Here is a 922,746-nt window from a genome sequence, read left to right as displayed (position 1 = left end):
AAACTTCAATTGAAGAGCTTGGTACATAATCATCGTCTTGAAGCAGAGTTTTGCGAGAAGAGATAAAAACATAGCGTTGCAGTGATTTGCCGTTGATTTCAAGCTTGCTTAATGGATCAGGTAGACCTAATTCAAGTGCATGTTTTTGCAATGTAAGAATGTCGACACTTGAGCGAAACGGTAAGGCGTATACAATCGGTTTGCTCAAATCAATGTTCAAATCCTCAACAGGGTTTGAAGGAATTGATGTGCCCTTTACCAATACGGATAAAGGTAGCTTCATTAATGAACGTGAAAAAGATTGTCCAGAAGACATATAGGTTCACTGCCTCAATAGTTATTTCAATGTGCTCAAGCGTATCTCTATTTCTATGATGAAAAAGGATAAATCCTATGAGTGAAATAGGGATAAGCCTAGGCGTAAATTTAATCGATGCAAGAATACCAGAAACTGGTCTAACCTTTTAATGGAAATAGTCATATTGCCGTTAAGTTTGTGGAAAATCATTCATCAACTGATTGAGTATAGAGTTAAAAATGACCAAAAAATCAAACACCGGATTAAAACGCATCATAAAAGCAGCAGGCTTTTCATGGCAAGGCCTCACAAGTTCGTTTAAAAGTGAGGCTGCATTTCGGCAAGAAGTGTTCATGGCAGCAATACTGATTCCACTAGCATTCTATTTGGATGTAAGCCAAGTTGAGCGAATCTTGATGATCTCAGCTGTTGTGTTAGTGATGGTTGTCGAGTTAATCAATACCGCGATTGAAGCAGTTGTTGATCGAATCGGTAGTGAGCATCATGAGCTTTCTGGGATGGCGAAAGATGTCGGCTCAGCGGCTGTTTTCATCTGTTTGGCGCTCGCGGGTTATGTGTGGTTAGAGATCTTGTTTTTGTAATTCGCTAAAAATGAACTAAAAACAACCAATTGCTTTGCTTTTGTTCAGTTACTGGATATACTCACAGTCAACTGTATAAAAAGACAGGTGAATCATGAAGCCGTTAACGCCCCGCCAGCAACAAGTCTTTGACCTTATCAAAGGTAAGATCGAAGATTCCGGTATGCCACCGACACGTGCAGAAATCGCGCGTGAACTAGGCTTCCGTTCTGCTAATGCTGCAGAAGAACATTTGAAAGCTCTTGCTCGTAAAGAAGCGATTGAGATTATCCCGGGTGCGTCTCGCGGTATTCGTATTTTGCTTGAAGATGCAGCAAACGAAGAGCAAGGTTTACCATTAATCGGTCAGGTTGCCGCTGGTGAGCCTATTCTGGCTCAAGAGCATGTAGAAATGCATTACCAAGTTGACCCTGGCATGTTTAAACCACAGGCTGACTTCCTACTTCGCGTAAATGGCGAAAGTATGAAAGACATCGGTATTATGGATGGTGATTTACTGGCTGTTCATAAAACTCAAGATGTTCGCGATGGTCAGGTTGTCGTAGCGCGTGTCGATGATGATGTAACGGTAAAACGCCTAGAACGTAAAGGTTCAACAGTGCTGTTACATGCTGAAAATGAAGAGTTTTCTCCAATCCATGTCGATCTTGAATCTCAACACTTGTCTATTGAAGGCCTTGCTGTTGGTATCATTCGTAACACCGACTGGATGTAGTCATTACAAACAGCTTATTGATATTTATTCTCAATAACTTGTTATTGTAATTGATATTCATTATCATCTTCTTTGTCGAGATACAAGGAAGATGATGATGCCAAACCCAACCAAACCTCAAATAAAGCCGCTTACTCGTAAGCCGCGCGCCTCTGATCAAAGGGCTTCTTCTGATCAAGGGTCTGCTCATCAAGAATTTCAAGTTCCGACGAATCTCGTTCAACATCTTTGGTTTCGTAGCCGCGAAAGCCTTGCCGATGATGGCTTAGTTTATGACCCTATTGCAGCACAAGCCTGCAAGCGTTGCCAACTTGCACCAGAATGCCTTACCGGTGAACTCGACCAACAACAACTCCTTTATGCGACTCTGACTCAACTTTGTGATTCTCAAGTTCAACAGTTTTTATCTCATAACCCAGATGCTTGGATTATTAACGTGGGAGCAGGGCTTGATACCCGTTTCTACCGTTTAGATAATGGTCGCTGTCATTGGGTTGAGCTAGATGTCACCGAGAATCTGCTTTGGCGACAACGCTTGTTCCACAAAAATGAACGCTATCGTTTAGAGTGCGGCTCTGTTGATGACCTAACTTGGTTAGATGAACTTAACATCCCAGAGCAAGCATCGGTGATGGTGGTATGTGAACATGCTCTGCTTGATTGCAATGAGCAGCAGACCGCGCACTTTATTCAGTCTCTGAGCCGCTACTTTACTCATGCACATGCGTGTTTAGTATTAGCAGGAGACAAAAGCTCAAGCACTCTAGGTAAAAAGCTTGGTTCTGGTGATTATGCTCATGGCTTGTCCTCTCCAGTCGACAGCATTCTAAATTGGTTGCCATGGACGCAATGGGTAAAAGCCTTTTCTCCACTAGATCAGCAATGTAATCGTTGGAAATTATGGCAGCGATTATTGTGCAAGATCTCTCAGGTCAAAAAGCGTTTAACGCCACAATTGGTGTTAGTTAAATGGTAGTGCCAGCGATTTAACTTACCCACCACCAAAGCCCGCCTTGCTATAAGCAAAACCTCGCAACATAGTGAAAGCCCACTCACTAGGTTAAACTATCGCCTCTAATCGAAGAGGTGATCGTGAAGCTATTTAATCCCCAAACTATTTTCCAAACGCTATCTAATCAAGCAATGCACAAACAAGTGCTGTTGCTCGCGATCCCGATGGTTCTTTCTAATATAACTGTTCCACTACTGGGTTTAGTCGATGCCGCGGTTATCGGTCATTTAGAACATTCTTGGTATCTTGGTGGTGTCGCATTAGGTGGCACTATGATCAGCGTGACCTTTTGGCTGCTCGGTTTCTTGCGCATGTCGACAACTGGGCTCGCAGCACAATCTTATGGTGCAGATGATGGCAAGCAGCTCGGTTTGGTGTTCGTGCAGGGGGTTACCATGGCTTTAGGATTTGCTGGTGTCTTCTTACTTTTGCATAGCTTGGTTGCGGATCTGGTTTTCTCTTTGAGTAGTGCTAGTGAGCAAGTGAAACACTATGGTCAGCAGTATTTCTCTATTCGAGCGTGGAGTGCACCTGCTGCGCTCACTAATTTCGTGATTTTGGGTTGGCTACTTGGAACCCAAAATGCCAAAGCGCCAATGTGGATGGTGATTATCACTAATATCACTAACATCGTTTTGGATATTGTATTTGTTATTGGTCTTGGGTGGCAGGTTGAAGGTGCCGCGTTGGCATCAGTAATGGCTGATTATGCAGGATTAACGTTTGGTTTAATCTGCGTTTATCGAATCTGGATTAAGAGACAACTGCCTTCGCCATGGGATTTGCTTAAGAAAACAAGTCAAGGTTTGAGCCGTTTCGTAAAATTGAATCGCGATATCTTTCTCCGTTCATTATGTCTACAAGCGACTTTTACTTTTATGACTTTCCAAGGTGCAAGCTTTGGTGATGATGTCGTGGCAGCAAATGCAGTGTTGATGAGCTTCTTGATGATTATCTCTTATGGGATGGATGGCTTCGCCTACGCGATGGAAGCTATGGTGGGTAAAGCGATTGGCGCGAAAGATAAAGACGAATTAAACCAATCATTGATTGGCACCTTTTTCTGGAGCTTCAATATTTGTTTGGTACTCACTATCGTGTTCGCGATTTCAGGGGCTAGCTTGATTAATATGATCACCACAATCCCTGACGTTAAGAGCCAAGCGGAAGTGTATTTACCGTGGTTAATCGCAATGCCGCTGGTTTCTATGTGGTGCTTCTTATTGGATGGTATTTTTGTTGGAGCAACAAAGGGCAAAGATATGCGTAATAGCATGTTTGTGGCGACCTGCAGCTTCTTTGCGATTTTCTACTTGGCCTCAGGTTTGGAAAACCATGCGTTGTGGCTAGCAATGTTGAGCTTTATGGCGATGCGTGGGGTTGGCTTGGGTGTTTTATTCATTTCTCAGTGGAAGAAGGGAGAGTTCCTCGCTTAGCTTACTTAGATAGCTCAGTCCAGGGAGCAACAAATAGAGGCTGTACAGGTAAAGGGGTATTTAGAACATCATGATCTAATTACTACCATATACTATATTATTCAGTACTTTAAATAAAAACAGCAAGCTTATGGCTTGCTGTTTATGTATTTGGCCTATGGGTGGTCAAATACTCCTGTTGGTTCTTTATTTAGAACAAACGGTTAAGTCCGTTAAGTGCTGCAACACGATAAGCCTCTGCCATCGTTGGGTAGTTAAAGGTGGTATTCACAAAGTACTCGATGGTATTTGCTTCACCTTTCTGCTCCATAATCGCTTGGCCGATATGGATGATTTCAGCCGCACGCTCACCAAATACGTGGATACCCAAAATCTCTTTGGTTTCACGGTGGAATAGGATCTTCAAGCTACCAATATCTTTACCGGCGATTTGAGCGCGAGCTAAGTGTTTGAATGAAGAACGTCCCACTTCGTACGGTACTTTCGCAGTCGTTAGTTCTTGCTCGGTTTTACCTACAGAACTGATCTCAGGGATGGTGTAGATACCAGTTGGGATGTCTTCAATAAGGTGGCGTTCAGCTTCACCTTTGATAATCGCTTGTGCAACGAATCGACCTTGGTCATAAGCCGCACTCGCTAGGCTAGGGTAGCCAATCACATCACCTACCGCGTAAACATGGTCCACATTGGTTTGGTAATTGGTGTTTACTGATACTTGTCCACGAGAATCCGCCTCTAAGCCAACCGCACCAAGGTTAAGTTTATCGGTGTTACCGGTTCGGCCATTGGCATACAGTAGGCAGTCGGCACGCATTTTCTTGCCGGATTCTAAGTGAATGATCACGCCATCGTCCGTCCCTTCGATTTTCTCAAAAGTTTCGTCGTTACGAATCACTACACCGCTGTTCCAGAAGTGGTAAGAAAGCGCATCAGAGGTTTCATTGTCTAAGAATGATAGTAGGCGGTCTCGAGTATTGATGAGATCGGTTTTAACACCTAAACCGCGGAAGATAGACGCGTACTCACAACCAATAACACCGGCACCATAAATGATGATGTGTTGAGGGTCGTGTTTAAGAGAAAGAATCGAGTCACTGTCGTAAACACGCTCGTGCAGGAAGTCCACGTTGTCTGGTTGATATGGGCGAGAGCCTGTCGCGATAACAAATTTGTCGGCACTGTAATGTTCTTCAGTGCCATCGCTTTGCATTACTGAGACAGTGTTGGTATCAATAAAGCGTGCAGTACCAAATACTAGTGTGCATTGGTTGCGATCATAAAAGCCTTGTCGTAGTCGAGTCTGTTTATCGATGACTGATTTCGCGTGCCCCAAGATGTTAGAGAACGTCGAGTGAATACTTTTGTTGTTCTGACAAAATAGTGGGTTGTTATTGAATTCAATAATACGGCTTACGGCATGACGCAGTGCTTTGGAAGGAATGGTTCCCCAGTGGGTACAACCACCACCAACGCTGCTCTCTTTTTCAATGATTGCAACGTTCAACCCGGCTTTGGTTAATCCCATCGCTGCCCCTTCGCCTCCGGGGCCACTACCAATTACGATTACATCAAAGTGGTTGGAGTGTGGCATAGATATCTTCCTTGTTATATTTGATTAACATTGCTTTAGCGAGATTTTAACTGATTCTGTTCTTGGGTACATGAAAAGGGCATCAGAGAGTCGGTGAGATCACGCAGTGTTATCGAAAAAATAATATTTGGTATGTCGTATGTCTCCAAATGACAGTGTGGATATTGAAATTTTTTCTTCGAACGTATTTACTTCGGTACGTGAACAAAGAGGCGTGTTGAGTGTCTTATATAACCAGAGTGCCTTATATAAATAAGTGATTCGCGTTATATTGAAGAGAGTATTAGACATGCCTGTTTAGGCTGTAAAAGAAGAAATTGATAAAGTATGAAACCAATGGGCATTCGCGCACAGCAAAAAGAAAAAACTCGTCGCAGCTTAATCGATGCAGCATTTAGCCAACTCAGTGCCGATCGTAGTTTTTCCAACCTAAGCTTGAGAGAAGTCGCTCGTGAGGCTGGAATAGCACCGACTTCCTTTTATCGTCACTTTAAAGACATGGATGAGCTTGGCTTAACCATGGTTGATGAAGGTGGCCTACTACTGCGCCAGCTCATGCGACAAGCTAGGCAACGCATAGTAAAAGAAGGCAGTGTGATTCGCACATCGGTTGAAACCTTTATGGAATTCATTGAAAGCAGTCCAAACGTATTCAGACTGTTATTACGAGAGCGCTCGGGAACCTCGTTTGAGTTTCGTGCGGCGGTAGCTCGTGAGATACAGCACTTCTCTGCTGAGTTAACCGAATATTTGATAACGACGGGTATGACACGAGATGAAGCTTTTACTCAAGCTGAAGCCTCCGTTATCTTGGTTTTCAACTCAGGGGCAGAAGCATTAGATTTAGATCGACGTCAGCGAGATGAACTGGCTGAACGCTTGATCATGCAATTGCGAATGATGGCCAAAGGGGCTTTTTGGTATCGTAAAGAACGTGAACGTAACCGATTAAAAGGCGGGATTGAATAATGTCGAATGAAAATAATACTGTAAACCGTGGTTCAGAAAGAAAGACACTCGTACTTGCTGTTATTGCCGGTGTGTGTGGTGATGCTCTGTTATCTTGGGTAACAATGAGCGAAGTGGGCTTCTCTATCTTCCCACTGATTGCTTTAGTCTTGGCTGTACAAGCACTTTACCAAGAGTACCTAACTAACCCAGTATCTGAAGATATTCCATTAGTAGGTTTAGCTTGTTTCTTTGTTGGCGCATTTGGCCACTCGGCTTTTGTGAAGGCACAGCACCCTGATGCTGGCTCAAACTTCTTTGCGATTATTGTCGCGATGTTGCTTCTTGCATGGGTAGGTAAGAAACTCGGCTTTATCGGCAAAACTGCTTAAGTTGATTTAGAAATTAAAAAAACGAGCCAATGGGCTCGTTTTTTTGTATCTGCTGTTTGGCTTAGACCTGAAAGCGAGACTTAAGCTTTACGCTCTAGGAATACGCCAGCTTCCATATGGTGCGTGTAAGGGAACTGGTCAAACAGAGCAAAACGAGTGATGTCGTGTGTTTCGCTTAGGATCTCTAGGTTCTCTTTCAACGTTTCAGGGTTACAAGAGATGTACATGATGCGCTCGTAACCTTGAACCATCTTACAAGTATCAACATCCATACCTGAGCGTGGTGGATCAACAAAGATAGTGTTGCAGTTGTAGCTCTTAAGATCGATGTTTGCTTGCTGTAGACGGCGGAATTCACGCTTGCCTTCCATTGCTACGGTAAAGTCTTCCGCAGACATACGAATAATCTGAACATTATCAATCTTGTTCGCCGCAATGTTGTATTGTGCTGATTCAACTGATGGCTTCGCTAGTTCTGTTGCCAGTACACGTTCGAAGTTCTGTGCTAATGCTAATGAGAAGTTACCGTTACCACAGTAAAGCTCTAGCAAGTCGCCTTTGCTGTCTTGAGTACAGTCAACAGCCCATTCCAACATTTTCTCTGCTACTGTGCTGTTTGGTTGAGTAAAGCTGTTCTCTACTTGTTGGTAGATGTAGCTGTCACCATTCACGTCTAGCTTTTCAATGACGTAGTCGCGGTCCAGTACGATTTTCATCTTACGCGCACGGCCAATCAGGTTTAGATTGAAACCTTCATCGTTCAGTTGCTGTTTTAGCGCTTTAGCATCTTGAATCCATTGCTCACCCAACTGACGGTGATAAAGCAGTGACACCAAAATCTCACCGCTTAGCGTAGAAAGGAAATCTACTTGGAATAGCTTGTGGCGTAGAGAATGGTTGTTCTTCATTGCATCTGTTAATAGAGGCATCAAGTCATTGATAAGACGACTAGCAGCGGGGAACTGGTCTACACGATATTTTTCTTTGGTCTCTTGATTGAACATGACGTAATACATATCGTCACCTTCATGCCACACGCGGAACTCAGCACGCATGCGGTAGTGTTGTTCTGGAGATTCATACACTTCCAGCTCAGGCACATTATATTCTGAGAACATTTCAGTAAGACGCTCAGTCTTTTCTGTCAGTTGTTCTTGGTAGCGTTGCGGGTTTACATCTAAATTCGCCATTGTTATGCCTTTTGCTGTCGTGCTTTTAAATCAAGAGCGCAGATTTTATTCAATCACAGGCGCTTGTCCAGTGTTGAGAGCCAATCAGTGTAAATAGGCCATGAAAACTATAGCTTATAACTATCTTAGACTAGACAAATGATTCAGAGGTCAATACTATCTTCGGCAAGCTGGTGCCATTTAGATGTATAGATGGCTGAAGAGGGAATCTGGTGTGAATCCAGAACTGACGCGCAGCGGTAAAAGAGAACAAGTATTCATAAGACACTGCAAATAGCTTTTTGTGGGAAGTCGAATACAAGGTAACCATAAGGTTGTGCTCTTGAGTCCGAATACCTGCCAGTAGCTAAACCATAAGATGTGGTTTGGTAGGAATTTACGCGATTTAGGATAACAACATGAACAAATCCCTTTTAGCGATTGCTGTAGCATCGCTGCTTTCACCTATCTCCAATTTATACGCCCAAGAAGCCTCTGCCGACGAAACCATGGTGGTTACGGCTAACCGTTTTGAGCAGCCTTTAAGTGATGTGATTGCATCAACAACGGTTGTTTCTAAACAAGAAATAGAAGAAACCCAAGCTAAATCCCTAGTCGATGTCTTAAAACGAGTGCCTGGTGTCGAAGTATCGCAAAGTGGCGGACGTGGGCACAGCGCATCTGTTTTCATGCGTGGCTACAATAGCGATCAAGTATTGTTTCTTGTCGATGGTGTTCGTATTGATTCTGCGGCCGGCGGTATTAACTTCAACCATATTCCAGTCGGTATTATTGAAAGAGTTGAAGTGATTCGTGGCTCTGGCGGGGCTCTCTACGGTTCTGACGCTGTAGCGGGTGTAATTAATGTTATTACCGCGTCTGGTAGTTCGGCGGAATCAACAATGATTTCTGTTGGAGCAGGTAGTGACGCTCAAAAGGAAGCAAACTTTTCAACGACCCGTAAACTATCTAATGGCGGAACAGTGAAGCTTGCTGGTGGTTTTGATGAGACTGAAGGGTACGACATCAAAGACCCTGCGACTGGCCTTAACTATGGATATGAAAGCCAGAATCTTTTCGCGTCCTATTCTCAGCCTATTAATGAAGCCTTTACTGGTAGTGCATCCGTTCGTTGGTTCGATAGTTTAACTGAGTACGATTCTGGTGGTAAGAACTATGGGTATTCAGAGAACCTGAGTGTGACAGCTGCTCTTGATTATAAAGGTGATAACTTAAGCTCTACCTTTAGAGCTAATCAGCAAGCGATCGAGAACCTAGACTATTCACAAGCTCAAGGTAAAGACAATGCTGGTACCCAAAAGAAAATAGACCTAACGAATCTCCAGTTCTTGAATCAGTATTACATCAACGAGAACGTATCTGTGGGTGCTGGTGCGGATTGGCGTAGAGAAAAACTTGATGATGATGCTTTGTCATATGGCTTTCCAGATACACTAGCAGGGGAATCTCGCGATACGACGGGTGTTTACGCTTCTTCTGAACTTCGTTTCGGTGATGTTCAAATCGTAGGTAGCGTGCGTAACGATAAACATGATACATACGACAATCATACCACATGGTCTTTAGGTACTCGTTATTACCTAACCGAAAAGCACTCACTTAGAGCGGCTGCCGGCACATCATTTAAAGCGCCGAGCTATTCTGATCTAACAACCAATCCTGACCTAGAGCCGGAAGAAGCCGAAAACCGCGAAATCGGATATACCGGTGAATTCGATTTATTCAAGCTGGATGTGACCGCATACGATAATGAAGTCGATAACTTGATCATTTGGTATGAGGGTAGTCCGTCTTGGTATCCTCAAAACGTAGATGCAAAATTAAAAGGGCTAGAAATTACAGGTAATTTCGACACGTGGTTTATCCATCACACGGTTGTTGCTGAATTTAAAGATCATAAAGATTCAGCAGGCAACAAGTTAGCGAAGCGAGCAGATGAAAACTACAAGTGGTTGATGGATGCTTCATATGCAGATTTCGATGTAAACCTTACTTATACATATACAGGTGATAGAGCGGGTAATCCAAAAGAAACCACCGATCCAGATAATATCTTGCCATCAGTAAGCTTGTGGGATGTTTCTGTAGGGTATTGGATTTCACCTGAGTTGGTTGTTCGTGGTCGAGTTGATAACCTGACGAATGAAAAATACCAAACAACGCTAGGATATAATGCGCCTGAGCGTAGGTACTTTGCGAATCTAGCTTACCAATTCTAATTAACACCTAAACCGCCTTCGGGCGGTTTTTTCTTATTGGGTATATCAATGAAAAAGAAAGTCGTCATAAGTTGGTCATCAGGCAAAGACTCCACCTTAACCCTAGAGCGTTTGCTTGAGAGTGCCGAGTATGAAGTTGTTGCTCTCTATACTACGTATGTTGGAGATGAAGTCCCGTTTCAGGTAACTCCGATTGATGTGGTCGCCATGCAGGCACAATTAATCGGTTTGCCACTCATCACCATAGAGCTTCCTGAAGTGTTCCCAAGCAATGAGATTTACCAAAGTACGATTGTCTCAGCATTGAAAGGGTCTGGCTTATCAATTGATGCGGTCGCATTTGGCGATATGTTTTGTAACGGTATAGCCGACTACCGCAAAAGCTATATAGAACCGGTTGGTTGGGAGTGTGTGTTTCCTCTTCTGGGGGAGAACAGTCAGGCGCTAGCCCAAGAGATAATAGATAGAGGAATCGAAACCTTTCTCGTCACGGTTGATAGCAACGCATTGGACAAGAGTTACTGTGGGCAGAAATACACGTCAGAACTAATAGACAGTTTACCGAGTCATGTCGATCCATGTGGTGAAGACGGTGAGTTCCATACCCTAGTGACGTCAGCGCCGTGTTTTAAAGGAAAGCTTAAGATAGATCTAGAAAATGTAGAACAAGGTGAGCGTTTTGTTCATCAACGCTATCAAGCTTGCATTATATAGAGTGAGGATTGGCGAAAACTAAGCGAAGGAGTATCATTGCAGCGAAACTTATTATAGGTAATCGCTGTGTCGGATAGTCTACAAAAAAATATATTGGTCTTTGATTCTGGAGTGGGTGGTCTATCTGTATATAAAGAGATAAGTCAGTTACTACCGAATCATAACTATATCTATGTATTCGACAACGAGGCTTATCCTTATGGTGAACTCGATCAGCAAGTGCTCATTCGTAGAGTTCAAAGCATAGTAGCCAGTTTTGTGGCTAGTCACGCGATTGATATCGTAGTGATAGCTTGCAATACAGCGAGCACGATTGTCTTACCGACACTCAGAGCTAATAATCTTATCCCTATCGTCGGTGTTGTACCGGCAATTAAGCCTGCATCCCTGCTTGCTAATAAAGCGGTCGGTCTTATTGCTACTCCCGCAACGATCACTCGTCAATACACACACGACTTAATCAAAAACTTCTCGATTAATAAAAGAGTCGAGCTTTTAGGTTCTACTCGGCTGGTGGATATGGCTGAAGATAAGCTCAGAGGGGAGGTGATTAATCTTCAAGAGTTACAGCAAATCCTTCAACCGATGCTCAATATTATTGATGTGGCCGTTTTAGGGTGCACACATTTCCCATTGATAAAGTCTGAGATTCAACGAGTCTTAGGAAGCAATGTTTTATTGGTTGATTCTGGTAAAGCGATCGCTAAGCGAGTGCAAGATTTATTGGATTTGGAAAGTGACAATAAAGAGGGGGGAGTGCGTGAGGTTTTTTGTAGTACACTTCCTAAAAAAGAAAGTGCACTAAATAGCATGTTAAAGCAGTTAGGGTTTAGCTCAGTTCAGATTCGTCCGCTTCAGGATGTTTAGGATCATTTGCAACACGTACTTTTAAAGTTCGTTGCATGTAATCTTTATCATTAAGTGCAGAGATTGCATGATTCACATCATTACTTGCCATAACAACAAATCCAAAGCCTCTTCTTTTACCAGTGCGTTTGTCTTTCATTAAACGCACCGCAAAGACTTCACCATGTTCTGAGAATAATTCACGCACATGTGATTCGTTTGCTTTGTATGGAAGGTTACCCACATAAAGTGTTTTTGTTGAAGCCTTAGGTTCTGAATCTGATTTTGAGTCGGTGCTTGAAAAGTTAACAACAAAAGCGGAAGCCAAGACACCAAGGATAAAGGTAATTGCAGGCGATATATCTACCTGAGAGAAAACAATGCCGCCTAATACAGCCAGTGCGACAATTAACAACATCGATTTTTTTGAGTTCATATCGGAATACTACATATTAATAAACGAAATAGACGCATCTACCATTAACAAAATAGACACATGAATCTTACGTTCATGGCTTCCATTTTTCCAATGTATTGCTGTGATACGTCTCAAATGTTTAGTTTTTATTCGAAAAATACGGATCTGGTGGCTTTTTAGGCGAACAAAACTTTTATTTCAAAAAGCCCTTGTGCTCCCCTTCAATCTCTCTATAATGCCGCCTCACCGACACGGAGTGAGACGAAAGTCACACAGCGAAATCGGTAGAGAAAAAGAGTTTGAAAATAACCCTTGACTCTCAAAGTGGTGCAGGTATAGTACGCACCCCTAGCGACTGAGGTGTGAATCACAAAACGCTAGAGCTCTTTAACAATTTAAACCTATCAATCTGTGTGGGCACTCGTTGATGAATATCAAAACGTTTTATCGTTAGATAAAACAGATTCTTCGGAATCAAAATTGATTTCAATGAACTGAGTGACCAATACAAATAACCTCGGTTATTTGGCACAGTCAATTCATTACCATTCTGTTGGAATGGTAATAGCTTTAGAATTACATGTTTCTGTTCTTTTTCGAAAGAGCGGTAAATATTAGTTTTGAAGTCAGTATTCGTTGAGTCACAAAATCTTAAATTGAAGAGTTTGATCATGGCTCAGATTGAACGCTGGCGGCAGGCCTAACACATGCAAGTCGAGCGGAAACGACATTAACAATCCTTCGGGTGCGTTAATGGGCGTCGAGCGGCGGACGGGTGAGTAATGCCTAGGAAATTGCCTTGATGTGGGGGATAACCATTGGAAACGATGGCTAATACCGCATAATGCCTACGGCCAAAGAGGGGACCTTCGGGCCTCTCGCGTCAAGATATGCCTAGGTGGGATTAGCTAGTTGGTGAGGTAATGGCTCACCAAGGCGACGATCCCTAGCTGGTCTGAGAGGATGATCAGCCACACTGGAACTGAGACACGGTCCAGACTCCTACGGGAGGCAGCAGTGGGGAATATTGCACAATGGGCGAAAGCCTGATGCAGCCATGCCGCGTGTATGAAGAAGGCCTTCGGGTTGTAAAGTACTTTCAGTTGTGAGGAAGGGGTAGCGTTAATAGCGCTATCTCTTGACGTTAGCAACAGAAGAAGCACCGGCTAACTCCGTGCCAGCAGCCGCGGTAATACGGAGGGTGCGAGCGTTAATCGGAATTACTGGGCGTAAAGCGCATGCAGGTGGTTCATTAAGTCAGATGTGAAAGCCCGGGGCTCAACCTCGGAACTGCATTTGAAACTGGTGAACTAGAGTACTGTAGAGGGGGTAGAATTTCAGGTGTAGCGGTGAAATGCGTAGAGATCTGAAGGAATACCAGTGGCGAAGGCGGCCCCTGGACAGATACTGACACTCAGATGCGAAAGCGTGGGGAGCAAACAGGATTAGATACCCTGGTAGTCCACGCCGTAAACGATGTCTACTTGGAGGTTGTGGCCTTGAGCCGTGGCTTTCGGAGCTAACGCGTTAAGTAGACCGCCTGGGGAGTACGGTCGCAAGATTAAAACTCAAATGAATTGACGGGGCCCCGCACAAGCGGTGGAGCATGTGGTTTAATTCGATGCAACGCGAAGAACCTTACCTACTCTTGACATCCAGAGAAGCCAGCGGAGACGCAGGTGTGCCTTCGGGAGCTCTGAGACAGGTGCTGCATGGCTGTCGTCAGCTCGTGTTGTGAAATGTTGGGTTAAGTCCCGCAACGAGCGCAACCCTTATCCTTGTTTGCCAGCGAGTAATGTCGGGAACTCCAGGGAGACTGCCGGTGATAAACCGGAGGAAGGTGGGGACGACGTCAAGTCATCATGGCCCTTACGAGTAGGGCTACACACGTGCTACAATGGCGCATACAGAGGGCAGCAAGCCAGCGATGGTGAGCGAATCCCAAAAAGTGCGTCGTAGTCCGGATTGGAGTCTGCAACTCGACTCCATGAAGTCGGAATCGCTAGTAATCGTAGATCAGAATGCTACGGTGAATACGTTCCCGGGCCTTGTACACACCGCCCGTCACACCATGGGAGTGGGCTGCAAAAGAAGTGGGTAGTTTAACCTTTCGGGGAGGACGTTCACCACTTTGTGGTTCATGACTGGGGTGAAGTCGTAACAAGGTAGCCCTAGGGGAACCTGGGGCTGGATCACCTCCTTATACGAAGATATTCACGATAAGTGTCCACACAGATTGATGGTTTAGATTTAGTTAAAGCCAGAGCTTTAATTAATAACGCAAGTTATTGATTAAAGCTTTTTGCTTTATGCTCTTTAACAATTTGGAAAGCTGACTGATTGATTTACTTACGAGTAATTCAATCAAATTTAAAAGTTCTCAATGTTTATCTGCTCTTATTTAATAAGAACGGTATAAACACAACAAACACATTCAAGTGTCTTGTATTCGAATCAAATTTATTTGATTCACAATTGAGTCCGGCAAACAGTTATCAAGAATTAACCCTTCTTGATGACAACCAAAAACCTTGGTTAGTTGCCATACGCTTATTTGTCTTCACTTTTTAAAGTGAAAGCAAATAGAAACCCTTTCGGGTTGTATGGTTAAGTGACTAAGCGTACACGGTGGATGCCTTGGCAGTCAGAGGCGATGAAAGGCGTAATAACTTGCGATAAGCCCAGATTAGGTAGTAATAACCTTTTGAGTCTGGGATTCCTGAATGGGGAAACCCACGTGCATAAGCACGTATCCTGTTGTGAATACATAGCAACAGGAGGCAAACCGGGGGAACTGAAACATCTAAGTACCCCGAGGAAGAGAAATCAACCGAGATTCCGAAAGTAGCGGCGAGCGAAATTGGATTAGCCCTTAAGCTTTTAATGAGACAGATGAAGGCTCTGGAAAGTGCCGCAATAAAGGGTGATAGCCCCGTAATCGACATCTCATCATCAGTGAAAACGAGTAGGGCGGGACACGTGATATCCTGTCTGAATATGGGGGGACCATCCTCCAAGGCTAAATACTACTGACTGACCGATAGTGAACCAGTACCGTGAGGGAAAGGCGAAAAGAACCCCTGTGAGGGGAGTGAAATAGAACCTGAAACCGTGTACGTACAAGCAGTAGGAGCACCTTCGTGGTGTGACTGCGTACCTTTTGTATAATGGGTCAGCGACTTAATTTTAGTAGCAAGGTTAACCGTTTAGGGGAGCCGTAGGGAAACCGAGTCTTAACTGGGCGTACAGTTGCTAGGATTAGACCCGAAACCAGGTGATCTAGCCATGGGCAGGTTGAAGGTTGAGTAACATCAACTGGAGGACCGAACCGACTAATGTTGAAAAATTAGCGGATGACTTGTGGCTAGGGGTGAAAGGCCAATCAAACCTGGAGATAGCTGGTTCTCCCCGAAAGCTATTTAGGTAGCGCCTCGGACGAATACTACTGGGGGTAGAGCACTGTTAAGGCTAGGGGTCATCCCGACTTACCAACCCTTTGCAAACTCCGAATACCAGTAAGTACTATCCGGGAGACACACGGCGGGTGCTAACGTCCGTCGTGGAGAGGGAAACAACCCAGACCGCCAGCTAAGGTCCCAAAGTATAGCTAAGTGGGAAACGATGTGGGAAGGCTCAGACAGCCAGGATGTTGGCTTAGAAGCAGCCATCATTTAAAGAAAGCGTAATAGCTCACTGGTCGAGTCGGCCTGCGCGGAAGATGTAACGGGGCTAAGCTATACACCGAAGCTGCGGCTACATACCTTAGGGTATGTGGGGTAGGGGAGCGTTCTGTAAGCCGTTGAAGGTGGTCTGTAAGGGCTGCTGGAGGTATCAGAAGTGCGAATGCTGACATGAGTAACGATAAAGGGAGTGAAAAACTCCCTCGCCGGAAGACCAAGGGTTCCTGTCCAACGTTAATCGGGGCAGGGTAAGTCGACTCCTAAGGCGAGGCCGAAAGGCGTAGTCGATGGGAAACGGGTTAATATTCCCGTACTTCTTACAATTGCGATGGGGGGACGGAGAAGGCTAGGTGGGCCTGGCGACGGTTGTCCAGGTTCAAGTACGTAGGCGGGTGGTTTAGGTAAATCCGGACCGCTACTAACGCTGAGATACGATGTCGAGCTACTACGGTAGTGAAGTCATTGATGCCATGCTTCCAGGAAAAGCCTCTAAGCTTCAGATTGTAAGGAATCGTACCCCAAACCGACACAGGTGGTCGGGTAGAGAATACCAAGGCGCTTGAGAGAACTCGGGTGAAGGAACTAGGCAAAATGGTACCGTAACTTCGGGAGAAGGTACGCTCTTATCAGTGAAGTCCCTTGCGGATGGAGCAGACGAGAGTCGCAGATACCAGGTGGCTGCAACTGTTTATTAAAAACACAGCACTGTGCAAAATCGTAAGATGACGTATACGGTGTGACGCCTGCCCGGTGCCGGAAGGTTAATTGATGGGGTTAGACTTCGGTCGAAGCTCTTGATCGAAGCCCCGGTAAACGGCGGCCGTAACTATAACGGTCCTAAGGTAGCGAAATTCCTTGTCGGGTAAGTTCCGACCTGCACGAATGGCGTAATGATGGCCACGCTGTCTCCACCCGAGACTCAGTGAAATTGAAATCGCTGTGAAGATGCAGTGTACCCGCGGCTAGACGGAAAGACCCCGTGAACCTTTACTACAGCTTGGCACTGAACATTGAACCTACATGTGTAGGATAGGTGGGAGACTATGAAACCGCGTCGCTAGATGTGGTGGAGTCGTCCTTGAAATACCACCCTTGTAGTTTTGATGTTCTAACGTTGGTCCCTGAATCGGGATTACGGACAGTGCCTGGTGGGTAGTTTGACTGGGGCGGTCTCCTCCCAAAGAGTAACGGAGGAGCACGAAGGTGGGCTAAACACGGTTGGACATCGTGTGGTTAGTGCAATGGCATAAGCCCGCTTGACTGCGAGAATGACAATTCGAGCAGGTGCGAAAGCAGGTCATAGTGATCCGGTGGTTCTGAATGGAAGGGCCATCGCTCAACGGATAAAAGGTACTCCGGGGATAACAGGCTGATACCGCCCAAGAGTTCATATCGACGGCGGTGTTTGGCACCTCGATGTCGGCTCATCACATCCTGGGGCTGAAGTCGGTCCCAAGGGTATGGCTGTTCGCCATTTAAAGTGGTACGCGAGCTGGGTTTAGAACGTCGTGAGACAGTTCGGTCCCTATCTGCCGTGGGCGTTGGAAAATTGAAGGGGGCTGCTCCTAGTACGAGAGGACCGGAGTGGACGAACCTCTGGTGTTCGGGTTGTCATGCCAATGGCATTGCCCGGTAGCTAAGTTCGGAATCGATAACCGCTGAAAGCATCTAAGCGGGAAGCGAGCCCTGAGATGAGTTTTCCCTGACGCTATAAGCGTCCTTAAGGGTTGTTCAAGACTAGAACGTTGATAGGCAGGGTGTGTAAGTGCTGCGAGGCATTGAGCTAACCTGTACTAATTGCCCGTGAGGCTTAACCATACAACACCCAAGGGGTTTTGTGGACTCAAAGACAGACCTTGAATGAGTTTGAAGAGTTACTTTTAAATTACAGTTTTCCGAATTTTAAAATTTGCTTGGCGACCATAGCATTGTGGACCCACCTGATTCCATGCCGAACTCAGAAGTGAAACACAATAGCGCCGATGGTAGTGTGGGGCTTCCCCATGTGAGAGTAGGACATCGCCAGGCTTTAAATTATGAACGACTTGTCAGCGACGACAAGTAGTCCACTGCGGAGTGGTAGTTCAGTTGGTTAGAATACCGGCCTGTCACGCCGGGGGTCGCGGGTTCGAGTCCCGTCCACTCCGCCACTTATTAGAAAAGCCCTGCTAGAAATAGCAGGGCTCTTTTACATTTGAATTATTGTATATTCCCTTCAGTTGAAAGAGCTTTTCTCTTGCGCGAGTCCGATGGAATACCAGACACTCTGATACTGATTAGAAAGCCTAGTCTTACGACTAGGCTTTCGTCGTTTCTGGGTATAGATAATTTAGTCTTCGACCAATGAGTTCCGGTTGCCAAAGACCTCAGCCACAAAGCCACTTATGAAGAACACTTCTTCGAATTTCCGAAGCTTGTTTATACTTTAAGAATATACGATTATCTTTACTCTGATCGTTATTGAAGGTGCGAAAATCCAATTATTCGGTTACCTATTAGAAAAGCTACTCCTGTCAGAATACTCGCAAGCTTTATATGCCTTCTATCTGCACATGTCGTCGTAAGAGTTTCGTGATACTTAGATTAACTATTAAGACTATTCTGATATTGATTAAGACTATTCTGATATTGATTGAGGCTACTTAGTGTTATTTAGGAGGGGGAGGAAATGGTTGATTCGGTGTGTTTGATTGGAGTTTGGATCATTAGATGTGTTGGATGAACTTATGTCCGATCTAGTCATTCCCGAGACCGATGAAGGAAAGTGTGGGGAGTTTCTATAGGTTAGTTGATATTCGAGCCTTAGCTAACGTTTAATAGTTTGTACCAGTTCAGAAAATATATTTCGTACTCTCGTATAACTGATAAAAAAACGCCTAGCGTTTGCTAGGCGTTGATTAACTGTATGAGCAGCTATTCGCTATAGAATCTGTTTAAGCACTCTGTCTGCTTTGACACGAGTGATCTTACGAATTAGCTTCTGAACTTCCGTTGGATAGCTATCTACTTTATCTAACTGCTTATAAGTACAGATAAGCTGAGTGTGTTGAAGAATGTTGTCTACTTCAGCTTGGAACTTATCAGTTAGGTGATGGTAGTGATCTTGGATAAAGATACCGTTTTCTAGATCGAGTTTCCATGCACGAGGGTTTAGATTATTGCCTGTTAGGAGCATATAACGCTTATCAACCCAGATACCCTTCAGGTGGAAGCTATTAGAATCGTGTTGCCAAAGTCGAATCGATAGATTGCGGCTAGCAATGTGAGCTTCATTGGCTTTAGCGAAACGGCGTAAGTTCAATTCGTAAAGATATGGCAAGCCACCAATCGTTTTAAACTCTTCTTCTGGTGAGATAAAGAAATCGTTCGCAGTTTTATCACCAACAACAATACTGACCTTTACGCCACGCTTAAGCGCTTTCTTCACTTCCTTCGCTAGGCTAGGTGGGAAGTTGAAGTAAGGTGTGCAGATAAAGATCTCATCTTTAGCTTGAGCGACAAGTTGATTGATGCCTTGATTCAGACGGTTACGTCGTTTACCAATACCAACTAATGGCGTTACGGCGACTTGCTCTGGCGAAACATCCTGACCATCGAATTGGTATTGAGATCGAGCTAGTGAAGCTCGGAACTGGCGAATCGCTGGTTTCAGTTCTTTAGTTACTGGCTTGTTCTTATCTGCCAAGTCGTAAACGGCACTGTCTGAGATCATCTGCTCGTGCACGTAAGTAAACATCGAATCAGCAAGTGCTGCGTTGTTTAAAACATGGTAGCGATCAAAGCGATAGCGATCATGGTAATTCAGATAGATATTGTTAAGGCTTGCACCGCTGTATATCACGCTGTCATCGACAATAAAGCCTTTTAGGTGCAATACGCCAAAGACTTCTTTACCGCGAACAGGGATGCCATAGACAGGAACAGAGTGCTGATACTTTTCAGAAAACTCTTTATACATTGCCGCGTTGCCTTCAGAGGACTCTGCGCCAATCAATCCACGTTGAGCTCTGTGCCAATCGACACATACACTCACGTCTAGTTCTGGATTCTTTTGCTTTGCTTCATATAAGGCAGTTAGGATCTCACGGCCAGCCTCATCATCTTCAAGGTACAAAGCGACTAAACTAATACGAGTCGTTGCGCGAGATATCTCATCAAGTAAGCGAGTTCGAAACTCTTGCGCTGATAGTAGTACTTCAAACTTGTCAGGATTCTGCGCTATGGTTGGCAACTGTATGAATGGATTCCTACTGGCAATCATATTGACTGTTTTACCTTAAAAATATGCAAAATTGCGAACCTTTAATTTTACCAAAGGGATAGACCCAAATACTAGATAATCGAGGCATTCTCTAACAATTTTGCTGATAATGCATAGGAATGAGATCTTTTCCGCTATTCGAATAGCGCTCGTATAAAACTCTTAAGCCATTGGGTAGCTGTTCTGGAGCGATCTGTACGAACTGATGTCGTGAGTAAAAGCTGGTGAGGTGAGCGTATGCAAAGCAGTAGTCGTTTTCCGTCAGTGTATGCTGAGCACAATAATCCATAAGCTGAGAGCCTAATTGCTTACCACGATGTTCTTTTGATATAGCCATTCCGGTAAGTAAGCGAACATTTTCTATCGTCCGAAAACGCACGACACCACAAAGCTCGTTATCCATGAGTAATGAATAGATAAGCTCACTCTTATTGGCTTTCCCTGTTGGATAATGTTCCTTGTAGAAACGTTTTACGAGGGGAACCTTTACTGGGTCTAATTGGGTAATGATGACATTGTTCATTCAGTCACTGCGCCACTGGTTTATCTGCTGTAGAATGGCTGCAGTGTAAGTTAATTGAATATCGTCATGCAATTCCATCTCAATGCTAGTTTAAAAAACGTTCATACTTTTTCCATCGATCAGACATGTGATGCGTTGGTTGAAGTCACGACTATCGAAGAACTGATTACAGTTTATCAAGACCCTAAATGGTCAACTTTGCCTAAGTTAATACTGGGTAAGGGCAGTAATATGCTTTTTACTGAGCACTTTGCAGGCTTGATTATTGTGAACCAGTTAGCTGGAATTACGCTAACAGAGACAGAGAGTCATCACCATCTACATGTTAATGGTGGTGAGGATTGGCCTAGCTTGGTTAAGTGGAGTGTTGATAGAGGGCTTGGTGGCTTAGAAAACCTTGCAATGATACCGGGTTGTTCTGGCTCTGCACCTATTCAGAATATTGGTGCGTACGGCGTTGAGCTGCAAGATGTCTGTGAATACGTCGATATTCTCTGTCTGGATACTTATACAGTTAAGCGATTAAGCAAAGAGGAATGCCTCTTTGGTTACCGAGATTCTATTTTTAAACATGCGCTTTATGGCAAAGCGATTGTTGTCGCGATTGGTTTAACACTGCCGAAAGAGTGGAAGCCATGTAACCATTACGGCCCACTTAAAAGCCTGCCAGCAGAAACACTTTCCCCTAGTACGATATTCGATGAAGTATGTGCTATTCGTTCGAGCAAACTGCCAGACCCTTCGAAACAGGGCAATGCTGGAAGCTTTTTCAAAAACCCCGTGATCACTAAAGATCATTTTGATCGCCTGTCAGAGCTGTACCCAAACATCGTTGGTTACGAGAGTAACGACATGATCAAAGTTGCCGCAGGATGGCTGATTGATCAATGCCAGTTTAAAGGTGTAACTGAAGGCGGCGCTCAAGTTCACCCGAATCAAGCACTGGTTCTCATCAATTATGATCAAGCTTCTGCTATCGACATTCTTAAGCTTGCAGACCGAGTTCGTCAAGCTGTCCTGAACAAGTTCGATATTCAGTTGGAACACGAAGTCCGCTTTATGGGTAGAGATAGCGAGACAAACCTAGATAGAGCTTTGGAGGCATTAGTGTGAGGGAGCACAGTACTAAGTTAGCACTACTAAAATGCCTTTCCGGTGGCGAGTTTCATTCCGGAGAAGACCTCGGCGAGATGATAGGCGTCTCAAGAGCGGCTATCAGTAAGCACATTAAAGGGATTCAAGGGTGGGGATTGGATATCTATCGAGTGCAAGGCAAGGGCTACAAGTTAGCTAACCAGTTGGACATGCTTGACCAAGAGAAATTGTCAGCTCCGAGCCCTGACGCTTCGCTTGATCTGATCCCAATCATTGGTTCTACTAATCAACACTTGTTAGAGCGTACGAATACTCTTGAGTCCGGTTCGGTTTGTATTGCTGAATATCAAGCTGCTGGCCGCGGGCGTCGTGGAAGAGAGTGGGTATCGCCATTTGGTGCAAACCTGTACCTTTCAATGTACTGGAGACTTGACGCTGGTATGGCTGCTGCAATGGGCTTAAGCCTTGTGGTTGGCGTAGCCGTTGTTGAGGCTTTAAAAGAGATGGGCGTTGAAGGCATCAAGCTTAAGTGGCCGAATGATCTATACCACAATGACAAGAAGCTCGCGGGTATCTTGGTCGAGCTCTCTGGACAGTCAGGTGGCGCAGCTCATATTGTGATTGGTTTAGGACTAAATCTATCTATGGACCCAACAACATCAGGTATTGGTCAACCGTGGACTTCTCTTAAAGAAGTGTGTGACGGGAAGGTGCCAGATCGTAACCAATTAGCACAGGCTCTGATCAATGCTTGGGATAAGTCTCTTGTGGATTATGAATTGAAAGGTATGTCTAACTTCGTAGAACGTTGGAATCGCTTAGATAATTTCTTAGGTCGCAATGTTAGGTTGATTATTGGACCTAGAGAAATTGAAGGTGTTGTTCAAGGCATCGATGAACAGGGGGCTGTGTTACTCAAAACCGAGAATGGCATCGAGAGTTATATTGGTGGCGAAATATCACTACGAAAAGGGGATTAAGGCGTTACTATTTTCTGAGTAACACTTCTTCAACCATGTGATCTGCGCCTTTTCGCAAAATCAGGTGCGCTCTTTCTCTTGTCGGAAGGATATTTTGTTCAAGGTTTAAGCCATTGATTGAACTCCAGATTCCTTCCGCTTTGTCTAGTGCAGCTTGATTCGACAGCTTAGTGTAATGACTAAAGTACGAACCAGGCTTGGTAAACGGCCCGTCGCGAAACTTCATAAAACGATTGATGTACCACTCTTTGATCTGCTGGCTGTCAGCATCAACATAGAGTGAGAAATCAAGGAAGTCTGAAATAAACACACGATGCGGTTCGTGTGGGTAGTTCATGCCACTCTGTAAGACATTAAGCCCTTCAATAATAAGCACATCAGGTAGGTCGACACACTTAACATCATCAGTAATGTTGTAAGTTAGGTGCGAGTATACCGGTGCGGTGACATTTCTTTTGCACGCCTTCACATCAGAGACAAAGTTCACTAGACGCTTGATGTCGTAAGACTCAGGGAAGCCTTTTTTACTCATCAAACCTTTCTCTTCCAACACTTCATTTGGGTACAAGAAACCGTCCGTTGTGACTAGCTCAACTTTTGGGTGGTTTTCCCAACGAGAGAGTAGGGCTTTAAGCAGTCGCGCAGTCGTACTTTTACCAACCGCAACACTACCTGCAATCCCGATGATAAAAGGTGGCGCTTTCTCTTTCTTATCTAGGAACTCATGAAGTACCGAGTTTCTGTTTTGTCTGGCTGCCACATAGAGATTCAATAGGCGAGAAAGCGGTAGGTAGATCTCCACAGCCTCTTCCATTGTGAGTTTTTCATTGATGCCTTGAAGCTCTTTTAAGTCGCTTTCAGAAAGTGTCATCGGAACTAAATTCCTTAGCTCAGACCAGCGTTCGCGGTCAAATGACATAAATGGGCTCATACAAAACTCTATAGTGGATAACAAAACAAGTGCATGGAAAATACATCAAGCGATAGATAAATAAAATATCTTCCTGTGCTAGATGCGGGTTAAAGATAGAAACCTTGAGCTAAATAGCCGTATGTTGGAGTTTGGTAAGAGAATTTTGCACTTTTTTTCAATTTACTATTGCAAGGTGGAAAATCATTCAATAAAATGCGCCCCACTTGTGCCGACTTAGCTCAGTAGGTAGAGCAACTGACTTGTAATCAGTAGGTCACCAGTTCGATTCCGGTAGTCGGCACCACTTTCTCCCTTCCTTTAAGGAAAGCGAGAGAAAGCTCAAAATTTGGAGAGGTTCCCGAGTGGCCAAAGGGAGCAGACTGTAAATCTGTTGGCACTGCCTTCGATGGTTCGAATCCGTCCCTCTCCACCATATTCTAAAGGTTAAATAGCTCAAACAGAGTTACGTGTTGCGTGCATCGTATAATGGCTATTACCTCAGCCTTCCAAGCTGATGATGCGGGTTCGATTCCCGCTGCACGCTCCAACTCATTTTGTGTGCTGATATAGCTCAGTCGGTAGAGCGCACCCTTGGTAAGGGTGAGGTCCCCAGTTCGACTCTGGGTATTAGCACCAGTCTAAAGCTTCTTCTCCTTTAATAAAGAAAACCATTTTTTTGGTTGCGTGGTCTTATTTTAAGCCACCTAATCCGTACCTAGAGGGACACCCCATGTCTAAAGAAAAATTTGAACGTACGAAACCGCACGTAAACGTTGGTACTATCGGCCACGTTGACCACGGTAAAACAACTCTAACAGCTGCTATCTGTACTACGCTTGCAAAAGTGTACGGCGGTGTTGCTAAAGATTTCGCATCTATCGATAACGCTCCAGAAGAGCGTGAGCGTGGTATCACAATCGCAACTTCTCACGTTGAGTACGATACTCCAGCACGTCACTACGCACACGTAGACTGTCCAGGACACGCGGATTATGTTAAAAACATGATCACTGGTGCTGCACAAATGGACGGCGGTATCCTAGTTGTTGCTGCGACTGACGGCCCTATGCCTCAAACTCGTGAGCACATCCTACTTGGTCGTCAAGTTGGTATCCCTTACATCATCGTATTCATGAACAAATGTGACATGGTTGATGACGAAGAGCTACTTGAGCTAGTAGAAATGGAAGTTCGTGAACTTCTTTCTGAGTACGACTTCCCAGGTGATGACCTACCAGTTATCCAAGGTTCTGCACTTGGCGCACTAAACGGCGAGAAGCAGTGGGAAGACAAGATCGTTGAGCTTGCAGAAGCACTAGATTCTTACATCCCAGAGCCAGAGCGTGCAGTAGACCAACCGTTCCTACTACCAATTGAAGATGTATTCTCAATTCAAGGTCGTGGTACTGTTGTAACTGGTCGTATCGAGCGCGGTATCCTACGTGTAGGTGACGAAGTAGAAATCGTTGGTATCAAAGAGACTACTCTTACTACTTGTACTGGTGTTGAAATGTTCCGTAAACTGCTTGACGAAGGTCGTGCAGGTGAGAACGTTGGTGCACTTCTACGTGGTACTAAGCGTGATGACGTTGAACGTGGTCAAGTACTTTCTGCGAAAGGTTCTATCAACCCACACACTAAGTTTGAGTCTGAAGTATACGTACTTTCTAAAGACGAAGGCGGCCGTCACACTCCTTTCTTCAAAGGTTACCGTCCACAGTTCTACTTCCGTACAACTGACGTAACAGGCGACATCACTCTACCAGAAGGCGTAGAAATGGTAATGCCAGGTGACAACGTTCAAATGACTGTTGAGCTAATCGCTCCAATCGCAATGGACGAAGGTCTACGTTTCGCAATCCGCGAAGGTGGCCGTACAGTTGGTGCTGGTGTTGTAGCTAAAATCTTTGCATAAGATTTGACGAACCACTAGTAAAAAGGGCATCATTTGATGCCCTTTTTCTGCGCTGAAAAAAGAGTTGAGTGATTTGACATCAATTTCGGCTCTTAGCAAAGAATTAAACGGTCTTTTTGACTAAAATGACTGTTAGATGTGTTGTTTTGCAACGCAAAGGAATGTGCCCTGCAACAGCGGGGTTATTGTCGTCTATATTTAAGACTTATCACAGGTTGGTTTTATGAAAGCAAACGCTGAAACTCCTGATAGCTCAAGTGCAGCAGATACAATGAAGTGGATTGTCGCTTTTGTTCTGTTGGCTGCTGCTGTTGTGGGTAATTACCTGTATGGTGAATTGTCTGTTGTAATTCGCGCTGCAGGTGTAGTTGTGCTGATTGCTGCCGCACTAGGCGTTGCAGCAACAACAACTAAAGGTAAAGCTGCGATCGATTTTGCAAAAGAATCTCGTATGGAGATTCGTAAAGTTGTTTGGCCTACTCGCCAAGAAACTATGCAAACTACATTGATCGTTTTAGCTGTATGTATTGTTATGTCTCTAGTGCTTTGGGGAATTGACGGCATTATGGTCCGTCTAGTTTCTCTAGCAACTGGGGTGTAGAGGGTTCTGATTCATGAGTGAAGCTCCAAAAAAACGTTGGTATGTAGTTCAAGCTTTTTCTGGCTTTGAAGGTCGTGTTGCACAGTCGCTACGCGAGCATATTAAAATGCACAACATGGAAGAACTATTTGGCGATGTGCTAGTACCTACTGAAGAAGTAGTGGAAATGCGTGCAGGCCAACGTCGTAAAAGTGAACGTAAATTCTTCCCTGGCTACGTATTAGTTCAAATGATCATGAATGATGAATCATGGCACTTAGTACGCAGCATTCCGCGTGTTATGGGCTTCATTGGTGGTACCTCTGATCGTCCTGCACCAATCACTGACAAAGAAGCTGATGCTATCTTGAACCGTCTAGAGAAAGCGAGCGAGTCTCCACGTCCTAAGACAATGTTCGAAGCGGGTGAAGTGGTTCGTGTGAACGATGGTCCATTTGCTGACTTCAACGGTACTGTTGAAGAAGTAGATTACGAGAAAAGCCGCATTAAGGTATCTGTATCGATCTTTGGTCGTGCAACACCGGTTGAGCTTGAATTTGGTCAGGTTGAAAAACTGGACTAATACTCTTACCTTTTGAGCAAGTTGTGGATAAATAGTTCATAAGCTGTTCAAAATTAAAGAGTATAAAAAATCACCTTTTTAGGGTTGTTAAAGGCGCGAATTATGATTATAATTTCGCGCCTTTTTGCTTCTGCGGAAGTAAAAAAGAGTTAATTGAAATTATGGGGAGCTCGCCTTACGGCTGGCGCATGTACCCAAATATTAGGAAATATCATGGCTAAGAAAGTTGAAGCTTATATCAAACTGCAAGTTGCAGCTGGTATGGCAAACCCAAGTCCACCGGTTGGTCCTGCTCTAGGTCAACACGGCGTGAACATCATGGAATTCTGTAAAGCGTTTAACGCAAAAACAGAATCTGTTGAGAAAGGTCTACCTACTCCAGTAGTTATTACTGTTTACAACGACCGTTCTTTCACGTTCGTAACTAAGACTCCACCTGCTGCTGTTCTTCTTAAGAAAGCTGCTGGCGTTAAGTCTGGTTCTGGTCGTCCAAACACTGAAAAAGTGGGCACAGTAACTGACGCTCAAATCCAAGAAATCGCAGAAACTAAAGCTGCTGATATGACTGGTGCTGACATCGAAGCAATGAAGCGTTCTATTGCTGGTACTGCTCGTTCAATGGGCCTAGTGGTAGAGGGATAAGATCATGGCAAAACTTACTAAGCGTATGCGCGTAATCCGCGACAAAGTTGACTCAACTAAAGAATACGAAATCAACGAAGCTGTTGCTCTTCTTAAAGAACTAGCGACTGCTAAATTCGTTGAGTCTGTAGACGTTGCTGTTAACCTAGGCATCGATGCTCGTAAATCTGACCAAAACGTTCGTGGCGCAACTGTGCTACCTCACGGTACTGGCCGTGACATCCGCGTTGCTGTTTTCACTCAAGGTGCAAACGCAGAAGCTGCTAAAGCTGCTGGCGCAGATATCGTTGGTATGGAAGATCTTGCTGAGCAAGTGAAAAAAGGCGAAATGAACTTCGACGTAGTTGTTGCTTCTCCAGATGCAATGCGTGTTGTTGGTCAACTAGGTACAATCCTAGGTCCACGCGGCCTTATGCCAAACCCTAAAGTTGGTACTGTAACTCCTAACGTTGCTGAAGCGGTTAAGAACGCTAAAGCTGGTCAGGTTCGTTACCGTAACGACAAGAACGGCATCATCCACACTACTATCGGTAAAGCATCTTTCGAAGCTAACCAGCTTCAAGAGAACCTAGAAGCACTTCTAGTTGCTCTTAAGAAAGCTAAGCCTTCTTCAGCTAAGGGTACTTACCTGAAGAAAGTAAGCATCTCTACTACGATGGGTGCTGGTGTTGCTGTTGATCAAGCTAGTCTTGACACTCAAGCAAACTAATTTGCTTAGGCGCAGATTTAGTGTATACTTCTGCGCCTAATATTTGTGGTTGGGTGGTTTTAAAGCAATTTGAAATCATCTATCCCAAGACCGTAGGCGCTGTCGATTTTCATTAGATTATTGATAGCTTAATAAAACCTACGTAGGCGATGTTGTGGTTTGAAGTGAATTTATTCATTTTTAAATAACATCGTAAACGCTCATTACATTTTGTATTGAGTGCTGTAATCACAACCAGAGGTTAATCCAAATGGCTTTAAATCTTCAAGACAAAAAAGCAATTGTTGCTGAAGTCAACGAAGCTGCCAGTGGTGCACTTTCTGCAGTTGTAGCTGATTCTCGTGGCGTTGAAGTTGGCGCAATGACTTCTCTACGTAAACAAGCTCGCGAAGCGGGTGTTTACATGAAAGTTGTTCGTAACACACTAGCACGCCGTGCGGTTCAGGGTACAGACTACGAGTGTCTAGTAGACACTTTCACTGGTCCAACTCTGATCGCATTCTCTAATGAGCACCCAGGTGCTGCAGCGCGTCTTTTCAAAGACTTCGCTAAAGAGAATAAAGATTTCGAGATCAAAGCTGCTGCATTTGAAGGCGCAGTTACTGATGCTGAAGTACTAGCGACACTACCAACTTACGACGAAGCTATCGCACGCCTAATGATGTGCATGAAAGAAGCTTCTGCTGGCAAGCTGGTTCGTACTATCGCTGCTGTTCGCGACCAAAAAGAAGAAGCTGCGGCATAAGCCTTGCTTTTCACTGGTTGCTATTTAAACTTATTGTTGACTTAAAAGAGAATTGTTATGTCTATTACTAACGAGCAAATCCTAGACGCAGTTGCAGAAATGTCTGTAATGCAAGTTGTTGAGCTTATCGAAGCTATGGAAGAGAAATTCGGCGTTACTGCAGCTGCTGCTGTTGTAGCTGGCGGCGCAGCTGGCGGCGACGCTGCTGCTGAGCAAACTGAATTCGACGTTATCCTAACTGCTGCTGGCGCTAACAAAGTACAAGTTATCAAAGCTGTACGTGGCGCAACTGGCCTAGGTCTTAAAGAAGCTAAAGGTCTTGTAGACTCAGCTCCTGCAGCGCTTAAAGAAGGCGTTGACAAAGCTGAAGCTGAAGCTCTTAAAGCACAGCTAGAAGAAGCTGGCGCTTCTGTTGAAATCAAGTAATTATTACTTAATTTCATAGCCGCAAGGCTAATGGCTGGTGGTTTATTAACCACCGGCCTTTTTGCGCTGTAGGGCTATGACGAAATTTCCGCTGTTTAACCGTCATAATCCGAGCAAAAAAACAGTCATTTTTTCGAAATGATTGTTCACTACCACTAAACAGCTGTTTGTCACCACCCCCTCTGAAGAGTGTTTTGGGTGGTTTGGGTCACTTATCAGCGAGCTGAGGAACCCCATGGTTTACTCTTATACCGAGAAAAAGCGCATCCGTAAGGATTTTGGTACTCGTCCACAAGTTTTGGACATTCCATACCTGTTATCGATCCAGCTTGATTCTTTCGACAAATTCATCGAACAGGATCCAGAAGGTCAATACGGTCTTGAAGCTGCTTTCCGTTCTGTATTTCCAATTCAGAGCTACAACGGCAATTCTGAGCTGCAATACGTTAGCTACCGTCTTGGTGAGCCAGTTTTTGACGTTAAAGAATGTCAAATCCGCGGTGTTACTTACTCAAAGCCACTACGCGTAAAACTACGTCTAGTTATCTTTGATCGAGATGCACCAGCAGGTACTGTAAAAGACATTAAAGAACAAGAAGTCTACATGGGCGAAATTCCGCTTATGACAGACAATGGTACTTTCGTAATTAATGGTACCGAGAGGGTTATCGTATCCCAGCTGCACCGAAGCCCAGGCGTGTTCTTCGACAGTGATAAGGGTAAGACCCACTCATCAGGTAAAGTTCTTTATAACGCACGTGTAATTCCTTACCGTGGCTCATGGTTAGACTTTGAGTTCGACCCTAAGGATAACTTATTCGTACGTATCGACCGTCGTCGTAAGCTACCAGCATCGATTATTCTTCGTGCACTTGGTAAATCGACTGAAGAGATCCTAGATCTGTTCTTCGACAAAGTGAACTTCGAAGTTAAAGACCAAACTCTTCTTATGGAGTTGGTTCCTGATCGTCTACGTGGTGAAACTGCGTCATTCGACATCGAAGCAAACGGCAAAACTTACGTTGAGACTGGTCGTCGTGTTACTGCTCGCCATATCCGTCAACTTGAAAAAGATGGCGTTGAGCACATCGAAGTACCAGTAGAGTACATCGTTGGTAAAGTTGCATCTAAAGATTACATCAACGAAGCAACTGGCGAGATCATCGTTGGCGCGAACCAAGAGATTAGCCTAGAAGCACTTGCTAACCTGTCTCAAGCAGGCCACAAGGCTCTACAAACTCTGTTCACGAATGACCTAGATCACGGTCCATTCATGTCAGATACTCTACGTGCAGATAGCACAGTAGATCGCATCTCTGCATTGGTAGAAATCTACCGCATGATGCGTCCTGGCGAGCCACCAACGAAAGAAGCTGCAGAATCTCTATTCGAAAGCCTATTCTTCTCTGAAGAACGTTACGACCTATCAACTGTAGGCCGTATGAAGTTCAACAGCTCTATCGAGCGTGAAGAAGAAGAAGAGCGCGGTACTCTGGATGAATCAGACATCATCGAAGTGATGAAGAAACTGATTGGTATCCGTAACGGTATTGGTGAAGTGGACGATATCGACCACCTTGGCAACCGTCGTATCCGTTCGGTAGGTGAAATGGCAGAAAACCAATTCCGTGTTGGTCTAGTTCGTGTAGAACGTGCCGTTAAAGAGCGCCTAAGCCTTGGTGACCTTGATGCAATCATGCCTCAAGATCTTATCAACGCTAAGCCGATCTCTGCTGCAGTTAAAGAATTCTTTGGCTCTTCACAGCTTTCACAGTTTATGGACCAAAACAACCCATTGTCAGAAGTTACGCACAAGCGTCGTATCTCTGCTTTAGGTCCTGGTGGTCTTACTCGTGAGCGCGCAGGCTTCGAAGTACGTGACGTTCACGTAACTCACTACGGTCGTCTATGTCCGATCGAAACGCCTGAAGGTCCAAACATCGGTCTAATTAACTCGCTATCTGCGTTTGCACGTTGTAACGATTACGGTTTCCTAGAAACTCCGTACCGTCGTGTAGTAGATGGTGTAGTAACAGAAGAAGTTGATTACCTGTCTGCAATCCAGGAAGGTCAATTCGTAATCGCGCAGGCAAACACTGTTCTTACAGAAGAAGGTACGTTTGCAGATGAGCTAATCACAGCTCGTCAAAAAGGTGAATCTGGTCTTCACCCTCGTGATCACGTTGACTACATGGACGTTGCGACAAACCAAGTAGTATCTATCGCTGCTTCGCTTATCCCGTTCCTAGAACACGATGATGCGAACCGTGCATTGATGGGTGCGAACATGCAACGTCAAGCTGTACCAACACTTAAGGCTGATAAGCCTCTAGTAGGTACTGGTATTGAACGTAACATCGCAGTTGACTCTGGTGTTACAGCGGTTGCTAAACGTGGTGGTCAAGTTCAGTCTGTAGACGCTTCTCGTATCGTAGTTAAGGTTAACGAAGATGAGTTGGTACCTGGCGAAGCTGGTATCGATATCTACAACCTAACTAAGTACACGCGTTCGAACCAAAACACATGTATCAACCAACGTCCAACTGTACTTCCTGGCGAACCAGTTGCACGCGGCGATGTTCTTGCTGACGGTCCTTCAACAGACCTTGGTGAACTAGCTCTTGGCCAAAACATGCGTATCGCGTTCATGCCTTGGAACGGTTACAACTTCGAAGACTCGATCTTAGTATCTGAGCGCGTAGTTCAAGAAGACCGTTTCACGACTATCCACATTCAAGAACTATCTTGTGTGGCTCGTGATACTAAGCTGGGCTCTGAAGAGATCACAGCTGATATTCCAAACGTAGGTGAGTCTGCTCTGTCTAAACTAGACGAGTCAGGTATCGTTTATATTGGTGCTGAAGTTAAGGGTGGCGACATCCTAGTTGGTAAAGTAACACCTAAAGGTGAAACTCAACTGACTCCTGAAGAGAAGCTACTACGTGCTATCTTCGGTGAGAAAGCATCTGATGTTAAAGATACTTCTCTACGTGTACCAAACTCTGTTTCGGGCACTATCATCGATGTACAAGTCTTCACTCGCGATGGCGTAGAGAAAGACAAGCGTGCACTTGAAATCGAACAGATGCAGCTTAAAGAAGCTAAGAAAGACCTAACTGAAGAGTTCCAAATTCTTGAGGGTGGCCTTCTTAACCGTGTTAAAGCTGTACTTCTGTCTGGTGGTTACTCTGAAGCTAAGCTTGATACTATCGGTCGTAAGCAATGGCTAGAGCAAGTTCTAGAAGACGATGCGCTACAAACACAGCTTGAGCAACTTGCTGAGCAGTGGGATGAGCTAAAAGCAGACTTCGATAAGAAGTTTGAAACTAAGCGTCGTAAAATCACTCAAGGTGATGATCTCGCGCCTGGCGTTCTTAAGATTGTTAAAGTTTACCTAGCGGTTAAACGTCGTATCCAGCCTGGTGATAAGATGGCCGGTCGTCACGGTAACAAAGGTGTAATCTCTAAGATTAACCCTGTTGAAGACATGCCATACGATGAGAAAGGTCAACCTGTAGACATCGTACTTAACCCGCTGGGTGTACCATCGCGTATGAACATCGGTCAGATCCTAGAAGTTCACTTAGGTTTGGCTGCGAAAGGTATCGGTGACAAGATCAACCAAATGGTTAAGGAACAACAAGAACTGCATAAGTTCCGTGAGTTCCTACAGAAGGTTTATGATCTTGGTGATACTCGTCAGAAAGTTGATATTGCTGAACTGTCTGATGATCAAGTTCGTACACTGATCAAGAACCTACGTGGCGGTCTACCGATTGCTACTCCTGTGTTCGACGGTGCTTCTGAGACATTAATCAAAGAACTACTTAAACTGGGTGATCTGCCAGAATCTGGTCAGCTTAAACTGTTTGATGGTCGTACTGGTGATTCGTTTGAGCGTCCTGTAACTGTAGGTTACATGTACATGCTGAAACTGAACCACTTGGTTGATGACAAGATGCACGCTCGTTCTACTGGTTCTTACAGCCTAGTAACTCAGCAACCACTTGGTGGTAAAGCTCAGTTCGGTGGTCAGCGTTTCGGTGAGATGGAAGTATGGGCACTAGAAGCATACGGTGCTGCATATACTCTACAAGAAATGCTAACAGTTAAGTCGGATGACGTTAACGGCCGTACTAAGATGTATAAGAACATCGTAGACGGTAACCATAGCATGGAACCTGGTATGCCTGAGTCGTTCAACGTACTGTTGAAAGAGATTCGCTCGCTAGGTATCAACATCGAGCTAGAAGACGAAGAGTAATCCCTCCTCTTTTTAAAAGAAGATAGGATTATTTGGTAAAAGGGAGCCCGCTGCAGTAGCGAGCTCCTTTAACTCCTTACAGGAGCTGAATGTGAAAGACTTATTAAACTTTCTAAAAGCACAGCATAAGACCGAAGAATTTGATGCAATCAAAATCGGTCTATCTTCACCAGACATGATCCGTTCATGGTCTTTTGGTGAAGTTAAGAAACCGGAAACAATTAACTATCGTACGTTCAAGCCTGAACGTGATGGTCTGTTCTGTGCGCGTATTTTTGGTCCAGTTAAAGACTACGAATGTCTTTGTGGTAAATACAAGCGCCTGAAGCACCGTGGTGTTATCTGTGAGAAGTGTGGCGTTGAAGTTACACAGACTAAAGTTCGTCGTGACCGTATGGGCCACATCGAGCTAGCTTCTCCAGTTGCTCACATCTGGTTCCTAAAATCACTGCCGTCTCGTATCGGTCTACTAATGGATATCCCTCTACGTGATATCGAACGTGTTCTTTACTTCGAAATGTACGTAGTAACTGAACCAGGTATGACTGATCTAGAAAAATCTCAGATGCTTACTGAAGAAGAGTATCTGGATCGTCTAGAAGAGTGGGGTGACGAATTCACTGCTAAGATGGGTGCGGAAGCGATCAAAGATCTGCTTGCAACAATGGACCTTCATCAAGAAGTGGAAGAAATGCGCGAAGAGTTGGAAACAACTAACTCTGAAACTAAGCGTAAAAAAGTTACTAAGCGTTTGAAGCTAGTTGAAGCGTTCATCCAATCGGGCAACGACCCACAATGGATGATCCTGACTGTACTTCCAGTGCTACCGCCAGATCTGCGTCCTCTAGTACCACTAGATGGCGGTCGTTTTGCGACTTCTGATCTGAACGACCTTTACCGTCGTGTTATTAACCGTAACAACCGTTTGAAGCGTCTTCTAGAGCTAGCTGCTCCGGACATCATCGTACGTAACGAAAAGCGTATGCTGCAAGAGTCTGTTGATGCACTTCTAGATAACGGTCGTCGCGGTCGTGCGATTACAGGTTCGAACAAGCGTCCTCTGAAATCTCTTGCTGATATGATCAAGGGTAAACAAGGTCGTTTCCGTCAAAACCTTCTAGGTAAACGTGTAGACTACTCTGGCCGTTCTGTAATCACAGTAGGTCCATACCTTCGTCTACATCAGTGTGGTCTTCCTAAGAAGATGGCACTTGAGCTATTTAAGCCGTTCATCTACAGCAAGCTAGAAACTCGTGGCATGGCTACGACAATCAAAGCTGCTAAGAAGATGGTAGAGCGCGAAGAAGCTATCGTTTGGGATATCCTAGACGAAGTTATCCGTGAACACCCAGTACTGCTTAACCGTGCACCTACACTTCACCGTCTAGGTATCCAAGCGTTTGAACCAGTACTAATCGAAGGTAAAGCGATTCAGCTTCACCCACTAGTGTGTGCGGCATACAACGCCGACTTCGATGGTGACCAAATGGCGGTACACGTGCCTCTAACTCTAGAAGCACAGCTTGAAGCACGTACACTGATGATGTCGACGAATAACATTCTGTCGCCAGCATCAGGTGATCCGATCATCGTACCTTCTCAGGACGTTGTATTGGGTCTTTACTACATGACTCGTGAAAAGATCAACGTGAAAGGCGAAGGTATGTACCTTGCTGGCCCTGAAGAGGCTGAGAAGGCATACCGTACTAAGACTGCTGAGCTTCACGCTCGCGTTAAAGTTCGTATCACTGAGACCGTAGTAGACGAAGATGGTAACAGCACTACTGAAACGAAGATGGTTGATACAACTGTCGGCCGTGCAATGCTATGGCAAATCGTTCCAGCTGGCCTACCGTACAGCATCGTTAACCAGAAGTTAGGTAAGAAGCAAATTTCTACCCTTCTTAACGAAGCGTACCGTAAGCTTGGTCTTAAGGACACAGTAGTATTCGCTGACCAAATCATGTACGCAGGTTTTGCATACGCGGCACTTTCTGGTGTTTCTGTAGGTATCGACGATATGGTTGTACCTCAAGCGAAATACGATGAAATTGAATCTGCTGAAGAAGAAGTTCGTGAAATCCAAGAACAATTCCAATCTGGTCTTGTTACTGCGGGTGAGCGTTACAACAAAGTTATCGATATCTGGGCATCTACGAATGACCGCGTTGCGAAAGCAATGATGGATAACCTATCTTCTGAAACAGTTATCAACCGTGACGGTGAAGAAGAACAGCAAGAATCGTTCAACAGCATCTACATGATGGCCGACTCGGGCGCACGTGGTTCTGCAGCTCAGATTCGTCAGCTAGCGGGTATGCGTGGTCTGATGGCGCGTCCAGATGGTTCAATCATCGAAACGCCGATCACTGCGAACTTTAAAGAAGGTCTAAACGTCCTTCAGTACTTTATCTCAACGCACGGTGCTCGTAAGGGTCTTGCGGATACAGCACTGAAAACAGCAAACTCGGGTTACCTAACTCGTCGTCTAGTAGACGTTGCTCAAGACGTTGTAGTTCACGAACATGACTGTGGCACGCACGAAGGTATCGACATGATGCCTCACATCGAAGGTGGTGACGTTAAAGTTGCACTTTCTGAGCTTGCTCTAGGTCGTGTAGTAGCTGAAGACGTTCTTAAGCCTGGTACTGAAGATGTACTGATTCCACGTAATACTCTGATTGATGAGAAGTGGTGTCAAATCATGGAAGACAACTCAGTAGATAGCATGAAAGTGCGCTCTGTTGTTACCTGTGATGCAGACTTCGGTTGTTGTGCACAGTGTTACGGTCGTGACCTAGCACGTGGTCACCTAGTGAACCAAGGTGAAGCAGTTGGTGTTATCGCTGCACAATCTATCGGTGAACCGGGTACACAGCTAACGATGCGTACGTTCCACATCGGTGGTGCGGCATCTACTGCAGCAGCAGAGAACAGCATCCAAGCTAAGACAACTGGTACTGTGAAACTTCACAACGCTAAGTTCGTAATCAACAAAGACAAGAAGCTAGTTATCACTTCTCGTGCATCTGAGATGACGATTATTGATGAGTTCGGTCGTACTAAAGAGAAGCACAAACTTCCTTACGGTTCTGTACTGAGCAAAGCGGACAACGACGCAGTGGAAGCTGGTGAAGTTGTAGCTAACTGGGAAGCGCACACTATGCCAATCATCACTGAAGTGGCAGGTCGCATCCAGTTCGTTGATATGATCGATGGCGTAACTGTTTCTCGTCAAACGGATGATCTAACTGGTCTTTCTTCTTCTGAAGTTACAGATGCAGCAGCTCGTCCAGCAGCAGGTAAAGATATGCGTCCAGCTATCAAACTTGTTGACGAGCAAGGTAACGATGTAATGATCCCTGGTACTGAAATGCCAGCTCACTACTTCCTACCTGGTAAAGCGATTGTAAACATTGAAGATGGCGCTGAAGTTGGCATTGGTGACACACTATCTCGTATCCCTCAAAAATCGAGCGGAAACAAAGATATCACCGGTGGTCTTCCACGCGTAGCTGACCTATTCGAAGCTCGTAAGCCTAAAGAGCCTGCGATCCTTGCTGAGCACACAGGTACTGTGTCTTTCGGTAAAGAAACGAAAGGTAAGCGTCGTCTAGTAATCACTCGTGAAGGCGGTGACGCTTACGAAGAGATGATTCCTAAGCATCGTCAATTGAACGTGTTCGAAGGTGAGAAGATTGAACGTGGTGATGTAATCGCCGACGGTCCTGAAACTCCACACGATATCCTGCGTCTACGTGGTATCCACGCAGTAACTCAGTACATCGCGAACGAAGTTCAAGAAGTTTACCGCTTACAAGGCGTTAAGATTAACGATAAGCACATTGAGACTATCGTTCGTCAAATGCTACGTAAGTGTACAATCACTCATTCTGGTGACTCTCAGTTCCTACCTGGCGAACAAGTTGAGTACCACAATGTTAAGATTGCTAACCGTAAGCTAGAAGCTGAAGGTAAAGAACTAGTACGTTTCGAACGTGATCTACTAGGTATTACTAAAGCATCTCTTGCAACTGAGTCATTCATCTCAGCTGCATCGTTCCAAGAAACGACTCGCGTACTAACAGAAGCTGCGGTTTCTGGTAAGCGTGATGACCTTCGCGGTCTGAAAGAGAACGTAATTGTTGGTCGTCTGATCCCAGCTGGTACTGGTTTCGCATACCACCAAGAGCGTCAAGCTAAGCGTGAAGAAGAGCAAGAAGGTCCTTCAGCTGAACAAGCTACTGACAATCTAGCAGCACTTCTAAATGCTGGTTTCTCTTCAGAAGAGTAAGCTCTACGAGTAGTCTCTAAGAGATAACAAAAAGGCACCTACGGGTGCCTTTTTTGTATCTGGCGTTTGGGTTATTGGTATGTGAGCTTAGGCGTGTTTTTACTGACGCTAGCCGGTGAATCACGACCATTGATGGAAAGAGGGTAATCGTGGGTGAGTCTAGGGGGCGGATTAGCAGTTTGCTGGTGGTACTTAGGCTTTAATAGAGTTGAGTGGTTAGGGGAGTTATAGGCAAAACAAAAAGCTTGCACAGAGGCAAGCTTATTAAGGGTTCAGCTAACTAAGCGCCTGGTGGGATCGCTAAACTGTCTGCAATAAGCTGGATAAGATTATCTTCTACTTCAAAACGTACTTCGAGTAGTTCACCTACTTTTGACATATCTCCTTCGAAGTTAGGCAACTCATCGTCTGCATTTACTTTAACGTACTTATCATTGAACTCTAGAAGCGGCTCGGTTGTGAGTACAATCTTCGCGTAAGTTGTATCAATCTCGTCATTGGTTTTAAAGCCTGTTGCTTGCCATTTTTTCATGACCATATCGTAGATCTTAAAATGACCCTCTGAGATATAATCGACAACATGATCGCAGAATGAGCTTATTTCTTTAGGAGAAGGGAGTTCAACAACGTTTGATTGCCCGTTGCTAGCTGGCTGCAAGGCACCTAGCTTACAATACTCAACGATTAGAGACTGTCGAGTTTCGAGCCAATGATCGATGACCTCATTAGAGCCACCCCATTGTTCTTGTATTTGTTTGAATTTATTTAGCATGACCATGTCCTCATGATCTGATCACAACCTTGTGATCAAGTAATTGCCTAAGCAGGGTCCGTTTATTGATAACTACTAAAAGTAATAGCTTGAATTATTCTCTGCTACAACTCTAGTATGAAATTAGATTGCCAGTAAAATGAACGAACTGCAAGCAATGAGGCATAGGGATGTTAAAAAAAAGTGATAAGAAAATGACAGAGCAAGCTTATTGGTGCGTCGTTTCAGGTAGTGATATTTGGGTCAATAATGATCAGTTTCCTTACGGCTCTGCGGACGATCTAGGGCTGAGTGTTGAACATGCGATTTGTATTGGCCAACATCAAGGTCGCAAGGTTTATTGGCTTAACGATTGTGATGTCGAGAGTGAACTGAGCATGGTTAACCTACGCGAGTTACTGCACTGGCCTGAATCGAACTTTCTCATGGCAAGTAAAGCTATCCAGTATGGGCACATGACCCAAAGTATGCGTTTCTGCCCGCAATGTGGCGGTCGTAATCACCTGAATCACAATCAAGTGGCGATGCAGTGTGGTGACTGTCGAACTCTTCATTATCCACGCATTTTCCCGTGCATCATTGTCGCTGTACGAAACGACAACAAGATATTGCTGGCACAACACCCAAGACATAAAACGGGCATGTATACCGTGATAGCGGGCTTTCTAGAAGTAGGAGAGACCTTAGAGCAGTGTGTGGCGCGCGAAGTCAAAGAAGAAACGGGTATCGATGTGGGGAATATTCGTTACTTTGGCAGTCAGCCATGGGCTTTCCCATCGAGCATGATGATGGCCTTTCTGGCTGATTATGCGGGTGGTACTCTCAAGCCTGATTACAGTGAGCTATCTGATGCCCAGTGGTTTAACGTGACGGCTCTACCTGACGTGGCTCCGGTTGGTACCATTGCGAGACAATTGATTGAGAAAACAGTCGATGACGTGATGAAAGGCGAAGTGACAGAGCAGGTGCTCGAGCACTAAATGGCCTGCAATAGTATTTGGCCTATGGGTGGTCAAAAGGTAAAAAAAACCCTCCACAAGTGGAGGGGGTAAGTAAGATGTCGTTATGAGATGCTGAGTAGTGACTACTCAGGTGTTATAATTGTAATTTTCGCTAGCGAACAAATTTTTAACATGCTCCCTTAATTGGGTGCAAATTAAGCATTGATTTAAAAGTTAATAACTTGATCTAGGTTGCAAAGCACACAGCTTTTACCCCTCAATCAGTGTTAGAATACTTGCCATCAAAACTAGACAAGATTGAATTGGAATTTAACGGAATGACCGAATTAAAAAACGATCGCTATTTACGCGCACTTTTAAAACAGCCTGTTGATTACACACCGGTATGGATGATGCGCCAAGCTGGCCGCTATCTTCCAGAGTACAAAGCAACGCGTGCAGAAGCAGGCGACTTCATGTCTTTGTGCAAAAACGCGGAACTTGCATCAGAAGTAACCCTTCAACCTTTACGTCGTTTCCCGCTTGATGCGGCAATCTTGTTCTCAGACATCCTAACGATCCCTGATGCTATGGGCTTAGGTTTGTACTTTGAAACAGGTGAAGGTCCTAAGTTTGAGCGTCCAATCACATGTAAAGCTGACGTAGATAAGATTGGCCTACCTGATCCAGAAGGTGAGCTTCAATACGTAATGAACGCTGTTCGTCAGATCCGTAAAGATCTGAAAGGCGAAGTACCACTGATTGGTTTCTCTGGCAGCCCATGGACACTAGCGACATACATGGTTGAAGGTGGAAGCTCTAAAGCGTTCACTAAGATCAAGAAGATGATGTACGCAGAACCACAAACACTGCACCTGCTTCTAGATAAGCTGGCTGACAGTGTAATTGAATACCTAAACGCGCAAATTAAAGCGGGTGCTCAATCAGTAATGGTATTTGATACATGGGGTGGTGTACTTACTCCTCGTGATTACAACCTGTTCTCACTGCAGTACATGCACAAAATCGTTGATGGCCTAATCCGTGAAAACGAAGGTCGTCGTGTTCCTGTTACTCTGTTTACTAAGAACGGCGGCATGTGGCTAGAGTCTATCGCAGCAACAGGCTGTGATGCTGTAGGTCTAGACTGGACAATCAATATCGCAGACGCGAAAGCTCGCATCGGCGACAAAGTGGCACTGCAAGGTAACATGGATCCTTCTATGCTTTACGCTCAACCAGAACGTATTCGTGAAGAAGTAGGTAGCATTCTTGAAGGCTTTGGCGACGGTGGTACAGGTCATGTATTTAACCTAGGTCACGGTATTCACTTAGATGTGCCGCCAGAAAACGCTGGTGTATTCGTTGACGCTGTTCACGAACTGTCTAAGCCTTACCATAAGTAATTCTGAGTAAGATGATTTCAAGCGCTGCTGGGCAACCCGCAGCGCTTTTTTATGGTTCATCGCGGATTAGCGGGAACTAAAAACAAAAAAACGGTAGTAAGTGATATGGTTTAGTCGCCAAACAAAAATCATACACAAACTACCGTTTTCATGCCGAATCATACTTTCCTATCTTCATTCTGGGAAGGCTTTAAAATAGTAAAGTCTCACCAGACAGCATCACTTGTTACACTAACTCTTAAACCTAATTCTGAGGCTAAATGCCTTTGCGGTCTTGAAGCTGAGGCTATCCATGAGTATCAATGGCGTCATGTGAAAGAGGCCATGTTGTTCAATGTTCCTGTTGAGCTTTCCGTTCAAACTCGAAGGATCAAGTGTCGTGACTGCGGCATAAAAACAGAGTTTCTATCTTGGTTAGAGCCTTATGCTCGTATAACGACGCGTCTAAAAGCTATATAGAACAACTACTGCCTCTTCTTCCCATTAAGCATATCTCCCAGTTAACGAGCGTTCATTGGCACACCATTAAAGAGATAGATAAACGTCGACTTCGCCAAGTGGTACCGTCAGTGAAATGGGAAGGGCTAAGGCAGCTCGTCATGGACGAGTTCGCCATCTTTAAAGGGCACTGATATGCCACAGTCATCGCTGATGCTAAGACTCACCAAGTCATTTGGATAGGGTTAGGTCGTAGCCGCAAGGACATACGACCGTTTTTCGAGCAGTTAGGCAAGCATGGTAACAATATCGAAGCGGTCGCAATGGACATGAATACGGCTTTTGACCTTGAAGTTCAAGCGCACTGCCCGAATGCAAAAATCGTTTACGACTTATTCCATGTTGTTGCTAAGTTCGGTCGTGAGGTGATGGATAGAGTCAGAGTCGACCAAGCTAACAAACTCAAGCAGGATAAAAAAGCGAGGCAATGTGTGAAGCGCTCACGCTGGGTACTGCTGAAAAACAGAGATAATTTAAATGCACGACAAGATAGCTATCTTACTGAAATATTGAATATCAATAAGGACTTGATGGCCACTTATATACTCGGCTCACAACTCAAAGAGCTTTGGTACTGTAAATCAGAAGCACATGCTAAGGGGCTCTGGGAGGTATGGTGGGCACAAGTGCAAGAGAGTGGAATTAAGCCATTGAAAGAGTTTGCACGAAAACTGAGGCCTTATCTTCACGGTATTATTGCATCGGCAACTTATCCGCTCAACACCTGCACATTGGAAGGGATAAACAACAAAATAAAGTTAATCAAGCGAATGGGGTATGGATATCGAGATACAGACTACTTCTTCTTGAAGATAAAAGCGGCTTTCCCCGGAAAGCCGCGATGAACCTTTTTTATTGCCTTCATATCAGCATTCAATATTCGTTGAATTTCGACAGTGTGCAGTAAATTAAGCATTTGGATCATGGTAGGCCAAATGCTCTGAGATGTGCATTCGGATATAAGGAATGACGTCTCTCTCAAACCAAGGGTTCTTCTTGAGCCAGATATTATTGCGTGGTGAAGGGTGGGGAAGTGGTAAAAACTCCGGTGCCCAAGCCTGCCAGTTCTTGACTGTCTCAGTCAGTGTTTTGGTTGTTCTTTCCTTCAAATAATAATTTTGCGCGTACTGACCAATCAATAGTGTCATTTGGATATTGGGTAGTGATTGCAGTACTTTCTGATGCCACAACTCAGCACATTCTGGTCTTGGAGGGAGGTCGCCACTTTTTCCTTTCCCCGGGTAACAAAAACTCATAGGCACAATCGCGACTTTTTTTTCGTCATAAAAAGTATCGCTGTCTATCCCTAGCCATTCTCTCAAGCGTTCACCACTGGCATCGTTCCAAGGGATGGATGACTCATGCACCTTGATACCCGGCGCTTGACCTATGATCAGCAAGCGCGCGTTTGGATGTGCTTGAATGACAGGGTTGGCACCATGCGAGAGGTGAGGCTCACATGCAGTGCATTGTCGTATCTCTTTAAGTAGCGAAGAAGACATCAGTAGCCTTTATCAAAATCAATGACATGGTTCAGTGTAAAACCATCTCGCCATTGTTGGTAATTCTCTGCAAAGATCTCGACCACTTGTCTTGGCTCACTGAGTGCAGCAATGTGTGGCGTAATCGTCACTTGCGGGAGTTTCCAGAAAGGGTGATCTTGCGAAAGGGGTTCGCTTTCAAATACATCTAAAAATGCGTGTTCTACCCATCGGTTTTTAATCGCTAACAGCAAGGCTTTGTTGTCGATGCTTTCCCCTCTGCCGACATTAAACAGCAGTACATTAGAACAGTAACCGAGAGTGGCTTGATTAAGTAGTTGATTGGTTTCAGGTGTTGATGGCAGGGTATTGACCACAATATCCGCTTGCTTGAGGGCGGCTTTTAACTCATTGATGTGGAATGTGTCTTTGAAGGTCTCTTGCTTTGATGGAATGCCTGTGCGGTTGACGCCAATGGTATGAATGCCAAACGCTTCAGCGGTTTTTGCTAAATGACTACCAATAGACCCCGTTCCTAAAATCACCATGGTCTTGTCAGTTAGGCTAGAATAAAGCTGAGGCTGCCAGCTTCGTTGCTGTTGTTGCTGGTGGTAATGAGGAAAGTGTCTAAAGTGGCTGATGGCGTAACCTAAAACGTACTCCGCGATAGCAGGACCGAAGATACCTTTGACGTTGGTCAGCGTGTAATCCTGACGAAGCTCTGGTTGAGTGAGCTTATTGATGCCAGCGTAGGTGCTTTGTACCCAATCAAGCGTTTTAAACTCGTTAAGACGCTCGGCTATGAGGGGAGGCGAGGCTAATACAATCTCAGCTAACTCGGGGTTTTGAGTGATTTCTAAGTCGGGTAAATCCTGGTTTAGAATCAGTTGCGTATAGGTATCGTCATGCTCAGTAAGAATATAGAGCTTATTCGTAAAATTGTTCATCGGCTTACCTTTTCCCCCCAGGGTTTATCAAGTACACTTTCGCTGTCTTTTTCTGCAATTATTGAGTGACTATGCTTCAGAATCCACTGCAGGTTCGTCTTGAAAAGTTAGAACCTTGGCAACAAATTACCTTTATGGCGTGTCTATGTGAGCGTATGTACCCTAACTATGCCATGTTTTGTGAGAATACAGAATTTGCGGAAGCTCGAATCTATCGTGATGTTTTGGATAGCATTTGGGAAATCCTAACGGTTAAAACGGCAAAGGTGAACTTTGAACGTCAACTAGAGAAAGTAGAAGAACTATTCCCTAGCGCAGATGATTTTGACTTCTATGGTGTCTACCCTGCAATGGACGCGTGCCAAGGTTTAGCAACGTTGATCCATGGTCTGCTTGACCGTGAGCACATGTTTGAAGCTGTGATTAAAGTGAGTCAACAATCGGTGAAGACGGTTGCTGAGCTTGAGTTTGCTCAAGGCGCAGATGAAGTGACAAACGAAAACCAGAAAGAAAACGAAGCGGTGTGTGAAGAGTGGGATGTTCAGTGGGCCATCTTCCGACCTCTACGCGAAACGACTGAGCGTGACCTAGAGCTTATTAAAGACCTACGCCACGAACTGCGTGAAGACCCAGTCAGTAACATTGGTGTCGCGTTATAATTCGTTATCGCATCAAAGTACGAATAAAAATAAAGGCTCCCTTGGGAGCCTTTATTGTATCTGACGATATCAAATCGAGATTAAGCGTTTTTTTTCTCTTCTTTTGGCGCTTGCTCTTCATCCGCATTTTTTGAATCAGAGGTTTCGTTGTCTGCTGGAGTTTCTTCCTCTAGCTCGTCCTCTTCATCGCGGTTTTCGATAACACCGTGTGTTTCTTTCCACTTTTCCCAGCGTTGAAACGCCAGCTCTTGCATGTCGGTGGTTTTATCCGCTTCGTCGACGATCTCTTCACCGACAAGGTGCTCAAAGATATCTTCTAGGGTGATGATGCCCTGAATGGTGCCGTACTCATCAACAACCAAAGACAGTTGCAGGCGGTTCGCCATCATTTGGTCAAAAGCTTTTGCTAAGCCCATGTTGTTCAGCAACACGTGAATAGGACGCATCACTTCACCTAGCGCTTTTTCGCCACAACCGGCTTGCTGCAATCTAAACAGCTCCAAGCGATGGACAAAGCCGATGATGTTATCGCTCTGCTCGCTGTAAACCAGCGGGCGAGAGAATGGCGTGTCTTTGTGTTGCTCAAGGAAAGTATTCACACTCATTTCCGCATCAACACGGAATACAACCGGGCGTGGTGTCATTACTTGAGTCACAGGCACGTCTTGAATGCCAAGTAGGTTGCTCAGGATTTTTGATTCGCCTTCTGCAAACTCACCGCTCTCTTTAGCCAAAATTGCCATTGCAGATAGCTCATCACGCATTTTTGGTGCTTGGTGGCCACGAGCCAGACGCTTTGTAATTTGCTCTGAGAACCAAACAAACGGAGTTAGGAAGAACACCATCCAACGAAGTACGGTTGATGATGCAGGAGCAAGTTGACGCCAGTAGGTTGCACCAATCGTTTTTGGAACAATCTCAGACAAGACCAAAATACCCAGAGTTAGCACAGCTGAGAATACACCCAACCATTGGCTACCAAATACAACCGCTGCTTGTGCACCCGCTGTCGCAGCACCGATCGTGTGCGCGATGGTGTTGAGCGTTAAAATTGATGCCAGTGGACGGTCAATATCTGTTTTCAGTTTGTCTAATGATTCTGCTGCAGGGTGCCCATTTTGTTTTAGTTGAGCAATGTAGCTCGGACTAATACTCAAAAGTACAGCTTCCAAAACAGAACAAATGAAAGAAACTCCAATAGCAATGGAGACGTAAATAGTTAGCAGCAGCATGTTTGCCCTTAAATTAAATTGTACGCTTTATCAGCGATTCAGCGTGGATTATAGAGAAAAAGTAGTGGCTAGGTCATCATTAATTTTGCGCTGAGCCCCTTTTAAACAAGGGCTTGCTCAATAAAATCAGTAACAAATTGTGAGTTATTACTCATATTATGGCTAAAACTACGGCATTAGAGCTAAAGATCGACGACAAACCTTTGCCAGATGGGGCATTTATGTTTTAGAGTGAATTGAATTCAAAAATACAAAGAAGGGAAACCTAAAATGAACAAGACTCAATTAATCGACTTTATTGCTGAAAAAGCGGACCTTTCTAAAGCACAAGCTAAAGCTGCTCTAGAAGCGACTCTTGGCGGTGTTACAGATGCTCTTAAAGATGGCGATCAAGTTCAGCTAATTGGTTTTGGTACTTTTAAAGTAAACCACCGTGCAGCTCGCACTGGTCGTAACCCAAAAACTGGTGACGAGATCCAAATCGCTGCTGCAAATGTTCCAGCATTTGTTGCAGGTAAAGCGCTGAAAGATTCAGTGAAATAATCTAAACTGTACCGAGGTAGTCGTATTCCACCTTGGTACAGGTTTTTATGAAAAAAGCATTTCTTCTCGTTTCACTGTTATCTACATTTCTCATTGGCTGTTCTTCAACAAGCCCTCGCAAAAACCTAGAGCAATTTGAAACTCATACCGGCGGCCAAGTCATGGGCGACGCGACAAGTTTCTACTGGGTCACCAACAAGCTAACACAACCTCATACTTCAGCTGACTACGTCACTGTGGGCGATTACGGCTGGTACCAAACTGACTATGCTTGGTCGGAAGGTGTACTGCGTGAATTCATTCGTGAAGGCGAACAGCGCAATTCATCGAATGAGCTAGTCCCTTATCGTGTCCACGTGCGTTTCAATAAGTCAGGCGAAGCTGTGTATCAACAGTATCGTCTTAACAACAAGATCTTACCTATCCAAGCTAAACAACTTGAGAACTACCAGAAAGAAGCTAAATCGGTTCTAGAAACCACAATGAAGCAGTATGACGAAGGTTTTCGACTGATTCAGGGGTACTGGAATGGCAGTTCTTTCGAAACATGCTCTGGCGGCGAATTTGATAGCTTTGAGTTTAATCAAACCTTACCAAGCTTCGTGATTGACCGATTGGCGTCTGTGGAAAGCTATGCAGCGTTTCTAGGCAGCGATTCACTTGGTAAAATGTCGGTTGAAGAGTTACTGATGTTAGCTGATGACAGCCATGACTGTGTGACAAGGCCTTCATTACTGAAAGAGTAGTGGGTAATCAAAGAATTAAGGGTATTTGGCCTATGGTAGGTCAAGTGCTGATTTGTCTGTACAGCTACAGATTAAGTAGTAAAAAAGGCGCCTTAGAGGCGCCTTTTTTTATTTTGTTGCGAACAGTCTTTTGTGGTCACTCACTTACCGTATTCGTATTAAGCGAGTGATGACATTGATTACTGCTCTTGCTCGCGCGCAATCGCACGGTAACCAATGTCATTGCGGTGGAACATACCATTCCAGCTAACTTGCTTCGTTAACGCGTAAGCACGCTCCTGAGCCTCAGAAACTGTGTTACCTAGCGCTGTTGCACACAGTACACGGCCGCCGTTTGTCACAACGTCGCCAGCTTCGTTATTTGTAGTACCTGCGTGGAAAACCTTTTGGCCTTCAACATCGCTTGTTGGTAGTGAAATAACGTCACCTTTTGCGTAGTCAGCAGGGTAGCCGCCAGCCGCAAGAACAACACCGATCGAAGCGCGTGGATCCCACTTAGACTCTGCTTCGTCCAGCTTCTCGTCGATAGCCATTAGGCAAAGTTCAACAAGGTCTGACTCCATACGCATCATGATAGGTTGCGTTTCAGGGTCGCCGAAGCGGCAGTTGTATTCGATAACCTTAGGCGTACCATCAGCATCGATCATTAGGCCAGCGTAAAGGAAACCAGTGTAAGGCGCGCCTTCAGCATCCATACCACGTACCGTTGGGTAGATAACTTCCTCAAGGATACGGTTGTGGATTTCTGGCGTCACAACTGGAGCTGGAGAGTAAGCACCCATGCCGCCAGTATTCGGACCAGTGTCTTTGTCGCCAACACGTTTGTGATCTTGGCTGGTGGCCATAGGCAGAACGCTAGAACCGTCAACCATGACGATGAAGCTCGCTTCTTCGCCTTCAAGGAACTCTTCAATCACCACGCGGCTGCCTGCTTCGCCAAATGCGTTGCCAGCAAGCATGTCTTTGATTGCATCTTCAGCTTCTTCAAGTGTCATCGCAACGATAACGCCTTTACCAGCGGCAAGACCATCTGCTTTCACTACGATTGGTGCGCCTTGCTCACGTACGTAAGCGATAGCTGGGTCAATCTCAGTGAAGTTTGCGTAGTAACCCGTTGGGATGTCATGACGAGCTAGGAAGTCTTTAGTGAATGCTTTAGAACCTTCAAGCTGCGCTGCTGCTTGAGTCGGACCAAAGATAGGCAGACCGACTTCGCGGAATGCGTCAACCACACCAATAACCAATGGCGCTTCAGGGCCAACGATAGTCAGTTCGATTTTTTTCTCTTGAGCAAACGCGACTAAACCTGCGATGTCTTCAACACCGATGTTTACGTTCTCAAGTTTCGGCTCAAGTGCAGTACCTGCGTTACCTGGAGCGATGAATACTGTTTCAACGTTTGGGTTTTGTGCTGCTTTCCAACCTAGTGCGTGCTCACGACCGCCGGCACCAATAATAAGTACATTCATGTTTTAAAATCCTTATAGCTGCTTCAGAGCCTTTATTTCTGTGTCAAACATGCTCACTTATGGTCATAAGCTCCGCGTGTTTTCCTTGAACTAAAGTCACTGACTTGCTCTACGTATTTCAAATATCGGAATATTTAAAAAAAAACAAAATCATAAGTCTTGCTCAAAGTAGTTGGTGATGTGGCTAGGCAGCAATTGAGCCCATCCCCGGGAGCATAGCTCGGTATGTGACCGGGGTGGGCGAAAGCAGCTAACGACGCCACAGTGCCAAATACGAAGAGGAGATTAGTGGCGGAAGTGACGCATGCCAGTAAAGATCATCGCCATGCCGTGCTCGTCTGCTGCTGCGATCACTTCGTCATCACGCATAGAGCCGCCTGGTTGGATAACACACTTGATACCCGCTTCTGCTGCCGCGTCGATACCGTCACGGAATGGGAAGAATGCATCAGATGCCATCACACAACCTTCAACCTGTAGACCTTCGTCTGCAGCTTTGATGCCTGCGATTTTCGCAGAGTAAACGCGGCTCATCTGGCCTGCGCCTACACCGATAGTCATGTCGCCTTTCGAGTAAACGATAGCGTTAGATTTAACGTACTTCGCTACTTTCCAGCAGAATAGTGCGTCTTTTAGCTCTTCAGCTGTAGGTTGGCGTTTAGAAACCACTTTAAGGTCATCTTCAGACACCATGCCTTGGTCACGGTCTTGAACTAGCAAGCCACCGTTAACGCGTTTCACGTCAAAGCCAGTTGTCTTAGTTGTCCACTCACCACACTCAAGTAGGCGAAGGTTTTTCTTAGCCGCTACGATTTCTACTGCTTCAGCAGAAACAGAAGGTGCAATGATAACTTCAACGAATTGACGCTCAGTGATAGCCGTTGCTGTTGCTGCGTCTAGTTCACGGTTGAAAGCGATGATGCCGCCAAATGCAGACGTTGGGTCTGTTTTGAATGCACGGTCGTAAGCTTCTAGGATGTCTTCACCTAGTGCCACACCACATGGGTTAGCGTGCTTAACGATCACACATGCTGGCTGGTCGAACTCTTTCACACACTCAAGTGCTGCGTCAGTGTCAGCGATGTTGTTGTAAGAAAGCGCTTTACCTTGAATTTGGCGAGCAGTAGACACTGATGCTTCTTCTGGGTTTGCTTCAACGTAGAATGCTGCTGCTTGGTGGCTGTTCTCACCGTAGCGCATGTCTTGTTTTTTCTCGAACTGTTGGTTGAACGTGCGAGGGAATTTGCTTTCTTCGTCAGCCTTCTTTCCTTCTTCATCAAGTAGAGAGGCACCGTAAGATGGAACCATAGTGCCGAAGTAGTTTGCGATCATGCCGTCGTAAGAAGCTGTGTGCTCGAATGCTGCGATAGCGAGGTCGAAACGAGTCTCTAGTGTTAGAGATTTCTCGTTAGCGTCTATTTCAGCTACAACGCGCTCGTAGTCGTGTGCGTTTACAACGATAGTCACGTCTTTGTGGTTTTTCGCTGCAGAGCGAACCATTGTAGGACCGCCGATGTCGATGTTCTCAACAGCATCAGCAAGGGTACAACCTTCTTTAGCAACGGTTTCTGCGAATGGGTATAGGTTTACAACAACCATATCGATAGGGTTGATACCGTGAGTTTCCATCACGTCATCGTCTTGACCACGACGGCCTAGAACACCACCATGAACTTTTGGGTGCAGAGTCTTAACACGGCCGTCCATCATTTCTGGGAAACCAGTGTAGTCAGATACTTCTGTAACAGAGATGCCTTTTTCAGCAAGCAGGCGAGCAGTGCCACCGGTAGATAGGATATCTACACCACGGTTAGCAAGAGCTTGTGCAAATTCAACGATACCAGTTTTGTCTGATACGCTGATTAGAGCGCGGCGAATTGGACGAGCGTTATTCATGCTTCCATCTTCCTCAAATTCATGGGGTTAAAATAAAGATATTTGCCAAAAAAGAACTTGTTTCTATCTTCTTAGCGTGGATTATCTTAGATACCAGTAAGAGATAAAATATTGGCCAGTTTTGGTAAAGACCTTTTGGGTTTGTCTTATGATCTAGCTATAAGATAACCAACTCCAAATTTGATGGCGCAGATTCTAACTAATTTATTACACAAAAGCTCGCGCAATCGTTTGGCATCTCAAAATTAATTATGAAAAGTGCCATTTCAGCCTGAAAAGTAACGATAAGGTTAATTGTGGAATGGACGAAAGAGTAGGAAAAAACATGTTCCAGATTGGTGAATTAGCGAAACGATGCGGTGTGACGGCCGATACCTTGCGATTTTATGAGAAGAATAATCTGATTGCGCCAGCCAGTCGCAGTGAGTCGGGTTATCGTCTCTATGATGAAAATAACCAGAAACAGGTGACCTTTATTCTCAAATCCAAAGAGTTGGGGCTGAGTTTGGATGAGATTAAAGAATTGCTTGAGATTCGCTTGGAAGCGACGCAGCACAGTTGCGCTGAAGTGAAGTCGATTACCACTGCCAAGCTGGAGATGATTGATGAGAAGATTACCGAGCTCACCAAGATTCGCACAGCACTCAAGAAGATTAATGATGCGTGTTGTGGCCACATAGACGACGATGCGAGCCATTGTTCTATTCTGGCTGCCTTGGACTCAGCAAACCTTGATAAGGGGCGTTGCTGTAGCTAACAGCGCCTTTAATAACCCGTTCCGCTATTAGATTCTCTTCAATGCTTAACCGACAAGCCAAAAAAAAGCCAAACTAAATCAATGAGCTTGGCTTTCAATTCAATTAATTACGAAAGAACGATTAGTTCATGCCGTATTTTTTAAGTTTCTTGCGAAGAGTACCGCGGTTGATACCCATCATAGTTGCTGCGCGAGTTTGGTTACCGCGAGTGTACTGCATGATGGTGTCTAGTAGTGGCTGTTCAACTTCAGCTAATACTAGTTCGTATAACTCGCTGACTTCTTGACCGTTTAATTGAGCAAGGTAGTTTTTCAATGATGCTTTCACTGAATCACGTAGTGGTTTCTGCGTGATTTGGTCTTGTGATGTTACTGTAGTCACTGTCAATGCTTCTGAAGTCAGATTTTGTTCGAACATATTCGGTCTAGCTCTTCTCGTAATTATGGTGCAACGTTATCAAAATAACCTTCTAGCGCCTCAAGCTGCAGATCACCTGCTTCGAGTGCGTTGAAGGTACGGCGAAACTCACTCGCTTGTTCATGCTCTTTTAGATACCAACCCACATGCTTACGAGCGATGCGAGGGCCTAAAAACTCTCCATAGAATTCATGCAGAGCGTTAACATGACCAAGCATGATGTCCTTCACTTCCAAGATTGGGAGTGGGTCCATCGTGGTGCCGTTTTCCAAATAGTGTAGGATTTCGTTAAAAATCCATGGACGACCTTGGGCAGGACGACCAATCATCAAAGCGTCAGCGCCGGTGTACTCCAGCACAAACTTAGCTTTTTCCGGGCTATCGATATCACCGTTAGCAATAACCGGAATAGATACAGCTTGTTTCGCCGCTTTAATGTGTTTGTATTCTGCCTCACCTTTGTACATACAAGCGCGAGTTCTCCCGTGAAGGGCAAGTGCCTGTATGCCGCAGTCTTCAGCTATTTTAGCGATTTGGACACAGTTTCTGTTATCTGTATCCCAGCCTGTACGAGTCTTTAACGTTACTGGAACGTCGACGGCGTTTACGACAGCCTTCAAGATCTCTTCTATGAGTTCTGGATGCTGAAGTAGGGCAGAGCCCGCAAGCTTCTTATTCACTTTTTTGGCTGGACAACCCATATTGATATCGATGATTTGCGCACCGTTATCGACATTGAATTGAGCAGCCTCGGCCATAAGCTGTGGATCTGCACCAGCGATTTGTACTGAACGAATGCCCGATTCGCCTTCATGTACCATACGCTGCTGAGACTTCGACGTTTTCCAAACCTTAGGATTGGAGGACATCATTTCACTGACTGCCATCCCCGCACCATAGCGAAGACACAACTCACGGAATGGTCTATCCGTTACGCCAGCCATTGGAGCGACGATTAGATTGTTCTTAAGTTGATAATTTCCGATTTTCAAAACGTCATCACAGTTCTGTACCAGCAAGGGCGCGCATTTTACGCATTTTTTCGCTGCGTGAAAAGACTAATATTTGAGCATTTACAAATTGTTTTTGTAATTTGCATAAAATTCAATCAATTAGCGCCCAAAGTCTTGTCTAGCCTTGCTTGCGACCAGAGATACGACACCACTCTTGTTGCTCGATGATCGGATCAATGTGAAGCTCATCACGATAATAAGTCGCAACATCTTCCGCTTGTGTATCTAAAACACCCGACATCGCCAGCACACCATTTGGCTTAACTAGGCCTTTAATGATGCCTGACAGGTCGCGTAATGGACCCGCAAGAATGTTGGCAACAACAACGTCAGCCAGCAAACCTTCAGGTTGATCTTGTGGCAAGAACACCTCTAGTTGCTCAGCAACGCCATTGCGTTGTGCGTTGTCTTTTGATGCAAGCAGAGCTTGAGGATCAATGTCGATCCCGATAACTTTTGCTGCGCCAAGTTTGATCGCTGCGATCGCTAGGATGCCTGAGCCACAACCGAAGTCGATCACGGTTTTGCCTGTCAGGTCTAGGCCTTCAAGCCACTCAAGACACAATGCCGTTGTTGGGTGAGTACCTGTACCGAATGCAAGACCTGGGTCCAGCATTACGTTTACAGCGTCAGGTTCAGGGATATCGCGCCAGCTAGGGCAGATCCATAAACGCTCACCAAACTTCATTGGGTGGAAGTTGTCCATCCATTCACGTTCCCAATCCTTGTCTTCAATTTGCTCTACTTTATGAGCAAAGTCTGCAGGGAACATGTTGCTTGCTTTAATCTGCGCTAGAACGACACCAGTATCAGTCTCAGCGTCGTAAAGCGCGAGAATGTCAGTATCACCCCAAAGGCGAGTTTCACCCGGCAGAGGCTCAAATACAGGGGTATCTTGTGCATCCAGGAAAGTTACAGAAAGAGCACCAGTCTCTTCCATTAACATGTCGCCGATTTGTTCGGCATTTTCATTGGTAGCATTAAGCTTGATTTGAATCCAAGGCATGGCTGCATCTTCTATATGAGAAAAATTGGATGGCGAGTCTAGCAGAAAATATGAGCAAATTCACCAAAACCCCACGGAATAAAATGGGGATTAAAGATTGAGTTTTTTGGGGCTCTAAAAACAAAAATGCTCACCGAAGTGAGCATTTTAAATGTTCTTAAAAGAACCGATTACTTAGGGCTAGTTTTATTGCAGACCAAGCTTCTTCTCAAGGTAATGGATGTTCGCACCACCGTGTTGGAAGTTTTCGTCGTTCATAATAGACAGTTGAAGTTCAGTATTAACGTTAATACCTTCAACGATCATTTCACCCAGTGCGTTCTTCATACGAGCGATAGCAACATCACGGTTCTCACCGTAAGTGATCAGCTTACCAATCATTGAATCGTAGTGTGGTGGCACTGTGTAACCTGTGTAGATATGAGATTCCCAACGTACGCCCATGCCGCCTGGTGCGTGGAAACGTTCAATCTTACCTGGAGAAGGTAGGAAACGAACTGGATCTTCCGCATTGATACGACATTCGATTGAGTGGCCACGCAGCTTAATATCATCTTGAGTGAATGATAGAGGCTGACCAGCAGCAATACGCAGTTGCTCTTTCACTAGGTCGATACCCGTTACCATTTCAGTAATCGTGTGCTCAACCTGGATACGAGTGTTCATTTCGATGAAGTAGAACTCACCGTTCTCGTATAGGAATTCAAATGTACCTGCACCGCGGTAACCAATCTCAAGACAAGCACGAGTACAGCGTTCGCCGATGTACTTACGCATCTCTTCAGTGATACCTGGAGCTGGTGCTTCTTCCACAACTTTCTGGTGACGACGCTGCATTGAACAGTCACGCTCACCTAGGTGGATAGCATTACCTTGGCCATCTGCAAGCACTTGTACTTCAATGTGACGTGGGTTTTCTAGGAATTTCTCCATGTAAACCATGTCGTTGTTGAAACATGCTTTTGCTTCAGCACGAGTCATCGCGATAGCTTCTGTTAGTTCTGCTTCAGAACGAACAACACGCATACCACGACCGCCGCCGCCGCCAGATGCTTTGATGATTACTGGGAAACCAATGCGCTTAGCGTGCGCTTTGTTTTTCGCGTCGTCGTCATCAAGAGGACCGTCAGAACCTGGTACACAAGGTACGCCAGCTTTCTTCATCGACGTGATAGCTGACACTTTGTCACCCATCATGCGAATAGTTTCAGCTTTAGGGCCAACAAAGATAAAGCCACTGCGCTCTACCTGTTCTGCAAAGTCTGCATTTTCAGATAGGAAGCCGTAGCCAGGGTGAACGGCTACTGCACCTGTAACTTCAGCAGCGCTGATGATACGAGGGATGTTTAGGTAGCTATCGATACCACGAGCTGGACCGATACAAATGGTTTCGTCTGCAAGCAGTACGTGCTTAAGATCGCGGTCAGCTGTTGAGTGAACAGCTACCGTTTTAATGCCAAGCTCTTTACATGCACGCAGAATACGTAGTGCAATCTCACCACGGTTCGCGATTACTAATTTATCTAACATAATGAGTGCTCTCTATTATTCGATAATTACTAGAGCTTGGTCGAATTCTACTGGTTGACCGTCTTCAACTAGGATAGCGGTAACAACACCAGACTTATCAGCTTCGATTTGGTTCATCATTTTCATTGCTTCAACGATACATAGAGTTTCGCCAGCTGTTACTGATTGACCAACTTTAACGAATGGTTTTGCGTCTGGGCTTGGAGCGCCGTAGAAAGTACCAACCATTGGAGAAAGAACTTGGTGGCCCGCTGGAACTGCTGGAGCCGCAGCTTCTGCTGCTACAGGAACCGCTGCCGCAGGAGCTGCTGCCGCTGCTGCCGCTGCTGCCGCTGCTACAGGTGCTGGAGCTGCTGCATATTGAACAGGTGCTACAGGTGCAGTGCTGTTACGACTGATTCGTACTGACTCTTCACCTTCAGAGATTTCTAGCTCAGAAATACCAGACTCTTCAACCAATTCGATTAGCTTTTTGATTTTGCGAATATCCATTGTTTCTTTCTCTTTATCTGTTAATTGAACTTACTCTATGACTGAGTAGGTTAGTAATAGTTCGTTGTTTATGTTTACTTTGAGTTGAGCTTGCTGAGCGCAGCGGTCAAAGCAAATTGATAACCTTGGGCACCTAAGCCACAAATCACACCTTCTGCTTTATCAGATAGGTAAGAGTGGTGGCGGAATGGTTCACGTGCGTGAACATTCGATAGATGGACCTCAATAAATGGGATTGCAACGCCAAGTAGTGCATCACGCAGTGCCACACTGGTATGTGTAAAGGCTGCTGGGTTGATAATGATAAAATCAACATTTTGATAAGCACTATGGATCGCTTCAATCAGTTCATATTCGCGATTTGACTGTAAGTGAGATAGCTCAACATCGTGTGCTTTCGCTTGCTCGGTCAATGAGCTAATAATCTGGTCAAGTGTTTGAGAACCGTAGTGTGCCGGCTCTCTTAGGCCTAACAGGTTAAGGTTTGGGCCATTTAAAACTAGAATGCGAAACTTTGTAGACATCGTGGGGCTATCTTCCTTTATCGTGTTTACGAACGTGAATGTTGCCATTTTATTGAAAATTTGCGGTTAATTTCTAGTGAGAAAAACCCAAATTTAAAAATTAGAACCAGATTATAGCTAATTCAGCGCAAATCGCAGCAATTTACTGGTCTAATCTCCTATTGATACAGCGTGGAGTTGTTACCAACTTAACAAAAAAGCGCCTTAGTCTTAATTTGGGGCGGGATATTTGAGATCAAGATCAGCCATAAAAAAAGGTTCATCGCGGATTAGCGGGAACTAAAAACAAAAAAAACGGTAGTAAGTGATATGGTTTAGTCGCCAAACAAAAATCATACACAAACTACCGTTTTCATGCCGAATCATACTTTCCTATCTTCATTCTGGGAAGGCTTTAAAATAGTAAAGTCTCACCAGACAGCATCACTTGTTACACTAACTCTTAAACCTAATTCTGAGGCTAAATGCCTTTGCGGTCTTGAAGCTGAGGCTATCCATGAGTATCAATGGCGTCATGTGAAAGAGGCCATGTTGTTCAATGTTCCTGTTGAGCTTTCCGTTCAAACTCGAAGGATCAAGTGTCGTGACTGCGGCATAAAAACAGAGTTTCTATCTTGGTTAGAGCCTTATGCTCGTATAACGACGCGTCTAAAAAGCTATATAGAACAACTACTGCCTCTTCTTCCCATTAAGCATATCTCCCAGTTAACGAGCGTTCATTGGCACACCATTAAAGAGATAGATAAACGTCGACTTCGCCAAGTGGTACCGTCAGTGAAATGGGAAGGGCTAAGGCAGCTCGTCATGGACGAGGTTCGCCATCTTTAAAGGGCACTGATATGCCACAGTCATCGCTGATGCTAAGACTCACCAAGTCATTTGGATAGGGTTAGGTCGTAGCCGCAAGGACATACGACCGTTTTCGAGCAGTTAGGCAAGCATGGTAACAATATCGAAGCGGTCGCAATGGACATGAATACGGCTTTTGACCTTGAAGTTCAAGCGCACAGCCCGAATGCAAAAATCGTTTACGACTTATTCCATGTTGTTGCTAAGTTCGGTCGTGAGGTGATGGATAGAGTCAGAGTCGACCAAGCTAACAAACTCAAGCAGGATAAAAAAGCGAGGCAATGGGTGAAGCGCTCACGCTGGGTACTGCTGAAAAACAGAGGTAATTTAAATGCACGACAAGATAGCTATCTTACTGAAATATTGAATATCAATAAGGACTTGATGGCCACTTATATACTCGGCTCACAACTCAAAGAGCTTTGGTACTGTAAATCAGAAGCACATGCTAAGGGGCTCTGGGAGGTATGGTGGGCACAAGTGCAAGAGAGTGGAATTAAGCCATTGAAAGAGTTTGCACGAAAACTGAGGCCTTATCTTCACGGTATTATTGCATCGGCAACTTATCCGCTCAACACCTGCACATTGGAAGGGATAAACAACAAAATAAAGTTAATCAAGCGAATGGGGTATGGATATCGAGATACAGACTACTTCTTCTTGAAGATAAAAGCGGCTTTCCCCGGAAAGCCGCGATGAACCTAAAAAAACCGCCACATAGGTGACGGTTTAGGTAAGGTCTGTTTTAAACAGTAATTCAGGATGTGACTGGTTGCTTATGCCAGTTCTGCTTTCTCGGCAATCAGCTTATCAACCACACTTGGGTCTGCCAAAGTAGATGTATCACCTAGGTTACCTGTATCACCGGTAGCAATCTTACGCAGGATACGACGCATGATTTTACCTGAACGAGTTTTCGGTAATGAGTCGGTCCAGTGCAGTACATCTGGCGTTGCGATTGGGCCAATCTCTTTACGTACCCAGTCTTTCACTTCTTTATGAAGTTCAGCGGTTGGGAACTCGCCATCATTCAGCGTGATGTAAGCGTAAATGGCTTGGCCTTTAATATCGTGAGGGATACCCACAATCGCTGCCTCTGCAATCTTATCAAACGCTACTAGAGCCGATTCAATCTCTGCGGTACCCATACGGTGGCCAGACACGTTAAGTACGTCATCAACACGACCAGTAATCCAGTAGTAGCCATCTTCATCACGACGAGCACCATCACTGGTGAAGTACATGCCTTTAAAGGTAGAGAAGTAAGTCTGTTCGAAGCGGTCATGGTCGCCATGAACGGTACGCATTTGGCCCGGCCAAGAGTCAAGAATCACAAGGTTGCCGTCAGTTGCGCCCTCAATGATGTTACCCATGTTATCAACCAGTGCAGGTTGTACACCGAAGAATGGACGCGTCGCTGAGCCAGGTTTTAGGTCGGTTGCTCCCGGTAGTGGTGCGATTAAGATGCCGCCCGTTTCTGTTTGCCACCAAGTATCAACAATTGGAGACTGCTCATTACCAATTGTTGTGTAGTACCACTCCCACGCTTCTGGGTTAATAGGTTCGCCCACTGAGCCCATGATTCTTAAGCTGTCACGAGATGTGCCTTCAACGGCTTCGTTGCCTTTCGCCATTAGTGCACGAATAGCCGTTGGTGCAGTATAAAGAATATTCACTTGGTGCTTATCGACTACTTCACTCATGCGGCTTGTGTTCGGGTAGTTCGGCACGCCTTCAAACAGAATGGTTTTTGCACCATTAGCGAGTGGCCCGTATACAAGGTATGTGTGACCCGTAATCCAACCCACATCGGCTGTACACCAGAAGGTTTCGCCTTCTTGGTAGTCGAATACATATTTGAATGTCATCGCTGCATAAACAAGGTAACCACCAGTGGTGTGCATAACACCTTTAGGTTTACCCGTTGAGCCTGACGTATAAAGGATGAAGAGTGGATCTTCTGCGTTCATCTCTTCTGGTGGGCAATCTGCAGATACATTAGCAATAGCATCGTGCCACCACACATCACGGTGTTCATGCCAAGCAACATCACCGCCAGTACGCTTGAATACCACAACCTTTTCGATGTTCTTCACTTCAGGGTTAGTTAAAGCTTCATCAACGTTTTTCTTAAGTGGAACAGCACGGCCGCCACGCACGCCTTCATCGGCAGTGATCACGACTTTAGAGTTTGAATCGATAATACGACCAGACAGAGCTTCTGGTGAGAAACCACCGAATACCACTGTATGAACCGCACCAATACGGGTACACGCCAGCATTGCTACTGCCGCTTCTGGCACCATTGGCATGTATAAACAAACCACATCACCTTTGCGTACGCCTTGCTCTTTCAGAGCATTTGAAAACAGGCACACTTCTTTGTGTAGTTCATTAAAAGTTAGGGTCTTATCATCGGCAGGGTCATCGCCTTCCCAGATGATTGCGACTTCATCACCGCGTTCAGCAAGGTGACGGTCGATACAGTTAGCCGATACGTTAAGCGTGCCATCTTCAAACCAGCGGATGTCGATGTGGCCAGGGTCGAAAGAGGTGTTTTTTACCTGTGTGAAAGGCTTAATCCAATCAACGATTTTTCCGTGTTCACCCCAAAAGCCTTCAGGGTCAGAAACAGATTGCTGGTACATGGCTAGGTAAGTGTCATTATCCGCGTGTGTGGTTGATTTAATATTTTCTTTTACCGGATAAACGTGGGCTTCACTCATTGCATCTCTCCTTGTGCCTACATTCCTAATGAACTGGCAACTTCCTTTGTGTTCAGTTTCTAGGTCTATTACAGAACCGTCTTTGTGTTATCACTCTCGGCTAGGACGGCGACTTCCACAATTAGACTTTAGGATGAGACGCCGCTTTTCACTTACAAAATAGCGAGTTAAGTTCATTTTTGAGATGTTGCTCTCTATGTAGAAAGCCCGTGGTTGAATTAAGAATAAGAAGAGTTGAAGCGGGGCAAGTCGCCGTGCTTAAGGCGAACAAAGATCAGCGCGGCGGAGATAGCGTCTTGTAATGCATCATGTTTATTGACTGGAATAGGCAAGTCGAGCTGGCGACAGATGGCATCCATACTGAGGTCGAAGTAGGCGTTGGGCAGCTGTCTCTCGAGTTTGTCTTGATAGAGTTGGCTCACTTCGACTAATCGGTTAGGCAGCGGAAATCCGAGCTGTTTTAAACAGGCGCGGTCGAGAATTTTCTTGTCATAGCGGATGTGATAACCGACTAAAGGACGATTACCAATGAAACTCAGTAGCTCTATTAGGGCTTGTTTCTCTTCGATGCCATGCTTGAGATCTTGATGGCGAATGCGGTGGATTTTTATCGAATTGCAATCGAGTGATTGAGGCGCCCGCAGCCGCACTTCAAAAGGTTGGCTGGTAATGATTCGGTTACCGATGATCTTTGTCGCGGCAATGGTCACCAGTTCGGCTTGATTGGGATCGAGGCTGGTGGTTTCACAATCGAGTGAGACATATTCTTGATGAGCAGGCGCAGTAAATAGAGGCTGATACGCAGAGCCTTTGAGCTTGTGGTGCCAGTAATAGCGAACCAGTCTATTCATCGTTCAATCGCCTAGTCCCTTATCTGATAGTGGTAGCCAAGCCATTGCTTGAATTCCTTAACCACGTGCAAGCTATGACGAAGCAGATCTCGGTCAGCTCGTTCCATTAGTTTGACGTCGATTTTATTGCTGCTGTGCTGTTGCGATAGGCGTTGTGATAAGCGCCACTTAAAGAACTGCTTGAGCGCTTCATTGAGGTTATCCGCGGTGCTTTGCTCTAGTACCTTCTTACTCACGAGATGCTCAATGCGTTCGAAGGTGTTATTGACCGTGACACCATGTTCAAGGCTCAGTGCTCTCACACCGTGCACGAGAGGGAAAATACCGCCTTGTTTGATGTCGAGTCCTGACTTGGACTGTTTCACGTTACCAAACAGGGTCAGTGGAACCGAGAAATTCAGGGCAGGGCGGCAGAATTCGGTCAGAATCAACTCTTGTCCGAGCATCAAATCACTCAAGTGCTGTTTGACCGGTTTTAATAATTCCCTGTTACCCGCCACTGCGTGTGCGTCCGCCATGATGGCGATATCCATCACTGTCTCTGGCGTTGCTTTTCTTACCCAACTAGTGAGGGTTTGTTTCCACTCTTGCTCTGAATGCACCCATTTCGGGTTGTTGACCATCACGTTGCCCGGGCATAACGGATAACCCAATTGCTGCAGTGTGTGGGTGAGGTCGTTCATGGCACTTTGACATTGATGCCACTCCAAACCATCTTGAATTATTAACGCGTTGTCTTGATCGGTTTTGAGGATTTGTTCTCCACGCCCCTCAGAACCCAACACGATCAGGCAGCAATGGTTGTGCAGCGCTGGCGGGATAACCAACTCAAACGCCTTCTCTATAATCTGTTCATTTACCGCTGAAATTAGCTCCATGATAAAGCGTGTACGAATGCCATTACTGAGTAAGCTTTCGACCAATTGACGCTGCTTGTTGGAAGCCATGGCCAACTCTTCAATGCTGGTGGCTCGCGCAATTCGCAAAGTAAGTACATGCGAGTGAGTGGAGAACGCGCTGAGTATTTGCGTCATATCGACCATGCCCACTGCGTTTTGACCATCACAAACCATCAGCCTTTTTACGCGATTTCGGGTCATGGTGATCATGGCGTTAAACAGAAAATCGCCGTGATTAACATGCAAAACAGGGAAAGTTGCTATCTCGCCAACCGCGGTCTCGAGAGGGCGATTATCGAGCATCACCGCGTGCAGTAAATTGGTTCGTGTGACGATCCCATATGGAAAGGTACATGATGATCCAAAAGCTTTTAGATCATCATGATCTAAATGAACCAGAGCCGAGTCCAACCCTTGTTCTTTCAGGGTTTGAGTGACTTGATTAATCGGTTGTTCGGGTTCGAGTATCAGTGGTGGGTGATAAATAGAGTCGTCGACTTTGGTCAGTATGAACTCGGCAAGATTCTGTTGCTGCTGAGCGGCTTCAATCAGTGCTTTTCGGGTCGATAGGTTACTATCAAAGTAAGCCGCGAACTGGCCATTGGCGTGGTAAAGCTCAAGGAATATATCGGTTGGTAATAGATAACTTAAGGTATCTTCTAGCGCGATATATTGGTGCTTGGTGTGAGGCTCAAACTGGCTGCGCACATCGAAAATATCGTCATTGGCATAGTGCGCGTAGATCTCTCCATCGCTACTGGCACGCTCTTCGACGGCCCCTTTAATCAGAATATGCAGATGGCGACTTGGGCGGTCGGCCTCCAGTATCACCTCGTGCGCTCGGTAATAAACCACATCTAATGAGGAACGCAGCGTTAACTGTTCCGCGTCGGACAGGCTATCGAAGGGCGGGTGCTGCATATTAAATTTATCAGGCATAAGCATCGAAAGAGTTAGGAGTCTCTTTTCAGTCTGACAAATTACCAGCGAAGCTCCAGACGACTTTAGTCTAAATGCGATCGTAAGGGCTGGTGAACACTGGATACTTTAGCCAAATGGGATGTCGATATTCATTGAATACAGGAATGCTATCTCTTCAATAATTCCCTTTTTCATCCTATGCGACGTAGGCATAATTGGTGCTGCTTCTTTCTGCACATTTTATAGGTCGCCTATGTTTAGTCCTTCTCCCTATGGCTGGATCTCCCAGTACTTTCTCGGTTTCTTTTTTGCCTATGGTGTTTATTTGCCATTTTGGGCGCTGTGGTTTGAAGACCAAGGCGTTTCTGCGGGTGACATTGGTGTCTTAATTGGTATCGGTTTTGCGACGCGTTGTGTGGCAAACCTAGTGATTACGCCTCGTATCCATAAAGTTGAACACTTAATGCCGGCTCTGCGTTGGTTGAGTTTTGCGGCCCTGCTGTTTGTTGGCTTCCACTTTTTCACTGGCGGCAGCTTTATATTGATGCTGTTGGCAACGGTGCTGTTTAACCTCTGTTATGGGCCGATCATCCCGCTCTCGGATGCGATGGCTAACCACTACAGTCGTCTGAATATGCTCGACTACGGACGCACTCGTTTATGGGGTTCGATTGCCTTTATCGCAGGTTCGACTGTGGTGGGTTACTTGGTGGCGAAATTTGGCACGGACATGATCTTGTACACGGCGTTTGCTGGTGTGCTGGTGTCATTAGTGCTGGCGATGAGAAATCCGAACGTGATGCCGGTGACGCATTCTCAACAACAGGCTGTTCGCCCTAAGCTGGGTGAACTGCTGCGAGAATCTTCTGTTGTGAAGTTCTTGGCCTTAATGGCGTTGTTGCAAGGTAGCCATGCCGCTTATTACAGCTTTAGTGCGATTTACTGGAAAGAAGCGGGTCACTCTGAAGCCATCATTGGTTACTTATGGAGCTTGGGTGTGGTTGCCGAAGTGGCGGTGTTTGCTCTGAGCAAGCGACTGTTCTCTGGGTTAACGTTACGTACTTTATTTGTCGTGGCGGCATTAGGTGTGATGGCTCGTTGGGGCATCACAGCATCAACTACCGCCATTGCGGCTCTGATTTTGGTGCAACTACTGCACGGTGTGACCTTCGCGATGGCACATATCGCTGCGATTCAATACATTCAGTCTGAAGAACAAAACAAGATGGTGGCGTTACAAGCTCTGTACAACGCAATCCCGCTGGGCGCATTCATTGCTCTAATGACAACACTGAGTGGTTGGGGCTATGAGCTATGGGGTGCCAATATCTTCTGGGCGATGGCTGCGATGGGTGGACTGGCACTGTTCATTAAACTGGATGAAAGAAGCTCTGTGGTTGAAGTGAATCAACCAGAGTCAGAAGTTCATAGCTGATAACCAATCGTGATTATTAGAGTCTAAAGCACAGAATTTAAGCGATGCGATTGAGTTAATCCCACATCCTTAGTTAAATGAAACCTCTCCCTTATGGAGAGGTTTTTTTATGGATGAAGAAAGGGTTTTCAATGCAAGGATGGGTAGTAATTCCAGTCTCTTTAGCCTACTTGGGCGTGTTATTTCTGATCGCTTGGTATGGAGACAGGCAGGTTCGTTGGCTATCGCGTTGGCGACCGTGGATCTATAGCCTTTCCATTGCGGTGTATTGTACTTCGTGGACCTTCTATGGAACGGTGGGTCAGGCGAGCAATAACCCTTGGTCTTTCTTACCCATCTATCTCGCACCGATTCTGGTATTCACTCTTGGGTGGCGGATCTTAGCGCGGCTGATCTTGATAGCGAAGCGTGAACACATTACCTCTATTGCCGACTTTATCGCGGCTCGCTACGGAAAATCCCAAGGCTTGGCGGTGGCCGTCACCGTGATTGCTGTGGTCGGCATTCTTCCTTACATCGCGCTGCAATTGCGTGGTATCACCATGGGGTTGGATATTGTTGCTCCGAGTCTGGCGCAAGATTTTGGCTATCAGGATTATCACGTCTCTTGGTTTGTGGTTGGCGCACTGGCCATCTTCACCATGTTGTTTGGTACCAGGCACATTGACAACACGGAACATCACCGTGGCATGATGATGGCGGTGGCGTTTGAGTCTATCGTTAAGTTGGTGGCATTCCTGATTGTTGGCCTGTTTATCATGTATTTGGCGATGAGCAGCGATAAAATCGACCTGCTTGATGTGGCGGCTTCCACCTACGAATCACCGAATATTCCGACCTTAATTATTCATACGGTCTTAACCATGTTGGCGATTGTCTGTTTGCCACGCCAATTCCATACCATGGTGGTTGAGAACGAACGCCCTCAAGATCTGCACACCGCTCGCTGGTTATTTCCGCTTTATCTGATTTTGATGGGATTGTTTGTTCTGCCGATTGCGTGGGCAGGTCAGGGATTATTGACTGACATGCCAGCCGATACTTACGTGATCAGTGTGCCAATGGCAGAGGGTGCTAATCATATTGCCTTGTTGGCTTTCTTAGGTGGTACTTCTGCTGCGAGTGGCATGGTGATTGTCTCGACCATCGCGTTAGCAATCATGGTGTCGAATGATTTAGTGATGCCTTTGCTTCTGCGTCGCATGCGCTTAACTCAAAGAACCCATCGTCATTTTTCGGGACTGTTACTCGTTATTCGTCGCGGGTTGATCCTGTTGCTACTTCTTGGTGCTTGGTTGTTTTATCAGGCGCTCGATACTATTCATTCGTTGTCTGCGATCGGCTTTCTTTCGTTTGCGGCAATTGCTCAATTTGCTCCGGCACTGATTGGCGGTTTGTACTGGCGTCCGGGTAACAGAAAAGGTGTCTATGTTGGCTTAATGGTCGGTTCGGTGATTTGGCTGATTACTCTGATGAGTCAAACCAGCATGTTGGCAGGCGATAGCGAAAGTAACCTTTTGTTGTGGATTATCACGCCGCCAGAATTGCTCAGTAGCTGGAATATCAGCAGTTCGAACTGGGGAATCGTGCTGAGTATTGTGCTCAATACCCTGTGCTATGCCGTGGTTTCGATGTCGACAAGACCAAGCCTAAGTGAGCGCTTACAATCAGCAGCATTTGTTGGTACGCCGCTGCCTGAGAATGAAAATATCAGCCTTTATCAGAACCGTGTGACGGTCGCTGAATTAGAGATGTTGGCGTCGCGTTTTGTCGGTCGAAAGCGAGCGAAAAGTGCCTTACACAGCTATTGGCAACAACACGGGCAGCCGCTGCTTCCCAATCAGCAAGCGCCCGCAAGTTTAATTCGTCATGCAGAGCGCGTACTTGCGGGTGTATTCGGCGCATCTTCCGCTAAGTTAGTACTTACTTCTGCTTTACAAGGCAGAAACATGCAGCTTGAAGAGGTCGCGACCATTGTTGATGAGGCCTCTGAACTCTATGATTTTAGCCGTGGTTTACTACAAGGTGCGATTGAACACATAGGCCAAGGCATCGCAGTAATAGACAAACAAATGAGGCTGGTGGCGTGGAATCAACGTTACTTAGAGCTGTTTGAATTCCCCGCTGGCTTAATTCAGGTTGGGCGACCCATTTCAGATGTGATTCGCCACAATGCCGAACAAGGTTTGTGTGGTCCGGGTGACCCAGAAGATCACGTTCGCCGCCGTGTTTATCACCTTGAACAAGGCACGCGACACACCTCTTCTCGTATTCGTCCTGATGGTCGAGTGATTGAGGTACAAGGTAACCCGATGCCAAGTGGCGGTTTCGTAATGAGCTTTACTGACATCACGGTATTCAGACAAGCAGAGCAAGCGCTAAAAGATGCTAATGAAACCTTGGAATCGAGAGTTCACGAACGAACTCAAGAGCTCGAAAAGCTGAACCATCGCTTGGTAAAAGCGACACAAATCTCTGACCAAGAATCGCAATCTAAGAGTCGTTTCTTGGCGGCAGTAAGTCACGATTTGATGCAGCCACTCAATGCCGCGCGTTTGTTTGCTTCATCACTTTCTGAAGTAGCAAAGGAGCAAGAGGTGAAACAGCTTTCGTCTCATATCGAGAGTGCGCTTGGTGCTGCTGAAGATCTGATTGGTGACTTACTGGATATCTCTCGATTGGAATCTGGCAAGCTAGAGACCAACATTCACGCGATTGCTGTGCACGATGTGCTAACCAACTTAAATGCGGAATTTAGTGCCTTAGCGAGACAACAAAAAATTGAGTTCAAAATGATTCCATCGTCACTGTTCATTCACTCTGACCCTAAGTTATTAAGGCGTGTGATTCAGAACTTTTTGACCAACGCTTTTCGTTATAACCCAGAAGGGAAAGTGGTACTCGGTGCGAGACGAGTGAATGGTCAGGTGCGAATTGATGTTTGGGATAACGGAACCGGTATTGATGAAGACAAGCAACAAGAGATCTTCGAAGAGTTCACTCGTGGCAGCCAAGTGCGCGCTGACCAAGGCTTGGGGCTAGGGCTAGCTATCTCTAAAGGTATTGCTCACGTGCTTGGTCATCAAATTTCGATGCGTTCATGGCCGGGGCAAGGCAGTGTTTTCTCTATCACCTTAGCGAGAGCGGAGCAGGTCGCTCCGGTTGTGCAAGCTTCAGCGCCAATGGCGACTAGCGACATCGAACACCTGAAGATACTGTGTGTCGATAATGAGCGCGAGATTTTGGTCGGAATGGAGAACCTGATTGGACGTTGGGGGTGTGAGGTTAAGACCGCCGTCGACTTAGTCGAAAGCTTGAAGTGTCTCGATGACGACTGGCAGCCGGATGTGATCTTCTCTGATTATCGTCTCGATAATGGTCGAACAGGGCTTGAGGTGTTGCAGCAGTGTCGCTTGCGCCTTGGGGATTCCTTTGAGGGGGTTATCATCAGTGCCGATAGAACCGATGACATGTTGGCAGCGATAAAGGCCAACAGCTTTAGCTTTATCGCCAAGCCTGTGAAGCCGCTAAAACTTAGGGCAGTATTGAATCGCGTGAGTTAATTCAATTCACCATTAGATCTTAAAAAGGCCTCGTATGAGGCCTTTTTTGTCTCTGCTATTTCAGCGAGTCTTAGCAAATGCTTGTCAGCTTGCTAACTAACCCGCAATACCACCTTGAGTAAGGGCGGTTGGATCAAGCAATTTGCTGAGTTCTTCTCGGCTGAGATCGGTTTCTCTTTCTGCCACATCAAGGATTGGCAAACCCTCTTTGTAGGCTTTCTTGGCAATATCCGCAGCTTTCAAGTAACCAATTACAGGGTTGAGTGCCGTCACTAGAATTGGATTCTTCGAAAGTGCTAAATCAAGATTGTCTTGGCGCACCGTGAAGGTCGCAACCGCTTTATCTGCTAGCGCGACAGAGCTGTTAGCTAAAAGCTCAATACTTTCTAATACGTTATGAGCAATCACTGGCAGCATCACATTCAGCTGGAAGTTGCCTGATTGGCCTGCGACAGTAATAGTGGTGTCGTTACCAATCACTTGCGCTGCCGCCATTGCTGCGGCTTCTGGAATCACAGGGTTTACTTTGCCCGGCATGATCGATGAGCCTGGCTGTAGCGCCTGCAATTCAATTTCACCTAAGCCTGCTAATGGGCCAGAGTTCATCCAGCGAAGATCGTTTGAGATCTTCATGATCGCAACTGCTGCAGTTTTGAGCTGTCCCGAGAATGCAACGATCGCATCTTGGCTGCTGAGGTTGAAAAAGAAGTTCTCACTTGAGTTAAAGCTGATCTTTGTCGACTGAGATAGGTTACTTGCAAACTTATCGGCAAAGCGTGGGTCGGCATTGATGCCTGTGCCCACCGCCGTTCCACCTTGAGCTAGCGCCTTGATAGCGGGCAGGGTGCTTTCAATCGCTTGCTTAGCGTGTTCAATCTGGAACTTCCAACCACCAAGCTCTTGAGCAAAGGTAATTGGCATCGCATCCATTAGATGAGTACGGCCTGTTTTTACTACCTCGGCCAGCTCTTGCTGTTTGACGGTAAGTGCTTCAGAAAGGTGGGCTAATGCAGGTAGCAGTTTGTTTTCAGCCATAAGAGCGACACTGACTTGAATTGCGGTTGGTACCACATCGTTGCTGCTTTGGCCCATATTGACGTGATCATTTGGATTCACGTCACCCTGCAAACTTCTTGAAGCGAGTGTTGCAATCACTTCGTTGGCATTCATGTTGGAGCTAGTACCAGAGCCAGTTTGGTAAACATCGATCGGGAATTGTTCGAGGTATTTACCATCGATGATCTCTTGGCTCGCTTCGGCGATCGCGTTGGCAATATCACCTTCCAATAAACCCAACTGAGCGTTGGTGTCAGCGGCCGCCTGTTTAATGAATGCCAGTGCTTGAATGAAACTGGTGGGCATCTTGTGTGAACTAAAAGCAAAGTTATCTGCAGCACGTTGAGTTTGTGCTTGGTATAGCGCATCGGCAGGGACCTTCACTTCCCCCATGCTGTCTTTCTCAATTCGATATTGTAGGGTCATCTTCTATCCTTGTTAGCCAAGTGGGGCTTGGACTTGTTGTAGTGTTTGGCTGAGATTCAAAAAACGCGCTTGGCCTTGAGGCTGCTGGCAATAGTGGCGTTTCAAATAAAATAGTGGTGAGTGAATAGAGTCTAGGCAGATATGTCGAAAGGCGAAACTGCGCTCTGGAGACTCAATCGCTTCAATCAAATGGAAGAAAACTTGGCGCAGGTACAGCTCGCACAACAAGATGTTTTCTTGGGCAGCGTGCTTTTCATAGTAGGCGGAAAGCGTTAGTGCGCACTCGATGTAGTCTCGAATTACAAACGGCTCATGGCCTTGTACTTGCTCTAATGAAGCAAAGCGATCTTGTGCTTTGTAAAACCTCGAATAGAGACCCTGCTGTTCTTTCATCATCATTTGCATCTCTTTAATGGATGTTAATGATAATTATTATCAAATGAAAATTTAAAAACAACCCTTTGTTTGTCTTTTTATAAAATGAAACGGGAAAAGAAAAAGCCGATACATAACGTATCGGCTTTCTGAGATTCAGTACCTAATCCCTACAATGTAAGTACTGATTCATTTTTTGCTAAACATCTTTGTTTCGTGGTCGTGCTTAGTGGTCGTGAGCTTCACCAGCACCTTTCGGGTAACGGATGTTCTCAACCATATCTTGTACATCTTGTGGTACTTCAGCAGTTACTTTGTTTACAGCAATCGATACTACGAAGTTTAGACACATACCTAGCGTACCGATGCCTTCTGGGCTGATACCAAACCACCAGTTTTCAGGTGTGCTTGCTGCTGGGTTAATGAACTTGAAGTAGATGATGTAGCTTGCTGTAAAGGCAATACCCGACAACATACCTGCAATTGCGCCTTCCTTGTTCATCTTCTTGTAGAAGATACCTAGGATAATCGCAGGGAAGAAGGATGCTGCGGCTAAGCCGAAGGCAAACGCTACTACCTGTGCTACGAAGCCTGGTGGGTTAATCCCCAAGTAACCAGCACCGACAATCGCGATCATGGCTGCCAAACGAGCGGCTAGCAGCTCCTGCTTGTCGGTCATGTTTGGTCTGAAGCCTTTCTTCAACAAGTCATGTGAAATCGACGTCGAGATTACCAGTAGTAGACCTGCGGCTGTTGATAGTGCGGCTGCTAGGCCACCTGCTGCCAGTAGTGCAACAACCCAGTTCGGTAGTTTCGCTAGCTCCGGAGAAGCCAGTACGATGATGTCACGGTTAATCTTCATCTCGTTACGCTCATCGCCCGAGTAGAACATTTTGCCATCGCCGTTTTTATCTTCCCAACCTACTAGGCCAGTGCTTTCCCAGTTTTTGTACCAGCTTGGTGCGTCTGCTGCTGCGACACCTTGCATGTCAGGGCCGTTGATTGTTTCGATCATGTTTACACGAGCGAATGCTGCAACGCCTGGTGCTGTTGTGTATAGCAATGAGATGAACAGTAGAGCCCAACCCGCTGAGATACGAGCATCACGTACTTTTGGTACAGTGAAGAAACGAATGATTACGTGTGGAAGACCCGCAGTACCAACCATTAGAGCCGCACAGATGAAGAATACATCCACCATGCTCTTGTTACCTTCGGTATAGGCGGTGAATCCGAGTTCTTCGGTAAGTCCATCCAGTTTATCAAGTAAGTAAACATCTGTGCCTGATAGTGTAGAGCCCATACCAACTTGTGGAAGTGGGTTACCTGTCATCATGATTGACGTAAAGATTGCTGGAACAAGGAAGGCGAAAATGAGGACACAGAATTGAGCTACCTGCGTATAAGTGATGCCTTTCATGCCACCAAGTACTGCGTAGAAGAACACAATACCCATACCAATGATGATACCTAGGTTAATGTCGACTTCTAGGAAACGAGAGAATACAACGCCTACACCACGCATCTGACCTGCAACGTACGTGAATGATACGAAGATTGCACAGAATACCGCTACCATACGTGCTGTTTTCGAGTAGTAACGCTCACCGATGAAATCAGGAACCGTAAACTGACCGAACTTACGTAGGTAAGGTGCTAAACATAGCGCAAGTAGTACGTAACCACCTGTCCAGCCCATCAGGTAAACCGCACCGTCGTAACCAACGAATGAGATGATACCTGCCATTGAGATGAATGATGCTGCCGACATCCAGTCAGCGGCGGTCGCCATGCCGTTTGCTACTGGGTGTACACCACCGCCAGCAACGTAGAACTCACTCGTAGACCCTGCACGAGCCCAGATTGCGATGCCGATATATACTGCGAAAGTAATACCGACGAGAATAAACGTCCAAGTTTGAATATCCATGTTCTAGCCTCTAGTCTTCCTGTACGTTGTATTTTTTGTCGAGCGCATTCATGCGAACAACGTAAATAAATATCAGCGCCACGAAGGTGTATATCGAACCTTGCTGAGCGAACCAAAATCCTAGCTTGAACCCGCCAAACTGAACGGTATTGAGGGCATCCACAAATAAGATGCCAGCGCCGTAAGACACTGCAAACCAGACCGCGAGCAGTGTTCCCATAATTCCCAAGTTTTCCTTCCAGTAGGCTTGAGCATGTTCCGTAGATTCGAACGCCATTGCCTTCTCCTTTATTCCGTTTTCGTAGAAACCGTTTTTGTAAAATATCGTGTTAACGTAATGTTACGATTTAGAATGTAGCAAGGATGAGTCAAGGGATCTGTGCAACTTTAGTCGGGATAGTATTGGCGCTAATGTACTGAAATATGGGAGTTGGAAGACAGAACCATAGAAAAATGTGATGTTACAAGGTTGTTAAATTAGCCAAAGGTCTAACAAAAGTGGATGAATTAGAGTGCGAGTCATAAAATTTAACAACTAAATGACTGAGAAACGGTATTTAGTCCTGCGTATGACACGAAGGGAAACATAAGTTTGTTATAGTAACTAAAGCACTTTCATCGACCGTGCCATGCTTAGCGGCAGAAGATCAACATGCCTATATCTTGAGTTTTATTCTTTGGGGGAACGAATTGGACGCAATAACTATCAACCACTTATTTTTAACTGGTGCGGTGCTCATCGCCATCAGTGTGCTTTTCTCACAAGTGTCCTCACGATTGGGCGTTCCGATTCTTTTGATCTTTTTGTTCGTTGGTATGTTGGCGGGTGAAGATGGTCCGGGTGGTATTAATTTTGATGATTACTCACTGACTTATTTGGTGAGTAACCTCGCGCTTGCCGTGATCTTGCTTGATGGCGGTATGCGAACCAAGGTCGCAAGCTTTAAGGTCGCGTTTTGGCCGTCACTCTCACTGGCGACAATAGGTGTAGCCTGTACTGCGACTCTAACCGGTTTGATGGCCGCGTGGCTGTTTGACCTGTCACTGATGCAAGGTATTTTGGTCGGCGCAATTGTCGGTTCAACCGATGCGGCAGCAGTATTCTCTTTGTTGAAAGGACAGAGTCTCAACGAGCGTGTTGGCTCAACCCTAGAGATCGAATCGGGTACCAACGACCCAATGGCGGTCTTCCTGACGGTGACCTTAATTGCGCTACTTGGCACCCCAGATGCCGAGATGGGAATGAACTTCCTATTGAAAAGCTTCGCGATGCAGTTTGGTGTTGGCACGCTTATCGGGCTTGGTGGTGGTTGGGTTCTATGGAGTCTAATCAACCGAGTACAGCTGGCTGATGGTCTGTATTCGATTCTGGTGCTCAGTGGCGGTGTGGCTCTGTTTGCCTTCTCTAACATGCTTGGCGGCAGTGGCATCTTATCGATTTACCTAGTGGGCTTGTTCATTGGTAATCGTCCGACGCGCTCTCGACACTCGATTCTTAATGTTCTTGATGGCATGACGTGGCTCAGCCAAATCGTGATGTTCTTAGTGTTGGGTCTATTGGTGACGCCATCGACATTGATGGACATTGCACTTCCAGCGTTAGCATTGGCTTTCGGTATGATCTTATTTGCTCGTCCGCTGTCGGTTTGGTTGGGCTTACTGCCGTTCAGAAGCTTTACCACCAAAGAGCGTTGGTTTGTTTCTTGGGTCGGTTTACGTGGCGCGGTGCCGATCATTTTGGCAGTGTTCCCGATGATGGCTGGCCTGCCTAATGCTCAGCTTTACTTCAATATCGCCTTCTTCGTGGTTATGGTGTCGCTGGTTGTTCAAGGCGGTAGCTTGATGAAAGTCGCGAGATTGACTCAAGTGACACTACCTCCAACGCCGACACCGATTTTGCGTACTGGTATTGAAATCTACCCTGCCAGTGAGTGGGAGATGTTTGTCTACAAGCTGAAAGAAGAGAAGTGGTGTGTGGGCGAACCACTGAAGCGCCTGTCTATGCCAGAAGGAACGCGAATTACTGCACTGTTTAGAAAGGATGCCTTGCTTCACCCATCGGGCAGTACCGTGTTAGAGGCGAATGATATTCTCTGTGTACTCGGTCAGGACAAAGACTTAGACAGCTTAAGTGAGCTATTCAGTGAGGCACCTTTAGCTGAAGACGCAGCTCGATTCTTTGGTGATTTCTTCCTTGAGGTTGGGTTATCGATTGCCGCGGTGAGTGACTGCTATGGCATTGAACTTGGCTCGGAAGAAGAGCGCGACATGACGCTAAAACAGTTGGCTGAACGTGAGCTTGGCGCGCACCCAGTATTGGGCGATAGCTTCGAGTGGCATGACATCAATTGGGTGGTTGCAGAGATAGATGATCATAAAGTCGTCAAGCTGGGTCTGTGTTTGCCTAAGACGACTTTAGAAGAGGATATAAGCGAAGCCTAGTTATGGACTTCTTGTAGCAAGATAACTGCTTGAGTTCGGTTTTTCACATCCAGTTTACGGAAGATGGCTGTCATATGAGCCTTGATGGTCGCTTCCGAAACATTCAATTCATAGGCGATTTGCTTGTTCAGCAGACCGTCAGAAAGCATCCCTAATACCTTGTATTGCTGAGGCGTCAGTGTGGAAATCTTTTCCGCAAGGTCGCTACAAGCAGCATTATTGGTAATTAGCCCTTCAGGGAAGAACGGGTCACCATTCAGCACTTGATTCAGTGCGCTCACCAATTCACGCATATCACTCGACTTAGGAATGAAGCCAAACGCACCGTGGCTCTTCACTTGAGTCACCACGCTGGCATCTTCACTGGCAGAAATCACCACAATCGGTAGATCTGGGTATTCAGCACGAAGTTGAATGAGGCCAGACATACCATTTGCTCCCGGCATTTTCAGGTCGAGTAGCAGCAGGTCGGGTTCATCTTCTTTCTTAAGCAGAGTCAGTAAGGCGTCGAGAGAATCAGTCTCAAGCAGGTTCGCACCGCTGATCGCCATATGAACTGACTGAAACAGGGCGTTGCGGAAGAGAGGGTGGTCATCAGCAATGATGATGGTATAGGTCGAGTCCATGACGTTCATACTTTTAACAATTTAGTTAATATTTATTATCATCCTGATTGAGTATGTGGACAATATCTATGCATTAAAAGTCTGAACCATATCGACTTTTATCCCTGTTCTTGGAAAGCGTTTCCTATAATCACAAAAAAGCCGCACTGCCATCTCGTTATGAGGAGCAGTGCGGCTTTCGTTAGAGCTTATATTTAGACGAATGTCGTCGTTATAGCTGGTGGCCTTGCATGTGTTTTAAGAATACATCGGCAGGCATAAAACCAGTCACACGAGCATTTGGAACATGGTTACCCTCGCCATCCCAGAACTCAATTGTTGGTAAGCCAAGTACCTGCAATTGTTTAAGCAGTTCAATGTCTTGAGGCATGTTTCTTGTTACGTCAGCCTGTAGCAGTACGAAGTCAGAAAGCTTGTTCTCAACATCAGCTTGATGAAAGGTGTACTTCTCGAACTCTTTACACGCCACACACCAATCGGCGTAGAAGTCGAGCATCACAGGTTTTCCCAGTTTCTTCGCTTCGATGAGTTGTATTTCGAGCTCTTCAACGGTGTTGATGCGTGCAAATTGGATGTGTTGCTGTTCTACCGTTACGCTCTTCTCCGCAAACCAATAGTTCAACGCAGGCTGTGCCGAAGCAAACAAGCCAAGCATTGCGATGATGCCTACCGCGCTCTGTTTCCAACCGCCGAATGGCAGTGCATTCTTGCTATGGTAAAGCCAACCAAAGGCGATGAAGCCAAGACCAGACCAAAGTACGGTTGCCCATAGTTCAGGGATAATACGCTCTAGCAGGAAGATTGGTGCTGCTAGCAAGATAAAGCCGAATACGATCTTTACCTTGTCCATCCAGCTGCCCGCTTTCGGTAGCAGTTTATTACCAAACACGGCCACCAAAATCAGTGGGATACCCATACCCATCGCCAACGCGTACAGAGCGATTGCGCCAGTAAACAGGTCACCACTTTGAGCAACATACAGTAGCGCACCGGATAGTGGGGCTGTAGTACAAGGCGAACACACCAAGCCAGAGATAGCACCCATCGCGAACACGCCCAAGGTATTGCCACCTTGCTGCTTGTTACTTTGGTTGTTGAGCCATGTTTGGATACTGCTTGGCAGTTGCAGGTTATAAACGCCAAACATCGACATCGCTAACGCCACGAACAGAACGCTCAATGCAATTAACACGTAAGGATGTTGCATCGCCGCTTGGAACTGCATACCCGCAGAGGCAACCACTAAACCTAATAGGGTGTAGGTCAGTGCCATACCTTGCACGTAGATGAAGGACAACATCAGCGCACGACCTTGGCTGAGCTTGCCGCCACCTAATACGATACCCGTTAGAATTGGGTACATCGGCAGAACACACGGTGTAAAGGCTAAGCCAACACCAAGTGCTAAGAATAATAATGGCGTCCACCAACTGTCACCGAGCTTATCGGCTAGGCTCGCTTCTTTTGAAACGGGTGCAGTTGATTGTGGAGTGGTGTTACTTGCAACATCTGCTTTTGGAGAAGCTTGCTGTGTTGAAACATTAGTCTCAATGTTTGCAGACGATGACTCTGGCGACACTACATTGGCTTGAGAGTCGCCTGAATCTGTAGCTGTAAATGGCTCAATGTCGATGATTCGAGTTTCTGGTGGGTAGCAGAAACCCGCATCCGCACAGCCTTGATATTTAACGATCAGCTGTGAACCATCTTGGTAACCCTGTAGAGGGACTTGCACGAATAACGGCTGGGTATAAATGCTCACCTCACCAAAGAATTCATCTTGGTGTGGTTTACCATCTTCTAATTCAACGTTACCGATCGCGAGATTTTGCCCAGTGAAAGAGAGACTATGTTGGTAGAGGTAGTAGCCTTCTTTTACCTGCCAGTCGAGAAGCACTTTGCCATCTTGCTGGTAGTAATTGAAAGGGAAAGCTTGGTCTACAGGGACAAAACCGTTGTTATTGCCTCCGAAGCTTGGCTCGGCGTTGTCATTTCCAAAAAGCGCCCACGCAGGCTGGGTGAATAGGGAAATACAAACAAAAAGTAATGTGGCAAGTCGTCGCATACTATTTAGTCATCAAAATGGAGTTGAAGGTATCTTAACTCAATCAGACCGTAATAGTTTGTGATTAGTTTCATCGACCAGCAAATATCCGCTAGGGCGGGTGAGCCACCTTCGTAGGCAGTCGAGAGAGAGTCAGCAGCGCAACTGCAGTGAACAGACCTTGCCAATAAGACATTTAGGCAACGCCCAAGCGTGCTTTGACCACTTGTTCACAAGCATCAATGTTGGTTGTGTCTTTCGGAATAATTAACACGGTGTCGTTGCCGCCAACGGTGCCGATAATCTCAGTATGTGGGTCGATATCTACTAATCTTGCCACTAACTGTGCACAACCAGGGTGGGTTTTTACTATCACCATCGCTTGGTTATGAGTAATTAATTCAATTTGCGATGAGATGGATGCATCGACACGAACCGGTGCGCTTTCAACAGTGATGCAGTACACCTTTTTGCCACAGGCGTTCTGGATTTTCACCACGCCAAGTTGTGACAAAATGCGAGATACGGTTGATTGGCTAATGCCGGTATAACCGATCTCGACCAGTTTCTCGCGCAGCTGATTTTGGGTCGAGAAGCTTTGTTGTTGTAGTAAGCGTTTGCACGCTGCAGTCAGTGTTTTATCTTCAGCTGAATACAAGCAACCGTGCTCAGTGATTTCGTTCATGAACAACTCCTTAAGGTCAACGTGTGGATATCGCTTGTCCATAGCGCCGAACGCACTCCCAAAGCCGTAGAGTACGATTGTTAATAGGGCTTACCGATGAATCCCGAAGTAAAGAGGGGAGGGTATGCGAGATGTATGATCATCTATGCATTGAGTCTACCACTAAAGGATAGTTATCTTTTTGAAGGCGATCACCAAATAATATTCTGGTTTATTGCTTTTATTTTGGGGTTTTATTCTTTGTTTAATGGATATTTATTCCGGCGTGGGAATAAATATCCATGTTATCTAAGTGGTTTTTGTTGCGAAGGTAATGCCGCTAAGGGTTAGCGAATCTCATTCATGATCTCGCGAGAGAATACTTTTTCACAGTAGTGACATTTTAGCTGCACTTTTTCCTGTTTTAGCTGCACTTTAAAGTGACTTTCGACAGGTTCACCGTGTGAAATACAGTTGCTATTTGGGCAAGAGAACACACTGTGGATTTGCTCTGGCAGCACAAGGGTTAGCTTGTTAACCACTTTGTACTCTTCAATCTGATTCACCGTTGCCTGCGGAGCATAAAGAGCCAATTGGTTGGCTTGTTCCTTGGTCAGGAAGATGTTCTCAATCTTGATTAGGTCTTTATGGCCAAGTGCCGATGATGGCAGGTTTAAACCCATAGTGATGCGTTGTTCTGTCTTGTGCAGCTTAAACAGTTTAAGGATTTTGATACCAAGGTGAGCAGGGATGTGGTCAATCACGCTGCCGTTACGGATCGCTTCTACTTGTAGCTGAGTTTGTTTAACCATGACTGTTTCTCCTGCTTATAAAGTGTCGTTAAGAACTAGAGCTAATAGGGCTTCGCGAGCGTATACACCGTTTTCAGCTTGCTCGAAGTAGTAAGCGTGTGGCGTTTTATCGACGTCGGTGGTGATTTCGTCGACACGTGGTAGTGGGTGAAGTACCTTCATGTTTTGGCGTGCGTCTTTCAATGTATCGGCGGTTAGGATGTAAGCCGATTTCATGTGTGCGTATTCCGACGCATCAAAGCGCTCTTTCTGTACGCGAGTCATGTACAAAACATCCAGTTCCGGCACGACTTCTTCAATGCTGCTGTGAGTGCTGTATTGGATACCCATCTCTTCTAATTCTTCACAGATGTAATCTGGCATCTCTAACACTTCTGGCGCGATAAAGAAGAAACGCACGTTATTGAACTTTGATAGTGCTTGTGTCAATGAGTGGACAGTACGGCCATATTTTAGGTCGCCGACGAATGCCACATTGAGGTTATCAAGCGTGCCCTGCGTTTCGTAAATCGAGAATAGATCCAACAAGGTTTGCGTCGGGTGTTGGTTAGCACCGTCGCCGCCGTTTACCACCGGAACACCGTTAGAAAATTCAGAGGCTAAACGTGCTGCCCCTTCTTGTGGGTGACGCATGACAAAGGCATCGACGTAAGATGAAATAACCTGCACTGAATCGGCAAGTGTTTCGCCTTTCTTCGCCAGTGAGGTGTTACCGCCATTATCAAAGCCAATGACCGTGCCACCAAGGCGCTGAACGGCGGTCTCAAATGAAAGACGAGTTCGAGTTGAAGGCTCAAAGAAGCAGCTCGCAACGACTTTATTTTTCAGCAACTCTGGGTTTGGCTCAGCCTTGAGTCTTGCTGCTGTGTCGACGATAAGCTCCAGTTCATTACGAGTGAGCTCAGGTATGGAGATGATGTGCTTGTTAAATAACGAATGCGCCATAACGGGTCTTCCTTCTATGCATACAGTCAAATTGCGGACAAAAAAAAGCCCCCTAAAAATAGGAGGCTTCGAAACGATCAATAGAGCAAAATAAAAATGACACCACCGCCACTCTTTGGCGTGCAGTTTGACAATCATGTGCGACAGAATTGCAGTTCATTTTTTGCTCTCTTAAGACAAATTGCGGAGGATTATACTCAGATAAAAACGCCATGCAATACTTTCTGTAAAGTATTCATTTAATGGATTTTTATGTGAAATAACGTCTGCATTTGGCTTTGATTTAAGCCCTTGTTGAAACAGAAAATCTCAGGCTTTTTGGGGTGATTATCCCTTCCAGTTCATGAAAAAAAATGCGGGCTTTATCCAAGGGCTAAGTCCCAAGTACGCCACCCGCATTTCCCTGTCATTGCACTTAACTTGTCAATGTCTTGCGAACAAGTGAGTGTTTAGCTGTTTAGGTAATTAACTGCCTAGTGTTGCAACCATTACTGCTTTGATGGTGTGCATGCGGTTTTCAGCTTCATCGAACACGATAGAGTATTCAGACTCAACCACTTCATCTGTTACTTCAACTCCGTCTTTTAGTTGTGGGTATTCCGCAGCAAGCTGTTTGCCAACAGTGGTGTCTTCGCCGTGGAAAGCAGGTAGGCAGTGCATGAATTTCACATGTGGGTTGCCCGTTGCTTTCAGCATTTCCATGTTCACTTGGTAAGGCATCATTAGGTTGATACGCTCAGCCCATGCTTCTTTCGCTTCGCCCATCGATACCCAAACGTCGGTGTATAGGAAGTCACAACCTTGCACGCCTTCTTGAACATCTTCAGTCAGTGTAATTTTGCCACCTGTGTGCTCTGCGATTTCACGACACTGAGCCAATAGTTCTTCTTGTGGCCAGAACTGTTTTGGAGCAACAAGGCGAATGTCCATGCCCATTTTCGCTGCGCCAACCATCAGAGAGTTACCCATGTTGTTACGAGCATCACCTAGGTAAGCAAAGCTGATTTCATGCAGTTGCTTGCCACGGCCGTATTCGGTCATGGTTAGGAAGTCAGCAAGGATTTGAGTTGGGTGGAATTCGTCAGTTAGACCATTCCATACTGGCACGCCAGCGTATGCGCCTAGCTCTTCAACGATCTCTTGACCGAAGCCGCGGTATTCGATGCCATCGTACATACGACCAAGAACGCGAGCCGTGTCTTTCATTGATTCTTTGTGGCCAATTTGAGAGCCAGATGGGCCTAAGTAAGAGACGCGAGCACCTTGGTCGAATGCTGCGACTTCGAATGCACAACGAGTACGAGTTGAGGTTTTCTCAAAGATAAGCGCAATGTTTTTGCCAGTCAGTTTTGGCTGTTCGTAACCGTTGTACTTCGCTTTTTTAAGCTCCATAGAAAGATCTAACAAGTGTTGAATTTCGCGTGGAGTGAAATCTAGTAGTTTTAGGAAGTTACGATTGCGTAGGTTAAAAGCCATGATGTATTCCTTTTTAGATTTAGGCGCTTCCTTGTTACAGGGAAAGAAAATTCAAGAAAGCGCGATTCAATATTTAGTTAAATTTGTTCGGTTCTGTTTGTTCGTTTAATGCTTTGTTCTACAAGGTTTAAAAGCTATCAAGGTTTAAAAGATCTCAAACTTTAAGCTCGTTAACCCTTGGTGATATTGGTGCCCGCTTGGCCTTGCAGGATTTGCAAACCATCTTCGAGTGCGCCGATACCTACAACCTTGCCGCCTTGCTGAATGAATTCGCACGATGCTTCAATTTTTGGTCCCATAGAGCCTGCATCAAATTCGAATTGCGCCAGTTCACTTGGTGTGGTGCTGCGCAGTGCGTGTTGAGTCGGTTTGCCCCAATCAAGGTAAACAGCGTCCGCGTCGGTCAAAATAAGCAGTGCATCCGCATCCAGTTGTTTCGCTAAGAAAGCCGCTGACATGTCTTTGTCGATAACTGCTTCTACACCAACTAATTTGCCATTCTCTTTTTTCACTGGAATGCCGCCGCCACCAGTACAAATTACGAGGTGACCCGCATCGATAAGCTGAGTGATCGCTTCGTGCTCAACAATGCCGGTAGGGCGTGGGCTTGGTACTACGCGACGGAAATGTTGGCCGTCGGGTTTGACGATCCAATGGAATTTCTCTGCCAATTCACGCGCTTCAGCTTCTTCGTAGATCGGACCAATCGGTTTGGTTGGATCGGCAAATGCAGGATCATTTGGATCAACCGTCATTTGGGTCAACATGCACGAGATGTTGCGGTTAGGCAGGTAGTTTTTGAACTCTTGCATCAACATGTAGCCGATCATGCCTTGAGTTTCGCTGCCCAATACATCCAGCGGGTATGGGTTTACTTTCTTGTATTCCAAACCTTGTAGAGCAAGTAAGCCAACTTGTGGGCCATTACCGTGCACTAACACCACGTTGTACACTTTTGCGATTTCAGAGATGGTTTTCACCGCCGTTTCAATATTGCGGCGTTGAACATCGGCTTCTAACGGCTCACCGCGACGAAGTAGGGCGTTACCACCGAGTGCAACAACAACAGTTTGCTTAGTCATAATTGTGTTCTCTCATTTTGGCCAAGCTGAGATGATTTTAGATTGTTCAACTTGGCCGTTTCGTCTTAGTGATTAGATACCATCACGCTCAATTGGGCAGCTCATGCAGCGTGCGCCACCGCGACCGCGGCCAAGTTCATCGCCTGGAATCGGAAGAACTGTGATGCCTGCTTTGTCGTATTTTTCGTTGGTGTAGGTGTTGCCTTCGTAGCCAATCACGACACCAGGTTTAACGGTTAGAACGTTGTTTGCATCGTTCCACTGTTCACGTTCTGCATGGAAGTTGTCACCACCTGTTGTGATGAGGTTCAGTTTGTCTACGCCCAGTGCTTTTTCGATAGCCGTTACGAAGTAGCCTTCTTCTTTCACTTTCACTGCGCCAGACTCATCGCCAGTTAGGTTCCAGCACTGAACGTCTTTACTCACCACTTCAGGGTAAACAGAGAAGGTATCTTCGTTCATGTGCGTCATCACGGTGTCTAAGTGCATGCAAGAGCGGTGTTTTGGTAGCTGCATTGCGATAACTTGTTTCGCTTGACCGTGTTTGAATAGGCTCGATGCTAAGTGCTCAACACCTTGTGCTGTTGTTCGCTCAGACATACCAATCAGCACCGTGCCGCGACCGATAACAAGAACGTCACCACCTTCAATGGTTGAGTTGTCGTAACTAATGCTTTCTTCATCGCCGAAGTATTTAATGAAGTCTTGGCCAGCGAATGTTGGGTGCCAGCGGTAAATAGCGCGAACGTGGTTAGTTTCACGTTGACGAGCTGGTTTCGCCATTGGGTTGATTGATACACCACCGTATACCCAGCAAGAGGTGTCGCGAGTAAATAGATGGTTTGGTAGAGGCTCGATAATGAAGTCAGTTGGTGCGTGCATGCCTTGCATCATTGAAGATGACTTCATTGGCATTTCAGCGTAAGACAGACCACCCGTTAGGATTTTCGCTAGCTCTAGGTTTGGTAAGTCGCCCAAGTAGCAGCGCACATCGTTAGCAAAGGTTTTGCCTAAGCGGTAATCAGAAACTTGATGACTCAAAAGCCAATCTTTCGCTTCTGGCACGGCTAGCGTGTCTGCTAGTAGGTCAGTAAGAAGAAGAACCTCAACACCTTGATCACGTAGCGTTTGAGTAAATGCGTCATGCTCTTTACCTGCACGCTCAACAGCCAGTACGTCATCAAACAGCAAATCGTGACAGTTAGAGGGTGTTAAGTGAGTCAGTGCGCGTCTTGGGCGGTGAACTAGAACGCGGCGTAATTGACCTATTTCAGAACCTACATAGAACTTACTCATGATCGTCTCTCTCTTATATATTTGAATTACTTTTATCGCTAAGAGTAATTATTTATTTTCAGTTGAGAAGAATGAATTATTTATTCACATCTCTTGTCTGGAATTAATATTACGCCTGCTAGTCAGGTATTCTTAGAGATCTATCACAAATCGTTTTTTATCCCGCAGCCCTTTAAAATTAAGGGTTTTAACAAATTTTATGCACTTTTAACTATTGGTTGTCCCTTCTAAATAGTTAACTCTTTGGGAACATTATGCATGCTTTTTTCACTCGTATTACTAGAATGGAAATTCTAGGGCTTTATATGCAAATTAAATTTATTGATAAGAATGAGCTTAAGGTGGAAGTATGCAATGTTAGTATTTATATATTTAATTTTGAATGTGAAATTAATTATTCCTTAACAATTTAAATGCGAATTAAGCTATTGCGGTCACACTTTATAATCGAGTGTTTTAATCCGGTTTTCTCTGAAAATAGCTAATACTCGTCCTTTGGTTATTACAGCGTAAATTACTTTAAATATAATTAACGCTAATAAGTGACTAAGTATTTCTCTAAATATAGTAGCGATGAATATTTACTTTTTAATTAACCTTAGCATCGATGTTTAAAGGTTAGATTTGCTTTCTAGCAAGTGTCTCAGCTCGTTTAAGTTTTGCTGCTTTGATAGGTAGGCAGATAGGGTGGTAGAGAGGCTTTAAATGATGCGTGTGCAGCTTGTGAGGGTGTTTCGATGGAAGGGGCTTGTTGGTGAACGATAGTGATAAAAAAGCCGCTAGAAAGCGGCTTTGAGTGAGAAAGTGAGGTGTGTTGGTTTTAGATAAGCGCACCAATACTCAGAACAATGATGCAGAACACCATCAGGATACCGATTAATGGCATTACCCACTTAACCCAGCGTACGTAAGGGACACGAGCAATTGCCAAGCCACCCATTACGACCGCAGAGGTTGGTGTGATTAAGTTCACCAAGCCAGAGGCTGATTGGTAAGCGGTGATAACAAGGTCACGACCTACGCCAGCAAAGTCGGCCAATGGCGCCATGATTGGCATGGTGAGTACCGCTAAACCAGAGGTTGAAGGCACTAGGAATGATAATAGAATCTCTAAGAAGAACATCACGTTAATAAAGATAACCGAAGACAAGCCGGTGACCATTTGCTCTGCAGAGAAGAGGATAGTGTCGGTGATCATACCGCGGTCCATCACCACCACAATACCACGTGCGATACCTATGATAAGTGCTACGCCCAGTAGGTCACGAGCACCATCAATGAAGCTTGATGTAAACTTTTCTTCGCTCATGCGAGACACAATACCAACGATGATGGTCGCAGCTAAGAACATTGCAGAGATCTCAGCCATCCACCACCCAGCAACGGATACACCGTAAATCATTACTGCGAATGAGCCACCAAAAATGGTCAGAATCAGTTTACGAGTTGTGGTGAATTCAAGTTTTTCACCACTTGCGTTGCCAAGGAAGTGCGCTTTGTTCTCTTCGTATTTGTCGTACACAATCGATTTGCTTGGATCGGCTTGAACCATTCTTGCGTAACGCATCACGTAAGCAACACAGATACCCCAACCAACAATCAACATACCAACACGCAGCACAATACCGTCGGTAAATGGAATACCAGAGGCGTTGGCAGCGATAACCGTTGCGAATGGGTTAATGGTTGAGCCTAGCACCCCAATACCCGCGCCGAGCAGTACCGTTGCAGCAGCGACTAGAGGGTCGAAGCGCGCTGCCATCATCACTGGTACTAGTAAGGTATAGAATGGCAGTGATTCTTCCGCCATGCCGTAGACAGTACCGCCCGCGGCAAACAGTGCCATCAGTATTGGTATCATCAACTCTTCTCGCCCTTCTAAGCGGGCGGTAACGCGTTCGATACCGGCATCAATCGCGCCAGTTTTAGTTACTAGCCCTAAGAAGCCACCAATGATTAGGATGAACAGCGAAACGTCGATGGCCGCAGCTTCATAACTATTGTGGTCGTAGAAGCCGTCAATAGGCGCTAGCAGTACGTCAATCACACCTTGAGGGTTACCCTCTACTGCTTGATAAGTACCCGTTACAGGTACTTCTCGGCCGAGTTCTTCATTCATTGCTCGGTCGTATTGTCCCGCAGGAACAATCCAGGTAAGCAGAGCAACGAACGCAATTAGAATAAATAAAATGGTATAAGCAGAAGGGAATTTAAAATTGGCAAAGAAGCCGCCCTTTTTTGTCTCGCTTGGTATCGTTTGAGTTGTCATGGCTATCTCCTTACATCATCTTAAATAGAAGTGATGTGAATTAGCGACTAATGATTTATAGATTGTAAATACATTGACTCTTATAAAAGTACCCAACGATAAAAGTTGCTGACTTTAAATTAAGGTTATTTTTATATTTACCAATCCAAATGAATTTAGATTTATTTTAGCTGCGGTTATTTTATTCCTTACGTCGGTGTTTAAGTTTGGTGCTGTTCACAAAAATAATCGCCAATGAATGGGCTAGAAAATGGCAAAAAAACGGCAAGGTTTTTTGGTTAGTTAGCTTGGATTAATATTCGATGTAGATTAACGAGATGCGAGGGGAGATTGATTTGATAGGTGTTGTTTCTAGTGAGGTTGAATAACCTTGGAATTTTATTCAAACTTTATTTTTAGTCGGTTTTTAAAGTTTATAATGGTTATTTGACGTGTATCAAATATCACATTGAGTAGAAAACAAAAAAGGAAGCCGAAGCTTCCTTTTAAATGTTTAATCATCAGCGAATATTAGATAAACAGACCGCCGAATGCGAAGCCTAGTGCTACGGCAGTACTGATTGTTACCACACCTGGAATGAAGAATGGGTGGTTGAATACGTAGTTACCGATACGCGTTGAGCCTGTGTCATCCATCTCAACCGCCGCTAGTAGCGTTGGGTAAGTTGGCAGTACGAACAGCGCACTTACCGCAGCGAAAGAAGCAACCGCTGTTAGTGGTGCTACGCCAATCGCTAGAGCTGCAGGCATAAGAGCAACGGTTGTTGCGCCTTGAGAGTAAAGCAGCATAGAAGCGAAGAACAGAACAAGCGCTAGCATCCATGGGTAGTCAGCCAGTAGAGCGCCTGCTACGTCTTTGATCTCAGCAACGTGTGCGTTTACAAACGTTGAACCTAACCAAGCCACACCAAGTACACATACACACGCCGTCATACCAGAGCGGAATGTTGGAGCTGAAGAAATCTTAGCTGCATCAATCTTAGTGAACATAACGATTGCTGCCGCTGCTGCTAGCATCACAGACATGATTGCTTCGTTACGACCTAGTGCTGGGTTTTCAATTAGGCCAACAGAGCTAGAGATAGCTGCTGCGTAACAAACCACGAAACCAATCGCAGCTAGGAAGATGTAAGTCGCTTTCTTCGCTGTAGGAAGGATCTCGCGTTTCTCTTCTGTTGCCAGTTTGATTAGACCTTTCTCTAGACGTTCTTGGTAAACAGGATCGTCTTTTAGCTCGCTACCCATGTAGTTCGCGACAACTGCGCCAACCATACAAGCGATGAAGGTTGTTGGGATACAAACCATCAGTAGCGTTAGGTAATCAACACCGAATGGTGCAAGCATTGCTGCGAAAGCCACAACCGCTGCCGAGATTGGCGAAGCTGTGATTGCGATTTGAGAGGCTACAACTGCGATAGACAGTGGACGAGAAGGACGCACGCCTTGGCCTTTTGCTACTTCTGCGATAACAGGAAGTGTTGAGAATGCTGTGTGGCCAGTACCCGCCATTAGCGTCATTACAAAGGTCACGATTGGCGCATAAAAGGTGATGCGTTCAGGGTGCTTACGCAAAAAGTTTTCTGCAATTTGCACCAACCAGTCCATACCGCCAGCAACCTGCATTGCAGCAATTGCGGTGATAACAGACATGATGATCAAGATTACGTCGATCGGGATGAAAGACTGGCTTGTTGGAACACCAAGAATAAGTGATAGGGCAATAACACCAGCACCACCGGCAAAACCGATACCGATACCGCCAATTCTGGCCCCCAAAAAGATAAAGAGCAGGACGATAAATAGTTCTACTGCAATCATAAGTAACACCTCATTTAGATTTTATTATGTGAACATTCGCCGCTGGAATGTTCACATAATAGTTCTATGGTTTAGGTTCAATTAAGCAAAAGTACAACATACAGAAATCCACAAAATAAACAGGGTTAACCGTATTGGAGCCTAAAAAAGGGCTCCCTTTGGAGCCCTTTCTCGCTAACTTTATTCGTAGCGCTTCGCTTTATACTGAGGATGCATCAAATTTTCAACAGAGAAAATGTCATCAAGTTCTTCTTCGGTCAATAAACCGCGCTCTAGAACCACATCACGCACGCTCTTACCTGTTTCTGCACAGATCTTACCAACAATGTCACCTTCGTGGTGGCCAATGTATGGGTTTAGGTAAGTAACGATACCGATAGAGTTAAATACGTGAGATTCACACACTTCTTTGTTTACAGTAATGCCGTCTACACACTTGTCGCGTAGGTTCACACAAGCGTTGGTTAGGATGTCTAGAGACTCAAACATGCTTTGTGCAATAACGGGTTCCATTACGTTCAGCTGAAGTTGACCGCCTTCCGCAGCGAAAGAAACCGTGTTGTCGTTACCTAGAACTTTGAAGCAAACTTGGTTTACTACTTCAGGAACAACTGGGTTTACTTTAGCAGGCATGATTGAAGAACCCGCTTGCAGTTCAGGTAGGTTTAGCTCGTTCAAGCCAGTACGTGGACCTGAAGAAAGCAGACGCAAATCGTTACAAATTTTAGACAGTTTAACGGCTAGACGCTTAAGTGCGCCGTGCGTCATTACGTATGCGCCACAGTCTGACGTTGCTTCGATTAGGTCTTCAGCAGGAACACACTCTAGGCCAGTTACTTCAGCTAGGTGTTTAACTGCAAGGCCTTGGTAACCCGGTGCTGCGTTCAGACCAGTACCGATTGCCGTTGCGCCTAGGTTAACTTCAAGCAGTAGCTTTGATGTGTATTCTAGGTTTTTGATTTCTTCGTTGATGGTTACAGCCCAAGCGTGGAATTCTTGGCCAACCGTCATTGGAACTGCATCTTGAAGTTGAGTACGACCCATCTTCAAAATTGTGTTGAATTCTTGGCTCTTAAGCTCGAATGCACCTTTTAGGTATTCAATCGCGTCGATCAGTTTTAGTACGCTGTTGTAAACAGAGATACGGAAGCCAGTTGGGTAAGCACAGTTTGTAGATTGGCTGCGGTTTACATGGTCGTTCGGGTTGATGAACTCATATTGGCCTTTTTCTTTGCCCATAAGCTCAAGTGCCACGTTCGCAACTACTTCGTTCGCGTTCATGTTTACAGAAGTACCAGCACCACCTTGGAAAACGTCTGATGGGAACTGATCCATGCACTTACCCGTGTCTAGAATGAGGTCACAAGCTTGGATGATGTATTTAGCCACTTCGCTAGGAATTACACCTAACTCTTTGTTTGCTAAAGCCGCCGCTTTCTTTGTCATCACCATACCGCGAACGAATTCAGGTACATCTGAGATCGTTACATTTGAGATGTTGAAGTTTTCAACTGCGCGTAGAGTGTGGATGCCGTAGTAAGCATCAGCCGGAACATGACGTTGACCTAAAAGATCTTCTTCGAGACGAGTAGCTTGAGGAGCATCAACTTGTGCTTCTGATAGAGTAGCCATAACAGGATCCTTAGAGAATTATTCTGATTATATAGTTAGTTATTAGCCTATTCTGTGTGCAAATACTCCGTTCGCTAGAATATTGGGCTGATAAATCCGTCCTGACTTATGTGGCACATGATACTGTACCTAGCGCATAAAAATAGTAAGTTGATCACCTTTTTCGCTTTTGTTTCGTCAATATTTTGCAAAGTTATTCTTGGTCAATAAACACGCTTATTTACAGGATAAATTTGAGATTGATAGAGCTTTCAGCGTAAACTGCAAGTAACAAAGGAGGGCGTGTGTTTCCTATCTTATTATTACTATTTATCTTCGTACCCATCATTGAGATTGGGCTATTTATTCAAGTTGGTGGCTTCTTAGGATTGTGGCCAACTATTGCGTTGGTTTTGATTACTGCATTTGTTGGTGCATCGCTTGTTCGTAGCCAAGGCATTCAGACACTTATGTCTGTGCAAGGTCGATTACAACAAGGTGAAATGCCAGCACAACAGATTCTTGAAGGCGTAATGCTTGCGGTTGCAGGTGTATTGCTGCTGACTCCGGGCTTTATGACAGACGCACTCGGTATGTTGGTATTGCTGCCAGCACCAAGAGCGATGATCGCCAAGAAAATGATGGAAAAAATGGTGGTTAAAAATATGTCTGGCGGCTTCCATGCTGGTGGACAGGCGGGCTTTGGTCAGGGACCATTTGGACAAGACCCGTTTAACTCAGGTTCGTTTAAGCAAGACCCATTTGATCAATCAAAAGATGGCAACACCTTTGAAGGTGAGTTTGAGAAGAAAGACGACGATAACGATCGTAACCGCTTAAACTAATTCCGTCGCTTTTTGCTTTCTCTTATATAGAAAGACAAAAGACTACAAACAGAAAAGGCTCTTACCTTTATCCTTCGCAAGAAAGAGATAACGGTAAGAGCCTTTTTTATTGCGTGTCATCTGCTACTTACTATTGCTAGCAGGAACAGGTAACAGGCCGTGTGAGCGGTTATTGACTGAGTTCGGTATTATACCGCGCCTTCAAAGCCCATTTGGCGCCACGCTTCAAATGCGATGATAGCAACCGCGTTAGACAGGTTTAGGCTGCGTGCGTCTGGCATCATTGGAATACGAATACGTTGCTCCATTGGCATGCTTTCAATGAACTCAGCTGGCAGGCCGCGTGTTTCTGGGCCAAACATCAACACATCACCTTGTTGGAATTTCGCATCCACGTGGTGACCTGTCGTTTTAGTGGTACAGGCAAAGATGCGGAAGTCGCCTTCGCGTTCATTTTCTAGATACTCAAGGAAGGCTTCTAGGTTCTTGTGACGCTTTACTCGTGCTAGGTCGTGGTAATCCAAGCCAGCGCGACGAACTTTTTTCTCTTCAAAATCAAAGCCAAGCGGTTCAATCAGGTGCAGGTTTGCGCCGCAGTTAGCACATAGGCGGATGATGTTACCCGTATTGGGTGCAATTTCAGGTTCGTATAGAGCGATATCAAACATGTTGGTTCACAAGAATAATCAAAGATAGCCAGAGTATACGGTGGCAAGCTGAGTGAGTACAGTTCACCACCATTCGCTTACGCTTTATTCGCGAGTGCCTGTGCGTAGTTTTCAGCAACCGCATTCCAATTCACCACATTCCACCATGCGTTGATGTAATCAGGGCGGCGGTTTTGGTAGCTGATGTAGTAAGCGTGTTCCCAAACATCCAGCGCAAGAATTGGCTCACCGTTGCTGGCGATGGTATCCATCCACGGATTGTCTTGGTTTGAGGTCGAGATGATTTTCAGTTGTCCTTCTTCTACCACCAACCACGCAAAACCAGAACCGAAGGTATTGATTGCTGCTTGAGCGAACTGATCTTGGAACGTCTCGAAATTTCCGAATGTGCTCTTGATAGCATCACCAAGTTCGCCACTTGGTTCACCACCGCCGTCTTGAGACATACAGTTCCAATACAAGATGTGGTTGTAGTAGCCGCCACCATTGTTGCGCACGGCAGGGCTATGCTGCGAGATATTAGCGAAGATCTCGGTCAGAGATTGCTGTTCTAGTTCGCTACCAGACACCGCCGCAACAAACTTATCGTAGTAGGTTCTATGGTGCTTGCTGTAATGCACTTCCATCGTTTTAGCATCAATGTAAGGTTCTAGGGCATCGTAAGCGTAGGGTAGATCAGGGAAAGTGTGCGACATGGTAAATCCTCCATAATTAGAGGATTTACCATAATGATAATAACAATCATTATCAACTGCGATCTTTGTAAGGGTATTACACCGGTAAGATAGGTAGGGTGATTTCGAGTTGTAATCCACCTAACTGGCTGCGGGTTGCTGTGATGGTTCCGCTGTGTTGGCGAATCGCACTCTCCGTAATGGTTAACCCAAGCCCTGTGCCACCGGTATTGCGATCACGGGCAGTAGAAACGCGATAGAAAGGTCTGAAGATAGAATCTAATTCATCATCAGGCACACCATCACCGTTATCGTTCACGCAAATCGTCAGCTGATCTTGCACCACGTGGAACTGCACATCGACTTGGTCTTTGCCGTAGTAGATGGCGTTACGCGTAATGTTGTCTAGCGCACTCATCAACAGCTTAGGATTACCCGAAATAGAACGCTCAGGGATCTCAGAGAACGTCAGTTGTTTGCCCATCTGTTCGGCTTCAAACTGTGCGTCTTTCAAGATCTCTTCCCACAGGCTTGAGATAGGCTGAACCTCACGAGTAATGTGGCTGTCGACCTGCATGCGCGATAGCGTCAGTAGCTCGCTGATCATCTGTTCCAGACGTTGTGCTTCAGTATCGATACGCTCAAGTTCTTGGCTCTCACCCTGCTTACGAATTGCCAGCGCATTCGCCATACGCAGGCGAGTCAGTGGTGAGCGCAGCTCGTGTGAAATATCAGAGAGTAGGCGTTGCTGACCGGAGATCATCTGGTTTACCGCTTCGACCATCTGGTTAAAGCTCTCACCCGCTTGTCTGAATTCAGATGTGCCTTTTTCAAGTGTTGGATCAACCTCAAACTGACCTTTCGCCACACGTTGCGCAGCGCGCTCAAGCCTACGAGCAGGTTGGCTCAGTGCCCAAGCTAACCAAAGCAATAGCGGGGTACTCGCCAACATCACAGCAAGTAATAGCTGCAGAGGCCTATCAAACAGGCGCAGTAAGAATGGCGGTGGTTGATTCCACTTCACTCCGGCATACATCAGTAGTTCTTCGCCAGCGAGAGTAATCGGTACTGGCCCTGCAACCATGTAGTGCCCGTAGAGTTTTTGCTTCGGCATCTCAGGGTTATCAATCGAGGTAACAAAGTTACGAATCGCCTTGAGCTTATAGTCTGAATGCCTTTTCGAGGTGAGAACCGCACCCTCAAGATCGGTTAAATAGATACGAGCACGAGAATCCTTGCGGCTGCGTGGCGCTTCAAGTTGGAAAACAATTTTGCCGAGATTCGGTTCTCTGGCGTAGCGTTTTTCAGCGGCCTTGGCGATACGCTCTAATTTACCGAGGTGATCAGCAGGCACATCGCGCGCGACTCGCGGGTCTAAATGAGGAAGTGACAGTACCGACAAAAGCACCAGTAACATGGTGAACCAAAAGATAGCAAAGATGCGTCCATATAAGCTGGTGATTTTAGGGATACGCATTAATCCTCCTCTACCAATAAGTAGCCACGACCGCGTAAGGTCTTGATGCGAGATTTACCGTCGCTGCGCTCTGGAATCTTTTTACGCAGATTAGATATGTGCATATCAATTGCGCGGTCAAACGCTGCAAGCCTTTTGCCCAATACATCTAGGCTCAATGCTTCTTTGGTGATCACTTGCCCCGGGTTTTGGATAAGGTGGCTCAACAGAGCGAACTCAGTGGTGGTGAGATCGATAATCTCGCCATTACAGTAAGCTTCTTGTTTGCCAGGGAAGACTTCAATATCTTGGTATTGAACCCGATCACTGGCCGCCTTAGGTGCCGTGGTGGTTTGCGTTCGACGCAAGATGGCACGAATACGTGCTAGCAGCTCTCGGTCACTGAAAGGCTTAGGTAAATAGTCATCTGCGCCAAGCTCTAGGCCGATCACACGGTCGATCTCTTCACCTTTTGCGGTCAGCATCAGTACGGGTGTTTCCCAATTTTCTCTTAGCTTCTTGAGAGTTTCCATGCCATTCAGGCGCGGCATCATCACATCCAAAAGAATAAGGTCAATCTCATCATTGATCGCCTCGAGCCCCGCGTAGCCGTCATTGGCTTCGGAAACAGTGAAGCCCTCAAAGCTCAGAATGTCTTTAAGTAAGCTGGTTAACTCGGTGTCGTCATCAATAAGAAGAATGTTCGCCATAGGGAAGCCTTAATCGGTTATTTACACGTTAATAATACTGCTAATTATTGGTCAGCTTTCACTCTTTACGATTCTTTACGCTTTCTAAACGTCACTTTACGAGGGAAAGACTAATCTATATTCAAGCGCTGAGAAACAGACGCAACACATGACTTATTATACCGAATTGAGGCAACAATTATGAAAATGACTAAGAAACTTGTACTAGCAGCTGCGGCACTTCCACTAATGTTAGGTACAGCAAGCGCGTACGCATTTGGCGGCGGCGATAAGGGCGACCACAAAGGCATGCACGGTAAATGTGGTGGCTTCGATAAGAAAGTGATGCGTCAACTAGACCTAACTGACGCACAAAAAACAGAATTGAAAGAGATGCGCGAAGCGAATCGTGCAGAGATGAAAGAAAAACACGCTGGTAATAAAGCCGATAAAATGGCGAAAATGAAAGCGCACCAAGAGAAAGTTCAAGCATTGGTGCTGGCTGACAACTTCGATGAAGCAGCAGCAAACGACCTAGCAAGCGAAATGGTTGAGAAACAAACTGAGCGTCGCGTGGCAATGCTGAAGAAGCAACACGAAATGATGAGCGTACTAACGGCTGAGCAAAAGACTCAACTGAAAGAAATCCAACAAGAGCGCATGACTAAGTGTGCTGAAAAAATGGAAAAACGCATGAACAAAGACAAGTAATTCAAGCTTGATAAAGCAGCTTTGAATGAAAGTATTTAGAAAGAAGCGGCCGTGTGCCGCTTTTTTTGATCCCTAAAAATGAATGTCTTACACCCTAGCTGTCATATTCAATTGGTTGTTTGCAGGTTATACTTTGTGCTATCAGTCACTTTATAGCCAAGTTATGAAACAAGAATACGCACGTTTAGTTACGCTCGCTGCTTGGGCAGCCACCACCATCGCCACTATTTTATTGATAGTGAAAGTCGCAGCATGGTGGGTGACAGGTTCTGTGAGTCTGTTGGCTTCTGTGGTGGATTCAATGCTGGATATCGCGGCCTCTGTCGTTAACCTCATCGTCGTTCGCTACTCTCTGCAGCCTGCCGACAAAGAACACACCTTTGGTCATGGTAAGGCCGAATCTCTTGCCGCATTAGCACAGGCGATGTTTATCTCAGGCTCGGCTTGTTTCCTCATTCTTAATGGTATTGAGCGCTTCTTCAGACCTCATGAACTCAACTCGCCTGAAATCGGTATCTACGTCAGCTTATTCGCGATGATGATGACCTTCGGCTTGGTGCGCTTCCAAAAACACGTGGTGAAGAAAACGGGTAGCCAAGCGATTGCCGCTGATTCACTGCACTATCAATCTGACCTTTATATGAATGCCGCGATCATGCTAGCCCTAGCATTGAGCTGGTTTGGTATTGGCCAAGCGGACTCTGTATTCGCGGTCGGTATCGGTATCTACATTCTTTACAGCGCTTATCAAATGGCGATGGAAGCTATTCAATCTCTGCTTGATCATAAGCTGCCGGATGAAGAGCTAAAACAGATAAAAGAGACATCGTTGAGCATCGAAGGCGTGTTGGGTGTGCATCAATTACGAACGCGTCGTTCGGGGCCAATTCGCTTTATTCAATTGCACTTAGAACTTGAAGATGAGATGCCACTTATTGAAGCGCATCGCATTTCTGACGAAGTTGAGGCCAAGCTTATCTCCGTATTCCCTGATGCTGATGTATTAATTCACCAGGATCCGTATTCGGTCGTATTTGGACCAGAGAAGCAGCAGAAATTCCACTCGTGGTAATGCGTGCTAAAAATTAGCTGGCAAATGGTAAGTGGGCGGCTTTTGAACTAGAGTGAGTAAAAATTACTAGTTCTTTGGTGATTCAAAAATCACCTTAGTAACAATTAATGTTGATTCTGATGTGAATCAACAAAGTTATTGAGTAAAACTGTAATACTCTTACAGAAGTAGAAATGTTACATAATTTTACGCGATTTAAGTGCTATTCCTGTTGAGGAAATGTAACATAACGCACAAATATAGATTTAAAATCTTGTTGATATACAATCAGCAAGAACAAGAATTGAATAATAGATTCCCAAAAATCGAGGGTGAGCATGATTAAGAAGATCGGTGTTTTGACCAGTGGTGGTGACGCTCCAGGTATGAACGCAGCAGTTCGCGGCGTTGTTCGTACTGCGTTATCAGTTGGCATTGAAGTTTACGGTATTTACGATGGCTACCAAGGCCTTGTTGAAGACCGTATCGAAAAGCTTGACCGTTCAAGCGTATCTGACGTAATCAACCGTGGTGGTACCTTCTTAGGTTCTGCACGTTTCCCTGAATTCAAAGACGTTGCTGTTCGTGAGAAAGGCATCGAGAACCTTAAGAAACACGGCATCGAAGCACTTGTTGTTATCGGTGGTGACGGTTCTTACATGGGTGCTAAGAAGCTAACTGAGATGGGTTACCCATGTATCGGTCTTCCAGGCACAATCGATAACGATATCGCAGGTACTGACTACACAATCGGTTACCTAACGGCGCTTAACACAGTTATCGATTCAATCGACCGTCTACGTGACACGTCTTCTTCTCACCAACGTATTTCTATTGTTGAAATCATGGGCCGTCACTGTGGTGACCTTACGCTTATGTCAGCAATCGCGGGTGGTTGTGAGTACATCATTACTCCAGAGACTGGCCTAGATAAAGAGCAGCTTATCGGCAACATCCAAGATGGCATTGCTAAAGGTAAGAAGCACGCAATCATCGCTCTAACTGAGCTTATGATGGACGCAAACGAGCTTGCTAAAGAGATCGAAACAGCAACAGGTCGTGAGACTCGTGCTACGGTTCTTGGTCACATCCAACGTGGTGGTCGTCCTACTGCATTTGACCGTGTACTGGCTTCTCGCATGGGTAACTACGCTGTTCACCTTCTTCAAGAAGGTCACGGTGGTCGTTGTGTTGGTATCGAGAAAGAAGAACTTGTTCACCACGACATCATCGATTGTATCGAGAACATGCAGAACCCAGACCGTTCTGAGCTGTTCCGCGTTGCAGAAGAGTTGTTCTAAGCTACGCTTAGCGTTCGCTTAAAGAATTTAAAAACCGCTGATCTATCAGCGGTTTTTTTGTGCCTATTATTTGAGGTTTCAGGAATGACAGGCAATAAAAAAGGCCAACCTGAGTTGACCTTTCATTCAATTTAAACGGTGAAGTTTAAATTAAGCTTTTGCTTCAGCTGCTGCTTTAGCGATAGCTGCGAAGCTTTTCGCGTCAAGAGCTGCGCCGCCAACTAGAGCACCGTCGATGTCTGGTTGTGCGAAGTAAGCTGCTGCGTTTTCTGGCTTAACAGAACCGCCGTATTGGATAACAACTTTCTTAGCAACTTCTTCAGATTTCTCTGCGATGTGCGCACGGATTTGAGCGTGGATGCGTTGTGCATCTTCAGCTGTCGCTGCTTTACCAGTACCGATAGCCCAGATTGGTTCGTAAGCGATGATAGCGCCTTCAAGAGCTTCAACACCTTGAGTGTTGATAACAGCGTCAAGTTGACGAGCACATACTGCAACAGTTTCGCCTGCTTCGTTTTGTGCTTCAGATTCGCCGATACAAAGAACTGGAGTTAGACCGTTCTCTTTTAGGAATGCGAATTTCTTAGCTACGAACTCGTCTGATTCGTTGTGGTATTCACGACGCTCAGAGTGACCGATGATGATGTGAGATGCGCCGAACTCTTTAAGCATTGCTGGAGACATGTCGCCAGTGAATGCACCGCTGTTGTTTAGGTCAGAGTTTTGAGCACCTAGGATGATCGCGCTGCCCGCTTCAGTAAGCGTACGCTCTGCTAGATCAACGAAAAGTGCTGGTGGAGCAACTGCTACGTCTACGCCTGTTACGCCTTCAAGTTCAGCGTTAAGACCGTTTAGTAGATCAACAACCATTTCTTTGCTGCCGTTTAGTTTCCAGTTACCCATAACTACAGGATGACGCATAGGAATATCTCCAAAGTATTTAAATAAATCGAATGTAAAAAAGTAAACTTTATTACGAAATAATATAACAGATTAATATCAACAGATCATGACTGTGGTCATGACTTTCTAGGATCTTACTCAATGGTCAGAGTAGATTTTGAGCATATATCAGTGATCCGGCAGACAGAATAATAGCTAACTTCTCGGATTTTTCATCGTTAGTTGGTATTAAGGGACAAACGATTGCGTTAACAATAGGAAGTAATAATGCCGAATCTAGTTCTAGAGTACTCAAATTCAGTGGACGAGCGAGTGAATATCCAAGGTTTACTAGAAGATCTTCATAAAGTTGCATTAAACTGTGGCTTGTTTGATGTGCCTTCTGTGAAGTCGCGTTCACTGCGTTGTCATAACTGGCTAGTCGGTGATGAAGAAGACAGTGTGGATTTTATTCACATCAGCTTCGAGTTACTTTCAGGACGTACCGAAGAACAGAAAAGAGAACTGTCGCGTTCGTTAATGCAAACCTTACAAGAACAGGCGAGCCATATCCGCAGCCTAACGGTGAACATAAGAGATATGGACAAAAGCAGCTTTCAGAAAGTGATTAACTGATTTTATTAATAAAAGTGATTAGCTTAATAAAAGTGATTAACGAGCAATTTGCTGCTAACTTTTTTGGTAGCGTATTAATTTTTGAGTATTTTTAGATGTCGATGAAAGATTTACTGCTCTCTTTCAAAGGGAGAATTGGTCGTAAGACTTACTGGATGTGGAACATTTTCTACTACATTGCGATTACTGGTTTTGCTTCTGGTATCTCGGTTTTGTTCCCTGCGTACTCTTACATTCTACTACCAATCTTCCTACTGATGCTGGTTATCCCAGATCTTGCGGTAACCGCCAAGCGTTGGCACGACCGTAACAAATCGAACTACTGGTTACTGCTGAATGTACCGCTGGTACTTGGTCGTTTGGCTTCACCAATGGCTGCGACGACAACAGAGTCGGTATCGCCAGTTCATATGGTGGCAACCGTTGCAGCATTAGTGTGTGGTTTATGGATTCTGATTGAATGTGGCTTGATGAAAGGCACTGAAGGTCGCAATGATTACGGCGAAGATCCGGTGTAATTGCGGAATGATGAATGAACAAAAGGGAGCATTACGCTCCCTTTTTTGTTTTATAACAGTCTGATATTCATGTGTGTCTGCTGTTAATTTATATTCGCTTTAATACATTTTCGGCTCTGTATTGGGTCTAAAAGGCACCACATTTTCTGGCAGAGTTTCTTCAAAACCACAGCGGCCTTCGAGTGCGTCTTGGAATTTACAAACCTGACAGCGCAACTCCTGCATAAGCACGACATTAGCATGGTGCGGATTCTTACAACGGCTAACCACTAAGTCGATGTGGCTTTGCTGAGCGCGGAGTCTGTCTTGCATGGTTTCAGAAGCCGAACAAATCATCTGTTCGCACATCTCGTGTTTGAATTGATTGAATGCTTTAGGATCGCTTTTCGCAAGTTGGACAAGTTCATCAAAGGGTGGCAGTTTTTGATTGGGTTGTGGATGTGCCATCATTCCTTCCTTAGCGTTAAGCATGTTTCATATGCTTTAAGCTTAAGAAAGAATTCTGTACAAATTTTGTTCTATTGGCGTTTTCTCAATATTGAGACGAGATCAGTGGCTTAGCGCGAAGCTTTAGCGCTTGGTATTACGATGAAGGCGTCGGTGTTAACGTGTAAGTGCAACGTCGCTCGCCAGCAATAATGTGCTCAGTGCGGCTTACGTGGCATTCGTCTTTGAGCAGTTCGGTGAAAACATTGAGCTCTGACTGGCATAGGCTAGGGCAGCGAGTCGCCGCCTTGCAGATAGGGCAGTGGTTTTCGATCAAGATGTAATGGTCATCATGCTCCTGAAGTTCTGCCATGTAGCCCTCTTCTTCACGAAGTTGAGTGAGCTTTTCAAGCTTACTGATCAGGTCATTGCAGCCAGATAGGGCTGATTGATATTGCTTGAGAGTGTGCTGTTCACGTTCGGCAGCGACCTTAGCCAGTCCTTCTTTACCAAACAGGTTCTCGACCGCATCAATGACTTGAATGGTCAGTTCACCGTGTCGGTCTGAAAACTGACCGTGACCGTGTTGAGTAAGGGACCAGTGACGAGTCGGGCGACCGACTTTCACTTTCACGTCATGAAACGCAAGAATGCCATCATCTTCCAGACTTTGCAGATGCTGCCTTGCACCCATTGTCGTCATGCCAAATTCTTCTGACAGTTGTTTCGCAGTTACTGCGCCTTGACGCTTAATGGTCTGTAAGATTTTGTCGCTTGTTTTCATACTATCCCTACCTCATGAACCTTACTATTATGAGGCAAGGTGTTTATAAAGCAAACCATTTACTATATTGACCGTAATTTACGCTCTGGACAGAAAGCAGGGGGGGGGATTGTCATAGGTCAATAAAACAAAAGGCCGATACCTAGTATCAGCCTTTGTCTGTTCTGATTAACCTAGTTTAGGTTTACAGGATGTGACCCACTACTTCAGGATCTTTACGCTCTAGGTAGTGGATTGATTTGATGCGGCGAATCGTACGGCAGCGGCCACGGATAAGTAGCGTTTCTGTTGTAGCAATATTGCCTTGACGAGAAATGCCTTCTAGCAAGTCACCCTTAGTGATACCTGTTGCTGAGAATACAACGTTGTCGCTGCGAGCCATGTCTTCCATCTTCAACACGATACCAGCGGTTACGCCCATTTCGGCACAACGCTCTAGTTCAAGTTCACCGTGTTTGCGGTTCTCTTCTGTGTCGCCTTTTACTTCGTGACGAGGAAGAAGACGACCGTGCATGTCACCGTCAAGTGCACGAATAACAGCAGCAGAAACCACACCTTCAGGTGCGCCGCCGATGCAGTACATGACGTCTACTTCGCTGTCAGGCATACAAGTTAGGATAGAAGCTGCAACATCACCGTCTGGCACTGCGAATACACGAACGCCCATTGCTTGCATGTCGGCGATAACTTGATCGTGACGTGGCTTAGCCAGTGTCGTTACAACCAGTGTATCCAGTGTTTTGCCCAGAGCCTTAGCAATGTTTTCTAGGTTTTCTTTCAGTGGCAGTTCCAGGTCGATAACGCCTTTAGCGCCCGGGCCTACAACTAGCTTTTCCATGTACATATCAGGCGCTTTAAGGAAGCTGCCTTTTTCGCCTGCAGCCAATACTGCCAATGCATTTGATTGGCCCATTGCTGTCATGCGTGTCCCTTCAATTGGGTCAACGGCGATATCGACAGCATCGCCGCCCACACCTACGTTTTCGCCGATGTATAGCATAGGTGCATCATCGATTTCACCTTCGCCAATAACAATCTCACCGCTGATTTCGGTTTTGTTAAGTAGGCTACGCATTACTTCTACAGCAGCGCCATCTGCAGCGTTTTTGTCGCCACGGCCAAGCCACTTGTAACCAGCTAGTGCTGCACCTTCTGTGACACGAGAGAATGACATTGCTAAATCGCGTTTCATGCGGACTCCAAAATTTTCAAAGGGGGAATAGAAATTTCGCGGCGGATTTTACCATATCCAAAAGGAAACGTTTGCCTTTTTGTTTTTTGGGGATTGCTCTCGATCAATTTGCAGTGGAAAAGCGCTAACATTCATCAAAATAATTGGTTTGCCGTTGTGGCAGTAATCGTTCACGTCAATATTCGGTAAAAAGCGCTGTTTTTTTCATCGAATGGCGCAAAATATCGAATATATAGAGTGTTTATCCTTGCTCTGCTGAGTAGAATGGGGAAATAAGTGGAGTGAACCTTCACCATCAAACGGATAACTTAAAGGTAGGCCAGAATGTCTTTTGAAGTACTAGAGCAGCTAGAAGCAAAAATTCAAACAGCAGTAGATACAATTGCACTTCTTCAAATGGAAGTGGAAGAGCTTAAAGAAGAGAAACAAGCACTAGCAACAGAAGCTGGTGAGCTTAAAGCAAGCCGTCACGAGCTAGAGCAAAAAACTCAGCAAATGCAGGAAGAGCATTCTGCATGGCAAGATCGCATCCGTAACCTTCTTGGTAAAATGGATGACGTAGAGTAATCGACTCTTCAGATTTAAAAAACGCCCGCTACTGAGTAGCGGGCGTTTTTGTTTGCGTTCTAATGCTTCGTACTCTTATGCTTTGTTTTATTATTCAAAGCTGAGCTACTCGACCTCTTCTTCTTCGACATCCAGATCAAGTTCTACATCTAAAGGTTCGGCAGAAAGAATGATGCCGGTGTTGTCGGCGTAGAGGTAATCTTCGGGTAAGAAGGTCACGCTACCAAAGTTCACGGGAACATCTACCTCACCGACACCTTCTTGGCTCGCGCCAACAGGGATAGAAGCCAAGGCTTGAATACCTAGATTCATGTCTTCAAGTTCATCGACTTCACGAACGCAACCGTAAACCACAATACCTTCCCACTCATTGTCTTCGGCCAGTAGGGCAATCTCAGCATCGATCAGCGCCTTGCGCAGTGAGCCTCCACCATCGATTAACAACACACGCCCCAGACCGTCTTGCTCTAGTACAGAGCGAATCAAAGCGTTGTCTTCAAAACACTTTAATGTCGTGATCTGTCCTGCGAAGGATGCACGTCCACCGAAGTTGCTGAACATTGGCTCCACGACATCAACTTGATCCAAATATATGTCGCACAGTGCTGAAGTGTTGTATTCCATTAGTATACCTTTTGAACAATGAGCTTACTTTGAGTATATCGGTGCTTGATCCCTTTGCAATGATTAGTCTCATTTAACTCAATAGAGTTTGAGCTACGACAACCCCTGCAAACAATAGGTTAGTGACCAGTGAGCATTTCACAATCACGGGCATCATCGGTGCAATCTGCGCTGGCTTTTCGGTTTCCCAAACGGCCTTGCCATGCTTGTACACAATAATAATGCTCAGTAAAAACGGCAGGCTAATCCAGACCGGTTTTTCTTGAATCAGTAGGTAGATGGCGAAAGACGCAAGCGCCAAACTAAGCAGGGCGAAATGGTATTGCTTGGCTTTGCGCTGCCCCAGACGAACCGCCATGGTGCGCTTACCACATTCGCTGTCGTTTTCGATATCACGCATGTTGTTGATATTGAGTACCGCAACCGCCATCAGTCCACAGCCTAATGCTGGCAGAAACAGGCTTGGTTCAACATGGCCAGTGTGTAAGAAGTAAGTCCCTGAAACACCTAACAAACCGAAGAAGATAAACACCGATAAGTCGCCAAGGCCAATATAGCCATAAGGTTTATTACCGACGGTATAAGCGATGGCTGCAACAATGGCTAATACGCCTAACGCAATGAAAGATAAGATACTTTCAATCGAGGTTAAGGCATGAAAAATAAGAATCAGCCCAGCGACCATGGTAAACAGGATGTTGAGGATGATCGCTTGCTTCATGGTTTTCGCGGTTACCGCGCCAGATTGCATGGCACGTGTTGGCCCCAGACGATTTTCGTTGTCTGTGCCTTTTACGGCGTCGCCATAGTCATTGGCTAGGTTCGATAAAATCTGTAATAGGGTGGCGGTTAGAAAAGCCAGTAGTGCTATCGATAAAGAAAACTGACCCCCAGCGAACGCTAAACTACTTCCTGTAAGAATAGAGACAAGTGCGAGAGGCAGAGTTTTTGGTCGTGCGGCATCAAGCCAAATCAGTAGAGATTGTTTCATCGTAGGTCTAATTCTTTGTAAGTCTTCGTTTCATACTGTGATTTGAGTATACGCCCATTTTTCGGGTAATAAAAAGCCCACTCGAAAGTGGGCCTTGAATTCGCTTATTAGCTGCTATTTCTTTGAGATAGAGCAATAAGTTGGAGTTTCCTGTGCTACAGGATGAAGCGACTTAGGTCTTCGTCTTCTACGAGCTCGCCAAGCTTAGATATTACGTAAGCTTCATCAATCACCAATTTGCTGCCGGCTCTGTCTGTTGCGTCGAATGAAATCTCATCCATTAGGCGCTCCATGACGGTATGTAGACGACGCGCACCGATGTTTTCAGTAGTTTCGTTCACACGCCATGCTGCGTCTGCGATTTGGTTGATACCATCTTCAGTGAACTCAATGCCGACATCTTCTGTTTTCATCAGGGCAATGTACTGCTCTGTCAGTGATGCCTTTGGCTCAGTCAGGATGCGTTTGAAGTCATGTGCTGATAGTGCTTCAAGTTCTACGCGAATTGGTAGACGACCTTGCAGTTCAGGGATCAGGTCAGATGGCTTAGCCACTTGGAATGCACCTGATGTGATAAACAAGATGTGGTCAGTTTTAACCATACCGTGTTTAGTTGATACTGTGCTGCCTTCGATAAGAGGAAGCAGGTCACGTTGAACACCTTCACGAGATACGTCTGGGCCTGAGCTGTCGCCACGCTTACAGATTTTGTCGATCTCATCGATGAATACGATACCGTTGTTTTCAGCGTTGAAGATCGCGCTCTCCTTTAGCTCTTCTTGGTTCACAAGCTTCGCAGCTTCTTCTTCCGTCAGTGCTTTGAATGCATCTTTGATTTTCATTTTACGCTTTTTCTTGGTGTCGCCAGCGAGGTTTTGGAACATGCCTTGTAGTTGGTTTGTCATCTCTTCCATGCCTGGAGGTGACATGATTTCAACGCCCATTTGCGGTGCGGCCACATCAACTTCGATCTCTTTGTCGTCTAGCTTACCTTCACGCAGTTTCTTACGGAAAATCTGACGAGTGTTTGAAGAGGTTGTGTCTTCCGTTGATTGCTCGTTCTGACCCCAAGCATCACGTGCTGGTGGCAGTAGGGCATCAAGAATTCGTTCTTCAGCCTGTTCTTCAGCGCGGTATTGTACTTTTTCCATCGCTTGCTGGTGCGTCATCTTGATCGCAACGTCCGTTAGGTCACGGATGATGGTTTCAACTTCTTTACCCACGTAGCCCACTTCGGTGAACTTAGTCGCTTCTACCTTGATGAACGGCGCGTTTGCTAGTTTCGCTAGGCGGCGAGCAATTTCTGTTTTACCAACACCGGTTGGACCGATCATCAGGATGTTCTTTGGTGATACTTCAACACGCAGGCTTTCTTCAAGCTGCATACGACGCCAGCGGTTACGCAGTGCGATAGCCACTGAACGCTTAGCGTTGTCTTGGCCGATAATGTGGCGATTGAGTTCGTGAACGATTTCGCGAGGAGTCATCTCAGACATGGTTTTTCCTTAATTCTTTAATCACTGTTGATACAAGGTCTTGGGTAGAAGCGTTTGTTATTCTGGCTTTGGCAGCTCAACAGTGCTTTCTAGTTCTTCAACAGTGTGGTGATGGTTGGTGAACACACAGATATCGCCAGCAATATTCAGCGACTTCTCTGCGATTTCACGCGCATCTAAATCAGTATTTTCTAGTAACGCGATAGCAGCGGCTTGTGCATAGTTACCACCCGAACCGATAGCAATCAGGTCGTTCTCTGGTTGAACTACGTCACCGTTACCAGTAATGATCAGTGAAGCGGTTTCATCCGCTACCGCAAGCAGTGCTTCTAACTTACGTAGAGCACGGTCGCTACGCCAATCCTTCGCCAGCTCAACGGCAGCTTTGGTCAGGTGGCCTTGGTGCATTTGTAGCTTGCTCTCAAATTTTTCGAATAGCGTGAAAGCATCAGCGGTACCGCCAGCAAAACCTGCCAGTACTTTGTTGTTGTATAGGCGACGTACTTTGCGGGCATTGCCCTTCATTACAGTATTGCCTAGAGATACTTGTCCATCACCCGCGATGACGACTTTATTATTACGACGTACAGATACTATGGTAGTCACGAGTAGGGCCTCTTAATATTCTTATCTTTGGGTATAAAAAGTATATGAGGATGGCACTCGGATAATTCAAGGAACCACGAGTGATGTCGCGCAACTTATCGGTGGAAGTTGTAAGGAAATTTGGCGAAAGGGACTAAATAAAAGAAAACCTCCACAATGGGAGGCTTTCGGTGTTTGCTGCGACTCTAGCGGTTACACAACTGCGCTATCGCTTATCACTACTCGGTATCTTTCCAAATAGCACAAGGTTCGATTTTCGCGCGTTGTAGCTTGTGGCGATCTCGCTCGGCATCACGCTTCAACTTGTAGGGTCCTAGAACCACGCGGTACCAGCTACTGCCGTCTTTCTTACGGATTTCACTCGAAATACCTTGGAAGGCAATATCCAGTTTACGTGCTTCTGCCTGTGCTGAGGTTTTGTAAGCGCCACACTGCATGATGTAAGGGATCTTAGAGATCTCTTGCTCTTTGGCTTTTACTTCAATCTCGCGGCTCGGCAGTGTTTCAACGTAGTCCCACTTCTCTTCTGGAGGTGGCGGAATCACTTTCGCTGGTTTTGGCTTAGGCTTGGGTTTGCTCACTACTGGAGCCGGCGCTGGTGGCTCAGGATCATTACTCAATAAGTAAAGTCCGTAACCAAATCCACCAACAAGGAGGATCGCCAAAAGACCACTACGCCATGGTTTACGGCGAGGGGCTTGCTTCTTGGTCGGTCTCTTCGTGCCACGACCGCGCTTTACATAATCTCTATTAGCCACAAGACAATTCAGTAGTTGGTAATTCTGCTCTCATGGTAATCCAGATTGCGCGAGGATAATAGTGCAGAAATGGAAGCGGCACATCAAAATGTGCCGCAGATTTATATCGGTATTTCTATGGCTTACATTCGAGGTGGAGCAGTACTGCCACGAACCACTAATTTGGCTTCTAGCAGACGCGAACCTGCTTGCACATCGTTGCCTTTCAGTAGATCAAGCATCATCAGCATCGCTTGGCGTCCAATCTCATAACGAGGTTGAGAAATGGTGGTTAGCGGTGGATCGCAGTATTGAGCGAATTGAATGTCATCGAAGCCAACAATCGATAGGTCTTGAGGAACACGTAAACCTAACTTCTTCGCTTCTTGAATCGCACCTATGGCCATCGCATCGTTGTGACAGAAGATAGCAGTAGGCTGTTCAGGCAGTGCCAGTAATTGACGAACGGCTTGAGCACCGGCTTCAAAAGTGAAGTCACCGACTGTGCTGTAGGCTGGGTTCATTGCTACACCTGCACGACGCAGTGCTTGTTGGTAACCTTGTTGGCGGAACTTACACAGGGTTGCTGATACTGGACCAGAGATTTGAGCGATACGTTTATGGCCTAACTGAGCTAGGTAGTTCACGGCTTCAAATGCAGAGGTCAGGTTATCGATGTGTACCGTTGGGAGTTCAAGCTCAGGAGCGAACTCACAGGCCATTACCATCGGTGGTAAGTTCTTTTGTTCTGGTTTGCTGACATCAAATGGGTGGTCGGTGCCAAGCAATAACATGCCGTCCGCTTGCTTAGTGAAGACAAGGTTAACAAAGGAAGACTCACGCTTCTTTTGTTGACCGCTGTCACCCAATAGAACAAGGTAGTCATTTTCTACTGCGGCATCTTCGATACCACGAATGATCTCAGCGAAATATGGGTCACAGATATCAGGAACGATAGTGATGATGGTTTTTGATTCGTTGCGACGTAAGTTTCTAGCTAATGTGTTGGGTGAGTATCCAGCTTCAAGTACTGCTGTTTCCACTCGCTTACGAGTTGAAACTGAGACTTTCTCAGGGTTCATCAATGCACGTGATACAGTGGCTGTTGAGACGCCTGCTAGCTGGGCAACATCCTTCATTGTCGCCATAAATTAAACCCTCTTTTAAGTTCCTTTGTCGCCTAAGTATCTAAGGCGTGAATAATAAATGTAATCGGATAGATATTGTGAAAGTGTTGCTAACACTTTTTTTATTGCAATATTTTATTCGTTTAATCCGTGTAAAGTTACGGCTAGATTAACAAAAATCACATGACTAGTGTGAAGTTGCTCACGAGAAATATGAAATATTTGTGAACAAACTTATCATTAGTTTTAACCCGCGTGAGTTTAGCTTAAATCTTGCGGCTCGATATCGAGTGACCAACGGACTTTTTTCGCAGCGGGTAACATATTGATTGCCGGTTTCGCGCTCATTAATAGCTTCTGCATCAATGAACGAGTTTGGGTTTGCAAGATCAGCTGCCAGCGAGATTTGCCTGCTCGTTTGGCTAATGGCGCAGGGGTTGGCCCCAACACCATGCAATATTGGTCGAACAGTGGATGTGATTCCAATGTATGGCGAACCTGACGTAAGAACTCTTCCACCAAGCGCGTATCATTTGCTTCAGCTCTGAACAGCGTCATGAACGTATAAGGAGGTAACATCGCTTGTTTACGTTCTGCCAAAGCCGTCTGAGCAAAGTGGTTGTAGTCTTTGTGTAGCAGCGCCTGCAGTAACCCATGTTCAGGATGATGTGTTTGTAAAATCACCTCACCGGGTTTGCTTGCACGACCTGCACGGCCAGCGACTTGAATAAACAACTGAGCAAGGCGTTCAGACGCTCGGAAATCACTGCTATATAAAGAGCCATCGACATCCAATAACGCCACAAGTGTCACGCCAGGGAAGTGGTGACCCTTAGCCAGCATCTGTGTACCAATCAGGATTTGGTATTCACCTTTACGAATCGATTCTAATGCGCTTTCTAAGCTGCCTTTACGGCGGGTGCTGTCACGGTCAATACGTATGGTTTTGTATTCAGGGAATAGCTGACCAAGCTGCGCTTCAAGCTGTTCAGTACCCACACCTACTGTCACCAAATTAGCAGAACCACAGCCTTGGCAGTTGTGCACGATATGCTGCTGTGAGCCACAGTGGTGGCAACGCATTTCATTACTGTATTGGTGATAGGTGTAGTAGGCATCGCAGCGCTTACATTCAGCTGTCCAACCACAGTCGTGACACATCAATGCCGGAGAGAACCCACGACGGTTGAGGAACAACATCACTTGGTTGCCGGCTTTCAGGTGTCGTTGCATCTCGGCAATTAATGATGCCGATAAACCACTTTCCAGATATTCGCCTTTCACATCCAACACTTTGTTGGTGGTCGGCAGTGCAACCCCCGCACGTGAAGTAAGGGTGAGGTAACTGTATTTGCCTATCTGAGCATTGTGCAGCGTTTCAAAAGCGGGTGTAGCTGAACCTAACACAACCGGAATCTGTGCTTTGTGAGCACGCATGATCGCGACATCACGAGCATGGTAGCGCAGACTGTCTTGCTGTTTATAAGAGGCATCGTGCTCTTCATCAACAATGATGATGCCCAAGTCTGCAAATGGCGTGAATAGAGCGGAACGGGTACCAATCACAATGCCCGCTATTTTATCGCGAGCTGATAACCACGCATTCAGTCGCTCAGAATCGTTTAAACCAGAGTGGATAACCTCAACAGGCACATTGAAGCGTCGTTTAAAGCGATTAATCGTTTGTGGAGTGAGGCCGATCTCAGGTACCAAGACCAATGCCTGTTTACCCTTATCGAGTATCGGCTTGATCATATTCAGGTAGACCTCTGTCTTACCTGAGCCGGTAACGCCCTCTAATAAGAAGCAGCCAAAATCAGTCTGACTATTGACTGTGGCAATCGCGATGGCTTGTTCTGCATTAAGCTTGGGTTTGTCTTGGTCGTTCTCAAGATCTTCAGGCCAAGGTTGGCGTTTCGGCTTTTTCTCTACCGATTCAATCCAGCCTTTTTCTTCCAACGTCTTAAGTACTGCACTGCCCACTTCTTCATCAATAAACTCTTGATGAGGAACGGGACCGTGCTCAAGCATGTGCATCACTTTGGCTTGTTTGACAGCGCGACCAAAGCCTTGCATCAGTTGGTCTCGGCCTGATGGCGTTAACTGCCATTCGACCAGTGTCGCGAAGTCGGCCGTTTTGCCTTTACGTAACGCACTCGGTAGGGCATTGGCAAAGGTCTCACCTAATGGGTATTGATAGAACTGACTGCACCACGTTAACAGTGAGTAGACAGATTCCGGCCAAACAGGTTGGTTATCTAAAAGCGCTTTAATTGACTTGAGCTTGTCTAGCTCGAATTCAGATTCGTTAACCAGAGCCGTAACTATTCCGGTTAAGGTTTGTCGTCCAAAAGGCACAGAGACTCGTCCACCAATTATCGGAAATAGGTGGTTTGGAATCTTGTAATCGAACTGCTTGTCGAGTGGAATAGGCAGTGCCACACGGGCAATCATTGGACGCATAAAGGGACGGCTTTATCTGAATTGACGAGAGCGAACAGTCTAAAGGATAAGGCGGTTAAATTCGAGGAGCAGTTTGAATAAGAGAGGGCAAGCTAACGCATGAAGACATCTATCATCCCCAAATTTCAATCAACGCTTCTTCTGAAAAAGGAAATAAAGACACAATTGGTGAAAAATGTATCAAATCAGTTGATCCTGCCTTATAGATTCATTACTATACTGCGCCTTAAAGGTATGGCTTCGTCACTCTATTGTGCGAATGCGGTGTCTTTATTTCTTTTTTAAACTACGTGTGGTGTGCGGCTTAGAATCGTATAGCGACACGGCCTACTTGAGGTTATCCCATGAAAGCTGGAATCCACCCAGAATACAAAGCAGTTACTGCTACTTGTTCTTGCGGCAACACATTTGAGTTCAACTCAACGCTAGCAAAAGAATCAATCCACCTAGACGTATGTGACAAATGTCACCCGTTCTACACTGGTAAGCAACGTATCGTAGATACTGGCGGCCGTGTTGATCGCTTCAACAAGCGTTTCGGTGCTCTTTCTAGCAAGAAGTAATTCTCGCTATTTAGACATAAAAAGGACACTTCGGTGTCCTTTTTTGTTGCCAGCAATTTGTAAAATCACTGACTCCCATTAAAGTATCCATCTCTCGTAACGATCAGTTGCCTCTTTATTCTATTGCACGGCAATTCCTTGCTTATCACTCGTCACCAAAATTCTGCACGAAAGTTCAACAAGCGATAGTAATTTCAACTGCTCACTGGTCTTATTAGTAGTGAAATTTCGTTTTTTAATGAGACAGAGGCTTCAACCACCTAGGAACTTTGAAGTACATCCATTAACATGAACAAGATCCCCCAAATAATAATATCCTAGGAACCTACACCTATGTCTGAAGACAGCAGCCAAGCTCAATCCTCTCAAGAATTATCGCCTCAAGAACAATTCCGTCAGCAAGCTCTTGATTATCATGAGTTCCCGATTCCAGGCAAAATTGCCGTAGAACTGACGAAGCCTGCAAACTCTGCAGAAGACCTAGCACTTGCATACAGCCCAGGCGTGGCTGAGCCTGTTCGCGAGATCGCACAGAACGTTGATAACGTCTATAAGTACACAGGTAAAGGCAACATGGTTGCTGTTATCTCTAACGGTACAGCGATTCTTGGCCTAGGTAACCTTGGTCCTATTGCTTCTAAACCAGTAATGGAAGGCAAAGCGCTACTGTTTAAGCGTTTTGCTGGTTTAGATTCTATCGATATTGAAGTAAAACACCGCACAATCGATGAGTTCGTTGATACAGTTGCGAACATTGCAGATACATTCGGCGGTATTAACCTAGAAGACATCAAAGCACCAGACTGTTTTGAGATTGAACGTCGTCTGATTGAGCGTTGTGATGTACCAGTATTCCACGATGACCAACACGGTACTGCGATTGTAACAGCAGCAGGTATGCTGAACGCGATCGAGCTTCAAGGTAAGAAGCTAGAAGAGTGTAAGATCGTTTGTCTAGGTGCTGGCGCAGCAGCGGTTGCGTGTATGGAGCTACTGATTAAGTGTGGCGCTCAGCGTGAGAAGATCTACATGCTTGACCGTAAAGGTGTGATCCACACTCGTCGTGACGACCTAAACGAATACAAAGAGCTGTTCGCAAACAACACTGACAAGCGCACGCTTGAAGATGTTATCGAAGGCGCTGACCTATTCTTGGGTGTATCAGGTCCTAACCTGCTTCCAGCTGAAGCACTAACGCTAATGGCTGATAAGCCAGTTGTGTTTGCATGTTCAAACCCAGATCCAGAGATCAAGCCAGAGCTTGCTCATGAAGTTCGTTCTGACCTTATCATGGGTACAGGCCGCAGTGATTACCCTAACCAAGTAAACAACGTACTTTGTTTCCCATTCATTTTCCGTGGTGCGCTAGATGTGCGTGCAAGCGAAATCAATGATGAAATGAAGCTGGCAGCGGTTAAAGCGATTCGTGAATTGGCGAAAGAAGAAGTTCCGGCTGAAGTACTGGTAGCGGCGGGTGAAACTGCACTGGAATTTGGTAAAGGCTACATCATTCCTAAGCCAATGGACCCACGTCTACTTCCTCGCGTAGCAAAAGCAGTAGCAGAAGCGGCTGTTGAGTCTGGCGTTGCTCGTATCGAGATGCCTGCTAACTATATGGCGTAATAGCTTTTTATAGCTGCTGCTCAATTGAGCGCAAAAGAATAATAAAAAACCGACTCATCTGGAGTCGGTTTTTTTATGTCTATCATTCACAGCGCAGTCATAAAAACAATGCACGATGTGATCAATAGGGTTCAGCTAGAGCGAATCAATAATGAAGGCAGTGACTGAGTTGTTTTTATTCTTCGTCAAACGCTTCAAACTCGATACCCATCTCTGTCATCAGTTTTTTCACTTCAGCAGGAATATCGTCTGGGCGGTCTTTACGAAGGTCTTCATCCGTTGGTAGTGGTTGGCCTGTGTACGCATGTAGAAAGGCTTCGCACAGTAGCTCACTGTTTGTTGCATGGCGTAGGTTGTTAATCTGGCGGCGAGTACGCTCGTCAGTTAGAACCTTTAACACTTTTAGAGGGATAGAAACTGTAATTTTCTTTACTTGTTCGCTTTTCTTTCCATGCTCAGCATATGGGCTTATGTATTCACCATTCCAGTCGGCCATTGCGTACCTTCATCACTTTAGTTGTTAGAATAAATTAATAGTGGTGATTTTAGCGGGATTTACCGCTATAAGCAAAGACATATAGACGTCTAGAAGTGTTGACGTCTCACGTTTATGAAAGTAAAGTGAATAACATATATCTAACACAGCCGCAAAATGCCGACAAGCAGCTGTGATTCTCAGACGCAAAACTTGTAAGGAAGCACCTATGAGCAGCCGGAAGCCAGCAACAATCGCAGTACGTACTGGTATCGAGTCAGACACGCAACACCATGCCGTTGTCCCACCAATTTATCTTTCGACTAACTATGGGTTTCCCGCTTTTGGTGAAGTGCCAAAGTACGATTACACCCGTTCTGGTAACCCAAACCGAGGTTTATTAGAAACGGCACTGTTTGAACTTGAATCGGGCAAAGGTGCGGTGGTCACTAACTGTGGTACCTCGGCGCTAAACTTATGGGTTTCTGCTTTCTTAGGTGGCGATGATCTTATTATCGCGCCACACGACTGCTACGGTGGTACTTACCGTCTGTTTAACACTCGCTCACTGAAAGGTGACTTCAAAGTTCTATTCGTTGATCAATCGGATCAAGCGGCACTGGATGCGGCGATCGCGCTTAAGCCAAAGTTGATCTTAATTGAAACACCATCGAATCCTTTGGTTCGTGTGGTTGATATTGCAGAAACTTGTCGTAAAGCGAAAGAGGTTGGTGCTCTGGTTGCTGTCGACAACACGTTTTTGACTCCTGTGTTCCAAAAGCCTTTAGAGTTAGGTGCAGATTTTGTTATTCACTCAACCACTAAGTATATCAACGGACACTCAGACGTTATTGGTGGTGTTGTCGTCACGAAAACGGAAGAGCACGCTGAAGAGCTAGCATGGTGGGGCAACTGTATTGGTGCGACCGGCACACCATTTGATAGCTACATGACTCTACGTGGTATTCGTACGCTAGGTGCGCGTATGCGAGTTCACGAAGAGAGCTCACGTGAAATCCTCGCGTCTCTGCAGCAACAAGATCTCGTCGGCACTATTTACCACCCAAGCCTTCCTGAACATCCAGGTCATGATATCGCGAAGAAACAGCAGTCTGGCTTTGGCTCAATGCTGAGCTTTGAGTTTGCAGGTTCATTCGAAGCGCTTAAGTACTTTGTTGATAAGTTAGAGCTATTCTCTTTGGCGGAATCGCTGGGTGGTGTGGAAAGCTTAATCTGCCACCCAGCGTCGATGACTCACCGTGCGATGGGCGAAGAAGCGCTGGCAGAAGCGGGCGTTTCTCAACAGTTACTGCGCCTTTCTGTTGGCCTTGAAGATGCTGAAGACTTGATTGATGACCTTAAGCAAGCGTTTGAAAAGACACAAGGCTTTATCGCTGAAGGGGAGGGTTAATAATGGCAACCTTTCGCCAGCTACATAAATTTGGTGGCAGCAGCTTAGCGAATCCTGAGTGTTACCAACGCGTGGTCAATATTCTTAGAGAATACTCATCAGCCACTGACTTGGTCGTGGTATCGGCAGCGGGTAAAACCACTAACCGCTTGATTGAGTTTGTTGAAGCGCTCGACAAAGATGGTCGTATCGCCCACGAATGTTTGCAAGCACTTCGTCAGTTCCAACTTGAGCTGATTGAAGCGCTGCTTGAAGGTGAGTCTGCGGCTCAGCTAACGGCCACCATTCAACAAGAATTCACCGCTTTGGGTGAGCTAACTGCTCCTCTAAGCGAAGCGCAAAAAGCACAAGTTCTAGGACACGGTGAGGTTTGGTCTTCACGTCTATTAGCTGCTTTGTTGTGCCAACATGATTTACAAGCGGTAGCTCAAGATGCTCGTGCCTTTTTGCGTGCAGAAGTGGGTGCTCAACCTGAAGTTGACCGCGCACGTTCTTATCCTCTGATTAAAGAAGCCTTGGCGCAGCATGCACATTGCCGTGTCGTGATTACTGGCTTTATGGCTCAAAATACTGAAGGTGAAACGGTTCTACTCGGCCGTAACGGCTCGGATTACTCTGCAACTGTGATTGGTGCATTGGCTGAGGTTGAACGCGTAACGATTTGGAGTGACGTCGCTGGTGTATACAGCGCAGACCCTCGTTTGGTTTCGGATGCGTGTTTATTGCCTCTGCTTCGCCTTGATGAAGCGAGTGAACTTGCTCGTCTAGCGGCTCCAGTGCTTCACAGCCGAACGCTACAGCCTGTGGCTCAAAGTGCCATGGACTTAAGCTTACGTTGCAGCTACCAGCCAGAGGCGGGCTCTACACAGATAGAGCGTGTACTGGCATCGGGTCGTGGTGCAAAAATCATTACCTCCTTGGATGAAGTGCTTATCGTTCAGCTGACGTTTGGTCACGGGCATGACTTCGACCGTCTAGAGAGCGAAGTGCTTGAAGGGCTTAAGCGCGCTCAACTTGAGCCTCTTGCTTATGAGCTTGAACCGGATCAGCACTGTTTGCGTCTTGCTTACACTGAAGAGATCGCTGGTGGCGCTTTAGAATATCTACAAGATCACGCGATTGAAGCTGAGATTAAGCTTAAAGAGGGTTTCTCTTTGATTGCTGCCGTGGGAGCTGGCGTAACTAAGAACCCGAACCATTGTTACGGTTTCTACCAGCAGCTCAAGAGCTCGCCGGTTGAGTTCATCTCAGAAGCTAACTCTGGCTTGAGCTTAGTGGCAGTGATTCGTAAGAGTGAAACCTCAAGCCTAGTGAAAGGCATTCACTCTCAACTATTCCAAGCGCAGAAGCGTGTTGCAATTGCTTTATGTGGTAAGGGCAACATTGGTTCAAGCTGGTTAAGCCTGTTTGCTGAGCAGAAAGCGGAACTTGAAAAGCGTCGTGGAATGAACTTTGAATTGGTTGCGGTGGTTGATAGCCAAACCTATTGGTTCGATGACCAAGGCATAGATGCGACTTCGGTAGGTAAGCGCTTTGACGACGAAGCGATTGCCAACAATGGTAACGATTGGTTAGAGCGTTTAGGCTCTATTCAAGGTTATGACGAAGCAGTGGTTCTGGATGTGACTGCGAGCCCTGTACTTGCAGCAAAATACCTGCAAATCGCCCAACAAGGTATTCACTTGATCTCGGCCAACAAGGTGGCAGGCTCTGCATCAAGCGAGTACTACCATCAGGTGCAAGATGCCTTCGCGAAGATCAGCCGTCATTGGTTGTACAACGCGACAGTGGGTGCTGGATTGCCGATTAACCACACGGTACGTGACCTACGTGAAAGTGGCGATGACATCATTGCGTTGTCTGGTATTTTTTCGGGCACGTTATCTTGGTTGTTCCAACAGTTTGATGGCACAGTGCCGTTCAGCGAGTTGGTTGACTTAGCATGGCAACAAGGCCTGACTGAACCTGATCCTCGTGCTGACCTCGATGGTTCAGACGTAATGCGTAAGCTGGTGATTCTGGCTCGTGAATCGGGTTTAGACATCGAGCCTGAAAACGTAAAAGTGGAATCATTGGTCCCTGAAGAGTTGCAAGATCTGTCGGTGGATGACTTCTTTGATAAGGCTTCTGTACTGAGTGAAGAGTTGGCAGAGCGCTTAGAGAAAGCGCACTCTCAACAGAAGGTTCTGCGTTACGTAGCGCGTTTAGAGAAGAATGGTAAGGCAACGGTAGGCGTTGAAGCCCTATCTAAAGAACACGCCCTAGCGAACTTGCTGCCTTGCGATAATATCTTTGCGATTGAGAGCAAATGGTACAAAGATAATCCATTGGTTATTCGTGGCCCGGGTGCCGGTCGTGAAGTAACGGCAGGTGCAATTCAATCAGACCTAAACAGAATGTCTAGTCTGTTCTGATACTCAGATCGGTTGGTTTAATACTTAGATCAATTGTTTTAGTGTCTAAATGGCATACTATTCACTAAGATAAATAAGGCTGAAAGCACGATGTGTTTTTCAGCCTTTTTTCTACATTATTTCTGCTTTGCGAGCCATCTAACTACTTGAGTTTTACTCACGATCTACTTGAGAAAAATTCATAATGGATCTGTTGACATTAAATCGTATTCAATACATCCTACAGACATATAGACGTCTAAACGTCGTTTGAGGATTTGAGATTTTAGTGGTCGCTTTTGCCACAGGGAGAGTAAGATGGGATACACACACGCTAGTCATATCGACGCTTTAAATCAGAATATCGCTGAGCTTTCTGACAACATCAATGTGTCATTTGAGTTTTTTCCACCAAGCAGTGAGAAGATGGAAGAGACCCTGTGGAATTCTGTTCACCGTCTTAAAACACTTCAGCCAAAATTTGTATCAGTAACCTACGGTGCAAACTCGGGTGAACGTGATCGTACCCACTCAATCATTAAAGAAATCAAAAACCAAACAGGTCTAGTCGCAGCGCCACACCTAACGTGTATTGATGCTAGCCGCGAAGAGCTGATTCAAATCGCCGACGATTACTGGGCTAATGGTATCGAGAGCATTGTTGCTCTACGTGGTGATATTCCAGCAGGCGGCGGCGCGCCAGAGATGTACGCATCTGATCTAGTTGAACTACTTAAGTCTCGTCACGACTTTGATATTTCAGTAGCGGCATTCCCAGAAGTTCACCCTGAAGCAAAAAGCGCTCAATCGGATCTTATTAACCTAAAACGTAAAGTAGATGCCGGTGCTAACCGTGCCATCACTCAGTTCTTCTTCGATGTAGAGAGCTACCTACGTTTTCGTGACCGTTGTGTGGCGGCGGGTGTTGATGTTGAGATTGTACCGGGCATCCTACCGGTTTCTAACTTCAAGCAAGCGTCTCGCTTTGCTGCGATGAATAACGTAAAAGTACCAGGCTGGATGGCGAAGCAGTTTGAAGGTTTGGATGATGATCCAACGACTCGTCAGCTTGTTGGTGCGAGCCAAGCAATTGATATGGTTCGTACACTGAGCCGTGAAGGTGTGAAAGACTTCCACTTCTACACGCTAAACCGTGCAGAAATGACTTACGCACTTTGCCACACATTAGGTGTTCGTCCGCAAGTCGCTGCGCTTTAAGCAAAGTCTAGAAGTAAAGCCTAAGCACTTGTAAAAAGCTTCTGGCTGTAAAATTTCAAATCCTATAGATACAAAAAAGGCTTGGACTCTAAGAGTTCAAGCCTTTTGCTTTTCTAGCTTCTAGCTTCTAGCTTCTAGCTTCTAGCTTCTAGCTTCTAGCTTCTAGCTTAACTTAAGCAAGAGCGCCAAGTTCAAGCAGTACTTCTTCAGCCCATACAATCCATGCTTCACGGATAAGTAGGTTACGACGAAGAGTAAGACGCTCAAGGCGTGCTTGCTTGTCTAGTGTTGATGGCGTTGCGTAGTAAGCCGCTTCGATTTCACGGTAGTGAGAAACTAGTTTGCGAGACTCTTCTACTAGCTCAGCAAGTTGTACACGGTAAGCGTCAGAAGGTTGTACAGCACAAGCCATTAGCTTAGCTGAGAACTCGTCACGAACGGTTGGGTGTGCAGTTGGTTGTTCAAACCATTCACCTAGCGCGCCACGGCCAGCATCAGTGATAGAGTAAACTTTACGATCAGGTTTGCCTTCTTGAGGCTCAAGCACGCAAGTTACCTGGTCGTTCTGAGCCATTTTATTTAGCTCGCGGTAAACTTGTTGGTGGCTAGCTTTCCAGAAGTAACCAATGCTTGCGGAGAATTCTTTTGTGATATCGTAACCAGTAGCATCGCGTGTACTTAAAACGGTTAGAATTACGTGTGGTAATGACATGTCTGAAATCCAAATGGTAAACAGTAAACAAATACTTAAACAACAAGTGTGCTTCTAATGGCACGTTATATTGGTTATGTCTAAGTAGCACCAACTCATCGGTTGGTTATGTCACCTTACAAAGCCGTTTATCACCTAGGTTGACCAGTTTATTGGTCAAAAAGCTGCAGATTATTTTTTTGGAGTGTTTCCGCAGCGGAGCAGTAGTATATCTAAATAATAAGCATAAAGTAGAATACATGGACAAAATAACCCAAAAAACTGACAAAAAACTCAGTATTGCTTATTTTGTGAAATAAAAAGGTCGCACTAGGCGACCTTTTGTCTATTGTATAGTAGTAATCACTAATTAACCAGTGTTTCGCATGCCTGCTGCAATGCCTGCAATCGTCACCATTAGCGCTTCTTCAAGCTCTGCTGGTGGTGTTTCACACTTACGAGTACGGTAAAGCAACTCAGCTTGAAGCATGTTTAGTGGCTCAACGTAGATGTTACGTAGGCGGATTGACTCAAGTCCCCAAGGGTCGCTCTGCATTAGGTTCTCGTTGTTCTCAACATTTAGCACGGCTTTGATGTCTTTTTGCAGCTGTTCACGCAGCAATTCACCTAACGGTAATAGCTCTTCGTCAACAAGACGTTGGTCGTAGTACTTAGCGATTTCCATGTTGCACTTCGAGTACACCATTTCCAACATACCTAGACGGGTAGAGAAGAACGGCCACTCACGACACATCTCTTCAAGTAGGGCTTGATGGCCTTGATCTACTGAGTACTGAATCGCTTCACCCGCGCCTAGCCATGCAGGAAGTACCAAACGGTTTTGGCTCCAAGAGAAGATCCATGGAATCGCACGTAGGCTTTCTACGCCGCCGTTCGGATTACGTTTCGCAGGACGAGAACCAAGAGGTAGTTTGCCTAGCTCCAGTTCAGGTGTCGCTTGACGGAAGTAAGGTACGAATTTTTCTTCGCCACGAACCACGTTACGGTAAGCCTCACAAGAGACTTGAGACAGCACTTCCATTAGGTCGCGCCACTCTTGTTTTGGCTCCGGTGGCGGCAGAAGGTTTGCTTCTAGAATCGCACTTGCGTAAAGGTTGAAGCTGTTTACAGCAACGTCTGGTAAGCCAAGCTTAAAGCGGATCATTTCGCCTTGCTCAGTTACACGTAAGCCGCCTTTCAAGCTCTTAGGTGGCTGAGAAAGAAGAGCAGCGTGCGCTGGCGCACCACCACGACCAACCGTACCGCCACGACCGTGGAATAGAGTCAGTTCAATGCCTTCTTCATCACAAACCTTAACCAGCTTATCCATTGCATCGTATTGAGCCCAACCTGCAGACATTACGCCGGCATCTTTCGCTGAGTCAGAGTACCCAATCATCACCATTTGGTGATTCTGGATAAAGCCACGATACAAGTCGATGCTCATTAGCTGCTTCATTACTGCTTCTGAGTTGTTCAAGTCGTCTAGCGTTTCGAACAGCGGACACACGTCCATGCGGTAAGGGCAACCACATTCTTGCAGTAGTAAGTGAACAGCCAGTACATCTGATGCAGTACGAGCCATAGAAATCACGTAAGCACCGAAGGCTTCACGAGGTTGATCAGCAATGACCTTACAGGTGTCTAAAACCTCTTTAACCTGTTCAGATGGCTCCCAATCGCGAGGAAGTAATGGGCGCTTAGAGCTTAATTCATTGGTTAAGAAAGCAATCTTGTCTTGTTCGCTCCATTGGTCGTAATCGCCAATGCCTAGGTAGCGAGTCAGTTCAGACAGCACATCTGAGTGACGGGTACTTTCTTGACGAACATCGAGACGAACTAGGTGTACACCGAATGCTTTTAGGCGGCGTAGAGTATCAAGCAGAGAACCGTCTGCGATTACGCCCATGCCACATTCGTGCAACGATTGGTAACACGCGTAAAGCGGTGTCCAAAGTTGCTCGATGTTCTGTAGTGTTTCTTTCTTAGGAACCTCAGTGTCATGCAGTTTTGCATCCAGCACTTCTAGCGTGTTGTTCAGTAGAGTACGTAGGTTCTTCAGGATTGCACGGTAAGCTTCGTGTTCATCACCTGCAAGTTCACGAACCGCATCATTACACTTAGTCATCGACAGTTCGGTAATTAGCTCGTTAACGTCGCCTAGGTAAAGGTCTGCAGCTTTCCAGCGAGATAGGCGCAGCACTTCTTTAGTGATGGTGTGCGTTACGAATGGGTTACCATCGCGGTCACCGCCCATCCAAGATGAGAAGTGTACTGGGCGAGCATCGATCGGCAGGCCTTCACCAAGATAACCTTTAAGTCGGCCATCCATTTCACGTAGGAAGTCAGGCACGGCTTCCCATAGAGAGTTTTCTACAACTGCAAAGCCCCATTTCGCTTCATCAAGTGGTGTTGGGCGTTGCTGACGAATCACATCAGAGTGCCAACCTTGAGCGATAAGTTGCTCTAGGCGGCGTTCGGTTTTCACGCGCTCTTTGTGTGATAGGTCGCTTAATTCTAATTTAGACAGACACTCGTTGATCTTAACTAGCTTGTTGATCATGGTGCGACGAGTGATTTCTGTTGGGTGTGCAGTCAGAACGAGTTCAATGTTCAGGTCGCGAACGGCTTGAGCCGCATCTAGCTTGCTGATGTCATTCTGGTTTAATTTGGAAAATAGAGATTGCAGCACGTCTGGTTCGCAAACATGCTCCTCACAGTGGCGAGAGATGGTGTGGTACTGCTCTGCCATGTTGGTGAGATTGAGAAATTGGTTAAATGCACGAGCAACAGGAGTGAGTTGTTCGTTCGGCAGGTTTTTGATTTCTTCAACTAGGCTGTCACGGTCAGCTTTGTTGCCTGCGCGGGCGGATTTGGAAAGTTTACGGATAGTTTCCACTTTCTCTAAGATAACGTCACCATGTGCATCTTGGATTGTGTTACCTAGCAAGCGTCCCAGCATGCTTACGTTACTCTTGAGAGCGGCGTATTTCTCGTTCATTGTCATCCTGCCTCGTAAAAAAATTACATCCATTGTTCCTTGTTAAGTACACAATCTAGCGAAAACTGCTGTATATAGTCAAATAAAGCATTCTAAGTTTGCAATTATTAGTTTTCGAAATGCGAGAGAAGTAAATTTTCCAAGACTTCGGAATAAAGTGAAATTTAATTACAAGATCAGGCTTTGACATAGATAACAGAATAAAAGCCACCTTTTTGGGCGGCTTTTATAAAAAAATATCGAAAGGGTAGCAATAACTAGAAACAATATTTACGGATGGATTTACTCAGAACATCAATCGTTGGATCGATAAAATCGAAGCTTAAGAACTCATCCGGTTGGTGAGCTTGGTCGATTGAGCCCGGACCCAGAACTAAGGTTGGGCAAAGTTCTTGAAGGAAAGGTGCTTCTGTACAGTAGTTCACGGTTTGCGATTCAGTTTCGCAAACGGATTCCATGCCACCGATAAATGGATGGTCGTGTTGGCATTCGTAACCCGGGATGGGTTCGTGCAGTGGCGTAATTTCAATTCTGCCCGGCCATTTTGCTTCCACTTCTTTGAGTGCGCTGCGCAGCATGTTATCCAAACCATCTAAGCTGATACCCGGTAAAGGACGCACATCGTAGTGTAGCTCACAGCAACCACAGATACGGTTAGCGCTGTCGCCACCATGAATATGACCAAGGTTTAGAGTAGGGCTTGGAATTGCAAACCCCGGGTGATGGTACTCTTTGACTAACTTGTCACGCAGCTGCATTAACGCAAACAACACTTCATGCATTATCTCGATGGCGTTGACGCCTAACGCAGGATCAGAAGAGTGACCTGATTTACCGGTTACTCGCACTGCATTTGCCACGTGGCCTTTGTGTCCACGAATCGGCACTAGGCTAGTCGGCTCACCAATGATGCAGTAGTCCGGTTTAAACGGTGCATTCTCTGTGAAGTGACGTGCACCTAGCATGGTGGTCTCTTCATCACAGGTTGCCAATACATAAAGTGGCTTCGCCTGTTTGCTCCAATCCATTTTCTTTGCCGCTTCATAGACGAAAGCGAAGAAGCCTTTCATGTCAGCTGTGCCTAATCCGTAGAAGCGATTATTGTGCTCTGTCAGTGCATGAGGGTTGAAGTTCCAACGCCCTTCATCAAATGGCACGGTGTCGCTGTGTCCTGCTAATAGTAAGCCACCTTCACCAGAACCCATCTTTGCGACCATATTATGTTTGCCGGGCTCGACTTCCACGACCTCTACGCTAAAGCCCAAGTCTTTAAACCATTGAGCCATTTTTTCGATCACTTTTTCGTTGCCATGATCCCAGCTTGGATCGGTAGAACTAATAGAGTCGGTGGAAATTAGGCCTTTGTAGACCTCAAGAAAACTCGGTAATTGCATAATATCTTCACTTCTACTATTGACAGGAAAACTATAAGTCGGTAAAACACATATTAAATCACATTTAATGCATAAGAAATCAAATGAAGCTAAAAATTAAGTATGAATAGTCAAATTTTGAAATGTAACTTACCTCAGAAATGGATGTGTTGAGATGTTGAAAACCACGATCATTGGCGCAAGCGGCTACACAGGAGCAGAACTGGCTCTAATGATAAACAGACACCCTGAGCTCACGCTATCAGGTTTATATGTCTCAGCCAATAGTGTAGACGCAGGTAAACCTATTGCGGCATTGCACGGTAAGTTAGCTGGCTTGATTGATATGCCAGTACAACCATTAACGAATCCAGAAGAAGTGGCAAGGCAGTCTGATGTGATTTTCTTAGCCACCGCACACGAAGTAAGTCACGACCTAGCGCCAATCTTTCTAGAGAACGATTGCCAAGTATTCGACCTATCGGGTGCCTTCAGAGTGAAAGGCGAGAACTTCTACCAAGAGTTCTACGGTTTTGAACACCAACACGAACAATGGCTAGATAAAGCCGCTTACGGTTTAGCGGAATGGAATGAGCAAGCGATTAAAGAGGCTCAACTTGTCGCAGTCGCGGGTTGTTATCCAACTGCATCACAATTGGCGATTAAGCCTTTGGTTGAAGCGAAGTTGCTGGATGAGAACCAATGGCCGGTGATTAACGCAACGAGTGGTGTTACAGGTGCGGGTCGTAAGGCGACTATGGTTAACAGCTTCTGCGAAGTGAGTCTGCAAGCTTACGGCGTATTCAATCACCGTCATCAACCTGAAATGGCTGCACATTTAGGATGTGATGTGATTTTTACTCCGCACCTCGGCAACTTCAAGCGCGGTATTTTAGCGACCATCACCATGAAATTGGCTGAAGGCGTGACAGAACAACAGGTACAAGATGCCTTTGAGCAAGCTTACCAAGGTAAACCTGCGGTGAGATTACTCGAAGAGACATTGCCAAGAATTCAAGACGTAGAACAAACACCTTTCTGTGATTTAGGTTGGAAGGTTCAAGGTCAACACATCATCGTTGTTTCAGCGATTGATAACTTGTTAAAGGGTGCATCTAGCCAAGCGATGCAGTGTTTAAATTTACGTTATGGTTTTGCGCCATTAACTGCGTTAGTGTAAGGGAATCTAGATATGAGCCTTAATAATCAACCATTAATCATAAAGTTAGGTGGCGCTGCGCTATCTTGTGGTGAAACACTTAGCAAGTTATTTGGTGCTATCTCTGCTTACCAACAACAGGCACAACGACCAATCGTGATTGTTCACGGTGGTGGTTACCTTGTTGATGATTTGATGAATAAGTTGAACCTCGAAACCGTTAAGAAAGAAGGTCTACGTGTTACTCCTTATGATCAGATTCCTGTTATTGCCGGGGCATTAGCGGGTACGGCGAATAAATTACTTCAAGGTCAGGCGATTAAAGACGGTATCAATGCCGTTGGTTTGAGCCTAGCTGATGGTGGTTTATGCAAAGTGAGCGAACTGAACCCTGAACTGGGTGCGGTAGGAAAAGCGGAGCCGGGCGACTCAACCGTCCTGCAGGCGATTCTTAATGCTGGCGCACTGCCAATCATTAGCTCAATTGGTTTAACTGAACAAGGCCAACTGATGAACGTCAATGCAGACCAAGCTGCGGTTGCCGTTGCTGGCGCACTTGATGCTGAACTGGTTCTTCTTTCTGATGTAAGTGGTGTGTTGGATGGTAAAGGCCACCTCATTCCAAGCCTTAATCAACAACAAGCCGATGATCTTATTGTAGGCAAAGTGATTACTGACGGCATGATCGTTAAGGTTCAAGCCGCACTAGAAGCTGCCAACGACCTCGGACGATCAATCGAAGTCGCTACTTGGCGATACCCAGAAAAGCTAACACAACTGTTTTCAGGTAAAAGCATAGGAACACAGTTTTTACCTCAGTAGTTCTCACAACGAGTCACTACTTAAAGAATTTAGACAAACTAAATAAACATATAATTATGAAGTCATTTCCAACGCTGACCGCCATGTGCAGTATGGAAACTAGGAGAAAGAAAATGAGCAAAGTTAACGTAAAGAAAGTTGTAGTAGCCTACTCTGGCGGTCTAGACACATCAGTAATCATCCCATGGTTGAAAGAGAACTATGACTGTGAAGTGGTTGCGTTTGTCGCGGATGTTGGTCAAGGCGACGAAGAGTTGATTGGTATCGAAGAGAAAGCAAAAGCTTCTGGTGCTTCTGAGTGTTACATCGCTGATCTTAAAGAAGAGATGGTGGCAGATTACATTTACCCAACACTAAAAACAGGCGCTTACTACGAAGGCAAATACCTACTAGGTACTTCTATGGCTCGTCCAATCATCGCGAAAGCGCAGGTTGAAGTTGCACGTAAAGTCGGTGCAGACGCACTGTGTCACGGTTGTACAGGTAAAGGTAATGACCAAGTTCGTTTTGAAGGTGCATTCGCAGCACTAGCACCAGACCTACACGTAATTGCACCATGGCGTGAGTGGGATCTAGTGAGCCGTGAGGAGTGTCTAGATTACCTAGCAGAACGTAACATTCCTTGTACTGCTTCTCTTACTAAGATTTACTCGCGTGATGCAAACGCATGGCACATCTCTACAGAAGGTGGCGTTTTAGAAGATACATGGAATGCGCCAAATGAAGATTGCTGGGCTTGGACTGTAGACCCAGAGCAAGCGCCAAACGAATCTGAAACAGTGACGCTTAAAGTTGAAAAAGGCGAAGTGGTTGCGGTTGATGGTGAAACAATGACGCCATACAACGCACTGGTTTACCTAAATGAGAAGGGTGCTAAGCACGGTGTTGGTCGTATCGATATCGTAGAAAACCGTCTTGTAGGCATGAAGTCTCGTGGTTGTTACGAAACTCCGGGTGGCACCATCATGATGGAAGCACTGCGTGCAGTAGAGCAACTGGTTCTTGATAAAGCGGCATTCGAATTCCGTGAAGAGCTGGGTGTTAAAGCTTCTCACCTTGTATACGACGGTCGTTGGTTCACTCCGCTATGTAAGTCAATCCTTGCAGCGACAGAAGAGCTAGCACAAGACGTGAATGGTGAAGTCGTTATCAAGCTTTACAAAGGCCATGCAACGGTAACTCAGAAGCGTTCTGACAACAGCCTATACTCTGAAGAGTTTGCTACTTTTGGTGAAGATGAAGTTTACGACCAAAGCCACGCTGAAGGCTTCATCCGTCTTTACTCGCTATCAAGCCGTATCCGTGCCCTGAATAGCCAAAAGTAATCCTAACAATGAGTTAGTAAACTAGCCTTTGATGAAAAATTAAAGGTCAGTAAACAGACATTATTATGCAAAGCCCATTCACTATTGATTAGTGAGTGGGCTTTTTAGTTTCTATTCGCCTAATAAATCAGCTTCGGTTTTTACTATCGAATGGCATATAATTCGCGCTCCACGCTGAAAATAATCAATGGATTCAACTTTTGGTGAATAAATATGTTAAAATAATGAATTAATACTTTATTTTCATTTTGAATTGCCGTAAGTTTAAACCATCAGAAAAATACTGAATCTTAATCAGAATTATCATTTGCAAAAACAGTGAGCACTGTGCAATTAGGAGATACACAATGGCATTATGGGGCGGTAGATTTACCCAAGCAGCAGACACCCGGTTCAAAGATTTTAACGATTCTCTTCGTTTTGATTACCGATTGGCTGAGCAAGACATTGTGGGCTCAATTGCCTGGTCTAAAGCTCTACTGTCGGTCAACGTATTAACAGAAGAAGAGCAACAGAAGCTTGAGTTAGCGCTGAATGAGCTAAAACTTGAGGTGATGGAAGATCCTGAACAGATTCTACGTTCTGATGCAGAAGATATTCACAGTTGGGTTGAGCAACAACTTATCGGCAAAGTCGGTGACTTGGGCAAAAAGCTTCACACTGGCCGTTCTCGTAATGACCAAGTGGCGACAGACCTGAAACTATGGTGTCGTCAGCAAGGCAACCAACTGCTATTGGCATTGGATCGCCTACAGAGCCAAATGGTAAATGTTGCTGCTCAGCATCAAGAAACCGTGCTTCCTGGCTACACTCACTTACAACGTGCTCAGCCGGTAACTTTTGCTCACTGGTGCTTGGCTTACGTTGAAATGCTTGAGCGTGATTATTCTCGTTTGAATGATGCGATTAAGCGTCTAGATACATGTCCGCTGGGTTCTGGTGCCCTTGCAGGAACTGCTTACCCGATGGACCGTGAAGAGTTAGCTCACAACTTAGGTTTCCGTCGTGCAACGCGCAACTCTCTAGATTCAGTATCTGACCGTGACCATGTGATGGAGCTGATGTCGATCGCTTCTATCTCTATGCTTCACCTTTCGCGTCTTGCAGAAGATATGATTTTCTACAACTCTGGTGAATCAAACTTCATCGAGTTAGCGGATACCGTGACGTCAGGTTCATCTCTGATGCCACAGAAGAAAAATCCTGATGCGCTAGAACTTATCCGTGGCAAAACTGGCCGTGTATATGGTTCATTAGCAGCAATGATGATGACAGTGAAAGCTCTGCCTTTGGCGTACAACAAAGACATGCAAGAAGATAAAGAAGGTCTGTTCGACGCTTTAGATACTTGGAATGATTGTATGGAAATGGCTGCGCTTTGTTTTGACGGCATTAAAGTGAACGGCGAACGTACACTGGAAGCAGCAAAGCAAGGTTATGCAAATTCTACGGAACTGGCTGATTATCTAGTAGCGAAAGGCATTCCTTTCCGTGAAGCTCACCATATTGTGGGTGTAACTGTAGTAGCGGCGATTGCTAAAGGCTGTGCACTGGAAGAATTAACTATCGCAGAGATGAAAGAGTTCTCTGAGGTGATTGAAGAGGATGTGTATGACATCCTGACCATTGAATCGTGTCTTGAAAAACGTAGCGCGCTAGGTGGTGTATCACCACAACAAGTGGCTTACGCAGTAGACCAAGCTGAGAAACGTTTGGCACAGCGTGATACTTCCATCGTGAAGGTTCGTCCTGCTCGTTTGACTGACATCGAAGCATTGGAAGGCATGGTGGCTTACTGGGCGAACATGGGTGAAAACCTACCACGTTCTCGTAATGAGTTAGTGCGTGATATTGGTTCGTTTGCGGTCGCAGAGCATCATGGTGAGGTGACAGGTTGTGCATCGCTCTATGTGTATGACTCCGGCTTAGCGGAAATACGTTCACTGGGCGTTGAAGCCGGTTGGCAAGGTCAAGGGCAGGGGACGGCAATTGTTCAGCACTTGGTTGAGAAAGCACGTCAAATGGCCATCAAGAAGGTGTTTGTACTGACTCGTACCCCCGAGTTCTTTATGAAGCATGACTTCTTACCAACATCGAAATCTCTGCTACCTGAGAAGGTACTGAAAGATTGCGACCAGTGTCCTCGTCAACATGCGTGTGATGAAGTGGCTTTAGAAGTGAACTTGGTCGAGCAGATTATCGCTAAGGTGAATGTTGCATAAGGCATTGATTTTATAGTCCCTAAAAAAAAGATCAAAAATCTGATCTTTTTTGGGAACAAATTAAGAAAAGCCCGGTCTATTAAAGTACCACTGCTTTTTCTTAGAATTTTCTAAGAAAGCCCTAGAATCGATTGGTTCTGGGGCTTTTTTCTATCTGCTGTTTGGCAAATTATACTCGTACGATGGTTGTGACCAATTATCTGAGTATTGAACCTATCATCTAACCATTATTGCCAATCCAACAAACACCTCAGCTAACGCTTTTTGTTCTTTAAAGGCAGCACCAAAAACTTCATTACCCAATGCAGCGACAGTAAACCACTGAACGCGAAAGCCGCCATCATCAAAGCGATAGCATTGATGGTTTTCGGGTCTTCCCTGAAAAATAACCACCATGCTCCCCAACTCAAGAGCGACAGCACCATGAGTTGATTCATGCAACGTTGGCAGCGACCGAGTTTATTGAAGATTTTTTCATTTTTATTGCAATGAAGACATGTCATCTTGGGCTTGATTCGCGTTATGCTTGTTGACCTGATAATACCACGTCACAAGATATTGGATCACGGTGACATAGAGAGAGAAGATCGATGATTGAGCGCCAAGAAACCAAGCAACGCATGAGCCGTATTGTTAAACACAACGGTACTATCTACCTATGTGGCCAAGTTTGTGCTGATGCAACTAAAGACATCACTGAACAAACACAGACCATGCTAGATAAAGTAGAAGCGCTACTTGAGCAGGCTGGCAGCGACAAAGAGCACATGCTGTCAGCAACGATTTACTTGAAAGACATGAAAGACTTCCAAGAAATGAACGCAGTTTGGGATGCGTGGGTTCCAGAAGGTCACGCTCCAGCTCGTGCATGTGTTACTGGCGATATGGCTCGTGAAGCGTTATTAGTTGAGATCTCTGTGATTGCAGCTGAGAAGTAATTCTCTGAGTTTTAGCGATAAGTAACGACTTCAAGAGATTCCAGATACCTCGTCCCTCAGTTCTGGAATGACGGGCTGAGTTTTGTTTTAGTTGCTTAAATAAATCAACGTCATTCCCGAAAGCGACGAAGGAGCGTAATCGGGAATCTGTTATTTTCTCGTTGCCAAAAAACAAAAAGGAAAGCCAATGGCTTTCCTTTTTAGTATCTAATCTATGTTATTAGAGCAAATGGTTACCTGTCTCAATCAACAGAGATTAACAACCAGGACCACAATCTAGACAGTGTTTCACCATCTCTGGACCTAGGTGCAGTTTAGCATTCAGGTCACGCAGCGCTGTTCGTACACCCTCTTCGATTACTGGGTGGTAGAACGGCATGTCTAGCATTTCAGAAACCGTCATCTTGTTCTGGTGTGCCCATGCTAGTAAGTGAGCCAAGTGTTCTGCGTTTGGTCCCATCATCTCAGCACCAAGGAAGCGACCTGTACCTTGCTCGCCGTATACGTGCAGAATACCTTTGTTGCGTAGCATCACTCGTGAACGACCTTGGTTCTCGAACGACACTTCACCTGTTGCGAAACAGCCACATGTGCCTAAGCGTGTGGTGATCTCTGTGTAGGTTTCACCAACCATCGCGATTTGCGGGTCCGAGAATACCGCTGAGATTTTAGAGCGGCGTAAACCAGCACGAATCTCAGGGAAGCGACCTGCGTTATCACCCGCAATGCGTGCTTGGTCTGCAGCTTCATGTAAAAGAGGCAGTTGGTTGCTTGCATCACCCGCAATGAATACTGATGGCAATGATGTTTGTAGCGTGTAGTGGTCTGCGATTGGAACACCACGCTCATCAAGCTCAAGAGAGGTATTCTCTAGGCCAAGTTTATCTGTATTAGGACGACGACCTGTTGCTGCCAGTACGTACTCAACGACGTTGGTTTCTAGCTCACCTTGCTTATTGATGAACTGGATTTCGACACGTGGTTCACCCGATTCAGTGGTAATACGCTTCATGCTTTCGATTTTTACGTCGGCATCTAGGTAGAACTCTTCATTGAAGGCTTTGTCTGCGTAAGCCATGATCTCTGGGTCAGTTACTGGGCCAACTTGACCACCTAAACCGAACAGTTTGGTCTTCACACCTAAGCGGTGCAGTGACTGACCAAGCTCAAGGCCAATAACGCCAGGGCCAAATACAGCAACTGATTCTGGTAAATCATCCCAGCTGAACACGTCATCGTTAATGATTAGGCGGTCGCCAAGTTCATTCCAAACTGCAGGGTATGCAGGGCGAGAACCTGTCGCGATAACAATACGCTTAGCCGTCACAACCGTGTGGTCATCAATTTGCAGCGTGTTGTCGTCTAAGAATTTTGCGTAACCAGAGATCTTGTCTTGCTCTGGGATTTCATCAACGCCTTCTAAAACAAAACCAACAAAACGGTCACGTTCAAACTTCACTCGATCCATCACTTCACGGCCGTTAATCACGATATCGCCTTGTGGGTGAACGCCAAAAGCCGGAGCTTTCTCGATTTGGTGTACGCTTTCCGCAGCAGCAATAAGCAGTTTAGATGGCATACAACCAACACGAGCACAGGTAGTACCGTAAGGGCCGCCTTCAATCATCACGACACTGTCAGTGTGTGCTTTTGCAGCGCGGTAAGAACCTAGACCTGCCGTACCGCCCCCGATAACTGCTACATCTACATTGACTTGTTTCATAATAATTTTCTCGCAATGGCTGAATTTAGTTTGAACGAACCCCTCCAACTCTGGTGACTTTTTTGAGAGTCAGGATAACGGGTTTGTTTTGTGATTCTGTTTTATTAGGTTTAGCTTGTGACTGTGGTTAATGCGAGCCACAAGCTTGATTCAACCCGATAGGGTTAGCCAACCCACAAGTGAGTGGGTTAGCCTTTTGGCAGTTATTAGCCTAGGAAAGCTTCTAGTTCTTCGCTACCACCGATGTGTTTACCACCGATGAATACTTGAGGAACCGTTGTACGACCAGAGATTGCACGTAGGCTTACTGTTGTAGCGTCTTTACCTAGAACCACTTCTTCGTAGTTTAGACCTTTGTCGATTAGGTTCTGTTTCGCTTTCATACAGAAAGGACAGCCTGGCTTAGTGAATACTGTGATTGACTCTTGCTCTTTGTGCTCAGGAGCAAGGTAGTTAAGCATAGTATCTGCATCAGAAACCTTGAACGGGTCGCCTGGTACGCCTTCTTCGATGAACATTTTTTCTACCACGCCGTTTTTAACCAGCATGCTGTAGCGCCATGAACGTTTGCCGAAGCCGATGTCGTTTTTCTCAACTAGCATACCCATGCCGTCTGTAAAATCACCGTTACCATCTGGGATGAATGTGATGTTTTCCGCTTCTTGGTCTGCTTTCCATGCGTTCATTACGAACGTGTCGTTTACAGAAACACAAAGGATGTCATCAACGCCGTTTTCTTTGAACACTGAATGTAGTTCGTTGTAACGAGGTAGGTGGCTTGAAGAACATGTTGGAGTAAACGCGCCTGGTAGGCTGAATACGATAACTGTCTTGTCTTTGAAAAGCTCTTCTGTCGTTACGTTAACCCATGCATCGCCTTGGCGAGTTGGGAATGTTACTTGAGGGATTGATTGACCTTCTTTAGATGCAAACATATTGATTTCCTTAAATAGTATTTTTAATTTTGTTCTATTAGAGCTTAACGTTTTTCGTTGCTCTGTTTCGTTTTGTTGAGCCCATTATTAGATAAATTCTTTGATAGCTCTAATCGTTTGATGTTATGGTTTTGATAGGTAAATTCTATCAAGAGCATTTTTCTTTTAAATGTTGCTATGAAAACCCTTGTTCTTATTAAAACCTGAGGTAAGAGACTGATCATGAACATTCGTGACTTTGAATACTTGGTGGCGCTCGCAGAGCACAAACACTTCCGAAAAGCGGCAGAAGCGTGCTTTGTAAGTCAGCCCACACTGAGCGGTCAAATACGCAAACTCGAAGATGAAATTGGACTTCAGTTAACCGAGCGTAGCCCAAGGAAGGTGATATTTACAGAATCAGGGTTACAACTTGTTGAGCAAGCCAAGCGCATTCTCAACGAGGTGAAGACCTTTAAAGATATGGCGAGTGGACACGGCGAAGCAATGACGGGGCCAATGCACATTGGTTTTATTCCGACGGTTGGCCCTTACATCTTGCCTAAGATTGTTCCTCATCTGAAAGAGAGCTTTCCTGAGCTAGAGCTCTACCTGCATGAAGCACAGACTCATCAACTGGTGAGCCAGTTAGAAGATGGCAAGCTTGATTGCTTGGTACTGGCTGCGGTCGATGAAACCGCGGTGTTTAAAGAGATTGATGTGTATGACGAGCCATTAAGTGTTGCCGTGCCGTGTGATCATGAGTGGGCTCAACAAGACAGTGTCGATATGCTTCAGCTAAATGGGCAAACAGTACTGGCACTAGGTGATGGCCACTGTTTAAGAGACCAAGCCTTAGGCTTCTGTTTTGCTGCAGGGGCAAAAGATGACGAGCGCTTTAAAGCGACCAGTTTAGAAACGCTACGCAACATGGTGGCTGCTGGGGCGGGTATTACTTTGCTTCCACAGTTATCAGTACCGAAAGAGAAGCAGAAAGACGGTGTGTGTTACGTGCCAGCGGTAAATCCAACACCTTCACGTCGCATTGTTGTTGCTTACCGTCCGGGTTCTCCATTGAAGGGACGTTTCGAGCAACTGGCTGAAACTATCCGAACGCAATTAGAAAAATCGCTTTAATGTTCGAACTCAGGATCTAGACAGCTCATGTTGTCGAAATAAAAAAGGGTTGATATGAATTCATATCAACCCTTTTTGTTGGTTCATGTTACTGGTTTCAACTAACTCTAGTTAGAAGAGCTCTTCTACTGCTTCACCTGATGATGTTGAGTAGATGTCATCATTGAAACGTTCGGTAATGTACTCGGTAGGCTCGGTGCCTTTCTCGAAGTACTCGAACATTGATGAGCTATCGAACTTGTTAGTCAGTAAGCCAGTATCACGGTCTATACGAACGCGGACGATGTTTTCCGGAATCTCTTTACGTTGAGCCGGAACGCCTGCGAGTGCTGTACCCATGAAATCAACCCATGCAGGTTCTGCTGTTTTTGCACCAGCTTCTGCACCAGTAATCTGGTTCTTACCAAGGTTCGAGTTCGCTTTAGTGCGACCTAGGTTGCGGTTGTGGTTATCAAAGCCAACCCATACCGTTGCAACCATGCCAGGGCCGTAACCGCTGTACCAAGTATCTTTCGAGTCGTTGGTCGTACCGGTTTTGCCACCAATGTCACGACGCTTCAATGGTTGAGCACGCCAGCCTGTACCATTCCAACCCGTACCTTGGCTCCAGTCACCGCCACCCCAGATGTTGCTGTACATCATTTCACGAACAAGGAAAGCGTTTTGCTCAGAGATAACTTGAGGTGCGTATTGCACTTCAGCGTCAACGTCTTGTTCGGCAAACTCATCCGCCATTGGATCGGCAGTAATAGTCTGTTTGCAATCTTCTTTACACACGACTTTTGGTGTTGCTTCAAACTCAGTCTCGCCAAATGGAGTCTCAACGCGGCTGATGTAGAAAGGTTCAACGTAGTAACCGCCATTCGCGAATACTGAGTAACCTTGCGCTACTTTCATTGGTGTTAAGCTGCCTGCCCCCAGAGCAATAGTCTCAGAACGAGGCACTTCATCAATATCAAAGCCGAAACGAGTTAGGTAGTTACGAGTATCATCCAAGCCCACTTCACGCAGTACACGTACCGCCATTACGTTTTTCGATTGAGCTAAGCCAATACGTAAACGAGTAGGGCCCACGTAGGTTGGTGGTGAGTTCTTTGGTCGCCATGCCGTACCTTGACTCTTATCCCATTGGTTAATCGGTGCATCGTTGATCAATGAAGCCAGTGTTAAGCCTTTCTCAATCGCTGCTGAGTAGATAAATGGTTTGATACCAGAACCAACCTGACGAATAGATTGCGTCGCACGGTTGAACTTGTTGTGTACGAAGTTAAAGCCACCGACCATCGACAATACTGCGCCGTTGTTCGGGTTCATTGCCACAAATGCCGTATTTGCATTTGGCACTTGGCTTAGACGCCAAACAACAGGTGTTTCCGATTCTGCTGTCGCTGACTCTTCTGTCGGCTCTTCAGAGACTTCGTCGCCTGTTACGGCTTCATGGCGAACCCAAACTTGCTCACCAACAGCAAGAATCTCTTTTGCTTGAGATGGAGCTGGGCCTTGGCGATTGTCTGTTAGGAACTTACGAGCCCAGTTCATGCCTTGCCATTCGATAGTGCCCTCGCCTTGATTCTTCACCCAAACCTGAGCGCTTTTTGAATCAACTGAAGTCACAACCGCAGGGACTAGGTCACCATAGGTTGGCTGAGACTTAAGGTGTTTAACGATCTTTTCATGCTCCCAAGCAGATTGCTCGGTTTGCCATAAGACTTTTTCAGCACCACGGTAGCCGTGACGCTCATCGTAGCCAAGCAGGTTCTTAATCGCGGCTTGGTTCGCTGCTTTCTGTAGCTTCGAATCAACGGTCGTGTAGACCTTCATGCCTGATGTGTAAGCGGCTTCGCCATAGCGTTCCACCATCCAAGCACGTGCAACTTCTGCAACATAAGGCGCGCTGAGTTCAATCTCTGCACCGTGGTACTTCGAGATAAGCTCTTCACTGCGAGCTTCATCAAACTCTGCTTGAGTGATGTATTTCTCGTCCAACATGCGACGTAATACAACGTTACGACGGTTGGTCGCACGTTCAACAGAGTAGATAGGATTCATTGTCGATGGTGCTTTTGGCATACCAGCAAGTGTAGCTAACTCACTCAGGGTTAGATCTGGAAGATCTTTACCGAAGTAAACACGCGCTGCTGCGCCGAAACCATATGAGCGGTGACCAAGGAAGATCTTGTTTACGTACAGCTCCATGATCTCTTCTTTGCTAAGCAGTTGCTCAATGTGGATCGCAATGAAGATCTCTTTAATCTTACGCATGATCTTTTTCTCATTAGATAAGAAGAAGTTACGCGCAAGCTGCTGAGTAATGGTACTCGCCCCTTGTTTTGCAGAACCCGACATAGCAACAACGATCGCAGCACGAGTAATACCGATTGGGTCAATACCTGGGTGTTCGTAGAAACGGCTATCTTCGGTAGCAATCAAAGCCTCAACTAAGTGGCGAGGAATCTCGTCATAAGTGACTGGATTACGACGCTTTTCACCAAATTGAGAGATCAACTTACCGTCTTGACTGAAGACTTGCATCGGCGTTTGGAGTTCTACGTCGCGCAAAGTGGCAACATCAGGCAACTCTGGTTTTACGTAATAATAAAACCCGAAAATTGTACTGACTCCAAGAATCATGCAAATCAATGTAAATATGAATAATCGCTTTATGAACTTCACCGGATAATCCCTGATTAGTTAAGGCTGATAAGCAGCAAACCCTTGTACTCTAGGCTAAAAACTTAGCTTTCGTTTATTAACGCTTATTTAACTAATAATCACAACCCCTAGATAATCAACGAAATGCTTGGCACTTCAGGAGCTAGGTCACATGGGTTCATCATTAATTACAGGTATAGATATAAATCATCACAGCATCAAAGCCGTGGTACTAAAACCCGTGGGGGAGTTGTATGCCCTAGTGGGATACAAAGAGCTGCCGATTTCGGACGACATTTTTACAGCTAACCATACTTTGGAGTATCAGAAAACTGTTAAGAAACTCAAAGAACTTAGGAAAGGACTGCCTTTTGGCTGTCGCAACGTCGCCATTTCGGTACCTGATAACACAGTGATCAGCAAAGTACTGCAAATAGAGAGTGAGTTAGAAGACAGAGAAAAAGAGTTTTCGATCTATCAAACCTTCGCTCACCAGTCTCCCTTTCCTATCGAGGAGTTGAGTTTAGATTTTGTAAAGCTGGAAGACAAACGATTTGGCAAAGGATCGACAAGCAGTTATCAGGTGTATGCCACTCGCAAGGAAGTGGTTGATAGCCGAGCAGATACGCTCACTAAAGCAGGTTTTAAACCTGTGGTCGTGGATACGCAGGCGCATGGGCTACTCAATATCTGGCAATTGGCATCACGCTTGTATCCCGATAAGAAGAACTGGTTGCTGGTGGATGTTGGAATCGACCAAACCTCGCTAGGGGTTATCCCGCTGAGTTCAGCACCTTTCTATAAAGACATCGCCTTTGGTACGCAAGATCTTCGCAGCTCGGATAACCCGAGTGATATAGAAGGCGTATTCGGCACGGCTGAAGATACCCACCGATTTATTGTCAATTTGATCGAAAAGCTCAAGCGTCAGTTGCAGCTCTATTCTTCAGTCAATGCACTTCAGCCTATTTCAGGGATCTGGCTAATGGGCGAGGGCGCGAGCATCCCGATGGTCACTGAAGAGCTTGAGCGCCATTTTCAGCTGAGCTGTGAGTCGCTTAATCCTTTATCTCTGTTTGAGAACAAAGTAGCGAAGCGACGTCGACTGCCCATGGACTGGCAACACTTTGGCATTGCCGCGGGTATGGCGATGAGTGGGCTCAAGTGGCAGGGAGAAAAGCATGTTGCATCAAATTAACCTGCTGCCTTGGCGCGATGAGATTCGTGCTCAACATAAGAAGCGTTTCGTTCATTTGGTTATTCTTGGCGTCATCATTGCGCTTGGTGGGCAATGGGCGGTCGGTAACTATTTTCACGACCAACAAGCCAAGCAGCAAGCGCGCCTCAACTATCTCAATCAATACATCGCTGAGCTCGACCGACAGATTCAGTCATTAAAAGTCGCCGAGCAAGAGCACAAAGCCATTCTCACTCGACTGGATGTGGTGGAGTCTCTGCAGCTTGGCCGCAATAAGACCACCGACTTCATGAACCTGATGCCGGAGCTGATTCCTGAAGGCGTGTATGTCGACAAGATAAAGATGAATGGTCAGGAGATTGAAATGTCGGGCATCAGCGACAGTACGGCTCGTCTCGCCACTATGTTGGACAACCTAGAACGATCTGATTCTCTGGAAGGGGTTGAGATGCACTCTATCGTTCATAACCGCAAGCGCTTCAATAAAGAGTTCCAGACCTTCAAGGTCTCTTTTGTGTTCAGTCCCGTTTCTTTAGAAAGCACCACGGCGAACCGTAAAGGGAAGGAGGCGAATCATGGCTAACCTTCAAAATTGGATGAGTTTTCAGGATCTTGATGTTGATGAGATCACTGAGTGGCCGTTGCTGCCCCAGCTCTTAGTCATTCTGGTATTGATGGTGTTAATTCAAGGTGTCGGCACTTGGCTTTATGTGTTGCCACTCGACGATGAACTGCAACAAATGAAGCAACAAGAACAAACCTTAAAGACGACCTTGCGAATAAAGGCCAACAAGGTTGCGGCCTTACCTAAATTGCAGAGCCAGTTGGATGAACTAACCAGTCGCTACGATTATCTGTTGGAGCAGCTGCCCGTTCAAAAAGAACTGGCCAGTATGTTGGCGTCCGTGAATGAACTCGGCTTGGATAATTCGCTGACTTTCACTCGAATCGATTGGGGACAAAAGCAGAACAAGGAGTTCCTCTATCGTTTACCGCTCAATATCGAACTGACGGGTGACTACCATGAGATTGGCGACTTCTCTGCGGCCATCGCCAAGCTGCCGCGCATCATTAGCTTTGATGATGTGAACTGGCAGCGAGTTAGCCAAGAAAGCAGTACGCTGCACTTTAGGGTTCGAGCTTATACCTACCAGTTTAAATCGGAGGTCAATGATGAAACCCAATAGCGCGCTTTACTCAATCGTGTTGCTGCTTGCGTTGTCAGGCTGTAAAGCCAATCAAGACTCACTTGAAGACTTTGTTGTGCAGGTTGAAGCCAAGGCGAGAAAGGACGTCGAGCAACTTGTCCCAGCGACTGAGTTCTTGGCCGCAACTTATCAGCGCCGAGCCTTTCGCCCTCCCTTTGAACTCCCTAAAGAAGCCATTGTGCAAAACCAGCCTTTGGTTAAGAAAGACTGTTGGCAACCTAGCGCTCGCTCTCGTAACGGAAAGTTAGAGAAGTACCCGCTGAGTAAGCTTCGTTTAAGAGGCGTGATGGGCAGTGGGTCAAGTGTGTTTGGGTTAGTGCAAACACCGAAAGGCAACGTGGTAAACGTCAAGAAAGGCCAGTTTATCGGCCTAAACAATGGCCGAGTTACTAAGGTGACGAGCCAGTACGTTCAGATTAATGAAACTCTTCCAGATGGCTTAGGTTGTTGGCATAAGCGCAACGTTAGGCTGGCTCTGAAGTAAACCAATGTCACATGATGTGGATATGAGATGTAAATATGAATAAAGGAATAAGTGGATTAGTGAGCAAGGCTCTACAGGGTTTTGCTGTGTCTGTGATGTTGGTTTTTAGCGTGCTCAGCCACGCAGAGAGCTTGCCTAATAAATTAGAGAATATTGATTTTAGGGTTAATAAGGATAAAGACGCCGTCATCATTATTGAACTGGCCACCAGTACCGCGGTGGTCGATGTTCAGCGTGCTCAGGAAGGCTTGAGTATAGAGTTACTTAATACTCAGGTTGATGACGATAAACTCTACCTTCTGGATGTGAAAGATTTCGCTACCTTAGTTGAAGGGATTGAAGTCTACAAAGAGACACCGAGCACTCGGCTTCTCGCGACCATCAATAATGACTACCAGTATGAATACAACTTAAAAGGTCGCTTCATTGAGGTAGTGATCAGCAAGCCGGTTATCGATGAAACGACAGCTGAGAAAAGCATCCTAGAGAAAGAGGGCAAGCTGATCTCAATTAACTTCCAAGATATCCCAGTACGAAACGTCCTTCAGTTGATCGCTGACTATAACGACTTCAACCTTGTCGTGTCTGATTCGGTCGCGGGTAACCTGACTTTACGTTTAGATGGCGTACCTTGGCAGCAAGTTCTCGACATTATCTTGCAAGTTAAAGGGTTGGATAAGCGCGTGGATGGCAATGTCATCTTGGTTGCACCGAAAGCTGAGTTGGATCTTCGAGAGCAGCAAGCGCTCGAGAAATCTCGTTTGGAAGAGGAACTAGGAGAGCTCAAGTCGGAAATCATCAAGATCAACTTTGCTAAAGCCACCGACATCGCTGACATGATTGGTGGTGAGGGTGCGGTGAGTATGTTGTCTGATCGCGGCTCTATTACCATTGATGAGCGCACTAACTCTTTGTTGATTCGTGAGTTGGAAGAGAACATTGCCGTGATACGAGGCATCATTGAATCCTTGGATATCCCAGTAAAGCAGGTGCAAATAGAGGCGCGTATCGTGACTGTCACTGAGGGTAATCTTGATGAGCTTGGCGTGCGCTGGGGTGTATCCTCGACCAACGGAAGCTTCACCGTTGGTGGTTCAATAGAAGGTAATCATCCATCACAAATAACACCTTATGACGATGATGGCGGCAACAGTGTGATTGATGACTACCTCAACGTTAACTTGGGTGCGACATCGCCGAATGCATCGAGCATTGCCTTTCAGGTGGCCAAGCTTGGCTCGGATACGTTGCTCGACCTTGAACTGTCGGCACTGCAACAAGAGTCGAAAGCTGAGATCATTTCTAGCCCACGCTTAATCACCACCAATAAAAAGCCCGCTTATATTGAGCAAGGTACTGAAATTCCTTACTTAGAGTCCTCTTCAAGTGGTGCTACATCGGTCGCATTTAAGAAAGCGGTATTGAGTCTGAAAGTGACGCCGCAGATAACGCCCGACAATCGCTTGGTGTTGGATTTGAGTGTGACTCAAGATAGGCCCGGCCAAGTGGTAAAAACCGGAACTGGGGAAGCGGTCGCGATAGATACCCAAAGAATAGGTACGCAAGTGCTTGTTAATAATGGTGAAACGGTCGTTCTTGGTGGAATATTTCAACACAGCGTGAGCAGCACAGTCGATAAAGTTCCTGTGTTAGGAGACCTACCTTTGTTAGGTGCATTGTTCCGTCGCAGCTATGAAAATGTGGGCAAAAGTGAACTGCTTATTTTTGTCACGCCTAAAGTTGTGATTCAGTAATGAACAATTAGATTAAAAATAAAGTTGCATTAGTGGCACCTAACCTTGATAATTTCGGGTCTTATCACGAATTATCTGTGAGGAATCGGTGCCACGGGCCTTTTAATTTCAGTACTTGTACTGACCTACCTTGTGGCGATGTCATTGAATTAACGTTGTAAATTACTGCTAAAAACATGGCTGAGAAACGCAATATTTTTCTTGTTGGCCCAATGGGCGCCGGCAAAAGTACAATTGGTAGACACCTAGCTTCCCAACTTCATATGGAGTTTTTAGACTCTGACACTGTGATCGAAGAGCGCACTGGCGCAGACATCGCATGGGTTTTTGATGTTGAGGGCGAAGATGGTTTCCGTAAGCGCGAAGAATCTGTAATCAACGATCTGACAGAAGAACAAGGTATTGTTCTTGCGACAGGCGGTGGTTCAGTGCTGAGCAAAGAAAACCGTAACCGTCTATCTGCACGAGGCATTGTTGTATACCTAGAGACAACAATTGAAAAGCAACTTGCTCGCACTAACCGCGACAAGAAACGCCCTCTACTTCAAACAGACAACCCGCGTGATGTGCTAGAAGATCTAGCTGTATCTCGCAACGCACTATACGAAGAAGTGGCGGACTACACAGTTCGTACTGACGACCAAAGTGCAAAAGTGGTAGCCAACCAGATCGTAAAAATGCTAGAAGAACGTTAAGTTCATTTTTTCGGAGAGCAAACCCATGGAACGGATTACGGTCAATCTAGCTGAGCGTAGCTACCCAATCTCTATTGGCGCCGGGTTATTTGAAGACCCGGCGTACCTTTCTTTTTTATCAGGCAAACAGAAAGTTGTTGTTATCAGTAATGTGACAGTAGCGCCTCTTTATGCTGATAAAATTTTATCGCTATTGGATCAAGTCGGCTGTCAGACTTCTCTTTTAGAGTTGCCAGACGGTGAACAGTACAAAACCCTTGAAACGTTCAATTCAGTGATGAGCTACATGCTTGAAGGAAATTACAGCCGCGATGTGGTGGTGATTGCTTTAGGTGGTGGTGTTATCGGTGACTTGGTCGGTTTTGCTGCTTCTTGTTACCAGCGCGGTATTGATTTCATTCAAATCCCAACGACACTTCTTTCTCAAGTGGACTCTTCTGTAGGTGGTAAAACCGCAGTAAACCATCCCCTTGGTAAGAATATGATCGGCGCTTTTTACCAACCGAAATCTGTCATCATCGATACTAACTGTTTATCAACGCTTCCAGAGCGTGAGTTTGCAGCGGGTATTGCTGAGGTGATCAAATACGGCATCATTTACGATGAAGCCTTCTTTGATTGGTTGGAACAGAATCTAGAGAAACTTTATCAACTTGATGAAGAGGCACTGATTACCGCAATTGCTCGTTGTTGTGCAATTAAGGCAGAAGTGGTGGCTCTAGATGAAAAAGAGTCAGGAATCAGAGCGTTATTGAACCTAGGTCATACATTTGGTCATGCGATCGAAGCAGAACTAGGCTATGGTAATTGGCTACATGGTGAAGCTGTGTCGTCAGGCACTGTAATGGCAGCGAAAACTGCGCAATTACAGGGACTGATCTCTCAGCAGCAACTTGAGCGAATTATTTCTATACTCAAGAATGCGAAACTGCCAATCCATACGCCAGAAAGTATGTCTTTTGAAGACTTTATGAAGCACATGATGCGCGATAAAAAAGTACTGTCTGGTCAGTTACGTTTGGTATTGCCAACAAGTATTGGTACTGCTGAAGTGGTCGCTGATGTGCCTCAAGACATCATAAAACAAGCGATCGATTTCTGCCGTACTCTTTAAATTTGGTTGTGAGGTTGCCTAGTTAAACTCTAGGCAACTGAAGCGTTTTACTGATCGATCTTATCAGTAGGGATCCCCAATGAGTTTGGCTCATGAATTAAGAGTATTAGAGTTAGAATCTCAAGTTGAGCTGCTAGAGCGCTTACAGCTTTTGACTAACTTTGGCTCAAACCTAGTAACGGTGGCTGGTAAAACTGGCTCAGGCCGCTCTTGGTTAGCGCAGCGTTATCTTGAAGCGTGGTCGACAGAAAAAAATCAGTGTCTACTGCTTTGTCACCCAAGCCAAGACGATCAACAACGCCGTGCGCTTATTCTTAGCCAAATTGTTTCCGATCCACTCTTTAATCAACATGACTCTTTATCAGATAGCCTCACTCGGTTACTGGATGGAGATGCGTGTAATGTGGTTATCGTTGTTGATGATGCCCACCGACTCTCTGAGCTATTGGTATCCGAATTATGGATGTTGGTACTGGAAGCTCAATCAAACCCTCATTGGACGATCAATATCGTTCTCTTCTCGGATACGGGTCACTTAGACACGCTATTAACACGTCTGAGTTACGGCCAACAACACAAGCCTATCGATCTTGAAGTCGATGATCTTTCGCAACCAGAAGCTGAACATTTCTTTGAATCACTGGTGATTCGATATGTTGATGATGAGTCTGAAACTCGCGTGCGACGTGCGTTTAGTAAAGCGCAACCTCTGCCTGGCGAGTTAATGGCTTTAGGAGAATTGAAAGTGGAAAAAAGGATTATTATTCGCTCAATCATTGGCTCACCAATCAATATCGCGATTGTGGTGGCCCTGTTGCTGTTGTTAATTGGTGGTGGTTATTGGTGGATGTTCAGTCAACCTACACCAGACGATAAAGCGCAGTCGCTTATCGCACCGATTGAACAGACGGCTATCCCAACCTTTGAAGTGGAAAGCGGCACTGAGCAAACTGGTGTCGATGGAGCTGTTGATTCTGAAGCTGAAACCGACATGAGTTACCAAGGTGCGGATGATGACAGTTCGTCTCTGCCACCGACTGTCGTTGAAGATACCGCGAGTGTTGGAGAAGTCGAACAGGATCAGCAACGCGTTGTGATCACCTCTGACGTGGTTGATGCTCTGCTTGATGATAAACCTGAGAGTGCCGATACCAGCGCGATTGATGCGGCAGTTGAGGAAAACACAGGGGCAGCGGTTAGCGCACAACCTGATGCAGCACAAGCCGAGCCACAACTAATAGTCGATGAAGAATCAGATCTAACTGATTCAACGCCACCGACCAAAAAGATTACCTTCTCATTTGCTCGTGAAGAGTTACAAGCTATCTCGCCACGCGCGTATACCTTGCAGTTGAGTGCGATGACCTCATTGGAGGATGTACAATCTTTCATAGAAGAGTATGACCTTGAGAACAAGGTTCGTATCTACCCAACACTTCGTAACGACACCAAGTGGTTTATCATCACTTATCAAGATTACCCAACGATTCAAGTGGCGAGAGACGCGGTAAGTGCGTTATCAAAACCCCTTCAACAGTTGGAACCTTGGGCAAAATCGATGAATCAAGTGCATCGAGAGATAGAACGTGCGAAATAACCCTGAGCTTAGCCTCAAAATATGTTACATTCCGCAGCCTTATTTTTGAGTTGATAGATAGAGCAGTAAATGAAAAAGCAGCGTGCCTTTCTAAAATGGGCTGGTGGTAAATATGGCCTAGTTGAAGACATCCAACGTCACCTGCCACCTGCTCGTAAATTGGTAGAACCGTTTGTCGGTGCCGGCTCAGTATTCCTGAATACTGACTTTGAACAGTACCTACTAGCTGATATCAATCCCGATCTTATCAACCTGTACAATCTACTTAAAACCGATCCTGAAACCTATATCACGGAAGCGAAGCGTTGGTTCTGTCCTGAGAACAATCGCAAAGAAGCCTTTCTAGATATTCGCGCTCAGTTCAACGATACCGACAACGTCATGTATCGTTCGCTTGCCTTCTTGTACATGAACCGTTTTGGCTTCAATGGCCTGTGTCGTTACAACAAGAAGGGCGGTTTTAACGTTCCGTTTGGTTCTTACAAAAAACCTTACTTCCCAGAAGCCGAGCTGGAGTTTTTTGCTGAGAAAGCGAAAAAGGCCACTTTCGTTTGTGAGGGATACCATGAAACCTTTAGCCGTGCTCGCAAAGGCTGCGTGGTTTACTGTGATCCTCCGTACGCACCGTTATCGAATACCGCTAACTTTACCTCTTACGCAGGTAATGGCTTCAGCTTAGATGATCAGGCAGCCTTGGCTGATGTCGCTGAAAAAGCCGCAATGGAACGTGGTATTCCTGTTTTGATTTCAAACCACGATACGACACTAACGCGTCGCTTATATCATGGTGCGGAACTGAACGTGGTGAAGGTGAAGCGCACCATCAGTCGTAACGGCGCTGGGCGTAATAAAGTTGATGAGTTACTGGCGCTTTTCCATAAAGAGAAAAACCAGCAACACGTATCAGCGGAATAGCTCTGGTCAGAATCGCCGCCAAACTCATTAAATTGAGTGACCAACGGATACTTTCTTAAACTAATCTTTCGAACTGCTAGGATCTGCTTAGGTGCTTAGGTAGAATTGCACACCAAATAGTCTTGGGCTTGAGTCTTGTATTTGTGTATGAGAGAGCACCAAGGCGGTGACATTCGCAATTTACTCACTCTTAAGAGGTTTGGTATGAAAGATTTTCTAATCGCTCCATCGATTTTGTCTGCAGATTTTGCTCGTCTTGGTGAAGACGTAGAAAAAGTGTTGGCAGCTGGTGCTGATGTTGTGCACTTCGATGTGATGGACAACCACTACGTACCTAACCTGACTTTTGGCGCACCTATCTGTAAAGCACTGCGCGACTACGGCATTACTGCTCCTATCGATGTTCACCTAATGGTTAAGCCAGTCGACAGCATTGTGCCTGAGTTTGCGAAAGCGGGCGCATCAATGATTACCTTCCACGTTGAAGCATCAGAGCACATCGATCGCACTCTACAGCTCATCAAAGAACACGGCTGTAAAGCGGGTGTGGTTCTTAACCCTGCAACGCCTCTGTCTTGCCTAGATTACATCATGGATAAAGTAGACATGATTCTACTGATGTCTGTGAACCCTGGCTTCGGCGGTCAATCTTTCATTCCTCACACGCTAGATAAGCTACGTGCAGTTCGTAAGCTAATTGATGAGTCAGGCCGTGACATTCGCCTTGAGATTGATGGTGGCGTGAAGGTTGATAACATCCGTGAAATCGCAGAAGCGGGCGCGGATATGTTCGTTGCAGGTTCAGCTATCTTCAATCAACCAGATTACAAAGAAGTGATTGATGAGATGCGTGCAGAGCTTGCAAAAGTAAACGCATAATCGTAAAACTACAGATAGATTGAATATTAAGGGGCTAATTTGCCCCTTTTTTACGTCTTATAGCTCAACTCATAAGACGAACATAATAAATAGGAAAGTAAGATGTCATTAAGCTCAATAAAACTGATCGCCTTTGATTTGGATGGAACCTTGTTAGATAGCGTGCCTGATTTGGCCGTTGCTGCTGACCAAGCTTGTCAGGAGTTGGGCTTCCCTTCAGTGAGCGAAGAACAAGTTCGCGACTACGTAGGTAATGGTGCTGATGTTCTTATCGGACGTTCACTCAGCCGTAACCTGACGGTTGACCCAAGCCTAGAGCCAGAGCTACTGAAAAAAGCACGCATCCTGTTTGATGATTTCTACGAGCAGGGCGGTCACAAGCTGAGTCACCTTTACCCATCGGTTAAAGAGACGTTGGCTGAGCTGGATAAAGCAGGCTTCACCATGGCGCTGGTCACCAACAAGCCTTCGAAGTTTGTACCCGACGTACTGGCGCAACACGGTATCGATAAGTACTTTGTTGATGTGTTGGGCGGCGACTCTTTCCCAGAGAAAAAACCGAACCCAATCGCGCTGAACTGGTTGCTAGAAAAGCACAATGTTAAAGCGGAAGATATGCTGATGGTTGGCGATTCAAGCAACGACATTAAAGCGGCTAAGAATGCAGGCTGTCACTCGTTTGGTCTGACTTACGGTTATAACCACGGCGAGCCGATTTCAGCATCAAACCCTGACTATGTGGCGGATAACGTTGCTCAATTACTAGATGTCGTTCTAGTTTCAGCATAAAGCGTACAAAAGTTAGCTAACCCACTAGCAAAATACTTATCAATGAGTACACTGGATGAGCCGCGCAGAAAGAGCTGTGCGGCTTTTCTATATTTAAGTTAAGAAGCTAAGCGTTCAATAAACTTAGCGAATAAGCAAAGGAATTAAAACCATGAGCAAGCCCATCGTATTGAGTGGTGTTCAACCATCTGGTGAACTAAGTATCGGTAACTACTTGGGTGCTCTACGTCAATGGCAACAGATGCAAGATGATTACGATTGCCAATACTGTGTTGTAGACCTTCACGCAATTACGGTTCGCCAAGACCCGAAAGCACTGCATGAAGCGACTCTAGACGCACTAGCAATCTGTCTTGCTGTCGGTGTTGATCCAAAGAAGAGCACGCTATTTGTTCAGTCACACGTACCAGAGCATGCTCAACTTGGTTGGCTTCTTAACTGTTACACGCAAATGGGTGAACTGAGCCGTATGACTCAGTTTAAAGATAAGTCTGCACGTCACTCAAATGACGTAAACGTAGGCCTATACGACTACCCAGTGTTGATGGCTGCAGACATCCTGCTTTACGGTGCTCACCAAGTGCCAGTAGGTAGCGACCAGAAACAGCACCTAGAGCTAGCGCGTGATATCGCCACTCGTTTCAACAACATCTACGGCCCTGAAGCGCCAATCTTCCAAGTGCCAGAACCTTACATTCCAACAGTGAATGCACGTGTAATGAGCCTGCAAGATGCGACTAAGAAGATGTCTAAGTCGGATGATAACCGTAAGAACGTGATTACTCTGCTAGAAGAGCCTAAGTCGATCATCAAGAAGATCAACAAAGCGCAAACTGATGCAGAAACGCCACCACGCATTGCTCACGATTGGGAAAACAAAGCGGGTATCTCTAACCTGATGGGTCTTTACTCAGCAGCGACGGGTAAAACGTTTGAAGAGATCGAAGCGCAATACCAAGGCGTTGAGATGTACGGTCCATTCAAGAAAGATGTAGGCGCAGCATTGGTTGAGATGCTTGAGCCGATTCAAGCTGAATACCACCGTATCCGTGCTGACCGTGCTTACATGGACGCAGTAATGAAAGCGGGTGCTGAAAAAGCGTCTGAGCGTGCTGCAGTAACATTGAAAAAAGCATATGAAGCAGTAGGTTTTGTTACTCGCCCATAGGGTGAACTAACACAACTCGCTTGAGAATTTGAGCCCAAAGTAGCTTCTGTTTACTTTGGGCTTTTTAATGCCCATTCCATTTGCCCTCCTAGAAATCCCCTTGTTTGAATTGATAATTTACGCAGTATCTGACTAGCATATCCATAATGTTAATGCTGTGCCGATGATCTTATTCAGCACTTCTGGACTTTATAAATTCATGCTCATTTCTATATTTGTTGGAAATATATAACGTGCCAAACAATTGATGATTCCAAAGTGATAAGTTCCTCATTTTCTTGCCAACTGACTTATTCCTTTCATAAATAAACCTGATAGTTACCACAAAATACATGACTGCCCATAGATGGCAGTGACTATAAATCAATGAACTCAGGTGAAACGGATGGCTCTTTTACACAAACCTTCATTGCTAGCAGTGGCAATTGGTAGCTTGTTAACCACAAGCGCACACGCTGATTTGTTTATTTCACAATATGTGGAAGGCGGCAGCTACAACAAAGCGGTTGAGATCGCCAATAACGGCGATAGCAGCATTAACTTAGATGGTTACTCACTGGCTAAGTCAGCCAATGGCAACGGATCATGGGGCGCCACTTTACCTTTAGATGGCCACGTTTTAGCGCCCGGTGAGGTGCTTGTTGTTGCTCATACCAGTGCCAGTGATGAGATTAAGGCAGTCGCTGACATTCTCAACGCTTCATTGGCTAATCATAATGGCGACGATCCACTGGCGATCCTAAATTCAGACTCAAGCGTGCTGGATATGATTGGTGTGATGGGCGATGTAGACTGGGGCAAAGACGTCACCTTGGTTCGTGCTGAACAAACACCATCGGCGACGTTTGACGCTTCACAGTGGGTATCGCTACCAAAAGACAGCATTGAAGGCCTAGGTTCACTAGACAATGTTGAGTTGCCAGAAGCCTTCGCTTGTACGCAAGATGGCTCTGAGCCAGTATTCACCACCATTCAAGAAATCCAAGGTGAGGGCGCTACATCGCCATTCATCGATGGCTACCCGTACATCACCGACGATGAGTACTTCGTAAAAGGCGTGGTTAGCGCGGTGACAACGGGCCTAACCAAAGGCTTCTACCTGCAAGCACTTGAGGATGACTTCAATTCAAGCACCTCTGAAGGTCTATTTATTCACACCAACCAGTCAAGCTCAGACTTAGCTGCGGGCGATGTGGTGTGTGTGAAAGGCAAGGTTCAAGAATACTACAGCCACACTCAGCTTAAAGTTGAAAACAACCAATGGCTAAAACAGGGCGAGCAACAAGCCCCTGAAGCGACGACGATTGAAGCGCTGGACAGTGATGAGAACTTTGCTGCAACGCTTGAACGCTACGAAGGCATGTTGGTTAAAACAACCGAAGCGCTTGATATGCGTGTGACGCGTACCTTTGGTTATGACTACGCAGGTCGTCGTAACAACATGGTTCTGGCGCATGAGCGTATCAACATGCAACCGAACCAGCTTTTCGCCGCAGGTTCTGATGAAGCGAAACAGCAAACAGAAGACAACGCTGATCGTCGTCTTTTCGTAGAAACGGATCAAAAAGCGGGTGATGGCCAAGTTCCTTTCTACCCAGATTTTGGCCGTATCGACATCGACCAAGATGGTTCGACTGAAGACTACATCCGTATCGATGACACCATTGTCGGCCTAGAAGGTGTATTGACTTACAGCTACGGTGAATACCGCTTAATTGCGACTAACCAGATCTCGGCTGAAAACTTTGTTCGTAACGACCCACGTACTGATAAGCCAGACATGGATGAAGGTGACCTACGTATCGCGACCTTCAATGTCTTGAACTACTTCAACTCTCCATTTGGCGGTGATGCGAACCAGCACGGCAACAACCGTGGCGCGAACACCATCACTGAGTTTGAAATGCAGCAAGAGAAGATTGTGAACGCGATTCTTCGTCTAGACGCTGACATCATTGGTTTGATGGAAATTGAGAACAACGGCTTTGGTGAAGGTTCTGCTATTCAACAGCTTGTGAATCAGTTGAATGACCGCATTGAGCGTAAGAAAGATCGTTATACGTTTGTCGCTGTTGATTCAAATGAAGATGGCGTAACCGACGAGATGGACTCGATTGGTACTGACGTAATCACTACGGGTGTTATCTACCGTAAGAAGGTAGTGAAGCTTAAAGATAGCCGTGTTATCGCGATGCCAAGCCAACAAGCACCAGAAGTGTTAGACGATTCAGGTAAGGTGATTGAAGACGGTAAGAACTACCAGCGTGACTCATTAGCGCCAACCTTCAAAGTTAAAGGTACCAAAGAGAAACTGACCGTAGCGATTAACCACTTTAAATCGAAAGGCTCTAAGTGTTGGGAAGATGCAGCACCGGTTGAGCAGGGTGGTCAAGGTGGTGTTGATGCCGATAAGCAAGGCTCATGTGAGAACTTCCGTGTGGCTGCGGCAGTCGCACTGGGTGAAGCGCTTGATGGTATCAAAGGTCATAAAGTGATTCTGGGTGATATGAACTCGTACGGCATGGAAGATCCAATGCTGGTGCTAACTGATTACTCTGAAGAGAAATACGGTAAGCAAATCAAAGCGGCACGTAACACTTACATTGATGGTGTTGAACAGTTTGGTGATATCGGTGCGGTGATTACTAAGAACTACGGTTATATTAATGCTGTAGCTCAAAAGCACCCAGACAGCTGGAGCTACTCATACAATGACGAAGTGGGCGCACTGGATCACCTGTTGATCAGCGCCAGCCTGAAAGACATGGTGGTGGATGCAACGGACTGGCACATTAACGGTGGCGAATCTACGTTATTTGACTACAACGAAGAGTACAAAGGCGATCTGCCTAAGTACCAAGATCACTTCCGTTCATCGGATCATGATCCTGCGGTTCTTGAGCTCAGAGTCGGCGGTTCATTCGGCTTGGGTGCATTGATGTCATTGTTTGGTCTAGCAATGTGGCGTCGTCGCAAGTAGCTAAATCGTAAGTAGATTAGCAAGCCATACAAGCAAGCCAATTCAGATAACTTAAGGCTATCTGTAAACAATTAAGGTCAACCTAGGTTGGCCTTAATTATTGGCGAAATGCAGTTTCCACTTGCCTTTCGCTATGGGTATTGCACAATACCGCCCCTATATCTCCCAATCCTTTAGTATTTAGCAAACGATTTCGACCCATGTTACTTATCATCGATAACTACGACTCCTTTACCTATAACTTATATCAGTATTTCTGTGAGTTAGGGGTAACTGTAAAAGTTGTACGCAACGATGAGATTGATATCGCAGGGATCGAAGCGCTGAATCCTAGCCACCTTGTTATCTCGCCGGGTCCTTGTACACCGGATGATGCGGGAATCTCTCTGCAAGTCATTGAACACTTCATTGGCAAGCTGCCGATCTTAGGTGTGTGTCTTGGTCACCAAGCCATTGCTCAAGTGTTTGGTGGTGAAGTAGTGAGAGCCAGACAAGTGATGCACGGTAAAACTTCTCCGATACGCCACAATGGTAAGAGTGTTTTTCACGGATTGAACAACCCGTTGACCGTGACACGTTACCACTCACTCGTGGTGAAAAATGGCACGCTACCAGACTGCTTTGAACTGACGTCTTGGACGGAATTTGAAGATGGCAGCATGGATGAGATCATGGGTTATCAACACAAAACCTTGCCGATTGATGCGGTGCAATTTCACCCTGAATCGATTAAAACAGAGCAAGGACACCAGCTTCTCGCTAACTTCCTAGCACGCTGAGTGTTTAAATTTGACCCTTTCTCCGTCTAAATAAGCCAGCTAAACCTGTCAGTCCATTCGTTAAGCGTTTAAATTCGGGCTTTACGCGCCTCTCTCCCTCTGACGCCGATCACTTTTTATAACATTTCTCTCTCGCTTCGCTAAGTTTTTAGCCTATGCAAAATTATTCGCCTTATTTCCTCTCGAACCCTATATACCGCTGTGCCAGTAAGGCTTTGCTATTGCTGGTTATACGTTTAGGTAAAAAAAGCTTCATAAAACAGATTAATTGATGCATAAATAGTCATAGGTAGTGACGTTTAGCTGGTTGTTAGGGATGGCTAAAGAATAATCTACTATTGAAAAGGTTAATTAAATGTAAATATAATGCTGCAGCGGGATTATGGCGAGACAAAATATCTTTGTCTCACTTATGAACCATTACGCTTATTTGCGAAGCTTGCGGTATCGAGAAGGAATGTACGATGACAGTGGAAAATAAAGTAGAACGTAGTCTGTTTAATGAGGTGATGGTGCCTTGTTATAACCCAATGGAAATGATCCCGGTAAAAGGGGAAGGCGCACGCGTTTGGGACCAACAAGGCCGAGAGTATATCGACTTTGCTGGTGGTATCGCTGTGAGCTGTTTGGGTCACTGTCACCCGGCAATGGTTAACGCAGTTACTGAGCAAGCAAACAAGATTTGGCACCTAAGTAACGTGATGACCAACGAACCTGCACTGCGTCTAGCGAAAAAGCTAACAGACGTATGTTTTGCAGAAAAAGTATTCTTTGCAAACTCTGGCGCAGAAGCGAATGAAGCAGCACTTAAGCTAGCTCGTCGTTGGGCGGCGGATGTTCACGGTCCTGAGAAATCTGAAATCATTGCATTCAAACAAGGTTTCCACGGTCGTACTTTCTTTACTGTAACGGTTGGTGGTCAAGAGGCTTACTCTGATGGCTTCGGTCCAAAACCTGGCGATGTGACTCACCTGCCTTACAATGATATTGCAGCGCTAGAAGCGCACATCTCTGATCGTACTTGTGCCATCATGATGGAACCTCTGCAAGGCGAGGGCGGTATCATTTCTCCAACGTCTGAATTCGTGAACACAGTTCGTGAACTGTGTGACAAACACAATGCACTGCTTATCTTTGATGAAGTGCAAACAGGTAATGGCCGTACTGGTAATTTCTATGCTTACCAAGGTCTAGGTGTAACACCAGACATCTTGAGCACAGCAAAATCTCTAGGTGGTGGTTTCCCTATCGGCGCAATGCTCACAACTTCTGAACTTGCGACACACCTAAAAGTCGGCACGCATGGCTCTACTTACGGTGGTAATCCACTGGCGTGTGCAGTGGCAGAAGCGGTGGTTGATGTCGTTAGCCAACCTGAAACTCTGGCCGGCGTGAAAGAGCGCGAAGCTCTGTTCCGCGATGGCCTAGCGAAGATTAACGATAAGTACCAAATTTTCAGTGAAGTTCGTGGTAAAGGCCTATTGCTAGGTGCTGCACTCAACGACGAATGGCAAGGACGTGCACGTGACGTATTAGTAGCAGCAGGCGAACAAGGCTTGATGGTACTGGTTGCGGGTACAAACGTGGTTCGTTTTACTCCATCGCTGGTTATCACTACACAAGAAATTGAAGAAGGCTTATCAAAACTAGACAAAGCAATCGCTACGCTAGTTTAGCCTGAGCGGCGTCATAGGAATGATCGCCACTAGAGCGATCCCATGACGTTCTGCTAAAGGCCCAAGCTTCTGGTTTTGGGCCTATTTTGCATCTGGAGGGAATATTGATGCTAGTTGTTCGCCCAATAAAACTATCTGATTACGATGCGCTGCATACCTGCGCCGTTGAGTCAGGACATGGATTCACATCTCTTCCGGTTAACGAAGAACTGTTAACTAACCGTATTACTCACTCTGAATACAGCTTTGCCAAACAAGACGTGACTGAACCCGGTGACGAAGGCTACCTAATGGTTGGCTTCGACACTGAAACCGGTGAAGTTGCGGGTACCACAGGCATTGAAGCTTCAATTGGTTGGGATGTTCCATTTTACTCTTACCATATCAGTAAAGTGGTTCACTCATCGCAAAAGCTTGGCGTGAATAACGTCGTGAAGCTGCTGACTTTCGGTAACAACTACACGGGATGCAGTGAGATTTGTACGCTGTTCTTGCGTCCGGCTTTCCGTGGTGGATTGAATGGCCGTTTGATGTCGAAGTGTCGCTTCTTGATCATGTCTGAGCACCCTGAGCGTTTCTCGAAAACGATTTTTGCTGAGATGCGTGGTGTATCGGATGCAGAAGGCAATTCTCCTTTCTGGCAATGGCTGCAAGAGCATTTCTTCTCGATTGATTTCACGCTTGCCGATTACCTAACCGGTATTGGCAAGAAAGGCTTCATTGCTGACCTAATGCCAAAGCTACCTATCTACGTGAACCTACTGAGCAAAGAAGCTCAGGCGGTGATTGGAGAGGTACATGACAATACACGTCCTGCACTTAAGTTGCTGGAGCGTGAAGGTTTCACTAACCGTGGTTATGTCGACATCTTTGATGCGGGCCCGACGGTTGAGTGTGATCTTAGAAACATCGAATCGGTGCGTCACTCAATTCGAGCACAGGTTCAAATTGCAGAGCACTCTAGCTCTAAAGACTTCCTAATTGGTAATACCTCGTTTGAGAACTTCCGCGCAGTAGCCGCGAAAGGTGCGTATGACCAAGCAAGCGACACAGTGATTTTATCACCTGAAGTAGCAAGCGCTCTTGAAGTAAAAGAAGGCGAATACGTTCGCATGTTGGCTCAATAAGAGCGGCGATTATCTGTCGAAGATTTTAAGGATAGAAGTATGACTCAGTGGATAGCAGGACAATGGGTGGCAGGTCAAGGTGACGCCATGACATCAGTAAGCCCATACAACAACGAAGTAGTGTGGCAAGGTGATAGTGCAACACCAGCACAGGTTGAATCTGCAGTAGCAGCGGCTCGTGAAGCGTTTCTAGTTTGGAAAAAGCTGAGCTTTGCTGAGCGCGAAGCGATCGTGTTGAAGTTCGCAGAAAAAGTGAAAGAGAACAGCGAAGAGATCGCGCAAATTATCGCAAAAGAGACGGGTAAGCCTATTTGGGAAACTCGCACTGAAGCGGGCGCGATGGCAGGTAAGATCGCTATCTCTATCCGTGCTTACCACGAGCGTACTGGTGAAGCTTCACGTGAAGCGGCAGGCAACCAAATCGTACTTCGTCACCGTCCATTGGGCGTGATGGCGGTATTTGGTCCTTACAACTTCCCAGGTCACCTACCTAACGGTCATATTGTTCCAGCTCTGCTATCGGGCAACACCGTAGTATTCAAACCTTCAGAGCAGACGCCTTGGACGGGTGAGTTCGCAATGAAGCTATGGCAAGAAGCGGGTCTTCCTGCTGGCGTAATCAACCTAGTGCAAGGCGCTAAAGAGACTGGCATCGCACTGGCTGACGCTAAAGGTCTTGATGGCGTGCTATTTACGGGTAGTGCCAATACGGGTCATATCCTGCACCGCCAATTCGCGGGTCAACCGGGCAAGATGCTGGCACTAGAAATGGGCGGCAACAACCCTATGGTGATCAGTGACCAATACGGTGATGCGGACGCAACGGTATACACCATTATCCAATCGGCGTTCATCAGTGCAGGTCAACGTTGTACATGTGCTCGTCGCCTGTATGTTCCTGTTGGTGAGAAGGGCGACCTACTGATCGATAAGCTGGTCGCGGCTACGCAAAAGATTCGTGTTGATCAGCCTTTTGCTGAGCCTGCACCATTCATGGGCCCACAGATCTCAGAAGCCGCTGCTAAGTTTATTTTAGATGCACAAGCGAATCTGCAATCGCTAGGTGGTGTAAGCCTAGTAGAAGCAAAAGCGGGTGAAGCGGCGTTTGTTTCTCCGGGTATTATTGATGCCACCAACATTGCTGAACTACCAGATGAAGAGTACTTCGGTCCATTGCTACAAGTGGTTCGTTACCAGTCACTTGAGCAAGCGGTTAAACTAGCTAATGACACACGCTTTGGTTTGTCTGCTGGTCTAGTATCGACAGACGATTCTGAATGGGAATACTTCGTTGACCATATCCGCGCGGGTATTGTTAACCGTAACCGCCAACTCACAGGCGCAAGTGGTGATGCACCATTTGGTGGTCCGGGTGCTTCTGGCAACCTACGCCCAAGTGCTTACTATGCGGCGGACTACTGTGCTTACCCAATGGCTTCAATGGAAGGTGGTGAAACTCAACTGCCAGCTACGTTTAGCCCAGGTATCGAGCTGTAGTTTAGATTGATATTGAGCTAAGGCTCATTCATTAGTTATGAGATAAGGAAGCGGCGTATCGCTTCCTTATTTTAACCACGCTCAGCATCAAGATTGGGCGGTAGATAATAATAGAACAAGTATGTCACAGGCTGATGGCTGCTGACTCTATGTCCAGCCTCTCCCTTTCTAATCCATATTACTAGCTTGCTAGAACCTCTGACAAGGAGTCACCATGACGCCCGATCTACTCTTTAAATCACTATGGGATGATTACATTCATAGGCTTTGTCCATCGGCTGAGAAAGTACACCACTTGCTGAAGGAAGATGAAGCGCTGATTAACGATCATATTGCACTGCGTACTTTCAATGTAGCTCCGCTGGGTATTGAAACACTGGCTAAGCCTTTTCTTGAGCTAGGTTATAAAGCGTGTGGCGATTACTTATTTGAGAGCAAGAAGCTAGTCGCGAAGCATTACGAGCATCCAGATCTAAAACAGCCGAAAGTGTTCATCAGTGAGTTGAAGGTAGAAGAGTGCTCAAGTGAGCTACAACAGATCGTTGCTAAGCTCGTTGAGCAAGTCGATGCAAGCAAGCTGCAAGGTCATGAATTCCTGTTTGGCGGACGCCTTTGGGATTTAAGCTTCGCAGATTTCCAAGTGCTGGCAAAAGAGAGTGAATACGCGTCTTGGTTAGCGGCCCATGGTTACGGTGCCAACCACTTTACGGTGAGCGTAAATCAACTTAACGCCTTTGATGAAGTTCAGGCCGTGAATGACTATCTGATCGAATCGGGTTTCACTATCAATGCATCTGGTGGTGAGGTTAAAGGCTCTCCAGAGGTCTTATTAGAGCAATCATCAACAATGGCAGACAAAGTCCCAGTTTCATTTGTTGAAGGCAATGAGATGATTCCTGGAGGCTTCTATGAGTTCGCTAAGCGTTATGCGATGGCGAATGGTGAGCTTTACACCGGCTTTGTTGCGGCATCGGCGGACAAGATCTTCGAAAGCACTAACGGTTAAAGAAAGATTCGAGCACGAGCTTTGCCCTAAAGATGCGGGTACGCTTCGCTTCGAGAGTGTTTGCGTTTGGAAGTTGTAATTGTTCCATTCGCATCTCGCATCTGCTCTGTAAATCTTATAGATAATAAAAAAGCCACCAAATTTGCATTTGGTGGCTTTCAAATTTTTGGCTCAGTTAATCGAGATTAACGAGTGCCGTATACCACGATAGTTTTACCGTGTGCAGAAATTAGGTTCTGCTCTTCTAGCATCTTCAAGATACGACCTACTGTCTCACGAGAACAACCAACGATCTGGCCAATCTCTTGACGAGTGATCTTGATTTGCATGCCGTCAGGGTGAGTCATTGCATCTGGCTGTTTCGCTAGGTTTAGTAGCGTTTGAGCGATACGACCTGTTACGTCAAGGAACGCTAAGTCACCAACCTTTTGGCTAGTTACTTGTAGGCGGCTTGCCATTTGCGCTGAAAGGCGCATCAGGATGTCTGGGTTCACTTGGATAAGTTGACGGAATTTCTTGAAAGAAATTTCAGCTACTTCACAAGGAGATTTAGCACGAACCCAAGCAGTACGCTCTTGGTCTTCTTCGAACAAGCCTAGCTCACCGATGAAGTCGCCTTGGTTTAGGTAAGAAAGAATCATTTCCTTACCTTCTTCGTCTTTGATAAGAACTGCCACAGAACCTTTAACGATGTAGTACAAGGTTTCTGCCTTTTCACCAGCATGAATCAAAGTACTTTTTGAAGGGTACTTATGAATATGACAGTGTGAAAGGAACCACTCTAATGTTGGATCGGTTTGAGGTTTACCTAGAACCATAATATCTCACTTCCTCTGCAGGGTATGCTTGCCGCTTTCCGTATTTTAGCTAAGCCTGGATTGACTTGTAGGATAAGAGCACTCGTTGAGCGCTGCAAGCTATCTTGTGTTTCGTTTAAGAATAGTATCCTTTTTCAGGTACTATTTCTTGATTTTAATCGTGACCAAGCTACGATTTTTTACGCAAAATTGTGCACATGATCACGGTATGAAAAGTAATCAACCAGAATGTCGTTTTGTTAACCTATTTTTCCGGTTTCGATGAGTTGTTGTAGGATTGGCCTTACAATGAGCTCCATAGCAAAACTCATCTTGCCCCCTGGCACCACTAGCGTGTTATGACGAGACATAAATGAGCCGTCAATCATTGCCAAAAGGTAAGGGAAATCGACGTTTTTGATGCCACGCAAACGTATAACTACGAAGCTTTCGTCTAAACTTGGAATCCCTTTGGCGTTGAGTGGGTTCGATGTATCTACGGTTGGAACACGCTGAAAGTTGATATGCGTACGTGAAAACTGCGGGGTAATATAGTTAAGGTAATCATCCATTGAACGTACAATAGAGTCCATTACCGCTTCGCGAGAGTGGCCACGATCGCGTGTGTCACGAACGAATTTCTGAATCCATTCTAGGTTTACGATAGGCACCATGCCAATCAGCAGATCGACGTGTTGAGAGACATTGATATCGCCATCAACGACACCGCCGTGCAGGCCCTCGTAAAACATCACATCGGAATTTTCAGGGATATCTTGCCATGGCGTGAAGGTGCCCGGCATTTGATTATAAGGAACAGCTTCATCGAAGGTGTGTAGGTAACTACGTACTTTACCGGTGCCTTCGTTCCCGTATTGACGGAAGAACTCTTCTAATGCACCAAAGTCGTTGGCTTGTGGACCAAAGTAGCTAATGTGCTTACCTTGCTCGCGCGCCTTGCGGATCTCGACATCCATTTCTGGTCGAGTGAATCGGTGGAAACTATCCCCTTCTACCCAAGCAGCCTTCACGTCCATCATATTGAACATTTTGCGGAAGGCTTCTGAGGTAGTGGTGGTGCCGGCTCCAGATGAACCCGTCACCGCAATAATTGGATGTTTAGCGGACATGACAACCCTTGTCGTTTGAGTAACTTACTTGTTAGCAATCGTTTTCCACTATAACACGGCTCCTTTCTAAGCGCAGCCTAGAAGCGTTTTGTCACCTGGATATCAACGGTCTCGTGCAGTTCGGAAAACACGATGCTCACGTCACCAGAAGCTAATTGATGTTTCACCTGATCAATCTTGCTTTGCAGTGAGATCTCAACGTCGCCATAGTCTGTGCCTTCACGCAGCACGAATTCTTTGATGAGGTTTTCCAGTGTCTCTGGCGCGATGTCTTGCCATGGGATGATCATAAATACTTCTCTCTTTTATGTTCATTGATATGTTGATGAGTGTGTCTAGTGATGTTTTTAGTACAATCCCAATTTGGGGCTGCGCTATCTTACCAAGGTTTCGCGTTTATATTTAGCAAGGCTTCGTCGTTATGCTGAACCTTGGATACTCTCATAATACGCAGGTAAGGCTTCCTCTAACCAGAATCGTGGTTTGAGTGTGCTACCAGTGATAAATCCTACATGGCCGCCTTTCTGAAATAGGCGATAATCGATGTTATCCGGTAGAACGAATTTTGGAATCACATCATCGGTCATGAAAGGATCGTCTTTGGCGTGAATGATCTGTGTCGGTAGTTTGATTTTATTGAGCTTAGGAAGAGCGGAGCACTGTGCGTAGTAGTCTTGCGCGTTTTTGAAGCCGTGCAGGGGCGCAGTAATTCGTTCATCAAACTCATACAGCTTGTCGATCTTCTTGATGGATTCAGCCGTGATGCCGAGTTTCTCTTGCAACAGCTTCACCTTTTTCAACGCATTCGATTTGAGTGAATTAAGCAGGTACTTCTTATAGAGCTTCGAGAATCCGCGTTCTATGCGACTTGAACAACAGGCCAAGTCAAAGGGGGCGGAGACTATTGTTGCTGCTGACAACAGTGGGTCATCTGCGTATTCCGCCAAATAGTTTGCCAACATGTTTCCTCCCAAGGAGATGCCAACCGCCACCTTTGGGTTATTGGGAAACTGAGCGTGTAGATGCCTGAGGAAGAAGCGAGCGTCTTCAACTTCACCGGAGTGATATGCGCGAGCCAAGCGATTCGGTTTTCCGCTACAGCCTCTAAAGTGCATCATCACCGACAGCCAACCATCTTTAGCAAACGCATTCATTAGTCCATTGGCATAAGGGCTCTCAAAACTGCCTTCCAAACCGTGGAACAGCACGAATATCGGTTTGTTCTTTATATCGTCACTATTTGGATTGTCGCCATCTGGCGATTCGCTCCAAGCAAGGTCTAGAAAGTCACCATCGGGTGTTTCTAAGGTTTGCCATTGCGGGTTGAACAACGCCTGCTTTCTAATAAATCGTGGCACTAAGGTTTGTAAGTGCGGATTAGATAGACCAGCTGCTGCGGTAAATATTGTCATAAAACAGTCCATGCTTCTTTTATGGGCTTTGGTAAAGTGTTGAGCTTTTAGCAGAACGCCCACGTTTTTATTTGAGCTTGGTTGATTCTCGGCATAAGCGCAAGGGTTTCACTGATACGGGCAACAAAAATATGTCATGGGTAACTGATTGAATAATATCGGAGTTAGGCTTGTTACTTACTATATAAGTGGCGTGTTCTACCAATAGTATGTACCCGTTATGCTGTAAACATCGATAACGATAGAGCTCAGACAAGCTTTGATCTTGATTGAATAAAAGGGAAAGGAAACGGGTTAGGGCTGAGGTGCTGGTTCAGAAAATGCGTCATAGAGGTTTTCAGCCCCAAGTAAACGGCAGTATTGAAATGCGAGAGGCGATTGCTGATTGGTGTACAACTCTAGGGAGTTAATACAATCGACGAGATCGGACTGCTGTTGTTTCTCAAGCTGCAATTCAAACTGTAAGGCTTCACGGTAGAGTGAATCCACAACGTGTGCCTTGAGGTGCTTGCGCAGCTCTCGATAACTATGGAGCAAGGTTTCAGAGCGGCTTAAGCACTGTTGTACTTTGTGCCACTCTTCTTCCGCAAAGGAGAGTTGCTGCTCATCAAGCCATTTTAGAAGCAGCAGTAGATTGACGTTGCCGTGGAACTGGTTTTGCAAAGCTAAGCACGCATCCTTTACACCGCGCACACTGTAATACTGAAGGCTAAATTGCCATAGTCGTTCCAGTGTTAGTGATATTGGGGCGTGCTCTGGGCTCATAAGCTATCCATATCCTGTTCCATCTGCTCAAGCTCTTCTTGAGTGGACATCCAATCCATTTCAACTTCTTCTAGCTGTGATTTACTGCTCGCTTGTAGAGCGAGTACTTTATTCAGTTTAGCCTTATTTTCAGCTTCATACAGTGAAGTGTCTGATAATTCTTGCTCGGCTTCTTCAAGAGCCTGCGTCAGCTTATCCATCTGCTTTTCAAATTGAGTCAGCTTTTTACGCAGTGGCGCAGTCAGTTTTCGGAACTCGGCTTCTTTGCGTTTCTGCTCTTTTTTCGCTGCTGCACTGTTGGCGCCATCTTTCGCTGGTGCCAATGCTTGTGCTTCTTTGCGCTCAACTTTTTGTTGTTCGGTTAACCACTTGTAGTAATCGCTTAGGTCGCCATCAAACGGTGCCACTTGGCGATCATGTACTAAGTACAGGTCATCTGTGGTTGCACGCAGTAGGTAACGGTCGTGCGATACGATAACCATCGCGCCTTCAAACGTCTGCAATGCAAAAGTCAGCGCCTGACGCATGTCGAGATCCAAGTGGTTGGTTGGTTCATCGAGTAGCAATAGGTTAGGTTTTTGCCATACCAGTAGTGCCAATACCAAACGCGCTTTTTCACCACCTGAGAATGGCGCCACTTTATCCAGTGCTTTTTCACCTTGGAAGCCAAAGCTACCTAGGTAATCACGCAGTTGTTGCTCTGTATGCTTAGGTGCAATCTGCATCATGTGTTGCAGCGGTGTTTCTTCTGGGTGCAGCGTTTCTAATTGGTGCTGTGCGAAGTAGCCAATTTTAACGCCTTGCGAATAGCTAAGCTCACCACCTTGCTGTTTCAGCTCACCTGAAAGCAGTTTGATCAGTGTTGATTTACCTGCGCCATTTCGACCAAGCAGACCAATGCGGCTGCCCGGTACTAGGTTTAAGCGAATCTTTTCTAGAATCAGATTGTCATCGTAGCCTGCAGATACCTCGTCCATCATCATGATTGGGTTTGGTAGGGCGTCTGGCTCTCTGAACTCAAAGCTGAATGGGTTATCAAACTGAGCGGGTAGCACTTGCTCCATTTTCTCTAGCGCTTTAATACGGCTTTGTGCTTGGCGAGCTTTTGAAGCTTTGTAGCGGAAACGGTCAATGTAGCTCTGCATGTGCGCCATTTGTTTCTGCTGCTTCTGGAACATCGCTTGTTGCAGGATCAGCTTTTGCGCTCGTTGAGTTTCAAACGATGAGTAGTTACCCGTGTATTCGTTAAGCTGTTGGTTTTCAACATGGACAATACGGTTGACGATAGGGTCTAGGAAGTCTCTATCGTGCGAGATAAGCACTAGCGTGCCCGGGTAGGTTTGTAACCAACGCTCTAGCCACATTACTGCGTCTAAATCCAAGTGGTTGGTCGGCTCATCGAGCAGCAATAAGTCACTGCGACACAGTAGGGCTTGCGCTAGGTTCAAACGCATACGCCAACCACCTGAGAACTGAGTCAGGTTCCATGTCATTTGTTCTTGGCTAAAGCCTAGGCCGTCCAACAACTCGGCAGCACGTGCCTTGATGCTGTAACCACCAATGGTTTCGATCTTGCCGTGGATCTCTGCGACCAATGTGCCGTTGTCGGCTTGTTCCGCTTTCTCTAGTTGATCTTCAAGGCCGCGGTATTCCCGGTCGCCATCAATCACGTATTCAATTGCTGTTCTTTCTAATGCAGGCGTTTCTTGAGCAACCCAAGCCATTTCCCAATGCGCTGGTTTGCTGAATGAGCCGGCATCAATAGACAGTTCGTCCTTAATTAAGGCGAACAGCGTAGATTTACCACAGCCGTTTTTACCAACCAAACCGATCTTGTCGCCAGGGTGAAGAGTGGCAGATGCTTGGTCAAGGAGTGGCTTACCGCCGCGTAGCAATTGAATATCAGAGAAAGTAATCATATAGAGATAGCATAGAAATTAGAGGTGAACAGACGCCTGCATAGTAGGCTGAAACCAGATAAAAGTCGATCACAATGCAATTTGCGTTATGATGCCAATAACATATTAATAACTTTTGCTTAAATTCTTGTGGCCTTGCCACCGTTTAGCCCTCAAAGGAATGTTTCAAAGGAATGAGTAATACTCCCTCGACAGACAAAGTCGTGCCAAAGGTGTTGATCATCTACGCGCACCCAGAGCCGCAAACTTCTATTGCCAATCAGATGATGATTAAAAAGATAGAGTCGCTCGGTCATGTCAAAATTCATGATCTCTACGCCATTTACCCAGACTTCTTCATCGATGTCCCTTATGAGCATGAATTACTTCTCGAGTACGATGTGATTGTGTTTCAGCATCCTCTGTTTATGTATTCCTGTCCCTCATTATTAAAAGAGTGGTTTGACCGCGTATTGGGCAAAGGTTTTGCGTTCGGTGAACAAAGCGCGCTTAAGGGTAAACACTGGCGTAGCGTTATCACAACCGGTGGTAAAGAAGAGGCGTTTGGTGCCGCAGGCTATAATAAATATCCATTACAAGAGATCTTGCAACCATTCGAACTCACCGCTGCTTTGTGTCAGATGAACTGGATATCACCATTGGTTTTACATTGGGCACGAAATGTCTCGGATATGACGCGTTACCAACACGCTGAAGCTTATCGAAACTGGTTACGAGACCCGCTACAAGAGATAGGAGCGAATGATGGCTCTGACTAATGATTTTTTGCAAAGTAGCGTTATATTTCTAGCGGCTGCTGTAGTCGCGGTTCCTATCGCGCAGCGAGCTGGCTTGGGCTCAGTATTGGGTTACCTTCTGGCAGGTGTTGCTATTGGCCCATGGGGGCTTGGTTTAATCAGTGATGTAGAGGCAATTCTGCACTTCTCCGAATTCGGGGTAGTACTGCTGCTCTTCCTGATTGGCTTAGAGCTAAACCCTAAAAAATTGTGGCAGATGCGGGCACCAATTCTCGGATTGGGTGGCGCGCAGGTGCTAATTACCACTCTGATTATTACCGCCATCGCCTGCATGTTTGGTTTAACTTGGCAAACGAGCTTGGTCATAGGTATGGGTTTAGCCCTATCTTCGACCGCGATTGCCTTGCGTGTCATTGAAGAGCGAGAGCTCGGTGGTAAAGAAGCGGGGCAGTCTGGCTTTGCGGTGTTACTTTTCCAAGATATTGCAGTAATCCCTATGTTAGCGATGTTGCCTCTGCTTGCGGGTAATACCGGCGGTAGTTGGGCGGACATGTTATGGATGCTAGGCGGAGTAATTGGTTTGCTTGTCGGTGGTCACTTCTTGTTGAGACCGTTATTCCGATACGTAGTCATGAGTGGCGTGCGTGAATTGTTCACCGTTGCAGCGCTGTTATTGGTAATTGGTATTGCTGTCATCATGCAGCAGATCGGTTTATCGATGGCACTCGGTACATTCTTAGCGGGCGTACTTCTGGCGGAAAGTGAATATCGACACGAGCTTGAGATCGCGATTGACCCATTCAAAGGGCTATTGCTTGGTCTGTTCTTCATCTCGGTGGGGATGGCGGTGAACTTAGGTTTACTTGCTGAAAGCCCATTCGCGATACTGATTGCTGTTTCTGCATTGGTCGTATTGAAAGGCTTAGTGCTGTATGCGCTGGCTCGTATCTTTGGTACTCAAGCAAAAGCGCGTAGCCGAATGGCGATGATTCTCAGCCAAGGTGGTGAGTTTGCTTTCGTTATTTTTACCGCAGCGAGTGCTCAAGGCATCTTAAGTGGCGAACAAGTATCGTTCTTACTGGTGGTTGTGAGTTTGTCTATGGTGACCACGCCATTGATGCTCAAGCTGCAAGACCGATTCTTTGCTCGTCAACTGAATCAAATCAGTGAGAATGCGATGTCTTCGGATGTGGTCGATCGCAGCCCTCGAGTGATCATTGCAGGCTTTGGTCGTTTCGGTCAGATCATTGGCCGATTGATGTATGCCAACAAGATTCGAATTACCGTCCTTGAGAGTGATGCCAGCCAAATACACATCCTGAGAAAGTTCGGCTACAAGGTATTTTACGGTGATTCAACACACCTAGAACTGTTACGCGCAGCAGGTGCTGACAAAGCGGAAGCCATTGTGTTGTGTACTGACTCTCCTGATGAAATCATGAAAACCGTCGATTTGTGTAAGCAGCACTTCCCACGCTTAAAAATCTTAGCGCGTGCACGAAGCCGTGTTGAAGCGTATCAATTACTTAACCACGGTGTGAGCAACTATTCCCGTGAAACCTTCCTTGGAGCTCTCGATTTAGGTCGTCAAACATTGACCGAACTTGGCATGCACCCATATAAAGCGAAGCGAGCAGAAGCACATTTTAGGAAGTTGGATAATGGTATGCTGAAAGAGTTGCTTCCTCAGCATAACGAGGATGCCGAGTTAGCCCAAAGAGCAAAAGAGGCTCGTAAAGAGCTTGAAGAGATCTTTGGACATGAGATGGAAAACGATCACCAATCTCGAAACTATTGGCAGTAGCTAGAGTGAATAGCTAATAGCTTGAGCATAGAAATAACAGTCTATAGAACCAATCTAATAATAAACGCGGTCTCTGCTTAGCCTTTAATAAAGCTAGAGCGGAAGAACCGCGAATCCAGAGTAGTAAAGGATATCAACGTGAAACAGAAAAAACGCTTTATCGCAGGGGCGAGCTGCCCAAGCTGCAACACTCAAGACACGCTTCGCTGGTGGGTTGAGAATAATATCGAGCTGGTGGAATGTGTCGATTGTGACTTCACAGAGCAACGTAAACCGAAAACTGTAGAGAAATCTGAACACGCAAATCAAGAAATGATCGGTATTTTTAAGCCAGAATGATTGAGTTTCGTTAATTGATCCCCATAATATCCCGGTACAGAATTTTTCCTAAGCTCAACTGTTCGAGCTTAGTCCAAACCTCCTTGGAGCTCTCATGAAAATTGAAAAGAACGTAGTAGTTAGTGTTGCATATCAAGTGAAACTTGAAGATGGCGTAGTAGTTGACCAATCAACTGCAGAAGCTCCACTAGATTACCTTCACGGTCACAACAACCTAATTACAGGTCTTGAAAAAGAGCTTGAAGGAAAAGTTGCTGGTGACAAGTTCTCTGCAACTGTTACTCCAGAAGACGCTTACGGCGAGCACAACGACGCTCTAGTTCAACGTGTTCCTGCTGACGTATTCCAAGGTGTTGAGCAAATCGAAGTTGGTATGCGTTTCCTAGCGGATACTGACCAAGGTCCAATCCCAGTAGAAGTAACTGAAGTAGACGGCGACGAAGTTGTTGTTGATGGTAACCACATGCTAGCTGGCCAAACTCTAACGTTTGACGTTGAAGTGGTAGCGGTTCGTGAAGCGACTGAAGAAGAAGTTCAACACGGTCACGTACACCAAGAAGGCGGCTGTGGCAGCCACGGTCACGATCATGACCACGAAGGCGGTTGCTGTGGTGGCGAAGGCCACGACCACGGTGAAGAGAAAAAAGACGGCTGCTGCGGCGGCGGTAGCTGTGGTTCTCACTAAAACCGATTAGCGGTTTAGATTAAGAATCTTGAAAGCCTCCCTTGTGGAGGCTTTTTTCGTATTAGCGCCGAGCTTTTTGCGCTTGGCTTTTAATCTACTGAACTAAGTATCCGTAAAAAGTTTAGTTTTCGCTATCAGACATCGAACCGTGGATGTGATATTGATAGGCACAACATTATAAGACGACATCAGTGGAGAGTTCGCATGTCACAACCTTTTTCAATTGCCATTCATGGTGGTGCGGGAACCATCTTGCGAGAGCAAATGAGCGATGAATTAAAAACGGGTATTACTGAAGCTTTAGAGAAATCGGTTCTGGCTGGTTATCAAGTACTGCAATCGGGCGGTGATGCTCTGGATGCGGTAGTGGCATCCGTTAAGGTGATGGAAGACAGCCCTCATTTCAATGCTGGTAAGGGCTCTGTTCTGACTCATGATGAATTTGTTGAGATGGATGCGTCTGTGATGCACGGCCGTGAAATGGATGCAGGTGCGATTGCTGGTGTCCGTCATATCAAAAACCCGATTGAACTTGCACGTGATGTGATGCTGAAAAGCGACCACGTACTATTGATTGGTGAAGGGGCAGAGAAGTTTGCCTTTGAACATGAGTACACCTTCACTGAGCAAGATTACTTCTTTACTGAGCGTCGCTACGACCAACTTCAATCAATGAAAGAGAAAGGTATCTTTGCTTTGTCGGAAGCGAAGTACGACGAGCAACATGCCGAAAAATACCCAGACGACAAAAAGTACGGCACGGTTGGCGCGGTGGCGTTAGACCAAGCGGGTAACCTAGCCGCTGCGACAAGCACTGGCGGCGTGACCAATAAGAAGTATGGTCGCGTTGGTGACTCTCCAATCATTGGCGCAGGTACTATTGCCGAGAATGGTAACGTTGCGGTTTCTACTACCGGAATGGGCGAGTTCTTCTTAAGAAAGATGGTTGCCAGTGATGTAGCGGCACGAATGCGTTATCTCAAAGAAGATGTGCATATCGCTTGTGAACACATCATCCAGGGTGAGCTGAAAACCATGGGTGGCGAAGGTGGCTTGATAGCGATTGATGGCCAAGGTGATATCCACTTCGGCATGAACAGTTCAGGGATGTATCGTGCTAGTGTTGATACTGACGGGCGTGTAGAAGTGAAGATTTACGCCGATGACTAAACCTTTGATGGCTTGGTTCTAAATAGCAAAGATAAAGAAAGGGCGACAGAGAATATCTGTCGCCCTTTCTTTTTATTCGTCATCAACAAGCATTTGGATAGCTAACACATTCAATGGTTAGCGGGCTTTGGTTGATTTGAAACGCGTTTAGTAGTGTGGCGGTGGCGTTTCTTCTGATGCGTCAGCCAAGTTTGAACCATCAATGTTCTTCACTTTGCCGACTACATACTTCATTTGGTCTTTCATCTTAGTGATCAACATCTGTTGCTGGCTAAGCGCTTCATTGAGTTCTTCAATGGTTTGTTCTTGGAAAGCTAGCTGACATTCTAAGTCATTCACGCGGCTTTCTAGTTGTTCAACTCGCTTTTCTGTCATCGTTCTTAATCCACATTCCAAGCTTGGGCTATGCCCGCAGAGGTGCCCGATATCACACGGTTCTTATCATCAAAGGCTGCATCATACACTACCGCACGGGGAGGGCGAGCATCTTTTAGTGGCTCGGCATCGTGACGAGAAATTCGTTTGCCGTCTTGGGTATTCCAAACGCTGACTTGGCTCGACGGTGTCCCCGTGACCAACATACTGCCATCATCAGAAAAACGTGCGCTAGAGAAGATCAGCTGACGCGACCAACTCTGCAGCTGTGCTTGAGGTTCGCCAGTTTCAAGATCCCAAATCATCGCTTGGTTACCGCCATCAGAGGTAAAAGCCAGTTCACCATCGCGCTGTAGCGCAACTCGTACTACTCTTTGTTCATGCTCAAAGGTACGTAATACCAAGCCTGACTCGGTATCCCACAGGTACGCTTTATAGTCGTTACCGCCTGATAATGCGTAGCGACCATTGGAAGAAAGGGAAACAGAATTAACTTTTTCTCGGTGAGCAAGGAACTCAAGACGGCGTCCGGTGACTAAGTCCACATAGATCGCTTTGCCATTAGACAGGCCAAGCAATACTTTTTCACCATTGCTAGAGATATCGACATCGCGAATTAAGCCATCGGAGATAGACCATAGCCCTTCAGCTTGTGTCCAAGATAGGTCCCAAACGGCGAAGTTCATCTGGCTTGCGGTAATGGCAAAGCGGCCATTGTCCGAGATACGGATACGCGATACTTGGTTTTCTAATTGATCTTGTGGACCGAGTTGAGCTAACTCTTTGTTTTCGGCAAGGTCCCAAAGCAGCAGTTGTTTTTGCTGAGAGTAGAGCAGGGCGAAGCGTCCATCTCTGCTAAGGGCAAAGCTGGTGGCACCATTGGGTTCAATTTCCCAACGTTGCTCATCATCTTGGAAGAAAAAACATCCATTTAACAAGGTGATGACAATTGTACATAGCAATGAGTGGAAAAATATTCGCATCACATCTAATAATCCGGTTTGTGTCGAAAGACATATGACTAGTATATTGTTATAACTAACGTATTCACACCAATCTAATCATTAGATTTGTGCACAATAACCAATGGCTTGGCCATTAATTGGAGAATTCAATGAAATCAGTTTTAAAAGTATCACTGCTTGCCGCAACGGTTATGCTAGCAGTTGGTTGTCAGAAAGAAGAACCAAAGGCAGAAGCTCCACAGGTTGAAGAAGTTAAAGTTGAAGCAGTAAACTTTAAAACAGAAGACGACAAAGCGGCATACGCAATCGGCGTATCTTTCGCTAACTACCTAAGCACAAGCATTGATAAGCCAAGCGAGCTAGGCATTAACCTAGACAAAGATATGGTTCTTCAAGGTATCGAAGACGTATTCGCAGAGAAAACTGCACTGAACGAAGAAGAAACTCGCGCAGCTCTAGAAGCTCTAGACAAGCGTGTTGCTGAAACTATGCAAGCACAAGCAGCAGAGAAGTCAGCTGAAACTAAGAAAGCAGGTGATGACTTCCGCGCTGAGTTCGCAAAGACTGAAGGCGTAGAGCAAACTGAATCTGGCCTACTTTACCAAGTAATGACAGCTGGCGAAGGCGCTTCTCCAAAAGACACTGATACTGTTCAAGTACACTACAAAGGTACGCTAACAGACGGTACTCAGTTCGACAGCTCTTACGACCGTGGCGAACCAGCAACATTCCCACTTAACCGCGTAATCCCAGGCTGGACTGAAGGCGTACAACTAATGAAAGTTGGTTCTAAGTACAAGTTCGTAATCCCGCCAGAGCTAGCATACGGTGAGCAAGACACACCGACGATCCCAGCTAACTCAACGCTAGTATTCGAAGTTGAACTACTAAAAATTGATAACGCTGAAGCAGCTCCTGCACAGTAATATCGATTAAAAACCTCGTACTAAAATACGTTGATTGAATAAAAAGCCTAACTTTGAGTTAGGCTTTTTTTATGATTTGAGGCTGAGTATTTGATTTTTAAACTTGTTCTAAATCACTAGTTGCAATGTTAGCTAGGTGTGCAATTAAAATTTTCTGATAAACTTACATAAATTTGTTGATTTTTCACACGAAGGTAAGGAATAAGTGACTACTACAGAAACAGTCAATGCAGATGTGTTACTTGAAATGGAATCAGTCCACGTTATGCCATTCAGTGAACACGATAAAATCATTCTAAGATCTTATGAGGCCGTTGTTGACGGTATTGCGAGTCTTATTGGTCCGTTTTGTGAAATCGTTTTGCACTCATTAGAAGACCTCAATACTTCTGCGATTAAAATTGCCAACGGCGAGAATACGGGTCGTCAGGTTGGTTCGCCGATCACCGATCTTGCATTGAAGATGCTGAAAGATATTGAAGGTTCTAAGCGTAACTTCTCACGTTCATACTTCACTCGCGCGAAAGGCGGTGTGTTGATGAAGTCGATCACGGTTGCTATCCGCAATGGTGAAGACCGAGTGATTGGCCTGCTGTGTATTAACGTCAACCTAGACGCGCCATTCTCACAAGTGCTGCAATCATTCATGCCTACGCAAGATGCAGACGAAGCCGCATCATCGGTTAACTTCGCAAGCGACGTTGAAGAGCTTGTCGACCAAACGGTTGAGCGCACTATTGAAGAGATCAATGCCGATAAATCAGTATCGAACAATACTAAGAACCGTCAGATCGTGATGGAGCTATACGACAAAGGTATTTTCGATATCAAAGACGCGATTAACCGTGTTGCTGAACGCTTGAATATCTCTAAGCACACCGTGTACCTATACATCCGCCAACGTAAAACAGAGGATGAAGAGGGTTGTTAAGCTATACACTCTTAGTCAATGGATCTGTCTATGGTTCACAGTCAGCAAGAAGTGCTTACCAGTTTGCCGTGGCTCTGATTAAACAGGGCCACAAACTTCACAGTGTATTCTTCTATCAAGATGGCGTCAGTAATGGCTCCGATCTCACCGTACCTGCTAACGATGAATTCGATTTAGCTTCTGCTTGGCAAAAGCTAGCGGATGAGCACGATGTTAGCTTGGAAACGTGTGTGGCAGCCGCGTTAAGACGTGGTGTGGTTAGCTCAGACGAAGCAGAGCAACACCAATTAAGCGCATCTAACTTAGCGTCAGGGTTTACTCAGGCCGGGTTAGGGAGCTTATCGGAAGCGCTACTCACGCAAGATAGGGTGGTACAGTTTTGAGAAAATTAGCCTTTATATTTAATAGTTTTCCTCATTCTACCGCTGCAGGTAGGGAAGGGTTAGACGCATTACTTGCCGCTTCTGCTTACAGCGAAGATATCGCCGTGTTCTTTGTTGGCGATGGCGTGACACAGCTTATCAAAGCTCAGCAGCCCGACGAAGTCCTATCACGCGACTACATCTCAGCATTCAAGCTTATGGACCTGTACGATATCGAACAGGTGTATGTTTGTCAGCGTAGCCTGAGTCAGTTTGGTCTTTCGACAGATAACCTGTTGATTGATGCAACCGCCGTTGAAGCCGATGAGTTAACGCAGAAGTTAGCTCAGTGCCAACAGATACTGACTTTCTAGGGGACGCTATGCTTCATATCGTAAAATCAGTCGACAAACTTAAACTCGCATTAACCTATTCGCAACTGCAGGATCAGTTCTTGTTAGTTGAAGATGCAGTGTACGTTTGCCTTCCAAATCATGAGTTATTCACTCAAATCATTGCAGTTGAGCGAGTGTCGGTATTAAAACCGGATCTTGCAGCTCGAGGTCTCCAAGAACTTGCCTCCGATATCGTTCCGCAAGTGGACTTCGACGGGTTCGTTAAACTGACGGTTTTAAACGACAAATCAGTCACTTGGTAGCTGTGTTTTATCAGTTTGGTTAAAACTAGACCATCCTGAGCTCTAGACGGCTAAAAAAGATCTGTATATTTCTTGACACACCTCCCACTGCTGAATAGAATTTTGCGTCCCTAATTACGACTTGTGATTAGGGATAGATTTTTCACAAAGCTTACTTTCAAGTAAATTTCAGGAGCTAGTTAATGGCAACTATTAACCAGTTGGTTCGCAAGCCTCGTGTAAAGCAAGTTGTTAAAAGCAACGTGCCTGCACTAGAAGCGTGCCCACAAAAACGTGGTGTATGTACTCGTGTTTACACTACTACACCTAAAAAACCTAACTCGGCACTACGTAAAGTATGTCGTGTACGTCTAACTAACGGTTTCGAAGTAACTTCGTACATCGGCGGTGAAGGCCACAACCTACAAGAGCACAGTGTTGTACTAATCCGTGGCGGTCGTGTAAAAGACCTTCCGGGTGTTCGTTACCACACTGTTCGCGGCGCACTTGACTGTGCTGGCGTTAACGACCGTAAACAAGGTCGTTCTAAGTACGGTGTGAAACGTCCTAAGTCTTAATGCATTTTCTTTTTTAAAAGAAAGCGTTAAGTAAGGCCAAACACTATTTTATTTATTATTCTGAAAAGTTTTGGAAAAAACCTGAAGAAGACAACGGAGAATATCCATGCCACGTCGTCGCGTAATAGGTCAGCGTAAGATCCTTCCAGATCCTAAGTTCAAATCTGAATTGCTGGCAAAATTCGTTAACATCCTTATGGTTGACGGAAAGAAATCTACTGCAGAAAAAATTGTTTACACTGCACTAGATGCAATGGCTGAGAAGTCTGGTAAAGACCACTTAGCTGTATTTGAAGAAGCTCTTGAAAATGTTCGCCCAGCGGTAGAAGTTAAATCTCGCCGTGTAGGTGGTTCAACTTACCAAGTACCTGTAGAAGTTCGTCCGGTTCGCCGTAACGCTCTTGCTATGCGTTGGGTAGTTGAAGCTGCGCGTAAGCGTGGTGAAAAATCTATGGCTCAACGCCTAGCTGCTGAAATGCTAGACGCGTCTGAGAACAAAGGTACTGCGGTTAAGAAACGTGAAGACGTTCACCGCATGGCTGACGCAAACAAAGCGTTCGCACATTACCGTTGGTAATACCTTTTTAGTGCTGCAAGGTTCCTTGCAGCACTTCTTTAGTTCCTATGCTTATGCTAGGAACTATTGCTATTTCTAGGGCATGCACTTTTTAGCGAAGCATCGCTTTTAACGCATAATCTAGGCATAGCAATAGTCCCTAAGTCTCTAATAAGAGGATTCAACCGTGGCTCGTAAAACTCCTATAGAGCAATACCGTAATATCGGTATCGTTGCTCACGTAGATGCAGGTAAAACAACCACAAGTGAACGTATTCTGTTCTATACCGGTCTTTCTCACAAAATCGGCGAAGTTCACGATGGTGCAGCAACCATGGACTGGATGGAGCAAGAGCAAGAGCGCGGTATTACGATCACTTCAGCAGCAACTACTACGTTTTGGCGTGGTATGGAAGCGCAGTACTCAGACCACCGTATCAACATCATCGACACTCCTGGACACGTTGACTTCACTATCGAAGTAGAACGTTCTCTACGTGTACTTGATGGTGCAGTCGTTGTGTTCTGTGGCTCATCTGGTGTTGAACCTCAGTCAGAGACAGTATGGCGTCAAGCTGATAAGTACCAAGTTCCACGTATGGTTTTCGTTAACAAAATGGACCGTACAGGCGCAGACTTCTTGCGCGTAGTTGAACAGATCAAGGATCGCCTAGGCGCAACTCCTGTTCCAATTCAACTGAACATTGGTGCTGAAGAAAACTTCCAAGGTGTTGTCGATCTTATCAAGATGAAGGCAATCAACTGGAACGAAGCTGACCAAGGCATGACTTTCACGTACGAAGATATTCCTGCAGACATGCAAGAAATGGCTGAAGAATATCGTACAGAACTTGTTGAAGCTGCTGCAGAAGCAAATGAAGAGCTGATGGATAAGTACCTTGAAGAAGGTGAACTAACAGAAGCTGAAATCAAACAAGGTCTTCGTACTCGTACCCTTAACAATGAAATCGTACTAGCAACCTGTGGTAGTGCATTCAAAAACAAAGGCGTACAAGCTGTTCTAGATGCAGTAGTTGATTTCCTTCCTTCTCCAGTCGATGTACCTGCAATTAAAGGTATCGATGAAGACGAGAACGAAGCAGAGCGTCACGCGGACGACAAAGAACCGTTCTCAGCGCTAGCATTTAAGATCGCAACAGACCCATTTGTTGGTACTCTAACCTTCATCCGTGTTTACTCTGGTGTTGTAGAAAGCGGTAAAACGGCTTACAACTCTGTGAAGAAACAACGTGAGCGTTTAGGTCGCATTGTTCAAATGCACTCAAACAAACGTGAAGAAGTAAAAGAAGTACGAGCAGGTGACATCGCAGCCATCATTGGCCTGAAAGATGTAACCACTGGTGAAACGCTATGTGACCAGAACCATAAGATTGTTCTTGAGCGCATGGAGTTCCCAGACCCAGTTATTCAGATCGTTGTAGAGCCAAGCTCTCAAGCTGATCAAGACAAAATGACTATCGCTCTAGGTAAACTAGCAGCGGAAGACCCATCGTTCCGCGTTGATATGGATGCGGAAACTGGCCAGACACTGATTTCTGGTATGGGTGAACTACACTTAGATATCATCGTTGACCGTATGAAGCGCGAATTTAGCGTGAACTGCAACGTTGGTAACCCGCAAGTGGCTTACCGTGAAACGATTCGTGGTACAGCGAAAGCGGAAGGTAAATTTATCCGTGAACATGGTGGTAAAGGTCAGTACGGTCACGTATGGCTGAAACTAGAACCATCAGAAGCTGGCGAAGGCTTTGTCTTCGTGGATGAAATTGCCAATGGTATTGTACCGAAAGAGTTTATCGCTTCAGTTGCTAAAGGCGTTGAAGAACAGATGAACAATGGTGTACTTGCTGGCTATCCAGTTCTGGATATCAAAGCTACACTATATGATGGTTCTTACCATGAAACAGATTCAAGTGAGATGGCGTTTACAATCGCTGCCTCTATGGCTTTCAGATCAGGTGCACTTGAAGCGCAACCAGTTCTGCTTGAGCCTATGATGAAAGTTGAAGTAACTACTCCAGAAGACTGGATGGGTGACGTTGTTGGCGATATTAACCGTCGTCGCGGCATCATCGAAGGTATGGACGAGGGGACAGCTGGCCTGAAGATAATTCGTGCACAAGTTCCGTTGTCTGTCATGTTCGGTTACGCAACTGATTTACGTTCTGCGACACAAGGCCGTGCTTCTTACTCTATGGAGTTTAGTGAGTACGCTGAAGTGCCTAACAATGTTGCAAAAGCAATCATTGCAGAGCGTGGTTAAAAAAAAGGAAGGCATTTTTTTTCATTTTTTGAAAGAACAATGCGTCCAAATATTGCGCTAACGAGAGTTGGCGCATAAAATAGCAATTTCTGGCGCGTCTCGCTCAATAATGAACGTGGCGAATCATAACTAGGAAGGAACACGATTGTGTCTAAAGAAAAATTTGAACGTACGAAACCGCACGTAAACGTTGGTACTATCGGCCACGTTGACCACGGTAAAACAACTCTAACTGCTGCTATCTGTACTACTCTTGCAAAAGTATACGGCGGTGTTGCTAAAGATTTCGCATCTATCGATAACGCTCCAGAAGAGCGTGAGCGCGGTATCACAATCGCAACTTCTCACGTTGAGTACGACACTCCAGCACGTCACTACGCACACGTAGACTGTCCAGGACACGCGGATTATGTTAAAAACATGATCACTGGTGCTGCACAAATGGACGGCGGTATCCTAGTTGTTGCTGCGACTGACGGCCCTATGCCTCAAACTCGTGAGCACATCCTACTTGGTCGTCAAGTTGGTATCCCTTACATCATCGTATTCATGAACAAATGTGACATGGTTGATGACGAAGAGCTACTTGAGCTAGTAGAAATGGAAGTTCGTGAACTTCTTTCTGAGTACGACTTCCCAGGTGATGACCTACCAGTTATCCAAGGTTCTGCACTTGGCGCACTAAACGGCGAGAAGCAGTGGGAAGACAAGATCGTTGAGCTTGCAGAAGCACTAGATTCTTACATCCCTGAGCCAGAGCGTGCAGTAGACCAACCGTTCCTACTACCAATTGAAGACGTATTCTCAATTCAAGGTCGTGGTACAGTTGTAACTGGTCGTATCGAGCGCGGTATCCTACGTGTAGGTGACGAAGTAGAAATCGTTGGTATCAAAGAGACTACTCTTACTACTTGTACTGGTGTTGAAATGTTCCGTAAACTGCTTGACGAAGGTCGTGCAGGTGAGAACGTTGGTGCACTTCTACGTGGTACTAAGCGTGATGACGTTGAACGTGGTCAAGTACTTTCTGCGAAAGGTTCTATCAACCCACACACTAAGTTTGAGTCTGAAGTATACGTACTTTCTAAAGACGAAGGCGGCCGTCACACTCCTTTCTTCAAAGGTTACCGTCCACAGTTCTACTTCCGTACAACTGACGTAACAGGCGACATCACTCTACCAGAAGGCGTAGAAATGGTAATGCCAGGTGACAACGTTCAAATGACTGTTGAGCTAATCGCTCCAATCGCAATGGACGAAGGTCTACGTTTCGCAATCCGCGAAGGTGGCCGTACAGTTGGTGCTGGTGTTGTAGCTAAAATCTTCGCTTAATAGCATATAGATTTTTGCACTCTCTTCATTAGAAGAGCACGCATCTGAAAAAGGGGAGCTTCGGCTTCCCTTTTTATTTTGGTTATAAGGGAAATTCATCACACTTAATAACCGCAAACTATATTCCATTTTAAATACAGTTATTTACTGACCCGCCTTAATAACCCCCCTTCTGTAATACAACCTTCAAAGCCATTTTTACCAATTACTCGCAAAACACTATAACCAATCGATATAACCAAACCTTAAATATGACTGGTAATAAGAATGATTCCTTTTTATATTTAACCCCAAGTTAAAGGTTTAGGTTTTAGTATGTACATTTGTTTATGCCATGGGGTTTCGGATAAAAAAATCCGCAAGCTCGTAATAGAAGAGGGCATTACTGACATCAAAGGAATTAAAAAGTGTACAGCACTTGGCAGTCAATGCGGTAAGTGTGTACGTTCAGCAAAAGAAGTCATTAACGACACTGCGAAAGACCTGTTCAAACAGGCAAGCTAGTTTTGCCCCAAGGGCATTAGCTTTTTGACACTTCTCGATTTGGTTCTACAGTTAGAAGAGCCAAAGAGGAGGGCTATGTCATGAAAGGCGATCCAATCATCATTCAACATCTCAATAAAATTCTTGGTAATGAACTCGTCGCAATAAACCAATACTTCTTGCATGCTCGCATGTACAAAGATTGGGGCTTAAAGCATCTTGCTGATAAGGAATACCATGAATCTATCGACGAAATGAAACATGCTGACCATCTAATAGAACGCATACTATTTTTAGAAGGCCTCCCAAACCTTCAAGATCTCGGTAAGCTCAAAATTGGTGAAGATACTGAAGAGATGCTTCAGTGTGATTTATCTCTTGAGATGGAAGCGATACCTGATTTGAAAAATGCCATCGCGTACGCAGAAGATATTCACGACTATGTGTCGCGAGATCTGTTTCAAGACATCCTAGAAGACGAAGAAGATCATGTCGATTGGTTAGAAACCCAGCTCGGTTTAATCAAAATGACCGGGATCCAAAATTATCTACAAGCTCAATATGTGGATGAAGACGAAGGCTAAAACTTTGCAATTAAAAGAGGTACAGCTGAGGCTTAAACTGAGCTGTTACCTTGCTTACAATTTTCAACGGTAGGGCACTACCGCGCAATTAAAACTCCTCACTTATCTCCTTAAATCGATTCTGCGATTATTTTTCAAACACAGCTTGCAAGTTAAAGTGTGATCTGTATAATGCATCGAACTGGCTAACGCTGGTTGTGAACCAATGAGCACTGAGGAGTAGGTCTTACCTAGTAATGTATACTCAGCTTATGTTCGCGGTTAATAAAAATAGTGAACTTCTTGTTTGCTTCAAAAGTTAACTGACAATGCGTCCTAATTTTGGATGCTACGGTTTCACATAAATCAATCGGCATTCTCTCGTTTTATCGGGTTTGAGTGGCGATATTGTTTGTGTAATTTTTAATAATTGGAGCTCTGTCTCATGCAGAACCAACGTATTCGTATCCGCCTTAAAGCGTTTGATTACAAGCTAATCGATGCTTCAACTGCGGAAATCGTTGAAACAGCAAAACGTACTGGCGCACAGGTTCGTGGTCCTATTCCACTACCTACTCGTAAAGAGCGTTTCACTGTTCTTACCTCTCCACACGTCAACAAAGATGCACGTGACCAGTACGAAATTCGTACTCACAAGCGTTTGATCGACATCGTTGAGCCAACAGATAAAACTGTTGATGCTCTAATGCGTCTTGATCTTGCAGCTGGCGTTGATGTTCAAATCAGCCTAGGTTAAGGGAGATAAGAATAATGATTGGTCTAGTCGGACGTAAAGTGGGTATGACCCGCGTATTTACTGAAGAAGGCGTTTCTATCCCAGTAACTGTTGTTGAGGTTGAAGCGAACCGTATTTCTCAAGTTAAAACTCTTGAGACAGACGGCTACGCAGCAATCCAAGTAACTACTGGTGCTAAGAAAGCTAACCGTGTAACTAAACCTGAAGCTGGTCACTTCGCGAAAGCGGGTGTAGAAGCAGGTCGCGGTCTTTGGGAATTCCGTTTAGAAAACGGCGAAGAGTTTGAAGTTGGCGCTGAGCTAAACGTAGAACTTTTCAACGAAATTAAAAAAGTAGACGTTACTGGTACATCTAAAGGTAAAGGCTTCCAAGGCGCTATCAAGCGTTGGAACTTCTCTACTCAAGATATGACTCACGGTAACTCTTTGTCTCACCGCGCACCGGGTTCAATTGGCCAATGTCAAACTCCAGGCCGCGTGTTTAAAGGCAAGAAAATGGCAGGTCACATGGGTGCTGAGCGTGTAACGACTCAAAACCTAGAGATCGTACGTGTTGACGCTGAGCGCAATCTACTCCTTATTAAAGGTGCAGTACCGGGCTCAACAGGCGGAAACGTGATCGTAAAACCTGCTGTTAAAGCATAACGTCTAGGAGTAAGTAATGGAATTGATGGTTAAAGGTGCTGATGCACTAACTGTTTCCGAGACTACTTTCGGACGTGACTTCAACGAAGCTCTTGTACACCAAGTAGTTGTTGCATATGCAGCAGGTGCTCGTCAAGGTACTCGTGCTCAAAAGACTCGTTCTGAAGTATCTGGCGGTGGCGCTAAGCCATGGCGTCAAAAAGGTACTGGCCGCGCACGTGCTGGTACAATTCGTAGCCCAATCTGGCGTACAGGTGGTGTTACTTTTGCTGCGAAACCACAAGATCACAGCCAAAAAGTAAACAAAAAAATGTACCGCGGTGCTATGAAGAGCATTCTTTCTGAGCTAGTTCGTCAAGAGCGTTTAATCGTTGTTGATAACTTCTCTGTAGAAGCACCAAAAACAAAAGAACTTGTAGCTAAGCTTAAAGAGCTTGAGCTAAGCGACGTTCTGATTGTGACTGGCGAAGTAGATGAAAATCTATTCTTAGCTGCTCGTAACCTATACAAAGTAGACGCACGTGATGTTGCTGGTGTTGATCCAGTATCACTAATCGCTTTCGACAAGGTTCTAATGACTGCTGACGCAGTTAAGCAAGTTGAGGAGATGCTAGCATGATCACTGAAGAGCGTATCTTAAAAGTTCTACGTGCTCCGCACATCTCTGAAAAAGCAACTATGGCAGCTGAGAAAGCGAACACTATCGTTTTCAAAGTAGCTAAAGATGCAACTAAGAAAGAGATCAAAGCAGCTGTAGAAAAGCTATTTGAAGTTGAAGTTAAGTCTGTAAATACTCTTGTATTAAAGGGTAAGACCAAACGTCAAGGTATGCGTGAAGGCCGTCGTTCAGACGTTAAGAAAGCCTACGTTACTTTGAAAGAAGGTCAAGATCTTGACTTCGTTGGCGGCGCGGAATAACAGGAGTAGTAAAAATGGCTATTGTTAAATGTAAGCCGACTTCCCCTGGTCGTCGTCACGTCGTTAAAGTTGTTAACGCTGACCTGCACAAGGGTAAGCCATACGCACCACTTCTAGAGAAAAACTCTAAGAACGGTGGTCGTAACAACAACGGTCGTATTACAGTACGTCACATCGGTGGTGGTCACAAGCACCATTACCGTCTGATTGACTTCAAACGTACTAAAGATGGCATCCCAGCGAAAGTTGAGCGTCTAGAATACGATCCAAACCGTAGTGCTAACATCGCTCTAGTTCTGTACGCAGACGGTGAGCGTCGTTACATCATTGCACCTAAAGGTGTTAACGCAGGTGACCAGATTCAATCTGGTGTAGATGCGCCAATCAAAGCAGGTAACACTCTGCCGATGCGCAACATCCCAGTAGGTTCTACTGTACACTGTGTTGAACTTAAGCCTGGTAAAGGTGCTCAACTAGCTCGTTCGGCTGGTGCTTATGCTCAAATCATCGCTCGCGATGGTGCATACGTAACTATCCGTCTACGTTCTGGTGAGATGCGCAAAGTACTTTCTGAAGGTCGTGCAACGATCGGTGAAGTTGGTAACTCTGAGCATATGCTACGTGAACTTGGTAAAGCTGGTGCTTCACGCTGGCGCGGCGTACGTCCAACCGTACGTGGTGTAGTAATGAACCCGGTGGATCACCCACATGGTGGTGGTGAAGGCCGCACATCTGGTGGTCGTCACCCAGTTTCTCCTTGGGGCGTTCCTACTAAGGGCTTCAAGACTCGTAAGAACAAGCGCACTGACAAGTACATCGTACGTCGTCGCACTAAATAATTTATAAAGAGGAATCGCCATGCCACGTTCTCTCAAGAAAGGTCCTTTTATTGACCTACACTTGCTGAAGAAGGTAGAGAAAGCGGTGGAAAGCGGAGACAAAAAGCCTATTAAGACTTGGTCCCGTCGCTCAATGATCATCCCAACAATGATTGGTTTGACCATCGCTGTCCATAATGGTCGTCAGCACGTTCCAGTTTTCGTTACCGAAGAAATGATCGGTCACAAACTGGGCGAATTTGCACCAACTCGTACTTATCGCGGTCATGCTGCAGATAAGAAAGCTAAGAAGAAATAAGGAGTAGATGATGGAAGCTTTAGCTAAACATAACTTTGCTCGTATTTCTCCACAGAAAGCTCGCTTAGTTGCAGACCAAATTCGCGGTAAGTCGGTAGACCAAGCTCTAGAAATTCTAACTTTCAGCAACAAAAAAGCTGCTGTATTGGTTAAGAAGGTTCTTGAGTCAGCTATCGCTAACGCGGAACATAACGAAGGTGCAGATATCGACGATCTAAATGTCGCTAAAATCTTCGTAGATGAGGGCCCTATCATGAAGCGTATTATGCCTCGTGCTAAAGGTCGTGCGGATCGTATCTTGAAGCGTTCAAGCCACATCACTATTGTTGTAGCAGATCGCTAAAGACTAGGAGAGTAAGCAATGGGTCAGAAAGTACATCCTAATGGTATTCGTCTTGGCATCGTTAAGCCTTGGAATGCTACATGGTTTGCTAATACCAACGAATTCGCTGACAACCTAGACGGCGACTTCAAGGTACGTCAGTTCCTTACCAAGGAACTACAAAAAGCATCATTATCTCGTATCGTTATCGAGCGTCCAGCTAAGAGCATCCGTGTGACTATTCACACTGCTCGTCCTGGCGTTGTTATCGGTAAGAAAGGTGAAGACGTAGAGAAGCTACGCGCAGCTGTAGCTAAAATCGCAGGTGTACCAGCGCAAATTAACATCGCTGAAGTACGTAAGCCTGAGCTAGATGGTCAGCTTGTAGCTGATAGCATCGCGTCTCAACTAGAGCGTCGTGTTATGTTCCGTCGTGCAATGAAGCGTGCGGTACAAAATGCTATGCGTCTAGGCGCTAAAGGCATCAAAGTACAAGTAGGCGGCCGTCTTGGCGGTGCTGAAATCGCACGTTCTGAGTGGTACCGTGAAGGCCGTGTGCCTCTACACACTCTACGTGCAGACATTGATTACGCAACTTCTTCGGCTCACACTCAATACGGTGTGATCGGCATTAAAGTTTGGATCTTCAAAGGTGAGATTCTAGGCGGTATGCCAGCTGCTAACGCAGTAGAGCCTAAAGGCGATAAGCCTAAGAAGCAGCGTAAAGGCCGTAAGTAAGGAGTCGAACGATGCTACAACCAAAACGTACTAAGTTCCGCAAGGTTATGACTGGTCGTAACCGTGGTCTAGCTAAAGGTACTGAAGTAAGCTTCGGCGAATTCGGTCTTAAAGCTGTTGGCCGTGGTCGTCTGACTGCACGTCAAATCGAAGCGGCACGTCGTGCTATGACACGTCACATTAAGCGTCAAGGTCAAATCTGGATTCGTGTATTCCCAGACAAGCCAATTACTGAAAAGCCTCTTGAAGTTCGTCAAGGTAAAGGTAAAGGTTCAGTTGCGTACTGGGTTGCTCAAATCCAACCAGGCAAAGTTATGTACGAGATGAATGGCGTACCTGAAGAGTTGGCACGTGAAGCGTTCCGCCTAGCGGCACGTAAACTGCCTGTTAAAACTACTTTTGTAACTAAGCAGGTGATGTGATGAAAGCACAAGATCTACGCGAAAAGAACGTTGAAGAGCTTAACGCTGAGCTATTGAATTTGCTACGTGAACAGTTCAACTTGCGCATGCAAGCTGCAACTGGTCAGCTTCAGCAAACTCATACTCTAAAAGCTGTACGCCGTGACATCGCACGTGTGAAAACTGTTTTGACTGAAAAGGCAGGCGCATAATGAGCGAAACTAACCGCATCCAGCAAGGCCGTGTAGTAAGCGACAAGATGGACAAGTCTATCGTTGTTGCTATTGAACGCACTGTAAAACACCCAATTTACGGTAAGTTCATCAAACGCACGACTAAAGTACACGCACACGACGAAGACAACACTTGTGGCCTAGGCGACAAAGTTGAAATCGCTGAGTGTCGTCCTCTGTCTAAGACTAAGTCTTGGACATTGGTTAAAGTTCTAGAAAAAGCGAAGATTTAATCTTTGTAATTCTATAACTTATAAGCGGCTCCAAATTATTTTTTGGAGCCGCTTGTTTTTTGTCTACCCAATTTAAAAAAAGGGTGGTACAATTCGCGTCCCTTTTAAAGAGGCAGCCCGACCCGAGAGGGTCTAGTTTTAATATTTAGCGGAGCACTAACAATGATCCAGATGCAAAGTACACTTGACGCAGCAGATAACTCTGGCGCGCGCAAGGTAATGTGTATTAAGGTTCTGGGTGGCTCTCACCGCCGTTATGCACATATCGGTGACGTCATCAAGGTTACAGTGAAGGAAGCGATTCCTCGCGGTAAAGTAAAGAAAGGTGATGTTCTGAAGGCGGTAGTAGTGCGCACCCGTAAAGGCGTTCGTCGCCCAGACGGTTCTGTCATTCGCTTCGACAGTAATGCTTGTGTATTGTTAAACGACACTACTGAGCAACCAGTCGGCACACGTATCTTTGGTCCTGTGACTCGTGAACTTCGTAACGCGAAATTCATGAAGATTGTATCACTAGCACCTGAAGTTCTGTAAGGAGCGGCAACATGGCAGCTAAAATCCGTCGTAATGACGAAGTAATCATTCTTGCTGGTAAAGATAAAGGCAAGAAAGGTAAAGTAACTAAGGTTCTGACAACTGGTAAAGTTATCGTTGAAGGCATCAACCTTGTTAAGAAACACCAAAAGCCGGTTCCGGCTCTAGGTCAACAAGGTGGCATCGTTGAACAAGAAGCAGCTATTGACGCTTCTAACGTTGCAGTTTTTAACGCGGCTACTGGTAAAGCAGACCGTATCGGTTTCCGTATCGAAGATGGCAAGAAAGTTCGTTTCTTCAAATCTAACGGCGAAACTGTTTCTAACTAATTAGAAGTAATTTGGAGTTCTACTATGGCGAAACTGCATGATTACTACAAGTCGTCTGTAGTCGCTGAGCTTACCAAAGAGTTCAGCTACACAAGCGTCATGCAAGTCCCTAGGATTGAGAAAATCACCCTAAACATGGGCGTTGGTGAAGCAATCAACGATAAGAAACTGCTAGAAAACGCAGCAGCTGATATGGCAACGATCTCTGGTCAAAAGCCACTTATCACTAAAGCGCGTAAATCTGTAGCTGGTTTCAAAATTCGTGAAGGCTACCCAATTGGTTGTAAAGTAACCTTGCGTGGTGAGCGCATGTGGGAATTTTTAGAGCGTTTAATCTCTATCGCACTTCCACGTGTACGTGATTTCCGTGGTGTTAGCGCTAAGTCTTTTGACGGTCGCGGTAACTACAGCATGGGCGTTCGCGAGCAAATCATCTTTCCGGAAATCGACTACGATAAAGTCGATCGTGTCCGCGGTCTTGATATCACTATCACGACTTCTGCGGGTTCCGATGAGGAAGGCCGAGCTCTGCTGGCTGCCTTTAACTTCCCATTCCGTAAGTAAGGGTAGGGTTACTGTTATGGCTAAACAATCAATGAAAGCACGTGAAGCTAAACGTGCAAAACTAGTAGCTAAGTTCGCTGAAAAGCGTTCTGCGCTAAAAGTTATCATTAGCGATGTAAACGCATCTGAAGAAGATCGTTGGAATGCGGTTCTTAAACTGCAATCTCTTCCACGTGATTCAAGTGCATCACGTCAGCGCAACCGTTGCAACCAAACTGGTCGTCCACACGGTTACCTACGTAAATTCGGTCTAAGCCGCATTAAGGTTCGTGAAGCTTGCATGAAAGGCGAGATTCCGGGTCTTCGTAAGGCTAGCTGGTAATTGCCACTTAATCATTTGGAGTAAATCTTATGAGCATGCAAGATCCGATTTCGGATATGCTGACCCGCGTTCGTAACGGTCAGGCAGCAAACAAAGTTGCTGTAAAAATGCCTTCTTCAAAGCTTAAAGTTGCAATTGCTGCATTACTTAAAGCTGAAGGTTACATCGTAGACTTCGCTGTAAACAGCGAAGCAAAACCTGAGCTAGAAGTTACTCTTAAGTACTTCCAAGCTAAACCTGTAATCGAGCAAATCAAGCGCGTATCACGTCCTGGTCTAAGAGTTTATAAAAATAAAGACTCTTTACCTACAGTGATGGGTGGTCTTGGTATTGCAGTTGTTTCTACTTCCAAGGGTCTGATGTCTGACCGTGCTGCTCGTAAAGCAGGTCTTGGCGGTGAAATCATCTGTTACGTAGCTTAATAAGGAGTAGATTATGTCTCGTGTTGCTAAAGCACCTGTCGCTATTCCAGCTGGCGTAGAGGTGAAACTAAACGGCCAAGAAGTTACTGTAAAAGGTAGCAAAGGTGAGCTTACTCGCGTTCTTAACAGCGCCGTAGTTATTGCACAGGAAGAAACCAAGCTAACTTTCGGTCCGAAAGAAGGCGTTACTAACGCATGGGCACAAGCTGGTACAGCTCGCGCTCTAGTTAATAACATGGTTGTGGGTGTTACTGAGGGCTTCACTAAGAAGCTAACTCTTAAGGGTGTTGGTTACCGTGCTGCTATGAAAGGCAACTCTGTAGCTCTAACTCTTGGTTTTTCTCACCCAGTAGAGCACGCTCTACCTGAAGGTATTAAAGCTGAGTGCCCTAGCCAAACTGAGATCATCATTACTGGTTGCGATAAGCAAGTAGTAGGTCAAGTTGCGGCTGACATTCGTTCTTACCGTGCTCCTGAGCCTTACAAAGGTAAAGGTGTTCGTTACGCAGATGAAAATGTGCGTACTAAAGAAGCTAAGAAGAAGTAAGGTATCACTATGGATAAGAAAGCATCTCGCATCCGTCGTGCTACACGTGCACGTCGTAAGATTGCAGAACTTGGTGCAACTCGCCTGGTAGTACACCGTACTCCTCGCCATGTTTACGCACAAGTTATCGCGGCAAACGGCTCTGAGGTTATCGCAGCTGCTTCTACTGTAGAAAAAGCGATCCGTGAGCAAGTTAAGAACACTGGTAACGTTGATGCAGCTAAAGCAGTTGGTAAAGCTGTTGCTGAGCGCGCTCTTGAAAAAGGCGTAGCTTCAGTTGCATTTGATCGTTCTGGTTTCCAATACCACGGTCGAGTAGCGGCGCTAGCAGAATCTGCTCGCGAAGCTGGTCTGAAATTCTAAGGTAGGGTTGGAAGATGGCTAAAGAACAACAACAAGCTAATGATTTGCAAGAAAAGCTGATCGCTGTTAACCGTGTGTCTAAGACGGTTAAAGGTGGTCGAATCATGAGCTTTACTGCACTAACAGTAGTTGGTGACGGTAACGGTCGCGTAGGTTTCGGTTACGGCAAAGCTCGTGAAGTACCTGCTGCGATTCAAAAAGCAATGGAAAAAGCGCGCCGTAACATGGTTACAGTATCGCTAAACGAAGGCACTCTTCACCACCCGGTGAAAGGTCGTCATTCGGGCTCTAAAGTTTACATGCAGCCAGCTGCAGAAGGTACAGGTGTTATTGCCGGTGGTGCAATGCGTGCTGTACTTGAAGTTGCGGGCGTACATAACGTACTTTCTAAAGCATACGGTTCAACGAACCCGATCAACATCGTTCGTGCAACGATTGGTGCTCTAGTAGACGTTAAGTCACCAGAAATGGTTGCTGCTAAACGTGGTCTAACTGTTGAATCTATTTCGGAGTAAGCACACGATGGCAACTATTAAAGTAACTCAAACTAAAAGCTCAATTGGTCGCCTACCTAAGCACAAAGCGTGTCTTAAAGGTCTAGGTCTTCGTCGCATCAACCATACAGTAGAACTTGAAGATACTCCGTGCGTACGCGGTATGATCAACAAGGTTTACTACATGGTTAAGATTGAGGAGTAATCAGAATGCGTTTGAATACTCTATCACCGGCTGCTGGCTCTAAACCTTCTAAGAAGCGTGTAGGTCGTGGTATCGGTTCTGGCCTTGGTAAAACAGGTGGCCGCGGTCACAAAGGTCAAAAGTCACGTTCTGGCGGCTCTGTTCGTCCAGGTTTTGAAGGCGGTCAAATGCCTCTAAAACAACGTCTACCTAAATTCGGTTTCACTTCTCGTAAGAGCCTAGTGTCTGCTGAAGTTCGTCTAGCTGAGCTAGCGAAAGTAACAGGTGACGTAGTTGATCTTAACAGCCTTAAAGCTGCTAACGTTATCACTAAGAACATCGAATTCGTTAAGATTGTTCTTTCTGGTGACCTAAGCAAAGCTGTGACTGTTAAAGGTCTACGCGTGACTAAAGGCGCTAAAGCTGCAATCGAAGCTGCAGGCGGTAAAATCGAGGAATAATCTCGAGGAACGAGGTACAGATGGCTAAGAAACCAGGACAAGATTTTCGTAGTGCTCAGAGCGGCTTAAGTGAACTAAAGTCGCGCTTATTATTCGTAATTGGTGCACTTTTAGTATTCCGAGCCGGCTCTTTTGTGCCGATCCCTGGTATTGACGCAGCTGTACTTGCCGATTTGTTCGATCAGCAAAAAGGTACCATCGTTGAAATGTTTAACATGTTCTCCGGTGGTGCTCTTGAGCGTGCATCTATATTAGCATTGGGTATCATGCCGTACATTTCGGCATCGATCGTAGTCCAATTGTTAACTGTAGTTCATCCAGCGTTAGCGGAACTCAAGAAAGAGGGTGAAGCAGGCCGTCGTAAGATAAGCCAATATACACGCTACGGCACGCTTGTACTTGCAACATTCCAAGCTATTGGTATCGCAACAGGCTTACCAAACATGGTCGACAATCTGGTTGTTATCAACCAAACCATGTTTACGCTTATTGCTACCGTGAGTTTAGTAACTGGTACCATGTTCTTAATGTGGTTAGGTGAACAAATCACCGAGCGAGGAATCGGTAATGGTATTTCCATTCTGATTTTTGCAGGTATTGTTGCTGGATTGCCTTCTGCAATCGGTCAAACAATCGAGCAAGCGCGTCAAGGTGAATTGCATGTGCTTCTTCTGCTGTTGATTGCTGTATTGTCTTTTGCTGTTATCTACTTCGTAGTTTTCATGGAACGTGGTCAACGTCGTATCGTCGTTAACTATGCGAAACGTCAACAAGGTCGTAAGGTTTTTGCAGCACAAAGCTCTCACTTGCCTCTTAAGATTAATATGGCAGGTGTTATTCCAGCGATTTTCGCATCAAGTATTATTTTGTTCCCAGGAACATTAGCACAGTGGTTTGGTCAAAATGGTGAAAGCAGCGCGTTCGGTTGGTTAACTGACGTGTCATTAGCTCTTAGCCCAGGTCAGCCTCTGTATGTAATGCTTTATGCAGCAGCTATAATCTTCTTCTGTTTCTTCTATACAGCGTTGGTGTTTAACCCACGTGAAACAGCTGATAACTTGAAGAAGTCTGGTGCATTCGTACCCGGTATCCGCCCAGGTGAGCAGACAGCGAAATATATCGATAAAGTGATGACTAGACTAACCCTTGCGGGTGCTCTATACATTACTTTTATATGTCTGATTCCTGAGTTCATGATGGTCGCGTGGAACGTTCGTTTCTACTTCGGCGGCACATCACTACTAATCGTAGTGGTAGTTATCATGGATTTCATGGCACAGGTACAGACTCATCTGATGTCACAACAGTATGATTCTGTGTTAAAGAAAGCGAATCTGAAGGGTTACGGCCGTTAATTCGGTGGTAACAATTTCGATTCCATTTACGGAGTTTAGCAATGAAAGTTCGTGCTTCCGTTAAAAAAATCTGCCGTAACTGTAAAGTTATCAAGCGTAACGGTGTCGTTCGCGTGATTTGCAGTGAGCCAAAGCATAAGCAACGCCAAGGCTAATTAGCAGAAATTTTTACTTGAAATACAAGGTAGAGTCGAGTATATTTCTCGGCCTACCTTTTGCGTGCAAAAGAAGTAGTATGCCGCAGCGTATCCATAACGGGCTTTGCTGCGGATAATTCTTTTATGAACCCCTTAGGAGTGAATAATGGCCCGTATAGCCGGCATTAACATTCCTGATCATAAGCATTCTGTAATTGCACTTACTGCAATCTACGGTATCGGTAAAACTCGCTCTCAAGCTATTCTAGCTGAAGTGGGTATTGCTGAAGATGCTAAGATCAGTGAACTAACTGAAGAGCAGATCGATCAACTGCGTGATGGTGTAGCTAAGTACACTGTAGAAGGTGATCTACGTCGTGAAGTATCGATGAACATCAAGCGTCTTATGGACCTTGGCTGTTACCGCGGTCTTCGTCATCGTCGCAGTCTACCACTACGTGGACAGCGTACTAAAACCAACGCTCGCACCCGTAAGGGTCCGCGCAAGCCGATCAAGAAATAGTCGGATAAGGTAGAGTACAATGGCAAAACAACCAACTCGCGCGCGTAAGCGCGTACGCAAGCAAGTAGCTGATGGCGTAGCGCACATTCATGCTTCTTTCAACAACACAATCGTAACTATCACTGACCGTCAAGGCAACGCTCTTGCATGGGCTACAGCAGGTGGTTCAGGTTTCCGTGGTTCTCGTAAATCTACTCCGTTCGCAGCACAAGTTGCAGCTGAGCGTTGTGGTGAAATGGCTAAAGAATATGGCCTAAAGAACTTGGAAGTTATGGTTAAGGGTCCAGGTCCAGGTCGTGAATCTACTGTTCGCGCACTGAACGCTGCTGGTTTCCGTATCACTAACATTGTTGATGCGACACCAATCCCTCATAACGGTTGTCGTCCACCTAAGAAACGTCGCGTTTAAGTTTCGTTTCTAGGAATATTGGAGAAAGATCATGGCAAGATATTTGGGTCCTAAGCTGAAGCTTAGCCGTCGCGAAGGTACTGACTTATTCCTTAAGTCTGGTGTCCGTGCGATCGATACCAAGTGTAAAATTGATAACGCACCAGGTGTACACGGCGCTCGTCGCGGTCGTCTATCTGAGTATGGCGTTCAGCTTCGTGAGAAGCAAAAAGTTCGTCGTATCTACGGCGTTCTAGAAAAACAATTCCGCAACTACTACAAAGAAGCTGCACGTCTTAAAGGCAACACGGGTGCAAACCTGCTTCAGCTTCTTGAAGGTCGTCTTGATAACGTAGTTTACCGTATGGGCTTTGGCGCTACTCGTGCTGAATCTCGTCAACTAGTTAGCCACAAGTCTATCCTAGTTAACGGTAAAGTTGTAAACGTTCCTTCTTTCAAAGTAGCGGCAAACGACGTTGTTTCTATCCGCGAGAAAGCTAAACAGCAATCTCGTATTAAAGCGGCTCTAGAAGTTGCTGAACAACGTGAAAAGCCAACTTGGATTGAAGTAGATGCTGGCAAAATGGAAGGTACATTCAAGCGTATGCCTGAGCGTTCTGACCTATCAGCTGACATCAATGAACACTTGATCGTCGAACTTTACTCTAAGTAAGGTTAAAAAAAGAGAGGACACAATGCAGGGTTCTGTAACAGAATTTCTTAAGCCGCGTCTTGTTGACATTGAACAGATCAATACGACACACGCGAAAGTAACTCTTGAGCCATTAGAGCGCGGTTTCGGCCACACTCTAGGTAATGCTCTTCGCCGCATTCTTCTATCTTCTATGCCGGGTTGTGCCGTAACAGAAGTTGAAATTGAAGGTGTGCTACACGAATACAGCACTAAAGAAGGCGTTCAGGAAGATATCCTGGAAATCCTTCTAAACCTTAAAGGTTTGGCTGTACGCGTTGCTGAAGGCAAAGATGAAGTGTTTATTACACTGAACAAATCAGGCTCAGGCCCTGTTGTTGCAGGTGACATCACCCACGATGGTGATGTAGAGATCGCTAACCCTGAGCACGTAATTTGTCACCTAACGGATGACAACGCTGAGATCGCTATGCGTATCAAAGTAGAACGTGGTCGTGGTTACGTTCCAGCTTCAGCTCGTATCCATACTGAAGAAGATGAGCGTCCAATCGGTCGTCTGCTAGTTGACGCTACTTACAGCCCGGTTGATAAAATCGCTTACGCTGTAGAAGCGGCACGTGTAGAACAACGTACTGATTTAGACAAGCTTGTTATCGATATGGAAACGAACGGTACTCTAGAACCTGAGGAAGCAATCCGTCGTGCAGCTACTATTCTAGCTGAACAACTGGATGCGTTCGTAGATCTTCGTGATGTACGTGTACCTGAGGAGAAGGAAGAGAAGCCAGAATTCGATCCTATCCTACTACGTCCTGTAGACGATCTTGAACTAACAGTTCGCTCTGCTAACTGTTTGAAAGCAGAAGCGATTCACTACATCGGTGATCTTGTACAGCGCACTGAGGTTGAGCTACTTAAAACGCCAAACCTTGGTAAGAAATCTCTTACAGAGATTAAAGATGTGCTTGCTTCACGTGGTCTTTCTCTAGGCATGCGTCTAGAAAACTGGCCACCAGCGTCAATCGCTGAAGATTAATCGAAAAGTTAGAAGGATTAGGTCATGCGCCATCGTAAAAGTGGTCGTCAACTCAACCGCAACAGCAGTCATCGCAAAGCGATGTTCAGCAACATGGCTAGCTCTCTTGTTCGTCACGAAGTTATCAAAACTACCGTGCCAAAAGCAAAAGAACTACGTCGCGTAATTGAGCCATTGATTACCCTAGCTAAGACAGACAGTGTTGCTAACCGTCGTCTTGCATTTGCTCGCACTCGTGATAACGAAGTTGTAGCAAAACTATTTAATGAACTAGGCCCGCGTTTTGCGGCTCGCCAAGGTGGTTACACTCGCATTCTTAAATGTGGTTTCCGTACTGGTGATAAAGCTCCAATGGCTTACATTGAGCTTGTAGACCGCCCAGCTGCTGAAGAAGCTGCTGAGTAATCTATACTAGATTCTTAATACAAAAAGCCGAGCATTAGCTCGGCTTTTTTGTATCTATCTGTCCCGTCCTGAAATGTGTTTACACATTAAGGACGAATTATGACTACTTCAAATAATACCTACGTTAAGCGCACTCAGCGTGATTACACACTAGGCTTTAAATTACAGGTCGTCGCCGCTGTAGAAAGAGGCGATATGACATATAAACAAGCCCAAACCATTTATGGTATCCAAGGTCGCTCAACTGTTTTAACTTGGCTTCGAAAGCACGGTAAGATGAATTGGGCGCAAACTCCAAGGATGAACACCATGCACCAATCAACTAATCCTAAAGAGTCACCAGCACAAAAAATAAAACGCCTTGAAAAAGAGTTAGAAGATGAAAAATAAAGAATCTCTTTTTAAATAGAGTGGTTGATATTCTTGATGCTGAACACGGAACTAGCCTCAGAAAAAATTATCTCGCCAAGGAGCAAGAAGCCTTCAAAAACAGGAAGGTATAAGTTTAGTTCGAGTATGTAAGTTATGCGGGATAACGAGACAAAGCGTTTATCAACGAGAAAAACGAGCTGTTCATCGCCAGTTGGAACTTAAACCCATCAAACAAATGGTGTTGGATATTAGACGTTATATGCCTCGGGTTAGTACTAGAAAACTCTACATTTTGCTTAAACCAAAGTTTCAAGCACAAGGTATCAAGCTAGGTCGAGATGCTCTTTTCAACTACTTACGTGATGAACAATTATTGGTAAGACCTAAACGTAGTTTTACAAAAACGACAAACAGTAAGCATTGGATGAAAAAACATCCGAACTTATTAAAGAACTACAAACCATGCAATCCAGAAGGTGTGTTAGTCAGTGACATTACCTATATCCATTCAGATGAAGGGGTTCACTATCTCTCATTGGTAACGGATGCGTTTAGTCGGAAAATTATGGGCTACGAGCTGAGCAACGAGATGAAGTCGACGGATGTTGTGGAAGCGCTAGATATGGCTATCAAGGGACGTCAATATGATCGTTCGTGTATCCATCACTCTGATCGTGGTCTCCAGTATTGCTCGGGTGTTTATCAAGATAAGTTGAAAAGTAGCGGCATAATCCCCTCGATGACAGACGGTTATGACTGCTACCAAAATGCATTAGCAGAGAGAGTAAATGGAATACTGAAACAAGAGTTCTTTCTTGATAAATGTAAAAACCTCAGAGAGCTTGAACAACTAGTAAAAGAGTCTATAAGTACCTATAACAACATGAGGCCGCACCTTAGTCTCAGGATGAAAACTCCAAGTGAAGTGCATGAAAAAAGCCACAGCTGACGCTGTTGGCTTAGTCGAAATACTGTCAACGTATTTTAGGACGAGACAATCGAATCTGATAACACGATGAAAATTGCACCACGATGTTTGGCACTTTCGCTTGCCCTTTCTAGCATAATTCTCAAAAATATCTCGTATCTCGTATCTCGTATCTCGTATCTCGTATCTCGTATCTCGTATCTCGTATCTCGTATCTCGTATCTCGTATCTCGTATCTCGTATCTCCCCTCACTTTTCTTTCGCGTACAAAAAAGAGCACCGAAGTGCCCTTATCAAATTCTTAAACTAGCTATTAATAACTAACGGTTATTGCCATATAGCTGCAAGTGAGTCCATCAGGCCGCTCGTTGCACCTTGTGACTGCAATGCCTGAAGAATGATTGGTGCAAATGTCGTAACCATTGATGGATCCATACCTAATCCAGAAAATGCACTTTCAACAGCACCTTGTGAACTCAGCAGAGATGATAGACCAGTAGACTCAAGGCTCGACATGCCAGGAATCAGTGTAGCGAGTTCTTTGTTGTCGGTAGAACCAAGTGAGTTTTGTGCAAGAGCTAACATTGAACCAATACCGCCGATAGCTTGATCGTTAGTGACAGACGCTTGGTCGGCAACAGTATCAGCAAGAGGTGTTGTTTCATTTTGTTGAGACCACATATTCACCGCTGCCATTAGTGCAGTTTGTGATAGTTGGGAATAGTTGGTATCTGATGATGAACTGGTTTGTTCAGAGTCGCTAGTGCTAGCGCAAGAGAAAACAGCAAGGCTGCTTAAAACTGTGATGAGTACTTTCTTCATTATTCGTCCTTAAGTAATAAAGTAATTTACTCTTTCACTATAAACGAAAAACGGCGATGTAGTCACATCGCCGTTGCATTATTTTAATTTTATTTGCCTATAGTATTTTGTTTTACTAAAGGTTTTTATAAAAATTAAAGAATAGCTAGAAGTTCAACTTCAAATACTAGAGCAGCAAATGGTGGGATTGCAGCACCTGCGCCACGCTCACCGTATGCTAGATCTTGAGGGATGTATAGCTTCCACTTTGAACCAACAGGCATCATTTGTAGAGCTTGTACCCAACCTTGAATTACGCCAGTTACTGGGAATTCAGCTGGTTGACCGCGAGATACAGAGCTGTCGAAAACAGTACCGTCAGTTAGTTCGCCGTGGTAGTGAACACGTACTTGCTTGTCTGCAGTTGGGATTTCGCCAGTACCTTCAGTTAGTACTTCGTACTGAAGACCAGACTCAAGAACTGTTACTTCTGAACGAAGAGCGTTGTCAGCTAGGAAAGCTTCGCCGTCAGCAGCAGCAGCTTTAGCTAGTTCTTGACGTGCAGCTTCACCGCGAGTGTGTAGCTCTTGTAGTGCGTTGTTGATTTCGTCAACTTCGATAGCTGGCATATCACCAACTAGAGCTGTTGCGATACCAGCAGCGATTGCGTCAACGTTTAGGCCTTCAAGACCAGAACCAGCAAGTTGTTGGCCCATTTGTAGACCGATACCGTAGCTAGCTTTTTGCTCTACAGTTTCAAATTTTACTTCAGACATGAAAAGTCACTCTTTTTGTCAGTACTAAAAGGGTAAGAATACCAGTATTAGCAGCGTGAAGAAACGGCTAGTCCCTGATCACTTGTGCTTTACCGCGTCCAAATCACAGGGATGTCAATTTTCTCCCTTTGAGCCTTGTTGTGACGGAAAGATCTATACTGTTGGTACTTTGGTTTTTATACTGTAGTTATTCAATGTATAGGACGCAGTGGCATGAATCGTCGTCAAAAGAAAAAACAGAAAGTTGACCACTTAGCAGAATTCAAGGATCGACTGAATCAGGTCAAAGAGAAATTGAGTTCGATCGATGTAAATAAAATGAAAGCCTCGACGGTACAAACTTGGGGTTCGTTACCGAAATTACACCAAAGACTGTTGATGGTGATTTCGCCGATCGTACTAATATTACTTTTTGTGCCGCTACCAGAACCAAAAGTAGATGCTACCCCAACCACATCGCGCGTTGCGCTTGAGATCAACACGGTTGGGTTAAGCGAGCAGCAAAATACCAAGAGCAGTTCATCTGAACCGAGCAACAATAATTGGCAAGAGTACCTCGTCAAGCAAGGCGATACGCTAGCGCAGGTTTTTCGAAATAACGATCTACCCTTGTCTGACTTGAATGCGTTAGTGCGTATTGAAGGAGCAGACAAGCCACTTAGTCAGATTCGTAAAGGTCAGCTCGTTCGTTTTAAACTTGCTGAAACTGGGCAGTTGGACATTCTTCAGCTAGAGAAAGGTGACACTTCGGTGATGTTCTTCCGATTATCAGATGGTGGTTTTGGCCGCAGTAAATAAAAGAACAAAGAACCTGAGTTAAAGTACTTTACCAGATACAGGTAGACGATAAGAAAGAGCTAAGCACTAGCTCTTTTTTTTGGTCGCTTAAAAGGGGCCAGTGGCAAGATGATAAGCATAATTCCTATAAAGGTTAATGTATCTGGAATCTCATCGAACCATATTGCGCCTATTAGCGCGACAAACACTAATCCTGAATACTCAGCCAAGGCAATTTGGCTAGAATGTGCTTTTTGGTAGGCAGCAACAGCAAGACCGTTGTAGCTCAATATGAGTGTAGCACTCAGGGCTATGTATCCTAGGTGCTCTATAGAAACGGGTTGCCAGTATAAGAAGCACAATAACAATGATGCAGGAATAGAGAATAAGGTTGTCCACCACAGCGTCGTGACGACGGTCTGCTCGCTAGGAAGTTTTCTTACCAGTACATTAAATAGTGCGAGGGTAAGTGCTGTACCCAAAGCGAACAGTGCTGCCCAATGAAATTGAGATGGCCTCAAGACAATTAATGCACCAACAAAACCTATGGTCGTGGCGATAACCTTGCCGAGTGCCGGTTGCTCTTTGAGTAGAAGCATAGAGAGTGGCAACATCAGTAAAGGCGCGACATAAAATACTGCGTTGGCGGTTGCCAAAGACAAATGCGTGATGGCGACGACCATACATCCACTACCAATTAAGATCAGCTGACCGCGGATAAAGGTGATTTTAGCTTGTTGTAAGCGGCGTTGCTCTTTGCTTTGCTGTAGCCACAATGGCGTAATGAGCAACAGAGATATCAACTGTCGGAAAAAAATGTACTGAAGCGGCGGTACTTCTCCATTCAATAACTTCACTGCTACGTCAGAGAGCGAGGCAAACAAGTTACCTGCAACCAACAATAGAATACCGGCAGTGATATTCGTCATTATTTTTCTAATCTCATGTCTATATGAGGAATGTCATCTTCGAGGTACATATCTGAGATCGTCTTGAAGCCGTGGCTAGCATAGAAGCTTTCTAGGTGCTGCTGTGCACCAATGTCGATGGTCGTGTTTGGCCAAAGATCTTCACAACGAGTTAGCGCTTCTTTTATCAATTGATGCCCTAAACCGCCACCTCTCGCTGATTGTTTGGTTGCTACTCGGCCGATGCTTGTATTGTCGTAAGATGTGCCAGGTGGTAATAAGCGTGCACACGCTATCAACTCGTCACCCACATAGCCAAGCAGGTGTTCAACACCTGCGAGTGTGTCTTTACCGTCAAGCTCCGGATAAGGGCAGGTTTGCTCAACCACAAAGACATCGACTCGCAATTTAAGTAGTTGATAAAGCTGATGTGTTGAAAGTTCAGAAAAGGGAATTGAGTGCCAAGTGATCATGTTTACATCCAGAGGTTATCGATATTCTGAATGTACTATGTGCGATGAATATTGGCATTAACTATTGTTAATTCGACCTTTAATTCTGCTCAGGCTAATCGCGGTTATTCCTAAATAAGCGGCAATTTGATTGTCGTTTAGGCGCAGTTCAAGGTCTGGATAGTGTTCGCAGAAAAGCTGGTAACGTTGCTCAGGGGTGTAGAGCAGCATGAAGCGCTCTTTGTTTTCCTTATGCATCAGTTGTGTTTCTAACAGCTTTAAATACAAAGGATTATTTGATGCTCGCCACTCGATAACGGCATTCATCGGAAGCTCTAACATGGTGATGGGTGTTAGCGTTTCTAATAGGTAAGGGGAAGCTTGGTTTTTTATCAAACTCTCAAAGCCGATGATCCAATCTTGTTCCCAGTAGAACTCTTTGCTGTACTGTTTGCCTTCATCGGTGAGGTAACAGGCATGGCACAAGCCCTCCAGCACAAAGTAGATTGAACTCGCCATCTCTCCTTGATTGATAAGGATGTGTCTTGTTGGCAGCTCAAGCGGCTTTGCGACGGCGAGTAGAGAATCAATCTGACTTTCTGAGAAGTCGAAGCTTTGAAGTTGTTCGATAAAAGAGGTGTGCATGGAAATAACCTAACCCAAATAAGTGTCGAAATCATCGCACTTATTTGGGTGTAGGTACAGAGCGGGCGAAATCAGCGTTGGGCGTGCTGCTCTAGGTAATCTTGAGCAAGCTCTCGCCCCATGTACTTACCTAAGGTTTTCAATGGCACCTTCTTAAGGTTCACCACAATCAAGCCATCTAAGGCGTCATTAAATGATGGGTCGACGTTAAAGCAAACCAGCTTCCCGTTCATTCCTAGGTATTGGCGCAATAACACAGGTAGGCCTTTACCTTGCTCCATACGAGCTAGCACTTTAGAAAGCAGAGGCACACTCGCCAAAGAAGAGAGTAAGTGATTCTGCCAGAACACATGACTACTGGTACTGAGTGGTGAAGAAGGAGAAACCAGATTGGCCTTTTCCTCATCGTAGTGGTGAATCGATAAGGTCGTCGCGATCAACAGGCGCGCATTGTGGCTGTAATCATTACTGATGCTGACCGGACCAAATAGATGAGTGTATTGAGGGTGACGAGACACAAAGGTCGCAATGCCTTTCCACAATAGTAACAGTGAGTTCAGGCTCTTTTGATATGGCTTACTCACTACGGAACGGCCAAGCTCAATACTGTTTTCTAACGTATCGATAAACTCTTGGTTGTAGTTGAACAGGCTGCGGGAATAGAGCTGATCAAGTCCGTGTTCTGCGATCAGTTTGTCGACCATACCGAGTCGATACGCGCCGACCAGTTCTGCCTTGGCTTTATTCCATACAAACAGTTGATGGTAATAAAGATCATACTCGTCCAAATCACAGGCAAGCCCGCTGCCTTCACCAACTTCTCTAAAGCTTTCTTCTCTGACTCGACCAATTTCACGCATTAAGTTTGGAATAGATTGGCTTGGTGTGCAGTAGACCTCGAAGTCCCCTTGCTCAAGTAGCCTCATCTCTTCAGGCAGAGAATCGACCTCTATTGCCAATACTTCTGGTGATATTGGCGCAATCACTTGGGTATCAAAAGAGGGCGCGTGGATTGGCGTACTCGGACTATCTTGTTGACTCATTAGGTAGGTATTGAGCCGCAGGTAGTTGACGATATCCATCTCTTTCTCAAAAGATTTTATCTCTGAATACGGAATCGATGCTCCAATCGAGATAGAGATAGTCGTTGCCTGTTTATTAAGAAGTTCACGACCGAGTAGAGCGGTTCTTAATAGTGGATGAACTCGCCCAGCTTGGTAGAAAAGCTCGCTGTTTTTGCCATTGATAAAGATAGGCACCGTGGTTGCTTGGTGACGTTTGACGAACTTCGCGACTGATTTGCTCCATTCGATGTCTGTTAGTGTTTTTGCCCCTTTACGGTAACTTGATACTTCACCTGCTGGAAACACAATTAATAACCCGCCAGCGGCCAAGTGACTATTGGCATCTCTAATGGCTCTGGCATTGGTACGTTTCGACTCCTTACCATTAAACACATCAACGCCAATGAAAAGATCATCCAGTTCAGGCAGTCGCTTGAGCAACTCATTCGCTAACACCTTCACATCCTTCCTCACTGATCCTACGAGATCAGCAAGGATCACACCTTCAATTGCTCCAAGTGGATGGTTGGCCACAATCACTACTGGCCCTTCTTCTGGGATATTTTCTGTGGTGCCCGATGCAACCGAGTAGTCGATATTGAGCGCCGATAGCGTGTAATTCATGAATTCGAAGCTAGATAACTCGTTTTGTCGTTCTTGATAGAGTCGGTCTAGCTTAGATAGCCCAGTTGCCCACTCGACAACAGACTCACCTAAACCAAAAGGCGTGTAACGTGGTAAACGAAAAGGACTATCAATCATAATGAAGCTACCTTATTGACTAAAGTTGTGTAGGAAACCGTCTTGATTCTTGAAATCTTTCACACTTAAAAACGCACCGCATAACCAGACTAGGCATGCCATGCCAAACAGCAATCCGCCGTCGTAACCAACAATTTCACCCGCCGCATTGAACTCCGGCATTTGAATACCGAGCGGTGTAAACAGGTGGAAAAATATTGCGCCACTCATTATCCCCACACTCATAATGGCGCCTAGGCCGTGCCAACGAGTAAACAACAAAATGGCCGCAATCAATTCAGCGAATCCAATCAAGTAGCCGCCAAATGAGCCGAACCAGCTTAAGCCAGACCATGTCGCTAGCGTCCCAAAGATATGCTCTGTCTCGTACGAGCCGGTGAACTTGAAGAACAAAGACTGAATAAACACAAACGCGATAAATGCTGCCGGGAGATGTTTAGCAGGAGTGAGTGTCATGGTTATTCCCTTACTTAATCAACTGCGGCCAAGCTTTATCGGCTTGTTGAATATGTTTTGCTCGGTCTTTCTCCCAGGTCTCCTGAATATCTCGGTCATAGTTCAGGTAAAGTTTGTCATCAACAATCGTCCAGTATTGTGGATCACCTGGTGCGAAGTCGTTTTTGGCAGAAACGGCCCATGCGCAATAACCACCATATTGAGGGGCATATTTTTCAGGATTATTAACAAATAAAGTCAGATTCTTTTCAGAAGAGAAATACCAGTCCGCACCTTTGTACTCTGTGCTGAACTTCTTGCTCCCTTCAACTGGCTTCCCTGAAGTGAAATAGGCAACGGTATCGTAGCCATCGAGTGCCTTACTGCTAAAGAAGCCGGTATAGATTTCATCGGCAGCAAATACGTATGGGCTAACAAGTAGCATGACCATGGTGATTAGTTTTCTCATGATGGACTCCATCTATAGATTGATTGCGGGTGATAAATCGAAGGTAAAACGCTGCTGATTTATCTGGCATGGTTTGATTGGTTCGCAAGGTGAGCCGGGTGCATAAAACATCGAGGCTTGACCATGCAGATTACGTAAATGGGTAAAGCTGACTGTGTGTGCGTCTTCACGATGCATACAAGTTGCTAAATGGGGCTGTTCACCGTGATGGTGAGAATGAAACTGCAGTAAATTCTGTTGATTCTTACCTGTTGCCATTAGCTGATCGTATTTGGCTTGTCGGTAGGCTTGCACTCGCTCTAAATCAACACCGGATGAGAATAGTGGTGAGTCGGTTTCCACTATTTTCTGTTGAATGCCATCCCACATGTAGGCAATAACCAAACCATTGTATTGAGTTAGGTTTGGTGCAAAAGCCAGCAAGGTAAACGGGGCAAAAGAGTGCAGGTCTAGCTTATGAAATGCTTCAGAGAGCTGACTGATATTACGACTTGATGATAGGTTCTTAAGTAACAAACCACGGCTGACCAAAGGACCGACTGGAACGATGCCTTGATAGTTATTGAGTAAGCATAGCGAAAGCCCAAACTCGTTAATGCTTATCCAGCTACCACCGCCCGTTGGGTCGAGTGGCATGATGATATCGACACCGCTGACTCGATATTGCTTCGGTGGCATCGCCAATGCTCGGGTCTTTTGTTCATCACGATTAAAAAAGATCTGATAACCATTTTCTTCAAGTAGCCAAGATACTGAACACATGATTATTGCTCCCTCAGATAGCTACTGGTGGTTGGGGCATAACCAAAAGTGTTGCAGGTTTCAATGTCTAGGAAGGTAGTGATCACCTTGATCATCGCATAATGATGATTGGCATGCAGGGCGGCAAAGGTGACCTCTCTTTCAAGCGTAGAAGGTAGGCTTGCAAATACCTGAGCATCCATCGAAACCTCGGTTTGGATCATGATAGGCGCTTCGAGATCGTTACGGTCTAATCGTTCAAGCCAGTTGATCACATAGTGGATCTCTTTGACTGCAATAGAGCGGTCGTACTCGACAGGGTGACCACGGCGACGAGTGTTGTAATCAACGGTCGCGTTCTCTTTTAAAATCAGCGCATGAAAAAGATCGAGCGTGTGGCGAGTATGTTCACCAATAGAGCTTGTGACGTGCGGCTTCGCTCGTGTCAGGTAGTCGCTGTCAGAAATTGCTAATAGAAACTCTAAACCCTGATTCAATATCTCTACCGCTCCCTTGATACTAGGAGAGAAAGACGTGAGGGCGCTCGGTTGGGCTATGGGGTTCATTCATGATCCTCGTACAAAATTAATCGGTGGTCGGATATTGTTGAACAAGACGTCGCTCTTCTTGCCACGCGTTAAATAAGCTCTTAAAAGAAGGAGGTTGATGGCCTCTTTGTTTCTGTTGAGCGCCAATATCAAAAAGAATGCGGTATTGTAGAAGTAGCGTAGAAAATATTTCTCGCAGTGGTGTGTTGCGATCCCAGATATGTCCGGCCTCGCTGCTTGCGCCATTGACCTCAAGAATCGTGAAATCCTCGCCGTTCATTAGGCTGCGCATGTCCTTAAACTTGACGTCGAGTCGACCAAAGTGGAAACCATCGAAGTCGTCGAATATCTCATCTAAACGTTCGGTTAAAGCTTGAGTAATGTATTGATTGCCGTCTCGGAAGATACAGCCACGGCTATGGCTGCCTGCAAATGCAAGTTGGAACTCTTCGCCCTCTGCGAGCACGTGATCCAATTTATCTTCATGCCTTGGTAGATACAGGTGACTGAGCTGCCCAGCGCGTGGGCTGTTCTCGATTAACTGTTTGAGCGTCGAGGTACCATCTCCAATCACCATTGGCGAATATTTAAGAGTGATCGAGATGATCTCACCTTGTTTGCTATTCGGGTAACGAACATAAAAAACGCCAGCCTCGGCTTGATAAGGCGCCTTTTCTTGCAGAAGAAAGCGAGCATGATTTGGGAAAGATTCAATATATTGCTCAAGTTGGTCTTGGTTGTTGATCAGCTTTACCCCAACACCTCGGCAGCCAAGATCCGGTTTCGCCACAATAGGGAAATTAAGATCTGATTGGATGAGTGCACTGCGTGCATCTTCAGCTTGTTTCTTACTGCTGAGATCGGTTTTGGTTAGAGTGATAAATGGAGAGATCCAACGTTTACTTGATGATCCAGCAAGGCTCAATATCTCGTGTTTCGATTCGCCGACCATGCCACTGAGTTTAATGCTCGGGTTGGCGATGAGTGGTAGCGCCCAATCAAAGTGCCGTAACCCTTGCATCAGACTTTGAATCACTACTGGAGTGTAGAAGAACCACGTCGGAAGAAACTCGTAAGGAGAGACACTGCGCACGGTATCTTTTTCAAGCAGGGGCATGCCTGCATTTATTTTATGTGCTGGAATGATGTGAATATCTTGCGGTGAACTCATGATAATCCTCTAGAGTAGGTTTTATTCATTATTCGATTGCCGACTAGCAGCAAAGCGATGGCACACGGGATGACGATCCATTGATATTTAGAGGCTTGCAGCCACGCTGATGTCCCTAAATAGTAGATGGTAGAGAAGACAACGCCAGTCCAGATCGCGGTCGCGCTAATAACGGCAAACAAGAAAGTAGGCAGGGGTATGGCGAAAAAACCACTTAAGGTAAAACCAACGGTACGAAGCCCCGGTATAAAGCGGATGACAAAAAGACAGCTGAATGCGTTTTGACGCAACTTGGTACGAAGCGCTCGAAAGTAGCGATTGGTGAGGGCTCTGTAACGTACGCCTCTGAAATAACGTCCTGACTTCCCAAGGTAATAAAGGCCAAGATCCCCGGTGGCAATGCCGACAAAAATCGCAAGTAACGCATATTGAGGTGGGATGAGCCCTTGGGTGGCTATACCTGCAGCCGTAACGATTGCCAGATCTTCAAGCAGGTAAGAAAGCGCGATAATGCCAAGCATCAGCCATAGCAGCGACTCCTCCCCTGAATTTAACCATGCTTGAATACTCTCGACGGTGCCCATCAAATGTCCTTATCTATCCTATAGATGAATGGCCTATCGGCCATTCATTGAGTGTAGTAAATTAAATAGACAGGAGGAGCTGAGAAAAACTTACAGCGAATTGCTGCTTTTTTACGTTGATTGGATTCAATAGATGATTTGACATGTGCGATTTAGATGAAGAAGGAGCAGGTGTTTAAGGTTCGAAAGCTAAGGTTTTAAACTGATAATTTAGATAAGAAAAGAAAAAGGTTCATCGCGGCTTTCCGGGGAAAGCCGCTTTTATCTTCAAGAAGAAGTAGTCTGTATCTCGATATCCATACCCCATTCGCTTGATTAACTTTATTTTGTTGTTTATCCCTTCCAATGTGCAGGTGTTGAGCGGATAAGTTGCCGATGCAATAATACCGTGAAGATAAGGCCTCAGTTTTCGTGCAAACTCTTTCAATGGCTTAATTCCACTCTCTTGCACTTGTGCCCACCATACCTCCCAGAGCCCCTTAGCATGTGCTTCTGATTTACAGTACCAAAGCTCTTTGAGTTGTGAGCCGAGTATATAAGTGGCCATCAAGTCCTTATTGATATTCAATATTTCAGTAAGATAGCTATCTTGTCGTGCATTTAAATTACCTCTGTTTTTCAGCAGTACCCAGCGTGAGCGCTTCACCCATTGCCTCGCTTTTTTATCCTGCTTGAGTTTGTTAGCTTGGTCGACTCTGACTCTATCCATCACCTCACGACCGAACTTAGCAACAACATGGAATAAGTCGTAAACGATTTTTGCATTCGGGCAGTGCGCTTGAACTTCAAGGTCAAAAGCCGTATTCATGTCCATTGCGACCGCTTCGATATTGTTACCATGCTTGCCTAACTGCTCGAAAACGGTCGTATGTCCTTGCGGCTACGACCTAACCCTATCCAAATGACTTGGTGAGTCTTAGCATCAGCGATGACTGTGGCATATCGGTGCCCTTTAAAGATGGCGAAACTCGTCCATGACGAGTTGCCTTAGCCCTTCCCATTTCACTGACGGTACCACTTGGCGAAGTCGACGTTTATCTATCTCTTTAATGGTGTGCCAATGAACGCTCGTTAACTGGGAGATATGCTTAATGGGAAGAAGAGGCAGTAGTTGTTCTATATAGCTTTTTAGACGCGTCGTTATACGAGCATAAGGCTCTAACCAAGATAGAAACTCTGTTTTTATGCCGCAGTCACGACACTTGATCCTTCGAGTTTGAACGGAAAGCTCAACAGGAACATTGAACAACATGGCCTCTTTCACATGACGCCATTGATACTCATGGATAGCCTCAGCTTCAAGACCGCAAAGGCATTTAGCCTCAGAATTAGGTTTAAGAGTTAGTGTAACAAGTGATGCTGTCTGGTGAGACTTTACTATTTTAAAGCCTTCCCAGAATGAAGATAGGAAAGTATGATTCGGCATGAAAACGGTAGTTTGTGTATGATTTTTGTTTGGCGACTAAACCATATCACTTACTACCGTTTTTTTTGTTTTTAGTTCCCGCTAATCCGCGATGAACCAAGAAAAAGGCTGAGTCGTTAAACTCAGCCTTTTAGAAGGTTAACTATTGATTACTAGAGTAATCTATTTAGTTAGGTCAATTTGGTAAACGCCGAAACCCACATCGTCAGTCGCAACACGTTTCATTGGGTATTGACCCTTTTCTTTGATGAACTGTGCCGCTTTCTCACTTGGTGACGTTTCAAAGCGGATATCTAGCTTTTTATCCGTTTTGATTGGTGCGAATGACCAGTTGTTGTCAGCTGTTGGGCTCACTTGACCTTGCTCTTTGCTTACGCGAGAGATGTAGTTTGCAAGTACAGTACGGTTCTCATCTGGTGCATCAAATGCGATGAAGTCTTCACCTGTACCTGGGAATTTAGCACTGTATGCACGGTAGTTGTTGGTCGCGATCAGGAAGTCTTGCTTCATGTCGATTGGCTTACCTTGGTAAGTTAGACCAACAATACGCTGTGAGTCAGGGTTAACCACTTTACAGTTTGCATCGTATTTCGCAGGCTGAGTTACGTCGATTTGGTAATCAACACCGTCGATAACATCGAAGTTGTAAGTACGGAAGTTATCCCACTCGATCAGCTGTTGTGGTGCAGTTGAGTTCACGTCGATCTGGTTGAATTGACCAGCAGAACACTCTAGCCACTCTTTTACTTCGTGACCTGTTACCTTCATCGCAACTAGCGTGTTCGGGTATAGGTACAAGTCAGCTGCGTTACGGAATGTCAGTTGACCAGATTCAACTTCAGTGAAGTTTGCAGGGTCATTCTTACGACCGCCCGCTTTGAATGGTGCAGCTGCTGAAAGTACTGGCGTACCATCTAGGTCTGGGTCACCTTGGATGAATTGCTCAACGTAATCTTTCTGTGCAAGGTTAACAATCTGTACTGTTGGATCGTCTTGTACTAGAGACAGGAAGCTGTACATCACATCGTCTGCTTTACCAATTGGCTGGTTAACAAACTCACGAGTACCTGCGTGGTCTTTTTCTAGTGCAGTTACGATGCCTTCATCAGCTGCAGCAAGCGACTTCTTCTCGATCTTGTCGTAGATAGGGCGAGCTTCAGATTGGCCTTTAACCACTTCCCACTTACCGTCTTTTTGTGCAAGTGTTAGGTCCATAACACCTACGTGGCTACCCCAACGACCTGGCATGACTGCCGCAACACCGTTCATGGTGCCGTTTTCGTTGTCAACGCCTTGGATATTGTCGAAGCCTTTACCTGGGAATACTGCGTGAGAGTGACCGAATGCGATAGCATCAATGCCTTCTACTTCAGAAAGGTAAAGCGTAGAGTTTTCTTCGCCAGCTTTGTATGGGTCTTGAGATACGCCAGAGTGAGGGATTGCAACGATAACGTCTGCACCTTCAGCCTTCATTTGAGGCACTAACTCGTTCGCAGTTTCAATGATGTCGCGAGCAGTAACTTTGCCTTCAAGGTTCTTCTTATCCCACGTCATGATTTGTGGTGGAACGAAACCGATGTAACCCACTTTGATCTCATGCTCTACGCCTGCTGTATCCTCAAAAGTGTGCGTCTTGATGATGTAAGGCGTGAAGTAATGTTCTTTCGTTTTTGCGTCGTAAACGTTAGCACTGATGTATGGGAAATCAGCGTCGTTGATAGACTCTTCTAGGAACTCAAGACCGTAGTTGAATTCGTGGTTACCGATGTTTGCTGCATCGTAACTTAGTTGGTTCATTGCTTTGTATGCAGGGTGAACTTCACCTGCAACGATGCCTTTGTCTGCCATGTAGTCACCCATTGGGCTACCCTGTAGCAAGTCACCGTTATCAACTAATACGCTGTTTGTTACTTCGTTTTGAGCTTCTTTTACTAAAGTTGCAGTACGTGCTAAGCCGATTTTTTTCGATGGCTTGTCTTTGTAGTAGTCGTAATCCATTAGGTTGGTATGGATGTCCGTTGTCTCTACGACACGCAGTTTAATCACTTCATCGGTATCTGGTGTTGTTGTGCAGCCTGCTAGAGTCAGACCAAGACCTGCAAGTACAGCCAATGATAAAGGTTTCATTGCAACTTTCATTTTGTAGCTCCAAAGTGGATAGTAGAAAATTCGTTGCGTAATGTAACAAAATGGAATGAAACAATGATTACAACGAATGTTAATTCGTGACTTAGATCGATTACTTTATGGTGTTCTGCAAGACGCCTCCCAAACCTGCTCAATCAATGCACAATTGAAATCGATAAGATTAGTCCATTCATTTCACCTGCTTATCTATAAATTTAATCCCTTATCAGCTTTTCGAATAAAAAATGAAATTTTAGAATTTCCAGTAATATGAGAGGCTCGTCATAATGCCTATATCAAGGACGTATCAGGCAGATGAATAGCAAGGATAGCTCAAAACGAAGCTTCTGTTTTCTTCTAGTGCCAATACTCCCATTCACTTAAGTGGATGAGTTAAATCCCTTGCTTGGCAAGACCAAGTAATGAATTGCTCGTAACGCGAGCCTTAAAGGAAGCACTGAAATGGACCAAGAACGTTTAACCCACCTAAAACAGCTAGAAGCGGAAAGTATTCATATTATCCGTGAAGTAGCGGCTGAGTTTGATAACCCAGTAATGATGTACTCCATCGGTAAAGATTCTTCTGTGATGCTTCATTTAGCTCGCAAAGCGTTTTACCCAGGCAAGATTCCATTTCCACTGCTACACGTTGATACGGATTGGAAATTCCGCGAGATGATTGAGTTCCGTGACCGCACAGCCAAGAAGTATGGTTTTGACCTTTTGGTACATAAGAACCCTGAAGGTCTAGCGATGGGTTGTAGCCCATTTGTGCACGGTTCTTCTAAGCACACAGACATCATGAAAACTCAGGGTCTTAAGCAGGCGTTAAATAAGTATGGGTTCGATGCAGCCTTTGGTGGCGCCCGTCGTGATGAAGAAAAATCTCGAGCGAAAGAGCGCGTTTACTCTTTCCGTGATAAGAACCACACGTGGGATCCAAAGAACCAGCGTCCAGAGCTTTGGCACACTTATAACGGTCAGGTTAACAAGGGCGAAAGCATCCGTGTATTCCCTTTATCAAACTGGACTGAGCTGGATATTTGGCAATACATCTATCTAGAGAGCATCGATATTGTTCCACTTTACCTTTCAGACAAGCGTCCAGTTGTTGAGCGTGATGGCATGCTGATCATGGTTGATGATGACCGTATGGAACTGCAAGAAGGTGAAGTGATTGAAGAGAAAAGCGTTCGTTTTCGTACTTTAGGCTGTTACCCACTAACCGGAGCGGTTGAATCTGAGGCGAATACGCTAACAGGCATTATTGAAGAGATGCTGGTGGCGACGTCTAGTGAGCGTCAAGGTCGAGCGATTGACCATGACCAGTCGGGCTCAATGGAGCTGAAAAAGCGCCAAGGTTATTTCTAAGAATCTAAGGAAAGAAAAATGAATAGTGCAGTAGAAGCCGAATTGGCTGAACTAGGGATTGAAGGTTATCTAAGTCAGCATCAGCATAAATCTATGCTTAGATTTTTAACTTGTGGCTCAGTAGATGACGGTAAAAGTACGTTAATCGGTCGCTTACTCCATGATACAAAACAGATTTATGAAGATCAGCTAGCAGCAGTTCACTCGGATAGCCAACGAGTAGGTACGACAGGTGAGAAGCCTGACTTGGCACTGCTTGTTGATGGCTTGCAGGCTGAGCGTGAGCAAGGCATCACGATCGATGTAGCTTACCGCTACTTCTCGACGCAAAAACGTAAATTCATTATTGCTGATACCCCAGGACATGAGCAGTACACGCGCAACATGGCAACAGGCGCTTCAACGTGTGATCTGGCAGTGATCTTGATTGATGCTCGTAAGGGCGTTCTGGATCAAACGCGTCGTCACTCGTTTATTTCTAACCTACTTGGTTTGAAGCATTTCATCGTTGCAGTTAACAAGATGGATCTCGTGGAATATTCACAAGATCGTTTTGAAGAGATTCGTGATGAATACCTAGAGTTTGCTGAAAACCTAGAAGGCGAAACTAACATTCAGATCTTGCCGGTTTCGGCACTTGAAGGCATTAACGTTGCTGCACCAAGTAAAGAGCTTGCATGGTTCGAAGGCCCATCTCTACTAGAAGTGTTAGAGAACGTCGACATTGACCAAAAACGTTCTGCGGGTGAATTCCGTTTCCCAGTGCAGTATGTGAATCGCCCAAACTTAGATTTCCGTGGCTTTGCAGGCACAGTCGCTTCTGGCCGTGTGAGTGTTGGTGATGAAATCAAGGCTCTGCCATCAGGAAAAACGTCTAAGGTTGCACGCATCGTGACCTTTGATGGTGATTTGGAATCTGCGCAAGCGGGCTTGGCGGTAACACTGACCCTTGAAGATGAGATCGACATCAGTCGTGGTGATTTGATTGTGTTGGAGAACGCTCAGATTGAATCGACTAACCACGTATTGGCTGACATCGTGTGGATGACCGAGCAACCACTGCAACCGGGTAAAGCTTACGACATCAAGATCGCAGGCAAGAAAACCGTCGGTCAGGTTGAAACCGTTCGTCACCAGTACGACATCAACAACCTGTCGACTCACGCTGTTGATGAGTTGCCACTGAATGGCATTGGCTTGTGTGAATGGTCATTGAACGAGACTGTCGCGCTGGATAAATACCGTGAAAGTGCCGATACCGGTGGCTTCATCGTGATCGACCGTCTAACTAATGTAACGGTTGGCGCGGGTTTGATTCGAGACCGTTTGGACTCTGTTGAACAGCAAGTCGGTAACTTCTCTGCATTTGAACTTGAGTTCAACGCATTGGTTCGTAAGCACTTCCCTCATTGGGATGCCAAAGATTTAAGCCAACTACTGAAGTCATAAACGACCAAGTAACAGCTTATTGAATTAGGCGGAAACCGACCGTTTCCGCCATAAAGGACGGGTATATGTGGCAACAAGGATTTGTATTAGCGATTTTGCTCGGCATCATTACTTGCCTGCTCGTTACCCGTATTAAGCCAAGCTTTATCTTTGCTGGCGCGGCGTTCATTGCTTTTATGGGCGGGATGATCGATCTGTCGAGCCTAGCTAATAACTTCACTAACTCCTCGTTACTGACTTTAATTCTTCTGATCCTCGCATCAAGTGCGTTGGAGAAAACTCGTTTAATCAGCTGGGTTAGCCGCAATATCTCTGAAGGCAGGCTAGGCACAGTGGTTGCTAAGTTGGGTATTTCCACAGCGCTACTTTCTTCTTTTACTAATAATACGGCGGTGGTTGTCTCTTTGATCGGGGCGATCAAACGTAATCAACAACACGCGCCATCTAAGTTACTTATTCCTTTGTCATACGCCGCAATTCTTGGTGGAACACTGACATTGATCGGCACCTCAACCAACTTGATCATCAATAGTTTTGTTGAAGATGCTGGACTGCCGAGCTTAAACTTTTTCACACCCACTTTGATCGGTTTAGCGGTTTTGGTCGGCGGTGTGTTGATCCTTATTCCTCTTAGCTACTTTCTACCCAGCTACGATGATGGATCTCAAGACGATTTGCCTTACTTCTTAGAAGCCAGAGTTGAGCCAGGTTCGCCGTTAGTTGGCCGCAGTGTCAGTGAGAACAACCTAAGAGCTTTGAGAAAATTGTTCTTAGCGGAAGTAATTCGCGACGGTAAAACAACCGCGTCGATTGACCCTGACTTTATACTGCAAGCTCGTGACCGACTGTTGTTTTGTGGTGATGTAGAGAGTGTTGCAACACTGCAAGAAATCCAAGGATTAACCCTGTTCGGCCAGCACCATTTGAACGGTCAGAGCTTTGTTGAAGTGGTGGTGAGTTCGTCAGCAAGCTTCTGTAATAAAACATTGAAAACCAGCCAGTTTAGAGACCGTTTTGATGCCGTTGTGGTTGCGATTCGTCGTGGTCATGAACGCCTTGAAGGTGGTCTTGGAAATATCACACTGACTGCTGGTGACACCTTGATTTTGGTACCCGGTAAACGTTTTGAAGAGCAGCGCCAGCAACACAATAAAGAGTTCGTGTTGATGAATGACTTGGATTCTAGTGCCAAGCTTGATGCTGACAAATCGACATTAGTGTTATTGGGTTTTGCTAGCGTGATTGGTTTAGCGCTTGTTGATGTCGTACCTATTATCAAAGGGCTCGCAGGCTTCTTACTATTGCTGGTGGCATTTGGTGTGGTGCAGCTTGGTGAGCTTCGTCGCCGTTTTCCGGTTGATATTGTGGTGATTGTTGGTTCAGCCCTGTCTATTGCTCAACTGATGATTTCATCGGGCTTGTCTGAGCGCATGGGACTGATGTTCATGGAAGCCTTTAATGGTTGGGGTGTGTTCGGGGCATTAGTCGCGACTTATTTCATGACCTTGGTTCTGACTGAACTGGTTACCAATAATGCGGCTGCAGCGCTGTCATTTCCTATCGGCTACAGCATGGCGGTAGGTTATGGCGTTGATCCAATGCCGTTCATCATGGCGGTTTTGTTTGGTGCGAGTGCTAGCTTCATTTCGCCATACGGCTACCAAACCAACTTACTTGTTTATAGCGTAGGTAATTACCATCTCACGGATTATCTACGTATCGGTATCCCAATCTCGATTGTTTACTCGGGCTTGGTGCTGACCCTAATTCCTTACTTTTTCCCATTTTAATGCTGTTTATTTAAAGGACTAATTATGACCGCAGTACTCAAACCAAAAGATGAGAATGTTGTGTGGCATCAACACTCGATTGATAAAGCATTTCGCTCTAATCTGAAATCACAAAAACCAGCTGTGCTCTGGTTCACGGGGTTGTCTGGTTCTGGGAAGTCGACAGTCGCTGGAGCATTAGAAAATCGCTTGGCACAGCTTGGTTACCATACTTACTTATTGGATGGTGACAATGTGCGTCATGGCTTATGTAGCGACCTTGGCTTTTCAGAGCAAGACCGTAGAGAGAATATTCGTCGTATCGGTGAGCTCGCTAAATTGATGGCGGATGCAGGCTTGATCGTGTTGTCAGCGTTTATTTCTCCGCACCAAGCAGAAAGACAGTTGGTACGTGATTTAATGCCGGAAGGTGAGTTTCTTGAGGTGTTTGTGAATACGCCATTAGAAGTGTGCGAACAGCGTGACCCTAAAGGTTTGTATAAGAAAGCACGTGCTGGAGAAATCCCGAATTTCACTGGTATTAGCTCAGCTTACGAGGCGCCGCAGAATCCAGAGATAGATCTACCGGCGGGTGAGAAGACACTCGATGAGTTGGTTGAACTGTGTATTGATGCTTTAGAGAAGCGTAATATTTTAGCCAATTGAGATCGTTGGTATGACTAAGGCTGCTCAGTTATTTATCTGTTTATTGCCAACGGATAAATAGGGCAACCTTGGATTACCGAGACAAGAAACCTATCTTCTAGATTCTCTTTATTTCACTCAATACTCTTCACTTTTTACACCGTCTATTTACTAGGCTCTATTATCTAGACGGTGTAGTTCACACTGCTTTTCACTTCTGTCTGAACCGTGAATTTCTGGCTCAATAGTGCAATCAATTGGTCGTAATACTGCATGTTGGGTTTGTTGCCAAGTAAGGTACACAGTTCGTTGCCTGTTGGACTGAATCGGTAATAAACCAGCTTAACCCCTTTGGATATTGGCGCCAGTGACATGCTTTTACCTTGATAGGTTAGGTGCAGTGCTGGGTCGAAATCAATCTCACCAGACTCTAACTCTGTGCCAAGGATAATCCCAAGTTCAATTAAATGAAGCAGGCTAGAGTAGGGCAGGTTATGCCCACCAAGGTTGATAGTGTTGGTGGTGTCTCTTTTACCAAAGCTGAATAGCCCTGCGTGAGATTTAAAACCAAGTAATAGTTTCCTGCTGTTATCACTACCAAAACTGCAGCCCAATGAAGCCGCTCTTTGTAAAGTCAGTGCTTCCTTTGGCGTCATATCTTTCAAGATTTGCAGTGCCTTCATCGAAGTCGAGCCTGGATTGGTGACTTCTCTTTTCAGCACTTGAGCCCATAGTCTTTGCATCGAGGTATTATGGATCTCTTGCGCCATATCGAAAAAGCGGTACAGCCAGTCCTGATCTGGATCTCCAGCCGCTTCATCTTTACATGAAGAGTGCGCCAGTTTCAGAATCTGCTCTAAGTTCTTTTGGCGTAATTCCTTGCGTTTGTTCTCTCGCAATAACGCTCTCTCAATCAGTGTGCTAGCGGCTTTATCGTTCGCTTCCTCGCTGTGACTGATTAAGGAATCTAAACCGAAGCTTTGGGCAATGTGCAGCATTCGACTTGCACTGTCGGCAATATGAGGCTTTTTCTCATGCTTGTGCTGTGTGTCGCTAGCATGCTCAATGATCACTGGCTGTTTGGTTTCTGACATAAGAGTACCGTTAGGATGTGGCTCAATACCAATCGTAGTTATTCATTGCTCGCCCTAGCTTGTTGAAACGCCATTTCTGAATTCTTAAATACTGTGATTGATATAACTGTCTAAAATGTAACTCTTTATCTGATTGGTGGCTAGATTTTGCGTGCAGAGTTGAAGACTTCAACAAAATTTTACTTTTGCTAATGATAATAAAATGTTAAATTTGTTGTAATTCTCAAGGAGGAGTTATGAATCAAGTCAATGATAACAAGCTGAAGAAACAGCTTAGCATAGGGTTATTACTCGCTACTTACGTAGCTGTTCTAGCTTATTTGTCTAATTACATCGCGTAATCTAGTCAAACAATATCGTTATTAAACTGTTATTGAATAATATCTTTTATTCAGTGACGGCAGCTCATCCTTGAGCCCCCCCTCTAATGACTACATGTCGTCATATTCTTCTATCGCAGTACCTTCAATAAGATAACCAGTCTGAGCTAAGTCGTGACTGATCGATTCTGTTTTCAGCGTACCGACCAAATAGATCACATCCCATAGTTGCTGAATGGGTGCACCTTGCGGGAACTTCACGTAGATAATCTGGTTTGGTGGCGGTGGCGGCACGTGGATACATGCGCCAAAGTATGGCACCAACAGAAACTCAGTGATCATGTTCTCATCGCCTTCCAATGGAATCACAAAGCCTGGGATCTTAACCTTGCTGCCGTTTAACTCTGGGCGAACCGCACCAAGTGTCGATTGCTGAGGTTTTTCCATGCTGTTGTGGTCTACCATCGGCATACCAAACGAATCTAATTGAGCGCGCTCTGATTCTGGAATTAAATCAATCCATTCGAGTGTTAATACCGATTCCTCATTCTGAGTGGTGTCAGCGTGAGCTGTGCTGATAAATGGGAACATAAGTAGCCCAAGTATCAGTAGGAATTTGCGTTGCATCGTAGGTTCCTGTTTTAGATTCGAATAGTCATGCCATCAGATAATGACTGACGGTAAGCCCTGAAAGCGGGAATAAAGCCGATAATGATTCCGGCAACTTGTACCAACATAAGCAGTTTCCACTCATGCGGTGTGATTGCGGATATCGATATGTTGATACCATAACTTTGTTGCACAATAGGAGCAACTGCTGCGATCAGAGCAAACAACACGGCAACGCCCAATGTGATGCCTAAGAAGGTCAGGGCACTGGCTTCACTAATCAATAGACCAAACACATGACGAGGTCTTGCCCCCATCGCACGCAGGATAGCCATCTCGCGACGTCTTTCTTGCAAGCTCGTTAATAGACTACTTAACATCCCCAGTAAACCGGCGACCACAACAAACCCTGAAACAATCAACAATGCTTGTTCTGCCACGGCCATCATGCCCCATAATTCATGCAGAGCAATGCCCGGCATAATTGCGCTCAACGGTTCTTGACGGTAGTTATTGATTTCTCTCTGCAGTGCGAAGGTTTGAATCTTCGAGTTCAGCCCAAGCATCATTGCGGTGATTTGCTGAGGTTGGAAATCGTAGGTCTTTAAGGTTTCGGCATCTGGCGTGTGGCCTAGGTTAGCACCCGACTCCCAACCCACGTGAATCGCTTCGATTGCTTCTAGTGATACGTGTACGGTTTTGTCTACCGGCGTTCCGGTTGGTGCCAGTATTCCAACGATCTTGAAGGGCAGATTATCGTGACGGCTGAACGCTACATCACTGATACCGTGTGCAAGAATGATTTGGTCACCTATCGTGTAATCCAGTTTCTTCGCGACATCGGCACCAATCACTACATCAAACAACTCTTCAAACTCTTTACCTTGTTGGAAAGTAAGTAATTGCTTACTTCCATAGCGATAGTTTTCAAAGTAGCTATGGTTGGTACCCATCACGCGGAAGCCTTTGTGAGAGTCGCCTAGTGAGATAGGGATCGCCCACTTTACTGCATTATGTTGGCTAAATTCTTGATAGCTTTTCCAGTCGATATTGTTGGTCGCATTACCGATTCGAAATACAGAGTAGAGCAGAAGGTTTACCTGGCCAGAACGGCCACCGACGATCAGGTCAGTACCTGAAATGGTATTCGCAAAGCTGCTCTTAGCTTCGGTTCTCACGCGCTCAACACCGAGCAATAGAATGACAGACACCGCCACGGTAAGAATGGTTAGAATAGCGGTGGCTTTACGATTGAGTACGCTTTTTAAGGCTAAGTGAGTAATTACTTTCATACGACAACCTTAGCTTGGTTAACGGTTTTTAAATCTATGGTTCGAGTGAACAATTTTTCGAGTGTTGGATCGTGACTTACAAAGATAAGAGTAGAACCAGCTTGATTGGCTTGTTCTAGCAACAGTTCGATAAAGGCTTCTCGGTTGTCATGATCCAATGCGGATGTTGGTTCATCTGCAATGATAATTTTAGGCTGGCCGATGAGGGCTCGGGCTGCGGCGACACGTTGTTGTTGGCCAATACTTAGCTCAGTAACAGGTTTATCCATTAGGGCTTGAGGCAGCTTTAGTCGTAACAATAAATCTTGAGCAGTGGCTTGCAGGCTGTTCTTACTCTCTGTGACTTGTTGCTTGCGAATAGTTGAGAACTGGCAAGGTAGCGTCACGTTGTCGATGACTGATAGGTAAGGAAGCAGGTTAAATTGTTGGAAGATATAACCTATATGGTCGGCTCTGAATTTGTCTCTTTGACGAGGTGTAAGCTGAGTCAGGTCTTGGCCTAAGATAGAGACTTCACCTTGCTCGGCTTGGTTGATTCCAGTCAGCAGCCCTAGCAATGTAGATTTGCCACAACCACTTGGCCCTTTTATGAAAAGGTGCTCTTGAGCTTGGATATGCAGAGAAGGGATCTCTAGTGTTGGTGGTAATTCAGGCTTCCAACGAAAGCTAATATTTTCGAGTTTGACCACAAGTGATGAACTGTCAGAAGACATGCGAGCTCCAATAATTAAAGCGGTGTATCTACTGGACAGCAATTAGAAGCATAAATTCCCTAGAGCACACCGATTTGAACAGCCAAGTAAGTAGGTACTTACTTGGCTGCTTATTTACGTTTAATCCGATCTAGGAGTGATTAGAATCGGAAACTAATACGCTCTGCGTTAAGTACTTCTTGCACTTGAGCTGTGTCTGTTAGTAGGTTCACCGTCATTTTTTCAGTGTTGCTGAACTTAGAGAACCACTGAGTGCTAACTGTGTCTAGCTTAGCAACATCTGAACATTCATAGTGGTACTCAACAGTGAACTCACCGTGGCCACCTTCTGAGTGATCATGGCCTTCATGGTCGTGGTGATCGTGACCTTCGTGGTCGTCATGATCGTGTTCAGCGTGGTCATGGTCTTTGTGGTCATCATGAGCATGCTCAGCATGGTCATGGTCTTTGTGGTCGTCATGATCGTGCTCAGCGTGGTCATGGCCTTCGTGGTCGTCATGATCGTGTTCAGCATGGTCATGGTCTTTGTGGTCGTCATGATCGTGTTCAGCATGGTCATGGCCTTCGTGGTCATCATGACCGTGTTCAGCGTGGTCATGGCCTTCATGATCATGGCCTTCATGATCATCATGATCGCCTTCTAGCGTGTTAGTTACTGATTTAAATTTCAGAGTACAGCTCGCATTGTTAAAGCTAAACAGTTCGTCTGGCTTGTTCAGTTGTGCGATAGCTTGCTCAAACACTTTCTTTTGCTCAGCAGTTTCTGGAGCATGTTCAAAGCCAACCACATCGGCACCTGGTGCTGTTACTTCAACAAGCAGTTCTTGTCCATCTTGAGCGATGTTTACTTCAACTTGACCATGTACGTGCGCACCATGAGAGCGGAATTCTTCGTTTGCTAGAACATTAGTAGAGACAGTCATGCCGATAACAACGGCTAAAATAGAAGGTTTCATGTTTTGTTTCCTGAATAAAGGTTAATTAAAAAGTAGTGGTAATTAAGTGTTTTTGACAGGAGGAGAGCGCGCTAGATAGGCGAAATAGAGGCGCTGTAGTGAGGTTACTGACTCTGTGATAACGACAGTAAACTCTGAATGAAACTCTGGAACTTGTGGTAGTGAGTGTGCCGTAATGAACTGATTTATTGAAAACAGCTCACAGTGATGCGAAGTATGGTGCTCTGGGTCAATGTCCACCATGTGTGTTGCAGCTAACACGCTTAACATGAGCATCAGCCCAAGCAAGAAGCCTGTTTTGCGTTTCACATTGTTGGGTGTGTCTTGCCACATGAGGATGATTAACCACAGAATTAAAAAAGGATACTGTTACAATATAACAATATCCTTTGATAAGGTCTCGAAAAAGAGGTGAATATCTGATTAAAGACTCGCTTTAATCAATTCAATGACTTGCGTGACCTCGGATTCGTTAAGCGCACCTTCTTTAACAAACAAGATTTTTCCTTGTTTGTCCTGAACGATGATCGCCGAGCTCTCTTCTTTCAGAGCCCAAGATGAAGCAACGGTGCCATCTTCGTCTAACACCATAGAAGACCATGGAAATTCTTCTTTGCTGCTTTCTGCTGACGATTTAACAAAAGAACCCGTACCCCAGATAGCATCATCTTGGTTGATGATAGTGGTGGTTTGGTAGCTGTCTTCTGAGAACTTCGATGCTGTAATGGCTGCCATCAGTGGTGCGTTTAGCTCTTTAGAGCTGCTACGACCGGCGATAGCTTGAACGACGCGCACTTTACCTAGGAGATTGCTGGTTGCCCAAGCTTGATATCCGGTATTGCCGTCGTTTAGAACGATTTCACCATAGTTGCTAACATCGACAGCAGGCAGAGTTGAACCTACAGATAGATTGTGAGCATTGGCGAAGAGTGGAGAGGCTGCGGCTAGAAAAGCCAGTAGAGTTTTGTTTTTCATTATATTTTTGTTCCGCTTATTGGTTTGCACTGGAAGTATAATATGAAATTTGAAAAATGCCTCTTTAACTTTTTTATCGTACGATGTAGAAATAAGTTGCAGACTTGTTATCAAAAGGTATAATGCATCAATATCGAGATGAACAATAGATTATCTTGCTGTTTGCTAAAGGAATTAGCGATTAAATGTGCTTTGAATACGGTGGTGTTCAGGTGCGTGACTGTAGTACTCAAATGGAATTGAGGTTGTATTATGTTAAGAAAATTTTCTACTTACCGCCCACATCAGGTGGCGCGTTTCGTTAAAGTCCTGTTCAAGGGCCAGTTTGCCATCGAAGGTGTTGGAGAGTTTCGCTTCGACCACGGCAAGGTGCTTCTTCCTGAAGTGTCTGACAAACAAAAGCTTACTATTTTTAAAGAAGTGAACGGCACGATTGCTGCTCTGCCGATGTAACTGAGCTTTATTGATTGGTCCTGCTTCAAATAGATTAACAACGAAAAGGGCTTCCTAATGGAAGCCCTTTTTTAAGGTTCATCGCGGATTAGCGGGAACTAAAAACAAAAAAAACGGTAGTAAGTGATATGGTTTAGTCGCCAAACAAAAATCATACACAAACTACCGTTTTCATGCCGAATCATACTTTCCTATCTTCATTCTGGGAAGGCTTTAAAATAGTAAAGTCTCACCAGACAGCATCACTTGTTACACTAACTCTTAAACCTAATTCTGAGGCTAAATGCCTTTGCGGTCTTGAAGCTGAGGCTATCCATGAGTATCAATGGCGTCATGTGAAAGAGGCCATGTTGTTCAATGTTCCTGTTGAGCTTTCCGTTCAAACTCGAAGGATCAAGTGTCGTGACTGCGGCATAAAAACAGAGTTTCTATCTTGGTTAGAGCCTTATGCTCGTATAACGACGCGTCTAAAAAGCTATATAGAACAACTACTGCCTCTTCTTCCCATTAAGCATATCTCCCAGTTAACGAGCGTTCATTGGCACACCATTAAAGAGATAGATAAACGTCGACTTCGCCAAGTGGTACCGTCAGTGAAATGGGAAGGGCTAAGGCAACTCGTCATGGACGAGTTCGCCATCTTTAAAGGGCACCGATATGCCACAGTCATCGCTGATGCTAAGACTCACCAAGTCATTTGGATAGGGTTAGGTCGTAGCCGCAAGGACATACGACCGTTTTTCGAGCAGTTAGGCAAGCATGGTAACAATATCGAAGCGGTCGCAATGGACATGAATACGGCTTTTGACCTTGAAGTTCAAGCGCACTGCCCGAATGCAAAAATCGTTTACGACTTATTCCATGTTGTTGCTAAGTTCGGTCGTGAGGTGATGGATAGAGTCAGAGTCGACCAAGCTAACAAACTCAAGCAGGATAAAAAGCGAGGCAATGGGTGAAGCGCTCACGCTGGGTACTGCTGAAAAACAGAGGTAATTTAAATGCACGACAAGATAGCTATCTTACTGAAATATTGAATATCAATAAGGACTTGATGGCCACTTATATACTCGGCTCACAACTCAAAGAGCTTTGGTACTGTAAATCAGAAGCACATGCTAAGGGGCTCTGGGAGGTATGGTGGGCACAAGTGCAAGAGAGTGGAATTAAGCCATTGAAAGAGTTTGCACGAAAACTGAGGCCTTATCTTCACGGTATTATTGCATCGGCAACTTATCCGCTCAACACCTGCACATTGGAAGGGATAAACAACAAAATAAAGTTAATCAAGCGAATGGGGTATGGATATCGAGATACAGACTACTTCTTCTTGAAGATAAAAGCGGCTTTCCCCGGAAAGCCGCGATGAACCTTTTTTAATGGTATTTATTTGAGAATGAAGCGAGAGGGTTACTCTGGGTTCAGCTCAAGAAACTCTTCTACTTTGCGAACCATGTTTGTTGAACCAACGAAGAAAGGTACACGTTGGTGCAGCTCAGTTGGTTTGATGTCCATGATACGTTGAGCACCGTCTGAAGCGATACCGCCCGCTTGCTCCATAAGGAAAGCAATAGGGTTGCATTCGTAAAGCAGACGCAGTTTACCTTGCGGGTGGCTTTGTGTGCTTGGGTACAAGTAGATGCCTCCTTTCAGCAGGTTACGGTGGAAATCTGATACTAGAGAACCGATGTAACGTGATGTGTAAGGACGGTTGTCGCTTGGCTCATTCTCTTGGCAGTACTTGATGTACTTTTTCACACCCGTAGGGAAGCGGATGTAGTTGCCTTCGTTGATTGAGTAAATCTTGCCTTCATCTGGAATCATCATGTTTTCATGAGATAGGCAGAAGGTACCCAGTGATGGGTCGTAGGTGAAGCCGTTTACGCCAGCACCTGTTGTGTATACAAGCATGGTTGAAGAACCGTAAATCACGTAACCCGCGGCTACTTGCTTGTGTCCTGGCTGTAGGAAATCTTCTTGTGTCGGTGGCGTTCCGATAGGAGACACACGACGGTAGATAGAGAAAATTGTACCAACAGATACATTCACATCGATGTTTGAAGAACCATCAAGTGGATCCATCAGAACAACGTATTTTGCGTTTTTGTTGAGCTCTTTGTTGAACGCGACTGCTTCGTCTTCCTCTTCACTTGCTACACCACAAACTTGGTCACGAGCTTCAAGAGCCGCTTTAAATTTGTCGTTCGCGTAAAGGTCTAGCTTTTGCTGTTCTTCACCTTGCACGTTGTCTGTACCAACAGCGCCAGTGATGTCGACTAGGCCGGCCTTGTTGATCTCACGGTTAACAATTTTTGCAGCAAGTCGAATAGACGACAAAAGGGATGATAGATCACCGCTTGCATGGGGGAAGTCACTCTGTTTCTCAACAATGAACTCACCAAGGGTGCGCATCTCAGACATGTTATTTCCTTAAACTTCTCTCAATATTAGGGGGGATTTGAGCACTGTAGATTCGGCCTCTTGAGTGGGCTTTATTCATCTAGACGCTTACCTAAATTCTAAAGGTTAGATCTTTTTAATGGTAATGAACTAAGCGACACAGATCTCACTTACTATGTCGACTCAATTTGTTTTGCATTGCCGCTCGCTTTTAATCGTCATTTAATGATAATGAGTGCAAGTAGTTTGATTTAGACATGGTTCATTTAGCCAAGCGTTTGGAAGCAATTTATGCATATTCATATCTTAGGAATTTGTGGCACCTTCATGGGTGGTGCTGCGGTATTGGCTCGTCAATTAGGTCACAAGGTTACCGGTAGTGACGCGAATGTTTACCCGCCAATGAGCACCTTATTGGAGTCTCAAGGGATTGAAATTATTGAAGGGTTCGACCCTAGCCAATTAGAACCAAGGCCAGACCTTGTGGTCATCGGTAATGCGATGAGCCGTGGTAATCCGTGTGTTGAGTATGTATTGGATAACAACCTTAGATACACATCTGGCCCGCAGTGGTTGCAAGAGTTCTTATTACATGATCGTTGGGTTTTGGCGGTATCGGGCACGCATGGCAAGACAACAACATCGAGCATGCTGGCATGGGTCCTTGAAGATTGCGGTTACGCACCAGGCTTCCTTGTAGGTGGTGTATTGGGTAACTTTGGTATCTCAGCTCGTCTGGGCGAAAGCATGTTCTTCGTTGTGGAAGCTGACGAATACGACAGTGCTTTTTTCGATAAACGCTCTAAGTTCGTTCATTACCATCCAAGAACCTTGGTCATGAATAACCTTGAATTCGATCATGCTGACATCTTCGATGATCTTGAAGCGATCAAGCGTCAGTTCCATCATTTAGTGCGTACCGTGCCAAGCAATGGTCGCATTTTCTCACCGAAGCAAGACACGGCTATTCAAGATGTTCTATCTCGCGGTTGCTGGAGTGAGACTGAGTCGAGCGGTGAACTCGGTGATTGGGATGCCAAGAAGCTAGTTAAAGACGGCTCTAAGTTTGAGGTTTACTTCCAAGGCGAATGTGTTGGTACGGTAGATTGGGATTTAGTCGGCGACCACAACGTTAACAACGCCTTAATGGCGATTGCGGCGGCAAGACATGTGGGTGTAACACCGGATTTAGCGTGTGAATCGCTGGCGACTTTCATCAACACCAAGCGCCGTTTGGAGTTTAAAGGTGAGGTGGCTAGTGTATCTGTTTATGATGATTTTGCACATCACCCAACCGCGATTGAACTTACGCTCGGTGGTTTACGTAATAAGGTCGACACGAAAAAAATCATTGCCGTTTTAGAGCCTCGTTCAGCCACCATGAAACGCGGTGTGCACAAAGAAACCTTGGCTGATTCGCTCAAGCAAGCGGATTCTACCTACTTATTCCAACCAGATAACATTGATTGGTCTGTACAGGATGTCGCGGATGCTTGTCATCAACCTGCACACGTCAGTGATGACATGGATGCATTCGTTGCTAAAATTGTCTCAGAGGCACAAGCGGGTGACCAAATTTTGGTAATGAGTAATGGTGGCTTTGGTGGTATTCACCAGAAATTGTTGGATGCGTTAGCCCTTAAAGGTTAACCCAAGACCTTATAATTTGAAGTAACTGAGAACATGACAAAACACGATAAAGCGATAACTCTTGCTTTCACTGGCGCATCTGGTGCGCCTTATGGACTGCGTTTACTCGAATGCTTATTAGCAGCCGATTATCAGGTGTATTTACTGATATCGTCGGCTGCGCGAGTAGTCTTAGCGACAGAGCATGAACTTAAGTTACCTGCTGGACCGGAAGCGGCGAAACAAGCTTTGGTTAAGCATCTTGGCTGTGATCCAGAAAAGCTGGTGGTGTGTGGCAAGGATGACTGGTTCTCACCAGTTGCCTCTGGTTCAGCTGCACCGAAGCAGATGGTGGTGTGTCCGTGTTCTGCGGGTAGCTTGGCTTCAATTGCTCATGGCTTATCGGATAACTTGATAGAGCGAGCAGCAGACGTAGTTATGAAAGAGCGAGGTCAGCTGTTATTGGTGGTTCGTGAGACGCCATTTTCTACGTTGCACCTAGAGAACATGCATAAACTCTCAACCATGGGCGTGACGATCATGCCTGCAGCTCCGGGTTTTTATCATCAACCTAAATCGATCGAAGACTTGGTTGATTTTATGGTGGCGCGCATTCTAGACCATCTTGGTATCGAGCAAGGTTTAGTGCCACGTTGGGGGTACGATCAACGTAATTGATCCAAACTTGATAGCTTATTGTTAAAATTCGAATTACAATTCTGAACACTCATCGGGGAGCGAACCATTCAAATAATGAATGCGAGCTGAGATCAAGCACACGCTTGGGACCCGTAAACCTGAACCAGATAATGCTGGCGTAGGAATTGAGTTAGGAACAACCTCTACCGTTCTCCTCCCTCAAACCTGTGCCGCTCAGACCATGGAGAGCGTCCAGTGAAATTCACATTAACTACCCTTGCTGTTACTACAGCGATCTCTTTTTCTGCCTTCGCTGCAGACAACACTTTGAGTGTATACACCTATGACTCTTTTGCTGCGGATTGGGGCCCTCGTCCTGCCGTTGAAAAAGCATTTGAAGAGAAGTGTGGTTGTGATGTGAATTTTGTCGCGCTTGAAGATGGCGTGTCTATTCTTAACCGCTTGCGTCTTGAGGGCGGTAACAGCAAGGCTGACATCGTATTAGGTCTAGATAACAACCTAATGGCTGAAGCGAAAGCGACGGGTTTATTGGCTGAGCACAAGGTTGATACTTCATCAGTAACACTGCCTAATGGTTGGGATGACAATACCTTTGTACCTTATGACTTTGGTTACTTTGCCTTTGTATATAACACCGATAAACTAACAAACCCGCCTAAGAGTTTGAAAGAGCTGGTTGAGCAGCGTGATGATCTGAAGGTTATCTACCAAGATCCACGTACTTCAACACCTGGACAAGGCATGATGTTATGGATGAAATCGGTTTATGGTGATGAAGCAACGGCAGCTTGGAAGAAGCTAGCTCAGAAAACCGTTACGGTAACCAAAGGTTGGTCTGAAGCTTACTCTATGTTTCTAGAAGGTGAGTCTGACTTGGTTCTGTCTTACACAACTTCTCCGGCTTATCACATCATTGCAGAGAGTGATTCTAAGTACGCAGCAGCGAGCTTCGAAGAAGGACATTACACTCAGGTGGAAGTGGCTGCTAAGGTTAAAGGCAGTAAGAACGAAAAGCTCGCTGATGAGTTTATGGCGTTTATCCTAAGTGATGAGTTCCAATCGGCGATGCCGACAGGTAACTGGATGTACCCAGTAACAGATGTTGAGTTACCAAAAGGCTTTGAGCAGTTAACAGTACCGCAGACAGCGTTGAGCTTTAGCTCTGAAGAGATCGCCGAGAAGCGTAAGCCTTGGATTCGTGAATGGCAGAGTGCACTTACTTTTTAACTTATTTTCAAAAAACTAGCTTTCTGTATTTAAAGGTTCATTTGTGATGTTTGGAGTGAACCATTTACGGTAAAAAATCAATTTATGATAAAGAAAACACCTAAGGTCGGGATCTGGGTTGCGATACTCATTACCGCCTTCGTGGTTTCAGCAGTTGGGGCATTGCTTAGCAATGCCCCTTCTCTTGATATCAGCCAAGTATGGTCAGATCCTTACTATTGGCATGTAACGAAATTCAGCTTTTATCAGGCGACACTCTCAACAGTGCTGAGTGTTGGCTTTGCTATACCTATTGCACACGCTCTGTGCCGCAGACAGTTTTTTGGACGAGCCTTGTTATTAAGATTGTTCGCGTCGACCTTGGTTCTGCCTGTGTTAGTCGGCGTGTTTGGTTTGCTAGCGATTTACGGCAACAGTGGTTGGTTAGCTAAGTTCTTGGCGAACTTCGACATTGAGCTACCATTCTCGATTTATGGCTTGAATGGTATTTTGTTGGCGCACGTTTTCTTTAATCTGCCTTATGCCAGCCGTTTACTTTTGCAAGCGTTAGATACTGTGCCTGCCGAGCAGCATAAACTCTGTGCTCACTTAGGCATGAGTCATTGGAATAAATTTAAATGGGTTGAATGGCCGAGGCTAAGACAGCAATTACCGCATGTGTGTGGCTTGGTCTTCATGTTGTGCTTCACCAGCTTTGCTACCGTGATGGCGTTGGGTGGTGGTCCAAAATCAACTACCATTGAGCTAGCCATCTATCAAGCAATCAAATTCGACTTTGATCTGCAGGCTGGCGCGTTACTCGCGATATGGCAAATGCTACTGTGTGGCGTATTAGCGGTGAGTATTCAGCGTTTGTCTAAGCCTATATCTGTGACGGCTAGCCAGCTGTCGGAAGAGAAGTATTTGGTTAAGGACAGCTGGTGGTCAAAAGCTTGGGATAGCTTTTGGATCATCATAGTCTCAATACTGGTATTGCCGCCATTAGCCATGGTTATTCTAAGTGGTATTAACTCTCAGGCGCTCACTGTACTGAGCAGTGAGCCGTTTTGGGCAGCATTAATGACCTCGGTTCGAGTTGCTTCCCTTGCAAGTATTATCGCCGTTGGTATTGGTATCGCGATCCTTCTAACCAGTCGCGCATGGCGTTTGCAGAACAAGAACTTTAGAGCGGACAAGATTGAGCTGATTGGCACTATTATTTTGGTGACGCCGGGCTTGGTGATAAGTACAGGTCTGTTCTTATTACTGCGTTCGTTTACCGATGTGTTTAGCTTGGCTTTCTTTATCGTGATTGCCGTAAACAGTTTGATGGCGCTGCCTTACGTGATTAAAACCTTGGCTCAGCCTATGCTGCATCTTTCTCAGCAGTATCAGTATGTGTGTGCAAGCTTAGGAATGACAGGATTCACTCGCTTTAGGCTGGTGGAGTGGCGTGCATTACGTAAACCTATGGCGCAGGCTTTCTCAATCAGTTTTATGTTGGCGATGGGCGACTTAAGTGCAATTGCCTTATTTGGTAGCCAAGACTTTAGAACTCTGCCTTTGTATCTATTCCAATTGTTAGGCAGCTATCAAATGGAAGCGGCGGCAGTGGTGTCAGTGAGTTTGCTGTTACTGAGTGTGGGCAGCTTTAGTTTGATTGAATTTTTGTTTACTCGAAGCTCAAAGCTAAAGAGTTAAGGAACCGATGATGTTAGTGATGAAAGATGTGGATTACCACTATCACCAAGAGTTGTTTAGTTTTGATTTCCAAGCAGAGCAGGGTGATATTGTTGCTCTAATGGGGCCGAGTGGTGCGGGTAAATCAACGCTACTTGCATTGGTTGCTGGGTTTATTGAGCCGACATCGGGAGAGATCTCGGTGGCAGGACAATCATTGATTGGCAAAGAAGCGCACCAACGCCCGCTGGCGATGTTGTTCCAAGAACACAATCTATTTGCTCACCTCACGGTGCGTGAAAATATTGGATTAGGTTTGCATCCGGGGTTAAAGCTTACCGCAACCCAAAAGCTCGATGTTGAGCAAGCGGCTGCGCAGGTGGGTGTAGCGGAGTACTTAGATAGGCTGCCTGAACAACTATCTGGTGGGCAACGTCAGCGTGTCGCACTGGCGCGTTGTTTTGTTCAACCACACGATATTTGGTTACTTGATGAACCTTTCTCTGCGCTTGACCCTTTGCTACGCGAAGAGATGCTGAGTTTGGTAAAACGATTAGCAGCAGAGCGCAACATTACCGTCTTGATGGTGACTCACCATTTGGGAGATGCGCGCAGCATTGCGAATAAATTTGTGTTTGTGGCATTAGGTAAGGTGTTGGTTGAAGACTCGATCGCCATGCTTACCGCTGACCACCCGCAACCTGAACTCAGTTCGTTTGTGAAAGCAGGTGAGTGATGGCTTAGTTTTAATATTGAATATGATTTGATATTGAGTACAGCGAAAACAAAAAGACCTAGCATGCGCTAGGTCTTTTATTATCTTACAGATTAAAGCGACAAAGATTAGTCTTCTAGCTTTAGCTCTTTTAAGATTTGGAAGATTTCACGAGAAGCCTTTGCTGGCTTGTTCGCTGATTTCTCTTTGTTAGCTTGGCGAGCTAGCTGACGAAGACGCTGACGGTCTGCTTCAGGGTACATGTCCATGACCTCTGAAATGGCAGCATCGCCTTCAGCAACAACACGATCACGCAGTTGCTCAAGCTTGTGCAGTTCAGCGGTTGCTTGCGAGTGCTTGTTACGTACTTTATCCAAAGCCGCTTGAATTGGCTCAGGATCAACATTGCGCATTACTTTGCCAATGTATTGAAGTTGACGGCGCTTCGCTTCATTTTTAAAGCGTTGTGCATCTTTAATCGCTTGTGCCAAATCTTCAGACAGAGGAAACTTGTCTAATACAGAAGGCTTTAGGGAAACAAGTTCTTCCCCCAGTTTTTGTAGCGCTTCCATGTCGGTTTTCATTTCTGTCTTACTTACCCAGATGATTTCTTCTTCTGGTTCCCATGGGGCTTTTTGGTTTTTGCGAGCCATCTTTTCTGCCTATGTCACTATCTCAAACGAATATATTGCCTATTTTAGCAAGAATCTTGGGGAGAAAGCGAAATTCTTGTTATCCTACGTAATATTGACCTACAAAATTAGAATAGATATGGATGTAAAACAGCAAGTCGCCCAGCAAAGAGTTGAGCTAGAAGCCGCAGTAGCAAAAGCGTTGGACATGGCCTCTGTGAGTGCCGACGCCGCTGAAGTTGCTATTACTAAGTCAACGGGTTTAAGTGTTTCAACACGCATGTGTGAAGTGGAAAACGTTGAATTTAATAGTGATGGTGCACTTGGTATTACTGTTTATCGCGGCCAGAAAAAAGGCAGCGCATCTACATCTGATCTGAGTGAGAAGGCGATTGCTCAAACGGTAGCAGCCGCACTTGATATCGCTCAATATACATCTGAAGACCCGTTTGCAGGTCCTGCAGCAAAAGAATACATGGTAAAAGAAATTCCAGACTTGGATCTTTTCCACCCTGATGAACCCAATCCTGACTATGCCGCTGAGATTGCGATTGCGGCTGAGAAGCAAGCGTTAGCTTACAGCGACAAGATCAAACAGAGTGATGGCGCAAGCTACGACAGCCACTATGGCGTTAAGGTTTACGGTAACAGTCATGGCTTACTAGCAAGCTACGCTTCAAGCCGCCACAGCACGAGCTGCTGCGTGATTGGACAAGGCGCTAATGGTGAAATGGAACGTGACTACAGCTACACCGTTGCACGTCACCGTGATGAGCTGTGGACGCCTGAGCGTGTAGGTCAGGAAGCTGCAGAAAAGACGATTAGCCGTTTGGATGCGAAAAAGCTACCAACAGGCCAATACCCAATCATGTTCGCAAATGATGTTGCGACAGGTCTTATCGGTCACCTAGTGATGGCGATCAGTGGTGGTAATCTTTACCGCAAGTCGTCGTTCTTATTAGATCATTTAGGTCAGAAAATCCTACCTGATTGGTTCAATATCTCTGAGCGTCCTCATATCCTACGTGGTTTGGCTTCAAGCCCATTTGATAGCGAAGGTGTGTTCACTCAAGATCGTGAAATCATCACTGACGGTGTGTTAACAACTTACCTACTAACGAGCTATGCCGCACGTAAGATGGATATGACGCCAACCGGTCATGCTGGTGGTATTCATAACTGGTTCGTTAAATCGACCGGTCAAAACTTCGCGCAGATGCTAAAAGAGTTGGGCACTGGCTTCCTAGTCACTGAAGTGATGGGGCAAGGCGTAAACACAGTAACGGGTGATTACTCTCGTGGCGCTGCAGGCTTCTGGGTTGAGAACGGAGAGATCCAATACCCAGTATCAGAAGTGACGATTGCGGGTAACCTAAAAGATATGTTTAATCAGATCGTTGCAGTCGGTAACGATGTTGAAACGCGCTCTCAAATTCAAACAGGTTCTATCTTGCTTGAGTCGATGAAAGTCGCGGGCGAGTAATTCAATTAAAGCGAATCTGATGAATTAAAAAAGGTTCATCGCGGCTTTCCGGGGAAAGCCGCTTTTATCTTCAAGAAGAAGTAGTCTGTATCTCGATATCCATACCCCATTCGCTTGATTAACTTTATTTTGTTGTTTATCCCTTCCAATGTGCAGGTGTTGAGCGGATAAGTTGCCGATGCAATAATACCGTGAAGATAAGGCCTCAGTTTTCGTGCAAACTCTTTCAATGGCTTAATTCCACTCTCTTGCACTTGTGCCCACCATACCTCCCAGAGCCCCTTAGCATGTGCTTCTGATTTACAGTACCAAAGCTCTTTGAGTTGTGAGCCGAGTATATAAGTGGCCATCAAGTCCTTATTGATATTCAATATTTCAGTAAGATAGCTATCTTGTCGTGCATTTAAATTACCTCTGTTTTTCAGCAGTACCCAGCGTGAGCGCTTCACCCATTGCCTCGCTTTTTTATCCTGCTTGAGTTTGTTAGCTTGGTCGACTCTGACTCTATCCATCACCTCACGACCGAACTTAGCAACAACATGGAATAAGTCGTAAACGATTTTTGCATTCGGGCAGTGCGCTTGAACTTCAAGGTCAAAAGCCGTATTCATGTCCATTGCGACCGCTTCGATATTGTTACCATGCTTGCCTAACTGCTCGAAAAACGGTCGTATGTCCTTGCGGCTACGACCTAACCCTATCCAAATGACTTGGTGAGTCTTAGCATCAGCGATGACTGTGGCATATCGGTGCCCTTTAAAGATGGCGAACCGTCCATGACGAGTTGCCTTAGCCCTTCCCATTTCACTGACGGTACCACTTGGCGAAGTCGACGTTTATCTATCTCTTTAATGGTGTGCCAATGAACGCTCGTTAACTGGGAGATATGCTTAATGGGAAGAAGAGGCAGTAGTTGTTCTATATAGCTTTTTAGACGCGTCGTTATACGAGCATAAGGCTCTAACCAAGATAGAAACTCTGTTTTTATGCCGCAGTCACGACACTTGATCCTTCGAGTTTGAACGGAAAGCTCAACAGGAACATTGAACAACATGGCCTCTTTCACATGACGCCATTGATACTCATGGATAGCCTCAGCTTCAAGACCGCAAAGGCATTTAGCCTCAGAATTAGGTTTAAGAGTTAGTGTAACAAGTGATGCTGTCTGGTGAGACTTTACTATTTTAAAGCCTTCCCAGAATGAAGATAGGAAAGTATGATTCGGCATGAAAACGGTAGTTTGTGTATGATTTTTGTTTGGCGACTAAACCATATCACTTACTACCGTTTTTTTGTTTTTAGTTCCCGCTAATCCGCGATGAACCTTAAAAAAGCCAGCATCTACATGCTGGCTTTTATTATTCAATTAACTGTTCGTTCGATTATCGAATATCAAACTTCGATTCTGCGCCTCTTTCATAGTTGAAGCGGAACCATTTATCGACATCGTCACAAATCCCAAGGTAAGTCTCACCACGGCGACCTAGCGCTCTCGGGTTTTGAGAACAATATTGAGTTTTACCCACTTCATAACCTTGGCCATAAGCGGCATATAAGTCTGCATCAATTGATGGTGAAGACGCGGCTTCAGCCAAACTTGCTTCAGTCTGTTTGGTTTTTCCTTTTAGCGCCATTTCTTCGCCAAAGCTCTGCCAATCGGTTGTGTTCATTGACGTTGGTGGCGGAGTTTGCGCACAACCAAATAACATTACTGATAGCACCAATAATAGATATTTCATAATTTCCTCCTGATGGAAAAGACTAGCCTGTACATTGAGACTTTTAGCTATTACGTCAGAATGCTTCCAGTAGTTCATTCACTATAGCGGGTTGCTCCGCTTACACCAGTTACCCGAAAGTATTTCTTTATTAGCTGTTAGATCAAGCTGATACAAATATACCCATGCTAATCCAAATATAGTCTCTATTTGCTCGCGACGATACTCAACAGGTACATCTTCTAGCCGATCGAGCGACTCCAAAATTTCGTCGTTAATGATATAGACCTCGCCAGCGACACTTTTCTTTCCAGAAATCATCGCCGGATAAGCACCTAAATCAAAAAGGGCAAACGACTCAGGTGTATCGAAGCGTCCCAACAACTCACCATTCTGCAAATAGTGGTGATTGGATTGACCTTGTCTCAAGGTGCCATAGACGAACACAAGATGCTGCATAAACCCTCCATAAGCCATTCATCTCTGCTATTCGTCTCTGCTATTCAATGAATGGCTAAACACTCTCGACCTAAACCGCTCTATTCGGAATCAAACTGTTCTACTCGAACTCAAACTGATAGAGGAGGTCTACCGCACTGTCTAAGCCAGAAACAGCTTCAACGTAGAGATCCTGCATCAATCGGTAACGAACAGTAAACTCACCCAACGAGTTGAAGATACCCACACCATATTTCACCTGTAAGCCTGGCAGAATATAACCACTTACCGTTACTTGTGAGTCATCGCCAGAGCCTGCGGTGTCCAGTTGTAGATCTTGTACACCAAATGCTTCACCGATTTCGCCAACAACCTTACCACTCTTCGCTAAGCTCAAACCAATTAAGGTCGTCGTCATCGAACCGTTCGACTCGCCATCAATATCTTGGCCACGCAAGATATAAGACAGCGCGTTGGCTTGCGGCATTGCAGGGTCAGAATAAATCTCAATCGTCGGCTCTGTCGCTGGGCCAGTCACTCGAATACCTGCTGTCACGTCATCCTGAGTGTTGTCAGGGTTACGTATCGCATTAATCGCTACGTATGGCTGATCCGGAGGACCATTCATTAGAATTTTACCTTCTTCGATCAACAGGTCTTGTCCGAATGATTGGTAAGTACCATCGACGATGTTTACCTCACCGGTGATAAATGGACCTTGGTCTTTTTGAGCGACATTAAGCTTACCCACCAGCTCACCTTCAAGGCCGAAGGCTGACAGTTTAAAGTCATCGCCAATGGAAATATTAATATTGGTCATCACATTGAATGGAATCGTATCTTCATTCTCTGGCTCAAGATCTTTATTCAAGATAACTTGATCAGAAGAGACGCCGACCGCTGACGGTGGTAAATCTTCGACAACGATACGTCCCCACGGCAATGCAATATCACCAGTGATTTTTGCAAGCTCAGGCGTAACATCAATGGTCATATCAGGAACCACCTTAACCTTGACCATCGGCGGTATATCAACCATCAACTCATCAGCAAATACTCTCACGTTCGAGTGCCATGCTTGAAGGTCCTGCCAATCCCCAGAGCCTTCAATATCAAGATGACCATCAGGCGTTTCTACATTGGCATCCAGCTTCGCGCTGTAACCATCAAAATCGAGATCAATACGGCCGTCTTTAACATCAACAGGCGTGACATCACCTTTAACTTGAATGCCATCAACAGAGAACTGACCAAAGACTTGAGGATGCATCAAAGAACCTTTTACCTGTAGGTTACTTTCAAGATCGGCCTTCAACAGGCTATATTCGCCAAGGATTGGCTGTAAAAAGTCCAAATGGAAAGTTGTCAGCTTTATTGCGGCATCGACCATTTTGTCTTCTGCGAGAATGTCAGGTAACGACACAGTGCCAGACAAGTCACCGTTGTCGGCAACATCGAGTTTAAAGTCGGCGTTCAGTTGGTTGTCTTTTAGCTGTGCATTCAATGCAACACTTTCCCAACCGAGTGTAATTGGCTCGCCAACTTGTTGAACAACCTGACCTTTAGGCATATCGACACTTACCGTCACCTCAGGTTCACCTTGTTCCGACCATTTGGCATGAGCGGTCGCATTCACTAAGCCCTGCAATTGCGTCTCTTTAGGTACAAACGCTTTAACTTGTTCGAAGTCGAATTGGTTAATCGCGAGCTTAGCCTCACCCGATTTCCCGGCTCGGATATCTTCATCCAGACACACGCTCGAACCCGACTGCTTCCAACAGTGTGCTTGAACGTCGGCATACTGCTTATCGACATCCGCCTTAATCGCAACAGGTTGGTCTAATACCCAAGGTCCCTGCTGAGTGGTGATTTTGACTCTGTCTAACGAGCCATCCCAAATCAGAGAAGGTTTCTGAATTAGCTGACCAGAAATTGCCAAACTTGTCGACACGATGTCGGATATCACATCAAGTGTTACGGTATGCTTCTTCTCACCGCCATTCACCGTTAAATCAATGCTTTCAACACTTTGATCTTGGTAGGTTAGGTTCTTCGCTTTCAATACAAGGTCGGCTTGAGCTTCGGGTAATGGCAGTGGAACTACAGAGCCATTAAGCGATAACGACTCAAGCGTTGCCTCGCTATTCCAATCAATCTTATCGACATTTAAAGCAAGGTCGACTTCAGGCTCGTTCGTTGGGCCGCTAAGTTGGATGTTACCAATCACTCTGCCTTTCAACTCAGGAACACTTTTTGCGAGCTCAGGGAAGAAGATATCAACTCCCATATCCCATTGTTTATCAAGCTCACCCTGCGCCTTAATCGAGTTCACCCCGTGAGCCAAGCTCAAACCGCTGGTTTTCAATTTAGGTTCACCGCTCGCGCTGAGATCTGACGCTGACAACTGGCCTTCGATATCCAGAGGGTATTCTCGCAAGATCCCTTCAATATCCAACTTAGGCAGCTCAATCGCCCAACCGCCTGCTTCGGTCAACTCACCCGAAGTAACGATGCTTCCGCTAATGTTACCTTCAGCATCTGGCCATTGCAGGCCCGGCTGAATATCCTTCAGCGTCACATCGGCTTGCCAGTTAACGAGCTTCTTCCAGTTCGCTTTCACCACACCATTGAGTTCACCACCCAGCGTGTTCAGTTTTAAGCGTTCGAGTTCAATCTGTTCTGTGGTGCCCTTGCCTTCTAGGTCGATGGTTAAGGCAGGTATCTCCTTACCATCTGCTTCACCTTTCAGCTGTACATTGAAACCATCTAATGAGCCATCAGCCTTAAAGCGCTCAATTTCAGCTTGGTAATCACTTTTACCTGTTAGGGGCCATTGCGCTTGGCCATCTTCTAAAAGAAGGTCAAATGGCAGAGTCGGCTCTAAAGGTTGAATGTCCCCAGACAGTTTTGCCTCAATCAATTCAGAAAACTGCGAGTCGAGCTGTAGCTTAGCCACACTGCCTTGTGCTTTCAGTGATAACTTTTGACCCGCAAGATCGGTTTCTTTCACTAATGCATCTAAAGAAAGATCTAGCGGGTAGCCGTCTTTAAGCTCAACTTTAGCCGCAAGGTTCGCGCTTGCTTGTGGCATATCGAGTTCAAGAGTGGAAACTTCGACCGTATTTTTGCCCGCTCGAGCTTCAAGCCCAAGGTGGTTCACCACAATCGGAGTTTCTTGTTCTAAGGTGAAACGGTTGAGGTCAAAACGCTCTAGCACAACCTGTAACGGAATCCAGACCTCAGGCAGCTCAATTGCTGTTTTCACCGCAGGCTCTGGTTCAACTACTTCTGGTTTTGGCTCTTCAGTTGATTCTGCGAGTTTAACTTTCAGATCATTGAATAAGGTTGGCGATACCGTCAGCTTCTCACCCTGCATACTCAACGCCGTTGAAAACAAACCCCACTCGATTTCATGCCCTAGAATATTCAGTTTGATATCAGACAAAGCGATGCGATTGATCACGATTGGTAGCGGCGTTTTCACCGATGTCACTGGCGGAGTCGGTTCAGTTTCTTCTTCAGAGGCTGGAGGTAATTCCGTAAATGCGAAGTCCAAACCTTGAATCGCTAAGCGGTCGACACACAACTTAGGGTCGAGTAAACAGCGAGGATTAATAGCCAAGTTCAGCTTTTGAACCTTGGTATCGATATGTAGGCTATCATCTTTAAACTGAACGTTATTAAGCGTAAAGCTTGGGAACAGAGCCCCTTTAGTGCTCTCCACTTTAAGTTGTGGCAATGCTTTTTCAGCGCCCCATAGCACTGTGTTCAACCCCGGGTTAGTAAACAACACAAAACCGAGCAGGGCTATCAACAACAGCAAAATAGACGTCAATGAAATCGACGTCCACTTAATGCATTTGCCCATCACTTTGATCATAATTCTGGCCCTAAACTAAAGTGCAGTTGGAACTCATCGCCTTTCTTCGCATCTAGACCCCAAGCAAAATCTAAACTCACAGGACCGACAGGCGATGCCCAGCGAACCCCGACGCCAGTACCGCGTTTCCATTCTGGCTTATCATTAAATGCATCACCAATATCGTAGAAAGCAGCGCCCCACCAATTTCCAACTAAGCGGTATTGGTATTCAAATGAGCTGGTAGCAAGGAATTTTGCACCTGTTAATGCGTCACTTTCATCTCGGGGAGATATGGATTCATAACCATAACCACGAATACTGTTATCACCACCGGCAAAGAACCTCAGAGAGGGTGACAGCTTCTCAAACTCATCGGCAAAGTTACCGCCGAACTGAAGTCGAGTTAAGCCACGATGATTGTTACCAATGCTTCGAATCCAGGCCGTTTGTCCTTGAAAACGCACCACCTTGGTTTCAGACAACAAGGTATCATCACCCGCTTCAAGCATGATGGTTTGTTTGTCACCCCACATTGGCATTGAGCCACCACGAGTTCGAGTTCGTGAGAAAGAGATACCCGGCAATACGAATTGCGCCAAGTCATCTTGCAAACCTTGCTCATAGTTCTCGACCAAGTATCGAATGAACACAGTACGTTGCCAGCCATTATCCAAACGCCAATATCTTTCTAAGGCTAAGTTCGACTCCAAACTTTTGGTATCACGGTTGTCTAGATTCTTCATTCCGTACTTAATTTGATAATAGTCATTAAGCACGTCGTCCAACGGGATTTTGTAGGCTGCGGTAATCGTCTGTTCTGGTTTGGAGATCGATAAGCTGCTATTGAAGCTATGACCTTGAGCATTAACCCAAGGTTTCTTCCATTTGAGGGTACCTTTTACACCAAGGTCGGTTGATACACCGATACCCGTTTCGATTTGGTTACGCGCTTGCGGAGCCAGGCTCACCTTCATCGGAATTTCACGGCCTTCACCCAACTGGCTTAAGTCAGGTTCAACAAACACCGAAGAGAACCAATCCGTATTAGACAGGTTTTGGTTATACTCACCGACTTTGGTGATGGAGTAAGGTTCGCCATCTTCAAAAGGTTTAAGCGATTGCACTCTATCGTCTTCGATTTGGCTGCCCGTCACCTGTGTAGTGCCAAAGTGATAGCGGATACCACTGTTATAATGAAGGCGCACATAAGCACGGTTTAATTCAGGGGCAACTTCGAGTTTGCTGACCTCATACGAGCCATCAAAATAGCCTTTCGCTAATCCAAGGTTACGTATCGACGATTTTAAGGAGTCATAGTTACCGTGATTCAGGATTGAACCTTTAGACAAGTTGCTCTTAGCGATCAACGCCAGAAAGTCGGGATCGTCTTCGGCTTCACCACTCAGCACAATATCTGAAGTGTAAATAAGAACAGGCTCACCCTTATCAACCGTAACGGTCAATTCGGTGTCGTCTTCAGAGTGAGTGAAAGTGATCGTCGGTTGGTAGTAGCCTAACGCATTCAACGCTTCTTTTATCATAGATTCCACGCGAGATTGGAACCTTAGCGAAACTGCATACTCTTCTTCAGGGACTGCACTCAGATAAGCATCAACATTATCCTCAAGCGCTCCATCTAGCCCTTTAATCTCAAGGGAAACGTCAGCGAAAGCGAGCGTCGATGACAGTAGAGTGCCAATCAGAACTGGTAAAGTTTTTCTTATCATGTTTAATTGGTGAAGAAGTTATCAATACGTTAATAAGTGAAAAGAAATAATACCGCTAAAAAGGCATTGAGTCTGTAATAAATCTGGTAATAACGCGGTCTAATTTAAAGACTTAATCAATATAAACCAACAGTTAATATGAGCCTACAGTTCATAAAGCCAACGCGGTAAACGTATGCGAAAAGGAATATAACATGCTAAACAAACAACAACTGGTTTCTGCAGCAACCGCATTACCGGGAAATGCTGACCCAATCCGAATTACTGAGCGCCACTTCGTCAATCAAACTGACTTACTCGATGCTCCTACAGGTTCCCAACAAGAAGTCCTGCTTGGTATGGGGTGCTTCTGGGGAGCTGAGCGTTTGTTTTGGCAATTAGATGGCGTGATTTCAACATCCGTTGGCTACGCAGGTGGATATACAGTCAACCCAACTTATGAGCAAGTGTGTACTGGGCAAACGGGACACACTGAAGTCGTTCGTGTCATTTTCGATAGTGAACAAACCTCTTTAGCTCGAATACTAGAGACTTTCTGGGAGCGTCATGACCCGACTCAAGGCATGCGCCAAGGCAACGACTTAGGAACTCAGTACCGCTCCGCTATCTACACTTTCAGCGAAGAGCAACAGTCTATTGCCGAGCACTCTAAACAAGAGTATCAAAGAGCAATGACTGAATCTTTAGGCAACGAGATCACAACGGAAGTTCTACCTGCGGGAAAATATTTTTTTGCTGAAACCTACCACCAGCAATACTTAGCTAAAAACCCTAACGGTTACTGCGGACTAGGTGGAACAGGGGTTTGCTTCCCACCACAATAGAGGGCAGTTAGGCACCCTATCTCAAACGATATCCATTAAAAAAGGTTCATCGCGGCTTTCCGGGGAAAGCCGCTTTTATCTTCAAGAAGAAGTAGTCTGTATCTCGATATCCATACCCCATTCGCTTGATTAACTTTATTTTGTTGTTTATCCCTTCCAATGTGCAGGTGTTGAGCGGATAAGTTGCCGATGCAATAATACCGTGAAGATAAGGCCTCAGTTTTCGTGCAAACTCTTTCAATGGCTTAATTCCACTCTCTTGCACTTGTGCCCACCATACCTCCCAGAGCCCCTTAGCATGTGCTTCTGATTTACAGTACCAAAGCTCTTTGAGTTGTGAGCCGAGTATATAAGTGGCCATCAAGTCCTTATTGATATTCAATATTTCAGTAAGATAGCTATCTTGTCGTGCATTTAAATTACCTCTGTTTTTCAGCAGTACCCAGCGTGAGCGCTTCACCCATTGCCTCGCTTTTTATCCTGCTTGAGTTTGTTAGCTTGGTCGACTCTGACTCTATCCATCACCTCACGACCGAAACTAGCAACAACATGGAATAAGTCGTAAACGATTTTTGCATTCGGGCAGTGCGCTTGAACTTCAAGGTCAAAAGCCGTATTCATGTCCATTGCGACCGCTTCGATATTGTTACCATGCTTGCCTAACTGCTCGAAAAACGGTCGTATGTCCTTGCGGCTACGACCTAACCCTATCAAATGACTTGGTGAGTCTTAGCATCAGCGATGACTGTGGCATATCGGTGCCCTTTAAAGATGGCGAACTCGTCCATGACGAGTTGCCTTAGCCCTTCCCATTTCACTGACGGTACCACTTGGCGAAGTCGACGTTTATCTATCTCTTTAATGGTGTGCCAATGAACGCTCGTTAACTGGGAGATATGCTTAATGGGAAGAAGAGGCAGTAGTTGTTCTATATAGCTTTTAGACGCGTCGTTATACGAGCATAAGGCTCTAACCAAGATAGAAACTCTGTTTTTATGCCGCAGTCACGACACTTGATCCTTCGAGTTTGAACGGAAAGCTCAACAGGAACATTGAACAACATGGCCTCTTTCACATGACGCCATTGATACTCATGGATAGCCTCAGCTTCAAGACCGCAAAGGCATTTAGCCTCAGAATTAGGTTTAAGAGTTAGTGTAACAAGTGATGCTGTCTGGTGAGACTTTACTATTTTAAAGCCTTCCCAGAATGAAGATAGGAAAGTATGATTCGGCATGAAAACGGTAGTTTGTGTATGATTTTTGTTTGGCGACTAAACCATATCACTTACTACCGTTTTTTTGTTTTTAGTTCCCGCTAATCCGCGATGAACCTTAAAAAAGGAAGCGATGGCTCCCTTTTTGTTTTCTATATTTCGCCAAAGATTGGCTAGCTACTTCTGCTAACTAGATCAGTATGGTCGCTAAGCCTAAGAACACCGATAGGCCAATAACATCAGTAACGGTTGTGAGTGCCATACCACCTGCCAATGCCGGGTCGATATTCATCTTCTTCAGCATCACAGGGATGGTTACACCAGCGATACCAGCGACAATCAAGTTGGTCATCATCGCTGCTGAGATGATGCCGCCCAGTATCCAGTTACCTTTCCAAGCTACCACGATACCACCAATGATAACGGCCCATAGAACGCCGTTGAGGAAGCCGATCGCTGCTTCTTTGAGTAGTAGTTCGCGTTTGTTACTGTCACCGATATGACCGAGAGCTAAACCACGAATCACCAGTGCAACGGTTTGGTTACCAGCAACCCCACCCATAGAAGGCACGATAGTCATCAGAACTGCAATCGCAGCCATTTGGTCGAGCGTTGCTTCAAACATGTTTGATACAGATGCTGCCGCCAGTGCCGCGAGTACGTTAGCACCAAGCCAGACACTACGACGACGAGCGGATTTTACGACCGGAGCGAAGGTATCTTCGTCATCGTCCATACCCGCCATACTCATCATTGAGTGCTCGGCATCTTCACGGATAACATCAACCACGTCATCGATGGTGATACGACCCACAAGGTGCTGGTTACTATCGACGACAGGTGCAGAAACCCAGTTACGACGTTCAAATAGGCTCGCGATATCTGAAGCACTGGTTTCAACCGCGATCGCTTCGTCGGCATCATCCATCACTTCTGATACTGGAACATCAGGCTGAGTTGTGACTAGCGTAGTAAGCGATAGGTTACCGATAAGACGTTCTTCTTCATCGATAACATACAGCGCATCGGTTGCATCGGGCAGTTCGCCACGCATTCGCATATAGCGTAATACAACATCGACATCGACATCACCACGAATCGTGATTACGTCGGTATTCATGATCGCACCCGCTGAATCTTCAGGGTACGATAGGGCGGTTTCAACTAGAGCACGATCCACGGAGTCCATTTGAGAAAGGACTTCACGAGAAACATCGTCGGGTAGGCTTCGAAGTACGTACGCGACGTCATCGGTTTCCATGCCTTCTGTTGCTTCTGCCAAGGTCTCGGGTGCCATTTTCGACACAAGAGCATCTTTGACGTCTTCGTTTAGTTCATCAAGAATTTCACCGTAGTCTTCTGGATCGGTGAGTTGCCAGAGTACGTCACGACTTTTGCGAGGGGAGGCTTCTAAAAGGTGTGCAATATCCTCAGGTTCCATGTCCTGAAGTTGTCGGCGTACGTGAACAAATCGGCCGTTTTCTAGGGCTTCGCTGACTTCTTGGAGGGTTTGGTGAGCTTGGTCGAATTCTAATTGCTCTGCCATATTTTCCTCCTATCTCATTATTCTAACAATGCTTGGAATAGTAACTTAATTCTGGGGCTTATTTAAATCATAAACTTAGGTAGAACTAAGATTTAATATTGGTTGGTTCGCTGTTTGAGTTTTGGGTGTTGCAAATGAAGCGCTTTCGCTACTCACCTTCATCAAATTTGTCTTCAATTAGATGACAGACAGCATCTAGAGCTTGCTGTGAATCGGTGCCAGCAGCTTGAATGGTAATGTGTTGCCCTTGTGCTGATTCCAGCATCAGCAGGCCCATCACGCTGTCTGCTGTCGCGCTTTTATCTTCTTCGCTATGGATAGTGATGGTCGCATCAAAGCTTTGTGCAAGCTCAACCAACTTTACTGCTGCTCTAGCGTGAAGACCCAAGCGGTTTTGGATCAGTACAGTTCGAGTTAATTCCATGGTTAGCCCTGTTGGTGCTTCTCTAGGGAGGCGTGTCTGATTTGAACTTGATGACCAAGTTGTTCGAAGTACTCACCAATTTTCTGAGTTAGATAAACCGAGCGATGCTTACCGCCAGTACAACCAATCGCGACAGTTAAGTAGCTGCGATTATTCTTTTCTAACATTGGTAGCCACTGCTCAACAAAGCCTTGGATCTGTTGCTTGAGTTCAATTACTTCTGGGTGTTTTTCTAGGAAAGAGTGAATCGGGGCATCGAGGCCCGTTAATGGTCGTAAATCTGGTTCCCAATGAGGGTTAGGCAAGAAGCGAACATCAAACACATAGTCAGCGTCACTTGGTAGGCCATATTTAAAACCGAATGATTGAAAGACAATGATTAGCTCTTGCTTCTCTTTACCTTCAACTTTAAAGCGAACCTTTTCACTCAATTCGTAGAGGTTGCAGTCACTACTGTCAATCACAATGCTGGCTTGTTCAGCAAGAGGTGTCAGGAGTCTCTTTTCTAAATCAATCGCTTGCTCAAGAGATAGCTTTTCTTGGCCGATTGATAGAGGGTGGATTCTGCGTGTTTCGCTGTAGCGCTTGAGTAACGTCTGCTTGCTTGCATCGAGGAACAAGACGTTCACGTCAATATCAGTGGCAGCTTCAAGTTGCTCTAGCGTGTCTGTGACTAACTGAGGCTCTTTCGGTAGGTTACGAATATCAATGCTCACGGCTACGTTTTGATTGATCTCTCGTACCGATTCGACGAAGTCGTTGAGCAGGTTTACGGGTAGGTTATCAACACAGTAATACCCCAAGTCTTCAAGGACTCGTAGTGCAACACTTTTACCGGCCCCAGATTGGCCACTCACCACGATTAATCGCATGTTATTGCTCGCAAGTTGGCACTTGAATCATGATGTCGTAAAGCTCTTGATCGCTTTGAGCATTACGCAACTGTTTAAGAGTCTGCTTGTCGTTAAGTCGTTCTGCCATACATGAAAGGGTTTTTAGATGCTCCTTACACTGTTCACTTGGAACAAGCAGAGCAAATAGTAGGTCGACAGGACGATTATCAATAGCATCAAATTCGATTGGATCTTGGCATTGCAGTAATACAGCAATCGCTTTATCACTGACATTCATACGAGCATGGGGAATAGCAATGCCATTACCAATACCTGTACTGCCCATTTTCTCACGGCTCAACATGCACTCAAACAGTTCTGTTGAATCTTGACCACAGCTTTCTGCTGCGATCTGACTGATGAGCTCAAGGGCTCTTTTTTTGCTTGTGCATTGGACTGCACTTTTGGTGCAGTCCAATGAAAGTACTTCGCTTAATTGCATGTTAGTGACTACTTAGCTTTTCTTTGTGCTTGTTGAGTTGGCGAACGAGTTTATCAACCAATGAATCAATCGCGGCATACATGCTTTCATCTGTTGCTGTCGCATGAATTTCCCCCTGATTTATATGCAGGGTAGCTTCTGCGATTTGATTGATTTTCTCAACTTTTAAAACAACCTGAACGCTATTGATATGATCAAAGAAGCGCTCAAGTTTGTCGAATTTGGTGTGAACATAGTCTTGCATTGAATCGGTAAGATCAACGTGATGGCCTTGAATATTGATTTGCATAGACTTTCCTTTTCAGTTGGTTACCTAGTTATAAATAGCTTAACGAAACTGCGGGCTAAATTATTTATAACAGGCGTTTACGCTGACTCGATGGGGCAATACCCAGAGACTCACGGTATTTCGCTATCGTACGTCTAGCTACCTGAATTCCTTGGTCAGCCAGTAAAGCAGCAATCTTGCTATCACTTAGAGGTTTCGCGGTATTTTCTGCCGCGACGAGCTTCTTAATGAGCGCGCGAATTGCTGTAGATGAACATTCACCGCCATTGTCAGTACTGACATGGCTTGAGAAAAAGTATTTCAGTTCGAAGATGCCACGAGGCGTATGCATGAATTTTTGAGTCGTCACACGAGAGATTGTGGATTCATGCATATCAACGGCTAATGCAACGTCGTTAAGCACCATTGGCTTCATCGCTTCTTCGCCATGTTCGAAGAAATCACGCTGATGTTCAACAATGCATCGCGCAACTTTGAGTAGCGTCTCATTTCGGCTTTCTAAGCTTTTGATTAGCCACTTTGCTTCTTGCAAGTTTGAACGGATGTATTGGTTGTCAGCGCTGTTGCCTTTGCTACCCAGATCGGCGTACTGCTGATTCACTTTCAGCTTAGGCACGCTGTCAGGGTTAATGGTCACTAACCATTTGCCAAGGTCTTTGAATACAGAAACATCCGGAACCACGTATTCGGTTTCATCTGGCGTAATCTTACTGCCAGGTCGTGGGTCCAGTTGTTGAATCAGCTGCAGAACCTCACGCAGTTCTGCTTCTTTCAGTTTGGTCTCTTTGATGACGAGTTTATAATCACGATTACCGAGTTGGTCGATATGGCTAGTAAGCACTAACTTAGCTTCTTCAAGCCAAGGTGTGTCTTGTGGGAAGGTGGCCAGTTGCAGTAATAAGCAATCTTGCAGGTTCACTGAACCAACGCCTAATGGATCAAATTGCTGAATTCGTTTGCGAACGGCTTCAATCTCATCAAGCTCGATCTCTTCGTTATCGAAGTTTTCAAGGATGTCTTCACAAGACACTGTGAGGTAGCCATAGTCGTCGATGGCGTCAATGAGCGCGAAAGCAATGCTTCGGTCAGTATCAGTGAAGGGTGTTAGATCGAGTTGCCAAAGTAGGTAATCGTGCAGGCTTTGTGTGGTCTCGCCTTGATAAACAGGCATGTCATCATCAATCGCAATACCGGTATTACCAGTATTTGCGCTGTAGACATCTTCCCAAGTTGTGTCGATTTCGAGTTCGTTGCCAATCTCTGATTTTTCGATTAAGTCTGAGCTATCAGGTAAGTCTTGCTCTGTGGCTTCAACTGTTTCTTTCTCGTCACTGCTAGGTTTTTCTTCCGATGTTGGCGTATCTTCATTGCCTTCTTCGACATCGAGTAGTGGGTTAGATTCAAGTGCTTCTTGGATCTCTTGTTGCAAATCTAAAGTAGACAATTGCAACAAACGAATCGCTTGCTGCAATTGAGGAGTCATTGCTAACTGTTGGCCTAGCTTAAGTTGTAATGAGGGTTTCATTCAGTGTTACTTACCTAGTTATTATTCTTAGAACTCTCGATACTCTCTATATAATCATAGACGGAATTGTTCGCCTAGATAAACTTGTTTAACTTGTTCGTTATTGAGAACATCTTCAGGAGTACCCTCAGCGATCAGGTGTCCTTGGCTTACGATGTAAGCTTTTTCACACACGTCTAAAGTTTCACGAACGTTGTGGTCGGTAATCAAAACGCCCAAGCCGCGATCGCGCAGGTGAACAATGATTTTCTTGATATCGATAACTGAGATCGGGTCAACACCGGCAAACGGTTCATCCAGCAGGATAAACTGAGGGTTTGCTGCTAGTGCGCGGGCAATCTCAACACGACGACGCTCACCACCCGACAGAGCCATACCATTACTGGTGCGGATATGTTGGATGTGGAATTCTTCTAAAAGGTCTTCTAGCTTATCTTGACGCTGTTCGTTGGTCATCTCATCACGGGTTTGTAAAACCGCCATGATATTGTTCTCAACAGATAGCTTACGGAAGATAGACGCTTCTTGAGGTAGGTAACCGATACCAAGACGTGAACGACTGTGCATTGGTAAGATACTGATGTCTCGGTCATCAATGCTGATGGTACCTTCATCACGCGCAACCAGACCAACAATCATGTAGAACGACGTGGTTTTACCTGCACCGTTTGGTCCAAGCAGGCCAACAATCTGACCTGACTCCACCTGCAAGCTAACGTCGGTTACTACCTTACGCTTGCTGTATGTTTTCGCTAGGTTTTTTGCTTTTAAGACAGCCATCGTTACTTATTCACTTCCGTTGGTTGTAAAACCGTTGACACACGTTTGTTCTCACCACTGTCAGCGACTAATTTCTGAGAGCCGATCTGGTAAGTGATCTTAGAACCACGAATGATGCTGCCATCTTGAGATAGCATCGCATTCTTGGTCATGATCAATCGGTCAGCAACAAGCTGGTAATGTAAGTCATCAGCTTCACCGTAGAGTGTTTTCCCGTCGTCAGTAAGCTGAGAGAAGGTTGCTGGCTTACCGAAGCCTTGAATTTCTTCAATCTCACCATTTACGGCGTTACGAGTAACAATAACCTTATCGGCATTGATGTTGATGCTACCTTGCTTAAGGTTTACATCACCAAGGAAAGTCACTTGGTTACTTTTCATATCCAATTGCTGGCTGTCAGAGTCAATGTAGACAGGTTGCTCGCTATCCGAAGAAAGGGCATAGACATTAGGCGCCGCAAGGGTCAAAGCGAATAAACTAAGGTGTAAGAGTTTCATATCTACCTTGAACAGAATTAAAGAGGGTTGCATTGTTGGTACCGAAGTTACCCTTCATTGCTTGCCCCTCAGTTTCAAAAAATGTACCGATCATATGGACCGGAGTCTCTGAATAAAAATCTCGGCTAGTTAGCTCAACAACCATTTTATCTGTGGTCATCGTATCGAAGCTCGCTTCTGGCAGCAGGTTCTTTGCCACTACGTTGTCATAAAAAGTGACAACTTGATTCTCATCCATAATCGCGCGATCAGCGGTGACTTGCCATTCAATAGTGTGTCCTTCACGGAATACCGAAAGGACAGGGTTTTGAAAGTGCGTGTCGCCAACCACTGAGTAGTGTTCTAAATAGGTCGATTCAACTTGATAACTACGGATACCAGATTGGTCATAGCTAATGTTGTTCAGACTTTTGCCACTAAACGCGGGCAGCTCCAAATTTGGAGCCACTTGTATCGTCGATGTTTGCTCTTTGTCGTACAGATAATAGGTCGACCAAGAGGCAATAAATATTAGTATTAAATAGATAATACGAGTAAAACTCATATGCTTAAACCTTTATGCACGTCGAGTTCATTTCTTGCTTGTAAAATAAGGTCGCAGACTTCACGTACCGCACCATGACCACCGTTAATGGTTGTCACGTAGTTTGCACGCTTTGCAAGTAGCGGGTGACCATCTGCCACACATACCTTCAAGCCGACTTTTTCCATTACAGGCCAGTCGATCAGATCGTCTCCGATGTAACCTGTATTTTCAGGGCTTACAGAAAGCTTATCGCAAATATCTTGGTATGCCTTAACTTTATCGTCTTGGCCTTGATAAATAAGTTTGATACCCAAAGCCGTCATTCGATTTTCAACAATCTGAGATTTACGACCAGTGATGATCGCGATTTCAATGCCAGCGTTCATCAGTGACTTGATGCCGTAACCGTCACGAGTGTGGAAGGTTTTCAGCTCTTCACCATTGTTGCCCATGTAGATGCGACCATCTGAGAAGACACCGTCTACATCGCAAATTAGAAGTTTGATCTCTTTGGCTACTGCAAATACATCAGCATCGACTGTGCCATAGAGAGTTTCGACTGTCTGTGTCATTACATTACTCCTGCTTTCAGTAAGTCATGCATGTTTAGCGCTCCAACCAGTTTGCCTTCTTGGCACAACATCAGGCCATTGATGCTCTTCGCTTGCATCAAGTTTAGGCCTTCAACCGCAAGCATGTTGGGTTCTGCTACCGTCGGATTCAGTGTCATTACATCGCCGATCTGAGTGTTATGAATATCAACGCGTTTGTCTAAGATACGACGTAAATCACCATCGGTAAAAATACCGGCCATTTGACCATCTTCACCAACGATGGCTGTCATGCCCAAGCCTTTCTGAGATATCTCTAGTAGAGCGTCCCTTACTAATGCGTCGGGTGCTACAACAGGAAGAGCATCACCGGTGTGCATGATGTCGTCGAGTTTCAACAACAGTTGACGACCTAAAGCGCCACCTGGGTGAGACAGTGCAAAATCTTGAGCGGTGAAGCCTCGCGCTTGTAAAAGTGCAACGGCTAATGCATCACCCATCACCAAAGTAGCAGTGGTACTAGTCGTTGGTGCTAAGCCCAGAGGACACGCTTCTTCTGGTACTGAAATTTGTAAATGGATATCAGATAAGGTCGCCATGTTCGATGCTGGCTTACCTGTCATGCTGATAATCTTGATGTTGAGGCGCTTTAGTACTGGGAACAGGCTGAGGATCTCTCCCGATTCACCTGAGTTGGATATCGCAATTACAATATCGCCAGGTTCAATCATGCCCAAGTCGCCATGCGCTGCTTCGCCTGGGTGTACAAAGAAAGCCGATGTCCCAGTACTTGCCAGCGTTGCCGCAATTTTGTTGCCAATGTGGCCTGATTTGCCCATACCCATCACAACAACTTTGCCTTTGTTGTTCAAGATAAGGTCACAAGCCTTGCAGAAATCATCATTAAAATATTGGTCTAATTGAGTAAGACCTGCAACTTCGGTTTCCAAAACTTGTTTGGCAACACTGCGATAATCAAATGGCTGAGACATCAAATACTCCAAGTACGGGAAGTTAAATCAACAATTAAGCCGACATGTTCATTAGTAGGTAACTTTGGTAGGCCACGAACGTCACGATTAACACGCCGCCTTCAATACGATTCACACTGCGTGATTTTCCTAATGCCATCACAACAAGCAATAGTGAAACACCTAGCATTACCCAGAAGTCACGGCCCATTGCAAACTCGCTCAAGATTGAAGGGTTCAAGATGCCCGGGATACCCATAACAGCAAGGATGTTGAATACGTTTGAACCGATGATGTTACCCACGGCCATGTCGTCTTCACCCTTCATTACACCAGCCAGTGATGCTGCAAGTTCAGGAAGGCTAGTACCAACGGCAATGATGGTTAAACCAATCACAAGGTCGCTCATGCCGAAGAATTTCGCGATGATCACAGCGTTATCTACCAGCATATCAGCAGCTAAAGGTAGGACGATTAGACCAATCACCACCCACATTGCGGCTTTAGGGTTACTTACGCCTTCAGGGATCTCTGATTCTTGTTCATCAAGGAAAGCATCGCCGTTCTTTTTCTCGCTGCGACTGATTTGCAACATAGCAAACAGAAACGCGGCAAAAAGAACAAACAACAACACGCCTTCATAGAAGCCTAGGTGGTTGTCCCACAATAGGGCGCCGGCTAGTAGAGTGACACCGATCATTAATGGGAGTTCACGACGAATCACGCCTGAGCTAATAGATAATGGCTTAATCAGCGCTGTAATACCTAAAATCAGTGCGATGTTGGCGATGTTTGAACCTAAAACGTTACCAACGGCCGTATCTGTTTTGCCATCAAGGGCTGCAGTTGCAGAAACCATCATTTCAGGAGCCGAAGACCCCATTGCTAAGATCGTCATACCGATAACTAGTGGTGAAATACCGAAGTTTCGAGCAAGAGCAGCGGCACCGTAAACCAGCTTATCTGCACTCCACACCAAAAAACCTAGACCGATAATAAGAAACGCAATCGCTTCAAGCATGATGATTCCTAAAAATTAATAAAAAACGGAGAATTAACCGCTAATTTTGACTTGTTGCTAGTTAAAAGGGAAGTCACTCGACAAATTAATTACCAGTTAGTAGTAAAGAAATAGAATCGAATGGATAATTTCTCAATGCTTTCAAATCCCTGCCATACTTTTCTGTTTAATATGAATTAATCGAACAGTGCTTTTAATTCTAAAGTAGACTCATTATTATTGCAGCCATAAATGGCGTTTTTTAAAGCAAGGAAACAACAAGAATATGTTGAACACTGAGCTTGTGAAAGTTAAGAACCTCAGCTTTTCACGCGGTGATCGCGTTATCTTTGATGATATAAGTTTAGAGGTACCTCAAGGCATGATAACCGCAATCATGGGGCCGTCAGGGATCGGTAAAACGACCTTACTGCGTTTGATTGGTGGTCAATTGCCGCCAGATGAAGGCGAAGTCTGGTTTGATGGCGACAATATCCCTGCATTATCACGTCGAAAGCTATATCAAGCACGAAAAAAAATGAGCATGCTTTTCCAGTCGGGTGCACTTTTTACGGATCTCAATGTCTTTGATAATGTGGCGTTTCCATTACGTGAACACACTGAACTGAATGAAAAATTCATTCGTACCATCGTATTACTTAAGCTTGAGGCGGTAGGGTTACGAGGGGCGGCACAGTTAATGCCGAGTGAGTTGTCTGGTGGTATGGCGAGAAGAGCGGCGTTGGCACGTGCGATTGCCTTGGATCCAGAGCTCATCATGTACGATGAACCGTTTGTTGGCCAAGATCCTATCACCATGGGCGTTTTGGTTGAGCTTATCCGTAACCTCAATCAAGCGTTGGGCTTAACCTCGATTGTTGTTTCTCACGATGTTCCAGAGGTGATGAGTATTGCGGATTGGGTTTATCTCATGGCTGATAGCAAAATCATTGCTGCGGGAACGCCTGAGGAGTTGTACAACAATGACGACCCGAGAGTGCAGCAATTCTTGCAAGGTGAAGCTGATGGCCCGGTGCCGTTTAGATTCCCTGCACAAAGTCTAGAAAAGGATTTGTTTTAATATGATTGCTAAAACTATTGCGGGTGTCGGTAGACGCACACTTGCGATTTGCGAGTCATTTGGTCGAGCAAGCCTGATGTTATTCGGGGCTTTGTTTGGCATCCCGCGACTAAAAAACTTCCCTTTATTAGTAAAACAACTTTATAGCGTTGGCGTTCAGTCATTGGCTATTATTTTAGTTTCGGGTCTGTTCATTGGCATGGTACTTAGCCTGCAAGGTTATGTTGTGCTCATCGACTACGGCGCAGAGGGTAACCTTGGTCAAATGGTCGCGCTCTCATTACTACGTGAGCTTGGCCCTGTGGTGACTGCACTGCTGTTTGCAGGTCGCGCAGGTTCGGCTTTAACGGCTGAGATTGGCCTAATGAAGGCTACGGAGCAGATCTCAAGTCTTGAGATGATGGCCGTTGATCCTCTAAAACGCATTATTGCACCACGACTTTGGGCTGGGCTTATCTCTATGCCATTGCTTGCTATGATCTTTATGGCGGTAGGTATTTGGGGCGGTCAGTTAGTGGGTGTTGATTGGAAAGGCATTGACCACGGTAGTTTCTGGTCTGCGATGCAATCTTCTGTTGAGCTAGGCCGAGATATTGGTAACAGCATGATCAAGTGTATGGTCTTCGCTATCACCGTTACTTGGATCGCACTTTTCAATGGTTATGATGCGGTACCGACCTCTGAAGGTATCAGTCAGGCAACCACACGCACAGTAGTGCACTCTTCTCTAGCGGTATTAGGGCTAGATTTTGTTCTTACCGCATTGATGTTTGGGAATTAATCATGCAACAAACTCGAAAATTAGAATTATGGGTCGGCACCTTTGTTATTGCCGGAATTTGCGCAATCTTAATCATGATCTTTCAAGTCGCTGACGTAAAAGGTATAGGTTCGAACCATACTTACAACCTAAAAGCGACCTTTGACAACATTGGTAGCCTAAAGGTTCGTTCTCCTGTGAAAGTGGGTGGTGTGGTTGTTGGCCGAGTTCAAAGCATTGAACTTGATACCGAGAGCTACCTTCCAGTGGTTCAACTGTCTATAGATTCGAAGTACTCACAATTTCCAGATACCTCTAGTGCTCAAATCTTAACGTCTGGCTTAATCGGTGAGCAGTACATCAGCTTGGTGCCGGGTTTCATTTTTGATGATGAAGAGATGTTGGTTGATGGTGACTCGATTGAAGATACCAAGTCAGCATTAGTATTAGAAGATTTGATTGGCCAAGTGCTGTATAGCGTTGGTGGTTCTGATGATAGCGAAGCTAAGGAGTAGGCACATGTTAAAGACGAATAACTTATTCAAAGTATGGTTTCTGACTGCCGTCGCTTTTCTTATGTCAGCTCAAGCTTTTGCTGCAGAAGCGATTGATCGTACTCAGCCATACCAGATGATGACTCAAGTAGCAGAAGTTGCATTTGATCGTTTGAAGAGTGAACAAGACAATATCCACCAAGACCCAGAACTATTGAAGGTCATTGTGGAAGAAGAGTTGATGCCTTATGTGAATGCGCAATATGCAGCACTTAAGTTACTTGGGCCAAACTTGAAAGGCGCGGATAGAAAAGACGTGCGTGTATTTATTGACTCATTCCGTAAATACTTGGTTTCTTCTTATGCTCAAGTACTGACTCAATATACCGATCAGACAATTGAATTTGGTCCTGAACCAAAAATCAAAGCGGATAGCCGTATTACCAGTATCAAAGTAGACATCATCGATTCGCCGCGACCTAATATCAAGCTTGAGTTCAAGCTTCGTAAAGACAAGAAGTCGGGCGAGTGGAAGGCTTTTGATATGGTTGCAGAAGGCATTAGCCTGTTATCGAGCAAGCAGTCAGAGTGGAATACTAAGATTCGTCAGGAAGGCATCTTACAAGTTGCCGACGAACTAGAGAAACTGGCCGCACAACCGATTCGTTTTGAGAGTAATAAATAATGAGCCATTCTCAATGGCAAGCACTAAGCTCTAAAGAGTATCAGCTGCTCGGTGATATCGACCGAGACAGTGTCCCTGCAATCTGGCGTATATTGGAAAAGTGGCAAACAACGGAATCGAGCGTTGAAATTGACCTTAGCCATATAAATCGAGTCGATTCAGCAGGAATGGTGATGCTAATTCACTTATTAGAGCATGCAAAAAATCAAAACTGTCATATAATGCTCAGTTTCGTGCCAGAACAATTACGAACGTTGTTCCAATTGAGCAATATCCAGCCAATGATGGCAGAACACATAAAAAATTAGGCAGGAGCTATTTGTGGACAGCACAAAAGTACAAGAATTATTAGCAGAGGCACTGAACCTTCAAGAGATTTTCGTGAAGGGTGAAGGCAGTCATTACGAAGTTGTTGCAGTTGATCCATGTTTTGACGGCATGAATCGAGTTAAGAAACAGCAACTAATCTACGGCCCACTAATGGAATACATTCAACGCAATGACATCCATGCTCTTTCTATTAAGGCTTTCACGCCAGAAGAGTGGGAACGTGATAAGAAACTGATGTCACTTTAAGGTTTATGATGGAAAAGTTTCGAGTTATTGGATCGGACAAGCCGCTAAGCGGTGAAGTGACGATCTCAGGCGCAAAAAATGCAGCGCTACCTATCTTATTTGCTTCAATTCTTGCTGAAGAGCCAGTGGAAGTGAGTAATGTTCCTCACCTACGTGACATCGATACTACGATGGAACTACTAAAGCGTCTTGGCGCCAAAGTATCACGTAACGGTAGTGTTCATGTTGATGGCAGCGAAATTAATGAGTTTTGTGCGCCTTACGATTTAGTAAAAACAATGCGTGCTTCTATCTGGGCTTTAGGTCCACTAGTGGCTCGTTTTGGTGAAGGCCAAGTGTCACTTCCTGGTGGTTGTGCGATTGGTGCTCGTCCAGTTGATCTGCATATCCATGGCCTAGAGCAGCTAGGTGTAACGATTACGTTGGAAGATGGTTATGTTAAAGCAAGCGTTGATGGCCGTCTGAAAGGCGCGCACATCGTGATGGATAAAGTAAGCGTTGGCGCTACGATTACTATCATGTGTGCAGCAACACTAGCGGAAGGTACAACAGTATTAGATAACTCTGCGCGTGAGCCTGAGATTGTTGATACTGCAGACTTCCTAAATAAGCTGGGTGCTAAGATTTCTGGCGCAGGTACAGACACGATTACTATCGAAGGTGTTGAACGCCTTGGTGGTGGCCAACACTCTGTGGTTGCAGACCGTATTGAAACGGGTACGTTCCTTGTTGCTGCGGCAGTGTCTGGCGGTAAAGTTGTTTGTCGTAACACTAACGCTCATCTTCTTGAAGCTGCATTAGCGAAGCTTGAAGAAGCGGGTGCGAAGGTTGAAACGGGCGAAGACTGGATCAGCCTTGATATGACAGGTCGTGAGCTGAAAGCGGTGAAAATCGTAACAGCACCTCACCCAGGTTTCCCAACCGACATGCAAGCTCAGTTTACTCTGCTTAACATGATGGCGAAGGGAAGTGGTGTTATCACTGAGACTATCTTTGAAAACCGCTTCATGCACATTCCTGAATTACAGCGAATGGGTGCAAAAGCGGAAATCGAAGGCAACACGGCTATCTGTGGTGAAACGGAAAAACTGAGCGGCGCTCAAGTAATGGCAACGGATCTTCGTGCATCTGCGAGCCTTGTTATTGCTGGCTGTATCGCTCAAGGTGAAACCATCGTTGACCGTATCTATCACATCGATCGTGGCTACGATAAGATTGAAGATAAACTGTCAGCCCTAGGCGCAAACATTACACGATTTAGTGATTCGAACTAACTTCGGTTAGTGGGTTCTTGAATTAGTGACATGAAAGCATAAAAGTCGGAACCTTGGTTTCGGCTTTTTTATAGTTGTATTTACCGCAAGTGAATCTGATGCCAATTTTGTGCGAATAGGTGAAAAACTTGACGGTTGAGAGGAACAAAATGATAGCAATATTACGTATTTTCGCAGTGGCGATATTTGCGATTCTTATGTTTGTATTTGGGTGTGGTTACTGTTTGCTGAGCCCACGTAACCCGAAACACGTATTTACCTTTGGTCGTTACTTCGGTCGTATGTCTAAAATATTCGGCATGAAGTTAGAACTTCGTATCCCGGAAGATGCTTACTCTCGTGGCCAACATGTTTATGTGGCGAACCACCAAAACAGCTGGGATCTATTCACTATCTCATCAGCAGTGACACCTAAGGTTGTGACGGTTGGTAAGAAAAGCTTAGTGTGGATGCCTCTATTTGGTCAGCTTTACTGGCTGACGGGTAATATCCTAATTGACCGTGCCAATCGCAGCAAAGCGGTAGGTACGATCGACCAAGTAGTGACGAGCTTAAAAGAGAGCGATGTTTCAGTATGGATGTTCCCTGAAGGGACTCGTTCTCGTGGTCGTGGTCTGTTGCCATTCAAAACGGGTGCTTTCCATGCCGCAATTGGCGCTGGCTTGCCTATTATCCCTATCGTGTGTAGCTCAACAGGTGGCGTGAAGCTAAACCGTTGGAACAATGGTCACGTGATAGTTGAAATGTTGCCGCCTATCAGCACTGAAGGTTACGACAAGTCGAACGTTCGTCAACTTGCTAACCTAGCCCGAGAGCAAATGGCCGCTAAGCTTGAAGAGTTAGACAAAGAAGTGGTTGAGCTTAATAAGAAGTAATTTAAGCTAAGCGAAACGATGAATAATAAAAAAGGTTGCCAATAGGGCAACCTTTTTTGTCTCTGATAAACATTCAGCTTTATGCCAACTCGTTTACTAGAAACCGTTTATTCTAGATATTAAAATCTATTTGCGAACTGCAATCGCTTCGATCTCGATGCCTACATCTTTTGGCAGACGAGCAACTTCAACACATGAACGTGCAGGGTAGTTTGCAACGCCGTGCTCATCGAAGAATTTGCCGTAAACTTCGTTTACTGTGCCGAAGTCGTTTAGGTCTTTAACGAATACCGTTAGTTTTACGATGTCTTTTACAGTCAGGCCTGAAGCTTCAACAACCGCTTGAACGTTATCTAGAGATTGGCGAGCTTGCACTGCGATATCCGCAGATACTTCACCAGTTGCTGGGTTTACTGGGATTTGACCAGAAGTCAGTACCATGTTGCCAAGGTCAACACCTTGTACGTATGGGCCGATTGCAGCTGGAGCAGATTCTGTGTGAAGTACTTTAGTCATTGGTTTATTCCATCAGTTATTAGATAAAAATCGTTTTTCAGTGTGCCTTCAAACTTAGGCTAGGTAAAGCGCAAAATACCCCGCACAGGCGAGGTATTTGATAGTTTTTGCGTTCAAACGGGTTGCCGTATGAGGTTATCTTTCTGTCACGATTTCGCGAGAGAAAACTTTTTCGCAGTACTTACACTTCAATCGAATATCTTCTTTCTTTTCAAAGATCTTAAAGCTGCTTTCAACAGGCTCGTTGTGTGTAATACAGTTAGTGTTTGGACACTCGAACACATCGTTGATTTGCTCTGGAAGTTCTAAGGCTAACTTCTTAACCACTTCGTAATCTTCGATTTGGTTCACTGTTGCGTGAGGTGCGTAAAGCGCCAGCTTGCTTGCCTGTTCTTCTGTGATAAACACATTCTCAATCTTGAGCAGGTCTTTGCCACCGAGTGCCGATGACGGCAGATTTAGGCCAATGGTCACACGCTGGTGAGAGTTGTGCATATCGAACAGTTTTAGCACCTTGATCCCGATGTTCGCCGGGATATGGTCGATAACAGTACCGTTTCTGATTGCTTCAACTTTTAATTGAGTCTCTTTAGACATGATCTCTCTCCTCTACAGCGTTTCGTTAAGAACAAGGGCCAGTAATGCTTCACGCGCGTAAACACCGTTCTCGGCTTGCTGGAAGTAGTAAGCGTAAGGTGTTTTATCGACATCGATAGTAATTTCGTCAACACGAGGAAGAGGGTGTAGAACCTTCAGGTTATCGCGTGCGTTTTCTAGAAGTGCAGCCGTTAGGATGTACGCTGATTTGATGTGCGCGTATTCCGACTCATCAAAGCGCTCCTTTTGAACTCGAGTCATGTACAGAACATCCAGTTCAGGAATCACATCTTCCATGTCGGTCAGTAGTTGGTACTTGATACCCGCTTCGTCAAGTTCTTCACAAATGTAGTCTGGCATCGCCAACGCTTCTGGTGCCACAAAGTAGAAACAGATGTTGTTGAATTTCGCGAGTGCTTGAGTCAGAGAGTGAACCGTACGGCCGTACTTAAGGTCACCAACGAATGCCACGTTAAGGTTATCTAGGCGGCCTTGTGTTTCAGCGATAGAGAACAAGTCTAATAATGTTTGTGTCGGGTGTTGGTTTGCACCGTCACCTGCATTAATCACAGGTACGCCGTTAGAGAATTCAGAAGCTAGGCGTGCTGCACCTTCTTGAGGGTGGCGCATTACGTAAGCATCAACGTACGAGGAGATAACTTGCACTGAGTCTGCAAGCGTTTCACCTTTCTTCGCCAGTGAAGTGTTACCACCGCTGTCGAAGCCAATCACATCACCACCGATGCGTTGAATCGCAGTTTCAAAAGAGAGACGAGTTCGTGTTGAAGGTTCGAAGAAGCAGCTGGCAACAACTTTGTTCTTGATGAGTTCTGGGTTTGGTTCAGCTTTAAGTTGACCTGCCGTTTGAACAATTAATTCTAGCTCTTCACGAGAAAGCTCTGGAATTGAGATGATGTGCTTTTGATAGAGCGAATTCGCCATGATCTTCTTCCCCACAATAATGTATTGGCCATAAAAAAGCCCCCCATAATGGGAGGCTTTAAAAAAGTGCTGAAAAGCAGAATAGACGGCCTGGCAAGCATGCTAGCTTGCGAGCAATATTAGGTGTTTTCACAATTTTATTATGTGTTATCACAATATCATTATGTGTTATCACAATATCATTATGTTTTATCACAACATTGCTTGGCGTCATTTTCACTACTCTCAGACAAATTGCCGAGAATTATACGCTTTCAATTTGTGAGCGCAAGCGATTACATCAAGCTTTTGTTTACTTTCATTATTGTCTATTGACCAAGTGTCGCGACCATAACCGCCTTGATGGTATGCATGCGATTTTCTGCTTCATCAAATACAATCGAGTAGTCAGATTCAAACACTTCGTCAGTCACTTCCAAGCCGTTCATTCCATACTTGTCTGCGACTTGCTGACCAATCACGGTCTCATTGTTATGGAAAGCGGGTAGGCAGTGCATGAACTTCACTTGAGGATTGCCAGTTAGCTTAATGACATCCATATTCACCTGGTATGGCTTCATTAACGCTACACGTTCGTCCCAAGCTTCAGGGGCTTCACCCATTGAAACCCAAACGTCGGTGTATAGGAAATCACAGCCTTTCACGCCTTCAGCAACGTCTTCGGTTAGCGTGATTTTTGCACCAGTGTTTTGTGCAATGGCTTGGCACTCTTCGACAAGTTGTTCTTCCGGCCAAAAGGCTTTTGGTGCGACAAGGCGAATATCCATGCCCATTTTCGCAGCACCGACTAACAGTGAGTTACCCATGTTGTTACGCGCATCGCCTAGGTAAGCAAAGCTGATCTGGTGTAGGTGTTTACCGCGACCATGTTCGATCATGGTGAGGAAGTCAGCCAAGATCTGAGTTGGATGGAATTCATCGGTTAGGCCGCTCCAAACTGGCACACCAGCGTATGCGCCAAGATCTTCGACAATGCTTTGGCCAAAACCACGGTATTCAATGCCGTCGTACATACGACCTAATACACGAGCCGTATCTTTCATTGATTCTTTCTGACCAATCTGAGAACCAGAAGGACCTAAATAAGAGACTTGAGCACCTTGATCAAAGGCCGCTACCTCAAAAGCACATCGAGTTCGTGTTGATGCTTTTTCAAAGATCAAAGCGATGTTTTTACCGTTAAGCTTTTTCTGCTCTGTACCTGCATACTTAGCCTTTTTCAGGTCAGCAGACAGATCGAGTAAAAACTGAATCTCTTTAGGAGTAAAGTCGAGAAGTTTTAGAAAGTTACGATTGCGAAGATTAAAGGCCATCTCTCGCTCCTTGTGTATATAGAATCAATGAAGAACTCAGTTAAACATAAAAATGCTATATTTGTGAATATTTATTTTATTAATTTGATAAAAAAGGCCAGTACGATGGTACTGGCCTAGATCAGTTATTGTGTTTGTTCTATTGAATTATCAGCTTAGATACCGTCTCTTTCGATAGGACAACTCATACAACGAGCGCCACCACGACCACGACCTAACTCGTTGCCCGGAATCGTCAGAACTTCGATGCCCGCTTTGTCGTACTTCTCGTTGGTGTAAACATTGCGTTCATAGCCGATAACAGTACCCGGTTTCACTGTCAGTACGTTGTTAGCGTCATTCCACTGCTCGCGTTCAGCTTCATAGTTGTCACCGCCAGTTGTGATGATCTTCAGCTGATCAAGACCTAGAGCCCCTTCAATTGCTGACAGGTAGTTTTCCGCTTTCTCTACACGCATCTCACCATTTTCTTTAGGTGTCAGGCGCCAAGTATCTAGATCTTTGCGAACAATCTCTGGGTAGACAGAGAAAGTGTCGATATCCATGTGTGTCATCACCGTATCAAGGTGCATACAAGAGCGGTGTTTTGGTAAATCGATAGCAATCACTTCGGTTGCTTGACCCGAACGGAACAAGCTCGCCGCTAGGTTTTCGACACCTTGTGGCTTGGTACGCTCAGAGATACCAACCAGTACCGCGCCTTTACCGATAACCAGTACGTCACCGCCTTCAATATTGGCGTTGTCGTAGTGCAGATCTTCATCACCGAAGTACTTGATGAAGTCTTGTCCGGCAAACACAGGGTGCCAGCGGTAGATAGCACGTAAGTGGTTTGTTTCGCGTTGACGAGCCGGTTTCATCATAGGGTTCAGCGACACACCGCCATAAACCCAACATGAAGTATCACGCGTAAATAGGTGGTTCGGCAGCGGTTCGATAACGAAATCAAGTGGGCGATGCATCTTAGGTAGCATCGACGACGATTTGATTGGGAGCTCAGAATAAGCCAAGCCGCCGAGTAAGATCGTTGCTAGATGCTCATTATCCATTTGAGCAAGATAGCTTCTTAAGTCACGGGCAAAAGTTGGCCCATAACGAAAATCTGAGATTTGAGTATTCAGCAGCCATTCACGAGCCTGAGGTACGGCAAGCGTTTCGACAAGCAAGTCGTGTAGCAGTAGTACTTCTACGTCTTGACTACGCAGTGTCTCTGCAAAAGCATCATGTTCTTCACCAGCAGCTTCAACAGCAAGCACATCATCAAATAGAAGATCATGACAGTTTGAAGGGGTGAGGTGGGTGAGTGCTCTTTCAGGTCTATTTAGGAGAACTCGTCTTAATTGACCGACTTCGGAGCCAACGTACAGCTTACTCATTTTGCATCCTTACTATTAATCCAGCGTCTATTTATGACAAGCTTGGCCGTAATATGCAAGTTTTGGAGGTTGCGTAAATACAAAGTATTTTTTGAATTTACGGTATTAAAAACCGGATTAATTTGGTTTATTGGGCTTAAATACTAATTGAGCGTATATCTCATGGAACAACTGTTTTGAGGATCTATGCTCGATTTAGTGTGTGCGAGAAATCTATTTTGCTTATTATTCGTGACTTTTTATTCACTATTATTCACTTTTTGATAGCTAGCTGGGATTTTATGCACCTTGAAACGGGTTGAACGTATGCATCTGTGGTGACTAAGCACGCAATTTCTATTCAAATACGCATGAAGTTACAATAAAGATGAAATGCTAAAACAAACGCCAGTTAATAAAATGTTGAAAATTTGTTTCTGTGATTTTGATTTCACTTTTGAATTGATATTGCCCCCGCTATCTAGCGATAAACTTACCTTTCTAAGCCTGATCTGGGTGGCTTTTCTGGACGATCCGTGCCATATTTCGTGGCAATCAAATTTGATCTTTTCATAGTCAACACTCTGGAGCAGACACATGTCTCACGAAGATGAATATCTATCAGTAGCGGAATTAATTGAATTTCAAAAGGAAGAGACTCGCGACATCATTGCAGCACTAATTGAAGATGGTAGCGATCCTGAAGCTCTATACGATATCGAGCATCACCTATTTGCTGAAGATTTCGAAGTGCTTGAGAAAGCAGTTGTTGAAGCATTCAAAATGGGCTTTGAAGTGCTTGAAGCTGAAGAGACAGAAGACGAAGATGGCAACAAGCTACTTTGCTGTGATGCAACCATGCAGTCAGCTCTAGATGCTGAAGCGATCGATGCGCAAGTTGAGAAGCTTGTGAACCTTGCAGAGAAATTCGACATTATCTACGACGGTTGGGGCACTTACTACGAAGGTGAAGATGCTATCTACCCTGACGAAGATGATGAAGGCGAAGAGTAATTTCTTGCCAGTTTGAAAGAATGCCAGCCTAGAGCTGGCATTTTTTTATCCTCAGAAAAATAAATGTCTTTAAATGCATTCATTCATTATAATGCGGTCAAAATTGATCTGGCTCAAGGAATGATATGCGGTTACTTCTCGATGGTCTTTGGCAAATTTCGCCACTGACGGATCTCTCTATCCCACAAGATGACATTACCTTTCCTGCTCCATTAAGCTCAAAGCTCCCTGATAGCTTAAGTGAAGATGAAATCGCAGAGCAAGAGTGGCACCTGATGCATGACATCGAAGTTGATGATGCTATGTTGGCGTGCCCATTCGTTGAGTTAGTCGTAGCGGGTGTCGATTACTTTGCTGAAGTGCGACTGAATGGTGTGGCTGTGTTTGATTGCGATGGTAGCCAAGCTGAATATCGCAAAGATATCCGCCCTTATATGCAGTCTGGTCGAAACCGTTTTGAGATCCTGTTCCTTGAAGAAGAGGAGAGCCTGTTACTCGAGGAAGATATGGATGAGTCTATATCTTCACAGGCTATCACTAAATCTGATTCACGCATCGGGATTTGGCAAGCACCGTACCTGCAGTTCGTTCGAAACGTCAAACTAGAACAAGTTGTCACAGAGCAGATCTGGCACCACGGTGGTGGCTGTGAGTTTAAAGTGGATGTTATCTATCAAACGCTAAAAGCGGGGTTAGTATCGGCATCCATCAAGTTTAATGGTATGACACTCGTGATGCCGATTGATGTACGCGCAGAACATACTGGCGTCGTGTTCCAGGTTGAGGCGCCTATCATTTTTGATATTGAGAATCCTAACCCTAAGCATCTATACCCATTAGAAGTGGTACTTGATGGGCAAGAAGAGAGTTCTTTTGTTGCCTTGACCCCAACCTCTTGCGTCAGTAACTTTCTACGTTAACTCCGTATATTTTAGCGCTATCTTCTTTCGCTATAGCGGCGCATTCTGCTTATAACGATTTGGCCATGACAACCTCACAAGCGTCGTGGCCTGTCTCTCCCCAAGCTGAGTCAAGATGCTCAAACCCAAGCTTCTGATAGAGTTTGACCGCAGCACCTAAGCATTCCGTCGTTTCTAAATACATGTGTTGATACCCAAGTTGCTTGGCTTGCTTTAAGCTCAAAGCAACAATTCGCTTGGCTAGGCCATGCCCTCGAGTTTGCGGTAAGAAGTACATCTTTTGTAGCTCACACACATTGGGTTTACCTGCTAAAGGGGCAAAGCCACCGCCTCCGACGATCTTTCCGTTGTGTTCGATAACCCAGTACATTGCATTCGCTTGGCTATAGACAGAGTACATATCATCGAGTGTTGGATCGGCCACGCCATAGCCTTTATCTTCTGTGAGCCCATGCTCTGCCGAAACTTGGCGAATGACTTCGGCTAATTGTTGGTTGTCTGACTCTGTGAGTGGGCGTAATACAAACTCATCGGCTTGGCATACTTTCGTTAGCCCTTTTAAGTAGCTCTCAAGTCCTTGCTTAAGCAGTTGTTGTTCGTTGTCATTGAGTGCCGAAAGTACTTTTTCAAAGAAGACGCTTTGCTGCTGGTCGAGTTGAGATAACGCATCAACACCTTGAGCGGTCAGGGCGACTAATTGGCTACGCTTGTCTGTTGGATTCTCTAGGCTTTCAACTAAGCCAAGCTTGATCAGCCCTGTGACAGTGCGGCTAGCATTGGATTTATCTACGTTGAGTTGCTGCGCCAATTGGTTGATGGTGATTGGCTGCAACTGGATTTCACCTAGAGTATGAGCCTGGACTGGAGTGAGGTCGACATCACCACACTGCTTATCAAGCATGCCAAGTAAACGAACCGTTTGACGAGAATAGTCTCTTAACTGTTGAGAATTCATAACTACCTACCTTTGGATTAAGAAATAAAGTTGCGCACCGCAATTAATTTAATTGCGGTGCGCAACTTTGTCAATGGTAAGCTGAATTTTGTTGTTCGAAGCAGGTTACTTCAATCGTTCAGTGAGCTTTAGATTAAGCGTGTTGATGTAAACAAAACTGAGCTTTTACTGTTTGGCTTTCATCTTTTCGTATCCAGACTTTCTCGTGGAAGTAGTAAGCAACGGTATTTAAAGTTGGCTCTAACAAAGCCATCACACCGCCGATGAAAGCATCTCCAGTCAACAAGTAGACAACGGTAAAGGCAACACTAAAGTGAATGGTCGCAAAGCTTGCTGTTTTTAACTTGGTCATCCACTGACGAGCTTTAAGCGCTGGAACTTGAGCCCACGCCTTTTCATGAAAATAGAAGGCGACCGTATTCACAGAAGGCTCAATCATAGCGATTAAGCTACCAATTAAGATGTCGCCTGTTAGTACATAAGCGACACTAAATGCGATAGTAAAATGTAATGCAGCAAAGGTTAGTGTCTTTTTCATGATAATTACTCAATCGTTGTGTTTTTTCGATAGGTCTATTATTGAGAATTATTATCATTAAGTATAATGGGAAGTGGAGATTAATTTGATAGATGAAACCTATCAATAAGTGAGGCTAGAGTGAGAAGCATTGGAATATTGGAATATTGGAATATTGGAATCAGGGACATAAAAAAAGGTTGGTCACCAAGACCAACCTTTCTATTTAGAGCGAGAAGTTCGAAGCCTTCTCCGTCACTCGGTTTTAAAGCGCAGCGATTGTCGCTTTTTGCTCTTCAAGCTTCACAAGAGTCTCTTGGTAGCCTTCAAGCTTTTCACGCTCTTTCGCGATAACCGCTTCTGGTGCTTTAGCAACAAAGCCTTCGTTACCTAGCTTACCTTCGATACGCTTAATCTCACCGTGAGTCTTCGCTACTTCTTTGTCTAGGCGAGCAAGCTCAGCATCTTTGTCGATAAGACCCGCCATTGGGATCATTAGCTCAGATTTGCCAACCAGTTTAGTTGCACAAGCTGGAGTCTCTTCGCCGTCCGCAAGAACTTTAATGTCGTCTAGCTTAGCTAGAGAAGTCAGGACGATCTTGTTTGCTTCGATACGAGCTGCATCTTTCTCATCAGCAACCTTGATCATTACTTCTAAGCCTTGGCTTGGTGCTATGTCGTATTCCGCACGTAGGTTACGGATAGCAGTGATGAAAGTCTTAACCCATTCGATGTCGTCAACGATCTCAGCATTGAAGTTAGCTTCATTAAACTGAGGAAGCGCTTGAGTCATGATTGTCTCGCCTTCAACGCCGTCTACTAGCGGCTTAACACTCTGCCAGATAGATTCAGTGATGTAAGGAAGAACAGGGTGAGCAAGACGCAGAGTCTTCTCTAGAACCGTGATAAGCGTGTAACGAGTCGCTTGTTGCTGAGCTTCAGTACCTTTCCAAAGAACAGGTTTTGTGAGCTCTAGGTACCAGTCACAGAATTGGTTCCAGATGAATTCGTAAAGCGTGTTTGCTGCCATGTCTAGACGGTAGTTGTCTAGGTGAGCGTTAAACTCTTTCGCTGCAACTTCAAACTGAGATTCAATCCACTTATCCGCTAGAGAGAATTCCATGTTTGCACGGTCTTCAACAGACGGTGACATGCCACAATCGTGCTCTTCTGTGTTCATCAGTACGTAACGGCTTGCGTTCCATAGCTTGTTACAGAAGTTACGGTAACCTTCAAGACGCTTCATGTCCCAGTTGATGTCACGGCCCGTGGAAGCCATAGCAGCAAGAGTGAAACGCAGTGCGTCAGTACCGTATGGTTCGATACCGTTTTCGAAAGTTTTACGTGTTGCTTTTTCGATCTTAGCAGCCAGTTTAGGTTGCATCATGTTGCCACAACGCTTCTCTACTAGCTCTTCAAGGCCGATGCCGTCAATCATGTCGATTGGGTCAAGTACGTTACCTTTCGACTTAGACATCTTGTCGCCGTTTTCATCACGGATAAGGCCCGTCATGTAAACCGTTTTGAAAGGTACTTGAGCCTTGCCATCTTCGTCTTTCACGAAGTGCATGGTCATCATGATCATACGAGCAACCCAGAAGAAGATAATATCAAAACCAGATACTAGTACTTCAGATGGGTGGAATGTTTTCAGTGCTTCAGTATTTTCAGGCCAGCCTTGTGTGCCGAACGTCCAAAGTGCAGAAGAGAACCAAGTGTCTAGTACGTCGTCGTCTTGCTTAAGTACAACAACAGGCGCTAGGTTGTTCTTTTCACGAACTTCTTCTTCAGTACGACCTACGTAAACTTTACCATCGTTGTCGTACCATGCTGGGATGCGGTGGCCCCACCAAAGTTGACGAGAGATACACCAGTCTTGAACGTCACGCATCCACGCGAAGTACATGTTTTCGTACTGTTTAGGCACGAACTGGATTTGACCATCTTCAACGGCTTTAACTGCAGGCTCAGCAAGAGGTGCTGTGCGTACGTACCATTGGTCAGTCAGCATTGGTTCGATAACTACACCACCACGGTCGCCGTAAGGTACGGTTAGGTCGTGATCTTTGATCTCTTCAAGAAGACCAAGTTTTTCAAATTCAGCAACAATAGCTTTACGAGCAGCAAAGCGCTCCATGCCTTGGTATTTCGCAGGGATGTCTGTTGAGTAAACATCGCTTTCTTCGCCGTTGGTTGTGAATACTTCAGCAGCATCACGGATATCAGCGTTGAACGTTAGGATGTTGATCATTGGTAGGTTGTTGCGCTTACCAACTTCGTAATCGTTAAAGTCGTGAGCAGGTGTGATCTTCACACAACCAGTACCTTTTTCCATGTCTGCGTGCTCATCGCCTACGATAGGGATAAGACGGTTAACAACAGGAAGCAGGATTTCTTTACCGATAAGATCTTTGTAACGTGGATCTTCTGGGTTTACGGCTACGCCAGTATCACCAAGCATGGTTTCTGGACGAGTAGTAGCAACAACAATGTAGTCTTTGCCATCCGCCGTTTTAACACCGTTCGCTAGGGGGTAGCGGAAGTGCCACATGAAGCCTTTTTTGTCTTTGTTTTCAACTTCAAGATCAGAAATCGCAGTGTGCAGTTTAGGATCCCAGTTTACTAGACGCTTACCACGGTAGATTAGGTCTTCTTCATATAGACGAACAAACACTTCTTGAGTCGCAGCCGATAGGCCGTCATCCATAGTGAATCGCTCGCGATCCCAGTCTACAGATGCACCAAGACGACGAAGTTGTTGAGTGATCGTGCCACCTGATTCGCCTTTCCATTCCCAGATCTTGTCGATGAAAGCTTCACGGCCGTAGTCGTGTTTTGTTTTGCCTTCTTCAGCAGCAATCTTACGTTCAACAACCATTTGAGTTGCGATACCAGCGTGGTCAGTACCTACTTGCCAAAGCGTGTTTTTACCTTTCATACGTTGAGCACGGATAAGTGTATCCATGATCGTATCTTGGAACGCGTGACCCATGTGTAGGCTGCCAGTGACGTTCGGTGGCGGGATCATGATGCTGTAAGCTTCTTTTGATGTGTCACCGTGTGGCTTAAAGTAGCCTTTCTCTTCCCAAGTCTGATACAGAGCTTGTTCGATTGATGTTGGGTTGTATGTCTTTTCCATAGTGCTCTTAAACGGATACTGTGAATGGTTAATCGTGGTCAAACTTCATAAGTGAAGCTTCTTGAATCTAAATCCAAAGATAGCTTTAACTATGAGGTTTGACTATGGATGTTGAATCTCGATAGTTTGTAGCTGATATCCAGCCTGACGGTAAATTTTATACCTTTCTCGAGCGAGTTGCTTAGCTTTTTCTTCGCAAGGAACGAAGTCTATCACCTGAGCAAAGGCGTTCGCAAAGGTTGTATGATTATCGGCCAGATTAATTACCAGCTGACGATTCCAATTGTGTTTTACACCTTGGTAGCCGATTTCAATGTTGGTTGAATATTTCGGACCTTCGCCAACTAAGTTGTGCGCAATAAATTCACCGGGCTCGACTTGCCAGAAAATCTCTGCGATACGCTCGGCATGTTCTTTGTCATTACAGTTGAGGTAAAGTTTAGCGCCTTGTTTCGCAAAGTGCTGAGCAAGAAACAGCACATAGTGAGCAAAACCTTCTTCACTGGCTTGCGGGCTATCTGATGACACTATGTAAAACGTAGCTGTCTGCATGCTGAATACTCGAACTGGAAATCGTGACTATTCATCTTACTGGGTCAATCGACTCTAACAAATAGCGCTTATTAAAAAAGGGCCCGTAGGCCCTTTTTATTATTTTGAAGATTGCTCTTCAGTCTCATGGCCGCTGCGGTTCAATAAGAATTGGACTAGCATTGAGACAGGACGACCTGTCGAGCCTTTCGCTGCACCAGATTTCCAAGCTGTACCTGCGATATCCAGGTGAGCCCAGTGGTACTTCTTAGTGAACTTAGATAGGAAGCAACCAGCAGTGATAGTACCGCCAGGACGGCCGCCGATGTTCGCCATATCTGCGAACGGACTGTTTAGCTGCTCATGGTACTCATCTGCCATTGGTAGACGCCATGCACGGTCACTTGCTTGCTCAGAAGCATTCACAAGTTCGTGAGACAGTGGGTTGTGGTTTGATAGAACGCCACTGATGTGGTGACCTAGAGCAATAACACACGCGCCTGTTAGCGTTGCAACGTCAACTACGCAATCTGGTTCGAAACGCTCAACATAAGTTAGCGCATCACAAAGAACCAAGCGACCTTCAGCATCAGTGTTTAGAACTTCAACTGTTTGGCCTGACATGGTCGTTAGGATGTCACCTGGGCGGTAAGCATTGCTACCAGGCATGTTTTCACAACCCGCTAGAATACCGACAACGTTGATTGGCAAGTTAAGTTTCGCCAATGCTTTCATTGTACCGAATACAGACGCCGCACCACACATGTCGTACTTCATCTCATCCATACCTTCGCCAGGCTTAAGTGAGATGCCGCCTGAATCGAACGTTAGGCCTTTACCAACAAGTACAATTGGTTTTGCATCTGAATCAGGTGCGCCTTTGTACTCCATGATAGACATCATAGATTCGTTCTTAGAGCCACGACCTACCGCTAGGTAAGAAGTCATACCCAGTTTTTCCATCTCTTCTTCACCGATAATCTTAGTCGTTACGGTTTCGAAGTCGTCAGCTAGGCGACGAGCTTGAGAGGCAAGGTATGCTGGGTTAGCAATGTTTGGTGGCATGTTGCCAAGATCTTTAGACGCTTTCACACCAGAAGCAATTGCAAGACCGTGAGAGATCGCTTTTTCACCAAGGCTTAGCTCGCGACGTGTTGGTACGTTGAATACCAATTTACGCAGTGGGCGACGAGTCTCTGGTTTGTTGCTCTTAAATTGGTCGAATGTGTAAAGACCATCTTTAGTCGCTTCTACCGCTTGGCGAACTTTCCAGTAAGTGTCGCGGCCTTTAACGTGAAGTTCTGTAAGGAAACATACTGCTTCCATAGAACCTGTTTCGTTTAGTGTGCTGATGGTTTTTTGAATAATTTCTTTGTATTGACGCTCGCCTAGCTCACGTTCTTTACCACAGCCTACTAGTAGAACACGTTCTGAAAGTACACCAGGTACTTGATGCAGTAGTAGCATCTGGCCAGGTTTACCCTCTAGATCACCGCGACGAAGCAGTGAACTAATGTAGCCATCGCTAATCTTATCTAATTGCTCGGCTACTGGAGAAAGGCGGCGCGGTTCGAATACACCGACAACGATACATGCGCTGCGCTGTTTCTCTGGGCTGCCACTTTTTACACTGAACTCCATGCGTACTCCTACATCCTGAAGACAAATCGAACTAAATGTTAGATAATGGGTTCTTACTTGTTGGATCCTATAATGGAACTAACCTTAAAGAAGAACGCTAACACTTAGCTAAAAATTTAAAAAAATAAAAGGTTCAACGGGAAATTATAGTGATTCAATCAAAAAAACAAGTTTTGTATAGGTAATTTGAGCGTGATTATTGTTAGATATTTGATCCGCGAGACAATCAAGAGCCAATTTGCGATCTTTTTTGTTCTCTTTCTCGTGTTTCTCAGCCAAAAATTCATCAGTGTTTTAGCGGACGCCTCTGATGGTGATATCCCTGCGAGTCTCATATTGTCGATTGTTGGTCTAAATATGCCAGCAATGGGTTTGTTGATGCTGCCACTCAGTATCTATATTGGTATTTTGCTCACTTTTGGTCGCCTTTACGCTGAAAGTGAAATTGTAGTGATGAACGCTACGGGTATCGGCAATAAATTCCTGATCCAATCTGCGCTTTACTTAGCTTTGATTACTGCATCGGTTGCAGCCTTTAACTCATTTTGGTTATCTCCTTGGTCGCAAGACAAAGTTGAACAAATGTATGAAGAAGTCGCCGCAGAGAACAGTGTCGATTTGCTACCTAAGGGTAAGTTTGAAGGCACGCCGGATGGCTCATCTGTGGTATTCATCGATGATATCGACGGTAATAAGTTAGAAAATGTGTTCGTTGCTCAAATGCGACCACGTGATTCTGTTCTGCCGAGCGTGATGTTCTCTAAGTCAGGGGATGTAAAAGAGCTTAGTGATGGTCGCCAAGTCATCGTTATGTACGATGGCACGCGTCATGAGGGTGTGCCTACACGCCTTGATTATATGGTGACGCACTTTGAAGAGTACGAAGGCCTGATTGGTCAGCGTGAAGTGGAGAAGAAAGGTCGAGATTGGGAGGCGATTTCAACTCTTGAACTGATTGGTAATCCAAATAATAGCGCGAAAGCGGAATTACAGTGGCGTATCTCATTGGTACTTTGTATTCCATTGTTGACCATGCTTGTTGTGCCACTATCTGCGGTAAACCCAAGACAGGGGCGTTTTGCAAAGATTGGCCCGGCGATTCTCATTTACCTGACTTACTTCTTGGCAATCAGTGCGACTAAATCTTCTATTGAAGAGGGCAGTATCCCGGCGGTAATCGGCATGTGGCCAATCAATGCGTTATTGTTATTTGTCGCGATTGGTGCAAACTTTATGGATAGCGTGCCAGTAAGGCGTTTGAAAGAAAAATTCAAGAATAAGAGGTTGGCTTAAGCCGTGTTTAAGATTCTCGATTTATATATAGGCAGAACCATCATCGCAACGACGTCACTGGTTTTGGTGACGTTTGTTGGTCTTTCTGGGATCATCAAGTATGTAGAGCAACTGAGAAAGGTTGGTCGTGGTACATACGATCTACTGCAAGCCCTGTATTTCGTTTTACTGAGTATTCCTCGTGATATTGAAATGTTCTTCCCAATGGCGGCATTGCTTGGTGCATTGATTGGTTTGGGGATGTTGGCTGCGAGCTCTGAGCTGGTAGTTATGCAGGCGGCAGGTTTCTCTAAGCTAGATATTGGCCTATCGGTACTCAAAACCGCTATCCCACTCATGATCGTCGTGACTCTTCTTGGTCAATGGGGCGCGCCTCAAGCACAAAAGATGGCTCGTGACTTAAGAACCATCTCGATCGCTGGTGGTAATATTATCTCGACTCAAAGCGGTGTCTGGGCTCGTGACGCCAATGACTTTATCTTTATTGTCAAAATCGATGATGAGAAGCTTTACGGTATGAACATGTGGCGCTTTGATGAGAACAAAGCACTCAAAACGGCTATCTACTCTGAAGAAGTGGATTACGTAGGAGACAATGTTTGGACGATGAACGATGTGGAAATTACGTCGTTCGAAAATGAAATTCAGATTACTAAAGAAAGTCTGCCTACTTACCGTTGGGAGACATCGTTAGCTCCGGATAAGCTTGCAATAGTAACGGTTAAACCGGAAGAACTGTCTTTGAGTGGGTTGTATGATTATGTGTCATACCTGAAAGCATCAGAGCAAGATGCGTCACGCTATGAATTGGCATTGTGGAGAAAGATAACCCAACCTATATCGATAGCAGTAATGATGTTGATGGCGCTGTCGTTTATCTTTGGTCCCCTACGAAGTGTGACTATGGGTGCTAGGATTTTGTCTGGTGTTATCGCTGGCTTTACCTTCTATATATCCAGTGAGTTCTTTGGCCCAGTCAGTTTGGTTTATCAAATACCACCGGCCTTTGGTGCGATAGCCCCGAGCGTGGTGTTCCTCGGAATTGCCATCATGCTCTTGAGGCGAAAACTCTAGATAGAAAAAAAGGAAGGCATAACGCCTTCCTTTTTTGATCTTGTTTGGATGTCGAATAATGGTGTTATCGAGCTTTCGGTAACACGACCACTTGCGTCTTCGCCCAGATATCGTGGAAGCCACGTTTTTGAGGGTCGAATGGAACACACAAGTTTGCTAGTCCAAAACCTGAGGTGCCTAAGCGAATTAGTGCTTGAGTGATTGTAATCGCAGAGCCATCTTTGTTTTGAACTCGTAGTTTCCAAGCTCGCATCCCCAGTGTTTGGCCTGCTCTTGTCCAGAAGAACACAAAGAAGTACACCCAAACCACTACTAGGTAAAAAGTGTAAGCAGGGCTCCAAATAGGGTGGTTAGTTAAGAAGTCACTAACATCGGCATATCCACTATGATTGAAAACGCCAAGAGCCATGAGTGCGTGTAGCAGAGCAACAATGACGCCAGCCGCCATCATCTCAATAGCGATTACGATAAGAGCGTCATAGAACAAGGCACCAAATCGGCGCATTACCCCAGCTGGTGGCAGAGTGTTTGTTGATGTCATGGTGTTATTACTTCTTTAAAAATTGAGGCGTCAGAATATAGTTTAAGGCTTGGCCTGAAAAGAGACATGACGCACAGCTTATGACTTAGTGGCGAAATTATCGGCAAACACACATGAATTCAAGTTTTTATACTTGCCACATCAGTTCGCATACGTATAATGCCAAACATCGACAGGGCAATGCCCAAGATAATGCCGGTATGGTGAAATTGGTATACACGACGGATTCAAAATCCGTTGCCTTCGGGCGTGGCGGTTCAAGTCCGCCTACCGGTACCATATTTAAATGACAAAGCCTCGACTCAGTCGGGGCTTTGTTGTATCTGGAGTATGGAAAGCGTTGCCTTCGAGGTAGCGGCAGGAATGCCTGTCCAATCAGTCCGCCTAAACCGGTACCATATATAGAAAGGTCGCTTTTATAGCGGCCTTTCGTCGTTTTGGGCGTTTGTGAATTTGAAACCCAGCGTGTCGGCTTGGATGCAAGCCCAGTCAAGTCAAGTCGCCTACCGGTACCATATTTTAAGACAGAGCCTCAACGAAAGTTGGGGCTTTGTTGTATCTAGAGTATAGAGAACAGTGCCTTCGTGGTTACGAGATCAGTACCTGTCTAATCAGTCAGATCTTATTGTTTCATTCCTAAATCTCGCAGTTTCCCTTCGTAATTTCATTTCCTAATAAATTAATCATCTTAAATCATACTGTTACCTGTCATTCCTTCTTCTATTGTCTATGTTTAAATAAATAACAGAGGAGAGAGATATGCTGACAGTAACCCCTTACTTGTTTTTTGATGGTCGTTGTAATGAAGCGTTGGATTTTTATCATAAGTGTTTTGGCGGTGTGGTTTTATCGAAGCAACTCTTTAGTGATGCACCACAGGTAATAGAGGGAGCTCAACCTGATTGGGTTATGCATGCTGAGTTCGAAGCATTTGGTATGAAGCTCATGATGTCTGATGGTGTAAAGGCAAAAGAATTAGAAGGGAACAACCTTGCGCTCTCTCTTGTTACTGAAGATACCGCAACTCAAGAGCAAATCTTTGAAAAGCTAAAGCAAGATGGTCGCGTAATGACGCCGTTAGCGGATACTTTTTGGGGGGCTAGGTTTGGTAAGGTCGAAGATAAGTTTGGGATACGCTGGATGGTGCATTGCGATTCTTTAAATTGAACCTGTGAAATTGGATAGTGAAATTGCTGCTTGGTTTTATTAGAATTATAAATAGAGATTATTAATCAATATTATATATAAAAATGGGCAGCATAAAGATTACCGTAGATCGCATTCAGCCCGGTCTGCATATACGACTCCCCGTAAAATGGAATGAACACCCATTTTTATTCAACAGTTTTAAAATCAAAGATGACGCCCAAGTAAAGGTAATTCGACATCTTGGGATTAAGCACGTCTATATAAACTTGAATCAAAGCGATACATCTCCTCTACCTGCTAACCATGTGATTGAGCAAGAAGGCGATACTGATTTACAAGTAAGCCTTGAAGCAGAAAGAATGTGGAAAGATAAGCATGAACGTATCGAAACTCTAAGCTCTTATCGTCGCAGAGTGAGTCATTGCGAGAAAGAGTTCGAACGTTCGCTTGCTCGCATGCGTTCTGTGATGACCAAGATCCGTAACCGACCTTTAGATGCAGTAGGGGAGGTAAAAGCTCTGGTTGATGACATTGTAGAAACATTAGTAAGCGATGATAACGTCACATTGCACCTTATGAATGCTAAAGCTGATTTTGAAGACATCTACTTTCATACACTGAATGTTTCAGTTGTCGCGCTGATGATAGGTAAAGCGAAAGGTTACAATACGCAGCAATTGAAAGATCTTTCCTTCGCAGCGTTGTTCCACGATATAGGTAAAATCAAAATACCAGTCGCCATATTAAGAAAGCAGAGTGCGCTTACGGTACCAGAAGAGAACTACTTAAAGCTCCATACTAAGTATGGTGCAGATATTGTCTCAACAATTGATGACTTTCCTGAAAGGGCCAAAAAGGTGATTGCTCAACATCATGAGATGAATGATGGTTCTGGTTATCCCGAAGGCTTAAAAGAAGATGAGATAGATGAATTTGCCAAGATAGTCGCAGTGGCTAATGCATTTGATAACCTTTGCCATGGTAAAACGCAATCTCAACAAATGATCCCGTATCTGGCATTGTCTCACTTATATAAGAGTTGCAAGCATCTATATAGTCAGGACAATTTGAGTTTGCTGGTCAAGTTTATGGGAGCGTACCCGCCGGGAACGGTAGTACAACTTTCAAATGATTCGATTGGGATTGTGATATCCGTTAATGCCAAGCATATGCTTTATCCGAATGTTCTTATCTATGATCCTAGCGTACCAAGAACCCAAGCTCCGATTATTGACCTCTTTATTAAAGAGATAAAAATCGTCAATGCAGTTCATCCAAGTAAATTACCTGAACAAGTGAGAGAATATCTAAACCCAAGAGCTCGTTTATCTTATTTTTTTGATAACGGAGAGTAGTTATCCACAAGGTGTTGTGGGTAATTTGTTCGAAACTTGGGGTGAAAATGGTATAAATGAGCCCTTGGTTGAAATGTCTTCACTTAACCTCTTTTTTCAATAAAAACGCATTTAATGCTTGCCAATAATAGCGGCGTCTCTATAATGCCGCCTCACTGACACGGCAGACGCCACAAGGCTTCAGCGCAGAATGTTAGTGAAGGCAACTAGCTTTGAGTGATTATTCGCTCCTACTTTTAGAAAGTAGAAATTAATTCCAAATAAGTGTTTGACACTGAGGATTAAGTCGCTAGAATGGCCGCCTCTTCCGAAGTGATGTAAGTCACAACGAAGAGAAGCTCTTTAACAATTTAAACCTATCAATCTGTGTGGGCACTCGTTGATGAATATCAAAACGTTTTATCATTAGATAAAACAGATTCTTCGGAATCAAAATTGATTTCAATGAACTGAGTGACCAATACGAATAACTTCGGTTATTTGGCACAGTCAATTCATTACCATTCTGTTGGAATGGTAATAGCTTTAAAATTACATGTTTACTTCGGTAAATATTAGTTTTGAAGTCAGTATTCGTTGAGTCACAAAATCTTAAATTGAAGAGTTTGATCATGGCTCAGATTGAACGCTGGCGGCAGGCCTAACACATGCAAGTCGAGCGGAAACGACACTAACAATCCTTCGGGTGCGTTAATGGGCGTCGAGCGGCGGACGGGTGAGTAATGCCTAGGAAATTGCCTTGATGTGGGGATAACCATTGGAAACGATGGCTAATACCGCATAATGCCTACGGGCCAAAGAGGGGGACCTTCGGGCCTCTCGCGTCAAGATATGCCTAGGTGGGATTAGCTAGTTGGTGAGGTAATGGCTCACCAAGGCGACGATCCCTAGCTGGTCTGAGGATGATCAGCCACACTGGAACTGAGACACGGTCCAGACTCCTACGGGAGGCAGCAGTGGGGAATATTGCACAATGGGCGAAAGCCTGATGCAGCCATGCCGCGTGTATGAAGAAGGCCTTCGGGTTGTAAAGTACTTTCAGTTGTGAGGAAGGGGGTAGTGTTAATAGCGCTATCTCTTGACGTTAGCAACAGAAGAAGCACCGGCTAACTCCGTGCCAGCAGCCGCGGTAATACGGAGGGTGCGAGCGTTAATCGGAATTACTGGGCGTAAAGCGCATGCAGGTGGTTCATTAAGTCAGATGTGAAAGCCCGGGGCTCAACCTCGGAACTGCATTTGAAACTGGTGAACTAGAGTACTGTAGAGGGGGGTAGAATTTCAGGTGTAGCGGTGAAATGCGTAGAGATCTGAAGGAATACCAGTGGCGAAGGCGGCCCCCTGGACAGATACTGACACTCAGATGCGAAAGCGTGGGGAGCAAACAGGATTAGATACCCTGGTAGTCCACGCCGTAAACGATGTCTACTTGGAGGTTGTGGCCTTGAGCCGTGGCTTTCGGAGCTAACGCGTTAAGTAGACCGCCTGGGGAGTACGGTCGCAAGATTAAAACTCAAATGAATTGACGGGGGCCCGCACAAGCGGTGGAGCATGTGGTTTAATTCGATGCAACGCGAAGAACCTTACCTACTCTTGACATCCAGAGAAGCCAGCGGAGACGCAGGTGTGCCTTCGGGAGCTCTGAGACAGGTGCTGCATGGCTGTCGTCAGCTCGTGTTGTGAAATGTTGGGTTAAGTCCCGCAACGAGCGCAACCCTTATCCTTGTTTGCCAGCGAGTAATGTCGGGAACTCCAGGGAGACTGCCGGTGATAAACCGGAGGAAGGTGGGGACGACGTCAAGTCATCATGGCCCTTACGAGTAGGGCTACACGTGCTACAATGGCGCATACAGAGGGCAGCAAGCTAGCGATAGTGAGCGAATCCCAAAAAGTGCGTCGTAGTCCGGATTGGAGTCTGCAACTCGACTCCATGAAGTCGGAATCGCTAGTAATCGTAGATCAGAATGCTACGGTGAATACGTTCCCGGGCCTTGTACACACCGCCCGTCACACCATGGGAGTGGGCTGCAAAAGAAGTGGGTAGTTTAACCTTTCGGGGAGGACGCTCACCACTTTGTGGTTCATGACTGGGGTGAAGTCGTAACAAGGTAGCCCTAGGGGAACCTGGGGCTGGATCACCTCCTTATACGAAGATATTCACGATAAGTGTCCACACAGATTGATATGTTTAAACAGTTAAGAGTAACCTATGTCCCGTTCGTCTAGAGGCCTAGGACACCGCCCTTTCACGGCGGTAACAGGGGTTCGACTCCCCTACGGGATACCATCTTTAAGCGCATTTATTTAAGTGTCTTTAAAAATGGTTTCGAAAGAAATCTAGCTCTTTAACAATTTGGAAAGCTGACTGATTGATTACTTACGAGTAATTCAATCAAATTTAAAAGTTCTCAATGTTTATCTGCTCTTATTTAATAAGAACGGTATAAACACAACAAACACATTCAAGTGTCTTGTATTCGATTCAAACAAGTTTGAATCACAATTGAGTCCGGCAAACAGTCATTGAGAATTAACCCTTCTTGATGACAACCAAAAACCTTGGTTAGTTGCCATACATTAAGACCCTTTCGGGTTGTATGGTTAAGTGACTAAGCGTACACGGTGGATGCCTTGGCAGTCAGAGGCGATGAAAGGCGTAATAACTTGCGATAAGCCCAGATTAGGTAGTAATAACCTTTAAGTCTGGGATTCCTGAATGGGGAAACCCACTTACATAGTAAGTATCCTGTTGTGAATACATAGCAACAGGAGGCAAACCGGGGAACTGAAACATCTAAGTACCCCGAGGAAGAGAAATCAACCGAGATTCCGAAAGTAGCGGCGAGCGAAATTGATTAGCCCTTAAGCTTTTAATGAGACAGATGAAGGCTCTGAAAGTGCCGCAATAGCGGTGATAGCCCCGTAATCGACATCTCATCATCAGTGAAAACGAGTAGGGCGGGACACGTGATATCCTGTCTGAATATGGGGGGACCATCCTCCAAGGCTAAATACTACTGACTGACCGATAGTGAACCAGTACCGTGAGGGAAAGGCGAAAAGAACCCCTGTGAGGGGAGTGAAATAGAACCTGAAACCGTGTACGTACAAGCAGTAGGAGCACCTTCGTGGTGTGACTGCGTACCTTTTGTATAATGGGTCAGCGACTTAATTTTAGTAGCAAGGTTAACCGTTTAGGGGAGCCGTAGGGAAACCGAGTCTTAACTGGGCGTACAGTTGCTAGGATTAGACCCGAAACCAGGTGATCTAGCCATGGGCAGGTTGAAGGTTGAGTAACATCAACTGGAGGACCGAACCGACTAATGTTGAAAAATTAGCGGATGACTTGTGGCTAGGGGTGAAAGGCCAATCAAACCTGGAGATAGCTGGTTCTCCCCGAAAGCTATTTAGGTAGCGCCTCGGACGAATACTACTGGGGTAGAGCACTGTTAAGGCTAGGGGGTCATCCCGACTTACCAACCCTTTGCAAACCCGAATACCAGTAAGTACTATCCGGGAGACACACGGCGGGTGCTAACGTCCGTCGTGGAGAGAGGGAAACAACCCAGACCGCCAGCTAAGGTCCCAAAGTATAGCTAAGTGGGAAACGATGTGGGAAGGCTCAGACAGCCAGGATGTTGGCTTAGAAGCAGCCATCATTTAAAGAAAGCGTAATAGCTCACTGGTCGAGTCGGCCTGCGCGGAAGATGTAACGGGGCTAAGCTATACACCGAAGCTGCGGCTACGTACCTTAGGGTGCGTGGGGTAGGGGAGCGTTCTGTAAGCCGTTGAAGGTGGTCTGTAAGGGCTGCTGGAGGTATCAGAAGTGCGAATGCTGACATGAGTAACGATAAAGGGAGTGAAAAACTCCCTCGCCGGAAGACCAAGGGTTCCTGTCCAACGTTAATCGGGGCAGGGTAAGTCGACTCCTAAGGCGAGGCCGAAAGGCGTAGTCGATGGGAAACGGGTTAATATTCCCGTACTTCTTACAATTGCGATGGGGGACGGAGAAGGCTAGGTGGGCCTGGCGACGGTTGTCCAGGTTCAAGTACGTAGGCGGGTGGTTTAGGTAAATCCGGACCGCTACTAACGCTGAGATACGATGTCGAGCTACTACGGTAGTGAAGTCATTGATGCCATGCTTCCAGGAAAAGCCTCTAAGCTTCAGATTGTAAGGAATCGTACCCCAAACCGACACAGGTGGTCGGGTAGAGAATACCAAGGCGCTTGAGAGAACTCGGGTGAAGGAACTAGGCAAAATGGTACCGTAACTTCGGGAGAAGGTACGCTCTTATCAGTGAAGTCCCTTGCGGATGGAGCAGACGAGAGTCGCAGATACCAGGTGGCTGCAACTGTTTATTAAAAACACAGCACTGTGCAAAATCGTAAGATGACGTATACGGTGTGACGCCTGCCCGGTGCCGGAAGGTTAATTGATGGGGTTAGACTTCGGTCGAAGCTCTTGATCGAAGCCCCGGTAAACGGCGGCCGTAACTATAACGGTCCTAAGGTAGCGAAATTCCTTGTCGGGTAAGTTCCGACCTGCACGAATGGCGTAATGATGGCCACGCTGTCTCCACCCGAGACTCAGTGAAATTGAAATCGCTGTGAAGATGCAGTGTACCCGCGGCTAGACGGAAAGACCCCGTGAACCTTACTACAGCTTGGCACTGAACATTGAACCTACATGTGTAGGATAGGTGGGAGACTATGAAACCGCGTCGCTAGATGTGGTGGAGTCGTCCTTGAAATACCACCCTTGTAGTTTTGATGTTCTAACGTTGGTCCCTGAATCGGGATTACGGACAGTGCCTGGTGGGTAGTTTGACTGGGGCGGTCTCCTCCCAAAGAGTAACGGAGGAGCACGAAGGTGGGCTAAACACGGTTGGACATCGTGGGTTAGTGCAATGGCATAAGCCCGCTTGACTGCGAGAATGACAATTCGAGCAGGTGCGAAAGCAGGTCATAGTGATCCGGTGGTTCTGAATGGAAGGGCCATCGCTCAACGGATAAAAGGTACCCGGGGATAACAGGCTGATACCGCCCAAGAGTTCATATCGACGGCGGTGTTTGGCACCTCGATGTCGGCTCATCACATCCTGGGGCTGAAGTCGGTCCCAAGGGTATGGCTGTTCGCCATTTAAAGTGGTACGCGAGCTGGGTTTAGAACGTCGTGAGACAGTTCGGTCCCTATCTGCCGTGGGCGTTGGAAAATTGAAAGGGGCTGCTCCTAGTACGAGAGGACCGGAGTGGACGAACCTCTGGTGTTCGGGTTGTCATGCCAATGGCATTGCCCGGTAGCTAAGTTCGGAATCGATAACCGCTGAAAGCATCTAAGCGGGAAGCGAGCCTTGAGATGAGTTTTCCCTGGCGCTATAAGCGTCCTAAAGGGTTGTCGTAGACTACGACGTTGATAGGCAGGGTGTGTAAGTGCTGTGAGGCATTGAGCTAACTTGTACTAATTGCCCGTGAGGCTTAACCATACAACACCCAAGGGGTTTTGTGGACTCAAAGACAGACCTTGAATGAGTTTGAAAGAGACTTTTAAATCAGTTTTCCGAATTTTAAAATTTGCTTGGCGACCATAGCATTGTGGACCCACCTGATTCCATGCCGAACTCAGAAGTGAAACACAATAGCGCCGATGGTAGTGTGGGGTTTCCCCATGTGAGAGTAGGACATCGCCAGGCTTTAATTTCGACTTTGTCTATTTAATAGACAAGTCACCATAGAGTTCTAAGTTTTCTTAGAGTTTTATGTTGACTTTCAAAGTGGAAAGCGTATTATACGCGTCCTGCTTACGTGCTAAGGCACTGAAAGCAAAGCTCTTTAACAATTTAAACCTATCAATCTGTGTGGGCACTCGTTGATGAATATCAAAACGTTTTATCGTTAGATAAAACAGATTCTTCGGAATCAAAATTGATTTCAATGAACTGAGTGACCAATACGTTTAACTACTTGTAGTTATTCGGCACAGTCAATTCATTATCATTCTGTTGGAATGGTAATAGCTTTAGAATTACATGTTTACTTCGGTAAATATTAGTTTTGAAGTCAGTATTCGTTGAGTCACAAAATCTTAAATTGAAGAGTTTGATCATGGCTCAGATTGAACGCTGGCGGCAGGCCTAACACATGCAAGTCGAGCGGAAACGACACTAACAATCCTTCGGGTGCGTTAATGGGCGTCGAGCGGCGGACGGGTGAGTAATGCCTAGGAAATTGCCTTGATGTGGGGATAACCATTGGAAACGATGGCTAATACCGCATAATGCCTACGGGCCAAAGAGGGGGACCTTCGGGCCTCTCGCGTCAAGATATGCCTAGGTGGGATTAGCTAGTTGGTGAGGTAATGGCTCACCAAGGCGACGATCCCTAGCTGGTCTGAGAGGATGATCAGCCACACTGGAACTGAGACACGGTCCAGACTCCTACGGGAGGCAGCAGTGGGGAATATTGCACAATGGGCGAAAGCCTGATGCAGCCATGCCGCGTGTATGAAGAAGGCCTTCGGGTTGTAAAGTACTTTCAGTTGTGAGGAAGGGTGTGTAGTTAATAGCTGCGCATCTTGACGTTAGCAACAGAAGAAGCACCGGCTAACTCCGTGCCAGCAGCCGCGGTAATACGGAGGGTGCGAGCGTTAATCGGAATTACTGGGCGTAAAGCGCATGCAGGTGGTTCATTAAGTCAGATGTGAAAGCCCGGGGCTCAACCTCGGAACTGCATTTGAAACTGGTGAACTAGAGTGCTGTAGAGGGGGGTAGAATTTCAGGTGTAGCGGTGAAATGCGTAGAGATCTGAAGGAATACCAGTGGCGAAGGCGGCCCCCTGGACAGACACTGACACTCAGATGCGAAAGCGTGGGGAGCAAACAGGATTAGATACCCTGGTAGTCCACGCCGTAAACGATGTCTACTTGGAGGTTGTGGCCTTGAGCCGTGGCTTTCGGAGCTAACGCGTTAAGTAGACCGCCTGGGGGAGTACGGTCGCAAGATTAAAACTCAAATGAATTGACGGGGGCCCGCACAAGCGGTGGAGCATGTGGTTTAATTCGATGCAACGCGAAGAACCTTACCTACTCTTGACATCCAGAGAAGCCAGCGGAGACGCAGGTGTGCCTTCGGGAGCTCTGAGACAGGTGCTGCATGGCTGTCGTCAGCTCGTGTTGTGAAATGTTGGGTTAAGTCCCGCAACGAGCGCAACCCTTATCCTTGTTTGCCAGCGAGTAATGTCGGGAACTCCAGGGAGACTGCCGGTGATAAACCGGAGGAAGGTGGGGACGACGTCAAGTCATCATGGCCCTTACGAGTAGGGCTACACACGTGCTACAATGGCGCATACAGAGGGCAGCAAGCTAGCGATAGTGAGCGAATCCCAAAAAGTGCGTCGTAGTCCGGATTGGAGTCTGCAACTCGACTCCATGAAGTCGGAATCGCTAGTAATCGTGAATCAGAATGTCACGGTGAATACGTTCCCGGGCCTTGTACACACCGCCCGTCACACCATGGGAGTGGGCTGCAAAAGAAGTGGGTAGTTTAACCTTTCGGGGAGGACGCTCACCACTTTGTGGTTCATGACTGGGGTGAAGTCGTAACAAGGTAGCCCTAGGGGAACCTGGGGCTGGATCACCTCCTTATACGAAGATACTCACGATAAGTGTCCACACAGATTGATTAGGTTTAGAAAAGTTAAGAGACGATATTGGGTCTGTAGCTCAGCTGGTTAGAGCGCTCGCCTGATAAGCGGGAGGTCGGTGGTTCAAGTCCACTCAGACCCACCAATATCGACCTAGATGGGGCTATAGCTCAGCTGGGAGAGCGCCTGCCTTGCACGCAGGAGGTCTGCGGTTCGATCCCGCATAGCTCCACCATCTTTAAGGGTTTTTCCCTAAGAATCTTTAAAAATGGTTTCGAAAGAAATCTAGCTCTTTAACAATTTGGAAAGCTGACTGATTGATTACTTACGAGTAATTCAATCAAATTTAAAAGTTCTCAATGTTTATCTGCTCTTATTTAATAAGAACGGTATAAACACAACAAACACATTCAAGTGTCTTGTATTCGATTCAAACAAGTTTGAATCACAATTGAGTCCGGCAAACAGTCATTGAGAATTAACCCTTCTTGATGACAACCAAAAACCTTGGTTAGTTGCCATACGCTAAGACCCTTTCGGGTTGTATGGTTAAGTGACTAAGCGTACACGGTGGATGCCTTGGCAGTCAGAGGCGATGAAAGGCGTAATAACTTGCGATAAGCCCAGATTAGGTAGTAATAACCTTTAAGTCTGGGATTCCTGAATGGGGAAACCCACTTACATAAGTAAGTATCCTGTTGTGAATACATAGCAACAGGAGGCAAAACCGGGGAACTGAAACATCTAAGTACCCCGAGGAAGAGAAATCAACCGAGATTCCGAAAGTAGCGGCGAGCGAAATTGATTAGCCCTTAAGCTTTAATGAGACAGATGAAGGCTCTGGAAAGTGCCGCAATAAAGGTGATAGCCCCGTAATCGACATCTCATCATCAGTGAAAACGAGTAGGGCGGGACACGTGATATCCTGTCTGAATATGGGGGACCATCCTCCAAGGCTAAATACTACTGACTGACCGATAGTGAACCAGTACCGTGAGGGAAAGGCGAAAAGAACCCCTGTGAGGGGAGTGAAATAGAACCTGAAACCGTGTACGTACAAGCAGTAGGAGCACCTTCGTGGTGTGACTGCGTACCTTTGTATAATGGGTCAGCGACTTAATTTTAGTAGCAAGGTTAACCGTTTAGGGGAGCCGTAGGGAAACCGAGTCTTAACTGGGCGTACAGTTGCTAGGATTAGACCCGAAACCAGGTGATCTAGCCATGGGCAGGTTGAAGGTTGAGTAACATCAACTGGAGGACCGAACCGACTAATGTTGAAAAATTAGCGGATGACTTGTGGCTAGGGTGAAAGGCCAATCAAACCTGGAGATAGCTGGTTCTCCCCGAAAGCTATTTAGGTAGCGCCTCGGACGAATACTACTGGGGGTAGAGCACTGTTAAGGCTAGGGGGTCATCCCGACTTACCAACCCTTTGCAAACCCGAATACCAGTAAGTACTATCCGGGAGACACACGGCGGGTGCTAACGTCCGTCGTGGAGAGGGAAACAACCCAGACCGCCAGCTAAGGTCCCAAAGTATAGCTAAGTGGGAAACGATGTGGGAAGGCTCAGACAGCCAGGATGTTGGCTTAGAAGCAGCCATCATTTAAAGAAAGCGTAATAGCTCACTGGTCGAGTCGGCCTGCGCGGAAGATGTAACGGGGCTAAGCTATACACCGAAGCTGCGGCTACGTACCTTAGGGTGCGGGGTAGGGGAGCGTTCTGTAAGCCGTTGAAGGTGGTCTGTAAGGGCTGCTGGAGGTATCAGAAGTGCGAATGCTGACATGAGTAACGATAAAGGGAGTGAAAACTCCCTCGCCGGAAGACCAAGGGTTCCTGTCCAACGTTAATCGGGGCAGGGTAAGTCGACTCCTAAGGCGAGGCCGAAAGGCGTAGTCGATGGGAAACGGGTTAATATTCCCGTACTTTTACAATTGCGATGGGGGACGGAGAAGGCTAGGTGGGCCTGGCGACGGTTGCCCAGGTTCAAGTACGTAGGCGGGTGGTTTAGGTAAATCCGGACCGCTACTAACGCTGAGATACGATGTCGAGCTACTACGGTAGTGAAGTCATTGATGCCATGCTTCCAGGAAAAGCCTCTAAGCTTCAGATTGTAAGGAATCGTACCCCAAACCGACACAGGTGGTCGGGTAGAGAATACCAAGGCGCTTGAGAGAACTCGTGAAGGAACCAGGGCAAAATGGTACCGTAACTTCGGGAGAAGGTACGCTCTTATCAGTGAAGTCCCTTGCGGATGGAGCAGACGAGAGTCGCAGATACCAGGTGGCTGCAACTGTTTATTAAAACACAGCACTGTGCAAAATCGTAAGATGACGTATACGGTGTGACGCCTGCCCGGTGCCGGAAGGTTAATTGATGGGGTTAGACTTCGGTCGAAGCTCTTGATCGAAGCCCCGGTAAACGGCGGCCGTAACTATAACGGTCCTAAGGTAGCGAAATTCCTTGTCGGGTAAGTTCCGACCTGCACGAATGGCGTAATGATGGCCACGCTGTCTCCACCCGAGACTCAGTGAAATTGAAATCGCTGTGAAGATGCAGTGTACCCGCGGCTAGACGGAAAGACCCCGTGAACCTTTACTACAGCTTGGCACTGAACATTGAACCTACATGTGTAGGATAGGTGGGAGACTATGAAACCGCGTCGCTAGATGTGGTGGAGTCGTCCTTGAAATACCACCCTTGTAGTTTTGATGTTCTAACGTTGGTCCCTGAATCGGGATTACGGACAGTGCCTGGTGGGTAGTTTGACTGGGGCGGTCTCCTCCCAAAGAGTAACGGAGGAGCACGAAGGTGGGCTAAACACGGTTGGACATCGTGTGGTTAGTGCAATGGCATAAGCCCGCTTGACTGCGAGAATGACAATTCGAGCAGGTGCGAAAGCAGGTCATAGTGATCCGGTGGTTCTGAATGGAAGGGCCATCGCTCAACGGATAAAAGGTACTCCGGGGATAACAGGCTGATACCGCCCAAGAGTTCATATCGACGGCGGTGTTTGGCACCTCGATGTCGGCTCATCACATCCTGGGGCTGAAGTCGGTCCCAAGGGTATGGCTGTTCGCCATTTAAAGTGGTACGCGAGCTGGGTTTAGAACGTCGTGAGACAGTTCGGTCCCTATCTGCCGTGGGCGTTGGAAAATTGAAGGGGGCTGCTCCTAGTACGAGAGGACCGGAGTGGACGAACCTCTGGTGTTCGGGTTGTCATGCCAATGGCATTGCCCGGTAGCTAAGTTCGGAATCGATAACCGCTGAAAGCATCTAAGCGGGAAGCGAGCCCTGAGATGAGTTTTCCCTGACGCTTTAAGCGTCCTTAAGGGTTGTTCAAGACTAGAACGTTGATAGGCAGGGTGTGTAAGTGCTGCGAGGCATTGAGCTAACCTGTACTAATTGCCCGTGAGGCTTAACCATACAACACCCAAGGGGTTTTGTGGACTCAAAGACAGACCTTGAATGAGTTTGAAGAGACACTTTTAAATTACAGTTTTCCGAATTTTAAAATTTGCTTGGCGACCATAGCATTGTGGACCCACCTGATTCCATGCCGAACTCAGAAGTGAAACACAATAGCGCCGATGGTAGTGTGGGGCTTCCCCATGTGAGAGTAGGACATCGCCAGGCTTTAAATCTTTAGAATCGTTTTAAACGGTTCTGAATTGCTGATATAGCTCAGCCCGGTAGAGCGCACCCTTGGTAAGGGTGAGGTCCCCAGTTCGAGTCTGGGTATCAGCACCATATTTGGTTGATTTGGTTATTCAAGTTAACAACAGAATTTGTTTGACGACCATAGCATTGTGGACCCACCTGATTCCATGCCGAACTCAGAAGTGAAACATAATAGCGCCGATGGTAGTGTGGGGCTTCCCCATGTGAGAGTAGGACATCGTCAGGCTCAAATTGCTTTAAGCTGAATAGACACTGCGGAGTGGTAGTTCAGTTGGTTAGAATACCGGCCTGTCACGCCGGGGGTCGCGGGTTCGAGTCCCGTCCACTCCGCCACTCATTAGAGAGCCTAGTCTTATGACTAGGCTTTCGTCGTTTTGGGAATAGATATTTTGGTCTTCGACCAATGAATCCCGGTCGCCTGAGACCCCAACCACTTCGTCACTTATAGAGAAGCTCTGCTAGAAATAGCAGGGCTTTTTTTAGGTTCATCGCGGATTAGCGGGAACTAAAAACAAAAAAACGGTAGTAAGTGATATGGTTTAGTCGCCAAACAAAAATCATACACAAACTACCGTTTTCATGCCGAATCATACTTTCCTATCTTCATTCTGGGAAGGCTTTAAAATAGTAAAGTCTCACCAGACAGCATCACTTGTTACACTAACTCTTAAACCTAATTCTGAGGCTAAATGCCTTTGCGGTCTTGAAGCTGAGGCTATCCATGAGTATCAATGGCGTCATGTGAAAGAGGCCATGTTGTTCAATGTTCCTGTTGAGCTTTCCGTTCAAACTCGAAGGATCAAGTGTCGTGACTGCGGCATAAAAACAGAGTTTCTATCTTGGTTAGAGCCTTATGCTCGTATAACGACGCGTCTAAAAAGCTATATAGAACAACTACTGCCTCTTCTTCCCATTAAGCATATCTCCCAGTTAACGAGCGTTCATTGGCACACCATTAAAGAGATAGATAAACGTCGACTTCGCCAAGTGGTACCGTCAGTGAAATGGGAAGGGCTAAGGCAACTCGTCATGGACGAGTTCGCCATCTTTAAAGGGCACCGATATGCCACAGTCATCGCTGATGCTAAGACTCACCAAGTCATTTGGGTAGGGTTAGGTCGTAGCCGCAAGGACATACGACCGTTTTTCGAGCAGTTAGGCAAGCATGGTAACAATATCGAAGCGGTCGCAATGGACATGAATACGGCTTTTGACCTTGAAGTTCAAGCGCACTGCCCGAATGCAAAAATCGTTTACGACTTATTCCATGTTGTTGCTAAGTTCGGTCGTGAGGTGATGGATAGAGTCAGAGTCGACCAAGCTAACAAACTCAAGCAGGATAAAAAAGCGAGGCAATGGGTGAAGCGCTCACGCTGGGTACTGCTGAAAAACAGAGGTAATTTAAATGCACGACAAGATAGCTATCTTACTGAAATATTGAATATCAATAAGGACTTGATGGCCACTTATATACTCGGCTCACAACTCAAAGAGCTTTGGTACTGTAAATCAGAAGCACATGCTAAGGGGCTCTGGGAGGTATGGTGGGCACAAGTGCAAGAGAGTGGAATTAAGCCATTGAAAGAGTTTGCACGAAAACTGAGGCCTTATCTTCACGGTATTATTGCATCGGCAACTTATCCGCTCAACACCTGCACATTGGAAGGGATAAACAACAAAATAAAGTTAATCAAGCGAATGGGGTATGGATATCGAGATACAGACTACTTCTTCTTGAAGATAAAAGCGGCTTTCCCCGGAAAGCCGCGATGAACCTTTTTTTACATTTGAATCATTGTATGTACACTCTTTGGTCGAAATAGCCCCGCTAGTGCGCAAGTCCGATAGAATACCAGCCTAGTCTTGTGACTTGGCTTTCGTCGTTTTTGCGCGTAGATATTTGAGCTTTACCAACTAGCCCCAGCCTCCTGATACCCTACTTACAACTCCGCTTATAAGTATGCCTATTTGAGTAATGATTTCTTGCTGCATGAGTCGTTAGCTATTTACTCATCATAAAAAACCTTCGTTGAGAGTCATTAGGCTTTTTGCACTTAATCTAATTATTTGGGCTCCGTTGTTATTTTGAGGCTCGATTATTTAGTCACGGTTCTGAAAGCTCATTCGTAGAATTAGATTTAGGACGATTTTTACATACAGTTTTGTCATCCGACCAAAGACTTGCCACGCAATTACAAAGCTCTGCTGTGAGTATAGAGAGCTCCTTATAGAGGGTACTCACATAGTTCGACTTAACTCTTTGCACACCGAACAGAGTGGCTTAAGAGGTTTATGTGGAGTAGTTCTCGGAAGGTTTACTATCAGGGCGGTCTTAATACTCACACAGGAGTCTTGCGAGCAACAATAGTGCTATTAGAAAGCGCGAGACTATAGATACTTGTAAACAAAGCTTCTATTTTGCTTCCTTTCCCCTCAGGATCTAGTCTGCTTGCCGCTCTTTTTAATGCCTAGCTTAGCCAGAGGCTTACCTAGAAATATCACAATCTATAAGCTGGCGCTGAGTGTAGAAAGAGTTTCGCTATGCAGTCATACAAGCTAGTACTTAATACCTTTTATTCAAGCGCTAGAGGCTAGCGTATCTACTACTCAATAGTCTTTAACCACTAATCAAGCTTACAGTATTCTAAAAGCCTTTAGGCGCCTCACAAATGGACCTTAAAGATGAATATCAACGTTATTACTTTGCTTAGTATTCATGTAGTAGTTAGTCGTTGAATAAGGGGGATATTCAAGATTTGAAGAACACAATTAATGTGGAATTAAGCAGACATAATATCTCTAACACTGACGTATGTAGAGTTGTCTTAAATCTATTGATTACAGTGACTTAAGAGGCGTTTTTTGGCTTGTCGGTGGAGATGTATTTTTCCTCAACACTAGCAGTGGATATGTGAGGTTGGTGACCAGTATCTGTGAGTTATTCATTTTACTGCTTGCTAGTTCAAGCTATGTTCTGGCTAATGCGACTAATATTAGATGGCAATTAACATCCCCCTAAGATCATGAATTGATAGTTTTGGTAACTAGACATATTCCTAAAGCCTTGAAGGTAACTCGATGAAATTAAGTTTTAACTTTGAAGATGCTAGCCAGATCTTTGTTGGATCTTTTGCTTTGGCCGTGCCGATTTCTTTTTCTGAAGAGGCCTGGAGACTAGGGGAGACTTTACCCACAGCTAACTTATTATTGCTGTTCCTTTTGTCTGCGGTGTTCCTTGGCTTTTATACCTATGAGAGCGTATTTCAGAAAGATATTGTTGCTCGCCTGCCGGTCTTTATTTTTCGAATAGTTATTGCTTATGTGATGACAGCATTGGTTGTTGCTTTGGTGCTGACTTGTTTGGATAAGCTCCCCTTGTTAAGCGACCCTATTGTGTCGATCAAAAGGGTGATTGTAATTTCCATGCCTGCATCTATGGGAGCGATTGTAGTGGATAGTTTTGACAAAGAGTGACTCTGATGCCATTTCAATTTGAACAACCGACAGAGCCTTTCTAGAGCCTAATTGATTCGCTCTAAAGCTCGTTCATTCCTCTAGAACCAATCAACAGTAACGTAACTAATGAGCCCGTTATAACTGACTCTCTGTACAAATTGACAGTCTGTTGTTGCAGGAGTTAAAACGGAACTAGAGAATAAAGTGTGATTAGCGCTGAAGGGTGTTTAAAACTGTTGGTTTCTGGATTGAATGAGGCATTAGAAAGATGAAGGGGAGTTATGGAAAAGTTAGGATCTTCAGATGCAAAAAAGCCGCATCGGTGATGCGGCTTTCTTTAATTGGCTCCCCTTGCAAGACTTGAACTTGCGACATACGGATTAACAGTCCGCCGTTCTACCAACTGAACTAAAGGGGAATTGATTGTTTAGTCTCTAATCAAGAGAATGGTGCCGACTACCGGAATCGAACTGGTGACCTACTGATTACAAGTCAGTTGCTCTACCTACTGAGCTAAGTCGGCATCATGAATCAAAAAGCTTATACTTGATGATTAACTTGGCTCCCCTTGCAAGACTTGAACTTGCGACATACGGATTAACAGTCCGCCGTTCTACCAACTGAACTAAAGGGGAATTATTCTTAAAGCTTTAAAGAAATGGTGCCGACTACCGGAATCGAACTGGTGACCTACTGATTACAAGTCAGTTGCTCTACCTACTGAGCTAAGTCGGCACATAATATTTCTTTGTGCTTTACTGTTGTTGTCTAGGACACCAACAAATAAATTGTGGTGCCCGGAGGCGGAATCGAACCACCGACACGAGGATTTTCAATCCTCTGCTCTACCGACTGAGCTATCCGGGCGACGAGGTGTATTAAACGTGTTTTCGCGTTCTGGGTCAACATTAAATTGCAAAAAAAGTGTTGTTTGATGTTTTTCTATACTTAGTGGGTTGTTTTTGTTCATTTGGCACGAAAAACCTAGGTCTAGCATGCCTTAAAAGAGAGCAAAACTTAGGTTAACTACACTGAATGGGTGCCGAAATAAAAAAAGCACGTATGAAAACGTGCTTTTTTACTTAAGAATTTTATCGAGAGTTTAGTGTTTTACTTCAAACCTATTAACCCAAGCTTCTAATTCGTTAGAAAGAGAGGCGAGGGTTTGGGTACTGTTGTGACTTTCTGTAACGACATTACTCAGTTGGTTGCCACTTTCTTCGATCATATTGATGCGCTTTGAAATGTCATCGCTCACCTGGGTCTGCTCAGCAGCAGCTGTCGCGATTTGATGACTCATCGAGGAAATAGACTCCAGAGCGATAACAATCTGTTGTAGCGCTTCAGAGGCATTTTGAGACTCGGTTACGGTGCTCTCACTGGTTGCTGCACACACTTCCATGGTTTGAATAGCGTTACGAGAGCCTTCTTGAAGATTATTAATCATTAACTGGATTTCTTTGGTACTTGACTGTGTTCTACCTGCAAGGTTACGAACTTCGTCAGCAACAACCGCAAACCCACGACCTTGTTCGCCAGCTCGAGCGGCCTCAATAGCGGCATTCAGTGCCAATAGGTTAGTCTGTTCTGCAATGTCACCGATAACGTCGAGTACTTTGACAATGTTGTTTACATCGTTGTCTAGGTTAGCGACAGCTTCACTTGCCGTGCCTAATTGGCCTGCTAGCCCTTGAATGTTGTCTACTGTGTTGTGAATAAGACGTTGGGTATGTTGGCTCTGTTTGTCTGCTTCATCAGTATTACGCGCTGTATCGCCTGCTGAATCAGCAACATTGTTAGCCGAAGAAGCCATTTCGGTCATTGCTGTCGCGATCATCTCAGTTGATTGTTGCTGAGTTTCGGTTAGTTGAGCGATAGAACCTGCACGATCTTCTACGCGCTGTAATTCGCCTCTTAATGCCAACATAGAAGCATTTAGGTTTGAGACTAGTTCAGCTAACGACTTACTCATTTGCTGAACAGCGTGATAGATACTGCCGTTTATCGCTTGAGTTTCGAAAGAGGTTTGAATACGGCCTTCAGCAACGGCTTGTACGGCTTCTCTTACATCTTTAGGCTCGCCACCAAGAAGCGCTAGCATGCGTTTAATGGATACGATTAAGCTCGATAGAATAAGGCCTGCAATCACGACACAAAGGAATAGCTGCCATTGAGCGGTAGACCAGAAACGTGCGTTAACTTCGTTGAAGCCGATACCAGTGCCGACAACCCAACCCCAGTGTGGTGTTTTCTCTGCAATAGACAGTTTTTCTTCAATGGTTCCGTCTGGAAGTTTTTGCGTCCAGGTGTATTCAACGATCTGTCCAGTACGATTGCCAAGCACTCTTTGTATAAGCTGGCCAACGCTATTTCCATCACCGTCTTTAAAGTCATTGAAGCTTGTTCCATGCAGCTGTGGATCTAGCGGTGTCGCGACAAATGTCATGTTTTCATCTGCAACGTAGACGTATTCATTGTCTTTATAGATATTGTTACGCAGTAGGCGAGTTGCAAGTTGTTTCGCTTGTTGTTCTTCTAGAGTGCCATCAATAGCCATTTTCTCGACTTCAGTAAGAATGCTGTATGCACTCTTAAATAGCTCTGTAACGCGAGCTTTGTTGTCCATGTTGCTAGCGACTCTCAAGGTCCATAAACCAGTAGCAGTCAGCGCTAGCAGGGCGATCAAGATGATGCCTGATAATAAGTAAGCTTGCGTTTTTAATTTCATATTTCCCCGCGCAGCGATTCAATAATAAGTATTAGGTATATTTCATCGAATCTTAATCTAAGTCGTGTAGAGCAGATATCAGAAAGATATCAAAACATGATGAAGATTAAATTTACGAAGAAAAAAAAGTAACAGAACGATGGGTTGTTTATTTTTGTGTGACTATGAACGAGTTTTAAAAGTGTTGGTTTGGTGAATTGACGGAGTTTGGCGCGCGAGTTCGTGGGAAGTTAAATAAGAAGAAGATATTGTCGTGAGTGTGAAGAGCTGCTTTATAGGGATTATCAAGGTTAGATGTTGTGATCGAATAGATTTAGCTTTCGTTCAAACGAAAAAAAGCCAAGTCTTTCGACTTGGCTTTCTTGAATGTGGCTCCCCTTGCAAGACTTGAACTTGCGACATACGGATTAACAGTCCGCCGTTCTACCAACTGAACTAAAGGGGAATTACTTGTCTCAACATCAGGTCTGTTAAGACCATCATTTGTTAAGTATCAAATAATGGTGCCTCGAGGCGGAATCGAACCACCGACACGCGGATTTTCAATCCGCTGCTCTACCGACTGAGCTATCGAGGCAAAAGAATGGTGCCGACTACCGGAGTCGAACTGGTGACCTACTGATTACAAGTCAGTTGCTCTACCTACTGAGCTAAGTCGGCACACTAAATTCTTTGCTTGAAGAGTAAACTCTTCGTAGAACCTCATTTAAATGAAGCCCTTTAAAATGGCTCCCCCTGCGGGACTCGAACCTGCGACATACGGATTAACAGTCCGCCGTTCTACCAACTGAACTAAGGGGGAATTACTTGTCTCAACATCAGGTCTATTAAGACCATTATTTGTTAAGTATCAAATAATGGTGCCTCGAGGCGGAATCGAACCACCGACACGCGGATTTTCAATCCGCTGCTCTACCGACTGAGCTATCGAGGCAAAAGAATGGTGCCGACTACCGGAGTCGAACTGGTGACCTACTGATTACAAGTCAGTTGCTCTACCTACTGAGCTAAGTCGGCACACTAAATTCTTTATGCTTTTGTCCGTGTTGCTACTCCCTGTTAAAGAGTGTTGACACCAACAAATCAAATTGTGGTGCCCGGAGGCGGAATCGAACCACCGACACGAGGATTTTCAATCCTCTGCTCTACCGACTGAGCTATCCGGGCAACGGAGCGCTATTAAACGGATTTTCTGCATAACCGTCAACACCTTTTTTGAAAATAATTAAAAAAAACGTTCGTTAGTTGTTTTTTTATTCAAAAGTGAGGCTTACGTTTTACCTTGGTTAAAATCTTTCTTGAATTTTGTTACTTTTTCTAAGTATCGGCGCGACTCTTTATTTGGGTGCTTCTTGGTAAGTGCCCAGTACGCTTGGCTAGGTTGCAACGAGTTTAGGTCTCGCATTGCTCGCTTTCTGTCCTTACTGAAGGTATTGAGTACGCCACCAGTACCGCCGTTGTATGCAGAAATCATACTGTACTCAAGCGTTGTTGGGTGTTGCACGTCTTTCAGATAGCGATTCTTGAGGATATAAAAGTAAGCCGTGCCAGCATCAATGTTGTTTTCTGGATTGAATAAATACTCAGGAGTCGGCTCTCCTGGCTTGTTCTTTACCAGTTTAAATACGTCTCGACCTGCCGTTTTGGGTACGACTTGCATAAGACCATACGCATTCGCCCAGCTCACTGCATATGGGTTAAAACTACTTTCTGTTTTGATGATCGCGTAAATCAAGTCTTCAGGAATGTCATAACGCTGAGAGGCTCGTCGGACGATATCTGCATATTGATAACTACGCTGACTCGCGTGATCGGCCACCATCGGGATCTCAACGTAGTAGGCTTTTTTGAAGTCGACTTCTTTGGTTTTGAGGTTATTAGCGATCAAGTAATCTGCGAATTGGTTAGCGCGCCATGTCCATTGAATAGGCTTTTTCTCTTGGTCGACGACCTGATTGTAGAGGAAAGGTTTACCTTCTAACTTGATGCTTTTTGAAGAGAATAGGTCGACATGCGCCGGATCATCTGGCGTCAAAAGCGTCGTCATTATAGCGTTCTTGAGGTGTTTTTTAGGCTCAGTTGAGGACACAGTTTCTACTGTTATCAGGCCTTCGCTAAAGTTTACTTCTGAGCGGCTCAAGTAATTATCTATGTATTTCACATAGTTACTCTTACCTGCCATTTTTACTTCACTGCTGCCCCAGCGCTTTTGGATATTGCCAGAAAAGCTATTGATCAAAGCATCCAGTGCACCGGTGTCTTTTTCAAATTGACCAGGTAGCTCTGCCAAGTTGCTTACAAATCGGTTGGTCGGTTCGTAATTCACATCATAAATGCTTTCGACAAATTCACGGCTGCAGCCTGTTAATAACATGGCTGTTAGGAAGTAACTTAGCTTTTTCATAGTTCCTCATACAAAAATGACATCGCAGCGTTAACCATGATGTCATTAAAATTTGCTTAAATAAATGTCTTATTCGCTTGGTGGAGTATAGCCATCAATTACGACATCTTTACCTTCGAAAAGGAAGTTAACCATCTCAGTTTCAAGAAGTTTACGATGCTCAGGATCCATCATATTTAGCTTCTTTTCATTGATCAGCATTGTTTGCTTGCTTTGCCATTGTCCCCAAGCTTCTTTAGAGATGTTGTCAAAGATACGCTTACCTAAGTCACCTGGGTAAAGTTGAAAATCTAAGCCTTCAGCGTCTTTCTGGAGGCGAGCACAAAATACAGTGCGGCTCATAGTGGTTCCTCTTATCGCGTTCGTTGATTCAAACGTCGTCGTTCAGTTCAAAGGGTAGGCTCTCAATAAGCTGCTTCACAGGAGCGGCTAGGCCAATTTCTTCCGGTTTTGATAAGTTATACCAGAGACCTTTGGTCCCTTCCATTATCAAATCTGGTTGTTTATCTAATTTTACTAATACTGGTGTGATATCTAAGTGGTAGTGGCTGAAAGTGTGTCTAAACGCAATCATGGTCTTCATTGAATCAGTGTCAGTATCTTTGATCGAGCGAAGATCTAACTGATGTTCGATCTCTGCGTTTTCATTTTGAGGGAAACAGAATAAGCCTCCCCAGATACCAGACTGAGGACGTTGTTCAAGCCACACTTGATTGTCGTGATAAAGAATCACAAACCATGTTTCTTTTACTGGTTTTTCTTTCTTAGGTTTCTTGCCCGGGAAGTCGAGTTGTCTATCAAGCTTCTTGGCTTCACACATGGTTTCAATTGGGCACAGAGTACATTTAGGTTTGCTACGAGTACAAACCATTGCACCCATGTCCATCATCGCTTGATTGTACTTATCGACATCTTTCTTCGGGGTATGAGCTTCTGCATGTTCCCAAAGTTGGTTTTCAACCTTCTTTTGCCCTGGCCAACCTTCAACGGCAAAGCTTCTTGCAAGCGTTCGCTTCACATTGCCATCAAGAATTGCATGAGGAAGCTTATGAACCGAAGACAGCACTGCAGCTGCAGTCGAGCGACCGATTCCCGGTAACGCGTTCATCTCTTCGATAGACAGCGGAAACTCACCACCATATTGTTCAGCGACGATTTTGGCAGCTTTGTGCAGGTTGCGAGCTCGAGCGTAATAACCAAGCCCCGTCCATAAGTGGAGAACCTCATCTTGTTCGGCGTTCGCTAGGTCAATAACCGTAGGAAAGCGTTCTAAGAAGCGCTGGTAGTATGGAATCACCGTAGCAACCTGAGTCTGCTGAAGCATGATTTCAGATAGCCAAACGGTGTAGGCGGTTTTGTTTTGTTGCCAAGGTAATTCTTTACGCCCGTAGGCGTCATACCACTTTAATATGGCGGTTGCGAAAGGAGTCACGACATGCTCTATGCTTTGCTATTATTAGAGGCGAAATTGCACCACACTTAACGTTGGATGTAAAACAGACAAATTGTGTGGGAATTTATCCACGGAAAGACTTGCACCGAAGGCAATTCTTTGGATAATCCCCGCTTTGATTAATCAATGTGCAGGCAAAAATCAATGAGTGAAGTGACCACTAACGAATATACTGAAGACGGCAAACTGGTTCGTAAGATCCGTAGTTTTGTTCGCCGCGAAGGCCGCTTAACAAAAGGCCAAGAAAACGCGATGAATGAATGTTGGCCAACAATGGGTATCGACTACAACCCAGAGCTTCTTAACTGGAAAGAAGTATTTGGCAACGATAACCCAGTTGTACTAGAGATTGGCTTCGGTATGGGTGCATCACTGGTTGAAATGGCAAAGAACGCACCTGAGAAAAACTTCTTAGGTATTGAAGTTCACAGCCCAGGTGTTGGTGCTTGTTTAGGTACAGCGCGTGATGCTGGCGTAACTAACTTGCGTGTAATGTGTCACGATGCAGTAGAAGTATTTGAACACATGATTCCAGATAGCAGCCTGCATACACTGCAACTGTTCTTCCCTGACCCATGGCACAAAGCTCGTCACCACAAACGTCGTATTGTTAAGGCTGAGTTTGCAGAAATGGTTCGCGGTAAGCTTCAACTTGATACTGGTATTTTCCACATGGCAACAGACTGGGAAAACTACGCAGAGCACATGATTGAAGTGATGAACGTTGCTCCAGGCTTCGAGAACATCGCTGAAGATGGTGATTATATTCCTCGCCCAGATGAGCGCCCGCTAACGAAGTTTGAAGCTCGTGGCCACCGTCTAGGTCATGGTGTTTGGGATATTAAGTACAAGCGTACTAAGTAATTCTCGAGCACAACAAGTGAAGGTAAACCTGCTTTAGGTTAAACCTTACACTTTGTGGGATTGATTAAAGCCAACATTATTGTAATGTTGGCTTTTTTGTCCTTAGGCTTTTATTGCGATAAAGGTTTAAGGACAGAAAGTAATGTTAGAACCCTACAAAAATAACAATATAGAAGTAAGCACACATGAAACCAACTCAAGCTATTTTGGCCGAGATTTTAGACGAAGTTCGTCCCCTAATTGGTCAGGGAAAGGTTGCTGATTATATCCCTGCATTGGCTCGCGTATCGAACCAGAAACTGGCGATTGCGGTATACACAAACGAAGGTGAGGTGATTCAAGCGGGTGATGCAGAGGAAGCCTTTTCCGTGCAATCTATTTCTAAAGCCTTGAGCCTTACGTTAGCTATGGTGTTATACAAGCCTGAAGAAATTTGGCAACGCGTAGGCAAAGAGCCTTCTGGCCAAGCCTTTAACTCTATGATTCAGCTTGAGATGGAGCATGGGATCCCCCGTAACCCGTTCATCAATGCGGGGGCAATTGTCGTTGCAGACCTACTACAAAGCCGCTTGTCTGCACCTAGGCACCGCTTATTAGAGTTTGTGCGTCAGTTATCGGGTGATACTCATATTGTGTATGACAAGGTGGTAGCGGCTTCAGAAATGATGCACAGCGATCGTAATGCTGCCATTGCTTACTTGATGCGTTCATTTGGTAACTTTGAGAATGATGTTATCCCAGTTCTGAATAACTACTTCCATGCTTGTGCGCTTAAAATGACATGTGTGGATTTGGCGAAAACCTTTAGCTATTTAGCGAACAAAGGTGTGTCGGTTCAAACCAAAAAAGAGATCATCACACCTGTTCAAACTAAGCAGTTGAATGCTTTGCTTGCGACATGTGGTTTGTACGATGGGGCTGGTGAGTTTGCTTACCGTGTTGGGATGCCGGGTAAGTCGGGTGTGGGTGGCGGTATTATCGCTATCGTTCCGGGTGAGATGACAATCGCCGTGTGGTCTCCAGAGCTTGATCCTTCTGGGAACTCTCTTGCAGGTACTAAGGCGCTAGAGTTGCTTTCAGAGCGAATTGGTCGTTCTATTTTTTAAAAGCGCTTTTAAGTTGGGGTTCTACATTTGCAAGAGATCCCCAACTCACTCGTCCCTCGTTCTTGAGGATGACGGTGTTGTTGGTAACTTTCGATGCACTCGCCTCTAACTTTTGCGGGATAAGACTTGTTTGATGTCCGTCATTCCCGATAGCGACGAAGGAGCGTAATCGGGAATCTATTATTTTTCGGCGCGCAAATTAGAAAAGGGTTGACTCTAAAGCCAACCCTTACGCAATACTTTCCGAATCTCGAATTATTCGTCTTCTTCTGCCATAAAGGCTTCCAGCAAATCGTTGAGGAATAGTTTTCCTTTTTCTGTGATCTGCCAGTGAGTGTCGGTTTCGTTCAAGTAACCTAGCTCTTTTGCCCACTCAATCGTTGACTGAACAGCGTCAAAACCAAGCCCAGTTGTATTGATGAAATCTTGTTTTGGACACGCTTCCATTAACCTAAAACGGTTCATAAAGAACTCAAAAGGGCGGTCTTCATTTGGCACTTCAAACTCATCGGATAGGTACGGTTTCACCATGTTCTGGTAAGCCGCTAAATAGCCTCTAGGGTGTTTAACCTTAGTCGTGCGAATGATACGTCCATCAGCAAAGCTTAGCTTGCCATGAGAGCCACAGCCGATACCTAGGTAGTCACCGAAGCGCCAGTAGTTGAGGTTATGCTGGCACTGATAGCCGGGCTTGCTGTAGCCTGAAATTTCGTACTGCACATAGCCTGCGTCTGCGAGCTTCTTATGACCCAAGTCGAAAATATCCCAAAGATCATCATCGTCAGGTAGCTTTGGCGTTTTATAATAGAACATGGTGTTAGGTTCTATTGTTAGCTGATACCAAGATAAGTGTGGAGGGTTAAGCTCAATCGCTTTATCTAGATCCGCCAATGCTTGATCTATGCTTTGATCTGGCAAGCCGTGCATAAGATCTAAGTTGAAACTATTCAGTCCGATCTTATGTGCTAAATGAGCGGCATTCACTGCTTCATCTTGGCCATGAATACGCCCAAGTCTTTCCAGTTTCTCTTGCTCAAAGCTTTGTACACCCACTGAGATTCGAGTAATCCCCGCTTTTTGATAACCTGCAAAACGTTCAGCCTCAATGGTGCCAGGGTTGGCTTCCATGGTGATTTCGATTTCAGGTTTGAACAGGATGCGTTGTTCAATACCTTGGAGTAATCGACCTATCCCTTCTGGAGAGAATAGGCTCGGAGTACCACCACCAATAAAGATTGAGTGCAATGGACGAGGTGCGCTATTGAGTTGGTACTTTTCGATATCAGTATCGAGATCCTCAAGCAGTGCATCGATGTACTCTTTTTCAGGAATCTCGGCTTTCAGAGCGTGTGAGTTGAAATCACAATACGGACACTTTTGTACACACCATGGGATGTGTACATAGAGACTAAGTGCTGGTGGTATAAGCGCTGTATCGTGCATTACAGAGCTTGCTCCTTGATTGCTTCGAATAGAGAAGCAAGGGCTTTACCGCGGTGTGAAAGCTGCTTTTTACGTGTAGATTCAAGTTCAGCAGATGCGCAGTTATCTTCTGGGACAAAGAATACAGGATCGTAGCCAAAGCCATTATCACCGTACTCTTCCGTCAGGATGCGACCTTCCCATTTACCGTGACACACCAATGGTGTTGGATCGTTTTCGTGACGCATTAACACCAATACACAGTGGAAACGAGCGGTACGCTTTTCAGTTTCCACACCTTGCATGGCATCAAGCAGCTTTTCAATGTTTTGCTTATCCGTCGCCCCTTCACCTGAGTAACGCGCAGAGTAGATGCCCGGAGCACCCTTAAGAAAATCAACCTCTAAACCTGAGTCGTCAGCGATTGCTGGCAGACCTGTCTCTTTCGCAGCATGGCGAGCCTTGATGATGGCATTTTCAATGAAAGTGGTTCCTGTTTCAGCGACTTCTGAAACGTTAAACTCACTTTGTGCGACAACGTCAAAACCAAACTCAGACAGAATATCTGCCATCTCGCGAACTTTACCTTGGTTGCCTGTGGCTAAAACAATCTTACTCATGGGGATGTGGCTCTAATAAGTTAATGAACAGAAAAGTGGTGGTTGAAGCTACTCTTCTATATAGAATTTTTGTGTGAATCGCAGTGGGCCAGTGCCTTTCAAACCTGCGTTAACATCGATATTGAAAGTGATGTTTTCTTCGTGTGTTACAGGGAATTCAGCTAGGTAATAAATCGCATCACCTTCCTTTATCTCGCGGAAGTTAAGCGTGCGAGTGTTACCTACAAGGTTCTTCGCTGTTCCCGTGATTTTAGCCGTTGTTGCAGGCTTGCCAAGGGAAGCTTTGTCTAACACGCTGATGTTTAGAATCGCTGAGTAGCCATTTCGCTTAAGCTTGTATTGCTTAGCGACTTGAGCTGTTAAAAATGTCGAGTTAAAAGCCGAGTAGTGAACCTCGACATCCTTAATGTTTTTAAATTGTCCTGCTGAACTTGGTAGGGCAACAAGAGCGGTGAGTAGTGCTGTAATCCATAGACGCATAGTGACTCCAATAAATAGCAAAAAGCCATCATAGGATGGCTTTGACTTCAGTTGGGATTTGGCTTGGTGAGCATATTCGAACTTGTTTATGCCGACCGAGTTCTCCCTTTTCTATCTTAATTTGCCCTTTAGCGACCTTAAATTGTTTCGCTAGGTATTTCGCTAAGTGGGCATTGGCTTTGCCATCTACTGGTGGAGCAGTAATGGCAATTTTGAGTTCCTCACCATGCAAGCCAACAATCTTGTCTCGGCTTGCTTTGGGTTGGATATAGAGCCTAAGAAGAATATCGTCTTCCTCGGCCCAAACCGCTTTTGGCATCGTCAAAGTACCTGATGTTCGTACTTGAATTATAGCTGATACCAAATAGGACCAATCATGTCGCCCATTAGGAAGTTCGCAAATTGCAGAACAATGAACAGAACCAGCACGCTTAGGTCGAAGCCACCCATATCCGGTAGAATACGGCGGATAGGCATTAGCATTGGCTCAGTCAGTTGATGGAACACGTACTCGATTGGGCTACGGCCTTGGCTAACCCAGCTAAGGATTGCACGGATTAGCAGAACCCAGAAGATCAAACCACCCGCCGCTTTTAGCAAAGATAGCGCACCAAAGATCAGGAAGCTGATATCGAATACAGCCGCACCGCCAGAGATAATCAGGTTGAGAGCAACGAACTTAAGTACACATAGCACATAAGCAAATACAACCGTCGCAAGATCAAGGCTGCCGATAGATGGGATAACTCGGCGTAGTGGGGCAACAACCGGTTGTGTCGCTTTTACGATGAATTGTGAGAATGGGTTGTAGAAATCTGCACGTGATGCTTGTAGCCAGATACGCAAGATCACAACCATGATGTAAAGATCAAAAACGGTCGAGATCAGAAAGCTCATCGAGTTCATATTGTTTCCTTTTTCGGATTTACTTGCCGCTTAGATATAACCCGAGCGACAAAATGCTTAAAACAGTTTTTCCATCTCTTCAGCTCGAGCGACCGCCGCTTGCATGGCTTTGGCTACGATGTCTGATAGTTGATGTTCATTGAACGTGCGCAATGCATCTGCGGTGGTTCCGCCTTTTGAAGTCACTTGCTCACGCAGTGTCGATAATTCAGTGTTTGGATTCGCTACCACCATCTCTGCCGCGCCTAATGCAGACTGCTGCACTAATTTACGAGCGGTTTCTTGGTCGAAACCTTGGTTGATTGCTTCTGCTTGCATCGCTTCCATAAACAGGAAGAAGTAAGCCGGAGCACTTCCCGCTGCCGCAATGATGTTATTGATACCAGACTCTTGCTTAACCCAGCTAACTTCACCTACAGCTTGCATCAGCTGAGATGCGAAGTCTTTATCATTTTGGCTGACCGTTGAATCGGCATAAAGACCGCTCATCCCTTTACCAAGCAGTGATGGCGTGTTTGGCATCACACGCACAAGGTTCAGTTGGCAGTTTAACATCTCATTGAGTCGATTCGCATTAATACCCGCAGCAATTGAGATAACCAGTTTGTTGCTAAAGTCGATGCTTTGTAAGGGTTTACATACATCTGCCATCATTTGTGGTTTCACTGATAACACAACAACGTCTGCTTGCTCTGCTGCGGCAATATTATCGCTGGTGGTATTGATGCCATATTCTTGCTCTAACGGCAGCCTTCTGGTGTCTGAAGGCGCTGTCGCAGTAATCTTTTGCGCTGGGTAACCACTTGCTACTAAGCCCGCTACAATTGAGCGAACCATGTTTCCCGCCCCAATAAAGGCGATGTTCTTATGTTCCATATATAAAATCCTGAGCGTGTCGCTGCGCGGTTCAAGCGAAGCGGTATCAATACTTATCGTCGATTTCTGGTTGCTAACTATTTGCTACTTTGCGTAATCACGAGCACCAAAGATGGCCGTTCCAATACGAACCATGGTACTTCCAGCCTCAACTGCTGCGTCCATATCACCACTCATGCCCATAGACAAGGTATCGATATCTGGATACTTCGCGGTGAGCTTATCTTTAAGCTCTGCCAGTTGAGAGAATGCATTAAGCTGAGATTGATAGTCAGAGACGTTTGCAGGAATCGACATCAATCCTCTTAAAGTGAGGTTAGGGAGCGACGAAATCAACTCCGCAAGTGCAAAAACTGTCTCTTCAGATGTACCAGACTTGGACTCTTCGCCACTGGTGTTCACCTGGATAAGCACCTGCAGAGGAGAAAGTTCGCTTGGGCGCTGATCGTTAAGCCTTTGCGCAATTTTATCGCGATCGACGGAATGTACCCATTGGAAGCTTTCCGCAATTGGACGAGTTTTATTGGACTGGATTGGACCAATAAAGTGCCACTCTAAATTTAGGTTAGAATGTTGTTCTGAAAAGTGTTTTACTTTATCGACACCTTCTTGAACATAGTTTTCACCAAAGGCAACTTGGCCTCCGAGTGCGGCTTCTAGAATCGCATCAATAGGTTTAGTTTTGCTGACGGCTAAAAGTTGCACGGACTCTGGAGCTCGTCCGCACTTTTGCTCAGCACTACGAATCTGTGAGGTGATTTGTTCGATATTTTGTTGAATACTACTCATAGCTGACTTTACTTAAGGGAAAATAAATGGATATCACTGAGTTACTAGATTTTAGTGTAAAGCATAACGCGTCAGATCTACATCTTTCTGCGGGTGTATCTCCAATGGTACGTATAGATGGTGAAGTAAGGAAGCTTGGAATACCAGCTTTGAGTCATGCTGATGTGCATCGTTTAGTTTTTGAGATCATGAGCGATTCGCAGCGTGGTGAGTTTGAAGAAAAATTGGAAGTCGACTTCTCTTTTGAATTACCCAATGTTGGTCGTTTCCGTGTGAATGCTTTTAACCAAGCTCGTGGTTGCTCAGCTGTCTTTCGAACAATCCCTGTAGAGATTCCAACTTTAGATCAGCTTGGTGCGCCAGAAATCTTCGAAAAGATTGCCAACTACGAAAAAGGTTTAGTGCTTGTCACAGGCCCTACTGGTTCTGGTAAATCGACGACCCTTGCGGCGATGGTAGATTACGTAAACCGTAACCACAATAAGCATATCCTGACGATCGAAGACCCGATTGAATTCGTTCATACCAACAATAAATGCCTTGTTAACCAGCGTGAAGTTCATCGTGATACTCACAGCTTTAAAGCGGCGCTGCGCAGTGCGTTACGTGAAGACCCAGACGTGATTCTTGTTGGTGAGCTTCGTGATCAAGAAACCATTAGCTTGGCGCTAACCGCAGCGGAAACCGGCCACTTGGTTTTTGGTACTTTGCATACCAGTTCTGCTGCTAAAACCATCGACCGCATTATCGATGTATTCCCGGGTAGCGACAAAGACATGGTGCGTTCAATGCTGTCTGAATCGTTACGTTCGGTCATTGCTCAGAAGTTGTTGAAGCGTGTTGGTGGCGGTCGTGTGGCTTGTCATGAAATCATGATGGCGACACCTGCTATTAGAAACTTGATTCGTGAAGACAAGGTCGCGCAGATGTATTCGATCATTCAAACGGGCGCAGCACATGGTATGCAGACCATGGAGCAAAATGCGAAGCAGCTAATGGCTCAAGGCTTGGTTGACTCGGAAGAGGTCGAGAGAAAGATCGAAATTGAAACCTCAATGTTTTAATCAAGGTGAACAAAATGGAATTGAATCAAATCCTTGAAGGGATGCTGTCTCAAAAGGCATCGGATCTTTATATAACCGTTGACGCGCCTATCCTGTTTCGTGTTGATGGTGAATTACGACCTCAAGGCGATAAGCTGAATGCGGCTCAGGTTGCTCAATTGCTTGATGCGATGATGGATCAAGACCGACGTGATGAATATCAGCAAACACGTGAGGCAAACTTTGCCATTGTGCGTGAGTTTGGTCGTTTTCGTGTCAGTGCATTCTTCCAACGAGAGCTACCTGGAGCGGTAATTCGACGCATCGAGACTAACATCCCAACCTTTGAGCAATTAAAGCTTCCTGATGTATTACAAGACCTGTCAATCGCTAAGCGTGGGCTTGTGCTGGTGGTTGGTGCGACTGGCTCTGGTAAATCGACCTCGATGGCTGCAATGACAGGTTATCGCAATACCAATCGTTCAGGGCACATCTTAACGGTTGAAGACCCAATTGAGTTCGTCCACGAGCATAAAAAATGTATCGTGACTCAGCGTGAGGTAGGGCTCGACACTGAGAGCTATGAAGTCGCACTTAAGAACTCTTTGCGTCAAGCGCCAGACATGATCTTGATTGGCGAAATCCGTAGCCGTGAAACTATGGAATACGCGATGACCTTTGCTGAAACGGGTCACTTGTGTATGGCTACACTGCATGCGAATAACGCCAACCAAGCGCTAGAACGTATTCTTCACTTGGTGCCGAAAGAACAGAAAGAGCAGTTCCTGTTTGACCTGTCGATGAATCTGCGTGGTGTGGTCGCTCAACAGTTAATTCGAGATAAGAATGGCAGCGGTCGTCATGGTGTGTTTGAGATTTTACTCAACAGCCCCCGAGTGTCTGACTTAATTCGTCGCGGTGAGCTGCACGAGCTAAAAGCAACAATGGCGAAATCGAAAGAGGTTGGTATGCAGACCTTTGACCAAGCTTTGTATGATTTAGTTGAAGCAGGCAAGATCAGCGAAGAGGATGCGTTCCACAGTGCTGACTCTGCTAATGACTTGCGCTTGATGCTGAAAACCAGACGAGGCGATGATGACTATGGGACTGGTGCTTTGGCTGGTGTGAAGATAGATATGGGCTAGATTCAAGCAAAAAAAGCCAGAGCTCTTTTATGTAGAGCTCTGGCGTTGTTTGATACTTGCTTAATTGCTGCTCAAAGAACCATGACTTCTTCGACTATCGTCGTAGTAAATTTTACCATCATTCATGTAACCAGCGCTGCTAGACCCAGTTGAACTACATGCTGAAATAGTTAGAGCGGCGAAGATTGCTAGAAAAATTTTCATGTGAACTCCCACGTTCTTATTTTGAATTGCATCGACATTACGATATGAAATTCGAGTGGGATCACAGGTTAGTTCACATTTCGCTCACTTATTTTTCGTTATGAATATTGTGCTTCAAACCAGCTCTCTAAAATAACTACAGCTGATTGGTTATCAACATTGCCTTTGCTTAGTGCTTTATAGCCACCCATGTCAAAAAGATCGGCTCTTGCTTCTGTGGTCGATAGCCTCTCATCATGCAGTTCAACATCAACACCAAAGCGTCCTTTCAGGCGGTTAGCGAACTTCTTCGCTCTAGGGGTGATAGTTGCTAGATCTTTGCCATGAAGGTCGGTAGGAAGGCCAACCACAATCAGATTTGGTTGCCATTCCTTAATTTGTTTTTCGATATCGTCCCAGTTTGGGATGCCATCTTTGGCTTTAAAGGCTTTCAGAGGGCTTGCTGTGCCTGTGATTTCTTGTCCAATCGCACTGCCGATACTTTTTGTACCGTAGTCAAATGCCATAATTGTTCGTGACATGGGGCTTCCAAATTAATCTGTGTTTGAGTGTATATTTTTTTGAACTGAGTAGGGCTAGGCGTGGCCTGCATCTGCTGAAAGCTGAGCGGCATTTATACCTAACATTTGTACCGCAACTTTCCAGCGGTCCGAGATTGGAGTGTCGAAGATGACCTTTGGATCGGCTTCAACGGTTAGCCATGAGTTCTCGGTCAGTTCGATCTCCAACTGGCCAGGCTCCCACCCAGAATAACCAAGTGCAACCAGATAATTGATCGGTTCATCTTCAGTCCCTAACACCATCAAGATATCTTTTGAGGTTGTTACCGAGATTTGGTCCGTCATGTTGATGCTGGATTGATAGCTGCCTTTGGGCTTGTGTAAAATAAACCCGCGGTCTTCTGCTACAGGTCCACCATTTAATACGGGCTTATCAAGGCTTGCCTGGTTGGATTTTGGTTGTTCAGAATCAACCTCAACTTGTTTAAGCATGCTGCCGACAGTGACATCGATAGGGGCGTTGATCATCAGACCCATTGCACCTTCGTCATTGTGCTCACAAAGGTAGATCACCGAATTTTGAAAGTATGGATCTTTCATTCCGGGCATTGCGACCAGAAAGTGGTTCGTTAAATTCATAGAGCCTCCTGCCAGTGTGTTCCCAGTAAAGGAAGAAGAGCGGCGTAAAGCCGCTCATTGATTCTGTGTCTAAATGTTTGCGAATAGCTAAGACTTTCTTAAGTTTAGGCTATTTAGCGTTAACGCGGCGCTCGATTGCATCCATTAATTTACCCGTAACTGAAATATCAAAAGCAGCTTCAATTTCACGGATACACGTTGGGCTGGTCACGTTAATCTCAGTTAGCTTGTCACCGATAACGTCAAGTCCTACGAAGATTAAGCCTTTCTCTTTTAGTGCTGGAGCAACCGCTCGTGCGATAGCCCAATCGGTTTCACTTAGAGGGCGAGCTTCACCAGTACCACCAGCAGCTAAATTGCCTCGAGTTTCCCCTTTAGCCGGAATACGCGCTAGGCAGTAAGGCATTGGCTCACCATCAACCACAAGAATACGCTTGTCACCGTTGCTGATGTCCGGAACAAAGGTCTGTGCCATTGCGTAGTTCTGACCGTGGTTAGTCAAGGTCTCAATGATCACTGATACGTTTGGATCGCCTTCCTTAACACGGAAGATAGATGCGCCACCCATGCCATCAAGTGGCTTAAGGATGACGTCACCGTGCTTCTCGCGGAACTCTTTAATCTTTTCTGCTTTACGAGTCACGATAGTGGTTGGTGTTAGCTCTGGGAACCAAGCTGTGAACAATTTTTCGTTACAGTCACGTAGGCTTTGAGGTTTGTTTACGATCAGTGCACCGTTCTCTTCAGCACGCTCAAGAATGTAAGTCGCATAGATGTACTCAGTGTCAAATGGAGGATCTTTACGCATCAGCACTGCATCTAAATCAGATAGCGCGATAGTCTGTTCTGACTTGAACTCGTACCAACCATTTGGATCTTCTTTGAGTTCTACAACTTTTGTGTCAGCAATGGCTACGCCTTGATCTAAGTGTAGATCATCCATCTCCATGTAATGGATTTCGTAACCACGACGCTGAGCTTCAAGCATCATGGCAAAGCTAGAGTCTTTTTTGATGTTAATGGATGAAATTGGATCCATTACGATGCCAAGTTTGATCATTTTTTTCTCCTAGCCTAGATCGCCAAAACGGACTTGTAAGGCAGTAATTGCGGTTAGAGCTGCTGTCTCGGTACGAAGTACACGTGGGCCGAGTAGCGTCTCTTCAAATTTGTATTGTTCTGTCATGCCGATTTCTTCAGCTGACAAGCCACCTTCAGGGCCGATCAATAGGCGTACCTTGCTGATAGGTTCTGGAAGGGTATTAATTGAGTATTTTGCGCGAGGGTGCAGGTTCAGCTTTAATGCTTCACTTGGTTCGCTACACCACTCTTCAAGTTGCATGATTGGGCGAATGACTGGAACCGTGTTACGGCCACACTGTTCACACGCCGCGATAGCAATCTTTTGCCACTGCGCGAGTTTTTTCTCGAAGCGCTTAGTATCGAGTTTAACGCCACAGCGCTCTGAAATCAGAGGGGTAATGGTGTTCACACCAAGCTCAACCGATTTCTGAATCGTGAATTCCATTTTGTCGCCACGTGAAATCACTTGGCCTAAATGTAAGTCTAACGGAGATTCACTGCTGCGTTCGATTCGCTCAGTAACATTAACTGTCACATTCTTCTTTGATACCTCAGTAATTGTCGCAGGGAATTCAGCGCCACTGCCATCAAATAAAAGAACCTCTTGACCTTCTTTCATGCGAAGGACACGACCAACATGACCCGCGGCATCTTCGCCTAAAGCGAGAGAACCTAACTGGTGAATGCGTTCTGGGTGATGGATACGAGGGATTCTCATGCTGGTAAACCTATAAATATGATCATTTGGGTATTTTGTCTCTGCCTAACATGGATGCTTTTAGTTGAAAAAACAAGGGTAGAGCAAGAGTTTCAGGGGCAATTCTGAAACTCTTGTTTGAGACGGTTAGGAATGTGGGTTATACGAGTGGCGTTATTTACAAGCTGGGTAAACAAATGGGTTGTGATTACCTTGGATGGCATAGATACGCTCATCACGAGTACATTCCCACTCATCGACAGGGAATTGCTTATTCCACGCCATCATCAGGTTGGTTTGCTGCTTAGATAGCTTGAAACCATACTCTTGGCTCATGTAAAGATAAGTACGAGCGATAGAACCTTTTGCTCTGTCTGGCGGCATCACCTTACGTTGCTTGAAGTTGACCTGCATTTCACACTGACCATAGCTAACTCCATCCATGCCATTCCACTGACTGAAATTGTAGTTGGAGCGATCACCGTTAACCTCGCCGATGGCCGGAGTCAGGTTGTGAAGATCGGCTTCCATGGATTTGAATACTTTGTCATTACGAGTGCAATTCTTGCGCCCACCGTCTTGCCAGCACTGACGCTGGTGGCCAAATTGCCAAGCGGGAACTACGTGTTCCCACTCAATTCGACTCGCCCGTTTTTGCTGTTTTCGTACTTGATAACCACAGCCATCAAGGTCTGGAATGCCTTTCTTTTTGTCTTTCCAAGTAATGTCACAGCCACAATAGAATGAAGTCGGGTGATCAAGGTAAATCTTCACCGCTTCTTTTTTTGCTTTGGAGAATGAACTTGGTGGAGCGGCGAAAACGCTTTGGGTTACCAGTAGGCCAAATACTATCGATAAGTAAAAAGACACCGATAAGCCAAATACTTTTGGAGTGGTTTTATGCATAGAAAAAGACTGATAAAAGTATGATAAATATCAGTCTAGCACTCAAGTGATAGATTTCTCCATTACATTTCAATCATCTACTTGATGGAGTGCTATTTCCTGAAGAAAAACGAGCAGGCTACTGAATCTAACGTGTGCCGAGTATTGGGTGTTAGCTAAGTTGCGTGCCTGTAAAGGCCAAGGTTTGATTGCACTGTTGGCAGCGATAGCTTGATTGGTTGCGCAATACCTTGTTGTGACGTCTAATCGAAAGTGGGTAAACCGTGCAGTCGCAGCGGTATTCAAAGGTCTTGCCTTGCACGGAGGTAATCTCAAAACTGTGGGTTGTTTTGGCTGGTACGTTGAATACCTTTTCCATCACGTATTTCCACTCATTACCGTGAGGTCTCACTCGTCCAAATACTTGATGTGTGATCAGATGTGCCAGTTCATGAGGCACCACCTCGTTAATGAAGGCATCCTCATTTTCGGCGAAGAGTACATGGTTGAGCTTAATTTCATTGAGCTGAAGGTAGGCCTTTCCCGCTGCTTTGCCTCTTAACTTGTAAGTGATTGTTGGACATGGGAATTCACGAGAGAAATGTTGATTAGCGATAGCTAGGCACTCGGCCAATTTCTTATTTACTCGATGTTGTTGCGGGGTGTAAGACAAACGTTGTTAACTCCAAAAAAAGGCCTCAGCGTTTAAGCTAAGGCCTCATCATAACATTGCTCGTTATTCTGGCGATAATTTATAGGTGGTGATTCTTCTTGATGATTTCGTGATAGGCATGCCATGTACCATAACCAAGCAGCGGCATGGTGACGATCATACCAATGCCGTAGGTTGCAAAGCCCACCAGAATACCGGCACAAATAATACTTGCCCACACCACCATTGCTGGGATATTGGATTTCACGGCATTGAAGCTAGTGAAGATTGCGCTCATTACATCCACGCGTCTCTCCATCATCAATGGGATAGAAAATGCTGAGATGCTGAAGATTAAGCTGGCGATAACAAATCCAATCACAGAACCCGTGATCAAGAAGGGCGCAAACTCTGCCAATGGAGCGCCTTGGACTGATGGGTACAAAGCATGCAACAGAGCGGCGATACGCATCCAGAATATCATCGCGACCATTAATACAATCGCAAAGGCCCATTGATGAGTCGAGTTGCGAGTAATGGCTTTCATTGAATGGAATAGGCTGGCGTTGTGTCCTTTTTCTCTTTCCCAGGCTGCGTCATACAAGCCCAGAGCAAGAAAAGGTCCTATCAGCATGTACACGATCAGGCTTGGCATTACGACCAAATGTGTTCCTTGCCATTGGACAAGCTGAACAATGGCGATTGCCGCTCCCATAAAGCACAAACCGTAAAATGCGCTGATTAATGGCATTCTTACTAAGTCATGCAGAGCAAGTGACAACCAATGAAAGGGTGCGGAAATACTGATTTGGTTGCAAGGAATGGTACGAGCGTAATCCTTATCGCTGACCTTGTGTTTTTTATCGTTCAGTTCGGATGGGTGCGCGGTACGAGGCATAGATCCCCCTAGTTAAATAACGTCCTAGTTATAATTCCATAAGGCTCATCGATGTGGCGTGTGTGAGAGTTATGGTGCTGAGCTAAATTGCTCTTTGTCATCCCAGTTTTTGTTCTAGCGTGCATTTAACGAGCGTTATCAGACTGAATTAATTTAAGTTAAATGTGAGCTTGATCGCCTAGGAGTTACCTTAACTATTGTCAGTAGTGTTAGAAAACACAAATTATCGGCGGCTTTTTATACTTAGTGGTTAACGGTAAAGAAGGGCGTGAAAGAAGGGTGTTGCGAGTAAAAGTTTGGTAAGTACATAAAAATAAAGCCCTTACTAAGCAGTAAGGGCTTTAAAGAAACAAATCGCAGTGGCTAAATTATTTTAGGCCAGCGAAGTCTGCAAGGATTGCTGCTTTGTCAGTCGCTTCCCAAGGGAACTCTTCACGACCGAAGTGACCGTATGCTGCAGTCTGCTTGTAGATAGGCTGAAGAAGGTTCAGCATTTCTTGAAGACCGTATGGACGTAGGTCGAAGTTTTGACGAACAGCTTCAATGATGATTTCGTGAGCTACTTTCTCAGTACCAAACGTTTCAACCATGATAGATGTTGGATCTGCAACACCGATAGCGTAAGACAGTTGAATCTCACAACGGTCAGCCATGCCAGCAGCAACGATGTTTTTCGCAACGTAACGTGCTGCGTAAGCTGCAGAACGATCAACTTTTGATGGATCTTTACCAGAGAAAGCACCGCCACCGTGACGAGCTGCGCCGCCGTAGGTATCAACGATGATCTTACGACCTGTTAGACCACAGTCACCCATTGGTCCACCGATTACGAAACGGCCTGTTGGGTTGATGAAGAAGTTAGTGTCTTTGTTGATCCACTCTGATGGTAGTACTGGCTTGATGATCTCTTCCATTACTGCTTCACGTAGATCCGGAGTTGTTACTGAATCACAGTGTTGAGTAGAAAGAACAACAGCATCGATACCAACGATTTTACCTTGGTCGTACTGGAATGTTACTTGAGATTTCGCATCTGGGCGAAGGAAGTCAAGTTTGCCGCTCTTACGTACTTCAGCTTGCTTCTTAACAAGAAGGTGAGAGTAAGTAATTGGAGCAGGCATTAGAATTGGTGTTTCGTTAGTCGCGTAACCAAACATGATGCCTTGGTCACCAGCGCCTTGCTCTTTAGGATCAGCTTTATCAACACCTTGGTTGATGTCTGGAGACTGCTTACCAATTGTGTTTAGAACGGCACAAGAGTCAGCGTCAAAGCCCATATCAGAATGAACGTAACCAATTTCACGTACTGTTTCACGAGTGATTTCTTCGATATCAACCCATGCAGACGTTGTTACTTCACCGCCAACCATAACCATGCCGGTTTTTACGTAAGTCTCACAAGCAACACGTGCTTTTGGATCTTGTTCCAAGATGGCATCAAGAACAGCATCAGAGATTTGGTCTGCAATTTTATCTGGATGGCCTTCTGAAACAGATTCAGAAGTGAATAGGTGCTTAGCCATGAGAGCTCCACTTTTAGGTTTTGGTGTAAATAGTTTTATGGCGTCGCAAGCTAGGAAGCGCCGCCATTAAATACAGTATATTTTGTAGGTGTTTCTACATCTAGACGGCTATTCTAAATTCCAGCGGTCGAATTACAAGCTCTTTTTTATGATATGTCATAACTAAACGTTTGCGTATCGTTTGAGATAAGCCGTTGCTAAGTGATGTAAATGATCGAAAATTGCGAAAAATGACCGTTAAAATGCCAGTAAAACGTTTGCAGTCGCTATAGTCGTTTGAGAGAATACCCGCGCTAATAAAAATGAAAACTTTAGCATCAATCTCTTTTTTAAATCGCTTATGTATCCAGGAGCAGACATGCCTTCTCGTAAAGATCTAGCCAATGCAATCCGCGCACTTAGCATGGACGGTGTTCAACAAGCAAATTCAGGCCACCCAGGCGCACCTATGGGCATGGCTGACATCGCTGAAGTTCTTTGGCGTGGCCACTTGAACCACAACCCAGCAAACCCAGAGTGGGCTGACCGCGACCGTTTTATCCTGTCTAACGGCCATGGTTCAATGCTGATTTACTCTCTGCTTCACCTTGCAGGTTACGAGCTTTCAATTGAAGACCTTAAAAACTTCCGTCAACTGCACTCTAAGACTCCAGGTCACCCAGAGTACGGTTACGCTCCTGGTATCGAGACAACGACGGGTCCTCTAGGTCAAGGCATCACTAACGCTGTTGGTATGGCAATGGCTGAGAAAGCACTGGCTGCACAGTTCAACAAAGAAGGCCACGACATCGTAGACCACTACACTTATGCATTCATGGGTGATGGCTGTCTGATGGAAGGTATCTCTCACGAAGCATGTTCTCTAGCAGGTACGCTAGGTCTTGGTAAGCTGGTTGCTTTCTGGGATGACAACGGCATCTCTATCGATGGTGAAGTTGAAGGTTGGTTCTCTGACGATACACCTAAGCGTTTTGAAGCATATGGCTGGCACGTAATCCCAGCGGTAGATGGTCACGATTCTGATGCTATCAATGCTGCGATTGAAGCGGCTAAAGCGGATCCTCGTCCAACGCTTATCTGTACTAAAACTATCATCGGTTTTGGTTCTCCAAACAAAGCGGGTACGCACGACTGTCACGGTGCTCCGCTAGGCGCTGATGAAATCACAGCAACTAAAGCAGCATTGGGTTGGGAACACGGTCCTTTCGAAATTCCAGCTGATATCGCAGCTGAATGGAATGCGAAAGAAGCAGGTGCAGCGAAAGAAGCAGCGTGGAATGCTAAGTTTGACGCATACGCAGCGGCTTACCCAGAGCTAGCAGCAGAATTCAAACGTCGTACTAACGGTGAACTTCCAGCTGAGTGGGAAGAAAAAGCAAACGCAATCATTGCTGATCTTCAAGCTAACCCAGCAAACATCGCTTCACGTAAAGCATCTCAAAACGCACTAGAAGCGTTTGGTCAAATGCTTCCAGAATTCATGGGCGGCTCTGCTGACCTTGCGCCTTCTAACCTAACTATGTGGTCGGGTTCTAAGTCTCTTGAAGCAACTGACTTCTCTGGTAACTACATCCACTACGGTGTACGTGAATTCGGTATGACGGCTATCATGAACGGTATCGCTCTGCACGGTGGTTTCGTACCATACGGTGCAACATTCCTAATGTTCATGGAATACGCGCGTAACGCAATGCGTATGGCTGCTCTGATGAAAGTTCAGAACATCCAAGTTTACACGCACGACTCTATCGGCCTAGGCGAAGATGGTCCTACTCACCAACCGGTTGAGCAGATCGCTTCTCTACGTCTGACTCCAAACATGAGCACATGGCGTCCATGTGACCAAGTTGAATCTGCAGTGGCTTGGAAACTGGCTATTGAGCGTAAAGATGGTCCTTCATCTCTAATCTTCTCTCGTCAAAACCTTGCACAACAAGATCGTAACGCTGAGCAAGTCGCTAACATCGCTAAGGGTGGTTACATCCTGAAAGATTGTGAAGGCAAGCCTGAGCTAATCATCATTGCAACAGGTTCTGAAGTTGAGCTAGCGGTTAGCGCTGCGGCTGAACTAACGGCTGAAGGTAAAGCAGTACGCGTAGTATCTATGCCTGCAACTGACGCGTTCGACAAACAAGACGCTGAATACCGTGAGTCTGTACTTCCATCTGACGTTACTGCTCGTATCGCAGTAGAAGCTGGCATCGCTGACTTCTGGTACAAGTACGTTGGTTTCGGTGGCAAGATCATCGGTATGACAACGTTCGGCGAATCTGCACCAGCTGGCGAGCTATTCAAGATGTTCGGTTTCACTACTGAAAACGTAGTAAACACAGCGAAAGAGCTTCTTGCTTAATCATTGACTGATGGCCTTGTGCTAACAGTTAAATGCAGGAAAAAACCGAGCGCTGAGCTCGGTTTTTTGTATCTGGGATTTGTTTTCTCCTAGACTAATCCCTACAAGCAGCAGATCAAACTGTCCTAGGTAGACCGAGTTATTCAAGTAATGCCTTTTGGGTAGGATTCAGTTATCATCTGTTGCACGAAATTTTGGTTAGATGTACGGAACTATGCTAAAAGTCGCGATAAACGGATTTGGAAGAATAGGGCGTAATGTATTACGCGCTGTTTATGAAAGTGGCAAAAGCCAACAAATCAAAGTAGTAGCTGTCAATGAGCTTGCTCAGCCTGATGCTATGGCTCACCTATTGCAGTACGACACCAGTCACGGCCGCTTCGGTAAGAAGATCTCCAACGACCAAGAGCACATCTATGTCCATCACGGCATTGGTGCGGAAGATAAAGGTGAGTTTGATACGATTCGTATCTTGCACCTCGCTGATATTGAGTTGTTGCCTTGGCGTGATCTTGAGGTGGACATTGTACTCGACTGTACCGGTGTTTACGGTTGCCGAGCTGACGGCCTAGCGCATATTGCTGCTGGGGCGAAAAAGGTACTGTTTTCACATCCTGGTGCGAACGACCTTGATAACACCATTATCTATGGCGTGAATCACGATACCATCGAGGCCGACCATCGAATCGTTTCCAACGGTTCATGCACCACCAACTGTATTGTTCCTATCATTAAGGTTCTTGATGACGCCTTTGGCATCGAGTCCGGTACCATCACAACGATTCACTCTTCAATGAATGATCAACAAGTGATTGATGCGTACCACAGCGACCTTCGCCGTACTCGAGCTGCGAGCCAATCCATCATTCCTGTCGATACCAAATTGCATAAAGGTATTGAAAGAATCTTCCCGAAATTTTCTAACAAGTTCGAAGCGATATCTGTGCGTGTACCAACGGTAAACGTAACAGCGATGGATTTAAGTGTCACAATTAATACAAATGTGAAAGTTAATGACGTAAATCAAACCATTGTTAATGCGTCCCAGTGTACATTACACAATATAGTTGACTATACTGAAGCGCCGCTCGTTTCCATCGACTTTAATCACGATCCCCATAGCGCAATCGTTGATGGTTCACAAACTCGAGTGAGCAACGGCCACTTAGTAAAAATGCTAGTGTGGTGTGACAATGAATGGGGCTTTGCGAACCGAATGCTGGATACGGTTCTCGCAATGCAAGCTTCTGAAGGCAAGAAGTAAGACCTAGAAGCAAATGTGCGGATTATTTATTTTTTAGCTTGAAATAAATACTAAGTGTCCACATATTACTAGTAGTTAAAGAATTACCAGTTGAATAATTTATAGGCTTAGCAGGGTTGCTGAGTTTCCAAAACTTTATTTTTATTTAAATTTGAGAGGACAAATCATGTCTGTGATCAAGATGACTGACCTGGAACTTGCAGGTAAACGCGTATTTATCCGTGCTGACCTAAACGTACCAGTAAAAGACGGTAAAGTAACTTCAGATGCACGTATCCTAGCATCTCTACCAACTATCAAGCTTTGCCTAGAAGCTGGTGCAAAAGTAATGGTTACTTCTCACCTTGGTCGTCCTACTGAAGGCGAATACAACGAAGAGTTCTCTCTAGCTCCTGTAGTTAACTACCTAAACGACGCACTAGACTGCGAAGTTAAACTAGCTAAAGATTACCTAAACGGCCTAGAGCTAAACGCTGGTGAGCTAGTTGTTCTTGAAAACGTTCGTTTCAACGAAGGTGAGAAGAAGAACGAAGAAGCACTTTCTAAGCAGTACGCTGCACTATGTGACATCTTCGTGATGGACGCATTCGGTACAGCTCACCGTGCACAAGCATCTACTCACGGTGTTGGTACTCACGCTCCTGTAGCATGTGCTGGTCCTCTTCTTGCTGCTGAGCTTGAAGCTCTTGGCAAAGCAATGGACAACCCAGAGCGTCCGCTAGTTGCTATCGTTGGTGGTTCTAAAGTATCGACTAAGCTAACAGTTCTTGAGTCTCTATCTAAAATCGCTGACCAACTTGTTGTTGGTGGTGGTATCGCGAACACATTCATCGCTGCTGAAGGCCACAACGTAGGTAAGTCTCTATACGAAGCTGACCTAGTTGAAACTGCTCAGAAGCTAATGAAAGAGTGTGCTATTCCAGTAGCGACTGACGTTGCATGTGCTAAGGCATTCGACGAAAACGCAGAAGCTGAAATTAAGCACGTTTCTGAAGTTCAAGACGACGACATGATCTTCGACCTTGGCCCAGATTCAACTGCAGCACTAGCTGAAATCATCGGCAACGCAAAAACTATCCTTTGGAACGGCCCTGTAGGCGTATTCGAATTCAAAAACTTCGAAGCGGGTACAGCTGGTATCTCTAAAGCAATCGCTGAGTCTGCAGGTTTCTCTGTAGCAGGTGGTGGTGACACGCTAGCAGCTATCGACAAGTTCGGTATCAAAGCTGACGTTTCTTACATCTCTACTGGCGGCGGCGCTTTCCTTGAGTTCGTTGAAGGTAAAGTACTTCCTGCAGTAGCAATGCTTGAAGAGCGTGCTAAAGCATAATTGATTTAGAAAGGCGAGATGCGAATCTCGCCTTTTAACGTTTGCTGCATATCACACTTTTTTGCTAGAATGGCATAAGTTGTGAGCAAACGATTGCAAGTTTTTGAACTTAAGTTTTTTAATCTTAAAACGATAGAATAAATAGGACTATTTCCATGTCTAAGATCTTCGATTTTGTAAAACCTGGTGTGATTTCTGGCGATGACGTACAGAAAGTATTTGAAGTAGCAAAAGAAAACAAATTTGCTCTTCCTGCTGTAAACGTTGTTGGTACTGACTCTGTAAATGCAGTACTAGAAGCAGCTGCTAAAGTTAAAGCTCCAGTAGTTGTTCAGTTCTCTAACGGTGGCGCTGCATTCTTCGCAGGTAAAGGCGTTAAACTTGAAGGTCAAGGCGCACAAGTTCTTGGCGCTGTAGCTGGTGCAAAATACGTACACGCTGTAGCTGAAGCTTACGGTGTTCCAGTTATTCTACATACTGACCACGCTGCTAAGAAACTTCTTCCATGGATCGACGGTCTACTAGACGCTGGTGAAGAGTTCTTCGCACAAACTGGTAAGCCTCTATTCTCTTCTCACATGCTAGACCTTTCTGAAGAGTCTCTAGAAGAGAACATCGAAACATGTGCTAAGTACCTAGAGCGCATGGCTAAAATGAACATGACAATCGAGATCGAACTTGGTTGTACTGGTGGTGAAGAAGACGGCGTAGATAACTCTGATATGGACGCATCTGAGCTTTACACTTCTCCAGAAGACGTAGCATACGCATACGAGAAACTAATGGCTGTAAGCCCACGTTTCACTATCGCTGCTTCTTTCGGTAACGTACACGGTGTTTACCAAGCTGGTAACGTTGTACTTACTCCAACTATCCTACGTGATTCTCAAGCATACTGTGCAGAGAAGTTCGGTATCGCACCTAACGCTCTAAACTTCGTATTCCACGGTGGTTCTGGTTCTTCTGAAGCTGAAATCCAAGAGTCTATCGGCTACGGTGTTATCAAAATGAACATCGATACTGATACACAGTGGGCAACTTGGGACGGTATCCGTCAGTACTCTGCTGATAACTTCGATTTCCTACAAGGTCAAATCGGCAACCCAACTGGCGAAGCTGCTCCAAACAAGAAGTACTACGATCCACGCGTATGGCTACGTGCTGGTCAAGCTTCAATGGTTGCTCGTCTAGAGAAAGCATTTGCTGACCTTAACGCTGTAGACGTACTATAATTCTTTGAATTAAGTACTCTTTAAGTTTTAAAAACCCGCTCATTGAGCGGGTTTTTTTATGTCTGATAAAAACTTGTATTAATTATGTGAAAAACCTAGCGTGCGGTGAATAAATTTCGTAGTCTTTTAGTTATCGGTATTTGTGTTTATCAGTAAGTTTTATTATTTCAAAAGCTTACATAAATATGACTTTGCAATCTGTCAAAGATAGGATATCGTGCCGAAAAACTGGACTTGGTTCAGTTTATAAAAAAGGACTTGGCTTGAATTTACTTTTAACACAATGACTTAACAGAAATTAAACTGTTTGCTTTGTTGTTTGGTAGGTTTGGCTTAAGGCAGTTTAGCTCATAGCATATTACATAGAGGATGCACATTATGGCTGAGAGTTCTACAACGATTGAGACCCCGCTTGTGGATGGTCTTTCAAATGCAGAACAATGGTTAACGGATAACTCAGATTTGTTTATTCAATACGGTGTAAACATTATTTCTGCGCTCGTTATTCTATTTATTGGTAACTTAATCGTTAAAGCAGTAGCGAATAGCGTGTCTAAGGTTCTTCAGAAGAAGAAAATGGACCGAGCGGTTGTCGAGTTTATCCATGGCTTAGTTCGTTACTTGTTATTTGTTATTGTTCTAATTGCAGCTCTTGGTCGCTTAGGTGTTCAAACAGCATCTGTCGTTGCTGTAATTGGTGCGGCTGGTTTAGCTATCGGTCTGGCTCTACAAGGCTCACTATCTAACTTTGCTGCTGGTGTACTTATTGTTGCATTCCGTCCATTCAAGTCTGGTGACTACGTGGAAATCGGTGGTGTAGCAGGTTCAGTTGACTCAATTCAAATCTTCCAAACTGTTCTAACAACACCTGACAACAAAATGGTTGTGGTACCAAACGGCAGCGTTATCGGTAGCCCAATCACGAACTACTCTCGTCATGACACACGTCGTATCGACCTAATGATCGGTGTTTCTTACGGTGCTGATCTACAAAAGACCAAAGAACTTCTGACTAAGATCTGTGAATCTGATGAGCGCGTATTGAAAGAACCAGGCGTTCAAGTGGGTGTTCACACACTTGCTGACTCTTCAGTTAACTTCGTGGTTCGCCCATGGGTTAGCACTGCAGAGTACTGGAATGTTTACTTCGACCTGATGCAAGCAATCAAAGAAGGCTTGGATAAAGAAGGTATCGAAATTCCATTCCCACAAATGGATGTGCACATGAATAAAGTAGAAGCTTAATTCTTTAATCGGCTTTTACAGCGGTGAGCTTTTATAACGAAAGGCGGATAACTTAGGTTGTCCGCCTTTTTTGTTGTCTTCAATATCATTCCTCTTACTCGTTAGCTCTTGTTACTGCTTAGCTTCTTTTCTTTGTATATCCCTATTTTGCGTTCTACTTGGCGTTGGCCATAACGATGTTTTCAGCATCGCATATAAGGGTTTTCTGACTTCTTGTCCTCCCAAGATAGCCAATAAACATAAACCTCCAGGAATCAAAATCATCATCAGTAGTGGTCGAAGTAGGTAAGAGAAGCAAAAGATCGTGGGCAGAAAAATCAGCACTTGTCCCAGTCGGTTTAATATATTCATCATCTCCGTATCTCCAAAGTTAAATTGAGCGTGCTCATTTTTATAATTGAGCGCGCTCAATTTGTCAAATTAGAGCACTAAGAGTATGATCAAGCTTGATTTGAGAAGGGTGTATTTTCGTGAGTAAGAGAGAGATAACGAAACAGAAGATCCTAGCATCTGCTTGGGAGCTGTTTGGGGAAAATGGTTATGACAACACCACAACTCGACAGATCGCTCGTCACGCGGGTGTGGCTGATGGCACGGTATTTAGTCATTTTGAAACCAAGCTGACGATTCTTCGAGATGGAATGCTATCGCAGTTGGAAAAGATAGGTCAGGAGGTGTTAGCTGTTGAGCAAGATAAACGTGCTGTGGATGTCGGTATCTCGCTGATTGAACATTACTATCGCTATTATTTTGATAATGTTGAGTTAAGTCGAGCGTTACTCAAAGAGGTCATTTGGGATTTAGACTACTATCGCACCTTTGATCAGGCACTCTTTCAGACGGTTAATGTCGATGCATCTATTTCTGAAAAAATGCCACTGATAATGGATAGCTATTTCATGACCTTGATAAATCATTTGAGCCAACTGGAACCAAGCCTTGAAGCTGCGCTGAGTGAACTGAACAGTAAAATTCGAGTCATTCTAGCGTAACTCATTATATTAATGAGTTACTGATATCTTCTCTGGCTTGGTCGGTAGTCTTTGTTCTTTAATTGGTTACCAGTATTGCTCAATCAGTCCATTGGTAAGCACAGCAGCAATGGCGAACATCATGGTCGCGACTGCGATATCAATGCCTTTCTTAACATTCGGTTTAGATAGCGTTGGACCAAGCTTTGCTGCGCCCAGTGACAAAGAGTAAAACCAAACGAATGAAGCCAAAATGGTTCCCATAGCAAAAGCAATTCTGTCGTTACCTTCAAACTGTCCGCCAATCGAACCAAGAATCACCACCGTATCCAAATAGAGGTGTGGGTTTAATACTGTCACCGCCAAGGCGCCCAAAATAACGGTGCGCTTACCACGAGCCAGGATCTCTCCTTTTGATTCCTCGCTTGAGGGCGCTTTAAAGGCGCTGCGCAGTGATAACAAACCATACACGGTTAGAAAAGCGATGCCGCCTAACGTCACCGAGGTGAGTAGCAATTCATTTTGTGACAAAATTGCACCGCCACCAAAGATACCCAATGAGATAAACAGAGTGTCGAGCAGGCTACAGATTGTCGCTGTGGTTAAATGGTGGTTGCGCTTTATCCCTTGATTTAGGACGTACGCATTCTGAGCGCCAATAGGGATAATCATGCTTGCCCCTAGACCAAAACCTTGTAATAAAACCCAAAAACTCATTTTAACCTCCACTTATTTAACGATATTTACGTGCTATATGGCGAAGATACTCCGACCCTTTAAATAAGTATAATTAATGATTTTAATCTATTATTAGAGTTGCTAATGTGGTGTGGAGTTAGCTTAAAAAGGAAGCAAATTGATGCGTGGATTGGATTATAAATGGATAGAAGCACTGGATGCGGTGGTGAAACAACGTAGCTTCGAAAGGGCTGCCGAGCAGTTATATATCTCGCAGTCTGCGGTGTCTCAACGTATCAAACAGCTAGAAAAATGGTTAGCTCAGCCTGCTTTGGTGAGAGAAAACCCGCCTAGGCCAACCCCGGCAGGTAAAAAATTATTGGGTTTGTATCGCCGGGTTCGTTTACTAGAACATGAGCTGGTGCCTGAGTTGATGAATGAAGAAAGTGCGCAACCTTTATCAATATCTATTGCCACCAATGCCGATAGTTTAGCGACATGGCTGTTACCTGCATTATCAGATGTGATGAAGTCTCGCCAAGTAGAGCTGAACCTCGCGATTCATGGCGAGGCGAGAACCATTGATAAGATAAAAAGTGGTGAGGTTGCTGGCGCGATCAGTCTAGAGTCTCAAGCGATTCCTGGTTGCAGTGCTGACTATCTTGGCAGGATGGATTATGTGTGTGTGGCGAGTCCTGACTTCCATCAGCGTTATTTTTCTGAAGGCGTAAATTACGCCACATTAAGCAAAGCACCGGCGGTTTCTTATGACCAATACGATGACCTGCATAAGAAGTTTCTGCATGACCATTTTAATGTACCAAGGGACAGTGTGATTAATCATACGGTCGGCAGCTCAGAAGCATTTGTACGCTTGGCGTTGTCAGGTGTTGCTTATTGTTTGATCCCTCGATTGCAGATCATTGATGAGCTAGAGTCCGGTGTATTGATCGATATTACACCCGGTTTTTTGTTGTCTTATCGTATCTATTGGCACCACTGGCAGCTAGAAAGTGGGGTACTCAAAGAGATATCTCAAGCGATATTAGGTTTTGCTCACAACCACTTACCTCAGTAAATTGTTGGTTTTTTCAGCGTCAAAGTTCTGTTAGAAGTTCGGCATCAGGATTGGCTAAACGGCAAATTGCTCTATGATGAAAGTACATTTGTTTAGCACAGGTCTACCTAATGAAGTTTGCACCAAAGATGTTAGCAACGTCTCTTACTCTTACTGCAGCGTTGAGTGCTGTGAGTTTTCCATCATTGGCTGACTCTCCATCCTTCCCGCATATTTCAACGACGGGCTACGGTGAAGTGATCGCAACACCAGATATGGCGACATTCTCTGTGAGAGTCGTGGAATCGACGATGACTGCTGAACAAGCTAAAAATACCGTTGATAAAGTAGTGACTGGTTTCCTCAATAAACTGCATCAAGCGGGTGTAGAAGAGGCGAGCGTACACAGCTCTAACCTGTACCTATCTCCTCAATACCATTACCCGAAAGACGGCAAACCAGAATTGGTCGGCTACCGAGCTTCACGTAATGTGACCGTTCAAGTGAACGAGCTAGCTAATCTCAATGAGTACATGGATATTGCGATTGGAGAGGGTATTAATCAGATCGACAACATTCAGCTTCAAGTTCGCGACCAAGCTAAGTATCAAGAACAAGCGCGCTTAGAAGCCATCAAGGATGCGCGATCGAAAGCGAAATCATTAGCGAGTGGTTTTGAGCGTGAGCTAGGTGATGTTTGGCGTGTTGATTACAACGCACAATCTTCTCAGCCTGTGCTAATGCGTTCAATGGCGATAGATGCGAGAACAGAGTCGAACTCTTATGAAGACTCAACGATCACCATTCGCGATCGCGTTAATGTGATCTACCAGATCGAAGAGTAACAATAGCGCTATAGAGGCTTTTGGATCATGGTGATCTAATTGCCTACGATAGGCCAAATACTAAAAAGGCTCTCATAATGAGAGCCTTTTTGTTTTTACTAATATCGAGTTCGATGATTAGTGAAGTAGACGAGCACGGATTGTGCCTTCGATCTCTTTCAGTTTAAGCAGTGCTTCCTCTGAACGATCCGCTTCTACATCGATAACTACATAACCCATATCAGCCGCAGTCTGTAGGTACTGACCCGCGATGTTGATGCCTTCTTCAGCGAAGATGGTGTTGAGCTGAGTTAGGATACCTGGACGGTTTTCGTGAATGTGCAGCAAACGAGACGTGCCCGTGTGCAACGGTAGTGATACCTCTGGGAAGTTAACACTTGATAGCGTAGAACCGTTATCTGAGTATTTCGCTAGCTTGCCAGCCACTTCAACACCGATGTTCTCTTGCGCTTCTTGAGTTGAACCGCCTACGTGAGGTGTAAGAATCACGTTGTCGAACTGCATCAATGGCGACTCAAATGGGTCAGCATTGGTTTTTGGTTCGGTTGGGAATACGTCGATCGCTGCACCTGCAAGGTGACCAGAATCTAGAGCGCCACACAGAGCTGGAATGTCTACCACTGTGCCACGCGCTGCGTTGATAAAGATAGAACCAGGCTTCATGCGCTCGAACTCTTCTTTACCCATCATGTTCTTAGTTTCGTTGGTTTCAGGGACGTGCAAAGAGATCACATCACACTTGTTCAACAGTTCAGTCATGGTATGAACTTGCGTTGCGTTACCCAAAGACAGCTTGTTTTCGATGTCGTAGAAGTAAACGCGCATACCAAGGTTTTCCGCAATAATACCCAGCTGGGTACCAATGTGACCGTAACCAATAATACCTAAACGCTTACCACGAGCTTCGTAAGAGTTGTCTGCACTCTTTTTCCAAATACCACGGTGCGCAAGAGCGTTCTTTTCTGGAATGCCACGTAGTAGCAATAGAACCTGACCAAGAACTAGCTCAGCAACACTTCGAGTATTTGAGAACGGTGCGTTGAACACAGGGATGCCGCGCTTTGCTGCTGCTTGAAGGTTGACTTGGTTAGTACCAATACAGAAACAACCAACCGCAACCAGCTTTTCAGCCGCATCAATCACTTCTTGGGAGATGTTTGTGCGAGAACGGATACCAATGAAGTGAGCATCTTTAACTGCTTCAAGAAGTTCATCTTCCGGTAGCGAGCCTTTGTGGTACTCAATATTTGTGTAACCAGCGGCTTGCAGTACTTCTACAGAAGAAGGGTGAAGACCTTCTAGAAGTAGAATTTTTATTTTTTCTTTTTCCAGTGAAACTTTGGCCATTGTTCTCGTCCTTAAAATGGAAAGGTTGGGCAAATGCGGCGCACGTGCTACAAAATGGCTGAAAGGGGAACAAATTCACCACTTTGTTAGGAGACAAACGTTTTCCCTGTGCGTCTTCTGAACAATAAAGTAACAAAAAAAAAATGTTTTGGGTAAGAAAATTACGGAATAAGACATAATTTTACAGGTATAAAGCAAAAAAAACGGCGCCCTTGGGCACCGTATGTAATGAAGTAACAGAAAAACTCAATCTTCTATTATTTATTCTTCGATTTTTGCACCTTCTGGCGTGCCAGTGATAACCACATCAGCACCACGGTGAGCGAATAGACCAACCGTTACCACACCAGCGATACCATTGATGATATCTTCTAGTTGTTTCGGGTTTTCGATCGCCATGCCGTACACGTCTAGGATCATGTTGCCGTTATCGGTTGTGCAACCTTCGCGGTAAACTGGGTCACCACCAAGCTTTACTAGTTCACGTGCAACGTATGAGCGCGCCATTGGAATCACTTCAACAGGTAGTGGGAATTTACCCAACACATCAACTGCTTTAGTGCCGTCAACAATACACACAAACTTATCAGAGATAGCCGCTACGATTTTTTCACGAGTCAGAGCAGCACCGCCGCCTTTGATCATGTCGCGAGTTGGGTTGATTTCATCTGCGCCATCAACGTAGATGTCTAGCTTAGCGACATCGTTACACTCATACACTTTGATCTCTAGCTCTTCTAGTCGTTGCGTTGAAGCAACAGAGCTTGAAACCGCACCTTTGATTTTGTCTTTCATTGTGCCTAGCGCGTCGATGAAGTGATTTACTGTAGAGCCAGTACCTACACCTACAATGCTGCCTTCTTCAACATATTGAAGTGCTGCCCAGCCAGCTGCTTTTTTCATTTCATCTTGAGTCATGCCATTCTCCTGAATAAGGTCTTGCGCTTTGAATTGATCGTTTGCGTAATGATGAAGTTAACGTTTAGATATTGAGTTAACGTTTCTATATCGAGGTTAACGTTTGCGGCGCGATTATAGCGCTTTAATGGTCATTTTCCCATTGCCAAGTTTTACTCGGAGTCACGATTTTAGGTAAGGGAATGTCCCATTCTTCAATCGGTAAGGTATCGACATGTTGGCAATCGTGAGCCAAACCTATTGGGGTTGCGCCTTCGCCTGTCTCGAACCATTTCGCTAAGGTGCGATCGTAATATCCGCCACCCATGCCTAAGCGGTGACCATGAGAGTCAAAGCCGACAAGAGGCGTCAGGATGAGGTCGAGTTGCTGACAAGGTTTCACCAACATTTGATTAAGTTGGGGTTCTACAATGCCGTACTTATTTAAAACTGTGGGAGTTATTGGAGAGTAGTGCAGAAACAGCAGGTGTCCGGCAGAGAAGGGGTGCAATACTGGTAAATAAGTTTGCTTACCTTGCGACCATAACCATTCAATTAAAGGCTGGGTATCGAGCTCGCCATCAATCGAAATATAAAGAGCAATATGCTGAGCAGACTGAATCTCATCAAGCTGCATGCACTGCTTAACTAGGTCTAAACCGGATTGAGTTTGTTGTTCGCTAGATAGGGAGTTGCGTTTGATGCGGATCTGTTTGCGAAATTCGCTGCGTGTGAGCGTCTTCATAAGAAGGGATACCCCAAAGTGCCGTTGAGAATAGATGGCCCTTGAACCAGCGAGTTCAAGGCGGATCAGCAATGATTACCGTAGGCTTCTCGGCGGACCGAGCATGCTCAATAGCACTCAAGTACTAACCCTTAGGGATTGCTTATCGGCTCGGGGACGTGAATCCTCTGACAAACACTCCAGGGTAAATTTTGTGTACGCTATTGCTGTCCGTGCTTAACTTTACTGAGGACATCTGAAAGTGATGTCGTGAGCTGTTCCATTCGCTCGGTCAGTGCGTTTTGTTCATCATTTGCTTCAAACTTCTTGGTTTGTAATTCGTAGCAAATATTCAGAGCTGCGATAGTCAGCAGCTTCACTTCATTGGTTACCTTAGTACGTTCAGCCATCTCTTTCAATCGATTATCAAGATCGGCCGCCGCTGCAATCAATGACTCTTCTTGCCCTGGTGGACAATTCACTCGAGTCAGTTTTCCTAATATTTCAACGTCTACCGCTTGATTACTCATGATGGATGAACTCTTTAACGCGCTATTTTAAGGCTGTTGCCCTTCGCCATTTTTTGAGAAAGAAAAAGTGCAAGTACCGATGAGGAAGCAATCTCCTCTGAGGGAGAAACTATAGGTAAACCGCTATTAAGATTCAAGCTTTTCAGAGTGACTGTTTGTAAATGAGAGCTTGAGCACACAGTAATTCAGCAAATTGAACAATTGGTAGTCAGTCATCCTTCAATTGCTAGGGATCGATGCTTACCAGAATTGGGGTGAAGTGGTACGATTATACTATCGATATAAAGAATAACTGAGCGAGCTATCTGATGAGCGAAACTACTTTACCTGACTACCTAACGGTTGCGACTGAACTTCAATCGGCAAGTCTAGCCGTAACCCCTGCTGAGATGCATGGTTTATTAACGGGTATGTTAAGCGGAGGCTTAAACCTTGCAGATAAAAGCTGGCAACCACTTATCTTCGATTACACCAATGAAGGTATGGGCTGGCCAGATCGCGCGCTAATCCTAGCGGAAGCAACACTGAAAGTCACAACCAGTGAAATCACAGGCTCAGGCATGGAACTGTCTATGTTACTGCCTGATGAAGATGCAAGCGCGAGCGTGTTTGATCTTGCTGATGGTGTGTCTGATTGGATTAACCATTTCATTTCTGGTTTGGGCCTTGTTGGCGCTCAATTGAACAAAGCGTCTGAAGGCACGAAAGAAGCATTGGCGGATCTTGAAGAGATGGCGAAGCTAGGCATTGACGAAGAAGATGATCTGGAAGAGCAAGCACAACTTCTAGAACACGTTATTGAGCACGTAAAAGCGTGTGCATTAACGATTCATGCTGAATTTGGTGCACGCCCATCTGAAGATGCGGCACCAACCATTCACTAATCGTTTGTCGGTTTGAGGTTATGATGGCTCAATATGATGTTGTAATTGCTGGTGGCGCAATGGCGGGGGCAACTCTGGCCCTTGCTCTGAATCACCTAAGCCAAGGTTCGTTGTCGATTGCGGTCGTTGAGCCTTATCAGGTTGATCATCAAGCTCACCCTGGGTTTGATTCTCGTTCGATCGCTTTGTCTTACGGCACAGTACAGATCCTAGATTCATTGCACCTGTGGCAATCTATCGCTCCTGTGGCTACCCCGATTAAAGATATTCATGTGTCGGATCGTGGGCATGCTGGGATGACGGATATCTACAGTGAAGAATTGGCTGTGGATGCACTTGGCTATGTGGTCGAGTTAGCGGATGTAGGCCGAATCTATCAGCAGAAGCTGGAATCAGAAGCGGCAATTACGATGCTGTGTCCGGACTCGGTAGCGAAAGTCGAGCGAAGTGAGTCACTGACGACTATTGACCTCAACAGTGGGCAAACCATAACGACTAAGTTACTGGTCGCGGCTGACGGTGCAATCTCTACCTGTTGTCAGCAACTCAATATCCCATTGAGTGAACATGACTTTGAACAGGTTGCTGTGATTGCCAATATCGTGGCGAGCGAACCCCATCAAGGCCGAGCCTTTGAGCGTTTTACTCATCATGGGCCTGTTGCTCTACTACCGATGACCGATAACCGTTTGTCTCTGGTTTGGTGTTTGCCGCCGGAGCAAGCCGATAAAGTTATGGCTTTTAACGACGACGAATTCCTTGAACAGCTTCAGAGCGATTTTGGTTGGCGATTGGGTCGACTAGAAAAGGTTGGTAAGCGTGCAAACTACCCACTGATTTTTCGTCATCGTAAACAAAATATCTCTCATCGATTCGCGATTGTAGGCAATGCCGCTCAAACCCTTCACCCAATTGCAGGGCAAGGGTTTAACCTCGGTATTCGTGATGTGGCCTCTTTAGCGGAAGAATTGTGTACTCAGTTGGATGATGTCGGTCGTTACGCTGGTCTTGTTAACTTTAGAAAACGTAGAGAACAAGACAGAGGCGCGACGATTACACTGACATCAAGTCTTGTTCATCTGTTCTCAAACGATTTTTTGACTGCTCGAATCGGTCGTAATCTTGGGTTAGCCGTAATTGATAACCTTCCACCACTTAAAGGTCCACTTTTGCGTCATACGCTTGGCCTAGTAGAAAGATAAGGTAGATAAATAATGATGCAAAGTGTTGATATCGCGATAGTTGGTGGTGGCATGGTTGGCCTAGCGCTCGCGGCTGCATTGAAAGATAGCGATCTAAGAATTGCCGTGATAGAGGGCAAAGCACCTAGCGAAGGTCTGAATGAATTACCAGATGTTCGTGTGTCGGCATTGAGTCGCTCTAGCGAGGTGATTCTGCGTAATCTAGATGCATGGCAAGGTATTGAGCAAAGACGTGCAGCTCCGTATCAAGCGATGGAAGTGTGGGAGCAAGATAGCTTTGCTCGTATTGAGTTTGACTCAACACGTTTGGCGCAGCCTAATCTAGGCCATATTGTTGAGAATCGAGTGATTCAATTAGCGCTGCTTGATCAGGTTAAGAAGCAAGATAATGTCAGCCTCTACATGCCTGCGACATGTAAAACAATGGCAATTGGAGAGAGCGAAGCGTGGCTAACCCTAGACAATGGCCAAGCACTGACAGCCAAGTTAGTCGTGGGTGCGGATGGCGCAAATTCTTGGGTTCGTAAGCAGCAAGATATCCCATTAACACATTGGGATTACGGACACAGCGCAATTGTCGCGAACATCAAAACCACAGAACCGCACCACAGCGTTGCACGTCAAATATTCACACCGCAAGGCCCACTGGCATTCTTACCAATGCAACCGAGCAACATGAGCTCGATTGTTTGGTCTACTGAGCCTAATCGTGCCGAGAATCTCGTATCCATGTCGGATGCTGAATTCAATAAACAGTTAACGGCAGAGTTCGATTCAAAGCTTGGTTTGTGTGAAGTCGTCGGTGACCGTTTTGCCTTCCCACTGCGCATGCGATACGCGCGAGATTTCGCTGTTGATCGTGTCGCTCTGGTCGGTGATGCTGCCCATACCATTCACCCGCTAGCAGGGCAGGGCGTGAACCTTGGCCTATTAGATGCTGCAAGTTTAGCGCAAGAGCTGTTAAAGCTGTGGGCTGCTGGTGAAGACATTGGTACCAAGCGTAACCTACGCGGTTATGAGCGCTGGAGAAAAGCAGAAGCGGCGAAGATGATTGCTTCGATGCAGGGCTTTAAAGATCTGTTTGAAGGCGACAACCCAGCTAAGAAGCTGATTCGTGGCATCGGTATGAAGCTTGCGGGTCAACTACCTGGTGCGAAAGATGAAATTATGAAGCGAGCACTTGGCCTTGCCGGTAACCTGCCTGATTTAGCAAAGCGCCCTGTGACTCATCGTTAGTCGTTTAATTTTCAGGTGCTTAGACACCTGAACTCATGGCCTGAGCGCAGTTTCTAGCGTTACGGGAACGAAAAAAGGGTTGGCACATGCCAACCCTTTTTGTTTTGAATTCTTTAGATAATCAGATTATGCGTAAGCACAGCGCAGCTTCATTATTTCACTATTTATTTCTTTCACTGTTTGAAAGTGGCGCTTCTCTGCTCGATCTGGCAGGACTAGCTTGCCGTTATCAAACTCAAATTTCCCTACGCCGTAAATGTAGATTCGTCCTTTGAAAAGTCGACTTACATGTTTAGCAATCATACTCGGTGTATAGCGCTTAAACAGTCTCATTCTTAATTATCCTTATATTTACCTAGCCTGCACATTATAGAAAAACTCCGAGATAATAATTGTGATAAGCATGGAGTAATATGCAGTAGCGATGACGTTAATTAGATATTTGTGCTGTTCTAAGCACTTTCTACAGTAAATATCTATTTTTACGTGAGCTCCTCCCCAAAATAATACTGAGTCGTGAACTGCTGTGAACTTTCCTGTCCGGTATTAAGCAGTGGTAATGTTACAAGTATAAGAATAGGCGGGATTTTTTTGTTTGTGTAATCAAATTGTAAATTTTAGACATAAAAAAAGCCCGTCTAAAACGGGCGAATAGTCACAGATGCATTACACAAAAGTGGATACTGATGTTACTCAGTGGATTCACTTGTACTGATTTGCCTAAAGGCTAGTCAGTAAATTCACAATAACGCAGATTTTTCCTGATGACTACTTATGCTTTAATTTTGATTAACTATTTAATGTTGGCGTGTTTTTCTTATGACGAGCTTCACACTAAATATGTATCTAATGAAAACTTTAAAGAAGGTTTGCGATCAATTACGTCTTAGAATGGATCATCGACTGATCTCTGCAACGATTGGCGCGCATAACGCCATAAGATCCTCGAGATCAAGTGCAACACCTGCCATTCGATCACCAGAACTAATAGTCACGGTTGAGTTATTCTGAATGGAAGGATCAAAAATGATCGGCATGTGCCTTTTTAGAGCAAGCGGGCCGACACAACCAACTTTAAAACCGGTGATGGCTTCTACATCGGTGAGTGATACGCAGGTCATTCTGCGGCAATTCAACACCGAGCGCACTTTCTTGGGGTCGACAGAGCGATCACCAGCTGTACAGGCCAACGCATATTGGTTGCCCATATCCTTGAGCAGGATGCACTTGACCATTTGAGTGGCGTCGATACCTCGTTCTTGCGCGGTTTCTTCTATGCTGGTGGTAGGCTTGCTTTGCATCAGCAGGCGATAGTCCACCTGCTGTTGATCCAGCCATTGTGTAATCAGTGTTTCCACGTGATTACTCGTCTTCGAGGCTGTAAGGCAGTGGCAGGATATTCCATGTTTGATCAGGCTGCGCAGTCAATCGAAGTTGAACATCGTCATCAAGGTTGTTTGGCAACACCATCAAACCAATCGCTTGGTTATCAGCAAATTGATAGACGTTTAATAGTCGACCTGCACCACGCCAGTTCTCACCCACGCTACGTTCTAGTTCAATAGGATTCTCTAGAGACAGTACGTCCGAAGTTGTGCCCGACACAATGCGCATCTCACGCTTGTTCATGCCGCGGTACTTAGCACGAGCAACCGTTTCTTGACCTGTGTAACAACCTTTTGAAAAGCTGATACCGCCGATCGCTTGCAGGTTAAGTGCTTGAGGGATGTGTTCGTTTTGTTCTGCTTTCGATAGGTTAGGCTGAGCATCAAGGATTTCATGATACTGCCATAACGTTTCTGATACTTTCTCCGCAGCGCTGTTTGATACCAAGGCTTCAGCGGCTTCTTCTGTTACAAGTAGAGCCCAGCGGTTATCTGCAACTTGAACCGCCGTACCGCCAGAGATAGCACGTACATTACCTTGGCTTTCTGAAATAGAATCAATGTATTGATTCGCAGATGCACCCATCACACCGATAACAACGTCCGACGTTTGCTCGATATCGACCTTAGAGAACACTGCGTATTTCTTGATTTCAACGAGCTCGACTTCAATCGCAGATTTAGGTTGCATTAGTGCGTAGCCACCGTTGTGGTGGAACAAACGGAAGATACTCCATACCTTTCCTTTTGCATCACAGTGTGCGCCTAATGTGGATTCATCATTAGGAAGAGTCACGACGTCGCACGTTACTTGACCTTGCAGGTACGATTTTTTGTCATCGCCTACCATGGTAATTGCACTCCAATTTGACACGTGTGTCATCATCAGTTCTGGAAGCGAGTCATTTTGCGTATGAGCGTGCGGCTGAAATGTGTTTTTCCAATCCATTTTATCTTTCCTAAGAATTTTATTTGGCTCTATGTTAATCCTGTTCTGTTTCTTTGTCAGCCTAGGTTTTTTTGTGAGCTTAGATAGGGACTGTGACTCACATAGTAGTTGCAGAGCGTATGACTTGTTACACTCCGAGAAAGAAAAATTATAGGTGAGGATAGCCAATGTACACTGCAGAGCAGAAAGCACGAATTAAATGGGGTTGCCGTCGCGGCATGTTAGAACTTGATGTAGTCATCATGCCATTTTTCGAAGAGTGTTTTGATTCATTGCAAGAGCAGGAACAGCGCGAGTTTGTTTCTCTACTAGAGTGTGATGACCCAGATTTGTTTACTTGGGTGATGGGACACGGACGCAGTGAAAACCTAGGCCATGCATCAATGGTTGATAAAATTGTCGCACACAACCTCAGCAAGGTTCGTTAAGCTCCAGCTTAACCCTTCATATTCCGCATTATTTGCAAAAGGCACTGTTTTCGGGTGCCTTTTGTTTTTCATCGTCCTGTCTTCTATTCCACTTGTTGTCAGTCTTTATTGCTTGGCACTGCTGATCCATCTGTTTAAAACCAACCACCTTATTTTGAATAGTGCTCATGGCCGTTTTGACTATAAAGAAGATGGTGAGATTCGATTGAATGACCGACGCTATATTTTAAAATCCGTGGATAAGATCTGGGCGCAATTCTTTATTAAATTGCAGTTTGAGTGTGGACACTCAGTCTTGTTGTGGCGGGATAGCTGTTGTGATCGTGAATATCGAAATTTCTTGGCGAACCTACAACGAACAGGTTAGAGAAATCAAAATATCAGGCTGAAAGCAATAATTACAGATGAAAGAAAGGGAGCACTAGGCTCCCTTTCTTCGCATTTTATCTATCAATCTATCAATCTATCAATCTATCAAGATTAAGACTGGCTTCAGAATCGTTGGGCCGCTGTCTTCAGCAAGTTCTGGGTAATCCAACGTGTAGTGAAGGCCGCGGCTCTCTTTACGTTGCATTGCACAGCGAACCATCAGCTCAGCGACTTGTAGCAAGTTACGCAGTTCTAACAGGTTGTTTGAAACCTTAAAGTTGCTGTAATACTCGTGAGTCTCTTGCTGCAACATCTGGATACGACGCATTGCGCGCTCAAGGCGTTTATCAGTACGTACGATACCCATGTAATCCCACATGAATAGACGCAGCTCATGCCAGTTGTGCTGAATGATAACTTCTTCATCACTGTTGGTGACTTGGCTTTCATCCCATGCTGGCAGTTCAGCACACAGCTGTGATTGGTCGATGTTCTCGACGATGTCTTTGGCTGCAGCCCATGCGTAAACCACACATTCAAGCAGTGAATTTGAAGCCATACGGTTCGCACCGTGCAGGCCGGTGTAGCTCACTTCACCAATCGCATACAGATTCGCTAGGTCGGTTTGACCTTGTTTATTCACCATAACACCACCACAGGTGTAGTGGGCTGCGGGTACGATAGGAATCGGCTCTTTGGTCATGTCGATACCCAAGTCCATCAAACGAGTGTGGATCATTGGGAAGTGCGCAGTGATGAATTCTTCAGGCTTGTGGCTGATGTCAACGTACATGCAGTCAGCACCTAAGCGCTTCATTTCAAAGTCAATTGCGCGAGCTACCACATCACGAGGAGCCAGTTCACCGCGCTCATCGAAGTCCTTCATGAAGCGAGAACCGTCTGGACGGCGCAGGTACGCACCTTCACCACGCAGTGCTTCCGTTAATAGGAAGTTACGCGCTTCTGGGTGGAACAAGCAAGTCGGGTGGAATTGGTTGAACTCAAGGTTCGCCACACGACAACCTGCACGCCAAGCAATAGCAATACCATCACCTGAAGAGACATCTGGGTTAGATGTGTATTGATAAACCTTTGAAGCGCCGCCGGTTGCTAACACTACAAATTTAGCGCGCACGGTTTCGACGTGTTCTTGGTTACGGTTCCAAATGTAGGCACCGATAACCTTGTCTTTCGAACCACCAACCTTATCTTCAGTGATCAAATCCAACGCATTGTGGCGTTCGAAGATCTCGATGTTTGGGTGATTCTTTACATTATCTTGCAGTGAGGTTTGCATCGCCATGCCAGTTGCATCGGCAGCGTGCAGAATTCTGCGGTGGCTGTGTCCACCTTCACGAGTAAGGTGATACTTTGGCTGGCCTTCGGTGCTGTTCTCATCTTTATCAAATGGAACACCGCCATCAATTAGCCATTGCACACACTCTTTAGCATTTTCAGCAATGAATTGAACTGTATCTTCTTCACATAACCCAGCCCCAGCAATTTGAGTATCTTCTACATGAGACTCAATACTGTCCGACTCATCGAACACCGCGGCGATACCACCTTGTGCGTAATACGTCGATCCTTCGCTGCGTGGTCCTTTGCTTAATACAATTACTTTTGCATGTTCTGCTACGCGTAAGGCTAATGACAAGCCTGCCGCACCACTTCCTACCACTAATACATCACACTGATGTTCACGGTTTGCGTTCATAAAACTTATTAAATCCCGGGCTATAGTCGAGTTGTCCACTCTCAATTGACTTTGTCTTGTTTTAGGACTTGCGGTAAGACTGTTATAATCTCCCCAGAGTCATCCTAAAACGCTACGCAAAATCAATATATAGACAGCTATCTAGAAATATTTAATTGCTCAATACCATTGCTTTTGCTCAAGGTTTCCCCAAATTGATAGGGATAACTATTTTTATTACATCACATTGTGAAACAATAATGGCAAATAATTTTAAGAAAGTTGGAACTTTCGGTATTTGGCTTAGTCACAATAGTGCTCTTGTAGACGGTGGTGTCAATACTACATTTCGCATAATTAGTACCCATATCTGTGAAGGTGAGGGTTATAACAATAGGAGTACCCGCTCGAATGAACGAGCAGCTAACCGATCAAGTGTTGATTGAGCGAGTTCAGAGTGGAGATAAGCAGGCATTTAACTTACTAGTGGTTAAGTATCAAAACAAAGTTTGTAATCTTATCTCTCGATACGTGAATAATTCCGGTGATGTACCTGATGTAGCACAAGAAGCTTTTATCAAAGCTTACCGCGCGATACCTAACTTTCGCGGCGAGAGTGCCTTCTATACATGGTTATACCGAATTGCCGTGAACACCGCTAAAAATCATATTGTTGCCCAGAGCCGTAGGCCGCCAGCAACAGATGTAGATGCAGAAGATGCTGAATATTACGAAACAGGCAGCGCGTTAAAAGAAATATCGAACCCTGAGAACTTAACGCTGTCAAAAGAATTGAAACAAGTCGTTTTTGGAGCGATTGAAGCGCTGCCAGAAGACTTAAAAACTGCAATGACGCTGCGTGAGCTTGAAGGTTTGAGCTACGAAGAGATTGCAGAAGTAATGGATTGCCCTGTAGGAACCGTACGTTCGCGTATTTTCCGAGCTCGTGAAGCAGTGGAAAAGAAAATCAAACCTCTTTTGCAACGCTAGAACTTGTAATAATTATGGTGAAAATAATGGCTGATAAAGAAAAGCTTTCGGCACTCATGGATGGTGAAACGATCGATAAAGCTCTCATTGTAGACCTTGAATCTGATCAAGAAAGCATGAATACCTGGCAGAGTTACCATTTGATTGGTGACGTAATGCGTGGGGATGCGCCAGAAACTCAAGATTGGAACATTGCTGACAGTGTGGCAGCGGCGCTTGAAGCCGAGCCTGCACATAGTGCAATGCCGAACCTGCACCAAGTGAATGTTGAACCTACTGTTGCTCCAATTGAAGAGCAGCCGAAACCTCAGCAAGCGAAGCGTCAGCTTCCTGCGTGGTTACAACAGTTTGGACAAGTTGCCGTGGCAGCGTGTGTATCGTTAGCCGTTGTACTCGGTGTTCAGCAATATGGTGGCAGCGACCCTGCAGCACCTGAGCAATTGCCTGTACTACAGACGATTCCATTTGCGGGTTCTGCGGAACCAGTAAGCTTAACGCGCGACTCTGTTGAGAAGCCGGCATCTGAAGCTAACTTGCAAGAACAACGCAAACGCGTTCATGCAATGTTAGAAGATTATGAGCTACAACTAAGATTAAACAGTGATGCATCGCCAATGCAAGATGCACATCTAGAATCGGACATTGAATGAAGAAAATCCTGGTCAGTGCACTGACACTGTTCAGCTTGATGTCTCCAGCAGCCTTTGCAGAGGAACCCACTGCAAAGGCCTTGTTGCATCAAATGAACGAGGCCAGTCAGCATCTAAATTACGAACTCTCCTACATATTGATAAAGAAGAGCAGTATTGAACCTCTACTTTATCGTCATGCAGTTAACGACGACCAACAACTCGCACACCTTGTTTACCTAAGCGGCCCTGTTCGTGAGGTCATTCGACGTGGCAATGAAGTTAGCTACATAGAACCGGGTACAGAGCCATTTACCATTCAATCGGGCAGCATGGTTGCACCTGTTATTCCGATGATTAACCGAGATATCGACTCTCTGAACCAATACTACGACTTCGTCAAAGTGGGGCGCTCTCGTGAAGCGGGCAGCACAACACAAGTATTGCGCGTCGTGCCGAAAGATGGCCTTCGTTACTCATACGTAGTTTGGGTAGACGAGAAAACGAATCTTCCTTTGCGTGCCGATCTTTTAGATCGTGACGGTGAAGTGCTTGAACAGTACCGCACTATCTCTTACGTGGTGAATGACAAGATCGCAGAAGCTATGGGGGGGTTAAACCAAGCGAAATTGCCGAAGGTTTTATCACTACCAGAAGGCTTGGTAAGTGATACCAACTGGCAAGCGTCTTGGGTGCCTGAAGGGTTTAAGTCGAAAGAGCTTAGCCGCTACCAAATGGCAGCGACCGAAAAAATGGTCGAGAGTCAGTTGTTCAGTGACGGGTTGTTTAGCTTTTCGGTGTACATCGCCGATAAAGATGAACATTCATTGAAAGGACAATTGGTACGCCAAGGACGCAGAACCTTACACAGCTTAGTGATTGGCGACCGAGAAATCTCAGTAGTTGGTGATATTCCGCCAGCAACGGCTAAGCGTATTGCTCAGTCAGTCACGTTCAATAATCCGGTACCAGCGCAATGATGACCGCGCTGGCGACCGTTAGCTCAGTCGAACAAAAAGGTAAGCAATATTTTGTTCAACTGAGCTGCGAACAACAAACCAGTTGCAGCAGCTGCTCTTCTCAAAAAAGCTGTGGAACCGGTATCGTTACCAAGGCTGTAGGCAATAAATCATTGTTTTGGCAGCTTAAAACTAAAAGCCTTGTTAAAGCCGGACAAATCGTAGAGATCGGCTTCCCAGAGAAAAGTCTGCTTCAGTCGGCAGCTATCGTTTACCTCATCCCACTTTTCATGTTGATGATTGGTGCTGGCGTTGGACAACTCTTGTTACAACCCTTACTCCAAGTGGGCGAGGGGATTGTTATACTCTGTGCTGCACTATTTACTGCTGGTGGTATTGCCTTGGCGAAGCGGCTAGCCAAACCTATGGAAGACAAATCCAAGCAAGAAGTCGTCTTGATTCGAATCCTAGGTGAGTCTCTCGTCTAATTTATGATGCTTATTGCCCTTAAATTGGGTAGAATCTGCCAACTTGATTGAAATGCCGCCACCAATGCTGATGCTAGATTGGAAGCGTAGCGGCTTTCTTATTATCCCTATTCAAAGAGTTTAGTCACACCAAGCCTATGAAGCACATTCGTAATTTTTCGATTATCGCCCACATCGACCACGGTAAGTCGACCCTTTCTGACCGCTTAATCCAAGTTTGTGGAGGATTAAGTGAACGTGAGATGGCAGCTCAAGTCCTCGATTCTATGGATATAGAACGCGAGCGTGGTATTACAATTAAAGCGCAGAGTGTGACTTTAGATTACAAAGCTAAAGATGGTGAAACTTACCAACTTAACTTTATCGACACTCCTGGACACGTAGACTTCTCGTACGAAGTATCTCGTTCTCTAGCGGCTTGTGAAGGCGCACTACTTGTAGTGGATGCTGGCCAAGGTGTTGAAGCTCAAACTCTAGCAAACTGTTACACAGCAATCGAAATGGAACTGGAAGTGGTGCCAATCTTGAACAAGATTGACTTACCAGCTGCTGAACCAGAGCGCGTTGCTGAAGAGATCGAAGAGATCGTTGGCATCGATGCGATGGAAGCGACTCGCTGTTCTGCGAAAACAGGTTTAGGTGTTGATGATGTTCTAGAAAACATCGTAACGGCTATCCCACCACCGGAAGGTGATCCTGAAGCGCCTCTTCAAGCGTTGATCATTGACTCTTGGTTCGATAACTACCTTGGCGTTGTTTCTTTGGTTCGTATTAAGAACGGTACACTGAAGAAGAACGATAAGATTCGAGTAATGTCGACAGACCAAGTTTGGGGTGTTGACCGTCTAGGTATCTTCACACCTAAGCAAATCGACACCACTGAGCTAAATACTGGCGAAGTAGGTTGGGTTGTTTGTGGTATTAAAGACATCCTAGGTGCACCGGTTGGTGATACGTTGACGCTTGCTAAAGGCGGCAGCACTGAACGTCTACCTGGTTTCCAAAAAGTGAAGCCTCAAGTATACGCAGGCCTGTTCCCTGTTTCATCTGATGACTACGAAAACTTCCGTGATGCACTAGGCAAACTAAGCCTGAACGATGCGTCACTGTTCTTCGAACCAGAAAGTTCGGCAGCACTTGGTTTTGGTTTCCGTTGTGGCTTCTTAGGAATGCTTCACATGGAGATCATCCAGGAGCGTCTAGAGCGTGAATACGACCTAGACTTAATCACAACTGCTCCAACAGTAGTGTATGAAGTTGTTAAAACAGATAAAACGGTTCTTTACGTTGATAGCCCGGCTAAACTGCCAGCGGTTAATGACCTAGAAGAAATTCGTGAGCCAATTGCACGCTGTAATATTTTGGTACCTTCGGACTACCTAGGTAACGTAATCACACTGTGTGTTGAGAAGCGTGGCGTACAGGTAGACATGGTTTACCACGGTAACCAGGTTGCTGTGACATACGATCTTCCTATGGCAGAAGTCGTTCTAGACTTCTTCGACCGTCTGAAGTCGACGTCTCGCGGTTACGCATCATTGGATTACAACTTCCAACGTTACGAGCCATCAAACATGGTACGTGTAGACGTATTGTTGAATGGCGAAACGGTTGATGCATTGGCTATCATCACGCACAAAGATATTGCTCAGTCTCGTGGTCGTCTACTGGTTGAGAAGATGAAAGAATTCATCCCTCGTCAGATGTTCGATATCGCGATTCAAGCAGCGATTGGTAACCACATCATTGCTCGTTCTACAGTGAAACAGCTGCGTAAGAACGTAATCGCAAAATGTTACGGTGGTGATATCAGTCGTAAGAAGAAACTTCTTAAGAAACAAAAAGAAGGTAAGAAGCGTATGAAGCAGATCGGTAACGTTGAACTGCCTCAAGAAGCATTCTTAGCGATTCTTCATGTTGGTAAAGACTAGGTATCAATCGCACTAACTACCTGCTGAACATTACTGGTTAAAATCGTTTATTTCTTTGTTGCAAAGATTGCAATTAGGCCCACTAGTCACTGCACTTTGCGCCTAGAACTAAACGATTTTTCCTGCGTAATCTCCCCAGCATTTAGTCAGCATGATTGATACAGATTAGAAATATTAAGCAGAGTGAAAGGGTTATACTCTTTCACTTTCGTTATTTTTAAAGAAATGAAATTTAAGGGATATCAATGGCTAATACATTTTCGCTTATCTTAGTGATCGTAACTCTAGTGACTGGCATTGTATGGGCGTTGGAAAAGTTTGTGTGGGCGAAGAAGCGCCAACAAAAACTGGCTGACGTTGAAGCACAATCGAATGGCCTAGACGCTAAAACCAGCGCAAAAGTTACGGCTCAGCCTTGGTGGGTTGAGAACAGTGTTTCCATTTTCCCGGTAATTGCATTTGTTTTGGTTCTGCGTTCATTTATTTATGAACCGTTTCAAATCCCTTCAGGCTCGATGATGCCAACCCTTTTGGTTGGTGACTTCATCTTGGTAGAGAAGTACGCGTACGGTCTAAAAGATCCTGTATGGCGCACTCAACTGGTAGAAACGGGCAAGCCAGAGCGTGGTGATTCAATTGTATTTAAGTACCCGCCTCAGCCTAATATCGACTACATCAAGCGTGTTGTTGGTATGCCAGGTGACACAATTCACTATAGCAGTCGTAAAGAGATCTGTATTCAAGCGAAGGGTACAAGTAGCTGTGAACCAGTGAAATTAAGTAACGTTGAAGAAAGCCAATTTGTTCAAGATGGTGTGCCTCTGATTCAGCTGAATGAACAGCTTGGAGACGTAGAGCACCAAATTTTAGTTAACCCATTACGCCGCGACCGTGTGCAAGCATACCAGCCTCGCAATGGTGTTAACGAGTGGGTCGTTCCAGAAGGCCAGTACTTTGTGATGGGTGATAACCGTGACAACAGTGCCGATAGCCGTTACTGGGGCTTTGTCCCTGAAGCAAACCTTGTTGGTAAGGCCGTTGCTATTTGGATCAGCTTCGAGTTCGAGCGTGGTTCAGACAGTGTACTTCCAACATGGATTCCTACTGGTGTGCGTTTTAATCGCATCGGTGGGATTCATTAATCGATCAATTAACACATCGAGAGAGCATGAATTCTCCAATTGATAAACTAGAGAGAAAGATTGGCTATCAGTTTAATGATGCCGATCTTATCCACTTGGCGCTGACTCACCGCAGCGCCGCAGGTAAACATAACGAACGTCTTGAGTTTCTGGGCGATTCAATTTTAAGTTTTGTTATCGCTGATGATCTTTACCACCGTTTCCCTAAGGTAAACGAAGGTGATATGAGCCGCATGCGCGCAACATTAGTACGTGGTCATACATTGGCAGAACTAGGTCGTGAATTCGAACTAGGAGATTACTTAAAATTAGGTCCAGGTGAGTTGAAGAGTGGCGGTTTCCGTCGTGATTCTATTCTAGCGGATGCTGTTGAAGCGATCATCGGCGCTGTCTATTTAGATAGTGATACCGAGACGGTTCGCGGCATTATTTTAAGCTGGTACCAATCTCGCCTAGAAGCAATTCAGCCTGGAGTATCTCAAAAAGATCCGAAAACTCGTCTTCAAGAGTTTTTGCAAGGTCGAAGAAATCCTCTACCTGTCTACACAGTGACTAATATTAAAGGTGAAGCACACAACCAAGAGTTTACGGTTGAGTGTGAAGTGGCAGGTGTGGATAAACCTGTTATCGGTAAAGGCACTAGCCGCCGCAAGGCAGAACAAGCGGCTGCTGAAACAGCATTAGAGCAACTAAGCAATGTCTGATAACAACCAAGATTTCGATATCGATGCATTCTTTTCATCTGATAGCAAACAAACAGGCCTACCGGAAAACCAACACTGTGGCTTCATCGCTATTGTCGGTCGCCCAAATGTAGGTAAGTCGACGCTTCTGAACCATATTCTGGGTCAGAAGATCTCTATTACATCACGTAAACCACAGACCACACGTCACCGTATTATGGGTGTGGAAACTGAGGGTGATTACCAAGCGATCTTCGTTGATACTCCTGGACTTCATATTGAAGAAAAGCGTGCAATCAACCGTTTGATGAACCGTGCGGCGAACAGCTCACTGAGTGATGTAAACCTAGTATTCTTCCTTGTCGACGGTACTCACTGGACTGACGACGATGAAATGGTTCTGAACAAACTGAAGAAGACCGACTTCCCAGTTGTACTTTGCATCAACAAAGTAGATAACGTTCAAGACCGTACGAACGTCATGCAACACATGATGGAAGTTTCTAAGAAGATGGACTTCATTGATGTTGTGCCAATCTCGGCGAAGCAAGGTAAAAACATTGATGTACTGCGTAAGCACGTACGTGAACATTTACCAAAAGCGACTCACCACTTCCCAGAAGAATACGTGACAGATCGCTCGCAACGCTTTATGGCATCTGAAATTATCCGTGAAAAGCTAATGCGCTTTACGGGTGACGAGCTACCTTACTCGGTAACGGTTGAAATTGAACGCTTCGATTACAACCCAGATAACGATGGTTTCCACATCAATGCTCTGATTCTTGTTGAACGTACAGGTCAGAAGAAGATGGTGATTGGTAAAGCGGGCGAGAAGATCAAAACGATTGGTCGTGAAGCGCGTATCGATATGGAAGAGCTATTCGGTCGTAAGGTTTACCTAGAGACTTGGGTCAAGGTTAAATCTGGCTGGGCTGATGATGAGCGTGCACTTCGCTCGTTAGGCTACATCGACGATCTATAATATATTGAACGTCACTTTCTAATAGTAAAAATTGACAAGTAAGAAAGTTGAACTGAAGATAGATCCAAGAGAGAGTGCGAACTCTCTCTTTTTGTATCTGTAATAAGGGTAAGTGATTGAGCGAAGGGTTACAGCGATGCTTTGTGTTGCACCGTCGACCATACAGTGAGTCGAGTCTGATATTGGACGTCTTCAGTGAAGAGTTCGGTCGGATGACGTTGATGTCTAAAGGCGCACGCAGCAAGCGTTCCAATTTGAAAGGTGCATTGCAGCCTTTTACGCCGCTACTGCTTAAGTGGTCTGGTAATGGTTCGATGAAAACCTTACGCCAAGCTGAGCCAATCAGCTTGGGGCTTCCTCTCGCAGGTATAAACCTGTATTCAGCCATGTATGTGAATGAGCTAATCGGCCGCGTATTGATGGCAGAAGTACCCATGCCTGCACTTTTTCACGACTATCTTCATGCTTTAACAGAGCTCGCGCATAATGAGAACCCTGAGCCAGCACTGCGTCGTTTTGAGTTGGCTCTGTTATCCGCAATGGGCTATGGGGTCGACTTTTTACACTGCGCAGGCACAGGTGAAGCCATCGATCCAACCATGACTTATCGTTACCGAGAGCAGAAAGGTTTCATCGCTTCAGTGCGTCGAGATAACCTGACTTTTATGGGCGATGAACTTATTGCAATCAGCGAACGTAGGTTTATCACTAAAGAGCAGTTAAAAGCGGCAAAACGCTTTACACGCATAGCCTTAAAGCCGTATCTTGGCGGCAAACCATTAAAAAGTAGAGAGCTATTTATGCCAACAATAGCCCTCTCTAGAGCACGGAGTATTGGAAAATGAGCTCAATCCTTTTAGGCGTTAATATCGACCATATTGCAACACTACGTAATGCACGTGGTACTAAATACCCAGATCCAGTACACGCAGCTGAAATCGCTGAACGTGCTGGTGCAGACGGCATTACTATTCACCTGCGTGAAGACCGTCGTCATATCGTTGATCGCGATGTACGTATTCTGGCTGAAACACTTCAAACTCGTATGAACTTGGAGATGGCAGTAACGGACGAGATGGTTCAAATTGCACTCGATACTAATCCTGAGTTTGTTTGTCTGGTTCCTGAAAAGCGTGAAGAGCTAACCACTGAAGGCGGCTTGGACGTTGTTGGTCAACTAGAGAAGATCAAAGCGGCGACACAAAAACTGTCTGCAGCTGGTATCAAGGTATCTCTGTTTATCGATGCTGACCGTGAGCAAATCGACGCAGCAAAAGCGTGTGGCGCACCGTTCATTGAACTGCACACGGGTCACTATGCTGATGCTAAAACAGAAGAAGACCAACAAGACGAGCTCAAGAAGATCGCAGCGGGCGCAAGCTATGCAGATGATCTTGGTATCACAGTCAATGCGGGCCACGGTCTGACTTACCACAACGTTGCGCCAATTGCGGCACTTCCAGAGATCTACGAGCTGAACATCGGTCACTCGATCATGGGACGCGCAGTGTTTGATGGCTTAAACAAAGCCGTTGCAGACATGAAAGCAATTATGGAAACAGCACGTAACAACGCTTAGTTTTGTAAGTAGTAAGCGATACGTTGTGAATTATTAGATAGAAGTAAAGTAGTAGAGGAAACATGGCAGTTGTTGGATTAGGTACAGATATCGCAGAAATCGAACGTATCGAGAAGGCGCTGTCGCGAAGTGGCGACGCCTTTGCTCAACGTATTTTGACGGATTCTGAGTTTGAAGTATTCCAACAGTTGAAGCAAAAAGGCCGTTACCTTGCAAAACGCTTTGCCGCTAAAGAAGCTGCATCTAAGGCGTTAGGTACAGGTATCGCGCTGGGAGTTACCTTCCACGACTTTGAGATTTCAAACGATGAGCATGGTAAGCCAGTATTGAGCCTGCACAAGAAAGCGCGTGAAATCGCAGAGGCGAGTGGCACAACATCGATTCACCTGACGATCTCAGATGAACGCCACTACGCTGTGGCAACCGTGTTACTTGAATCGTAATTGATTACTACCAACCTGAATCTAATGTTTGATTAGCGACTCGCTACAAGACAAAAAAAGCAGAGCTTATGGGCTCTGCTTTTTTATTGGTTGAAAACCGTTTAACGAGTATTTTTTAGAACAGCTACTCGTTAAGTCTTCGCGGGTTTTAAATAGTGAATTGCAGTGGCTTGAACTTTTTCTAACTCATCCTGAAGTTCAAAAAGCTCCGGCTCAATATCTTCAACAGAAGTGCCTGAACGCAGTTCTTTTTCTATCGTTGCACATACCGATTTGAGCCTTGGAACGCCACTGTACGAGCTGCTGCCATGCATCTTATGGATTATGTGTATCAGCTGCTCAACAGGGTAGTCGCTGTCTTCAATGGCTTTCTCTGCGGCTTCATAAACCTCAGGAATGAAATCCACTAGCATCTGCAGCATATCGCGTGCGAGGTCTTCTTTATTAGCGGCTTGTTTCATCGCAGCTTGCCAATCAATGATGATGTTCTTGTGCACACTTGCTTCAGTTTCTGACACTTGGCTGTTGTCGATTTCAGTCGAAACGGCAGGGTGGTCTGGGTTTATCTTCTCGATGTGTTCAACTTCAGAGGTCGGACTCCAGTGAATCAGTACCTGTTGTAAGACATGCTCTTCAATTGGCTTGGTTAGGTAATCATCCATACCGGCTTCAAGCAGTCGGTCACGCTCACCAATCATCGCATGAGCGGTCACGGCAATCACTGGCGTATTAGCATTGTTCGCCAGCTTCTTAATATTCTCGCAAGCCGTCACACCATCCATTTGTGGCATTTGAATATCCATAAAGATGATATCAAACGGTGTTTCTGTCGCTTTGTCGATCGCTTGTTGTCCGCTAGTACAACTGATAACGGTTTCTACACGCTCTTTCAGCAGTGCGGTAATCAACTTAAGGTTGGCTGGGTTGTCGTCCACGGCCATCACAGTAAGCGGCAGCTTCTCTTCAGAATGGGTTTCAATCGCTGGCGCTATCCAGGTTGGCGCTTGGTTAGATACCAAGGTTTGCAGCAGCTTCTTACGAGAAAGAGGCTTGGTGATGCACTGAACATCAACCTCTTTCATTAGCTGCTCACCCAATGCTAGCTCGGTACTCGGTGTACCAATAATCACGTTCTGAGCAATCTTCTTAGCACCAATTGCCCAGCCGCTTACCGTATCAAACTGGTAATCTTGGTTAGCCGCAAGGTTAAGTAGAACGTAGTCGTATGAGGTCGACTCGTCCGGCATCACTGAACGGTAGGTAACGACTAAGCCTTCCTGAGTCAGAATTTGCTGAGTAATCGAAGCCGCTTGCATGTTTGGTTCGATGAGCAGTAGTTGTTTGTCTTGCAGACATTGAGTTTCAATCAGCTCTGTCATCGGCATATCAGTCGTTGATAGTCTCAAGGTGAACCAGAAAGTGGAACCTTGGTGTAGACGACTGGTTAGGCTGATCTCTCCGCCCATTTGGTTGACCAGTTTTTGGGTGATAACCAGACCTAAGCCTGTACCGCCATAACGACGAGAGATACTTGCATCAGCTTGACTGAAGGCTTGGAACAGCTGCGCTTGTTGACGCTCAGAGATACCAATACCGGTATCGCGAACCATGAATTGCAGCTCGATGTTGTCTTCGCTTTGTGAACGAAGCTCTACGCTGATATCAATGTTGCCGCGCTCGGTAAACTTGATTGAGTTGCCGACTAGGTTAGTCAGGATCTGTTGAATACGAAGTGGATCGCCTACCACGCCCGGCGGCACTTTTGGATCGATCTTAAGCGTCAGTTCTAAGCCTTTTTCATGAGCGTTGGTTGCTTGAAGGTTTACCACCTCTTCAAGGCTAGCTTGGAACTCAAATGGAATGTTCTCTAGGGCTAATTTACCCGCTTCGAGTTTCGAGAAGTCCAGGATATCGTTGATGATGCTAAGCAGATTGTTTGCCGAGCGTTCAATAGTTTGCAGATAATCGGTTTGACTGTTCGATAGGTGAGTCTTGAGCATTTGACGAGTAAAGCCAATTACACCGTTCAGAGGTGTTCTCAATTCGTGAGACATATTCGCTAAGAATTCAGATTTAACACGAGCCGCTTCTTGAGCTCGTTTCTTCGCGATGTCTAACTCAACGTTTTGAATTTCTAATTGCTCTAGAGTTTCTCGCAAGTCTGATGTGGCTTGGTCAATACTGTGCTGCATCTCGACGTGATATTCTGACAACGATACCGCCATCGCATTGATACCGTTTTTCAGTGAATCTAGCTCACCATGCATTTTACCTTCGATACGCACATCTAAGTGACCACGACGAATTCGGTCTACCATATTTTTCATGTGTGTGATCGGCTGGGTTACATCGTGCATTAAGCGGAACGCAAACACGCCCGATAAACCAAGCCCGAGAATCAATACTAAGAAGGCAGAGAACACTTCTTGATATTGCTGCAATCGAAGTGAAGATAGGTCTAACTCAATAGCAATATAGCCAATCGCTTGGTTGGCTTGCGATTGACCATTGGCTGAGTTGATGTATTGGCCTTCAGCGATGATAGGCGTCCGCAGGATCAGTGTGTTATCGAGCAGATTCGATGAGCTTAAATGCGGGATCGGTTTATCTTTGGGATAGGTCAGGCTTTCAAAATCGGGATGGAAGTTTGAGGTTACAAACAACTCATGGCGTTCATCAAACACCGCGATACTGCGCACCAGCTTAGAATTCTTTCGATGTGCATAGCTAATTAGCTGGCGAACAGACTCTCGACTTTCGAGCTTCATGCCTGACTCACTCGCAATCGCCAGTGGCTCAATGATGCTAGTACCAGTGTTAACCACTTGCCCCTCAAGGTCTTGATAGCGGTTAAATGAGAAAAATGCACTCAATAGCAACCCAATAATTAGGGTTGGAGCTAGAGTTAAGGTAATTACACGGGCTCTTAAGCCATATCTGGTCATGTTCTTTAATTACATCGAGGTCTGGATATGGGAAAATAACGCACACAATGGCGGTTAAGTGAACGGTAAGCTTAATCAAAGCCGTGACGTTCGACAATGATTCCAAGACAGAATAGTGAGTCCTGGATACCAATTACTTATTAAAAGATACATTAGGCACAAGCAATGGCACGTTTTTTCCAACCAAAAAAGAAAACTCAACTAGAGACCAAGCATCAATCGGTTTTGGTTGAACGAATGGATCACAATGGCGCTGGCATCGCTTATCAGAAAAACAAACCTGTTTTCATTGATGGCGCATTGCCCGGTGAGCAGGTGGTTATTCAACTTACTGAGAGTAAGAGTAAATTTGCACGCGCGAAACTCATCAAATTATTGAAGCCGAGCGAGCAACGTTTAAAGCCTTTTTGTAAACACTTTAATCAGTGTGGTGGCTGCCATCTTCAGCATCTTGGTTATGATTCTCAGATTGAGCACAAGGCGCAATCTCTCACGCACTTAATGAACCAATATAAGACGGATAAGACCGAAGTTGCCCAACCGATTGTGGGTGATGAAACCGGTTATCGCCGTCGCGCGCGCATCAGCCTGTTTGTTGATAAGAAAACACAGAAGCTTCAGTTCGGTTTCCGTAAGAAGCAAAGTAAGCAGATTGAAAACATCACTGACTGTGCCGTGCTTGAGCCTCGTCTTAATGTATTGCTGCCAAAGCTGAAAAATTTACTCAACACTTTCAGCAACCTTACCTCTTTAGGACACGCTGAATTGGTATTGGGCTATACTGGCCCTGTTATGGTTCTGCGTCACCTTAAGCCTTTGGTAGAAAAAGATGAGCAAGCTCTGATTGCGTTAGCGAAAGAAGAAGGCGTGACGCTGTACTCGATGCCAGAAACCGACAAATTACTTCGCTTGGTTGGTGATGCGCCAGCTTATAAAGAAACGGGTGTGACATTGCCGTTTGAACCAAACCACTTTATTCAGGTTAACCAGAAGGTAAACCAACAGATGGTGGCTCAAGCGATTGAATGGTTAGAACCTAAAGCGGATGAGCGAGTACTGGATCTGTTTTGTGGGCTAGGTAACTTCAGTCTGCCTATCGCACAACAATCGGCGTTTGTGGTTGGTGTGGAAGGTGTTGATGAAATGGTACAGCAGGCCACGTCGAATGCAGAATTAAACCAGTTGAGTAATACCGAGTTTTACCAAGCTAACCTTGAAGAAGACTTATCTTCACAGCCTTGGGCAAAAGAGAAATTCGATAAAGTACTGCTCGACCCTGCAAGGGCTGGAGCGAGTGGGATCGTTGATCAAATTTCAGCGTTAGGAGCGAAGCGTGTGGTTTATGTTTCGTGTAATCCTGCTACTCTAGCTAGAGATTCTGAGAGCTTAGAAAAACAAGGCTACCAATTAGCCAAACTTGGTATGTTGGACATGTTCCCACACACCAGTCATCTAGAATCAATGGCTCTCTTTATCAAGGCTTAGAGGCCCTTAAACAAGGCTTCAAAATGAATCACAAAGGCGCAGGGAAACTTGCGCTGATATCAATATGGTCGAACTAACTTGGAACCAGTTAGTCATATTGAATTGGGTATAAACAGAATAACTAGGAAGGCATGATGGTTGCGGTACGAAGCGCACATTTAAACCCAAGCGAACAGTTTGAGCTAGAAAGTTGGATTGCGTCATTGAATCAAGACGCAAAAACCTCGAATAAACTGATTAAAGTTTATCGTCACTGTGAAGAACTTTTAAAAGATCACGAGCAAGCATCGCTCTTGCTTTGGCGTGGCCGCGAGATGATCGAAATCTTGGTCACCTTGTCCATGGACCGTGCCACTTTAATTGCTGCACAACTTTTCCCCGTCGTCTCTAGCGGCGTTTTTGAGCGCGAAGCGTTTGAAGAAAGCTACGGCAAAGAAACCGTAAAGTTGATTGATGGCGTTGAAGAAATGGCGGCCTTGGGCCAGCTTAACGTGACCCTTGAAGGCAGTGCAGCCTCGGGTCAAGTCGATAACGTTCGTCGCATGTTATTAGCAATGGTTGACGACTTCCGCTGCGTAGTCATCAAGCTAGCGGAGCGAATCTGTAACCTCATTGAGGTGAAAAAAGCGCCTGATGCTGTGCGCCGCGCGGCAGCAAAAGAGTGTTCTAACATCTACGCACCACTAGCGAACCGTTTAGGTATTGGTCAGCTTAAGTGGGAAATCGAAGATTACGCATTCCGTTACCAGCAGCCAGACACCTACAAGCAGATCGCAAAACAGTTGTCTGAGCGTCGTATCGTACGTGAACAATACATTACAGATTTCGTTGACGATTTAACGGCAGAAATGAACCGTTCAAGCATCAATGCTGAAGTCAGTGGCCGACCAAAACACATCTACAGCATCTGGCGTAAAATGCAGAAGAAAGGCTTGGCCTTCGATGAACTTTTTGACGTTCGAGCTGTGCGTATCATCGCCGACCAACTTCAAGACTGTTATGCCGGCCTAGGTGTCGTTCATACCAAATACAAACATCTACCAAGCGAGTTTGATGACTATGTGGCGAATCCTAAGCCAAATGGTTACCAGTCGATTCACACGGTTGTTCTTGGCCCTGAAGGCAAGACCATTGAGATTCAGATCCGTACCAAGCAGATGCACGAAGACTCAGAGCTTGGTGTTGCGGCGCACTGGAAGTACAAAGAAGGTGCTTCAAGTGGCCGCAGTGGTTACGACGAGAAAATCACTTGGTTGCGTAAGCTTATCGATTGGCAGGAAGAGATGTCGGATTCTGGCGAGATGCTGGATGAAGTTCGTAGCCAAGTATTCGATGACCGCGTATACGCGTTTACACCGCGTGGTGATGTGGTTGACTTGCCAATGGGTGCAACTCCGTTGGACTTTGCTTATCACATCCACTCGATGGTTGGTCACCGTTGTATCGGTGCCAAAGTGGCAGGGCGTATCGTACCGTTCACCCATAAGCTATCAATGGGCGACCAAGTAGAGATCATCACCCAGAAAGAACCGAACCCATCTCGCGATTGGCTGAACCCAACCACAGGCTTCGTTCACTCTGGACGTGCTCGTGCGAAAATCAACGCATGGTTCCGCGCGCAAAGTCGTGAGAAGAACCTAGAAGCGGGCCGTGACATCCTTGAGGTTGAATTAGCGAAGGTTGGTGCAACTCTAAAAGATGCCGACCAATACGCGCTAAGACGCTTTAACGTGAACACGCCAGATGAGCTTTATGCTGGCATCGGTAGTGGCGACTTGCGTATTAACCAAGTGGTTAATCACATCAATGCGCTAGTGAATAAGCCTACAGCCGAAGAAGAAGACAAAAAAGCGCTAGAGAAACTGCTTGAGTCGGAAAACAAGCCAGCACAACAGAGTCGCCCCAAGAAAGACGCCGTAGTCGTGGAAGGTGTTGATAACCTAATGACGCACCTTGCTCGTTGTTGTCAGCCAATCCCTGGCGACACCATAAAAGGTTACATCACTCAAGGTCGTGGTATCTCGGTTCACCGTAGTGACTGTGAACAACTGAGTGAGCTAAGCCTACATGCGCCAGAACGTATCATTGATACCGTTTGGGGTAATGGCTTTGTTGGTTCTTACATCCTAACGCTGCGTGTTGAAGCGCTAGAGCGTAATGGCTTGTTGAAAGACATCACCTCACTGTTCTCGAACGAGAAGATCAGCGTGACCACAATGAAGAGCCGCATCGACTACAAACGTCAGTTATCGGTAATGGATTTCGATTTAGAGGTCACCAATATTGAGATTCTGAGTCGAGTGACAAGTCGAGTCGAACAGATCAAAGATGTTATGTCAGTAAAAAGGTTGGGATAGTCTAAAATACGATCCTCGTCATTCCCTACAGTGAGGGACGAAGGTGATAGGGAATCTCGCCAAACGGTTTGAGATCCCCAACTCGCTCATTCTTCACTCTTGGGGATGACGGAAAGAATAGAAAGGTGAGTGGTTTTGGCTGCTCACCTTTTTTAGTTTTAGAAGACGTTATAAATTTAAAAATCAAAGACAGTAATAGGAAGAAAACGATGAATCACCCGATTGAACAACTTGAACAGATCATGACTAAGCTGCGCGATCCTGAAGGTGGCTGTCCTTGGGATTTAAAACAAAATTTTGAAACAATTGTGCCGCATACTATCGAAGAGACGTACGAAGTGGTGGATGCGATTCACAACAAAGATTGGCCGAACCTACAAGAAGAGTTGGGTGATTTGTTGTTTCAGGTGATCTTCTATAGCCAGTTAGCGAAAGAACAGGGGTTGTTTGAGTTCTCTGATGTGGTTGATGGCATCAATGAGAAGCTAACACGACGTCACCCGCATGTGTTCTCTGATACCGAGTTTGCCAGTGATGAAGAAATCAATGCCAACTGGGAAGCGGAAAAAGCGAAAGAAAAAGCACAAGCAGGCAAAACTCAAGAAAGTATTCTAGACTCAATACCAAACTCTCTACCTGCGCTTTCGCGTGCTACAAAGATTCAAAAGCAGGTCGCGAAATTTGGCTTTGATTGGGACTCAATTGGGCCAGTCGCCGATAAGGTTTTAGAGGAAGTTGACGAGGTGCTGGAAGAGGCGCTTCAAGTCACACCTAACGAAGATTTGGTTGAAGAAGAGTTAGGTGATTTGCTGTTTGCGACGGTCAATTTGGTGCGACATTTAGGTAAAAATCCAGAAACGGCGCTGAACAAAGCCAATCTGAAGTTTTCACGTCGCTTTAAAGGGGTGGAACAAAAAGTTCGTCAGCAAGATAAAAATTTGACCGATTTTTCACTACAACAGCTTGATTCCATGTGGGATGAAGTCAAAGTGGCGGAGAAAAGATAACCAAAGCTTTTATCATGAATTGATTTGAAGCAAAAAATAAAAAATAGCAGTGTGATAGATTTCACGTTGTGGCGATAAGGGGCTTCTGGTATATTTTCATCCCGTCCAGAAGTAGTCCATTTCCCTCATTCAACCAATTTCAGGTTAAACATGACGACAAATTACATTTTTGTTACTGGCGGGGTTGTATCCTCTCTAGGTAAAGGTATTGCTGCAGCATCTCTTGCGGCTATTTTAGAAGCTCGTGGTCTTAAAGTGACTATGATGAAGCTTGACCCTTACATCAACGTTGATCCAGGCACTATGAGCCCGACTCAGCACGGTGAAGTGTTCGTTACGGAAGATGGCGCTGAAACAGACCTTGACCTTGGTCACTATGAGCGATTCATTCGCACCAAGATGACTAAGCGTAACAACTTCACTGCAGGTCGTGTTTACTCAGACGTACTAGCAAAAGAGCGTCGCGGTGATTACCTAGGTGCAACAATTCAGGTTATCCCACACATCACTAACTCTATCAAAGAGCGTGTTATTTCTGGCGCAGCTGGCCACGATATCGCGATCGTTGAAGTTGGTGGTACGGTTGGTGATATCGAATCTCTACCATTCATGGAAGCGATTCGTCAGCTAGCAGTAGAACTAGGCCGTGAACGTGCAATGTTCATGCACCTTACTCTAGTGCCATACCTAGCAGCAGCGGGTGAAGTGAAAACTAAGCCAACGCAACACTCTGTAAAAGAGCTACTGTCTATTGGTATTCAGCCAGACATCCTAGTTTGTCGTTCAGACCGCAACATTCCTTCGAACGAGCGTAAGAAAATTGCTCTGTTCTGTAATGTGCAAGAAAATGCAGTTATTTCTATGCGCGATGTTGACTCTATCTACAAGATCCCTCAGCTTATTAAAGCTCAAGGCACTGATGAACTTGTATGTAAGCGTTTCGGCATCACAGCTCCAGAAGCAGACCTGTCTGAATGGGAACAAGTAATTTACGAAGAAGCTAACCCAACGGGTGAAGTGACGATTGGTATGGTTGGTAAGTACATTGAACTACCAGACGCATACAAATCAGTAAATGAAGCGCTAAAACACGCAGGCTTGAAAAACCGCCTAAGCGTTAATATTAAATACGTAGATTCACAAGACGTTGAGTCTCGTGGCGTAGAAGTTTTAGAAGGCCTAGATGCAATCCTAGTTCCAGGTGGCTTTGGTGACCGTGGTGTTGAAGGTAAGATTCTTGCTGCTCAATACGCTCGTGAAAACAAAGTACCTTACTTAGGTATCTGTCTAGGTATGCAAGTAGCGCTTATCGAGTACGCTCGTAACGTTGCTAAAATGGAAGGGGCGCACTCTTCTGAATTCTGTACTGAAACTAAGTACCCAGTAGTTGGTCTTATCACTGAGTGGACTGATGGCGAAGGTAAAGTTGAAGAGCGTACAGAATCATCTGACCTAGGCGGTACAATGCGTCTTGGTTCACAGCTTTGTCACCTAGCGAAAGGTACGAAAGCTTACGAATTATACGGTAGCGCGACGATCCATGAACGTCACCGTCACCGTTACGAAGTGAACAACAATCTTCGTCCACAAATCGAAAAAGCGGGCCTAAAAGTATCGGGTCTATCTGCGGACAAGAAACTGGTTGAAGTTATTGAGAACCCGAACCATCCATGGTTCGTTGCTGCTCAATTCCACCCAGAGTTCACTTCAACACCTCGCGATGGTCACCCATTGTTTGCAGGTTTCGTTAAAGCGGCTGGTGAGTTCCAGCGCGGCGAGTTAGAAAAGTAAAAAGGAATACAGGTAGCTGCGTAAGTTGTGCTGCTACCTTTAAATTTGACATTTATATATTCAACGAGAAGGAAACATTCAATGTCTAAGATCGTTAAAGTTCTAGGTCGTGAAATCATCGATTCACGTGGTAACCCAACTGTAGAAGCTGAAGTACACCTAGAAGGCGGTTTCGTAGGTATGGCTGCTGCTCCATCTGGCGCATCTACTGGTTCTCGCGAAGCTCTTGAGCTACGTGACGGCGACAAATCACGTTTCCTAGGTAAAGGTGTTCTTAAAGCTATTGAAGCTGTAAACGGCCCAATCGCTGAAGCTCTAGTTGGTACTGACGCTAAAGCACAAGCTGACGTTGACCAAATCATGCTTGACCTAGACGGTACTGATAACAAGTCTAAGTTCGGCGCGAACGCTATCCTAGCTGTATCTCTAGCTAACGCAAAAGCTGCTGCTGCTGCGAAAGGCATGCCTCTATACGAGCACATCGCTGAGCTAAACGGTACTGCTGGTCAGTTCTCTATGCCTCTACCAATGATGAACATCATCAACGGTGGTGAGCACGCAGATAACAACGTTGACATCCAAGAGTTCATGATCCAACCAGTTGGCGCTAAAACTCTTAAAGAAGGTCTACGTATCGGCGCTGAAGTATTCCACAACCTAGCTAAAGTTCTTAAGTCTAAAGGCTACAGCACTGCAGTTGGTGATGAAGGTGGTTTCGCTCCTAACCTTAAGTCTAACGCTGAAGCTCTAGAAGTTATCGCAGAAGCTGTTGCAGCTGCTGGTTACGAACTAGGTAAAGACGTTACTCTTGCTATGGACTGTGCAGCATCTGAGTTCTTCGACAAAGAAGCTGGCATCTACAACATGAAGGGCGAAGGTAAAACTTTCACTTCTGAAGAGTTCAACCACTACCTAGCTGAGCTAGCGAACAACTTCCCAATCGTTTCTATCGAAGACGGTCTTGACGAGTCAGATTGGGATGGCTTCAAGCACCAAACTGAACTTCTAGGCGACAAGCTTCAAATCGTTGGTGACGATCTGTTCGTTACAAACACTAAGATTCTTGCTGAAGGTATCGAGAAAGGCGTAGCTAACTCTATCCTTATCAAGTTCAACCAAATCGGTTCTCTAACAGAGACTCTAGCTGCTATCAAGATGGCTAAAGACGCTGGCTACACTGCAGTAATCTCTCACCGTTCTGGCGAAACTGAAGATGCAACTATCGCTGATCTAGCGGTAGGTACAGCTGCAGGTCAAATCAAAACAGGTTCTATGAGCCGTTCTGACCGTGTTGCTAAGTACAACCAACTAATCCGTATCGAAGAAGCTCTAGGTTCTAAAGCTCCTTACAACGGTCTTAAAGAAGTTAAAGGTCAATAATTCCTAGTGAATTGTTAATCTAAGCTTTTTAAATGCCTCGCTTGTGCGGGGCATTTTTTTGTCTGTAAAAAATGACGGGAAGAAGCTCTAGGTTTTAAAGCTCCTCCTTGTTACATCTAAAGTTCGTTATTCCCTAGACTGACGAAGGAAGGAATCGGGGGATCTCTTATTTGCGTTTGCCTCGATAGATGCCCAACTCAGTCGTTCCTCCTTCTTGGGAATGACGGGGCACGTGCCTTAGGAAAGGCACGCTGTCTTTGGTTCTTTCGGCTGCAGTCGTTTGTTCGTCATTATCGAGACCGATGGAGGAGGGCGTTGAGAATCTTATTACAGGTTTCGAACAACAATAATTCTCCTACTTATTGATTCCCTTACACCACATATCTCGCACCAATAAGCTCATTATGGTATATATGTGCCTTATTCTAGTTCCTTCTTTTTCAACCGGCGAAAGGTGTTATGCGAATTTTTGCTTTAGTACTGCTCATAGTGTTTGGCTGGCTACAACACACACTGTGGCTCGGTAAAAATGGTATCTCTGATTACTACGGTGTGAACAACGAAATCCAAGTTCAGCAACAAGTAAACGAAAAGCTACATGTTCGTAATGCCGAGATGTTTGCTGAAATCGACGATCTACGCCAAGGCTTAGACGCGATAGAAGAGCGTGCACGTCATGAACTTGGAATGGTAAAAGAAGGCGAAACGTTTTATCGCATCATTGGTGAGGAATCCCATTAATGTCGACTCAACTTCAAAGCGTGATTGCCGTTGTACCTGCGGCGGGCGTGGGTAGCCGAATGCAGGCCGGCCGTCCTAAGCAATATCTCAAGATTAACGGTACAACGATTTTAGAGCACACCATTGAGAAATTATTGTCTCATTCACAAGTCTCTCAAATTGTCGTCGCGATTAGCGAAGATGACCCATACTACCCAGAGCTTGCCCTAAATCAGAACCCACAAGTGATCAGAGTGTCTGGTGGAAGCGAAAGAGCGGACTCCGTGCTCTCTGCTTTAGATTACATTGCAGAGCAACAGCTTGGTGAATGGGTGATGGTTCACGATGCTGCAAGGCCTTGTGTTCAGTTGGGTGATATCGATAAGTTGATCTCAGGCGCGATGAGCCATGATGTCGGGGCTATTTTGGCCGCGCCCGTTCGTGACACGATGAAGCGAGGTGTCCAAGGGCAGATTGAGCATACCGTTGAACGAGCTGATCTATGGCACGCACTGACGCCGCAAATGTTTAAAGCAGAACCCCTCTGGAATGCATTAAGTGAGGCGCTTCAACAAGGTGTTTCTATTACCGATGAAGCTTCAGCTTTTGAGTGGAAAGGTTTATCGCCCGCTTTAATCGCTGGGCGTTCAGATAATTTTAAGATTACTCAGCCAGAAGATTTAGCGCTTGCTGAGTTCTATTTAAGTCAGAATAAGGAATAATGATGATTCGTATTGGCCATGGCTTTGATGTACATAAGTTTGGTGGTGAAGGCCCGGTAATTATTGGTGGCGTGAGCGTCCCTTATGAACAAGGTCTTATTGCACACTCAGACGGTGATGTTGCCCTACATGCGTTATGTGACGCTCTATTAGGTGCGATTGTTGCGGGTGATATTGGTCGTCATTTCCCAGATACTGATGATGAGTGGAAGGGTGCAGACAGCCGTGAGCTATTGAAAGATGTTTATCGTCGAGTAAAAGAACAAGGCTACGTGATTGGTAATGCCGATATTACTATCATGGCGCAAGCACCAAAAATGGCGCCTCATATAGAATCTATGTGCCAAGCGATTGCACAAGACTTAGAAACCAGCATCAGTAATGTGAATGTAAAAGCCACGACTACAGAGCGTTTAGGTTTTACAGGTCGCAAAGAGGGCATCGCATGTGAAGCGGTGGTCCTAATTACCAAAAGTGCGTAAGCACCAACACGAAAAGAACAGCATGTCAGATATTTTATCTTCATTGGCTTATCTAAACGGTAAACCAACTGCGAAAGCAAAACTAAAAGCAAAAGCCGAACACTTTGTCGTTAATGAAGACTTGGGTTTTGAATTTACCGGTGAAGGCGAGCATCTAATGGTTCGCATCCGTAAAACGGGTGAGAATACAAGCTTCGTGGCGAATGAGTTGGCTAAGGCTTGCGGTGTTAAGTCGAAAGACGTGAGCTGGGCGGGTTTGAAAGACCGTCACGCTGTGACAGAGCAGTGGTTGAGCGTCCACCTACCGAAAGGTGAGCCTGACTTTTCAGCGTTCTTAGCACAATACCCAAGCATCGAAATCCTAGCGACAGCGCGACACAACAAAAAGTTACGTCCGGGCGATTTAGTTGGCAACCAATTTGAGTTGACCTTGTCTGAAGTAACGGATTGCGAAGATGTGGTCAAGCGTTTGGAAAAAGTCGCTCAAGTGGGCGTGCCAAACTACTTTGGTGCTCAGCGTTTTGGCAATGAAGGTAACAACCTATCTGAAGCTCGTCGTTGGGGCCGTGATAACGTTCGTACTCGTAACCAAAATAAGCGCAGCTTGTACCTTTCTGCAGCTCGCTCGTGGATTTACAACCTGATCCTTTCAGACCGTATTGAGCAAGGTGCGTTTGCATCAGCATTGGTTGGCGATATCGTGTTGAAAGACGGCGCTCAACTAACGGTAACGGCTGACAACATTGAAGCTGTAAACCAAGACATCGCGAACGGCTCTGCTTTGATGACTGTTGCTTTGGCTGGCGATAATGCCTTACCAACGACTGATGAGTCTCAAGCTCTAGAACAGAAACACCTTGATGCTGAACCGGATCTAATGGCTTTGATTCGTGGTAACCGTATGCGCCATGATCGCCGTGAAGCGTCACTGAAACCAACGGATTTAACTTGGGAAGTGAACGAAGATAATGTCACGCTTAAGTTTTCTCTTGATGCGGGCTGTTTCGCAACAGCGATCGTTCGCGAATTGGTTGAAGAAGTACACGTAGAAAGAAGCTACGAGCAATAACGATTATGCTTGGAGCTAAGTCACTTGATATTGGAATTTAGTCACTTGGCATTGGAACAAAAGAAAGGATACAAGATGAAGATTTTACTCAGCAACGATGATGGTGTGCATGCTCAAGGTATTCATGAGCTAGCAAATGAATTACGTGATCTTGCTGAAGTTATCATTGTTGCACCTGACCGTAATCGCTCAGGTGCTTCAAATTCATTAACTTTAGAGCAACCTTTGCGTGTTCAAGAAATTGCAGAAAATACCTACTCGGTACAAGGCACGCCGACAGATTGTGTGCATTTTGCGTTAAATGAACTGCTTAAAAATGATATGCCCGATCTGGTTTTAACGGGCATTAATCACGGTGCAAACCTCGGTGACGATGTGCTTTATTCAGGCACAGTCGCAGCCGCAATGGAAGGGCACTTCTTAGGTGTCCAATCGGTGGCGTTTTCATTGGTGGGTAAAAAACATTTTAAGACAGCGGCAGCGATTGCTCGTCGTATCGTCGAACAACATTTAGTAAACCCAATCCCAACTAATCGCCTGTTAAACGTCAATGTGCCTGATCTAGCTTTAGAACAGCTCTCTGGTACTCAAGTAACGCGCCTAGGTGCTCGTCACCATGCTGAAGATATGATTAAGCAAAAGGACCCTCGTGGTCATGATATCTACTGGCTTGGTCCTCCGGGTAAAGAGCAAGATGCTGGCGAAGGTACCGATTTTTATGCAATCGAACATGGCTTTGTATCGGTAACACCGTTACAAGTTGATCTGACGGCGCACGAGTCGTTAGGTGCGATGACAACATGGTTAGGGGAGAAGTAAGTGAGCAATCCACAAGCCGAGCGCTTAGTTACTTTTCTGATTGAAAATGGCATCCGAGACCAAAAGGTTCTTGATGCTATTTACCAACTGCCGAGGGAGAGCTTTTTATCACAAGCGATGTACCATCAAGCTTATGATAATAATGCGCTGCCGATCGGACAGGGGCAAACCATCTCGCAACCATACATTGTTGCTAAAATGACAGAGTTACTTGAGTTACAACAAGATAGCCGCGTTTTGGAGATCGGAACAGGTTCTGGCTACCAAACCGCAGTATTGGCTCAGCTTGTTGATCATGTCTATTCGGTTGAAAGAATAAAGTCGCTACAATGGGATGCTAAACGTAGGTTGAAGCAACTCGATTTCTACAATATTTCAACTAAGCATGGTGATGGTTGGCAAGGGTGGTCTTCAAAGGCGCCTTTTGATGCGATTATTGTTACCGCTGCTGCAGAGTCGATTCCTCAAGCGCTTCTGCAACAGCTGAAAGATGGCGGTCGTTTACTGATTCCTGTTGGGGATGATGAACAACAACTGTTGAAGATCGTTCGTCACGGCGATGAATTTTTGTCGAGTGTTATCGAAATGGTGAGATTTGTACCTCTTGTTCCTGGTGAACTAGCTTAATAACAAGACCAATGGTGTAGGTGGATAGAGAGTCGATGCGTTCGAAGTTGTTTAAAGGAAGTACTTTACTGCTTAGCTGTGCCCTTGTTGGGTGTGCAGCGAATTCGCCTGCGCCGGTTTCAAGCCTTAACAAGAAATACTCATCGATTGATCGTGGTAGTTATCGCGGCAGTTACTATGAAGTGAAAAAAGGCGACACGCTTTATTTCATCGCTTATGTGACCAATAAAGATGTGAATGACCTCGTCAGTTACAACAAATTGTCTGCCCCTTATACTATCCACCCAGGACAGAAGCTTAAGTTGTGGCGTCCTAGCTACAACGCGCCTGCGTATGGTAAATCTACGGTAGCGGCAGCAGCAGTTGCTGCGCCTGTCGCGGCATCGACAACGTCATCTGCGGCAAGTAAACCTAAAACCAAACCACAATCGAGCAAAAACTCTAAACCAGCTCCAGCTCAAACTACCACCAAAGTGGTAAAAAAAGATCCACCAAAGAAGGTTGAACAATCTAAATCAAAGGAGTATGTTGGTTCTAAAGGTAAACAGAATGTTACACCGTCCACCAAACCAACAAGTGATAAAGTATCCAAATGGTTATGGCCAACTAAAGGGAGAGTAATTAAGAATTTCTCTGTAGGCGAACAAGGAAATAAAGGCATAGACATAGCAGGACAGCGAGGTCAGCCAATAGTATCTACTGCAGGGGGAACGGTTGTTTATTCGGGTAATGCACTACGAGGCTACGGCAATCTAGTGATTGTGAAGCACAATGATAATTACTTAAGTGCATACGCGCATAACGACCGACTATTAGTATCTGAAGGGCAAAGTGTGAAACCAGGGCAGAAGATTGCAACAATGGGAAGCTCTGGAGCCAGCAGTGTTAGGCTGCACTTTGAGATTCGTTACCAAGGTAAATCCGTTAATCCAAAACGATATTTGCCTTAAATACAATATGAATGATTAACGTATTGTATTGAGTGACATAGTCATTTAGCGACATATGAAGTTGTAATGTCATGCTAATTTCGCCAGGGGGAGGCGTTATGAGTATAAGCAATGCAGTAACCAAAGAAGAGTTCGATCTTGACCAAGCAACCACGGAACCGGAAGCTCTTGGAAAAGTAAAACGAACAGTCACTAAGAAAACCGAAGCGAAAGAAGAAGTTGAAGTTACGTCTAAAAGCTTAGATGCCACTCAACTGTATCTAGGCGAAATCGGTTTCTCACCACTACTAACCGCAGAAGAAGAAGTGCTTTACGCACGTCGAGCTCTACGCGGTGATGAAGCAGCACGTAAACGCATGATCGAAAGTAACCTGCGTTTAGTGGTAAAAATTTCTCGTCGTTATAGCAACCGTGGCTTGGCACTTCTCGATCTAATCGAAGAAGGCAACCTAGGCTTGATTCGCGCCGTAGAGAAGTTTGACCCAGAGCGTGGCTTCCGCTTTTCAACTTACGCAACATGGTGGATTCGTCAAACTATTGAACGTGCGTTGATGAATCAGACTCGCACCATCCGTTTGCCAATCCATGTTGTGAAAGAGCTGAACATCTACCTACGTACGGCAAGAGAGCTATCACAAAAGCTTGACCACGAACCAACAGCTGAAGAGATCGCTTCTAAGCTAGATAAGCCAGTTGGTGATGTGAGCAAGATGCTTCGTCTAAACGAAAGAGTGAGCTCTGTAGATACGCCAATTGGTGGTGACGGTGAGAAAGCGCTGTTGGATATTATTCCAGACATCAACAATTCAGATCCTGAGGTTTCAACTCAAGATAGCGATATCAAGAACTCACTGATTTTCTGGCTTGATGAACTGAATCCGAAGCAGAAAGAAGTGCTTGCACGTCGATTTGGACTGTTAGGTTATGAACCGTCAACGTTAGAAGAAGTTGGCCGTGAAATCAGCCTGACTCGTGAGCGAGTTCGTCAAATCCAAGTTGAAGGTCTTCGTCGTTTACGTGAGATTCTGATCAAGCAAGGTCTGAACATGGAAAACTTGTTCAACGTTGAAAACGACTAAACGATATTCCACGATATCGAAATAAAAAAACGCTGACCTAATGTCAGCGTTTTTTAGTTTTAGCTTCTGGTTTAGCTTTTTACTTCAGTTAGAAACCACAGCGCTTAGCTATTTAAACTAGAGTGCTTCTTAAGTTAGAGAAGCTTCTTCAAGCGGTAGAGTTCTTCTAATGCTTGGCGAGGTGTTAGATCATCAGGATCAACATTCGCTAGTGCTTGTTCCACTTCACTCGGTTCAGGGATCAGGCTCAGTTGGTTCGCGATATCAACACCACTTGGCTTCGATGTCGGAGACTCAATACTCAATGCCTCAAGCTGTGTTAGCTTCGCGCGAGCGTTCTTGATCACTGCTTTTGGTACACCAGCCAGCCCTGCAACTGCTAGGCCGTAAGATTTACTTGCCGCACCTTCTTGAACCGCGTGCATAAAGGCAATGCTATCGCCGTGTTCAACCGCGTCCAAGTGCACATTTGCCAATGTTGGCAGTTGGTTCGGCAGTTCGGTTAGCTCAAAGTAGTGCGTTGCAAACAGCGTCATCGCATTGATTTGATTCGCTAGCCATTCTGCGCTCGCCCATGCCAATGACAAACCATCGTAAGTACTGGTACCACGGCCAATTTCGTCCATTAGCACAAGGCTATTTGGTGTCGCGTTGTGCAGAATATTAGCGGTCTCTGTCATCTCAACCATGAAGGTTGAACGACCAGAAGCCAGATCATCCGATGCACCGATACGAGTAAAGATACGGTCGATAGAGCCAATAGTCGCGCTTTCAGCTGGAACATAACAACCGATATGAGCCATCAATGCGATGAGTGCAGTTTGGCGCATGTAGGTCGACTTACCACCCATATTCGGACCTGTGATGATTAGCATTTTTCGCTTATCGTTTAGGTCGATAGGGTTGGCGATGAAAGGTTCGTCCATCACTTGCTCTACTACTGGGTGACGACCCGCTTGGATCTGTACACCTGCCGCTTCTGTCATAGTTGGGCGACAGTAATCCAGCGTATCTGCGCGCTCAGCTAAGTTCTGTAGTACATCAAGTTGCGATACTGAAGAAGCGATGTTTTGCAGTCGTTCTAGATATGGCAGTAGCAAATCAAACAACTCTTCCCACAACTGCTTCTCGATAGCCAGTGCCTTCGATTTAGAGTTAAGCACTTTGTCTTCGTGCTCTTTCAGCTCAGGAATAATGTAACGTTCAGCATTCTTCAGCGTTTGGCGACGAACATAATGTGGCGGTACAAGGTGGCTTTGTCCGCGGCTTACTTGAATGAAGAAACCGTGTACGTTGTTGTAACCAACTTTTAGCGTGTCGATACCGTGACGTTCACGCTCTTCTTGCTCAAGCTTATCCAGAAACTCGGTTGCGCCCGCAGCAAGGTCACGCCATTCATCTAGCTCGGCGTTATAGCCTTCTGCGATCACACCGCCGTCGCGGATAACCACGGGTGGGTTCTCTTTTATTGCACGTTCAAGCAGTTCTGAAACCTCATCCACAGGAGACGCGTACTGAGCAAGTTGAGTCAGGTATGGGTGCTTAAGTTGGGTCAGTGTTTCAGCAAGCTCTGGCAAATATTCCATTGCTTGGCGAAGGCGCGCCATATCACGTGGGCGAGCAGAACGAAGTGCAAGACGAGCCAGAATACGTTCGATATCACCAATCTGTTTTAAGGTCGGCTGTAGCTCTGTGAATAGAGCCAAATCTTTCATTTCACCAATCGCATCTAGGCGTTGATCAAGTGCCGAGATATTGCGCATCGGTTGATGTAACCAACGCTTAAGCATACGACTACCCATTGCCGTAGCGGTGTGATCAAGCACTTCAGCAAGCGTGTTATCTGTGCCACCACCAAGATTTTGCGTGATTTCTAGATTGCGGCGAGTCGCAGCATCGAGGATCACGGAGTGATCTTGCTTGTCCATAGTGAGTGAACGGATGTGCGGAAGCGCTGTACGTTGCGTGTCTTTTACATATTGAATAAGACAGCCGGCTGCACACAGGCCAAGCTTGGCACCTTCCACGCCAAAACCGACAAGGTCGCGAGTACCAAATTGTTGGTTCAGTTGCTGCTTGGCGGTGTCTAATTCAAATTCCCAGACAGGGCGACGACGATTGCCGTTACGGCTTGCCATTAAATCGACAGGTTCGAAATCTTCAGGGAACAACAGCTCACGCGGAGAGGTTCTCTGTAGCTCAGCGGCCATTGCTTCTTCAGTTTCAGGCTCGCAGAGTTGGAATCTACCGGAAGTAATATCGAGCGTCGCATAGCCGAACTTACCGTTGTGGTGATAAATGGCTGCAATCAGGTTATCAATGCGTTCAGAAAGCAATGCTTCGTCGGTTACTGTACCCGGTGTCACGATACGCACGACCGCGCGCTCAACAGGGCCTTTTGAAAGTGCTGGATTACCAATCTGTTCACAAATTGCTACGGACTCACCAAGTTGCACTAACTTTGCAAGGTATCCTTCAACCGCATGGTATGGAACACCTGCCATCGGAATCGGCTCACCATTTGATGAACCACGCTTAGTCAGTGAAATATCGAGGAGTTGAGAAGCTTTTTTAGCGTCATCGTAGAAAAGCTCGTAGAAATCGCCCATGCGGTAGAACAGCAGAATTTCTGGATTTTCTGCTTTTAGTTTTAGGTACTGCTGCATCATGGGAGTATGTTTTTGATCGGCTTTCACAGTTAACTTCTTTCGTTTATTTCTATTGCGGCTTAGGATACGTGAAAGCGTTTCGTGCGAAAAGCGGCTGATGCGAAAAGATGCGAATCCAAATGATATGACAGTAAATAAAGGGAAGTTGATAATGCAGATGACTCAAGCTCTTAGTGAAAAACTTGGACCATTACTGGCAAAACATAAACAAGTGCTAGTGACCGCTGAATCTTGTACTGGCGGCGGTGTAGCAACGGCGGTCACCGATGTGGCAGGTAGCTCTGGATGGTTTGATCGTGCTTTTGTCACATACAGTAATGAAGCTAAGCAAGAGATGATTGGTGTTCAGCTTGAAACCTTGGTTGAGTTCGGTGCGGTAAGTGAACCTGTGGTGATAGAAATGGCCAAGGGTGCGCTACAACATTCAAATGGCACTATTTCTGTGTCGATCAGTGGTATTGCTGGCCCTGGCGGCGGCACAGAAGAGAAGCCCGTTGGTACCGTCTGTTTTGCTTGGAAGGCATTAAACGGCTGGGATAAAGTGGAAACGAATGTATTTACAGGCGATAGATCACAAGTACGCCAACAAGCCACGCACCATGCCCTGCAAGTTATTTATGATTACCTATCAATGGAAGGTAAGTAACATTTGTACAAATTATTTTCATACAGGTATAGACACTGTATGAATCAACAGTATAATGAAAGCCAATTAGTCACCCCTATGTGGGTTAGAAATAGATTCTAGATCGCTTGTTGAGACAACCGATTATGTGGAGATAGAAATGGACGAGAATAAACAAAAAGCGTTAGCCGCAGCCCTTGGTCAGATTGAAAAGCAATTTGGTAAAGGTTCTATCATGCGTCTTGGTGATAACCGCACAATGGACGTAGAAACTATTTCTACTGGTTCTCTATCTCTAGATATCGCACTAGGTGCTGGTGGCCTACCGATGGGACGTATCGTAGAAGTTTACGGTCCAGAATCATCAGGTAAAACAACGTTAACTCTTGAGCTTATTGCTGCAGCACAAAAAGTGGGCAAGACGTGTGCTTTCGTTGATGCGGAACACGCACTAGACCCTATCTACGCTCAAAAGCTTGGTGTTGATATCGATGCGCTTCTTGTTTCTCAACCAGATACGGGTGAGCAAGCGTTAGAAATCTGTGATGCACTTGCTCGTTCAGGTGCAATCGATGTACTTGTTATTGACTCAGTAGCAGCATTAACACCAAAAGCAGAAATCGAAGGCGAAATGGGTGATAGCCACATGGGGCTTCAGGCTCGTATGCTTTCTCAAGCGATGCGTAAGCTAACTGGTAACCTTAAGCAGTCTAACTGTATGGCTATCTTCATCAACCAAATCCGTATGAAGATTGGTGTGATGTTTGGTAACCCAGAAACAACAACGGGTGGTAACGCTCTTAAGTTCTACGCATCTGTTCGTCTTGATATCCGCCGTACTGGTGCGATCAAAGATGGTGATGAGGTTGTTGGTAACGAAACGCGTATCAAGGTTGTTAAGAACAAGATTGCTGCACCGTTTAAACAAGCTGAAACTCAAATCCTATACGGCAAAGGCTTTAACCGTGAAGGTGAGCTTATCGATTTAGGTGTTAAGAACAAGCTAGTAGAAAAAGCGGGCGCTTGGTACAGCTACAAGGGTGATAAGATCGGCCAAGGTAAAGCTAACGCTGGTAAATACTTACGTGAAAACCCAGAAGTTGCTCTAGAGATCGACACTAAACTTCGTGAGTTGCTACTAACTCCTGCTACTCTTGAAGAGAAAGACGTAGAACAAGAAGAAGAAAACGAAGAGCTATAAGCTAACGTTTTATCGAGTGGATGTTTGAAATAACATTCGCTTTGAAAAATTTAAAGCCTCGCATTTTTATGCGGAGCTTTTTTGTTGGGGCAGTTTCGCTCTGTGTGTTATTTAGCTAGAGCTTCTTAGTTTACGGACTTTCTTCAGTCATTAGGTAGTCAATTTAGTTAGGCTTTTCCACTATCTTAGCTAGTGAAATATTCTCCATTTTATCGATTTACAACTAAAATCCTGCCCAAGGGTGTCTTTTCTACAAGAAAACTAGTCGAAGCCTTAACCATGATCTACAATACGGCAAAATTCTAACTCGACTATTTTCAGGAAGAGCTGCATGTACATGAGCACTGATGAGGTTCGCAACGCGTTCCTTAAGTTCTTTGAGAGCAAAGAACACCAAATCGTAGACAGTTCATCGTTAGTTCCACACAACGATCCAACCTTGCTATTTACTAACGCAGGTATGAACCAATTCAAAGATTGCTTCCTAGGCGCCGAAAAGCGTGCCTACACACGAGCAACTACGGCTCAGCGTTGTGTACGTGCGGGTGGTAAACACAATGACCTTGAAAACGTAGGTTTCACGGCTCGTCACCACACATTCTTCGAAATGCTAGGTAACTTCAGCTTTGGTGATTACTTCAAAGAAGAAGCGATTGCGTTTGCTTGGGAATTCCTGACTGAAACTCTTCAACTGCCAAAAGATCGTCTGCTGGTAACGGTATACGAGACAGATGATGAAGCATTCGATATCTGGAACAAGAAAGTAGGTGTACCTGCTGACCGTATCGTTCGCATCGGCGACAAAGAAGGCGGTAAACAGTTCGAGTCTGATAACTTCTGGACAATGGGTGACACAGGTCCTTGTGGTCCATGTACTGAAATCTTCTACGATCATGGTGAGCACATCTGGGGTGGCCGTCCTGGTACACCTGAAGAAGATGGTGACCGTTTCATCGAGATCTGGAACAACGTATTCATGCAGTTCAACCGTCATGCTGACGGTACAATGGAACCGCTACCTAAGCCTGCTGTTGATACAGGTATGGGTATTGAGCGTATCTCTGCAATCATGCAGGGCGTTCACTCTAACTACGAAATCGATGTATTCCAAAAGCTAATCAAAGCGACAGCTGAAGTTGTGGGCCATGACGACCTATCTAACCAATCGCTACGCGTTATTGCTGACCACATCCGTTCTTGTTCATTCCTAATCGCTGATGGCGTTATGCCTTCAAACGAAGGTCGTGGCTACGTTCTACGTCGTATTATTCGTCGTGCAGTTCGTCACGGTAACAAGCTTGGCGCACAAGGCGTGTTCTTCCACAAACTTGTGGGTGTACTAGCTGAAGTGATGGGCTCTGCGGCAGATGAACTTAAGAAACAGCAGGAGCTTGTTGAAAAAGTACTTCGCATTGAAGAAGAGAACTTCGGTCGTACTCTAGAGCGCGGCATGGTTATTCTTAATGACGCACTAGATGCACTTGAAGGCAAAGAGCTTGACGGTGAAACAGTATTCAAACTTTACGATACATACGGCTTCCCAGCTGACCTTACTAACGATGTAGCTCGTGAACGCGACTTTACTATCGATGAAGAAGGCTTTGAGAAGGCGATGGAAGCACAGCGTCAGCGTGCTCGTGAAGCTGGCCAATTCGGCACGGATTACAACGCGACGATCAAAGTAGACACCAACACTGAGTTCTGTGGTTACACAGGTACTGAAGGTTCAGGTGAAATCTCTGCGCTATTCGTTGACGGCGAAGAAGTATCTTCACTATCAGCGGGCGACAAAGCCATCATTATCCTTGAAGAGACACCATTCTACGCTGAGTCAGGCGGTCAATGTGGTGATGCTGGTACGCTAAAAACAGCATCGGGTCTGTTCAAAGTACAAGACACTCAGAAACTAGGTAACGCATTTGCGCACCACGGTGAGCTAGTTGAAGGTGTATTTGCTAAAGGCGACAAAGTAGAAGCAACAGTTGATGCTGAGCGTCGTGCTGCTATCTCGCTAAACCACTCTGCAACGCACTTACTTCACTCTGCACTGCGTGAAGTTCTAGGTGAGCATGTTGCTCAGAAAGGTTCTTTGGTTAAGCCTGATAACCTACGTTTTGACTTCTCTAACCTTGAAGCGGTAACACCGGCACAGATTAAAGAAGTAGAGCGCTTGGTTAACGCACAAGTTCGTAAGAACCACGTGATTGAAACCAACATCATGGACATCGAGTCAGCGAAACAAAAAGGTGCAATGGCACTGTTTGGCGAGAAGTACGATGATGAAGTTCGCGTTCTGTCTATGGGCGACTTCTCTACTGAGCTTTGTGGTGGTATCCACGCGAGCAACACGGGTGATATCGGTCTGTTCAAGATCACTTCTGAAGGTGGTATCGCTGCTGGTATCCGTCGTATCGAAGCGGTAACAGGCGAAGCGGCTCTAGATGCTGTAGAAGCTCAAGCTAACGCTTACGAAGAGAAACTGGCTGAGTCAGCTAAGAAAGCGAAATCTCTAGAGAAAGAAATCCAACTGCTTAAAGAAAAGATGGCTGCAGCTGAAGGCGCAAACATCATGGGCAAAGTGGAAGAAATCTCAGGTACTAAAGTACTGGTTGCTGCAATTGAAGGTGCAGACAACAAGAACCTACGTACTATGGTTGATAACGCTAAAAACCAAGTGGGTAGCGGCATTATCCTGATTGCTAACGTAGCAGACGGTAAAGTTGGCCTGATTGCTGGCGTAACCAAAGACCTTATCGGCAAAGTTAAAGCGGGTGACCTAGTTAAAATGGTTGCTGAGCAAGTTGGCGGTAAAGGCGGCGGTCGTCCAGATATGGCTCAAGCGGGTGGTACTGACGTTGAAGCACTACCTGAAGCGCTTAAATCTGTACGCACTTGGTTAGAAGAACGTCTTTAAGCTTAAGTAATTGATACAAAGATGCCCAATCAGATGATTGGGCATCTTTTATTTTGTCTATTGGAAGTGTGTAAATCAGGTTTGATTGAGATTAACCACGAAGTCTAATGGTTACGTTAGACTCCTTGGTTCATTTTTTATTGCTTCGCCATGACGCGGAGTATGTGTTTTTTTGTCATATATAGACATTGGTCTTGGGAAGGTGAGGACGGGTGAAAATGCCTCTTATCGTGCAGAAATTTGGTGGAACGTCGGTGGGTTCAATAGAACGAATCCATCATGTAGCAGAAAAAATCATTGAAGCGAAAAATGAAGGTAACCAGATCGTGGTTGTCGTTTCTGCTATGTCAGGTGAAACAGATCGGTTGGTTAACTTAGCCACACAAGTTGATAGCGTCCCCAACGCTAGAGAATTGGATGTGCTGTTAACGGCTGGAGAGCAAGTTTCCATGGCTTTGTTAGCAATGACGTTGCACAAGTTAGGTTATGAAGCGACATCGATGACTGGCTATCAAGCCAAGATACACACCGATTCTAATCATAATAATGCGACGATTGAGCGTATTGATACTGCTCCTATTCAAGCCTTGTTAGACGATAATCAGATTGTGATTGTGGCTGGCTTTCAAGGCATAAATGCTAAAGGTGACATTACCACTCTAGGCCGAGGCGGCTCAGATACCACGGCGGTTGCGTTAGCTAGCGCACTGCAGGCGAAAGAGTGCCAGATTTATACCGATGTGGATGGTGTGTACTCTTGTGACCCGAGGGTTGTAAAACATTCAAAGAAACTCGATACCTTAGACTTTCCGTCGATGGAAGAGATGGCTCGCCGAGGTGCTAAGGTTCTGCATTTACCGTGTGTTCAGTATGCATGGCAACATAATGTGCCATTAAGAGTACTTTCCAGCTTTGAAGCAGGTGAGGGCACATTGATAGCGGGTAGCCAGTGTTTGAATGATATTGCCGGCATCGCCATTCAAAGAGACATGGTACGTATCGAGTGTTTGAATGAAGACTTACCGTCTTTCATATCGCATTGCCAACTGTTAGGGATCGAAGTCTGTAGTGTGATCGAGGAAACAGAACGGGCAGCACTCATTATTAAACAAGACATAAGTGTCAAATTAAAACTAGTTTTTGACGAGAAAATCCGTAATAGTGAACAGGTTAGTTTGTTAACTGTGGTAGGAAGCCGAACACAAGAAATTGTGGTCAGTTCACATGGATTGTTGTCTGAAGGCGAAATTGATGTACAGCATCACTTATTGCAGCAGCAGTCTTTAACTTTGGTGATATCACCAACGCAAGTCGATATGGCTGCTAACATATTACACAATGCATACATCGTAGCGCGTGAAACACAGGGTTATCCTAAAAAAGAAGTGCATTTTGGTTAAATAAACTCAATCGATAGTTTACGAAAATATAACTTTTGTTGGATAATGCTCTCGTAGCTAGATAAATTTAGAGATTACTCAAGGAGCAAAGAATGCTAATTTTGACTCGCCGCGTTGGCGAAACACTGATGATTGGTGATGAAGTAACAGTTACTGTACTAGGCGTTAAAGGTAACCAAGTACGTATCGGTGTTAACGCACCTAAAGAAGTATCTGTTCACCGTGAAGAGATCTACATGCGCATTCAAGCTGAAAAAGGTAATGGTAACGTTGCATCTGGCAACTACTAATACTTTTGCGTAGAGAAGGGGCTAGCATTGTTGCTAGCCTTTTTTGATCTTGGAGAACAGAAGTGTTCATTGAGATATAGATGGCTTAGATAACTGGCCAGTATTCACTCGGTGAAATGAATGCTCCATAACACTGTGAAATACCGTTGCGGTTGTTCAATGTTGCTTCTTTCTATTTTGTTTGGCAAAGCTCAAGATTTGTTAGCTTCTCCTATAGCGTAAAAACGCATCCCGTAGTAAGGTGCAAACAGCGGTAGCACTTGCTGCTGAAGAAATTAGATAATTGTTTTCGGCTGTTTATTCTTGCCAATCTTTCGTCTTAATTTTTAAGGGAAAAAGCGCGATTTGAATCTTATAAGTTCAATTTGCAAGCGCTTTGATTAAATAGCAAACGGTTGAGTGTTTTTGTCCAATTTTTTTCAATAAAGTGTTTGACATATTTTCGGTAAAACGTAATATGTGCCTCCGCAAGACGGTGAGGTGGCCGAGAGGCCGAAGGCGCTCCCCTGCTAAGGGAGTATGTGGTTTGTAGCTGCATCGAGGGTTCGAATCCCTCCCTCACCGCCATTTCTTGCGAGTCTAAAATTAGCAATTTAGACAATGTAAATGTGCGTCCTTAGCTCAGCTGGATAGAGTACCTGGCTACGAACCAGGCGGTCGGAGGTTCGAATCCTCCAGGACGCGCCATTCTCTCTTCTCTTACTTGTAAGTGATGTGAGAATAATGAATTAGGTGAGGTGGCCGAGTGGCCGAAGGCGCTCCCCTGCTAAGGGAGTATGTGGTTTGTAGCTGCATCGAGGGTTCGAATCCCTCCCTCACCGCCATTCATTACAGGCCGATGGCCTTTTTTTTTCTTCGTAGCAAGAAGAATGTGATATATTTCACAACTTCATTCTTAATGAATGAACACCGTGCGTCCTTAGCTCAGCTGGATAGAGTACCTGGCTACGAACCAGGCGGTCGGAGGTTCGAATCCTCCAGGACGCGCCACTATTTAAGGGTTTCCTCTCTATGAGAATGAAAATCCTCGTATTGGCTACAAGTTGATACTAAAACCGTGCGCTCTTAGCTCAGCTGGATAGAGTACCTGGCTACGAACCAGGCGGTCGGAGGTTCGAATCCTCCAGAGCGCGCCACTATTTAGGGTTTAGTTCTTATATGAATTTGAATCCTGATATTGATAAATCGTTTATCGAGAATTAATATCAAAAGCGTGCGTCCTTAGCTCAGCTGGATAGAGTACCTGGCTACGAACCAGGCGGTCGGAGGTTCGAATCCTCCAGGACGCGCCACTATTTAGGGCTTCTCTCTTATGAGAGTGAAATCCTTGTATTGATTGTGAAATAGCAAATTGATACTAAAACCGTGCGTCCTTAGCTCAGCTGGATAGAGTACCTGGCTACGAACCAGGCGGTCGGAGGTTCGAATCCTCCAGGACGCGCCACTATTTAGGGCTTCTCTCTTACGGGAATAGAAATCCTTGTATTGGCTTAAGTTGATACAAAAACCGTGCGCTCTTAGCTCAGCTGGATAGAGTACCTGGCTACGAACCAGGCGGTCGGAGGTTCGAATCCTCCAGAGCGCGCCACTATTTAGGGCTTCTTTCTTATGAGAATGAAACCCTGGTATTGAACCGTTGTTTACAACGAATTGATACTAAAGCCGTGCGTCCTTAGCTCAGCTGGATAGAGTACCTGGCTACGAACCAGGCGGTCGGAGGTTCGAATCCTCCAGGACGCGCCACTATTTAGGGCTTCTTTCTTATGAGAATGAAATCCTTATATTGATACGTTGTTAGTAACAATGAATTGATATTAAAACTGTGCGCTCTTAGCTCAGCTGGATAGAGTACCTGGCTACGAACCAGGCGGTCGGAGGTTCGAATCCTCCAGAGCGCGCCACATTATTAAAAAAAGCCTCGTTTATACGAGGCTTTTTTTATGCCCGCTATATAAATGTTGATTAAATGTTAAATTTACTTAACATTTAACTTGTTGTATTTTAAGTACTTCTTGAATGCTTCTTTGTTATTCCACCTTTTTCATATCATTTCACAGAAAAGCCCCGTTTAAGTCACAGTTTAAATATCTAAAAATGACTCATTTGACAGATTTATGTGATCTGATAGGCGAATAATTAACCTTATGTGTGCGTTATCCGTAACAGAACCTTAAACAAAATTGACAAAGTTTTACCAATCGAGATAATCCATGGGTCGGGATCACTATTCGCTGAAATCCTGTACATATGTCAGGATGACGAAGAAAGGAAGCAACATGACTAATATTGGAAGCCTGCTAGGAGATGCGGCGACTCTAATGATAACGGGAATGTCCGTTGTCTTTATTTTTCTAACTATTCTAGTTTACCTCGTTCGGTTGATGTCAAAACTGGTACCAGAAGAAGTACCTGAGCCGATCGCAGCACCTAAAAAAATTCAAAAATCACAATCAAACCCTTCAGCTGTTAGTCCACAGGTAGTGGCAGCAATTTCGGTCGCGGTTCATCAATACCGTGCGTCTACTGCTAAGTAGCATTTAAAGGATTAAAAAGGAGTTTATGAGCATGTCTAAACCACTAGCTATCACAGATGTGGTACTTCGTGACGCGCACCAGTCACTATTTGCTACTCGTATGCGTATCGAAGATATGCTGCCAATTGCGGCAGAACTGGATAAAGTCGGTTACTGGTCTCTAGAGACTTGGGGCGGCGCGACGTTTGATTCGTGTATCCGTTTTCTTGGAGAGGATCCATGGGAGCGTTTGCGTGAACTTAAAAAAGCGATGCCAAACACACCAATGCAGATGCTACTGCGTGGTCAAAACCTGTTGGGTTACCGTCACTACGCGGATGATGTAGTAGAAAAATTTGTTGAACGTGCCCACAAGAATGGCATGGACGTATTCCGTATTTTTGATGCGATGAATGACGTACGTAACTTTGAAAAAGCGGTGAAAGCAACGATTGATGTTGGCGGCCACGCTCAAGGTACCTTGTCTTACACAACCAGTCCGGTTCATAACTCTGATACTTGGGTTGATCTGGCTAAGCGTCTAGAAGACCTAGGTTGTCATTCACTATGTATCAAAGATATGTCAGGTTTATTAAAGCCTTATGAAGCCGAAGAGTTAATTACACGCATCAAAGCATCATGTGATGTTCCTCTAGCGCTACATAGCCACGCGACAACGGGTCTATCGACAGCAACAGCGGTTAAAGCCGTTGAGGCGGGTATCGACATTCTAGACACGGCTATCTCTTCAATGAGCTGTACTTACGGTCACACACCAACTGAAACGGTTGTGGCGATGTTAGAAGGCACAGAGCGCGACACGAATCTTAAGCTTGACCAAATTGAACCAATCGCATCTTACTTCCGCGATGTACGTAAAAAGTACGCGAAATGGGAAGGCCAGCTAAAAGGCGTCGATTCTCGCATTTTGATTGCTCAGGTTCCTGGCGGCATGTTGACTAACATGGAAGGTCAGCTGAAAGAACAAGGCGCAGCCGATCGTATGGACGAGGTTCTTGAAGAGATCCCACGCGTACGTAAAGAGCTTGGTTACATTCCTTTGGTAACACCAACTTCTCAAATTGTCGGTACTCAAGCGGTTATTAACGTGCTAACGGGTGAGCGCTATAAGAGCATCACTAAAGAGACTGCTGGTCTACTGAAAGGCGAATACGGCCAAGCACCTGCGGAAGTAGACGCTGAACTGCAAGCGAAAGTTCTGGATGGTGCAGAGCCAATCACTTGTCGCCCTGCTGACTTGCTTAAGTCAGAAATGGATACGCTGACTACGGACCTTTTAGAGAAAGCGAAATCAGAAGGCATTTCTCTAGCTGAAGATACCGTTGATGATGTCCTGACTTATGCACTTTTCCCACAAGTGGGTCTTAAGTTCCTTAAGAACCGTCGTAACCCTGAAGCATTTGAACCAGCACCAACGGCAGAAGTTGCGACTCCAGTTGCTGCAGCTCCGGCTCCTGTGTCTGGTGGCATCGAAAGCTACAGCGTGAAGGTGGATGGCCAAGTTTACGATGTCGAGGTTGGCCCACAAGGTGAACTAACATCTGTTGCGCCATCAGCAAAGCCTGCTCAAGCGGCTCAGGCTGCACCTGTAGCTGCTTCTGACGCTGAAGCGGTTCCTGCTCCATTGGCGGGTAACATCTTTAAAGTTAACGTTCAGGCGGGTGCTGAGGTTGCTGAAGGCGATGTTCTGCTTATCCTAGAAGCGATGAAGATGGAAACGGAAGTTCGTGCTGCTCGTGGTGGTATCGTTCAAGAGCTGAATGTTAAAGAAGGCGATGCAGTTACTGTAGGCGCTCCACTACTAAGCTTAGCGTAAGGGAGCACCATGGAAGGATTGATGACCTTATGGTCTGAAACAGGGATTGCGAACTTTGAGTTCGGCCAGATCTGTATGATGTTGGTTGGTTGCTTATTGTTGTTTTTGGCAATTCGCAAAGGATTTGAACCGTTACTTCTACTACCGATTGGTTTTGGTGCCGTATTAGCAAATATTCCAAATGCTGGGTTTACTGATCCAGGCGGTTTGCTTTACTACGTTTACTACATTGGTATTGAAACGGGTATTTTCCCACTGCTGATCTTTATGGGTGTAGGTGCAATGACGGACTTCGGTGCGTTGATTGCTAACCCTAAAACGTTATGGCTAGGGGCTGCAGCTCAGTTTGGTATCTTCGCAACGCTATTTGGTGCGATCTTGCTGAACTATGTTCCAGGAATGGAATTTTCAATGGCCGATGCTTCGTCAATTGCGATCATTGGTGGTGCCGATGGCCCGACCGCGATCTTCTTAGCAAGTAAACTATCTCCTGATCTTTTAGGTGCCATTGCGGTAGCAGCGTATAGCTACATGGCATTGGTTCCTATTATTCAACCGCCAATCATGAAGGCGTTAACGTCTCCTGAAGAACGTAAGATTAAGATGGCTCAACTTCGTCACGTTAGTAAAGCAGAGAAGATCCTCTTCCCGCTTGCTGTACTACTGATGACGATTTTGTTCCTACCTTCAGCAACACCTCTGGTGGGTATGTTCTGTCTGGGTAACTTGATGCGTGAAGCGGGTGTGGTTGATCGCCTATCGAAAACAGCGCAAAACGAACTGATTAACGTTGTGACTATTTTCCTTGGCCTTGGTGTTGGTTCTAAGCTTCAAGCGGGTACTTTCTTGAACTTAGAGACTCTGGGTATTCTTGGCTTAGGTGCAGTTGCGTTTAGTATTGGTACTGCGGGTGGTGTATTGATGGCGAAGGTTCTAAACCGCTTCTCGAAAGAAGACATCAACCCATTGATTGGTGCCGCTGGCGTATCAGCGGTTCCAATGGCGGCACGTGTTGTGAATAAGGTCGGTCTTGAGGCAAACCCTCAGAACTTCTTGTTGATGCATGCGATGGGCCCGAACGTAGCAGGTGTACTTGGTAGTGCGGTTGCGGCGGGTATTCTATTAGCGCTAGTCGGTTAATGGATTACTGGTCATGTATCGTTACGTTAATTGGTCGTCAATTTACGAATGAGCGGTTAACTTAGCCTTATTAAATGGTTTATAGTCAAAGGGATGCTTTCGCATCCCTTTCTTTTTATTAATTAGGGTGCTTGCTCTCTAGGGCTTTTATCAATCAAGGAAATGTGGAAATGGAAAATAAACAGATTGCGATTACTCAATTCGGCGGCGTCGAAAACCTAAGTATTCAAACCAGTGCTATTCCTGAGCCTAAGGCTGGAGAAGTGGTGGTTAAAGTTTCCTTTTCGGGCATTAATCCGATTGATGTGAAAACCCGTGCCGGCCTTGGTTGGGCCGCAGCACAGAACAAAGATAACCTTCCTTGGGTTCCTGGTTACGACATTTCAGGGCAAATTGTCACGCTAGGCGAACAGGCAGAGCGTTTTACTGTTGGTGATAACGTAGCCGGCTTTATTGGCTTCCCATTGCAAGGTGGCGGTTACAGCCAATATGTGAGTGTTCCAGAGGCTGCATTAAGCATGGTTCCTGATTCGGTTACTCTAGAAGCGGCAGCTGCATTACCACTAGCCAGCCAAACAGCAGCACAGGCACTCAACAAAGCTGAAGTGAAAGAAGGTGACCGCGTACTCATCTTAGCGGGCGCAAGCGGTGTTGGTCATCTAGCGGTTCAAATCGCGGTGGCAGCGAAGGCTGAGGTTTACACAACCTGCAGCGAAGCCAATCTTGATTACCTTGCGACGTTAGGTGCTCACGCGATTAACTATAAGTTTGCACCAGCATCAGAAAGAGTATCTGATGTCGATGTACTGATTGATTTGGTCGGTGGCGATACCGCTCTCGATGCGTTGAAGTGCTTGAAAGATGACGCAAGAGTCGTGACAGTCCCCACTCTATCTGCAGAATTGATCTGTGAAAAAGCAACACTATTGGGTTTTACGGCATCAGGCATGTTGGTTGAACCAAATCCTCAGCAAATGGACACTATGCTGTATATGGTCAGTGTCGGATTACTCAAAACAGAAATTCAAGGTATCTACCAATTAGACGAAGCGCAATCAGCTCATCTACAGGTAGAAACTGGGCATACCAGAGGCAAGGTACTACTTAAAATGCAAGAAGGTTGATATGCAGTGCTAGAGTTTTTTAATTCTCTGTTTGAAAACATAGCGCTGTGGTTCTCTGACTCGGCGCTGTGGGTACTCTTCATTAGTGGCTTCTTGAGTGCCACATTATTGCCCGGCGGTTCAGAAGCAAGCCTGGTTGCAGCATTGAGCTTAGATCAGTTCTCAACATCATCGATCATTCTGCTGGCGACACTTGGTAATACCTTAGGCGGCCTGACCAACTATTGGATTGGTTTGTGGTTGCCTAATCGAACTCAATCTGAAAAGCATGGTCATAAGGCTATGGCTTGGCTGAGCCGTTATGGTTACTGGACACTGTTATTCAGTTGGTTACCCATCATTGGTGATCCTTTGTGTCTGGCTGCCGGTTGGCTGAGAATGAAATTTATCCCTAGCGTTATTTTGATAGCGATTGGCAAAGCCGTTCGCTACAGCTTACTTGCTGCTATTTACTTCGGTTTTTTCTAAGGAGAACCTATGAAAAAGGTTTTACTTGGTACATTTTCTCTTATCGCCATCGCTGGCTGTTCTTACAATGTACCTAGCTCAACACCCTTCTTTTCTTCGTTACCTGAAGGTGTCACCTTATTAGAAGAAGTTAAGCCTTCTAAAGATAAAGTCGTGATTCCGTATGCGAAATATCAGCTTGAAAATGGCTTGACCGTGATTCTTTCTCCTGATGATTCCGATCCACTGGTACATGTTGATGTCACTTATCACGTAGGTTCTGCTCGTGAACAGATTGGTAAGTCAGGCTTTGCTCACTTCTTTGAGCACATGATGTTCCAAGGTTCTGAAAACGTCGGTGACCAACAGCACTTTAAGATCATTACCGAGGCTGGTGGCTCGTTAAACGGCACCACCAACCGTGACCGCACCAACTACTTTGAAACTGTTCCATCTAACCAACTTGAGAAAATGCTGTGGCTGGAATCAGACCGCATGGGCTTCTTGTTGGATGCGGTTTCTCAGAAGAAATTTGAAGTTCAAAGAGGCACGGTTAAGAACGAGCGAGCTCAAAGCTACGAAAATCGCCCTTATGGCTTAATGTGGGAACGCATGGGTGAAGCGCTTTACCCTGAAGGGCACCCGTATTCGTGGCAACCAATCGGTTATGTTGAAGACTTAGACCGTGTCGATGTTAATGACCTTAAAGCCTTCTTCCTACGCTGGTATGGTCCAAATAATGCTGTGTTGACTATCGGTGGTGATATCGATGTTAATGACACGCTAGAATGGGTTAACAAGTACTTTGGTCCTATCCCTCAAGGTCCAGAAGTTAAGGCTGCTGAGAAACAACCTGCAGTGCTGACTGAAGATAAGTACATCACCTTAAAAGATAATATTCGTCAGCCGATGGTGCTTGTGGGGTGGCCAACCACTTATCGTGGTGAAGAAACACAAGCTTCGCTAAATGCACTGTCTAATGTTTTAGGTTCTGGTACCAACAGTTACCTATATCAAAACTTGGTTAAGACGCAAAAAGCGGTGAGTGCAGGTTCTTTCCATGACTGTGCTGAATTGGCTTGTACCATGTATGTTTATGCGATGGGCGATTCTGGTAAAAAAGGGGATTTGACGGTTCTTAATAAAGAATTGATGGATACCTTAGAGCAGTTCTCGAAAGAGGGTGTTGAACAAGAGCGCTTAGACCAAATTACCGGTATGGCTGAAGCGGATGCGGTTTTCGCTCTGCAAAGTGTCAAAGGCAAGGTTTCACAGCTGGCTTCGAATCAGACCTTCTATGGCCAACCGGATCGCATTGAGTCACAGTTGGATCAAATCCGCGCGGTGACTCCTGAAAGCGTAAGTAAAGCCTACCAAGATTTCATCGAAGGTAAGCACAAGGTGACCTTGAGTGTGGTTCCTAAGAAACAACTCGATCTTGCGGTTCGTGAAGCTACATTCACCACTCCAGCTCGCACGTTACCTGAATATGTCAAGGTCACTGAAGATCAGCTTGATTTCAGAAAAGCACCGAACACCTTTGATCGCAGCGTTATGCCAGAAGTTAACTTTGGCGTTGAAGCGACTATGCCTGAGCTGTATCGCATGCACTTTACGAACGGTACTGACTTGATTGGTACAGTGACCAGTGAAACGCCGACAGTACAGCTACAAATTCAATTGCCTGCAGGCGAACGCTATGTTCGTAAAGGGCAAGAAGGCTTAGCGAACTTAACGGCTTCGATGATGGAAGAAGGTTCAACTAAGCGAGCGGTTGAAGAGTTACAGGCGACCTTAGATAAGCTAGGTAGCAGTGTGAGCATTAGTGCGGGCAGTTACACCACAGATATTTCAGTCTCGACGCTAGAGAAAAATCTGCCTCAAACCTTAGCTATTGTGCAAGAGGTTCTATTCGAGCCTAAGTTTGATGAGCAAGACTTCGAACGTGTGAAGAAGCAGATGCTTGAAGGCGTCGTGTATCAGCACCAACAACCAAGCTGGATGGCTTCCCAAGCAACCCGTGAAGTGCTGTTTGGTGACAGTATCTTTGCTCGCGCCAGTGATGGCACTAAGGAATCTCTATCGAAATTGACCTTAGACGATGTGAAAAAATTCTATGCGCAACATTACACACCAGAAGGTGCCAATATTGTTGTTGTGGGAGACATCTCGAAGAAAGAGGTAGGGAAACAGCTACAATTCTTTGAACAGTGGCAAGGTGATGCGGCACCACTAACGCGTCCGCAGATCGTCAAAGAGCTTTCAGGGCAACATCTGTACTTAGTTGATAAACCGGGTGCGCCGCAAAGTATTGTTCGTTTGGTGCGTAAAGGTTTACCTTTTGATGCGACCGGTGAGTTGTATTTGAGCCAGCTAGCTAACTTCAACTTAGCAGGCAACTTCAATAGCCGCATCAACCAGAATCTACGTGAGGACAAAGCCTACACTTACGGTGCGAGCGGTTACTTCTCCAGTACGCGTGAAACTGGTGCGGTAGTATTCAGTGCTCAAGTGAGAGCCAATGCGACGGTTCCATCGATTCAAGAGTTTATCTCTGAGCTGAATGAATTTAGTCAAAGTGGATTAACTGACGAAGAGGTGAAATTTATGCGCCTTGCCGTCGGTCAACAAGATGCACTTAAATACGAAACACCAAGTCAAAAGGCTGGGTTGTTGAGTAATATTGTTGCGCTGAGCCTTGACGAAGATTACCTGCAGCAACGTAATCAGATAGTTGAAACTGTCTCAAAAGAGACCTTAAACGAGCTATCTAAGAAATGGTTTGACCCGAATGATTATCAAATAATTGTTGTTGGCGACGCGGCTTCGCTTCGTCCTCAACTAGAAAAGTTAGATATTCCAATAGAAGAGCTTGAAATCATTCGTTAGAGTACACATTAAAGGGGGAGGAAAAAGACTCTATTTTTCTCCTCCGACCTAATTTATGATAGTTCTAATCAGAACGATATAAGATAAGTGAACTGAATTTTGACTGATTTTGCTGCGCGACTAAAGCAAGTTGCAACCAACCCTAAGACCTTCTCTCAATTTGGTCGTGGTGTTGAAAGGGAAACGTTACGCTACACGGAAGATGGGCATCTTGCGACTGGGCCGCACCCAAAGGCTTTGGGATCTGCGTTGATGAACGGATGGGTAACGACCGATTTTTCTGAGTCGCTACTGGAGTTTATTACGCCTGTTTCTAACGACGTTCCGACGCTTTTGAATCAGTTGTCTGATATCCACCATTTCACACAAACCAAGTTAGATGGCGAAAAGATGTGGCCGCTTTCTATGCCTTGTTATGTAGGCAGTGAAGATTACATTCAGCTAGCGCAATACGGCACCTCTAACAATGGCAAGATGAAGACTCTATATCGTGAAGGCCTTAAGCGCCGTTACGGTAGCCTGATGCAGATTATCTCGGGTGTTCACTTCAACTTCTCTTTCCCAGATAGTTTTTGGGATAGCCTTTTTGGAGAGCAAACCGAAGAAGCGCGTTGTGAATCTAAGTCCGATGCTTACTTTGGTTTGATTCGTAATTACTACCGTTTTGGTTGGTTAATTCCTTATTTCTTCGGTGCTTCACCTGCACTATGTCCTTCTTTCATCAAAGGCCGAGAGACAAAGCTACCTTTTGAAAAGATTGGCGAGACGCTGTATCTACCAAAAGCAACGGCACTACGTCTGAGCGATCTTGGCTACACCAACAGTGCTCAAAGTGTATTGAAAATTGGCTTTAATAGCCTAGACCAGTACCTTGAAGGATTGAACCAAGCGATTCGCACACCATCGGAAGAGTTTGCCGAAATTGGTACCAAAGTTGATGGTGAATACCGTCAGTTGAATAGCAACGTTCTTCAAATCGAGAACGAGCTTTATGCGCCAATTCGTCCTAAGCGTGTGGCTAAAAGTGGTGAGAAGCCATCAGAAGCACTAGCTCGTGCTGGTGTCGAGTACATCGAGGTTCGCTCTTTAGACGTAAACCCATTCAGCTCAATTGGTATCAATGAGCAACAAGTTCGCTTCTTAGATTTATTCCTAACTTGGAGTGTGTTAACCGACTCTGCTGAGATGGATAACTGCGAACTTGAATGCTGGCGTGATAACTGGAACAAGGTGATCTTAGAAGGTCGTCAAGTTGGTCTAGAATTGCAAATCGGTTGTCACGGTGAGCGACTGTCTCTGCAAGATTGGGCGAAGCGTGTCTTCAAAGATCTGCGCTCTATTGCCGAGATGATGGACGCTGAACAAGGTGGTCGTGCATACCAAGAAACGTGCGATACGCTTGAAGCTTGGATTGATAACCCAGAGCTGACCATTTCTGGCCAGTTGCTAGAAGAGACCAAGAAACTGGGTGGTTTGGGTAAAGTGGGCTGCGCGCTTGGTAAAACATACGCTCAGCAACACAAAGCACACCAATACAAGGTGTATTCAGCAGAGTTGATGGAAGCAGAAGTTCAACGCTCTGTGACAGCTCAGCAACAAAGTGAAGAAGCAAGCACTCAAGATTTTGATAGCTTCTTAGCGGATTATTTTTCGTATTTAAAAGCATAGCGAGACGTTGGTGGAAAGGAAGCAAGCCTTATTAGGTCAGCCTACTCGTGTGAGTAGTAAATGGTTACCTGTAGTGACTGTTGGTGTTGTCTCTAGCCTATTGGTTGGATGTGCAACGCCACCGCCAAAGCAGCAAGATAATTTGTGTAGCATCTTTAGAGAACACCCTTCGTGGTATGAAGATGCACTCGATATGCAAGAAGAGTGGGGCACACCGATCAACGTAGCGATGGCTTTTGTGAAACAAGAGAGTAGCTATCGTCATGATGCGCGCCCGCCTAAAGATTACATTCTTGGCTTTATTCCGTGGGGTCGTGTGAGTAGTGCCTACGGTTATGCGCAAGCTCAAGACCCTGCTTGGGAAGATTTCCAAAAGGCGACCAATAACGGTGGCTCAAGAACCAACTTTGATGATGCATTGATGTTTATTGGTTGGTATACCAGTGAGACACGTCGTCAGCTTGGTATCTCGCTATGGGATCCTTATAACCAATACCTGGCTTATCATGAAGGCCGTGGTGGTTATAAGCGTAAGTCATACAACAGTAAGCCATCGCTGATTAAGGTGGCTCGCAAAGTCGAACAGCAAGCAAAAGATTATGGATGGCAGCTGAAACAGTGCCGCAAAGAACTAGAAGACAATCGAAGCTGGTTTTTCTAAAGCCAGCCGTCACGGAGAAGAGCAATGCCTTTATTAGATAGTTTCACTGTTGATCACACTCGCATGAACGCACCTGCAGTTCGTGTTGCTAAAACAATGCAAACCCCAAAAGGGGATACCATCACGGTATTTGACCTGCGTTTCACTGCGCCAAACAAAGACATCCTATCTGAGAAAGGTATCCATACTCTTGAGCATTTATACGCTGGTTTCATGCGTAATCAATTGAACGGTTCAGATGTAGAGATCATCGATATTTCACCTATGGGTTGTCGTACTGGTTTCTATATGAGCCTAATTGGTACGCCTACAGAGCAACAAGTGGCTGACGGTTGGTTAGCTGCGATGAAAGACGTACTGAAAGTTGAGAACCAGAATAAGATCCCTGAGCTGAACGAATACCAATGTGGTACAGCGGCAATGCACTCTTTGGATGAAGCGAAAGAGATCGCGAATGCAATCATCGCTGCAGGTATCTCTGTAAACAAGAATGACGAACTGGCACTGCCAGAGTCGATGCTCCAAGAGCTTAAAATCGACTAATCATTTTTGGTTCACCTAGAATACGCTTCACTCTAGATACATTTCGCTCTAGAGACTGAGTGAGCTAGATACTAAAAGGCCCGATTCAATGAATCGGGCCTTTTGTTTATGTCTCACGTGAGCTTGTGTCCTCATTTAGCTATTACAACAAGCCACATTTATCCATTAACGATCTGTGGGAACACGCGCACCAGCTTGATACGGTTCTCTTCGAGTTCTACGATCTCCATTGGGTGGCTAGCAACCTGCACGCTGAGGTGACTCTCTGGAATATCTTCAAGGTGTTCAAGTATCAAACCATTCAATGTTCTTGGACCGTCGGTAGGCAATGCCCACTGTAAGCCTTTGTTGATGTCTCGGATATTGGCGCTGCCTTCAATTAAGAAGCTGCCATCGCTTTGTGGCGTGATCTCTTCAGACAAGCTTGGTGCAATTGAAGTAGTAAACTCACCAACAATTTCTTCCAGAATATCTTCTAATGTAACCAAGCCATTGATGTCGCCATACTCATCAACAATCAAACCGATGCGCTGTTTATTGCGCTGAAACTTAAGTAGCTGAATGTTTAGCGGTGTCGCTTCAGGAATAAAGTAGATCTCATCTGCCGCGCGCAGCAGGGTCTCTTTATTGAACTCGTTCTTTTCCAGCATTAAACGGTAAGCTTCACGCAGCCTAAGCATACCTACCACTTCATCTATCTGGTCACGGTATAGAACCACACGACCATGAGGAGAGTGAGTCAGTTGGCGAACAATCGATTTCCAATCATCATTGATGTCGATGCCGGTGATTTCATTACGAGGCACCATGATGTCGTTCACGGTCACGTGCTCTAAATCTAGAATCGACACCAACATATCTTGGTGACGCTGGGGAATAAGGCTGCCCGCTTCATTTACCACGGTTCTGAGCTCTTCTGAGCTTAAGTGGTCGGTTGCATCATGGCTGGCTTTGACACCTAAGATACGAATGAAGCCGTTGGTAATGAAGTTAACTAAAATCACCAATGGTGACAGTACCTTCATCAGCACCATCAAAAGGATGCTACTGGCGTAAGAGACACGTTCAGGAAATAGAGAAGCGATAGTCTTTGGGGTTACCTCGGCGAATACGAGGATCACGAGAGTCAGGGTACCAGTAGCGATAGCCACACCGATATCCCCGTAGATGCGCATACCAAGAATAGTAGCGATCGCAGATGCAAGAATGTTGACGAGATTGTTGCCGATGAGAATGAGGCCAATCAATCTGTCTGGGCGGTTCAGAAGTTTTTCTACGCGTTTGGCACCTTTATGACCCGTATTGGCCAAGTGCTTTAAACGGTAGCGGTTCAAGGACATCATGCCCGTTTCAGAACCAGAGAAATAACCAGAAATTACAATGAGACACGCGAGTAGCGCAAATAAGATACCCGTTGATATGTCGTCCAAAACTATTCTTTTCCTATTTGTGTATCTTGATTAATTTATGACCGAACATGGTCGAGATGTCAATTGAATCTAACGGACTCAATATTTTAAAGGCAAGGTGTGTGAGACCTTGCCTTTATTTTACAGACTAGTTCAGGATGATTTCCTGAACGAAGCGGCTACCGAAGTAGGCTAATGTGAGCATGCTGGCGCCCGCAAGTGCGAACCAAGTGACTTTCTGTCCACGCCAACCTTTTTGATAATGACCCCATAAAAGAATGGAGTAGATAACCCAAGCGATAAAAGACAATACCGCTTTGTGCGCCTTTCCTTGAGCAAACATATCTTGTACGAAGATAAGGCCAGTCAACAAAGTACCCGTTAATAAGCCATTACCAATAAGAATGATCTTGAAAAGCTGCCTTTCCACCATCATTAAAGGAGGGAGGTTAGGGTTTATCACTAAGGCTTTTTTCTTTTTAAGCTTGTGATCAAGCCACGCGAGTTGCAGGGCGTATAACGCACCGATAGTCAGCGTCGCGTATGAGAACAATGCCAAAGAGATGTGTACGAGCAGCTTCGGGTCATTCTCTAGATGTTTGATGAAGGTACTTGGAAGAAACGTTGCTGCCATGAGGTTAAGCGCTGCGAAGCTATAAACAACAGGCAAGATGAACCACAAGCGGGTTCTGAGCATCGCGCCGCTCATCACCAAAGAAATGATTAAACTGATTAATGAAGCAACGTTCAAGATACTGAGGTTTTGGCCACTAGCATTAAAGATTAAATCGCCAAGCAACCAAGCATGGAAAGCTAAAGCAAGTAATGCGCTGATAAACACCGTTTTTACACGGATTCCTGTTTGGTGCACGAGACCTGGAATGATCGTGGAAATCGCCATTGTATAAAGAAAGGCTGCTGCGATCGCAATAAGACTGTCCATGGTATCCATTTAAATGATTACTAATTGACGAATTATACCTTGCATCGCTCTTTGGGGCTACGGTGAACCTCACTCAATTCCAAGTGAACAATGTCTCACATCACAAGCGTGGATGATTAACGCTCCACAACGGGTATGACTCTAATCAACGCTAATGTATACTCACAGTAATAGTCGCAGGATTGAGCGAAGAGAAAACTATGTTTGATAATTTAACGGATCGTCTATCCAAAACGCTGAAGAACATCAGCGGTAAAGGTCGTCTGACCGAAGACAATATAAAAGAGACGCTGCGTGAAGTACGTATGGCGCTACTTGAAGCCGACGTTGCACTGCCAGTTGTCCGCGATTTTGTTAAGCGCGTAAAAGAAGGCGCTGTGGGTGTTGAGGTTTCTAAATCTCTAACACCTGGTCAAGAATTCATTAAGATCGTTCAAGCTGAACTTGAAGCGGTGATGGGTGAGTCTAACGAGGCTCTTAACCTAGCAGCGCAACCGCCAGCTGTTATCTTAATGGCAGGTCTACAAGGTGCGGGTAAAACCACATCGGTAGGTAAGCTATCTAAGCTTCTAACTGAGCGTGACAAGAAAAAAGTTCTGGTTGTATCTGCCGACGTTTACCGTCCAGCGGCGATCAAACAGCTTGAAACGTTAGCAAGCGATGTTGGCGTCGACTTCTTCCCATCTTCAGCTGATCAAAAGCCTCTTGATATTGCAAACGCTGCAATCGACCACGCGAAGAAGAAATTCTACGACGTACTATTAGTCGATACTGCCGGTCGTTTGGCTATCGATGAAGAGATGATGGGCGAGATCAAAGAGCTTCATACTGCAATTAAACCAGTAGAGACGCTGTTCGTTGTTGATGCAATGACAGGTCAAGATGCTGCGAACACTGCAAAAGCCTTTGGCGATGCGCTACCACTAACCGGTGTTATCTTAACGAAAGTAGATGGTGATGCGCGTGGTGGTGCTGCACTGTCTGTTCGTCATATCACAGGTAAACCAATCAAGTTCTTAGGCGTTGGTGAAAAAACTGACGCACTAGAACCGTTCCACCCAGATCGTGTTGCTTCTCGTATCCTTGGTATGGGCGATGTACTGTCTCTTATTGAAGACCTACAGAAAAACGTTGATACCGAGAAAGCAGAGAAACTGGCTAAGAAGTTCAAAGAGAAGAAAGGCTTTGACCTTGAAGACTTTCGTGAACAGCTTGGTCAGATGCAAAACATGGGCGGCATGATGGGCATGATGGATAAGCTTCCAGGCATGTCTCAGCTACCAGACAACGTTAAAGATAAAGTTGATGACAAGATGTTCAAGCAAATGGAAGCGATCATCAACTCTATGACTATGAAAGAGCGTCAACGCCCTGACCTAATCAAAGGCTCACGCAAAAAGCGCATTGCTGCTGGTTCTGGTACACAGGTACAAGATGTAAACCGTATGCTTAAGCAGTTCACCCAAATGCAGAAGATGATGAAGAAGATGCAGAAAGGTGGCATGAAAGGCATGATGCGCAACATGCAAGGCATGATGGGCGGCGGTGGAGGTATGGGCGGAATGGGTGGTGGCTTTAACCCGTTCGGTCGATAACCTACAAATGTAAGCTTTAGCTACGTTACTTTTCATAGTGTTAGCCGTGTCACAGAAAGTGTACGGCAGCTATGTTGGTGAAAAAATAGCTAAAGCCCTTGCATTGCACCGGAATAAGAGTAAAATTCCGGGGCTTTAATTTGGCACGAGACCCCAAGCTATTACTTAGACTTGGGGTTAATTATTTTATTAAGAAAGCAAAGAGGACGACATGGTAACCATTCGTTTGGCACGTCACGGTGCAAAGAAGCGCCCATTCTATCAAATCGTAGTTGCGGATAGCCGTAACGCTGCAACTGGCCGTTTCATCGAGAAAGTAGGTTTCTTTAACCCTACAGCTCAAGGTCAAGAAGAAGGTCTTCGTCTAGACCTAGATCGTGTTAACCACTGGGTTGGTCAAGGCGCATCTCTATCTGATCGTGTAGCTAAGCTAGTTAAAGACGCTCAAAAAGCGGCTTAATTCTTTTTTAAAGAGAAATAGCTTATGTCGATGAAGGGTAAAGAAACAATGAGCAAGCAAGACGAAAAAATTGTTATGGGCAAGTTTGGTGCTACCTATGGCATTCGTGGCTGGCTTAAAGTTTTTTCCTACACAGACAATGCTGAAAGCATATTTGATTACTCCCCTTGGTACGTTAACCAAAAGGGGAAGTGGGTTGAATTCAAAGTAGAAAGCTGGAAACGTCATAACAAAGGTATGGTGTGTAAGCTGGAAGGTTTTGAGATCCGCGAGGACGCTCATGTACTGACCAACTTTGAAATTGCAGTAGACCCTGCTTCGTTACCAGAATTGTCAGAAGAGGAATTCTACTGGCGTGAATTGTTTGGTATGCAAGTTGTAACCACTAAAGGTTACGATCTAGGTGTTGTTACAGACATGCTAGAAACTGGCTCAAACGATGTTCTAGTAATCAAAGCAAATCTTAAAGATGCTTTCGGACAAAAGGAACGGTTAGTACCGTACCTTGAAGAGCAAGTGATCAAGAAAGTTGATCGCGAAGCTCAACGGATCGAAGTTGACTGGGATCCTGGATTCTAACTTTAAAATCATAGAGCGAGAGAACACATGTGGGTTGGCGTAATTAGCCTATTTCCTGAAATGTTCCGTTCAGTTACTGATTTTGGAGTAACGGGTCAAGCGGTAAAGAAAGGTCTTTTATCTATTGAGACATGGAATCCTCGCGATTTCACTCATGATAAACATCGCACTGTTGATGACAGACCTTACGGTGGTGGTCCTGGCATGTTAATGATGGTTCAGCCTTTGCGCGACGCTATCCAAACTGCCAAGCAAGCATCACCGGGAAAGACGAAAGTTATCTATCTTTCACCTCAAGGTCGTAAACTCGACCAGAAAGGTGTTGAAGAGCTGGCAACAAACGAGAATTTACTTCTTATTTGTGGTCGCTATGAAGGGGTAGATGAGCGCATCATTCAATCTGAAGTTGACGAAGAATGGTCGATTGGAGATTTTGTGATGACGGGTGGCGAACTACCAGCCATGACGTTGATTGATTCAGTATCTCGGTTTGTTCCGGGTGTACTTGGGGATTTCGCGTCAGCAGAAGAAGACTCTTTTGCAAATGGCTTGCTAGATTGTCCCCATTATACGCGCCCTGAGGTGCTAGACGATAAAGATGTGCCATCGGTACTCAAGTCTGGAAACCATAAGGACATTCGTCGCTGGCGATTAAAACAATCGTTGGGCCGAACTTGGCTAAGAAGACCAGAACTCCTGGAAAACCTAGCTCTGACTGACGAACAGGAACAATTACTGGCTGAATTCATTAAAGAGCAACGCTCTTAACGAAAAGCAAGCAGTAACCTATTAAATTTAGTATCAGTTTATTCTAGGAATTTATACAAATGAGCAACATCATTAAGGCTCTTGAAGAAGAGCAACTAAAATCAGACCTTCCTAAATTCGCACCAGGTGACACTGTTGTAGTTCAGGTTAAGGTAAAAGAAGGTGACCGTGAGCGTCTACAGGCTTTCGAAGGCGTTGTAATCGCTATTCGTAACCGTGGTCTACACTCTGCATTCACAGTTCGTAAGATCTCGAACGGTGAAGGTGTAGAGCGTGCGTTCCAAACTCACTCTCCAATGGTTGATAGCATCGAAGTTAAACGCCGTGGTGCAGTACGTCGTGCCAAGTTGTACTACCTACGTGAGCGTTCTGGTAAGTCAGCTCGTATTAAAGAGAAACTTGCTAAGAAGTAATTCTTTTTGCATTCTATCGATAAAAGCGGAGCCATTTGGCTCCGCTTTTTTGTTTGCCCAGCGAAGCTGGCAAACCCGTTAGGTTGAAAGAAACCTGAATCACCCCGACTGAGGGGAAGATAATCCGAATCGCAAGGGCGTTGCTGGCTAACGGCAGGGTCTGAAGGAAGCGATAGGAAGTTAACAGTACACAACGCAAGTAAACCTGCTTCGGCAATATAGGTGGGTAAGCGTCCGAAATAGCGCGAAGCCCTATACTCAGTCAGACCTATGCTGTGCTTGAGGGTGGCATTGTTAACAGGGAGCCAGTGCAGTAACTGGGGAAGCCTGACACCACAGCCAAAAGTCTGGAAGCACAAACTCGAAGCGAAAGCTAAGAGCTGTGTTGGTGCGAGGTGGCAGATGAATCCGTAGTAGTGAGTAAGGCTAAGCCCGAGAAGCCCAGTAATGGTGTGGAGGAGAAAACTTAGCTGACCATCAGCATCAAGTCTGATGGAGCACTGAAATGCCAAAAGCACTCAGTGCTGCGAAGGGAGGAAGTACACTTTAAGTCTGTGATGAACAGATGTTTTTTTCAGTGATACCCAAACCGAATCGCTATCGGGGTATTGATTGTGGAAGCAAGATACTGAGCTAAGAAACCGTATAGGGGAGTAACTCTGACACACTTCAGTAAATTGCCATTGAGCTAGAAGGCTGAATAGCAGAGAGAAATAACACCCACACTGGACATGAAACACTTGTCCCCACACAGCACACAACCCAAGGAGAGAAAGTGCGAGTTTATTACAGTTTATATGGTCATCTGCTCAACAAAGAGAGGCTGTATAAAGGGTTTAAAAAGGTAAAGAAAGCGAAAGGCGCGGCTGGAATAGATGAGCAGAGCCTGAGCGACTACGCCGAAAATCTGAGTGATAACCTCGATCAACTCCTCTCTGAACTCAAAACCAAGCAATACAAACCTCAGCCAGTCAAACGAGTAGAGATACCCAAAGAAGACGGAGGGGTACGATTGCTTGGGATCCCAACCGTTAGGGACAGAGTTGTCCAACAAGCACTCAATGATATCCTCACCCCCATCTTCGAAGAGCAATTTCACCCATCAAGTTTTGGGTATAGACCGAATCGAAGTTGTCACGATGCAATCAACAAATCCACGATGTTTATCCGCCGATACGGATTACAGCACGTCGTAGATATGGACTTGTCGAAGTGCTTTGACAAACTCGACCATGAGTTGATCCTCAAGAGCATCAGAAGGCGAGTCACAGATAGCAGCGTGTTAGAGCTGATAAAACAGTTTCTGAAAAGTGGCGTGATGATAGACGGTAGTTGGCAGGAGACAGAGCTAGGAAGTCCACAAGGTGGTGTTATCAGTCCTTTGATTGCCAATATCTACCTTGATGCGTTCGATCAGGAAATGCGAAAGCGTGACCATAGGCTCGTTCGTTATGCGGATGACATACTCATCTTCTGTCGTAGCAAGGCAGGAGCAGAGAATGCCCTTGCACAAGCGACGAAGATCCTAGAAGGAGAGCTTAAACTCACAGTGAATCAGACGAAATCACATATAGCGCACAGCCGTGATGGCGTGAAGTTCTTAGGTGTAGAAATCGGGAGTCAATTTACCCGCATTCAAACTAAGAAACTGAAAGGGTTCAAAAGTAAGTTAAAGCGACTGACAAAGCGAGGTGCGGTAAGCCACTTGAGCAAGTCATAAAAGCTTTAAACCCAGTGTTAAGAGGGTTCAGTCAATACTTCAGGATCACCAATAACAGCAGAGAGTTCTCAAGGTTAGCAGGGTGGCTACGAAGAAGACTTCGTAGTATCCAGTTGAAACTTTGGAAGAAGCCTCAACGGTTACACCGAAGGTTAAAACAGTTAGGGTATAAGCCGCCGTTCCAACATATCTCAATGACAAGTTGGGTCAGTGCAGCGAGTCCCCTATCAAGCTATGCGATGCCAAATCAATGGTTTAATGACCAAGGATTGGTAAATCTTGGAACAATAAGGACAGGGCATGTGTTCAGCCAATATGCTGAATGGAAGTGTGCATGAGCCGTATACGAGGTCCGTACGTACGGTTCTGTGAGAGGGATGAGGCGGTAACGCCTCACCCTACTCGATGTGCCTGCTATTTAGAGTTTTGAAAACCAGAGATCCCCAACTCCCTCAATGGTATGGACTCCCCACCTTAACTGACAGTGTCAGCTAAAGTTACAGGTGCGAACCAAAACAGGAGCCCATACTATGAATAAATTTAACACAATCTCGATTGATTTAGCCAAATCCGTCTTTCAAGTCGCGGTATTTAACCGCCATGGAAAGCGTAAGTTGAACCAAGCTATGTCTAAAAGAAAATGCTAACGGTCATCAGCCAACACCTGGCGCGACCATTTGCATAGAGGCCTGTGCGGCATCTCATTATTGGGGACGAAACGTTTCAAAGCCGTGGTCATACCGTCAAAATGATACCTCCCAAAAGTGAAGCCATATCGCTGTGGTAATAAGAACGATGCTAATGATGCTATCGCGATTTACGAAGCTTCCTTACGCTCCGATATTCATGCGGTACCAGTAAAAACACCTGAGCAGCAAGATATCGCTATGCTGCTGAGTTTAAGACAAAGCTATATAAAACAACGCACAGCAGTAAGTCTACGGATCCGTGGCTATGCAGCGGAATGTGGAATTACCTTCCCACAAGGAGCCAATAAACTGCGAGAACTGCTCCCTCTCGTTATCGAAGATGCAGAGAATGAATTAACACTGACAACTCGATTCGTTCTCCGAGAATTACATGCTCAGCTACTAAGTCTTGATGAGCCTATCGAGAGAGTTGAATCGCAACTTATAGACTTTGCAAAGCAAATACCCGCTTGCCAGTTATTAATCACTTTACGAGGTGTACGTTGGGTGATTGCAAGTGCCATTTTTCCCGCCTAGGTGACGCTTCGGCCTATAGAAATGGGCGAGGGGCTAGTGCGAGCTTAGGTTTAGTTCCGGCTCATACTGGCAGTGGTGGTAAGAACAAAAACCACGGAATAAGTAAATCAGGTGATAAAACCTTACGCTCTCTTGTCGTTCATGGAGCAAGAGCAGTGGTAGCGAATATACGAGATAAAGAAGATCGCTTAAGTTGCTGGATACGAAACTTGTTAGAAAGAAAGTCGTTTAACCAAGTAGTTGTCGCCCTTGCTAACAAAACGATCAGAATGGCTTGTGCCATGCTGAAGAGCAATCGATCTTATAATGAAACGTTACTCGCTTAACAATTGATTTTATAAGGTTAAGGGAGACATCAATCCCCCATGTAAGCAAGTAAATTATGGTAAAGAGTGAGCATAGCAAGCAAGAGAAACTCTGAGAGGGACGAAGGTGATAATACACCACACGCTCGATAAGAACTTTTGCTGAGTGGATTAAGCCATAGAGGTTCGGGGTAGCTCCCCATAAAGAAACCGAATATACGTGCACTTGCGTACCTTTACTCGTTTCCTTGCAATACTAGGGGAGTCCATATACGTTCCTCACTCTTGGGGATGACGGTTAGGTTTCAGTTACCGAGTTATGACACTAAATGATCTGACAATGGGACAACCATGGCCGTTATTTCAGATAGCGACGAAGGAGCTTGGCCAGAAATCTAATCTTGCGAGACAATTTGGAACAAGCTTGCGTATAACCGTCATATATGGACCCACCCAGTTTGCAAGTGATTTTACACGTTTGGTAATAGAGTCATTGCCTTCATATATTCGGCCTATTTATTGAGCACATTATTATTGTGTTCATGGCTCTGATGTAATCAGCACCCGAAGCTCTTTATCATTCCCACGGCTTCTTAATGAGCCTATGACGGTGCCAGAGTTTCTTCGGGGCGGTTTGACCGCATACCATCGTTGTAAAATTTATCGCAACTGTTGATGAGTATTCTTAATTTACTTGTGTGGTTAGTTGTTCGAGCTTTTCATGGTTATGCGCCTCTTAACTCGTAAGCTTTGTCATGATTGATAACCGACCAGACAATACGAGCCAGTTTATTGGCCAAAGCCACACAAGCAATATTAAACGACTTGGTCGATTTAAGCTTAATTGCCCACTGACTAAGCTTGTCTTCTTTCTTATTCATCCGAGATAACACACTTCGGGCTCCCGCAACCAATAATGTGCGTAGCTGTATATTGCCTTTCTTAGTGATACCTAGCATTGTCTGATTACCACCTGTTGAATGCTGACGAGAAACAAGGCCACACCAAGCGGCAAAATGCCGACCATTTTGAAAGTGCTTCCCTTGACCAATAGCAGCATAAAGCGCAATGGCTGTAATAGGGCCGATTCCGACAACAGTTTGGGCTTGCTGGCAAACTTCATTTGTTCCTGTAAAGCTTTTTATTCTCTGCTCTACTCGCTCGATTCGTTCACACAATGCTTTAAATTCTTCGTATAAATCATTAAAGAGTTCTCTAGATATAGCGGTTAAGTCATTATTGGCATTCTCTAAAACTTCAGGTAACACCTTTCTAAAAGCTGACCAACCTCGATTTATACTAATACCTTGTTCAAGTAACATTCCGCGTGCCTGGTTGCTGAGCTGAGTACGTTGTCTAATTAATCGTTCTCTAATTCGTAAAACAATTTGAGCATCTTGCTGCTCTCTTGTTTTGATCGGCACAAAAGTCATGCTATCTCGTTGGAGGCTTCAGCTATCGCTTCCGCATCATTGTAGTCATTCTTATTTTTTCGACAGTAAGCCACAACGTACTGAGGGGCGATAAGCTTTACCTTGTGACCTAAGCTAACCAACTCTCTTGCCCAATAGTTCGAGCTGCCACATGACTCCATAACGATACAACTCAGCTCTATCTGAGAAAAATAAGAAAGAACTGCAGTACGATTGAGTTTCTTTTTTCTAAGGATCTTTCCATGTGATGTCATATGCACAGCATGGAAAATATTCTTGGCTATATCTAATCCGATCGTTATAGTTTTCATATGGACCTGCCCTTGTTTAGATGACTTATTACAATATTCATCTTGGCGCATTGCGACGCCGTTTAGAAGGGTGGGTCCATTTCATTATTCCCTAGACTGACGAAGGAAGGAGTAGGGAATCTCTTTCAATAAACACCAAACTATCGGCAATAAAAAAGGATTGACGCAAAACGCCAACCCTTCAATCATTTTTCCGAATCTCGAATCTCGAATCTCGAATCTCGAATCTCGAATCTCGAATCTCGAATCTTAGTACGGATCTTCTGACCAACCGTCGCTATCAGACATGTCTGGTGCGCCTGCGATGCTGTTCTCTTCGTCTGCCCACTCACCAAAATCAATCATCTGACATTGCTTGCTGCAAAACGGGCGATGTGGGCTTTGTTCACCCCATTCAACGTCAGTATTACATTGAGGGCATTTAACGATGGTGATTTTCTTCGACATAGTGATTCTTAAATTGAGGGGTAATAATAGTGATTGTAGGCTCGAGTGAGCACTCAAGCCAAACGATAAAAGGAAATTAATTAGGTGCAGATGGCCAATTCAAATTCGATATCTTGAGTACAAGCTTGCCCTGTTTCAAAACTCATGAATTTAACAGCAAAACGATTCTTATGACCCGAGATCATCGGGTAAGCGCCGTATTGCATTGGAATTGAAAGGCGAAGGATATTCGCTTCTTCAGCATCGCTCTGGAAGAAGCCTGCACGAGCAATTTGCTCTTTAAAGTGACCAGTCTCTCTGGTTAGCTTTAACCATAGCGTTAGCGCTTCATACAGAGGCTGTAGGCTATCCATCCATGCCTTGGCATCTCTCATTCTCTTATCGAGAGGAAGGTGCAGCCAATAATGCAGAGCCGGTAAATCAAAGCAGCATGAACCACCAGGTAGATTAAAGCGTTGGCGAATCGCACTCAGGAAACGGTCTTCCTTAAGTGATTGTCCAAAACGCTCCGCTTGCATCAGCTCGCGATAGATGTTGCCAATATCGGTGAGCAGTGATGTAAGCATCTCTTGATCGACACCTTCAACATCTAACCAACTTTTGTAGGTTACACGTTGCTTCTCAATGTCTTTTGCGAGTTCGCTCTTGAGTTGGATCTGTTCGAAGATTTCAATCAGATCAAAGATAGAACGGAAAAAGAGTTGATACTGTTGAGCATCGGAAAATGTAGAAGACAAGTGTAGCTGCCTCAAGAGTGATTCAACTCTTAAGTAGATGCGTGTTTTCTCATTTAGAGGATGTTCAAATTTGTGGGTGATCATCGAGCAAACCTTCATTCAACATTGTTCTATTCTGACCCATCTACTGTACTGATTGCCAGATACTTTTGATGTAAATCTGTGATTTGAGGCAAAAGTTCTTGGTTTTTAGTATGGTTTTTAATCACGTCATCTGCAACTGCTAAGCGCTGTTCTCTTGAAGCCTGTGATTTTAAAATTGACGCTACTTGTTCCCTAGAAACATTATCTCGACTCATCGTACGCTCTATTTGTACTTCAGCAGGAACATCAACGATTAACACGCGATCGGCCATGCCTTGCATTTGGTTTTCAACCAAGAGCGGTGCGACTAATAAAGCATAAGGAGAGGTGACTTTAGACAAGTCACTGTCAATTTTGTCGCGGATCATTGGGTGGAGAAGATCATTGAGCCACTGTTTTTCTGTTGGGTCAGAGAAGATTACTTCACGCAGTTTAGCTCGGTTTAGCGTTCCATCTTCTAGCAAGATATCTTCACCAAAATGAGCTGTAATCTGATTTAGGCCTTCACTGCCAAGTGCGACGACTTCACGTGCCACGATATCAGCATCGACAACATCAATGCCAAAGTGTTCGTTGAACAGGTTCGCAATGGTCGTTTTACCACTGGCGATACCGCCACTTAATCCGATAATGATTGCCATGGTTACATTCCTAGTACAGAAGTTAAATACCAACCCATGATGTCGTTACCCCACATCAAGCTAACCCAACCTGCAATGGCAAGATAAGGCCCAAATGGGAAGGCTTTATCTATGCCTTGCTGTTTCAAGCGCAGCTGAATCAAACCGAAAACCAAACCAACAAGTGACGATAAAAGGATGATCATCGGTAGATGCTGCCAACCCAGCCATGCACCAAGTGCCGCCAGTAACTTGAAGTCGCCGTAACCCATGCCTTCTTTGCCTGTCAGCAGCTTAAACAACCAGTAAACTGACCATAAAGCTAGGTAGCCTGCCATAGCGCCAACCACAGAGTCTTGAAGCGATACTGGGCTGATATTAAACAGTGCTAAAGCGATACCGGACCAAACCAAAGGTAAGGTGATTTGATCAGGCAGTAGCATGGTGTCGAGATCGATAAAGGTCGCTGTAATCAGTGCGAAGGTGAAAAAGATCAGCGCAATAGCGTAGAAACCAAAACCAAAGTGGCTAGCGACTACAGTACAAAGGATTGCAGTAAGCAGTTCAACCAAAGGGTAGCGAGCACTGATAGGATTCGCGCAACTGTGGCATTTGCCCTTTAAGAACAACCAGCTTAGCACTGGAATATTGTCGATGATTCTTAATTGGGTTTCACATTTCGGACAAGTCGAACGTGGAATGTTCAGGTTAAACTTCCCTTCAGGTGCCGGGATTTTGTATTGAGAGAAATACTCTGAGCACTCTTGTTGCCATTCACGTTCCATCATAATCGGTAAGCGGTGTATGACGACGTTGAGGAAGCTGCCAATAAGAAGGCTAAAAATGAAAGCTAATACGGGGAATAGCCAAGGATAGTAGTGAAATACTTCCATAGTGTCCTTTACCACTTGATCTATATGAGCAGAAGTTTGCTACTCATGGGTGTTTAGTTGCTTTTGGCTATCCTAACACACTCATAAGATTAAAGATCGGTAAGTACATCGCAACCACAAGCCCGCCAACAACCGTTCCTAAAAACACGATGATCAATGGCTCTAAGATCTTGCCCAGATTATCGACGGTGTTGTCGACTTCAAACTCGTAAATCGAGGCCACTTTATTAAGCATATCGTCAAGGTTGCCTGACTCCTCCCCAATCATCACCATCTGCAACACCATCTCGGGGAAGGCATTGGTATTACGCATCGCGATATACATAGGCATTCCAGCTGCCGTTTCGCGGTGAACCTCAATGATCGCCGATTCATAATGCAAATTGCCTGCGGTTTTGGCGGTGGTTTTAAGGCTCATGAGAATCGGAATACCAGAACTAAAACTGGTTGATAAGGTGCGGCTGAATTTCGCAATAGAGGCTTTGGCCATCACACCACCAAGCACCGGAAATCGTAACCCTAAGCGGCTGGCTGACAAGCGAATCGAGTAAGAGCGCTGGCACAATTGATGGACTAATAGTGCCAGCAAGCCAATGCCCACAGCGGCATAAAAACTGTAAGCCTGCATCCAATGAGAAAGATGAAGAACTTGTTGGGTAAACCAAGGGAGATCGGCGCCAAACCCTGAAAACATCGATTCAAATTCGGGAATAACCATGGTCAGCATTAGGTAAGAGACAGTCAGTGCAACAATGACCACCATCGCTGGGTAAATAAGTGCTTTTATAACCTTAGATTTTAACTGTTCACTCTTTTCTCTATAGGTTGCTAGGCGTTCGAATACTTGCGCTAGGTTTCCTGAGAGTTCTCCTGTCGCAACTAAGTCGGTATACAGATCATCAAAGTGACGACTTGCGGTGCGCATGGCTTTTGAAATCGGAGTGCCTGCTTCCACGCCTTTACAGATATGCGACAAGATAGATTTCATCTCAGCTTTGCGATGGTTGTCTGATACTAACTTGATAGCCTGTACGATAGGGACACCAGTAGCCAACATAGTCGCAAGTTGTCGAGTCAAAATAGTGATGTCTTTAGGTTTTACACGGTGCGTTAAACGAGTCAGCGCTGAGATGCTTTTCTTTTTGATTTTCTTGATTTGAATGTGCTGATCTTTGAGCTTTTCTCGCACCTCTAATTCGGTGAGCGCTAAGGTTTGACCAGACACTTTCTTGCCTGAGCTATTAATGCCTTTCCAATGATAGCTTTTTAGTTGTGATTGCTTGGACTTACTGCTCATTGGTGCTCCATTGAATTATATGTACAGAACACGTTGTAGCTCTTGATAGCTGGTGGTGCCTTCAAGCAGTTTGTCTAAACCAGACTCTTGCAGTGTTCTCATGCCTTCTCGGCGGGCGAGATCTTCAATCGCTAACGCATTAGGTTTGTTAATTAGGCTGTTTTTAAGTTTGTCGGTGAATGGCATTACTTCGTAGATACCAACGCGACCGGAGTATCCTTGATTGCACTCATTACAGCCTTGAGTGTTGGCTTTGTAGATGATTTGGCTATTTGGGATAGAGTGACGCAGGTAAATATCTTGTGAATCGTCTTCAGCTTTACAATGGTTACATAAGCGTCTCGCAAGACGTTGAGCAATAATCAAGCTCAATGACGAAGCAAGATTAAAGGGTTCAATCCCCATGTGAGCGAGTCGAGTCACCGTTTCTGCTGCGGAGTTGGTGTGCAACGTAGATAGCACCAAGTGCCCTGTTTGTGATGCTTTAATCGCGATCTCTGCCGTTTCTAAATCCCGGATCTCACCGACCATCACTACATCTGGGTCTTGTCGTAAAAACGAGCGAAGTGCTTCCGCGAATCCAAAGCCGATCTTTGGTGTCACTTGTACCTGATTGATGCCACACAGGTTAATCTCTACCGGATCTTCAGCGGTGGAAATATTGCGTTCAGTGGTATTTAGTACTCGAAGCCCAGTATAAAGAGACACGGTTTTGCCACTGCCGGTTGGCCCTGTCATTAGGATCATTCCTTGCGGGCGTTTCAAGGCATTAAGGTATAGGGCTTTCTGATCTTCACTGTAGCCAAGCTTGTCGATATCGAGATTGGCCGCACTGCTATCAAGCAGTCGCAGTACTATCTTCTCTCCCCATAAGGTCGGAAGTGTAGATACACGCATATCGATCGCGAGCTCATCATTCAGGCGCAGCTTGATGCGTCCATCTTGTGGCAAGCGACGTTCTGCGATATCAAGCTTGGCGAGTATTTTCAGACGAGCAGATAAACGGCGACTTAAATGGGAAGCGGGTTGCTGTATTTCAACCAGAATACCATCACAACGCAGTCGTACACGATAGTGCTCTTCGTAAGGTTCAAAGTGGATATCCGATGCACCTTTGCGCACCGCATCAACCAGTATCTGATTGATAAATCGGCTAACGGGGGAGTCGTCTTGGCTGAGGTCTTCAATTGAAGTTATCTCATCGTCGGAGACTTCGACCAGGTTGGCGAGTTCATCTTGGGTGATCTCTTTACGCTTAGGGCCTTGCCCTGAAATAGAGCGGCCATACAACTTTCGTATTGCGCCTTCTAATTCAGAGTAGTTAGCAACAACAAGTTCTATCTGCAATCCAGTCGCGAATCGGAAATCATCTTCCGCTTGTAAATCGGTCGGGTCGGCTGAAGCTAATGTGAGAGTCGAACTAGACACTGAAATCGGGATAGCGTGATACTTGGTGATCAGCTCGCGAAGCCCTAATTGGTCGCACAAGACTTCGTAGTCAGTATTGGCGAGTTGCACCGATGGCAGACCGAAGATGGCCTGAATGTTATGTGCGAGACTCTCGCTAGTGAAGAAATCAAGAACGAGTAAGGCTTCAGGTGTTGATACACCTGAAGTATGTATGTGTTCCGCAACGGTTTGTTCTTGAGTCAGGCTAAGTAAGTCAGCCTGACGTAGAACGGTCGGGAGGTTGGTGAGCATTATTTGACAGGACACCAGTCAGAGGCATTAACATTATTATCTGTACCTGAACATTCGACAGTCCAACTAATGCCGCTAGTATCCTTATTTGAAGTCAAGGTCACTTTTGCAGAAGTAGGTAGTGATCCTTTACTACCTGAGACTGCAGATTCAACTATAGCGGCTCCACCACTTAATTTTGCTAGAACTTCAAAACCTGTAAAAATTTGTTTTGCTGGAACGCCATTGTTACCGGAAGTACAACTGGCTGCTGATATGCTATCAGATAGACAAAGTCCAACAGCTGTTTTCATGGCTGATGACGCGTTTAACATATCACTCGCATGAGCTCTCATCGTATAGTTTTGATAAGCAGGCACTGCAAAAGCCGACAAAATCCCAATAATCGCTACCACAATCATCAATTCAATCAGCGTGAAGCCTTTCTGGTTCGTTCTTTTGTTCTTGTTATTCATTGTCTAATTCCATTCTTTAGTTTGTTTCAGCGCAAGCACTGGTTGGTAGAGAGAATAGAAGTCGAGGTGGGGAAGTGGAATGGTGTTCAGGTGTGGTCGCGAGTGGTTTTGTATTTATTAGTGTGATGTTTCATATAGCGCGCAAATTTATGCGATCAACTTAAATAACTGCTTGAAATACTGACAATTAAGGTAATAAAAAAGGCACTGTCATTAACAGTGCCTTTAGCGATAACTTATTAATTATTCAGTAGATTACGCTTTGAATCTCATTGATAGATCCATTGCTTTCAGGTGCTTAGTTAATGCACCTACCGAGATGTAATCAACACCTGTTTCCGCAAACTCTGCAATCGTATCTAATGTCACGTTGCCAGAGTTCTCTAGTGCAGCACGACCCGCGTTAATCTTAACTGCTTCACGCATCATGTCCGTAGTGAAGTTGTCTAGCATGATGATGTCTGCGCCAGCGTTGATCGCTTGCTCTAGCTCTTCTAGGCTCTCTGTTTCCACTTCTACAGGCTTACCTGGGTTCAGCTCTTTTGCCGCAGAGATTGCTTTTTCAATGCCACCACAAGCGATGATGTGGTTCTCTTTGATTAGGTAAGCATCGAAAACGCCAATACGGTGGTTGAAACCGCCGCCACAAGCGACTGCGTATTTTAGTGCGCTGCGTAGGCCTGGAATCGTTTTACGAGTATCTAACAGACGGCACTCTGTGTGTTTAATTTTGTCTGCGTAGATAGCTGTTGCTGTCGCACAACCAGACAGTGTTTGAATGAAGTTCATTGCGTTACGCTCGCCCGTTAGTAGCGCACGTGCTGGGCCAGTTAAAGTACAAAGCGTTTGGTTTGGCTCAACCTTATCACCATCTTCTACATTCCACTCGATCGTTACTTCACCGCCCAATTGCTTAAACACTTCATCAGCCCAAGCTTTACCACAGAACACACCGTGCTCACGAGTAATGATGGTTGCGCTGTTGATTGCGTCTGCTGGGATTAGACTTGCTGTGATGTCAGCCGCTGGATCTAACGTACCACCTAGATCTTCTTTGATAGTCTCGGCTACTGCACGAGTGATCTCTAGAGGTAGTTGCTCTTTTAAGTAGTCAAGGCGTTGGTGGCTGTTATGTGTGTTTTTCATCGCAAATCTAATCTTGAAAGGGAGTGGGAATGGAATGATACTCTTGCTTAACTTCAAATTAAAGAGGCTAGCGCGACTGCTCTATGGGTAAGGTCACATCTTATTGTGCTAGCAGAAAAGAAAGTGAGACCAAGATGACGATCAGCTTCAACGGATGGTACGACAACGCTCGGCATGTTCCTTCCCCGTATTTTGATGTAAGGCCTAGTGTTGATGATATCTCTCTGCTGGTGGTTCACAACATTAGCCTGCCACCGGGCCAATTCGGTGGCTCTTATATTGAGCAGTTTTTTACGGGCAAGCTAGACCCCGCTGAGCATCCATTTTTTAAGGTGATTCATCAAATGGGTGTGTCTGCACACTGCTTGATTCGTCGCGATGGTGAAGTGGTGCAGTTCGTTTCTTTCCTTGATCGAGCTTGGCATGCCGGCCAGTCGAGCTTTGCTGGGCGAGAAAGGTGCAATGATTATTCGATTGGTATTGAACTGGAAGGTAGTGACTTTGTGGCCTACACCGAACAGCAGTATCAAGCACTGACCCAGTTAACGGAATCATTGATATCAAGCTTTCCTCAGATCACCAATGAACGCATTACTGGCCATCAATACATTGCACCTCTGCGCAAAACTGACCCAGGTTTGGTTTTCGATTGGCAGAAGTTTAAAGGTAAGCTGAACTTCTAGGCTTTCATTTTCTTTATGGCTCTGTTGATTACAGAGCCTTAGATAGTCAACGCTGAGCATAATTACTTGTGAATTTTTGTTGTTGCGATGTAAAGAAAGTGGTTGAAGGAAGGGCATCAATAAATCGAGAGTGTGACGAGCTTATCAAACACTCATATATTAAAACTTATGAACAGAATTTCCCTCCCAAATGTGCGCTTGGTTCGATTTTTAACCGAGTTAGGCTAATCTTTCTGAAACAATTCATTTTTATCCTGAAACTTTCTAGCACGAATCCTCCCCAAAAGTATTACCCCTGTAAATGGTAAGACCAATTTGGTTGCTGTTTTAAATTTCATTTGTTAAATCACGGTTAATTCACACTGCATTCTATGATGCAGGTCAATTTTACGCTGGACAGTGGCGTTTTAATTATGTTAATTTCTGCCCAACTTAAAATTGGTATTACCAATTGTCAGCGAAGAAAAAGAAGAACAACAAACTATGGCTTATCAAAGGATTCGTCAGCCAAAACTCTCCGATGTTATCGAACAAGAGTTAGAAAGGTTGATAGTGGAAGGAACACTGGCTCCAGGGCAGCAGTTGCCGCCTGAGCGTGAACTGGCGAAACAGTTCGATGTGTCTCGTCCTTCAATCCGAGAAGCGATACAACGTTTAGAAGCAAAACGCTTGCTTACTCGTCGTCAAGGCGGAGGTACGTTTGTTAGCGAAAATATCTGGAAAAGCTTTTCAGATCCTTTGCTTAATTTGTTGTCCTCCCATTCTGAAACCCAACTAGACTTGTTGGAATCGCGTCATGCGATGGAAGGGATTTCGGCTTACTTCGCGGCATTGCGTGGCACTGATGAAGACTTTGCTCGAATTCAAGCATGCCAAGATAAAATTCACGGCGCGCAAGATAAGGGTGATATTGAAGCCGAATCTGCAGCGGTGATGGCTTTTCTTATTGCTTTAACAGAGGCAGCGCACAATGTGGTGTTATTACACATTGTTCGTAGTTTGGCTCCGTTACTCGAACAAAATGTCTTAGAGAATTTAAAGCTGTTGCATCGTCGTAAAGACGTTGTGGAGAAAGTGAGTATACATCGAGCTAACATTGTAGATGCGATTGTTTCAGGGCAGCCAGAACAGGCACGTGAAATGTCACACTCTCATTTAGCTTACATCGAAGAAACATTGCTGGATTTGACGAAGGAAGAGTCGCGCCGCGAACGTTCTCTACGTCGAATTCAACAGGGTAAATAGTCGTAATACTTCGACTTTTTACGTGTTTAGTAGAATCCAACTAACAAAAAGGATAGATCGCCATGTCTGACATGAAGCATGACGTTGATGCTCTGGAAACTCAAGATTGGTTAGAAGCTCTTGAGTCAGTAGTACGTGAAGAAGGTGTAGAACGTGCACAGTTTTTACTAGAACAAGTTCTAGATAAAGCGCGTTTAGATGGTGTTGATATGGCTACAGGCATCAACACAAACTACATCAACACAATTCCAGCAGCACAAGAGCCAGCTTACCCTGGTGACGTAACTCTTGAGCGTCGTATTCGTTCGATTATTCGCTGGAACGCAATCATGATCGTATTGCGTGCTTCTAAGAAAGACCTAGACCTTGGTGGTCACATGGCTTCTTACCAGTCAGCTGCAGCGTTCTACGAAGTATGTTTCAACCACTTCTTCCGTGCTCCAAACGAGACTGACGGTGGCGATCTAGTTTACTACCAAGGTCACATCTCTCCAGGTATCTACTCTCGTGCATTCGTTGAAGGTCGTCTAACTGAAGAGCAGCTAGATAACTTCCGTCAAGAAGTTGATGGTAAAGGTATCCCTTCTTACCCGCACCCTAAACTGATGCCTGAGTTCTGGCAGTTCCCTACAGTATCTATGGGTCTAGGTCCGATCTCTGCGATCTACCAAGCTCGTTTCCTTAAGTACCTAGAAGGCCGTGGTCTTAAAGATACTTCTGCTCAACGTGTATACGCTTTCCTAGGCGACGGTGAGATGGATGAGCCAGAATCACGTGGTGCTATCTCTTTCGCTGCGCGTGAGAAGCTAGACAACCTATGTTTCCTAATCAACTGTAACCTACAGCGTCTAGACGGCCCTGTAATGGGTAACGGTAGCATCATCCAAGAACTTGAAGGCCTATTCAAAGGTGCAGGTTGGAACGTTGTTAAAGTTATCTGGGGTAGCAACTGGGATTCTCTACTAGCTAAAGACACTACTGGTAAGCTTCTTCAACTAATGAACGAAACTATCGATGGTGACTACCAGACATTCAAATCTAAAGATGGCGCATACGTACGTGAGCACTTCTTTGGTAAGTACCCAGAAACAGCTGCACTAGTTGCAGACATGACTGACGACCAAATCTTCGAACTGAAGCGTGGTGGTCACGATTCTTCTAAACTGTTCGCTGCATTCAACAATGCAAAAGAGACAGGTGGCAAGCCAACAGTAATCCTAGCTAAGACAGTTAAAGGTTACGGCATGGGTGAAGCTGCAGAAGGTAAGAACATCGCTCACGGTGTTAAGAAGATGGACATGACTCACGTACAATACCTACGTGACCGTCTAGGCCTACAAGATATCCTTTCTGATGAGAAAGTATCTGAGCTTCCTTACCTGACTCTTGAAGAAGGTTCTGCTGAATACGAATACCTGCATGCTCGTCGTAAAGCCCTACAAGGTTACACGCCAGCACGTCTGCCAAAATTCACTCAAGAATTCAAAGTTCCTGAGCTAGACGCATTCGCACCTCTACTAGGTGAACAGAAGCGTGATATCTCTACAACTATGGCTTATGTACGTACGCTAAACATCCTTCTTAAAGATAAGAACATTGGTAAGAACATCGTTCCTATCATCTGTGATGAAGCTCGTACATTCGGTATGGAAGGTCTATTCCGTCAGGTTGGTATCTACAACCCACACGGTCAAGAATACACACCTGAAGATAAAGGCATCGTTTCTTACTACAAAGAAGCAACGTCTGGTCAAGTACTTCAAGAAGGTATCAACGAGCTAGGTTCTATGGCTTCATGGGTTGCAGCGGCAACTTCATACAGCACGAACGACCTACCAATGATCCCGTTCTACATCTACTACTCAATGTTCGGTTTCCAACGTATTGGCGACATGGCATGGCTAGCAGGTGACCAACAAGCGCGTGGCTTCCTACTAGGTGCTACAGCTGGTCGTACAACACTGAACGGTGAAGGTCTACAGCACGAAGATGGTCACTCGCACATCCAAGCGAACACTATCCCGAACTGTATCTCTTACGACCCAACGTTCGCTTACGAGCTAGCAGTAATCATGCAAGACGGTATCCGTCGCATGTACGGTCCTGAGCAAGAGAACGTTTACTACTACCTAACAGTAATGAACGAGAACTACGCAATGCCAGCAATGCCAGAAGGCGCTGAAGAAGGCATCCGTAAGGGTATCTACAAGCTTGAATCTCACGCTGGTGCTAAGGGCAAAGTTCAACTAATGAGCTCTGGTACTATCATGAACGAAGCGCGTAAAGCAGCTGAAATTCTAAGCGAAGAGTACGGCGTAGCATCTGACGTATTCTCAGTAACGTCGTTCAACGAGCTAACTCGTGACGGCCAAGCGGTAGAGCGTGACAACATGCTTCACCCAGAAGCTGAAGAGAAAGTACCGTACATCACAACTGTTCTTGGTAAAGAACCTGCAATCGCAGTGACTGACTACATGAAGAACTACGCTGAGCAAGTACGTGCGTACATGCCAACTGAGTCTTACAAAGTACTTGGTACAGATGGTTTCGGCCGCTCTGACAGCCGTGCAAACCTACGTCGTCACTTCGAAGTTAACGCTGGCTACATCGTAGTTGCAGCTCTAACTGAACTGGCTAAACGTGGTGACATCGAGAAATCAGTAGTTGTTGAAGCAATTGCTAAGTTCGATATCGACACTGAAAAAACTAACCCGCAATACGCATAAGACTGGCATTAAGGTAGGTAAATACAATGACAATCGAAATTAATGTACCAGACATCGGTGCTGACGAGGTTGAAGTAACTGAGATTCTTGTAAACGTTGGCGACAAGGTTGAAGAAGAGCAGTCACTGATCACTGTTGAAGGCGACAAAGCTTCAATGGAAGTTCCAGCGTCTCAAGCGGGTATCGTTAAAGAAATCAAAGTAGCAGAAGGCGATTCTGTTTCTACTGGTTCTCTTATCATGATCTTCGAAGCGGAAGGTGCTGCAGCAGCACCGGCTGCGCCAGCAGTTGAAGCGGCGGCACCAGTTGCTGCAGCTCCTGCAGCGGCAGCCCCTTCTGTTGCGAACGAACTGAAAGAAGTTCACGTACCAGATATTGGCGGTGATGAAGTTGAAGTAACTGAAATCATGGTTGCTATCGGTGATGCAGTAGAAGAAGAGCAATCTCTTCTTACTGTTGAAGGCGACAAGGCTTCAATGGAAGTTCCTGCACCATTCGCTGGTATCGTTAAAGAAATCAAGATCGCTTCTGGTGATTCAGTTTCTACTGGTTCTCTAGTAATGGTATTCGAAGTAGCTGGTTCAGCACCTGCAGCAGCTTCGGCTCCTGCGGCGGCGGCACCAGTTGCAGCGGCACCAGCAGCATCAGCTGAGAAAGAAGTAAACGTTCCTGATATCGGTGGTGACGAAGTAGAAGTTACTGAAATCATGGTAGCGGTTGGCGATACAGTAGAAGAAGAGCAATCTCTAATTACTGTTGAAGGCGACAAAGCTTCAATGGAAGTTCCTGCACCATTCGCTGGTACAGTAAAAGAAATCAAGATTGCAGCTGGCGACAAAGTGTCAACTGGCTCTCTAATCATGACTTTCGTAGTTGAAGGCGCAGCGCCTGCTCCTGTTGCAGCGCCTGCTCCTGTTGCAGCACCTGCACAAGCAGCAGCTGGCGACTTCCAAGAGAACGGTGACTACGCGCACGCTTCTCCAGTTGTTCGTCGTCTTGCTCGTGAATTTGGCGTTAACCTTTCTAAGGTTAAAGGTACTGGTCGTAAGAGCCGTATCCTTAAAGAAGACGTTCAGTCTTACGTTAAAGATGCACTTAAGCGTCTAGAGTCTGGTGCTGCGGCATCTGGCAAAGGCGGCGACGGTTCTGCTCTTGGTCTACTACCATGGCCAAAAGTTGACTTCAGTAAGTTCGGCGAAACTGAAGTTCAGAAACTTTCTAAGATCAAGAAGATCTCTGGCGCAAACCTTCACCGTAACTGGGTAATGATCCCTCATGTTACACAGTGGGATAACGCAGACATCACTGAGCTAGAAGCATTCCGTAAAGAACAGAACGCAATCGAAGCGAAGAAAGACACTGGCATGAAGATCACTCCACTTGTGTTCATCATGAAAGCTGTTGCTAAAGCGCTAGAAGCATTCCCAGCGTTTAACTCTTCTCTTTCTGAAGATGGCGAAAGCATCATTCTTAAGAAATACGTAAACGTGGGTATCGCTGTTGATACACCAAACGGTCTAGTTGTTCCTGTATTCAAAGACGTGAACAAGAAAGGCATTTACGAGCTATCTGAAGAGCTAATGGCTGTTTCTAAGAAAGCACGTTCTGGTAAGCTAACAGCGGCAGACATGCAAGGCGGTTGTTTCACAATCTCTAGCCTTGGTGGTATCGGCGGTACTGCATTTACTCCAATCGTAAATGCACCAGAAGTAGGTATCCTAGGTGTATCTAAGTCTGAAATTAAGCCAGTTTGGAATGGTAAAGAGTTCCAACCACGTCTACAGCTTCCACTGTCTCTATCATACGACCACCGTGTGATCGATGGTGCTGAAGGTGCACGCTTCATTACTTTCCTAAACAGCGCACTATCTGACATTCGTCGTCTAGTACTGTAATTGAGAAAGTAATTATTAAGGTGGCTTTCGGGTCACCTTAATTCTTTATATAAAGACTATTTTTAGAGAACAGTTTCCCGCATTTCTCATAAAGCGGAAGGGAATTGTTGTCTAGCTCACAGGCTAACTTAAAGCTACTTTCACACTGTTAACATCTCTGTAAAATGTTTCCTGTTTGAAAGCCCAATAATTTAAGAACATCTACTCAGCCTGTTAGGGATAATGACTACAAGAGGTCACAATGAGCAAAGAAATTAAAGCCCAAGTTGTTGTACTTGGTTCAGGTCCTGCTGGTTACTCAGCTGCATTCCGTTGTGCGGATTTAGGTCTAGAAACAGTACTAGTTGAACGTTACAGCACTCTTGGTGGTGTATGTCTAAACGTTGGTTGTATTCCATCAAAAGCACTTCTTCACGTTTCTAAAGTAATCGAAGAAGCTAAAGCGATGGCAGAGCACGGCGTTGTATTCGGCGAACCACAAACGGACATCAGCAAGATCCGTATCTGGAAAGAAAAAGTAGTAGACCAACTAACTGGCGGTCTTGGCGGTATGGCTAAGATGCGTAACGTAACTGTTGTTAACGGTTTCGGTAAGTTCACAGGTCCTAACAGCATTCTTGTTGAAGGCGAAGGCGAAGCAACAACTGTTAACTTCGACAACGCAATCATCGCTGCGGGTTCTCGTCCAATCAAGCTTCCTTTCATCCCACATGAAGACCCACGTATTTGGGATTCTACGGATGCACTTGAGCTGAACGAAGTTCCTGAAAAACTGCTTATCATGGGCGGTGGTATCATCGGTCTTGAAATGGGTACGGTTTACCACTCTCTAGGTTCTAAAGTAGACGTAGTTGAGATGTTCGACCAAGTTATCCCTGCTGCGGATAAAGACATCGTTAAAGTCTTCACTAAGCGTATTAAGAACAAGTTCAAGCTAATGCTTGAAACTAAAGTAACAGCTGTTGAAGCGAAAGAAGACGGTATCTACGTTTCAATGGAAGGCAAAAAAGCACCAGCTGAAGCTGAGCGCTACGATGCTGTTCTTGTTGCTATCGGTCGTGTTCCAAACGGTGCACTTATCGACGCTGAAAAAGCAGGTATCGAAGTTGATGAGCGTGGCTTCATCAATGTTGATAAGCAAATGCGTACGAACGTTCCTCACATCCACGCGATCGGTGACGTTGTTGGTCAACCAATGCTTGCTCACAAAGGTGTACATGAAGGTCACGTAGCTGCTGAAGTTATCTCTGGTAAGAAGCACTACTTCGACCCTAAAGTAATCCCATCAATTGCGTACACTGAGCCAGAAGTTGCTTGGGTAGGTAAGACTGAGAAAGAAGCGAAAGCGGAAGGCCTGAACTACGAAGTTGCTACTTTCCCTTGGGCTGCTTCTGGTCGTGCAATCGCTTCTGACTGTGCAGACGGTATGACTAAGATGATCTTCGATAAAGATACTCATCGCGTAATCGGTGGTGCTGTTGTTGGTACTAACGGTGGTGAGCTTCTTGGTGAAATCGGCCTAGCAATCGAAATGGGTTGTGACGCAGAAGATATCGCTCTTACTATCCACGCTCACCCAACTCTACACGAGTCTGTTGGTCTAGCTGCGGAAGTATTCGAAGGTTCAATCACTGACCTTCCAAATAAGAAAGCAGTGAAAAAGAAGAAGTAATTCTTTCTTAGCCACTCGCTAATGTTTTTAAAAGTCGCTGATTCGTCAGCGGCTTTTTTATGTCTGAAGAAAAGTGGGTTGTCATGTCTGTATGAGATCCCCAACTCGCTCGTCCCTCGCTCTTGAGGATGACGAAGTGAGGATTGAAAGTTTATGCTTTGACGATATCTCTAGCGTAAAGGTGAGAACTGTAGCTCTATATTCCTGTCATTCAATAGGCTGACGAAGGAAGGAGTAGGGAATCTCATTCTGGTTTTCTATCGGTAATAAAAAAGGTTCATCGCGGATTAGCGGGAACTAAAAACAAAAAAACGGTAGTAAGTGATATGGTTTAGTCGCCAAACAAAAATCATACACAAACTACCGTTTTCATGCCGAATCATACTTTCCTATCTTCATTCTGGGAAGGCTTTAAAATAGTAAAGTCTCACCAGACAGCATCACTTGTTACACTAACTCTTAAACCTAATTCTGAGGCTAAATGCCTTTGCGGTCTTGAAGCTGAGGCTATCCATGAGTATCAATGGCGTCATGTGAAAGAGGCCATGTTGTTCAATGTTCCTGTTGAGCTTTCCGTTCAAACTCGAAGGATCAAGTGTCGTGACTGCGGCATAAAAACAGAGTTTCTATCTTGGTTAGAGCCTTATGCTCGTATAACGACGCGTCTAAAAAGCTATATAGAACAACTACTGCCTCTTCTTCCCATTAAGCATATCTCCCAGTTAACGAGCGTTCATTGGCACACCATTAAAGAGATAGATAAACGTCGACTTCGCCAAGTGGTACCGTCAGTGAAATGGGAAGGGCTAAGGCAACTCGTCATGGACGAGTTCGCCATCTTTAAAGGGCACCGATATGCCACAGTCATCGCTGATGCTAAGACTCACCAAGTCATTTGGATAGGGTTAGGTCGTAGCCGCAAGGACATACGACCGTTTTTCGAGCAGTTAGGCAAGCATGGTAACAATATCGAAGCGGTCGCAATGGACATGAATACGGCTTTTGACCTTGAAGTTCAAGCGCACTGCCCGAATGCAAAAATCGTTTACGACTTATTCCATGTTGTTGCTAAGTTTCGGTCGTGAGGTGATGGATAGAGTCAGAGTCGACCAAGCTAACAAACTCAAGCAGGATAAAAAAGCGAGGCAATGGGTGAAGCGCTCACGCTGGGTACTGCTGAAAAACAGAGGTAATTTAAATGCACGACAAGATAGCTATCTTACTGAAATATTGAATATCAATAAGGACTTGATGGCCACTTATATACTCGGCTCACAACTCAAAGAGCTTTGGTACTGTAAATCAGAAGCACATGCTAAGGGGCTCTGGGAGGTATGGTGGGCACAAGTGCAAGAGAGTGGAATTAAGCCATTGAAAGAGTTTGCACGAAAACTGAGGCCTTATCTTCACGGTATTATTGCATCGGCAACTTATCCGCTCAACACCTGCACATTGGAAGGGATAAACAACAAAATAAAGTTAATCAAGCGAATGGGGTATGGATATCGAGATACAGACTACTTCTTCTTGAAGATAAAAGCGGCTTTCCCCGGAAAGCCGCGATGAACCATAAAAAAGGGCTGGCGTAAAAGCCAACCCTTTAGTTTTACGCGAATCTATTTATAGATACACAGCATGTTTAGGTAGCTATCCGTCAAGCTTGAAAGCTCTTCAGGCGTTTCTACACGTTTCGCTTGAATGAATAGCGAGTAGCAGATGCCGTGGAATAGGTTCGCTAGATGCTTAGGGTCGTGATCGTCGCAAACTTCGCCGCGTTCAATCGCTTTGCTAAACATGTTTTGTACTAACATTTGGTTAGTGCGGTTAGTGGTTACGAATAGAGGCCATACTTCATCGCGAGTTGATGCGCTCCATTCGAACCATACGTTCAACCAATGGCTGTCTTGAGCCACTAACGTCACCATTTCAGTCGCAATATTATGTAGGTTTTCTTTTGCGTGAATATCTAAGTCGATATTGTCTGAAAGGAAGTTAGAGAATTGGCGTACAACGTGATTCAGTACTTCATCAACCAGATCTTCACGGGTTGGAAAGTAGTTAAATACGGTTGCTACAGACACCTGAGCAATATCTGCAATGTCTGCGTGTCCACCACGGCCAATGCCACGGCGAGAGAACACTTCAAGTGCGATTTCCATCAATTGAAGTTTTCTTTTTAGGGGTGAAAGCCTAGTTCTAGGTCTCTTAGAGATTGAGTCCATTTTGTTTTCCTTGCCAACGAATTTCTTATATTAATGATTTTATTATTATTTAAGCCAAGATGAGTGTAATGGTGCATATGCGAATGGTCAATCCTTTGAGCTTATTTAATAGACAGTTACATCAAACTTGATACATAAAGCGTGATCAGTATTGATGTGAAAGGAAGCGAGTATCGGACAAGGCAGTAGCGCACATTATCGTGGATAATCTGACAGTAAATTTGAACCATAAGGTGGTGTGGGTATTTGAGCAGTGCTAGACTTACGCACAAATTGAGCGGCGCCGATGGCAGAACTGTCTACACTTGTCGCAATCACCAAATAAAATGAGAGCAGTATGAAGCATACAGTTGAAGTCATGATCTCTGAGCAAGAAGTTCAGGATCGAGTGAACGAACTAGGCAAACAGATCACGGAACACTACAAAGGTAGTGAAGATCTAGTTTTAGTTGGCTTATTACGTGGATCTTTTGTCTTTATGGCGGATCTTGCTCGTGCTATCGATTTAACTCACCAAGTTGATTTCATGACTGCGTCTAGCTACGGCAACGGCATGGAAAGCTCACGTGATGTTCGTATTTTGAAAGACCTGGATGATGATATCCAAGGTAAAGACGTTCTGCTTGTTGAAGACATTATCGATACAGGTAACACACTGACGAAAGTGAAAGAGATTCTGAGCCTACGTGGTCCTAAATCTATCGAAATTTGTACGCTACTAGACAAGCCTTCTCGTCGTGAAGTGACGGTGGATACTAAGTGGATTGGTTTTGAAATCCCTGACGAGTTCGTTGTGGGTGTTGGTATCGACTACGCACAAAAATATCGTCACCTGCCGTACATCGGTAAAGTTGTACCTCAAGAGTAATTATTACGCTTGTCGAATAGAAGTCATTAAAAAGCCCGCATCAAGCGGGCTTTTTGTATTTATAGCGGAAGGGTCTAGCCTTGCTGGCTAAGAAGAGGCGTCGTTAAGATTTTATTCAATGCCTCTAAATGACTGTTCTCTAGGGTATCGTTACTTGAGCAACGCACGCCAAGGTCTTGTAACTTGCCATCGCCAATGCCGTAAACCACACCGTGGATTTCAACCTCTTGGCCTCGCTCCCATGCGTTTTGCATAATGGTTGAGTTACCTAGGTTATAAACCTGCTCTGCGACGTTAATCTCGCACAGTTTGTCACCCCATTGCTCACGAGGAAGCCCTTCGATCTGCTTACGGTATTTTAGGTAATTGTCGCGGATGTGAAGTAACCAGTTATTGATTAAGCCAAGTTTAGGATTATCAATTGCCGCGTTAACACCGCCACAACCGTAGTGGCCACAAACAATAATGTGTTTAACTTTGAGTACATCGACCGCGTACTGAACAACAGACAGGCAGTTTAAGTCGGTATGAACCACTTGGTTAGCAACGTTTCGATGAACAAACAGTTCGCCAGAATACAAACCAGTGAGACGCTCGGCCGGTACACGGCTATCAGAGCAGCCGATCCATAGGAAACCAGGGTTTTGACCCTCTTCAAGCGTTGTAAAATACTCTGGTCGCTCTGAACGAATTTCTTCAGACCATTTAGAGTTGTTTTCAAAAAGCTGTTTAATCTCTGGCATTTTGCGTCTTACATCCCTTAATTAAGAATCACAACTATACACAATGTTACAAATTCAATCTCGTAAAAACTGTGTCAATTAGTACTCATCTGACGTGTCCTAGTCGTTAAAATCATGAACTTAGCTTAGAAGCTATGATCCGGTTATAAGACATGAATAATGTGATTGAATTAACACTTTCTGAACACTTGATACATTTGTTAAAGTGATAAGGTTTGTCATTTCATCATCAGGAAGGTGTGTTTTGTTTGGAAGTCGTTTTACGGATATCAATCTCAAAGGGGACATGTTTGGCGGTGTGACTACAGCCATCATCTCACTGCCTTTAGCGTTGGCATTTGGTGTTGCTTCTGGGGCTGGTGCTGAAGCAGGCCTTTGGGGCGCCATCATGGTCGGCCTATTTGCCGCTTTATTTGGCGGTTCAAGCAGCCTGATATCTGAGCCAACCGGCCCGATGACAGTGATCATGACAGCGGTAATGACGAGCATGGTCGCTAAATATCCTGAAACCGGAATGGCAATGACCTTTACCGTCGTGATGATGGCGGGGGCGTTTCAAATATTACTTGGCACGTTAAAGCTCGGAAAGTACGTTACTTTGATGCCATATAGCGTGATCTCCGGCTTTATGTCGGGAATTGGCGTTATTCTGATTATCTTGCAACTCTCGCCACTGCTTGGGCACGCCGCTCCTTCTGGTGGAGTGATGGGCACACTCTCTGCGCTTCCTGATACGCTAGCAAACTTAAAAGTGAGTGAGCTATTTCTAGGTGTACTGACACTCGGTATTCTCTTTGGCTTCCCAGCTAAGTACCGTAAGTATGTGCCAGCACAACTGGTCGCGTTAGTGGCTGTGACTCTGTTGTCTGTTATCTTCTTCGATACCGATTCTATTCGCCGCATTGGTGAAATCCCTGCCGGGCTACCTTCTCTTGTTATTCCAACTATCAGCGCTGAGCAGTTTACGACTATGGTTATTGATGCCTTAGTGCTTGGTACGTTGGGTTGTATTGATACGCTTTTGACAGCGGTTATTGGTGATTCACTGACTCGTAAAGAGCATGACTCTGATAAAGAGCTTAGAGGGCAGGGCATCGCCAATATGCTTTCTGGCCTGTTCGGAGCACTGCCTGGTGCGGGCGCGACTATGGGTACCGTGACCAACATTCAGGTTGGCGCGCGTTCTCCACTGTCTGGTGTGATTCGTGCCTTAGTATTAGCGCTAGTCGTTTTGGTTGCTGGTGGTTTAACCGAACCCATTCCTATGGCGGTGTTGGCGGGTATTGCTATGTACGTGGGCTTCAACATTCTCGATTGGAGCTTTATTCAGCGCGCACACAAGGTCAGTTATGCTGGTATGGGCGTGATGTATGGCGTAATGCTGCTAACCGTATTTGTTGACCTGATTATTGCTGTTGGGCTTGGTGTCTTTATCTCAAATATTCTGATTATTGAAAGATTGAGCCGAGAGCAAGCCAGACAGGTTAAGGCGATCAGTGATGGAGATGATGAAGACGATATTCCACTCACTGATAGTGAACGTCAGCTACTCGATGGCGCGAATGGTAAGGTTCTGTTCTTCTATCTTTCAGGGCCAATGATCTTCAGTGTTTCTAAGGCTATTTCGCGCCAGCACTCCAGTATCTCTGACTATGAAGCGATGATTTTAGATTTAACTGACGTTCCGATGATTGATGTAACCGTTGGTCTAGCGCTGGAGAATGCCATCAAGGATGCTCTAGATGCGCAGTGTGAGGTGTACTTGTTGTGTCCTAACGAGAACACGCGTCAGCAGCTTGAGAAATTCCATGTAATTGACTTGGTTCCTGAATCCAATACTTACCGATTCAGATACGAAGCGCTGACGGCTGCAACCAGTTATGTTGAGAGAGACGAGCACCAATTTGAGTCAGTCTAAGCTTCCGCGATGAACTTATTTGATTCATCGGTTCTTCATTTAATTCTGACAAAAATGCCGTTAAGTGAATGACTTGGCGGCATTTTTTTGTTTATCGAACATGTTTATTCTCTTTAGTTCGCTGAGATCTTCCACTGTTTTAAAAAGAAAGCACTAATCGATATTTGTATTCATCGTCAATCAACGATAAACTTGTTCGCAAAATGGCCGAGTAAACAAATCTTGGGTTAGCTTCAGCTAATTCGTTTACGTTTCACTCTCTTCCTCATACTCGGTCATCAACATCTATCTATAGCAAATGGCAGTCTATCTCTATGTATGCATTAGAAATTGAGCAATTAAGAAAAACTTATGTTGGGGGCTTTGAGGCTCTTAAAGGCATTAGTTTACAAGTAGAAAAAGGCGACTTTTACGCACTACTTGGTCCAAATGGTGCGGGTAAGTCGACTACCATCGGTGTTATCTCATCACTGGTTAACAAGACTTCAGGCAAGGTTAAAGTGTTCGGCTACGACATTGATACTGATCTGGAGTTGGCGAAACAAAACCTAGGCTTAGTGCCTCAAGAGTTTAACTTTAACCCGTTCGAAACCGTAGAGCAGATCGTATTACAGCAAGCTGGTTACTACGGTGTGCCGAAAGCTCTTGCGAAAGAGCGTGCGAAAAAGTATCTATCTCAACTCGATTTGTGGGAAAAACGTAGCGAACGTGCGCGTAACTTATCTGGTGGTATGAAGCGTCGTTTGATGATTGCTCGTGCACTGATGCATGAGCCACAGTTGCTTATCCTTGATGAACCAACAGCAGGTGTCGATATTGAACTACGTCGCTCTATGTGGGAATTCCTGAAAGAGATCAACGAGAAGCAGGGCATTACCATTATCTTGACCACGCACTACCTAGAAGAAGCGGAAATGCTGTGTCGCAATATCGGTATCATCAATCGTGGTGAGTTGATTGAGAACACAACCATGAAAGCGTTGCTAGGTAAGTTGAGCGCAGAGACCTTTATTCTGGACCTTGAAGAGGGCGCGACTGAACCTAAGCTAGAAGGCGTGAATAGCCAAGTAATGGTGAATGGCTCGTTAGAAATTGAAATCGACAAGAACCTCGGCTTGAACACCATCTTCGCTCAGTTGAGCGATCAACAGGTGAAAGTCCTCTCTATGCGTAACAAAGCAAACCGTCTAGAAGAGCTATTCGTGAGCATTGTCCGTGAGGGGAGTAAATAATATGTACAGCCTATATTGGACAGCTTTCTGTAGTTTATTAACTAAAGAGATCAATCGTTTTACGCGTATCTGGGTGCAAACTCTGGTGCCGCCAGCGATTACCATGACACTTTACTTCATCATCTTCGGTAACCTGATTGGTGCACGTATTGGTGAAATGAACGGCTTTAGTTACATGGAATACATTGTTCCTGGTTTGATTATGATGTCGGTGATCACCAACTCATATTCAAATGTGGCATCGTCGTTCTTTAGTGCAAAGTTCCAAAAGAACATTGAAGAGCTGCTTGTAGCACCTGTCCCTAACTACGTGATTATCGCGGGCTTTGTAATGGGTGGCGTCGTGCGTGGTTTGTTAGTAGGTACTATCGTAACCTTCGTATCATTGTTCTTTGTTGACCTACAAGTCGATCATTGGGGCGTGATTATTGCGACGGTATTCCTAACGTCAGTCGTGTTCTCACTGGGTGGCCTGATTAACGCGGTGTTTGCTCGCACGTTTGATGACATCTCGATTATCCCTACCTTTATCTTGACACCACTGACTTATCTTGGCGGTGTGTTCTACTCGATCAGTTTATTGCCTGAGTTTTGGCAAGGTATATCGAAGCTGAACCCTATCGTGTACATGGTAAACGCGTTCAGATATGGCTTCTTAGGTGTATCTGATGTAGGTATTGTGACGTCGTTTGGTGTGCTAGGTGTGTTTATCGTGGTGCTGTATGGCATCGCACATTACCTAGTGACGAAAGGTATCGGCTTACGTAGTTAATCCTGGATAACAGACAAAGAAAAAGGTCGATATTATATCGACCTTTTTTATGTTCTGCGTTTGTGCTTTTACTTTGCGTTTGGAGCTGGTTTACGCAAAGAGAAGAACGTGATTACTCAGCGACTTCTTCTTTCACTTCTTCTTTCGTTTCCGTTACCAAATCAAGAACTTGGTTGTCGATAAGACGAGTCTTACCTAGGAAGGCTGACATAAGAATCACTGCTTGAGTTGATTCTGAAGTGATGGCTTGTAGAGTCTTAGCGTCACAGATGAAGATCTCATCTGGTTGCAGATCTGCTGCGCGAAGCTGGTCTGTTGCATCTTCAATCACTGATGCGTAATCATCGCGACCGCCGCGAATTGCACTGCTGATCCAACGCATGGTGCGCGCTAGAACAGGAGCTCGTTGACGTTCATCAATGGTGAGATTGCTATTGCGAGAGCTCATTGCCAAACCGTCCATCTCACGAACCGTCGCGACACCCACAACTTCAATGTCTAACGCTAAGTCAGTCGTCATCTGGCGAATCACAGCAAGTTGCTGGAAATCTTTCTCGCCGAAGCATGCAAAATCTGGCTGAACGATGTTGAACAGTTTAGTGACAATTGTTGATACGCCGCGGAAGTGACCCGGACGAGAAGCACCTTCAAGCATGTGAGATATGCCTGGGACTTCAACAAACGTCTGCTTGTCTAGTCCTTCTGGGTACATAACCTCTGGCGTTGGTGTAAATACCAGTTCAACACCTTCGCCCGTTAGTTTGCTTAAGTCAGCTTCTAACGTACGAGGGTAGTTGTTTAGATCGTCGGCACGGTCAAACTGCATTGGGTTAACAAAGATGCTTACCACAACAATGTCAGCCAGCTCACGAGCTTTCTTTACCAGAGTTAAGTGGCCTTCATGCAGGTTTCCCATTGTCGGAACAAAAGCAACCGTACGTCCATCACGCTTAAACTGTTTAATCTGCTCACGAAGAGCCGCTATTTCAGCAAAAGTTTGCATACTTACTCCTAAGCGATTGTATGAGCTTCATCAGGGAAGCGCGCGCTCTCTACTTCTTCTTTGTATAGAGCTACTGCCTTACGCATATCACCTGTTTCAGCTAGGAAATTCTTAGAGAATTTCGGCATGTAATTCGCAGAAATACCGAACATGTCATGCATAACCAAGATCTGACCATCGGTAACGTTGCCTGCGCCGATACCAATAACAGGTACGTCACAAGCTTCTGTAATTCGTTTTGCCAATGAAGCTGGTACACATTCAAGTAGAACGATTTGTGCGCCTGCGTTTTGCAATGCTAGAGCATCAGCAACCATTTTATCGGCTTGCTCGTCGTCACGGCCTTGAATCTTGTAACCACCAAAGATGTTCACAGACTGAGGCGTTAAGCCCAAATGTGCACATACTGGTACAGCACGCTCTGTTAGCATTTTCACAGTATCAACCAACCAGCTTCCGCCTTCGATTTTTACCATGTTCGCTCCAGCACGCATTAAGGTTGCAGCGCTCTCACAAGCTTGCTCTGGAGTCGCGTAGCTCATGAAAGGCATGTCAGCCATAAGAAGGCAGTTAGGGCTACCTGCACGCACTGAACGCGTATGGTAAGCAATCTCTTCAACGGTAACTGGTAGAGTGTCGTTATGGCCTTGTAGAACCATACCCAGTGAATCACCGACAAGCAGCACTGGCATTTCTTGACTTTCGAATAATTGAGCAAAGCTCGCATCGTAAGCTGTCGAAGTCGCAAATTTACGGCCTTCAGTTTTGCATTTGATAAGGTCGTTAATGGTTACTTTTTTCATTGGTTTTCCTTAATGCGTTTGGCTATTGCTGCCAAACATTGAGCCCGTTCTTATCTACTATTTTGAGTAGTTCTGTCAGCTCAGTCCCATCAGGGAGTTGTAAACTTGGTGCGATTTCAGCAAGCGGGTAGAGTACAAACTCTCGTTCTTTCATTCCGTAATGAGGAACGATTAAGCGCTCTGAATCGATCACCTCATTGCCGTATAACACAATGTCGAGATCCAAGGTTCTTGGCTCCCAACGCTCGTCTTTACGGACGCGCCCTTGCTCTAGCTCGATTTTTTGAGTGCAATCAAGCAGTTCAATTGGCGTTAATTCGGTTTGGATTGCCACTATCGCGTTGATGTAGTCTGGTTGATTTTGTGGCCCCATTGGAGTGCTACTATATAGCTGTGAGGTCGCAACAAACGTTGATCGCGGTAGGTTTTTTAGCGTTTCGATAGCCAAATTTGCTTGGCTAACTGGGTCGGCAAGGTTGCTGCCGACCGCAATGTAAGCAGTGATCATTCTGATTGCTTACTCTTTTTGTTTCGGTAAGTCTTACGGCGACGATTGCCTGACTTTGCTGGTGCTGCTACATCATTAGCCATGGCTTGGCGCATATTGCGACCGGCTGTTTGGTAGCGCTCCCACCATTTCGCTAGATCTTTGGTTTCGCCACCTTCAATCTCACCACGCATTTCTAGGAAATCGTAGCCTGCACGGAACTTGTTTAGCTCCATTAGGCGAACGGCGCGTTTACCGTTGCGGCGAGGAAGTCGTAATTGTAGCTGCCAAACTTCACGAATGGTTGCTGTGTGACGACGAGGGATAGCAATAGATTTAACTTGCTGGTCAAGGATGATGTTGCTTGCTTCCATGATCGCATCGTAGTGCGCCATGCCTTGCTCTGCGACTAGCTTGTCTGCCAACTTGTTCATTGGGTACCAAAGAATCGCAGCAAACATAAACGCAGGGTTTACTCGTTTGCCATCTTCGATGCGAAGGTCAGTCGAGTCGAGTACCAAGTCAAGCATCTGTTCTGTATGAGAGTCGTAATCTTCAGTGAAGAACTCAGCGATTGCTGGGAACATCTGTTGGAACAGATTGTATTCACGCATCAGGTGGTAGGTTTCTAAACCGTGTCCTGATTGAAGCAGTTTAAGAGACTCTTCGTAAAGACGCGCTGCCGGGATATCTTTTAGAAGGTGTGCCAGCTCCTCAATTGGGTCAGCAGTGTCTTCTTCAATATCGAAATCCAGTTTAGCGGCGAAGCGCATTGCACGTAGCATACGTACCGGGTCTTCGCGGTAGCGTGTTTCTGGATCGCCGATTAGACGGATCAGTTTGTCTTCTAAATCTTCTACACCACCTGCGTAATCGTGGATGCTGTAGTCTGCAATGTTGTAGTACATCGCGTTGATTGTGAAATCGCGACGCTCTGCATCTTCATCAACACTGCCGTATACGTTATCGCGAAGCAGCATGCCTTCTTTAGATTGTGCAGATACGTTTTTCGATGGCTCTTGATGGTGACCACGGAAAGTGGCTACTTCGATGATGTCACGACCAAACATGATGTGCGCCAAGCGGAAACGGCGACCGATAAGGCGACAGTTTCTGAAAAGGTTCTTGATTTGCTCTGGCGTTGCGTTGGTCGCAATATCAAAATCTTTTGGCTGAGAGCCTAATAGGATATCGCGTACACCACCACCGACTAAAAACGCGTCAAAACCCGCACCATTCAGGCGATATAACACTTTTAGTGCGTTGTCGCTGATCTGCTTGCGTGAAATATTGTGCTCTTGACGAGTATAAATATTCAGAGCTAATTCGTGGAATCCGCGTTGTTCGCTTGGGGTATTGTCGTTTGTATTCATTAGTTTAGAACAAAGTAGGTATCGCCAACTTTGTTTTTCTCTTAGTCCAAAGTGGTAGTGCAGAGTTTAATTGCGGCTAATAATAGCTTAGCGCGAGCCATTTGAGAACATCGTCTGCTTAACCACTGTGGTAGGTTATGGCATTTTTATGTGTCGTTTTTGCTATTTGCCGTGAATTTCGAGCTAATTACAGTGCTCTTTTTGTAAACTATCAGGTAACTGACTGACGTTCCATTGTTGGCAGCCCCACAATAAAATCTCATCGATTGAAGCCTCACAAATAGCCTCAGGAATAGTGAAACCTAAGAATTGCATGGCATTAAGTAGCGTTGGTTTTGGGTTGTCGAGATCGATGGCTGTGGCGTGGTTCTGTTTTGACAGTTTATTCCCCAAGCTATCAGTTGCCAATGGTAAGTGCAGGTAACTGACGGTTTTTTGCTTGAGTGTCTTATACAAACTGATTTGTCGACCTGTTGGTTCGATTAGGTCTGCGCCTCTAACAACTTCGGTTACCCCTTGGTCGATATCATCAAGGACAACCGCTAAGTTATAAGCAAACAGTCCATCTCGGCGTTTGATAATGAAGTCTTCTTCCGCCAATGCTTTAGGTATCTGGATTGTACCGTGACGAACATCGTCAAACGACTCGATAGGATAATCCATACACAAGCGTACTGCTTGCTCACCTGAATCAATCAAATCTGCGTGTCGGCAGTGGCCATTATAGAAACCGCCTAAGGCTTTTATCTGTTTACGAGTGCATTGGCAGTAGTAGGCTTGTTTATCAGCGACCCATTGATCAATTTGAGCTTGATACATGTCGTGACGTTGGCTTTGATAGACGACTTCGCCATCCCAAAAGAGGTGGTAAGCCTCAAGCGTCTTAAGAATCAGGTCTGCAGCTCCAGCCATTTCTCTTGGTGGGTCTAGGTCTTCCATACGAACTAACCATTTTCCTTGGTTAGATTTTGCTTGGAAGTAGCTACCAAGAGCAGCAACAAGTGAGCCAAAATGAAGAGGACCTGACGGTGATGGTGCAAAGCGCCCGATATAATTCATGTGTGAACAACCTAATCTGGATGGTAACGCAGTAGCCGATTCTTAAGACGTTTAACTGTCGTAGTATTGTTTCTAACTCGCGCTTGAACGCGCTGAGATAACCAACAAAAAAGGGAGCCAAAGCTCCCTTTCTTTATATCTGCAAGAATTAACCTTGCATCTGTTTCTCTTTGATCTCTGCAAGTGTTTTACAGTCAATACAAAGATCAGCAGTTGGACGAGCTTCAAGGCGACGAATGCCAATCTCGATACCGCAAGAATCACAGAAGCCGAAATCGTCTTCTTCGATCTTGTCTAGTGTCTTCTCAATTTTCTTGATCAGACGACGCTCACGGTCACGGTTGCGTAGCTCTAGGCTGAATTCTTCTTCTTGAGAAGCACGGTCAACTGGGTCTGGGAAATTCGCTGCTTCGTCCTGCATGTGGTGAACAGTACGATCAACTTCTTCCCTGAGCTGGTTGCGCCAAGCTGCTAAAATTTTTGTAAAATGTTCCGTTTGCTCAGGTGACATGTATTCTTCACCTGGCTTTTCTTGGTACGGTTCAACACCTGCGATGGCTAGGATGCCTAGCGCTTTTTTCTTAGATTCTGGCATACAGCATCTCCTATTTACACCTAGTCAACTGCAAAGCAGCTAATTTTAAGGCGGGTATCTATAGCAGAAAGAACGAATGGTGGCAAATACTCTTATTCAAACTTGCAATCAATGTGATTTGTTCAACATCTTTGTTCAGTTATTGATAAATTCAACAGATTGTTTTAGTTGTATTTGAGTACTGCTGAGCTCTGCTTTATAGCAAAGCACTTCAACTCCAGCGTCTTGTGCTTGTTTTAGTAATAACGAATATTTGGCGTCTATATGGTGTGCCGCAGACACTTTTTCAATACCTGAATGCAAAACAGTGAATAAAAGTACGGCTCTATTTCCAGATTCGACCATTTCTGTGAGTTCACGCAGATGTTTTTGACCTCTGGTGGTGACCGCATCAGGGAAAAAACCTTGCCCTTCGGTTGACGCTTGTTGTTTAGTTGAAACTTGTTGCTCGTCGAGCAAAGTGACGCTTTTTACTTCGATGTAACAAGGCGGCTTTTCGTTATCTTCAAGCAGAATGTCAATTCGACTATTCTCGCTACCATACTTCACTTCGGTTCGTAACGCGTTATAACCTAAGAGTTCAACTATAGTCCCATTTTCAATTGCTTCCACCGCTAGCTGGTTTGCTCGCGCAGTATTTACACAAATACGGTGACCTTTGTCTGTTTCTGAGATCTCCCAGCTGTTTGGGTACTTTCTTTTTGCGTTATCGGATGTTGAGTACCAAACGGTGTTACCTGGGGTAGCACACCCTGTCATCGCTCCAGTGTTAGCACAGTGAATAGTACGCTCGCTGCCGTCTGGAAGTTTGATGTCAGTGAGAAAACGTTTATAGCGTTTGATAAGAGTCGCTGACTCTAATGGCGGATTGAAGTGCATATTACTTATTTAGACGGGTAGGTTTTTATGTACAATGTTGCCAACATTACACCACAAGGTTCTCCCATTGCCACAACTGCCCATAGAAGCTGTGATGCCAGATCTGCTCGCTGGCGTAGAAACACACACTCAACTTATTCTAAAGGCCGCTCCCGGTGCAGGTAAGTCAACATTCTTCCCTTTACAACTGGTTAAGACCAATGCCGTTCAAGGCAAAATTATCATGCTTGAACCTAGGCGTTTGGCGGCAAGAAACATTGCGACTTACTTGGCGAGCCAATTGGGAGAGAAGGTCGGGGAGAGCATAGGTTTTAGAGTTCGTGGTGAATCTAAAACCAGCAGTGCAACGCGCTTGGAGATCGTGACCGAAGGGATCATGACGAGAATGATCCAAACCGACCCTGAACTGACCGGGGTGGATATGGTGATCTTCGATGAGTTTCACGAACGAAGCATTCATGCCGATACCGCTTTGGCTTTTAGCCTAGAGATCCAAGAGGCGCTACGTGATGATCTGAAAGTGGTTGTGATGTCGGCAACCTTAGATCAACAAGCGCTGCAGTCTTTATTGCCGAATGCCAAATATGTTGAATCTCAAGGTCGTACTTTCCCGGTCGACTTCCGCTATCAACCCCTGAATACCAATGAATATTTAGCTCCAAAAATGGCGAATGTGATTCGTTCTTTGATGGAGAAGGAATCCGGTTCGTTGCTAGCATTCTTGCCTGGAGTGTCTGCGATTAAGCAGGTGGAGTCGCAACTAGAACAACTCTCTAGCGATATCGATGTGTGCCCTTTGTATGGTCAACTCAGCTTTCCTCAACAGCAGAAAGCGATAGCACCATCTGAGAAAGAACGACGAAAAGTGGTGTTGGCCACCAATATTGCTGAAACTTCTTTGACCATTGAGGGTGTTCGGTTAGTGGTGGACTCTGGCCTTGAACGAGTCGCCAAGTTTGATTTGAAAACCGGCATCACCAAGCTTGAGCAAGTGAAAATCTCGCAGTCTTCCGCTGAGCAGCGTGCAGGCCGTGCAGGGAGAATTGAAGAAGGTCTGTGTGTTCGCTTGTACAGCGAAACGCAGTTAATGCAGCAACCCGCTGTACCTGAGCCTGAAATTCTACATTCGGACCTTTCTTCGCTGGTGGCTGAATTGACGCAATGGGGCGCTGTAAATGCAGACGAGTTGCAATGGCTAGACGTTCCGCCACAAGCTTCAGTGGAGCAAGCCAAGCAATTGCTGCAAAGCCTTGAGCTATTAGACTGCAATGGCCAATTTACGGCGCTAGGTAAACAGGCCCAGCGTTTAGGCCTTGAGCCACGTATCGCCAGCATGCTGATAAAAGCGCAACAAGGCAGCCAAGCATTGCTGAATGCTGCGATTGTCGCCGCCGCTTTACTTGAAGAGCCTGAACGCAACGTCACCGATATTCAGCATTCGTTGCACCGGCTTAAGCAAAGAAAGCATTCGAAAAACAGCGTGGTGATGCAGCGAGCGAAAAGTCTCGCCAGCAAACTCAATCATCACGTAGATTTGTCACAAGCTGATGAATCATTGTTACCATTAGTGCTTTGTTTTGCATTCCCTGACCGAATAGCTCAAGCGAGAAGCGCAAATAGTAGTGCTTTCCTACTTGCGAACGGTCACGGCGCTGAGGTTCGTGACAATGATCCATTGGCGAACAACGATTACCTCGTGGTGATTGATTTGATGCGCAGCACAGGACGAGCCAGTCAGATTTTCTTGGCAACCGCTGTCGATATTGCGCAGTTAGAAGACGCGTTTCCAAAACTCTTTGCCTGTTCAGATTATGCGGATTGGGATGAAAAACGTGGTCGCTTAGTTGCGGAGCAGCGAGTCTCTTTGGGCAAACTGATTATCAGCACCAAAGCCTTACCTGAGCCGAGTGCGAATCAGGCGAGCCAAGCGCTACTCAATTATATCGCTCGATGTGGGCTTGACCATTTACATTGGGCGCCTGCCGCGAAGCAGTTAGTTGAGCGCGTACGCTGCGCTCAGCTTTGGGTGCCAGAACATGATTGGCCTGCGATGGATAATGCTAGCTTAATTGAAAATCTAGATGCTTGGTTATCGCCGTATTTGAATGGCATAAAGTCAGCAAAAGGGTTGTCGAATGTTTCCATTGAACAAGCACTGTCGGCGTACCTTGGTTGGCCGTTGAATCAAGAAATCGATCAATGGTTACCAATGCACTACGTGATGCCTACAGGCAGTAAAAAAGCGATTCGATACCAATATCAATCGGAGCCTGTGATCTCGGTGCGAATGCAAGAAGTCTTTGGTGAACAAGACTCACCATTGATAGCGCAAGGTCGTAAAAAAGTCGTGCTTGAGTTACTTTCTCCAGCGCAGCGACCACTGCAAATCACTCAAGATTTAGCTGGCTTTTGGGCTGGCGCGTACAAAGAAGTACAAAAAGAGATGAAAGGCCGTTACCCAAAACACCCTTGGCCCGATGATCCTGCTAACCATGTAGCAACCACTAAAACCAAACGACAGTTGAACCGATGATGACCAAAATGTTAACGCCAAAAAAGGCACCACCTAAAAAAGCGCCAGCAAAGAAGTCACCAGCGACTAAAGCCAAGCCTCGAAAACCGAGAGCGGCTGCGAAGAAGGCCAAACCAAGAGCAAAAAAAGCGGGTAACCGAGGCTGGTTGAAGATCCTTTGGGGCATTGCGTGGAAAGCGGGCTTAGCCTTGGCTGCGTTGTTGTTGTTCGTCGGTATCTATCTAGATTCTGTGGTCAAGCAGCGCTTTGAAGGTCAACTGTTTGATTTGCCTACCGTTGTTTATGCTCGCGTGTTGGATCTGTCTCCGGGTACTGCGGTGAGTTTGACACAGGTTAAGAATGAACTGGATGTACTGAATTACCGCAAGGTAAATTCTCCTCGTCACCCGGGTGAGTACTCTTCTTCTTCAACCAAAATAGAGATGATTCGTCGTCCGTTCGAGTTTGTCGATGGGCCGGAAGCTGACCGTCATGTGATGTTGCACTTCAATGGCAATGAATTAACTCGAATCCAGTCGCTAGAGAAAAAAGGCGACATGGGTTATCTGCGTGTTGAACCGAAAATGCTGGGTATGCTTGAGAAAAGTAACGACGAGCAGCGACTGTTCTTAAAACGTAACCAATTCCCAGAAGTGATGGTTGATGCGCTACTGGCGACCGAAGACCGAAACTTCTACCAGCACGATGGGGTTTCGCCATTGGCGATTGCTCGTGCGATGGTGGTAAACGTTAAAGCCGGACGCACGGTACAAGGTGGTAGTACGCTGACTCAACAGTTGGCGAAGAACTTGTTCCTATCTAGTGAGCGCACGCTGTGGCGTAAGGTTCGTGAGGCCTACATTGCACTTATCTTGGATCATCGTTACAGCAAAGACCGCATCTTAGAAGCTTACTTGAACGAGGTTTACCTAGGTCAAAATGGCGGTCAAGCCATCCACGGCTTCGGATTGGCTTCGCGTTTGTACTTCGGTCAACCGATTCAAGAGCTGCGCATCGATCAGCTGGCATTGCTAGTCGGTATGGTGAAAGGGCCATCGTATTACAACCCTGTTCGCTATCCTGAACGTGCTAAGACTCGACGCGATCTGGTTCTTCGCTTGTTGATGCAACAAGATATTTTGACTCCAAGACAGTATGAAGAGGCTGCAAGCCGTGACTTGGATATTCAAGACAATCCACGTATTGCCAGCCGACAACCTGCTTACTTCCAACAGGTAAACATCGAGCTGAAAAAATACGTTGGAGACCGATTTGAAGCCAAGAAAGGGATACGAGTGTTTACCTCTCTTGATCCTGTGTCTCAAGATAAGCTAGAGAAGTCGATTGCGCGTAAAGTTCCGGATTTATCCAAAACCGCAGGTGACAAGCTTGAAGCGGCTGCGATTGCTGTTGATAGAAATACTGGCGAAATCCGTGCGATGGTAGGGGGCAAGCGTACTGGCTACGATGGCTTTAACCGTGCCTTGAACGCAAGTCGTCCTATTGGTTCATTAGTTAAGCCTGCAATCTATCTGACGGCATTAGATCAGCCACAAAAGTACACGCTTGCGACGACCTTGATGGATACACCTCTCAGCTTGAAAGGCAGTAAAGGCAGCGTCTGGAGCCCGAGAAACTTCGATCGTAAGTTCCGCGGAGAGGTGCCTTTGTATGTGGCACTTTCGAAATCTTATAACGTGCCAACGGTACGATTGGGGATACAGCTAGGCATTGATAGTGTCTCGGATACGATTGGAAAACTGGGTGTCGATAAAAATGAGATTCGCCCAGTGCCATCGATGTTCTTGGGTTCATTCTCACTGACTCCGTTCCAGGTTGCGCAGATGTACCAGACAATCACCAACTCTGGCCGTATCGCACCGCTGTCTGCGCTTCGTTCTGTGGTTGATAACGATGGTGAGGTTTTATATCAATCAATCCCTCGCGTATCGCAAAGTGTTGATCAGCAAGCTGCTTGGCTAACAACCTATGCGATGAAACGTGGTGTGTCGGAAGGCACGGGACGTTTCCTACAAGGTCAGTTTGCTTGGGCAGGGTTAGCCGGTAAAACGGGCACCAGTAACGACAGTCGCGATAGTTGGTTTGTTGGGGTTGATGGTCGTGAAGTTACGACGATTTGGCTCGGGCGTGATGACAATAAACCGACTAAACTCACAGGTTCTAGCGGTGCGTTGCGTGTCTATGCCGATTACCTGAAGCTTAGAACACCAGAACAGTTATTGCTGCCTTGGCCGACAGGGATTGCGACCGCCAGCTTTACTCGAACTCCCGAAGGCGCTTTAGAGTTTGAGTGTGATGGTACCGTTAAATTGCCAGTTTGGGATGAAGGCGGGAACATTAAAAAGGGCTGTGAAAGTCAACCAAAACAGTGGCTAAAGAAGCTTTTTCAGTGGTAAAGTCATAACAGAAAACAATGACAAGGATAGTTTAAAGAATGATTTCTCGTTGGTTAGTGAGCAGCTTAGGTGTTGTAGGTACAATGATCAGTTTTCAACTGTTTGCAGCAACTGCGGCGAAGGTTGATTCATCAGAACACGTTGAACTTGCACAAGCTCATAAAAGGCCAACCGTCGCTGTCGTTCTTGCTGGTGGGGGAGCGAAAGGTGCTGCCCACATCGGTGTGCTTAAAGCCTTAGAAGAGATGCAGATCCCAGTCGATTACATCACTGGTACCAGTATGGGCGCCTACGTTGGTGGTCTTTATGCGACAGGGATGAGCGCTGACGAGATTGAAAGTTTTATTTACACGGTTGATTGGAATCGTGGTTATCGCGACCGCGTTAACCGTAGTGATCGCCGTGTGCGTGATAAAGAGTATGAAGATCGTTATCAATTGAACACCGACCTTGGTTTAGGATGGGGGGAAATCAAAGCGAGAAAAGGTGTGGTTCAAGGTCAGAATATGTTGCGTATCCTGCGTGAGACCACCGGCAATCTATCTTCATTCGACTCTTTCGACAACCTTGCTATCCCATACCGTTCAGTAGCTACTGATATCATTGAACTCGAAGAAGTGGTCATTGACCACGGTCACCTCGTTGATGCCATGATGGCGAGTATGTCAGTACCCGGAGCGCTTCCACCTTATGAAGTCGATGGACGAATGCTAGTCGATGGTGGTGTCACCAATAACATGCCTGTGGATGTTGCCCGAGCGATGGGGGCAGACATCGTCATTGCTGTTGATATCAGTACAAACTACAAAAGCAAAGAAGACTTCACTAACTTTCTTGCTGCCGCAGACCAACTCTCTAATTACTTGGTTCAACGCAGTACCCAAGAGCAAGCCGCTACGTTAACAGACCATGATTTCTTCCTCCAACCTGATGTTGGGGAAATGGAAACCACAGAGTTCGATAAAATGCCGACGGCTTATCATGCTGGGTATGAAGCGACTAGGCAGTACACAGAGCAGCTTTCTAAGTTGTCGCTCTCGAATGCAGACTACCAACACTATATTGATGACAAGCAGAAGGCTCGCAGACAGCTGAAGCACGGTGATAAAACCAAGATCGACAAGGTGGTTATCAATAACAACACCCACTATTCAGACAAGCTGCTTGAAAACCGCTTAAACCTCGATGCAGGCCAGGTTCTGAAAACCAGTGAAATCGAATCTAAAGTACAAGATCTCTATGCATTAGATAGATTTGAACTCGTGACTTATGAATTTGAAACGGTTGATGGTGAAGAGCAACTTCATGTAGATGTGAATGAAAAGTCTTGGGGGCCTAATTACCTCAACTTCCGATTCTTTCTTGAGGATGACTTCTCTACCACAAGCCAATACTCGATCGGTCTCTCGGCCAACTTCACCGATATTAACTCACACGGTGCTGAGTTAAGAACGAATGTAGAGATGGGTACGGATAAGCGAATTGAGGCGGAACTTTACTCGCCATTTTTTTCGAGTCATAAGTTGTTCACCTCAGCATTGGTTGTTTACAGCAAGGAAAACAGAAATCTACCAGCAGGAGAGGGCGAGATCGGAGAGCCGACATTAGATGCGACTAAAGATTATCTCCCACTGACTTATAGTGAATATGTCGGTGAATTGGCTTTAGGCTATCAGCCTACGTTGTGGCAAGAGCTTAAATTTGGTGCTCGTTTTACTGATGGGGATTTTGAAGTTTCTTCGCTACCATCTTTTGGTAAAGGAGCGTATACACGTATAGGCGGATTTATTAGTTATCGACTCGATACTTTAGATAATTTTAGTTTGCCAACGGAAGGTTACCTTGTTGATCTTGAGTACCTTGTTTCTCATGATGATTTTGAGGACAACACGTCTGGAGGTAGCCCAGATCTAGCGGCTGAAAGCGATACGGTTTATGAGTTTTCGGCGAATTTCATGGCTGCACAAAGTTATGGAAGACATACTTTAGTCGGAAAGGTCGATTATGGCATTGTGGAGAGTAAAAACTCGGTTTTCCCTATCGATCCTAAAGAGCTAGGTGGTTTCCTTAACCTATCAGGTATCCCAAGAAATAGCTTAATCGGCCAGAACTTAGCGTACACCAGTCTGATCTATCGATATAAGTGGTTTGAAAATGACTTCGGTCTCTTTGAATCACCGTTCTACGTGGGCGCATCCATTGAACATGGTGGTGTCTGGTCGAACAATGATTTAAAGCTTGATGAAGCGCCAATGTACACAGCTGGGTCTGTTTTCGCAGGTGTCGATTCGCCAATTGGACCAATCATATTAGCTTATGGACGAACTGAAGATAACTTCGACTCGGTTTACTTGATTGTAGGAACCTCTTACAAATAATCATGCGCAGAGTCGTCATTTAAGTGCGTAAATAGGCAAAAATAGTGGGACTTTCGTCTTAACTTGCTATGTTGGTCAAAATGATAAGATTTTAATTTAACGTTAAATTTGCTATTCTACCGCCCACAGTTTGGCCTCTATGACGCCGCTCATCAATACAAATTGAATGACAAAAATGGCAATGGAGAGCCAAGTTTCCAAGGATGTTCGCTTCTTTATTTTACTAACAATTATGAAGGTAAGAAGTGAACCGCAATGAGAGGAAAAAAGTCGTGCTTGAAGCCTACCGTAAACACGTCGAAGAACGTGCTGCCGAGGGAGTTGTTCCAAAACCACTAGATGCTGAGCAGGTTGCTGGCCTAGTTGAACTTCTGAAAAATCCACCTCAAGGTGAAGAAGAGATCATTCTTGACCTACTAGAAAACCGCATTCCACCGGGTGTAGATGAAGCTGCTTATGTAAAAGCAGGTTTCCTTACGGCTATCACAAAGGGTGAAGTATCATCTCCGCTAGTAAGCAAAGCAAAAGCTGCAGAATTGCTTGGTACTATGCAAGGTGGTTACAACATCGAATCTCTAGTATCTCTGCTTGATGATGCTGAGCTTGCTCCTATCGCTGTTAAAGCACTGTCTCACACTCTCTTAATGTTCGATGCATTCTACGACGTAGAAGAGAAAGCGAAAGCTGGCAATGCTGCTGCACAACAAGTACTTCAATCTTGGGCTGATGCTGAATGGTTTACAGCGAAAGATAAAGTAGCAGAAAAAATCACAGTAAAAGTATTTAAAGTCACTGGTGAAACGAATACCGATGACCTATCTCCAGCGCCAGATGCATGGTCACGTCCTGATATCCCAGTACACGCAAAAGCGATGCTGAAAATGGAACGTGAAGGCATTACTCCTGATGACCAGGGTAACGTTGGTCCAATTACTCAAATTGAAGAACTGCAAAAAGATGGCATTCCACTTGCCTACGTTGGTGATGTTGTTGGTACAGGTTCTTCTCGTAAATCTGCGACAAACTCAGTGCTTTGGTTCATGGGTGAAGATATCCCATTCGTACCAAACAAACGCACTGGCGGTGTTTGTCTAGGTGGTAAAATTGCTCCAATCTTCTACAACACAATGGAAGATTCAGGCGCACTACCTATCGAACTGAACGTACAAGACATGAACATGGGCGATATCATTGATATCTACCCGTACGAAGGTGTTGTTCACAAAAACGGTTCTGTGATTTCAAACTTCGAACTCAGCAAAGTTCTTCTAGATGAAGTTCGTGCTGGTGGTCGTATTCCACTGATCATCGGTCGTGGTCTAACAGGTCGTGCTCGTGACTCTCTAGGTCTAGCTGAAACTGATATGTTTGCTAAACCAATTGATCCTTCTGCTTCAGATAAAGGCTACACGCTTGCTCAGAAGATGGTAGGTAAAGCATGTGGTGTTGAAGGCGTTCGCGCTGGTCAATACTGTGAGCCGAAGATGACAACCGTAGGTTCTCAAGATACGACGGGTCCTATGACGCGTGATGAACTTAAAGACCTTGCGTGTCTTGGCTTCTCTGCGGATCTAGTGATGCAGTCTTTCTGTCACACATCGGCATACCCGAAACCAGTTGACGTAAACACGCACCACACGCTACCTGATTTCATCATGAACCGTGCGGGTGTTTCACTGCGTCCGGGTGATGGTGTTATCCACTCATGGCTAAACCGTATGCTTCTTCCTGATACTGTTGGTACAGGTGGTGACTCGCATACTCGTTTCCCATTAGGTATTTCGTTCCCTGCGGGTTCAGGTCTAGTCGCGTTCGCGGCGGCAACGGGTGTTATGCCACTTGATATGCCTGAATCTATTTTGGTTCGTTTTAAAGGTGAAATGCAGCCAGGTATCACGCTACGTGACCTAGTACACGCAATTCCTCTATACGGCATCAAGCAAGGTCTACTGACCGTAGAGAAAGCAGGTAAGATCAACGAGTTCTCTGGTCGTGTACTAGAAATTGAAGGTGTTGAGCACCTATCTGTTGAACAAGCATTCGAACTTTCTGATGCATCTGCTGAGCGTTCTGCTGCTGGTTGTACGGTTAAGCTTTCTGAAGAGTCTATCTCTGAGTACTTGAACTCGAATATCGTGATGCTTAAGTGGATGATCGCTGAAGGTTACGGTGATGTTCGTACTATCGAACGTCGTATTACAGCAATGGAAGAGTGGCTAGCGAACCCTGAGTTACTTGCTGCTGATTCAGATGCTGAATACGCTCATGTTATCGAGATCGACCTTGCTGACATCGATCAACCAATCCTATGTGCTCCAAACGATCCAGATGATGCTCGTCTTCTTTCTGACGTTCAAGGTACTGAGATTCAAGAAGTGTTCATCGGTTCTTGTATGACGAACATCGGTCATTTCCGTGCTGCAGGTAAGATGCTTGAAGAGTTCAATGGCTCTCTAAACACTCGCCTATGGGTTGCTCCGCCAACTAAGATGGATAAAGACCAGCTGACAGAAGAAGGCTACTACGGCATCTTCGGCCGTGCTGGGGTTCGTATCGAAACTCCAGGTTGTTCACTGTGTATGGGTAACCAAGCACGTGTTGCAGATAAGTCGACAGTAATGTCTACGTCTACTCGTAACTTCCCGAACCGTTTGGGTACTGGTGCGAATGTTTACCTAGCTTCTGCTGAACTTTCTGCGGTTGGTGCGATTCTTGGTCGTATCCCAACGAAAGAAGAGTACCTTGAGTACGCAGAGAAGATTAATGCAACGGCTGCAGATACATACCGCTACCTGAACTTCCATAAAATGGGTCAGTACACGGAAAAAGCAGATACAGTTATTTTCCAAGAACCAGCATAACCGCTGACTGATTGAGTAACTTGCTGAACGCCTTCTATTCGTAGAGGGCGTTTTTTTATGTCTGAATGTTCGGTGACGAGCGACTCGATCTCTTGATGACTTCGCTATATACTCTCGCCTCATTTTTAACCCTATCTGCAGTTACTGCGTGGAGCCACTATGGAATTCGAATTTACAAGAAACACTCTAATGGGTGAGTACTACGTAAAATGCAGCATGGGACACGAGATCGTTGGCCGCTGGTTACAAGAAGAGATCGGTAAAGATAAGCAGAAACTGGATCATGTGATGGCGCTTATTGAGCAATCTCGACAGGATCTGAGCAATGAAGTGACCTTGCTTGGTAAAGAGATCAGCTTAGCGATCAATGAAGACGAAGTGACGATTCAAGAAAACGTACTTGGCCACGAGCAAGAGATGGAAGAGGGCAGTGAGTTCGACTTTTATAACTGCGAGAGCCAAGCAAGCTGTGGCATCGATGACTTCGAGTTGTTGATTGAGCGCTGGATGGAGTTTCTAGGTTACTAGTCTTTTATTTTCTAAGCTCGATATTCTGTTTCTATTTTTAGCTTTGAAGACCTTGTTGCCCAAAACAGGAGCAACAATAGTGCAACGCATTAAGATAGTGAAAAGGCCGCACCATATTGGTGCGGCCTTTTTTGTTATTACGGCTTTATTATTATCATACCCTTTAAAATCAAACATTTAACTTTTTGGCACGCTACTTGGATTGTAATAAGAGAATTAACGGATTAAGTGAAGAATTTAAGGAACGAATATGAAACTAATAAATGCCATTGTTAAGCCATTCAAATTAGATGATGTACGTGAAGCACTCTCTGATGTGGGTATTGAAGGTATGACGGTCTCTGAAGTGAAAGGCTTTGGTCGTCAAAAAGGCCACACTGAATTGTACCGTGGTGCGGAATACCAAGTAGATTTCCTACCAAAGGTAAAACTAGAGATAGCTACTCAAGCTGAAAATGTTGACCGAGTTGTTGAAGCGATTAGCCAAGCGGCACACACCGGAAAAATCGGCGATGGCAAAATTTTTGTGTATGACCTAAGCCAAGCCGTACGAATTCGTACTGGTGAAATGGATGCTGAAGCACTTTAAAGAATTACAAGGACTGGAGACTTTAATATGGAACTTACAACAACAGTAACGGAACTACGTTACGCACTAGACACTTTTTTCTTCCTCATTTCAGGTGCGTTAGTAATGTGGATGGCAGCAGGCTTCGCGATGTTAGAAGCTGGCCTAGTTCGTTCAAAGAACACCACAGAAATTTTAACTAAGAACATCTGCTTGTACGCGATTGCTTGTACTGCTTTCTTAGTTGTTGGTTACAACATTATGTATGTAGATAACGGTGAAGGCGGTTGGTTGCCATCATTCGGTACTCTGATTGGTACTCAAGGTGAAGGTGCAGATCACTCTTTAGAATCAGACTTCTTCTTCCAGGTAGTATTCGTTGCAACAGCAATGTCTGTGGTATCTGGTGCGGTTGCTGAGCGTATGAAGCTTTGGTCATTCCTAATCTTCTCAGTAGTGCTAACAGCGTTCATTTACCCTGTTGAAGGTTACTGGACTTGGGGCGGTGGTTTCCTATCAGAAGCAGGTTTCAGTGACTTTGCTGGTTCAGGTATTGTACACATGGCTGGTGCAGCTGCTGCATTAGCAGGTGTTCTACTACTAGGTGCTCGTAAAGGTAAATACGGTAAGAACGGTGAAATCTACCCAATCCCTGGTTCAAACATGCCGCTTGCAACATTAGGTACATTTATCCTTTGGTTCGGTTGGTTCGGTTTCAACGGCGGTTCTCAACTAATGGTTTCAGACTTCGAGAACGCGACAGCAGTGGGTCAAATCTTCCTTAACACCAACGCAGCAGCAGCAGCGGGTGCAATTGCAGCGCTACTAGTATGTAAAACAACTTGGGGTAAAGCAGACCTAACAATGATTCTTAACGGCGCATTAGCTGGCCTAGTAGCAATCACTGCAGACCCTCTATCACCATCACCTCTATTTGCAGTAGCAATTGGTTCGGTATCTGGCGCATTGGTTGTATTCAGCATCATCGCTCTAGACAAAGCTAAGATTGATGATCCAGTAGGTGCTATCTCAGTACACGGTGTGTGTGGTTTCTTCGGTCTAATGGCTGTGCCACTAAGCAACGCTGATGCAACATTCGGTGCTCAACTACTAGGTGCTGCAGTAATCTTTGCTTGGGTATTTGGTGCGAGTCTAGCGGTATGGGCTGTGCTTAAAGCGACAATCGGTATCCGTGTAAGTGAAGACGAAGAGCTGGAAGGAATGGACATGCACGATTGTGGTGTAGGCGCTTACCCAGAATTTGTGTCGGTAAAATGACGTCGCTATTGGGTTGTTAAGCTATAGGTAACATACCCAAACAAAACGAAATTAAGTTTAAACGAACAAACCCCACACCTGAATGGTTGTGGGGTTTTCTGTTTGTATGGACGAGCTATAAGACCTTTATAAAGTCGAAATTCGGTATAGCAATCTTGAAGTAACGACAATGTTTACAGAAATAAATTGTTACAAAAGTGGGAGGGTGAAGGGGCAGACCAGGCTATTTTTTTGTCAGACGTCATTGTAATTATGTTACTGATGAATATAATAACGCAACTGATATACATTATCATTTCGATATAAAGGATTTTACAATGAAGAAACTGCTAACACTTTCAGCTCTAGCGTGCGGTGTAATTGCCCCGACAGCAATGGCTGCGGAAGAAGTAAACGTATACTCTTACCGTCAACCTTTCCTTGTTGAGCCAATGTTTAACGAGTTCACAAAAGAGACTGGCATTAAAGTAAACGTTAAGTTTGCTAAAAAAGGTTTAGCAGAGAAGTTAGCTCAAGAGGGTGAATACAGCCCAGCTGACGTTGTCTTAACTGTAGATATCAGCCGTCTATCTGAACTAACTAAACAAGGCCTAGTTCAATCTGTAGAGAGCGATGTACTTGAAAAGAACATCCCTGCTCAATACCAAGATACAGATAACGAGTGGTTCGCACTAACAACTCGTACACGTAGCGTTTATTCGTCACGTGACCGTGTTGGTCGTCTAGGTGAAGAGTTCACTTACGAAGATCTAACTAAGCCTGAATTTAAAGGTAAAATCTGTACTCGTAGTGGTAAGCACCCATACAATGTTTCTCTAGTGTCTTCGATGATTGCTCACAAGGGTGAAGCTGAAACGAAAGAATGGCTAGAAGGCGTAAAAGCAAACCTAGCACGTAAGCCTCAAGGCAACGACCGCGCGCAAGTTAAAGCGATTAAAGAAGGTCTATGTGATGTTGCTCTTGGTAACAGCTACTACCTAGGTAAGATGGTTAACGATAAAGAGCAAAAAGCTTGGGCTGACTCTGTTTACATTAACTTCCCTAACCAAGAGACGACAGGTACTCACGTAAACATCTCTGGTATGGCAATGGCTAAATACTCTCCAAATGAAGAGAATGCCGTTAAGCTGATGGAATTCCTATCTGGTAACACAGCGCAAAGCATGTACGCAGAAGTGAACTACGAATACCCAGTGAAAGCAGACGTTAAACCTTCTGAGCTTGTTGCTTCATGGGGCGAGTTCAAAGCGGATACTATTTCTCTAGATGAAATTGCAAACCACCACGCGGCTGCAATCAAGCTATTAGATGAAGTTAAGTTCGATCTATAATTTATTACGGTAGGCTTCGGCCAAAGTAAAATGACAACCTCAAGTCGCCATTTTGGCTGCTTGGGGTTGTTTGTTATTGGAAAATCACTTTTTGATACAAAGCACCCCACTGATCCCTTGAGTTATTAGCATCTCACCTTGAAGTCATTAGAGTATATGGGTATAAATAACCCCACCATTAAAAGGATATGAGATGTATTTGCAAATGCATTTGTGTTTCATTAAGCCTCGTTGTAGTTAGGCGATGAAAGAAAAGAATTATTTATGGAACACCAGTAGCGGCATTATTGCGGTATTACTGGTTTTACCAATCTTAGCGATTTTTACGACGGCTGTTGGAGAAACAGATGAGCTATTTTCTCATCTGATGTCCACCGTGATGCCTACCTATGTCTACAATACGGTGGTTTTAGTCATAGGAACCATGTTCCTGTCTTTAGTTTTTGGTATTCCGTCTGCTTGGGTTATGGCAATGTGCCGTGTTCCAGGAGAGCGCGTTTTGCAGTGGGCACTCGTCCTGCCATTAGCAATGCCTGGCTATATTGTTGGGTATATCTTTACCGATTGGTTCGACTTTGCCGGTCCTGTTCAGGTTCTATTGCGAGACCTTACTGGGTGGGGACCCGGTGAGTATTGGTTTCCGGATATTAGAACCTTATCCGGCGCTATTATTGTTCTGTCACTCGTTCTCTATCCTTATGTTTATTTGTTGTGCCGCGCGGCATTTATGGAACAAAACGTATCCTTATTGCAATCCGCTCGTTTGCTAAAATGCTCACCTTGGGAAAGCTTCCGTCGTATCTCCTTACCACTTGTTCGTCCATCAATGGCGGTCGGTTTATCGCTTGTTGCAATGGAAACCATCGGTGATTTTGGCACGGTGAGCTACTTTGCGGTAAATACCTTAACGACCGCGGTGTATGACACGTGGCTTGGCTACTCTAGCTTGACCGCTGCCGCTAAGATCTCAGCCATTATGCTGATTATCGTAATAATGCTGTTGAGCTCTGAACGTTACAGTCGTCGTAAGCAGAAACTGTTTCAAAACCAATTTAGTAGCCGAGAAGATTTCCGTTATAACTTAGTCGGTTGGAAGAAGTGGCTAGCACTGCTTTGGTGCTGGGGATTAGTTTGCGTTGCATTCTTGTTTCCGCTTGGTCAGCTGATTATTTATGCCTACAAATATTTTGCTCAAAGCTGGACCCCGGAATTCAGAGAGTATGCCCTTAACAGCCTTTATGTATCGGTGGTTGCTGCGATTATTGGCGTGATTATCGCGATGGTTGTTAACTTCAATCAACGCGTTAGCCCGAACAAGAAAAATCAAGCTTATATGCGTCTCGCTTCGATGGGCTATGCCGTCCCAGGCACGGTGTTAGCTATTGGTGTGATGGTACCTGTTCTATTCATGGATCATTTAGTCAATGACATTGCGAAAGTGATGGAGTGGGGGCGACCTGGTTTGATCTTCTCTGGTTCCATGTTCGCGCTAATCTTTGCGATGGTGGTGCGCTTTTCGGCAGTCGCAATCGGCAGTATTGAAAGTAGCTTGAGTAAAGTATCCCCTTCATTGGATATGGCTTCTAAAACCATGGGTTGTAATACCAATCAGATGTTACGCCGTGTTCATTTACCTTTGATTAAACGTGGTGCATTGATCGCTGGTTTATTGGTGTTTATCGAATCAATGAAAGAGTTGAATGCGGCATTGCTGCTGCGTCCTTTCAACTTCGAAACATTGGCGACTTATGTTTATAACTATGCCTCAGATGAGCACCTAGAATTGGCGGCGATGCCTGCTGTATTATTGGTGTTGGTGGGTTTAATTCCTCTGATCATCGTAAACCGTTCCTTGGAGCAGAAAAACTAATGAGTTGTGCATTATCAATTAAAGATCTGACTTGTAAGTATGAGTCGCAAACCATTTTGGAAGCGCTCTCGTTAGAAGTCGAGCATGGTGAAATTGTTTGTTTGCTTGGTGCAAGTGGATGCGGAAAAACCACCTTACTTAAGGCGATTGCGGGCTTACTCCCATTGAGTAGTGGTATGATGAGTTTGAACTGTCAAACCATTGATGATGGTGCTAATTGGTTACCGCCAGAGCAACGTAATATCGGTATGATTTTCCAAGATTACGCGCTGTTCCCACATCTGACGGTAAATCAGAACGTGGCATTTGGCCTGCGTGATATGTCTGAGCAAGAGAAGAAAGCAAAGGTTCAAGAGATGCTTGAGCTCGTTCATCTTGATCAATACGGCGATCGCTACCCACATCAATTGTCTGGTGGTCAGCAACAACGTGTCGCTATTGCACGCTCTTTGGCTTATAAACCAGACCTATTGTTGCTGGATGAACCCTTCTCGAACATTGATACTCAAGTGCGTCATGAGCTGATCTCTCAGATTCGTAAGATCTTTAAGAAGCAGGGTGTGACGGCAATCTTTGTTACACACAGCCGTGAAGAAGCATTTGCTTTTTCGGATAAAATGGCTGTGATGAATCATGGTGTGATTGAACAGTATGGTTCGGCATCTGAGTTGTACTTCCACCCATCAAGCAAGTTTGTGGCTGATTTCTTAGGTGGTGGTAGCTACTTGAATGCACAACGTATTTCAGACAACGAATTTGAAACCAGCTTAGGCCTGATTGAAGCGAAAGCACAAACAGAGATTGAGGTGGGTACGGATTGCGCGTTGTTGTTAAGACCTCAACATATTGTTGCAAGCCATGATGACGACAGCAATCTGTCTGTATTGGAGCAGCAATTCATGGGCGACCATTGCCGCTATGTGATTGAAGCCAATGGTCAGAAGTTATTAGCAACCTCGTCAGAAGCGCTTGAAGTCGGTATGCCAGTCACTGTGAAAGTAGACACCAAAGGCGTGCTGGCGTTCTAACTCAGTTTAGTCGCTAGCTAGACCCACTAAATCCTACTCAGTTAAGCAATAGCAGTTAGCCATAAAAAAGCCCAGCACTTTAATCTAAAGTACTGGGCAAGAGTTCTTCATCTATAGGCTTTAACAAGGCAGTGATTTGTTAAGTCCCATCCAAAACTGCTGCACTCTATAAGCCTATAGAGAGAGGAAGTCTTTCACTTTTTGAAGAACACGTTCTGCAGTGTCTTTGTCTTCCATTTCTGCGAAGATTCGTAGTAATGGCTCTGTTCCTGAGAAACGAGCAATTACCCAGCCGCCATTCTTGAAGTACACCTTGGCACCATCTTCATAGCTGACTTTTTCAATTTCATATTCAAATTCAGGCAGTTGTTTCTCAACGTAGATCTTGGTGTAGAGTGCTTCTTTCTCCGAAGGCTTGAATTTGCAATCTCCCTCTGCCGTATAGGCATAGCCGTACTTAGAGTAGATTTCATCAAGCAGTTCAGACAACTTCTTCCCAGTCACACTGATCATCTCAACCAGTAGGCTTGAGGCGAAGACACCATCTTTACCCTTGATGTGACCACGAATGGTTAAACCACCTGAGCTTTCACCACCAATCAAAGAATCATCAGCTTCCATTTGTGAGCTGATATGCTTAAAGCCTACTGGAACCTCAAAGCTCTTCTCGCCATGATCTGCCGCGACTTTATCGAGTAGGTGTGTGGTTGCGATGTTACGAACCGCTGAGCCTTTCCAGCCTTTGTATTCCAACAAGTAGTAGTAAAGCAGTAGCAGCACTTCGTTAGGGTGAATGAAGTGACCTTTCTCATCGATGATGCCCAAACGGTCTGCATCGCCATCGGTACCAATACCAATGTCATAACCTTCTGCTGCGACTAAATGCTTCAAGCGATACAGTGTTGCAGCGCTTGGAGAAGGCATTAGGCCGCCGAAGTCTGGGTTCTTGCCATCGTTGATCACGTCGACATCACAACGACCGTTGATAAGAACCGTTTGCAGAGCGTTTTTCGCCACACCAAACATTGGGTCGATCAGTACGCGTAGATTCGCTTTCTTAATCGATTCAATATCGATGGCATTAATGATGGAATCAACAAAGGCGTTCATCGGGTTAATGATTTCGATCTCTTTGTCATTCAACGCTTGCTCGAAATCGACACGAATAACATCTTCGTTGGTTAAGGTTGCGATTTGCTGTTCGATCTTCTCGGTGATGATCTCATCAGCATCACGGCCACCTTCAATGAAGATTTTAATGCCGTTGTAGTCCGCTGGATTGTGAGAAGCGGTAATACATGCCGAGTAGGTGCAGCCCATCTCTTTCGCTTGGAACATCACGATAGGAGTTGGAACGAACTTATCGATGAAGCTCACTTTGATGTTGTTAGCCGTTAATACTTCAGCAAACCAACATGCGGCTTTATCTGAAAGGAAGCGACGGTCATAGCCGATCACAAATCCGTTTTTGGCTGCATTTTCATTGTTGATGATGTTTGCGAGTGCTTGCGCTACAAGACGAACATTTTCTCTCGTGAACTCTTCACCAATTAAAGCGCGCCAGCCACCTGTACCAAATTTAATCATTAGAAAATCCTTTTAGTCTCATTGTCTCAAGCCTGTAAAGACTTGAGACAAGAGCTGTTCGTTAAATTGAGTGACTAGCCTAGAACAACGACAACATCGTTCACGCTGCCTTCTGCTTGTACTGGAATTGCACCTTCAACTGACTCACCGTTGATAGTGATAGAAGCAACGCCTTTGCTTACTGCATTCGGGTTTTGCACTGTGATGTTGTAAGTCGCACCGCGCCATTGACGAGTAACTTCGAATTCTGGCCAATCCGTCGGAATACAAGGATCGACAGTTAAGCCTTCGAAGCCTGTTCGAACACCAAGAATGAAGTTGGTTACCGCAAAGTAAGCCCAACCAGAAGTACCTGTTAACCATGGGTGGTTTGCACGGCCGTGGTCTTGGTGGTCTTTACCCATGATGAACTGCACGTACGAGTATGGTTCTGCGTAACGTGTTTCAATCATGTCGTTTTGGTTGTACGGGTTAAGTGCATCGTAGAATTTCATCGCACGGTCGCCACGGCCAAGTTTCGCTTCTGCTACCCAAGCCCATGGGTTCGGGTGAGAGAAGATAGCGCCATTCTCTTTTACGCCTTGGTACACGCGAGTTACGAAGCCGATGTCATCGTTTGGTGTAGCGAACGATGGAGAGTTTAGGTGTAGGCCGTATTCAGAGAATAGGTTCTCATCAACTGCGTCCATCGCTTTCTCTCCGCGCTCTTGAGAAACAGCACCAGACAGAACTGCTAGTGTGTTTGACTCAAGGTGTACACGACCTTCAGTTTGCTGAGCTGTACCGATCTTGTCGCCATTCTTTGTTAGACCACGGATGTACCAGCCGCCTTCGTCATCCCAAAGGTGTGTTTCACACGCTTCACGAACGTTCGCTGCCATTTCAGTGTATTTAGTAACATCAGCATCGTTATTGCGGAACTTAGCCAGGTCTAAGAACTCTTGCAGAGCCCAGAAGTGTAGGAATGAAACCATTGAAGATTCACCGCCACCTAGGTTCAAACAGTCATTCCAGTCAGCACGTAGACCTTTACAGATACCGGTTTGACCTACGTATTCAGCAGAGAAGTTCAGTGCCGCTTTCATGTGTTCGTAAACAGTCGCTTCGCCGCCGTCTGCGTATGGAATTACTTCATCAAAGAAGTCGTGCTCACCAGTTTCCATCACGTATTTGATGATGGTTGGTACGATCCACAAGTGATCATCAGAACAAGTGTCGTCAATGCCGTGGATCTTGTCGTCATCTGACGGCGTTGGAACAACCGTTGGTGATTTTGAAGGTTCAACGTCAGCTTTCTCTGGATCGAACCAGTCAGGATCGAACAAGTGTAGACCGTAGCCCGCTTTCACTTGGCCGCGAAGCAGGTCGATAATACGCTTCTTGGTCATTTTTGGGTTGGCATGAGGTACTGAGATAGCATCTTGCGCCGTATCACGGTAACCAAGGCCGGTACGACCGCCAACTTCGATGAATGATGCAAAGCGTGACCAAACCACACAGGTTTCCGCTTGGTATAGCGTCCATGTGTTGATCATGGTGTCTAAGCCTTCGTTTGGAGACTTAACTTGGAATTTGTTGCAACGCTCGTCCCAGTGATCTTTGATGCCTTGGAACGCCGCATCTACGTTTGCTGTGTCTTGGTATTTTTCACGTAGGCGTTCACCATTGCCTTTACCGATACCTAGTACATATGCAAAGCGAACTTCTTCACCCGGTTGAATCGTAAATTGCTTGTGTAGAGAGCCACAGTGGTTGTAACAGGTTTGAGCGCTGTTCGAACATTTACCGTTTTCAACTGCAATTGGGTTAGCTTCATCACGGTACATGCCTAGGAAGTTGTCACGTTGACCGTCGTAGCTGTCTGGTGAGAAGGTTGACGCTAGGTAGTAGAAGCCTTCAAAGTCGTTAGTGTTGTAGTACAGGTCGTACTCTAATACACCTTCTTGGTAAGACGTGCCTGCTGAGTACAAAGACATCTGGTGATTCTGGTTATCCGATTGGATGTGACTGAACGAGAACTCAACAAATGAGAATGTGCTGATAGTACGAGGCTTATCAGTGTTGTTCTTTAGGACAACGTCCCAAACTTCTGCATCTTCGCCTTTAGGTACGAATAGTGTTTTGGTCGCGGTAATGCCGCTGTATTCACACTTGAACTTTGAATATGACAGGCCGTGACGAACTTCGTAATTCGCTTCATCTAGACTTTTTGCCACAGGCTGCCAAGAGATAGACCAGTAATCACCTGTCTCATCATCACGCAGGTAAACATAGTGTCCTGGGCGGTCAAAGGTGCCGTTTGGACGGAATTTACTAACACGGTTGTATTCCGGAGAATTGTAGAACGAGTAACCGCCCGCATTGTGCGAAATCACGGTACAAAACTTTTCAGTACCTAGGTAGTTGGTCCAAGGTGCTGGTACATCAGGGCGAGTGATGACGTATTCGCGATTGTCGTTATCGAAATAGCCGTATTTCATTGTCATTTCCTTTTTAACAAACTGCATCTATGCAGCTAATTTTTAAATAGTGATGCTGAGTTTTATTAGACTGAGCACCTTAATTTGAGTCAGCAATCACTTGATGTGAGTGTGCTGTGGTTTTGTTTTATTCAGCTTTCCAAGGGTTGCGATAATCAACATTGAGCCTGTCGAGTAGTGGCAAGTGACCCTTTAGGCGAGATAGGTAATCTAGCCAGTTTCGGTTGTTTTTATGTGTCCAACATCCTTCAGCTAAAGCGCTAATTCTTGGAAATACCATGTAATCCATACGCTTTTGGTTGGTGACGATCTCACACCATAAAGCACACTGAATTCCGCGGATCCGCTTACGAATTGGGTCGTTGTCGGATATCTCAGCAAGCGCTTCGTAGGTATAAGCTTGTTCTAATGGGATAACGGCAGCCCAATCTACGCCCGGCTCTTCCGGTGCATAATCTTGGGTCATGTCGAGATAGGTAAATTGTGCAGGTTGCAGTACCACATCAAAGCCTTGGCGTGCACAGTTCACAGCGGCCTCTTCGCTGAGCCACGAGTAGATGATGGTCTCTTTGCTCACCTTGTCGCCGTGCTGTGCTTCTTCCCAGCCGACCATGCGCTTGCCGAGTTGCTTAAGTTTGTTCTCGGCATAGCGGAATAGGTGACCTTGCAAGTCTTTGCTGTCTTGGTACTGATGCTCTTTCATTAGCGCTTGAGCGGCAGGGCTGTTAGTCCACACGCCCGGTGGTACTTCGTCTGCGCCCATGTGAATCAATTCGCTAGGGAATAGCTCTGCAACTTCTTCAATAACCGCATCTAAGAATTGGTAAGTGCCTGGCAAGCCTGGGTTTAGCACATTGTCGTTGTAGTGCTGAATACTCTTGTATTGAGTGGTGTCAGCTTGCTCTACCAACATCTCAGGCAGTGATTTGATCGCGGCGCGGCAGTGTCCCGGGATATCGATCTCAGGGATAACCGTGATGCTGCGCTGTTCTGCGTATTCAATGACTTCACGAATCTGTTGCTGTGTGTAGAAGCCGCCATAGTTTTCTGCAATATGGGTATATTGCGGTTCCAATGCATGATCAGGACCACGCCAAGCACCGATTTCAGTGAGTTGAGGTAGTCTCTTTATCTCGATTCTCCAACCTTCATCATCGGTTAGGTGCCAATGAAAAACGTTGAACTTGTAGTGCGCTAATTGGTTGATTAAGCGCTTCACTTGCTCCACTGAATGGAAGTGACGAGCGCAGTCCAACATCATGCCACGGTATTTGAAGCGTGGTTGGTCGGCGATTTTGCAGCATGGCACAGAGAAGCTTTCGGCATCCTGTTGTTGAACCAATTGAATCAGACTTGCCACGGCGTGTGTGAAACCAGATTGGCTGCCTGATTCAACAATTATCTGTTGTTCAATAATGAGGAGTTTGTATTCGGCTTCGTCTAAAGTCGGGTTACTGCGAAACAGAATGTTGCCGCTTTTTTCTGCTGGAAGCAGATTCGAAATCGACAGTTCAAAGGTTGAGAGTAATTCTTGTTTTAGCCAAGTGACGGCTTTATCTGCAAGGTGAGATTGAACCTCAATCTTGCATTTACTATTTAACGCGAAGCTACCTTGCTTAAGTTCGATCTGGTTCGACTGAGGAATTAATGCCACCTCAGCAGCGTTCACTTCAGGTATCTGATTGCGTTCACGGTATGGCGAAGCCAAAAAAATCGGTGATATCGCGACAGGCAGTACCGATGTTTCTCCATCATGATGTGATTGGATAAATGCATCATTAAGGCCATCAGAATAGAAGCGAAATGGGGCGCTTTGAATGCTGAATTCAAGGTAGTAATGGTTGTTCGCTTCTAACACTGACGAACTTGGTTTGAACGAACAAAAGCTGCCAACTTGAGTTAGCTCGCCTTGCGACAGACTCTCCTGAAGGATGAATCGGTCAAACGCAAAATGCAGTGACCAATCTGTTACGTCAAGATCACTTAAGTTATGTACCGTAAGGCCAAATCGGCAGTTATTTTTTTGTTCAGAAAGAACAGCTAAGTCGATGCGATAATTCATATAACTTCCCTGCTAAGCCTGTTGATACAAGTTGTGTTGTGGTTTACCGGCAAACATCAATGCGCCTTCGATAGCGTCAAATTGAGGTTCAACGATCCATTGTTGTACTGGTGGTGATAGCCAGTTGAGAATGCGCTCAGCGATACTGCCCATCAGGCATACCTTGTCCGCACCTTTGCGATGAAGTGCTAGCACAAACATTTCGATGTCAGCTGCGGTTTGCTTGAGCATCTCGATAGCTAGCTCATCGCCTTCGTTAGCGAGTTGAAAAATCACTGGCGAGAATTGACCGTAGTCTTTTGGAATAGCGCCTTTGGACCATTCGACGATGGCATCAACATCATTGCCAAAGTGGTTCATCACGTGTTGAGTCAGTGGTGTCTTGTTGCGAATACCATCTTCAGCAAGCAGAACTTGTTGAATCAAGCGAAGGCCCATCACAGCACCGCCACCTTGGTCAGAAATTGGGAATTCACGACCGCCAACCACGTGCTGCTCACCATCTTGTAGGTAGATGCCGCATGAGCCAGTTCCACCTATCATGATCGCGCCGTTTTGGCCATTGTGGGCACCAATACAAGCACCGTAAGCGTCAGTGTTGAGCGTCATACTTGCGAAAGGGTGTGGTTGAGCCATGAAATCGAACCATACCGATTTTTGCTCAGCGCCAGCCAGTGCAAGGCCGACATGCATATTGGAAAAATGATTTGAGTCGAGTTGCCCTTGTTGTGCCGCTTGAGTAATCGCATCAACAATTGAGCTCATCGCAACATCAACACCCAAAAGGATGTTGGCACTGCCACTTTTCGCTTCACCAATGAGTGCGCCTTGGTTATCACGAATACGCGCACGACAAGAAGTGCCACCACCATCAATACCTACGTAGTAAAGAGTCATGATTATTGCTCCTTACACTGTGTTAAGAAATTGAACTGCGCAGCGGTTGCCAATAGGAACCAAGCGCCGTGAGGGATCCATTGCTCGCCCCAGCGCCAGTTTTGGAGCATGTCATCTTTTTGCGCTGGTGGATTGAATGCAATGTCTTGATCATCTTCAAAACCTGCAGTGATGCCGTTACAGATACCGCCCTTTGCATTGAAAAAACCAAGTTGCGGTAGGTAGTCAGGGTTGTTATGACCATGACCATCAAGCATGCACATGTGGTATGGATTGAGGCCTAAAATCCAATCTAGGCTGTTCTGTGAAAGTTGGATTAAACGCTTTTGAAGTTCGCTGTCTTGAATGTGTGGCTGAGCTAAGTACGCCATGGTTGCGATTGAACCAAGACGTGCGTTCTCGCCTTGCCACCAGTAGCCTGTTTCGTTCTTCTGAGCGACGAAGAAAGCATCGCGCTTATCACCATCAACATTTTTAACGTACTGTCTTGGGTAGCCAAATGGGTTGGTGACTTTATCGGTGATGTTGATTTCGAACTGACACGCTTGTTCAACAACAATGCGAGCTTGTTCTTGCAGCTCTGTATCGGTTTCATTGTCGATGTACTCACATAGAGCTATTACTGGAAGGCCGGCTTCAGCTGCATGAAAGTATGGGCGAGAGCCATCAGAGTTTGCTGACCAGAAGTGCTCAAATGAATCATCTGACTGTTGGCGAGAGATTAAACGAGTTGCCCAAGTCCTTGCTTCTGAAAGGTATTGTTCGTCTTGTGTTACTCGGTACAGCTCATTGGCTGCGAGTAGGGCGCAATACTCATCAATGATGTTCTCTTCACCATCGTTTAGGTATTGCAGGTTGTACTCTTTAAGATGCCAGTAACCTTTGGTTGCGGTATCAAGATAGGTTTGGCTAGAGTAGCTGCCTGAAACTTCAAGCTCAGAAGCCGCTGCGAGTGCCGCAATTGCCACACCTGCACCTTGTCGATACCCTGCTTGCAAATCTGTTGATTTATGGCCTTCTTGAGTGGCGTACGCGCAGATATCGCGTTGGTTGATATCTTTGCTCCACTTGTCGAATACTGTCATGTAGAAGTATCCAGTCGCGTCTTGCATACGAACCAAGAAATCAGCACCGAATAGCGCTTCTTCTGTTAGGCGAGTCATGGAGAATTTAGGGAAGTCTGGATTGTTGCTGGTTAAGCGCACGCTTTTAAGCATGTTCCAAACCACCATAGGAATCTGTTGCGGGTTGAGGTAGTTGCCATAAGACAGGTGGCTAAAGTACTTACTTACATCACCTGATGCATCGTACCAACCACCATGGACATCGACGTATCTGTCGGTGCCGAGAATTTGTGCTTGTCGATCTTTTTTGTCAAAAGTACCGCCACAACGTTGAGACTTAAAGTAATGAAGCACATCAGAAAAGGTGTGGTTCATTAATAGGTTGCTGCCAATCTCAAACACTTCTGAGCGTAGGTTATCAAAGCGCATGTAGTAGCGGCCGGATTCGGTAAATGAACTGAAATCGATTGTGAAGAATTGTCCTTGATGCCAGTTTGCTACGCGGCCTTGTTTTACAACATCAAAGTTGCCCACGGTAATGTGGTTGTCTGCACACACCAAAAGTGCAGTCGTACTCGATAAACGAGCCTTTTTAGTTTGTAAGATCGCCTGCTTGGGAGCCGAAGATTCGTAGCCAATATGGTTGGTCAATAACAGCATCAATGTTCTCCAAAGGTCCTAGTTTCTTTTGGCTAGGTACCTGAATTAGTTTGGATATGAGTAGTTAGGGTCCGCAGACCCTAACTCAGTCTTAATGTTTAGCTTTCGTGTAGGTAACAACGAACAAAGTGGTTATCGGCTAATTGAGTCACACCTGGCAGCTGCTCTTTACACTTGTCCATTGCGTGAGTACAACGACCTGCAAACGGGCAACCTGCGGATACTGGAGTCCAAAGTGGAATCTCACCTTTGTTACCTGCCAATTGTTCGTGGATCGATTTCTTAGGATCTGGAACCGCAGAAACCAATAGTTGAGTGTAAGGGTGTTGAGGGTTAGCAATAACGTCATCGGTATCGCCCCATTCCACCATATGGCCGACGTACATCACTGAAAGATCCTCAGCAATATAACGAGCCGTAGCGATGTCGTGAGTGATGTAAAGCAGAGACATTTGCTTCTCGAACTTCATCTCTTCCATCAGGTTCAAAACACCAGCACGAATTGAAACGTCTAGCATTGAAGTTGGTTCATCCGCTAGAACAACCTCAGCACCAACCGCGATATTACGTGCTAGGTTGACACGTTGACGCTGGCCGCCAGACAGTTGGTGAGGGTACTTCTTCGCTGTCTCTTTTGGTGGGATCAGGCCCACTTGCTCTAAAAGATCGTAAACGCGTTCTTCTAGTTCTCTCTTATTGCCCGGAGTTACCTTCTTGTGGATCAGGAGTGGTCGAGCAATGTGGTGGAAGATATTGTGTGTTGGGTTGAGTGAACCAAACGGGTCTTGCCATACCATCTGCACACCCTCACGGTAGTGCATAAGATCTTTTCTGCTTGAGATCTCTTGGATATCGCGGCCTTTGTATTCAATCGTACCGCCTGAAGGCGCGTACATCTTTGCGATCATTTTTGCTGTTGTTGATTTGCCTGAACCCGATTCACCAACGACCGCTAAACCACGGCTTTTGTACATCTTGAATGACACGTCGTTGATTGCACGCATCATTGGGGTTTGAATAGTGGTACTGCTTATTGGGAAGTCTTTTACGACATTCTTACCTTCTACCAATAATTGACCGAAATCTTTGCTCATAATTGTCTCCAGAATCCTTGTTCGCTTTGCTTGTTTTTAGGCGGTCGAGCCGCCTGTTTAGTTATTCACGCTGAGAAAGCGTGCAAGCTATAGCTTCCTTTGTACTATTGGGTCGCCGTACAGGTGGCAGTTAGACAAATGTCCCGGTTCGATAGAACGCAGCTTGGTTGGTACCTTGGTACAGGTTTCATGTACACGGTCACAACGAGCTTGGAAGCGACATCCTTCAGGAATCTCTAATAGGTTCAGAGGGTTGCCCGGAATACCTGCTAGTTTTGTCTTTGGCCCTGTTAGTGGAGGGAAAGAACTTCCCAGCCCTTTGGTGTAAGGGTGGTAAGGGTTTTCTAGAATATCTTGAGATTTAGCGACCTCGATGAGCTCACCTGAGTACATGATGCCGATGCGGTCAGAGAACTCGACCATCAATGACAAGTCATGGGTGATGAACAGAATCGAGAAGCCAAACTCTTCTTTCAGTGCATAGATCTTTTGTAGGATTTCGCGTTGAACAACCACATCAAGCGCTGTCGTTGGCTCATCCATAATGATCAGCTTTGGATTCAGTGCTAATGCGATAGCAATAACCAAACGTTGACGCATGCCACCAGAGAATTGGTGAGGGTAGTCACTCAATCGGCTTGGGTGAATATCTACGATTTCTAGTAGACCTTCCGCACGTTGTTTAGCTTGCTCACGAGTCATGTTGGTGTGACGCATGATTACGTCACAGAACTGCTCTTCCATTGGTAGTACTGGGTTGAGCGCGTTCATCGCACTCTGGAATACCATCGACATCTCGCTCCAACGGAACGCTTGCATGCGGTCATCACTGTACTCAAGGATGTTCTCACCGTTGAAGATAACCTCACCACCACTGATGTAAGCAGGCGGCTTATGTAGACGCATTAGCGAGAAAGCAACGGTTGATTTACCACAGCCAGACTCACCAGCTAAGCCGAATACTTCACCTGGCGCGATATCGAAGCTTACGTTGTTACACGCACGAACATCGCCAGACTCTGTGATGTAATCCACGCATAAGTTGCGGATAGAAATTAGTGGTTCAGACATGATTATTTATCTCCGCTCCAAAGTGCATTTTGTGGTGGTAGTTCTGGTTCACGTTCTTCTTTGTCTTGAGCTGCTAGTTTCTTCCAACGCTTCATGCCTTTGTGAGAACGCAGTTGCGGGTTAGCAATTTCATCGACAGCAAAGTTAAGCAGAGCAAGACCCGTTACGAGTAATGTCAGTGCGATACAAGGAGCCAACAGTTCCCACCAAGCGCCAATCAGCATTGATGAAGAGGTTTGAACGTTGTAAAGCATGATGCCCCAGCTGATTGTGTTCGGGTCACCAAGACCTAGGAACGAAATCGTAGCTTCCATCATGATTGCGTACATCACCGAGCCGATGAAACTCGCACCAACGATAGAGATAAGGTTTGGCAGAATCTCTACGAAGATGATACGGAATGAAGATTCACCCAAAACTTCTGCAGCTTTTACAAATTCTTTTTCACGTAAAGCTAAGGTTTGGGAGCGAACAACACGGGCGCCCCAAGCCCAGGACATAAAGCCGATAACCAAGGTTATGGTGAGTGGCCCTGCCTCACCTATAAAGGCTGCAACGACGAACAGCAGTGGGTATTGAGGGATAACCAACATAATGTTCATTGCGGCGGTTAGAACGTCATCGACACGCCCACCGAAGTAGCCTGCAGAAACACCAATAACAGTTGCTAATAGACATACGGTTAGACCCGCACCAAAACCTACAGCAAGAGATACGCGTGCGCCGTATACCACTTGAGACCAAACGTCACGCCCCATACGAGTTGTACCAAGTACGTGGTCTGCCTTTTTAGACATAATCAATGTACGACGGTCATCTGCTAGGTTTTGAGCAACCCAGCCATCAGGGTTAGTTTGTGCTGATTTAACAACGAAGCCAGGGTATTCGTGTGGATTACCTGTACGCTTGTCTGGTACATGTTTAGTGATCAATGGAGCAGCAAGTGCGCCAAGGATGAAAATACTTAGGATGATGACGCCTGTTAGTGCCATCGGGTTACGCCAAATGAGTTTTAGAAAGTCTTTCATGATTATTTACCACCCTTACGAAGACGAGGGTCAAGAACAACGTAAAGCATGTCTGCAACTAGGTTAAAGAACAGCATGAATAGCGTCATGATAAGTAGTTGACCTTGCAGTACTTGGTAGTCACGAGCGTTAATTGCGTTGAAAAGTACGCTGCCAAGACCAGGGTAGTTAAAGATGATTTCGATAATTAACTGACCACCGATTGCCATACCTAGTGACATTGAAAGTGCTGTCACACTTGGTAGCATCGCGTTACGAGCTGCGTAGTTGAATACCACTCGGTTTTCGCTCAGGCCTTTGCCTTTCGCCATGGTGATGTAGTCTTCTGCTAGTAGGTTGATCATGTTGTTACGCATGTTTACTAGGAAGCCACCAATTTGAACAACAGAAGCACAGAACAGTGGTAAGAAGGCGTGGTAAGCGACATCTTTAATGAATGCCCAGCTTGTCCAATCAGGCATAGTACCTGCGGTGTAGGCATAACCAGTTGGGAACCACTTCAAGCCAATCGCAAAGGTAAATAGTGCAATCATCGCGATAACAACTTGAGGAACGGCTTGTAGAATCAGCATCCCTGGCGTTACGAAGGCATCGTATTTACTGCCACGTTTCCACGCTGCGAAAATACCTAGGATTGAACCAATCGAGAAAGAAAGAATAACTGCGGTGCCAGCTAAGAAAAGCGACCAACCGAATGCTCCGCCCAACAGTGTGTTTACAGAAAGTGGGTAGAATTGAATTGATGTACCAAGTTCCCAGCTCAGAATGTTCTTCATGTACGCTACGTATTGAACCAGTAAGCCACCATCAACGAAGCCTAATAGTTCTTTCATTGCAGCAATACGCTCTGGAGTAACTTGTACAGAAGCGTTCGCAAACATCATGGTAACTGGGTCACCAGGCATTGCTCTTGGAATAATAAAGTTTAACGTCGCAGCAACTAATAGCGCGACAAAATAAAATGACAAACGTCTTAAAAAATAACCCATAACTCACACCTTACTCACCCAGATTGTTTCCCTGTTTCTGGATTCAGGTCGCTCCTAGCGAAATTTGGAACGAAAAATCCCCTGACGACTAGCGCCATACTTTCAATTGAGAGTGTGGGGATTTTTATAAGCGGCGTAAGAGGTTACGCCGCAAGGATTGAACGATTACTTATTTAACTGGTTTTAGGTCCAGTACATGAAGTAGACGCTCTGGAATACCAGCCCAAATGTTTGGACGGCCTTTTGGATTTTCTTCGTTCCACCAACCAGTGAAGCGAGTTGTGTTGTATTGGTACATGTAAGCACCAGACATCACAGGGATTGTCACTTGGTCTGCAGCGATGATTTGCTGGATACCGTGTGCAATATCTAGCTGCTCGTTCTTATCAGCTGTTTTGTAGAAGCTGTTTAGAAGACCATCTAGCTTTTCGTTTTTGTAGAAGTGCATTGCGAAACGAGGCATACCATCACCAGATTGTAGTGACGAGTTGTAAGCACTGTTCCAGTACGTGTATGGATCCGCACCGTGGAAGTAGTTTGTGTATGCTACGTCGTATGTACCTTCAAGCATTGCTTGGTTGTACACAGAGAAATCTGGCGTACGAGCTTTCGCTTTAATACCGATTTCGTTTAGCTGTTCTACCGCTAGTTGAACTGTGTTGTTGAAATCAGTCCAGCCGTTTGGCGATTGGATCATTAGTTCGAAAGACTTGCCAGATGGAGTGTCAACAAAACCATCTTTGTTTACATCTTTGAAGCCAGCGTCAGCAAGAAGCTTTTTCGCGCCTTCAGCGTTGTAAGTGTTGAAGCCTTTGTACTTGTCATGAGTTTTTTCATCAGACCAAGCTTCAAACGCGTAACCAAGACCCGATGCGAAATCGTTCACAGTACCGCCGCCGTAGAATGCGATGTCGATGATAGTTTGACGGTCAAGAGCCATAGAGAAAGCACGACGGAAGTCAACGTTGCTCAACGCTTCATGCTTCGCAGCATCAGGGTGTTTGAAGTTAACGATGAATGCCTGTGTACCTGCTGGCGGGTACCAGTAGTGGTGTTTAGGGCTAGCTGCTGCGTATGTACGGTCGATATCTGGAACGAAAGAAGACGTCCAGTCCATTTCACTGTTTACAACTTTACCTAGGAACTGGTCGTTGTTCGCAATTTGTGGAACACGTAGACAGTCAACATCTAGGTTGTCTGCATCCCAGTAGTTCGGGTTTGCACACTGGATGTATAGTTGCGCTGTAAACGTATCGATTTCTGTAAACGGACCAGAACCAACTGGATTTTCATTGGTAAACGTTGATGGATCTTTAACGTCTTTCCAGATGTGCTTAGGTACTACAGGTACTTTAGCAATCTCATAAGGTACGTTCGAGTTTGCTTCTGTTAGGCTGAACTTAACTTGGTTGTCGTTCAGTTTTTCTACAGAAGTTACCCAAGAGTTGATACCAGATTGGTCAAGCTCAGGCTTCTCTTTTACAAGGTTGAAAGAAAAAACAACATCATCAGCAGAGAAAGCTTCTCCGTCAGACCATTTAACACCCTTACGAATGTCGAAAACTACGCTCATCAGATCATCTGACATCTTGAAGTTTTCAGCTAGACGGAACACTGGAGTGTTACCGTGCATTTCGTTAAATACTACTAGCGGCTCATACATGAAGTCAGTTGTAGTATGTAGGTTAGTAGCACCAAGGTACGGGTTAAAGTTACGTACGAATGTAGTGTACTCTTTCGGGTGAACGGTCAGTTCACTGCGTTCTGCAGCTGTTGCTACTGATGCAAAACCTGTTGTAGCGGTCGCAATAATTGCTGTTGCTATTGCTGTTTTTTTTATATTGGCAAGCATAGCTGTTCCTTACTATTTGCTTTCATTTCACTAATGGATTGAATGTTATCTGTCGCTAAATGGTTTAGTAGATACACACTCTAGTTAAAGGCCTACCTCTTCTTCGTTGCTCCAGATTCATCGTTGATTCCGAGAAGTGGTAAGAGTGGCCTGTAGGCCTTTGGCAGGAGTAAGAAAACACCTTATCGATGAATTAATCAAACTCGTTTCCCGTCAAAAACGTTAAAAACACATAACCACACGTCATTAACGTCAAAATAGGGTGGTTTGATGGTTTTTTGCACGCAATTGTTATGGTGATGTGACTCGCAATTGAATTTGTATTGGTAATTAGATGTTAGTGCTTACTCACTTTTTGTCCTTTTTATTATATAGCCTTGTGCTGTTTTAATGTAATTGTAGATCTTGGTCACTTGCTAGTTTTACGTTAAATTTCCCTAGAAAATTAAATCTGCCGTTCTGTTGTGACTCGCTTCTCAAACTGCAACAAAGAGTCAGCTAATGGTTAAGAATGGTGAAGAAAAGGGCAAGTAACCGTGAATTTTAACAGTGCTGTTTGAGCTCAAGTAACGTGATATTTCGCTTGTTTAATGATGTAAAAAAAGTGGTTTTAAGGAGGTGTTATTGTGCCTTTTACTGGAATGCCATGCACAAAAAAGCCCACGCGAGGTGGGCTTCATTATTCGAAGTATCGTGATGTTAGTTCAGGATTAGCTGGTTAGTAATTTCTGTAGCTTGTCTCTGAGCATCTCAATGTGTGTTCTTTCTGGTGTCTGCTCTTTACAGTGTTCGAGTATGAATTCGATAGAGCTCAATACCGTTCGCCAGCGAGGTGTTTTCGGCAGCGTTTCTACGCGTAGATATTTATCTAATGTTCGCGTTTGAAGCGTACTGCGGTCTAAATAGACGCGCCATAAGCCACTCTTTTCTGCGAAAGCAAACTTGGTTTCACCAGTCACCGATTCCCAGTAGATGATGGCATTAGTCATGGCATCCACTAGGACTTCACGCATTAATTCTTGCTTGTTTTTCCCTTCTCCAGTCGCTTTATCTGCAAGGCGAGTAAATTCACCACCGAGCTCCTTGAGTTGTTGCAGCTTGTCCTTATCACCTTCAAAGGCATAGCTAGAGAGTGCTTCAACAGCCGTCTCAAGGTTATTGATACGGTTTGAGTTAACGCCACCACCGACATTGAAGATGTACATGGTGTCGAGCCCAGAACCTTCTGGCAGCTTGAGGATGTCACTTGGTATGCGCTGACGGGTATCGTCAATATAGATGTCGATATCACCACAATAGTGTGCCTGTTCCACCTTAAGGTACTTAGGTGCGATGATCTCATCGGCCATGGAGCGCTTAAGTTGTTCTTGTCCACGTCTAAACAGTTTCGCTGCCGCTTCATTGGCAAAGCGAATACGCTGATCATCACGAATACAGATGATGGCTTCTGGAGCCGACTCTAACTGTTCTAGCAAACGTCCTTGAGTTTCTAGCAGGTTAGCTTCAACCATGGCTCTGTGCTTGAGCTCAAGTTGCAATTGGTCATTCTCAAGGCGTCTTTGTTCGGCTTTACTTGCTGATAAGTGAGCCGTGATTCGCGCAGCCAGTTCCTGTTTGTTGAACGGCTTAGATAAGTAATCATTAGCACCTGCTTCGAAACCGCGAACACGGTCTTCTGCTTGGTTGAGTGCCGTCAGCATGATGATTGGCAACTGTGCATGGTCATATTGCTTACGCAGCGATTCACACACTTGATAGCCACTCATGCCCGGCATCATGATGTCGAGTAGAAGTAGTTCTGGCTTCTCTTTCTCAATCAATTCAATAGTTTCAGGTCCGTCACAGGCTGTGCGTACTCGATAGCCTTCTAATTTCAAGAAGCTGTCCAATACTCGTAGGTTGACTGGCTCATCATCAGCGATAACCAGTAGTGGGCCATCAGGGTTCTCACTGATAACACTGTTCTCTTGCTGCGCGTTATCAATCAAATCAGGTGCTTGGAAGTGTGAGTAGCTGCCTGATTCGTTGTAGTTCTTAAGTTCTTCTTCTGTCGCCAAAGGCAGAGTAAAGCTGAACGTGGTGCCAAGCATAGGTTGGCTGCTCACGTACAGAGAACCACCCATTAGCTCGATTAGCTGACGACTGATCGATAACCCAAGCCCCGCACCTTGGCGATAGTTACTCGCATCTTGGCCTGCTTGAATCAGCGGTTCAAAGATGTGCTCAAGGTACTCTGCTGGTATGCCTTGGCCAGTGTCGACCACTTGTACACGGATGTTGTCATCGATAACGCTTGCCGAGATAACGATCTTACCTTCGGATGTGTACTTGATGGCATTGCCGACCAAGTTATACATCACTTGCTCAAGTCGTTGAGGATCGGATGAGACGAGCCCTAGATCGCTTGGAACTTGGTTGATAATACGGATTGGTTTGTTACCTAGCAGGTGATGAGATAACTCAAGCACCAAGCTGGTGGCAGCTGACAGATCAACCGCAGATTTCTTAATATCTAAGCTGCCGTAACGCATCTTGTGGTAATCAAGCAAGTCATCAACCAGTGTAGCCAACCTTTGACCACTATTGATGATGATATCTAACTGGTACTTCTGGTTAGCCGGAATAGGACCATTCGCGCCAGATATCAGTGCTTCAGCAATACCAACCATGCCATGCAGTGGTGTTCTCAATTCGTGAGAGGTGGTCGCTAAGAACTCATCTTTGAGTTTGTTAGCCAGCTGTAACTCTTCGTTTTGTTTTTGAATGGTCTTGAGGTTGTCTTCCAGCTCATCATTTTGGCTCTTGATGAGCTGCATTTTTTCACGAATAGAGCGTTGCATTCGTTCAAAGCTGACCGCCAAGCGACCGATTTCATCTTTACGTTCGGTGTTGATCATTGTCTCATCAAGATCACCAGCAGAAACTTTCTCGGCAGCCCATGTCAATTTAAGCAGTGGTGAGGTGATGAAGTTAGAGAGATAGTGTGATGCGACAACAACCAGAATGATCGCAGTTAGCATCACGATCACGAAGATCTTTTCTAGTTGATGAATACGGGCAAATGCTTCTTTTTCAGGAAGCTCGACAACGAGAGCCCAAGTCGCGTACTTAAGTTCAATTGGTGTATAGGCCGCGATGATCGCCTGATCTAGAGTGTTATCAAATGTGCCTACGGCTGTTTCGCCCGCAAGTGCTTTATCAACCACGTCTAGGCTTAAGTTAATCGACTCTTGAGAGTGCGCAAGGCTACGAGGTAAGTGGTCGCTACCTACAAGAAGCGTTTGAATATTTGAGCTCTTGTTGAGATCAGCAATAAGCTTGGTAATACCGTTGATCGGTAGCCTGAACATCGCATAACTGTGCAGATAGCCCTGCTGTACGATAGGCGCACCTAGCCATGCCGTCTGTTTACCGTTCTCGTCTTTAAAGTCCGACACAATAACTGGTGTGTAATCTTCATTGGATTTACGTCGGTCGGTGACATCTTTAGCGAGTCGTTGAAAGGTAACGCCTAGGTTTGAATCTTTATACTTACCTGTCAGTAAGTTAGTGCCGTAATCGTCATTTTTAAAGACGGAGTAAGCAACGTTACCGTTGATATCAACCAATAGAATATCGTCAAAATCGGAGCGTTTAAGCAGCTCTAGGTAAGCGTTATGGTAGCGCTTGTGCAGTAGGCGATAACGCTCACTGCCAATGTAGCTACTCGACTCAGGAAGAATCGATGTTTTGATTTGATCGCCCGATCCTTGAATGTAGCGTTGCTGCGCATTACTGCGTGCTTCGTCAATATCTAGACCAAGTCGCTGGAAGGCATTGATCAAACCATAGAATCGACCGCCACTGGCATTGGCTAATTCTGAGCGAACAAAGCCCATCACTTGGGATTCTTGAGCTTGCAGGTAATCGACAATTTGCTGTTGCTTAGTATCACGGACTGAAACAAGGTGTGAGGTACTTTGTTCCTGAAGATCCTGACTGTGCGATTGAAGGAAAAATATCGCGATAAGTGTCACTGGAGTAATACTGAGGACAAGAAATGCCAGCATTAGGGTATTTTGAAGGCGCTTAAACTTCTGCTTACGATAAAATCTAAACATAAATTTGGTACTACTTTCCTTTGATGTACTGCTAAAAGGGGCGAAAACAAGTACAGAGAATAGAATTAATGGTTTCCAATTTAACGAAATTAACGAGTTTTTTTACTTTGACAAGTAAGTGGTATTTAAAGCGTGTGCAAAAGCTCACTTTTATAGACTTTTGATAAAAATATGAACAGACAGCGCAGATAATGACCCTGCGCTGTGCTAGAGAGGCTACTTACTTGCGTGGTAGATCGCGAATTTGGTGGTCTTATTTAGAGTCGCGCATTTTCCAAACGCTTGCTCAATAATTGGGATGTATTTTAAGAAACTGTTCGCGACAATAATCATCTCACCAGAACGCTTCAAATGTTTAGGTGCCTGCGCAAGTAAGGTCTCAGTCGCGCTATAACTGGTGTCTAAACCTGAGTGGAATGGTGGGTTACTGATGATGAATTGGTAGTCTTGTGCTGTATCAGAATAAACATCTGACGCGAAGACTTTGCCTGTTAAACCATTCGCTTCCAGTGTGGCTTGGCTTGATGCTACGGCAAATGCACTGATATCGCACATTTCTAGCTCGATATCAGGGTTACGAGATGCCATTACAGCGCCTAACACGCCAGCACCACAACCGAAGTCCAGTACTTTGCCTTTCAGTTTTGGCAAAGTATCCAGCAGTAGTTGACTACCCACATCGAACTCGCCGTGGCTGAATACGCCAGGAAGGCTTTTCACAGTAAGTGATTGCTCACCAATGTTCACCGTGTAGGTTTTAAACCAGTCTTGTAAGTTGAAAGCTTGTGGCTGCTCGAAGCATTGGCCCCAGTAGAAAGAACAGCGACGCGCTGAATCGTATTTTACGACCTTGCCGTAAGGCATAAACATCTTCTCAACACTTTTCACGCCAGAGCGGTTTTCACCAACTACGACAATCTCGGTATCTTTGCCTAGCTTTGCAAACAACATAGCTAACAAATACTCAGCTTCTGCCTTGGCTTTCGGCCAGTAGAGCATCACTAGGTCAGCTTTGGTCTCTTCGGTAAACTCAGCACCGTAAAAACGTTGGATGGTGCTATAACCTTCAAGCTGACGGTAGTAGCTGTAATTAGAGGTAAACACAGAGACAGATTCACAGTGCTTTGCTAATTCAACAGGGAACAAATCTTCAGCCTCACCGGCAACTAAAACATGTTTGCCTTCAAAGTAGGCAAGTTGGCGCTCAGCAATCTGGCTTGGGGCAATATAAGCTGACATAGGACACTCTATTGAATCGTTAGCAAAAAATGAGGGCGGATTTTCGCATAATCCGCCCAAAGCTTGAAGTGTTTAATACTCGTTCGGCAAGTAAGTGATTGAAGAGCGGTTTAACTCTTGTCTTGCTGATTTAAAAAGTCCTTAAACTCTTCATCGTAGATGTTAAATAGAACAATGGTAATCGCAAAAATCAGTGGGCCGTAGATAAGACCAATCAAGCCGAATAGTTGGATACCACCCAGTAGCGAGAAGAAGATCATTAGGGTGTTCATGCCCGCGCTGCCTTGCATTAGAAGCGGACGCAGAAGGTTGTCAATTGAGCCAACGATCGCCACACAGTAGACCGTTAGGAAAATGGCCCACGTAGTATCACCTGTTAGGAATAAGTAGGTCGCCGCTGGGATCCAGATTAGTGCGGTACCGACCACAGGGATGAACGAGGCGAAGCCCATCATTGTGCCCCAGAAGAGCCCTGGGAAACCTGCAATCCACATACCTAAGCCGCCGGCAAAACCTTGTGCAATCGCCGTTAAGAATGAGCCCATAACTGCTGATTTAGAAACTTGCTCAATCTCAGTGAGAAGTTTGTCTTCTTGGCTGCGAGATAGCGGAAGAATATGACGAACCACACTGATGATTTTGTCGTGATCTCTCAACAAGAAGAACAGAACAAACAACATCAAGAAGAAATCCATCAAGAAGTTGGTCGCATCACCAAGGATTTTTGCGCTGATTCCAACAAGTTTAGAACCAAAGCTTGTTGCGAATTCACCGACCTTTTGTGCGATCGCTTGAGGTTCAATATTGTCAAAAGGCAGATAGTTGTTCACGAACGATAGGGCTTTCACAACTAAAGGGTGTTCGAACAGAGTTTGAATGCCGCCGTGTGTTACCCATTGGTAGGTGTTCTGAGAGAACAAAGAACCTTGCTGCACGATAGCTGCAAACACCGCCAACAAAGGGATTACGATAATAAAGGTTAAGATGACACAAGAAAGTAGGGAGACCACGTTTTCTTTATTCGGTATCTTTTTTTCAAGCCACTCATGGATTGGGAACATTAAAAGTGAAATGATAAAGGCCATCACTATCGAGTTAACGTATGGTTCGATAAGCAGGTAACAAGCATAAGCCGCCGCAAGCAGGGCAATGATGATCACCCAGTGGCTGGAATTGATTTTGATTTTTTCTGACACGGTAATGGTCTCTATATTTGCGTTCTGAGTTTATAATGGCTGCAAAACAGAGAGTTAGCAATGAGGAGTTTTGATTATGGGATGCTGTGATAAAGATAAGAAATGCCAAGACGAACAACAGCAAACAAAAAAAGAGATCCCTTGGTTCAGAATGTTCCTTGGTACGCTGATGTTGTTGGTTTTCCTTTTCTGGGAACGTTAGACGCTCTTCGTTAAATTTTCGAACAAATTGACGGGTAATCTAAGCGGAAATACTCGAGTTTAATTTAGTCGATGCATTAAAAAGGGCTGCGTTAATGCAGCCCTAAATTCAATCGGTTAGCGACTTATAAAGTGCTTTCGATTATTTGCTTTCAGCAGCAATGATAGCAAGAGAACGGTCAGCGGCTTCTAATGTCGCATCCAGCTCTTTTGAACCATGAGCAAGAGAAGTAAAGCTTGCTTCGAATGCTGAAGGAGCAAGGTAAACACCGTGATCCAGCATTAAGTGGAAGAAGCGCTTGAAGCGTTCTACATCACACTTAGTTACATCTTCGTAGCACGTTACAGTTTCTTGGTCTGTGAAGAAGAAACCAAACATACCACCAACTCGGTGTACTAGCATCGGGATGCCGTGCTTGTCAGCAAGTTGCTTAAAGCCATTCGCTAGCTGCTTAGTTTTTGAAGCTAGACGCTTTTCGTTGCCTTCTTCACGTAGAAGGTTCAAACATGCGTAGCCAGCAGCCATTGCAACAGGGTTACCTGAAAGCGTACCTGCTTGGTAAACTGGGCCAGTTGGTGCGATGTATTGCATTACTTCTTTACGACCACCAAAAGCACCCACAGGCATACCGCCGCCGATAACTTTACCAAGACATGTTAAGTCTGGTTTGATGTTGTAGTAAGCCTGCGCGCAGCCTTCAGCAACGCGGAAACCTGTCATTACTTCATCAAAGATCAGCAATGCACCTTCTTGGTCACAGATTTCACGTAGACCTTCGTGGAAGCCTTCTACGGGTGGGATACAGTTCATGTTGCCCGCAACTGGCTCAACGATGATGCACGAGATCTCGCCTTTGTTCGCTGCGAATAGCTCACGTACTGAATCTAGGTTGTTGAAGGTTGCTGTAAGCGTGTGCTTAGCAAAATCAGCTGGGACGCCTGGAGAGCTAGGTTGACCTAAAGTCAGTGCACCAGAACCTGCTTTTACAAGTAGGCTGTCTGCGTGGCCGTGGTAGCAGCCTTCAAACTTAAGAATTTTGTCACGACCTGTGAAGCCACGAGCAAGACGAATCGCACTCATTGTTGCTTCTGTACCTGAGCTAACCATACGTAGCTGTTCCATTGATGGGACCATCTCAGATACAAGCTCAGCCATTTTGATTTCAGTTTCGGTTGGAGCACCGAAGCTAAGGCCGCGTTGAGCTGCTTCAATAACGGCATCACGGATAACAACGTGGTTGTGACCAAGGATCATTGGACCCCAAGAGCCAACGTAATCGATATATGCTTTACCATCAGCATCAAAAATAAGTGGGCCATCAGCGCGTTCAACGAAGATTGGAGAACCACCTACGCCATTGAATGCACGAACTGGAGAGTTTACGCCACCAGGAATAGTTTGCTGTGCTTTTTCGTACAGCTCTGCTGATTTGGTCATTGATATATCCTCTTTTGACTGTCGGACCAATTGGCACGCATTGTACCTATCCCTAATCCAACTAGGAATGCTTTCGCCCAGATAATCGCCCGAATCTGGTTGTTTTGTGTGGTTACACGTTTTAATTGCCAGATATTGACGAGTTTACAGCAGTAAAAGGAAGGATCCGGTGGTGAATACTTGAACGTTTCAGTCAGGTATTAGATAATCCCCCGAATATAAGAAAATACTCAACAACACTGGTCTCGAATTAGATTTGTATCATGTTGTTTTTGACACAGGTAAGAGAGGTTGTCGTGAGCGAAGTAAATATCCCATTGTCTTTTTCTGATGCAGCAGCTACCCGCGTACAAACGCTAATCGCTGAAGAAGAAAACCCAGAACTAAAACTACGTGTATACATTACAGGTGGTGGTTGTAGTGGTTTCCAATACGGCTTCACATTTGATGAAAAAGTAAATGATGGCGACACTACGATTGTAAACAGCGGTGTAACGCTGGTTGTTGACCCAATGAGCCTACAATACCTTATGGGCGGCATGGTTGATTACACAGAAGGCCTAGAAGGCGCACGCTTCTTTGTGAACAACCCGAACGCTACAACAACATGTGGCTGTGGCGCATCATTCAGCGTATAGCTTGAAAGATAGCTAGAGTTAAAAGACAGCTTTAGCTGAAAGCTACGCCAGAAGGTTGAAACGCCGAACTTATGTTCGGCGTTTTTGTTTTTATATCCCCAAATTTCTCTTCATAACAAAGCTCGGCTCTGATCAAGGCTTTTGTTTTTCACGCAGCCTCAAAATTGCTAAGACATATTAAGTCATTGCTTTTAAAACCATTCCAACCCTCTATTTTGTCATTTTTAGTACACGGCATATTTTTTAAACTGTCGATAGCGTCCAACTTCGTTTGGTTTTGGTCTGTTAAGGTTACCTATGTGTATCAGGAAGTTGCACATGACAGTGTTTAGCCATTTAGCGCGCCTTAATCACATCGGACAAAAGGATTTGTTATGCCCACTCTATTTTCTAACTCACCACTTTTTCAGAAGCTGAAACAGCCGTGGCTGGTGTCTCTGATTTTAGTGATGTTGTTGTCTATCTGGCTTGGCCTAGGAGTGGGGCAAGCAGAAGAGTCGCCAGAGAAAACAGCGACAGAAATCCCGTTGGCCAAGGTCTCTTTTCAAACATTCACCTCATCACCCACCTTTAAAACCATTGATTTATACGGTCGAACGGCACCCGACAGGCATGCGAGATTAGGGGCGGAAGTCGCGGGCAAGATTGTTCGATTGAACGTTGTGAAGGGCGATGTGGTTAAAGCAGGGCAGGCTATTGCTCAGATAGATAAAGGTGATTTGGAAATACAGTTAGAGCGAGCATCGGCTCTGTATCGTTTGAAGCAGAAAGAGTTCAAAGCGGCGCAGTCACTGAAGAAAAGGGGCCTGCAAGGTGAGATCGCTTATACCACCGCTGAGGCATCCTTAACTGAAGCAAAAGCCATGATGCGCAATGCAGAATTGGCTTTAAAGAATACTGTGATTACATCGCCTTTTTCGGGTGTGGTTCAAGATTTGATGGTCGAGTTGGGTGATTTCGTTGGTATAGGCGACCCAGTCGCAGGCGTGATTGACCTTGACCCTCTGGTTATTGAGGCCGATGTCAGTGAGCGCCATATCCAACATCTGTTAGTCAACCAATCTGCTGTGGTCCGCTTACTTGGAAGAGAAGAAGCTGAAGGGCGCTTGCGTTATGTGTCTCGAATTTCTTCGGCCTCAACCAATACTTTCCCAATCGAGATTGAAATCGATAATTCTGAAGGCCTATTACCTGCTGGGGTTAGCGCTGAAGTGAAACTCAACCTAGAAACAAGAGACGCAATCAAGGTGACACCTGCGATGTTGGCTTTGGATGAGGCGGGTAACCTTGGGGTCAAAACGTTGGTTTCAGTCGATGACTCACCAATCGTGAAATTTGTCGGTATTCAGCTAGTTAAGGCAGAACAAGATGGTGTATGGCTCACGGGTTTAGGTCAACGGGTCGATATCATCACTGTAGGACAAGGGTTTGTGCGTGATGGTGATTCGGTGATTGCGGTCGAGCAAGGTGCTGAACTCTCAAACGTAACAACTGAGTAGGAGATAACAGATGTATTCAATTATTGATGCAGCCTTGTCTCGTGCTCGAACAATGCTCTCTCTTTTGGCGCTCATCTTGGTTGCAGGTGTCATTACCTATATCACGATCCCCAAAGAATCGAGCCCAGACATTACCATCCCGATTATCTACGTTTCAGTCGGGCACCAAGGGATCTCGCCAACGGATGCTGAGCGTCTTTTAGTTCGACCTATCGAGCAAGAACTGAGGTCGATTGAGGGCGTAAAAGAGATGACGGCAACCGCAGCAGAAGGCCACGCCTCTGTTGTGTTGGAGTTTAATGTTGGAGTCGATCTAACAAAGGCAATGGCGGATGTTCGTGACGCCGTTGATCTCGCCAAACCAAAGTTACCAGAAGACAGTGATGAGCCAACCGTAAATGAAGTCACACTCGCTTCTGAGCAGCCAGTACTTTCTGTTGTGTTATTCGGCACCGTTCCTGAACGCACTATCGTACAAATTGCCCGAGAAGTGGGAGATAAACTCGAAAGCTATCGCCAGATATTAGAGGTTGATATTGCGGGTGATAGGGAAGACATCGTTGAAATCATCGTTGATCCTCTATTGATGGAGAGCTACAGCCTAGATCAAGCTGATATCTACAATCTGATCGCTTTGAACAACCGAGTGGTTGCCGCGGGTTTTGTCGATACTGGCTATGGTCGTTTCTCGGTCAAAGTACCTTCGGTGTTTAATTCGTTAAAGGATGTGCTTGAGCTACCAATCAAAGTGGATGGTAAGCAGGTGGTAACTTTTGGTGATGTGGCGACAGTTCGTCGAGCGTTTCGAGATCCAGAGAGTTTTGCGCGTTTAGATGGTAAAGCTGCGGTTGTGTTGGACATTAAGAAGCGCGCAGGTGAGAACATCATCGAAACGGTTGAGTTAGTGAAAGCGGTAATGGCCGGGGCTCAGCAGCAAGCTGAATGGCCAAACAATCTATTGGTTAAATACACCTGGGATGAATCTAAAGATGTGAAGATCATGCTGAATGATCTGCAAAACAATATCTTATCCGCCATTATTCTAGTCGTGATTGTGATCATCGCGATTCTTGGTGTGCGTACTGCGTTATTGGTGGGCATCTCAATTCCTGGATCATTCCTCACGGGTTTATTGGTTCTGTCTGTATTCGGCTTAACCGTTAACATCGTGGTGCTGTTTTCTCTGATCATGGCGGTGGGGATGCTAGTAGACGGCGCTATTGTGGTGACTGAGTTTGCCGACCGGAGAATGCAAGAAGGGGAAGGGCGTAAAGCGGCCTATCGAGATGCAGCTAAACGAATGGCATGGCCTATAACGGCATCAACGGCTACAACTTTAGCGGCGTTTGCTCCACTCCTGTTTTGGCCAGATGTAACAGGCGAATTCATGAAATTCCTGCCACTCACTCTGATCGCTACGTTGACTGCTTCATTGATTATGGCGCTGTTGTTTGTGCCAGTGTTGGGTGGTTTGATTGGCAAACCGCAATACGTCTCGTCTCAGAGCCAAGCTCGAATGGTGGCTTTGCATAATGGTGATTTCTCAGAGGCGACTGGCTTAACCAAGGCGTATTACCACACACTGTCGATTGCGATTAAGCACCCATTTAAGATTCTGTTCAGTGCGATACTGCTCGCGGTTGCGGTTGGTTTCACGTATTCAAAAGCGGGGCTCGGTGCCGAGTTTTTCCCTGAAGTTGATCCGCCATTCTTTAACGTCAAAGTGCGCTCGCACGGTGATCTTTCTATTCAAGAAAAAGATGACATCATGCGCGATATTGAACAGATGATGCTGAATCATGACGAGTTCGATACCGTTTATACGCGTACCGGTGGTGACGACCAGATTGGTTTGATATCAATTACACCTGTCGATTGGCAATACCGCCGCAGTGTTAAAGCGATCATTGATGAATTAAAGGTGCAAACCGATCAATATGCTGGTGTCGAGATTGAATTCAAGTTCCCCGATGCTGGGCCTCCAGTTGAAAATGACTTGGTTATCGAGCTGTCGGCTAAAACACCTGAGCAACTCAATCAGGCAGCAAAGATCGTAAGAGGTTGGGCAGATGGTAATCAAGCGCTGACTAATATCAGCGACACTGCGAGTAAAGATGGCATCGATTGGAAGGTGGATATTAGCCGTGATGATGCCGCACGTTTTGCAGCTGACGCGACTTTAGTCGGCAATACCGTTCAATTCGTTACCAACGGTCTCAAGATTGGGGATTATCTGCCTGATGACTCATCAGAAGAGGTCGACATCTTGGTGCGTTACCCTAATGACAAGAGGGATATCGGACGCTTTGACCAGTTAAGAGTCAAAACGCCAGCAGGCTTAGTACCAATCACCAACTTTGCTCAGATTGTTCCCGACCATAAACAGGACACGATTAAGCGCCTCGATGGAAAGCGTGTGGTGAACATCATGGCGGATATGGAAGAGGGCTATAACCTTGCGCTCGAACTGCCAAAGATCGAGCAAGCGTTAAGTGAATTGGGGCTGCCGAGTAGTGTTGAGTTTCGGATCCGCGGCCAAAACGAAGAACAAGAGAACTCGTCAGCCTTCTTACAAAGTGCTTTCTTGGTGGCTTTAGCGGTAATGGCTTTGATTCTGATTACTCAGTTCAACAGTTTCTATCAAGCGTTCTTGATTCTAAGTGCCGTATTGTTCTCAACGGTTGGTGTGTTTGTTGGGTTGCTTATCTTCCAGCGTCCGTTTGGCATTGTTATGTCGGGTATCGGGGTCATCGCACTAGCAGGGATAGTGGTGAACAACAACATCGTGCTGATTGATACCTATAACCAATTGATTAAAAGAGGTTTGGACAAGCGAGATGCGATTCTAAGAACCGGTGTTCAGCGTCTAAGACCGGTCATGCTCACGACTGTTACGACTATCTTGGGTTTGATGCCGATGGTGTTAGAGATGAACATCGACCTGATTAATCAAAAGATAGAATTTGGCGCGCCAAGTACACAATGGTGGTCACAGCTAGCGACTGCTATTGCTGGCGGGTTGGCGTTTGCGACGGTACTGACCTTGGTACTAACACCGTGTCTGTTAATGCTAGGTCGAGAAAAGAAGTTTGAAAAATAACAGAATATTCGGATTCAACGAAAATAAAAAGAGCGCCTAGATAGGCGCTCTTTTTATTGTTTATCGTGATTAGGCTAATTCAATCTAATTAGTTGCTAGCAACTGACCGTATCGCTCAAGGTTCTTCAATCGAATCTCTGAATTCGCAATGAAAGTAGCTTTTGCTTTACCGGTTAGCGATTTGGATTGTGGCAATTTCACGGTACGTGCATTCTTGTGAACGCCATTAACCAAGAATTCATAGTGTAAGTGCGGACCAGTAACACGACCTGTACCACCCAGAGTACCAATGGTTTGGCCTTGTTTTACGCGCTGACCTGTTTTCACCATGCGTCGTTTCATGTGCAGGTATTTAGTGATGTAGGTGTTGCTGTGGCGGATGAACACGTAATTACCATTGAATTGGTTATAACCCGACTTCTGCACGATACCATCGCCTGCAGCCCAGATAGGCGTGCCAACAGGAGCCGCATAGTCAGTACCACGGTGAGCACGAACCTTACCGGTTACGGGGTGCTTTCTGTGTGGGTTAAAGTTCGATGTTACACGACGGAAATCAATCGGAGAGCGTAGGAAGGCTTTCTTCATTGCTCGACCATTTTCATCGAAGTAGTTGCCGCTCTTGTCATCCAATACCGCGGTAAATGAATCACCTTGGTTTTTGAACACCGCTGCCATGATCTTACCGCGACCAATCACTTCACCTTCAACCACTTTCTCTTGATACAAGATCTTGAAACTGTCGTTCTTACGAATATCCAACGCAAAGTCGATATCCCAACCGAAAATACCCGCCAGTTCCATGATTTGGTTTGCAGTTAGGCCTGCACTGACGCCGGCATTCCAGAAGTTAGACGTGATGTTGGCTTCAGCATAGTTGTATTGATAGGCGACTTCCTTCTTGTCGAAGCTAGAAGAAAACGAATCGCCAGATTTAGTGATCTTGAAGCTTTCAAAAGCACTAAGTTGTCGTTTTAACTGAATAAGGTCGTTGTTTTCATCAAAGCCGAATTGCAATACATCGCCAGGTCTTAGGTTAGACAGCTGTTTCTTAATATCATTATTGGTATTGAGTAGCGTGATTAACAGGCGGTATGAGAGGCCAATGCGCTCGAATAAAACAGAGGTGCTTTCACCAGAACGAACGGTGTATTTTTCCCAATTGAGTACTGCCGTTGGTGGTGCGTCACTTGAGCTAACCAGCGCAGATGCATTGATAGTCAGTGGATAATGTTTTCCCACGACTAAAGCACCCGAATCGTCACGTAAACTGTTTACGTCGGGGAGTAAGAAAATCGCGACGAAAATTACGGCACTAAAAAATGCGATAAAAGCCCGGTGCAAAATAGGAAGGCGTGCAAAAATAGACAACATGTTCCGGTTCGTTCTGTAAATATTATGAAAATCGACGACGGAATAGTGTAACTGGTTTCAAAATACATCGCTATTCAAGTAAGATGTCTAATTAATGTATTTTTGCCAAATCTGTGGGAGTGAACAAGAATGGCGAGTATTGAAGCTGCACTAGCCGAGATCAAACGTGGCGTAGAAGAACTGATTCCAGAAGACGAACTGATTGCTAAATTAAAAGAAGGTCGTCCTTTACGCATTAAGCTGGGTGCCGATCCAACAGCTCCAGATATCCACCTAGGCCATACGGTTATCTTTAACAAGCTTCGTGCTTTCCAAGAGCTTGGTCATGAAGTGACATTCCTTATCGGTGATTTCACTGCAATGGTTGGTGACCCATCAGGTAAAAACTCAACGCGTCCACCGCTAAGCCGTGAAGACGTATTGAAGAATGCTGAAACTTACAAAGAGCAAGTATTCAAGATTCTAGATCCTGCGAAAACGCAAATTCGTTTCAACTCTGAGTGGCTATCTGAGCTTGGTGCTGAAGGCATGATTCGTCTTGCTTCTAACCAAACTGTTGCTCGTATGCTTGAGCGTGATGACTTTAAAAAGCGTTACGCTGGTGGTCAACCGATCGCAATCCACGAATTCATGTACCCACTTCTTCAAGGTCACGACTCTGTTGCACTAGAGAGCGACGTTGAGCTTGGCGGTACTGACCAGAAGTTTAATCTTCTAATGGGTCGTGAACTGCAAAAAGCAGCAGGTCAAAAACCACAAGCGGTACTGATGATGCCACTACTTGTAGGTCTAGATGGCGTTAAGAAGATGTCTAAGTCTGCGCACAACTACATCGGTATCAGCGAAGCACCAAGCGAGATGTTTGGTAAGATCATGTCTATCTCTGACGATCTAATGTGGAGCTACTACGAGCTACTGTCTTTCCGTCCACTTGAAGAAGTTGCGGAACTGAAAGCTGGCGTTGATGCAGGTAAAAACCCGCGTGACGTGAAAGTACTTCTAGCGAAAGAGATCATTGCTCGTTTCCACTCTGAAGCGGATGCTGATGCAGCTGAGCAAGAGTTCGTTAACCGTTTTGCTAAGAACCAAGTGCCAGATGATATGCCTGAATTCGAATTCGAAGCAGGCTTACCAATTGCTAACGTTCTAAAAGAAGCGGGTCTAGTAAACTCGACTTCTGATGCGATGCGTATGATCAAGCAAGGCGCAGCTAAGCTTGAAGGCGAGAAGATCGAAGACAGCAAATTCGTACCTGAAGCAGGTACTGCGGTTTACCAAGTTGGTAAGCGTAAGTTTGCTCGCATTACTATCAAGTAATAACGCTCATCAATAATTGAACAAAAGGCATCTACGGATGCCTTTTTTATTGACAGAAAGCTGACGAAACTTTGAAACGCCTATTGCTACACTATGCGCGCTGTCAAATTGACAGTAATTCTGGAGATTTTTATGAACAATACCGACCATCCTCCTAGTTTGAATGGAGAAGAATAACCTGTCTCGGTATTGATCTATTGTCCTGCCGTTCAGGTAGGGTATCTTTGTTTTTTCCCCTCATTCTTTTCCACACTCTAGATTCTAACAAGTAGACACACCAGTAGTTTTCAGCTTTTGGTGCGCCTAGTTATACGTTCTTGGTGCGCTTGGCTACATCCTCTTGGTGTACACATTATATGCCCTTGGTGTATTAGCTATAGGCTATTTGTTTTGATGGTCGTTACCTTTGCCAATCGGGAGATTCGCCATGACGGTAATGAACAACACTTTTTTATCTATTGAAGCTCTGTACTCAGAGCAAGACATCCAAGCTGTATCGAATGCATTTCAACAGTATGGACGTGAACAACAAGTTAACCTTTTGAACCGCATGCCGCTTGAAGATGCGGTGATAGTACTTGGGCAATGTTCTCTTAGTACGATTCAGACTTTACTTAGTGAGCTAGAAGAGCAGGGCTTTGAGAAGCGCTCTCGACATCTAGCTCACCAACTAGGGCTGATCTACTCGGAGGTTGAGCCTCAACAGGGTTACCTTTCAACTGGGGTGATGAGCCACGTTAGACAGCGCATAGGTTGGATTATCGCCTTAGCACTGCTGGGTATCGTTTCTGGGCTTATCATCGCTCAGTATGAAGATATCCTTAGCCAGCTGGTACTTCTGGCGATTTATATGCCAGTAATCGCTGCTGCGGGTGGTAACACCGGAACACAAGCTGCGACTCTAGTGATTAGAGCCTTAGCCACCGGCGAGTTGAAAAAACGCCAATGGGCTAATGTTTTATGGAAAGAGTTTAGAGTTGCTATCTGCTTAGCACTTGCGATTGCAGTGGTGATGATTGGTCGTATTTTGCTGTTTAGCGAAAACCAATCAACTGGCGGTTATGACATCAACATGATTGCACTTGCGATTGCCGTAGCACTATTTATTCAGGTGACGATATCCACGGTGCTCGGTGGTGGGTTGCCGATCGTTGCTCGACTATTTAAGCTTGATCCTGCGGTGTTAGTGAGCCCAGTACTTGCATCGATAGTCGATATCTCAGGAATGTGGATCTATTTCACTGTCGTGAATTCCTTCCTCGGTATCGCTTAGTTCCTATAAGAATAGGCACCTGTAAAAATAACTAAAAACACCTTAGAAACAAAACCACCTACTTCAGTAGGTGGTTATCATTCAGTTTGGCTTTGCCTGTAGTTCTACCCATGTTAAATGCTCCCTTGATTTTTAGCGAAGTCAAAGAGGACAAATAACATGAGTAGATATAATCAAGCTTCCCACGTATTTTGGAGATGTCAATATCACATAGTGTGGACACCAAAGTATCGATTTAGGATTTTGAAAAACAATGTAGGTAAAGAAGTTTATCGGTGTATAAACGTTTACTGTAATCAACTTGGATGTGAAGTCGTTGAATTAAACGTTCAAGTTGACCACGTGCACTTGGTAGTAAAAGTTCCGCCTAAGTTATCGATATCCAAGTTGATGGGCGTATTGAAAGGCAAAATAGCTTTAAAACTCTTTAGTAAATTTCCATATTTAAGGAGAAACAAGCTCTGGGGTAACCATTTTTGGCAAAGGGGCTATTTTGTCGATAGCGTAGGGGTTAATGAAGAAATAATTCGACGCTATGTAAGACATCAAGAGAAAAAAGAGCGCGTGGAGCAGCAGCAACTGGCGTTGGACTAAACAAAGGCCCCCTTTTAGGGGGCTCACACAAAGCCACCTTCTTTAGAAGGTGGTAATTTACTATTAAAGTAGAAGTTTACACAGAGCTAAGCATTACTTAGATTTGCTTTGTGTTTGACTGAACTCGACTACATCTTTGTAGAAAGCGCGTTCAAACTGAGTGATCGGTGCTTCCACTGGTTTATCAGGATCTGGCTTTTCAGGGAAATAATCACGAACAAACTGCACGAAGATTGAATTTGGATTACCTGATTTATCTAAACCAAACCCTGCCATGTTGTAACTGCCGTATAAAGAGCCGCTTTTGGCAATGATGTTGCCTTGAATCGGCGCTTTTCGCATGCTTTGACGATACTTAAGCGTTCCATCAATACCTGACGTTGGCATTGCATCAATTAGGTTGAGTTGTTGATCGTTTTCCCAGATATAGCGAAGCACCTGTGCCATGGTCTGCGATCTCATTCGGTTATTTCTGGATAAACCTGAACCATCGACTAGCTGCGCTTTGCTGAGATCAATGTTGGCCTTAGTCAGTAAGATCTGTTTTATCGCTTCAGTGCCGTTATTGAAGCTGCCCGGTTGAACATAAAATGTCGCACCTAGCGTTTTGGTAAGGTTGTCAGCAATTAGGTTGTCTGATTTCTTCAGCATGGTATCGAGCAGTTCTGGAAGTTTTTCAGAATGGTGGCTAGCGACTAACGTTGTTCTGTCTGCTGTCTCTTTTTTACCAAGGATCACATCACCTTTAACTTGGATTTTCAGTTCTTTAAGCAGTGAACTCACGACTTGGTAGGTATAAAGCTCTGGATTTTGAATCGCAAACTTGAGTGGCAGTGGTTTCTTACGCTCAACCAAGCAACCAGAGAGCTTGTAAGCGTTGTCTGGAGTAGTAATGAGCTCTAAGTCGCATTGTGTGGCCTTTTGACCTGAACGAGTTACGGTGGCAGCGGTGGTTGTCACGTCTATTGGATAATGAGCTGGGATATATACGCGCGTTGCCCCGTTATCTTTCGTATAAATAGAGGCTTGTGCGCAGTTGCTGTCTAATGTCATCGCGCTAGAAGGCGCGCTGTAACAAACGCCTAGAATGTCCCAAGGCCAACCAACGGCACGTTGATAGCCCGTATAAGCCGAGTTATCGAGGTATAAGTTGCCATTAATGGTTCTAGATTGCGACTTAGCGTATTGAGCTAAAAGGCTTTTTAGATCTTCTCGCTGTAGTGTTGGGTCACCGCTGAATGAGATCACAACATCCTTATTGGAACGGGTAATGCTGGTTGTATAGTGAAAGTCATTTCCCAACTCCAATTTAGCCGCTAAAGCTGTAACCAGTTTTAAAGTGCTGGCTGGTGGATAAAAGCCATCACTGTTGGTATTCATTTTGTTTGAACTGCCACTTAATGACTCTAAGATTAAGCTTGTGCTACTACCATCGGGCAGTTTGTCTAGAGGGGCGTATGCGAGTGCTGAGCAAGATATAAGGGACGCTGTAAGTAGATAAAACTTGAACATGTTTGTTCCAATAGGAGAATCGTTTTAAAACTATTGCCAAGTTATCTCACAATGGCTCAAAGGTCACGTATGTGAGCTAAGTTTCAATGCAAAGAACAAACTTTAAAGGTGAGCTAGGAACTGCAGGAGTAAGTATGAAAAAGGTCTAGCGTTGGCTAGACCTTTGATTTCATATAACAAATAGAATGTTTGTTAACAGATTAGAATGCGTATTTTAGGCCTAGACGCATCGTATCTTCGCCTTCGATTTTCTTGTTACCAACCTGAGAGTATTGGCTATCTAGGTTGTTTAACTGGTAAGCAACGTAAGCATTAAGATTTTTGTTGAATGCATAGTCACCAGTAATTTCGAAGAAATCGCTTTGGTCTTCTTTAGTACCATTAACTTTAAGATCTGTTTTTTGGTAAGCACCCATTAGAGAGAAGCCGTTACCAAAGCCGTATACTGCAGAAAATTCCATACCGTTGAAGTCTGACTTGTCTTTATCATCTGCTTCACCAGTAGTGTATGTACCCGCTAGGTATAGAGAATCAAGAGTATAGTTCACACCTGCGATGATAGCGTCGCCAGAACCTTCCCCTTCACCATTGTCGCCAGCAGAGTAGCCAAGACCGAAGCCTAGACCCATAGGTAGAGTGTAGATACCAGAAACACCATAAGCATCAGTATCTTTTTCTTCACCAGCAACTAAACTTGCTTTCACTGTTAGAGCGTCAAATTCGCCAGTGTAAAGGATTGTGTTGTTGATTTGCTCGTTACCAGCGCTGATGAATTCTTTTTGAGCACCAGTAAATGTCGTTACGTCAGACATTTGAGAGATTTGTACTGCTGCTGTATCTTGGCGACCGAAAGAAACGGCACCGAACTCACCTTGAAGACCTGCAAACATGTAACGCTGTTTGAAAGTATCGTTAGCGTCATTGTCGCTAGAAGAGTTTACTGTTTGTTCTGCTTCGTAGAAACCAAAGCCGCTTAGTGATTCGTTGATTTCTGTAGTACCACCAACGTTAAGACGGAAACGGCTGTTGTTAGCCATAGTGCCTTCGATTTCTTCACCACCGTTACCAATGAAATCACCACGGAATTCCGCGCGACCACCAACGTTTAGTTCTGTGCCATCTTGGCTGTATACGTTAGCTGCATTTGCGCCAGCTGATACTGTTGCTGCTACTGCTAGAGCGATCAGAGTCTTGTTATTCATGTTATTAATTCCTAATTACTGTCCATAAAGGTATTTATAAGGATTTGAATCCTTTTTGTGTATTGCCTGTATTAATCAGGCTTCATAACCATGATTAGAACAGAAGTCTGAAAAATGCCAGTGCAATCCATGGGTTACTTTTTACCTCTAAAGTTCCATAGTCAGTTAGTAAAATGATATAAAACTAAAAAATGAACACTGTTTTATTACATTCCTTGTTATTTAAGTCTTTGTTTTAAAGTGTTTTTTACAAAAGTGTGATCTGTGTTTGTTTTGTTTGTTTTTTGTTTTTTTATGTATTTGTTTGCTGTCTTATTAATTAGGTCGTTATTATTCATTTTTGTGATATCTGTAATTTAGACCTAGATAAAGCTTTTATAACGCAAAGTGGAATAAAGGTGATTTAGCCATAAAGTTTGTTTACACTAAGCCAAATCGTTTTGTTTCTACTACCCAATAAATACGTTGGGTGTATTTATGTTCGCCAAAGAAAGTTTTGGCATAGAGGTAAAAAATGGAAAAGGTTCCAATGACAGTACGTGGCGCTCAGCAGCTACGTGATGAATTAGATCGCCTACTTAAGCTGCGCCCTATTATTTCAGCAGCTATTGGTGAAGCACGTGAACTGGGTGACTTGAAAGAGAACGCAGAATACCACGCGGCTCGTGAAGAGCAGGGTATCTGTGAAGCTCAAATTCGAGATATCGAATACAAGCTATCACTTGCTCAGATCATCGATGTAACTCAGATGGATAACACCGGTAAGATTATCTTCGGTACGACTGTGACTTTGATTGATGTGGATACGGATGAAGAATTCCGCTACCAAATCGTTTCTGAAGATGAAGCTGACATCAAGACTGGCCGTATTTCTGTGAAATCACCAATTGCTCGCGGTCTTATCGGTAAGATGGAAGGCGACGAAGTAATGATCTCTACCCCTGGTGGCGATAAAGACTTCGAGATTGACAAAGTAGAATATATCTAATTGAATTTTCTTTGTTTCTGATAAGTAAAAAGGTCGCTTAATGCGACCTTTTTCGTTTCTCACGCTACACTAAAAGATAAGCGCAGTGGCTTTCTCTTGGTGAAGTTAGCTTATATTAAGCTCTTATTTACGTGGAATCTCGATTTTACGTGCTTCTGACTGACGGAACAGTACTAGAACTTTACCGATAGTCTGTACTTTCTCAGCTTTAGTTTCACGTACAATTGCATCGATAATCAGTTGCTTAGTCTCACGGTCTTCTGATGCAACTTTAATCTTGATCAGTTCGTGGTGGTCTAGAGCTAATTCGATTTCCGCTAGAACAGCTTCAGTAAGTCCATTTGCGCCCATTAGCACAACAGGTTTTAAACTGTGAGCTAGGCCCTTTAGATGCTGCTTTTGTTTGGTACTTAGGTTCATTACGCGGCCAATTTTCTTTACTATTAGGGTTGAAAAAACCTATTTTAACGCCATCTAAAGCTGAAGACTATAATTTATTCAGCAATTAGTACTTTCCTCCAATTTAGGTATCCAATGAGCAAACAGAAACACTCGGCCAGTTCAGGCCGTTGGTTGAAGGAACACTTCGACGACAAGTACGCAAACGAAGCAAGAAAGAAAGGCTATCGTTCACGTGCTTATTTCAAAATGGAAGAGATTCAAACGAAAGATAAATTGCTGTCTCCTGGGATGACCATTGTGGATTTAGGTGCAGCGCCTGGCGGTTGGTCTCAATATGCTGCTAAGATTGTTGGAGACAACGGACAAATCATTGCGTGTGACTTGTTACCAATGGATCCGATTGCTGGCGTTAGCTTCTTACAAGGCGATTTTCGTGAAGACGCTGTGCTAGAAGCTCTATTGGAACGTATACAACCAAATATGGTTGATGTAGTGATGTCAGATATGGCGCCTAATATAGCAGGCAACAATTCTGTAGATCAGCCAAGAGCTATGTATTTAGTTGAATTAGCTTTGGATATGTGTCGACAAGTTCTAGCTACCAATGGTAGTTTTGTTGTAAAAGTATTCCAAGGCGAAGGCTTTGACCAATATGTTAAAGACGTCCGTGAGATGTTTAAAACAGTCAAAGTTAGAAAACCCGACTCTTCTCGTGCTCGATCTCGTGAAGTGTTCATCGTAGCCACTGGTTACAAAGGTTAACGATTCTCTTCCAAGAGTGAGAGTTAACAACATGGCTACAGGTTACAAACTGTAGTACCCTACCTTTAATTACAATTAGTTATCGAGAGGCTTACACCTTGAGTGACATGGCAAAAAATTTAATTCTGTGGCTTGTTATCGCGGTAGTGTTGATGTCGGTATTCCAGAGCTTCGGCCCTGGGGAAAGTAACGGCAGAGCAGTAGATTACACCACGTTTGTACAGGAAGTTGGCCAAGGCCAGATTCAAGACGCACAGTTCAATAACAGCGAAATCACTTTCACACGTCGTGGTGGTGGTTCTAAGTATGTAACTTACATGCCTGTTTATGATCAAAAGCTACTTGATGACTTAATTAATCAAAACGTAAAAGTTCAGGGTACACCACCTGAAGAGCAGAGCCTACTTGGCACTATCTTCATCTCTTGGTTCCCAATGATCTTACTGATTGGTGTGTGGATTTTCTTCATGCGTCAAATGCAAGGCGGTGGCGGCGGTAAAGGCGCTATGTCTTTCGGTAAGAGTAAAGCTCGAATGATGAGCGAAGAACAAATCAAAACGTTATTTGCGGATGTTGCTGGTTGTGACGAAGCAAAAGAAGACGTGAAAGAGCTTGTTGATTACCTTCGTGACCCAAGTCGTTTCCAAAAGCTGGGTGGTAAGATCCCGACAGGTATCCTGTTGGTTGGTCCTCCTGGTACTGGTAAGACATTGCTTGCAAAAGCGATTGCTGGTGAAGCGAAAGTACCGTTCTTTACAATTTCAGGTTCTGACTTCGTTGAAATGTTTGTTGGTGTTGGTGCATCTCGTGTACGTGACATGTTCGAACAAGCGAAGAAAGCGGCACCTTGTATCATCTTTATCGATGAAATCGATGCGGTAGGTCGTCAACGTGGCGCTGGTGTTGGTGGTGGTCACGATGAGCGTGAACAAACACTAAACCAAATGCTGGTTGAGATGGATGGTTTCGAAGGTAACGAAGGTATCATTGTTATCGCCGCGACTAACCGTCCAGACGTACTAGACCCAGCACTACTTCGTCCAGGTCGTTTTGACCGTCAAGTTGTGGTTGGTCTACCTGATGTACGTGGTCGTGAACAGATTCTTAAAGTACACATGCGTAAAGTTCCACTATCTGGCGATGTTGAACCATCTCTGATTGCTCGTGGTACTCCAGGTTTCTCTGGTGCAGACCTTGCAAACCTTGTGAACGAAGCGGCTCTATTTGCTGCTCGTGGTAACAAGCGCAATGTCTCTATGGTTGAGTTTGAACTTGCGAAAGATAAGATCATGATGGGTGCCGAGCGCCGTTCAATGGTTATGTCTGAAGAAGTGAAAGAGTCAACGGCTTACCACGAAGCGGGTCACGCGATTGTTGGTCGCTTGGTACCTGAACACGATCCAGTGTACAAGGTGTCAATCATTCCACGTGGTCGTGCACTTGGTGTGACAATGTACTTACCTGAACAAGACCGCGTAAGCATGTCTCGTCAACATCTAGAATCAATGATTTCTAGCTTGTACGGTGGTCGTCTTGCTGAAGAGCTTATCTACGGTAAAGACAAAGTGTCGACTGGTGCGTCTAACGATATCGAACGTGCAACTGATATTGCTCGTAAGATGGTAACGCAATGGGGCTTCTCTGAAAAACTGGGTCCTCTTCTTTATGCTGAAGAAGAAGGTGAAGTTTTCCTAGGTCGCGGCATGAGTCAAGCTAAGCATGTTTCAGACGATACAACTAAGCTTATCGATGAAGAAATTCGTATTCTAATCGACCGCAACTACGCTCGTGCGAAGCAAATTCTTGAAGAGAACATGGATATCATGCACTCGATGAAAGATGCGCTAATGAAGTTTGAAACGATCGATGCAGGTCAAATTGATGACTTGATGGAACGTAAAGACGACATTCGTGAGCCTGCTGGTTGGGGTGATCAGGTGAAAGCAGAACCTGCAAAGGAAGAAGCTAAACCTGAAGTCAAATCAGAAGAAGCTGCAGCCTCACCAAAAGCTGAAGAGTCGAAAGTTGAAGAAGTTAAATCTGAAACAGATGATGCTCAAAACAAAGATTCTTAATCGCTAAGTTATAAATTAAAACCCTGAGTACGCTCAGGGTTTTTCTGTTTATAGCCCAAGATGTTTTTACCTTTTAAGACCCGCCTTTCATGATATTAAAAGCACACAATAAAACACTCGTTTTAGATCGCCCACATGTGATGGGTATCCTCAATGTCACGCCTGATTCTTTCTCAGATGGCGGAAAATTCAATTCACTAGATAATGCCTTACTGCAAGCTGAACGCATGATTCAAGCTGGCGTTAGCATTATTGATATTGGTGGTGAGTCGACTCGGCCCGGTGCTCCTGACGTTTCCCTAGAGGAAGAGTTAGCTCGAGTTATCCCAGCAATTAAAGCGATTCGCGCTAAGTTTGATGTTTGGATCTCTATTGATACTAGTAAAGCGGAAGTGATGCGCCAAGCAGTTGAAGCAGGTGCAGATTTGATCAATGATGTGCGCGCGTTACAAGAGCCTGGAGCATTGCAAGTCGCTGCTGATGCGAAGGTTCCGATTTGTCTGATGCACATGAAAGGCCAGCCGAGAACCATGCAAACTAACCCAAGTTATGATGATGTTCTTCAGGATGTAGAAGCATTCTTGCAAGAAAGGGTTGAAGCTTGTGAGGCGGTTGGTATCTCAAAAGAACAGCTGATTCTAGACCCAGGTTTTGGTTTTGGTAAAACCATCGAACACAATTACCACCTATTAGCGCACCTTGAGAAGTTTCATACGTTAGGCTTGCCTGTCTTGGCAGGAATGTCGAGAAAATCGATGATCTTTAAGCTACTAGACAAGGCGCCTGCTGATTGCATGGTAGCAAGCGTAACGTGCGCTACCATCGCTGCAATGAAAGGTGCACAAATTATTCGCGTTCACGATGTCGAAGATACATTGGAAGCGATGAAGATAATCGAAGTGATGAATAACAATCACTAATCATAATTAAGGAAATCAACATGTCTGATAAAAGACGTTACTTCGGCACAGATGGTGTGCGTGGCAAAGTAGGCCAGTACCCTATTACACCTGATTTTGTTCTGAAGCTTGGCTGGGCTGCGGGTCGTGTTCTTGCAAAGCAGGGCACAAAGAAAGTGATCATTGGTAAAGATACTCGTATCTCTGGCTACATGCTTGAATCTGCTTTAGAAGCAGGCCTTGCTGCTGCTGGCCTTCAAGCTACATTTACAGGCCCAATGCCAACACCTGCAGTTGCATACCTAACACAGACATTTCGCGCAGAAGCGGGGATTGTTATCTCTGCATCGCATAACCCTTACTACGATAACGGTATCAAGTTTTTCTCTTCTGAAGGTACAAAACTTCCAGACGATATCGAGCTAGCAATTGAAGCTGAACTTGATAAAGACATTGAGTGTGTTGATTCTTCTGAGCTAGGTAAAGCAGTACGTTTAAACGATGCAGCTGGTCGTTACATTGAATTCTGTAAGAGCACATTTCCAAATCAGATGACACTTGCTGGAATGAAGATTGTTGTCGATTGTGCACACGGCGCAACTTACCATATCGCTCCTGCGGTATTTAAAGAGTTGGGCGCTGAAGTGATTGCTATTGGCGTTGAACCAAACGGCACCAACATCAACCATGAAGTTGGCGCAACAGATGTGCGAGCTCTGCAAGCAAAAGTGGTTGAAGAGAAAGCTGCGCTAGGCCTTGGCTTTGATGGTGACGGTGACCGTATCATTATGGTCGACGAGCTAGGCAACAAAGTTGATGGTGACCAAATCGCTTACATCATTGCACGTGATGCATTGCGTCGTGGTGAGTTGAAAGGTGGTGTTGTTGGTACGCTAATGACGAACCTTGGCATGGAGAACGGCCTTAAGCAGCTAGGTATTCCATTTGTGCGTGCCGCTGTTGGTGACCGTTACGTGATGGAGCAGCTTCTGGCTAAAGGCTGGAAGATCGGTGCTGAAAACTCGGGTCACGTTATCCTATTAGATAAAGTGACAACCGGTGATGCTATCGTTGCTGCACTGCAAGTTTTGGCTTCGGTTGTAGACAGTGAAATGACACTGAACGAGCTTTCGCAAGGTATGACTCTATACCCTCAGGTTCTGGAAAACGTTCGTTTCAGCGGTGATTCAAATCCATTAGAAGCAGAAGCAGTGAAAGCCGCAGTTGTTGAAGTAGAAGCTGAGCTTGGTGAAAAAGGTCGTGTGCTATTACGTAAATCTGGTACTGAGCCATTGCTACGTGTGATGGTTGAAGGTGAAGATGCCGATCTTGTTCAAGCATCTGCACTTAAGATTGCTGATGCGGTAAAAGCAAACTGCTAATTTAACCTTTTAATGAACAGGCGTACGGAAGAGCACCTGTGATTTGAAGTGATTGACTTATATAACGGGCAAGAGATATAACGGTCAAAAGAGACGCAAATGAGTTTTGTGTCGCTTTTGACCTTTTTTTGACCATTCACTTGGTAAAGGCTTATTTTTTAGCAAATTCTCCTTGTCAGCCCTCGTCGCATTCGCTAGTATTGCTCGGCCTTCAGTTAGGAGGTCGCTAGCCTTGTTCTTAAAAATAGTTTTTTGAACGGCGCTGGCTCAACAATTAGGAACATAGGTGGAAAAATGTTTACAGTTCTACTTGTGATTTACCTGTTGGCAGCGCTTGGTGTAATTGGCCTAGTGTTGATTCAACAAGGTAAAGGCGCAGATATGGGAGCCTCTTTCGGTGCTGGCGCTTCAAACACTGTGTTTGGTGCTGGTGGCTCAGGAAATTTCCTTACCCGAATGACTGCAATTTTTGCAACTACATTTTTTATCCTTAGCTTAGTGCTTGGTAATATGTCTACACATAAGACTGAGTCACAGTGGATTGACCCGACCCAAGGTCAGGTAATTCAGCAAGCTGATGATGCAGTGAGTGAAGTTCCATCGCAAGGCGATGAAATTCCACAATAATCTGTAAAGATTTGATGCCGAGATGGTGAAATTGGTAGACACGCTAGCATGAGGTGCTAGTGCCTTAGGGTGTGAGGGTTCGAGTCCCTCTCTCGGCACCATGTTTACAAACTTGTAAAACATCTTGTTGGGCGTATAATGCTCGCAAGTCGGACGCGGGATGGAGCAGCTTGGTAGCTCGTCGGGCTCATAACCCGAAGGTCGTCGGTTCAAATCCGGCTCCCGCAACCAATTTCAATGCTATTATATAGCTTGTATTGGTAGCAAGTTTGCACAGTGTGAACCTCACTGTGAGTTAAGTGCGATATCGAATGTGATGGCACTTAGCATATAAGGGTCCAGCAACAAAAACCCCGGCTTATACGGGGTTTTTTGTTATCTAAGCATTTGTAAATGTATTTAGATAATGTTTGCTTGGAATTTAAATTGGGCTTTGAGCCCTTTTTTTGTTTCTGGAGTGGTTAAATGACTGGTTTAGAAAGACAACTTACTGAAATGCTTGACGCTCCAGTAGCAGCATCAGGTTATGAGTTAGTTGGATTAGAATTTATTCGTGCTGGTGAGCACTCAACGCTACGTATTTACATCGATTCACCAAACGGTATCAATGTAGATGATTGCGCTGAAGTTAGTCACCAAGTAAGTGCCGTAATGGACGTTGAAGATCCAATTTCAGTGGCTTATAACCTTGAAGTGTCTTCACCAGGTTTAGAGAGACCACTGTTCAAAGCAGAGCATTACCAACAATTTATTGGTCACGAGGTAAGCATCGTTTTGAAAATGGCTGTCGGCAACCGTCGTAAATGGAAAGGTGATATCCAATCTATTGAAGGCGAGACAGTAAAAGTATTGGTTGAAGGACAAGAAGAAGAATTCGTCCTGAGCAATATTGCGAAAGCGAACCTGATCCCTAAATTTTAGTTCTCCTAGAGAGAAGAGCTTAAGAGGCTAGATTAATGAACAAAGAAATTTTGGCGGTAGTAGAAGCTGTTTCTAACGAGAAAGCAGTTCCTCGTGAGCGTATTTTTGAAGCGCTTGAAATCGCGCTTGCAACAGCAACTAAAAAGAAAAGCGAACTAGAAATTGAAGTTCGTGTTGAAATCGACCGTAAAACGGGTGATTTTGAAACCTTCCGTCGCTGGGAAGCTGTTGAAGAAGTTGAGTTCCCAACGAAAGAGATCTCTCTTGAAGCTGCAAAGTACGATGATCCAGAGATCGAACTTGGCGGTTTCATCGAAGACGACATCGAATCAGTTACATTTGACCGTATTACGACTCAAACAGCTAAGCAAGTTATCGTACAGAAAGTACGTGAAGCTGAGCGTGCTCAAATCGTTGAACAGTTCATCGACAACGAAGGTGAGCTAGTAACTGGTGTTGTTAAGAAAGTTAACCGTGACACTATTATCCTAGACCTAGGTAACAACGCCGAAGCGGTAATCCTTCGTGATGACCAACTTCCTCGTGAAAACTTCCGTCCAGGTGACCGTGTTCGTGGTCTTCTATACGCAGTTAAGCCTGAAGCTCGTGGTTTCCAGTTATTCATTACTCGCTCTAAGCCTGAAATGCTTGCTGAACTATTCCGCGTTGAAGTGCCTGAGATTGGCGAAGAGCTAATTGAACTTAAAGGTGCTGCACGTGACGCTGGTTCTCGTGCTAAAATCGCTGTGAAAACAAACGACAAGCGTATTGACCCTGTTGGTGCGTGTGTTGGTATGCGTGGTGCACGTGTACAAGCTGTTTCTGGTGAGCTTGGCGGCGAGCGTATCGATATCGTACTTTGGGACGATAACCCGGCTCAGTTCGTAATCAACGCAATGGCTCCTGCTGACGTTGCTTCTATCATCGTTGATGAAGATGCACACTCTATGGATATCGCTGTTGAAGCGGATAACCTAGCACAAGCTATCGGCCGTAGCGGTCAAAACGTACGTCTAGCATCTCAACTGACTGGTTGGGAACTGAACGTAATGACGGTTGAAGATCTTCAGAAGAAACACCAAGAAGAAGCAGTTGCTTCTATTGAAAACTTCATGAAGCACCTAGACATCGAAGAAGACTTTGCTCAACTGCTTGTTGAAGAAGGTTTCTCTACACTAGAAGAAGTGGCTTACGTACCAGTAAACGAACTTCTTGAAGTAGATGGCCTAGACGAAGGCATCGTTGAAGAACTTCGTAGCCGTGCTAAAGATGCACTAACGACTCTAGCACTAGCGAAAGAAGAAACTTTCGACGGTGTTGAGCCTGCTGAAGACTTGCTAGCACTTGAAGGCCTAGAACGTGAAATGGCTTACAAACTGGCAGCTAAAGGCGTGGCAACATTGGAAGACCTAGCTGACCAAGGCGTTGATGAACTAGAAGGCATTGAAGACCTAACTGCAGAGCGTGCGGGCGAGCTAATTATGGCTGCGCGTAACATCTGTTGGTTCGGCGACGAAGAATAATTCAGCAAGGAGAGAAAGCGGTATGACACAATTAACAGTTAAAGCACTGAGTGAAGAGATTGGTACGCCAGTTGACCGCTTAATTGAACAACTTGCTGATGCAGGCATGAAGAAATCAGGGTCGGATCAAGTAACTGATTCAGAGAAGCAAACATTGCTAACGCACCTTAAAAAGGAGCATGGCGATACTTCTGGTGAAGCAGAGCCGACTCGTTTAACTCTTCAACGCAAGACCCGCAGCACGCTAAGTGTTGCCGCTGGAGGCGGTAAGAGTAAGGATGTTCAAGTAGAGGTACGTAAAAAACGTACTTACGTGAAGCGCAGCGCTATTGAAGACGAAGCGAAACGTGAAGCTGAGGATGCAGCATCACGTGAAGCGGAAGAGAAAGCACGTCAAGAAGCTGAAGAGCTTGCGAAACGTGAAGCTGCAGAGAAAGCACAGCGCGAAGCTGATGAGAAAGCAAAACGTGAAGCGGATGCAAAACGTGATGCTGAAGAAAAAGCTCAACGCGCACAAGCTGAAAAGGCTAAAAAAGACATGAATTCAAAAAATGCAGACGCTAACGCACAAGCGAAAAAAGAAGCGGATGAACTAAAAGCTCGTCAAGAGCAAGAAGCAACTCGTAAAGCCGAAGCTGAAGCAGCTAAGCTTGTAGAGGAAGCTCGTAAGCTAGCTGAAGAAAACGAAGCTCGCTGGACTGAAGAAGAGAAGAAGAAGAAAGAACAAGAGAAGTCTGCGGACTACCACGTGACTACTTCTACTTACGCGCGTGAAGCTGAAGATGCAGCGGATCAGAAAGAAGAAAAAGCGCCTCGTCGTCGTAAAAAGAAAGCAGCTCCAGCTAACCAACCTGGCAACAACCGTGGTGGTCGTAACCAACGTGGTCGTGGCGCTAAAGGTAAGCTTGCGAAACCAACTTCAATGCAGCAAGGCTTCGATAAGTCAGCAACTGTTGCTAAATCTGACGTTGCTATCGGCGAGACTATCGTTGTTTCTGAACTGGCTAGCAAAATGTCAGTTAAAGCAACTGAAGTTATCAAAGTAATGATGAAGATGGGCGCTATGGCGACTATCAACCAAGTGATCGACCAAGAAACAGCACAACTTGTTGCTGAAGAAATGGGTCACAAGGTAATCCTACGTAAAGAAAACGAACTTGAAGAAGCAGTACTAGCTGACCGTGATAGCGATGCAATCGCTGAAGGTCGTGCTCCTGTTGTTACTATCATGGGTCACGTTGACCACGGTAAAACTTCAACACTGGATTACATTCGTAAAGCACACGTTGCTTCTGGCGAAGCTGGCGGTATCACGCAGCACATCGGTGCTTACCACGTAGATACTGACAACGGCATGATCACTTTCCTTGATACTCCTGGACACGCGGCGTTTACTGCTATGCGTGCTCGTGGTGCTCAAGCGACAGATATCGTTGTACTAGTAGTTGCAGCAGACGATGGCGTAATGCCACAAACAATCGAAGCAATCCAGCACGCGAAAGCGGCAGGTGTTCCTCTGATTGTTGCTGTGAACAAGATCGATAAAGAGGGTGCAAACCCAGACAACGTTAAGAATGAGCTAGCTCAATACGACGTAATCCCTGAGGAATGGGGCGGTGAGAACATGTTCGTTCACATCTCTGCTAAACAGGGTACAAACATCGATGGTCTTCTAGAAGCTATCCTTCTTCAGTCTGAAGTTCTTGAACTGACAGCTGTTAAAGAAGGCATGGCGTCTGGTGTTGTTGTTGAATCTCGCCTTGATAAAGGTCGCGGTCCAGTTGCAACAGTACTAGTACAGTCTGGTACTCTAAACAAAGGCGACATCGTTCTTTGTGGTCAAGAGTACGGCCGTGTTCGTGCAATGCGCGATGAGAACGGTAAAGAAGTAACTACAGCGGGTCCTTCTATCCCTGTAGAGATTCTAGGTCTATCTGGCGTTCCTGCTTCTGGTGATGAAGCAACTGTTGTTCGTGACGAGCGTAAAGCACGTGAAGTAGCGAACTACCGTCAAGGTAAATTCCGTGATGTTAAACTAGCTCGTCAACAGAAAGCTAAACTAGAAAACATGTTCGCGAACATGGCTGCTGGTGAAGTTGCTGAACTGAACGTAGTACTAAAAGCTGACGTTCAAGGTTCTGTAGAAGCAATCGCTGATTCTCTACTGAAACTGTCTACTGACGAAGTTAAAGTGAACATCGTAGGTTCTGGTGTTGGTGGTATTACTGAAACTGATGCAACACTTGCAGCAGCTTCTAACGCTATCATCCTTGGTTTCAACGTTCGTGCTGACGCAACTGCGCGTAACACTGTTCAGAACGAAAACCTAGATCTACGTTACTACTCAATCATTTACCAACTGATCGACGAAGTTAAACAGGCAATGGGCGGTATGCTTGCTCCTGAATTCCGTCAAGAGATCATTGGTCTTGCTCAAGTTCGTGACGTATTTAAGTCGCCTAAACTTGGTGCAATCGCTGGTTGTATCGTTACTGAAGGTACGATTAAGCGTAGCAACCCAATTCGTGTACTTCGTGAAAACGTTGTTATCTACGAAGGTGAGCTAGAGTCACTTCGTCGCTTTAAAGACGATGTTCAAGAAGTTAAGAATGGTTACGAGTGTGGTGTTGGCGTTAAGAACTACAACGACGTACGCGTTGGTGACCAGATCGAAGTATTCGAAATCGTTGAGGTTCAACGTACTCTAGACTAATCAGTCTGTACGACTCGACATATTGACTAAGGTTACTAACATTACTAGTAAAGGTAATAAGTAATCGGTTGTTGAATACACCATGGGGGGCTGGTAATTACCAAGCCCCCCATCTTTCTAAGTGAGAAAAGAAAATGTCAAAAGAATTTAGCCGCACACAACGTGTGTCTCAGCAGCTTCAAAAAGAGCTAGCACTTATCCTACAACGTGAAGTTCGTGACTCACGTATCGGTATGGTAACCATCTCAGACGTAGAAGTGTCTCGTGACCTTGCTTACGCAAAAGTATTCGTTACTTTCCTATGTATTGGTGAGCAGACACCTGAATCATGTCTTGCTGCTCTTAAAGAGCACGAAGTGCCAATCCGTATGGCACTAGGCAAGCGTATTCGTCACCGTCTAACGCCTGAAGTTCGTTTTACTTACGACAACACACTAGTAGAAGGCATGCGCATGTCTAACCTGGTAAGTGAAGTGCTAAACGATGATAAGCGTAAGCAACAAGAAGCTGGCCGTACTGACGAAACTCAGTCTAAGGGCGAAGAGTAATGGCTCGCCGTCGTAAAGGTCGCCCTATTAACGGGGTAATTCTGTTAGATAAGCCAACAGGCATTTCGTCTAATGATGCACTGCAAAAAGTAAAGCGTATTTACTTTGCAGAGAAGGCAGGGCACACCGGTGCTCTGGATCCTCTTGCGACTGGCATGCTGCCAATTTGTCTTGGTGAAGCAACGAAGTTCTCTCAGTTTCTTTTAGATTCTGATAAGCGCTACGTAGTGATCGCTAAGCTTGGTGAGCGTACCAATACCTCTGACTCAGATGGTGAAGTGGTAGAGACACGTGATGTAAACGTGACTCAAGAACAACTTGAGCGCTGTATCGAAACCTTCAAAGGTGAAACTGACCAGATCCCTTCAATGTTCTCTGCATTGAAATATCAAGGTAAGCCTTTGTATGAATACGCACGTGCAGGTATTGAGGTTCCTCGTGAGTCTCGTAAGATCATGGTGTACTCTATTGAACTGCTTCGCTTTGAAGGCGATGAAGTTGAGATGGAAGTGCATTGTTCAAAAGGCACTTACATCCGCACAATCACCGACGATCTTGGTGAGATGCTAGGTTGTGGTGCTCACGTGACCATGCTTCGTCGTACTGGTGTAGCAAAGTACCCTTACGAGCGTATGGTAACCTTGGAACAACTGAACGAGATCTTAGAGCAAGCGCAGGCGCAAGAAATTGCACCGAAAGAGCTGCTTGATCCACTGTTGATGCCAATGGACACTGCTGTTGAAGATCTACCAGAAGTAAACCTGAATGCGGAACTGACTGACCTAGTTCAGCACGGTATGCCTGTTCAAGTTGCTGGTGCTCCAACGGATGGTACAGTTCGCATGACAAGCGGTGAGGATAAGCTGTTTGTTGGCGTTGCTCAAATTGCTGAAGATGGCCGAGTAGCACCGAAACGTTTGGTTGTTTTCAGAGATGAAGAACCACAAGCGAGTGCTTAAATCGAGTGAAATATTCGTGCTGAGTCGTTAAAGACGAGCAAATAAGACAGAAAGCGGACGCCTAATTTAGGCAGTTCGCTTTTTTCGTTTTTAAGGCGTTCGATTGTTATTGCACCAACTGACAAACTTCCCTATAATCCTCGGCTCGCGTAGCGGCTGAATCAGAGATTGGCTGCTACAAATATTAAACTACTCTTATCAGGAGAGAATTATGTCTCTGAATGCAGAAACTAAAGCAGCAATCGTTGCAGAATACGCACGCGCTGAAGGCGATACTGGTTCACCAGAAGTACAAGTAGCACTACTAACTGCTTCTATCAACCACCTTCAAGGTCACTTCAAAGCACACAAAGGCGATCACCACAGCCGTCGTGGTCTTCTACGTATGGTTTCTAGCCGTCGTAAGCTTCTTGACTACCTGAAAGGTAAAGACCTTTCTCGTTACCAAGATCTAATCAAGCGCCTAGGCCTACGTCGCTAATAGCGATGTCTGCAAAGACTGTTTGAAGAAAAGGAGCATTTATTGCTCCTTTTTTTGTGCCTGAAAGACAGAGTTTGAAGTAATTCACGGAGCTTTTTCAGCGCGAAAATATCCCTGTATATAAAAATAGTTTATACTATGCGTCGCCTGTACAGCTATCTGTATAGGTATTATACGACCCAGAAGTTACAGTCACAGATGTCGGCCAATAGGTCGCGACTATTCAAAGTGGATGCTCGTTGTATTTTTGATATAACGAATTAATTCCGTCTGCTTTGACTAGTCGCGATTGGTGATTTTTGGGTTCCAACTTACTGACTCTAAAGAACACTCTTTAGATAAAGGAAATACAATGTTTGAGAAACCAGTTGTAAAAACGTTTCAGTACGGTAACCACACAGTTACTCTAGAAACTGGCGTTATTGCTCGTCAAGCTACTGCAGCAGTTATGGTAACAATGGACGATACTTCAGTATTCGTATCTGTTGTTGGTAAAAAAGAAGCGGTAGAAGGTCAAGACTTCTTCCCTCTAACAGTTAACTACCAAGAGCGTACATACGCTGCTGGTAAAATCCCAGGTGGCTTCTTCAAGCGTGAAGGTCGTCCATCTGAAGGCGAAACACTAACGGCTCGTCTAATCGACCGTCCAATTCGTCCTCTTTTCCCAGATTCATTCAAGAACGAAGTTCAAGTTATCGCTACAGTAATGTCTGTAAACCCAGACGTTCAACCTGATATGGTAACAATGATCGGTACTTCAGCAGCTCTTGCTATCTCTGGTATCCCGTTCAACGGTCCAATCGGTGCTGCACGCGTAGGTCACATCGACGGTCAACTTGTTCTTAACCCAAGCACAACTGAACTTGAAACGTCTAAACTAGACCTAGTGGTTTCTGGTACTGAAGGCGCGGTTCTTATGGTTGAATCTGAAGCTGATAACCTAACTGAAGAAGAAATGCTTTCTGCAGTTGTTTTCGGTCACGATCAACAACAAGTTGTTATCAACGCTATCAACGAGTTCGCAGCAGAAGTTGCTACTCCAGCGTGGAACTGGGAAGCACCAGTAGTAAACACTGAGCTTAAAGCTCGTGTTGCTGAGCTTGCAGAAGCTCGTTTATCTGACGCTTACCAAATCACTGAGAAAATGGCTCGTTACGAGCAAGTTGGCGCAATCAAGAACGACGTTGTTGAAGCACTACTAGCTCAAGACGAAGAACTAAACGAGCGCGAAATCCGCGGCATGCTTGGTTCTCTAGAGAAAAACGTTGTACGTAGCCGCATCATCGCTGGCAACCCACGTATTGATGGCCGTGAAAAAGACATGGTTCGTGCGCTAGACGTACGCACTGGTGTTCTTCCTCGTACACACGGTTCTTCTCTATTCACTCGTGGTGAAACTCAAGCTATCGTTACTGCTACTCTTGGCACACAACGTGATGCTCAAATCATCGATGAGCTAACAGGCGAGCGTAAAGACAACTTCCTACTACACTACAACTTCCCTCCATACTGTGTTGGCGAAACTGGTTTTGTAGGTTCTCCTAAGCGTCGTGAAATCGGCCACGGTAAGCTAGCTAAGCGTGGTATCGCTGCAGTAATGCCTTCTGTTGATGAATTCCCATACACAGTTCGTGTTGTATCGGAAATCACTGAATCTAACGGCTCTTCTTCAATGGCTTCTGTATGTGGTACATCTCTAGCGCTTATGGATGCTGGTGTTCCAATCAAGTCTTCTGTTGCGGGTATCGCAATGGGTCTTGTTAAAGAAGGCGACGACTTCGTTGTTCTTTCTGACATCCTTGGCGACGAAGATCACCTAGGTGACATGGACTTTAAAGTAGCAGGTACTAACGAAGGTATCACTGCTCTTCAAATGGACATCAAGATCGAAGGTATCACTAAAGAGATCATGCAAATTGCTCTTAACCAAGCGCAAGGTGCACGTAAGCACATCCTTTCTGTAATGGATGAAGCTATCTCTGGTGCTCGTGAAGATATCTCTGAATTCGCTCCACGTATCCACACAATGAAAATCAGCTCTGACAAGATCAAAGATGTTATCGGTAAAGGCGGCGCAGTTATCCGTGCTCTTTGTGAAGAAACGGGTACTACAATCGAAATCGAAGACGATGGCACAATCAAGATTGCTGCTACTGAAGGCGCAGCTGCTAAAGAAGCTATCCGTCGTATCGAAGAGATCACAGCTGAAGTTGAAGTTGGCCGCATTTACCAAGGTAAAGTTGCTCGTCTAGCTGACTTCGGTGCATTCGTAACTATCCTTCCAGGTAAAGATGGTCTAGTACACATCTCTCAAATCGCTGACAAGCGCGTTGAGAAAGTGTCTGACTACCTAACTGAAGGTCAAGAAGTGCCTGTTAAGGTTCTTGAAATTGACCGTCAAGGCCGTGTACGTCTAAGCATGAAAGAAGCAGTTGAAACGCCAGCTGAAGGCGAAGCACCTGCTGCTGAGTAATTCTCAGTGTGTCGATGGTGATATCGCTTTTTAGTGATTTCTAACCTATCGTCAACAAAGCATGTTATAAAGGGGAGCATATCGCTCCCCTTTTTTATTGCGGTCATAACAGGAGTAATTATTTGTGAAATGGTTTCAAACCGCGAGTATGTGTTTACTGCTTGTACTAACTGGTTGTGCAACAACATCAGATAACGCCTCACGTTGGGTTTATCCACCAATGGCTGTGCCACTGCAACCAAGCGTTCAGCAAGAAGTTCAAATTGCACGCCTTAGTCAGTTATTGCAGCGCCCAGATTTGAACGATGAAGTTAGAGCTAAGATGCTGTTTGAACGTGGTAACTACTACGACAGTGTTGGTCTGCGTGACTTAGCGCGCCTCGACTTCAACCAATCTCTTTCATTGAACCCAGCTCAACCTGATATCTTCAATCTTTTGGGTGTTTACTTTACGCAGGTAGGGGAGTTTGATGCGGCTTACGAATCGTTTGATTCCACGCTAGAGCTTGATCCTGCAAACTCTTATGCAGAAAGAAACCGCTCTATTGCTCTCTACTACGGCGAACGTTACGACTTAGCTAATGAAGAGATGATGAAGCACTACGCCGATGATCCTAGCGATCCGTTCCGTGCTCTATGGTTGTACATCATTCAGCATGAACTCACGCCAGAACAAGCTAAGCTTGATTTACAAAAGCGTTACGAAAGCCGTGATGAGCAGTGGGGATGGGTGTTAGTGGCCATCATGCTTGATGACATTACCGAAGAACAGGCTTTCAAGGCTATCTTAACCGGTACTCGTGACAACACATTATTGGCACAGCGCCTAACAGAGACTTATTTCTACTTAGCTAAGCGTTACCACATGAATGGTGACTACGCGAATGCGATCTCTTTGTATAAGCTGTCAGTGTCTTTCAACGTGTATGAATACGTAGAGCACCGTTACTCTTTCTTAGAGTTAAGCCGTATCTTCACTACGCTTAAAGCTGAGCATCTAGCTCAAGCTAAGTTGGCAGAGGCTGAAGAAGAAGCTAACGCTCGATAAGCAATACACCGTGAATATTAAGAAGCCACTGCCTGTGAAGTGACCCCGTAAAGTTGGACATTTCTGTTAAGCGGCTTTCAAGGCCTGAGTTCGATATTCCATCGGAGTCAGGCCTTTTAGTTTCACTTTTATACGTTTGGTATTGTAGTACTCGATGTATTCTTTAATTTGCTCTATCAGAGCATCTGCATCTTCAAAGCTTTGGTTTTGATACATCTCTGTTTTGAGTAAAGCAAAAAAGTTTTCAGCAACCGCATTATCCAAGCAGTTACCTTTTCTCGACATGCTTTGCGTTAACCCACTCTCCGCTACCTTTTTCTGATAGTGTCGATGACGATATTGCCAACCTTGATCGCTATGTATAATTGGCTTTGAGTTGGGTTTAAGCGTAGATATAGCCTCCGTCAGCATATCCGTGACAAGCGGCAAACAAGCATTTTTGGCCACTCTATAAGCAACCACTTCCTGAGTAAACAAGTCGACAACGGGAGACAAGTATACTTTCTGCTCTTTGACTTTGAACTCCGTGACATCAGTTACCCATTTTTCATCGGGTTGAGTCGCACTAAAATCTCTTTCAAGCACGTTAGAGCAGTTGTTCCAGACTCACCTCGGTATGAACGATACTTTTTAATCCTGACCGTCGATTTAAGGTTGAGCTGAGCCATAAGCCTTTGAACCGTTTTGTGATTGAGCACGAACCCCTGATTTTTTAATTCCAAGTGAATACGGCGGTAGCCGTATCGGCCCTTATGTTCATGATAAATTGACTTTATCAACTGCAGCTCACGTTCGTAGCTATTTGGGCGCTTGCTTGTTTGAGCCTGATAATAAAAGACACTTTTTGCCAGCTGTAGAGTGTGCAGTAAGTGCTTCAACGGGTACTGACCTTTAAGAGTTAGAGCTATGACCGCTTTTTCTTTGTTCGACGGTTTTTTCCCTGCTCCAACTCTTCCAACTTTTTTAGAACGGCATTCTCGGTTCGTAAGTAGACCAACTCCTCTTTTAGCTCCTCAAGTGTCATTTCATTATCAGGCTTAGTGGTACGTTGAGGTTGCTGTTTCATTGAGGGTCTTCCTTTCTGGCGCATTTTGAGCCCCTTGATACCGAGCTCATTAAATCGTTTGAGCCAGACAGAGAGTATCCCAGGGGATGAGAGGTTTAATACTGCGCTAGTGTGCGTGAGAGACCATTCATTCGTCCACATTAAATTCAATGCTTTTCGTTTTGTCTGAGCAGTAGCAGCATGCTTAGTTGGTAAAAATGAAGCAGTGCCGTGGATGGCAAACACTTGAGCCCAATACCGAACCTGTCTTGACGAAATTGAATATTGTTTGGCTAAGTAGAGAGATGACGTGCCATCTAAGTATTGCTTAGCAATGATACATTTTAGCTCTCGGCTATATTTGGACATAAAAAGACCCCCAATAATTGGTGTCCAACTATTGGGGGTCAGTTCACTGTCAGCGGCTTTTTTTATGACTATTTTTTATGATCTTCATCTCGTTTTGATTGCTTTTTATTTAAACAATATTAAAATAGTTAGTCTTGCTAACTAAATGCCATTCTTTGATTGGGTGAGTATGCTAAACCAGAATTTAGAAAAGATTGAGCGCTTCGCCTCTAAGATATGGCGCACTCAGGTGAATGAAGATCCTATCTGCCAATTGAGCTTCAATGAGTATGACTATTTGAAGGTCATTCAGGCTTCTCCAGAGCCGATTCGATTGACCGATCTTGCCATTGAAATGCAGGTGACTAAGCCCTCAGCGACCACTATGGTGCAAAGGCTTGAGAGAAAAGGCCTAGTTGAGCGTAAGGCGTCACTTGAAGATGCAAGATCCAAGTTAGTGGTATTGACCAACAAAGCGGAGTTGGGTTTAGAAGAAGAGAGCAAGATCTACCAAGTGATGGCTCAAATACTAGAAAGCCGTTTGTCTGAGCAAGAATCTAAGCAACTGAACCTATTATTAGACAAAGCTTTGAAGTAAATAATTTAGATATTTAGTTAGCCTTGTTAACTAATTTTTCGAGTCATATCTCGTTGATATGCGACTCACAAATGAAAGTAGAGTAAGAAATGAGTAACTCAATTAGTCGTCAATTTTGGCGATACACAATCCCTACCGTGGCAGCGATGTTGGTTAATGGCCTGTACCAAGTGGTGGATGGCATTTTCATTGGCCGCTATGTTGGCGCTGATGGACTCGCGGGTATTAACGTCGCGTGGCCTGTGATTGGTTCGATTCTCGGTATTGGTATGCTGGTGGGCGTAGGTACTGGTGCGCTTGTCTCGATCCGTCAAGGTGAAAAAGATACTCAAGGTGCTAAACAGATCCTGGCGACCGGTCTAACTTTGCTGCTGGCGATAACACCGATTGTTTCCGCGTTACTGTATCTGTTTGCCGACAACTTCTTGCTTTGGCAGGGTGCAGAAGGGCGTGTGTACGAACTTGGCCTGCAATATTTACACATCCTGATTGGTGCCAGTGTCTTCACTTTGGGTTCTATCGCGATGCCGTTTCTGCTGCGTAACGATGACAGCCCGAACTTAGCCACGATACTGATGATTGTCGGTGCGGTGATTAATATCGTTCTCGATTACCTGTTTATCGCTCAGTTTGGTTGGGAGTTGATGGGTGCGGCATTAGCCACTGCAATTGCACAATTTGTGGTAACAGGCTTGGGTCTGGCTTACTTCTTCTCACGTCGAGCAAACTTACGCTTACGTTGGAATGAACTGCGACTGAAGCTATCGGTTATCCCACAGATCTTCGCGATTGGTACATCAAGCTTCTTTATGTACGCCTATGGTTCAATGATGGTGGCATTGCACAACGCGTTGTTCTCTCAATATGGCGACCAATTGATGATTGGTGCTTACGCTATCTTGGGCTATATCGTGACGGTTTATTACCTCACGGCTGAAGGTATCGCAAACGGTATGCAACCATTAGTGAGCTACAACCATGGTGCGCGCAACCAAGCGAATATTCGTAAGTTACTTAAGATTGCGATGCTGAGTTCAGTATTGATCGGTGTAGCGTTTGTGTTGCTTCTCAACGCGTTCCCTCGAGAGTTCGTGTCAGTCTTTAACTCTGACGAACCACAGCTAGTAGAGTACACAGTATTGGGTATTCGACTACACATGTTTGCATTGGCACTTGATGGTTTCTTAGTGGTAGCGGGCGCTTATTACCAAGCAGTGAACAAGGGCAGCAAGGCGATGTTTGTGACGATAGGCAATATGCTTATTCAGCTGCCTTTCTTGTACATCATGCCAAAGTTGTACGGTGTGCCGGGGATCTGGATTGCGTACCCATTGTCTAACATTGCGTTAAGCGTGGTGGTGATGGTGATGCTCTACAAAGACGTAAAGAAGCTCGATGCTTCATTGATGGAAACAGCGACGGCATAGGTCGCTTTTCTTAAGTCGAACTAAAAGGTCTAGCGAATGCTAGACCTTTTTTGCATCTGTAGCTGATAGGTTTAATTATCGAACTAGATGTTTTTTACGTCTAAACCTGCAAGTTGATGCCAGTAACCATTACATTGGCGGCTTTCAATCTTCATCGGGTTTTGACCTCGTTCGTTAGCTCTGAAGTTATTAATTTCAGAGAAGGTATCGATGCCGAGCGGGCTTAAACGAACCACATCAACCAAGTCGTGCATGTTGGGTAAATCATTCACTAGGTTGTAGCAGTAACCCGATTGGGTCTGGATACCGTTAAGGTTGAATACCGATTGGCCTTCTTGGCTCTCGACCTGTAGTCCGGTTGGGTATTTGATACAGCAGGTTTCACAATCGTCTTTCGCTTTGTTTTCTGCGCGAGCCGTAAAGCAGCGTGCTGAGTAAGCAAGAGGCAAGTAACCGTGGCTAAATACTTCGACTTCGAACTTGTTACGAATATTGAGCTCTTCACACTGTGTCATGACGTTGCTTAGCCATTCACGAGACAGCTCAACCGGCATACACCAACGTGTCATACCTTGCTTCAAGAACAGGTTCAGCGTGCGCGCGTTGTAGGTGTTTACTGCTGGGCCGACAACGAAAGGTACTCTGCTTTCGCTTGCCAGTTGAATAGCAGACACGTCGTTGGCTTCAATCGCGAAGTCACCGTTATCAATGTACTTCTTCATGATGTTGACTTCGCTTGGCGCTTCTAACAATGCCATGGTCGACAGTACCACTTGCTTACCTGAAGCAGACAGCTCTTTTGCGATGTCCATCCAGTGTTTCGCTTTCATCTCACGACGCTTTGAACACACGGCTTCACCAAGGTAGATGATATCAGCAGAGCTTGATTTCGCTTGCTCATAGAAGCTTTCAACATCTTGTTTTGGCCAGAAATAAAGTAGAGGGCCTAATGCGTATTTCATTGAGTTCTCCATTTGGCTCTATTGCCATTTACGGTGATAAGCGCCAAGCGTGGTTTGTGTACCTTCCGATACATTCGCCAGTGTCGCATTCCAAGCTTGTTCCACTTGGTACTGTTCAGGATTTGCTAAGTAGCGGTCGATGGCTGCGCGCCAAGTGCGAGTCACTTGTTCAACATAAGCTGGGCTGCGCTGACGACCTTCAATCTTCACCGAAGCAACATTCGCAGCGAACAACTCAGGAAGCATTGATAATGTGTTTAGGCTAGTTGGCTCCTCAAGTGCGTGGTAGCGCTTGCGTTCACCGTCGATCTCCGCTTCAAAGCGACCTTTACACAGCGTTGGGTAGCCCGCGTTCTCACCCGCTTCATACTTATCGATAAGGATTTCGTTTAAGCGAGACTCTAGGCCAGTTTCTGTTTCTTGCCAGCGAACGTATTTCGCAGGAGAGCAAGCGCCAACCGTATTTGGTGATTCACCTGTCATGTATGAAGATAGGTAACAGCGACCTTCTGCCATGATACACAAACTACCGAAAGCGAATACTTCAAGGTCAACGTCAGAAGTGATGTTACGAGAAAGCTGTTTGACCTGATGAATCGATAATACACGGGGTAATACCACACGCTTAACGTTGAAGTTTTTATGGTAGAAGTCGATAGCAGCGGCATTGGTCGCAGATGCTTGTACAGATAAGTGCAGTTCAAGGTCTGGATATTTGTTTGCAGCATATTCGAGTACTGCGATGTCTGCGATGATCAGCGCATCGACACCTAGCGCAGCTGCGTTGTCTACAGCATTAGTCCAGCGTTCGAAGCCATTTGGGTGAGCAAACGTATTTAAGGCAACATGAATTTTCTTGTTGCGGTCATGCACATACTGCACAGCACGATCGAGCTTTTTACCGGCAAAGTTTAGGCCTGCAAAGTGTCGGGCATTGGTATCGTCTTTGAATCCGATATAGACAGCATCCGCACCGCAATCAATGGCGGTTTTCAAAGCAGGTAAGTTACCCGCTGGGCATAAGAGTTCCATTTGCTCACTACCAGTAGAATTAAGTTGAAGCGAGCATTTTATGAAGAATTATGAATGACGGAATTGATATAAGGCAGGTTTAGATGGATAAATCTGCTTTTACTCCGTTTGAGGTACTGACGAGCTGTGGTTTTGTGTGTTGTTTTGGCTTGGAAGGCGGTGCGTATTCGAATCGTCTAATCAGTTCTTATGACGGCGGTTTTGTGCGAACAGCTCTTCAACATCTTGTTTAGGTTGTGGGCGATAGAAGTGGAAGCCTTGAATGGAACTACAGTTGAGGTTCGACAGCAGCGTCGCTTGCTCACTGGTTTCGACACCTTCTGCAACCACGGTTAAATCGAGAGACTTACCCAGGTTGATGATGTTTTCAATCACGGTAATTTGCTTTGGTAGGGTATCGATATCTGAGATGAAAGCACGGTCGATCTTAAGCTCATCAATCGGGAAGCGAGCAAGGTAAGACAGAGAAGAATAACCGGTACCAAAATCATCAATCGATAGGGCGAAGCCAAGCTTTTTAATCGCGTTGAGCATTTGCAGTGTGTGTTCACTGTCACTCATCACCGCACTTTCTGTCAGCTCAAACGTAATTGCACTTGGGTCTAGCTCTGTCGAACGTAGCAGCTTTTCCATGTAATCAATCAGCTTTGGATTACCAAACTGTTCAGGAGAAAGGTTGATTGCCACGCGGCCAGGCAGGATCCCCTGCATCTTCCAGCGTTTAACTGTCGCAAATACTTCACGCATCACCACACGACCAAGCTGCTCGATAAGACCGGCACGTTCTGCAACTGGGATGAAGGCAGCTGGGCTTATGTAGCCTTCTACTGGGTGCTTCCAACGTACTAGAGCTTCTGCACCGTTAATGGTGAAGTCACGTGCGTTTACTTTTGGTTGATACCAAACCTCGAGTCCGTTTTGTTGCAGCGCTTTCTGCAGCTCTATCTCAAGCCACAGCCGCATGCGCGCTTCTTTGTTCATCTGTTCGTTGAACTTGATCAGGCGATTACGACCACGATCTTTCGCCTCATACATCGCAGTGTCGGCATTTTGAAGCAGGATGCGAGCATCAGTACCATCTTGAGGAAAGCTTACACTACCAATAGAGCAGGCTAAGCGTTTACTAAAGTGGTGAAGATCGAACGGTTGATTGATCAAGGAAATGATCTTTTCAGCGAGCATTTCAGGCGTTCGCTGATGTTCAGGCTCTGGGAGAATAATACCAAATTCATCACCACCCAAATGACCGATAACGGCTTGACGAGGCAGTAAGCGTTTAAGACGCGAAGCGACCTCTTTAATCACCTTGTCACCGATGTGATGACCCAGTGAGTCATTGATATTTTTAAAGTTATCAATGTCTAAGTAGAGCATGACAACAGGCGTATCGTTGTGAATGAACTGCTCAAGGCGCTTGGTAAACCCAACTCGGTTATAGAGCTTGGTTAACGCGTCGATGTAAGCATCTTCACTGTTTGCCGGAGTGTATTGTTTTGCGGTTTCTTGCGCGTCTTGGATAAGCACTAGTTGGGTGCTACTGCCGAGAATGGCCGTTGAGTCGATGTTGAGTTGAACCTTACGTTCAAAGCCACATCGAGCGCCCGTTAAGCAAACCAAACCAGACTCAGAAATAATAGAACTCAGGCTATTATTGAAGACTGTTTTGGTTTGTTCATCGATAAATAAGCGGCCTAACTCTTCGCCAATCAACTCAGTGGTGGAATTGAAACCAAGCAAGCGAGCTGCGGCTGGGTTGGATGACAAGATGTAGTCGTTCTCAACCAACAGTAATCCGTCTGGGAGTAGGTGAGAGAGCTTATGGAACTTTGCTTCGGACTCTTCTAAAGAACGGACAAGGACTTGGTTCTCAGATGTATCGAAGGCATGAAAGACGATGTAGTCGGTTTTATTGCCGTTTGCTAGAGGGGATAAGCTAAAATGAAGACTGGTATCGAGGTCAGTTTCGTTGAGAGTAACTTCGGCCTCAATTGTTTCGCCATTGAAGGCACGCTCATAGTAAGGCTTAAGATGTTGGTAGAACTGCTCGCCTAATGTTTGGCGGTCATTCATGCCTGCAAGCTCAGTTTGGCTTAAACCAGCAATATCGCAGTAACGCTCATTCACCATAAAATAGTTATGTTGAGCATCAAGTACTGCAAAAAAGAACGGACTATTTGCAGTTAGCTGGGTAAACCAATGTTGTAGTTGCTGGGGAGGCATCAAAGTACTACCAATTCTCCAAGAGCTTGAATATTCACTATCGATAAATATTTATTACTTTTTGTGTGGTTATCGATATTTACCTGTGAGTGCAGCGATCCGCTGTAATTCTCATTACCTGAGTTACTATAACTGTGATTTTCAGGATATTAAAGGTCGAGTATCAAACAGAAGTTAATTTGATACATAACAGTAACTGAGATCTCAACATCATCTATGATGCATTCCATATTATTGACAAAGTTACGGATAAGTCACGTGATAAACAAGATTCGCACTCAACTAGTTCAAAATGCCGCATCAATTTTGCGATCTCCAGTCCAGTTATTGCCTAAAACAGTACAAAAAAGAGCCTTATTAGAAGCGCTGAAGAGTGTCTTCAAGGAAGCTTTAGAAGACGGTGACTTTGAGTTCTTAGAAGATAAGTGGCTGAAAGTTTCAATAAAAGATATGGGGTTAAGTTGGTGTATTAGTTACGAAAATGAGCAACTGGTTGTAGCTGATAAAGAAGTCGCTGAAGATGTCAGTTTTAGCGGGAATCTTAACGATCTTGTGTTGATTGCGGGACGTAAAGAAGACCCAGATACGCTTTTCTTCCAACGTCGACTGTCTATTGAAGGTGATACAGAGCTCGGTTTAGAGGTCAAAAACTTGATGGATAGCGTAGATTTGGACTTATTGCCGACTCCTATGAAAACTTTGTTAAATCAATTAGCTGATTTTGTGCAGAAGGGAGTACAATCCCCAGATACACAAAGTGAGGTAATGAATGCTTATTCGAACTGAAGCACCGGCAGATATACTTGTCATTGATCGTCTATTGAAATCTGTTTTTGAAACGGATGCAGAAGCTAATTTGGTTATGAGCTTGCGTGAGAATAGTCATTTAACGCTATCGCTGGTGGCTTGTTCTGACGAAGGCGAGGTGGTTGGTCACCTGATGTTTAGCCCAATTACCCTTAAAGGTGACGATCACAACTGGCAGGGGCTTGCGCCACTTGCTGTGAAAGAAGAGTTCCGCAACCAAGGCATTGCTAAATCTCTGGTTGAAGATGCTTTCTCTACTTTGGTTGATTTCGGTTACCCTGCCTGTGTTGTGCTTGGTGATCCTGCCTATTACGGTCGCTTTGGTTTCAAGGATGCGAGTGAATTTGGTTTGAGCTGCACTTGGGATGTGCCTGAGGGAGCCTTTCAAGCTATCGAGTTAGTTGAAGGTGCGCTTGCGGGATATTCTGGTGAGATTGCTTACAGTCCTGAGTTCAACGACTTATAAGCCTATTTCCCACGCAATATGGTGCAAACTGATTTAGTCTAAATAAAGGAGCTTGATGCTCCTTTATTTTTTGTTAGTATCAGCCCAACTCTGATGAGCTCGTTTTAACTCTGCTCTAATAAGCCACCCACTATCAACCTAAGGTTACACTGCTAGATATGTCACAAACACATGCACAATACCTGCAAGAGATGGGCATTAGCCAATGGGAGCTTAGCCACTCAGAGCGTTTGGCGGGCTATGAATTTGAATTGACTCCGCTCTCTAACGATTGCAAGTTACTGTTGGTATCGCCTGAAAAACCTCAGGAAGACCTCGCCGTGATGTTTGAGCGTGTACTCAAAAGTATCAAACTCGACTTATCTCAAGCCTTACATATTCAGCCTCAACACCTTTCTTCTATCGAACTCGGTGATGTTGAATGGGTATGGTTTGCAGGTTGTGAGTCCGCCCAAGAGCTGAAAGCAAAAACATTACAATCACCATTACTATCTGACATCAATGGTAATAACCAACACCGCCGCGATTTATGGCAACAAATTTGTGCTTATGACTAATCAATTTTTACCGACTTCACAGCAACACCTAGACGCTATTTGGCAGATAGAACAGACAGCGCATTCTCACCCTTGGTCTGAAACGATGATTCGCGATCTCGATAGTCGAGGTGCTTGTCACCATGTGCTTGAAGTCGATGGGCAAGTGGTCGGGTATTTCTTCGCGCAGAATATCGTTGGTGAAGTCACGCTGCTTAATATTGCTGTCGACCCAAGCCTGCAAGGTAAAGGTTATGGCAAGGCGCTGACCGAGCATTTTCTTGATATGTGTGAACAGGCTGACGCGGAAAGTGCTTGGCTAGAAGTGCGCGAAAGTAACGTGAACGCGTTTAACTTGTATGAGAAAGCGGGTTTTAACGAAGTCGACCGCCGTCGTAACTATTACCCAACTAAGCAAGGCAATGAAGATGCGATCATTATGAGCTATCTTTTTATGTCGTTTAGTTAGTTATATTTTGTCTTTTCGCTACGCAGATAATGAGCCATAAAATAGGGTGCAAACTGACCCTTTAGAAAGTGACACGCTTTCTGTATAATCCGCACACAGAATTCAAGGGCAAGTATTATCTACTTGCCCTTTTTACGCTTTAGATCAGCAAAGGGCGACTATGTCTTTCCAACAAGAAGTGAGCAAACGTAGAACGTTTGCAATTATCTCTCACCCGGATGCGGGTAAAACCACGATTACTGAAAAAGTTCTTTTATTCGGAAACGCGATTCAGAAAGCGGGTACCGTAAAAGGCCGTGGCTCTAACCAGCACGCTAAATCTGACTGGATGGAGATGGAAAAAGAACGTGGTATCTCGGTAACTACGTCGGTAATGCAATTCCCATACAATGATTGCCTAGTAAACCTACTAGATACTCCAGGACACGAAGATTTCTCGGAAGATACGTACCGTACACTAACTGCGGTTGACTCTTGTTTGATGGTTATCGATGCTGCGAAAGGTGTCGAGGATCGTACTCGTAAGCTAATGGAAGTAACACGCCTGCGTGATACGCCAATCGTAACGTTTATGAACAAACTTGACCGTGACGTTCGTGACCCGATGGAAGTGCTTGATGAAGTGGAAAGCGAGCTGGGTATGGCTTGTTCTCCAATCTCATGGCCAATTGGTTGTGGTAAAGAATTTAAAGGTGTTTACCACATTCACCGTGATGAAACGATCTTGTACGAATCTGGCCACGGTCATGAGATCCAAGAAGTACGTATCATCAAAGGTCTAGACAACCCTGAGCTAAATGAAGCGGTAGGCGACGATCTTGCAAAAAGCGTACGTGAAGAGCTAGAGCTTGTTATCGGTGCTTGTCCTGAATTTGATCACGATCTGTTCCTTGCTGGTGAACTAACACCTGTTTACTTCGGTACTGCACTGGGTAACTTTGGTGTTGACCATATGCTAGATGGCCTAACGAAGTGGGCTCCTGCACCGCAAACTCGCCAAGCTAATGAGCGTGATGTAGTAGCGACAGAAGAGAAGTTTTCTGGCTTCGTATTTAAGATCCAAGCAAACATGGATCCTAAGCACCGTGACCGTATCGCATTCATGCGTATCGTATCGGGTACTTACAACCAAGGTATGAAGATGAACCATGTTCGTACTGGCAAGAACGTAAGTATCTCTGATGCGGTAACCTTTATGGCGGGTGACCGTGCGCGAGCTGAGAAAGCGTACGCGGGCGATATCATTGGTTTGCATAACCACGGCACAATCCAGATTGGTGATACCTTCACTCAAGGTGAAAGCCTGAAGTTTTCTGGTATTCCAAACTTCGCACCTGAACTATTCCGTCGTATTCGTCTACGCGATCCACTAAAGCAGAAGCAACTTCTAAAAGGCTTAGTTCAGCTTTCAGAAGAGGGCGCGGTACAAGTATTCCGTCCAATGCAGAACAACGACCTGATCGTTGGTGCGGTTGGTGTACTTCAGTTCGACGTGGTTGTAGCGCGCTTGAAAGCAGAATACAACGTAGAAGCTATCTACGAAGGTGTTAACGTTGCAACAGCTCGCTGGGTTGAGTGTGACGACGCTAAGAAACTGGAAGAGTTCAAACGTAAGAACCAATCTAACCTTGCGCTAGATGGCGGTGACAACCTGTCTTACATCGCACCAACTATGGTGAACTTGAACCTAGCCTCTGAACGTTTCCCTGAAGTTCAGTTCCGAGCGACGCGCGAGCACTAATTACTCCGCGCTCTATTCGAGTTAAACAAAAACGTCTATTGTTCTGCAATAGGCGTTTTTTAATACGTGCTATTTGAGGTTGGAAGCGTGAGGTTAATATGTTCGGTTGGATAAAAGTTTGGATTAAGAAATACGATAAGTGGTGTGAAGAGCTTGGTTTAACACCTGAGAATAAACGCAGTTGTGTACCTCATCGTCGTGATCCTCAAGGACAACAAACAGAGAGTGGGCAAGATGACACCAGAATTAAGTGATTTTCCGCTATTTGATACCCATTGCCATGCGGACTTTGACGCCTTTGACTGCGGTTTTTCAGTTGAGGAAAGTCTTGATGGTTACCTAAAAGAAGCGAAACAAGCCCAAGTTGAGAAACTGTTGATTCCTTCTATTGGTCAAAGTAACTGGGGGAAACTCGACAAAATCGCTCAATCTCACCCCAATGTTTACTATGCATTAGGCTTTCACCCGTACTTTTTAGAGCAAGCGGAGGATGAGCAATTCTCGGAACTTCACCAGTTACTCTCTTCAAAAAACAGCCAATGTGTCGCGATAGGTGAGTGTGGACTCGACTTCTTTGTCGACGTCGAAAAGGAAAAACAAGAGCGTTTTTTTATCCAACAAATGGAGCTTGCGAAGGCGTTTGACCTGCCTTTAATCATCCATGAGAGGAAGTCATACAACCGACTTATTGAGCTAATAAAGCAGCACAAATTCACCTTAGGTGGTGTGATTCACGGTTTTTCGGGGAGTGAACAGCAGGCTTTGGCTTGGATCAAGCTCGGTTTCTATATTGGCGTCGGTGGAACGATAACTTACCCAAGAGCACAGAAAACACGCACAGCCATCGCAAAATTGCCTCTTGAATACATGGTATTGGAAACGGATGCTCCGGACATGCCCATGCATGGAAACCAAGGAAATGTTAATCATTCCAAATATTTAGTTACGATCTTAAATGAACTTTTTTTGCTTAGAAAAGAGCCAAAGCAATCGATTGCAGCGCAAATTTGGCAAAATAGCCATCGCGCATTCGGTATATGTGAATAAAATCGAAGGTTTTTGTTTATCGTTTGCGTAAATTGCACTGAGCTTGTGATTTGGGTCACATTTGCGTGTGAATGGTACATGAATCTTCTACGAAAGTGTGAGGACGGCATTACTTTATTAGTGGTCGCATGAGTATAATTGCCTCCGCTTTATAGCCCCATTTTGTAACACGCCAATAAATAACTAATAAGGAAGTCATAAACTATGAGCCTGTTTATGAGCCTAGTCGGAATGGTTGCACTGATCGCAATCGCAGTACTACTATCTGACAACCGCAAAGCTATTAATCTAAGAACAGTGGGTGGCGCTTTCGCTATCCAATTCGCACTTGGTGCATTCGTACTTTACATCCCTTGGGGTCGTGATCTACTTGCAGGTTTCTCTGCTGGTGTAGCAAACGTGATCGACTACGGTAAAGACGGTACTGGTTTCCTATTCGGCAGCCTAGTTAACTTCTCAGTTGACGGTATCGGTTTCATCTTTGCTTTCCAAGTACTACCAACTCTGATTTTCTTCTCTGCACTTATCTCTGTACTTTACTACATTGGTGTTATGCAAATTGTAATCAAAGTTCTTGGTGGTGGTCTTCAGAAAGCTCTAGGTACTTCTCGCGCCGAGTCTATGTCTGCAGCAGCAAACATCTTCGTTGGTCAAACTGAAGCACCTCTAGTTGTTCGTCCATTTGTTCCTAAAATGACAAACTCTGAACTATTCGCAGTAATGTGTGGTGGTTTGGCTTCTGTAGCTGGTGGTGTACTAGCAGGTTACGCATCTATGGGTGTGCCTCTAGAGTACCTAGTTGCAGCGTCATTCATGGCAGCACCTGGTGGTCTACTATTCGCTAAAATCATCAAGCCTGAAACTGATAAGCCAGACGACAACATCGCTGACGAAATGGACGGTGGCGATGACAAACCAGCTAACGTTATCGACGCAGCAGCAGGTGGCGCATCAGTTGGTCTACAACTAGCTCTAAACGTAGGTGCAATGCTACTAGCATTCATCGGTCTAATTGCTCTAATCAACGGTATCCTAGGTGGCATCGGTGGTTGGGTTGGTATGGAAAACCTAACTCTAGAACTTCTTCTAGGTTGGATCTTCGCACCACTAGCATTCATCATCGGTGTTCCATGGGAAGAAGCAACTATCGCTGGTTCTTTCATTGGTCAGAAGACAGTTGTTAACGAATTCGTTGCATACCTAAACTTCGTACCATACGTTGGTGAAAACGCTCAAGTTGTTGCAGCAACTGGCCAAGTGATGTCTGAGAAGACTCAAGCAATCATCGCATTCGCACTATGTGGTTTCGCAAACCTTTCTTCTATTGCGATTCTTCTAGGTGGTCTAGGTGGTATTGCACCAAGCCGTCGCCACGACATCGCACGTATGGGTGTTAAAGCGGTAATTGCTGGTACTCTATCTAACCTGATGGCAGCAACAATTGCTGGCTTCTTCCTATCTTTCTAATCAAGTAGATTTAGATATATAGACGCCATAATAATATCGCCCCGTAGCAAGAAATTGCTGCGGGGCTTTTTTGTTTTTAGGCCTAGTGATTCTTTGGCATGAATATGAGCATAAGCATCAGCTTGATGTCGATTAATGGGTCTAGAATGTTTTTTTGAGATACAAACCGTTTGCGTTCTAAGGAGCACTACAATTTATTGATGGATACCTATAATGTATAAGCTTAAGGGATAGGATGTCTCTTTTGGCAAGAAAGTGACTGCTTGGATTCGTCCAAAGGTTATTCTTCTGGGATTAAGCCAAACTTAGCGATACGCTATAGATGTTAGACACAACATGACTGATTTGTTGTGCCATAGACCAAACTGGTACTGTGCGGTGACAAGGATTGCAATTGGTAGCGAAAGTTATCAAGTCTTCAGGGAACCAAGTCCGTTCATTTGTGACTACTGAGCATTACTAAAATATCCATCTATACTGGATGGAGGGCGAAGTAGTTAACTATTTGAATATATTGATCGGAGATAGAAATGAGCGATTTAAAAGCAGCAGCTCTACGTGCACTTAAACTTATGGACCTAACTACGCTAAATGACGACGATACTACTGAGAAAGTAGTGGCGCTTTGTCATGACGCGAAGACTGCAGTAGGCAACACAGCTGCAATCTGTATTTACCCTCGCTTTATCCCAGCAGCTAAGAAAGCGTTGCGTGAGCAAGGTACTCCAGAAGTACGCATTGCGACTGTAACTAACTTCCCTCATGGTAATGACGACATCGAAATTGCTGTTACAGAAACAAAAGCAGCAGTAGCGTACGGCGCAGATGAAGTTGACGTAGTATTCCCATACCGTGCCCTTATTGCTGGCAACGAAGAAGTTGGCTTTGAGCTAGTTAAGCAATGTAAAGCGGCTTGTGGTGACATCACGCTTAAAGTGATCATCGAAACAGGTGAACTGAAAGAAGAAGCACTGATCAAGAAAGCTTCTCAAATCTGTATCGAAGCTGGTGCAGACTTCATCAAAACTTCAACAGGTAAAGTGCCAGTAAACGCGACTCCAGAGTACGCGCGCATGATGCTTGAAGTTATTCGTGACATGGGCGTTGCTAAAACAGTTGGTTTCAAACCTGCTGGTGGCGTACGTACTGCTGAAGATGCAGCACTATACCTAGCAATGGCTGATGAACTACTAGGCACTGAGTGGGCAGACAATATGCACTACCGTTTTGGTGCTTCAAGCCTACTAACTAACCTTCTTAATACATTAGAAGTGACAGACCAGACTGCTGATCCTGCAGCATACTAAATTACTCGTCATATTTGACGCCGCAGCGTTGTTGACTGCGTAGTTCACCGGTTCGCCGGCCGTCCTAATCGCATAGAGCCTCTATGCTCATAGGAATGAACTTCGATTTTTTTCAAGAGAATAGTCGCCTAACTGCAACGCCAAATATTTAGAGTATTGAACATAATAAGTCTGTTTGATGGAGTGGCGTTAAGTCACTCCATATTACCTCTTTCCCCTACAAACCATACTCACTAGAGTTTGGGAGGCACTAATGTATCTACCTCAAGAAATTATTCGCAGAAAACGTGATGGTGAAGTCCTAACAGCGGACGAAATTAACTTCTTCATTCAAGGCGTAGCTAAAAACACGGTTTCTGAAGGCCAAATTGCAGCATTCGCAATGGCTATCTTCTTTAACGAAATGACCATGCCAGAGCGTATCGCACTAACGTGTGCAATGCGTGACTCAGGCATGGTGATTGACTGGAGCCACATGAACTTTGATGGCCCAATCGTTGATAAACACTCTACTGGTGGTGTTGGTGACGTAACTTCTCTGATGCTTGGCCCTATGGTGGCAGCATGTGGCGGTTTCGTTCCAATGATCTCTGGTCGTGGTTTAGGCCACACTGGCGGTACGCTAGACAAGCTTGAATCTATCCCTGGTTACAACATTACACCAACCAACGATGTGTTCGGTGAAGTAACTAAAGATGCTGGCGTAGCGATCATCGGTCAAACAGGCGATCTAGCTCCTGCTGATAAGCGTGTTTACGCGACTCGTGATATCACAGCAACCGTAGATAATATCTCGCTGATCACGGCTTCAATCCTATCTAAGAAACTGGCCGCTGGCCTTGACTCTCTAGTGATGGATGTAAAAGTAGGTTCAGGCGCATTCATGCCGACTTACGAAGCGTCTGAAGAGCTAGCGAAATCGATCGTTGCAGTAGCAAACGGTGCAGGCACTAAGACAACAGCAATCCTAACGGACATGAACCAAGTTCTGGCTTCTTCTGCGGGTAACGCAGTAGAAGTGCGTGAAGCAGTTCAATTCCTAACAGGTGAATACCGTAACCCACGTTTGCTAGAAATTACGATGGCATCGTGTGCTGAAATGCTGGTGTTGGGTAACCTTGCAAAAGATTCAGACGAAGCGCGCGAAAAACTGATGGCAGTACTGGATAACGGTAAAGCAGCAGAGTGCTTCGGTAAAATGGTAGCGGGCCTTGGTGGTCCAGCAGATTTTGTAGCGAACTACGATAACTACCTAGAAAAAGCAGAAATTGTTAAGCCAGTGTACGCGCTAGAAAGCGGTGTAGTATCAGCAATGGATACTCGTGCAATTGGTATGGCTGTCGTTGGTATGGGCGGTGGTCGCCGTGTAGCAACGGACAGCATTGATTACGCAGTCGGTTTTGATCACTTTATTCGTCTTGGCGAAGTGGCAAGTGAAGATAAACCATTAGCAATGATTCATGCTCGCAACGAACAACAGTGGCAAGAAGCTGCAACAGCATTACAAAATGCAATCACTGTGGGCGGAGAATATACAGCAACGCCAGGCGTTTACCGTCAGATTCGTTCTGAAGACGTGTAAATAACAGGTATCGGCATGCCTTGTGTATGCCGATAAACAGAGTTCTGGTGTAAAGAGCAATAAGTTGGTGAAGAAAATGAAAAGAGCATTTATTTTAGTTTTAGATTCATTCGGTATCGGTGAAACAGCGGATGCAGACAAATTCGGTGATGTAGGTTCAGACACTATGGGGCACATCGCAGATCATTGTGACAAAGGTCTTGCAGACAACGCAGATCGTCAAGGTCCTCTGACGCTACCAAACCTGTCTAAGCTAGGTTTAGCTATGGCTCACAAAGAGTCTACAGGTCGTTTTGCTCCTGGTATGGATGCAGACGCTGAAATCATCGGCGCTTACGGTCACGCTGCTGAACTGTCTTCTGGTAAAGATACGCCATCAGGTCACTGGGAAATCGCTGGTGTACCAGTATTGTTTGACTGGGGCTATTTCACCGACAAAGAGAACAGCTTTCCAAAAGAACTGACTGACCGCATCCTTGAGCGTGCAGGTTTGTCCGGTTTCTTAGGTAACTGCCACTCATCTGGCACGGAAATCCTAGATAACCTAGGTGAAGAGCACATGAAGACTGGCTTGCCTATCTTCTACACTTCTGCAGACTCTGTTTTCCAGATTGCTTGTCATGAAGAGACATTCGGCCTACAAAACCTATTAGACCTTTGTCAGATTGCTCGTGAAGAGCTCGAAGACTACAACATTGGTCGTGTTATCGCTCGTCCGTTCATTGGCCCAGGTAAAGGTCAATTTGAGCGCACTGGTAACCGTCGTGACCTTTCTGTTGAGCCACCTGCAGCCACCATTCTTCAGAAGTTGGTTGATGAGAAGGGCGGTAACGTTCACTCAATTGGTAAGATCTCTGATATCTACGCAGGTTGTGGTATCACTCAGAAAACCAAAGCAACAGGTATCCCTGCGCTATTTGAAGCAACAAAAGAAGCGATCAATGAAGCGGGCGACAATACGATTGTGTTCACTAACTTCGTTGATTTCGACTCAGCTTACGGCCACCGCCGTGATGTTGCAGGTTACGCCGCGGCACTTGAGTACTTCGATGGTCGCATCAATGAAATCATCGATATGATGAAAGAAGATGATGTACTTATCCTAACTGCAGACCACGGTTGTGATCCAACATGGCCAGGTACAGACCATACTCGTGAACATATCCCTGTGATTGTTTACGGTCAGAAGGTTCCAGCCGGTTCTCTAGGCCGTCGCGATACGTTCGCTGATATCGGTCAAAGCTTAGCGTCATACTTTGGTACGTCGCCAATGGGACACGGTACAAGCTTCCTATAATAGTTAACTAAGAGAGAGGGAAACCTCTCTCTTCTTTTTTGTTTTGAGATTAAGGATATTTTCAATGGCTACTCCACATATTAATGCTGAAATGGGTGATTTCGCTGACGTAGTTCTAATGCCAGGCGACCCGCTACGTGCTAAATACATCGCTGAAACCTTCTTAGAAGAAGTGGTTCAAGTGTGCGACGTTCGTAACATGTTTGGTTACACTGGTACTTACAAAGGTCGTAAGGTTTCGGTAATGGGACACGGTATGGGCATTCCATCTTGTTCTATTTACGCGACTGAGCTGATCAAAGACTTTGGTGTGAAAAAGATCATTCGTGTTGGTAGTTGTGGTGCAGTGAGCGAAGATATCAAAGTGCGCGATGTAGTTATTGGCATGGGCGCATGTACCGACTCAAAAGTGAACCGTATTCGCTTTAAAGGTCACGACTTCGCGGCTATCGCAGATTACAAAATGGTGCGCGCGGCAGAAGATGCAGCTAAAGCTCGCGGTGTGGATGTCAAAGTCGGCAACCTTTTCTCTGCTGAACTGTTCTACACGCCAGATCCTGAAATGTTTGAAGTGATGGATAAATACGGCATTGTCGGTGTAGAGATGGAAGCGGCAGGCATCTATGGTGTGTGTGCGGAATACGGTGCAAAAGCTCTGACTATCTGTACTGTGTCTGATCACATCAAAACCGGTGAGCAAACTACATCAGATGAGCGTCAAACAACCTTCAACGACATGATGGTTATCGCTCTAGACTCTGTGCTTCTTGGTGACCAAGAGTAATTACAGTTCACAATAGCTTGATAAAGTAACAGATAACAAAAAGCCCCGTCGCTGCCTGAGCGTCGGGGCTTTTTATTGGATCTTTTGAACTGAATCGTTATGAGTTTACGTTTTTCAGCAGTAAGTTCTCGCCTGACTTAGTTGGTCTTCTACGAATCAACATGATGAACAGCACACCACTGACGAAGCCCATCAAAACCATACCAATCATATAACGATCGCTCTTGCGGTAGTGGTGATCTGAAATCGCTGTCATCTTACCTGTTTCGAAGGTTACTCGAATAAAGCCGATGATCGTATGTTCTGCAGAATAAATAGGTTCAACTAATTGCTGTCTACCGATACTTGCGGTTGAAAGTGGCGTGTCTAAGCCAAGAACCTCACGTACAGAGAGTGCTTTTTCGCTCGAAGCCAGTCTAATACCTTCAGCATCGTAGATGGTGGTATCGAATACCAGTCGGTCTTGAGATAGCTGATTGGTCAGGTCAAGCAGTCGTTCTTGGTCTTGTTGCGTTATCATTTTACTGGCTGAAAGTGATGCCTGAGAGATAAGCAGCTTGGTAAGAGTTTCCAGCTGTTTCGCTTGGATCTTCTCGTTACCTTTACTGATCACGACCGTATTTTTAATCGTTACAACGAACATGGTAGCCAACAAAATGAGGGCTAGCATTCGTAAAGCGTTACGTATTGAGAACAATGATTCATTCATGTTTCACGAAGCCTGAAATAAACAAATGTTATGATTAAGATATATTGAGACTTGCGTTTTCAAATTGCAATAGGTTAACGTTTAGCATAGTTAATTAGGAATCATACACATGGACGCTCAGAAATATCTGCCGATTAAAAGGCATACTACATTATTAACTCGACTCCCCGAGACTCGTTTCGCTTCTCAACTCGCTAAGGCAAAGGCCAACTGGATTGTATTTGGTGAGTACCTATCTCCACAATCTTTTGATGACATCGATTTTTTCACCGGCACTTACAACACCATTCTTGATACGTGGAAAGTTGGACATTACGAAGTGGCACTGATGTCTGGAAACTTAACGCCTGCCCACGAAGAAATCCTACAAGCATTGAAGCTTGATTATGCTTGCCTTAGCGAGGTCCCAGACTTATCTAAGCCAGGTTTGATTGTGATGGATATGGATTCCACAGCGATTCAGATTGAATGTATTGATGAAATTGCAAAGCTGGCTGGAGTAGGAGAGCTAGTTTCTGAAATTACAGAGCGAGCTATGCAAGGTGAGTTAGACTTTGAACAAAGCCTACGTCAACGAGTGGGCGCACTGAAAGGTGCCGATGAAGCTATTCTTGAGCAAGTGCGTCAATCACTGCCATTCATGCCTGATCTTGTTGGGCTTGTGAATACGTTGAATAAGTTAGGCTGGAAGACGGCTATCGCATCTGGTGGCTTTACTTACTTCTCGGACTACTTGAAAGACACGTTAGACCTAGACCATGCTCAGTCGAACACATTAGAAATCGTCAAAGGCAAACTGACGGGTGAAGTTCTCGGTGATGTGGTTTCGGCGCAAACCAAAGCCGACATCTTAGTAGAACTCGCTGAAGAGTATGAGCTGGAATTGCACAATACGGTTGCTGTAGGCGATGGTGCGAATGACTTGGTGATGATGGGTTCTGCAGGTTTAGGTATTGCTTACCATGCGAAACCAAAAGTAGAGCAGCAAGCTCAAACCGCTGTGCGTTACGCTGGTTTAGGTGGTGTGCTTTGTATCTTGTCGGGTGTATTGGCTAAGCAGCAAAAAATCAGCTGGCAGGCAAAACCTTAAAATTTGCTTATTAGGTTTTATTAGCAGCAAACTATAATAGAACTCAGATACAAAAAAGCAGGCGATGAGCCTGCTTTTTTTATTTTCAAATCCAGTAAATGGATACTGACCTAACGAGTAAGCTCTAATCGAATCAAGACTTCGTCGGTAATGTCTTCAATTTCACCATAGCCGATAAAAGCGGTGATCTCATTCTCTAGTTTCTTCGCTTGGTGCATGCTAATTCGTGCCAGTTCTTCTAAGTCCGATTGGAACAAAGTGGTCAATGGATTAAAGATTGGTGCGGTTGTTACACGCAGTACATACACATCACCTAAGTGCTGTGCCTTCTTGATGAATAAGATGCGCTCTTTTGCCGAGGCGAAATCTTTTACCAACTTGGTATGCACCGATTGGATTTTGTCGCCAAATTTCACCGCAGCAATATACACGTCATGATGTTTAGGCTCTGCGCCTTCGATTCTTTTCAGTGGCTCAGCCAGTAATGAGCTAGTGTGACCCTTAAAGATCGGTTCTAGTGAGAACTTTTGGTTGTGTCCAAGCTTAGCCAGTAGAGTGAGGTGCTTATTCAGTGGGAAGTTCACACCAATGATCTTACAGCGCAGCGTTGAGCTTGGCTTATCAATGAAGATAGGGTTACTGACCATCTTACTCAGCAATATATTGTGCAACGATTCGAGCAACGAGTTGGTTGGCAGTATCTCTTTCTTTTTAATCAGTTTGCTTTGGTTTTGGTCGATAAGCCCGTTAAGGAAAGCGATAGTTCGCATTGTCTTGGCATTCTCAGCAATAACCAATTGTACGTTTCGACCATTCGGGCTTACGCGAATCACATGATAAGGCACTGTGCTCAGTGGCAAGTTTTTATCATAGAGCTGTAGCTCATTGAAGTTGACTAATACAGGGTCATTAATCTTAAGTACCATTGGGTGCTCAAGGGTAATGCTAAGTCCACGCTTCGAGATGTCTAAGGTGTGCCCGTTCGCTGCTGCACCATCTTGTGAGGTGAGTTGTAACGGTGATTTAAACTGGTATCTCGGCTCTTTACGACGAGTCTGAGAGTCAAAGTAGATACTTTGAATATTCCCAACCACAGTGCGTGGGTGACGGAAACGGTTCAGTTCATTGCTTGGAATGCGTGGCTTTTCACTCAATAGATAATCAGCTGCACTTTCATGATCGCCAATTTCTTGCAAAATGCCGCAATGCGTCAGTTGCGCTGAGCTTTGAGCTAACGTGTCTGAGTGTTTGGCTAACGCTTGTCGCTCGGTATCGGATAGTTCGAACACTGAGAACTTGAACGCCTTCCAACTTTTACGTTTACCACCAATGTGCCAGAACAGTTGTCTTTGCTCACGAGAGGCTTCTGGGAGCATCATCGAGTAAAACAAGGTCTTATTCTGATGTTCGTGGGTAAACGAATAGATGACGTTACTGGTACCTTTTACACCAGGCTTAGCCAATAAGTTCATTCGTTGTTCGTTGAACAGGGTACCCAGAGCTTGTTGGTTACGCTCGTCGTGCCAGTATTGCCACAACGGATGGTTGTTATCCGTAAGTAATGCAAGCTTGAGTTCGCTACCACTGAAGAATAAAGGAAGGTTACAGGTGTGTTTTAGATAGGTGTGTTCAATGCCTCGTGTGCGAGTTCGAATGATCCTATCTTGGTTCTCATGGCTGGTTTTCTTACTGGTGCTATTTAAAGACTCATCAAGTAAGCGAGCCACAATATTGGTGTCGCTTACCTTGATAGTTCTCAGAAATTTAACTGCGTTGTTCTCGTATGATTCATCAATACCCAGAACGCGAAATTCTACGGCTTGGTTAACGTCGTTTTCTTGAGACTTTTCGACAAGTTCTGTGAATTTGACGCTGATGATTTCACCAAGGTTATAGCGAAAGGCACTTGGCACCTTAAATTTTGCACCTGAAGGGGAAATATCGACCGTAACACCGTGTAGGCTTTGCCCTTTCGATGTGGTGATCTCAACCTGTGAACTAATCTTGAGTCTGTTTTCTTGGCGCTTTAAGTCGTAACCTAGGTTAATGGCTTCCGCTTCAAACGGGCTGTTAGCGCTTGTGATGTCGTGGCTATCTTGAGACGAAGTATTAACAACACTGCGAAGGGGCTGAGTTCGCGGAGTCATTACTAACTCCCATGCGCCCTCGGTGTAACCTTTAAACTTTTTTGTACCACGTTGATACGCGTTCAAAGCAATGTCATCGAGCCAGTGCTTACGGCCATCGAGAGTGAACTGACGACACTCATTATCAATACGCCCGCGTAAATCAATGCTCTTTGTACACGGAGCCATGATACGATTCAGTTCCATTTTAACGAGCAGCTTCAGAGACGGCGATTCCCCTTCTGTCATTTGAGAAAGAAGGAATTCGAAATCTTCGGCGTGGTAAGCCGGGATTAAACGTTCTGCTACAGATAGAATTTCAGATTGCTGCATACTTTTCTTGTTAGAATGGACGGTGCGTTTATGTTATCGACTAGTTTAAATCGATCTTTAAGTATAAGTGGTATGACTGCAACTTTTATTTTCATCCGTACGGTCAAATAAGTCACAAATTGACAACATCATTGTGTAATTGAGTAAATTATTGAGGTTTTATGGCTAAGGCAAAGCGAGCTTATGTGTGTAATGACTGTGGTGCCGATTTTCCACGTTGGCAAGGGCAGTGCAATGCATGTGGTGCTTGGAACACGATTACAGAAGTTAGGTTAGCGGCTTCCCCTCAGGTTGCACGTAATGAACGGTTGAGTGGTTATGCGGGCGGTGCAACTGAATCTTCGGTTCAAACGCTGTCAGAAATCGACCTGCAAGAAGTACCGCGTTTTAGCAGTGGCTTTAAAGAGCTCGACCGAGTACTCGGTGGTGGTGTCGTACCGGGCGCTGCGATCCTGATTGGTGGTAACCCAGGTGCCGGTAAATCAACGCTGCTATTACAAACCATGTGTCAGCTTTCTTCTCAATTACCGACTCTCTATGTCACAGGAGAAGAATCCCTACAGCAGGTCGCGATGCGTGCGTCTCGACTTGGATTGCCAAAAGAGCACCTAAAGATGCTCTCAGAAACGAACGTGGATAAGATCTGTCAGGTTGCCGAAAAAGAACAACCTAAGATCATGGTTATCGACTCGATCCAAGTTATGCACGTTGCGGATGTTCAATCTTCTCCGGGCAGTGTTGCACAGGTTCGTGAATCGGCAACCGCATTAACGCGCTACGCGAAACAGAATAACGTTGCTGTGTTCTTAGTTGGACACGTAACTAAAGACGGTACCTTAGCGGGGCCAAAAGTACTTGAGCACATTATTGACTGTTCCGTTCTATTAGATGGCGGAACCGATAGCCGTTTTAGAACGCTACGCAGCCACAAAAACCGTTTTGGTGCAGTGAATGAACTGGGTGTGTTTGCGATGACAGGCCAAGGGCTAAAAGAAGTCAGCAACCCATCCGCTATCTTCTTGTCTCGTGGTGAAGAAGAAGCCTCGGGCAGTTCTGTCATGGTGGTGTGGGAAGGTACGCGCCCGCTTCTTGTCGAAATCCAAGCGCTGGTGGATTATTCACAGCTGGCTAACCCACGTCGCGTCGCTGTCGGCCTAGAGCAAAACAGGCTTTCTCTGTTATTAGCGGTGCTGCATAAACACGGCGGCTTACAAATGGCTGACCAAGATGTGTTTGTGAATGTCGTCGGTGGTGTTAAAGTAACCGAAACCAGTGCTGATCTTGCGTTGGTGATGGCTCTACTTTCTAGTTTCAGAGACCGCGCATTGCCAAAAGATGTGGTGGTATTTGGAGAAGTAGGCCTAGCGGGTGAGATTCGACCTGTACCGAGCGGACAAGAGCGTTTAAATGAAGCATTTAAACACGGCTTTAAGAAAGCAATCGTACCGGCAGCGAACATGCCTAAAGGTGGCATTCCAGGAATGCAGATCCACGGTGTGAAAAAATTATCGGAAGCAATTAATGCTTTTGATGAGTTGTAATTGAACTCACTTCAGCTACTCTATACAGCAGTAATTCAGCCTAACCTTAACGCCGATTAGGCTTTAGGTTAGCACTATAATTAACAATCATTTAGATTGTTACTACTGAGTGCCTTTTTCTATATGTTAGAAAAAGGCAAAGTTTTTTAGTCCCAAATGCATGCAAAGCTATCAGTCTTCACAGATTGTGATATACTCTGCGCGCATTTTATATCCTATTAACAGAGTAAGACAATGGCAGATTTATCGAAATACAGAAACATTGGTATTTTCGCGCACGTTGATGCGGGTAAAACAACTACCACTGAGCGTATCCTTAAGCTAACTGGTCAAATCCACAAGACTGGTGAAGTACATGATGGCGAATCAACGACTGACTTCATGGAACAGGAAGCTGAGCGCGGTATTACTATCCAATCAGCAGCTGTAAGCTGTTTTTGGAACGATCACCGTCTAAACGTTATCGATACTCCTGGACACGTTGACTTCACAGTTGAAGTATACCGTTCTCTTAAAGTTCTTGATGGCGGTATCGGTGTATTCTGTGGTTCTGGTGGTGTTGAACCTCAATCAGAAACTAACTGGCGCTACGCTAACGAATCAGAAGTATCTCGTCTGATCTTCGTTAACAAACTAGACCGTATGGGTGCAGATTTCTACAACGTTGTTGACCAAGTTAAAAACGTTCTAGGTGCTACTCCTCTAGTTATGGTTCTACCAATCGGTCGTGAAGACGAATTCGTTGGTGTTGTAGACCTACTAAGCCGTAAAGCATACGTTTGGGATGACACTGGTCTTCCTGAAAACTACGAAATCAAAGATGTTCCTGCGGACATGGTTGATGACGTTGAGCAATACCGTGAAGAGCTAATCGAAACTGCTGTAGAGCAAGACGATGACCTAATGGAAGCTTACATGGAAGGTGAAGAGCCTTCTATCGAAGACATCAAGCGTTGTATCCGTAAAGGTACTCGTGATATCGCATTCTTCCCAACGTTCTGTGGTTCTGCGTTCAAGAACAAAGGTATGCAACTTATCCTTGATGCTGTAGTAGATTACCTACCAGCACCAACTGAAGTTGATCCTCAGCCTCTAATGGATGAGAACGGCGAAGAAACTGGCGAACACGCTATCGTTTCTACAGATGAGACTTTCAAAGCGCTTGCATTCAAAATCATGGATGACCGCTTCGGTGCTCTAACTTTCGTTCGTATTTACTCTGGTAAACTGAACAAAGGTGACACGATTCTTAACTCATTCACTGGCAAGACTGAACGTGTTGGCCGTATGGTTGAGATGCAAGCTGATGACCGTAACGAACTAACTAGCGCACAAGCTGGTGACATCATTGCGATCGTTGGTATGAAGAACGTGCAAACTGGTCACACTCTATGTGATCCTAAGCACCAAGTAACGCTTGAGCCAATGGTATTCCCAACTCCAGTAATCTCAATCGCTGTATCTCCAAAAGATAAAGGCGGTTCTGAGAAAATGGGTATCGCGATCGGTAAAATGGTTGCAGAAGATCCATCTTTCCAAGTTGAGACTGACGAAGAGACTGGCGAAACTATCCTGAAAGGTATGGGTGAACTTCACCTAGACATCAAGGTAGATATCCTTAAGCGTACATACGGCGTTGACCTAACTGTAGGTGCTCCTCAAGTTGCTTACCGTGAAACTATCACTCAAGCAATTGAAGATAGCTACACGCACAAGAAGCAATCTGGTGGTTCTGGTCAATTCGGTAAGATCGATTACCGTATCAAACCAGGCGAAGCAGGTTCTGGCTTCAAGTTCAACTCTGTAGTTGTGGGCGGTAACGTTCCTAAAGAATTCTGGCCTGCAGTTGAGAAAGGCTTCGCATCTATGATGGAAAACGGCGTACTAGCTGGCTTCCCAACTCTAGACGTTGAAGTTGAACTTTTCGATGGTGGTTTCCACGCAGTCGATTCATCTGCTATCGCATTTGAAATCGCAGCGAAAGGCGCATTCCGTCAATCTATGCCTAAAGCTGGCGCGCAACTTCTTGAGCCAATCATGAACGTTGACGTGTTCACTCCAGACGATCACGTTGGTGATGTTATCGGTGACCTTAACCGTCGTCGTGGCATGATCAAAGATCAACAAGCTGGCGTAACTGGTGTTCGTATTAAAGCTGACGTACCTCTTTCTGAGATGTTCGGCTACATCGGTCACCTACGTACTATCACTTCTGGTCGTGGCCAATTCTCTATGGAATTCGCACAATACGCACCATGTCCAACTAACGTTGCTGACGAAGTGATTGCAAAAGTTAAAGCAGAAAAAGAAGCTGGTAAGTAATTAACCCTTTTCTCAATTAGCTAAAAAAGCCCCGCAAGTGAAAGCTTGCGGGGCTTTTTATTGCTTGTAACATAATACGAGATACGAGATACGAGATACGAGATACGAGATACGAGATACGAGATACGAGATATGATGTTGATGTTGATGTGGCCCCTAAAAAGTAGACACAGGGGTTGTCCCGTATTTAATCAACACGGGACTGATAAAGAAGGGAGAGATTAACGCTTTAAGTCGATGTAGATCTGCTCTACTTTGGTACGAGCCCAGTCTGTTTTACGCAAAAACTTTAGGCTAGATTTAATACTCGGATCTTTTTTGAAACAGTTGATGTTGACCATGTAACTCAACTCTTCCCAACCGTAATGTTCAACCAATTCAGTCAGTAGCTTTTGAAGAGTGATACCGTGAAGTGGGTTATTTTCTTGTGTCATGAGATGTTCTCGCCATTTATTTGAGCTCAGTATACCAGTTTCGCTTTATGAATTATCAGACCATTTAAATTCGTAATCGGTGTGGATAATCGACAATTCTTCTCTACCTGTATCACCAAACAATTTAACTTGAGCCTGCATCCATTCTTCGAAGCGTTTTATCTTTTCTCGATGGAAGTAGCCTGGAGGTGCGCATAAAAAGTAATTGTATTTAGGCTTCAGTGCGATGTTACCGATGCGTACGAGTTTCTTTTCCTGCAAATAGCGATACACCAAGCTGTGCTTAACTAAGGCTACACCTTGAACGGATAATGCACCCTCTAAAACAAAATGTGAGCCGTCAAATTGCAGTGACGAACGGCCTGCCTTCGCCCCAACAACGTCTAACCATAGATTCCAATCCATATCAGGCCAACGGTCTTCAATTAACTCTGCCTTATGCAGATCGCTGATGTCATAGATTCCATATCTTTCTTGGTAGATAGGATGGCAGACAGGGTAAACCACTTCGTCCATTAACCAACGTGATTCAATATTTGGGTAGTTACCATGACCATATCGAACACAGACATCTACAGCTGAGTCTTCAAAGGTAACCAGTTTGTTGGTCGGTTCTATTAACATAGATAAATCTGGGTGACGGTCGCGGAAGTCGCCAATTCTAGGCACTAACCAATGTTGTGCAAAAGAGGGCACGGTAGAAATCGATAACTGAGTGGGGTTAGGGTCTTGGTTTATTCGTCTTACTCCATCTTGAATATGAGCAAAGCCTTTCTTCGCTTGCAGATAGAGCACTTCACCTTCATGAGTTAATACTATTTTTCGGTGCTGGCGAATAAACAGGTCTGCGCCTAACCATTCTTCAAGTTGGCGAATTTGTTGGCTGATTGCTGCAGCCGTGACAAATAGCTTTTCTGCTGCGAGCTTAAAACTGCCAGTTTCAGCCGCAGTATAAAAATAGTAGATCCCTTGGAATGGTGGGGTTCGTTCTCTCACATTAGTTTTCCTTAACTGAATGCCAGTATCTATCGTTTGTTGCTAATGCGTTGTTGGTCGATTATTGACCATAAGAAAGCAAAGCGTCAATAGGAGAACGATTATGAACACGATAACCGCGACATCAAATACTCATCATTCATTCTTATCAGGTAAGAAATTCTATTCTAAATTTAGGACTTATCTTCAGAATCGCAGAACGAGAAAACACCTAGCTGAGCTATCGGATCATTTACTTGAAGATGTTGGTATTACCCGAGAGCCGGCTAATGAAGAGATGAGAAAATCTTTTTGGGAATAACTAACCTTCACACACGTAACTCTTTCAATATAAAAGGAGTTACGTGAACGCGGAGTGTGATAAGTGATGCTGAATTCTCTTTGCAAAGCCAAATCTAAAGCTTAGCTCTTAGATATTTCAGACACTTCTTCATGCAACCACTCAGTAAATGCCTCAATACGTTCTTTTCTCGGTGAGCTAGGGTCAAAACATAAGTTAACTTGGACGCCTGGTGTCATCCCAATATTAAAGGGCTTCACAAGTAGGCCACGTTCGATAAAGTCTCCAGCCAAGCTATCTGTTGCTAGACAAACTCCATGACCAGCCATCACCGTCGTTAAACCCATATCAAAGGTACCCACTTCCATCCATTGGACGGTGCTGTCTTGCATTGGTATATCCGCCTGTCTGAACCATTCCTCCCAAGGGAAGAGACCACCCTCAAATTGGATCAGCCAACACTTAAGTAGCTGTTCTGGCGAAGTAAATTTTAAAGAGTTAGCGAGTTCAGGTGAGCAAAAGGGATATAAAGGTTCATTGAAGAGTATTTCAAGCGCTAAGCCTTGCTCAACACACAGGTCTTCTCCTTGCCGAATAGCGACATCAATTTCACCATGCTTTAGGTTAGGAGTATCACATCCTGTCAGGATCTTGATTGGTATCTCGGGATGTTTGACTGAGAACTTCCAAAGCCTCGGCAACAACCAACGTGAAGCAAAAGAGGGAGGACTTCGAACTATGATTACGCCTTGTAGCGGCTCCGACTGAATCTTGTTTAATCCGGCAACAAGCTCTTTGAATCCGTGTGATACATGTGTGAAGAGAGTCCGGCCCTCTTGAGTCAGAGCCATTTCACGCCCTTTTCTAATGAACAACTTACACTCAAGTTGCTCCTCTAACTGTCGGATCTTTTGGCTAACAGCGGCTTGGCTAACAAAGAGCTCTTCCGCTGCCTTGCTATAGCTACTTAAACGAGCTGCTACTTCAAAATAGCGCAGTCCGGAAAGGTGGCGTAGTCGATTGTCCATAACTTCTACTTATAGTTCTTGTTAGGAATGGTTGTTCGCTTATCGAACAGGTTGTTTTCATAATAGCGATAGAACGATGGCGAATACAAGAGGGAAATCATGGAGTTATTAATCAATTTGAAGAGTTTTTTTGGTGATAAAATCTTTAAAAACAAAGTAATGGAAGTAAAAGGTGGCAAGGCTAAATCTAATAAGGTGTTATGTGTGGAGCAGTTAAGTCGTCGAATAAAAGAGGACTTAGGATTAAGTAGCGAGAACAGAAATGATTCAGACTACACCAAATATTTATAACCTTTTGTTATCTTAAAAGTAAGCGCTCCATAAACCCCGCATTCTAATCGCCTAGCGCGAAGAATAAGATCAAGTCTCCAACCATGAGGAGATTTGAAATGGGAAAACGACACACTAATCAAGAATGGCAAACACTCATCGAGCAGTCTGAATCGAGTTCATTGTCAACGCTTGCATTTTGTAAGATTAATGAACTCAATCCCTCGACGTTTTATGCTAAGCGCCAGCAACTCAAAAAAGCAGATGTCTCTCAAGGCTTTTTACGGGCAGAGGTCGTCGAAAAGACAACGAAGTATCAAGCTCAAATAGCCACCGCTAACATGACACTCCTCATCAATGATGTGGAGTTGAGCATTCCTCAAGGCACGCCCGCTGCCTACCTGGCAGAACTCATTGGAGCCTTGTCATGAAACATATGCTCAGCGCACCAGAGATTTATCTGTATCGTGAGAGTGTCGATTTTAGAAAGTCCATCAATGGCCTCGCGGCGATTATCGAAAGTGACACCGATTTACCCTTGGGAAGCGGCGCACTGTTCCTGTTCACCAATAAACAGCGCGACAAAATCAAAGTGCTGTACTGGGATGAAACTGGCTTTGCGCTTTGGTATAAACGCCTTGAAAAAGCCAAGTATAAATGGCCTACAAAAGAGCAAAATGAAGTGTTTACCCTGACTCAATTCGAACTTGATAGACTGCTTTCTGGCTTCACGATTATCGGCCATAAACCCGTTCAAATAAACGATTTTACAATGACTTAATCGATAATAAAGCCTTATCTGCCAAGCGTTAACGGCATGATTTTAGTATAATCAATGCCATGAAAAAGACGCCAGATATCAACCCAGAAAGCCAAGATATTGCCGAGCTACAAGCGATGGTGAAAGCGCTGATGGCGTCAGAAAACCAATGGAAACAAGAGCGTCAATCTCTGCTTGAGCAACTCAAACTTGCTTTCGACCGCCAGTTCGCAAAACGCTCGGAGGCGTTAAAGCCTTACGATGAATCTCAAGGTGACCTCTTCAACGAAGTGGAATGTGAAGCCGCTAAGGGAGAGGTGGTTGAGGTAACAACGACCACAACGAAGAAGCGTGGTAAACGCAAGCCACTTCAAAGACTTTGCCTCGTGAGGTTATCGAACTCGATTTAGACGACCATGAAAAACAGTGTGCATGCTGCCAATATAGTCTGCATAAAATCGGTGAAGACCGCAGTGAGAAACTTGAGTTCTCACCAGCCGTGCTCAAAGTGCTGGAATATGTTCGTCCTAAGTATGCTTGTCGTCAGTGCGAGCAAACTGAAGACAAAAGCTACATCGTTCAAAAGCCAGCGCCCCAGAGCATCATCCCTAAAAGCTTCGCGACAGAAAGCTTGCTAGCCAACATCATCCTTGGCAAATATCAATACGCAATGCCACTGTACCGCCAAGAGTCGCTGTTTACTCAGTCGGGTATTGAGCTATCGCGAACTACTATGGCAAGGTGGGTTATCCAAGTCAGTGAGAAGTTCAAACCGCTGTATGCGGCCTTGAAAGAGCATCTACTCCAACAAGTGGTGGTTCAGGCAGATGAAACGCCGCTCAATGTCCTCAAAGAAGATAAACAGTGTTATATGTGGCTCTACTGCTCGGGCGCAGACTCGCCCGACGCTGCACTGCCGAATGTAAAGAATATCGCCTTGTACGACTATCAAAACAGTCGCGCGAGGGCATGCCCTGTTGCCTTCTTGGGGATTACAGTGGTTATCTGCAAACCGATGGCTATGGTGCCTATGATGGTCTTCATCACGTAACCAATGTTGGTTGCTTGGCGCATGCACGGCGTAAGTTCATGGATGCTAAGAAGCTTCAAGGTAAAGGTAAGTCAGGCAAAGCAGATAAAGCGCTAGCCAAAATCCAGAAGCTCTATGGGATAGAATCGCGCTTAAAAGGTGCGACTGTCGAAACACGAAAAGCAGAACGTCAACAGTATGCCAAGCCGATATTGGATGAGCTGTGCGACTGGATGACGTCTCAACAAGTAATAAGCTCTAGTCCATTAGGAAAAGCGATTAAGTATACGCTCGGCCAATGGCCGAAACTTATCCGCTATATCGATGACGGTCATTTATCTATCGATAATAATCGTGCTGAACGCGCCATTAAACCGCTGGTCATTGGTAGAAAAAATTGGCTCTTCTCGAACACACCAAATGGTGCTGATGCGAGCGCGATGCTTTACAGCATCGTCGAGACGGCGAAAGCCAACGGCCTTATCCTTTACGACTACATGGTCAAGTGCATGAAAGAGCTAGCGAAAGTTGAGCCTGATATCGATGCGCTCCTACCTTGGAACTTCAAACATTAACAACATCGCCCCGTGGGTTCATGGAGCGTTTACTCTTAAAAGAGTCATAAGGGTTCTTTGTGAGGAAAGTCTCTTAGGGTTAACTCTATCTAACTCTTAATTGTATAAACTCTAGGATTTTGTATTTTTATATATTATATCGAGTGCATAAATTAAATTTTCCTTGTCTTATATTTGAGACAGAAAAGGTGATTGTTTAGATAAATAGCAAGAATGTTTATAATGTCCTTCTTTTTCTAATGGATATAAAACAGGCAGTTATTTAATAGTGCGACAAATTAGTGTTCCTTTAAAATTGCATTATTAGTGAGTTTATTGTTATTTAAATAACTGAAAATAATTAAGTTTAACCGATTAATAATATACAGCTCACCGCCTATTCAGACGCTTAAATCTACTACTTATTTAAAACTTGAATAACTCATTTATCAATTCTATATCTGTAATGTTGAGTCTTTCTATATCTCCTAGGATTCTATTGGGCTAGATAGGGTGAATAGAAAGAACAAAGGGTGGGGGTTGTATGAAATTTATTTCAAGAGGTTCAGAAGGTAACCGCTATCGAAGCGGTCTAAAATCCAAAATAAAAGGTATCGCTATTATCGAATTTACGATTGTGGTGAGCCTGTTTTTTGCGCTTTTTTTAACGGTTGTTGACCTTGGTATTTATGGGTTCGTTAAACTGACCATGCAACACTCGGCAAGGGAGGGGGCAAGATATGCCATTACAGGTCGTTCTGACTTGGATCCTGACTCATCGAGTGATCGCGAAGCGGCTATCTTGGAAAAAATCTCTCAATCGTCGAGCGGTTTACTCGATAAAGTGATGGATGTTCAGAATATACGTGTTGAGGATGTCTATGGTAATGCAATCACCGGCTTTGGTGGTTCTGGAGACATTATTTCTATTCACCTTGATTGTGAGTGGCCATCTGTAAATCCCTATATGTATGTTTTGCTCGATGATGGAAAATTCAAATTTACCGTCAGCGCAGCGATGAAAAACGAAGCTTTTTAGGGAGGGACAGGATGTTTCCTTTTAAATTGAAAAAAGCCGCTCAGAAAGGTTTTGCAGCAATCGAAATGACGTTGATAGCGCCTTTATTTATGCTGCTGATCGTGGCGGCTGTCGACATAACACATCTCATTCAAGCCAATCACGTTATTATCAATATCAGTCGAGAAGGTGGAAACATTATCTCGCGAAGTAACACTGATACCCCACAAGAAGTCATGGACATCATAGCGACAACATCAGGCACTTTGGATTTAACGCAAGACGGCGTTATTTACATTACTGAGTTGGTCGGTCAAGAAGATGCTTCTCCATACATTAAAAGAACCAGCACGGGTTAAGTAAAAACAGTGCTATTTGGGCGAGCTGCAGCAATTGGGCCAATGATGGAGAGTGCTCGGATGTGGATGCTGATGATCCTCCTATTGTTAACAACTTAGCGGTTGCACTTGATGATGGAGAGATTGTGTACAGCGTTGAAGTTTTCTACGACTACTCGCCTATTTTTAGTCGAGTGTTTGATGATGAATACATTCTGAGCGACACAACATATATGTAAGGGAGGTCGATATGGATAAGGAAACCCCAATCAAATATCGTTACAGTCGTGGGTTAGTGGCTTTGATGTCAATTATTGCGCTGCCTTTTATACTCTTAGTTGTTGGTCTTTCTGTTGATGCTGGTCGAGCTTATATTGTTAAGTCGAAATTATTTGCCGCGGTCGATGCAGCCAGCATTGCGGCAGCAAGGGCGGTCGCTAATGGCGAAGATGCTGGACGGGCAGCTGCTCAAAAATATTTTGCAGCTAATATCCCCGCAGACTTTTATTCAGCCACTCCTAGCTTAGGCGCAGTCAATTTCTCTAATGATTCGTTTGGTAATATCTCTATCGATATCTCGGCAACAGCGCAAGTGCCCACTGTCTTTTTGCCATTGATAGGGCTAGACACGTTTAACCCTGGTGTATCCGCACAGTCGATCCGCCGCCCTGTAGATTTAGTGTTAGTGATTGATAACACTACATCTTTGAGGTTAGGGAGTATCGGCGACGTGACTCAAGATGTCATCGATAGGTCTAAGTCATTCGTTGAGAATTTTCATGAAGGTTTTGATCGTATCTCGTTGGTGAAATTTGCGTTTGGATCAGAGGTACCTGTTGGGTTCACATCGACCCGAGGGCACAGTCGAAGCACCATCAAATCTGAAATTGACAGCTTTAACTTCGGTAGTACTTCAAGCGCACAATATACCAATGCGTCTGAAGGGATGTATCGAGCCTTGAATGAACTGAGAACTGGGACTGATCCGGCAAACTTGAAAGTGATCGTGTTCTTTACCGATGGAGCACCAAACACTTTTGCATCTACGTTTGATTTTGAGGACGGGGATTCACATACGGGGGCAATTCGTTCAAGCGATGGTTCCAGTGGTACGCCGAGAGGGCTTTGGAGGCATGACTCAATAGCCACCACTTTATCTGGTGGCTATGAGGGAAATGATATTGATGACCATATCAGTGAGATGCCCCAGTACTACACGACTCATGATTCAAGTGCTACAGAGTTCAATATTCTGAATCCAACTCATGCGGTGCGCCCAGTCGCGCAATATGATCGCTGAATAGTCATTCAGCGAATGATTTGTATACCCGTGTAAATAGGGTTGCACGTAATCTCGTCGAAGATATTGCGGAAAAAGCCAGAACGGAAGATATTTATGTATTTACGTTAGGTTTAGGTTCATCTCTAACATCAGCGACAGGGCCTGATAGTGAGTTTGGTGAAGACTTATTGTTACGGATGGCGAACTCTAGTGCGTTGTTAGATGATCCTGATCTTAGTGCGGATTATGACCCTAATCAGCTTGAAGGGGTGTATTGTCATGCCATCGACGAAGAGGCGTTAGGACCTTGTTTTGATAAGATGTTGGATGTGATTATTCGTTTAACCTTATAAGATCTCTGTTAATCGCCTTTGATCATTAAGACCGCAACAGAGAGTTGAGGCAAATAAAAAGAGGGAGCTTTTCAGCCCCCCTCTTAGTGCTATGTGTTGTTTTGTCGTCGTTTACTCTTCCCAAACCACCAGTTTATCTTTCGGCCAGTTATGCCCAACTTCGTGGTACTTTTGCTCAAGGATATGTCGTTTTATCTTAAGAGTCGGAGTTAACACGCCATTCTCAATACTCCACGGTTCCTTAATCATCAATACGCCTTTGATCTTCTCGTGTGAAGCGAGTTGTTCGTTCATCTTCTCGATAACACGCTTAGTCGTTTTTTCATAACGAGCTCGATCAAAATTAGGGAAGTCATGTGGAACGACAAGCAGAATAGGGCCTGGTAAGCCCAAGCCTATCAAACACATCATTTCTACGCGGCTGTATTCAAAGAGCTTGTTCTCGATAGGAACGGGAGCAACAAACTTACCTTTCGCGGTTTTGAAGGTATCCTTCTTACGTCCACGAATCGTTAGGTAGCCTTCGCTGTCGATATCCCCGATGTCTCCTGTATGGAGCCAACCTTCTGAGTTAAAGGATTCTTGGGTCGCAATATCATTCTTGTAGTAACCAGAGAATAAGCCTTTGCCTCGAACTAGAATCTCTTCGTCTTCAGCTATCTTGAGTTCGATCCCAGGGCCGGCATTACCGACCGTACCAATTTTATCGGCTCTGAATGGGTAATTGAGCGTGCTGTAGGCGAAAGACTCTGTCATGCCCCAAGCCTCGGTAATGTGTAAACCAACGCTTTCGTACCATGCGAGCAGAGCGGGTGATACTGGCGCTGAGCCACAGCCGAGAACACGCGCTTGGTCTAACCCTAAACCATCAGCAAGCTTCTTCTTAATGATGTTGTTGATAAACGGAATCTTAAGTAAGAAGTTCAGTTTTTTCTGTGGCAACTTGTCTTGGATTCGCTGCTGGAACAGAGTCCATAAACGAGGTACTGAAATAAACAAGGTTGGACGATGCATTTTTACATCATCAATAAAGGTGTCTAAAGACTCAGGGAAAGCAGTAACCACACCTCCCATCACTGAAGAACCGAAGATGTAAACTCGCTCTGTAATATGGGCAAGTGGGAGGTAAGAAAATAGACGATCATCTTTTTGGATACCGATATGATCGATCAGCCTCTGAACTGACCACGTAAAGGCACCGTAGGTCAGCATTGCGCCTTTCGGCAACCCAGAGGTACCAGATGTATACACAAGCGACATCAGCTTATCGTCGTGGTGCTGAGGTCGTTTAGTGGATGGTTCATGTGTATCGATGAGCTGCTCGAATGTGTGTTGGCATTTTGCCGCACTATCGTAAGGTAATGAGATACTGACCAAGGTCGGATTGTCATCAAGTACTTGTTGAGTCGCCTTAGGATCGTCAAGCTTACCGGCGATCACAATCTTACTTTCACTGTGTTCAATACAGTACTGAATGGTGTCTGCACCCGCTGTTGGAAAGATAGGGACGCTGACAAAATCTCCTAACATCATGGCAAGATCACAGATAAACCACTCTGCACAGTTTTTTGAAACGAGAGCAACTCGATCGCCTGGTTGGGCTCCGAGTCCTTCTAATGCTGACGCCAGTTTGAGCGCTTTGTCTGCCACTTCTTTATAAGTGAATTCAACAAATTGGCGGTTAATTATTTGTTTTAGATAGACTTCATCTGGGCGTTCTTCTGCCCATTTTAAAATCATGTCATTGGGTGTAGGGAGAGCTGTTGCTTGTTCTTGGCTAAACTCGTTAGGCTGAATCATTGTCTAACTCCATGTTTTTCGCTAAGTTATTTTTGGTTATTTTTGTTAAAATCATGTTAAATGTACCATGATTTTTTCTTTTAGGGAGTAAAATTAGCGTTTTCTGTTATCTGTGCAGGCACGTCTATAGCTTGCAGGGGTTACGCCCGTCCTTTTCTTAAAAATTCTTGAAAAATACGACACATCCTTGTAGCCACATTGATAAGAAATTACAGCTATTTTTGATTCGGTATCGGCTTCGATTAACTTCTTGGCTAACAGGATTCGTTTATCGCACACAAAGTCTCTAAAGCTTACTCCAAAGTGTAGATGAAACTTCTTAGAAAAGTAGGTTGCTGAGCAGTGACATTTTTCAGCTATCTCTGTTTCTCTTATTTCCTTGTTAATGTTATCCATAACAAAGTTAACAACTTCAGAAGTAAACTGTTTTGTCGGTTCTTGGTTATTGTTATTCATGTCTCGATCGAGGTCGAAATGTGCTTCAAAGATATGTTGGGTTTTATGCTTTAGCTCTTCGAATGAATTGGTCAGATGATGACTGCTTGTTTCAATTACGAAGAATACATTCTTATGATTTCGAACGTTATTAGGTATCTGACCTGTACAAATAATAACGATTCGCTTGTTCAAGTTATCACAAATAGATAGTGCCATTTTAAGTAGTTGAAGTTCATCCGTTTTATTCAATATGAAAAATACTAACCTTACATCTAAGTGACTGATTATAGAGATGTTCTGTTTATAGTTTTTTATGAGAAAGTAACGACTTATTTTATTGATGATAATTGAGCTAAAGTCGCTATCTATATCTGACAGTAAGGGGGTAATTATATTCATAGTTATTAAACCGGTATCATACTTAAATAAACAGTAAAGAAGTATGGATAAATACGTTTATTTAAATAGATTAGAAGTGTGACAAAAAAGTGCAAGTAAATGGCAAGAAAATCCTAACCGAATATATAGTTCGGCTCTAGATTTAGTTTACAGGTAAACAAAACCTGTTACCCAAATCAAGGAGAGATTCTCATGAGTAAGTTTTTGAAAAGTTGTAAAGAATTCATGAATGATGAAGAAGGTCTTACTGTCATTGAATACGTAATTGGAGCAGCTATGCTCGTATTAGGTTTAACAACCATATTTACTGGGATTGGTACTGCGCTATCAACAAAATTAAGTACGATTGTTGACCAAATAAGTACATCGTAAGAGCTTACCAAAATGAGCCTCAAATGGGTTGGGCACCAGAAAGGGTTAACTACGGTCGAGTATGTAATTGGAGCGGCTTCACTTGTCGTCCTTGCTTGGTTGATATTTTCTGGAATAGCGACAGCTCTAATCAGTAAGTTTCTTTCGATTGTGGCAGGTATCTAAATTAATGATAAGTGAATCGTTAGTTTTTTGGGCATTACTTATTATTGTTTCGGTATACGATGTTGAGAAACATCGTATACCAAATAAGATACTTATTTTATTGTTATTTTTATATTTCTCATCAGCGTTAAATGATGGGTTTTCATTGGATACGTTAGTTACTTCATTAATCGGAGCTATCGTACTTTTTTTGTCTGGCTTAGTTTTATATTTTCTGAGAGCAATGTCTGCAGGGGATGTGAAATTACTGGGTGTTATAGGGTTGTATGTTGGTTGGAGTTCATTGCTTCAAGTTTCTTATTACATACTCATAGCTGCTGGCATGATAGGGATATTATATTTACTTTATAATCGAGAAAATAATAGTGAGATAACAGTTCGAAGATATTTCGAAGAAAAACTAATGTTAGTTAGCGGAATATCACCTCACCTTAAAAGTGAGCCAGTTGCGCATTTTCGGTACTCAAATAAAGTAACAATGCCATTTGCTCCTTCAGTTGTAATAGGTTTAGCGATGTACAGTTATTTTACATAGATCAAACTAAATCACTAATCGATGTGTTGGAGAGGACATATGGATATGAGAGGGATACCGTCCCCGAGTAATTTAAAGCCTCAAATATCAGCTCCTTTGGTTCCGACTTCCATTGAATCGCTTGGTATACCTGAAGTTGTGATTGAAAATCTATTGCTCAAGCACTTATCTGCGTACCCTAAATCTGATGTATTAGAGCTTTCTAACTACTTGTGTGTGGTGACCCATATTGTTGAGAATGGACTTGCGGTACTTAGAAAGAAATCATTCATTGAAGTCTTTCAACCAACTTCAGCTCTATCCTTAGACTCCTCTTCACATAGTCATGTTCGCTACTCCTTGTCAGAAAAGGGCATAGAAGAAGCCGACCTAGCCTTTACCCGCGATGCCTATCTTGGACCTGTCCCTGTTTCACTTGCTCAATACAGTGACATTGTAAAACAACAAGACTTGCGAGCGGAATTGGTGACCAGACCACATGTTGAAGCGGCTCTTAGTGATGTGTATGGCGTAGACAAAATGATCTCCGTGCTAGGCCCTGCAATTAACTCGGGACGAGCTTTGCTTTTGTATGGGCATGCCGGTACAGGTAAAACATTTGTTGCGACACGCATAGTCAATGCCTTACACACTTCAGTCTTTATTCCTTATGCGGTCTATGCATTCGGTAATATCATTAAGGTTTTCTCTACGCAACACCATAGACCACTCGATCGAAACGGTAGTGAAACATTGGTTTCCCTTAAGGATCAATACGACAAGCGTTGGCTCAATTGTGAGAGACCGAATATTCAGGTAGGCGGGGAGCTAACCATGGATATGCTTGAAGTTAATCATTCAGAGAACAGTCGAGTGTGGTTAGCGCCTCTACAAATGATGGCGAATAACGGAATTCTGGTGATTGATGATCTCGGGCGTCAACCAATGCCAGTTGATAATCTGCTCAACCGTTGGATTGTTCCAATGGAATATTACTTCGATTACCTTTCGTTGCCGAATGGTCAGCAAGTGACAATGCCATTTGTGTTGACCCTCGCTTTCTCCACTAACTTGAACCCTGAGAAGATCAGTGATCCGGCATTTTTACGTCGCTTGGGTTATAAAATCGAGTTCAAGCCTCTTAATCAGCGTGACTATGAATCCTTGTGGATGAACGTTGTGGAAGAAAAAGAACTGGAGCTTCAAAGCGGATTCTTTGAGCGCTTGTCTCAAATGCACACACTTTACAAAGTGCCTCTTTTCCCTTGCTTACCTAAAGACCTCGCTGGTATTAGCAGAGACATTCTTTCGTTTGAGCAACTCCCGCCCGTTATTACTTTCGATATTCTTTCCATGGCATGGGAAGTCTACTTTACCTCTGATGGACACGAGGAAGAAAATAATGAATAAGAGTCAGGTATTCCTATTGTTTTTACTGTCCGTAGTATTCGGCTTAGCGGCTGTATTTTTTGCTAAGCAATGGATGGACAACCAAGTTCAGCCGACGATAGAAGTCGAAGAAGTTGAACGTCACCCGGTTGTAGTTGCGTCTCAAGAAATTGAAGCTGGAACCATAATTGAAGATCAATATTTAACGACCAAGTTGATGGAAGTTGATTGGATAAATGAAAACAACTATTCGGATCAATCTGAGCTAATCGGTAAGGTTGTCGCTAACACCATTTATGCCGGAGAGGTGCTTCACAAGTTGCGTTTCACCGTTCCAGGTGAAGGCTCCACACTTGCGGCTCTGATTCCTGAAAATAAACGTGCGGTGACGATTCGAGTCGATGATGTTATCGGTGTAGCTGGGTTTCTATTACCCGGAAACAAGGTCGATATTCTTAATACCGTTTCCTACGGTAAAAACTCTGCTGCCACTCAAACTGTGTTGAAAGACATTAAAGTGCTGGCGGTAGACCAAACCGCCAGAACCAAAGAAAACAGCCCCATTATTGTTCGTGCGGTAACACTTGAGGTGACCCCAAAAGATGCAGAAAAGCTTCTGACGGCTAAGAGCAAAGGCAGTATTCAGCTTACCTTAAGAAATCCTCATGAAGTTGAGAAGAAAGTCGTTCGTCGATACGTGCCTAGACCAAGCGTGACCATTATCAAGGGTACGGAAACATCCAGTGTGCGCGTCAAGGATTGAGGTGAGATATGAGAATAATATTAGCGTGTGTTTTGAGCCTGCTTTGTTTTTCGAACGTAAGTTTTGCTGCATTGCAAACCGGAAAAACAGTTACGGTTCCACATCATAAATCGACGCATGTCGTGTTATCAGGTAAAGCGAGCAAGGTTTCGCTTGGCGACCCTGATGTTTTGGACATCGTGATTTTGAAATCTAACGAAGTGTTTTTGATTGGTAACAAGTTAGGTGCAACCAACCTGATGGCTTGGGACTCTCGAGGCCAGTTGATTGAGTCTATTAATATCGAGGTGACTCATGATCTTAATAGCCTGAAATCCAAGCTGTATGAGTTTCTTCCTGACGAGACTATCGAGGTACATAGCGCGCAGAATCGCTTGTTGTTGAGTGGGCAAATCAGTAACCAACAAAAAATGAATGTGGCGATGAGAATTGCTGAAACCTACGCTGCAGGGCAGGCTGCAGATGATTCTAAAGAGAGTGGCAGTGAACAAGCTGCTGCAACTGGTGTTATTAACTTAATGTCTATCGGTGGCGCCCAACAGGTGATGTTAGAGGTAACTGTCGCCGAGGTTCAGAGAAGTTTAGTCAGAAAGTTCGATGCTAATTTCCACTTCTTCCAAACCAGTGGTTCCAACTTTTCGTGGGGGGCTTCATCTGTTCCTGCTGGTGTATTGGGCGCAACACCCATCTTCGATATCCCCACCTCAACTGATTACGGGATTCTAGGGTCTTTCATCGATAGTAATACCTTATTTACTTTTGCATTGGATGTCGCTAAGCAAAATGGTGTGGCGAAAGTATTAGCAGAGCCGAATTTAACCGCATTGAGTGGTTCTAAGGCCGAGTTCTTAGCGGGTGGTGAGTTCCCTATTCCTGTTCCGGACGATGACGGTATTACTATTGAATACAAAGAGTATGGGGTAGGGCTGAAATTTATACCGACCGTACTCAGCGACCAGAAAATTAATCTGAACTTAGCGGTTGATGTGAGTGAGATTGCGAACAGCAGTTCATTAACTATCGACCCGGGTTCAACGAATGCGACTTACTTTATCCCACCAATTACACGTCGAAGCGCCTCTTCTACGCTTGAACTCGCAGATGGACAAACCATCGGTATCGCAGGGCTATTGAGCGAGAATGTTCGGGATGTCAGTAACAAAATGCCGGGTATTGGTGACGTACCGATTTTAGGCCAACTGTTTAACAGTCAAGAATACATCTCAGGAGAGACTGAGTTGGTCATTCTTGTTACTCCTCGACTCGCTAAACCAGTAGATAGAAGTAAAGTCACACTACCAACTGATGCCTTTGTTGACCCTAATGATCTGGAATATTACTTGTTAGGTAGAAGCGCTTACATTGCTGAGCCTTCTGATTCTGAAGACAAGAGTAATTCAAGTTCCGCTAAAGACATCGCGCCAACTGATGGTGGTAGCGAAGGTTCATTTGGTCATGATTTATAAGGAGATAGATATGATTAAAACAATGATGGTCTTTCTCGTCGTTTTATTGGTGGGGTGTGCGAATGATGCCCTTTTAGGTCAGTCGGTTGCTAAGCTGAAAATGGAGCAAACGTACAACCCGAATGCAACTCAAGAGAACTTGCAGGTTTTACCTGATGGTACCGGGGAGCGCATGCAAGCAGGGTATGACAACTATGTAGGTAAGGGAGATGAGGATCTTACCGGAAGTAGTAGTCAGGTTTTAAATAGCTTTAATTAATGTAAATGATTGAGTGCAAATAGTGCACCCAACCATCGTGACTGTTTAGAAAATCTCATTGGGCGAATTGGATATTTTAAGCCTAAAGGGTAAATGGAAATGGTTGTCAGTGAACCATGCCGTCATCGAAATTGGTCTAACGTACACCAAAAATCTTTCGATGATATTAGGACAAGAGGTCCGCAATGAAGACAGGTGGGAATATGGGCGAAGCAATTGATATTTTACCGAATGAAGACGATGCGATTCGCCTTAAAACCAACTTGAATGTATGGCTGATTTATAACAGTGAGAACTTTCATGCTCATATGAGGCAGCAATTGAAACGTTGTCGAAATGTGCACATAGAACCTTTTTCTTTGTTAGGCATGACGGAAGAGTACGTAAAAAATATAGATGCGCCGGACCTTATCTTTGTTGAAGCGAATGGCGGTTGGGCTCAGAAAATGGTCGACCTGCAAAGCTATAACCTGCAGTTGGAAGAGCATGATTTATCTTTGGTTGTATTCGGTGATGAGAATGACAATGGATCATTAAAAATAGCGCTAAGACTGGGTGCTTCTGATTTCCTATCTCATGACATTTCTATTTCTGGTCTCTTACCGTTATTCAAGAAAACCGCAGCGGAAAAAATTGAAAACTCTAGCTACGGGGAGGTGTTCCTGTTTATTAACACCAAAGGTGGAATGGGGGCGACAACCTTAGCGCTAAACACGGCCGTTGAAATAGCAAGTTACCATCCTAATGAGGTGCTTTTACTTGATATCGACCTTCAATTTGGAGTTATTCCTGAATATTTGAATATCACCCCCGCCTACAGTATTTCTGATGCTATCGACAGCTCAAATGACCTGGACGAGATGTCTTTGGGAAGTTTAGTGAACAAGCATGCTTCAGGATTACACGTTCTAAGCTTCAAACATGAAAATAATGCGGATGATTATGAACATGCTCAAAAGATTGGGAGATTGTTGCCCGTATTGCGTCGCTTCTATCGTTACATCGTTATTGATTTCTCTCGAGGGTTAGACCATATCTTCGCATCGGCCATCTCGCCAGCGACTAAGGTGTTACTCGTTGCTCAACAAACCTTAGTGTCGGTCAAAAACAGTAACCGTTTAGTCAGAACTCTAAAATTTGAGTACGGATTACAACAAGACTCAATAGAGATAATTGTGAATCGTTATGAGAAGCGACAAACCATTAAGTTATCAGACATAGAACAAACCGTTGGAAAGCACGACATCCATTTAATGCCGAACGATTTTAAGGTCGCATTGGAGAGTGCCAACTTAGGTCAGCCTTTGGTTGAGTCCAAAAAGAAGAGCTCGATTACACGCTCGATTATCGACTTGTCTCATATTCTTTCTCCACCTGAACAAGAAGAGAAGAGTTGGCTCAAAAAGATATTTTCATAGGCTGTTTGTTCTAAGCATAGATGAGGGATCGTTATGTTCTTTAAACGAAAAAATATAAACCCTGAGTTTGAAAAGAAAGTAGAACAATTTTCTCAACAAGAAAATGGCAACGCCACAACCTTTCCTCAGGGTGTCGTTAGTTAACCTGCTGTTTTTAAAGGCTTAGATGCCAATAAAGAGCAGGAAAAAACGGTCAATGAAGTAAAGAAAGTCTTAGAACAAGAGCTTTCAATTAAGCACTATTTCCATAAACAGCTCTTAGAAACGCTCGACCTTGGACTGCTTTCTAGTCTTGAAAAAGAGCGCGCTAAAGTTGACCTTCATGAAGCGATTGTTCAGTTAATGGCAGACGATCAAAGTCATGCTCTGAGTGCGGAAGGCCGGAAAAGAGTGATCAAACAAATCGAAGATGAAGTGTTTGGTTTGGGGCCTTTAGAGCCATTGCTGGCCGATAAAACGGTATCCGATATTTTGGTTAACGGGCCTAAGAATGTGTTCGTTGAGCGAGGCGGTAAGTTAGAAAAGACCCCCTATACGTTTTTGGATGACAGACATCTTAGAAACATCATTGACCGTATTGTTAGCCAAGTGGGACGTCGAATTGATGAAGCCTCTCCTATGGTGGATGCTCGATTGGCCGACGGCTCTCGGGTAAATGCAATTATTCCACCTCTTGCCTTAGATGGCCCATCGGTATCCATACGACGCTTTGCGGTAGACAGCCTAACGATGGATAACTTATTAGAATATAAGTCAGCCTCTCCGCAAATGGCGAAGTTTGTAGAAGCGGCCGTTAAAGGTGAGCTCAATATATTAATTTCAGGCGGTACGGGGTCAGGAAAAACCACGACGCTCAATATCTTTTCTGGTTTCATTCCACGAGATCAACGAATCATCACAATAGAAGATTCCGCAGAGCTTCAACTCCAGCAACCTCATGTTATTCGTCTTGAAACTCGCCCGGCAAACCTTGAAGGAAAAGGTGAGATCAGTCAGCGAGAGCTAGTCAAAAATACCTTACGTATGCGACCTGACCGTATTGTTGTTGGGGAGGTGCGTGGTAGTGAAGCGGTGGATATGTTAGCAGCGATGAACACGGGTCATGATGGTTCATTGGCAACTATTCACGCCAATACACCAAGAGATGCACTCAGTCGTGTAGAGAACATGTTTTCGATGGCGGGTTGGAATATCTCAACTAAAAACCTCAGATCGCAGATTGCTTCTGCCATCCATTTGGTGGTTCAGATGGAAAGGCAAGAGGATGGTAAGCGTCGTATGGTTAGCATTCAAGAGATCAACGGCATGGAAGGAGAGATCATCACTATGTCTGAGATTTTCCACTTTCAACGCCAAGGCATAGATGAGCATGGCAATATTCTAGGGTATTACACCGCAACTGGTGTCGTTCCTCAGTCTCATGACCAATTGGTTAAGCGTGGTCTTGATCTGCCTTTTGAGCTCTTTACTGAATCACATAGCTGAGGAACGGATTATGGATAACGTAACTGTCTCGCTGGTTCTATTATTTGTTGCAGTGTTGTTTATTTCGCAAGCCTTGCTATTACCTGCTGCTGGGAAAAAAGCCAAACACAAAGAGTTATCTCGCCGTCTAAAAGAGACACAAAGAAATATTGACGAAGAGAGCTTGTCGCTTTTAAAAGAGCACTACAACAAAGAACTATCACCGCTCGACCGAAAATTAATTGTTATTCCTTTCTTTGCCGACCTTAAACGTATGCTGGAATTAGCGGGTCTTAAGCTCACATTAAGCCGCTTCTTATTCATTGTATTCTTGTGCGGAACCTTACTAGCTTTAATTACTTTGGTGTTAAATCAATTATGGTTTATTTGTGTGGGGGTTTTCGTGTTTGCTTGGGTCGTGGCTTACCTATTTGTCCAAAACCGAGTGACATACAGAATGGCGCGATTTGAAGAACAGCTACCAGAAGCTTTAGATATTATTAGAAGGGCCTTACAAGCCGGTCAGCCACTGGTTCAGTCTTTTAATGAGGTGGGTGAGGAGATGCCAGAGCCGATCGGTGTCGAGTTCAAGAACACCTATAACCTGCTCAATTATGGTTATGACTTAAGGCTCGCGATCATGCAAATGACTGAAAGGGTGCCGACGGTTTCGATGCTGGCTTTTTCAAGTGCCGTCATGTTACAGAAAGAGACAGGGGGGAACCTCTCTGAGAATCTGCAAAAAGTATCTGAAGTATTAAGAGCCCGCTTTAAACTCGAAAGAAAAATCAAAACTCTCTCAGCTGAGAGTCGGCTTTCTGCTTGGATAGTGACTCTTTCTCCGTTTGCACTATTTTTCGGTCTTAAACTCGTAAACCCTGAATACATTGAGCCTTTGTACAGTGATCCTAGAGGAATATCCATGGTCAGTGTTGGGGTGATCTTGTTGGCTATCGGGGCGCTGTGGATAAGAAAAATAGTAAATATTGAGATATAGATTATGGAATTCTTTGATTTAGAAGTATGGAAGCAAGCACTGTCTGAGTTTGGTATCAGTAGTCAAACCTTGCTTTACGGGATGCTCCTGTTCACCACTATGTTACTCACCTTCACACTAGGTTTTCTCTTTGTTGGTACTCGTTCCCCGTTAGATAAAAAGTTAAAACAGATCTCCGGAGATAATCACACGAGTGGTCGGAAATCGTACGATTTTACTAACACCTTGGAGTCGTTAACGCCATTCATTGGACGCGGGAACAAGAAAGACAACGAGACTTACTCAGAAAAACTCATGCATGCGGGTTACCATGAAAAAAGTGCACTTTCTGTCTTTTACGCCTTCAAAGTGCTTTCCGCTCTAATTGGGTTTGTCTGTGCATTTGTGGTGTTCTATTTAGCGATAGGCGACAGTTACAACAACTTATTGATTGTGACTTGTATCTTTGTCGGTACTTTTTTACCCAATGTTATATTGAGTAACATGCAAAAAGAGAGACAGAGAAAAATTAGAAATGGGGTCCCTGATGCGCTCGATCTATTGGTTGTTTGTACGGAATCAGGCCTTGGTTTTAATGCGGCGCTAGGGCGAGTAGCTAACGAGCTATATATCTCACAACCCGAGCTTGCCGATGAGTTAGATACCGTATGCGCTAAAATTCAGGCGGGTGTCACGATGCCTGATGCTTTGACTCAACTCGTTGAACGGACTGGTCTTCATGAATTAGAGGGGCTTGTCTCTTTGCTCTCCCATGCTTCAAGAATGGGGGGAGCCTAGCGCAAACCTTGCGTGATTATACCGATGACTTTCGAGATAAACGTCAACAAGCTGCGGAAGAAGTTGCGGCGAAAATCCCCACAAAAATGCTATTTCCTATGTTGTTATTCATTTGGCCTTGCTTCTTTATCGTTGCTCTTGGGCCCGGAATGATGATTGTAATGGATGCACTCACATCTCCAGGAGCGAGTTTATGATGCGAATGAATAGAATAATCTTACTTTTACTGTCGTTGATGATTCTTGGGTGTGCATCGTCTGATGAGTCGACTAATCAGTTTGATGCAGAGTTGTATTCAGGGAAGCCCATTGACACTTTAACCAGTGATGATCCTCCGGTCAGTGAAAAAGAAGCGATCATGCGAGGTGATGTCGCGCTAAGAGACAACAATATCGATTTGGCGCTTTATGAGTACATCCGATCTCTGTCTTTCCCTGAACAAGAGTTTCACGATAAAACGCTGTTTACGATTGGCCGAATTCACTCATCGAGAGGCAACTACGCGCTCGCTGAAAAAGCCTATCTGGCGGCATTAGACTTTAATCCGGCGCATACCGAAGTGTTGGAGCAACTTGGGGTTCTATATACCAAGCAGCGTCGCACAGATGAAGGGCGAAGTTATTTCTTTAAAGCAATTAATGCCGATCAAGTTCGCCTTAAAAGCAGTGAAACGACTAAAAATTACCAAGCGTTAAGTCAGAGCGAAGTGGCGGCCTTGAAGGTGGATAGCATGTCGCCAGCACTCGCTTATATGGGAATTGGGGTATTGGAGGATGTTGAAGGTAAGCATCAAATAGCTCAAGAGTATTTTAAAAAGTCGCTCACTATCGATAAAACCTCAGTAAAAGCCTTGTTGAACATGGGCTACTCCCATTACATGTATGGTAACTACAAAGAAGCGTATCAATACACGCGTTCGGCGTTAGAGATAGAACCTAACAATGAGAAAGCTCAGAACAACCTTGCACTTATCTACCTAGCATCAGGTGATGTGAAAAAGGCGATCAACGTTTTCATGCGTCATATGGATGCTCCCGAAGCGTTGAATAATGTCGGGTATTTTTTGATTATCCAAGGTCGACCTGATGAAGCGATTCCCTATCTTCAACAAGCGATCGATAAAAAACCTTCTTACTACAAAATTGCCAATGAGAACCTAAATAGAGCGTTGGCAGAGGTAAGAGAAATGAAAGCAAGCACCCCGATATAGCACTCTATCAAGTTAAGTCATTCTAAATAAGATAGCCCCTGATGAGTTTCCTTGTCAGGGGCTATTATTTGTAACTCAGTTTCGTATCTAAAGTTTGGTATCTAAGTGCTTAATTATAAATAGTTAAGCAGCGCACCTGCCGCGATAAAGGTACCAACTAACCCTACAATCGGCATCTTCATTGTTTTCAATAGCCATACACCGATAATGATCAGAGCGAAGTCTATGTCGCTGCTCACCGCACTTGTGAAGATAGGTTGATACAGGGCTGCAAGTAGTAGACCTACAACTGCCGCATTCACACCAGTAAGAGCGCCAGCAACCAGAGGTTTGCTTGCAATTGCTTGCCAGTTTTTCAATACACCTAGTAGTAATAAGAAGCCTGGTAAAAACACTGCAATTGTCGCTAACAGTGCGCCTGTGATCGGTGCTGACGGCATCAATACATAACCTAAGTAAGTCGCAAGTGTAAACATAGGCCCAGGTACTGCTTGTGCTGCTGCATAACCTGTTAGGAAGGCATCTTGAGACAGTTGGTCGCCGATACCATTTTGTAGCAATGGGAGTACCACATGGCCGCCACCGAATACTAAGCTACCTGCTTGGTAGAATAGGCCAAACACTTCAATACCTTGAGAGTAAGCACTGAATAGAGGCAGACCAACCAATAACGCAACAAAAATCACGAGAGGCGTTACCGATATTTTTTGTGTTGAAGGTGTCGTTTTTAGCTCTTGAGACGTCAAGAACTTACTACCAACCATCGCTGCAAATAGAAGCACTAAAACTTGAGGCCAGATGCCTGGAATCAGTAGCAGAACAATCGCGGTGATCATACATAAGGCGGTCGCTATCTTCGACTGGCAAAAGTTCTTGTACATACCAAAGGTTGCATCAGCTACAACCACTACCGCTAATAACTTAAGCCCGTGAATGATTGAATTGAAAAGTGGTGCTTCCAATAGTTGGTTGCTCACTAACGCCAATATCAGCATCAGAATCACAGATGGGGAAGTGAAGCCGACAAACGCAGCAATAGCACCTGTTAATCCACCTTTCTTGTAGCCAACCGCAAAGCCAACCTGACTTGAACCTGGCCCCGGTAGAAATTGACTAAGAGCGACAATCTGCCCGTATTCTTCGTCGGACAACCAATTCAGTTTCTCAACAAAGGTTTTACGGAAGTAGCCAATGTGTGCTGCTGGTCCACCAAAGCTAATCCAGCCAAGCCAAAAAAAGGTTTTAAAAATTGAAAGCATGATCGATTCCAGATAAATGTTTAGCGTAATTTAGGTGGAGTTAGACTATGATTCAAATTAATTATTTTAATTATAAATATGAATGAAATGGGTTGCTTGGTATGGCTGATTTTAATTGGAAAGGGATCGACCTTAACTTATTGATTGCACTGCAGGCTTTGTATAAAACGAATAGCGTGAGTAAGGCTGCCGAGCGTTGTTATGTCAGCCAATCTGCGATGAGCCATAGCTTACAAAGGCTACGAAAGTTGTTTGATGACCCTTTGTTTGAGCGTGTAGGTAGCAAGATGGAGGCGACCGATCGAGCCATTGAACTATCAAGCACCGTGGACGCGCTACTGAATACCATCCAGTCTGAAGTCCTGTTATCTAAACGTTTTGAGACCGAGAGTTTCAAAGGTAGTTGGAAAATAGGGCTGACGGATTACGCAGAGCAGATGTTTGGCCCAATGATATTCGATTTGATCAAAGAAGCTTCACCAAACTCTCAAGTCGCATTTTTTAATGTTAATCGAAGCAACTATCAGCATGTATTTGAAGAGGCAAAGCTTGATATCTCGATAGGTAGTTTTGGAGAGGTACCTAAGCTGTTTGGTATTGAGCAACTCTACACCGAGCAGCATGTTTGCTTACTTGATAGCTCAGTGCTTGGTGTTGAACTACCGATGTCGCTAGAGACATTTGTGTCTGTCGAGCATGCATTAGTTTCCCCTAATGGTTCTCTAAAAACAGGCGTAGACCTTAAATTAGCTCAACTTGGTTATACGAGAAAAGTGGCGATTGCATCGAGTAATTTTTTGACGGTAAAACGACTGATAAGTGGCAGGAAGTTGCTGTGTATTGTGCCTAAATTGGTCGCCCGAACTGACCCTAATGTTGACAGCTCATTGATAGCAGTTCCGCCACCTATAGATGTTCCTGATTTCGATATACAGCTTGTTTATCGCAAAGGAAAGCAATTAGACGATAAAAACACGCACTTGAGGAAAGTAATTACCCAAGCGGTAGAGGTTGTCATTGCTGAAGGCTGATTGGGGCTGAGTTCTTTCTGAGTAAGTAACCGATCAAGTGCCAGAGGATAACAACAAATAGAGTGCCGACATAGCCATCGATGGCGTAATGCCAGGCTAGATGAACAGAGCCAATTTGAATAAAGAAGGCGTACAGCCATGCTGTGTAACCGAGTTTCTTATTTAGTCTGAATGATGCCATCGCTATCAGCACAGATATTGTTACGTGCATACTGGGCATGGCTGATATTCCAGTCCCTATATCTCCAATACCTCCTTCATAACTTGCCCATAAGGCATCTTGAGTGCTGAGAGCCCACAAAGAAAACAAACCACGCTCAGTGAGTTCTGCGCTCTGCATGTCTAATCTTTGCATCAAAGGGAGATACAAATCTTGGTCATTGAAGTAGCTAATATAAACGGGTCCAGCCGATGAAAGAAGGGTCGCCATAATGTTGCCAATGATAAACCACGAGCTCAAGAACGTGAGCAAAAACTGGTTACGAAGTTGGTCATCTTTACGGTGAATAACAAAGTAAAGTAGCATCCCCCACATGATAAAAAACCATAAGTTATACAAGATATTGATGGCGAGTGAAGCTATCGCATTAGGCAGGAAAAAGTGAGTAATTTCCCAAGGTGAAATGCCAAAGTGCAGCCATTTATCTAGATTGTAAAAATCGAGATCTAAAAAGTATGGATTAAGGTAAGGGATTACAGATTTTAGGAAGGTGTAGCTAGGAACGAGATATTCAAAACGAGCATCAACAGAACAAAATAGATCGGCTTTGATATCGGGAACAACAGTGTTCTGATTTTCTTGATAAATTGTTTCGTGGGTCTTTTTTCTCGATTAAACAACAGGTAGCAGTAGTAGTATGTTGCCCATAATATAAAGGTGACATAGCAGACTGTCGCCAAAATCTCTAAGTAGGTATAGATGTTGTACCGAACTTCGTGAGGCACGAAATAATTTACAATCAGTGTTACCGGAGTTGTGAATGCAACATAGTACAAAATCAGTTTGTTTCTTCTGAATTCATAAAGTAAAGACGATAACAAGCTTGATTTATCTTTTTGAGGAATGGGTTTAGCGGTTGTCGTCTCTGGATCCATGTAACCCCTCATCAAGATTTCCTATCATGATTAAAGGTTAGTTCATCTAAGCTCCTTTGCTACTTTAGCTTTATTCGCTTTAGCAAAAATAAACGAAATAATTCCTTCCATTTTTCACAACCCGACTATACTTAATTTACGGCTCAAAGCAGTCGTAAAGAATAGGCTTTTTGATTTACCTAAGTAAAAAAATTGGTTATATCCCCATGATATAGCTCAAAAACCTACCAGGCTAAACGGACTTAGTTGGTCTTAAAGCGCTAGCTCCCCCTAGCGCTTTTTCTTTTCATCTCGATTCAGGCAGAAGGGTTTGAATCCGTTGCAGTAGTCGCTCTATCTCTTGTTTCTCATAATGAGCAGTCACTTTAGGTTGGCTGCTTTCTCTTGTGAGTAATGAAGTTTCGATATGGTGCTGTAGCAAAGAATCTTGTGAATTCGCGTTGAGTTTCTCTGCAAGTTTTACGGCTTGTCGACCAATCGTGGTGAAGTCTTGCTTGATGGTGGTCAATGGTGGGTTAAAGAAAGCGCTGTCTTCGATGCCATCAAAACCGACGACTGCGACCTTGTCAGGCACTGGAATTTGAAGTTCTTGCAGGGCGCGTAATGCTCCTAATGCCATCTGATCGCTTGCCACCAACACAGCATCAAATGCGGCTTGCTTGGCGACAGCGTCGCGAACACCAAGGTAACCACTTTCTGCTTGCCAGTTTCCTTGGTATTGATACTGCACTTTGCAATCGGCATCTGATAACGCTGCTAACCAACTCTGGTGACGAATCTGTGATGCACTGGATTCATTCGGCCCCGTGATCAATAGGTAGTGAGTTCGCCCACTCTCTATCAGGTGTTGAGCTGCAAGTTTTGCTCCTTCTGCGTGATCACCGTAAACATAGTTCACTTGGCTGTTAGAAGGGACATCAATGAAGATAAGATTTAAGTGTTGGTATTGTTCGACTAATAACTCTGCATCGACACTTTTTAAAGGCACATTCAGAATGATGCTGTCGACCTGTTGAGCCATCAATTCACGGATAGCTTCACGCGTGTTAGCGAGGTTGGGCTCTGATACAACAGAAAAAGCGATACCATAATTCATGTCATGAGCCTGCATTCGCACACCATTGGCGATCATCGCAGCACCATGCAGTGCCATATCGAGAGTCACCAACCCAACGCTGGTGGACTTCGCTCGACTGAGCATTTGCGCGCCCTTGTTTGGTACATATCCCAACTGTTTAATAGCCGCATTAACCTTGTTACGTGTTAATTCGGCGACGCTCTCTGAACCATTTGTCACTCGAGAAACGGTTTGGGTAGAGACTCCTGCTAGCTTTGCGACATCTTTAAAGGTGACACTCATTATTCTGCTCATAGAACTTTGACAATGAAATAAGCCTAACCAATCTTGATGAAATAAACCTTGTACACCTTCAAATAAATGTCATTTGAAACACTATTTATGTTTCCGAAAACAGTCGATCTTGTGCAAATTTTTATAAGGATTAACTGCTTTTAGATCACGTTATTTGTTCTGTTTGGTACTAACTATAATCTCTAGGTTCACTATTAATCTCAAATTATGTTTACGAAAACAATATGAGATTGGCTATGAGCGAGTTTATTCATCTAACAAGTAAAAACCACAGTTTGATCATCAAATCAGGACGTGTTCCAGAGATCCTGCACTGGGGAGCGAAGATCGCCAGTATTGATGAAGATCTGCTGTTATCAACTGAGAGACCGATTTCTCAAGCGCGCCTCGATGTCGATGTGCCTCTTTCACTTTGTCCTGAACTGGGCAGCGGCCACTTTAACGCACCGGGAGTTGAAGGGCATCGTGATGGCTTGGATTGGGCGCCTGTATTCAATACCACGCGCGTTGAAACTGGTACTACAGACGGTGAAGCTAACGTGCAGCAAGCGACGTTTGTTCTTGAAGACACGGTAGCCAAGCTTGAACTGACAGTCGAAATTAAGCTTGATTACCAATCTGATGTGGTTCAAAAACGTGTCACGGTTACCAATAAAGGCGACAGTAAATACTACCTCAACAAATTGTCCTCAACACTGCCACTTCCGAATCATGCTAATGAGCTGATGACGTTCCATGGACGTTGGTGTCATGAGTTTCAAACACAGCGTCAGCGATTTGAGCACGGTGGTTTCATGCAAGAGAACCGCCGCGGTCGAACTTCTCACGAAAATTTTCCGGGTATGTTTGCGGGTACTCAGGGATTCTCAGAGCAACAAGGTTTGGTGTGGGGCTTTCACTTAGGTTGGAGTGGCAACCACCAAATGCGTGCTGATGTTCGTAGTGACGGTCGTCGTTTTGTCCAAGCTGGCGAGTTATTGCTGGCGGGCGAATCCATTCTTGAACCTCAAGCAAGTTATCAAACACCTTGGCTATTTGGCTGTTACAGCAATTCAGGGCTGAATGGTATCGCTCAGCGTTTTCAGCAATTTGTTCGCGATAACATCATCAACTTTCCAACCGATAAGCCACGTCCTGTTCACTTAAATACTTGGGAAGGGATCTACTTCGATCATAAACCTGAGTACATCATGCAGATGGCGACGGAAGCCGGTGTGATGGGCGTTGAGCGTTTCATTATTGATGATGGTTGGTTCGTTGGGCGTGACGGCGAACGTGCAGCGTTAGGCGACTGGTATCTTGATGAAGCGAAATACCCAAATGGTTTAGAGCCTGTTATTGACCATGTTAACCAGCAAGGTATGGAGTTTGGTCTTTGGGTTGAGCCTGAAATGGTGAGCCAAGATTCGAATCTATATCGTAACCACCCTGATTGGGTGCTTGGTTTGCAAGGCTATCATCAGCCTTCAGGTCGTTGGCAGTATGTTTTAGATCTGCAAAATTCAGAGTGCTTTGATTACCTATTCTCACGCTTAGATGATCTGCTCACTCGCTACAACATCACCTACCTCAAGTGGGATATGAACCGTGAATTGGTTCAACCTGGCCATAACGGTAAAGCGGCAGTACACGGTCAAACTCAGGCTTTGTATCGCTTAGTTGACCAACTTAACGAAGCACACCCAGAGGTTGAGATTGAATCTTGCTCTTCTGGTGGTGGCCGTATCGATTTTGAAATCCTTAAGCGCACCCATCGTTTTTGGGCATCGGACTGTAATGATGCACTTGAGCGTCAAGCGATTCAAAAGGGCATGAGTTACTTCTTCCCACCAGAAGTGATGGGCGCACACATTGGCCCAGCTGAGTGCCACTCAACGAATCGTCGTCATAGTATCAATATGCGCGGTGTAACGGCATTAATGGGGCACATGGGTGTTGAATTAGACCCAGTAAAAGAGTCCCAAGAAGAGAAGAAGACCTTTTCTCACTATATCGCTCTGCATAAACAGTTCCGCCATATTCTCCATTCTGGTCGTAGCTTCCGTATGGATCCTGCGGATAAGAATCAGAACATTTATGGTGTGCAAAATGATGACGAGATGTTGATGACGGTGTGCCAATTAGCCATGCCAGATCATGCGCTTCCGTCACCCCTTCGAATCAGCTGCGTCGAGGACAGCGCTCAATACCAAGTGAAGCTGGTGGAGATGCCGCAAACCAGCTTCCAACTGATGAAGCAACGCCCTCAATGGTTGGATAAAACACTGACGTTAAGCGGTGACAACCTCAAAGAAATTGGATTGACCTTACCTATTTTAGACCCGGAGTCAGCCTTAATTGTGCATCTAAAAAAGATGTGAATTTCTGACTCTGAGTACCCCTACAAATAAAAATCTAAATATAAAAATTATAATCGGCAGCGAGGTAGTGCTGCCGCAATAACTAAACGAAAGGAAAACAAAATGTCTATTACAGTTCTGCTGTCATTTTTGTTGTTTACTGGTTTTGTTGTCGCGTATACCTACAACAAAGTTAAGAACGATAAAAACACCTCACAAGATGGATTCTTTCTTGGCGGAAGAAGCCTGACCGGTGGTCTGATCGCCAGTTCACTGATCTTAACTAACCTAAGCGCCACCAGCTTTGTGGGCATGAGTGCCCAATCTTACACGCATAACATGAGTGTGATGGGATGGGAAGTTGCATCGGGTGTCACGTTGGTCATCATCGCATTGATGCTTGTTCCTCGCTATTTGAAGCAAGGCATTACCACCATTCCAGATTTCTTGGAAAGCCGTTACGACATGTCTGTGAAGAAGTTCGTGACACTGCTTTTCTTGTGCCAGTACGTTATCAATATTTTGCCAACCACACTTTACGCTGGTGCCGTTGTTCTGGGTGAAATCTTCGATGTTCAAGCCTTACTGAATATCTCTGAATTTAGCTCGATAGCGCTAATTTCGGCGACTATTGGGTTGCTTGGCTTCTTTTACGCGATTTATGGTGGCCTCAAAGCTGTGGTCATCGCAGATACTATCAACGGTATCGGTCTGATTGTCGGTGGCATGATGATTCCAGTATTTGGCTTGATGGTACTGGGTGAGGGCAGCTTTGGTGCGGGTCTAGACATTCTGCTGTATGCGGCGCCAGAGAAGCTTCAATCTGTCGGTACAGAAAGCGATCCACTGCCGTTCTCGACATTGTTCACAGGTCTACTGTTGGTGAACTTGTATTACTGGGGTACTGACCAATCGATCATCCAACGTGCATTGGGTGCTAAGAACCTAAAAGAAGGACAGAAAGGTGTCATCCTTGCCGGTGCAATTAAGGTTATCTCTCCGCTGTTCCTGATCATTCCAGGTATTATTGCATTCCACATGTTTGGTGCTGATGCGGGCAACCCAGATACCATGTATACTCGTTTGGTTAACGAAGTATTGCCTAAGCCTTTGGTGGGCTTCTTCGTTGCCGTGATGTTTGGTGCGATTCTGAGTACCTTCAACGGGGTGCTGAACAGCTCTACTACCTTGTTTGCATTGAACGTGTATAAGCCGCTGTTTGGTCAAGGTAAAACAGATGAAGAACTGGTCGGTAAAGGACGTATCTTTGGTGTTGTGATTGCGATTATCTCGGTATGTATCGCTCCTTTCATCATGTACGCACCTGAAGGCTTGTTCCAGTATTTACAAATGGTGGCTGGTTTCTTTAGTGTGCCAATCTTTACCATCGTATTTGTTGGTTACATCTCTAAACGTGTGCCTGCTCTAGCAGCAAAAGTGGCGCTGGTGGTGTTCGTAAGTTCTTATGCGGCAATGCAGCTAATCTTCAAAACACCGATTCACTTCCTACACCAATTGGCGATTCTGTTCGTGGTATGTACCACGCTGATGTTTATCATTGGTCACTTTATGCCTCGTGAATCTGAATACGAGATGCCAGTAAACGAAAATATCGATGTGACGCCGTGGGAGTTCCGCTTCGAGGCTTCAGCGATCATTCTTTACATGGTGCTTGGCGCTTACGTTATGTTCTCTAATGTTGGTTTTGTATCTGACGATCCAACCATCATGCAAGTTTATGGTGTGTGTGGCATTGTTATGTTGCTTGGTATTTTTGGACGACTAGCAAAACGAAAGAAGGGCGCTAACGCGACGGCTTGATGCTCTAAGATAACTTGTTAACTATCTGATTATTTGAGAAGTAATAGTTAGATAAGTAAAAATTTCATCATAGGCCAAATACTTTATATCGAACAATAAAAAGCCGCACCATCACAATGATGGTGCGGCTTTTCTACTTAAGGAAATGGTCATGTTTAATCATAGCCATTAACCAAGAATTGGACTCTTGATTACGCTAGGTCGTCTTTACCTTCGATAAGCGCATGGTGGCTAACTGAACCTGCGGTGCGTGCTGCTAGGTGTGGAACATAACCAGGATCGTTCATGAAATCTACCGCAGCTTGCTTCGATGGCCACTCGATGATGATGCGAAGTGCAGGCTGTTCTGCGTCGCCTTCAAGGCGTTCGTGGCTAGAAGTACGCGCTAGGTATTTACCGCCGTATTGAGCAACCAGTTTGTTTGCAGGGCCAATGTAATCGGCAACCCATGCGTCTGTTGTTGGTGTTACTTCTAGTACTGAATAGTAAGACATAGTGATGTTCTCCACGTTGTGCGCTCTGAATGAGCATGCACTTTAGTTATTAGTCGTTTTAGTCGTTTTAGTCGCTATCTTGCTAACGTCTTGGCTAGCGGACGAAATAATAGTAGTTCGAGTGACCCTGTTTGATAATCCCTACGATTGAATAATCTTTATATAGGAAATGTTGATAATGCTTTCCTCAGGTAAACTTTATATATTGGATGGAAGGTAATGAAGAGTAGAGGTGTGATTAGAACTAGGAGGGGATTGAACGGATAGGGTATGGAAGCCGTACAGCTAATAAACGGGAAGAAACATCGTAGGCCAAATACTATGAAAGGCAGCCCAGTTGTGATAACTGAGATGCCTAACGTGTAGTGTAGGTACTTGTTTTTATTGGATTACAAAGAGAAGCGAGTCCATTTTTTTGCTCGCCAGCGACGAACCATGATTAACCCGCGGAACCATTCATCCATCGCGATTGCCATCCAAGCACCAAATACGCCATAACCCCAATGCACACCAAGTAGATAGCTCATTGCGACGCCAATTCCCCACATGCTAACAATGCCCATTTTCACTGGGAACTTGATGTCGCCAGCGGCTTTCAAACAAGAGATGAAGATCAGGTTAAACACGCGACCTGCTTCTAAAATAATAGATCCAGCAATCAGAGAGGCTGTCAGCGCGAGAATTTCAAGGTCTTGTGTGAACACGTCCAGAATCTCGAAACGGAACAGATAGATCACGCAGGTAATGGTGGTCGAAGCAATAAACCCAACCACGAAATAACGTTGCACTCGGCTGGCGATTTCATCAATCCAACCTTTGCCGATGTAGTAACCGGTTTGAATTTGGCTGCCCTGACCAATCGCCAATGCAAACGCAAAAGAGAGGCGAGCGATGTTTTGTGCATAGGTGAATGCTGCCAACGAAGCCGTGCCCATTTGCACGACAAAGAACATGATGGTGATCTGCGCCATGTTGTAAGACAGCACTTCTCCGGCGTTCATCGAGCCAATCTTAATGATCTTCTGGTAGATGGCTTTAGGTACCGATTTAAACTGTTTCAGTGGTAGATCAATGCCTTTATTTCTCACGACACCAATCAAGATAAACATCCCGATAACTTGGCTAATGACGGTCGCAATTGCTACGCCTTGCACGCCGTAAACCGGCAGGCCAAAAGGTTGGTAAAGTGCGCAGTAGTTACCGAACACGTTAATTACACCCGCAATCATATTGATGACCATGGGTGATTTTGAATAGCCATGACTGCGTAGGATTGTGGTGAGCACTACACCTATCGTGACGTTAAAGGTCAGCGCACCACTGATGAACAGATACTCTTGAGCGTACTGCTCGACTTGAGGTTCAAGTTGGTAGAGTGGGATAAAGTACTCAGCGCCTAGCACGGCGAAAATACTCAACAATACACCCGTAACAATCGCCAATATGATGCTGGCAACGCCGACCTGTGCGCTTTCTAGGTCGCGAGAGGCGCCGTTATATTGGGCGATTAGAATGCCAGTACCACTGCTGACCATAGTCGAGACGATGATTAGGAAAAAGGATATCTGAGAGATAACACCAACGGCAGACACGGCTTTGTCTGAGTATCCGGATAACATGAATACATCACTGGTGTTGAGTGCCGTTCTTAAAAGAACTTCGATAAAAATTGGCCAGGTGAGCGCAACGATTCCCATACGTTTGTTTAGGGTGGAATCAGCATTAGGCATTTAGGTTTTCTCAAAAAAAGGGGTAGGCGACACTATAGTTTAGCGATTATTTAGTAAACGACTATCAAATTAATGTCCGGATAGCTATTAAGGGTAAAGAAAATACCAATAAGGTCGTTAGAGCCAAAAACTAAGCAGGGTGCATGAAACTTTTTGAATCGTTTCATAGAGAGATAAGCAGTAAAGAAGGGAGGCAAGCACTGAAGAGTAAGGACAGTACGACCTAGGTAAAGCTAGCCTTTCGAACCAGCTCTACCGTGTGAAATAGCTAGTTAATACGTTGACCTTCAGCATCAAATAGGTGGCAATTAATGGATGCGAAATTTAAATTGAGGGACTGATAACGAGTGACCTCTTGATCTCCGGGAAGGTGAACTTTAAAGCTATCAACGCCACATGATTGGCCAAACATATAAGTACTGTTGCCCAATCGTTCTACCACTTCGCTCTGGAACTCAATCGTGATATCTGACTCGCCATTGATCTCTAGATGTTCTGGTCGAATACCAAGAGTCAGCTTTTGTCCTTCAGCAAGGCCATCACTTGGCAGAGGCAGAGTAATTTTACTAAGGCCATTAACGGTCAGTTGGGCATGAGTCTCAGAGGTGCTATTGACCAAACAAGGTAAGAAGTTCATTTTCGGAGAACCGATAAAACCTGCCACAAATTCATTTTGAGGAGAGTGGTACAGTTCTAGAGGTGAGCCTACTTGCTCCACTCGACCGTCTCTAAGCACGACGATTTTGTCCGCAAGTGTCATTGCTTCGACTTGGTCGTGCGTTACGTAAATCATGGTGTTTTGCAGATCTTGGTGCAATTTAGCGATTTGTAAGCGCATATCGACACGAAGTTCTGCATCTAGGTTAGACAAGGGTTCGTCGAATAAAAACACTCTTGGGTTACGAACTATTGCTCGACCGATAGCGACACGTTGACGTTGTCCACCCGATAACTCTTTAGGTTTACGTTTCAATAGAGGTTCTAGCTGAAGCGTCTTCGCAGCACTGGTGACCTGTTTCTCGACGGTTTCTTTGGCGACGCCATTCATCTTCAGGCCAAAGCCCATGTTCTCTTCAACAGTCATGTGAGGGTAGAGTGCATAAGACTGGAACACCATCGCGACACCACGTTCAGCGGGATCAACATCATTAACTAGGTCGTTGCCAATATGGATCTCACCTTCCGTGATCTCTTCTAGGCCTGCCACTAAGCGTAGGAGGGTTGATTTACCACAACCAGACGGGCCAACAAATACGACAAACTCGCCATTATTTATCTCTAAATCAACACCATGGATGGTTTGTATATCACCGTAACGCTTGATGACCTGTTTTAAGCTGATATCAGCCATGCTTTCTCCTTGCCTCGTTGGACTACATCACTTTGCCTTTAAAACATACGCTTTCATCAGAAATTTGTTAGATGCCTCGCATGAATTATTGATCCTCGTCATACAAATTTTACAAATCATATTGTTTTTTGTGGAAACGTTTACAGAAATGAAACATAACCGTGCGTAATGTTATCAATAAGCCTAATATTTGAACGTAATTACTATAAACGCTGAGCTGCTTGATTGAATTTACGAAAATGACTGGTAATTCATCAAATGGAAAATAAAGCTTTGAAGACAAGGAATTTCGGGAAATGGAGCAATCTGTGAAAACGATATACCCAGAAAATCGTACCCCATCAGCCAATAAAAAGCGGCGTATCAGTTCCAAGGTGTCCCCTTGGTTATTCTTAGCGCCCGCTATCGCTATCTTTTCGCTCTATGTTATCTACCCCATTTTAGACAGTATCTGGTTGAGCTTCTTTGAATGGGATGGCTTAGGTGAAAAAGAGTGGGTGGGGCTTGAGAACTATCGTGAGCTTTTTGATTCTGATGCTTTTTATACTTCGTTAACGAATAACTTCCTTTGGTTGATCTTCTTTATGCTCGCGCCACCGTGTGGCTTGGCTATTGCCCTTTTTCTCAACCAACAAGTGAAGGGCATTCGTGTCGTAAAATCTTTGTTTTTCTTCCCGTTTGTTATCTCTCAAGTGGTGGTCGGTCTCGTATTTTCTTGGTTCTATGATCCCTCTTTTGGTCTTTTTAATATTGCTCTTGGAACACTTGGTTTCGAACCCATTTCGATACTTGCCGATGAGGACTATGTGACCTACGGAATCATCGCTGCGGGTTTATGGCCACAGATCTCTTATTGCATGATCTTATATTTAACGGGGCTGAATAACCTCGACCCTGAACAGTTAGAAGCGGCTCGCCTTGATGGAGCTAAGAAGTGGCGCATGTTGTGGTATGTGGTGTTGCCTCAGTTAAGGCCAGCTACCTTTATCGCGGTCGTTGTTACCGTGATTGGAGCACTGCGTTCATTCGATCTAGTGGCGACCATGACTGCTGGTGGCCCTTGGGGTAGCTCAACCGTTCTGGCGTATCAAATGTATGAAGAGTCTATCTTTAACTACCGCATGGGTTACGGTGCCGCGGTGTCGGTAGTGCTATTCCTGATCATGGATATCTATATCGCTTACTTCTTGTGGCGTATGTTAAGGAGTGAAAAATAATGTATCCGCAACCAATTCAAAAAGCTGGCCGCTTTACTAATATCAGTTATCGCGTTGCTCTACCGCTCTCGATCGTGATGTGGTTGTTGCCATTGATCGCGGTGATGATGACATCGATCCGTTCGATGGAAGACATCAACAAAGGTAACTACTGGGGCTGGCCGAGCGAGATTCAGTTCATTGAAAACTATACCCAAGTCTTTACCTCGACCTCGATGGGGCAGTACTTAATCAACAGTTTGATCATCACTTTACCTGCGGTCGCAGGGGCTGTGGCGTTGTCGACACTGGCGGGCTACGCTTTGGCGAAGTACAACTTCAAAGCCAATGTGTGGATCTTTGCGATGTTCATCGCGGGTAACTTTGTACCATTCCAAATCCTGATGATCCCAGTACGTGACCTAACGATTGGCCTTGGTCTCTACGATACGCACTGGGCGTTGATTTTCTTCCATATCGCCTTCCAAGCCGGGTTCTGTACCTTGTTTATGCGTAACTTCATTGTAGGAATTCCGGACGCATTGATTGAAGCGGCACGTGTTGAAGGGGTGAGTGAATGGAGAATATTTTGGCATGTGGTGTTGCCATTGGTTCGCCCTGCGCTAGCGGCATTGTCGGTACTGGTGTTTACCTTCATCTGGAATGACTTCTTTTGGGCGTTAGTTCTAGTACAGAGTGACGAAGTTCGCCCTGTGACTGCGGGACTAAGTTCTCTGCAAGGGCAATGGTTAGCGTCTTGGCAATTTATGTCAGCAGGCGCGGTTGTCGCTGCGATTCCACCTGTTGTCTTGTTCTTTACCATGCAAAGGCACTTCATTGCTGGCCTCACATTAGGCGCAACGAAAGGATAGAAACCATGTAAAGGCGCTGGCTTAACGGGTGCCTTTATTGAACCCAATCCATCGTGGATTAATACAAAAAGAGTAACCAAGCACGACAAACTCTACGCAACACAATAATAAAAATTGGACTTAGTGAGCTTAGCTCCACAACAAGGACCTTAATATGAAATACGTGAAACATATCGCTGCTTCTGCAGTGCTTGCTGCCTCTCTGACTACCACTGCTTTTGCGGGCACGTTAGTCATTAACTCAGATGCGTCCGATCCTGCACCCAAAGAGGCATGGGGAGAGATCATCAGTCGCTTTGAGAAAGAGAACCCTGATATTACGGTGAAGTACAACCTATATGACCATGAGTCGTATAAGACCACGATCCGTAACTGGCTGGTGACTTCGCCGCCGGATGTGGTGTTCTGGTATGCGGGTAACCGAATGAAAGCCTTCGTTGACCGTGGTTTGTTTGAAGATGTGAGTGACATTTGGGCAGACAAAAACATGAAGCAAGACTTTGCTGCCGCCGCTCCTGCGATGACAGTGCAAGATAAGCAATATGGTGTGCCATACACGTATTATCAATGGGGTATCTACTACCGCAAAGACATTTTTGAACAATACGGCATTGGTGAGCCGAAAACGTGGGAAGACCTGAAATCAGCGTCTGCAACGTTGAAAGAGAATGGTGTTGCGCCATTCGCGATAGGCACTAAATACCTATGGACTGCGGCAGGGTGGTTTGACTACATCAACATGCGTACCAATGGGCTTGATTTTCATATCCAGTTGATGGATGGCAAGGTGCCTTACTCAGATGAGCGTGTGAAGAAAACCTTCGCTAACTGGGCAGAATTAGTTGAGCCAGGCTACTTCCTTGAGAATCACGCGTCTTACTCTTGGCAAGAAGCGCAGCCTTTCTTGTATAACGGCAAAGCAGCGATGTACCTGATGGGTAACTTCATCACGCCAAACTTCCCTGAAGAGTTGGATGGCAAGATGGATTTCTTCCAATTCCCGGTGATCGACCCAAGCATTCCTATGTCTGAAGATGCACCAATGGATACGCTGCACATTCCTTCTAAGGCGAAGAACAAAGAAGATGCACGTAAGTTCCTTGAGTTTGTAGCTCGCGCTGAAAACCAACAACTGATCAATGAGATGCTGCTACAGATCCCAACCAACAACAAAGCCAAGGCGAAATCTGATCCGTTCTTAGACAAAGGCGTTGCGATGTTAGCGTCAAGCGCAGGTACTGCTCAGTTCTACGACCGTGACACCAACCCAGCAATGGCCAAAGAAGGTATGAAAGGTTTCCAAGAGTTTATGGTTCACCCTGAACGAATCGATAAGATCTTGAAAAAACTGGATAAGGTGAGTAAACGCGCCTTCAAGTAAGACTCATGAGCCGCAGCTATTTTGGTTGCGGCTTTTCTTTTCTCGTTTGTCATTGCCAATGCCTTTGTTTAGCTCGCTAGCGCTTGTTGTCACTCAGTCGCACTCGCAATGATTCACGTTACACGGTTTATAGTAAGGAATGCTCCATGAGAAACTTTTCTCAAATCATCTCGGCTCGCGAGTGGGAAAACCAACACGTTACTCATCACAATGTCATTGAGGCTCACGCGCCTTTGAATGGCTATCTTTCAAGTGCCGACGCACTCGCTAAACGTTCTGAGCGTAAGCTTTTTTTGAATGGAAAGTGGCGCTTTCAGTTGTTTTCTGCCCCCGAGCTAGTGAGTGAAGAATCGGTATCTCAAGACTTTGATGACTCACAATGGGCGCAGATAGATGTCCCAAGTAATTGGCAAATGCAGGGCTTCGATAAACCTATCTACACCAATGTGAAATACCCTTTTGCTGATACGCCTCCTTTTGTGCCAAACGATAACCCAACAGGGCTATATCGAACTCGTTTTGAATGTACAGAAGATGCGTTATTGGATACCCATAGGCTAGCTTTTGATGGCGTTAACTCCGCCTTTCATGTGTGGTGTAACGGTAAATGGGTGGGGTATTCGCAAGACAGCCGATTGCAAGCCGAGTTTGATCTGTCTGAGTATCTTAGTGTGGGTGAAAATACACTTGCGGTGATGGTACTGCGTTGGTCGGATGGCTCTTACCTTGAAGACCAAGATATGTGGTGGTTGAGCGGTATATTCCGTGATGTCACTTTGCTCACCAAGCCAAAGACAGCGATAGAAGATGTAAGAATTGAAACTCAATTAGATGGTGCTTATCGTGATGCGCAGCTCAATGTCGATGTCAAAATATCAAAAAATGATAACGAGAGTAGTGGTGCTTATCAGGTAAAGGTTGAGCTGTATGATGCGCAAGGTCATCGAGTGAATGAGCCTGATGTGGTTGGTTTTGGGCAAAGATATGTCGACGAAAAAGGGCCTTGGCAGGAAGTGGCACACAGTCAACACTCACTCGCCAATCCACACAAGTGGAGCGCTGAATCACCTTATCTCTATCGTTGTGTTATCTCATTGGAGAATGAAAAGGGCGAATTGATCGATTGTGAGGCTTACGATGTTGGTTTCCGTAGCGTCGAGATTAGTGATGGGCTGCTAAAAGTGAACGGTAAGCCGCTGCTAATTCGAGGCGTGAATCGACATGAGCATCATCCGGAGCTTGGTCATACCATGACTAAAGAAGGGATGATTGAAGACATCAAGCTGCTAAAGCAGAACAATTTTAATGCCGTCAGAACCGCGCACTATCCGAATCACCCGATGTGGTATGAGTTGTGTGATGAATATGGTTTGTACTTGGTCGATGAAGCAAATATTGAAACTCATGGGCAAGTCCCGATGTGTCGCTTGTCGGACGATGCTTCTTGGCTCAATTCCTATATGCGTCGCATGACTCGTTTGGTGGAGCGTGATAAGAACCACGCCAGTATCATCATTTGGTCGCTGGGGAATGAATCGGGGATTGGTCGCAATCACCACGCGATGTACCAATGGGTGAAGCTAGCCGATCCAACTCGCCCTGTTCAGTATGAGGGCGGTGGTGCAAACACGGCTGCGACCGATATTTTGTGTCCAATGTATGCTCGTGTCGATTGGGATTTACCTGTGGTTGAGCATCAACCTGAGGTCACGCCGCGTGTCGGTATTCGTAAAGCGATTGCCTTGCCTAATGAACAGCGCCCGCTGATCTTGTGCGAATACGCACATGCGATGGGCAATAGCTTAGGTAGCTTTGATAAATACTGGCAAGCATTTCGCGATAACCCAAGGCTGCAAGGCGGTTTTATTTGGGATTGGGTCGATCAGGGCATCACCAAACAAGATAAAAACGGCCAGCCTTATTGGGCGTACGGTGGTGATTTTGGTGATGACATTAATGACCGCCAATTCTGTATCAACGGCTTGGTTTTCCCAGATAGGACAGTTCATCCCACCCTGCATGAAGTGAAGAAAGCGCAGCAGTTTTATCAGTTCACTCTAATTTCTGCGTCACCTTTGGTCATTGAGATACGCAGTGAGCACTTATTCCATACGAGTCAGATTGAAACCTTGAACTGGAGTATCACCCAAGATGGTGAGGTGCAAAGCCAAGGTAGTATTGAGCTGCTAATTGAACCGGATTCTTGCACACGTTTAGAGTTGGATGGCGTCGACGTGACGCCTTCAATTAATGCGCTCAACCACTTGAACGTAGAGGTGGTATTGAGTGCAAAAACGTCATGGGCTAATGAAGGGCACGTTACCGCGAGTGAACAATTACTTCTGCCTGCAGCACCGCAATTGTTACTCGATATGAACCTCTCCGCGAAACCTCCTAAAGTTCAAGAAATGGGAACCACATTGACGATTCGAGGAGACGATTATCAGGTCGAATTTAATCGACTCACTGGTACTCTAGAAAGCTGGCAGCTAAGAGGCATCGAGCAATTGGCGAGTGGTATTCGAGACCATTTCTATCGTGCGCCACTGGATAATGATATTGGTGTTAGTGAAGCCAATCGAATTGACCCCAACTCTTGGATTGCGCGTTGGCAAGCCATGGGGCTAGATAAGCTGTCTCCAGAATGTATCGAGTTTACTTTCGGCACTCCGGGTAACTGTGTTGCGGTGACTTCAAGAATTGCACACGTTGTTTCCGGGCAAGTGCGACTGCTATCAACATGGCGCTATCAGTTATTTTCCGATGGTGAGGTGAAGGTTGATGTACATGTTGAAGCGGCAAAAGGATTGCCATCACTGCCGCGTGTTGGGCTTACGTTTGCTTTAGCTGATGTGCCTGAAAATGTGGCATGGTTTGGTCGAGGCCCGCATGAAAACTATCCTGATCGTAAATTAGCTGCGCATATGGGCTTGTATCAACAGAGTATCGAGCAGATGCATACTCCTTATATTTTTCCCTCCGACTGCGGGCTGCGTTGTGACGTGCGTGAAGCGGTGATTGGTGGATTTGAATTACAGGGCGATTTCCAGTTCTCAGTGAGCCGTTTTGGACAGCAACAGTTACAAAAAGCAAAACATACTTGTGACCTTATCGAGCAAGACCAGTTGTTTGTCTATGTCGATGGTTTTCATATGGGCGTGGGCGGTGATGATTCATGGACACCAAGTGTCCACGATGAATTCAAGTTGCAACGAGAACATTACCACTATCAAGTGCGGTTCTTTCCTAGCTAGTTGATAGCAATGGTTTTATATAGGTTGGATAGTAAAAAGATCATAGTAGGCCAAATGCTCTGATAGCCTGTTTTTCGCTTACGTTACTTCAGATATAAAAAAGGCACTCAGCGAGAAACTGAGTGCCAAAACCTGAAATTTATGAGGTTAGATTTTCATTGAATTCCAGAAGACAGGTATAGGTTTTTACTTACTCTGCATCAGTAAAGAAATCGTTATACAACATGTATAGGTGAGCGGCACTCCAAGAGAAGTTTGGTGCACCTTGCTGTTCACCGTTTAGTGGGTTGTAGTTCTCTCGGATAGGGCCGTCTTGCACCAAGCCATCAGCGTGGTCAAAGAACGCACCTGCCATTTCAATCGCATCGTCACGGTACCCGTAGCTGTCCATGCCTTTTAGGCCAAAGTAGAACTGGTCTACCCATACACGTCCACGCCAGTAAATATCTGGGCCAAATGCTGGGCTAGAAAGCGCTGCTGTGCCCAGTGGAACATAGGTGTTGAACTCTCCCGTATCTTTCATCACAGAAACAACCGCATCAGCATGTGCTTGCGTTGCTGCACCGTTGAACAGTGGTGACCAACCTTCAGGGCCTTTACCACGCTCAATAATCGGTTTACCCGCACAGCCATTCGCCAAAGGCTTATCTTCAATACGAATGTCGTAGTAGAAGTTAGTGCCTTCATCGAACATACAGGTGTTGATGTAGTTCGATAGGTGCTCCGCTTTTTCGCGGAACTCTTTTGCTTCAGCGTCTTTACCCAGAATGTCAGCCATTTCTGCTAGGTACTTGTTATCGCTGTACATGTAGCTTGCTTGGTCAACCGACTCTTGCAGCAGTGAGTAGCCTAGCAGTGTGCCGTCTTTCGCACGGTTTTGAGCGAATTCAACATCCCAATCGCTGCGCTTGCCGCCGTTCGCGACGTATGCGTCTAGCTGGTCTTTATCAATGAAACCAAAGGCTGCCGCATCGTCACGACCGGATTCCCAAGATGCAGCGGTTTGAGCTGGGCTCTCGATGTAATCGTAGTTACCTTCCGCTACCACTTTATCCAGTGCTGCTTGGCCTACGACGGTTTCATGCTTATCACCACGAACCACGGTGAAGTACATTTCACCTTCAGGTGTGTTGTGTGCTTTGTCGCGAGCAGCGCCATACTCTGGAACACCATTGCCGTTGTTATCACGGTTGCGTAGCCACCAATCATGGTAAGCCACTAGTTTTGGATACATCTCTTCAAGCCAAGCTTCGTCGCTGGTGGTCTTGTAGACTTCCATTACTGCCCATGCGGCGAGGCTTGGTTTAGTATTACGTTCATTCCAGTTACCACCGTCGCCGCCACGTTCTGGGCTTAGGTTGTAAGCGAGTAGGTCTGGCACGTAGCCTTCATCCCAAGGGCGAACCGCGTCGTCAGCCTGAATCTGGTAAGCGAACATTGCGCGGATGTTATCTTTCGCCACGTCTGGATTAAAGTGAGCCATTGCATAGGCTTGTTTCCATGTGTCCCATGGCCATGTTTGGTTGCCTGAGAACCAGCGAGCGGTTACCGATGGAGTGACAGAATCAAACTCCATTGCACCTGCCGCGCCACGCCAGTTACCGTTTAGGGTTTCCATTGCTTTAACTGCAACACGCTCTTGCTCTGGTGTTGCATTCGGGTTGGTTAAGCCCATCTCAAGATAGCCTTCCCAACGTTCTGCTGATGCCGCTAAGAAGTCAGTTGGGTTTGCCATGATCTTTTTGATTTCAGGCTGTTCAGCTTGTGCTTCTTCTGCCGTTAGAACATGCGAGTAAGTGGTGTAGATGGTGGTCGATTCTTCAATGTTTGCCGTTGAAGTAAACGTTAGGCCATTAACTGTGGTTTGGGTTGGAATCGATTTATGAACTTGGTACTAAGACTCGCCTGAAGTCAGCAGATCCCATGTTGAACGCACCTTACCGAAAGTTACCTTCAAGCCATCGTCAGTTGCGACGATTTGACGATCGTACTCAGGGTAGGTTTCAGCAATGGTTTTATCGGTTTGAGCGACGCCTTCTTTCGCGTGTGTCTTCTCTAGCAGTTCGCCATCCCACACCAATTCAACCGGTGAGTCTGTGGTGATTTTGGTCTCTAGCAAAGAGGTACGGTTGGAAGCAAAACGCATTGTCATCTCTACCGTTACATCGTCAGATTTTAGTGTCTGAACCAATGCGCCCGGTAGGCTGTAAGCTTCCATGGTGAATGCGACTTTTTTGCCATCTTTGAACACGCTTAGGCGGTCAAAGTTATCAGCCATGAAGTTGATGTACTCTTCGGTAAGCAGCGCTGTACCTGGGAAGCCGCCCATGCCTTCGGCTGTATCTGGCAGTAGGTGGCCGTGCCATGCACCTAAATCGAAGAATGGGTTGAAACGCTGGTGGTCATCGAAGTCGTAATCACGCATGTATTCTGGTGAGCCAGTGCGGTCGATAACGTTTTTAAATTGGTTGGCTTGAAGTTCTTCAGAGCCTGTATTTGATGTACAGCCAGTAACAACAAGTGCTGCGCCAATAGCGAGAGCTGCGAATGATTTGTTCAGTTTCATAGTGAGTTCCTGTTATTACCAGTAGAAGTATTGCATTGCGAACACTTGTGCGTCGCCAATTTCAGTGTCGCTGCCTACGCCAAAGCGGCTATCGAAAGCAGTCGCAAACGCGCCGTTGCCGTATTCGTACCAAACACCGGCGTTGATGTAAGAGGTGATCTCTTTTTCGCCATTGTCGCCGTCAAAGTTGGCGTAGTTGTAGGCTGCTGATAGGTAAACGCCTTGTGCCGCTTCGTACCAAGCACTGGTTTGAATACCTGACTCGCTACCGAAAGACTCTTGGTTGCCTTTGTCTGTGTCGTGCCATACACGCGTTGCGAAGTTCTTGTACTCAGCACCCAATAGTAGAAGTTCACCACCATCGTTATTACGAACTTCACCGCCGCCCATTAGGGTTAGGTCGTCAGTCAGATCGTACTGGAGGTAACCGTTGACCATGGCATTTTTGTCTTTCCATTGGTCTGCGAAGTTGTCGTACTTACCGAAGTGAAGTAGGGCATCGTCTTCAGAGAAGTCTGATTCAGGCGCGAATGAAACGCTGTAGCGTAGCTTGCCTTCTAGATTTTGGATCTTCACACCGACATGTACGTCACGCGTGTTTGAGATCGCGTAGCCGTACTCGACGGTAGGGTCACCCCACCATTGAACGTCATCCAGTGATGAGTCCATACGACCAACAATAAATTCTGTTTTTTCGTCAGTGCGGTAACCAGCGTAAAAGCGGTTAAAGCCCCCTTCGAAGCCGCCCCAGCCATGACCAGTTGCCCATGCATTGCCTTCGTCATCGGCTTGTACCGTCCAGCCTTCCATGTAAGCAAGACCAAACCAATTGCCATGCTCGATAGCCAAGCCAGCCTCAATGTAAGTGCCGTCTGAGTAGCGGCCTTTGTCGTCGCCTTCTAGTGCAACGTGACCACCAAGGCCAAGCTCACCATAGAAGTTAAATAGCGTTTCAGATTCTGTTTTAGGGGGCTGAGTGTCGCTGTGGTTAGCGGCTGTTTCATCAGCGTGGGCATTAGCCGTTAGAGCAGCAAGGATACAGCTTGTAATAAGAGTGGTTTTAGTAAAACTACGTTTCATTTTATTCACTTCTGTTTCGGGTTGATAAATGAAGCTTCGCAGGCTGTTCTGACTTCTAATATTGGGGTGCTCTTCAAGGCGTATATGGTCAGGTCACTTACGATCGCAAAACCGATATTAATGATTATTTTTGTGTTTAAAATTAAATCGATCTAAAAATGTGACCTATTTTTAGTAAATATTTACTTTTAATTTATTTTGGTTTTTAGTTGAATTTGTACGCTAATGCTTGGGGTGGGAGGTATTTGGGGTGTGAATCGAATTTTGAACCAATAAACAGGCTTGTAAATAAAAAGGCACTCACCAAATGGAGAGTGCCTTAGATTTTTAATGAGAGTATCAAGCCAAATTAAGCGTTAGCAGTTTCTGGCTTTGCTTCTAGCTTCTTCTCTTCTAGAGACAAGCTTTTCTCGTATTGACCGTACTTCCACCACGCGTAGCCAAGGAAGATCACAATGCCGCCCACGTTGTAGAAAATGATGGTCATGATGTCAGCGCCCGTTGGGAAGGTCGATGCAAAGAATCCTATCGTGAAGATACCGATAAGAATCGACACTGCGGTAATGCCTACTCGGCGTGAGCCCATGCGGAAATCACGAGGTAGATGGTCTAGTTTTACACGCAGGTGCAGGTAAGCAATCATGATGAACAGTGGCGGTAGCATAGAGGCTGCGGCTGTCATGTTGATGATGGTGCTCATTAGGTCTTGCACTGTGTCCGACGCCAGTGTTGGGATGAACATCAGCGGAATTACGATGAAGAACTGAACCCAAGCAGCACGCTCTGGCACGCCTTGTTTGTTGAGTGCGACAGTTTTCTCACCGAAGATGCCTTTAGGGATTTCAGAGAAGAAGATCTTAACCGGTGTTGCTGTCCACATCAGTCGCGAGCCCAGCATCGCAGTGAATGAAACCACACCCACAAAGCGATTCATTAGGATCTCAGACAGGCCAAAGTGTCTTGCTAACCCTTCGAATACCTGTACTGAACCGCCGGTAAACTTCAACTCTTCACGAGCAACAAACACGTTCGCAAGTACAGATCCAACCGAGTAAAGCGCACCGATAAATATACCGGCAATGATGATTACCTTAACGAAAGACTTGTGACCACCTTTGATGTCGTTTACGTAAACCGCGACCGATTCTGCACCGCCAGCCGCCATGAAGATCCAAGTGATTACGCCAAGGAATGCCCAGTTAAAGCTTGGTGTCATTGCCTCAATCGTGATTGGGTCAGCCGGTTCGATGCCACCAACCAATGCGCCACCTGATAACAGGATATAAGACATAGTCAGCAATAGCATCAGTGACGAAGTTAAAGAGGTGATAGGATCCAGTAGCTTCGCGCCGTTGTTCGAGATGTGAGTCGCGACCGCAAACAAAATGGTACTCAGAATTGCCGTGGTCATTGGCGTGAAGATGTACTCGAAACCTAAGAACGCATATGACGCATAAGCGATGATTCTAGGCAGCAGTGACGTGAAGAAGAATAGGTTAACAAACCAGTATGTGTAAGCCGAAATAAACGCCCAGCGGCCGCCTAGCGAGCTTTTAACCCAAGAATAAACACCCGCTTCAGAGTCTTTATTCAGTGACACAAACTCAGCGACTATCAGGCAGAAAGGAACAAAATAAAAGATGGTTGCTAAAAAGAACATCGGAGCCGAAGAGAGGCCGATTTCGATGTTGTTATTAATGATGTTATTGAAGCTATATACCGCCGCGAAGGTCATAGACAGTAGGGCAAATTTGCCTATCGTACTGCGTTTATTATCGGACATGATGTTCTCCGGTGAATCACGTTGATGATCGTTATAACTTGGTCCTAGAGAGGGACGCTCTAGGCCGCACTTTTATTGTTATGTTGGTTTGGCAAACACCCGCTCAGATCAATCAGGGTTGGCTCAGATATTATTTTTATAGATTTACGATCGGACTTCTTCGTGATTTACCTTTGCTGTTTTCAGTAAATTTATTACCGAAACAACAAGTTAACGACTCAGAAGTTCTGTAAAGAAATTGGCTGTTTCATGTGCGACGTTTAATAAGGCTTGTAGGGGCTTTGTGTCGTTTTTTTATATGGAACAGCTTGTCTCTTCAGCAAGAAGATTAAAGATTAAGCGGCGGGAAGTTAATCAAAATTGATCAATTATGTGACCTTGAGTAAATAAATTTAGTTAATGTTTTACCTTTGTTTTTATTCGAGTTTTATTACCGATTAATTGGCGTTTTTCGTGAAGTGAAACCTTGACGGAACGGCGTTTTTATTTTTGAGCTTGTTGTTTTAATTATCTGATTTAAAACAAAAAAAGCGCCAATGAAGGCGCTTTTGAATTGGGAGTATAGATTCTGGATTACGACTGCTTAGCCGTTTCTAGCTTTGCTTCTTTACCTGCTTGCTTCTTTTCAAAGCGAGAGATCCACCACCATGCAATACCTGAGAATACAGCGGTCATGAAGACGTTGATGAAGAAGGCTTGAACAAGGTCAACACCTGTCGGGAATGCCGATGCTGTCATGCTCACAACGAAGATACCAATCAGTACCGAAACCACTGCCATACCTTGAACTCGAGTGCCCATTCGGAAATCACGCGGTGTGTCGTCGTGTTTCAAGCGGAATACAAAGTAAGCCACCATGATGAAGATAGGCGGTAACATTGCGGTACCGGCTGTTAGGTTGATAGCCGTGTTCATCATGTCTTGTACAGATTCAGAGCCGAAGCCGTTAACCACAAGCATCACGAATACGAACGCAAACTGCCACCATGCTGCACGAACAGGAACACCGTGCTCGTTCAGTTCTGTTGTCTTCTCACCGTAAACACCTTTAGGGATTTCAGAGAAGTGAATTTTTACAGGAGCCGCAGTCCACATCATCATCGAGCCAAACATTGCAACGAACAGTACGATACCAACGAAGCGACCCGTTAGAGATTGTGAAATGTCGAAGTAGTTCGCCATACCTGTGAATATTTCAACCATGCCGCCAGCGTAAGTTAATTCATCACGTGCTACGAATACGTTTACTAGTAGAGAGCCGACTGCGTACATCGCACCAATCGCGATACCTGCACCAATGATGACCTTGATGAAAGACTTGTGACCGCCCTTAACATCGTTTAGGTAAGCGGCTGCGGTTTCTGCACCACCGGCTGCTTGGAAGATCCAACACATGATACCTAGCGTTGCCCAGTTGATGGTCGGTGTCATTGCTTCAAGCGTGATTGGTTCTACTGGCTCATGGTTGCCGCCCAGTGCCATTAGTGCACCGATAACGTAGATTGCAAACAGAGCAAATACACCGTATGCCACGATCTCGGCAATCTTACCTAGCCAGCTCGCGCCTTTGGTTGAGATGTGAGTTGCTGCTGCAAACAAAGCAATCGAGATAGCCGATGTAACGACTGGCGAGAAGGCGTATTCATAGCCCAACATCGCGTAAGACGCATAGGCGATTACGTTTGGTAGCAGGGATACAAACCAGAAAAGGTTTACGAACCAGTATAGGAACGAACCTAGGTAGGCTGTTTTTAAGCCAGTCATACATGCCTGACTCAGAATTTTTATTTGCAGATACGAATTCAGCAATGATGAACACGAATGGAATGAAGTAAATAAGGGTAGCGAGCAAAAAGATCGGAGCAGAACTCAATCCCAATTCGATGTTGTTGTTTACAATGTTGCGAACGTTAAATACCGCTGCAAATGTCATGGAGAGTAGGGCAAATTTGCCTAACTTACCGCGTACAGATTCAGACATAGTGTCCTCCAAGGGGCACGTAATTATAGTCGTTATATCTTTAAGCTTCCTTGTAGGGAGGAAGTATAAAGGCGTTTGCAGTGTGACTGAGCCTTGAACGGCAAGCCTCAGTCACACTGTGAATAGATCTTGTTGTTTCTACTTTCAGTTGTTTACTTATTAAGGAAGTAGCCGTCTTCAATGGTCACTTTCAGTACCACTTTGCGAACTCGGTTATCACCGTGAAAGCGGTAAGCTTTGCTGTTATCAAAGATCGCCACTTGGCCTTCAACTAACTCACGAGTCTCGCCGTTACCCATTAGGTGTTCACGGTCGGTTTCATCGCTGTAAGCTTGGGTCTGTTCAAGCTGAGACTTATCTGCAAACTCGACCGTTTCACGACCTTCCAAGTAGTAGTGCACATCAAAGTAACGACGGTTACCTGTGAAGTTTTCAGTGTTAAGAGCCACGCCGTCTTCAATCATGTAAGCCAGTGAGTCACCAATCGAATACATCACGCCATCTTTGATGTTGCCAATGTTTTCAATCGCCTCTACACAGCGTTGCCATTTACGACCATCGCGGTAAACGACTTTAAATTGTTCTAAGTTCTCTAAAACGATCATCACTTATGCCTCGTTCTGTTGTGGTTGAGCTTTTGGTGCGTTCGCCGAAAAAAACTCATCGCCAAAGTTATGATTTATTAGGTGCTGCGCGTCGCAATCGCCTGCTTGGAATGGAATCAGAGTTAAGCCGTAGCGGAACTCGTCCATGTACACGCGGTAAGAGTCGAGCACTTCGCTGCCCCAAGAGTTAGAGCCTAAGCCCATCACTTGGTGGTCTAGGTTTAGCGTGATGTAACCGCTCTTCTCTAGCTCAATAATGTGTTGTGCTTGGTGCAGGTTTTGATTGGTGTAGAACCATGCGCTGAAGTTGATTTCTTGCTGTGGTTTTACTGCAATACCATTACCCGCCCGGCTTGAAAGCGCAGCCCAACGAACGTGTTGGCGGTTGCCATTGTTTTGTGGGAACGGGTAGTTCTCGAACATGTCTGCAACCGTTGATTGGTACACATCAATCATGTTGGCTTGCTTGCTGTCTTGATAGTTCTCTTCAGGGCCGCGGCCGTAGTATTGAACTTGGTCGAAGTCGCCGTTGATGCCCATATCGAAACCAAGAACTGGAATCACGTGAGGGTAATCACCGTAACGTTCACCGCTCAGTTCAACGTTCAGTTGGCCTTCTGCACTGATTTGGTAGCGATATTCACAACGCATGCCGAAATCAAATACTGGTGGAGCAATGATGCTGGTGGTCGTGATCTCGACCTTGCCGTTGTTCTGTTCAACGTTAAGTGAGCGGAAGTGTTCCTGCATGATCTGTAGGTGTGCTGGCTCCCAGTAACCATCGTGCTCTTGCTTGTGGTTATCGATCATTGGCTTGAAGAAGTTGAGTCTTGGTTCTGACTTAATCATCTCTTCGCCATTGACGAGCCATGAGGTCAGCTTGCCGTTTACTTTCGAGAAGTTCAGTGCAAAGTTGTGGCCTTTGATTAGATAAGCGAGGCGAGACTCTTCAACATTCAGTGCTGTAGCATTGTTGTTAGTGAAGGCTTCTAGCTGCGCCGTGTTATCTTTCACTTGGAATTGGTAAACCGCGATGTCGTGGTTCGCTTCGCTGTAAGGCGTGCGAGAATCCTTGCGAACAGTAAAGTTCACAAACACTTCGCGCTCATCAAGTTGTGGTAAGTTAAGTGTTAGTTCACGGCTAGAGTTTTCTGCCAGCTCTTCAACCTTGATGTGTTGCACAGCAATGGTTTCACCTTCAGCGCGAATTTCTGCAGTGATGGTGTAGTCATCGATGTTTGAGAACCACAGTTTGTTATCGACAGTGAAGGTGCCAGTTTGTGCATCGAAATCGCGAAGTTTCACTGGGGCAATCACTTGCTTGTACTCTTTCAAGCCAGGGCCTGGCGTTTGGTCTGGGTAGATCAAACCGTCCATGCAGAAGTTGTAGTTGTTCGGATAGTCACCGTAGTCTCCACCGTACTTGTAGAACTCAGTACCTGCTTCATCACGTGCTAAAATGCCATGATCACACCATTCCCAAACATAGTGACCTTGAATCGAGTCGTGCTTGTAGAACACGTTTTGGTACTCGGTTAAACCGCCCGGGCCGTTACCCATTGCGTGTGCGTATTCACAGATGATGCGTGGTTTTTCGTGTGGGAATTCACCGAAGGCATTCATTAACTGAGCTCGTGAGTACATGGTTGAAATGATGTCGACCACTTCAGCATCACGGTCTTCTTCATAGTGAACTAAACGCGTGTCATCAATCGCTTTAGCTGCATCGTACATAGAACGAATGTTGCAGCCGTAGCCAGATTCGTTACCTAAAGACCACATGATGATAGAAGGGTGGTTCTTTTGAGCGTGAATGTGACGTTCGATACGCTCAACAAACACCGCTTCCCATGCTGCATCGTTAGTGATGCGGCTTAGGTCACCAACGTTAGCAAAGCCGTGTGTTTCAACGTCGGTTTCGCCCATCACGAACAGACCATAGATGTCACACAGTTCGTAGAAACGTGGGTCGTTCGGGTAGTGTGCAGTACGTACTGAGTTGATGTTGTGTTGCTTCATCAACACTAAGTCTTTCTCTACGCGATCCATGCCAACAGCACGACCTTTTAGGTGGTCGTTGTCGTGGCGGTTCACGCCGTGCAGCATCACGTATTTATTGTTGATGTAGAACAGACCATCACGAACTTTAATGTCACGGAAACCAACGCGTTGTGGGATCACTTCTAACACTTTGCCGTCAGCGTCTTTCAGCGTAAGCAGCAGTTGGTAAAGGTATGGGTTTTCAGCATTCCATTGAACTGGGTTCACTACATCGATAGAGAATTGAGTGTTCGCATTGCCGCCAGTCTGTTGGTTAGGAACATTTAAGCTATCTACTGAGCCTTGCGAGATAACTTGGCTGCCATCAAGCAATGCGTACTCAAGGGTTGCGTTTGTCGCTGCTGCTAGGTTTTCTAGAGCAACATTGCACGAAAGGGTTGCGCTTTGGTAAGCATCGTCAAAATCAGTACGAACCGTTAGATCTTGAACGTGCAGTTGCTCTTTACCAACAAGGTAAACATCACGGAAGATACCGCCCGTCCACCACATGTCTTGGTCTTCAATGTAGGTTGAATCTGCTCACTGCATCACGCGAATAGAAAGTAAGTTGTTACCCGCTTTTACGTGGTTAGAAATATCAAATTCAGCGGTTAGGCGGCTGCCCTTGCTGAAACCAACGTACTCTCCGTTTACGTAAACCTCAAAGTAAGTCTCTACGCCATCAAACTTGATGATGGTTTGTTTCTCGTCCCAGCTTTCGCCAAGGAAGAAAGAGCGTTGGTATGCGCCTGTTGGGTTGTCTGATGGTACGAAAGGCACATCAATCGGGAATGGGAAACCTTCATCTGTGTATTGAAGATCGCCGTGGCCTTCCATTTGCCACATGTTTGGAACCGTAATGTGGCCCCAGTCGCTCATCTCTTGAGAGTAAAACTCTTCAGGAACCAGTAACGGGTTGGTGAAGTAGCTGAAATTCCATTGACCACTTAATAGTTGGAAGTGGCTGCTTAATTCACGTTGAAATGTCTTAGCTGTTTTTTCTGATGCGTATGAGAAGAAGTAAGCACGTGGTGCCATACGGTTCTCATGTAAGTTCAGGAAGTTTTCCCAGTTGTTCACGTTGCCTCTCTCTCGGCCTGTTTGAATGCTGGCCGACGTTCTTATGCGTAATGGGTCGTAGTGAATACGAGTATTTTTGGACTGAGGTAATTATTGGTAAAAGTTTTACTAAATGAAATTAGTGAAAACGTTTTACTTTAACTCCATCACGTTTTTTGTGGGCTTTTTACGGTGCTGTGTGATCCACTTAAAAGAATGCTATTTGGTGTTTTATACAGCAGATTGGAAGAGACGATATGTGATTGGAGAGGGAGATAACAGGTACAAAAAAGGCCACCTATAATAGAGGTGACCTTTCGTTATCTGTTTGAAATTTATTGCTATTTTGTTGTGTCGCGTAGCTTGAGTTTACTTGGTACGTAAACTCTTAGTGGGATAGTACGGCCATCGCGTACTTTCTCAATCAGAAGGTTAACACCTTGAATTCCCATCAGTTCAGAGTGAATACGAACGGTTGATAAACTTGGGAAGGTAAATTTAGCGGTTGGGATGTCATTGACACTGATCAGCGCAATGTCTTCTGGAATGCTCAATCCATGTTCATGAACGGCGCGTAAAACACCAATTGCAATCGAATCGGATGCAATAAACATCGCTTTCGGGTAATCGCCGCTCTCTAGCATTTTCTTCGCCAGCTTGTAGCCAGATGAACTAGAGAAGTCACCGCGGTAGATGTCTTGTTCGCTGACCACGTTCTTCAAACCACCGTATTCCGCAAACGCGACTTCGCGAATATCAGAGGTGTTAATGTCGTCTTGGCCACCGATGAAACCAATGCGTTCGTAGCCTTGGTTAATGAAGAAGTTGGTGATCTCTTTGCTGATGCGAGCAAGGTCAATATCAACGGAGTCATAAGGTTCAGAGTGATCGGTAAAGTCGACATAACAGATATTATCGGTAAGCTTTTTCGCTTGTGCGATAACTTCTTGCGTCATTCTACCAACCAGTAAAATGCCGGTTATCTGGCCAGAGTTGGTCTGTATTTTACTTTCATAACAGTTGGTTAGGTTAACTTCCATCTTCTCGCACTGAGTCTCAATACCGTGGCGAATTGATAGATAATAAGGGTCGTTAACTTCCGCTTCTTGCTTGTAATTGTACAGAGCAAGGAAGTGGTGGTTCTGCTTTTTACTGCTAACCGATTTACGTGAGCTGCTGGTTTTGTATTCCAACTTCTCGGCAATTTCAAAGATACGCCTTTTGGTCTCTTCCTTGACGCTTAATGTAGGATCTTCATTGAGAACCCGAGAAACGGTAGCTAATGAAACATTTGCTTCCGTCGCGATATCTTTTAACGTTGCCATACTCACTTCCTGTTCTTGGAACATTGCGCTGCTTTGAAATTCGTCTTTAGTAAAAAAAGCAATGCACCTCTTTATTCTACTGACCTATTGTAATCAAACTGAAAGCCAATGCATTAACTTTTAGTAAAATAAATGCTCAACTCCTCTGTGATGTCGCAAATCTAACTATCTATAAAGATCTCATTTAATTTCAATGAATTAGCACTGTCTATCGATTCATCAACTCAATGTTGATATGAATGTGTCTCGTGGAACTTTGTGTAAACGTTTACACTTCGTGGTTCTGATCACAGAATTATAGTCAGATTGGCTGCTACTATTTCTATAACAACGAACTAATACACAGAGTATCGGTTCAGATTTCATCATGAATGACAGTGAAGAGAGGTTGATTGTGAAAGTACTGGTAACGGGCGGAATGGGTTACATCGGAAGTCACACATGTATTCAAATGATGCAGGCGGGCATGGAGCCAATCATTGTAGACAACCTTTGCAACAGCAAAGAGCTAGTACTGGAGCGAATCAATGCCCTAACCGGTCAAACGCCAACATTTTACCTTGGCGATATTCGTGATGCATCCTTCTTAGATGACGTGTTTGCTAAGCACGACATTCAGGCCGTCATTCATTTCGCTGGCCTAAAAGCGGTGGGCGAATCAGTCGCTAAGCCTTTGGAATACTACGATAACAACGTCAATGGTTCTCTGGTTCTAGCGCGCAGCATGAAGAAAGCAGGCGTGAAAAGCATCGTGTTCAGCTCTTCTGCAACCGTATACGGCGACCCTGAGATTGTACCGATCACCGAAAGCTCACCAACGGGCGATACCACGAACCCTTATGGTCGTAGTAAGTACATGGTCGAAGAGTGTTTGAGTGATTTGTTCAACGCGGAAAACGACTGGAGCGTGACTTTACTGCGCTACTTTAACCCTGTTGGCGCACACCCATCAGGCACCATGGGCGAAGATCCGCAAGGCATTCCAAATAACCTAATGCCGTTCATCGCACAGGTTGCTGTAGGCCGTAGAGAGAAGCTTTCTATCTTTGGAAACGATTACCCAACCGTTGATGGTACGGGTGTTCGTGATTACATCCACGTAATGGATTTGGCTGACGGCCACGTAGCGGCATTAAAAGCCGTGGGCGAGAAAGCGGGTTTGCACATTTACAACCTAGGTACCGGTAAAGGCTCAAGCGTACTTGAGATGGTTGAAGCTTTTGCACAAGCATCAGGCAAGCCAGTTCCTTATGAACTTTGCCCGCGCCGTGCTGGTGATATTGCCGAATGTTGGGCAAGCACTGAAAAGGCAGAACGCGAACTGGGTTGGAAGGCGACTCGCAGCGTGATGGAAATGACGGCGGATACGTGGAATTGGCAGTCGAATAACCCTCAGGGTTACTAAGAAACTTTTAGGTTATTGAGAAAAGAGAGATTCCAGATATCTCGTACCTCGATTCTGGAATGACGGATAAGCACAAGGCTATGAAGCGGTTGCCTTTGCACAAATAGCACAACGAGATTACACGTCATTCCCTACAGCGAGGGACGAGCGTGATAGGGAATCTCCTTGTAGAAGAATTATTCGTCTTGGTGAATTGACCAAGACACAAAAATTAAGAGCAATGTAAGTATGTCAAAAGTTGAATTTAACCCAGTAGACCACCCGCATCGTCGTTATAACCCACTAACGGGTCAGTGGATCTTAGTATCACCGCACCGTGCTAAACGCCCGTGGAGTGGTCAAGACGAGAAGCCATCGACTGAACAACTTCCTGAGTACGAGAAAGAGTGTTTCTTGTGCCCGACCAACACACGTATCTCGGGTGACGAAAACCCAGATTACGACGGTACTTATGTGTTCAGTAATGATTTCGCGGCGTTGATGCCTGATTCGCCTGACGCTCCAGAGTCTGACAACCCTCTATTTAAGACTCAAGGTGTTCGTGGATTGAGCCGCGTTATCTGTTTCTCTCCAGACCACAGCAAAACGCTGCCAGAGTTGCCTGTGAACAAAATACGCGGCGTGATCGATACCTGGAACGAGCAGATTGAAGAGCTAGGTAAAGATTACCTATGGGTTCAAGCGTTTGAGAACAAAGGCGAGACCATGGGCTGTTCACAGCCTCACCCACACGGTCAAATTTGGGCGAACAGCTTTTTGCCAAACGAGATTGAACGTAAAGAAAAGCTGCTAAAAGAATACTTTGAGCAACAAGGTTCAAACCTATTAGTGGATTACGTTGAAGCTGAAATGAAAGACGGCTCACGCACTGTGGTTGAAACGGAACATTGGATTGCTGTTGTGCCTTACTGGGCTGCATGGCCGTTCGAAACCATGTTGCTACCTAAAACGCATATTCGCCGCATGAGCGAATTAACTGACGAGCAGCGTGATGATTTAGCGGTCGCGATTAAGAAGCTAACCAGTCGCTACGACAACTTGTTCCAATGCTCATTCCCATACTCGATGGGTTGGCACTACGCACCGTTCTTTGAAGAGGGCACCGATATTGACCATTGGCAACTGCACGCTCTGTTCTACCCGCCACTACTACGCAGCGCATCGGTTCGTAAGTTCATGGTGGGCTACGAAATGTTGGCGGAATCGCAACGTGATCTGACCGCAGAACAAGCAGCGCAACGTCTTCGCGATTTGAGCGACGTTCACTACAAAGAGCAGTAATACCTGCTTCGTAAATAACAAACGAGATTCCTGATATCTCGTCCCTCGATTCTGGAATGACAGTTTCATTGAAACTTTTTGCGTCAATCCCGAGAGTGAGGAACAAAGGAGTCGGGAATCTCAAAGAATTAAAGTGGTGCCATGAAGGGGCCATAACCAATTGAACAAAGAGTTTAAGCAGAGAGTTTACTTATGTCTGATCTAATCCAAAACGTGAAAGCATCTTTTGAGCAAGTCCTTGGTTACCAAGCGACTCACATCGTTCAAGCGCCAGGTCGTGTGAACCTGATTGGTGAGCACACTGACTACAATGATGGTTTTGTTCTACCGTGTGCCATTAATTACCAAACCGTTGTTGCGGCAGCAAAGCGCGACGACAACATGGTACGTGTGGTGTCTGTGGACTACGATAATGCGGTAGACGAATTCGATATCACGCAAGAGATTACCTTCCAACAAGACAAGATGTGGGCAAACTACATTCGTGGTGTGGTGAAGTGTTTAATTGGTCGTGGCTACCAGTTTAAAGGTGCGGATATTTCTGTCTCTGGCAATGTACCTCAAGGTGCGGGTTTGAGTTCATCAGCCGCGCTAGAAGTGGTAATTGGTCAGACATTCAAGGTGCTTTACAACCTAGAGATCACTCAAGCGGAAGTGGCGTTGAATGGTCAGCAAGCAGAGAACGAATTTGTGGGTTGTAACTGCGGCATCATGGACCAAATGATCTCGGCTGAAGGCCTAGCGAACCACGCGATGCTTTTGGATAGCCGTAGCCTAGAAACTCAAGCGGTTTCGATGCCAGAAGACATGGCGGTGGTGATCATCAATTCAAACAAGAAACGTGGCTTAGTCGACAGTGAATACAACACACGCCGTGAGCAGTGTGAAGAAGCGGCTCGCTTGTTCGGTGTCCCAGCACTACGTGATGTAACGATTGAGCAATTTAAAGCGAAAGAGTCTGTATTGGACGAGATGGTTGCTAAGCGAGCTCGCCACGTGATTACCGAAAATGACCGTACAGTAGAAGCGGCTCAAGCTCTGCGTACTCATGACATGAAGCGCATGGGCGAGTTGATGGCAGAATCGCATGCATCAATGCGTGATGATTTTGAAATCACAGTTAAAGAGATCGATACGCTAGTGGATATGGTTAAAGAAGTGATTGGCGATCAAGGCGGCGTGCGTATGACGGGCGGTGGCTTTGGTGGTTGTATCGTGGCGTTGGTTCCGCCAGCTTTAGTTGATGAAATTAAAACAACCGTTGAGCAGAAATATCAAGCAGCGACGGGTCTAAAAGAATCAATTTATGTGTGCCAAGCGAAAGACGGCGCCAGCCTAATTGAAGTAATCTAACTGCTTCGAGACTTAAGATAGTGCTTACCGAGCAAAAAGATCATGGTAGGCCAAATACTAAAGCCTTTACCTCAACGTAGAGGCTTTTTACTGGCAGTAGAAGGAATTTAGAATGACACAAGCGCAGAACCTGCATCAATCCATGACAGAAACTGCAGCCTATGATGGCCAACCTGCTCAGCTTGTCACGCTGTCGAATGCACACGGCATGGAAGTGACACTCATGGATATTGGCGCAACGTGGTTGAGCTGTATCTTGCCAGTAAAAGGAAACAGACGAGAAGTGTTATTGGGTGTGAATTCAATGGATAACTTCGAGAAGCAAGCCAGTTATATGGGAACGACAGTTGGTCGTTATGCCAACCGTATTGCCAATGGTCGTTTCAAGATTGACGGCAAGAATTACAAGTTGGAAACCAACCAAGCTGGGAATACCTTACACGGTGGGCCGAATGGTTTTGATAAACGTCGTTGGAACATTGCTGAGCAAACTGAAACATCGGTTGTGTTTAGCTTAGTATCAGCGGATGGCGACCAAGGTTTTCCGGGTAATTTGAACGTGTCGGTTCGTTATGAAATCACCGAAGATAATCGAGTCTCTATCGATTACACAGCCAACACCGATAAACCAACCGTAGTTAACCTGACTAATCATGCCTACTTCAACCTGCTCGGTGCAGAAGCAGGGCACGATTGCTTGTCTCACATTGTGAGTATCAACGCGTCTCAGTTCTTGCCAACCAACTCTGTCGGCATTCCATTAGGCAACTTGAAATCGGTGAAATCGACCAGCTTCGACTTCACTCAGCCTATGATGATCTCAGAGCGTTTATTAGGTGATGAACAACAGAAAGCCGCCAAGGGTTACGATCACTCTTTCTTATTGGCTGATGGCTGTAAACGCACTCAATGTGCCGCGACTGTGACCTCGCCAGATGCGCTGGTCACCTTAAAAGTATTTTCAACCAAACCTGCGATGCAGCTATACACCGGAAACTGGCTTGGTGGCACACCAAACCGTAGTGGTGGCAGCTATGAAGATTACGCAGGTTTGGCATTAGAAACCCAGTTCTTACCTGACTCTCCTAACCACCCAGAGTGGAAGCAGGACAGTTGTATTCTCCAGCCTGAACAAGAATATAACTACCGTACCTGCTACCAGTTTGAATTTTCGGGGGATTCTTCAAACTAGTACACTCTAGCTCAAAGCGGTGATGCCAAGTTCTTTTGTTGATTTATGAATGGAGCGGTGTGATTGATTACGCTGCTCTTGGGGGGATGAACAAAAGTGGCACCGAGCAATCGACGACCTAATAAGGGAGTGATTGTTGGGTACGAGAGTAAGGTAGGAAAGCCCTAACAGAAGCGATTCTGTTAGGGCTTTTTTTTGTTTTCAGCCCTAAACCACCTACTTCAGTAGGTGGTTATCATTCAGTTTGGCTTTGCCTGTAGTTCTACCCATGTTAAATGCTCCCTTGATTTTTAGCGAAGTCAAAGAGGACAAATAACATGAGCAGATATAATCAAGCTTCCCACGTATTTTGGAGATGTCAATATCACATAGTGTGGACACCAAAGTATCGATTTAGGATTTTGAAAAACAATGTAGGTAAAGAAGTTTATCGATGTATAAACGTTTACTGTAATCAACTTGGATGTGAAGTCGTTGAATTAAACGTTCAAGTTGACCACGTGCACTTGGTAGTAAAAGTTCCGCCTAAGTTATCGATATCCAAGTTGATGGGCGTATTGAAAGGCAAAATAGCTTTAAAACTCTTTAGTAAATTTCCATATTTAAGGAGAAACAAACTCTGGGGTAACCACTTTTGGCAAAGGGGCTATTTTGTCGATAGCGTAGGGGTTAATGAAGAAATCATTCGACGCTATGTAAGACATCAAGAGAAAAAAGAGCGCGTGGAGCAGCAGCAATTGGCGTTGGACTAAACAAAAGCCCCCTTTTAGGGGGCTCACATAAAGCCACCTTCTTTAGAAGGTGGTAATTTACTTGCTGTTTGGTCAGTGAACAGAGCTTAGATTTTCTCGACCGAATTACGGCGCACCAAAGTTGGAGAGAACATCATTGGCTCAGCTGAGGTGTCTTCACCTTTGGCTAGGTTCAAGGCAAGTCGTGTTGCTTTCTCAGCCATCATTTGGATTGGATAACGAATCGTAGTCAGCTTCGGATGAACATAGCGGGCAATTAAGCCATCATCGAATCCGATGATCGACATCTTCTCTGGCGCTTGGATTCCGTTCTCATCGAGTACCGATAAAGCCCCTGCCGCCATGTAGTCGTTGTAAGCCACAATACCAGTGATTGGTAGTGACTTAATCAGCAGGTTCGTCATCGCATATTCGCCACCGTCACTGGTTGGTAGAGCCTGTTCGACATAGCTTTCAGATAACTCAATACCATACTCTTTGAGCGCGGCTTGGTAGCCTTCAACACGTTCGTTGGCATCTTCAATGCTTGAAGAGGAGGCGATACACGCAATGTTTTTGTGACCATGTCGGATTAAGTATTCAGTCGCGAGGAAAGCGCCTTTCTTGTTATCTAGGAAGATACAGCGATTGGCAATTTCTTCGATGTAACGGTTGATCAGCACTAAGCCTTTCACTTCTTTAGAGTAAGCAATCAGCTCTTCGTCAGTTAGGCCTTTCGAGTGGATGATCAGGGCATCACAACGGCTGTTGATCAGCAACTCAATCGCTTGCTGCTCTTCTTCGCGATTGTGAGAACCATTACCCACTAAGATGTGTTTGCCGTTCTCTCTTGCAACGTTGTCGACCGATTTAACTAGCGTGCCGAAGAAAGGATCGGAAATATCACCCACCAACACACCGACGGTATTGGTACTTTGGCTTACGAGCGCACGGGCATTGGCATTCGGGCGATAGCCGAGCTTCGCCATCGCTTTCGTTACCGACTCAATAGAGCTCGCACTGGCCTTCGGAGATTTGTTGATCACCCGAGATACGGTTGCGACTGATACACCGGATTCTTTTGCGACATCCTTGATTGTTGCCATGAGAGACCTTTCTGGGCTGAAAATGTTAACCAAAGTATTAAACACGCATTGTGTAATAAGTGCAATTGATGTCGATTCTATATTTCTAGATGAGTATCTTAATATTTGAATTTATTAGGAATATGAGATGTGTAAACGTTGTCCTAATTTATCAGAACAGTTCAGGAGAAGTCGGTAGGAAATAAAAATCGCGGCCAAAGCACGGCCGCGATTCTAGAGAGCAAAATGATAGGTTTGCTCAGGTAACAGGATGACTCTAGAACTAGTTATTGTTCATCCAATCAAGCATTTGAGTTTTGTACACGTCACTATTGCCACCAAAGATAGCTTGAACGCCTGTGCCTACTCGTACGACACCAGCAGCACCAAGTTGCTTCAGTTTTGCTTCGTCTACCTTGTCTTGTTCAGACACTTGGATTCTTAAACGTGTGATGCATGCGTCTGTGCTCAAGATGTTCTGCTTACCACCAAATGCACCCACCAATTCGCTGGCGAATTCAGAGCTGGTGTCATTGATGACTTTGCCATTGTCTTGATCTTCACGACCTGGTGTTTTCAAGTTGAACGTCTTGATAAACCAAGTGAACACAACGTAGTAAAGCGCTGCGTATGCCAGACCTAGAGGGATGATCATCCAACCTTTGGTCGAGATACCGAAGAAGGTCACATAGTCGATCAAACCCGCACTAAAGCTGTAGCCGTGTTTCACACCCAGCAGAATACACAGTGGGTAAGCAAGGCCAGCAATGATCGCGTGAATCACGTAAAGCACTGGCGAGATGAACATGAAAGCAAACTCAATTGGCTCAGTGATACCGGTTAGGAATGACGTCAATGCTGCTGAAATCATGATCCCCATAACCTTGGTGCGGTTCTCCGGTTTTGCTGCACGACCAATTGCGATAGCCGCGGCAGGAAGGCCAAACATTTTAAATAGGAAGCCACCCGCTAGATTTCCGGCATTTGGATCGCCAGCGAAGAAGCGTGGGATTTCACCGTGGAATACTTGCCCTGCTGAGTTAATGAATTCGCCCGCTTGCAGTTGAATAATCACGTTAATCACATGATGAACACCAAATGGGATCAGCGCACGTTCCGCAGTGCCATAAGCCCAAAATGCCATCAGTGGATTTTGTTCTGTTGCCCAAGCACCGAACCAATCAATGCCTGCGCCAATCGGCTGCCAAATAAAGGCAATCGCGATACCCAAGAACAGCATCGAAAATGATGTCACGATTGGGACAAAGCGCTTACCCGCAAAGAAGGCCAAATAAGCGGGCATCTTAATGGTGTAAAAGCGGTTAAACATATAAGCGCCGACCGCACCCGAGATGATGCCGCCCAATACGCCGGTATCAATATGGTCAACGCCAAGTACGCCCGCCATTACCTTCAGTGTTGCCACTAAAACGTAATAGCCGATACCAGCTGCTACAGCGCCGACACCGTCATTGTTGGTGAATGAAATCGCGACGCCTAATGCAAAAATCAGTGGCAGGTTACCAAATACGGCGCCACCGGCTTCGGCCATTAGCTCGGAAACCACAGGAGGGATAAACCCAAATTGTGCCGAGCCAATACCCAACAAAATACCCGCCGCAGGCATTGAGGCTATGGGCAACATTAAGGCTTTACCGACCTTAGACAGGTTGGCAAAAAAGTTAGCAAACATAAATATACTCCAATTTGTTATATAAAATTTGGGGCGCGCATCATCGGTGAGTAATGGCAAAAGGGGGATTAGCGATAGCAGCGAGATTATGGTTTGCAGGGGGTAGGAGCATAAACATAAAGTAGGTTGCTATCGCTAAAGCTTTTAAAGTGTGGATTTGCCGATGGTGGAAAGAGGCTTTTCTTGTGAATGCTTTTTTCACTCAATAACCGATGAGTTGTCTTCAGCTGAATTACTCAACCGTAGGGCTGCGCTAGAATCTATGGTTATTTTTGCTAAAAATGAGGTAGGGAAAAAGAGCGTGATTTTTAGGTTTTAAGTTCCCTATAACGAAGTTTTTAGACCTTTTTCGATACTACGAACGCCTAGAAGAATTTGAATTGTTGGTTGAGCATGCTGTCACGCTTGCTGAGACCTCAGACAAGATGTGTACTAGCCCACGACACGCACGTGCGATTCTCAAACAGATGAGTGAACTCAAGTGGATTGCTTGGATACCAAGAGTCGGGCGAAATCAGCGTTCGACTCTGATTCGTCGTATTGACCGCACCGAGGTAAAGCGCGCGATTGCCTTGGAGTGGATCAAAGAGAGTAAGTACGACCGAGCTCTGGAATTTCTCGATTACAACCAAGTGGTGTTCGAACAACTGCTCAAGCAAACCTCAGGAGCACAGGTGAAGGAAGGAAAGGTCAGTGTTCAGCTTACTTATAATCGACCATTTGCTTCTCTTAACCCGACAACGCCGCATCGAAACAGCGAACGCTACCTGATTCGTCAAATCCACTCTTGCTTAGTATCAATGACCCCAGAAGGCGAACTGATTCCGAACATCGCACACCACTGGGAAGCAAACCAAGATTGGACAATATGGACGTTCTACCTTCGACCTTCAGTGAGTTTCCACTCGGGCGGAAAAGTAGACGCGGAGGTTATCGCGCAACTGTTACTTGAGCTGCAAGGGCTTCCTTATTACCAAAACGAACTCGAGCATCTAGAGTCGATTACGGTTGAAACGCCTTATCGATTTTCCGTTCAGCTCAACCGCCGAGACAAAGGCTTTGCGGCATTAATGAGTGATTTAAAGTACTCACTTCAGCCTCCAGAACAACTCAAAAACTCATCGTCTAATGTGGTTGGTTGCGGCATCTTCGCTCTTGAACTGCATTCAGACAGCAAGCTTATCTTGGCGGCCAACGAGCACTTTCATGGCTTTCGTTCTCTAACGGATAAAGTGACGATTTGGTCTTTGAATGCAGCTACGGCGAGTCATGACCAAGCCTCTGGCGATTCACAGAAGCTTCCTGACACAGACAGTACTCTAAGAAGATCATCACCAACGTGACAACTGAGCCGAGTGAGAGTGCTTTGGACACTGGAAATACTGCTGACCTGCCACACACCGCATTAAGAGCTCGGATTGAGGAAGGGTGTCTGTTTGTTATTTTTAACCAGAACAACTCAAGCTTGTCTTACCCTCAGCGTCGTTGGTTGAGTGAACGACTCAATGGAGAGCAGATTTGGCGTCAGCTTGAATTAAATGAAACGACTTTTGGCGCCGAAATCGCGCATAACTTCTTTCCTTTCTGGCACAACGTCAAACACATCAGAAGCCAACCGATCGAATTGCCTCGCTCGGTTCAGATTGCCTGTTATTCTCATTTGGGTGTTCAACGCAGTGCCAAAGCCGCTGTGCAAATATTGGCGAAAGAGGGGATTGAAGCGCAGATCAATCTTTATTCATTTGAAGCCTTTATTGAGAAAGCGCAGGGCGATGGCTTCAGTGAAGAGGTTGTTTTAAGTAGCCTTAACCTTGATGACAATCGCCAAGTATCGGCGCTGTTGTTCTTTCTGAGTGACCCAGTTTTGCATGCCACGATTGGATCTGCGGTGAGTGAATGGCTGGTGACTGAGCTCAATCGCATTCGAGAAGACTTCTCACCCAATGAATATCTTAATCAACTTGAGCAGCTCGGGTCTGTTCTTATCTATGAAGGCTTGATTTGCCCAATGCTCCATCATAGACAAACGCTCAGCTTTCTCGATGTTTTTAAAGGCGTTGAAATCACGGCTTGGGGTTGGCCAAAATTAAGTGAGATTTGGTAACTGTCGCTGACAAATTTTATGATCTTTACTTATCAGAATGAGATCTTTACCGCTTGTAATTATTAGGCTTACTGCTAATGTTAGATTTTAGTTTTACTTAATTTTAGTGAATTTATTTGATAAATAAAAAATCAATATAAGAAGTGAGAAATGGATACTGTCTCTTATGGCGACTTTGCTAAGTTAGAAATGCGTGTGGGTAAGATCATCGAGGTTGTGCGTCATGAAAACGCAGACAAGCTTTACATCGTGCAAGTAGATGTGGGTGAGAAGACGCTACAAACAGTGACCAGCTTAGTCCCTTATTACACAGAAGAAGAGTTGCTGGGCAAGCAGGTTGTTGTGCTGTGTAATTTAGCTAAGGCTAAGATGAGAGGCCACACTTCTGAATGTATGCTGCTGTGTGCAGAAACGGATGATGAATCTGAAAGTGTATTGTTGACACCAGAACGTGCAATGCCAGCGGGTATTCGAGTGGTTTAAGCGGTTTATTTTAGTCGGTGAGCCTATTCGTTATAAGCTCATCGACTTCTCTGTTCTCAAAGCTCCAAAACCCTCAAAGACTAACTACGAACACTCAATATCAAACCATCAATCACACTGTGGTGGTGATCAGACACCCCAGCAAGATTGCCGTATTTTGGCTGGTGGCGATCATTTTCTAATGGGTGGTGCCAGCCTTGTGTGTGTTTCACAAAGTGCGCGGCAAAGCTTTCAGACACTTCTAAACATCCTGCCATGACGGTATCGACATAGGTTTGAACGATAGGGCTGTTCTCACAAGGCGCTTGAATCTCGTCTTTGATGTATACCCAGATCGATTGATCCGTTTTAAAGTCAGTTTGGCTCTCTATTTGATCGGCTTTTAATTCGATACGGTGATAACCACGTTCACGACGATCAAACTCAGCCAATGAAACATCATCCACTTCAAGCAAAACACCATTCACTTGCCCTTCACCAAGATTGACGATCAAAGGGGATAACACGTAACTGTCATCGATCTTACTCCAATGGCGCACTAAGCCATGAACAATCGCTGGGATTGCTTGACCCGTTTGACCGGTAAGTTGACGTGAAGATGAGTTGATCAAGCTGCCATAACCAAAAATATACATCGCGTTCCTTGTCTGTTCTTCTGTATTTGAGACTAGTCTTACTATATGTGGCGAGGTAGCAAAAGTCAGCAAGTTTCTATTTACACACCTATATGTCTTTATGACTCTTTTGGTTGTGTTTTTTTGACCTGTTTATTGGCTAGTGAATCTCGTGAGTGGCTGTTTTTACTGGCTTTATCTAATTGGCGCGTTTCATGCAGTGTGATTTGCATATTGCATCGAATTTGATGCACACCAAATTTGGCTTAGGTAATACCTTGGCCGCTTATCTGAGAATTAGGAGCGAGTTTGTTAAATATCACAGATAAAAGTGTAGAAGACGCGATTCCAGCCTACCTGCGTTTAGGCTTTCGACCTTTCTTCTTTTTCGGCAGTCTCTATGCCGTGATTGCGATTGTGGCTTGGGTCATCATGTTCCAAAACGGTCAGCCAGAGATTTTAAACGTTCCCGCATTGTGGTGGCACGTGCATGAGATGCTGTTTGGTTTTTCGATGGCGATTGTTGTCGGCTTTGTGCTCACTGCCGTGCAAACTTGGACAGGGGTCAATGGCACCAAACACTATCGATTAGCGGTGTTAGTTGGTTTGTGGTTGGCACCTCGTATTCTGTTTTGGACACCGGCTCCGCTGTGGTTGATCTCTTCGATTGAAGCGCTGTTCTTAATCTTCGCGGCTTACGAGATTGGTTTCCGTGTCGTGAAGTCGAAAGGTTGGAAGAACCTATTCTTCGTGCCGCTGTTTATATTGGCTATCGTGGCGAACTTTGCTAGCTACGCGACCATTAAAGGTATGCCTCCGTTCCCATCGTCAGCGGTATGGCAAGCGATGTTGTGGTGGTTTACGTTATTGCTGTCTGTAATGGGCGGACGAGTGATTCCATTCTTTACCGCTCGTCGTTTCGACTTTGAGAAAGCGCAACCTTTAGCTTGGTTGGAATGGTTGGCAAACTTGCCTTTGGTTGGGCTGTTTGTTCTGAGCTTCTTCCCACTCACCTTTGCTCAAGTAGGTAATGAGTTAATGGTGTTTGCTGGCGTGACTCAGTTGGTCCGCTTTATCCGTTGGAAGCCTTGGACGACGTTATCTGAGCCGTTGGTGTGGTCTCTGCATGCGGCTTACTTGTGTATTCCTCTAAGCTTGTTTTTACGTGGTTTGTTAGATAACCCATTTGCGAGTCATAACATGTTGCACCTGTTTGCGATTGGTGGCTTGAGCGGTTTGATTCTTGCGATGATTACCCGTGTGACAATGGGGCATACTGGTCGTGCGATTTACAAAGAACCAAGCATGGCACTAGCTTTCTCAGCGATATTTATTGCCGCGCTAGTTCGTAGCTTAGGTGTGACTTTCTTCCCTGCTTATCTGTTTGAGATGGTTAACATCAGCGCGGGTTTATGGACTCTGGCGTTTGGTCTGTTTATCCGGAAATTCGGCATGATGCTGTTAACCCCAAGAGTAGATGGTCATCCGGGTTAAGTTAATCTCAGCCTATTGATTAACAAAGGGAAGCATTGAGCTTCCCTTTTTTGATCGTGTTGAAAAGTGTAGTCACTTCAATAAATTATTCACTATTCGCTGCAAGGTATTGGCGTATCTGGGTAATGAGGTCTTCTTTGGCATGAGGGGAGATGAAGCTCGCCTCGACGGCGTTAATGCTGAACTGCGCTAATTCTTGATGAGTGAGTGGGTGTGCATTGGCCACAGCTAGGAAGTTATCATTCATATAGCCACCAAAGTAAGCAGGGTCATCGGAATTGATGGTGACACACAGTCCTTTTCGTAGCAGTTCAACAATGTTGTGGTCTTGCATGGTGTCGAAGACTTTGAGTTTGGTATTCGATAGCGGGCAGACCGTTAGTGGCGTGCGTTTAGCTATTAACTGTTCCATCAGTTCTTCATCTTCAACACAGCGAACCCCATGGTCAATTCGTGTGATGCTCAATAAACTTAATGCATCGATAATGTTTTGTGCAGGGCCTTCTTCTCCGGCGTGCGCGACGGTCAGAAACCCTTGATTGATGGCTTCTTGGAAGACATGTTTAAACTTTTCTGGCGGGTTGCCTTGCTCGGATGAATCTAGCCCAACCGCAATGATTTTGTCTTTGTAAGGTAAGGCCTGTTTGAGTGTCTCGAACGCGCTGTCTTCATCAAGGTGACGCAGAAAGCACATGATCAGCTGGCTGCTGATCCCGAGTTCCTGTGTGGCTTGCTCTAGTGCTTGGGTAATGCCGCCTACAATCGTATCAAAACTGATGCCGCGTTCGGTGTGAGTCTGAGGGTCGAAGAATATCTCAGTGTGAACCACGTTATCTTGTTGGCATTTTAATAGATAAGCCCACGTTAGATCGTAGAAATCCTGCTGGTGGAGCAGCACGTTTGCGCCTTGATAATAGATGTCGAGAAAGGACTGAAGATTGTGGAATTGGTACGCGTCTCGCACTTGGTCTGGGTTTTCAAAGGGAATCGACACGTTATTACGCTTGGCGAGCTCGAACATCAGCTCTGGTTCTAATGTGCCTTCTATGTGTAAGTGCAGCTCAACCTTCGGTAAATTTTTGATGAAGCTATCCATAGCAACTCCTTAGCTATTTTTATTATGGGCGGAGTAGGTGAGATGTGATCGCCTATCAATAGGAAGCCTTAGGCGATTCATTTATCTCTGTTTGAGCATAGTTCATTTCATTGTGGTCGATAAAACAGTGCCTAAATTGGTGGTGAATAGAGGCTTGCCAAGGAATTGAAATGAGCCGCAAACGATTTGCAGCATAGGAGTGTGATCCGCTGCAAATATTTGCAGCAATATTCATTGATTTGTGCTCTAATACCGCGCTTACCAAGGGATGGTGTTAAAAGATGCTCACTTAGATGGAGTTATCAAAGTTGACCGATCCCTTAATGATCTCCCTTAGGAAAAAATAGAACATGTCTAAGAACAAAAAATTTGATATCCGCCTTACAGAAAAACGCAACGGTTGGTGTGCAGAGATTACTCGTCAAGTAACGTCTCGCAGCACAACAGTATCTAAGCGTGAGTCTGGTTTCGAAACTGAAGCTCTTGCACAAGAGTGGGCAGAGAAAGAGCTAGCATCTTTCATCGCAAACCAAGCTGAACGTAACGAGCGTAAATCAGAACAGCGTAAAGAGCGTGACGAACTACGTCACACTAAAGAGCTTAAAGCTGAGCAAGCACGTGAAGCACGCGCTAAAGCTCGTGCAGAAGAGCAAGAAGACGCTGAGTAATTCGGTGCACGATTAACTTATAGGTCCCTTAATTTTAAGATAAGGGACTTATAAAAAAAGGTTCATCGCGGCTTTCCGGGGAAAGCCGCTTTTATCTTCAAGAAGAAGTAGTCTGTATCTCGATATCCATACCCCATTCGCTTGATTAACTTTATTTTGTTGTTTATCCCTTCCAATGTGCAGGTGTTGAGCGGATAAGTTGCCGATGCAATAATACCGTGAAGATAAGGCCTCAGTTTTCGTGCAAACTCTTTCAATGGCTTAATTCCACTCTCTTGCACTTGTGCCCACCATACCTCCCAGAGCCCCTTAGCATGTGCTTCTGATTTACAGTACCAAAGCTCTTTGAGTTGTGAGCCGAGTATATAAGTGGCCATCAAGTCCTTATTGATATTCAATATTTCAGTAAGATAGCTATCTTGTCGTGCATTTAAATTACCTCTGTTTTTCAGCAGTACCCAGCGTGAGCGCTTCACCCATTGCCTCGCTTTTTATCCTGCTTGAGTTTGTTAGCTTGGTCGACTCTGACTCTATCCATCACCTCACGACCGAAACAGCAACAACATGGAATAAGTCGTAAACGATTTTTGCATTCGGGCAGTGCGCTTGAACTTCAAGGTCAAAAGCCGTATTCATGTCCATTGCGACCGCTTCGATATTGTTACCATGCTTGCCTAACTGCTCGAAAAACGGTCGTATGTCCTTGCGGCTACGACCTAACCCTATCCAAATGACTTGGTGAGTCTTAGCATCAGCGATGACTGTGGCATATCGGTGCCCTTTAAAGATGGCGAACTCGTCCATGACGAGTTGCCTTAGCCCTTCCCATTTCACTGACGGTACCACTTGGCGAAGTCGACGTTTATCTATCTCTTTAATGGTGTGCCAATGAACGCTCGTTAACTGGGAGATATGCTTAATGGGAAGAAGAGGCAGTAGTTGTTCTATATAGCTTTTTAGACGCGTCGTTATACGAGCATAAGGCTCTAACCAAGATAGAAACTCTGTTTTTATGCCGCAGTCACGACACTTGATCCTTCGAGTTTGAACGGAAAGCTCAACAGGAACATTGAACAACATGGCCTCTTTCACATGACGCCATTGATACTCATGGATAGCCTCAGCTTCAAGACCGCAAAGGCATTTAGCCTCAGAATTAGGTTTAAGAGTTAGTGTAACAAGTGATGCTGTCTGGTGAGACTTTACTATTTTAAAGCCTTCCCAGAATGAAGATAGGAAAGTATGATTCGGCATGAAAACGGTAGTTTGTGTATGATTTTTGTTTGGCGACTAAACCATATCACTTACTACCGTTTTTTTGTTTTTAGTTCCCGCTAATCCGCGATGAACCTAAAAAAAGCCCCAATATAGTCACCTATATTGGGGCTTTTTCGTTTGCCCAGCGAAGCTGGCAAACCCGTTAGGTTGAAAGAAACCTGAATCACCCCGACTGAGGGGAAGATAATCCGAATCGCAAGGGCGTTGCTGGCTAACGGCAGGGTCTGAAGGAAGCGATAGGAAGTTAACAGTACACAACGCAAGTAAACCTGCTTCGGCAGTATAGGTGGGTAAGCGTCCGAAATAGCGCGAAGCCCTATACTCAGTCAGACCTATGCTGTGCTTGAGGGTGGCATTGTTAACAGGGAGCCAGTGCAGTAACTGGGGAAGCCTGACACCACATCCAAAAGTCTGGAAGCACAAACTCGAAGCGAAAGCTAAGAGCTGTGTTGGTGCGAGGTGGCAGATGAATCCGTAGTAGTGAGTAAGGCTAAGCCCGAGAAGCCCAGTAATGGTGTGGAGGAGAAAACTTAGCTGACCATCAGCATCAAGTCTGATGGAGCACTGAAATGCCAAAAGCACTCAGTGCTGCGAAGGGAGGAAGTACACTTTAAGTCTGTGATGAACAGATGTTTTTTTTCAGTGATACCCAAACCGAATCGCTATCGGGGTATTCCTAGTTTGGTTGATTGTGGAAGCAAGATACTGAGCTAAGAAACCGTATAGGGGAGTAACTCTGACACACTTCAGTAAATTGCCATTGAGCTAGAAGGCTGAATAGCAGAGAGAAATAACACCCACACTGGACATGAAACACTTGTCCCCACACAGCACACAACCCAAGGAGAGAAAGTGCGAGTTTATTACAGTTTATATGGTCATCTGCTCAACAAAGAGAGGCTGTATAAAGGGTTTAAAAAGGTAAAGAAAGCGAAAGGCGCGGCTGGAATAGATGAGCAGAGCCTGAGCGACTACGCCGAAAATCTGAGTGATAACCTCGATCAACTCCTCTCTGAACTCAAAACCAAGCAATACAAACCTCAGCCAGTCAAACGAGTAGAGATACCCAAAGAAGACGGAGGGGTACGATTGCTTGGGATCCCAACCGTTAGGGACAGAGTTGTCCAACAAGCACTCAATGATATCCTCACCCCATCTTCGAAGAGCAATTTCACCCATCAAGTTTTGGGTATAGACCGAATCGAAGTTGTCACGATGCAATCAACAAATCCACGATGTTTATCCGCCGATACGGATTACAGCACGTCGTAGATATGGACTTGTCGAAGTGCTTTGACAAACTCGACCATGAGTTGATCCTCAAGAGCATCAGAAGGCGAGTCACAGATAGCAGCGTGTTAGAGCTGATAAAACAGTTTCTGAAAAGTGGCGTGATGATAGACGGTAGTTGGCAGGAGACAGAGCTAGGAAGTCCACAAGGTGGTGTTATCAGTCCTTTGATTGCCAATATCTACCTTGATGCGTTTCGATCAGGAAATGCGAAAGCGTGACCATAGGCTCGTTCGTTATGCGGATGACATACTCATCTTTTGTCGTAGCAAGGCAGGAGCAGAGAATGCCCTTGCACAAGCGACGAAGATCCTAGAAGGAGAGCTTAAACTCACAGTGAATCAGACGAAATCACATATAGCGCACAGCCGTGATGGCGTGAAGTTCTTAGGTGTAGAAATCGGGAGTCAATTTACCCGCATTCAAACTAAGAAACTGAAAGGGTTCAAAAGTAAAGTTAAAGCGACTGACAAAGCGAGGTGCGGTAAGCCACTTGAGCAAGTCATAAAAACTTTAAACCCAGTGTTAAGAGGGTTCAGTCAATACTTCAGGATCACCAATAGCAGCAGAGAGTTCTCAAGGTTAGCAGGGTGGCTACGAAGAAGACTTCGTAGTATCCAGTTGAAACTTTGGAAGAAGCCTCAACGGTTACACCGAAGGTTAAAACAGTTAGGGTATAAGCCGCCGTTCCAACATATCTCAATGACAAGTTGGGTCAGTGCAGCGAGTCCCCTATCAAGCTATGCGATGCCAAATCAATGGTTTAATGACCAAGGGTTGGTAAATCTTGGAACAATAAGGACAGGGCATGTGTTCAGCCAATATGCTGAATGGAAGTGTGCATGAGCCGTATACGAGGTCCGTACGTACGGTTCTGTGAGAGGGATGAGGCGGTAACGCCTCACCCTACTCGATGTTTGTGGAGTTCGTTTCTATTTTGCCTAAGACCGACGTTTTTAGCTTTAGCTTGTCGCTTTTAACGTCGATCTCTTGCACTTTAATCAGTTGTTTAGCGCAGTTAGCCAATCGTCTTCTGCTACTTCTTCAATGTAGCTTTCTACTGATTGTCCCACTTCTTCATCGTCTTGTTTGAAGTAAGCGATGTGGAACACAGCATCACCTTCGTTTACCAAAGGCAGAGTCTGCTGACCAATCACGATACCACCTTTGGTTGTGATCACTTGCCCTTCTTGGTGACCTAGCGGAGAACTGATGTAAGCCAGAGTTTGTCCTGCTTCAACTTGTTCGCCCAGTCTTACCATATTACGCAAGATGCCGTCTGATTCCGCACGGATCCAGCTGGTTGATTTACTCAATACTGGTTCTGGCAACTTCTTACGGTTCGGGCGCAGCATGCCGATTTCTTTCATTACTTGGTGAATACCCAAGTAGCCAGCACGAATCGCTAGATGATCGAAACGCAGCGCTTCACCACCTTCGTAAGTTAATACAGGAATACCAAGTTTTTCTGCTTCGCTACGCAGTGAACCGTCACGCAGTGGAGAATCAATGATCACTGGTGTTGCGAATGCTTTCGCGATGCGCATTGTTTCTGGGTTCGATAGGTTTGCACGAATCTGTGGCAGATTGGTACGGTGAATCGCACCCGTGTGTAGATCCAAGATGTAATCACAGTGCTTCGCCACGTTCTCGAAGAAAGTGTAAGCGATACGCGATGTTAGTGATCCTTTCTCACTACCTGGGAAGCAACGGTTTAGGTCGCGACGGTCTGGTAGGTAACGAGACTTATGGATGAAGCCGAACACGTTAACGATAGGCACGACAATCAAAGTACCTTTCAGTTTCTTTGGATCGATAGCGTTCGTCAGTTGTCGAGCAATCTCAACACCGTTTAGCTCGTCGCCGTGGATCGCCGCGTTTACCATCAGTGTTGGGCCCGCTTGGCGACCGTGAATGATTTCAATCGGGATCGAAAGTGGAGAGTGCGTGTAAAGCTGAGCTGCTTGCAGTTCAATCTCCATTCGTTGTCCTGGCTGAACAGTATAACCAAGTAATTCGAATGGTTGATTAGGTTTTAGTCTTGCCATTTAGGTTGTTCTCAACATGGTGATAATTCGTTAACACGGAATGTATCAATCGTTGATTTTTAGTACGAATCAATCACTTTACGGTCACGACAAAAGTTTTTTATGAAGGGGCTTCAGAATTGGTTTCAGTTTTTGATTTGGTGAATTAGAAGGTGTTTCAAATTGTGAATTTCCTGACAATACATTGATTTAGCTCTGATATTTGTTGTTTGCTTGCTTGGTATTATCCATCGCCATTTTTTGGCGGCCAAATTCAAATATCGAGATAAAAATGAAAAAAACAATTTCAAAAGTCGTTGCACTGGCGGTGGTTTCTGTCGCTTTATCTGGCTGTGTTGGTAGTAACGCAGTAACGGGTTACCTAATGAAGTTCAACATTAAGGCTGTTGATAACCGTTACGCACGTGGTGGCTTGAACATGCTACTTGCACCTGTTTACGGCCTAACGGTTGCTGCTGATTACCTGGTATTCAACTCACTAGAGTTCTGGACTGGTAGCAACCCACTGACTGGTTCTCCACACATCTTTGATACAAAGACTGACACTTACCTAGACATCAACCATCAGTTGGATCCGTCTTTAACGGAAGCGCCTGTTGGTCCTATCACGAGTGCAGATGTGATCGAGAAAGGTCAAATGCAGCAGATTGATGAAAACACGATCCAAATGGACATTACTTACCAATCTGGTGAGCGAGCGACGCTAATCGGTGTTCGCGATGGCGAGATGGTGACCTACTTCATCGATGGCGAAGTGGTTGCACAAACTTCAATTGATGAGCTAGAAAGCTACGCGGCTTCACGCGCTTAATATCTTAGTTGATCGCAAAGCTTAGATACAAAAACAGGTACTCATTGAATACCTGTTTTATTTTGTCTCGAATAAAAGGTGCTTACTGAAAAGCACGATTTACTGAACAAACATAGCTTATCGAATTAAGCTTTTTCTGGGATTGCTTCAAGCAGTGCAACCATTTGGTTCCAGAATAGCTCAACGGTGTCGATCTTCACTTTCTCATCTGGAGAGTGAGGGAACTTGATCGTTGGGCCGAAAGAAACCATATCCATGTTCGGGTAAGGTTCTTTGAATAGACCGCACTCAAGACCAGCATGGATAACCATGATGTTTGGCTTGTGACCGTAGATACCTTCGTACATGTCGCGGAAGATGTGCATGATTTCTGAATCAGCGTCTGGCTTCCAACCTGGGTAAGCGCCAGAGAACGCGATGTTCGCGCCTGCTAGTTCAGCAACAGAGTTCAGCATGCCTTCAACTTGCTTACGACCAGAGTCGATCAGAGAACGAATCAGGCAAAGTACAGTGATTGAGTTCTCTTCTGTAGTGATAACACCAACGTTTAGAGACGTTTCAACAACACCTTCGATCTCGTCACTCATACGAATCACGCCGTTTGGCGCCGCGTTTAGTGCAGCGATAAAGCGAGCTTGGTCAGCTGCAGCCAGAGCGCCCATTTTAACCGAAGCTTCTTCGTTGAACGTAACAATGCTGTCTTCTACTTTACCTAGCTCTGTTGAAAGAAGCTCTGTGTAGTAGTTGTATAGCGAAGCCAGTTTCTCTTGGTTTGCAGCAGGTACTGCAACTGTTACGAAGCCTTCACGAGGAATCGCGTTACGAAGGCTACCACCTTTGAATTCTACGATGCGTAGGTCTAGCTCTTTCGCGTGACCCGCTAGGAAGCGAGCAAGCAGTTTGTTCGCGTTTGCACGACCAGTGTGGATGTCACAACCAGAGTGACCGCCTTTAAGGCCTTTTAGCGTTAGCTTACGTGTTACGAAGTCAGCAGGAATTGCGTTACGTGCCACATCAAATGTCATTGCGCCGTCGATACCGCCAGCACAACCCATGTACACTTCGCCTTCTTGCTCAGAATCGGTGTTAAGAAGAATGTCACCTTCTAACCAACCTGCTTCAAGACCGAAAGCACCTGTCATGCCTGCTTCTTCGTCTACTGTTAGTAGAACTTCGATAGGGCCGTGCTTGATTTCGTTTGAAGCAAGAACTGCCAAACAAGAAGCCATGCCCATGCCGTTATCAGCACCAAGCGTTGTGCCTTTTGCTGTAACCCACTCACCATCGATGTATGGTTGGATTGGATCTTTAGCGAAGTCATGAACGGTGTCTTCGTTCTTTTGTGGAACCATATCGATGTGAGCTTGTAGCACCACACCTTTTTTGTTTTCCATACCCGGCGTTGCTGGCTTCTTGATGAATACGTTGCCCGTTGGGTCACGACGTACATCTAGGCCTTGCTCTGTTGCCCAAGCAATAATGTATTGAGCAAGCTCTTCTTCATGCTTTGAAGGGTGTGGGATTGAGCAAATCTTATCGAAGAACTGCCAAATAGGGGCAGGGGATAATTTACTGATCTCAGAATGGAATTCAGACACGGATGACTCCTTTTTTATTTGATAACCATATGTTTAGGGTTTTTATGGGTGAAAACTTAGAACAAAAATCTAAAATATGGGTCTGTTTTGATGGCAACAGCATACCACTAGAGTGTTTTGACGAGTAGCGCTTCTAAACCTGAAATGCCTCAAATTTTGAACGCCATCTTGTTCATTTGATCTTGAATAAGTGTGTTGATGCTTATAAGTGGTGCAAGCAAACGTTTGTTTAAGTCTGTTTTGTAATTTAATTACAAAATTAAGTTTGCAAAATAACCATAAATGGCGAAAAGTGTGACCTGAAGCAAAAAATACTTGTAATCTTTTTTCTTTGAGGTATATTAATAACCAACTTCTGAAGTGAAGAGTAAATGCTCAAAGGATGAGTCCGTTTTATCGCCTCCAAGGAACCGAGAAATCAAATTCGTTTTTTATTGATTTATTAAGGTGATAGTTATGAAAGGTTTACCATCTGCAATGTTCTGGCTTAACAGCTCTGTTTACACTAGCAACTTTGCATACCCTACAAGCTTCGGTTACTAATACCGTAAGCATGTAACTCGAACAGTTTTGTTCACCCCTATATATTGGAATTCTTTTACAGCCCTTTTGGTTGACAGATTCTACCGCCACTCAGTTTTGAGTGGCGTTTTTTTTGCCTGCTACTTTTCCAAACCGCTTTATCTTGTCACTTTCCCTGCTGTTCTGCGTGGTTGTTTTTTAAACGCCAAAATATCAATTTGCGCCTTATTACTGATCCTGTTGAAAAATACACAACTCTTGTGGGTTTGAATTCAGAATTTAATGGCTAGATTCTCTATCAAAATAACCGATGGTCGAAAAAGTAACCAAGATTTCTCATTGTGATTATTAGTCTTAATTTACTGTTTATTATGGTTATTTCTTTATGAATACTTCGTTTTTAATCGCTTTGTTTCATACGGCATTCTGATAAATATCGATTAGAGCCTTAATTCTATCTGGAATTTGTTATTTGATAACTTTATAATCCACAGCCAATCGATTACGCAACCGTTTACTTTTTACCCTTATAGGATTCGATAATGTTCGAAAAGCTATTCAAACTCAGTGAAAACGGCACCAATGTGCGCACTGAAATCATCGCAGGTCTAACAACCTTCCTAACAATGGCTTACATCATTTTTGTAAACCCAATGATTCTAGCTGATGCTGGTATGGACCATGGCGCTGTATTTGTAGCAACCTGTTTAGCGGCTGCTATCGGCTGTTTCATCATGGGCTTTGTTGCTAACTACCCAATCGCTCAAGCACCAGGTATGGGTTTGAACGCATTCTTTACCTACGCAGTGGTTATGGGTATGGGGTATACGTGGCAAGTTGCTCTGGCAGCGGTTTTCGTATCAGGCGTAATCTTCATTTTCTTAAGTATCTTTAAGATCCGTGAATGGATTATCAACTCGATTCCTATGTCTCTACGTGTTGGTATCTCTGCGGGTATCGGTCTTTTCCTAGCGTTTATTGCACTGAGCAATGCAGGCATCGTGGTTTCTAACCCTGCAACTAAAGTCTCTCTGGGCGATATTACTGCGATTGCTCCTATCCTAGGTTCATTAGGCTTCTTCCTTACGATTGCTCTTGTTCACCGTGGTGTGAAAGGCGCAGTAATGATTGCGATTCTAGCAATCACGGCTCTTGGTATTATTATTGGTGACGTTCAATACGGCGGCATCATGTCTACTCCACCAAGCCTAGCTCCTACCTTCATGCAGCTTGATTTCTCTGCTGTATTTGAAATCGGTATGATTTCAGTAGTATTCGCATTCTTGTTCGTCGATTTGTTCGATACTGCGGGTACGCTAGTGGGTGTTGCAACGAAAGCAAACCTAATCAAAGAAGACGGTAAACTACCTCGTCTAAACAAAGCACTGCTTGCTGATTCTACAGCAACGTCTATTGGTGCATTGCTAGGTACATCAAACACAACTTCTTATGTTGAGAGTGTTGCAGGTGTCGCTGAAGGTGGTCGTACAGGTCTAACAGCGGTTGTTGTTGGTATCTTATTCCTATTGGCTCTTTTCTTCTCGCCACTTGCAGGTATGATTCCGGCTTACGCAACATCAGGCGCGCTTTTCTATGTAGCAATTCTGATGATGTCTGGCCTAGTTGGCATTGATTGGCGTGATCTTACGGAAGCTGCACCAGTCGTGGTAACATGTCTGCTAATGCCGCTGACGTACTCTATCGCTGAGGGTATCTCACTAGGTTTCATCGCTTACGCTGCAATTAAGCTGCTAAGTGGTAAAGGTCGCGACGTTTCACCTGCTGTGTGGGTAATGTCGGCTATCTTTATTCTTAAATACATTTTCGCTTAATCGTCTAGATTTCTGCTTAATCGCTGAAGGGGCTATGTACGACATAGCCTCTAATAACATGACAAAATTATTAGGTTTTATACTATGAGCAACAAATTCGTTATCACTTGGGACAACATGCAGACTTACTGCCGTCAACTAGCTGAAAAGCAAATGCCAGCAGAGCAGTGGAAAGGCATCTGGGCGGTAAGCCGTGGTGGTTTGGTTCCTGGTGCAATCTTGGCTCGTGAGCTAGGTATTCGTCACGTAGATACGATTTGTATTTCTAGCTACGACCACGATCACCAACGTGATATGACAGTAGTTAAAGCACCTGAAGGTGACGGCGAAGGCTTCCTAATCGTTGAAGACCTAGTGGACAGTGGTGACACTGCACGCAAGCTTCGCGAAATGTACCCGAAAGCGAAACTGATCGCAGTATGTGCAAAACCATCTGGCGCACACCTACTAGACGAGTACATCGTAGATATCGCTCAAGATACATGGATTGAGCAACCTTGGGATACAAGCCTAAGCTACGTTGAGCCAGTAAATCGCAAGTCAAAATAAGCCTAAACTTAGTTTTTTGAGAAATGACCCTTTATAGGGTCATTTTTTTTTATATGATTAGTGACAACCATTTCTTATTAAGTATCCCAATGTCTGAATCAGAAGAAACGAGCTCGAACCTTTCGGAAACCTTGTTTGTAAAGCACAAGCAGGCCAAAGAGACCTCAATGTTGACGCAATACATGCCAAGCTCTGAAGCGTTATTGGATGAGAAGCGTGAGCAGCAAAACTTATCTTGGTATCGAAATCTAAGACGTCTTCAGTGGGTATGGCAAGGCGTTAACCCAATTGAGCAAGAGGCGGTATTGTCGCGAATCGCATCGTCAGACAACTCACGCACAACCGATGAGTGGTTGGATACCGTGATGGGCTACCGCAGCGGCAACTGGGCATACGAGTGGACCAAGTTAGGTATGCAACACCAGAACCGTTCTAATGAAAAGAGCGGTGAAGAGATGGCTGAAGAGTTGTTCTCGGCGTCTTTGTGTTTCAGCATTGCGGGCTACCCACATCTTAAGAACGATAACTTGGCGGCTCAGGCTCAGGTATTGGCGAACGCGGCCTATTCGGAGGCGATTAAGCATACCAAGCTGATCGTTAAGCAGATTGAAGTGCCGTATCAAAACAAGAAGATCAAAGCGAATTTGCATCTAGCGAAAACAGATAAGCCTCAACCGGTTGTTATCGTGAGTGCGGGTTTGGATAGCTTACAAACAGACATGTGGCGTTTGTTTAGGGATTACTTAGCGCCTAAGAACATCGCGATGCTGACGGTAGACATGCCATCGATTGGTCACAGTTCTCATTGGCCGTTAACGGAAGATTCTTCGTGCTTGCACCAAGCGGTATTGAACGAACTGCCAAACATCCCTTGGGTAGATCATCACAAGGTGGGCTTATTTGGCTTCCGCTTTGGTGGTAATGCCATGGTGAGATTGTCGTTCGTTGAACAACAGAAGATCAAAGCGTGTATCTCTCTTGGTGCGCCTATCCACGATATCTTTGTTCATGCCGATAAACTTAAGCAGATGCCGAAGATGCACTTAGACGTGCTAGCTTCTCGCCTGGGTAAAGGTGCGGTGGATATCAACAGTCTTTCTGGGCAGTTGATGGCGTGGTCACTTAAGGTACAAGGGCTGCTGTCGAACAGCAAAACCCGAGTTCCTATCTTGGCATTAGCCTTAGAAGGGGACCCAGTATCACCGCCAATGGATAATCAACTGGTTGCTATTTACAGTGATTACGGTAAAGCGAAGAAAATCAAAGCTAAATCAATTACACAAGGTTATGAGCAATCCCTCGAATTGGCGATAAAGTGGCTTGAGGATGAATTATTTAGATGACATTTCTCCTAAATTAGTTAAGCATGAAAAGTGTACAGATTAAGTACCTGATACTCAGGGGGAATTTATAAAATCCAACTGCGTACTTTCTACGTATTGCAGTCTGAGTAACGTCATTCTTAACATTGAAAACGGAGATTCAATATGTCAGAAGTGACACAAGAACCAACGCATTATCGCTTGTTAAACGTTTTAAAGGCCATTGGTCCTTATTTGAGGGAGCCGCAATCAGAAGAAGGCCACTATCTTTTTGATTGCTTGTCTGTGTGTGTGAACGATAAAAAATCACCAGAAGAACGTGAGTTTTGGGGCTGGTGGTTGGAATTGGATAAGTCGGAAGAGGGATATTCGGCGAAGTACAACATCGGTAAATACAACATTGAAGGCAACTGGGATTCTTTATCATTGCCTAAAAAGGCGGTCGCTGAGGTGTCTCGAACTCAAGAAGCCTTCCACCAAAAACTGGTTGATGAACTTCAAAGTAAGTTTGAAATCAGTATCCAATTAGACGAAGAGTCTGTCGAATTCGTCTGATTTTAAAGGTTACTCTTCTCTATAAAGCAAAAAGGTGCGATTTCGCACCTTTTCTACTTGTGAATTCCCCTGTTGATTGCTAAAACATCACCTCTTATTTGTTTTATCCATAAAAGACTTCATGACAACAAATCATCAAAGCGGGACAACAACACAGCGTAAAACTGTCGTTGTTAAACTGGGTACCAGTGTCTTAACTGGTGGAACATTGGCATTAGATCGTGCTCACATGGTTGAGCTGGTTCGTCAGTGTGCTGAATTAAAAAAACAAGGCCACTCTGTGGTTATGGTTTCGTCTGGCGCAATTGCTGCGGGACGTGAACACCTTGGTTACCCCGCACTTCCCAACTCAATGGCGAGCAAACAGTTGCTTGCGGCAGTTGGGCAAAGCCAGTTGATTCAGGTTTGGGAGTCTTTGTTTGCTATCTATGGCCTTAAGATTGGCCAAATGCTACTGACTCGTGCTGATCTTGATGATCGCGAGCGTTTTCTGAATGCACGTGACACGATCAACGCACTCGTTGAACATGATATTATTCCTGTAGTAAACGAAAACGACGCAGTAGCCACCAACGAAATTAAAGTGGGCGACAACGATAACTTGTCGGCACTGGTTGGTATTTTATGCGGCGCTGATAAGCTTTTGCTATTAACCGACCAAAAAGGCCTGTTTACGGCTGACCCTCGCAAAGATCCAAACGCTGAACTCATAAAAGAAGTAAAAACCATTGATGACACACTGCGTAAGATCGCAGGCGGCAGTGGTACTACGTTAGGTACCGGCGGCATGGCGACAAAACTGCAGGCAGCTGATATTGCTCGTCGTGCGGGTATTGAAGTGATCATTGCAGCAGGCAGTGCTGAAAATGTGGTGTTTGACTCATTGAGTGATAGCCCACAAGGCACGCGGTTCTTACCTTTAGCGGAAGCGCTTGAAAACCGTAAACGCTGGATTTTAGCGGGCCCAGCTTCAGCTGGTGACATCGTGGTTGATGATGGCGCAGTCAATGCCGTTAACACCAAAGGCAGCAGCTTGTTAGCAAAAGGGGTTGTTCGAGTTAAAGGCGAATTCTCTCGTGGTGAAGTTACCCAAGTCACAGACAGCAAAGGCAAGGTAGTGGCGCGTGGTATCGCTAGCTACTCAAGCCAAGACCTAGCAAAAATAGCAGGCAAGCACAGTAAAGATATTGGCGACATTCTTGGTTACGATTACGGGTCAGAAGTCATTCACCGTGACGACCTGGTTGTAATCCAAGAATAGCTCGTGATGATAAGGCGAATCGCCTTTTTGCATCCAAAGACAGACAGAATTTAGGGAGAGTTAAACATGGATTTAACTAACATGGGTATCGCAGCAAAAGATGCTGCTTTCCACCTAGCGACCGCATCTACGGCGCAAAAGAATAAAGCATTGGCGATCATCGCTGATGAGCTAGAAGCCAACGCAGCAACGATTTTAGAAGCGAACGCGAAAGACATCGAATTAGGCCGAGAAGCAGGTCTAACTGATGCACTGCTTGATCGTCTATCGTTGAACGAAGAGCGTCTAACGGGTATCGCTAACGATGTACGTAACGTGATTAGCCTGAATGATCCAGTCGGCAGCGAGATTGACAGCAAGGTACTGGAAAACGGTATGTCATTGTCTCGTCGTCGTGTACCACTTGGCGTGGTGGGTGTTATTTATGAAGCGCGTCCGAACGTAACTATCGATATTGCGGCTCTGTGTTTGAAAACAGGTAACGCAAGCATCCTACGCGGCGGCAAAGAGACATTCTTCTCAAACATGGAGCTGGTTAAAGTCATCCAGTCTGCATTAGAGAAAGCGGAACTTCCTGCCGCTTCAGTTCAATATATCGAAAAACCTGATCGTGAATTAGTCTCTCAACTGCTTAAGTTGGATGATTACGTGGATATGATCATTCCTCGTGGTGGCGCTGGCCTGCACAAGATGTGTAAAGAGAACAGCACCATTCCAGTGATCATTGGTGGTTTTGGTATCAGCCATATCTTTGTTGATGAAAGCGCTGATCTTGAGAAGTCTGTTGATGTGGTTGAAAACTCTAAAGTACAACGCCCATCTGCGTGTAACTCGTTAGATACATTGCTAGTGCATGAAGCGGTTGCTGAAGCTTTCTTAGCTCAGCTAACACAGCGTTTAGCAGGCAAGGTAACCTTGGTTAGCGATGCTAGTGCAAAATCTCTGCTAGCAGGTTTTGAAGACCAACGTGATGCAGTTGAAGGCGACTTTGACACTGAATGGCTAAGCTACACGTTAGGTGTGAAAGTAGTCGCTAATGTGGCAGAAGCGATTGACCACATGCGCATACACAATGCGAGCCACTCAGATGCGATTATGACGAATAGTCTAGAGAGCTCAGAGCGCTTTATTAACTCAGTCGGCTCAGCTGCAGTCTATGTGAATGCATCAACACGATTCACCGATGGCGCACAGTTTGGTTTAGGCGCTGAAGTCGCAGTATCTACCCAGAAACTGCATGCTCGTGGTCCAATGGGCTTAGAAGAACTGGCAAGTTACAAATGGGTGGGCAAAGCGAACTATTTGGTTCGTGGTTAACGCTGGCCGTTAATTTTATTCCTCAGCTCATTTTTGAAATTGCTTTTGAGTAGCAATAATCAATGAATCACCACACAAAAGGGCCTTAATTGGCCCTTTTTCTTTCCTAACGTTTGGCAATTCCGTTACACTGATATTCAATTATTTGGAGGTGATATGCATTGTCCTTTTTGTTCAGAGAACGACACTAAAGTAATCGATTCAAGACTGGTAGCCGATGGTCATCAGGTTCGTCGTCGCCGTCAATGCCTTGCATGTAGTGAACGTTTTACGACGTTCGAATCGGCAGAACTTGTGATGCCTAAAGTCATAAAGTCGAATGGAAACCGCGAACCATTTAATGAAGATAAAATGGTCGGTGGTGTACAGCGCGCCCTAGAAAAACGCCCAGTGAGTGCTGATGCCATTGAACTTGCGATCAGTACGATTAAGTCACAACTCCGTGCAACTGGTGAGCGTGAAGTACCAAGCGAGATGATTGGTAATCTTGTTATGGGTCAATTGAAAGTATTGGATAAAGTGGCGTACATCCGTTTTGCCTCTGTTTACCGCAGCTTTGAAGACATCCGAGAGTTTGGCGAAGAAATCGCTAAATTAGAGGACTAACCCCTCAATCATGTCTAACTTTACTCCCCTAGATTTTCAAATGATGTCGCGTGCTATTCAGTTAGCAAAACGCGGCATTTACACCACTGCACCCAACCCGAATGTGGGTTGTGTCATCGTACAAACCGACGGTCAGATCGTTGGCGAAGGTTTTCATGCCAAAGCTGGCGAAGCTCATGCCGAAGTACACGCGATGAGAATGGCGGGTGACAAGGCAAAAGGTGCGACCGCTTATGTCACGCTAGAACCTTGTTCGCACTATGGTCGAACACCACCTTGTGCTGAAGGTTTGATTAAGGCTCAAGTTTCAAAAGTGATTTGTGCCATGCAGGACCCAAACCCTAAAGTCGCAGGCCGTGGTATCAAGATGCTACGCGACGCAGGCATTGAGGTTGAAATCGGCTTGTTAGAGCAAGATGCTCTCGATTTAAATCCTGCATTTATCAAGCGTATGCAAACGGGCATGCCATTTGTTCAGTTAAAAATGGCCGCTAGCCTTGATGGCCAAACGGCATTGGAAAATGGTCAAAGCCAGTGGATCACGTCGCCAGAAGCGCGTCGTGACGTTCAGAACTACCGAGCAAAATCAGGCGCGGTGCTATCAACCAGCCAAACGGTGATTGAAGACAACGCGTCGCTGAATGTTCGTTGGGCAGAGTTGCCAAGCAGTACCAAAACAAATTACGTTGAAGACGAGTTGCGTCAGCCAATTCGCGTAATTCTTGATCGCCAAAATCAACTGTATCCTGAGCTCAAGTTATTCCAAACTCCAACATCGGTATTGAGAGTCGCTGAAACCTCTGCTGATATTGAAGTCGGAACCACAGATGCAGGTCAGCTCGATTTACACGATCTGATGCGTCAATTGCCAGCGAACCATATTGATCATATTTGGGTCGAAGCGGGTGCGACATTGGCAAAAAGCTTGATTGAAGCGCAGTTAGTGGATGAGCTAATCCTCTATTTAGCACCTAAACTAATGGGCAATGACGGACGAGGTTTGATGGGCGCATTAGGGCTTACTTCAATGTCTGATGTGATTGACCTAGAAATTAAAGATGTTCGACAGGTTGGTGTGGATATTCGCATCGTCGCGAAACCTATTATCGCGACGAAACCACAGTAGAAATAGTCATTCCAACAGCATACGTGTCGTTGACAACAAAAAGAGTTTTAAAATGTTTACAGGAATTGTAGAAGCCGTAGGTACATTGAGTGCAATCACTCCCCGCGGAGAAGACATCACCGTAACGGTTAATGTTGGTAATCTTGATATGGCTGACGTTAAGTTAGGCGACAGTATCGCGACCAATGGTGTTTGTTTGACCGTAGTTGAGTATAACGACCACAGCTACAGTGCAGACCTTTCGCTTGAGACCCTGAAAAAAACGGGTTTTGTCGATTACCAAGCTGGCGATAAGGTCAACCTAGAGAAAGCTATGCTACCGACCACGCGTTTCGGTGGTCATATAGTATCGGGTCACGTTGATGGCGTGGGTGAGATTGTTGAGCGTAACCAAGTCGGTCGTGCGATTGAGTTCTGGGTTGAAATGCCAGCAGAGATCTCAAAATACGTGGCTCAAAAAGGTTCAGTCACCGTTGATGGTATTAGCCTGACGGTGAATGACTTACGCAAGAATGCCTTTAAGCTGACGATCGTTCCCCACACCTCTTCAGAAACGACCATTGATCAATTCAATGTTGGTCGCAAAGTGAATCTAGAAGTTGATGTATTAGCGCGTTACATGGAGCGTTTACTGCAAGGCCAGCAGCAAGAGTCTGAGCCTGAATCTCGACTGACGATGGAATTCTTACAGCAGAATGGTTTTGCCTAACCGTTGGTACAAAGTGCACTAAACATCACTTTGTAAAAGCGAGCAATATCATCAGGTTTAAATAGTGTCGGTTCTAGGAAGCAGAACCATTTCAAAGGATATAGAACAATGCCAATTAGTACTCCTCAAGAAATTATTGAAGACATTCGCCTAGGAAAAATGGTTATCCTGATGGATGATGAGGATCGCGAAAATGAAGGCGATCTGATCATGGCAGCAGAACATGTTACGCCAGAAGCGATTAACTTCATGGCGATGTATGGCCGTGGCTTAATCTGTCTTACATTGACCAAAGAGCGTTCAAATCGCATGGGTCTAGCGCCTATGGTTCAAGACAACAATGCTCAATACACGACGAACTTTACGGTTTCAATTGAAGCTGCTGAGGGCGTAACAACGGGTATTTCTGCATCAGACCGCGCTGTTACCGTTCAAGCGGCAGTAGCAAAAGACGCAAAAGCGGCAGACTTAGTTCAACCTGGCCATATCTTCCCTCTGACTGCTCAAGAAGGTGGCGTGTTAACTCGTGCTGGTCATACAGAAGCAGGTTGTGATTTAGCTCGTCTAGCAGGCTGTGAGCCAGCATCTGTTATTGTTGAGATCCTAAATGACGACGGCACCATGGCACGTCGCCCTGATCTTGAAGTCTTCGCTGAAAAACACGATATCAAATTAGGCACCATTGCTGACTTGATTGAATACCGCAACAACACAGAAACGACAATTGAACGTGTAGCACAATGCCATTTGCCAACAGAGTTTGGTGACTTTGAACTTGTGACTTACCGTGACACGATTGATAACCAGATCCACTACGCAATGCAAAAGGGCGACTTGTCTGTAGGCGCTCCTTTAGTGCGTGTTCACCTGCATGATACGTTTACCGATCTGCTTCATTCTGATCGCGGTACCGAGCGTAGTTGGTCGCTAGATAAAGCGATGAATCGCATTGGCGACGAAGGCGGTGTGTTGGTTATTCTGGGTAACGAGGAGTCGTCTGATTCTTTGATCCACAAAGTGAAGACGTTCGAAGCTCAAGATAAGAATGAGCAACCAACCATGGCTAAGAAGCAAGGTACTTCTCGTCGTGTTGGTGTGGGTTCTCAGATCCTTCAAGACCTAGGCGTTCACGATATGCGTCTGCTTTCTTCAAGCACTAAGCGTTACCACGCATTGGGTGGTTTTGGCCTTAACGTTGTTGAATACGTTTGCGAGTAAGCCGACGTTTGTCCGTTTATAGCGACATAATTTACCGATGATTTCAGTGGTTCTTTTAGAGGTTAATTTCGATAAAAGAGCAAAGTAGCCAAGCCCGATTCAAAACGTGTTGAATACACAAGCTTGGCTACTTGCTGCTCCGATAAGGTTAGCAGCAGCGCTGCGTTATCATCTTTACATCTCCGGTGTCTGTTCTTCTAAATTAGCATTAGATATTGCTCACAGTTTTGTGCTAGAATCCGGCGATTCTCACTTGATGAAAATAGTTAAAGGAAGGCTTATGAAAGTGATCGAGGGTGGCTTCCCAGCGCCAAATGCAAAAATTGCTATCGTTATTGCTCGTTTCAACAGTTTTATTAACGAAAGTTTACTTTCTGGTGCAATCGATACTTTAAAGCGTCATGGACAAGTAAGCGAAGACAACATCACTGTTGTTCGTTGCCCTGGTGCAGTAGAACTTCCACTTGTAGCGCAGCGCGTTGCAAAAACAGGTAAGTTCGATGCGATTGTATCTCTTGGTACAGTAATCCGTGGCGGTACACCTCACTTTGACTATGTTTGTAGTGAATGTAATAAAGGTTTGGCACAAGTGTCTCTGGAATTTTCTCTTCCAGTAGCGTTTGGTGTTCTTACTGTTGATACGATCGATCAAGCTATTGAACGCGCAGGAACCAAGGCTGGTAATAAGGGTGCAGAAGCAGCACTTAGCGCACTTGAGATGATCAACGTTCTTTCTGAAATCGATTCCTAATGGGGGCCAGTGTGAAACCAGCCGCACGTCGTAACGCACGTCAATTTGCTCTACAAGCAATTTATTCTTGGCAAATTACTAAAGAAAATATTGCTACCGTTGAAGAACAGTTCTTATCTGGTGGTAAGTATGATGAAGAAGAGCATCATGCCGCAGAACCTGCTCTAGCTATGCCAGAAACAGACGTTGCATACTTCCGCGACCTACTAACTGGTGTTGCTCTTAGCCACATGGAACTTGATAGCAAGCTTCGTCCATTCGTATCTCGCCCTATGCAAGATCTGGATTTGATGGAACTAGCGCTTCTACGTTTAGCTATGTACGAGATGACTCGTCGCGAAGATGTACCATACAAAGTGGTTATCAACGAAGCTATCGAGCTTGCGAAAGTATTCGCAGCAGAAGACAGTCATAAGTTTGTTAACGGTGTGCTTGATAAAGCTGCACCGCACGTTCGTAAGAAATAAGACGTTCGTATATTGAATCTAAAGGTCAGCTTTTATGCTGGCCTTTTTTGTAACTAAATTTCTGTAATATTAATAATTACGGTGATTTGTATGAAGACTAAAGATAGGGCATGTGATGTCTGGCGAATTTAACCTGATTGAGAAATATTTTGTAAATCGACAACCACAACGTAAAGACGTACATCTGGCTGCGGGCGATGACTGTGCTTTGGTCAAAGCGCCAAGTAATGTTCAGATCGCGATCAGTACGGACACCTTAGTGGCGGGCACTCACTTCTTAGCAGAGGCGAATCCGGCATGGGTGGCACACAAAGCTTTGGCTTCGAATATCAGTGATCTCGCGGCTATGGGCGCGACGCCTGCCTGGGTTTCGTTTGCGTTAACCATGCCTGAAGTCGATGAAGCGTGGCTTGCTCCCTTCTGTGATTCTTTTTTCAAACTTGCAGACTACTTTGGAATTCAACTTATTGGTGGTGACACGACCAAAGGACCGTTGAGTTTAACGCTGACTGTGCAGGGCTTTGTACCCGAAGGTCGAGCACTACGCAGAGATGGCGCGAAAGTGGGTGACTGGATTTACGTAACGGGCAACTTAGGCGACAGCAAAGCGGGACTAGAGGTGATATTAGACCCTGAACAGAACAAAGCTAAGCCTTATGCGTTAGAGCTTGAAGAGAGACACTACCTGAGCACTCCACGAGTTTTGGCGGGTCAAGCATTAGTGAATCTTGCTTCGTCTGCCATCGATATCTCTGATGGTGTTATTGCTGATTTAAAACACATCCTTAAGCGTTCTCAGGTCGGTGCAAGCATTGATGTGAGTGCGTTGCCTATCTCCGCTGAATTACGCCAGTTTTCTTCCGATATCGCTTCTGCACAGCAGTATGCGCTTACCAGTGGTGAAGAGTACGAACTCTGCTTTACTGTGCCGGAAGAAAATAAAGGTTCACTGGAAAGTGCTTTGTCACACACTGGCACAAAAGTCACCTGCATTGGCCAGATAAGACCTGTAGAATATTTTGAATTACACAATAATGGTGAACCACTAAGCTGGAACTTAACTGGTTACGATCACTTTAAGGTTAATTGATGACAAACCCACTTTCTCTTATTTCTCTTAAAAATCCTTGGCACTTATTGGCAACGGGTTTTGGTAGTGGCTTATCGCCTATTATTCCCGGCACCATGGGCACGCTTGCGTCGATCCCATTTTATCTATTGCTGGTTCAGTTACCTTTCCCTATTTATGTCATTCTTGTGGTTGTGAGCTGCATTATTGGTATCAAAATATGCCAAGTGACTTCTGATGACATGGGCGTGCACGATCACGGCTCTATTGTGTGGGATGAGTTTGCTGGCTTTTGGATCACCATGGGCCTAGTACCGTTGTTGGGTATTCCTGTTAATGATTGGAAATGGCTATTCGCTGGCTTTGTTCTGTTTCGTTTTTTCGATATGGTAAAGCCTTGGCCAATTGGTTGGTTAGACAAGCGAGTTCACGGCGGCTTAGGTATCATGATTGATGATATCGTGGCGGGTATTATGGCGGCGATTTCGCTGTATGCAGTGGCTCATTTTTCAGGTTGGCTTGTTTAAGAATCAATACCCAGAGAACGAACAATAATAGATAAAAACAAGGAATTACAATGTCTAAGAAGGTTTACTGTGTTGCTCAATTTCAGCCAAAAGAAGGCAAATTGAACGAGTTGTTTGAAGTGTTAAAGTCTCTAGAACCAAATACAATGCGTGAAGATGGTTGTATCCAGTACACGGTGACTCGTCACATTAAGAGCCCGTTTGCAGAAGGTCAGAGTTTCCCGATTGCTTTCAATGAGATCTGGGCGGACAACGAAGCGTTTGAAGCGCATTGCCAACGTCGTGAGATTCAGCAGTTCTTCCAAGAGCAGTGTGTTGAAGAGACTGGCTTGGTTGAGAACTTCAACGTTGCTATCTACTCTGATGAACCAGAGAACTATGACGCACCAGTACTTAAGCCTTGTTGCTAAGTTTGGGCTACAAGTTTGGATAAGCGAAAGTTAGTGGAGCTATAAGGTTTAGCTAACGAGTTAGCGGATACTAAAAAGGTTGACCCTAGGGCCAACCTTTTTTGATTTGTTGCTTATGCCGTTTGCTTGTGAAAGCTATTTAGCAAGGTAATCAGAGATAGACTTCTCTATGCCTTTAGCATCTAAGCCAAGCTCTTCATGCAGTTCGCCTTGAGTACCTTGAGCAATAAACTTGTCTGGTAGACCAAGGTTCAATACTGGCATCAGTAGCTTTTCTTTCATCAAGAATTCAATCACACCCGCACCGGCACCACCTGCAATAGCGTTTTCTTCGATTGTCACAAGTACATCGTGGTCAGCAGCAAGTTGTTTGATCAGAGCTTCATCGAGGGGCTTCACAAAGCGCATATCAGCAACTGTCGCATCAATAGCGTCAGCCGTTTGAAGTGCACTCTCAAGGAAAGTACCAAAGCTAAGAATAGCGACTTTCGAGCCATCCTTTGCTTTTTCGCTTTCGCGAACGATACGACCTTTACCAATTTCTAGCGCAGTAAACTCACTTTGAATCTCTGTACCCATGCCATTACCACGAGGGTAACGAACGGCACTTGGACCTGTGTGCTGGTGGCCTGTGTATAGCATTTGGCGACATTCGTTTTCGTCGCTTGGCGCCATGATCACCATGTTTGGAATGCAGCGCATAAAGCTTAAGTCGAACGCACCTTGGTGTGTTTGACCATCCGCGCCGACAAGACCTGCACGGTCAATCGCGAACATAACCGGTAGATCCATGATAGCAACATCGTGGATCAGTTGATCGTAGCCACGTTGTAGGAAAGTCGAGTAGATAGCCACAATTGGCTTATCACCCGCAATCGCCATACCCGTTGCTAGTGTCACTGCGTGTTGCTCAGCAATCGCTACATCGAAGTACTGTTCTGGGTATTCTTTCGAGAAACGTACCATGCCAGAACCTTCGCGCATTGCTGGCGTGATCGCCATTAGCTTAGGATCTTGCGCGGCCATATCACACAGGAAGTCGCCAAAAATCTTAGAGAAAGTTGGTTTAGAGCTGGTGCTCTTAGGCAGACTTGAGTGTGCAGGATCGAATTTAGGAACGCCGTGATAACCAATTGGATCTTTCTCAGCAGGCTCGTAGCCTTTGCCTTTCTTGGTCATGATATGCAGGAACTGAGGGCCTTTAAGGTCTCTCATGTTCTTCAGCGTTTTAATCAGCTCATTCACATCGTGACCGTCAACCGGACCAATGTAGTTAAAACCTAATTCTTCAAACATGGTGCCAGGGACAACCATGCCTTTTAGATGTTCTTCTGTACGACGAACCAGCTCTTTAATCGGCGGAACGCCCGATAGCACTTTCTTGCCACCCTCACGAATTGACGTGTAAAGACTGCCAGAAAGAACTTGAGCTAGATGGTTGTTCAGAGCACCGACGTTTTCAGAGATCGACATCTCGTTATCGTTAAGGATAACCAGCATGTCATTGTGAATATCACCCGCGTGGTTCATCGCTTCGAAGGCCATACCTGCGGTAATCGCGCCATCACCAATGACACTGACGACTTTACGATTCTTGCCTTCTTTCTTCGCACTGATCGCCATACCGAGTCCGGCACTGATCGATGTTGAAGAGTGACCAACAGAAAGCGTGTCGTATTCGCTCTCTTGACGCCATGGGAATGGATGCAGTCCATCTTTTTGACGGATAGTCGATAAGCGGTCACGACGGCCAGTAAGAATCTTATGTGGGTATGCTTGGTGGCCAACATCCCAAACCAACTGGTCGAAAGGCGTGTTGTACACATAGTGTAGAGCAACTGTTAGCTCTACTGTCCCTAAGCCTGATGCTAAGTGACCACTTGACTGGCTCACTGAGTTAAGAAGATAGGTACGTAATTCATCACAAAGCTGTGTAAGCGTCTCTTTTGGAAGTAGACGCAAATCCTCTGGCTTATCAGCCAAAGCAAGAGTTGGGTACTTTGATATATCAAGAGTCATAGGTAATGCGCGCTTATTGTCTTAGTTCTTGCGCTCGATGACGTATCGGGCGAACTCTTCGAGTAACTGGGTATTGTATGGGATTGCAGCCAAAGCTTGAAGCGCTTCCTGTAGCAGAGTTTGCGCTTTTTCTTGAGCGCCCTCTAAACCTAGCAAAGAAGGGTAGGTGCTTTTGTTCAAATCTTGGTCAGAGCCCTGTGGTTTACCCAAAGTTTCGGTATCGCTAATGATATCTAAAATATCATCCTGAACTTGGAAGGCTAACCCGATTGCATCGGCGTACTTATCTAATTGAGGCATCACTTCGAACGCTTTTTCGCCAGCAGCAAGAGCACCTAAACGAATCGCACTCTTCATTAGAGCGCCAGTCTTGTTACGGTGAACTTCTTCTAACTCTTCTAGCGTGACAGAGCGGTTTTCAGCTTCAATATCAAGAGCTTGTCCAATACACATACCTTGTGCACCAGACGCTTCTGCTAGGCGTTGAATCATTCGAACGCGATTGCTTTCCCCGTCAGCACTTAATGTGCCTTCCGCAAGTATAGTAAACGCGAGAGTTTGTAGTGCATCGCCAGTTAAAATTGCCGTTGCTTCATCGTATTTGATGTGACAAGTCTGATGGCCACGACGCAGTTCATCGTCGTCCATTGCTGGAAGGTCGTCGTGAATCAGAGAATAGGCATGAATACATTCGATTGCAGATGCTGGAGTGTCGAGTTCTTCTGCGGTGCAACCGAGCATTTCCCCTGTAATGTAGACAAGAAACGGACGTGCGCGTTTGCCGCCTAAAAGTAACCCATAACGCATCGCGTTGATTAGGTTCTGATTTTGGTGTGGCAGGCGGTCAAGCCAAAGGTTCAGTTGCTCGTTATTACGTGCTTGATAAGACAATAACGTCTCGATCATAGGGGATCTCATACAATTTGTTATTCAGGTTGTGGGTTAAAGTCACTCAGTTCTGCATTTTCATCATTTTGCAGTAGGATGCTAACACGCTGTTCAGCGTCGTTTAGTTTACTTTGACCAGCACGAGCGAGGGAGATGCCTCGTTCGAATTTTTTCAGCGCATCATCTAAAGCTAGATCACCATTTTCTAGTTGATCAACCAAGCCATCAAGCTCTTCGATAGCCGCTTCAAAGCTCATATTTTCAGGTTTCTTAGTAGCCATAATAAATCTGCGTTTGGAAAGATGAACGAACGTTACCCTAGGCCGTTGAGATGGTCAAATGTAACCAAGAAATTTTGCTAGAAAGTTCGTTTTTAAGGGGCTTGAACTCACTTTGATTGAATAACCTTAGCTTTAACGAGTTTATGCGCTACGGATAAGGCCAAAGTAAGCTAATAGTTGTGATTCAAAAACGAAAAGTGTGATACTTAGGCCAAGAATTAACTAAAAGATCTTACAGTCTTGCCGATAAAAAGATTATCGTCGACATAGAGCTACAAAAAAGCATGAGGAGTGCTCAGTGGATTTAGCAACCCTAATAGGTTTGATTGGTGGATTTGCCTTTGTAATCATGGCAATGATCCTAGGTGGAAGCCTCGGGATGTTCTATGACACGACATCCATTTTGATCGTGGTTGGTGGTTCAACGTTTGTTGTTCTGATGAAGTTCACCATGGGACAATTCTTTGGTGCGACCAAAATCGCTGGCAAAGCATTTATGTTTAAAGCTGACGAGCCTGAAGATCTGATCGCGAAAGTGGTAGAGATGGCAGACGCTGCTCGTAAAGGTGGCTTCTTAGCACTTGAAGAGATGGAAATCAGCAACAGCTTCATGCAAAAGGGCATCGACTTATTGGTGGATGGCCATGATGGTGATGTGGTGCGCGCTGCACTGCAAAAAGACATCGCATTAACGACAGAGCGTCACGAGCAGGGTGCGAAAGTGTTCTCTGCATTCGGTGATGTTGCCCCTGCGATGGGCATGATTGGTACCTTGGTGGGTCTGGTAGCCATGCTTTCGAACATGGATGATCCTAAAGCGATCGGTCCTGCGATGGCGGTGGCACTTTTAACCACCCTATATGGTGCGATTCTTTCGAACATGGTGTTCTTCCCAATTGCCGACAAACTTGCGCTACGTCGTGACCAAGAGACACTTAACCGTCGTTTGGTGATGGATGGCGTGTTAGCAATTCAAGATGGCCAGAACCCACGAGTTATTGATGGTTACCTCAAGAGCTACCTCAACGAAGGTAAGCGCACGATTGATGGTGAACCGGCGTAAGAGGAGTTTAAGATGGATGAAGAGAATCCATGTAAATGTCCTCCTCCGGGGTTACCTCAATGGATGGGGACATTTGCTGACTTGATGTCACTGCTGATGTGTTTCTTCGTACTGCTGCTCTCATTCTCTGAGATGGACGTACTGAAGTTTAAACAGATCGCGGGCTCGATGAAGTTTGCGTTTGGTGTACAAAACCGCTTAGAAGTAAAAGACATCCCGAAAGGGACCAGCATTATTGCACAAGAGTTTCGCCCTGGTCGTCCAGAGCCGACACCGATTGATGTGATCATGCAGCAAACCATTGATATTACTCAGCAGACGCTGGAGTTTCATGAAGGTGAATCTGAGCGTGCTGGTGGCACCATGCGCGACCAAGGCAAGATGACCGGAGGCAAGTCGCCAGAGGTTTCGACTCACGACAATCAAAACTCTGAGTCAGACCAACAGCAACAACAGGCTGAAGCTCAATCGCAAGAGATGGAAACCTTGATGGAGAGCATCAAGAAGGCGTTGGAAAGAGAAATCGACCAAGGCGCGATTGAGGTGGAAAACCTTGGCCAACAGATTGTGATTCGAATTCGTGAGAAGGGCGCATTCCCATCGGGTTCTGCTTTCCTACAGCCTAAGTTCCGACCTTTGGTGAGACAGGTGGCTGAACTGGTGAAAGATGTTCCGGGCATTGTTCGAATCTCAGGACACACCGATAACCAAAGACTTGATTCTGAGCTGTATCGTTCGAATTGGGACTTATCATCACAGCGAGCAGTATCTGTTGCTCAAGAGATGGAGAAGGTTCGCGGGTTCTCTCATCAACGCTTGAGAGTACGTGGTATGGCAGACACCGAGCCAGTAGAGCCGAACGATACTGAATGGCAACGCAGCCTAAACCGTCGCGTAGAGATCAGCATCATGCAGGGCGAGCCGCTATACAGTGAAGAAGTCCCAGCTATCTCTCAATAGTATCGAGATCTGAGTTATATCGAGTGATTAAATAAACTAGAAAGCCCAACCTTATGATGAGGTTGGGTTTTTTCTTTTGTTCGTGAGTTCTTAGCTGATCATTGCGTTGTACATCCATCAAACTGTCGATAGCGAGCAGAGGTGCTATTTTTAATAAGGTGCGTATTTATTAATGGTGCCTAAGCAAGCACTCTTTTCCTTGTTTCACTTTCTCATGTATAATTCGCGCCCTTAGATTTAGATATGATCTACTCTTGCTTCAAGTGCTGTGTAAATTCTCTAATTTACTTGGCGAAGAGCCTTTTAAAAATTTTGAACATTAATGTTGTGAAAGTACTATGAAATTTATTGTTAAGCCCCATCCGGAAATTTTTGTAAAAAGTGAATCGGTGCGTAAGCGCTTCACAAGGATTCTAGAGTGCAACATTCGTAACGTTATTCAGCGTCGCTGTGAAAGTGTTGCGGTATTCAACCGTCGCGATCATATCGAAGTGACGTCTGAGAGTGACCAGTACTACACAGAAGTGTTAGAGGCTCTGACTCACACTCCTGGTATTCACCACTCTCTTGAAGTTCAACAGTCTGAATTCAAAGACCTGCACGATATTTACGAGCAAGTACTAGAACGCAGCCGTGCTGACATTGAAGGCAAGACTTTCTCTGTTCGTGCTAAGCGTCGTGGTAAGCATGACTTTACGTCTATCGAGCTAGAGCGCTACGTAGGCGGCGGTCTAAACCAAGCCGTTGATTCAGCGAAAGTTCGACTTAAGAACCCAGACGTAACCGTTAATGTTGAAGTGGCTAACGACAAACTTAACCAAGTACTGGCTCGTCATAAAGGCCTTGGTGGTTTCCCTCTTGGTACTCAAGAAGACCTACTAAGCTTGATCTCTGGTGGTTTCGACTCTGGCGTTTCAAGCTACCTGCACATCAAACGCGGTTCTAAGGTTCACTACTGTTTCTTCAATCTTGGTGGCCCTGCGCATGAGATTGGCGTTAAGCAAGTAGCTCACTACCTATGGAACAAATACGGTTCATCTGCAAAAGTGAAGTTCATCTCTGTAGACTTCGAACCGGTTGTTGCTGAGATCCTTGAGAACGTAGAAGACGGCCAAATGGGCGTTGTTCTTAAGCGTATGTTCATGCGTGCTGGTGGTATGGTTGCAGAGCGTTTTGGTATTGAAGCGCTAGTAACAGGTGAAGCATTAGGTCAGGTTTCTAGCCAAACACTAACTAACCTTCGTCATATCGATAACGTGACAGATACGTTGATCCTTCGTCCTCTTATCAACTGGGACAAAGAAGACATCATCGACCTTTCTCGTATCATCGGTACTGAAGACTTTGCGAAAGTAATGCCAGAGTACTGTGGTGTTATCTCTAAGAAGCCAACAGTGAAAGCGAAGAAAGGTAAACTAGAAGCAGAAGAAGCTAAGTTTAACTTTGAAGTGCTGGATCAAGTGATCGAGAACGCTCGTGTTATGGATATTCGTGACATTGAGAAAGAGAGCCAAGAGCAAGCGCCTGAAGTTGAACAAGTTCAGGCTGTTGCTGAGCACGCTATCGTTCTAGATATCCGTAGCCCAGACGAAGAAGACGAAAGCCCACTAGAAATCGACGGTGTTGAAGTGAAGCACCTACCTTTCTACAAGCTAGCGACTCAGTTTGGTGACCTTGACCAAGGTAAAGAGTACCTACTGTATTGTGACCGTGGTGTAATGAGCCGTCTGCAAGCACTTTACTTGCAAGAGCAAGGCTTTAAGAATGTCAAGGTTTACCGTCCATAGTTAACCTTTGATGGTATGACTTCGGTCTGAGAACACATACGAAAAGCCGCTTACTGGAAAGTAAGCGGCTTTTTATTGGTTCATCGCGGCTTTCCGGGGAAAGCCGCTTTTATCTTCAAGAAGAAGTAGTCTGTATCTCGATATCCATACCCCATTCGCTTGATTAACTTTATTTTGTTGTTTATCCCTTCCAATGTGCAGGTGTTGAGCGGATAAGTTGCCGATGCAATAATACCGTGAAGATAAGGCCTCAGTTTTCGTGCAAACTCTTTCAATGGCTTAATTCCACTCTCTTGCACTTGTGCCCACCATACCTCCCAGAGCCCCTTAGCATGTGCTTCTGATTTACAGTACCAAAGCTCTTTGAGTTGTGAGCCGAGTATATAAGTGGCCATCAAGTCCTTATTGATATTCAATATTTCAGTAAGATAGCTATCTTGTCGTGCATTTAAATTACCTCTGTTTTCAGCAGTACCCAGCGTGAGCGCTTCACCCATTGCCTCGCTTTTTTATCCTGCTTGAGTTTGTTAGCTTGGTCGACTCTGACTCTATCCATCACCTCACGACCGAACCTAGCAACAACATGGAATAAGTCGTAAACGATTTTTGCATTCGGGCAGTGCGCTTGAACTTCAAGGTCAAAAGCCGTATTCATGTCCATTGCGACCGCTTCGATATTGTTACCATGCTTGCCTAACTGCTCGAAAAACGGTCGTATGTCCTTGCGGCTACGACCTAACCCTATCCAAATGACTTGGTGAGTCTTAGCATCAGCGATGACTGTGGCATATCGGTGCCCTTTAAAGATGGCGAACTCGTCCATGACGAGTTGCCTTAGCCCTTCCCATTTCACTGACGGTACCACTTGGCGAAGTCGACGTTTATCTATCTCTTTAATGGTGTGCCAATGAACGCTCGTTAACTGGGAGATATGCTTAATGGGAAGAAGAGGCAGTAGTTGTTCTATATAGCTTTTTAGACGCGTCGTTATACGAGCATAAGGCTCTAACCAAGATAGAAACTCTGTTTTTATGCCGCAGTCACGACACTTGATCCTTCGAGTTTGAACGGAAAGCTCAACAGGAACATTGAACAACATGGCCTCTTTCACATGACGCCATTGATACTCATGGATAGCCTCAGCTTCAAGACCGCAAAGGCATTTAGCCTCAGAATTAGGTTTAAGAGTTAGTGTAACAAGTGATGCTGTCTGGTGAGACTTTACTATTTTAAAGCCTTCCCAGAATGAAGATAGGAAAGTATGATTCGGCATGAAAACGGTAGTTTGTGTATGATTTTTGTTTGGCGACTAAACCATATCACTTACTACCGTTTTTTTGTTTTTAGTTCCCGCTAATCCGCGATGAACCTTTTTATTTATCGGTTGATTGTTATTCTGTCGTCGATAAAGTGGTTTGATAGCCTCACTCGTACGGTTTTTTGTCGTAAAAACAAGGCTGTGTGATAAAAAGAATTTAGGTGAGAGTTGTTATCAAAATGCGCAATGAAGTGCTTATATTTGTATGCGTATGATTGTTTACGTAAGCAGGCGTTAAATTTTGTGATTAGAGTCAGAAAATAGTAAGGATTAATTAGCACAGCTATTGATAAACTTGTTGTTAATTTTCTCTGGACATAAAAAAACACCGCCGTATAGGCGGTGTAAACAAATTTGACAGACAGGTCAAAATAAATACAGGAAGTATATGCCTCGTTTCAGGGTATAACTGCAACAAAACATTTGGTAGAACTCTACCCAACTCGAAAAGTACGAGTTTGCAAACACAACATCGCAGGAGCTAAGCCAATTGATTCTAGAGAGAATCAAGCCGTTCAGGCTAGCTGCTGCGGAATGAAATATAGAATTTCTCTGGCCGCTAGGCAATGGACAAATTATAATGTTTCAGATAAAAAAAACTAATGCTTATTTAGAGAGTAACTATGTCTCGTCGATTACCCCCATTAAACTCGTTAAGAGTGTTTGAAGCCGCTGCTCGACACTTGAGTTTTACGCGTGCTGCAGAAGAGTTGTTTGTTACTCAAGCTGCGGTTAGCCACCAGATCAAAGCACTTGAAGAATTCTTATCTTTGAAGCTTTTTCGTCGAAGAAACCGTTCTTTGTTGCTAACTGAAGAAGGACAAAGCTACTTCTTAGATATCAAAGATATTTTCACATCACTCGCAGAAGCCACTGACAAAGTGCTGGAGCGAAGTGAGAAGGGTGCATTGACCATCAGCTTACCGCCAAGTTTTGCTATTCAATGGTTAGTACCAAGGCTTGCCGACTTTAATCAGCAAGAACCTGATATCGATGTGCGAATCAAAGCCGTGGATATGGATGAAGGCTCGCTAACGGATGATGTCGACGTTGCTATCTATTATGGTCGAGGCAATTGGTCGGGGCTAAGAGCCGACAAGCTGTATCAAGAATATCTAATTCCGCTTTGTTCTCCTTCAGTGCTGCTAGGGGCAAAACCATTAGAATCTCTAAGTGATTTAGCATGCCATACGCTACTGCACGATACCTCTCGAAAAGATTGGAAACAGTTTGCTAAACAAAATGGTATCGATGGGGTTAACGTGAACCATGGCCCGATCTTCAGTCACTCAACCATGGTGCTTCAAGCGGTAGCTCACGGCCAAGGCATTGCATTGGGTAACAACGTTCTCGCACAACCAGAAATAGAAGCAGGTCGCTTGATAGCGCCGTTTGATGAGGTGTTGGTGAGTAAGAATGCCTTCTATGTAGTGTGTCACGAGAAACAAGCCGACATGGGCCGAATCGCGACCTTCCGTGATTGGATGCTGGCTAAAGCACAAAGTGAACAAGAGGACTTGCTGGATGAATAACATCATTATCGATGGTGAAGACAATCCAATCACCTTTATCTTCGCTCACGGCGCAGGTGCAGGCATGGACCACGAGTTCATGCAGTCAGTGGCAAAAGGGCTGGCCTTTAAAGGGATACGAGTGATTCGTTTCAATTTCCCTTACATGATCAAGCGTGCTGAAGATGGCAAGCGTCGTCCACCTGACAGAGCCCCTAAGCTACTTGAAGCCTACCAAGAGATCATCGAGCAATGCGATGCCGACAAGCTTGTGATTGGTGGTAAGTCGATGGGAGGGCGCATGGCAAGTCATTTATCTGAAGTGGATAAAGTGGCTGCTATGGCGTGTTTGGGTTTTCCTTTCCATCCGCCGGGCAAACCAGATAAGTACAAAGGCGAACATCTCGCTGAGTTAACCAAGCCGTGCCTTATTTTACAAGGTGAGCGTGATACCTTTGGTAAGCGTGAAGAGTTTGCTGACTTCAATCTGTCGGATTCAATTCGTGTTGAATTTATTCCCGATGGCGACCATAGCTTCAAGCCGCGCAAGAGCTCTGGCTATACTGAACAACAGAACATCGCGTTAACCGTTGAAAAGCTATCTGTATTTATCAAAGAGGTGCTGAATGAAAAGTAAGTATTTACTCACTTTCGCAGGCATTTCTGGTGCGATCGCTGTGATGCTTGGGGCATTTGCTGCACACGGTTTGAAAGCCATCTTGCCAGAGTATCTTTTGGGTGTGTTCGAGACGGGTGTTCAGTACCAGTTTATCCATACTCTAGCGATATTGGCGTGTGGCGCTCTGCTACAGATGAAACTTGGCGCTAAATCACAAAAATATTTTTTCATTGCGGCAATTTGCTTTATCATCGGCATCCTTTGTTTTAGTGGCAGCCTTTATGGGCTAGCACTGACAGGAATAAAATGGTTTGGCCCTATAACACCGTTTGGTGGTCTACTATTTATCATTGGTTGGGGAGTCTTCTCCTTCGCTGCTTTGAATATAAAAGAGGTAACTCAGTGAAACACGTACTACTTTATTGTCGCTCTGGTTTTGAAAAAGAATGTGCTGGCGAAATTCAAGACAAGGCAACACAACTGGAAGTGTTTGGTTTTCCTCGCCTAAAGAACAATACAGGCTTTGTATTGTTTGAATGTTACCAAGCAGGTGAAGCAGATAAGTTGATCAAAGAGATCGACTTCCAATCACTGATCTTTGCTCGTCAAATGCTAGCTGTAGCGGTTGAAATCAAAGACCTACCAACTGATGACCGTATCTCTCCAATTCTTGAGGCGCTTTCTGAGAAAGAAAGTTTCCCACGTTGTGGCGATATTCGTATTGAAACGCCAGATACTAACGAAGCAAAAGAGCTATTGAAGTTCTGCCGTAAGTTTACCGTGCCAATGCGTCAAGCAATGCGTGGTAAAGGCTTGATGACGGCTAAGGACAACGCTAAGAAGCCAGTACTGCACTTGTGCTTCATCGCTCCGGGTCACTGCTTTGTGGGTTACTCTTACCCATCGAACAACTCACAGTTCTTTATGGGCATTCCTCGTCTGAAATTCCCATCAGATGCACCAAGCCGTTCTACATTGAAGCTAGAAGAAGCGTTCCACGTATTCATCCCTCGTGATGAGTGGGATGAGCGTCTGGCTCCGGGTATGTGGGGTGTTGATTTAGGTGCGTGCCCAGGCGGTTGGACTTACCAACTGGTTAAGCGTTCGATGTTCGTTCACTGTGTTGATAACGGCATGATGGCAGACAGCCTAATGGAAACGGGTCAGATTAAGCACCACATGGTAGATGGCTTTAAATTCGAACCAGACCGTAAGAACGTAACTTGGATTATCTGTGACATGGTTGAAAAGCCAGCTCGTGTTGCACACCTTATGGGTGAGTGGATCATCAAGGGTTGGGCACAAGAAGCACTATTCAACCTGAAACTGCCAATGAAAGGCCGTTACGATGAAGTACTGCAGGATATCGAGAACCTAAAAGTGTTCCTTATTGAGAACAAAGTGAAGTTCAAGATGCAAGCTAAGCACCTTTACCACGATCGCGAAGAGATCACGGTTCATATCCAGTCGCTTTCAAACATCTCACCGCACTAATATTTGCGTTAGTGCCAGTCTCAGTATCGAGATAAAGAAAATGCTCCTTTAAGGGGCATTTTTTATTTTCAGCCCTAAACCACCTACTTCAGTAGGTGGTTATCATTCAGTTTGGCTTTGCCTGTAGTTCTACCCATGTTAAATGCTCCCTTGATTTTTAGCGAAGTCAAAGAGGACAAATAACATGAGCAGATATAATCAAGCTTCCCACGTATTTTGGAGATGTCAATATCACATAGTGTGGACACCAAAGTATCGATTTAGGATTTTGAAAAACAATGTAGGTAAAGAAGTTTATCGATGTATAAACGTTTACTGTAATCAACTTGGATGTGAAGTCGTTGAATTAAACGTTCAAGTTGACCACGTGCACTTGGTAGTAAAAGTTCCGCCTAAGTTATCGATATCCAAGTTGATGGGCGTATTGAAAGGCAAAATAGCTTTAAAACTCTTTAGTAAATTTCCATATTTAAGGAGAAACAAACTCTGGGGTAACCACTTTTGGCAAAGGGGCTATTTTGTCGATAGCGTAGGGGTTAATGAAGAAATCATTCGACGCTATGTAAGACATCAAGAGAAAAAAGAGCGCGTGGAGCAGCAGCAATTGGCGTTGGACTAAACAAAAGCCCCCTTTTAGGGGGCTCACATAAAGCCACCTTCTTTAGAAGGTGGTAATTTACATCTGCAGTTTGGCAATTGCTCAGTTAAATCCATTGTTACATGTTGTAGAAAGTCGCACTCATGAGTCAGCTATGGGTGTTATGACTATCAACACAACTCGCAGAAAAATCGTTAAATGTCCTATATCAGCGGTGATTTGATGTGAAAAAAGCCGTAAGTGATCGAGACATACGGCTACCTAATTCAGGGGTGATACGAAGAAGGGTTTATTCAAAGATTCAGCAGCAAAACGAAGTAAGTTTTACAGCCAGAACATCCTAATCGAATTCTGTTTTATTAAAAGTAAGGGAACGTAAGTAGAGAATGTAAATGATAAGAATTATCATTCAAATTGTGTAATATTCACGCCTCCTCACTCGAATTTATAAAATATAAAAACAGAATATGAAACTTAAAGCATTATCAGTGGCCGTTACGGTTGCCTTAACTTCATTTACAGCGCTTGCTGCTGACGAACAAGAAACCGTTGTTGTTATCGGTTCTGCCCTTGACCAACTTGTTCAAACTGAAATCAACTCTGACACGCTTGAAAAGAAACAAGCATCGGACATCAAAGATGTTCTGAACACCATGCCAAGTGTGACGGTAGACGGAAACGCACGTTACTCTCGTAAAGTGTATGTACGTGGTATGGAAGACAAATTTGCCGTAGTGACCATTGATGGTGCTCGTCAAGAAGGTCAGCTGTTCCACCACTCTGGTGATCAGGCGATTGACCCAGCGATGCTTAAGCGTGCTGAAATTGAACTAGGCGGTAACTCTGCGCTATCGGGTTCAGGTGCGATTAATGGCTCGTTTAGTTACGAGACTAAAGACCCAAGCGACCTTCTTAAACCGGGTGAAAGCATTGGTGCTCGAGTTAAAACCAGCTACCAAACCGCTTACGAACGTTTCGCAACCAACGTTGCTGTGTACGCAAAAGTGAACGACAAGCTGCAGTTCATGGGTATTGCAAACTACTCAGAAGATGGTGACCTACATATCCCAGATCAGGAAGCGGTAACGTCTAAGCAAGGCGAACTGAAATCAGGTTTGGCTAAGGTTGTTTTCATCCCGAACGATGCCAACGAATTCAAGCTGACTTTCAACCGATACAACGATGGCGGTAAGCGCCAATTGTCAGGTGAGAAGGCAGGTGCTCTGTATGCTGATGATGAACACAACTACCACTCGCTAAACCGCGATACTGTGACTCTGCAGCACGAATACGACGCAGGTAGCGATTTGGTACATCTGAAAACCAATATCTACTACAACCGCCAGTACATGGAGCGTGATGCGCTTGTTGATACTGCTTGGGATAAAGACGCGAACGGTAACTGGATAAAAGATGGCACGATTGCTATTCCTGATCGCGAATACAATGTGACGACCATTGGTGGTGACATTCGTAATATCTCTTGGGTTGGCGAGCATGAGCTGACTTACGGTCTTGATGGTTATAAAGCAGAGCAGTGGATTGATGCGGGTGACGGTGTTTACCAAAGCGGTTCTAAACAAGGTGAAACTAAGAAGTACGGCATGGATGGCGGTACGGTGACGGCTTACGGCCTTTACCTACAAGACATGTATGAGTTCAGCGACTTCCGTTTAACAACAGGTTTGCGTTACGACGTTCATAAACTTGGTGGAGTTTACGATGGTGACTTCGACCAGTTGTCTCCGAAATTCAAAGGTGAATACCAAACCACGGATAACCTAAAACTTCGTGTCGGCTATGGTCGTCTGTTTAAAGGTGCATCATTGCCAGAAGCATTAACGATGAAAGCGGCACCTGATGTTAACCAGTCTGATACTAAGGCGATGACGGGTAACAACTACGAAGCGGGCTTTGATTATGAGCTGACACGTCTGCTTGCTGCTGACTACGCTATCTTAGGTTTCACGGCTTACACCTACAACCTTGATAACCAAATGCACCCAACCAAGAACAACTCAACACTGGCAAACCAGTATGATGTTGAAGTGTGGGGTGTGGAAACAGTATTGAGCTATGAACTAGATTCTCTGAGCGTATACGCGAACCACTCATACTCAGACGGTGACCAGAAAGATCTAGAGAATGGCAAAACCAGCCATATGAGCAAAACAGGCATTCACAACTTCAAAGCGGGCTTCAACTACAGCCTAAACAGCGAGTTTGTGCTTGGTTGGGATTCTCGCTTTGTTCCGGGTAATGACTACATGGACGAAGATGGTGAACAAGTGAAGCGTGCTGGTTTTGCAACACATAACATTTGGGCGGCTTACACCCCTACGTTTGCTAAAGACCTAGAGATGAACATCGGTATCGATAACCTACTTGATAAGAAATACGCAGAGCACACTGGCTTTGGTATCTCTTGGGGCTCTGATAAGTACACCAGCTACGAAGCCGGTCGTAACTTCAAAGCTTCTATCGCTTATAACTTCTAATCATCCGATTGAGTCCGCTTAGGCGGTCGCCGTAAATAACAAAAAGCCTTAGTATGAAGTGACCCCGTAAAGTTGGACATTTCTGTTAAGCGGCTTTCAAGGCCTGAGTTCGATATTCCATCGGAGTCAGGCCTTTTAGTTTCACTTTTATACGTTTGGTATTGTAGTACTCGATGTATTCTTTAATTTGCTCTATCAGAGCATCTGCATCTTCAAAGCTTTGGTTGTGATACATCTCTGTTTTGAGTAAAGCAAAAGTTTTCAGCAACAGCATTATCCAAGCAGTTACCTTTTCTCGACATGCTTTGCGTTAACCCACTCTCCGCTACCTTTTTCTGATAGTGTCGATGACGATATTGCCAACCTTGATCGCTATGTATAATTGGCTTTGAGTTGGGTTTAAGCGTAGATATAGCCTCCGTCAGCATATCCGTGACAAGCGGCAAACAAGCATTTTTGGCCACTCTATAAGCAACCACTTCCTGAGTAAACAAGTCGACAACGGGAGACAAGTATACTTTCTGCTCTTTGACTTTGAACTCCGTGACATCAGTTACCCATTTTTCATCGGGTTGAGTCGCACTAAAATCTCTTTCAAGCACGTTAGGAGCAGTTGTTCCAGACTTACCTCGGTATGAACGATACTTTTTAATCCTGACCGTCGATTTAAGGTTGAGCTGAGCCATAAGCCTTTGAACCGTTTTGTGATTGAGCACGAACCCCTGATTTTTAATTCCAAGTGAATACGGCGGTAGCCATATCGGCCCTTATGTTCATGATAAATTGACTTTATCAACTGCAGCTCACGTTTCGTAGCTATTTGGGCGCTTGCTTGTTTGAGCCTGATAATAAAAGACACTTTTTGCCAGCTGTAGAGTGTGCAGTAAGTGCTTCAACGGGTACTGACCTTTAAGAGTTAGAGCTATGACCGCTTTTTCTTTGTTCGACGGTTTTTTCCTGCTCCAACTCTTCCAACTTTTTTAGAACGGCATTCTCGGTTCGTAAGTAGACCAACTCCTCTTTTAGCTCCTCAAGTGTCATTTCATTATCAGGCTTAGTGGTACGTTGAGGTTGCTGTTTCATTGAGGGTCTTCCTTTCTGGCGCATTTTGAGCCCCTTGATACCGAGCTCATTAAATCGTTTGAGCCAGACAGAGAGTATCCCAGGGGATGAGAGGTTTAATACAGCGCTAGTGTGCGTGAGAGACCATTCATTCGTCCACATTAAATTCAATGCTTTTCGTTTTGTCTGAGCAGTAGCAGCATGCTTAGTTGGTAAAAATGAAGCAGTGCCGTGGATGGCAAACACTTGAGCCCAATACCGAACCTGTCTTGACGAAATTGAATATTGTTTGGCTAAGTAGAGAGATGACGTGCCATCTAAGTATTGCTTAGCAATGATACATTTTAGCTCTCGGCTATATTTGGACATAAAAAGACCCCCAATAATTGGTGTCCAACTATTGGGGGTCAGTTCAGTATCGACTAAGGCTTTTCTGTATCTGAGGTTTTGTGAAAATAGAGATCTTGTATATGAGAGCTAAGCGTTTGCTTCGTAGCGAATATCTTGCAGGTTAAAGCCTAAATCAATGTCTGTTTTCAAAGCTGAAACCAGCTTACATAAGCGAGCGGATTCGATGTGTTCATCGAACTTCTTGCGATATTTTTTCGGCAAGTCTTCTGCTTGATAGGCGCTTTCAATATCAGGGTAGGTGGTTAATATCTCTTTTGCCGCTTTAGGGCCGACACCTGGAATCCCCGGCACTTGGCTAGAGCTCACACCGGTTAAGCCCCAGTAATCAGCAAGTTGTTCAGGTTTTACGCCAAACTCCGCTTCAATAAAGGGTTTGTCTAACCAGCGATGTTGGAAGTAATCACGGATCTGTAGGGTAGGTGATAGCAGTTGGCAGTAGCCCTTATCCGTCGAGATGATGGTGACGGTTTCACCGTGATCAGCCACTTTCTTTGCCAATGTTGCCACTAAATCATCCGCTTCATCGCCATCTGATAATAGTGAATCAATACCTAGTTCCCACCAAGCTTGTTGGATAGCATCAAGGCCCTTCATCAGTGGTTCTGGCATTGGCTTACGGTTCTGTTTATAAGCTGGTAGTACTTCAGCGCGCCAGCCTCGATCTTGTAAGTGATGATCAAACACTGCGATGATGTGAGTTGGCTTAGACTCAGAAAGGATTTTATTGAGAGTACGAGTTGTCGTGGTGATGGTTCTTGTTATATCGGTTGGATCCGGCTGAACAGAGTGCACGCGTCGGATGAGGTTTAAGGCATCGATGATAACAAGATGGATAGACATAAGTTTCCACTAAATAGGCAATAAAAAAGGGGCTGCTAGCCCCTTATAGTAACGTATCACTTGGTGAGTTGAAACGTTAGCGACGTAAACGTTATAACCTGATTAACGTTATAACCTGATTAACGTTATGCCTGACAATTGGTTATCTGTGACATGGTTGCAATGAGTGAGTGTAACTAATCGCTCGGCGCAATTTTATAACAAGGCACATAGTCAGTACCGCCCGGCAGTTTCATTCGATGCTGTTCAACAAAGTCATTCAGCAGTTGGTCCATTTTGGTCATTAGCTCTTTGTCGCCATCGATGATGAATGGGCCATGTTTTTCGATCTCTAGAATACCTTCAGCTTTGACGTTACCTGCCACAATACCTGAGAACGCTTTACGTAAATTCGCTGCTAGGCTCTCTGTTTTTTGGTCCATATGAAGATCCAGTGCCGCCATAGATTCATGAGTAGGGTCGAACGGTAGTTGGAACTCTGGTTCAATATGCAGTGACCAGTTGTAGCTATACGCATCGCCGGTCTCCTTACGGTGAGAGCGCACATTTGGCATCGCTTGTTTCATTATTTTCGCAGCACGTGCTGGGTCATCAATCACGATCTCATAGTGTTTTTGTGCATCAGGACCTAAGGTCTCACCAATGAACTTATCAATCGAGCGGAAGTAAGCTTCGCTCTCTTTTGAGCCCGTTAACACAATCGGCATTGGTTGTTCGGCGTTATTCGGGTGCATCATGATCCCTAAGATGTACAACAGCTCTTCGGCAGTACCGGGGCCGCCTGGGAAAATGATTATGCCATGCGCCATACGAACGAAGGCCTCGAGACGTTTCTCGATGTCTGGCATGATCACTAGCTCGTTCACGATCGGGTTTGGTGGCTCAGCCGCAATGATCGAAGGTTCAGTAAGCCCTAGATAACGATGATCGGTGTAACGCTGTTTTGCATGACCAATCGCTGCCCCTTTCATTGGACCTTCCATCGCACCCGGTCCACAACCCGTACAGATATTTAGTTCGCGCAGGCCAAGTTCATTACCCACTTCACGTGTGTATTGGTATTCGCTAGCATTGATTGAGTGACCACCCCAACACACGATGAGGTTTGGCTCGATGCCCGGAGTTAGCGCACCTGCGTTTCTCAAAATACCAAATACTAAGTTGGTGATGTGAGTGGCGTTGGTGAGGTTGAGCCTTTGGTTATCGGCCAAGTGCATGTTGACGTAAACAATGTCACGCAACACTGAAAATAGGTGTTCTTGGATGCCCTTGATGATTTCACCATCAACAAAAGCATGCTCAGGTGGGTTGCTCAGTTCGAGCTTGATACCACGTTCACGGCGAACGACTTCGACATCGAACGACAGGTACTTGTCGAGTAACTCTTTGGAGTTGTCGGTGTGGCTACCTGAGTTGAGTACCGCTAACGTACAGTTACGATACAGTTGGTACAGATCACTAGACGCGGTTTTCTTAAGACGCTCAACCTCAAGTTGAGAGAGTAAATCCATGCTACCGGCAGGGCTGATATGAGTGATCATAGTGCCTCCTTATTGAAAAGAGCAGGGGACGTTGAAGTGACCCTCTGGCTCGAGAGTGAGAAGCAAACGTTGAAAATGTTTGGTTAAGGGTGAGAGAGTTAACCAGACGAAACGGATACGACAGCGTTGCTTAATGGCTTTTGTAAACTTGCTTAATAGCTCATATGTATCGGCTTAAGAGCGACTATACATTGGTTTAAGAGCGACTTTACAGCATTGCTTGCCAAGAATGCTTGTTAAGCGAATGTTAATCATTAGCTTAGCAAACATTGAGGGAAATGGTATGTGATAAGTATTTGAAAAAATGAAATAAATTAAACCTAGGAAAGGTCTAGTTCCAAACCAGTTGGTTAGTACCGCGCTGTTTTGCTTTATTTAGCGTCTTATTGAGTCGCTCTAACACTTCTTCAGGCGTATCTGATTCTTTAAATTGAGTACTCGCGGCACACAAGGTAATCGTGATTTGTTGGTCACGGAACTTAAACGGTAAGCGGCTAACTTGAGTCTGGATGTTTTGAATCACCTGATGGCAATATTCATCGGTTTGTTCGGGTAGCAACAAGATAAACTCTTCACCAGAAAAGCGAGCCACAGTATCGGTGGTGCCTGTTTCTTTGGTGATGGTTCGCGCGATGATCTTGAGTGCCTTGTCGCCTGCCGTATAACCAAAGCTATCATTAATGGCTTTGAAGTTATCGATGTCTAGCAGTACCACACGCAGTGAGTGTTGCGCGCGAATCCAGCGGCGGTATTCAAGTTCTAAGCGATCGGTAAAGGCTGTGCGGTTGTAAACCTTAGTAAGTGGGTCAAGCAGCATACGTTGAGCCTGATCTTCCAGACGTTTGCGGTAATCTTGGGTCACTTCATAGAGCGAGTCTAACTGAGTTTTTCCGTAACTCATTCTCTCTATCAGAGCTTGTTCTTTCTGCTCCGCATGATTCAGCCTTTCTGAAAGCGAGGCGATTTCACTGAGTAGGGGATTGATCGACATCTTTAAGTTATCGATGTCTGTGGCTTTATCCACTGAGCTTTGGCTCTTAGAAACCAACTCATTCAATTCTGAATTCAGACCTTGGCGGTGCTCAAAGTAGCTTTGGCTCTGGTCGGCATTTTGGTCTGCGGTTTTGATGCTAGACGCAAGTGAAGAGTTAAGCTGATCAATAAACTGTTCAGACTTTTTGCGCTCTAGATTGGTGCCTTCAATGACCAGCTTGAGAATTTGCAGTGTCAGCTCAAGTAGGTTTTGTGTTGAAACACCAAGCAGCAGTTTTGCTCGAATATCGGTAAGCAGATCACCCGATTCACCCTCGAAGTCGAGTTCAGTGATCAGATGTTGTAATTCGTTTGATAGGTCGGAAAGGAGTTCTTGCTCTGGAGACTGCGCAGCGTCGGCAAAATGAGTGCGTGAGTTATTCGCCATAATCTTTATGGCACGCTCATAAATACCGAGAAGTTTCATGGCATGGTCGACTTTCTGACTGCCATTGCATTCGGAGAAGCTAAGTAAGTTTCGTAGGTCGCGTTTCAACTGCGCTGGTAAACCAGTGATGCGTTGCAGCGTTTCCCCACTGTGCTTAATGCTATCGTCCAGATATCCGTTCTGTTTATCCATAGCCAACGTTTTCTGCTTAAGCATCCTTTCTAATACTGCCAGCTTTGGGATCATTGAGCTAATGTCTTTTTGCTTTTCTAGCTCTTCCCTAAGGGCAATGAGGTTTTCATCTAAATGGCTGTTACTGCCAACACATGCATCACTTAAAGATGTGACGATACGCTTTAGAACTTTCTGTTCTCGAATAAATTTGAACGAGGTGTCTCTTTGCGTCAAACGGACCTGCTCCAACTGAGATTTCAGCTGGTGGAGTTGCGCCTGAATGTCTTTTTCAAGAATGCCCATAGATGTATTAATTAGCGCCGCGTAGACCGATCTCGATCATTTTGATGAAATTCCGTTACATCGATAATAACAAAACTAAAAATAAGGTCACGACTTGCAAGTCTTAACCGCTCGCAAATCAGTCATCTTTTAGCATTTTTTTGATGTTGTCCTCATTCTGGTACGACGATTGTATTTTTATTAACCCTTGATTAATCGCATGTTTACACGCTTCTCTTATGTTACCGGTTGCAAGGCTTGCTGCTGGTGCATTGTCGATAGCTTTGAGGTATACCCACTGGCTGCTGCGCTCTTTGAGACTGATCTCACGCGCTAGGTTGGTCGACATCAATAACACGTCGAGCAGCTCTTGATCGTTAATCGCGGTGTAAGCGCGTGGCAAGAACGGGTAATCCGCGATGCCCATGCGAACGGTTCGGTTGATGTTGCGTTCTGGTTCGAAGTTATTCACCCAAGATTGAATCTTTTTGAACATCGCCTCAGGTGATAAATCACGGTCTGAGTTAGGTTCGATATAAAGCAGGTTCGCGTCCGAGAAGTGGTAAACACGAGCTGGGCCTTCAAGCTTTGATTTTAAGAACTCACCAAAAGCGTCTTCGAGCTCGAGACCCGCCTTGTAGCCATTCTGGGTGTACATATTACGTAGGAACGGCAGGTCAATCATCACGAAGCGTAAACGGTCGTTGAGTGGTTCATGAATCAATTCACCCATCTGCCATTGCTCAAAAGTTTGGCTGGTTTGCTCTAATGAATTTGAAAGCTTCGCATTGAGCATTCTTAGGTTCGGAAGCTTTGAACGTGAGTGCGTAAACAGGTCGGTGCGCAGTGAGTCCACTTCCTTGGCTAAGGTTTGAATAATGTAGCCGCGACGCAGCACAAAGAAGAACAAGATAATACTGAACAAGAATAGGGCGAACGATATCTTTTGGAACTTGCGATGTTCCAGTTTGTATTTCTCTAGCTCTTGCGCTTGGCCTGCGTAGTGCAGTGTTTGTTCAGCAAACTCTTTCTGTTGGCGGAATGCGTCTTCGCCAACACGGTTGAGCTTTTGCTGCTCTAAAGAAACAAGGCTGTTGTACTGCTTAAGATTCGCCAATGCCTGTTGCGGACGCCCCGCTTGTTCGTAACCCAAAGAGAGCAAGTAGTATGAGCGTTGTGATAAGCGCGAGTTCTCGACTTGGCGTGAGATCTCAAGCGCACGTGTCGCATGCTTGATAACATCTTCGCTCTCTTGCAGATGATAAGCCAAACCTGCTGATAGCAGTGCAGCACGACCTTCCAGTTTCGGAATGTCCGTGTACTCCAGCAGTTCAAGAGCACGGGTTAGGTACTGTTCTGCAAGAGGGTAATTATAAAGGCGCAGGTAAGTCGCTGATAAGCTTAAGCGAATATCGATAACTTGGTAGATATCTCGGTCAGTACTTTCATGATCCAAGACGTTGAAGAAATGCACTAGGGCAAGGTTGTATTTACCTTGGTAAAAGTACACATCGCCCATCTTCTTAAGCACTTGTGCTAATACTGGAGAATTTTCAAAGTTATCATAAAAATCAGCAGCTTGAGATAGGTGCTCTAGTGCTTTGTCTAATACTTGGCGCTCAAAGAAAAGCTGTGCCAGTAGGCGGTTTACCTTAGCCAAACGAGAGCTTAAATTTCCTTCTACCGACTTCCAATAGCCATACAACAACTCAGATAGCGCGTGGTTGTACTCTTTGTGGTTCAGGTAAAATTCACCGACCGAGATGTGGTAGTCGATGGTCACTTTTTCAGAGTAACGCTGGTCGAGATAGGCCTTCGCTTCTTGGTAGAACTTTTCCGCTTCATCGATCTTGTTATCGTAAGAGGCGATATCGGCTTTCAACATGATCAAGCGGTAGGTAATGCCTTCCGTCAGACGTAAGGTTTTATTCACCGATTCTAGGTTTGCTTCAATATTGGCGAGATCTGCCTTTGCTTTGGCGGACTTTCTGTCACTTAGCCAAAGTAAGCGTACTTTTAGGATCTCTAGATCCAGTTTGAGGTATTCAAGCTTATAGGTTTTGGCGAGCTCAGAGGCTTTGTCGATGTGCTTAATTGCAATGCGAATGTTGCCAAGGTTGTACTCGGCTTTCGCTAAGATCTTGTAGGCATCGATACTGCTGTTTGGCGTTCGAATCGAAGAGTCTGTCTCTTCGCGAGAAATTGCCGAAGGGCTTTTCTCGCGTTGATCAGAAAGGACACGAAGCGTTAGGTAGCTGTTGGCCATTTGTTTTGCTTGGCTCGGCTCGATCTCAACCAAATTATTGGCTTCATTGAGCAGCGCCGATGAATAGACCGACGCATTAACCGATGTGCTTAAGCTTAAAATAAATAGGCTAACGACGTATAACCAACGCATTTCAATGTCCCTTTAAAGATGAGGTAGGTTCCAATAAGTGTGTGTCTTGAGCCTATTATTGGCGAGCCATACGCTTGTTGTGGCTTGGTCTATCTTGCTCTGTTGAACGGTATGGGTTGATATCCAGACCACCACGACGTGTGTAACGAGCAAATACAGTTAGCTTTGATGGGCCACAGTATTTCATGATGTCAGTGAAGATACGTTCAACACATTGTTCGTGGAATTCGTTGTGCTCACGGAAAGAAACTAAATAGCGTAGCAGAGCTTCACGGTCAATTTGCTTACCTGAATATGCGATCTCAACGCTGCCCCAGTCCGGTTGGTTGGTGATCAAACAGTTCGACTTCAGTAGGTGGCTGTGCAGTGTTTCTTCCACTTCTTGTTCGCCAGCAGCGCCTTCAAGCAGTGAGGCTTCAAAGTCGTAGCTGGTGATTTGGATGTCTTGGTTGTCGATACAGTCACCTTCCATCGTTACGATAGGTTGGTTGGTGTAGTCGGTTACTGAGTTTACATTCACAATGACAGTTTCGCCTGCACATGCTGACAAATCTTGGGTCAGGCGCTCAGTTACTTGCTCCCAGTTTTCGAATTGAGTCTGGTTGTAGCTGTTCAGGTACAGCTTGAAAGATTTTGATTCAATTAAGTTTGGGCTCGTTGCTGGGATGAAAACTTCACCCACGGCGACTTGTGGTAGGCCATTAGTGTTTAGCCACGAAAGTTCGTACATGGTCCAAATATCATGACCAACAAAAGGCAGTTCACCGTTTAGCGCAAGATCATCACGATTCAGGCTACGAGGTACTGGTTGCAATAAACTTGCATCGTATTGGTTAGAGTACTCAGTTTTTTGGCCTAGGGTTAAACCCGCTAGCTCTTTTGCGTCAGAATATTTGCTCATACTTTCGTTTCAAATTCGATTAGAATGGGGTCGATTTTACTGAATCCCCATTACCCTGTCATTAAGTCATCGCCTAATCGACACGGAAAGGGCTCGGATTCTATTTATTATTTTGTGTTTAGGAGATTTTCATGACTCAACGTGCTCAAGACGCACTACTTTCTTTTAGTCAGCGATACGTTGACGCGTGGCAACAGCAACACCAAAGCTTACCTCGCAATGAGGAGTTGGTGGACGTGGTATCGCCATGTGTAGAAGAAAAGAGCGGCGATGCCGTGTTATGGAAGCACTATCCACGTGAGCAATTCGCAGATTTCACTAACGTTGAAACCGGTATTGAATTAACGCTGCATGAAGACATCAAAACCTTCTACGGCGCGCAATACAGCGCAGACATGAACGCGACCTTCGACGGTAACGAACTGACTCTATTACAGATTTGGAGTGATGAAGACTTTGAATGCCTACAAGAAAACATCTTAGGTCACCTAGTGACTCAACGCCGCTTAAAGCTAAAGCCTACGGTTTTCATCGCAGCGACCGATGCTGAGCTGGATGTTATCTCTATCTGTAACCTAACGGGCAACGTGATTTTAGAGCGCCTAGGCACCAAAAATCGTGATGTACTAGCCGAGACATTGGCAGAATTTTTAGAAAAGCTACAACCAGCGGTATAAATAGATGTACGTACTAGAACTTCAATTTGAGTGTTTTGATAACACAACGGTAAGCGCTGTCGACAAGGCTGTTAATGGCTTAATGGATGCACTTCGTTATAACGGACAAGTGTTGGGTCGTGAGTTTCCTATCGTGATGGGCGACGGTGAGTTTTATGTTCGCGTTGTCTGCCCAGAGCAAGACAGCTTACACCCGCGTAACCACTCAGATTTCGTAAAAGTGTGTTTTGATCGCTTGTCTAATGCGAGCTTGCTTGCGCCAAAAATGCGCTTGCTTGGTCGAGATCTTAACTCTGAAGAAGTAGCTGAAGACGAAGCGCCTAGCTGGCAGGTACTGTACACGACGTTCGTTCATACCTGTTCACCGCTACGTAGTGGCGACAGCTTGTTACCGATCCCTCTGTACCGCAACCCGCCAACCTTCAATGGTGACCATAAAGCCGTGTTGAAATGGCAGACCGAATGGCAAGCTTGTGATGAAGTCCAAATGGGTGGGGGCTGTCGTGCTGAACACGCAACTCTGACTGAGATCAGTGATACTAAAAGCGTGTTGTTCAAGCGCGGTTGGGGATTAAGAGGACGCATTGAATATCTCACGAAGATCCCGACTTATTACTACTTGTACCGCGTGGGTGGCATCAGCTTAAAAGCAGAAAAAGAGCGTAAATGTCCGCAATGTGGTGGTGAATGGCTGTTAGATGCGCCGATCCACGATATTTTCTATTTCAAGTGTGATGACTGCCGTCTGGTATCAAACATCTCTTGGGATCATCTTAAGTAACTCCTAATCCCTAACTCCTAAAGCTTAACTAGCGATTCAAGGTATCGAAGTGTTAATCAATACTTCGATACTTATTCTTCTGTTTTCTCCCTGCTAGCTTCTCGTCTGTTTCTCTTTCTTTGACCGCCATATTGAGCACTAATCAGTATTGGGCTTTGCCAATATTGTCGAACCTATTTCGCCCTTAAATGCGCTCATTCTGTGCTGTATGTCTCTCTCTGTAGTCTTCATGCATTCACCAAAATAATTCCACACCCATCAACTTTTGATCATTTCAATAGTTAACTGGATCACAGTAATCAATCAGTTCTCTTTCAATTTATATTCCTCTTAATATAAATGGGATCGATCTCATGGGAATGTTCCCATTTATAAAAATAACGCAATTCTAGATCTTAAAGGAATGGACGATGAAACTGTTACCTATTGCTGCTGCACTTTCTACTGCTTTACTTGCACCTAATTTATACGCTGATGAAACCACGCCATTGGAGTTTAATGGCTACATGCGCGGCGGCGTTGGCCTGAGTAATGAAGGCGGTTCAAATAGTAAATGGGAGGTGAGTAAAGTTGGACGACTCGGCAACGAAAATGACCTGTATGGCGAGTTTGGTTTTAGAAAAGAAGTGTATGTTGAGGACGACGTTTCATTTTTAGTTGATTCCATGTTGTCGTACTGGCAAGGCCAAGATGAGAACGCGGCGGATAAAAGCGTGGATGTCGTTCAACTCAATGTTCAAGCGGTAGGACTTTTTGAAGATAAGGATATTGGCATTTGGGCGGGCGAGCGCTACTACCAACGCCATGATGTACACATCGTTGATAACTACTACTGGGATGTCAGCGGTATTGGTGCGGGTGTTGAACACATCAATATGGGCCCAGGTAAATTATCGGTGGCTTTGATTCAAGACACAGTGACAGGTGATGTGTTTGATGGCAAAGAAACCACAGCCATGATTGCTGATATACGTTATGCGGGTATTCCACTGTGGAACGATGCGGATCTTGAGGTCGGTATTGATATGAACTTCGCCAATGAAAAGCAGGGTCAAACGATGGACGCGGATGATAGCGTGATGCTGACAGCCAGTCTAAATCAAAACCTAGCGGGTGGTTTCAACAAAACCATTCTCCAAGTGGCTAACTCTGGTTATGCCGAGCAGATGACCACCTTTGGTACCGGTAAGGGTATCGTTCGTGATGCAAACAACAACGATGCGGATGGCTTCCGATTGATTAACTAGGGTGTGCTTGCTATCGGTGAGAACATCGAATTTGGTCACACGGTTCGTTATGCTGCGTCATCGGGTGTGGGTGCGAATAACAGTGATGATGAGTCGTTCAGTGCAGTAATCCGTCCGCTTTATAAGTGGGACAAGCGCATGCGAACCATTCTTGAAATTGACGGCTTTGTGGAAACCATTGATAACCAAGACGGCGCGGGTGGTAAGTTTACCGTCGCTCAGGCTTGGGTACCGCAAGTGGGTTTTTGGTCTCGTCCTGAATTCCGTATTTTTGCGACTTACCTAAACGATGTTGAAAATGACAATGCCTTCGGTGAAGGTAAGAACAGTGAAATGAGTGTCGGTATGCAAGTGGAAGCTTGGTGGTAAGCCGAGCCTTTCTAACGAAATTCGGTACATAAAAAACTGCCGGAAATAAAAAAGGGGCTGACGTTATGTCAGCCCCTTCGGGTATCTATACAATGCTGCAGTTTAGGTGATTACCAACCTTTAACTACGCCACCTTGGAAGATATCAGAAGCTGCGTTGTACACTTCTTCAGTTTGGTAAGCTTTAACGAAGTTCTGTACGTTTTCAGCGTTTAGGTTGTCTTCACGAGAAACGATTAGGTTTACGTAAGGAGAATCTTTGTCTTCAACGAATACGCCATCTTTTTGTGGAGTCAGGTTGATAGAGCTTGCGTAAGTTGTGTTGATGATAGAAAGCGCTACATCATCAAGAGAACGTGGCAGTTGTGCTGCGTCTAGTTCAACAATGGTTAGGTTCTTCGGGTTCTTAACGATGTCACGAACTGTTGCTAGAAGACCAGCACCTTCACGAAGCTCAAGAAGACCTTGTTGCTCAAGAAGCAGTAGAGAACGACCTAGGTTTGTTGGATCGTTTGGTACCGCAATACGAGCACCGTCTTGGATTTCGTCTACAGATTTCACTTCTTTAGAGTAACCAGCAATAGGGTAAACAAACGTGTTACCAGCGATAGTCAGTTTGTAACCACGGTCAGCCACTTGCTGATCTAGGTACGGTGCGTGTTGGAATGCGTTGATGTCGATAGAGCCATCATCCAGAGCCGCGTTTGGTGTTACGTAATCCGTGAAAGTAACTAGCTCAACGTCTAGGCCGTACTGTTCTTTTGCTACTTTCGCTGCAACTTCAGCAACTTGTGCTTCAGCACCTGCCATTACGCCAACTTTTACTTTAGAAGTATCCACTTCTTTATCACCACAACCTGCTAGTACTAGCGCTGATGCCGCTGCTGCGATAGTAAGTAAACCTTTAAGGCTAAATTTCATAATAATCTCCTTTTAATAAATCTATTTAATTTGGTTCAGACGACTCTTGTCTTAGATAGTTTGCGTTTTAACGCTGAGTCTTTATCTGTGGTCAACGCGGCGAACTAAAGAATCACCGATTGATTGAATAATTTGTACAAGCACAATCAACATCACTACCGTTACAGCCATGATGGTCACATCGTAACGGTGGAATCCGTAACGAATCGCGACATCACCTAGACCACCGCCACCAACCGTACCTGCCATTGCTGAGTAGCTTACCAGTGTTACTAGCGTAATCGTTACTGAGTTGATAATAGTCGGTAGTGCTTCAGGAAGCAGAACCTTATTGATGATTTGTGTTGGTGTTGCACCCATCGATTGAGCTGCTTCTACTAGACCTGTTGGTACTTCAAGTAGTGCACTCTCGATAAGTCGAGCCACGAATGGGATAGCGCCAATGGTCAGTGGAACAATCGCAGCTGTTGTACCGATGAAGGTACCAATCAGCATCTTAGTCAGTGGGATAATCGCAACCATCAAAACTAAGAAAGGTACTGAACGACCCACGTTCACAATCGCACCTAAAATCTTGTTTACTTTGGTGTTCTCTAACAGACCACCTTTTTTCGTCGTGTGTAGAATCACGCCTAATGGAATACCGACAGCAAAGCCAACAATGCCTGCAACAGCAACCATGTAAAGTGTTTCGCCCGTTGCGCCTAATAGAAGGTTACCGTTAAGGCTGATCCAGTCAGCAATCTCGTTGAAACTAAAGGACATAACCAAGCACCTCTACTTTTACATTGTTGTCACGTAGGAATTGGATAGCAGCATTATCATCTGCTTCATTACCGAACAGTTCAGCAACCATCATGCCGAACTTCACGCCGCCGGCGTAATCAAGGTCAGAGCTTAGGATGCTGACATCGATATTGAATTTGCGTGCAATCTGAGTCATCAGCGGAGCATCAACCGTTGCGCCCGTAAACTCTAGGCGTACCAGAGGGTAGCTGCTGTTTACGCGAGTCTCTTGCAAGCGTACTTGGTAATCTTCAGGAATCGTCAGATCCAACGTTGAACGAATGAATTGATGCGCAAGCTCAGTCTTAGGGTGAGCAAAAATGTCACCAACTGTGCCTTTCTCTACCAATTCACCACCGCCAATGATCGCCACTTCGTGACAAATGCTTTTCACTACATCCATCTCGTGCGTAATAAGCAGGATAGTGATGTTTAACTTACGGTTGATTTCACGCAGTAGCTCAAGAATCGATTGAGTGGTTGCCGGATCCAATGCACTGGTCGCTTCATCACACAGCAGTACTTTCGGATCAGACGCCAGTGCACGAGCAATCGCAACACGTTGTTTTTGACCGCCACTTAGGTTTGCAGGGTAAGTATCACGCTTATCCGCCAAGCCAACGAGTTCAAGTAACTCACTCACTTTCGCTTCAATAATCGCTTTATCTTTACCAGCAAGTTCTAAAGGCAGTGCTACATTGTTAAATACAGTACGAGAAGACAGCAGGTTGAAGTGCTGGAAAATCATGCCGATGTTACGGCGCGCTTCGCTAAGTTCAGATTTGCTGAGTTTTGTTAGGTCGATACCATCAACAATCACTTCACCTGAAGTTGGGGCTTCCAACATATTTACACAGCGGATTAGGGTACTTTTGCCTGCACCTGAAGAGCCGATGACTCCAAAGATTTGACCTTGAGGAATGTGGAGGTTGATATCAATTAAGGCATTGATTTCTTTAGTGCCTTGATAAAAAACCTTGTTGACTTGATTCACTTTAATCATAGAGAAACCCGTGCAGGTAGAACAGAATAATATGTCGATAGCTCGCTCGATTTACAGACGATGCTATGGTGTTCTATGATCTAAGTCAATAGATATTTTTACGTCTAGACGGCTAAACGTCGATTGTATGGCTAAGCTGGAAACAAATCGTTAACGAACGCAAAACTAAATAGATAGTGATGAAGCAAATAAAGCGTGTAATAATTAATGATTAATAGAGAGTTGATAGAGAACAAAATTTTGTCTAAACCTGCTGTTTTTTTAGATCGTGATGGTGTGATTAACGTTGATCACGGCTACGTACATGATGAGCATGACTTTGAATACATCGACGGTGTGTTTGAAGCGGCGAAAGCGTTTAAAGATATGGGCTATTTATTGGTGCTAGTGACTAACCAGTCAGGCATTGCTCGTGGCATGTTTAGCGAAGACCGTTTTCTTTCTTTAACGCAGTGGATGGATTGGAACTTTGTTGATAATGGTGTCGAGCTCGATGGCATTTATTACTGTCCTCACCACGCTGAACACGGCATTGGTGACTACAAGCAAGATTGTGAATGTCGTAAGCCAAAGCCAGGCATGTTCATTTCTGCTCGTGACTTTCTGAAGATTGATATGGCTAACTCTGTGATGATTGGCGATAAAGCTGAAGACATGATGGCTGCAGAAGCCGCAGGTGTTGGCACTAAAGTATTGGTAAGAACCGGTAAGCCAATCACTGAAAAGGGTGAAGCGCTAGCTAGTGTGGTACTTGATAGCATTAAAGATGTACCTGCTTTCTTAAAAGGCTAAGCGTTTATTTGTCACTAAGGTATTTACCTATCACTAGGCACTTACTTATCAATAAGGTTTTCCTAACCTGAGACTAAACTAAGTGTCATTGACTATATAAAGATGAGGAACGAAGTATGAAAGCTATGTTGGTAGCATCTCTATGTACGGTAGCATTGGTCGGGTGCTCTAAATCAGCAGCCCCTGACAGTGCAGCATCGGATAATCAATTCGTGACTTATCAATGTGAGTCTGACGTCTCGTTTGATGTGGCTTACCTTAGTAATGAAAAAGCAGTACTGCGTTTACCTGATAACGAGTACCAATTGACTCAAGTACCGGCAGGCTCAGGAACCAAATACATTCTAGACGATGGCACCTCAGAGATGATTAACAGCATCACTTTGCGTACTAAAGGTGACGACGCACGCCTCGAACTTGGCCGTGTAGTCTATCGTAATTGCCAAAAGTAAGTCATAGTAAGAACTGCTAGGATTTACAAATAGTTAAGTGAGGGGACCTACCCTCACTTTTTCTTCTCTTCCCTTTAACGTTAGACTTTTTATGAGCAAAAAACTCACTATTCTCGATATTGCTAAGCTGTCCGGTGTTGGTAAGTCAACCGTATCTCGCGTTCTGACCAATGATCCTAAAGTGAAACCTGAAACCCGTGAAAGGGTGGAAAGAGTAATTCAAGAATCTGGGTACACGCCTTCAAAGTCTGCGCAGTCCATGCGTGGTGGCAGTCAAAAAGTCATCGGCGTGATCATCTCTCGTTTAGATTCTCCCTCTGAAAATAAAGCCGTAAGCACCATGCTGGCTGAGTTGTATCGAGCGGATTACGATGTGGTGATCATGGAAAGCCAACTCGACAGAGACAAAGCCAATGAACACCTTCAGGTTCTAAAGCGTCGCAATGTAGATGGCATCATTGTGTTTGGCTTTACGGATTGTGATATTCCCGCAATCGAAGCGTGGGAACACAAAGCCGTGGTTATTGCTTTGGATACCGAGAACGTGACCTCTATTAACTACGATAACCAACAGGTGATCAATAGTGCGTTGGCGCATCTGTCGGAGCAGGGGATCTCAGATGTCGGCTTTATTGGTGTTGATCCTAGTGATAAATCAACCGGTGAGCTGCGTCTTAAGGCTTATCTCGACTGGTGCGAAAGCACTGGAGTGATTGCGAATTATCGTACTGGTCAGCTTCATCATGAAAGCGCTTATCAGCTGGTGGATGAAGTACTGACTCCTACAACTCAAGCACTTGTTTGTGCCAGTGACACATTGGCTCTTGGCGTGATCAAGCGTCTACAAGAACTACAACGTGAAGATGTGGTTGTAACAGGCGTTGGTGGCAATGATCTTCTCTCTTTCTTGTTCCCTCGTGTATTTAGCATTGATCCTGGCTACCAATCTGCAGGTAAGTTGGCGGCTAATCTATTGATCTCTCAGCTTTTAGGCAATTCAGAGATCTCTCATCACACCCAATCTCCGATTCTATAATCCACTCAATTAAGCGAAATCGAACCGCTTAGATTAAAATTAGAGTGTGATCTCTTTCAATTGATGGGACTGTTCCCATTTCAATTTATCATTCATGCGGGCATTATAATAACCGTAATTGGGAATGCTCCCATTAATCTAAATCTTGAGTGGTTGTTGCTACATGGTTTAGATGAGTAATTGAATGAAACCAGGGTGGGGTAGTATGAGTAAGATAGCGAAGCAAGACGTTGCGCGTCTTATCGAGTTAGTCGGTGGCAAAGAAAATATTGCGAGTGTCAGCCATTGTCTGACTCGACTGCGTTTTGTATTGAACGATACAGAGCAAGCGAACAAAGCAGAACTAGAAAAGCTGAAGCAGGTAAAAGGCTGCTTTACGAACGCAGGTCAATTCCAAGTCGTGATTGGCACAGAGGTTGATGAAGTGTACGCACTTCTGATTGAGCAAACGGGTAAAGAGGCGTCATCAAAAGATGAGTCTAAGCTTGCTGCTCGTCAGAACATGAACTTCCTTGAGCGTGGTATCTCCCATTTAGCCGAAATTTTCGTACCACTGCTGCCTGCCATCATTACTGGTGGTTTGATTCTTGGTTTCCGTAATGTGATTGGTGACATTCGCATGTTCGACGGCAAAACCCTCGTTGAAATCAGCCAATTCTGGGCAACCGTTCACTCGTTCTTATGGCTAATTGGTGAAGCGATTTTCTTCTTCCTGCCGGTTGGTGTGTGTTGGGCGACGGTTAAGAAACTCGGCGGAACCCCTATTTTGGGTATCACGCTTGGTGTGACCTTGGTTTCCCCCCAATTGATGAACGCTTACATGATAGGTAAATCGGTACCTGAGGTGTGGGACTTTGGCCTGTTCGTGATTGAGAAGGTCGGTTATCAGGCACAGGTGATCCCTGCGATGCTAGCGGGTGTTGCTCTGGCGTTCATTGAGACCAACCTTAAGCGTATTGTTCCTTCTTATCTGTACCTTGTTGTCGTGCCATTTGTATCGATTATTTTGTCTGTGATTCTAGCGCACGCTTTCATTGGTCCATTTGGTCGTATGTTAGGTGATGGCGTGGCATTCGCGGCTAAAGCAGCAATGACGGGTGACTTTGCGATTCTTGGCTCAGTGGTATTTGGCTTCCTATACGCACCTTTGGTTATTACAGGTATTCACCACACAACCAACGCCGTCGACCTACAACTGATGCAAGACTTAGGCGGCACACCAATCTGGCCTTTGATTGCTCTATCAAATATTGCACAAGCTTCGGCGGTTGTTGGCATCATCATCTTAAGTAAACGCGAAGGCGAACGAGACATCTCGGTTCCAGCTGCAATCTCTGCCTACTTAGGTGTGACGGAGCCTGCGATGTACGGTATCAACCTTAAATACAAATTCCCAATGCTGAGCGCAATGATCGGTAGTGCCGCAGCGGCTGCAATCTGTGGTAGTGCAGGTGTGATGGCGAATGGTATCGGTGTTGGTGGCTTGCCGGGCATCTTATCGATTCAACCGCAATATTGGTCTGTTTACTTAATTGCGATGCTGGTGGCGATTGTACTACCCGTCACGTTAACACTGTTCTTCTATAAACGAGCACAGATGAAAGGCGAGCTAGAAACCGCAAACGCGTAATGTATTAAATAAGCGATGACTCCAAAGTGAGCTATCGCTTTTTCTCTTAGTTATAGCTTTTTCTTTTAGTTATAACGGCTATTCGACCATGATTCACATGGTGATTTTATTTTATATTTTCTGGTAAGTGAGTGTTAGAGATGGCGATGACTGAGCATGATGAAAGTTGGTGGAAAACCGCAACCATCTATCAAATCTACCCAAAGAGCTTTTGTGATAGTGGCAGTAAAGGTACTGGCGATATCAAAGGGATCATTTCAAAACTGGATTATCTTAAACACTTGAGTGTGGATGCAATTTGGTTAACCCCAGTTTACGCATCCCCAATGATCGATAACGGCTACGATATTTCAGATTACTACGCGATTAACCCTCAATTCGGCACTATGGAAGACTTCGACTTATTGCTGTCTGAAGCGCACCAACGTGGTATCCGTATCGTGATGGATATCGTGGTAAACCATACCTCAACCGAGCATGCGTGGTTTCAGTCGGCATTGGGTGACAAAAACAGCCCATACCGCGACTACTACATCTGGAAAGATCCAGTAAACGGTCAAGCACCAACCAACTGGCAGTCTAAGTTCGGTGGTAATGCATGGGAAATGGATGAGGCGACGGGTCAATATTTCCTACACCTATTCGCGAAAGAGCAGGCCGACCTTAACTGGGAGAACCCGGTTGTACGTGAAGAAGTGAAAGACGTCATCAGCTTCTGGGCTAAAAAGGGCGTTGATGGCTTCCGCTTGGATGTGATCAACCTGATTTCGAAACAGCAAGATTTCCCTAACGATGATATCGGTGATGGTCGTCGTTTTTACACTGATGGCCCACGAGTGCATGAATATCTGAAAGAGATCAGCGAAGCGGTATTCCAGAAATACGGCAGCGTGACAGTAGGCGAGATGTCTTCAACGACACTCGAGCATTGCCAGCAGTACTCAAACATTGATAACAGCGAACTATCGATGGTGTTTAACTTCCACCATCTTAAGGTGGATTACACCAATGGTGAGAAGTGGACTAATGCGCCGTTTGATTTCTTGCAGCTCAAGTCGATCTTCAATCATTGGCAAACAGGTTTGAACGGCAAAGGGTGGGGGGCATTGTTTTGGTGTAACCACGACCAACCGCGAGTGGTGAGCCGCTTAGGTGATGATAAGAACTACCGTGTTGAGTCGGCCAAGATGCTGGCTGCGTCTGTACATATGATGCAAGGCACGCCGTATATCTATCAAGGTGAAGAGATTGGCATGACCAACCCGGGTTACACCGAGATCAGCCAGTATCGTGATGTCGAGAGCACCAACATGTATGACATCATGGTGAACCGTGATGGTGTGGCGCATCAAGATATGATGGCGATTCTAGCGCAGAAATCTCGTGATAACTCTCGCACGCCGATGCAATGGAACAGCGAAGCGCATGCAGGTTTCTCACAGGCTAAGCCATGGCTGGATATTGCGAACAACTTCACTGAGATTAACGCTGAGCAAGCGCTGGAAGACAAAGACTCTGTTTTTTACTTCTACAAGAGCTTGATTGAGTTACGCAAAGAAGTGCCAGTGATTACTCACGGTAGTTACAAAGATTTATTGCCTGAGCACCAATCGGTATTTGCGTATTCTCGCGAGACGGATAGCCAGACTTTGTTGTGTATTAACAACTATTACGGTGAAGTATGTCAGGTTGAGTTACCTAATGAATTTGAACTGGATAAAGCGCAATTGCTATTGGGGAATTACTCTGATGAGCAGTCGCCAGTTTCTGCAAACACGGTAGCCTTACGACCGTATGAAACAAGAATTCTCTTGATAGAGCAATAATACTCGTTCCCCTATGCGAGTATAAGCTTTGAGCCTGAACTCTAAGTGTCAGGCTCAAATCTTTCCTTCCTATTCTCTAATGGAAGGCTTCGGTTGCTAGCCTTTGTTGACCGTAAATGAATCGAGAATCCACTTCGTGTCGCTCAGTTGAGTGCCATTCTTTTCATCCCAGTCCATCATTTTCACAACGCCAAAGCTTGGGCTGAACCATGTTTCAGTATTGCTTTGAAATTCAGCTGAATCATACCCATCACAAACAACGTTGTAAGTGTTTTCAACTTTCAGGTACGCCGTTTCAATTTTCTTATCTTGAACCGTTACCGTTGAGCGCTGACCATTTTCGGAAACTTGTTGCTGCCAATGGAAGTCACATCGTGTGTCTGACGGTCCTAAATCATCAATATCGCCTTCGTAGAAATCATCAAGCAAGGCTTCTAGTTGGCCAGTAGTAACCTCAAACGAAAGCCCGACAGAGCTATTGCTGTGACTAATGTTAGGGCTTTTTTCTTTTACCGTACTGCCTGAATATTTGAATACTGGGTTAGTCACCAAAAAGTCGACAGCCTCACCATTAGTCAATTCTATATTGGAATCAACTGAGTTAACAAAGCCATCATTGCCTTTGTAAAACAGGCCGCTGTCCGTTTCACCTTGTACCGTCATATCAGCAGCGTAGAAGTCGTTGATGCCGCTGTTAACCATGCTCTCTAGCGTTGTTTTTAGCTTCTCCAATTCAGCTACGCCTTCAGTCTCATTAGAGATCGCTAATTTATCTAATTGCAACTGAATATTGGCCAACATCTGCTGTGAACTGATATTTCGGTATGCAAGATCCAGTGCTACGTTTTCATCGCCATCTTCTGATATTAGGTAAGACAACAATGTGATGTTCTTTGGTGCAAACTGAGAGTTGTTGATCGGATAATCGAACTGAGTTGTACCATTAGAGCCTGATGAAGAAGAGCCACCTCCGCCGCCACAGCCATAAAGAGCAAAGAGAGAAGCCGCAAGCAGCGTCATGGATTTTTTCATGTTGAGCATTCCTAATATAATTGGCCTAGAGCGGCCTGATGTTTTTAGGAATGCTATTGGTGAGAGAGTTAATAGGGCAAAAAATGAAGATACATAAGATCTTAATTTATATTTAAGTTTTTGTTTTTATGTGTTTTATATTTATTCATTCGGAAAGTTGATGGCCGACATTCGTGCAGTAGTTAAGCATCAGGTTTTCCCACTGCTTAATGATAAGTGGCTCTTTGATGCTCAATTTTAGATTTTTCCAAGGCTGGAGACAGGTCGATTTCGACTCAGGTTTGGACAAGCGAGCAAACAGCTCTTCTGAAGGAACCACTCGCAATAACGCGACTAAGGATTCCATGTAGTTGAGGCGAAACTTATCCATGTCCCCTTGCTTGTAAGCAATATGGGAAATCATTATATAGACCAGTGCGTTCTCAATGGTCGAATTGCCCGCCGTGTTGGTCAGAAATTCCTTCGCGGTTTGCAGGTCTCTTAACTTGAAGTGAATAATCCCAAGCCAGAGTTTTAGCTCGTCGGGAATCAACTTAAAACGCGTTTGCACTAGGCTAGTGAAGCTAATAAGGCGCTGGTGGTCGGTCTCAAACAGAGCCAGTTGTCGAGCAAGCAAGGTTGAAGTCATCACGTTGAGTGACACGCTATCAAGTTTCATTGTTTGCCCGTCAAGCAAGCGGCTCAGCTCTTTATCACTGACAGACCACTCTGGTGATAGCGGAGCAGGTAAAGCGAAGTAGTTCGCTAGCTCTCTATTTATCTCCATCAAGTCTTCACTGAGGTTCTCTATCTCTATTGAGTAGACACCACGGAAAGCAAGTTTGCCTGAACTTGGGTAAATAAGGCTGACTTTAGCCGCAAGGCGTGTATTGACTTCCTGATCTTTCAATCGAATATTGAGCAGGTAATCACTGGTGCGCATGTTTTTGGCGCCCGGAAAAAAGGGCGTGCTGTCTATTGGGTCTACGAAGTAACTTGGTGCATCTTGATTTGCTAAGTCGGTGTAAGCGTATTCAATTTGTTGTTGAAGTAGTAGCGCTTTAACGGCTTTGCGATGCGTTCTCGCATTGTCTCCAATGGCATCGATACGGTTCAGTAATAGCTCGACCTTAGGAATCAGCCTTTGTGTGCGTTCAAGCTCTGAGGCTTGGTTTGAAGAGTGCCAAAACATATAGCCTAAAGTCGCAGTGCTTATCAGCAGCACAACAGAGAGTGACAGTAACAAAAGATTAAACGGTGATGTCTTTTTGCTTGCTTGAGGCTGTTCGGTTATCTCAAAGGTTTCGGGCTGTGCATTAGCCAAACTCACCGAGCTAGGGTTAAGGAAGTACCCTTTGCGTGGGTAAGTAACCAAGATCTTAGTCGCATCACTTTCTGGTAGGTACTTTTGCAGCACAGAGCGCAGTGTACTGATCCTGTTAGTAAGTACATTCTTCGAGATGAAGTTACTTTGCCAAACCGATTCGATGATCTGCTCAGCTGCGATAGGCTCACCCACGCTAGTTAGAAACAGTTCGAGTAATTCAATTGAACGAGGTTCTAGATCGATGACCTGCTCGTTGCAACTTAAGACACGTGTCGCGGGATTGAATTCTAAACCTTCGATAGAGATCGAGGTTTGAGTGTCTTTGGCACTAGAGAGGTAATCTTGCATAAGAAAAGAGAGGGTAGCTTATAAAAGCTAAATACTAGCTGTTTTCGTTATGAAAAACAGCTAGTAATTCATTGATTGGATAGCTGGCGCTAAGACGCGTAGTTCACTGAATAACGCGTAGGCTTGTGATTCATCGCTAATACGATGTTCAATACCGCAGTGCCCAATACAGAAACTGCAATCACCCAAGGCGATACGAAGAAGAATGATGCAAACAGAATACACGCATCAATAGCCATTTGGGTTTTGCCCACTGAGATACCGTAGCGATCTTGAATGAACAAACACAAGACGTTGAAGCCGCCCAAGCTTGAGCGATGACGGAATAAGATCAGCATACCTAAGCCCATCAACAGGCCGCCTGCAACAGCGCAGTAAATCTCATTATGAACTTCTAACGAGATCACCAAGTATAAATGATCGGCAAACACAGACACTAAAGCCCCTGATATGGCACTGCTTATTGCGAAGTGACGGCCAAATCGTTTCCATGCTAATAAGTAGAATGGGCAATTAGCAATAAAGTACAAAATACCGAAGGTTACCGGCATAAATTGACTCAAAAGCAGAGCCAAGCCAGTAGTGCCACCAGTAAGCAGGTTCGCTGACTGTAAAAAGAAGACGCCTAACGCCACTAAAAACGTGCCAGTGAGGATTGCTACCCAATCTTCTTTACGTGAGTGTTTTTCCATCGTTTTTATAATTACCTAACCAATAAAGGCGTGCATAGTAGAGAAAAACCTTAGCTTTCGGTAGCTAGAGGGGCAAAATTAAGGTAAACCTATGTAATCTGCGTTTTACAGGGTGTAAATCGTAAAATTGACAGTAAGCGTCATCTTTGGTTGGATAAGCTTAATAACCATGATGAATCTTATTTGTGATTATGAAAAAACTGCATGATAAAATTGCAATTAGCTCTTTATGACCTAGATCAAATTATGTAGAATGCGTCACATCAAAACGGTGACGGAAACGTTTGCTTTCGGTCGTTGTGTGGTTTTTTTGAAACTTTCAGTACAATCTGAGTCAGGAGATACAGATGCTTAAGCGTGACATGAACATTGCTGATTACGATGCGGATCTATTCGCAGCTATCCAAGAAGAAACTCTTCGTCAGGAAGAGCACATCGAACTTATCGCTTCAGAAAACTACACAAGCCCACGTGTAATGGAAGCTCAAGGTTCTCAGCTAACAAACAAATACGCTGAAGGCTACCCAGGCAAGCGTTACTACGGTGGTTGTGAGTACGTAGACAAAGTTGAAACTCTAGCAATTGAACGTGCATGTGAACTATTTGGTGCAGAGTACGCAAACGTACAGCCTCACTCAGGTTCTCAAGCAAACAACGCTGTATACATGGCACTACTAAATGCAGGCGATACGGTTCTAGGTATGAGCCTAGCGCACGGTGGTCACCTAACTCACGGTTCTCCAGTAAACTTCTCTGGTAAGCTTTACAACATCATCCCTTACGGTATCGATGAAGCAGGTCAAATCGATTACGAAGAGATGGAAAAGCTGGCTATTGAGAACAAGCCTAAAATGATCATCGGTGGTTTCTCTGCTTACTCTCAAATCTGTGATTGGAAGCGCATGCGTGAAATCGCTGATAAAGTAGGAGCTTACCTGTTCGTAGATATGGCTCACGTAGCAGGTCTAATCGCTGCCGGCGTTTACCCGAACCCAGTTCCACACGCTCACGTAGTAACTACAACGACGCACAAAACGCTTGCGGGTCCTCGTGGTGGTCTAATTCTTTCTAACGAAGGCGAAGATCTTTACAAGAAGCTGAACTCAGCAGTATTCCCAGGCGGCCAAGGTGGTCCTCTAATGCACGTTATCGCTGGTAAAGCAGTAGCGTTCAAAGAAGCTCTAGAGCCAGAGTTCAAAGAATACCAAGCACGCGTTGTTGCTAACGCAAAAGCAATGGTTGCTGAATTCCTAGCACGTGGTTACAACATCGTTTCAGGTTCTACAGAGAACCACCTGTTCCTAGTTGACCTAATCAACAAAGACATCACAGGTAAAGAAGCAGATGCAGCACTAGGTGCAGCAAACATCACTGTAAACAAGAACTCAGTACCAAACGACCCACGTAGCCCGTTTGTAACGTCAGGGATCCGTATCGGTTCTCCTTCTATCACTCGTCGCGGTTTCTCAGAAGCAGATGCGAAAGAGCTAGCAGGTTGGATCTGTGACATCCTAGATAACATGGGTGATGAGTCTGTTATCGAAGCGACTAAAGCAAAAGTACTTGAAATCTGTAAGCGTCTACCTGTTTACGCTTAATTTTTCTTCGTAGTGATTTGAACTTCGTTGTCGAGCATGCTCACTTACATTCGTAAGCTCCGCGTGTTCTCCTAGAATTTCAAACAACTACTTTGAAAAATATTGATACTAGAGGCTCCTTAATAGGAGCCTTTTTTGTGTCTGGTGGTCAGTTGATGAGAGTAAAGAAAAGCAGGTACTAAAAAGGGCTAATGCTTTCACATTAACCCTTTGGTATTTGGTAGTGTCGATTCTACTTTTTGATGCTAAGCAGAGTGCCTGACTTACACTTGAAAGAGTAGTAGTGGCGGCTTTCACTGAACTTACCTAGGCCTTCGCCATCACAGTAGTCGATGTTGATGTCACGCATCACTTCTAGTGTGTCTTCGCTTTTCAGAGCGAATTTAGAGCCATCAGAGCAGACGATGCGAACTCGTTCATCATGGCTTACAGAGTAAATATCGACTTCAGTATTACACAGCTCAAAAGAGGCTTCGCGAAAGTTGTCTTGCTGAGTATTTGAAGCGCAACCTGCGGTGAATGCGGCAGCGATAACGGCTAAAAGTCCGAGTCTTTTCATTGTTAACCCTTCACTATCATCAAGTTGAGTGATGAGTTTTATATGCTAGTTTGAGTAGCCTATGCAACAATACGCTTTGGTTCAAGGCGCGTTCGTTGACTCTAAGATATAAAAGTATAGGTGCAGACAGATAATTTATAACGGGTTTGCTGCATGTTTACTTGTTACGTATCACCAACAAAAAAAGACCAACACAGAGGTTGGCCTTTAAATAGGAAGATTTTTTAAACGACTATCGAAACTGTTTGGCTTCTGGAAGATACTCAAAACCAGCAGACGCGAGCTTCGCGATCAGTGCTGCTTTGTCGATTTCGTAGAAGTTGACCACTCGATCTAAATCTCCGCCGAAGTCGTCACGAAGCTTCATGTTGACGATGCTCATCAACATTACAGGATCCATTTTTTCAAAGTTAGCGAGGTTCATATTAGTCCTCGAAATCTGAAATTAGTAAGTTAGCAGCGGCAAAGGCTGCACGTTCGCGAGCTTCTTTAGGAAGAGATTCATCGGCAGCAAGGTCATTCAATGTTTTTACTGCGCAGGTGATCGCTTTAGGGATATAGCCTTGGTCGCCACTGCCAATTTGAGAATACAGTTCACGAACCAAATCACAACAATCGTATACTTTCATTTTTATACCTAACCAAATGATAACTGATCTCAATATACACATAGAGATAAGCAAAAACAAAGTGGATCTGATCAAGTTCAGAGTTAGTTTGTCCTTGCTCAATATCTCACTTGGTTAGCTCGCGGCTTAGGCTGTTCTTTACCGATTCGTTTGGTATTTCTCGTTCAGCCAGAGACTTGTTGTTCAAGTTGATAGGTGACTTCATCAGCAAGGTTGAGCTGTTTCGCGAGCTCTTTCAGGTACGCCTTTTCCATGAAGTTCTGTTCGTCGGCCACAATCAAAGAGGCTAAGTAGATCTCACTCGCCTGTTGAGGTGACGTTGCTAATTGAGCGATTTCGCTTGGGTCGAGTGGCTTATGCAGTTCTTCAGATACCAGTTTAGTCAGTTGATAATCGGCGCCCATGTTTTCGACGGCTTGTTCTATCTTAGCCATCTCTTCTTCATCAACATGGCCATCAGCTTTAGACGCGGCAATCATCGAACGTAGAATCAGAACGCTGTGGTTTGCATCATTTTCATCAAACTGAGCCTGTTCGACATTGGGCGTCTGGCCTTGTTTAGATTGGTAGTCGTTGTAGACTTTATAAGCGAGAGCGCCCAGTGCTGCTCGCCTCCAATCCCAGCCGCTTTCTTACCCATTTTTTTGGTCTTCTTAGAGCCCATTAACGCCCCTAACAGTCCACCACCAACAGCGCCTGCACCGAAAGCGCCAAGTGTGCTCTTGTTGATACCTTTGCTATTGCTGCTACTGCCTTGAGAGAGGCTGCTTAAACTCGAAGATCCTTGGGAAAGCTTCTGAGTACCTTGTTTAACGAGATCTGACTTAAGTGCTTGGTTAAGTAAGCTTTTGATATCCATTGATACCTCCAATGTAAGCGGGTCTAAAAAGTTGATGAACCCAATATACGGATTTGAAGATGAACAGGGGATTAACTTACGTTATTTACTCTAGTGATAAATAGAAGAGAACTTGAAGGGAAACGACAGGTACAAAAAAGGCCACCTAATGGCAGCCTTTCAATGTTTATCTAGTCAGTAATCGGATTACTAAGCTAGTTGAGCTTTAAGGTGCTCGATAACCGTGTCCATAGCGATAGCTTCTTTATCACCTGTACGACGGTTTTTGTATTCGAAGTTACCTTCGTCCATGCTGCGATCACCGATAACGATAGTGTGCGGAATACCCACAAGCTCGATATCTTTAAACATAACACCTGGACGCTCTTTACGGTCATCAAATAGTACTTCGATACCCATAGCTGTTAATTCAGCGTATAGCTTCTCAGCTGCTTCTTTAACGCGCTCAGATTTGTGCATGTTCATTGGTACGATAGCAACTTGGAACGGCGCTAGCGCGTCTGGCCAAGTGATACCGAATTTATCGTGGTTTTGCTCGATAGCAGATGCAACAACACGTGAAACACCGATACCGTAACAACCCATTTCTAGGATTACGCTCTTACCATCAGGACCAAGCACGTTACAGTTCATTGCTTTAGAGTAAGTATTACCCAGTTGGAAGATGTGACCAACTTCGATACCACGCTTAAGCTGGATAATACCTTGACCACATGGGCTAAGGTCGCCTTCAACAACGTTACGTAAGTCTTCAACTTGAGCAAGCTCAACGTCACGACCCCAGTTAATACCGAAGTAGTGCTTACCGTCTACGTTTGCACCAGCGCCGAAGTCGCTCATTACAGCAACAGAGCGGTCAACGATGAATGGTAGCTCTAGGCCAACAGGGCCAAGTGAACCAGGACCAGCGCCAACAAGTGCACGGATTTCTTCTTCTGAAGCCATCTCTAGTGGAGAAGCAACCTGTGGAAGGTTTTCTGCTTTTACTTCGTTAAGCTCGTGGTCACCACGGATGATTAGAGCAATGATATCTGCGTCTACTTCATCAGATGCTTTAACGAATAGAGTCTTAACTGTCTTCTCGATTGCTAGACCGTGTTGTTCTACAAGCTCAGCAATTGTTTTTGCGTTTGGCGTATCAACCAGTTCCATCTCTTGAGTTGGCGCTGCAACTTCTTCAGTAGGAGCGAGTGCTTCTGCTTTCTCGATGTTTGCTGCGTAATCAGATTCAGAAGAGAATGCGATTAGGTCTTCGCCGCTTTCAGCAAGAACGTGGAACTCTTGAGAGCCGCTGCCGCCGATTGCGCCAGAGTCTGCTAATACTGGACGGTATTCAAGGCCCATGCGGTCGAATGCTTTACAGTAAGCATCGTGCATCGCTTGGTAAGACTTTTCTAAGCCTTCTTTGTCGATATCAAAGCTGTACGCATCCATCATAGAGAATTCACGTGCACGCATTACGCCAAAACGAGGGCGGCGCTCATCACGGAATTTAGTCTGGATTTGGTACAGGTTTAGAGGTAGCTGTTTGTAAGAGCTAATCTCGTTGCGCACTAGGCTCGTCACTACTTCTTCAGCTGTTGGGCTAAGAACGAATGGGCGAGAGTGACGGTCTGTGAAACGAAGTAGCTCAGGGCCCATCTTTTCAGAACGGCCAGTCTCTTCCCAAAGCTCAAACGGTTGAACTACGGGCATCAAGATTTCAACGGCACCTGCATTATCGATCTCTTGGCGAACGATATTTTCGACTTTACGCAGTACACGTAGACCAGTAGGTAGCCAAGTATATAAACCTGAAGCTAGCTTACGGATCATACCTGCACGTAGCATCAGCTGGTGGCTGATAACTTCTGCGTCGTTTGGAGTCTCTTTCAGAGTAGAAAGAAGGTAGTTACTGGTACGCATTCTATGGTATCCGTTTCATCATTGATAAAAGAAAATTTGCTGCGGTGAGTGACGACAGCAAATCTGATATAGCCGCATATAATATCAGCCTATTTGGGATCTCAAAAGCGTTCAATGTCAGTTACATTGATGAAAAGCGCTTCAACAACGAATTTCACGTTAAGATCGAACAAATTTACCGCATATTCCTTACTGTCTGGCTTGCCTTTTTTATAGGCAGGTCTTGGATCTTGACCAAGCACTTCTTTGATCACCTGAATGATATGGCGCGCCTGCGGGTGCTGTGCCAGTTTCGCTTGGGCTTGCTGTGAAAAGTTCACGTCTAGCACTTCTGGTTCATCAGTAGCAAAACCTCCCAATGCATCAGGAATTGAATCCGAGTAGGGGATATAAGGTTTGATGTCGATGATCGGCGTGCCGTCGACGAGATCGACACTGCCTAAGTCCAACCAAGTTTGCCCCTTTTCTTGAGAGACACCTTTGAGCTCAACCGCAGACATACCAATCCCATTCGGCCTGAATGTCGCACGTGATGCGAACACACCTATGCGTTCATTACCACCGAGCCGAGGTGGTCTCACTGTTGGTTTCCAGCCTGCTTCAAGGTTCTTGTCGAATAGAAATAGCAGCCATACATGGCTGAATTGTTCGATGTTACGAACAGATTCAAGGCAGTTTGCCGCGTCAACCAGCCTGACTCTTGAGGTGGATGTTGGCACCAATCTAGGTTGCCTTGGTACTGCGAACTTCTCTTTATAAGGAGACTCTATAAAGCCAATAGGTTCAATGGAGTGCATGAGTAGACGCTCTCTAATTACGATCTATGGCGGAAAAATATCATAAATTCGCTTGTTTTTCTTTTGATAATGATTAACATTTGCAATGTTATAACATAACAATTTAATTATTTAGGGAAAGACAATGAAACCGAATATCCACCCGGACTACCGCACAGTGGTGTTCCATGACACCAGCGTTGATGAGTACTTCTTAATCGGCTCTACGCTGAAAACAGACCGCACTATCGAATGGGAAGATGGCAATACTTATCCTTATTTCACTATTGAAGTGTCGTCAAAGTCGCACCCGTTCTATACCGGTAAACAGAGAGTGCTACATAAAGAGGGACGTGTTGCAAACTTCACTCGTCGTTTTGGTCAATTAGGTAAGGGAGCGAAATAAATGAAAGTCGTGAAATCACTGAAAAGTGCAAAGAACCGTCACCCGGATTGTCAGATAGTAAAACGCAGAGGCCGTCACTATGTTATCTGTAAAACCAATCCGAGATTCAAAGCGGTTCAGAAATAAGCCGTCAATTTGATGTGACACGTGTGTAAAAAACGAGGGGAAAGTCAAACTTCATTCATTTGCCTGTTTTTCTTTCCCCTCAAGAGGAACTGGATTAAAGATAGAGTGTTTATTTAGCGTACGATATGTTTTATTTTCAAGTGAATCAATAGGTTATATCGTTAGTTATATTTGTAGTGAATGCGTAATTGTGAATTATAAATCTAGATTTTGTGTTTAATATAGATTTATTTGCTAATTAATTGTTCAAATAGAGTTAAAAATCGTCGTTTGTTACACATTTTGTAACATTTTGAATTTCTAATTGATAATTTTGTCGCGTACCCTTCGCTGGCAATTTGAACATTTTTGTCACAATTGCATAGGAATCACTACAAGGAGGGAACTGATGAGTTCATCAGCTTCAATAAAAAACAACTCGCCAAAGAAACCTATTTTTACCCGTTTTCTCGATGGTGTTGAGTATTTGGGGAATCTATTACCCCACCCGATCACTCTTTTCGCAATCTTCTGTGTCGCTATTCTAGTTACTTCAGGTATCGCTGGATATTTTGAAGTATCTGTTATGGACCCTCGTCCAGAAGGTGCTCCAGGTCGTGCTGCTGACGGCATGATCTACGTTGTAAGCTTACTTAATGCTGAAGGCTTACAGCTCATTGTTACTAATCTAGTGACAAACTTTGTTGGCTTTGCACCATTAGGTACTGTGCTTGTTGCAATGCTAGGTGTAGCGATTGCTGAGCACTCAGGTCTATTATCTGCGGCGATGCGTGGCATGGTAATGGGCGCATCTAAGCGCATGGTTACGGTAACCGTAGTTTTTGCCGGTATTATCTCTAACACGGCTTCAGAGCTGGGTTATGTAGTACTTATCCCGCTTGCAGCAATGCTTTTCCACTCTTTGGGTCGTCACCCATTAGCTGGTCTAGCGGCAGCATTTGCTGGTGTATCTGGTGGTTACTCTGCAAACCTTCTAATCGGTACGGTTGATCCACTGCTTTCTGGTATTACCACAACAGCAGCGCAGATGATTGACCCGACTTACAACGTTGGTCCTGAATCAAACTGGTACTTCATGTTTGTTTCTACTTTCTTCATCGCAATTACGGGTGCATTCGTAACTGAGAAGATTGTTGAACCAAAACTGGGTAAATACAACGACGAAGAAGCGTCTGAAGATTTATCAAATGATTCAATGGGCAAGCTAACAGACGTTGAGAAGAAAGGCCTTAAGCTTGCGGGTATCGCAGTATTAGCGGTTTCTGCACTTCTTGCATGGACGATTGTTCCAGCTGATGGTGTTCTACGTTCAGCAGCAGGTACGGTTTCAGGTTCTCCATTCCTGAAAAGTATCGTAGCGTTCATCTTCGTATTCTTCGCAGTTCCTGGTTTTGTTTACGGTAAAGTTACCGGCACAATGAAAACAGACCGTGATGTAATCAATGCAATGTCTAAGTCTATGTCTTCAATGGGCATGTACATCGTACTTGTGTTCTTCGCTGCTCAGTTTGTTGCTTTCTTTAAGTGGACTAACTTCGGTCAAGTATTCGCAGTTGCAGGTGCTACGTTCCTACAGGATATCGGCCTAACGGGTCCAATGTTGTTCTTCGCATTCATTTTAATGTGTGGCTTCATTAACCTGATGATCGGTTCGGCTTCTGCTCAGTGGGCTGTAACAGCACCTATCTTCGTTCCAATGCTAATGCTAGTAGGCTACGCACCAGAAACGATTCAAGCGGCTTACCGTATCGGTGACTCAACAACGAACATCATTACTCCAATGATGAGCTACTTTGGTCTAATCCTTGCTGTAGCAACGCGTTACATGAAAAACCTTGGTATCGGTACTCTGATTGCAACTATGCTTCCATATTCAATCGTATTCTTGGTTGGTTGGAGCTTAATGTTCTACGTTTGGGTATTCGTATTTGGCCTACCAGTAGGTCCGGGCGCTGCAACGTACTACACGCCTTAGTAAGCAGTGATAAGTGAATATTTGATTCGCTATCAACTTAAACTATGAGATACCAAAGAGCCTGCATCAATGCAGGCTCTTTTTATTGGAGTCTGCAAATTATTCAAGCATACAAACTATTGCAGCCTACAAACTTACAACCCCGCAAAACGATAGGTCACCCCTAATTCAAATGACCAACCTAAATCTCGCTGGATCAAGTCACTGTTGCTGTCGTGATGTATTAAGTCAGCTCGTGCGATACCAATCCAAGTGGGTGTGAACTCATAAAGTCCAATTAACCCAGCTTGATAGACAAAGGTTGACCCAGAATCAAACGGACTCAAACCTGAGGAAGAAGCTTCAGCGTTAGAAATGCCGTAAAGATGATTTGAGAGCTTCTTGTCTCGATAGTCGACTTCTAGGTAAGGCGTAATAGTGAATGGCTGGGTCCACGTCTCCAAGGTTCTGCCTAAGTGGAGCTGAACTTCGTAGCCGTTATGTTCTGAAGTCACGTCGTGTAAATAGGTCAGGCGTGCGCCTACCGTGCCTAAGGTTATCCCTAACTCTCCATTGCCATCTCTGTCTTGAATACCATTAGGCAGATCAACGAAGGTGTCTGACACTTCAGCAAAGCGCCAGTTTCCTGATAACCCGACATAAGGCAGCAGTTGCCAATTGGCTAGGCTGCCATCAATAAAGCCTTTCGGACCGGAATAGAAGAGGTTGGGTGTTGCACCGAATTGAGGGGAACTTTTAGTGGAGAAAACACTTTCACCATAGGTGATGCTGCCTCCTATGATTCCGTATTCTTCATAGGCGAAATTTTTGTGGGCAAAGCCTTCATCAGCAAAACTTTCATCGGCAAAGGAAAGCTGAGTGCTGCAAAAAAGAATGGATAGCGAGAGGGCGATTCGACGAACCATAATCAATACTCCGTTATTGTAATAATTATCAAGAACGGAGTATGTCGATTAAAATTTCATCTGGGCTAAAGCGACTAGGAGATGGCTTTGAACTCTCTCTTAATAAGAAAAGTCGAGGTTAGCGTTTTGCTAGCAGGCGATCGAGGTGGTTGGCGAACTCACGACGGTCGGTTTGAGAAAGGGTGCTTGGTCCGCCAGTTTGGATGCCACTTGAACGCATGGTTTCCATAAAATCACGAATGTTGAGACGCGCTTTAATGGTTTCTTTGGTATAAAGCTCACCGCGCGAGCTCAGTGCTAGTGCGCCTTTGGTGATCACTTCGTCAGCCAGAGGGATATCTGAAGTAATGACAAGGTCGCCTTTCTCTGTTCGTTTTACTATTTCGTTGTCGGCGATATCGAAGCCGCTTGGTACTTGAATCGAGTGGATGTTCACTCGTTTTGGTACAGGAACAACGTGGTTTGCGATGAAGGTGCATTCAACACCAGTTCGCTCAGCTGCGCGTACGATGGTTTCTCGGATAACCTTGGGACAAGCGTCCGCATCAACCCATATCTTCATAGTGTTCTATTTCTCAGTTAGCTTATTGCTCAGTTAACTTAGCTTCAAGCGTGGCAACACGAGCGGTAAGTTCTAGGATTTGCTTTTCCAGTTGGCTAACACGGTCTAGTGCTGGCTCTTCTTGTGTCGCGACTTCAACTTTAGGAACGCGATTCGCACTTTTCCAGCTCTTGATGGTGGTGATTAAAGCTGGCATGGGAACCGATGTACTCATGCGAGCTTTTACTAATGCAACGGTCGGCTCTTTGCCTTGTGCTTGCAGTCCTTCAAGCACCGATTTCAACTCTTCAGAAACATCTTTTGTCAGCATGTTGACCTCCATTTTTAGTCTTTGGTCATTTTACTCGCTCCGGTGGATGATAGCGAATCATAAAACATCCCATGGCGTGTGAGAGATCTCTTACAAAGGCTGTGAGATAACACGAATACTTGTCTAGAGAGATTGATATGCATATTGTTAAAGCGTTGAATTTTAAATGTTTTATATAATTAACAACTCGGTTGGATTCAAAGTGTGATGCAAATCTATTGTCCGAAATCCTAAATCGCGTAAATTAAACCTTGTCGGAAGGATTCTGACACGGAACAGGAAAGCACCAAGGATTTGGTTATCTTCAGGATGAAGATTTGGTTACTTAGGATTGAGTGATCAAGCATGGAGCGTAAGGACATTGTAGGGATACAGTCAGTTAACAGGAAGTTAGCTGCAACGGAATGACAATGGACACCTTTAGGATTAAAGGGTTGGATTAGCATCAGGACGATGTAAAGGACACCGCTCACGGAACAAGTGATGTGCGCTAACTAGGATTGTTAGCTTTCAGGATGATTGGACACCGCTAGGACGGCGAAGTAAAGGAAAGAGCTGAAGGATTACAGCCACTATTATGGATGATGCATGGAGCATTAATTAGTAGCCGGACTGCTGCGAGTAAGACCCTAGCCCTGACACTTCGGTGTCGGGGCTTTTCTTTTTCTGAAGCTTTCTCTGTCTAGGAGGCTCTTTTTAGTCGAGAGCTTTTCATCTAAGAGCGCGACATCTGCTTTTCTGCTAATGGTCAACACAAGGAGTGTTTTATGACGATAGCAACCTCAAGAACGCTGTTGGTACCTTATACTGAACAGCTAGAACTCGACTTTATTAAGTTAAACTGCTGCCCCATTAATCGTGCTGAAATGAACGGGCCGCATTCTGTTGCCTCTGCGAAGCACCTTTTTCAAGAAATACTGCAAGACAACGTCGGCTTTTGCCGTGCGATCATCCATAACCAAACTCGCGAATATCTAGGACATGTCTTTATTTCATCTGAAAAGGGCAGGCATGAACTTGGCTTTATTTTGGATAAAGAACACTGGAATAAAGGCCTTGCGAGTGAAGTACTAAAACCTTTCTTTAGCTTGGTGTGTTTTGAAGAGCACCTAACGAATGTCGTTGCAACCGTCAATGTCGGTCATAATCCATCTATTAAGTTATTAGAAAAACTCGGCTTTGCATTTAAAGAGACCAAACAAGATCAGTTTGGCCCTTATCATGAATATCGCTATACCGCGTATTGTGACGTTACATTCTATGAGGCTGTAGCTCAAACCGCATAGAGCGGAAGCCAACCATGGTCAGTTTGCCTTGGTACAGGTCATCACCTAACGCTGAAAACTCAAATTGGTACACAGTATGCCAGCACCAAATCGTGGTTAACTCATGGCGCATCTTAAGCTTATGACCACTAAAAGCGACACTCAACAACTGTAAGTCCAGTTCTTTACACTTTCTCGCAATGGCAGCCTTCGCAAGCTCTGATTGCCTGCGCTGCTGCCAAAATAAAAAGCAAAAGAAGCACAGAAACAAAATAGCCAATAAGTTATCTATCATTTAATCCATACTTCCTTTTTTATCTCTTCATTCCAATTGTGATAGTTGCGCATTTTGATGAGCGACAGAGTGACTCTCTTTGTGAGCTTATTTAGCCTATTTTTCTTATTTAGCTTTAGCCGCTTGCTGCAGTTCGACCAGTGCGTTGGCAAGTTCTGGTGATGGATTTGAGTTCAGTAGCGGTAAAAATACCATTCTCAGAGTTGGAATCATCACTAAATCTGCAAATAACTGATTGAACAAGTTTTGGTTGCCTGTTTGTGCGAGACGCAGCAAGAATTGATCAGCAATCGCTGGGTCTTGCAGTGCGTGCCAGCTACGACCAGCCAAACCAATTAACACCTCTTGGTGACTTAAGCGTGGGCTCGCCAGAACTTGGTTAATGACGGCATTCGTTGTGCTTTGCTCAGCACCGGAAAGGGCACGAACCAACGCAGACAGCAAGAACAGATCCGGTTCTTGGCTGTTGATTTCATTTTCAGCCATCTCTTGTAAGCGTTGAGCCAGCTTGTCATTGATTTGCGTGTGCTCAAGCGCCCCTAGTGTTGCGTATAGAGGTTCTGATGGCAGTTTGTTCAATGCTTTGCGAATCGCGACACCGTTTTGTTGGCTGCCTAGGCGAGCACACATATCGGTGATGCCTTGAAGTCCAACCGTTTTCCAGTTGTCCCAGCCTAGCTCGCCAGTGAAGTAGTGTTGAGCGTGTTCGTAGTATTGGCTAGTTGCCAGGTCTAAACTTGCTCTGACTTGGCTATGGAACACGGCCATCTTGTCTTCTGAAGGCTTAAACGTATATGGGTTGTTAGACAGCTTTTGTTGTTGCTCTTCGCTGATCTCGCCGTTTAAACGTGTGCCCATCGCTTCGATAACAAACTTAAGGAAGTTGCCTACATCGCCTTGATGCAATAGGCCTCTTTCGTCCAGCTTGAACTTTAGGAACCAAATCCAAGGTTGCTTGTGTTCGTTCCAGTAACTAATGGCTAAGTGAGCTTGTTTCTGAAGTGGAAATGGGTACGGCTGTTTCCCTTGCTCAACATCAGAGAATAATGTGTTGTCGATCTTCTGAATGCGACGACCTAGGTCGTAGATATCGTATTGGCAACCGCTATTCTTGAGTAATTGAGTGAGCGTGTGAATCGTTTCCATAGTAATAAAGCTCCTAACTTTCTTTCCTAAATAGATGGTACTCTATGCCCCAATTTCAAGGTCACTAGATAAATAACTTGGTGAAAAATGACAGCTGCCACAAAGTTACCTCTTTTACTTCAACAATTAGAACAACAAATGCGCCAATGTTCGCTGTGGAGTAATGTTCCACCTTCGGACGAAGCTCTGGCCAGTGTTGAACCTTTCGCGATTGATTCGTTACAACCTGAAGAGTGGTTGCAGTGGATCTTCATCGTGAAGATCAACGCAATGATGGATGCACAAATGAGCTTACCAAAGGGCTTCGCGATTCATCCTTACTTTGGCGAAGTATGGAAAAATGAGGCAGACAAGGCCGAACTGCTAGTGACGATTCAGAGCATTGATGAGGTATGCGCGTAATGTTAGAAATCATTTATCAAGATGAGTATTTTGTCGCGGTGAATAAGCCCGCGGGCATGCTAGTGCATCGCTCATGGTTGGATAAACACGAGACTCAATTTGTGATGCAAACACTGCGTGATCAAATTGGTCAGCACGTCTTTCCTCTGCATCGCTTAGACCGCCCAACGTCTGGCGTATTGGTGTTTGCTCTGTCGAGTGAGGTTGCCTCTGAGGTAATGCCAATGTTCGCTAACCATGAGATGCAAAAGACTTACCATGCAATTGTTCGTGGTTGGATAGAAGAGGGCGATACGCTCGATTACGCACTGAAAGTTGAATTGGATAAGATCGCAGATAAGTTCGCGAAAGAAGACAAAGACGCGCAAGAGGCGGTGACAGTTTATGAACCGCTAGCAAAAGTTGAAGTGCCATATTCAACGGGGCGTTTTCCGACTAGCCGCTACTGCTTGGTTGAGATGATGCCAAAGACAGGTCGTAAACATCAGCTGCGTCGTCATATGGCTCACCTAAGACACCCAATCGTGGGTGATACCTCACATGGTGATGGTAAGCACAATAGACTGTTTCGTGATGATTTAGATTCGCACCGTTTGTTGCTGCATGCGTCTGAATTACGCTTCATTCATCCTTTCACGAAAGAAGAGTTGGTCATGAAGGCTAGCCTAGATGAAACGTGGTTAAGGTTGTTTGAAACCTTTGAGTGGGACACCAACTTAATCGATGCTAAAGCGTGCTCGTCTAACTAAAAGCACACGCACCTAAGCAAGCTTAGAAGTAGAATAAAACAAAGGGCTGATAGTGATATCAGCCCTTTTTGTATCTGCATAATCTTAACGGCATAACTAATGTTGGTTAGTTAACAGTAATAGTTAGTCGCGGGATCATTTTAGCTTTTCTAGATCGGCTTCGATCTCAGCGATCTTACTTGATACCACTTTCTCTAGATGGCGTAAGTCGGTAAGGATCTTCTGCTTCACATCCACTTCAGCCGTTGGCGTCGGTTTGGTGATCTTGTTGAGCTCATCAATCACAAGAGTGAGGTTGCGGTTAATCTCTGTCACTTCTTTGTATTGATTATTGCCACCGCTAACAAGCACACTTTTTACTTGTCGTGGGTACTTAAATTTAACGCTTTTCGCGAACAGTTCACCTTTCTGCTTACGAAAGTAAATCTTCAGGATATCTTTGTGCGCTTCTTGGCGAAGTGAGTAACGTTCAATCTGTTTAGGTTCGTGGATACCTAAGCCAGTGAGGTTTGGATACATAAGCGACCTCTAGGTTATGAATGTAATACTTTTATGTAATTGACTTGATCAATGTAGCAGTCTAACGACGAGCTAGATAGTTGATATCTGTGAATTGATTGTAAGTTGTGGGCAAGATCGCTCTCTATCTTTACCCACACTTATTTGGTTATTAAACCAGCTTTTAGACTGAATTCGCTTTCTAAGGTGCGAGTTCCGAAACGTGCTCGGTTAATCGTTCTCGTAGCGCCTGTTCTTGTTCTTCAGACAGTCTTCCACCGGCTTCACTGGTCAGAATAAACAAATCCTCTGCTCGCTCACCTATGGTGGTGATTTTGGCACCGTGTAAGTTGATGTCTAGTTCCGCGAAGGTTGCACCTACTTGAGCCAATAACCCCGGCGTATCAAGAGCTCTTAACTCCATCAAGGTGCGCTTCTTGCTCTTGGTTGGTAGGAACTCAACTAAGGTTTTGACCTTAAAGTGTTGCAAGTTACGTGGCGTGCGACGTGTCTTAACCTTAGTTGGTCGGCCATCAGCCAATACATGAGTCAGATGCTTAGCAACGGCCTTGTGTCTTGCTTCATCAATCGCTTCGCCGTGTTGGTCTAATACGATAAAGGTATCCAAAACATGACCATCTTTGCTGACCATGACCTGCGCGTCGTGAACGTTAAAGTTACGTCTGTCGAGTTCGGCAACTACGGTCGCAAACAGTGCCGCTTGGTCTTTACAGTAAACGAACACTTCTGTGCCACCACGCGTCGCTTTCTTACTGATCAGTACTAACGGTTGGCTTGGGTCTTCTAGGCGAAGTAAGTGCTCACAGTGCCAAGCGATTTGTTTATGTGTGTGACGCAAAAAATAATCGGCTTTGAAGCGTTGCCATAACACTTCAATTTCACGAGCGGTGAATCCCTCTTTACGTAGCAGTGCTGATGCCATTTGTTGGTTATGACGAATACGATCTCTGACATCGACAGGGTTTTCCAAGCCGCGGCGCAGTGCTCGCTGCGTTGAGTGGAATAGCTCAGCTAACAGGGTTCGTTTCCAGCTGTTCCATAGCTCAGGGTTAGTCGCACAGATATCGGCAACGGTTAAACAAACCAGTAGCTCGAGTGATTCTTCATCACGCACTTTTTTGGCGAATTCGGTGATCACATCTGGGTCGTAGATATCACGACGTTGAGCCGTTACTGACATCAATAGGTGATTTTGTACTAACCACGCCACTTGTTTGGCTTCTGGCTTTGAGAGCCCATGTTCAATACAGAAAGAGTAAGCCTCAACTGCACCTATCTCAGAGTGGTCTCCGCCGCGGCCTTTGCCGATGTCATGGAAGATAGCGGCAAGGATCAGCAACTCTTTCTTCTGTAAGCGTGGGTACACTTCACAACAGATAGGGTGCTTATCGTGGTTTTCGATTTGACCAAAGCGGTTGATGTGCTTGAGCAGGCGGATACTGTGTTCATCCACGGTGTAAACATGGAATAGGTCAAACTGCATCTGACCAACGATCTGGCTCCATTGTGGTAAGTACGCCGAGAGTACGCCCAACTTGTGCATTAAGCTAAAGGCCTTGTGCAGGGCATTTGGGTGACGAACTAGATCCATAAACTTATCACGAGCTTCAGGAATGGTATGCAGGAATCGGTTCAATCGACGGCGTGCTGTTCGCAGTTGTCGCAATGTTGGGGGACTAACCCCTTCGATAGTCGAGTCATTGGCGATATGGATAAACATATCGAGAATGGTTTCTGGTCTTGCTTGGAATAGGGCAGGCTTGCGCGCTTCGATCAACGAACCTCGACGTTGGAAGTCATCGTCGAGAACCTCAGCGTCTTGGGTTTGACCGCCATTGATGATCGCTTGATCGAACAGCTTAAGCAGCATCTTATTCAGTTCAGCAACACGACGAAGGGTTCGGTAGAACTCCTTCATCATCATCTCGACGCCATGATTCCCTTCACCCGTATAACCCAGATGTTCAGCGACTTGAGCTTGATGGGCAAAGGTGAGGCGGTTGTCATAACGGCGCAGTTCAATGTGCAGTGCAAAACGAACTCGCCATAGGAAATCTTGGCACTCAACGAGCTCACGATACTCGGCATCAGTTAGAAAGCCGTACTTACTCATCTCAAGCAAAGATGTCGCACCGAAGTGTCGACGCGCAACCCAGCTCAGGGTATGGATGTCTCTGAGTCCGCCTGGAGTCGATTTGATGTCGGGTTCAAGGTTGTAAGTGGTGTCGTGGTAGCGAGCGTGACGCTCTCTCTGTTCTTGAATCTTAGCCTTGTAGAAGGTTTCACTTGGCCAAAATGAATCGGAGTGAATCTTCAGTTTTAGCTCTTGGAAGGTGTCTTCACTGCCACACAACAATCGCGATTCTTGAAGGTTGGTCGCAACGGTTAAATCATCAATGCCGATCTCAAGACATTCGGCAATGGTGCGCACAGCGTGGCCGACTTCGAGTCTTAAATCCCAGAGTAGGGTGATGAATTGGCTGACTTTCTCGCCGAGTGCTGGTGGCAATGTTTTTTGCGAGACGATGAGAATATCAATGTCAGACAAAGGATGCAGTTCGCCACGACCATAGCCACCCACTGCGACAAGTGAAATATGAGGCAGTTTGTTGAATCCGAAATTTTCCCACAAACGATTGAGAAGTAAATCCATGTATTCGGAGCGCAATAGAACCAAATCGGTGACGGGATGGTGGTTCAGAAATTCATTTTTCTGATACTGCGTGAAGATCTCGAGCTGATTTTTTAATTCGCAGATTTCAATTTGTTCGTCATTGAACGTAAGAGGGCATTGATAAGGCATAGTCTGCTATCCGTGCAAGCAAATGAGAATAGTAAACAATTTAACAGAAGCTGATGGAAAATCGAAATTGAGCGGATAAAAAATATCCTCGACGATGCGAGGATATTTTTAAAAGGCTGGTGAGTTCAGTTCGGTGAACTAAGCGTTCTTCATGATACGTGGGATTGTATCATCGCTGCGCAGTGTTAGTACTTCACAACCAGTATCAGTTACAACCAGAGTGTGCTCCCATTGAGCCGAGTTCTTGCTGTCTGCTGTGTATACTGTCCAGCTATCTTCGTCATCAAGACGACAGCCAAACTTACCCGCGTTGATCATTGGCTCGATAGTGAAGCACATGCCTGCTTTTAGCACGGTGCGATCGCTGTTCTTGTAGTGAACCACTTGTGGATCTTCGTGGAATTCAGAACCAATGCCGTGACCACAGTAATCTTTAACAATAGAGAACTTCGCACGTGGGTTGTTCTTGTTGTTTGTTTTGATGTACTTCTCGATAGCAGTACCGATTTGGCCAAGTTGAACACCTGGCTTAACTTGGCGCATGCCTTCGTAAAGTGCTTCTTGAGCAACCATGCACAGACGCTTGTTTGCAGGTGAAACCTCACCCACTAGGAACATCTTAGAGGTGTCACCGTGGTAACCTTGTGGACGAACGCTTAGATCTGCGTTTTCGTCATCAGGGATGATTACCGTGATATCAACGTTAAGAATGTCACCATCTTTTAGTACTGCAGGTTTGAATTGACCAGTGCTGCCAGTCTCATCTTGTGATGCTGGAATACCGTGGCACACAATGTGATTGATAGACGTACAGATAGACTTAGGGAAACCGTGGTAATCAAGTGGTGCTGAGTATGCGCCTCTTTCTAGAGCGTACTCGTGACAGATTTGGTTTAGCTCTTCTGTCGTTGTACCCACTTGAATGTGAGGTTCAATCATCTCTAGAATTTCAGAAGCCAGCTTGCCGGCGACGCGCATTTTTTCAATTTCTTCAGCAGTTTTAATTTTTACAGCCATTGCATATCTCTTAATTTGGTAGCACCTAAGTGTGCATATTGGGGCTATTCTATCAGTGCAGCAATTTAGCGCAACATTCCCATATCCGTACAATGCTGGTGGATACTTCTCAGCCTGAGTGAATAATGTTCGGTTTGTTGATACCGAAGTGATTGGAAAGGGACACTATTTATAGAGGAAATTTGCCTTTAGGGATCAGTATAGCAGTCGCCATTTTTAGATTTTTTTCTAGCCATAGATAGACAAAATATGGTATAAAGCGCGCCGGACATCAGGACTGTTTTCTCCAATTGGCGAAACTGACTTTGTGTCTACTAACTTATATCTTTAAATCACACACATTCCGACACATGTTCCGGGGTGCCTCAACAACACGAATAACGGCTGAAAAGTGGTTAGTTGTTAGGGGTCGGATTCATGGGGGATGTGGAGGCCTAACCCCATAGAGGATTTTAAAATGGCAACTGTATCAATGCGCGATATGCTTAAAGCTGGTGTTCACTTCGGTCACCAAACTCGTTACTGGAACCCAAAAATGAAGCCATTCATCTTTGGTGCTCGTAACAAAGTACATATCATCAACCTAGAAAAAACTGTACCAATGTTCAACGAAGCTCTAGCTGAAATCGCTAAAGTTGGCGAGAAGAAAGGTAAAGTTCTTTTTGTTGGTACTAAGCGCGCTGCATCTGAAGCTGTTAAAGAAGCTGCTATCAACAGCAACCAGTTCTACGTTAACAACCGCTGGTTAGGCGGTATGCTAACGAACTACAAAACTGTTCGTCAGTCTATCAAGCGTCTGAAAGAACTTGAAGCGCAAGCTCAAGACGGTACTTTCGACAAGCTTACTAAGAAAGAAGCTCTAATGCGTACTCGTGAAATGGAGAAGCTAGAGAAATCTCTTGGTGGTATCAAGAACATGGGCGGCCTTCCAGACGCTCTATTCGTAATCGATGCTGATCACGAACACATCGCAGTTAAAGAAGCAAACAACCTAGGTATCCCAGTTTACGCTGTAGTTGATACTAACTCTAACCCAGACGGTGTTGACTTCGTTATCCCAGGTAACGACGATGCAATCCGTGCAGTACAGCTTTACCTAAACGCTGCTGCAGACGCGGTTAAAGAAGGTCGCAACAAAGATGTTGCTGCTGTAGCTGCTGAAAAAGACGGTTTTGTAGAAGCTGAATAATAGCGGCTCTGAGCCATATTTAGTTCATATTAAGCGGTCATAATCGGTGGCTTAACGGACTGAATACAGTCAATATCAGGGGCCAATTAATTAGGCCCCTGTTTTTTATCTTTTTTAGAATTTACTGAGGAATAGAGAATGGCAACTGTAACTGCAGCTCTAGTTAAAGAACTTCGCGAGCGCACTGGCGCTGGCATGATGGAATGTAAGAAAGCGCTTGTAGAAGCAAACGCTGACATCGAACTAGCAATTGAAAACATGCGTAAGTCTGGCGCAGCGAAAGCAGCTAAGAAAGCTGGTAACGTTGCTGCTGAAGGCGCAATCATCATCAAAGAAGAGAACGGCGTAGCTGCTCTTCTTGAAGTTAACTGCCAAACTGACTTCGTAGCAAAAGATGCTAACTTCACTGCATTCGCAGAAGAAGTTGCAGCTGCTGCAGTAGCTTCTCAAGCTACTGTTGAAGAGCTACAAGCACAGTTCGAAGAGACTCGTGTTGCTCTAGTTGCAAAAATCGGCGAAAACATCAACATCCGTCGCGTACAATACGTTTCTGGTGTTGCACTAGCTTCTTACCGTCACGGTGAGAAAATCGGTGTTGTTGTTGCTGGTGAAGGCGAAGCTGAAACTCTTAAGCACGTTGCAATGCACGTTGCTGCATCACGTCCTGAGTTCCTAAACCCAGAAGACGTACCTGCAGACGTAGTTGCTAAAGAGAAAGCAGTTCAAGTTGAAATCGCTATGAACGAAGGCAAACCAGCTGAAATCGCAGAGAAAATGGTTGTTGGCCGTATGAAGAAATTCACGGGCGAAATCTCTCTAACTGGTCAAGCTTTCATCATGGAGCCTAAGCAAACTGTTGGTGCTATCCTTAAAGAGAAAGGCGCTTCAGTATCTAACTTCGTACGTCTAGAAGTTGGTGAAGGCATCGAGAAAGCAGCTGAAATGAGCTTTGCTGACGAAGTTGCAGCGGTACAAAAAGGTTAATCCTTAGCGTATTGTTTGAAAAGAGACCGTGGCAAATGCTGCGGTCTTTTTATGAATAGTGAATTATTTTTGCTTGCAACGTTAGCTGTTATGAATGCGAACTGACATGTTCAGTTTTTATCCATGACTGTTAATCATCAACTCTTTGGAAGGTAAACTCCATGACTACGAACCCTAAACCAGCGTATCAACGTATTCTGTTAAAACTTAGCGGTGAAGCACTACAAGGCGAAGAAGGTTTTGGTATTGACCCGACGATCCTTGATCGTATGGCTCAAGAAGTAAAAGAATTGGTTGAACTAGGTGTTCAAGTGGGCGTTGTTATCGGTGGCGGTAACCTGTTCCGTGGTGCAGGCCTTGCAGAAGCAGGTATGAACCGCGTTGTTGGTGACCACATGGGTATGCTTGCAACGGTAATGAACGGCCTTGCGATGCGTGATGCTCTACACCGTGCTTACGTAAACGCGCGTGTAATGTCGGCAATCCCTCTTAAAGGTGTGTGTGACGATTACAACTGGGCAGATGCAATCAGCCAACTACGTCAAGGTCGTGTTGTGATCTTCTCTGCTGGTACAGGCAACCCATTCTTCACTACGGATTCTGCTGCATGTCTACGTGGTATCGAAATCGAAGCTGACGTAGTTCTAAAAGCGACAAAAGTAGATGGTGTATTTACTTCTGACCCTGTAGCAAACCCAGACGCAGAGCTGTATGATACGTTGTCTTACAACACAGTTCTTGATAAAGAACTGAAAGTAATGGACTTGGCTGCATTTACGCTAGCACGTGATCACAAAATGCCAATCCGTGTATTTAACATGAATAAACCAGGCGCACTACGTCGCGTGGTTATGGGTGAAACTGAAGGTACATTAATCAGCGACGCTGACTAATTTTTCGGGCTTACTGAGGTGTTATACTTTGGTAAGCTTATCCTTATCACTCCAAATAAAAAGCTTTCTTGAAGAAAGAACATAATCAAGGTGAAATTGTGATTAACGAAATTAAAAAAGACGCTCAAGAGCGCATGGTAAAAAGTGTTGATGCACTAAAAAACAGCCTGCAAAAGATTCGTACAGGTCGTGCGCACCCGAGCCTACTTTCTGGTCTTACTGTTGAGTACTACGGTGCTCCAACACCTTTGACTCAAGTAGCGAACGTTATCGCTGAAGATGCGCGTACACTAGCTATCACAGTGTTTGATAAAACACTGACTCCTCTAGTTGAAAAAGCAATCCTAACATCTGACCTAGGTCTAAACCCTATGTCTGCGGGTACGGTTATCCGTGTTCCACTTCCACCGCTAACGGAAGAGCGTCGTAAAGACCTAGTTAAAATCGTTCGTGGCGAAGCTGAAGGTGGTCGTGTTGCTATCCGTAACATCCGTCGTGACGCGAATGGCGATCTAAAAGCGCTTCTTAAAGATAAAGAAATCTCTGAAGACGAAGATCGTAAAGCACAAGACGAAATTCAAAAGCTAACTGACGCTGCGGTTAAGAACGTAGATGAAGTTCTAGCAACTAAAGAAAAAGAGTTGATGGAAGTTTAATTTTCCATAATCTTTTCTTTCCGGAAAAACGCTGTACTCACGGTGCAGCGTTTTTTTATGCTACTCTGTTCGACTATTAGAATTTGATTCACTCTTTTATGCATAATTCTCAAGCGTTCACAGACTCTCTTCCTAAACACATTGCTATCATTATGGATGGTAATGGTCGCTGGGCAAAAGCTCAGGGCAAACCTCGTGTCTTTGGTCATAAAAACGGTGTTCAAGCCGTTCGTAAAACCATCTCTTCTGCAGCCAGACTTGGCATTAAAGCCGTTACTCTTTTTGCGTTTAGTAGCGAGAACTGGCGTCGTCCTGAAGAAGAAGTCGGTATCTTGATGGAACTGTTTATTTCAGTGCTATCGAGTGAAGTAAAAAAGCTTCATAAAAATAATCTGCAACTTCGTGTTATTGGTGATAAAAGTCGTTTTAATGCTCGACTACAAAAGAAGATAGAAGAAGCGGAAGCTTTGACTAGCACCAATACGGGTATGGTTATTAATATTGCAGCCAACTACGGCGGTAAGTGGGATATCCAGCAAGCAATGACCTCTATTGCTCAACAGGTAAAGTCTGGCGATATTAATGTAGATGACATTGATGAAGCTATGATTACACAGCACCTGACTATGGCAGATATTCCTGAGGTTGATCTACTTATCCGTACCAGTGGCGAATGCCGCATTAGTAATTTTATGCTTTGGCAGTTGGCTTACGCCGAAATGTATTTCACTGAACAATTCTGGCCAGACTTTAATGAAGACAGCTTAGTAGAAGCTGTGACTTGGTTTGTTAACCGTGAGCGTCGTTTTGGATGCACCGGTGAGCAAATTAAAGCTCTGATGGACAGTTAATAAGGATTTTTTGGTTTGAAACAACGAATTATTACGGCGTTGATTTTGGCTCCTCTAGTTATTCTGGGAATTTTCGAGTTATCACTTCCTACGTTTATTCTTTCATTAGCGGTTATTTCGCTATTGGGATACTGGGAGTGGACTCAATTTGTTGAAAGCAAATCGCGTTATCTAGCGTTGATTCCTACGGTTGTGGTAAGTGCTGCAAGTTTTGCTTTTATCCCTTTTGATGCATTTAGTCTCAATAATTTATCGAGTGCTCACTACGCCATTCTAACGATTGGCTCGATTTGGTGGGTAATCGCGAGTGGCATGGCTGTGACTTATCCTAAGTCTATGCCTGCATGGAAAGATTCCTCTCTTCTTCGTCACGCCTTTGGTGTGCTGACTCTGCTACCATTTTTCTGGAGTGTGGTTATCCTGCGTGCTAATGGTATTGATGTAGAACCTTACCACGGTGCGAAATTGGTGATGTTTGTTTGCTTGCTTGTGTGGGCTGCAGACAGCGGTGCTTATTTTGCAGGCAAGAGCTTTGGTAAACGTAAAATGGCGCCAGCAGTAAGCCCTAACAAGACCATTGAAGGTTTGATTGGTGGCATTATTACTGCTGTGATCGTGGCTTGGATCTTCGCTGATTTATTTGATATCCAATTCACCAGCCCGCTTCACATGATTGTTATTACCCTTGTGACCGTCGTTATCTCTGTTCTTGGTGACCTTGTTGAAAGTATGTTTAAGCGTGTTTCTGGGGTAAAAGACAGTAGTAATCTGATTCCTGGTCATGGTGGTATACTTGATAGAATAGATAGCTTAACGGCTGCATTCCCTGTCTTTGCTCTGCTTTATTTAGCATTCTAATTAAAAGGGCAGTGATTCTGCCCTTTATTACATTTCTACGGTCATATGTGATGCGAAATCTAACTATCCTTGGCGCTACCGGCTCAATTGGTGCAAGTACCCTAAAAGTCGTTGAGCAAAACCCAGATCTCTATTCGGTTGTAGCACTGGCTGCCGGCTCGAATGTTGAAAAGATGCTGGCGTTAGTTGAAAAGTGGCAACCGAGCTATGTTGCTATGGCTTGCCCTGATGCTGCATCTCAGTTGACTGACATGTTGTCTGCGGATTACCCAAGCGTTAAAGTCCTTTCAGGCTCTGAAGGCATGTGTCAGGTTGCTTCTTTAGAAGACGTGGATACAGTAATGGCTGCGATTGTTGGTGCAGCAGGTCTACTTCCTACGATGTCTGCGGTTAAAGCGGGTAAGCGTATCTTGCTTGCTAATAAAGAAGCTTTGGTGATGTCTGGGCAGCTGTTCATCGACGCCGTGGAAAAATACGGTGCAGAACTACTTCCTGTCGACAGTGAGCATAATGCTATTTTCCAATGCCTTCCGCAGAACGTACAAACCAACCTAGGCCTCTGTGACCTTGAAGAAAACGGCATTAACCATATTCTTCTGACGGGTTCTGGAGGTCCTTTCCGTTATACAGATGTGGCTGAGCTCGAATCAGTGACTCCTGAACGCGCAATTGCACACCCTAACTGGTCTATGGGTCCTAAGATCTCTGTCGATTCTGCGACTATGATGAATAAAGGGCTAGAGTACATTGAAGCGAAATGGCTATTTAATGCTTCTCAGGAGCAGTTAAAGGTTATCATTCATCCGCAGTCCGTGATCCACTCTATGGTCCAGTACAAGGATGGCTCTGTGCTTGCTCAAATGGGCGAACCAGATATGGCAACGCCAATCGCTTTGACGATGTCTTACCCTAATCGCACCGAAGCGGGTGTTAAGCCTTTAGACTTTACGAAAGTGGGTGAGCTTACCTTCTTAGAACCAGATTTCAGTCGTTACCCGTGTTTGAGGCTAGCGATTGAAGCGTGCTACTTAGGTCAGCATGCGACAACAGCCATTAATGCGGCAAACGAGATTGCGGTCGATGCTTTCTTGAACAATCAAGTAAGGTTTACCGATATTGCTGTCATTAACGAACACGTTATGAGCAAAGTATGTGAACAACATAACTCTGAGGGCTTAGATAGCTTGGAAAGCCTTCTCGAGCTCGATAATATGTCTCGTCAAATAGCCATTCAATTTATTAAAGAGCAGCTAGCATGAGTGGAATTCTGTGGAACTTCGCATCTTTTATCGTAGCGCTTGGCATTTTGGTCGCTGTTCATGAGTTTGGACACTTCTGGGTTGCTCGTCGTTGTGGTGTGAAAGTTGAAAAATTCTCGATTGGTTTTGGTAAATCAATCTGGAGTAAAGTGGGCCGTGATGGTACTGAATACAGCTTGTCAGTGATTCCACTGGGCGGCTACGTTAAGATGCTCGATGGTCGTGTAGATGACCTTTCTGAAGATGAACAGCAATACGCTTTCGACAAGAAGCCGTTGTGGAAACGAACGGCGATAGTGGGTGCAGGCCCTGCATTCAACTTTATCTTTGCGGTGTTCGCGTATTGGCTAGTATTTTTGATTGGCGTACCCGCGGTTAAACCCGTGATTGGTGAAGTCACTCCGCAATCTATTGCTGCACAAGCCGGAATTGAAACTGGGATGGAACTTAAATCTATTTCAGGAATCAAAACCGCAGATTGGGAATCAGTCAATATGGGTTTGATATCACACATTGGTGATCAATCCATGACAGTGACGGTTGCCTCTCAAGACGATATCGGCTTTGAGCAACAAATGACATTGGATATTTCAGACTGGTCGTTCAACCCAGAAACTGAATCTGCAATGACAACGCTGGGCTTTAGACCGTATTCTCCAGAGATATCGACAGTGCTTGCTCAAATCATTGATGATGGCGCTGCATACGACGCAGGTTTTGAAGTTGGCGATAAAATTGTTGAGATTGACGGGCAACCTATTGAACAGTGGCAGTCTGTTGTTGAGTTAATTCGTGCAAATCCAATGACATCATTGGACTTGGTCGTATTGCGAAATGGTGCTGAGCAGTCATTGGTTATGACACCAAAAAGTCGAGAGCTTTCTGATGGTTCGACAATCGGCTATGCAGGTATTGCTCCGGAAGTCGCAGAATGGCCAGAAGATTATCGCTTTGAGTTACAATTTGGTGTAATTGAGTCTGTAGGAAAAGCATTTGATAAAACAGGTCAAATCATTGGTTTGACACTGACAATGCTTAAGAAGCTCATCGTTGGTGATGTTGGCTTAAACAACTTGAGTGGCCCTATTTCAATCGCTAAAGGTGCAGGTACAACCGCCGATTATGGTCTGGTTTACTTCTTGGGTTTTTTGGCTCTGATTAGTGTTAACTTAGGGATTATTAATTTGGTTCCGCTGCCTATGCTTGATGGCGGACATTTGCTGTTTTTCGCTATTGAGGCCGTTACTCGTAAACCTGTACCTGAGAAAGTTCAGGAAATGGGGTACAGAGTGGGAGGGGCAATCCTCTTCTCATTGATGGCTCTGGCAATATTTAACGATTTTACTCGTCTGTGAATGGTTTCTCACAGGCATTGGTAGTAGCAAGGAATAATTAGAATAAGTATGGCGATTAAGCAAATTCTGTTCGCAAGTCTATTGGCCACTAGTGTGGCTGCGAACGGAGCACAAAACTTTGTAGTTCAAGATATCAAGATCGAAGGTTTACAGCGTGTTGCACTTGGTGCAGCTCTACTGAAAATGCCAGTACGTATTGGCGATGAAGTGGATGAAAGCGATGTGTCTGAGATCATTCGTGCATTGTATGCTTCGGGCAACTTTGAGGACGTTAAAGTACTTCGTGATGAAGGTGTATTGATTGTTCAAGTTCAAGAACGACCGACCATCGCAAGCATCTCATTCTCTGGTAACAAAGCGATTAAAGAAGAACAGCTTCAGCAGAACCTAGATGCGTCTGGTGTTCGTGAAGGTGAGGCTCTTGACCGTACAACCCTGAGTAATATTGAGAAAGGCCTTGAAGACTTTTACTACAGTGTTGGTAAATACAACGCGACAGTAAAAGCGGTTGTGACGCCTTTACCGCGTAACCGCTCTGACCTTAAGTTTGTGTTTACTGAAGGCGTATCCGCTAAGATTCAGCAAATCAACTTTATCGGTAACGAAGTCTTCTCTGACGCTGACCTGCTTAGCCGTTTCAACCTCAACGTAGACGTTGCATGGTGGAACTTCCTTGCGGATGAAAAATACCAGAAGCAGGTGTTAGCGGGTGATATTGAAGCGTTGAAATCTTACTACCTTGACCGTGGTTACCTTAAGTTTAAGGTGGACTCAACTCAGGTTGCGATCTCTCCAGACAAGAAAGGTGTTTATATCACGCTTGGCCTAGATGAAGGCGAAGCTTACACCGTTAAAGATGTGTCGTTCCGTGGTGAGCTGATTGGTCGTGAGGCTGATTTTGATGCTCTAGTGCCATTTGAAGATGGCGATACGTACAACGGTTCCTCTGTGACTTCACTAGAAGAAGGCGTAAAACGTATTCTTGGTGAGTCTGGTTATGCTTACCCACAAGTTCGTACTATTCCAGAATTCAACGACGAGACGAAAGAAGTTTCGCTCGTTATCAATGTAGAAGCGGGTAGCCGCATCTACGTTCGTGATATTCGTTTTACGGGTAACAACTCGACAAAAGATGAAGTGTTACGTCGTGAAATGCGTCAAATGGAAGGCAGCTGGCTTAACTCTAAATCGATTGATACGGGTAAGAGCCGTCTTAACCGTTTAGGTTTCTTCGAGACTGTGGACGTACAAACGGTACGTGTTCCTGGCAGTGAAGACCAAGTGGATCTGGTTTACAACGTTAAAGAAGCGAACTCGGGCAGCATTAACTTTGGTGTCGGCTACGGTACTGAATCGGGTGTGAGCTTCCAAGTTGGTCTACAACAAGACAACTTTGCAGGTTCTGGTAACCGTGTTGGCGTAAGTGCCATGATGAACGATTACCAAAAGAACGTGAGCTTAGATTACCGCGACCCATACTGGAACCTTGATGGTGTGAGCTTGGGCGGTAAGATCTTCTACAACGAATTTGAAGCATCTGAAGCGGGTATCGTCGACTATACCAACCAAAGTTATGGTACGAGCTTAACATGGGGTTTCCCTATGGATGAGCTCAATCGTCTTGAGTTTGGTGTGGGCTATACGCACAACAAGATCGGTAACGTACCGACTTATATCCAAGTTGAACAGTTCGCGAGAAGTATCGACCAATACGGTGACGAACACATCTTAACCGATGACTTCGATATCAATATTTCATGGACGCGTAACAATTTGAACCGTGGTTTCTTCCCGACTGAGGGTAACCACCAACGTGCTTTCGCTAAAATGACGGTACCAGGCTCTGATGCTCAGTACTTCAAAATGCAGTACGATGTAAAACATTACATCCCGCTGACCAAAAAGCATGAGTTCACACTATTGATGCGTGGCCGATTAGGCTATGGTAATGGTTATGGTCAAACGGATGGTAACGATAACTTGTTCCCATTCTACGAGAACTACTATGCGGGTGGTTTTACAACCCTACGTGGTTTTGGCTCTAACTCGGCAGGTCCGAAAGCCGTTTACGGAAGCAGCACGGGTAACAACCCAACCTACGATACCGCTACTGACGATTCAGTAGGTGGTAACGCGGTTGCTTTGGCAAGTTTAGAGTTAATCGTACCTACGCCGTTTGCTTCTGATGAAGCACGCAGCCAAATTCGTACCAGTGTCTTCTTCGATATGGCAAGTGTATGGGATACCGAGTTCGTAGACCGTGGCGCACCTAACAGTGGCGGCCAGTACTACTACGATTACTCTGATCCAACGAATTACCGTTCATCTTATGGTGCAGCCCTTCAATGGATGTCACCGATGGGCCCACTGGTTTTCTCTCTAGCGAAACCAATTAAAATTTACGAAGGTGATGATGAGGAATTCTTCACATTCACCATTGGTAGAACTTTCTAATATTTAAAGGACAATATTTTGAAAAATATGATTAAAGCAGCAGGTTTAGGCCTTGTAGTTCTTAGCTCTTCTTTCTTTGCAACAGCTGCTGAAGCTGCGCAAAAAGTGGGTTATGTAAACACTGCACAAGTATTCCAGGCTCTACCTCAGCGTGAAGTTGTTCTTCAAAAAATGCAGGAAGAGTTCAAAGACAAAGCAGCTGAGCTACAGAGCATTCAAGCTGAAGCAAAAACGAAGATTGAAAAGCTTAAGCGTGATGGCGAGCTACTAGGTCCTGACGAAGTTGAGAAGTTACGTATCGAAGTAGGTCAACTAGACAGCAAGTACAAAATCAAAGCTCAAGCACTAGAAAAAGCAAGCCAACGTCGTGAAGCACAAGAGAAGCAGAAGCTATTCAAAGTGATTCAAGATGCTGTAACGAAAGTTGCAGAGAAAGAAGGCTACGACATGATCGTTGATATTCAAGCTCTGCAATACGGCAAGCCAGAATACAACATCTCTGAGAAAGTAATTAAAGCACTGAAATAAGTTTTATGAAGAATCTGACTTTAGCCGAATTGGCAACGATTACCGGGGGAGAGCTGCACGGAGATGGTACTATTACCGTTTCAGCAGTCGCTCCTATGGATAAAGCGCAAGAAGGTAACATTACGTTCCTTTCTAACGTGAAGTACAGCAAGCACCTAGGTGACTGTAAAGCATCCGCTATTATGGTTAAAGAGAGTGAGCGTGAACTGTGTAAGACTAACGTGATTGTGGTTAATGACCCTTACGTTGCTTTTGCTAAAGTTGCTCAAGCGCTTGATACTACTCCAGCACCCGCTGCGGCTATTGCTGATTCAGCTTCGATTGCAAGTGATGCGACCATTGGACAAAACGTGTCTATTGGTGCAAATGCTGTGATTGAGTCTGGTGTTGTTCTTGGTGACGATGTGATCATCGGTGCGGGCTGCTTTATCGGTAAAAACGCAAAGATTGGTGCTGGCACTAAGCTTTGGGCTAACGTAAGCATCTACCATGAAGTAGTGATTGGTGAAGCGTGTTTAGTTCAATCAAGTACGGTGATCGGTTCTGATGGCTTTGGTTATGCGAACGAGAAAGGCGAGTGGGTTAAGATCCCGCAAGTGGGTTCTGTTCGCATTGGTAATCGTGTAGAAATCGGCGCATGTACTACCATTGACCGTGGTGCATTAGATGACACAATCATTGACGACAACGTTATCTTAGATAACCAACTTCAAATTGCTCACAATGTTCACATCGGATATGGTTCTGCTCTTGCGGGTGGTACTATCATTGCAGGCAGCACGACGATAGGTAAGTACTGTATTATTGGTGGCGGCAGTGTGATTAATGGTCACATTGAAATCGTTGACGGCGTTACAATCACCGGTATGGGGATGGTAATGCGCAGCATCACTGAGAAAGGCATGTACTCTTCAGGTATTCCTTTACAGCCAAATAAAGATTGGCGTAAAACAGCAACGCGTGTTCATCGAATTGATGAAATGAACAAGCGTTTGAAAACCGTTGAAAAACTTATCGAGAAGAGCGCGGAATCATAATTCCAGCATTTCTAATAAAAGGCTCGCGTACAGCGAGTCTTTTTCGTTTATAATCCTTCTAATTAAATAAAGAATATATATAGGAATACGACTTTGACTACTGAACAGACAACGATGAACATTACTGAAATTCAGGAACTATTACCTCATCGCTACCCATTCTTAATGGTTGATCGTGTGACTAGCTTTGAAAAAGAAAAAACACTGACTGCGATTAAGAATGTCTCTGTTAACGAACCTCAGTTCACAGGCCACTTCCCACAACTTCCTGTATTCCCAGGCGTGTTGATCTTAGAAGCAATGGCACAAGCAACAGGCCTTCTAGCATTTAAATCTTTTGGTGCGCCTTCTGGTAACGAGCTTTACTACTTTGCAAGTGTTGATAAAGCAAAATTCCGTAAGCCAGTAGTACCTGGTGACCAACTGGTTATCGAAGTTGAATTCTTAAAAGAGCGTCGTGGTATTGCATCGTTCAACGGTGTAGCAAAAGTTGACGGCGACGTTGTATGTTCAGCTGAACTTAAATGTGCTCGTAGAGAGTTTTAATATGATTCATGAAACAGCGAAAATTCACCCGGCAGCAGTAATCGAAGGTGATGTAACTATCGGTGCTAACGTGACGGTTGGGCCTTTCACTTACATTGCTGGTAACGTGACAATTGGTGACGACACAGAAATCATGTCGCATGTTGTGATCAAAGGTCACACTACCATTGGTAAAGAAAACCGCATTTTCCCACACGCTGTTATCGGTGAAGAAAACCAAGATAAGAAATACGGTGGCGAAGATACGACGGTTGTGATCGGTGATCGCAACGTTATTCGTGAAGCGGTTCAAATCCACCGTGGTACGGTTCAAGACAAAGCAACTACTGTAATTGGTGATGACAACCTACTTTGTGTTAATGCTCACGTAGCGCACGATGTTATTGTTGGTAACCATACTCACATTGGTAACAACGCTATTCTTGGCGGACATGTAACGGTTGGCGACTACGCTGGTGTTATGGCACTGTCTGCGATTCACCCATTCTGTTCAATTGGTGCTTACGCATACATTGGCGGCTGCTCTGCTGTTGTTCAAGATGTACTTCCGTACGTACTTGCACAGGGTAACCATGCTGCTCCATTCGGTCTTAACCTAGTGGGCTTGAAGCGTAACGGGTTTGAGAAACCAGAGATTCGTGCACTACAGAAAGCGTACAAAGAGTTATACCGTTCAGGTAAAACGCTTGAAGAAGCGAAAGCGGCCTTAGTTGAAATGGCGAAAGAGTTTACTTCGGTAGCGCCTATGCTAGAAATGCTAGAGAACTCTGAGCGCGGTATTATTCGTTAATACTGGATGTGGTTGTGTACCAATCCGCGCAAGTATGACAATAATTACTTAATCAGATTGGTATAACAAAAAGATCGCTAATCATTAGGCGATCTTTTTTGTTTTAGGCAAGAAGGGAATTGGAAAACTATGGCACAGCAAGAAACAGCAACCAACAGCACGGACTTTGTTTCGAATGAACCTCTGCGCGTAGGTATCGTTGTCGGAGAACTCTCTGGTGACACGCTTGGCGAAGGTTTTATCAAAGCAATCAAATCACAATACCCGAATGCTGAATTTGTCGGTATTGGCGGACCCAAAATGAAGGCGCTTGGTTGTGAGTCTCTTTTCGAGATGGAAGAGCTGGCTGTCATGGGCTTAGTTGAAGTACTTGGCCGTTTACCTCGCTTATTAAAAGTGAAAGCGGAGCTGGTGAAGTATTTCACTCAAAACCCGCCAGATGTGTTTGTGGGTATCGATGCGCCTGACTTCAACCTAAGACTTGAACTCGATCTTAAGAACGCTGGTATTAAAACGGTTCATTACGTGAGCCCCTCAGTGTGGGCTTGGCGTCCTAAACGTATCTTTAAAATCGACAAAGCCACCGACTTGGTTTTGGCTTTCCTACCATTCGAGAAAGCGTTTTACGATAAATACAACGTTGCCTGTGAATTTGTTGGCCACACGCTGGCAGACGCTATTCCTTTAGAACCAAGCAAACAAGATGCACGTGAGCTGTTAGGCTTAGAGCAAGACAAACAGTGGTTAGCCGTATTGCCGGGCAGTCGAGGTGGTGAGATGGGTTTGATCGCTCAACCATTTATCGAAACGTGCCAGCGCATTAAGCAAAAATACCCTGACATCAATTTCGTTGTTGCGCTTGTGAATGAACAGCGAAAAAAACAGTTTACTGAAATCTGGCAAGCGACAGCACCTGAGCTTGAATTCACGTTAGTTGAAGATACGGCAACCAACGTGATTACCGCTGCTGACTCTGTACTTCTGGCTTCCGGCACAGTGGCTCTTGAGTGTATGTTACTGAAGCGCCCAATGGTTGTTGGCTACAAAGTGAATAAGCTGACTGGCTATATTGTGAAGAAGCTAGCGATCACTGAGTTCGTATCACTGCCGAATATTCTGGCTGGTGAAGAGATCGTGAAAGAGCACATTCTTGAAGAGTGCCACCCTGACTTCTTGTTCCCTTCTGTCGACAAAATGCTATCAGCTGACAACAGTGCATTGATCGAACGTTTTACCGAGATGCACCACTGGATTCGTAAAGATGCTGATAAGCAAGCCGCCAACGCGGTGCTGAAATTGATCGGTCGAGAGTTTGTTGAATCATAAAGTGCTACTCCATCAAGCACTGAATTATAAGTTACAAAGAGAATTGTCATGGCAGTAAAAGAGAAAAAAGAGCTTCCTCCGTTTGAATATCCGCAAGGTTACCAGTTGTTTGCTGGTGTGGATGAAGTAGGGCGCGGGCCATTGGTAGGCGATGTGGTTACTGCTGCGGTTATCCTCGATCCAAATAATCCAATCGAAGGCTTAAACGATTCAAAAAAACTGTCTGAGAAAAAGCGCCTTGCTCTGCTTCCTGAAATTAAAGAGAAAGCCTTGGCATGGTCTGTTGGTCGTTGTTCGCCACAAGAAATTGATGAATTAAATATTCTGCAGGCAACCATGGTCGCTATGCAGCGCGCTATCGCCGGGTTGAGCGTTCAGCCTGATATGGCATTGATCGATGGCAACCGTGTACCTGACCTACCAATGGACGGTCTGGCTATTGTAAAGGGCGATTTACGAGTAGCAGAGATCAGTGCAGCGTCTATTATCGCTAAAGTGGTTCGCGACCAAGAAATGGAAGAACTCGACAAGTTGCATCCAGAATTTGGTTTTGCGAAACACAAAGGTTACCCAACTAAAGCGCATTTCGAAGCGATTGAAAAACATGGTGTTACCGAGCATTACCGTAAGAGCTTTAAGCCAGTAAAGCGTATTCTAGGCATTGATTAAACTCTATTATAGTAGAGCTTAGCTTCGAATAAAGTTGCCTACTAGCAGTAGAAAAAAATAGAATACACACAGTTGTAACCCTAGGCTCAAGCCTAGAATTCAGGAAAAATAATGTCAGATCCAAAATTTGTTCACCTTCGCGTACACAGTGACTTTTCTATGGTGGATGGCCTCTCTAAGGTGCCGCCATTAGTTAAAAAAGTCGCTGAAATGGGTATGCCTGCTCTAGCACTTACCGACTTTACCAACCTTTGTGGTTTGGTTAAGTTCTACGGTACTGCTCATGGGTGCGGGGTTAAACCAATTATTGGTGCTGACTTCTTGATGCAGTCTCCAGAGTTCGGTGACGAGTTGACTAAGCTCACCGTCATTGCAACCGACAATAAAGGTTATAACAACCTAACGCTGCTTATCTCAAAAGCTTACCTTCGTGGTCATGTACAGCATCAGCCTGTTATCGATAAAGAGTGGCTGATTGAGAATGCCGAAGGCCTGATTATTTTGTCGGGTGCGAAAGAAGGTGAGATTGGTAAAGCGTTACTGAAAGGTAATCGTGAGCTGGTTGCAAGCAATGTCGAGTTTTACAAAACATACTTCCCTGATCGTTTTTACCTTGAGCTGATTCGTACCGGACGTCCTGATGAAGAGTCTTACCTGCACTTTGCATTGGAACTGGCTGAGCAAGAAGACTTACCTGTTGTTGCAACCAATGAAGTAGTATTCCTAACTGAAGATCTTTTTGATGCCCATGAAATCCGCGTGGCGATTCATGATGGCTTTACCATGGTCGATCCTCGACGTCCTAAAAACTACAGCGCGCAACAGTACCTTCGTAGCGAAGAAGAGATGTGTGAGTTGTTCTCAGATATCCCAGAAGCACTTGAGAACAGTGTTGAGATTGCCAAGCGTTGTAACGTAACGGTTCGTTTAGGCGAATACTTCCTGCCTAACTTCCCAACGGAAGGTTTGGCGATTGAAGATTTCTTGATTAAGAAGTCAGAAGAAGGCCTTGAGCGACGTCTAGCGTTTCTATTCCCGGATGAAAAAGTGCGTGCTGAGCGCAGACCGGAATACGATGAGCGACTCAAGATCGAGCTCGAAGTTGTCAATAACATGGGGTTCCCAGGTTACTTCCTGATCGTAATGGAGTTCATCCAGTGGTCTAAAGATAACGATGTGCCAGTAGGCCCAGGCCGTGGTTCTGGTGCCGGCTCTCTAGTAGCTTACGCTCTGGATATCACCGATCTCGATCCACTTGAATACGATCTACTGTTCGAACGTTTCTTGAACCCAGAACGTGTCTCGATGCCCGATTTCGATATCGACTTCTGTATGGATAAGCGTGACCAAGTTATCGACCACGTTGCCGAAATGTATGGTCGTGATGCGGTATCTCAGATCATCACCTTTGGTACCATGGCGGCGAAAGCGGTAATCCGCGACGTAGGCCGTGTACTGGGTCACCCGTTTGGTTTCGTCGATCGAATTTCAAAGCTTGTACCGCCAGATCCGGGTATGACGCTAGAGAAAGCATTCCTTGCTGAACCTGCATTGCCAGAGCTTTACGATGGCGATGAAGAAGTTCGTGAGCTGATTGATAAGTGTCGCATCCTTGAAGGTTGTACGCGAAATGCGGGTAAGCACGCGGGTGGTGTTGTTATCTCACCAACCACGATCACTGACTTCGCACCAATTTATGCCGATGCCGAAGGTAACTTCCCAGTAACGCAATTCGATAAGAATGACGTTGAAACCGCTGGTTTGGTTAAGTTCGACTTCTTGGGTCTGCGTACCCTGACCATCATCGACTGGGCGCTAGGCCTAGTGAACCCACGATTGAAGAAAGAGGGTAAAGAACCGGTTCGTATCGAGTCGATTCCTCTTGATGACCAAGCCTCGTTCAACCTATTACAAAATTCTGAAACCACCGCGGTATTCCAGCTGGAATCGCGTGGTATGAAAGACCTGATCAAACGTCTACAACCCGACTGTTTTGAAGATATCATCGCATTAGTAGCCTTGTTCCGTCCGGGTCCTCTGCAATCGGGCATGGTAGATAACTTTATCGACCGTAAACACGGCCGAGAAGCGGTTTCTTACCCTGATGAAACGTGGCAACACGAATCGTTGAAAGAGACACTAGAACCGACCTACGGCATCATCCTGTATCAAGAGCAGGTAATGCAGATCGCACAGATTCTGGCGGGCTATACGCTTGGCGGAGCGGATATGTTGCGTCGTGCAATGGGTAAGAAAAAGCCAGAAGAGATGGCGAAACAGCGTGGTACCTTCAAAGAGGGTGCTGAAGCCAACGGTGTTGATGGCGAACTGGCCATGAAGATCTTTGACTTGGTAGAGAAATTTGCGGGCTACGGCTTTAACAAATCTCACTCGGCTGCATACGCACTGGTTTCTTACCAAACGCTGTGGTTGAAAACGCACTACCCAGCGGAATTTATGGCTGCGGTAATGACGGCGGATATGGATAACACTGAGAAGGTTATTGGCCTTGTTGATGAGTGTTTCCGTATGAAGCTCAAGCTGCTCCCACCTGATATCAACTCGGGCTTGTACCGCTTTAACGTGGATGAAGATGGCGCGATTGTTTATGGTATCGGCGCGATCAAAGGGGTTGGTGAAGGCCCGATCGAAGCGATTATCGAAGCGCGCAATAAGGGCGGTTACTTTAAAGACTTATTCGACTTCTGTGCACGCCTTGATCTGAAGAAGGTCAATAAACGTGTTATCGAAAAGTTGATTCTATCCGGTGCCTTAGATAGATTAGGTCCTCATCGTGCAGCGATGATGGCTTCATTGCCGGATGCGGTTAAAGCGGCAAGCCAACATCACCACGCTGAGTCCTTTGGACAGTCGGATATGTTTGGCGTGTTGACTGATGCTCCAGAAGAGGTTGAGCACAAGTATACCCAAGTGCCTAAATGGCCTGAGAAGGTTTGGCTTGAGGGTGAACGTGAAACGCTTGGTTTGTATCTAACGGGTCATCCAGTTAACGCTTACATCAAAGAATTGGCGAAATACACCAGCTGTCGTTTGAAGGATGCCACGCCAACGCGTCGTGACCAGTCATTAACGATTGCAGGTTTAGTGATTGCGGCGAGGGTGATGACCACTAAACGCGGCACACGAATCGGTTTGATGACACTTGATGACCGATCTGGCCGAATGGAAGTGATGTTGTTCTCAGATGCGCTCGATCGCTACGCAGAATTGCTCGAAAAAGACAAAATTGTGGTCGTTTCTGGACAGGTCAGCTTTGATGACTTCAACGGTGGGCTTAAAATGTCCGCGCGCGAGGTCATGGACTTAGGAAGCGCCCGTGAAAAATATGCTCGTGGGGTATCGATATCTATCGACCAATCCCAGATTAATGGTCAATTTTTTGAACGCTTTGGTCAAATCTTAGAACCTTATAGAGCCGGAACGGTCCCAGTCAATGTATACTACCAACGTGCCGACGCTAGAGCGCGGTTAACATTGGGCACAGAATGGCGCGTGACGCCAAGTGATACATTACTAGACGAATTAAAACAGCTGCTTGGAAGTAGCCAAGTAGAACTCGAATTTAACTAAAATTTAGCTCCATGACTGTGGAGCTGAATCAACAAGGATTCATAGATGAGCCTGAACTTTCTAGAATTTGAAAAGCCTATCGCTGAACTTGAAGCAAAAATCGAAGCGCTACGTGACGTTTCGCGTCACGGTGGTGACACAGCGGTAGATCTAGACAAAGAAATCGAACAACTAGAGAAAAAAAGCTTAGAGCTTAAACAGAAAATCTTTAGTGACTTAGGTGCATGGCAGGTAGCTCAACTTGCTCGTCACCCTCAACGTCCTTACACAAAAGATTACCTGGAGCATGCGTTCACAGAGTTTGAAGAGATGGCGGGCGATCGCGCTTACGCTGACGACAAAGCTATTGTGGGTGGTATGGCTCGTCTAAATGGCCGTCCTGTTATGGTTATTGGTCACCAGAAAGGTCGTGAGACGAAAGAGAAAGTGATCCGTAACTTTGGTATGCCAAAGCCAGAAGGTTACCGTAAGGCGCTACGTCTAATGGAAACGGCTGAGCGTTTCAACATGCCTATCATTACTTTCATCGATACAGCGGGCGCATACCCAGGTGTTGGTGCGGAAGAACGTGGTCAATCTGAAGCTATCGCGAAAAACCTAAAGGTTATGGCTGGTCTTTCTGTTCCTGTTATCTGTAACGTTGTGGGTGAAGGCGGTTCTGGTGGTGCACTAGCGATTGGTGTTGGTGACTACGTGAACATGCTTCAGTACTCTACGTACTCAGTAATCTCTCCAGAAGGTTGTGCTTCAATCTTATGGCGTGATTCAGATAAAGCACCACAAGCGGCTGAAGCGATGGGCCTAATTGCTCCTCGTCTTAAAGAGCTTGAGCTTATCGACGAAATCATTCCTGAGCCTCTAGGTGGCGCGCACCGTGACCCAGTACAGACGGCTCAGAACATGAAAGACATGCTAGTTAAACAGCTAGAAGAGCTAGAGCAGTTTGATAACGAAACGCTTCTTGAGCGTCGTTACCAGCGTCTAATGAGCTACGGCTACTGCTGATAAGTTACCTTAGCGATAAGGTCTGCTTAACGTAACAAGTTGATGAAAGGGTTGGACTCAGTGCCAACCCTTTTTTATTATTAAAACATCATCCCTTCATACACGACCTCTTGGTTTATTCGCCTCATGACACACTTAATTGATACCTTCACATCTGTACTTGACCAAAGCGCGCTTAAGCCTCGTCGGTTGGTCGTCGCTTTCAGTGGTGGTGTCGATTCACGAGTGTTGTTGGAGTTATCCGCCCAATATACCCAAGCGCACGACATTGAGTGCCATGCGGTTCATGTTCACCATGGTCTAAGCAAGAATGCAGATCACTGGGCAGAACAATGCCAAACATGGTGTGATGCTTTGTCTATCCCATTAGCTATCGAGCGCGTGTCATTGGATGTTAACAGTGGAGAAAGCATAGAAAAGCTTGCTAGAGATGCTAGATACCACGCCTTCAAACAGCATATTCGATACAGCGATGTGCTTGTCACTGGCCAACACATCGACGACCAAGTCGAGACTTTCCTGTTAGCGTTAAAGCGGGGTAGTGGTCCGACAGGCCTCTCTTCGATGGCGAAAGTGATGCCATTTTCAGGTGCTTATATTGCTCGTCCTATGCTTACAGTTACCAGAACAGAGATTGAAGCGCACGCTCGCCGTATGGGGTTAACTTGGGTCGAAGATGAAAGTAATCAGGATTTGCGTTTCGACCGTAACTTTATTCGTCATCAAGTGACTCCGGTGCTGACTGAGCGTTGGCCGAGCTTTCGTGAATCGGTCAGTCGCAGTGCTCAGCTTTGTGCAGAGCAAGAGTTATTACTCGATGAGTTGCTTGAATCACACTTTCAGCAAGCTTTAGGGGATAGCCAGAGCTTAAGCATTGAGGTGTTATCTCAACACTCAGACTTGTTACGAGCACGGCTGCTAAGAATGTGGTTGAGTCATTGTAATCAAGCAATGCCGAGTCAAAAGCAGCTCAAGCTTATCTGGAATGAAGTGGCGTGTGCTCAGGCTGATGCTAACCCTAAACTGGTGTTGAATGATGTTGAGGTTAGGCGCTTTGATCATCAGCTCTACATAGTGAAAGAGACTAAGGACTTGTCGAGTTGGCATGCCGATGTTGTGCTTGGTGATAGCTTGCAACTGCCCGATGGTTTAGGGGCTCTACAATTAATGCCGTCACAGAGTGATGCTGTATCGAATGGTCGTAACTCGCAAAACTTCAGTTTGAAGGACTCAAGCGGAGCGCTACGAGTGATCTTCAACCCTGAAGGATTATCAGCCCATCCTGTTGGACGCGGCCATAGTCGAAAGCTCAAAAAACTCTTTCAGGAATACCAAGTACCCAGTTGGTTACGACGCAGAACGCCAATATTAATGGATGGTGAGCGAGTGATCGCTGTTTTAGGCTTATTCGTAGATAAAAACTACGAAGGTCAAGATTGTGAAGCGCTTTGGAGCAAGTAGAAAAAGTTTGTGTCACAATTCGACGTCACTTTAATAAAAATAATTAATGGAATATGCAATGAAGAAAATTACACTAGGATTAGTTCTTGGATTTGGACTATTGAGTGGTAACGCTCTGGCGGGTGATGTTGCTGCGGGTCAAGCTAAAGCAGCAATCTGTGCGGCATGTCATGGTGCCGACGGTATCGCAGTGATCCCAGGTTATCCAAACCTTAAAGGTCAAAACGAGCAATACATCGCTTCATCAATTAACGCATACAAGAACGGCCAGCGCACCGGCGGTTTGGCTGCTGTAATGCAGGCTCAAGCTTCAATGCTGAATGATGATGATATTGCTAATCTAGCTGCTTACTACGCAAGCCTTAAGTAAAACCTTCTTAAAGCGCTGATTAAACAAGATGATAAATTTCGAGCCAGAGCTTTAAAGCTCTGGCTTTTTTCATTGAATGTTTACTATAGCTAACCGATAATGAGCCATTCGCACAGTTTAAGGGATGAACATGAAAAAGATTGAAGCCATTATCAAGCCATTCAAACTTGATGATGTACGTGAAGCACTTGCAGAAGTGGGTATTACGGGTATGACAGTATCTGAAGTGAAAGGCTTTGGACGTCAGAAAGGTCATACTGAGCTATACCGCGGCGCAGAGTACATGGTCGACTTTTTACCTAAAGTGAAATTGGAAATTGTTGTGACCGACGAAGTGGCTGACCAATGTGTTGATACCATTATCGAGACGGCGCAAACAGGAAAAATTGGCGACGGTAAGATCTTCATTACTGACGTTGAACGTGTAGTACGCATTCGTACTGGCGAAGAAGACGAAGACGCCGTATAAAAAAACTATTACCCTGAAAGGAGCGTTTATCGCTCCTTTTTCATTTTTGTTTGCCCAGCGAAGCTGGCAAACCCGTTAGGTTGAAAGAAACCTGAATCACCCCGACTGAGGGGAAGATAATCCGAATCGCAAGGGCGTTGCTGGCTAACGGCAGGGTCTGAAGGAAGCGATAGGAAGTTAACAGTACACAACGCAAGTAAACCTGCTTCGGCAGTATAGGTGGGTAAGCGTCCGAAATAGCGCGAAGCCCTATACTCAGTCAGACCTATGCTGTGCTTGAGGTGGCATTGTTAACAGGGAGCCAGTGCAGTAACTGGGGAAGCCTGACACCACATCCAAAAGTCTGGAAGCACAAACTCGAAGCGAAAGCTAAGAGCTGTGTTGGTGCGAGGTGGCAGATGAATCCGTAGTAGTGAGTAAGGCTAAGCCCGAGAAGCCCAGTAATGGTGTGGAGGAGAAAACTTAGCTGACCATCAGCATCAAGTCTGATGGAGCACTGAAATGCCAAAAGCACTCAGTGCTGCGAAGGGAGGAAGTACACTTTAAGTCTGTGATGAACAGATGTTTTTTTCAGTGATACCCAAACCGAATCGCTATCGGGGTATTCCTAGTTTGGTTGATTGTGGAAGCAAGATACTGAGCTAAGAAACCGTATAGGGGAGTAACTCTGACACACTTCAGTAAATTGCCATTGAGCTAGAAGGCTGAATAGCAGAGAGAAATAACACCCACACTGGACATGAAACACTTGTCCCCACACAGCACACAACCCAAGGAGAGAAAGTGCGAGTTTATTACAGTTTATATGGTCATCTGCTCAACAAAGAGAGGCTGTATAAAGGGTTTAAAAAGGTAAAGAAAGCGAAAGGCGCGGCTGGAATAGATGAGCAGAGCCTGAGCGACTACGCCGAAAATCTGAGTGATAACCTCGATCAACTCCTCTCTGAACTCAAAACCAAGCAATACAAACCTCAGCCAGTCAAACGAGTAGAGATACCCAAAGAAGACGGAGGGGTACGATTGCTTGGGATCCCAACCGTTAGGGACAGAGTTGTCCAACAAGCACTCAATGATATCCTCACCCCCATCTTCGAAGAGCAATTTCACCCATCAAGTTTTGGGTATAGACCGAATCGAAGTTGTCACGATGCAATCAACAAATCCACGATGTTTATCCGCCGATACGGATTACAGCACGTCGTAGATATGGACTTGTCGAAGTGCTTTGACAAACTCGACCATGAGTTGATCCTCAAGAGCATCAGAAGGCGAGTCACAGATAGCAGCGTGTTAGAGCTGATAAAACAGTTTCTGAAAAGTGGCGTGATGATAGACGGTAGTTGGCAGGAGACAGAGCTAGGAAGTCCACAAGGTGGTGTTATCAGTCCTTTGATTGCCAATATCTACCTTGATGGTTCGATCAGGAAATGCGAAAGCGTGACCATAGGCTCGTTCGTTATGCGGATGACATACTCATCTTTTGTCGTAGCAAGGCAGGAGCAGAGAATGCCCTTGCACAAGCGACGAAGATCCTAGAAGGAGAGCTTAAACTCACAGTGAATCAGACGAAATCACATATAGCGCACAGCCGTGATGGCGTGAAGTTCTTAGGTGTAGAAATCGGGAGTCAATTTACCCGCATTCAAACTAAGAAACTGAAAGGGTTCAAAAGTAAGTTAAAGCGACTGACAAAGCGAGGGTGCGGTAAGCCACTTGAGCAAGTCATAAAAGCTTTAAACCCAGTGTTAAGAGGGTTCAGTCAATACTTCAGGATCACCAATAGCAGCAGAGAGTTCTCAAGGTTAGCAGGGTGGCTACGAAGAAGACTTCGTAGTATCCAGTTGAAACTTTGGAAGAAGCCTCAACGGTTACACCGAAGGTTAAAACAGTTAGGGTATAAGCCGCCGTTCAACATATCTCAATGACAAGTTGGGTCAGTGCAGCGAGTCCCCTATCAAGCTATGCGATGCCAAATCAATGGTTTAATGACCAAGGGTTGGTAAATCTTGGAACAATAAGGACAGGGCATGTGTTCAGCCAATATGCTGAATGGAAGTGTGCATGAGCCGTATACGAGGTCCGTACGTACGGTTCTGTGAGAGGGATGAGGCGGTAACGCCTCACCCTACTCGATGGTAGGGTGCTGTATGTTTAAGAAAACCATCATTATTATCGCAGTCTTGATAACGCTTGCTATTGCTAGTTTTCATCTTATCTTCGTGATCCCGAATAAACCCAATCTGATCACTTCCTCTCAAAATACCAGCAATGATATCTACAGTTGCTACCAAAACTCTGAGCCGAAAGCGATTGATGTGTCAGATGGGTTGAGTCTCACCGTCTGGAACATCTACAAGCAGAACCGCAACAACTGGCAGAGCGAACTGAACAAGTTCTCAGCAGGCAGTGATTTAGTACTACTGCAAGAAGCGAGCATGACGGATGGGCTTCGCCAATGGGTGACGAGTGGTCAATGGGGAAGTACTCGTGTTAATGCGTTTGAAGCTTTTGAACAAAGTGCTGGCGTGCTCAACCTAGCGACTCATTTACCGATAGAAGCGTGTGCTTATACTCATGAAGAGCCTTGGCTGCAACTGCCTAAATCGGCTCTTTGGTCTCGTTACCAGTTGAGCAATGGTGAAGAGCTTGCGGTGATCAATATTCACGCGGTGAACTTTACGTTTGGCACGGAAGATTACGAAGCTCAACTCAAAAGCTTGACTGACAACCTGCAAAAATACCGTGGTGCCGTCATCTTTGCTGGCGACTTCAATAGTTGGAGCGAAGCGCGCTTTACGGTATTGAAAGATGCGCTGGAAAAGGTCGGTTTAACCGAGGTGACGTTTTACCCAGATAACCGAACTCAATTTATGACGGGTTTGGTGCTCGACCATGTATTCTATCGAGGTCTAGAGGTAGAAAAAGCAAAAGCGCCCATGACGGACGCTTCTGATCATAATCCAATGTTAGTCACCTTTAAGGCGAAGTAGCTTATTCAGTCACTCGGTAGGTTTACTAACTTGTTCTATTTTCGGGGTTATTTACGACACTGAAATGTAGATCGCCCAGATTAGGTAGTAACCAACCCAAGGCAAACCTGAAATTACCAGTGCTTGCCCGCGTTCAAACTCAGTCCAAGTTAGTACGGCTGCGTAACCAAGTACGATGTACCAAGGTAATAGCAGTGGTAATGAGCTTGCAAACTGAGACCAGTCGCTGGTTAGAGGTAACTTGATTAAGCCGTTTAAGCTGTTCAGGTCAGCCGCATAGTTCATCACATGCCCGTGCTTGAGGATTAGGCTTGCGTAGCTTGCTACATCACCTAAAACAGCCGGGAATATGACAACCGATGCCGCTGCGAACCAGCGCCAAAAGCTATGTTGATGTTGGCTTGGCTTAGTTGCGAGATTAAACCAGAACGCCAACAAAACGATGGTTAACGTTCGGCTAAATACGTCGCTGATGATTTCACTCGCGAGTAAGGTATTGCTGTCAAGTAACGCCAATTGGTCAGGGTTAGTTTGAGCCAGTTGTTTTGATAACTCTTCGCTTAACCAAGCAAAATCTACGTTCGAAAAATAAGCACCCCAAAATAAAAATGGGCTGAGCATTAATACGACGTAGGGTTGCCATCCCCAAGCACTTCGCTGATAAAGCGCTAAGAAACACGCTGTTGGTGAACGGAATATATCCAACAGCATGACGAGTGGGTTACTTGACGGGTTCATACACTTACCTTAGTTACATCAACATACAGCTTCAGTTTTTGTCCTGGCTGTAGGTATTTCTTGTTCTGCAAAGTGTTCCATTTTACAACATCTGCACTTTTTACTTTGAACTTTGATGCAATAGCGCTGACTGTGTCACCTGATCTTACGTTATAAAAGATCGTGCGGATGATGGCGCCGTCTGAGCCGTTCTTCCAAATGACCAGTTCTTGACCAACTCTAAGCGTGTCGCGTGGTCCCAGGCCATTCCACTTAGCCAGTGATTGGTGAGATACCTTATTTACGCGTGCAATCGTCCATAGGCTGTCACCACTTTTAACGGTATGGCTTAGCTTATATTGGCCACGATTCTTCGACTGTGTGCTTGCTAGGCGGTTTGAAGCGCTTAGTGCGTACGTTTTGTCGTCTTTGGTTGAAGTTGGGATAAGTAGGTGCTGACCAATACGGATATTGTTGTTGTTCATTCCGTTTGCAGAGCGAATCACTTTGCTGGTTGTGTTGTATTTACTTGCCAGTACGCTGATGCTGTCGCCAGATTGTACTTTATAACGCACCAACTTCATGCCTTTGCCTTTATTGGCGGTCACTTCTTTGTTGAACTTCTCAACAGAGCTCAGAGGAAGCAATAATTGCTGATGTTTTTCTGGCGCTGTCGCCCACTGGTTATAAGCAGGGTTGTAGCCTTGCAGTTCTTTGACTGGAATGCCCGCATAGTTTGCAGCAATCGCTAGGTCAAGTTGCTCTTCAGGGTTAACCAGAGTCAGTACCGGCTTGTTTGGAATCGCAGGGATATCGATGCCATACTTTTCTTGGTTGGCAATCACGTCAGCCAGTGCAAGTAGCTTAGGCACATAGCTGCTGGTCTCTTTTGGTAAATCCAAAGAGAAGAAGTCGATTGGTTTACCAAGTTTTTTGTTCTTGCGGATAGCACTGCTTACACGACCACCGCCACTGTTATAGGCGGCAATGGCGTGATTCCAGTCGCCATCGAAACGTCGGTTAAGGTCTGAGAGGAAATCCAATGCAGCATCGGTAGAAGCGGCAACATCGCGACGACCATCGTACCAGAAGTTTTGTTCAAGCCCGTAGTCTTTGCCTGTGCCTGAAATGAATTGCCATAGACCGGCTGCACTGCCATGAGAGTAGGCAAACGCATCGAAAGAGCTTTCTACAACGGGCAGTAGTGCCAATTCTAGTGGTAAGCCTTTTTCTTCAATCTTTGTGGTGATCAGATACAGGAAAGGTTCAGCACGCTTTGATACGGTTTTTAGGTGACTCGGGTGCTTGAGGTACCAAGTTCGGTAGTAGTCGACCTTCTTTTGGTCTGGTACTTCCATTTCAAGTTGCATTGCAATACGTTTCCAAACATCTTCTTGTGTTTGTGGAGTAACGGCAGGTGCTTCAACTTTTTGGTCTTCTTTGGCTGCTGCTTCTGATGAAACGTTCGCTTGAGAAACTTCTGTAGGAGGTGTGTTGGTTTGCTCGGAAGCTTGGTCTGGATTCTCTGACTGAGTTAATTGGCAACCAGAAAGTAGTAATACCAAAGCCCAGCTGTACTTAACTCGCATGTTACAGCCTTTTTAATTAACGGCCGATGATAATACTTGCCACCCCCTATGAGTGACAAGTCTGTATTTGTTAAAATTCGTTCTTCCACGCACGTAAAGCGGTGAATACTGATAAAGGATCGGTCTGCTCGGTGCGATTAGATACTGATTTCACTACACTTGGCTCGGTATAGCGCAGGAAGGGGTTCACAAACTTCTCTTGTCTCAAATTTGTGGGGATGGTCGACTTATTTTGAGCGCGAAGTCGGTTCACTTGGTCGCGATATTGCTGCAAATGTTGGTTATCAGGTTCAACCGCTAATGCGAAAGCGATATTGGCTGCAGTGTACTCATGTGCACAATACACATCGGTTTCTTGAGGCAGCGCCGTGATCTTGTTCAGTGCATCGAACATCTGTTGTGGTGTGCCTTCCATGATGCGCCCACAACCCGCAGAGAACAGCACGTCACCACAGAATAGTTTAGCATCACCGACATAACCAACATGACCCGCGGTGTGGCCACTGAGCCCTAGGACGAGGAATACTTCACCAAACAGTTCTAACTGGTCGCCGTCATCAACGGGATGAGTTAAGGTCGGGATAGGTTCATTTCGAGGGCCCACGACATCCACGCCGGGAAATTGTCTAACGAGTTCTGGAACGCCACCAATGTGATCGTGGTGGTGGTGCGTAATCAAGATTGCATCTAAAGTTAGCTCATGATGTGCTAAGTATTCTAATACTGGAGCCGCGTCACCAGGGTCGACGACAGCACAACGGCGATCGCTATTTTGGATCAGCCAGATGTAATTGTCGTTAAATGCAGGTATGCTTTTGATATGTAACATTATTGGTTCTCCAGTCACTTTCAGTGCGACAGAATAAGTGAGACAGATTATTGATGAAGCCAGCACGTAGCAGAAAGAAGTTTGAACGTCCTTACACTTGGGCGCAATTGCACAATGGGGACTGGTTGAGAGAATCAATTCAAACTCGACTCGATGAGTGGTGCCCAAAGCTATTTGGTTACCATATGCTCAAGCTCGGCGGCCTCAGTAGTGAGATTTCTAGCTGCACATGCAACATTCAACATCAAGTAAACCTAGATATCCAGAACCCATTACATAATGTGATAGCGGATGGCTATAATTTGCCCTTTTTAGAGAAAAGTTTTGATGTTGTGGTGCTCAGTCATCAATTAGATTATAGCAATGACCCACACCGATTATTGAGAGAAGTTGACCGAGTGATGATGGACGATGGTTATATCATTATCACCGGCTTTAACCCTTTCAGTGTTATAGGGTTGGCTAGCTTGATGCCTTGGCGAAAGAATAGCTTGCCTTGGAGTGGGCGTATGTACACGCCAAATCGAATTAAAGATTGGCTTGGGGTACTTAACTATGAAGTGATTCATTGTGATACCTACGCGCTATTTCCGATGAGCAAGTATCAAGCAGTGTGGACGTGGTTAGAGAATGCCTTAGGTGGTTGTGCATCCTTCGCAGGAAGCCAATACTTCATTGTTGCTCGAAAACGTACTTACCCACTCAAACCTATCAAACCACATTGGCACCTTAAGCGACGTTTCTCACCAGTTGGAGCAAGCTTTAGAACCAACTCGCGTCGTACAATGGATACTGCTAAAGCTTCATACCCGTTAAAAACAGAAAAAGCCGACTCGTAGTCGGCTTTTCATCTATCTATAAGTTTAAGAAACTATAAACCTGCTTCTGAAATCTACATCTCATTCAGTGAAGATGACTAGCTCGGTTGATAACCCGTGTCTTCTTGAGTTGGGTTTTCAGCTGCGGTTCTTGCTAAATCATCACACATTTCGTTTTCTCTGTGCCCTGCGTGTCCTTTTACCCAACGCCAATCAACGTTATGACGCGCCGTTTCTTTATCGAGTCTTTGCCATAAATCGGCATTTTTAACCGGTTTCTTGTCGGCTGTTTTCCAATCACGCTTTTTCCAGTTGTGAATCCACTGTGTGATGCCTTGACGCACGTATTGGCTATCTGTGGTCAGAATCACAGAGCAAGGCTCTTTGAGGGCTTGGAGAGCAACGACAGCGGCGAGCATTTCCATGCGGTTATTGGTTGTTAGCGTGAAGCCTTCTGCTAGCGTCTTCTCGACTTTTTTGTAGCGAAGTACTATGCCATAGCCTCCAGGACCAGGGTTGCCTAAACAAGAACCATCAGTGAAAATTTCAACTTGTTTCGTCATGATTTGATACTATTACTTCAAGCACATTATCGGCATAGTCTGACACAGTTATCCTTATGAATACCAGTAGCACTCCAGAACAAAGCACGAACGAAAAAAACAGTTCGAACGAAAACAAGCGCATTGTTGTACTCGATACCGAAACCACAGGTATGAATACAGAAGGTGGCCCTCACTATATGGGGCACCGCATCGTTGAAATTGGTGCAGTAGAGATCATCAACCGTAGGCTGACCGGGCGTCACTTTCACGTCTATATCAAGCCCGATCGTGCGATTCAAGAAGAGGCGATTGGCGTTCACGGTATTACTGATGAATTCTTGATTGATAAGCCTGAATACCAAGACATACACAAAGAGTTTCTCGACTTTATCAAAGGTGCTGAGCTGGTGGCTCATAACGCGCCCTTCGATACGGGCTTTATGGACTATGAATTTGAGAAGCTTAACCCTGCGATAGGTAAAACGGATGACTACTGTAAAGTTACCGATACCTTGGCAATGGCGAAGAAGATATTCCCAGGTAAAAGAAACAACCTAGATATCTTATGTGACCGTTACGGTATTGATAACTCGCACCGTACTCTCCACGGAGCATTGCTCGATGCGGAGATCCTAGCCGACGTCTACCTATTGATGACGGGTGGGCAAACTTCGCTGCAATTTAACGCTGGCCAACAAGAAGGCGAAGCGGAAAGCATACGAAGAGTAGAAAGTGGTCGAAAATCCCTAAAGGTTTTACGAGCTACGGCCGATGAAGTAGAAGCGCATCAAAGTCGTTTAGATCTCGTCGAGAAAAGCGGAAGCTGCCTCTGGCGTCAGTAGGGAGAAAGTATGTTAAGGGTATTGGCTACCAGTTGCTTATTGCTGTTAAGCTTTGGCTTACATGCGGCAACGGAATCCGTAATGAGTTTATTGGACAACCGTTTTCGCGTTGATCCCAGTATTCAACAAGTCACCTTTGTGATTTATCGAGCCGATAACTCTAAACCTGTCGTTTTGGTTCGACCTGACGGCAAGAAATACTACTCTTGGCGTAATGCTGATAATGTCCGTTGGTATGAAGAGTCGTCCATGGACATTATCTCTATCGATAAGCCGATGCCTGGCCCATGGCAAGCAGTCGGTAAAGTTTCCCCTAAGAACAACATCAAGCTCCTATCTCATCTTGTTTTGGATGCTAATGAATTTCCAGATAAGTTGTATCAAACCGAACGCATCAAATTTACTGCTCGACTGACTTCTGATAGCAAGCCTTTGGTGCTGCGTGATTTTCTCGATCGCGTGAAGCTTAAAGTCACCTTTACTAAGTTTGTTGAAAACGAAGAGTCTTTGGTGAGAGAAGCGCGCCCTATTCCGGTTGTGATGGGCGAATTTGCCGACGATGGTGCTGATCTTGATGAAAAAGCTGGAGATGGTGTGTTCACTGTCTCTTTGCCAATTGATATCGAGCCTGGTAAATACCGAGCGCGTATTACTTCTGGTAATGGTGTATTCCTGCGAGCGCAAGAGCAAGAAGTCTTGGTTTACCCAACACCGATCACTACAACTTTCATTCAATCTCGCAAAGAGGGCTTACCTCATACTATTGTGGTATCCGGTGAGCAGGGCATGATCGCACCGAGCTCGTTAGCGGTTCATGTTGAGCATAAAGCGCCTGATGATTATGTAACGTATAAGCAAGGTCAAGCTGATGTCGATGCAATGAAAGTGCCTTTAGAGGTGCCTTACAATGGTGAACTGGGGATCTATAACTGGTCTGGGATGGTTTATGCCACCGACGCTTCAAGCCAGCGTCCGCTGATCTTCCCAATTACCGAGCAGTCGTACAGTGTTGTTGAAGATATCGACTTAGCAGAATCTCGACGCCTTCAAGAAGAAGCACTTGCTGAACAGAAGCGTATTGCTACAGAATTAATGATTCTTCAAAAGCGTGAAGATGACAGGCAGCGCAGCATGATCATTATTGGGGTGGGTAATGTAGTCGCGATTCTATTGGGCTTGCTGATTTGGTTTGTGGTTCGTAAAGTGACAGCCAAGAAAAGAGCTCAACCAGAGATGCAACTCAAGGCACCAAAGTAATTCGCTTAGATGATTAGGTTGTCTAGAGAGGATAAGCCTCTAGAGGTAAAGCATTAGAATTTGTGACAACGATGTCATGAACAAAAAAACGGGACTCATAGGAGTCCCGTTTTCGTTTCTATTGCAAAATCTAGGCTACGTTATCAATTGATTGGCCTGGATATTGTGGCTTTGCTGCTAGCTCCTCTGGAGAAAAGTCATCAACGTTGATCGTGTACAGTCGGTGTTGTTCTGCACTGATCAGAAGGTCAGCCTCTTCTTGCGTTAATATACCTTTCTCTAAGCCTTGTTCAGCAACCAGATCCAGTCGTAGGAAGGCGCGTTTTTGATGCGTCTCTTTGCAGACTTTGTCGAACAAAGGTTCAGCTTGAAGAATTACTTCCAGTGCTTTCTCAATCTTACCAACCGCGTTGTATTGAGTGTCCGCTAAGTATTGACCACGACCGATACGTGAACGTGTCTCACTCGGTGTCTGGAGGATGTGCGCAACTTGGCTATCCAGTTTGTCGTTTGGTGCGCGACGAATGCGACCAAATGGCATGAGCACAACACGCAGCAGACGACCAACTACTGGGTTAGGGAAGTTCGCCAAGAACTCATCAATCGCCACCTCAGTTTGACGTAAGCTATCTTGCATACCCCAATGTACTAGCGGTAGATCTTCAGCATGGCTGCTTTCGCTTTCAAAGCGTTTTAGCGTTGCTGAACCTAAGTACAATTGACTCAGGATGTCGCCCAGTCTTGCAGATAGGCGTTCTCTACGTTTCAGTGAACCGCCTAACACGGCCATTGAAATGTCAGATAGTAGCGCTAGGTTTGCACTGTAACGGTTCAGTTGTTGATAGTAGCGTTGTGTTTGTTTATCGGTTTTATTGGCTGGCGTTGGCGTATCTGAACCACGACCATCGGTTAAACCAAACCACAAACTGCGGACTAGGTTACTCATAGTAAAGCTAACGTGTCCTGCTAACGCTGAATCAAACTTATCCAGAGCATCACTGCTTTCAGAATAAGCCGCTTCCATTTCGTTAAGAACGTAAGGGTGACAACGAATCGCGCCTTGACCATAGATGATCATTGAGCGAGTCAGGATGTTTGCGCCTTCAACGGTAATCGCGATAGGTGAACCTTGGTAGCCACGAGCTAGGAAGTTTGATGGACCCAAGCAAATACCTTTACCGCCTACGATATCCATTGCATCGATGATGCTGCGTTGACCACGGTGGGTACAGTGGTACTTAACGATGGCAGAGATAACCGAAGGTTTTTCACCAAGGTCGATACCCGCAACGGTGAGGTTACTTGCTGCATCCATTACGTAAGCATTACCAGCTAGGCGCGCAAGTGGCTCTTCAACCCCTTCCATACGGCCAATAGGCTGTTTGAATTGACGACGAATACGAGCGTAAGCACCAGTAGCAAGCGCGGCTGTTTTGATACCACCCGTCGAGTTTGAAGGCAGTGTGATACCACGACCCACCGACAGACACTCAACCAGCATACGCCAACCTTGGCCTGCCATTTTCTGACCACCAATGATGAAATCGATAGGGACGAAGATATCGTCACCTTGAGTTGGACCATTTTGGAAAGGTACATTGAGTGGGAAGTGGCGGTTGCCAATCTCAACGCCTTTTAAATCTGTTGGGATTAGAGCACATGTGATGCCAAGATCTTCTTGGTCACCAAGTAGACCATCCGGGTCACGCAATTTAAAGGCCAAGCCTAAAACAGTCGCGACAGGCGCTAGAGTGATGTAACGCTTGTTCCAAGTTAGGCGCATGCCCAGTACTTCTTCACCTTGCCACTCACCCTTACATACCACGCCGTAATCAGGGATAGAACCCGCATCCGATCCTGCTTCTGGGCTCGTTAGGGCAAAACAAGGGATTTCTTTGCCTTCAACTAAGCGAGGAAGGTAATGGTTTCTTTGTTCTTCTGTTCCGTAGTGTTGTAGCAGCTCGCCTGGGCCTAATGAGTTAGGTACCCCAACCGTTGATGAAAGCACGCTAGAAACGCCCGTTAGCTTCTGTAGAACCAGAGATTGAGCATAAGCTGAGAATTCTAAACCACCGTATTTTTTCTTGATGATCATGGCGAAGAATTTGTGATCTTTCAGGTATTGCCATACTTCTGGCGGCAAATCAGCAAGTTCATGTGTGACTTGGTAATCGTTGACCATTTCGCACACTTCATTGACTGGACCATCTAAAAACGCTTGTTCCGCTTCAGAGAGTTTCGGATCAGCAATGTTTTGCAGCTTCTTCCACTCAGGCTTGCCCTTGAACAGCTCTGCTTCCCACCATACTGTGCCAGCTTCTAGTGCTTCTTTTTCTGTCTGAGACATTGCCGGTAGTACTTTCTTAAATACAGAAAGCGCTTTTTGGCTGATGAGAGTTTGACGAATGGCTGGGACAGCAAAAATAGCAACCGCTAATAGGTAACAAAGCCAGCCAGTAACCGCTACGTCACCGAATAGCGTTAAAGCTACCATCGTTCCAGTTAATGCGATTAATGCGCGTACCAAGCTAACTCTGTGGTAGAGACAGACACCTAAGATAGCTGTCATGCCGAGTAGGGAGAGCAATATGTTCATGATCGATTTCCTTTTCAGAGATCACTTATTGTTATTAAGTTTTAGGTAAGAGGTCTAACCAGTCAAGTGTAAACAAAATATTAAATATTTGTAAAACTCAAAGTTGGGTAAAAAGTGATCTGAGTAGAGTTAAAGTTCTAATTGTGAGAGGTTGGTGGTGATTATTTGGACGAATCGGCAATGACTGACTAATTAAGGTGGCAATCTTTGGGCTTAAGTGTCGACACTATTTCATGTTTGTGGGTAAACTCAGGTAAAAGAGGGAAAAAACCTCAGCTCTCATTTCACGTACCTTAAGTTGCGTAAAAAAATATAAGAGATAAGCCTTATGTACCAAGACCTAATCAAAAGTGAATTGAACGAAGCTGCTGACGTTCTTAACAAGTTCTTGAGTGATGATCACAACATTGCTCAAATTGAAGCGGCTGCAAAACTGATTGCTGATTCATTCAAACAAGAAGGCAAAGTGCTTTCTTGTGGTAACGGTGGCTCACACTGTGATGCGATGCACTTCGCGGAAGAGCTAACAGGCCGATACCGTGAAAATCGCCCGGGCTACGCTGGCATTGCGATTTCAGACCCTAGCCACTTATCTTGTGTGAGTAATGATTTTGGCTATGACCACGTATTTTCTCGTTATGTAGAAGCGGTAGGTCGTAAAGGCGATGTGTTGTTCGGTCTGTCGACTTCAGGTAACTCTGCCAATATTCTCAAAGCGATTGAAGCGGCTCAAGCGAAAGGCATGAAGACTATTGCATTGACAGGTAAAGATGGCGGTAAAATGGCGGGTTGTGCGGATATTGAAATCCGAGTACCACACTTTGGTTACGCAGACCGCATCCAAGAGATTCACATTAAGATCATTCACATTGTGATTCAACTTGTTGAAAAAGAGATGGAATAATAGTTATACAGACATTTGGAGCCTAGCTTTGTGGCTCCATTGGTTTTAATAGGGAGTAGATTAAACCATGTGTGAATTGCTCGGTATGAGCGCGAATGTGCCAACTGATATTTGTTTTAGCTTTACTGGTCTTATGCAGCGTGGAGGCAATACTGGCCCGCATCGTGATGGCTGGGGTATTACTTTTTATGAGGGTAAGGGTTTTCGCACCTTTAAAGATCCGAATCCGAGCTGTGAATCTAAGATCGCTGAGTTGGTTCAAAACTACCCAATTAAAAGCCAAGCTGTTGTCAGTCATATCCGTCAAGCCAACCGTGGTGGCGTTAATCTAGAAAACACACACCCTTTTACCCGTGAGCTTTGGGGGCGATACTGGACCTTTGCTCACAATGGTCAATTGTCAGATTATGATGATCTGGTGAGTGGGCGTTTTAGACCTGTCGGCGAAACGGACAGTGAGCTCTCTTTTTGTTGGCTACTTAAACAACTTGAAGAGCGTTTTCCTGAACCACCTCAAGACATGGAAGGTATGTTTCGTTTCGTGGCTGAGTGTTGTGACAAGCTACGCGAGAAAGGCGTTTTCAACATGTTGTTGAGTGATGGTGAGTACGTGATGACTTACTGTACTAACCATTTGTACTGGATAACTAGACGCGCGCCTTTTGGCAAAGCGAGCTTAATTGATGAAGACGTTGAGATTAATTTCCAAGAAGAGACCACGCCAAATGATGTGGTTACGGTGGTAGCAACTCAACCTCTTACGGATAATGAAGAGTGGTTTAGAATGAAGCCGGGCGAATACGCACTGTTTCATTTTGGTGAGCTGATTGGTAACAACCATCAGGCGTTGGAAGATGTTGCTTATGCGCCGAAAAAGGTCGCGAGCCAAGCACCTACTGAGCCATTAAGTTAATGCTATAAATCATATTGCTTTAACCCGAACAAGCGAAAGGCCGCTTACTGTACTAATCAGTCAGTAAGCGGCCTTTTTGTTTTTAAGCAATTTGTCGCGTGAGAGTCGTTTGACGAATTATTCTTCTGCGTAACCGTGTTTACCTAATGCTTTACCGTCTAACACTGCCTGCCCATTTGCCATTGATAAGCGGTCTTCCGCGAACCACTTGCAGACCATAGGGTAAATGCAATGTTCTTGAGTCAGCACTCGGCTTGCCAGCATATCAGCGTCATCATCTTCAAATACCGGTACTTTAGCTTGCAAGATCACAGGGCCACCATCGAGCTCCTCGGTAACAAAGTGGACGCTAGTACCGTGTTCTTTGTCTTGCGCATCAATAGCACGCTGGTGGGTGTGTAGGCCTGGGTATTTCGGTAACAGAGAAGGGTGGATGTTGACCATTTTCCCTGCATAGTGACGAACAAACTCTGAACTCAGGATTCGCATGTAGCCAGCGAGTACGATTAAATCTGGCTGGTAAGCATCGATCTGAACCATCAATTCATGGTCAAACTCTTCACGTGAGCCAAAGTCCTTTGGATTCACTGAGTGAGCGTCTACACCTGCGGTTTTCGCTCGCTCTAATCCAAAAGCCTCTGCTTTGTTTGAGAAGACAGCTTTAACCGACGCATCAATCATATCGCTATTGCAGGCATCCAAAATTGCCTGTAAGTTGCTTCCGCTTCCTGAAACTAACACAACGATGCTTTTCTGAGAGTGACTGTTTTTATTTGAGTGATTGTTTTTCATAGAGTGGGTCATACGATTGATTAACTGGATTGTTTACAATTTACCTACATAAACTAAGGTTTTCTGCGGGCCAAATAGCAAAATGAGGACCATTAGGTCCTCATTGATTAACTAAGTAAGTGAGCGTATCACTTATTTGATTTCAACTTGCTCTTCGCCAGCTTCAGCGTTTGCGATCTCACCGATAACCCAAGCGTTTTCGCCTTCAGCTTTCAGTAGTTCAACAGCAGCATCTGCTTGATCTTTAGGTAGAGCAACAACTAGGCCAACACCACAGTTGAAAGTGCGGTACATTTCGAATGTCTCCACGTTACCTTTCTCTTGTAGCCAGCTGAAGATAGCAGGCCATTCCCAGCTCTTGCCATCAATCACTGCTTTAGTACCTTCAGGAAGTACGCGTGGGATGTTTTCCCAGAAACCACCACCTGTGATATGCGAGATAGCATGAATGTCATGCTCAGCAATCATCTTAAGTGCTGATTTGATGTAAATCTTAGTTGGTTCTAGTAGGTGTTCACCGATAGTGCGACCTTCTAGTTCTTCGTTCTTATCAGCACCAGAAACTTCTAGAACTTTACGAATCAAAGAGTAACCGTTTGAGTGTGGACCGCTTGAGCCAACAGCGATAAGTGCGTCGCCTGCAGCTACTTTAGTACCGTCGATGATGTCAGCTTTTTCTACAACGCCAACACAGAAGCCAGCTACGTCGTAGTCGTCGCCTTCGTACATGCCTGGCATTTCAGCCGTTTCACCGCCGATTAGGGCACAACCAGCTTGAACACAACCTTCAGCGATACCAGAAACAACGTCTGCTGCTGTATCTACATCTAGCTTACCTGTTGCGTAGTAGTCTAGGAAGAATAGCGGCTCACCACCTTGAACGATTAGGTCGTTCACACACATTGCCACTAGGTCGATACCAATGGTGTCGTGTTTTTTCAGATCCAAAGCAAGGCGAAGTTTAGTACCAACACCATCAGTACCTGAAACAAGTACCGGCTCTTTGTATTTCGTTGGAAGTTCACATAGGGCGCCAAAGCCACCAATACCGCCCATTACTTCAGGGCGACGAGTGCGTTTAACAGCACCTTTAATACGGTCTACTAGTGCATTACCTGCGTCGATATCAACACCAGCGTCTTTGTAGCTTAGAGAAGAAGTATTACCACTCACGGGATAGTCCTCGAACTTAAGTTGGATGTGAAAACGGCGCTATTCTAACAGGGCTTGATTACGAAGAGCAAACGTTTGCGCGGTTTTTTTTATTAGAATAAAGATTCTGAAATAACCACAAAGTTCGTGTATAATCTACAGGTTTGTTTAAATATTGCCGGAGTTGGAAATGAAAGTTGTTGAAGTGAAACACCCGCTAGTAAAACATAAAATTGGCCTGATGCGTGAAGGTGAGATTAGCACTAAGCGTTTTCGTGAGCTAGCGACAGAAGTGGGTAGCCTTCTAACATACGAAGCGACATCAGACTTTGAAACTGAGCGTGTAACTATTAATGGTTGGAACGGTCCAGTTGAAGTTGACCAAATTAAAGGTAAAAAAGTAACTGTAGTGCCAATCCTACGTGCTGGTCTAGGCATGATGGACGGCGTTCTTGAGCACATCCCAAGTGCACGTATCAGTGTTGTTGGTATCTACCGTGACGAAGAAACTCTTGAGCCAGTACCATACTTCAACAAGCTTGCATCTAACATCGACGAGCGTATTGCTCTAGTGGTAGACCCAATGCTTGCGACAGGTGGTTCTATGATCGCGACTATCGACCTAATGAAAGAGAAAGGTTGTAAGCACTTTAAGATTCTTGTGCTTGTTGCTGCTCCTGAAGGTATCGCTGCTCTAGAAAAAGCGCACCCAGACGTTGAGCTTTACACAGCTGCAATTGATGAGAAGCTAAACGACAAGGGCTATATTGTTCCTGGTCTTGGCGATGCTGGTGATAAGATCTTCGGTACTAAGTAATTCGGTTTCAGCTTAAGTGACTCTAAACCGTTTCTTAACTCGCTGAATTAGCCGTATTAATAAAAAGGGAGAGCATTCAATGCTCTCCCTTTTTTGATCTTGTTGGTTTGTGATTCTTTTGAATCTAGCCTTACCTATGGATTAATCGATTTGAGCTTTGTCTACCACAGTGTTGTCACCTAGCTCTTCTGGAAGTACTAGGTTAAGTAGAATCGCCACGATACCGCACAAGCTTACGCCTTGTAGGCTGAAGTCACCGATACCAAAGGCCATGCCGCCAATACCAAAGACTAAAGTAATGCCCACAATCACAAGGTTACGTGATTTGTGCAGGTCAACGTTGTTCTTGATTAGCGTGTTAAGACCAACGGTTGCGATAGAGCCAAACAGTAGAATCATGATGCCGCCCATTACAGGGGCCGGAATCGTTTGAAGTAGTGCGCCTAGCTTGCCAACCAATGCAAGAACGATGGCTGTTACAGCAGCCCAAGTCATGATTACTGGGTTGAATGCTTTCGTCAGCATTACTGCGCCTGTTACTTCACTGTAGGTTGTATTTGGCGGAGCGCCCAGCATAGAAGCTGCGATTGTCGCCACGCCGTCACCTGTGATAGTGCGGTGTAAGCCCGGCTTTTTAAGGTAGTCTTTGCCGGTTACGTTAGAGATAGCAAGCATGTCGCCAACGTGCTCAACGGCTGGTGCAATCGCAACAAACACCATGAAGAAGATAGCGTTGATGTTGAACTCAGGTGCCGTGAAGTTAGGTAGTGCTAGCCAAGATGCTTGAGCTACTGGTGTGAAGTCTACCGCGCCGTATACCAAGCTAGTGATGTAACCCGCAACAATACCACCAAAGATAGGCAGTAGTTTTAGGAAGCCTTTTGAGAACACACTGATGACAATCGTTACTAGCAGTGAAATCGAAGAGATCCACAGTGCTGCGTCTGCATCAACAAGCTGAACAGCACCATCGCCAGTCTTACCAAGCGCCATGTTTACCGCAACAGGCGCAAGACCTAAACCGATAACCATGATTACAGGGCCAACCACGACGGGTGGAAGTAGCTTATGAATGAAGCCAACGCCTCTTACTTTAATCAATGCACCCATCAATACATACACAACACCTGCCGCCATAAGGCCACCCATGGTTGCGCCAACGCCCCATGTTTGAATACCAAACATGATAGGAGCGATGAATGCAAAAGAAGACGCTAAGAAGATTGGCACTGAACGGCGTGTAATAAGTTGGAATAAAAGGGTACCGATACCTGCGCCAAAGAGTGCAACGTTAGGATCTAGTCCTGTTAGTAGCGGCACGAGTACAAGCGCACCAAAAGCTACAAACAGCATTTGCGCACCTTGCAAAGCATTTTTCATGATATGTCCTTAAAAATGGTCGTTATATGAAAAGTGAAAAATAAAATTCGCGGGATTCTATCACTTAGCAATCGATTGCTACACCAGATAGATCAAATTTATTTATCTTAGTGATGTTTTATATCCATCTAAGCTCGGAAAATTCAGTTTATAAGTTAGCGATTTATCATGGCCAGGTGATATTTTGTGGTTATTAAACACAGTGGGCGCTATCGACCTTGCCCCTCAATCCATAGTTGCTTATCATCAAGGCACAAGCTTTGAATATTAGGATCAATATGCGCTACATAGCATTGTTGTTGATGGGACTATTAGCCTCTCCGAGTTATGCCTTAACTCAAGTAGATATCTTTAGTGCTGAAGTTGCGATTAACGCTGAAGACAAACAGCCAGAACAAGTGGCAAGAAATACAGGTATGGAGCAGGTATTGATACGTGCGACTGGCCAAACTGATGTCGCTTCGAATGAGACGATTCAAAAGGCCATGCGTAAAAGTGCGCAGTACATGTCTCAAATGAGTTTTGGCGAAAGCAATGACCAATCAACATTGCGTATGCGTTTTAACGGTGCTCAAATCCGTTCTCTATTAACTCAAGCGCAATTGCCGTATTGGCCTGATACTCGTTCAAACATCTTGGTTTGGCTCGTAGAAGAAGACAGCTACGACAAAAACATTGTGTGGGAGCACTCGAACTCACAACTGGCTGCAGGCTTACAAGCGAACGCAAAAGAGCGTGGTTTGCCTTTAACGCTGCCTGTTGGTGACTTTGATGATATTACGGGGATTGCGACTTCTGATTTATGGGGCAGCTTTGTCACGCCAATCAGTAAAGCGAGTCAACGCTATCCAGTTGATGCTGTATTGGTGATTAAGGCTCAATCTTCAGGTCTACGTTGGACGCTGTACGACCAAAAACCAAGTCAATTGACGAGCGCACCAACATCGCCAGTAAGTGGTTCTTTGTCGGGTAACAGCGCAACAACGTCTAAGAAGCTTGTCGACCAAATCAGTAACTACTATGCAGGCAAAAGTGCTGTGACGGTAGCAAGTGAGTCATCAGAGTCGATTTTAACTCAGTTTATTAGCCTGAATAATGCTCAAGACTTCTTTCAGTTAGAGAACGCACTCAAGCGTCTAAACTCGGTTGCAAGCCTAGATACCCTTAAGATTCAAAACAACGAAGTGACTTTCCGTATTCACTTATTGTCGACTCAACAAGAGTTTGAACAAGAAGTTGAAAGTATCCGTCAGGTAGCGAAAGTTGAAGAGTCTTACATCGAACCTGAAGTTAGCCCTGAGTTTGAAACGCAAGACAACACTATGTCTGTAGGTGATGAGTCAACGAGCGTTGAGACTGGCGACGAAACTGATTCAGGCATGCAAGTGATTAAGGGCAGCGAGGTATCTACAGATACTGATCTGACAAGCACTTCTGATGCAACGCTAGACGAATTTAACACGGAAGAGTTAACCATTACTGCGCCAGTGCATGCTAAGCCAAGCTTGGTCTACGAATGGGTTCGTTCGTAATTGTCTACTGACATCACTGATTAAACCGAAACATTAAAAAAGCCCTGTACTGAACTGACCCCCAATAGTTGGACACCAATTATTGGGGGTCTTTTTATGTCCAAATATAGCCGAGAGCTAAAATGTATCATTGCTAAGCAATACTTAGATGGCACGTCATCTCTCTACTTAGCCAAACAATATTCAATTTCGTCAAGACAGGTTCGGTATTGGGCTCAAGTGTTTGCCATCCACGGCACTGCTTCATTTTTACCAACTAAGCATGCTGCTACTGCTCAGACAAAACGAAAAGCATTGAATTTAATGTGGACGAATGAATGGTCTCTCACGCACACTAGCGCTGTATTAAACCTCTCATCCCCTGGGATACTCTCTGTCTGGCTCAAACGATTTAATGAGCTCGGTATCAAGGGGCTCAAAATGCGCCAGAAAGGAAGACCCTCAATGAAACAGCAACCTCAACGTACCACTAAGCCTGATAATGAAATGACACTTGAGGAGCTAAAAGAGGAGTTGGTCTACTTACGAACCGAGAATGCCGTTCTAAAAAAGTTGGAAGAGTTGGAGCAGGAAAAAAACCGTCGAACAAAGAAAAAGCGGTCATAGCTCTAACTCTTAAAGGTCAGTACCCGTTGAAGCACTTACTGCACACTCTACAGCTGGCAAAAAGTGTCTTTTATTATCAGGCTCAAACAAGCAAGCGCCCAAATAGCTACGAACGTGAGCTGCAGTTGATAAAGTCAATTTATCATGAACATAAGGGCCGATATGGCTACCGCCGTATTCACTTGGAATTAAAAATCAGGGGTTCGTGCTCAATCACAAAACGGTTCAAAGGCTTATGGCTCAGCTCAACCTTAAATCGACGGTCAGGATTAAAAGTATCGTTCATACCGAGGTAAGTCTGGAACAACTGCTCCTAACGTGCTTGAAAGAGATTTTAGTGCGACTCAACCCGATGAAAAATGGGTAACTGATGTCACGGAGTTCAAAGTCAAAGAGCAGAAAGTATACTTGTCTCCCGTTGTCGACTTGTTTACTCAGGAAGTGGTTGCTTATAGAGTGGCCAAAAATGCTTGTTTGCCGCTTGTCACGGATATGCTGACGGAGGCTATATCTACGCTTAAACCCAACTCAAAGCCAATTATACATAGCGATCAAGGTTGGCAATATCGTCATCGACACTATCAGAAAAAGGTAGCGGAGAGTGGGTTAACGCAAAGCATGTCGAGAAAAGGTAACTGCTTGATAATGCTGTTGCTGAAAACTTTTTGCTTTACTCAAAACAGAGATGTATCACAACCAAAGCTTTGAAGATGCAGATGCTCTGATAGAGCAAATTAAAGAATACATCGAGTACTACAATACCAAACGTATAAAAGTGAAACTAAAAGGCCTGACTCCGATGGAATATCGAACTCAGGCCTTGAAAGCCGCTTAACAGAAATGTCCAACTTTACGGGGTCACTTCACAAGAGCAATCCTGCAGGGCTTTTTATTTATCCAGTGTCAGTTCAAGAGTAACGAATCAATATTACTGTTCGAATTTCGCTTTCTCTTTCTTCTCTACTTCAGAAAGACGCTTCAGCTTGATGCCCAATTCTTTGGCACGAAAACGAGTAAATAAGATATTACCCGCAAAGCCTAATGTCGTTAGAAGGAGCTCTACAGCCGCTAGCAAGCGTTCACCACCGTCTATATACAAGATGGTTAATGCATGCAGGAAGTAGAGCATTAGGACGAAGTTCGCCCAAGCATGCGTGTAAGGCTTACCTGCTAGAATACCCGGTAATGGCAGTAATAGCGGTACCGCCCAAGCAATCGCAAGTGTGGTATTGCTTAAGTGAGGATGCGGGGAAAGTGTCATCTGCCACGCCACAACCCAACCTAATAGCAATAAGTTGCCAGCTAAAGCAAGGTAGCGGAATAACTTTGTCTGGGGAGACATAGCCCTCTCGGCCATATACATCATTGAGAAATTCCCTTTTGGTTGATGGCGATGCGCGCTAAGCGTTTACCTAGATTCTGTGCCAACTCAATCTCTTCTTTGCTCAATGAAGCACTCTCTCCGGTACTGCTTGCACCGTAAGGTGTGCCACCGGTTTGAGTGGTGTGCAACGCAGGCTCTGAGTAGGGGATGCCTACGACTAACATGCCATGATGAAGAAGTGGCAACATCATGCTTTGCTGTGTTGTTTCTTGGCCACCATGCAGTGATGAAGAAGAAGTAAAAACACAAGCTGGCTTATCGATAAGATCGCCATTGATCCACAGTGACGTCGTGCTATCCCAAAAGTGCTTCATTGGCCCTGCCATGTTACCAAACCAAACCGGACTACCTAACGCTAAACCATCGCAAGAACGCAGCTCTTGTAATGTCGCAATAGGGTCGGTTGGCTGATGACGAGAATCGGGCTGCTCTTCTACCGTGTACACGTCGTTCACTGTTCTCAGCATAGCTTCACACTCAGGGATGGACTCCACCCCTCGTGCAATCTGTCTTGCTAAAGCTTGTGTGTTGCCGTGACGGCTGTAATAAAGAACAAGAATGTTAATGCTCATATTGGATTACAGAATCTCTAATACTTGCTCTGGTGGACGACCAATCTTTGCTTTGTTGTTCGCAACAACCACAGGGCGCTCGAACAGTTTTGGATTGGTTGCCATTGCTGAGAAAAGGTCTTCATCAGTGACAGATGCATCACCCAAGTTTGCTTCTTTGTAATCCGCTTCTTTGGTACGCATCATCTCGCGAACACTGTCAAAACCCAGTTGAGTGAAAAGCACTTTCAGCTGCTCAACAGTTAAAGGCGTATCTAGGTACTTAATAACTTCAGGCTGTACACCGTTTGTTTCAAGTAGTTCAAGCGTTTGACGGCTCTTTGAGCAACGTGGATTATGATAAATCACGACAGACATAGTTCTTCCTCATTATTATTTTTGATTTCGTTATTCAGTAGAAGCCATTCGAGTGGCTTCATTGTATTCGTTGAGCGTTCTTTTTTTGCTACGAGTCTTTGCTAATTAATCACACTTATTGCAGAGACAAGAAACGTTCACGCTGAATCATCAGCTGATCAATTCGAGCGTCGTAACGCGCTTGCTTTAGACTACCGAGCTCTGCGATTTGGCTCGCCTGCGTGTAGTACTGAATCGCTTTGTTCCAGTTGGCTTGCAGTGCCAAAATTTCTGCACGAGCGGCAAGATCTTCGTCGCTGTTCCCAAGGCTGGTGTTCGCTTTTGAAAGCAGGTGCCAGCCGTTGGTGTCGTTCGGATTATCGTGCGTATAACGCTGCAATACGCGAACGGCTTCTGTAAGATCTTCTTTTTCGATTAAGGCATTCGCATAGTTAATGGTCAGAACCGGGTTGTTTGGCTGACGAACCAGTGCAGATTTAAGTTCTTTAATCGCAATCTCAGGCTGTTTCTTCTCAATGTGAAGATCGGAAATAGCATCTAAATAAAATAGGTTGGTCGGATCGCTATTAATCAGCTTGGTCAGAATCGGTTCTGCTTTGTCTAGCTTCTTAGAGTCGAGATAAACCAACGCTTGTCCGTATTCTAAAGATGGGACGATCTCTTTTGGTGCCTTTTTCAATTGACGTGAAAACCAGTCAAGTGACGCATCATTGTTGATACCTGCATAGCGCGCCACGATGCGCGCTCTTGCTAGGTGGTAATCCAGAGATGGAGCCAACTTCAATGGTGGATAGCTGCGTGCACGAGCGCGAGAATCCGTAATACGGTCTTCTGGTAATGGGTGAGTTAATAGCATTGGCGGTGGTGTGCTTGCATAGCGGTATTCATCAGCTAAACGGCCGAAGAAACGTGGCATTGCATTCACATCAAAGCCAGCTTTTGCCAGCGTGTTGATACCAAAGCGGTCAGCTTCTTTCTCGTTGCTACGCGTATAGTTGATTTGGCTTTGCATGTTACCCGCAGTTGTTGCGGTTAAGGCAGCAATACCCGCTTCAGGGGCTGCAATCGCCAGTAACACTGAAGCCGCAAGTGCAGCGATAGTCGCAGGAGAACGACGAGCTTGGTCTTCCATACTACGTGCTAAGTGACGTTGGGTAACGTGCGCGATTTCGTGCGCCAATACAGAAGCGAGTTCACTTTCAGATTGTGCGTGCAGGAATAGGCCGGAGTGCAAAGCAACATAACCACCAAAGAATGCGAAGGCGTTGATGTTGCGGTCACGGATCATAAAGAACTGGAAAGGTGTCTTTACATCATTTGCATTCGCGACCAGACGGTGGCCTAACGTATCGATATAAAGGTTTAGAACCGGGTCGTTGACAATGGGCTGGCTGCTTCTGATGATGCGCATGTAGGCATCACCATAGATAAGTTCTTGGTCAATAGAGAGTGTGCCGCCAGCAGCGGTACCGATATCTGGTAGCTCCAAACTGTTGGTATTCGCCAAAGTTGGGGTGCTTAATGTAGCTGCGATGCATAAGCAAGCAATTGAGCGAGCGCGTTTAAACATATTAGTCAGTAATACTCCGTTTCTTCTGACAGTAAGACAAGTGCGATGCAAATTGGTTCTTTATCTGATTTAACCTTTGCCAAGTGCGTGCGCTATCATGAAGGAAGATGAATGAATGATGGCGCGTTTTCAAAAACAGATTACAATACGACCCTTATAATAAGCATCGAGCTCAAGAATGACACCTAATATTCTAGATTTACGCCAAGAGCGCTGTCCAATGGCGCTATTATTAGCCAAGCGTCACAGTGTAAAGTTAGAAGTAGGGCAAACATTGTCAATTTATGTCTCTGACATCAGCTCGATGAAAGATATTGTTACGTTTTTATCTAAGCAAGCCTATGTCGTCGTCACTGAGGTTTGTTCTAATTACCACCATCTCCTCGTCACTAAAAAGGAATTGCAGTCAAATGCTTGAAATGGTCAATCGTTGGTATAAACGACGTTTCTCTGATCCCCACGCTGTCAGTTTGGTTGCCATCATTCTATTCGGCTTTATTACCATCTACTTCTTTGGTCACCTTATTGCGCCATTATTGGTGGCCATTGTGCTGGCTTACTTGCTTGAGTGGCCTGTTACTCAACTTCAAAGACTCGGTGTTCCAAGAACTCCATCTGTGATGTTGGTGATCATGATGTTCTTTAGCGTGATGTTACTTGCGCTGTTTGGTCTGGTACCTACGATTTGGGAACAAGTAGGTAACCTTATCAATGATATTCCAAGCATGTATGGTGGCTTGCAGAAGTTTATCGCAACCATTCCTGAGCGTTACCCTGAGCTAGCAAACCTACAGATCGTTGAGTCGATTGTGTCTAACGCGAAAAACAAAGCGCTTGGCTTTGGTGAGAGCGTTGTGAAAGGCTCTCTAGCTTCATTAGTGAGCTTGGCAACGTTAGCGGTTTACCTAATTCTTGTACCACTGCTTATCTTCTTCCTTTTGAAAGACAAAGAAGAGATGATCAGAATGGCAAGTGGTGTTCTGCCTAAGAACCGCCGCCTAGCGACCAAAGTTTGGGTTGAAATGAACCAGCAAATCTCGAACTACATTCGAGGAAAAGTGTTAGAAATTCTAATCGTTGGTGGTGTGAGCTACGTGACCTTTGCTATTTTGGATTTACGTTACTCAGCACTACTAGCTGTCGCGGTGGGTTTCTCGGTTCTAATCCCATACATCGGTGCTGCGGCAGTGACGGTTCCAGTGGCCATTGTTGGTCTGTTCCAATGGGGACTAGAGCCTCAGTTCTACTGGCTATTAGTCGCTTACGGCATCATTCAAGCTCTAGACGGCAACGTATTAGTACCAGTACTGTTCTCAGAAGCCGTGAACTTGCACCCAGTCGCGATTATTGTTGCGGTATTGGTGTTTGGCGGTCTGTGGGGATTCTGGGGCGTGTTCTTTGCTATCCCACTGGCAACGCTAGTGAAAGCGGTTTGGAATGCCTTACCGAGTCATGCATTAGACGATGACCCTGAGCACTCGCACTGATTAAGGTATTAGTTTAAGCATTAACGAAGACCCATTGCCAAGAAGGCCGAATCTCACTGAGATTCGGCCTTCTTAATTTTATGTATCGCTGAGGTTTATTCGGTTAAAAGCTTTCTTTAACTTAGTGCCTTAACTGAAACAGACTATTAAGCTTCTTGATTGAAGTAATCGAGAACCACTTCGTGGTGAGTCTTAGTCTTGAACTTATTGAAGACGTGTTCAATCTGACCTTCTTCATCAATTAGGAAGCTAATACGGTGCAGACCATCGTATACCTTACCCATGACAGCGTACCCTTGGAAATTTTTTTAGACTCAATTTCTGACGATTTATAACAAACTCTACCTTTAACAGTGAGTTAGGTTAATAGTTTCTCTTTTTGAACCTCAATTATAGCAGTTGTCATAATTTTTTGTAAATCGGGCTGATTTTGACGCTTTTCCAAGCTTAAACTTGTCATAAAAACTAAGGTGTTGCTATAAGTTGTTAGTCATCTCGATGGGATCGCTTGGTGATCACACACATATACACTTGTCACCCAACTCACTTTTGGACATAAATGAGCTACAGCTTTCGCAAACTTAGCTGCTAACGGATTAGCCGATGTATTGCAAAACTCTAATGTAGTGGCCAAATTCATTCAGCCACTACAGTGCCACAATACAAGTTATTTAAAGAGTTAAGAACGAGGTTCACCACGATTATTCTCTGAATAGCCACCGATCTCCTAGACAAGTTTCGCCTATTTCTTTGGACTGCCACTGAGGTTTGTAAGCACTCTACTGACATGAGATAAAATAGGTCAAATTTCAAACAATATTTTACGATGAATAACTGTCGAAACAAACATTATGATATTGGTTCTAGTTAAAATTATATAAAATCAAATATCTTAATAAATTTAGCTTTGATATCAACAGCATACCCGACGGCCATTTTATTGTGTATGTATAAATTAAGTCTATAAAAGCAAGTATCGAAAGTGGGGTGTTGTTTGCCTTGGCTCAAATTTTTACAACTTGGATGCCATAGAGCGTAGGGACAAAAACTATCTCTTACCTTATGATAGGGAAAGAAGAAAGAACAAATCTTAGTAAAGTTATATTGATAAAGTTAAGGGCGAGGAATGGGTATAGCGATAGTTGCATACACGTTATCAGGTAATGATTCCGCAGATACTTATGAGTGTCTTGATGAAGGCCACGCTCTTAGACTGGGTATTGTTGCTGGTCAAGCATATCCTGCCAACAAATGCTCTGTACACCTATCTATAAGCTACCAGTCCTATATAGAGCTTCGTGAATTTTTGGGCTACCTTGAAAACAAAATTGGGACTCATTTTGTTACAAGCCACTTTTACGAAACCGATGGTGTGATATCTCATCGTGAATGTGAAGTTATATCAGAGCTGTTGTTATCGAGCATAGAAAAGATTCAGGCTATAACGTGGGCAGACTATACATTTGATCGATTCAGTTCTTATGACGATAAAATTGATTTTTTAGAGAATCTTTCTCACGAAAGTCGCCGTTCATATCAGTCAGACTTTGCGCTTTTAAAGCGTCACCTTAGAGCATTTATCACTATGCTTAAGTACACGCAGGAGCGACATGGTTTTATAGATTTTGGATAACAACAGAAAACAAAGTCGCTTGAGGGTTAAATGCTCATACTGTACACGCTGATGAACTGCGTGAAACAGGATTGTAACCGAGTTAGATATATGTTTTAGCTTCTAGTTCGGCAGCCCCATTTTCGCTAAACCTGATCTAGAACTTTCTGAATTGCCAACACGACCCCATTTTTAAACAGAGGACGCTCATACTCATCTTTAATTGCTCCGTATTTGGATATAGTCCAGCCTCGCTGTGCCATTTTGTCTTCGTTAATTGCATCTTCCAAAGCCTCAATATCACCTTGCAGTAGGACACCATCTAACGATGGTAATACTTCAGCTTCTTGATGAACCTGTCCTGTGTGGATTTCACTCGATAAATATACTTTCATTTCACACTTCTTTTTAACCACTGATTTTGAATTACAAGTCTAACGCTTTTTAGGCGGATACCTTTCACACTCCTATCATGCAACCTTTCCAATCGCTGTTCAATTAACAATCAACAGGTTATAGAGAGATATTGGGCATTAGATTGCAAAATGAAGCATAATTTTTTAAAAGGTTACTTCGACACTTTTTCCGATAACAACAGGTATGGCAAATCTAAAGTCACAGATTATGACTAAACTTTCACGCTGAGAAGGAATGGGGCAGAAGCAAGCTTGCCACATACAGTTCTTAGCTTTAAACTAACGTTGAGAGCCTCGGGTATCCCTGCTTTTTCTTGGATGTACTATTTACTGTCTGGCCAGAAGTAATTGAATCGAATTGAACTTGGCTTAATTGCAAAGCAGACCACCGAGGACATATGATAAGTCTAGGTGCTTTCCCTTCCATATACTTTGGTGATAAAACACCCGACGCTGCACACAGAATGTGTTCCCTCTTCGTTTTGAATGACAAACATTCTGTAGTTGTTTACAAAGCCATAGGCATTGCCTGTGGCTTTGTCGTATCTGGGACTAAAAAAACTGGTGCAACAGGCTTACACACAAATTAATCTATTGATAGTTTCTTATGCTCTAAACGTTTAGGGGCAAAGACGATTTACGAAACAACTTGTTTCGCATTTTTGCAAGACCCTCTTGCAAAATTTAGGTATTAAACTTTGTCCAACAGGCTATTGGACAATTTGGGCATGTAGGGGTTGTTGCAAACTCTGCAACTACTGAGGGTTCCTCGGTAATTGTTCATTAGCTAGTCCTATGGGTTTTACTGTGGCTCCTGAAACGTTGGGGGATCTCTGAGTTACGTGATAGGTACCTATAGTTTTCTAATCTGAGCCATATGTTGCCTGCCTAACAGAGAGCAAGACTCTAGATAGTTTTCACTCCACATCGCAACTTGCGCATCGCAACTTGCGCATCGCAACTTGCGATGTGTGATTACTTAAAAGTTTTCAAAGTAAGATTAAAGATTTTAATAATTACAAATCATAACCTTAAGGATGAAACCCGTTGGATCATTATTGATAGTAGTAAGCATTAGAGGGCGAGCATATCACTTAAAAAACGGTCCTAAACAGAGAGGTTTGCTAGTTTATTAGTAGCGTTGCTTTTGACACTTCGAGTTATGTTCCTAATTTCGCTAGATCATACATTCAGCGAATTGTCTTCGTATAAGTTAGCTAAAGAGCCCATGGCATTATATAAGTAAATTAGTAGCGAGAGCTTGGAGAAGTTTCCCAGGAAGTAGTGAGTACCAATTGGCCCACATAGAAAATATCAAAAGCTTCACTTCTGTATTCCGGGGGAGGATTAATGCTTATCGATATTGAATGTTTCTGGAGCAATAATTGAGGCCACCCTAACAATGCTGGCATTTTCATGAGACGCGACAAGGCCGACAATCTCTCGACCAATTCTTTTAAACTTTTTAGTCGAAAAAGAAAGAACATTCACTTTTCTGGTCGAGGTTATGCTCAAACTCTAACTTCGACCAAAAGGATCAACTAATAGAGTGCTGTGTTCGACCATGATAATTAAACCTTTTAGTCGAGTGACTATTTGAATTACAGAGGCGTGATAGCTATGAACTGCGTTAGCTTGTTTCTTTGAGGAAGTAAGCTTACTACATTCGGTTCTTCGCTTTACACTAATAGCGAGAGCCTCGGTTATCCCTGCTTTATTCTTTGAGTTACTATTTACTGTCTGGCCAGAAGTAATGGTATCAATTTGAATCTAGCGTAATTGCAAAGCAGCCAACCGAGGACATACGATAAGCCTAAGGTACTCTCCCTCCCATATTTGGTGATGAAATACCTGGCACCGCACCCAGAATTCAAATTAATGAAAACATTCTGTATGTAGCTGTTATACAAAGCCTGTGGCTTTGTCGTATCTGAAAGTAAGAGCAATTGTGCAAGGACTTCTTGCACAAATTATTTTACTGCTATCTAAATTGATTGAGGCAAAACTGAAGGTTAGCTAGTTTAAAATGGGAAGTGATCTTCTTCATACCCTTCAACCCAAATCACTAGCTTTTCAAGCTCATCACCTTCGGGTGTGCCTGGTTCAGCCACATCAAACAAGGATTCAATTCTTTTCAAAACGGCTTTATAGTCGCTTTCTGAGGGTTCTAGTCCCACTTCATCTAATGAAACTGTAGCAAGCCCATCAGCGTGGGCAGTCTTAGGTGTAATACCCTTAAGCAGTTCTTTTTCTGATAGCTTTTTCTTGCTCATAAGCTGTTTCTCGATTCGAAAATGACATTAGATTAGTTTATAGCATAATGGACTACTAGCCGTAATGTAGAACCTTATTCAAAACACCATGGGGCAGATCTGAGTTAACTGGCACTTTTTGAGAAAAGTGCCATGAGTAAAACTTCAGGTCTATGAAGACTCTGGACATTTTCGATTTAGGACTGAAATTCAGTAACGCCACCTTAAGCGGCAAATTGTAGCTGGCTAAGATAGAGAGCGAAGCGAACATAACCAGCTGCAATTTGTCCGTTTCAAGGTCTTGTTAACAGTGAATATGCTCAACTACAATCCAGTCCTACTACATTAAAACTTTCTTCCTGTTTCGATTCCTCATGGGTAATTACTAACAGGAACCATCCATCAAAACAATCAATGAAAGAATGATACCCTTTGTTACCGCCAATATTCGTTTTCCCGTATATGGAATAGTGCTCTAAATCAATCTTTATTTCACAATGGTCGGATCTCCCTTTGACAAAGCCGCTCGCCGGAACAAATAAATCTATAGGCTGACTCAGCCTAATAGCATTAACTGCATTTTTGTAAGAATTTAGATCAGCATAAGATTTCATGACCAGAGGAAGCTCGATTTCTTGCGTATTCATAACACCAATAGCAATTCGATCTTTATTTGGCTTGGGAACATAGACTTCAAGACCATCATAATTTACCAAGTATGAAGACCCGTTTATATTTTCTATTGAAATTGCTAACGATTTTTCCCAACCGATATCAATAATCCCTAAAGACTTGTTTACGTCAAGTCTAGATAGTTCCTTCTGATAATTTAATACCAAAAGCCCAAACCCCAGTGGGTCGCCTTTTTCTATCAGGCATAAAGCTAAGCCTAATTTGGCTACGAGATTATCCGGAGTATTAAGCAAGCACCTTTCAAATAGCTTGGTTGCCTCATCCAACTTCCCATAAAATCGTTTTATTTCACCCTTTTGAGACAATGCTTCTGGAAGTCCAGGCTCTAAAAGCAAGGCTAGGTCAATATGTTTAGCCGCCTCGGAAAATACTCCTTGGTTGAAATAGCAAACACCAAGGTTTAGATGCGGAGAACTTAACTTAGAATTCAGTTCTATTGTTTTCTCAAAGTAACGTATCGCTTCATCAACTTCTCTTAATTTTAGGTAAGCAACACCGACATTATAAATAATGAAAGGATCAGTGTTATCTTGGAACTCGGCGCTTTTCAATAGCTCTAAAGCGAAATCATTATCTCCTTTCTCAGAAATTAAAGTCCCCTTTACTGCTAAAGCCATGGCGTAGATAGGATTAATTTTTAAGGCGTTATCACAATAGAATAGAGCGTCATCTACCTTACCTAAAACCTGTAAAATACCAGCACATTTTACATACAGCTTCTCGGATTTTACGGCTTTAGATAACTCTACATATTCTCTTAAAGCTTCTTCATAATTGTTATCAATGAGTAAGCTTTCCGCCTTACTAACTTTTGAATTAACGCTTAATAGAATTTCATCTTGATCTAATTCCAAATTTTCAAGAAAGTTTAACGATGTAGCTTCATCTTCCTTGAATGTCAGTATTTTTGAGTGTTTCTCAAAAATACTTGTAATGTCAGACCTACTTATATATCCCCTGTCGCTGCGGCTTTCATATATAATGAATATCAAATCTTTTAAGCATTCGTCACCATCTATTAAAAGTAACTTCTCAATACCCCATTCAATTATTTCCAGCTTGATTATATCTTTAATTTTATCTTCAGGGAGAACGTCGACACACCATGTGCTAGAAATTTTGCTGACATTTTCTAGTGCAATGCCATTCCGTTTTAGAATATTTCTAAAATCCTCAGTTACTGATATCTTCGAAAGCTTATCCTCGTGAGAGGATTGATTATTTTCATATTGCTTTAAATAAGAGAGGAGTGTTGAGAGGCTTTTGTTTTTGGATGGCCCTAAAATAATTTGATTTTCAGAAGCGTATTTATTAACAATTGGTATCGAGAGCTCTTCATACTTAACCTGGACATTAATTTTTTTTCCATTGTCAAACAACAATGAGAAATCATCATCTGTTTCTATTCCGATAGATTTGAATCCGCTCACACTAAGATGCTTTAGCAAGTAAAATGCCGCGCACAGGTCTTGGTAAGCAAACCCTTTTGAAGAGTTGCTTCCTCCTGTTTTTATTTTGCCAAAGTAATCTTTATTGCTCATACAAAATTCATCCTAATTCTAAACTTGGCGAAAGACTGCTAACAGTCCTTTTTCAACGGACAATGTCCACATTTTGCAGAGATTAAATATAGACATGATGACTGTAATAGCCTGATTAATTGCCCAATATTTCAGATAATGAATACAAATGTGGAACATGTCGTCCTAATAAGATTCATCATGACACTTGAAGAAAAATAGTCAACCAAACACATAGAGTATGTGTGTTAGAGATGGGGGAAATTCCACGGGTTTTAGCATAACCGCAAAACGAAATGGGGCATAAATGAGCTAGCCAAGTATGATTAAGGGATAATCAGCACTGAGTCGGCTACTCAGTGAACATGTCTGCCTGAAACTCTGCCTTCTTGTTATACAGGCCACGGTCTTCCAGCCAGGAGTAGAAACGACTTCGAGATACTTGTACCCCTTTGTCACTAAGCTTCCTTAAAATCTCAGCCTTTGACTTGTCAGAATCAAGCATATTCAATATGAACGCTGTATGTTCATCAAGCTTCGATTTAACCTTCTGTCCTTTCTGGCGGCCAGATGGAAGTCCTTTGGCCTTGCGTTTTGCATGACCTGCTTTAGCTCGCTCTGAGCGTTTCTGAGCCTCTACTGCGCTTGCAAAGGACTGCCCAATAACGGTAAAAATGATTTCTGCATTATCAACGTTTTCTGAGTTAATGATGGTGTCACTGTATGCCAAATGCAGTTCACCGTAGGAGGCTATCTGGCCTATAGCGCCGACCAACTCCATCACCTTGTGGCGACCCAGCCGAGTGATATCCGATACGATGATGCTTTGTTGCGAGGTGATAAGGGAAGATAACTTTCGCTCACGCAGTTCTGTTTTGGTGGCAGACACATGCTCTTCGATCCAATCCGATATTTGTATGCCACGTTTAGCAGCGTACGCCTTAATCGCTTCTCGCTGTGATTCGCCATCGGCTCTTTGTGAATCTGATACTCGAATGTAGCCAATCATGCCTGCCCCCAAGTTGCCAAGTTAATTGAACATGAATGGTTATTTGCTGTTCAGGTAGTCCAGTACAACTTCATGGTGATCTTTGGTTTTGAACTTGTTGAATACATGCTCAAGGTTGCCAGACTCATCAATCAGGAAGCTTGTTCTTACAACGCCCATGTTTTCACGACCCATGAACTTCTTGAGCTGCCAAACACCGTACTTCTCACACACTTCATGTTCTTCATCGGCTAGTAGCGTGAAGTTTAGCTCTTGCTTGTTGATAAAGTTGGTCAGTTTTTTCGGGGTGTCTGGGCTTAAACCAAGCACAACAACGTTGTGGGCATCTAGCTCAGCTTTAGTGTCACGCAACCCTTGAGCCTGAACGGTACAGCCAGGAGTTGAAGCGCGTGGATAGAAGTAGAGTAGCACCTTCTTTCCTTGAAGCTCCGAGAGCGTAACTGGGTTATTGTCTTGGTCATTTAGAGTGAAATCTGGTGCAGTTTGTCCGACTTCGATTGTCATTGGTTTTGTCCTTACTTTCTCAACTTAGTGGTATTTGGCGTGGTGTATTTCACCACGTCCTTTTTAGAGCATTTTTGTTACGTTAGAGTATACACTTTTATCGAAAAACCAGTGTCCTGTCTAGTGATTACTCCAAACAGGACAAGGTTGGGTGGCAGTGCTAAACACTACTTTGGTTTTCTAAATGGATGTGCAACCACATTGTCTAAACGAGCCGAGACGATTTTATCCATAGCTTTTTCTCGCTGGCTCTCATGCAGCATATCCATAAGCTCTTGTACTACTTTTACATGAATGGCTGCTTGAGTAGCCAACGCCTCCTTATGGCTTTGAGCCTCATCGTAATACTCTTTTTTCTTCTTATTGGCTTGCGTTCGTTCACCTTTCAGCGCCTTTATTTCCTTTTGAAGCACTTCAATAGGGGAGTCTGTATTCTCATCTTGAGCAACTTGTACCTCTAATGATTTGTTCTTTATCATCAGAACGACATCGCTGTGCCTTCTGAGTGCGCCAGCAGAAAGCCCAGCTTCTTTTTCAACGCTACTGTTGTTGATTTTGAGTTTGCCTTTTCGCGCTTTATTACGCAGCTCTCTCGATGTTAACTTTGCTACATCACCGCTTAGCAGCCTTTCTAACGCGTCAACTAGCTTCTTTTTTGTTGTCTGCGACATTATGAAACAACTCCAAATGGGATGAGTAAATCCCTAACTTCATTAGGAAAAACGACAGGCTCATAGTCGATACCTAAATCACCCATAATACGTTCTGCCGCTTGAATTTTAATGTAAGATTCAGAGGCAGTTTGAGGGGTGAGTTCATTATTTTCAATATCGTAAAGCATGTGAATTTCAGCTTCTTTACGCTTTGCTTCAGCAAATACGGCATCCACGATGTAGTCATTCTTGCAATCGACGCACTCAATGAGGTTAACAAGCGTTCTTAAACCACAAGTGGTCGAAGTGCAATATATCCCAGGTGCAACTGCGTGAAGGTGTCGTTTTTTATTTCGAATTTGCTTTTTCCAGAAATTAAGAGAAAGCATGTCATTATCCACCTTGTCTGTGAATAAGTTACGGTCTGTTTTGGTCATGCTTTTAGCAAACTCTTTGCCTTTACCGCCTGCAACTCTTTCCTTGTTTGCCAATTTCTCATAGACACTTAAATAGACACGGGCTTTTTGGTTGATTCGCTCTTCATCAATTTCGTTCGCAAGTGTCTTTTTCTTGAGCCTGATTTTTTGAAATTTACTGGCATTTTTAGCGTAGTGTCGCGTCATTGCCATAGACACATGACTGAACTGTTGTTTGAGTTGCGGGAAGTTACAAAGCTCGTAACCAATTAAAAAATAAGCAAAAGAGCGGCGAGCTTGGTGTGGAGTAAACTCATGATTCCTGCCCAATTCAAACGATAAATTGGGGTCAGATACTTTTAGGTCAATAAGGTCTTCATTGGTCAGCGCAAGCTCGTCACCCATAGCATCGTTGAACCAAGCTACAGAGTGCTTTCCTATTGATTGTTTCTTTATTTCACTGAAATCCTCTTTTATTTTATGGAAGAAGGATTGTGAGCTAGGGTGCCTTTTTCTAAGTGGCGTGTGCAGCGCTTGAAGGACTTCATAAGCTTTCATACCAATCTCGGTCGTAACAAACTCATCTTGTATTGATTGAGAGCCTTTGGCTGTCTTTGAAAGGTTGGCATGAATAACGTATATACTCTGGCGGTCAATGATATCTTCGGTGCAGCCCTGAGTGGTGTTCAGACTATACATTTCGTCGCCTCTCATTCCTGTACGAGCCATTAATCCCCATAAGCAGCCACCATTAAGCTTTTTAAAAAGTGATAGAGCCTCTCTTAGATTGGTGATTGACCACTGCCCAATCGTCAGCTTTCGCTCGCTGTGGAATTTATCAATGTAATCGCTCTTTATCTCTGGTTTATGAAGGTGTATGAGAGCCAGTGTCTCTTTTTCATTTGGAGAGTGAAGTGCTGTGAAAGCTTGTTGAAAAGCAATGGTGCACTTTTTGCCTTCTGTATTCGGCTTGGCTAAGTACCATGTAATACCACATTTTTTTGTCTAGCGTCACCACTGACCAGATACTTAGCATAACCTACATAGGCTTTTTCATAATAGGTGGTAATGTAATCTGCCAGTTGCTCTAGTTCATGACGAAGAGCGTAAGCTTCATTTATCACCTCTTCAGACTTTTGAAGCCCCAGATAGTAAAGCCTTTGTGGAATGACGGTAAATTGCTCAGCTTCTTTAAGAGTTAAACCAAAATCCGAGGCGTTAAGTTTTTTATTTAGGTTCACTTCAAAGGGTAAGCCTATAGCTTCTTTATAAAGGCGGTTTAACCCGTTGTATATTGACGCTCTTTCAAAATCGATATCGGTAAAGTCCGTTAGCACCCAAGTTTCGAGTCGGTCAAAGTCCAATGCAGATAACGTATTAAACCCCTCATTTAAAAGCGGGTTGATGACTTTTTTTAGATCATTTAGCGCTTCATAGAGAGTGCCAAAGGAGTGGTCATGAGGTGACAGCCACATCATTTTAAGGATGAGCGCTCTAAGCTCATTTTTTAGGTTGCGCTCAATCACTTTGCCATCGTTAGTAAATTCTAGGGTGCGGAGCTTCTTTGCTTGCGGTTCAATATGAGGCTGCAAATTTCTCCAAGCCTCATCATCGGCAATTTTACCTAATGAATCCCCTGTCACCGTAAAGCCTATATCAAGAGCTTCGAGTTCATCCCAATCGCCGCGCTCAAGCGCTGGCTTTAATACATCTATTAAGTAATTAGTATGAGCGCCAACGTTTTGCTGCGCTTTAAGAAGCTTGTTTTGGTGCTCTAGGTCAGAGAGCTTTATCATGTGAGCCTCCGTAACTACATAGATAGAATTGCATGGTCGATGGACACTCTTGGGTGACGACCTTGGGTATTGAATTTTTTCATGGCTTCATCGAATACATCGCTACTTGCCCCATCCAGCGTACACTCAAACGCTTCGATTTTTTCTAGAGCATCCCCTTTCGAATCAGGGAACATATCAAGTCCTTCCTTAAAAACATCGATGTATGAAATAAGTTTATAAATAGCATCAACGTCATCTACCGCTTTGGCAGATTGGCACTTGTGGCACATATCAAACTCGGCGCAAGGTAAGTCCACGCCCAGCGCATAGTTCGTTTCACGTTGTGTATTCTTACCATCAATCATGACTTGCTTCCCATCACAAGCTATTCCGTTGGGATTGGTTTTACGCTTTTTCTCACCTTCCTCGTACGTCAGCATCGGAATACCGCGCCTTTGAGCAACAGCATCTTTTGCTTGCTCTAAGTCATTATCAAAGAGGTTTTCGATGACTTCGATACCTTGAGAAAGAATGACTTTATTACGTGATGGAAGCCCGTTTATGTAACTTCTCTCTATTGTGTCTCGCTTGTTTTGGAGCAAACTTTGAACGGCTTGAATCCCTCCCTCCGCATAGGCTTGATTACTGCTCATTTCTCGCCAGCGACTTGATTGAAGAGAGAGGTAGTAATGGTTGGGTTCAACAGACCAATTGCTTATTTGGCTTGCCGAAATAGGGCTAATACCTTCCCAATCAGAAGGAACATTTCTGGAAGTTCTTGCTAAAAGCAGTCGTTCGTATTTCTTCGGCTGTTTGTCTGCTTTTTCTTTTGCATATTGCTCTATATCTTTAATAAGCGTTAAATCACAAGCAGGAGCTTTGAAGTATCCTGTTTCTCCACTTCTATAGCTAAAAGAAACGGTAACATTGCCATCGCTATCAATTTCGGAATAGGTGAGCGGAAGTAAAATTCCCTTAAGAGGTAGGTCTGTGTAACAAGATAAAATGCAGTAGGCGCTGTTGTTCGCTCCTTGTCCTGCTCTAGCTATGGCAATTTCCTGCACTTTTTTATGAACAACCGTGCGACCTAAATGATTCACGACCTTTTTTAACGTGATAACTTGTTGGTTTCGGTAGGTGTAAAACAGCCCTTTAAACCAAGGTAGATTACCCGCCCGATAAGGCGATAACAGATGCAGTTTGTTAACGAGATTTTTATTTAGCTCTGGCAAATGAAAGGTATCACTGACTTCTGAGTAATTATTGAGAGTAAAAAGCAGCTCAGAGCCATCTTCACCATTGCCGTAGAGTTTGGATAATCGTTCTAGTAGCTTTATAAACTTCACGCCATCGCGCTTATCAACGTCAAATGACTTACCCACGAGCAGGGCATCGACTTCGCTGCTTGAGCGAGGCTTATAGCTTGAGACCTTGACTATTTGTAGGCTTTTATCTCGCTCTTCGGTATGAACATGAATTGGGTGGGCAATGTTTCGAATGTTGCTGTCGTTCAGTGAGGTAAAAAAGCACATTAAATGATAGGCGGCACCCATCGTAAGGTTAAAGGCCGCGCCAGCATTAACAGCGGTGCCATTTTTGCTTTGGCCTGTAACTCGCGTTTCCAATGATGTGGGGATGTGAACCGTTTCCTCATGCAAACCAAGTCTAATGATAAGAGGCAGTGTTTCTGGTAAAGGGGTATTACTTTCTTTAGCAGCAATAAGCTGCGGCGCGAGAGTGAAAAATAATGCCTCTAATCGTGTGACCAGAAGCTTTTCTTCTTCATCAGAGTATCCTTTATGCGGCGTGTTTTCCCCAGAAAACCCTCGGTGCTGCCTAGCCCAGTCGGAAATAGGTAAGCCGCACCATTCAAGCGCAGTACGAAGGTGTGAAAGCACTTTACTAGCAGACGATTCTTTAATGCCTAACTCATCGCCATGATTGTATTCCCATAGCCGTTTTGAAGGGGTAAAAACTTTAATACGATGCCTTAACTCGCCATCGTTGCCTGCATACTTCAAATAGCCACTTTCGGAGAATGGGCCAACATTCAGTCCATCACAAAAAGCAAGATAAGCGCGTAAGTTCTCATAGTGACCTGTGACGCTTCGTGCAGACTTGCCATTGCTGACATATTTATGAGCTTTTTTGCAAAAAGATCGGATAAATACAGCTCGATTGTTTATCTTTTCGTTTTCTTTGTTCCCCCCTAAATGCAATAGATGAGAAACATCGAACTGCTGTACTTGAGTTGATTTTGCATCTTTATAAGGAATCTCAAGATTCAAAGGAATAACATTTTGATTGTTTCGTAGATGCTTGACGGCTTTGGACTGTTTTGCGATTTTACTTTTCGCCATTACGACCAACCTCCGTTTATTTTGCGGTTTTTGGCTTTAGCCGTGTTGATTTGGTCGTCTAGCTTATTCATGTACTGAATGTACTTTTCAGTGGTCGATGTACTCGCGTGTCCCATCAATTCCGCTAAGTCACCCATAAGGTAGTCATAGCTAACATTTCGCTCTTTTGATTCCTCCCAAAGCCAGTGAGTTGCAAAGGTAGAACGCAAATCATGGATTCGGTAATACCAAGATGTGTCCACTTCGCGAATCTGTTTTCTAAGGTTTGAAAAGTGCGTTTCTAATGTATTGGCTGAGTAAGGCGCACCTTTGTTTGAGAGAAATAGGTACTCAACGGTATCCATTTCGCTGCTTGCCAGAATAAGCTCATTGCGCTTGTTTAGGTTTTTAAGTTGCGCATGGCTTTCTTTGTGTATCTCTAGCTCTTCGTACAGCTCGATGGGGATTTCTACGGTACGCGCCTTACTGCCTTTGGTGTGAGTAATTGCAACTGGTACAGCTTCCAAGTCACTGTAGTCAGCGTTTCCGATATCGTGAGCTGGGAAGTGAATGGCTTCATCTATTCTAAGTCCTGCTTCGACACATAGGTGAAAGATGAGTTTTGTCGTCTTTGGGAGTGACGTTATATGTTCATTAAATAAGACTTTGTGCTCGGGATGCATGGGCTTGAGCTTTTTGTGAGCAGGCGTATTTTGTTTTTTAGGGAACATCCTCATGATATTGGACGTTTCATAAGTACGCTGAGAGCCAGATTTTGTGTGAGCCAGCATATCGTGTTGGTTTAACTCTTGATGCACTGTTTCTGACGTGTAGTGGGTAACGATATTCTCATCGTTATTTTTGATGTAGCCGTATTTCTGCATCCACTTATAGAATCCAATTACCACACCCATATAGGTGCGAGCGGTAGATAAGCTAAAAGCCTCGCTGCCATTGGCCCCTTCAATATCATTGCAGTTAGCAAGCAGGAACTCAGCAAATTGCCAGGGAGCACCTTCTTCTTCATACTTCGATAGGGTTTTATACGTTAGGTATTCACATGGTATTTCATGACCATCTTCATCAACTTGAGAGTGGTGAGTCGAATCCAAATAACGAGTGAAAGCTAGCAAACCCTTTGCGATGGAACCTGTGTCTTTTACAGCAGCTTCACCACGCAATTTACATACTAGATAAAGAGACTGTGGATAAACCACTCTACCGTCAGGAGCAACGATGATATCGGTTTTCTTTGTGCGTGATTTTAGGCTGGAAGGTGAGAAGTAGGGAGAGTATGTGACTTCTCCTGATTCAGTATCGGTATTTGTAGTAATCTTGAGCTTTGCTAGTGTATCAACTTCGATAGAAAGAAGTTGGAAGTCATCATAAATATCAGAACACTTTTCTTCATACGTTTCTATCACAAAACAATCCTCGATATGCAACTCTCATATCAAAGATAGATTTGTCATAAAAATATATCAAGGTTTTTTGTCATTGTTTTTTTCTAAGGGTAAATTTCTTTTCGCCCCAAACGCCAAACTGCTCAGCAACGCTGTGGTCTTCGTCAGACAGCAGTGTGAAGTTAAGAGATTTCTTCGCAACGAAGTTTGGTAGGCGTTTTACTGGGTCAACACTCACACCTAAAACAACCACATTCAGGTCATCAAGCTGTGCTTTGATATCACGCAGGCCTTCCGCTTGCACAATACAACCTGGAGTCATTGCTTTTGGGTAGAAGTAGAAAAGTACTTTTTTACCTTTGAAGTCACCAAGAGATACGATATTGCCATCTTGATCTGGAAGAGAAAAAGCAGGTGCTGGAACACCAGCCGTTAGCGTATTCATGACATTTCCTTTTTAAAGACTGTTTTTGATAAAGTTGAGCGAGCCTTGGACTGATAGGCTCTGACACAGCGAATTGAATTCTTCTTGTAGCTGCATCAAATTACATTCTGATTGTACAGAAGCGGTAATAGAGATATGGAATTGGTCGTTATCGAGCTGAACCTTGGACTTATTGATGGTTTGCGCGCTAAGCGAATCGAGGCCGATGTTTCGGTCTGCGAAGAACTGAGTGAACTGCTCGGTTAGGCCGAGTTTGTCGTCTGACTCAACGAAAACTTCTAGCGTGTAGGAGTTCTCAATAACATCATGAGGCGAGGTTCGCTTCATAATCGTAATCAAGTCGTGCTCTTGGCCAAGCAAGGGCAGGGTGGTTTCAACGCGGGTAATGTTATTTGCCTTTCCAGACAGTAGCATGATAAGCGTAAATTCTTCGCCAAACAGAGCGATACGGCTATCAATAATGTTACAGCCTGATTGGGTGACTAAATGAACCACTTGGTTGCATACACCTGGGCGATCAGTGCCCACAGCTGTGATTACTAGATGTTGAGTCATAAAATCACGTCTCTATATATTCCATTGATGCTTGCATGTTAGCACAGTTAGCCTGAGGAATAAGCGTATGGGCGGGGCTTTTTATGAGGCACCTTGCGTCTAATTGGTAACAAATGATAGGAATATTGAGGGCGTTAAAAACTGAGATGACAAAGTGAGGCGACAGCTTACTTGTTACTGACATCCAGTGATGCGCTATCCGCTAGATTGAGCGCAGGTTACCCAAATTTCAGGTATAACGCCGTTAGAAGTCGTTTTACCTCAAACATACGACAATATTTACTGCAGATGTTGCCGCTAAGCCACTTTAATGTCTTGTGTTTATTGATTGGCTTACAGTAACATGCAAAAAGAATAAATTAAGGGAGATAGACATGTTTTCAGGAAGTATCGTTGCGCTAGTTACGCCATTTAACGCAGATGGCGAAGTGGATTTCGACAGCCTTAAAAAGTTGGTTGATCACCATGTTGCTGCAGGTAGTGATGGTCTGGTTGCGGTTGGCACAACAGGTGAGTCTTCAACACTCACAATTGAAGAGCATGTCAAAGTCGTCAATAAGATCGTTGAATTTGCTGATGGTCGTATTCCTGTTATCGCTGGTACGGGTGCAAACGCAACTCACGAGTCTGTGCTATTCAGCCGTTTATTAAATGGTTCTGGCATTGCTGGTTGCCTGAGCGTAACGCCTTACTACAACAAACCGACTCAAGAAGGTTTGTACCAACACTACAAAGCAATTGCTGAAGTAAGTGACGTTCCTCAAATCCTATACAATGTACCGGGTCGTACTGCTGTAGACTTGTTACCAGAGACGGTTGCTCGCCTTGCTGAGATCGAAAACATCGTTGCACTTAAAGATGCGACGGGTGATCTCGATAGAATTGCAATTCATCGTGAACTTTGTGGCGAAGACTTTATCTTACTAAGTGGTGATGACTTAACAGGTCTAGAATTTGTTAAGCGTGGTGGCGATGGCGTGATCTCTGTAACTAACAACGTTGCAGCCGCTGATATGGCAACCATGTTCAAACTAGCGAAAGAAGGTAAGTTTGAAGAAGCAGAAGCGATCAATGAGCGTTTGATGCCTCTACATAAGAATTTGTTCGTTGAGTCTAACCCTATTCCCGTAAAATGGGCGGTTCATAAAATGGGTCTGATTGCTGAAGGTGGCTTACGTCTACCGCTGACTGAACTGTCAGAACCAGCTCAACCTGTTGTTGCTCAAGCAATGACTGAAGCGTGCATTTACTAAAACGTATGAAGTGATGCCGAAGCGAACCTTCGGCATTTAGGAGTATAAATGAAGTATTCTCACCAGCTAGTGATTGGGTCACTGGCTGTTTTCGTTCTTACAGCATGTTCTGGCAGCCCGACTCAACGTCGCCAAGCCAAAGATGATTTCGAATACTTAGAAACACCTGAGTTTTCACAATGGCAGCTGCCTGAAGATGCTCAGCCTCAGTTCTACCCAAACTTTGACATCCCAAGCGGTGAATTCAGTGGTGGTACAGGTCGTGAAGTGGATATTCGTCCACCACAACAAGTGCTTGAGCTGATCCCAGGAGCTCGTGCTGAGCGTCAAAATGGTGAAGTGACACTATGGCTTCTTCGCGCTGAAGAGGCAGACCGTGTATGGCAAACCGCTGTAGACATGTTAACTCAGCGTGGCATCGGCATTCGTGAGCAATCAGAGAATGAGATTGAGACTGATTGGGTAACTTGGGTTTCTGAAGATGAAGATGTAGAGATTGGCAGCCGCTACTCTATCTCTCGCTTCCAAGCAAACAACCGCCATGGCTTCAAGATTAACCTGATTGATTGGCGTGAAGGCTCTGCAGAGAAGCCAGTAACGGCAACCAATAAAGAGCGTTACAACGCGTTCCTAACCAACCTAGTAATGGCTAAGTACGATGAAAACCTTCGTGCTGAAGCGGCGCTGAAAGCGCAAGAGTTGGTTAAGCGTATTCCGATCTCAATGGGTGCTGACCGTAGTGGTTTCCCTGTGATTATTGCTCGTACTCCATACAATGTATTTTGGCAGCGTCTGCCAAGCTTGTTGCCAGCTATGGGCTTTGAGCTTGAAGAGCGCAACCAGTCTCAAGGTACAGTGAAAGCTAAGTACGCCGCGCCAGATGATGAATTCTGGGAAGAAATTGGCCTACAGCCTATCGACTTAGCGCCAGGCACTTACAACTTCCTATTTGGTGACCTTGGCAACCGTACGTCGATTAACGTAACGGATGCATCAGGTAAACCAGTAGAAGAAGAGCTACTTAAGTCAATGGTTCCGGTACTCGCGCATATCGCTGACCAAACCAAAGATGACAAAGAAGCGAAAGCTGAGTAGTCGCAATTAAGCCATTTCAGAGCTGAGTAAAATCAGCTCTGTGATTAGCTAAAGCCAATAAAAAAGAGGACACACTGTGTCCTCTTTTTTTGTATTCGTTTTCAGCAGTCTGTTGAACAACCAGTCAGGATTTCCAAAGCAAAAAGGCTAAGCGTCTTTGTTCTTTTTGGACTCTTCTTTCTGAGCTTTCTCTTGATTCTGCTTATCCAAGCGATTGAGCTTATCTAAGTCTCGCTCTGTTTTGCCACGACCAGTCAGATCCATATTGGCGGTCTGTTTAAGAGCTGCGATGTTACCCACCACAACGCTAACCACGATGATGATGATAACCCAGGGGTTTGTAAGCCACTCTAACATAAGCGCTCCTAATGACTGATATTCGCTACGAAGCGCGCATAGATCTCGTCTAGCTGCTCCATAATAATCTCATACCCTAATATTGGCTTAGATTGGAGTTGCTTGCCAAGTAAAGTGGGAGATAACTGTGATAAACACGACTCTGAAACGTTACGATGGCTAATATGCCAAGGTTCTATCGCTACGCCACCCAAATCTTGGCTGTAAGGAAAGAAGAACCCAAATTGCGCAGCATGAGCCGATAGCCATTGGTAAAACGCTTGCTGGTGGCCAGTAAGGTATTCCCAAGGTTCTAATTGCAGCTGTGTGCCTTCAGGTAAGTGGTTACGAGCAAAAACATCGAAGTCACAACCCCAATGGTGACGACTCGCACCGGGAAGCGCAGACCATCTCAGGATAGCCGATAACTTTTGCTGTTCAGTCAGTTTTGAAGCATCAAGAGGTTGGCTTTCTGAATCTAATATCGGAGCTTCGCCAGAAAATTTACGGTTCCAAATCAGAGATTGCCTTTCATAGTCGCGAAAGCCACTGGCAATCTCCATTTTAAAACCTGCGAGTTGAGCAGCTTCAATCAAATTATTCAGGTCATTCTTAACCTCACTGTGGACCAAGAAGGTCTTGGTACCGATCAGGCTCGGCTCTAAATGAGAATCTGATTGTCCGGTAAGCTGCTCTGGTGTCATAACGAGTCTCTCAATAATTAGATGCTATGAATCGCTGATGAAAGACTATTTAGCGAACAGGTTCACTAATGTTCTTTCGTACATGTCAGTTAGCTTTTCTAAATCAGCCACTTTCACGCATTCGTTAACCTTGTGAATCGTTGCATTCACAGGGCCTAGTTCAACTACTTGTCCGCCCATACGCGCAATAAAGCGACCATCAGACGTACCGCCAGTCGTTAGCAGAGCTGGTTTCACATCATTGACGTGACCCACCGCATCAACAATAGCATCAAGCAGTGAACCTGCGTCTGTTAAGAACGGGTCGCCATTGAATGTCCACTTAAGGTCGTATTCGAAATCATACTTGTCGAGTGTTGTTGTGATGCGCTCAACGATGATGTCGTTGCTTAACTCGGTACTAAAGCGCAGGTTAAACTGAACATTAAACTCACCAGGGATCACGTTTGACGCACCTGTACCCGCACTTACATTTGGAATCTGGAAGCTCGTTGGCGGGAAGTAATCATTACCTTTATCCCACTCAGTTGTTGCAAGCTCATTAATAGCAAGCAGAGAGTTGTGTACTGGGTTGTTTGCTAGGTGAGGGTAGGCAACATGACCTTGTGTACCTTTAATCGTTAGATCGCCTGTGATAGAGCCACGACGGCCGTTCTTCACAACATCGCCTACGAACTCAGTGCTTGATGGTTCACCAACAATACACATGTCGATGTTCTCACCGCGTGCCATCAGAGCTTCAACAACACGCACGGTACCGTTGATGAACGGGCCTTCTTCATCCGATGTGATAAGGAAACCGATTGAACCTGTGTGGTCTGGATGCTGAGCAATGAACTGTTCTACTGCAACAATCATTGAAGCCAGAGAGCCTTTCATATCTGCTGCACCGCGGCCGTGTAGGAAACCATCTACGATAGTCGGTTCGAATGGTTTAGTGTTCCACTGATCAATCGGGCCAGCAGGAACAACATCAGTGTGGCCAGCAAAGGCAAACAGAGGCGCTTCGGTACCACGACGAGCCCAAAAGTTCGTCGTATCTTCAAATACCATCACTTCGATTTCAAAACCGAGCGCTTTTAAGCGATTAACCATCAGCTCTTGGCAGCCTGCATCTTCAGGTGTTACCGATTGACGGCTAATGAGGTCTTTTGCCAGAGCCAAAGTTGGGCTATCTGTCATCCTTGAATTCCTTGTTTAAATAAAACGTCTAGTCATTAATTTCAGGCGTTGAACAGGGGAAGTTCAACGCTTTGTTATCTGTTCTAATACCGCTGATTACGCAAAAATATCAGCGTATTGTTCAGCTTTGAAGCCAATATGAAGCTTGCCATCGACTTTCAATATAGGGCGCTTAATCATTGCTGGTTGTTCAACTAGCAGCGCGACGGCTTTTTCTTCCGTTAATGTGTCTTTTTGCTCTTGAGAAAGTTGGCGATAAGTCGTACCACGTTTGTTTAGCACAAGCTCCCAACCAAGCTCTGAACAGAAGCTTGTTACTAACTCTTCAGTGATGCCTTGTTTGCGATAATCGTGAAATTCGAACTCGATACCTTCAGCTTCGAGCCATTTCTTTGCTTTTTTGATGGTGTCGCAATTTGGGATACCAAACATAGTGATAGTCATTATTCTTCCTTTGGGTGATTTTATTTCATTGTTATGAGTTGAATCCTATCAGGAAGCGGCAATTCAGACAAAATAGAGTGAGGAATATTTCATTGAGCGAAAAAAAACAGTAAGAAAATGTCACTATTGGAGAGTTATTGATCAGCCTCAACATGTTGTCAGCGAAAAAAGAAATAATTGAGTTGCACATATATAGGAGGTGTCAATGGAGTTGAGTCCTGTTTTTGCAAGGCGGCTATATTTAGCATTGTTAGTCGAAAGCCTTGATAGGCCAAATGTGCCTAAACTCATCGAAAAAACGGGTTGGCCTCGTCGTACTATTCAAGATGTACTCAAGGCGTTACCGGGGATCGGTATCGAACTTATGTTTGTTCAAGATGGGCGACGTCATAATGATGGTTATTACCAGTTATCCGATTGGGGGCCATTTGACAGTCAGTGGGTTCTAGAACGTAAAGGCGATATAGCAACAAGCCTTGGATTTAGTGCATAAGCCAGCGAAAGCTGGCTTTCTTTTGGGCGTCATAAAATCGAAGCATACCGATATGCCGATTTAATTGCTTACTCACACAGGTAGGCAGTGCCGAGCATAGTCACGGAAGTGCTGAAGTCTTGGGGAAGGGTAAAGATAACGGTGTCTGCGCCTAGCTCAATGGCGTTCGACTTAAGCTCATTCATCGCACCTTGAATCAGGGTGTCATTGGGATAAAACAAGTAGCTGTACCAGTGGCCCTCGCTGCCAGTGACTTCCCCTTTATACTCACACTGCTCGATGTTAATCAGGCCGTGGTAATCCATTTGTACCTTGTCCGCTTTACTATGAGGCGTTGATGTGGGTGTGGTACACCCGAGTAACATGCCACTCATAGCCAAAGCGACTAATTCCTTTTTCATACGTTTACCCTGTTATTGCATCAAATAAATCGCGAAGCCTACCCAGCTTGCGATCAGTAGTAACCACGGCAGTTTAGTGGCGTGATTTGATGGTGTTTCAACACTTGTTTCGATCGTGTCTTCTTGATTTTGGTTAGCTTGCTGAGTCTGTTTTTCTTTCTGTACGCGCTTCTTCGCTTTATCGGCTTGGCGGCTGCGTTCTTTTTGCTGTTTCTTATACAGTGCGATGCCTTTCTCGATACCCTGAGCAATCAGTTTAGTTTGTTCTTTGGTTTGAGCTGGCTTTTGAGTCGCTTTGGCTATCTTCAGTGCTTCTTGTTGAGATTCAACAGACGGCGTATTAGTTTTCTTTTTCATACTGAGTTCGATAATTAAAACGGATTGGCTACTAAGATAACGCAAAGCTAGTTAAGTATGAATGATTTGCGTTAAAGTGTTGGTTTGAAAATAAGTGAAAGTGAGATTTGTGCGGTACTCCATAGAACAATACGACAAGCACGGCTTTTTGAAAGCCCCAATCTTGCTCTGGCTAGGTTGGCTGTTTCTTGCGAAAGCCTTGGTCGTTTTCATTGTTGCAGGCGCAAGCCGAGAATCGGGAACCGATATTCTTGAGATAATCTACCCAGACCATCAGATGTTTTATGTTGGAATTGCGTTGAGTGTTCCTAGTTTGCTACTGATGTGGTTATTTGGGCTAAGATCTCCAGATAGAAAGCGCCTTAACAAAGTCGTGTCATGGGGGCGCGGGGTGACCATGATGGCTATTTTGGCACAGGGCTCCCATACGATTTATTTAATCTATTTGGATAACGGATGGTTCCGTTGGTCAAACGGCATTACCCTATTGCTGTTGCTTTGGTTAGCGCTTTATCTAACCAATAGCCATGCTGCAAGGGATTGCTTTAAAGTGGTTGAGCTCGAAGACTGATTCTCATCAAAACATTTGTCCCATTCACAATTATACTTAGAAGCTAAAACTGGAAGGAATAATCTATGCTTAATGTTTCAAATGAGCAGCCTAACGTTCAAAGTGCTATTTTGCCTGAAGCTGGGCCTTTCGCTCTTTACGTTCAACTTAAAGTGAACGCTAATACTGCTAATGTACTAGCAGAAATTCAAAAGCTTCCGACTCTAATCGACGAGCTAAACCAAACTCAACCTGATGCGAACCTAACGGCGTCGGTTGCGTTCTCAAAAGCTTTTTGGGATAAGTTCGAGCAAACTGCTCCCTCTGATCTAATTGATTTCCCTGCGCTTGGTGAAGGTGATGTTGCAGCACCGAGCACACTGTCTGATGTTTTGATTCACTGTCATTCAAACCGACATGATCTGCACTTCTTCATCCTACGTAAATTGCTATCTGAAGTAGCCGCGGACGTGGAAGTGGTTGATGAAACTTACGGTTACCGCTTCCTAGACTCACGTGACATGACTGATTTCGTTGATGGCACTGAAAACCCGAAAGATGCACAGCGCGCTGAAGTGGCGATTGTTCCTGAAGGTGAATTCGCGGGTGGTAGCTACGTGATGGTGCAACGCTTTGTGCATAACCTACCTGCTTGGAACCGATTAAACGTATCGGCACAAGAGAAAGTGGTTGGTCGTACTAAGCCAGACTCTATCGAGCTAGATGATGTTCCGGCAGCGTCTCACGTTGGCCGTGTGGATATCAAAGAAGAAGGCAAGGGCCTAAAAATCGTTCGTCACAGCCTACCTTACGGCACAGCAACGGGCGATCACGGCTTACTGTTCATTGCTTACTGTAACGTTCGTCATAACTTTGATGCGATGTTAGAGAGCATGTACGGCGTAACCGATGGCAAAACAGACCAACTGCTTCGCTTTACTAAAGCCGTTACTGGTGCTTACTACTTTGCTCCTTCAACTGAGATGTTGAGTGCATTAACAGTTAAATAAGTCGTCTCAAAAAGAATAAACAAAGGGAGCCTCAGGGCTCCTTTTTTATTAAAGCTTTATATGAACTGGTCGATATAAGAGCAATCGTGAGTTTTATTCATCTTTTTGTAAGTGAAGGTCTATGGCTATAACTGTTAATACAAATGTCTCAGCGCTGGTGGCTCAGAGAAACCTCTCTAATGCCAACAACATGCTGAACCAATCTTTGGAGCGCTTGGCTTCAGGGAGTCGTATTAACAGCGCTAAAGACGACGCTGCAGGCCTACAAATCTCGAATCGACTCGAAGCGCAGATGAGCGGCATTGATGTCGCAGTGCGAAATGCGAATGATGGTATCTCCATTATGCAGACCGCAGAAGGCGCGATGAATGAAACCACCAATATCATGCAACGTATGCGTGATTTGTCACTGCAAGCAAGCAACGGCTCAAATAGTCAGTCTGAAAGAACGGCGATTCAAGAAGAAATTACTGCTTTAAACGATGAGCTGAATCGTATCGCAGAGACCACCTCGTTTGGTGGTAAAAAGCTCCTTAACGGTAGCTTTGGTAGCACGTCATTTCAGATTGGTGGCAGTTCTGGTGAAGCAGTGCAAATCGGCCTGAAAAGCATGCGTACCGATGACATCAACATGGGCGGTTTTAGTTATGTCGCGAATGGCATGGCCAATGACTCGTGGGAAGTAAAATCCAATCAGAATGATATGACGATGTCGTTTACGGATCGTTTTGGTCAGCCTCAAGAGATCACCATTAATGCGAAAGCGGGCGATGACATTGAAGAGTTGGCGACTTATATCAATGGTCAAACGGACCTGGTTTCGGCTTCCGTCAATGATGACGGACAGCTTCAGATTTATATGTCTGGTGACGATACCGCGGGCACGATCTCTTTTTCAGGTTCATTAGCCGGTGAGCTTTCGATGTCGGCGGGTTATTACGAATCAGTCGATGACATCAATGTGACCGATGTGGGTGGTGCGCAGCGCGCTGTTTCTATCTTAGACACAGCCATGAAGTATGTGGACAGTCATCGTTCTGAATTAGGCGCAATGCAAAACCGCTTCGATCATGCGATTAATAATCTCGAAAATGTTCATGAGAACTTGGCGACATCAAACAGCAGAATCAAAGATACTGATTACGCCAAGGAAACCACTCAAATGCTTAAGCAACAAATACTGCAGCAGGTGAGCACCACAATACTGGCTCAAGCAAAGCAGGCGCCGAACCTTGCCTTAACCTTATTGGGCTAATAAATTACTTTAAATCTTATAAAGATATTTCAGCTTAATCAGTCCGTTTGGTTAATTAAAATACAAATTATCGCTCGACCGACTTCTCGGCAACTTTAGCGTTTTTCTCATCTTTTTTTGATAATTTTACTGCCAGTCACGCTTTCTTCTCCTTTATCGCTATTTCTTTAATTTTGTTGTTTTTTTCCTAAAGGTTTCGCCAATCACGCCGTTATTAAAAGTAACTTAGAGATAACTACTTGGTTTTCCGAGACGTCGGAAACCGCTATACCGGAAAATCAATTGGAGAAGTCACCATGGCAGTGAATGTAAATACAAACGTATCAGCGATGACAGCGCAACGTTACCTAAACAACGCAAACAGCGCACAACAAACATCAATGGAGCGTCTAGCTTCAGGTTCTAAAATCAACAGCGCAAAAGATGACGCTGCGGGCCTACAAATCTCGAACCGTTTGAACGTTCAGAGCCGTGGTCTTGATGTTGCTGTACGTAACGCGAACGACGGTATCTCGATTGCACAAACGGCTGAAGGTGCAATGAACGAGACAACGAACATCCTGCAACGTATGCGTGATTTGTCTCTACAATCTTCAAACGGCTCAAACTCAAAATCTGAACGTGTAGCGATTCAAGAAGAAGTAACAGCACTGAACGACGAGCTAAACCGTATCGCGGAAACGACGTCTTTTGGTGGTAACAAACTGCTTAACGGTACTCACGGTACTAAATCATTCCAAATCGGTGCGGACAACGGTGAGGCAGTAATGCTTCAACTGAAAGATATGCGCTCTGATAACGCTCAGATGGGTGGTAAGAGCTACCAAACTGAGAACGCTAAAGACAAAGATTGGAACGTTCAAGCGGGTTCTAACGACCTAAAACTGTCGTTCACTGACAATTTCGGTCAAGCACAAGAAATCGACATCAGCGCAAAAGCGGGTGACGACATCGAAGAGCTAGCGACTTACATCAACGGTCAACAAGATTCTGTTAAAGCGTCTGTTACTGAAGACGGCAAGCTACAAATGTTCACAGGCAACAACAAAGTGAGCGGCGATGTATCTTTCTCTGGCGGTCTTGCGGGTGAGTTAGGTATCCAAGCAGCTAAAGACGTAACGGTTGATACTATCGACGTAACATCTGTTGGCGGCGCGCAAGAGTCTGTAGCAGTAATCGATGCGGCGCTTAAGTACGTAGACAGCCACCGTGCTGAACTGGGTGCTTTCCAAAACCGTTTCGATCACGCAATCAGCAACTTAGACAACATTAACGAGAACGTTAATGCATCTAAGAGCCGTATTAAAGATACCGACTTCGCGAAAGAAACGACTCAGATGACTAAGTCTCAGATCCTTTCTCAAGCTTCAAGCTCGATTCTTGCTCAAGCGAAGCAAGCACCGAACTCGGCACTTAGCCTACTAGGTTAATCGATTGAAAAGCCACGTTGACCAATAGTGTTGACGTTAGGCTTCCACAAATTAGCTCGTGGTGAGAGATGAGCGCTAAACAGACCCAGCTTCGGCTGGGTTTTTTATTGCCTGTAATTTGGCAAAGGTGTATTTGGAAAGTGCATTGTTGATAAACAGAAGCAAAAGCGAGGTCCCCTATCACGTTCGTGCTTCACTGTAGCGAATGACGATGATAGTGACCCTATTTTTGCAATATAAGTGAGGTGGTCGTTGTAAGTAACGGCTTAATTAGAATGAAGACTTTTATCGTCATTCCAGAACCGAGTAGAACGAGGTATCAGGAATCTCGCCTTTAAAAGAGGTTGATATTTCAGGTTATTTTTCGTATTCGTGAAGTTTTTATAAGTTAGGTGAGCACTAACCGTCATCCCAGAATCGAGTAGAACGAGATATCAGGGATCTATGTTTTCTGAGCTTCACACAATGCACTCAATATGCAGGGTTAGCGTCTGGAATGGGTTCTAACACCACTCAATTAGAAGCTAGCTTGGTAGTTGATAATATTGTTTACGTTCGTAGAGAGGGCTTTGATAGGGCGAGTAGTGGGGTTGTAGTAGCTTACGAAAGAGTCGCTGACAAAGGGTAAATCGTGAATAGAACAAATACAGCAGGCACAAAAAACGCCACCCTTAGGTAGCGTTTTAATTAAAGTAGATAAGTAATCGAGATTACTTAGTTACTTTAAGAACTGGAGTTTCGCCAACAGTTACAGAACCAGAAAGCTTGTTCAGCTCTTTGATTTCGTCCATGTTAGAGATAACAACTGGAGTAAGCGTAGATTTTGCTTTCTCTTCTAGAAGCGCTAGGTCGAAAGTGATGATAGTGTCACCAGCTTTAACAGATTGACCTTCTTCAGCTACACGAGTGAAGCCTTCGCCTTTAAGTTCAACAGTATCGATACCGAAGTGAACGAAAAGCTCAACACCGTCGTCAGACTCGATAGAGAATGCGTGGTTAGTTTCGAAGATCTTACCGATAGTACCGTTAACTGGAGCTACCATTTTGTCGCCAGCTGGTTTGATCGCGATGCCGTCACCAACGATTTTTTCAGCGAAAACTACATCTGGCACATCTTCGATGTTTACGATTTCACCAGAAAGAGGTGCGATGATTTCGATTGCACCAGCATCAGCGCTGTCATCAGATACAAGCTTTTTCAGTTTGTCAAACAGACCCATTGTGTCATGCTCCTAACGTTTAGTTTTATTCTGTAGAATATACTATACCAATCTAACAAATTAGACGACTATTTTTAGCCGTCTAACGTTATTAAGCGATTGGCGATTACTGAGTTTTCTCAGCGATGAACTTTTCTACGCAAGCTTCAATTTCAGCAGCTGTTGGTAGAGATAGTGCTTCGTCAGCCATAGCTTTAACTTCAGCGAAGTTAGAGTTACGGATTACTTTCTTAACTTTAGGGATAGAGATACCGCTCATAGAGAACTCATCTAGACCCATACCAAGAAGAAGTAGCGTTGCACGCTCATCACCAGCAAGCTCACCACACATACCAGTCCACTTACCTTCAGCGTGTGATGCGTCGATCACTTGCTTGATTACTGTAAGAACAGCAGGAGATAGTGGGTTGTATAGGTGAGAAATCATTTCGTTACCACGGTCTACCGCAAGAGTGTATTGCGTTAGGTCGTTAGTACCGATAGAGAAGAAAGATACTTCTTTCGCTAGGTGGTGTGCGATTGCAGCAGCTGCTGGAGTCTCAACCATTACGCCGATTTCGATTTCTTCATCGAAAGCTAGGCCTTCAGCGCGAAGTTCAACTTTGTACTCTTCGATTGCTTTTTTCAGTTCACGGATCTCTTCAACAGAAATGATCATTGGGAACATGATACGTAGTTTACCGTGTGCAGATGCACGTAGGATGCCACGTAGTTGGTCACGTAGGATTTCACGACGATCCAAGCTGATACGTACTGCACGCCAGCCTAGGAACGGGTTCATCTCTTGTGGAAGGTCCATGTATGGTAGGTCTTTGTCGCCACCGATATCCATAGTTCGGATAATCACTGACTCACCTTCCATTGCTTCTGCTACTTCTTTGTAAGCAACGTATTGCTCTTCTTCAGTAGGAAGCGCGTCACGGTCCATAAATAGGAATTCAGTACGGTACAGACCAACGCCTTCACCGCCGTTACGCAGGATACCGTCACAGTCTTTTACTGTACCGATGTTGCCGCAAACTTCTACACGGTGACCGTCTAGAGTTTCAGCATGCAAATCTTTTAGTTTTGCTAGTTCAGCCGCTTCTGCTTCGAAATCTGCTTTGATTTTCTTAGCTTCTGCTAATTCAGCTTCAGAAGGGTTGATGATGATCTTGTTGTTCATCGCGTCTAGCACAAGCATGTCGCCGTTCTTAACTTGCTTAGTGATATCGTTAGTACCAACGATAGCAGGAAGCTCAAGAGAACGTGCCATGATTGAAGTATGAGATGTACGACCGCCGATGTCACAAGCAAAACCAAGAACGTAGTCTAGGTTGATTTGTGCAGTTTCAGATGGCGTTAGGTCGTAAGCAACTAGGATAACTTCTTCATTGATGTCTGCTAGAGAAACAATGTTGATGCCTAGTGCATTTTTAACGAAACGAGTACCGATATCACGGATATCAGTTGCACGTTCTTTTAGGTACTCATCATCAAGAGACTCTAGTGCAACAGCTTGCTCTTCGATCACAGTGTGGATCGCGTTGTCTGCGTGCATCTTGTCTTTCTTGATGAGTGCTAAAATCTCTTCTTCTAGCTCTTCATCTTCAAGCAGCATGATGTGGCCTTCAAAGATTGCTTCTTTTTCTTCGCCAAAAGTTTCAAGTGCTTTTTGCTTAACAACTTCAAGTTGTTGAGAAGATTTGTTACGAGCGTCAAAGAAACGCTGTACTTCTGCTTCAACTTGGTCGTCAGAGATAGATTGAGTGTTTAGGACAATTTCATCTTCTTGAAGTAGTAGTGCTTTACCGAAAGCAATACCAGGAGATGCTAGGATGCCTGAAATCATAGCCTTACCTTAGTTGTTCAACTGTAAACGGGAGAGTGTGTGACTTTAAGTCGTCGACTAATGTCGCGCTTATTCCTATCTATTTCGAACAAAGCCACTTTGCTATGCAAAATGGCTTTGAAAGAAGGAGACCGTATTAGTGTAGTTGATCCATAAGAGCAACTAGGTGGTCTACTGCTTGCTGAGCTTGAGGACCTTCAGCTGAAATAGTAACGTTAGTACCTTTTACTAGGCCTAAAGTTTGTAGTTTGAACAGGCTTTTCGCGCTAGCGCTTTTGCCGTTAGAAGTCACTGTGATGTCAGCGTCGAAAGATTTTGCTTCTTTAACGAACTGTGCAGCTGGACGAGTGTGAAGACCGTTTTCTGCTGTGATTTCTACTTGCTTCTCGTACATTTTATATACCCCAATTAATTTATTTTTTGTAAGTTTGTAACCAGATTAGCTTAACTGCTTTAGCCCAAATGCGCTAGAGGCTAGTACGCCATGTTCGTGTTAGAACTTAGACTGGTTATAAATTTTTATCCAGCCATGGTCGTCTTTTGTTGAGTACTCATGACTTTCAGAATTTGTTTATTGCTTCTTTTATTTTGAAGCGAAAAATAAAACAGACCCGATATTACCAAAGGTGGGGCAGGGATCAACAAAAAAGCCCCTAAACGGGGCTTTTTTGGACGAAAAATTGATTTGACCACATATTATTGTTGGTTCTCTTTTTCCGTAAAGATGCCAGCAAATAGGGCTGTACTTAGGTAACGTTCACCAGAGCTTGGTAGTACCGTTACAATAGTTTTTCCTGCAAATTCAGGTAGTTCTGCGATTCTGTTTGCGGCTACTACAGCTGCGCCAGATGAGATACCAGCAAGGATACCTTCTTCTTTCATTAGGCGTTGAGCCATCTCAATCGCTTCTTCAGAAGTTACCGATTCTACGCGGTCAATAATCTCTAAATCTAGGTTTCCAGGGATGAAACCTGCGCCGATACCTTGAATCTTGTGCGGAGCTGGCTTGATTTCTTCACCTGCAAGCGCTTGTGCAATAACTGGAGACTCAGCCGGCTCAACCGCTACTGAAGTAATCGCTTTGCCTTTTTCACCTTTAATGTAACGACTTGTACCAGTGATAGTACCGCCCGTACCAACACCCGCTACAAACACGTCGATTTCGCCGTCTGTTGCTTCCCAAATCTCAGGACCAGTTGTCTGCTCGTGAATCTGTGGGTTAGCTGGGTTGTTGAACTGTTGAAGTAGTAGGTACTTGTCTGGGTCTGAAGCAACAATCTCTTCTGCTTTAGCAATCGCGCCGTTCATGCCTTTTGGTGCTTCAGTCAGTACTAGGTTTGCGCCAAGTGCTTTAAGTAGCTTACGACGTTCTAGGCTCATTGATTCAGGCATCGTTAGCGTTAGCTTGTAACCGCGCGCCGCAGCTACGAATGCAAGAGCAACACCAGTGTTACCACTAGTAGGTTCAACAAGCTCGATACCTGGCTTCAGAGTACCTGCTTTTTCTGCTTCCCAGATCATGTTTGAACCGATACGACACTTAACACTGAAGCTTGGGTTACGAGCTTCGATCTTAGCTAGGACGTTACCTTTGCTTACTTTGTTAAGGCGGACTAGAGGTGTGTTACCAATCGTTAGGGTGTTGTCTTCGTAGATCTTGCTCATGCGATATTCCTTCATTTAATGACAGAACTAAACGTAGTATATCAATCACTTTACCGTCTAGTGTCTTTCGATGTTTGTTCAGCTTGAATTTAGATTAAACAAGTTGAAAAAAAGGTAAAAGGATTAAAAAGTTATATCATATAGATATGTAGCAGAATTGACGCCTATCTTTATTGAAATCAGAACTTCAAAAAGATAGGCGAAACTAGGAAGTATAGGCAGGGTTAGAGACGAGAACTTATAGACGTGAGCGTAGAGCTTGGTCTTTAAACTCAGCAACCCACATTGCTGTCGCGCCACAAACGGCAACGGGCATCACAATCAGGTTTAAAATAGGAATAGTAGTGAACACAGAAACAAGCGCGCCAAAGCTGTAGCTCTTACCTTGTTTTTGTTTCAAATTGTTTTTCATGTCATCGAACTTGATTTTATGATTATCGAATGGGTAATCGGCGTATTGAATCGCTAACATCCATGCTGTGAAGATGAACCATAAAAACGGTGCAACGGTTTGTCCTAGTGCTGGAATTAACAAAAGTAGGAATAAACCGATCGCTTTTGGCAGAACGTAGACAAGTTTGCGCCATTCTCTCGCTAATATACGTGGGGTATCTTTGAGAACATCAAGTAAACCATCGTCATTGACTTTTTTACCGCTCAGTAACTCTTCCACTTTTTCTGCGAGTAAACCGTTGAACGGTGCGGCAATAAAGTTAGCGAGCGTACTAAAGAAATACGAGAACGTGGCCAAGACGGTTAAGACAAGTAACGGCCATAAAATGTATGACAACCAAGACAAGAAGCTTGGCAATGCACCAATCCAACCTTCAATCCAAGTGTTTAGATTGGAGAAGATATAAAACAAGGCACCACCAACAAGCAACACGTTAGCGATCAAAGGAAGTAGTACAAACTTACGAATGCTCGGTGATAAAGCGATTTTTATTCCGAAAATAAAATAGCCAAAGCCTGAGCGTGGAACAGATTCAATAGTCATATTTAAATTAGGTCACATGTGAATTTGATTAAATAGCAAACATGTCTAGTGTACTCGACCGAAATTAAGAAAAAAAGCGTGGCGAAAATCACACCATGTAAGGAACTAATTGTATTAAGTTGTTCTAAAACAGTGGCTACTTTTGATAGAGTAGTGAGATTGGCCAAATTAACCCAACTTAGTGACAGCGTCTTTATCGCTAGTTGACTAAGAAAGCTGAGAGCGAAAAATGCAGGAATTGCGATTTGTACTCATTATTGTTGGCGCACTAGCTATCGCCGCATTATTGTTCCACGGTCTGTGGACGAGTAAAAAAGAAGGGAAAGCAAAGTTTGGTGATAAGCCGCTTGGTAAGCTTGATAACGATAGCTTAGATGAAGCAGAAACTATCCCAAATCGTTCATTCGCCCCAGAAGATGATTTTGAGATAATCCGAAAAGAACGTAAAGAACTGGATTTTGCTGTTTCGCCATCTGCGACTGATCCTCTGATCGATTCAGATCCACTTACAGCGCCACAAATGAAAGAAGCTCACGAAGACGACATCGAATTGAATGATCTTCCTTCTTTCAGTGTTGAAGACCCAATCAAGGTTGAAAGTGAGCCGGAAGAGCTTGAAGAAGAGAAGGTTATTGAACCTGAAGTTCCAAGCTTTGAGTTGACCGACGAACAAAAAGAAAACCATGCAGGCTTTAAAGAGCAGTACGGTTCGTTTGAAGAACCTTCTGAGACGGTTGATGATCCACTTGTTCCAAACGAAACGTTCAGTCAAAGTGAGCCTGTTGTTGCGAAAGAAGTGGTTACTCCACAAAGCGCGCCTGTTGAAGAAGCGAAACCAGATGAAGAACTTGGCTTAGAAGTGATCGTTCTTAATGTTCACTGTGCTGGAGAGATCCCATTCGTGGGCACTGAGCTGTTCCGCAGCATGGAAAACAACGGTTTAACTTATGGTGAGATGTCTATCTACCACTGCTTTGCGCAATCGAGTGACGAACCTAAAGTTATTTTCAGCGTAGCGAATATGATGCAGCCAGGCACTCTAGAACATGACGATCCTGCTGACTTCACGACGAAAGGTATTTCGTTCTTTATGACGTTGCCTTGTTATGGTCAAGCTGATCAAAACTTCAACGTAATGTTGAGTGCGGCGCAGAAAATTGCTGATGATATGGGCGGAAACGTATTGGATGAGTCGCGTAACTTAATGACACCAAACCGTTTATCTGACTACCGCAAGCAAATCAGAGACTTTATGGCGGCATCGAATGCCTAGCCGTATTGTTTAGCCTTGTAAATAATCTATATTTATAGAAAAGGGCTCCTAAGGGAGCCCTTTTTGATATTTCAATCACGACAGAGAATGATATGAAAGAATCGATTCAAGTTACCTTAGAGCAGTTAAGAGAAACTCTGCATTATCACGCCGTTCGTTATTACGTAGAAGATAGCCCTGAGATCCCTGATGTCGAGTACGATCGATTAATGCAGCAATTGCTAAAGATCGAAGAAGAGAACCCAGAGCTTGTGACGGTGGATTCACCAAGTCAGCGTGTTGGCGGTCAGCCTTTAGATGGCTTCACGCAAGTGACTCACGAAATCCCAATGCTTTCTCTAGACAATGCATTCTCTGACGAAGACTTGGATGCGTTTAATAAGCGTATGTCGGATAGAGCACCAACCGCGAACCTTAAAACTTTCTGTTGTGAGCCTAAGCTTGATGGCCTTGCTGTAAGCTTGCTCTATGTGAATGGCACCTTAGTTCAAGCTGCGACTCGTGGTGATGGTGCGACTGGCGAAAACATCACAGAAAACGTACGTACGATCAGTTCGATTCCACTTAAGTTACAAGGCGAAGACTGGCCTGAGCGTATCGAAGTTCGTGGTGAAGTGTTCATGCCAAAAGCAGGCTTCGATAAATTAAATGAGATGGCGTTGAAGAAAGGCGAAAAAGTCTTTGTTAACCCACGTAATGCCGCAGCAGGTAGTCTGCGTCAACTTGATTCTCGTATTACAGCGAAACGTCCGCTGGCTTTCTATGCCTACAGTGTTGGTGTTGTAGAGGGCGCTGAGCTTTCTAATAGCCACTATCAACGCTTCTTACAGCTGAAAGGCTGGGGTTTACCTATGTGTCCTGAGACTAAGCAGCTTAGCTCACTTGAGGACGTAAAGGCTTATTATCAAGATATCATGACCCGTCGCGATGCTCTGGCTTATGAGATCGATGGTGTGGTTATTAAAGTCGACGACATCGCGGCACAAGAAGTACTTGGCTTTGTTGCTAGAGCTCCTCGCTGGGCGATTGCTTACAAATTCCCAGCGCAAGAAGAGATCACTCTTCTTAACGATGTTGAGTTTCAGGTAGGACGTACGGGCGCTATTACGCCTGTTGCTAAACTGGAACCTATCTTTGTTGGTGGTGTGACGGTGAGTAATGCCACGCTACACAACGCTGATGAGATTGCTCGCCTAGGTGTGAAGGTAGGTGATAGCGTTATTATTCGTCGAGCTGGTGATGTCATTCCACAGATCGTCGCGGTTGTACAAGATCGTCGCCCTGAGACTGCGAAAGACATTGTTTTCCCTGATGCTTGCCCTGTGTGTAGTTCTGCCGTTGAGCGTGTTGAAGGCGAAGCGGTAGCGCGTTGTACTGGCGGTTTAGTGTGTCAGGCGCAGCGTAAAGAAGCCCTTAAACACTTTGTTTCTAGAAAGGCGCTAGACGTTGATGGACTAGGCGTGAAAGTAATTGAGCAGCTTGTGGACCGTGAAATGGTAGAAACGCCTGCTGATTTGTTTAAGCTCAGTGCTGGTGTAATTACTGTTCTTGACCGAATGGGGCCTAAATCAGCACAAAACGTGGTGAGCGCGCTGAATAAAGCCAAAGACACGACATTAGCGCGTTTCCTCTATTCACTCGGTATTCGCGAAGTCGGTGAAGCGACAGCGATGAACCTAGCGCAACACTTTAAGACGCTGGAACTGGTTCAAGCAGCCACTCATGAACAGTTAGTCGAAGTGTCAGATATTGGTGACATCGTTGCTAGCCATATCACCAGTTTCTTCTCACAAGAGAAAAACAGAGCGGTTGTCGATCAGTTGATAGAGCTAGGTGTGAATTGGCCAATCATCGAAGAAGCTGCCGATGACCAAGAGCTACCATTAGAAGGCAAAGTTGTTGTGTTAACAGGTTCATTGTCGCAATTAGGTCGAAGTGAAGCGAAAGCTGCGTTACAAGCATTAGGTGCGAAAGTGACGGGTAGCGTATCGAAGAAAACTGATATCTTATTTGCTGGTGAAGCTGCGGGTTCTAAACTAACTAAAGCACAAGATTTAGGAATCGAAATAAGAACCGAAGAAGATCTAATTGCCCTTATATCGTAAGTAAATTCAGATAAAAAAAGCTCAAAGGCACTCCTTTCAAGGGAGTGCCTTTTTTGTTTGCCCAGCGAAGCTGGCAAACCCGTTAGGTTGAAAGAAACCTGAATCACCCCGACTGAGGGGAAGATAATCCGAATCGCAAGGGCGTTGCTGGCTAACGGCAGGGTCTGAAGGAAGCGATAGGAAGTTAACAGTACACAACGCAAGTAAACCTGCTTCGGCAGTATAGGTGGGTAAGCGTCCGAAATAGCGCGAAGCCCTATACTCAGTCAGACCTATGCTGTGCTTGAGGGTGGCATTGTTAACAGGGAGCCAGTGCAGTAACTGGGGAAGCCTGACACCACATCCAAAAGTCTGGAAGCACAAACTCGAAGCGAAAGCTAAGAGCTGTGTTGGTGCGAGGTGGCAGATGAATCCGTAGTAGTGAGTAAGGCTAAGCCCGAGAAGCCCAGTAATGGTGTGGAGGAGAAAACTTAGCTGACCATCAGCATCAAGTCTGATGGAGCACTGAAATGCCAAAAGCACTCAGTGCTGCGAAGGGAGGAAGTACACTTTAAGTCTGTGATGAACAGATGTTTTTTTTCAGTGATACCCAAACCGAATCGCTATCGGGGTATTCCTAGTTTGGTTGATTGTGGAAGCAAGATACTGAGCTAAGAAACCGTATAGGGAGTAACTCTGACACACTTCAGTAAATTGCCATTGAGCTAGAAGGCTGAATAGCAGAGAGAAATAACACCCACACTGGACATGAAACACTTGTCCCCACACAGCACACAACCCAAGGAGAGAAAGTGCGAGTTTATTACAGTTTATATGGTCATCTGCTCAACAAAGAGAGGCTGTATAAAGGGTTTAAAAGGTAAAGAAAGCGAAAGGCGCGGCTGGAATAGATGAGCAGAGCCTGAGCGACTACGCCGAAAATCTGAGTGATAACCTCGATCAACTCCTCTCTGAACTCAAAACCAAGCAATACAAACCTCAGCCAGTCAAACGAGTAGAGATACCCAAAGAAGACGGAGGGGTACGATTGCTTGGGATCCCAACCGTTAGGGACAGAGTTGTCCAACAAGCACTCAATGATATCCTCACCCCATCTTCGAAGAGCAATTTCACCCATCAAGTTTTGGGTATAGACCGAATCGAAGTTGTCACGATGCAATCAACAAATCCACGATGTTTATCCGCCGATACGGATTACAGCACGTCGTAGATATGGACTTGTCGAAGTGCTTTGACAAACTCGACCATGAGTTGATCCTCAAGAGCATCAGAAGGCGAGTCACAGATAGCAGCGTGTTAGAGCTGATAAAACAGTTTCTGAAAAGTGGCGTGATGATAGACGGTAGTTGGCAGGAGACAGAGCTAGGAAGTCCACAAGGTGGTGTTATCAGTCCTTTGATTGCCAATATCTACCTTGATGCGTTCGATCAGGAAATGCGAAAGCGTGACCATAGGCTCGTTCGTTATGCGGATGACATACTCATCTTTTGTCGTAGCAAGGCAGGAGCAGAGAATGCCCTTGCACAAGCGACGAAGATCCTAGAAGGAGAGCTTAAACTCACAGTGAATCAGACGAAATCACATATAGCGCACAGCCGTGATGGCGTGAAGTTCTTAGGTGTAGAAATCGGGAGTCAATTTACCCGCATTCAAACTAAGAAACTGAAAGGGTTCAAAAGTAAGTTAAAGCGACTGACAAAGCGAGGGTGCGGTAAGCCACTTGAGCAAGTCATAAAAGCTTTAAACCCAGTGTTAAGAGGGTTCAGTCAATACTTCAGGATCACCAATAGCAGCAGAGAGTTCTCAAGGTTAGCAGGGTGGCTACGAAGAAGACTTCGTAGTATCCAGTTGAAACTTTGGAAGAAGCCTCAACGGTTACACCGAAGGTTAAAACAGTTAGGGTATAAGCCGCCGTTCCAACATATCTCAATGACAAGTTGGGTCAGTGCAGCGAGTCCCCTATCAAGCTATGCGATGCCAAATCAATGGTTTAATGACCAAGGGTTGGTAAATCTTGGAACAATAAGGACAGGGCATGTGTTCAGCCAATATGCTGAATGGAAGTGTGCATGAGCCGTATACGAGGTCCGTACGTACGGTTCTGTGAGAGGGATGAGGCGGTAACGCCTCACCCTACTCGATGTGTTTGCTATAAATTAGTAAGCTTTTTGTTTGTTGAGAATTTTGTGTCTATACGAAGTCTCAAATCAGGACAGTGATGGTGCTCAACATTAATGAAATGCTGTTCTAGTTGTACTTAAAATGCGAGTCATATCAATTTTTATAAAAGGCTTTTTAATTTAAGTTGTTGTTTTTATTCTAAATTGATGTTTTGGTTCGTGAGCTTTTCATTTTATCGATCTGGATCACTAAGTACCTACTAAATTTGCACCAACTCATATTTTTTTAGATGAAAATTAAGTTCTCATTGATCTTTTTGAGGGCGAAGTTAGTCTTAATGCCATGGATGCACGATGTGTATACCCAGAAAGGAAATAGAGAATTCAGCGTTAAGGGTTCTCAAACAAGAAAAGGTATTTCTCTCTACGGCGGCCAACTTTAGGCGGGAAATATTCAAACAGCTATATCCATTTTTAGGAGTTTTATTCCATGGAAAACAAAATTTTCAAACGTACTCTACTAGGTGCATCCGTTGCACTTTTATCGACAGGTGTAATGGCGAAAGAAGTTGGTATCAACTCTGACTTCAACGTTGACGTATACGGTGTTGCAGCTATCTCAATGGTTAACTACAACACTACTGACAATCGTGATGACAGTTCAGGTTTCGCTGTAGAGAATGAATCTCGTATCGGCTTCCGTGCTCACAAAGATATGTTTGATGATGTATTAATCACAATGCAGATCGAATCTGGCTACGTAGATAGCACAGACTGGTCTCACGGTGGCGTTTCAGGCGGTGTTCTAGGTTTCCGTGATACATTCGTTGGTGCTTCTGGCTCTTGGGGTAATCTGCGTGTGGGTCGTGTTCTTACTCCACTATACGAAATCGTCGATTGGCCATTCTCTAACCCTGGTCTAGGTTCTGTATTCGATTGGGGCGGCATCAACGGTCACTACGATCGTCAATCTAACCAAGTACGTTACGATTCAGCTAAGTTTGGTGGCTTCTCTTTTGCAGCTTCTGTTGGTCGTGATGATAACGACAACGGTGGTGGTGCAGCGACTCGTGATGCAAACTTTGTTGGCGCAAGTGCTAAGTACAGCTTCGAAAAAATCACATTCATGGCAGGTGTTGAATCTGGTACTCGTGTAGTAGCTAGCACGTCAGATGTATATGCTGTAGGTACTGCTGCAGATGTAGCGAATGGTGTTAAAGATGCAGATAAAAACTTAGTTACTGAAGGTGATAATTACCTTAAGTCTAAAGGTGTAGCTGGATATGACGATGACACATTTGCTTACATCGTTGGTTTTGAAGCTAGCCTGCCAGCCGGTTTTGGTATTGCGGCAGCATATAAAGGCGAAGAGCTAGACAACGGTATCCGTAAGCAAACACAAGATTCTTACTCGGTTATCGGTCAATACTGGAATGGCCCAATCGGTTTCAAACTAGGTTACGCAGCTAACCTAGAGTCTGAATTAAATGGTAAAAAAGAAGCAGGCTCAGACAGTAGCACTATTTCTGGTCAGTTAATGGCCGTTCACAACGGTTTTGTACCTTACCTACGTGTAGCGGGCCGTACTTTCTACAAAGATGGTGTTGAAGATACAGATATCGTAACTCGTATTGGTCTTGAATACGGTTTCTAAGCTAGAATTATCAGCTTAAACAGTTAGATAAAAATCAAAACGCTGGTAAATTTTTTTGCCAGCGTTTTTCCATAGTGAACATAAGGAATTAGTCATAATGAATAAAGTTAGTGTGGTTGTATTATCATTATTTTTGGGAGCTTGTAGTTCACTCGATTCACAAAGTAATTTTGCAGACTCAGTTGCCGATGTGCAGCCCAAAGGTGGTTACATTAAAGTAACCGGTCAATCTTACGTAGCAGAAAATAGAGCAAATGTAGGCGCAGACATTCTCAAATCTTCGCTTTACTTTACATACAATAAAGAAGTAACACCGAATACAGCCCCAGAATCTTCAATTACTATGGACGTGAGTTACTTCCAAAGTTACAAAGAGTACGAAACGGTTAGTTTTTTTGGCAAGACGATAGAACTAGAAGAAAGACAAGTACCAAGAGAGAGCTGCAGCGAGCACTGTACTAAGACTCAATATATTAAGTTTCCATTAAGTGACGCTGATATTCAGCAAGCAAGAGAAAAGAATTTAGAATTTACGCTTGAAGGTCAAAACTCAGTAATGAGTACGACTTTTATCGTGCCGAAAGCGTACATCGACACTATTTATGACGGTGCAAATAATCATACAGCTATCGCTGTTGCTCCAGTAGCGGTACCTGTTGCGGCTGTCGTTGCTGAAGAAGCAAAAGCGTCTCAAGCTCAAGAGATGGTTAATTATTGGTACGGTGAATCAACAAAAGAAGAGCAAGCTGCAGTAACAGATTGGGCATTCAAGAACCGTAAGAACGCGAACCCAGCATCATTAGAAGGCTCAAAAGAGATCGAAATGGTTTCATACTGGTTCAACAAGCTAGACAGTGAAGAAAAATCTCAAACTATGATTTGGTTGTTAGAGCAAGAGTAAGCCTTTAACGTTACGCCCTAACTATGTTTTTCAACCGCAGTATTGTATAACAGCAGTACTGCGGTTTTTCATTTTTGGCTTACAGGTAAGATTGTGAATATTGGTGAAGTAGCGAAGCGTGTTGGTACAACAGCGAAATCCATTCGTTTTTACGAAAGTAAAGGCATGATGAGTCCTCCACATCGTTCAGAAAACGGCTATAGGCAATACGGCGAGATTCACATCGAACAGTTAGAGTTTGTACTAAGAGCTAAAATGGTTGGGTTTACCCTTGATGAGTGTAAATCATTGGTTGAGTTGGCAATGAATCCCAATAGAGAAAGCTACGAGGTAAAAAAGAAGGCAACGCAGAAGTTAGACGAAATAGAGTTGAAGCTTGCTGAATTAAATAAGATGAAAGCCCAACTGCAACCTTGGGTTCATGACTGCCCTGGTGATGCGTCCACGGAATGTCCTATCTTAAACAATCTATCTGGCCGCAGTTAGGTTGTGTCAGTCATAAATAATCGTCAGGCCGCAATTACATTACCAGCCTGACTTTAGTCTCCTATCACAGCACTTTTCCGCCGTAATGTTTACAGATCAGTAATGGTACGTGAGTGACTGCATTACCATCTGAACATTTTACAATAGGCCCCATGTTTCCGTTACCAGGAGACTGACTGCTCGCGAGAGCGCTTCCGAATGATAAGCTGAAAATAGCCGTTAGAATTATTAAAAAATGTCTCATACAAACTCCATTAGGTTTATCTCTGATTGAGATAAATGAAAGTATGGACAAGGAAAAGAAAATTTCAAAAATTGGACGGACTTAACATTTTTAATAATTATAATTAAGCGAGAGTCAGGCTAATTATTCATATATATCTTGGGTAAGAAATCTGGCTTTCTTATACCTTTTTAGCTTAATCAAACCTTTTAGCTTTACGAAATAAGAACTTATTTTTTTTTCAATTCAATCTGTCGCAATGATAATTCGAATATTATTAAGGTTCAAAAATAGAAAAAGCCTGCATTTATTGAAAATGCAGGCTCCATATAGCACATGGCTATAAAGGTTCTATTATTAGAACTATTCCGTCTAAAGCGACAATCTTAATTTCGGTGCCAGATGGAATATCTTGACTCGCCTTTGCAGACCAAGAAGAGTCACCGAACTTAATTCGACAGCTACCTTTCTTTACGTCTTCACTTAGAGTAACGGTTTGACCTACCAGTTGCTTTTCTCTTTGGTTTAACTCTCGCCCTGCATCCGATTGCTTGTCATTCGAGAGTTGTCTTCTCCACCACAACCAAGTCGTGATAAGTGAAAAGCTTGCAAAGGATAGCCATTGCATCTGCCAACCAATTGGTAGGGCACCCAAAAGTGCACCGACCAACATGGCAGAGATGCCTATCCATAAAAAGTAACCAGCGGTTCCAACCAGTTCAAGTGCAAGCAGTGCTAGACCAAATGCCAGCCAGTGCCAGTGGTTTACTTGTTCTAGTAATTCGACCATAAGTTAGTCCTTACTACCTTTGTCATTCTTATGCGCAAACATCTCTGCAATACCAGCCACAGAGCCCATTAGGCCTGTTGCTTCAAGTGGTAGCATGATGATCTTGCCGTTTTCAGCTTGACCAATTGATTTCAGTGCGTCGGTGTAGCCTTGCGCAATAAAGTAATTTACGGCTTGCATGTCACCTTGAGCAATCGCCGTCGATACCATTTCTGTTGCTTTCGCTTCTGCTTCTGCAGCACGTTCACGAGCTTCGGCTTGAAGTATTGCAGCTTGTTTTTCACCTTCCGCTTTCAGGATCTCAGACTGCTTGTGACCTTCCGCTTTTAGGATCTCTGCTTGTCTTACGCCTTCTGCCTCTAGAATATCAGCACGTTTGTTTCGTTCTGCTTTCATCTGAGCATTCATCGCAGCGGTAAGATCAGCTGGTGGTTGTACGTCTTTAATCTCAATACGTGTAACTTTTACGCCCCAAGGGTTGGTTGCTTCATCGACGATGTTCAGCAGTTTGGTATTGATCATGTCACGCTGGCTGAGCATTTCATCCAGTTCCATAGAGCCAAGTACAGTACGGATATTGGTGAGGGTTAAGTTACGAATCGCGTGCTCTAGGTCGTTCACTTCATAGGCCGCTTTAGGAGCATCGATAACCTGAACAAAACACACCGCATCAATAACTACGTTCGCGTTGTCTTTAGAGATGACTTCTTGAGCTGGGATGTCGAGAACACGCTCCATCATACTGATGCGTTGTCCTACTTTATCAATAAACGGAATGATCAAGTTTAAGCCCGGTCTTAGGGTATGTGTGTAGCGACCGAATCGTTCTACCGTCCAGTTATTGCCTTGCGGAACGGTTTTGACTCCGGCGAAAATAAATAGTAGTGCGACGACGGTAAAGACGCCGATAGTAATCAATGTATCAATAGCCATACAAAATCCTTTGCAATTTTAAGTTTTTGATAGTTCATTATTGATACTGGCTCATATTTAAAATCGGAGCAAATTTATAAACGAAAAATGGGCCATAAAATATTGATTTTATGGCCCATTTGGCATTCTTATATTCGATAAACTAATTGATTGAATTGTTAGTTTTCGAAGTGTTTTACAACGCTTAACTGACGTTGACGATTGTTAGTAAAGCAGAGAGTACAACTGCCGACGGTATTTACTCGCAACCGGATTGCCTTGTCCAAGCGCACTCAAGATATCCATGAATTCTTTCTTCATGTCACCATCGAGAGTATTAAGGTCTTTTGCTAGGAAAGACCACAGTAGATCCATTGCTTCTTCGCTACGGTTCACTTGGTGGTATTGCAGTGCCAATTCAGAGGCCGTTTTAGCATCGCTTGGGTTTTGCTGAAGAGCGGATTCTAGTGCTTGAATCTCAGGGCTGTCAGCTGCCTGTTTATGAAGTTCAAGCTTCGCAACTAGGCCTTTGTAGTAGTTGTCTTGGTACTCAAGTGGGATGGTTGCTAGCTGAGCTTCAGCAAGGTCAAACTGTTGTGTTTCTAGCAAACACTCTGCTATCGCCAGTTTTACTTCACCTTTGTTTTTAAGCTCAGCAGGAAGCTGTTGCATTGCCGCCAAAGCTTGAGTGTGATCGCCTGCTTGCATTAACTCAAGAGCTTGGCGCAGTGCGAGTTCATCTTGACTAGGAAGGTGTTTGCTTAGCATCTCTACAATCGCGTCTAAGCTTTGAGGACCACCAAGACCGTCGACAGGTTGACCGTTAACAAACAGTGCAATCGTAGGCAGTGCTTGAACACCAAATTGGCTAGCAATCGCTTGTTCTTGCTCGCAATTCAGTAGGGCTAACGTAAAAGCGCCGTTGTATTGCTGAGTTAATGTTTGGAGTTCAGGAATGATTTGGGCGCTCTCTTGGCTCATTGGTGCCCAAAAATGGATGAGTACAGGGGTCTGCATCGAACCTTCTAATACTTGACGAAAGTTCTGCTCATTAAGTTCAACAATATGCGGAGATTGCATTTACGTTCCTTGAGGTTTGTTTTGTGGATACGTTGCAAATATGGGGTGAGAAGTCGGTAACTTCAAGATCTAACTCAGTTATCTCAGATAAAAAGCGCCAAAAATAGAAAAACGCCATGCTTCGATGTTGATAGAGTTGTTATCTCAACACGGAAGACACAGCGTTCTCATTGAGGTGGTCAGTGAGGTATTACTTAAGATATTCAAAACAGAATAAACAACGTAATAGCCAAACTCACACCTACCCAATTAAGGCGGTTTAAAGTCATGAAATATCCAGAAGTAGCGTCATCAATTGGGAATAATTGATGAGATAGGCTAAATCATGACATCTTATTGTTACGAATAAATTACATCGTTACATTAAAGTTTGCGACTGTGCATTCAAAGTTAGTAATTTATGCTGCTTTTCTCAAAATAGGGTCTAGCAAGTGGCTTGGTAGGAGCCTTTTTAACACTGCGAACACCTTGGTTGGTGTCGTCACTCGGTATCTTAACTTAGGTTTATCGGCTGTCAGCGCGTGAAAAACGGGTTCAATGCAGCTTTCTGCAGGCAGAACAAAAGCGTTGTTCGACGACTCTTTTTCAAGTCGGTCTTTTTGCTGTTGGTAAGCTTCTTGGTGGGCACTGCCTTCGATGCGTATCCACTTATTAAAGGCCTTTAGGGCGTTGGTTCTAAACTGGGTTTCGATAGGGCCGGGTTGAAGTAATGAAATGTGTATGCCACTGCCATGCAGTTCTAAGCGCAGAGTATCAGTCCAACCTTCTATCGCGAATTTTGAAGCGTTGTAAGCACCGCGATATTTCATAGCGGCGAAGCCTAACACTGAACTGTTTTGTACGATTCGTCCTTCGCCACGCTCACGCATGTGCGGGAGGATCTGGCAAACGAGATGGTGCCAGCCGAAGAAGTTGGTTTCGAATTGCTCTCTGAGTCCTTGAGTTGGTAGGTCTTCTAGTGCGCCTGCTTGACCGTAAGCGCCGTTGTTGAATAATCCATATAGCCCGTTAGGTGCGAGCTCAATCGCAAGCTTGGCGCCATGTTCAATACTTTCTTGGTTGGAAAGATCGAGTTGAATGCAGGTGAGACCTTCATCTTGAAGGCGTTGAACATCTTGTGGGTCACGACAAGATGCAATGACATGAAAACCGCGCTTTTGCAGTGCATGAGCACATGTATAGCCAATACCCGTTGAGCAACCAGTGATAAGAATCGACTTGTTCACGCTTAATCCTTTATTAGAGTCTCTATGACTCTAGGGTAAAGAATTAGTCTTGATGTTGTAACAAGTTTTTTAGTGCAGGCTCGATTCTTGAGTAACTAAAGATGAATCCCATTTCGGTGAGCTTCTTTGGTTTGGAGCGGATGCTATCAAATAGCAAACACGATGATTCTCCCATCAGAAGTGACATTGCCCATTTTGGTGTGAACAAGAAATGTGGTCGGCCCAATTGTTTGGCTAACGTACTGCTGAATAGCTTGTTAGTCACAGGGTGCGGCGCACACATATTAAACTCGCCTTGAGCGTGAGGAATCGACAACAAGTGGTTAATGGCTCTCACCATATCTAGCATGTGAATCCATGGCATGTACTGTTTGCCAGAACCTAGAGGCCCACCTACGCCAAGTTTGTAAGGCATAAGCATCTTCTTTAATGCTCCGCCATTTTCTCCCAATACAATCCCCGTTCTGAGTAGTATCACTCGCGTGTTATCTGACTGAGCTCGCTTAGCTATCTCTTCCCAGTGAGCACAAACCTTATGAGGGAAGCTGCCATCCTCTACTTGTAATGATTCATCAAACGGGTGTTGTTGTTGATCGCCATAATAACCGACGGCTGAACCACTAATGAAAACCTCAGGCGGATTGCTGCTGGCATGAATTAACTCGACCAACTTTTCTGTGATGTGCCAGCGGCTACTGCAGATTCTCTCTTTTTGTTCTTCGCTCCAACGCTTGTCGGCTATCGGTTCGCCAGCAAGGTTAACCACCACATCGAAGTCATTAAGGACGCTTAGTTCATCAAGGGATTGAATGTAATGAAGGTTGTTCTGGTTCAGGTGATTTAGATTTTGCTTTGCTTTTTCAGGGCTCCGCGTCAGCAATGTCACATCGTCAGTGTTCCAACTTTTAACCAATTCAGAGCCAATAAATCCCGTACCACCAGTTAACAATATCTTCATACCAATCTCCTTATTAAACATAATTATAGACATGGCTTGTTTTTAATCGCCAATCAATACGAAAAAATCACTATAACGATCAGTTGGTTTCAATCGTGTGATACCCAAATTACGCCTTTTAAAATTAAAGAATGAGTGAAATAAAATTCATTTGGCCAAGATGTGCACCGTTATCACACTTATGGATTTTACTCGGATATGTTACCAACTGCGTAATATTTATCACATAAGGAAAGATAAGGATTTGCCATGATTATTAGTAACTAATAACTCGACACAATTTCAGCGATAAGGAGTGGTGATGGCAGCAGTACTTGCTTTGTTTCGAGCCATGCTAGGCAGCCTGCGAGATCTGTTGCCGATTGTCGCGGTGATCGCTTTCTTCCAGCTGGCGGTGTTGCAAGAGCCGCTTCCTCATCTGTTATCTATTCTAACTGGCTTAGTGCTAGTGGTCTTTGGGTTGACCTTCTTTATCTTCGGGCTTGAAATGGGTCTATTCCCAATTGGTGAATCTATGGCTCAAGCCTTTGCTCGTAAAGGGAGTGTGTTCTGGTTGCTGACATTTGCTTTTTGTTTGGGCTTTGGAACAACCATTGCAGAGCCTGCGCTAACTGCGGTGGCGGCTGAAGCTGCGGAAGTGGCTGCCGAGGGAGGTGTTATCCCCAATACTCTTAATGAAATGGAAGAATATGCAGATGGTCTGCGTTTCACTGTAGCATTGTCGGTGGGTATCGCCATCTTACTTGGAGTATTGAGAATCTTAAAAGGGTGGCCAATTCAGTACATGATCATAGGTGGTTATATTGGTGTAGTGGCGCTCACCGCTTTCGCCCCTGAAAATATCATTGGGATAGCCTATGACTCTGGTGGAGTGACAACATCAACCATCACCGTTCCGTTGGTAACAGCATTAGGAGTGGGTTTAGCATCAGCAATCAAGGGCCGTAATCCAATGATCGATGGCTTTGGGTTGATCGCCTTTGCGTCACTGTTGCCGATGATGTTTGTCATGGTCTATGGGATGGTGGTGACATGATCAGTGCTCAGCAGTTTATCGACACCTTTTTAGGCACTGTCCTGGATGTAATTCCGATTGCGGTGATCATCTTTGGTTTTCAGTTGGCGGTGCTACGTAAACCTGTGAACAATTTAGCCAAGGTGCTGATTGGTTTTTTCTACGTCATCCTTGGGTTGTCTCTTTTCTTGATGGGATTGGAACTCGCACTGTTTCCCTTAGGGGAGACGATGGCTATGCAGTTGACCGAACCAAGCTTTCTGACTGAGTTTAAAGTCAGCTCTGGCCTGACATTGGCTTGGTTTGATTATTATTGGGTTTATCTTTTTGCGTTCTGCATTGGTTTTAGTACCACGATCGCTGAGCCTTCATTGATTGCGGTGGCTATTAAAGCGAATCAAGTATCCGGCGGCAGCATCAGTGTTAATGGGTTGAGAATCGCCGTGGCACTAGGAGTCGCTATCGGTATCTCGCTCGGAAGCTATCGGATTGTGGCGGGTGACCCGATCCATTACTACATCATTTTTGGCTATGTCGTCGTGGTTATCCAAACCTTTTACGCCCCCAAATTGATGATCCCATTGGCCTACGATTCGGGCGGAGTGACGACATCCACCGTGACCGTTCCCTTAGTGACGGCGTTAGGGCTTGGGCTCGCTTCAACTGTGCCAGGAAGAAACCCTGTAATTGATGGCTTTGGCTTAATTGCTTTCGCGAGCTTATTTCCGATTATTTCAGTGATGGGCTATGCCCAAATAACACAATGGTTAAACCGTTTACACACCTCTAAGGAGAGCAAAGATGCGCTTTAAACTTATCTTAGCGTTTGTAGAAGAGAGCAAGACAGACAGTGTGCTCGATGCCGCGCGTGATGCGGGCGCAACTGGAGCAACGGTGATCAACAATGCCAGAGGGCAAGGGTTAAACCAAAAAACCACCTTCTTTGGCTTAACCTTGGAGGTGCAAAAAGATGTGTTGCTGTTTGTCGTCGAAGAGCATTTAGCTAGGCATATTTTAGAAACCATTGGTGAAGTCGGAGAGTTCGACCAAGAGTCAGGACAAGGCATTGCTGTTCAGATTGATGTTGAAGATGCGGTCGGGGTCGCGCACCAAGTCGAGACATTAACCAAGGTTGTGGAGGATGAGCTATGAATACGGGTGAGACAATTCGAGTAAGCGATGTAATGGCTAACACGTATGTGATTATTGACGGGCTAACGACGGTGTTAGAAGCGATTGAGATGGCAAAAAAGCACAAAGTGAAAGCCATCATCGTCGATAAACGTCATGAGGATGATGAATACGGCATCGTGTTGATGAATGACATCGCCAAGAAAGTGTTAGCCAAGAACCGATCGCCTAAGCGCACTAACGTTTATGAAATCATGACTAAGCCAGCTTTAAGCGTGTCTGCCGATATGAATGTGAAGTATTGTGCTCGCTTGTTTGAGCGTTTTGGAATCAGTCGTGCCCCTGTGGTTAGTGACCATAAAATTGTCGGTATGGTTAGTTACAATAATATCGTGATCAACGGTATGGCGAGAGATGACGTGTAGCCGTTAGATACGTACAATAGGCTCATAAATTTTATGGAGAAGTACGTGTGAAATTATTTTTTGCTTCAGACCTACACGGTTCGCTGCCAGCAACAGAAAAAGTATTAGAGCTATACCAAGCATCTGGTGCGCAATATTTGGTTCTATTGGGTGACATTCTGAATCATGGTCCAAGAAACCCGATTCCAGAGGGATACAATCCGCCGGCGGTTGCAGAGAAGTTGAATGCGTTTTCTCAAGAGATCATCGCCGTTCGTGGTAACTGCGACAGCGAAGTGGATCAGATGCTGTTGTCTTTCCCAATGATGATGGATTACTCATGGGTACTGCTTGAGTCAGGTCAGCGTATCTTCTTAAATCATGGTCACCTGTACAACACAACGAAGCGACCAGCACTGAAAGCGGGCGATATTATTGCTCACGGTCATACTCATATCCCAGTTGCTGAATACCAAGATGAGATCTTCATTTTCAACCCTAGCTCAGTGACATTCCCACGAGAAGGGCACGCAGCAAGCTATGGTCTATATGAAGACAACACCTTCAAAGTGATTAGCCTTGAAGGTGACCTCATTGTGAGCGGTCAGCTTTAAATTACAAAATCGGTCGCGTAGCTTTACTTTGAATCCACGTGGCCGAGGTCTTTGTCTGGAGCAATGATGTTTCGTACTCTTTGCTTCAGAACTTTAGCCTCAGGAAAACCGCCGTCCGCTTTTCTTTCCCAAATCTGTATTCCATTACAAAAGATCTCGAATCGTCCGCCCGTATCAGGGTGCAGACTGACTTGTTCTATCTCCTCGCTAAAGGTGTGCAGCAATTCTTGGCACAACCAGCTTGAGCGAAGCATCCAATTACATTGACGGCAATAGTGTATGGCTATCGTCGCTTTCAATACTGTTGTCGTGGTTGGATTCGATTCCGTATTCATAGGTAATCCTTTTAAATTCTATACCAGTAGCTTGATACCGACGGCAAACGTCAATATTTCAAAAGCAGTTTTGACGAGCTGATTGCTTGAACGGTTGGCAAGAAATGCACCTAGGCTTCCGCCTATAAATGAGCTAAGTAGAAGTATGGGTAGCCACAACCAGTATATCGGTGCGCCGGCTTGTACGATTGCGATACCGCCGATGCCATTCCAGAACAGACCAACACATATCATGGTGAGTGCCACGGCCTGCTTATAAGTGAAACCAAACCAGCGAACAAGAAACAAGGTCACTAACAGTCCTGATCCGGCAGTGAGCGAGCCATTGATGATGCCAATCAGCGCAAGCCCAATGCCACCAATAATCCAACCTTTGGTATCTCGGTTTTTGAGTTGTTCCTCTTGTCCCAATTGCTTCTTTAGTCGGGAGTAGACGCCAAGCGCTAGGATCATCGCCCCAAGCAGTTTTTGTGCAATATCATCTGGAATCAGTAACACGATATTTGCCCCAATGACAACGCCGATACTGCCAACAAGGATCAGGTAGCAACAAATTTTCCAGCTGAGCGTACCGTCCTTAATATGCGTATAAGCAGCGCCCAAACCTAGAGCGACACTGGCGACTTTATGTGTTGTTAAGGCGACCGAAAAGGGGAGGCCAAGAAAGATAAGTAGTGGGAATTGAAGTAGCCCGGCACCACCACCCGATAAGGAGGCGAGGGTATTGGCAATCAATGAACCAAAAAAGAGGGCAAGTGAGTTTATCCAATCCATAGAATTTCGTACTTGTAAGTTTTAGATAACAAAAAGGGGCATCATGCCCCTTTTCTATTGGTTTACCGCTTCATGGTATTCAGCTATTGATACACAGTAAACGGCTTTCCAATGTTAGTTTGAAAACAATACGGTTGAACCGTGATTTAAGCTAGTCAGTAGCAGTGCTTTCGGGTTAACGATGTCGATGCGTCGGCTTTGTTCTGCATCCATCTTAATAACCTGGGTGATCAGTTCGAGCTGCCCTTCCGAAAAATCTTGGCGCTGAGCAGAAGTCACATCTTTAAACTCTGTTGGTGAAACCAATAGGTAGTTGTCGTTGATATCCCATTGACCCGTTTCCGAAATATTGATGACATTCGCAGGCTCAGTTTGAGTACCATACAGTCTAACCACTGACATTCTCAGATATGTACCATTTGGTAGGTATTTCGCATTCGATGACAGTTCAACTTTGCGAAGTGGGCCGATTGAGTCAGCTTGTTTGTTATCGCTGATCAGAGTGACCATCTTAGATTGCCATTCATGTGCAGTAAGTAGACGCTCTACTTTTGCATCGCTTCCCCAATATAACCAACCACTCAAAAATGCAGATAGAACCAGTAAAATAATCGATACTTTTAATTTCATGTTACTGACCACCGTTACAAATGTCGTTTACATCCGACTGGTTTGCATAAATTCTTAGGGTTACATTCTCGCTCGAGTAGTCTTGCGGGTGAATGTAGTTGAGGGCAAGGTTGTTGGTTTGTCCACCTGTTGCGATCACTTCAGTCGGCTTTAGCATGCCTGTGTGATTGGTGTTGTAACGTAATACACACTTCTCTATCGCTGGCAGCCAACTGCTAAGATCTGGGTGGTTAACTGGTGATTGAACCTTTACGCCATCCACTTCAGCTAACGTTTTGAACTCGGATTCTGCCGGGTTAGTAAACGTCAAAACGAGAATCGGCATGATGAAAGCAATAAGCAGCAACCAAAACGTTAACCACTTATTTGTGCTTTTAGCTGGAGTTGCAGCAGGAGCTCGTGTTGGCTCAGCTTCGACATTGGTTTCTTGAACCTTTGCTACTGGCTCTGATTCAACCGTTTCAGTGATCGCTTCTTCAGTCGCTGTAGGCGTTGCAAACGTCAAGATAGGTTCTACGTCATTTTCGGCAATTTCAGCAGCTACTGGCTGATCATTTGATGAAAGTGGTGCAGAGCGCTCAACGGTCGCAATGAATTGATAACCGCGTTTAGGCACTGTCTTTACGAATTCTGGGGATTTGGTCGAATCTTTCAGCATCTTTCTTAGTGTCGATACTGCTTGCGTTAAGCTAGAGTCATCAACCTCAAAGCCTTGGTCTCGCCAAACATACTCGTGTAATTCATTACGAGTGATAACTTCATTGGGTCTTTCCGACAGCATCAGGAGAATGCGGCTTTCATTGCTGCCAAGGCGTACGACTTCGCCGTCGCTCATTTGGTCAACAAGTGAGTTGCTGTTTGGATCGAAGACAAACCGCTGTGCGAGAATAAACTTTGTGCCGATATTGCTCATTGAATTCTTCTACTTTTGGATGATTTGGGGTGCGAAATAGACAAATCTCAGGTGAAGTTCAGTTAATTCTTCACCAAATCATGGCTTCTTTTATGTTCTTTTATATTTATCAGACTCAAGGATAATAAAAACAGATCAAAAAAACAGTGTTTTTATGATTTTTGACCTTGAATTTACATTTGTCATCCTCATGTTAATGAACATAAGAGTGGCATCCAGTGTTACGCCCCTATGGTTATTCAACATAAAGTATAGATGTTTTGGAGTAAAAATGAGCGAAACGGCAACGCAAAATAAAGAGACTCGTGGCTTTCAATCTGAAGTAAAACAACTACTTCATCTAATGATTCACTCACTGTATTCAAATAAAGAAATCTTCCTACGTGAGCTGATCTCTAACGCATCTGACGCGGCTGACAAGCTTCGTTTTCAAGCCCTATCTAATGGTGACCTTTACCAAGGCGATGCTGATTTAGGTGTAAAACTTTCATTCAACGCTGAAGCAAACACCTTAACGATTTCTGATAACGGTATCGGTATGAGCCGCGACAACGTGATTGAGCATTTAGGTACGATTGCTAAATCAGGCACTGCAGACTTCTTCTCAAAACTGTCTGAAGACCAAAGCAAAGACTCTCAATTGATTGGTCAATTTGGTGTTGGTTTCTATTCAGCATTCATCGTTGCGGACGCGGTAACGGTTCGCACACGTGCGGCTGGCCTAGCAAGCAATGAAGCCGTTCAATGGCACTCTGCTGGTGAAGGCGATTACACCATCGAAGACATCACTAAAGAATCTCGCGGTACTGACATCATTCTGCACATGCGTGAAGACGGTAAAGAGTTCTTAAACGAATGGCGCCTGCGTGAAGTGATCGGTAAGTACTCTGATCACATCGGTATCCCTGTTTCTATCTTCACAGCCGTGAAAGATGACGAAGGTAAAGACACCGAAGAGAAACATTGGGAACAGATTAACAAGGCGCAAGCGCTTTGGACTCGTAACAAATCTGATATCGAGAAAGAAGAGTACCAAGAGTTCTACAAGCACGTATCTCACGACTTTGCTGATCCACTAACGTGGAGCCACAACAAGGTTGAAGGTAAGAACGACTACACAAGCCTGCTTTACATCCCAGCGAAAGCACCTTGGGATATGATGAACCGTGACCATAAGAGCGGCTTAAAGCTTTATGTCCAGCGTGTATTCATCATGGATGATGCTGAACAGTTCATGCCATCTTACATGCGTTTCGTTCGCGGCCTGATTGATTCAAACGATCTGCCTCTGAACGTGTCTCGTGAAATCCTACAAGACAACAAGGTGACTCAGTCTCTTCGTGGTGCATGTACCAAGCGTGTGCTGACTATGCTTGAGCGTATGGCGAAGAACGACAATGAAAAGTACCTTGAGTTTTGGAAAGAGTTTGGCCTAGTAATGAAAGAAGGCCCGGCTGAAGACATGGCGAACAAAGAGAAGATCGCGGGTCTACTTCGTTTCTCATCAACGGAAGTGGATTCTGCTGAACAAACTATCAGCCTAGAATCTTACGTTGAACGCATGAAAGAAGGCCAAGATAAGATCTATTACCTAACAGCGGATAGCTACGCTGCAGCTAAGAACAGCCCACACTTGGAGCAGTTCAAGGCAAAAGGTATTGAAGTGGTTCTAATGTACGATCGCATTGATGAGTACGTAATGAACTACCTAACTGACTTTGACGGCAAGCAGTTCCAATCGATCACGAAAGCGGGCTTAGATCTAAGCAAGTTTGAAGGTGAAGAAGAGAAAGAGAAGCAGAAAGAGACTGAAGAAGAGTTCAAGTCTGTTGTCGAGCGCACTCAATCTTATCTAGGTGGTCGTGTTAAAGAAGTTCGCACTACATTCAAGCTAGCAACAACGCCGGCTGTTGTTGTGACTGATGACTTCGAAATGGGTACGCAAATGGCTAAGCTTCTGGAAGCTGCAGGTCAAGCGGCACCTGAAGTGAAGTACATCTTCGAGATTAACCCTGAGCACGCTCTGGTTAAACAGATGGCTGACGAAGCAGACGAGCAAGCGTTTGGTCGTTGGGTTGAGTTGCTACTTGGTCAAGCGATGCTGGCTGAAAAAGGCTCAATGGAAGATCCGTCACAATTCTTGGGTGCAATCAACGAGCTACTGACAAAGCGTTAGTCTTTCGACTTTAGGTTAAGCCAATAATTGTAATAAAAAGCTCGCATATGCGGGCTTTTTTTATGAACGTCGCTGAAAATCTATTAAACGTGGTCAACGTCACCGTTATCGTCATAACAAATGTTGCCGATACATTCTTTAGTCGTAAATTCAGCCAAATTGAATATTAATGTGATAGAATGCTCGACCTAATCAGCTGGAGCTAGGAACCTATTCCTTCCAGTTGTATGATTTTTAAACGTTATACCGAAACTTACCGTTTTGCTTCTGTTTACAGTTTTGCTTAACCTCAGCTGTTACCTAACTTTTCCTGTTTATCGTTAAAATGAACGAGGAAGGTGGGATAGTGAGCTTCGGTATAAATCATAATTTTATAAGAGGATTAAACATGCGCATCATTCTTCTAGGTGCTCCTGGCGCGGGTAAAGGTACTCAAGCTAACTTCATCATGAACAAATTTGGTATCCCTCAAATTTCAACTGGTGACATGCTACGTGCTGCTATCAAAGCGGGTACTGAGCTTGGTAAGCAAGCAAAATCAGTAATCGACGCTGGTCAGCTAGTTTCTGATGAAATTATCCTTGGTCTTATCAAAGAGCGTATCGCTCAAGATGACTGTGAGAAAGGTTTCCTACTAGACGGTTTCCCACGCACAATCCCACAAGCTGATGGCCTAAAAGAAATGGGCATCGCTGTTGATTACGTTGTTGAATTCGACGTAGCTGACGATGTGATTGTTGAGCGTATGGCTGGTCGTCGTGCTCACCTTCCTTCAGGCCGTACATACCACACTGTGTACAACCCGCCTAAAGAAGAAGGTAAAGATGACGTAACTGGCGAAGAGCTAGTTGTACGTGATGACGACAAAGAAGAAACAGTTCGTGCACGTCTAGGCGTATACCACGATCAAACAGCTCCGCTTATCTCTTACTACGGTAAAGAAGCTGAAGTAGGCAACACTCAGTACCTTAAGTTTGACGGTACTAAGCAAGTTGCTGAAGTTAGTGCAGAACTTGAGAAAGCACTAGCATAATTGGCTAACAGCCAGTTTTAGAATTTGATATATTGGAAGCGACCTTAAGGGTCGCTTTTTTTGTTTCAATTTTTAGTACGATACCAATCTAGATAATTTGATTGCACATAATTCAAGACGAAACCGTTTTTGATGAAGGTGGTTTACAATCGAGAATGGATGTTGTGATATCCCATTTAAAGAATGATTATTCAGACATTTAGTGGGAAGCAATGATCTTAAACTTATGCAGATTAGTATATTACTTTCCAGAAAATCACATATTGGTCTCAGGTATCTATGGAAAATAATAAAAAGCAGGGCGTTTTACTGGTGAACTTAGGCACGCCAGATTCTGCGACCCCAGCTGGCGTTCGTCGATTTTTGAGTGAGTTCTTGCACGACAAGCGAGTAGTAAACCTAACTCGTTGGCTTTGGTGTCCTATTCTGCATGGGGTGATTCTTCCTATTCGTTCACCTAAGGTCGCGAAGCTGTATCAGTCGGTTTGGATGGATGATGGCTCACCTTTGCTCGTTTACTCGCAGAGACAAGCGGAAAAGCTAGAGAAAAAATTGGAGATGCCGGTTGCATTGGGAATGACCTATGGTAACCCAAGCCTTAAGACGGGCATCGAGCAACTGATGGAGCAGGGCGTAGAAGACATTATCGTATTACCTTTATACCCTCAGTACTCAGGCACAACGACAGCGGCTGTTTCTGATGGCTTAACTAAAGCTTTTAAGCAGATGCCTGTAATTCCAAGCTATCGCTTTATCCGTGACTACTATTCACATCCGAGCTATGCCAAAGCACTGGCTGAAAGCGTTCGTAGCCATTGGGATCAAAATGGCAAAGCCGATCATTTGGTTTGTTCGTTCCACGGCATTCCGAAGCGCTTAGCTGATGAAGGCGATATCTACCCACAGCACTGTGAAGCAACGACAAAACTGCTTGCAGCAGAGCTAGGTTTATCTGAAGAAGACATCACCATGACCTACCAATCTCGATTTGGTCGAGAGGAGTGGTTGAAGCCTTACACAGACGAAACGCTAGAGTCATTGCCAGGAAAAGGTATTAAGAAGATTGATATCATGGCTCCTGCATTCTCGGTGGATTGCTTGGAAACATTGGAAGAGATTTCAGACCAGTGTAAAGAGACTTTCATCGAAGCTGGTGGCTCAGACTTTAGCTACATTATGTGTCTTAACGATAGAGACTCGCATATCGATATGATGGCTGAACTAGTAGCGCTTCATCGCTAATTGATGTGTCGATTGAATAGATAACAAAAGGGCTGCTCATTGAGCAGCCCTTTTTGATCTTGATGTTTCTTCTTGAATTAGATCTAGATATTAAGCAACAGAGGTTTCTGCTGTTTCAGCTTTTGGCTCTGCTTCAAGCGTCATGTTGGTTTCTACACCATGCATCCATGATACAAGCTTACCAGCACAAAGAAGCAGTAATACGCCACTAATTGTTGCTGTAATCGCGATACCACCAAAGATAGACATCGCGCCAAGTTCACCAACGTGAGAACCCACTAGGCCTGCAACGTAGTTTGCAACCGCATTGAAGCCAAACCAAGCACCCATCATTAGTGATGCTAAACGAAGTGGAGCTAGCTTAGTGACCAACGACAGGCCAATAGGCGATAAACAAAGCTCACCAAGTGTATGGAAGAAGAAAGCACCCACTAGCCATAGCATTGATGTTTTCACTGTTAGGTCACCACCTTGTTCCATTACCGCGCCCATCATGCACACAAAGCCAAGTGCTAAGAAGAACAACGCCATCGCAAATTTAACAGGAGAGTTTGGTTCACGCTTACCTAATTTCACCCAAAATGCAGCGATGATCGGTGCAAGTGTAATGATGAAGAATGGGTTCAGAGATTGGAACCAAGCAGCTGGAACTTCAAAGCCACCAATCATACGGTCAGTATATTGTTGAGTGTAGATGTTCATTAGGCCGCCAGCTTGTTCAAAGCCAGCCCAGAACACGATCACGAACAGACCCATAATCAGAATAACTTTTAGTCTGTCGAACTCTTCTTTGGTGAGTGGCGCTTTCTCTTTTGATTTGTTCAGCTCTTTTGCTCGAGCAGCCGCAGGCACAGAACCGATGTTGCCTAACCAAGATTGAGCCATCGTCATCTGCATGATCAAGCTAATAACCATACCAATACCAGCAGCCAAGAAGCCTGCTTTCCAACCGAAAGAATCCACTGCTGCACCCGAAATCAAGCCACCAAGTAGTGCGCCTAAGTTGATGCCCATGTAGAAAATGGTGAAAGCACCATCACGGCGGTTATCACCTTCTTGGTACAAATCGCCAACCATGGTTGAGATGTTTGGCTTAAACATACCGTTACCACTGATAAGCAGTGCTAAACCAAGGTACAGAGCGTTGACTTGGTCTAAGCCAATAAAGCCGTTTGGTAGAGCAAGTGTAAATTGGCCAAGAGCCATTAATACACCACCAATTAGGATCGATTTACGTTGTCCTAGGTAGTTATCAGCAATCCAGCCACCAATTAATGGTGTGATGTAGACTAAACCCGTGTAGATCCCGTAGAGATCGAGAGCGTCTTTTGTTGACCAACCAAGGCCACCATTAAGAGTGGTATCAGTTAAGAATAAAACAAGAATTGCACGCATTGCATAGTAGGAGAAACGTTCCCATAGCTCTGTGCTAAATAGTAGAAATAGGCCTCTAGGGTGGCCAAAGATGTTGTGAGTGCTTGGCATAAGTTTTACTAATTTTAGGTATTAAAAGATTTTATAGTCACTTATGTATACAGAGTGGAATAACCATCTGCAATAGGCGTCTTTTATGGTTACGATAACTAGTTTTTCATAAGCTTATGAAAGTAAGGGGTTTTCTATGCAATGTCACCCAGATAATGCGTGCTGCAAACTAATTTTCCAGTTTTGAGCTGGACGCATAGTGAGCGTTTTAAAAGAATTACCGAATAATAAAAGTGAAATGCATTGGCTTGTTGTATCATTTTGATCTTCATAGGGTATGGTGTATTTTATTTGGTCTTGCATACATACGCTTACAAGAATGCGCCTTTTTATCTGTAAATGATCCCTGTACAATGCTTAACCACTTTTCGGACCTATGACTTTTTGTTGATAAGTTGGTCTGTTACGCATTATTTCTTGCTTATCAGTCTTCATTTTATTAACGGTGATTAAACCGTTTTAGGCTTGTGGTAAAATGTCCAAAAATAGAAAATGGCTAGTAAAATGAAACGTTGGTATTTGCTCTACTGTAAGCGTGGTGATCAAAAACGCGCTCAACAGCACCTAGAAAATCAGGGGGTAGAGTGCTTTTACCCTCAAATAGAAGTCGAAAAGGTGGTTAGAGGGAAAGAGAAGCAGGTCAAAGAGCCGCTGTTCCCGTCTTACATCTTTGTTCGCTTTGACTATGAACAAGGCCCTAGCTTTACGACAGTTCGTTCAACGCGCGGTGTGGTCGACTTTATTAAGTTCGGCGCAAGACCGCATGAAGTCCAAGGTGACTTAGTTTTCGAACTCAAAGAGTTTGAGAAGTGTTGCAATAACGAAACTGAAGATTGTTGTGTTGAGTTTGAGTCTGGGCAGGTGGTTAAGATTAAGAGTGGCCAGTTCGCTGGCATTGAAGCGATTTTCCATCAGAAAGATGGTGAAGCTCGCTCTATCATGCTCGTAAAAATGATCAGCCAAGTGGTTCCTATCAGTATTGAGAACGAAGCACTGCAAGCTCACGCATAAATGCAACAATATAAAAATCGGCTTAAAAATAAAAAGGCGCATCATGCGCCTTTTTTAGTATTTAGAATTTACCAATCGCTTTAAGCGTTGTAAGCATCGTTGTGAACGGCTTGTACTGCACGGCCAGATGGGTCAACACAGTTTTGGAAAGACTCATCCCATTCGATAGCTTTTGCTGATGAACAAGCCACAGATGGACCACCAGGTACACACTCTGCTGCTGATTCTAGCGGGAACAACTCTTCAAAGATTTCACGGTAAGCGTAACCTTCTTTGGTTGTTGGCGTGTTGTAAGGGAAACGGAACTGAGCTGTTTCCATTTGTTTATCCGTTACTTTCGCTTCAGCAGTTGCTTTCAACGTATCAATCCAATCGTAGCCAACGCCGTCAGAAAATTGCTCTTTTTGACGCCATGCGATTGAATCTGGTAGGTAGTCTTCAAAACACTCACGTAGGATGTGTTTCTCCATCTTACCGTTACCGCACATCTTGTCTTCAGGGTTCAAACGCATTGCAACATCAATGAACTCTTTATCCAAGAAAGGTACACGGCCTTCAACGCCCCATGCTGCCAACGATTTGTTTGCACGAGCACAGTCAAACATGTTCAGAGCCAGCAATTTACGTACTGTTTCTTCGTGGAACTCTTTCGCGTTTGGCGCTTTGTGGAAATACAGGTAACCACCGAAAATTTCATCCGCACCTTCACCAGAAAGTACCATCTTGATGCCCATCGCCTTGATCTTACGAGCTAGCAAGTACATCGGAGTTGATGCACGAATCGTCGTTACATCGTAAGTTTCGATGTGGTAGATAACGTCACGGATTGCGTCTAGGCCTTCCTGAATCGTGTATGTCATCTCGTGGTGTACTGTACCGATTTTGTCAGCCACTTCACGAGCAGCGATAAGATCTGGCGCACCTTCTAGGCCAACCGCAAACGAGTGCAGTTGTGGCCACCAAGCTTCAGATTGCTCATCATCTTCAATACGCATTGCGGCATAACGTTTCGCTACTGCTGAAGTAATTGATGAGTCTAGACCACCCGATAGAAGTACACCGTAAGGTACGTCAGTCATTAGTTGGCGTTTGACCGCTGCTTCTAGTGCTTCAGTCAGTTCTTCTTTGCTTGTGCTGTTGCCTTGAACTGCTGCATATTCGTTCCAATCACGAATGTAGTAACGCTGAGGCTCTGCATCTTTAGAAGAGTAGAAGCTACCAGGAGGGAACTCACTGATTGTTTTACATACTGGAACCAGTGCTTTCATTTCTGAAGCAACGTAGTAGTTACCGTGTTCATCGTAGCCTTGGTAAAGCGGGATGATGCCGATGTGATCACGGCCTACTAGGTATTCGTCTTTCTCTTCATCGTATAAAACGAAGGCGAAAATACCGTTAAGTTCTTCTAGTAGGTCAGCACCCATTTCTTGGTATAGCGCAAGAATAACTTCACAGTCAGAATCTGTCTGGAATTGGTACTTGTCTTCGTAGCGAGCACGAAGTTCTTTGTGGTTATAGATTTCGCCGTTTACTGCAAGAATATGCTTTTTATCTTGGCTGTATAGTGGTTGAGCACCACTGTTTAAACCAACGATAGCTAAACGCTCGTGAGCAAGGATTGCTTTTTCACCAGCATAAATGCCAGACCAGTCTGGACCACGGTGACGAAGCTTTTTAGACATTTCTAAAGCAATTGGGCGAAGTGCTGCGGCATCACTTTTAATGTCGAGAATGCCAAATACTGAACACATAGAACTTCCTTTTAAATAATTTCTAAATCAACTGTATTCAATTTGCCATTCTGGCTAAAAAAAGCAACCGGATGTAAGCAAAAAAATAATATAAAGGGGGTTATGTTAGAAATTATCTAATTATTAGTTGGTTTTGGTGTTTGGTATCTAATTGCAGTTGGTTTTTTATACGAAAACCTCTCAAAAGTGCAAAAATTCGCAATTTTGAGAGGTTTTTAAGAGGGCGTTTTAGGCTAGATTTTATTGATGTTTGGGTTTAGCTGTTCACATACGTGGCGAGCAAAACCACTACCGGCTTCGCTATAAATGTTAAATGCCGCATCAACACCGTTTTCTTTGAGCGTTTCGAGTTGATCCGGATATTCAGCAATCGCCGCAATTTGACCTTTGAAGTTTCGAGATTTCAACTGGTCTAAAGCGGTTTGATTACCTTGGTGGTGCGGCATAGCCAAGATCACCAATTTCACATTGGCGGTATCTAAGATACGTTCCCAGAAGTCCGGGTCAGTCGCGTCGCCGGAAATCACGTTTCTGCCATGGCTTCTGTGGTTGTGTGCTGCTTCTTCACGAACTTCAACACCTAGGCTAACTTTGCCATAGCGAGAGCGTAATTCGTCATAAGCACCAGTACCAATTCGGCCCATACCAAGAATAAGCACTTGTGCTCGGCCTGGGTCAATTCGCTTATCACGTCGGTGAAGCTTTTCTGACGCATGCTCTTTCAGCCATTTACCTGACTGCTGATAAAGCTTGTGACCAGCTCGGTTTAAAGGTGCAGCGATTAAGAACGACAGTGAAACCGCAATGGCTACCGCAACTAGGATATCACCCGACATCCAACCCATCTTGAAGGCAAGACCACCAACGATGAGGCCAAATTCGCTGTAGTTAAACAGTGATAATGAGGCGAGTAGAGACGTTCGAACACGGAACTTGAAACGGTTGAGCACCAAGAAGTAGAGAACACCTTTCACTGGCAGCATCAGTAAGAACAAGATTGCAAGCATAAAGCCTTGAATGGTTGGTTGCTCTGACAAACCAATGTTCAAGAAGAAACAGACAAGGAAAAGCTCTTTAAGGTTAAAAAGCGATTTTGATAACTCTGAGGCTTTTGGATGACCAGCAAGTAACATACCTAGAACAAGAGCCCCTAGGTCTGGTTTCACACCAACCAAATGGAATAAACCAGCACCGACGACTAGTGCGAAGAAGATGCCGGACAGAACCAGCATCTCGCCGTGACCAACCCAATCGAGCACTTTGTAGAACAGTGGGCGTAGTAAAGGCAGGGCAAACAGAGCAATCGCATACCACTCAGGTATTTTGCCTGTAGAAGCCGTTAGGAATACTACGGCGAAGATATCCTGCATGACCAAGATACCAATCGCTAACGTTCCGTAGGTCGCATTCATTTCACCTTTCTCTTGCAGAGTCTTAACTGCAAATACCGTACTAGAGAATGAAAGAGCAAAACCAAGCAGAACGATCTGTTCTACCGACATGGCGGCCAGCGATGAAATACCTAAGAACTTAAAACCAAATAGGGCGACAGCGAAAAACAGAGTGGACAAAAGGTTGTGCATTGTCGCGCCAGCCCAGATCTCTTTAGAGAGCAGGGTTTTGATGTCGAGTTTTAAGCCGATAGTAAATAGAAGTAGCGTGACACCAAGGTCAGCTAAAGTAATGATGGTGTCATTGGTTTCAAAGCCAAAGGCAAAAAGCCCAAAGCCTGCAACCAAAAAACCAACTAATGGGGGAAGGTGACACTTTAAAGCAATAAATCCTGCGATAAACGCAGTGGATATTAATATAAGTTCCATAACTTGTTGTTGTAGTTCCCTAGCTTAAAAAAACGGGCCGTGTTTATACAAACACGGCCCGCGGAAAATCAGAATTATTTTTCTTTAATCTTCGAGAAGCTTCTGCAGCAACACACCGTTGAGCATGGCGCGCTTAATCATGGCAAAAGCTCCCATCGTAGGATGTTTATCGATCTGAGATGCTACAATAGGCAAGCCGCTATGGAAAGTCGTTAACGACTGATTCTCTACATTGCGCTTAATTGCAGGGAAAACAATCTCTTGTGCCTTTGTAATATCACCTGCGATGATAACTTTTTGAGGGTTAAATAAGTTAATCGTCATGGCGATCGCCTTGCCTAACTGGTTTCCTACTCGAACTAAGCTTTGTTTCGCTAGTTCGTCACCATTGATTGCATGGTCACACACATCTTGAATTGTAATACGGTCAAGCTCTGTTAAAGAAGACTCATAGCCTTGCTTAATCAGTTTCTGAACTCGTTCAACGATAGCTGGGTTTGCCGCTACGGTTTCAAGACAGCCGAAATTACCACACTGGCATTGCTCGCCTAGCGGATCGATTTGGATATGACCAATCTCACCAACGTTGCGGTTGTGACCTAAGAAAACCTGACCATTCACGATAATACCAGCGCCGGTACCACGGTGAACACTCACTAAAATAGAGTCTTGGCTGTCTTTACTTGCGCCGAAGTAGTGCTCAGCAAGCGCCATTCCTCGAACATCGTTGCCCACAAAACAAGCGACATGGAATGTGTCGCGAATAATGTCGCTTAAAGCTAGGTTATCGATGTCTGTGTTTGGCATGTACTCAACAACACCAGTCGTTGGGTTAACCAAGCCTGGAAGAGTAACGCCAATCGCAATCAGTTGGTCGATTTTTGGTTGGTGCTCAGCAATGAAAGCCTTTAAATTATTAACCAAGCCTTGGGTAAGGTCTGATTGGTCTGAATAATTCAGGTCTTGCTGTTGGAAAGCCAACTCACGACCGCCAAGGTCATGAAGGCTTATTTGAATATAGTCTCGGCCTAAGCGCACTGCGACAGAATGAAAAGGTTCTACTTCTGTGGTTAGGGAGATAGCGCGTCTACCGCCAGTAGACGCTTGCTGCGCCACCTCTTTGATTAGGCCGCGCTCTAAAAGTTGGCGGGTAATTTTTGTAACACTTGCCGGTGCGAGTTGGCTTACATCAGCCACTTGTATACGACTGATAGGCCCTTGTTGGTCTATTAGTCGGTATACCGCCGCACTGTTTAGTTGTTTAACTAAGTCTACGTTACCTATTTGTCCGCCATTCATACTTAATTGTGCTCGTATTGTCCATTAACAACAGTCGCTTTAACGTTAAAGTCTCGGTCAAATACAGCTAGGTTTGCAACCATGCCTTTTTTGATTCGACCTAGCTTGCTTTCTACACCGATAGCCGTAGCTGGGTATAGCGTAGCCATGCGAAGAGCTTCGTCTAAAGCGATACCAGCGTGCTCAACTGTATTCTGAACTGCTTCAATCATAGTCAGAGCTGAGCCGCCCAGTGTGCCGTTTTCATCAACACACTTACCATCTCGGTAATATACTTTCTTACCGACAAAAATAAAGTATTCCATGTCAGCACCTGCAGGAGCTGTGGCGTCCGTCACTAATACGAGCTTTTCTCCCTTGATTTTGTGCGCAATTCGAATGTTTGCGTAATCAACGTGGAAGCCATCGGCGATGATACCTGCGTATACTTCTGGCGTATCGTAAATCGCGCCAACAACGCCTGGCTCGCGGCCAACCATAGGTGTCATTGCATTGAATAGGTGAGTCGCGAAAGTAATACCAGACTCGAAGCCTTGACGTGCTTCTGCATAAGTTGCGTTGGTGTGGCCAATAGAAACCACCACGCCCGCTTTCTGAAGACGTTCAATGTGTTCAGGATCGTTCAGCTCAGGCGCTAAAGTTACTTTTGCAACAAGGTCGCTGTTTTCACAGATAAGCTCAATCATCTCGTTATCAGATTTACGAATGTGATCGACGCTGTGGATGCCTTTTTTCGCAACGTTTAGGTACGGACCTTCAAGGTGAAGACCTAAAGACTGGTTTTGGTACTGATTGTGGTATTCACGAGCTGCCGTGATAACCGCACGCATGTCTTCGTCTGAAGAGGTGATAAGCGTAGGTAGGAAGCTAGTACAGCCAGATTTCAGGTTTGCTTTGTGCATGATCTGCATAGTGTCTGCAGTGATCTCATCGTTCAGCATTACACCACCACAACCGTTCAGTTGTAGGTCAATGAAACCTGGGCTTAGGTTTGCTCCGTCTAGGTCGCGAACCTCAATTCCTTCTGGCAATTCAGAGATAGGGCAGACTTTTTTGATCAGTTCGTTTTCGATTATTACAGCATGATCGGTCAGAACATCACTACCAGTGTAAATTTTACAGTTACTTAGCGCGTACATAGTCAGCTAATCCTTATTTCGTGAGATCTTTAAAAATTCTTCGTTACCTAAATGGGTACTTAGTTTGCGAGCATCATTTACGTAACGATTTATCTTTTATGGGCAAACGGCTTCAAAATGGGAAGCGAGTTTAAGTGTTTGAAAAATATGTGAACAATTCATTTTATTTATAAGTTCAGGCTCAGTGTTATCAGTAGTTTATCTGGCATTGCTTGCCTCAAATAACCCGTTGTTAGCCCAAACATTAGATCTAGATTTTATCTATAAATGTTCATTTTTTTGAATGATAAAATAAGTTTTATGATCTCGCTAGCAAAAACCTCTGGATTTGGTAAAAACTGGTGATTACGATCACAAATGGTAAGGTTTTAATTTGCGGAGCAAAATTAATTGAATACACTGAATAGGACTAAATTGAGCGACTAAAATAAGTTTCTCAAACGAATTCTAAAAAATCCTATAGGGGGAAACAACTGGTGAATATTCTAGGATATGCACAGAAGCTGGGTAAGGCATTAATGCTACCTATCGCAACGCTTCCGATTGCGGCGCTTCTATTACGTTTAGGTCAAGGCGATCTACTTGATATTCCATTTATGGCGCAAGCTGGTGGTGCTATCTTCGGTAACCTACCATTGCTATTTGGTCTAGGTATCGCGATTGGTCTTTCTAAAGACGGTAACGGCGCAGCAGGTCTTGCTGGTGCAGTTGCTTACTTCGTACTAACAGCTACAGCAACGACAATTAACGCAGACGTTAACATGTCATTCTTCGGCGGTATCTTCGCAGGTATCATCGCAGGTCACTCTTACAACGCTTTCCACGCTACACGCCTTCCTGAGTGGCTGGCATTCTTCGCGGGTAAACGTTTAGTCCCTATCATGGCCGGTCTATTTGCACTTGTTGCAGGTGCTGTGTCTGGTGTGGTTTGGCCTGGTGTTCAATCTGGTCTAGACGCACTGGCTCACGCAGTATCAACGTCTGGCGCTATCGGTCAATTCGTTTACGGTACTCTTAACCGTGCACTTATCCCTGTAGGTCTACACCACGTATTGAACTCATACTTCTGGTTCGGTATGGGTACATGTCAAGAAATCATCGTTGCTGGTCAAGGCGCATTCGCTAACATCACTCAACTTTGTGTTGACCCATCACTAGCTAAAACTCTAGTTGTTGGCCAAGAGCACACATTCACATTCGCTAACTCTGTAACTCCAGAAATCACTACTGTAGTTAAAGAAGTGACTGAAACTGTTAAATCTGGCGACCTACACCGTTTCTTCGGCGGCGATAAAGGCGCTGGCGTATTCATGAACGGTTTCTTCCCAGTAATGATGTTCGGTCTACCAGGTGCTGCACTTGCAATGTACCTAGCAGCTCCTGCTGAAAAACGCAGCCAAGTTGGTGGCGCACTATTCTCAGTAGCATTCTGTTCATTCCTAACAGGTATCACAGAGCCGCTAGAATTCATGTTCGTATTCCTAGCTCCTGCTCTATACGCAATGCACGCTGTATTTACTGGTCTGTCTCTAGTAGTTGCTAACATGTTTGGTACTCTGCACGGTTTCGGTTTCTCTGCTGGTCTAATCGACTTCGTATTGAACTGGGGTCTAGCAACTAAACCATTCGTACTACTACTAATCGGTCTAGGCTTCGGTGCTCTATACTTCTTCACTTTCTCTTTCGCAATCCGCGCTTTCAACCTGAAATCGCCAGGTCGTGAAGATGATGACGAAGCTGCTGCAGCTCCTGCTGGTGAAGCTCCAAAAGGCGACCTTGCACGTCAATACCTGAAAGCTCTAGGTGGTCACGACAACCTAACTTCAATCGACGCTTGTATCACTCGTCTACGTCTAACTCTTAAAGACCGCTCTGTTGCAGATGAAGTTGTTCTTAAGAAACTGGGTGCTAAAGGTGTGGTTAAACTAGGTGAAAACAACCTACAGGTTATCCTAGGCCCACTAGCTGAAATCGTAGCTGGCGAAATGAAAGCTATCGGTGCAGGTGAAGACCTATCTGATGTAAAACTTCCATAGTAAGGGAAGTACTTAACTAAGACGTAAAGTTACTCTTAAGTAAGTTTTAAATTGAAAGCCTCCCACATGGGAGGCTTTTTTGTGCCTGCCGTTTAAGGCCAGTGAATACGGTTCGTTCTATTCTTCATCGAATAGCAGAAATAATCGCAATTAACGGACGGTTCTTATTGTGCAAAGGCGAAGAATTGTGGATGATTAGCAACAATGATCTTTCTATCTTTGACTTGCGCTATAAGCGCCCGTTTTCTTGGAGATGAAAGATAACTTTCTCTGACAATACTAAATACATAGAGGTGCTATAGATGAGTGAAGCTGAGGCTCGTCCATCGAATTTCATTCGCCAAATTATCGATAAAGATTTAGCGGATGGTACACACAGTAGCGTGCATACTCGTTTCCCGCCGGAGCCGAACGGCTACCTGCACATTGGTCACGCTAAATCTATTTGCTTGAATTTTGGTATTGCTCAGGACTACCAGGGACAATGTAATCTTCGTTTCGATGATACAAACCCTGAAAAAGAAGACGTTGAATACGTTGAGTCAATTAAGAATGATGTAAGCTGGTTAGGCTTTGAATGGTCTGGTGACATTTGTTACTCATCAAACTACTTCGATACGCTTTACGCTTATGCTGTGGAATTAATTAATAAAGGCTTAGCGTACGTTGACGAGCTAAGTCCTGAGCAGATCCGTGAATACCGAGGCACGCTAAAAGAGCCAGGTAAAGCGAGCCCGTACCGTGACCGTAGCCCAGAAGAGAACCTAGCGTTATTTGAAAAAATGCGTGACGGTGGCTTTGAAGAAGGTAAAGCGTGTCTACGTGCTAAGATCGACATGAGCTCTTCATTCATGGTGATGCGCGATCCTGTTATCTACCGTGTTCGTTTTGCTCATCACCATCAGACGGGTGACAAGTGGTGCATTTACCCAATGTACGACTTCACTCACTGTATCTCTGATGCGTTAGAGGGTATTACACACTCTATCTGTACTCTTGAATTCCAAGACAACCGTCGTTTGTACGATTGGGTTCTAGATAACATCACGATCGATTGCCAACCTCGTCAGTACGAGTTTAGCCGTCTGAATCTTGAATACACAGTGATGTCTAAGCGTAAGCTGAACCAACTTGTGGTTGAAAACCTAGTTCAAGGTTGGGATGACCCACGTATGCCTACTATTTCTGGCCTACGTCGTCGTGGTTTCACTTCTGCATCTATCCGTGAATTCTGTAAGCGTATCGGTGTAACTAAACAAGAGAACATGATTGAATTCGGTTCACTTGAGTCTTGTATCCGTGACGATCTGAACGAAAATGCACCTCGTGCAATGGCCGTTCTGGATCCAGTTAAGATCGTGATTGAAAACTACGATGCGGATAAAGTAGAGACACTAACGGTTGCTAACCATCCGAACAAACCTGAAATGGGCATTCGTGAAGTACCATTTACTCGTGAAGTGTGGATTGAGCGTGATGACTTCCGTGAAGAAGCAAACAAGAAATACAAGCGTTTGGTTCTAGGTAAAGAAGTTCGTCTACGTGGTGCTTACGTGATTAAAGCTGAGCGTATCGAGAAAGATGCGGAAGGCAACATTACGACTATCTTCTGTTCTTACGACGACGAAACACTAGGTAAGAACCCTGCTGATGGCCGTAAAGTGAAAGGTGTTATCCACTGGGTATCTGCTGATAAAGCACTACCTGCTGAGATTCGTCTTTACGATCGTCTATTCACTGTGGCAAATCCAGCTGCAGCTGATGACTTCGCAGCAACGCTTAACCCTGAGTCGCTTGTTACGCTAAACGGTTTTGTTGAACCTAGCCTAGCGGAAGGTGCAGCTGAGCAAGCGTACCAGTTTGAACGTACGGGTTACTTCTGCGTAGATTCGAAAGACTCTAAAGCAGACGCGCTAGTGTTCAACCGTACGGTTGGTCTACGCGATACTTGGGGTAAAACTGAAGCTTAATGCTTGAGTATTTAGCTTGTTAAAAGCGACCCAATAAAAAACCGGCTTAGAGCCGGTTTTTTTGTGTTTGAATAATATCGGGTATTCGTACTTATTAGTGACCATATATAAAAAACGCCGGCCTAAGCCAGCGTTCAGTATTACTTCTTCGGTTTGTGTGCGTCAGGGTTACCTTTGCAATCACCGGTAATACTTTTTCCGTACAAGTATAAACTGTGGTTAGTCAGTTTCACGTTGTAACGCTCTGCGATTTCTTTCTGTCTCTCTTCGATGATGTCATCAGAGAATTCAATAACTTCGCCACAATCTAGACATACTAGATGATCGTGGTGGTGCTGTGTTGAAAGTTCAAATACAGACTTACCGCCTTCGAAGTGGTGGCGAGTTACAATGCCAGCGTCATCGAATTGGTTTAATACTCGATAAACGGTCGCAAGTCCGATCTCTTCACCTAAGTCGATCAGCTTTTTATATAAATCTTCAGCACTAATATGTTGGCAGTCTGGTTGTTGTAATACTTCTAAAATTTTGAGCCTTGGGAGGGTCACTTTAAGACCAGCATCTTTTAGCGCTTGATTATTGTCTGACATATACTTTCCTGTTGATGATCTGCAGCAATTAACAGAATTCAATATTAATACCATTATAGTTTAGTCAGGCATAACAATAAACCACGAACTTCAAAGGGTTACTAATCGACATCACAATCTGTTTTGTAAATTGGAAGTATCTCACTTATAGTGGAGGTACGACCAGTCAAGGTGGCGGTAATTCTAATATGAACACGGAATGTTGTTATGAATAAGCAACTTGCAAAAATATACAAACCAAACATCGTAAAATTCGCTCTTAATATCTGGCCTCCGTTCTGGGGAGCGGGCATTAAGATAGCGCACATAAGTTCAGACTTCAGGGTAGTAAAGACAGTGCTGAAGCTACGTTGGTGGAACAAAAATGCCAATCGTACTCAATATGGCGGCAGCATATTCTCCCTGACTGATCCGGTTTACTCTTTGATGTTAATGGGAATTTTGGGTGAGCGATATTATGTTTGGGACAAGGAAGCGAGCATTAACTTTATCAAACCTGGCCAATCTGACTTGTATGCAGATTTCGAAATAAGCCAAGGGCAACTGGATGAGATCTATCGTCAGACACAGCTCGGTGAGAAGTGTTTTCCTGAGTTTATTATCTATGTCAAAGATAAGCAGGGAAATGTGGTATCAGAAATTCAGCGTACGCTTTATGTAAGAAAGAAGCCGCAATTTAGAGATGATGACGAAGCATTAGAAGCTGAGTGCTAATTGGTCACCATTGAATAGCAAAAAACCTCCCAAAAGGAGGTTTTTTCATATCTACATAGTTGTCATTAATTGTAACAATTAACGACCGCTAGAGAATTAGTCTTCTAGCTCTGCTAGGCACATTTCTTCGTGGATTTGTTTAACCCAGTTAGAAACACGCTCATCAGTTAGCTCAGGTTGACGATCTTCATCGATACATAGACCAACGAATTGGCTGTCATCGCCTTCAACTAAACCTTTCGATGCTTCGAATTCGTAGCCTTCAGTTGATGTGTAACCTAGGATAGTACCGCCTTTCGCTTCAACGATGTCACGGATAGTACCCATAGCATCACAGAAGTATTCTGCGTAATCTTCTTGGTCGCCACAACCAAAGATAGCAACAAGCTTAGTTGAGAAATCAATAGCTTCTAGCTCAGGGAAGAAGTCATCCCAATCACATTGTGCTTCGCCGTAGTACCACGTAGGGATACCAAGCAGCAGTAAATCGAAGTTATCGATATCTTCTTTGCTGCTTTTTGCAATGTCTTGAACGTGAACGAGCTGCTTGCTCAATTGCTTTTGAATCATCTTAGCAACAGCTTCAGTGTTACCTGTATCGCTACCAAAGAAGAGACCTACACTTGCCATAGAATCATTACCTTTCATTTTGTCTGTTGTCGGTGTAATAAAGTTCGGAAGGGAATCGTTAGATCCCGGTTCCTTCCCAGCTTAGTTGGATTATCCCTTTGGCGATAAAACCTGCACAGCCAAGGAAAAGTACTAACCACACAATGCGACGACCAAATGGAGGAACATTTCCTTGCTTTAGAACGTCCTTAATTGCCATGCCGATTAAAAAGAAAATCGCGGCAAATAGGAGATCTAAACCAACAGATTCAATGATGTTCATGTAGTCGTAAAGCATGGGAACCTTATATACCAATTTTGCTTGGGCGCACTATATCACTGTTGCGAGATAAAGTTAATGTGCAGTGATTACTCAGCTCTCATTTATCTGCATGAAAAAGCGCGCTTAAGCGATGAATTTTCGAATTGCTCTGAGTACTTCTGCTGGCTTTTCTGCGTGTAGCCAGTGACCCGTATTCGCAATGACGTGCGCCTTTGCGTTGGAAAATTGCTGCTGAACCGCGGTTTGGTGTTCAGCCGTGAGATAGTCAGAGTCACCACCTTTTATTAGCAAGGTTTTGACCGAGGTTTTTTCGATCGGTTCCCAGCCAATGATGTGCGCGCAATTTGCGAGTAGGGATACGACGTTAAAGCGCCACTCCATGATACCTTGCTCTGATTTAAACAAAGATTTGGTCAAGAACTGGCGAACGCCGTCTATTTCAATATGTTTTGCGAGTACTTTAAGTGCTTCGGAGCGAGAAACTGGCTTTTCCTCTATCACGGCTTGCAGGCCAGCGAATACGTTATCATGGCGGCTCTGGGTGTACGCGACTGGCGCCATGTCTAGTACAACTAACTTACGCAGTTCAAGATGTTGGGTGAGTGCCATCGCGACTTTGCCACCCATAGAGTGACCAATCACAGTCACATCTTCTAGCTCAAGATCATTCAGCAGTTGAGCTACATCTTGTGCCATCGCTTGATAGTTGTGAGTGTCACTATGGAAAGATTGGCCGTGGTTACGTAGATCGATACTAAGCACTTGATGATCGGCTTTTAGATCCCTAGCGAGCAAGCCAAGGTTGTCCAGATTACCGAATAATCCATGGATCAAAACAATGGTGTGACCCTCACCTTCAATTTTATAGTTGAGCTGTACTGACATTTTTATCTTATTCATGGTGGGTTTGACGTAGAGTATCCGCGCGGATCTCGCTATAATCCCCCAGAGTTTAAACATTGAGATTGTGAAAAGCGAATGAAAACAATTGAGGTTGATGAGGACCTATACCGTTTTATTGCGGGTCAGACAGAACGTATTGGCGAAAGCGCTTCAGATATTCTGCGCCGCTTGTTACAGGTTGATAGCCAAGGCATGGTTCCGATCGAAGAGATCGTTGAGCCAAAAGGTATCGTTGTTAGCAAAGAGGTAGGCTTTACTCCAGAGAAATTCGATGGCGTTAAAGAAATGCGCTCACTACTAATATCAGATGAGTTTGCATCACTAAAGAAAGCCATTGATCGTTTCATGCTTGTGTTATCAACACTGCATAAAATCGACCCTTTAAGCTTTTCAGAAGCAACTCAAGTAAAAGGCCGTAAGCGTGTTTACTTTGCAGACAACGAAGCGACGTTGCTAGCAAACGGCAACACCACTAAGCCTAAAGCCATTCCACAAAGTCCTTTTTGGGTTATTACTAATAACAATACAAGCCGTAAAAGACAGATGGTTGAGCAGCTTATGAGCCGCATGAGTTTCCAAGCAGAATTGATAGAAAAAGTAACAGGTTCAATTTAACGAAATCTGATTTAAACCTCATAATATCCATGGATAAGAAGATATTATGAGGTTTTTTTGTTTTTAAATTTTATATATAAGGATGTCGAAAAATGGCTATGCACCCTCGTGCTGGGCAAAAAGCTCAGCAGGAAGATCTTCATAATATTCCGGCTTTAGTGGCTAACTATTTCTTACAGCAACCGGATGCGACCAACCCAGATCACAAAGTACTGTTCGGTACTTCAGGTCACCGTGGTACAGCAGACAAATCAACATTTAACGAAAACCACATTCTAGCGATTGCACAAGCCGTTGCTGAGGTTCGTGCCGAGCAGGGTACAACAGGCCCACTTTTCTTAGGTAAAGATACTCACGCTCTATCTGAGCCTGCGTTCTCTACGGTTATTGAAGTGCTTGTAGCGAACGGTGTTGAAGTTATTATTCAAGAAAACAATGGCTTTACTCCAACACCGGGTATCTCGTACGCGATTCTTACGCACAATCTAGTGAATGATAAGAAAGCTGACGGCATTGTTATCACGCCTTCACATAACCCACCACAAGACGGCGGTATTAAATACAACCCGACACACGGTGGTCCTGCTGAAGCTGAATTGACTCAAGCGATTGAAGACCGTGCGAACGTGATCATTGCTGAGCAAATGCAAGGTGTTAAGCGCACTCCTATCGCACAGGCTAAACAGTCTGAGTTAGTGAAAGAAGTGGATCTGGTTGCTCCATACGTTGCTGATTTGGTTAACGTGGTTGATATGGAAGCTATCCAGAAAGCAAACATCAAGATTGGTGTTGATCCTCTGGGTGGCAGCGGTATCGATTACTGGCGCCAAATTGGTAAAGCGTACAACCTAGATCTTACTCTGGTAAGTGAAGCGGTTGACCCTTCTTTCCAATTCATGTCTCTAGATAAAGATGGCGTGGTTCGTATGGACTGTTCTTCTCCATATGCGATGGCAGGCCTACTGGCTCTTAAAGACGAGTATGCACTAGCGTTTGGTAACGACCCTGATTACGATCGCCACGGCATTGTTACGCCAAAAGGCTTAATGAATCCAAACCACTTCCTAGCAGTTTGTATCGACTACTTGTACCGTAACCGTGAAGGATGGGGTAAAGACGTTGCTGTTGGTAAAACACTGGTATCAAGCGCATTGATTGACCGTGTCGTTGCTGACCTAGGTCGTGAACTTTGTGAAGTGCCAGTTGGTTTCAAATGGTTCGTTGATGGCTTATACAACGGTCAGTTTGGTTTCGGCGGCGAAGAGAGTGCGGGTGCATCTTTCTTACGTAAAGACGGAACGCCTTGGTCAACAGATAAAGATGGCCTAATTCTTTGCCTACTTGCGGCTGAGATCACAGCGGTAACGGGTAAGAACCCACAAGAGTACTACGAAGAGCTTGCTGCTAAACACGGCGAATCTAAGTACAACCGTATTCAAGCGGTAGCAAATGGCGCACAAAAAGACGTGCTGAAGAAGCTGTCTCCAGAGATGGTTTCTGCTGAAACACTTGCTGGTGATGCGATTACGGCTCGCTTAACGCATGCTCCAGGTAATGGTGCTGCGATTGGTGGCCTTAAAGTGACAACCGAGAACGGTTGGTTTGCTGCTCGTCCATCAGGCACTGAAGACATCTACAAGATCTACTGTGAAAGCTTTAAAGGTGAAGAGCACTTAAAAGCAATCGAGGCAGAAGCTCAAGAGATTGTTAACCAAGTATTTGCAGCCGCTGGTCTATAATCGAATCTCGATTACTAGAGTCGTTAGGTAAATAGAAGAAGGGTTGATGTGAATGCATCAGCCCTTTTTATTGGTTCATCGCGGATGAGCGGGAACTAAAAACAAAAAAACGGTAGTAAGTGATATGGTTTAGTCGCCAAACAAAAATCATACACAAACTACCGTTTTCATGCCGAATCATACTTTCCTATCTTCATTCTGGGAAGGCTTTAAAATAGTAAAGTCTCACCAGACAGCATCACTTGTTACACTAACTCTTAAACCTAATTCTGAGGCTAAATGCCTTTGCGGTCTTGAAGCTGAGGCTATCCATGAGTATCAATGGCGTCATGTGAAAGAGGCCATGTTGTTCAATGTTCCTGTTGAGCTTTCCGTTCAAACTCGAAGGATCAAGTGTCGTGACTGCGGCATAAAAACAGAGTTTCTATCTTGGTTAGAGCCTTATGCTCGTATAACGACGCGTCTAAAAAGCTATATAGAACAACTACTGCCTCTTCTTCCCATTAAGCATATCTCCCAGTTAACGAGCGTTCATTGGCACACCATTAAAGAGATAGATAAACGTCGACTTCGCCAAGTGGTACCGTCAGTGAAATGGGAAGGGCTAAGGCAACTCGTCATGGACGAGTTCGCCATCTTTAAAGGGCACCGATATGCCACAGTCATCGCTGATGCTAAGACTCACCAAGTCATTTGGGTAGGGTTAGGTCGTAGCCGCAAGGACATACGACCGTTTTCGAGCAGTTAGGCAAGCATGGTAACAATATCGAAGCGGTCGCAATGGACATGAATACGGCTTTTGACCTTGAAGTTCAAGCGCACTGCCCGAATGCAAAAATCGTTTACGACTTATTCCATGTTGTTGCTAAGTTCGGTCGTGAGGTGATGGATAGAGTCAGAGTCGACCAAGCTAACAAACTCAAGCAGGATAAAAAAGCGAGGCAATGGGTGAAGCGCTCACGCTGGGTACTGCTGAAAAACAGAGGTAATTTAAATGCACGACAAGATAGCTATCTTACTGAAATATTGAATATCAATAAGGACTTGATGGCCACTTATATACTCGGCTCACAACTCAAAGAGCTTTGGTACTGTAAATCAGAAGCACATGCTAAGGGGCTCTGGGAGGTATGGTGGGCACAAGTGCAAGAGAGTGGAATTAAGCCATTGAAAGAGTTTGCACGAAAACTGAGGCCTTATCTTCACGGTATTATTGCATCGGCAACTTATCCGCTCAACACCTGCAAATTGGAAGGGATAAACAACAAAATAAAGTTAATCAAGCGAATGGGGTATGGATATCGAGATACAGACTACTTCTTCTTGAAGATAAAAGCGGCTTTCCCCGGAAAGCCGCGATGAACCTTTTTATTTGTCTGTCAGTAATCTACGAAGACTAAGTCAATTCAATGACGAATGGATTAGCCGTATGGCCAGCTTTGTGGCATCACAAACCAGAACTGTCCCGACTTAGTTTGCCCATGAACAAAGCGGTCACCGAACTCGGTGATAGGTTTGCCGTTGAAGTCATCCGTCCCAGCTGCCCATTGTTCTTTGGTGAGAGGGTAGATCGCCTCAGTGATTAGATGAGCTTGATCTTGATAGCACCAAAAACCGTTTACTTGGCTTGGATTAATGCCGTAGCCCAAACATGTAGTAGGTACGTTTTGCTCTAAGAATGGGTTGGTATATAGGCGACCTTGCATGAGGAGATGTTTTGAGTCGACATCGATCTCTGGATATTGTTCAAGAAAGGCCGTTGAAGACGACATACCAAGTTGGTGGTTGAGCATTCTATCGAGCTTCTTGTCTAACTGGTCATGAGAGTTCGGACCAAACCATGTCAGTTCATGCAGTAGGTAAAACTTAATGGCTACTTCCCAATGCTCTAGCTTTTGGTTTTGCACATCTTCAAGGATAAAGTCGATCGCGCCGAGTGTTCTTCCCTCAACATTAATCTGAATCTCATCGTGTTTGATTGAATAATTATCCGAAACACCGATGATTTGTTCACACAGGTGCTGATATAGGAAGCCTAATCTAGGATTACCATTATAAGTATGTGATTCGTCGAGTGCTTGGTGGTTTGAGAATGCACTGAGATCAGAAATTGGCGGCTTGATTTCGAGTAGTGGTGGCGAGCCAATCACCCATTGGTAAAAACGTTGCAGTTCAGTCATCGGTTCCTCGTAAACTTCAGTCGTCTGTTGTTCACAAACAGAGTGGTAGGGCTTTCGACATTCTACCCGTAAATTGATATAACGACGTTATTATAAAGGTGAGCTGGAAATAAAAATGAATAACTTACAATTAGAAAAGCTACTTAACGAAAAACTGCAGCCACAGCAGATTAAAGACTACTGTCCGAATGGCCTTCAAGTAGAAGGCACAACAGAAGTGAAGCGCATCGTTACTGGTGTGACAGCTTCGCAAGCCTTGATTGATAAAGCGGTAGAACTGAACGCAGACGCTTTGTTAGTCCATCATGGTTTTTTCTGGAAAGGCGAGTCAGAAGCGATTCGTGGTATGAAGGGCAAGCGCATTCGTACTCTGATTAAGAATGACATTAATCTTATAGGTTATCACTTACCTCTCGATATCCACCCTGAGCTTGGCAACAACGCAAAATTGGCAGAGTTACTTGAGATAGAAGTCGAAGGTGGCTTGGAAGGGCATCCACAGTCAGTTGCCATGTTTGGTAAACTAAAAGCACCAATGACAGGAGCTGAATTTGCAGAAAAAATCGATCAAGTTCTGAATCGAAAACCACTGCATATTGCGCCAGAGAACCAAGATAAAATGATTACGACTGTCGGTTGGTGCACCGGTGGTGGGCAAGATTACATCGAGCTAGCGGCGTCTCAAGGTATCGATGCATTTATCTCTGGCGAAATTTCAGAGCGCACGACCTACTCAGCACGCGAGCAAGACATTCACTATTTTGCTGCTGGCCACCATGCGACTGAGCGCTACGGTGTGAAAGCGCTAGGTGAATGGTTAGCGAAAGAGCATGGCTTGGATGTTGAGTTTATTGATATCGACAATCCAGTTTAAGAGCAGATGTGAGGTGAAGGATACGAGTCACTGTAAATTTGTATCCGTCTTTGAGATAAGCTCGAATCGATTGATTAGTGTTGTTTTGAGGTTAGGTTAATGTTCAAACCTTCTCGTATCTCGTATCTCGTATCTCGTATCTCGTATCTCGTATCTCGTATCTCGTATAAAAGAAAAGGGTTGATGCTTTCACATCAACCCTTTTTAACGTTATGACTTATCGCAACTATTCACGCTCGTGAAGTGCTTTAAAGTCACGTTGTTCTTCACCAGTGTACAACTGACGAGGACGACCGATACGGTTCGTCGGATCGCTGTGCATTTCGTTCCAGTGTGCAATCCAACCGATGGTACGAGACATCGCGAAGATTACAGTGAACATAGATACTGGAATACCGATTGCTTTCAGAATGATACCTGAGTAGAAATCTACGTTCGGGTATAGCTTCTTAGAAACAAAATACTCATCAGAAAGAGCAATACGCTCAAGTTCCATTGCTACATCTAGCAGTGGATCTTGGATGTTCAGCTCTTTCAGTACTTCGTGACACGCTTCGCGCATTACTGTTGCACGCGGATCGTAGTTCTTGTAAACACGGTGACCGAAGCCCATCAAACGGAATGGGTCATCTTTGTCTTTTGCTTTCGCAACATATTCTTCAATGTTATCTACGCTACCAATCTCTTCAAGCATGCGCAGACAAGCTTCGTTTGCACCGCCATGCGCTGGACCCCAAAGTGATGCAATACCAGCTGCGATACACGCAAATGGGTTAGCACCAGATGAACCCGCTAGACGTACTGTAGACGTTGAAGCGTTCTGTTCGTGATCAGCGTGTAGAGTGAAAATTTTATCCATTGCACGAGCAACGATAGGGTTCACTTCATACTCTTCACATGGGTTTGCAAACATCATGTGTAAGAAGTTTTCTGCGTAGCCTAGGTCGTTACGTGGGTAGATAAACGGCTGACCGATTGAATATTTGTAACACATTGCTGCCAGTGTCGGCATTTTTGAAATTAGGCGGTAAGCCGCAATTTCACGGTGTGTATCGTTGTTGATATCAAGTGAGTCGTGGTAGAACGCCGCTAGAGCGCCTACAACACCACACATTACAGCCATAGGGTGAGCATCACGACGGAAGCCGTGGAAGAAACTAGCAATCTGCTCATGCACCATGGTGTGACGTGTCACGGTAGTCTTGAACTTTTCGTATTCAGCTCGAGATGGGGCTTCACCGTAAAGAAGTATGTAACATACTTCTAAGTAATCAGCGTTATTGGCAAGTTGGTCAATTGGATAACCACGGTGTAGAAGGATACCTTTTCCACCGTCAATAAAAGTGATTTGAGACTCACAAGATGCAGTGGCAAGAAAACCAGGGTCAAAAGTGAAAAAACCATTAGAACCTAGTGTACGAACATCGATCACTGGAGTACCAAGTACACCTTCCGTAATCGGCAGCTCGATTGGCGCTTGACCTTCAATGTGAAGGGTAGCTTTCTTATCCGCCATAACAATCTCCTTTGTTTATTATTAATCCGTCCAGGATGTTTATGTGCCATTTTTTTACTGGTCTTACGTGGGAAAGTCAATTTTTCTACAGCTTTGTGTGCACTTGTTAGTGTTTTTTACATTAAATTCGTTAAAAATCTGGTCTGTGTAGCATTATTTGTTACATCAATTGTATTAGAATGTTGCCAGTCGTATAGTGGCGCTGAAAAGTTTGGTTAAAACCTTATAAATGCAAGGCTAAGAAGAAATGTGAGGTGTCTTTCTTAATCTGGCAGTTAACAATTATTTTACAATTATCTAAGGCTCAACTTCAGTTATTTGTTAAGTTAATGTTAAATTTTGAAGGTTTGCGATCAAATTTTGTCCATAACAATATCATAAGGTTATTTAATGACCATAATGCTCAATGGAGCTGAGTGAGCAAGCCCGTGAAAGAAAGAAAGACAAGACCTGTTAATTTAGATTTACAGACCATCCACTTTCCTATCACTGCAATAGCTTCCATCCTACACCGTGTGTCTGGGGTGATAACTTTTGTCGCGATTGGAATTCTGCTTTGGTTACTATCCACTTCCCTCTCATCCCCAGTAGGCTTTATGGAAGCTAGCGACATTGTCGACGGTTTCTTCGTGAAGTTTATTCTGTGGGGTATTCTAACCGCTTTGGCTTACCACATTGCTGGTGGTATTCGTCACCTTCTTATGGACCTAGGTCACTTTGAAGAGCTGGAATCTGGCGCTAAGAGCGCTAAGGTTGCATTCGCAGCAACAGCGGTATTGTCTCTACTAGCGGGGATCTTAGTATGGTAAACAACGTTTCTACTTTTGGTCGTAATGGTGTTCATGATTATCTATTGATTCGTGCAACTGCCATCATTATGACTCTTTACACTATCTACCTAGTGAGCTTCTGTGCTTTCTCTGGTGATATCTCTTACGCATCTTGGACGCAATTCTTTGGTGGAACCTTCACTAAAGTCTTCACCATGTTAGCGCTTACTTCTGTTTTGGTTCACGCGTGGATCGGCCTATGGCAAGTACTAACTGACTACATCAAATGCGCAAAACTGCGTGTTGGTCTTCAAGTCGGTGTTGTTGCAGTTCTTCTTGGATATTTCTTCTCTGGTCTGTTTATTTTGTGGGGTGCGTAAGTGACTATTCCTGTTCGTGAGTTTGATGCCGTAGTTATCGGCGCTGGTGGTGCAGGTATGCGTGCTGCACTGCAAATTTCTGAGCAAGGCCTATCTTGTGCATTGCTTTCTAAAGTTTTCCCTACTCGTTCTCATACGGTTTCAGCACAAGGTGGCATCACTGTTGCTCTTGGTAACGCGCACGAAGACCATTGGGAACAACACATGTACGACACCGTTAAAGGTTCTGATTACATCGGTGACCAAGACGCTATCGAATACATGTGTAAAAATGGTCCTGAGTCGGTAATCGAACTTGAAAAAATGGGCCTGCCTTTCTCTCGTTTCGATAACGGCACTATTTACCAACGTCCTTTCGGTGGTCAATCTAAAAACTTTGGTGGTGAGCAAGCGGCTCGTACCGCAGCTGCAGCCGACCGTACTGGTCACGCACTGCTTCACACGCTTTACCAACAAAACATTAAGCACAAAACGACGGTTTTCTCTGAGTGGTATGCACTGGATCTTGTTAAGAACGAAGACGGTGCAATCTTAGGTACAACCGCGCTTTGTATGGAAACGGGCGAAGTTTGCTACTTCAAAGCGAAGGCAACAATCCTTGCTACTGGTGGTGCTGGTCGTATCTACGCTTCGACAACTAACGCACACATCAACACTGGTGACGGTGTTGGTATGGCGATTCGTGCTGGTGTTCCAATGCAAGACATCGAAATGTGGCAGTTCCACCCAACGGGTATTGCTGGCGCAGGTGTATTGGTAACGGAAGGTTGTCGTGGTGAAGGTGGTTACCTTCTCAATAAAGACGGCGAACGCTTCATGGAACGTTACGCACCAAACGCTAAAGACTTAGCGGGTCGTGATGTTGTTGCTCGTTCAATGATGGTTGAAATCCGTGAAGGTCGCGGCTGCGATGGTCCTTGGGGTCCACACATCAAGCTTAAGCTTGATCACTTAGGCAAAGAGACACTTGAATCTCGTCTTCCTGGTGTATGTGAACTGTCTCGTACCTTTGCTCATGTAGATCCAGTAAAAGAGCCAATTCCAGTAATCCCAACATGTCACTACATGATGGGGGGTGTTCCAACACAAGTTTCTGGTCAAGCTATTAAGCAAACTGAAGATGGCACCGATGTTGAAATCCAAGGTCTATTTGCTTGTGGCGAAATCGCATCAGTATCAGTACACGGTGCAAACCGTCTAGGTGGTAACTCACTACTTGATTTGGTGGTATTTGGTCGTGCAACAGGTCTACACCTAGGTGAGACTCTGAAGAAGCAAGACGAAGCGAAACCAGCAACTGAAGCAGACATTGAGCGTTCTCTAGAACGTTACAACCGTTGGGAAAACAGTACTGACGGCGAAGATCCAGCGCAAATCCGTAAAGATCTTCAACAATGTATGCAGAATAACTTTTCAGTATTCCGTGAAGGCAAAGCAATGGCTGAAGGCCTAGAAGAGCTTAAAGCGATTCGCGAGCGCCTGAAGAATGCACACCTATCTGACAAGTCGACAGAGTTCAACACTCAACGTATCGAGTGTCTAGAGCTTGAAAACCTGATGGAAACTGCATTTGCAACAGCGGTTGCTGCAAACTTCCGTACAGAGAGCCGTGGCGCACACGCTCGATTCGATTTCCCTGACCGTGATGATGAGCAATGGCTATGCCACTCTCTTTACAACCCAGAGTCAGAGAGCATGACTAAGCGTGGTGTAAACATGGAGCCTATCCATCGTGAAGCGTTCCCACCAAAAGCACGTACGTACTAAGGAGATATGACCATGAAACTGAATTTCTCTTTATACCGTTACAATCCAGATGTCGACCAGAAGCCTTATATGAAGGAATACACCCTAGAGGTGGATGAAGGTTCAGACATGATGCTTTTGGACGCGCTTATTCTGTTGAAAGAGCAAGATCCAACTATCTCATTCCGTCGCTCATGCCGTGAAGGTGTATGTGGTTCGGATGGTTTGAACATGAATGGTAAAAACGGCCTAGCATGTATCACTCCGTTGTCTGCGCTTTCTGGCCAAGACAAGATTGTGATTCGTCCGCTGCCTGGTCTACCTGTTGTTCGTGACCTGATTGTAGACATGACTCAGTTCTACGATAACTACGAGAAAGTGAAGCCATTCTTAGTGTCTGATGGCAATGTACCACCGGCACGTGAAAACTTACAAAGCCCTGATGAGCGCGCGCACTTAGATGGATTGTACGAATGTATCATGTGTGCATGTTGTACTACATCTTGCCCATCGTTCTGGTGGAACCCTGACAAATTCATCGGACCAGCAGGCCTACTTGCAGCTTACCGTTGGCTAATTGATAGCCGAGATACAGCGACAGACGAACGTTTGTCCGATCTTGATGATGCATTTAGCGTTTTTCGTTGCCATGGCATCATGAATTGTGTAAGTGTTTGTCCTAAGGGATTAAATCCGACGAAAGCTATTGGTCACATCAAGACCATGTTGGTGAATCGTTCGGTTTAAGTTATATAAAAATTGCCGCCCTAGAAGTTTTGGGGCGGCCTTTTAATAGCTCGGCATAGACCGCAGCAAACGTGAAAACTACTGGTTAAGGGAAAATATGCACAACGGCGTGATGAAGGCATGGCTCGAGTCTTCACACTTGGCTGGCGCCAATGCAACGTACGTAGAAGAACTCTATGAACTGTATCTAAGTGACCCAGATTCGGTAAGTGACGAATGGAGAAGTGTTTTTGAAGAACTGCCTGTGCAAGCTTCAGAGACAGTGGAACAACCACACTCTCGTGTTCGTGAATACTTCCGTCGACTCGCTCAAGAAACAAAGCATTACAGTGTCCAAGTTAGTGATCCAGATGTCGATGCGAAACAAGTAAAGGTTCTGCAACTAATTAATGCTTATCGATTCCGAGGGCATCAATCAGCAAATCTAGACCCCCTAGGTTTATGGAAAAGAGATACAGTTGAAGAGCTGGACCCTTCTTTCCACACTCTTACCGAAGATGACCTCAATGAGACGTTTAACGTCGGCTCTTACGCGATTGGCCAAGAGACGATGGTGCTTAAAGATTTATACAAATCTCTAAAGCAGACTTATTGCGGTTCTATTGGTGCTGAATACATGCACATGACAAATACAGAGCAAAAACGTTGGATTCAACAACGTTTAGAGTCTGTATCGGGTCAACCCTCTTTCAATAAAGAAGAAAAGCAAGCTTTCCTAGAAGAGCTAACTGCAGCTGAAGGTCTTGAGCGCTATCTTGGTGCGAAATTCCCTGGCGCAAAACGCTTCTCGTTGGAAGGTGGTGATGCGCTTATCCCAATGACGAAAGAAATTATTCGTCATGCGGGCGGACAAGGCATGCGTGAAGTTGTTGTTGGTATGGCTCACCGTGGTCGTCTAAACATGTTGGTCAACGTGCTTGGTAAAAAGCCACAAGACCTGTTTGACGAATTTGCGGGCAAGCACGATGACACGTGGGGGACTGGTGATGTGAAATACCACCAAGGCTTCTCAGCGGACTTCGCAACGCCAGGCGGCAACGTTCACTTAGCACTTGCATTTAACCCATCTCACTTAGAAATCGTAAACCCGGTAGTTATCGGTTCAGTACGTGCACGTCAAGATCGCCTTGGTGATAGTGACGGTAGCCGTGTACTTCCAATTACTATCCACGGTGACTCAGCTATCGCAGGTCAGGGTGTAGTGCAAGAGACGTTTAACATGTCTCAAGCTCGTGGTTTCTGTGTAGGTGGTACGGTTCGTATCGTTGTAAACAACCAAGTTGGTTTTACAACGTCTAACCCACGCGATACTCGTTCTACGATGTACTGTACTGATATCGCGAAGATGGTTCAGGCTCCGATTTTCCACGTTAACTCTGATGATCCAGAAGCGGTTGCGTTCGTTGCGCGTCTTGCATTGGATTACCGTAATACGTTTAAGCGTGATGTTGTTATTGATTTGGTTTGTTACCGTCGCCACGGTCACAACGAAGCCGATGAGCCGAATGCAACACAGCCTTTGATGTACCAAAAAATCAAGAAGCATCCAACGCCACGTAAGCTTTACGCTGACGTGCTAATGGAGCGCGGTGAGTTTGGTATTGATACAGCAACTCAACTAGTTAACGAATATCGTGATGCACTTGATCACGGTGAAGTTGTGGTTAAAGAGTGGCGCCCAATGGCACTTCACTCTGTGGACTGGTCTCCTTACCTAGGTCACGACTGGAACATCGAATGGGATAACAAGATTGATATCGAGCGCCTGAAAGAGCTTGGTACCAAACTTTGCCAATACCCAGACAGCCATAAGCTGCAAAGCCGAGTCAATAAACTGTACAACGATCGTACTGCCATGGTGAATGGTGAGAAACAAGTCGATTGGGGTATGGCTGAAACTCTGGCTTATGCAACACTGGTTGATGACGGTAAGCGTATTCGTATCTCTGGCCAAGATTCTGGTCGTGGTACGTTCTTCCACCGTCACTCAGTACTGCACAACCAATCAGATGCAAGCACGTATGTTCCTCTTGCGAACATTCATGACAAGCAAGGGCCATTCCAAGTGTTTGACTCGGTATTGTCTGAAGAAGCGGTACTGGCATTTGAGTATGGTTACGCAACAGCAGAGCCAAGCGGTCTAACCCTTTGGGAAGCACAATTTGGTGACTTCGCAAACGGTGCACAAGTTGTTATCGACCAATTTATTTCGTCAGGTGAGCAAAAGTGGGCACGTCTATGTGGTCTAACTATGCTGCTTCCTCACGGTTATGAAGGTCAAGGCCCAGAGCACTCTTCTGCACGTCTTGAGCGTTACCTTCAGTTATGTGCTGAACAAAACATGCAGGTTGTTGTTCCTTCAACACCAGCTCAGGTTTACCACATGATTCGCCGTCAGGTTGTTCGACCAATGCGTCGTCCTCTGATTGTAATGTCACCTAAGTCATTGCTTCGTCACCCTCTGTGTACTTCTTCTCTGGAAGATTTGGCAGAAGGTACGTTCCAACCAGCTATCGCAGAAATTGATGATCTGGCTCCTGAGAACGTAAAACGCGTCGTGTTCTGTTCAGGTAAGGTTTACTTTGACCTACTTGACCAAAGACGTAAGAACGAGCAAGACGATGTCGCTATTGTGCGTATCGAGCAACTTTACCCGTTCCCTTACGAGGACGTGAGAGCTGCAATTGCACAGTACACGAATGTAGTCGATTACGTTTGGTGTCAAGAAGAGCCTCAAAACCAAGGTGCTTGGTACAGTAGCCAACATAATTTCCGAGCTGCTATCCCAGTGGGTGCTGATATTCAATACGCAGGTCGTCCTGCATCAGCATCACCAGCTGTTGGCTATATGTCGGTACACTTGAAACAACAAAAAGCGTTAGTTGACGACGCTTTGACCCTACTTAAGAACTAGAAGTAAAAGGAAAATACGCACATGACAATTGAAATTCTGGTTCCAGATTTACCTGAATCTGTGGCTGATGCAACAGTTGCTACTTGGCACAAAAAACCGGGCGAAGCGGTTGCACGTGATGAAGTCATTGTAGATATCGAAACAGATAAAGTAGTTCTAGAAGTACCGGCTCCTGAAGCGGGTGTTCTGGAAGCTATCATCGAAGAAGAAGGTGCTACGGTACTTTCTAAACAGCTTCTGGCTAAAATCAAGCCGGGTGCTGTCGCTGGTGAACCAACGAAAGATACAACTGAAGATACAGAAGCTTCTCCTGATAAGCGCCACAAAGCAGCTCTTACAGAAGAGAGCAACGACGCACTAAGCCCAGCTGTTCGCCGCTTGCTTGCAGAGCACAACCTACAACCAGCTGACGTTAAAGGCACTGGTGTTGGTGGTCGTATTACTCGTGAAGACATCGACGCACACCTAGCTGCAGCGAAAGCGGCTCCGGCAGCAGCATCTGCACCAGCAGCAGCTCGTAGCCAAAAACGCGTACCTATGACTCGCCTACGTAAGACAGTTGCAAATCGTCTTCTAGAAGCAAAGAACAGCACAGCAATGCTGACTACTTTCAACGAAGTGAACATGAAGCCAATCATGGACCTTCGTAAGCAGTACAAAGACCAATTCGAGAAGCGTCACGACACGCGTCTTGGCTTCATGTCTTTCTATGTGAAAGCAGTAACAGAAGCGCTAAAACGTTTCCCAGAAGTGAACGCTTCTATCGACGGTACAGATATCGTTTACCACAACTACTTCGACATCAGCATGGCAGTATCAACGCCACGTGGTCTAGTAACTCCAGTACTGAAAGACTGTGACACACTAGGTTTCGCTGACATCGAAAAAGGCATCAAAGAGCTAGCAATCAAAGGCCGTGACGGCAAGCTAACTGTTGATGAGCTGATGGGCGGTAACTTCACTATTACAAACGGTGGTGTATTTGGTTCTCTAATGTCTACGCCAATCATCAACCCGCCTCAAGCGGCAATCCTGGGTATGCATAAAATCCAAGATCGTCCAATGGCTGTTGATGGCAAGGTAGAGATTCTACCAATGATGTACCTAGCGCTTTCTTACGACCACCGTCTAATCGATGGCCGTGAATCAGTTGGCTTCCTAGTGACCATCAAAGAGCTACTAGAAGATCCTGCACGTCTGCTATTAGACGTTTAGTATCGCTAAAACGTCTAGTTAGCTCAGTTAGCTAGACGTAAAAAGTTTCAAAGGCTAGGCTGCTCAACGTCTGGCCTTCACTTGAACTGTAAAGCCATTAGAAAATGGACAGCAGTTTATTTGAGAAGACCCTACAGACGTAACACAGGAAACTGTGTCGTTATGGAAATAATAATCCCTTAAGGGAAAATAAACGGAATATCAAAATGAATTTGCATGAATACCAAGCCAAACAGCTGTTTGCAGAATTCGGTTTGCCTGTACCAGAAGGTTTCGCATGTGATACTGCACAAGAAGCTTTCGAAGCTGCAGGTCGTATCAGTACAGCCAAGAAAGTCGTTAAGTGTCAAGTACACGCTGGTGGCCGCGGTAAAGCGGGCGGCGTAGAGCTACATGACACGAAAGAAGGCGTTAAAGAGTTTGCACAAAAGTGGCTAGGCAAAAACCTAGTAACTTACCAAACAGACGCTAATGGTCAGCCTGTAACAAAGATCCTAGTTGAAGAAGCATCGAACATTGCTAATGAACTTTACCTAGGTGCTGTTGTTGACCGTGCAACGCGCAAAATTGTATTCATGGCGTCAACTGAAGGCGGTGTGGACATTGAGAAAATCGCTGAAGAAACTCCAGAGTTGATTCACCAATCAGCGATTGATCCTCTAGTGGGCCCTCAAGCTTACCAAGGCCGTGAACTTGCGTTCAAACTTGGTCTAGTTGGCGATCAAGTTAAACAGTTCGTTAAGATCTTCATGGGTCTTGGTCAAATGTTCTCTCAGTACGACCTAGCTCTACTAGAAATCAACCCGCTTGTAATTACTGGCGAAGGCAACCTGCTTTGTCTAGACGGCAAGATCAACATCGACTCAAACGCGATGTACCGTCAGCCTAAACTACGTGAAATGCACGATCCATCTCAAGAAGATGAGCGCGAAGCACACGCAGCACAGTGGGAACTGAACTACGTAGCACTAGATGGCAACGTTGGCTGTATGGTTAACGGTGCAGGCCTTGCGATGGGTACGATGGATATCGTAAACCTACACGGCGGCAAGCCAGCAAACTTCCTTGATGTAGGCGGCGGCGCGACAAAAGAACGTGTAGCTGAAGCATTCAAGATCATCCTTTCTGATGACAATGTTAAAGCAGTACTAGTAAACATCTTCGGTGGCATCGTTCGTTGTGACATGATTGCTGAAGGTATTATCGGTGCGGTTAAAGAAGTTGGCGTAACAGTTCCTGTAGTTGTTCGTCTAGAAGGTACTAACGCAGACCTAGGTCGCGAAGTACTTGCTAATTCTGATGTTGATATCATTGCAGCTGAATCTCTAACAGATGCTGCTCAGAAAGTTGTTGCTGCTGCGGAGGCGAAATAATGTCTGTATTAATTAACAAAGACACTAAAGTAATCTGTCAGGGTTTCACTGGCGGTCAAGGTACATTCCACTCAGACCAAGCTATCGCATACGGTACGCAAATGGTTGGTGGTGTTTCACCTGGTAAGGGTGGTCAAACTCACCTAGGCCTTCCAGTATTCAACACAGTACGCGAAGCAGTAGAAGTAACTGGCGCAACAGCAACCGTTATCTACGTACCAGCACCTTTTTGTAAAGATGCAATCCTAGAAGCGATTGATGCAGGTATCGAACTGATCGTAACGATCACTGAAGGTATCCCTACAACAGATATGATCGACGTTAAGGTGAAGCTAGAAGAAACTGGCGTTCGCATGATCGGTCCTAACTGTCCAGGTCTTATCACTCCAGACGAGTGTAAGATTGGTATCATGCCTGGTCATATCCACAAGAAGGGTAAAGTAGGTATCGTATCTCGTTCAGGTACTCTGACATACGAAGCAGTTAAGCAAACAACAGATGAAGGCTTTGGTCAGTCTACATGTGTTGGTATCGGTGGTGACCCTATCCCGGGTTCAAACTTCATTGATATCCTAAAACTTTTCCAAGAAGACCCAGAGACTGAAGCAATCGTAATGATTGGTGAAATCGGTGGTACTGCGGAAGAAGAGGCGGCTGAGTTCATCAAAGCGAACGTAACTAAGCCAGTTGTTTCTTACATCGCTGGTGTTACTGCTCCTCCGGGTAAACGTATGGGCCACGCAGGCGCAATCATCTCTGGCGGTAAAGGTACTGCTGAAGATAAATTCGCGGCACTAGAAGCAGCAGGCGTTAAGACAGTTAAGTCTCTTGCTGACATCGGTAAAGGCCTACGTGAAATCACAGGTTGGTAATCAGTTCACTTTTATCGAGTGAGATAGAAGCTAACTGAACGATATTAAAAAGGCTTGGTCACTGACCAAGCCTTTTTTGTATGTCTTCAATGATACGAGATACGAGATACGAATCGTATGATTACGCTCGGGTCTTCACCATTTGAGATAGCATAAACATCGCAGCCGCACTGATAACCACAGACGGGCCTGCAGGCGTGTCATAGAACCAAGACAGGCTTAATCCACCGAATACAGAGATAGAGCCAATAATCGATGCGAGGAACGCCATCTGCTCTGGTGTATTAGAGAATTTCCTTGCTGTTGCTGCAGGAATAATCAATAGCGATGTCATGATTAGTGCACCCACAAACTTCATACCGACAGCAATCACGATACCAACAAGCAGCATCAAAATCAGACGCATTAAATCAATGTTGATGCCGTCAACAGCCGCGAGATCTTCGTTAACTGTTGTTGATAATAGTGGTCGCCAAAATATAGCCAGTACCAGTCCAATTACAGCGGCACCTGCATAGATGAACACTAAATCAGTCGGAGATACCGCCAGCAAGTCACCAAATAGGTAGCTCATCAGATCAACGCGAACATTATCTAAGAAGCTGACAGCAACCAAACCAAGTGATAGTGCACTGTGCGCCAAAATACCGAGTAGGGTATCGGTCGCGACAAGCTTTTGTTTTTGCAAGGTCACGAGCAACACAGCCAGCATTAAACAACAGATCAGCAGTGCGAAGTACAAATTAATATTGAACAGGAAGCCAAGCGCTAAGCCCATTAGAGAGGCGTGTGCAAGGGTGTCACCAAAGTAAGCCATCTTGCGCCACACCACGAACGAACCCAGTGGGCCAGCAATAAGAGCAATGCCTAAGCCTGCAAGAATAGAAGGTAGAAGAAACTCAAGCATTAGTGGTGATGTCCGTGTTTATGGTTGGAGCAGTCGTGCACATCCCCAGAAACTGGCTGGCCTGCCAAGTCATGGTGATGGTGGTCATGTTGGTGGTGGTAGAAAGCCAAACTCTCTTGAACCGCAGTACCAAATAGCGCGATATAAGAAGGGTGATGTTTAATATCAGCTGGTGAACCCGAACAACAGATGTGGTGATGCAAACAGATCACATCGTCTGTTTTTGCCATCACTAAATGCAAGTCGTGTGAAACCATAAACACAGCGCAACCAAAGCGGTGACGAATGGAATCGATCAGATCGTAAAGATCGATTTGGCCTTGTACATCAACACCTTGTGCGGGTTCATCGAGAACGAGCAGATCGGGTCTTTTCAATAGAGAGCGAGCGATCAGCACGCGTTGGTTTTCGCCACCAGACAGTTGATGCATGTTGCTTTTCATTAGGTGCTCAGCGCCCACTAACATCAAAGATTCTAGAATTTCTTGTTTGCTGAATTTTCCGGTGAGCTTAAGAAAACGCTCTACATTAAGAGGCAGAGAGTCGTTCAGCTTTAGCTTTTGAGGAACGTAACCAATTTTTAGTTTTTTTGATTTGGTGATCTTTCCGGAATATTTGTGCTGGAGCCCCAGTAGTACCTTAACTAAGGTTGATTTTCCCGCGCCATTTGGCCCAATTAGGGTAGTGATTCTGCCACGCTCTAAATTTAGAGAGATGTTGTCTAAAACTTTTCGACCGTCAAATTCGACGCTCACAGAATCTAGTTGGATTAAGTTATCCATGAATAGAACTCATTTGCAATTCGCTAATGTTATAATGTAACATTTACCTCAAGCCTAAGCTACTTTTCTATTATCGAGGGATTATGTCACGTTCATCTTTTATACTTGCTACTTTGCTTTTAGCGCCAAGTGTTGCAAGTGCCAATACTATTTTAACAAGTTTTAAACCAATTCAAATGATTGTGACGGAATTAACGCAAGGCGTTAGTGAACCGGGCGTGCTGATGAACAGCAACGCTTCGCCGCACGATTATGCGCTTAAGCCATCTGATGTGAAAAAGGTTCACAGTGCAGACATGGTGGTTTGGTTCGGTCCTGACCTAGAAGCCTTCTTGACGAAAGTGATTGGTTCAAAAGAGAACGTTATCCAGATCAGTGAGATCCCTGGTATTAACTTGAGAGAGTTCGGACATGAAGATCATGATCACGATGCTCATGAAGGACATAATCACGGCAGCCATGATCCTCACTTCTGGTTAGGTATCGATCAGGTTGAGGTAGCAGCAAAATACATCTCAGCTAAGTTGATTGAATCTGATCCTGACAACGCAATGGCGTATCAAGAGAACTTAGATTCATTCTTGATTACCCTGAAAGAAAAACAGCAGTCAATTCGCGAGCAACTTGCACCAGTAAAAGACAAAGGTTACTACGTGTTCCATGATGCGTATGGCTACTTTGAGCAAGAGTTTGAGTTGAACAACCTAGGTCACTTCACGGTAAGCCCTGAACGTAAACCGGGTGCAAAAAGCCTAATTGCTATCAAGAAAACCTTAGTACGTGAGAATGTTCAGTGTGTGTTCTCTGAGCCTCAGTTTACGCCTGCTGTCATCGAATCAGTGACGCGCGGAAGCAATGCGAAGCAAGGTCAACTTGATCCAATCGGTTCAACGGTTGAAGTGAAGAGCGGAAGTTATTTCGATTTTCTTCAACAAGTTACAGACAGCTACACTAACTGCCTAAGCGCTAAGTAATCGCTAGAGAGTATTCCTTACTCTACTTTGCTCTCGTTAATTTATGAATCATGCCGCTTTTTGCGGCATTTTCGTGACCGCTAAGATAAAACCTTCCAACAAATCGCAAACCTCCTTTCTCCTTTGTTAATTTCCGCTAAAATAGAAAGATAATAATAAGCACAAAAAAACTCAGTTTTTGTTGAAGCAACGATAGGTCGTTGCGGTTAGCGAAACTTCACGTGTTGTTGCTGTTCAGGATTAAAAGTTGTATCAGATTATCTTCAGAATGTTCATGTTAATGAGCATTTCATTTAGCGTTCTTGCGGTAAATACATCACCTTCTGTTTTCTACCCTTTGCCCGTTCAAGCGCAAGGTAACTTTCTTGCGGCCAAAAATCTATATCTCGGTGCCGGAGGCGGGCTTTGGGTTCACGATGTTCATGGAAAAGTACTTTTTTATGATGGTCGAACTCTGCTTCCGAGAAAGGGCAGTTTGTTGCAGTTTTCCTCTGAAAATGTGGCGTTCCTGAATGATGAGTTTTGGACTTTTTTCGGTAATGAAGTGTATCGACACAGTCCGGGCATTGGTAACGAACTGGCGTTTAGCTTAAGCCCAGGCGCTGAGATCTCGAACATAGGTGCGTCCGGCGACTATATCTGGGTGACCGATGGCAGTAATTTTTATACCTACAACACTCAGACCTTAGAATTTAATACTTACTCATTGCTCAAGTTGTATCGCTACAACAACAGCAGTGACATTTCGATCAATGACGCTGAGTGGGTGCTATCAAAATGGGTACTAGCGACCAGCTCAGGCGTTTACCTTTCAGAAAATCAAGAATTTACCCATGTAACAGCCTCAGAGAAGAATCACATAGAGACGGTCTATTTTTCGAATGCGAGACGTGAGTTAGTGATTGGCACCTTAAAGGGGGCGGTGATCGTCGATCTCGCGAATCCAGATAAAGAGGTAAAAGTCAGTGGCTCTCATGTTCTTTCACTGGCTGAAACCTCAGACCAATATTGGATTGGTACCGAGCACGGCTTGATTAGCTACAACTTCATTACGGGTCACGTTACGCGATTCGAACAAGCGACTAACCAAGACTTCTCGTTACCGGGTGAGAAAATATACTCGCTGATCAACGACCACGCTGGTGGCATGTGGGTGGCGACCAACAATGGTATTCGCTACTTTTCACTGTTCAGTAAGACATTCTCAAGAACACCATTAACCGGAATGGGGATGCACTCGAGCAGTGTAGTGATCAACAAAGTGCAACCTGTTAGTGACCACTTATCTTGGGTTGCTTCTTCAATGGGGCTCTATTTTGTCGATTCTCAAAGCGAAGAACGCCCGGTTCGTGTCTATTCGGATTCTGTACGGGATTTTGTCGTCTTTGGTTCTTCGATTTGGTTGGCTACCGAAGAAGGTATTATTAGCTTTAATACAGAAACACTAAAACCTGAAGCACTCGATTTACCGAGAGCGATTGATGGAGTGCACGTTGAGAACTTTGCACTTCAATCTAACAACCTACTTTGGATGACCTCTGGGCAGAACCTTTATTCTCTTTCTGTTGATACGATGAATTTAACGGGCTATGGCATTGATTGGTTAGTCGATAAGTTTTTGCCAGCCAAAATCACCGATCTCAATATAGGGTTACAAGGTCGAGTCTATATAGGCACAGACCACGGTTTCTACTCTTTTATTGATAAGCGAATCAGCTTTAGTCGCTCAAGCGAACGATTTGGCAAAGTCGTTGATATTGAAAAAGCCAAAGATGGGGCTCAATGGTTCGCAGGCAGTTACGGCGTGTATCGAATTCCTTATGACAGTTCAGCGATTCAAGAAATCACCCTCGTTGAAGATAATATCAGCCCTAACTGTTTGATCAGCGATGACAATGGAGTGTGGTTAGGGTCTTCGAAAGGCATCAGTTACTACGGTCTAGATGGGCAACTGCATAAACACATCGGCTCTCCTTTTGGATTGATTACCAACGAACTGGCTGAAGGTGCGTGTGCGTTGTTTTACAGTGAAGAGAGTCAATCTTCACGGCTCGTTTTAGGTTCAAAGTATGGTGTGGTGAGTGCATTATCGAATGAGTTATTGGTATCCACCACCCCTCATAGTCGTGCGTTGCTGAGTAAGATTAGCGTTGACCAACAAACAGTATCCTGGGGTGGTAAGACTGCCGACTTAGCTGAGATCCCTTATGGTTCATCAATTGGCTTCAAGTTGGGCATTTTGCCTGCGACCTTTGCTCCTGCTATGGAGTATCGACTGAGTGATGATGAACCTTGGAGTGAGTTTGAAGGGGGCTTGTTAACGCTCGATCATCTTCTTCCTGGGGACTACACGCTTGAAGTAAAGCCAGTGAAGGACTCCCATTACCGCTTTGTCTCAACCAATCAAAGCTTCTCGATTGCAGAACCTTGGTATCTGAGTAACTGGGCGGCAGCGAGCTCTCTTATCTTGCTCATCTGTGTCGTGACTATCTTGGTTTTTTGGCGTTCTCGTTATGTTACTTTTGCCAACAGACACTTAAAAGCGCAAGTTGCACTAAAAACCGATCAGCTGAGACATCAGAGCCGTATCTTGCTGACGACCAATCAACAGCTTAAAAAGCAGCTATCGGTTAAAAATGCGCTTGTGTCTCACACCGCTAAAGAGCTTTCTTCTGAAGTGAATAATATCGCGGCCATGCTCCCGAATTGGAATGATGAACAAGGGAAGTCACCTATCTTGACCTTGAAGAATGGCTTAGCTCAGTTGAGTAATAGCCAGCAAGGTGAGGGAGCGGTTTGTTACGACATGATTTTAATCTTGGAATCGGTGCTTAAGGCTTGGAAAGATGATTTAGTGAAAGCCGGCATTGAACTGGACATTAAAGTCGAGACCAAGCAGCGACATGTCTCCTTGTTGTATTTTAATCTCGATATAATCTTCAATAGCCTAGTGGCGAGCATCATCAAACGTAACTTTAAGTCGCAGAGCATGGTTGTGCTCGTTGAAGAGGTAAAAGGGCACCTTGTTGTTACGATTCGAGATCATGGGATGCCTTTTCCTAAATTAGCGTCAAGCATCAGTGATAACAACGGTAAATCAACTGACCTTAATATTGAGAAGCTTCCTTTATTGATGAATCAGAGCGGTGGTGAGTTGAACGCCTTTGTGTCTGATTCTCAGAACAAGGTTCAGCTTTCTTGGCCGATTGAATATCAGGTGTTGGATGATCTTGAAGCAAGTACAATAGAACAGATTGAAACCATTAAGCTTGCAGCTTCAACGCCAGAACAGCAAAAGTTGACTGCTGAACAAGAATGGAAGAATAAAGTATCGCAGCTTGTTAGTGCGCACTACGCTGATGCGGAGTTCGGTACTGCAACTGCTGCTAAGTATCTGTTCATGTCGGAGAGAAGTTTACAGAGGCGCTTTAAGCTGGCTTATAACAAGACCTTTAAAGAACACTTGAATGAAGTGCGACTCGAACATGCGTGTGAGCGACTTCTTGCAGGAGAGAAGATCTCAGATGTTGCGTTTGACTCGGGCTTCAATGACCCTTCTTACTTTAGCCAAAGGTTTAAGCATCACTTTGGTATGTCTCCGTCTAAGTTTGCTGAAAACAGCGAGGAGTAGTTCACTGCGGATTCACTCTACTTTCACATAGATAAAGATACTCTAAGCCTCGACATTCGTGTCGGGGTTTTTTTATGTTCCTACGAGATACGAGATACGAGATACGAGATACGAGATACGAGATACGAGATACGAGATAACGAGAGTTGGAAGTTTAGAAATATGTTTGGGATAAACAAGAGGAAGAAAAAAAATATCGTGGTATAGCCGGGGGGACTATACCACGGGTGCCAAAGACACCTTCGCTTGCTGCCGGAGTGATATGGCAAGCCACATCACCTCTGGAATAAAATTAAAGAGAAGGAGTTTCTCTTCGATGGAGTAACTATACGTTCAGGTACTTATTTTACTTATAAAATTAACGACAGATGGTCATGAGAAAACTGACATTATTTTAACTTGTTGATAATAAATGGCTTTATTCTAATTTGAGTGGTTCGTACTAGTGAGGTAGTTCTCGTTGTTTGTTGAAAGTAACGTTTTTGACGTAAACGTTTTTAACGAAATTTACGAGCATGTATTTTCGAAAACATTGATTTCACACAATGGAATTGTGGTCATGTATGTGTATCATGCTCGTAATAACAATCTTTCTCATTATCAGTCACGAATTGGGTACTTATGAAACTCTCACAACTAGAGCAAGGCAAAGCGGCTTCTATTGTTGCACTAACAGGTTTAACACCAGAAGTTAGAAAAAAACTTATGGTCATGGGCATGTTGCCAAAAACCGAGGTGACGTTGATTCGCCGTGCACCTATGGGTGATCCGCTTCAAGTTGAAGTGAGAGGGGTTTCAATCGCCATTCGTGAAAGCATCGCAGAACAAATCGAGGTTATCTAAATGGATTATCAAGTTCTAACCGTTGGTAACCCGAATAGTGGTAAAACAACATTATTTAATGCACTAACTGGTGCTAAACAGCACGTTGGTAACTGGGTTGGTGTAACCGTAGAAAAGAAGACGGGCGTATATTCGCACGCTGGTGATCAGTTCCAGCTTACCGACTTACCAGGTATCTACGCACTAGACAGTGGCAATGACGCGAACAGCATCGATGAGTCGATTGCATCTCGCGCGGTTCTTACTCATCCGGCAGACGTGATCATCAATGTGGTAGACGCAAGCTGTCTGGAACGAAGCTTATACATGACATTACAACTGCGAGAGTTGGGTCGCCCAATGATTGTTGTATTGAACAAAATGGACGTACTAAAGCGTGAGCGTCAGGTGATTAACCTTAAAGCGCTTGAGAAAGAGCTAGGTTGTCCTGTATTAAGCTTGTCTGCAAACGACAAAGGCCAAGTGGTTCGCTTTAAAGAACGACTACATAAATTGCTTGTTCAAGGAGTGAGCCTTGATCCTATCTCTATTGATTACGACGCAGCATTAGAAGCTCTTATCCCTTCTGTTGAATCACAATTTGATGATGCTCATGTTTCTCACCGAGCTCTGGCAATTCGTGCTTTAGAAAATGATTACTTGGTATTGAATGGACTGGCTCCTCAAACTCGTACTCAAATTGATGGCGTACGTCTTGGTGCTGATTTTGATATCGACCTTGCAGTCGCTGACGCGAAATACACATTCTTACATGACCTTTGTAAACGTGTTCGTCGCAGCGAAGGCAAGCTAAGCCGCAACTTCACAGAAAAAGCAGACCAATTCATTTTGAATAAATGGGTCGGTATTCCTTTCTTCTTTGTGATCATGTACCTGATGTTCATGTTCTCTATCAATATCGGTAGTGCATTTATCGACTTCTTTGATATCGGCGTTGGGGCAATCTTGGTTGATGGTGGACATCACTTATTAGATGGTCACTTACCTGTTTGGCTAGTCACTATATTGGCCGATGGTATCGGTGGTGGTATTCAAACCGTTGCGACTTTTATTCCGGTTATTGCAGCTCTTTACTTGTTCTTAGCAGTGCTTGAAAGCTCAGGCTATATGGCGCGTGCGGCGTTTGTACTTGATAAAGTCATGCAGAAGATTGGTTTGCCGGGCAAGGCGTTTGTACCACTAGTGCTTGGTTTTGGCTGTAACGTACCTTCAATCATGGCAACTCGTACTCTTGACCAAGAACGCGAACGTAAACTGGCTGCATCAATGGCGCCGTTTATGTCATGTGGTGCTCGTCTTCCGGTATACGCACTGTTCGCAGCGGCATTCTTCCCTGGTGCTGGACAAAACGTGGTATTCGCTCTGTACATCATGGGTATTGTTGCTTCTGTGTTTACGGGTCTGTTCCTTAAGAACACCATCTACCCGGGTAGCAGCGATAGCTTAGTAATGGAAATGCCAGATTACGAATTACCGACAGTGCAGAACGTAATGCTTAAAACGTGGCAGAAGCTGAAGCGCTTCGTACTTGGCGCAGGTAAAACAATCGTGATGGTTGTGGCAATCCTGAGCTTCTTGAACTCACTAGGTATGGACGGCAGCTTCGGTAATGAAGACAGCGAAAACTCTGTGTTGTCTAAAGCGGCACAAGTTGTGACTCCTGTGTTCCAGCCAATTGGTATTACTGAAGAAAACTGGCCTGCGACGGTTGGTATCATTACAGGTATCTTCGCAAAAGAAGCCGTTGTCGGTACATTAAACAGCCTATACACAACGCCTTCTGATGAAGAAGCGGCTGAATTTGATTTAGCAGCAAGCTTGCAAGAAGCGGTGATGACGATTCCTGAAAACCTGTCTGGTTTGAGCTACTCAGATCCACTAGGTATTGAAGTGGGTGATTTATCTGACTCTGGCTCAGTGGCTGAAGATCAAGAAGTCGATTCATCTATCTTTGGTAACCTGAAAGACAAGTTTGTTTCTGGCCATGCTGCATTCGCATACTTGATTCTTATCCTGCTTTACACGCCTTGTGTTGCTGCGATGGGTGCTTATGTACGTGAGTTTGGTCAGACGTTCGCACGCTTCATTGCAGTTTGGACGATGGCGCTTGGCTACTTCGGTGCGACTTTCTATTACCAAGCGGCAAACTTTGCTGCACACCCAGTGACAAGTGCTGTGTGGATGGTGGTAATTGCTGGTGGCTTTGTGGTGACATATCGCGTGTTCAAGAAAATTGGTAACAAGCAGAAAGCGCTAGAGGTGCAAGTCGTATGATCTTAACTGAACTTCATCAATACATAGACAGCCAAGGTGTTGCGGCTCGTAAAGAGCTTGCTGCAAAGTTTGGTATGAGTGAAGATGGCGTCGATGCGATGCTGGGTGTGTGGGTCAAGAAAGGAAAAATTTCTCGCTTGGTTGATACTAACAAGCATGGCCATACAACGCGCATTCGCTACACAATCAGCAAACAAGATGGCCTGTCGCTTAACGTGATGATGTAGTTCAGAGCTGCATACACTCGTTGAGAACGACGAGGTTAGAAAGTTAAAAAGCCGCTTATCTATTTTAGATAAGCGGCTTTTTGTTATGGGTCTTTTCTGAATTGTCTGCTTTAAAGCTTAACGAGAGGCTCGAATTACGCTTTCTTGAAGATAGAGCTCAGTGACAGCACGTTTTGAATACGGGTCAGAATAGCGGCTTGATCTTCTTCACTGCGTTGTTCGCCTTTGGTGTTACCCCATACAGGGCCTGGCCACGCGATGTCATCTTTGAAGCGTGCGATATGGTGGATGTGCAGTTGAGGCACCATATTACCTAGCGCGCCTAGGTTTAGTTTATCTGGTTGGAATGTGGCTTCTAGTGCTTGGCTTACTGCTTGAGATTCATGTAAGAACTGCTGTTGTTCTTTCATTGGTAAGTGGTGCAGTTCTTTTAGGTTGGCACGTTTTGGTACCAGAATAACCCAAGGCACAGCGTTGTCTTTGTGCAGCAGCGCAAGGCTAAGAGGGAATTCGCCAATAATGGTGGTGTCTTTTGCCAATTGAGGATGAAGTTCGAAGCTCATGATCTTTCCAATTAATTGTTTTAGTTGAGTATAAGGTTGGAACAGAGATGTGGCTAGCGCTTCGCTCTCAATAAGCAGATTCCCTATCACGTTCGTCCCTCACTGTAGGGAATGACGGTTGGGGATAGTGACAACGAATTGGTTTATTGGTGTTACGTGCTTTTAGGATACTCCCTATCGCGTTCGTTCCTCACTGCAGGGAGTGACGTGTTGGGGAGAGTGATAACGATTTGGTTTGCTGTTGTTACGTGCTTTTCGGATATTTCCTATCATGTTCAATGGTATGGACTCCCCACCTTAACTGACAGTGTCAGCTAAAGTTACAGGTGCGAACCAAAACAGGAGCCCATACTATGAATAAATTTAACACAATCTCGATTGATTTAGCCAAATCCGTCTTTCAAGTCGCGGTATTTAACCGCCATGGAAAGCGTAAGTTGAACCAAGCTATGTCTAAAAGAAAATGCTAACGGTCATCAGCCAACACCCTGGCGCGACCATTTGCATAGAGGCCTGTGCGGCATCTCATTATTGGGGACGAACGTTTCAAAGCCGTGGTCATACCGTCAAAATGATACCTCCCAAAAAGTGAAGCCATATCGCTGTGGTAATAAGAACGATGCTAATGATGCTATCGCGATTTACGAAGCTTCCTTACGCTCCGATATTCATGCGGTACCAGTAAAAACACCTGAGCAGCAAGATATCGCTATGCTGCTGAGTTTAAGACAAAGCTATATAAAACAACGCACAGCAGTAAGTCTACGGATCCGTGGCTATGCAGCGGAATGTGGAATTACCTTCCCACAAGGAGCCAATAAACTGCGAGAACCGCTCCCTCTCGTTATCGAAGATGCAGAGAATGAATTAACACTGACAACTCGATTCGTTCTCCGAGAATTACATGCTCAGCTACTAAGTCTTGATGAGCCTATCGAGAGAGTTGAATCGCAACTTATAGACTTTGCAAAGCAAATACCCGCTTGCCAGTTATTAATCACTTTACGAGGTGTACGTTGGGTGATTGCAAGTGCCATTTTTCCCGCCTAGGTGACGCTTCGGCCTATAGAAATGGGCGAGGGGCTAGTGCGAGCTTAGGTTTAGTTCCGGCTCATACTGGCAGTGGTGGTAAGAACAAAAACCACGGAATAAGTAAATCAGGTGATAAAACCTTACGCTCTCTTGTCGTTCATGGAGCAAGAGCAGTGGTAGCGAATATACGAGATAAAGAAGATCGCTTAAGTTGCTGGATACGAAACTTGTTAGAAAGAAAGTCGTTTAACCAAGTAGTTGTCGCCCTTGCTAACAAAACGATCAGAATGGCTTGTGCCATGCTGAAGAGCAATCGATCTTATAATGAAACGTTACTCGCTTAACAATTGATTTTATAAGGTTAAGGGAGACATCAATCCCCCATGTAAGCAAGTAAATTATGGTAAAGAGTGAGCATAGCAAGCAAGAGAAACTCTGAGAGGGACGAAGGTGATAATACACCACACGCTCGATAAGAACTTTTGCTGAGTGGATTAAGCCATAGAGGTTCGGGGTAGCTCCCCATAAAGAAACCGAATATACGTGCACTTGCGTACCTTTACTCGTTTCCTTGCAATACTAGGGGAGTCCATATACGTCCCTCACTGTAGGGAATTACGGTGGAGGAGAGTGATAACGAATTGGTTTGCTGTCGTTACGTGCTTTTAGGAGATTCCTTATCATGTTCGTCTCTCACAGTAGGGAGTGACCGGTTGGGGAAAGTAATAGCGATTTGGTGTGGCTTGATAGTGCATCATTGATGCTATCTTGGATTCACGGCACCTATTCCCGTCATCTCCTAGAGCGACGAAGGAGCGTAGTAGGAGATCTATTGCTGAGGAAGTTGGGGGGTATCAGAGCGTGCTAATAAAACGTAACCGCCAGATAAAACAAAAGGTTGACGCTTTCACGTCAACCTTTCTAATTACTCGAATCTCGAATCTCGAATCTCGAATCTCGAATCTCGAATCGCTTACATGCGCTCTAGAGTATCGATACCTAGAAGCGATAGACCTTGCTTGATAGTCTTCGCTGTTAGTGCAGCAAGCTTCAGACGGCTCTGTTTCACAGCTTCATCTTCAGCAACTAGGATAGGGCATGCTTCGTAGAAGCTAGAGAATTGACCCGCTAGTTCGAACAGGTAGCTACACATGATGTGTGGTTGACCTTCACGAGCAACAGACTGTACCGCTTCTTCAAATTGTAGAAGTTTCGCGATAAGTGCTTTCTCTTTCTCTTCAGTGATTTTGATTTCACCTTCAAGAGAGTCCATAGAAACGCCAGCTTTAGCGAATACAGAAGCAACACGAGTGTACGCGTACTGCATGTACGGTGCTGTGTTACCTTCGAACGCAAGCATGTTGTCCCAATCGAACACGTAGTCAGTAGTACGGTGCTTAGAAAGGTCTGCGTACTTAACCGCTGCCATTGCAACTGTGTTCGCGATCGCTTTCTTCTCGTCTTCTGCTAGTTCTGGGTTCTTAGATTCGATCAGTTGTGCAGCACGAACTTCTGCTTCATCAAGAAGGTCAGCTAGACGAACAGTACCACCTGCACGAGTCTTGAATGGTTTACCGTCTTTACCTAGCATCATGCCGAATGCGTGGTGCTCAAGAGACACAGATTCTGGGATGTAACCTGCTTTACGAACGATAGTCCAAGCTTGCATTAGGTGCTGGTGTTGACGTGAATCGATGAAGTAAAGAACACGGTCTGCGCCTAGTTCTTCAAAACGGTATTTTGCACAAGCAATGTCGGTTGTTGTGTAAAGGAAACCGCCGTCGCGTTTCTGGATGATAACGCCCATTGGGTCACCATCTTTGTTTTTGTATTCGTCTAGGAATACAACTTGTGCGCCGTCATCTTCTTTAGCAAGACCTTGCTCTTTCAGATCAGCAACGATAGTTGGAAGCATGTGGTTGTACATGCTTTCGCCCATTACATCATCACGTGTTAGAGACACGTTTAGACGATCGTAGTTGCGTTGGTTTTGAATCATTGTTACGTCAACAAGCTTCTTCCACATCTCTGCGCAGAACTCGTCGCCGCTTTGCAGTTTAACAACGTAGCCACGTGCTTTAACTGCGAACTCTTCGTCTTCATCGTAAAGCTTTTTAGATTCACGGTAGAAGCCTTCAAGGTCAGCAAGTTCCATTGAAACTTCACCAGACTCAGCCTGAACGCGCTCAAGGTTTGCGATAAGCATACCGAATTGAGTACCCCAGTCACCGATGTGGTTAGCACGGATAACGTTGTGGCCTAGGAATTCTAGAGTACGAACTACCGCATCACCGATGATCGTTGAACGTAGGTGACCAACGTGCATTTCTTTAGCAACGTTTGGCGCAGAGTAATCCGCAACAATAGTTTGCGTTTCAGCAACTGCAACACCAAGGCGAGAGTCAGCCAATGCTGCGTCTGCTTGTTTTGCTAGGAAAGCTTCATCTAGGAAGATGTTTAGGAAACCCGGACCTGCGATTTCAACTTTAGACGCGATACCGTCTAGGTTTAGAACGTCCAATACTTTTTGAGCAAATTCTCGTGGGTTAGTGCCTAGTCGTTTAGCAACGCCCATAACGCCGTTTGCTTGGTAGTCACCAAACTGTGGTTTTGCAGATTGACGAACAGCAGCAGGAGAGCCTGCAGGTGCGCCAGCGGCTTCTAGAGCCTGAGATACTTTGTCATTAATAAGTGCTTGGATATTCACACGCGTTTCCTTCAATTCAAGGATGATAAGAGTGGCCGTTAATTCTTGGTCATTAAATTGGTTAATTATGCTTCTAGTTAACGATTTAATGCCAAAATCAGCAGCAGACTCTGTTTAAGTTCACAGAAATGGCGGTAATCATACCAATTTTGTGCGGTTTCTTATAGGTCGAATTGATAGAAAATTAACATTTCCTCAGGGGTTTTTGACAAACAACTTTTGCCAAGCCGAGTTTGAATGTTTAAGGAGTCGAATGAGCATACTTATTGAGTCTATTTTGCAAAAGCAACGCTTGTTGAAGAAAGCAAAACTGATAACATGCTGCCATTAATTGGAGAATACAGACAATGACGATGAGCCTCAAGCAAGCCGAACTCGAACCACAACAAATGATTGCCCGCCTTGATACGTTTATGGCGAAAATTGAGAACCTAGGAAATACACTGGGTTTGGATTTAAGCTTTGCTCAAGCGGATCATATTGCGCTTAGAATCAATGAAACTGAGCTGGCGAAATCTGCGCATCAAGCATGGTCTGAATACGGTTCCACAATTTCAGAGGCGATGATCAACGGTCGCCCAATTGTGGTGTTGGCTTTCGATGAACCACTGCAAAGTCTTGGTTGGAAGATTGAATGCTTAGAGTTGCCATACCCGGCAGAAGGCAAGATTTACCCGAGCCAAGATTGGGAACATGTTGAGTTCGTGATTCCTTCTCACGCACAAACGGCTGATGAATATTTAGCGGATCTTAAAGAGACTTACCCACAGTTCGCTGCTAAGTTCGACTCTTTGGCTGAGCAAGGTATTAAGATCAAACTCTCTAGCCCGAAAGGCGAGGGTGAACGTCTGAATAACCCAACGGTTGCATTCAAGCATCAAGGTATTTGTATCAAGCTGCACCCACACTCGTTGAAGAAGATTGTGGAGTCAGAGCAAGCTTAGTTTTAGTCGATAGTTTAAAGGGGCGAGATTCCTGATCTCGCTTGGGCTCGTCGGAATGACGGAGTTTGCCGGTTAGTGGCTGTGTAGGTCTGCTAACTACCGCGAACGCTTTTAAAATATAAAGTTTCTAGATAGAGAGTTGATGGTTGAACATCGTCATTCCCGATAGCGACGAAGGAGCGTCGTCGGGAATCTCATAAAGCGATTGATGATTAACCGTTTGTTTTTAGCTTGCAGGGAATAGATTCCTGATCTCGCTTAGGCTCGTCGGAATGACAGATGTGTGCAGTGGTTGTGTTGGTCTACTAACTATTGCGAGCGCTTGTTGAATATATAAGTTTCTAGATAGAGAGCCGATGGTTGAACACCGTCATTCCCGATAGCGACGAAGGAGTGTAGTCAGGAATCCCTTAAAGTTACCCTGAAGATCAAATACAAAAAACGCGCAATGGCTTAACCCTATTGCGCGTTTTTTATTGGGTGCTAACTGTAAGTCGACGTTAAATAAGCGACTTACAGAATCACAGTCTTGTTACCGTAAACAAACACGTGATCATTGATCACCTTGTTTAGCGCCTTACTCAATACGTTCTTCTCTACATCACGACCCGCTTGCGCCATGTCTTTTGCGCTGAAGTTGTGATCTACTGGAATAACATCTTGCTTAATGATTGGACCTTCATCCAAATCGTTTGTCACGAAGTGTGCCGTTGCACCAATGATCTTTACGCCGCGCTCATACGCTTGTTGGTATGGCTTCGCGCCGATAAACGCTGGCAAGAAACTGTGGTGGATATTGATGATCTTGTGGTTGTACTTTTCAACAAATCCCGGAGTCAGCACTCGCATGTATTTAGCCAAAACAAGGTAATCAGCCTCGTATTGGTCAATCACTTCTAGCATCTTCTGCTCATGCTCTTCACGGTTTAGCCCTTCGTGAGAAACATGGTGGTAAGGAATGTCAAAACGCTCGGTTAGGCTTTGTAGAATGTCATAGTTGCTAACAACGGCTGCGATTTCTACGTCTAAACTGCCATCGAAATTCTTCATTAGAATGTCGCCTAGGCAGTGCGCTTCTTTGGTCACAAGAATCACAACACGTTTGCGAGAAGAGCTCATTAGCTTACGTTTCGCATTCTCTGGCAGCGCTTGGTCTAAATCGGCTAGCAAGGTTTCGTCATTGAAGTAACCCTCTAGCTCGGTGCGCATAAAGAAGTGGCCGCTAGTGTTATCTACGAACTCATTGTTGTGCACAATATTAAGTTGGTGTTTGTAACAAATGTTGGTGATCTTCGAGATGAGGCCAGGGGCATCAGTACAATGTGTTAGTAAAGTTTTTCTTTCCATTTGCATCTTACTTCCATGAAATGTTGCACTTATTATATGAAATCGGGATTCTTCAAATTTAATGCAGGCCGTCGAACGGTGAACTGAGCCGCAATATCACCGTTATAATTAATCTATTATCAAGTTGGTTTCAACAAATTCTGCTGCTCATTTATCGCTTTGATAAATTGTTTGATGTGGAAATATTAGTTTTTAGATAGGAAAACAGGCAGAAGCTTCATTTTTAAAGTTTTGACCGTAGTACGCATTTGAACTTCAACCGAGGCATTTACGCTTTGGCCAAAAATAGAGGTGATACTTATGGATAAAGAGTTACTAGCAAAAAAACTGTACTGCAAGCGAGTGAATTCATTGGCGGGTGGTACGGAGCTAGATGGTAATGTTTTAGATGAAATGTGGGAAAGCAAAACCTCACCAACCGATGCTGCGAAAGCCATGCAGCCTTGCGAGACCCATTTTGAAGGTGCGCCTTGGTTGTCGCGTTACCTCAGCCGCAAATAAAAGGTTCATCGCGGATTAGCGGGAACTAAAAGTAAATTACCACCTTCTAAAGAAGGTGGCTTTATGTGAGCCCCCTAAAAGGGGGCTTTTGTTTAGTCCAACGCCAATTGCTGCTGCTCCACGCGCTCTTTTTTCTCTTGATGTCTTACATAGCGTCGAATGATTTCTTCATTAACCCCTACGCTATCGACAAAATAGCCCCTTTGCCAAAAGTGGTTACCCCAGAGTTTGTTTCTCCTTAAATATGGAAATTTACTAAAGAGTTTTAAAGCTATTTTGCCTTTCAATACGCCCATCAACTTGGATATCGATAACTTAGGCGGAACTTTTACTACCAAGTGCACGTGGTCAACTTGAACGTTTAATTCAACGACTTCACATCAAGTTGATTACAGTAAACGTTTATACATCGATAAACTTCTTTACCTACATTGTTTTTCAAAATCCTAAATCGATACTTTGGTGTCCACACTATGTGATATTGACATCTCCAAAATACGTGGGAAGCTTGATTATATCTGCTCATGTTATTTGTCCTCTTTGACTTCGCTAAAAATCAAGGGAGCATTTAACATGGGTAGAACTACAGGCAAAGCCAAACTGAATGATAACCACCTACTGAAGTAGGTGGTTTAGGGCTGAAAACAAAAAAACGGTAGTAAGTGATATGGTTTAGTCGCCAAACAAAAATCATACACAAACTACCGTTTTCATGCCGAATCATACTTTCCTATCTTCATTCTGGGAAGGCTTTAAAATAGTAAAGTCTCACCAGACAGCATCACTTGTTACACTAACTCTTAAACCTAATTCTGAGGCTAAATGCCTTTGCGGTCTTGAAGCTGAGGCTATCCATGAGTATCAATGGCGTCATGTGAAAGAGGCCATGTTGTTCAATGTTCCTGTTGAGCTTTCCGTTCAAACTCGAAGGATCAAGTGTCGTGACTGCGGCATAAAAACAGAGTTTCTATCTTGGTTAGAGCCTTATGCTCGTATAACGACGCGTCTAAAAAGCTATATAGAACAACTACTGCCTCTTCTTCCCATTAAGCATATCTCCCAGTTAACGAGCGTTCATTGGCACACCATTAAAGAGATAGATAAACGTCGACTTCGCCAAGTGGTACCGTCAGTGAAATGGGAAGGGCTAAGGCAACTCGTCATGGACGGTTCGCCATCTTTAAAGGGCACCGATATGCCACAGTCATCGCTGATGCTAAGACTCACCAAGTCATTTGGATAGGGTTAGGTCGTAGCCGCAAGGACATACGACCGTTTTTCGAGCAGTTAGGCAAGCATGGTAACAATATCGAAGCGGTCGCAATGGACATGAATACGGCTTTTGACCTTGAAGTTCAAGCGCACTGCCCGAATGCAAAAATCGTTTACGACTTATTCCATGTTGTTGCTAAGTTCGGTCGTGAGGTGATGGATAGAGTCAGAGTCGACCAAGCTAACAAACTCAAGCAGGATAAAAAAGCGAGGCAATGGGTGAAGCGCTCACGCTGGGTACTGCTGAAAAACAGAGGTAATTTAAATGCACGACAAGATAGCTATCTTACTGAAATATTGAATATCAATAAGGACTTGATGGCCACTTATATACTCGGCTCACAACTCAAAGAGCTTTGGTACTGTAAATCAGAAGCACATGCTAAGGGGCTCTGGGAGGTATGGTGGGCACAAGTGCAAGAGAGTGGAATTAAGCCATTGAAAGAGTTTGCACGAAAACTGAGGCCTTATCTTCACGGTATTATTGCATCGGCAACTTATCCGCTCAACACCTGCACATTGGAAGGGATAAACAACAAAATAAAGTTAATCAAGCGAATGGGGTATGGATATCGAGATACAGACTACTTCTTCTTGAAGATAAAAGCGGCTTTCCCCGGAAAGCCGCGATGAACCAAATAAAATCCTTCTTTGATTTCTGTTCCGTTCGCTTAGACCAAATCAAACTAAACCAAACACCTCCGGTGCGAAGTCATTCTTGATTCGCGCCGGCTCACTAAACCTGCCATAATTCGCCTTCTCTTTTTCTAAACTTCGTACTCTATGATATCTAAAACGTTTTCTGCTGATGGCGCTCTGGGCAAAGCAATCCCAGGGTTTCAACCAAGACAAGCTCAGTTAGACATGGCTGAAGCGGTTTTACAAGCTATTGAAAAACAAAGCCAATTGGTTGTTGAAGCGGGAACAGGTACCGGTAAGACGTTTGCTTACTTAGTGCCTGCGCTGCTTAGTGGCAAGAAAACCATCATTAGTACGGGGTCTAAAAACCTTCAAGAACAGCTGTTTCATCGCGATTTACCATTAATGGTCGATGCGCTTGGCTTTTATGGTCAGGTTGCGTTACTCAAAGGTCGTTCTAACTATTTGTGTTTGGATAGGCTGAGTCGCCAAATGATCGAGAGTCATGGCACTCACACCGATCCAACACTGTTAGCGCAACTGGTGAAAGTTCGCAGTTGGTCGTCTGCGACACAAACGGGTGATTTAGGCGATTGTGATGATATTGCAGAAGACAGCCCAATCATTCCTACGATTACTTCTACCAACGACAACTGCTTAGGTAAAGAGTGTCCAAGCTATACCGATTGCTTTGTGCTTAAAGCGCGTAAGAAAGCGATGGATTCCGATGTGGTTGTCGTAAACCACCACCTGTTCCTAGCCGATTTAGCGATCAAAGAAACTGGATTTGGTGAGCTAATCCCAGAAGCCGACGTGTTTATCTTCGATGAAGCGCATCAGCTTCCCGATATTGCCAGCCAATACTTTGGTCAGTCCGTGTCTAGTCGACAGATCAATGAGCTCGCTAAAGATATCGAGATCGCCTACCGAACTGAAGCAAAAGACATGCGACAGTTACAAAAGGTGGGAGATAGGCTCGTTCAGTCTGCCGCCGATCTACGCATTGTATTGGGCGACACCGGCTTTCGTGGTAATTGGCGTGAGGCCTTAAAATCCGAGTCGATCGCCAGAGAACTTGTTCGTCTACAAGATGCGCTGCAACTGGCCGTCGATGTATTGAAGCTAGCACTGGGTCGAAGCCAGCTGTTAGACACGGCTTTTGAACGTGCAAACATGATTAAGTCACGCATTGAACGTGTGTGCGATGTGTCGATTACGGGTTATTCCTATTGGTATGACACAACACCAAGGCAATTTGCATTGCACATCACACCACTGTCGGTTGCTGATAAATTCCACGAGCAAATCGAACTTAAACCGGGCGCTTGGGTATTTACCTCAGCAACCTTGGCGGTGTCAGATGATTTCGACCATTTTACCTCTCGACTTGGCTTAAAGCCGTCGGCTCAGTTTTCACTGCCGAGCCCATTTGATTATCCGAATCAGGCACGTTTATGTGTGCCTCGCTATCTTCCAGAGCCCAATAGTCCGGGCTTGTCGGATAAGCTGGTTCGTATGCTGACTCCTGTGATCGAGCAAAACCAAGGTCGCTGTTTCTTCTTGTGTACCTCACACAGCATGATGAAAGAGTTGGGCGAGCGATTCCGAGAAACCCTCACGGTTCCCGTTCTATTGCAAGGTGAGACAAGTAAGCAAAAAACCTTAGCCGAGTTCATGGAGTTGGGTAACGCATTGCTTGTGGCGACAGGCGCTTTCTGGGAAGGGATAGATGTTAGGGGCGACGCATTAAGCTGTGTTATCATCGATAAATTGCCCTTTACGGCCCCTGATGACCCTTTACTTAAGGCTCGAATCGAGGACTGTAAGCTAAAAGGGGGGGATCCTTTTGCACAAGTACAGTTGCCAGATGCTGTGATTACCTTGAAACAAGGTGTCGGCCGATTGATACGTGATAAGCGCGATAATGGCGCTTTGATTATTTGCGATAACCGATTGGTGACTCGCGATTACGGTGGCATATTTTTGGCGAGTTTACCGCCTATCCCTCGTACACGTGACTTAGGGGTCATTAAAGAATTCTTAGCTAAAGACCATTCAACCACTGCTGAGTAATTGGCATTGTTGAGTTTAGCCATTATTTTTAGATTAGATAACGAATATTTGAGACACAAATGAGCGCGAAAATTCTTGCAGTAGATACCGCAACTGAAAACTGTTCAGTTGCATTAGTAATTGGTGACCAGGTGTTCGCACGTAGCGAAGAGGCTCCTCGAGACCATACGAAAAAAATTCTACCTATGGTTGATGAAGTACTGAAAGAAGCGAATGTCGCTTTAACCGATATCGATGCTATCGCGTTTGGCCAAGGCCCAGGCAGTTTCACGGGCGTTCGTATTGGTATTGGTATTGCTCAGGGCTTGGCTTTTGGTGCGGATTTACCAATGATTGGTGTCTCTACACTGGCAGCGATGGCGCAAGGCAGCTACCGTAAATTTGGTGAAACTCATGTAGCAACAGCGATTGATGCACGTATGAGTGAAGTGTACTGGGCTCGTTACAGCCGTGAAGAAGACGGTCGTTGGACTGCGGTTGATGCAGAGTGTGTTACACCACCAAGCGAATTGGCTGCGCAGCTTGAAGCTGACTCTGAAACATGGGCAAAAGTCGGCACAGGTTGGGAAGCGTACGCAGAACATATGGATATTCTAGCGATCAACACCAAAGCGTGTGAAGTGCTATTCCCAGAAGCGCAAGATATGGCGTTCCTTGCTCAATTTGCTTACGCAGAAGGTAAAGCGGTTGCCGCTGAAGAGTCTGAGCCAGTTTATCTTCGTGACAAAGTGACTTGGAAGAAACTGCCAGGTCGCGAATAATTTTTACAAGGTTCTGATGCAAATTAGATCTAAATGCGTATTATTTAGATTTGAGAGGGCAGATATTTAGTCATGGTATCAATTAACAACTTACCTCCTTCTTCGATAGGCAGCACGTCTAAGCCTAATCGAATCAAAAAGAAGGAGCAGGCAAAAAAATCTGATGCTAGCACTGCGGTTGGGCAACCAACTAAGGTGGCTAATGCTGTTTCCCACTCTATTCGTCAAGTTAAAGAGTCTGAACTCCATAAGGCTCAAATCCAGTATGATCTTCCAGAAGGCCGAGGACGTAAGGCTATGGAAGAGTATATGGATGTAATGAATCAGGCGAAGAAAGAAGAACTTGCAAAGCTTATCGGTGTCGATATCTACATCTAGAGCTTGTCATTAATGCCTGTTTAAGGACCAGAACCATGTCAAATTACTTATCTAAAATTCGCTTAATTGCCCTTTCTCTTGGTATCTTGGTGCTTGCAGGGTGTTCGTTACTACCTAGCGAACTCGAAGCCAAATCAGAGCCTGTTATTAGCGATTACCAACAATGGGTCGACCAACTGCCGGATGCGAAAAGTGTTCGATTAGGTGGTGTAATATCTAAAGTCACCAACTTGAAAGATAAGACTCGAATCGAAGTCGCTAATATGCCGATTTCTAGTAACGGTAAGCCAGATCTAGACGCAGAGCCAAGCGGACGTTTTGTCGGTTACATTGAAGGCTACGTTGAGCCTCTAAGCTTTGCCGAAGGTCGCCTGATTACTTTGGTTGGTCAGTCAAGCGGTAGTGAAGATGGAAAAATAGGGGAATACCCTTACACCTTCCCTGTGATGAAAGTGGACAACCAACGACTGTGGAACATTACGGAACGAGTCGTTGTAAACGATTTTGCACCAACCTACTACTCATGCAGAAGCTTACATTGCCGCAGTTTCCAAACGATGCCAAGACAAGGTCGAGTGATTCAGGACGTAGAGTAGCTCACTTTGCTGGAGCTTGATTGCTAGGGGTTGATTACGCAACCAGATGGAATTAGATGCTTGATGATTGAAAAGTCATACTCCCTTGCGAGCGGGACGCTTGCCACACAACAGATAGGCAACCCACAAACGACCGCAACGACGGTCGTTTTTATTCATGGGTGGTTGGATAATTCGTCCAGCTTTAATCAGGTTATACAGCAAGTCGCTAAGTTTGCGCCCAATGCTCACCTTGTTGCTATCGATCTCTTCGGACACGGCTTCTCGTCGCATAAATCGGGAAGTTATTACCCATTTCATGATTATATTGATGACTTGCATCAGTTGGTGACTAAATTATCGCCAAACAGACTGGTACTGGTAGGACATTCACTTGGTGCATTGATAGCAAGTTGCTATAGTGCCGCCTTTCCTGAAAAGGTGTCAGGATTAATTCAAATTGAAGGTCACGGACCTCTTTCTGAAGCTCCCCACGAAACAGTCTCTCGCTTGAGGGATGGGGTACTCAGTCGTCTTCGACAGCGAAGAAAGCCTTCACGTCCTCTGGCAAGCCTTGAGGATGCTATTAAGCTGAGAGCTCACGCCAACCAAATTAATGCTGAATTAATCGCTCCTATTGTTGAGCGAGGTATTGTCGAGTTCGAGAACTCTTGGCAATGGCGATGCGACCCTAACCTAAAATGTGACTCGTTATATCGAATGTCACAGGCGCACGCTGAAGCGATTATGGCGGCTATTAAATGCCCTCAATTAATAATCCTAGGGAATGATGGATTCCGACATTTGCAGCATAATCGCTACAAATCAGTGCATAGTCCTCTGCATATAGAGACTGTTCCTGGCGGACATCATTGCCATTTAGAGAGTCCAGAGTTAGTTTCTGAGCTAATTCTTGGTGTAGTTAACAAAATTTAAACAAGTGTTTGAGCCTTTTAGTGCTCATGCACTAAAGCTGTGCTGTAATACCGCAATGATAAAAAGCGGCGAAACAGTCGTCAGCTGATAAACGAGGAGTAACATAGTGGATAAACCTTGGCTTTCACGTTATCCAAGTGACGTACCAGAGACGATCAACCCAGATCAGTACCCATCTCTTGTTGAAATGTTTGAACAGTCGGTACAGAAGTACGCAGACCAACCAGCATTTGAGAACATGGGCTCAATAATGACGTTCCGTAAGCTTGAAGAGCGCAGCCGTGCTTTTGCCGCTTACCTGCAGAATGATTTGAAACTGAAGAAGGGCGATCGCGTTGCACTTATGATGCCAAACCTGCTGCAATACCCAATTGCACTTTTTGGTGTACTGCGTGCTGGTATGATTGCAGTGAACGTCAACCCACTGTACACACCTCGTGAGCTTGAACATCAACTGAACGATTCTGGTGCAAATGCGATTGTTATCGTTTCAAACTTTGCGAGCACGCTAGAGAAAGTCGTTGATAACACGCCAGTTAAACACGTTGTACTCACTAGCCTAGGGCAAATGCTGCCACGCGCGAAAGGTACAATTGTCGACTTCGTAGTGAAATACGTAAAAGGTATGGTGCCTAAGTACGATCTACCGGGTGCTATCTCATTCAGAAAAGCACTGCACAAAGGCCGTCGTCTTCAGTATGTGAAGCCGTTTATGGCTGGTGATGACATTGCTTTCCTACAGTACACGGGTGGTACTACGGGTGTCGCTAAAGGCGCAATCCTAACGCACCGCAATATGATCGCAAACGTACTTCAAGCGAAAGGGGCGTACGGTCCTGTCCTGCAAGAAGGCCGTGAGCTGGTGGTAACAGCACTACCGCTTTACCACGTGTTCGCACTAACCGTGAACTGCTTGCTGTTTGTTGAGATGGGTGGTCGCAACCTTCTTATCACCAACCCTCGTGATATTCCTGGCTTCATTAAAGAGCTGCAAAAGGTGCCGTTTACCGCGATTACTGGCGTAAACACTCTATTCAATGCACTTGTGAATAACGAAGATTTCCACGAGTTGGATTTCAGTAACCTGCGTCTATCGGTTGGTGGTGGCATGGCGGTTCAACGCTCTGTTGCTGAGCAATGGAAAAAAGCGACAGGTATTCACTTGCTTGAAGGCTATGGCTTAACCGAGTGTTCACCACTGGTAACGGGTAACCCGTACGACCTTAAAGATTACACTGGCGCTATCGGCTTGCCTGTACCATCAACAGAAGTTCGTATTGTTGATGATGAAGGCAAAGTGGTTGCTAATGATCAAGTAGGTGAGCTGCAAGTTCGTGGTCCTCAAGTGATGCAAGGCTACTGGCAGCGTCCAGAAGCGACCAAAGAAGTGATCGACCAAGACGGTTGGCTATCTACGGGTGACATCGTTAAGTTTGATGACGAAGGCTTGCTGCACATTGTTGACCGTAAGAAAGACATGATTCTTGTGTCTGGCTTTAACGTTTACCCAAATGAGATTGAAGATGTAGTGGCACTACACGGCAAAGTGCTCGAAGTAGCGGCTATCGGTCAACCTCATGAAGTGTCAGGTGAATTGGTTAAGATCTACGTCGTGAAGCGCGACCCTAGCCTAACCAAAGAAGACATTATCGCGCACTGTCGTGAACACCTAACGGGCTACAAGATCCCTAAACTGGTTGAATTCAGAGAAGATCTTCCAAAGACCAACGTAGGTAAGATCTTACGCCGTGTACTTCGTGAAGAGAACGATGCAGAATTGGCTAAACGCGCGAGCGAATAATCAGCCAGTTTATGGGTAACCACTACTCGAGAAACCATAGCACGAGATACCATTGAGACGCTTAATCTAAGCGAGCGCTGAAAAATGGTGTTAGAATGCCGACAGTTAATGTCGGCATTTTTGTATCCGGCGATCAAATAGAAACCAGTGAGAGTTTTTGTGGATTATCAAATCATTACCCAATTGAAAGACCTTGAGCGAGTTTGCCAACAAGCACGTGAAGCCGATGTCGTTATGCTTGATACGGAGTTCGTTCGTACAAGAACCTATTACCCTCAATTAGGCTTGATTCAGTTATTTGATGGTGAAACGCTGTCACTGATTGACCCTATTACTCTTGGCGAAATGACACCACTTGTTGGGTTGTTGAAAGACGCTTCTGTTCTGAAAGTGCTGCACGCGTGCGGCGAAGATTTGGAAGTGTTCCAGAACGCCTTTGGCTGCACACCAACACCAATGGTGGATACGCAAATCATGGCGGCTTTCTTAGGCCATGGCTTATCAACGGGCTTTGCTGCTCTGGTTTCAGAGTTTGTTGGTGTTGATCTCGATAAGAGTGAATCTCGCACTGATTGGCTGGCTCGTCCGCTTTCTCAAAAGCAGCTAGACTATGCAGCGGCAGACGTGCATTACCTAATGCCAATGTACAACAAGCTTCTTGAAAAAGTGATGGAAGCGGGCTGGTGGGAAGCGGCTCAACAAGAGTCTGACCTACAAGTTGCTAAACGTATTCGTAAAGCAAACCCAGATAATGCTTACCTTGATATTAAAGGTGCATGGCAACTGAAACCTAAACAGTTGGCTATCTTAAGACCGCTAGCGACTTGGCGTTTAAAAGAAGCAATTAAGCGTGATTTAGCGCTGAACTTTGTTTTCAAAGAACAAGACTTATGGGCTGTGGCTCGATTCGCGATGAAAGATCCTAAGCACATGGAACAGGAAGGTTTTGATTACCGCTCTGTACGTCGCCATGGTGCGAAGATCAGCTCAATCGTGAAGTTGGCTGAGCATACGCCAGAAGAAGAGTACCCAGCACCAGTAGAACGTCTAATGGACTACCCGGGTTACAAGCAAATCTTCAAAGTGTTGAAAGATGAAGTGAAAACAGCATCACAACACAGCGGTTTAGCGACCGAATTTTTGGCATCGAAAAAGCAACTTAACCAAGTGTTAAGCTGGGTTTGGAAACACCAACGTAACCCTGAAAAGTTACCTGATGTGATGCAAGGTTGGCGTTTAGATGTGGTTGGCGAAAAGCTGAATAAAGCGATTAAGTAACCTATTATCGCTATAGAGGTTAGCCAGTTTCAGATATAAAATGCAGATACAAAAAAGAGAGCCTAGGCTCTCTTTTTTATTTAATCTGCTTGCTACTTACAAGATAGCGAAGACTATTTATCGTCTTCTGGTAGCTTAACGTTCAGCTCTAATACTGAGATGTCGTCATCTTTGTGTTCGAAAGTAAGATCAACCATTGATGGATCTACCTCAACGTACTTTGCAATACACTTCAAGATGTCTTCTTTCAGTTGCGGTAAGTACGATGGAGCAGGGTCGTCATGACTGCGGCGCTCAGCAACAATGATCTGCAAACGCTCTTTGGCTAGGTTTGCGGTCGTCTTTTTCTGTGGTCTGAAAAACTCTAGTAATGACATTACGTATTAGCCCCCGAACAGTCTTTTGAAGATGCCTTTCTTCTGTTCCGTTAAGAAACGGAAGTCCACTTGGCTACCTAGTAGTCGCTCTACAGTATCATTGTAAGCCATACCTGCGTCGGTTGCTTCGTCAAAGATAACTGGAACACCCTTGTTCGATGCGTTCAGTACCGCTTGGCTCTCTGGAATCACGCCCAGTAGAGAGATGTGTAGGATCTCTTCAACGTCTTCAACACTTAGCATCTCACCTTGAGTTACACGTCCTGGGTTGTAGCGAGTCAGTAGAAGGTGAGTTTTCACAGGCTCCAAGCCGTCTTCAGAACGACGAGATTTAGAGTCAAGAATACCTAGAATACGGTCTGAGTCGCGTACAGAAGAGACTTCAGGGTTAGTCGTTACAATTGCTTCATCAGCAAAGTACAACGCCATCAGAGCACCTTGCTCGATACCCGCAGGAGAATCACAGATGATGAAATCAAAGCCCATTTCATCCAGTTCATCAAATACGCGACGAACACCGTCTTTCGTTAGTGCATCTTTATCACGAGTTTGAGAAGCAGGAAGAATGAACAGGTTCTCTGTGCGCTTGTCTTTGATCATCGCTTGGTTCAGCGTTGCTTCGCCATTGATAACGTTAACGAAGTCGTACACAACACGACGCTCACAACCCATGATTAAATCTAGGTTACGCAGACCGATATCAAAGTCGATAACTGCGGTTTTCTTCCCTTTTAAAGCCAGACCTGAGGCAATAGCTGCACTAGAGGTCGTTTTGCCTACCCCGCCTTTACCTGACGTTACAACGATAATGCGTGCCATTATTTTTTCCTTTTATTTCTCTTATATTGCGAGGACGTCAACGTGTAATACATCGTTTGCCATACTGAACATGGTTTTCTTCTGCCAGTACTCGCTTTCAATTTGATCGCTGAGCCAGTAATTTCCTGCAATAGAAACCAGCTCGGCTTGTAAATCATTACAAATTATTTTTGCTTCAGTTTGACCACTTGCACCTGCAATCGCGCGGCCGCGTAATGTGCCATGAATATGGATGCTACCATCGGCAATCACTTCCGCGCCTGCACTCACATGGCTAAGGATCAATAGATCGCCATCTTTCGCGTAAACCTGCTGACCAGAACGAATTGGGGTTCGAACCACTTTAATTGGTGCCATCTTAGCGGGTGCTTGCGACGGAGATTTACTTGCCGTCATGACTGCAAAGCCCGCTTCTTTCGCTAGATTTTGCATACGCTTATCAGAACAGCCAGCCACGCCAACCGGGATCATACCCGCTTGAGATATACCATTTTTCAGTTGCACAAAGTCGATATCGCCTGCAACTTTGCTGATGTTGATAACAACAGGCGCAGCAGCGAAAAACGTGGGTGCTTGGTCTACCTTCTCTTGAAGAAAAGACACTGCATTTTCGACTTGATCATCGGATAAGTGCAAAACAGATAGCGTAAAGCTGCTACCTTTTAGATCTGGGTTACTAGACATCGAAAAACTACAGGACCTCAATAGCGAATTGGTACAATTTCTTTATCAATAAAATAAAGGGCATTGCCTGAAACTAGGTTTATCATGTTATATTCCCAAACCAAGCACAGCAAGTAATCTTGTTGTCAAATGGACGTTTTGTTCCCAATATTTCCCTAACATAAACTATTGATCTCGCAAGTGAGAGTTTTGTAGTCATAATCAATTAAAAGGTTTGTCATGCTGTGTTCTATATATAAAAGCTCAAAGAAAGAAGGAACATACCTTTATATCCCTAAGAAGGATGATTTTTCACAAGTTCCTGACGCATTGATGCAAATGTTTGGTAAACCTAGTTTTGTAATGGTAATTAAAATGGATGGCCGTAAACTGGCTCAAGTGAACATCGAAAAAGTGAAAGAATCACTGAATACCGATGGTTTCTTTTTGCAGGTTCCGCCACCACCAGTTAACGAACTTGAGCTTCATAAAGAGCGTAAAGCTCAACAGAAATCTCAAGACGAAGAGTGATAGCCACCTCAATTCAAGGAGGAGTGATCGTTGAGTAAATTTTCGAAAACCATATTGGCTGTGTCAGCGTTACTTTTGGGTAATAGCCTGACCATTAGCTCAGTACACGCTGAAGAATTGAGCTTCGAACAATATGTAGAAAAACTAAAGCAACAAGGCCGTGAAGAAGGCGTTTCTGAAGCGATCATTGATGAAGCCTTTGATGGTGTAACGTTTAAACCAAGAGCGGTGAAAGCCGACAAAAACCAACCTGAGAAAAAGCTGACTCTGGATGAATACATTCCACGAGCGGTACCAGATTGGAAAGTGAAGCAAGCTCGCTCTCTCTACAAGAAGCATTACACAGCACTAAAGCGTATTGGTGATGAATATGGTGTTCAACCAAGATTCATTGTCGCGCTATGGGGCGTTGAAAGTAACTTTGGTAAATTCACCGGCAACTACAGTGTTATCGATGCGCTAACGACTATGGCTTACGAAGGACGCAGAAAAGCGTTTTTCCGTAGCGAAGCAATGGCGGCGTTGAAGATCCTTGATCAAGGCCATATTGCACCAAAAAAGATGAAAGGCTCTTGGGCTGGTGCTATGGGTCAACCTCAGTTTATGCCAAGCTCATTCTTAGCGTTTGCCGCTGATGGTAATGGCGACGGTAAGAAAGACATTTGGGGCACTGAAGAAGATGTGTTTGCTTCGGCAGCCAATTACCTTAGCCAATCAGGTTGGGATGATAAGTACACTTGGGGCCGTCAGGTTCATGTACCGTCAACCGTGTCTATTGATTTGCAAGGCCGAACCGAAGACAAAGCGAAGTACCTAAAAGAGTGGTCTGAACTTGGTATTAAGCGCTATGACGATCGCCCACTACCAACACTTGATGAAGACATTAAAGCTTGGTTGATTATGCCGGATGACGAAGCGGGTCGTTCGTACCTCATTTACAACAACTACAATGTGTTAATGAAGTGGAATCGTTCTTACTACTTTGCTTTGGCAGTCAGCCACCTAGCAGACAGAATTAAGTTTGATTAATCGGCCTAATTTGATTGGTAAACTTAATTTGATTAATAGACCTAGCTTGCTTAGATAGCATTTGGCCTACCATAGGCAGAACGAACTAAAGGACTCTTCGGAGTCCTTTTTGATTTTATATTTCAGAGATTTTAAGAAGGTGGCCTTGTGCTAACAGATAGAGCTGCACAGATGGTGATATTCCATGCGTTGATCAAGCATGAAGGCTTTACCAGTGCTGCAAAAAGCTTGAACGTCTCGGTGTCTCATATCAGTAAGCAAATTGCTTTGCTTGAAGACTCAATCGGCATCAAGTTGGTACAACGAACCACACGTAGCCTAACGTTGACCGAAGCCGGAGAGGTGTTCTATCAACACTGTGAACAGCTGTTCAACACGGTAAAAGCGGCTCAAATGGATATGGACAGCCAGCGGGATGACATCTCTGGAATATTGCGTGTTGGGTTGTCGCAGTCATTTGGTACTTTGCACATCATCCCTGCGATTGATCAGCTCAGACAGCTTTATCCTCAGTTGAGAATCGAAGTCCACTTGTTCGACCACAAGGTGGATATGATTGAAGAGCGATTGGATCTCTGGATTACCAATAACGAAGATTTGCCCGAAGGTTATATTGCGCAGCGATTGGCAGACAGTCAGTTTGTGGTGGCTGCATCACCGGACTATTTGATTAAGGCCGGGACTCCACATGTGCCTTATGATCTGATTGACCATAACTGCCTTATCTATCGCAGCCGTGAACGAGATTACACCTCGTGGGCGTTTGATAATGGCCAAGAGAATCTGAGCGTTAAGGTAGCGGGTGATTACTCGGTGGATCTAGCTGAGGCCGTGCGAGACGCAGCCGTATCAGGGTGGGGCGTTGCTTACTTAGCAACTTACTTAGTCAAAGAAGAGTTTAGAACGGGCAAATTAATCCAAGTTTTACCGGAATGGCGAGCTAGCCAATTAATGCCATTTTATGCTGTGTATCCGAGTCGAAAGAACATGCCGAAGAAGCTTTCTGCGGTGATTGAGTTCATCAAAGATCATATCGGATCGCCGACATACTGGGATGAAAACCTGAAAACTTGCGTTGAACTGCATCGTTAACTGTTTCCAAATCTATAAATATAATTTCCATATGGAAAAAGTATGGTTTTTAATCAAACTTAATTATTAAAATTCAATAACTTAATTTATATCATTACTCAAAGGTGATTGCCCCAATATCACGTTAACAACCGCCACTTGCCGCAAACGATTTCCTCTATAGAATGCGTCGCCTTTCCTATCTACAACTTTTAGGTTGACGCACATGGCTTCGCTACTTGGAATTATCACTATTTTAGTTGCCGCTTGGTTACTATCTACGGACAGAAAAAAAATTCCACTAAGAACAGTCTCTTTGGCTTTCTTATTACAAATCTCATTCGCGCTGTTGGTTCTATATGTACCAATGGGTAAAGAAGCGTTGAATGCAGCCACAGGTGCGGTATCTAGCTTGATCAACTACGGTCAAGAAGGGATTAACTTCCTATTTGGTGGCCTTACGAATAACGGTTTCGTTTTCGCGATTAACGTTCTGGGCATCATTATCTTTTTCTCTGCACTGATCTCTGGTTTGTACCACATCGGCTTTATGCCAAAGGTGATCAACCTTATCGGTGGCGCGCTGCAGAAGTTCTTGGGCACAGGCCGTGCAGAATCATTGTCTGCAACAGCGAACATCTTCGTTGGCATGATTGAAGCACCATTGGTGGTTAAACCTTACTTGAAGCACATGACGGATTCGCAACTGTTCGCTGTGATGGTGTGTGGTTTGGCTTCTGTTGCTGGTGGTACGCTAGTGGGTTATGCATCGCTAGGTGTTGACCTGAACTACTTGATCGCTGCGGCATTCATGTCTGCACCTGCTGGTCTATTAATGGCTAAGATCTTAGTACCAGGTAGCGCAGATGACGCTCAAGAAAATATTGAGTCTGATGTTGAGATTCCACGAGCAACAAACGTAGTTGAGGCAATGGCAGATGGGGCTATGTCTGGACTTCGTATTGCTGTTGCGGTGGGTGCGACACTTCTAGCCTTTATCAGTGTGATTGCAATGCTGAATGGCTTATTAGGTATTGTTGGTGGCTGGTTTGGCGTAAACCTAAGCTTCGAACTTATCCTAGGTTATGTGTTCGCACCCGTTGCATGGCTGATCGGTGTGCCATGGTCTGAGGCTGTGGTTGCAGGCTCACTGATCGGTAACAAGATTGTCGTGAACGAGTTTGTGGCTTTCATCCAGCTAATGGATGCTAAAGAAGCGCTAAGTGAACACTCACAAGCGATCGTGACTTTTGCTCTATGTGGTTTTGCTAACATCTCAACAATGGCGATTCTAATTGGTGGCTTGGGCAGCTTGGTACCAGAGCGTCGTTCTTTCATCTCACAATACGGCTTTAAAGCAATTTGTGCAGGTGTGTTTGCTAACCTAATGAGTGCAGCGATTGCTGGTGTGGTGCTTTCTCTGTAGCTAGATGATAAGTACCGAGTGGATGAGTTAGTCACTTTATTTCCCTTATAGTAAAGTGACTGATTAATCACAATAATATTCGGTTAGCACGAAAAAGAGAGCCTATAGTTTAATGACGTAGGCTTTCTTGTTTCAGCAAATAGGTTTGTATCACAGGGTGTGGTACAAATTTTTAGGGGCACAAATGGATTTGTCGATTACTTCTTCTTTGGCGTTAATTGGACTCTTGTCTTTAGCTTGTCAGCTGCTCGGCTGGCGTTTGCGTCTTCCCGCGATTCTCCCTCTTCTCATTGTTGGCCTGCTGTTAGGTCCCGGTTTAAATGTCCTTAATCCCGATGTTATTTTCGGTGATGTTCTATTCCCGCTGATTTCATTAGGTGTCGCCATCATTCTGTTTGAAGGCGCATTGACTCTGAACTTTAAGGAAATTAGAGGCCACGGTCGAATGGTGACTCACCTCGTGAGTTTCGGCATGTTGATTACATGGGCGTGCATTGTTGTTGGTGCTTACTACTTTGTTAACTTTAGTTGGCCATTAGCGGCGCTATTCGGTGCCTTGGTGGTGGTGACTGGACCGACAGTGATTGTCCCTATGCTTCGCAGTATTCAGCCTAAGTCTTCTCTAGGCAGTATCTTGCGATGGGAGGGGATAGTGATTGATCCCATTGGCGCTCTTTTTGCTGTTCTGGTTTATGAATACATAGTCTCTTCTGCCGACCCTACAGGGCATGTACTTTCAGCTCTGGGGCTAACCTTAGCCATTGGTTTAGGCTTAGGGATCATCGGTGGCCATTTGATTGCCAAGATGCTGCAAGGGCACTGGGTGCCTCACTATTTACGTAATGTGGCGGTGCTGACGCTAATGTTGGCGGCATTCTCTTTTTCTAATGACTTGAGTGAAGAGTCGGGTTTGCTAACCGTGACCATCATGGGGATCTGGCTTGCCAATGTGAAGGGCTTGGATATCGAAGACATCATCGAATTCAAAGAAACCCTGACCGTGTTACTCATTTCTGCGTTGTTTATTCTGTTAGCCAGTCGACTCGATTCGGGGGCTTTCCTTTCGATAGGTTGGGGCGGTATTGGGTTGCTAGCGGTGGTTATGTTGGTGGCTCGCCCGTTAAGCGTGTGGATCAGCGGGATCGGTACGGATCTTAATTCGGCGGATAAATGGTTTTTGAGTTGGATGGCACCTCGCGGGATCGTAGCTGCCGCGGTTTCTTCTCTGTTTGCGATAAAACTGCAAGAGAAGCAATTGATTGAAGGCGCTGATCTGCTCGTGCCCATGGTGTTCTTAGTCATTATCGGCACGGTTGTTATTCAGAGTTTAACCGCAAGCTGGTGGGCGAGAAGGTTAGGTGTGACTCAAGAGAAAGCACAAGGGGTTATCTTCTTTGGCGCAACTCACTTCGCAAGACAGTTTGCCAAGGTGCTAGCGACTCACAACATCAATAGTGTGCTTGCCGATACTAACTGGGAGAGTATTCGTTTGGCGAGGATGGATAATTTGAATGTCTACTTTGGTAACCCCGCTTCAAGCCACGCGGAAAATAATCTGGAATTGGACGGGATAGGGCGTGCGATGATCGTCTCGCCTTATCGTCAAACCAACCCACTAGTCAGCATGCACTACCAAGATGAGTTTGGCGCAAATAAGGTGTTTGAGCTTGAATCGTCAGAGACTAAGCATGAAAGGCATCAAGTGAGCCGCGATGGTAATCGAAGTTTGTTTTCGGAAGGGATTACCTACTCCAAGCTCAACTCGTTAATGGCTCAAGGCAGTCAAATTAAGAGCACAGGTTTAACCGAGGCATTTGATCTGAATGAGTTTAATACTCTGTACCCGAAAGCGATTCTACTGGGTGTGATTACTAACGGTGACTTTCGCTTAATTACACAAGGTTCTGAACTGGAAAAACTGATATCAACGGAATGCGAGATTATCAGTTTGTTGCCACCATCAGACCAGACAGAAAAAGTTGAGACTCCAGACAAATAGCGAGTCCTCTTTATCAAAAGCGATTAGTTTTGTATCTAAAACGAATCGCTTGATATCAAAAAAAGCCGCAACGTTCTTCACGTTGCGGCTTTCTATTTATACTGTCATTCGCAGATTTGTCGTTCGCAGATTACTTAGAGTGAAATTGCTCACAAGCGATCATGGTGTTTTCGATTAGGCTCGCCACCGTCATTGGACCAACACCACCTGGTACTGGCGTGATGAAGCTTGCGCTCTCTTTCGCTACGTCGTATTCAACGTCGCCCACTAACTTGCCAGATTCTAAACGGTTGATACCAACATCGACCACAACGGCACCTTTCTTAATCCAAGCACCCGGAATGAAGTTAGGCTTACCAACAGCAACCACAACAACGTCTGCTTGACGTACGTGGCCTTCAAGGTCTTTGGTGAAACGGTGACACGTCGTTGTTGTACAACCCGCTAGAAGCAATTCTAGGGTCATTGGACGGCCTACGATGTTTGATGCGCCAACAACAACCGCGTGCTTACCACGTAAGTCGATGTTGTAACGGTCAAGCAGCGTGATGATACCTTTTGGCGTACAAGAGCGAAGCTTAGGCATACGCTGAGCCAAACGGCCTACATTGTATGGGTGGAAGCCATCAACGTCTTTCTCTGGCGTGATGCGCTCAAGAACGTGAGTGCTATCAATTCCTGCTGGTAGAGGCAGTTGAACCAGAATACCGTCAATCTCTGGGTCTTGGTTCAGTTGGTCTACTAATGTTAACAGTTCATCTTCTGTCGCAGTGGCTGGCAAATCGTAAGATTTAGATACGAAGCCAACTTCTTCACACGCTTTACGCTTACTTCCAACGTAAACCTGAGAAGCAGGGTCTTCACCCACTAAAACAACCGCTAGGCCCGGAGCGCGTAATCCAGCTTCAGTACGAGCTTTTACACGTGCAGCAACTTCAGAGCGAACCGTTTGAGAAATTAGCTTTCCATCAATATTTTGAGCAGTCATGAATTTCCTTAGTATTGATATTCAAGTTAGTGGCTGATGTTTTTGGCGCATTATTCCAGAAAATCTTTTTGATTACCATCAAGCAAACGTTTGCTTTGGTCTATTTTCCAACACTTATATGTTTGTTGCCCTTTTTTTACTCACTTAGATCAGAATGTTACATAAAGCCGTTGCTTTACTGATTCGAATTCGTATAATTCGTTCCTGTAGCGCGCCCTTAGCTCAGCTGGATAGAGCACGTCCCTTCTAAGGATGTGGTCGAAGGTTCGAATCCTTCAGGGCGTGCCATTATTTACGGGGCGTAGCAGGTTAGTACTTGCTACGCCCTTTTTCGTTTTTGTCATTTGTGGTCAAGTATATGGTCAAGTAACGATGAACCTGCAGGCTACGACCTGATACGGCATGAAACACACCCAAAGTTAGAGTGTCACCTACTCTATATCAAATACCGTCTCAAGGCTTTCCTATCTTCTCCCTTTGCCTCGATATATTTTTTAAGTTCTACTAATGTACCCCGCATTCGCAATCATTTAAGTCAATCCGACTCAAGTTATCGATCATTACACATGCATGGTGTATATATTTATTATAGATAACTACATGTTTATTAAAAGATTTTATGTTGACTGTTTGTTTTTTGTACTGTATGTTTATTTCAAATAGCGAAACATAGCCAGTATTTGATACAGATCCATCCTGGAGTCGGTATCAGTAGGTTATGAGAGGTAAAATATGAATGAGCAAACTACTCACGATTGAAGATATTATTTGCACCTTTGATATTAGTCGAACTACCTTTTGGAGAATGAGGCAGGATGACACGTTCCCAAAACCGATCATGGTTTCAAAACGCTCTCCTCGTTGGAGTGAGCAAGAGATCCATAAGTGGTATTACGTCAGTAGGTAAATGATAAAGGATACTTTGCGTTGCTTTTGTGGATAGCAAGGACGCTAGCTTGTAATCGGTATTCAGAGTATAGGGGCAAGTCTCAGATATTTACTTCTCTACTAGCGAGCTCACTCCAATCGCATACCTATATATTATAAAGCGTTAGCTCTCTATTTTTGTGCCCCTAGTCTGTTATTACAGAAGCCAGCGCTTGATGTTTGCTGAGTTCGCTAGTGCTAGGTGGTATTTCTTAGGAGTCGAAGATAGTTTCTTATTATCCACGCAAACATCTAAGCGTTTGAGCAAATACTTAATCAGTGCTCGTCGGCAACTAATTGTGAGTGGAGAATCATGCATTCCATAGTCGACTTTCACAATGTGTTGTTGTGCAGGTGACAAATGTGGATTTGGAATGATTTCAATTGCTTCTTCTGTTGTCCAATCTTCATCGTCTTCGATGTTAATATCTGATTCATTGAGCAGTTCAGGCTCCCCTCTAAATCGGCTTAACACGAAATCTAAGAACATTGCTCTTTCTTCACAATATGCTCTTACATGCCAACGGAACCCATCAAATACGATGGTGTGTGGAACGATATTTCGACCTCGCCCCTCAGGGTTATCCATTGAAACATACTCAATATCAACTCTCCGCCTTTCTCGTGCTGCTTGTAGAAGTCTACGAACGATTATTGGGGCTATCTGCCTATCTGGGACTTAAAGGACAATAGAGTCAGCAAAGCCAAGACCTTTTAAATCAAAGCCGTCTACATGGTCACTGTTGTATTTGTGCAGTAGCGACAAATACTCGTTAGGAGTGCCTTTTGTAAACTTTGGCGCAAAATGATCAGTAAGACGGTAGCCTTTAATACTACGATCATGAACAAGTGGTGGAGAAGAGAAGTGCTCCTGATAAGCTTTGATGTCTCTAGAGGCTTGCTGTCGCTTAATGTTGAAAGAGTTACATAGGTGATTAGTCGTAACGCGACCCTCCCATAATGCGACAACCTCGATTAATTTGAAGCGTAGTAACTGATCCCACTTTATTGTCATAACAATTATCTAATGCCTGAAAATGATACATGTTGATGTGTACAGAATATACGTACATTTTTAACATGGGTATAGTACACACTCACCAGTTAAAATTGCGGAGTGTTACGTAAAGCAATGTAAGCCAAATCATACTTTTCTAATACTAAACACAATATTTGTTTGTAAAGCGAGTAAGATAAACAATTTGCATATGGTGGTGCTGATTCATCCAGTCATTCCATTTTTTTATGGTTGTAAGTACCGTTACTTTTCCGTGTTTGATACTATTTATCTCCACAAAAAAAGTCCGTTTAATTAAATTTTGAAGAGATTCCTTTGAACTTAGAAAAAGCCCTCAGCATACTTTCTAAATCATCGCCCTACGCGGTAAGTACAGAAAGAGAGCAGAATCAAGATCTTCTGGCTGACTATAAGAGCCATGTGTACATCACTACCGACATCGAAGTCGACTTTAAAAAGTCGCTATTGTCCTCAAAGAAAAATGACATCATCTTCTTGTGTGGTAGTAGTGGTGACGGTAAGTCTGAGATCCTGACTCAATACAGCCAGAAGCACAAAGCGACACATGAGTTTCACCTTGATGCGACACACAGCTTTAATCCAAATCAAACCGCAATTAATGCGTTAGATGAGCGATTCTCACAGTTCAAAGGAAATGAAAAGCCACTTGTTGTTGGCATTAATATCGGAATGTTAGGCAACTATGCTGAGGAAGGTGCTAAGCAACATGACGATATTAAAGCTTCTATAAAAGCGTTCTTGGAAAACAAAACGGACGATATTCCAACGAACCACATTTTCTTAGATTTCGAGCAATACCCGAAATTTACGCTGGGCCATGAAGTTAGCACTTCTGACTTTGCAGCCAAGTTTCTAGCTCGTTTAACTGAGCCAACGCTAGATAACCCGTTTTACGCACTTTATGACAGTGAAGTTCAAAAGCTAGGTCACAGCAAGCTCACAGCAAACTATGCGTTGCTGGGGCTGGAATCTGTGCAGAAGAATATTATTTCTTTGCTACTGAAAGCTCGCTTAATCAAAGATCAGTTCCTAACGGCGCGAGCGCTATTGGACTTTGTGTACCAGATCTTAGCGGGCGATGACTACCTGTTCGACAACCTATTCTCTGGCTCAGATAACGAGCTGTTAGAGCATATCCAAAGCTTTGACCCAAGTAATATCCACACTCGTAAAATTGACGAGTTCGTTCTTCAGTTTGGTTTGGGAATTGAAGATGGAGGCTTTACACAACTTAAAGATCAGGTGAAAGCACAAGGTGTATTTGATGTGCTCACTGCTGCTTCATACTTGCGTATGGTTTATCTGTTGAAGGACGAAGAGCAATTTGCGAATGATTACATCAATGAGCTGAAAGCAGACTTTGATAATTCTTTGGTCGATCAATACGCAAACATCTGGCTGCTTCACCGTGAGTTTGATGGTTCAGGAAAGCAGAAGAAAGAGCTGAATAAGTTCTATAAAGACACTCTCATTTCAGCTGTGCATCGCTACTGTAACCGCAATTCGCCAGCACTTGATAAAGACCAGTTCTTTGTCTCTGAATACAACGGCTTTAAAACAGCGGCTGAACTTGAAGTGAAACCTGACTTTTCATCGATTAAAACGCAAGCAGTGAGCAAGATAGGTTCATTTAACGCTCATATTCGAGTCGACGAACATTCACTTCTGCCAATGCCGATAAGTATTAACTTGTTGGAGCTATTGGAAAAAATCAACCAAGGGTACCGTCCGAATAAGCATGACAAAAATGCCGTACTTCTCTTGGATGAAGTAATAGAGCAGATCATCACGGTAGCGAACGAAAAGAATACTCTGTTTATTCTGAAAAACGATAAGCGCTACAAGATCGTGAATGAAGATGATGAATATTTCGAAGTGAGTGGTTTATAAAATGACAATGGATAATTACACCCAACCATTTAATCAATCGTTGCCACAAACTGCGGAAGGCGTGCCGAATAAAAACAGCCTAAGCAGCTACTTACCTATTCGAACCAAGGGCAATGACTTTGATTTTGATGCTGTCATCGGCTTGGTTTTGCGTGGGCTTCTGCGTAAAAAGGTAGAAGGCTATAGCTACGACGAGTTTGTAGCCGATTGCCAAAGTGCGTTTGAAGAAAAGCTTGGTGAAGAAGAGTTTTGGCAGGTACTAAAAGAGATGTATTTTGAAAACAAAGACATCTTTACTGTGAGCCCTGAACTCCTTCTGTTCCGTGCACAAAAAGGTGAATTTGCAGCGGGCGATTCACGTGTTGCTTCAATGTACACCAATTTACTTCAGAACATGCGTGTAGAAGAGTTTGATGCCAAATTAAACTTTATTGAACGTGAAATGCTTTCTACTCTTCGTGGAAAAATGAAGTCTGACTCGTCATTGCAAGCGAGTGAGAAACCGTATCTACCTTATCTTTCGAAAGCATTCCGTGACGACCTGAAATTCTTGTCAAGTCGTCCTAAGTATCTGCTTAGTGAAATAGAGTCGTTCCTGTCTTTTTATGGTTTCGCATACACTGCACAGTTGAGTCTAGCGCTAACAGATTGGCGTAGTGGTCAAGAACCAGTGGCTAAGCCTCTCTATTTCATTATGGATCATGAGCGTGCCAGTAATGAGCGTACTCATATTAAGAATCATGGCTATAAGCTGTTTAATGAGTCAGCTACTCGACTCTTCCCTATGCTGACGATGCTTGAGCTACTCCAGCCAGGTGTTGGCGATAAAAACGCGATAAAAGTACCCCTGTGGGAGATATCTAAGGGCATTCAAGAGTCGAAATCGACGCATCTAAAAGAACAACTAGAAAACTTTGCCAGAGCGTTTAAGTCGCAGCGTAATCTAGACACGACTCTAGATGAATCAGAACTGGCGCTCGACTGGCTCGGTAACATAATGAAGCTCGCATCCGCACAGTTTAGTGTCGGAGAACGTTTCAATATCAACAAGAAGTATGTGTCAGAAGTAGAGAAGTACTTAGCGTCTCACTTCATTCAAAGTCGAGGCCGCAGCGGTCGAGTATTAGTGCTCAACCAAGACTACATCATCTTATTGACCAACCTTGTTGTTGGAGAAAAGGACAAACTCCGTTTCCACGAACTAATCACAGCCTTTGAGCAACGTGGCATTTTCGTTGATAAACAAACAGAACAAGAACTAATTAAATTCTATGAGCGTATTGGTAACGTAGAGCGCATGAGTGATAGTGGAGACGCAGTTTATGTCCGTAAAACAATTTGAGACCTTTCTAGTAGAGCAGTTTTTAGCGGATGCTGAAACACACATCAAGGCAGGTTTCCGTTATCAGTTTAAGTCGCCAGATAATGAAAATAGCATGCGTTTGTATCAGGCGATGACGGCTCATTCTGAAAACAGCATTGATGCGACTAACGATATCAAGTTGCCATTCATTGAACTGTCAGGCTGCAAAATCGTACCTGTGATTCATAGCGAAAATCCAGCAGAGTTCGAAGGCTTCACTGAAAACTACATCTCTCATCTACGTGACGAAGTGGCGAGCCAATCTGGCTACTTAAAAGGTTGCGCGCTAGTTGTGATCCACAACAGCTTGCTTGATACCTTGATAAATTCTGCAGAAGACTTGGCTCAAGTGGGACAAGTTTGGAGCGCATCAAAGATCAAAGCGGCAATGAAAGGGTTAATCGATCAGCAAGACAAAGGGCGCGATGTGTCGAACTGTCTACTTGATGATCAATTCGATGCCATTTTAGAAGATGGCGCAACCATGTTTGGTTTCGAGTCTCTATACAAAGCCGTTGAAGACGGTGACTTGCGCTTCAATGAGTTGGGCATGTTTGAAGATCCGCTCGTAGCTGAAATGAGCGGCAATCCTAAGCAAATCAAAAAACGCCTAGAAGATAACCGTGCACTTTACGAAGAGCTTTCTTTTGAAGTTGAACACTTTGGTGGTCAGCTTCAAGACCGCTTGAAATCATTCGGCGAGAAATTTATTAAAGAGAACTTCTCAGAAACGGATACATGGAAAGACGTTGAGTTCGAAGCATTCCTACAAGAGAAAAAGCGCAATGCTCAGCAGCAGTTAGTTCTTGAAGAGGAGCAGGCTAGCGACGGTATGACCATCACAGCCCGTAACCGTGCTGAGACCAAAGCAGGCATGCGTGATCGCCACTTAATCATCGAGTTAGATGAAGGTGTAAATGAGTTTGAACTGAAGTTGATCTTCCAAGGTGCGAGTAATCTCGATAAAAGCCAATTCAAAATTCAGCCAGCAAAAGCGCTTAATAATGAAGAAGTGATTACCACACTGAATGGTCTGAAAACGACACGAGCTAGCTTGAAAGGTACTTATAAGCATGAACCGCTGTTCTTTAACTTGGCCCTAAAGCGCGAGAACAAATCTGAAGTTTATAATTTCCGTTGTTTAGTGGTCCGGAAAGGCGAGTTCTATATTGAGCCATTCAAAAACATCTTCTTGGTAGAGCCTGCACCAGCGAAGCAGCGTTTAACCTTGAACATGGAAGAGAACAAACTGCAAGTCAGAGCCAACGAAGGCAGTGCATGTTCACTGCTTGATGCCAAGCAGGTTGTTGATGCAGCAGATTACGCCTTCGTGGATTTTGAAGCTCTCGCCAATGAAGCTGACGAAATAGATTTTGCCGTTAAATCAGGTGATAACCAGCTCAAATTTAATGTTGAAGGTGCAGTAGCGACTGATTCATTGAGTTTACCTTTGCTGCTTAATAGAGGTCGTTATCACAAGCTTTTCAAAGATGAATATAACGGTGAGTTTTATTCTCAAAAAGGCAAAGTCGGCATTGATAACAGTGAGTTTGTTGTTCCAGGTGTTCGTTTAAAACTGCTGCGTTGGGAAGAAGAGTTCATCAACAACAAAGTAGTGTCTATTACGGATTCAGGGGCAATTAAGCTTGATGACCTGCAAGCTATTGATGATGCTATTCATGGTTCTTACGTTGAGCTTTTTGATTACCTAGAACAACGCCGTAGTACGCCATCATTGGCGTCTTGGGGCGATGAGTTTACAACACTTGTCCAAAATGCAGTTGATGCTTGCCTAGAATATTTTGAAGCAATTCCAACAGGTAGCATGCTGACCAAAGAGCAAAAGTCAGCGTTGAAAATCGGCTTGGTACAATCTGAAGATGAAGAGTACTACTCACCGTTCCACCCACTGATTTTAGCTTATTACCTCAACCTAAGAGATGCGATTCGTGATGATAAGAGCTTTGCTCAGCTTCCTGACGTTACCTTTGAACGCCTGTCGCCAAAAGGTTTGCTGCCATATGTTTACCATCCTAAACATGAGTTTTCCTACAACCAGCAGGTGAAAGAGAACGCGTTTTGGATCAAGAGTGTGCCTCAAGAGAAAAGCTCTCTTACGTTCGTTCGTAAGCTGGTAAAAGAGAAAATCGATGAGTTCCAAACTGCATTCAGCCAACTGTTCACTGGCTCTGAGAAGAGCATTATTGTTAATGCGGTTAACCAAGACAGTGCTGAAGAGCTGTTTATGGGGCTGGTGGATTACATCCGTAGCAATCAAGAGCAGTCAGCATCGATTCACATTAACCTGTATGACGATAAACTGGCGTTCAATGCGTTTGACCGATTCGCAGAAACAGCCAATTACGATGAACTAAAAGAGTGGTTAGAGCTTAACAAGGGTAAAGTGCGTGAGGTTGCCGATACTATTATCGATATCCTTCGTACTCGTCTAACGTACAGTAAGTTCACGAATGCGCAGGCTGAAAAAGATGGCCAGTCATACGCGCACCTTTCTTTCTTCCGTAATAATGACAAGGTTGATTGTTCAGATATTGCGATAGAAGACATGGCATCAGGCATTGCATGTGATGGCCTATTAACGGGTGATGCTTCTGAAAGTAAATCAGGTTCGTACTTTACGGGCTTTGGATTGAAAGGTACGGACTATCAAGATCACCCACACTTAATGATGGCGAAGTATGTTGGCGCTCTATTGAAGCCAGCACTCAAACCGAATACTCAATATCATGGTGCAAATGCAGTTGCCTTAGCAGTCAGTGAGGACTTTAAAGGCTTACTTGAACGTTCATACGATAGCTCTATCTGGACGACCATCATTGATCCTAAAGTGACGTTGGACTTCTTCCATAGCAATGAAGATGTAGTATTGATTCACTATTCAGATCAGTACACCAGCTCTTCTAGCTACGATGCAATTACTGTTACTGCGCAGCGTGGTTTGTTTGAGAAAGTCATCAAGCAAGGTGATGGTGGCCAAATCAATGAGTTCAACGCGTTCAACGGTGATTGGCTGTTGAAAATGATGACCTGTGCGCCAACCATCAATAAAGAGCGCAAAGGCGTGATTGGTGCCTACAAGTTCGTTACTAGCCTAGTGCATGATTCAGACATTATATGGGTGCCGCTGTCTGTTGCCGAGATGATTCGTGTGTCGGGTAATATTGGCCTGAAGATGTCTGATAGCGAATTCTCCCGCAATGTTCAAGGTTACAAGAAAGGCGAAATTTCTGACGATGTATTGCTGGTTGGTTTCAAAGACCAAGACATGTACCTGCTACCTGTCGAAGTGAAAACGGGTTCGGTGCCGAATTACAACAAAGCCGTTAAACAATCGAAAGAGCTACTGCGTTACTTAAGCCAAGACTTACTAGGAAATGATGACTTAGCTAGCAAGCTTTACCGTGGCCTATTTATGCGCCAAGTATTGATGCAAGTTGATAAGTATCGCCTATACAAGGTGTTTGCTGATGATTACTTCGACACTTTGCTGGAAAACAAAGAAGAGTGGCTAAGAGGTGACTATTCACTTGGCCAAATCGCAGATTACCCAGAAGGCTTTGTGGTTAGCCACCTTGAAGGGGCAGGCTGTTTACAACCTGACTACCAAATGATGGAAGGGGTGTTAAAAGTTGATCTACCAATGGGCCTACTTCCTGGCTTGGTAGAAACTCCGCTGCAACAAGTGTTGAACGAATTAGATGTAGTGAAACTTTGCCACGTGCCAAGTGAGTATGTGCTGAATGGCGAAACTCGATTAGAGAAACTTGCTGACGTTGAACCTCAGCCAGTACTTGTGGAGTCTGATGAGGTTGAAACTACAGAATTAGTGCAGCCTGAGCAGCCGGTTGCTGAAGAGCAAGTCGCGCCAGCAGTTGAGCCTCTGAAGGTCGAGTCTAACAGCAACCTAAACGTGCTATTTGGCCACAATGCTTTAACACAAGCACCACTGAACTGGGAGCCAACCAATACTGCCAAATTTATGAATACCAATACTGGTATTATTGGCACCATGGGTACAGGTAAAACGCAGTTTACCAAATCGGTGATCACACAGCTTTACCGCAACCAAGCTGACAACGTAAACGGTGCGCCAATTGGTATGCTTATTTTCGACTACAAATCCGATTATGTAGACGATAAGTTCCAACAAGCGACTGCGGGTAAGAAGTTTAACCTTCACAAACTGCCATACAACCCATTGAGCTTATTTGGTGATACGCCGATGCTGCCTGTACACACCGCACGTGGCTTCTCGGAAACCATGGGTAAAGCCTTTGGCCTAGGTCAAAAGCAGCAACTGCGTTTACGTAAGCTAGTAGGTGAAGCGTATGAGTTAGCTGGTATCCGCAAAGCGGATCCAAGCACTTGGTCAAAACCAGCGCCGACAATCTCACAGGTGTGGGACTTGTTCATTGAAACAGATCCAGATGAAGATTCATTATACGCGGCACTTGAAAGCTTGTATGAGCTAGAGATTTTTGAAGACGACAACACCAAGTGTATGAGCCTTTATGACCTGGTTGATGGCATCACGGTAGTTGAACTTGCGGGTTACCCAGCAGAGATCCAAAACCTTGTCGTTGCACTTACGTTAGACCTTTTCTACTCACAGATGCAGAAGAAGGGTAAGCCAGAAGTGCAGGGCGACTTCCGCCAAATCACTAAGATGATTTTGGTGGATGAAGCTGACAACTTCATGTCTCAGAACTTCCCAAGCTTACGTAAGATCTTGAAGGAAGGCCGTGAATATGGGGTAGGTGTGATTCTTTCTACACAAGACATCACTCACTTCCAAACTGGTGAGAATGACTACTCAAGCTATGTACTTACTTGGGTTATTCACCGCGTCGCGAAGATTCGCCCACAAGAGCTGAAAGCCATGTTTGGTGTCAATGAAAAAGCTGAGCAAGAGAAGCTGATGGAAACCATCAATAAGCTAGAGAAACACTACAGCTTATACATTGATGGAGCGAAGAAGATACTTCCAATGAGAGACAAGGCATTCTGGGAGCTTTTATTGTAACTTTATGATTTTAAGTGCCCTTTAAGGGCACTTTTTGTTCCGTTTATATGCCAATCAAATTATAAGGAAAAGATAGGTAGAAATGAGTGAATTTTACGATACTTTAGATGAAGAAATTGAAGAGCAATCACAAGATGATAAGCGTTTGGCATATATATCCAAGTATCGAAGAGAGTTTGTTCTTTGCCCTGCATTTATCAAAACCAAAGATGATTTGCCAAATCTTGAATGGAATACAATAAAATTTAACACAGAAACTCCTAACCTTCCTGATCAACAAGGTGTTTATGCATTTTCAATCAATGTAGATAACGGCAATCTACCTAGTAATTCGTATATTCTCTATATTGGAAAAGCTGGTGACATTACGAGTAAAAATACAATAAAGAAACGTTATCGAGATTACGTAAGGGAAGCTAGAGTACAGTCAAGACCTAAGATACACAGAATGTTGAACCTTTGGTCTGAACACCTGACGTACCACTATGCAGAAGTACCAAATGGTGTATCAACAGGTGATATAGAGAAGCAATTAACTACAATTTTTATACCACCATACAATACAAATGATTTTGTAGTAGAAGTTCGAGATTTACTAAAAGGGACAAGCATTTTATGAGTAAGAAATTAGTTATACCTTGTTTACGTGGGAAAATGGGTACTTGGGATACTTATACTTGCTTAATGCAATTGAAAGATATTAGTGACCTCATTAATTTTGCTACAGATTTACATACTAGTGAAAAGCTATCTCAAATGATTCAAAGAAATCTTGAAGACGAGAGGGCGGTGGAAATTGGAGAGTATTTACTATCTAACCAGGACCATTTCTTTAATTCGCTTGTTGTTGCTATATATGACGGTGATCCTCAATGGCATGATTTTGCACGAATAGATCCTAATACCGAAGAAGCTGAACTATTGGAAATGCCAGACTATGCCAGAGAGTGTCTCGGTTTTCTATCACTTACTAAAGAAGAAAAGATGTTTGCGCTAGATGGGCAGCATCGGCTTTCTGGTATAAAGAAAGCTGTTCAAAAAGATGAAGATATCGGTTTTGAACAACTTAGTGTAATTATTGTTACTCATCGTAATACACAGTCAGGTATTAAGAAATCGAGGCGACTATTTACCACTTTAAATAAAAAAGCCAAATTGGTTCGTAAAGATGCAATTATTGCTTTGGATGAGGATGACATCTCAGCATGTATCACTAGAAGAGTTGTTGAAGAAACTAAAGTTCTAAATGAGAGTAACGTTTCCTTTAGTGTGGGTTCATTAAGAGATAAAACCAACATAACTACATTAGGGAACATATTTGATTGTGTGCAGAAATTAGTGGCTTTTTCATTAGGTTGTAAAGTTAGTGAGATTGAACAGAAAAAAATTTCAGAGGATAATGAAATTGAATTGTTTGATTTTGTTAAAGAATTCTATGAATTAACTTTTTCCAAAGTCAGTGCATTAACAGAATTCAACGATAATCGAATAATTGATGATTTTAGGAATAGTGTTGATGGCGGGCACTTATTATTTAGACCTATTGGTTGGGAGATTTATACTGAGTCTGTGATTGAACTTATTTCTGGCGATTATGAGCTAGAAAAAGCAGTTTTCATTGTTTGTCAAAAGGATATGAAAATGTCTGGCAAGATCTTGAAGAATAATCTTTGGTCTGCGCAGCGAGGCAGAATTCTGAAAGTTAGTGCGACGAAATTGAAGAAAATGAAACAGGAATTGACTAAAACTGTCACATAATTATGTTGTGAAAATTTTTAAATCAGTAGAGCAAAACTGGAAGATAAGTTAGCCGGTGAAATACAGCAATGATTTATATGTACTAACCTATCCTTAGGCTGATTTGTAAGAATTAGCCTAAGGATAGTAAATTAGATTAGATACTCTTAGCTAGAGATACTAATAGTTTGTGGTTTCGGATAGAAGCAATCCCATCTTCAACGTGTGCTGCCCAAGCTTGTTGGTACTCTTTTGTATCAAGCTCTGGGTAGTACATTTTCAACATAAGTTCTGTCACGTTACCAGTTTCACCTAGCCACGTGTACTTATCGAGTACAAGTGAGCCATCTAGCTTAGCTTCTTGGCCTTGGTATCGAAAGTCACTTTCAATAGAGCGAAAGAAAGCGATACGTGCCGATACGTTTGGAGTGATACCAGTATAACCCTTTAGCTTTTTGAGCTGTTCTTCAGTAGAGCGGGTTAAGTTCATACGGTTAGGTAGCATTACACTGCCTCCTTAATCGATTCTTTCCAGAAGTAACCTTCTTTTAATGTTGAAGCCTTAGTTGTACCGTCGAAACAGATCTCATAAGTACGAGCAATATCGTCTTGGATAAGACTTGTGTAGTTTCTATCGATCTCTGTATCGGTAGATAGAATCACCACTTGGTGGCTTGCGGTTGGGAAGTAGTTCTCTACCAGTTTGTCACGGTGATGTGAATCCAATCGACCTAGCGGCGTGTCAATGATGATTGGAAGTTTACGACCCGATGTACGACCAAGAGCCTCTAGAATCGAGATCGCGTAGATCTGCTTCTCACCAGCAGACATCGCCTTACGGTTGATCTTAATACCGTGTTCATCAACTAACTCAACATCGAATGTTGCTGGGTTGATTGAAGCTGTGAGCTGTAAATCTTCCTTACGAGCAAGCTTTTTGTATGACTGAACGAACTCATTTTCTAACTGATTAACACGAGCTTTAGTTAACTGTTCACCAAACTTCTCTAGTAATAAGATAGAGTTTTGAGCGTTACTAATACTTTGGTCTTTATTGGATTGATCTTTGTGCTTATCGTGTAGCTTCTGAATTTGACGAGCTGTTTCTAGCGCTAGTCGAAGCTCACGTTTGGCCTTTTCTAGCAAATCATGGTATTCGATAATCAGCGTTTCTTTCTTCTTATCTAAAGCTCGAACATCTGCAAACAATTCCTGCACTTGCTCCTGCTCTGGTGCTCGCGCGATATTGTTTGAAGCGTTGTCGATCTCTTCTTCGACTTTGCTTAGACGTACTCGTGCTTTGTCAAAACGAGAGAAAGAATCTTGCGATAGGTTGGACAGCTGGTAGTCGATAGTATTCGCTTGGCGATCAGAGATATCCAAAAGAAGCTCAGTTGAATCGAATTCACCGACGTGTGCTTTAAAGCTATCTGCAATTGCGTTTTGCGCCATCTCGGTATCAAAGCTTGGGTATTTTGAGCATAGGGTTTCTAGGAAAGCATCTAGCTCATTACCAAAGTTCTGCTTCTTCTTAACTTGTTGCTCTTGTTTGATCTGAGTTTGAAGTCTTTGCATTGCTTTCGGAGCAAGTGAAAATGGAAGGTTGGTTTCCATTTCCATACGAATTTGCTTTTCAAGCTCCACTTTCTCTTTAAGCAAGCTTTCAACTTTGTGTTGCTCATCTTCTCTGGTTTTTGCCCAAGCACCACCATTCTGGGAAAGTTTGTTTTCCAGGTTAAGAATATCGCGTGATACTAGCTCAATTTGAGCATCAACAATATCAGCCTCACCACGAAGTTTTTCAGCTTTACGTTCGTGATCAATTCTTTGCTCATCTAATGCATTCATCTCTTCTTTTAGAGATTGGCTTAAAGCTCCGGAACCTTGCTTTTTCAAGAAGATATTTAGGTCGCTCTTGAGTTTCGCGATTACATCTAAACCTAATAGTCGACGTACAGCTGTTTTCAGAACTGTTCCAGATTCGTCTTCAGCTAGTTCTGCAATTTTTTCTCCATCAAAGAAGAATAAGTCAGCAATGCCAGTTGGAATAAGTTCATTAAGAAAGCCTTGGCACTGCTCGTAATTCAACTCAGGAATTTGAATACCATCTTTCTCAAGGCACAGGTTATCTTTCTTACCGCGCTTCCAACCGCGAATCACTTTATAAGTGTTCTCTTCACCGTTTTGGCTGTATTTAAACTCAAGCTCGATAGATGCGTTATCTTGAACGCCACCATGGCCGACACCTTTATGAATAAGCTCGGCTAGGGCATCAACATACTCACCGTTTGACAGAACTTGGCTAAATGATTGACGGCCAAAAAGAGCGAGTCGTACAGCGGTCAGAATCGATGTTTTGCCAGCACCGTTAAGGCCACCGAACAGAATGATTGGTCGTTCGGTTCCTTCAATAGGGCCATTTTTACTTAGACGAGCAGGAGCAGGGCGCAGGTCGATTTCATGCACACCGCGAAACACGCGAAAGTTGTTTAAAGTTAGTTTTGTAATCAACATTTCAGTATTTAAAACTCTTTTTGAAGCTGCTTATCTAAGTCAGCAAGCTGTTCGTTATAACGCTCAATTTCTTTTTGGTGAATATCAAACTCAGCCTTACTCTGCAGAGATGCATGCTTTTGTTTGATCTCTTCCAAGCTTCCCCAGTCTCGCTTCAATAGCGATGCGATTTTGTTTGAAATACCGCTACGGCGACTTAAACCTTCCATAGAAACTTCCAGCTCAATCAGTTTCATTATCATCTCGGGCTCAACATCGAAGTTGTCGCATAGCTCATGAATTAGCTGTGCGTCATCTTTACCAAAACTCGCGTTATCGTCGTATACCCAATCTAGGTCATAACCATAAACGTCTTTGAAAAGTGTCGGTAGAGAGTCATCCCAGTCTGGCTCATTTGGATCATGAATCCATTCCTGGCGAATAGCATGCAGTTCTGGAACTGTGATTAACTCAATCTCTCGCCCTTCAGCCTTAAACTTCTTATCTAGTTCTAGAAGTTCACGAAGCCATTGGCGGCGGTATTTAAGCCAGTAAGGACCTGGGACGTGCTTACGGTCGCTAGCAATATCTTCGCCTTCTTTTGCGTATTGGTAACTTACGCGGCCAGTACGACGTTTATGGTTTCTGAACTCTGCTTTGTTAGCTGGGTCTGTTGTCATTGCTAACTTATTACGGAACTCAAGAAGAGGCGCCATCCATTCTTCGCCATTTTGGATAAGGCTTTCCATCGCTCGGTCTTTGGTTACTACGGTACATGTCCAGCAACCAAAACGAGAGTTACCACAAGAGGGGGTAGTCTCGTCAATCACCATTGGACATTCACCTTGGCCTGAAGAGTCTTTATATAGATTCCAAAGTACTAGGTTTTTGCCGCCCCATGGGTTTTCCCATTCTAGGTCATAGTCATCTTTCCAGATGTTTCTAGTACCCAGTGGCGTTTCTTTTGTCTCTAGGTGACATAAACGCAAGATCTTCCAAACATCATCAACAGCCCATGTATCAATAGGGGTGTAAATAAATGCATTGGCTAGCGTTGTATGACGAGCTAGACGAGAGCCATCAATTTTGTGTTTAGCGATAACCTGAGCACGCGAGGCACTTTCTTGGCTACGTGAGCCCAATACAACAATCACCTCATCAAATTGAGACACTTTGCTTTTAATAAAGTCGCTCACAGGATCGATCTTCATTCGCTCAGTACACCAACGGAAAGAGCGAGTTGGTGCTGGGTAGCCTTTACCAAGAAGACTTGACCAGAACGTTTGGTCTGACTCAGGCACAACTTTGTGACAGCTGATTGGCAAGTCGTCACGCTTAGCGCCTTTTTGTATTGCCGCTAAGGAGTCTTTAATGTGGTTAACAACAACAGGTGTCTCAACCAGTGTGTCTGATGAAACGACAAATACGGGTTTGTGGCGTTGTTCTTTTTCTAGGCCAAGTAGTGCCATATAGATTAAAGACATGATCGCGGAGGAGTCTTTACCACCACTGTAGCCAATCACCCATGGGCGGTTGTCTGCACAATAGACGCGTTGAACGTCAGCAACATAATAGCTGAGTTTATTATTTGCGAACTCTTCAGCGTTGATGAATTCTTGGTATTCTTCGGCGAGATCTTCTGCCAGTTTTAGCTCGTGTATCATGATAACTGCTTCTCTAGAGCTTTTTCTTCTGGGGTTAGTGGTAACCCAAGTTCAATTTTAAGTGCGTTTGCTGTGAGCTGAATATTGATGTTCGATTTACTCAACTTGCCGTGGTTCATGCTACGCTTTATCCATTCAGGGTTGGTTTTCAACCAATTAACTTTCCCTAGTAACTGGAGCTTTTCTTTCCATTGCTTTGGCTCTTGGCACAACAGGTGTTTACCCAAGACGCCAATCGCATGCAGCCCGACACCATGTGCGTGGATATATTCTTGGCGAAGCTGTGCTGGGGATACTTGTTTGTCGATCACCATTTGCCAATCTTTAATATGGCGAGTGACCTCTTCCCAAAACTCAGACGCTAACTGCTTCTCTTCTTCAGTGAAACCATCTTTTGGTCCTTTACTTAAAAGTGCTCTTGTTGATTGTTTAATGCTGCTTAAAGTAAATAGCTTGTTCGACTTTGGACTGATGTTGGATTTTTCCATTTCAGTCATTCCAATGAAGGGCTTCACTTTAGCTGCTAATTCACGCGCTAATTCAGAGCTTTCGTCTCGGTGATCGTAGAGAGTGCCAAGAGATGGACTGGGTTTTACTGCGTATTTGTTTAAGTCAGCAAACATTTGTTGGCTTCTACCTAAACCTTCATCGATGAAAAACAATACTGGAATGTTGTCTTGCCCAAGGTCTGGATTCTCTCTTAGTGCTTCTTCTATCGCTTTACGGCGGTGTTGCCCATCGTTAATTAGAATCTGCGCATCCATTGGGATTTGAAGTGTACCTAAATTAGGCGCACCTTCATGATCGTGGAAAGATATATCAACTCCAACCGATGCTGTTAATGCTGAGAATACGTACTCTTTAGGGTTGTCGAGTAGGTACTTGACCATTTCAGGTATACGAGTTTTGTTCAAAGTTCTTTGAGCTCTTAGCTCTGGTGGAACGTCATCTTCGTTGTAACTGAAAATTTTTGGAATAATTCGAAGAGGGCATGTCGCAATGTAAAATGGACGTCCAGCTTGAATACCTCTAACAGCAGGAAAAGAGTAGCAATAACCTGAATCTTGATTTTGCATGGGAAGACCTTAGTTGGTTTGTTATTTTTATGACGTAAGAACTAAAAATAAGTAAAGTTAATTATTTTTAGTTTGTCAAAAAATGACATACTAGGCGTCGGGTTTGTTATGTATGCGTTTCGAAAGTGCGAAATACTACATTGGTTTGCCAAAATAGGTCGAGTATTTTACAGTGATAGAGAGGGGATTTCTATGGCAGGGCGCTTTTTTTCTAAAAGTTTACGTGGGTACTTGGGTGTTGATTATGAACCCTTTGATTTCTTTGTTGTGTTTACCTAAAAGCACTTCAAATTCTGCTCTCACCATATGTGTTTCTTCATTTGATTCAAACTCCATGAGCTTCGCCAATCGTTTATCGAAGCTCTGTTGTTTCTTGTAGCTCTCGTGTCCTGCTTGCATGTAAAGATGCTTGTTCAGCAATGGCGGCCTGCGCTCTTCATTGACGTAATCGAAGAAGTCGATGTCTTGTTCGGCCATCTTGATTTTTATGCGTTCTACTAAGAAAGGAACCGATCTTTCAAAGTCGTCATAGGCGGTGAGGGTGAGCTTCCCGGATGTGATGTGAATTTTGATTAGATCTATCTCTTCATCCAGTTCGCCATACATTTGTAGCCCCGCACCTACGTAGACCCTTAGCAGTAATGGCAAATCATCGATAAAGTCTCTGTGTAGGATCAATGAATGCCCTTCGTTCAAAAGGCTGGCTGGTAACTGGTTATGTGCTTTCTCGCACTGCTGCTGGATTAAGTCGGTGTCGGCAATCGCGAACAGCAGCTCGGCAGCCAGGTTAATGGCAGTTTTGTAGTCATCAAACAGTGCTTTAATATCACGCTTTAATGGCTCTGGCTGCTGAGTGTAAGGCTTTCTTTTCTCAAACAGCCCCATTGCGAAGTACAGTAAAAGGTCTTCTTTTCTGCTTTTTTCCGCTTGCTCAAACTCTTGGGTATCGAACATCTCTTGCAGCAAGTTGAACACTTTTTTGTGTGAGCCGATTAGCTCCCGGATTTTGTCAGATTGTTCAAATTCGTCGCTGGCTGGAATACGGCCTAGTTCTAAGCAGGTGTTCCAAAAGCTGTTGAACAAGTCTTGATGCTGGGTAATAAGCAGTTTGGCTTTATCTTTTGCTTCGATAGGTTCTGGCGACGTCAGTTGTTGCCATTTGTGGTGTCGTTTGTATTTACTCTGTAGGTATTGCTGTTCTTCGAGTTTGTCTTTGAATATATAGAAAATACCGGGTGCGACGGTAATGGCGTCTTCTTGAAGGCTTCTTTCTATGTATGCTTTTATCTCAGATTGCGCATAGTACTTTTGGAAGGTGTTACGAGAGGTGATCACCCCATCTTTATAGGGTGTGAACTGCGCAATATAGTTCTCGTTCGCCAGCATCACAGACACCACCAAGAACTTGTCTGCTAATTCCCAAGCTCCTAAAAGCGCCTCTAACCGTTCATCTTGATCTTCAATAACGTTAAGCACAAAACCTAAGTTAACGATGCTGGAACTAACTTTGTCGTTATCCGGTTGAAAGTTCGGGTCCCAACCAAGCACATCTAAACCATGCGCTTCAAGCTCTCGTAAGTCGTCACCTCGGCCGCAACCGTAGTCGAAAATAGAGTAAGAGCCTTCTAAGTAACCATGCTTTACCAATGTTTTCATCGGTGCAGACAACTCATGTCGCACTAGTGCAGTTCTGTGCCTGTCTATCCCTGCGTCTTCTATTTGCGTAATTGCAGAGCTACGGAACAGGCGGCCATCGACAAGCTCGTAACCATGGCGTGCAATCAAGTTTTCCCAAGAGCGCTTAAATCCAATGACGCGGCTGTTATCATAAAGCCCTGCATTTTCACCTTCTTGTGTTAGAGAGGTGAAGTGCTCGAAGTATTCGCTGTCGGGCAAAACCATGGTCTCTTTGCGGTGCAAAATCGGAGGGTTATCAGAGCCTTCGTAGCTCATGATTTTATGGCTGAGTTTAGAGAGATCGACGTTTAAGCTCTGTTTTAAAGCCGGGTAAGAATCGGTGTAAAAGTCAGGGTAGTGAAGAAGGGATAAGCGGAATTCTTTCTTGAATAGTTTGATTAGGTTCCAGCAGTCGTCTTCTAAGCTAACGGCTTTTGCAACGGCAGGAATGAATTGTGTAAGAACATTCGGAAGGGCATTGAAGGCGTCTCTGTGAAGGTAAACGGCATCCGGCAATTGTTTCCCCACTTTGATTTGTGCCACTAGCTCAGCAAACAGTTCTTCGTTCATTCCTTGTCCTCTCCGATGTTTTTTCGATTATAAGTCATCGAATAAGGTCTGTGTGGCGCTGCCGTTTGCACTTTTCGTATTTACGCGAAGCCCATCACTTCGTGCTTGCCGAATCAGTGCATACCGGCTGTTTTCAGGGCCAATGCTGATGTGGATCGGTTTGTTCTTTCCATAAAAGTAGAGGCGGTCGAACGCTAGGTGAGTGCAAATGTGTTTCGCGACTTCATCCATTCGGTTTTCATAGCCTTCAACATAAAAATCGCAGGCCGCACCATCTCGTTTACAAATACGGTTGCCTTTGCTGTTGAGTTCCATGGAAGCGTGTTGGTCAATGTCTGGAGCCATGTCACCAGGGCTGTTCTTCAATATCCAACGAAGCAAAGAGTGACTAGTGTAGCCGTAGGTTACCGTTACTTTTCCAAACTCTCGTTCGATGGGCTGGAGAATCTGAACCATTAAACGCTGTAATTGGGCATTAGAAAGCTCGTTAGTTACGTTGCTACCCAAATAGCCGGGGTGCTTGTGTCTATGCCAGTTAACCAGTATGTGGCTCATATTCTTACCTAGAAGTTTACGCTCTTACTATATTTAACGAACGACAACAGCAAAATCAATGCAATCTGGAGGCTAGGTATGTTGTTTATTCTCGCTTTGCTCTGCATTTTCTTACTAGGGTATCTCGCCCAAACTACAGGTCTTTGTATGGTGAGAGGAGTAAAAGAGGCGACGAAAGGAGCACCAATGTTCATCGTTGCGATTGTTTTTAGTGGATCGCTGGCTTGGGTATCAATGGGGTTAGGTTCAGTGGTTGAGGGGCGCCAGTTGTCCATAGCTTTTTGGCCGAGTTTGTTCTCACTGCTTGGTGGCTTTCTATTTGGTATTGGCGCGGCAATCAACAGTGGTTGTGGGGTTTCTACAGTGAGCAGGTTAGCTCGCGGCGAAGTGGTTATGTTGGCTACTGTATTCGGTTGGTTTGTTGCTTGGTTGGTGTTTGCTCCAGTTTTGCCTTCGGAGTTGAAAGGCTCTAGGTTGGTACTGTCCGACTTTTCCAGGTACATATTCCTTGGAAGTATCTCGCTCACAATTGTGGTGAGTTGTTACTTTATGGACTCGGTCAATCGTAAGCTGTGGTTTTCGATGCTGGGTATTGGGTTGATGGCCGGCTTCGTATTCTTGTATGAACCGCATTGGACGCCAAGTGGTTTGCTGAAATCTATGGGTACTTCAATTTGGCATGGGAAGACAGAAGACTGGCCGAGTAGTGAGCGTTTTATATTGATGACCTCACTATTGGTTGGAATGATCAGTGCTGCACTATTTACAGGATCTTTTTCATTGAGGTTTAGCCCGATACGTCGGTTTGGTAAACATTTAATTGCTGGTGTACTTATGGGATTTGGAGCCGTAATGGCAGGAGGAGGGAATGACACTCAACTTCTTGTTGCCATGCCGGTGCTTTCTCTAGCGGGTGTTTTTTCTGTGTTGAGTATCATTGTTGGGATTTATCTTGGGACTCTTGTGTTGCCGAGTCTGCATACAAAGCCAAACTAATCACTATTTATCGATTTTTAATAGCTACAACATACACAATTATTACTGCAGTGGTGCAACACATTAATCCATATCCAAAATTTAGTTATGCTTAACCGAAGCGGCTTAATATGTGTGCTGTGAATGTGGTGGTGGCTTTGTTATATATTTCGGGAATTGCACTCTGTTTGTGTATTGAAACCTTGAATGTTAATAATCGGCGCAGTGCGCCGATTGGATATGTCGGCTTTTCACTATGCAGTAGAATTCAGCAGTACTCATACTCCAGTAAACGATATGGCATAGTATGATCAGAGATGGGGAAGCGATGGTGTGCCTCATCGTCATATAACCTGAGGCGGTCATATTTAGCCTGATATGCCTTGAAACGATTTCAGGTAACATTTCTAATATGTTCTGCTTTATTGCAGGAACGGTGATACGCTTTGTAGTACAATACATACAATGTACTACAAAGCGTATCATTTTAAATGAATCCCTCACAACGAGATAAACTTAAAAAGTTATCTATATTTACTACCTCAGATGCCGCGAAATTCAACATCACTCGTGCAGCGCTTTCTCGCGCCGTGGAAAAAGGTCATATAGAAAAACTTCAGAGAGGGCTTTATGGATACGTAGGGCGAGAAGAGTCAGAAATGCAATCTTTTGCAGAGGTTAGTGCTAGAGCGAAAAATAGCGTTATTTGCCTTCTGTCTGCTCTCAGATACCACGACCTCACCACCCAAGCGCCATTTCAGGTGTGGATCAGCATTAATAAAAACGATAGAGCGCCCAGCATTGACTACCCAAACATACGAATTGTTCGCACCAGAGACATGGCGAATTTTGGAGTTGTCTCAAGACAAGTTGATGGTATTCCTATTTTGGTGACTGATGTTGAGCGGACTATTGTTGATTGTTTTAAGTTCCGTAATAAAATCGGGATTGACGTTGCGATTGAAGCATTTGTGGAAGCAAAACGAGCTAATAAGCTCAATCACGATAAGCTCTGGGAATATGCCAAGTATTACCGAATGACTAATATCATGATGCCCTACCTTGAAGCGCTGAGTTGGAATTAATAAGCTCTTTTTCCTTTGCGTCTTTGTCCATAGGTATAATAGATACCCTGAAATTTAGGTTGAGGGCGGATCCATGGAGTGTACTTTGTCAGTGCCTAAAAATTAGTTATTTGGGAGCTTTTGATTGAGTAGACGTTACATCTGCGCCAATAGGCAGTGTTAGTGCGCCAATAGGCAGTATTAGTGCGCCAATAGGCAGTGTTAGTGCGCCAATAGGCAGTATTAGTGCGCCAATAGGCAGTGTTAGTGCGCCAATAGGCAGTATTAGTGCGCCAATAGGCAGTGTTAGTGCGCCAATAGGCAGTATTAGTGCGCCAATAGGCAGTATTAGTGCGCCAATAGGCAGTGTTAGTGCGCCAATAGGCAGTATTAGTGCGCCAATAGGCAGTATTAGTGCGCCAATAGGCAGTGTTAGTGCGCCAATAGGCAGCGTTAGTGCGCCAATAGGCAGTATTAGTGCGCCAATAGGCAGTATTAGTGCGCCAATAGGTATTGCAACTGTGCCTGTCTTAGTCTTTCATTTACTAGATTTTCACTGCAGAATACGCTAGGCGGTGGGGCTTGTAAGGGCGTTTAGTCTTCAGGCATACCTAACTCCGTATGCTTGTTCAACGCTTTTATCATCGAGTAAGTCTCCCCCCACCTGTGCATTGTAATCTCTTAAGTTCAATCGCCCTCCTAACAACTGTTTAACTCGATCCATCTCGATTTCTGACAGCGAGCGTCTATGGTGTCCATTCCGCTCTTTCTAATACTTATTTGAGCCGTATAACTTCTGGCAACCCAAGGCATGATTTTGATGGGGACCGCGCTTTCAGCGGCATAGAAAACTCGCTTCACCCTGAGCGTTATCGTGATAGCTAAATCTCTTAACCGACGAGACCTCCTACGCTTATGCTGTTTTCTTTGTGCTCACCCATTTATCGCAGCGTCATCAAGCCAAAAGGTCAGAGAACCACGGTTAATGATTGGGTGTATTTGCTTCCTGGTTGTTTTGTAATGAGGTTTAGGTATTGGGCTAAGAGAGGGAGTGGACGGAACTAATCAGATCGTAGGTTCTGGATTTAGTTCCATTGAATTACGCAACAAAGCCGCTACGCTATCAAAAATTAGCTCCAATTAATTTAAAATAAATTAGAACTACCATGAAACATATTGAAACATCGTGGTTTAATATGGTTCGATGTTTTTTATTTTCCTTGTTTAATGTGATTTGTTCAGTGTTTACACCATGTGAAATTATTTGTTAATGTAAATAAAAAAAATAGGTTTCATTATGAGTAATTATGTATCTAGTCAGATGAAGGGATTTAAAAAAACTCAATTTCTTGGTCTTAGAAAACATCATGTAAGAACTATTGTAGATGACAAGAACGTCTATCCGGAGTTGAGTTGTGGAAATGTTTATATTCAAGAGGTTTTTTCATTCGAAAATTGTGAGAAGAGAATGAAAAAATTGAAGGAAGCTGCAGGTAAGCGTACTTGCAATATTAAATTCTCTAAAAATTCAAACGCCTTCGTTGATAATGTTGTTGTTCTTTCTCGAGACCAAGTTATGGTTGTAAAGTCAAAGTATCCATTCAATTGGAAAGATAAAATTATAGATTGCTGTAAGAAATTGGCAAACTTTATTCATAAGAACTTTGGGCTGTTTCCAATGGCGATTGATCTTCATGTTGATGAGGGCCATTTTAAATCCGAAGAGTTCATTGAAAATTTTCACGTGCATATGACCTTCTTTAATTTCGATTTCGAAAAGTTGATTCATCCTTTTCGCCTAATGGGAAAAGGCAATATGAAGAAGCTTCAAGATCTTACAGGTAGGGCATTTATTCAATTAGGGTTTGTCCGTGGTAAATCGAAGGAGTTAACAAGTGCTGTACATAAGGATAAAGCAGAGTATTTAGAGGCTCTTGTTGAACGAATTAAGGCGGCCTTAGAATCTCTTAATGCTTCTTATAGCCAAGTAGAAAAAGAGTTAAGTGTTAAACTGATTAAGCTTTCAGGCATTGAGTCAAAAATAATAGACCAAGAGTCCAATTTTAGAAAAGAAGAATGTAGGTCAGTTTCACTAAAAAAAGAATTAATAAAAACCACTTCTGAAATTAATAGACTTCGCTTAGTTAAGAAGCAGGAAGAAATTAATTATAATGATAGTAAGCATGAATTAATGGTCGCTAAAGAAGATATTGTTAAGTTAAATAACCACCTAAAGAAAATAAAACGTGATATAAATAAAACTGTACTAAATAATAAATCAGAGAATGAAATTCTTTATTATAAAAGGTTAGAAAGAGCCAGATTGGAAAATGAATTAACTGTGATTGAAGGTAAACTGCTAGATCTGAGAAAGGAATATGATGAAGTAATTAGATCTAGTAATCCGACAGAGAGAGCTTTGCGGATTAAGTTAGATTTTGAATATAAGAAAAATCTAGAGTTGACCAAGAAGTTGGATGCTTATGAAGGAAATAAAAACAATAGTTTGGAGGGTGGCAATAATAAGGAATACACGGAAAATTATCGTCCCGTAAATTAATGACTGTTTAGTATAAAAAACAGATTTCGATCATGAGAGAGTAATTATTATTGTTTCTAAATGGGGATAAATCCACCAGCAATGCTGGTGGATTTAAACAAACTAGTGCAGATAGGTTTGTTTTTCTGAAGATGATATTTGCCTTATAATCCAACTTGCATCATGGACGTGAGCTCCTTGTCGACACTTAAGTAGTACTTCTATTGCTCTCTGAGATAAATGATTTACATAACCTTCAGTTAGGTGGCAATTTATATGGAAATCATGTTCCCATATTTTATCTTGTATTGAAGGCTGGTAGCTTCTTACTTCATCGCTGGTTAAGTGATGGAATTCCTCAAAAGCTGCAATCTCTAAGCATATTCCTGCAGTTTGGATCTCTATAGGGGTGATGTTCATTTTCAACTCCATATTCTTCGAAACTTTCGTGGGGTCTTCCCCCAGATGAGACCAGAGTCACAGCGAACTAGAGTTGTACAAATTACACTCTTCAGTCATACATATTGGTCTTTAGGAGCATACTTTTAATCTCCTATAGATTAATATTAGTACATAATTACGTCTTTGCAACTTATTATGACTTATAGGAGGTTATATTTTGCTTTTAAAAAGCGTAGTAAAGTGCCATTTGTCTAGGATTATGGGCGAAAAGCGGTTAAAGATTTCAATTGTTTCGAGGGATACTGGGATTAATCGAGGTACCATCACACGTTTGTATTACGATGAAGCGGAGAGGGTAGAGCTAGATGTCATTGGTAAGTTGTGTTTGTATCTGGATGTTCAAATTGACGAACTTTTTGAAGTTGAGCGTCTTGAATAGGCCATAGTTTCAATGCGTGATCTACGAAATGTCCCCAAACTTTGAGCGCTCAATTAATCGTTCATTGAGAACTTCTTCCCATAGTTCTAGTCCGTATCTTTTCTCGTCCAAGTACTCATACCTATCATAGTGTTTGCCTGAGACATCACTGATAGCATGTCCCTGAATTCTATCACGGACTTCTTTACTGATTTTGAATTGACCGCCAAGCGTTTTAAATGTTCGTCTAAAGTCTCTCGCAATAAAGTTTTCAATTTCTGTATTCCGTTTGTAGGACAGCACTGCTTGAGCAAGAGTGTTGCTTGGCATTGGCTCAGTTGGCTTGGTCTTTTTATGGAACACAAATGGACTATTAAATTCGTTATCTTTGAGGCAATCCTTGAGGATCTCCACTGCAGTATGAGTGAGAGGTACTACGTGTGCGTGGTTGGTTTTGAAAATTTCAGCGCGAATCGTGAGTGTTTTATCGCGGAAGTTAATATCGCTCCATTTAGTATTGGCGATCTCATAGGGGCGCTGGCCTCCTAAATAGAAACAAAGCTTGATAAAGCGTCGCGTTGATGTTGCTAACTTAAGGTCGTGGTAGCGATAGCTCATGTCATGGATGAGTTGTATTAATTCATCAATGTTTAAGAAACGGTCTCCTGCCTTTTCGGCGTATGTTTGCTTAGGAATGGCTGAAATAGGGTTGTATTTCAACCCAAACTTCACTTTAGAGTTATTACTTGCTGGGTCATTATCGTTTTTAAGTCCAAACTCAAAGACGGCATGTAAGTAAGAACGAAGCTTATTACTTTTTGGAGCGTAACCTTCTTGGATAGGGATACTGAGTGCCTGCATAAAATCACTTGGTTCGAAGCTTTTTGCTTTGCGTGTTTTATCAAGGTAAGGGTAGATGTTGCAGATGATTTTTTGTTTATCTTCTTCGTAATTTCTTTTGCCGCGCTTACATTTGTCTAATGTATAGAGGTCTATAAGCTGCTCAAACGAACCAGCCCTAAGTGACTCTTGTTCGAGATATTCTTGCTCTGCTTCTTTTTCCTGAAGATATTCTAACGGGTCTATACCTTGAGACAGTAATTCGCTGTACGACTCAGCGATTTTCCTTGCCTTTGCCAGCGTAACTCCTGGTAAGCGGCCTATCGGAATCAAAATTGCTTTTGAACTTTGGTAGTAACGAAACTTAAAAGATTTTGAACCGGCAGGCGTTACTTGAACACCTAATCGTCCTTTTCCGCGCTCGCCTGTTTTATCCCAAGCGTAGAATGAACTTTTTTTAGGCGTTAGGCTGTTAATTTGTGTAACAGTTAGCATAAGTTTTTCTCCAAGCTTCGTTGATTAAAAATAGCACTTGCCTAGATCCGTGGTCAAGTATATGGTCAAGTAACGAGTGATTTCTTTGAAACTTAGTGAAACGTAATAAAACTTATATTTATGTTTTTGATATTATAAATTTTTGATTTTTAAAGTTTTATCGTTTTATTTTGATTCTTTGTGTTTCATGTTGATTTCGACATCCCATCTCTTCTAAGGATGTGGTCGAAGGTTCGAATCCTTCAGGGCGTGCCATTATTTAAAGAAACCCGATAACTCTCCGAGTTGTCGGGTTTTTTGCATTTCAGGGCGACTTAAACTTATTTCTACTTGTTCTTCTACGTACTTGTCGACTTCTGCTAAACCACTACGATCTGTGGAATATATCGAAGTCCTAGCATCGTACACCCATCTTCTAAGTAACTGTCTGTCACCACATTGAAACCGAATTTACCATAGTAGTCTTTAAGGTGTGCTTGTGCCGAAATAAAAATAGAGCAGTCAGGGTAAATCTTGCGAGTCGCATCGAAGCTCACTTGCATAAGTTGATTACCAACCTGTTTTCCTCGGTAGTCTTTTGCAACGATCACTCGGCCAATACACACATCGTCGGCATCTGAATCAAGCAGGGGAAGAACATCTACTGGGTATCCAAGCTTTCGAGCCATAATACGGCTGTAAGCGACGAGACGTTCGTCCTCATAGCCCATGACGTGATAGGTCTCGGGATGGTTATCTTTACCATCCAAATCACTGTAAGGTGTGTTCATATCCACGATAAAAATATCGACTCTTTGCTGCAAGAAATCATAGAGCTCTTGAACAGACAGATCCGCAAACTTTTTAACTCTCCACTCAATCATTATTTTTCTCCTTATTATTGTGGGCTACAACATAGAGAGTATTTAAACCGAGTTCATTAACCTTTGTTAATTGGTCAATGTTACTGGTGAAAACGCCCACTTTAAAGCGACGCTCGTTTCCACTCGTTATTCATTTCGTTCGACCTATGTAATAGAAAGTTAAAATTGTTCCTTTTTTGGGGTTTACATCATTTGGTAATAAAGCCACTATGAATTCACGAAGAATAGACAAGTAAAGCTATTAGTCAGTCGGTCTAGGAATCAAACCTTCTGCTCAATAGCTGATTTAGAGGAAGTAATGGCAGGAAACAGTATCGGACAACATTTCCGCGTGACCACGTTCGGAGAAAGTCACGGTATCGCACTAGGATGTATCGTAGATGGGTGCCCACCAGGATTAGAAATTACCGAAGCAGACCTTCAAAGAGATTTGGATCGTCGTCGCCCCGGTACTTCTCGCTATACAACGGCTCGCCGTGAAGCGGATGAAGTGAAAATCTTATCAGGTGTATTTGAAGGCCAAACTACGGGCACTTCTATTGGTCTATTGATTGAAAATACAGACCAACGCTCTAAAGACTATTCCGAAATTAAAGACAAATTCCGCCCCGGACACGCTGACTATACGTACCATCAAAAGTACGGTGTGCGTGATTACCGAGGTGGTGGTCGTTCTTCAGCTCGTGAAACTGCAATGCGTGTTGCGGCTGGTGCGATTGCGAAGAAATACCTAAAACAAGAATTTGGTGTTGAAATCCAAGCTTACCTTTCTCAAATGGGTGATATCTCAATTGAGAAAGTGGATTGGAACGAGATTGAAAACAACGCTTTCTTCTGTCCTGATGCCGATAAAGTACCAGAATTTGATCAACTGATTCGTGACTTGCTAAAAGAAGGCAACTCGATTGGTGCGAAGATTCAAGTGGTTGCGACTAAAGTGCCAGTAGGCCTTGGTGAGCCAATCTTTGATCGTCTAGATGCTGACATCGCGCACGCTCTAATGAGCATCAATGCAGTGAAAGGTGTTGAGATTGGTGATGGCTTCGATGTTGTTAATCAACGCGGTAGTGAACACCGTGATCCATTAACTCCAGAAGGTTTCAGCAGCAACCATGCTGGCGGTATCTTAGGTGGTATCTCTACTGGTCAAGATATTGTGGCAAGCATCGCGCTTAAGCCGACATCAAGCATTACCGTTCCTGGTGACACAATCACGAAAGATGGTGAAGCAACGCAGCTAATCACGAAAGGTCGTCACGACCCATGTGTTGGTATCCGTGCGGTGCCTATTGCAGAAGCAATGCTGGCTATCGTGCTGCTTGACCACTTGCTACGTCATCGCGGTCAGAACTTTGGTGTGACAACTGAAACGCCACAAATCTAATTCTGCTTCTTTTTATTTAGAATAGAATTGACTGAGACAAAAAAGGGTTGCTTCGTAATGAAGCAACCCTTTTTCACATTAGTAGGATTGTTTGTCCAGTCAGCGAGCATCAGTATTAACGATCGCTCTCAATACTGCCTCTCAAGCGATTAATGCACTGAACTTTCAGGATCAAGCTGGAACGAAGGCAAGCGCCATTTGAATCTTACCGCCGCCATGCGCAGCAAGTAACCAACTACAAGCGTCACAATTGTCGCCGTTACGTCGTTGATACCAAGCTCAAGTAAACCTAGGTACAAACCTGAAGCGACAAGTGCGACAGATGCATACAGCTCTTCATGTAACACCAATGGTGTTTGACGACAGATAAGGTCGCGTAGCAAGCCACCAAACACACCTGTCACCAATGCCGATACCATACAAATCATCGGGTGCAGACCCATGGTCATCTGGTACCAATGATACTGAATACGATTAGGCCTAAGGCATCCAAGCGAATAAACAAACCTTTTAGCTTGATAACCCATTTAGCCAGTCCGGTTGTAATAACACCTGCTATACAGGTGATTGCCAGATACTGCGGGTTTTCGACCCAACCTAAAGGGTAATGGCCAAGTAAGATATCTCGCACCGTACCGCCGCCAATTGCCGTTGCGCTCGCAACCAACATTACACCAAACCAATCCATTTTTTGTTTGCCAGCACTGAGAGCGCCGGTCATGGCTTCTGCCGTGATGCCAATGATATACAAAACACTTAGTAGCATTGCTGTAGCTCTATAATTTAGGTCTATAAATTTGAGTCTTATAGGCCTTAGGGATATAAAAATGAAGCGCGAGTGTAGTAGTAAAAATGCTTGTTGACGAATGAATATTTGTACCGTGAATGGGCGTTTCAGATTAGCTAAACTAATCATTCACCTTAAAGTGGTGTAATCTGGGAATGGCAATCGATTGTCACCGTAAAGTATAATGGTGAACCCGATGTCATTACGCTTGATAGGGCTTTACCGAGCGCTTAAAAAAACGCAAAATGCCCCAGTTCTTTTTACTTAAATTTGATTTTATGACACACCAATACTCAGACATTATCGATATCTTCAATCAGACCTTTTTTGAAAGCTTTAATACCAAACTAGAGCTAGGGGCTGATGAGCCGATCTATTTGCCTGCTGATGACACTATCCCACACCATCGAATCGTGTTCGCACGTGGCTTTTACGCCTCTGCACTCCATGAGATCGCACACTGGTGCGTTGCTGGCCCTGAGCGTCGTTTACTGGAAGATTTTGGCTATTGGTATGAACCTGACGGTCGAACGGAATCGGTTCAAGCTGAGTTTGAAAAAGTAGAAATTCGCCCACAGGCGTATGAATGGATCATTGCGATGAGCGCAGGCTTTCCTTTTAATGTCAGCTGTGACAATCTACACGGCGATTTTGAGCCAGATCGTTTGGCCTTTATGAATAAAGTACATAGCGAAGTTATGGGTATCTTCGAAGTGGGCTTCCCGCCTCGCGTAAAAATGCTCTCTGAAGCATTACGCAGCTTCTACGATGTAGAACCTCTGTGTGCTAGCCAATTTATTGTGAAATAAGAGAATATTATGATTATCGAATTTGAAGAAAAACTACTTGAAGTAATTGATGCTCGCATTGAAAACGCATCAGACGACGAACTGTTTGCTGGTGGTTACTTACGTGGTCATATTTCTCTGTCAGTGGCTTCATGTGAAGAAGAAGGCATTGAAGACGTAGCAGAAGTTAAAGCACGCATCGAAAAGAGCCTAGATGACGCTCGCTCTGAACTAACGCCTGCAGACCGCACTATCGTTAATGACCTTTGGGTTGAGCTACAAAACCAAGCTTAATCGCTGGTTATTTATCATTATCCGCTCAGTCCTTTCCTTTCCTTTTCATTTTGCTGAGCAGTGAATAGTTTGAGACTCATTCGAAATTTTTGAATGAGTCCGTTCAATCCTTGTGATGGTTACATTTTCTGGCTACGTTATTCTAATCCCACTTAACGGAATTACAGAAAAGGTCACATCATGAAAGTTATCGCATTTGGCGCAAGCACAAGCTCTACCTCTATCAACAAAACTCTAGCAACTTACGCAGCTAACTTGATTGAAGGTGCTGAAGTTAAAGTTCTAAACATCAACGATTACAACGTTCCTATGTTCAGTGAAGACACTGAAAAAGAGATCGGCCAAGCAGAAGGCGCGCAAGCATTTTTGCGTGACCTAGCAGAAGCAGACGCATTTGTTATCTCTTTCGCAGAACATAATGGCCATTACCCAGCCGCATACAAAAACCTATTTGATTGGGCGACACGCATTGAGCGCTCAGTGTTTGGCGAGAAGCCTGCGGTATACCTTGCGACTTCACCGGGCCCAGGCGGCGCACAAACGGTACTTGGCGCGGCAACAGGCTCAGCGCCATACTTTGGCGGCAACGTAAAAGCGTCAGTTTCAGTACCAAGCTTCTACGATAACTTTGATTTTGAGTCTGGTTCTATCAGCAACGAAGAGATTGCTCAGCAGATCAAAGATGCGGTTGCTAAGCTGTAAACATCGTTCAATTTAGAACATCGGTTTAGATCTACATGTTCAACAAAAAGCCCGAGAGACATAATGTCGCTCGGGCTTTTTAGCTTTTAGTTTTTAGTTTCAGGTATTTCCAATATTCAGATGTTCAGAATAGTTGAACTAAAAGCTACTGGTTTGTTTTTGAGTGTTTATCTGCAACCCAGCCAGCGGTTAATGCTTTACCTTTACGCAGCCTGCGCACCCACATTCTGCTTGGATGAATGGCTTCGAGCACATCAACAGGCAAAGGAAGCGGATCGCCACAGATTTGCGATGCTAATACTTCAGCTAACAATGGAGCAGAGCTTAAACCACGCGAACCTAGCCCAATAAAGCAGTACAAGTTAGGGAAGTTTGTTACCGTTTGAACATCATCAACTGAGTCACGTTGTGGGTTAAAGTTGTGCAGGTCTTGGTACTGATCTTTAATTGCTTCGAAATCACCCACGTTGCCGACAAATGGTAAGTGATCACGGCTCACACTACGGATACCTTGGCGCGCTAGGTTACCACTGGTGTCGACATCTTTTGTCCATACTTGATCTGGTAGCGACCCGTGCAGGCGCTCGCCATTGTGTTGCTGAACCTCAATATCGAACTCTTGGTCAATATTGGTTTTGTCGTAGTTCGCACCAATGCAGTGGTGGCCGTTATTTGGATTTTGCGGCGTTAGGTAACCATCAAAACACAACACAGTTTTTAACTTGGTTAAGTTTTCCGTGGTCGGAATATGGCTTACTTGGCCTTTAACCGGAGTTAGAGGTACAGGCTGAGTCTGCTCAAACTGGGTGAACTTGTGGCCGTTCGCAACAACCACTTGGTCATGTTTAGTTTGAATTTCACCTTGTGGTGTCTCAATAGTGAGTTGCCATTGTTGTTCAGCTTCAAGCCACTCAAGTTGAGTCACTTGATGCTGATAGTGAGCGCTAACTTGGTTGGTCTCTTGTAACTTTCCGATCAAGCCTTGTGTCAGTTGTAGAGGGCTTAACCACCCACCCAGTGGGAAGTAAACACTCTCTTTATCAACCGGTAGGCCAATCTTTTCATTTGCTCGTTCTGGCGATAAACGCTGAATCAAATCTGTATGGAAATTGCCTTCCAACATACGATTGAGCTTTTTGGTTGAGCCTTCATCCCACATCAGAATATTTACGCCACACCAACTGTGGTCAAACTGAATAGATTGCGCCGCCTGATTGATGAACTGGCGAGCAAACAGTAAGCCAGGTCCAAACACGCGAGAAACGTTCGAGATCGCTTCGCTTAACAATGGGTAAATCGCACCTTGATTGTTACCTGATGCATTACCCGCTGCTTGTGGATGCTCACAATAAAGGGTGATGTTTTTACCACGGCGGCTTAGCGTTTTAGCGAGTGCTGCACTAGCAACACCACCACCAATGATCGCGATGTCTTGTGATTCTCTGTGCTCTGATAGACCATACCAAGGTTTGATGTTGGTGTGAGCATGCTTTTCGCCCAGCCGGCCAGCAATCATTTCGCGTTTAGTGCCAAAGCCTTTAACCTTCTTCATTTCAAAGCCAGCTTCAATCAAACCACGACGAACAAAACCAGCGGCAGTGAAGGTCGCACAGCTACAATCTTGTTTAGCCAGCTTGGCCATACCGTTGAATAGGTTTTGATTCCACATCTCTGGGTTTTTGCTCGGAGCAAAGCCATCTAGGAACCAAGCATCTACTAAGCCTTGTTTTGGTGTAGGCACGTTAGGCATACAGTCTTTGATATCACCAAACCATAAATCGAGCGTGATAGCGCCATCGCCCAACACGATACGGTGACATTCCGGCAGGGCGATAGGGTAGTGTTCTTGGAGTTGCGTCGCATACTCGGCTAATTCTGGCCACGATTGGTGTGCTTTGATGAGATCCTCTTTATTTAAAGGATATTTCTCAAAACTGATGAAGTGTAACTCTTTGGTAATAGCTTGAGGGTTATCTTTAAGGAAAGTATCGAACCATTGCCAAACCGCAAGAAAGTTAAGACCTGTGCCAAAGCCGGTTTCTGCAATGACAAAACGACGTTGTTGATGTTCAACCCAACGCTCTGGAAGGTGGTTTTGCTTTAAAAAGACGTAGCGAGTTTCTTCCAAACCGTTAACATTGGAGAAGTAAACGTCGTCAAATTGGTCTGAAACTGGCGTGCCAGACTCATTCCATTCCAGTTCTGCATTAGTAATTGAAGTCATAAAATCTATCATTTTGTGATTTGAAGCGATATGTTGGTAGGGATTGTACGAATTTCTAGGAAAGCTGACCACTTTTGTTAGGCTTCTTAGTTATCATCTAGCTGAATTTAGAATTATAGGAATGTCACATGAAACGAGTCGTAATCACCGGTATGGGTATTGTTTCAAGTATCGGTAACAACGTCGAAGAAGTTTTAGCATCACTGAAAGAGGGTAAATCTGGTATTACCGCTTCAGAGCAGTTCAAGGAAAATGGCTTGCGCTCTCAAGTTTGGGGTAACCTAAAAATGAACCCAGCTGACCATATTGATCGCAAAAAAATGCGCTTTATGGGTGATGCGGCGGCATTCGCATATCTTTCAATGGAGCAAGCAATTGCTGATTCTGGTTTAACAGATGATCAAGTATCTAATGACCGCACGGGTATCGTTGCGGGTTCAGGTGGTGCTTCTTCACTTAACCAAGTAAACGCAGTAGACATCATCCGTGAGAAAGGCGTTAAACGTGTTGGTCCATACATGGTTCCACGTACAATGGCTTCAACGGTTTCTGCTTGTCTAGCAACTCCTTTCAAAATCCGTGGTGTGAACTACTCTATGAGTTCTGCATGTGCAACATCTGCACACTGTATTGGTCACGCAATGGAGCTTATCCAACTTGGTAAGCAAGACGTAGTATTCGCTGGTGGCGGTGAAGAACTAGATTGGTCTCTGACTATGATGTTCGACGCAATGGGCGCACTTTCTACTAAGTACAACGACACACCTGAGCTGGCTTCTCGTACTTACGATGCAGACCGTGACGGTTTCGTTATCTCTGGTGGTGGCGGCATACTAGTAATCGAAGAGCTTGAGCACGCAGTTGCTCGTGGCGCGAAGATCTACGGTGAGATCGTAGGTTACGGCGCAACTTCAGATGGCTACGACATGGTTGCTCCTTCTGGTGAAGGCGCGGTTCGTTGTATGAAGATGGCTATGCAAAACGTTGATGGCGTTGACTACGTGAACACTCACGGTACTTCAACTCCAGTTGGCGACGTGAAAGAGCTAGGCGCTATCCAAGAAGTATTTGGTGGCAACAGCCCAGCAATTTCTGCAACTAAAGCGATGACAGGTCACGCTCTAGGTGCTGCTGGCGTACACGAAGCGATTTACTCAACGCTAATGCTAGACAACGGCTTTATCGCCCCAAGCATTAACGTTTCTAACCTAGATGAAGCAGCTGCTGGCCTAGACATCGTAACTGAAGCTCGCGAGCAAGAGCTAACTACAGTTATGTCTAACAGCTTTGGTTTCGGCGGTACAAACGCAACGCTAGTAATCAAAAAGTACCAAGCTTAATTTAGGCTTGAGTCAGATATACAAAGGCTAATCGTTAACGGATTACGCGAGTGTCGATTCAACACGCACAGGTAACTCGTTAGCTATGAACCACAGAACAAGGCTTTTTAAGCATGGATTTAAAACCTAGGTTTAAAAGTTGAAAGGTTTCCAGAGCTTGATCAGTAGTAACTTAGTTAGTACTGGTTGAACAGACGCAAGACTCTGTCTCCTGGAGAGCGAGATAGGATCCTTTTGTTCTGGATGTTTGCCCGATTGTTTATTCAATCGGGCATTTTTCGTTTTAGGCTTGGATAATAAAATCAGATTAGGGTAGTTAATCCTCATCTCAACAAGCCTTTAATCATAATGTATTCCATTTGCTACTCGACACCGTGTGTGGAATTTTGCACAATCATTTCAATTCACATTTAGGTCGATAGACCCCAACAAAAGTACTCGCCAAATGAAAATCTTAATCGACGAAAATATGCCTTATGCTGAAGCGCTTTTTAGCCAGCTAGGGGAAGTGACAATGAAGTCTGGTCGCACACTCACTGCTGACGACCTAGTTGACGTAGACGCATTAATGATTCGCTCAGTCACCAAGGTGAACGAGTCGTTGATCAGCAAAGCCAATAAACTGAAGTTTGTTGGTACTGCGACGGCTGGTATGGATCACGTTGACCAAGAGTTGATGAAGGAGCGTGGCATTTTCTTTACTGCGGCACCAGGCTGTAACAAGGTAGGTGTGGCTGAGTATGCGTTCAGTTCAATGATGGTGCTTGCGCAGCAACAAGGCTTCTCTGTATTTGATAAAACGGTCGGCATTATCGGTTGTGGTCAAGTGGGCAGCTATTTAGCCAAATGCCTAGAAGGTATTGGTATTAAAGTTCTGCTTAACGATCCTCTTAAGCAACAAGAGGGCGACACTCGCGAGTTTAGTGAGCTAGAGACACTGCTTGAGCAATCAGACGTTATCACGCTGCATACGCCAATCACTAAAACCGGTGAGTTCCCAACGCATCACTTGATCAATGAACAAGTGCTCAACAACTTCCGAGCTGATCAAATCCTGATTAATGCCGCTCGTGGTCCTGTCGTGGATAACCAAGCGCTAAAAGCTCGTTTGCAAAAAGCGGATGGTTTTACTGCGGTTCTGGATGTGTTTGAGTTTGAACCTGAAGTAGACATGGAATTACTTCCGCTGCTTGCTTTCGCAACACCTCACGTAGCGGGCTACGGTTTAGAGGGCAAAGCGCGCGGTACGACCATGATCTTCAACAGCTACTGTGAGTTCTTGGGTACTGAACAACGTGCTTATGCAAGCGATCTTCTGCCGACGGCACCTGTGCCTCAAATAAAATTAGATAGAGCTTGGGACGAAGCAACACTGCACAATTTGACTCAGTTGATCTATGATGTGCGCAAAGACGACGCCTTATTCCGTCGCAATATCTCTACGCCGGGTTCTTTTGACAAGATGCGTAAAGAATATTGGGACCGCAGAGAGTACAGTGCTGTCGAGTTAACGGGCGACGAATCTTGTAATTTAACGCCGTTATCTAAACTCGGTTTTATGGTAAAGCCAACTTTATAAAAGAGAGAAACAATGAGCCAAGAATTTAATATTGCTATTTTAGGTGCGACTGGTGCGGTTGGTGAAACCATTCTTGAAGTACTTAAAGAGCGTAAATTCCCTGTCGGTGAACTGCACTTACTAGCAAGTGAACGTAGTGAAGGCAAAACTTCCCGTTTTAACGGCAAAACAATACAAGTACAAAACGTAGAAGACTTCGATTGGTCTCAAGTACATATTGCGTTTTTCTCTGCAGGTAGCGAACTTTCAGAGCGTTGGGCTCCAATCGCTGCGGATGAAGGTGTGGTTGTTATCGATAACACATCACGCTTCCGCTACGAATACGATGTTCCGCTGGTTGTGCCAGAAGTGAACCCTGAAGCGATTGCTGAGTTCCGTAACCGCAACATCATTGCGAACCCTAACTGTTCTACTATCCAAATGGTTGTAGCACTAAAACCAATTCACGATGAAGTAGGTCTTGAGCGTATTAACGTTTCAACTTACCAATCTGTGTCTGGTGCAGGTAAGCCGGGTATCGATGAACTAGCAGGTCAAACGGCTAAGCTTCTTAACGGTATGCCAGCTGAAAATTCAGCGTTCTCACAGCAGATCGCGTTCAACTGTATTCCTCAAATCGATGAGTTTACTGAGAACGGCTACACGCGTGAAGAGATGAAGATGGTTTGGGAAACTCAGAAAATCTTTGCTGACTCTTCAATCACAGTGAACCCAACGTGTGTTCGCGTACCTGTATTCTACGGTCACGCTGAATCTCTACACATTGAAACTCGCGCGCCAATCGGTGCAGAGCAAGTGGTTCAGCTTCTTGAGAACACCGAAGGCGTTGAAGTTTTCCAAGCGTTAGACTTCCCAACTCAGGTTCGTGATGCTGGTGGTAAAGACCACGTAATGGTTGGTCGTATTCGTAATGACATCAGCCATCACAGCGGCGTGAACATGTGGGTGGTTGCTGATAACGTTCGTAAAGGCGCAGCGACAAACGCAGTGCAAATCGCTGAAGTTCTGATTCGCGATTACTTCTAAGCTTTACTGCTTTGATAAACAAGCCTCACTCTTTAGTGGGGCTTTTTTAATCGATTGAAAATATTGTTAGTCAAATTGTGTGAAATTGCTGCGAATATTGTCGCTGCAACACATTTTTTGTTTTCATCTCTATAGTTTTACGTCATTTATCCGATATATTTAATAGATCATCACTTTATCCGAATTTAAGCACCTAGCTGAGCCTTTTATGTTTCAAATTTTCAAGCAGTGGTTAATGCCTTTTGCCGTTATCATTGCGACTCAGATTTCCGTTGTTCGTGCAGATTCCATTCGAGTTGTTGGGCCTGATGGCCAGATACAATCAGCGCCTACGTTTTCAGAACCTCTCTCAAGAGCGCAGTCAAATAGCGCTGAGCCTTCTCGTTTCTATGGTCCAACTCGTGGTTCAGAGACGTTGTGGTCTATTGCTTCAAGATTACGTCCGGATAACTCCGTTTCAGTCCAACAAACTTTGTTGGCGATTTATCGCTTAAATCCTCAAGCGTTTGAAAACCAGAATATCCATAGCCTGTTGCCTGCGAGTAATCTACGCGTGCCTTCTTTAGAGCAAGCGCGAGCAAGCTCGACGCAGCAAGCCATCAATATCATGAATTCGCACCTAGCGAAGCTTGATGATCCTGCGACGAAACCTGCAGCTTCAAAGCCAAAAGCGGTTCAAGCGTCAAATCAATCGGATACTGGTTCGAAAAATACCCCACAGGCAAAACAAGCCAACTCAACTGAAGCCGCCAAGAAACCGGCCTCTCTTGTTCCATCATCTCCAGCAAAAGAGATGAATAAACTTGAGAAACAGTTAGAGCTTTCAGAAACAGAATTACTTTCACTTGAAGAGAAGAACCATCAACTCCGCTTAATGCTGTCGAACGTACAGTCAGAAGTGGATGTACTGAAAACAGAACTCAGCGATGAAGACCGTATCCGCAGTGAAGTTGAAAAGTTACTGGCTGAAGAGCGCAGAAAGAACGCTGAAATTGAAAAAATGGCACCAAGTGCGATGGATCAACTGTTATCTAACGGTTGGTTAGTGGCTGCACTGGCGATTATTCCTGGCCTTCTGCTTGGCTTAATCATTGTTGTGCTATTGGGTCGCCGCTCTAAAAACGATGACCAACAACAAACAACGCAAGATCAACCAATTCAACCAGAAGCAAGCAGCGTTGCGCCTATCACTTTAGGCGACGAGATAGACGACTTTGATAACGAGCTGTCTCTCGATGATGAATTGTTTGGTACGGAAGATGACGCCAATAAGCTGTTTGATGATCAAGCACTGGCTGAAGAAGACGATGTATTTGCAGGTTTAGACGAATCGGATCTCGATTTCAATCTTGACGGTGAAGATGATGATCCGTTTGCCAGCATTGGCGAAAACGGTGACTTAGACACTAACTTCGATGATCTGGACTTAGACAGCAGTAACGGAATCAGTGTTAATGGCGAAGAGAAAGCGCTTGGTCTTGAAGAGATGGAGCGCGCACTCGATAAAACGGCAGAAAGCGCTTTAGATTCTGACGATGTCGATTTTGATCTTTCTGATGATAACTCAATGTCTGCTGACGACATTGAAGCGCTGCTATCTCAAGAAGCTGAGACGGAAGATTTAGGTTCGAATGAACTAGACCAATCTCTGCTAGACGATCTGTTCGCCCTTGATGATGAAGACGATGATAGCTTCGATATCGATGCTTTGATTTCGGAAGAACAAAATGACTCGCCTTCGACGAGCACCACTCCAGCTACCGATGACTTCGACATTGATGCGCTTATCTCAGAGCAACAGAGTGATGCTAAGCCAGCCGATTTGAGCAATGACGAATTCGATATCGATGCTCTGATCTCTGAACAGCAGACTCCACAGACAGTAGCACAACCGGCAGCGCCAAGTGTAGAAGATGATATTGATGACATCTTTGCTCAGGTTGCCGCTCAAAATGATCAAAACGACCCTTTCAATCTTGATAGTGATGATGAAGTTACCAAAGACTTGAACAGCGGTTTGGCATCGGATGATGATATCGAAAACATCCTGTCTCAGTTTGATAAGCCAATCGTAGACGAAGAAATTCAAGACAGCGTTGATCTGCTTGATGAACAACTGGCAGGCGATGACGTAGACCTAAGTAACTCGACAGACCTTCTTGATGAGATGCTAGGGGACGATTCGGATGATGAGTCTGAAAGCGAACCGCTTGGCTTTGATTCTTTGTCTGAGCTTGAAGAGCTTTCTGGCCTATCGACGGACGATGAGCTAAACATTGCGGAAGATAGCACGGAAACTTTAGATGAGCTGATCGGTGATTCTGACGATGATGACTTTGAACTCGATGAAGATAGCACCGATCTGCTTGATGATTTCCTTGATAGCGAATTGTTAACTGATGACGCATCAATCGATGAAGCGAGCGAGAAGGACACGGAATCTTTAGACCCGTTTGATGATCTACTCACAAGCGGCATTGAAGACGAGCTTGAATCAGAAGAGCAGACGTTTGATAAAGAGTTAGACGCGGCCTTTGATTTTGACAAAGTCAGCGATGAGCCTATTAAAAACTCAGACGTTGAGACTACGCCATTACCGTTAGAGCCTTCTGAAGCCGAACCAGAGCAAGCTGAGGACGTTAGTGAAACATCACAACCTGAGCAAATTAACGATGAGTCATTAGATTCAGAACAGGCGCAAGACAGCTCAGAGCGAGAAAACGATGATGTTAAGCTACAGAATGATGAAGCTTTTAATCGTGATGACTTTATCGATGATCTATTTGGTGTAGCACCAGCAACAGATGCTCTGCTCGATGATTCATTAGAAACCACAGACGAAGCGTTGATTGATGAATTGATGACGTCTGATGATAGTGATGTATTGGAAGCAACCGAAGAGCCAGTTGAAGGCCTAGTTCAAGAGCCAAGCGAAAAGTCTTCTGAACCAGAACAAACATCAAGTTCGGATGTTTTAGATTCATTACCGGAAGAAACAGAACCGTCTGTCGAAGATAACGAACTGGATATTGATTCGTTGTTATCTGAAAATTCTGATGTTGAAGAACCTGCTTTCGCTGAGTTAGAACAAGAAGCGCTTGAGCCGAAAGCAACAGATACACCAGACAGTCACGAAGAAATCGCGCCTAGCTTTGAAAACCAAACTTCACCAGCGTCACTGAGTGATATCTCGGAAGATGAAGAAGAGACGGTTGAAGATTGGTTAGCAGAAGCGATCGACGATGTAGAGTCTCCAGCGAACATCGACTCTGATTTCGACTTTGAGCCGAAAATTCAAGGTAGCGATGAATTTGAAGATGTCGTTGAATCCTTGCCAGAGCCAGAGCCAGAGCCAGAGCCAGAGCCAGAGCCAGAGCCAGAGCCAGAGCCAGAGCCAGAGCCAGTTCGAGCTGCAAATATGCCGGAAATCATTCCAAATGAATTCGGCGTACCAGAAGACGACGATTGGCTGATTGAAGATGAGACGTCTGCTCCACAAGCATCAACAGAAAATGACGTAACACCAGAGCTTGTAGCACCTGTTGTTGAACCTAAATTAGACGCTGAACCGCAAGTTGAAGCGACACCACAAGCGGAAGTAGCAGAGCAAGAAAGCGAAGATGAATTCTCGTTTGACGACTTCGAATTGCCAGAGTTTGGTGAAGAAGATGCCCTGGCAGAAGCTGATGCCGAATCAACATCAGAATCAGTAGTGCCTGCTGTTGAGTCTCAAGCTGAAGCTAAGGTTCAAGATGACGAAGAATTCTCGTTTGATGACTTTGAGCTGCCAGAGTTTGGTGAAGAAGACGCACTGGCAGAAGCTGATACTGAAGTAACACCAGAACCAGTAATGCCTGCTGTTGAGCCTCAAGCTGAAGCAAAGGTTCAAGACGACGAAGAGTTCTCGTTTGATGACTTTGAGCTACCAGAGTTCGGTGAAGAAGACGCACTAGCAGAAGCTGATACTGAAGTAACACCAGAACCAGAAACGCCTGCTATTGATTCTCAACCAAGTGTTGAATCGCAACCAACCGCTGAGCCTCAACTCGATGCTGCACCACAGGTTGAAACTGCGAAACCAGAAAGCGAAGAAGAGTTCTCGTTTGATGATTTTGAGCTGCCAGAATTCGGTGAAGAAGATGCATTAGCTGAAGTGGTGAGTGAACCGGATGAAGCACAGTTAGAGCAAGACTTATCTGATGGCACAGAGAAGTTCGAATTCGATGACCTTGATCTGCCTGAATACGATGAAGAGAGTGCGAAAGCCGATTCTGTCTTAGATGATATTGAGCAAAGCAGTGCTGAACCAGTAGCAGAAGATGAAGGCGTAGAGTTCGATGAGCTTGATTTGCCAGAATACGGTGAAGATGAAGCTATCTCTGATGCGTTTGCTGATAAGCCGACACCGCTAACCTCTTTCAGCCCACAAGGCGAAGAGCAAGATGCGTTGCACGATTTGTTCTCGAATCCGCAAAGCTTCAGTCATGCTGATGATTTATCGGATGTGGAAGAGTCTGAAATGGCTGGCTTTACACAGCCAGAGGTATCATCGAATGCACTCACAGATTCAGACCTAGTGCCAGCAGAGTCAAACTCAGCGCCAACGGCGGTTCAAGATGAACCACTAGAAGGCTTTGATGATTTTGATGAGACAGCACTGGCTGAGTTGCTTTCGGAAGATGTTCAAGACTCTGTCGACAACATGTTCGACAAACCTCTTGATGCAACATCGATTGACAGCGCAGGGCTAGATATTGATGCAATGCTTGAAGTGGGGGGCGAAGATTGGAAAGGCTTTAATTTAGCGCCAGAGCAGCAATCGAGCATGCACAATGATGTGCCTGATGATCAACAAGAGATTTGGGCATCGGCAGAGCAACAAGCTGAACCAAAAATCAAAGAAGAGAATTGGGGACAGCAAGACAACTTAACCGAATCAGAAAATGGTCGTGATAAACAATACATGACCATCGATGAATTGATGGCGCAAGTCGAGCAAGAAGGCGAAGAGGTCATTAATCCAGATGATGAAGAATTGAAACTGGATGTTGGCCTAAATGAATTCCCAGATGTGATCGGCGATATTGGCAACTATGATGTCGATAGCAATGCAGAGGCTGCAGGTAAGCTCGATTTGGCTAAAATCTACATCGAGATGAGTGACCCTCAAGGGGCGATTAAGCTCTTAGAAGAGGCGATTGTTGACGGAAGCGATGATATTCGCCGCGAGGCCAAGAATCTCATCGACACGTTAAACGGTCGATAAGCTCAACGAAACGAAAAGGGTAGCATTGGCTACCCTTTGTTTTAGGTGAGGTTAAGAGTCGTCTTTTTATTTGGCTTCTCAAAGCGAGCCTAGGGCGATGGTGAGTGTTTATTGAAGTTTTAGCTCCATCCTATTTGGGCTAGCACTCATTTCCGTATATACTTCTCGCCCATTTTCAAAGAGAACAAGAACATGAAAATTGCTTTAGGTATTGAATATAACGGTACCCACTACTTTGGTTGGCAGCGCCAACGAGACGTGAAAAGTGTCCAAGAAGAATTGGAAAAGGCTCTTTCAGTTGTCGCGAATCACCCAGTAGAAGTTATGTGCGCAGGTCGTACAGATGCCGGTGTTCACGGTACGGGACAAGTCGTTCACTTTGAAACTAATGTCGATCGTAAAATGGTGGCATGGACAATGGGCGCGAATGCCAACATGCCAAAAGATATTGCGGTTCGTTGGGCGACAGAAGTGAATGAGGACTTCCATGCTCGTTTTTCTGCGACTGCACGCCGTTACCGCTACATTATCTTTAACCATGCACTGCGCCCAGGCATTCTAAATTCAGGCGTGAGCCACTATCATGGTCATCTTGATGAGAAAAAAATGCATGAAGCGGGTCAGTACTTGTTAGGCGAGAACGACTTCACTTCATTCAGAGCGACACACTGTCAATCTCGTAGCCCATGGAGAAACATGATTCACTTGAATGTGACTCGTCATGGACACTACATAGTGATCGACATTAAAGCGAATGCGTTTGTTCACCATATGGTGAGGAATATTACTGGTAGCCTTATTGCGGTAGGTAAAGGTGAGCAGAAACCAGAGTGGATCCAGTGGCTTTTAGAGGCCAAAGACCGAAAAGTGGCAGGTGCAACTGCAAAAGCGGAAGGCTTGTATCTGGTGGACGTTGATTATCCTGAACATTTTGAACTACCACGAGAGCCAATTGGCCCTCTATTTTTACCGGATAATTTGAACTAAATGTGAGACTTAGGTTCAAAAATTATTACGGTTTAGTGCGTAAGATAGTCCCAGAAAATAGGTACAACCAGTTTTTTATCTACAGTCGCTGTTTTATGTGCTTTAATTCCCACGCATAATTCCCAAATTTATTTCTTTCGCAATCAAGCGGAAGAATCGAAACAAAAAGGTCTTCCATGAGTTGGCTTGAAAAGATTCTAGAAAAAAGCAACATCGTAACATCTCGTAAAGCGTCTATCCCTGAGGGTGTTTGGACTAAATGTACTTCTTGTGAGCAGGTTCTTTACCATGCTGAGCTAGAGCGTAACCTAGAAGTATGTCCAAAATGTGATCATCACATGCGCATGAAAGCACGTCGTCGTCTGGATACATTCCTAGACAAAGGTGAGCGTGTTGAACTAGGTACTGATCTTGAGCCACAAGATAAGCTGAAATTTAAAGATTCTAAGCGTTACAAAGAACGTATCTCTGCTGCACAGAAAAACAGTGGTGAGACAGACGCACTAGTTGCAATGAAAGGCGAACTACTTGGTTTACCTATCGTAGCGTGTGCTTTTGAATTCTCATTCATGGGCGGCTCAATGGGTTCTGTTGTAGGTGCTCGTTTTGTTAAAGCGGTTGATGCTGCAATTGAAAACAACTGTGGTTTAGTTTGTTTCTCTGCAAGTGGTGGTGCGCGTATGCAAGAGGCGCTTATGTCTCTAATGCAAATGGCGAAAACCAGTGCTGCTCTAGAGCGTTTATCTGCGAAAGGCCTACCGTTTGTATCAGTAATGACTGATCCAACAATGGGTGGTGTTTCTGCAAGTTTGGCAATGCTTGGTGATATCAACATTGGTGAGCCAAAAGCACTGATCGGTTTCGCTGGACGTCGTGTAATCGAACAAACTGTACGTGAAGACCTTCCTGAAGGTTTCCAACGCAGTGAGTTCCTACTAGACCACGGTGCTATCGACATGATCGTTGACCGTCGTGAGATGCGTCAGCGCGTTGCAAGCCTTGTTGCTAAAATGACCAACCAGCCTTCACCATTAGTAGTTTCTGTGAACGATTCACCGAATGAAGCTACTTATGAAGTACCAGAAGCGCCAGAAAAAGGGTAAAGTACCTTCTAACAAACCAACTTTATTATGGTTATGAGTTAGATGAGTCAACAACCTATTCCTCAAGCCACATCCTCTTTGGAGATGTGGCTTGATTATTTATCAAACATCCACACCAGTGCTATTGATCTTGGATTAGACCGAGCTCAGGCCGTCGCCTCTAAGGCAAACCTCACCAAACCTGCTCAACACGTCATTACTGTTGCCGGAACCAATGGCAAAGGCTCAACGTGTGCCCTGATGGAAGCGATTCTATTGGATGCTGGTTATTCTGTTGGTGTCTACAGCTCTCCTCACTTAATTCGCTATAACGAACGTGTTCGTATCAACGGCCAAGATCTCTCTGATGAAAAGATGGTTCAGTCTTTCGATTTTATTGAGAAAGAACGTGGCGAAATCAGTCTTAGCTTTTTCGAATACGGCACTTTAGCCGCGTTACGCGCATTTCAAACGGAAGCGGTCGATGTCGTTCTATTGGAAGTAGGGCTAGGCGGTCGTTTAGATGCAACGAATATCGTTGATCATGACGTGTCTGTGATTACGAGCTTGGCTGTCGACCACGTTGATTGGCTGGGTGATGATATTAATGTGATTGGCTTTGAGAAAGCGGGTATTTATCGTAGTGGTAAGCCAGCTATCTGTGGTCAACCTAAGCCACCGGCTACGGTTGCAGCGCACGCTGATGATATTAAGGCTGAGTTCTATCAAGTAGGCATTCAATACACTTATGATGTGGATGGTGATACTTGGAACTGGCGCAGCGGTGCATTCCAATTAGAATCTCTACCTATTCCAAGCCTACCGCTACCAAACGCAGCAACCGCGTTGATGGCATTGGGCACTTCAGAACTTAGCATCAGTGATGTGAATGTCGTTAATGGTATGAAGAACGCACAGCTTCCAGGGCGTATGCAGAAAATTAGCGATCAACCGGTGATTGTTCTAGATGTGGCACATAACCCACATTCAGCCGAATATTTTGCACAGCAAGTAACGAAGCAATACGCAGGCAAAAATTTACACGTTGTAGTCGCTATGCTTCATGACAAAGATATTCCGGCGACATTGGAAGTATTAGCCCCTATCACAACACATTGGTATCCAGCTTCGTTGCAAGGCCCACGCGCAGCAACAGCGGCTGAATTGTGTAAAAGCCTACCTCAAGGCGTAGAGCAGTATTCAAACCCTGTCGCAGCGTTTGAAGCGGCTTTAGCTTCTGTTCAAGGCGATGATGTTGTGTTGGTGGTCGGTTCTTTCCATACCGTAGGCGAAGTCTTGGAGCATTGGCAGAAAAAAGGAAACTAAATGGCAAGTAAATTCCAAAGCCGATTAGTCGGCACCATCATTTTAGTGGCCATTGGCGTGATTGTATTGCCAGATGTGCTCGATGGTAAAAAGCTCCACTATAAAGAAGAGTTTGCAAGCATTCCGATTAAGCCAGAGCTTGATAGTAATGTTGAAGTGTTTGAAGTACTCGATCCTGTTGAAGATCAGATAGCGCTACCGGACTCTCCGGTTGAGCGAGTGGTCGAAAGTGGTGTTGATGATAATTCAGATACGCAAACGGCGTTGGTTTCTGAAAAAGAAGCAGACAAAGTGGCAGTGGTGGTTAAGCCGGTACCAGAAAAAAATGAATACCAAGACAGCGCTTGGATCATTCAATTGATGGCTTTAAAGAATGCTGACAACGCAAAAAACGTTGTTAAGGATTTACAGAAGCGTGGTTACCAAGCTCACACCAAGCAAGAAAAAACTTTTACGCGAGTAATTATTGGCCCGGATGTGTCTAAATCCAAACTTGAGCGACAAATTAAGGAATTAGAAAAAATTACGGGTTCAAAAGGCCAATTGCTCAAATTTAAACCGTTAAATCCATAAGAAAACGTTTGCGTCAGCATTTTTTCTGTTAAAATGCGCGCCAACTTAAGATGAAGAATTCATGAATTGGTTAGATTTTGTCATTTTAGGCGTGATCGGCTTCTCTGCCGTGATCAGTTTAGTTCGTGGTTTCGCTAAAGAAGCCTTGTCACTCGTAATTTGGTTTGGAGCATTTTTCATTGCTAGCCAGTACTACGCTAAATTAGCGATGTACTTCACCAATATCGAAGATGAGATGTTTCGAAACGGAACTGCGATAGCAGCATTGTTTGTTGCAACGTTAGTTGTTGGTGCCTTAGTTAACTATGTCATCGGTCAGCTAGTTCAGAAAACAGGCCTGTCAGGTACAGACAGAATCCTCGGTGTCGTCTTTGGTGGCTTACGTGGTGTTTTGATTGTTTCTGCAGTGTTGTTTTTCATGGATGCGTTTACTGCATTCCCAAGTTCTGAGTGGTGGAAGAATTCGCAGTTGGTTCCGGAGTTTAGTCGAATCATTGCGCCGTTCTTCGAGCATTTACAAGCAACATCTAGTTTCTTATCTGGCGCGCTCTAGCGCCAGTTAATGTCGAAAAATCGAGGATTAGGACATGTGTGGTATTGTTGGAATCGTGGGTTCAACACCTGTAAACCAGTCTATTTATGACGCTTTAACGGTATTGCAGCATCGTGGCCAAGATGCCGCTGGTATTTGTACCATAGAAAGCAATCGTTTCCGTCTGCGTAAGGCGAACGGTTTAGTAAAAGATGTTTTTGAAGCAAAACACATGCAACGCCTCCAAGGTAACGTTGGTATTGGCCATGTTCGTTACCCGACAGCAGGTAGCTCAAGCGCGTCGGAAGCTCAGCCTTTCTACGTAAACTCGCCTTTTGGCATCACATTGGCTCACAACGGCAACCTAACGAATGCAAACGAAGTTCGTGAGAAGTTGTTCGAGAAAGACCGTCGTCATGTAAACACAACGTCGGACTCTGAAGTTCTACTGAACGTATTGGCTCATGAGATCGATACCGTTAAAGGTAACGTGACTTCTGACGACGTTTTCCGTGCTGTCTCTAATGTACACCGCACGATTCGTGGTGCTTACGCAGTAACGGCAATGATCATCGGCCACGGTATGATCGCATTCCGTGACCCACATGGTATTCGTCCACTGTGTCTTGGTAAGCGTGAAGTTAATGGTAAAACAGAGTACATGGTTGCATCTGAATCGGTAGCACTTGATGCTGTTGGTTTTGATTTCATGCGCGACGTAGCACCGGGTGAAGCTATCTACGCAACGTTCGACGGTGAACTTTTCACTAAGCAATGTGCAGACAACCCACAACTAAACCCATGTATCTTTGAGTTTGTATACTTTGCACGTCCAGATTCATTCATCGACAAAATCTCGGTTTACAGCGCACGCGTTGAGATGGGTGAGATGCTAGGTAAGCGTATTAAAGAAGAGTATGCAGACTTAGACATTGATGTGGTTATCCCAATTCCTGAAACATCGAACGATATTGCGCTACGCATCGCTCAAGCGATCAATAAGCCATACCGTCAAGGTTTCGTGAAAAACCGTTATGTTGGTCGTACGTTCATCATGCCTGGTCAACAACAGCGTAAGAAGTCGGTTCGTCGTAAGCTGAATGCAATCCGTTCTGAGTTTAAAGATAAGAACGTTCTATTGGTTGATGACTCTATTGTTCGCGGCACAACATCAGAGCAAATCATTGAGATGGCACGTGATTCAGGCGCTAACAAAGTCTTCATGGTTTCAGCTGCTCCAGAGGTTCGCTTCCCTAACGTTTACGGCATCGATATGCCGAGCGCAACTGAGCTGATTGCTCATGGTCGTGACAACGAAACGATTTGTAAGCAGATTGGCGCAGACGCTTTGATCTTCCAAACGCTACCAGACTTAATCTCTGCAGTAGGTATGGGTAACCAAGACATCTCTCGTTTTGATACTTCGGTATTTAACGGTGAATATGTAACGGGCGATATCGACCAAGCGTACTTAGATTTCCTAGATTCTCTGCGTAACGACGACTCAAAGGTTCAACGTGAGATCCAACAGGATCTAGCAAACCTAGAGCTACACAACGAAGGCGCTTAGTTTTCGTTAGTATTGAAAGTATAAAAAACCAGAGCATCGGCTCTGGTTTTTTTGTTTTTGATATTGGGGATTAATCTAATGAATGTGGTACGCGATCACAAAATCAATAAACAATCTAACTTTTTCTGGCAGGTGGTCTTTGTGGTTATAAAGCATGTAAATATCACGAGGGTTAGCGCTCCAATCTTCTAAGACTTGCACTAAGCTGCCATCTTCAATGTATTCACGAATCATCACGTCAGGCATCAGGGTGATACCTAGGCCTTCAGAACATGCTTGTCTCACCACATTAAGCGCATTCGCATTGAAACGGCCTTTCTCGCTATTCACCACCGTCTCTTCATTCGAATTGCTCAGCTGCCACTTAATCAGAGGGTAGCCTTTTAGAAGAGAGTGGTTAGCCAGTTCTTCTGCGTGGCTCGGTGCCGGATTTTTCGCTAAGTAGTCAGGGCTAGCAATAAGAATATCTTTTACTTCACTGATCTTTCTTGCGATTAGGCTTGAGTCACGTTGTGGGCCGACGCGGAAAATCACGTCCCACTCGGTTGGATCAAGCTGATCGGCTTGGTTGTTCATCATCAACTCAATATTAATATCTGGGTATTGAGTCATGAAGTCGCTGAACATTGGCATCATCATGCGCTTGGTCAGGTTGGAGGGTGCCGTAATACGAATCTTACCGGAAGCTCCTTTACATACGTCCGTGAGCTCTTCTGCAGTAGAAGACAGACGTTGCAATAGCGGAGAGCATTCATCGAAAAAACGTTCGCCAGCCTCTGTTAAAGAGAGTTTACGCGCGTGTCTATTGAGAAGCCTCAGGTTCAGTGAGTCTTCTAAGGCTTGGATGCGTCGTGTAATGGTCGCAACCGGAATCATAGTCTTGCGCGATGTTGCGGTGTAGCTCCCATTTTCAACGACGAGTCGAAAGAGGTTTAAATCATCTAATTTCATAAATCCAGACACATTTGTTTACAATCTCATCTAATTTATACGTAACAGTGAGATCAATGTTTGCGTTACGTCAACTCGTTGCATTATTTACAAGTATTCCAACCCTCGTCACGAATTACCAGTAAAGAGTGCAAATTTGTGTATTTAGCATTTTATTACTAAGTTTTATATTAGTTCTTAGAACAGATAACAATAATAATTCGACTTAGTTTTGTGAGGTTATAGATTATGTACAAAACTCACAGTCAGCCAGTAATGACCTCGGCTCAGGAAGTAATTAACCAAAAATGCGTAATGTTGGTTGATGATGATCCTATTTTTCGCCGTATAACCAGCGCGTATTTAGACAAGATTGGTTATAAAGTGGTTGAGGCTGAAAATGGGCTGGACGCTCTGCAGAAACTTAGAGACTCAGCACCAGATTTAATTGTGTGTGACTTATCAATGCCGATCCTGGACGGCATCGAGCTTGTAGAAGAGCTCAGTTTAGAATATCCGTCACTGCCTATGATCGTCGTGTCTGCTACCGACGATATGTCTGATGTGGCGAAAGCATTGCGATTTGGTATTAAAGACTTTTTGGCAAAACCTCTAGAGGATCACGGTCACTTAGGAAGTGCGATAGCGAATACGTTAAAAGATTCATACGACAATATTTCAGACCAACGAGATTTTTCAAGCCAATGGTTCTGTGTGGATGACGGAGGAGAGATCCCCGAAGACCAAGAGCTGCATTGGCATCTTAATTACCTACAAGATAACCCGAGCGCTGCAAAAGACTTACTGCATGCCCTGCTTCCTGAAAAAGACACAAGACAAGGCTCATGGTGTTGTAGTTACCGACTGCTGCAATCAACAGAGATGATGCCACTCGTGTTTGATTACGCTTGGATGATGAATGGGCAGTTTGCCTTTTACCTCGTCGATTCCTCTTCTTCTGACAATGGCAGTTCAGCGTCAACGCTGCTGGTGAGAGCCTTATTCCACGATTACATTAGAAATCGAAAAGATTTTAATGTTGATCTCAAAGATATTGCGGAGATTTTAGAGAAGGGTATTGAGTGCTCGAAATGCGCCACGCCCGTTAATGCTTTGTTTGGTGTTGCCAATCTTGCTGAGGGTACCATCTCTATTTTGCCAGCGGGTTTAGATGGACATTGGTCGAATGGTGAGATGAATCAACATATTGCGGCAGGTGAGCGCTTAGGCGAAAACTGTAAGAAGAATTTCATTACGAGAGACTTGCCGATTGAGCAAGGCTGCCAACTTTCATTAAGTCTGCTTGGAGCGGCGAGTTTTAGTTTAGACATACACCAAGGGTCTACCGATTAACCCTATATTTCCTCGGTTTTTGTGAATAATTGATTAAGGTATAGTTGCGCAAATGGTGTGGCTATGCCTTTTTTGTTAAATGTTGATTTAGCAAAGCGGGTTTGGTTCGCCAGATACTTACCTTTACTAACAAAAACAAGAAGCAATCATGGCAGATAACAAAGACTTTCAAGACCCGTTTAATGTATTCTACTTTTTAGGATTTTTAGCCGCATTTTTAATGATTCCATTGCTACCAGCAACACTTACGTTGATCCGTGTATTCAATGGTTACGCAACATTCTAGTTAAGCTGTCATCGCCGATAGGTGATAGCTGACTCAAGGAGGCCACAATTAGCGTTCGAGTTTTAAGCCTGAATATAGCTGGTGGCCTTTGCATATTTCTCGCAGTTCTAGGGATAGTTTTACCTGTTCTTCCAACCACACCTTTTCTCCTTCTTGCTAGCGCATGCTTCATGCGAAGTAATCCGAAAGTTCATAAGTGGATGCACGAGCACAAAACGCTGGGTCCTTTACTGAACAATTGGTACCAACACGGTGCCGTCACCAGGCAAGTTAAAACGCGCGGCGTATTCTTTATCTTGTTGAGTTTTGCGTTATCCATCTACTTTGCCCCGATCATTTGGGTCAAGGCTTTCCTAATTTGTGTACTTGTTATTCTTCTCACATGGTTTATGCGACTTCCAACCCATGAGTTGGTTGCTGACAGCAAAGAAAATCACTACCATTGAGCCAGTGTGCCTGCTTGTATAGCGGGCGTTTATTATTTCAGCAATCAGAGTTATGACTCTCGTTGCAATGAATACCAATCGTACCTTTCCTTAATTCCAAGCGTTGATGTTTGATTCGTTAACCAGAGTTTGGAAAGCGGCCTAATGAAGTGCATAAGATTATGAACACAGAAAAAATCTCTCTGATCAAAGCAAGCATCAAAAGCATTCCTGATTACCCTAAAGCGGGTATTTTGTTCCGTGACGTAACAAGCTTGATGGAAGACCCAGCAGCTTACAAAGCGACTATCGAGTTGTTAGCGGAAACATACAAGGACATGGGCTTTACTAAGATCGTTGGTACTGAAGCTCGTGGTTTCCTATTCGGTGCGCCTTTAGCATTAGAACTAGGTGTTGGCTTCATTCCTGTGCGTAAGCCGGGCAAACTGCCTCGTGAAACTGTGGCACAATCTTATGAGCTTGAGTACGGCACAGACACGCTAGAAATTCATACTGATGCTATCGTTGAAGGCGATAAAGTGCTGATGGTTGATGACCTACTAGCAACTGGCGGTACGATTGAAGCGACAACAAAGTTGATTCGTCAGCTTGGTGGTGTGGTAGAGCATGCTGCATTTGTAATTAATCTTCCAGAAATCGGTGGTGACAAGCGCTTAGAAGGCTTAGGTCTAGAAGTGTTTAGCATCTGCGAATTCGACGGCCACTAATCCTTTTCGGAATTATTCATGAGCTATCTTGCGTTAGCGCGAAAATGGCGACCAACCAAATTTAAAGAAGTGGTTGGTCAAGCCCATGTTTTAACAGCATTAGAGAATGCCCTTAGCCAGAATAGGTTGCACCATGCATACCTGTTCAGCGGTACACGAGGTGTTGGTAAAACAACCATCGGCCGTTTGTTTGCTAAGGGACTCAACTGTGAAACAGGCATTACCTCAACCCCTTGTGGTGAATGTGCAACCTGTAAAGAGATCGACGAAGGTCGCTTTGTTGACCTGCTAGAGATCGATGCTGCATCACGTACAAAGGTAGAAGATACCCGCGAGCTTCTGGACAATGTTCAGTACAAGCCAGCACGTGGTCGCTTCAAGGTTTACCTAATCGATGAAGTACACATGCTTTCTAGGCACAGTTTCAACGCGCTTCTAAAGACCTTAGAAGAGCCGCCTGAGTATGTGAAATTCTTGCTCGCAACGACCGATCCACAAAAGCTTCCTGTGACGATTCTGTCGCGTTGTCTGCAGTTCCATCTTAAGCCGATCAGCGCTGATAATATTCACGAACAGCTTGACCACATTCTTGAACAAGAGAGTGTGACGTCTGAATCTCGTGCGCTTGGGATGATTGCTCATGCTGCTGACGGCAGTATGCGTGATGCTCTGAGTTTAACGGATCAAGCTATCGCACTAGGCAACGGTAATGTCGTGACAGACACCGTGGCTCACATGCTCGGTACGCTAGACACCGACCAAGCCATTCACTTGCTTGAAGCGATCAGCAGTAAGCAGCCTCAACTGGCAATGGCTTGTATTCAAAGCCTTGCTGAGAATGGCGTAGAGTGGGATGGTTTGTTGAATCAGCTTGCGACTCAACTGCATCGTTTGGCGATGTTCCAAGCGCTTCCATCTACATTAGATAAAGCTCAGCCGGATGCTGAGAAGCTAGAACTGTTAAGTAAGGCGCTAAGCCCACAAGACATTCAGCTTTACTACCAGATCGTGTTGAAAGGTCGCGAAGACTTACCGTTGTCACCAACCGCTCGTGTTGGTATTGAGATGGTGGCTTTACGCATGTTGGCCTTTAGACCTGCTGAGCAAACTGTTGCAACAGCAATCTCGACTCAGTCGACAAGCAATGCGCCAGCTCCATCAGTTCAAGCTCAGAGCGTTGCTCAACCTGTGAGCCAACCTGCGCCAATGGCAGCTCCGAGACAGCCTCAGGTGCAACAACAGGCGCCTCAACAGCAAGCTATGCAGCAGCAACAGGTACAACAGGCTCCGCAGCAGAATCCAGCACAGTATTCAGATTCGCAAGGTTACACTGACCATTCAGGCAACCAAGGTTATCCTGAGCAGGATTACCCGCACAGCCAGTATGATGCGCCACCTGCTTATGACGAACGTCCTAGCTACGGTGCAGAGCAGCCTCAACAAGCGAATTATCAGAATCAAGCTTCGGCTCAGCCGCAAAACACTGCACCTTCAGCGCCACCTGCTTCTGCTGCTCCGCAAGGACAATCAGAACGTCCGGCTTCGCCTGTCAGTGGTTTACGCCACCAATTGCGTTCTCAGCGTAGAGGCAGTGCGGCGCCGGAAAGCAAAGGTTCAGCGCCAAAAAAGGCTAAAGCGACACCAGCTAAAACTTCAGTTCTTGACCGAGTTGCTCAGCAACACGGTGGCTCTGAGCGGGTGTCGCCAGCTTCTTTATCTGCCTCTTCTGCAGAAAAGGTAACCAATGATAATGAACCTTATCGCTGGAAACCGTCTAAACCTGTAGTGAAAGAGGTGAGCAAAGAGCTTACACCTACTCAGATCAAGCGTGCGTTAGAGCATATTAAGACACCAGAAATGGTCGATAAATTGCTTCAAGAGTCGATTGCTCAAGATGAATGGTCCGCCACGATTCAAAAGCTAGAGACAGCTAAGCTTGTTGAACAGTTAGCATTGAACTCCGTGTTTGCTAAAAACGACACATCAATCACTTTAACGTTAAGAGCGAGCCAAGCTCACTTGAATACGGACCGCGCACAGAGCGAACTATTACAGTCGCTCAATACAGTGCTCGGAGAAGAGTGTCATTTGAGTGTTGAAATCGGTGATGGTGGAGAAACGCCACTAGAATTACGAGAAAGGTTGTACCAAGGCAAGTTGAAAGACGCGTTCACCAGTTTGGAAAACGATGCCAACGTACAGTTTATCGAAAGACGTTTTGCTGCAGAACTCGACAGAGACAGCGTTCGTCCTATCTAGAACATTTTCTCGTTTAGTGACTTGCATATCATCCTAGATAAGCAAATCTGAGAACTGAACATCGAGGGGTTGAATCGCACTGGCTTAACCCCCATTTAAGCACGTATAGCTTAATTAATTTTAATAAACCAATTAGACCAGAGAGTATTAACATGTTTGGTAAAGGCGGTATGGGCAACATGATGAAGCAAGCCCAGCAAATGCAAGAGCGCATGCAAAAGCTTCAAGAAGAAATCGCAAATATGGAAGTTACAGGTGAGTCAGGTGCTGGCCTTGTAAAAGTAACGATCACTGGTAGCCACAGCGTTCGCCGTGTTGATATCGATGAAAGCCTAATGGAAGACGATAAAGAGATGCTTGAAGATCTTATCGCTGCTGCTTTCAACGATGCGGCTCGTCGCGTTGAAGAAACTCAAAAAGAGAAAATGGCTAGCGTAACTGGCGGAATGCAACTTCCACCAGGTATGAAGATGCCTTTCTAAGAAACTATTTCTAAAGGTTTATTCAAGCTGCGGTTTATCTTGAGTAAATCGTTACTTGAAAATTAGAACGGTTAAATATGCGTACCAGTCATATGCTGGAGCATTTGATGGAGGCCTTACGTTGTCTACCTGGGGTTGGCCCCAAGTCGGCGCAGCGTATGGCCTTTCATTTGTTACAGCGCGATAGAAAAGGCGGCCTACAGTTGGCTGAAGCTCTTAGCCAAGCAATGACCGAAATTGGTCACTGTAATGAGTGCCGTACTTTTACTGAAGAAGATACCTGCCACATTTGTACCAATCCTAAACGTCAGGAAAATGGTCAAATCTGTGTAGTAGAGAGCCCTGCAGATATTGCAGCTATCGAAGCAACTGGCCAATATTCTGGTCGTTACTTTGTGCTTATGGGTCACCTTTCACCACTTGATGGTATTGGTCCAAGTGATATCGGTCTCGATGTTCTGGACTACCGCTTACGCCGTGGTGATATCTCTGAAGTAATCCTAGCGACCAACCCGACAGTTGAAGGGGAAGCGACAGCGCACTACATTGCTGAGCTATGTAATGCCCATGAAGTGAACGCAAGCCGTATTGCTCATGGTGTTCCCGTTGGTGGTGAGCTAGAGCTGGTGGATGGCACCACGCTTTCGCACTCATTACTCGGTCGTCATAAGATCTAACAAAGCCGCTTGGTGAATATCACTAAGCGGCTTTTTCTTTTATTGTTTAAACATTTTTCAGAGCTTAATCTGAACCTCTCACTGCTTTGTATATCATCGCGCCAATCACGGCACCGATAATTGGTGCAACCCAGAATAGCCATAGTTGCGAAACAGCCCAATCACCAACAAACACTGCTACACCAGTACTTCGAGCGGGGTTCACAGAGGTATTCGTTACAGGGATACTGATAAGGTGGATTAAGGTTAAACAGAGACCGATTGCGATAGGTGCAAACCCAGTGGGTGCTTTTGAATCCGTCGCGCCCATAATCACGAATAGGAACACCATGGTCATGACCACTTCACAAACGAGAGCCGCTGTGAGCGAGTAACCGCCCGGTGAGTGTTCACCATAACCATTGGAAGCAAATCCTGACGCCGCGGCATCAAAGCCAGCTTGGCCTGAAGCAATCACAAATAACACGCCACCTGCGATAATACCGCCAATCACTTGGGCAATAATATAAGGTGCGACATCTTTGGCATCAAAGCGTCCGCCACTCCAAAGGCCGATAGTTACAGCAGGGTTAAGGTGACAACCGGATATGTGGCCAATAGCAAAAGCCATAGTGAGCACAGTTAAACCAAAGGCAAGAGAGACTCCGAGTAAGCCAATACCGACATCGGGGAAAGCAGCGGCTAAGACGGCACTACCACAACCACCTAACACCAACCAAAACGTACCAAACATTTCTGCGATATACCTATTCATAACGATCCTTATTAATCTGTACCAGTATCAACAAGATAGTTTAGATTTCGCAACTTTGTGAAATCTTGGGCATATAGGAGGCAGAAAAGGGCAGATACGCTTAGGTAATAGCTTCTAATTCGATCAGGTTATCAAGGGCTTCTTGGTCGGTCTTACCACAAATGACAGGGCACGCTTTGAATTGATGGCATACTTTCGGGCGTGAAGGTTGACCGAATAACTTACACAGATCTTGTTCATTTAATTGAATGCAACGCACGCCTGCAGGCTTACCATTAGGCATTCCAGGAATAGCAGATGTAATACTTGGAGCGATACAACAAGCTCCACAACCTAAACGACATTCCATCAAATTAAACTCACTAAATAACAGGGTGCGCGATAGTAGCAAAAAATAATGGGAGTGACAGCTATTGATTGGATCAAAGAATGAACAATTATTATCCTTGAACTTTTTATGGGCTAGCGGTATAACACGCACCCCAGTAAAAGAGTAAGAAGCAATCCTATGACGAATCCATTTTGGCAAGAAAAAACACTAGAGCAGATGACCGAGAATGAGTGGGAATCACTGTGTGACGGTTGTGGTAAGTGTTGCCTACACAAGCTAATGGATGAAGATAGCGATGAAGTGTACTACACCAATGTGGCGTGTAGCTGGTTAAACGACAAAACATGTTCGTGTAAAGATTACCCGAACCGCTTCACTTCAGGTGAAGAGTGTTTGAAGCTAACTCGTGACAAGATCGATGAGTTTCACTGGTTACCAGACACTTGTGCCTACCGTCTTCTATCAGAATCTAAGCCGATCCCAGAATGGCATCCATTGATCACTGGATCAAAAACAGAGATGCATGCAGCAGGTGAAAGCGTTCGTAATAAAGTGGTATACGAAATTGATGTTGTCGATTGGGAAGACCACATCTTAAACCACCCGAACCGTTAGTTACTTATTAGTAGCAAATGAACCGAATAAAAAAAGGCTCACATTTCTGTGAGCCTTTGTCGTATTTAGGAGGGTCCAAATCAATGGACTGCGTCATGGCTAATGTCAAGCAAGCGGTAAGTCTGCAACCACCTGATTGAACGTGATACGAGCATTCTGAGCTTGCTCAGATAACTCGATCTTTTTCGCTTGTGCGGCACTAAGATTATTCTCGGCCTGCTCAAGTGCTTGTTGTAGGTTCTCTGGTAACTCATGAGTTTCCATTTGTGAACCTTGCTCTAACACATAAGCGCGAATTTCTTTCTTCACTGCGGCAAGTTCTGTGTAAGCAACACGCTCAAGTTCTGCAGCTTCTTGTGCTGCATCTCTCTCTTTCTCAAACTGAGCCAACGCCATACCTTCTGCCGACCATGGATCCATGTCTGGCAGTTCTTCGATGTTAATCGTTGGTTCGATGTACGCGTCTTGATGGCGCAGGTCGAGGTTAGTTGCACGAACTGCAGAGATCATCAGCATCACAGAGATAGCCAATAGCGGTAAACCGCCAACAATTGCTGCGGTTTGTAGCGTACTTAGGCCACCTAAGAACATCAGAATCGTTGGTAAGAACGACAGAGTGAATGCCCAGAACATACGGTTCCAACGCATTGGTTCTTCAGTTACATTGTTTTGAACCACAGACGCAAGGATGTATGAGATAGAGTCAAACGTCGTTGCTGTAAAGATGATACAAAGCAAAGTGAATACTGCGATAACTAGAGTGCTCATTGGCAACTGCGCTAGCATCGAGAAGATTGCCTTGGTTGCGCCTTCTGCATTCAGGATTGCAACCACATCTAGCTCACCAGAAAGCTGTAGTGATAAGCCGTAGTTACCTAGAATCATGAAGAATAAGAAGCAACCTAGTGAACCGAAGAAGATAGAACCTGACACCATTTGTTTGATGGTTCTGCCGCGAGAAATACGCGCAACAAACAGACCCATACTCGGTGCAAATACTAGCCACCATGCCCAGTAGAAAATCGTCCAATCTTGTGGGAAGTGGGTGTTTTCAAATGTACCGTAGCCACCAAATGGTTCCGCCCATGTTGCCATAACGAAGAAGTTAGACAGTAGACGACCAATTGAATCTAGTCCGGTTTCAAGCATGAAAATAGTTGGACCCGCAATCAGTACGAAAACCAACAGACCCATCGCACCCCAGAAGTTGATATTACTTAGAATCTTGATGCCTTTTTCCAATCCAGCATAAGAAGAGTAAGCAAAAATCGCAGTACAAACTAAAAGTACCATCACTTGCGTTAGGTTGTTTTTAGGTAGACCGAATAGGTGATTCAGACCTTCAGTAATTAGAGGAGCGGCTAAACCTAATGTTGTCGCTGCGCCACCAAGTAGACCGAAAATGAATAGGATATCGACGATTTTTCCAGGTACGCCTTTACTGCGGTGCTCACCAAGAACCGGCATTAACGCGCTAGAGATCTTTAGAACAGGCTGTTTACGTACATAGAAAAAGTAAGCAATAGGAATTGCAGGGATTAGGTAGATAGACCAAGCAATTGGTCCCCAGTGGAACAAACCGTAAGTTGCTGCCCAACGAACTGCTTCTTCACTGCCCGGCTCTAGTTGGAAAGGAGGTGATTGGTAGTAGTAAGCCCACTCAATACAGCCCCAGTACAGGATACTTGCACCGATACCACCACAAAATAGCATCGCTGCCCATGATGCAGTTTTGAATTCAGGCTCTTCGTCAGCTTCGCCCAGTTTAATCTGTCCCATATCACTGAACACAACGTAAACCATAAATGCACAAGCCGCGAGACCTAGCGCAAGATATAGAAATCCTAGTTGATCAGTCATGAATGTTTTCGCAACCGCAATCCAGTCTGCGCCCTGAGTCGGGAACAAAATGAGCGGGAAAACTATCGTGAGTAGGAGTGCAATAGCACCAAAGAAGGTTGGCTTATCAATAAGCTCAAAAGTGTTTTTCACGAGTATTATTCCATTAAAATGAGAGAGGAATTATGAAGTGCACTCGTTTTTTAGAACAAATCGGGTCTATTGTCGTGACGACAAATTGCTTTTGGCAAAGAGTAATAGGCAAGGCATGAGGTGCCAATGCAAAAGAGGGCAGTGGAAGGGATAGTGTAGAGTGAGGGTAACGTTATATCAGAGCGAGAAGAATACCACCAACGGTTGCCGCTGCGGACAGGTATTGCCCTGCTGAATAAGAACCATCGTCTTCTTCTTCAATCTTATCAGGGTGATCCATTCCTAGTGCGCCGTGAGCAAATGACTCAACCTTATCGGTCACGGTTTCGTTTTCCGCTTCGATTTTCTTCGCTTCTTTATCGATTTCTTTAAGAGCAGATAATAGGGCTTTGCCCTCATCAGAGAGCTTAACGGTATTTTGCTCAACCTTAAGAGGGGCGGGCTTTTCAGCTTCGGTACTCTTGGTTTGTGTGTTCATTTGCGAAGGTGAATACAGCTGAGTGTTACTCGTTCCTACTGGCGTCATATCGCTCTCCTTACCTATCCTTAAATATAGTATCGGCAGAGGTGTGAAAAACTTGTGCAATTAATCATCGATAGTGATGTTTTTTATTCGCACATTATATTTTCTTCTGCTTAATCAAAACTGCTTGGTATTTAAGCAATTCCTATGCCGATATTTATATTTGTCTTGGAGCGTTTTTGAGCAAACTCTTAAGGTGTCAGACTTAAACTTAAATACGCTTAAGTCTGACTCGCGAGTTTAATCGCACTTAAGATCGGCGCCACGCTTAGATAGGTGCTTGTATGCTTTCATTCGATTCTCTTTCTGAACAAAGCGCGCCGGTGGAGAAAGCACTTTTAGTTGGTAATCCGTCGTATCCGATGAGAACTCAGCAACTGGGCTGATAACTGCTACTTTTAGATCTGGGTTACGACGTAGAATCGAAGCCGCCGTGCCTAAACCACCTTCTGTGTGGAACTTACCCGCTACATGAATTACTTGCTTATCTGGATTCGATGCCAGGTAATCAACGATTGATTCAGCCATGGTCTCGTCCCACGTTACCTGAGCGGCAAACTGTTTTTCTGTTTGCTCTGGCGTACCGTGATGCATAGAAGCCATAAACTTTTCTTTGTAAGGGCTATCGCCATTATTAACCTCAGTCGCAACCCAATCTCGTTGTTCTGAAGAAAGCTGCTCTAGGTAAGGTAATCCCTTACGACCAATACACTGAACGAAAGGCTTTGGAGCGTTTGCTGCGATAACATCTAAATCACTCGCTTTTGCGAACTCAACCAATGCACGGTAATCACTTTCGTAATTTGGCCAAGCAGCTGCCTTGGAGATAAGCACTTGCTCACCAATTTCACCGTTTAAGTATTGGTTTAGCGTGTCTTGATGTTCTCGAGTGAATTGTTCCATTGAAAGCGCAATGTTTGATGTTGCGTTGCGGCGCGCTTTTAAGAAGTCGGTTTGGAAACGATGAATTGCCGAGTGAGTGTGCCATTCGCCAATAAGAACCACATCAGCGTCAATCAGCCGCTCGGGTAAAGCATTGAGAGAAAGCGTTTCACCTTGTGGAGAAGCAAACTGGTAATCATAGAATGTGGAAACGGTTTCCGTTTGCGTGTTAGCCACTTGTTGAGAAGTGCTGTTTGAAGGTTGATTAGCACAAGCCGTAAGCAGGGTAGCTAATCCGATAAGAATAATACGTTGCATGAAATGCCTCCTTGAAGAACACGCATATTAAAGGAGGCAAGATGACATTTCAATGCAAACGATAATCAATATCAGTTAAATCTGTTTGCGATACACTCTCAGCATAAAGTCCGCTTCACAGTTGAATTGCTCAGTTTCGGTGAGTTGTTGTTTAAACTCCTCAGTCGCTTTCCAAGCAAACGGCGTCATCTGTAGCAGGTCGAATGCATCTGACCCCGATAGTTCCATCATATAGTTTAGTTGCTCTTGGTGCTCAAGCGTAAAAACTTCGATCACTTCTGGATCTTCGTCATGCAAGCGAACGCCATCATAAATCGCATCACGCAGCTGGTATAGGTGTCGACTGGCTGGTGTCACGGTGATCACGACACCATTGTCTTTGATGGTACGTTGCAGCTCCTCAGCCTTACATGGCGCGTAAATGCGCAGGATTCCGTCTAAGCTGTTTTCAGCAAAGGGTAGGCGATGACTAGAGGCAACTGAGAAGTCGACAGCAGGGTAGCGCTTAGCGGCGTATTTGATAGCAATCTTAGAAATATCTAGGCCAAAAATCGCGCCGTTTTTATTTTGAAGGTTCAACGCGATTTCGTTGGTGTAATAGCCTTCACCACAGCCAATGTCCAACAGACTAGGGTCCGCGTCTGGCAGGTAGCTAGAGCATAAGCTAACGACCGCTTGGCGCATTGGATCGTAATGGTTGCCTTCAAGGAAGCGACGACGTGCCTGCATCATCTCTTTGTTATCACCTGGATCTTTTGAGCGCTTGTGGTGTGCTGGCATCAAATTGACATAGCCTTCTTTCGCTAGGTCGAACTGATGGTTCTTTTCACACTTAAACGTACGATCGTGTTGAGATAAAGGTTGGTGACACAAAGGGCATTGGTAAGTCATTGCGAACTCGAGGTAGAAATTTCAAGTCCAAAATTTTAACAGGAAGCATAGTGGGGCGCTAGAATAAACGCAGTTGTCTTAGCGAGTGATAATTCATGAAGAGATAGAGCCAACGATGGCTGGCTCTATTAATGCTTAGTGAGTTGTTTAATGGAACGTCTACTAAGAATTAGCTAAAGAAGTTCACTTGACTTTTCAATGACTCCGCTTGCTTTTGAAGTTCATCAGCACTGCGAGAAGTCTGAGCGCTGGTTTCACGGCTTTGTTGGTTGAGGTCGCTTATCGCATGCGCGTTGGCCGCAATTTCTTGAGAAACCTGAGCTTGCTCCTCTGATGTAGCAGCAATCGTTTCAGCTTGAGAAGCGATCGACTCAACTTGAGAAGCAATAGACTCCAGTGCCGTACCCGCTTCTTGCGCTTTATCAAGTACTTGGTTGGCATTTGACTGGCTTTGTGTCATCAAGTTCACGGCATTGTTGGTCGAAGACTTTAGTTTCTCGATGATGCTTACTACGTCTTGTACTGATGTTTGAGTACGATGAGCGAGTGTTCTTACTTCATCAGCAACAACAGCAAAACCACGGCCTTGTTCGCCTGCACGTGCGGCTTCAATAGCCGCGTTTAGCGCTAACAGGTTAGTTTGCTCGGCGATATCGTCAATCATCTTAGTGACGGTTTGTATGCTTTCGCTGTCTGCACTTACTTGCTCGATGGCCGATGCAGACTTATCGAGTTGGTCATTTAGCTGAGCAACATCGATACATACTCCCTCAACTACCTCTAGACCTTGTTGACTGTCTTCATTAGCAAGGCGAACGTTTTCAGCAATACTATTGACTTGCTGTGCTACGGATTCCGCAGAGGTCGCCATCTCTTCGATTGCTGTCACCACTTGTTCCACTTGCGCCTGTTGGCGGTCAGACTGCGTTAAGTTGTGGCTAGCATCCTGTGAGACACTGCTCGAGCTGTTTTGGACTTGATCGCTGGTCGCGCGAATCTCGCCTACTAGGGTGTTCAGCTGAGCTGCCATAGTTGCAACGCCTGTATTAAGGTTGCTGATCTCGTTTTTAGTTTGCTTGCCGGTGTTTGGAATGTGCAGGCTGACTTCACCTTTACCCAATCGAAGCATGTATTCGTTTAGAGTCGTTAGGGGCGTGAGCGTGCGATTCAATACGAAGGTTAGCGCTACGATTGTCGCGGCGGCAATCAAGGCCGAGATGATCGCGATAAGTTTTAGCAGATCGTCACTGCCTTTAGTCACTTCCTTAATGAATGTACCACCAAGTAGTTTCCAGTCCCAACCTGGTACTTCGGTATATACCAAGTACTTTTCACCAACCGTTTCTTGGAATTTATATGGGTATCGAATCAATCCAGATGATTGTTCGAATATCTGATAGAAAGGTTTATTGCCGTCGTAGTCAGCTACGTCAATGATCGATTTACCGCCGCCAGCGTGAGTAGGATGCAGTAAGTATTGGTCTTGGTGCTCTTGCTCATTATCAACAATGATGGTGTAACCTGTATCGCCCCATGATACTGAACGTAAAGATTCAAATAGGCTTTGTGTTGCTTCCTCAACCGGTAAGCCGATAAAGGATACACCATTGACCTTACCTTGTGCGTTCATAAGAGGCGCGTAATAGGTAATGTAGCGTTGACCGAAAAGTTTTACCTGAGCGTAATAAGGTTGGCCACTTTTCAGTTTGCTGTAACCGGGATGATCTTTGCCAAGAGTTGTGGCAACTACACGCTCGCCTGAAGGTTTTTTTAGAGAGGTAGATACGCGGATAAAGTCGTCACCAAATGGGGCAAATAGGGTAGCAACGGCTCCTGTGTCTCGGGTAAAGCTATCCACCAGTTTGGTATCGTTGATCAGGCTCTCACCATATTGAGTCATGTTTGGTATGGAGTGACCGCTAAACTCAACATCATAGTTTTCTACGTAAACACCTGCTAAGTAACCGTTGCGAAAGGTAGATTCTAAAACTTTGGCGGTATGCAGGTAGGCGTCAAATTGGCCGGATATGGTTTTGGCCATCGCTTCTACTTTTGATTGATGCTCCTTTAATGTGTTCTCTAAAAGTACCTGTGAGGCATTACGATAAACGAGGGTCGCTATCGAGCTAAACGCGATAAGCAAGCACAATAAAATGACCAACTTAAGTTGGAAGCCAACACTTTGATTTTTGTATTTCTCGAGCATGAATTCACTATCCTGTCTTCATTGAGGTGTTGTTAAGTGGTTTTAGGTAAATTTGTTATTGAGTTTTCTATCATAGGAACTTATTTATCGGCAGTGATTGATAAGAGTTAATTAATTGATGGTTATATTTATAAATTAAATGAATAAATCGTAAGCTGGCGTTGATTTGAACAGATGAGGATTCTATTTCTGTGAAAAGATTCAGTTGCTTAGGTGTGAGCGAGATTAGACGGATAAAAAAATGCAGCCAATATGGCTGCATTTTTGTTCCGAGCTAGATTACTTAGAAGCTTTTTTTAAGCCTCGTTTGAAGAGATCACCGTAATCAGCTGGTGGCTTTCGTCTGGCTGCAGTGTTTTGCCTGCTTCAAGGCTTGGTGCATGCAGTGTTGATTCAACACATAGCATGGTTAGGTAACCGTCGTCTTGCATGTCGCCCATACTAGTAGCGCCTTCCGCCCACGGGTTCCACAGTACAGCAGAGTTATGGCCGTGGTTTTCAACCGTTAGAGTACGATCTAGTTTCTTGTCAGCAACAAAGATTTGCGCTTCTGGCTGAGTGTAAACGCGGTCAATCGTATCGGTTAATACAAGCTCAGCACCGCCTTGGCAGATCTTGCCACCTTGCAGGCTATCAATGTACTCAGCACCCATACCTGTGGTGGTTGTGCTGTGAATATCGCCAACATTTAGGTAAGTGTGCAGCGCGCCAGAGAAAGTCCATGGTTGCGAATCTGTGTTCTTCACATCTAAAGTTACTTTCAGTTCATCGCCAATCTCAACATTTAGGCGAGCATCGAACTGATGAGGCCATACTGCCAGCGTCTCTTCACTAGGTTTAAGACCTAAGCTTACAATCACACCAGCTTCGCTTTCGCGGTGCTCAACTAATTGCCACTCGCTTGAACGAGCAAAGCCATGTGCAGGTGCTGCAATGCGGCCAAACCAAGGCCAACATACTGGAATACCACCGCGCAGTGCTGTTTTACCATCAAATTTAGCTTGTTGGCTCATCCAAATCAGGTCTTCTTGGCCTTGTGGTTGGAACGACACGACATGGCCGCCAAACAGTGAAATCGCGGCGTTTGCTTTATCGTGGATAACGCGAACTAGTTTTACACCTTCGTGTTCAACGATAGTGACGTTGTCAGAAAGTACAGCCAGTGCAGGTAGAGTTGATAAATCCATTACATGATCCTTCTAAGGAAATTGAATTCAAATGCTGACTAGAACGGTGCTTGTGCTTTTATGAGTAACAAGCAAGAGTCAGTATTAGAATTGAATTTTGCGTTTGGGCTATCTCGATGAACTTAATAGACGCGGTTTAAAAGATAGCAGGTATTAAAAAGGCGACACTAAGGTCGCCTTTTTCAAAGTCTGCTCAAAACAGTCTTCGCTAATGCTTATCTAAAGCTATTTCTAAAAAGAAATTACTTAGAGATGTGAGCGATTAGGTCTAGAACTTTGTTTGAGTAACCGATTTCGTTGTCGTACCAAGATACAACTTTAACGAATTTGTCAGTTAGAGCAACACCAGCTTTAGCATCGAATACTGAAGTTTGAGTTTCGCCGATGAAGTCTTGAGAAACAACTTGGTCTTCTGTGTAACCTAGAACGCCAGCCATTTCGCCTTCAGAAGCTTCTTTCATTGCAGCACAAATTTCTTCGTAAGATGCAGCTTCTTTTAGGTTAACTGTTAGGTCAACTACAGATACGTTAGCAGTTGGTACACGGAAAGCCATACCAGTTAGAAGGCCGTTTAGTTCTGGAAGAACAACGCCTACAGCTTTAGCAGCACCAGTTGAAGATGGGATGATGTTTTGAGAAGCACCACGGCCACCGCGCCAGTCTTTAGCAGAAGGGCCATCTACAGTTTTTTGAGTTGCTGTAGTAGCGTGAACTGTAGTCATAAGACCAGACTCAATGCCCCACTTATCGTTAAGTACTTTAGCGATAGGTGCAAGACAGTTAGTAGTACAAGAAGCGTTAGAAACGATGTCTTGACCAGCGTAAGATGCTTGGTTAACGCCCATTACGAACATTGGAGTTGCATCTTTAGAAGGACCAGTAAGAACAACTTTCTTAGCACCAGCAGTGATGTGCTTACGTGCAGTCTCGTCAGTTAGGAAAAGACCAGTAGCTTCAGCAACAACGTCTACGTTGATTGCGTCCCACTTAAGTTCTTCTGGGTTACGCTCAGCTGTAACACGTACAGTTTTACCGTTAACGATTAGGTTACCGCCTTCAACTTCAACAGTACCGTTGAAACGGCCGTGAGTTGAGTCGTACTTAAGCATGTATGCCATGTATTCAACATCGATAAGGTCGTTGATACCAACAACTTCGATGTCATTGCGCTCTTGCGCTGCACGGAATACGAAACGACCGATACGGCCAAAACCATTAATACCTACTTTGATAGTCATTGTAGTTGCTCCACAACTTAATTTCTGATTAAAGATAACTGGTAGTAAAATTACAGAATCCAGTATACATCTGCAATAGATAATCCGACTTAACTTGTTTAATGTCAAAAAAAAGCGACGCTTTTCTTAACAATTGGGTGTAAGTGGTTGAAAATTGACCATTGCGAGTGGCTCTGTAACCTTCCAGTTGGGTAAAATACCCCTAAATGATGATTCACTTATGAGTGTATATGTACAATGTTTTCTAGTGAGAAAGTATGTGCTACAAAACGACTCATATGCAAGCCTTTATAGAAAAAAGTAAATATAATAAATGAGAATGTGGAGAGATATTAACGTGATTCAAAAGGGAGAGAATATGATAAAGCCTGATGAATACTGGCGTGAGCGCCTATCAGACGACGAGTTTGCAGTCTGTCGTCAACGTGGTACTGAAGCCCCATATAGCGGTAAGTTACTACACAACCAAGACACAGGTGTCTATAGCTGTACATGTTGCGAAAGCCCTTTGTTTCTATCGGATAACAAATACGACTCTGGGTGCGGTTGGCCTAGCTTTGATGCACCAGTGAATGACGAAGCAGTACGCTATATAGAGGATCTAAGTCACGGAATGAAGCGTGTAGAGATCCGTTGTACCGCTTGTGATAGCCATTTAGGTCACGTTTTTCCTGATGGACCGAAGACAACCGGTGAACGTTTCTGTGTTAATTCAGTGTCGTTAATTTTCAACAAAAATGACAAAAGTACGAAATAACTTGTAACTATTGTTTAATCCTTACAGGTCGCATTTGCCGATCGAATAATACTGAATTGCCCAAGACTTCAGAATTTCAGAGTTAACTCTAGTACAAATAAAAACAGCTACCATGATGGTAGCTGTTTTCTACGTATATAGACGGTGCGATCAATAACTCGGGACGATCGCTGGGCTGTAGACCCCATCCTCAATGGCTTCGACAATTTTGTCGGCGTCTTTATTTAATTGTTTGTATTTTGAATCTTCAAAACGATAGAGAACGGCCAGTTCAGCTTCTGATGCAATCGGCACATCAAACTCTTTGGCGACCATCGCCCAGACATACGCTTTTTCCATATGACCCAAACTATGGTTGATGCTGGCCATCGACTTAAAGATCTCAGTATTGACGGCTGAGTTGCTCGACAAAGTTAAGGCATTATTAAGCAGCTTCAGTGTTTTAGTGTGGTCTCTGGTGGTATAGAAGGTGGCTAGGGCGTATTGCATATCTGCCGTGTTTAATGCCTCCGTTCCTTCTAACTGTAAGAAACTGCGCCTTGCGTTGGTGTCGCCAGTTTGCGACCACAAGAAATAGAGTGTTTCAGGCGTGTCTGATTGAGCGAGCTCTTCAACAATGCGTTCAGACTCTTCAATACTGTGCATTAAAGAGGTAAAGCGGCGTTCTTGCAGTTTAGATTGGTCAATCGTTTCAATCTGTGCCGCAAGCTCTAGGCACTTTTTATAAGCCGTGACTAACTTGAACTCTTTAATCTTGTTGATTTCGGTAGGTTGCTTTTGAACTTCAAAGCGATGCCAGATTAAGTCGGTACGTGCGACACGACATTGCCCATCGTTCATGTTCAATTGTTCGCACTGCAGCCCGGGGTTGCTTTGGCACAGTTGATCGGTATTTTTGTTCCCTTCAAGACACCCAACCAGAGTGAAAGGCAATAGGCTCATCGCCAACAATTTCATAATTTTCATATTCCTTCACTTGTGATCAAATACACTTATTTTCGGTCAGGTTCTTGACTCAATTCTGTTACGGGTTATTTTCTGGTGAAAATTGTTAAAACTAAGGCTCTACCATGGATGCAGAACAACTTCTTAGCGCAATGACACCCGAGGTCTACGAACGTTTAACTTACGCAGTTGAGACGGGTAAATGGCCAGAAGGTACGGCGCTCTCAAAAGAACAGCGCGACTCGTGTATGCAGGCGGTTATGTTATACCAATCTAAACATAACTCTGAAGCTCAGCACATGACAATTGCAGCTGGTGGTGAGATTAGCTTTAAATCTAAGTCTGAACTCAAGAAACAGTTTAAGTCAGACCAAGAAGATATTGTTAGGGTTAACCCGAATCATTAAGCTTAAATTACAACAAAGGGGTGGCAATGTGCCACCCCTTTTACTGTTAAGCCGTTTATTTATAAGCAGTAAAACGATTTAGTTCACGTTAAACCGTTTTAATCGCATTCAAGCGTTTTATTTATTCGCATTTAAGCGAAGGCTTATAAGCTCATCTCACCACGCAACACTTGTTGCATCTGAGTCTTCACTTCTTCGTAGCTTAGGTTCTGGCTTAATAGGTAGTGTAACTTCGCCAGTGCCGCTTCTGGTGTCATATCATAGCCGCTAACAACGCCAGCTTCTGCAAGTGCACAGCCCGTCGCGTAACCACCCATGTTCACTTTACCCGCCAAACATTGAGTTAAGTTCACCACAATCACACCACGCTCAGATGCGTCTTTTAGGTGTTGAAGTAGCTCTGGGTTTTGTGGGGCATTGCCGACACCAAAAGTAAGCAGAATCATTGCGTTAACAGGCTGTAGTAGCGTGTTACGGATCACTTCATGTGAGATGCCTGGGTACATAGTGATTACGCCGATAGGTTGCGGAGTAATGTTATGAACCTTGAATGCACCTTTAGGTTGCTCATTTACCACAACGTTATTGCTAATTTGGATATTGATACCGGCTTCTAGCAATGGATTTAGGTTTGGAGACGTAAACGCATTGAAGCCATCAGCGTGAGATTTGGTGCTGCGGTTACCACGCATCAACTTGTTGTTGAAGAACAGTGTCACTTCATTGATTGGGTAGTTAGCCGCTATGTGTAGTGCATTCAGTAGGTTTGCTTGTCCGTCTGAACGTAGTTCTGCGAGAGGGATCTGAGAGCCGGTTACAATCACTGGTTTGCCAAGGTTTTCTAACATGAACGACAGCGCAGACGCGGTGTAGGCCATTGTGTCAGTACCATGCAGGATAACGAAACCATCGTACTTATCGTAGTTCGCGCGAATATCATCAGCGATAGTCTGCCAATCCAACGGCGTCATATCTGACGAATCCATTAATGGAGAGTATTCATGAATGGTGTATTCAGGCATCTCTGGGCGATGGAACTCAGGCATGCCAGCAAGCTGCTTATCCATGAAACCTGCGACTGGAACATAACCGTGGTCAATAGACTTTTGCATGCCAATTGTGCCGCCGGTGTACGCGATATAGATGTGTTTTCTTTCCATGGCGATTAATACTTAGTGTGATGTAGGGAACAGGTGGGCGATTATAGCGAATTATCATGCAATAAAAAGAGGCGCCTAACACACAGGCGCCTCTTGGTTTATGACTTATTGGTTTAACTTATTGAACTTGGCAGTTTAGGCAGAAAGCGTAACGGCCTTGTGGGTCGTTAAAGTTGCTTAATAGTTGGCTATCTTGAGCTAACTGCTGCGTAACAGGCTGTAAACTGCTTGGAATCATTAACTGAATATCAAGACCAATCGACATCTGAACTTGGTTCATAAATTCTTGAATAAATTGTTCAGTTGCTGAAAGTGGTTTTTCTACCCAGTAAATGTTGTAGCTTTCAAGCTCTGCAAGTGAAGCCGCTGCTGCAATCGCATCGTCAAAGTCACCAATTTCATCGACTAAGCCTTTCTGCATCGCATCTTGACCTGTCCATACTCGGCCTTGAGCGATTTCGTCGACAGCATTCACGTCCATACCGCGATTTTCTCCAACCAAGCTGATGAAACGGCGGTAACCATTTTCAATACCCATTTGGAAAGCGTCTTTAGCGCCATCAGTCAAGCCAGTAGTGATACCAAGGCCAGAGAAAGGTGAAGTGCCCACGCCATCGGTGTAAACGCCGATATCGTTTAAGCCTTTCTCAAAGGTCGTGATAACACTGAAGATACCAATTGAACCTGTTAATGTGGTCGGCTGAGCTAAGATCTTGTCTGCGCCCATCGAGATCCAGTAACCACCAGAAGCAGCAAGGCTAGACATAGAAACCACTACAGGTTTACCTGCTTGTTTGATCGCTTCGATTTCATTGCGAATAACTTCAGAAGCAAAGGCACTACCACCTGGGCTGTCTACACGAAGCACAACTGCTTTTACTTTGTCGTCATTACGAGCTTGGCGAAGTAGCGCTGCAGTCGTATCACCACCAACAGTGCCACGAGGTTGTTTACCATCCATAATGGCACCGCTTGCAACAATCACAGCAACGTCGTGTGATTCGCTGTTCATCTCTGGAAGCATAGTTGTACGATATTCGTAGTAACCAAATGCGTTGTAGCTGTCTTGACCGTCACTGCCGAAAACGTCTGCAAGTTCTAGTCGAACTTGTTGGCGGGTCGCTAGTTCATCCACTAAGCCCAGTTTTTCGGCCAGTTTCGCGATATCACCATCGACAGACTCAAGCTCTTTCAAGAAAGTGTCCATGCTTGGGTTCAGCGTTTTTGCGTCGATTTGGCGGTTGTGGCTCACATCATCAACGTACGCACCCCATAGCTGACCTAACCAACGAGAAGCGGATTCTTTCGCTGCGTCAGACATGTCATCACGAATGAAAGGCTCGATTGCAGACTTATAAGTACCTACACGAAACACATGGGTGTTTACGTCTAGTTTCTCTAATAAGGTTTTATAGTAAAGCGAATAAGCGCTGTAGCCTTTCAGAAGCACACCACCGTCTGGCGATAAGTAGACTTTGGTCGCGTAGCTGGCTAGGTAGTATTGGCTTTGGTTGTAAAAATCACCTACCGCATAAATTGGCTTACCCGCGGCTTTGAACTCGTTCAGTGCTTTAGCAATGTAACGAAGCTTGGTTAGGTTGGTTTCTGGTAGCTCTTTAAGTGCTAATACAATGCCCGTTACGTTCTCGTCATCTTTGGCATAGCGAATCGTTTCAACGATATCAAACAGAACGTTTTCTTTTGGAAGGTCTTTGCCAAGCAGTGAACCTGTCACGGAATCCATCGGGTTGATATAGCGGCTTTGTTCTACAATCGGACCAGAAAGGTTAAGCACCAAAGCGGATTGTTGTGGAACCGTTGGCTGAGCCGTATCTGAGTGGAAGTACACAAAGTAGATGATGGCAATACTGAGTAAAAAGATGATGTTAACAAGCGCAAGACGCACAAACGTAATGAGCTTCCAAATCCCTTTAAAGATCATGCCTATAAATTTGAATATTTTTTTCATTCTGTCTCCGCAGTGAGATCACGTCGCTTTAACAAGCCGTAGTACCATTAATCTCAATAATATGAACTGCTTAGTATCCTACGATAATTCCCTAGCTCAAACTACACCAAGAATTGTTAATCGATATATATTCTCATTAAGTGTAGACAGATTAGGGGCTTTTGAACGATTAATGCGTCCTGCATTATGATCGGTGTTACAAAAATGTAAACGGTTGTTTGAACTTTTGGTAATTGAACTATACTGTGGTCAGACCACAAGGATAAAATAATAGAAGTGATGTCTGCCATGTACCCACATTTACTTGAACCACTCGATCTTGGATTTACTCAGTTACGTAACCGTGTATTGATGGGATCAATGCACACAGGTTTAGAAGAAAATAAAGAAGGCCTACACAAACTCGCCGCGTTTTATGAAGAGCGAGCAAAAGGAGGCGTTGGTCTTATTGTTACAGGTGGTTTCTCTCCTAATTTACGTGGCAGATTAACCCCATTCAGTGCTGAATTCAGTAAAGTAAAGCACGCTAAAGCGCACCAAGTTGTTACCGAAGCCGTCCACAAGCACGGCGGTAAAATTGCGCTTCAACTATTGCATGCAGGTCGTTATGCGATGCACCCATTCGCGCAAAGTGCTTCTGGCATTAAAGCGCCTATCGCTAAGTTCGCTCCGAGTGAGATGAGCCCTCGTCAAATCAAAAAGACCATTGGTGCCTTTGCCAACAGTGCCGAACTTGCTCAAGTCGCGGGTTACGACGGCATTGAGATCATGGGTTCTGAAGGTTACTTGATTAACCAATTCATCTGTAAACGTACCAATATGCGTTACGACGAATGGGGCGGTTCTTATGAGAAGCGTATGCGTTTCCCACTGGAGATCGTTAAATCGATTCGCGAAGCAGTAGGTGACGACTTCATTATTATTTTCCGACTGTCGATGCTCGATTTGGTTGAGCAAGGCAGCACCTTTGAAGATGTTGTACTATTGGCTCAAAAGCTTGAAGAAGCCGGCGTGACCATTATTAATACTGGTATCGGTTGGCATGAAGCACGTATTCCTACTATCGCGACACAAGTACCACGCGGTGCGTTCTCTTGGGTAACCGAGAAAGTTAAACCGCATGTTTCTATTCCGGTGATCACTTGTAACCGTATCAATACACCAGAAGAAGCAGAACGTATTCTTAGCTCTGGGCAGGCTGATATGGTGTCTATGGCTCGTCCTTTCTTGGCTGACCCTGATTTTGTCAACAAAGCAGCTCAAGACCAAGCTCAGTTCATCAATACCTGTATCGGTTGTAACCAAGCCTGTCTGGATAACGTGTTTAAAGGTAAACGCGCGAGCTGTTTGGTTAACCCACGTGCTTGTTACGAGACTGAAATTGTTGTTCAACCAGCTCAAGCGACTAAGACCATTGCGGTAGTCGGCGCAGGCCCTGCAGGTTTAGCTTGTGCGACAACGTTAGCGCAGCGTGGACACAAGGTTGATTTGATTGAGAAAAATGACCGTATCGGCGGCCAGTTCAGATTGGCAATGCAGATCCCAGGCAAAGAAGAATTCAGAGAAACGATTCGTTATTTTGCTAACCAAATCGACGCATCGGGTGTGAATTTGAAGCTGGATACCGAAGCAACGTTTGAAATGTTGTTGAAGTACGATGAAGTTGTGATGGCGGCCGGTGTAGAGCCAAGAAAGCTCGATATTGAGGGCATTGATCAAGAAAACGTGGTCGATTACCAAACCTTAATTCGCGAAAAGACACCTGTAGGCGAAAAGGTCGCGATTGTTGGTGCTGGTGGTATCGGTGTCGATGTGGCAACCATGCTGACAGAGCCGACTTCACACAGCCTAGACGATTGGCTGCATGAGTGGGGCATAGATAAGAATATGGAACACCCAGGCGGACTTTACCCTTACCCTGATTCATTCAGCGATAAGACAGTCTGGGTAATGCAGCGTAAAGCGGGTCGTGTTGGTAAAGGTCCGGGCAAAACTACAGGCTGGATTCACAAACGCACACTAGAAAAACGCGGTGTGAACTTACTGGGTGGCGTGAGCTACAACAAGATTGATGACCAAGGTCTGCATATCAGCGTTGGCAAGCAAGAGCAGGTACTTGATGCCGATTCCGTCATCGTGTGTGCAGGCCAAGTGTCGGTTCGACCATTCGAAGACATGTGGCAAGAGTTCGGTGGCAAACTGCATGTTATCGGCGGTGCCGATTATGCCGGTGAGCTGGATGCGGTACGTGCTATCCGTCAAGGTGTTGAGCTAGCGATTAAGTTATAGAATCAGCTATCAAACTGTAATTTTATCGGGAGATATTGTTACTTAATTTGCTGAGATAGATTTTTGAACAAGGCTCCTAAGTTATAGATTTAGGAGCCTTTATTGTTTCTAATAGAACCCAAATGGGCGGTGGTTGAGATTTATTATCGTTTGTATTCTGTGCTAAAGTTCAAGTATACAAATAATAAAGAAATAGTAAGGACTTCAAATGGATGCTTTGGATCTATTGCTCAACAGACGCTCTATCGCAAAACTCTCTGATCCGGCACCTGAAGGTGTAGCGTTAGAAAACATCATCAAAGCGGGCTTACGTGCTCCTGACCACGGTGCGTTAACACCTTGGCGCTTTGTTATCGCACAAGGTTCAGGACTACAGAAGCTTTCTGACATATTGGTTCGTGCTGCTGAAGCGGATGAAAGCGAAGAAGCGGTGATCGAGAAAGTGAAAAAGGCGCCGTTCCGCGCTCCTATGGTGATCACCGTGATTGCTAAAGTGACTGAGCACGAGAAAGTACCAGCGATTGAACAACATCTTTCTGCTGGCTGTGCTGCGCAAGCAATGCAAATGGCCGCCGTCGCTCAAGGCTTCCAAGGCTTTTGGCGTTCTGGTAAATGGATGTTCCACCCAGAAGTTCACCAAGCATTTGGCCTAGAAGGTGACGATGAGATTGTTGGTTTCCTATATCTTGGTACTCCGGGCTGTACACCAATGAAAGTACCAGAGCGTGACTTCGCTAAGTTTGTTGAGTTCTTATAAAGAACGTTGAAGCTTGAATAGTGGAATGCTAACTGTATAAACAACCAGTTTTTCTTGATTTATTAGGGGCACATTAGATAATGTGACCCTAATTGTTTGTAGCATCTGGAAAAACATGTCTCGCCTTATTATTGCTGAAAAACCAAGCCTCGGCCGCGCGATCGCCGCTGCACTGCCTAATCCACAGAAGAAAGACCAAGGGTTTATCAAATGTGGCAATGGAGATGTGGTGACTTGGTGTATTGGACACTTATTGGAGCAGGTTGAGCCAGACGCTTATGACGACCGTTATAAGAAGTGGAACTTGGCCGATCTTCCTATTGTGCCAGAGCAATGGCAGCTAAGACCACGCAAGACTTCAAGCAAACAGCTCACGGTGATCCGAAAGCTATTGAAGGACGCCACTCAAATTGTTCACGCCGGCGACCCGGATAGAGAAGGGCAGCTGCTAGTTGATGAAGTGATCGATTACTGCAAAGTATCCAAGGCTAAGAAAGAGTCGATGGACAGGTTATTGATCAGCGACTTGAACTTACCTGCCGTAAAGCGTGCGCTCTCTCAAATGCGCAGTAACCGTGACTTTATCCCACTGTCTATTTCTGCATTAGCGCGCTCTAGAGCCGATTGGTTGTATGGCATGAACATGACTCGCGCTTATACCTTGCTTGGCCAAAAGGCGGGCTACCAAGGCGTACTGTCGGTAGGACGAGTGCAGACGCCAGTACTTGGCTTGGTGGTGAGACGCGATGAAGAAATCGAGAACTTCATTCCGAAAGATTATTTCACTCTGCACGCTTTGATCCCTTACCAAAACAACGGTCAGAGCTTTGATATTCGAGCTCGCTGGAAGCCAAGCGAAGCATGTAAGCCGTGGCAAGATGAAGAAGGCCGTGTGCTCAATCGAAAGCTGGTTGAAAACGTCGCTCAGCGAATTGCGAATCAACCTGCGACCGTGACGGAATCAGAGCAGAAGCAAAGCAAACAAGCCGCGCCGCTTCCTTACTCTTTGTCGGCTTTGCAGATTGATGCGTCTAAACGTTTTGGCATGAGTGCTCAGCAGGTATTAGACACTTGTCAGTCTTTATATGAGAAGCACAAACTCATTACTTACCCACGTTCTGATAGCCGTTATCTTCCTAAAGAACACTACTCGCAGCGAGAGTCGATCGTAGACGCCATCGCCAATAATGCGAAAGAGCTGCAAAGTGGTGCTCAAGGCGCAGATCTTTCACTGAAATCAAAAGCGTGGAACGACAGCAAGGTTGATGCTCACCACGCGATTATTCCTACTCCGAAGAAATCATCGGTGAATGGTTTGTCTGCCAATGAGATGAAAATCTATCAACAAATCGCCCGCCAATATCTAATGCAGTTCTACCCACCGGCTGTTTTTGCGGACGCTAAGTTGGTTTTTGATATTGCTGGTGGCGTGTTCATTGCGAAAGGACGTCAGCTTATCAACCCAGGTTGGAAAGTGTTGATGGGCAAAACGGACAATGAAGAGAAAGGTGATGGAACTGATACGGTTCCACCGCTCGATAAAGGGACTGTGCTCACCTGTCGCGAAGGTGTGATTGGCGATAAGAAAACCGAGCCGCCAAAACACTTTACAGAAGCGACATTGCTGCAAGCGATGACAGGTATCGCGCGTTTTGTTGCGAACAAAGACCTGAAAGCCATATTGAAAGAGACGGACGGTCTTGGAACAGAAGCAACTCGTGCGGGTATTCTCGATACGCTATTTAAAAGGCAGCTACTAACGCGTCAAGGTAAGAGCATTCATAGTAGCCCTGCTGGTCGAGGCTTGATTCATGCCTTACCTGAGGATTCGACCTTTCCTGACATGACAGCGCATTGGGAACACCAGTTGCAAGGTATGGCAGAACGAAATCAAGCATACCAACCTTTCATGCAAGCGCTAGAAAGCAAGATAGATGGCTTGATGGGCAAGGTAAAAACTGGAGAGGTTCCTGAATCACTCCGCCACCTTCCTAAAGTCGAAAGACCTGCTTTTAAACGTCGTAAAGGCGGTGGTGCTAAGAAGTCTTATGCCAAGAATGGTTCGTATGCAAAGAAAGGTACTTCCGCTAAAAAGGGCACTAAAAGCTAGTACTTATCGGTAGAGGAATTAACGTCCAACCTTACGTCCACAACGCTTAAATAACTGCTGCCAGTAATCAACATGTCGGCGAGTTGATGCGCGAAATGTTTGGTGCGTCTCTTTGATGGGAAAATAATAGCTGTGCAATTCTGGCTGAGCATCAAACATAACAAGCTGCAACGCTAACTGCTGATAATAGCCATCTAGCTGAGCCATGTAAGGCTGAACTTTGCCAATATACTGTTGTTCGAACACGTTGTTGAGATAACGAAACTTAGTAGTGTCTCGCTGTTTCCCGCAGATGATATTGGCATCAAAGGTTGTGAGTTGTTTGGTGATGGAATCGAGCTCAACCGAGGCTCGAGCTAGTGAGTAGTACAAATCTCCAAGCGTTGAACTCTTCTCCAGTACTTCTTGAACCTCAATGGTTTTGCCCGAAACGAGTGATGTGTTTAACGCTTGATTGATATGTTCTAGGGCGTCACTTGTCTGTCTCACTTGATCGCCAATATCAGCACGTAACCACTTACTCCCCCGCATTTGCGACTGCATAGCATCACTGGCATAGATGAGGTTCCATCGATGTAGCGGAAACTGTGCGAGTTTCTGTTGCTCAATTTCTTTTAGTAGTTCTACGATCTCTGGGTCTAACTCGTTATTAGCTAAACATTGACCAACGCCTTCCAGTAGAGCGACTTGATAGTCATAATTTCGGAACTCGTCCGCGACTTTTCCGAGTACTGAGTTCCTCTCAGCAATCAGGTTGAATAACCCACATTGTCGAAGTTGATAGCTGTCGATAAGCCCGATAGAGAGTGAAGGTACATCCAGTAACAGCTCTCGTTTTCTCGGTAGGCTTTCAAATTCCCAGTTCTCTTTTATCTCGTCAGCGTCTTGTACTCTGGCTATTTTAGTTTGATAGTCGTCGAATAAGTCTCCAGGGCCTTCACCAAAACATCCAGCGAGCACTACGGTTAACAAAACCAGTGGTGAACGTTGCAGTAAATTTGAAAGAGGACGAGGATTCATGGGGTGCCTACCAGTCTATTTCAGATCCATCGAAATTGAAGAAGTGACCACTTACTTCGGTATTGGCAGATTCGATGACTTTGAGAAGGCCAGATGCTGAAGTGTCTGTGTCGATGAGAGCGTTTGGCCCACCCATTTCGGTTTGTACCCAACCAGGGTGCAGCGCTAACACAGTAAAGCCATTATCGGTTAGGTCGTTGCTTAAACTCTTCACAACGGAGTTGAGAGCCGCTTTAGAGGAGCGATAGATGTAGCCTCCGCCAGAGGTGTTCTCTGTCATGCTGCCTACTCGAGAAGACAAGCAAGCGACCTTTTTCACGTCACTGTTTTCTAGAACAGGTAATAGCATTTCGACAAGCTTCAATGGTGCAATCGTGTTGACTTCAAAAACACGTCGCCACTCTTCTATGTCGGTATTACCTAGTCCGTAACCTTTTGGCCCATAGTAGCCAGCATTGTTAATCAAGATATCTATCGACGGAATTTGAGAGGGAAGTTGGCTCACTGCTTGGTAATCGGTTATTTCTAACTGAATGCAGGTTAGGTTGCTGTTGTGGTCTGCAAGTGAGAGCAGTTCTGTTGCTGAGTTGGCATCACGATAAGTCGCATACACCTTGTGATTACCTTTCAAGTATTGTTGAGTCAAACTTAGGCCAATACCGCGGTTCGCTCCAGTAATAAAAATAACGCTCATGGTGATTCCTTTTCAGTTCAATTAGTTAAGTTTGATGGCTTAACACGAGAAAATCAACGGTCCACCAACTGGCCATTGGCATTCCTACAAAAATCATTACTGCAGCCATTGAGCCGCAGATCACCCCAAGGATGAGTATTACGTTTTTCATTGTTGCCTCTGAAATGGATTGAAGGTAATGATAATTGTTATCATCAATTAAGGTTGTCGCCAAGTCTGAGACTGTTATGATTTTGAGAAAGATACGCAATTAACTTGATTATGATTCCTTTAATTTACCACCCAATCTATTCGCAACTGCCTTTACCTGAAGGTCATCGCTATCCGATTAACAAATATCAGTTGTTACACAGTGCTGTTGAGGCGCTAATGGATAGCGAGCCACTATGGAACAGCAAGTTTGAAGTGTTCCAACCAACGCCGGTTTCGGTTGAGCAAGTCAAACAGGTACACGATAGCGAATATGTCGATTTACTTGTGTCTGGTCATTTGCCTGCAGCGAAGATGAGACGCATTGGGTTCCCGTGGAGCGAACAACTTATTGAAAGAACGCTCTATTCCAGCGGTGGAACCTGCTTGGCCGCTGAAATGGCGATCGAGAGTGGTTTAGCGATTCATTTGAGTGGTGGTTATCACCACGCGCATCATGATTTTGGTAGTGGATTTTGTTTGTTGAACGATTTGGTTTTAGCGGCAAAACACGCGCTGACCTTTGAACATATCGATAAAGTACTTATCGTCGACAGCGATGTTCATCATGGTGATGGCACAGCGACTCTTTGCCAAGACAGCGAAGAGATTATCACTCTGTCTTTCCACTGTGATAAAAATTTTCCTGCACGTAAACCGCTATCCGATTTAGATGTGCCGCTAAGTCGTGAAACCAAAGATGAAGAATTTTTGCGTTGTTTTGAACAAGTCACTAAGTTAGCGATTGCTCACCATCAACCTGATCTGATTATTTACGATGCGGGGATCGATATCCATCAAGACGATGAGCTGGGCTATTTAAATGTCTCGACACAAGGGATATTTGAGCGCGACTGCTTGATGATTGGTTTAGCGAAATCAGAATCCATTCCGGTGGCGTGTGTTGTTGGCGGTGGCTATCGAACACAGCATGAAGATCTGGTTCCTATTCACATGCAATTATTGAAAGCGGCTCATCATGTTTACGATTAACTTCTCAAATTAACCACTGTAACCTCATTAAAAAGGTGATAAAGAAGAAGTATCTGTTGCACCAAAAAAGACACGACTTGCACCATCCTGATGCGAAAAAATTACTTTTTTATTAATTGGTTACGTATTTGTGTGATTAATTCTGGTCTGTAAATTGCTTTACCCATGTGAATATAAAAACACAAGGGATGTAAATGAACCTGACGGACAAGGAACGCAGTTGGCTTAATTGGTTTGGCGCAACAGGGAAACTGGCAATGCGTAGAGCCTGTTTTCTAAATCGAAGTAGGACAGAAGAGCTCGAGCAAACATTTGAAAGTATTGCCCATACTCGAGTTCAACTTCTTCATAATTGGGTCAAGAACCAATGGGACTTTTTAGAAGACTCTGCCGTTTATTTGGCAAGCCGAACGGAAGAGCAGGCGGAAAGTACATTATCAAGCCTTCTTAAACGTGGCACGGATTTCTCTGAGCTGGCGATTGTCGATTCTAAAGGTGTCGCGCAAGCATCGAGTTATCACGACCATATCGGAGCAACTCTCGCAGATAAGAAGGCTTTAGCCGAAGGGGCATCGAAGCGTTATCTACATGGGCCGTATATGGACCCACGCACGTTGAACGTAGGAGCCTCGAGTTCATCGTTTCATGATCAAGTCACGCTGATGTTTTATGTGCCCTTTTCTCGGGACGAAGGGACTCAGCAGTTCTTATGTGGTCGTGTTCCTAATGATGTCATTGGTGACATTATTCAGCGAGAAGCGGGGCATATTTATAGTGAGTCGGGTGATAACTATATCTTTATGGTCGACTCTATTCATGACCCTCAAATTCAACCAGGTGTTGCGCTCTCTCGCTCCCGCTTTGAAGATAATACCTTTTCACATGGCGAGAACTTAAAACAAGGGATTCACACTGATTGGGGAACGGTTAAGATCCAACAGCACACTGAATTTGAGATTCGCTTTACGGACCCTGCCACGAATCAACTTCACCCCGGCGTAAGAGAAACCATTAAAAATGGCAGCAACTTGTTTATTGGTTACCCGGGGTATTCCGACTATCGCCACATCCCCGTTATCGGTAAAGGTATTACTTTTCAACTGGACGGTTCATCAGACACCTTCGGCATGATGTGTGAGTCCGACTTAGAAGAGGTCTATAGAGATCGAAGCCTAAGTTACACCTTATCTAAACATTTTATCGGCTGCATGTTATTGCCTCTGTCTGTTCCATTGCTGCTTGCTAACTTTTATACGTTAACCCCGCTTTTGTACAGCGGTGTCATGTTCGCTTGCGTGCTTCTCGCTCTCGGTTTATTCCGTCTAGTGAGTGCTAAACCACTAGCAAATAAAGTCCATGAAATGACCGGGGTGATGCAAACCTTAGCCGAAGGTGATGGAAACTTAAGTCGGAGACTCGACCCAACCACATTCAGTCATAATGAACTTGGTAATTTGGGGCGATGGACTAACAGCTTCATCGATAACTTAGATAGCACGGTGAGTGATTTGATTCATGCGAGTCATGAAGTAAGAGAAGTATCGGAATCGATGTTTCGTCGCAGTGTCGTGATGAAACAAACCAGTGATGATGCATCACTGGCACTCAGCAATATGTTGGACCTAAGTCAATATCAACAGAGTGAAATTACACATGCGACCGTTTCGGCTACGCAAATGGATACAGTAATGAAGCAAGCCGTTCTTAATGCGGAGAAGGAATACAATCAATCGGTTGAAGGTATGGAGGTTGTTCGGAATATCGTAGAAAGCTCAGCCCACAGCGTGAATGAGGTGAATAATGAAATGACCAAAGTGTCTGATATTATAGACATCATTACCGACATTACTGCGCAGACGAACCTTTTGGCATTGAACGCGGCCATAGAATCAGCAAGAGCAGGTGAACACGGAAGAGGGTTTTCTGTGGTTGCCTCAGAAGTAAGAACTTTAGCTGACCGAACTTCACAAGCCGCCAACCATATTAGTGGCCTAATGAAAGAGCTGCATACTAAGTCTCGCAGCGCAGTGGAGTCTATGGAGCGAGGCGTTGAGAATGTGAGTAAAGGAAACTTAACCGTCGACTCGAACGCCCGCAGTGAGCAAATTCAAGCAGCAGTAGCCGATCTCTTTACGACCATGTCTAACCTCGACGAGAACAGTCAGAAAAATGGACAAACGGCAGATAAAGCCCAACGTTCTATCTCTGACCTACAACTGTCGACGAAACAACTCGCACGCCGGGTGTCGTTAATGGGTAATGCATTGAGCCGCTTAGATCAATTGATAGGACGCTTTGAAGTGAGCCGAAAGGTGGCGTAGTGAAAAGGCTGTGTAAGCCCGATACGTAAACTTCAGATACAAAAAAGCCGCTGATTTCTCAGCGGCTTTCTTTAATGTGGTGGAGGGATAGGGATTTGAACCCTAGAAACTCCGATATTCATTCGTTAAATAACCTGATATCAATAACTTAATCATAACGCAGACTAGATTTGCTAATGATTGACTTACTAAATTGACTATAGTTTGTTATTCGTGAGTCCGTCAAGAAACGCTTCTAAAATATCCTATATTTGTTCACTTTAGACTAAAAATCACTCTCCCTCACAGGCCGCGTTTACACTAAATTATCTATAGTTGGAACTTGGTCAAACAGGCGCTTATTGGTGTGTAAGAGTTAATTTTTGATTTTATGAATCATGAGAGAGATCAGCAACACCAATGGATTGGATTAGTGGTTTTCTTAACAAAAGGGCTTTTCACTAACCAAAGCCTGAGAAAGTCACCCCGAAACTCTCATCTATACCATCAAGTCGAACAAAGCAATTCTCGACATTTTGTTGCATGCTATCCAGCGTTCTACGATACAAACAAGCAATCCTCCTTTGCTTCATATATGCCTCTCACGCAACCGCAACTCAGCGTAAGAAACTTTTGGACACAAGCGTGTTACGAAGACTGTTTGGGAAAAGATATGCTGGATTAGTTAATGTATTGCTGAGTCGGAGTTAACGCCAAATTCAGCTGCGCCGTAGGTGTCTGCTGGAATTTCTTGTTATAAGCGTATTTATAACTCTACTTTATTTCCGCACGACGTACAGATCATGGTGAATTCATCATGTTTTGTCATTATAGAGCTACACGTCGAACAAGTTCTATGGCCAATCATTGAAAATGATAAAAGACTACTTTTCAGTAAAGGTTCATAGTGATTGTTTATACGGTCAATTTCCGTTTTCATGTCATGGATTAGTTTTGGCTGTAGTTCGTGACGTTTAAAATGTTGGCGGAATTCTAGTTCAATCCATAATCTATTAATGTGCCAATCTATAAGCATATAAATATCCCACATAAAAAGCTCTTTCTGGGACATTGTTATTTCATCACCATTTATGACGGAATCTTTGAGTGAGGATGCAAAGATGTCTTCATCAGTATCAAAATGGGAACCTTCAGAATCAGCGAATGGCTTTGTTGCGTAATTAAATTTAGATATAGAGCCAACCCGTTTCGCGTGTTTCTTAGTCAATACGACAAGTTTTAGGCATACCTAACCTAGTAAGCTTGTTCAACGCTTTTATCATCGCGTAAGTTTCACCCACCTGGGCATTGTAATTTCTTAAGCTCAGTTTCCCTCTAGCAACTGTTTAACTCGATACATCGCTGTTTCTGAGTGAACGTTTGTGGTATCCATACCGCTCTTTCCAATACTTATTTGAGCCGTATAATTTCTGGCAACCCACGGCGAGATTTCGAGGGTGACCACGCTCCCAGAAGGCTGCCCCTTCTCTTGGAGGAATAAGCGCAATAGCTCCCTTAATCTTAATAGCAGCGTGACACGCTCTCGTGTCGTAAGCGCCATCACCAGACACCTCAAGGATACTTCGGCGTGTTTGTTTCAGTAAGTTCGGGAGTACCTCTCCATCTGTAACCGTCGATAAACTTAGCTCGGCGGCAACGATCTCATGAGTGTTGGTATCGACGGCAATATGAAGCTTTCGCCAGACTCTACGCTTGCCATCCGTACCGTGTTTTTTGACTTTCCATTCACCTTCGCCATAAACCTTAAGGCCAGTAGCATCAATGGCTAGATGCTGTATCGCTCCTCTCGTTTTAGTCTTAAATGAAACCTCAACTTGCTTGGCTCTACGACTGATGCAGGTGTAATGCGGACAACTTAACGGTACATGGGCTAGCCTAAATATCGAGTCGATAAATCCTTGAAGCGCTCTCAATGGCATAGAAAAAACTCGTTTGACCATGAGTGCTGTCGTGATAGCTAAATCACTGAACCGACGCGGCCTCCCGCGCTTATTCTGTTTGCTTTGTGCCCACCCGCTTATTGCTTCTTCATCAATCCAAAAGGTCAGAGAACCACGGTTAATGAGTGATTG

At 44.9% G+C, this 922,746-nt stretch carries 789 protein-coding genes, 36 tRNA genes, 10 rRNA genes, 1 other RNA gene, 35 pseudogenes and 2 riboswitches (2 of these 873 only partly in view); of the genes and pseudogenes, 508 read left to right on the top strand and 363 right to left on the bottom strand.

The features are described from left to right. On the bottom strand, window positions 1-316 hold the 5' end (the start) of the coding sequence (gene plsB / locus ITG10_RS06990; protein WP_017633169.1) for a glycerol-3-phosphate 1-O-acyltransferase PlsB. It extends 2,108 nt beyond the left edge of the window; only the first 316 of its 2,424 coding nucleotides appear in the window; its start codon is at window positions 314-316; the stop codon falls past the left edge of the window. A gap of 221 nt (window positions 317-537) precedes the next feature. Here plsB and ITG10_RS06985 point away from each other — a divergent pair, with 221 nt between their 5' ends. From ITG10_RS06985 to dinF, 4 genes are all read left to right on the top strand, one after another. Beyond that, window positions 538-900 carry a diacylglycerol kinase gene (locus tag ITG10_RS06985; protein WP_017633170.1) on the top strand — a complete coding sequence of 121 codons (363 nt, stop codon included), beginning with the start codon at window positions 538-540 and terminating at the stop codon, window positions 898-900. Window positions 901-994: 94 nt separating this feature from the next. Beyond that, window positions 995-1,615 (top strand): transcriptional repressor LexA, encoded by a 621-nt coding sequence (gene lexA, locus ITG10_RS06980; protein WP_019820514.1) that lies wholly within the window; start codon window positions 995-997, stop codon window positions 1,613-1,615. Window positions 1,616-1,712: 97 nt separating this feature from the next. Next, complete coding sequence (locus tag ITG10_RS06975) at window positions 1,713-2,591, top strand: class I SAM-dependent methyltransferase (RefSeq protein WP_017633171.1); 879 nt, start codon at window positions 1,713-1,715, stop codon at window positions 2,589-2,591. A 116-nt stretch (window positions 2,592-2,707) separates the two neighbouring features. After that, window positions 2,708-4,063 (top strand): MATE family efflux transporter DinF, encoded by a 1,356-nt coding sequence (gene dinF, locus ITG10_RS06970; RefSeq protein ID WP_017633172.1) that lies wholly within the window; start codon window positions 2,708-2,710, stop codon window positions 4,061-4,063. 190 nt (window positions 4,064-4,253) lie between these two features. Here the strand turns inward: dinF and sthA are convergent, their stop codons facing one another. Further along, window positions 4,254-5,654, bottom strand: coding sequence for a Si-specific NAD(P)(+) transhydrogenase (sthA, locus tag ITG10_RS06965; protein WP_017633173.1), 1,401 nt, complete (start codon window positions 5,652-5,654; stop codon window positions 4,254-4,256). Between the two features lie 327 nt (window positions 5,655-5,981). Between sthA and fabR the strand changes: the two genes are divergently transcribed. Beyond that, a complete protein-coding gene (gene fabR, locus ITG10_RS06960; RefSeq protein WP_010438693.1) occupies window positions 5,982-6,623 on the top strand; it encodes an HTH-type transcriptional repressor FabR in 642 nt (213 codons plus the stop codon). Then, window positions 6,623-6,994 (top strand): YijD family membrane protein, encoded by a 372-nt coding sequence (locus tag ITG10_RS06955; RefSeq protein WP_017061049.1) that lies wholly within the window; start codon window positions 6,623-6,625, stop codon window positions 6,992-6,994. The genes fabR and ITG10_RS06955 overlap by 1 nt, the downstream gene beginning before the upstream one ends. Window positions 6,995-7,074: 80 nt before the next feature. Here the strand turns inward: ITG10_RS06955 and trmA are convergent, their stop codons facing one another. Then, a complete protein-coding gene (gene trmA / locus ITG10_RS06950) occupies window positions 7,075-8,184 on the bottom strand; it encodes a tRNA (uridine(54)-C5)-methyltransferase TrmA (protein ID WP_017633174.1) in 1,110 nt (369 codons plus the stop codon). Window positions 8,185-8,338: 154 nt separating this feature from the next. Continuing rightward, window positions 8,339-8,543, top strand: a riboswitch (cobalamin riboswitch). 39 nt (window positions 8,544-8,582) lie between these two features. On the opposite strand from trmA, the gene ITG10_RS06945 reads away from it, so the two are divergent. Genes ITG10_RS06945 through murI form a run of 3 tightly spaced genes read left to right on the top strand, consistent with a single transcriptional unit; the run spans window position 8,583 to window position 11,984 of the window. Beyond that, entirely contained in the window at window positions 8,583-10,403 is a 1,821-nt protein-coding gene (locus ITG10_RS06945; RefSeq protein WP_017633175.1) for a TonB-dependent receptor, read from the top strand. Window positions 10,404-10,451: 48 nt separating this feature from the next. Then, the gene (locus ITG10_RS06940) at window positions 10,452-11,117 is read left to right on the top strand and encodes an adenine nucleotide alpha hydrolase (RefSeq protein WP_248386754.1); all 666 of its coding nucleotides are present in this window, start codon (window positions 10,452-10,454) and stop codon (window positions 11,115-11,117) included. 60 nt (window positions 11,118-11,177) lie between these two features. Continuing rightward, window positions 11,178-11,984 (top strand): glutamate racemase, encoded by an 807-nt coding sequence (gene murI, locus ITG10_RS06935; protein WP_248386820.1) that lies wholly within the window; start codon window positions 11,178-11,180, stop codon window positions 11,982-11,984. Here murI and ITG10_RS06930 read toward each other — a convergent pair. Beyond that, complete coding sequence (locus tag ITG10_RS06930) at window positions 11,947-12,399, bottom strand: RNA-binding protein (RefSeq protein ID WP_017061054.1); 453 nt, start codon at window positions 12,397-12,399, stop codon at window positions 11,947-11,949. The genes murI and ITG10_RS06930 overlap by 38 nt on opposite strands. A gap of 635 nt (window positions 12,400-13,034) precedes the next feature. On the opposite strand from ITG10_RS06930, the gene ITG10_RS06925 reads away from it, so the two are divergent. From ITG10_RS06925 to ITG10_RS06910, 4 genes are all read left to right on the top strand, one after another. Beyond that, window positions 13,035-14,584: ribosomal RNA gene (locus ITG10_RS06925) — 16S ribosomal RNA — on the top strand. A gap of 402 nt (window positions 14,585-14,986) precedes the next feature. Next, a 23S ribosomal RNA gene (locus tag ITG10_RS06920) occupies window positions 14,987-17,879 on the top strand. Between the two features lie 94 nt (window positions 17,880-17,973). Next, window positions 17,974-18,089, top strand: a 5S ribosomal RNA gene (gene rrf, locus ITG10_RS06915). Together the 16S, 23S and 5S rRNA genes with 1 tRNA gene alongside form the textbook arrangement of a ribosomal RNA operon. A gap of 45 nt (window positions 18,090-18,134) precedes the next feature. Continuing rightward, a tRNA-Asp gene (locus ITG10_RS06910) sits at window positions 18,135-18,211 on the top strand. 770 nt (window positions 18,212-18,981) lie between these two features. Here the strand turns inward: ITG10_RS06910 and pssA are convergent. After that, window positions 18,982-20,322, bottom strand: coding sequence for a CDP-diacylglycerol--serine O-phosphatidyltransferase (gene pssA, locus ITG10_RS06905; RefSeq protein ID WP_026084474.1), 1,341 nt, complete (start codon window positions 20,320-20,322; stop codon window positions 18,982-18,984). Between the two features lie 91 nt (window positions 20,323-20,413). Then, window positions 20,414-20,845: a GNAT family N-acetyltransferase gene (locus tag ITG10_RS06900; protein WP_017633109.1), complete on the bottom strand. Its 432-nt coding sequence runs from the start codon at window positions 20,843-20,845 to the stop codon at window positions 20,414-20,416. A 66-nt stretch (window positions 20,846-20,911) separates the two neighbouring features. Between ITG10_RS06900 and murB the strand changes: the two genes are divergently transcribed. Both murB and birA read left to right on the top strand, forming a co-directional pair. Continuing rightward, complete coding sequence (gene murB, locus ITG10_RS06895; protein WP_017633110.1) at window positions 20,912-21,958, top strand: UDP-N-acetylmuramate dehydrogenase; 1,047 nt, start codon at window positions 20,912-20,914, stop codon at window positions 21,956-21,958. After that, window positions 21,955-22,920, top strand: coding sequence for a bifunctional biotin--[acetyl-CoA-carboxylase] ligase/biotin operon repressor BirA (gene birA, locus ITG10_RS06890; RefSeq protein WP_017633111.1), 966 nt, complete (start codon window positions 21,955-21,957; stop codon window positions 22,918-22,920). Before murB ends, birA begins: the two co-directional genes overlap by 4 nt. A gap of 7 nt (window positions 22,921-22,927) precedes the next feature. Here the strand turns inward: birA and coaA are convergent, their stop codons facing one another. After that, window positions 22,928-23,851, bottom strand: a complete 924-nt coding sequence (coaA, locus tag ITG10_RS06885) for a type I pantothenate kinase (RefSeq protein WP_017633112.1) — start codon at window positions 23,849-23,851, stop codon at window positions 22,928-22,930. 210 nt (window positions 23,852-24,061) lie between these two features. Here coaA and ITG10_RS06880 point away from each other — a divergent pair. From ITG10_RS06880 to rpoC, 13 genes are all read left to right on the top strand, one after another. Further along, window positions 24,062-24,137: transfer RNA gene (locus tag ITG10_RS06880), tRNA-Thr, on the top strand. A 44-nt stretch (window positions 24,138-24,181) separates the two neighbouring features. After that, window positions 24,182-24,266, top strand: a tRNA-Tyr gene (locus tag ITG10_RS06875). A gap of 39 nt (window positions 24,267-24,305) precedes the next feature. Further along, window positions 24,306-24,380: transfer RNA gene (locus ITG10_RS06870), tRNA-Gly, on the top strand. Window positions 24,381-24,393: 13 nt separating this feature from the next. Continuing rightward, a tRNA-Thr gene (locus ITG10_RS06865) sits at window positions 24,394-24,469 on the top strand. A gap of 94 nt (window positions 24,470-24,563) precedes the next feature. Continuing rightward, the gene (gene tuf, locus ITG10_RS06860) at window positions 24,564-25,748 is read left to right on the top strand and encodes an elongation factor Tu (protein WP_010435158.1); all 1,185 of its coding nucleotides are present in this window, start codon (window positions 24,564-24,566) and stop codon (window positions 25,746-25,748) included. 223 nt (window positions 25,749-25,971) lie between these two features. Further along, window positions 25,972-26,349, top strand: a complete 378-nt coding sequence (gene secE, locus ITG10_RS06855; RefSeq protein ID WP_017631512.1) for a preprotein translocase subunit SecE — start codon at window positions 25,972-25,974, stop codon at window positions 26,347-26,349. A 13-nt stretch (window positions 26,350-26,362) separates the two neighbouring features. Next, window positions 26,363-26,911, top strand: coding sequence for a transcription termination/antitermination protein NusG (gene nusG, locus ITG10_RS06850; RefSeq protein ID WP_010435556.1), 549 nt, complete (start codon window positions 26,363-26,365; stop codon window positions 26,909-26,911). Window positions 26,912-27,124: 213 nt separating this feature from the next. Further along, window positions 27,125-27,553: a 50S ribosomal protein L11 gene (rplK, locus tag ITG10_RS06845; protein WP_026084318.1), complete on the top strand. Its 429-nt coding sequence runs from the start codon at window positions 27,125-27,127 to the stop codon at window positions 27,551-27,553. A 4-nt stretch (window positions 27,554-27,557) separates the two neighbouring features. Continuing rightward, the gene (gene rplA, locus ITG10_RS06840) at window positions 27,558-28,262 is read left to right on the top strand and encodes a 50S ribosomal protein L1 (protein ID WP_017631514.1); all 705 of its coding nucleotides are present in this window, start codon (window positions 27,558-27,560) and stop codon (window positions 28,260-28,262) included. 250 nt (window positions 28,263-28,512) lie between these two features. Continuing rightward, complete coding sequence (rplJ, locus tag ITG10_RS06835) at window positions 28,513-29,007, top strand: 50S ribosomal protein L10 (protein WP_010435550.1); 495 nt, start codon at window positions 28,513-28,515, stop codon at window positions 29,005-29,007. Window positions 29,008-29,064: 57 nt separating this feature from the next. After that, window positions 29,065-29,433 carry a 50S ribosomal protein L7/L12 gene (gene rplL, locus ITG10_RS06830; RefSeq protein WP_017631516.1) on the top strand — a complete coding sequence of 123 codons (369 nt, stop codon included), beginning with the start codon at window positions 29,065-29,067 and terminating at the stop codon, window positions 29,431-29,433. 235 nt (window positions 29,434-29,668) lie between these two features. Further along, complete coding sequence (rpoB, locus tag ITG10_RS06825; RefSeq protein WP_017631517.1) at window positions 29,669-33,697, top strand: DNA-directed RNA polymerase subunit beta; 4,029 nt, start codon at window positions 29,669-29,671, stop codon at window positions 33,695-33,697. A gap of 91 nt (window positions 33,698-33,788) precedes the next feature. Continuing rightward, window positions 33,789-37,991 (top strand): DNA-directed RNA polymerase subunit beta', encoded by a 4,203-nt coding sequence (gene rpoC / locus ITG10_RS06820; RefSeq protein WP_017631518.1) that lies wholly within the window; start codon window positions 33,789-33,791, stop codon window positions 37,989-37,991. A 280-nt stretch (window positions 37,992-38,271) separates the two neighbouring features. On the opposite strand, the gene ITG10_RS06815 is transcribed toward rpoC, so the two are convergent. Further along, window positions 38,272-38,769, bottom strand: coding sequence for an Rsd/AlgQ family anti-sigma factor (locus ITG10_RS06815; protein WP_017096512.1), 498 nt, complete (start codon window positions 38,767-38,769; stop codon window positions 38,272-38,274). Window positions 38,770-38,933: 164 nt separating this feature from the next. Here ITG10_RS06815 and nudC point away from each other — a divergent pair, with 164 nt between their 5' ends. The 3 genes and pseudogenes from nudC (at window position 38,934) to ITG10_RS06800 (ending at window position 42,453) form a co-directional block, all read left to right on the top strand. Next, window positions 38,934-39,743: an NAD(+) diphosphatase gene (nudC, locus tag ITG10_RS06810; protein WP_017631519.1), complete on the top strand. Its 810-nt coding sequence runs from the start codon at window positions 38,934-38,936 to the stop codon at window positions 39,741-39,743. Between the two features lie 299 nt (window positions 39,744-40,042). Further along, window positions 40,043-41,110: a uroporphyrinogen decarboxylase gene (hemE, locus tag ITG10_RS06805; protein WP_017631520.1), complete on the top strand. Its 1,068-nt coding sequence runs from the start codon at window positions 40,043-40,045 to the stop codon at window positions 41,108-41,110. A 150-nt stretch (window positions 41,111-41,260) separates the two neighbouring features. Next, window positions 41,261-42,453 (top strand): annotated as a pseudogene (locus tag ITG10_RS06800) (ISL3 family transposase). A 63-nt stretch (window positions 42,454-42,516) separates the two neighbouring features. Here ITG10_RS06800 and ITG10_RS06795 read toward each other — a convergent pair. Together ITG10_RS06795 and ITG10_RS06790 are read right to left on the bottom strand one after the other, a co-directional pair. Next, the gene (locus ITG10_RS06795; RefSeq protein WP_248386752.1) at window positions 42,517-43,110 is read right to left on the bottom strand and encodes a uracil-DNA glycosylase family protein; all 594 of its coding nucleotides are present in this window, start codon (window positions 43,108-43,110) and stop codon (window positions 42,517-42,519) included. Next, window positions 43,110-44,036 (bottom strand): D-2-hydroxyacid dehydrogenase, encoded by a 927-nt coding sequence (locus tag ITG10_RS06790; protein ID WP_017633398.1) that lies wholly within the window; start codon window positions 44,034-44,036, stop codon window positions 43,110-43,112. Before ITG10_RS06790 ends, ITG10_RS06795 begins: the two co-directional genes overlap by 1 nt. A gap of 71 nt (window positions 44,037-44,107) precedes the next feature. Between ITG10_RS06790 and ITG10_RS06785 the strand changes: the two genes are divergently transcribed. Then, complete coding sequence (locus tag ITG10_RS06785) at window positions 44,108-44,695, top strand: DUF416 family protein (RefSeq protein WP_017633397.1); 588 nt, start codon at window positions 44,108-44,110, stop codon at window positions 44,693-44,695. Window positions 44,696-44,775: 80 nt separating this feature from the next. Here the strand turns inward: ITG10_RS06785 and ITG10_RS06780 are convergent, their stop codons facing one another. Continuing rightward, the gene (locus ITG10_RS06780) at window positions 44,776-45,927 is read right to left on the bottom strand and encodes a hemolysin family protein (RefSeq protein WP_017633396.1); all 1,152 of its coding nucleotides are present in this window, start codon (window positions 45,925-45,927) and stop codon (window positions 44,776-44,778) included. A gap of 270 nt (window positions 45,928-46,197) precedes the next feature. On the opposite strand from ITG10_RS06780, the gene hupA reads away from it, so the two are divergent. Both hupA and ITG10_RS06770 read left to right on the top strand, forming a co-directional pair. Beyond that, window positions 46,198-46,470, top strand: coding sequence for a nucleoid-associated protein HU-alpha (gene hupA, locus ITG10_RS06775; protein ID WP_004729753.1), 273 nt, complete (start codon window positions 46,198-46,200; stop codon window positions 46,468-46,470). A 47-nt stretch (window positions 46,471-46,517) separates the two neighbouring features. Then, window positions 46,518-47,216 carry a DUF1481 domain-containing protein gene (locus ITG10_RS06770; protein ID WP_017633395.1) on the top strand — a complete coding sequence of 233 codons (699 nt, stop codon included), beginning with the start codon at window positions 46,518-46,520 and terminating at the stop codon, window positions 47,214-47,216. A gap of 179 nt (window positions 47,217-47,395) precedes the next feature. On the opposite strand, the gene purD is transcribed toward ITG10_RS06770, so the two are convergent. Together purD and purH are read right to left on the bottom strand one after the other, a co-directional pair. Further along, complete coding sequence (gene purD, locus ITG10_RS06765; protein ID WP_017633394.1) at window positions 47,396-48,685, bottom strand: phosphoribosylamine--glycine ligase; 1,290 nt, start codon at window positions 48,683-48,685, stop codon at window positions 47,396-47,398. 285 nt (window positions 48,686-48,970) lie between these two features. After that, a complete protein-coding gene (purH, locus tag ITG10_RS06760; protein WP_017633393.1) occupies window positions 48,971-50,581 on the bottom strand; it encodes a bifunctional phosphoribosylaminoimidazolecarboxamide formyltransferase/IMP cyclohydrolase in 1,611 nt (536 codons plus the stop codon). A 325-nt stretch (window positions 50,582-50,906) separates the two neighbouring features. On the opposite strand from purH, the gene zntR reads away from it, so the two are divergent. Continuing rightward, on the top strand, window positions 50,907-51,338 hold the full coding sequence (gene zntR / locus ITG10_RS06755) for a Zn(2+)-responsive transcriptional regulator (RefSeq protein ID WP_017633392.1): 432 nt from the start codon (window positions 50,907-50,909) through the stop codon (window positions 51,336-51,338). A 121-nt stretch (window positions 51,339-51,459) separates the two neighbouring features. Here zntR and fis read toward each other — a convergent pair whose 3' ends face one another. The 6 genes from fis to aroQ form a co-directional block, all read right to left on the bottom strand. Then, window positions 51,460-51,756 (bottom strand): DNA-binding transcriptional regulator Fis, encoded by a 297-nt coding sequence (fis, locus tag ITG10_RS06750; protein ID WP_004729744.1) that lies wholly within the window; start codon window positions 51,754-51,756, stop codon window positions 51,460-51,462. Between the two features lie 23 nt (window positions 51,757-51,779). Further along, window positions 51,780-52,748 (bottom strand): tRNA dihydrouridine synthase DusB, encoded by a 969-nt coding sequence (gene dusB / locus ITG10_RS06745; RefSeq protein WP_164913329.1) that lies wholly within the window; start codon window positions 52,746-52,748, stop codon window positions 51,780-51,782. 139 nt (window positions 52,749-52,887) lie between these two features. Then, window positions 52,888-53,775: a 50S ribosomal protein L11 methyltransferase gene (prmA, locus tag ITG10_RS06740; protein ID WP_009844690.1), complete on the bottom strand. Its 888-nt coding sequence runs from the start codon at window positions 53,773-53,775 to the stop codon at window positions 52,888-52,890. A gap of 186 nt (window positions 53,776-53,961) precedes the next feature. Beyond that, on the bottom strand, window positions 53,962-55,305 hold the full coding sequence (gene accC / locus ITG10_RS06735; RefSeq protein ID WP_017633389.1) for an acetyl-CoA carboxylase biotin carboxylase subunit: 1,344 nt from the start codon (window positions 55,303-55,305) through the stop codon (window positions 53,962-53,964). Window positions 55,306-55,320: 15 nt separating this feature from the next. Beyond that, window positions 55,321-55,797: an acetyl-CoA carboxylase biotin carboxyl carrier protein gene (gene accB, locus ITG10_RS06730; protein ID WP_017633388.1), complete on the bottom strand. Its 477-nt coding sequence runs from the start codon at window positions 55,795-55,797 to the stop codon at window positions 55,321-55,323. A gap of 74 nt (window positions 55,798-55,871) precedes the next feature. Further along, window positions 55,872-56,321, bottom strand: coding sequence for a type II 3-dehydroquinate dehydratase (aroQ, locus tag ITG10_RS06725; protein WP_010435475.1), 450 nt, complete (start codon window positions 56,319-56,321; stop codon window positions 55,872-55,874). A 354-nt stretch (window positions 56,322-56,675) separates the two neighbouring features. On the opposite strand from aroQ, the pseudogene ITG10_RS06720 reads away from it, so the two are divergent. Then, window positions 56,676-57,869, top strand: a pseudogene (locus ITG10_RS06720) (ISL3 family transposase). A gap of 77 nt (window positions 57,870-57,946) precedes the next feature. Here the strand turns inward: ITG10_RS06720 and acs are convergent. The 3 genes from acs to ITG10_RS06705 form a co-directional block, all read right to left on the bottom strand. Beyond that, entirely contained in the window at window positions 57,947-59,896 is a 1,950-nt protein-coding gene (gene acs / locus ITG10_RS06715) for an acetate--CoA ligase (RefSeq protein ID WP_017630888.1), read from the bottom strand. Window positions 59,897-60,114: 218 nt separating this feature from the next. Further along, window positions 60,115-60,747: a 3'-5' exonuclease gene (locus ITG10_RS06710; protein WP_017630889.1), complete on the bottom strand. Its 633-nt coding sequence runs from the start codon at window positions 60,745-60,747 to the stop codon at window positions 60,115-60,117. Between the two features lie 11 nt (window positions 60,748-60,758). Beyond that, the gene (locus ITG10_RS06705) at window positions 60,759-62,591 is read right to left on the bottom strand and encodes a DUF294 nucleotidyltransferase-like domain-containing protein (protein WP_017630890.1); all 1,833 of its coding nucleotides are present in this window, start codon (window positions 62,589-62,591) and stop codon (window positions 60,759-60,761) included. Between the two features lie 229 nt (window positions 62,592-62,820). On the opposite strand from ITG10_RS06705, the gene ITG10_RS06700 reads away from it, so the two are divergent. Both ITG10_RS06700 and ITG10_RS06695 read left to right on the top strand, forming a co-directional pair. Continuing rightward, a complete protein-coding gene (locus ITG10_RS06700; protein ID WP_026084246.1) occupies window positions 62,821-64,002 on the top strand; it encodes a 3-phenylpropionate MFS transporter in 1,182 nt (393 codons plus the stop codon). A 131-nt stretch (window positions 64,003-64,133) separates the two neighbouring features. Further along, on the top strand, window positions 64,134-67,565 hold the full coding sequence (locus ITG10_RS06695; RefSeq protein ID WP_128644366.1) for a PAS domain-containing hybrid sensor histidine kinase/response regulator: 3,432 nt from the start codon (window positions 64,134-64,136) through the stop codon (window positions 67,563-67,565). 96 nt (window positions 67,566-67,661) lie between these two features. Here the strand turns inward: ITG10_RS06695 and ITG10_RS06690 are convergent, their stop codons facing one another. The 4 genes from ITG10_RS06690 to ITG10_RS06675 all read right to left on the bottom strand — a co-directional run bounded on the left by ITG10_RS06690 (window position 67,662) and on the right by ITG10_RS06675 (window position 71,629). After that, window positions 67,662-69,047: a class II fumarate hydratase gene (locus ITG10_RS06690; RefSeq protein ID WP_248386750.1), complete on the bottom strand. Its 1,386-nt coding sequence runs from the start codon at window positions 69,045-69,047 to the stop codon at window positions 67,662-67,664. 12 nt (window positions 69,048-69,059) lie between these two features. After that, window positions 69,060-69,446, bottom strand: coding sequence for a hypothetical protein (locus tag ITG10_RS06685; RefSeq protein WP_017630893.1), 387 nt, complete (start codon window positions 69,444-69,446; stop codon window positions 69,060-69,062). A gap of 202 nt (window positions 69,447-69,648) precedes the next feature. Continuing rightward, entirely contained in the window at window positions 69,649-71,352 is a 1,704-nt protein-coding gene (locus ITG10_RS06680; RefSeq protein WP_017630894.1) for a sodium:solute symporter family protein, read from the bottom strand. A 10-nt stretch (window positions 71,353-71,362) separates the two neighbouring features. Further along, window positions 71,363-71,629 (bottom strand): DUF4212 domain-containing protein, encoded by a 267-nt coding sequence (locus ITG10_RS06675; RefSeq protein WP_010435433.1) that lies wholly within the window; start codon window positions 71,627-71,629, stop codon window positions 71,363-71,365. A gap of 413 nt (window positions 71,630-72,042) precedes the next feature. On the opposite strand from ITG10_RS06675, the gene ITG10_RS06670 reads away from it, so the two are divergent. Further along, complete coding sequence (locus ITG10_RS06670; RefSeq protein ID WP_026084248.1) at window positions 72,043-73,794, top strand: potassium/proton antiporter; 1,752 nt, start codon at window positions 72,043-72,045, stop codon at window positions 73,792-73,794. On the opposite strand, the gene ITG10_RS06665 is transcribed toward ITG10_RS06670, so the two are convergent. From ITG10_RS06665 to aspA, 11 genes are all read right to left on the bottom strand, one after another. After that, window positions 73,791-74,420, bottom strand: a complete 630-nt coding sequence (locus tag ITG10_RS06665; RefSeq protein WP_017630896.1) for a response regulator transcription factor — start codon at window positions 74,418-74,420, stop codon at window positions 73,791-73,793. The two genes, ITG10_RS06670 and ITG10_RS06665, sit on opposite strands and share 4 nt — an antisense overlap. A 211-nt stretch (window positions 74,421-74,631) precedes the next feature. After that, window positions 74,632-76,485, bottom strand: coding sequence for a protein-disulfide reductase DsbD (locus ITG10_RS06660; RefSeq protein ID WP_017630897.1), 1,854 nt, complete (start codon window positions 76,483-76,485; stop codon window positions 74,632-74,634). A 175-nt stretch (window positions 76,486-76,660) separates the two neighbouring features. Beyond that, a complete protein-coding gene (locus ITG10_RS06655) occupies window positions 76,661-77,149 on the bottom strand; it encodes an arginine repressor (protein WP_017630898.1) in 489 nt (162 codons plus the stop codon). A gap of 326 nt (window positions 77,150-77,475) precedes the next feature. Continuing rightward, window positions 77,476-77,940, bottom strand: a complete 465-nt coding sequence (pyrI, locus tag ITG10_RS06650) for an aspartate carbamoyltransferase regulatory subunit (protein WP_017630899.1) — start codon at window positions 77,938-77,940, stop codon at window positions 77,476-77,478. Window positions 77,941-77,955: 15 nt separating this feature from the next. Next, entirely contained in the window at window positions 77,956-78,885 is a 930-nt protein-coding gene (pyrB, locus tag ITG10_RS06645; RefSeq protein ID WP_017062721.1) for an aspartate carbamoyltransferase, read from the bottom strand. Between the two features lie 465 nt (window positions 78,886-79,350). Then, window positions 79,351-80,361 carry an ornithine carbamoyltransferase gene (locus ITG10_RS06640; RefSeq protein WP_016793903.1) on the bottom strand — a complete coding sequence of 337 codons (1,011 nt, stop codon included), beginning with the start codon at window positions 80,359-80,361 and terminating at the stop codon, window positions 79,351-79,353. A 170-nt stretch (window positions 80,362-80,531) separates the two neighbouring features. Further along, window positions 80,532-81,443 carry a carbamate kinase gene (gene arcC / locus ITG10_RS06635; RefSeq protein ID WP_017630900.1) on the bottom strand — a complete coding sequence of 304 codons (912 nt, stop codon included), beginning with the start codon at window positions 81,441-81,443 and terminating at the stop codon, window positions 80,532-80,534. A gap of 72 nt (window positions 81,444-81,515) precedes the next feature. After that, window positions 81,516-82,739, bottom strand: a complete 1,224-nt coding sequence (gene arcA / locus ITG10_RS06630) for an arginine deiminase (protein WP_017630901.1) — start codon at window positions 82,737-82,739, stop codon at window positions 81,516-81,518. 820 nt (window positions 82,740-83,559) lie between these two features. Continuing rightward, window positions 83,560-85,008, bottom strand: coding sequence for a YfcC family protein (locus tag ITG10_RS06625; protein ID WP_017630903.1), 1,449 nt, complete (start codon window positions 85,006-85,008; stop codon window positions 83,560-83,562). Window positions 85,009-85,518: 510 nt separating this feature from the next. After that, on the bottom strand, window positions 85,519-86,826 hold the full coding sequence (locus ITG10_RS06620) for an anaerobic C4-dicarboxylate transporter (RefSeq protein ID WP_017630904.1): 1,308 nt from the start codon (window positions 86,824-86,826) through the stop codon (window positions 85,519-85,521). A gap of 180 nt (window positions 86,827-87,006) precedes the next feature. Continuing rightward, on the bottom strand, window positions 87,007-88,458 hold the full coding sequence (gene aspA, locus ITG10_RS06615) for an aspartate ammonia-lyase (protein WP_017630905.1): 1,452 nt from the start codon (window positions 88,456-88,458) through the stop codon (window positions 87,007-87,009). A gap of 284 nt (window positions 88,459-88,742) precedes the next feature. On the opposite strand from aspA, the gene ITG10_RS06610 reads away from it, so the two are divergent. After that, entirely contained in the window at window positions 88,743-89,282 is a 540-nt protein-coding gene (locus ITG10_RS06610; protein ID WP_017630906.1) for an FxsA family protein, read from the top strand. A 188-nt stretch (window positions 89,283-89,470) separates the two neighbouring features. Here ITG10_RS06610 and trmL read toward each other — a convergent pair whose 3' ends face one another. The 4 genes from trmL to ITG10_RS06590 form a co-directional block, all read right to left on the bottom strand. Next, window positions 89,471-89,950 (bottom strand): tRNA (uridine(34)/cytosine(34)/5-carboxymethylaminomethyluridine(34)-2'-O)-methyltransferase TrmL, encoded by a 480-nt coding sequence (gene trmL, locus ITG10_RS06605; RefSeq protein ID WP_009844716.1) that lies wholly within the window; start codon window positions 89,948-89,950, stop codon window positions 89,471-89,473. A gap of 77 nt (window positions 89,951-90,027) precedes the next feature. Further along, window positions 90,028-90,645: a superoxide dismutase gene (locus ITG10_RS06600; RefSeq protein WP_017630907.1), complete on the bottom strand. Its 618-nt coding sequence runs from the start codon at window positions 90,643-90,645 to the stop codon at window positions 90,028-90,030. Between the two features lie 76 nt (window positions 90,646-90,721). After that, entirely contained in the window at window positions 90,722-92,101 is a 1,380-nt protein-coding gene (gene cpxA, locus ITG10_RS06595) for an envelope stress sensor histidine kinase CpxA (protein WP_017630908.1), read from the bottom strand. Beyond that, window positions 92,101-92,790: a response regulator gene (locus tag ITG10_RS06590; RefSeq protein WP_017630909.1), complete on the bottom strand. Its 690-nt coding sequence runs from the start codon at window positions 92,788-92,790 to the stop codon at window positions 92,101-92,103. Before ITG10_RS06590 ends, cpxA begins: the two co-directional genes overlap by 1 nt. A gap of 180 nt (window positions 92,791-92,970) precedes the next feature. Here ITG10_RS06590 and ITG10_RS06585 point away from each other — a divergent pair, with 180 nt between their 5' ends. From ITG10_RS06585 to pfkA, 3 genes are all read left to right on the top strand, one after another. Next, the gene (locus ITG10_RS06585) at window positions 92,971-93,480 is read left to right on the top strand and encodes a CpxP family protein (RefSeq protein ID WP_017630910.1); all 510 of its coding nucleotides are present in this window, start codon (window positions 92,971-92,973) and stop codon (window positions 93,478-93,480) included. Between the two features lie 163 nt (window positions 93,481-93,643). Next, window positions 93,644-94,552 (top strand): CDF family cation-efflux transporter FieF, encoded by a 909-nt coding sequence (gene fieF / locus ITG10_RS06580; protein WP_026084249.1) that lies wholly within the window; start codon window positions 93,644-93,646, stop codon window positions 94,550-94,552. Window positions 94,553-94,869: 317 nt separating this feature from the next. Beyond that, window positions 94,870-95,832 (top strand): 6-phosphofructokinase, encoded by a 963-nt coding sequence (gene pfkA, locus ITG10_RS06575; protein WP_017630912.1) that lies wholly within the window; start codon window positions 94,870-94,872, stop codon window positions 95,830-95,832. Between the two features lie 150 nt (window positions 95,833-95,982). Here pfkA and tpiA read toward each other — a convergent pair whose 3' ends face one another. Then, window positions 95,983-96,753: a triose-phosphate isomerase gene (gene tpiA, locus ITG10_RS06570; RefSeq protein ID WP_017061158.1), complete on the bottom strand. Its 771-nt coding sequence runs from the start codon at window positions 96,751-96,753 to the stop codon at window positions 95,983-95,985. Window positions 96,754-97,002: 249 nt separating this feature from the next. Here tpiA and ITG10_RS06565 point away from each other — a divergent pair, with 249 nt between their 5' ends. Further along, window positions 97,003-97,350 carry a 5-carboxymethyl-2-hydroxymuconate Delta-isomerase gene (locus ITG10_RS06565; protein WP_017630913.1) on the top strand — a complete coding sequence of 116 codons (348 nt, stop codon included), beginning with the start codon at window positions 97,003-97,005 and terminating at the stop codon, window positions 97,348-97,350. 95 nt (window positions 97,351-97,445) lie between these two features. After that, complete coding sequence (locus tag ITG10_RS06560; RefSeq protein ID WP_017630914.1) at window positions 97,446-97,868, top strand: DUF805 domain-containing protein; 423 nt, start codon at window positions 97,446-97,448, stop codon at window positions 97,866-97,868. Window positions 97,869-97,967: 99 nt separating this feature from the next. Here the strand turns inward: ITG10_RS06560 and ITG10_RS06555 are convergent, their stop codons facing one another. The 3 genes from ITG10_RS06555 to glpX form a co-directional block, all read right to left on the bottom strand. Then, window positions 97,968-98,315 carry a DUF3135 domain-containing protein gene (locus ITG10_RS06555; protein ID WP_017630915.1) on the bottom strand — a complete coding sequence of 116 codons (348 nt, stop codon included), beginning with the start codon at window positions 98,313-98,315 and terminating at the stop codon, window positions 97,968-97,970. Window positions 98,316-98,451: 136 nt separating this feature from the next. Next, window positions 98,452-99,078, bottom strand: a complete 627-nt coding sequence (locus ITG10_RS06550; RefSeq protein WP_017630916.1) for a metalloregulator ArsR/SmtB family transcription factor — start codon at window positions 99,076-99,078, stop codon at window positions 98,452-98,454. Between the two features lie 184 nt (window positions 99,079-99,262). Further along, the gene (glpX, locus tag ITG10_RS06545; protein WP_017630917.1) at window positions 99,263-100,270 is read right to left on the bottom strand and encodes a class II fructose-bisphosphatase; all 1,008 of its coding nucleotides are present in this window, start codon (window positions 100,268-100,270) and stop codon (window positions 99,263-99,265) included. A 324-nt stretch (window positions 100,271-100,594) separates the two neighbouring features. On the opposite strand from glpX, the gene zapB reads away from it, so the two are divergent. After that, entirely contained in the window at window positions 100,595-100,837 is a 243-nt protein-coding gene (gene zapB, locus ITG10_RS06540) for a cell division protein ZapB (RefSeq protein ID WP_009848877.1), read from the top strand. A 105-nt stretch (window positions 100,838-100,942) separates the two neighbouring features. Here zapB and rraA read toward each other — a convergent pair whose 3' ends face one another. From rraA to priA, 7 genes are all read right to left on the bottom strand, one after another. Continuing rightward, a complete protein-coding gene (gene rraA, locus ITG10_RS06535) occupies window positions 100,943-101,461 on the bottom strand; it encodes a ribonuclease E activity regulator RraA (RefSeq protein WP_017630918.1) in 519 nt (172 codons plus the stop codon). A gap of 73 nt (window positions 101,462-101,534) precedes the next feature. Further along, window positions 101,535-102,452 carry a 1,4-dihydroxy-2-naphthoate polyprenyltransferase gene (locus tag ITG10_RS06530; RefSeq protein ID WP_017630919.1) on the bottom strand — a complete coding sequence of 306 codons (918 nt, stop codon included), beginning with the start codon at window positions 102,450-102,452 and terminating at the stop codon, window positions 101,535-101,537. Window positions 102,453-102,607: 155 nt separating this feature from the next. Continuing rightward, entirely contained in the window at window positions 102,608-103,948 is a 1,341-nt protein-coding gene (gene hslU / locus ITG10_RS06525) for an HslU--HslV peptidase ATPase subunit (RefSeq protein WP_009848880.1), read from the bottom strand. 57 nt (window positions 103,949-104,005) lie between these two features. After that, the gene (gene hslV, locus ITG10_RS06520) at window positions 104,006-104,554 is read right to left on the bottom strand and encodes an ATP-dependent protease subunit HslV (protein ID WP_017630920.1); all 549 of its coding nucleotides are present in this window, start codon (window positions 104,552-104,554) and stop codon (window positions 104,006-104,008) included. Between the two features lie 218 nt (window positions 104,555-104,772). Next, on the bottom strand, window positions 104,773-105,312 hold the full coding sequence (gene ftsN / locus ITG10_RS06515; protein ID WP_017630921.1) for a cell division protein FtsN: 540 nt from the start codon (window positions 105,310-105,312) through the stop codon (window positions 104,773-104,775). 122 nt (window positions 105,313-105,434) lie between these two features. Beyond that, window positions 105,435-106,439: a DNA-binding transcriptional regulator CytR gene (gene cytR, locus ITG10_RS06510; RefSeq protein ID WP_017630922.1), complete on the bottom strand. Its 1,005-nt coding sequence runs from the start codon at window positions 106,437-106,439 to the stop codon at window positions 105,435-105,437. 240 nt (window positions 106,440-106,679) lie between these two features. After that, complete coding sequence (gene priA, locus ITG10_RS06505) at window positions 106,680-108,881, bottom strand: primosomal protein N' (protein WP_017630923.1); 2,202 nt, start codon at window positions 108,879-108,881, stop codon at window positions 106,680-106,682. Window positions 108,882-109,225: 344 nt separating this feature from the next. Here priA and rpmE point away from each other — a divergent pair, with 344 nt between their 5' ends. Then, window positions 109,226-109,444, top strand: coding sequence for a 50S ribosomal protein L31 (gene rpmE / locus ITG10_RS06500; protein ID WP_004737142.1), 219 nt, complete (start codon window positions 109,226-109,228; stop codon window positions 109,442-109,444). Between the two features lie 333 nt (window positions 109,445-109,777). Continuing rightward, a complete protein-coding gene (locus ITG10_RS06495; RefSeq protein WP_017630924.1) occupies window positions 109,778-111,067 on the top strand; it encodes a malic enzyme-like NAD(P)-binding protein in 1,290 nt (429 codons plus the stop codon). 175 nt (window positions 111,068-111,242) lie between these two features. On the opposite strand, the gene metJ is transcribed toward ITG10_RS06495, so the two are convergent. Further along, a complete protein-coding gene (gene metJ, locus ITG10_RS06490; RefSeq protein ID WP_004415993.1) occupies window positions 111,243-111,563 on the bottom strand; it encodes a met regulon transcriptional regulator MetJ in 321 nt (106 codons plus the stop codon). 208 nt (window positions 111,564-111,771) lie between these two features. On the opposite strand from metJ, the gene ITG10_RS06485 reads away from it, so the two are divergent. The 3 genes from ITG10_RS06485 (at window position 111,772) to metF (ending at window position 116,564) form a co-directional block, all read left to right on the top strand. Further along, window positions 111,772-112,953, top strand: a complete 1,182-nt coding sequence (locus ITG10_RS06485) for an O-succinylhomoserine (thiol)-lyase (protein ID WP_017632080.1) — start codon at window positions 111,772-111,774, stop codon at window positions 112,951-112,953. Window positions 112,954-112,955: 2 nt separating this feature from the next. Further along, entirely contained in the window at window positions 112,956-115,367 is a 2,412-nt protein-coding gene (locus tag ITG10_RS06480; protein WP_017632081.1) for a bifunctional aspartate kinase/homoserine dehydrogenase II, read from the top strand. A 297-nt stretch (window positions 115,368-115,664) separates the two neighbouring features. Beyond that, window positions 115,665-116,564, top strand: a complete 900-nt coding sequence (gene metF, locus ITG10_RS06475) for a methylenetetrahydrofolate reductase (RefSeq protein WP_004729683.1) — start codon at window positions 115,665-115,667, stop codon at window positions 116,562-116,564. A gap of 172 nt (window positions 116,565-116,736) precedes the next feature. Here the strand turns inward: metF and ITG10_RS06470 are convergent, their stop codons facing one another. From ITG10_RS06470 to argE, 3 genes are all read right to left on the bottom strand, one after another. After that, a complete protein-coding gene (locus ITG10_RS06470; RefSeq protein WP_017061141.1) occupies window positions 116,737-117,276 on the bottom strand; it encodes a PadR family transcriptional regulator in 540 nt (179 codons plus the stop codon). 349 nt (window positions 117,277-117,625) lie between these two features. Continuing rightward, complete coding sequence (gene ppc / locus ITG10_RS06465) at window positions 117,626-120,262, bottom strand: phosphoenolpyruvate carboxylase (protein ID WP_017632083.1); 2,637 nt, start codon at window positions 120,260-120,262, stop codon at window positions 117,626-117,628. Window positions 120,263-120,513: 251 nt separating this feature from the next. Continuing rightward, complete coding sequence (argE, locus tag ITG10_RS06460; RefSeq protein ID WP_176680537.1) at window positions 120,514-121,650, bottom strand: acetylornithine deacetylase; 1,137 nt, start codon at window positions 121,648-121,650, stop codon at window positions 120,514-120,516. Between the two features lie 154 nt (window positions 121,651-121,804). On the opposite strand from argE, the gene argC reads away from it, so the two are divergent. The 4 genes from argC to argH all read left to right on the top strand — a co-directional run bounded on the left by argC (window position 121,805) and on the right by argH (window position 127,157). Continuing rightward, on the top strand, window positions 121,805-122,809 hold the full coding sequence (gene argC / locus ITG10_RS06455; RefSeq protein WP_017632084.1) for an N-acetyl-gamma-glutamyl-phosphate reductase: 1,005 nt from the start codon (window positions 121,805-121,807) through the stop codon (window positions 122,807-122,809). A 12-nt stretch (window positions 122,810-122,821) separates the two neighbouring features. Beyond that, window positions 122,822-123,610 (top strand): acetylglutamate kinase, encoded by a 789-nt coding sequence (gene argB, locus ITG10_RS06450; RefSeq protein WP_017632085.1) that lies wholly within the window; start codon window positions 122,822-122,824, stop codon window positions 123,608-123,610. 113 nt (window positions 123,611-123,723) lie between these two features. After that, a complete protein-coding gene (locus ITG10_RS06445; protein WP_017632086.1) occupies window positions 123,724-124,935 on the top strand; it encodes an argininosuccinate synthase in 1,212 nt (403 codons plus the stop codon). Window positions 124,936-125,282: 347 nt separating this feature from the next. Continuing rightward, window positions 125,283-127,157, top strand: a complete 1,875-nt coding sequence (argH, locus tag ITG10_RS06440) for an argininosuccinate lyase (RefSeq protein ID WP_017632087.1) — start codon at window positions 125,283-125,285, stop codon at window positions 127,155-127,157. Between the two features lie 254 nt (window positions 127,158-127,411). Here the strand turns inward: argH and ITG10_RS06435 are convergent, their stop codons facing one another. Continuing rightward, window positions 127,412-127,660, bottom strand: coding sequence for a DUF3624 domain-containing protein (locus tag ITG10_RS06435; RefSeq protein WP_128644402.1), 249 nt, complete (start codon window positions 127,658-127,660; stop codon window positions 127,412-127,414). 87 nt (window positions 127,661-127,747) lie between these two features. On the opposite strand from ITG10_RS06435, the gene ITG10_RS06430 reads away from it, so the two are divergent. After that, complete coding sequence (locus ITG10_RS06430; protein ID WP_004729674.1) at window positions 127,748-128,095, top strand: RidA family protein; 348 nt, start codon at window positions 127,748-127,750, stop codon at window positions 128,093-128,095. Between the two features lie 256 nt (window positions 128,096-128,351). Here ITG10_RS06430 and ITG10_RS06425 read toward each other — a convergent pair whose 3' ends face one another. The 3 genes from ITG10_RS06425 to ITG10_RS06415 all read right to left on the bottom strand — a co-directional run bounded on the left by ITG10_RS06425 (window position 128,352) and on the right by ITG10_RS06415 (window position 130,977). Next, window positions 128,352-129,818 carry a dihydrolipoyl dehydrogenase gene (locus tag ITG10_RS06425; RefSeq protein ID WP_017632089.1) on the bottom strand — a complete coding sequence of 489 codons (1,467 nt, stop codon included), beginning with the start codon at window positions 129,816-129,818 and terminating at the stop codon, window positions 128,352-128,354. A 206-nt stretch (window positions 129,819-130,024) separates the two neighbouring features. Then, window positions 130,025-130,753: a glutathione peroxidase gene (locus ITG10_RS06420; RefSeq protein ID WP_017632090.1), complete on the bottom strand. Its 729-nt coding sequence runs from the start codon at window positions 130,751-130,753 to the stop codon at window positions 130,025-130,027. Between the two features lie 44 nt (window positions 130,754-130,797). Then, a complete protein-coding gene (locus ITG10_RS06415; RefSeq protein ID WP_128644403.1) occupies window positions 130,798-130,977 on the bottom strand; it encodes a hypothetical protein in 180 nt (59 codons plus the stop codon). Here ITG10_RS06415 and oxyR point away from each other — a divergent pair. Further along, on the top strand, window positions 130,976-131,869 hold the full coding sequence (oxyR, locus tag ITG10_RS06410) for a DNA-binding transcriptional regulator OxyR (protein WP_017632091.1): 894 nt from the start codon (window positions 130,976-130,978) through the stop codon (window positions 131,867-131,869). The genes ITG10_RS06415 and oxyR overlap by 2 nt on opposite strands. Window positions 131,870-131,980: 111 nt before the next feature. Here the strand turns inward: oxyR and ITG10_RS06405 are convergent, their stop codons facing one another. Next, entirely contained in the window at window positions 131,981-134,542 is a 2,562-nt protein-coding gene (locus tag ITG10_RS06405; RefSeq protein WP_164913310.1) for a PBP1A family penicillin-binding protein, read from the bottom strand. Between the two features lie 151 nt (window positions 134,543-134,693). Between ITG10_RS06405 and pilM the strand changes: the two genes are divergently transcribed. The 18 genes from pilM to ITG10_RS06315 all read left to right on the top strand — a co-directional run bounded on the left by pilM (window position 134,694) and on the right by ITG10_RS06315 (window position 155,387). Next, complete coding sequence (pilM, locus tag ITG10_RS06400; RefSeq protein WP_017632093.1) at window positions 134,694-135,719, top strand: type IV pilus assembly protein PilM; 1,026 nt, start codon at window positions 134,694-134,696, stop codon at window positions 135,717-135,719. Beyond that, entirely contained in the window at window positions 135,703-136,302 is a 600-nt protein-coding gene (locus tag ITG10_RS06395; protein ID WP_017632094.1) for a PilN domain-containing protein, read from the top strand. The genes pilM and ITG10_RS06395 overlap by 17 nt, the downstream gene beginning before the upstream one ends. Then, the gene (pilO, locus tag ITG10_RS06390) at window positions 136,295-136,906 is read left to right on the top strand and encodes a type 4a pilus biogenesis protein PilO (RefSeq protein WP_017632095.1); all 612 of its coding nucleotides are present in this window, start codon (window positions 136,295-136,297) and stop codon (window positions 136,904-136,906) included. Before ITG10_RS06395 ends, pilO begins: the two co-directional genes overlap by 8 nt. Next, window positions 136,893-137,411 (top strand): pilus assembly protein PilP, encoded by a 519-nt coding sequence (locus ITG10_RS06385; RefSeq protein WP_017066198.1) that lies wholly within the window; start codon window positions 136,893-136,895, stop codon window positions 137,409-137,411. Before pilO ends, ITG10_RS06385 begins: the two co-directional genes overlap by 14 nt. 35 nt (window positions 137,412-137,446) lie before the next feature. Next, entirely contained in the window at window positions 137,447-139,165 is a 1,719-nt protein-coding gene (locus ITG10_RS06380) for a type IV pilus secretin PilQ family protein (protein WP_128644404.1), read from the top strand. Window positions 139,166-139,341: 176 nt separating this feature from the next. After that, on the top strand, window positions 139,342-139,860 hold the full coding sequence (gene aroK, locus ITG10_RS06375; RefSeq protein WP_009848907.1) for a shikimate kinase AroK: 519 nt from the start codon (window positions 139,342-139,344) through the stop codon (window positions 139,858-139,860). Between the two features lie 25 nt (window positions 139,861-139,885). Continuing rightward, window positions 139,886-140,974, top strand: coding sequence for a 3-dehydroquinate synthase (aroB, locus tag ITG10_RS06370; protein WP_017061124.1), 1,089 nt, complete (start codon window positions 139,886-139,888; stop codon window positions 140,972-140,974). 79 nt (window positions 140,975-141,053) lie between these two features. Continuing rightward, window positions 141,054-142,571: an AAA family ATPase gene (locus ITG10_RS06365; protein WP_017632097.1), complete on the top strand. Its 1,518-nt coding sequence runs from the start codon at window positions 141,054-141,056 to the stop codon at window positions 142,569-142,571. A 69-nt stretch (window positions 142,572-142,640) separates the two neighbouring features. Next, window positions 142,641-143,486 (top strand): Dam family site-specific DNA-(adenine-N6)-methyltransferase, encoded by an 846-nt coding sequence (locus ITG10_RS06360; RefSeq protein WP_017632098.1) that lies wholly within the window; start codon window positions 142,641-142,643, stop codon window positions 143,484-143,486. Window positions 143,487-143,690: 204 nt separating this feature from the next. Then, window positions 143,691-144,365 carry a ribulose-phosphate 3-epimerase gene (gene rpe / locus ITG10_RS06355; RefSeq protein ID WP_017068835.1) on the top strand — a complete coding sequence of 225 codons (675 nt, stop codon included), beginning with the start codon at window positions 143,691-143,693 and terminating at the stop codon, window positions 144,363-144,365. 102 nt (window positions 144,366-144,467) lie between these two features. Next, window positions 144,468-145,154 (top strand): phosphoglycolate phosphatase, encoded by a 687-nt coding sequence (locus tag ITG10_RS06350; RefSeq protein ID WP_017632099.1) that lies wholly within the window; start codon window positions 144,468-144,470, stop codon window positions 145,152-145,154. 151 nt (window positions 145,155-145,305) lie between these two features. Beyond that, window positions 145,306-146,322 carry a tryptophan--tRNA ligase gene (gene trpS / locus ITG10_RS06345; RefSeq protein ID WP_017632100.1) on the top strand — a complete coding sequence of 339 codons (1,017 nt, stop codon included), beginning with the start codon at window positions 145,306-145,308 and terminating at the stop codon, window positions 146,320-146,322. 385 nt (window positions 146,323-146,707) lie between these two features. After that, entirely contained in the window at window positions 146,708-149,302 is a 2,595-nt protein-coding gene (locus ITG10_RS06340; RefSeq protein ID WP_017632101.1) for an ExeM/NucH family extracellular endonuclease, read from the top strand. Between the two features lie 200 nt (window positions 149,303-149,502). Continuing rightward, window positions 149,503-150,081 carry an aminodeoxychorismate/anthranilate synthase component II gene (locus ITG10_RS06335; protein ID WP_017632102.1) on the top strand — a complete coding sequence of 193 codons (579 nt, stop codon included), beginning with the start codon at window positions 149,503-149,505 and terminating at the stop codon, window positions 150,079-150,081. A gap of 464 nt (window positions 150,082-150,545) precedes the next feature. Next, window positions 150,546-151,757: an aspartate aminotransferase family protein gene (locus tag ITG10_RS06330; protein ID WP_017632103.1), complete on the top strand. Its 1,212-nt coding sequence runs from the start codon at window positions 150,546-150,548 to the stop codon at window positions 151,755-151,757. A gap of 107 nt (window positions 151,758-151,864) precedes the next feature. Continuing rightward, window positions 151,865-152,884 carry an arginine N-succinyltransferase gene (astA, locus tag ITG10_RS06325; RefSeq protein WP_017632104.1) on the top strand — a complete coding sequence of 340 codons (1,020 nt, stop codon included), beginning with the start codon at window positions 151,865-151,867 and terminating at the stop codon, window positions 152,882-152,884. A gap of 39 nt (window positions 152,885-152,923) precedes the next feature. After that, window positions 152,924-154,381, top strand: a complete 1,458-nt coding sequence (astD, locus tag ITG10_RS06320) for a succinylglutamate-semialdehyde dehydrogenase (RefSeq protein WP_017632105.1) — start codon at window positions 152,924-152,926, stop codon at window positions 154,379-154,381. A gap of 214 nt (window positions 154,382-154,595) precedes the next feature. Beyond that, entirely contained in the window at window positions 154,596-155,387 is a 792-nt protein-coding gene (locus ITG10_RS06315; RefSeq protein WP_017632106.1) for a DUF1338 domain-containing protein, read from the top strand. Window positions 155,388-155,572: 185 nt separating this feature from the next. Here ITG10_RS06315 and crp read toward each other — a convergent pair whose 3' ends face one another. The 6 genes from crp to ITG10_RS06285 form a co-directional block, all read right to left on the bottom strand. Beyond that, window positions 155,573-156,205, bottom strand: a complete 633-nt coding sequence (gene crp / locus ITG10_RS06310; RefSeq protein ID WP_004410522.1) for a cAMP-activated global transcriptional regulator CRP — start codon at window positions 156,203-156,205, stop codon at window positions 155,573-155,575. 239 nt (window positions 156,206-156,444) lie between these two features. Next, window positions 156,445-157,314 (bottom strand): phosphoribulokinase, encoded by an 870-nt coding sequence (locus ITG10_RS06305; protein WP_017632107.1) that lies wholly within the window; start codon window positions 157,312-157,314, stop codon window positions 156,445-156,447. Window positions 157,315-157,391: 77 nt separating this feature from the next. Next, the gene (locus ITG10_RS06300; protein ID WP_017632108.1) at window positions 157,392-157,604 is read right to left on the bottom strand and encodes a YheU family protein; all 213 of its coding nucleotides are present in this window, start codon (window positions 157,602-157,604) and stop codon (window positions 157,392-157,394) included. Between the two features lie 129 nt (window positions 157,605-157,733). After that, a complete protein-coding gene (locus tag ITG10_RS06295; RefSeq protein WP_017632109.1) occupies window positions 157,734-158,726 on the bottom strand; it encodes a hydrolase in 993 nt (330 codons plus the stop codon). Between the two features lie 294 nt (window positions 158,727-159,020). Beyond that, window positions 159,021-159,491 (bottom strand): TIGR02444 family protein, encoded by a 471-nt coding sequence (locus tag ITG10_RS06290; protein ID WP_017632110.1) that lies wholly within the window; start codon window positions 159,489-159,491, stop codon window positions 159,021-159,023. Then, window positions 159,488-161,410 (bottom strand): ABC transporter ATP-binding protein, encoded by a 1,923-nt coding sequence (locus ITG10_RS06285; protein ID WP_017632111.1) that lies wholly within the window; start codon window positions 161,408-161,410, stop codon window positions 159,488-159,490. The genes ITG10_RS06290 and ITG10_RS06285 overlap by 4 nt, the downstream gene beginning before the upstream one ends. 173 nt (window positions 161,411-161,583) lie before the next feature. Between ITG10_RS06285 and kefG the strand changes: the two genes are divergently transcribed. The 5 genes from kefG (at window position 161,584) to ITG10_RS06260 (ending at window position 166,145) form a co-directional block, all read left to right on the top strand. Next, window positions 161,584-162,168 carry a glutathione-regulated potassium-efflux system ancillary protein KefG gene (gene kefG / locus ITG10_RS06280; protein WP_017632112.1) on the top strand — a complete coding sequence of 195 codons (585 nt, stop codon included), beginning with the start codon at window positions 161,584-161,586 and terminating at the stop codon, window positions 162,166-162,168. After that, the gene (kefB, locus tag ITG10_RS06275) at window positions 162,155-163,951 is read left to right on the top strand and encodes a glutathione-regulated potassium-efflux system protein KefB (RefSeq protein ID WP_123297262.1); all 1,797 of its coding nucleotides are present in this window, start codon (window positions 162,155-162,157) and stop codon (window positions 163,949-163,951) included. Before kefG ends, kefB begins: the two co-directional genes overlap by 14 nt. A gap of 138 nt (window positions 163,952-164,089) precedes the next feature. Further along, window positions 164,090-164,290 (top strand): YheV family putative zinc ribbon protein, encoded by a 201-nt coding sequence (locus ITG10_RS06270; RefSeq protein ID WP_017632113.1) that lies wholly within the window; start codon window positions 164,090-164,092, stop codon window positions 164,288-164,290. 94 nt (window positions 164,291-164,384) lie between these two features. Beyond that, the gene (gene slyD / locus ITG10_RS06265; protein ID WP_123284307.1) at window positions 164,385-164,975 is read left to right on the top strand and encodes a peptidylprolyl isomerase; all 591 of its coding nucleotides are present in this window, start codon (window positions 164,385-164,387) and stop codon (window positions 164,973-164,975) included. A gap of 204 nt (window positions 164,976-165,179) precedes the next feature. Continuing rightward, entirely contained in the window at window positions 165,180-166,145 is a 966-nt protein-coding gene (locus ITG10_RS06260) for an isoaspartyl peptidase/L-asparaginase (protein ID WP_017632114.1), read from the top strand. Window positions 166,146-166,292: 147 nt separating this feature from the next. Here ITG10_RS06260 and ITG10_RS06255 read toward each other — a convergent pair whose 3' ends face one another. After that, on the bottom strand, window positions 166,293-166,520 hold the full coding sequence (locus tag ITG10_RS06255) for a SlyX family protein (protein WP_017632115.1): 228 nt from the start codon (window positions 166,518-166,520) through the stop codon (window positions 166,293-166,295). Window positions 166,521-166,525: 5 nt separating this feature from the next. Then, window positions 166,526-167,503: a hypothetical protein gene (locus ITG10_RS06250; RefSeq protein WP_176680929.1), complete on the bottom strand. Its 978-nt coding sequence runs from the start codon at window positions 167,501-167,503 to the stop codon at window positions 166,526-166,528. Between the two features lie 131 nt (window positions 167,504-167,634). On the opposite strand from ITG10_RS06250, the gene fkpA reads away from it, so the two are divergent. The 40 genes and pseudogenes from fkpA to ITG10_RS06050 form a co-directional block, all read left to right on the top strand. Continuing rightward, window positions 167,635-168,411 carry an FKBP-type peptidyl-prolyl cis-trans isomerase gene (gene fkpA / locus ITG10_RS06245; protein WP_017632116.1) on the top strand — a complete coding sequence of 259 codons (777 nt, stop codon included), beginning with the start codon at window positions 167,635-167,637 and terminating at the stop codon, window positions 168,409-168,411. Between the two features lie 205 nt (window positions 168,412-168,616). Beyond that, complete coding sequence (locus ITG10_RS06240) at window positions 168,617-169,342, top strand: transcriptional regulator (RefSeq protein WP_004729851.1); 726 nt, start codon at window positions 168,617-168,619, stop codon at window positions 169,340-169,342. Continuing rightward, window positions 169,336-169,725 (top strand): sulfurtransferase complex subunit TusD, encoded by a 390-nt coding sequence (tusD, locus tag ITG10_RS06235; protein ID WP_017632117.1) that lies wholly within the window; start codon window positions 169,336-169,338, stop codon window positions 169,723-169,725. Before ITG10_RS06240 ends, tusD begins: the two co-directional genes overlap by 7 nt. Beyond that, window positions 169,722-170,078, top strand: coding sequence for a sulfurtransferase complex subunit TusC (gene tusC, locus ITG10_RS06230; protein WP_017632118.1), 357 nt, complete (start codon window positions 169,722-169,724; stop codon window positions 170,076-170,078). Before tusD ends, tusC begins: the two co-directional genes overlap by 4 nt. Before the next feature lie 8 nt (window positions 170,079-170,086). Then, on the top strand, window positions 170,087-170,362 hold the full coding sequence (gene tusB / locus ITG10_RS06225) for a sulfurtransferase complex subunit TusB (RefSeq protein WP_017632119.1): 276 nt from the start codon (window positions 170,087-170,089) through the stop codon (window positions 170,360-170,362). A 182-nt stretch (window positions 170,363-170,544) separates the two neighbouring features. Continuing rightward, complete coding sequence (gene rpsL / locus ITG10_RS06220; RefSeq protein WP_004737194.1) at window positions 170,545-170,919, top strand: 30S ribosomal protein S12; 375 nt, start codon at window positions 170,545-170,547, stop codon at window positions 170,917-170,919. Between the two features lie 106 nt (window positions 170,920-171,025). After that, window positions 171,026-171,496 carry a 30S ribosomal protein S7 gene (rpsG, locus tag ITG10_RS06215; protein WP_004737195.1) on the top strand — a complete coding sequence of 157 codons (471 nt, stop codon included), beginning with the start codon at window positions 171,026-171,028 and terminating at the stop codon, window positions 171,494-171,496. Between the two features lie 166 nt (window positions 171,497-171,662). Beyond that, entirely contained in the window at window positions 171,663-173,759 is a 2,097-nt protein-coding gene (fusA, locus tag ITG10_RS06210; protein WP_017632120.1) for an elongation factor G, read from the top strand. 147 nt (window positions 173,760-173,906) lie between these two features. Beyond that, the gene (gene tuf, locus ITG10_RS06205; RefSeq protein WP_010435158.1) at window positions 173,907-175,091 is read left to right on the top strand and encodes an elongation factor Tu; all 1,185 of its coding nucleotides are present in this window, start codon (window positions 173,907-173,909) and stop codon (window positions 175,089-175,091) included. A gap of 315 nt (window positions 175,092-175,406) precedes the next feature. Then, complete coding sequence (locus tag ITG10_RS06200; RefSeq protein ID WP_017629804.1) at window positions 175,407-175,595, top strand: bacterioferritin-associated ferredoxin; 189 nt, start codon at window positions 175,407-175,409, stop codon at window positions 175,593-175,595. An 80-nt stretch (window positions 175,596-175,675) separates the two neighbouring features. Then, window positions 175,676-176,158: a bacterioferritin gene (gene bfr / locus ITG10_RS06195; RefSeq protein ID WP_017629803.1), complete on the top strand. Its 483-nt coding sequence runs from the start codon at window positions 175,676-175,678 to the stop codon at window positions 176,156-176,158. A gap of 424 nt (window positions 176,159-176,582) precedes the next feature. Next, entirely contained in the window at window positions 176,583-176,894 is a 312-nt protein-coding gene (rpsJ, locus tag ITG10_RS06190) for a 30S ribosomal protein S10 (RefSeq protein ID WP_004736761.1), read from the top strand. A 14-nt stretch (window positions 176,895-176,908) separates the two neighbouring features. Then, the gene (rplC, locus tag ITG10_RS06185) at window positions 176,909-177,538 is read left to right on the top strand and encodes a 50S ribosomal protein L3 (protein ID WP_004736763.1); all 630 of its coding nucleotides are present in this window, start codon (window positions 176,909-176,911) and stop codon (window positions 177,536-177,538) included. A 16-nt stretch (window positions 177,539-177,554) separates the two neighbouring features. Beyond that, a complete protein-coding gene (gene rplD, locus ITG10_RS06180; protein ID WP_004738803.1) occupies window positions 177,555-178,157 on the top strand; it encodes a 50S ribosomal protein L4 in 603 nt (200 codons plus the stop codon). After that, entirely contained in the window at window positions 178,154-178,456 is a 303-nt protein-coding gene (rplW, locus tag ITG10_RS06175) for a 50S ribosomal protein L23 (RefSeq protein ID WP_004736765.1), read from the top strand. Before rplD ends, rplW begins: the two co-directional genes overlap by 4 nt. Window positions 178,457-178,470: 14 nt before the next feature. Then, window positions 178,471-179,295 (top strand): 50S ribosomal protein L2, encoded by an 825-nt coding sequence (gene rplB, locus ITG10_RS06170; RefSeq protein ID WP_017629802.1) that lies wholly within the window; start codon window positions 178,471-178,473, stop codon window positions 179,293-179,295. A 19-nt stretch (window positions 179,296-179,314) separates the two neighbouring features. Next, the gene (rpsS, locus tag ITG10_RS06165; RefSeq protein WP_004736729.1) at window positions 179,315-179,593 is read left to right on the top strand and encodes a 30S ribosomal protein S19; all 279 of its coding nucleotides are present in this window, start codon (window positions 179,315-179,317) and stop codon (window positions 179,591-179,593) included. A gap of 10 nt (window positions 179,594-179,603) precedes the next feature. Beyond that, window positions 179,604-179,936 carry a 50S ribosomal protein L22 gene (gene rplV / locus ITG10_RS06160; RefSeq protein WP_004736732.1) on the top strand — a complete coding sequence of 111 codons (333 nt, stop codon included), beginning with the start codon at window positions 179,604-179,606 and terminating at the stop codon, window positions 179,934-179,936. An 18-nt stretch (window positions 179,937-179,954) separates the two neighbouring features. Further along, the gene (gene rpsC, locus ITG10_RS06155) at window positions 179,955-180,653 is read left to right on the top strand and encodes a 30S ribosomal protein S3 (RefSeq protein WP_004736734.1); all 699 of its coding nucleotides are present in this window, start codon (window positions 179,955-179,957) and stop codon (window positions 180,651-180,653) included. A gap of 11 nt (window positions 180,654-180,664) precedes the next feature. Further along, complete coding sequence (rplP, locus tag ITG10_RS06150) at window positions 180,665-181,075, top strand: 50S ribosomal protein L16 (protein WP_004736736.1); 411 nt, start codon at window positions 180,665-180,667, stop codon at window positions 181,073-181,075. Further along, window positions 181,075-181,266, top strand: a complete 192-nt coding sequence (rpmC, locus tag ITG10_RS06145) for a 50S ribosomal protein L29 (RefSeq protein WP_004736737.1) — start codon at window positions 181,075-181,077, stop codon at window positions 181,264-181,266. Before rplP ends, rpmC begins: the two co-directional genes overlap by 1 nt. Then, entirely contained in the window at window positions 181,266-181,520 is a 255-nt protein-coding gene (rpsQ, locus tag ITG10_RS06140) for a 30S ribosomal protein S17 (protein WP_004736739.1), read from the top strand. Before rpmC ends, rpsQ begins: the two co-directional genes overlap by 1 nt. A gap of 162 nt (window positions 181,521-181,682) precedes the next feature. Then, window positions 181,683-182,054: a 50S ribosomal protein L14 gene (gene rplN / locus ITG10_RS06135; protein ID WP_004736740.1), complete on the top strand. Its 372-nt coding sequence runs from the start codon at window positions 181,683-181,685 to the stop codon at window positions 182,052-182,054. 11 nt (window positions 182,055-182,065) lie between these two features. Continuing rightward, entirely contained in the window at window positions 182,066-182,383 is a 318-nt protein-coding gene (rplX, locus tag ITG10_RS06130; RefSeq protein ID WP_004738792.1) for a 50S ribosomal protein L24, read from the top strand. 24 nt (window positions 182,384-182,407) lie between these two features. After that, window positions 182,408-182,947 carry a 50S ribosomal protein L5 gene (gene rplE, locus ITG10_RS06125; RefSeq protein ID WP_004738790.1) on the top strand — a complete coding sequence of 180 codons (540 nt, stop codon included), beginning with the start codon at window positions 182,408-182,410 and terminating at the stop codon, window positions 182,945-182,947. 16 nt (window positions 182,948-182,963) lie between these two features. Further along, the gene (rpsN, locus tag ITG10_RS06120) at window positions 182,964-183,269 is read left to right on the top strand and encodes a 30S ribosomal protein S14 (RefSeq protein WP_004738789.1); all 306 of its coding nucleotides are present in this window, start codon (window positions 182,964-182,966) and stop codon (window positions 183,267-183,269) included. 29 nt (window positions 183,270-183,298) lie between these two features. Next, window positions 183,299-183,691: a 30S ribosomal protein S8 gene (gene rpsH, locus ITG10_RS06115; protein WP_017061309.1), complete on the top strand. Its 393-nt coding sequence runs from the start codon at window positions 183,299-183,301 to the stop codon at window positions 183,689-183,691. A 13-nt stretch (window positions 183,692-183,704) separates the two neighbouring features. Beyond that, window positions 183,705-184,238, top strand: coding sequence for a 50S ribosomal protein L6 (rplF, locus tag ITG10_RS06110; protein ID WP_017629801.1), 534 nt, complete (start codon window positions 183,705-183,707; stop codon window positions 184,236-184,238). Between the two features lie 9 nt (window positions 184,239-184,247). After that, the gene (gene rplR / locus ITG10_RS06105; RefSeq protein WP_004738784.1) at window positions 184,248-184,601 is read left to right on the top strand and encodes a 50S ribosomal protein L18; all 354 of its coding nucleotides are present in this window, start codon (window positions 184,248-184,250) and stop codon (window positions 184,599-184,601) included. A 14-nt stretch (window positions 184,602-184,615) separates the two neighbouring features. Next, the gene (gene rpsE / locus ITG10_RS06100) at window positions 184,616-185,116 is read left to right on the top strand and encodes a 30S ribosomal protein S5 (protein ID WP_017061307.1); all 501 of its coding nucleotides are present in this window, start codon (window positions 184,616-184,618) and stop codon (window positions 185,114-185,116) included. Window positions 185,117-185,123: 7 nt separating this feature from the next. Continuing rightward, entirely contained in the window at window positions 185,124-185,300 is a 177-nt protein-coding gene (gene rpmD / locus ITG10_RS06095; protein ID WP_004736756.1) for a 50S ribosomal protein L30, read from the top strand. Between the two features lie 5 nt (window positions 185,301-185,305). Beyond that, window positions 185,306-185,740, top strand: coding sequence for a 50S ribosomal protein L15 (rplO, locus tag ITG10_RS06090; RefSeq protein ID WP_004736758.1), 435 nt, complete (start codon window positions 185,306-185,308; stop codon window positions 185,738-185,740). Window positions 185,741-185,760: 20 nt separating this feature from the next. Beyond that, window positions 185,761-187,095 (top strand): preprotein translocase subunit SecY, encoded by a 1,335-nt coding sequence (gene secY / locus ITG10_RS06085; RefSeq protein WP_004738781.1) that lies wholly within the window; start codon window positions 185,761-185,763, stop codon window positions 187,093-187,095. Between the two features lie 41 nt (window positions 187,096-187,136). Beyond that, window positions 187,137-187,250 carry a 50S ribosomal protein L36 gene (gene rpmJ / locus ITG10_RS06080; protein WP_000868186.1) on the top strand — a complete coding sequence of 38 codons (114 nt, stop codon included), beginning with the start codon at window positions 187,137-187,139 and terminating at the stop codon, window positions 187,248-187,250. Between the two features lie 148 nt (window positions 187,251-187,398). Next, window positions 187,399-187,755, top strand: a complete 357-nt coding sequence (rpsM, locus tag ITG10_RS06075) for a 30S ribosomal protein S13 (RefSeq protein WP_004738779.1) — start codon at window positions 187,399-187,401, stop codon at window positions 187,753-187,755. Between the two features lie 19 nt (window positions 187,756-187,774). Beyond that, window positions 187,775-188,164, top strand: coding sequence for a 30S ribosomal protein S11 (gene rpsK / locus ITG10_RS06070; protein WP_004738778.1), 390 nt, complete (start codon window positions 187,775-187,777; stop codon window positions 188,162-188,164). Between the two features lie 31 nt (window positions 188,165-188,195). Continuing rightward, the gene (rpsD, locus tag ITG10_RS06065) at window positions 188,196-188,816 is read left to right on the top strand and encodes a 30S ribosomal protein S4 (RefSeq protein WP_004738777.1); all 621 of its coding nucleotides are present in this window, start codon (window positions 188,196-188,198) and stop codon (window positions 188,814-188,816) included. A 22-nt stretch (window positions 188,817-188,838) separates the two neighbouring features. Further along, window positions 188,839-189,831, top strand: coding sequence for a DNA-directed RNA polymerase subunit alpha (gene rpoA / locus ITG10_RS06060; protein ID WP_004729813.1), 993 nt, complete (start codon window positions 188,839-188,841; stop codon window positions 189,829-189,831). Between the two features lie 24 nt (window positions 189,832-189,855). Beyond that, window positions 189,856-190,236 (top strand): 50S ribosomal protein L17, encoded by a 381-nt coding sequence (gene rplQ, locus ITG10_RS06055; RefSeq protein WP_004729812.1) that lies wholly within the window; start codon window positions 189,856-189,858, stop codon window positions 190,234-190,236. A gap of 99 nt (window positions 190,237-190,335) precedes the next feature. Continuing rightward, window positions 190,336-191,554, top strand: a pseudogene (locus tag ITG10_RS06050) (hypothetical protein); the annotation flags it as partial. 309 nt (window positions 191,555-191,863) lie between these two features. Here ITG10_RS06050 and ITG10_RS06045 read toward each other — a convergent pair. Both ITG10_RS06045 and ITG10_RS06040 read right to left on the bottom strand, forming a co-directional pair. After that, complete coding sequence (locus tag ITG10_RS06045; protein ID WP_017632235.1) at window positions 191,864-192,358, bottom strand: DUF2780 domain-containing protein; 495 nt, start codon at window positions 192,356-192,358, stop codon at window positions 191,864-191,866. Window positions 192,359-192,492: 134 nt separating this feature from the next. Continuing rightward, a complete protein-coding gene (locus ITG10_RS06040) occupies window positions 192,493-193,113 on the bottom strand; it encodes an FKBP-type peptidyl-prolyl cis-trans isomerase (protein ID WP_008220519.1) in 621 nt (206 codons plus the stop codon). A gap of 213 nt (window positions 193,114-193,326) precedes the next feature. On the opposite strand from ITG10_RS06040, the gene ITG10_RS06035 reads away from it, so the two are divergent. Beyond that, entirely contained in the window at window positions 193,327-193,911 is a 585-nt protein-coding gene (locus ITG10_RS06035) for a LysM-like peptidoglycan-binding domain-containing protein (RefSeq protein WP_017632234.1), read from the top strand. A gap of 59 nt (window positions 193,912-193,970) precedes the next feature. Here the strand turns inward: ITG10_RS06035 and ITG10_RS06030 are convergent, their stop codons facing one another. From ITG10_RS06030 to ITG10_RS05975, 12 genes and pseudogenes are all read right to left on the bottom strand, one after another. Further along, the gene (locus ITG10_RS06030) at window positions 193,971-194,819 is read right to left on the bottom strand and encodes a DMT family transporter (protein ID WP_017632233.1); all 849 of its coding nucleotides are present in this window, start codon (window positions 194,817-194,819) and stop codon (window positions 193,971-193,973) included. Further along, the gene (locus tag ITG10_RS06025; protein WP_017632232.1) at window positions 194,819-195,271 is read right to left on the bottom strand and encodes a GNAT family N-acetyltransferase; all 453 of its coding nucleotides are present in this window, start codon (window positions 195,269-195,271) and stop codon (window positions 194,819-194,821) included. The genes ITG10_RS06030 and ITG10_RS06025 overlap by 1 nt, the downstream gene beginning before the upstream one ends. Window positions 195,272-195,328: 57 nt before the next feature. Continuing rightward, window positions 195,329-195,895 carry a Crp/Fnr family transcriptional regulator gene (locus tag ITG10_RS06020; RefSeq protein ID WP_017632231.1) on the bottom strand — a complete coding sequence of 189 codons (567 nt, stop codon included), beginning with the start codon at window positions 195,893-195,895 and terminating at the stop codon, window positions 195,329-195,331. A gap of 71 nt (window positions 195,896-195,966) precedes the next feature. Next, window positions 195,967-197,721 carry a lysophospholipid acyltransferase family protein gene (locus ITG10_RS06015; protein WP_017632230.1) on the bottom strand — a complete coding sequence of 585 codons (1,755 nt, stop codon included), beginning with the start codon at window positions 197,719-197,721 and terminating at the stop codon, window positions 195,967-195,969. A gap of 12 nt (window positions 197,722-197,733) precedes the next feature. Further along, window positions 197,734-198,177 (bottom strand): hypothetical protein, encoded by a 444-nt coding sequence (locus ITG10_RS06010; protein WP_017632229.1) that lies wholly within the window; start codon window positions 198,175-198,177, stop codon window positions 197,734-197,736. A 10-nt stretch (window positions 198,178-198,187) separates the two neighbouring features. Then, window positions 198,188-198,625 (bottom strand): YHS domain-containing (seleno)protein, encoded by a 438-nt coding sequence (locus ITG10_RS06005; RefSeq protein WP_017632228.1) that lies wholly within the window; start codon window positions 198,623-198,625, stop codon window positions 198,188-198,190. 12 nt (window positions 198,626-198,637) lie between these two features. Further along, window positions 198,638-199,387, bottom strand: a complete 750-nt coding sequence (locus tag ITG10_RS06000; protein WP_017632227.1) for an NRDE family protein — start codon at window positions 199,385-199,387, stop codon at window positions 198,638-198,640. 2 nt (window positions 199,388-199,389) lie between these two features. Further along, a complete protein-coding gene (locus ITG10_RS05995) occupies window positions 199,390-199,932 on the bottom strand; it encodes a hypothetical protein (protein WP_123322761.1) in 543 nt (180 codons plus the stop codon). Window positions 199,933-199,951: 19 nt separating this feature from the next. Beyond that, window positions 199,952-201,085, bottom strand: coding sequence for an ATP-grasp domain-containing protein (locus ITG10_RS05990; RefSeq protein WP_017632225.1), 1,134 nt, complete (start codon window positions 201,083-201,085; stop codon window positions 199,952-199,954). After that, window positions 201,082-201,669, bottom strand: a complete 588-nt coding sequence (locus ITG10_RS05985) for a DedA family protein (RefSeq protein WP_017632224.1) — start codon at window positions 201,667-201,669, stop codon at window positions 201,082-201,084. Before ITG10_RS05985 ends, ITG10_RS05990 begins: the two co-directional genes overlap by 4 nt. Window positions 201,670-201,901: 232 nt before the next feature. Continuing rightward, a pseudogene (locus ITG10_RS05980) lies at window positions 201,902-203,095 on the bottom strand (ISL3 family transposase). Window positions 203,096-203,257: 162 nt separating this feature from the next. Further along, window positions 203,258-205,234 (bottom strand): bifunctional 2',3'-cyclic-nucleotide 2'-phosphodiesterase/3'-nucleotidase, encoded by a 1,977-nt coding sequence (locus ITG10_RS05975; protein ID WP_017632956.1) that lies wholly within the window; start codon window positions 205,232-205,234, stop codon window positions 203,258-203,260. A gap of 414 nt (window positions 205,235-205,648) precedes the next feature. Between ITG10_RS05975 and cysD the strand changes: the two genes are divergently transcribed. From cysD to cysC, 4 genes are all read left to right on the top strand, one after another. Next, a complete protein-coding gene (gene cysD, locus ITG10_RS05970; protein WP_258166798.1) occupies window positions 205,649-206,593 on the top strand; it encodes a sulfate adenylyltransferase subunit CysD in 945 nt (314 codons plus the stop codon). Between the two features lie 18 nt (window positions 206,594-206,611). Next, window positions 206,612-208,042, top strand: coding sequence for a sulfate adenylyltransferase subunit CysN (gene cysN, locus ITG10_RS05965; RefSeq protein WP_048662155.1), 1,431 nt, complete (start codon window positions 206,612-206,614; stop codon window positions 208,040-208,042). A 65-nt stretch (window positions 208,043-208,107) separates the two neighbouring features. After that, entirely contained in the window at window positions 208,108-209,832 is a 1,725-nt protein-coding gene (locus ITG10_RS05960) for an SLC13 family permease (protein ID WP_017632263.1), read from the top strand. Window positions 209,833-209,856: 24 nt separating this feature from the next. Continuing rightward, entirely contained in the window at window positions 209,857-210,477 is a 621-nt protein-coding gene (gene cysC, locus ITG10_RS05955; protein WP_017632264.1) for an adenylyl-sulfate kinase, read from the top strand. 164 nt (window positions 210,478-210,641) lie between these two features. On the opposite strand, the gene ITG10_RS05950 is transcribed toward cysC, so the two are convergent. From ITG10_RS05950 to ITG10_RS05920, 7 genes are all read right to left on the bottom strand, one after another. Further along, window positions 210,642-211,550 (bottom strand): TIGR03899 family protein, encoded by a 909-nt coding sequence (locus ITG10_RS05950; RefSeq protein WP_017632265.1) that lies wholly within the window; start codon window positions 211,548-211,550, stop codon window positions 210,642-210,644. A gap of 431 nt (window positions 211,551-211,981) precedes the next feature. Next, on the bottom strand, window positions 211,982-212,497 hold the full coding sequence (locus tag ITG10_RS05945) for a DUF3299 domain-containing protein (protein ID WP_017632266.1): 516 nt from the start codon (window positions 212,495-212,497) through the stop codon (window positions 211,982-211,984). A 14-nt stretch (window positions 212,498-212,511) separates the two neighbouring features. Continuing rightward, complete coding sequence (locus ITG10_RS05940; RefSeq protein ID WP_017632267.1) at window positions 212,512-213,771, bottom strand: FtsX-like permease family protein; 1,260 nt, start codon at window positions 213,769-213,771, stop codon at window positions 212,512-212,514. After that, window positions 213,768-214,484, bottom strand: coding sequence for an ABC transporter ATP-binding protein (locus ITG10_RS05935; protein WP_017632268.1), 717 nt, complete (start codon window positions 214,482-214,484; stop codon window positions 213,768-213,770). The genes ITG10_RS05940 and ITG10_RS05935 overlap by 4 nt, the downstream gene beginning before the upstream one ends. Before the next feature lie 140 nt (window positions 214,485-214,624). Then, complete coding sequence (locus tag ITG10_RS05930) at window positions 214,625-215,440, bottom strand: DUF2796 domain-containing protein (RefSeq protein WP_248386747.1); 816 nt, start codon at window positions 215,438-215,440, stop codon at window positions 214,625-214,627. Window positions 215,441-215,482: 42 nt separating this feature from the next. Further along, window positions 215,483-215,773 (bottom strand): DUF2607 family protein, encoded by a 291-nt coding sequence (locus ITG10_RS05925; protein ID WP_017632271.1) that lies wholly within the window; start codon window positions 215,771-215,773, stop codon window positions 215,483-215,485. A 90-nt stretch (window positions 215,774-215,863) separates the two neighbouring features. Then, window positions 215,864-216,415, bottom strand: coding sequence for a YtfJ family protein (locus tag ITG10_RS05920; protein ID WP_017632272.1), 552 nt, complete (start codon window positions 216,413-216,415; stop codon window positions 215,864-215,866). A 252-nt stretch (window positions 216,416-216,667) separates the two neighbouring features. On the opposite strand from ITG10_RS05920, the gene ITG10_RS05915 reads away from it, so the two are divergent. Beyond that, window positions 216,668-216,868, top strand: coding sequence for a DUF1107 family protein (locus ITG10_RS05915; RefSeq protein WP_017632273.1), 201 nt, complete (start codon window positions 216,668-216,670; stop codon window positions 216,866-216,868). Window positions 216,869-217,041: 173 nt separating this feature from the next. Further along, window positions 217,042-218,234: pseudogene (locus ITG10_RS05910) on the top strand (ISL3 family transposase). A gap of 41 nt (window positions 218,235-218,275) precedes the next feature. Here ITG10_RS05910 and fbp read toward each other — a convergent pair. Beyond that, entirely contained in the window at window positions 218,276-219,286 is a 1,011-nt protein-coding gene (gene fbp / locus ITG10_RS05905; protein ID WP_017633404.1) for a class 1 fructose-bisphosphatase, read from the bottom strand. Between the two features lie 270 nt (window positions 219,287-219,556). Here fbp and mpl point away from each other — a divergent pair, with 270 nt between their 5' ends. From mpl to thiQ, 5 genes are all read left to right on the top strand, one after another. Next, complete coding sequence (gene mpl / locus ITG10_RS05900) at window positions 219,557-220,915, top strand: UDP-N-acetylmuramate:L-alanyl-gamma-D-glutamyl-meso-diaminopimelate ligase (protein ID WP_017633405.1); 1,359 nt, start codon at window positions 219,557-219,559, stop codon at window positions 220,913-220,915. A 33-nt stretch (window positions 220,916-220,948) separates the two neighbouring features. Further along, on the top strand, window positions 220,949-221,572 hold the full coding sequence (locus tag ITG10_RS05895; RefSeq protein ID WP_017633406.1) for a flavin prenyltransferase UbiX: 624 nt from the start codon (window positions 220,949-220,951) through the stop codon (window positions 221,570-221,572). Between the two features lie 43 nt (window positions 221,573-221,615). Beyond that, window positions 221,616-221,735, top strand: a riboswitch (TPP riboswitch). Between the two features lie 53 nt (window positions 221,736-221,788). Next, window positions 221,789-222,781, top strand: a complete 993-nt coding sequence (gene thiB / locus ITG10_RS05890; RefSeq protein WP_017633407.1) for a thiamine ABC transporter substrate binding subunit — start codon at window positions 221,789-221,791, stop codon at window positions 222,779-222,781. Window positions 222,782-222,865: 84 nt separating this feature from the next. Further along, a complete protein-coding gene (gene thiP, locus ITG10_RS05885; RefSeq protein WP_017633408.1) occupies window positions 222,866-224,461 on the top strand; it encodes a thiamine/thiamine pyrophosphate ABC transporter permease ThiP in 1,596 nt (531 codons plus the stop codon). Window positions 224,462-224,471: 10 nt separating this feature from the next. Next, window positions 224,472-225,176, top strand: a complete 705-nt coding sequence (thiQ, locus tag ITG10_RS05880) for a thiamine ABC transporter ATP-binding protein (RefSeq protein WP_017633409.1) — start codon at window positions 224,472-224,474, stop codon at window positions 225,174-225,176. 107 nt (window positions 225,177-225,283) lie between these two features. Here the strand turns inward: thiQ and yjgA are convergent, their stop codons facing one another. Next, window positions 225,284-225,808, bottom strand: coding sequence for a ribosome biogenesis factor YjgA (gene yjgA / locus ITG10_RS05875; protein ID WP_017069408.1), 525 nt, complete (start codon window positions 225,806-225,808; stop codon window positions 225,284-225,286). Window positions 225,809-225,926: 118 nt separating this feature from the next. Between yjgA and pmbA the strand changes: the two genes are divergently transcribed. Then, the gene (gene pmbA, locus ITG10_RS05870) at window positions 225,927-227,270 is read left to right on the top strand and encodes a metalloprotease PmbA (RefSeq protein WP_017633410.1); all 1,344 of its coding nucleotides are present in this window, start codon (window positions 225,927-225,929) and stop codon (window positions 227,268-227,270) included. 35 nt (window positions 227,271-227,305) lie between these two features. On the opposite strand, the pseudogene ITG10_RS05865 reads toward pmbA, so the two are convergent. The 5 genes and pseudogenes from ITG10_RS05865 to ITG10_RS05845 all read right to left on the bottom strand — a co-directional run bounded on the left by ITG10_RS05865 (window position 227,306) and on the right by ITG10_RS05845 (window position 235,015). Further along, a pseudogene (locus tag ITG10_RS05865) lies at window positions 227,306-228,498 on the bottom strand (ISL3 family transposase). A gap of 154 nt (window positions 228,499-228,652) precedes the next feature. Beyond that, entirely contained in the window at window positions 228,653-229,009 is a 357-nt protein-coding gene (locus tag ITG10_RS05860) for a DUF2799 domain-containing protein (protein WP_017633399.1), read from the bottom strand. 81 nt (window positions 229,010-229,090) lie between these two features. Further along, on the bottom strand, window positions 229,091-229,447 hold the full coding sequence (locus ITG10_RS05855) for a gamma-glutamylcyclotransferase (RefSeq protein WP_017633400.1): 357 nt from the start codon (window positions 229,445-229,447) through the stop codon (window positions 229,091-229,093). A 100-nt stretch (window positions 229,448-229,547) separates the two neighbouring features. Beyond that, a complete protein-coding gene (locus tag ITG10_RS05850) occupies window positions 229,548-233,306 on the bottom strand; it encodes a translocation/assembly module TamB domain-containing protein (protein WP_017633401.1) in 3,759 nt (1,252 codons plus the stop codon). Then, the gene (locus ITG10_RS05845; RefSeq protein WP_017633402.1) at window positions 233,303-235,015 is read right to left on the bottom strand and encodes an autotransporter assembly complex family protein; all 1,713 of its coding nucleotides are present in this window, start codon (window positions 235,013-235,015) and stop codon (window positions 233,303-233,305) included. The genes ITG10_RS05850 and ITG10_RS05845 overlap by 4 nt, the downstream gene beginning before the upstream one ends. Window positions 235,016-235,209: 194 nt before the next feature. Between ITG10_RS05845 and msrA the strand changes: the two genes are divergently transcribed. Beyond that, window positions 235,210-235,839 carry a peptide-methionine (S)-S-oxide reductase MsrA gene (gene msrA, locus ITG10_RS05840; protein ID WP_017633403.1) on the top strand — a complete coding sequence of 210 codons (630 nt, stop codon included), beginning with the start codon at window positions 235,210-235,212 and terminating at the stop codon, window positions 235,837-235,839. A gap of 46 nt (window positions 235,840-235,885) precedes the next feature. On the opposite strand, the pseudogene ITG10_RS05835 reads toward msrA, so the two are convergent. The 13 genes and pseudogenes from ITG10_RS05835 to ITG10_RS05775 all read right to left on the bottom strand — a co-directional run bounded on the left by ITG10_RS05835 (window position 235,886) and on the right by ITG10_RS05775 (window position 246,520). Beyond that, window positions 235,886-237,076: pseudogene (locus tag ITG10_RS05835) on the bottom strand (ISL3 family transposase). Between the two features lie 169 nt (window positions 237,077-237,245). After that, a complete protein-coding gene (mgtE, locus tag ITG10_RS05830) occupies window positions 237,246-238,601 on the bottom strand; it encodes a magnesium transporter (RefSeq protein ID WP_017632278.1) in 1,356 nt (451 codons plus the stop codon). 148 nt (window positions 238,602-238,749) lie between these two features. Then, window positions 238,750-239,025 carry an HPr family phosphocarrier protein gene (locus ITG10_RS05825; protein WP_017063734.1) on the bottom strand — a complete coding sequence of 92 codons (276 nt, stop codon included), beginning with the start codon at window positions 239,023-239,025 and terminating at the stop codon, window positions 238,750-238,752. A 2-nt stretch (window positions 239,026-239,027) separates the two neighbouring features. Continuing rightward, entirely contained in the window at window positions 239,028-239,897 is an 870-nt protein-coding gene (gene rapZ / locus ITG10_RS05820) for an RNase adapter RapZ (RefSeq protein ID WP_017632279.1), read from the bottom strand. A 1-nt stretch (window position 239,898) separates the two neighbouring features. Then, complete coding sequence (gene ptsN / locus ITG10_RS05815) at window positions 239,899-240,360, bottom strand: PTS IIA-like nitrogen regulatory protein PtsN (protein WP_004738707.1); 462 nt, start codon at window positions 240,358-240,360, stop codon at window positions 239,899-239,901. 1 nt (window position 240,361) lies between these two features. Further along, the gene (gene hpf / locus ITG10_RS05810; RefSeq protein ID WP_009847742.1) at window positions 240,362-240,649 is read right to left on the bottom strand and encodes a ribosome hibernation promoting factor; all 288 of its coding nucleotides are present in this window, start codon (window positions 240,647-240,649) and stop codon (window positions 240,362-240,364) included. A gap of 64 nt (window positions 240,650-240,713) precedes the next feature. Next, on the bottom strand, window positions 240,714-242,174 hold the full coding sequence (locus ITG10_RS05805) for an RNA polymerase factor sigma-54 (protein ID WP_017632280.1): 1,461 nt from the start codon (window positions 242,172-242,174) through the stop codon (window positions 240,714-240,716). Between the two features lie 54 nt (window positions 242,175-242,228). Next, on the bottom strand, window positions 242,229-242,954 hold the full coding sequence (gene lptB, locus ITG10_RS05800) for an LPS export ABC transporter ATP-binding protein (RefSeq protein ID WP_004735304.1): 726 nt from the start codon (window positions 242,952-242,954) through the stop codon (window positions 242,229-242,231). Window positions 242,955-242,956: 2 nt separating this feature from the next. Continuing rightward, on the bottom strand, window positions 242,957-243,451 hold the full coding sequence (gene lptA / locus ITG10_RS05795) for a lipopolysaccharide transport periplasmic protein LptA (RefSeq protein ID WP_017058914.1): 495 nt from the start codon (window positions 243,449-243,451) through the stop codon (window positions 242,957-242,959). Then, window positions 243,432-243,995 carry an LPS export ABC transporter periplasmic protein LptC gene (lptC, locus tag ITG10_RS05790; RefSeq protein ID WP_017632282.1) on the bottom strand — a complete coding sequence of 188 codons (564 nt, stop codon included), beginning with the start codon at window positions 243,993-243,995 and terminating at the stop codon, window positions 243,432-243,434. The genes lptA and lptC overlap by 20 nt, the downstream gene beginning before the upstream one ends. Then, window positions 243,992-244,549: a 3-deoxy-manno-octulosonate-8-phosphatase KdsC gene (gene kdsC / locus ITG10_RS05785; protein ID WP_017632283.1), complete on the bottom strand. Its 558-nt coding sequence runs from the start codon at window positions 244,547-244,549 to the stop codon at window positions 243,992-243,994. Before kdsC ends, lptC begins: the two co-directional genes overlap by 4 nt. Next, window positions 244,549-245,520, bottom strand: coding sequence for an arabinose-5-phosphate isomerase KdsD (gene kdsD / locus ITG10_RS05780; RefSeq protein ID WP_017632284.1), 972 nt, complete (start codon window positions 245,518-245,520; stop codon window positions 244,549-244,551). The genes kdsC and kdsD overlap by 1 nt, the downstream gene beginning before the upstream one ends. A gap of 34 nt (window positions 245,521-245,554) precedes the next feature. Beyond that, window positions 245,555-246,520 (bottom strand): calcium/sodium antiporter, encoded by a 966-nt coding sequence (locus ITG10_RS05775; RefSeq protein ID WP_017063737.1) that lies wholly within the window; start codon window positions 246,518-246,520, stop codon window positions 245,555-245,557. 265 nt (window positions 246,521-246,785) lie between these two features. Here ITG10_RS05775 and mlaF point away from each other — a divergent pair, with 265 nt between their 5' ends. The 8 genes from mlaF to ITG10_RS05735 all read left to right on the top strand — a co-directional run bounded on the left by mlaF (window position 246,786) and on the right by ITG10_RS05735 (window position 252,244). Further along, on the top strand, window positions 246,786-247,580 hold the full coding sequence (mlaF, locus tag ITG10_RS05770) for a phospholipid ABC transporter ATP-binding protein MlaF (RefSeq protein ID WP_017632285.1): 795 nt from the start codon (window positions 246,786-246,788) through the stop codon (window positions 247,578-247,580). Between the two features lies 1 nt (window position 247,581). After that, a complete protein-coding gene (gene mlaE, locus ITG10_RS05765; RefSeq protein WP_017632286.1) occupies window positions 247,582-248,361 on the top strand; it encodes a lipid asymmetry maintenance ABC transporter permease subunit MlaE in 780 nt (259 codons plus the stop codon). Between the two features lie 2 nt (window positions 248,362-248,363). Then, window positions 248,364-248,855: an outer membrane lipid asymmetry maintenance protein MlaD gene (gene mlaD / locus ITG10_RS05760; RefSeq protein ID WP_017632287.1), complete on the top strand. Its 492-nt coding sequence runs from the start codon at window positions 248,364-248,366 to the stop codon at window positions 248,853-248,855. 4 nt (window positions 248,856-248,859) lie between these two features. Then, entirely contained in the window at window positions 248,860-249,519 is a 660-nt protein-coding gene (locus ITG10_RS05755; protein WP_017632288.1) for a phospholipid-binding protein MlaC, read from the top strand. After that, window positions 249,519-249,827 (top strand): lipid asymmetry maintenance protein MlaB, encoded by a 309-nt coding sequence (locus ITG10_RS05750; protein WP_004735315.1) that lies wholly within the window; start codon window positions 249,519-249,521, stop codon window positions 249,825-249,827. Before ITG10_RS05755 ends, ITG10_RS05750 begins: the two co-directional genes overlap by 1 nt. A gap of 13 nt (window positions 249,828-249,840) precedes the next feature. Then, on the top strand, window positions 249,841-250,095 hold the full coding sequence (gene ibaG, locus ITG10_RS05745) for a BolA family iron metabolism protein IbaG (RefSeq protein WP_017058924.1): 255 nt from the start codon (window positions 249,841-249,843) through the stop codon (window positions 250,093-250,095). 8 nt (window positions 250,096-250,103) lie between these two features. Further along, complete coding sequence (gene murA, locus ITG10_RS05740) at window positions 250,104-251,369, top strand: UDP-N-acetylglucosamine 1-carboxyvinyltransferase (protein ID WP_017632289.1); 1,266 nt, start codon at window positions 250,104-250,106, stop codon at window positions 251,367-251,369. Between the two features lie 149 nt (window positions 251,370-251,518). Further along, the gene (locus ITG10_RS05735; protein WP_010435026.1) at window positions 251,519-252,244 is read left to right on the top strand and encodes a 1-acylglycerol-3-phosphate O-acyltransferase; all 726 of its coding nucleotides are present in this window, start codon (window positions 251,519-251,521) and stop codon (window positions 252,242-252,244) included. Between the two features lie 126 nt (window positions 252,245-252,370). Here the strand turns inward: ITG10_RS05735 and ITG10_RS05730 are convergent, their stop codons facing one another. The 5 genes from ITG10_RS05730 to arcA (ITG10_RS05710) form a co-directional block, all read right to left on the bottom strand. Further along, the gene (locus ITG10_RS05730; RefSeq protein WP_009847729.1) at window positions 252,371-252,760 is read right to left on the bottom strand and encodes a RidA family protein; all 390 of its coding nucleotides are present in this window, start codon (window positions 252,758-252,760) and stop codon (window positions 252,371-252,373) included. A 135-nt stretch (window positions 252,761-252,895) separates the two neighbouring features. After that, complete coding sequence (pyrI, locus tag ITG10_RS05725; RefSeq protein WP_017632290.1) at window positions 252,896-253,357, bottom strand: aspartate carbamoyltransferase regulatory subunit; 462 nt, start codon at window positions 253,355-253,357, stop codon at window positions 252,896-252,898. Between the two features lie 12 nt (window positions 253,358-253,369). After that, window positions 253,370-254,299, bottom strand: coding sequence for an aspartate carbamoyltransferase (pyrB, locus tag ITG10_RS05720; protein ID WP_026084387.1), 930 nt, complete (start codon window positions 254,297-254,299; stop codon window positions 253,370-253,372). A 308-nt stretch (window positions 254,300-254,607) separates the two neighbouring features. After that, the gene (locus ITG10_RS05715; RefSeq protein WP_017632292.1) at window positions 254,608-255,612 is read right to left on the bottom strand and encodes an ornithine carbamoyltransferase; all 1,005 of its coding nucleotides are present in this window, start codon (window positions 255,610-255,612) and stop codon (window positions 254,608-254,610) included. A gap of 155 nt (window positions 255,613-255,767) precedes the next feature. Beyond that, the gene (gene arcA / locus ITG10_RS05710) at window positions 255,768-256,988 is read right to left on the bottom strand and encodes an arginine deiminase (RefSeq protein ID WP_017632293.1); all 1,221 of its coding nucleotides are present in this window, start codon (window positions 256,986-256,988) and stop codon (window positions 255,768-255,770) included. A 576-nt stretch (window positions 256,989-257,564) separates the two neighbouring features. Between arcA (ITG10_RS05710) and rraB the strand changes: the two genes are divergently transcribed. Both rraB and ITG10_RS05700 read left to right on the top strand, forming a co-directional pair. Continuing rightward, the gene (rraB, locus tag ITG10_RS05705) at window positions 257,565-257,981 is read left to right on the top strand and encodes a ribonuclease E inhibitor RraB (RefSeq protein ID WP_017633027.1); all 417 of its coding nucleotides are present in this window, start codon (window positions 257,565-257,567) and stop codon (window positions 257,979-257,981) included. A gap of 125 nt (window positions 257,982-258,106) precedes the next feature. Beyond that, window positions 258,107-258,901 carry a hypothetical protein gene (locus ITG10_RS05700; RefSeq protein WP_017633028.1) on the top strand — a complete coding sequence of 265 codons (795 nt, stop codon included), beginning with the start codon at window positions 258,107-258,109 and terminating at the stop codon, window positions 258,899-258,901. Window positions 258,902-258,950: 49 nt separating this feature from the next. On the opposite strand, the gene ITG10_RS05695 is transcribed toward ITG10_RS05700, so the two are convergent. From ITG10_RS05695 to pepA, 5 genes are all read right to left on the bottom strand, one after another. Further along, window positions 258,951-259,856 (bottom strand): bifunctional helix-turn-helix transcriptional regulator/GNAT family N-acetyltransferase, encoded by a 906-nt coding sequence (locus ITG10_RS05695; protein ID WP_017633029.1) that lies wholly within the window; start codon window positions 259,854-259,856, stop codon window positions 258,951-258,953. A 133-nt stretch (window positions 259,857-259,989) separates the two neighbouring features. Beyond that, complete coding sequence (locus tag ITG10_RS05690) at window positions 259,990-260,394, bottom strand: DUF2061 domain-containing protein (RefSeq protein WP_017633030.1); 405 nt, start codon at window positions 260,392-260,394, stop codon at window positions 259,990-259,992. 244 nt (window positions 260,395-260,638) lie between these two features. Next, entirely contained in the window at window positions 260,639-263,512 is a 2,874-nt protein-coding gene (locus ITG10_RS05685) for a valine--tRNA ligase (RefSeq protein WP_017633031.1), read from the bottom strand. 102 nt (window positions 263,513-263,614) lie between these two features. Beyond that, window positions 263,615-264,064: a DNA polymerase III subunit chi gene (locus ITG10_RS05680; RefSeq protein ID WP_017633032.1), complete on the bottom strand. Its 450-nt coding sequence runs from the start codon at window positions 264,062-264,064 to the stop codon at window positions 263,615-263,617. A gap of 99 nt (window positions 264,065-264,163) precedes the next feature. Beyond that, on the bottom strand, window positions 264,164-265,684 hold the full coding sequence (gene pepA / locus ITG10_RS05675) for a leucyl aminopeptidase (protein WP_017633033.1): 1,521 nt from the start codon (window positions 265,682-265,684) through the stop codon (window positions 264,164-264,166). A gap of 192 nt (window positions 265,685-265,876) precedes the next feature. Between pepA and lptF the strand changes: the two genes are divergently transcribed. Together lptF and lptG are read left to right on the top strand one after the other, a co-directional pair. Beyond that, the gene (gene lptF / locus ITG10_RS05670; RefSeq protein ID WP_017633034.1) at window positions 265,877-266,977 is read left to right on the top strand and encodes an LPS export ABC transporter permease LptF; all 1,101 of its coding nucleotides are present in this window, start codon (window positions 265,877-265,879) and stop codon (window positions 266,975-266,977) included. Between the two features lie 3 nt (window positions 266,978-266,980). Next, a complete protein-coding gene (gene lptG / locus ITG10_RS05665; RefSeq protein WP_017633035.1) occupies window positions 266,981-268,051 on the top strand; it encodes an LPS export ABC transporter permease LptG in 1,071 nt (356 codons plus the stop codon). Window positions 268,052-268,115: 64 nt separating this feature from the next. Here the strand turns inward: lptG and ITG10_RS05660 are convergent, their stop codons facing one another. Continuing rightward, entirely contained in the window at window positions 268,116-268,592 is a 477-nt protein-coding gene (locus ITG10_RS05660; RefSeq protein ID WP_017633036.1) for an RDD family protein, read from the bottom strand. A 194-nt stretch (window positions 268,593-268,786) separates the two neighbouring features. Here ITG10_RS05660 and ITG10_RS05655 point away from each other — a divergent pair. The 17 genes from ITG10_RS05655 to ITG10_RS05575 all read left to right on the top strand — a co-directional run bounded on the left by ITG10_RS05655 (window position 268,787) and on the right by ITG10_RS05575 (window position 285,886). Continuing rightward, a tRNA-Leu gene (locus ITG10_RS05655) sits at window positions 268,787-268,871 on the top strand. A gap of 480 nt (window positions 268,872-269,351) precedes the next feature. Beyond that, a complete protein-coding gene (locus tag ITG10_RS05650; RefSeq protein WP_017633037.1) occupies window positions 269,352-269,759 on the top strand; it encodes a VOC family protein in 408 nt (135 codons plus the stop codon). 83 nt (window positions 269,760-269,842) lie between these two features. Continuing rightward, window positions 269,843-271,096, top strand: coding sequence for an HD-GYP domain-containing protein (locus ITG10_RS05645; RefSeq protein ID WP_017633038.1), 1,254 nt, complete (start codon window positions 269,843-269,845; stop codon window positions 271,094-271,096). A 593-nt stretch (window positions 271,097-271,689) separates the two neighbouring features. Continuing rightward, window positions 271,690-273,239: ribosomal RNA gene (locus ITG10_RS05640) — 16S ribosomal RNA — on the top strand. Between the two features lie 65 nt (window positions 273,240-273,304). Beyond that, a tRNA-Glu gene (locus ITG10_RS05635) sits at window positions 273,305-273,380 on the top strand. Window positions 273,381-273,692: 312 nt separating this feature from the next. Continuing rightward, window positions 273,693-276,576, top strand: a 23S ribosomal RNA gene (locus ITG10_RS05630). A 91-nt stretch (window positions 276,577-276,667) separates the two neighbouring features. Continuing rightward, window positions 276,668-276,783: ribosomal RNA gene (rrf, locus tag ITG10_RS05625) — 5S ribosomal RNA — on the top strand. Window positions 276,784-277,177: 394 nt separating this feature from the next. Beyond that, window positions 277,178-278,732 (top strand): 16S ribosomal RNA (locus ITG10_RS05620). A 67-nt stretch (window positions 278,733-278,799) separates the two neighbouring features. Continuing rightward, window positions 278,800-278,876: transfer RNA gene (locus tag ITG10_RS05615), tRNA-Ile, on the top strand. Between the two features lie 14 nt (window positions 278,877-278,890). Continuing rightward, window positions 278,891-278,966 (top strand) — tRNA-Ala (locus ITG10_RS05610). Between the two features lie 312 nt (window positions 278,967-279,278). After that, a 23S ribosomal RNA gene (locus ITG10_RS05605) occupies window positions 279,279-282,157 on the top strand. Window positions 282,158-282,251: 94 nt separating this feature from the next. Next, window positions 282,252-282,367, top strand: a 5S ribosomal RNA gene (gene rrf, locus ITG10_RS05600). Window positions 282,368-282,404: 37 nt separating this feature from the next. Next, window positions 282,405-282,481, top strand: a tRNA-Thr gene (locus tag ITG10_RS05595). Between the two features lie 41 nt (window positions 282,482-282,522). Continuing rightward, window positions 282,523-282,638 (top strand): 5S ribosomal RNA (gene rrf, locus ITG10_RS05590). A 30-nt stretch (window positions 282,639-282,668) separates the two neighbouring features. Next, window positions 282,669-282,745 (top strand) — tRNA-Asp (locus tag ITG10_RS05585). Window positions 282,746-282,991: 246 nt separating this feature from the next. Beyond that, entirely contained in the window at window positions 282,992-284,185 is a 1,194-nt protein-coding gene (locus ITG10_RS05580) for an ISL3 family transposase (protein ID WP_248386745.1), read from the top strand. A 1,305-nt stretch (window positions 284,186-285,490) separates the two neighbouring features. Beyond that, window positions 285,491-285,886 (top strand): DUF2391 family protein, encoded by a 396-nt coding sequence (locus ITG10_RS05575; protein ID WP_017629541.1) that lies wholly within the window; start codon window positions 285,491-285,493, stop codon window positions 285,884-285,886. A 324-nt stretch (window positions 285,887-286,210) separates the two neighbouring features. Here the strand turns inward: ITG10_RS05575 and ITG10_RS05570 are convergent. From ITG10_RS05570 to mutY, 16 genes are all read right to left on the bottom strand, one after another. Next, window positions 286,211-286,286: transfer RNA gene (locus tag ITG10_RS05570), tRNA-Asn, on the bottom strand. 29 nt (window positions 286,287-286,315) lie between these two features. Then, a tRNA-Thr gene (locus tag ITG10_RS05565) sits at window positions 286,316-286,391 on the bottom strand. Window positions 286,392-286,427: 36 nt separating this feature from the next. After that, window positions 286,428-286,503 (bottom strand) — tRNA-Asn (locus tag ITG10_RS05560). 24 nt (window positions 286,504-286,527) lie between these two features. After that, window positions 286,528-286,603 (bottom strand) — tRNA-Thr (locus tag ITG10_RS05555). Window positions 286,604-286,659: 56 nt separating this feature from the next. Further along, a tRNA-Phe gene (locus tag ITG10_RS05550) sits at window positions 286,660-286,735 on the bottom strand. 235 nt (window positions 286,736-286,970) lie between these two features. Continuing rightward, window positions 286,971-288,596, bottom strand: coding sequence for a methyl-accepting chemotaxis protein (locus ITG10_RS05545; protein WP_017629542.1), 1,626 nt, complete (start codon window positions 288,594-288,596; stop codon window positions 286,971-286,973). A 369-nt stretch (window positions 288,597-288,965) separates the two neighbouring features. Then, a tRNA-Asn gene (locus ITG10_RS05540) sits at window positions 288,966-289,041 on the bottom strand. Between the two features lie 56 nt (window positions 289,042-289,097). Beyond that, window positions 289,098-289,173, bottom strand: a tRNA-Phe gene (locus ITG10_RS05535). Window positions 289,174-289,180: 7 nt separating this feature from the next. Further along, window positions 289,181-289,256, bottom strand: a tRNA-Thr gene (locus ITG10_RS05530). A 66-nt stretch (window positions 289,257-289,322) separates the two neighbouring features. Next, window positions 289,323-289,398 (bottom strand) — tRNA-Asn (locus ITG10_RS05525). 56 nt (window positions 289,399-289,454) lie between these two features. Beyond that, a tRNA-Phe gene (locus ITG10_RS05520) sits at window positions 289,455-289,530 on the bottom strand. A 7-nt stretch (window positions 289,531-289,537) separates the two neighbouring features. Next, a tRNA-Thr gene (locus tag ITG10_RS05515) sits at window positions 289,538-289,613 on the bottom strand. A gap of 74 nt (window positions 289,614-289,687) precedes the next feature. Next, window positions 289,688-289,763: transfer RNA gene (locus ITG10_RS05510), tRNA-Phe, on the bottom strand. A 103-nt stretch (window positions 289,764-289,866) separates the two neighbouring features. Next, entirely contained in the window at window positions 289,867-291,000 is a 1,134-nt protein-coding gene (gene mltC / locus ITG10_RS05505; protein ID WP_176680471.1) for a membrane-bound lytic murein transglycosylase MltC, read from the bottom strand. Between the two features lie 69 nt (window positions 291,001-291,069). Then, window positions 291,070-291,342 (bottom strand): oxidative damage protection protein, encoded by a 273-nt coding sequence (locus tag ITG10_RS05500; RefSeq protein ID WP_004735465.1) that lies wholly within the window; start codon window positions 291,340-291,342, stop codon window positions 291,070-291,072. Window positions 291,343-291,370: 28 nt separating this feature from the next. Continuing rightward, on the bottom strand, window positions 291,371-292,432 hold the full coding sequence (gene mutY, locus ITG10_RS05495; RefSeq protein ID WP_017629543.1) for an A/G-specific adenine glycosylase: 1,062 nt from the start codon (window positions 292,430-292,432) through the stop codon (window positions 291,371-291,373). Window positions 292,433-292,597: 165 nt separating this feature from the next. On the opposite strand from mutY, the gene trmB reads away from it, so the two are divergent. Together trmB and glsB are read left to right on the top strand one after the other, a co-directional pair. Beyond that, window positions 292,598-293,317, top strand: coding sequence for a tRNA (guanosine(46)-N7)-methyltransferase TrmB (trmB, locus tag ITG10_RS05490; RefSeq protein WP_010435641.1), 720 nt, complete (start codon window positions 292,598-292,600; stop codon window positions 293,315-293,317). Between the two features lie 185 nt (window positions 293,318-293,502). Beyond that, window positions 293,503-294,423: a glutaminase B gene (gene glsB, locus ITG10_RS05485; RefSeq protein ID WP_017629544.1), complete on the top strand. Its 921-nt coding sequence runs from the start codon at window positions 293,503-293,505 to the stop codon at window positions 294,421-294,423. Window positions 294,424-294,678: 255 nt separating this feature from the next. Here glsB and hemW read toward each other — a convergent pair whose 3' ends face one another. The 7 genes from hemW to ITG10_RS05450 form a co-directional block, all read right to left on the bottom strand. Further along, a complete protein-coding gene (hemW, locus tag ITG10_RS05480; RefSeq protein ID WP_017629545.1) occupies window positions 294,679-295,866 on the bottom strand; it encodes a radical SAM family heme chaperone HemW in 1,188 nt (395 codons plus the stop codon). Then, window positions 295,866-296,465, bottom strand: coding sequence for an XTP/dITP diphosphatase (locus ITG10_RS05475; RefSeq protein ID WP_017629546.1), 600 nt, complete (start codon window positions 296,463-296,465; stop codon window positions 295,866-295,868). The genes hemW and ITG10_RS05475 overlap by 1 nt, the downstream gene beginning before the upstream one ends. 48 nt (window positions 296,466-296,513) lie before the next feature. Continuing rightward, window positions 296,514-296,945 carry a DUF4426 domain-containing protein gene (locus ITG10_RS05470; protein ID WP_016768173.1) on the bottom strand — a complete coding sequence of 144 codons (432 nt, stop codon included), beginning with the start codon at window positions 296,943-296,945 and terminating at the stop codon, window positions 296,514-296,516. Window positions 296,946-296,973: 28 nt separating this feature from the next. Then, entirely contained in the window at window positions 296,974-297,264 is a 291-nt protein-coding gene (gene yggU, locus ITG10_RS05465) for a DUF167 family protein YggU (RefSeq protein WP_009847703.1), read from the bottom strand. A gap of 29 nt (window positions 297,265-297,293) precedes the next feature. Further along, a complete protein-coding gene (locus ITG10_RS05460; RefSeq protein WP_010435653.1) occupies window positions 297,294-297,851 on the bottom strand; it encodes a YggT family protein in 558 nt (185 codons plus the stop codon). A 57-nt stretch (window positions 297,852-297,908) separates the two neighbouring features. After that, on the bottom strand, window positions 297,909-298,727 hold the full coding sequence (gene proC, locus ITG10_RS05455; protein WP_017629547.1) for a pyrroline-5-carboxylate reductase: 819 nt from the start codon (window positions 298,725-298,727) through the stop codon (window positions 297,909-297,911). Between the two features lie 84 nt (window positions 298,728-298,811). Next, window positions 298,812-299,516 carry a YggS family pyridoxal phosphate-dependent enzyme gene (locus tag ITG10_RS05450; RefSeq protein WP_248386743.1) on the bottom strand — a complete coding sequence of 235 codons (705 nt, stop codon included), beginning with the start codon at window positions 299,514-299,516 and terminating at the stop codon, window positions 298,812-298,814. Between the two features lie 26 nt (window positions 299,517-299,542). Between ITG10_RS05450 and ITG10_RS05445 the strand changes: the two genes are divergently transcribed. Then, complete coding sequence (locus tag ITG10_RS05445) at window positions 299,543-300,580, top strand: type IV pilus twitching motility protein PilT (RefSeq protein ID WP_017629549.1); 1,038 nt, start codon at window positions 299,543-299,545, stop codon at window positions 300,578-300,580. Between the two features lie 14 nt (window positions 300,581-300,594). After that, window positions 300,595-301,704, top strand: a complete 1,110-nt coding sequence (locus ITG10_RS05440; protein ID WP_017629550.1) for a PilT/PilU family type 4a pilus ATPase — start codon at window positions 300,595-300,597, stop codon at window positions 301,702-301,704. 60 nt (window positions 301,705-301,764) lie between these two features. Here the strand turns inward: ITG10_RS05440 and ITG10_RS05435 are convergent, their stop codons facing one another. From ITG10_RS05435 to metK, 9 genes are all read right to left on the bottom strand, one after another. Beyond that, the gene (locus ITG10_RS05435; RefSeq protein WP_164913285.1) at window positions 301,765-301,908 is read right to left on the bottom strand and encodes a hypothetical protein; all 144 of its coding nucleotides are present in this window, start codon (window positions 301,906-301,908) and stop codon (window positions 301,765-301,767) included. Between the two features lie 98 nt (window positions 301,909-302,006). Next, window positions 302,007-302,429 (bottom strand): Holliday junction resolvase RuvX, encoded by a 423-nt coding sequence (gene ruvX / locus ITG10_RS05430; protein ID WP_017629551.1) that lies wholly within the window; start codon window positions 302,427-302,429, stop codon window positions 302,007-302,009. Window positions 302,430-302,483: 54 nt separating this feature from the next. Beyond that, the gene (locus ITG10_RS05425) at window positions 302,484-303,047 is read right to left on the bottom strand and encodes a YqgE/AlgH family protein (RefSeq protein ID WP_017629552.1); all 564 of its coding nucleotides are present in this window, start codon (window positions 303,045-303,047) and stop codon (window positions 302,484-302,486) included. Window positions 303,048-303,156: 109 nt separating this feature from the next. Continuing rightward, window positions 303,157-304,107 (bottom strand): glutathione synthase, encoded by a 951-nt coding sequence (gene gshB / locus ITG10_RS05420; RefSeq protein ID WP_017629553.1) that lies wholly within the window; start codon window positions 304,105-304,107, stop codon window positions 303,157-303,159. Window positions 304,108-304,116: 9 nt separating this feature from the next. Beyond that, a complete protein-coding gene (rsmE, locus tag ITG10_RS05415) occupies window positions 304,117-304,848 on the bottom strand; it encodes a 16S rRNA (uracil(1498)-N(3))-methyltransferase (RefSeq protein ID WP_017629554.1) in 732 nt (243 codons plus the stop codon). A gap of 153 nt (window positions 304,849-305,001) precedes the next feature. Continuing rightward, the gene (locus ITG10_RS05410) at window positions 305,002-305,733 is read right to left on the bottom strand and encodes an endonuclease (RefSeq protein ID WP_017629555.1); all 732 of its coding nucleotides are present in this window, start codon (window positions 305,731-305,733) and stop codon (window positions 305,002-305,004) included. 151 nt (window positions 305,734-305,884) lie between these two features. Then, the gene (locus tag ITG10_RS05405) at window positions 305,885-306,385 is read right to left on the bottom strand and encodes a SprT family zinc-dependent metalloprotease (RefSeq protein ID WP_017629556.1); all 501 of its coding nucleotides are present in this window, start codon (window positions 306,383-306,385) and stop codon (window positions 305,885-305,887) included. 79 nt (window positions 306,386-306,464) lie between these two features. Next, window positions 306,465-307,262, bottom strand: a complete 798-nt coding sequence (locus ITG10_RS05400) for a DUF2189 domain-containing protein (RefSeq protein WP_008223581.1) — start codon at window positions 307,260-307,262, stop codon at window positions 306,465-306,467. 368 nt (window positions 307,263-307,630) lie between these two features. After that, window positions 307,631-308,785 carry a methionine adenosyltransferase gene (gene metK, locus ITG10_RS05395; protein WP_017629557.1) on the bottom strand — a complete coding sequence of 385 codons (1,155 nt, stop codon included), beginning with the start codon at window positions 308,783-308,785 and terminating at the stop codon, window positions 307,631-307,633. A gap of 358 nt (window positions 308,786-309,143) precedes the next feature. On the opposite strand from metK, the gene tkt reads away from it, so the two are divergent. The 6 genes from tkt (at window position 309,144) to ITG10_RS05365 (ending at window position 317,201) form a co-directional block, all read left to right on the top strand. After that, entirely contained in the window at window positions 309,144-311,138 is a 1,995-nt protein-coding gene (gene tkt / locus ITG10_RS05390; RefSeq protein ID WP_017629558.1) for a transketolase, read from the top strand. A 214-nt stretch (window positions 311,139-311,352) separates the two neighbouring features. Continuing rightward, window positions 311,353-312,402, top strand: coding sequence for an erythrose-4-phosphate dehydrogenase (gene epd / locus ITG10_RS05385; protein WP_128644326.1), 1,050 nt, complete (start codon window positions 311,353-311,355; stop codon window positions 312,400-312,402). A 166-nt stretch (window positions 312,403-312,568) separates the two neighbouring features. Continuing rightward, on the top strand, window positions 312,569-313,732 hold the full coding sequence (locus ITG10_RS05380; RefSeq protein WP_017068708.1) for a phosphoglycerate kinase: 1,164 nt from the start codon (window positions 312,569-312,571) through the stop codon (window positions 313,730-313,732). A gap of 155 nt (window positions 313,733-313,887) precedes the next feature. Further along, complete coding sequence (gene fbaA, locus ITG10_RS05375; RefSeq protein WP_010435694.1) at window positions 313,888-314,964, top strand: class II fructose-bisphosphate aldolase; 1,077 nt, start codon at window positions 313,888-313,890, stop codon at window positions 314,962-314,964. Between the two features lie 378 nt (window positions 314,965-315,342). After that, entirely contained in the window at window positions 315,343-316,209 is an 867-nt protein-coding gene (gene mscS, locus ITG10_RS05370; protein ID WP_017629560.1) for a small-conductance mechanosensitive channel MscS, read from the top strand. A 470-nt stretch (window positions 316,210-316,679) separates the two neighbouring features. Continuing rightward, window positions 316,680-317,201: a TetR/AcrR family transcriptional regulator gene (locus ITG10_RS05365; protein WP_017629562.1), complete on the top strand. Its 522-nt coding sequence runs from the start codon at window positions 316,680-316,682 to the stop codon at window positions 317,199-317,201. A gap of 66 nt (window positions 317,202-317,267) precedes the next feature. Here ITG10_RS05365 and ITG10_RS05360 read toward each other — a convergent pair whose 3' ends face one another. Continuing rightward, on the bottom strand, window positions 317,268-317,897 hold the full coding sequence (locus ITG10_RS05360; protein ID WP_017629563.1) for a LysE/ArgO family amino acid transporter: 630 nt from the start codon (window positions 317,895-317,897) through the stop codon (window positions 317,268-317,270). A gap of 142 nt (window positions 317,898-318,039) precedes the next feature. Between ITG10_RS05360 and ITG10_RS05355 the strand changes: the two genes are divergently transcribed. Both ITG10_RS05355 and ITG10_RS05350 read left to right on the top strand, forming a co-directional pair. Next, window positions 318,040-318,936, top strand: a complete 897-nt coding sequence (locus ITG10_RS05355; RefSeq protein WP_248386742.1) for a LysR family transcriptional regulator ArgP — start codon at window positions 318,040-318,042, stop codon at window positions 318,934-318,936. 110 nt (window positions 318,937-319,046) lie between these two features. Beyond that, window positions 319,047-319,760 (top strand): oxidative stress defense protein, encoded by a 714-nt coding sequence (locus tag ITG10_RS05350; RefSeq protein WP_017629564.1) that lies wholly within the window; start codon window positions 319,047-319,049, stop codon window positions 319,758-319,760. A gap of 117 nt (window positions 319,761-319,877) precedes the next feature. On the opposite strand, the gene serA is transcribed toward ITG10_RS05350, so the two are convergent. From serA to zapA, 5 genes are all read right to left on the bottom strand, one after another. Continuing rightward, window positions 319,878-321,107, bottom strand: coding sequence for a phosphoglycerate dehydrogenase (gene serA, locus ITG10_RS05345; protein ID WP_248386741.1), 1,230 nt, complete (start codon window positions 321,105-321,107; stop codon window positions 319,878-319,880). A gap of 261 nt (window positions 321,108-321,368) precedes the next feature. Further along, window positions 321,369-322,025 (bottom strand): ribose-5-phosphate isomerase RpiA, encoded by a 657-nt coding sequence (rpiA, locus tag ITG10_RS05340; protein WP_017629565.1) that lies wholly within the window; start codon window positions 322,023-322,025, stop codon window positions 321,369-321,371. 124 nt (window positions 322,026-322,149) lie between these two features. After that, on the bottom strand, window positions 322,150-322,749 hold the full coding sequence (locus ITG10_RS05335) for a 5-formyltetrahydrofolate cyclo-ligase (RefSeq protein ID WP_017629566.1): 600 nt from the start codon (window positions 322,747-322,749) through the stop codon (window positions 322,150-322,152). A 6-nt stretch (window positions 322,750-322,755) separates the two neighbouring features. Continuing rightward, a non-coding RNA gene (gene ssrS, locus ITG10_RS05330) (6S RNA) lies at window positions 322,756-322,938 on the bottom strand. 11 nt (window positions 322,939-322,949) lie between these two features. Next, window positions 322,950-323,258, bottom strand: coding sequence for a cell division protein ZapA (gene zapA / locus ITG10_RS05325; RefSeq protein ID WP_004735366.1), 309 nt, complete (start codon window positions 323,256-323,258; stop codon window positions 322,950-322,952). A gap of 308 nt (window positions 323,259-323,566) precedes the next feature. Here zapA and ITG10_RS05320 point away from each other — a divergent pair, with 308 nt between their 5' ends. From ITG10_RS05320 to ITG10_RS05310, 3 genes are read left to right on the top strand one after another with little or no spacing between them, the layout of a single operon-like run. Beyond that, window positions 323,567-324,142 (top strand): YecA family protein, encoded by a 576-nt coding sequence (locus ITG10_RS05320; protein ID WP_017629567.1) that lies wholly within the window; start codon window positions 323,567-323,569, stop codon window positions 324,140-324,142. A 23-nt stretch (window positions 324,143-324,165) separates the two neighbouring features. After that, window positions 324,166-325,344 (top strand): 2-octaprenyl-6-methoxyphenyl hydroxylase, encoded by a 1,179-nt coding sequence (gene ubiH, locus ITG10_RS05315; protein ID WP_017629568.1) that lies wholly within the window; start codon window positions 324,166-324,168, stop codon window positions 325,342-325,344. 12 nt (window positions 325,345-325,356) lie between these two features. Further along, complete coding sequence (locus ITG10_RS05310; RefSeq protein WP_017629569.1) at window positions 325,357-326,580, top strand: FAD-dependent 2-octaprenylphenol hydroxylase; 1,224 nt, start codon at window positions 325,357-325,359, stop codon at window positions 326,578-326,580. A 126-nt stretch (window positions 326,581-326,706) separates the two neighbouring features. Here the strand turns inward: ITG10_RS05310 and ITG10_RS05305 are convergent, their stop codons facing one another. From ITG10_RS05305 to ygfZ, 3 genes are all read right to left on the bottom strand, one after another. Then, window positions 326,707-326,913: a DUF1107 domain-containing protein gene (locus tag ITG10_RS05305; protein ID WP_009847660.1), complete on the bottom strand. Its 207-nt coding sequence runs from the start codon at window positions 326,911-326,913 to the stop codon at window positions 326,707-326,709. A 563-nt stretch (window positions 326,914-327,476) separates the two neighbouring features. Next, window positions 327,477-327,938, bottom strand: a complete 462-nt coding sequence (locus tag ITG10_RS05300; RefSeq protein ID WP_017629570.1) for a YbaK/EbsC family protein — start codon at window positions 327,936-327,938, stop codon at window positions 327,477-327,479. 4 nt (window positions 327,939-327,942) lie between these two features. Beyond that, window positions 327,943-328,914: a tRNA-modifying protein YgfZ gene (gene ygfZ, locus ITG10_RS05295; RefSeq protein WP_017629571.1), complete on the bottom strand. Its 972-nt coding sequence runs from the start codon at window positions 328,912-328,914 to the stop codon at window positions 327,943-327,945. A 167-nt stretch (window positions 328,915-329,081) separates the two neighbouring features. Between ygfZ and ITG10_RS05290 the strand changes: the two genes are divergently transcribed. After that, the gene (locus ITG10_RS05290) at window positions 329,082-329,342 is read left to right on the top strand and encodes a succinate dehydrogenase assembly factor 2 (RefSeq protein WP_004735374.1); all 261 of its coding nucleotides are present in this window, start codon (window positions 329,082-329,084) and stop codon (window positions 329,340-329,342) included. Then, window positions 329,290-329,709: a protein YgfX gene (locus ITG10_RS26455; protein ID WP_346962596.1), complete on the top strand. Its 420-nt coding sequence runs from the start codon at window positions 329,290-329,292 to the stop codon at window positions 329,707-329,709. Before ITG10_RS05290 ends, ITG10_RS26455 begins: the two co-directional genes overlap by 53 nt. Before the next feature lie 99 nt (window positions 329,710-329,808). On the opposite strand, the gene nadB is transcribed toward ITG10_RS26455, so the two are convergent. After that, the gene (gene nadB, locus ITG10_RS05285; protein ID WP_017629573.1) at window positions 329,809-331,428 is read right to left on the bottom strand and encodes an L-aspartate oxidase; all 1,620 of its coding nucleotides are present in this window, start codon (window positions 331,426-331,428) and stop codon (window positions 329,809-329,811) included. Between the two features lie 390 nt (window positions 331,429-331,818). Here nadB and rpoE point away from each other — a divergent pair, with 390 nt between their 5' ends. From rpoE to acpS, 11 genes are all read left to right on the top strand, one after another. Continuing rightward, window positions 331,819-332,397 (top strand): RNA polymerase sigma factor RpoE, encoded by a 579-nt coding sequence (rpoE, locus tag ITG10_RS05280; RefSeq protein WP_008223963.1) that lies wholly within the window; start codon window positions 331,819-331,821, stop codon window positions 332,395-332,397. A gap of 26 nt (window positions 332,398-332,423) precedes the next feature. Beyond that, window positions 332,424-333,047, top strand: coding sequence for an RseA family anti-sigma factor (locus tag ITG10_RS05275; protein ID WP_017629574.1), 624 nt, complete (start codon window positions 332,424-332,426; stop codon window positions 333,045-333,047). Continuing rightward, the gene (rseB, locus tag ITG10_RS05270; protein ID WP_176680451.1) at window positions 333,044-334,006 is read left to right on the top strand and encodes a sigma-E factor regulatory protein RseB; all 963 of its coding nucleotides are present in this window, start codon (window positions 333,044-333,046) and stop codon (window positions 334,004-334,006) included. The genes ITG10_RS05275 and rseB overlap by 4 nt, the downstream gene beginning before the upstream one ends. Beyond that, entirely contained in the window at window positions 334,003-334,473 is a 471-nt protein-coding gene (locus ITG10_RS05265) for a SoxR reducing system RseC family protein (RefSeq protein WP_017629576.1), read from the top strand. Before rseB ends, ITG10_RS05265 begins: the two co-directional genes overlap by 4 nt. A gap of 137 nt (window positions 334,474-334,610) precedes the next feature. Further along, window positions 334,611-336,404 carry a translation elongation factor 4 gene (lepA, locus tag ITG10_RS05260; RefSeq protein WP_017629577.1) on the top strand — a complete coding sequence of 598 codons (1,794 nt, stop codon included), beginning with the start codon at window positions 334,611-334,613 and terminating at the stop codon, window positions 336,402-336,404. 245 nt (window positions 336,405-336,649) lie between these two features. Continuing rightward, the gene (gene lepB / locus ITG10_RS05255; protein WP_017629578.1) at window positions 336,650-337,546 is read left to right on the top strand and encodes a signal peptidase I; all 897 of its coding nucleotides are present in this window, start codon (window positions 336,650-336,652) and stop codon (window positions 337,544-337,546) included. Between the two features lie 26 nt (window positions 337,547-337,572). After that, entirely contained in the window at window positions 337,573-338,250 is a 678-nt protein-coding gene (rnc, locus tag ITG10_RS05250; RefSeq protein ID WP_017629579.1) for a ribonuclease III, read from the top strand. Next, window positions 338,243-339,214: a GTPase Era gene (gene era, locus ITG10_RS05245; protein WP_017629580.1), complete on the top strand. Its 972-nt coding sequence runs from the start codon at window positions 338,243-338,245 to the stop codon at window positions 339,212-339,214. Before rnc ends, era begins: the two co-directional genes overlap by 8 nt. A gap of 116 nt (window positions 339,215-339,330) precedes the next feature. Then, window positions 339,331-340,059: a DNA repair protein RecO gene (gene recO, locus ITG10_RS05240; protein ID WP_026084110.1), complete on the top strand. Its 729-nt coding sequence runs from the start codon at window positions 339,331-339,333 to the stop codon at window positions 340,057-340,059. After that, entirely contained in the window at window positions 340,056-340,793 is a 738-nt protein-coding gene (gene pdxJ, locus ITG10_RS05235) for a pyridoxine 5'-phosphate synthase (protein WP_017059040.1), read from the top strand. The genes recO and pdxJ overlap by 4 nt, the downstream gene beginning before the upstream one ends. Window positions 340,794-340,855: 62 nt before the next feature. Further along, window positions 340,856-341,236 (top strand): holo-ACP synthase, encoded by a 381-nt coding sequence (gene acpS, locus ITG10_RS05230; protein ID WP_017629582.1) that lies wholly within the window; start codon window positions 340,856-340,858, stop codon window positions 341,234-341,236. 131 nt (window positions 341,237-341,367) lie between these two features. Here acpS and barA read toward each other — a convergent pair whose 3' ends face one another. Continuing rightward, window positions 341,368-344,181, bottom strand: coding sequence for a two-component sensor histidine kinase BarA (barA, locus tag ITG10_RS05225; RefSeq protein ID WP_017629583.1), 2,814 nt, complete (start codon window positions 344,179-344,181; stop codon window positions 341,368-341,370). Between the two features lie 165 nt (window positions 344,182-344,346). Here barA and rlmD point away from each other — a divergent pair, with 165 nt between their 5' ends. From rlmD to rpoS, 13 genes are all read left to right on the top strand, one after another. Next, the gene (gene rlmD, locus ITG10_RS05220; protein ID WP_017629584.1) at window positions 344,347-345,666 is read left to right on the top strand and encodes a 23S rRNA (uracil(1939)-C(5))-methyltransferase RlmD; all 1,320 of its coding nucleotides are present in this window, start codon (window positions 344,347-344,349) and stop codon (window positions 345,664-345,666) included. Window positions 345,667-345,800: 134 nt separating this feature from the next. Further along, window positions 345,801-348,023, top strand: a complete 2,223-nt coding sequence (gene relA, locus ITG10_RS05215; RefSeq protein ID WP_176680446.1) for a GTP diphosphokinase — start codon at window positions 345,801-345,803, stop codon at window positions 348,021-348,023. A gap of 209 nt (window positions 348,024-348,232) precedes the next feature. After that, window positions 348,233-349,030, top strand: a complete 798-nt coding sequence (gene mazG, locus ITG10_RS05210) for a nucleoside triphosphate pyrophosphohydrolase (protein ID WP_017629585.1) — start codon at window positions 348,233-348,235, stop codon at window positions 349,028-349,030. 150 nt (window positions 349,031-349,180) lie between these two features. Continuing rightward, the gene (locus ITG10_RS05205) at window positions 349,181-350,821 is read left to right on the top strand and encodes a CTP synthase (protein ID WP_017629586.1); all 1,641 of its coding nucleotides are present in this window, start codon (window positions 349,181-349,183) and stop codon (window positions 350,819-350,821) included. An 81-nt stretch (window positions 350,822-350,902) separates the two neighbouring features. Next, complete coding sequence (gene eno / locus ITG10_RS05200; protein WP_017059033.1) at window positions 350,903-352,201, top strand: phosphopyruvate hydratase; 1,299 nt, start codon at window positions 350,903-350,905, stop codon at window positions 352,199-352,201. Between the two features lie 459 nt (window positions 352,202-352,660). After that, window positions 352,661-352,942: a cell division protein FtsB gene (gene ftsB, locus ITG10_RS05195; RefSeq protein ID WP_017633218.1), complete on the top strand. Its 282-nt coding sequence runs from the start codon at window positions 352,661-352,663 to the stop codon at window positions 352,940-352,942. Further along, on the top strand, window positions 352,942-353,643 hold the full coding sequence (gene ispD, locus ITG10_RS05190) for a 2-C-methyl-D-erythritol 4-phosphate cytidylyltransferase (RefSeq protein ID WP_017633217.1): 702 nt from the start codon (window positions 352,942-352,944) through the stop codon (window positions 353,641-353,643). The genes ftsB and ispD overlap by 1 nt, the downstream gene beginning before the upstream one ends. Window positions 353,644-353,645: 2 nt before the next feature. Continuing rightward, entirely contained in the window at window positions 353,646-354,125 is a 480-nt protein-coding gene (gene ispF, locus ITG10_RS05185; RefSeq protein WP_026084485.1) for a 2-C-methyl-D-erythritol 2,4-cyclodiphosphate synthase, read from the top strand. Window positions 354,126-354,147: 22 nt separating this feature from the next. After that, the gene (gene truD, locus ITG10_RS05180; RefSeq protein ID WP_017633215.1) at window positions 354,148-355,194 is read left to right on the top strand and encodes a tRNA pseudouridine(13) synthase TruD; all 1,047 of its coding nucleotides are present in this window, start codon (window positions 354,148-354,150) and stop codon (window positions 355,192-355,194) included. 75 nt (window positions 355,195-355,269) lie between these two features. Beyond that, window positions 355,270-356,013 carry a 5'/3'-nucleotidase SurE gene (gene surE, locus ITG10_RS05175; protein WP_017633214.1) on the top strand — a complete coding sequence of 248 codons (744 nt, stop codon included), beginning with the start codon at window positions 355,270-355,272 and terminating at the stop codon, window positions 356,011-356,013. Next, a complete protein-coding gene (locus tag ITG10_RS05170) occupies window positions 356,014-356,640 on the top strand; it encodes a protein-L-isoaspartate(D-aspartate) O-methyltransferase (RefSeq protein ID WP_017633213.1) in 627 nt (208 codons plus the stop codon). It abuts the gene before it with no gap. Window positions 356,641-356,675: 35 nt separating this feature from the next. Continuing rightward, entirely contained in the window at window positions 356,676-357,590 is a 915-nt protein-coding gene (gene nlpD / locus ITG10_RS05165; protein ID WP_017633212.1) for a murein hydrolase activator NlpD, read from the top strand. 98 nt (window positions 357,591-357,688) lie between these two features. Continuing rightward, the gene (gene rpoS / locus ITG10_RS05160) at window positions 357,689-358,669 is read left to right on the top strand and encodes an RNA polymerase sigma factor RpoS (protein WP_017633211.1); all 981 of its coding nucleotides are present in this window, start codon (window positions 357,689-357,691) and stop codon (window positions 358,667-358,669) included. 134 nt (window positions 358,670-358,803) lie between these two features. Here rpoS and mutS read toward each other — a convergent pair whose 3' ends face one another. Beyond that, the gene (gene mutS / locus ITG10_RS05155; protein WP_017633210.1) at window positions 358,804-361,365 is read right to left on the bottom strand and encodes a DNA mismatch repair protein MutS; all 2,562 of its coding nucleotides are present in this window, start codon (window positions 361,363-361,365) and stop codon (window positions 358,804-358,806) included. A gap of 124 nt (window positions 361,366-361,489) precedes the next feature. Between mutS and pncC the strand changes: the two genes are divergently transcribed. The 24 genes from pncC (at window position 361,490) to luxS (ending at window position 380,590) form a co-directional block, all read left to right on the top strand. Beyond that, window positions 361,490-361,984: a nicotinamide-nucleotide amidase gene (gene pncC, locus ITG10_RS05150; protein WP_017633209.1), complete on the top strand. Its 495-nt coding sequence runs from the start codon at window positions 361,490-361,492 to the stop codon at window positions 361,982-361,984. Window positions 361,985-362,123: 139 nt separating this feature from the next. Continuing rightward, a complete protein-coding gene (gene recA, locus ITG10_RS05145; RefSeq protein WP_248386740.1) occupies window positions 362,124-363,164 on the top strand; it encodes a recombinase RecA in 1,041 nt (346 codons plus the stop codon). A 331-nt stretch (window positions 363,165-363,495) separates the two neighbouring features. Further along, the gene (gene alaS / locus ITG10_RS05140; RefSeq protein WP_017632914.1) at window positions 363,496-366,078 is read left to right on the top strand and encodes an alanine--tRNA ligase; all 2,583 of its coding nucleotides are present in this window, start codon (window positions 363,496-363,498) and stop codon (window positions 366,076-366,078) included. A 218-nt stretch (window positions 366,079-366,296) separates the two neighbouring features. Further along, the gene (locus ITG10_RS05135; protein WP_017632915.1) at window positions 366,297-367,478 is read left to right on the top strand and encodes an aspartate kinase; all 1,182 of its coding nucleotides are present in this window, start codon (window positions 366,297-366,299) and stop codon (window positions 367,476-367,478) included. A 92-nt stretch (window positions 367,479-367,570) separates the two neighbouring features. Further along, a complete protein-coding gene (csrA, locus tag ITG10_RS05130) occupies window positions 367,571-367,768 on the top strand; it encodes a carbon storage regulator CsrA (RefSeq protein ID WP_004415691.1) in 198 nt (65 codons plus the stop codon). Between the two features lie 474 nt (window positions 367,769-368,242). Further along, window positions 368,243-368,335, top strand: a tRNA-Ser gene (locus ITG10_RS05125). 43 nt (window positions 368,336-368,378) lie between these two features. Continuing rightward, window positions 368,379-368,455, top strand: a tRNA-Arg gene (locus ITG10_RS05120). 44 nt (window positions 368,456-368,499) lie between these two features. Further along, window positions 368,500-368,592, top strand: a tRNA-Ser gene (locus tag ITG10_RS05115). 89 nt (window positions 368,593-368,681) lie between these two features. Next, window positions 368,682-368,758: transfer RNA gene (locus ITG10_RS05110), tRNA-Arg, on the top strand. Window positions 368,759-368,827: 69 nt separating this feature from the next. Next, window positions 368,828-368,904 (top strand) — tRNA-Arg (locus tag ITG10_RS05105). Between the two features lie 79 nt (window positions 368,905-368,983). Beyond that, a tRNA-Arg gene (locus ITG10_RS05100) sits at window positions 368,984-369,060 on the top strand. Between the two features lie 75 nt (window positions 369,061-369,135). Continuing rightward, window positions 369,136-369,212, top strand: a tRNA-Arg gene (locus ITG10_RS05095). 67 nt (window positions 369,213-369,279) lie between these two features. After that, window positions 369,280-369,356: transfer RNA gene (locus ITG10_RS05090), tRNA-Arg, on the top strand. A 78-nt stretch (window positions 369,357-369,434) separates the two neighbouring features. Beyond that, window positions 369,435-369,511, top strand: a tRNA-Arg gene (locus ITG10_RS05085). An 81-nt stretch (window positions 369,512-369,592) separates the two neighbouring features. Continuing rightward, window positions 369,593-369,669: transfer RNA gene (locus ITG10_RS05080), tRNA-Arg, on the top strand. A gap of 375 nt (window positions 369,670-370,044) precedes the next feature. Next, entirely contained in the window at window positions 370,045-370,302 is a 258-nt protein-coding gene (locus ITG10_RS05075) for an oxaloacetate decarboxylase subunit gamma (protein WP_017629415.1), read from the top strand. A 31-nt stretch (window positions 370,303-370,333) separates the two neighbouring features. Further along, on the top strand, window positions 370,334-372,118 hold the full coding sequence (gene oadA, locus ITG10_RS05070; RefSeq protein WP_017629416.1) for a sodium-extruding oxaloacetate decarboxylase subunit alpha: 1,785 nt from the start codon (window positions 370,334-370,336) through the stop codon (window positions 372,116-372,118). Window positions 372,119-372,127: 9 nt separating this feature from the next. Continuing rightward, window positions 372,128-373,258, top strand: coding sequence for a sodium ion-translocating decarboxylase subunit beta (locus tag ITG10_RS05065; RefSeq protein WP_026084092.1), 1,131 nt, complete (start codon window positions 372,128-372,130; stop codon window positions 373,256-373,258). Between the two features lie 170 nt (window positions 373,259-373,428). Then, entirely contained in the window at window positions 373,429-374,382 is a 954-nt protein-coding gene (locus tag ITG10_RS05060) for an NADP-dependent oxidoreductase (RefSeq protein ID WP_017629418.1), read from the top strand. 6 nt (window positions 374,383-374,388) lie between these two features. Continuing rightward, window positions 374,389-374,850 carry a YqaA family protein gene (locus ITG10_RS05055; RefSeq protein ID WP_248386739.1) on the top strand — a complete coding sequence of 154 codons (462 nt, stop codon included), beginning with the start codon at window positions 374,389-374,391 and terminating at the stop codon, window positions 374,848-374,850. Window positions 374,851-374,859: 9 nt separating this feature from the next. Beyond that, window positions 374,860-377,718: a pitrilysin family protein gene (locus ITG10_RS05050; protein WP_248386738.1), complete on the top strand. Its 2,859-nt coding sequence runs from the start codon at window positions 374,860-374,862 to the stop codon at window positions 377,716-377,718. A gap of 99 nt (window positions 377,719-377,817) precedes the next feature. Next, complete coding sequence (gene gshA, locus ITG10_RS05045) at window positions 377,818-379,386, top strand: glutamate--cysteine ligase (RefSeq protein ID WP_017629421.1); 1,569 nt, start codon at window positions 377,818-377,820, stop codon at window positions 379,384-379,386. 10 nt (window positions 379,387-379,396) lie between these two features. Beyond that, window positions 379,397-380,047, top strand: coding sequence for a hypothetical protein (locus tag ITG10_RS05040; RefSeq protein ID WP_017629422.1), 651 nt, complete (start codon window positions 379,397-379,399; stop codon window positions 380,045-380,047). 24 nt (window positions 380,048-380,071) lie between these two features. After that, a complete protein-coding gene (gene luxS, locus ITG10_RS05035; protein ID WP_017629423.1) occupies window positions 380,072-380,590 on the top strand; it encodes an S-ribosylhomocysteine lyase in 519 nt (172 codons plus the stop codon). Window positions 380,591-380,748: 158 nt separating this feature from the next. Here the strand turns inward: luxS and ITG10_RS05030 are convergent, their stop codons facing one another. Both ITG10_RS05030 and ITG10_RS05025 read right to left on the bottom strand, forming a co-directional pair. Further along, a complete protein-coding gene (locus ITG10_RS05030; protein WP_017629424.1) occupies window positions 380,749-382,020 on the bottom strand; it encodes a CNNM domain-containing protein in 1,272 nt (423 codons plus the stop codon). A gap of 127 nt (window positions 382,021-382,147) precedes the next feature. Further along, window positions 382,148-382,942 (bottom strand): inner membrane protein YpjD, encoded by a 795-nt coding sequence (locus tag ITG10_RS05025; protein ID WP_132762097.1) that lies wholly within the window; start codon window positions 382,940-382,942, stop codon window positions 382,148-382,150. Between the two features lie 200 nt (window positions 382,943-383,142). On the opposite strand from ITG10_RS05025, the gene ffh reads away from it, so the two are divergent. From ffh to ITG10_RS04985, 8 genes and pseudogenes are all read left to right on the top strand, one after another. Next, window positions 383,143-384,537: a signal recognition particle protein gene (gene ffh, locus ITG10_RS05020; RefSeq protein WP_010435884.1), complete on the top strand. Its 1,395-nt coding sequence runs from the start codon at window positions 383,143-383,145 to the stop codon at window positions 384,535-384,537. Window positions 384,538-384,748: 211 nt separating this feature from the next. Next, window positions 384,749-384,997, top strand: coding sequence for a 30S ribosomal protein S16 (gene rpsP, locus ITG10_RS05015; protein ID WP_004410028.1), 249 nt, complete (start codon window positions 384,749-384,751; stop codon window positions 384,995-384,997). Between the two features lie 24 nt (window positions 384,998-385,021). Next, window positions 385,022-385,576, top strand: coding sequence for a ribosome maturation factor RimM (gene rimM, locus ITG10_RS05010; protein WP_017629425.1), 555 nt, complete (start codon window positions 385,022-385,024; stop codon window positions 385,574-385,576). Window positions 385,577-385,603: 27 nt separating this feature from the next. Next, on the top strand, window positions 385,604-386,344 hold the full coding sequence (trmD, locus tag ITG10_RS05005; protein ID WP_017629426.1) for a tRNA (guanosine(37)-N1)-methyltransferase TrmD: 741 nt from the start codon (window positions 385,604-385,606) through the stop codon (window positions 386,342-386,344). Window positions 386,345-386,403: 59 nt separating this feature from the next. Beyond that, on the top strand, window positions 386,404-386,757 hold the full coding sequence (gene rplS, locus ITG10_RS05000; RefSeq protein WP_004738151.1) for a 50S ribosomal protein L19: 354 nt from the start codon (window positions 386,404-386,406) through the stop codon (window positions 386,755-386,757). A gap of 775 nt (window positions 386,758-387,532) precedes the next feature. After that, a pseudogene (ltrA, locus tag ITG10_RS04995) lies at window positions 387,533-388,815 on the top strand (group II intron reverse transcriptase/maturase). A gap of 426 nt (window positions 388,816-389,241) precedes the next feature. Then, a complete protein-coding gene (locus ITG10_RS04990) occupies window positions 389,242-389,703 on the top strand; it encodes a transposase (protein ID WP_248386639.1) in 462 nt (153 codons plus the stop codon). After that, on the top strand, window positions 389,637-390,029 hold the full coding sequence (locus ITG10_RS04985) for a transposase (RefSeq protein ID WP_348983555.1): 393 nt from the start codon (window positions 389,637-389,639) through the stop codon (window positions 390,027-390,029). Before ITG10_RS04990 ends, ITG10_RS04985 begins: the two co-directional genes overlap by 67 nt. A 704-nt stretch (window positions 390,030-390,733) precedes the next feature. Here the strand turns inward: ITG10_RS04985 and ITG10_RS04980 are convergent. The 9 genes and pseudogenes from ITG10_RS04980 to nadC form a co-directional block, all read right to left on the bottom strand. Further along, a pseudogene (locus ITG10_RS04980) lies at window positions 390,734-391,752 on the bottom strand (IS110 family transposase). A 249-nt stretch (window positions 391,753-392,001) separates the two neighbouring features. Beyond that, window positions 392,002-392,199, bottom strand: coding sequence for a DNA gyrase inhibitor YacG (gene yacG, locus ITG10_RS04975; protein ID WP_017106879.1), 198 nt, complete (start codon window positions 392,197-392,199; stop codon window positions 392,002-392,004). 80 nt (window positions 392,200-392,279) lie between these two features. Continuing rightward, window positions 392,280-393,020, bottom strand: coding sequence for a cell division protein ZapD (gene zapD / locus ITG10_RS04970; protein WP_017629805.1), 741 nt, complete (start codon window positions 393,018-393,020; stop codon window positions 392,280-392,282). Window positions 393,021-393,046: 26 nt separating this feature from the next. Further along, window positions 393,047-393,661, bottom strand: a complete 615-nt coding sequence (gene coaE, locus ITG10_RS04965) for a dephospho-CoA kinase (protein ID WP_017629806.1) — start codon at window positions 393,659-393,661, stop codon at window positions 393,047-393,049. Between the two features lie 2 nt (window positions 393,662-393,663). After that, window positions 393,664-394,533, bottom strand: coding sequence for an A24 family peptidase (locus ITG10_RS04960; protein ID WP_017629807.1), 870 nt, complete (start codon window positions 394,531-394,533; stop codon window positions 393,664-393,666). Between the two features lie 67 nt (window positions 394,534-394,600). Beyond that, complete coding sequence (locus tag ITG10_RS04955) at window positions 394,601-395,830, bottom strand: type II secretion system F family protein (protein WP_017629808.1); 1,230 nt, start codon at window positions 395,828-395,830, stop codon at window positions 394,601-394,603. 15 nt (window positions 395,831-395,845) lie between these two features. Beyond that, the gene (gene pilB, locus ITG10_RS04950; RefSeq protein WP_248386737.1) at window positions 395,846-397,531 is read right to left on the bottom strand and encodes a type IV-A pilus assembly ATPase PilB; all 1,686 of its coding nucleotides are present in this window, start codon (window positions 397,529-397,531) and stop codon (window positions 395,846-395,848) included. Next, on the bottom strand, window positions 397,531-397,986 hold the full coding sequence (locus tag ITG10_RS04945; protein ID WP_017629810.1) for a prepilin-type N-terminal cleavage/methylation domain-containing protein: 456 nt from the start codon (window positions 397,984-397,986) through the stop codon (window positions 397,531-397,533). Before ITG10_RS04945 ends, pilB begins: the two co-directional genes overlap by 1 nt. A gap of 255 nt (window positions 397,987-398,241) precedes the next feature. Then, on the bottom strand, window positions 398,242-399,132 hold the full coding sequence (gene nadC / locus ITG10_RS04940) for a carboxylating nicotinate-nucleotide diphosphorylase (protein ID WP_017629811.1): 891 nt from the start codon (window positions 399,130-399,132) through the stop codon (window positions 398,242-398,244). A gap of 83 nt (window positions 399,133-399,215) precedes the next feature. On the opposite strand from nadC, the gene ampD reads away from it, so the two are divergent. The 6 genes and pseudogenes from ampD (at window position 399,216) to ITG10_RS04910 (ending at window position 408,919) form a co-directional block, all read left to right on the top strand. Next, window positions 399,216-399,815, top strand: a complete 600-nt coding sequence (gene ampD / locus ITG10_RS04935) for a 1,6-anhydro-N-acetylmuramyl-L-alanine amidase AmpD (protein ID WP_017629812.1) — start codon at window positions 399,216-399,218, stop codon at window positions 399,813-399,815. A gap of 483 nt (window positions 399,816-400,298) precedes the next feature. Continuing rightward, on the top strand, window positions 400,299-401,060 hold the full coding sequence (pdhR, locus tag ITG10_RS04930) for a pyruvate dehydrogenase complex transcriptional repressor PdhR (RefSeq protein ID WP_017629813.1): 762 nt from the start codon (window positions 400,299-400,301) through the stop codon (window positions 401,058-401,060). A 62-nt stretch (window positions 401,061-401,122) separates the two neighbouring features. Continuing rightward, entirely contained in the window at window positions 401,123-403,786 is a 2,664-nt protein-coding gene (gene aceE / locus ITG10_RS04925; RefSeq protein ID WP_017629814.1) for a pyruvate dehydrogenase (acetyl-transferring), homodimeric type, read from the top strand. Between the two features lie 26 nt (window positions 403,787-403,812). Next, window positions 403,813-405,681, top strand: coding sequence for a pyruvate dehydrogenase complex dihydrolipoyllysine-residue acetyltransferase (aceF, locus tag ITG10_RS04920; protein WP_248386736.1), 1,869 nt, complete (start codon window positions 403,813-403,815; stop codon window positions 405,679-405,681). Window positions 405,682-405,922: 241 nt separating this feature from the next. Beyond that, a complete protein-coding gene (lpdA, locus tag ITG10_RS04915) occupies window positions 405,923-407,353 on the top strand; it encodes a dihydrolipoyl dehydrogenase (protein ID WP_017630530.1) in 1,431 nt (476 codons plus the stop codon). Between the two features lie 371 nt (window positions 407,354-407,724). Then, a pseudogene (locus ITG10_RS04910) lies at window positions 407,725-408,919 on the top strand (ISL3 family transposase). A gap of 50 nt (window positions 408,920-408,969) precedes the next feature. On the opposite strand, the gene ITG10_RS04905 reads toward ITG10_RS04910, so the two are convergent. Beyond that, window positions 408,970-409,575 carry a LuxR/HapR/OpaR family quorum-sensing transcriptional regulator gene (locus tag ITG10_RS04905; RefSeq protein ID WP_048664508.1) on the bottom strand — a complete coding sequence of 202 codons (606 nt, stop codon included), beginning with the start codon at window positions 409,573-409,575 and terminating at the stop codon, window positions 408,970-408,972. A 337-nt stretch (window positions 409,576-409,912) separates the two neighbouring features. Here ITG10_RS04905 and hpt point away from each other — a divergent pair, with 337 nt between their 5' ends. Further along, window positions 409,913-410,443 carry a hypoxanthine phosphoribosyltransferase gene (gene hpt, locus ITG10_RS04900; protein WP_017633235.1) on the top strand — a complete coding sequence of 177 codons (531 nt, stop codon included), beginning with the start codon at window positions 409,913-409,915 and terminating at the stop codon, window positions 410,441-410,443. 74 nt (window positions 410,444-410,517) lie between these two features. Here hpt and can read toward each other — a convergent pair whose 3' ends face one another. Beyond that, window positions 410,518-411,186 carry a carbonate dehydratase gene (gene can, locus ITG10_RS04895; protein ID WP_017633236.1) on the bottom strand — a complete coding sequence of 223 codons (669 nt, stop codon included), beginning with the start codon at window positions 411,184-411,186 and terminating at the stop codon, window positions 410,518-410,520. Between the two features lie 286 nt (window positions 411,187-411,472). Between can and ITG10_RS04890 the strand changes: the two genes are divergently transcribed. The 3 genes from ITG10_RS04890 (at window position 411,473) to ITG10_RS04880 (ending at window position 415,108) form a co-directional block, all read left to right on the top strand. After that, on the top strand, window positions 411,473-413,104 hold the full coding sequence (locus ITG10_RS04890) for a SulP family inorganic anion transporter (protein ID WP_017633237.1): 1,632 nt from the start codon (window positions 411,473-411,475) through the stop codon (window positions 413,102-413,104). Window positions 413,105-413,418: 314 nt separating this feature from the next. After that, complete coding sequence (locus ITG10_RS04885; protein ID WP_017633238.1) at window positions 413,419-414,336, top strand: ABC transporter ATP-binding protein; 918 nt, start codon at window positions 413,419-413,421, stop codon at window positions 414,334-414,336. Window position 414,337: 1 nt separating this feature from the next. After that, the gene (locus ITG10_RS04880) at window positions 414,338-415,108 is read left to right on the top strand and encodes an ABC transporter permease (RefSeq protein WP_017633239.1); all 771 of its coding nucleotides are present in this window, start codon (window positions 414,338-414,340) and stop codon (window positions 415,106-415,108) included. A gap of 112 nt (window positions 415,109-415,220) precedes the next feature. On the opposite strand, the gene panC is transcribed toward ITG10_RS04880, so the two are convergent. From panC to sfsA, 7 genes are all read right to left on the bottom strand, one after another. Next, window positions 415,221-416,111: a pantoate--beta-alanine ligase gene (gene panC / locus ITG10_RS04875; RefSeq protein ID WP_017633240.1), complete on the bottom strand. Its 891-nt coding sequence runs from the start codon at window positions 416,109-416,111 to the stop codon at window positions 415,221-415,223. 8 nt (window positions 416,112-416,119) lie between these two features. Next, a complete protein-coding gene (gene panB, locus ITG10_RS04870) occupies window positions 416,120-416,914 on the bottom strand; it encodes a 3-methyl-2-oxobutanoate hydroxymethyltransferase (protein ID WP_176680420.1) in 795 nt (264 codons plus the stop codon). 22 nt (window positions 416,915-416,936) lie between these two features. Beyond that, a complete protein-coding gene (gene folK, locus ITG10_RS04865) occupies window positions 416,937-417,422 on the bottom strand; it encodes a 2-amino-4-hydroxy-6-hydroxymethyldihydropteridine diphosphokinase (protein ID WP_017633242.1) in 486 nt (161 codons plus the stop codon). Next, window positions 417,419-418,774, bottom strand: a complete 1,356-nt coding sequence (gene pcnB / locus ITG10_RS04860; protein WP_017633243.1) for a polynucleotide adenylyltransferase PcnB — start codon at window positions 418,772-418,774, stop codon at window positions 417,419-417,421. The genes folK and pcnB overlap by 4 nt, the downstream gene beginning before the upstream one ends. A 183-nt stretch (window positions 418,775-418,957) precedes the next feature. Continuing rightward, window positions 418,958-419,833: a tRNA glutamyl-Q(34) synthetase GluQRS gene (gene gluQRS, locus ITG10_RS04855; RefSeq protein WP_017633244.1), complete on the bottom strand. Its 876-nt coding sequence runs from the start codon at window positions 419,831-419,833 to the stop codon at window positions 418,958-418,960. 148 nt (window positions 419,834-419,981) lie between these two features. After that, the gene (dksA, locus tag ITG10_RS04850; RefSeq protein WP_004738189.1) at window positions 419,982-420,428 is read right to left on the bottom strand and encodes an RNA polymerase-binding protein DksA; all 447 of its coding nucleotides are present in this window, start codon (window positions 420,426-420,428) and stop codon (window positions 419,982-419,984) included. Window positions 420,429-420,563: 135 nt separating this feature from the next. Next, window positions 420,564-421,307, bottom strand: coding sequence for a DNA/RNA nuclease SfsA (gene sfsA, locus ITG10_RS04845; protein WP_017633245.1), 744 nt, complete (start codon window positions 421,305-421,307; stop codon window positions 420,564-420,566). A 94-nt stretch (window positions 421,308-421,401) separates the two neighbouring features. On the opposite strand from sfsA, the gene hrpB reads away from it, so the two are divergent. The 10 genes from hrpB (at window position 421,402) to ITG10_RS04795 (ending at window position 438,078) form a co-directional block, all read left to right on the top strand. Then, on the top strand, window positions 421,402-423,840 hold the full coding sequence (gene hrpB / locus ITG10_RS04840) for an ATP-dependent helicase HrpB (protein ID WP_017633246.1): 2,439 nt from the start codon (window positions 421,402-421,404) through the stop codon (window positions 423,838-423,840). Beyond that, the gene (gene mrcB, locus ITG10_RS04835) at window positions 423,837-426,236 is read left to right on the top strand and encodes a penicillin-binding protein 1B (protein WP_248386735.1); all 2,400 of its coding nucleotides are present in this window, start codon (window positions 423,837-423,839) and stop codon (window positions 426,234-426,236) included. The genes hrpB and mrcB overlap by 4 nt, the downstream gene beginning before the upstream one ends. Window positions 426,237-426,274: 38 nt before the next feature. Continuing rightward, window positions 426,275-428,614 (top strand): patatin-like phospholipase family protein, encoded by a 2,340-nt coding sequence (locus ITG10_RS04830; protein WP_017633249.1) that lies wholly within the window; start codon window positions 426,275-426,277, stop codon window positions 428,612-428,614. A gap of 272 nt (window positions 428,615-428,886) precedes the next feature. Beyond that, window positions 428,887-431,475 carry a bifunctional aconitate hydratase 2/2-methylisocitrate dehydratase gene (acnB, locus tag ITG10_RS04825; protein ID WP_248386733.1) on the top strand — a complete coding sequence of 863 codons (2,589 nt, stop codon included), beginning with the start codon at window positions 428,887-428,889 and terminating at the stop codon, window positions 431,473-431,475. Between the two features lie 159 nt (window positions 431,476-431,634). Beyond that, on the top strand, window positions 431,635-432,003 hold the full coding sequence (locus tag ITG10_RS04820; protein WP_017633250.1) for a YacL family protein: 369 nt from the start codon (window positions 431,635-431,637) through the stop codon (window positions 432,001-432,003). Between the two features lie 250 nt (window positions 432,004-432,253). Next, a complete protein-coding gene (gene glnK / locus ITG10_RS04815) occupies window positions 432,254-432,592 on the top strand; it encodes a P-II family nitrogen regulator (RefSeq protein WP_004738200.1) in 339 nt (112 codons plus the stop codon). Window positions 432,593-432,619: 27 nt separating this feature from the next. After that, window positions 432,620-433,849 carry an ammonium transporter gene (locus tag ITG10_RS04810; protein ID WP_017633251.1) on the top strand — a complete coding sequence of 410 codons (1,230 nt, stop codon included), beginning with the start codon at window positions 432,620-432,622 and terminating at the stop codon, window positions 433,847-433,849. A 317-nt stretch (window positions 433,850-434,166) separates the two neighbouring features. After that, window positions 434,167-435,180, top strand: coding sequence for a Fe(3+) ABC transporter substrate-binding protein (locus ITG10_RS04805; RefSeq protein ID WP_017633252.1), 1,014 nt, complete (start codon window positions 434,167-434,169; stop codon window positions 435,178-435,180). 244 nt (window positions 435,181-435,424) lie between these two features. Then, a complete protein-coding gene (locus ITG10_RS04800) occupies window positions 435,425-437,050 on the top strand; it encodes an iron ABC transporter permease (RefSeq protein ID WP_017633253.1) in 1,626 nt (541 codons plus the stop codon). After that, window positions 437,050-438,078, top strand: a complete 1,029-nt coding sequence (locus ITG10_RS04795; protein ID WP_017633254.1) for an ABC transporter ATP-binding protein — start codon at window positions 437,050-437,052, stop codon at window positions 438,076-438,078. Before ITG10_RS04800 ends, ITG10_RS04795 begins: the two co-directional genes overlap by 1 nt. 174 nt (window positions 438,079-438,252) lie before the next feature. Here ITG10_RS04795 and ITG10_RS04790 read toward each other — a convergent pair whose 3' ends face one another. From ITG10_RS04790 to ITG10_RS04730, 13 genes are all read right to left on the bottom strand, one after another. Continuing rightward, a complete protein-coding gene (locus tag ITG10_RS04790; protein WP_017633255.1) occupies window positions 438,253-439,665 on the bottom strand; it encodes a phosphoglucomutase/phosphomannomutase family protein in 1,413 nt (470 codons plus the stop codon). Window positions 439,666-439,739: 74 nt separating this feature from the next. Beyond that, window positions 439,740-442,145: a N,N'-diacetylchitobiose phosphorylase gene (locus ITG10_RS04785; protein WP_017633256.1), complete on the bottom strand. Its 2,406-nt coding sequence runs from the start codon at window positions 442,143-442,145 to the stop codon at window positions 439,740-439,742. Window positions 442,146-442,272: 127 nt separating this feature from the next. Then, entirely contained in the window at window positions 442,273-444,207 is a 1,935-nt protein-coding gene (locus tag ITG10_RS04780) for a family 20 glycosylhydrolase (protein WP_017633257.1), read from the bottom strand. Between the two features lie 12 nt (window positions 444,208-444,219). After that, the gene (locus tag ITG10_RS04775) at window positions 444,220-445,104 is read right to left on the bottom strand and encodes an N-acetylglucosamine kinase (protein WP_017633258.1); all 885 of its coding nucleotides are present in this window, start codon (window positions 445,102-445,104) and stop codon (window positions 444,220-444,222) included. A gap of 2 nt (window positions 445,105-445,106) precedes the next feature. Next, a complete protein-coding gene (locus ITG10_RS04770) occupies window positions 445,107-446,828 on the bottom strand; it encodes a glycoside hydrolase family 9 protein (RefSeq protein WP_017633259.1) in 1,722 nt (573 codons plus the stop codon). Between the two features lie 98 nt (window positions 446,829-446,926). Further along, window positions 446,927-447,922: an ABC transporter ATP-binding protein gene (locus ITG10_RS04765; protein WP_017063264.1), complete on the bottom strand. Its 996-nt coding sequence runs from the start codon at window positions 447,920-447,922 to the stop codon at window positions 446,927-446,929. An 87-nt stretch (window positions 447,923-448,009) separates the two neighbouring features. After that, entirely contained in the window at window positions 448,010-448,993 is a 984-nt protein-coding gene (locus ITG10_RS04760) for an ABC transporter ATP-binding protein (protein WP_017633260.1), read from the bottom strand. 2 nt (window positions 448,994-448,995) lie between these two features. Continuing rightward, on the bottom strand, window positions 448,996-450,021 hold the full coding sequence (locus ITG10_RS04755) for an ABC transporter permease (RefSeq protein WP_017633261.1): 1,026 nt from the start codon (window positions 450,019-450,021) through the stop codon (window positions 448,996-448,998). Between the two features lie 2 nt (window positions 450,022-450,023). After that, entirely contained in the window at window positions 450,024-451,010 is a 987-nt protein-coding gene (locus tag ITG10_RS04750) for an ABC transporter permease (RefSeq protein ID WP_017633262.1), read from the bottom strand. 169 nt (window positions 451,011-451,179) lie between these two features. Beyond that, entirely contained in the window at window positions 451,180-452,862 is a 1,683-nt protein-coding gene (locus ITG10_RS04745; protein ID WP_017633263.1) for an ABC transporter substrate-binding protein, read from the bottom strand. A 710-nt stretch (window positions 452,863-453,572) separates the two neighbouring features. Further along, the gene (locus tag ITG10_RS04740) at window positions 453,573-456,962 is read right to left on the bottom strand and encodes a response regulator (protein ID WP_017633264.1); all 3,390 of its coding nucleotides are present in this window, start codon (window positions 456,960-456,962) and stop codon (window positions 453,573-453,575) included. A 216-nt stretch (window positions 456,963-457,178) separates the two neighbouring features. Beyond that, window positions 457,179-458,201, bottom strand: a complete 1,023-nt coding sequence (gene rsmC / locus ITG10_RS04735) for a 16S rRNA (guanine(1207)-N(2))-methyltransferase RsmC (protein WP_017633265.1) — start codon at window positions 458,199-458,201, stop codon at window positions 457,179-457,181. A 110-nt stretch (window positions 458,202-458,311) separates the two neighbouring features. Further along, on the bottom strand, window positions 458,312-459,397 hold the full coding sequence (locus ITG10_RS04730; RefSeq protein WP_017633266.1) for an AI-2E family transporter: 1,086 nt from the start codon (window positions 459,395-459,397) through the stop codon (window positions 458,312-458,314). Between the two features lie 76 nt (window positions 459,398-459,473). On the opposite strand from ITG10_RS04730, the gene ITG10_RS26295 reads away from it, so the two are divergent. Then, window positions 459,474-459,599 (top strand): hypothetical protein, encoded by a 126-nt coding sequence (locus ITG10_RS26295; protein ID WP_048658168.1) that lies wholly within the window; start codon window positions 459,474-459,476, stop codon window positions 459,597-459,599. A 141-nt stretch (window positions 459,600-459,740) separates the two neighbouring features. On the opposite strand, the gene hemL is transcribed toward ITG10_RS26295, so the two are convergent. Further along, window positions 459,741-461,036, bottom strand: a complete 1,296-nt coding sequence (gene hemL / locus ITG10_RS04725; protein ID WP_017633268.1) for a glutamate-1-semialdehyde 2,1-aminomutase — start codon at window positions 461,034-461,036, stop codon at window positions 459,741-459,743. Between the two features lie 296 nt (window positions 461,037-461,332). On the opposite strand from hemL, the gene erpA reads away from it, so the two are divergent. From erpA to ITG10_RS04710, 3 genes are all read left to right on the top strand, one after another. Further along, window positions 461,333-461,674, top strand: a complete 342-nt coding sequence (gene erpA / locus ITG10_RS04720) for an iron-sulfur cluster insertion protein ErpA (protein ID WP_004734539.1) — start codon at window positions 461,333-461,335, stop codon at window positions 461,672-461,674. A 374-nt stretch (window positions 461,675-462,048) separates the two neighbouring features. Beyond that, window positions 462,049-463,173: an efflux RND transporter periplasmic adaptor subunit gene (locus ITG10_RS04715; RefSeq protein WP_017633269.1), complete on the top strand. Its 1,125-nt coding sequence runs from the start codon at window positions 462,049-462,051 to the stop codon at window positions 463,171-463,173. Window positions 463,174-463,183: 10 nt separating this feature from the next. Next, complete coding sequence (locus ITG10_RS04710; protein WP_017633270.1) at window positions 463,184-466,273, top strand: efflux RND transporter permease subunit; 3,090 nt, start codon at window positions 463,184-463,186, stop codon at window positions 466,271-466,273. Between the two features lie 84 nt (window positions 466,274-466,357). On the opposite strand, the gene ITG10_RS04705 is transcribed toward ITG10_RS04710, so the two are convergent. After that, entirely contained in the window at window positions 466,358-467,647 is a 1,290-nt protein-coding gene (locus ITG10_RS04705) for a peptidoglycan DD-metalloendopeptidase family protein (protein WP_248386731.1), read from the bottom strand. 129 nt (window positions 467,648-467,776) lie between these two features. Here ITG10_RS04705 and tyrS point away from each other — a divergent pair, with 129 nt between their 5' ends. The 3 genes from tyrS to tnpA (ITG10_RS04690) all read left to right on the top strand — a co-directional run bounded on the left by tyrS (window position 467,777) and on the right by tnpA (ITG10_RS04690) (window position 470,831). After that, window positions 467,777-468,964 carry a tyrosine--tRNA ligase gene (gene tyrS / locus ITG10_RS04700; protein ID WP_017633272.1) on the top strand — a complete coding sequence of 396 codons (1,188 nt, stop codon included), beginning with the start codon at window positions 467,777-467,779 and terminating at the stop codon, window positions 468,962-468,964. A 427-nt stretch (window positions 468,965-469,391) separates the two neighbouring features. After that, window positions 469,392-470,237, top strand: coding sequence for a magnesium transporter (locus tag ITG10_RS04695; protein WP_017633273.1), 846 nt, complete (start codon window positions 469,392-469,394; stop codon window positions 470,235-470,237). Window positions 470,238-470,396: 159 nt separating this feature from the next. Further along, window positions 470,397-470,831, top strand: coding sequence for an IS200/IS605 family transposase (tnpA, locus tag ITG10_RS04690; protein WP_017633274.1), 435 nt, complete (start codon window positions 470,397-470,399; stop codon window positions 470,829-470,831). Between the two features lie 93 nt (window positions 470,832-470,924). Here the strand turns inward: tnpA (ITG10_RS04690) and dacB are convergent, their stop codons facing one another. Both dacB and ITG10_RS04680 read right to left on the bottom strand, forming a co-directional pair. Continuing rightward, window positions 470,925-472,343: a serine-type D-Ala-D-Ala carboxypeptidase gene (gene dacB, locus ITG10_RS04685; RefSeq protein ID WP_017633275.1), complete on the bottom strand. Its 1,419-nt coding sequence runs from the start codon at window positions 472,341-472,343 to the stop codon at window positions 470,925-470,927. A gap of 200 nt (window positions 472,344-472,543) precedes the next feature. Next, window positions 472,544-473,545 carry a porin gene (locus ITG10_RS04680; RefSeq protein WP_017633276.1) on the bottom strand — a complete coding sequence of 334 codons (1,002 nt, stop codon included), beginning with the start codon at window positions 473,543-473,545 and terminating at the stop codon, window positions 472,544-472,546. A gap of 514 nt (window positions 473,546-474,059) precedes the next feature. Here ITG10_RS04680 and greA point away from each other — a divergent pair. Further along, window positions 474,060-474,533 carry a transcription elongation factor GreA gene (gene greA / locus ITG10_RS04675; RefSeq protein ID WP_017633277.1) on the top strand — a complete coding sequence of 158 codons (474 nt, stop codon included), beginning with the start codon at window positions 474,060-474,062 and terminating at the stop codon, window positions 474,531-474,533. A gap of 123 nt (window positions 474,534-474,656) precedes the next feature. Here the strand turns inward: greA and yhbY are convergent, their stop codons facing one another. Then, the gene (yhbY, locus tag ITG10_RS04670; RefSeq protein ID WP_004738252.1) at window positions 474,657-474,953 is read right to left on the bottom strand and encodes a ribosome assembly RNA-binding protein YhbY; all 297 of its coding nucleotides are present in this window, start codon (window positions 474,951-474,953) and stop codon (window positions 474,657-474,659) included. A gap of 114 nt (window positions 474,954-475,067) precedes the next feature. On the opposite strand from yhbY, the gene rlmE reads away from it, so the two are divergent. The 15 genes from rlmE (at window position 475,068) to nlpI (ending at window position 491,346) form a co-directional block, all read left to right on the top strand. Beyond that, window positions 475,068-475,697, top strand: a complete 630-nt coding sequence (gene rlmE / locus ITG10_RS04665) for a 23S rRNA (uridine(2552)-2'-O)-methyltransferase RlmE (RefSeq protein WP_017633278.1) — start codon at window positions 475,068-475,070, stop codon at window positions 475,695-475,697. A 107-nt stretch (window positions 475,698-475,804) separates the two neighbouring features. Next, window positions 475,805-477,772, top strand: a complete 1,968-nt coding sequence (gene ftsH / locus ITG10_RS04660) for an ATP-dependent zinc metalloprotease FtsH (protein WP_017633279.1) — start codon at window positions 475,805-475,807, stop codon at window positions 477,770-477,772. An 89-nt stretch (window positions 477,773-477,861) separates the two neighbouring features. Further along, window positions 477,862-478,692 (top strand): dihydropteroate synthase, encoded by an 831-nt coding sequence (gene folP / locus ITG10_RS04655; RefSeq protein ID WP_017633280.1) that lies wholly within the window; start codon window positions 477,862-477,864, stop codon window positions 478,690-478,692. A 20-nt stretch (window positions 478,693-478,712) separates the two neighbouring features. Continuing rightward, the gene (glmM, locus tag ITG10_RS04650; RefSeq protein ID WP_017633281.1) at window positions 478,713-480,053 is read left to right on the top strand and encodes a phosphoglucosamine mutase; all 1,341 of its coding nucleotides are present in this window, start codon (window positions 478,713-478,715) and stop codon (window positions 480,051-480,053) included. A gap of 294 nt (window positions 480,054-480,347) precedes the next feature. Beyond that, a complete protein-coding gene (gene secG / locus ITG10_RS04645; RefSeq protein ID WP_017633282.1) occupies window positions 480,348-480,680 on the top strand; it encodes a preprotein translocase subunit SecG in 333 nt (110 codons plus the stop codon). 16 nt (window positions 480,681-480,696) lie between these two features. Next, window positions 480,697-480,781 (top strand) — tRNA-Leu (locus tag ITG10_RS04640). A 53-nt stretch (window positions 480,782-480,834) separates the two neighbouring features. Continuing rightward, window positions 480,835-480,911 (top strand) — tRNA-Met (locus ITG10_RS04635). A gap of 234 nt (window positions 480,912-481,145) precedes the next feature. After that, window positions 481,146-481,601 carry a ribosome maturation factor RimP gene (gene rimP, locus ITG10_RS04630; protein ID WP_004738265.1) on the top strand — a complete coding sequence of 152 codons (456 nt, stop codon included), beginning with the start codon at window positions 481,146-481,148 and terminating at the stop codon, window positions 481,599-481,601. A gap of 35 nt (window positions 481,602-481,636) precedes the next feature. Continuing rightward, window positions 481,637-483,124 (top strand): transcription termination factor NusA, encoded by a 1,488-nt coding sequence (gene nusA, locus ITG10_RS04625; protein WP_017633283.1) that lies wholly within the window; start codon window positions 481,637-481,639, stop codon window positions 483,122-483,124. Between the two features lie 22 nt (window positions 483,125-483,146). Then, window positions 483,147-485,837, top strand: a complete 2,691-nt coding sequence (gene infB, locus ITG10_RS04620) for a translation initiation factor IF-2 (protein ID WP_176680393.1) — start codon at window positions 483,147-483,149, stop codon at window positions 485,835-485,837. Between the two features lie 134 nt (window positions 485,838-485,971). Further along, window positions 485,972-486,385, top strand: a complete 414-nt coding sequence (gene rbfA, locus ITG10_RS04615) for a 30S ribosome-binding factor RbfA (protein ID WP_017633284.1) — start codon at window positions 485,972-485,974, stop codon at window positions 486,383-486,385. Further along, a complete protein-coding gene (gene truB, locus ITG10_RS04610) occupies window positions 486,385-487,344 on the top strand; it encodes a tRNA pseudouridine(55) synthase TruB (protein ID WP_248386729.1) in 960 nt (319 codons plus the stop codon). The genes rbfA and truB overlap by 1 nt, the downstream gene beginning before the upstream one ends. Before the next feature lie 211 nt (window positions 487,345-487,555). Then, complete coding sequence (gene rpsO / locus ITG10_RS04605; protein ID WP_004728948.1) at window positions 487,556-487,825, top strand: 30S ribosomal protein S15; 270 nt, start codon at window positions 487,556-487,558, stop codon at window positions 487,823-487,825. A gap of 352 nt (window positions 487,826-488,177) precedes the next feature. Then, window positions 488,178-490,298, top strand: coding sequence for a polyribonucleotide nucleotidyltransferase (gene pnp / locus ITG10_RS04600; RefSeq protein ID WP_017633285.1), 2,121 nt, complete (start codon window positions 488,178-488,180; stop codon window positions 490,296-490,298). 124 nt (window positions 490,299-490,422) lie between these two features. Continuing rightward, window positions 490,423-491,346: a lipoprotein NlpI gene (gene nlpI / locus ITG10_RS04595; protein WP_017633286.1), complete on the top strand. Its 924-nt coding sequence runs from the start codon at window positions 490,423-490,425 to the stop codon at window positions 491,344-491,346. Window positions 491,347-491,412: 66 nt separating this feature from the next. On the opposite strand, the gene ITG10_RS04590 is transcribed toward nlpI, so the two are convergent. Together ITG10_RS04590 and ITG10_RS04585 are read right to left on the bottom strand one after the other, a co-directional pair. Beyond that, a complete protein-coding gene (locus ITG10_RS04590; protein ID WP_248386727.1) occupies window positions 491,413-491,931 on the bottom strand; it encodes an IS3 family transposase in 519 nt (172 codons plus the stop codon). A 319-nt stretch (window positions 491,932-492,250) separates the two neighbouring features. Beyond that, window positions 492,251-492,760, bottom strand: coding sequence for a helix-turn-helix domain-containing protein (locus ITG10_RS04585; RefSeq protein WP_248386725.1), 510 nt, complete (start codon window positions 492,758-492,760; stop codon window positions 492,251-492,253). A 169-nt stretch (window positions 492,761-492,929) separates the two neighbouring features. Here ITG10_RS04585 and ITG10_RS04580 point away from each other — a divergent pair, with 169 nt between their 5' ends. Then, on the top strand, window positions 492,930-493,337 hold the full coding sequence (locus tag ITG10_RS04580; protein ID WP_026084112.1) for a MarR family transcriptional regulator: 408 nt from the start codon (window positions 492,930-492,932) through the stop codon (window positions 493,335-493,337). Window positions 493,338-493,426: 89 nt separating this feature from the next. Further along, on the top strand, window positions 493,427-494,764 hold the full coding sequence (locus tag ITG10_RS04575; protein WP_017629623.1) for an MATE family efflux transporter: 1,338 nt from the start codon (window positions 493,427-493,429) through the stop codon (window positions 494,762-494,764). 83 nt (window positions 494,765-494,847) lie between these two features. Here ITG10_RS04575 and ITG10_RS04570 read toward each other — a convergent pair whose 3' ends face one another. The 3 genes from ITG10_RS04570 to ITG10_RS04560 all read right to left on the bottom strand — a co-directional run bounded on the left by ITG10_RS04570 (window position 494,848) and on the right by ITG10_RS04560 (window position 498,978). Beyond that, window positions 494,848-495,726, bottom strand: coding sequence for a U32 family peptidase (locus ITG10_RS04570; RefSeq protein ID WP_017629624.1), 879 nt, complete (start codon window positions 495,724-495,726; stop codon window positions 494,848-494,850). 18 nt (window positions 495,727-495,744) lie between these two features. Further along, window positions 495,745-496,758, bottom strand: a complete 1,014-nt coding sequence (locus ITG10_RS04565; protein WP_017629625.1) for a peptidase U32 family protein — start codon at window positions 496,756-496,758, stop codon at window positions 495,745-495,747. A gap of 180 nt (window positions 496,759-496,938) precedes the next feature. Then, window positions 496,939-498,978 carry a bifunctional diguanylate cyclase/phosphodiesterase gene (locus ITG10_RS04560; RefSeq protein WP_017629626.1) on the bottom strand — a complete coding sequence of 680 codons (2,040 nt, stop codon included), beginning with the start codon at window positions 498,976-498,978 and terminating at the stop codon, window positions 496,939-496,941. Between the two features lie 216 nt (window positions 498,979-499,194). Here ITG10_RS04560 and ITG10_RS04555 point away from each other — a divergent pair, with 216 nt between their 5' ends. The 12 genes from ITG10_RS04555 to deoD all read left to right on the top strand — a co-directional run bounded on the left by ITG10_RS04555 (window position 499,195) and on the right by deoD (window position 510,481). Further along, window positions 499,195-499,764 carry an SCP2 domain-containing protein gene (locus tag ITG10_RS04555; RefSeq protein ID WP_128644329.1) on the top strand — a complete coding sequence of 190 codons (570 nt, stop codon included), beginning with the start codon at window positions 499,195-499,197 and terminating at the stop codon, window positions 499,762-499,764. Next, complete coding sequence (locus tag ITG10_RS04550; protein ID WP_017629628.1) at window positions 499,748-500,251, top strand: N-acetyltransferase; 504 nt, start codon at window positions 499,748-499,750, stop codon at window positions 500,249-500,251. Before ITG10_RS04555 ends, ITG10_RS04550 begins: the two co-directional genes overlap by 17 nt. A 158-nt stretch (window positions 500,252-500,409) precedes the next feature. Continuing rightward, window positions 500,410-500,808 carry a DNA polymerase III subunit psi gene (locus ITG10_RS04545; RefSeq protein WP_017629629.1) on the top strand — a complete coding sequence of 133 codons (399 nt, stop codon included), beginning with the start codon at window positions 500,410-500,412 and terminating at the stop codon, window positions 500,806-500,808. Further along, window positions 500,801-501,256 (top strand): ribosomal protein S18-alanine N-acetyltransferase, encoded by a 456-nt coding sequence (gene rimI, locus ITG10_RS04540; protein ID WP_017629630.1) that lies wholly within the window; start codon window positions 500,801-500,803, stop codon window positions 501,254-501,256. The genes ITG10_RS04545 and rimI overlap by 8 nt, the downstream gene beginning before the upstream one ends. A 160-nt stretch (window positions 501,257-501,416) precedes the next feature. Beyond that, window positions 501,417-502,997 (top strand): peptide chain release factor 3, encoded by a 1,581-nt coding sequence (gene prfC, locus ITG10_RS04535; RefSeq protein ID WP_017629631.1) that lies wholly within the window; start codon window positions 501,417-501,419, stop codon window positions 502,995-502,997. A gap of 98 nt (window positions 502,998-503,095) precedes the next feature. Then, window positions 503,096-503,251, top strand: a complete 156-nt coding sequence (locus ITG10_RS04530) for a DUF5363 family protein (protein ID WP_017629632.1) — start codon at window positions 503,096-503,098, stop codon at window positions 503,249-503,251. Then, window positions 503,232-504,044, top strand: coding sequence for a TatD family hydrolase (locus ITG10_RS04525; protein ID WP_017629633.1), 813 nt, complete (start codon window positions 503,232-503,234; stop codon window positions 504,042-504,044). The genes ITG10_RS04530 and ITG10_RS04525 overlap by 20 nt, the downstream gene beginning before the upstream one ends. Window positions 504,045-504,248: 204 nt before the next feature. Further along, entirely contained in the window at window positions 504,249-505,511 is a 1,263-nt protein-coding gene (locus tag ITG10_RS04520; RefSeq protein WP_017629634.1) for a NupC/NupG family nucleoside CNT transporter, read from the top strand. Between the two features lie 530 nt (window positions 505,512-506,041). Continuing rightward, entirely contained in the window at window positions 506,042-506,818 is a 777-nt protein-coding gene (gene deoC, locus ITG10_RS04515) for a deoxyribose-phosphate aldolase (protein ID WP_017629635.1), read from the top strand. A 253-nt stretch (window positions 506,819-507,071) separates the two neighbouring features. Beyond that, entirely contained in the window at window positions 507,072-508,400 is a 1,329-nt protein-coding gene (gene deoA, locus ITG10_RS04510; RefSeq protein WP_017629636.1) for a thymidine phosphorylase, read from the top strand. 76 nt (window positions 508,401-508,476) lie between these two features. Further along, window positions 508,477-509,697: a phosphopentomutase gene (locus tag ITG10_RS04505; RefSeq protein WP_026084114.1), complete on the top strand. Its 1,221-nt coding sequence runs from the start codon at window positions 508,477-508,479 to the stop codon at window positions 509,695-509,697. A gap of 64 nt (window positions 509,698-509,761) precedes the next feature. Further along, window positions 509,762-510,481, top strand: coding sequence for a purine-nucleoside phosphorylase (deoD, locus tag ITG10_RS04500; protein ID WP_004734474.1), 720 nt, complete (start codon window positions 509,762-509,764; stop codon window positions 510,479-510,481). A 97-nt stretch (window positions 510,482-510,578) separates the two neighbouring features. Here the strand turns inward: deoD and ITG10_RS04495 are convergent, their stop codons facing one another. Continuing rightward, a complete protein-coding gene (locus ITG10_RS04495; RefSeq protein ID WP_128644330.1) occupies window positions 510,579-511,190 on the bottom strand; it encodes a YtjB family periplasmic protein in 612 nt (203 codons plus the stop codon). A gap of 109 nt (window positions 511,191-511,299) precedes the next feature. Between ITG10_RS04495 and serB the strand changes: the two genes are divergently transcribed. Beyond that, the gene (gene serB / locus ITG10_RS04490; RefSeq protein ID WP_017629639.1) at window positions 511,300-512,280 is read left to right on the top strand and encodes a phosphoserine phosphatase; all 981 of its coding nucleotides are present in this window, start codon (window positions 511,300-511,302) and stop codon (window positions 512,278-512,280) included. A gap of 110 nt (window positions 512,281-512,390) precedes the next feature. On the opposite strand, the gene ITG10_RS04485 is transcribed toward serB, so the two are convergent. Further along, window positions 512,391-514,739, bottom strand: coding sequence for a PilZ domain-containing protein (locus ITG10_RS04485; RefSeq protein WP_017629640.1), 2,349 nt, complete (start codon window positions 514,737-514,739; stop codon window positions 512,391-512,393). Between the two features lie 161 nt (window positions 514,740-514,900). On the opposite strand from ITG10_RS04485, the gene radA reads away from it, so the two are divergent. Together radA and fusA (ITG10_RS04475) are read left to right on the top strand one after the other, a co-directional pair. Then, complete coding sequence (radA, locus tag ITG10_RS04480) at window positions 514,901-516,280, top strand: DNA repair protein RadA (protein WP_017629641.1); 1,380 nt, start codon at window positions 514,901-514,903, stop codon at window positions 516,278-516,280. Window positions 516,281-516,514: 234 nt separating this feature from the next. Continuing rightward, window positions 516,515-518,602: an elongation factor G gene (gene fusA / locus ITG10_RS04475; RefSeq protein WP_017629642.1), complete on the top strand. Its 2,088-nt coding sequence runs from the start codon at window positions 516,515-516,517 to the stop codon at window positions 518,600-518,602. 221 nt (window positions 518,603-518,823) lie between these two features. On the opposite strand, the gene ITG10_RS04470 is transcribed toward fusA (ITG10_RS04475), so the two are convergent. Both ITG10_RS04470 and ITG10_RS04465 read right to left on the bottom strand, forming a co-directional pair. Further along, window positions 518,824-519,036 carry a VF530 family protein gene (locus ITG10_RS04470; RefSeq protein WP_017106559.1) on the bottom strand — a complete coding sequence of 71 codons (213 nt, stop codon included), beginning with the start codon at window positions 519,034-519,036 and terminating at the stop codon, window positions 518,824-518,826. A gap of 45 nt (window positions 519,037-519,081) precedes the next feature. Then, a complete protein-coding gene (locus ITG10_RS04465; RefSeq protein WP_017629643.1) occupies window positions 519,082-520,032 on the bottom strand; it encodes a LysR substrate-binding domain-containing protein in 951 nt (316 codons plus the stop codon). Between the two features lie 103 nt (window positions 520,033-520,135). Here ITG10_RS04465 and ITG10_RS04460 point away from each other — a divergent pair, with 103 nt between their 5' ends. Continuing rightward, window positions 520,136-520,333, top strand: a complete 198-nt coding sequence (locus ITG10_RS04460) for a DUF1127 domain-containing protein (protein WP_017629644.1) — start codon at window positions 520,136-520,138, stop codon at window positions 520,331-520,333. Between the two features lie 101 nt (window positions 520,334-520,434). Here the strand turns inward: ITG10_RS04460 and ITG10_RS04455 are convergent, their stop codons facing one another. Continuing rightward, window positions 520,435-521,340 carry a LysR substrate-binding domain-containing protein gene (locus ITG10_RS04455; RefSeq protein ID WP_017629645.1) on the bottom strand — a complete coding sequence of 302 codons (906 nt, stop codon included), beginning with the start codon at window positions 521,338-521,340 and terminating at the stop codon, window positions 520,435-520,437. A 99-nt stretch (window positions 521,341-521,439) separates the two neighbouring features. Between ITG10_RS04455 and ITG10_RS04450 the strand changes: the two genes are divergently transcribed. The 8 genes and pseudogenes from ITG10_RS04450 to ITG10_RS04415 all read left to right on the top strand — a co-directional run bounded on the left by ITG10_RS04450 (window position 521,440) and on the right by ITG10_RS04415 (window position 526,945). Then, window positions 521,440-521,631 (top strand): hypothetical protein, encoded by a 192-nt coding sequence (locus ITG10_RS04450; protein WP_017629646.1) that lies wholly within the window; start codon window positions 521,440-521,442, stop codon window positions 521,629-521,631. A gap of 98 nt (window positions 521,632-521,729) precedes the next feature. After that, window positions 521,730-522,041 carry a hypothetical protein gene (locus ITG10_RS04445; protein ID WP_016768965.1) on the top strand — a complete coding sequence of 104 codons (312 nt, stop codon included), beginning with the start codon at window positions 521,730-521,732 and terminating at the stop codon, window positions 522,039-522,041. Continuing rightward, window positions 522,038-522,391, top strand: a complete 354-nt coding sequence (tnpB, locus tag ITG10_RS04440) for an IS66 family insertion sequence element accessory protein TnpB (RefSeq protein ID WP_016791133.1) — start codon at window positions 522,038-522,040, stop codon at window positions 522,389-522,391. Before ITG10_RS04445 ends, tnpB begins: the two co-directional genes overlap by 4 nt. Window positions 522,392-522,450: 59 nt before the next feature. Beyond that, a pseudogene (locus ITG10_RS04435) lies at window positions 522,451-523,975 on the top strand (IS66 family transposase). A 523-nt stretch (window positions 523,976-524,498) separates the two neighbouring features. Next, a complete protein-coding gene (locus tag ITG10_RS04430) occupies window positions 524,499-524,993 on the top strand; it encodes a TadE family protein (protein WP_017063294.1) in 495 nt (164 codons plus the stop codon). Window positions 524,994-525,004: 11 nt separating this feature from the next. Then, complete coding sequence (locus tag ITG10_RS04425) at window positions 525,005-525,331, top strand: TadE/TadG family type IV pilus assembly protein (protein WP_017632758.1); 327 nt, start codon at window positions 525,005-525,007, stop codon at window positions 525,329-525,331. A 62-nt stretch (window positions 525,332-525,393) separates the two neighbouring features. Continuing rightward, the gene (locus ITG10_RS04420; protein ID WP_017632757.1) at window positions 525,394-525,549 is read left to right on the top strand and encodes a hypothetical protein; all 156 of its coding nucleotides are present in this window, start codon (window positions 525,394-525,396) and stop codon (window positions 525,547-525,549) included. Between the two features lie 11 nt (window positions 525,550-525,560). After that, window positions 525,561-526,945 (top strand): annotated as a pseudogene (locus ITG10_RS04415) (VWA domain-containing protein). Between the two features lie 111 nt (window positions 526,946-527,056). On the opposite strand, the gene ITG10_RS04405 reads toward ITG10_RS04415, so the two are convergent. Both ITG10_RS04405 and ITG10_RS04400 read right to left on the bottom strand, forming a co-directional pair. Next, window positions 527,057-528,745: an AMP-binding protein gene (locus ITG10_RS04405; RefSeq protein WP_017632756.1), complete on the bottom strand. Its 1,689-nt coding sequence runs from the start codon at window positions 528,743-528,745 to the stop codon at window positions 527,057-527,059. Window positions 528,746-528,838: 93 nt separating this feature from the next. Then, on the bottom strand, window positions 528,839-529,582 hold the full coding sequence (locus ITG10_RS04400) for an AraC family transcriptional regulator (RefSeq protein ID WP_248386723.1): 744 nt from the start codon (window positions 529,580-529,582) through the stop codon (window positions 528,839-528,841). 192 nt (window positions 529,583-529,774) lie between these two features. Between ITG10_RS04400 and ITG10_RS04395 the strand changes: the two genes are divergently transcribed. The 12 genes and pseudogenes from ITG10_RS04395 (at window position 529,775) to ITG10_RS04340 (ending at window position 540,376) form a co-directional block, all read left to right on the top strand. Beyond that, complete coding sequence (locus ITG10_RS04395; protein ID WP_017632751.1) at window positions 529,775-529,954, top strand: hypothetical protein; 180 nt, start codon at window positions 529,775-529,777, stop codon at window positions 529,952-529,954. Between the two features lie 12 nt (window positions 529,955-529,966). Further along, window positions 529,967-530,119 (top strand): hypothetical protein, encoded by a 153-nt coding sequence (locus ITG10_RS04390; RefSeq protein WP_017632752.1) that lies wholly within the window; start codon window positions 529,967-529,969, stop codon window positions 530,117-530,119. Between the two features lie 4 nt (window positions 530,120-530,123). Continuing rightward, window positions 530,124-530,654 (top strand): prepilin peptidase, encoded by a 531-nt coding sequence (locus ITG10_RS04385; protein WP_017632753.1) that lies wholly within the window; start codon window positions 530,124-530,126, stop codon window positions 530,652-530,654. A 39-nt stretch (window positions 530,655-530,693) separates the two neighbouring features. Continuing rightward, window positions 530,694-532,043, top strand: coding sequence for an AAA family ATPase (locus tag ITG10_RS04380; protein ID WP_248386721.1), 1,350 nt, complete (start codon window positions 530,694-530,696; stop codon window positions 532,041-532,043). After that, a complete protein-coding gene (cpaB, locus tag ITG10_RS04375) occupies window positions 532,036-532,785 on the top strand; it encodes a Flp pilus assembly protein CpaB (RefSeq protein ID WP_248386720.1) in 750 nt (249 codons plus the stop codon). The genes ITG10_RS04380 and cpaB overlap by 8 nt, the downstream gene beginning before the upstream one ends. Window positions 532,786-532,793: 8 nt before the next feature. Beyond that, window positions 532,794-534,251 (top strand): type II and III secretion system protein family protein, encoded by a 1,458-nt coding sequence (locus tag ITG10_RS04370; protein WP_026084415.1) that lies wholly within the window; start codon window positions 532,794-532,796, stop codon window positions 534,249-534,251. Further along, window positions 534,214-534,510, top strand: coding sequence for a hypothetical protein (locus ITG10_RS04365; RefSeq protein WP_206598121.1), 297 nt, complete (start codon window positions 534,214-534,216; stop codon window positions 534,508-534,510). Before ITG10_RS04370 ends, ITG10_RS04365 begins: the two co-directional genes overlap by 38 nt. Window positions 534,511-534,713: 203 nt before the next feature. Continuing rightward, a complete protein-coding gene (locus ITG10_RS04360; RefSeq protein WP_026084416.1) occupies window positions 534,714-535,928 on the top strand; it encodes an AAA family ATPase in 1,215 nt (404 codons plus the stop codon). Window positions 535,929-535,961: 33 nt separating this feature from the next. After that, window positions 535,962-537,413 (top strand): annotated as a pseudogene (locus tag ITG10_RS04355) (CpaF family protein). A gap of 10 nt (window positions 537,414-537,423) precedes the next feature. After that, complete coding sequence (locus ITG10_RS04350; RefSeq protein ID WP_017632549.1) at window positions 537,424-538,389, top strand: type II secretion system F family protein; 966 nt, start codon at window positions 537,424-537,426, stop codon at window positions 538,387-538,389. A 3-nt stretch (window positions 538,390-538,392) separates the two neighbouring features. Beyond that, window positions 538,393-539,363, top strand: a pseudogene (locus ITG10_RS04345) (type II secretion system F family protein). After that, window positions 539,360-540,376, top strand: coding sequence for a tetratricopeptide repeat protein (locus ITG10_RS04340; protein WP_017632551.1), 1,017 nt, complete (start codon window positions 539,360-539,362; stop codon window positions 540,374-540,376). The pseudogene ITG10_RS04345 and the gene ITG10_RS04340 overlap by 4 nt, the downstream one beginning before the upstream one ends. Before the next feature lie 113 nt (window positions 540,377-540,489). On the opposite strand, the gene chrA is transcribed toward ITG10_RS04340, so the two are convergent. Beyond that, on the bottom strand, window positions 540,490-541,635 hold the full coding sequence (gene chrA, locus ITG10_RS04335) for a chromate efflux transporter (protein ID WP_017632552.1): 1,146 nt from the start codon (window positions 541,633-541,635) through the stop codon (window positions 540,490-540,492). Window positions 541,636-541,736: 101 nt separating this feature from the next. Here chrA and ITG10_RS04330 point away from each other — a divergent pair, with 101 nt between their 5' ends. Further along, window positions 541,737-542,666 (top strand): LysR family transcriptional regulator, encoded by a 930-nt coding sequence (locus ITG10_RS04330; RefSeq protein ID WP_026084417.1) that lies wholly within the window; start codon window positions 541,737-541,739, stop codon window positions 542,664-542,666. On the opposite strand, the pseudogene ITG10_RS04325 reads toward ITG10_RS04330, so the two are convergent. Together ITG10_RS04325 and ITG10_RS04320 are read right to left on the bottom strand one after the other, a co-directional pair. Then, a pseudogene (locus ITG10_RS04325) lies at window positions 542,650-543,773 on the bottom strand (phosphatase PAP2 family protein). The gene ITG10_RS04330 and the pseudogene ITG10_RS04325 overlap by 17 nt on opposite strands. Before the next feature lie 274 nt (window positions 543,774-544,047). Further along, window positions 544,048-545,121: a LacI family DNA-binding transcriptional regulator gene (locus ITG10_RS04320; RefSeq protein ID WP_017632554.1), complete on the bottom strand. Its 1,074-nt coding sequence runs from the start codon at window positions 545,119-545,121 to the stop codon at window positions 544,048-544,050. A 248-nt stretch (window positions 545,122-545,369) separates the two neighbouring features. On the opposite strand from ITG10_RS04320, the gene ITG10_RS04315 reads away from it, so the two are divergent. Both ITG10_RS04315 and ITG10_RS04310 read left to right on the top strand, forming a co-directional pair. Next, window positions 545,370-547,493, top strand: coding sequence for an alpha-galactosidase (locus ITG10_RS04315; RefSeq protein ID WP_017632555.1), 2,124 nt, complete (start codon window positions 545,370-545,372; stop codon window positions 547,491-547,493). A gap of 102 nt (window positions 547,494-547,595) precedes the next feature. Further along, window positions 547,596-549,293, top strand: coding sequence for a solute:sodium symporter family transporter (locus ITG10_RS04310; protein WP_017632556.1), 1,698 nt, complete (start codon window positions 547,596-547,598; stop codon window positions 549,291-549,293). Between the two features lie 191 nt (window positions 549,294-549,484). Here ITG10_RS04310 and ITG10_RS04305 read toward each other — a convergent pair whose 3' ends face one another. From ITG10_RS04305 to ugpC, 3 genes are all read right to left on the bottom strand, one after another. After that, window positions 549,485-549,787: a DUF1330 domain-containing protein gene (locus ITG10_RS04305; RefSeq protein ID WP_017632557.1), complete on the bottom strand. Its 303-nt coding sequence runs from the start codon at window positions 549,785-549,787 to the stop codon at window positions 549,485-549,487. A gap of 389 nt (window positions 549,788-550,176) precedes the next feature. Then, entirely contained in the window at window positions 550,177-551,517 is a 1,341-nt protein-coding gene (locus ITG10_RS04300; RefSeq protein ID WP_017632558.1) for an MATE family efflux transporter, read from the bottom strand. A 268-nt stretch (window positions 551,518-551,785) separates the two neighbouring features. Continuing rightward, on the bottom strand, window positions 551,786-552,868 hold the full coding sequence (ugpC, locus tag ITG10_RS04295) for a sn-glycerol-3-phosphate ABC transporter ATP-binding protein UgpC (protein ID WP_017632559.1): 1,083 nt from the start codon (window positions 552,866-552,868) through the stop codon (window positions 551,786-551,788). Window positions 552,869-553,164: 296 nt separating this feature from the next. On the opposite strand from ugpC, the gene ITG10_RS04290 reads away from it, so the two are divergent. The 4 genes from ITG10_RS04290 to ITG10_RS04275 all read left to right on the top strand — a co-directional run bounded on the left by ITG10_RS04290 (window position 553,165) and on the right by ITG10_RS04275 (window position 559,571). Then, window positions 553,165-554,085 (top strand): sugar ABC transporter permease, encoded by a 921-nt coding sequence (locus ITG10_RS04290; protein ID WP_017632560.1) that lies wholly within the window; start codon window positions 553,165-553,167, stop codon window positions 554,083-554,085. Next, window positions 554,085-554,936: a carbohydrate ABC transporter permease gene (locus ITG10_RS04285; RefSeq protein WP_017632561.1), complete on the top strand. Its 852-nt coding sequence runs from the start codon at window positions 554,085-554,087 to the stop codon at window positions 554,934-554,936. The genes ITG10_RS04290 and ITG10_RS04285 overlap by 1 nt, the downstream gene beginning before the upstream one ends. 154 nt (window positions 554,937-555,090) lie before the next feature. Beyond that, a complete protein-coding gene (locus ITG10_RS04280; protein WP_017632562.1) occupies window positions 555,091-556,317 on the top strand; it encodes an extracellular solute-binding protein in 1,227 nt (408 codons plus the stop codon). 146 nt (window positions 556,318-556,463) lie between these two features. Continuing rightward, window positions 556,464-559,571, top strand: a complete 3,108-nt coding sequence (locus tag ITG10_RS04275) for a beta-galactosidase (protein ID WP_017632563.1) — start codon at window positions 556,464-556,466, stop codon at window positions 559,569-559,571. A 190-nt stretch (window positions 559,572-559,761) separates the two neighbouring features. Here ITG10_RS04275 and ygjK read toward each other — a convergent pair. From ygjK to ebgR, 7 genes and pseudogenes are all read right to left on the bottom strand, one after another. Further along, a pseudogene (gene ygjK, locus ITG10_RS04270) lies at window positions 559,762-562,137 on the bottom strand (alpha-glucosidase). 15 nt (window positions 562,138-562,152) lie between these two features. Further along, window positions 562,153-563,217: a protein YgjJ gene (ygjJ, locus tag ITG10_RS04265; RefSeq protein WP_017632566.1), complete on the bottom strand. Its 1,065-nt coding sequence runs from the start codon at window positions 563,215-563,217 to the stop codon at window positions 562,153-562,155. A 349-nt stretch (window positions 563,218-563,566) separates the two neighbouring features. Continuing rightward, a complete protein-coding gene (locus ITG10_RS04260; protein WP_248386719.1) occupies window positions 563,567-565,000 on the bottom strand; it encodes an amino acid permease in 1,434 nt (477 codons plus the stop codon). 573 nt (window positions 565,001-565,573) lie between these two features. Further along, window positions 565,574-566,981 (bottom strand): annotated as a pseudogene (locus ITG10_RS04255) (amino acid permease). 152 nt (window positions 566,982-567,133) lie between these two features. Further along, window positions 567,134-567,586 (bottom strand): beta-galactosidase subunit beta, encoded by a 453-nt coding sequence (locus ITG10_RS04250; protein WP_026084418.1) that lies wholly within the window; start codon window positions 567,584-567,586, stop codon window positions 567,134-567,136. Window positions 567,587-567,589: 3 nt separating this feature from the next. Continuing rightward, window positions 567,590-570,706, bottom strand: a pseudogene (ebgA, locus tag ITG10_RS04245) (beta-galactosidase subunit alpha). 320 nt (window positions 570,707-571,026) lie between these two features. Next, entirely contained in the window at window positions 571,027-572,010 is a 984-nt protein-coding gene (gene ebgR, locus ITG10_RS04240) for a transcriptional regulator EbgR (protein WP_026084419.1), read from the bottom strand. A 394-nt stretch (window positions 572,011-572,404) separates the two neighbouring features. Between ebgR and galE the strand changes: the two genes are divergently transcribed. The 5 genes from galE to tnpA (ITG10_RS04215) all read left to right on the top strand — a co-directional run bounded on the left by galE (window position 572,405) and on the right by tnpA (ITG10_RS04215) (window position 577,993). Then, window positions 572,405-573,415 (top strand): UDP-glucose 4-epimerase GalE, encoded by a 1,011-nt coding sequence (gene galE, locus ITG10_RS04235; RefSeq protein ID WP_026084420.1) that lies wholly within the window; start codon window positions 572,405-572,407, stop codon window positions 573,413-573,415. A 228-nt stretch (window positions 573,416-573,643) separates the two neighbouring features. Next, complete coding sequence (locus ITG10_RS04230; protein ID WP_017632573.1) at window positions 573,644-574,696, top strand: UDP-glucose--hexose-1-phosphate uridylyltransferase; 1,053 nt, start codon at window positions 573,644-573,646, stop codon at window positions 574,694-574,696. 192 nt (window positions 574,697-574,888) lie between these two features. Then, window positions 574,889-576,049: a galactokinase gene (gene galK, locus ITG10_RS04225; protein ID WP_017632574.1), complete on the top strand. Its 1,161-nt coding sequence runs from the start codon at window positions 574,889-574,891 to the stop codon at window positions 576,047-576,049. A 112-nt stretch (window positions 576,050-576,161) separates the two neighbouring features. Further along, window positions 576,162-577,241 (top strand): galactose-1-epimerase, encoded by a 1,080-nt coding sequence (gene galM / locus ITG10_RS04220; protein WP_017632575.1) that lies wholly within the window; start codon window positions 576,162-576,164, stop codon window positions 577,239-577,241. A gap of 317 nt (window positions 577,242-577,558) precedes the next feature. Then, window positions 577,559-577,993: an IS200/IS605 family transposase gene (gene tnpA / locus ITG10_RS04215; RefSeq protein ID WP_017633274.1), complete on the top strand. Its 435-nt coding sequence runs from the start codon at window positions 577,559-577,561 to the stop codon at window positions 577,991-577,993. A gap of 86 nt (window positions 577,994-578,079) precedes the next feature. Here the strand turns inward: tnpA (ITG10_RS04215) and ITG10_RS04210 are convergent, their stop codons facing one another. Both ITG10_RS04210 and ptsG read right to left on the bottom strand, forming a co-directional pair. Further along, window positions 578,080-579,078, bottom strand: a complete 999-nt coding sequence (locus ITG10_RS04210) for a substrate-binding domain-containing protein (RefSeq protein ID WP_017631191.1) — start codon at window positions 579,076-579,078, stop codon at window positions 578,080-578,082. A 262-nt stretch (window positions 579,079-579,340) separates the two neighbouring features. Continuing rightward, on the bottom strand, window positions 579,341-580,750 hold the full coding sequence (gene ptsG, locus ITG10_RS04205) for a PTS glucose transporter subunit IIBC (protein ID WP_017631190.1): 1,410 nt from the start codon (window positions 580,748-580,750) through the stop codon (window positions 579,341-579,343). 380 nt (window positions 580,751-581,130) lie between these two features. Here ptsG and ITG10_RS04200 point away from each other — a divergent pair, with 380 nt between their 5' ends. The 3 genes from ITG10_RS04200 to ITG10_RS04190 all read left to right on the top strand — a co-directional run bounded on the left by ITG10_RS04200 (window position 581,131) and on the right by ITG10_RS04190 (window position 583,337). Beyond that, window positions 581,131-582,093, top strand: a complete 963-nt coding sequence (locus ITG10_RS04200; protein ID WP_241430325.1) for an SgrR family transcriptional regulator — start codon at window positions 581,131-581,133, stop codon at window positions 582,091-582,093. A gap of 23 nt (window positions 582,094-582,116) precedes the next feature. Beyond that, window positions 582,117-582,854: a hypothetical protein gene (locus tag ITG10_RS04195; RefSeq protein ID WP_241430324.1), complete on the top strand. Its 738-nt coding sequence runs from the start codon at window positions 582,117-582,119 to the stop codon at window positions 582,852-582,854. 150 nt (window positions 582,855-583,004) lie between these two features. Then, window positions 583,005-583,337, top strand: a complete 333-nt coding sequence (locus ITG10_RS04190; protein ID WP_017631189.1) for a tRNA-binding protein — start codon at window positions 583,005-583,007, stop codon at window positions 583,335-583,337. 80 nt (window positions 583,338-583,417) lie between these two features. Here ITG10_RS04190 and ITG10_RS04185 read toward each other — a convergent pair whose 3' ends face one another. Continuing rightward, entirely contained in the window at window positions 583,418-583,972 is a 555-nt protein-coding gene (locus tag ITG10_RS04185; RefSeq protein WP_017631188.1) for a gamma-glutamylcyclotransferase family protein, read from the bottom strand. A 288-nt stretch (window positions 583,973-584,260) separates the two neighbouring features. On the opposite strand from ITG10_RS04185, the gene ITG10_RS04180 reads away from it, so the two are divergent. After that, a complete protein-coding gene (locus ITG10_RS04180; RefSeq protein WP_017631187.1) occupies window positions 584,261-585,445 on the top strand; it encodes an NnrS family protein in 1,185 nt (394 codons plus the stop codon). An 85-nt stretch (window positions 585,446-585,530) separates the two neighbouring features. On the opposite strand, the gene ITG10_RS04175 is transcribed toward ITG10_RS04180, so the two are convergent. Continuing rightward, window positions 585,531-586,541 (bottom strand): adenosine deaminase, encoded by a 1,011-nt coding sequence (locus tag ITG10_RS04175; RefSeq protein ID WP_017631186.1) that lies wholly within the window; start codon window positions 586,539-586,541, stop codon window positions 585,531-585,533. Window positions 586,542-586,891: 350 nt separating this feature from the next. Here ITG10_RS04175 and ITG10_RS04170 point away from each other — a divergent pair, with 350 nt between their 5' ends. Further along, window positions 586,892-587,209, top strand: coding sequence for a DUF3622 domain-containing protein (locus ITG10_RS04170; RefSeq protein ID WP_017056240.1), 318 nt, complete (start codon window positions 586,892-586,894; stop codon window positions 587,207-587,209). Between the two features lie 62 nt (window positions 587,210-587,271). Here the strand turns inward: ITG10_RS04170 and ITG10_RS04165 are convergent. Then, window positions 587,272-588,463, bottom strand: a pseudogene (locus ITG10_RS04165) (ISL3 family transposase). Window positions 588,464-589,339: 876 nt separating this feature from the next. Between ITG10_RS04165 and ltrA (ITG10_RS04160) the strand changes: the two are divergent. Further along, window positions 589,340-590,623 (top strand): annotated as a pseudogene (gene ltrA, locus ITG10_RS04160) (group II intron reverse transcriptase/maturase). Between the two features lie 155 nt (window positions 590,624-590,778). Here the strand turns inward: ltrA (ITG10_RS04160) and ITG10_RS04155 are convergent. Then, window positions 590,779-591,825 (bottom strand): succinylglutamate desuccinylase/aspartoacylase family protein, encoded by a 1,047-nt coding sequence (locus tag ITG10_RS04155; protein WP_017633425.1) that lies wholly within the window; start codon window positions 591,823-591,825, stop codon window positions 590,779-590,781. Window positions 591,826-592,096: 271 nt separating this feature from the next. Here ITG10_RS04155 and ITG10_RS04150 point away from each other — a divergent pair, with 271 nt between their 5' ends. Then, window positions 592,097-592,636, top strand: a complete 540-nt coding sequence (locus tag ITG10_RS04150) for a DUF3332 domain-containing protein (RefSeq protein WP_017633424.1) — start codon at window positions 592,097-592,099, stop codon at window positions 592,634-592,636. Window positions 592,637-592,761: 125 nt separating this feature from the next. Here ITG10_RS04150 and ITG10_RS04145 read toward each other — a convergent pair whose 3' ends face one another. After that, window positions 592,762-594,234 (bottom strand): aminoacyl-histidine dipeptidase, encoded by a 1,473-nt coding sequence (locus ITG10_RS04145; protein WP_017633423.1) that lies wholly within the window; start codon window positions 594,232-594,234, stop codon window positions 592,762-592,764. A gap of 1,064 nt (window positions 594,235-595,298) precedes the next feature. On the opposite strand from ITG10_RS04145, the gene ITG10_RS04140 reads away from it, so the two are divergent. From ITG10_RS04140 to ITG10_RS04070, 15 genes are all read left to right on the top strand, one after another. Then, window positions 595,299-596,588 (top strand): NCS2 family permease, encoded by a 1,290-nt coding sequence (locus tag ITG10_RS04140; RefSeq protein ID WP_017633422.1) that lies wholly within the window; start codon window positions 595,299-595,301, stop codon window positions 596,586-596,588. Between the two features lie 84 nt (window positions 596,589-596,672). Further along, window positions 596,673-597,137 carry an oxytetracycline resistance phosphoribosyltransferase domain-containing protein Tet(34) gene (tet(34), locus tag ITG10_RS04135; RefSeq protein ID WP_004741499.1) on the top strand — a complete coding sequence of 155 codons (465 nt, stop codon included), beginning with the start codon at window positions 596,673-596,675 and terminating at the stop codon, window positions 597,135-597,137. 89 nt (window positions 597,138-597,226) lie between these two features. Continuing rightward, on the top strand, window positions 597,227-598,480 hold the full coding sequence (gene frsA / locus ITG10_RS04130) for an esterase FrsA (RefSeq protein WP_017633421.1): 1,254 nt from the start codon (window positions 597,227-597,229) through the stop codon (window positions 598,478-598,480). A gap of 144 nt (window positions 598,481-598,624) precedes the next feature. Next, the gene (gene crl / locus ITG10_RS04125) at window positions 598,625-599,014 is read left to right on the top strand and encodes a sigma factor-binding protein Crl (protein ID WP_017633420.1); all 390 of its coding nucleotides are present in this window, start codon (window positions 598,625-598,627) and stop codon (window positions 599,012-599,014) included. Between the two features lie 76 nt (window positions 599,015-599,090). Then, window positions 599,091-600,275 (top strand): glutamate 5-kinase, encoded by a 1,185-nt coding sequence (gene proB / locus ITG10_RS04120; RefSeq protein ID WP_206598123.1) that lies wholly within the window; start codon window positions 599,091-599,093, stop codon window positions 600,273-600,275. 66 nt (window positions 600,276-600,341) lie between these two features. Beyond that, a complete protein-coding gene (locus tag ITG10_RS04115) occupies window positions 600,342-601,592 on the top strand; it encodes a glutamate-5-semialdehyde dehydrogenase (protein ID WP_017633418.1) in 1,251 nt (416 codons plus the stop codon). A 156-nt stretch (window positions 601,593-601,748) separates the two neighbouring features. Beyond that, window positions 601,749-602,198, top strand: a complete 450-nt coding sequence (gene nrdR / locus ITG10_RS04110) for a transcriptional regulator NrdR (protein ID WP_017106265.1) — start codon at window positions 601,749-601,751, stop codon at window positions 602,196-602,198. A 10-nt stretch (window positions 602,199-602,208) separates the two neighbouring features. Further along, window positions 602,209-603,324, top strand: a complete 1,116-nt coding sequence (gene ribD / locus ITG10_RS04105) for a bifunctional diaminohydroxyphosphoribosylaminopyrimidine deaminase/5-amino-6-(5-phosphoribosylamino)uracil reductase RibD (RefSeq protein WP_128644457.1) — start codon at window positions 602,209-602,211, stop codon at window positions 603,322-603,324. Between the two features lie 52 nt (window positions 603,325-603,376). After that, a complete protein-coding gene (locus ITG10_RS04100) occupies window positions 603,377-604,033 on the top strand; it encodes a riboflavin synthase (protein ID WP_004734396.1) in 657 nt (218 codons plus the stop codon). 108 nt (window positions 604,034-604,141) lie between these two features. Continuing rightward, the gene (ribBA, locus tag ITG10_RS04095; protein WP_017633416.1) at window positions 604,142-605,251 is read left to right on the top strand and encodes a bifunctional 3,4-dihydroxy-2-butanone-4-phosphate synthase/GTP cyclohydrolase II; all 1,110 of its coding nucleotides are present in this window, start codon (window positions 604,142-604,144) and stop codon (window positions 605,249-605,251) included. Window positions 605,252-605,531: 280 nt separating this feature from the next. Next, on the top strand, window positions 605,532-606,002 hold the full coding sequence (gene ribE / locus ITG10_RS04090) for a 6,7-dimethyl-8-ribityllumazine synthase (protein WP_004734398.1): 471 nt from the start codon (window positions 605,532-605,534) through the stop codon (window positions 606,000-606,002). Then, the gene (gene nusB / locus ITG10_RS04085; RefSeq protein WP_004734399.1) at window positions 606,002-606,469 is read left to right on the top strand and encodes a transcription antitermination factor NusB; all 468 of its coding nucleotides are present in this window, start codon (window positions 606,002-606,004) and stop codon (window positions 606,467-606,469) included. The genes ribE and nusB overlap by 1 nt, the downstream gene beginning before the upstream one ends. A gap of 115 nt (window positions 606,470-606,584) precedes the next feature. Then, a complete protein-coding gene (gene thiL, locus ITG10_RS04080) occupies window positions 606,585-607,559 on the top strand; it encodes a thiamine-phosphate kinase (RefSeq protein WP_017633415.1) in 975 nt (324 codons plus the stop codon). Next, window positions 607,559-608,065 (top strand): phosphatidylglycerophosphatase A, encoded by a 507-nt coding sequence (gene pgpA, locus ITG10_RS04075; RefSeq protein WP_029222743.1) that lies wholly within the window; start codon window positions 607,559-607,561, stop codon window positions 608,063-608,065. The genes thiL and pgpA overlap by 1 nt, the downstream gene beginning before the upstream one ends. A 50-nt stretch (window positions 608,066-608,115) precedes the next feature. Next, window positions 608,116-608,475, top strand: coding sequence for a putative quinol monooxygenase (locus ITG10_RS04070; RefSeq protein ID WP_017633414.1), 360 nt, complete (start codon window positions 608,116-608,118; stop codon window positions 608,473-608,475). Window positions 608,476-608,610: 135 nt separating this feature from the next. Here ITG10_RS04070 and dxs read toward each other — a convergent pair whose 3' ends face one another. The 3 genes from dxs to xseB are packed head-to-tail and all read right to left on the bottom strand — an operon-like array spanning window position 608,611 to window position 611,663. Further along, complete coding sequence (gene dxs / locus ITG10_RS04065) at window positions 608,611-610,494, bottom strand: 1-deoxy-D-xylulose-5-phosphate synthase (protein ID WP_017633413.1); 1,884 nt, start codon at window positions 610,492-610,494, stop codon at window positions 608,611-608,613. Between the two features lie 21 nt (window positions 610,495-610,515). After that, on the bottom strand, window positions 610,516-611,400 hold the full coding sequence (gene ispA / locus ITG10_RS04060) for a (2E,6E)-farnesyl diphosphate synthase (protein ID WP_012604642.1): 885 nt from the start codon (window positions 611,398-611,400) through the stop codon (window positions 610,516-610,518). A gap of 20 nt (window positions 611,401-611,420) precedes the next feature. Then, complete coding sequence (gene xseB, locus ITG10_RS04055) at window positions 611,421-611,663, bottom strand: exodeoxyribonuclease VII small subunit (protein WP_004734405.1); 243 nt, start codon at window positions 611,661-611,663, stop codon at window positions 611,421-611,423. A gap of 298 nt (window positions 611,664-611,961) precedes the next feature. Between xseB and pomA the strand changes: the two genes are divergently transcribed. From pomA to thiI, 3 genes are all read left to right on the top strand, one after another. Continuing rightward, a complete protein-coding gene (pomA, locus tag ITG10_RS04050) occupies window positions 611,962-612,726 on the top strand; it encodes a flagellar motor protein PomA (RefSeq protein WP_004734406.1) in 765 nt (254 codons plus the stop codon). Between the two features lie 12 nt (window positions 612,727-612,738). Next, window positions 612,739-613,686 (top strand): flagellar motor protein MotB, encoded by a 948-nt coding sequence (locus ITG10_RS04045; RefSeq protein WP_017633412.1) that lies wholly within the window; start codon window positions 612,739-612,741, stop codon window positions 613,684-613,686. A gap of 338 nt (window positions 613,687-614,024) precedes the next feature. Further along, window positions 614,025-615,473 (top strand): tRNA uracil 4-sulfurtransferase ThiI, encoded by a 1,449-nt coding sequence (thiI, locus tag ITG10_RS04040; RefSeq protein ID WP_026084499.1) that lies wholly within the window; start codon window positions 614,025-614,027, stop codon window positions 615,471-615,473. An 80-nt stretch (window positions 615,474-615,553) separates the two neighbouring features. On the opposite strand, the pseudogene ITG10_RS04035 reads toward thiI, so the two are convergent. Then, a pseudogene (locus tag ITG10_RS04035) lies at window positions 615,554-616,746 on the bottom strand (ISL3 family transposase). 668 nt (window positions 616,747-617,414) lie between these two features. Between ITG10_RS04035 and ITG10_RS04030 the strand changes: the two are divergent. The 6 genes from ITG10_RS04030 (at window position 617,415) to ITG10_RS04005 (ending at window position 623,511) form a co-directional block, all read left to right on the top strand. Then, window positions 617,415-618,323, top strand: a complete 909-nt coding sequence (locus ITG10_RS04030) for a transcriptional regulator GcvA (RefSeq protein ID WP_248386718.1) — start codon at window positions 617,415-617,417, stop codon at window positions 618,321-618,323. Next, window positions 618,316-618,939, top strand: a complete 624-nt coding sequence (locus ITG10_RS04025) for an alpha/beta fold hydrolase (protein ID WP_017632368.1) — start codon at window positions 618,316-618,318, stop codon at window positions 618,937-618,939. Before ITG10_RS04030 ends, ITG10_RS04025 begins: the two co-directional genes overlap by 8 nt. Beyond that, window positions 618,929-619,327: a DUF423 domain-containing protein gene (locus tag ITG10_RS04020; RefSeq protein WP_017632369.1), complete on the top strand. Its 399-nt coding sequence runs from the start codon at window positions 618,929-618,931 to the stop codon at window positions 619,325-619,327. The genes ITG10_RS04025 and ITG10_RS04020 overlap by 11 nt, the downstream gene beginning before the upstream one ends. Then, window positions 619,324-620,415, top strand: coding sequence for a 23S rRNA (cytidine(2498)-2'-O)-methyltransferase RlmM (rlmM, locus tag ITG10_RS04015; protein WP_017632370.1), 1,092 nt, complete (start codon window positions 619,324-619,326; stop codon window positions 620,413-620,415). Before ITG10_RS04020 ends, rlmM begins: the two co-directional genes overlap by 4 nt. A gap of 184 nt (window positions 620,416-620,599) precedes the next feature. Beyond that, window positions 620,600-621,034, top strand: coding sequence for an IS200/IS605 family transposase (gene tnpA, locus ITG10_RS04010; protein ID WP_017633274.1), 435 nt, complete (start codon window positions 620,600-620,602; stop codon window positions 621,032-621,034). Window positions 621,035-621,480: 446 nt separating this feature from the next. Further along, entirely contained in the window at window positions 621,481-623,511 is a 2,031-nt protein-coding gene (locus tag ITG10_RS04005; RefSeq protein ID WP_248386717.1) for a TonB-dependent receptor, read from the top strand. 85 nt (window positions 623,512-623,596) lie between these two features. Here ITG10_RS04005 and ITG10_RS04000 read toward each other — a convergent pair whose 3' ends face one another. The 8 genes from ITG10_RS04000 to queF form a co-directional block, all read right to left on the bottom strand. Further along, on the bottom strand, window positions 623,597-623,746 hold the full coding sequence (locus ITG10_RS04000) for an IS3 family transposase (protein WP_248386706.1): 150 nt from the start codon (window positions 623,744-623,746) through the stop codon (window positions 623,597-623,599). Further along, complete coding sequence (locus tag ITG10_RS03995) at window positions 623,724-624,245, bottom strand: IS3 family transposase (protein WP_282575749.1); 522 nt, start codon at window positions 624,243-624,245, stop codon at window positions 623,724-623,726. The genes ITG10_RS04000 and ITG10_RS03995 overlap by 23 nt, the downstream gene beginning before the upstream one ends. Before the next feature lie 175 nt (window positions 624,246-624,420). Then, entirely contained in the window at window positions 624,421-624,942 is a 522-nt protein-coding gene (locus ITG10_RS03990) for a helix-turn-helix domain-containing protein (protein WP_248386715.1), read from the bottom strand. 108 nt (window positions 624,943-625,050) lie between these two features. After that, complete coding sequence (gene xni, locus ITG10_RS03985) at window positions 625,051-625,824, bottom strand: flap endonuclease Xni (RefSeq protein WP_017630803.1); 774 nt, start codon at window positions 625,822-625,824, stop codon at window positions 625,051-625,053. 176 nt (window positions 625,825-626,000) lie between these two features. Next, on the bottom strand, window positions 626,001-627,365 hold the full coding sequence (gene ppnN, locus ITG10_RS03980) for a nucleotide 5'-monophosphate nucleosidase PpnN (RefSeq protein ID WP_248386714.1): 1,365 nt from the start codon (window positions 627,363-627,365) through the stop codon (window positions 626,001-626,003). 331 nt (window positions 627,366-627,696) lie between these two features. After that, complete coding sequence (locus ITG10_RS03975) at window positions 627,697-629,262, bottom strand: GGDEF domain-containing protein (RefSeq protein WP_017630802.1); 1,566 nt, start codon at window positions 629,260-629,262, stop codon at window positions 627,697-627,699. A 118-nt stretch (window positions 629,263-629,380) separates the two neighbouring features. Beyond that, entirely contained in the window at window positions 629,381-631,639 is a 2,259-nt protein-coding gene (locus ITG10_RS03970) for a hypothetical protein (protein WP_017630801.1), read from the bottom strand. 55 nt (window positions 631,640-631,694) lie between these two features. Then, window positions 631,695-632,540, bottom strand: a complete 846-nt coding sequence (gene queF / locus ITG10_RS03965; RefSeq protein WP_017630800.1) for an NADPH-dependent 7-cyano-7-deazaguanine reductase QueF — start codon at window positions 632,538-632,540, stop codon at window positions 631,695-631,697. Between the two features lie 131 nt (window positions 632,541-632,671). Between queF and syd the strand changes: the two genes are divergently transcribed. From syd to ITG10_RS03950, 3 genes and pseudogenes are all read left to right on the top strand, one after another. After that, complete coding sequence (syd, locus tag ITG10_RS03960) at window positions 632,672-633,217, top strand: SecY-interacting protein (protein ID WP_017630799.1); 546 nt, start codon at window positions 632,672-632,674, stop codon at window positions 633,215-633,217. Window positions 633,218-633,221: 4 nt separating this feature from the next. Continuing rightward, a complete protein-coding gene (locus tag ITG10_RS03955) occupies window positions 633,222-633,998 on the top strand; it encodes a Zn-ribbon-containing protein (RefSeq protein ID WP_017630798.1) in 777 nt (258 codons plus the stop codon). Window positions 633,999-634,408: 410 nt separating this feature from the next. Further along, window positions 634,409-635,614: pseudogene (locus ITG10_RS03950) on the top strand (carbohydrate porin). A 110-nt stretch (window positions 635,615-635,724) separates the two neighbouring features. Here the strand turns inward: ITG10_RS03950 and ITG10_RS03945 are convergent. From ITG10_RS03945 to metN, 3 genes are all read right to left on the bottom strand, one after another. After that, the gene (locus tag ITG10_RS03945; RefSeq protein ID WP_017630795.1) at window positions 635,725-636,534 is read right to left on the bottom strand and encodes a MetQ/NlpA family lipoprotein; all 810 of its coding nucleotides are present in this window, start codon (window positions 636,532-636,534) and stop codon (window positions 635,725-635,727) included. Window positions 636,535-636,615: 81 nt separating this feature from the next. Beyond that, on the bottom strand, window positions 636,616-637,299 hold the full coding sequence (locus ITG10_RS03940) for a methionine ABC transporter permease (RefSeq protein WP_017060764.1): 684 nt from the start codon (window positions 637,297-637,299) through the stop codon (window positions 636,616-636,618). Next, the gene (metN, locus tag ITG10_RS03935) at window positions 637,289-638,323 is read right to left on the bottom strand and encodes a methionine ABC transporter ATP-binding protein MetN (RefSeq protein WP_248386712.1); all 1,035 of its coding nucleotides are present in this window, start codon (window positions 638,321-638,323) and stop codon (window positions 637,289-637,291) included. The genes ITG10_RS03940 and metN overlap by 11 nt, the downstream gene beginning before the upstream one ends. A gap of 207 nt (window positions 638,324-638,530) precedes the next feature. Here metN and gmhB point away from each other — a divergent pair, with 207 nt between their 5' ends. The 5 genes from gmhB (at window position 638,531) to treC (ending at window position 644,059) form a co-directional block, all read left to right on the top strand. Continuing rightward, the gene (gene gmhB / locus ITG10_RS03930; protein ID WP_017060762.1) at window positions 638,531-639,115 is read left to right on the top strand and encodes a D-glycero-beta-D-manno-heptose 1,7-bisphosphate 7-phosphatase; all 585 of its coding nucleotides are present in this window, start codon (window positions 638,531-638,533) and stop codon (window positions 639,113-639,115) included. Between the two features lie 116 nt (window positions 639,116-639,231). After that, window positions 639,232-639,567: an MliC family protein gene (locus ITG10_RS03925; protein WP_176680313.1), complete on the top strand. Its 336-nt coding sequence runs from the start codon at window positions 639,232-639,234 to the stop codon at window positions 639,565-639,567. 91 nt (window positions 639,568-639,658) lie between these two features. After that, window positions 639,659-640,603 (top strand): trehalose operon repressor TreR, encoded by a 945-nt coding sequence (gene treR / locus ITG10_RS03920; protein WP_017630792.1) that lies wholly within the window; start codon window positions 639,659-639,661, stop codon window positions 640,601-640,603. A gap of 205 nt (window positions 640,604-640,808) precedes the next feature. Next, window positions 640,809-642,233 (top strand): PTS trehalose transporter subunit IIBC, encoded by a 1,425-nt coding sequence (treB, locus tag ITG10_RS03915; RefSeq protein WP_017630791.1) that lies wholly within the window; start codon window positions 640,809-640,811, stop codon window positions 642,231-642,233. A 140-nt stretch (window positions 642,234-642,373) separates the two neighbouring features. Then, window positions 642,374-644,059 carry an alpha,alpha-phosphotrehalase gene (treC, locus tag ITG10_RS03910; protein ID WP_026084235.1) on the top strand — a complete coding sequence of 562 codons (1,686 nt, stop codon included), beginning with the start codon at window positions 642,374-642,376 and terminating at the stop codon, window positions 644,057-644,059. A gap of 96 nt (window positions 644,060-644,155) precedes the next feature. On the opposite strand, the gene ITG10_RS03905 is transcribed toward treC, so the two are convergent. From ITG10_RS03905 to ITG10_RS03895, 3 genes are all read right to left on the bottom strand, one after another. After that, the gene (locus ITG10_RS03905) at window positions 644,156-645,091 is read right to left on the bottom strand and encodes a hypothetical protein (protein WP_128815180.1); all 936 of its coding nucleotides are present in this window, start codon (window positions 645,089-645,091) and stop codon (window positions 644,156-644,158) included. A gap of 145 nt (window positions 645,092-645,236) precedes the next feature. Next, on the bottom strand, window positions 645,237-646,745 hold the full coding sequence (locus tag ITG10_RS03900) for a winged helix-turn-helix domain-containing protein (protein ID WP_017630787.1): 1,509 nt from the start codon (window positions 646,743-646,745) through the stop codon (window positions 645,237-645,239). Between the two features lie 89 nt (window positions 646,746-646,834). Further along, window positions 646,835-647,437 carry a YitT family protein gene (locus ITG10_RS03895; protein WP_017630786.1) on the bottom strand — a complete coding sequence of 201 codons (603 nt, stop codon included), beginning with the start codon at window positions 647,435-647,437 and terminating at the stop codon, window positions 646,835-646,837. Window positions 647,438-647,784: 347 nt separating this feature from the next. Here ITG10_RS03895 and glyA point away from each other — a divergent pair, with 347 nt between their 5' ends. Then, entirely contained in the window at window positions 647,785-649,035 is a 1,251-nt protein-coding gene (gene glyA / locus ITG10_RS03890; protein ID WP_017066387.1) for a serine hydroxymethyltransferase, read from the top strand. 232 nt (window positions 649,036-649,267) lie between these two features. On the opposite strand, the gene ITG10_RS03885 is transcribed toward glyA, so the two are convergent. The 6 genes and pseudogenes from ITG10_RS03885 to tsaA form a co-directional block, all read right to left on the bottom strand. Then, window positions 649,268-649,594: a hypothetical protein gene (locus ITG10_RS03885; protein WP_017630785.1), complete on the bottom strand. Its 327-nt coding sequence runs from the start codon at window positions 649,592-649,594 to the stop codon at window positions 649,268-649,270. A 232-nt stretch (window positions 649,595-649,826) separates the two neighbouring features. Next, on the bottom strand, window positions 649,827-650,018 hold the full coding sequence (locus ITG10_RS03880; protein ID WP_004738555.1) for a DUF4250 domain-containing protein: 192 nt from the start codon (window positions 650,016-650,018) through the stop codon (window positions 649,827-649,829). A 1-nt stretch (window position 650,019) separates the two neighbouring features. Beyond that, window positions 650,020-650,223, bottom strand: a complete 204-nt coding sequence (locus tag ITG10_RS03875) for a YaeP family protein (RefSeq protein ID WP_008222923.1) — start codon at window positions 650,221-650,223, stop codon at window positions 650,020-650,022. Window positions 650,224-650,387: 164 nt separating this feature from the next. Continuing rightward, window positions 650,388-651,082, bottom strand: a pseudogene (locus tag ITG10_RS03870) (tellurite resistance TerB family protein). 189 nt (window positions 651,083-651,271) lie between these two features. Beyond that, entirely contained in the window at window positions 651,272-652,987 is a 1,716-nt protein-coding gene (locus tag ITG10_RS03865; RefSeq protein ID WP_017630784.1) for a proline--tRNA ligase, read from the bottom strand. A gap of 101 nt (window positions 652,988-653,088) precedes the next feature. Next, window positions 653,089-653,784, bottom strand: coding sequence for a tRNA (N6-threonylcarbamoyladenosine(37)-N6)-methyltransferase TrmO (gene tsaA / locus ITG10_RS03860; RefSeq protein WP_017630783.1), 696 nt, complete (start codon window positions 653,782-653,784; stop codon window positions 653,089-653,091). A 124-nt stretch (window positions 653,785-653,908) separates the two neighbouring features. Between tsaA and ITG10_RS03855 the strand changes: the two genes are divergently transcribed. The 3 genes from ITG10_RS03855 to ITG10_RS03845 all read left to right on the top strand — a co-directional run bounded on the left by ITG10_RS03855 (window position 653,909) and on the right by ITG10_RS03845 (window position 656,270). Further along, window positions 653,909-654,169 carry a type B 50S ribosomal protein L31 gene (locus ITG10_RS03855; protein WP_008222928.1) on the top strand — a complete coding sequence of 87 codons (261 nt, stop codon included), beginning with the start codon at window positions 653,909-653,911 and terminating at the stop codon, window positions 654,167-654,169. Further along, window positions 654,170-654,295 carry a type B 50S ribosomal protein L36 gene (gene ykgO, locus ITG10_RS03850; RefSeq protein ID WP_123301017.1) on the top strand — a complete coding sequence of 42 codons (126 nt, stop codon included), beginning with the start codon at window positions 654,170-654,172 and terminating at the stop codon, window positions 654,293-654,295. A 388-nt stretch (window positions 654,296-654,683) separates the two neighbouring features. Next, window positions 654,684-656,270: an AbgT family transporter gene (locus tag ITG10_RS03845; protein ID WP_017630782.1), complete on the top strand. Its 1,587-nt coding sequence runs from the start codon at window positions 654,684-654,686 to the stop codon at window positions 656,268-656,270. A gap of 134 nt (window positions 656,271-656,404) precedes the next feature. Here the strand turns inward: ITG10_RS03845 and ITG10_RS03840 are convergent, their stop codons facing one another. The 3 genes from ITG10_RS03840 to ITG10_RS03830 form a co-directional block, all read right to left on the bottom strand. Beyond that, window positions 656,405-657,175, bottom strand: a complete 771-nt coding sequence (locus tag ITG10_RS03840) for a MipA/OmpV family protein (RefSeq protein ID WP_017630781.1) — start codon at window positions 657,173-657,175, stop codon at window positions 656,405-656,407. 118 nt (window positions 657,176-657,293) lie between these two features. Beyond that, window positions 657,294-657,737: a YaiI/YqxD family protein gene (locus ITG10_RS03835; RefSeq protein ID WP_017630780.1), complete on the bottom strand. Its 444-nt coding sequence runs from the start codon at window positions 657,735-657,737 to the stop codon at window positions 657,294-657,296. Between the two features lie 22 nt (window positions 657,738-657,759). Further along, a complete protein-coding gene (locus ITG10_RS03830) occupies window positions 657,760-658,047 on the bottom strand; it encodes a hypothetical protein (RefSeq protein ID WP_017110392.1) in 288 nt (95 codons plus the stop codon). A gap of 767 nt (window positions 658,048-658,814) precedes the next feature. On the opposite strand from ITG10_RS03830, the gene ITG10_RS03825 reads away from it, so the two are divergent. Continuing rightward, a complete protein-coding gene (locus tag ITG10_RS03825; RefSeq protein WP_017630779.1) occupies window positions 658,815-659,333 on the top strand; it encodes a GNAT family N-acetyltransferase in 519 nt (172 codons plus the stop codon). Here ITG10_RS03825 and ITG10_RS03820 read toward each other — a convergent pair. Next, window positions 659,299-659,607, bottom strand: a complete 309-nt coding sequence (locus ITG10_RS03820) for a DUF3301 domain-containing protein (protein ID WP_017630778.1) — start codon at window positions 659,605-659,607, stop codon at window positions 659,299-659,301. The genes ITG10_RS03825 and ITG10_RS03820 overlap by 35 nt on opposite strands. A 105-nt stretch (window positions 659,608-659,712) precedes the next feature. Further along, window positions 659,713-660,753, bottom strand: coding sequence for a DUF3549 family protein (locus tag ITG10_RS03815; protein WP_017630777.1), 1,041 nt, complete (start codon window positions 660,751-660,753; stop codon window positions 659,713-659,715). A gap of 87 nt (window positions 660,754-660,840) precedes the next feature. Here ITG10_RS03815 and ITG10_RS03810 point away from each other — a divergent pair, with 87 nt between their 5' ends. Together ITG10_RS03810 and truC are read left to right on the top strand one after the other, a co-directional pair. Further along, the gene (locus ITG10_RS03810; protein ID WP_017630776.1) at window positions 660,841-661,155 is read left to right on the top strand and encodes a YqcC family protein; all 315 of its coding nucleotides are present in this window, start codon (window positions 660,841-660,843) and stop codon (window positions 661,153-661,155) included. Next, on the top strand, window positions 661,155-661,904 hold the full coding sequence (gene truC, locus ITG10_RS03805) for a tRNA pseudouridine(65) synthase TruC (protein WP_017630775.1): 750 nt from the start codon (window positions 661,155-661,157) through the stop codon (window positions 661,902-661,904). The genes ITG10_RS03810 and truC overlap by 1 nt, the downstream gene beginning before the upstream one ends. Window positions 661,905-662,039: 135 nt before the next feature. Here the strand turns inward: truC and ITG10_RS03800 are convergent, their stop codons facing one another. From ITG10_RS03800 to map, 3 genes are all read right to left on the bottom strand, one after another. Continuing rightward, entirely contained in the window at window positions 662,040-662,423 is a 384-nt protein-coding gene (locus tag ITG10_RS03800) for a DUF3461 family protein (protein WP_004734354.1), read from the bottom strand. A 181-nt stretch (window positions 662,424-662,604) separates the two neighbouring features. After that, window positions 662,605-665,226, bottom strand: coding sequence for a bifunctional uridylyltransferase/uridylyl-removing protein GlnD (gene glnD, locus ITG10_RS03795; protein WP_017630774.1), 2,622 nt, complete (start codon window positions 665,224-665,226; stop codon window positions 662,605-662,607). Window positions 665,227-665,364: 138 nt separating this feature from the next. After that, window positions 665,365-666,243: a type I methionyl aminopeptidase gene (map, locus tag ITG10_RS03790; RefSeq protein WP_048612219.1), complete on the bottom strand. Its 879-nt coding sequence runs from the start codon at window positions 666,241-666,243 to the stop codon at window positions 665,365-665,367. A 457-nt stretch (window positions 666,244-666,700) separates the two neighbouring features. Between map and rpsB the strand changes: the two genes are divergently transcribed. The 22 genes and pseudogenes from rpsB to ITG10_RS03680 all read left to right on the top strand — a co-directional run bounded on the left by rpsB (window position 666,701) and on the right by ITG10_RS03680 (window position 691,524). After that, the gene (rpsB, locus tag ITG10_RS03785) at window positions 666,701-667,432 is read left to right on the top strand and encodes a 30S ribosomal protein S2 (protein ID WP_032547152.1); all 732 of its coding nucleotides are present in this window, start codon (window positions 666,701-666,703) and stop codon (window positions 667,430-667,432) included. A 138-nt stretch (window positions 667,433-667,570) separates the two neighbouring features. Then, window positions 667,571-668,416 (top strand): translation elongation factor Ts, encoded by an 846-nt coding sequence (tsf, locus tag ITG10_RS03780; protein ID WP_017630772.1) that lies wholly within the window; start codon window positions 667,571-667,573, stop codon window positions 668,414-668,416. A gap of 161 nt (window positions 668,417-668,577) precedes the next feature. Beyond that, window positions 668,578-669,309 (top strand): UMP kinase, encoded by a 732-nt coding sequence (gene pyrH, locus ITG10_RS03775; protein ID WP_017630771.1) that lies wholly within the window; start codon window positions 668,578-668,580, stop codon window positions 669,307-669,309. A gap of 98 nt (window positions 669,310-669,407) precedes the next feature. Beyond that, window positions 669,408-669,965 (top strand): ribosome recycling factor, encoded by a 558-nt coding sequence (frr, locus tag ITG10_RS03770; RefSeq protein WP_026084234.1) that lies wholly within the window; start codon window positions 669,408-669,410, stop codon window positions 669,963-669,965. 98 nt (window positions 669,966-670,063) lie between these two features. After that, window positions 670,064-670,816, top strand: coding sequence for an isoprenyl transferase (locus ITG10_RS03765; protein WP_017630768.1), 753 nt, complete (start codon window positions 670,064-670,066; stop codon window positions 670,814-670,816). A 15-nt stretch (window positions 670,817-670,831) separates the two neighbouring features. Continuing rightward, a complete protein-coding gene (locus ITG10_RS03760) occupies window positions 670,832-671,674 on the top strand; it encodes a phosphatidate cytidylyltransferase (RefSeq protein ID WP_017630767.1) in 843 nt (280 codons plus the stop codon). A 50-nt stretch (window positions 671,675-671,724) separates the two neighbouring features. Continuing rightward, the gene (gene ispC, locus ITG10_RS03755; protein WP_248386710.1) at window positions 671,725-672,933 is read left to right on the top strand and encodes a 1-deoxy-D-xylulose-5-phosphate reductoisomerase; all 1,209 of its coding nucleotides are present in this window, start codon (window positions 671,725-671,727) and stop codon (window positions 672,931-672,933) included. After that, complete coding sequence (gene rseP / locus ITG10_RS03750; protein WP_017630766.1) at window positions 672,930-674,288, top strand: sigma E protease regulator RseP; 1,359 nt, start codon at window positions 672,930-672,932, stop codon at window positions 674,286-674,288. Before ispC ends, rseP begins: the two co-directional genes overlap by 4 nt. A gap of 48 nt (window positions 674,289-674,336) precedes the next feature. Continuing rightward, window positions 674,337-676,742: an outer membrane protein assembly factor BamA gene (gene bamA / locus ITG10_RS03745; protein ID WP_017630765.1), complete on the top strand. Its 2,406-nt coding sequence runs from the start codon at window positions 674,337-674,339 to the stop codon at window positions 676,740-676,742. Between the two features lie 27 nt (window positions 676,743-676,769). Continuing rightward, entirely contained in the window at window positions 676,770-677,270 is a 501-nt protein-coding gene (locus ITG10_RS03740; RefSeq protein WP_017056311.1) for an OmpH family outer membrane protein, read from the top strand. 5 nt (window positions 677,271-677,275) lie between these two features. Further along, window positions 677,276-678,307, top strand: a complete 1,032-nt coding sequence (lpxD, locus tag ITG10_RS03735) for a UDP-3-O-(3-hydroxymyristoyl)glucosamine N-acyltransferase (RefSeq protein ID WP_017630764.1) — start codon at window positions 677,276-677,278, stop codon at window positions 678,305-678,307. Window positions 678,308-678,400: 93 nt separating this feature from the next. Continuing rightward, a complete protein-coding gene (fabZ, locus tag ITG10_RS03730; protein ID WP_048661224.1) occupies window positions 678,401-678,853 on the top strand; it encodes a 3-hydroxyacyl-ACP dehydratase FabZ in 453 nt (150 codons plus the stop codon). A 1-nt stretch (window position 678,854) separates the two neighbouring features. Beyond that, the gene (gene lpxA / locus ITG10_RS03725) at window positions 678,855-679,643 is read left to right on the top strand and encodes an acyl-ACP--UDP-N-acetylglucosamine O-acyltransferase (protein ID WP_017632525.1); all 789 of its coding nucleotides are present in this window, start codon (window positions 678,855-678,857) and stop codon (window positions 679,641-679,643) included. 129 nt (window positions 679,644-679,772) lie between these two features. Further along, the gene (lpxB, locus tag ITG10_RS03720; RefSeq protein WP_215404387.1) at window positions 679,773-680,969 is read left to right on the top strand and encodes a lipid-A-disaccharide synthase; all 1,197 of its coding nucleotides are present in this window, start codon (window positions 679,773-679,775) and stop codon (window positions 680,967-680,969) included. A 48-nt stretch (window positions 680,970-681,017) separates the two neighbouring features. Continuing rightward, complete coding sequence (gene rnhB, locus ITG10_RS03715) at window positions 681,018-681,638, top strand: ribonuclease HII (protein ID WP_017630589.1); 621 nt, start codon at window positions 681,018-681,020, stop codon at window positions 681,636-681,638. Window positions 681,639-681,749: 111 nt separating this feature from the next. After that, the gene (gene dnaE, locus ITG10_RS03710) at window positions 681,750-685,229 is read left to right on the top strand and encodes a DNA polymerase III subunit alpha (RefSeq protein WP_017630590.1); all 3,480 of its coding nucleotides are present in this window, start codon (window positions 681,750-681,752) and stop codon (window positions 685,227-685,229) included. A 45-nt stretch (window positions 685,230-685,274) separates the two neighbouring features. Beyond that, on the top strand, window positions 685,275-686,234 hold the full coding sequence (gene accA / locus ITG10_RS03705) for an acetyl-CoA carboxylase carboxyl transferase subunit alpha (protein WP_008224015.1): 960 nt from the start codon (window positions 685,275-685,277) through the stop codon (window positions 686,232-686,234). A gap of 126 nt (window positions 686,235-686,360) precedes the next feature. Continuing rightward, window positions 686,361-687,695, top strand: coding sequence for a tRNA lysidine(34) synthetase TilS (tilS, locus tag ITG10_RS03700; protein ID WP_017630591.1), 1,335 nt, complete (start codon window positions 686,361-686,363; stop codon window positions 687,693-687,695). A gap of 58 nt (window positions 687,696-687,753) precedes the next feature. Further along, on the top strand, window positions 687,754-688,065 hold the full coding sequence (locus tag ITG10_RS03695) for a cytochrome c (protein WP_248386709.1): 312 nt from the start codon (window positions 687,754-687,756) through the stop codon (window positions 688,063-688,065). 130 nt (window positions 688,066-688,195) lie between these two features. After that, window positions 688,196-688,534 (top strand): nitrogen regulatory protein P-II, encoded by a 339-nt coding sequence (gene glnB / locus ITG10_RS03690; RefSeq protein WP_004738609.1) that lies wholly within the window; start codon window positions 688,196-688,198, stop codon window positions 688,532-688,534. A 783-nt stretch (window positions 688,535-689,317) separates the two neighbouring features. Next, window positions 689,318-690,599, top strand: a pseudogene (ltrA, locus tag ITG10_RS03685) (group II intron reverse transcriptase/maturase). Between the two features lie 82 nt (window positions 690,600-690,681). Next, window positions 690,682-691,524, top strand: coding sequence for an endonuclease/exonuclease/phosphatase family protein (locus ITG10_RS03680; protein ID WP_017630593.1), 843 nt, complete (start codon window positions 690,682-690,684; stop codon window positions 691,522-691,524). Window positions 691,525-691,575: 51 nt separating this feature from the next. On the opposite strand, the gene ITG10_RS03675 is transcribed toward ITG10_RS03680, so the two are convergent. From ITG10_RS03675 to gloB, 3 genes are all read right to left on the bottom strand, one after another. After that, entirely contained in the window at window positions 691,576-692,262 is a 687-nt protein-coding gene (locus tag ITG10_RS03675) for a YIP1 family protein (protein WP_017630594.1), read from the bottom strand. Further along, window positions 692,259-693,830: a LysM peptidoglycan-binding domain-containing protein gene (locus ITG10_RS03670; protein ID WP_017630595.1), complete on the bottom strand. Its 1,572-nt coding sequence runs from the start codon at window positions 693,828-693,830 to the stop codon at window positions 692,259-692,261. Before ITG10_RS03670 ends, ITG10_RS03675 begins: the two co-directional genes overlap by 4 nt. A gap of 70 nt (window positions 693,831-693,900) precedes the next feature. Next, on the bottom strand, window positions 693,901-694,659 hold the full coding sequence (gloB, locus tag ITG10_RS03665) for a hydroxyacylglutathione hydrolase (RefSeq protein ID WP_017630596.1): 759 nt from the start codon (window positions 694,657-694,659) through the stop codon (window positions 693,901-693,903). Between the two features lie 53 nt (window positions 694,660-694,712). On the opposite strand from gloB, the gene ITG10_RS03660 reads away from it, so the two are divergent. Next, window positions 694,713-695,498 carry a class I SAM-dependent methyltransferase gene (locus tag ITG10_RS03660; protein WP_017630597.1) on the top strand — a complete coding sequence of 262 codons (786 nt, stop codon included), beginning with the start codon at window positions 694,713-694,715 and terminating at the stop codon, window positions 695,496-695,498. A gap of 77 nt (window positions 695,499-695,575) precedes the next feature. Here the strand turns inward: ITG10_RS03660 and rnhA are convergent, their stop codons facing one another. Next, window positions 695,576-696,040, bottom strand: coding sequence for a ribonuclease HI (gene rnhA / locus ITG10_RS03655; protein ID WP_017630598.1), 465 nt, complete (start codon window positions 696,038-696,040; stop codon window positions 695,576-695,578). A 56-nt stretch (window positions 696,041-696,096) separates the two neighbouring features. Here rnhA and dnaQ point away from each other — a divergent pair, with 56 nt between their 5' ends. Both dnaQ and ITG10_RS03645 read left to right on the top strand, forming a co-directional pair. After that, the gene (gene dnaQ, locus ITG10_RS03650; protein ID WP_017060722.1) at window positions 696,097-696,864 is read left to right on the top strand and encodes a DNA polymerase III subunit epsilon; all 768 of its coding nucleotides are present in this window, start codon (window positions 696,097-696,099) and stop codon (window positions 696,862-696,864) included. A 9-nt stretch (window positions 696,865-696,873) separates the two neighbouring features. Continuing rightward, entirely contained in the window at window positions 696,874-698,121 is a 1,248-nt protein-coding gene (locus ITG10_RS03645; protein WP_026084216.1) for a TIGR03503 family protein, read from the top strand. Between the two features lie 130 nt (window positions 698,122-698,251). On the opposite strand, the gene fadE is transcribed toward ITG10_RS03645, so the two are convergent. Then, on the bottom strand, window positions 698,252-700,717 hold the full coding sequence (gene fadE, locus ITG10_RS03640; RefSeq protein ID WP_026084217.1) for an acyl-CoA dehydrogenase FadE: 2,466 nt from the start codon (window positions 700,715-700,717) through the stop codon (window positions 698,252-698,254). A gap of 328 nt (window positions 700,718-701,045) precedes the next feature. Here fadE and lpcA point away from each other — a divergent pair, with 328 nt between their 5' ends. Then, the gene (gene lpcA, locus ITG10_RS03635; protein WP_017063379.1) at window positions 701,046-701,621 is read left to right on the top strand and encodes a D-sedoheptulose 7-phosphate isomerase; all 576 of its coding nucleotides are present in this window, start codon (window positions 701,046-701,048) and stop codon (window positions 701,619-701,621) included. Window positions 701,622-701,688: 67 nt separating this feature from the next. Further along, complete coding sequence (locus tag ITG10_RS03630) at window positions 701,689-702,534, top strand: class II glutamine amidotransferase (protein WP_017630602.1); 846 nt, start codon at window positions 701,689-701,691, stop codon at window positions 702,532-702,534. Between the two features lie 117 nt (window positions 702,535-702,651). Here ITG10_RS03630 and purN read toward each other — a convergent pair whose 3' ends face one another. Next, window positions 702,652-703,326: a phosphoribosylglycinamide formyltransferase gene (gene purN, locus ITG10_RS03625; protein ID WP_017630603.1), complete on the bottom strand. Its 675-nt coding sequence runs from the start codon at window positions 703,324-703,326 to the stop codon at window positions 702,652-702,654. A 132-nt stretch (window positions 703,327-703,458) separates the two neighbouring features. Further along, the gene (gene purM / locus ITG10_RS03620) at window positions 703,459-704,499 is read right to left on the bottom strand and encodes a phosphoribosylformylglycinamidine cyclo-ligase (RefSeq protein WP_017088931.1); all 1,041 of its coding nucleotides are present in this window, start codon (window positions 704,497-704,499) and stop codon (window positions 703,459-703,461) included. A 169-nt stretch (window positions 704,500-704,668) separates the two neighbouring features. On the opposite strand from purM, the gene upp reads away from it, so the two are divergent. Beyond that, window positions 704,669-705,295: a uracil phosphoribosyltransferase gene (gene upp / locus ITG10_RS03615; protein ID WP_017060716.1), complete on the top strand. Its 627-nt coding sequence runs from the start codon at window positions 704,669-704,671 to the stop codon at window positions 705,293-705,295. 141 nt (window positions 705,296-705,436) lie between these two features. Here the strand turns inward: upp and ITG10_RS03610 are convergent, their stop codons facing one another. Continuing rightward, window positions 705,437-706,675, bottom strand: a complete 1,239-nt coding sequence (locus ITG10_RS03610; protein WP_017633127.1) for a uracil-xanthine permease family protein — start codon at window positions 706,673-706,675, stop codon at window positions 705,437-705,439. Window positions 706,676-706,953: 278 nt separating this feature from the next. On the opposite strand from ITG10_RS03610, the gene ITG10_RS03605 reads away from it, so the two are divergent. From ITG10_RS03605 to ITG10_RS03590, 4 genes are all read left to right on the top strand, one after another. Continuing rightward, the gene (locus ITG10_RS03605; RefSeq protein WP_017633128.1) at window positions 706,954-708,207 is read left to right on the top strand and encodes a DUF2066 domain-containing protein; all 1,254 of its coding nucleotides are present in this window, start codon (window positions 706,954-706,956) and stop codon (window positions 708,205-708,207) included. A gap of 96 nt (window positions 708,208-708,303) precedes the next feature. Next, on the top strand, window positions 708,304-708,813 hold the full coding sequence (locus tag ITG10_RS03600) for a helix-turn-helix domain-containing protein (protein WP_248386708.1): 510 nt from the start codon (window positions 708,304-708,306) through the stop codon (window positions 708,811-708,813). Window positions 708,814-709,131: 318 nt separating this feature from the next. Then, window positions 709,132-709,521 (top strand): DDE-type integrase/transposase/recombinase, encoded by a 390-nt coding sequence (locus ITG10_RS03595; RefSeq protein ID WP_248386707.1) that lies wholly within the window; start codon window positions 709,132-709,134, stop codon window positions 709,519-709,521. Then, window positions 709,499-709,648, top strand: a complete 150-nt coding sequence (locus ITG10_RS03590) for an IS3 family transposase (protein ID WP_248386706.1) — start codon at window positions 709,499-709,501, stop codon at window positions 709,646-709,648. Before ITG10_RS03595 ends, ITG10_RS03590 begins: the two co-directional genes overlap by 23 nt. 93 nt (window positions 709,649-709,741) lie before the next feature. Here the strand turns inward: ITG10_RS03590 and ITG10_RS03585 are convergent, their stop codons facing one another. The 4 genes from ITG10_RS03585 to ITG10_RS03570 all read right to left on the bottom strand — a co-directional run bounded on the left by ITG10_RS03585 (window position 709,742) and on the right by ITG10_RS03570 (window position 712,696). Next, window positions 709,742-710,179, bottom strand: a complete 438-nt coding sequence (locus ITG10_RS03585) for a DUF2069 domain-containing protein (protein ID WP_017629432.1) — start codon at window positions 710,177-710,179, stop codon at window positions 709,742-709,744. Further along, complete coding sequence (wrbA, locus tag ITG10_RS03580; protein WP_017629431.1) at window positions 710,176-710,769, bottom strand: NAD(P)H:quinone oxidoreductase; 594 nt, start codon at window positions 710,767-710,769, stop codon at window positions 710,176-710,178. The genes ITG10_RS03585 and wrbA overlap by 4 nt, the downstream gene beginning before the upstream one ends. Window positions 710,770-710,775: 6 nt before the next feature. After that, window positions 710,776-711,126 carry an arsenate reductase (glutaredoxin) gene (gene arsC / locus ITG10_RS03575; protein WP_017629430.1) on the bottom strand — a complete coding sequence of 117 codons (351 nt, stop codon included), beginning with the start codon at window positions 711,124-711,126 and terminating at the stop codon, window positions 710,776-710,778. A 115-nt stretch (window positions 711,127-711,241) separates the two neighbouring features. Beyond that, window positions 711,242-712,696, bottom strand: coding sequence for a M48 family metallopeptidase (locus ITG10_RS03570; RefSeq protein WP_017629429.1), 1,455 nt, complete (start codon window positions 712,694-712,696; stop codon window positions 711,242-711,244). A 178-nt stretch (window positions 712,697-712,874) separates the two neighbouring features. On the opposite strand from ITG10_RS03570, the gene ITG10_RS03565 reads away from it, so the two are divergent. Continuing rightward, window positions 712,875-713,114: a sulfurtransferase TusA family protein gene (locus tag ITG10_RS03565; RefSeq protein ID WP_017629428.1), complete on the top strand. Its 240-nt coding sequence runs from the start codon at window positions 712,875-712,877 to the stop codon at window positions 713,112-713,114. After that, on the top strand, window positions 713,107-714,183 hold the full coding sequence (locus ITG10_RS03560) for an AI-2E family transporter (RefSeq protein ID WP_017629427.1): 1,077 nt from the start codon (window positions 713,107-713,109) through the stop codon (window positions 714,181-714,183). The genes ITG10_RS03565 and ITG10_RS03560 overlap by 8 nt, the downstream gene beginning before the upstream one ends. Window positions 714,184-714,329: 146 nt before the next feature. Here the strand turns inward: ITG10_RS03560 and ITG10_RS03555 are convergent. Further along, window positions 714,330-714,467 (bottom strand): annotated as a pseudogene (locus ITG10_RS03555) (thioredoxin-dependent thiol peroxidase); the annotation flags it as partial. 842 nt (window positions 714,468-715,309) lie between these two features. Between ITG10_RS03555 and ITG10_RS03550 the strand changes: the two are divergent. Next, entirely contained in the window at window positions 715,310-715,816 is a 507-nt protein-coding gene (locus tag ITG10_RS03550; RefSeq protein WP_017630051.1) for a hypothetical protein, read from the top strand. Between the two features lie 125 nt (window positions 715,817-715,941). Here the strand turns inward: ITG10_RS03550 and gmtX are convergent, their stop codons facing one another. The 11 genes and pseudogenes from gmtX to ITG10_RS03495 form a co-directional block, all read right to left on the bottom strand. After that, complete coding sequence (gene gmtX, locus ITG10_RS03545) at window positions 715,942-716,190, bottom strand: gamma-mobile-trio protein GmtX (protein ID WP_017630052.1); 249 nt, start codon at window positions 716,188-716,190, stop codon at window positions 715,942-715,944. Between the two features lie 2,042 nt (window positions 716,191-718,232). After that, complete coding sequence (locus ITG10_RS03540) at window positions 718,233-718,484, bottom strand: hypothetical protein (protein ID WP_016769277.1); 252 nt, start codon at window positions 718,482-718,484, stop codon at window positions 718,233-718,235. Between the two features lie 299 nt (window positions 718,485-718,783). Beyond that, on the bottom strand, window positions 718,784-720,697 hold the full coding sequence (locus ITG10_RS03535) for a tetratricopeptide repeat protein (RefSeq protein WP_248386705.1): 1,914 nt from the start codon (window positions 720,695-720,697) through the stop codon (window positions 718,784-718,786). 331 nt (window positions 720,698-721,028) lie between these two features. Then, on the bottom strand, window positions 721,029-721,685 hold the full coding sequence (locus tag ITG10_RS03530) for a recombinase family protein (protein WP_248386704.1): 657 nt from the start codon (window positions 721,683-721,685) through the stop codon (window positions 721,029-721,031). Between the two features lie 39 nt (window positions 721,686-721,724). Next, window positions 721,725-722,189 (bottom strand): thioredoxin-dependent thiol peroxidase, encoded by a 465-nt coding sequence (bcp, locus tag ITG10_RS03525; protein ID WP_136981472.1) that lies wholly within the window; start codon window positions 722,187-722,189, stop codon window positions 721,725-721,727. A 167-nt stretch (window positions 722,190-722,356) separates the two neighbouring features. Continuing rightward, a complete protein-coding gene (locus ITG10_RS03520) occupies window positions 722,357-722,860 on the bottom strand; it encodes a bacterioferritin comigratory protein (protein WP_248386703.1) in 504 nt (167 codons plus the stop codon). Beyond that, window positions 722,860-725,054, bottom strand: a pseudogene (locus ITG10_RS03515) (site-specific integrase). Before ITG10_RS03515 ends, ITG10_RS03520 begins: the two are co-directional and overlap by 1 nt. Window positions 725,055-725,068: 14 nt before the next feature. After that, complete coding sequence (locus ITG10_RS03510; RefSeq protein WP_248386702.1) at window positions 725,069-727,396, bottom strand: hypothetical protein; 2,328 nt, start codon at window positions 727,394-727,396, stop codon at window positions 725,069-725,071. Further along, window positions 727,396-728,799: a site-specific integrase gene (locus tag ITG10_RS03505; protein WP_017632496.1), complete on the bottom strand. Its 1,404-nt coding sequence runs from the start codon at window positions 728,797-728,799 to the stop codon at window positions 727,396-727,398. Before ITG10_RS03505 ends, ITG10_RS03510 begins: the two co-directional genes overlap by 1 nt. Before the next feature lie 91 nt (window positions 728,800-728,890). Then, a pseudogene (bcp, locus tag ITG10_RS03500) lies at window positions 728,891-729,223 on the bottom strand (thioredoxin-dependent thiol peroxidase); the annotation flags it as partial. A 12-nt stretch (window positions 729,224-729,235) separates the two neighbouring features. Continuing rightward, entirely contained in the window at window positions 729,236-729,778 is a 543-nt protein-coding gene (locus ITG10_RS03495) for a glycine cleavage system protein R (RefSeq protein ID WP_017632494.1), read from the bottom strand. A gap of 374 nt (window positions 729,779-730,152) precedes the next feature. On the opposite strand from ITG10_RS03495, the gene dapA reads away from it, so the two are divergent. Then, window positions 730,153-731,031, top strand: a complete 879-nt coding sequence (gene dapA, locus ITG10_RS03490) for a 4-hydroxy-tetrahydrodipicolinate synthase (RefSeq protein ID WP_017632493.1) — start codon at window positions 730,153-730,155, stop codon at window positions 731,029-731,031. 48 nt (window positions 731,032-731,079) lie between these two features. Next, window positions 731,080-732,126: an outer membrane protein assembly factor BamC gene (gene bamC, locus ITG10_RS03485; RefSeq protein WP_017632492.1), complete on the top strand. Its 1,047-nt coding sequence runs from the start codon at window positions 731,080-731,082 to the stop codon at window positions 732,124-732,126. Window positions 732,127-732,273: 147 nt separating this feature from the next. Here bamC and ITG10_RS03480 read toward each other — a convergent pair whose 3' ends face one another. The 4 genes from ITG10_RS03480 to ITG10_RS03465 form a co-directional block, all read right to left on the bottom strand. After that, entirely contained in the window at window positions 732,274-732,483 is a 210-nt protein-coding gene (locus ITG10_RS03480) for a DUF2897 family protein (protein ID WP_017632491.1), read from the bottom strand. 8 nt (window positions 732,484-732,491) lie between these two features. Continuing rightward, window positions 732,492-733,166 (bottom strand): M15 family metallopeptidase, encoded by a 675-nt coding sequence (locus tag ITG10_RS03475; protein WP_017632490.1) that lies wholly within the window; start codon window positions 733,164-733,166, stop codon window positions 732,492-732,494. A gap of 45 nt (window positions 733,167-733,211) precedes the next feature. Continuing rightward, a complete protein-coding gene (gene dapE / locus ITG10_RS03470) occupies window positions 733,212-734,348 on the bottom strand; it encodes a succinyl-diaminopimelate desuccinylase (protein ID WP_017632489.1) in 1,137 nt (378 codons plus the stop codon). A gap of 96 nt (window positions 734,349-734,444) precedes the next feature. Then, complete coding sequence (locus ITG10_RS03465; RefSeq protein ID WP_017632488.1) at window positions 734,445-734,792, bottom strand: ArsC family reductase; 348 nt, start codon at window positions 734,790-734,792, stop codon at window positions 734,445-734,447. Window positions 734,793-734,997: 205 nt separating this feature from the next. On the opposite strand from ITG10_RS03465, the gene ITG10_RS03460 reads away from it, so the two are divergent. Continuing rightward, a complete protein-coding gene (locus tag ITG10_RS03460) occupies window positions 734,998-735,285 on the top strand; it encodes a helix-turn-helix domain-containing protein (protein ID WP_004741665.1) in 288 nt (95 codons plus the stop codon). 68 nt (window positions 735,286-735,353) lie between these two features. Here the strand turns inward: ITG10_RS03460 and ITG10_RS03455 are convergent, their stop codons facing one another. Together ITG10_RS03455 and ITG10_RS03450 are read right to left on the bottom strand one after the other, a co-directional pair. Next, window positions 735,354-735,686, bottom strand: a complete 333-nt coding sequence (locus ITG10_RS03455) for a DUF4156 domain-containing protein (protein ID WP_017632487.1) — start codon at window positions 735,684-735,686, stop codon at window positions 735,354-735,356. A gap of 12 nt (window positions 735,687-735,698) precedes the next feature. Next, window positions 735,699-736,043, bottom strand: coding sequence for a DUF2956 domain-containing protein (locus ITG10_RS03450; protein ID WP_107898666.1), 345 nt, complete (start codon window positions 736,041-736,043; stop codon window positions 735,699-735,701). Window positions 736,044-736,152: 109 nt separating this feature from the next. Here ITG10_RS03450 and ITG10_RS03445 point away from each other — a divergent pair, with 109 nt between their 5' ends. From ITG10_RS03445 to ITG10_RS03430, 4 genes are all read left to right on the top strand, one after another. Continuing rightward, window positions 736,153-736,614, top strand: a complete 462-nt coding sequence (locus ITG10_RS03445; RefSeq protein ID WP_017632486.1) for a DUF2919 domain-containing protein — start codon at window positions 736,153-736,155, stop codon at window positions 736,612-736,614. Between the two features lie 65 nt (window positions 736,615-736,679). Next, a complete protein-coding gene (locus tag ITG10_RS03440; protein WP_017632485.1) occupies window positions 736,680-737,603 on the top strand; it encodes a Dyp-type peroxidase in 924 nt (307 codons plus the stop codon). Window positions 737,604-737,724: 121 nt separating this feature from the next. Continuing rightward, on the top strand, window positions 737,725-738,858 hold the full coding sequence (locus ITG10_RS03435; RefSeq protein WP_017632484.1) for a flagellin: 1,134 nt from the start codon (window positions 737,725-737,727) through the stop codon (window positions 738,856-738,858). A 296-nt stretch (window positions 738,859-739,154) separates the two neighbouring features. After that, a complete protein-coding gene (locus ITG10_RS03430; RefSeq protein ID WP_102300543.1) occupies window positions 739,155-740,288 on the top strand; it encodes a flagellin in 1,134 nt (377 codons plus the stop codon). 710 nt (window positions 740,289-740,998) lie between these two features. Here ITG10_RS03430 and crr read toward each other — a convergent pair. From crr to cysZ, 5 genes are all read right to left on the bottom strand, one after another. Then, window positions 740,999-741,508 (bottom strand): PTS glucose transporter subunit IIA, encoded by a 510-nt coding sequence (crr, locus tag ITG10_RS03425; RefSeq protein WP_004737851.1) that lies wholly within the window; start codon window positions 741,506-741,508, stop codon window positions 740,999-741,001. A gap of 106 nt (window positions 741,509-741,614) precedes the next feature. Then, complete coding sequence (ptsI, locus tag ITG10_RS03420) at window positions 741,615-743,339, bottom strand: phosphoenolpyruvate-protein phosphotransferase PtsI (protein ID WP_048660880.1); 1,725 nt, start codon at window positions 743,337-743,339, stop codon at window positions 741,615-741,617. A gap of 136 nt (window positions 743,340-743,475) precedes the next feature. Beyond that, a complete protein-coding gene (locus ITG10_RS03415) occupies window positions 743,476-743,733 on the bottom strand; it encodes an HPr family phosphocarrier protein (protein ID WP_004734263.1) in 258 nt (85 codons plus the stop codon). A gap of 302 nt (window positions 743,734-744,035) precedes the next feature. After that, window positions 744,036-745,004: a cysteine synthase A gene (cysK, locus tag ITG10_RS03410; protein WP_017061934.1), complete on the bottom strand. Its 969-nt coding sequence runs from the start codon at window positions 745,002-745,004 to the stop codon at window positions 744,036-744,038. 238 nt (window positions 745,005-745,242) lie between these two features. Next, window positions 745,243-746,001, bottom strand: a complete 759-nt coding sequence (gene cysZ / locus ITG10_RS03405) for a sulfate transporter CysZ (protein ID WP_017629588.1) — start codon at window positions 745,999-746,001, stop codon at window positions 745,243-745,245. Window positions 746,002-746,230: 229 nt separating this feature from the next. Here cysZ and zipA point away from each other — a divergent pair, with 229 nt between their 5' ends. The 6 genes and pseudogenes from zipA to cueR all read left to right on the top strand — a co-directional run bounded on the left by zipA (window position 746,231) and on the right by cueR (window position 754,540). Beyond that, window positions 746,231-747,274 (top strand): cell division protein ZipA, encoded by a 1,044-nt coding sequence (gene zipA, locus ITG10_RS03400; RefSeq protein WP_017629589.1) that lies wholly within the window; start codon window positions 746,231-746,233, stop codon window positions 747,272-747,274. Window positions 747,275-747,366: 92 nt separating this feature from the next. Then, window positions 747,367-749,379: an NAD-dependent DNA ligase LigA gene (gene ligA / locus ITG10_RS03395; RefSeq protein WP_017629590.1), complete on the top strand. Its 2,013-nt coding sequence runs from the start codon at window positions 747,367-747,369 to the stop codon at window positions 749,377-749,379. Window positions 749,380-750,170: 791 nt separating this feature from the next. Next, a pseudogene (ltrA, locus tag ITG10_RS03390) lies at window positions 750,171-751,452 on the top strand (group II intron reverse transcriptase/maturase). Between the two features lie 537 nt (window positions 751,453-751,989). Next, window positions 751,990-753,153, top strand: a complete 1,164-nt coding sequence (locus ITG10_RS03385) for a porin (RefSeq protein WP_017629591.1) — start codon at window positions 751,990-751,992, stop codon at window positions 753,151-753,153. Window positions 753,154-753,250: 97 nt separating this feature from the next. Continuing rightward, window positions 753,251-754,054, top strand: coding sequence for a hypothetical protein (locus ITG10_RS03380; protein ID WP_017629592.1), 804 nt, complete (start codon window positions 753,251-753,253; stop codon window positions 754,052-754,054). Between the two features lie 93 nt (window positions 754,055-754,147). After that, window positions 754,148-754,540, top strand: a complete 393-nt coding sequence (gene cueR, locus ITG10_RS03375; protein WP_017629593.1) for a Cu(I)-responsive transcriptional regulator — start codon at window positions 754,148-754,150, stop codon at window positions 754,538-754,540. A gap of 563 nt (window positions 754,541-755,103) precedes the next feature. On the opposite strand, the gene ITG10_RS03370 is transcribed toward cueR, so the two are convergent. From ITG10_RS03370 to ITG10_RS03350, 5 genes are all read right to left on the bottom strand, one after another. Then, window positions 755,104-755,553, bottom strand: coding sequence for an NfeD family protein (locus ITG10_RS03370; protein ID WP_017629594.1), 450 nt, complete (start codon window positions 755,551-755,553; stop codon window positions 755,104-755,106). A gap of 3 nt (window positions 755,554-755,556) precedes the next feature. Further along, window positions 755,557-756,486, bottom strand: a complete 930-nt coding sequence (locus ITG10_RS03365) for an SPFH domain-containing protein (protein WP_017629595.1) — start codon at window positions 756,484-756,486, stop codon at window positions 755,557-755,559. A gap of 204 nt (window positions 756,487-756,690) precedes the next feature. Beyond that, complete coding sequence (locus ITG10_RS03360) at window positions 756,691-757,545, bottom strand: co-chaperone YbbN (protein WP_017629596.1); 855 nt, start codon at window positions 757,543-757,545, stop codon at window positions 756,691-756,693. Between the two features lie 398 nt (window positions 757,546-757,943). Beyond that, window positions 757,944-758,771, bottom strand: a complete 828-nt coding sequence (locus ITG10_RS03355) for an SDR family oxidoreductase (protein WP_017629597.1) — start codon at window positions 758,769-758,771, stop codon at window positions 757,944-757,946. Between the two features lie 43 nt (window positions 758,772-758,814). Next, on the bottom strand, window positions 758,815-759,729 hold the full coding sequence (locus ITG10_RS03350; RefSeq protein WP_017629598.1) for a TIGR01777 family oxidoreductase: 915 nt from the start codon (window positions 759,727-759,729) through the stop codon (window positions 758,815-758,817). A 301-nt stretch (window positions 759,730-760,030) separates the two neighbouring features. Between ITG10_RS03350 and ITG10_RS03345 the strand changes: the two genes are divergently transcribed. From ITG10_RS03345 to yfcE, 5 genes are read left to right on the top strand one after another with little or no spacing between them, the layout of a single operon-like run. Beyond that, the gene (locus ITG10_RS03345) at window positions 760,031-760,765 is read left to right on the top strand and encodes a DUF1538 domain-containing protein (protein WP_017629599.1); all 735 of its coding nucleotides are present in this window, start codon (window positions 760,031-760,033) and stop codon (window positions 760,763-760,765) included. After that, a complete protein-coding gene (locus ITG10_RS03340) occupies window positions 760,762-761,556 on the top strand; it encodes a DUF1538 domain-containing protein (protein WP_017629600.1) in 795 nt (264 codons plus the stop codon). The genes ITG10_RS03345 and ITG10_RS03340 overlap by 4 nt, the downstream gene beginning before the upstream one ends. After that, the gene (locus ITG10_RS03335; protein ID WP_146490385.1) at window positions 761,546-761,896 is read left to right on the top strand and encodes a P-II family nitrogen regulator; all 351 of its coding nucleotides are present in this window, start codon (window positions 761,546-761,548) and stop codon (window positions 761,894-761,896) included. The genes ITG10_RS03340 and ITG10_RS03335 overlap by 11 nt, the downstream gene beginning before the upstream one ends. Further along, entirely contained in the window at window positions 761,893-762,300 is a 408-nt protein-coding gene (locus ITG10_RS03330; RefSeq protein ID WP_017629601.1) for a CBS domain-containing protein, read from the top strand. Before ITG10_RS03335 ends, ITG10_RS03330 begins: the two co-directional genes overlap by 4 nt. A 47-nt stretch (window positions 762,301-762,347) precedes the next feature. Further along, window positions 762,348-762,893 (top strand): phosphodiesterase, encoded by a 546-nt coding sequence (yfcE, locus tag ITG10_RS03325; RefSeq protein ID WP_017629602.1) that lies wholly within the window; start codon window positions 762,348-762,350, stop codon window positions 762,891-762,893. Window positions 762,894-762,916: 23 nt separating this feature from the next. On the opposite strand, the gene ITG10_RS03320 is transcribed toward yfcE, so the two are convergent. The 4 genes from ITG10_RS03320 to ITG10_RS03305 all read right to left on the bottom strand — a co-directional run bounded on the left by ITG10_RS03320 (window position 762,917) and on the right by ITG10_RS03305 (window position 765,545). Further along, window positions 762,917-763,228: a SelT/SelW/SelH family protein gene (locus tag ITG10_RS03320; RefSeq protein WP_017629603.1), complete on the bottom strand. Its 312-nt coding sequence runs from the start codon at window positions 763,226-763,228 to the stop codon at window positions 762,917-762,919. An 18-nt stretch (window positions 763,229-763,246) separates the two neighbouring features. Continuing rightward, window positions 763,247-764,002 carry a sulfite exporter TauE/SafE family protein gene (locus ITG10_RS03315; protein ID WP_017629604.1) on the bottom strand — a complete coding sequence of 252 codons (756 nt, stop codon included), beginning with the start codon at window positions 764,000-764,002 and terminating at the stop codon, window positions 763,247-763,249. Between the two features lie 114 nt (window positions 764,003-764,116). Continuing rightward, window positions 764,117-764,632 (bottom strand): regulatory protein ToxS, encoded by a 516-nt coding sequence (locus tag ITG10_RS03310; protein WP_017629605.1) that lies wholly within the window; start codon window positions 764,630-764,632, stop codon window positions 764,117-764,119. Window position 764,633: 1 nt separating this feature from the next. Further along, on the bottom strand, window positions 764,634-765,545 hold the full coding sequence (locus tag ITG10_RS03305) for a transcriptional regulator (protein WP_017629606.1): 912 nt from the start codon (window positions 765,543-765,545) through the stop codon (window positions 764,634-764,636). 271 nt (window positions 765,546-765,816) lie between these two features. Between ITG10_RS03305 and htpG the strand changes: the two genes are divergently transcribed. From htpG to hemH, 3 genes are all read left to right on the top strand, one after another. Further along, the gene (gene htpG, locus ITG10_RS03300) at window positions 765,817-767,721 is read left to right on the top strand and encodes a molecular chaperone HtpG (RefSeq protein ID WP_017629607.1); all 1,905 of its coding nucleotides are present in this window, start codon (window positions 765,817-765,819) and stop codon (window positions 767,719-767,721) included. A 388-nt stretch (window positions 767,722-768,109) separates the two neighbouring features. After that, entirely contained in the window at window positions 768,110-768,754 is a 645-nt protein-coding gene (gene adk, locus ITG10_RS03295; RefSeq protein ID WP_017629608.1) for an adenylate kinase, read from the top strand. 279 nt (window positions 768,755-769,033) lie between these two features. Continuing rightward, complete coding sequence (gene hemH / locus ITG10_RS03290; protein WP_017629609.1) at window positions 769,034-769,996, top strand: ferrochelatase; 963 nt, start codon at window positions 769,034-769,036, stop codon at window positions 769,994-769,996. Window positions 769,997-770,086: 90 nt separating this feature from the next. On the opposite strand, the gene ITG10_RS03285 is transcribed toward hemH, so the two are convergent. Continuing rightward, window positions 770,087-771,481 carry a peptide MFS transporter gene (locus ITG10_RS03285; RefSeq protein WP_017629610.1) on the bottom strand — a complete coding sequence of 465 codons (1,395 nt, stop codon included), beginning with the start codon at window positions 771,479-771,481 and terminating at the stop codon, window positions 770,087-770,089. Between the two features lie 504 nt (window positions 771,482-771,985). On the opposite strand from ITG10_RS03285, the gene rfaH reads away from it, so the two are divergent. After that, complete coding sequence (gene rfaH / locus ITG10_RS03280; RefSeq protein ID WP_017629611.1) at window positions 771,986-772,492, top strand: transcription/translation regulatory transformer protein RfaH; 507 nt, start codon at window positions 771,986-771,988, stop codon at window positions 772,490-772,492. Window positions 772,493-772,572: 80 nt separating this feature from the next. Here rfaH and asnB read toward each other — a convergent pair whose 3' ends face one another. The 4 genes from asnB to nagA form a co-directional block, all read right to left on the bottom strand. After that, window positions 772,573-774,243 (bottom strand): asparagine synthase B, encoded by a 1,671-nt coding sequence (gene asnB, locus ITG10_RS03275; RefSeq protein ID WP_017629612.1) that lies wholly within the window; start codon window positions 774,241-774,243, stop codon window positions 772,573-772,575. A 233-nt stretch (window positions 774,244-774,476) separates the two neighbouring features. After that, window positions 774,477-776,063: a cation:proton antiporter family protein gene (locus ITG10_RS03270; protein WP_026084111.1), complete on the bottom strand. Its 1,587-nt coding sequence runs from the start codon at window positions 776,061-776,063 to the stop codon at window positions 774,477-774,479. Window positions 776,064-776,147: 84 nt separating this feature from the next. After that, window positions 776,148-777,362 carry an ROK family protein gene (locus ITG10_RS03265; protein ID WP_017629614.1) on the bottom strand — a complete coding sequence of 405 codons (1,215 nt, stop codon included), beginning with the start codon at window positions 777,360-777,362 and terminating at the stop codon, window positions 776,148-776,150. 2 nt (window positions 777,363-777,364) lie between these two features. Then, on the bottom strand, window positions 777,365-778,501 hold the full coding sequence (nagA, locus tag ITG10_RS03260; protein ID WP_017629615.1) for an N-acetylglucosamine-6-phosphate deacetylase: 1,137 nt from the start codon (window positions 778,499-778,501) through the stop codon (window positions 777,365-777,367). Between the two features lie 476 nt (window positions 778,502-778,977). Here nagA and nagE point away from each other — a divergent pair, with 476 nt between their 5' ends. Further along, window positions 778,978-780,537 (top strand): N-acetylglucosamine-specific PTS transporter subunit IIBC, encoded by a 1,560-nt coding sequence (gene nagE, locus ITG10_RS03255; RefSeq protein ID WP_128644346.1) that lies wholly within the window; start codon window positions 778,978-778,980, stop codon window positions 780,535-780,537. 302 nt (window positions 780,538-780,839) lie between these two features. Then, window positions 780,840-782,507, top strand: coding sequence for a glutamine--tRNA ligase (gene glnS, locus ITG10_RS03250; RefSeq protein WP_017630057.1), 1,668 nt, complete (start codon window positions 780,840-780,842; stop codon window positions 782,505-782,507). 140 nt (window positions 782,508-782,647) lie between these two features. On the opposite strand, the gene fcrX is transcribed toward glnS, so the two are convergent. Continuing rightward, window positions 782,648-783,097, bottom strand: a complete 450-nt coding sequence (gene fcrX / locus ITG10_RS03245; RefSeq protein WP_017630056.1) for a ferric iron uptake transcriptional regulator FcrX — start codon at window positions 783,095-783,097, stop codon at window positions 782,648-782,650. Between the two features lie 207 nt (window positions 783,098-783,304). Between fcrX and ITG10_RS03240 the strand changes: the two genes are divergently transcribed. Further along, window positions 783,305-783,811 (top strand): DUF4442 domain-containing protein, encoded by a 507-nt coding sequence (locus ITG10_RS03240; RefSeq protein ID WP_004737898.1) that lies wholly within the window; start codon window positions 783,305-783,307, stop codon window positions 783,809-783,811. Window positions 783,812-783,907: 96 nt separating this feature from the next. On the opposite strand, the gene fldA is transcribed toward ITG10_RS03240, so the two are convergent. The 3 genes from fldA to ITG10_RS03225 all read right to left on the bottom strand — a co-directional run bounded on the left by fldA (window position 783,908) and on the right by ITG10_RS03225 (window position 785,588). Then, a complete protein-coding gene (gene fldA / locus ITG10_RS03235; RefSeq protein WP_004737899.1) occupies window positions 783,908-784,441 on the bottom strand; it encodes a flavodoxin FldA in 534 nt (177 codons plus the stop codon). 58 nt (window positions 784,442-784,499) lie between these two features. Next, window positions 784,500-784,718 (bottom strand): DUF2788 domain-containing protein, encoded by a 219-nt coding sequence (locus ITG10_RS03230; RefSeq protein WP_004737900.1) that lies wholly within the window; start codon window positions 784,716-784,718, stop codon window positions 784,500-784,502. 108 nt (window positions 784,719-784,826) lie between these two features. Next, a complete protein-coding gene (locus ITG10_RS03225; protein WP_017630055.1) occupies window positions 784,827-785,588 on the bottom strand; it encodes an alpha/beta fold hydrolase in 762 nt (253 codons plus the stop codon). A 93-nt stretch (window positions 785,589-785,681) separates the two neighbouring features. On the opposite strand from ITG10_RS03225, the gene seqA reads away from it, so the two are divergent. From seqA to ITG10_RS03210, 3 genes and pseudogenes are all read left to right on the top strand, one after another. Further along, complete coding sequence (gene seqA, locus ITG10_RS03220; protein WP_017630054.1) at window positions 785,682-786,221, top strand: replication initiation negative regulator SeqA; 540 nt, start codon at window positions 785,682-785,684, stop codon at window positions 786,219-786,221. Between the two features lie 92 nt (window positions 786,222-786,313). Continuing rightward, a complete protein-coding gene (pgm, locus tag ITG10_RS03215; protein ID WP_017630053.1) occupies window positions 786,314-787,960 on the top strand; it encodes a phosphoglucomutase (alpha-D-glucose-1,6-bisphosphate-dependent) in 1,647 nt (548 codons plus the stop codon). Between the two features lie 169 nt (window positions 787,961-788,129). Next, window positions 788,130-789,322: pseudogene (locus ITG10_RS03210) on the top strand (ISL3 family transposase). Window positions 789,323-789,381: 59 nt separating this feature from the next. Here the strand turns inward: ITG10_RS03210 and ITG10_RS03205 are convergent. Further along, a complete protein-coding gene (locus ITG10_RS03205; protein ID WP_017630644.1) occupies window positions 789,382-790,140 on the bottom strand; it encodes a DUF1853 family protein in 759 nt (252 codons plus the stop codon). Between the two features lie 115 nt (window positions 790,141-790,255). Between ITG10_RS03205 and ITG10_RS03200 the strand changes: the two genes are divergently transcribed. Continuing rightward, the gene (locus ITG10_RS03200; protein WP_017630645.1) at window positions 790,256-791,014 is read left to right on the top strand and encodes a Nif3-like dinuclear metal center hexameric protein; all 759 of its coding nucleotides are present in this window, start codon (window positions 790,256-790,258) and stop codon (window positions 791,012-791,014) included. 226 nt (window positions 791,015-791,240) lie between these two features. On the opposite strand, the gene ITG10_RS03195 is transcribed toward ITG10_RS03200, so the two are convergent. Next, window positions 791,241-792,530, bottom strand: a complete 1,290-nt coding sequence (locus ITG10_RS03195) for a citrate synthase (RefSeq protein ID WP_017630646.1) — start codon at window positions 792,528-792,530, stop codon at window positions 791,241-791,243. A 416-nt stretch (window positions 792,531-792,946) separates the two neighbouring features. Between ITG10_RS03195 and sdhC the strand changes: the two genes are divergently transcribed. From sdhC to sucD, 8 genes are all read left to right on the top strand, one after another. Then, window positions 792,947-793,339, top strand: a complete 393-nt coding sequence (gene sdhC, locus ITG10_RS03190) for a succinate dehydrogenase cytochrome b556 subunit (protein WP_010436766.1) — start codon at window positions 792,947-792,949, stop codon at window positions 793,337-793,339. Further along, window positions 793,333-793,680, top strand: coding sequence for a succinate dehydrogenase, hydrophobic membrane anchor protein (sdhD, locus tag ITG10_RS03185; protein ID WP_010436768.1), 348 nt, complete (start codon window positions 793,333-793,335; stop codon window positions 793,678-793,680). The genes sdhC and sdhD overlap by 7 nt, the downstream gene beginning before the upstream one ends. Continuing rightward, entirely contained in the window at window positions 793,681-795,447 is a 1,767-nt protein-coding gene (sdhA, locus tag ITG10_RS03180) for a succinate dehydrogenase flavoprotein subunit (protein WP_017630647.1), read from the top strand. 12 nt (window positions 795,448-795,459) lie between these two features. Further along, on the top strand, window positions 795,460-796,173 hold the full coding sequence (locus ITG10_RS03175; RefSeq protein ID WP_010436773.1) for a succinate dehydrogenase iron-sulfur subunit: 714 nt from the start codon (window positions 795,460-795,462) through the stop codon (window positions 796,171-796,173). 97 nt (window positions 796,174-796,270) lie between these two features. After that, the gene (gene sucA, locus ITG10_RS03170) at window positions 796,271-799,087 is read left to right on the top strand and encodes a 2-oxoglutarate dehydrogenase E1 component (RefSeq protein WP_017630648.1); all 2,817 of its coding nucleotides are present in this window, start codon (window positions 796,271-796,273) and stop codon (window positions 799,085-799,087) included. Between the two features lie 21 nt (window positions 799,088-799,108). Continuing rightward, window positions 799,109-800,302 (top strand): 2-oxoglutarate dehydrogenase complex dihydrolipoyllysine-residue succinyltransferase, encoded by a 1,194-nt coding sequence (odhB, locus tag ITG10_RS03165; RefSeq protein WP_017630649.1) that lies wholly within the window; start codon window positions 799,109-799,111, stop codon window positions 800,300-800,302. A 206-nt stretch (window positions 800,303-800,508) separates the two neighbouring features. Beyond that, complete coding sequence (gene sucC / locus ITG10_RS03160; RefSeq protein WP_017630650.1) at window positions 800,509-801,675, top strand: ADP-forming succinate--CoA ligase subunit beta; 1,167 nt, start codon at window positions 800,509-800,511, stop codon at window positions 801,673-801,675. Further along, a complete protein-coding gene (sucD, locus tag ITG10_RS03155) occupies window positions 801,675-802,547 on the top strand; it encodes a succinate--CoA ligase subunit alpha (RefSeq protein ID WP_004734209.1) in 873 nt (290 codons plus the stop codon). Before sucC ends, sucD begins: the two co-directional genes overlap by 1 nt. A 121-nt stretch (window positions 802,548-802,668) precedes the next feature. On the opposite strand, the gene znuB is transcribed toward sucD, so the two are convergent. Both znuB and znuC read right to left on the bottom strand, forming a co-directional pair. Next, window positions 802,669-803,454, bottom strand: coding sequence for a zinc ABC transporter permease subunit ZnuB (gene znuB, locus ITG10_RS03150; RefSeq protein WP_017630651.1), 786 nt, complete (start codon window positions 803,452-803,454; stop codon window positions 802,669-802,671). Further along, entirely contained in the window at window positions 803,454-804,236 is a 783-nt protein-coding gene (znuC, locus tag ITG10_RS03145; protein ID WP_248386700.1) for a zinc ABC transporter ATP-binding protein ZnuC, read from the bottom strand. Before znuC ends, znuB begins: the two co-directional genes overlap by 1 nt. Window positions 804,237-804,319: 83 nt before the next feature. Here znuC and znuA point away from each other — a divergent pair, with 83 nt between their 5' ends. The 5 genes from znuA (at window position 804,320) to ITG10_RS03120 (ending at window position 812,185) form a co-directional block, all read left to right on the top strand. Continuing rightward, window positions 804,320-805,210, top strand: a complete 891-nt coding sequence (gene znuA, locus ITG10_RS03140; protein ID WP_017630652.1) for a zinc ABC transporter substrate-binding protein ZnuA — start codon at window positions 804,320-804,322, stop codon at window positions 805,208-805,210. A gap of 268 nt (window positions 805,211-805,478) precedes the next feature. Then, window positions 805,479-808,841 carry an AraC family transcriptional regulator gene (locus ITG10_RS03135; RefSeq protein ID WP_248386818.1) on the top strand — a complete coding sequence of 1,121 codons (3,363 nt, stop codon included), beginning with the start codon at window positions 805,479-805,481 and terminating at the stop codon, window positions 808,839-808,841. A 621-nt stretch (window positions 808,842-809,462) separates the two neighbouring features. Next, on the top strand, window positions 809,463-809,684 hold the full coding sequence (locus tag ITG10_RS03130; RefSeq protein ID WP_008221191.1) for a FeoA family protein: 222 nt from the start codon (window positions 809,463-809,465) through the stop codon (window positions 809,682-809,684). After that, the gene (gene feoB, locus ITG10_RS03125; RefSeq protein WP_017630654.1) at window positions 809,685-811,958 is read left to right on the top strand and encodes a Fe(2+) transporter permease subunit FeoB; all 2,274 of its coding nucleotides are present in this window, start codon (window positions 809,685-809,687) and stop codon (window positions 811,956-811,958) included. Continuing rightward, window positions 811,955-812,185 carry a FeoC-like transcriptional regulator gene (locus ITG10_RS03120; protein WP_017630655.1) on the top strand — a complete coding sequence of 77 codons (231 nt, stop codon included), beginning with the start codon at window positions 811,955-811,957 and terminating at the stop codon, window positions 812,183-812,185. The genes feoB and ITG10_RS03120 overlap by 4 nt, the downstream gene beginning before the upstream one ends. Before the next feature lie 134 nt (window positions 812,186-812,319). Here the strand turns inward: ITG10_RS03120 and ITG10_RS03115 are convergent, their stop codons facing one another. Further along, window positions 812,320-812,748 (bottom strand): HIT domain-containing protein, encoded by a 429-nt coding sequence (locus ITG10_RS03115; RefSeq protein WP_017630656.1) that lies wholly within the window; start codon window positions 812,746-812,748, stop codon window positions 812,320-812,322. Between the two features lie 588 nt (window positions 812,749-813,336). Here ITG10_RS03115 and ITG10_RS03110 point away from each other — a divergent pair. After that, complete coding sequence (locus ITG10_RS03110) at window positions 813,337-813,798, top strand: transposase (RefSeq protein WP_248386699.1); 462 nt, start codon at window positions 813,337-813,339, stop codon at window positions 813,796-813,798. Beyond that, window positions 813,732-814,124, top strand: coding sequence for a transposase (locus ITG10_RS03105; protein WP_348983555.1), 393 nt, complete (start codon window positions 813,732-813,734; stop codon window positions 814,122-814,124). The genes ITG10_RS03110 and ITG10_RS03105 overlap by 67 nt, the downstream gene beginning before the upstream one ends. A gap of 629 nt (window positions 814,125-814,753) precedes the next feature. Here ITG10_RS03105 and argS read toward each other — a convergent pair. Next, entirely contained in the window at window positions 814,754-816,487 is a 1,734-nt protein-coding gene (argS, locus tag ITG10_RS03100) for an arginine--tRNA ligase (RefSeq protein WP_017633387.1), read from the bottom strand. 347 nt (window positions 816,488-816,834) lie between these two features. On the opposite strand from argS, the gene ITG10_RS03095 reads away from it, so the two are divergent. Next, window positions 816,835-817,431, top strand: a complete 597-nt coding sequence (locus ITG10_RS03095) for a VOC family protein (protein WP_017633386.1) — start codon at window positions 816,835-816,837, stop codon at window positions 817,429-817,431. 513 nt (window positions 817,432-817,944) lie between these two features. Here the strand turns inward: ITG10_RS03095 and purU are convergent. Continuing rightward, entirely contained in the window at window positions 817,945-818,778 is an 834-nt protein-coding gene (gene purU / locus ITG10_RS03090; protein ID WP_026084497.1) for a formyltetrahydrofolate deformylase, read from the bottom strand. 300 nt (window positions 818,779-819,078) lie between these two features. Here purU and ITG10_RS03085 point away from each other — a divergent pair, with 300 nt between their 5' ends. Further along, window positions 819,079-819,279, top strand: coding sequence for a hypothetical protein (locus tag ITG10_RS03085; protein ID WP_017633384.1), 201 nt, complete (start codon window positions 819,079-819,081; stop codon window positions 819,277-819,279). A 92-nt stretch (window positions 819,280-819,371) separates the two neighbouring features. Here the strand turns inward: ITG10_RS03085 and tnpA (ITG10_RS03080) are convergent. Next, window positions 819,372-819,805 (bottom strand): annotated as a pseudogene (gene tnpA / locus ITG10_RS03080) (IS200/IS605 family transposase). A 186-nt stretch (window positions 819,806-819,991) separates the two neighbouring features. Here tnpA (ITG10_RS03080) and ITG10_RS03075 point away from each other — a divergent pair. The 8 genes and pseudogenes from ITG10_RS03075 (at window position 819,992) to rnd (ending at window position 828,992) form a co-directional block, all read left to right on the top strand. Then, a pseudogene (locus ITG10_RS03075) lies at window positions 819,992-821,184 on the top strand (ISL3 family transposase). A 150-nt stretch (window positions 821,185-821,334) separates the two neighbouring features. Continuing rightward, the gene (locus tag ITG10_RS03070; RefSeq protein WP_017629522.1) at window positions 821,335-823,263 is read left to right on the top strand and encodes an ATP-dependent DNA helicase; all 1,929 of its coding nucleotides are present in this window, start codon (window positions 821,335-821,337) and stop codon (window positions 823,261-823,263) included. 59 nt (window positions 823,264-823,322) lie between these two features. Further along, window positions 823,323-824,024 carry a tRNA (adenosine(37)-N6)-threonylcarbamoyltransferase complex dimerization subunit type 1 TsaB gene (gene tsaB, locus ITG10_RS03065; RefSeq protein WP_017629523.1) on the top strand — a complete coding sequence of 234 codons (702 nt, stop codon included), beginning with the start codon at window positions 823,323-823,325 and terminating at the stop codon, window positions 824,022-824,024. 72 nt (window positions 824,025-824,096) lie between these two features. Next, window positions 824,097-824,402, top strand: coding sequence for a hypothetical protein (locus ITG10_RS03060; RefSeq protein ID WP_017062378.1), 306 nt, complete (start codon window positions 824,097-824,099; stop codon window positions 824,400-824,402). Window positions 824,403-824,437: 35 nt separating this feature from the next. Next, entirely contained in the window at window positions 824,438-824,998 is a 561-nt protein-coding gene (locus ITG10_RS03055) for a Slp family lipoprotein (RefSeq protein ID WP_017629525.1), read from the top strand. 63 nt (window positions 824,999-825,061) lie between these two features. Further along, on the top strand, window positions 825,062-825,913 hold the full coding sequence (locus ITG10_RS03050; protein WP_017629526.1) for an alpha/beta hydrolase: 852 nt from the start codon (window positions 825,062-825,064) through the stop codon (window positions 825,911-825,913). Between the two features lie 106 nt (window positions 825,914-826,019). Then, window positions 826,020-827,714: a long-chain-fatty-acid--CoA ligase FadD gene (gene fadD, locus ITG10_RS03045; protein ID WP_017629527.1), complete on the top strand. Its 1,695-nt coding sequence runs from the start codon at window positions 826,020-826,022 to the stop codon at window positions 827,712-827,714. 159 nt (window positions 827,715-827,873) lie between these two features. Further along, window positions 827,874-828,992, top strand: a complete 1,119-nt coding sequence (gene rnd / locus ITG10_RS03040; protein ID WP_017629528.1) for a ribonuclease D — start codon at window positions 827,874-827,876, stop codon at window positions 828,990-828,992. Between the two features lie 113 nt (window positions 828,993-829,105). Here the strand turns inward: rnd and minE are convergent, their stop codons facing one another. The 3 genes from minE to minC are packed head-to-tail and all read right to left on the bottom strand — an operon-like array spanning window position 829,106 to window position 830,872. Then, the gene (minE, locus tag ITG10_RS03035; RefSeq protein ID WP_004737949.1) at window positions 829,106-829,369 is read right to left on the bottom strand and encodes a cell division topological specificity factor MinE; all 264 of its coding nucleotides are present in this window, start codon (window positions 829,367-829,369) and stop codon (window positions 829,106-829,108) included. A gap of 6 nt (window positions 829,370-829,375) precedes the next feature. Next, window positions 829,376-830,188, bottom strand: a complete 813-nt coding sequence (gene minD / locus ITG10_RS03030) for a septum site-determining protein MinD (protein WP_017629529.1) — start codon at window positions 830,186-830,188, stop codon at window positions 829,376-829,378. A 21-nt stretch (window positions 830,189-830,209) separates the two neighbouring features. Further along, complete coding sequence (gene minC / locus ITG10_RS03025) at window positions 830,210-830,872, bottom strand: septum site-determining protein MinC (RefSeq protein ID WP_017629530.1); 663 nt, start codon at window positions 830,870-830,872, stop codon at window positions 830,210-830,212. Between the two features lie 219 nt (window positions 830,873-831,091). On the opposite strand from minC, the gene ITG10_RS03020 reads away from it, so the two are divergent. From ITG10_RS03020 to ITG10_RS03000, 5 genes are all read left to right on the top strand, one after another. After that, on the top strand, window positions 831,092-831,382 hold the full coding sequence (locus ITG10_RS03020) for a YcgL domain-containing protein (protein ID WP_017062372.1): 291 nt from the start codon (window positions 831,092-831,094) through the stop codon (window positions 831,380-831,382). A gap of 30 nt (window positions 831,383-831,412) precedes the next feature. After that, complete coding sequence (locus ITG10_RS03015; RefSeq protein WP_026084106.1) at window positions 831,413-832,411, top strand: lytic murein transglycosylase; 999 nt, start codon at window positions 831,413-831,415, stop codon at window positions 832,409-832,411. 171 nt (window positions 832,412-832,582) lie between these two features. Beyond that, window positions 832,583-833,503: a LysR family transcriptional regulator gene (locus tag ITG10_RS03010; protein WP_017629532.1), complete on the top strand. Its 921-nt coding sequence runs from the start codon at window positions 832,583-832,585 to the stop codon at window positions 833,501-833,503. 205 nt (window positions 833,504-833,708) lie between these two features. Next, window positions 833,709-834,908 (top strand): NupC/NupG family nucleoside CNT transporter, encoded by a 1,200-nt coding sequence (locus ITG10_RS03005; protein WP_017629533.1) that lies wholly within the window; start codon window positions 833,709-833,711, stop codon window positions 834,906-834,908. Window positions 834,909-835,092: 184 nt separating this feature from the next. Beyond that, window positions 835,093-836,907 (top strand): sodium:proton antiporter, encoded by a 1,815-nt coding sequence (locus ITG10_RS03000; RefSeq protein WP_017629534.1) that lies wholly within the window; start codon window positions 835,093-835,095, stop codon window positions 836,905-836,907. Between the two features lie 130 nt (window positions 836,908-837,037). Here ITG10_RS03000 and folD read toward each other — a convergent pair whose 3' ends face one another. Next, window positions 837,038-837,895: a bifunctional methylenetetrahydrofolate dehydrogenase/methenyltetrahydrofolate cyclohydrolase FolD gene (gene folD, locus ITG10_RS02995; protein WP_017629535.1), complete on the bottom strand. Its 858-nt coding sequence runs from the start codon at window positions 837,893-837,895 to the stop codon at window positions 837,038-837,040. 211 nt (window positions 837,896-838,106) lie between these two features. On the opposite strand from folD, the gene ITG10_RS02990 reads away from it, so the two are divergent. Then, window positions 838,107-838,183, top strand: a tRNA-Arg gene (locus tag ITG10_RS02990). 796 nt (window positions 838,184-838,979) lie between these two features. On the opposite strand, the gene ITG10_RS02985 is transcribed toward ITG10_RS02990, so the two are convergent. Both ITG10_RS02985 and ITG10_RS02980 read right to left on the bottom strand, forming a co-directional pair. Continuing rightward, window positions 838,980-839,474 carry a WYL domain-containing protein gene (locus ITG10_RS02985; RefSeq protein WP_282575748.1) on the bottom strand — a complete coding sequence of 165 codons (495 nt, stop codon included), beginning with the start codon at window positions 839,472-839,474 and terminating at the stop codon, window positions 838,980-838,982. A gap of 27 nt (window positions 839,475-839,501) precedes the next feature. After that, complete coding sequence (locus tag ITG10_RS02980) at window positions 839,502-839,837, bottom strand: hypothetical protein (protein ID WP_248386697.1); 336 nt, start codon at window positions 839,835-839,837, stop codon at window positions 839,502-839,504. A 318-nt stretch (window positions 839,838-840,155) separates the two neighbouring features. Between ITG10_RS02980 and dptF the strand changes: the two genes are divergently transcribed. From dptF to ITG10_RS02955, 5 genes are all read left to right on the top strand, one after another. Further along, window positions 840,156-841,751: a DNA phosphorothioation-dependent restriction protein DptF gene (gene dptF / locus ITG10_RS02975; RefSeq protein ID WP_248386696.1), complete on the top strand. Its 1,596-nt coding sequence runs from the start codon at window positions 840,156-840,158 to the stop codon at window positions 841,749-841,751. A 1-nt stretch (window position 841,752) separates the two neighbouring features. Beyond that, the gene (gene dptG, locus ITG10_RS02970; protein ID WP_248386695.1) at window positions 841,753-843,093 is read left to right on the top strand and encodes a DNA phosphorothioation-dependent restriction protein DptG; all 1,341 of its coding nucleotides are present in this window, start codon (window positions 841,753-841,755) and stop codon (window positions 843,091-843,093) included. Further along, window positions 843,074-848,158: a DNA phosphorothioation-dependent restriction protein DptH gene (gene dptH, locus ITG10_RS02965; RefSeq protein ID WP_248386694.1), complete on the top strand. Its 5,085-nt coding sequence runs from the start codon at window positions 843,074-843,076 to the stop codon at window positions 848,156-848,158. The genes dptG and dptH overlap by 20 nt, the downstream gene beginning before the upstream one ends. 82 nt (window positions 848,159-848,240) lie before the next feature. Beyond that, window positions 848,241-848,777 carry a hypothetical protein gene (locus tag ITG10_RS02960; protein WP_248386693.1) on the top strand — a complete coding sequence of 179 codons (537 nt, stop codon included), beginning with the start codon at window positions 848,241-848,243 and terminating at the stop codon, window positions 848,775-848,777. Beyond that, window positions 848,774-849,916: a DNA sulfur modification protein DndB gene (locus ITG10_RS02955; RefSeq protein ID WP_248386691.1), complete on the top strand. Its 1,143-nt coding sequence runs from the start codon at window positions 848,774-848,776 to the stop codon at window positions 849,914-849,916. Before ITG10_RS02960 ends, ITG10_RS02955 begins: the two co-directional genes overlap by 4 nt. Before the next feature lie 136 nt (window positions 849,917-850,052). Here the strand turns inward: ITG10_RS02955 and dndE are convergent, their stop codons facing one another. The 6 genes from dndE to ITG10_RS02925 all read right to left on the bottom strand — a co-directional run bounded on the left by dndE (window position 850,053) and on the right by ITG10_RS02925 (window position 857,930). After that, window positions 850,053-850,400, bottom strand: coding sequence for a DNA sulfur modification protein DndE (dndE, locus tag ITG10_RS02950; protein WP_248386690.1), 348 nt, complete (start codon window positions 850,398-850,400; stop codon window positions 850,053-850,055). Beyond that, window positions 850,400-852,409, bottom strand: a complete 2,010-nt coding sequence (gene dndD, locus ITG10_RS02945) for a DNA sulfur modification protein DndD (protein WP_248386689.1) — start codon at window positions 852,407-852,409, stop codon at window positions 850,400-850,402. The genes dndE and dndD overlap by 1 nt, the downstream gene beginning before the upstream one ends. Before the next feature lie 8 nt (window positions 852,410-852,417). Next, on the bottom strand, window positions 852,418-854,052 hold the full coding sequence (locus tag ITG10_RS02940) for a DNA phosphorothioation system sulfurtransferase DndC (RefSeq protein WP_248386688.1): 1,635 nt from the start codon (window positions 854,050-854,052) through the stop codon (window positions 852,418-852,420). Further along, complete coding sequence (dndB, locus tag ITG10_RS02935) at window positions 854,049-855,128, bottom strand: DNA sulfur modification protein DndB (RefSeq protein ID WP_248386687.1); 1,080 nt, start codon at window positions 855,126-855,128, stop codon at window positions 854,049-854,051. The genes ITG10_RS02940 and dndB overlap by 4 nt, the downstream gene beginning before the upstream one ends. A gap of 219 nt (window positions 855,129-855,347) precedes the next feature. Next, window positions 855,348-857,375: a DNA phosphorothioation-associated putative methyltransferase gene (locus tag ITG10_RS02930; RefSeq protein WP_248386686.1), complete on the bottom strand. Its 2,028-nt coding sequence runs from the start codon at window positions 857,373-857,375 to the stop codon at window positions 855,348-855,350. Window positions 857,376-857,402: 27 nt separating this feature from the next. Next, complete coding sequence (locus ITG10_RS02925; RefSeq protein WP_248386685.1) at window positions 857,403-857,930, bottom strand: hypothetical protein; 528 nt, start codon at window positions 857,928-857,930, stop codon at window positions 857,403-857,405. A gap of 186 nt (window positions 857,931-858,116) precedes the next feature. On the opposite strand from ITG10_RS02925, the gene ITG10_RS02920 reads away from it, so the two are divergent. Beyond that, window positions 858,117-858,926 carry a YeeE/YedE thiosulfate transporter family protein gene (locus ITG10_RS02920; RefSeq protein WP_248386817.1) on the top strand — a complete coding sequence of 270 codons (810 nt, stop codon included), beginning with the start codon at window positions 858,117-858,119 and terminating at the stop codon, window positions 858,924-858,926. 470 nt (window positions 858,927-859,396) lie between these two features. Next, entirely contained in the window at window positions 859,397-859,990 is a 594-nt protein-coding gene (locus ITG10_RS02915) for a type IV toxin-antitoxin system AbiEi family antitoxin domain-containing protein (RefSeq protein WP_239847851.1), read from the top strand. 573 nt (window positions 859,991-860,563) lie between these two features. On the opposite strand, the pseudogene ITG10_RS02910 reads toward ITG10_RS02915, so the two are convergent. Further along, window positions 860,564-861,004, bottom strand: a pseudogene (locus ITG10_RS02910) (transposase). Window positions 861,005-861,266: 262 nt separating this feature from the next. Here ITG10_RS02910 and ITG10_RS02905 point away from each other — a divergent pair. Next, entirely contained in the window at window positions 861,267-862,529 is a 1,263-nt protein-coding gene (locus tag ITG10_RS02905; protein ID WP_248386684.1) for a hypothetical protein, read from the top strand. A gap of 102 nt (window positions 862,530-862,631) precedes the next feature. Here ITG10_RS02905 and ITG10_RS02900 read toward each other — a convergent pair whose 3' ends face one another. Continuing rightward, on the bottom strand, window positions 862,632-862,928 hold the full coding sequence (locus tag ITG10_RS02900) for a hypothetical protein (RefSeq protein ID WP_248386682.1): 297 nt from the start codon (window positions 862,926-862,928) through the stop codon (window positions 862,632-862,634). A gap of 199 nt (window positions 862,929-863,127) precedes the next feature. On the opposite strand from ITG10_RS02900, the gene ITG10_RS02895 reads away from it, so the two are divergent. Beyond that, window positions 863,128-863,349 (top strand): helix-turn-helix domain-containing protein, encoded by a 222-nt coding sequence (locus ITG10_RS02895; RefSeq protein WP_017632541.1) that lies wholly within the window; start codon window positions 863,128-863,130, stop codon window positions 863,347-863,349. 21 nt (window positions 863,350-863,370) lie between these two features. Here the strand turns inward: ITG10_RS02895 and ITG10_RS02890 are convergent, their stop codons facing one another. Next, window positions 863,371-864,663 (bottom strand): site-specific integrase, encoded by a 1,293-nt coding sequence (locus tag ITG10_RS02890; protein WP_248386681.1) that lies wholly within the window; start codon window positions 864,661-864,663, stop codon window positions 863,371-863,373. A gap of 359 nt (window positions 864,664-865,022) precedes the next feature. Next, entirely contained in the window at window positions 865,023-865,526 is a 504-nt protein-coding gene (locus ITG10_RS02885) for a GNAT family N-acetyltransferase (protein ID WP_017632539.1), read from the bottom strand. Between the two features lie 298 nt (window positions 865,527-865,824). Here ITG10_RS02885 and aroC point away from each other — a divergent pair, with 298 nt between their 5' ends. Further along, entirely contained in the window at window positions 865,825-866,910 is a 1,086-nt protein-coding gene (gene aroC / locus ITG10_RS02880; protein WP_017632538.1) for a chorismate synthase, read from the top strand. A gap of 149 nt (window positions 866,911-867,059) precedes the next feature. On the opposite strand, the pseudogene ITG10_RS02875 reads toward aroC, so the two are convergent. Continuing rightward, window positions 867,060-867,676: pseudogene (locus ITG10_RS02875) on the bottom strand (trimeric intracellular cation channel family protein). Between the two features lie 299 nt (window positions 867,677-867,975). Between ITG10_RS02875 and ITG10_RS02870 the strand changes: the two are divergent. The 3 genes from ITG10_RS02870 to ITG10_RS02860 all read left to right on the top strand — a co-directional run bounded on the left by ITG10_RS02870 (window position 867,976) and on the right by ITG10_RS02860 (window position 869,481). Further along, entirely contained in the window at window positions 867,976-868,506 is a 531-nt protein-coding gene (locus ITG10_RS02870) for an elongation factor P hydroxylase (RefSeq protein ID WP_017063424.1), read from the top strand. 9 nt (window positions 868,507-868,515) lie between these two features. Further along, window positions 868,516-868,779 carry a YfcL family protein gene (locus tag ITG10_RS02865; protein ID WP_017632537.1) on the top strand — a complete coding sequence of 88 codons (264 nt, stop codon included), beginning with the start codon at window positions 868,516-868,518 and terminating at the stop codon, window positions 868,777-868,779. Window positions 868,780-868,959: 180 nt separating this feature from the next. Further along, a complete protein-coding gene (locus ITG10_RS02860; RefSeq protein ID WP_017632536.1) occupies window positions 868,960-869,481 on the top strand; it encodes an NADPH-dependent FMN reductase in 522 nt (173 codons plus the stop codon). Between the two features lie 145 nt (window positions 869,482-869,626). Here ITG10_RS02860 and mnmC read toward each other — a convergent pair whose 3' ends face one another. Continuing rightward, window positions 869,627-871,777, bottom strand: coding sequence for a bifunctional tRNA (5-methylaminomethyl-2-thiouridine)(34)-methyltransferase MnmD/FAD-dependent 5-carboxymethylaminomethyl-2-thiouridine(34) oxidoreductase MnmC (gene mnmC, locus ITG10_RS02855; protein WP_248386680.1), 2,151 nt, complete (start codon window positions 871,775-871,777; stop codon window positions 869,627-869,629). Window positions 871,778-871,833: 56 nt separating this feature from the next. Between mnmC and fabB the strand changes: the two genes are divergently transcribed. Beyond that, window positions 871,834-873,045 (top strand): beta-ketoacyl-ACP synthase I, encoded by a 1,212-nt coding sequence (gene fabB / locus ITG10_RS02850; protein ID WP_017629930.1) that lies wholly within the window; start codon window positions 871,834-871,836, stop codon window positions 873,043-873,045. Window positions 873,046-873,124: 79 nt separating this feature from the next. On the opposite strand, the pseudogene ITG10_RS26450 reads toward fabB, so the two are convergent. Further along, window positions 873,125-873,404 (bottom strand): annotated as a pseudogene (locus ITG10_RS26450) (hypothetical protein). Between the two features lie 86 nt (window positions 873,405-873,490). Here ITG10_RS26450 and ITG10_RS02845 point away from each other — a divergent pair. The 9 genes from ITG10_RS02845 (at window position 873,491) to purF (ending at window position 886,986) form a co-directional block, all read left to right on the top strand. Next, the gene (locus ITG10_RS02845; protein ID WP_017629929.1) at window positions 873,491-874,624 is read left to right on the top strand and encodes a 4-phosphoerythronate dehydrogenase; all 1,134 of its coding nucleotides are present in this window, start codon (window positions 873,491-873,493) and stop codon (window positions 874,622-874,624) included. Window positions 874,625-874,636: 12 nt separating this feature from the next. After that, complete coding sequence (locus ITG10_RS02840) at window positions 874,637-875,650, top strand: aspartate-semialdehyde dehydrogenase (protein ID WP_010436890.1); 1,014 nt, start codon at window positions 874,637-874,639, stop codon at window positions 875,648-875,650. Window positions 875,651-875,858: 208 nt separating this feature from the next. Continuing rightward, window positions 875,859-880,916 carry a FimV/HubP family polar landmark protein gene (locus tag ITG10_RS02835; RefSeq protein WP_248386679.1) on the top strand — a complete coding sequence of 1,686 codons (5,058 nt, stop codon included), beginning with the start codon at window positions 875,859-875,861 and terminating at the stop codon, window positions 880,914-880,916. Between the two features lie 192 nt (window positions 880,917-881,108). Beyond that, window positions 881,109-881,903 carry a tRNA pseudouridine(38-40) synthase TruA gene (truA, locus tag ITG10_RS02830; RefSeq protein WP_004734161.1) on the top strand — a complete coding sequence of 265 codons (795 nt, stop codon included), beginning with the start codon at window positions 881,109-881,111 and terminating at the stop codon, window positions 881,901-881,903. Window positions 881,904-882,079: 176 nt separating this feature from the next. Further along, window positions 882,080-883,006 (top strand): acetyl-CoA carboxylase, carboxyltransferase subunit beta, encoded by a 927-nt coding sequence (accD, locus tag ITG10_RS02825; protein ID WP_010436898.1) that lies wholly within the window; start codon window positions 882,080-882,082, stop codon window positions 883,004-883,006. A 42-nt stretch (window positions 883,007-883,048) separates the two neighbouring features. Then, on the top strand, window positions 883,049-884,311 hold the full coding sequence (folC, locus tag ITG10_RS02820; protein WP_017629927.1) for a bifunctional tetrahydrofolate synthase/dihydrofolate synthase: 1,263 nt from the start codon (window positions 883,049-883,051) through the stop codon (window positions 884,309-884,311). Then, on the top strand, window positions 884,312-884,884 hold the full coding sequence (locus tag ITG10_RS02815) for an SPOR domain-containing protein (RefSeq protein WP_017629926.1): 573 nt from the start codon (window positions 884,312-884,314) through the stop codon (window positions 884,882-884,884). Between the two features lie 61 nt (window positions 884,885-884,945). Continuing rightward, entirely contained in the window at window positions 884,946-885,437 is a 492-nt protein-coding gene (locus ITG10_RS02810) for a CvpA family protein (RefSeq protein ID WP_009848678.1), read from the top strand. A gap of 34 nt (window positions 885,438-885,471) precedes the next feature. Continuing rightward, window positions 885,472-886,986 carry an amidophosphoribosyltransferase gene (purF, locus tag ITG10_RS02805; protein WP_017629925.1) on the top strand — a complete coding sequence of 505 codons (1,515 nt, stop codon included), beginning with the start codon at window positions 885,472-885,474 and terminating at the stop codon, window positions 886,984-886,986. Window positions 886,987-887,061: 75 nt separating this feature from the next. On the opposite strand, the gene ITG10_RS02800 is transcribed toward purF, so the two are convergent. Further along, window positions 887,062-887,937, bottom strand: coding sequence for a LysR family transcriptional regulator (locus ITG10_RS02800; protein WP_017629924.1), 876 nt, complete (start codon window positions 887,935-887,937; stop codon window positions 887,062-887,064). Window positions 887,938-888,165: 228 nt separating this feature from the next. On the opposite strand from ITG10_RS02800, the gene ITG10_RS02795 reads away from it, so the two are divergent. The 7 genes from ITG10_RS02795 to recR all read left to right on the top strand — a co-directional run bounded on the left by ITG10_RS02795 (window position 888,166) and on the right by recR (window position 894,126). Further along, entirely contained in the window at window positions 888,166-889,269 is a 1,104-nt protein-coding gene (locus tag ITG10_RS02795; protein ID WP_248386678.1) for a response regulator, read from the top strand. A 148-nt stretch (window positions 889,270-889,417) separates the two neighbouring features. Further along, on the top strand, window positions 889,418-889,555 hold the full coding sequence (locus tag ITG10_RS02790; protein ID WP_017067606.1) for a hypothetical protein: 138 nt from the start codon (window positions 889,418-889,420) through the stop codon (window positions 889,553-889,555). Window positions 889,556-889,629: 74 nt separating this feature from the next. Further along, window positions 889,630-890,001: a YbaN family protein gene (locus ITG10_RS02785; RefSeq protein ID WP_128644370.1), complete on the top strand. Its 372-nt coding sequence runs from the start codon at window positions 889,630-889,632 to the stop codon at window positions 889,999-890,001. Window positions 890,002-890,162: 161 nt separating this feature from the next. After that, the gene (gene apt / locus ITG10_RS02780) at window positions 890,163-890,708 is read left to right on the top strand and encodes an adenine phosphoribosyltransferase (RefSeq protein WP_004740646.1); all 546 of its coding nucleotides are present in this window, start codon (window positions 890,163-890,165) and stop codon (window positions 890,706-890,708) included. 18 nt (window positions 890,709-890,726) lie between these two features. Then, window positions 890,727-892,967, top strand: a complete 2,241-nt coding sequence (gene dnaX, locus ITG10_RS02775) for a DNA polymerase III subunit gamma/tau (protein ID WP_017630997.1) — start codon at window positions 890,727-890,729, stop codon at window positions 892,965-892,967. Between the two features lie 152 nt (window positions 892,968-893,119). Further along, window positions 893,120-893,449 (top strand): YbaB/EbfC family nucleoid-associated protein, encoded by a 330-nt coding sequence (locus ITG10_RS02770; RefSeq protein ID WP_017062338.1) that lies wholly within the window; start codon window positions 893,120-893,122, stop codon window positions 893,447-893,449. Between the two features lie 77 nt (window positions 893,450-893,526). Beyond that, entirely contained in the window at window positions 893,527-894,126 is a 600-nt protein-coding gene (gene recR / locus ITG10_RS02765) for a recombination mediator RecR (RefSeq protein ID WP_019823189.1), read from the top strand. 64 nt (window positions 894,127-894,190) lie between these two features. Here the strand turns inward: recR and aqpZ are convergent, their stop codons facing one another. After that, entirely contained in the window at window positions 894,191-894,880 is a 690-nt protein-coding gene (aqpZ, locus tag ITG10_RS02760; RefSeq protein ID WP_026084260.1) for an aquaporin Z, read from the bottom strand. Window positions 894,881-894,980: 100 nt separating this feature from the next. Further along, the gene (locus tag ITG10_RS02755) at window positions 894,981-895,229 is read right to left on the bottom strand and encodes a YkgJ family cysteine cluster protein (RefSeq protein ID WP_017059389.1); all 249 of its coding nucleotides are present in this window, start codon (window positions 895,227-895,229) and stop codon (window positions 894,981-894,983) included. 159 nt (window positions 895,230-895,388) lie between these two features. On the opposite strand from ITG10_RS02755, the gene ITG10_RS02750 reads away from it, so the two are divergent. Then, on the top strand, window positions 895,389-895,826 hold the full coding sequence (locus ITG10_RS02750) for a YcgN family cysteine cluster protein (protein WP_017059388.1): 438 nt from the start codon (window positions 895,389-895,391) through the stop codon (window positions 895,824-895,826). Between the two features lie 105 nt (window positions 895,827-895,931). Here ITG10_RS02750 and ITG10_RS02745 read toward each other — a convergent pair whose 3' ends face one another. The 7 genes from ITG10_RS02745 to gap form a co-directional block, all read right to left on the bottom strand. Beyond that, complete coding sequence (locus ITG10_RS02745; RefSeq protein WP_017630994.1) at window positions 895,932-897,818, bottom strand: BCCT family transporter; 1,887 nt, start codon at window positions 897,816-897,818, stop codon at window positions 895,932-895,934. 172 nt (window positions 897,819-897,990) lie between these two features. Further along, complete coding sequence (locus tag ITG10_RS02740; protein WP_017630993.1) at window positions 897,991-898,344, bottom strand: hypothetical protein; 354 nt, start codon at window positions 898,342-898,344, stop codon at window positions 897,991-897,993. A gap of 237 nt (window positions 898,345-898,581) precedes the next feature. Next, window positions 898,582-899,541, bottom strand: a complete 960-nt coding sequence (locus ITG10_RS02735; protein ID WP_017630992.1) for a ChaN family lipoprotein — start codon at window positions 899,539-899,541, stop codon at window positions 898,582-898,584. A 75-nt stretch (window positions 899,542-899,616) separates the two neighbouring features. Next, window positions 899,617-900,432, bottom strand: a complete 816-nt coding sequence (gene rlmA / locus ITG10_RS02730) for a 23S rRNA (guanine(745)-N(1))-methyltransferase (RefSeq protein ID WP_017630991.1) — start codon at window positions 900,430-900,432, stop codon at window positions 899,617-899,619. A 169-nt stretch (window positions 900,433-900,601) separates the two neighbouring features. Beyond that, the gene (locus ITG10_RS02725; RefSeq protein WP_017630990.1) at window positions 900,602-902,638 is read right to left on the bottom strand and encodes a methyl-accepting chemotaxis protein; all 2,037 of its coding nucleotides are present in this window, start codon (window positions 902,636-902,638) and stop codon (window positions 900,602-900,604) included. Window positions 902,639-902,934: 296 nt separating this feature from the next. Next, window positions 902,935-903,825, bottom strand: coding sequence for a D-hexose-6-phosphate mutarotase (locus tag ITG10_RS02720; protein ID WP_017630989.1), 891 nt, complete (start codon window positions 903,823-903,825; stop codon window positions 902,935-902,937). Between the two features lie 242 nt (window positions 903,826-904,067). Continuing rightward, window positions 904,068-905,063 carry a type I glyceraldehyde-3-phosphate dehydrogenase gene (gap, locus tag ITG10_RS02715; protein WP_017630988.1) on the bottom strand — a complete coding sequence of 332 codons (996 nt, stop codon included), beginning with the start codon at window positions 905,061-905,063 and terminating at the stop codon, window positions 904,068-904,070. Window positions 905,064-905,382: 319 nt separating this feature from the next. Between gap and msrB the strand changes: the two genes are divergently transcribed. After that, the gene (gene msrB / locus ITG10_RS02710; RefSeq protein ID WP_128644369.1) at window positions 905,383-905,820 is read left to right on the top strand and encodes a peptide-methionine (R)-S-oxide reductase MsrB; all 438 of its coding nucleotides are present in this window, start codon (window positions 905,383-905,385) and stop codon (window positions 905,818-905,820) included. Between the two features lie 150 nt (window positions 905,821-905,970). On the opposite strand, the gene ITG10_RS02705 is transcribed toward msrB, so the two are convergent. Further along, entirely contained in the window at window positions 905,971-906,777 is an 807-nt protein-coding gene (locus ITG10_RS02705) for a DUF2989 domain-containing protein (protein WP_017630986.1), read from the bottom strand. Window positions 906,778-906,890: 113 nt separating this feature from the next. Here ITG10_RS02705 and ITG10_RS02700 point away from each other — a divergent pair, with 113 nt between their 5' ends. After that, window positions 906,891-907,172 (top strand): DUF1315 family protein, encoded by a 282-nt coding sequence (locus tag ITG10_RS02700; RefSeq protein ID WP_010437067.1) that lies wholly within the window; start codon window positions 906,891-906,893, stop codon window positions 907,170-907,172. Between the two features lie 143 nt (window positions 907,173-907,315). Here the strand turns inward: ITG10_RS02700 and ansA are convergent, their stop codons facing one another. Both ansA and sppA read right to left on the bottom strand, forming a co-directional pair. Continuing rightward, window positions 907,316-908,332: an asparaginase gene (gene ansA / locus ITG10_RS02695; RefSeq protein ID WP_239847870.1), complete on the bottom strand. Its 1,017-nt coding sequence runs from the start codon at window positions 908,330-908,332 to the stop codon at window positions 907,316-907,318. A 118-nt stretch (window positions 908,333-908,450) separates the two neighbouring features. After that, on the bottom strand, window positions 908,451-910,301 hold the full coding sequence (sppA, locus tag ITG10_RS02690) for a signal peptide peptidase SppA (RefSeq protein WP_026084302.1): 1,851 nt from the start codon (window positions 910,299-910,301) through the stop codon (window positions 908,451-908,453). A gap of 279 nt (window positions 910,302-910,580) precedes the next feature. Between sppA and ITG10_RS02685 the strand changes: the two genes are divergently transcribed. The 3 genes from ITG10_RS02685 to ITG10_RS02675 all read left to right on the top strand — a co-directional run bounded on the left by ITG10_RS02685 (window position 910,581) and on the right by ITG10_RS02675 (window position 915,457). After that, complete coding sequence (locus ITG10_RS02685; RefSeq protein WP_176680215.1) at window positions 910,581-912,590, top strand: NADPH-dependent 2,4-dienoyl-CoA reductase; 2,010 nt, start codon at window positions 910,581-910,583, stop codon at window positions 912,588-912,590. 208 nt (window positions 912,591-912,798) lie between these two features. Next, complete coding sequence (locus tag ITG10_RS02680) at window positions 912,799-913,347, top strand: NAD(P)H nitroreductase (RefSeq protein WP_017631353.1); 549 nt, start codon at window positions 912,799-912,801, stop codon at window positions 913,345-913,347. A 115-nt stretch (window positions 913,348-913,462) separates the two neighbouring features. Next, the gene (locus ITG10_RS02675) at window positions 913,463-915,457 is read left to right on the top strand and encodes a DNA topoisomerase III (RefSeq protein WP_017631351.1); all 1,995 of its coding nucleotides are present in this window, start codon (window positions 913,463-913,465) and stop codon (window positions 915,455-915,457) included. An 18-nt stretch (window positions 915,458-915,475) separates the two neighbouring features. Here the strand turns inward: ITG10_RS02675 and ITG10_RS02670 are convergent, their stop codons facing one another. Both ITG10_RS02670 and ITG10_RS02665 read right to left on the bottom strand, forming a co-directional pair. After that, window positions 915,476-916,477 (bottom strand): DUF3080 domain-containing protein, encoded by a 1,002-nt coding sequence (locus ITG10_RS02670; protein ID WP_017631350.1) that lies wholly within the window; start codon window positions 916,475-916,477, stop codon window positions 915,476-915,478. A 7-nt stretch (window positions 916,478-916,484) separates the two neighbouring features. After that, the gene (locus ITG10_RS02665) at window positions 916,485-917,171 is read right to left on the bottom strand and encodes an SDR family oxidoreductase (RefSeq protein WP_017631349.1); all 687 of its coding nucleotides are present in this window, start codon (window positions 917,169-917,171) and stop codon (window positions 916,485-916,487) included. Between the two features lie 261 nt (window positions 917,172-917,432). On the opposite strand from ITG10_RS02665, the gene ITG10_RS02660 reads away from it, so the two are divergent. Together ITG10_RS02660 and ITG10_RS02655 are read left to right on the top strand one after the other, a co-directional pair. Next, complete coding sequence (locus ITG10_RS02660; RefSeq protein WP_017631347.1) at window positions 917,433-918,353, top strand: histone deacetylase; 921 nt, start codon at window positions 917,433-917,435, stop codon at window positions 918,351-918,353. Between the two features lie 194 nt (window positions 918,354-918,547). Beyond that, on the top strand, window positions 918,548-920,674 hold the full coding sequence (locus ITG10_RS02655; RefSeq protein ID WP_017631346.1) for a methyl-accepting chemotaxis protein: 2,127 nt from the start codon (window positions 918,548-918,550) through the stop codon (window positions 920,672-920,674). A 1,199-nt stretch (window positions 920,675-921,873) separates the two neighbouring features. Here the strand turns inward: ITG10_RS02655 and ITG10_RS02650 are convergent. Continuing rightward, window positions 921,874-922,746: pseudogene (locus ITG10_RS02650) on the bottom strand (IS5 family transposase) (it continues 45 nt past the right edge of the window).

The sequence above is a fragment of the Vibrio sp. ED004 genome, assembly GCF_023206395.1.
Taxonomy (GTDB): Bacteria; Pseudomonadota; Gammaproteobacteria; order Enterobacterales; family Vibrionaceae; genus Vibrio.
This window is presented reverse-complemented; position numbering and strand designations above follow the sequence as displayed.

What these genes read in the sequence shown, in the direction of transcription:
- ITG10_RS06985 (WP_017633170.1), top strand. Translation starts at nt 538, where the DNA reads ATGACCAAAAAATCAAACACCGGATTAAAACGCATCATAAAAGCAGCA.
- lexA (WP_019820514.1), top strand. Translation starts at nt 995, where the DNA reads ATGAAGCCGTTAACGCCCCGCCAGCAACAAGTCTTTGACCTTATCAAA.
- ITG10_RS06975 (WP_017633171.1), top strand. Translation starts at nt 1,713, where the DNA reads ATGCCAAACCCAACCAAACCTCAAATAAAGCCGCTTACTCGTAAGCCG.
- sthA (WP_017633173.1), bottom strand. Translation starts at nt 5,654, where the DNA reads ATGCCACACTCCAACCACTTTGATGTAATCGTAATTGGTAGTGGCCCC.
- fabR (WP_010438693.1), top strand. Translation starts at nt 5,982, where the DNA reads ATGAAACCAATGGGCATTCGCGCACAGCAAAAAGAAAAAACTCGTCGC.
- ITG10_RS06955 (WP_017061049.1), top strand. Translation starts at nt 6,623, where the DNA reads ATGTCGAATGAAAATAATACTGTAAACCGTGGTTCAGAAAGAAAGACA.
- trmA (WP_017633174.1), bottom strand. Translation starts at nt 8,184, where the DNA reads ATGGCGAATTTAGATGTAAACCCGCAACGCTACCAAGAACAACTGACA.
- ITG10_RS06945 (WP_017633175.1), top strand. Translation starts at nt 8,583, where the DNA reads ATGAACAAATCCCTTTTAGCGATTGCTGTAGCATCGCTGCTTTCACCT.
- ITG10_RS06940 (WP_248386754.1), top strand. Translation starts at nt 10,452, where the DNA reads ATGAAAAAGAAAGTCGTCATAAGTTGGTCATCAGGCAAAGACTCCACC.
- ITG10_RS06930 (WP_017061054.1), bottom strand. Translation starts at nt 12,399, where the DNA reads ATGAACTCAAAAAAATCGATGTTGTTAATTGTCGCACTGGCTGTATTA.
- pssA (WP_026084474.1), bottom strand. Translation starts at nt 20,322, where the DNA reads ATGATTGCCAGTAGGAATCCATTCATACAGTTGCCAACCATAGCGCAG.
- ITG10_RS06900 (WP_017633109.1), bottom strand. Translation starts at nt 20,845, where the DNA reads ATGAACAATGTCATCATTACCCAATTAGACCCAGTAAAGGTTCCCCTC.
- murB (WP_017633110.1), top strand. Translation starts at nt 20,912, where the DNA reads ATGCAATTCCATCTCAATGCTAGTTTAAAAAACGTTCATACTTTTTCC.
- coaA (WP_017633112.1), bottom strand. Translation starts at nt 23,851, where the DNA reads ATGAGCCCATTTATGTCATTTGACCGCGAACGCTGGTCTGAGCTAAGG.
- tuf (WP_010435158.1), top strand. Translation starts at nt 24,564, where the DNA reads ATGTCTAAAGAAAAATTTGAACGTACGAAACCGCACGTAAACGTTGGT.
- secE (WP_017631512.1), top strand. Translation starts at nt 25,972, where the DNA reads ATGAAAGCAAACGCTGAAACTCCTGATAGCTCAAGTGCAGCAGATACA.
- nusG (WP_010435556.1), top strand. Translation starts at nt 26,363, where the DNA reads ATGAGTGAAGCTCCAAAAAAACGTTGGTATGTAGTTCAAGCTTTTTCT.
- rplK (WP_026084318.1), top strand. Translation starts at nt 27,125, where the DNA reads ATGGCTAAGAAAGTTGAAGCTTATATCAAACTGCAAGTTGCAGCTGGT.
- rplA (WP_017631514.1), top strand. Translation starts at nt 27,558, where the DNA reads ATGGCAAAACTTACTAAGCGTATGCGCGTAATCCGCGACAAAGTTGAC.
- rplJ (WP_010435550.1), top strand. Translation starts at nt 28,513, where the DNA reads ATGGCTTTAAATCTTCAAGACAAAAAAGCAATTGTTGCTGAAGTCAAC.
- rplL (WP_017631516.1), top strand. Translation starts at nt 29,065, where the DNA reads ATGTCTATTACTAACGAGCAAATCCTAGACGCAGTTGCAGAAATGTCT.
- rpoB (WP_017631517.1), top strand. Translation starts at nt 29,669, where the DNA reads ATGGTTTACTCTTATACCGAGAAAAAGCGCATCCGTAAGGATTTTGGT.
- ITG10_RS06815 (WP_017096512.1), bottom strand. Translation starts at nt 38,769, where the DNA reads ATGGTCATGCTAAATAAATTCAAACAAATACAAGAACAATGGGGTGGC.
- nudC (WP_017631519.1), top strand. Translation starts at nt 38,934, where the DNA reads ATGTTAAAAAAAAGTGATAAGAAAATGACAGAGCAAGCTTATTGGTGC.
- hemE (WP_017631520.1), top strand. Translation starts at nt 40,043, where the DNA reads ATGACCGAATTAAAAAACGATCGCTATTTACGCGCACTTTTAAAACAG.
- ITG10_RS06795 (WP_248386752.1), bottom strand. Translation starts at nt 43,110, where the DNA reads ATGTCTTCTTCGCTACTTAAAGAGATACGACAATGCACTGCATGTGAG.
- ITG10_RS06790 (WP_017633398.1), bottom strand. Translation starts at nt 44,036, where the DNA reads ATGAACAATTTTACGAATAAGCTCTATATTCTTACTGAGCATGACGAT.
- ITG10_RS06785 (WP_017633397.1), top strand. Translation starts at nt 44,108, where the DNA reads ATGCTTCAGAATCCACTGCAGGTTCGTCTTGAAAAGTTAGAACCTTGG.
- ITG10_RS06780 (WP_017633396.1), bottom strand. Translation starts at nt 45,927, where the DNA reads ATGCTGCTGCTAACTATTTACGTCTCCATTGCTATTGGAGTTTCTTTC.
- hupA (WP_004729753.1), top strand. Translation starts at nt 46,198, where the DNA reads ATGAACAAGACTCAATTAATCGACTTTATTGCTGAAAAAGCGGACCTT.
- ITG10_RS06770 (WP_017633395.1), top strand. Translation starts at nt 46,518, where the DNA reads ATGAAAAAAGCATTTCTTCTCGTTTCACTGTTATCTACATTTCTCATT.
- purD (WP_017633394.1), bottom strand. Translation starts at nt 48,685, where the DNA reads ATGAATGTACTTATTATTGGTGCCGGCGGTCGTGAGCACGCACTAGGT.
- purH (WP_017633393.1), bottom strand. Translation starts at nt 50,581, where the DNA reads ATGAATAACGCTCGTCCAATTCGCCGCGCTCTAATCAGCGTATCAGAC.
- zntR (WP_017633392.1), top strand. Translation starts at nt 50,907, where the DNA reads ATGTTCCAGATTGGTGAATTAGCGAAACGATGCGGTGTGACGGCCGAT.
- fis (WP_004729744.1), bottom strand. Translation starts at nt 51,756, where the DNA reads ATGTTCGAACAAAATCTGACTTCAGAAGCATTGACAGTGACTACAGTA.
- prmA (WP_009844690.1), bottom strand. Translation starts at nt 53,775, where the DNA reads ATGCCTTGGATTCAAATCAAGCTTAATGCTACCAATGAAAATGCCGAA.
- accC (WP_017633389.1), bottom strand. Translation starts at nt 55,305, where the DNA reads ATGTTAGATAAATTAGTAATCGCGAACCGTGGTGAGATTGCACTACGT.
- accB (WP_017633388.1), bottom strand. Translation starts at nt 55,797, where the DNA reads ATGGATATTCGCAAAATCAAAAAGCTAATCGAATTGGTTGAAGAGTCT.
- aroQ (WP_010435475.1), bottom strand. Translation starts at nt 56,321, where the DNA reads ATGTCTACAAAGTTTCGCATTCTAGTTTTAAATGGCCCAAACCTTAAC.
- acs (WP_017630888.1), bottom strand. Translation starts at nt 59,896, where the DNA reads ATGAGTGAAGCCCACGTTTATCCGGTAAAAGAAAATATTAAATCAACC.
- ITG10_RS06710 (WP_017630889.1), bottom strand. Translation starts at nt 60,747, where the DNA reads ATGAATAGACTGGTTCGCTATTACTGGCACCACAAGCTCAAAGGCTCT.
- ITG10_RS06705 (WP_017630890.1), bottom strand. Translation starts at nt 62,591, where the DNA reads ATGCTTATGCCTGATAAATTTAATATGCAGCACCCGCCCTTCGATAGC.
- ITG10_RS06700 (WP_026084246.1), top strand. Translation starts at nt 62,821, where the DNA reads ATGTTTAGTCCTTCTCCCTATGGCTGGATCTCCCAGTACTTTCTCGGT.
- ITG10_RS06695 (WP_128644366.1), top strand. Translation starts at nt 64,134, where the DNA reads ATGCAAGGATGGGTAGTAATTCCAGTCTCTTTAGCCTACTTGGGCGTG.
- ITG10_RS06690 (WP_248386750.1), bottom strand. Translation starts at nt 69,047, where the DNA reads ATGACCCTACAATATCGAATTGAGAAAGACAGCATGGGGGAAGTGAAG.
- ITG10_RS06685 (WP_017630893.1), bottom strand. Translation starts at nt 69,446, where the DNA reads ATGATGATGAAAGAACAGCAGGGTCTCTATTCGAGGTTTTACAAAGCA.
- ITG10_RS06680 (WP_017630894.1), bottom strand. Translation starts at nt 71,352, where the DNA reads ATGGATATTCAAACTTGGACGTTTATTCTCGTCGGTATTACTTTCGCA.
- ITG10_RS06675 (WP_010435433.1), bottom strand. Translation starts at nt 71,629, where the DNA reads ATGGCGTTCGAATCTACGGAACATGCTCAAGCCTACTGGAAGGAAAAC.
- ITG10_RS06665 (WP_017630896.1), bottom strand. Translation starts at nt 74,420, where the DNA reads ATGGACTCGACCTATACCATCATCATTGCTGATGACCACCCTCTCTTC.
- ITG10_RS06660 (WP_017630897.1), bottom strand. Translation starts at nt 76,485, where the DNA reads ATGCGACGACTTGCCACATTACTTTTTGTTTGTATTTCCCTATTCACC.
- ITG10_RS06655 (WP_017630898.1), bottom strand. Translation starts at nt 77,149, where the DNA reads ATGAACGAAATCACTGAGCACGGTTGCTTGTATTCAGCTGAAGATAAA.
- pyrI (WP_017630899.1), bottom strand. Translation starts at nt 77,940, where the DNA reads ATGGTTAAACAAACTCAGCTACAAGTAGAAGCGATCCGTAACGGCAGC.
- pyrB (WP_017062721.1), bottom strand. Translation starts at nt 78,885, where the DNA reads ATGGCGCATTCGTTATTTAACAAGCACATCATCTCCATACCTGAGCTC.
- ITG10_RS06640 (WP_016793903.1), bottom strand. Translation starts at nt 80,361, where the DNA reads ATGGCTTTTAACCTACGCAATCGTAACTTCCTAAAACTACTAGATTTC.
- arcC (WP_017630900.1), bottom strand. Translation starts at nt 81,443, where the DNA reads ATGACTAAGCAAACTGTTGTTGTTGCACTCGGTGGTAACGCCCTACTT.
- arcA (WP_017630901.1), bottom strand. Translation starts at nt 82,739, where the DNA reads ATGAGTAAGTTCTATGTAGGTTCTGAAATAGGTCAATTACGCCGCGTT.
- ITG10_RS06625 (WP_017630903.1), bottom strand. Translation starts at nt 85,008, where the DNA reads ATGACAACTCAAACGATACCAAGCGAGACAAAAAAGGGCGGCTTCTTT.
- ITG10_RS06620 (WP_017630904.1), bottom strand. Translation starts at nt 86,826, where the DNA reads ATGATTGCAGTAGAACTATTTATCGTCCTGCTCTTTATCTTTTTGGGG.
- aspA (WP_017630905.1), bottom strand. Translation starts at nt 88,458, where the DNA reads ATGGCTACTCTATCAGAAGCACAAGTTGATGCTCCTCAAGCTACTCGT.
- trmL (WP_009844716.1), bottom strand. Translation starts at nt 89,950, where the DNA reads ATGTTTGATATCGCTCTATACGAACCTGAAATTGCACCCAATACGGGT.
- ITG10_RS06600 (WP_017630907.1), bottom strand. Translation starts at nt 90,645, where the DNA reads ATGTCGCACACTTTCCCTGATCTACCCTACGCTTACGATGCCCTAGAA.
- cpxA (WP_017630908.1), bottom strand. Translation starts at nt 92,101, where the DNA reads ATGCGTATCCCTAAAATCACCAGCTTATATGGACGCATCTTTGCTATC.
- ITG10_RS06590 (WP_017630909.1), bottom strand. Translation starts at nt 92,790, where the DNA reads ATGGCGAACATTCTTCTTATTGATGACGACACCGAGTTAACCAGCTTA.
- ITG10_RS06585 (WP_017630910.1), top strand. Translation starts at nt 92,971, where the DNA reads ATGAAAATGACTAAGAAACTTGTACTAGCAGCTGCGGCACTTCCACTA.
- fieF (WP_026084249.1), top strand. Translation starts at nt 93,644, where the DNA reads ATGAAACAAGAATACGCACGTTTAGTTACGCTCGCTGCTTGGGCAGCC.
- pfkA (WP_017630912.1), top strand. Translation starts at nt 94,870, where the DNA reads ATGATTAAGAAGATCGGTGTTTTGACCAGTGGTGGTGACGCTCCAGGT.
- tpiA (WP_017061158.1), bottom strand. Translation starts at nt 96,753, where the DNA reads ATGCGTCATCCTGTAGTTATGGGTAACTGGAAACTAAACGGCAGCAAA.
- ITG10_RS06565 (WP_017630913.1), top strand. Translation starts at nt 97,003, where the DNA reads ATGCCGAATCTAGTTCTAGAGTACTCAAATTCAGTGGACGAGCGAGTG.
- ITG10_RS06560 (WP_017630914.1), top strand. Translation starts at nt 97,446, where the DNA reads ATGTCGATGAAAGATTTACTGCTCTCTTTCAAAGGGAGAATTGGTCGT.
- ITG10_RS06555 (WP_017630915.1), bottom strand. Translation starts at nt 98,315, where the DNA reads ATGGCACATCCACAACCCAATCAAAAACTGCCACCCTTTGATGAACTT.
- ITG10_RS06550 (WP_017630916.1), bottom strand. Translation starts at nt 99,078, where the DNA reads ATGAAAACAAGCGACAAAATCTTACAGACCATTAAGCGTCAAGGCGCA.
- glpX (WP_017630917.1), bottom strand. Translation starts at nt 100,270, where the DNA reads ATGAAACGCGATTTAGCAATGTCATTCTCTCGTGTCACAGAAGGTGCA.
- zapB (WP_009848877.1), top strand. Translation starts at nt 100,595, where the DNA reads ATGTCTTTTGAAGTACTAGAGCAGCTAGAAGCAAAAATTCAAACAGCA.
- rraA (WP_017630918.1), bottom strand. Translation starts at nt 101,461, where the DNA reads ATGGAATACAACACTTCAGCACTGTGCGACATATATTTGGATCAAGTT.
- ITG10_RS06530 (WP_017630919.1), bottom strand. Translation starts at nt 102,452, where the DNA reads ATGAAACAATCTCTACTGATTTGGCTTGATGCCGCACGACCAAAAACT.
- hslU (WP_009848880.1), bottom strand. Translation starts at nt 103,948, where the DNA reads ATGTCTGAGATGACTCCTCGCGAAATCGTTCACGAACTCAATCGCCAC.
- cytR (WP_017630922.1), bottom strand. Translation starts at nt 106,439, where the DNA reads ATGGCGACAATGAAGGATGTTGCCCAGCTAGCAGGCGTCTCAACAGCC.
- priA (WP_017630923.1), bottom strand. Translation starts at nt 108,881, where the DNA reads ATGCGTCCAATGATTGCCCGTGTGGCACTGCCTATTCCACTCGACAAG.
- rpmE (WP_004737142.1), top strand. Translation starts at nt 109,226, where the DNA reads ATGAAAGCTGGAATCCACCCAGAATACAAAGCAGTTACTGCTACTTGT.
- ITG10_RS06495 (WP_017630924.1), top strand. Translation starts at nt 109,778, where the DNA reads ATGTCTGAAGACAGCAGCCAAGCTCAATCCTCTCAAGAATTATCGCCT.
- metJ (WP_004415993.1), bottom strand. Translation starts at nt 111,563, where the DNA reads ATGGCCGACTGGAATGGTGAATACATAAGCCCATATGCTGAGCATGGA.
- ITG10_RS06485 (WP_017632080.1), top strand. Translation starts at nt 111,772, where the DNA reads ATGAGCAGCCGGAAGCCAGCAACAATCGCAGTACGTACTGGTATCGAG.
- ITG10_RS06480 (WP_017632081.1), top strand. Translation starts at nt 112,956, where the DNA reads ATGGCAACCTTTCGCCAGCTACATAAATTTGGTGGCAGCAGCTTAGCG.
- metF (WP_004729683.1), top strand. Translation starts at nt 115,665, where the DNA reads ATGGGATACACACACGCTAGTCATATCGACGCTTTAAATCAGAATATC.
- ITG10_RS06470 (WP_017061141.1), bottom strand. Translation starts at nt 117,276, where the DNA reads ATGTCATTACCACACGTAATTCTAACCGTTTTAAGTACACGCGATGCT.
- ppc (WP_017632083.1), bottom strand. Translation starts at nt 120,262, where the DNA reads ATGACAATGAACGAGAAATACGCCGCTCTCAAGAGTAACGTAAGCATG.
- argE (WP_176680537.1), bottom strand. Translation starts at nt 121,650, where the DNA reads ATGCAATTACCGAGTTTTCTTGAGGTCTACAAAGGCCTAATTTCCACC.
- argC (WP_017632084.1), top strand. Translation starts at nt 121,805, where the DNA reads ATGTTGAAAACCACGATCATTGGCGCAAGCGGCTACACAGGAGCAGAA.
- argB (WP_017632085.1), top strand. Translation starts at nt 122,822, where the DNA reads ATGAGCCTTAATAATCAACCATTAATCATAAAGTTAGGTGGCGCTGCG.
- ITG10_RS06445 (WP_017632086.1), top strand. Translation starts at nt 123,724, where the DNA reads ATGAGCAAAGTTAACGTAAAGAAAGTTGTAGTAGCCTACTCTGGCGGT.
- argH (WP_017632087.1), top strand. Translation starts at nt 125,283, where the DNA reads ATGGCATTATGGGGCGGTAGATTTACCCAAGCAGCAGACACCCGGTTC.
- ITG10_RS06435 (WP_128644402.1), bottom strand. Translation starts at nt 127,660, where the DNA reads ATGACATGTCTTCATTGCAATAAAAATGAAAAAATCTTCAATAAACTC.
- ITG10_RS06430 (WP_004729674.1), top strand. Translation starts at nt 127,748, where the DNA reads ATGATTGAGCGCCAAGAAACCAAGCAACGCATGAGCCGTATTGTTAAA.
- ITG10_RS06425 (WP_017632089.1), bottom strand. Translation starts at nt 129,818, where the DNA reads ATGAAACAAGTCAATGTAGATGTAGCAGTTATCGGGGGCGGTACGGCA.
- ITG10_RS06420 (WP_017632090.1), bottom strand. Translation starts at nt 130,753, where the DNA reads ATGTTTGCATCTAAAGAAGGTCAATCAATCCCTCAAGTAACATTCCCA.
- oxyR (WP_017632091.1), top strand. Translation starts at nt 130,976, where the DNA reads ATGAACATTCGTGACTTTGAATACTTGGTGGCGCTCGCAGAGCACAAA.
- ITG10_RS06415 (WP_128644403.1), bottom strand. Translation starts at nt 130,977, where the DNA reads ATGATCAGTCTCTTACCTCAGGTTTTAATAAGAACAAGGGTTTTCATA.
- pilM (WP_017632093.1), top strand. Translation starts at nt 134,694, where the DNA reads ATGGGTTCATCATTAATTACAGGTATAGATATAAATCATCACAGCATC.
- ITG10_RS06395 (WP_017632094.1), top strand. Translation starts at nt 135,703, where the DNA reads ATGTTGCATCAAATTAACCTGCTGCCTTGGCGCGATGAGATTCGTGCT.
- pilO (WP_017632095.1), top strand. Translation starts at nt 136,295, where the DNA reads ATGGCTAACCTTCAAAATTGGATGAGTTTTCAGGATCTTGATGTTGAT.
- ITG10_RS06385 (WP_017066198.1), top strand. Translation starts at nt 136,893, where the DNA reads ATGAAACCCAATAGCGCGCTTTACTCAATCGTGTTGCTGCTTGCGTTG.
- ITG10_RS06380 (WP_128644404.1), top strand. Translation starts at nt 137,447, where the DNA reads ATGAATAAAGGAATAAGTGGATTAGTGAGCAAGGCTCTACAGGGTTTT.
- aroK (WP_009848907.1), top strand. Translation starts at nt 139,342, where the DNA reads ATGGCTGAGAAACGCAATATTTTTCTTGTTGGCCCAATGGGCGCCGGC.
- aroB (WP_017061124.1), top strand. Translation starts at nt 139,886, where the DNA reads ATGGAACGGATTACGGTCAATCTAGCTGAGCGTAGCTACCCAATCTCT.
- ITG10_RS06365 (WP_017632097.1), top strand. Translation starts at nt 141,054, where the DNA reads ATGAGTTTGGCTCATGAATTAAGAGTATTAGAGTTAGAATCTCAAGTT.
- ITG10_RS06360 (WP_017632098.1), top strand. Translation starts at nt 142,641, where the DNA reads ATGAAAAAGCAGCGTGCCTTTCTAAAATGGGCTGGTGGTAAATATGGC.
- rpe (WP_017068835.1), top strand. Translation starts at nt 143,691, where the DNA reads ATGAAAGATTTTCTAATCGCTCCATCGATTTTGTCTGCAGATTTTGCT.
- ITG10_RS06350 (WP_017632099.1), top strand. Translation starts at nt 144,468, where the DNA reads ATGTCATTAAGCTCAATAAAACTGATCGCCTTTGATTTGGATGGAACC.
- trpS (WP_017632100.1), top strand. Translation starts at nt 145,306, where the DNA reads ATGAGCAAGCCCATCGTATTGAGTGGTGTTCAACCATCTGGTGAACTA.
- ITG10_RS06340 (WP_017632101.1), top strand. Translation starts at nt 146,708, where the DNA reads ATGGCTCTTTTACACAAACCTTCATTGCTAGCAGTGGCAATTGGTAGC.
- ITG10_RS06335 (WP_017632102.1), top strand. Translation starts at nt 149,503, where the DNA reads ATGTTACTTATCATCGATAACTACGACTCCTTTACCTATAACTTATAT.
- ITG10_RS06330 (WP_017632103.1), top strand. Translation starts at nt 150,546, where the DNA reads ATGACAGTGGAAAATAAAGTAGAACGTAGTCTGTTTAATGAGGTGATG.
- astA (WP_017632104.1), top strand. Translation starts at nt 151,865, where the DNA reads ATGCTAGTTGTTCGCCCAATAAAACTATCTGATTACGATGCGCTGCAT.
- astD (WP_017632105.1), top strand. Translation starts at nt 152,924, where the DNA reads ATGACTCAGTGGATAGCAGGACAATGGGTGGCAGGTCAAGGTGACGCC.
- ITG10_RS06315 (WP_017632106.1), top strand. Translation starts at nt 154,596, where the DNA reads ATGACGCCCGATCTACTCTTTAAATCACTATGGGATGATTACATTCAT.
- crp (WP_004410522.1), bottom strand. Translation starts at nt 156,205, where the DNA reads ATGGTTCTAGGTAAACCTCAAACCGATCCAACATTAGAGTGGTTCCTT.
- ITG10_RS06305 (WP_017632107.1), bottom strand. Translation starts at nt 157,314, where the DNA reads ATGTCCGCTAAACATCCAATTATTGCGGTGACGGGTTCATCTGGAGCC.
- ITG10_RS06300 (WP_017632108.1), bottom strand. Translation starts at nt 157,604, where the DNA reads ATGATCATCCCATGGCAAGACATCGCGCCAGAGACACTGGAAAACCTC.
- ITG10_RS06295 (WP_017632109.1), bottom strand. Translation starts at nt 158,726, where the DNA reads ATGACAATATTTACCGCAGCAGCTGGTCTATCTAATCCGCACTTACAA.
- ITG10_RS06290 (WP_017632110.1), bottom strand. Translation starts at nt 159,491, where the DNA reads ATGAGCCCAGAGCACGCCCCAATATCACTAACACTGGAACGACTATGG.
- ITG10_RS06285 (WP_017632111.1), bottom strand. Translation starts at nt 161,410, where the DNA reads ATGATTACTTTCTCTGATATTCAATTGCTACGCGGCGGTAAGCCACTC.
- kefG (WP_017632112.1), top strand. Translation starts at nt 161,584, where the DNA reads ATGAGTAATACTCCCTCGACAGACAAAGTCGTGCCAAAGGTGTTGATC.
- kefB (WP_123297262.1), top strand. Translation starts at nt 162,155, where the DNA reads ATGGCTCTGACTAATGATTTTTTGCAAAGTAGCGTTATATTTCTAGCG.
- slyD (WP_123284307.1), top strand. Translation starts at nt 164,385, where the DNA reads ATGAAAATTGAAAAGAACGTAGTAGTTAGTGTTGCATATCAAGTGAAA.
- ITG10_RS06260 (WP_017632114.1), top strand. Translation starts at nt 165,180, where the DNA reads ATGTCACAACCTTTTTCAATTGCCATTCATGGTGGTGCGGGAACCATC.
- ITG10_RS06255 (WP_017632115.1), bottom strand. Translation starts at nt 166,520, where the DNA reads ATGACAGAAAAGCGAGTTGAACAACTAGAAAGCCGCGTGAATGACTTA.
- ITG10_RS06250 (WP_176680929.1), bottom strand. Translation starts at nt 167,503, where the DNA reads ATGCGAATATTTTTCCACTCATTGCTATGTACAATTGTCATCACCTTG.
- fkpA (WP_017632116.1), top strand. Translation starts at nt 167,635, where the DNA reads ATGAAATCAGTTTTAAAAGTATCACTGCTTGCCGCAACGGTTATGCTA.
- tusB (WP_017632119.1), top strand. Translation starts at nt 170,087, where the DNA reads ATGCTTCATATCGTAAAATCAGTCGACAAACTTAAACTCGCATTAACC.
- rpsL (WP_004737194.1), top strand. Translation starts at nt 170,545, where the DNA reads ATGGCAACTATTAACCAGTTGGTTCGCAAGCCTCGTGTAAAGCAAGTT.
- rpsG (WP_004737195.1), top strand. Translation starts at nt 171,026, where the DNA reads ATGCCACGTCGTCGCGTAATAGGTCAGCGTAAGATCCTTCCAGATCCT.
- ITG10_RS06200 (WP_017629804.1), top strand. Translation starts at nt 175,407, where the DNA reads ATGTACATTTGTTTATGCCATGGGGTTTCGGATAAAAAAATCCGCAAG.
- bfr (WP_017629803.1), top strand. Translation starts at nt 175,676, where the DNA reads ATGAAAGGCGATCCAATCATCATTCAACATCTCAATAAAATTCTTGGT.
- rpsJ (WP_004736761.1), top strand. Translation starts at nt 176,583, where the DNA reads ATGCAGAACCAACGTATTCGTATCCGCCTTAAAGCGTTTGATTACAAG.
- rplC (WP_004736763.1), top strand. Translation starts at nt 176,909, where the DNA reads ATGATTGGTCTAGTCGGACGTAAAGTGGGTATGACCCGCGTATTTACT.
- rplD (WP_004738803.1), top strand. Translation starts at nt 177,555, where the DNA reads ATGGAATTGATGGTTAAAGGTGCTGATGCACTAACTGTTTCCGAGACT.
- rplW (WP_004736765.1), top strand. Translation starts at nt 178,154, where the DNA reads ATGATCACTGAAGAGCGTATCTTAAAAGTTCTACGTGCTCCGCACATC.
- rplB (WP_017629802.1), top strand. Translation starts at nt 178,471, where the DNA reads ATGGCTATTGTTAAATGTAAGCCGACTTCCCCTGGTCGTCGTCACGTC.
- rpsS (WP_004736729.1), top strand. Translation starts at nt 179,315, where the DNA reads ATGCCACGTTCTCTCAAGAAAGGTCCTTTTATTGACCTACACTTGCTG.
- rplV (WP_004736732.1), top strand. Translation starts at nt 179,604, where the DNA reads ATGGAAGCTTTAGCTAAACATAACTTTGCTCGTATTTCTCCACAGAAA.
- rpsC (WP_004736734.1), top strand. Translation starts at nt 179,955, where the DNA reads ATGGGTCAGAAAGTACATCCTAATGGTATTCGTCTTGGCATCGTTAAG.
- rplP (WP_004736736.1), top strand. Translation starts at nt 180,665, where the DNA reads ATGCTACAACCAAAACGTACTAAGTTCCGCAAGGTTATGACTGGTCGT.
- rpmC (WP_004736737.1), top strand. Translation starts at nt 181,075, where the DNA reads ATGAAAGCACAAGATCTACGCGAAAAGAACGTTGAAGAGCTTAACGCT.
- rpsQ (WP_004736739.1), top strand. Translation starts at nt 181,266, where the DNA reads ATGAGCGAAACTAACCGCATCCAGCAAGGCCGTGTAGTAAGCGACAAG.
- rplN (WP_004736740.1), top strand. Translation starts at nt 181,683, where the DNA reads ATGATCCAGATGCAAAGTACACTTGACGCAGCAGATAACTCTGGCGCG.
- rplX (WP_004738792.1), top strand. Translation starts at nt 182,066, where the DNA reads ATGGCAGCTAAAATCCGTCGTAATGACGAAGTAATCATTCTTGCTGGT.
- rplE (WP_004738790.1), top strand. Translation starts at nt 182,408, where the DNA reads ATGGCGAAACTGCATGATTACTACAAGTCGTCTGTAGTCGCTGAGCTT.
- rpsN (WP_004738789.1), top strand. Translation starts at nt 182,964, where the DNA reads ATGGCTAAACAATCAATGAAAGCACGTGAAGCTAAACGTGCAAAACTA.
- rpsH (WP_017061309.1), top strand. Translation starts at nt 183,299, where the DNA reads ATGAGCATGCAAGATCCGATTTCGGATATGCTGACCCGCGTTCGTAAC.
- rplF (WP_017629801.1), top strand. Translation starts at nt 183,705, where the DNA reads ATGTCTCGTGTTGCTAAAGCACCTGTCGCTATTCCAGCTGGCGTAGAG.
- rplR (WP_004738784.1), top strand. Translation starts at nt 184,248, where the DNA reads ATGGATAAGAAAGCATCTCGCATCCGTCGTGCTACACGTGCACGTCGT.
- rpsE (WP_017061307.1), top strand. Translation starts at nt 184,616, where the DNA reads ATGGCTAAAGAACAACAACAAGCTAATGATTTGCAAGAAAAGCTGATC.
- rpmD (WP_004736756.1), top strand. Translation starts at nt 185,124, where the DNA reads ATGGCAACTATTAAAGTAACTCAAACTAAAAGCTCAATTGGTCGCCTA.
- rplO (WP_004736758.1), top strand. Translation starts at nt 185,306, where the DNA reads ATGCGTTTGAATACTCTATCACCGGCTGCTGGCTCTAAACCTTCTAAG.
- secY (WP_004738781.1), top strand. Translation starts at nt 185,761, where the DNA reads ATGGCTAAGAAACCAGGACAAGATTTTCGTAGTGCTCAGAGCGGCTTA.
- rpmJ (WP_000868186.1), top strand. Translation starts at nt 187,137, where the DNA reads ATGAAAGTTCGTGCTTCCGTTAAAAAAATCTGCCGTAACTGTAAAGTT.
- rpsM (WP_004738779.1), top strand. Translation starts at nt 187,399, where the DNA reads ATGGCCCGTATAGCCGGCATTAACATTCCTGATCATAAGCATTCTGTA.
- rpsK (WP_004738778.1), top strand. Translation starts at nt 187,775, where the DNA reads ATGGCAAAACAACCAACTCGCGCGCGTAAGCGCGTACGCAAGCAAGTA.
- rpsD (WP_004738777.1), top strand. Translation starts at nt 188,196, where the DNA reads ATGGCAAGATATTTGGGTCCTAAGCTGAAGCTTAGCCGTCGCGAAGGT.
- rpoA (WP_004729813.1), top strand. Translation starts at nt 188,839, where the DNA reads ATGCAGGGTTCTGTAACAGAATTTCTTAAGCCGCGTCTTGTTGACATT.
- rplQ (WP_004729812.1), top strand. Translation starts at nt 189,856, where the DNA reads ATGCGCCATCGTAAAAGTGGTCGTCAACTCAACCGCAACAGCAGTCAT.
- ITG10_RS06045 (WP_017632235.1), bottom strand. Translation starts at nt 192,358, where the DNA reads ATGAAGAAAGTACTCATCACAGTTTTAAGCAGCCTTGCTGTTTTCTCT.
- ITG10_RS06040 (WP_008220519.1), bottom strand. Translation starts at nt 193,113, where the DNA reads ATGTCTGAAGTAAAATTTGAAACTGTAGAGCAAAAAGCTAGCTACGGT.
- ITG10_RS06035 (WP_017632234.1), top strand. Translation starts at nt 193,327, where the DNA reads ATGAATCGTCGTCAAAAGAAAAAACAGAAAGTTGACCACTTAGCAGAA.
- ITG10_RS06030 (WP_017632233.1), bottom strand. Translation starts at nt 194,819, where the DNA reads ATGACGAATATCACTGCCGGTATTCTATTGTTGGTTGCAGGTAACTTG.
- ITG10_RS06025 (WP_017632232.1), bottom strand. Translation starts at nt 195,271, where the DNA reads ATGATCACTTGGCACTCAATTCCCTTTTCTGAACTTTCAACACATCAG.
- ITG10_RS06020 (WP_017632231.1), bottom strand. Translation starts at nt 195,895, where the DNA reads ATGCACACCTCTTTTATCGAACAACTTCAAAGCTTCGACTTCTCAGAA.
- ITG10_RS06015 (WP_017632230.1), bottom strand. Translation starts at nt 197,721, where the DNA reads ATGATTGATAGTCCTTTTCGTTTACCACGTTACACGCCTTTTGGTTTA.
- ITG10_RS06010 (WP_017632229.1), bottom strand. Translation starts at nt 198,177, where the DNA reads ATGACACTCACTCCTGCTAAACATCTCCCGGCAGCATTTATCGCGTTT.
- ITG10_RS06005 (WP_017632228.1), bottom strand. Translation starts at nt 198,625, where the DNA reads ATGAGAAAACTAATCACCATGGTCATGCTACTTGTTAGCCCATACGTA.
- ITG10_RS06000 (WP_017632227.1), bottom strand. Translation starts at nt 199,387, where the DNA reads ATGTGTTCAGTATCTTGGCTACTTGAAGAAAATGGTTATCAGATCTTT.
- ITG10_RS05995 (WP_123322761.1), bottom strand. Translation starts at nt 199,932, where the DNA reads ATGAACCCCATAGCCCAACCGAGCGCCCTCACGTCTTTCTCTCCTAGT.
- ITG10_RS05990 (WP_017632225.1), bottom strand. Translation starts at nt 201,085, where the DNA reads ATGAGTTCACCGCAAGATATTCACATCATTCCAGCACATAAAATAAAT.
- ITG10_RS05985 (WP_017632224.1), bottom strand. Translation starts at nt 201,669, where the DNA reads ATGGGCACCGTCGAGAGTATTCAAGCATGGTTAAATTCAGGGGAGGAG.
- ITG10_RS05975 (WP_017632956.1), bottom strand. Translation starts at nt 205,234, where the DNA reads ATGAAAGTTGCAATGAAACCTTTATCATTGGCTGTACTTGCAGGTCTT.
- cysN (WP_048662155.1), top strand. Translation starts at nt 206,612, where the DNA reads ATGAATAGTGCAGTAGAAGCCGAATTGGCTGAACTAGGGATTGAAGGT.
- ITG10_RS05960 (WP_017632263.1), top strand. Translation starts at nt 208,108, where the DNA reads ATGTGGCAACAAGGATTTGTATTAGCGATTTTGCTCGGCATCATTACT.
- cysC (WP_017632264.1), top strand. Translation starts at nt 209,857, where the DNA reads ATGACCGCAGTACTCAAACCAAAAGATGAGAATGTTGTGTGGCATCAA.
- ITG10_RS05950 (WP_017632265.1), bottom strand. Translation starts at nt 211,550, where the DNA reads ATGTCAGAAACCAAACAGCCAGTGATCATTGAGCATGCTAGCGACACA.
- ITG10_RS05945 (WP_017632266.1), bottom strand. Translation starts at nt 212,497, where the DNA reads ATGCAACGCAAATTCCTACTGATACTTGGGCTACTTATGTTCCCATTT.
- ITG10_RS05940 (WP_017632267.1), bottom strand. Translation starts at nt 213,771, where the DNA reads ATGAAAGTAATTACTCACTTAGCCTTAAAAAGCGTACTCAATCGTAAA.
- ITG10_RS05935 (WP_017632268.1), bottom strand. Translation starts at nt 214,484, where the DNA reads ATGTCTTCTGACAGTTCATCACTTGTGGTCAAACTCGAAAATATTAGC.
- ITG10_RS05930 (WP_248386747.1), bottom strand. Translation starts at nt 215,440, where the DNA reads ATGAAACCTTCTATTTTAGCCGTTGTTATCGGCATGACTGTCTCTACT.
- ITG10_RS05925 (WP_017632271.1), bottom strand. Translation starts at nt 215,773, where the DNA reads ATGTGGCAAGACACACCCAACAATGTGAAACGCAAAACAGGCTTCTTG.
- ITG10_RS05920 (WP_017632272.1), bottom strand. Translation starts at nt 216,415, where the DNA reads ATGAAAAACAAAACTCTACTGGCTTTTCTAGCCGCAGCCTCTCCACTC.
- ITG10_RS05915 (WP_017632273.1), top strand. Translation starts at nt 216,668, where the DNA reads ATGTTAAGAAAATTTTCTACTTACCGCCCACATCAGGTGGCGCGTTTC.
- fbp (WP_017633404.1), bottom strand. Translation starts at nt 219,286, where the DNA reads ATGTCTGAGATGCGCACCCTTGGTGAGTTCATTGTTGAGAAACAGAGT.
- mpl (WP_017633405.1), top strand. Translation starts at nt 219,557, where the DNA reads ATGCATATTCATATCTTAGGAATTTGTGGCACCTTCATGGGTGGTGCT.
- ITG10_RS05895 (WP_017633406.1), top strand. Translation starts at nt 220,949, where the DNA reads ATGACAAAACACGATAAAGCGATAACTCTTGCTTTCACTGGCGCATCT.
- thiP (WP_017633408.1), top strand. Translation starts at nt 222,866, where the DNA reads ATGATAAAGAAAACACCTAAGGTCGGGATCTGGGTTGCGATACTCATT.
- thiQ (WP_017633409.1), top strand. Translation starts at nt 224,472, where the DNA reads ATGTTAGTGATGAAAGATGTGGATTACCACTATCACCAAGAGTTGTTT.
- yjgA (WP_017069408.1), bottom strand. Translation starts at nt 225,808, where the DNA reads ATGGCTCGCAAAAACCAAAAAGCCCCATGGGAACCAGAAGAAGAAATC.
- pmbA (WP_017633410.1), top strand. Translation starts at nt 225,927, where the DNA reads ATGGATGTAAAACAGCAAGTCGCCCAGCAAAGAGTTGAGCTAGAAGCC.
- ITG10_RS05860 (WP_017633399.1), bottom strand. Translation starts at nt 229,009, where the DNA reads ATGAAATATCTATTATTGGTGCTATCAGTAATGTTATTTGGTTGTGCG.
- ITG10_RS05855 (WP_017633400.1), bottom strand. Translation starts at nt 229,447, where the DNA reads ATGCAGCATCTTGTGTTCGTCTATGGCACCTTGAGACAAGGTCAATCC.
- ITG10_RS05850 (WP_017633401.1), bottom strand. Translation starts at nt 233,306, where the DNA reads ATGATCAAAGTGATGGGCAAATGCATTAAGTGGACGTCGATTTCATTG.
- ITG10_RS05845 (WP_017633402.1), bottom strand. Translation starts at nt 235,015, where the DNA reads ATGATAAGAAAAACTTTACCAGTTCTGATTGGCACTCTACTGTCATCG.
- msrA (WP_017633403.1), top strand. Translation starts at nt 235,210, where the DNA reads ATGCTAAACAAACAACAACTGGTTTCTGCAGCAACCGCATTACCGGGA.
- mgtE (WP_017632278.1), bottom strand. Translation starts at nt 238,601, where the DNA reads ATGGCAGAGCAATTAGAATTCGACCAAGCTCACCAAACCCTCCAAGAA.
- ITG10_RS05825 (WP_017063734.1), bottom strand. Translation starts at nt 239,025, where the DNA reads ATGGAATTAACTCGAACTGTACTGATCCAAAACCGCTTGGGTCTTCAC.
- rapZ (WP_017632279.1), bottom strand. Translation starts at nt 239,897, where the DNA reads ATGCGATTAATCGTGGTGAGTGGCCAATCTGGGGCCGGTAAAAGTGTT.
- ptsN (WP_004738707.1), bottom strand. Translation starts at nt 240,360, where the DNA reads ATGCAATTAAGCGAAGTACTTTCATTGGACTGCACCAAAAGTGCAGTC.
- hpf (WP_009847742.1), bottom strand. Translation starts at nt 240,649, where the DNA reads ATGCAAATCAATATTCAAGGCCATCACGTTGATCTTACCGATTCAATG.
- ITG10_RS05805 (WP_017632280.1), bottom strand. Translation starts at nt 242,174, where the DNA reads ATGAAACCCTCATTACAACTTAAGCTAGGCCAACAGTTAGCAATGACT.
- lptB (WP_004735304.1), bottom strand. Translation starts at nt 242,954, where the DNA reads ATGGCTGTCTTAAAAGCAAAAAACCTAGCGAAAACATACAGCAAGCGT.
- lptA (WP_017058914.1), bottom strand. Translation starts at nt 243,451, where the DNA reads ATGAAACTCTTACACCTTAGTTTATTCGCTTTGACCCTTGCGGCGCCT.
- lptC (WP_017632282.1), bottom strand. Translation starts at nt 243,995, where the DNA reads ATGAGTTTTACTCGTATTATCTATTTAATACTAATATTTATTGCCTCT.
- kdsC (WP_017632283.1), bottom strand. Translation starts at nt 244,549, where the DNA reads ATGACACAGACAGTCGAAACTCTCTATGGCACAGTCGATGCTGATGTA.
- kdsD (WP_017632284.1), bottom strand. Translation starts at nt 245,520, where the DNA reads ATGTCTCAGCCATTTGATTATCGCAGTGTTGCCAAACAAGTTTTGGAA.
- ITG10_RS05775 (WP_017063737.1), bottom strand. Translation starts at nt 246,520, where the DNA reads ATGCTTGAAGCGATTGCGTTTCTTATTATCGGTCTAGGTTTTTTGGTG.
- mlaF (WP_017632285.1), top strand. Translation starts at nt 246,786, where the DNA reads ATGTTGAACACTGAGCTTGTGAAAGTTAAGAACCTCAGCTTTTCACGC.
- mlaE (WP_017632286.1), top strand. Translation starts at nt 247,582, where the DNA reads ATGATTGCTAAAACTATTGCGGGTGTCGGTAGACGCACACTTGCGATT.
- mlaD (WP_017632287.1), top strand. Translation starts at nt 248,364, where the DNA reads ATGCAACAAACTCGAAAATTAGAATTATGGGTCGGCACCTTTGTTATT.
- ITG10_RS05755 (WP_017632288.1), top strand. Translation starts at nt 248,860, where the DNA reads ATGTTAAAGACGAATAACTTATTCAAAGTATGGTTTCTGACTGCCGTC.
- ITG10_RS05750 (WP_004735315.1), top strand. Translation starts at nt 249,519, where the DNA reads ATGAGCCATTCTCAATGGCAAGCACTAAGCTCTAAAGAGTATCAGCTG.
- murA (WP_017632289.1), top strand. Translation starts at nt 250,104, where the DNA reads ATGGAAAAGTTTCGAGTTATTGGATCGGACAAGCCGCTAAGCGGTGAA.
- ITG10_RS05735 (WP_010435026.1), top strand. Translation starts at nt 251,519, where the DNA reads ATGATAGCAATATTACGTATTTTCGCAGTGGCGATATTTGCGATTCTT.
- ITG10_RS05730 (WP_009847729.1), bottom strand. Translation starts at nt 252,760, where the DNA reads ATGACTAAAGTACTTCACACAGAATCTGCTCCAGCTGCAATCGGCCCA.
- pyrI (WP_017632290.1), bottom strand. Translation starts at nt 253,357, where the DNA reads ATGTCTAAAGAGACTCAATTAAAAGTTGAAGCAATCAGAAACGGTACT.
- pyrB (WP_026084387.1), bottom strand. Translation starts at nt 254,299, where the DNA reads ATGGCGAATTCGCTCTATCAAAAGCACATCATCTCAATTCCAGAGCTT.
- ITG10_RS05715 (WP_017632292.1), bottom strand. Translation starts at nt 255,612, where the DNA reads ATGGCCTTTAATCTTCGCAATCGTAACTTTCTAAAACTTCTCGACTTT.
- arcA (WP_017632293.1), bottom strand. Translation starts at nt 256,988, where the DNA reads ATGAGTAAGCTGTACGTTGGCTCCGAAGTCGGTCAATTAAGACGAGTT.
- rraB (WP_017633027.1), top strand. Translation starts at nt 257,565, where the DNA reads ATGTCTCACGAAGATGAATATCTATCAGTAGCGGAATTAATTGAATTT.
- ITG10_RS05700 (WP_017633028.1), top strand. Translation starts at nt 258,107, where the DNA reads ATGCGGTTACTTCTCGATGGTCTTTGGCAAATTTCGCCACTGACGGAT.
- ITG10_RS05695 (WP_017633029.1), bottom strand. Translation starts at nt 259,856, where the DNA reads ATGAATTCTCAACAGTTAAGAGACTATTCTCGTCAAACGGTTCGTTTA.
- ITG10_RS05690 (WP_017633030.1), bottom strand. Translation starts at nt 260,394, where the DNA reads ATGAAAAAGACACTAACCTTTGCTGCATTACATTTTACTATCGCATTT.
- ITG10_RS05685 (WP_017633031.1), bottom strand. Translation starts at nt 263,512, where the DNA reads ATGGAAAAGACATACAACCCAACATCAATCGAACAAGCTCTGTATCAG.
- ITG10_RS05680 (WP_017633032.1), bottom strand. Translation starts at nt 264,064, where the DNA reads ATGCAGACAGCTACGTTTTACATAGTGTCATCAGATAGCCCGCAAGCC.
- pepA (WP_017633033.1), bottom strand. Translation starts at nt 265,684, where the DNA reads ATGGAGTTCAGTGTAAAAAGTGGCAGCCCAGAGAAACAGCGCAGCGCA.
- ITG10_RS05660 (WP_017633036.1), bottom strand. Translation starts at nt 268,592, where the DNA reads ATGACATCAACAAACACTCTGCCACCAGCTGGGGTAATGCGCCGATTT.
- ITG10_RS05650 (WP_017633037.1), top strand. Translation starts at nt 269,352, where the DNA reads ATGCTGACAGTAACCCCTTACTTGTTTTTTGATGGTCGTTGTAATGAA.
- ITG10_RS05645 (WP_017633038.1), top strand. Translation starts at nt 269,843, where the DNA reads ATGGGCAGCATAAAGATTACCGTAGATCGCATTCAGCCCGGTCTGCAT.
- ITG10_RS05580 (WP_248386745.1), top strand. Translation starts at nt 282,992, where the DNA reads ATGCCGAATCATACTTTCCTATCTTCATTCTGGGAAGGCTTTAAAATA.
- ITG10_RS05575 (WP_017629541.1), top strand. Translation starts at nt 285,491, where the DNA reads ATGAAATTAAGTTTTAACTTTGAAGATGCTAGCCAGATCTTTGTTGGA.
- ITG10_RS05545 (WP_017629542.1), bottom strand. Translation starts at nt 288,596, where the DNA reads ATGAAATTAAAAACGCAAGCTTACTTATTATCAGGCATCATCTTGATC.
- mltC (WP_176680471.1), bottom strand. Translation starts at nt 291,000, where the DNA reads ATGAAAAAGCTAAGTTACTTCCTAACAGCCATGTTATTAACAGGCTGC.
- ITG10_RS05500 (WP_004735465.1), bottom strand. Translation starts at nt 291,342, where the DNA reads ATGAGCCGCACTGTATTTTGTGCTCGCCTCCAGAAAGACGCTGAAGGC.
- trmB (WP_010435641.1), top strand. Translation starts at nt 292,598, where the DNA reads ATGAGTGAAGTGACCACTAACGAATATACTGAAGACGGCAAACTGGTT.
- glsB (WP_017629544.1), top strand. Translation starts at nt 293,503, where the DNA reads ATGAAACCAACTCAAGCTATTTTGGCCGAGATTTTAGACGAAGTTCGT.
- hemW (WP_017629545.1), bottom strand. Translation starts at nt 295,866, where the DNA reads ATGCACGATACAGCGCTTATACCACCAGCACTTAGTCTCTATGTACAC.
- ITG10_RS05475 (WP_017629546.1), bottom strand. Translation starts at nt 296,465, where the DNA reads ATGAGTAAGATTGTTTTAGCCACAGGCAACCAAGGTAAAGTTCGCGAG.
- ITG10_RS05470 (WP_016768173.1), bottom strand. Translation starts at nt 296,945, where the DNA reads ATGCGTCTATGGATTACAGCACTACTCACCGCTCTTGTTGCCCTACCA.
- yggU (WP_009847703.1), bottom strand. Translation starts at nt 297,264, where the DNA reads ATGCCAAAAGCGGTTTGGGCCGAGGAAGACGATATTCTTCTTAGGCTC.
- ITG10_RS05460 (WP_010435653.1), bottom strand. Translation starts at nt 297,851, where the DNA reads ATGAACTCGATGAGCTTTCTGATCTCGACCGTTTTTGATCTTTACATC.
- proC (WP_017629547.1), bottom strand. Translation starts at nt 298,727, where the DNA reads ATGGAACATAAGAACATCGCCTTTATTGGGGCGGGAAACATGGTTCGC.
- ITG10_RS05450 (WP_248386743.1), bottom strand. Translation starts at nt 299,516, where the DNA reads ATGAGTAGTATTCAACAAAATATCGAACAAATCACCTCACAGATTCGT.
- ITG10_RS05445 (WP_017629549.1), top strand. Translation starts at nt 299,543, where the DNA reads ATGGATATCACTGAGTTACTAGATTTTAGTGTAAAGCATAACGCGTCA.
- ITG10_RS05440 (WP_017629550.1), top strand. Translation starts at nt 300,595, where the DNA reads ATGGAATTGAATCAAATCCTTGAAGGGATGCTGTCTCAAAAGGCATCG.
- ITG10_RS05435 (WP_164913285.1), bottom strand. Translation starts at nt 301,908, where the DNA reads ATGAAAATTTTTCTAGCAATCTTCGCCGCTCTAACTATTTCAGCATGT.
- ruvX (WP_017629551.1), bottom strand. Translation starts at nt 302,429, where the DNA reads ATGTCACGAACAATTATGGCATTTGACTACGGTACAAAAAGTATCGGC.
- ITG10_RS05425 (WP_017629552.1), bottom strand. Translation starts at nt 303,047, where the DNA reads ATGAATTTAACGAACCACTTTCTGGTCGCAATGCCCGGAATGAAAGAT.
- gshB (WP_017629553.1), bottom strand. Translation starts at nt 304,107, where the DNA reads ATGATCAAACTTGGCATCGTAATGGATCCAATTTCATCCATTAACATC.
- rsmE (WP_017629554.1), bottom strand. Translation starts at nt 304,848, where the DNA reads ATGAGAATCCCTCGTATCCATCACCCAGAACGCATTCACCAGTTAGGT.
- ITG10_RS05410 (WP_017629555.1), bottom strand. Translation starts at nt 305,733, where the DNA reads ATGCATAAAACCACTCCAAAAGTATTTGGCTTATCGGTGTCTTTTTAC.
- ITG10_RS05400 (WP_008223581.1), bottom strand. Translation starts at nt 307,262, where the DNA reads ATGCCTCGTACCGCGCACCCATCCGAACTGAACGATAAAAAACACAAG.
- metK (WP_017629557.1), bottom strand. Translation starts at nt 308,785, where the DNA reads ATGGCTAAGCACCTATTCACTTCTGAATCTGTTTCAGAAGGCCATCCA.
- tkt (WP_017629558.1), top strand. Translation starts at nt 309,144, where the DNA reads ATGCCTTCTCGTAAAGATCTAGCCAATGCAATCCGCGCACTTAGCATG.
- epd (WP_128644326.1), top strand. Translation starts at nt 311,353, where the DNA reads ATGCTAAAAGTCGCGATAAACGGATTTGGAAGAATAGGGCGTAATGTA.
- ITG10_RS05380 (WP_017068708.1), top strand. Translation starts at nt 312,569, where the DNA reads ATGTCTGTGATCAAGATGACTGACCTGGAACTTGCAGGTAAACGCGTA.
- fbaA (WP_010435694.1), top strand. Translation starts at nt 313,888, where the DNA reads ATGTCTAAGATCTTCGATTTTGTAAAACCTGGTGTGATTTCTGGCGAT.
- mscS (WP_017629560.1), top strand. Translation starts at nt 315,343, where the DNA reads ATGGCTGAGAGTTCTACAACGATTGAGACCCCGCTTGTGGATGGTCTT.
- ITG10_RS05360 (WP_017629563.1), bottom strand. Translation starts at nt 317,897, where the DNA reads ATGAGTTTTTGGGTTTTATTACAAGGTTTTGGTCTAGGGGCAAGCATG.
- ITG10_RS05355 (WP_248386742.1), top strand. Translation starts at nt 318,040, where the DNA reads ATGCGTGGATTGGATTATAAATGGATAGAAGCACTGGATGCGGTGGTG.
- ITG10_RS05350 (WP_017629564.1), top strand. Translation starts at nt 319,047, where the DNA reads ATGAAGTTTGCACCAAAGATGTTAGCAACGTCTCTTACTCTTACTGCA.
- serA (WP_248386741.1), bottom strand. Translation starts at nt 321,107, where the DNA reads ATGGCCAAAGTTTCACTGGAAAAAGAAAAAATAAAAATTCTACTTCTA.
- rpiA (WP_017629565.1), bottom strand. Translation starts at nt 322,025, where the DNA reads ATGACTCAAGATGAAATGAAAAAAGCAGCTGGCTGGGCAGCACTTCAA.
- ITG10_RS05335 (WP_017629566.1), bottom strand. Translation starts at nt 322,749, where the DNA reads ATGAAGACGCTCACACGCAGCGAATTTCGCAAACAGATCCGCATCAAA.
- zapA (WP_004735366.1), bottom strand. Translation starts at nt 323,258, where the DNA reads ATGAGTAATCAAGCGGTAGACGTTGAAATATTAGGAAAACTGACTCGA.
- ITG10_RS05320 (WP_017629567.1), top strand. Translation starts at nt 323,567, where the DNA reads ATGAGCGAAACTACTTTACCTGACTACCTAACGGTTGCGACTGAACTT.
- ubiH (WP_017629568.1), top strand. Translation starts at nt 324,166, where the DNA reads ATGGCTCAATATGATGTTGTAATTGCTGGTGGCGCAATGGCGGGGGCA.
- ITG10_RS05310 (WP_017629569.1), top strand. Translation starts at nt 325,357, where the DNA reads ATGATGCAAAGTGTTGATATCGCGATAGTTGGTGGTGGCATGGTTGGC.
- ITG10_RS05305 (WP_009847660.1), bottom strand. Translation starts at nt 326,913, where the DNA reads ATGAGACTGTTTAAGCGCTATACACCGAGTATGATTGCTAAACATGTA.
- ygfZ (WP_017629571.1), bottom strand. Translation starts at nt 328,914, where the DNA reads ATGGATTGGAAAAACACATTTCAGCCGCACGCTCATACGCAAAATGAC.
- ITG10_RS05290 (WP_004735374.1), top strand. Translation starts at nt 329,082, where the DNA reads ATGTACACTGCAGAGCAGAAAGCACGAATTAAATGGGGTTGCCGTCGC.
- ITG10_RS26455 (WP_346962596.1), top strand. Translation starts at nt 329,290, where the DNA reads ATGCATCAATGGTTGATAAAATTGTCGCACACAACCTCAGCAAGGTTC.
- nadB (WP_017629573.1), bottom strand. Translation starts at nt 331,428, where the DNA reads ATGAACGCAAACCGTGAACATCAGTGTGATGTATTAGTGGTAGGAAGT.
- rpoE (WP_008223963.1), top strand. Translation starts at nt 331,819, where the DNA reads ATGAACGAGCAGCTAACCGATCAAGTGTTGATTGAGCGAGTTCAGAGT.
- ITG10_RS05275 (WP_017629574.1), top strand. Translation starts at nt 332,424, where the DNA reads ATGGCTGATAAAGAAAAGCTTTCGGCACTCATGGATGGTGAAACGATC.
- rseB (WP_176680451.1), top strand. Translation starts at nt 333,044, where the DNA reads ATGAAGAAAATCCTGGTCAGTGCACTGACACTGTTCAGCTTGATGTCT.
- ITG10_RS05265 (WP_017629576.1), top strand. Translation starts at nt 334,003, where the DNA reads ATGATGACCGCGCTGGCGACCGTTAGCTCAGTCGAACAAAAAGGTAAG.
- lepA (WP_017629577.1), top strand. Translation starts at nt 334,611, where the DNA reads ATGAAGCACATTCGTAATTTTTCGATTATCGCCCACATCGACCACGGT.
- lepB (WP_017629578.1), top strand. Translation starts at nt 336,650, where the DNA reads ATGGCTAATACATTTTCGCTTATCTTAGTGATCGTAACTCTAGTGACT.
- rnc (WP_017629579.1), top strand. Translation starts at nt 337,573, where the DNA reads ATGAATTCTCCAATTGATAAACTAGAGAGAAAGATTGGCTATCAGTTT.
- era (WP_017629580.1), top strand. Translation starts at nt 338,243, where the DNA reads ATGTCTGATAACAACCAAGATTTCGATATCGATGCATTCTTTTCATCT.
- pdxJ (WP_017059040.1), top strand. Translation starts at nt 340,056, where the DNA reads ATGAGCTCAATCCTTTTAGGCGTTAATATCGACCATATTGCAACACTA.
- acpS (WP_017629582.1), top strand. Translation starts at nt 340,856, where the DNA reads ATGGCAGTTGTTGGATTAGGTACAGATATCGCAGAAATCGAACGTATC.
- barA (WP_017629583.1), bottom strand. Translation starts at nt 344,181, where the DNA reads ATGACCAGATATGGCTTAAGAGCCCGTGTAATTACCTTAACTCTAGCT.
- rlmD (WP_017629584.1), top strand. Translation starts at nt 344,347, where the DNA reads ATGGCACGTTTTTTCCAACCAAAAAAGAAAACTCAACTAGAGACCAAG.
- relA (WP_176680446.1), top strand. Translation starts at nt 345,801, where the DNA reads ATGGTTGCGGTACGAAGCGCACATTTAAACCCAAGCGAACAGTTTGAG.
- mazG (WP_017629585.1), top strand. Translation starts at nt 348,233, where the DNA reads ATGAATCACCCGATTGAACAACTTGAACAGATCATGACTAAGCTGCGC.
- ITG10_RS05205 (WP_017629586.1), top strand. Translation starts at nt 349,181, where the DNA reads ATGACGACAAATTACATTTTTGTTACTGGCGGGGTTGTATCCTCTCTA.
- eno (WP_017059033.1), top strand. Translation starts at nt 350,903, where the DNA reads ATGTCTAAGATCGTTAAAGTTCTAGGTCGTGAAATCATCGATTCACGT.
- ftsB (WP_017633218.1), top strand. Translation starts at nt 352,661, where the DNA reads ATGCGAATTTTTGCTTTAGTACTGCTCATAGTGTTTGGCTGGCTACAA.
- ispD (WP_017633217.1), top strand. Translation starts at nt 352,942, where the DNA reads ATGTCGACTCAACTTCAAAGCGTGATTGCCGTTGTACCTGCGGCGGGC.
- ispF (WP_026084485.1), top strand. Translation starts at nt 353,646, where the DNA reads ATGATTCGTATTGGCCATGGCTTTGATGTACATAAGTTTGGTGGTGAA.
- truD (WP_017633215.1), top strand. Translation starts at nt 354,148, where the DNA reads ATGTCAGATATTTTATCTTCATTGGCTTATCTAAACGGTAAACCAACT.
- surE (WP_017633214.1), top strand. Translation starts at nt 355,270, where the DNA reads ATGAAGATTTTACTCAGCAACGATGATGGTGTGCATGCTCAAGGTATT.
- nlpD (WP_017633212.1), top strand. Translation starts at nt 356,676, where the DNA reads ATGCGTTCGAAGTTGTTTAAAGGAAGTACTTTACTGCTTAGCTGTGCC.
- rpoS (WP_017633211.1), top strand. Translation starts at nt 357,689, where the DNA reads ATGAGTATAAGCAATGCAGTAACCAAAGAAGAGTTCGATCTTGACCAA.
- pncC (WP_017633209.1), top strand. Translation starts at nt 361,490, where the DNA reads ATGCAGATGACTCAAGCTCTTAGTGAAAAACTTGGACCATTACTGGCA.
- recA (WP_248386740.1), top strand. Translation starts at nt 362,124, where the DNA reads ATGGACGAGAATAAACAAAAAGCGTTAGCCGCAGCCCTTGGTCAGATT.
- alaS (WP_017632914.1), top strand. Translation starts at nt 363,496, where the DNA reads ATGTACATGAGCACTGATGAGGTTCGCAACGCGTTCCTTAAGTTCTTT.
- ITG10_RS05135 (WP_017632915.1), top strand. Translation starts at nt 366,297, where the DNA reads ATGCCTCTTATCGTGCAGAAATTTGGTGGAACGTCGGTGGGTTCAATA.
- csrA (WP_004415691.1), top strand. Translation starts at nt 367,571, where the DNA reads ATGCTAATTTTGACTCGCCGCGTTGGCGAAACACTGATGATTGGTGAT.
- ITG10_RS05075 (WP_017629415.1), top strand. Translation starts at nt 370,045, where the DNA reads ATGACTAATATTGGAAGCCTGCTAGGAGATGCGGCGACTCTAATGATA.
- oadA (WP_017629416.1), top strand. Translation starts at nt 370,334, where the DNA reads ATGTCTAAACCACTAGCTATCACAGATGTGGTACTTCGTGACGCGCAC.
- ITG10_RS05065 (WP_026084092.1), top strand. Translation starts at nt 372,128, where the DNA reads ATGGAAGGATTGATGACCTTATGGTCTGAAACAGGGATTGCGAACTTT.
- ITG10_RS05060 (WP_017629418.1), top strand. Translation starts at nt 373,429, where the DNA reads ATGGAAAATAAACAGATTGCGATTACTCAATTCGGCGGCGTCGAAAAC.
- ITG10_RS05050 (WP_248386738.1), top strand. Translation starts at nt 374,860, where the DNA reads ATGAAAAAGGTTTTACTTGGTACATTTTCTCTTATCGCCATCGCTGGC.
- luxS (WP_017629423.1), top strand. Translation starts at nt 380,072, where the DNA reads ATGCCTTTATTAGATAGTTTCACTGTTGATCACACTCGCATGAACGCA.
- ITG10_RS05025 (WP_132762097.1), bottom strand. Translation starts at nt 382,942, where the DNA reads ATGGACAGTCTTATTGCGATCGCAGCAGCCTTTCTTTATACAATGGCG.
- ffh (WP_010435884.1), top strand. Translation starts at nt 383,143, where the DNA reads ATGTTTGATAATTTAACGGATCGTCTATCCAAAACGCTGAAGAACATC.
- rpsP (WP_004410028.1), top strand. Translation starts at nt 384,749, where the DNA reads ATGGTAACCATTCGTTTGGCACGTCACGGTGCAAAGAAGCGCCCATTC.
- rimM (WP_017629425.1), top strand. Translation starts at nt 385,022, where the DNA reads ATGTCGATGAAGGGTAAAGAAACAATGAGCAAGCAAGACGAAAAAATT.
- trmD (WP_017629426.1), top strand. Translation starts at nt 385,604, where the DNA reads ATGTGGGTTGGCGTAATTAGCCTATTTCCTGAAATGTTCCGTTCAGTT.
- rplS (WP_004738151.1), top strand. Translation starts at nt 386,404, where the DNA reads ATGAGCAACATCATTAAGGCTCTTGAAGAAGAGCAACTAAAATCAGAC.
- yacG (WP_017106879.1), bottom strand. Translation starts at nt 392,199, where the DNA reads ATGTCGAAGAAAATCACCATCGTTAAATGCCCTCAATGTAATACTGAC.
- zapD (WP_017629805.1), bottom strand. Translation starts at nt 393,020, where the DNA reads ATGATCACCCACAAATTTGAACATCCTCTAAATGAGAAAACACGCATC.
- coaE (WP_017629806.1), bottom strand. Translation starts at nt 393,661, where the DNA reads ATGGCAATCATTATCGGATTAAGTGGCGGTATCGCCAGTGGTAAAACG.
- ITG10_RS04960 (WP_017629807.1), bottom strand. Translation starts at nt 394,533, where the DNA reads ATGGAAGTATTTCACTACTATCCTTGGCTATTCCCCGTATTAGCTTTC.
- ITG10_RS04955 (WP_017629808.1), bottom strand. Translation starts at nt 395,830, where the DNA reads ATGAGCAGTAAGTCCAAGCAATCACAACTAAAAAGCTATCATTGGAAA.
- pilB (WP_248386737.1), bottom strand. Translation starts at nt 397,531, where the DNA reads ATGCTCACCAACCTCCCGACCGTTCTACGTCAGGCTGACTTACTTAGC.
- ITG10_RS04945 (WP_017629810.1), bottom strand. Translation starts at nt 397,986, where the DNA reads ATGAATAACAAGAACAAAAGAACGAACCAGAAAGGCTTCACGCTGATT.
- nadC (WP_017629811.1), bottom strand. Translation starts at nt 399,132, where the DNA reads ATGAAAAACACACATAACAGCCACCAACGCCTTGACTACTTAAAAGAG.
- ampD (WP_017629812.1), top strand. Translation starts at nt 399,216, where the DNA reads ATGGGTAAGGTCACATCTTATTGTGCTAGCAGAAAAGAAAGTGAGACC.
- pdhR (WP_017629813.1), top strand. Translation starts at nt 400,299, where the DNA reads ATGGCTTATCAAAGGATTCGTCAGCCAAAACTCTCCGATGTTATCGAA.
- aceE (WP_017629814.1), top strand. Translation starts at nt 401,123, where the DNA reads ATGTCTGACATGAAGCATGACGTTGATGCTCTGGAAACTCAAGATTGG.
- aceF (WP_248386736.1), top strand. Translation starts at nt 403,813, where the DNA reads ATGACAATCGAAATTAATGTACCAGACATCGGTGCTGACGAGGTTGAA.
- lpdA (WP_017630530.1), top strand. Translation starts at nt 405,923, where the DNA reads ATGAGCAAAGAAATTAAAGCCCAAGTTGTTGTACTTGGTTCAGGTCCT.
- ITG10_RS04905 (WP_048664508.1), bottom strand. Translation starts at nt 409,575, where the DNA reads ATGGACTCAATCTCTAAGAGACCTAGAACTAGGCTTTCACCCCTAAAA.
- hpt (WP_017633235.1), top strand. Translation starts at nt 409,913, where the DNA reads ATGAAGCATACAGTTGAAGTCATGATCTCTGAGCAAGAAGTTCAGGAT.
- can (WP_017633236.1), bottom strand. Translation starts at nt 411,186, where the DNA reads ATGCCAGAGATTAAACAGCTTTTTGAAAACAACTCTAAATGGTCTGAA.
- ITG10_RS04890 (WP_017633237.1), top strand. Translation starts at nt 411,473, where the DNA reads ATGTTTGGCGGTGTGACTACAGCCATCATCTCACTGCCTTTAGCGTTG.
- ITG10_RS04885 (WP_017633238.1), top strand. Translation starts at nt 413,419, where the DNA reads ATGTATGCATTAGAAATTGAGCAATTAAGAAAAACTTATGTTGGGGGC.
- ITG10_RS04880 (WP_017633239.1), top strand. Translation starts at nt 414,338, where the DNA reads ATGTACAGCCTATATTGGACAGCTTTCTGTAGTTTATTAACTAAAGAG.
- panC (WP_017633240.1), bottom strand. Translation starts at nt 416,111, where the DNA reads ATGCAAACTTTTGCTGAAATAGCGGCTCTTCGTGAGCAGATTAAACAG.
- panB (WP_176680420.1), bottom strand. Translation starts at nt 416,914, where the DNA reads ATGAAAAAAGTAACCATTAACGACCTTATCAAATGCAAAACTGAAGGC.
- folK (WP_017633242.1), bottom strand. Translation starts at nt 417,422, where the DNA reads ATGATCACTGCTTACATTGCGGTCGGCAGCAACCTTGCCGACCCAGTT.
- pcnB (WP_017633243.1), bottom strand. Translation starts at nt 418,774, where the DNA reads ATGAATACAAACGACAATACCCCAAGCGAACAACGCGGATTCCACGAA.
- gluQRS (WP_017633244.1), bottom strand. Translation starts at nt 419,833, where the DNA reads ATGAATTATATCGGGCGCTTTGCACCATCACCGTCAGGTCCTCTTCAT.
- dksA (WP_004738189.1), bottom strand. Translation starts at nt 420,428, where the DNA reads ATGCCAGAATCTAAGAAAAAAGCGCTAGGCATCCTAGCCATCGCAGGT.
- sfsA (WP_017633245.1), bottom strand. Translation starts at nt 421,307, where the DNA reads ATGCACTTCAATCCGCCATTAGAGTCAGCGACTCTTATCAAACGCTAT.
- hrpB (WP_017633246.1), top strand. Translation starts at nt 421,402, where the DNA reads ATGCCAGATCTGCTCGCTGGCGTAGAAACACACACTCAACTTATTCTA.
- mrcB (WP_248386735.1), top strand. Translation starts at nt 423,837, where the DNA reads ATGATGACCAAAATGTTAACGCCAAAAAAGGCACCACCTAAAAAAGCG.
- ITG10_RS04830 (WP_017633249.1), top strand. Translation starts at nt 426,275, where the DNA reads ATGATTTCTCGTTGGTTAGTGAGCAGCTTAGGTGTTGTAGGTACAATG.
- ITG10_RS04820 (WP_017633250.1), top strand. Translation starts at nt 431,635, where the DNA reads ATGGAATTCGAATTTACAAGAAACACTCTAATGGGTGAGTACTACGTA.
- glnK (WP_004738200.1), top strand. Translation starts at nt 432,254, where the DNA reads ATGAAACTAATAAATGCCATTGTTAAGCCATTCAAATTAGATGATGTA.
- ITG10_RS04810 (WP_017633251.1), top strand. Translation starts at nt 432,620, where the DNA reads ATGGAACTTACAACAACAGTAACGGAACTACGTTACGCACTAGACACT.
- ITG10_RS04805 (WP_017633252.1), top strand. Translation starts at nt 434,167, where the DNA reads ATGAAGAAACTGCTAACACTTTCAGCTCTAGCGTGCGGTGTAATTGCC.
- ITG10_RS04800 (WP_017633253.1), top strand. Translation starts at nt 435,425, where the DNA reads ATGAAAGAAAAGAATTATTTATGGAACACCAGTAGCGGCATTATTGCG.
- ITG10_RS04795 (WP_017633254.1), top strand. Translation starts at nt 437,050, where the DNA reads ATGAGTTGTGCATTATCAATTAAAGATCTGACTTGTAAGTATGAGTCG.
- ITG10_RS04790 (WP_017633255.1), bottom strand. Translation starts at nt 439,665, where the DNA reads ATGATTAAATTTGGTACAGGTGGCTGGCGCGCTTTAATTGGTGAAGAG.
- ITG10_RS04785 (WP_017633256.1), bottom strand. Translation starts at nt 442,145, where the DNA reads ATGAAATACGGCTATTTCGATAACGACAATCGCGAATACGTCATCACT.
- ITG10_RS04780 (WP_017633257.1), bottom strand. Translation starts at nt 444,207, where the DNA reads ATGAATTATCGCATCGACTTAGCTGTTCTTTCTGAACAAAAAAATAAC.
- ITG10_RS04775 (WP_017633258.1), bottom strand. Translation starts at nt 445,104, where the DNA reads ATGACTCTTTACTACGTAGGTATTGATGGTGGTGGCACTTCTTGTCGT.
- ITG10_RS04770 (WP_017633259.1), bottom strand. Translation starts at nt 446,828, where the DNA reads ATGCTGTTATTGACCAACCATATTGGCTACGAATCTTCGGCTCCCAAG.
- ITG10_RS04765 (WP_017063264.1), bottom strand. Translation starts at nt 447,922, where the DNA reads ATGAGCAAAGATTTCGGTCAATTATTGGTAGAAGGTAAGAATGTCGTA.
- ITG10_RS04760 (WP_017633260.1), bottom strand. Translation starts at nt 448,993, where the DNA reads ATGTCTGAACCACTAATTTCTATCCGCAACTTATGCGTGGATTACATC.
- ITG10_RS04755 (WP_017633261.1), bottom strand. Translation starts at nt 450,021, where the DNA reads ATGAAAGACTTTCTAAAACTCATTTGGCGTAACCCGATGGCACTAACA.
- ITG10_RS04750 (WP_017633262.1), bottom strand. Translation starts at nt 451,010, where the DNA reads ATGGGTTATTTTTTAAGACGTTTGTCATTTTATTTTGTCGCGCTATTA.
- ITG10_RS04745 (WP_017633263.1), bottom strand. Translation starts at nt 452,862, where the DNA reads ATGCTTGCCAATATAAAAAAAACAGCAATAGCAACAGCAATTATTGCG.
- ITG10_RS04740 (WP_017633264.1), bottom strand. Translation starts at nt 456,962, where the DNA reads ATGTTTAGATTTTATCGTAAGCAGAAGTTTAAGCGCCTTCAAAATACC.
- rsmC (WP_017633265.1), bottom strand. Translation starts at nt 458,201, where the DNA reads ATGTCAGCTTATATTGCCCCAAGCCAGATTGCTGAGCGCCAACTTGCC.
- ITG10_RS26295 (WP_048658168.1), top strand. Translation starts at nt 459,474, where the DNA reads ATGGGATGCTGTGATAAAGATAAGAAATGCCAAGACGAACAACAGCAA.
- hemL (WP_017633268.1), bottom strand. Translation starts at nt 461,036, where the DNA reads ATGACCAAATCAGCAGAGCTGTACGAAAAAGCACAGCAAACTATTCCT.
- ITG10_RS04715 (WP_017633269.1), top strand. Translation starts at nt 462,049, where the DNA reads ATGCCCACTCTATTTTCTAACTCACCACTTTTTCAGAAGCTGAAACAG.
- ITG10_RS04710 (WP_017633270.1), top strand. Translation starts at nt 463,184, where the DNA reads ATGTATTCAATTATTGATGCAGCCTTGTCTCGTGCTCGAACAATGCTC.
- ITG10_RS04705 (WP_248386731.1), bottom strand. Translation starts at nt 467,647, where the DNA reads ATGTTGTCTATTTTTGCACGCCTTCCTATTTTGCACCGGGCTTTTATC.
- tyrS (WP_017633272.1), top strand. Translation starts at nt 467,777, where the DNA reads ATGGCGAGTATTGAAGCTGCACTAGCCGAGATCAAACGTGGCGTAGAA.
- ITG10_RS04695 (WP_017633273.1), top strand. Translation starts at nt 469,392, where the DNA reads ATGACGGTAATGAACAACACTTTTTTATCTATTGAAGCTCTGTACTCA.
- tnpA (WP_017633274.1), top strand. Translation starts at nt 470,397, where the DNA reads ATGAGTAGATATAATCAAGCTTCCCACGTATTTTGGAGATGTCAATAT.
- dacB (WP_017633275.1), bottom strand. Translation starts at nt 472,343, where the DNA reads ATGTTCAAGTTTTATCTACTTACAGCGTCCCTTATATCTTGCTCAGCA.
- ITG10_RS04680 (WP_017633276.1), bottom strand. Translation starts at nt 473,545, where the DNA reads ATGAATAACAAGACTCTGATCGCTCTAGCAGTAGCAGCAACAGTATCA.
- greA (WP_017633277.1), top strand. Translation starts at nt 474,060, where the DNA reads ATGGAAAAGGTTCCAATGACAGTACGTGGCGCTCAGCAGCTACGTGAT.
- yhbY (WP_004738252.1), bottom strand. Translation starts at nt 474,953, where the DNA reads ATGAACCTAAGTACCAAACAAAAGCAGCATCTAAAGGGCCTAGCTCAC.
- rlmE (WP_017633278.1), top strand. Translation starts at nt 475,068, where the DNA reads ATGAGCAAACAGAAACACTCGGCCAGTTCAGGCCGTTGGTTGAAGGAA.
- ftsH (WP_017633279.1), top strand. Translation starts at nt 475,805, where the DNA reads ATGGCAAAAAATTTAATTCTGTGGCTTGTTATCGCGGTAGTGTTGATG.
- folP (WP_017633280.1), top strand. Translation starts at nt 477,862, where the DNA reads ATGATATTAAAAGCACACAATAAAACACTCGTTTTAGATCGCCCACAT.
- glmM (WP_017633281.1), top strand. Translation starts at nt 478,713, where the DNA reads ATGTCTGATAAAAGACGTTACTTCGGCACAGATGGTGTGCGTGGCAAA.
- secG (WP_017633282.1), top strand. Translation starts at nt 480,348, where the DNA reads ATGTTTACAGTTCTACTTGTGATTTACCTGTTGGCAGCGCTTGGTGTA.
- rimP (WP_004738265.1), top strand. Translation starts at nt 481,146, where the DNA reads ATGACTGGTTTAGAAAGACAACTTACTGAAATGCTTGACGCTCCAGTA.
- nusA (WP_017633283.1), top strand. Translation starts at nt 481,637, where the DNA reads ATGAACAAAGAAATTTTGGCGGTAGTAGAAGCTGTTTCTAACGAGAAA.
- infB (WP_176680393.1), top strand. Translation starts at nt 483,147, where the DNA reads ATGACACAATTAACAGTTAAAGCACTGAGTGAAGAGATTGGTACGCCA.
- rbfA (WP_017633284.1), top strand. Translation starts at nt 485,972, where the DNA reads ATGTCAAAAGAATTTAGCCGCACACAACGTGTGTCTCAGCAGCTTCAA.
- truB (WP_248386729.1), top strand. Translation starts at nt 486,385, where the DNA reads ATGGCTCGCCGTCGTAAAGGTCGCCCTATTAACGGGGTAATTCTGTTA.
- rpsO (WP_004728948.1), top strand. Translation starts at nt 487,556, where the DNA reads ATGTCTCTGAATGCAGAAACTAAAGCAGCAATCGTTGCAGAATACGCA.
- pnp (WP_017633285.1), top strand. Translation starts at nt 488,178, where the DNA reads ATGTTTGAGAAACCAGTTGTAAAAACGTTTCAGTACGGTAACCACACA.
- ITG10_RS04585 (WP_248386725.1), bottom strand. Translation starts at nt 492,760, where the DNA reads ATGTCCAAATATAGCCGAGAGCTAAAATGTATCATTGCTAAGCAATAC.
- ITG10_RS04580 (WP_026084112.1), top strand. Translation starts at nt 492,930, where the DNA reads ATGCTAAACCAGAATTTAGAAAAGATTGAGCGCTTCGCCTCTAAGATA.
- ITG10_RS04575 (WP_017629623.1), top strand. Translation starts at nt 493,427, where the DNA reads ATGAGTAACTCAATTAGTCGTCAATTTTGGCGATACACAATCCCTACC.
- ITG10_RS04570 (WP_017629624.1), bottom strand. Translation starts at nt 495,726, where the DNA reads ATGAAATACGCATTAGGCCCTCTACTTTATTTCTGGCCAAAACAAGAT.
- ITG10_RS04565 (WP_017629625.1), bottom strand. Translation starts at nt 496,758, where the DNA reads ATGGAACTCTTATGCCCAGCGGGTAACTTACCTGCTTTGAAAACCGCC.
- ITG10_RS04560 (WP_017629626.1), bottom strand. Translation starts at nt 498,978, where the DNA reads ATGCCTCCCCAGCAACTACAACATTGGTTTACCCAGCTAACTGCAAAT.
- ITG10_RS04555 (WP_128644329.1), top strand. Translation starts at nt 499,195, where the DNA reads ATGATGCATTCCATATTATTGACAAAGTTACGGATAAGTCACGTGATA.
- ITG10_RS04550 (WP_017629628.1), top strand. Translation starts at nt 499,748, where the DNA reads ATGCTTATTCGAACTGAAGCACCGGCAGATATACTTGTCATTGATCGT.
- ITG10_RS04545 (WP_017629629.1), top strand. Translation starts at nt 500,410, where the DNA reads ATGTCACAAACACATGCACAATACCTGCAAGAGATGGGCATTAGCCAA.
- rimI (WP_017629630.1), top strand. Translation starts at nt 500,801, where the DNA reads ATGACTAATCAATTTTTACCGACTTCACAGCAACACCTAGACGCTATT.
- prfC (WP_017629631.1), top strand. Translation starts at nt 501,417, where the DNA reads ATGTCTTTCCAACAAGAAGTGAGCAAACGTAGAACGTTTGCAATTATC.
- ITG10_RS04530 (WP_017629632.1), top strand. Translation starts at nt 503,096, where the DNA reads ATGTTCGGTTGGATAAAAGTTTGGATTAAGAAATACGATAAGTGGTGT.
- ITG10_RS04525 (WP_017629633.1), top strand. Translation starts at nt 503,232, where the DNA reads ATGACACCAGAATTAAGTGATTTTCCGCTATTTGATACCCATTGCCAT.
- ITG10_RS04520 (WP_017629634.1), top strand. Translation starts at nt 504,249, where the DNA reads ATGAGCCTGTTTATGAGCCTAGTCGGAATGGTTGCACTGATCGCAATC.
- deoC (WP_017629635.1), top strand. Translation starts at nt 506,042, where the DNA reads ATGAGCGATTTAAAAGCAGCAGCTCTACGTGCACTTAAACTTATGGAC.
- deoA (WP_017629636.1), top strand. Translation starts at nt 507,072, where the DNA reads ATGTATCTACCTCAAGAAATTATTCGCAGAAAACGTGATGGTGAAGTC.
- ITG10_RS04505 (WP_026084114.1), top strand. Translation starts at nt 508,477, where the DNA reads ATGAAAAGAGCATTTATTTTAGTTTTAGATTCATTCGGTATCGGTGAA.
- deoD (WP_004734474.1), top strand. Translation starts at nt 509,762, where the DNA reads ATGGCTACTCCACATATTAATGCTGAAATGGGTGATTTCGCTGACGTA.
- ITG10_RS04495 (WP_128644330.1), bottom strand. Translation starts at nt 511,190, where the DNA reads ATGAATGAATCATTGTTCTCAATACGTAACGCTTTACGAATGCTAGCC.
- serB (WP_017629639.1), top strand. Translation starts at nt 511,300, where the DNA reads ATGGACGCTCAGAAATATCTGCCGATTAAAAGGCATACTACATTATTA.
- ITG10_RS04485 (WP_017629640.1), bottom strand. Translation starts at nt 514,739, where the DNA reads ATGCAGCAATCTGAAATTCTATCTGTAGCAGAACGTTTAATCCCGGCT.
- radA (WP_017629641.1), top strand. Translation starts at nt 514,901, where the DNA reads ATGGCTAAGGCAAAGCGAGCTTATGTGTGTAATGACTGTGGTGCCGAT.
- fusA (WP_017629642.1), top strand. Translation starts at nt 516,515, where the DNA reads ATGGCAGATTTATCGAAATACAGAAACATTGGTATTTTCGCGCACGTT.
- ITG10_RS04470 (WP_017106559.1), bottom strand. Translation starts at nt 519,036, where the DNA reads ATGACACAAGAAAATAACCCACTTCACGGTATCACTCTTCAAAAGCTA.
- ITG10_RS04460 (WP_017629644.1), top strand. Translation starts at nt 520,136, where the DNA reads ATGAACACGATAACCGCGACATCAAATACTCATCATTCATTCTTATCA.
- ITG10_RS04455 (WP_017629645.1), bottom strand. Translation starts at nt 521,340, where the DNA reads ATGGACAATCGACTACGCCACCTTTCCGGACTGCGCTATTTTGAAGTA.
- ITG10_RS04450 (WP_017629646.1), top strand. Translation starts at nt 521,440, where the DNA reads ATGGAGTTATTAATCAATTTGAAGAGTTTTTTTGGTGATAAAATCTTT.
- ITG10_RS04445 (WP_016768965.1), top strand. Translation starts at nt 521,730, where the DNA reads ATGGGAAAACGACACACTAATCAAGAATGGCAAACACTCATCGAGCAG.
- tnpB (WP_016791133.1), top strand. Translation starts at nt 522,038, where the DNA reads ATGAAACATATGCTCAGCGCACCAGAGATTTATCTGTATCGTGAGAGT.
- ITG10_RS04430 (WP_017063294.1), top strand. Translation starts at nt 524,499, where the DNA reads ATGAAATTTATTTCAAGAGGTTCAGAAGGTAACCGCTATCGAAGCGGT.
- ITG10_RS04425 (WP_017632758.1), top strand. Translation starts at nt 525,005, where the DNA reads ATGTTTCCTTTTAAATTGAAAAAAGCCGCTCAGAAAGGTTTTGCAGCA.
- ITG10_RS04405 (WP_017632756.1), bottom strand. Translation starts at nt 528,745, where the DNA reads ATGATTCAGCCTAACGAGTTTAGCCAAGAACAAGCAACAGCTCTCCCT.
- ITG10_RS04400 (WP_248386723.1), bottom strand. Translation starts at nt 529,582, where the DNA reads ATGAATATAATTACCCCCTTACTGTCAGATATAGATAGCGACTTTAGC.
- ITG10_RS04395 (WP_017632751.1), top strand. Translation starts at nt 529,775, where the DNA reads ATGAGTAAGTTTTTGAAAAGTTGTAAAGAATTCATGAATGATGAAGAA.
- ITG10_RS04390 (WP_017632752.1), top strand. Translation starts at nt 529,967, where the DNA reads ATGAGCCTCAAATGGGTTGGGCACCAGAAAGGGTTAACTACGGTCGAG.
- ITG10_RS04385 (WP_017632753.1), top strand. Translation starts at nt 530,124, where the DNA reads ATGATAAGTGAATCGTTAGTTTTTTGGGCATTACTTATTATTGTTTCG.
- ITG10_RS04380 (WP_248386721.1), top strand. Translation starts at nt 530,694, where the DNA reads ATGGATATGAGAGGGATACCGTCCCCGAGTAATTTAAAGCCTCAAATA.
- cpaB (WP_248386720.1), top strand. Translation starts at nt 532,036, where the DNA reads ATGAATAAGAGTCAGGTATTCCTATTGTTTTTACTGTCCGTAGTATTC.
- ITG10_RS04370 (WP_026084415.1), top strand. Translation starts at nt 532,794, where the DNA reads ATGAGAATAATATTAGCGTGTGTTTTGAGCCTGCTTTGTTTTTCGAAC.
- ITG10_RS04365 (WP_206598121.1), top strand. Translation starts at nt 534,214, where the DNA reads ATGGTGGTAGCGAAGGTTCATTTGGTCATGATTTATAAGGAGATAGAT.
- ITG10_RS04360 (WP_026084416.1), top strand. Translation starts at nt 534,714, where the DNA reads ATGGGCGAAGCAATTGATATTTTACCGAATGAAGACGATGCGATTCGC.
- ITG10_RS04350 (WP_017632549.1), top strand. Translation starts at nt 537,424, where the DNA reads ATGGATAACGTAACTGTCTCGCTGGTTCTATTATTTGTTGCAGTGTTG.
- ITG10_RS04340 (WP_017632551.1), top strand. Translation starts at nt 539,360, where the DNA reads ATGATGCGAATGAATAGAATAATCTTACTTTTACTGTCGTTGATGATT.
- chrA (WP_017632552.1), bottom strand. Translation starts at nt 541,635, where the DNA reads ATGCTTTCAATTTTTAAAACCTTTTTTTGGCTTGGCTGGATTAGCTTT.
- ITG10_RS04330 (WP_026084417.1), top strand. Translation starts at nt 541,737, where the DNA reads ATGGCTGATTTTAATTGGAAAGGGATCGACCTTAACTTATTGATTGCA.
- ITG10_RS04320 (WP_017632554.1), bottom strand. Translation starts at nt 545,121, where the DNA reads ATGAGTGTCACCTTTAAAGATGTCGCAAAGCTAGCAGGAGTCTCTACC.
- ITG10_RS04315 (WP_017632555.1), top strand. Translation starts at nt 545,370, where the DNA reads ATGAGCGAGTTTATTCATCTAACAAGTAAAAACCACAGTTTGATCATC.
- ITG10_RS04310 (WP_017632556.1), top strand. Translation starts at nt 547,596, where the DNA reads ATGTCTATTACAGTTCTGCTGTCATTTTTGTTGTTTACTGGTTTTGTT.
- ITG10_RS04305 (WP_017632557.1), bottom strand. Translation starts at nt 549,787, where the DNA reads ATGTCTTACTATTCAGTACTAGAAGTAACACCAACAACAGACGCATGG.
- ITG10_RS04300 (WP_017632558.1), bottom strand. Translation starts at nt 551,517, where the DNA reads ATGCCTAATGCTGATTCCACCCTAAACAAACGTATGGGAATCGTTGCG.
- ugpC (WP_017632559.1), bottom strand. Translation starts at nt 552,868, where the DNA reads ATGGCTGATATCAGCTTAAAACAGGTCATCAAGCGTTACGGTGATATA.
- ITG10_RS04290 (WP_017632560.1), top strand. Translation starts at nt 553,165, where the DNA reads ATGGAGCAATCTGTGAAAACGATATACCCAGAAAATCGTACCCCATCA.
- ITG10_RS04285 (WP_017632561.1), top strand. Translation starts at nt 554,085, where the DNA reads ATGTATCCGCAACCAATTCAAAAAGCTGGCCGCTTTACTAATATCAGT.
- ITG10_RS04280 (WP_017632562.1), top strand. Translation starts at nt 555,091, where the DNA reads ATGAAATACGTGAAACATATCGCTGCTTCTGCAGTGCTTGCTGCCTCT.
- ITG10_RS04275 (WP_017632563.1), top strand. Translation starts at nt 556,464, where the DNA reads ATGAGAAACTTTTCTCAAATCATCTCGGCTCGCGAGTGGGAAAACCAA.
- ygjJ (WP_017632566.1), bottom strand. Translation starts at nt 563,217, where the DNA reads ATGAAACGTAGTTTTACTAAAACCACTCTTATTACAAGCTGTATCCTT.
- ITG10_RS04260 (WP_248386719.1), bottom strand. Translation starts at nt 565,000, where the DNA reads ATGTCCGATAATAAACGCAGTACGATAGGCAAATTTGCCCTACTGTCT.
- ITG10_RS04250 (WP_026084418.1), bottom strand. Translation starts at nt 567,586, where the DNA reads ATGATCGTTTTAGAGAACTTAGAACAATTTAAAGTCGTTTACCGCGAT.
- ebgR (WP_026084419.1), bottom strand. Translation starts at nt 572,010, where the DNA reads ATGGCAACGTTAAAAGATATCGCGACGGAAGCAAATGTTTCATTAGCT.
- ITG10_RS04230 (WP_017632573.1), top strand. Translation starts at nt 573,644, where the DNA reads ATGTCAAAAGTTGAATTTAACCCAGTAGACCACCCGCATCGTCGTTAT.
- galK (WP_017632574.1), top strand. Translation starts at nt 574,889, where the DNA reads ATGTCTGATCTAATCCAAAACGTGAAAGCATCTTTTGAGCAAGTCCTT.
- galM (WP_017632575.1), top strand. Translation starts at nt 576,162, where the DNA reads ATGACACAAGCGCAGAACCTGCATCAATCCATGACAGAAACTGCAGCC.
- tnpA (WP_017633274.1), top strand. Translation starts at nt 577,559, where the DNA reads ATGAGCAGATATAATCAAGCTTCCCACGTATTTTGGAGATGTCAATAT.
- ITG10_RS04210 (WP_017631191.1), bottom strand. Translation starts at nt 579,078, where the DNA reads ATGGCAACAATCAAGGATGTCGCAAAAGAATCCGGTGTATCAGTCGCA.
- ptsG (WP_017631190.1), bottom strand. Translation starts at nt 580,750, where the DNA reads ATGTTTGCTAACTTTTTTGCCAACCTGTCTAAGGTCGGTAAAGCCTTA.
- ITG10_RS04190 (WP_017631189.1), top strand. Translation starts at nt 583,005, where the DNA reads ATGGATACTGTCTCTTATGGCGACTTTGCTAAGTTAGAAATGCGTGTG.
- ITG10_RS04185 (WP_017631188.1), bottom strand. Translation starts at nt 583,972, where the DNA reads ATGTATATTTTTGGTTATGGCAGCTTGATCAACTCATCTTCACGTCAA.
- ITG10_RS04175 (WP_017631186.1), bottom strand. Translation starts at nt 586,541, where the DNA reads ATGGATAGCTTCATCAAAAATTTACCGAAGGTTGAGCTGCACTTACAC.
- ITG10_RS04170 (WP_017056240.1), top strand. Translation starts at nt 586,892, where the DNA reads ATGTCTAAGAACAAAAAATTTGATATCCGCCTTACAGAAAAACGCAAC.
- ITG10_RS04155 (WP_017633425.1), bottom strand. Translation starts at nt 591,825, where the DNA reads ATGGCAAGACTAAAACCTAATCAACCATTCGAATTACTTGGTTATACT.
- ITG10_RS04150 (WP_017633424.1), top strand. Translation starts at nt 592,097, where the DNA reads ATGAAAAAAACAATTTCAAAAGTCGTTGCACTGGCGGTGGTTTCTGTC.
- ITG10_RS04140 (WP_017633422.1), top strand. Translation starts at nt 595,299, where the DNA reads ATGTTCGAAAAGCTATTCAAACTCAGTGAAAACGGCACCAATGTGCGC.
- frsA (WP_017633421.1), top strand. Translation starts at nt 597,227, where the DNA reads ATGTCTGAATCAGAAGAAACGAGCTCGAACCTTTCGGAAACCTTGTTT.
- crl (WP_017633420.1), top strand. Translation starts at nt 598,625, where the DNA reads ATGTCAGAAGTGACACAAGAACCAACGCATTATCGCTTGTTAAACGTT.
- ITG10_RS04115 (WP_017633418.1), top strand. Translation starts at nt 600,342, where the DNA reads ATGGATTTAACTAACATGGGTATCGCAGCAAAAGATGCTGCTTTCCAC.
- nrdR (WP_017106265.1), top strand. Translation starts at nt 601,749, where the DNA reads ATGCATTGTCCTTTTTGTTCAGAGAACGACACTAAAGTAATCGATTCA.
- ribD (WP_128644457.1), top strand. Translation starts at nt 602,209, where the DNA reads ATGTCTAACTTTACTCCCCTAGATTTTCAAATGATGTCGCGTGCTATT.
- ITG10_RS04100 (WP_004734396.1), top strand. Translation starts at nt 603,377, where the DNA reads ATGTTTACAGGAATTGTAGAAGCCGTAGGTACATTGAGTGCAATCACT.
- ribBA (WP_017633416.1), top strand. Translation starts at nt 604,142, where the DNA reads ATGCCAATTAGTACTCCTCAAGAAATTATTGAAGACATTCGCCTAGGA.
- ribE (WP_004734398.1), top strand. Translation starts at nt 605,532, where the DNA reads ATGAAAGTGATCGAGGGTGGCTTCCCAGCGCCAAATGCAAAAATTGCT.
- nusB (WP_004734399.1), top strand. Translation starts at nt 606,002, where the DNA reads ATGGGGGCCAGTGTGAAACCAGCCGCACGTCGTAACGCACGTCAATTT.
- thiL (WP_017633415.1), top strand. Translation starts at nt 606,585, where the DNA reads ATGTCTGGCGAATTTAACCTGATTGAGAAATATTTTGTAAATCGACAA.
- pgpA (WP_029222743.1), top strand. Translation starts at nt 607,559, where the DNA reads ATGACAAACCCACTTTCTCTTATTTCTCTTAAAAATCCTTGGCACTTA.
- ITG10_RS04070 (WP_017633414.1), top strand. Translation starts at nt 608,116, where the DNA reads ATGTCTAAGAAGGTTTACTGTGTTGCTCAATTTCAGCCAAAAGAAGGC.
- dxs (WP_017633413.1), bottom strand. Translation starts at nt 610,494, where the DNA reads ATGACTCTTGATATATCAAAGTACCCAACTCTTGCTTTGGCTGATAAG.
- ispA (WP_012604642.1), bottom strand. Translation starts at nt 611,400, where the DNA reads ATGATCGAGACGTTATTGTCTTATCAAGCACGTAATAACGAGCAACTG.
- xseB (WP_004734405.1), bottom strand. Translation starts at nt 611,663, where the DNA reads ATGGCTACTAAGAAACCTGAAAATATGAGCTTTGAAGCGGCTATCGAA.
- ITG10_RS04045 (WP_017633412.1), top strand. Translation starts at nt 612,739, where the DNA reads ATGGATGAAGAGAATCCATGTAAATGTCCTCCTCCGGGGTTACCTCAA.
- thiI (WP_026084499.1), top strand. Translation starts at nt 614,025, where the DNA reads ATGAAATTTATTGTTAAGCCCCATCCGGAAATTTTTGTAAAAAGTGAA.
- ITG10_RS04030 (WP_248386718.1), top strand. Translation starts at nt 617,415, where the DNA reads ATGTCTCGTCGATTACCCCCATTAAACTCGTTAAGAGTGTTTGAAGCC.
- ITG10_RS04025 (WP_017632368.1), top strand. Translation starts at nt 618,316, where the DNA reads ATGAATAACATCATTATCGATGGTGAAGACAATCCAATCACCTTTATC.
- ITG10_RS04020 (WP_017632369.1), top strand. Translation starts at nt 618,929, where the DNA reads ATGAAAAGTAAGTATTTACTCACTTTCGCAGGCATTTCTGGTGCGATC.
- tnpA (WP_017633274.1), top strand. Translation starts at nt 620,600, where the DNA reads ATGAGCAGATATAATCAAGCTTCCCACGTATTTTGGAGATGTCAATAT.
- ITG10_RS04005 (WP_248386717.1), top strand. Translation starts at nt 621,481, where the DNA reads ATGAAACTTAAAGCATTATCAGTGGCCGTTACGGTTGCCTTAACTTCA.
- ITG10_RS04000 (WP_248386706.1), bottom strand. Translation starts at nt 623,746, where the DNA reads ATGTATCACAACCAAAGCTTTGAAGATGCAGATGCTCTGATAGAGCAA.
- ITG10_RS03990 (WP_248386715.1), bottom strand. Translation starts at nt 624,942, where the DNA reads ATGTCCAAATATAGCCGAGAGCTAAAATGTATCATTGCTAAGCAATAC.
- xni (WP_017630803.1), bottom strand. Translation starts at nt 625,824, where the DNA reads ATGTCTATCCATCTTGTTATCATCGATGCCTTAAACCTCATCCGACGC.
- ppnN (WP_248386714.1), bottom strand. Translation starts at nt 627,365, where the DNA reads ATGATCACTCATATCAGCCCTGCCGGTAGCATGGATTTACTCTCTCAA.
- ITG10_RS03975 (WP_017630802.1), bottom strand. Translation starts at nt 629,262, where the DNA reads ATGGGCATTCTTGAAAAAGACATTCAGGCGCAACTCCACCAGCTGAAA.
- ITG10_RS03970 (WP_017630801.1), bottom strand. Translation starts at nt 631,639, where the DNA reads ATGCGTTGGTTATACGTCGTTAGCCTATTTATTTTAAGCTTAAGCACA.
- queF (WP_017630800.1), bottom strand. Translation starts at nt 632,540, where the DNA reads ATGAGCAAATATTCTGACGCAAAAGAGCTAGCGGGTTTAACCCTAGGC.
- syd (WP_017630799.1), top strand. Translation starts at nt 632,672, where the DNA reads ATGACTCAACGTGCTCAAGACGCACTACTTTCTTTTAGTCAGCGATAC.
- ITG10_RS03955 (WP_017630798.1), top strand. Translation starts at nt 633,222, where the DNA reads ATGTACGTACTAGAACTTCAATTTGAGTGTTTTGATAACACAACGGTA.
- ITG10_RS03945 (WP_017630795.1), bottom strand. Translation starts at nt 636,534, where the DNA reads ATGAAATTTAGCCTTAAAGGTTTACTTACTATCGCAGCAGCGGCATCA.
- ITG10_RS03940 (WP_017060764.1), bottom strand. Translation starts at nt 637,299, where the DNA reads ATGTCCTTTAGTTTCAACGAGATTGCTGACTGGATCAGCCTTAACGGT.
- metN (WP_248386712.1), bottom strand. Translation starts at nt 638,323, where the DNA reads ATGATTAAAGTGAATCAAGTCAACAAGGTTTTTTATCAAGGCACTAAA.
- gmhB (WP_017060762.1), top strand. Translation starts at nt 638,531, where the DNA reads ATGATTAATAGAGAGTTGATAGAGAACAAAATTTTGTCTAAACCTGCT.
- ITG10_RS03925 (WP_176680313.1), top strand. Translation starts at nt 639,232, where the DNA reads ATGAAAGCTATGTTGGTAGCATCTCTATGTACGGTAGCATTGGTCGGG.
- treR (WP_017630792.1), top strand. Translation starts at nt 639,659, where the DNA reads ATGAGCAAAAAACTCACTATTCTCGATATTGCTAAGCTGTCCGGTGTT.
- treB (WP_017630791.1), top strand. Translation starts at nt 640,809, where the DNA reads ATGAGTAAGATAGCGAAGCAAGACGTTGCGCGTCTTATCGAGTTAGTC.
- treC (WP_026084235.1), top strand. Translation starts at nt 642,374, where the DNA reads ATGGCGATGACTGAGCATGATGAAAGTTGGTGGAAAACCGCAACCATC.
- ITG10_RS03905 (WP_128815180.1), bottom strand. Translation starts at nt 645,091, where the DNA reads ATGAAAAAATCCATGACGCTGCTTGCGGCTTCTCTCTTTGCTCTTTAT.
- ITG10_RS03900 (WP_017630787.1), bottom strand. Translation starts at nt 646,745, where the DNA reads ATGCAAGATTACCTCTCTAGTGCCAAAGACACTCAAACCTCGATCTCT.
- ITG10_RS03895 (WP_017630786.1), bottom strand. Translation starts at nt 647,437, where the DNA reads ATGGAAAAACACTCACGTAAAGAAGATTGGGTAGCAATCCTCACTGGC.
- glyA (WP_017066387.1), top strand. Translation starts at nt 647,785, where the DNA reads ATGCTTAAGCGTGACATGAACATTGCTGATTACGATGCGGATCTATTC.
- ITG10_RS03885 (WP_017630785.1), bottom strand. Translation starts at nt 649,594, where the DNA reads ATGAAAAGACTCGGACTTTTAGCCGTTATCGCTGCCGCATTCACCGCA.
- ITG10_RS03880 (WP_004738555.1), bottom strand. Translation starts at nt 650,018, where the DNA reads ATGAACCTCGCTAACTTTGAAAAAATGGATCCTGTAATGTTGATGAGC.
- ITG10_RS03875 (WP_008222923.1), bottom strand. Translation starts at nt 650,223, where the DNA reads ATGAAAGTATACGATTGTTGTGATTTGGTTCGTGAACTGTATTCTCAA.
- ITG10_RS03865 (WP_017630784.1), bottom strand. Translation starts at nt 652,987, where the DNA reads ATGCGTACCAGTAACTACCTTCTTTCTACTCTGAAAGAGACTCCAAAC.
- tsaA (WP_017630783.1), bottom strand. Translation starts at nt 653,784, where the DNA reads ATGCACTCCATTGAACCTATTGGCTTTATAGAGTCTCCTTATAAAGAG.
- ITG10_RS03855 (WP_008222928.1), top strand. Translation starts at nt 653,909, where the DNA reads ATGAAACCGAATATCCACCCGGACTACCGCACAGTGGTGTTCCATGAC.
- ykgO (WP_123301017.1), top strand. Translation starts at nt 654,170, where the DNA reads ATGAAAGTCGTGAAATCACTGAAAAGTGCAAAGAACCGTCACCCGGAT.
- ITG10_RS03845 (WP_017630782.1), top strand. Translation starts at nt 654,684, where the DNA reads ATGAGTTCATCAGCTTCAATAAAAAACAACTCGCCAAAGAAACCTATT.
- ITG10_RS03840 (WP_017630781.1), bottom strand. Translation starts at nt 657,175, where the DNA reads ATGGTTCGTCGAATCGCCCTCTCGCTATCCATTCTTTTTTGCAGCACT.
- ITG10_RS03835 (WP_017630780.1), bottom strand. Translation starts at nt 657,737, where the DNA reads ATGAAGATATGGGTTGATGCGGACGCTTGTCCCAAGGTTATCCGAGAA.
- ITG10_RS03830 (WP_017110392.1), bottom strand. Translation starts at nt 658,047, where the DNA reads ATGCTGACAAAAGATGTTTCTGAAGAGTTGAAATCGGTGCTTGAAGGA.
- ITG10_RS03825 (WP_017630779.1), top strand. Translation starts at nt 658,815, where the DNA reads ATGACGATAGCAACCTCAAGAACGCTGTTGGTACCTTATACTGAACAG.
- ITG10_RS03820 (WP_017630778.1), bottom strand. Translation starts at nt 659,607, where the DNA reads ATGATAGATAACTTATTGGCTATTTTGTTTCTGTGCTTCTTTTGCTTT.
- ITG10_RS03815 (WP_017630777.1), bottom strand. Translation starts at nt 660,753, where the DNA reads ATGGAAACGATTCACACGCTCACTCAATTACTCAAGAATAGCGGTTGC.
- ITG10_RS03810 (WP_017630776.1), top strand. Translation starts at nt 660,841, where the DNA reads ATGACAGCTGCCACAAAGTTACCTCTTTTACTTCAACAATTAGAACAA.
- truC (WP_017630775.1), top strand. Translation starts at nt 661,155, where the DNA reads ATGTTAGAAATCATTTATCAAGATGAGTATTTTGTCGCGGTGAATAAG.
- ITG10_RS03800 (WP_004734354.1), bottom strand. Translation starts at nt 662,423, where the DNA reads ATGTATCCAAACCTCACTGGCTTAGGTATCCACGAACCTAAACAGATT.
- glnD (WP_017630774.1), bottom strand. Translation starts at nt 665,226, where the DNA reads ATGCCTTATCAATGCCCTCTTACGTTCAATGACGAACAAATTGAAATC.
- map (WP_048612219.1), bottom strand. Translation starts at nt 666,243, where the DNA reads ATGGCTGTAAAAATTAAAACTGCTGAAGAAATTGAAAAAATGCGCGTC.
- rpsB (WP_032547152.1), top strand. Translation starts at nt 666,701, where the DNA reads ATGGCAACTGTATCAATGCGCGATATGCTTAAAGCTGGTGTTCACTTC.
- tsf (WP_017630772.1), top strand. Translation starts at nt 667,571, where the DNA reads ATGGCAACTGTAACTGCAGCTCTAGTTAAAGAACTTCGCGAGCGCACT.
- pyrH (WP_017630771.1), top strand. Translation starts at nt 668,578, where the DNA reads ATGACTACGAACCCTAAACCAGCGTATCAACGTATTCTGTTAAAACTT.
- ITG10_RS03765 (WP_017630768.1), top strand. Translation starts at nt 670,064, where the DNA reads ATGCATAATTCTCAAGCGTTCACAGACTCTCTTCCTAAACACATTGCT.
- ispC (WP_248386710.1), top strand. Translation starts at nt 671,725, where the DNA reads ATGCGAAATCTAACTATCCTTGGCGCTACCGGCTCAATTGGTGCAAGT.
- rseP (WP_017630766.1), top strand. Translation starts at nt 672,930, where the DNA reads ATGAGTGGAATTCTGTGGAACTTCGCATCTTTTATCGTAGCGCTTGGC.
- bamA (WP_017630765.1), top strand. Translation starts at nt 674,337, where the DNA reads ATGGCGATTAAGCAAATTCTGTTCGCAAGTCTATTGGCCACTAGTGTG.
- ITG10_RS03740 (WP_017056311.1), top strand. Translation starts at nt 676,770, where the DNA reads ATGATTAAAGCAGCAGGTTTAGGCCTTGTAGTTCTTAGCTCTTCTTTC.
- lpxD (WP_017630764.1), top strand. Translation starts at nt 677,276, where the DNA reads ATGAAGAATCTGACTTTAGCCGAATTGGCAACGATTACCGGGGGAGAG.
- lpxA (WP_017632525.1), top strand. Translation starts at nt 678,855, where the DNA reads ATGATTCATGAAACAGCGAAAATTCACCCGGCAGCAGTAATCGAAGGT.
- lpxB (WP_215404387.1), top strand. Translation starts at nt 679,773, where the DNA reads ATGGCACAGCAAGAAACAGCAACCAACAGCACGGACTTTGTTTCGAAT.
- rnhB (WP_017630589.1), top strand. Translation starts at nt 681,018, where the DNA reads ATGGCAGTAAAAGAGAAAAAAGAGCTTCCTCCGTTTGAATATCCGCAA.
- dnaE (WP_017630590.1), top strand. Translation starts at nt 681,750, where the DNA reads ATGTCAGATCCAAAATTTGTTCACCTTCGCGTACACAGTGACTTTTCT.
- accA (WP_008224015.1), top strand. Translation starts at nt 685,275, where the DNA reads ATGAGCCTGAACTTTCTAGAATTTGAAAAGCCTATCGCTGAACTTGAA.
- tilS (WP_017630591.1), top strand. Translation starts at nt 686,361, where the DNA reads ATGACACACTTAATTGATACCTTCACATCTGTACTTGACCAAAGCGCG.
- ITG10_RS03695 (WP_248386709.1), top strand. Translation starts at nt 687,754, where the DNA reads ATGAAGAAAATTACACTAGGATTAGTTCTTGGATTTGGACTATTGAGT.
- glnB (WP_004738609.1), top strand. Translation starts at nt 688,196, where the DNA reads ATGAAAAAGATTGAAGCCATTATCAAGCCATTCAAACTTGATGATGTA.
- ITG10_RS03680 (WP_017630593.1), top strand. Translation starts at nt 690,682, where the DNA reads ATGTTTAAGAAAACCATCATTATTATCGCAGTCTTGATAACGCTTGCT.
- ITG10_RS03675 (WP_017630594.1), bottom strand. Translation starts at nt 692,262, where the DNA reads ATGAACCCGTCAAGTAACCCACTCGTCATGCTGTTGGATATATTCCGT.
- ITG10_RS03670 (WP_017630595.1), bottom strand. Translation starts at nt 693,830, where the DNA reads ATGCGAGTTAAGTACAGCTGGGCTTTGGTATTACTACTTTCTGGTTGC.
- gloB (WP_017630596.1), bottom strand. Translation starts at nt 694,659, where the DNA reads ATGTTACATATCAAAAGCATACCTGCATTTAACGACAATTACATCTGG.
- ITG10_RS03660 (WP_017630597.1), top strand. Translation starts at nt 694,713, where the DNA reads ATGAAGCCAGCACGTAGCAGAAAGAAGTTTGAACGTCCTTACACTTGG.
- rnhA (WP_017630598.1), bottom strand. Translation starts at nt 696,040, where the DNA reads ATGACGAAACAAGTTGAAATTTTCACTGATGGTTCTTGTTTAGGCAAC.
- dnaQ (WP_017060722.1), top strand. Translation starts at nt 696,097, where the DNA reads ATGAATACCAGTAGCACTCCAGAACAAAGCACGAACGAAAAAAACAGT.
- ITG10_RS03645 (WP_026084216.1), top strand. Translation starts at nt 696,874, where the DNA reads ATGTTAAGGGTATTGGCTACCAGTTGCTTATTGCTGTTAAGCTTTGGC.
- fadE (WP_026084217.1), bottom strand. Translation starts at nt 700,717, where the DNA reads ATGAACATATTGCTCTCCCTACTCGGCATGACAGCTATCTTAGGTGTC.
- lpcA (WP_017063379.1), top strand. Translation starts at nt 701,046, where the DNA reads ATGTACCAAGACCTAATCAAAAGTGAATTGAACGAAGCTGCTGACGTT.
- ITG10_RS03630 (WP_017630602.1), top strand. Translation starts at nt 701,689, where the DNA reads ATGTGTGAATTGCTCGGTATGAGCGCGAATGTGCCAACTGATATTTGT.
- purN (WP_017630603.1), bottom strand. Translation starts at nt 703,326, where the DNA reads ATGAAAAACAATCACTCAAATAAAAACAGTCACTCTCAGAAAAGCATC.
- upp (WP_017060716.1), top strand. Translation starts at nt 704,669, where the DNA reads ATGAAAGTTGTTGAAGTGAAACACCCGCTAGTAAAACATAAAATTGGC.
- ITG10_RS03610 (WP_017633127.1), bottom strand. Translation starts at nt 706,675, where the DNA reads ATGAAAAATGCTTTGCAAGGTGCGCAAATGCTGTTTGTAGCTTTTGGT.
- ITG10_RS03605 (WP_017633128.1), top strand. Translation starts at nt 706,954, where the DNA reads ATGCGCTACATAGCATTGTTGTTGATGGGACTATTAGCCTCTCCGAGT.
- ITG10_RS03600 (WP_248386708.1), top strand. Translation starts at nt 708,304, where the DNA reads ATGTCCAAATATAGCCGAGAGCTAAAATGTATCATTGCTAAGCAATAC.
- ITG10_RS03590 (WP_248386706.1), top strand. Translation starts at nt 709,499, where the DNA reads ATGTATCACAACCAAAGCTTTGAAGATGCAGATGCTCTGATAGAGCAA.
- ITG10_RS03585 (WP_017629432.1), bottom strand. Translation starts at nt 710,179, where the DNA reads ATGATGTATATGGCCGAGAGGGCTATGTCTCCCCAGACAAAGTTATTC.
- wrbA (WP_017629431.1), bottom strand. Translation starts at nt 710,769, where the DNA reads ATGAGCATTAACATTCTTGTTCTTTATTACAGCCGTCACGGCAACACA.
- arsC (WP_017629430.1), bottom strand. Translation starts at nt 711,126, where the DNA reads ATGTCTGTCGTGATTTATCATAATCCACGTTGCTCAAAGAGCCGTCAA.
- ITG10_RS03570 (WP_017629429.1), bottom strand. Translation starts at nt 712,696, where the DNA reads ATGTTTAAACGCGCTCGCTCAATTGCTTGCTTATGCATCGCAGCTACA.
- ITG10_RS03565 (WP_017629428.1), top strand. Translation starts at nt 712,875, where the DNA reads ATGACACCTAATATTCTAGATTTACGCCAAGAGCGCTGTCCAATGGCG.
- ITG10_RS03560 (WP_017629427.1), top strand. Translation starts at nt 713,107, where the DNA reads ATGCTTGAAATGGTCAATCGTTGGTATAAACGACGTTTCTCTGATCCC.
- ITG10_RS03550 (WP_017630051.1), top strand. Translation starts at nt 715,310, where the DNA reads ATGGGTATAGCGATAGTTGCATACACGTTATCAGGTAATGATTCCGCA.
- gmtX (WP_017630052.1), bottom strand. Translation starts at nt 716,190, where the DNA reads ATGAAAGTATATTTATCGAGTGAAATCCACACAGGACAGGTTCATCAA.
- ITG10_RS03540 (WP_016769277.1), bottom strand. Translation starts at nt 718,484, where the DNA reads ATGAGCAAGAAAAAGCTATCAGAAAAAGAACTGCTTAAGGGTATTACA.
- ITG10_RS03535 (WP_248386705.1), bottom strand. Translation starts at nt 720,697, where the DNA reads ATGAGCAATAAAGATTACTTTGGCAAAATAAAAACAGGAGGAAGCAAC.
- ITG10_RS03530 (WP_248386704.1), bottom strand. Translation starts at nt 721,685, where the DNA reads ATGATTGGCTACATTCGAGTATCAGATTCACAAAGAGCCGATGGCGAA.
- bcp (WP_136981472.1), bottom strand. Translation starts at nt 722,189, where the DNA reads ATGACAATCGAAGTCGGACAAACTGCACCAGATTTCACTCTAAATGAC.
- ITG10_RS03520 (WP_248386703.1), bottom strand. Translation starts at nt 722,860, where the DNA reads ATGTCGCAGACAACAAAAAAGAAGCTAGTTGACGCGTTAGAAAGGCTG.
- ITG10_RS03510 (WP_248386702.1), bottom strand. Translation starts at nt 727,396, where the DNA reads ATGGCGAAAAGTAAAATCGCAAAACAGTCCAAAGCCGTCAAGCATCTA.
- ITG10_RS03495 (WP_017632494.1), bottom strand. Translation starts at nt 729,778, where the DNA reads ATGACTCAACATCTAGTAATCACAGCTGTGGGCACTGATCGCCCAGGT.
- dapA (WP_017632493.1), top strand. Translation starts at nt 730,153, where the DNA reads ATGTTTTCAGGAAGTATCGTTGCGCTAGTTACGCCATTTAACGCAGAT.
- bamC (WP_017632492.1), top strand. Translation starts at nt 731,080, where the DNA reads ATGAAGTATTCTCACCAGCTAGTGATTGGGTCACTGGCTGTTTTCGTT.
- ITG10_RS03480 (WP_017632491.1), bottom strand. Translation starts at nt 732,483, where the DNA reads ATGTTAGAGTGGCTTACAAACCCCTGGGTTATCATCATCATCGTGGTT.
- ITG10_RS03475 (WP_017632490.1), bottom strand. Translation starts at nt 733,166, where the DNA reads ATGACACCAGAGCAGCTTACCGGACAATCAGATTCTCATTTAGAGCCG.
- dapE (WP_017632489.1), bottom strand. Translation starts at nt 734,348, where the DNA reads ATGACAGATAGCCCAACTTTGGCTCTGGCAAAAGACCTCATTAGCCGT.
- ITG10_RS03465 (WP_017632488.1), bottom strand. Translation starts at nt 734,792, where the DNA reads ATGACTATCACTATGTTTGGTATCCCAAATTGCGACACCATCAAAAAA.
- ITG10_RS03460 (WP_004741665.1), top strand. Translation starts at nt 734,998, where the DNA reads ATGGAGTTGAGTCCTGTTTTTGCAAGGCGGCTATATTTAGCATTGTTA.
- ITG10_RS03455 (WP_017632487.1), bottom strand. Translation starts at nt 735,686, where the DNA reads ATGAAAAAGGAATTAGTCGCTTTGGCTATGAGTGGCATGTTACTCGGG.
- ITG10_RS03450 (WP_107898666.1), bottom strand. Translation starts at nt 736,043, where the DNA reads ATGAAAAAGAAAACTAATACGCCGTCTGTTGAATCTCAACAAGAAGCA.
- ITG10_RS03440 (WP_017632485.1), top strand. Translation starts at nt 736,680, where the DNA reads ATGCTTAATGTTTCAAATGAGCAGCCTAACGTTCAAAGTGCTATTTTG.
- ITG10_RS03435 (WP_017632484.1), top strand. Translation starts at nt 737,725, where the DNA reads ATGGCTATAACTGTTAATACAAATGTCTCAGCGCTGGTGGCTCAGAGA.
- ITG10_RS03430 (WP_102300543.1), top strand. Translation starts at nt 739,155, where the DNA reads ATGGCAGTGAATGTAAATACAAACGTATCAGCGATGACAGCGCAACGT.
- crr (WP_004737851.1), bottom strand. Translation starts at nt 741,508, where the DNA reads ATGGGTCTGTTTGACAAACTGAAAAAGCTTGTATCTGATGACAGCGCT.
- ptsI (WP_048660880.1), bottom strand. Translation starts at nt 743,339, where the DNA reads ATGATTTCAGGCATCCTAGCATCTCCTGGTATTGCTTTCGGTAAAGCA.
- ITG10_RS03415 (WP_004734263.1), bottom strand. Translation starts at nt 743,733, where the DNA reads ATGTACGAGAAGCAAGTAGAAATCACAGCAGAAAACGGTCTTCACACT.
- cysK (WP_017061934.1), bottom strand. Translation starts at nt 745,004, where the DNA reads ATGAGCAAGATCTACGAAGACAACACCCTAACGATTGGTAACACACCT.
- cysZ (WP_017629588.1), bottom strand. Translation starts at nt 746,001, where the DNA reads ATGACTATTGAATCTGTTCCACGCTCAGGCTTTGGCTATTTTATTTTC.
- zipA (WP_017629589.1), top strand. Translation starts at nt 746,231, where the DNA reads ATGCAGGAATTGCGATTTGTACTCATTATTGTTGGCGCACTAGCTATC.
- ligA (WP_017629590.1), top strand. Translation starts at nt 747,367, where the DNA reads ATGAAAGAATCGATTCAAGTTACCTTAGAGCAGTTAAGAGAAACTCTG.
- ITG10_RS03385 (WP_017629591.1), top strand. Translation starts at nt 751,990, where the DNA reads ATGGAAAACAAAATTTTCAAACGTACTCTACTAGGTGCATCCGTTGCA.
- ITG10_RS03380 (WP_017629592.1), top strand. Translation starts at nt 753,251, where the DNA reads ATGAATAAAGTTAGTGTGGTTGTATTATCATTATTTTTGGGAGCTTGT.
- ITG10_RS03370 (WP_017629594.1), bottom strand. Translation starts at nt 755,553, where the DNA reads ATGGTCGAATTACTAGAACAAGTAAACCACTGGCACTGGCTGGCATTT.
- ITG10_RS03365 (WP_017629595.1), bottom strand. Translation starts at nt 756,486, where the DNA reads ATGGCTATTGATACATTGATTACTATCGGCGTCTTTACCGTCGTCGCA.
- ITG10_RS03360 (WP_017629596.1), bottom strand. Translation starts at nt 757,545, where the DNA reads ATGCAATCTCCGCATATTGTTGAACTTAATGAGCAGAACTTTCGTCAA.
- ITG10_RS03350 (WP_017629598.1), bottom strand. Translation starts at nt 759,729, where the DNA reads ATGAAGATATTGTTAACTGGTGGTACGGGATTTATTGGCTCTGAATTG.
- ITG10_RS03345 (WP_017629599.1), top strand. Translation starts at nt 760,031, where the DNA reads ATGGCAGCAGTACTTGCTTTGTTTCGAGCCATGCTAGGCAGCCTGCGA.
- ITG10_RS03340 (WP_017629600.1), top strand. Translation starts at nt 760,762, where the DNA reads ATGATCAGTGCTCAGCAGTTTATCGACACCTTTTTAGGCACTGTCCTG.
- ITG10_RS03335 (WP_146490385.1), top strand. Translation starts at nt 761,546, where the DNA reads ATGCGCTTTAAACTTATCTTAGCGTTTGTAGAAGAGAGCAAGACAGAC.
- ITG10_RS03330 (WP_017629601.1), top strand. Translation starts at nt 761,893, where the DNA reads ATGAATACGGGTGAGACAATTCGAGTAAGCGATGTAATGGCTAACACG.
- ITG10_RS03320 (WP_017629603.1), bottom strand. Translation starts at nt 763,228, where the DNA reads ATGAATACGGAATCGAATCCAACCACGACAACAGTATTGAAAGCGACG.
- ITG10_RS03315 (WP_017629604.1), bottom strand. Translation starts at nt 764,002, where the DNA reads ATGGATTGGATAAACTCACTTGCCCTCTTTTTTGGTTCATTGATTGCC.
- ITG10_RS03310 (WP_017629605.1), bottom strand. Translation starts at nt 764,632, where the DNA reads ATGAAATTAAAAGTATCGATTATTTTACTGGTTCTATCTGCATTTTTG.
- ITG10_RS03305 (WP_017629606.1), bottom strand. Translation starts at nt 765,545, where the DNA reads ATGAGCAATATCGGCACAAAGTTTATTCTCGCACAGCGGTTTGTCTTC.
- htpG (WP_017629607.1), top strand. Translation starts at nt 765,817, where the DNA reads ATGAGCGAAACGGCAACGCAAAATAAAGAGACTCGTGGCTTTCAATCT.
- adk (WP_017629608.1), top strand. Translation starts at nt 768,110, where the DNA reads ATGCGCATCATTCTTCTAGGTGCTCCTGGCGCGGGTAAAGGTACTCAA.
- hemH (WP_017629609.1), top strand. Translation starts at nt 769,034, where the DNA reads ATGGAAAATAATAAAAAGCAGGGCGTTTTACTGGTGAACTTAGGCACG.
- ITG10_RS03285 (WP_017629610.1), bottom strand. Translation starts at nt 771,481, where the DNA reads ATGCCAAGCACTCACAACATCTTTGGCCACCCTAGAGGCCTATTTCTA.
- rfaH (WP_017629611.1), top strand. Translation starts at nt 771,986, where the DNA reads ATGAAACGTTGGTATTTGCTCTACTGTAAGCGTGGTGATCAAAAACGC.
- asnB (WP_017629612.1), bottom strand. Translation starts at nt 774,243, where the DNA reads ATGTGTTCAGTATTTGGCATTCTCGACATTAAAAGTGATGCCGCAGCA.
- ITG10_RS03270 (WP_026084111.1), bottom strand. Translation starts at nt 776,063, where the DNA reads ATGGAACTTATATTAATATCCACTGCGTTTATCGCAGGATTTATTGCT.
- ITG10_RS03265 (WP_017629614.1), bottom strand. Translation starts at nt 777,362, where the DNA reads ATGAATGGCGGACAAATAGGTAACGTAGACTTAGTTAAACAACTAAAC.
- nagA (WP_017629615.1), bottom strand. Translation starts at nt 778,501, where the DNA reads ATGTACGCGCTAAGTAACTGTAAAATTTACACTGGTAGTGATGTTCTG.
- glnS (WP_017630057.1), top strand. Translation starts at nt 780,840, where the DNA reads ATGAGTGAAGCTGAGGCTCGTCCATCGAATTTCATTCGCCAAATTATC.
- fcrX (WP_017630056.1), bottom strand. Translation starts at nt 783,097, where the DNA reads ATGTCAGACAATAATCAAGCGCTAAAAGATGCTGGTCTTAAAGTGACC.
- ITG10_RS03240 (WP_004737898.1), top strand. Translation starts at nt 783,305, where the DNA reads ATGAATAAGCAACTTGCAAAAATATACAAACCAAACATCGTAAAATTC.
- fldA (WP_004737899.1), bottom strand. Translation starts at nt 784,441, where the DNA reads ATGGCAAGTGTAGGTCTCTTCTTTGGTAGCGATACAGGTAACACTGAA.
- ITG10_RS03230 (WP_004737900.1), bottom strand. Translation starts at nt 784,718, where the DNA reads ATGCTTTACGACTACATGAACATCATTGAATCTGTTGGTTTAGATCTC.
- ITG10_RS03225 (WP_017630055.1), bottom strand. Translation starts at nt 785,588, where the DNA reads ATGTCAGTACAGCTCAACTATAAAATTGAAGGTGAGGGTCACACCATT.
- seqA (WP_017630054.1), top strand. Translation starts at nt 785,682, where the DNA reads ATGAAAACAATTGAGGTTGATGAGGACCTATACCGTTTTATTGCGGGT.
- pgm (WP_017630053.1), top strand. Translation starts at nt 786,314, where the DNA reads ATGGCTATGCACCCTCGTGCTGGGCAAAAAGCTCAGCAGGAAGATCTT.
- ITG10_RS03205 (WP_017630644.1), bottom strand. Translation starts at nt 790,140, where the DNA reads ATGACTGAACTGCAACGTTTTTACCAATGGGTGATTGGCTCGCCACCA.
- ITG10_RS03200 (WP_017630645.1), top strand. Translation starts at nt 790,256, where the DNA reads ATGAATAACTTACAATTAGAAAAGCTACTTAACGAAAAACTGCAGCCA.
- ITG10_RS03195 (WP_017630646.1), bottom strand. Translation starts at nt 792,530, where the DNA reads ATGGCGGATAAGAAAGCTACCCTTCACATTGAAGGTCAAGCGCCAATC.
- sdhD (WP_010436768.1), top strand. Translation starts at nt 793,333, where the DNA reads ATGGTAAACAACGTTTCTACTTTTGGTCGTAATGGTGTTCATGATTAT.
- ITG10_RS03175 (WP_010436773.1), top strand. Translation starts at nt 795,460, where the DNA reads ATGAAACTGAATTTCTCTTTATACCGTTACAATCCAGATGTCGACCAG.
- sucA (WP_017630648.1), top strand. Translation starts at nt 796,271, where the DNA reads ATGCACAACGGCGTGATGAAGGCATGGCTCGAGTCTTCACACTTGGCT.
- odhB (WP_017630649.1), top strand. Translation starts at nt 799,109, where the DNA reads ATGACAATTGAAATTCTGGTTCCAGATTTACCTGAATCTGTGGCTGAT.
- sucC (WP_017630650.1), top strand. Translation starts at nt 800,509, where the DNA reads ATGAATTTGCATGAATACCAAGCCAAACAGCTGTTTGCAGAATTCGGT.
- sucD (WP_004734209.1), top strand. Translation starts at nt 801,675, where the DNA reads ATGTCTGTATTAATTAACAAAGACACTAAAGTAATCTGTCAGGGTTTC.
- znuB (WP_017630651.1), bottom strand. Translation starts at nt 803,454, where the DNA reads ATGCTTGAGTTTCTTCTACCTTCTATTCTTGCAGGCTTAGGCATTGCT.
- znuC (WP_248386700.1), bottom strand. Translation starts at nt 804,236, where the DNA reads ATGGATAACTTAATCCAACTAGATTCTGTGAGCGTCGAATTTGACGGT.
- znuA (WP_017630652.1), top strand. Translation starts at nt 804,320, where the DNA reads ATGTCACGTTCATCTTTTATACTTGCTACTTTGCTTTTAGCGCCAAGT.
- ITG10_RS03135 (WP_248386818.1), top strand. Translation starts at nt 805,479, where the DNA reads ATGTTCATGTTAATGAGCATTTCATTTAGCGTTCTTGCGGTAAATACA.
- ITG10_RS03130 (WP_008221191.1), top strand. Translation starts at nt 809,463, where the DNA reads ATGAAACTCTCACAACTAGAGCAAGGCAAAGCGGCTTCTATTGTTGCA.
- feoB (WP_017630654.1), top strand. Translation starts at nt 809,685, where the DNA reads ATGGATTATCAAGTTCTAACCGTTGGTAACCCGAATAGTGGTAAAACA.
- ITG10_RS03120 (WP_017630655.1), top strand. Translation starts at nt 811,955, where the DNA reads ATGATCTTAACTGAACTTCATCAATACATAGACAGCCAAGGTGTTGCG.
- ITG10_RS03115 (WP_017630656.1), bottom strand. Translation starts at nt 812,748, where the DNA reads ATGAGCTTCGAACTTCATCCTCAATTGGCAAAAGACACCACCATTATT.
- ITG10_RS03095 (WP_017633386.1), top strand. Translation starts at nt 816,835, where the DNA reads ATGACGATGAGCCTCAAGCAAGCCGAACTCGAACCACAACAAATGATT.
- purU (WP_026084497.1), bottom strand. Translation starts at nt 818,778, where the DNA reads ATGGAAAGAAAAACTTTACTAACACATTGTACTGATGCCCCTGGCCTC.
- ITG10_RS03085 (WP_017633384.1), top strand. Translation starts at nt 819,079, where the DNA reads ATGGATAAAGAGTTACTAGCAAAAAAACTGTACTGCAAGCGAGTGAAT.
- ITG10_RS03070 (WP_017629522.1), top strand. Translation starts at nt 821,335, where the DNA reads ATGATATCTAAAACGTTTTCTGCTGATGGCGCTCTGGGCAAAGCAATC.
- tsaB (WP_017629523.1), top strand. Translation starts at nt 823,323, where the DNA reads ATGAGCGCGAAAATTCTTGCAGTAGATACCGCAACTGAAAACTGTTCA.
- ITG10_RS03060 (WP_017062378.1), top strand. Translation starts at nt 824,097, where the DNA reads ATGGTATCAATTAACAACTTACCTCCTTCTTCGATAGGCAGCACGTCT.
- ITG10_RS03055 (WP_017629525.1), top strand. Translation starts at nt 824,438, where the DNA reads ATGTCAAATTACTTATCTAAAATTCGCTTAATTGCCCTTTCTCTTGGT.
- ITG10_RS03050 (WP_017629526.1), top strand. Translation starts at nt 825,062, where the DNA reads ATGATTGAAAAGTCATACTCCCTTGCGAGCGGGACGCTTGCCACACAA.
- minE (WP_004737949.1), bottom strand. Translation starts at nt 829,369, where the DNA reads ATGTCATTACTAGAGTTTTTCAGACCACAGAAAAAGACGACCGCAAAC.
- minD (WP_017629529.1), bottom strand. Translation starts at nt 830,188, where the DNA reads ATGGCACGCATTATCGTTGTAACGTCAGGTAAAGGCGGGGTAGGCAAA.
- minC (WP_017629530.1), bottom strand. Translation starts at nt 830,872, where the DNA reads ATGTCTAGTAACCCAGATCTAAAAGGTAGCAGCTTTACGCTATCTGTT.
- ITG10_RS03020 (WP_017062372.1), top strand. Translation starts at nt 831,092, where the DNA reads ATGCTGTGTTCTATATATAAAAGCTCAAAGAAAGAAGGAACATACCTT.
- ITG10_RS03010 (WP_017629532.1), top strand. Translation starts at nt 832,583, where the DNA reads ATGGTGATATTCCATGCGTTGATCAAGCATGAAGGCTTTACCAGTGCT.
- ITG10_RS03005 (WP_017629533.1), top strand. Translation starts at nt 833,709, where the DNA reads ATGGCTTCGCTACTTGGAATTATCACTATTTTAGTTGCCGCTTGGTTA.
- ITG10_RS03000 (WP_017629534.1), top strand. Translation starts at nt 835,093, where the DNA reads ATGGATTTGTCGATTACTTCTTCTTTGGCGTTAATTGGACTCTTGTCT.
- folD (WP_017629535.1), bottom strand. Translation starts at nt 837,895, where the DNA reads ATGACTGCTCAAAATATTGATGGAAAGCTAATTTCTCAAACGGTTCGC.
- ITG10_RS02980 (WP_248386697.1), bottom strand. Translation starts at nt 839,837, where the DNA reads ATGACAATAAAGTGGGATCAGTTACTACGCTTCAAATTAATCGAGGTT.
- dptG (WP_248386695.1), top strand. Translation starts at nt 841,753, where the DNA reads ATGACAATGGATAATTACACCCAACCATTTAATCAATCGTTGCCACAA.
- dptH (WP_248386694.1), top strand. Translation starts at nt 843,074, where the DNA reads ATGTCCGTAAAACAATTTGAGACCTTTCTAGTAGAGCAGTTTTTAGCG.
- ITG10_RS02960 (WP_248386693.1), top strand. Translation starts at nt 848,241, where the DNA reads ATGAGTGAATTTTACGATACTTTAGATGAAGAAATTGAAGAGCAATCA.
- ITG10_RS02955 (WP_248386691.1), top strand. Translation starts at nt 848,774, where the DNA reads ATGAGTAAGAAATTAGTTATACCTTGTTTACGTGGGAAAATGGGTACT.
- dndE (WP_248386690.1), bottom strand. Translation starts at nt 850,400, where the DNA reads ATGCTACCTAACCGTATGAACTTAACCCGCTCTACTGAAGAACAGCTC.
- dndD (WP_248386689.1), bottom strand. Translation starts at nt 852,409, where the DNA reads ATGTTGATTACAAAACTAACTTTAAACAACTTTCGCGTGTTTCGCGGT.
- ITG10_RS02940 (WP_248386688.1), bottom strand. Translation starts at nt 854,052, where the DNA reads ATGATACACGAGCTAAAACTGGCAGAAGATCTCGCCGAAGAATACCAA.
- dndB (WP_248386687.1), bottom strand. Translation starts at nt 855,128, where the DNA reads ATGCAAAATCAAGATTCAGGTTATTGCTACTCTTTTCCTGCTGTTAGA.
- ITG10_RS02930 (WP_248386686.1), bottom strand. Translation starts at nt 857,375, where the DNA reads ATGAACGAAGAACTGTTTGCTGAGCTAGTGGCACAAATCAAAGTGGGG.
- ITG10_RS02925 (WP_248386685.1), bottom strand. Translation starts at nt 857,930, where the DNA reads ATGAGCCACATACTGGTTAACTGGCATAGACACAAGCACCCCGGCTAT.
- ITG10_RS02920 (WP_248386817.1), top strand. Translation starts at nt 858,117, where the DNA reads ATGTTCATCGTTGCGATTGTTTTTAGTGGATCGCTGGCTTGGGTATCA.
- ITG10_RS02915 (WP_239847851.1), top strand. Translation starts at nt 859,397, where the DNA reads ATGAATCCCTCACAACGAGATAAACTTAAAAAGTTATCTATATTTACT.
- ITG10_RS02905 (WP_248386684.1), top strand. Translation starts at nt 861,267, where the DNA reads ATGAGTAATTATGTATCTAGTCAGATGAAGGGATTTAAAAAAACTCAA.
- ITG10_RS02900 (WP_248386682.1), bottom strand. Translation starts at nt 862,928, where the DNA reads ATGAACATCACCCCTATAGAGATCCAAACTGCAGGAATATGCTTAGAG.
- ITG10_RS02890 (WP_248386681.1), bottom strand. Translation starts at nt 864,663, where the DNA reads ATGCTAACTGTTACACAAATTAACAGCCTAACGCCTAAAAAAAGTTCA.
- ITG10_RS02885 (WP_017632539.1), bottom strand. Translation starts at nt 865,526, where the DNA reads ATGATTGAGTGGAGAGTTAAAAAGTTTGCGGATCTGTCTGTTCAAGAG.
- aroC (WP_017632538.1), top strand. Translation starts at nt 865,825, where the DNA reads ATGGCAGGAAACAGTATCGGACAACATTTCCGCGTGACCACGTTCGGA.
- ITG10_RS02870 (WP_017063424.1), top strand. Translation starts at nt 867,976, where the DNA reads ATGACACACCAATACTCAGACATTATCGATATCTTCAATCAGACCTTT.
- ITG10_RS02865 (WP_017632537.1), top strand. Translation starts at nt 868,516, where the DNA reads ATGATTATCGAATTTGAAGAAAAACTACTTGAAGTAATTGATGCTCGC.
- ITG10_RS02860 (WP_017632536.1), top strand. Translation starts at nt 868,960, where the DNA reads ATGAAAGTTATCGCATTTGGCGCAAGCACAAGCTCTACCTCTATCAAC.
- fabB (WP_017629930.1), top strand. Translation starts at nt 871,834, where the DNA reads ATGAAACGAGTCGTAATCACCGGTATGGGTATTGTTTCAAGTATCGGT.
- ITG10_RS02845 (WP_017629929.1), top strand. Translation starts at nt 873,491, where the DNA reads ATGAAAATCTTAATCGACGAAAATATGCCTTATGCTGAAGCGCTTTTT.
- ITG10_RS02840 (WP_010436890.1), top strand. Translation starts at nt 874,637, where the DNA reads ATGAGCCAAGAATTTAATATTGCTATTTTAGGTGCGACTGGTGCGGTT.
- ITG10_RS02835 (WP_248386679.1), top strand. Translation starts at nt 875,859, where the DNA reads ATGTTTCAAATTTTCAAGCAGTGGTTAATGCCTTTTGCCGTTATCATT.
- truA (WP_004734161.1), top strand. Translation starts at nt 881,109, where the DNA reads ATGAAAATTGCTTTAGGTATTGAATATAACGGTACCCACTACTTTGGT.
- accD (WP_010436898.1), top strand. Translation starts at nt 882,080, where the DNA reads ATGAGTTGGCTTGAAAAGATTCTAGAAAAAAGCAACATCGTAACATCT.
- folC (WP_017629927.1), top strand. Translation starts at nt 883,049, where the DNA reads ATGAGTCAACAACCTATTCCTCAAGCCACATCCTCTTTGGAGATGTGG.
- ITG10_RS02815 (WP_017629926.1), top strand. Translation starts at nt 884,312, where the DNA reads ATGGCAAGTAAATTCCAAAGCCGATTAGTCGGCACCATCATTTTAGTG.
- ITG10_RS02810 (WP_009848678.1), top strand. Translation starts at nt 884,946, where the DNA reads ATGAATTGGTTAGATTTTGTCATTTTAGGCGTGATCGGCTTCTCTGCC.
- purF (WP_017629925.1), top strand. Translation starts at nt 885,472, where the DNA reads ATGTGTGGTATTGTTGGAATCGTGGGTTCAACACCTGTAAACCAGTCT.
- ITG10_RS02800 (WP_017629924.1), bottom strand. Translation starts at nt 887,937, where the DNA reads ATGAAATTAGATGATTTAAACCTCTTTCGACTCGTCGTTGAAAATGGG.
- ITG10_RS02795 (WP_248386678.1), top strand. Translation starts at nt 888,166, where the DNA reads ATGTACAAAACTCACAGTCAGCCAGTAATGACCTCGGCTCAGGAAGTA.
- ITG10_RS02790 (WP_017067606.1), top strand. Translation starts at nt 889,418, where the DNA reads ATGGCAGATAACAAAGACTTTCAAGACCCGTTTAATGTATTCTACTTT.
- apt (WP_004740646.1), top strand. Translation starts at nt 890,163, where the DNA reads ATGAACACAGAAAAAATCTCTCTGATCAAAGCAAGCATCAAAAGCATT.
- dnaX (WP_017630997.1), top strand. Translation starts at nt 890,727, where the DNA reads ATGAGCTATCTTGCGTTAGCGCGAAAATGGCGACCAACCAAATTTAAA.
- ITG10_RS02770 (WP_017062338.1), top strand. Translation starts at nt 893,120, where the DNA reads ATGTTTGGTAAAGGCGGTATGGGCAACATGATGAAGCAAGCCCAGCAA.
- recR (WP_019823189.1), top strand. Translation starts at nt 893,527, where the DNA reads ATGCGTACCAGTCATATGCTGGAGCATTTGATGGAGGCCTTACGTTGT.
- aqpZ (WP_026084260.1), bottom strand. Translation starts at nt 894,880, where the DNA reads ATGAATAGGTATATCGCAGAAATGTTTGGTACGTTTTGGTTGGTGTTA.
- ITG10_RS02755 (WP_017059389.1), bottom strand. Translation starts at nt 895,229, where the DNA reads ATGGAATGTCGTTTAGGTTGTGGAGCTTGTTGTATCGCTCCAAGTATT.
- ITG10_RS02750 (WP_017059388.1), top strand. Translation starts at nt 895,389, where the DNA reads ATGACGAATCCATTTTGGCAAGAAAAAACACTAGAGCAGATGACCGAG.
- ITG10_RS02740 (WP_017630993.1), bottom strand. Translation starts at nt 898,344, where the DNA reads ATGACGCCAGTAGGAACGAGTAACACTCAGCTGTATTCACCTTCGCAA.
- ITG10_RS02735 (WP_017630992.1), bottom strand. Translation starts at nt 899,541, where the DNA reads ATGCAACGTATTATTCTTATCGGATTAGCTACCCTGCTTACGGCTTGT.
- rlmA (WP_017630991.1), bottom strand. Translation starts at nt 900,432, where the DNA reads ATGACTTACCAATGCCCTTTGTGTCACCAACCTTTATCTCAACACGAT.
- ITG10_RS02725 (WP_017630990.1), bottom strand. Translation starts at nt 902,638, where the DNA reads ATGCTCGAGAAATACAAAAATCAAAGTGTTGGCTTCCAACTTAAGTTG.
- ITG10_RS02720 (WP_017630989.1), bottom strand. Translation starts at nt 903,825, where the DNA reads ATGGATTTATCAACTCTACCTGCACTGGCTGTACTTTCTGACAACGTC.
- gap (WP_017630988.1), bottom strand. Translation starts at nt 905,063, where the DNA reads ATGACTATCAAAGTAGGTATTAATGGTTTTGGCCGTATCGGTCGTTTC.
- msrB (WP_128644369.1), top strand. Translation starts at nt 905,383, where the DNA reads ATGTGGAGAGATATTAACGTGATTCAAAAGGGAGAGAATATGATAAAG.
- ITG10_RS02705 (WP_017630986.1), bottom strand. Translation starts at nt 906,777, where the DNA reads ATGAAATTGTTGGCGATGAGCCTATTGCCTTTCACTCTGGTTGGGTGT.
- ITG10_RS02700 (WP_010437067.1), top strand. Translation starts at nt 906,891, where the DNA reads ATGGATGCAGAACAACTTCTTAGCGCAATGACACCCGAGGTCTACGAA.
- ansA (WP_239847870.1), bottom strand. Translation starts at nt 908,332, where the DNA reads ATGGAAAGAAAACACATCTATATCGCGTACACCGGCGGCACAATTGGC.
- sppA (WP_026084302.1), bottom strand. Translation starts at nt 910,301, where the DNA reads ATGAAAAAAATATTCAAATTTATAGGCATGATCTTTAAAGGGATTTGG.
- ITG10_RS02685 (WP_176680215.1), top strand. Translation starts at nt 910,581, where the DNA reads ATGTCTGCCATGTACCCACATTTACTTGAACCACTCGATCTTGGATTT.
- ITG10_RS02680 (WP_017631353.1), top strand. Translation starts at nt 912,799, where the DNA reads ATGGATGCTTTGGATCTATTGCTCAACAGACGCTCTATCGCAAAACTC.
- ITG10_RS02675 (WP_017631351.1), top strand. Translation starts at nt 913,463, where the DNA reads ATGTCTCGCCTTATTATTGCTGAAAAACCAAGCCTCGGCCGCGCGATC.
- ITG10_RS02670 (WP_017631350.1), bottom strand. Translation starts at nt 916,477, where the DNA reads ATGAATCCTCGTCCTCTTTCAAATTTACTGCAACGTTCACCACTGGTT.
- ITG10_RS02665 (WP_017631349.1), bottom strand. Translation starts at nt 917,171, where the DNA reads ATGAGCGTTATTTTTATTACTGGAGCGAACCGCGGTATTGGCCTAAGT.
- ITG10_RS02660 (WP_017631347.1), top strand. Translation starts at nt 917,433, where the DNA reads ATGATTCCTTTAATTTACCACCCAATCTATTCGCAACTGCCTTTACCT.
- ITG10_RS02655 (WP_017631346.1), top strand. Translation starts at nt 918,548, where the DNA reads ATGAACCTGACGGACAAGGAACGCAGTTGGCTTAATTGGTTTGGCGCA.